Source organism: Streptomyces sp. NBC_00076 (assembly GCF_045041235.1).
Lineage (GTDB): Bacteria > Actinomycetota > Actinomycetes > Streptomycetales > Streptomycetaceae > Streptomyces.
Map to the genome: position 1 here is coordinate 286136 of NZ_CP108242.1, position 922746 is coordinate 1208881.

794 protein-coding genes, 1 tRNA gene, 61 pseudogenes and 2 riboswitches (2 of these 858 only partly in view) are annotated in these 922746 nt (G+C 69.7%); of the genes and pseudogenes, 420 read left to right on the top strand and 436 right to left on the bottom strand.

Annotation, left to right across the window (positions count from 1 at the left end):
* The 4 genes and pseudogenes from OHA64_RS01275 to OHA64_RS01290 all read left to right on the top strand — a co-directional run.
* Positions 1–15, top strand: a pseudogene (locus OHA64_RS01275) (transposase) (its annotated part extends 311 nt beyond the left edge of the window); the annotation flags it as partial.
* 4 nt (positions 16–19) lie between these two features.
* Positions 20–559 (top strand): aminotransferase class III-fold pyridoxal phosphate-dependent enzyme, encoded by a 540-nt coding sequence (locus tag OHA64_RS01280; protein ID WP_405606666.1) that lies wholly within the window; start codon positions 20–22, stop codon positions 557–559.
* Positions 560–588: 29 nt separating this feature from the next.
* Entirely contained in the window at positions 589–1404 is an 816-nt protein-coding gene (locus OHA64_RS01285) for a PhzF family phenazine biosynthesis protein (RefSeq protein ID WP_405606668.1), read from the top strand.
* The gene (locus tag OHA64_RS01290) at positions 1401–1739 is read left to right on the top strand and encodes a hypothetical protein (protein WP_405606670.1); all 339 of its coding nucleotides are present in this window, start codon (positions 1401–1403) and stop codon (positions 1737–1739) included. The genes OHA64_RS01285 and OHA64_RS01290 overlap by 4 nt, the downstream gene beginning before the upstream one ends.
* Positions 1740–1820: 81 nt before the next feature.
* On the opposite strand, the gene OHA64_RS01295 is transcribed toward OHA64_RS01290, so the two are convergent.
* Complete coding sequence (locus tag OHA64_RS01295) at positions 1821–2639, bottom strand: alpha/beta fold hydrolase (protein WP_405606672.1); 819 nt, start codon at positions 2637–2639, stop codon at positions 1821–1823.
* 224 nt (positions 2640–2863) lie between these two features.
* On the opposite strand from OHA64_RS01295, the gene OHA64_RS01300 reads away from it, so the two are divergent.
* A complete protein-coding gene (locus tag OHA64_RS01300; protein WP_405606674.1) occupies positions 2864–3070 on the top strand; it encodes a hypothetical protein in 207 nt (68 codons plus the stop codon).
* Between the two features lie 173 nt (positions 3071–3243).
* Here the strand turns inward: OHA64_RS01300 and OHA64_RS01305 are convergent, their stop codons facing one another.
* The gene (locus OHA64_RS01305; RefSeq protein WP_405606676.1) at positions 3244–4179 is read right to left on the bottom strand and encodes an MBL fold metallo-hydrolase; all 936 of its coding nucleotides are present in this window, start codon (positions 4177–4179) and stop codon (positions 3244–3246) included.
* A gap of 152 nt (positions 4180–4331) precedes the next feature.
* Here OHA64_RS01305 and OHA64_RS01310 point away from each other — a divergent pair, with 152 nt between their 5' ends.
* The 3 genes from OHA64_RS01310 (at position 4332) to OHA64_RS01320 (ending at position 6655) form a co-directional block, all read left to right on the top strand.
* Complete coding sequence (locus OHA64_RS01310; protein ID WP_405606678.1) at positions 4332–4538, top strand: hypothetical protein; 207 nt, start codon at positions 4332–4334, stop codon at positions 4536–4538.
* Positions 4525–5916 (top strand): amidase, encoded by a 1392-nt coding sequence (locus OHA64_RS01315; protein WP_405606680.1) that lies wholly within the window; start codon positions 4525–4527, stop codon positions 5914–5916. The genes OHA64_RS01310 and OHA64_RS01315 overlap by 14 nt, the downstream gene beginning before the upstream one ends.
* Before the next feature lie 178 nt (positions 5917–6094).
* On the top strand, positions 6095–6655 hold the full coding sequence (locus tag OHA64_RS01320) for a TetR/AcrR family transcriptional regulator (RefSeq protein WP_405606682.1): 561 nt from the start codon (positions 6095–6097) through the stop codon (positions 6653–6655).
* Positions 6656–6883: 228 nt separating this feature from the next.
* On the opposite strand, the pseudogene OHA64_RS01325 reads toward OHA64_RS01320, so the two are convergent.
* Positions 6884–7141, bottom strand: a pseudogene (locus OHA64_RS01325) (HNH endonuclease); the annotation flags it as partial.
* Positions 7142–7373: 232 nt separating this feature from the next.
* Here OHA64_RS01325 and OHA64_RS01330 point away from each other — a divergent pair.
* A pseudogene (locus OHA64_RS01330) lies at positions 7374–7613 on the top strand (hypothetical protein); the annotation flags it as partial.
* On the opposite strand, the pseudogene OHA64_RS01335 reads toward OHA64_RS01330, so the two are convergent.
* From OHA64_RS01335 to OHA64_RS01345, 3 genes and pseudogenes are all read right to left on the bottom strand, one after another.
* Positions 7598–7842, bottom strand: a pseudogene (locus OHA64_RS01335) (hypothetical protein); the annotation flags it as partial. The pseudogenes OHA64_RS01330 and OHA64_RS01335 overlap by 16 nt on opposite strands.
* A 361-nt stretch (positions 7843–8203) precedes the next feature.
* Positions 8204–8752, bottom strand: a complete 549-nt coding sequence (locus OHA64_RS01340) for a DUF1062 domain-containing protein (RefSeq protein WP_405606684.1) — start codon at positions 8750–8752, stop codon at positions 8204–8206.
* 211 nt (positions 8753–8963) lie between these two features.
* Positions 8964–9140 carry a hypothetical protein gene (locus OHA64_RS01345; RefSeq protein ID WP_405606686.1) on the bottom strand — a complete coding sequence of 59 codons (177 nt, stop codon included), beginning with the start codon at positions 9138–9140 and terminating at the stop codon, positions 8964–8966.
* A gap of 261 nt (positions 9141–9401) precedes the next feature.
* Here OHA64_RS01345 and OHA64_RS01350 point away from each other — a divergent pair, with 261 nt between their 5' ends.
* Both OHA64_RS01350 and OHA64_RS01355 read left to right on the top strand, forming a co-directional pair.
* The gene (locus tag OHA64_RS01350; RefSeq protein WP_405624436.1) at positions 9402–9752 is read left to right on the top strand and encodes a hypothetical protein; all 351 of its coding nucleotides are present in this window, start codon (positions 9402–9404) and stop codon (positions 9750–9752) included.
* A 688-nt stretch (positions 9753–10440) separates the two neighbouring features.
* Positions 10441–10647: a hypothetical protein gene (locus OHA64_RS01355; protein ID WP_405606688.1), complete on the top strand. Its 207-nt coding sequence runs from the start codon at positions 10441–10443 to the stop codon at positions 10645–10647.
* On the opposite strand, the gene OHA64_RS01360 is transcribed toward OHA64_RS01355, so the two are convergent.
* Positions 10644–11183: a transposase gene (locus tag OHA64_RS01360; protein WP_405606690.1), complete on the bottom strand. Its 540-nt coding sequence runs from the start codon at positions 11181–11183 to the stop codon at positions 10644–10646. The genes OHA64_RS01355 and OHA64_RS01360 overlap by 4 nt on opposite strands.
* Here OHA64_RS01360 and OHA64_RS01365 point away from each other — a divergent pair.
* Together OHA64_RS01365 and OHA64_RS01370 are read left to right on the top strand one after the other, a co-directional pair.
* The gene (locus OHA64_RS01365; RefSeq protein ID WP_405606692.1) at positions 11182–11991 is read left to right on the top strand and encodes a hypothetical protein; all 810 of its coding nucleotides are present in this window, start codon (positions 11182–11184) and stop codon (positions 11989–11991) included. The two genes, OHA64_RS01360 and OHA64_RS01365, sit on opposite strands and share 2 nt — an antisense overlap.
* 73 nt (positions 11992–12064) lie before the next feature.
* Positions 12065–12571, top strand: a complete 507-nt coding sequence (locus tag OHA64_RS01370; RefSeq protein ID WP_405606694.1) for a DinB family protein — start codon at positions 12065–12067, stop codon at positions 12569–12571.
* Between the two features lie 12 nt (positions 12572–12583).
* Here OHA64_RS01370 and OHA64_RS01375 read toward each other — a convergent pair.
* Positions 12584–12766, bottom strand: a pseudogene (locus OHA64_RS01375) (IS5/IS1182 family transposase); the annotation flags it as partial.
* A gap of 327 nt (positions 12767–13093) precedes the next feature.
* On the opposite strand from OHA64_RS01375, the pseudogene OHA64_RS01380 reads away from it, so the two are divergent.
* Positions 13094–13261: pseudogene (locus OHA64_RS01380) on the top strand (Tn3 family transposase); the annotation flags it as partial.
* A gap of 27 nt (positions 13262–13288) precedes the next feature.
* Here the strand turns inward: OHA64_RS01380 and OHA64_RS01385 are convergent.
* The 3 genes from OHA64_RS01385 to OHA64_RS01395 form a co-directional block, all read right to left on the bottom strand.
* The gene (locus tag OHA64_RS01385; RefSeq protein WP_405606696.1) at positions 13289–14065 is read right to left on the bottom strand and encodes an SDR family NAD(P)-dependent oxidoreductase; all 777 of its coding nucleotides are present in this window, start codon (positions 14063–14065) and stop codon (positions 13289–13291) included.
* A gap of 159 nt (positions 14066–14224) precedes the next feature.
* Positions 14225–14983: an SDR family NAD(P)-dependent oxidoreductase gene (locus OHA64_RS01390; RefSeq protein WP_405606698.1), complete on the bottom strand. Its 759-nt coding sequence runs from the start codon at positions 14981–14983 to the stop codon at positions 14225–14227.
* Positions 14984–15094: 111 nt separating this feature from the next.
* Positions 15095–15361 carry an Atu4866 domain-containing protein gene (locus tag OHA64_RS01395; protein WP_405606700.1) on the bottom strand — a complete coding sequence of 89 codons (267 nt, stop codon included), beginning with the start codon at positions 15359–15361 and terminating at the stop codon, positions 15095–15097.
* 139 nt (positions 15362–15500) lie between these two features.
* On the opposite strand from OHA64_RS01395, the gene OHA64_RS01400 reads away from it, so the two are divergent.
* Positions 15501–16337 (top strand): helix-turn-helix transcriptional regulator, encoded by an 837-nt coding sequence (locus tag OHA64_RS01400; protein WP_405606702.1) that lies wholly within the window; start codon positions 15501–15503, stop codon positions 16335–16337.
* Between the two features lie 107 nt (positions 16338–16444).
* Complete coding sequence (locus OHA64_RS01405) at positions 16445–16594, top strand: hypothetical protein (RefSeq protein WP_405606704.1); 150 nt, start codon at positions 16445–16447, stop codon at positions 16592–16594.
* 134 nt (positions 16595–16728) lie between these two features.
* On the opposite strand, the pseudogene OHA64_RS01410 reads toward OHA64_RS01405, so the two are convergent.
* A pseudogene (locus OHA64_RS01410) lies at positions 16729–16899 on the bottom strand (transposase); the annotation flags it as partial.
* 46 nt (positions 16900–16945) lie between these two features.
* Positions 16946–17260, bottom strand: a complete 315-nt coding sequence (locus OHA64_RS01415; protein ID WP_405606706.1) for a hypothetical protein — start codon at positions 17258–17260, stop codon at positions 16946–16948.
* A 947-nt stretch (positions 17261–18207) separates the two neighbouring features.
* Here OHA64_RS01415 and OHA64_RS01420 point away from each other — a divergent pair.
* Positions 18208–18418 (top strand): annotated as a pseudogene (locus OHA64_RS01420) (Tn3 family transposase); the annotation flags it as partial.
* Between the two features lie 68 nt (positions 18419–18486).
* Here OHA64_RS01420 and OHA64_RS01425 read toward each other — a convergent pair.
* The 7 genes from OHA64_RS01425 to OHA64_RS01455 all read right to left on the bottom strand — a co-directional run bounded on the left by OHA64_RS01425 (position 18487) and on the right by OHA64_RS01455 (position 21596).
* On the bottom strand, positions 18487–18669 hold the full coding sequence (locus tag OHA64_RS01425; protein ID WP_405606708.1) for a hypothetical protein: 183 nt from the start codon (positions 18667–18669) through the stop codon (positions 18487–18489).
* A gap of 39 nt (positions 18670–18708) precedes the next feature.
* On the bottom strand, positions 18709–19590 hold the full coding sequence (locus OHA64_RS01430) for an MFS transporter (RefSeq protein WP_405623804.1): 882 nt from the start codon (positions 19588–19590) through the stop codon (positions 18709–18711).
* A gap of 82 nt (positions 19591–19672) precedes the next feature.
* The gene (locus OHA64_RS01435) at positions 19673–19855 is read right to left on the bottom strand and encodes a hypothetical protein (protein ID WP_405606710.1); all 183 of its coding nucleotides are present in this window, start codon (positions 19853–19855) and stop codon (positions 19673–19675) included.
* A 34-nt stretch (positions 19856–19889) separates the two neighbouring features.
* Complete coding sequence (locus tag OHA64_RS01440) at positions 19890–20054, bottom strand: hypothetical protein (protein ID WP_405606712.1); 165 nt, start codon at positions 20052–20054, stop codon at positions 19890–19892.
* A gap of 7 nt (positions 20055–20061) precedes the next feature.
* Positions 20062–20457 (bottom strand): transposase family protein, encoded by a 396-nt coding sequence (locus tag OHA64_RS01445; RefSeq protein WP_405606714.1) that lies wholly within the window; start codon positions 20455–20457, stop codon positions 20062–20064.
* Between the two features lie 154 nt (positions 20458–20611).
* Entirely contained in the window at positions 20612–21145 is a 534-nt protein-coding gene (locus OHA64_RS01450; RefSeq protein ID WP_405606716.1) for a GrpB family protein, read from the bottom strand.
* 268 nt (positions 21146–21413) lie between these two features.
* The gene (locus OHA64_RS01455; protein ID WP_405606718.1) at positions 21414–21596 is read right to left on the bottom strand and encodes a hypothetical protein; all 183 of its coding nucleotides are present in this window, start codon (positions 21594–21596) and stop codon (positions 21414–21416) included.
* Between the two features lie 292 nt (positions 21597–21888).
* On the opposite strand from OHA64_RS01455, the gene OHA64_RS01460 reads away from it, so the two are divergent.
* Positions 21889–22452, top strand: a complete 564-nt coding sequence (locus OHA64_RS01460) for a dihydrofolate reductase family protein (RefSeq protein WP_405606720.1) — start codon at positions 21889–21891, stop codon at positions 22450–22452.
* Positions 22453–22618: 166 nt separating this feature from the next.
* Here the strand turns inward: OHA64_RS01460 and OHA64_RS01465 are convergent, their stop codons facing one another.
* From OHA64_RS01465 to OHA64_RS01495, 7 genes and pseudogenes are all read right to left on the bottom strand, one after another.
* Positions 22619–22780 carry a hypothetical protein gene (locus tag OHA64_RS01465; RefSeq protein ID WP_405606722.1) on the bottom strand — a complete coding sequence of 54 codons (162 nt, stop codon included), beginning with the start codon at positions 22778–22780 and terminating at the stop codon, positions 22619–22621.
* A 950-nt stretch (positions 22781–23730) separates the two neighbouring features.
* Positions 23731–24033 (bottom strand): annotated as a pseudogene (locus OHA64_RS01470) (GNAT family N-acetyltransferase); the annotation flags it as partial.
* Positions 24034–24190: 157 nt separating this feature from the next.
* Positions 24191–24691 (bottom strand): GNAT family N-acetyltransferase, encoded by a 501-nt coding sequence (locus OHA64_RS01475; protein ID WP_405606724.1) that lies wholly within the window; start codon positions 24689–24691, stop codon positions 24191–24193.
* 170 nt (positions 24692–24861) lie between these two features.
* Entirely contained in the window at positions 24862–25446 is a 585-nt protein-coding gene (locus OHA64_RS01480) for a YrhB domain-containing protein (RefSeq protein ID WP_405606726.1), read from the bottom strand.
* A 321-nt stretch (positions 25447–25767) separates the two neighbouring features.
* Positions 25768–25938: pseudogene (locus OHA64_RS01485) on the bottom strand (IS110 family transposase); the annotation flags it as partial.
* Between the two features lie 31 nt (positions 25939–25969).
* Positions 25970–26182, bottom strand: a pseudogene (locus OHA64_RS01490) (sugar phosphate nucleotidyltransferase); the annotation flags it as partial.
* Between the two features lie 145 nt (positions 26183–26327).
* Complete coding sequence (locus tag OHA64_RS01495; protein WP_405606728.1) at positions 26328–26711, bottom strand: VOC family protein; 384 nt, start codon at positions 26709–26711, stop codon at positions 26328–26330.
* A gap of 124 nt (positions 26712–26835) precedes the next feature.
* Here OHA64_RS01495 and OHA64_RS01500 point away from each other — a divergent pair, with 124 nt between their 5' ends.
* Positions 26836–27267 carry a GNAT family N-acetyltransferase gene (locus OHA64_RS01500; protein WP_405606730.1) on the top strand — a complete coding sequence of 144 codons (432 nt, stop codon included), beginning with the start codon at positions 26836–26838 and terminating at the stop codon, positions 27265–27267.
* A gap of 326 nt (positions 27268–27593) precedes the next feature.
* On the opposite strand, the gene OHA64_RS01505 is transcribed toward OHA64_RS01500, so the two are convergent.
* The 3 genes from OHA64_RS01505 to OHA64_RS01515 form a co-directional block, all read right to left on the bottom strand.
* Entirely contained in the window at positions 27594–28355 is a 762-nt protein-coding gene (locus tag OHA64_RS01505) for a class I SAM-dependent methyltransferase (protein WP_405606732.1), read from the bottom strand.
* A gap of 267 nt (positions 28356–28622) precedes the next feature.
* Entirely contained in the window at positions 28623–29186 is a 564-nt protein-coding gene (locus OHA64_RS01510) for an MBL fold metallo-hydrolase (RefSeq protein ID WP_405606734.1), read from the bottom strand.
* 61 nt (positions 29187–29247) lie between these two features.
* Positions 29248–29859, bottom strand: coding sequence for a TetR/AcrR family transcriptional regulator (locus tag OHA64_RS01515; RefSeq protein ID WP_405606736.1), 612 nt, complete (start codon positions 29857–29859; stop codon positions 29248–29250).
* A gap of 186 nt (positions 29860–30045) precedes the next feature.
* Between OHA64_RS01515 and OHA64_RS01520 the strand changes: the two genes are divergently transcribed.
* Positions 30046–31701: an amidohydrolase gene (locus OHA64_RS01520; protein WP_405606738.1), complete on the top strand. Its 1656-nt coding sequence runs from the start codon at positions 30046–30048 to the stop codon at positions 31699–31701.
* A gap of 83 nt (positions 31702–31784) precedes the next feature.
* Positions 31785–33269: an APC family permease gene (locus OHA64_RS01525; protein ID WP_405606740.1), complete on the top strand. Its 1485-nt coding sequence runs from the start codon at positions 31785–31787 to the stop codon at positions 33267–33269.
* Between the two features lie 261 nt (positions 33270–33530).
* On the opposite strand, the gene OHA64_RS01530 is transcribed toward OHA64_RS01525, so the two are convergent.
* Positions 33531–35126: an amidohydrolase family protein gene (locus tag OHA64_RS01530; RefSeq protein WP_405606742.1), complete on the bottom strand. Its 1596-nt coding sequence runs from the start codon at positions 35124–35126 to the stop codon at positions 33531–33533.
* A gap of 295 nt (positions 35127–35421) precedes the next feature.
* Between OHA64_RS01530 and OHA64_RS01535 the strand changes: the two genes are divergently transcribed.
* The 4 genes from OHA64_RS01535 (at position 35422) to OHA64_RS01550 (ending at position 39192) form a co-directional block, all read left to right on the top strand.
* Positions 35422–36459: an ABC transporter substrate-binding protein gene (locus OHA64_RS01535; RefSeq protein WP_405606744.1), complete on the top strand. Its 1038-nt coding sequence runs from the start codon at positions 35422–35424 to the stop codon at positions 36457–36459.
* 106 nt (positions 36460–36565) lie between these two features.
* Positions 36566–37570 carry a FecCD family ABC transporter permease gene (locus tag OHA64_RS01540; RefSeq protein WP_405606746.1) on the top strand — a complete coding sequence of 335 codons (1005 nt, stop codon included), beginning with the start codon at positions 36566–36568 and terminating at the stop codon, positions 37568–37570.
* A complete protein-coding gene (locus OHA64_RS01545) occupies positions 37567–38643 on the top strand; it encodes a FecCD family ABC transporter permease (protein ID WP_405606748.1) in 1077 nt (358 codons plus the stop codon). Before OHA64_RS01540 ends, OHA64_RS01545 begins: the two co-directional genes overlap by 4 nt.
* A gap of 78 nt (positions 38644–38721) precedes the next feature.
* The gene (locus OHA64_RS01550; RefSeq protein ID WP_405623805.1) at positions 38722–39192 is read left to right on the top strand and encodes a DIP1984 family protein; all 471 of its coding nucleotides are present in this window, start codon (positions 38722–38724) and stop codon (positions 39190–39192) included.
* A gap of 254 nt (positions 39193–39446) precedes the next feature.
* On the opposite strand, the gene OHA64_RS01555 is transcribed toward OHA64_RS01550, so the two are convergent.
* A complete protein-coding gene (locus tag OHA64_RS01555) occupies positions 39447–40298 on the bottom strand; it encodes an SDR family oxidoreductase (protein ID WP_405606750.1) in 852 nt (283 codons plus the stop codon).
* Between the two features lie 102 nt (positions 40299–40400).
* Between OHA64_RS01555 and OHA64_RS01560 the strand changes: the two genes are divergently transcribed.
* A complete protein-coding gene (locus tag OHA64_RS01560) occupies positions 40401–40976 on the top strand; it encodes a TetR/AcrR family transcriptional regulator (RefSeq protein WP_405606752.1) in 576 nt (191 codons plus the stop codon).
* A 136-nt stretch (positions 40977–41112) separates the two neighbouring features.
* Here OHA64_RS01560 and OHA64_RS01565 read toward each other — a convergent pair whose 3' ends face one another.
* Complete coding sequence (locus OHA64_RS01565) at positions 41113–41943, bottom strand: class I SAM-dependent methyltransferase (RefSeq protein ID WP_405606754.1); 831 nt, start codon at positions 41941–41943, stop codon at positions 41113–41115.
* 49 nt (positions 41944–41992) lie between these two features.
* Between OHA64_RS01565 and OHA64_RS01570 the strand changes: the two genes are divergently transcribed.
* The gene (locus OHA64_RS01570; protein ID WP_405606756.1) at positions 41993–42232 is read left to right on the top strand and encodes a hypothetical protein; all 240 of its coding nucleotides are present in this window, start codon (positions 41993–41995) and stop codon (positions 42230–42232) included.
* A 108-nt stretch (positions 42233–42340) separates the two neighbouring features.
* Here the strand turns inward: OHA64_RS01570 and OHA64_RS01575 are convergent, their stop codons facing one another.
* From OHA64_RS01575 to OHA64_RS01590, 4 genes are all read right to left on the bottom strand, one after another.
* Positions 42341–43969, bottom strand: coding sequence for an alpha/beta hydrolase (locus OHA64_RS01575; protein ID WP_405606758.1), 1629 nt, complete (start codon positions 43967–43969; stop codon positions 42341–42343).
* 207 nt (positions 43970–44176) lie between these two features.
* Complete coding sequence (locus tag OHA64_RS01580) at positions 44177–45037, bottom strand: endonuclease/exonuclease/phosphatase family protein (protein ID WP_405623806.1); 861 nt, start codon at positions 45035–45037, stop codon at positions 44177–44179.
* A gap of 214 nt (positions 45038–45251) precedes the next feature.
* Positions 45252–45479, bottom strand: a complete 228-nt coding sequence (locus OHA64_RS01585; RefSeq protein ID WP_405606760.1) for a hypothetical protein — start codon at positions 45477–45479, stop codon at positions 45252–45254.
* 394 nt (positions 45480–45873) lie between these two features.
* On the bottom strand, positions 45874–46269 hold the full coding sequence (locus OHA64_RS01590; RefSeq protein WP_405606762.1) for a helix-turn-helix domain-containing protein: 396 nt from the start codon (positions 46267–46269) through the stop codon (positions 45874–45876).
* A gap of 264 nt (positions 46270–46533) precedes the next feature.
* Here OHA64_RS01590 and OHA64_RS01595 point away from each other — a divergent pair, with 264 nt between their 5' ends.
* The 6 genes from OHA64_RS01595 to abc-f (OHA64_RS01620) all read left to right on the top strand — a co-directional run bounded on the left by OHA64_RS01595 (position 46534) and on the right by abc-f (OHA64_RS01620) (position 53635).
* Positions 46534–48285, top strand: coding sequence for a PE-PGRS family protein (locus OHA64_RS01595; protein ID WP_405606764.1), 1752 nt, complete (start codon positions 46534–46536; stop codon positions 48283–48285).
* A gap of 240 nt (positions 48286–48525) precedes the next feature.
* On the top strand, positions 48526–49437 hold the full coding sequence (locus OHA64_RS01600; protein WP_405606766.1) for a glycoside hydrolase family 5 protein: 912 nt from the start codon (positions 48526–48528) through the stop codon (positions 49435–49437).
* Between the two features lie 122 nt (positions 49438–49559).
* A complete protein-coding gene (locus OHA64_RS01605; RefSeq protein WP_405623808.1) occupies positions 49560–50357 on the top strand; it encodes an SDR family oxidoreductase in 798 nt (265 codons plus the stop codon).
* 82 nt (positions 50358–50439) lie between these two features.
* The gene (locus tag OHA64_RS01610) at positions 50440–51213 is read left to right on the top strand and encodes a methyltransferase domain-containing protein (RefSeq protein ID WP_405606768.1); all 774 of its coding nucleotides are present in this window, start codon (positions 50440–50442) and stop codon (positions 51211–51213) included.
* A 73-nt stretch (positions 51214–51286) separates the two neighbouring features.
* The gene (locus tag OHA64_RS01615) at positions 51287–51772 is read left to right on the top strand and encodes an NUDIX hydrolase (RefSeq protein WP_405606770.1); all 486 of its coding nucleotides are present in this window, start codon (positions 51287–51289) and stop codon (positions 51770–51772) included.
* Positions 51773–51982: 210 nt separating this feature from the next.
* On the top strand, positions 51983–53635 hold the full coding sequence (gene abc-f, locus OHA64_RS01620; protein WP_405623809.1) for a ribosomal protection-like ABC-F family protein: 1653 nt from the start codon (positions 51983–51985) through the stop codon (positions 53633–53635).
* A gap of 156 nt (positions 53636–53791) precedes the next feature.
* Here abc-f (OHA64_RS01620) and OHA64_RS01625 read toward each other — a convergent pair whose 3' ends face one another.
* Positions 53792–54163 carry a VOC family protein gene (locus OHA64_RS01625; RefSeq protein WP_405606772.1) on the bottom strand — a complete coding sequence of 124 codons (372 nt, stop codon included), beginning with the start codon at positions 54161–54163 and terminating at the stop codon, positions 53792–53794.
* 83 nt (positions 54164–54246) lie between these two features.
* Between OHA64_RS01625 and OHA64_RS01630 the strand changes: the two genes are divergently transcribed.
* The 3 genes from OHA64_RS01630 (at position 54247) to OHA64_RS01640 (ending at position 58512) form a co-directional block, all read left to right on the top strand.
* A complete protein-coding gene (locus OHA64_RS01630) occupies positions 54247–54708 on the top strand; it encodes a MarR family winged helix-turn-helix transcriptional regulator (RefSeq protein WP_405606774.1) in 462 nt (153 codons plus the stop codon).
* Between the two features lie 74 nt (positions 54709–54782).
* Entirely contained in the window at positions 54783–57455 is a 2673-nt protein-coding gene (locus OHA64_RS01635) for a Helicase associated domain protein (protein ID WP_405606776.1), read from the top strand.
* A gap of 223 nt (positions 57456–57678) precedes the next feature.
* The gene (locus OHA64_RS01640; RefSeq protein WP_405606778.1) at positions 57679–58512 is read left to right on the top strand and encodes a hypothetical protein; all 834 of its coding nucleotides are present in this window, start codon (positions 57679–57681) and stop codon (positions 58510–58512) included.
* Positions 58513–59870: 1358 nt separating this feature from the next.
* On the opposite strand, the gene OHA64_RS01645 is transcribed toward OHA64_RS01640, so the two are convergent.
* Positions 59871–60836 carry a helix-turn-helix transcriptional regulator gene (locus OHA64_RS01645; RefSeq protein WP_405606780.1) on the bottom strand — a complete coding sequence of 322 codons (966 nt, stop codon included), beginning with the start codon at positions 60834–60836 and terminating at the stop codon, positions 59871–59873.
* Between the two features lie 92 nt (positions 60837–60928).
* Between OHA64_RS01645 and OHA64_RS01650 the strand changes: the two genes are divergently transcribed.
* Entirely contained in the window at positions 60929–61297 is a 369-nt protein-coding gene (locus tag OHA64_RS01650; protein WP_405606782.1) for a VOC family protein, read from the top strand.
* A gap of 189 nt (positions 61298–61486) precedes the next feature.
* On the opposite strand, the pseudogene OHA64_RS01655 reads toward OHA64_RS01650, so the two are convergent.
* Positions 61487–61850 (bottom strand): annotated as a pseudogene (locus tag OHA64_RS01655) (isochorismatase family protein); the annotation flags it as partial.
* A 151-nt stretch (positions 61851–62001) separates the two neighbouring features.
* On the opposite strand from OHA64_RS01655, the pseudogene OHA64_RS01660 reads away from it, so the two are divergent.
* Positions 62002–63663: pseudogene (locus OHA64_RS01660) on the top strand (IS200/IS605 family accessory protein TnpB-related protein).
* A 5-nt stretch (positions 63664–63668) separates the two neighbouring features.
* On the opposite strand, the pseudogene OHA64_RS01665 reads toward OHA64_RS01660, so the two are convergent.
* From OHA64_RS01665 to OHA64_RS01695, 7 genes and pseudogenes are all read right to left on the bottom strand, one after another.
* Positions 63669–63923, bottom strand: a pseudogene (locus OHA64_RS01665) (isochorismatase family protein); the annotation flags it as partial.
* A gap of 218 nt (positions 63924–64141) precedes the next feature.
* Positions 64142–64291: a pyrroloquinoline quinone precursor peptide PqqA gene (gene pqqA, locus OHA64_RS01670; protein WP_405606784.1), complete on the bottom strand. Its 150-nt coding sequence runs from the start codon at positions 64289–64291 to the stop codon at positions 64142–64144.
* 80 nt (positions 64292–64371) lie between these two features.
* Positions 64372–65487, bottom strand: a complete 1116-nt coding sequence (locus tag OHA64_RS01675) for a PQQ-dependent sugar dehydrogenase (RefSeq protein WP_405606786.1) — start codon at positions 65485–65487, stop codon at positions 64372–64374.
* 512 nt (positions 65488–65999) lie between these two features.
* Entirely contained in the window at positions 66000–66452 is a 453-nt protein-coding gene (locus OHA64_RS01680) for a nuclear transport factor 2 family protein (protein ID WP_405606788.1), read from the bottom strand.
* A 318-nt stretch (positions 66453–66770) separates the two neighbouring features.
* On the bottom strand, positions 66771–67145 hold the full coding sequence (locus OHA64_RS01685; protein ID WP_405606790.1) for a fic family toxin-antitoxin system, toxin component: 375 nt from the start codon (positions 67143–67145) through the stop codon (positions 66771–66773).
* Entirely contained in the window at positions 67145–67366 is a 222-nt protein-coding gene (locus tag OHA64_RS01690) for a hypothetical protein (RefSeq protein WP_403214839.1), read from the bottom strand. The genes OHA64_RS01685 and OHA64_RS01690 overlap by 1 nt, the downstream gene beginning before the upstream one ends.
* 138 nt (positions 67367–67504) lie before the next feature.
* Positions 67505–67951 carry an anthrone oxygenase family protein gene (locus tag OHA64_RS01695; protein ID WP_405623810.1) on the bottom strand — a complete coding sequence of 149 codons (447 nt, stop codon included), beginning with the start codon at positions 67949–67951 and terminating at the stop codon, positions 67505–67507.
* A gap of 91 nt (positions 67952–68042) precedes the next feature.
* On the opposite strand from OHA64_RS01695, the gene OHA64_RS01700 reads away from it, so the two are divergent.
* The 3 genes from OHA64_RS01700 to OHA64_RS01710 all read left to right on the top strand — a co-directional run bounded on the left by OHA64_RS01700 (position 68043) and on the right by OHA64_RS01710 (position 70600).
* Positions 68043–68621 (top strand): TetR/AcrR family transcriptional regulator, encoded by a 579-nt coding sequence (locus OHA64_RS01700; RefSeq protein WP_405606792.1) that lies wholly within the window; start codon positions 68043–68045, stop codon positions 68619–68621.
* 505 nt (positions 68622–69126) lie between these two features.
* Positions 69127–70035: a carbon-nitrogen hydrolase family protein gene (locus OHA64_RS01705; RefSeq protein WP_405606794.1), complete on the top strand. Its 909-nt coding sequence runs from the start codon at positions 69127–69129 to the stop codon at positions 70033–70035.
* Positions 70036–70192: 157 nt separating this feature from the next.
* Positions 70193–70600 carry a Tn3 family transposase gene (locus tag OHA64_RS01710; protein WP_405623811.1) on the top strand — a complete coding sequence of 136 codons (408 nt, stop codon included), beginning with the start codon at positions 70193–70195 and terminating at the stop codon, positions 70598–70600.
* Positions 70601–70631: 31 nt separating this feature from the next.
* Here the strand turns inward: OHA64_RS01710 and OHA64_RS01715 are convergent, their stop codons facing one another.
* Positions 70632–71189 (bottom strand): TetR/AcrR family transcriptional regulator, encoded by a 558-nt coding sequence (locus OHA64_RS01715; protein WP_405606796.1) that lies wholly within the window; start codon positions 71187–71189, stop codon positions 70632–70634.
* Between OHA64_RS01715 and OHA64_RS01720 the strand changes: the two genes are divergently transcribed.
* The 4 genes and pseudogenes from OHA64_RS01720 to OHA64_RS01735 all read left to right on the top strand — a co-directional run bounded on the left by OHA64_RS01720 (position 71169) and on the right by OHA64_RS01735 (position 73804).
* Positions 71169–72554 carry an MFS transporter gene (locus tag OHA64_RS01720; RefSeq protein WP_405606798.1) on the top strand — a complete coding sequence of 462 codons (1386 nt, stop codon included), beginning with the start codon at positions 71169–71171 and terminating at the stop codon, positions 72552–72554. The two genes, OHA64_RS01715 and OHA64_RS01720, sit on opposite strands and share 21 nt — an antisense overlap.
* Positions 72555–72764: 210 nt before the next feature.
* On the top strand, positions 72765–73247 hold the full coding sequence (locus tag OHA64_RS01725) for a carboxymuconolactone decarboxylase family protein (protein WP_405606800.1): 483 nt from the start codon (positions 72765–72767) through the stop codon (positions 73245–73247).
* 87 nt (positions 73248–73334) lie between these two features.
* Positions 73335–73518, top strand: a pseudogene (locus OHA64_RS01730) (carboxymuconolactone decarboxylase family protein); the annotation flags it as partial.
* A gap of 157 nt (positions 73519–73675) precedes the next feature.
* Positions 73676–73804, top strand: a complete 129-nt coding sequence (locus OHA64_RS01735; protein ID WP_405606802.1) for a hypothetical protein — start codon at positions 73676–73678, stop codon at positions 73802–73804.
* A gap of 104 nt (positions 73805–73908) precedes the next feature.
* Here OHA64_RS01735 and OHA64_RS01740 read toward each other — a convergent pair whose 3' ends face one another.
* The 5 genes from OHA64_RS01740 to OHA64_RS01760 all read right to left on the bottom strand — a co-directional run bounded on the left by OHA64_RS01740 (position 73909) and on the right by OHA64_RS01760 (position 77694).
* Positions 73909–74262, bottom strand: a complete 354-nt coding sequence (locus tag OHA64_RS01740) for a YdhR family protein (protein WP_405606804.1) — start codon at positions 74260–74262, stop codon at positions 73909–73911.
* A gap of 123 nt (positions 74263–74385) precedes the next feature.
* Positions 74386–75126: a maleylpyruvate isomerase family mycothiol-dependent enzyme gene (locus OHA64_RS01745; protein ID WP_405606806.1), complete on the bottom strand. Its 741-nt coding sequence runs from the start codon at positions 75124–75126 to the stop codon at positions 74386–74388.
* Positions 75127–75137: 11 nt separating this feature from the next.
* Entirely contained in the window at positions 75138–75647 is a 510-nt protein-coding gene (locus OHA64_RS01750; protein ID WP_405606808.1) for a GNAT family N-acetyltransferase, read from the bottom strand.
* A gap of 67 nt (positions 75648–75714) precedes the next feature.
* Positions 75715–76482 carry a sulfite exporter TauE/SafE family protein gene (locus OHA64_RS01755; RefSeq protein ID WP_405606810.1) on the bottom strand — a complete coding sequence of 256 codons (768 nt, stop codon included), beginning with the start codon at positions 76480–76482 and terminating at the stop codon, positions 75715–75717.
* Between the two features lie 33 nt (positions 76483–76515).
* Positions 76516–77694 (bottom strand): aminotransferase class V-fold PLP-dependent enzyme, encoded by a 1179-nt coding sequence (locus OHA64_RS01760; protein WP_405606812.1) that lies wholly within the window; start codon positions 77692–77694, stop codon positions 76516–76518.
* A gap of 95 nt (positions 77695–77789) precedes the next feature.
* Here OHA64_RS01760 and OHA64_RS01765 point away from each other — a divergent pair, with 95 nt between their 5' ends.
* Complete coding sequence (locus tag OHA64_RS01765; RefSeq protein ID WP_405606814.1) at positions 77790–78725, top strand: LysR family transcriptional regulator; 936 nt, start codon at positions 77790–77792, stop codon at positions 78723–78725.
* A 61-nt stretch (positions 78726–78786) separates the two neighbouring features.
* Here OHA64_RS01765 and OHA64_RS01770 read toward each other — a convergent pair whose 3' ends face one another.
* The 4 genes and pseudogenes from OHA64_RS01770 to OHA64_RS01785 all read right to left on the bottom strand — a co-directional run bounded on the left by OHA64_RS01770 (position 78787) and on the right by OHA64_RS01785 (position 80832).
* Positions 78787–79446 carry a LysE family translocator gene (locus OHA64_RS01770; RefSeq protein WP_405606816.1) on the bottom strand — a complete coding sequence of 220 codons (660 nt, stop codon included), beginning with the start codon at positions 79444–79446 and terminating at the stop codon, positions 78787–78789.
* Between the two features lie 300 nt (positions 79447–79746).
* Complete coding sequence (locus OHA64_RS01775) at positions 79747–80142, bottom strand: RidA family protein (protein WP_405606818.1); 396 nt, start codon at positions 80140–80142, stop codon at positions 79747–79749.
* 70 nt (positions 80143–80212) lie between these two features.
* A pseudogene (locus OHA64_RS01780) lies at positions 80213–80392 on the bottom strand (transposase family protein); the annotation flags it as partial.
* A 32-nt stretch (positions 80393–80424) separates the two neighbouring features.
* A complete protein-coding gene (locus tag OHA64_RS01785) occupies positions 80425–80832 on the bottom strand; it encodes a winged helix-turn-helix transcriptional regulator (RefSeq protein ID WP_405606820.1) in 408 nt (135 codons plus the stop codon).
* A 99-nt stretch (positions 80833–80931) separates the two neighbouring features.
* On the opposite strand from OHA64_RS01785, the gene OHA64_RS01790 reads away from it, so the two are divergent.
* The gene (locus OHA64_RS01790) at positions 80932–81759 is read left to right on the top strand and encodes an NAD(P)H-binding protein (RefSeq protein WP_405606822.1); all 828 of its coding nucleotides are present in this window, start codon (positions 80932–80934) and stop codon (positions 81757–81759) included.
* Between the two features lie 117 nt (positions 81760–81876).
* On the opposite strand, the gene OHA64_RS01795 is transcribed toward OHA64_RS01790, so the two are convergent.
* The 3 genes from OHA64_RS01795 to OHA64_RS01805 all read right to left on the bottom strand — a co-directional run bounded on the left by OHA64_RS01795 (position 81877) and on the right by OHA64_RS01805 (position 83552).
* Entirely contained in the window at positions 81877–82470 is a 594-nt protein-coding gene (locus OHA64_RS01795; protein ID WP_405606824.1) for a DinB family protein, read from the bottom strand.
* Positions 82471–82631: 161 nt separating this feature from the next.
* Entirely contained in the window at positions 82632–82928 is a 297-nt protein-coding gene (locus tag OHA64_RS01800) for a hypothetical protein (RefSeq protein WP_405606826.1), read from the bottom strand.
* A 318-nt stretch (positions 82929–83246) separates the two neighbouring features.
* Complete coding sequence (locus OHA64_RS01805) at positions 83247–83552, bottom strand: hypothetical protein (protein ID WP_405606828.1); 306 nt, start codon at positions 83550–83552, stop codon at positions 83247–83249.
* Here OHA64_RS01805 and OHA64_RS01810 point away from each other — a divergent pair.
* Both OHA64_RS01810 and OHA64_RS01815 read left to right on the top strand, forming a co-directional pair.
* Positions 83541–84404 carry a hypothetical protein gene (locus OHA64_RS01810; protein ID WP_405606830.1) on the top strand — a complete coding sequence of 288 codons (864 nt, stop codon included), beginning with the start codon at positions 83541–83543 and terminating at the stop codon, positions 84402–84404. The genes OHA64_RS01805 and OHA64_RS01810 overlap by 12 nt on opposite strands.
* A gap of 8 nt (positions 84405–84412) precedes the next feature.
* A complete protein-coding gene (locus OHA64_RS01815) occupies positions 84413–85699 on the top strand; it encodes an MFS transporter (RefSeq protein ID WP_405606832.1) in 1287 nt (428 codons plus the stop codon).
* A gap of 442 nt (positions 85700–86141) precedes the next feature.
* On the opposite strand, the gene OHA64_RS01820 is transcribed toward OHA64_RS01815, so the two are convergent.
* On the bottom strand, positions 86142–86900 hold the full coding sequence (locus tag OHA64_RS01820; protein WP_405606834.1) for a helix-turn-helix domain-containing protein: 759 nt from the start codon (positions 86898–86900) through the stop codon (positions 86142–86144).
* Between the two features lie 220 nt (positions 86901–87120).
* Between OHA64_RS01820 and OHA64_RS01825 the strand changes: the two genes are divergently transcribed.
* Positions 87121–87819 (top strand): DUF4097 family beta strand repeat-containing protein, encoded by a 699-nt coding sequence (locus OHA64_RS01825; RefSeq protein ID WP_405606836.1) that lies wholly within the window; start codon positions 87121–87123, stop codon positions 87817–87819.
* 29 nt (positions 87820–87848) lie between these two features.
* On the opposite strand, the gene OHA64_RS01830 is transcribed toward OHA64_RS01825, so the two are convergent.
* The gene (locus OHA64_RS01830; RefSeq protein ID WP_405606838.1) at positions 87849–88415 is read right to left on the bottom strand and encodes a TetR/AcrR family transcriptional regulator; all 567 of its coding nucleotides are present in this window, start codon (positions 88413–88415) and stop codon (positions 87849–87851) included.
* 148 nt (positions 88416–88563) lie between these two features.
* Between OHA64_RS01830 and OHA64_RS01835 the strand changes: the two genes are divergently transcribed.
* Positions 88564–90033, top strand: a complete 1470-nt coding sequence (locus tag OHA64_RS01835; protein ID WP_405606840.1) for an MFS transporter — start codon at positions 88564–88566, stop codon at positions 90031–90033.
* Between the two features lie 194 nt (positions 90034–90227).
* Here OHA64_RS01835 and OHA64_RS01840 read toward each other — a convergent pair whose 3' ends face one another.
* Positions 90228–90887 carry an MFS transporter gene (locus tag OHA64_RS01840; protein WP_405606842.1) on the bottom strand — a complete coding sequence of 220 codons (660 nt, stop codon included), beginning with the start codon at positions 90885–90887 and terminating at the stop codon, positions 90228–90230.
* Complete coding sequence (locus tag OHA64_RS01845; protein ID WP_405606844.1) at positions 90778–91581, bottom strand: MFS transporter; 804 nt, start codon at positions 91579–91581, stop codon at positions 90778–90780. The genes OHA64_RS01840 and OHA64_RS01845 overlap by 110 nt, the downstream gene beginning before the upstream one ends.
* Before the next feature lie 217 nt (positions 91582–91798).
* Between OHA64_RS01845 and OHA64_RS01850 the strand changes: the two genes are divergently transcribed.
* The 3 genes and pseudogenes from OHA64_RS01850 to OHA64_RS01860 all read left to right on the top strand — a co-directional run bounded on the left by OHA64_RS01850 (position 91799) and on the right by OHA64_RS01860 (position 93979).
* Complete coding sequence (locus OHA64_RS01850) at positions 91799–92470, top strand: DUF4097 family beta strand repeat-containing protein (RefSeq protein ID WP_405606846.1); 672 nt, start codon at positions 91799–91801, stop codon at positions 92468–92470.
* A 47-nt stretch (positions 92471–92517) separates the two neighbouring features.
* Positions 92518–93024, top strand: coding sequence for a GtrA family protein (locus tag OHA64_RS01855; protein WP_405606848.1), 507 nt, complete (start codon positions 92518–92520; stop codon positions 93022–93024).
* 87 nt (positions 93025–93111) lie between these two features.
* Positions 93112–93979, top strand: a pseudogene (locus tag OHA64_RS01860) (IS5 family transposase).
* Between the two features lies 1 nt (position 93980).
* Here the strand turns inward: OHA64_RS01860 and OHA64_RS01865 are convergent.
* The 10 genes and pseudogenes from OHA64_RS01865 to OHA64_RS01910 all read right to left on the bottom strand — a co-directional run bounded on the left by OHA64_RS01865 (position 93981) and on the right by OHA64_RS01910 (position 106793).
* Positions 93981–94382 (bottom strand): DUF6193 family natural product biosynthesis protein, encoded by a 402-nt coding sequence (locus tag OHA64_RS01865; protein WP_405606850.1) that lies wholly within the window; start codon positions 94380–94382, stop codon positions 93981–93983.
* Between the two features lie 51 nt (positions 94383–94433).
* Positions 94434–95000 (bottom strand): annotated as a pseudogene (locus tag OHA64_RS01870) (IS5 family transposase); the annotation flags it as partial.
* A gap of 221 nt (positions 95001–95221) precedes the next feature.
* On the bottom strand, positions 95222–95800 hold the full coding sequence (locus OHA64_RS01875) for a cob(I)yrinic acid a,c-diamide adenosyltransferase (protein ID WP_405606851.1): 579 nt from the start codon (positions 95798–95800) through the stop codon (positions 95222–95224).
* Positions 95801–95822: 22 nt separating this feature from the next.
* Entirely contained in the window at positions 95823–96731 is a 909-nt protein-coding gene (locus OHA64_RS01880; RefSeq protein ID WP_405606853.1) for a phosphotransferase enzyme family protein, read from the bottom strand.
* Positions 96724–98016, bottom strand: a complete 1293-nt coding sequence (locus OHA64_RS01885; protein WP_405606855.1) for an MFS transporter — start codon at positions 98014–98016, stop codon at positions 96724–96726. Before OHA64_RS01885 ends, OHA64_RS01880 begins: the two co-directional genes overlap by 8 nt.
* On the bottom strand, positions 98013–100610 hold the full coding sequence (locus OHA64_RS01890) for a lantibiotic dehydratase (protein ID WP_405606856.1): 2598 nt from the start codon (positions 100608–100610) through the stop codon (positions 98013–98015). Before OHA64_RS01890 ends, OHA64_RS01885 begins: the two co-directional genes overlap by 4 nt.
* Positions 100607–101545, bottom strand: a complete 939-nt coding sequence (locus OHA64_RS01895; protein WP_405606858.1) for a PHP domain-containing protein — start codon at positions 101543–101545, stop codon at positions 100607–100609. The genes OHA64_RS01890 and OHA64_RS01895 overlap by 4 nt, the downstream gene beginning before the upstream one ends.
* A 46-nt stretch (positions 101546–101591) precedes the next feature.
* Complete coding sequence (locus OHA64_RS01900; protein ID WP_405606860.1) at positions 101592–102689, bottom strand: arginase family protein; 1098 nt, start codon at positions 102687–102689, stop codon at positions 101592–101594.
* A complete protein-coding gene (locus OHA64_RS01905; RefSeq protein WP_405606862.1) occupies positions 102686–103864 on the bottom strand; it encodes a B12-binding domain-containing radical SAM protein in 1179 nt (392 codons plus the stop codon). Before OHA64_RS01905 ends, OHA64_RS01900 begins: the two co-directional genes overlap by 4 nt.
* 319 nt (positions 103865–104183) lie before the next feature.
* Positions 104184–106793, bottom strand: coding sequence for a lantibiotic dehydratase (locus tag OHA64_RS01910; protein ID WP_405606863.1), 2610 nt, complete (start codon positions 106791–106793; stop codon positions 104184–104186).
* 121 nt (positions 106794–106914) lie between these two features.
* On the opposite strand from OHA64_RS01910, the pseudogene OHA64_RS01915 reads away from it, so the two are divergent.
* Positions 106915–108251 (top strand): annotated as a pseudogene (locus tag OHA64_RS01915) (DNA polymerase III subunit alpha); the annotation flags it as partial.
* Positions 108252–108256: 5 nt separating this feature from the next.
* The gene (locus tag OHA64_RS01920) at positions 108257–109276 is read left to right on the top strand and encodes a DNA polymerase thumb domain-containing protein (protein ID WP_405623812.1); all 1020 of its coding nucleotides are present in this window, start codon (positions 108257–108259) and stop codon (positions 109274–109276) included.
* On the opposite strand, the gene OHA64_RS01925 is transcribed toward OHA64_RS01920, so the two are convergent.
* The 3 genes from OHA64_RS01925 to OHA64_RS01935 form a co-directional block, all read right to left on the bottom strand.
* Positions 109239–109688, bottom strand: a complete 450-nt coding sequence (locus OHA64_RS01925; RefSeq protein ID WP_405606865.1) for a hypothetical protein — start codon at positions 109686–109688, stop codon at positions 109239–109241. The two genes, OHA64_RS01920 and OHA64_RS01925, sit on opposite strands and share 38 nt — an antisense overlap.
* A gap of 59 nt (positions 109689–109747) precedes the next feature.
* Positions 109748–109873 carry a hypothetical protein gene (locus OHA64_RS01930; RefSeq protein ID WP_256223277.1) on the bottom strand — a complete coding sequence of 42 codons (126 nt, stop codon included), beginning with the start codon at positions 109871–109873 and terminating at the stop codon, positions 109748–109750.
* Between the two features lie 457 nt (positions 109874–110330).
* Complete coding sequence (locus OHA64_RS01935) at positions 110331–111386, bottom strand: Rieske 2Fe-2S domain-containing protein (RefSeq protein WP_405606869.1); 1056 nt, start codon at positions 111384–111386, stop codon at positions 110331–110333.
* 540 nt (positions 111387–111926) lie between these two features.
* Here OHA64_RS01935 and OHA64_RS01940 point away from each other — a divergent pair.
* Positions 111927–113372 (top strand): NF041680 family putative transposase, encoded by a 1446-nt coding sequence (locus OHA64_RS01940; RefSeq protein ID WP_405606872.1) that lies wholly within the window; start codon positions 111927–111929, stop codon positions 113370–113372.
* Between the two features lie 609 nt (positions 113373–113981).
* On the opposite strand, the pseudogene OHA64_RS01945 reads toward OHA64_RS01940, so the two are convergent.
* Positions 113982–114783 (bottom strand): annotated as a pseudogene (locus OHA64_RS01945) (IS5 family transposase).
* A gap of 470 nt (positions 114784–115253) precedes the next feature.
* Here OHA64_RS01945 and OHA64_RS01950 point away from each other — a divergent pair.
* The 3 genes and pseudogenes from OHA64_RS01950 to OHA64_RS01960 form a co-directional block, all read left to right on the top strand.
* Positions 115254–116078 carry an MBL fold metallo-hydrolase gene (locus tag OHA64_RS01950; RefSeq protein ID WP_405606874.1) on the top strand — a complete coding sequence of 275 codons (825 nt, stop codon included), beginning with the start codon at positions 115254–115256 and terminating at the stop codon, positions 116076–116078.
* Between the two features lie 52 nt (positions 116079–116130).
* On the top strand, positions 116131–117405 hold the full coding sequence (locus tag OHA64_RS01955) for an IS701 family transposase (RefSeq protein ID WP_405606877.1): 1275 nt from the start codon (positions 116131–116133) through the stop codon (positions 117403–117405).
* Positions 117406–117525: 120 nt separating this feature from the next.
* Positions 117526–117594: pseudogene (locus tag OHA64_RS01960) on the top strand (ATPase); the annotation flags it as partial.
* A 388-nt stretch (positions 117595–117982) separates the two neighbouring features.
* Here the strand turns inward: OHA64_RS01960 and OHA64_RS01965 are convergent.
* Positions 117983–118693: an SDR family oxidoreductase gene (locus OHA64_RS01965; RefSeq protein WP_405606880.1), complete on the bottom strand. Its 711-nt coding sequence runs from the start codon at positions 118691–118693 to the stop codon at positions 117983–117985.
* 117 nt (positions 118694–118810) lie between these two features.
* Between OHA64_RS01965 and OHA64_RS01970 the strand changes: the two genes are divergently transcribed.
* On the top strand, positions 118811–119179 hold the full coding sequence (locus tag OHA64_RS01970; RefSeq protein ID WP_266637376.1) for a MerR family transcriptional regulator: 369 nt from the start codon (positions 118811–118813) through the stop codon (positions 119177–119179).
* Positions 119180–119249: 70 nt separating this feature from the next.
* Here the strand turns inward: OHA64_RS01970 and OHA64_RS01975 are convergent, their stop codons facing one another.
* Positions 119250–120101 carry an IS5 family transposase gene (locus OHA64_RS01975; RefSeq protein WP_405606883.1) on the bottom strand — a complete coding sequence of 284 codons (852 nt, stop codon included), beginning with the start codon at positions 120099–120101 and terminating at the stop codon, positions 119250–119252.
* A 159-nt stretch (positions 120102–120260) separates the two neighbouring features.
* Positions 120261–120839, bottom strand: a complete 579-nt coding sequence (locus OHA64_RS01980; protein WP_405623814.1) for a dienelactone hydrolase family protein — start codon at positions 120837–120839, stop codon at positions 120261–120263.
* Between the two features lie 1536 nt (positions 120840–122375).
* Between OHA64_RS01980 and OHA64_RS01985 the strand changes: the two genes are divergently transcribed.
* The 4 genes and pseudogenes from OHA64_RS01985 (at position 122376) to OHA64_RS02000 (ending at position 123810) form a co-directional block, all read left to right on the top strand.
* Positions 122376–122741: a hypothetical protein gene (locus OHA64_RS01985; RefSeq protein WP_405606886.1), complete on the top strand. Its 366-nt coding sequence runs from the start codon at positions 122376–122378 to the stop codon at positions 122739–122741.
* Complete coding sequence (locus OHA64_RS01990; protein ID WP_405606888.1) at positions 122738–123106, top strand: helix-turn-helix domain-containing protein; 369 nt, start codon at positions 122738–122740, stop codon at positions 123104–123106. The genes OHA64_RS01985 and OHA64_RS01990 overlap by 4 nt, the downstream gene beginning before the upstream one ends.
* Before the next feature lie 42 nt (positions 123107–123148).
* Positions 123149–123277 (top strand): annotated as a pseudogene (locus tag OHA64_RS01995) (transposase); the annotation flags it as partial.
* The gene (locus OHA64_RS02000; RefSeq protein WP_405623816.1) at positions 123274–123810 is read left to right on the top strand and encodes a transposase; all 537 of its coding nucleotides are present in this window, start codon (positions 123274–123276) and stop codon (positions 123808–123810) included. The pseudogene OHA64_RS01995 and the gene OHA64_RS02000, both read left to right, overlap by 4 nt.
* 5 nt (positions 123811–123815) lie before the next feature.
* Here OHA64_RS02000 and OHA64_RS02005 read toward each other — a convergent pair whose 3' ends face one another.
* The gene (locus tag OHA64_RS02005; protein WP_405606891.1) at positions 123816–124493 is read right to left on the bottom strand and encodes a hypothetical protein; all 678 of its coding nucleotides are present in this window, start codon (positions 124491–124493) and stop codon (positions 123816–123818) included.
* Positions 124494–124988: 495 nt separating this feature from the next.
* Between OHA64_RS02005 and OHA64_RS02010 the strand changes: the two are divergent.
* Positions 124989–125369 (top strand): annotated as a pseudogene (locus OHA64_RS02010) (transposase); the annotation flags it as partial.
* Here OHA64_RS02010 and OHA64_RS02015 read toward each other — a convergent pair.
* Positions 125354–125968, bottom strand: a pseudogene (locus OHA64_RS02015) (alpha/beta fold hydrolase); the annotation flags it as partial. The pseudogenes OHA64_RS02010 and OHA64_RS02015 sit on opposite strands and share 16 nt — an antisense overlap.
* A 59-nt stretch (positions 125969–126027) precedes the next feature.
* On the opposite strand from OHA64_RS02015, the gene OHA64_RS02020 reads away from it, so the two are divergent.
* Positions 126028–126927 (top strand): LysR family transcriptional regulator, encoded by a 900-nt coding sequence (locus OHA64_RS02020; RefSeq protein ID WP_405606894.1) that lies wholly within the window; start codon positions 126028–126030, stop codon positions 126925–126927.
* 9 nt (positions 126928–126936) lie between these two features.
* On the opposite strand, the gene OHA64_RS02025 is transcribed toward OHA64_RS02020, so the two are convergent.
* Positions 126937–127545, bottom strand: a complete 609-nt coding sequence (locus OHA64_RS02025) for an NAD(P)-dependent oxidoreductase (protein ID WP_405606897.1) — start codon at positions 127543–127545, stop codon at positions 126937–126939.
* Between the two features lie 382 nt (positions 127546–127927).
* Here OHA64_RS02025 and OHA64_RS02030 point away from each other — a divergent pair, with 382 nt between their 5' ends.
* Positions 127928–128098 carry a hypothetical protein gene (locus OHA64_RS02030; RefSeq protein ID WP_405606900.1) on the top strand — a complete coding sequence of 57 codons (171 nt, stop codon included), beginning with the start codon at positions 127928–127930 and terminating at the stop codon, positions 128096–128098.
* Positions 128099–128194: 96 nt separating this feature from the next.
* Positions 128195–128983 (top strand): annotated as a pseudogene (locus OHA64_RS02035) (transposase); the annotation flags it as partial.
* A gap of 112 nt (positions 128984–129095) precedes the next feature.
* On the opposite strand, the gene OHA64_RS02040 reads toward OHA64_RS02035, so the two are convergent.
* A complete protein-coding gene (locus OHA64_RS02040) occupies positions 129096–129443 on the bottom strand; it encodes a hypothetical protein (protein ID WP_405606903.1) in 348 nt (115 codons plus the stop codon).
* A 1031-nt stretch (positions 129444–130474) separates the two neighbouring features.
* On the opposite strand from OHA64_RS02040, the gene OHA64_RS02045 reads away from it, so the two are divergent.
* The 4 genes and pseudogenes from OHA64_RS02045 to OHA64_RS02060 form a co-directional block, all read left to right on the top strand.
* Complete coding sequence (locus tag OHA64_RS02045) at positions 130475–130660, top strand: hypothetical protein (RefSeq protein ID WP_405606906.1); 186 nt, start codon at positions 130475–130477, stop codon at positions 130658–130660.
* Positions 130661–130790: 130 nt separating this feature from the next.
* A complete protein-coding gene (locus OHA64_RS02050) occupies positions 130791–130973 on the top strand; it encodes a hypothetical protein (protein WP_405606909.1) in 183 nt (60 codons plus the stop codon).
* A 266-nt stretch (positions 130974–131239) separates the two neighbouring features.
* Positions 131240–131485 (top strand): hypothetical protein, encoded by a 246-nt coding sequence (locus OHA64_RS02055; RefSeq protein WP_405623817.1) that lies wholly within the window; start codon positions 131240–131242, stop codon positions 131483–131485.
* Between the two features lie 120 nt (positions 131486–131605).
* A pseudogene (locus OHA64_RS02060) lies at positions 131606–131796 on the top strand (IS5/IS1182 family transposase); the annotation flags it as partial.
* Positions 131797–132595: 799 nt separating this feature from the next.
* On the opposite strand, the gene OHA64_RS02065 reads toward OHA64_RS02060, so the two are convergent.
* On the bottom strand, positions 132596–133429 hold the full coding sequence (locus OHA64_RS02065) for an alpha/beta fold hydrolase (RefSeq protein WP_405606912.1): 834 nt from the start codon (positions 133427–133429) through the stop codon (positions 132596–132598).
* Positions 133430–133539: 110 nt separating this feature from the next.
* Here OHA64_RS02065 and OHA64_RS02070 point away from each other — a divergent pair, with 110 nt between their 5' ends.
* The gene (locus tag OHA64_RS02070; protein WP_405606915.1) at positions 133540–133995 is read left to right on the top strand and encodes a MarR family winged helix-turn-helix transcriptional regulator; all 456 of its coding nucleotides are present in this window, start codon (positions 133540–133542) and stop codon (positions 133993–133995) included.
* 136 nt (positions 133996–134131) lie between these two features.
* On the opposite strand, the pseudogene OHA64_RS02075 reads toward OHA64_RS02070, so the two are convergent.
* Positions 134132–134569, bottom strand: a pseudogene (locus OHA64_RS02075) (ATP-binding protein); the annotation flags it as partial.
* Positions 134570–134691: 122 nt separating this feature from the next.
* Positions 134692–135753 carry an aldo/keto reductase gene (locus OHA64_RS02080; protein WP_405606918.1) on the bottom strand — a complete coding sequence of 354 codons (1062 nt, stop codon included), beginning with the start codon at positions 135751–135753 and terminating at the stop codon, positions 134692–134694.
* A 117-nt stretch (positions 135754–135870) separates the two neighbouring features.
* On the opposite strand from OHA64_RS02080, the gene OHA64_RS02085 reads away from it, so the two are divergent.
* The 9 genes and pseudogenes from OHA64_RS02085 (at position 135871) to OHA64_RS02125 (ending at position 142433) form a co-directional block, all read left to right on the top strand.
* Positions 135871–136704, top strand: coding sequence for a helix-turn-helix transcriptional regulator (locus tag OHA64_RS02085; RefSeq protein ID WP_405606921.1), 834 nt, complete (start codon positions 135871–135873; stop codon positions 136702–136704).
* A 285-nt stretch (positions 136705–136989) separates the two neighbouring features.
* Complete coding sequence (locus OHA64_RS02090; RefSeq protein ID WP_405623818.1) at positions 136990–137334, top strand: fumarylacetoacetate hydrolase family protein; 345 nt, start codon at positions 136990–136992, stop codon at positions 137332–137334.
* On the top strand, positions 137331–137735 hold the full coding sequence (locus OHA64_RS02095; protein ID WP_405606924.1) for a hypothetical protein: 405 nt from the start codon (positions 137331–137333) through the stop codon (positions 137733–137735). Before OHA64_RS02090 ends, OHA64_RS02095 begins: the two co-directional genes overlap by 4 nt.
* The gene (locus OHA64_RS02100) at positions 137732–138673 is read left to right on the top strand and encodes an MBL fold metallo-hydrolase (protein ID WP_405606927.1); all 942 of its coding nucleotides are present in this window, start codon (positions 137732–137734) and stop codon (positions 138671–138673) included. The genes OHA64_RS02095 and OHA64_RS02100 overlap by 4 nt, the downstream gene beginning before the upstream one ends.
* Positions 138674–138696: 23 nt before the next feature.
* Positions 138697–138900 carry a 3-keto-5-aminohexanoate cleavage protein gene (locus tag OHA64_RS02105; RefSeq protein WP_405606930.1) on the top strand — a complete coding sequence of 68 codons (204 nt, stop codon included), beginning with the start codon at positions 138697–138699 and terminating at the stop codon, positions 138898–138900.
* Positions 138891–139516 (top strand): annotated as a pseudogene (locus OHA64_RS02110) (3-keto-5-aminohexanoate cleavage protein). Before OHA64_RS02105 ends, OHA64_RS02110 begins: the two are co-directional and overlap by 10 nt.
* A 596-nt stretch (positions 139517–140112) precedes the next feature.
* Complete coding sequence (locus OHA64_RS02115; protein WP_405606933.1) at positions 140113–140385, top strand: hypothetical protein; 273 nt, start codon at positions 140113–140115, stop codon at positions 140383–140385.
* A gap of 19 nt (positions 140386–140404) precedes the next feature.
* A complete protein-coding gene (locus OHA64_RS02120) occupies positions 140405–141586 on the top strand; it encodes an alpha/beta fold hydrolase (RefSeq protein WP_405606936.1) in 1182 nt (393 codons plus the stop codon).
* 40 nt (positions 141587–141626) lie between these two features.
* Entirely contained in the window at positions 141627–142433 is an 807-nt protein-coding gene (locus OHA64_RS02125; protein ID WP_405606939.1) for a strictosidine synthase, read from the top strand.
* 283 nt (positions 142434–142716) lie between these two features.
* On the opposite strand, the pseudogene OHA64_RS02130 reads toward OHA64_RS02125, so the two are convergent.
* Positions 142717–144261: pseudogene (locus tag OHA64_RS02130) on the bottom strand (glycoside hydrolase family 3 N-terminal domain-containing protein); the annotation flags it as partial.
* A 68-nt stretch (positions 144262–144329) separates the two neighbouring features.
* Positions 144330–145610 (bottom strand): MFS transporter, encoded by a 1281-nt coding sequence (locus OHA64_RS02135; protein WP_405606942.1) that lies wholly within the window; start codon positions 145608–145610, stop codon positions 144330–144332.
* A 173-nt stretch (positions 145611–145783) separates the two neighbouring features.
* Here OHA64_RS02135 and OHA64_RS02140 point away from each other — a divergent pair, with 173 nt between their 5' ends.
* The 8 genes and pseudogenes from OHA64_RS02140 to OHA64_RS02175 all read left to right on the top strand — a co-directional run bounded on the left by OHA64_RS02140 (position 145784) and on the right by OHA64_RS02175 (position 153195).
* Complete coding sequence (locus OHA64_RS02140; RefSeq protein WP_405606945.1) at positions 145784–146389, top strand: TetR/AcrR family transcriptional regulator; 606 nt, start codon at positions 145784–145786, stop codon at positions 146387–146389.
* 321 nt (positions 146390–146710) lie between these two features.
* Positions 146711–147304, top strand: a complete 594-nt coding sequence (locus tag OHA64_RS02145) for a TetR/AcrR family transcriptional regulator (RefSeq protein WP_405606948.1) — start codon at positions 146711–146713, stop codon at positions 147302–147304.
* 115 nt (positions 147305–147419) lie between these two features.
* Positions 147420–148154: an NADPH-dependent F420 reductase gene (locus tag OHA64_RS02150; protein WP_405606951.1), complete on the top strand. Its 735-nt coding sequence runs from the start codon at positions 147420–147422 to the stop codon at positions 148152–148154.
* Positions 148155–148423: 269 nt separating this feature from the next.
* A pseudogene (locus OHA64_RS02155) lies at positions 148424–149005 on the top strand (nitroreductase family protein); the annotation flags it as partial.
* Between the two features lie 478 nt (positions 149006–149483).
* A complete protein-coding gene (locus OHA64_RS02160; RefSeq protein WP_405624437.1) occupies positions 149484–149678 on the top strand; it encodes a hypothetical protein in 195 nt (64 codons plus the stop codon).
* A gap of 235 nt (positions 149679–149913) precedes the next feature.
* Positions 149914–150657: an NADPH-dependent F420 reductase gene (locus tag OHA64_RS02165; protein WP_405606954.1), complete on the top strand. Its 744-nt coding sequence runs from the start codon at positions 149914–149916 to the stop codon at positions 150655–150657.
* A gap of 428 nt (positions 150658–151085) precedes the next feature.
* A complete protein-coding gene (locus OHA64_RS02170) occupies positions 151086–151835 on the top strand; it encodes an SDR family oxidoreductase (RefSeq protein ID WP_405606957.1) in 750 nt (249 codons plus the stop codon).
* A 517-nt stretch (positions 151836–152352) separates the two neighbouring features.
* Entirely contained in the window at positions 152353–153195 is an 843-nt protein-coding gene (locus OHA64_RS02175) for a helix-turn-helix transcriptional regulator (RefSeq protein ID WP_405606960.1), read from the top strand.
* A gap of 83 nt (positions 153196–153278) precedes the next feature.
* Here the strand turns inward: OHA64_RS02175 and OHA64_RS02180 are convergent, their stop codons facing one another.
* Positions 153279–153533 carry a transposase gene (locus tag OHA64_RS02180; RefSeq protein ID WP_405623819.1) on the bottom strand — a complete coding sequence of 85 codons (255 nt, stop codon included), beginning with the start codon at positions 153531–153533 and terminating at the stop codon, positions 153279–153281.
* A gap of 57 nt (positions 153534–153590) precedes the next feature.
* Here OHA64_RS02180 and OHA64_RS02185 point away from each other — a divergent pair, with 57 nt between their 5' ends.
* Positions 153591–153887 (top strand): helix-turn-helix domain-containing protein, encoded by a 297-nt coding sequence (locus tag OHA64_RS02185; RefSeq protein ID WP_405606963.1) that lies wholly within the window; start codon positions 153591–153593, stop codon positions 153885–153887.
* 166 nt (positions 153888–154053) lie between these two features.
* Here OHA64_RS02185 and OHA64_RS02190 read toward each other — a convergent pair whose 3' ends face one another.
* Positions 154054–155247 carry an MFS transporter gene (locus OHA64_RS02190; protein WP_405606966.1) on the bottom strand — a complete coding sequence of 398 codons (1194 nt, stop codon included), beginning with the start codon at positions 155245–155247 and terminating at the stop codon, positions 154054–154056.
* Positions 155248–155351: 104 nt separating this feature from the next.
* Here OHA64_RS02190 and OHA64_RS02195 point away from each other — a divergent pair, with 104 nt between their 5' ends.
* The 3 genes from OHA64_RS02195 (at position 155352) to OHA64_RS02205 (ending at position 158047) form a co-directional block, all read left to right on the top strand.
* Positions 155352–155960 (top strand): TetR/AcrR family transcriptional regulator, encoded by a 609-nt coding sequence (locus OHA64_RS02195; RefSeq protein WP_405606969.1) that lies wholly within the window; start codon positions 155352–155354, stop codon positions 155958–155960.
* 502 nt (positions 155961–156462) lie between these two features.
* The gene (locus tag OHA64_RS02200) at positions 156463–157365 is read left to right on the top strand and encodes an aminoglycoside phosphotransferase family protein (RefSeq protein ID WP_405606972.1); all 903 of its coding nucleotides are present in this window, start codon (positions 156463–156465) and stop codon (positions 157363–157365) included.
* A 538-nt stretch (positions 157366–157903) separates the two neighbouring features.
* Complete coding sequence (locus OHA64_RS02205) at positions 157904–158047, top strand: hypothetical protein (RefSeq protein WP_405606975.1); 144 nt, start codon at positions 157904–157906, stop codon at positions 158045–158047.
* Between the two features lie 209 nt (positions 158048–158256).
* Here the strand turns inward: OHA64_RS02205 and OHA64_RS02210 are convergent.
* Positions 158257–158333 (bottom strand) — tRNA-Trp (locus OHA64_RS02210).
* Between the two features lie 57 nt (positions 158334–158390).
* Positions 158391–159059, bottom strand: a pseudogene (gene lexA / locus OHA64_RS02215) (transcriptional repressor LexA).
* A gap of 416 nt (positions 159060–159475) precedes the next feature.
* Here lexA and OHA64_RS02220 point away from each other — a divergent pair.
* Together OHA64_RS02220 and OHA64_RS02225 are read left to right on the top strand one after the other, a co-directional pair.
* A complete protein-coding gene (locus OHA64_RS02220; protein ID WP_405606978.1) occupies positions 159476–160606 on the top strand; it encodes an aldehyde dehydrogenase family protein in 1131 nt (376 codons plus the stop codon).
* Between the two features lie 161 nt (positions 160607–160767).
* The gene (locus OHA64_RS02225) at positions 160768–161895 is read left to right on the top strand and encodes a hypothetical protein (RefSeq protein WP_405606981.1); all 1128 of its coding nucleotides are present in this window, start codon (positions 160768–160770) and stop codon (positions 161893–161895) included.
* Between the two features lie 158 nt (positions 161896–162053).
* On the opposite strand, the gene OHA64_RS02230 is transcribed toward OHA64_RS02225, so the two are convergent.
* Both OHA64_RS02230 and OHA64_RS02235 read right to left on the bottom strand, forming a co-directional pair.
* The gene (locus tag OHA64_RS02230) at positions 162054–162731 is read right to left on the bottom strand and encodes a response regulator (RefSeq protein ID WP_405606984.1); all 678 of its coding nucleotides are present in this window, start codon (positions 162729–162731) and stop codon (positions 162054–162056) included.
* Positions 162732–163913 carry a sensor histidine kinase gene (locus OHA64_RS02235; RefSeq protein ID WP_405606987.1) on the bottom strand — a complete coding sequence of 394 codons (1182 nt, stop codon included), beginning with the start codon at positions 163911–163913 and terminating at the stop codon, positions 162732–162734.
* Positions 163914–164177: 264 nt separating this feature from the next.
* On the opposite strand from OHA64_RS02235, the gene OHA64_RS02240 reads away from it, so the two are divergent.
* The gene (locus OHA64_RS02240) at positions 164178–165671 is read left to right on the top strand and encodes an alpha/beta hydrolase (RefSeq protein ID WP_405606990.1); all 1494 of its coding nucleotides are present in this window, start codon (positions 164178–164180) and stop codon (positions 165669–165671) included.
* Between the two features lie 13 nt (positions 165672–165684).
* Complete coding sequence (locus OHA64_RS02245; RefSeq protein WP_405606993.1) at positions 165685–166338, top strand: hypothetical protein; 654 nt, start codon at positions 165685–165687, stop codon at positions 166336–166338.
* A 228-nt stretch (positions 166339–166566) separates the two neighbouring features.
* Here OHA64_RS02245 and OHA64_RS02250 read toward each other — a convergent pair whose 3' ends face one another.
* The 10 genes from OHA64_RS02250 to OHA64_RS02295 all read right to left on the bottom strand — a co-directional run bounded on the left by OHA64_RS02250 (position 166567) and on the right by OHA64_RS02295 (position 177494).
* Positions 166567–167259 carry an HAD family hydrolase gene (locus OHA64_RS02250; RefSeq protein ID WP_405606996.1) on the bottom strand — a complete coding sequence of 231 codons (693 nt, stop codon included), beginning with the start codon at positions 167257–167259 and terminating at the stop codon, positions 166567–166569.
* Between the two features lie 187 nt (positions 167260–167446).
* Positions 167447–168664, bottom strand: a complete 1218-nt coding sequence (locus OHA64_RS02255) for a hypothetical protein (protein ID WP_405606999.1) — start codon at positions 168662–168664, stop codon at positions 167447–167449.
* 158 nt (positions 168665–168822) lie between these two features.
* Positions 168823–169644 (bottom strand): IclR family transcriptional regulator, encoded by an 822-nt coding sequence (locus OHA64_RS02260; protein WP_405607002.1) that lies wholly within the window; start codon positions 169642–169644, stop codon positions 168823–168825.
* Positions 169641–170378, bottom strand: a complete 738-nt coding sequence (locus tag OHA64_RS02265) for an MBL fold metallo-hydrolase (protein ID WP_405607005.1) — start codon at positions 170376–170378, stop codon at positions 169641–169643. Before OHA64_RS02265 ends, OHA64_RS02260 begins: the two co-directional genes overlap by 4 nt.
* On the bottom strand, positions 170369–171778 hold the full coding sequence (locus OHA64_RS02270) for a M20 family metallopeptidase (RefSeq protein WP_405607008.1): 1410 nt from the start codon (positions 171776–171778) through the stop codon (positions 170369–170371). The genes OHA64_RS02265 and OHA64_RS02270 overlap by 10 nt, the downstream gene beginning before the upstream one ends.
* Positions 171775–172785 carry an ABC transporter permease gene (locus OHA64_RS02275; protein ID WP_405607011.1) on the bottom strand — a complete coding sequence of 337 codons (1011 nt, stop codon included), beginning with the start codon at positions 172783–172785 and terminating at the stop codon, positions 171775–171777. The genes OHA64_RS02270 and OHA64_RS02275 overlap by 4 nt, the downstream gene beginning before the upstream one ends.
* The gene (locus OHA64_RS02280; RefSeq protein ID WP_405607014.1) at positions 172782–173735 is read right to left on the bottom strand and encodes an ABC transporter permease; all 954 of its coding nucleotides are present in this window, start codon (positions 173733–173735) and stop codon (positions 172782–172784) included. Before OHA64_RS02280 ends, OHA64_RS02275 begins: the two co-directional genes overlap by 4 nt.
* A complete protein-coding gene (locus tag OHA64_RS02285; RefSeq protein WP_405607017.1) occupies positions 173728–175497 on the bottom strand; it encodes a sugar ABC transporter ATP-binding protein in 1770 nt (589 codons plus the stop codon). Before OHA64_RS02285 ends, OHA64_RS02280 begins: the two co-directional genes overlap by 8 nt.
* 13 nt (positions 175498–175510) lie before the next feature.
* Positions 175511–176578, bottom strand: coding sequence for an ABC transporter substrate-binding protein (locus tag OHA64_RS02290; RefSeq protein ID WP_405607020.1), 1068 nt, complete (start codon positions 176576–176578; stop codon positions 175511–175513).
* A 454-nt stretch (positions 176579–177032) separates the two neighbouring features.
* A complete protein-coding gene (locus OHA64_RS02295) occupies positions 177033–177494 on the bottom strand; it encodes a pyridoxamine 5'-phosphate oxidase family protein (RefSeq protein WP_405607023.1) in 462 nt (153 codons plus the stop codon).
* Between the two features lie 103 nt (positions 177495–177597).
* Here OHA64_RS02295 and OHA64_RS02300 point away from each other — a divergent pair, with 103 nt between their 5' ends.
* A complete protein-coding gene (locus OHA64_RS02300) occupies positions 177598–177792 on the top strand; it encodes a hypothetical protein (protein WP_405607026.1) in 195 nt (64 codons plus the stop codon).
* A 118-nt stretch (positions 177793–177910) separates the two neighbouring features.
* On the opposite strand, the gene OHA64_RS02305 is transcribed toward OHA64_RS02300, so the two are convergent.
* The 4 genes from OHA64_RS02305 to OHA64_RS02320 form a co-directional block, all read right to left on the bottom strand.
* Positions 177911–179164, bottom strand: coding sequence for an ATP-binding protein (locus OHA64_RS02305; protein ID WP_405607029.1), 1254 nt, complete (start codon positions 179162–179164; stop codon positions 177911–177913).
* A 1-nt stretch (position 179165) separates the two neighbouring features.
* Positions 179166–179942: a two-component system response regulator CseB gene (gene cseB, locus OHA64_RS02310; protein ID WP_405607032.1), complete on the bottom strand. Its 777-nt coding sequence runs from the start codon at positions 179940–179942 to the stop codon at positions 179166–179168.
* 118 nt (positions 179943–180060) lie between these two features.
* On the bottom strand, positions 180061–181683 hold the full coding sequence (locus OHA64_RS02315; RefSeq protein ID WP_405607035.1) for a trypsin-like serine protease: 1623 nt from the start codon (positions 181681–181683) through the stop codon (positions 180061–180063).
* 148 nt (positions 181684–181831) lie between these two features.
* On the bottom strand, positions 181832–182008 hold the full coding sequence (locus OHA64_RS02320) for a hypothetical protein (RefSeq protein WP_405607038.1): 177 nt from the start codon (positions 182006–182008) through the stop codon (positions 181832–181834).
* Positions 182009–182500: 492 nt separating this feature from the next.
* Here OHA64_RS02320 and OHA64_RS02325 point away from each other — a divergent pair, with 492 nt between their 5' ends.
* Both OHA64_RS02325 and OHA64_RS02330 read left to right on the top strand, forming a co-directional pair.
* Complete coding sequence (locus tag OHA64_RS02325) at positions 182501–183052, top strand: HIT family protein (protein WP_405607041.1); 552 nt, start codon at positions 182501–182503, stop codon at positions 183050–183052.
* A 173-nt stretch (positions 183053–183225) separates the two neighbouring features.
* Complete coding sequence (locus OHA64_RS02330) at positions 183226–183987, top strand: class I SAM-dependent methyltransferase (RefSeq protein ID WP_405607044.1); 762 nt, start codon at positions 183226–183228, stop codon at positions 183985–183987.
* A gap of 33 nt (positions 183988–184020) precedes the next feature.
* Here the strand turns inward: OHA64_RS02330 and OHA64_RS02335 are convergent.
* Positions 184021–184311, bottom strand: a pseudogene (locus OHA64_RS02335) (IS630 family transposase); the annotation flags it as partial.
* Between OHA64_RS02335 and OHA64_RS02340 the strand changes: the two are divergent.
* Together OHA64_RS02340 and OHA64_RS02345 are read left to right on the top strand one after the other, a co-directional pair.
* Positions 184305–184619, top strand: a complete 315-nt coding sequence (locus tag OHA64_RS02340; RefSeq protein WP_405607047.1) for an SDR family NAD(P)-dependent oxidoreductase — start codon at positions 184305–184307, stop codon at positions 184617–184619. The pseudogene OHA64_RS02335 and the gene OHA64_RS02340 sit on opposite strands and share 7 nt — an antisense overlap.
* Before the next feature lie 3 nt (positions 184620–184622).
* Complete coding sequence (locus OHA64_RS02345; protein WP_405607050.1) at positions 184623–184859, top strand: hypothetical protein; 237 nt, start codon at positions 184623–184625, stop codon at positions 184857–184859.
* Between the two features lie 535 nt (positions 184860–185394).
* Here the strand turns inward: OHA64_RS02345 and OHA64_RS02350 are convergent.
* On the bottom strand, positions 185395–186447 hold the full coding sequence (locus OHA64_RS02350; RefSeq protein ID WP_405623820.1) for a DMT family transporter: 1053 nt from the start codon (positions 186445–186447) through the stop codon (positions 185395–185397).
* Here OHA64_RS02350 and OHA64_RS02355 point away from each other — a divergent pair.
* The gene (locus OHA64_RS02355; RefSeq protein WP_405607053.1) at positions 186446–187012 is read left to right on the top strand and encodes a MarR family winged helix-turn-helix transcriptional regulator; all 567 of its coding nucleotides are present in this window, start codon (positions 186446–186448) and stop codon (positions 187010–187012) included. The two genes, OHA64_RS02350 and OHA64_RS02355, sit on opposite strands and share 2 nt — an antisense overlap.
* 109 nt (positions 187013–187121) lie before the next feature.
* Complete coding sequence (locus tag OHA64_RS02360) at positions 187122–187655, top strand: GNAT family N-acetyltransferase (RefSeq protein ID WP_405607056.1); 534 nt, start codon at positions 187122–187124, stop codon at positions 187653–187655.
* 746 nt (positions 187656–188401) lie between these two features.
* Here OHA64_RS02360 and OHA64_RS02365 read toward each other — a convergent pair.
* Complete coding sequence (locus OHA64_RS02365; RefSeq protein WP_405607059.1) at positions 188402–189313, bottom strand: LysR family transcriptional regulator; 912 nt, start codon at positions 189311–189313, stop codon at positions 188402–188404.
* A 292-nt stretch (positions 189314–189605) separates the two neighbouring features.
* Here OHA64_RS02365 and OHA64_RS02370 point away from each other — a divergent pair, with 292 nt between their 5' ends.
* From OHA64_RS02370 to OHA64_RS02380, 3 genes are all read left to right on the top strand, one after another.
* Positions 189606–190193 carry an NADPH-dependent F420 reductase gene (locus OHA64_RS02370; protein WP_405607062.1) on the top strand — a complete coding sequence of 196 codons (588 nt, stop codon included), beginning with the start codon at positions 189606–189608 and terminating at the stop codon, positions 190191–190193.
* Between the two features lie 92 nt (positions 190194–190285).
* Positions 190286–191221, top strand: coding sequence for an SDR family oxidoreductase (locus OHA64_RS02375; protein ID WP_405607065.1), 936 nt, complete (start codon positions 190286–190288; stop codon positions 191219–191221).
* Positions 191222–191302: 81 nt separating this feature from the next.
* The gene (locus OHA64_RS02380) at positions 191303–191962 is read left to right on the top strand and encodes an NADPH-dependent F420 reductase (protein WP_405623821.1); all 660 of its coding nucleotides are present in this window, start codon (positions 191303–191305) and stop codon (positions 191960–191962) included.
* Positions 191963–192259: 297 nt separating this feature from the next.
* Here the strand turns inward: OHA64_RS02380 and OHA64_RS02385 are convergent, their stop codons facing one another.
* Positions 192260–192571, bottom strand: coding sequence for a hypothetical protein (locus tag OHA64_RS02385; protein ID WP_405607068.1), 312 nt, complete (start codon positions 192569–192571; stop codon positions 192260–192262).
* A 20-nt stretch (positions 192572–192591) separates the two neighbouring features.
* Here OHA64_RS02385 and OHA64_RS02390 point away from each other — a divergent pair.
* A pseudogene (locus OHA64_RS02390) lies at positions 192592–192699 on the top strand (mycothiol conjugate amidase Mca); the annotation flags it as partial.
* Between the two features lie 91 nt (positions 192700–192790).
* Here the strand turns inward: OHA64_RS02390 and OHA64_RS02395 are convergent.
* Positions 192791–193348: a TetR/AcrR family transcriptional regulator gene (locus OHA64_RS02395; RefSeq protein ID WP_405607071.1), complete on the bottom strand. Its 558-nt coding sequence runs from the start codon at positions 193346–193348 to the stop codon at positions 192791–192793.
* A gap of 237 nt (positions 193349–193585) precedes the next feature.
* Here OHA64_RS02395 and abc-f (OHA64_RS02400) point away from each other — a divergent pair, with 237 nt between their 5' ends.
* Both abc-f (OHA64_RS02400) and OHA64_RS02405 read left to right on the top strand, forming a co-directional pair.
* The gene (abc-f, locus tag OHA64_RS02400; RefSeq protein ID WP_405607074.1) at positions 193586–195223 is read left to right on the top strand and encodes a ribosomal protection-like ABC-F family protein; all 1638 of its coding nucleotides are present in this window, start codon (positions 193586–193588) and stop codon (positions 195221–195223) included.
* 51 nt (positions 195224–195274) lie between these two features.
* Entirely contained in the window at positions 195275–196216 is a 942-nt protein-coding gene (locus OHA64_RS02405) for a virginiamycin B lyase (RefSeq protein ID WP_405607077.1), read from the top strand.
* Between the two features lie 397 nt (positions 196217–196613).
* Here the strand turns inward: OHA64_RS02405 and OHA64_RS02410 are convergent, their stop codons facing one another.
* The 3 genes and pseudogenes from OHA64_RS02410 to OHA64_RS02420 all read right to left on the bottom strand — a co-directional run bounded on the left by OHA64_RS02410 (position 196614) and on the right by OHA64_RS02420 (position 198811).
* Positions 196614–197348: a GrpB family protein gene (locus tag OHA64_RS02410; RefSeq protein ID WP_405607080.1), complete on the bottom strand. Its 735-nt coding sequence runs from the start codon at positions 197346–197348 to the stop codon at positions 196614–196616.
* A pseudogene (locus OHA64_RS02415) lies at positions 197311–197538 on the bottom strand (DUF6191 domain-containing protein); the annotation flags it as partial. The pseudogene OHA64_RS02415 and the gene OHA64_RS02410, both read right to left, overlap by 38 nt.
* A 580-nt stretch (positions 197539–198118) precedes the next feature.
* On the bottom strand, positions 198119–198811 hold the full coding sequence (locus tag OHA64_RS02420; protein WP_405607083.1) for a TetR/AcrR family transcriptional regulator: 693 nt from the start codon (positions 198809–198811) through the stop codon (positions 198119–198121).
* 53 nt (positions 198812–198864) lie between these two features.
* On the opposite strand from OHA64_RS02420, the gene OHA64_RS02425 reads away from it, so the two are divergent.
* Positions 198865–199983 carry an FAD-dependent oxidoreductase gene (locus OHA64_RS02425; protein ID WP_405607086.1) on the top strand — a complete coding sequence of 373 codons (1119 nt, stop codon included), beginning with the start codon at positions 198865–198867 and terminating at the stop codon, positions 199981–199983.
* 103 nt (positions 199984–200086) lie between these two features.
* Here OHA64_RS02425 and OHA64_RS02430 read toward each other — a convergent pair whose 3' ends face one another.
* From OHA64_RS02430 to OHA64_RS02440, 3 genes and pseudogenes are all read right to left on the bottom strand, one after another.
* Positions 200087–200932: an NAD(P)H-binding protein gene (locus tag OHA64_RS02430; RefSeq protein WP_405623822.1), complete on the bottom strand. Its 846-nt coding sequence runs from the start codon at positions 200930–200932 to the stop codon at positions 200087–200089.
* A 20-nt stretch (positions 200933–200952) separates the two neighbouring features.
* Positions 200953–201393, bottom strand: a pseudogene (locus tag OHA64_RS02435) (IS5 family transposase); the annotation flags it as partial.
* Positions 201377–202279: an alpha/beta hydrolase gene (locus tag OHA64_RS02440; RefSeq protein ID WP_405623823.1), complete on the bottom strand. Its 903-nt coding sequence runs from the start codon at positions 202277–202279 to the stop codon at positions 201377–201379. The gene OHA64_RS02440 and the pseudogene OHA64_RS02435, both read right to left, overlap by 17 nt.
* Before the next feature lie 232 nt (positions 202280–202511).
* On the opposite strand from OHA64_RS02440, the pseudogene OHA64_RS02445 reads away from it, so the two are divergent.
* The 3 genes and pseudogenes from OHA64_RS02445 to OHA64_RS02455 form a co-directional block, all read left to right on the top strand.
* Positions 202512–202772: pseudogene (locus OHA64_RS02445) on the top strand (DDE-type integrase/transposase/recombinase); the annotation flags it as partial.
* Between the two features lie 69 nt (positions 202773–202841).
* A complete protein-coding gene (locus tag OHA64_RS02450; protein WP_405623824.1) occupies positions 202842–204254 on the top strand; it encodes an IS30 family transposase in 1413 nt (470 codons plus the stop codon).
* Positions 204238–204690 carry an integrase core domain-containing protein gene (locus OHA64_RS02455; protein WP_405607089.1) on the top strand — a complete coding sequence of 151 codons (453 nt, stop codon included), beginning with the start codon at positions 204238–204240 and terminating at the stop codon, positions 204688–204690. The genes OHA64_RS02450 and OHA64_RS02455 overlap by 17 nt, the downstream gene beginning before the upstream one ends.
* A gap of 84 nt (positions 204691–204774) precedes the next feature.
* Here the strand turns inward: OHA64_RS02455 and OHA64_RS02460 are convergent, their stop codons facing one another.
* Positions 204775–205398: an NADPH-dependent F420 reductase gene (locus OHA64_RS02460; protein ID WP_405607092.1), complete on the bottom strand. Its 624-nt coding sequence runs from the start codon at positions 205396–205398 to the stop codon at positions 204775–204777.
* 246 nt (positions 205399–205644) lie between these two features.
* Positions 205645–206379: an SDR family NAD(P)-dependent oxidoreductase gene (locus tag OHA64_RS02465; RefSeq protein ID WP_405607095.1), complete on the bottom strand. Its 735-nt coding sequence runs from the start codon at positions 206377–206379 to the stop codon at positions 205645–205647.
* A 208-nt stretch (positions 206380–206587) separates the two neighbouring features.
* On the opposite strand from OHA64_RS02465, the pseudogene OHA64_RS02470 reads away from it, so the two are divergent.
* Together OHA64_RS02470 and OHA64_RS02475 are read left to right on the top strand one after the other, a co-directional pair.
* Positions 206588–206821 (top strand): annotated as a pseudogene (locus OHA64_RS02470) (LysR family transcriptional regulator); the annotation flags it as partial.
* Between the two features lie 184 nt (positions 206822–207005).
* The gene (locus OHA64_RS02475; protein ID WP_405607098.1) at positions 207006–207200 is read left to right on the top strand and encodes a hypothetical protein; all 195 of its coding nucleotides are present in this window, start codon (positions 207006–207008) and stop codon (positions 207198–207200) included.
* 228 nt (positions 207201–207428) lie between these two features.
* Here OHA64_RS02475 and OHA64_RS02480 read toward each other — a convergent pair whose 3' ends face one another.
* The 3 genes and pseudogenes from OHA64_RS02480 to OHA64_RS02490 form a co-directional block, all read right to left on the bottom strand.
* A complete protein-coding gene (locus tag OHA64_RS02480; protein ID WP_405607101.1) occupies positions 207429–208244 on the bottom strand; it encodes a phosphotransferase in 816 nt (271 codons plus the stop codon).
* A gap of 467 nt (positions 208245–208711) precedes the next feature.
* Entirely contained in the window at positions 208712–209110 is a 399-nt protein-coding gene (locus tag OHA64_RS02485; protein ID WP_405607104.1) for a serine hydrolase, read from the bottom strand.
* A gap of 221 nt (positions 209111–209331) precedes the next feature.
* A pseudogene (locus OHA64_RS02490) lies at positions 209332–209796 on the bottom strand (serine hydrolase domain-containing protein); the annotation flags it as partial.
* Here OHA64_RS02490 and OHA64_RS02495 point away from each other — a divergent pair.
* Positions 209728–209910 carry a hypothetical protein gene (locus tag OHA64_RS02495; RefSeq protein ID WP_405624438.1) on the top strand — a complete coding sequence of 61 codons (183 nt, stop codon included), beginning with the start codon at positions 209728–209730 and terminating at the stop codon, positions 209908–209910. The pseudogene OHA64_RS02490 and the gene OHA64_RS02495 overlap by 69 nt on opposite strands.
* Positions 209911–209999: 89 nt before the next feature.
* Here OHA64_RS02495 and OHA64_RS02500 read toward each other — a convergent pair whose 3' ends face one another.
* A complete protein-coding gene (locus OHA64_RS02500) occupies positions 210000–211019 on the bottom strand; it encodes a sugar ABC transporter substrate-binding protein (RefSeq protein ID WP_405607107.1) in 1020 nt (339 codons plus the stop codon).
* A gap of 194 nt (positions 211020–211213) precedes the next feature.
* On the opposite strand from OHA64_RS02500, the gene OHA64_RS02505 reads away from it, so the two are divergent.
* Complete coding sequence (locus tag OHA64_RS02505; RefSeq protein WP_405607110.1) at positions 211214–212212, top strand: LacI family DNA-binding transcriptional regulator; 999 nt, start codon at positions 211214–211216, stop codon at positions 212210–212212.
* Positions 212213–212283: 71 nt separating this feature from the next.
* On the opposite strand, the gene OHA64_RS02510 is transcribed toward OHA64_RS02505, so the two are convergent.
* The 4 genes from OHA64_RS02510 to OHA64_RS02525 form a co-directional block, all read right to left on the bottom strand.
* On the bottom strand, positions 212284–212526 hold the full coding sequence (locus OHA64_RS02510) for a hypothetical protein (RefSeq protein WP_405607113.1): 243 nt from the start codon (positions 212524–212526) through the stop codon (positions 212284–212286).
* A 14-nt stretch (positions 212527–212540) separates the two neighbouring features.
* Positions 212541–214175 carry an IS200/IS605 family accessory protein TnpB-related protein gene (locus OHA64_RS02515; RefSeq protein ID WP_405607116.1) on the bottom strand — a complete coding sequence of 545 codons (1635 nt, stop codon included), beginning with the start codon at positions 214173–214175 and terminating at the stop codon, positions 212541–212543.
* A 466-nt stretch (positions 214176–214641) separates the two neighbouring features.
* On the bottom strand, positions 214642–215004 hold the full coding sequence (locus OHA64_RS02520; protein WP_405607119.1) for an MmcQ/YjbR family DNA-binding protein: 363 nt from the start codon (positions 215002–215004) through the stop codon (positions 214642–214644).
* Between the two features lie 8 nt (positions 215005–215012).
* Positions 215013–215396: an MmcQ/YjbR family DNA-binding protein gene (locus tag OHA64_RS02525; RefSeq protein ID WP_405607122.1), complete on the bottom strand. Its 384-nt coding sequence runs from the start codon at positions 215394–215396 to the stop codon at positions 215013–215015.
* Positions 215397–215614: 218 nt separating this feature from the next.
* Between OHA64_RS02525 and OHA64_RS02530 the strand changes: the two genes are divergently transcribed.
* Entirely contained in the window at positions 215615–216049 is a 435-nt protein-coding gene (locus OHA64_RS02530; protein ID WP_405607125.1) for a helix-turn-helix domain-containing protein, read from the top strand.
* Between the two features lie 369 nt (positions 216050–216418).
* On the opposite strand, the gene OHA64_RS02535 is transcribed toward OHA64_RS02530, so the two are convergent.
* The 10 genes from OHA64_RS02535 to OHA64_RS02580 form a co-directional block, all read right to left on the bottom strand.
* Positions 216419–216886: a MarR family winged helix-turn-helix transcriptional regulator gene (locus OHA64_RS02535; protein ID WP_405607128.1), complete on the bottom strand. Its 468-nt coding sequence runs from the start codon at positions 216884–216886 to the stop codon at positions 216419–216421.
* A 75-nt stretch (positions 216887–216961) separates the two neighbouring features.
* Complete coding sequence (locus OHA64_RS02540; RefSeq protein WP_405607131.1) at positions 216962–217117, bottom strand: hypothetical protein; 156 nt, start codon at positions 217115–217117, stop codon at positions 216962–216964.
* A 78-nt stretch (positions 217118–217195) separates the two neighbouring features.
* Positions 217196–217324 carry a hypothetical protein gene (locus OHA64_RS02545; RefSeq protein ID WP_405607134.1) on the bottom strand — a complete coding sequence of 43 codons (129 nt, stop codon included), beginning with the start codon at positions 217322–217324 and terminating at the stop codon, positions 217196–217198.
* Between the two features lie 25 nt (positions 217325–217349).
* Positions 217350–218339, bottom strand: coding sequence for a pirin family protein (locus OHA64_RS02550; protein ID WP_405607137.1), 990 nt, complete (start codon positions 218337–218339; stop codon positions 217350–217352).
* Positions 218340–218552: 213 nt separating this feature from the next.
* Positions 218553–219506, bottom strand: coding sequence for an NmrA/HSCARG family protein (locus OHA64_RS02555; protein ID WP_405607140.1), 954 nt, complete (start codon positions 219504–219506; stop codon positions 218553–218555).
* A 444-nt stretch (positions 219507–219950) separates the two neighbouring features.
* Positions 219951–220271, bottom strand: a complete 321-nt coding sequence (gene trxA / locus OHA64_RS02560) for a thioredoxin (protein ID WP_405607143.1) — start codon at positions 220269–220271, stop codon at positions 219951–219953.
* A 2-nt stretch (positions 220272–220273) separates the two neighbouring features.
* A complete protein-coding gene (locus tag OHA64_RS02565) occupies positions 220274–220939 on the bottom strand; it encodes a carboxymuconolactone decarboxylase family protein (RefSeq protein ID WP_405607146.1) in 666 nt (221 codons plus the stop codon).
* 8 nt (positions 220940–220947) lie between these two features.
* Positions 220948–221460, bottom strand: coding sequence for a carboxymuconolactone decarboxylase family protein (locus OHA64_RS02570; RefSeq protein ID WP_405607149.1), 513 nt, complete (start codon positions 221458–221460; stop codon positions 220948–220950).
* Complete coding sequence (locus OHA64_RS02575; protein ID WP_405623825.1) at positions 221457–222137, bottom strand: SDR family NAD(P)-dependent oxidoreductase; 681 nt, start codon at positions 222135–222137, stop codon at positions 221457–221459. The genes OHA64_RS02570 and OHA64_RS02575 overlap by 4 nt, the downstream gene beginning before the upstream one ends.
* A gap of 558 nt (positions 222138–222695) precedes the next feature.
* The gene (locus OHA64_RS02580; protein WP_405607152.1) at positions 222696–223868 is read right to left on the bottom strand and encodes an epoxide hydrolase family protein; all 1173 of its coding nucleotides are present in this window, start codon (positions 223866–223868) and stop codon (positions 222696–222698) included.
* A 103-nt stretch (positions 223869–223971) separates the two neighbouring features.
* Between OHA64_RS02580 and OHA64_RS02585 the strand changes: the two genes are divergently transcribed.
* Positions 223972–224547, top strand: a complete 576-nt coding sequence (locus tag OHA64_RS02585; protein ID WP_405607155.1) for a CGNR zinc finger domain-containing protein — start codon at positions 223972–223974, stop codon at positions 224545–224547.
* A gap of 79 nt (positions 224548–224626) precedes the next feature.
* Here the strand turns inward: OHA64_RS02585 and OHA64_RS02590 are convergent, their stop codons facing one another.
* The 4 genes and pseudogenes from OHA64_RS02590 to OHA64_RS02605 all read right to left on the bottom strand — a co-directional run bounded on the left by OHA64_RS02590 (position 224627) and on the right by OHA64_RS02605 (position 227585).
* Positions 224627–225883, bottom strand: a complete 1257-nt coding sequence (locus tag OHA64_RS02590; RefSeq protein WP_405607158.1) for an MFS transporter — start codon at positions 225881–225883, stop codon at positions 224627–224629.
* 147 nt (positions 225884–226030) lie between these two features.
* Positions 226031–226534, bottom strand: a complete 504-nt coding sequence (locus OHA64_RS02595; RefSeq protein WP_405607161.1) for a cyclophilin-like fold protein — start codon at positions 226532–226534, stop codon at positions 226031–226033.
* Positions 226535–226548: 14 nt separating this feature from the next.
* Positions 226549–226941, bottom strand: a pseudogene (locus OHA64_RS02600) (dehydrogenase); the annotation flags it as partial.
* Positions 226942–227009: 68 nt separating this feature from the next.
* Positions 227010–227585, bottom strand: a complete 576-nt coding sequence (locus OHA64_RS02605) for an alpha/beta hydrolase (RefSeq protein WP_405607164.1) — start codon at positions 227583–227585, stop codon at positions 227010–227012.
* Positions 227586–227779: 194 nt separating this feature from the next.
* On the opposite strand from OHA64_RS02605, the gene OHA64_RS02610 reads away from it, so the two are divergent.
* From OHA64_RS02610 to OHA64_RS02670, 13 genes and pseudogenes are all read left to right on the top strand, one after another.
* Positions 227780–228661 (top strand): helix-turn-helix domain-containing protein, encoded by an 882-nt coding sequence (locus OHA64_RS02610; RefSeq protein WP_405607167.1) that lies wholly within the window; start codon positions 227780–227782, stop codon positions 228659–228661.
* 433 nt (positions 228662–229094) lie between these two features.
* On the top strand, positions 229095–229745 hold the full coding sequence (locus OHA64_RS02615; RefSeq protein ID WP_405607170.1) for a (2Fe-2S)-binding protein: 651 nt from the start codon (positions 229095–229097) through the stop codon (positions 229743–229745).
* 12 nt (positions 229746–229757) lie between these two features.
* The gene (locus tag OHA64_RS02620; protein ID WP_405607173.1) at positions 229758–230741 is read left to right on the top strand and encodes an FAD binding domain-containing protein; all 984 of its coding nucleotides are present in this window, start codon (positions 229758–229760) and stop codon (positions 230739–230741) included.
* Positions 230738–232933, top strand: a complete 2196-nt coding sequence (locus tag OHA64_RS02625) for a xanthine dehydrogenase family protein molybdopterin-binding subunit (protein WP_405607176.1) — start codon at positions 230738–230740, stop codon at positions 232931–232933. Before OHA64_RS02620 ends, OHA64_RS02625 begins: the two co-directional genes overlap by 4 nt.
* Positions 232934–233139: 206 nt before the next feature.
* Positions 233140–234270: an XdhC family protein gene (locus OHA64_RS02630; RefSeq protein WP_405607179.1), complete on the top strand. Its 1131-nt coding sequence runs from the start codon at positions 233140–233142 to the stop codon at positions 234268–234270.
* Between the two features lie 563 nt (positions 234271–234833).
* The gene (locus OHA64_RS02635) at positions 234834–235226 is read left to right on the top strand and encodes a hypothetical protein (protein ID WP_405607182.1); all 393 of its coding nucleotides are present in this window, start codon (positions 234834–234836) and stop codon (positions 235224–235226) included.
* Positions 235227–235231: 5 nt separating this feature from the next.
* Positions 235232–236206 carry a hypothetical protein gene (locus tag OHA64_RS02640; protein ID WP_405607185.1) on the top strand — a complete coding sequence of 325 codons (975 nt, stop codon included), beginning with the start codon at positions 235232–235234 and terminating at the stop codon, positions 236204–236206.
* Between the two features lie 70 nt (positions 236207–236276).
* Positions 236277–237890, top strand: coding sequence for a prenyltransferase/squalene oxidase repeat-containing protein (locus OHA64_RS02645; RefSeq protein ID WP_405607188.1), 1614 nt, complete (start codon positions 236277–236279; stop codon positions 237888–237890).
* Positions 237887–238147: a hypothetical protein gene (locus tag OHA64_RS02650; RefSeq protein WP_405607191.1), complete on the top strand. Its 261-nt coding sequence runs from the start codon at positions 237887–237889 to the stop codon at positions 238145–238147. Before OHA64_RS02645 ends, OHA64_RS02650 begins: the two co-directional genes overlap by 4 nt.
* A gap of 45 nt (positions 238148–238192) precedes the next feature.
* Entirely contained in the window at positions 238193–239812 is a 1620-nt protein-coding gene (locus tag OHA64_RS02655; RefSeq protein ID WP_405607194.1) for a wax ester/triacylglycerol synthase domain-containing protein, read from the top strand.
* Positions 239809–240846, top strand: coding sequence for a beta-ketoacyl-ACP synthase III (locus OHA64_RS02660; protein WP_405607197.1), 1038 nt, complete (start codon positions 239809–239811; stop codon positions 240844–240846). Before OHA64_RS02655 ends, OHA64_RS02660 begins: the two co-directional genes overlap by 4 nt.
* Before the next feature lie 86 nt (positions 240847–240932).
* Positions 240933–242099: pseudogene (locus OHA64_RS02665) on the top strand (Ku protein).
* A 58-nt stretch (positions 242100–242157) separates the two neighbouring features.
* Positions 242158–242802 carry an ATP-binding protein gene (locus tag OHA64_RS02670; protein WP_405607200.1) on the top strand — a complete coding sequence of 215 codons (645 nt, stop codon included), beginning with the start codon at positions 242158–242160 and terminating at the stop codon, positions 242800–242802.
* A gap of 126 nt (positions 242803–242928) precedes the next feature.
* Here OHA64_RS02670 and OHA64_RS02675 read toward each other — a convergent pair.
* Positions 242929–243978, bottom strand: a pseudogene (locus OHA64_RS02675) (transposase); the annotation flags it as partial.
* 439 nt (positions 243979–244417) lie between these two features.
* Between OHA64_RS02675 and OHA64_RS02680 the strand changes: the two are divergent.
* The 3 genes from OHA64_RS02680 (at position 244418) to OHA64_RS02690 (ending at position 248930) form a co-directional block, all read left to right on the top strand.
* Positions 244418–244972: a tetratricopeptide repeat protein gene (locus OHA64_RS02680; RefSeq protein WP_405607203.1), complete on the top strand. Its 555-nt coding sequence runs from the start codon at positions 244418–244420 to the stop codon at positions 244970–244972.
* A gap of 345 nt (positions 244973–245317) precedes the next feature.
* Complete coding sequence (locus OHA64_RS02685) at positions 245318–246112, top strand: SDR family oxidoreductase (RefSeq protein ID WP_405607206.1); 795 nt, start codon at positions 245318–245320, stop codon at positions 246110–246112.
* 1132 nt (positions 246113–247244) lie between these two features.
* The gene (locus OHA64_RS02690) at positions 247245–248930 is read left to right on the top strand and encodes a ribonuclease J (RefSeq protein WP_405607209.1); all 1686 of its coding nucleotides are present in this window, start codon (positions 247245–247247) and stop codon (positions 248928–248930) included.
* 226 nt (positions 248931–249156) lie between these two features.
* Here OHA64_RS02690 and OHA64_RS02695 read toward each other — a convergent pair.
* The 5 genes and pseudogenes from OHA64_RS02695 to OHA64_RS02715 form a co-directional block, all read right to left on the bottom strand.
* Positions 249157–249399 (bottom strand): annotated as a pseudogene (locus tag OHA64_RS02695) (amino acid ABC transporter substrate-binding protein); the annotation flags it as partial.
* Between the two features lie 10 nt (positions 249400–249409).
* Positions 249410–250972: a carboxylesterase/lipase family protein gene (locus OHA64_RS02700; protein WP_405607212.1), complete on the bottom strand. Its 1563-nt coding sequence runs from the start codon at positions 250970–250972 to the stop codon at positions 249410–249412.
* A gap of 15 nt (positions 250973–250987) precedes the next feature.
* A complete protein-coding gene (locus OHA64_RS02705) occupies positions 250988–251626 on the bottom strand; it encodes a GPP34 family phosphoprotein (RefSeq protein WP_405607215.1) in 639 nt (212 codons plus the stop codon).
* 114 nt (positions 251627–251740) lie between these two features.
* Positions 251741–252400: a response regulator gene (locus OHA64_RS02710; protein WP_405607218.1), complete on the bottom strand. Its 660-nt coding sequence runs from the start codon at positions 252398–252400 to the stop codon at positions 251741–251743.
* Complete coding sequence (locus OHA64_RS02715) at positions 252397–253557, bottom strand: sensor histidine kinase (RefSeq protein ID WP_405607221.1); 1161 nt, start codon at positions 253555–253557, stop codon at positions 252397–252399. The genes OHA64_RS02710 and OHA64_RS02715 overlap by 4 nt, the downstream gene beginning before the upstream one ends.
* Before the next feature lie 263 nt (positions 253558–253820).
* On the opposite strand from OHA64_RS02715, the gene OHA64_RS02720 reads away from it, so the two are divergent.
* Positions 253821–255803 (top strand): amino acid transporter, encoded by a 1983-nt coding sequence (locus tag OHA64_RS02720; protein ID WP_405607224.1) that lies wholly within the window; start codon positions 253821–253823, stop codon positions 255801–255803.
* A 167-nt stretch (positions 255804–255970) separates the two neighbouring features.
* Here OHA64_RS02720 and infA read toward each other — a convergent pair whose 3' ends face one another.
* Both infA and OHA64_RS02730 read right to left on the bottom strand, forming a co-directional pair.
* The gene (infA, locus tag OHA64_RS02725; protein WP_352391515.1) at positions 255971–256195 is read right to left on the bottom strand and encodes a translation initiation factor IF-1; all 225 of its coding nucleotides are present in this window, start codon (positions 256193–256195) and stop codon (positions 255971–255973) included.
* Complete coding sequence (locus OHA64_RS02730) at positions 256192–256983, bottom strand: GNAT family N-acetyltransferase (RefSeq protein ID WP_405607229.1); 792 nt, start codon at positions 256981–256983, stop codon at positions 256192–256194. The genes infA and OHA64_RS02730 overlap by 4 nt, the downstream gene beginning before the upstream one ends.
* A gap of 390 nt (positions 256984–257373) precedes the next feature.
* Between OHA64_RS02730 and OHA64_RS02735 the strand changes: the two genes are divergently transcribed.
* Positions 257374–257865: a DUF2975 domain-containing protein gene (locus OHA64_RS02735; protein WP_405607232.1), complete on the top strand. Its 492-nt coding sequence runs from the start codon at positions 257374–257376 to the stop codon at positions 257863–257865.
* The gene (locus OHA64_RS02740) at positions 257865–258134 is read left to right on the top strand and encodes a helix-turn-helix domain-containing protein (RefSeq protein WP_405607235.1); all 270 of its coding nucleotides are present in this window, start codon (positions 257865–257867) and stop codon (positions 258132–258134) included. Before OHA64_RS02735 ends, OHA64_RS02740 begins: the two co-directional genes overlap by 1 nt.
* A gap of 221 nt (positions 258135–258355) precedes the next feature.
* On the opposite strand, the gene OHA64_RS02745 is transcribed toward OHA64_RS02740, so the two are convergent.
* From OHA64_RS02745 to OHA64_RS02755, 3 genes and pseudogenes are all read right to left on the bottom strand, one after another.
* Positions 258356–258520, bottom strand: coding sequence for a carboxylesterase family protein (locus OHA64_RS02745; protein ID WP_405607238.1), 165 nt, complete (start codon positions 258518–258520; stop codon positions 258356–258358).
* A 68-nt stretch (positions 258521–258588) separates the two neighbouring features.
* Positions 258589–258789 (bottom strand): annotated as a pseudogene (locus OHA64_RS02750) (carboxylesterase family protein); the annotation flags it as partial.
* Positions 258790–259001: 212 nt separating this feature from the next.
* Entirely contained in the window at positions 259002–259517 is a 516-nt protein-coding gene (locus OHA64_RS02755; RefSeq protein ID WP_405607241.1) for a GNAT family N-acetyltransferase; N-acetyltransferase, read from the bottom strand.
* A gap of 574 nt (positions 259518–260091) precedes the next feature.
* On the opposite strand from OHA64_RS02755, the gene OHA64_RS02760 reads away from it, so the two are divergent.
* Positions 260092–260613 (top strand): GNAT family N-acetyltransferase, encoded by a 522-nt coding sequence (locus tag OHA64_RS02760; RefSeq protein ID WP_405607244.1) that lies wholly within the window; start codon positions 260092–260094, stop codon positions 260611–260613.
* A gap of 382 nt (positions 260614–260995) precedes the next feature.
* Positions 260996–262510 carry a carotenoid oxygenase family protein gene (locus tag OHA64_RS02765; RefSeq protein ID WP_405623826.1) on the top strand — a complete coding sequence of 505 codons (1515 nt, stop codon included), beginning with the start codon at positions 260996–260998 and terminating at the stop codon, positions 262508–262510.
* Positions 262511–262767: 257 nt separating this feature from the next.
* Here the strand turns inward: OHA64_RS02765 and OHA64_RS02770 are convergent, their stop codons facing one another.
* The 5 genes from OHA64_RS02770 to OHA64_RS02790 all read right to left on the bottom strand — a co-directional run bounded on the left by OHA64_RS02770 (position 262768) and on the right by OHA64_RS02790 (position 269497).
* Positions 262768–263460, bottom strand: coding sequence for a response regulator (locus OHA64_RS02770; RefSeq protein WP_405607247.1), 693 nt, complete (start codon positions 263458–263460; stop codon positions 262768–262770).
* Positions 263457–264785, bottom strand: coding sequence for a histidine kinase (locus tag OHA64_RS02775; RefSeq protein ID WP_405607250.1), 1329 nt, complete (start codon positions 264783–264785; stop codon positions 263457–263459). Before OHA64_RS02775 ends, OHA64_RS02770 begins: the two co-directional genes overlap by 4 nt.
* Positions 264786–264792: 7 nt before the next feature.
* Positions 264793–267042 carry an MMPL family transporter gene (locus OHA64_RS02780; protein ID WP_405607253.1) on the bottom strand — a complete coding sequence of 750 codons (2250 nt, stop codon included), beginning with the start codon at positions 267040–267042 and terminating at the stop codon, positions 264793–264795.
* A 603-nt stretch (positions 267043–267645) separates the two neighbouring features.
* Positions 267646–268809: a sensor histidine kinase gene (locus OHA64_RS02785; RefSeq protein WP_405607256.1), complete on the bottom strand. Its 1164-nt coding sequence runs from the start codon at positions 268807–268809 to the stop codon at positions 267646–267648.
* Positions 268802–269497: a response regulator transcription factor gene (locus tag OHA64_RS02790; RefSeq protein ID WP_405607258.1), complete on the bottom strand. Its 696-nt coding sequence runs from the start codon at positions 269495–269497 to the stop codon at positions 268802–268804. Before OHA64_RS02790 ends, OHA64_RS02785 begins: the two co-directional genes overlap by 8 nt.
* Positions 269498–269684: 187 nt before the next feature.
* Here OHA64_RS02790 and OHA64_RS02795 point away from each other — a divergent pair, with 187 nt between their 5' ends.
* On the top strand, positions 269685–270830 hold the full coding sequence (locus tag OHA64_RS02795; RefSeq protein ID WP_405607260.1) for an endonuclease/exonuclease/phosphatase family protein: 1146 nt from the start codon (positions 269685–269687) through the stop codon (positions 270828–270830).
* Positions 270831–270866: 36 nt separating this feature from the next.
* On the opposite strand, the gene OHA64_RS02800 is transcribed toward OHA64_RS02795, so the two are convergent.
* From OHA64_RS02800 to OHA64_RS02810, 3 genes are read right to left on the bottom strand one after another with little or no spacing between them, the layout of a single operon-like run.
* Positions 270867–271568: a 3-oxoacid CoA-transferase subunit B gene (locus OHA64_RS02800; RefSeq protein WP_405607262.1), complete on the bottom strand. Its 702-nt coding sequence runs from the start codon at positions 271566–271568 to the stop codon at positions 270867–270869.
* Positions 271565–272260 (bottom strand): 3-oxoacid CoA-transferase subunit A, encoded by a 696-nt coding sequence (locus OHA64_RS02805; protein ID WP_405607265.1) that lies wholly within the window; start codon positions 272258–272260, stop codon positions 271565–271567. Before OHA64_RS02805 ends, OHA64_RS02800 begins: the two co-directional genes overlap by 4 nt.
* Positions 272257–273462, bottom strand: coding sequence for a thiolase family protein (locus OHA64_RS02810; RefSeq protein ID WP_405607267.1), 1206 nt, complete (start codon positions 273460–273462; stop codon positions 272257–272259). Before OHA64_RS02810 ends, OHA64_RS02805 begins: the two co-directional genes overlap by 4 nt.
* A 71-nt stretch (positions 273463–273533) precedes the next feature.
* Here OHA64_RS02810 and OHA64_RS02815 point away from each other — a divergent pair, with 71 nt between their 5' ends.
* Together OHA64_RS02815 and OHA64_RS02820 are read left to right on the top strand one after the other, a co-directional pair.
* A complete protein-coding gene (locus OHA64_RS02815; protein WP_405607269.1) occupies positions 273534–274415 on the top strand; it encodes a LysR substrate-binding domain-containing protein in 882 nt (293 codons plus the stop codon).
* Between the two features lie 108 nt (positions 274416–274523).
* Positions 274524–274664: a hypothetical protein gene (locus OHA64_RS02820; RefSeq protein ID WP_405607271.1), complete on the top strand. Its 141-nt coding sequence runs from the start codon at positions 274524–274526 to the stop codon at positions 274662–274664.
* A gap of 123 nt (positions 274665–274787) precedes the next feature.
* Here OHA64_RS02820 and OHA64_RS02825 read toward each other — a convergent pair whose 3' ends face one another.
* The 4 genes from OHA64_RS02825 to OHA64_RS02840 form a co-directional block, all read right to left on the bottom strand.
* Positions 274788–275630 (bottom strand): carbohydrate ABC transporter permease, encoded by an 843-nt coding sequence (locus OHA64_RS02825; protein ID WP_405607274.1) that lies wholly within the window; start codon positions 275628–275630, stop codon positions 274788–274790.
* Between the two features lie 3 nt (positions 275631–275633).
* A complete protein-coding gene (locus OHA64_RS02830) occupies positions 275634–276641 on the bottom strand; it encodes a carbohydrate ABC transporter permease (protein ID WP_405607277.1) in 1008 nt (335 codons plus the stop codon).
* Between the two features lie 59 nt (positions 276642–276700).
* The gene (locus OHA64_RS02835; protein ID WP_405607280.1) at positions 276701–278041 is read right to left on the bottom strand and encodes an ABC transporter substrate-binding protein; all 1341 of its coding nucleotides are present in this window, start codon (positions 278039–278041) and stop codon (positions 276701–276703) included.
* Positions 278042–278119: 78 nt separating this feature from the next.
* Positions 278120–279142, bottom strand: coding sequence for a LacI family DNA-binding transcriptional regulator (locus tag OHA64_RS02840; RefSeq protein ID WP_405607283.1), 1023 nt, complete (start codon positions 279140–279142; stop codon positions 278120–278122).
* A gap of 180 nt (positions 279143–279322) precedes the next feature.
* Between OHA64_RS02840 and OHA64_RS02845 the strand changes: the two genes are divergently transcribed.
* The 5 genes from OHA64_RS02845 to OHA64_RS02865 all read left to right on the top strand — a co-directional run bounded on the left by OHA64_RS02845 (position 279323) and on the right by OHA64_RS02865 (position 283718).
* Entirely contained in the window at positions 279323–280672 is a 1350-nt protein-coding gene (locus OHA64_RS02845; RefSeq protein ID WP_405607286.1) for a mucin-1, read from the top strand.
* A 55-nt stretch (positions 280673–280727) separates the two neighbouring features.
* Positions 280728–281930, top strand: coding sequence for a glycoside hydrolase family 1 protein (locus OHA64_RS02850; RefSeq protein ID WP_405607289.1), 1203 nt, complete (start codon positions 280728–280730; stop codon positions 281928–281930).
* Between the two features lie 144 nt (positions 281931–282074).
* Entirely contained in the window at positions 282075–282305 is a 231-nt protein-coding gene (locus OHA64_RS02855; protein ID WP_405607292.1) for a hypothetical protein, read from the top strand.
* A gap of 12 nt (positions 282306–282317) precedes the next feature.
* Positions 282318–282848, top strand: a complete 531-nt coding sequence (locus OHA64_RS02860; protein ID WP_405607295.1) for an ABC transporter permease — start codon at positions 282318–282320, stop codon at positions 282846–282848.
* Positions 282849–283352: 504 nt separating this feature from the next.
* A complete protein-coding gene (locus OHA64_RS02865; protein ID WP_405623827.1) occupies positions 283353–283718 on the top strand; it encodes a CAP domain-containing protein in 366 nt (121 codons plus the stop codon).
* A gap of 296 nt (positions 283719–284014) precedes the next feature.
* Here OHA64_RS02865 and OHA64_RS02870 read toward each other — a convergent pair.
* Both OHA64_RS02870 and OHA64_RS02875 read right to left on the bottom strand, forming a co-directional pair.
* A pseudogene (locus OHA64_RS02870) lies at positions 284015–284332 on the bottom strand (terpene synthase family protein); the annotation flags it as partial.
* A 593-nt stretch (positions 284333–284925) separates the two neighbouring features.
* On the bottom strand, positions 284926–285888 hold the full coding sequence (locus OHA64_RS02875; RefSeq protein ID WP_405607298.1) for a phosphotransferase family protein: 963 nt from the start codon (positions 285886–285888) through the stop codon (positions 284926–284928).
* 649 nt (positions 285889–286537) lie between these two features.
* On the opposite strand from OHA64_RS02875, the pseudogene OHA64_RS02880 reads away from it, so the two are divergent.
* Positions 286538–286927 (top strand): annotated as a pseudogene (locus OHA64_RS02880) (phosphatase PAP2 family protein); the annotation flags it as partial.
* Positions 286928–286969: 42 nt separating this feature from the next.
* Here the strand turns inward: OHA64_RS02880 and OHA64_RS02885 are convergent.
* Both OHA64_RS02885 and OHA64_RS02890 read right to left on the bottom strand, forming a co-directional pair.
* Complete coding sequence (locus tag OHA64_RS02885) at positions 286970–287647, bottom strand: response regulator (RefSeq protein ID WP_405607301.1); 678 nt, start codon at positions 287645–287647, stop codon at positions 286970–286972.
* A 7-nt stretch (positions 287648–287654) separates the two neighbouring features.
* Positions 287655–289106, bottom strand: a complete 1452-nt coding sequence (locus OHA64_RS02890) for a sensor histidine kinase (protein ID WP_405623829.1) — start codon at positions 289104–289106, stop codon at positions 287655–287657.
* Between the two features lie 424 nt (positions 289107–289530).
* Between OHA64_RS02890 and OHA64_RS02895 the strand changes: the two genes are divergently transcribed.
* Positions 289531–290265 (top strand): dienelactone hydrolase family protein, encoded by a 735-nt coding sequence (locus OHA64_RS02895; protein ID WP_405607304.1) that lies wholly within the window; start codon positions 289531–289533, stop codon positions 290263–290265.
* Positions 290266–290541: 276 nt separating this feature from the next.
* On the opposite strand, the gene OHA64_RS02900 is transcribed toward OHA64_RS02895, so the two are convergent.
* Positions 290542–291393 carry a class I SAM-dependent methyltransferase gene (locus OHA64_RS02900; protein WP_405607307.1) on the bottom strand — a complete coding sequence of 284 codons (852 nt, stop codon included), beginning with the start codon at positions 291391–291393 and terminating at the stop codon, positions 290542–290544.
* A 122-nt stretch (positions 291394–291515) separates the two neighbouring features.
* Between OHA64_RS02900 and OHA64_RS02905 the strand changes: the two genes are divergently transcribed.
* Entirely contained in the window at positions 291516–292550 is a 1035-nt protein-coding gene (locus OHA64_RS02905) for a hypothetical protein (protein WP_405607309.1), read from the top strand.
* Between the two features lie 191 nt (positions 292551–292741).
* Here the strand turns inward: OHA64_RS02905 and OHA64_RS02910 are convergent, their stop codons facing one another.
* A complete protein-coding gene (locus OHA64_RS02910; RefSeq protein WP_405607312.1) occupies positions 292742–293692 on the bottom strand; it encodes a LysR family transcriptional regulator in 951 nt (316 codons plus the stop codon).
* Positions 293693–293775: 83 nt separating this feature from the next.
* Here OHA64_RS02910 and OHA64_RS02915 point away from each other — a divergent pair, with 83 nt between their 5' ends.
* Complete coding sequence (locus OHA64_RS02915; RefSeq protein ID WP_405607315.1) at positions 293776–294537, top strand: sulfite exporter TauE/SafE family protein; 762 nt, start codon at positions 293776–293778, stop codon at positions 294535–294537.
* A gap of 550 nt (positions 294538–295087) precedes the next feature.
* Positions 295088–297694 (top strand): rifamycin-inactivating phosphotransferase, encoded by a 2607-nt coding sequence (gene rph, locus OHA64_RS02920; protein ID WP_405607318.1) that lies wholly within the window; start codon positions 295088–295090, stop codon positions 297692–297694.
* A gap of 223 nt (positions 297695–297917) precedes the next feature.
* On the opposite strand, the gene OHA64_RS02925 is transcribed toward rph, so the two are convergent.
* Entirely contained in the window at positions 297918–299213 is a 1296-nt protein-coding gene (locus tag OHA64_RS02925; protein WP_405607321.1) for a phosphatase PAP2 family protein, read from the bottom strand.
* A 270-nt stretch (positions 299214–299483) separates the two neighbouring features.
* On the opposite strand from OHA64_RS02925, the gene OHA64_RS02930 reads away from it, so the two are divergent.
* From OHA64_RS02930 to efeB, 4 genes are all read left to right on the top strand, one after another.
* Complete coding sequence (locus OHA64_RS02930) at positions 299484–299978, top strand: NUDIX hydrolase (protein ID WP_405607324.1); 495 nt, start codon at positions 299484–299486, stop codon at positions 299976–299978.
* Positions 299979–300049: 71 nt separating this feature from the next.
* On the top strand, positions 300050–300265 hold the full coding sequence (locus tag OHA64_RS02935; RefSeq protein WP_405607327.1) for a hypothetical protein: 216 nt from the start codon (positions 300050–300052) through the stop codon (positions 300263–300265).
* A gap of 203 nt (positions 300266–300468) precedes the next feature.
* Positions 300469–302514: an iron uptake transporter permease EfeU gene (efeU, locus tag OHA64_RS02940; protein ID WP_405607330.1), complete on the top strand. Its 2046-nt coding sequence runs from the start codon at positions 300469–300471 to the stop codon at positions 302512–302514.
* A 56-nt stretch (positions 302515–302570) separates the two neighbouring features.
* A complete protein-coding gene (efeB, locus tag OHA64_RS02945) occupies positions 302571–303854 on the top strand; it encodes an iron uptake transporter deferrochelatase/peroxidase subunit (protein WP_405607333.1) in 1284 nt (427 codons plus the stop codon).
* A gap of 76 nt (positions 303855–303930) precedes the next feature.
* Here the strand turns inward: efeB and OHA64_RS02950 are convergent, their stop codons facing one another.
* Positions 303931–304551 carry an amidohydrolase family protein gene (locus OHA64_RS02950; RefSeq protein ID WP_405623830.1) on the bottom strand — a complete coding sequence of 207 codons (621 nt, stop codon included), beginning with the start codon at positions 304549–304551 and terminating at the stop codon, positions 303931–303933.
* A gap of 115 nt (positions 304552–304666) precedes the next feature.
* On the opposite strand from OHA64_RS02950, the gene OHA64_RS02955 reads away from it, so the two are divergent.
* Positions 304667–304975, top strand: a complete 309-nt coding sequence (locus tag OHA64_RS02955; RefSeq protein WP_405607336.1) for a hypothetical protein — start codon at positions 304667–304669, stop codon at positions 304973–304975.
* A 250-nt stretch (positions 304976–305225) separates the two neighbouring features.
* Positions 305226–305729, top strand: coding sequence for a dirigent protein (locus OHA64_RS02960; RefSeq protein WP_405623831.1), 504 nt, complete (start codon positions 305226–305228; stop codon positions 305727–305729).
* A 44-nt stretch (positions 305730–305773) separates the two neighbouring features.
* Here the strand turns inward: OHA64_RS02960 and OHA64_RS02965 are convergent.
* From OHA64_RS02965 to OHA64_RS02975, 3 genes and pseudogenes are all read right to left on the bottom strand, one after another.
* Positions 305774–306400, bottom strand: a pseudogene (locus OHA64_RS02965) (alpha/beta fold hydrolase); the annotation flags it as partial.
* A 7-nt stretch (positions 306401–306407) separates the two neighbouring features.
* Complete coding sequence (locus tag OHA64_RS02970) at positions 306408–306692, bottom strand: hypothetical protein (protein ID WP_405607339.1); 285 nt, start codon at positions 306690–306692, stop codon at positions 306408–306410.
* The gene (locus OHA64_RS02975; protein WP_405607342.1) at positions 306689–307507 is read right to left on the bottom strand and encodes a phytanoyl-CoA dioxygenase family protein; all 819 of its coding nucleotides are present in this window, start codon (positions 307505–307507) and stop codon (positions 306689–306691) included. The genes OHA64_RS02970 and OHA64_RS02975 overlap by 4 nt, the downstream gene beginning before the upstream one ends.
* Positions 307508–307577: 70 nt before the next feature.
* Between OHA64_RS02975 and OHA64_RS02980 the strand changes: the two genes are divergently transcribed.
* Entirely contained in the window at positions 307578–308363 is a 786-nt protein-coding gene (locus OHA64_RS02980) for a helix-turn-helix domain-containing protein (RefSeq protein ID WP_405607345.1), read from the top strand.
* A gap of 78 nt (positions 308364–308441) precedes the next feature.
* A complete protein-coding gene (ligA, locus tag OHA64_RS02985) occupies positions 308442–310529 on the top strand; it encodes an NAD-dependent DNA ligase LigA (protein ID WP_405607348.1) in 2088 nt (695 codons plus the stop codon).
* A gap of 309 nt (positions 310530–310838) precedes the next feature.
* Here ligA and OHA64_RS02990 read toward each other — a convergent pair whose 3' ends face one another.
* Positions 310839–312560, bottom strand: a complete 1722-nt coding sequence (locus OHA64_RS02990) for a CocE/NonD family hydrolase (protein WP_405623833.1) — start codon at positions 312558–312560, stop codon at positions 310839–310841.
* A 112-nt stretch (positions 312561–312672) separates the two neighbouring features.
* On the opposite strand from OHA64_RS02990, the gene OHA64_RS02995 reads away from it, so the two are divergent.
* Positions 312673–313371, top strand: coding sequence for a TetR/AcrR family transcriptional regulator (locus tag OHA64_RS02995; RefSeq protein WP_405623834.1), 699 nt, complete (start codon positions 312673–312675; stop codon positions 313369–313371).
* Between the two features lie 517 nt (positions 313372–313888).
* Here OHA64_RS02995 and OHA64_RS03000 read toward each other — a convergent pair.
* The 7 genes from OHA64_RS03000 to arsM all read right to left on the bottom strand — a co-directional run bounded on the left by OHA64_RS03000 (position 313889) and on the right by arsM (position 323688).
* On the bottom strand, positions 313889–316438 hold the full coding sequence (locus OHA64_RS03000) for a GH32 C-terminal domain-containing protein (RefSeq protein WP_405607351.1): 2550 nt from the start codon (positions 316436–316438) through the stop codon (positions 313889–313891).
* A complete protein-coding gene (locus OHA64_RS03005; protein WP_405607354.1) occupies positions 316393–317946 on the bottom strand; it encodes a glycoside hydrolase family 32 protein in 1554 nt (517 codons plus the stop codon). Before OHA64_RS03005 ends, OHA64_RS03000 begins: the two co-directional genes overlap by 46 nt.
* A 71-nt stretch (positions 317947–318017) precedes the next feature.
* Positions 318018–318929: a carbohydrate ABC transporter permease gene (locus OHA64_RS03010; RefSeq protein ID WP_405607357.1), complete on the bottom strand. Its 912-nt coding sequence runs from the start codon at positions 318927–318929 to the stop codon at positions 318018–318020.
* 1 nt (position 318930) lies between these two features.
* Positions 318931–319755, bottom strand: a complete 825-nt coding sequence (locus tag OHA64_RS03015; RefSeq protein ID WP_405607360.1) for a carbohydrate ABC transporter permease — start codon at positions 319753–319755, stop codon at positions 318931–318933.
* Positions 319756–319956: 201 nt separating this feature from the next.
* Positions 319957–321237 (bottom strand): extracellular solute-binding protein, encoded by a 1281-nt coding sequence (locus OHA64_RS03020; RefSeq protein ID WP_405607363.1) that lies wholly within the window; start codon positions 321235–321237, stop codon positions 319957–319959.
* Positions 321238–321369: 132 nt separating this feature from the next.
* A complete protein-coding gene (locus OHA64_RS03025; RefSeq protein WP_405607366.1) occupies positions 321370–322377 on the bottom strand; it encodes a LacI family DNA-binding transcriptional regulator in 1008 nt (335 codons plus the stop codon).
* A gap of 414 nt (positions 322378–322791) precedes the next feature.
* On the bottom strand, positions 322792–323688 hold the full coding sequence (gene arsM / locus OHA64_RS03030; RefSeq protein WP_405607369.1) for an arsenite methyltransferase: 897 nt from the start codon (positions 323686–323688) through the stop codon (positions 322792–322794).
* Positions 323689–323794: 106 nt separating this feature from the next.
* Here arsM and OHA64_RS03035 point away from each other — a divergent pair, with 106 nt between their 5' ends.
* From OHA64_RS03035 to OHA64_RS03045, 3 genes are read left to right on the top strand one after another with little or no spacing between them, the layout of a single operon-like run.
* Positions 323795–324187 (top strand): ArsR/SmtB family transcription factor, encoded by a 393-nt coding sequence (locus OHA64_RS03035; protein ID WP_405607372.1) that lies wholly within the window; start codon positions 323795–323797, stop codon positions 324185–324187.
* Positions 324184–325305 carry an ACR3 family arsenite efflux transporter gene (arsB, locus tag OHA64_RS03040; protein ID WP_405607375.1) on the top strand — a complete coding sequence of 374 codons (1122 nt, stop codon included), beginning with the start codon at positions 324184–324186 and terminating at the stop codon, positions 325303–325305. The genes OHA64_RS03035 and arsB overlap by 4 nt, the downstream gene beginning before the upstream one ends.
* Positions 325298–325699: an arsenate reductase ArsC gene (locus tag OHA64_RS03045; protein ID WP_405607378.1), complete on the top strand. Its 402-nt coding sequence runs from the start codon at positions 325298–325300 to the stop codon at positions 325697–325699. Before arsB ends, OHA64_RS03045 begins: the two co-directional genes overlap by 8 nt.
* A 342-nt stretch (positions 325700–326041) precedes the next feature.
* On the opposite strand, the gene OHA64_RS03050 is transcribed toward OHA64_RS03045, so the two are convergent.
* Both OHA64_RS03050 and OHA64_RS03055 read right to left on the bottom strand, forming a co-directional pair.
* Complete coding sequence (locus tag OHA64_RS03050; protein ID WP_405623835.1) at positions 326042–328456, bottom strand: alpha-L-fucosidase; 2415 nt, start codon at positions 328454–328456, stop codon at positions 326042–326044.
* A gap of 205 nt (positions 328457–328661) precedes the next feature.
* Positions 328662–329867, bottom strand: a complete 1206-nt coding sequence (locus OHA64_RS03055; protein ID WP_405607381.1) for a lactonase family protein — start codon at positions 329865–329867, stop codon at positions 328662–328664.
* 276 nt (positions 329868–330143) lie between these two features.
* On the opposite strand from OHA64_RS03055, the gene OHA64_RS03060 reads away from it, so the two are divergent.
* The 5 genes from OHA64_RS03060 (at position 330144) to OHA64_RS03080 (ending at position 335032) form a co-directional block, all read left to right on the top strand.
* Positions 330144–330647, top strand: a complete 504-nt coding sequence (locus OHA64_RS03060; RefSeq protein ID WP_405623836.1) for an NAD(P)-binding protein — start codon at positions 330144–330146, stop codon at positions 330645–330647.
* Positions 330614–331099, top strand: coding sequence for a hypothetical protein (locus OHA64_RS03065; protein ID WP_405607384.1), 486 nt, complete (start codon positions 330614–330616; stop codon positions 331097–331099). The genes OHA64_RS03060 and OHA64_RS03065 overlap by 34 nt, the downstream gene beginning before the upstream one ends.
* Positions 331100–331442: 343 nt before the next feature.
* On the top strand, positions 331443–331976 hold the full coding sequence (locus OHA64_RS03070; RefSeq protein WP_405607387.1) for a TerD family protein: 534 nt from the start codon (positions 331443–331445) through the stop codon (positions 331974–331976).
* Positions 331977–332357: 381 nt separating this feature from the next.
* Positions 332358–333539, top strand: coding sequence for a PP2C family protein-serine/threonine phosphatase (locus OHA64_RS03075; protein ID WP_405623837.1), 1182 nt, complete (start codon positions 332358–332360; stop codon positions 333537–333539).
* Positions 333540–333826: 287 nt separating this feature from the next.
* The gene (locus OHA64_RS03080; protein ID WP_405606453.1) at positions 333827–335032 is read left to right on the top strand and encodes an IS110 family transposase; all 1206 of its coding nucleotides are present in this window, start codon (positions 333827–333829) and stop codon (positions 335030–335032) included.
* A gap of 44 nt (positions 335033–335076) precedes the next feature.
* Here OHA64_RS03080 and OHA64_RS03085 read toward each other — a convergent pair whose 3' ends face one another.
* Positions 335077–335601, bottom strand: a complete 525-nt coding sequence (locus tag OHA64_RS03085; protein ID WP_405606455.1) for a hypothetical protein — start codon at positions 335599–335601, stop codon at positions 335077–335079.
* Between the two features lie 219 nt (positions 335602–335820).
* Between OHA64_RS03085 and OHA64_RS03090 the strand changes: the two genes are divergently transcribed.
* Positions 335821–336396, top strand: coding sequence for a dihydrofolate reductase family protein (locus tag OHA64_RS03090; RefSeq protein WP_405607390.1), 576 nt, complete (start codon positions 335821–335823; stop codon positions 336394–336396).
* A 107-nt stretch (positions 336397–336503) separates the two neighbouring features.
* On the opposite strand, the gene OHA64_RS03095 is transcribed toward OHA64_RS03090, so the two are convergent.
* From OHA64_RS03095 to OHA64_RS03115, 5 genes are all read right to left on the bottom strand, one after another.
* Complete coding sequence (locus OHA64_RS03095) at positions 336504–336959, bottom strand: MarR family winged helix-turn-helix transcriptional regulator (protein WP_405607393.1); 456 nt, start codon at positions 336957–336959, stop codon at positions 336504–336506.
* On the bottom strand, positions 336956–337336 hold the full coding sequence (locus OHA64_RS03100; protein WP_405607396.1) for a hypothetical protein: 381 nt from the start codon (positions 337334–337336) through the stop codon (positions 336956–336958). Before OHA64_RS03100 ends, OHA64_RS03095 begins: the two co-directional genes overlap by 4 nt.
* 225 nt (positions 337337–337561) lie before the next feature.
* Positions 337562–338422 (bottom strand): oxygenase MpaB family protein, encoded by an 861-nt coding sequence (locus OHA64_RS03105; protein ID WP_405607399.1) that lies wholly within the window; start codon positions 338420–338422, stop codon positions 337562–337564.
* Between the two features lie 219 nt (positions 338423–338641).
* Positions 338642–339688 (bottom strand): D-erythronate dehydrogenase, encoded by a 1047-nt coding sequence (gene denD / locus OHA64_RS03110; RefSeq protein ID WP_405607402.1) that lies wholly within the window; start codon positions 339686–339688, stop codon positions 338642–338644.
* Positions 339689–339940: 252 nt separating this feature from the next.
* A complete protein-coding gene (locus OHA64_RS03115) occupies positions 339941–340390 on the bottom strand; it encodes a DNA-binding protein (protein WP_405607405.1) in 450 nt (149 codons plus the stop codon).
* Positions 340391–340566: 176 nt separating this feature from the next.
* On the opposite strand from OHA64_RS03115, the pseudogene OHA64_RS03120 reads away from it, so the two are divergent.
* Positions 340567–340738 (top strand): annotated as a pseudogene (locus OHA64_RS03120) (IS630 family transposase); the annotation flags it as partial.
* Between the two features lie 143 nt (positions 340739–340881).
* On the opposite strand, the gene OHA64_RS03125 reads toward OHA64_RS03120, so the two are convergent.
* Entirely contained in the window at positions 340882–341445 is a 564-nt protein-coding gene (locus tag OHA64_RS03125; RefSeq protein ID WP_405607408.1) for a YceI family protein, read from the bottom strand.
* Positions 341446–341545: 100 nt separating this feature from the next.
* Between OHA64_RS03125 and OHA64_RS03130 the strand changes: the two genes are divergently transcribed.
* A complete protein-coding gene (locus OHA64_RS03130) occupies positions 341546–342403 on the top strand; it encodes a helix-turn-helix domain-containing protein (protein ID WP_405607411.1) in 858 nt (285 codons plus the stop codon).
* Between the two features lie 363 nt (positions 342404–342766).
* On the opposite strand, the gene OHA64_RS03135 is transcribed toward OHA64_RS03130, so the two are convergent.
* Both OHA64_RS03135 and OHA64_RS03140 read right to left on the bottom strand, forming a co-directional pair.
* Complete coding sequence (locus tag OHA64_RS03135) at positions 342767–344341, bottom strand: hypothetical protein (RefSeq protein WP_405607414.1); 1575 nt, start codon at positions 344339–344341, stop codon at positions 342767–342769.
* A 108-nt stretch (positions 344342–344449) separates the two neighbouring features.
* Entirely contained in the window at positions 344450–345289 is an 840-nt protein-coding gene (locus OHA64_RS03140; RefSeq protein WP_405607417.1) for an endonuclease/exonuclease/phosphatase family protein, read from the bottom strand.
* 335 nt (positions 345290–345624) lie between these two features.
* On the opposite strand from OHA64_RS03140, the pseudogene OHA64_RS03145 reads away from it, so the two are divergent.
* The 8 genes and pseudogenes from OHA64_RS03145 to OHA64_RS03180 all read left to right on the top strand — a co-directional run.
* Positions 345625–346569, top strand: a pseudogene (locus OHA64_RS03145) (MFS transporter); the annotation flags it as partial.
* A gap of 420 nt (positions 346570–346989) precedes the next feature.
* A complete protein-coding gene (locus OHA64_RS03150) occupies positions 346990–350502 on the top strand; it encodes a family 78 glycoside hydrolase catalytic domain (protein ID WP_405607420.1) in 3513 nt (1170 codons plus the stop codon).
* A gap of 624 nt (positions 350503–351126) precedes the next feature.
* Positions 351127–352056, top strand: coding sequence for an ABC transporter ATP-binding protein (locus OHA64_RS03155; protein WP_405607423.1), 930 nt, complete (start codon positions 351127–351129; stop codon positions 352054–352056).
* The gene (locus OHA64_RS03160; RefSeq protein ID WP_405623839.1) at positions 352056–352880 is read left to right on the top strand and encodes an ABC transporter permease; all 825 of its coding nucleotides are present in this window, start codon (positions 352056–352058) and stop codon (positions 352878–352880) included. The genes OHA64_RS03155 and OHA64_RS03160 overlap by 1 nt, the downstream gene beginning before the upstream one ends.
* A 26-nt stretch (positions 352881–352906) precedes the next feature.
* Positions 352907–354283: a sensor histidine kinase gene (locus OHA64_RS03165; RefSeq protein WP_405607426.1), complete on the top strand. Its 1377-nt coding sequence runs from the start codon at positions 352907–352909 to the stop codon at positions 354281–354283.
* Positions 354280–354948 carry a response regulator gene (locus tag OHA64_RS03170; RefSeq protein WP_405607429.1) on the top strand — a complete coding sequence of 223 codons (669 nt, stop codon included), beginning with the start codon at positions 354280–354282 and terminating at the stop codon, positions 354946–354948. Before OHA64_RS03165 ends, OHA64_RS03170 begins: the two co-directional genes overlap by 4 nt.
* A gap of 283 nt (positions 354949–355231) precedes the next feature.
* Positions 355232–356209 (top strand): aldo/keto reductase, encoded by a 978-nt coding sequence (locus OHA64_RS03175; RefSeq protein ID WP_405607432.1) that lies wholly within the window; start codon positions 355232–355234, stop codon positions 356207–356209.
* A gap of 73 nt (positions 356210–356282) precedes the next feature.
* A complete protein-coding gene (locus OHA64_RS03180) occupies positions 356283–357302 on the top strand; it encodes a zinc-binding dehydrogenase (RefSeq protein ID WP_405623840.1) in 1020 nt (339 codons plus the stop codon).
* Positions 357303–357523: 221 nt separating this feature from the next.
* Here OHA64_RS03180 and OHA64_RS03185 read toward each other — a convergent pair whose 3' ends face one another.
* Positions 357524–358627: a 4Fe-4S binding protein gene (locus OHA64_RS03185; protein ID WP_405607435.1), complete on the bottom strand. Its 1104-nt coding sequence runs from the start codon at positions 358625–358627 to the stop codon at positions 357524–357526.
* A gap of 830 nt (positions 358628–359457) precedes the next feature.
* Here OHA64_RS03185 and OHA64_RS03190 point away from each other — a divergent pair.
* The gene (locus OHA64_RS03190; protein WP_405607438.1) at positions 359458–360105 is read left to right on the top strand and encodes a class I SAM-dependent methyltransferase; all 648 of its coding nucleotides are present in this window, start codon (positions 359458–359460) and stop codon (positions 360103–360105) included.
* A gap of 556 nt (positions 360106–360661) precedes the next feature.
* Here the strand turns inward: OHA64_RS03190 and OHA64_RS03195 are convergent.
* From OHA64_RS03195 to OHA64_RS03210, 4 genes are all read right to left on the bottom strand, one after another.
* Entirely contained in the window at positions 360662–361267 is a 606-nt protein-coding gene (locus OHA64_RS03195; protein ID WP_405607441.1) for a dihydrofolate reductase family protein, read from the bottom strand.
* A 167-nt stretch (positions 361268–361434) separates the two neighbouring features.
* Positions 361435–361914, bottom strand: a complete 480-nt coding sequence (locus OHA64_RS03200) for a hypothetical protein (protein WP_405607444.1) — start codon at positions 361912–361914, stop codon at positions 361435–361437.
* 166 nt (positions 361915–362080) lie between these two features.
* Complete coding sequence (locus OHA64_RS03205; protein ID WP_405607447.1) at positions 362081–362509, bottom strand: DUF402 domain-containing protein; 429 nt, start codon at positions 362507–362509, stop codon at positions 362081–362083.
* A 639-nt stretch (positions 362510–363148) separates the two neighbouring features.
* Positions 363149–363502: a hypothetical protein gene (locus tag OHA64_RS03210; protein ID WP_405607450.1), complete on the bottom strand. Its 354-nt coding sequence runs from the start codon at positions 363500–363502 to the stop codon at positions 363149–363151.
* A 907-nt stretch (positions 363503–364409) separates the two neighbouring features.
* On the opposite strand from OHA64_RS03210, the gene OHA64_RS03215 reads away from it, so the two are divergent.
* Positions 364410–364931 (top strand): ATP-binding protein, encoded by a 522-nt coding sequence (locus OHA64_RS03215; RefSeq protein ID WP_405607453.1) that lies wholly within the window; start codon positions 364410–364412, stop codon positions 364929–364931.
* A gap of 44 nt (positions 364932–364975) precedes the next feature.
* Here OHA64_RS03215 and OHA64_RS03220 read toward each other — a convergent pair whose 3' ends face one another.
* The 3 genes and pseudogenes from OHA64_RS03220 to OHA64_RS03230 all read right to left on the bottom strand — a co-directional run.
* Positions 364976–366307 carry a discoidin domain-containing protein gene (locus OHA64_RS03220; RefSeq protein ID WP_405607456.1) on the bottom strand — a complete coding sequence of 444 codons (1332 nt, stop codon included), beginning with the start codon at positions 366305–366307 and terminating at the stop codon, positions 364976–364978.
* A gap of 229 nt (positions 366308–366536) precedes the next feature.
* Complete coding sequence (locus OHA64_RS03225; RefSeq protein WP_405607459.1) at positions 366537–367931, bottom strand: prolyl oligopeptidase family serine peptidase; 1395 nt, start codon at positions 367929–367931, stop codon at positions 366537–366539.
* 509 nt (positions 367932–368440) lie between these two features.
* Positions 368441–368566: pseudogene (locus tag OHA64_RS03230) on the bottom strand (IS5/IS1182 family transposase); the annotation flags it as partial.
* A gap of 136 nt (positions 368567–368702) precedes the next feature.
* Here OHA64_RS03230 and OHA64_RS03235 point away from each other — a divergent pair.
* Positions 368703–369434: a dienelactone hydrolase family protein gene (locus tag OHA64_RS03235; protein ID WP_405607462.1), complete on the top strand. Its 732-nt coding sequence runs from the start codon at positions 368703–368705 to the stop codon at positions 369432–369434.
* Positions 369435–369591: 157 nt separating this feature from the next.
* Here the strand turns inward: OHA64_RS03235 and OHA64_RS03240 are convergent, their stop codons facing one another.
* The 4 genes from OHA64_RS03240 to OHA64_RS03255 form a co-directional block, all read right to left on the bottom strand.
* Positions 369592–370713, bottom strand: coding sequence for an IS630 family transposase (locus OHA64_RS03240; RefSeq protein WP_405607465.1), 1122 nt, complete (start codon positions 370711–370713; stop codon positions 369592–369594).
* Positions 370714–370727: 14 nt separating this feature from the next.
* Positions 370728–372020, bottom strand: coding sequence for a glycosyltransferase (locus OHA64_RS03245; RefSeq protein WP_405607468.1), 1293 nt, complete (start codon positions 372018–372020; stop codon positions 370728–370730).
* A 442-nt stretch (positions 372021–372462) separates the two neighbouring features.
* Positions 372463–373722: a nucleotide sugar dehydrogenase gene (locus OHA64_RS03250; RefSeq protein ID WP_405607471.1), complete on the bottom strand. Its 1260-nt coding sequence runs from the start codon at positions 373720–373722 to the stop codon at positions 372463–372465.
* 939 nt (positions 373723–374661) lie between these two features.
* Positions 374662–376665, bottom strand: coding sequence for an FAD-dependent oxidoreductase (locus OHA64_RS03255; RefSeq protein ID WP_405607474.1), 2004 nt, complete (start codon positions 376663–376665; stop codon positions 374662–374664).
* 295 nt (positions 376666–376960) lie between these two features.
* On the opposite strand from OHA64_RS03255, the gene OHA64_RS03260 reads away from it, so the two are divergent.
* A complete protein-coding gene (locus OHA64_RS03260) occupies positions 376961–378853 on the top strand; it encodes a CASTOR/POLLUX-related putative ion channel (RefSeq protein WP_405607477.1) in 1893 nt (630 codons plus the stop codon).
* 18 nt (positions 378854–378871) lie between these two features.
* On the opposite strand, the gene OHA64_RS03265 is transcribed toward OHA64_RS03260, so the two are convergent.
* Entirely contained in the window at positions 378872–380170 is a 1299-nt protein-coding gene (locus OHA64_RS03265) for an MFS transporter (RefSeq protein WP_405607480.1), read from the bottom strand.
* Positions 380171–380235: 65 nt separating this feature from the next.
* On the opposite strand from OHA64_RS03265, the gene OHA64_RS03270 reads away from it, so the two are divergent.
* Complete coding sequence (locus OHA64_RS03270; protein ID WP_405623841.1) at positions 380236–381252, top strand: GlxA family transcriptional regulator; 1017 nt, start codon at positions 380236–380238, stop codon at positions 381250–381252.
* A gap of 243 nt (positions 381253–381495) precedes the next feature.
* Here the strand turns inward: OHA64_RS03270 and OHA64_RS03275 are convergent, their stop codons facing one another.
* Complete coding sequence (locus OHA64_RS03275; protein WP_405623842.1) at positions 381496–382029, bottom strand: AAA family ATPase; 534 nt, start codon at positions 382027–382029, stop codon at positions 381496–381498.
* Between the two features lie 122 nt (positions 382030–382151).
* Positions 382152–383915: an IlvD/Edd family dehydratase gene (locus tag OHA64_RS03280; protein ID WP_405607483.1), complete on the bottom strand. Its 1764-nt coding sequence runs from the start codon at positions 383913–383915 to the stop codon at positions 382152–382154.
* On the opposite strand from OHA64_RS03280, the gene OHA64_RS03285 reads away from it, so the two are divergent.
* From OHA64_RS03285 to OHA64_RS03295, 3 genes are read left to right on the top strand one after another with little or no spacing between them, the layout of a single operon-like run.
* Complete coding sequence (locus tag OHA64_RS03285; RefSeq protein WP_405607486.1) at positions 383914–384738, top strand: IclR family transcriptional regulator; 825 nt, start codon at positions 383914–383916, stop codon at positions 384736–384738. The genes OHA64_RS03280 and OHA64_RS03285 overlap by 2 nt on opposite strands.
* Positions 384739–384787: 49 nt before the next feature.
* A complete protein-coding gene (locus OHA64_RS03290) occupies positions 384788–385648 on the top strand; it encodes a fumarylacetoacetate hydrolase family protein (RefSeq protein WP_405607489.1) in 861 nt (286 codons plus the stop codon).
* Positions 385649–385659: 11 nt separating this feature from the next.
* Positions 385660–386694, top strand: coding sequence for a zinc-binding dehydrogenase (locus OHA64_RS03295; protein WP_405623843.1), 1035 nt, complete (start codon positions 385660–385662; stop codon positions 386692–386694).
* Positions 386695–386745: 51 nt separating this feature from the next.
* On the opposite strand, the gene OHA64_RS03300 is transcribed toward OHA64_RS03295, so the two are convergent.
* On the bottom strand, positions 386746–387600 hold the full coding sequence (locus OHA64_RS03300) for a ketose-bisphosphate aldolase (protein WP_405607492.1): 855 nt from the start codon (positions 387598–387600) through the stop codon (positions 386746–386748).
* 200 nt (positions 387601–387800) lie between these two features.
* On the opposite strand from OHA64_RS03300, the gene OHA64_RS03305 reads away from it, so the two are divergent.
* Entirely contained in the window at positions 387801–388589 is a 789-nt protein-coding gene (locus tag OHA64_RS03305; protein WP_405607495.1) for a DeoR/GlpR family DNA-binding transcription regulator, read from the top strand.
* A 62-nt stretch (positions 388590–388651) separates the two neighbouring features.
* Here OHA64_RS03305 and OHA64_RS03310 read toward each other — a convergent pair whose 3' ends face one another.
* From OHA64_RS03310 to OHA64_RS03320, 3 genes are read right to left on the bottom strand one after another with little or no spacing between them, the layout of a single operon-like run.
* On the bottom strand, positions 388652–389479 hold the full coding sequence (locus tag OHA64_RS03310; protein ID WP_266524078.1) for a carbohydrate ABC transporter permease: 828 nt from the start codon (positions 389477–389479) through the stop codon (positions 388652–388654).
* Positions 389480–389535: 56 nt separating this feature from the next.
* A complete protein-coding gene (locus OHA64_RS03315) occupies positions 389536–390501 on the bottom strand; it encodes a carbohydrate ABC transporter permease (RefSeq protein ID WP_405607498.1) in 966 nt (321 codons plus the stop codon).
* A 5-nt stretch (positions 390502–390506) separates the two neighbouring features.
* Positions 390507–391766: an extracellular solute-binding protein gene (locus OHA64_RS03320; protein WP_405607501.1), complete on the bottom strand. Its 1260-nt coding sequence runs from the start codon at positions 391764–391766 to the stop codon at positions 390507–390509.
* A 196-nt stretch (positions 391767–391962) separates the two neighbouring features.
* Here OHA64_RS03320 and OHA64_RS03325 point away from each other — a divergent pair, with 196 nt between their 5' ends.
* The 13 genes from OHA64_RS03325 (at position 391963) to OHA64_RS03385 (ending at position 418100) form a co-directional block, all read left to right on the top strand.
* Complete coding sequence (locus OHA64_RS03325; protein ID WP_405607504.1) at positions 391963–392862, top strand: SIS domain-containing protein; 900 nt, start codon at positions 391963–391965, stop codon at positions 392860–392862.
* Between the two features lie 413 nt (positions 392863–393275).
* Entirely contained in the window at positions 393276–396230 is a 2955-nt protein-coding gene (locus tag OHA64_RS03330) for a TIM-barrel domain-containing protein (RefSeq protein WP_405623844.1), read from the top strand.
* Between the two features lie 153 nt (positions 396231–396383).
* Positions 396384–398252: a glycoside hydrolase domain-containing protein gene (locus OHA64_RS03335; protein WP_405607507.1), complete on the top strand. Its 1869-nt coding sequence runs from the start codon at positions 396384–396386 to the stop codon at positions 398250–398252.
* Positions 398249–401905: a beta-galactosidase gene (locus OHA64_RS03340; protein ID WP_405607510.1), complete on the top strand. Its 3657-nt coding sequence runs from the start codon at positions 398249–398251 to the stop codon at positions 401903–401905. The genes OHA64_RS03335 and OHA64_RS03340 overlap by 4 nt, the downstream gene beginning before the upstream one ends.
* Positions 401902–405627 (top strand): beta-galactosidase, encoded by a 3726-nt coding sequence (locus OHA64_RS03345; RefSeq protein WP_405607513.1) that lies wholly within the window; start codon positions 401902–401904, stop codon positions 405625–405627. The genes OHA64_RS03340 and OHA64_RS03345 overlap by 4 nt, the downstream gene beginning before the upstream one ends.
* Complete coding sequence (locus OHA64_RS03350; protein WP_405607516.1) at positions 405627–407633, top strand: TIM-barrel domain-containing protein; 2007 nt, start codon at positions 405627–405629, stop codon at positions 407631–407633. Before OHA64_RS03345 ends, OHA64_RS03350 begins: the two co-directional genes overlap by 1 nt.
* Before the next feature lie 10 nt (positions 407634–407643).
* A complete protein-coding gene (locus OHA64_RS03355; protein ID WP_405607519.1) occupies positions 407644–408864 on the top strand; it encodes an SGNH/GDSL hydrolase family protein in 1221 nt (406 codons plus the stop codon).
* 9 nt (positions 408865–408873) lie between these two features.
* Positions 408874–411021 carry a GDSL-type esterase/lipase family protein gene (locus tag OHA64_RS03360; RefSeq protein WP_405607522.1) on the top strand — a complete coding sequence of 716 codons (2148 nt, stop codon included), beginning with the start codon at positions 408874–408876 and terminating at the stop codon, positions 411019–411021.
* A gap of 35 nt (positions 411022–411056) precedes the next feature.
* Positions 411057–412481: an alpha-L-fucosidase gene (locus tag OHA64_RS03365; protein ID WP_405607525.1), complete on the top strand. Its 1425-nt coding sequence runs from the start codon at positions 411057–411059 to the stop codon at positions 412479–412481.
* Between the two features lie 5 nt (positions 412482–412486).
* A complete protein-coding gene (locus tag OHA64_RS03370) occupies positions 412487–413431 on the top strand; it encodes a hypothetical protein (protein ID WP_405607528.1) in 945 nt (314 codons plus the stop codon).
* A complete protein-coding gene (locus OHA64_RS03375) occupies positions 413428–414333 on the top strand; it encodes a beta-glucosidase (RefSeq protein ID WP_405607531.1) in 906 nt (301 codons plus the stop codon). The genes OHA64_RS03370 and OHA64_RS03375 overlap by 4 nt, the downstream gene beginning before the upstream one ends.
* 19 nt (positions 414334–414352) lie before the next feature.
* Positions 414353–417451 carry an alpha-N-acetylglucosaminidase TIM-barrel domain-containing protein gene (locus tag OHA64_RS03380; protein ID WP_405607533.1) on the top strand — a complete coding sequence of 1033 codons (3099 nt, stop codon included), beginning with the start codon at positions 414353–414355 and terminating at the stop codon, positions 417449–417451.
* 241 nt (positions 417452–417692) lie between these two features.
* Positions 417693–418100 (top strand): NUDIX domain-containing protein, encoded by a 408-nt coding sequence (locus OHA64_RS03385; RefSeq protein ID WP_405607536.1) that lies wholly within the window; start codon positions 417693–417695, stop codon positions 418098–418100.
* A gap of 40 nt (positions 418101–418140) precedes the next feature.
* On the opposite strand, the gene add is transcribed toward OHA64_RS03385, so the two are convergent.
* The 3 genes from add to OHA64_RS03400 form a co-directional block, all read right to left on the bottom strand.
* On the bottom strand, positions 418141–419172 hold the full coding sequence (gene add, locus OHA64_RS03390; protein WP_405607539.1) for an adenosine deaminase: 1032 nt from the start codon (positions 419170–419172) through the stop codon (positions 418141–418143).
* A gap of 121 nt (positions 419173–419293) precedes the next feature.
* Complete coding sequence (locus OHA64_RS03395; RefSeq protein ID WP_405623846.1) at positions 419294–419614, bottom strand: hypothetical protein; 321 nt, start codon at positions 419612–419614, stop codon at positions 419294–419296.
* A 162-nt stretch (positions 419615–419776) separates the two neighbouring features.
* Positions 419777–420604, bottom strand: a complete 828-nt coding sequence (locus tag OHA64_RS03400) for an IclR family transcriptional regulator (protein ID WP_405607542.1) — start codon at positions 420602–420604, stop codon at positions 419777–419779.
* A 306-nt stretch (positions 420605–420910) separates the two neighbouring features.
* On the opposite strand from OHA64_RS03400, the gene OHA64_RS03405 reads away from it, so the two are divergent.
* From OHA64_RS03405 to OHA64_RS03425, 5 genes are all read left to right on the top strand, one after another.
* Positions 420911–421717 carry a transporter substrate-binding domain-containing protein gene (locus OHA64_RS03405; protein WP_405607545.1) on the top strand — a complete coding sequence of 269 codons (807 nt, stop codon included), beginning with the start codon at positions 420911–420913 and terminating at the stop codon, positions 421715–421717.
* Between the two features lie 51 nt (positions 421718–421768).
* On the top strand, positions 421769–422512 hold the full coding sequence (locus OHA64_RS03410; RefSeq protein WP_405607548.1) for an amino acid ABC transporter permease: 744 nt from the start codon (positions 421769–421771) through the stop codon (positions 422510–422512).
* Positions 422512–423162, top strand: coding sequence for an amino acid ABC transporter permease (locus OHA64_RS03415; RefSeq protein ID WP_405607551.1), 651 nt, complete (start codon positions 422512–422514; stop codon positions 423160–423162). Before OHA64_RS03410 ends, OHA64_RS03415 begins: the two co-directional genes overlap by 1 nt.
* Positions 423162–423932, top strand: a complete 771-nt coding sequence (locus OHA64_RS03420) for an amino acid ABC transporter ATP-binding protein (RefSeq protein ID WP_405623847.1) — start codon at positions 423162–423164, stop codon at positions 423930–423932. The genes OHA64_RS03415 and OHA64_RS03420 overlap by 1 nt, the downstream gene beginning before the upstream one ends.
* 112 nt (positions 423933–424044) lie before the next feature.
* On the top strand, positions 424045–424998 hold the full coding sequence (locus OHA64_RS03425) for a sugar kinase (protein ID WP_405623848.1): 954 nt from the start codon (positions 424045–424047) through the stop codon (positions 424996–424998).
* Positions 424999–425209: 211 nt separating this feature from the next.
* Here OHA64_RS03425 and OHA64_RS03430 read toward each other — a convergent pair whose 3' ends face one another.
* Positions 425210–425818, bottom strand: a complete 609-nt coding sequence (locus OHA64_RS03430) for a TetR/AcrR family transcriptional regulator (protein ID WP_405607554.1) — start codon at positions 425816–425818, stop codon at positions 425210–425212.
* A gap of 252 nt (positions 425819–426070) precedes the next feature.
* Here OHA64_RS03430 and OHA64_RS03435 point away from each other — a divergent pair, with 252 nt between their 5' ends.
* Positions 426071–427126 carry an aldo/keto reductase gene (locus OHA64_RS03435; protein WP_405607557.1) on the top strand — a complete coding sequence of 352 codons (1056 nt, stop codon included), beginning with the start codon at positions 426071–426073 and terminating at the stop codon, positions 427124–427126.
* Between the two features lie 382 nt (positions 427127–427508).
* Here the strand turns inward: OHA64_RS03435 and lpdA are convergent, their stop codons facing one another.
* Both lpdA and OHA64_RS03445 read right to left on the bottom strand, forming a co-directional pair.
* A complete protein-coding gene (lpdA, locus tag OHA64_RS03440; protein ID WP_405607560.1) occupies positions 427509–428921 on the bottom strand; it encodes a dihydrolipoyl dehydrogenase in 1413 nt (470 codons plus the stop codon).
* A 143-nt stretch (positions 428922–429064) separates the two neighbouring features.
* Positions 429065–430321 carry a saccharopine dehydrogenase NADP-binding domain-containing protein gene (locus tag OHA64_RS03445; RefSeq protein ID WP_405607563.1) on the bottom strand — a complete coding sequence of 419 codons (1257 nt, stop codon included), beginning with the start codon at positions 430319–430321 and terminating at the stop codon, positions 429065–429067.
* 32 nt (positions 430322–430353) lie between these two features.
* Between OHA64_RS03445 and OHA64_RS03450 the strand changes: the two genes are divergently transcribed.
* Complete coding sequence (locus OHA64_RS03450) at positions 430354–430986, top strand: TetR/AcrR family transcriptional regulator (protein WP_405607566.1); 633 nt, start codon at positions 430354–430356, stop codon at positions 430984–430986.
* A 194-nt stretch (positions 430987–431180) separates the two neighbouring features.
* On the opposite strand, the gene OHA64_RS03455 is transcribed toward OHA64_RS03450, so the two are convergent.
* The 3 genes from OHA64_RS03455 to OHA64_RS03465 all read right to left on the bottom strand — a co-directional run bounded on the left by OHA64_RS03455 (position 431181) and on the right by OHA64_RS03465 (position 433385).
* The gene (locus OHA64_RS03455; protein ID WP_405607569.1) at positions 431181–432242 is read right to left on the bottom strand and encodes an LLM class flavin-dependent oxidoreductase; all 1062 of its coding nucleotides are present in this window, start codon (positions 432240–432242) and stop codon (positions 431181–431183) included.
* Positions 432242–432775 (bottom strand): SRPBCC family protein, encoded by a 534-nt coding sequence (locus tag OHA64_RS03460; RefSeq protein WP_405607572.1) that lies wholly within the window; start codon positions 432773–432775, stop codon positions 432242–432244. The genes OHA64_RS03455 and OHA64_RS03460 overlap by 1 nt, the downstream gene beginning before the upstream one ends.
* 112 nt (positions 432776–432887) lie before the next feature.
* Positions 432888–433385 (bottom strand): winged helix-turn-helix transcriptional regulator, encoded by a 498-nt coding sequence (locus tag OHA64_RS03465; protein WP_405607575.1) that lies wholly within the window; start codon positions 433383–433385, stop codon positions 432888–432890.
* 106 nt (positions 433386–433491) lie between these two features.
* Here OHA64_RS03465 and OHA64_RS03470 point away from each other — a divergent pair, with 106 nt between their 5' ends.
* Positions 433492–434388 carry an SDR family oxidoreductase gene (locus OHA64_RS03470; RefSeq protein WP_405607578.1) on the top strand — a complete coding sequence of 299 codons (897 nt, stop codon included), beginning with the start codon at positions 433492–433494 and terminating at the stop codon, positions 434386–434388.
* Between the two features lie 79 nt (positions 434389–434467).
* Here OHA64_RS03470 and OHA64_RS03475 read toward each other — a convergent pair whose 3' ends face one another.
* A complete protein-coding gene (locus OHA64_RS03475; RefSeq protein ID WP_405607581.1) occupies positions 434468–435109 on the bottom strand; it encodes a TetR/AcrR family transcriptional regulator in 642 nt (213 codons plus the stop codon).
* Between the two features lie 334 nt (positions 435110–435443).
* Between OHA64_RS03475 and OHA64_RS03480 the strand changes: the two genes are divergently transcribed.
* From OHA64_RS03480 to OHA64_RS03490, 3 genes are read left to right on the top strand one after another with little or no spacing between them, the layout of a single operon-like run.
* Entirely contained in the window at positions 435444–436418 is a 975-nt protein-coding gene (locus tag OHA64_RS03480; protein WP_405607584.1) for an enoyl-CoA hydratase/isomerase family protein, read from the top strand.
* A gap of 7 nt (positions 436419–436425) precedes the next feature.
* A complete protein-coding gene (locus OHA64_RS03485; protein ID WP_405607587.1) occupies positions 436426–437349 on the top strand; it encodes an alpha/beta hydrolase in 924 nt (307 codons plus the stop codon).
* Positions 437350–437384: 35 nt separating this feature from the next.
* Positions 437385–438857: a class I adenylate-forming enzyme family protein gene (locus tag OHA64_RS03490; protein ID WP_405607590.1), complete on the top strand. Its 1473-nt coding sequence runs from the start codon at positions 437385–437387 to the stop codon at positions 438855–438857.
* Positions 438858–439049: 192 nt separating this feature from the next.
* On the opposite strand, the gene OHA64_RS03495 is transcribed toward OHA64_RS03490, so the two are convergent.
* Entirely contained in the window at positions 439050–439628 is a 579-nt protein-coding gene (locus OHA64_RS03495; protein WP_405607593.1) for a hypothetical protein, read from the bottom strand.
* A 438-nt stretch (positions 439629–440066) separates the two neighbouring features.
* Between OHA64_RS03495 and OHA64_RS03500 the strand changes: the two genes are divergently transcribed.
* Positions 440067–440270 (top strand): hypothetical protein, encoded by a 204-nt coding sequence (locus tag OHA64_RS03500; RefSeq protein ID WP_405607596.1) that lies wholly within the window; start codon positions 440067–440069, stop codon positions 440268–440270.
* Positions 440271–440575: 305 nt separating this feature from the next.
* Entirely contained in the window at positions 440576–442027 is a 1452-nt protein-coding gene (locus OHA64_RS03505) for a DHA2 family efflux MFS transporter permease subunit (RefSeq protein WP_405607599.1), read from the top strand.
* Between the two features lie 293 nt (positions 442028–442320).
* On the opposite strand, the gene OHA64_RS03510 is transcribed toward OHA64_RS03505, so the two are convergent.
* Together OHA64_RS03510 and OHA64_RS03515 are read right to left on the bottom strand one after the other, a co-directional pair.
* Positions 442321–442569 (bottom strand): alpha/beta fold hydrolase, encoded by a 249-nt coding sequence (locus OHA64_RS03510; RefSeq protein ID WP_405607602.1) that lies wholly within the window; start codon positions 442567–442569, stop codon positions 442321–442323.
* Positions 442570–442579: 10 nt separating this feature from the next.
* A complete protein-coding gene (locus tag OHA64_RS03515) occupies positions 442580–443191 on the bottom strand; it encodes an alpha/beta fold hydrolase (RefSeq protein WP_405607605.1) in 612 nt (203 codons plus the stop codon).
* Between the two features lie 65 nt (positions 443192–443256).
* Here OHA64_RS03515 and OHA64_RS03520 point away from each other — a divergent pair, with 65 nt between their 5' ends.
* Positions 443257–443862 carry a CGNR zinc finger domain-containing protein gene (locus OHA64_RS03520; RefSeq protein ID WP_405607608.1) on the top strand — a complete coding sequence of 202 codons (606 nt, stop codon included), beginning with the start codon at positions 443257–443259 and terminating at the stop codon, positions 443860–443862.
* A gap of 394 nt (positions 443863–444256) precedes the next feature.
* Here OHA64_RS03520 and OHA64_RS03525 read toward each other — a convergent pair whose 3' ends face one another.
* Positions 444257–445141 (bottom strand): alpha/beta fold hydrolase, encoded by an 885-nt coding sequence (locus OHA64_RS03525; RefSeq protein WP_405607611.1) that lies wholly within the window; start codon positions 445139–445141, stop codon positions 444257–444259.
* 437 nt (positions 445142–445578) lie between these two features.
* Between OHA64_RS03525 and OHA64_RS03530 the strand changes: the two genes are divergently transcribed.
* The 3 genes from OHA64_RS03530 (at position 445579) to OHA64_RS03540 (ending at position 449112) form a co-directional block, all read left to right on the top strand.
* The gene (locus OHA64_RS03530) at positions 445579–446205 is read left to right on the top strand and encodes a TetR/AcrR family transcriptional regulator (RefSeq protein ID WP_405607614.1); all 627 of its coding nucleotides are present in this window, start codon (positions 445579–445581) and stop codon (positions 446203–446205) included.
* A gap of 110 nt (positions 446206–446315) precedes the next feature.
* The gene (locus OHA64_RS03535; protein WP_405607617.1) at positions 446316–447785 is read left to right on the top strand and encodes an amidase; all 1470 of its coding nucleotides are present in this window, start codon (positions 446316–446318) and stop codon (positions 447783–447785) included.
* A gap of 79 nt (positions 447786–447864) precedes the next feature.
* On the top strand, positions 447865–449112 hold the full coding sequence (locus OHA64_RS03540; protein WP_405607620.1) for an NADH:flavin oxidoreductase/NADH oxidase family protein: 1248 nt from the start codon (positions 447865–447867) through the stop codon (positions 449110–449112).
* A gap of 283 nt (positions 449113–449395) precedes the next feature.
* Here the strand turns inward: OHA64_RS03540 and OHA64_RS03545 are convergent, their stop codons facing one another.
* Together OHA64_RS03545 and OHA64_RS03550 are read right to left on the bottom strand one after the other, a co-directional pair.
* A complete protein-coding gene (locus OHA64_RS03545; RefSeq protein WP_405607623.1) occupies positions 449396–449611 on the bottom strand; it encodes a hypothetical protein in 216 nt (71 codons plus the stop codon).
* Positions 449612–449635: 24 nt separating this feature from the next.
* A complete protein-coding gene (locus OHA64_RS03550; protein WP_405623849.1) occupies positions 449636–450592 on the bottom strand; it encodes an NADP-dependent oxidoreductase in 957 nt (318 codons plus the stop codon).
* 329 nt (positions 450593–450921) lie between these two features.
* Between OHA64_RS03550 and OHA64_RS03555 the strand changes: the two genes are divergently transcribed.
* Positions 450922–451881: a GlxA family transcriptional regulator gene (locus OHA64_RS03555; RefSeq protein ID WP_405607626.1), complete on the top strand. Its 960-nt coding sequence runs from the start codon at positions 450922–450924 to the stop codon at positions 451879–451881.
* Between the two features lie 795 nt (positions 451882–452676).
* On the opposite strand, the gene OHA64_RS03560 is transcribed toward OHA64_RS03555, so the two are convergent.
* From OHA64_RS03560 to OHA64_RS03580, 5 genes are all read right to left on the bottom strand, one after another.
* Positions 452677–453282: a TetR/AcrR family transcriptional regulator gene (locus OHA64_RS03560; RefSeq protein ID WP_405607629.1), complete on the bottom strand. Its 606-nt coding sequence runs from the start codon at positions 453280–453282 to the stop codon at positions 452677–452679.
* A gap of 314 nt (positions 453283–453596) precedes the next feature.
* On the bottom strand, positions 453597–453728 hold the full coding sequence (locus OHA64_RS03565) for an AMP-binding enzyme (protein WP_405607632.1): 132 nt from the start codon (positions 453726–453728) through the stop codon (positions 453597–453599).
* Positions 453729–453916: 188 nt separating this feature from the next.
* Positions 453917–454834 (bottom strand): alpha/beta hydrolase, encoded by a 918-nt coding sequence (locus OHA64_RS03570; RefSeq protein ID WP_405607635.1) that lies wholly within the window; start codon positions 454832–454834, stop codon positions 453917–453919.
* A gap of 54 nt (positions 454835–454888) precedes the next feature.
* A complete protein-coding gene (locus tag OHA64_RS03575) occupies positions 454889–455950 on the bottom strand; it encodes an alkene reductase (RefSeq protein ID WP_405607638.1) in 1062 nt (353 codons plus the stop codon).
* A 329-nt stretch (positions 455951–456279) separates the two neighbouring features.
* Positions 456280–457071 (bottom strand): SDR family NAD(P)-dependent oxidoreductase, encoded by a 792-nt coding sequence (locus OHA64_RS03580; protein ID WP_405607641.1) that lies wholly within the window; start codon positions 457069–457071, stop codon positions 456280–456282.
* Positions 457072–457373: 302 nt separating this feature from the next.
* Here OHA64_RS03580 and OHA64_RS03585 point away from each other — a divergent pair, with 302 nt between their 5' ends.
* The gene (locus tag OHA64_RS03585) at positions 457374–457934 is read left to right on the top strand and encodes a TetR/AcrR family transcriptional regulator (RefSeq protein WP_405607644.1); all 561 of its coding nucleotides are present in this window, start codon (positions 457374–457376) and stop codon (positions 457932–457934) included.
* Positions 457935–458052: 118 nt separating this feature from the next.
* Here OHA64_RS03585 and OHA64_RS03590 read toward each other — a convergent pair whose 3' ends face one another.
* A complete protein-coding gene (locus tag OHA64_RS03590) occupies positions 458053–458385 on the bottom strand; it encodes a hypothetical protein (protein ID WP_405607647.1) in 333 nt (110 codons plus the stop codon).
* Between the two features lie 560 nt (positions 458386–458945).
* On the opposite strand from OHA64_RS03590, the gene OHA64_RS03595 reads away from it, so the two are divergent.
* Positions 458946–459218, top strand: a complete 273-nt coding sequence (locus OHA64_RS03595; RefSeq protein WP_405607650.1) for an SH3 domain-containing protein — start codon at positions 458946–458948, stop codon at positions 459216–459218.
* Here the strand turns inward: OHA64_RS03595 and OHA64_RS03600 are convergent.
* Positions 459208–459789, bottom strand: coding sequence for a transposase family protein (locus OHA64_RS03600; protein ID WP_405607653.1), 582 nt, complete (start codon positions 459787–459789; stop codon positions 459208–459210). The two genes, OHA64_RS03595 and OHA64_RS03600, sit on opposite strands and share 11 nt — an antisense overlap.
* Before the next feature lie 136 nt (positions 459790–459925).
* Positions 459926–460102: a hypothetical protein gene (locus OHA64_RS03605; RefSeq protein WP_405607656.1), complete on the bottom strand. Its 177-nt coding sequence runs from the start codon at positions 460100–460102 to the stop codon at positions 459926–459928.
* Positions 460103–460398: 296 nt separating this feature from the next.
* Between OHA64_RS03605 and OHA64_RS03610 the strand changes: the two genes are divergently transcribed.
* Both OHA64_RS03610 and OHA64_RS03615 read left to right on the top strand, forming a co-directional pair.
* On the top strand, positions 460399–461592 hold the full coding sequence (locus OHA64_RS03610) for an IS110 family transposase (protein WP_405607659.1): 1194 nt from the start codon (positions 460399–460401) through the stop codon (positions 461590–461592).
* Positions 461593–462021: 429 nt separating this feature from the next.
* Positions 462022–463152, top strand: a complete 1131-nt coding sequence (locus OHA64_RS03615) for an AraC family transcriptional regulator (protein WP_405607662.1) — start codon at positions 462022–462024, stop codon at positions 463150–463152.
* A 79-nt stretch (positions 463153–463231) separates the two neighbouring features.
* Here the strand turns inward: OHA64_RS03615 and OHA64_RS03620 are convergent, their stop codons facing one another.
* Complete coding sequence (locus OHA64_RS03620; RefSeq protein ID WP_405607665.1) at positions 463232–463543, bottom strand: transposase family protein; 312 nt, start codon at positions 463541–463543, stop codon at positions 463232–463234.
* 29 nt (positions 463544–463572) lie between these two features.
* Here OHA64_RS03620 and OHA64_RS03625 point away from each other — a divergent pair.
* A pseudogene (locus OHA64_RS03625) lies at positions 463573–463987 on the top strand (transposase); the annotation flags it as partial.
* A gap of 131 nt (positions 463988–464118) precedes the next feature.
* Here the strand turns inward: OHA64_RS03625 and OHA64_RS03630 are convergent.
* Entirely contained in the window at positions 464119–464592 is a 474-nt protein-coding gene (locus OHA64_RS03630; protein ID WP_405623850.1) for a winged helix-turn-helix transcriptional regulator, read from the bottom strand.
* A gap of 196 nt (positions 464593–464788) precedes the next feature.
* On the opposite strand from OHA64_RS03630, the gene OHA64_RS03635 reads away from it, so the two are divergent.
* A complete protein-coding gene (locus tag OHA64_RS03635; protein WP_405607668.1) occupies positions 464789–465802 on the top strand; it encodes an NADP-dependent oxidoreductase in 1014 nt (337 codons plus the stop codon).
* 332 nt (positions 465803–466134) lie between these two features.
* On the opposite strand, the gene OHA64_RS03640 is transcribed toward OHA64_RS03635, so the two are convergent.
* Positions 466135–467124 (bottom strand): enoyl-CoA hydratase/isomerase family protein, encoded by a 990-nt coding sequence (locus OHA64_RS03640; protein WP_405607671.1) that lies wholly within the window; start codon positions 467122–467124, stop codon positions 466135–466137.
* A 70-nt stretch (positions 467125–467194) separates the two neighbouring features.
* Entirely contained in the window at positions 467195–468355 is a 1161-nt protein-coding gene (locus OHA64_RS03645) for an iron-containing alcohol dehydrogenase (protein WP_405607674.1), read from the bottom strand.
* 127 nt (positions 468356–468482) lie between these two features.
* On the opposite strand from OHA64_RS03645, the gene OHA64_RS03650 reads away from it, so the two are divergent.
* On the top strand, positions 468483–469445 hold the full coding sequence (locus tag OHA64_RS03650; protein ID WP_405607677.1) for a LysR family transcriptional regulator: 963 nt from the start codon (positions 468483–468485) through the stop codon (positions 469443–469445).
* Between the two features lie 51 nt (positions 469446–469496).
* Here the strand turns inward: OHA64_RS03650 and OHA64_RS03655 are convergent, their stop codons facing one another.
* On the bottom strand, positions 469497–469787 hold the full coding sequence (locus OHA64_RS03655) for a hypothetical protein (protein ID WP_405607680.1): 291 nt from the start codon (positions 469785–469787) through the stop codon (positions 469497–469499).
* 71 nt (positions 469788–469858) lie between these two features.
* Between OHA64_RS03655 and OHA64_RS03660 the strand changes: the two genes are divergently transcribed.
* Entirely contained in the window at positions 469859–471748 is a 1890-nt protein-coding gene (locus OHA64_RS03660; protein WP_405607683.1) for a propionyl-CoA synthetase, read from the top strand.
* Between the two features lie 259 nt (positions 471749–472007).
* On the opposite strand, the gene OHA64_RS03665 is transcribed toward OHA64_RS03660, so the two are convergent.
* Positions 472008–472508: a PaaI family thioesterase gene (locus OHA64_RS03665; protein ID WP_405607686.1), complete on the bottom strand. Its 501-nt coding sequence runs from the start codon at positions 472506–472508 to the stop codon at positions 472008–472010.
* Between the two features lie 93 nt (positions 472509–472601).
* On the opposite strand from OHA64_RS03665, the gene OHA64_RS03670 reads away from it, so the two are divergent.
* Both OHA64_RS03670 and OHA64_RS03675 read left to right on the top strand, forming a co-directional pair.
* Positions 472602–473069 (top strand): winged helix-turn-helix transcriptional regulator, encoded by a 468-nt coding sequence (locus tag OHA64_RS03670; RefSeq protein WP_405607689.1) that lies wholly within the window; start codon positions 472602–472604, stop codon positions 473067–473069.
* Positions 473070–473200: 131 nt separating this feature from the next.
* A complete protein-coding gene (locus tag OHA64_RS03675; RefSeq protein ID WP_405607692.1) occupies positions 473201–473776 on the top strand; it encodes a TetR/AcrR family transcriptional regulator in 576 nt (191 codons plus the stop codon).
* A 572-nt stretch (positions 473777–474348) separates the two neighbouring features.
* Here the strand turns inward: OHA64_RS03675 and OHA64_RS03680 are convergent.
* The gene (locus OHA64_RS03680; RefSeq protein WP_405607695.1) at positions 474349–474840 is read right to left on the bottom strand and encodes a hemerythrin domain-containing protein; all 492 of its coding nucleotides are present in this window, start codon (positions 474838–474840) and stop codon (positions 474349–474351) included.
* 305 nt (positions 474841–475145) lie between these two features.
* Here OHA64_RS03680 and OHA64_RS03685 point away from each other — a divergent pair, with 305 nt between their 5' ends.
* The gene (locus OHA64_RS03685) at positions 475146–476471 is read left to right on the top strand and encodes a DEAD/DEAH box helicase (protein WP_405623851.1); all 1326 of its coding nucleotides are present in this window, start codon (positions 475146–475148) and stop codon (positions 476469–476471) included.
* Positions 476472–476536: 65 nt separating this feature from the next.
* Here OHA64_RS03685 and OHA64_RS03690 read toward each other — a convergent pair whose 3' ends face one another.
* Positions 476537–477475, bottom strand: coding sequence for a DMT family transporter (locus OHA64_RS03690; RefSeq protein WP_405607698.1), 939 nt, complete (start codon positions 477473–477475; stop codon positions 476537–476539).
* A gap of 159 nt (positions 477476–477634) precedes the next feature.
* On the opposite strand from OHA64_RS03690, the gene OHA64_RS03695 reads away from it, so the two are divergent.
* The gene (locus tag OHA64_RS03695) at positions 477635–478087 is read left to right on the top strand and encodes an Lrp/AsnC family transcriptional regulator (RefSeq protein ID WP_405607701.1); all 453 of its coding nucleotides are present in this window, start codon (positions 477635–477637) and stop codon (positions 478085–478087) included.
* A 49-nt stretch (positions 478088–478136) separates the two neighbouring features.
* On the opposite strand, the gene car(A) is transcribed toward OHA64_RS03695, so the two are convergent.
* Complete coding sequence (car(A), locus tag OHA64_RS03700) at positions 478137–479789, bottom strand: ABC-F type ribosomal protection protein Car(A) (protein WP_405607704.1); 1653 nt, start codon at positions 479787–479789, stop codon at positions 478137–478139.
* A gap of 311 nt (positions 479790–480100) precedes the next feature.
* On the bottom strand, positions 480101–481549 hold the full coding sequence (gene hflX, locus OHA64_RS03705) for a GTPase HflX (RefSeq protein WP_405607707.1): 1449 nt from the start codon (positions 481547–481549) through the stop codon (positions 480101–480103).
* A gap of 912 nt (positions 481550–482461) precedes the next feature.
* Here hflX and OHA64_RS03710 point away from each other — a divergent pair.
* Positions 482462–484786, top strand: a complete 2325-nt coding sequence (locus OHA64_RS03710) for a glycosyl hydrolase family 95 catalytic domain-containing protein (RefSeq protein ID WP_405607710.1) — start codon at positions 482462–482464, stop codon at positions 484784–484786.
* A 175-nt stretch (positions 484787–484961) separates the two neighbouring features.
* On the opposite strand, the gene OHA64_RS03715 is transcribed toward OHA64_RS03710, so the two are convergent.
* Together OHA64_RS03715 and OHA64_RS03720 are read right to left on the bottom strand one after the other, a co-directional pair.
* Positions 484962–485705 carry a polysaccharide lyase gene (locus OHA64_RS03715; protein WP_405607713.1) on the bottom strand — a complete coding sequence of 248 codons (744 nt, stop codon included), beginning with the start codon at positions 485703–485705 and terminating at the stop codon, positions 484962–484964.
* Positions 485706–485712: 7 nt separating this feature from the next.
* Positions 485713–486393, bottom strand: coding sequence for a polysaccharide lyase family 7 protein (locus OHA64_RS03720; protein WP_405607716.1), 681 nt, complete (start codon positions 486391–486393; stop codon positions 485713–485715).
* A 552-nt stretch (positions 486394–486945) separates the two neighbouring features.
* Here OHA64_RS03720 and OHA64_RS03725 point away from each other — a divergent pair.
* The gene (locus OHA64_RS03725; RefSeq protein WP_405607719.1) at positions 486946–488640 is read left to right on the top strand and encodes a glycosyl hydrolase family 28-related protein; all 1695 of its coding nucleotides are present in this window, start codon (positions 486946–486948) and stop codon (positions 488638–488640) included.
* A gap of 177 nt (positions 488641–488817) precedes the next feature.
* Entirely contained in the window at positions 488818–490092 is a 1275-nt protein-coding gene (locus OHA64_RS03730) for an alginate lyase family protein (protein ID WP_405607722.1), read from the top strand.
* Between the two features lie 71 nt (positions 490093–490163).
* On the opposite strand, the gene OHA64_RS03735 is transcribed toward OHA64_RS03730, so the two are convergent.
* Genes OHA64_RS03735 through OHA64_RS03755 form a run of 5 tightly spaced genes read right to left on the bottom strand, consistent with a single transcriptional unit; the run spans position 490164 to position 497842 of the window.
* Positions 490164–492845: a discoidin domain-containing protein gene (locus OHA64_RS03735; RefSeq protein WP_405607725.1), complete on the bottom strand. Its 2682-nt coding sequence runs from the start codon at positions 492843–492845 to the stop codon at positions 490164–490166.
* The gene (locus OHA64_RS03740) at positions 492842–494710 is read right to left on the bottom strand and encodes a DUF2264 domain-containing protein (RefSeq protein ID WP_405607728.1); all 1869 of its coding nucleotides are present in this window, start codon (positions 494708–494710) and stop codon (positions 492842–492844) included. The genes OHA64_RS03735 and OHA64_RS03740 overlap by 4 nt, the downstream gene beginning before the upstream one ends.
* 17 nt (positions 494711–494727) lie before the next feature.
* The gene (locus OHA64_RS03745; protein ID WP_405607731.1) at positions 494728–495594 is read right to left on the bottom strand and encodes a carbohydrate ABC transporter permease; all 867 of its coding nucleotides are present in this window, start codon (positions 495592–495594) and stop codon (positions 494728–494730) included.
* 8 nt (positions 495595–495602) lie between these two features.
* The gene (locus OHA64_RS03750) at positions 495603–496547 is read right to left on the bottom strand and encodes a carbohydrate ABC transporter permease (RefSeq protein WP_405607734.1); all 945 of its coding nucleotides are present in this window, start codon (positions 496545–496547) and stop codon (positions 495603–495605) included.
* Positions 496544–497842, bottom strand: coding sequence for an ABC transporter substrate-binding protein (locus OHA64_RS03755; protein WP_405607737.1), 1299 nt, complete (start codon positions 497840–497842; stop codon positions 496544–496546). The genes OHA64_RS03750 and OHA64_RS03755 overlap by 4 nt, the downstream gene beginning before the upstream one ends.
* 97 nt (positions 497843–497939) lie before the next feature.
* On the opposite strand from OHA64_RS03755, the gene OHA64_RS03760 reads away from it, so the two are divergent.
* Positions 497940–499001, top strand: a complete 1062-nt coding sequence (locus tag OHA64_RS03760) for a LacI family DNA-binding transcriptional regulator (RefSeq protein ID WP_405607740.1) — start codon at positions 497940–497942, stop codon at positions 498999–499001.
* Positions 499002–499188: 187 nt separating this feature from the next.
* On the opposite strand, the gene OHA64_RS03765 is transcribed toward OHA64_RS03760, so the two are convergent.
* Positions 499189–499590 (bottom strand): RidA family protein, encoded by a 402-nt coding sequence (locus OHA64_RS03765; RefSeq protein ID WP_405607743.1) that lies wholly within the window; start codon positions 499588–499590, stop codon positions 499189–499191.
* Between the two features lie 97 nt (positions 499591–499687).
* Here OHA64_RS03765 and OHA64_RS03770 point away from each other — a divergent pair, with 97 nt between their 5' ends.
* Positions 499688–500662 (top strand): helix-turn-helix transcriptional regulator, encoded by a 975-nt coding sequence (locus OHA64_RS03770; protein WP_405607746.1) that lies wholly within the window; start codon positions 499688–499690, stop codon positions 500660–500662.
* Positions 500663–500723: 61 nt separating this feature from the next.
* On the opposite strand, the gene OHA64_RS03775 is transcribed toward OHA64_RS03770, so the two are convergent.
* A complete protein-coding gene (locus tag OHA64_RS03775) occupies positions 500724–501308 on the bottom strand; it encodes a helix-turn-helix domain-containing protein (RefSeq protein ID WP_405607749.1) in 585 nt (194 codons plus the stop codon).
* A gap of 112 nt (positions 501309–501420) precedes the next feature.
* Between OHA64_RS03775 and OHA64_RS03780 the strand changes: the two are divergent.
* The 3 genes and pseudogenes from OHA64_RS03780 to OHA64_RS03790 all read left to right on the top strand — a co-directional run.
* A pseudogene (locus OHA64_RS03780) lies at positions 501421–501631 on the top strand (EamA family transporter); the annotation flags it as partial.
* Between the two features lie 185 nt (positions 501632–501816).
* Positions 501817–502464 carry an FMN-binding negative transcriptional regulator gene (locus OHA64_RS03785; RefSeq protein ID WP_405607752.1) on the top strand — a complete coding sequence of 216 codons (648 nt, stop codon included), beginning with the start codon at positions 501817–501819 and terminating at the stop codon, positions 502462–502464.
* A gap of 80 nt (positions 502465–502544) precedes the next feature.
* Positions 502545–503252 carry a B3/4 domain-containing protein gene (locus tag OHA64_RS03790; protein WP_405607755.1) on the top strand — a complete coding sequence of 236 codons (708 nt, stop codon included), beginning with the start codon at positions 502545–502547 and terminating at the stop codon, positions 503250–503252.
* Positions 503253–503379: 127 nt separating this feature from the next.
* On the opposite strand, the gene OHA64_RS03795 is transcribed toward OHA64_RS03790, so the two are convergent.
* Positions 503380–503970, bottom strand: a complete 591-nt coding sequence (locus OHA64_RS03795) for a TetR family transcriptional regulator (protein WP_405607758.1) — start codon at positions 503968–503970, stop codon at positions 503380–503382.
* A gap of 63 nt (positions 503971–504033) precedes the next feature.
* Between OHA64_RS03795 and OHA64_RS03800 the strand changes: the two genes are divergently transcribed.
* The gene (locus tag OHA64_RS03800) at positions 504034–504156 is read left to right on the top strand and encodes a hypothetical protein (RefSeq protein ID WP_405607761.1); all 123 of its coding nucleotides are present in this window, start codon (positions 504034–504036) and stop codon (positions 504154–504156) included.
* Here the strand turns inward: OHA64_RS03800 and OHA64_RS03805 are convergent.
* The 5 genes and pseudogenes from OHA64_RS03805 to OHA64_RS03825 all read right to left on the bottom strand — a co-directional run.
* Positions 504146–504934 (bottom strand): IclR family transcriptional regulator, encoded by a 789-nt coding sequence (locus OHA64_RS03805; RefSeq protein WP_405607764.1) that lies wholly within the window; start codon positions 504932–504934, stop codon positions 504146–504148. The genes OHA64_RS03800 and OHA64_RS03805 overlap by 11 nt on opposite strands.
* Positions 504935–505093: 159 nt before the next feature.
* Positions 505094–506353 carry an MFS transporter gene (locus OHA64_RS03810; protein ID WP_405607767.1) on the bottom strand — a complete coding sequence of 420 codons (1260 nt, stop codon included), beginning with the start codon at positions 506351–506353 and terminating at the stop codon, positions 505094–505096.
* A gap of 162 nt (positions 506354–506515) precedes the next feature.
* The gene (locus OHA64_RS03815; protein WP_405607770.1) at positions 506516–509515 is read right to left on the bottom strand and encodes a family 78 glycoside hydrolase catalytic domain; all 3000 of its coding nucleotides are present in this window, start codon (positions 509513–509515) and stop codon (positions 506516–506518) included.
* 15 nt (positions 509516–509530) lie between these two features.
* The gene (locus OHA64_RS03820) at positions 509531–510166 is read right to left on the bottom strand and encodes a hypothetical protein (RefSeq protein WP_405607773.1); all 636 of its coding nucleotides are present in this window, start codon (positions 510164–510166) and stop codon (positions 509531–509533) included.
* Positions 510167–510593: 427 nt separating this feature from the next.
* Positions 510594–510926, bottom strand: a pseudogene (locus OHA64_RS03825) (aminoglycoside phosphotransferase family protein); the annotation flags it as partial.
* Between the two features lie 99 nt (positions 510927–511025).
* Here OHA64_RS03825 and OHA64_RS03830 point away from each other — a divergent pair.
* On the top strand, positions 511026–511613 hold the full coding sequence (locus tag OHA64_RS03830; RefSeq protein ID WP_405607776.1) for a flavodoxin family protein: 588 nt from the start codon (positions 511026–511028) through the stop codon (positions 511611–511613).
* Between the two features lie 124 nt (positions 511614–511737).
* On the opposite strand, the gene map is transcribed toward OHA64_RS03830, so the two are convergent.
* Entirely contained in the window at positions 511738–512520 is a 783-nt protein-coding gene (gene map, locus OHA64_RS03835; RefSeq protein WP_405607779.1) for a type I methionyl aminopeptidase, read from the bottom strand.
* Positions 512521–512599: 79 nt separating this feature from the next.
* Between map and OHA64_RS03840 the strand changes: the two genes are divergently transcribed.
* Positions 512600–512902 (top strand): helix-turn-helix transcriptional regulator, encoded by a 303-nt coding sequence (locus OHA64_RS03840; protein WP_405607782.1) that lies wholly within the window; start codon positions 512600–512602, stop codon positions 512900–512902.
* 407 nt (positions 512903–513309) lie between these two features.
* On the opposite strand, the gene OHA64_RS03845 is transcribed toward OHA64_RS03840, so the two are convergent.
* On the bottom strand, positions 513310–514191 hold the full coding sequence (locus OHA64_RS03845) for a helix-turn-helix domain-containing protein (RefSeq protein ID WP_405607785.1): 882 nt from the start codon (positions 514189–514191) through the stop codon (positions 513310–513312).
* 172 nt (positions 514192–514363) lie between these two features.
* Between OHA64_RS03845 and OHA64_RS03850 the strand changes: the two genes are divergently transcribed.
* From OHA64_RS03850 to OHA64_RS03865, 4 genes are all read left to right on the top strand, one after another.
* Positions 514364–515380, top strand: a complete 1017-nt coding sequence (locus OHA64_RS03850) for a zinc-dependent alcohol dehydrogenase family protein (protein ID WP_405607788.1) — start codon at positions 514364–514366, stop codon at positions 515378–515380.
* A 79-nt stretch (positions 515381–515459) separates the two neighbouring features.
* Positions 515460–516125: an SDR family NAD(P)-dependent oxidoreductase gene (locus tag OHA64_RS03855; RefSeq protein ID WP_405607791.1), complete on the top strand. Its 666-nt coding sequence runs from the start codon at positions 515460–515462 to the stop codon at positions 516123–516125.
* 132 nt (positions 516126–516257) lie between these two features.
* Entirely contained in the window at positions 516258–517025 is a 768-nt protein-coding gene (locus OHA64_RS03860) for an SDR family NAD(P)-dependent oxidoreductase (RefSeq protein WP_405607794.1), read from the top strand.
* A 135-nt stretch (positions 517026–517160) separates the two neighbouring features.
* The gene (locus tag OHA64_RS03865; RefSeq protein WP_405607797.1) at positions 517161–517874 is read left to right on the top strand and encodes an SDR family NAD(P)-dependent oxidoreductase; all 714 of its coding nucleotides are present in this window, start codon (positions 517161–517163) and stop codon (positions 517872–517874) included.
* A gap of 17 nt (positions 517875–517891) precedes the next feature.
* On the opposite strand, the gene OHA64_RS03870 is transcribed toward OHA64_RS03865, so the two are convergent.
* The 6 genes from OHA64_RS03870 to OHA64_RS03895 form a co-directional block, all read right to left on the bottom strand.
* A complete protein-coding gene (locus OHA64_RS03870) occupies positions 517892–518779 on the bottom strand; it encodes an SMP-30/gluconolactonase/LRE family protein (protein WP_405607800.1) in 888 nt (295 codons plus the stop codon).
* Positions 518780–518794: 15 nt separating this feature from the next.
* A complete protein-coding gene (locus tag OHA64_RS03875) occupies positions 518795–519715 on the bottom strand; it encodes a sugar kinase (RefSeq protein ID WP_405623852.1) in 921 nt (306 codons plus the stop codon).
* Between the two features lie 50 nt (positions 519716–519765).
* Positions 519766–520386, bottom strand: coding sequence for a bifunctional 4-hydroxy-2-oxoglutarate aldolase/2-dehydro-3-deoxy-phosphogluconate aldolase (locus OHA64_RS03880; RefSeq protein ID WP_405623853.1), 621 nt, complete (start codon positions 520384–520386; stop codon positions 519766–519768).
* A gap of 47 nt (positions 520387–520433) precedes the next feature.
* Positions 520434–521579, bottom strand: coding sequence for a galactonate dehydratase (gene dgoD, locus OHA64_RS03885; RefSeq protein ID WP_405607803.1), 1146 nt, complete (start codon positions 521577–521579; stop codon positions 520434–520436).
* Positions 521576–522322 carry a FadR/GntR family transcriptional regulator gene (locus tag OHA64_RS03890; protein ID WP_405607806.1) on the bottom strand — a complete coding sequence of 249 codons (747 nt, stop codon included), beginning with the start codon at positions 522320–522322 and terminating at the stop codon, positions 521576–521578. Before OHA64_RS03890 ends, dgoD begins: the two co-directional genes overlap by 4 nt.
* A gap of 67 nt (positions 522323–522389) precedes the next feature.
* Positions 522390–523133, bottom strand: a complete 744-nt coding sequence (locus OHA64_RS03895; protein WP_405607809.1) for an SDR family NAD(P)-dependent oxidoreductase — start codon at positions 523131–523133, stop codon at positions 522390–522392.
* A gap of 136 nt (positions 523134–523269) precedes the next feature.
* Between OHA64_RS03895 and OHA64_RS03900 the strand changes: the two genes are divergently transcribed.
* The 4 genes from OHA64_RS03900 to OHA64_RS03915 all read left to right on the top strand — a co-directional run bounded on the left by OHA64_RS03900 (position 523270) and on the right by OHA64_RS03915 (position 528673).
* Positions 523270–525309: a beta-galactosidase gene (locus tag OHA64_RS03900; protein ID WP_405607819.1), complete on the top strand. Its 2040-nt coding sequence runs from the start codon at positions 523270–523272 to the stop codon at positions 525307–525309.
* A 156-nt stretch (positions 525310–525465) separates the two neighbouring features.
* Positions 525466–526818, top strand: coding sequence for an ABC transporter substrate-binding protein (locus OHA64_RS03905; protein WP_405607822.1), 1353 nt, complete (start codon positions 525466–525468; stop codon positions 526816–526818).
* Complete coding sequence (locus OHA64_RS03910) at positions 526815–527744, top strand: carbohydrate ABC transporter permease (protein ID WP_405607825.1); 930 nt, start codon at positions 526815–526817, stop codon at positions 527742–527744. Before OHA64_RS03905 ends, OHA64_RS03910 begins: the two co-directional genes overlap by 4 nt.
* Positions 527745–527839: 95 nt before the next feature.
* Positions 527840–528673, top strand: coding sequence for a carbohydrate ABC transporter permease (locus OHA64_RS03915; protein WP_405623854.1), 834 nt, complete (start codon positions 527840–527842; stop codon positions 528671–528673).
* A 67-nt stretch (positions 528674–528740) separates the two neighbouring features.
* Here the strand turns inward: OHA64_RS03915 and OHA64_RS03920 are convergent, their stop codons facing one another.
* Entirely contained in the window at positions 528741–530786 is a 2046-nt protein-coding gene (locus tag OHA64_RS03920; protein ID WP_405607828.1) for a glycoside hydrolase family 2 protein, read from the bottom strand.
* A 157-nt stretch (positions 530787–530943) separates the two neighbouring features.
* On the opposite strand from OHA64_RS03920, the gene OHA64_RS03925 reads away from it, so the two are divergent.
* The gene (locus tag OHA64_RS03925; RefSeq protein WP_405607831.1) at positions 530944–532233 is read left to right on the top strand and encodes a cellulase-like family protein; all 1290 of its coding nucleotides are present in this window, start codon (positions 530944–530946) and stop codon (positions 532231–532233) included.
* Between the two features lie 195 nt (positions 532234–532428).
* Positions 532429–534822, top strand: a complete 2394-nt coding sequence (locus OHA64_RS03930; RefSeq protein WP_405607834.1) for an Orn/Lys/Arg decarboxylase N-terminal domain-containing protein — start codon at positions 532429–532431, stop codon at positions 534820–534822.
* Between the two features lie 67 nt (positions 534823–534889).
* Here OHA64_RS03930 and OHA64_RS03935 read toward each other — a convergent pair whose 3' ends face one another.
* From OHA64_RS03935 to OHA64_RS03950, 4 genes are all read right to left on the bottom strand, one after another.
* The gene (locus tag OHA64_RS03935) at positions 534890–535687 is read right to left on the bottom strand and encodes a restriction endonuclease (RefSeq protein ID WP_405607837.1); all 798 of its coding nucleotides are present in this window, start codon (positions 535685–535687) and stop codon (positions 534890–534892) included.
* A 65-nt stretch (positions 535688–535752) separates the two neighbouring features.
* The gene (locus OHA64_RS03940; protein ID WP_405607840.1) at positions 535753–536169 is read right to left on the bottom strand and encodes a DUF2809 domain-containing protein; all 417 of its coding nucleotides are present in this window, start codon (positions 536167–536169) and stop codon (positions 535753–535755) included.
* 14 nt (positions 536170–536183) lie between these two features.
* Positions 536184–537629 (bottom strand): GH1 family beta-glucosidase, encoded by a 1446-nt coding sequence (locus tag OHA64_RS03945; protein WP_405607843.1) that lies wholly within the window; start codon positions 537627–537629, stop codon positions 536184–536186.
* A 212-nt stretch (positions 537630–537841) separates the two neighbouring features.
* Positions 537842–538858: a LacI family DNA-binding transcriptional regulator gene (locus OHA64_RS03950; RefSeq protein ID WP_405607846.1), complete on the bottom strand. Its 1017-nt coding sequence runs from the start codon at positions 538856–538858 to the stop codon at positions 537842–537844.
* A 257-nt stretch (positions 538859–539115) separates the two neighbouring features.
* Between OHA64_RS03950 and OHA64_RS03955 the strand changes: the two genes are divergently transcribed.
* On the top strand, positions 539116–539814 hold the full coding sequence (locus OHA64_RS03955; RefSeq protein ID WP_405607849.1) for a TetR/AcrR family transcriptional regulator: 699 nt from the start codon (positions 539116–539118) through the stop codon (positions 539812–539814).
* Positions 539815–539863: 49 nt separating this feature from the next.
* On the opposite strand, the gene OHA64_RS03960 is transcribed toward OHA64_RS03955, so the two are convergent.
* Together OHA64_RS03960 and OHA64_RS03965 are read right to left on the bottom strand one after the other, a co-directional pair.
* On the bottom strand, positions 539864–540079 hold the full coding sequence (locus OHA64_RS03960) for a hypothetical protein (RefSeq protein WP_405607852.1): 216 nt from the start codon (positions 540077–540079) through the stop codon (positions 539864–539866).
* Positions 540080–540223: 144 nt separating this feature from the next.
* On the bottom strand, positions 540224–541138 hold the full coding sequence (locus tag OHA64_RS03965; RefSeq protein WP_405607855.1) for a LysR substrate-binding domain-containing protein: 915 nt from the start codon (positions 541136–541138) through the stop codon (positions 540224–540226).
* Positions 541139–541244: 106 nt separating this feature from the next.
* On the opposite strand from OHA64_RS03965, the gene OHA64_RS03970 reads away from it, so the two are divergent.
* A complete protein-coding gene (locus tag OHA64_RS03970; protein WP_405607858.1) occupies positions 541245–542090 on the top strand; it encodes an oxidoreductase in 846 nt (281 codons plus the stop codon).
* Between the two features lie 281 nt (positions 542091–542371).
* Entirely contained in the window at positions 542372–543040 is a 669-nt protein-coding gene (locus OHA64_RS03975; RefSeq protein WP_405607861.1) for a CBS domain-containing protein, read from the top strand.
* Positions 543041–543149: 109 nt separating this feature from the next.
* On the opposite strand, the gene OHA64_RS03980 is transcribed toward OHA64_RS03975, so the two are convergent.
* From OHA64_RS03980 to OHA64_RS04005, 6 genes are all read right to left on the bottom strand, one after another.
* Positions 543150–544361 (bottom strand): acyl-CoA dehydrogenase family protein, encoded by a 1212-nt coding sequence (locus OHA64_RS03980; RefSeq protein WP_405607864.1) that lies wholly within the window; start codon positions 544359–544361, stop codon positions 543150–543152.
* A gap of 1 nt (position 544362) precedes the next feature.
* Positions 544363–545316 (bottom strand): 3-hydroxyacyl-CoA dehydrogenase NAD-binding domain-containing protein, encoded by a 954-nt coding sequence (locus tag OHA64_RS03985; protein WP_405623855.1) that lies wholly within the window; start codon positions 545314–545316, stop codon positions 544363–544365.
* A 26-nt stretch (positions 545317–545342) separates the two neighbouring features.
* Positions 545343–546089, bottom strand: coding sequence for an acetoacetate decarboxylase (locus OHA64_RS03990; protein WP_405607867.1), 747 nt, complete (start codon positions 546087–546089; stop codon positions 545343–545345).
* 1 nt (position 546090) lies between these two features.
* On the bottom strand, positions 546091–546858 hold the full coding sequence (locus tag OHA64_RS03995) for a crotonase/enoyl-CoA hydratase family protein (RefSeq protein ID WP_405607870.1): 768 nt from the start codon (positions 546856–546858) through the stop codon (positions 546091–546093).
* A gap of 95 nt (positions 546859–546953) precedes the next feature.
* Positions 546954–548126, bottom strand: a complete 1173-nt coding sequence (locus OHA64_RS04000) for a CaiB/BaiF CoA transferase family protein (RefSeq protein WP_405607873.1) — start codon at positions 548124–548126, stop codon at positions 546954–546956.
* Between the two features lie 154 nt (positions 548127–548280).
* Positions 548281–549183, bottom strand: a complete 903-nt coding sequence (locus OHA64_RS04005; RefSeq protein WP_405623856.1) for a LysR family transcriptional regulator — start codon at positions 549181–549183, stop codon at positions 548281–548283.
* Between the two features lie 137 nt (positions 549184–549320).
* Here OHA64_RS04005 and OHA64_RS04010 point away from each other — a divergent pair, with 137 nt between their 5' ends.
* Together OHA64_RS04010 and OHA64_RS04015 are read left to right on the top strand one after the other, a co-directional pair.
* The gene (locus tag OHA64_RS04010; protein WP_405607876.1) at positions 549321–550178 is read left to right on the top strand and encodes an acyl-CoA thioester hydrolase/BAAT C-terminal domain-containing protein; all 858 of its coding nucleotides are present in this window, start codon (positions 549321–549323) and stop codon (positions 550176–550178) included.
* 163 nt (positions 550179–550341) lie between these two features.
* The gene (locus OHA64_RS04015) at positions 550342–551319 is read left to right on the top strand and encodes a bile acid:sodium symporter family protein (protein WP_405607879.1); all 978 of its coding nucleotides are present in this window, start codon (positions 550342–550344) and stop codon (positions 551317–551319) included.
* Positions 551320–551395: 76 nt separating this feature from the next.
* Here the strand turns inward: OHA64_RS04015 and OHA64_RS04020 are convergent, their stop codons facing one another.
* The 5 genes and pseudogenes from OHA64_RS04020 to OHA64_RS04040 form a co-directional block, all read right to left on the bottom strand.
* Positions 551396–551956 (bottom strand): snapalysin family zinc-dependent metalloprotease, encoded by a 561-nt coding sequence (locus OHA64_RS04020; RefSeq protein WP_405607882.1) that lies wholly within the window; start codon positions 551954–551956, stop codon positions 551396–551398.
* A 167-nt stretch (positions 551957–552123) separates the two neighbouring features.
* Positions 552124–555381, bottom strand: a complete 3258-nt coding sequence (tkt, locus tag OHA64_RS04025) for a transketolase (protein ID WP_405607885.1) — start codon at positions 555379–555381, stop codon at positions 552124–552126.
* Positions 555382–555528: 147 nt separating this feature from the next.
* Complete coding sequence (locus OHA64_RS04030; protein WP_405623858.1) at positions 555529–556647, bottom strand: substrate-binding domain-containing protein; 1119 nt, start codon at positions 556645–556647, stop codon at positions 555529–555531.
* Positions 556648–556784: 137 nt separating this feature from the next.
* A complete protein-coding gene (locus OHA64_RS04035) occupies positions 556785–558008 on the bottom strand; it encodes an ABC transporter permease (protein ID WP_405607888.1) in 1224 nt (407 codons plus the stop codon).
* Positions 558008–558352, bottom strand: a pseudogene (locus tag OHA64_RS04040) (sugar ABC transporter ATP-binding protein); the annotation flags it as partial. The pseudogene OHA64_RS04040 and the gene OHA64_RS04035, both read right to left, overlap by 1 nt.
* 194 nt (positions 558353–558546) lie before the next feature.
* Here OHA64_RS04040 and OHA64_RS04045 point away from each other — a divergent pair.
* Both OHA64_RS04045 and OHA64_RS04050 read left to right on the top strand, forming a co-directional pair.
* The gene (locus tag OHA64_RS04045) at positions 558547–558702 is read left to right on the top strand and encodes a hypothetical protein (RefSeq protein ID WP_405607891.1); all 156 of its coding nucleotides are present in this window, start codon (positions 558547–558549) and stop codon (positions 558700–558702) included.
* A gap of 249 nt (positions 558703–558951) precedes the next feature.
* Positions 558952–559863 (top strand): annotated as a pseudogene (locus OHA64_RS04050) (2-hydroxyacid dehydrogenase); the annotation flags it as partial.
* Positions 559864–560098: 235 nt separating this feature from the next.
* Here OHA64_RS04050 and OHA64_RS04055 read toward each other — a convergent pair.
* Positions 560099–560539, bottom strand: a complete 441-nt coding sequence (locus tag OHA64_RS04055; protein ID WP_405623859.1) for a MarR family winged helix-turn-helix transcriptional regulator — start codon at positions 560537–560539, stop codon at positions 560099–560101.
* A 158-nt stretch (positions 560540–560697) separates the two neighbouring features.
* Between OHA64_RS04055 and OHA64_RS04060 the strand changes: the two genes are divergently transcribed.
* The 5 genes from OHA64_RS04060 to OHA64_RS04080 all read left to right on the top strand — a co-directional run bounded on the left by OHA64_RS04060 (position 560698) and on the right by OHA64_RS04080 (position 565139).
* A complete protein-coding gene (locus OHA64_RS04060) occupies positions 560698–561795 on the top strand; it encodes a substrate-binding domain-containing protein (protein WP_405607894.1) in 1098 nt (365 codons plus the stop codon).
* Between the two features lie 110 nt (positions 561796–561905).
* Positions 561906–562187, top strand: coding sequence for an FmdB family zinc ribbon protein (locus OHA64_RS04065; RefSeq protein WP_405607897.1), 282 nt, complete (start codon positions 561906–561908; stop codon positions 562185–562187).
* Between the two features lie 35 nt (positions 562188–562222).
* On the top strand, positions 562223–563470 hold the full coding sequence (fmdA, locus tag OHA64_RS04070; RefSeq protein ID WP_405607900.1) for a formamidase: 1248 nt from the start codon (positions 562223–562225) through the stop codon (positions 563468–563470).
* Between the two features lie 44 nt (positions 563471–563514).
* Positions 563515–564549, top strand: a complete 1035-nt coding sequence (locus tag OHA64_RS04075) for an alpha/beta fold hydrolase (protein ID WP_405607903.1) — start codon at positions 563515–563517, stop codon at positions 564547–564549.
* Between the two features lie 2 nt (positions 564550–564551).
* Complete coding sequence (locus tag OHA64_RS04080; protein WP_405607906.1) at positions 564552–565139, top strand: DUF1097 domain-containing protein; 588 nt, start codon at positions 564552–564554, stop codon at positions 565137–565139.
* A gap of 42 nt (positions 565140–565181) precedes the next feature.
* Here the strand turns inward: OHA64_RS04080 and OHA64_RS04085 are convergent, their stop codons facing one another.
* Positions 565182–565853 (bottom strand): hypothetical protein, encoded by a 672-nt coding sequence (locus OHA64_RS04085; protein ID WP_405607909.1) that lies wholly within the window; start codon positions 565851–565853, stop codon positions 565182–565184.
* 218 nt (positions 565854–566071) lie between these two features.
* Here OHA64_RS04085 and OHA64_RS04090 point away from each other — a divergent pair, with 218 nt between their 5' ends.
* Entirely contained in the window at positions 566072–567607 is a 1536-nt protein-coding gene (locus OHA64_RS04090; RefSeq protein ID WP_405607912.1) for a hypothetical protein, read from the top strand.
* A 25-nt stretch (positions 567608–567632) separates the two neighbouring features.
* Here the strand turns inward: OHA64_RS04090 and OHA64_RS04095 are convergent.
* Positions 567633–567731: pseudogene (locus OHA64_RS04095) on the bottom strand (short-chain dehydrogenase); the annotation flags it as partial.
* On the opposite strand from OHA64_RS04095, the pseudogene OHA64_RS04100 reads away from it, so the two are divergent.
* A pseudogene (locus OHA64_RS04100) lies at positions 567727–568163 on the top strand (transcriptional regulator); the annotation flags it as partial. The pseudogenes OHA64_RS04095 and OHA64_RS04100 overlap by 5 nt on opposite strands.
* Positions 568164–568278: 115 nt before the next feature.
* Here the strand turns inward: OHA64_RS04100 and OHA64_RS04105 are convergent.
* The gene (locus OHA64_RS04105) at positions 568279–569208 is read right to left on the bottom strand and encodes a hypothetical protein (RefSeq protein WP_405607915.1); all 930 of its coding nucleotides are present in this window, start codon (positions 569206–569208) and stop codon (positions 568279–568281) included.
* Positions 569209–569383: 175 nt separating this feature from the next.
* On the bottom strand, positions 569384–570343 hold the full coding sequence (locus OHA64_RS04110; RefSeq protein WP_405607918.1) for a helix-turn-helix domain-containing protein: 960 nt from the start codon (positions 570341–570343) through the stop codon (positions 569384–569386).
* A 248-nt stretch (positions 570344–570591) separates the two neighbouring features.
* On the opposite strand from OHA64_RS04110, the gene OHA64_RS04115 reads away from it, so the two are divergent.
* Both OHA64_RS04115 and OHA64_RS04120 read left to right on the top strand, forming a co-directional pair.
* Positions 570592–571425: an SDR family oxidoreductase gene (locus OHA64_RS04115; protein ID WP_405607921.1), complete on the top strand. Its 834-nt coding sequence runs from the start codon at positions 570592–570594 to the stop codon at positions 571423–571425.
* Between the two features lie 231 nt (positions 571426–571656).
* On the top strand, positions 571657–572637 hold the full coding sequence (locus tag OHA64_RS04120) for an aldo/keto reductase (RefSeq protein WP_405607924.1): 981 nt from the start codon (positions 571657–571659) through the stop codon (positions 572635–572637).
* Between the two features lie 150 nt (positions 572638–572787).
* Here the strand turns inward: OHA64_RS04120 and OHA64_RS04125 are convergent, their stop codons facing one another.
* Entirely contained in the window at positions 572788–573279 is a 492-nt protein-coding gene (locus OHA64_RS04125) for a hypothetical protein (protein WP_405607927.1), read from the bottom strand.
* Positions 573280–573437: 158 nt separating this feature from the next.
* A complete protein-coding gene (locus OHA64_RS04130; protein ID WP_405607930.1) occupies positions 573438–574277 on the bottom strand; it encodes an alpha/beta fold hydrolase in 840 nt (279 codons plus the stop codon).
* A 70-nt stretch (positions 574278–574347) separates the two neighbouring features.
* Between OHA64_RS04130 and OHA64_RS04135 the strand changes: the two genes are divergently transcribed.
* Entirely contained in the window at positions 574348–575298 is a 951-nt protein-coding gene (locus OHA64_RS04135) for a GlxA family transcriptional regulator (RefSeq protein WP_405607933.1), read from the top strand.
* Between the two features lie 103 nt (positions 575299–575401).
* On the opposite strand, the gene OHA64_RS04140 is transcribed toward OHA64_RS04135, so the two are convergent.
* Positions 575402–576319 (bottom strand): helix-turn-helix transcriptional regulator, encoded by a 918-nt coding sequence (locus tag OHA64_RS04140; protein ID WP_405607936.1) that lies wholly within the window; start codon positions 576317–576319, stop codon positions 575402–575404.
* A gap of 447 nt (positions 576320–576766) precedes the next feature.
* On the opposite strand from OHA64_RS04140, the gene OHA64_RS04145 reads away from it, so the two are divergent.
* Together OHA64_RS04145 and OHA64_RS04150 are read left to right on the top strand one after the other, a co-directional pair.
* The gene (locus OHA64_RS04145) at positions 576767–578299 is read left to right on the top strand and encodes a glycoside hydrolase family 43 protein (protein ID WP_405607939.1); all 1533 of its coding nucleotides are present in this window, start codon (positions 576767–576769) and stop codon (positions 578297–578299) included.
* A 91-nt stretch (positions 578300–578390) separates the two neighbouring features.
* A complete protein-coding gene (locus OHA64_RS04150; protein ID WP_405607942.1) occupies positions 578391–578555 on the top strand; it encodes a hypothetical protein in 165 nt (54 codons plus the stop codon).
* Positions 578556–578653: 98 nt separating this feature from the next.
* Here OHA64_RS04150 and OHA64_RS04155 read toward each other — a convergent pair whose 3' ends face one another.
* The 4 genes from OHA64_RS04155 to OHA64_RS04170 are packed head-to-tail and all read right to left on the bottom strand — an operon-like array spanning position 578654 to position 584977.
* The gene (locus OHA64_RS04155) at positions 578654–581854 is read right to left on the bottom strand and encodes a family 78 glycoside hydrolase catalytic domain (RefSeq protein WP_405607945.1); all 3201 of its coding nucleotides are present in this window, start codon (positions 581852–581854) and stop codon (positions 578654–578656) included.
* A 39-nt stretch (positions 581855–581893) separates the two neighbouring features.
* Positions 581894–583156 carry an ABC transporter substrate-binding protein gene (locus OHA64_RS04160; RefSeq protein ID WP_405607948.1) on the bottom strand — a complete coding sequence of 421 codons (1263 nt, stop codon included), beginning with the start codon at positions 583154–583156 and terminating at the stop codon, positions 581894–581896.
* A 55-nt stretch (positions 583157–583211) separates the two neighbouring features.
* Positions 583212–584033: a carbohydrate ABC transporter permease gene (locus OHA64_RS04165; RefSeq protein ID WP_405607951.1), complete on the bottom strand. Its 822-nt coding sequence runs from the start codon at positions 584031–584033 to the stop codon at positions 583212–583214.
* Positions 584030–584977 (bottom strand): carbohydrate ABC transporter permease, encoded by a 948-nt coding sequence (locus tag OHA64_RS04170; protein ID WP_405607954.1) that lies wholly within the window; start codon positions 584975–584977, stop codon positions 584030–584032. Before OHA64_RS04170 ends, OHA64_RS04165 begins: the two co-directional genes overlap by 4 nt.
* 328 nt (positions 584978–585305) lie before the next feature.
* On the opposite strand from OHA64_RS04170, the gene OHA64_RS04175 reads away from it, so the two are divergent.
* The 5 genes from OHA64_RS04175 (at position 585306) to OHA64_RS04195 (ending at position 589052) form a co-directional block, all read left to right on the top strand.
* Positions 585306–586343: a LacI family DNA-binding transcriptional regulator gene (locus tag OHA64_RS04175; protein ID WP_405607957.1), complete on the top strand. Its 1038-nt coding sequence runs from the start codon at positions 585306–585308 to the stop codon at positions 586341–586343.
* A gap of 133 nt (positions 586344–586476) precedes the next feature.
* Entirely contained in the window at positions 586477–586971 is a 495-nt protein-coding gene (locus OHA64_RS04180; protein ID WP_405607960.1) for a MarR family winged helix-turn-helix transcriptional regulator, read from the top strand.
* 154 nt (positions 586972–587125) lie between these two features.
* Positions 587126–587752, top strand: a complete 627-nt coding sequence (locus OHA64_RS04185) for a DsbA family protein (protein WP_405607963.1) — start codon at positions 587126–587128, stop codon at positions 587750–587752.
* A gap of 65 nt (positions 587753–587817) precedes the next feature.
* Complete coding sequence (locus tag OHA64_RS04190) at positions 587818–588624, top strand: MBL fold metallo-hydrolase (RefSeq protein ID WP_405607966.1); 807 nt, start codon at positions 587818–587820, stop codon at positions 588622–588624.
* A gap of 5 nt (positions 588625–588629) precedes the next feature.
* Positions 588630–589052 carry a nuclear transport factor 2 family protein gene (locus OHA64_RS04195; protein ID WP_405607969.1) on the top strand — a complete coding sequence of 141 codons (423 nt, stop codon included), beginning with the start codon at positions 588630–588632 and terminating at the stop codon, positions 589050–589052.
* A gap of 118 nt (positions 589053–589170) precedes the next feature.
* Here OHA64_RS04195 and OHA64_RS04200 read toward each other — a convergent pair whose 3' ends face one another.
* Entirely contained in the window at positions 589171–590361 is a 1191-nt protein-coding gene (locus OHA64_RS04200; protein WP_405607972.1) for an MFS transporter, read from the bottom strand.
* Between the two features lie 192 nt (positions 590362–590553).
* On the opposite strand from OHA64_RS04200, the gene OHA64_RS04205 reads away from it, so the two are divergent.
* Positions 590554–591420 carry a GyrI-like domain-containing protein gene (locus OHA64_RS04205; protein ID WP_405607975.1) on the top strand — a complete coding sequence of 289 codons (867 nt, stop codon included), beginning with the start codon at positions 590554–590556 and terminating at the stop codon, positions 591418–591420.
* A gap of 50 nt (positions 591421–591470) precedes the next feature.
* Here OHA64_RS04205 and OHA64_RS04210 read toward each other — a convergent pair whose 3' ends face one another.
* The gene (locus tag OHA64_RS04210; RefSeq protein ID WP_405607978.1) at positions 591471–592532 is read right to left on the bottom strand and encodes a CU044_5270 family protein; all 1062 of its coding nucleotides are present in this window, start codon (positions 592530–592532) and stop codon (positions 591471–591473) included.
* Entirely contained in the window at positions 592529–593134 is a 606-nt protein-coding gene (locus OHA64_RS04215; RefSeq protein ID WP_405623860.1) for an RNA polymerase sigma factor, read from the bottom strand. The genes OHA64_RS04210 and OHA64_RS04215 overlap by 4 nt, the downstream gene beginning before the upstream one ends.
* Positions 593135–593528: 394 nt before the next feature.
* Here OHA64_RS04215 and OHA64_RS04220 point away from each other — a divergent pair, with 394 nt between their 5' ends.
* Complete coding sequence (locus OHA64_RS04220) at positions 593529–594341, top strand: hypothetical protein (protein ID WP_405607981.1); 813 nt, start codon at positions 593529–593531, stop codon at positions 594339–594341.
* A gap of 263 nt (positions 594342–594604) precedes the next feature.
* Positions 594605–595195, top strand: a complete 591-nt coding sequence (locus OHA64_RS04225; RefSeq protein WP_405607984.1) for a histidine phosphatase family protein — start codon at positions 594605–594607, stop codon at positions 595193–595195.
* Positions 595196–595224: 29 nt separating this feature from the next.
* On the opposite strand, the gene OHA64_RS04230 is transcribed toward OHA64_RS04225, so the two are convergent.
* The 6 genes and pseudogenes from OHA64_RS04230 to OHA64_RS04255 all read right to left on the bottom strand — a co-directional run.
* Positions 595225–595980, bottom strand: a complete 756-nt coding sequence (locus tag OHA64_RS04230) for a CbtA family protein (RefSeq protein WP_405607987.1) — start codon at positions 595978–595980, stop codon at positions 595225–595227.
* Between the two features lie 21 nt (positions 595981–596001).
* Positions 596002–596223 (bottom strand): CbtB-domain containing protein, encoded by a 222-nt coding sequence (locus tag OHA64_RS04235; RefSeq protein ID WP_389149273.1) that lies wholly within the window; start codon positions 596221–596223, stop codon positions 596002–596004.
* Positions 596224–596259: 36 nt separating this feature from the next.
* A riboswitch (cobalamin riboswitch) is annotated at positions 596260–596404 on the bottom strand.
* A gap of 131 nt (positions 596405–596535) precedes the next feature.
* The gene (locus tag OHA64_RS04240; protein ID WP_405607991.1) at positions 596536–598878 is read right to left on the bottom strand and encodes a glycosyl hydrolase family 95 catalytic domain-containing protein; all 2343 of its coding nucleotides are present in this window, start codon (positions 598876–598878) and stop codon (positions 596536–596538) included.
* 165 nt (positions 598879–599043) lie between these two features.
* A complete protein-coding gene (gene gap, locus OHA64_RS04245) occupies positions 599044–600042 on the bottom strand; it encodes a type I glyceraldehyde-3-phosphate dehydrogenase (protein ID WP_405607994.1) in 999 nt (332 codons plus the stop codon).
* Between the two features lie 102 nt (positions 600043–600144).
* Positions 600145–601101 carry a GlxA family transcriptional regulator gene (locus tag OHA64_RS04250; RefSeq protein WP_405607997.1) on the bottom strand — a complete coding sequence of 319 codons (957 nt, stop codon included), beginning with the start codon at positions 601099–601101 and terminating at the stop codon, positions 600145–600147.
* Positions 601102–601233: 132 nt separating this feature from the next.
* Positions 601234–601512: pseudogene (locus OHA64_RS04255) on the bottom strand (IS200/IS605 family accessory protein TnpB-related protein); the annotation flags it as partial.
* Between the two features lie 133 nt (positions 601513–601645).
* On the opposite strand from OHA64_RS04255, the gene OHA64_RS04260 reads away from it, so the two are divergent.
* Positions 601646–601996 (top strand): hypothetical protein, encoded by a 351-nt coding sequence (locus tag OHA64_RS04260; protein ID WP_405608000.1) that lies wholly within the window; start codon positions 601646–601648, stop codon positions 601994–601996.
* A gap of 145 nt (positions 601997–602141) precedes the next feature.
* On the opposite strand, the gene OHA64_RS04265 is transcribed toward OHA64_RS04260, so the two are convergent.
* The 4 genes from OHA64_RS04265 to OHA64_RS04280 form a co-directional block, all read right to left on the bottom strand.
* Entirely contained in the window at positions 602142–602438 is a 297-nt protein-coding gene (locus tag OHA64_RS04265) for a GlsB/YeaQ/YmgE family stress response membrane protein (RefSeq protein WP_405608003.1), read from the bottom strand.
* Positions 602439–602664: 226 nt separating this feature from the next.
* Positions 602665–603342, bottom strand: coding sequence for a TetR family transcriptional regulator (locus OHA64_RS04270; RefSeq protein ID WP_405608006.1), 678 nt, complete (start codon positions 603340–603342; stop codon positions 602665–602667).
* Between the two features lie 5 nt (positions 603343–603347).
* Positions 603348–604847 carry an MFS transporter gene (locus OHA64_RS04275; RefSeq protein WP_405608009.1) on the bottom strand — a complete coding sequence of 500 codons (1500 nt, stop codon included), beginning with the start codon at positions 604845–604847 and terminating at the stop codon, positions 603348–603350.
* A 161-nt stretch (positions 604848–605008) separates the two neighbouring features.
* A complete protein-coding gene (locus tag OHA64_RS04280; RefSeq protein WP_405608012.1) occupies positions 605009–607441 on the bottom strand; it encodes a SpoIIE family protein phosphatase in 2433 nt (810 codons plus the stop codon).
* Between the two features lie 171 nt (positions 607442–607612).
* Here OHA64_RS04280 and OHA64_RS04285 point away from each other — a divergent pair, with 171 nt between their 5' ends.
* From OHA64_RS04285 to OHA64_RS04315, 7 genes are all read left to right on the top strand, one after another.
* Complete coding sequence (locus OHA64_RS04285) at positions 607613–609076, top strand: aldehyde dehydrogenase family protein (protein ID WP_405623861.1); 1464 nt, start codon at positions 607613–607615, stop codon at positions 609074–609076.
* A 141-nt stretch (positions 609077–609217) separates the two neighbouring features.
* Positions 609218–610360 carry a LacI family DNA-binding transcriptional regulator gene (locus OHA64_RS04290; RefSeq protein ID WP_405608015.1) on the top strand — a complete coding sequence of 381 codons (1143 nt, stop codon included), beginning with the start codon at positions 609218–609220 and terminating at the stop codon, positions 610358–610360.
* A 380-nt stretch (positions 610361–610740) separates the two neighbouring features.
* Positions 610741–612132 carry an ABC transporter substrate-binding protein gene (locus tag OHA64_RS04295; protein WP_405608018.1) on the top strand — a complete coding sequence of 464 codons (1392 nt, stop codon included), beginning with the start codon at positions 610741–610743 and terminating at the stop codon, positions 612130–612132.
* Between the two features lies 1 nt (position 612133).
* Entirely contained in the window at positions 612134–613030 is an 897-nt protein-coding gene (locus OHA64_RS04300; RefSeq protein ID WP_405608021.1) for a carbohydrate ABC transporter permease, read from the top strand.
* Positions 613027–613959, top strand: coding sequence for a carbohydrate ABC transporter permease (locus OHA64_RS04305; protein WP_405608024.1), 933 nt, complete (start codon positions 613027–613029; stop codon positions 613957–613959). Before OHA64_RS04300 ends, OHA64_RS04305 begins: the two co-directional genes overlap by 4 nt.
* Positions 613960–614007: 48 nt before the next feature.
* A complete protein-coding gene (locus OHA64_RS04310) occupies positions 614008–616143 on the top strand; it encodes a beta-galactosidase (protein WP_405608027.1) in 2136 nt (711 codons plus the stop codon).
* Between the two features lie 56 nt (positions 616144–616199).
* Positions 616200–618005 (top strand): RICIN domain-containing protein, encoded by a 1806-nt coding sequence (locus OHA64_RS04315; protein ID WP_405608030.1) that lies wholly within the window; start codon positions 616200–616202, stop codon positions 618003–618005.
* 70 nt (positions 618006–618075) lie between these two features.
* Here the strand turns inward: OHA64_RS04315 and OHA64_RS04320 are convergent, their stop codons facing one another.
* The 6 genes from OHA64_RS04320 to OHA64_RS04345 all read right to left on the bottom strand — a co-directional run bounded on the left by OHA64_RS04320 (position 618076) and on the right by OHA64_RS04345 (position 625041).
* The gene (locus OHA64_RS04320) at positions 618076–619095 is read right to left on the bottom strand and encodes an N-acetylglucosamine kinase (protein WP_405608033.1); all 1020 of its coding nucleotides are present in this window, start codon (positions 619093–619095) and stop codon (positions 618076–618078) included.
* Positions 619088–620371, bottom strand: coding sequence for a 6-phospho-beta-glucosidase (locus tag OHA64_RS04325; RefSeq protein ID WP_405608036.1), 1284 nt, complete (start codon positions 620369–620371; stop codon positions 619088–619090). The genes OHA64_RS04320 and OHA64_RS04325 overlap by 8 nt, the downstream gene beginning before the upstream one ends.
* 30 nt (positions 620372–620401) lie before the next feature.
* Positions 620402–621265 (bottom strand): carbohydrate ABC transporter permease, encoded by an 864-nt coding sequence (locus OHA64_RS04330; RefSeq protein ID WP_405608039.1) that lies wholly within the window; start codon positions 621263–621265, stop codon positions 620402–620404.
* On the bottom strand, positions 621262–622260 hold the full coding sequence (locus OHA64_RS04335) for a carbohydrate ABC transporter permease (protein ID WP_405608042.1): 999 nt from the start codon (positions 622258–622260) through the stop codon (positions 621262–621264). The genes OHA64_RS04330 and OHA64_RS04335 overlap by 4 nt, the downstream gene beginning before the upstream one ends.
* A 2-nt stretch (positions 622261–622262) precedes the next feature.
* Positions 622263–623612, bottom strand: a complete 1350-nt coding sequence (locus OHA64_RS04340) for an ABC transporter substrate-binding protein (protein WP_405608045.1) — start codon at positions 623610–623612, stop codon at positions 622263–622265.
* A gap of 214 nt (positions 623613–623826) precedes the next feature.
* Positions 623827–625041 (bottom strand): ROK family transcriptional regulator, encoded by a 1215-nt coding sequence (locus tag OHA64_RS04345; RefSeq protein ID WP_405608048.1) that lies wholly within the window; start codon positions 625039–625041, stop codon positions 623827–623829.
* Between the two features lie 160 nt (positions 625042–625201).
* Between OHA64_RS04345 and OHA64_RS04350 the strand changes: the two are divergent.
* Positions 625202–625576: pseudogene (locus tag OHA64_RS04350) on the top strand (MFS transporter); the annotation flags it as partial.
* A 111-nt stretch (positions 625577–625687) separates the two neighbouring features.
* Here OHA64_RS04350 and OHA64_RS04355 read toward each other — a convergent pair.
* Entirely contained in the window at positions 625688–626230 is a 543-nt protein-coding gene (locus OHA64_RS04355) for a hypothetical protein (protein ID WP_405608051.1), read from the bottom strand.
* Between the two features lie 247 nt (positions 626231–626477).
* On the opposite strand from OHA64_RS04355, the gene OHA64_RS04360 reads away from it, so the two are divergent.
* The 6 genes from OHA64_RS04360 to bla all read left to right on the top strand — a co-directional run bounded on the left by OHA64_RS04360 (position 626478) and on the right by bla (position 634814).
* Positions 626478–628973, top strand: a complete 2496-nt coding sequence (locus OHA64_RS04360; protein WP_405608053.1) for an MMPL family transporter — start codon at positions 626478–626480, stop codon at positions 628971–628973.
* 140 nt (positions 628974–629113) lie between these two features.
* On the top strand, positions 629114–630439 hold the full coding sequence (locus tag OHA64_RS04365) for a sensor histidine kinase (RefSeq protein WP_405608056.1): 1326 nt from the start codon (positions 629114–629116) through the stop codon (positions 630437–630439).
* Positions 630440–630913: 474 nt separating this feature from the next.
* Positions 630914–631849, top strand: a complete 936-nt coding sequence (locus tag OHA64_RS04370) for an SGNH/GDSL hydrolase family protein (RefSeq protein WP_405608059.1) — start codon at positions 630914–630916, stop codon at positions 631847–631849.
* 761 nt (positions 631850–632610) lie between these two features.
* Positions 632611–633261, top strand: a complete 651-nt coding sequence (locus OHA64_RS04375) for a response regulator (RefSeq protein ID WP_405608062.1) — start codon at positions 632611–632613, stop codon at positions 633259–633261.
* A gap of 168 nt (positions 633262–633429) precedes the next feature.
* Positions 633430–633684: an EF-hand domain-containing protein gene (locus OHA64_RS04380; RefSeq protein ID WP_405623862.1), complete on the top strand. Its 255-nt coding sequence runs from the start codon at positions 633430–633432 to the stop codon at positions 633682–633684.
* A 206-nt stretch (positions 633685–633890) separates the two neighbouring features.
* Positions 633891–634814: a class A beta-lactamase gene (gene bla / locus OHA64_RS04385; protein ID WP_405623863.1), complete on the top strand. Its 924-nt coding sequence runs from the start codon at positions 633891–633893 to the stop codon at positions 634812–634814.
* 152 nt (positions 634815–634966) lie between these two features.
* Here bla and OHA64_RS04390 read toward each other — a convergent pair whose 3' ends face one another.
* Positions 634967–637663 carry a YfhO family protein gene (locus tag OHA64_RS04390; RefSeq protein WP_405608065.1) on the bottom strand — a complete coding sequence of 899 codons (2697 nt, stop codon included), beginning with the start codon at positions 637661–637663 and terminating at the stop codon, positions 634967–634969.
* A gap of 536 nt (positions 637664–638199) precedes the next feature.
* On the opposite strand from OHA64_RS04390, the gene OHA64_RS04395 reads away from it, so the two are divergent.
* Positions 638200–638400: a hypothetical protein gene (locus OHA64_RS04395; protein WP_405608068.1), complete on the top strand. Its 201-nt coding sequence runs from the start codon at positions 638200–638202 to the stop codon at positions 638398–638400.
* Positions 638397–638687 carry a transposase gene (locus OHA64_RS04400; protein ID WP_405608071.1) on the top strand — a complete coding sequence of 97 codons (291 nt, stop codon included), beginning with the start codon at positions 638397–638399 and terminating at the stop codon, positions 638685–638687. Before OHA64_RS04395 ends, OHA64_RS04400 begins: the two co-directional genes overlap by 4 nt.
* A 24-nt stretch (positions 638688–638711) precedes the next feature.
* Here the strand turns inward: OHA64_RS04400 and OHA64_RS04405 are convergent, their stop codons facing one another.
* The 6 genes from OHA64_RS04405 to OHA64_RS04430 form a co-directional block, all read right to left on the bottom strand.
* Positions 638712–640121, bottom strand: a complete 1410-nt coding sequence (locus OHA64_RS04405) for a tachylectin-related carbohydrate-binding protein (protein ID WP_405608074.1) — start codon at positions 640119–640121, stop codon at positions 638712–638714.
* 54 nt (positions 640122–640175) lie between these two features.
* Positions 640176–641522 (bottom strand): tachylectin-related carbohydrate-binding protein, encoded by a 1347-nt coding sequence (locus OHA64_RS04410; protein WP_405608077.1) that lies wholly within the window; start codon positions 641520–641522, stop codon positions 640176–640178.
* Positions 641523–642113: 591 nt separating this feature from the next.
* Entirely contained in the window at positions 642114–642362 is a 249-nt protein-coding gene (locus OHA64_RS04415; RefSeq protein ID WP_405608080.1) for a hypothetical protein, read from the bottom strand.
* 41 nt (positions 642363–642403) lie between these two features.
* Complete coding sequence (locus tag OHA64_RS04420; RefSeq protein WP_405608083.1) at positions 642404–644056, bottom strand: glycosylhydrolase-like jelly roll fold domain-containing protein; 1653 nt, start codon at positions 644054–644056, stop codon at positions 642404–642406.
* Entirely contained in the window at positions 643981–644505 is a 525-nt protein-coding gene (locus OHA64_RS04425) for a twin-arginine translocation signal domain-containing protein (RefSeq protein WP_405608086.1), read from the bottom strand. The genes OHA64_RS04420 and OHA64_RS04425 overlap by 76 nt, the downstream gene beginning before the upstream one ends.
* Positions 644506–644601: 96 nt before the next feature.
* Positions 644602–647187, bottom strand: a complete 2586-nt coding sequence (locus tag OHA64_RS04430; protein WP_405608089.1) for a beta-L-arabinofuranosidase domain-containing protein — start codon at positions 647185–647187, stop codon at positions 644602–644604.
* A gap of 278 nt (positions 647188–647465) precedes the next feature.
* Between OHA64_RS04430 and OHA64_RS04435 the strand changes: the two genes are divergently transcribed.
* A complete protein-coding gene (locus OHA64_RS04435) occupies positions 647466–650672 on the top strand; it encodes an alpha-L-rhamnosidase (protein ID WP_405608092.1) in 3207 nt (1068 codons plus the stop codon).
* A gap of 997 nt (positions 650673–651669) precedes the next feature.
* Here the strand turns inward: OHA64_RS04435 and OHA64_RS04440 are convergent.
* Entirely contained in the window at positions 651670–652530 is an 861-nt protein-coding gene (locus OHA64_RS04440; protein ID WP_405608095.1) for an alpha/beta fold hydrolase, read from the bottom strand.
* 231 nt (positions 652531–652761) lie between these two features.
* Here OHA64_RS04440 and OHA64_RS04445 point away from each other — a divergent pair.
* A pseudogene (locus OHA64_RS04445) lies at positions 652762–653550 on the top strand (M20/M25/M40 family metallo-hydrolase); the annotation flags it as partial.
* 18 nt (positions 653551–653568) lie between these two features.
* Here the strand turns inward: OHA64_RS04445 and OHA64_RS04450 are convergent.
* Positions 653569–655182, bottom strand: a complete 1614-nt coding sequence (locus OHA64_RS04450; RefSeq protein ID WP_405608098.1) for an MFS transporter — start codon at positions 655180–655182, stop codon at positions 653569–653571.
* A gap of 100 nt (positions 655183–655282) precedes the next feature.
* Between OHA64_RS04450 and OHA64_RS04455 the strand changes: the two genes are divergently transcribed.
* On the top strand, positions 655283–655723 hold the full coding sequence (locus OHA64_RS04455) for a VOC family protein (RefSeq protein ID WP_405608101.1): 441 nt from the start codon (positions 655283–655285) through the stop codon (positions 655721–655723).
* 181 nt (positions 655724–655904) lie between these two features.
* On the opposite strand, the gene OHA64_RS04460 is transcribed toward OHA64_RS04455, so the two are convergent.
* Entirely contained in the window at positions 655905–656924 is a 1020-nt protein-coding gene (locus OHA64_RS04460; RefSeq protein ID WP_405608104.1) for an aldo/keto reductase, read from the bottom strand.
* A gap of 156 nt (positions 656925–657080) precedes the next feature.
* Here OHA64_RS04460 and OHA64_RS04465 point away from each other — a divergent pair, with 156 nt between their 5' ends.
* Positions 657081–657671: a TetR/AcrR family transcriptional regulator gene (locus OHA64_RS04465; protein ID WP_405608107.1), complete on the top strand. Its 591-nt coding sequence runs from the start codon at positions 657081–657083 to the stop codon at positions 657669–657671.
* 89 nt (positions 657672–657760) lie between these two features.
* Here OHA64_RS04465 and OHA64_RS04470 read toward each other — a convergent pair whose 3' ends face one another.
* The 4 genes from OHA64_RS04470 to OHA64_RS04485 form a co-directional block, all read right to left on the bottom strand.
* A complete protein-coding gene (locus OHA64_RS04470) occupies positions 657761–658360 on the bottom strand; it encodes a DinB family protein (protein ID WP_405608110.1) in 600 nt (199 codons plus the stop codon).
* 80 nt (positions 658361–658440) lie between these two features.
* A complete protein-coding gene (locus OHA64_RS04475) occupies positions 658441–659769 on the bottom strand; it encodes an enolase C-terminal domain-like protein (RefSeq protein ID WP_405608113.1) in 1329 nt (442 codons plus the stop codon).
* Positions 659770–659810: 41 nt separating this feature from the next.
* Positions 659811–661148, bottom strand: a complete 1338-nt coding sequence (locus tag OHA64_RS04480; protein WP_405608116.1) for a gluconate:H+ symporter — start codon at positions 661146–661148, stop codon at positions 659811–659813.
* A gap of 127 nt (positions 661149–661275) precedes the next feature.
* Positions 661276–662235, bottom strand: a complete 960-nt coding sequence (locus OHA64_RS04485) for a 5-dehydro-4-deoxyglucarate dehydratase (RefSeq protein ID WP_405608119.1) — start codon at positions 662233–662235, stop codon at positions 661276–661278.
* Positions 662236–662341: 106 nt separating this feature from the next.
* Between OHA64_RS04485 and OHA64_RS04490 the strand changes: the two genes are divergently transcribed.
* Positions 662342–663127, top strand: coding sequence for an IclR family transcriptional regulator (locus OHA64_RS04490; RefSeq protein ID WP_405608122.1), 786 nt, complete (start codon positions 662342–662344; stop codon positions 663125–663127).
* A gap of 13 nt (positions 663128–663140) precedes the next feature.
* On the opposite strand, the gene OHA64_RS04495 is transcribed toward OHA64_RS04490, so the two are convergent.
* Complete coding sequence (locus OHA64_RS04495; RefSeq protein ID WP_405608125.1) at positions 663141–664118, bottom strand: ABC transporter substrate-binding protein; 978 nt, start codon at positions 664116–664118, stop codon at positions 663141–663143.
* A 438-nt stretch (positions 664119–664556) separates the two neighbouring features.
* On the opposite strand from OHA64_RS04495, the gene OHA64_RS04500 reads away from it, so the two are divergent.
* From OHA64_RS04500 to OHA64_RS04510, 3 genes are all read left to right on the top strand, one after another.
* Entirely contained in the window at positions 664557–665258 is a 702-nt protein-coding gene (locus OHA64_RS04500; protein ID WP_405608128.1) for a ThuA domain-containing protein, read from the top strand.
* Positions 665243–666358, top strand: a complete 1116-nt coding sequence (locus OHA64_RS04505; RefSeq protein WP_405608131.1) for a Gfo/Idh/MocA family protein — start codon at positions 665243–665245, stop codon at positions 666356–666358. The genes OHA64_RS04500 and OHA64_RS04505 overlap by 16 nt, the downstream gene beginning before the upstream one ends.
* Before the next feature lie 197 nt (positions 666359–666555).
* Entirely contained in the window at positions 666556–667248 is a 693-nt protein-coding gene (locus OHA64_RS04510) for a GAF and ANTAR domain-containing protein (RefSeq protein WP_405608134.1), read from the top strand.
* A gap of 34 nt (positions 667249–667282) precedes the next feature.
* Here OHA64_RS04510 and OHA64_RS04515 read toward each other — a convergent pair whose 3' ends face one another.
* Positions 667283–667636, bottom strand: a complete 354-nt coding sequence (locus OHA64_RS04515) for a hypothetical protein (RefSeq protein ID WP_405608137.1) — start codon at positions 667634–667636, stop codon at positions 667283–667285.
* A 172-nt stretch (positions 667637–667808) separates the two neighbouring features.
* On the opposite strand from OHA64_RS04515, the gene OHA64_RS04520 reads away from it, so the two are divergent.
* From OHA64_RS04520 to OHA64_RS04555, 8 genes are all read left to right on the top strand, one after another.
* Positions 667809–669470, top strand: a complete 1662-nt coding sequence (locus tag OHA64_RS04520; protein WP_405608140.1) for an FAD-dependent oxidoreductase — start codon at positions 667809–667811, stop codon at positions 669468–669470.
* 226 nt (positions 669471–669696) lie between these two features.
* A complete protein-coding gene (locus tag OHA64_RS04525; protein WP_405608143.1) occupies positions 669697–670854 on the top strand; it encodes a SchA/CurD-like domain-containing protein in 1158 nt (385 codons plus the stop codon).
* Between the two features lie 68 nt (positions 670855–670922).
* On the top strand, positions 670923–671384 hold the full coding sequence (locus tag OHA64_RS04530; protein WP_405608146.1) for a cupin domain-containing protein: 462 nt from the start codon (positions 670923–670925) through the stop codon (positions 671382–671384).
* Positions 671381–672649 (top strand): beta-ketoacyl-[acyl-carrier-protein] synthase family protein, encoded by a 1269-nt coding sequence (locus OHA64_RS04535; RefSeq protein ID WP_405608149.1) that lies wholly within the window; start codon positions 671381–671383, stop codon positions 672647–672649. Before OHA64_RS04530 ends, OHA64_RS04535 begins: the two co-directional genes overlap by 4 nt.
* Positions 672646–673899 carry a ketosynthase chain-length factor gene (locus OHA64_RS04540; RefSeq protein ID WP_405608152.1) on the top strand — a complete coding sequence of 418 codons (1254 nt, stop codon included), beginning with the start codon at positions 672646–672648 and terminating at the stop codon, positions 673897–673899. Before OHA64_RS04535 ends, OHA64_RS04540 begins: the two co-directional genes overlap by 4 nt.
* Before the next feature lie 32 nt (positions 673900–673931).
* Positions 673932–674192 (top strand): acyl carrier protein, encoded by a 261-nt coding sequence (locus tag OHA64_RS04545; RefSeq protein WP_405608155.1) that lies wholly within the window; start codon positions 673932–673934, stop codon positions 674190–674192.
* 1 nt (position 674193) lies between these two features.
* Positions 674194–674673 carry an SRPBCC family protein gene (locus tag OHA64_RS04550; RefSeq protein WP_405608158.1) on the top strand — a complete coding sequence of 160 codons (480 nt, stop codon included), beginning with the start codon at positions 674194–674196 and terminating at the stop codon, positions 674671–674673.
* An 18-nt stretch (positions 674674–674691) separates the two neighbouring features.
* Entirely contained in the window at positions 674692–675024 is a 333-nt protein-coding gene (locus OHA64_RS04555; RefSeq protein ID WP_405608161.1) for a TcmI family type II polyketide cyclase, read from the top strand.
* Between the two features lie 101 nt (positions 675025–675125).
* Here the strand turns inward: OHA64_RS04555 and OHA64_RS04560 are convergent, their stop codons facing one another.
* The 7 genes from OHA64_RS04560 to OHA64_RS04590 form a co-directional block, all read right to left on the bottom strand.
* Positions 675126–676151, bottom strand: a complete 1026-nt coding sequence (locus OHA64_RS04560; RefSeq protein WP_405608164.1) for a methyltransferase — start codon at positions 676149–676151, stop codon at positions 675126–675128.
* A gap of 49 nt (positions 676152–676200) precedes the next feature.
* Positions 676201–677259 carry a nitrous oxide reductase family maturation protein NosD gene (locus OHA64_RS04565; protein WP_405608167.1) on the bottom strand — a complete coding sequence of 353 codons (1059 nt, stop codon included), beginning with the start codon at positions 677257–677259 and terminating at the stop codon, positions 676201–676203.
* Positions 677260–677407: 148 nt separating this feature from the next.
* On the bottom strand, positions 677408–678862 hold the full coding sequence (gene argG / locus OHA64_RS04570; RefSeq protein ID WP_405608170.1) for an argininosuccinate synthase: 1455 nt from the start codon (positions 678860–678862) through the stop codon (positions 677408–677410).
* Positions 678863–679024: 162 nt separating this feature from the next.
* Entirely contained in the window at positions 679025–679606 is a 582-nt protein-coding gene (locus OHA64_RS04575; RefSeq protein WP_405608173.1) for a S41 family peptidase, read from the bottom strand.
* A gap of 30 nt (positions 679607–679636) precedes the next feature.
* On the bottom strand, positions 679637–681271 hold the full coding sequence (locus OHA64_RS04580) for an IS200/IS605 family accessory protein TnpB-related protein (RefSeq protein ID WP_405608176.1): 1635 nt from the start codon (positions 681269–681271) through the stop codon (positions 679637–679639).
* Between the two features lie 197 nt (positions 681272–681468).
* Positions 681469–681915 carry a hypothetical protein gene (locus tag OHA64_RS04585; protein WP_405608179.1) on the bottom strand — a complete coding sequence of 149 codons (447 nt, stop codon included), beginning with the start codon at positions 681913–681915 and terminating at the stop codon, positions 681469–681471.
* A 71-nt stretch (positions 681916–681986) separates the two neighbouring features.
* The gene (locus OHA64_RS04590; protein ID WP_405608182.1) at positions 681987–682367 is read right to left on the bottom strand and encodes a winged helix-turn-helix transcriptional regulator; all 381 of its coding nucleotides are present in this window, start codon (positions 682365–682367) and stop codon (positions 681987–681989) included.
* Between the two features lie 106 nt (positions 682368–682473).
* Here OHA64_RS04590 and OHA64_RS04595 point away from each other — a divergent pair, with 106 nt between their 5' ends.
* The 6 genes from OHA64_RS04595 (at position 682474) to OHA64_RS04620 (ending at position 696487) form a co-directional block, all read left to right on the top strand.
* Complete coding sequence (locus OHA64_RS04595; RefSeq protein ID WP_405608185.1) at positions 682474–682881, top strand: RidA family protein; 408 nt, start codon at positions 682474–682476, stop codon at positions 682879–682881.
* Positions 682882–683044: 163 nt separating this feature from the next.
* Positions 683045–684082, top strand: coding sequence for a LacI family DNA-binding transcriptional regulator (locus OHA64_RS04600; protein WP_405608188.1), 1038 nt, complete (start codon positions 683045–683047; stop codon positions 684080–684082).
* A gap of 344 nt (positions 684083–684426) precedes the next feature.
* Positions 684427–686901, top strand: a complete 2475-nt coding sequence (locus OHA64_RS04605) for a CBM35 domain-containing protein (RefSeq protein ID WP_405623864.1) — start codon at positions 684427–684429, stop codon at positions 686899–686901.
* Positions 686902–687082: 181 nt separating this feature from the next.
* On the top strand, positions 687083–690289 hold the full coding sequence (locus OHA64_RS04610) for a glycoside hydrolase (protein ID WP_405608191.1): 3207 nt from the start codon (positions 687083–687085) through the stop codon (positions 690287–690289).
* Between the two features lie 275 nt (positions 690290–690564).
* Positions 690565–695781: a family 43 glycosylhydrolase gene (locus OHA64_RS04615; RefSeq protein WP_405608194.1), complete on the top strand. Its 5217-nt coding sequence runs from the start codon at positions 690565–690567 to the stop codon at positions 695779–695781.
* A 67-nt stretch (positions 695782–695848) separates the two neighbouring features.
* On the top strand, positions 695849–696487 hold the full coding sequence (locus tag OHA64_RS04620) for a hypothetical protein (RefSeq protein WP_405608197.1): 639 nt from the start codon (positions 695849–695851) through the stop codon (positions 696485–696487).
* Between the two features lie 21 nt (positions 696488–696508).
* On the opposite strand, the gene OHA64_RS04625 is transcribed toward OHA64_RS04620, so the two are convergent.
* A complete protein-coding gene (locus OHA64_RS04625) occupies positions 696509–696955 on the bottom strand; it encodes an ATP-binding protein (RefSeq protein WP_405608200.1) in 447 nt (148 codons plus the stop codon).
* A gap of 313 nt (positions 696956–697268) precedes the next feature.
* Between OHA64_RS04625 and OHA64_RS04630 the strand changes: the two genes are divergently transcribed.
* The 3 genes from OHA64_RS04630 to OHA64_RS04640 all read left to right on the top strand — a co-directional run bounded on the left by OHA64_RS04630 (position 697269) and on the right by OHA64_RS04640 (position 699300).
* A complete protein-coding gene (locus OHA64_RS04630; protein WP_405608203.1) occupies positions 697269–698141 on the top strand; it encodes a helix-turn-helix domain-containing protein in 873 nt (290 codons plus the stop codon).
* Positions 698138–698389 (top strand): DUF397 domain-containing protein, encoded by a 252-nt coding sequence (locus OHA64_RS04635; RefSeq protein WP_405608206.1) that lies wholly within the window; start codon positions 698138–698140, stop codon positions 698387–698389. The genes OHA64_RS04630 and OHA64_RS04635 overlap by 4 nt, the downstream gene beginning before the upstream one ends.
* A gap of 86 nt (positions 698390–698475) precedes the next feature.
* Positions 698476–699300, top strand: a complete 825-nt coding sequence (locus tag OHA64_RS04640; RefSeq protein WP_405608209.1) for an SAM-dependent methyltransferase — start codon at positions 698476–698478, stop codon at positions 699298–699300.
* Positions 699301–699359: 59 nt separating this feature from the next.
* Here the strand turns inward: OHA64_RS04640 and OHA64_RS04645 are convergent, their stop codons facing one another.
* From OHA64_RS04645 to OHA64_RS04670, 6 genes are all read right to left on the bottom strand, one after another.
* Complete coding sequence (locus tag OHA64_RS04645) at positions 699360–701525, bottom strand: glycoside hydrolase family 127 protein (protein WP_405608212.1); 2166 nt, start codon at positions 701523–701525, stop codon at positions 699360–699362.
* Positions 701492–701881: a hypothetical protein gene (locus OHA64_RS04650; protein WP_405608215.1), complete on the bottom strand. Its 390-nt coding sequence runs from the start codon at positions 701879–701881 to the stop codon at positions 701492–701494. Before OHA64_RS04650 ends, OHA64_RS04645 begins: the two co-directional genes overlap by 34 nt.
* A 2-nt stretch (positions 701882–701883) precedes the next feature.
* On the bottom strand, positions 701884–703962 hold the full coding sequence (locus tag OHA64_RS04655; RefSeq protein ID WP_405608218.1) for a beta-L-arabinofuranosidase domain-containing protein: 2079 nt from the start codon (positions 703960–703962) through the stop codon (positions 701884–701886).
* Positions 703963–704035: 73 nt separating this feature from the next.
* Positions 704036–704857 carry a carbohydrate ABC transporter permease gene (locus OHA64_RS04660; protein ID WP_405623865.1) on the bottom strand — a complete coding sequence of 274 codons (822 nt, stop codon included), beginning with the start codon at positions 704855–704857 and terminating at the stop codon, positions 704036–704038.
* A 56-nt stretch (positions 704858–704913) separates the two neighbouring features.
* Entirely contained in the window at positions 704914–705876 is a 963-nt protein-coding gene (locus OHA64_RS04665) for a carbohydrate ABC transporter permease (protein WP_405608221.1), read from the bottom strand.
* A 206-nt stretch (positions 705877–706082) separates the two neighbouring features.
* Positions 706083–707393 carry an ABC transporter substrate-binding protein gene (locus OHA64_RS04670; protein ID WP_405608224.1) on the bottom strand — a complete coding sequence of 437 codons (1311 nt, stop codon included), beginning with the start codon at positions 707391–707393 and terminating at the stop codon, positions 706083–706085.
* A 316-nt stretch (positions 707394–707709) separates the two neighbouring features.
* Between OHA64_RS04670 and OHA64_RS04675 the strand changes: the two genes are divergently transcribed.
* The 3 genes from OHA64_RS04675 to OHA64_RS04685 all read left to right on the top strand — a co-directional run bounded on the left by OHA64_RS04675 (position 707710) and on the right by OHA64_RS04685 (position 713701).
* Positions 707710–708738 (top strand): LacI family DNA-binding transcriptional regulator, encoded by a 1029-nt coding sequence (locus tag OHA64_RS04675; protein ID WP_405608227.1) that lies wholly within the window; start codon positions 707710–707712, stop codon positions 708736–708738.
* A 160-nt stretch (positions 708739–708898) separates the two neighbouring features.
* Positions 708899–712189 (top strand): discoidin domain-containing protein, encoded by a 3291-nt coding sequence (locus tag OHA64_RS04680; protein ID WP_405608230.1) that lies wholly within the window; start codon positions 708899–708901, stop codon positions 712187–712189.
* Positions 712190–712204: 15 nt separating this feature from the next.
* Complete coding sequence (locus tag OHA64_RS04685) at positions 712205–713701, top strand: family 43 glycosylhydrolase (RefSeq protein ID WP_405608233.1); 1497 nt, start codon at positions 712205–712207, stop codon at positions 713699–713701.
* Between the two features lie 55 nt (positions 713702–713756).
* Here the strand turns inward: OHA64_RS04685 and OHA64_RS04690 are convergent, their stop codons facing one another.
* The 4 genes from OHA64_RS04690 to OHA64_RS04705 form a co-directional block, all read right to left on the bottom strand.
* Positions 713757–715112 carry an alpha/beta hydrolase gene (locus OHA64_RS04690; protein WP_405608236.1) on the bottom strand — a complete coding sequence of 452 codons (1356 nt, stop codon included), beginning with the start codon at positions 715110–715112 and terminating at the stop codon, positions 713757–713759.
* Positions 715109–715888, bottom strand: a complete 780-nt coding sequence (locus OHA64_RS04695; RefSeq protein ID WP_405608239.1) for a hypothetical protein — start codon at positions 715886–715888, stop codon at positions 715109–715111. The genes OHA64_RS04690 and OHA64_RS04695 overlap by 4 nt, the downstream gene beginning before the upstream one ends.
* Before the next feature lie 48 nt (positions 715889–715936).
* Positions 715937–717109, bottom strand: coding sequence for a PP2C family protein-serine/threonine phosphatase (locus OHA64_RS04700; RefSeq protein ID WP_405608242.1), 1173 nt, complete (start codon positions 717107–717109; stop codon positions 715937–715939).
* Between the two features lie 98 nt (positions 717110–717207).
* Complete coding sequence (locus OHA64_RS04705) at positions 717208–717966, bottom strand: IclR family transcriptional regulator (RefSeq protein WP_405608245.1); 759 nt, start codon at positions 717964–717966, stop codon at positions 717208–717210.
* Between the two features lie 254 nt (positions 717967–718220).
* On the opposite strand from OHA64_RS04705, the gene OHA64_RS04710 reads away from it, so the two are divergent.
* The 4 genes from OHA64_RS04710 to OHA64_RS04725 all read left to right on the top strand — a co-directional run bounded on the left by OHA64_RS04710 (position 718221) and on the right by OHA64_RS04725 (position 723200).
* The gene (locus tag OHA64_RS04710) at positions 718221–719342 is read left to right on the top strand and encodes an arabinogalactan endo-beta-1,4-galactanase (protein ID WP_405608248.1); all 1122 of its coding nucleotides are present in this window, start codon (positions 718221–718223) and stop codon (positions 719340–719342) included.
* A 267-nt stretch (positions 719343–719609) separates the two neighbouring features.
* Positions 719610–721016 (top strand): cytochrome P450, encoded by a 1407-nt coding sequence (locus OHA64_RS04715; RefSeq protein WP_405608251.1) that lies wholly within the window; start codon positions 719610–719612, stop codon positions 721014–721016.
* A gap of 184 nt (positions 721017–721200) precedes the next feature.
* A complete protein-coding gene (locus tag OHA64_RS04720) occupies positions 721201–721893 on the top strand; it encodes a hypothetical protein (protein ID WP_405608254.1) in 693 nt (230 codons plus the stop codon).
* Between the two features lie 137 nt (positions 721894–722030).
* Positions 722031–723200, top strand: a complete 1170-nt coding sequence (locus OHA64_RS04725) for an FAD-dependent oxidoreductase (RefSeq protein WP_405608257.1) — start codon at positions 722031–722033, stop codon at positions 723198–723200.
* Between the two features lie 21 nt (positions 723201–723221).
* Here OHA64_RS04725 and OHA64_RS04730 read toward each other — a convergent pair whose 3' ends face one another.
* The 5 genes from OHA64_RS04730 to pgm form a co-directional block, all read right to left on the bottom strand.
* Positions 723222–724553, bottom strand: a complete 1332-nt coding sequence (locus OHA64_RS04730; protein WP_405608260.1) for a hypothetical protein — start codon at positions 724551–724553, stop codon at positions 723222–723224.
* Positions 724550–725770, bottom strand: coding sequence for a glycosyltransferase (locus tag OHA64_RS04735; RefSeq protein WP_405623866.1), 1221 nt, complete (start codon positions 725768–725770; stop codon positions 724550–724552). Before OHA64_RS04735 ends, OHA64_RS04730 begins: the two co-directional genes overlap by 4 nt.
* A 250-nt stretch (positions 725771–726020) precedes the next feature.
* On the bottom strand, positions 726021–726560 hold the full coding sequence (locus OHA64_RS04740) for a hypothetical protein (RefSeq protein ID WP_405608263.1): 540 nt from the start codon (positions 726558–726560) through the stop codon (positions 726021–726023).
* A 10-nt stretch (positions 726561–726570) separates the two neighbouring features.
* Positions 726571–727077, bottom strand: a complete 507-nt coding sequence (locus OHA64_RS04745) for a SigE family RNA polymerase sigma factor (RefSeq protein ID WP_405608266.1) — start codon at positions 727075–727077, stop codon at positions 726571–726573.
* 282 nt (positions 727078–727359) lie between these two features.
* A complete protein-coding gene (gene pgm, locus OHA64_RS04750) occupies positions 727360–729000 on the bottom strand; it encodes a phosphoglucomutase (alpha-D-glucose-1,6-bisphosphate-dependent) (RefSeq protein WP_405608269.1) in 1641 nt (546 codons plus the stop codon).
* Between the two features lie 150 nt (positions 729001–729150).
* On the opposite strand from pgm, the gene OHA64_RS04755 reads away from it, so the two are divergent.
* A complete protein-coding gene (locus OHA64_RS04755; RefSeq protein WP_405608272.1) occupies positions 729151–730689 on the top strand; it encodes a CHAD domain-containing protein in 1539 nt (512 codons plus the stop codon).
* Between the two features lie 53 nt (positions 730690–730742).
* Here the strand turns inward: OHA64_RS04755 and OHA64_RS04760 are convergent, their stop codons facing one another.
* Both OHA64_RS04760 and OHA64_RS04765 read right to left on the bottom strand, forming a co-directional pair.
* Positions 730743–731828 carry an MASE1 domain-containing protein gene (locus OHA64_RS04760; RefSeq protein ID WP_405608275.1) on the bottom strand — a complete coding sequence of 362 codons (1086 nt, stop codon included), beginning with the start codon at positions 731826–731828 and terminating at the stop codon, positions 730743–730745.
* Positions 731828–732709 carry a PP2C family protein-serine/threonine phosphatase gene (locus tag OHA64_RS04765; RefSeq protein ID WP_405608278.1) on the bottom strand — a complete coding sequence of 294 codons (882 nt, stop codon included), beginning with the start codon at positions 732707–732709 and terminating at the stop codon, positions 731828–731830. Before OHA64_RS04765 ends, OHA64_RS04760 begins: the two co-directional genes overlap by 1 nt.
* Before the next feature lie 338 nt (positions 732710–733047).
* On the opposite strand from OHA64_RS04765, the gene OHA64_RS04770 reads away from it, so the two are divergent.
* The 3 genes from OHA64_RS04770 (at position 733048) to OHA64_RS04780 (ending at position 734948) form a co-directional block, all read left to right on the top strand.
* Entirely contained in the window at positions 733048–733527 is a 480-nt protein-coding gene (locus tag OHA64_RS04770) for a hypothetical protein (RefSeq protein WP_405608281.1), read from the top strand.
* 122 nt (positions 733528–733649) lie between these two features.
* Positions 733650–734351 (top strand): class F sortase, encoded by a 702-nt coding sequence (locus tag OHA64_RS04775; protein WP_405608284.1) that lies wholly within the window; start codon positions 733650–733652, stop codon positions 734349–734351.
* Positions 734352–734498: 147 nt separating this feature from the next.
* Complete coding sequence (locus tag OHA64_RS04780; RefSeq protein ID WP_405608287.1) at positions 734499–734948, top strand: hypothetical protein; 450 nt, start codon at positions 734499–734501, stop codon at positions 734946–734948.
* 112 nt (positions 734949–735060) lie between these two features.
* Here OHA64_RS04780 and OHA64_RS04785 read toward each other — a convergent pair whose 3' ends face one another.
* On the bottom strand, positions 735061–736428 hold the full coding sequence (locus OHA64_RS04785) for an alpha-lytic protease prodomain-containing protein (RefSeq protein ID WP_405608290.1): 1368 nt from the start codon (positions 736426–736428) through the stop codon (positions 735061–735063).
* A 332-nt stretch (positions 736429–736760) separates the two neighbouring features.
* Here OHA64_RS04785 and OHA64_RS04790 point away from each other — a divergent pair, with 332 nt between their 5' ends.
* From OHA64_RS04790 to OHA64_RS04815, 6 genes are all read left to right on the top strand, one after another.
* Positions 736761–737891, top strand: a complete 1131-nt coding sequence (locus tag OHA64_RS04790) for a substrate-binding domain-containing protein (RefSeq protein ID WP_405608293.1) — start codon at positions 736761–736763, stop codon at positions 737889–737891.
* Positions 737892–738011: 120 nt separating this feature from the next.
* On the top strand, positions 738012–739343 hold the full coding sequence (locus tag OHA64_RS04795; RefSeq protein ID WP_405608296.1) for an ABC transporter substrate-binding protein: 1332 nt from the start codon (positions 738012–738014) through the stop codon (positions 739341–739343).
* A 27-nt stretch (positions 739344–739370) separates the two neighbouring features.
* The gene (locus OHA64_RS04800; RefSeq protein WP_405608299.1) at positions 739371–740348 is read left to right on the top strand and encodes a carbohydrate ABC transporter permease; all 978 of its coding nucleotides are present in this window, start codon (positions 739371–739373) and stop codon (positions 740346–740348) included.
* The gene (locus OHA64_RS04805) at positions 740345–741208 is read left to right on the top strand and encodes a carbohydrate ABC transporter permease (RefSeq protein WP_405608302.1); all 864 of its coding nucleotides are present in this window, start codon (positions 740345–740347) and stop codon (positions 741206–741208) included. Before OHA64_RS04800 ends, OHA64_RS04805 begins: the two co-directional genes overlap by 4 nt.
* Before the next feature lie 41 nt (positions 741209–741249).
* Entirely contained in the window at positions 741250–742230 is a 981-nt protein-coding gene (locus tag OHA64_RS04810; protein ID WP_405623867.1) for a hydroxyacid dehydrogenase, read from the top strand.
* A complete protein-coding gene (locus OHA64_RS04815; RefSeq protein ID WP_405608305.1) occupies positions 742227–744116 on the top strand; it encodes a DUF2264 domain-containing protein in 1890 nt (629 codons plus the stop codon). Before OHA64_RS04810 ends, OHA64_RS04815 begins: the two co-directional genes overlap by 4 nt.
* A gap of 75 nt (positions 744117–744191) precedes the next feature.
* Here OHA64_RS04815 and OHA64_RS04820 read toward each other — a convergent pair whose 3' ends face one another.
* A complete protein-coding gene (locus OHA64_RS04820) occupies positions 744192–744524 on the bottom strand; it encodes an SCO0607 family lipoprotein (protein WP_405608308.1) in 333 nt (110 codons plus the stop codon).
* Positions 744525–744878: 354 nt separating this feature from the next.
* Between OHA64_RS04820 and OHA64_RS04825 the strand changes: the two genes are divergently transcribed.
* From OHA64_RS04825 to OHA64_RS04850, 6 genes are all read left to right on the top strand, one after another.
* The gene (locus OHA64_RS04825; protein WP_405608311.1) at positions 744879–746462 is read left to right on the top strand and encodes an acyl-CoA carboxylase subunit beta; all 1584 of its coding nucleotides are present in this window, start codon (positions 744879–744881) and stop codon (positions 746460–746462) included.
* A gap of 158 nt (positions 746463–746620) precedes the next feature.
* Positions 746621–748438, top strand: coding sequence for a fatty acyl-AMP ligase (locus OHA64_RS04830; protein WP_405608314.1), 1818 nt, complete (start codon positions 746621–746623; stop codon positions 748436–748438).
* Positions 748435–752604, top strand: coding sequence for an acyltransferase domain-containing protein (locus tag OHA64_RS04835; RefSeq protein WP_405608316.1), 4170 nt, complete (start codon positions 748435–748437; stop codon positions 752602–752604). The genes OHA64_RS04830 and OHA64_RS04835 overlap by 4 nt, the downstream gene beginning before the upstream one ends.
* A gap of 60 nt (positions 752605–752664) precedes the next feature.
* Positions 752665–753597, top strand: a complete 933-nt coding sequence (locus OHA64_RS04840) for an alpha/beta hydrolase (protein ID WP_405608319.1) — start codon at positions 752665–752667, stop codon at positions 753595–753597.
* A gap of 122 nt (positions 753598–753719) precedes the next feature.
* Positions 753720–754946, top strand: a complete 1227-nt coding sequence (locus tag OHA64_RS04845; RefSeq protein WP_405608322.1) for a PucR family transcriptional regulator — start codon at positions 753720–753722, stop codon at positions 754944–754946.
* A gap of 150 nt (positions 754947–755096) precedes the next feature.
* Positions 755097–755738: a cutinase family protein gene (locus OHA64_RS04850; protein WP_405608325.1), complete on the top strand. Its 642-nt coding sequence runs from the start codon at positions 755097–755099 to the stop codon at positions 755736–755738.
* Positions 755739–755848: 110 nt separating this feature from the next.
* Here OHA64_RS04850 and OHA64_RS04855 read toward each other — a convergent pair whose 3' ends face one another.
* The 4 genes from OHA64_RS04855 to OHA64_RS04870 all read right to left on the bottom strand — a co-directional run bounded on the left by OHA64_RS04855 (position 755849) and on the right by OHA64_RS04870 (position 760617).
* On the bottom strand, positions 755849–757570 hold the full coding sequence (locus OHA64_RS04855; RefSeq protein ID WP_405608328.1) for a hypothetical protein: 1722 nt from the start codon (positions 757568–757570) through the stop codon (positions 755849–755851).
* A 177-nt stretch (positions 757571–757747) separates the two neighbouring features.
* The gene (locus OHA64_RS04860; RefSeq protein ID WP_405608331.1) at positions 757748–757921 is read right to left on the bottom strand and encodes a CsbD family protein; all 174 of its coding nucleotides are present in this window, start codon (positions 757919–757921) and stop codon (positions 757748–757750) included.
* A 132-nt stretch (positions 757922–758053) separates the two neighbouring features.
* Entirely contained in the window at positions 758054–758935 is an 882-nt protein-coding gene (locus tag OHA64_RS04865; RefSeq protein WP_405608334.1) for a diacylglycerol/lipid kinase family protein, read from the bottom strand.
* A gap of 92 nt (positions 758936–759027) precedes the next feature.
* Positions 759028–760617: an FAD-binding oxidoreductase gene (locus OHA64_RS04870; protein ID WP_405623869.1), complete on the bottom strand. Its 1590-nt coding sequence runs from the start codon at positions 760615–760617 to the stop codon at positions 759028–759030.
* Positions 760618–760716: 99 nt separating this feature from the next.
* Here OHA64_RS04870 and OHA64_RS04875 point away from each other — a divergent pair, with 99 nt between their 5' ends.
* Positions 760717–761313, top strand: coding sequence for a TetR/AcrR family transcriptional regulator (locus tag OHA64_RS04875; RefSeq protein WP_405608337.1), 597 nt, complete (start codon positions 760717–760719; stop codon positions 761311–761313).
* Complete coding sequence (locus OHA64_RS04880) at positions 761310–762998, top strand: glycerol-3-phosphate dehydrogenase/oxidase (protein WP_405608340.1); 1689 nt, start codon at positions 761310–761312, stop codon at positions 762996–762998. The genes OHA64_RS04875 and OHA64_RS04880 overlap by 4 nt, the downstream gene beginning before the upstream one ends.
* Positions 762999–763048: 50 nt before the next feature.
* Here the strand turns inward: OHA64_RS04880 and OHA64_RS04885 are convergent, their stop codons facing one another.
* The 3 genes from OHA64_RS04885 to OHA64_RS04895 all read right to left on the bottom strand — a co-directional run bounded on the left by OHA64_RS04885 (position 763049) and on the right by OHA64_RS04895 (position 764969).
* Positions 763049–763687, bottom strand: a complete 639-nt coding sequence (locus tag OHA64_RS04885; protein ID WP_405608343.1) for a class I SAM-dependent methyltransferase — start codon at positions 763685–763687, stop codon at positions 763049–763051.
* Positions 763688–763852: 165 nt separating this feature from the next.
* Positions 763853–764140: a hypothetical protein gene (locus tag OHA64_RS04890; RefSeq protein WP_405608346.1), complete on the bottom strand. Its 288-nt coding sequence runs from the start codon at positions 764138–764140 to the stop codon at positions 763853–763855.
* The gene (locus tag OHA64_RS04895; protein WP_405608349.1) at positions 764133–764969 is read right to left on the bottom strand and encodes a lysozyme; all 837 of its coding nucleotides are present in this window, start codon (positions 764967–764969) and stop codon (positions 764133–764135) included. The genes OHA64_RS04890 and OHA64_RS04895 overlap by 8 nt, the downstream gene beginning before the upstream one ends.
* 532 nt (positions 764970–765501) lie before the next feature.
* On the opposite strand from OHA64_RS04895, the gene OHA64_RS04900 reads away from it, so the two are divergent.
* Positions 765502–766095 (top strand): hypothetical protein, encoded by a 594-nt coding sequence (locus tag OHA64_RS04900; protein ID WP_405608352.1) that lies wholly within the window; start codon positions 765502–765504, stop codon positions 766093–766095.
* Positions 766096–766140: 45 nt separating this feature from the next.
* Here OHA64_RS04900 and OHA64_RS04905 read toward each other — a convergent pair whose 3' ends face one another.
* Entirely contained in the window at positions 766141–766554 is a 414-nt protein-coding gene (locus OHA64_RS04905; RefSeq protein WP_405608355.1) for an SRPBCC family protein, read from the bottom strand.
* Between the two features lie 179 nt (positions 766555–766733).
* Between OHA64_RS04905 and OHA64_RS04910 the strand changes: the two genes are divergently transcribed.
* The 4 genes from OHA64_RS04910 (at position 766734) to OHA64_RS04925 (ending at position 769432) form a co-directional block, all read left to right on the top strand.
* Positions 766734–767267, top strand: a complete 534-nt coding sequence (locus tag OHA64_RS04910) for a DoxX family protein (protein WP_405608358.1) — start codon at positions 766734–766736, stop codon at positions 767265–767267.
* A gap of 433 nt (positions 767268–767700) precedes the next feature.
* Positions 767701–768405 carry a nucleotidyltransferase family protein gene (locus OHA64_RS04915; RefSeq protein ID WP_405608361.1) on the top strand — a complete coding sequence of 235 codons (705 nt, stop codon included), beginning with the start codon at positions 767701–767703 and terminating at the stop codon, positions 768403–768405.
* Between the two features lie 2 nt (positions 768406–768407).
* Positions 768408–768707 (top strand): BON domain-containing protein, encoded by a 300-nt coding sequence (locus OHA64_RS04920; protein ID WP_405608364.1) that lies wholly within the window; start codon positions 768408–768410, stop codon positions 768705–768707.
* A complete protein-coding gene (locus tag OHA64_RS04925; protein ID WP_405608367.1) occupies positions 768704–769432 on the top strand; it encodes a metallophosphoesterase in 729 nt (242 codons plus the stop codon). Before OHA64_RS04920 ends, OHA64_RS04925 begins: the two co-directional genes overlap by 4 nt.
* 37 nt (positions 769433–769469) lie before the next feature.
* Here the strand turns inward: OHA64_RS04925 and OHA64_RS04930 are convergent, their stop codons facing one another.
* Positions 769470–770483: a LacI family DNA-binding transcriptional regulator gene (locus OHA64_RS04930; protein WP_405608370.1), complete on the bottom strand. Its 1014-nt coding sequence runs from the start codon at positions 770481–770483 to the stop codon at positions 769470–769472.
* 374 nt (positions 770484–770857) lie between these two features.
* Between OHA64_RS04930 and OHA64_RS04935 the strand changes: the two genes are divergently transcribed.
* The 5 genes from OHA64_RS04935 to OHA64_RS04955 all read left to right on the top strand — a co-directional run bounded on the left by OHA64_RS04935 (position 770858) and on the right by OHA64_RS04955 (position 778491).
* Complete coding sequence (locus OHA64_RS04935) at positions 770858–771784, top strand: carbohydrate ABC transporter permease (RefSeq protein WP_405608373.1); 927 nt, start codon at positions 770858–770860, stop codon at positions 771782–771784.
* A gap of 4 nt (positions 771785–771788) precedes the next feature.
* On the top strand, positions 771789–772736 hold the full coding sequence (locus tag OHA64_RS04940; RefSeq protein ID WP_405608376.1) for a carbohydrate ABC transporter permease: 948 nt from the start codon (positions 771789–771791) through the stop codon (positions 772734–772736).
* 89 nt (positions 772737–772825) lie between these two features.
* Positions 772826–774160, top strand: coding sequence for an ABC transporter substrate-binding protein (locus tag OHA64_RS04945; RefSeq protein ID WP_405608379.1), 1335 nt, complete (start codon positions 772826–772828; stop codon positions 774158–774160).
* An 87-nt stretch (positions 774161–774247) separates the two neighbouring features.
* Positions 774248–776290 (top strand): beta-galactosidase, encoded by a 2043-nt coding sequence (locus tag OHA64_RS04950; protein ID WP_405608382.1) that lies wholly within the window; start codon positions 774248–774250, stop codon positions 776288–776290.
* Between the two features lie 152 nt (positions 776291–776442).
* Positions 776443–778491: an RICIN domain-containing protein gene (locus OHA64_RS04955; RefSeq protein WP_405608385.1), complete on the top strand. Its 2049-nt coding sequence runs from the start codon at positions 776443–776445 to the stop codon at positions 778489–778491.
* A 270-nt stretch (positions 778492–778761) separates the two neighbouring features.
* Here the strand turns inward: OHA64_RS04955 and OHA64_RS04960 are convergent, their stop codons facing one another.
* Positions 778762–779625, bottom strand: a complete 864-nt coding sequence (locus OHA64_RS04960; protein ID WP_405608388.1) for a DUF1932 domain-containing protein — start codon at positions 779623–779625, stop codon at positions 778762–778764.
* Positions 779626–779663: 38 nt separating this feature from the next.
* The gene (locus tag OHA64_RS04965; protein WP_405608391.1) at positions 779664–781175 is read right to left on the bottom strand and encodes an MFS transporter; all 1512 of its coding nucleotides are present in this window, start codon (positions 781173–781175) and stop codon (positions 779664–779666) included.
* A gap of 156 nt (positions 781176–781331) precedes the next feature.
* Here OHA64_RS04965 and OHA64_RS04970 point away from each other — a divergent pair, with 156 nt between their 5' ends.
* Positions 781332–781826: a lamin tail domain-containing protein gene (locus tag OHA64_RS04970; RefSeq protein ID WP_405608394.1), complete on the top strand. Its 495-nt coding sequence runs from the start codon at positions 781332–781334 to the stop codon at positions 781824–781826.
* Positions 781827–781844: 18 nt separating this feature from the next.
* On the opposite strand, the gene OHA64_RS04975 is transcribed toward OHA64_RS04970, so the two are convergent.
* A complete protein-coding gene (locus tag OHA64_RS04975; RefSeq protein WP_405608397.1) occupies positions 781845–782222 on the bottom strand; it encodes a luciferase family protein in 378 nt (125 codons plus the stop codon).
* 586 nt (positions 782223–782808) lie between these two features.
* Positions 782809–784317 carry a glycine betaine/L-proline transporter ProP gene (gene proP, locus OHA64_RS04980; protein ID WP_405608400.1) on the bottom strand — a complete coding sequence of 503 codons (1509 nt, stop codon included), beginning with the start codon at positions 784315–784317 and terminating at the stop codon, positions 782809–782811.
* Positions 784318–784593: 276 nt separating this feature from the next.
* On the opposite strand from proP, the gene OHA64_RS04985 reads away from it, so the two are divergent.
* The 5 genes from OHA64_RS04985 (at position 784594) to OHA64_RS05005 (ending at position 794211) form a co-directional block, all read left to right on the top strand.
* Positions 784594–787146 carry a SpoIIE family protein phosphatase gene (locus OHA64_RS04985; RefSeq protein ID WP_405608403.1) on the top strand — a complete coding sequence of 851 codons (2553 nt, stop codon included), beginning with the start codon at positions 784594–784596 and terminating at the stop codon, positions 787144–787146.
* A 103-nt stretch (positions 787147–787249) separates the two neighbouring features.
* Positions 787250–790063 (top strand): SpoIIE family protein phosphatase, encoded by a 2814-nt coding sequence (locus tag OHA64_RS04990; RefSeq protein ID WP_405608406.1) that lies wholly within the window; start codon positions 787250–787252, stop codon positions 790061–790063.
* Positions 790064–790167: 104 nt separating this feature from the next.
* Positions 790168–791532 carry an FAD-dependent oxidoreductase gene (locus tag OHA64_RS04995; protein WP_405608409.1) on the top strand — a complete coding sequence of 455 codons (1365 nt, stop codon included), beginning with the start codon at positions 790168–790170 and terminating at the stop codon, positions 791530–791532.
* A 589-nt stretch (positions 791533–792121) separates the two neighbouring features.
* Positions 792122–793003 carry a hypothetical protein gene (locus OHA64_RS05000; protein ID WP_405608412.1) on the top strand — a complete coding sequence of 294 codons (882 nt, stop codon included), beginning with the start codon at positions 792122–792124 and terminating at the stop codon, positions 793001–793003.
* 98 nt (positions 793004–793101) lie between these two features.
* Entirely contained in the window at positions 793102–794211 is a 1110-nt protein-coding gene (locus OHA64_RS05005; protein ID WP_405608415.1) for a hypothetical protein, read from the top strand.
* A gap of 161 nt (positions 794212–794372) precedes the next feature.
* Here the strand turns inward: OHA64_RS05005 and OHA64_RS05010 are convergent, their stop codons facing one another.
* Positions 794373–795044, bottom strand: coding sequence for a hypothetical protein (locus OHA64_RS05010; protein ID WP_405608418.1), 672 nt, complete (start codon positions 795042–795044; stop codon positions 794373–794375).
* A gap of 267 nt (positions 795045–795311) precedes the next feature.
* On the opposite strand from OHA64_RS05010, the gene OHA64_RS05015 reads away from it, so the two are divergent.
* The 3 genes from OHA64_RS05015 (at position 795312) to tgmB (ending at position 796932) form a co-directional block, all read left to right on the top strand.
* Positions 795312–795605: a YkvA family protein gene (locus OHA64_RS05015; protein WP_405608421.1), complete on the top strand. Its 294-nt coding sequence runs from the start codon at positions 795312–795314 to the stop codon at positions 795603–795605.
* A 132-nt stretch (positions 795606–795737) separates the two neighbouring features.
* Entirely contained in the window at positions 795738–795929 is a 192-nt protein-coding gene (gene tgmA / locus OHA64_RS05020; protein WP_405608424.1) for a putative ATP-grasp-modified RiPP, read from the top strand.
* A 16-nt stretch (positions 795930–795945) separates the two neighbouring features.
* Positions 795946–796932, top strand: coding sequence for an ATP-grasp ribosomal peptide maturase (tgmB, locus tag OHA64_RS05025; protein ID WP_405608427.1), 987 nt, complete (start codon positions 795946–795948; stop codon positions 796930–796932).
* Between the two features lie 191 nt (positions 796933–797123).
* On the opposite strand, the gene OHA64_RS05030 is transcribed toward tgmB, so the two are convergent.
* The 4 genes from OHA64_RS05030 to OHA64_RS05045 all read right to left on the bottom strand — a co-directional run bounded on the left by OHA64_RS05030 (position 797124) and on the right by OHA64_RS05045 (position 799308).
* Positions 797124–797354 carry a hypothetical protein gene (locus tag OHA64_RS05030; protein ID WP_405608430.1) on the bottom strand — a complete coding sequence of 77 codons (231 nt, stop codon included), beginning with the start codon at positions 797352–797354 and terminating at the stop codon, positions 797124–797126.
* A 415-nt stretch (positions 797355–797769) separates the two neighbouring features.
* Complete coding sequence (locus OHA64_RS05035; protein WP_405608433.1) at positions 797770–798045, bottom strand: DUF5133 domain-containing protein; 276 nt, start codon at positions 798043–798045, stop codon at positions 797770–797772.
* A gap of 209 nt (positions 798046–798254) precedes the next feature.
* Positions 798255–798800, bottom strand: a complete 546-nt coding sequence (locus tag OHA64_RS05040; protein ID WP_405608436.1) for a hypothetical protein — start codon at positions 798798–798800, stop codon at positions 798255–798257.
* 28 nt (positions 798801–798828) lie between these two features.
* On the bottom strand, positions 798829–799308 hold the full coding sequence (locus tag OHA64_RS05045; protein WP_405608439.1) for an ATP-binding protein: 480 nt from the start codon (positions 799306–799308) through the stop codon (positions 798829–798831).
* A 320-nt stretch (positions 799309–799628) separates the two neighbouring features.
* On the opposite strand from OHA64_RS05045, the gene OHA64_RS05050 reads away from it, so the two are divergent.
* Positions 799629–799859 carry a DUF397 domain-containing protein gene (locus tag OHA64_RS05050; RefSeq protein WP_405608442.1) on the top strand — a complete coding sequence of 77 codons (231 nt, stop codon included), beginning with the start codon at positions 799629–799631 and terminating at the stop codon, positions 799857–799859.
* A gap of 99 nt (positions 799860–799958) precedes the next feature.
* The gene (locus OHA64_RS05055) at positions 799959–800873 is read left to right on the top strand and encodes a helix-turn-helix domain-containing protein (RefSeq protein ID WP_405608445.1); all 915 of its coding nucleotides are present in this window, start codon (positions 799959–799961) and stop codon (positions 800871–800873) included.
* 120 nt (positions 800874–800993) lie between these two features.
* Here the strand turns inward: OHA64_RS05055 and OHA64_RS05060 are convergent, their stop codons facing one another.
* Complete coding sequence (locus tag OHA64_RS05060; protein WP_405608448.1) at positions 800994–801812, bottom strand: SAM-dependent methyltransferase; 819 nt, start codon at positions 801810–801812, stop codon at positions 800994–800996.
* A 123-nt stretch (positions 801813–801935) separates the two neighbouring features.
* Entirely contained in the window at positions 801936–802793 is an 858-nt protein-coding gene (locus OHA64_RS05065; protein ID WP_405608451.1) for an aldo/keto reductase, read from the bottom strand.
* 331 nt (positions 802794–803124) lie between these two features.
* Here OHA64_RS05065 and OHA64_RS05070 point away from each other — a divergent pair, with 331 nt between their 5' ends.
* Complete coding sequence (locus tag OHA64_RS05070; RefSeq protein WP_405608454.1) at positions 803125–804006, top strand: Gfo/Idh/MocA family protein; 882 nt, start codon at positions 803125–803127, stop codon at positions 804004–804006.
* A 205-nt stretch (positions 804007–804211) separates the two neighbouring features.
* Here OHA64_RS05070 and OHA64_RS05075 read toward each other — a convergent pair whose 3' ends face one another.
* Positions 804212–805108 carry a GNAT family N-acetyltransferase gene (locus OHA64_RS05075; RefSeq protein ID WP_405608457.1) on the bottom strand — a complete coding sequence of 299 codons (897 nt, stop codon included), beginning with the start codon at positions 805106–805108 and terminating at the stop codon, positions 804212–804214.
* A 409-nt stretch (positions 805109–805517) separates the two neighbouring features.
* Between OHA64_RS05075 and OHA64_RS05080 the strand changes: the two genes are divergently transcribed.
* Positions 805518–806627, top strand: coding sequence for a PP2C family protein-serine/threonine phosphatase (locus tag OHA64_RS05080; RefSeq protein WP_405608460.1), 1110 nt, complete (start codon positions 805518–805520; stop codon positions 806625–806627).
* A gap of 3 nt (positions 806628–806630) precedes the next feature.
* Here the strand turns inward: OHA64_RS05080 and OHA64_RS05085 are convergent, their stop codons facing one another.
* Positions 806631–808856 carry an MMPL family transporter gene (locus tag OHA64_RS05085; RefSeq protein ID WP_405608463.1) on the bottom strand — a complete coding sequence of 742 codons (2226 nt, stop codon included), beginning with the start codon at positions 808854–808856 and terminating at the stop codon, positions 806631–806633.
* Positions 808857–809075: 219 nt separating this feature from the next.
* On the opposite strand from OHA64_RS05085, the gene OHA64_RS05090 reads away from it, so the two are divergent.
* Entirely contained in the window at positions 809076–809282 is a 207-nt protein-coding gene (locus tag OHA64_RS05090; RefSeq protein WP_405608466.1) for a hypothetical protein, read from the top strand.
* A 120-nt stretch (positions 809283–809402) separates the two neighbouring features.
* On the top strand, positions 809403–810806 hold the full coding sequence (sthA, locus tag OHA64_RS05095; RefSeq protein ID WP_405608469.1) for a Si-specific NAD(P)(+) transhydrogenase: 1404 nt from the start codon (positions 809403–809405) through the stop codon (positions 810804–810806).
* A gap of 14 nt (positions 810807–810820) precedes the next feature.
* On the opposite strand, the gene OHA64_RS05100 is transcribed toward sthA, so the two are convergent.
* Positions 810821–811342, bottom strand: a complete 522-nt coding sequence (locus OHA64_RS05100; protein WP_405608472.1) for a DUF5709 domain-containing protein — start codon at positions 811340–811342, stop codon at positions 810821–810823.
* A 356-nt stretch (positions 811343–811698) separates the two neighbouring features.
* Between OHA64_RS05100 and OHA64_RS05105 the strand changes: the two genes are divergently transcribed.
* Complete coding sequence (locus OHA64_RS05105) at positions 811699–813171, top strand: APC family permease (protein ID WP_405608475.1); 1473 nt, start codon at positions 811699–811701, stop codon at positions 813169–813171.
* An 11-nt stretch (positions 813172–813182) separates the two neighbouring features.
* A complete protein-coding gene (locus OHA64_RS05110) occupies positions 813183–814142 on the top strand; it encodes a hypothetical protein (protein ID WP_405608478.1) in 960 nt (319 codons plus the stop codon).
* Positions 814143–814235: 93 nt separating this feature from the next.
* Here OHA64_RS05110 and OHA64_RS05115 read toward each other — a convergent pair whose 3' ends face one another.
* The 5 genes from OHA64_RS05115 to OHA64_RS05135 form a co-directional block, all read right to left on the bottom strand.
* Entirely contained in the window at positions 814236–814526 is a 291-nt protein-coding gene (locus OHA64_RS05115) for a DUF6355 family natural product biosynthesis protein (protein ID WP_405608481.1), read from the bottom strand.
* Positions 814527–814980: 454 nt separating this feature from the next.
* Entirely contained in the window at positions 814981–815835 is an 855-nt protein-coding gene (gene prcB, locus OHA64_RS05120) for a proteasome subunit beta (protein ID WP_405608484.1), read from the bottom strand.
* Positions 815836–815933: 98 nt separating this feature from the next.
* Positions 815934–817424 (bottom strand): hypothetical protein, encoded by a 1491-nt coding sequence (locus OHA64_RS05125; RefSeq protein WP_405608487.1) that lies wholly within the window; start codon positions 817422–817424, stop codon positions 815934–815936.
* Positions 817425–817633: 209 nt separating this feature from the next.
* Entirely contained in the window at positions 817634–819988 is a 2355-nt protein-coding gene (locus tag OHA64_RS05130) for a glycoside hydrolase family 65 protein (RefSeq protein WP_405608490.1), read from the bottom strand.
* Positions 819985–820722, bottom strand: coding sequence for an HAD family hydrolase (locus OHA64_RS05135; RefSeq protein WP_405608493.1), 738 nt, complete (start codon positions 820720–820722; stop codon positions 819985–819987). The genes OHA64_RS05130 and OHA64_RS05135 overlap by 4 nt, the downstream gene beginning before the upstream one ends.
* Positions 820723–820822: 100 nt before the next feature.
* Between OHA64_RS05135 and OHA64_RS05140 the strand changes: the two genes are divergently transcribed.
* Positions 820823–821539, top strand: a complete 717-nt coding sequence (locus OHA64_RS05140; RefSeq protein WP_405608496.1) for a nucleoside/nucleotide kinase family protein — start codon at positions 820823–820825, stop codon at positions 821537–821539.
* Between the two features lie 185 nt (positions 821540–821724).
* Here OHA64_RS05140 and OHA64_RS05145 read toward each other — a convergent pair whose 3' ends face one another.
* The 6 genes from OHA64_RS05145 to OHA64_RS05170 all read right to left on the bottom strand — a co-directional run bounded on the left by OHA64_RS05145 (position 821725) and on the right by OHA64_RS05170 (position 830016).
* A complete protein-coding gene (locus tag OHA64_RS05145) occupies positions 821725–823557 on the bottom strand; it encodes a hypothetical protein (protein ID WP_405623870.1) in 1833 nt (610 codons plus the stop codon).
* A 70-nt stretch (positions 823558–823627) separates the two neighbouring features.
* Complete coding sequence (locus tag OHA64_RS05150) at positions 823628–825346, bottom strand: hypothetical protein (protein WP_405608499.1); 1719 nt, start codon at positions 825344–825346, stop codon at positions 823628–823630.
* Positions 825347–825348: 2 nt separating this feature from the next.
* Positions 825349–826251 (bottom strand): carbohydrate ABC transporter permease, encoded by a 903-nt coding sequence (locus OHA64_RS05155; protein ID WP_405608502.1) that lies wholly within the window; start codon positions 826249–826251, stop codon positions 825349–825351.
* Positions 826248–827159: a carbohydrate ABC transporter permease gene (locus OHA64_RS05160; protein WP_405608505.1), complete on the bottom strand. Its 912-nt coding sequence runs from the start codon at positions 827157–827159 to the stop codon at positions 826248–826250. The genes OHA64_RS05155 and OHA64_RS05160 overlap by 4 nt, the downstream gene beginning before the upstream one ends.
* A gap of 124 nt (positions 827160–827283) precedes the next feature.
* Positions 827284–828606, bottom strand: coding sequence for an extracellular solute-binding protein (locus OHA64_RS05165; RefSeq protein ID WP_405608508.1), 1323 nt, complete (start codon positions 828604–828606; stop codon positions 827284–827286).
* Positions 828607–828882: 276 nt separating this feature from the next.
* Positions 828883–830016 carry an ROK family transcriptional regulator gene (locus OHA64_RS05170; RefSeq protein ID WP_405608511.1) on the bottom strand — a complete coding sequence of 378 codons (1134 nt, stop codon included), beginning with the start codon at positions 830014–830016 and terminating at the stop codon, positions 828883–828885.
* Positions 830017–830335: 319 nt separating this feature from the next.
* Between OHA64_RS05170 and OHA64_RS05175 the strand changes: the two genes are divergently transcribed.
* The 3 genes from OHA64_RS05175 (at position 830336) to OHA64_RS05185 (ending at position 835125) form a co-directional block, all read left to right on the top strand.
* Positions 830336–831244, top strand: coding sequence for an N-acetylglucosamine kinase (locus tag OHA64_RS05175; protein WP_405608514.1), 909 nt, complete (start codon positions 830336–830338; stop codon positions 831242–831244).
* 177 nt (positions 831245–831421) lie between these two features.
* Positions 831422–833350 (top strand): phosphatase PAP2 family protein, encoded by a 1929-nt coding sequence (locus OHA64_RS05180; RefSeq protein ID WP_405608517.1) that lies wholly within the window; start codon positions 831422–831424, stop codon positions 833348–833350.
* Between the two features lie 92 nt (positions 833351–833442).
* The gene (locus OHA64_RS05185; RefSeq protein ID WP_405608520.1) at positions 833443–835125 is read left to right on the top strand and encodes a phospholipid carrier-dependent glycosyltransferase; all 1683 of its coding nucleotides are present in this window, start codon (positions 833443–833445) and stop codon (positions 835123–835125) included.
* 7 nt (positions 835126–835132) lie between these two features.
* On the opposite strand, the gene OHA64_RS05190 is transcribed toward OHA64_RS05185, so the two are convergent.
* The gene (locus tag OHA64_RS05190) at positions 835133–835534 is read right to left on the bottom strand and encodes a DUF3662 domain-containing protein (protein WP_405608523.1); all 402 of its coding nucleotides are present in this window, start codon (positions 835532–835534) and stop codon (positions 835133–835135) included.
* 182 nt (positions 835535–835716) lie between these two features.
* On the opposite strand from OHA64_RS05190, the gene OHA64_RS05195 reads away from it, so the two are divergent.
* From OHA64_RS05195 to OHA64_RS05210, 4 genes are all read left to right on the top strand, one after another.
* The gene (locus OHA64_RS05195) at positions 835717–836640 is read left to right on the top strand and encodes a MurR/RpiR family transcriptional regulator (protein ID WP_405608526.1); all 924 of its coding nucleotides are present in this window, start codon (positions 835717–835719) and stop codon (positions 836638–836640) included.
* Positions 836641–836958: 318 nt separating this feature from the next.
* Positions 836959–837351, top strand: a complete 393-nt coding sequence (locus OHA64_RS05200; protein ID WP_405608529.1) for a hypothetical protein — start codon at positions 836959–836961, stop codon at positions 837349–837351.
* A 75-nt stretch (positions 837352–837426) separates the two neighbouring features.
* On the top strand, positions 837427–837993 hold the full coding sequence (locus OHA64_RS05205) for an antibiotic biosynthesis monooxygenase (protein WP_405608532.1): 567 nt from the start codon (positions 837427–837429) through the stop codon (positions 837991–837993).
* A gap of 224 nt (positions 837994–838217) precedes the next feature.
* Positions 838218–840611 (top strand): SpoIIE family protein phosphatase, encoded by a 2394-nt coding sequence (locus OHA64_RS05210; protein ID WP_405623871.1) that lies wholly within the window; start codon positions 838218–838220, stop codon positions 840609–840611.
* Between the two features lie 299 nt (positions 840612–840910).
* Here the strand turns inward: OHA64_RS05210 and OHA64_RS05215 are convergent, their stop codons facing one another.
* Both OHA64_RS05215 and OHA64_RS05220 read right to left on the bottom strand, forming a co-directional pair.
* Complete coding sequence (locus tag OHA64_RS05215; RefSeq protein ID WP_405608535.1) at positions 840911–841402, bottom strand: flavin reductase family protein; 492 nt, start codon at positions 841400–841402, stop codon at positions 840911–840913.
* A 181-nt stretch (positions 841403–841583) separates the two neighbouring features.
* Complete coding sequence (locus OHA64_RS05220) at positions 841584–842360, bottom strand: peptidoglycan-binding protein (protein ID WP_405608538.1); 777 nt, start codon at positions 842358–842360, stop codon at positions 841584–841586.
* Positions 842361–842534: 174 nt separating this feature from the next.
* Here OHA64_RS05220 and OHA64_RS05225 point away from each other — a divergent pair, with 174 nt between their 5' ends.
* The gene (locus tag OHA64_RS05225) at positions 842535–843269 is read left to right on the top strand and encodes a TetR family transcriptional regulator (RefSeq protein ID WP_405608541.1); all 735 of its coding nucleotides are present in this window, start codon (positions 842535–842537) and stop codon (positions 843267–843269) included.
* Between the two features lie 145 nt (positions 843270–843414).
* Positions 843415–843840, top strand: coding sequence for a Zn-ribbon domain-containing OB-fold protein (locus OHA64_RS05230; protein WP_405623872.1), 426 nt, complete (start codon positions 843415–843417; stop codon positions 843838–843840).
* Positions 843841–843907: 67 nt separating this feature from the next.
* Here the strand turns inward: OHA64_RS05230 and OHA64_RS05235 are convergent, their stop codons facing one another.
* Complete coding sequence (locus tag OHA64_RS05235) at positions 843908–845257, bottom strand: Gfo/Idh/MocA family protein (RefSeq protein WP_405608543.1); 1350 nt, start codon at positions 845255–845257, stop codon at positions 843908–843910.
* A 241-nt stretch (positions 845258–845498) separates the two neighbouring features.
* Here OHA64_RS05235 and OHA64_RS05240 point away from each other — a divergent pair, with 241 nt between their 5' ends.
* On the top strand, positions 845499–848291 hold the full coding sequence (locus tag OHA64_RS05240; RefSeq protein WP_405608546.1) for an alpha/beta hydrolase family protein: 2793 nt from the start codon (positions 845499–845501) through the stop codon (positions 848289–848291).
* A gap of 43 nt (positions 848292–848334) precedes the next feature.
* On the opposite strand, the gene OHA64_RS05245 is transcribed toward OHA64_RS05240, so the two are convergent.
* Positions 848335–848721, bottom strand: a complete 387-nt coding sequence (locus tag OHA64_RS05245) for a PPOX class F420-dependent oxidoreductase (protein ID WP_405608549.1) — start codon at positions 848719–848721, stop codon at positions 848335–848337.
* Positions 848722–848782: 61 nt separating this feature from the next.
* Positions 848783–849967: a MalY/PatB family protein gene (locus OHA64_RS05250; RefSeq protein WP_405608552.1), complete on the bottom strand. Its 1185-nt coding sequence runs from the start codon at positions 849965–849967 to the stop codon at positions 848783–848785.
* A gap of 66 nt (positions 849968–850033) precedes the next feature.
* Here OHA64_RS05250 and OHA64_RS05255 point away from each other — a divergent pair, with 66 nt between their 5' ends.
* The gene (locus OHA64_RS05255; RefSeq protein ID WP_405608555.1) at positions 850034–851023 is read left to right on the top strand and encodes a hypothetical protein; all 990 of its coding nucleotides are present in this window, start codon (positions 850034–850036) and stop codon (positions 851021–851023) included.
* A 94-nt stretch (positions 851024–851117) separates the two neighbouring features.
* Complete coding sequence (locus tag OHA64_RS05260) at positions 851118–852488, top strand: S1 family peptidase (RefSeq protein WP_405608558.1); 1371 nt, start codon at positions 851118–851120, stop codon at positions 852486–852488.
* 23 nt (positions 852489–852511) lie between these two features.
* Here OHA64_RS05260 and OHA64_RS05265 read toward each other — a convergent pair whose 3' ends face one another.
* The 4 genes from OHA64_RS05265 to OHA64_RS05280 all read right to left on the bottom strand — a co-directional run bounded on the left by OHA64_RS05265 (position 852512) and on the right by OHA64_RS05280 (position 854916).
* The gene (locus OHA64_RS05265; RefSeq protein WP_405608561.1) at positions 852512–852850 is read right to left on the bottom strand and encodes an EamA family transporter; all 339 of its coding nucleotides are present in this window, start codon (positions 852848–852850) and stop codon (positions 852512–852514) included.
* 15 nt (positions 852851–852865) lie between these two features.
* Positions 852866–853306 carry a hypothetical protein gene (locus OHA64_RS05270; protein ID WP_405608564.1) on the bottom strand — a complete coding sequence of 147 codons (441 nt, stop codon included), beginning with the start codon at positions 853304–853306 and terminating at the stop codon, positions 852866–852868.
* Between the two features lie 175 nt (positions 853307–853481).
* Positions 853482–853643: a hypothetical protein gene (locus OHA64_RS05275; protein ID WP_356772064.1), complete on the bottom strand. Its 162-nt coding sequence runs from the start codon at positions 853641–853643 to the stop codon at positions 853482–853484.
* A 112-nt stretch (positions 853644–853755) separates the two neighbouring features.
* Positions 853756–854916 carry an ROK family protein gene (locus OHA64_RS05280; RefSeq protein ID WP_405608567.1) on the bottom strand — a complete coding sequence of 387 codons (1161 nt, stop codon included), beginning with the start codon at positions 854914–854916 and terminating at the stop codon, positions 853756–853758.
* Positions 854917–855087: 171 nt separating this feature from the next.
* Here OHA64_RS05280 and OHA64_RS05285 point away from each other — a divergent pair, with 171 nt between their 5' ends.
* The 4 genes from OHA64_RS05285 to OHA64_RS05300 are packed head-to-tail and all read left to right on the top strand — an operon-like array spanning position 855088 to position 859587.
* Positions 855088–856053 (top strand): carbohydrate ABC transporter permease, encoded by a 966-nt coding sequence (locus tag OHA64_RS05285; RefSeq protein WP_405608570.1) that lies wholly within the window; start codon positions 855088–855090, stop codon positions 856051–856053.
* 19 nt (positions 856054–856072) lie between these two features.
* Entirely contained in the window at positions 856073–856996 is a 924-nt protein-coding gene (locus OHA64_RS05290) for a carbohydrate ABC transporter permease (protein WP_405608573.1), read from the top strand.
* A 10-nt stretch (positions 856997–857006) separates the two neighbouring features.
* Positions 857007–858350, top strand: coding sequence for an ABC transporter substrate-binding protein (locus tag OHA64_RS05295; RefSeq protein WP_405608576.1), 1344 nt, complete (start codon positions 857007–857009; stop codon positions 858348–858350).
* Positions 858351–858387: 37 nt separating this feature from the next.
* On the top strand, positions 858388–859587 hold the full coding sequence (locus tag OHA64_RS05300) for a Gfo/Idh/MocA family protein (RefSeq protein WP_405608579.1): 1200 nt from the start codon (positions 858388–858390) through the stop codon (positions 859585–859587).
* 48 nt (positions 859588–859635) lie between these two features.
* Here OHA64_RS05300 and OHA64_RS05305 read toward each other — a convergent pair whose 3' ends face one another.
* The 5 genes from OHA64_RS05305 to OHA64_RS05325 all read right to left on the bottom strand — a co-directional run bounded on the left by OHA64_RS05305 (position 859636) and on the right by OHA64_RS05325 (position 864164).
* A complete protein-coding gene (locus tag OHA64_RS05305; protein ID WP_405608582.1) occupies positions 859636–860331 on the bottom strand; it encodes a L,D-transpeptidase family protein in 696 nt (231 codons plus the stop codon).
* 173 nt (positions 860332–860504) lie between these two features.
* On the bottom strand, positions 860505–861305 hold the full coding sequence (locus tag OHA64_RS05310) for an SDR family NAD(P)-dependent oxidoreductase (protein WP_405608585.1): 801 nt from the start codon (positions 861303–861305) through the stop codon (positions 860505–860507).
* Positions 861306–861384: 79 nt separating this feature from the next.
* Positions 861385–862299, bottom strand: a complete 915-nt coding sequence (locus OHA64_RS05315) for an SDR family oxidoreductase (RefSeq protein WP_405608588.1) — start codon at positions 862297–862299, stop codon at positions 861385–861387.
* A gap of 147 nt (positions 862300–862446) precedes the next feature.
* A complete protein-coding gene (locus tag OHA64_RS05320; protein ID WP_405608591.1) occupies positions 862447–863076 on the bottom strand; it encodes an MBL fold metallo-hydrolase in 630 nt (209 codons plus the stop codon).
* Positions 863076–864164 carry an S-(hydroxymethyl)mycothiol dehydrogenase gene (locus OHA64_RS05325; RefSeq protein ID WP_405608594.1) on the bottom strand — a complete coding sequence of 363 codons (1089 nt, stop codon included), beginning with the start codon at positions 864162–864164 and terminating at the stop codon, positions 863076–863078. Before OHA64_RS05325 ends, OHA64_RS05320 begins: the two co-directional genes overlap by 1 nt.
* A gap of 328 nt (positions 864165–864492) precedes the next feature.
* Here OHA64_RS05325 and OHA64_RS05330 point away from each other — a divergent pair, with 328 nt between their 5' ends.
* The 4 genes from OHA64_RS05330 (at position 864493) to OHA64_RS05345 (ending at position 869167) form a co-directional block, all read left to right on the top strand.
* Positions 864493–866247: an ABC transporter ATP-binding protein gene (locus tag OHA64_RS05330; protein WP_405608597.1), complete on the top strand. Its 1755-nt coding sequence runs from the start codon at positions 864493–864495 to the stop codon at positions 866245–866247.
* 192 nt (positions 866248–866439) lie between these two features.
* Positions 866440–866805: a nuclear transport factor 2 family protein gene (locus OHA64_RS05335; RefSeq protein ID WP_405608600.1), complete on the top strand. Its 366-nt coding sequence runs from the start codon at positions 866440–866442 to the stop codon at positions 866803–866805.
* An 18-nt stretch (positions 866806–866823) separates the two neighbouring features.
* Positions 866824–866904: riboswitch (ZMP/ZTP riboswitch) on the top strand.
* A gap of 22 nt (positions 866905–866926) precedes the next feature.
* Positions 866927–867775, top strand: a complete 849-nt coding sequence (locus OHA64_RS05340) for a bifunctional 5,10-methylenetetrahydrofolate dehydrogenase/5,10-methenyltetrahydrofolate cyclohydrolase (protein WP_405608603.1) — start codon at positions 866927–866929, stop codon at positions 867773–867775.
* Between the two features lie 153 nt (positions 867776–867928).
* A complete protein-coding gene (locus tag OHA64_RS05345; RefSeq protein WP_405623873.1) occupies positions 867929–869167 on the top strand; it encodes a glycosyltransferase in 1239 nt (412 codons plus the stop codon).
* Between the two features lie 52 nt (positions 869168–869219).
* On the opposite strand, the gene OHA64_RS05350 is transcribed toward OHA64_RS05345, so the two are convergent.
* Both OHA64_RS05350 and OHA64_RS05355 read right to left on the bottom strand, forming a co-directional pair.
* On the bottom strand, positions 869220–869744 hold the full coding sequence (locus OHA64_RS05350; RefSeq protein WP_405608606.1) for an AAA family ATPase: 525 nt from the start codon (positions 869742–869744) through the stop codon (positions 869220–869222).
* A gap of 76 nt (positions 869745–869820) precedes the next feature.
* Positions 869821–870483, bottom strand: coding sequence for a TetR/AcrR family transcriptional regulator (locus OHA64_RS05355; protein ID WP_405608609.1), 663 nt, complete (start codon positions 870481–870483; stop codon positions 869821–869823).
* A gap of 191 nt (positions 870484–870674) precedes the next feature.
* Here OHA64_RS05355 and OHA64_RS05360 point away from each other — a divergent pair, with 191 nt between their 5' ends.
* The gene (locus tag OHA64_RS05360; RefSeq protein ID WP_405608612.1) at positions 870675–871931 is read left to right on the top strand and encodes a YncE family protein; all 1257 of its coding nucleotides are present in this window, start codon (positions 870675–870677) and stop codon (positions 871929–871931) included.
* On the opposite strand, the gene OHA64_RS05365 is transcribed toward OHA64_RS05360, so the two are convergent.
* The 3 genes from OHA64_RS05365 to OHA64_RS05375 all read right to left on the bottom strand — a co-directional run bounded on the left by OHA64_RS05365 (position 871924) and on the right by OHA64_RS05375 (position 876602).
* Entirely contained in the window at positions 871924–873789 is a 1866-nt protein-coding gene (locus tag OHA64_RS05365; RefSeq protein ID WP_405608615.1) for a cellulase family glycosylhydrolase, read from the bottom strand. The genes OHA64_RS05360 and OHA64_RS05365 overlap by 8 nt on opposite strands.
* Before the next feature lie 87 nt (positions 873790–873876).
* On the bottom strand, positions 873877–875847 hold the full coding sequence (locus tag OHA64_RS05370; protein ID WP_405608618.1) for a GTP-binding protein: 1971 nt from the start codon (positions 875845–875847) through the stop codon (positions 873877–873879).
* A gap of 254 nt (positions 875848–876101) precedes the next feature.
* Positions 876102–876602 carry a metallophosphoesterase family protein gene (locus OHA64_RS05375; protein ID WP_405608621.1) on the bottom strand — a complete coding sequence of 167 codons (501 nt, stop codon included), beginning with the start codon at positions 876600–876602 and terminating at the stop codon, positions 876102–876104.
* Between the two features lie 265 nt (positions 876603–876867).
* On the opposite strand from OHA64_RS05375, the gene OHA64_RS05380 reads away from it, so the two are divergent.
* Positions 876868–878811 (top strand): glycosyltransferase family 2 protein, encoded by a 1944-nt coding sequence (locus tag OHA64_RS05380; protein ID WP_405608624.1) that lies wholly within the window; start codon positions 876868–876870, stop codon positions 878809–878811.
* 198 nt (positions 878812–879009) lie between these two features.
* Here the strand turns inward: OHA64_RS05380 and OHA64_RS05385 are convergent, their stop codons facing one another.
* From OHA64_RS05385 to OHA64_RS05415, 7 genes are all read right to left on the bottom strand, one after another.
* Positions 879010–879813, bottom strand: a complete 804-nt coding sequence (locus tag OHA64_RS05385) for a class I SAM-dependent methyltransferase (RefSeq protein ID WP_405608626.1) — start codon at positions 879811–879813, stop codon at positions 879010–879012.
* Positions 879810–880685 (bottom strand): dTDP-4-dehydrorhamnose reductase, encoded by an 876-nt coding sequence (gene rfbD / locus OHA64_RS05390; RefSeq protein ID WP_405608628.1) that lies wholly within the window; start codon positions 880683–880685, stop codon positions 879810–879812. Before rfbD ends, OHA64_RS05385 begins: the two co-directional genes overlap by 4 nt.
* Positions 880682–881659, bottom strand: a complete 978-nt coding sequence (gene rfbB / locus OHA64_RS05395; protein WP_405608631.1) for a dTDP-glucose 4,6-dehydratase — start codon at positions 881657–881659, stop codon at positions 880682–880684. Before rfbB ends, rfbD begins: the two co-directional genes overlap by 4 nt.
* Complete coding sequence (locus OHA64_RS05400) at positions 881656–882723, bottom strand: glucose-1-phosphate thymidylyltransferase (RefSeq protein WP_405608634.1); 1068 nt, start codon at positions 882721–882723, stop codon at positions 881656–881658. Before OHA64_RS05400 ends, rfbB begins: the two co-directional genes overlap by 4 nt.
* Before the next feature lie 96 nt (positions 882724–882819).
* Positions 882820–882999, bottom strand: a complete 180-nt coding sequence (locus OHA64_RS05405; RefSeq protein WP_405608637.1) for a hypothetical protein — start codon at positions 882997–882999, stop codon at positions 882820–882822.
* Between the two features lie 193 nt (positions 883000–883192).
* On the bottom strand, positions 883193–883612 hold the full coding sequence (locus tag OHA64_RS05410) for a CBS domain-containing protein (RefSeq protein ID WP_405608640.1): 420 nt from the start codon (positions 883610–883612) through the stop codon (positions 883193–883195).
* Positions 883613–883683: 71 nt separating this feature from the next.
* Positions 883684–886149, bottom strand: coding sequence for a SpoIIE family protein phosphatase (locus OHA64_RS05415; protein WP_405608643.1), 2466 nt, complete (start codon positions 886147–886149; stop codon positions 883684–883686).
* Positions 886150–886337: 188 nt separating this feature from the next.
* Here OHA64_RS05415 and lanKC point away from each other — a divergent pair, with 188 nt between their 5' ends.
* From lanKC to OHA64_RS05435, 4 genes are all read left to right on the top strand, one after another.
* Entirely contained in the window at positions 886338–889064 is a 2727-nt protein-coding gene (lanKC, locus tag OHA64_RS05420; RefSeq protein WP_405608646.1) for a class III lanthionine synthetase LanKC, read from the top strand.
* Between the two features lie 41 nt (positions 889065–889105).
* Positions 889106–889222 (top strand): SapB/AmfS family lanthipeptide, encoded by a 117-nt coding sequence (locus tag OHA64_RS05425; protein ID WP_054233519.1) that lies wholly within the window; start codon positions 889106–889108, stop codon positions 889220–889222.
* Between the two features lie 114 nt (positions 889223–889336).
* Positions 889337–891334 (top strand): ABC transporter transmembrane domain-containing protein, encoded by a 1998-nt coding sequence (locus tag OHA64_RS05430; RefSeq protein ID WP_405608651.1) that lies wholly within the window; start codon positions 889337–889339, stop codon positions 891332–891334.
* Positions 891331–893367, top strand: a complete 2037-nt coding sequence (locus tag OHA64_RS05435) for an ATP-binding cassette domain-containing protein (protein WP_405608654.1) — start codon at positions 891331–891333, stop codon at positions 893365–893367. The genes OHA64_RS05430 and OHA64_RS05435 overlap by 4 nt, the downstream gene beginning before the upstream one ends.
* Here the strand turns inward: OHA64_RS05435 and OHA64_RS05440 are convergent.
* Positions 893290–893913, bottom strand: a pseudogene (locus OHA64_RS05440) (LuxR C-terminal-related transcriptional regulator); the annotation flags it as partial. The gene OHA64_RS05435 and the pseudogene OHA64_RS05440 sit on opposite strands and share 78 nt — an antisense overlap.
* Before the next feature lie 232 nt (positions 893914–894145).
* On the opposite strand from OHA64_RS05440, the gene OHA64_RS05445 reads away from it, so the two are divergent.
* A complete protein-coding gene (locus OHA64_RS05445; protein ID WP_405608657.1) occupies positions 894146–896299 on the top strand; it encodes a SpoIIE family protein phosphatase in 2154 nt (717 codons plus the stop codon).
* A gap of 261 nt (positions 896300–896560) precedes the next feature.
* On the opposite strand, the gene OHA64_RS05450 is transcribed toward OHA64_RS05445, so the two are convergent.
* Complete coding sequence (locus OHA64_RS05450; protein ID WP_405608660.1) at positions 896561–898000, bottom strand: S1 family peptidase; 1440 nt, start codon at positions 897998–898000, stop codon at positions 896561–896563.
* 1066 nt (positions 898001–899066) lie between these two features.
* On the opposite strand from OHA64_RS05450, the gene OHA64_RS05455 reads away from it, so the two are divergent.
* The 10 genes from OHA64_RS05455 (at position 899067) to OHA64_RS05500 (ending at position 910400) form a co-directional block, all read left to right on the top strand.
* Positions 899067–899282, top strand: a complete 216-nt coding sequence (locus OHA64_RS05455) for a type A2 lantipeptide (RefSeq protein WP_356772036.1) — start codon at positions 899067–899069, stop codon at positions 899280–899282.
* 121 nt (positions 899283–899403) lie between these two features.
* On the top strand, positions 899404–900210 hold the full coding sequence (locus OHA64_RS05460) for an HlyD family efflux transporter periplasmic adaptor subunit (protein WP_405608664.1): 807 nt from the start codon (positions 899404–899406) through the stop codon (positions 900208–900210).
* Positions 900207–902429: an NHLP family bacteriocin export ABC transporter peptidase/permease/ATPase subunit gene (locus OHA64_RS05465; RefSeq protein WP_405608667.1), complete on the top strand. Its 2223-nt coding sequence runs from the start codon at positions 900207–900209 to the stop codon at positions 902427–902429. The genes OHA64_RS05460 and OHA64_RS05465 overlap by 4 nt, the downstream gene beginning before the upstream one ends.
* Before the next feature lies 1 nt (position 902430).
* Positions 902431–905247, top strand: coding sequence for an NHLP bacteriocin export ABC transporter permease/ATPase subunit (locus OHA64_RS05470; RefSeq protein ID WP_405608670.1), 2817 nt, complete (start codon positions 902431–902433; stop codon positions 905245–905247).
* 231 nt (positions 905248–905478) lie between these two features.
* Positions 905479–906981, top strand: a complete 1503-nt coding sequence (locus OHA64_RS05475; RefSeq protein WP_405608673.1) for an MFS transporter — start codon at positions 905479–905481, stop codon at positions 906979–906981.
* 197 nt (positions 906982–907178) lie between these two features.
* Complete coding sequence (locus OHA64_RS05480) at positions 907179–908183, top strand: Ppx/GppA family phosphatase (protein ID WP_405608676.1); 1005 nt, start codon at positions 907179–907181, stop codon at positions 908181–908183.
* A 32-nt stretch (positions 908184–908215) separates the two neighbouring features.
* Positions 908216–908401: a hypothetical protein gene (locus OHA64_RS05485; RefSeq protein ID WP_405608679.1), complete on the top strand. Its 186-nt coding sequence runs from the start codon at positions 908216–908218 to the stop codon at positions 908399–908401.
* Positions 908402–908518: 117 nt separating this feature from the next.
* Positions 908519–909532, top strand: coding sequence for an iron-containing redox enzyme family protein (locus OHA64_RS05490; protein ID WP_405608682.1), 1014 nt, complete (start codon positions 908519–908521; stop codon positions 909530–909532).
* Positions 909533–910222, top strand: a complete 690-nt coding sequence (locus OHA64_RS05495) for a HemK2/MTQ2 family protein methyltransferase (RefSeq protein WP_405608685.1) — start codon at positions 909533–909535, stop codon at positions 910220–910222. It abuts the gene before it with no gap.
* Entirely contained in the window at positions 910203–910400 is a 198-nt protein-coding gene (locus tag OHA64_RS05500; protein WP_405608688.1) for a CDGSH iron-sulfur domain-containing protein, read from the top strand. Before OHA64_RS05495 ends, OHA64_RS05500 begins: the two co-directional genes overlap by 20 nt.
* A 219-nt stretch (positions 910401–910619) precedes the next feature.
* On the opposite strand, the gene OHA64_RS05505 is transcribed toward OHA64_RS05500, so the two are convergent.
* The gene (locus tag OHA64_RS05505) at positions 910620–911054 is read right to left on the bottom strand and encodes a protease inhibitor (protein WP_405608691.1); all 435 of its coding nucleotides are present in this window, start codon (positions 911052–911054) and stop codon (positions 910620–910622) included.
* Between the two features lie 326 nt (positions 911055–911380).
* Here OHA64_RS05505 and OHA64_RS05510 point away from each other — a divergent pair, with 326 nt between their 5' ends.
* The 3 genes and pseudogenes from OHA64_RS05510 to OHA64_RS05520 all read left to right on the top strand — a co-directional run bounded on the left by OHA64_RS05510 (position 911381) and on the right by OHA64_RS05520 (position 913778).
* On the top strand, positions 911381–911932 hold the full coding sequence (locus OHA64_RS05510; protein ID WP_405608694.1) for a hypothetical protein: 552 nt from the start codon (positions 911381–911383) through the stop codon (positions 911930–911932).
* Between the two features lie 114 nt (positions 911933–912046).
* A pseudogene (locus tag OHA64_RS05515) lies at positions 912047–912508 on the top strand (alpha/beta hydrolase); the annotation flags it as partial.
* Positions 912509–912608: 100 nt separating this feature from the next.
* Positions 912609–913778 carry a lactate 2-monooxygenase gene (locus OHA64_RS05520; RefSeq protein WP_405608697.1) on the top strand — a complete coding sequence of 390 codons (1170 nt, stop codon included), beginning with the start codon at positions 912609–912611 and terminating at the stop codon, positions 913776–913778.
* 100 nt (positions 913779–913878) lie between these two features.
* On the opposite strand, the gene OHA64_RS05525 is transcribed toward OHA64_RS05520, so the two are convergent.
* From OHA64_RS05525 to OHA64_RS05535, 3 genes are all read right to left on the bottom strand, one after another.
* Entirely contained in the window at positions 913879–915510 is a 1632-nt protein-coding gene (locus OHA64_RS05525; RefSeq protein ID WP_405608700.1) for an RICIN domain-containing protein, read from the bottom strand.
* A 506-nt stretch (positions 915511–916016) separates the two neighbouring features.
* Positions 916017–916394 (bottom strand): toxin Doc, encoded by a 378-nt coding sequence (locus OHA64_RS05530; protein ID WP_405608703.1) that lies wholly within the window; start codon positions 916392–916394, stop codon positions 916017–916019.
* A 3-nt stretch (positions 916395–916397) separates the two neighbouring features.
* A complete protein-coding gene (locus OHA64_RS05535) occupies positions 916398–916643 on the bottom strand; it encodes a hypothetical protein (RefSeq protein ID WP_405608706.1) in 246 nt (81 codons plus the stop codon).
* Positions 916644–916829: 186 nt separating this feature from the next.
* On the opposite strand from OHA64_RS05535, the gene OHA64_RS05540 reads away from it, so the two are divergent.
* Complete coding sequence (locus OHA64_RS05540; RefSeq protein WP_405608709.1) at positions 916830–917552, top strand: 2OG-Fe(II) oxygenase; 723 nt, start codon at positions 916830–916832, stop codon at positions 917550–917552.
* A 65-nt stretch (positions 917553–917617) separates the two neighbouring features.
* Here OHA64_RS05540 and OHA64_RS05545 read toward each other — a convergent pair whose 3' ends face one another.
* The gene (locus tag OHA64_RS05545; protein WP_405608712.1) at positions 917618–919861 is read right to left on the bottom strand and encodes a glycoside hydrolase family 9 protein; all 2244 of its coding nucleotides are present in this window, start codon (positions 919859–919861) and stop codon (positions 917618–917620) included.
* 137 nt (positions 919862–919998) lie between these two features.
* Positions 919999–922746 carry the 3' portion of a glycoside hydrolase family 2 TIM barrel-domain containing protein gene (locus tag OHA64_RS05550; RefSeq protein WP_405608715.1) on the bottom strand. The gene runs 345 nt beyond the window's last position, so only the last 2748 of its 3093 coding nucleotides appear in the window; its start codon lies beyond the right edge, outside the window; its stop codon occupies positions 919999–920001.

A 922746-nucleotide genomic window follows, 5' to 3' on the forward strand; every position in this document is an offset into this window, starting at 1 on the left:
CTGCGGCCCGACGCCAGCGATGTTCGGCTTCCAGCACGAGGACGTCGTGCCGGATCTCGTCGTGCTGGGCAAGGCGCTGGGCGGCGGACTGCCGGTCTCGCTGGTCGCCGGGCCTCGGGCGCTGCTCGAGGCCGTCCCGCCACTGCGCCAGACCAGCACATTCTCCGCGAATCCTGTTGACTGCGCCGCAGGCTCGGTGGTCATCGACAGGCTGCTGGGCGAGCAACTGCCGCAGCGTGCCGCCGTGCTGGGCGACGTTCTGGTGAGGGCTGTGGGCGGCCCCGATGTTCCGGAGGTGCGTTTGGAGACGATCGGGCGCGGTCTGATGACCGGGGTCCGGGTCGCAGCAGCTCCTGGCAATGACCGGGGGGCCTTCACCCGGTCCGTGGTCCGCCGGATGCGGGAGTTCGGTGTGCTCGCCTTGCGTGGCGGTGCTGACGGCTCGGTCGTCAAGTGGACCCCACCCCTGACAATCTCGGAAAACGAGCTGCTGCGCTCGGTCTCCGTTCTGGCCGAGGCCCTGACAGCGGAGGCGGACGCAGTACGGAGCAACGGATGATCCACGGGACGGACCGATCGGCCGGACCGATGAATGGTGAAACGTGGTGGGGCCGGGTCTTCGCACGCGGAACGACAGGCGGCAACCACACCGTGGTGGTCCCGCCAGGGCTGCCCGTCGCCAACCTGGCAGCCTCGGCCGAGGTACTGGGCGTGCCGGACACGGCGTTCATCACCTCGGTCGACTCCGGCAGTGTGGTGCTGCGCACCTTCTCGCCTGCCGAGGAGCTCGGGCAGTGTCTGCAGACCTCGTTGGCCGTGCTGACCGCCCTGGACGTGCCGGACCGCACGCCCTGGTGCGTAAGGCACGAGCGCGGCGAGCAGTTGGTGGTCCACCGCGAGGGCCCAATCAGCTGGGCCCGTCACGAGGACACCGGCCCGCCCGAACTGGAGGAAACCGACTGGCCACACTTCGTCCGCGCCGATCCGGCGTCCGCGGCAAGGCCGGTGATCATCCGACAGTCCCGCAGCCGGATCCAGCTGCGCTGCGCGGACGCCGACCAGCTCACGGCCATCCGGATCGACGCGGAAGACGTCCTGGAACTGTGTGCCAGGACGCGGACCAACGGCCTGGTGCTGTCTGCACCCGACAGCGCCGATGAGTGGCGTGTACGGGTCTTCACCACGTCCCTGTCGGGCGCGGAGGACAGCGCGACCGGAGGGGCGGTTTTGGGGGTCGGGGCTCTGGCGGCCCTGGATGGCATCCGCGGCGACATCCGCGTCTGCCAGGGGCCCAAGGACCCGACCCGGCAAGGCCATCTGCTCCTGCGCATCGTGGACGACGGCGCTGTGCTGCTGGGTGGCGAGGTCACGTCCCTGCTCTCCGGAAGGCTGATGCTTCCATGACCCCTGCCGCGCTGTTCACCACGAGGGTCCACCACTGCGTGGACGATCTTCCGCTGGATGCACTTGAACCGCTCTTCACCTATCTGCATCTGCCCACCGGCCCGGACAGCTCCCCCGTCCCGCCCGCCGCCGACCGGATCGAGGACGTCCGCGACCGGCTCCGCGACCCCGCGGCAGCCCGCCACATCCTCGTCCTGGACGGCCTCAATCTCCGCGTCCAGGACGTCGTCCTGAACACCCGGCGCCCGCGAACTCACCGCCAACCCGATTCGCCTGCCTCGGTGGGGCCGCGTCGCCGCAAACCCGGGCGTAGTGCCATGGCTGGTCTTCGATGAGGAGGGGAGAACGGTGGAGCCGGTACGCCGGTATCTGATCGATTTCGTCGCCCGGTACAACCGGCCCGGAAGTGTCCGCGGCTAACCTTCGACCTGCTGCGGTGGTGGCGGTGGCTGCGAGTGGTCGACGAGCAACTTGCCGCCGCAATACGCCAGCACAGTGGTGGCAACCAGATCAGGAACGCGCAGCGGCGGAAGATGATCGACACCGGACATCTGCACGAGCTGGCATCCGGGGATTCGTGCGGCCACCTGCTCGTTGCACTCGATCAGTGGCGGTCGGTCCAGGTCCCCCACCATCACCATGGCCGGCATGTCCAGCTCGTGGAGCCGGTCAAATACGGGTGGGTCCACTCGCTGGTACTCATCCTCGGTGAGCCAGGCCGGAGCTGCGGCCCGCAACTGGGCCACAGCGGACTCATCGGCGCCGGCTGCCGCCCATTCGCGCAGTCCGAACGCCACCAATCCCTCCACGTCACCCGCCCCGACCAGCGCCTCGTACTCCGCCTCGACCTCAGGTTCCTCGGGCCACGGGTAGCCGGTGACGCCTGGACAGAGCAGCACGAGGGCGGTCACCCTTTCCGGGGCGGTCAGCGCGAAGCTCATCGCCGTACCACCACCCATACTGCATCCAACCAGTGGCACCGAGCGCAGCCCGAAGTGATCAAGCACAGCCACCAGGTCATCGCGGAGCGAGTAGGGCACCGTCGGCTTTGGGGAACGCCCATAGCCCCGTACGTCGTAGCGGATCACCCGGTGATGTTCGGCCAGCTTCGGTAGAACCCGGTCCCAAATTCGTGAATCCCCGACGCCCGGGTGCAGGAGCATCACCGGTGGGTCATCCCCTCCGGTGTCATCCGCCCATACCTCGCCGCCACTGACTGGCACGTTGAGTTCCATGGCCGTGAGCCTGTCGCCAGAACAGGCTTACCGCCAAGTGGTTTCCGGGTGCAATGGTGCTCCCACCAGCAGCCTTCACCGCTTACTGCCTCCCAAATCGTTGGTCCGGAAACGTGCAAGCGGCCTCACCGAAATCTTTGCCCGCGCACTTCACGACCGGGGCCGCGAGGTCGAAGTCGAGCACCTCCACGTCCACTTGCCGCGCGTCCTCAAAAAGCCCGCCAATGGCACCGCCCACCCCGACCCCACGCAGGAGGCCACCCGATGAAGCGCCGTTTCTTTCGACGCTGCGGCCACGCGCCGGCGCCCGCAGCCCCGAGGACCAGGCCGCCGTCGACCAGTTCCGCGCACTGCTCGCCGCCCTGCGCGACCCGGACCCCTGGCCCCCGGCCCATGCCAGGACCTCGCCGTCCGGGTCGGCCCCTTCGTAGAGCGCGCTCCCCCGCGCCCGGGCGACGACCACGGACCCGACATCATCGCCGTCGCCCTGCAACACCCCCGCGGCTCGCACACGCCCTACGGCGAGCACCACCGGAAACTGGGCTGGCTGCGCTGCGAGACGGACAAGAACCTTGAGACGGCAGATGCGACGCTGGCCCTCCGTTCATCCACGGACCGTTGCGCCCCCGGGTGCGGTCGGCGCCAGCTGGTACGCATTGCCCTCGCGCCGCACGTGTCCGGCGGTCGGTGGCGGGAAGTGGCTGCCGAGCAGCAGGGTCGAGGTGCCGGCCAGCGAGTCGAGCATCCGGTGCCGGGTCCTGGCGGCGAGTTCGGGTGCGATGTCCACGCAGCTACAGAGCTCCGGATGCCCCATCTGGACCGGGTGGTGGATGCTGTCGCCGCTGATGAGCGCGCTCTCACCCTGGCTGCTCAGCTCCACCGTCACTTGGCCCGGAGTATGGCCGGGGCTGGGCAGCAGGCGGATGCCCGGCGCGATGTCCGTGCCCACGTCCGCCACGTCGACGAGCTCGAAGAGACCCGCGTCCCGGACGGGGTGCACCGAGTCCTGGAACATCTGTTGCCGCGCCTCCTCCATTTCGACACCGGCCCAGTAGTTCCATTCGGTATGCGAGGTGAGGTAGCGCGCGTTGGGGAAGGTGGGGACCCAACTGCCGCCTTCGAAGCGCGTGTTCCAGCCCACGTGGTCGGTGTGCAGGTGGGTCAGGATGACGATGTCCACGGTCTCCGGTGCGAAGCCTGCCGCCGTCAGCCGCGCATCGTAGTCGCTGTTCAGGTTGTGCCAGGCGGGATTGGTGCGCCGCTTTCCGTTTCCGATGCCGGTGTCGACCAGTATCCGCAGCCCGTCCACCTCGACCGCGAAGCTGTGGCTTGCCAGCCGGAGGACTCCCCCTTCGTCGGCGAAGTCGGGGCGCAGCCAAGGGGTCCGGGTGACGACATCCGCAGTCGCCCCGGGCAGCAGCCACGGGCCGGTCTCGGCGGGAAGGGCTGTTTCGTCGATGCGTCGCACAGTGTGATCGCCCACGGACCATGAGGGGGCCTGCGCGGCGGCGGGGGCACTGGGCTGTGAGGTCGAGGACATGCTGATCTTCCCTTACGTCCACTAAAGGCAACTGGTTTGCTTTAAGTAACCGTAGGCCCTACCGTCACTTAAGGCAAACGATTCGCTTTTAGATGCCGCGGGCCGTGGACAGTTCCCGGACCGATGCACCGCACAGAGCTGGAAGGACTCTCATGACCAGCGAACTCACTCCCCAGCAGGCAGCACAAGGCGCACTGCGCGCGGGACTCACCCTCGGGGACGACCGTCACGAAGGGGTGGCTGCGACCGCCAACCACATCCACTCCGTCATCACCACGCTGCGGGAACTCGACTTCGCCGACACGCCCCCCGCGGTCTCGTACCGGGCCGGACAGGAGAACGTCGATGCAACCCTTTGAACTGTCCCTCGCCGAGGCGGCCCACGCGGTACGCGCTCGGGAACTGTCCCCGGTCGAGCTCACCGAATCCGTACTGGCCCGCATCGGCGCGGTCGACGGACGGCTCCGTGCCTACGTCACGGTCGCGGCGGACGCCGCTCTGGCCGCGGCGGTTCGCGCCGAGCGGGAAATCTCCGAAACTGGACCGCGCAGCCCGCTGCACGGGATCCCCATGGGCCTCAAGGACCTGATCGACGCCACGGGCCTGCCCACCACGGCGAGCTCGGACGTCCGGGCCGGGCACATCGCGGACCACGACAGCGAGGTGGCCGCACGCCTGAAGGCTGCCGGGGCCGTTCTCCTGGGCAAGACGCACACCCATGAATTCGCCTACGGCCTGACCACCCCGCAGACCAGCAACGCCTGGGACCAGAGCCGCGTCGCCGGAGGGTCGAGCGGCGGCTCGGCGGTGGCGGTCGCCGCGGGCGAGGCGACGTTCGCCCTGGGCACCGACACGGGAGGTTCCATCCGGGTCCCCGCCGCACTCAACGGCGTGGTGGGCCTCAAGCCGACCTACGGTCTCGTCCCCCGTTCCGGTGTGACCTCGCTGTCCTGGTCCCTGGACCATGTCGGCCCCATCACCCGCAGCGTGTGGGACGCGGCTCTGGTGCTGGCCGCGACAGCCGGGTACGACCCCCGCGACCCGGCGAGTGTGTCCGGCCCCCCGGTGGACTTCACCGGCGGCGGAGATCTCAAGGGGCTCACGGTCGGCATTCCCCGCAATCACTACTTCGACAGGGTCTCGTCCGAAGTCGAGGGGGCCGTGCGCCGGGCGATCGAGCGGCTGGCGGAGCTCGGTGCGAAGCTCGTCGACGTAGAGATCCCGATGGCGCGCTATGTCCAGGCCACCCAGTGGGGGCTGATGGTTCCCGAGGCCACGGCCTACCACGAGCGGTCATTGCGGGCCGTCCCCGACCTGTACAGCCCGGACGTACGCATCCTGCTCGAGGCCGGCGAACTCACATCGGCCGGCGACTACCTGCGCGCTCAGCGGGCCCGCACCATGATGCGCGACGACTGGGCCCGCATGTTCGACGGGATCGACGTCCTCGCCGCCCCGACAGTGCCGATGACGGCCGCGAAGTCCGGCCAGGACACGGTCGAATGGGCCGATGGCACCGTGGAAGCGGTGTCCGACAGCTATGTCCGCCTCTCCGCCCCGGCCAACATCACCGGCTTTCCGGCCCTCACTCTGCCGGTCGGACACGATCACGCCGGACTGCCGATCGGTATGCAGCTGATGGCGCGCCCCTTCCGGGACGCGACGGTGCTGCGCGTTGGGCGGGTGTACGAGGAGGCGGCCACCGACGTGGGGCGCATCGCCCCGGTGGCGGCCTGATGACCGGCGGAAGTCCCGGGTGGCTCGTGCTCGCCCCGGGACACCCGAAAGACGTTCTCGGCCCGTCGGCTTCAGATGGTGCAGTGCCCAGCGCGGTGGCGGCGCCACCCCGGGCACCTGTCGCGGAGAACGGGACGGGGGCTGCTAGAAGCAACTTATTCGCATTAAGGTGGAACGCATGAGCCCCAAGCCCATGACGCGCCCCGGCGGTCGCAGCGCCCGTGTGCAGGAGTCCGTTCATGCCGCGGTCCGGGAACTTGTCGGCGAGAGGGGCCGCGAAGCGCTGACCGTTCCCCTGGTGGCGGCCCGGGCCGGCGTGACACCTTCCACGATCTACCGCCGCTGGGGCGACCTGCAGGAACTCCTGTCCGACGTCGCAGTCGAACGGCTGCGCCCGGAGGCTGACCCCGTCGATCTCGGCAGCCTGCGGGCCGATCTCGACGCATGGGCGGAGCAGTTCCTCGACGAGATGGCCTCTCCACCCGGGCGTGCGTACATCAGGGATGCGCTCCTCGGTGATCCGGACGGCACCAATGCCGGCCAGTGCTCCGCCTACGCCGCGGAGCAGATCGACGCCATCCTGAGCCGTGCGACGCGGCGCGGAGAGGCAGTGCCCGAGACGGAACGGGTGATCGACCGGGTCGTGGCGCCGATGATGTACCGCATTCTCTTCCGCCCCGGTCGACTGGATGCCGCGTACGCGCGCGAACTCGTGACGAACGCCCTCGACCGGCCCTGACAGCGAAACCCACACCGGAGCGAGCGTGCGGGGCCGACCGGGGACAGGGCGAGACCCGCTGCGTGCGCGGCCCCTCACCGGCCGCGCAGCATCTCCAGTCGACGCGCACGGGGACATAAGGGTCCCGGGGCGCCGCCACGCTCCCCAAGCCCACCGAGCTTCTGAGATGAACGCGTTTCTGTGACGCGAAGCGCCCCCGCGGCCCAAGGCGGCAGGGGCGCGGTGGAGCTATGAGGCCGGTTCGTACGTCACTGTCTGGCCGGGGCAGCCGATGGCCACATGCCGCAGGGCATCCAGCTCGGCTTCGTCGGAGGCCAGGCCCCAGCGGAGCTTTGTGCCCACCCACTCGGCCACATACCGGCAGTGCACGTCGGCGGCGGGCGGCAGCCACTCGGCCGGGTCCTGGCCAGCCTTGCTCCGGTTCGAGCGAGCGGTGACCGCGACCAGCGACTGCTCGGCGCCCTGGTCGTTGGCGTGCTGCTCGCGGCACAGACGCCCGCAGCCCCCCGTCAGCGCCTGCTGGGGATCAGCCCATCGGCCGCCGAGCGATGGGCGGCCGGGTCCGTTGGAACGGCCTACGCGGCCGAGGTGGCCCGCCGATCCTGAGAATTCACGTGACGAAAGTTGGCATCACGGCTGGGAGACCCTCGCCGCCCTCATCGCCACCACCAAGGCGACCACGCGGTGACCGGCCGCTCCCGTACGCGCCTCGCTCGGCATCGCCCAGCTCGCCCTCCACCAGATCGAGGACGACCTGAAAGCCGACGACGTCGACCGCCAGGAGCTCACCGCGATCCTGCGCGAGCTCCAGGAGGACATCGACGTGCCCGGCGCCCTCTTCCCCGCCCTCGCGCAGCTGGTGAGCACCGCCGCCCGCCGGGCGGAACAGATCGAACCCGACCGCGACGGCGACGCCTCCTGCCACCTGCACGAGGCCGCCGCCCTCATCACCGAGTCGCCGTGGACGGTGGTCAGCTGCAGGACGGTGTCGCCGGTCTTGCTGGTGGTGGCGGCGATGTCGCCGGAGGCGGACTCGACGGTGCGGGTGAGGGCTCCGCTGGTCGTGTCCTCGACGATCCAGCGGGGTTGTCGCAGTGGTTGAGCTTGGACGCCGTCTGGGTCCAGGTGCTGCCGCTGCCGGTTTCGACCTTCCAGGAGCGGAAGCGCAGGGCGGCGTCGAGCTGCCACACCCCAACGCCCAGGACAGCCGCCCCTGCACCGTCGCCGACATGCTCGGACGTCAGTCGAGCATGGGGTGGCGCCGAGAGCATGAGATGGGAAGCCCATGCCTGCCCCATTACTAAAACCGCCGAGCCGATGGATCACTGTGGGCGGGCGTTGATGGCGAGGGTGGCGAGGTGGATCACCTGGTGTCCGTAGCGGTGCGGGCTCGGTCGGTGAGGGCTTCGATCGCGAGGGGCTTGCCGTCGCCCGCGTCGAGGGCGAGTTGCCGGGTGGCCCGGTTGGCGGGGCCAGGGGCCTGTCCGGCGGATCATGCCAGACAGGCCCCTGGCCCCTGGCCCCTGGCCCCTGGCCCCTGGGGAAGGCTCAGCGCTTGAGCGTGAAGGTGAAGTCGCCGGAGAGCTTGCCGCTCAGCCGGACTGCCGAAACGAGTTTCCCCTCCGTGATCAGTCTCTCGACCTCGGCCCGCGAAAGACCGCAACCTTCAGCGATCAATCGCACCGGCCGGACAGGGATCCGCGCCGCAAAGCGGACCGAGACGTCGATCGCCTCGCGGTCCAGGTGATCCGATCCGCCGGTGCCGAGGCGCCAGGCGTTGTCCCAGTCGAGGGCGATGCGGTTACGGCGCTGCACGACCGGATCCTGGAGCAACTTGGCTGTCAGGCCAAGGTCGTTGGCATGCAGGCGGTCCAGCAGCTCAGGCCGTATGGAGCGCACATTCACCCGCTCCAGGACCGTGAGCTTTGCAGTCTCCCCGCAAGAGGTGCAGAGCACGAGGAGCCAGGCGTCAATGAGCTTGTGGTTTGCGTTGACACGAAACTTGCCGTTTGCCCGGAAGCGCTCAGACGCGCATGCGTGGCAACGGCGGACGACGAGAGGCAGGCAGGTGGGCATGACAACCCAGTTGTTGAGCACAGAAGTACACCGGTTTCGGTGAGAAGACCGCAGCAGAAAGGAGCGCGGCGCACATGTGCGACGCGCGACGAATCAGCACTCGGGAGGTCTCACAGGGTGTACAACGGCACGTCCTTGCCTAGACGCCTGGTTCGGCAGCACGGTAATGGCGCACAGCGGCGCTGCTCCACTGGTTTTTCGAGCACCTCACCGCCAGGTTCTGGCCGTCGGATCATGGGCGGAGCCAGAGTCGGATCGAGGCAATGGTGACGGTGCCGTGGAAGACGTAGGCGCGCTTGTCGTACCTCGTCGCGCCGGCCCGAAAGTTCTTGAGGGCGTTGATCGTCCGCTCAACTTCGTTCCTCCGTTTGTGGATCGTCTTGTCGAAGCCGACGCGGATGCGTTCCATGACCGGGATGAGCTGTGGGGCATCGCCCCACTACTGGCCCAGAGTGATCAGCAGGGCCAGGGGGCGGCGTCCACCCTCACCGGCCAGATGAATCTTGCAGGTCAGACCACCCCGGGAGCGTCCTAGGGCCTGTGTGATGTTCTGATCAATCTTTGCCGATCCGGATCCGTCTGGAAGGTGGGTCCGGTAGGAAGACGGTCGTGACGCGCAGGCAACTGACCGACGAGCAATGGAAGTTGATCGAGCCGTTCCTGCCGATAGGTGAGTACGGCCCCTACCCCGAGCGGCGGCGGCCACCAGCTCGCCGCCGCGCTCCGTCTGGCCGACGGCCAACGGGCCTTCGTCAAGGCGGCCCCCGACGACGACCCGCTGACCGCCGCCAATAGCCACGAGGCCGCTGTCCTCGGCTCGCTGCCGCCCGGCGCCCCGGCACCGGGCCTGCTGGGCCTCCACAGCGCCGCCGACTGGACCGCCGTCGTCATCGCCCATCTGGACGGCCCCGACCCCGATCTCTTCCCGCTTCGGGTGACGCCGAACAGACCTGGGCGCTGCTGGACAAGCTCACCTCCAGCCCCGCCCCGGCCCCCTGGGGGCACCGACGGAACTCGCTGATCAGCCCCTGCGCCCAAGAAGAGGAGATCGTTTCCCGCGCTGCACCCCCACGTTTCCCACACTCCTGATCAGCGGCACGCAAGACGCCCAGCCACATCAGCAAGCTCCGACTCCGTCCCTACGGCCCGCGCGGCACCCGACCAGGGCGGGCACATCCTTCGCGAGCACAGCATCCAAGGGACCGTGTCTTCCTCAAGGGCGGCGAGGAAGTGAAGCGGGAGCCATTCCGCACGCCCTGCACGCCGCGCAACGAGATCGCGTGCGAGTGACAACGGCCAGCCATCAGAGAGGTCAGGCCATCCGTTTCCGGATACCGAGCCTGTTCTCGTACATGACTCTCAGCGCTGGCCCGCGACACCTGCCAGCAGTGTTCGGGCCTCCGCCATCGCCAGCCGCGACAACGGCACACCCGCGGCCACCGCCTTCCTCGCCATCCTCGGCATCCTGGTCGAGGGCACGGAGTGAGGGGAGGCCACCGCCCCGACTCCCCGGGCCGGCGACCTCGAAGTGCATTCAGCGGGAGCCGCGAGAGCGGCGACGCCTTGGGCGCGCTCTCCGGAATCCGCACACAAGCCGACCGGTCGGGCCTGCCCGCAGATCAACGGGCCGCAGCGGACAGGGCTGCCGCTACCTGGAGAACAACGCCCCCTTCGTCCGCTACGACGAGGCCCTCGACGCCGGAAGGCCCATGGCCAGCGGCATCGTCGAAGGAGCAGCACGTCATCTGGTGGCCGACCGTCTCGATATCACCGGCAGTCGGTGGAGCGTCCCCGGCGCCGAAGCCGTCCTGACCCTCCGGGCTCTCATCACCAACGGCGACTTCCCGCAGTACCGGACGTTCCACACCCACGAAGAACACGAACGCCTCTACCCCCGGCCCGACCAGCACAACTAGGAACTCCTGGCCTGACCGGCGCCCGCCCACAGACATAAATAGGTGTCACGCCGATGGCAGCCTTCCCGACATCCAGCCGGGCGTGTTGATGGACGGCTACGACATCGGGCGGTGGCTCCAGCGGCAGTTCCAGCGGGGTACTTGGGCGCAGCTGTCGACCGAGCAGCAGGAGCGGCTGTCCAAGCTGGGCGTGAAGCCCGTCCAGGCGCCGCCTCCGGCGCCGGCGGCCACGCGTGCGACGAAGGGGGCACGAGCAAGGCACAGATCCCGGTCCGGATCTTGTAGACCATCCCGTTGATGACCCGGCGGTCCTCCACCCGTGGTCGACCTGTCGAGGCCCGCGGTATGAGCGGAGCGAGTAACTCCCACTCCTGATCGGTGAGTTCATGACGGCGTACCACTCCACCGTGATCCACCCTCAGCAATCTTTGAAGACGGACCCTAGTTCGCACGGCTGTGCGCAACTTCGTAAGATCTCCGCGCGAGGCGGTGCCGCAATGGCCGAGTGCTCGCCCAAGAACTTCGGAGAATCCCATGCGCCGTCCTCTCGTGCTCACCGCTGCCGCCGCACTGTTGTGCGCCGGCTGCTCCACGGCCGACGCCGGAAGCCGTGACAGGCCCGCGGCCGCGTCACCGTCTTCCACATCGTCGTCAGGCCCCCGGTCCGCCGTACAAGCGGCCGTCGCGGCTCTCCGCGAGGACAGCGCCGGGTTCCGCCAGAAGATCGAACTGGAGGGTGAGGGCCAGGTGTACGGCCTCACCGTCACCGGCGGCTTCGACTTCGCCGCGGACAGGGGTCACCTGGCGGTCGACCTCCCCGGCGGCGCCATCGACCACAGCGACCAGGTCTTCGCGGACGGCAAGATTTACGTCAGCGGCGTCCAGGGGATCGGCGAGGATGCCTGGGGGGTTGTGCCCCGGGACAAGGCGCAGGCGCACTACCTGCTGCGGGCCCCGCTCAACGACCCCGAGCACGTCCTGCAGCAGATCGCCGCCATGCGCAAGATCTCCCGGGAGCGCGAGGAGAACATCCAGGGGGTGCGTGCAGTGCGCTACCGCGGCATCCTCGACCACCGGACCGTCACCCTGCGCATGACCCCGGATACCCGCACGAAGACGGACCAAGCCCGCGATGCCCTGGGCAGCGACCTCCCGGTCTTCGCGGACGCGTGGGTCGACGGCCGGGGGCGCCTGGTGCAGATCCGCATGAGCGTCAACATGTCCGGTGCGCGGGTGACGCTGACCATGGCCCTGTCGGACATCGGTGAGCCGGTCCGCGTGACGGTTCCGCGGGCCGCGGACACGGTCCCCGCCACCGAGGTCAGCGGCATTCTGAACGGCTGAGCCGGACGGCAGCCGGACAGCCCGGCGTTAAATGCCTCGACATCGGTCGCGGTGATCGGGGACGCTTCGCGCGATGACCAGAATCGACGACACGCCGCCCGCGTGGGACGAGCGCACCCAGCTCACCACGTTTCTCGACTACGCACGTGACACCGCCCGCGCCAAGTGCGATGGCGTCTCTGCGGAGAACGCCCACAAGGCGCTCCTGCCGGGCTCACCGCTGATGACCATGAGCGGAGTGATCAACCACCTCCGTTGGGTCGAGTACTACTGGTTCCAGGTGGTCTTCCTCGGCGAGGAAGACCGGGGCCCCTGGACCGAGGAGGACCCCGACCGCGAGATGCGTATCGCCGTAGGCTTCCCGCTCACGCAGTTGCTCGACGAATACGCCGAACAGAGCGCCCACTACCGCGAACTGGTCGCCGGGAACGGCCTGGACAAGCAGGCCCAGCGAGCCGTCCGCGACGGTCTCCATGTCGACCTGCGCTGGATTCTCCTTCACCTCATCGAGGAGACGGCCCGCCACAACGGCCACCTGGACATCCTGCGCGAGATGCTCGACGGTACGACCGGCGACTAGACCCGGCGGAGATCACGGGCGCCAGAGTCGGATCGAGGCGACGGTGACGGTGCCGTGGAAGATGGAGCCGCGCTTGTCGAACCTCGTGGCCACGGCCCGGGAGTTCTTCAAGGCGTTGATCGTTCGCTCGACTTCCGTCCTTCGCTTGTAGATCGTCTTGTCGAAACCTGCGGGTCGGCCGCCTTCGCTGCCCCGCGTTGGGGGCCCGACAGCGGGTGTCAGGCGGACCGGCTGACATCGTCGAAGTCGGTGGAGGCCGACAGTTCGGCCCATGCCAGCATGTGCCTCGAAAGTGTCGCGTCCGGCCTGGACGAGCTGAAGCGCGTCGGTGCAGAGCAGCAGGCGCGTCGGCGGCTGATCGGCCGCCACGATTCGCAGCACCGCGGCCGCGGCATTGTCCGGGTCGCCCGGCTGGTGTCCGCTGCCGTGGATGCGCCGGGCGCGCAGCGGCTCGCACAGCTCGTCGTAGTCGGCGATCACACGGGGTGCGCGGATCATCGAGCGACCGGCCCAGTCGGTCCGTCGTCCGAGGTCGCGGCGATGGTCGAGGGCCTGCTGCGGCACTGCACGGACGCCGGGATCGAGTCCAACTACGTCGACACGCACGGCGCCAGCGTGGTCGGGTTCGCCTTCACCGAGCTGCTCAACTTCCGCCTGCTGCCGCGGCTGAAGAACATCGGCAGCATCCGTTTTAGATACACATTGCCTGGTGCGGCGCTATACCGCGGTGAAGCCGCCGTCAGCGGCGACCACGGCTCCTGTGATGAAGCTGGAGCGTGGTGAAGCCAGGAAGCACAGGACCTCGGCGATCTCTTCGGGCTGCGCGACTCGGCCCAGGGGCTGTGCCTCGGCGAAGGACGCCAGGTATGAGCGGCTGTCGGGGCGGATCGTGTCGAGGAAATCGGTCTCGATGACGCCTGCGGCAACGAGATTGGCGCGGATGCCCAGTGGCCCGCCCTCGACGGCGAACACCTTGGTCAGTTGGGCCAGAGCGCCCTTCGACGCACTGTAGGCGACGCCTTCGGGCAGGGCGACGGTGCCGGCATAGGACCCGGTACTGACGATGGCACCGCCGCCGCGGCTCTTCATGACCCGGAATGCTTCGCGGGCGCAGAAGAACGAGCCGCGGGCGTTGACCGCCATCACAGCGTCCCAGTCCTCGGCGGTGGTTTGGGTAATGGGCTTGTTCAAGGTGCGTCCGGCGTTGTTCACAAGGATGTCCAGTCCTCCGAAGGTACCCAAGGCCGATTGCACCGCGCGGGCGGCCGTCTCTTCTCGCGTGATGTCGCCGCGCACCGCGAGTACGCCGGGAAACTCGTCCGGCAGAGTCGTGATGTCAGGGCGTAGGTCGACGGCGACGACGCGGGCGCCGCGGGCGTGGAGAAGCGCCACGGTCTCCTTGCCCACGCCGCGCGCGGCCCCGGTGACGAGGGCGGTCTTCCCGGCGAACTCGGTGGATTCGGATGCTTCGGCGGACGCGGTTGCAGGTGTCATGGTGTGGTCCCTGGAGAAGGTGAGTGTGCGGGCAGGCGCCGGTGCGGGCTGCCTGAAGCTCGGCAGTGCGTGAACGGGTCAGGTGGGCCAAGCCGTTGAGGCGCTCACGGGTTGCGGCGTTCGAGGCAGTCCGTCGTGGTCGTCGCGCGGCTGGGCTGTTCAGTGCGCGGTGAGGCCGCCGTCGACCACCAGCTCCGAGCCGGTGACGAACGAGGAGTCGTCGCAGGCAAGGAAGAGGATCGCGGGTGCGACCTCGTCGGCGTGGCCGGCCCGGCGCATGGGGGTACGTTGGATGTCCGGCTGCTGGTCACCCTGGTCGTCCAGGAGGTCCTGGATCATCGGTGTGGCGATCACCCCGGGATGCACCGAGTTGACCCGTACTCCTTGCCGGGCGTACTCGACCGCGGCGGTCTTGCTCAGCAGGCGTACGGCCCCCTTGGACGCTTGGTAGGCCGCGGCCGCGCCGCTTCCCACCAGGCCGAGTACGGACGAGGTATTGATCACCGACGCGTCGCCGCTTGCGCGCAGGAGCGGCATCGCCGCCTTCATGCCGAGCCAGGTGCCCTTCTGGTTCACGTTGATGACGCGGTCCCACACCTCTTCCCGCGTGTCCTCGATACCAGGCCAGTCCAGGATGCCGGCGAGGTTCACGAGCACGTCCAGCGTGGCAAACCGGTCGCGCACTAGGGTGACCACGTCGTCCCACTCGCGCGCGGAAGAGACATCGAGGCGGGCGGCGACGACCTCCGCGCCCCGTGCCTCCAGCCGCTCGGCCAGACCTCGCAGCGGACCTTCGGCGACATCGGTGATCACCAGCCGGGCGCCTTCGCGGGCGAAGAGCTCGGCGGTCGCTGTGCCGAGGCCGCCGGTCGCGCCCGTGATCAGCGCGACCTTGCCGTCAAGTCGTTGTCCTGTCATGGATACGGTCCTTGCTTCTCGTTGATGCTGGCTGACTGCTGTGTGGGGACTCATGGATCCGCCGACGGCGGATTCGCCTTCCGGTGACCAGGCGCCGCGGCCCGGCCTCCTCTACGACGACTTCCGCTCCCGGTGGAGCACGAGGTGCTCGTGATGGAGCACTCCGTCCCGGATGTCGCCCGTGGCGGTGAACCCGATGTCGTCGACGTAGTCCAGGTGGCTGCCGGTCACCGTGTACCGGCCGGTGTACGCGCGGCGCCGCTCGCCGCGGGCCTCCACGTAGCGGCCGTCCGGCAGCAGCTCCTGACGGATGTGACCATCCGCGGTCACCCACATCCCGACCACGTCGACGCGGTCGCCCTCAACGGCCCCGGCCATGGCGGACTCCTCTCCTCAAACGGTGCGGTCCTCCCCGCTCCACCGAGTCTGGGCAGGTCAGCGGCCACCAACCAGGACGCTTGCTGCCTGGACGTGCCACACCCAGGCAGCGCACCGGGCCGCCGCCTAGCCTGAACACATGGACGACAACCACCTGGGAGACTTCCTGCGAGCACGCCGCGCCGGCCTGAAGCCGCAGGACGTCGGCATGACGAGCTACGGAGCCCGCAGAGTCGCCGGACTGCGCCGCGAAGAGGTCGCCGTCCTGGCCGGAGTGAACGCCGACTATTACACCCGCCTCGAACAGGGCCGCGAACACAACCCGTCAGCCCAGGTGGTCGACGCGCTCAGCCGCGCGCTGCACCTCGACGAGGATGCCCGCGCGCACCTGTACCGGCTGGCCGGGGCCACCCCAAGGGAACGGCCCTCCGCCCACCTCGCGGAGCGAGTCAGCCCGTCCCTACAACAGCTATTGGACGGCTACCCGAACACGCCGGCATTCGTCATGAGCCGAACCCTGGACCTCCTCGCCGTCAACGCATTGGCCGACGCCCTCTACTCGCCGTTCGCGCCGGCGGACAATCTGGCCCGCATGACCTTTCTCGACCCCGCAGGCCCCGACTTCTACACGGACTGGGACCGAGCAGCACAAGCCACCGTCGCCAACCTCCGCGAGGCCACCGGCTTCGACCCGGACAACCCACGACTGCGCGAACTCGTCAGCACTCTCACCGAGCACAGCGTGGACTTCACCCGCCTCTGGCAGTCCCACACGGTGCGAGGCAAAGCACGGGACGCCAAACACTTCCTCCACCCGGACGTCGGCCCGCTCACTCTCACCCATCAAGCATTCGACGTACGCGAGACGCCCGGCCAACAACTCGTCATCTACCACGCCGAACCAGGAAGCCCCAGCGCCCAGTCCCTCAATCTGCTCGGTTCCATCCACGCCACACGGCGCCAGCCTCACCGCTGACCAGCCGACGGAAACGTGGAGATCGGCGGCGACAGGTCGGCTTCGCCTCCGTGTGTTCAGAGGTGGTCACTCATGAAACACACGGAGGCCCGGCGGTCGCCTGGGTCGTGAGCGACGACTTCAAGCGCGTGGAATCGCACGACTGCCCGATGTCCACCTGCGCCGCCCCCGCGGGCTCCCCGTGCCGGACCGGCAAGGGCAAGGTGGCCATCCAGTACCACACCGCCCGCTTCCGCCTCGTACCCCAACTCGCGTAGGCGCTCAGCGTGCCGATCCCCGCCGTACGCAAGCCGAGTTCGGCGTGCCCGCCCCTACCCGCGCCGGTAAGGGGTGTCCCGTGAATGATCTTTGGGCCCCTCGGGCATGCTTGGCCTTCGTGTGGCCAGCTCGTTCATCCGGCGAGGGCGAGGTTGTGCATCCGGGCGATGCCCCGCATGGCATGGTGGACTCCGGCGCCGTCAAGGCGGCAGTCGCGGAGGATCTTCCAGGTCTTCATTCGGGCGAAGACGTGCTCGACACGGGCGCGGACCTGCTTGTGGGCCTTGTTCTCCCACGTCGGGATCATCGCCCAGGGCCAGCGTGCTCCCCGTCAGCAAGTCCTCCCCGCCTCAGCGGAACTCGTGGACCACCTGGATCTCGCTGACAATGTGGGCGTTGAAGTCGTCCAGCTCCTCGGCCGGAACCCTGAGTTCGAGGATCGTCTGCCCGCCCGCCTGCTGGATGGGATACCGGCTCAAGAACTCCGACTCGACCTCAAAACGAGTGACGAAGCCGGCGCCATCGTGCTTCACGTTCCAGTCCCGCACGATCCTGACCGCGTAGTCCTCGTCGAGGACCGGGTAGAGGATCGGCTGCTCAGGCAGCCGGGGCGGACAGGCATGCCAGTTCAGCTCCCGAACCAGATCCAGCCGTGCACTCAGCACTTACCAGTTTCCGCACCCTGGCCAGCCTCTTGACCAGCAGTTACGGGACAACCCTTAGCTTCCATCGCCGGTTGCAGTCGATTACCGCACTGCCGAGTGAGCGGAAATCTATGTTGGTCGGAGTAGACATCGGATGGTGGCGTGGTTATGGTTTCTCTCGTAGTCGAGATCGATGGGGCCCGGCAGACACGAACTGCCGGCCAGCAGTACCCGCAGTTGCAAGTGCGCAGGACGGTGCGGTGGTGGAGTTCCGAAGCCAGGGTTGTTGCAGGACGGTGACGGGACTGACGACCGGACCGGGTGGCCCGCAGTGATCAGGGGCCGCCGTGAGCGGTACCAGCAGTGCCCAGCAGTGAAGTCAGTGAGCAGCACCTCGGTGAAGGCGTCGGCTGCGGGCGCGCGTGCCGGGAGGTTCGGCAGTGGGGTTCCAAGCCAGAGCAGACGCAGGACGGGCGACGGGGCTGGCTGCCGAAGAGTGGCGCTGTCACAGGCCACGGAGCAGTTCGCATCACCAGCAGTACGCAGTAACCCGCGTGGCAAGTGAGTGATTTCAGAGGGAAGAACGGAGGAGCCAGGCGCCATCAGGATCGCCCGGGCGGACGTCTTGAGCCCGGGTACCGCAGGACATCGATAGTGAGGTGGTCTCCGGTCGAGCAACCGCGATCCCCGCACCCGCCGCCCACCCCCCTGGTGGCGTGCGGACACAGTAGGCCGGCGCAGTGCCAGGGCCGGCAGATGGTGTAGCAGTTCCTTCGGGGCCCTGGTGCCAGTACGGCACCAGGGCCCCTCAACGCGTTCGGCAGAGAGGTGCAAGTGACAGCAGACGACACGTGCGGCCGCCTCGAGGACGACGACAGCCTGGTCGAACAGCCCGGCGCAACCAACCAGCTCATGCGGGAGACCTTCAACTCCACGTCCGCCGAAGCCGGTTGACCAGACGCGGCAGAGCCCTGGCGCTCTTCAACACGAGGTACATGGACGCCGCCGTCACTCAGCTGCGCGAGGACGGGTTCGACGTCCGCGACGAGGACGTGGACCGCCTCTCCCCGTTCGTCCGCCCATCACATCAACATGCTCGGCCGGTATTCCTTCCAACTCCCCGATTTGCCCGGCGGCCTGCGTCCGCTGCGCGATCCGGACGCCGCCGACGCGGAATGACACTCGGTGAGGGGTCGTCAGCGGCGCAGGACGCTGACGACCCCTCACGGGCTCAAGGGGGAGGCGAATCAGGAAACCCAACCAGCGGCCGCCGCCGCGTCGGCGACCCCAGGGACGGTCGGCTTCGCGGGAGCAGGCGGCGTGCGGTAGGCGCGAACGGGGGCATTGGTCGCGGCCACGGCGGCGACCGCCAGGATGGCCGACAGTCCCCCGAAGACCAGGGAGAAGGGGGCAGAGGTGACCGACGCCAACAGGCCACCACGGACAGGCCACCACGGAAGTTGCCGAGTTCAGGGCCCGCGACACCGATGACGTGTTCTACCGAGGAGACCCGGCCCCCGGTACGCGTCCGGGGTCTCCAATTGGACCAGGGCGCTGCGGGTGACGACAGACACGGTGTCGGCGGCGCCCGCCACGGCCAGGCAACCGAGCGCCGGCCACAGCGGCCCCGTCAGGCCGAAACAGGCCAGTGCCAGGCCCCAGACCCCGGCTGCGGACAGCTGTACCAGGCCGCTGCGGCGCCAGCGCGTCACCGTGCCGGAGAGCAGACCGGCCGTGATTCCCCCGACCGCGACGGCCGAGAGGAACAGGCCGAGGGTCTGCGGGTTTCCCCCGAAGCGGATCTCGTTGACCAGCGGGAAGAGTGCGATCGGCATGGCGAGCAGCGTTGCGGACAGGTCGGTGGCCATCGAGCCCCACAGCGTCGGGCGGCGCAGGGTGATCCGCCAACCGCCACGCTCCGGCCGGCGCCTGTCGCCTGCCGCGTCGGCGCCTTCGGGCCGCATGGCAGGCAGACGGATCACCGCGAGCATCGAGACTGCCATGGCCACGGCCTGGGCGGCGTATGCGGCGGAAAAATCCCAGCGGGCGATGATCAGCCCGGCCATCGCGGGACCGGCCAGCATCGCTGCCTGGAAGGAGACGTTGGTCAGCGCGAGCCCGGCCGCGACCTGGTCGCCCGGCAACAGCCGGACCGGGAAGGTGCGCCGGGCAGGAGCTCCGAGAGCACTGCAACTCGTCCCCACGGCAACCAGGGCGAGCAGCAGCAACACGTTTCGGTTCTCCGTCAGGGCCTGGGCACACAGCCCTGCGGAGGCCCGTAGTTGGCCCGCGGTGGTGGCCCGCACCACCGCACGGCGGTCAACAGTATCGGCCAACGTTGCTGTGATAATCGGGGCTCGTGATCAATCGCCTACGACTCGGTACGCGATTGAGCTTGGGGCGGGCCGGCCTGGCGGTTCGGCCAGTGGATGATCAGCAGGCGGCCTTCCGGGCGCGCACGAGTTCGGTGCTCGTGCGCCGCCGAGTAGGCCTGCGGGCTGCGCGATCGGATACCAGTCCGGCGATGGCCGCGTGCGTCTCGGCGTAGGACTCGCGGCGGCCGAGGTAGCGCTGGAGCGGCCGCCACTTCTTCTCCTCGCCGATGGTGTGCTCCACGCAGATCCGTGCCGAGGACTGTTGTCGACGCGCCTCACGCCAGGCGTACCTCTCGCCCAATCACATCGTCCTTCGGCGTGCGCGGCGGTGCCTGGACTTGGTGAGGGAAGTCGTTGGCGAGGCCCCGGTAACCCCTGTCGACCTTCGGCTTGACCTGCGGATGGAGTTGCAGTTGCTCGGCGATGCCCTCGGTGCGCATCGTGGGATCATGCATCCGCCCGGGTCGGTCGGCCCCGGACCACAGCAGGCGCCCCGCGGCCGGCCCGGCCGGCCCTGGGACGGCGGACCTGGGTCTCTGTGCCGTCGATGCGCAGCGCGACGCCTTCTGCCTGGGCGTAGGCGAAGACATCGGCCAAAGTACGCAGGCGGATGCCGGGCCGGTCAGGGACGGCGAAGCCGCTGCAGGCCAGCAGCGGGCGGATCTCGCGGATGGCGCGGGTGCTGGTTGGGCGGGTCACGCCGTACAGCTCAGCCAGTGCCGCGTGCGGCAGCTGCAGACGCAGGTGGACCACGGTGACCAGGACCCTGTCGGTGAAGACCAGCCTGTGATCCGGCCCGGCTCTGGCGGCCCGCTTGCGCTCTCCGCCACGGCGCTCACGCAACTCGGACTCACATCGCCCCAGCCAAGGGTCGGCCAACTCCTCGATCAGAACGGCGAGATGTGCACGATCAAGGCAGCAGAAGACAGGATGAGACAAGGCCGCACGAGCTCGGTAATGCGTCACAACATCACCAACCCGTGCGGTCCATCTCGCGTCACGGTTCGCCAGCGGCCCGAGCGGCGTAGGATTTCGCGACCAGTTCCTCCACCACAGCGCTCTTCGCCGTCGAGTAGTCCCGCCTGCCTTCGATGTCGGCATGGAACCGCTCTGCCAAAGCCACCTTCAACGCGCTGTAGCGCAGGACTTCATCGGGCCGCTGACGCAGGTAGTCACGGAGCAAGACGTGATCAAGGTGGGGTCTGGAATGTGCGATCACGCCGTAGAGGTGATGTTCGGGAGCCGCAGGAGGGGCTTGGAAAGCCTCCCGCCCCGGAATCCCCAGATCGCCTTCGTGGCGGTAGCCCTGCGCGGTTAGCCGCAAGATCAGCTCGGGCATGGCTGCCTCCTCGGCGACCACAATGTCGAGGTCGATGATCGGCTTGGCGGCGCAGCCGGGCACGGCTGTACTTCCGACATGCTCGATGGATACAGCCAGGTCCGCGACATGAGGTGCAAGCCGGTGCCGCAGGTCCTCAAAGCGCCCGGGCCATCGGGGGTCGTAGTCGCGGACCACGATCATGCCAGTCATGCCGGCAGTCTCGCAGGACCGCCAGGGCCCACTCCCCCGCCGCCCGATCCGCACGGGCACGGCGCGAGGCCGCTGCGTGGGAGGTGTCCCTTCACGGCGTCCCTGGACACGAGCCACCTCGACGCGCAGGGCGTGGCCTACAGCGCCGACCGGACCCACTCCGGTGGCCATGGCCACCGAGGGGCCGGACCTCCGCGAGGCGTGAGCCCGTGCCGTGCCTCGTGGGTGCCCGCCCCGAGCCGGTGGTCCGGGCGCGCAAAGAGGCGGTTCAGCGCGTGCGGGGCGGGGTCATGCTGGCGTGGAGCAGGGCCGCGCGGTTGAGTTCGGCGCCCTGCTTGTGTTCCTCGTTGAACAGGGCGGTCAGACCCTTGGGGGCAGCGCTTCGACCGGCCTGTCTCAGATTGGTGGCCGACCGGCCGGCGAGTGGCCATCGGATGTGAGATTCGGCCACGGAATCTGAGATCCCACAACATGTGGAGGGTCTCGCCGCTCGTGACATGTCGATCTTGCGTGACCTGGGCGTTCTTGGCTGTCTCACGGCCTTGTCACCCATGATCAGTCTCAAAACCGTGGCATTTCCTCGCGAGGGCGAGGTCGGGATCAGGCGGCTTGCCCGTGTCGGCCGAGTACACCACGCTGAGCCCCGAGCACGAGGACTACCGGCGAGCCCAGATCGCGCACCGATGAGTTTCCCGCACCGCGCAGGTCCATACGCCGGACACCCACGGACGGAAGGCTAGGCCATGCGGAAACTGATCTACGGCATGAACCTGACCCTGGACGGCTACATCGCCGCGCCCGGCGACGACATCGGCTGGGGCGTGCCGAGCGACGAGCTGTTCCAGTTTTGGTCCGACCAGTTGCAGGCGACCGACCTGACGCTGTACGGGCGCAAGCTGTGGCAGACGATGAGCTCCTACTGGCCGACCGGCGACCAGCAGCCCAACGCCACCCCGGCGGACATCGAGTTCGCGCGCCGCTGGCGGGACATGTCGAAGGTGGTGTTCTCCTCGACGATCGACAAGGTCGACTGGAACACCCGCCTGGTCACCGGCGACGCGGTCGCCGAGATCACCCGGCTCAAGGCCGAGGACGGCGGCCCGATGGACATCGGCGGCGCGACCGTCGCCGGGGCGGCCATGCGGGCCGGGCTGATTGACGAGTACGTGCTGGCCACCGTGCCGGTCCTGGTGGGAGGCGGCACACCGTTCTTCACCGCGCTGGACAACTGGGTGAACCTCAACCCGGTGGAGACGCGGACGTTTCCCGGCGGCGTGGTCCTGACCAGGTACGAGACGAGGCGCTGAGCAGCAGCACCCACGCGCTAGTCTCACGGCGATGTCGTATACGACATCGGTACGACCCGGCTCGTGTCACATGCCGCCGCTGTGACTTGGGGCTTTCAACCCTGTCTCACCACATGTCGGGGATTAATCCGTCTCACGACGGTGGCGGATCCCAGAGCTGGGCTCGTCACTCGTCTTCGTCGTCGAAGTCGTGAGGCGGGATGGTCCATCGCATCACCATCTCGCCCGCCTCGTCGGCTTCGAGCGTGACCGGATAGACCTGGCCAGCGTCCCGCTCGCCGCGGTGCCTGATCGAGTGGTCGCCCTGGTCCCATTCGATGCCGAGCACCTGACAATCGCCAACGTCGATCGCGCCGACGTGGAGCGGATGGTGCCACCCGGCCCGCTGGAAGCGGTGGAAATCGGTGTGCTCGTCGACCGAGACAATGAGGCCCTTGCCAGTTGGAGGCGGTCGCGCCAGGCGGTGAGTTCGGCCGCACGTGCGGCCGCCTCAGCCACCGGGAGGTCCAGCCACCCGTGTGGCTCGTCGACGCCGTACCGCGCGATCCGCTCACCACCGAACTGCTCATGCGCGTCGTCCGCGTACAGGCCCCAGTAGAAGACATCGGCGAGCCCGTCGGCCGGCTCGTCGTCCATTCCCGTCCACACGTGCAGCCCTGCGGCGTCGCCGACAACCATGCCGCACCGGTCGACGAGCAGGTTTCCGAGCCGGACGGGTACCGACCGGTCCGTGGTATCGGGCCAGAGACGACCGAGGCTGATCTCCAAGGTCGCGATCGTCGGTTCCCCGTCGAACGGAGACGGCAAGGTGCTCGCCCGCACTCTCAAAGGCCGATCGGCCGCTGCCGGAACCGCAGCCGCCTCGCACAACCACTCACGAAGGTGACCCCCTCCGTTTGCCGCAGCCGTCCTTGCGGGCTCGGACAGGGGCTGCCCCAGTTCTCGCCACTGGTCGATTCCCCCGGCCATGCCAAGCACCAGCACACCAGACGGCGCATTGACAGTTCCCACGTCGACGAACGTCCAGACATGCGCCGATTGTGTCTTCCCTGTACAACAAGTGTCCGCGCAGGGTGTCGGATGCCTGCCGCTCGAGACGGACGCGGTGCCGGTCGGCCGCCGCTTCGGGCAGCAGACGGCGGTGGGTGCGAATCGAACATTCACCAGTTTCGACAGCACCTGCACCGACCCGCCGGGTACTCAACGGCGCCTGGGACAGGCCGCTGGGCGACGACTGCCTGGCCGGCGCCCGTTGCGCAAGCGCCGCTGGACGCTGGCTCAGAGGCCCTTTCGCATGAGAACGCACATCGTCTCGTGGCGACGGATCGACCCGTCGGGCCCTTCCTCGTCCCAGGCTTCCGGTTCGCGGCCGTGTGCGACGTAGCCCAGGCGCTCGTACAGGGCGCGCGCCCGGGGGTTGGCCTCCTCCACCGCGAGTTCGGCCCTGCGCAGCCCGCGGTGCCGGATCCGCTGTTCGGCAGCGCGGACGAGCAGCGTTCCCAAGCCGCAGGACTGCAGCGCCGACAGCACGGCGAGCTGCCACAAAGTTCCGGCTTCCTCGAAGACCTCGTAGTCGATACCGCTGGCTCTGAACGGCTTCTCTGGCCCCAGAAGAACGAGTCCTGTGGCCCCAGGGGACGTGATCGGGAAATGAGTGTTCGTCAGAAGTGGCCCCAGGGGGCGGTCCACGATGGCCGCGCAGAGGCGGGGGTCGGTGAAGGTCTTGGTCTAATGTGCCCTACGGCAGCGAGCGTGTGAGCCACACCAGTTCGCCACTGTCTTCGGTCGAGACGTGGTCGCGCTCGAACCCAAGCTTTTCGAGGACGCGAAACGACGGCGCGTTCCAGGGACGCACAGTCGACCAGAGCCGTTTCCGCCCAGTCGCGATCGCCGCGTCGAGTACCGCGGACGCCGCCTCGGTGGCATAGCCCTGTCCGTGTACGCGCCGGAACAGCTCATAGGCGATCTCCGGCTCGTCAACGGAAGTCCGACCGACGGTGAGCCCGCAATACCCGATGAAGTCGCCCGCATCGCGGCGGATGACGGGCAGCAGAGCGATCCCTGTCAGTGCCAACGCAGCGCGCTGATCCTCGATCATCCGCCGGTTGTCCTCGATCGACGGCATGCCGCCACCCCGTTCGGCGACGAGCGCGCGATGGGCGTCGATGTCGGGATCCGTCCACTGACGCAACGTCATCCGAGCGGTGTCGAGTCGGAGCGACATTGGCGAATACGGCATGACGACACCTTACCGACGCCATTCTGTGGTGCCGGACTGCGCGGGAGTCCTCATCACGACACCCGGATGCAGCGCATCCACCACCCCTACGACGGTGGCACCGACGTCTTCCTCGCTACGTCCGACGAGCGGGACCGGATGCGCGATCGCCATGCCGACTGGCTTTCCCGTCACCTGTCAGGCCTCTGACCGGCTCGAATCGCCGCCCCATTCAGAATGGTCTCCACCGCAAGCACCGGGTTGAGAGGCTCCACGAGTTTCTTGGTGGCGACGGCCACGAGGCGCGCGGGTGCATCACCCTCCTGCAACGCGCTCACGTACTCGATGGCCTCCGCAGGCGAGAGCACAGGCAGCCTCTGGCGCAGTGTCCGCACAGCGTGCATGCGTCCGCGAGCAGCGGCGACTTTGCGGAGCACCTCGTGTAAATCGTCCACCGCGGTGCGCACGGGCAGCCCACGTATACGGGCTCGGTAGTCGTCCTGCCATGCCCCGGTCACCGCGGAGACGACGCCGACCTGATGCAGTCCCCCGTCGACACGGTCGACCAGGTACGGCCCGTTGCCTGCGAGCATGAACTCCGGATTCCGAGTGCGCACGAACTCCTCGGACGTCCAGTAGACGATCCACACCAGTTCGTGCTCCTCGACGTCCACCACAGCCATGCGCAGTGCCTGCGCACCCCCAGCACGCCACCTTTGATAGTCGCGCTCCAGTTGTTCCTCGACGGCCCGAACTGCGACTTCTCGCTCGATCACGCCTGCAGCATCCCGTACGGGCCCAGGACCGGCCAGTGATTTCCCGCGGCCCGTAGGGCCAGCTTCCTGACCTCCTTCCCCAGGAATACGGCAACTGCGGAACAAGTGCTCTGCGCCAGTATCCAAGAGGCTCGGGTGCTGCCTGGAGTGCTTCGACGGCACACCCGTTGGCTCCCGCAACTGCATGACTTCCCCGGCCTCCGGCACGTACCGGCTGGCCGCGTAACGCGAACCCCGTCCCGGCCACACAGGCTGGGACGGGGCCCCGGGCGGCCGCCCGCTCCCTCACCCATCGAGATCAGGAGAATCTCAATGACGAAGTCAAGCCGTCTGCGTGACCGGTGGGACGGAGGTGAAGATCCTTTTGTCACGCAGCATCGCCCAGAGCACGTCGACCCGGCGTCGGGCGAGAGAGAGCAGGGCCTGGGTGTGCAGCAGGCCCTCGGACCGCTTCTTGAGGTAGTAATCCCGGGAGGGCCCGGGGCGCATCACCTCGGCGGCTCAGTGGGGCGCGCAATTCACTGTCGTCTCCGTAGTACCGCTGGATCTGCGTGCTGCCCTTGCGCACCACGATCGCGATCTCTTCGACCCCGGCAGCAGCACATTCACGGACGAGGTAGTCGATCGTGGGCCGACGGCCGATGGGCAACATCGCCTTCTCGATCACCTTCGTGATCGGGAACATACGCGTACCCAGTCCTGCAGCGGCGATGACGGCCTTGCGGACAGCGGTCACAGTAGGATTCCCTTACGTCGTGACTTCAGGGACGCCAGGAACGGCCAGGCCATCCGCCGGCACGAGCCGTGCATCATGCAATGCGTGGCGCCACCCGCTATGACCGGCCGGATCTGATTCCGCGGTACGGGCAAGTCAGCGGGCGTCAGGAACCCATCGCGGCTCGGTCGGACTCGCTGCGAAGAACGCAGAATTCGTTGCCTTCGGGGTCAGCAAGGACTGCCCAGCCAGAGCCATCGGGGTTCCGGTGATCGGTGACAAGGGTGGCACCGAGGCCGAGCAGCCGTTCCACTTCCTGCTCACGCGATGTCTCAGGGCGCAAACACAGATGGATCCGGTTCTTGATCTTCTTGGACTCGGGCACCTCGTTGAAGTGCAGCACCGGGCCCTCCGCCAGCAGCACCTGAGTTTCCCGGTCACCCGGTTTGTCCTCCGGATGCAGTGGACGGCCAGTCACTCTGCTCCAGAACCGGGCCAGCTCGTAGGCATCCGCACAGTCAATCGCCACGTTCTGCAATACCGAAACCATGCGCGTGAGCCTTCCTCACTTCCACTCTGGACGCCACCGAGTTGCGCTCAGCCTTCGCGCACACAGCTCAGGCGCATGGCAGCGCTTTCGATACACGCGCCAGCGGAGGAGGCAGGATGTGGCCGTGATCACGCAGATATCGCGAGACGACTTGCCGCTGCTTGAGAGAGCGGTCCGCCATTTTCGGGGAGTTGAGGATGCTGATGTGGTGCGGGCGTTCGGTGACACGCCCTCCGCACTGGCCTTCGTGGCGGCTGATGAGACAGAGATCCTTGGGTGGTGCTGGGGGCACCATCTCGCGCGCCCGGACTCGGCTCCGATGCTCTATGTCCACCAGCTTGAGGTGGCTGAGTCCCATCGCCGAGAGGGCATCGGTCGGGATCTCCTTCGCGCCTTCATGGAGGTCGGCGTGAAGGCTGGGGCCACGAAGATGTCTTTGACCACGGGGGCGGAGAACGTGGCGGCCCGGTCGCTCTACGAGTCCCTTGGAGGCGGGCTTGCTGCGCAAGGCCCCACAGTGAACTACTGGTTTCTCCTGGACCCGCATCAGCGATGAGTGCGGCATGAGGCGTCGTTGTGCGCGTCGAGGTTGATCGTCTTCATGAGTTGGGTCAGGGGTGGGGGCGGGCGCCATGGACGGCGACCCGGACATCGTCTGCACCGTCCACGGCGACGGCGTCGACGACGACCAGGACGACGACCCCGAGGGCCGCGCGGACCTGGAAGCACAGTTCGCGGACGCGGTCGCATGAGCCACGCGGCCGACGGCCCGCACCCGCACCCGCTCACCTGGCCGAGCTCCCGGCCCATCACGATCCACCTGGAGTTCTGACTCACCCTCATGCCGTCTCCGGAATACCTGCTGATCAGGCGGCGGAGCTGTCAGCCTGCCAGCCGAGCTTTCCAGATCTCCTCGCTGGGCCATCGCCGGGCCCAGTCGGCGGAAACTTCATCGTAGTCACGTGCAGGCTGGGGTGCCTGAATCTCCATCAGATCTTCAACGACGAAGCCGCAGGACCGCAGCAGACGGAGCATCTCACCGTGCGGCAGGACGAACTCCACGTGATTCCCCCAGTCCAGCCGCGTCAGGCCGAATTGGCCGCGGGACAAAGTGGTGGAGGCCGGCCCCGCGGACGGTACACACAGCGCGAACAGCGGTGAGTAGCGCGAGAACACCAGCCGGCCTCCGGGAACAAGAAGCCGGGCTGCCTCCGGGATCCACCGGTACGGGTCGCACCACAGCGAGGCGCCGTACTCGCTGATCGCCAGCCCGAACGTGTCGTCCTCGTAGGGCACCTTCTCGGCATTGCCCAGGACAAGGGGGAAGTCGATGCCGAACTCCGCCTGCATCGCGCGAGCAGTGGCGAGTTGCTTCTCCGAGACGTCGATCCCTACCGGGCGGGCCCCCGCTCTGGCCAGCCAAGCGGAAACGTAGGCAGTACCGCAGCCCAGCTCAATGGTGCGCATCCCGTCGATACCGTCGGGAAGCAAGGAAACCTGCGACTCAGGGGTGGCCCACAATCCCCAGGACGGTTCCACCTGCGCCCAGTGATCACGGGCGAGCGGCCCGTGCCACGCAGCCGCCTCGTCATCCCAAAAACGCCGGTTCTGTTCCACATGGTCCGCCGGGCCGTCATGAGTCATGCAGACATTCGATCGAAGACGCTGCTGTCCCGGCAACGAAATTTCCACAGCGCCAGCCCCCTCGAGACGCGCGGCAGGCACGACGGCCAGGTAGGCACCACCACCCGACCGCGAGCGCCAGCACACGTCAGTCTTCTTGAAGGGCTCCAAAGCCCGGATCAACGGAGGACGTTGTGCTGGGCGCCGGCGGTCGGCATCGAGGCCGACAGCTGACCGGCGAAGGTCAGCTGGACGAAAATAGCCGCTACCGAGTATGGGCGGTGCGGGCTAGATGGGGGTGGTGGGCGACGGGGCGAAGGGCGCGCCGTGACCGGGCACGATCAGGGCGGGGTTCAGGGCCAGAACCTTCTCGCGGGCGGCGCGCAGTTGGTCGCGGTCGGGGGCGAAGGGGTCGTCGGCCGGGCCCTCGGCGCTCCACCACAGGTGGGTGAGGACCACCAGCCCCTGGTCGGTCGTGGCGAGGGTGCTGATGTCCTCGGGGGTGTGGCCGGGGGTCGTCATGAGGGTGATGGAGGGGGAGATCGCGTAGCCGTCGGCGTCCCGGTCCTCCCAGATGTCGTCGCGGTAGACGGCCATGTGGTCGTGGAAGCGGGCTTTCGGGAAGAGGGCGGCGTTCAGGGTGTGGTCCGGGTGGTGATGGCTGAAGACCACGTCGGTCACCTCTCGGGGTTCGATGCCGAGTTCGGCGAGCGGGCCGAGGATGAGCCGGCGGTCGGCGACCATGCCGGGGTCGACGACGGCCACCGTGTCGTCCTCGGTGAGCAGGGTGACGGTGCCTGCGACGCGGTCGTGGGCGTAGCCGGTGGTCAGAACGTGAAACGCGGCGGGCATGATCGGCTCCTGGGGATCTGGTCGTCGTGGGGCACCGCTCGACCGGACTTTCGGGCTTCCCTCAGTGGTTGAGCAGGTCACGGAAGCCGGTGAGCAGGGCGCGCAGGCCGATATCGAAGGCGTGTGCGGCCCGGCTGTGGTCGGTGGGTGTGTGGTCGAGGGCGGTGCTGAGGTGCGGGGTGGTCTCGCGGGCGACGTCGGAAAGCATCACGGGGGGCGCCACGAGGTCGAGGGCGGAGCCGAGGACGAAGCTCTCCAGGGCGGTGATCACTGGCATGACCCGGGGCGCGGGGAAACCGCCTGCGATGAGGAGTTCGGCGACCTTCTCGTACATCGTGTGCATGAAGGGTTCGGCGAGCGGTGCGGTGGCGAGGAGCGGGACCGCGCCCGGGTGGGCGGCGAAGGCGGAGAGGTAGGTGCGTGCCCAGTCCTCCAGGCCGCGTTCCCAGGGTTGTGACCAGTCCTTGTCGCCGCCGGTCGTGAGCACGAGTTCCTCGCGCATGAGGGAGATGATGTCGTCCCGCCCGGACACGTGGTGGTAGAGCGCGGAGGGCGCCACGCCGAGAGCCCTGGCGAGGGCGGGGATGGTCAGGGTGCCCTTCTCGTCCGCCAGTCTCAGTGCTGCGGCACCGATGCGCCGACGGTCGAGCAGGGGGGTGCGTGGCCGTCCCACGGTCGCTCCTCGCTGTTGTGCGGCGGGTCCGAGCCCGTACGGAGTGCACAGCGCCCGTCGTGACCCATCCGTTACCGAATGTCTTTCGGTAAAACTCTTTCCGTTGCCGCGGGCGGCGCCTACATTACCCGAAACCGAACGCCTTTCAGTTAAGCGGTCGGGTGAGAGAAGGGCACCGTCACATCCATGCATGCCGACATCGTCTTCATCGGTGGGACCGTCCGTACGGGGGCCCCGGGCGCCCCCGTCCACGAGGCCCTCGCCGTCGTGGACGGCCGGATCAGCGCCCTGGGGACGGCTGCGCTGGCCGCCCGGGGTCCTCACACCACCGTCGTCGATCTGGCGGGCGGCGCGCTGCTCCCCGCCTTCGGCGACAGCCATGTGCATCCGGTGATGGGCGGGCTGGGACTGCACGGGGTTCCGGTCCGGGACCGCGACAGTGCCGAGGACATAGTGGAGGCCGTACGGCACTGGGCCGAAGAGCACCCCGACACCGAGTGGATCAGCGGCGACGGCTTCGACCCGTGGCTGGCACCCGACGGCCGGTTCGACGCCCGGTGGCTGGACGCCGCCGTCCCCGACCGCCCGGTCGTGCTGCGCACCATGGACCACCACACGGCATGGGTGAACAGCGAGGCCCTGCGCCGCGCCGGGTACACGGCGGACACACCCGATCCCGACGGCGGAGAGATCCTGCGCCGGGAGGGGTCCACACAGCCGCTGGGGACCCTCCGCGAGTTCGGCGCCCTGAGCCCCGTACTCGCCCTCATCCCCCCGGCGTCCCACGAGAAGCAGGTCGCCGCCCTGCGCGAAGCCGCCGCCCGGTTCGCCTGCGCCGGCGTGACCTGGGTGCAGGACGCCTGGGTCGAACCGCACCACACCGACGTCTGGATCACCGCAGCGACCACCGGGCCTGGACTACCCGTCCGCGCCGACCTCGCCTTCGTCCTGAAACCCGACGGCTGGCGCGAGCGGATCGCCCGGTTCGCGGCCGACCGGCACCGGGTGCAGAGCGCGGCGCCCGGGCTGCTCACCGCCCGTACCGTCAAATTCTTCGCCGACGGTGTCATCGAGGCCGGCACCGCCGCCCTGCTGGAGCCCTACACGGACTGCCCGCACTCGCACGGCATCGCCAACTGGTCGTCCCGGGAACTCACCGAGGCCGTCTCCGCGGTGGACGCGCTCGGATTCCGGCCGCACATCCACGCCATCGGCGACGGAGGGGTCCGCACCGCCCTCGACGTGATCGAGGCCGCGGCCCGGGCCAACGGCCCCCGTGACCGCCGCCCCGTCATCGCCCACGCCCAGCTGATCCACCCCGCCGACCTGCCACGCTTCGCCGAACTCGGGGTGATCGCCAGCCTCCAGCCGCTGTGGGCCCAGTCGGACCCCCTGATGACCGAGCTCACCCTGCCGAGGATCGGCCCCGAGCGCGGCGGGCGGCAGTACCAGATCGCCGCCCTGCTCGCCTCCGGCGCCCGGGTCTCCTTCGGCAGTGACTGGCCGGTCACCGCCCACGAGCCACTGCGGGGCATCGCCACCGCCGTGACCCGCCAGACGCCCGACGGGACTCCTGAGGGCGGCTGGCTTCCCGAGGAGCGGATCGACATCGAGACCGCTCTGACCGGCTACTCCGCCGGATGCGCCCATCAGGCGTTCGAAGAGGAGGAATGGGGCGTGCTGCGCCCCGGCATGCGCGCCGACCTGGTGCAACTCGCCGCCGACCCGGTCGGGACCGCACCCGCCGCGCTCGCGGGCCTGCACGTCCTGGGCACCTGGCTCGCCGGCCGGCCCACCCACCAAGCCGCCCCTTCCGAACACGTTCCCGCCGCAGGACGATAGCCGTCCGTCGTCGCCACGACCGGCTCCGCGTGTCCGGGACACCACGCTCGCTCCCTCATCACACCCATCACGCGGAGACCTCCATGACCGAGCCCCACGTCCCCACCGCAGCCCAACCCCCATCCCCGCAGCCCGCAGGGCCCGAGACAGGCCCCCGTCTCCAGCGCGGCACCCTCGGCGTCGCCGACATCGTCTTCTTCGTCGCCGCCGCGGCCGCCCCGCTCACCGTGATGGCCGGCGTCGCCCCTCTCGCCATCCTCTTCGGCGGCATCGGAGCCCCGGCCGCCTATGTCGGCGTCGGCGTGCTGCTGTGCCTGTTCGCGGTCGGCTTCACCGCGATGACGCCGTACATCCGCAACGCCGGAGCGTTCTACTCGTACATCGCCCGCGGCCTCGGCCGCCCGGCCGGGCTCGGCGCGGCCCTGCTCGCCCTGTTCTCCTACAATGCCCTGCAGATCGGCCTGTTCGGGGCCTTCGGCTTCTTCTCCGCCTCCACCGTGAACGACCTTCTCGGCATCGACCTGCCCTGGCCGGTGTACGCCTTCGCGGGGATCGCCGTCGTGTGGTTCCTCGGCTTCCGCTCGATCAACTTCGGCGCCAGAATCCTCGCCGTCCTCCTCGTCGCGGAGACGGCCGTCCTGGTGCTGCTCGCCGTCGCGATCCTCGTCAAGGGCGGCGCGAACGGGCTGACCCTGGACTCCTTCGCCCCCTCCAACGTCTTCATCTCGAAGATGAGCGGTCCGCTGGGCCTTGCCGTCGCGGCCTTCATCGGCTTCGAGGCCACCGCCATCTACCGCGAGGAGGCCCGGCACCCCGACCGCACCGTCCCCCGCGCCACCTACCTCGCCGTCGGCTTCCTCGGCCTCTTCTACACCTTCATCACCTGGGTCATCGTGCAGGCCTTCGGCAGCGATCAGGCGGTCGGGGCAGCCGCGCACAACCCGGCCGAGATGTTCTTCACCGCCATGACCCGCTACGTCGGCGGCTGGGCCACCGACCTCCAGCGCATCCTGATCGTCACCAGCCTGCTGGCCGCGCTGCTCTCCTTCCACAACGCCATCACCCGCTACGCCTACGCGCTGTCCGCGGAACGGGTCGCTCCGGCCGTGCTGGGCCGGGTCCACCCGCGCCACGGCTCGCCGTGGGTCGCCGGCATCGTCCAGAGCGCCCTGGCCGTCGTGGTCGTCGCTGTCTTCGTCGCCATCGGCGTCCACCCCTACAACCAGTTCTTCCTCTGGGTGAACACCCCCGGCGTGGTCGGCATCCTGGTCCTGCAGGCGCTGGCCGCCTTCGCCGTGGTGGCCTTCTTCCGCCGCAACCCCGCCACGCGGGGCGAGGGACGCCTGCGCACCCTGGTCGCACCAGCCGCCGCAGGCATCCTCCTCACCCTGACCACGGGGCTGGTCTGCGAGCGCCTCGACCTGTTCACCGGTGCCGGTCCGGCCGTCAACTGGACGCTCGCCGCGCTCACCCCGGCCCTGTTCCTGACAGGCGTGTTCGTCGCCCTCCGCACCCGCCGCACCAGGCCCGACGTCTACGCCAAGCTCGCCACCACCGACATCGACTGACCGACGCCGCCGGGCCCCGGTACACGCGGGCGACTCCCCGCCCGCGGCGGACCACGTCCGTCCCGCGTCGCGTCCGCCGTGCCGCTTTGCGCAGGAGGGAGGGTGCGCGTTCCGTACGAGGCATGCGCACGGCCAACTCGTCCCCGAGGCGCCGCAGTTGATTGTCCCAACCCGGCGGCCACCTCAAACACGTCCAAGCCGACAAGGTCAGGATGCTGCAACCGGGGTCTTGTGGACGGCGTGGCCGGGGACCTTGGATGGTCAAACCGACGACAGGTGTCCGCCGCAGCCGCAGCCCGTCACGGTCGCCCCCTCCTGGGGCGGCGGGGTCTGTGCGGCGGCCTCTTCCACCGCCGCGAGCAGTCGGCGGCGTTCCTCCGGCGGGATCCACCTGCCGTCGACGACCACGCCGTGGATGCGGCGGGTGTTGTGGATGTCGCGCAGCGGGTCGGCGTCGAGGACGAGCAGATCGGCAGCCTGTCCGCGGGCCACGGTGCCGACGGCGGGCAGGCCGAGGGTGCGGGCCGCGTCCCGCGTGGCCGCGCGCAGGGCCTCGGCCGGGGTGAGGCCGGCCGCCACGAGCAGTGCCAGCTCGTCGTGGAGGGCGAAGCCCGGGACGAGGTATCCGGTGCCGGTGTCGGTGCCCGCCGCCAGCCGCACACCCGCGCCGTGCAGCTCGCTCACCAGCCGGAGCCGGTGCGCGAAGATCCGGCGGATCTGCCGGTCCTGCTGGGGGGTGCGCCCACCGGTCAGGGCCGCCAGCTGCTCCGGCCAGCTCTCCGTCTGCCAGGCGGGCAGGTACTTCCACTCCTCGGCCCGGGACGGCACGTCGTCGGGCAGCTCCAGCGTGCGGTGCACGCCGAGCGTGGGGACGACGGCGGTCCCGTCAGCCGCCAGACTCCGGAAGAGGGCGTCCGCCCGGTCCCGGTCGTAGCCCTGCACCGCCCGCCATTCGAGGGGATGCACCTGCTGGAACCAGCTGTGGTAGCGGGACAGGCTGCTGGGATCGCGCGGGTCGATCCTTACGGCGGCCAGGCGGCGCCGTATCTCCTTCTCGTGCCGTGAGGTCGCCAGGAGCAGCGCGTGCAGGTGCTCGATGGTGCGGTGGCCGGTGGCGCTCGCCTCCGCGATCCGTACGGTGTCGGGGCAGTGCCCGAGGTGGGGGATGCCCTGGCGCCGGGCCTCGTCCGCGATGGCGAAGTAGGCATCGCGGGACAGGCGGGAGTACACCTTGACGAAGTCCGCGCCCTCGCGTTTCACCCGCCGTACGGCGCGCCGGGCCTCGGCCGCGTCGCGCACCTCGATGGTGGGGCCCACGTCGGCCGCCCACAGTGAGGGCGCGCCGTCGACGATGGGGCTGCCGACCACCCAGCGGGGGCCGAGCAGTGCACCGCTGCGGATCTTCTCGCGCCACTCGTGGTGGACCGGCTGGCCCCGCATCTCCCGGACCGTGGTGACGCCGGCGAGGGCGTACAGCGCCGGGATCACCGTCTCCGGGCCGTCGCTGTGGGTGTGCGCCTCGATCAGTCCCGGGATCAGGTACTTGCCGGTCAGGTCGACCGTGCGGGTGTCCGGGCGGAGCCGGGTGCGTGCGCTCGGGGCGAGTCCGGTGATGCGGCCGCCCTCGACGACGACCGTCATACCGGGGGCCGGGGGTGCTCCCGAGCCGTCGATCACGGTGACATTGGTGAGCGCCAACGGGCCTGTGTCGGCGCCGTTTTTGGCCCTCGTTCCGGCCGCGCGTGCCGTGCCGGCGGACGCCGTGCTCGTCAGTGCCGTACCCGTCACGGCGGCGGCCCCGGCCAGGAACCCTCGTCGGGCCATGCCGCGATGTGCCCCAACTGGTGCTTCGGACATGCTGTTTCCCCTCCTGCTGGTGAATCCTTCGGCGCTGTCCGCCGACCCCCACGACTCTGGCGGACACGGGGCGACAGGACAGTGCGGCCAGACGGTGCGTGTGGGGGTGTTGCTGGGACCACCGGGGGCCTCCCCGACGCTGGGGTTGCCCCGAACCGAACCGGCGCCAGCCGGAGTGATCACGTGTGTGGCGGTGACAGGAACCACACAGGACCCCTTGTCGACCACGACGAGTGCCCAGATAAGGTGAGCCTTGCCTAATGGCAACAGAGTGGTGTCACAAAGGAGTTCTGTCATGTTCCCTCGACGTCGCGGCCCGTCCGCCCTCGCTTTCGCCGTGGCCGCGGCGCTGATCCTCGGGGCGTGTGGCGGTTCCGCCGACGACGGCAAGGACGCGGGATCGGGGGGCGGTGACAAGAAGGCCGTGGCGCAGGGCGGCGAGGACTTCGGGTCCGCCGCGCAGAAGACCGCGGCGATGGGCACCGACGCGAAGCCGGGCGAGTGGCCGCGCACCGTCCGGCACGCGATGGGCAAGACCGTGATCGAGGCCCAGCCCAAGCGCGTGGTGGTCCTGGACGTCGGCGAGCTGGACAACGTGGTGTCGCTGGGCATCGAACCGGTCGGGATCGCCCCCACCGAGGGCTCCCCCGAGCTGCCGTCGTACCTGAAGAAGGACGCCGGCACACCGAAGAACATCGGCACCATCAACAACCTCAACCTCGAAGCGATCGCCGGTCTCCACCCGGACCTCATCCTCGGCAGCCAGCTGCGCGCCGCGGACAAGTACAACGAGTTGTCGAAGATCGCCCCGACCGTCTTCTCCATCCGGCCCGGCTTCACGTGGAAGGAGAACTACCTCCTCAACGCGTCGGCCCTCGACAAGACGGCAGAGGCCAAGTCGAAGCTCGCCGCGTACGACGTCAAGGTCAAGGCACTGGGCACCGAACTCGGCGCCGACAAGCCGACCGTCTCGATGGTGCGTTACCTGCCCGACGGCCTGATCCGCCTCTACGCGAACGCCTCGTTCATCGGCACCATCCTCAAGGACGCCGGCATCCCCCGCCCGAAGAACCAGGACATCGAGGACCTGGCCGCCGAGGTCAGCGCCGAGAACATCGACCAGGCCGACGCCGACTACATCTTCACCGGCGTCTACGGCGACGCGAAGGCCACGGACAAGTCCCGTGCGCAGGGCAACCCGCTGTGGAAGAACCTCAAGGCGGTCAAGTCCGGGCACGCCTATGACGTACCGGACGAGACCTGGTACCTCGGGCTCGGTGTCACCGCGGCCGAGCAGGTCGTCGCGGACCTGGACAAGTACCTGACCAAGTAGGCGACCGGGGCTCCGGCCCCGGCGCGGTCACCTGTCCATCCGTCCGCATGAACCGCTGAACCACCTGAACGACGTGAATCACATGCATCACATGAAGAGGTAGCGCATGTCCCATGCCACCTGGCGCCGGGTCGTCCGGCTGGCCGCGGGCGTGCTCCTGCTGCTTCTCGCCGTTCTGCTCAGTCTCGCGGTCGGCAGCCGCCAGATCGCCCCCACCGAGGTGTTCGACGCCCTGCTGCACGGCGGGACCGGCGACAACGCCCAAGTCGTGCGGGCCCTGCGGGTGCCCCGCACACTCATCGGTGCGATGGTCGGCCTCGCCCTGGCGGTCGCCGGCGTGGTCATGCAGGGCCTCACCCGCAATCCGATCGCCGAGCCCGGCGTCCTCGGCGTCAGCCAGGGCGCCTCGCTCGGCGTGGTCTGCGCGATCGCCTTCTTCGGGGTGCACACGCTCAACGGATACGTCTGGTTCGCCTTCGTCGGTGCGGGGCTCGCGGCGGTGGCCGCGTACGCGGTCGCCAGCGGAGGACGCGGCGGCGCCTCCCCGGTGAAACTGGCCCTGGCCGGTGCCGCGATGAACGCCTTCCTCGCCTCGGTGGTGTCCGGAATCGTCACCACCGATGCCCGGGTCCTGGACGAGTTCCGCTTCTGGGACGTCGGCTCGATCAGCGGACGGGACGGCTCCGTCGTCGCGCAGACGTGGCCGTTCCTGGTCGCGGGACTGCTGCTGGTCGCCATCACGGTCCCCGGCCTGGACGCGCTCGCCCTGGGCGACGACGTGGCCCGGGGACTCGGCCACCACGTCCTACGGGTGCGGATCCTGGGTGCTCTCGCCGCGACCGTGCTGACCGGTGCCGCGGTGGCCGCGGCCGGTCCCATCGCCTTCGTCGGGCTCGCCGTGCCGCACATCGCCCGGGCTCTGGTGGGCTCCGGCCATCGCTGGGTCCTGCCCATGGCCGCCGTACTGGGGCCCTCGGTGATCCTGGTCTCGGACGTACTCGGGCGGGTCCTCTTCCCGCCCTCGGAGGTCCCGGTGGCCGTGATGACGGCCCTGTTGGGCGTGCCGTTCCTGGTCGCGCTGGTACGGCGGAAGGCGACGGTGGCGGTATGACGCAACTCGACCGGACCTGCACGGCGACCGCCCGCCCCGCCGGCTACTCCGTCGTCCGCGTGCGCGACAACAGCTTCCTGCTGCACCGCAGGGCCGTCGTGATCGCCGCCGTCCTCACTGTCGCGCTGGCGGTGACCGTCGTCGCCTCGCTCTGCATCGGCGAATCCTTCGTCTCCCCCACCGAGGTCGTCCGCGTACTGTTCGGGAAGCCGAGCCCCGACGAGCTGGTCGTCGGCACGCTGCGCCTGCCCCGCCTGGTGACGGGTCTGCTGGTCGGCGCCGCCTTCGGGATCGCGGGGGCGCTGGTCCAGACGGTCGCCCGCAACTCCTTGGCGAGTCCGGACGTCATCGGTGTCACACACGGCGCCGGCGCGGCGACCGTGACCGCGATGACCTTCGGCGTCACGTCCCCCACCGCGCTGCCGTACGTCGCGATCGTCGGCGGGCTGTCCGCCGCCGTGCTCGTCTACGCCTTCGCCTGGCGCAAGGGCCTGCACGCCACGCGGTTCGTGCTCGTCGGGATCGGCGTCTCGATCGCGCTGGGCTCGCTGACCCGGCTGTTCCTGACCAAGGGCGACTATCTGGTGGCCCAGCAGGCCAAGGTGTGGCTCACCGGCTCCCTCAACGGACGCGGTTACGACCAGGCGGTGCCCCTCGCCCTGACCATGCTGGTCCTGCTCCCCCCGCTGCTGTGGGCCGCCCGGGCCCAGCGGGCGGTGTCCCTGGACGACGACACGGCCACCGCCTTGGGTGTCCCGCTGGGTCGCGTACGGCTGGGTCTGACCGCCCTCGGCGTGGTGCTGGCATCCGTTGCGACGGGGGCGGCCGGGCCCGTCGACTTCGTCGCGCTGCTGGCGCCACAGATCGCCCGTCGCCTCACCCGCACCGCGCAGATCCCTCTGCTCTGCTCGGCGTTGACGGGTGCCCTGATCGTGACCGCGGCGGATCTGCTGGCCCGGCGCATGTTCTCCCCCACCGAACTGCCGGTCGGCGTGCTGACCGCGGCGGTCGGCGCGCCGTACCTGATGTGGCTGATCGCCCGCACACGGAGCCGCGGCGGGGCCACCGCCTGAGCCCTTGCCGGGGCGCTCCGTATGAACTGGTCCGCGCCCGTATACTCGTTCGAGCTCATGGAGGGGGAGGTGGAGACAGTGAAGCTTGCTGAGGCACTGGCAGAACGTGCGGAGGCGACACGCCGTGTAGAACAGTTGCGAGCGCGCGTCGTCAGCAGTGCGCGGTACCAGGAGGGGGAGGCGCCCGCCGAGGATGCCGCCCAGTTGTTGGCTGAAGCCGGTGAGGTGCTGGGCGCTCTGGAAACGTTGATCCGGCGGATCAACCGGACCAATGCCACCGTGGAGATGGGTCCCGACGGCACGCTCACCGATGCCCTCGCACGCCGGGATGTCCTGCGGTTGCGTCACTCCGTGGTCACCGCCGCGGCGGACGCGGCGGCGGGTGGCGGCGAGCGGGGATACGGCCGGCAACTCCGCTCCGAGCTGCTGATGCTTTCCGCACTTCCGGTCGCTGAACTGCGAGGTCAGGCGGATGTTCTCGCGCGGGAGATCCGCGAGGTCGATGTGCGGATCCAGCGTACGAACTGGGAGGTGGATCTGCTGGACTGAGTAGTCCAGCAGGCGGGGGACGATGTGGAGCAGGTAGCTGCTTCGGAGGCGTGCACACACCGAGGGCCGGCGGTTTTCCAGCCCACTCCTGGCGCGTGAAGAGCAACGCGGGGGTTCAACTCCCCATCAACAGTGCAGCTCAGCACGGCGTACAGGTAAAGGTGCACATCGCACAGCACATCACCACGTGCAGATCCGAAGCGGTGAGGGCGGGTTCGGGGCTTTCCACATCGCAGCACCCCCGGTGGGGCGGATCAGTGGGTGAAGGCGACGGATTCAGCGAGGTCCTTCTGAGTTTCGAGCGCGGTGAGACGTTCGGTGAGTGCCGCGTGGATTGCGCTGTAGGTGTCGGAGCCGAGAGCCAGGCGCAGGGGCGGGCTCGGGTGGCGGGTGGTGTCGTAGATGGCGGCGGCGAGCTTGGCCGGGTCACCGGTGAAGACGTTCTCGTCTGCGGTTTCCAGGTAACGCCGGGTCTGGCCGACGGCGTTGTCGCGGTAGACGGTCGTTTCGGTGGTGTATTGCAGGGCCGAAGCGAAGCCGGTGCGGGTGGCGCCGGGCTCGACCAGAGTGAGGTGGATGTTGAAGTCGGAGACCTCGCGGCTGACGCTCTCGGTGAAGCCCTCCAGCCCCCACTTGCCCGCGTGATAGGAGCTGTGGGTGGGAATGCCGACCTGACCGCCCACGCTGGAGATCTGGATGATCCGACCTCCGCCCTGCTCACGCATCGGCTGCAGGAAGGCACGGGTGATCGTCATCGGCGCGAGCAGGAGAACCTCGATCTGGTCGCGAATCTGCTCGACGGTCATTTCCTCGGCGGCGCCCACAACCGCGTATCCGGCGTTGTTGACCACAATGTCCACCGGCCCGGACCGAAGAGTCCTGCCGACCACCTTGTCCACGTCGGCCGGCCGCGTGAGGTCGAGGATCTCGACAGTCAGCCGGTCGCCGTGCGTCTCACGCAGGTCTTTTAGAGCTGCGGGGCGGCGGACCGTCGCCGTGACGCGGTCGCCGTTCTGGAGGACGTGCTCGGTGAGATGGCGGCCCAGCCCACCGGAGGCTCCGGTGACGAACCAGTGACGTGAGGCCTTGTCGGAGGGGGCGGGCATGGGAGTCTCCTGGAGTAGTGTGATACCGGAATTCGTTCCGCTTAAGAGTTAAGCGGAACGAATTCCGGAAAGCAACTGGAGACCGACACCGAAGGAACCCGCATGCCCGCCACGCCCCGCCGCACCAGGAGTGACGCGCTGCAGAACCGGGAGCGCCTGCTGGAGGTCGCCGCGCAGGCCTTCGCCGAGCAGGGACTGGACACCGCGCCTGCCGCCATCGCCAAGCAGGCGGGCGTCGGTGTCGGCACGCTCTACCGGCACTTCCCGACTCGGGAAGTCCTCATCGACGCCGCGTACCGGCGCCAACTCACCCAGGTGTGCGAGAAGGTGAACGACCTCCTCACCCAGCACCCGGCCGCCGAGGCCACCCGGAGATGGATGGAACACTTCATCCACTACGCCACGGCAAAGAGCGGAATGTCCGAAGCCCTCAACGCGGTCATCGCCTCCGGCGTCGATCCATACTCCGACAGCCGTGCACTCCTTACCGACGCCGTCGCCACCCTTCTCGCCGCCGGCGCCCGAGACGGAACCCTGCGAACCGACGTCGCCCCCGACAACGTCCTACTCCTCATGGGTGGCATCGCCTATTCCGTGCAGCACGGCACCGAAGGGCAAGCCCGCCCGCTCGTCGGCCTCTTCATGGACGCGCTGACCAAGGACTCGACCGCGAGCTGAGCCGAAGCTCCCGGACCGGCGCGCCAACGCGAGTGCAGCCACGGTCAGTTCATCGAGGGATGCACGTCAGCGCAGTGTTCGCCGAGCCACGCCCCGACGTCCCGACGCCCCGGAGGCCGGTTCGTGCGGCGGGCGTTCATGGGGTGTCCGGCGTCGGCTTGCGGGCCAGATCGTAGGCGAAGCTCACTGTTTCGGTCAGGCTGCCGTCGATCATGTAGGGGCCGAGTTCGGCGCTGAGGTCGGCGTCGAACTCGGCGGCGCGGTCCGCGAGCACGGACGGAGGAAGGAATGACGTCGAGCGGACGTGGCCGGCGAGTTCGTCGGTCGTCCAGCGGTGCTCGACCGCGAACCGGCGCCGTTCGGCGGGTTCGAAGCCGGCGCGAGAGAGCACGTCATGGTCGGGGTCCTCGTGCCGTTGGCTCTCCGCGCCGGGCGGAACGCGGCTGGTGGCGTCGAGGGTCTCCTGCCACCTGCGCAGCAGCCTGTCGAATGCCTGCTGCCAGTCCAGGGAGCCGGCCCACGGGCTCGTCGACCAGCACAGAGCCAGGCAGCCGCCGGGCCGGAGCCAAGCGAGGGCGCGCCTGGCGACGACGTCGCGGCGCAGGCGGTGGAAGGCGTTGCCGATGACGATCAGTTCGAAGCTACCCGGGTCCGCGTCCAGCTCCTCGGCGTCGGCGGTGACGGCCCGGAGGCGGGCCGCGTCCGCGATGGCGGCCGCCTTGGCGCGGACCGCGTCCGTCATGTCGGGTTCGGCGTCCACGGCCCATACGTCCGCGAACCGGTAGCGCAGCGGGAAGGCGAGCTGACCGGTGCCGCAGGCCAGGTCCAGAAGGCGTCCACGCCCGGAGGGGGCCGTGCGGCGGGCCAAGTCGGCGAGCATCGCGTCAGGGTAGGGAAGACGGAAGCGGTCGTAGTAGCTCGCGGTGCCCCGGTACAGGTCGGGGTCGAACCTCACCTCGTTGGCCATGCGGCCACCCTCCCACGCTGAACTCACGGCTGACGTGCCGGTAAGAACCGTGTCACCAGCCGCAAACGGCGGTGAGCAGTCCTTCGACCTGGAGGGTGGGGGCAGTTCTGCCGTGCTGGTCGACTCGGCGAGCGCGAGACGGCCGGCCTTCGTTCGGGCACTGGTTGTGGATGGTGTGGCGGGAGACTCCGAGGAGCCGAACCGCCAGGAGGTGCTGCGGACCGTCCGGGCGCGGTTCGCAGTCGAGGTGGCGGTGTTCGCCGGGCGGGTGAGCAGGTCGCGGGCGTGACGTACCTGTTCGTCGGTCCTGGCCGGCGGGTGGCCGATCCGGGGTGCCTCGGGCGCCGGCGGCGTGGGGTGGTGTCGTTCCCGAACCGGTCTCGGCCAGCGTGTCGTCCTACTGCGCGGCGTAGGCCAACCAGCCCCCACCGGTGTCCACACCGCCGCGCGGCTCGGGCGCGGCGAAGGGAGGCGCGTCCTGGCGGCACACTGTTCCGGTCGGCGGGAGGTCGCCGTCGATGAGGTAGCGGCTTGCATGGGCGTTGACGCAGCTGCTGGGGTTGAGCAGTGCCGTGTGCCCGACTGCATCGTGGGTCAGCAGGCGGGCATTGGCCAGCTCCTTCGCCATGGCCTGCGCGGCCGACAGAGGAGTGGAGGGGTCGTAGGTGTTCCCGACCACCAGGATGGGGTTCGCCGTCGGCTTGTTCCATGGGCCGCGGTAGCGGTCCTCGGCGACCGCCGGCCAGGAGGCACAGCCCGCGGAGGCCCAGATCCAGTAGCGTCCGGTGTCCCCCGCACGGGCGGCCGCGGCCTCTGCCAGGGTGTGGTACACACCGGGGTCCCGCGGGTTGGGGCTGTCGCCGCAGAAGACCGCGGTGCTCTGTTCCTCGCCCAGGTACGGATTCGGGTTGGGGACCGGTGCCGGGGGCGGGAGGGGGGACGGCTCCGGGACGCGGCCCTGCCACAGGTCCTGCAGCCTGCCGGCGAGTTCCGTCCCCCCGAGCTGGACGTCGTAGAGGCTGTTCACCACGTCAGCCACCGTGCCGGCGTAGGTCCACGGGCCCACGGGCTCCTTTCGGAGCCGCTGCAGCAGCTGGTCGTACTTGTCCTGGGTCGCCTTCGGGGTGCCCGCGGAGAACGAGCAGCGGGCTGTCGTCGTGGATCCGCACAACGTGAGGAACCGGTTCACGGTCTCCGCGGCGCTGCGGCCGGAGCCCAGGCGCTGGAACGACGTGGTCCGGGGGGCCTCGTCGGAGGCGTCGTTCGTCCAGGCCCGCGGGTCCCAGTTGGCGTCGAAGACCATGGCGCGGACCCTGCCGGGGAAGAGGTTCGCGTAGGTGGCGCCCAGGTACGTTCCGTAGGAGATCCCGTAGTAGGTGAGCTGCTGGTCACCCACCGCCTTGCGAAGCTGGTCGAGGTCGCGCGCGTTCTCGGCGGTCGACACATGGCGCAGGAGCTCGGGATCACGCTGCTCACAGCGCCGGCCCAGTTCCTCGTACGCGGCGGTGAAGGCCGCCCGCTCCTTCGCTCCCACCGGGAAGCCTGCCGCTTTGCTCGCACCCCAGTCTGCGGCTTCCTCGGGACTCGCGAAGCAGTTCACCGCGGTGCTGCTGCCGATGCCGCGGGGGTCCCAGCTGACGATGTCGAACCGCTCCCGCACCTCGCGCGGGAAGGACTCGTAGTTCTGTGGCATCTGGACGGTTCCGGGGCCGCCGGGTCCGCCGGGGTTGAAGAACAAGGTGCCGATGCGCTGTCCGGGGCCGGTCGCCTTCCGTTTGACGACGGCGAGTTCGATGGTGCGGCCGCCTGGGTCGTCGTAGTCGAGCGGGACCTTCGCGGTCGCGCAGTCGAACGGACTGCCCTGGACGCAGGGTTTCCAGTCCAGCTGCGGGGCGGGCGCGGAAGGGGACGGCGCGCCACCGGCCGGAGCGTGAAACGGTCCGGTAAATGCCGTCGAGCAGATCACCACCGCGGCGAGGGCCGCGGCACGATGCCGACGGCCCGCTGTCGGTGCGGATATGTGCATGTCTTGTCCTTCCCGGTCAAGGGTCCGACGCCATCCATGCGCCGGACGTCGGCACGCATCCGGTCAACGACACCTCGGTCCGGCAAGGCGCGCGAGCGAACCGGGGCCGAATGGCGGAGCTACTGCCCACCTCGCCCTGAGCCGGTATTACGCCGCGAAGTACCTGGTCCGGGCTCGGACCTGCTGGCGCCGGTGTCGCACGCACTGTCACACCTTCACCGTGGCCGCCACCGGCAGGTGGTCGCTGCTGGTGGCGGGCAGTGTCCAGGATGCGCGTGGGGTCACGCCGCGTACGAGGATGTGGTCGATCCTCGCCACCGGGAACGAGGCGGGCCAGGTGAGGCCGAAGCCGGCGCCCGCCGCGGACTGGGTCGAGTACAGCTGGGAGGTGACAGGGGACAGAGCCCGGTCGTCGAGGGTGCCGTTGAGGTCGCCCACGAGCAGGGTGCGAGGGAGCGTTTCGGCGCGCAGGGCGGCGCCGAGGCGGCGTGCGGCGGCGTCGCGGTCGTCGGTGGTGAAGCCGGAGGAGGCGGTGAAGCGGACCGACAACAGGTGGGCGACGAAGACGGCGACCGGTCCCTTGGGCGTGCGGACGGTGGTGCGCAGGGCGCGCGCCCAGAGCGCGATGTCGACCGGGCGGGTATCGACGATCGGGTAGCTGCTCCACAGGCCGACGGTGCCCTGCACCGAGTGGTGCGGGTAGGTGCGGGCCAGCGTTCTGACGTACTGCTGTGTCGCCGTGCCGCCCAGTTCTTCGAGGGCCACCACGTCGGCGCCGGAGGCGGCCAGGGCGCGTGCCGTGCGCGCCGGGTGCCGGTTGTGCTCGTTGACGTTGTGTGTCACGACGGTCAGGTCTCCGCCGCCTGCCCGCTTGTCGACGAGCGTCCCACCGAAGAGTGAGCCCCAGATGACCGCGGGCAGCAGGACGGCCACGGCGGCGGTCGCGGATCGGCGGACCAGCGCGCACAGCAGCAGGAGCGGCACGGCCAGGCCCGTCCAGGGCAGGAAGGTCTCGGTGAGGCTGCCGAGGTTGCCGACGCGGTTGGGGATGTGAGCGTGGCCCAGCATCACCAGCGCGGCCGGCAGTGCCAGGGCGGCGACGATCCGGCCGCGGCGCCAGACGCCGGGGCCCACACCGGGGGCGGGTACGAGTTCGAGTTCGGGCTCGGGCTCGGGCTCGGGCTCGGGTACCGGTACGGGTACGAGTTCGGGCTCGGGTACGAGTACGGGAGAGCTCTCCGGTCGTACGGAGGGTGTGTCGGGTGGTGTTGCCATGGCCGCCTCACCGGGTCGCGGGCTCGGTCTGTGCCAGCCACTGCCGTACGCCCTCGATCAGCGCGCGGCTGTTGTCGAAGGCGGCCTGGAGGCCCTGCTGGGGGTTGGTGCCGGCCTGCTGGTGGAGGACGACGCCGAGGACCAGGCGGTCGCGTCCGCTGCCGTCGGGCGCGGTGGCCGCCCACATCAGGTCGCCGCCGGCGGGGGTGCTGGATCCGGTCCTGAGGCCGATCACGCCGGCCGCGCCCAGCAGCGAGCTGGTGTTTGAGATCCGGCCAGGTGCCCCGGGGGGCGGTGGTGCCGGGTGTGGTGGTGCCGGGGACGGTGGTGCCGGGCATCGCGACGATGGACCGGAACACAGGCGTGAGCCGCGCCGGCCAGGAACGCGGGAAAGGCGCATGGGGGCAGTACCTCCAAGGGGGTTGACGTGCGGCGCTCGTACGTCAGCCACCTTGGCGGGGGCGGATCTCCGACGGGGCGTGGCCGTGAATCCGGCACCGCTCAGCCAGTCATCGGTCGTGTATCAGTCCTGTCGCGCCGGCCGGACATGCTCCGGGTCGCCGGGTCGCTCATCACCAACCAGGTCCGGTCCTACGACCTGCCGGTCGGCAACTACCCGGCCCCTTGGTTCACTTGGAGTCCCCGTCCGCCTGCTCGCGCGGCGCCGGCCGGAACAGCGCGAAGGCGAGAGAGACGTCCCGCAGCGAGGGATCGGACAGCTCCCGGTACTCGTCCGCCAGAGCCTGCAACCGCGCCCCCAGCTGCGCGAACTGCTCCTCGGTGAGCCGCAGATGCGCCATCCTTGCGTACCGCTCGGCATCCACCGGCGACGCTTCCAGATCCGCCACCGTGACCCCCCGCACCTTCCGCGTCCGCACCACCTTCACCAGGCCGGCCCGCTCCAGCAGCCGCACGTGATAGCTGGAACTCCCCTTCGCGAGGCCAACCCGCTCGGCAATCTGCGTAATCGTCGCCGGCTCGAATGTGAACTGCCCATAGCCAGAGCGGGAGTTGGCGAGCGTCACCGGGCGGCCGTTGTCACGTGGCCCTACCGGGCGATGAGCGGGCTGGCGCAGGGCTGCGGTGGCCATCAAGCCCCGACCGGGAACGGCAGGCGGGCTCCAGTGGCATGGGGCGGCCCATGGTTGCCCGCAGGCGCACCGGCGCTGCCCTCGCGGCTCTTGAGCCGCAGCCGGGCAGGTTGAAGCCTGGTGGACAGAACGCACGGTGGGCGATACCGGCACACGGGTCAGGGGCCGGGCGGTGCGACCAGTCGGGAGGGGACACGGATGTACGGACAGCGGCACGGTGACACCGAGCAGAAGCGGCCGAGGACACCGGCGCGGACCGTGCCCGCCCCGCAGGTGGCAGCGCCGCCCGTCCGGGGGGTGGGCGGCCCGGGCCGGGTGAGCCCCGCCGAGGTGGCGGCGCTCCAGAGCGCGGCCGGCAACCAGGCGGCGACGGCGATCGTCCAGCGGGCACGGGAAAGCCAGATGGAAGCGGACGCCCTCGCGAGGGAGAACACGCCGCCGGCCGACGAGGCTGCCCTGCAGGCCTCCCAGGCCCCCGATGCGGTGATGGTCCGGCTCAGCGCGTCGATCGAGGCTCACACGCTCCAGAAGAAACGGAAGTTCAACTTCTGGGAGCCGCACAAGAAGTGGCCGGAGGGCTGGCTGCTGGAGAACACCCGGATGCAGTGGGTCCTGGAACGGCGGCTTGTCCTCGGGATGGCCTTCCAGCAGGACGAACTCCGGGACATCGAGATCCTTTCGACGAAGAGGCCGGGCTGGCTGAACAGTGTGGGCATCGGCACCCTGGCAGAGGGCAGGCTGATCGCCGAGGGCAAGGGCCGGATGGCCGGCGCGGGCAACAACGCGAGCGGCAAGAACAACGGCGGGAAGGACAAGGGCGGGAAGGACGCGCAGGCCGCGGAGCGCGAGCGCGCCGACTACTCGGCCTGGCTGAAGCTCAGCCCGGGACGGCGTGTCCTCGCCGCGACCCTCGCCTTCCAGACACAGGCGCCGGTCCGGGGAGCCTCCACGCCGAGTAATCCAGCCTACACCCTGGGCCGATTCATGCGCACCAACGAGCTGGGGCCCGACGATCCGGAACGGGCGACGCTGGAGAGCGAACGGGACGAGCAGATCCGGGAAACGGCCGTCGACACCCTGTTCCCGGACGGCCTGCGCGAGGAGCAGAAGCACGAGTCCGCCGGCGACCACGCGACGAAGGAGATGAAAGGGCGGGACGACTTCGCCCGGAACATCCTCACCAACGTCCTGCTCATCCTGCGGCACGGTCTCCAGGTCGCGGGGAAGGACGGCACGTACGTCGACTACAAGGACGGTGACGTCATCCGGGCGCTCGCCCACGGCGGACGCGTCAACATCCGCATCCCCGCGCTCCGCAAGGGGGAGAGCCCCCATCAGCTGCTCGACTTCCTCGGCGTCACCCAGGGAGGCACCCCGCACCAGCACGCAGTGAAGCGCGACTACGCCACGCACCGCTCCTCCATCGGCAAGAACAAGGATGGTGAGCCCGGCAGCTTCAAGGAAAAGGGCGGTGTCGGGGCGGCGGTGAAGAACAAGGTCTCGGAGTACACCCCAGGCATGACCAACCCGGAGCTGCTGGCGGCCAACCTCTCGGGCGGCGGCTTCGGAACCAAGGACTGGAACGGCGATGTCGTCCTGCCGAACGGCTCCTACGGCCACATGCTCCTGGTGTTCACCGCGCCGACCGGTGACAAGGACGGCGGCCTGCTGGTCGGCATCGAGACGGTGGCGCCCGGCGCCCGCAGCCCGGTCGGCTATCACCACGGCGTCAGGTCCACGGAGGCGACCGCCAACCCCGAGTCCGTGCTGCACGGCCACAAGCAGGACAAGATCGGTGCCACGAGGGCGGAACTGGGGAAGATGGGCGGGGAGGACTGGCACGACTTCCTCCAGACGATCAAGCAGGACTGGGTGGGCAAGCTGGAGGCGGCCAAGGACACCGCCCAGAAGCGGAAGCTGTACGAGGAACTGGTCGGCCCGCGGGAGTAGAACGTGGTGGGAGCGCGCACTGATTGCCGGGACCCCCGTTCTGGTGCCCCGCCCATGACCGGGTGGCCGCCCCGAGCCGAACAACCTGACCGCCGGACGCGGTTGGTGCTACCGGCGCGCCCGTCCCCCGTTGGTCCTCGTGACGCCGGCGAAGGTCGTGTGACGACCCGGCGGATACACTCGCCCCGTCCCTGTGAGGCTGTCCGGCTCGGAGGTCACATGCCGCGCTCGTCTTCGTCCATGAGGCTCGGCTCGGGGATCAACCTCGGCAACGCCCTGGACGCCGCCGACGGTGACGAGCACGCGCTTCGGCTGCCGCGGCGGTATTTCGACGAGATCAAGGCCGCCGGGTTCGACACGGTCCGGTTGCCGGTGGCATGGTCGTTGCACGCCGAACAGACCGCTCCGTACACCGTCGGACAGGACTTCTTCCAACGCGTCGACCGGGCGGTCGACCAGGCACTGGCTCGGGATCTGAACGTCGTGCTCAACGTGCACCACTATCACGAGCTCAACCACACGCCCGACGCGCAGACGGAGCGGTTTCTGGCCTTGTGGCGGCAGATCGCCCCGCGCTACGCCGATCGTCCAGAGCTTCTCCACTTCGAGTTGCTCAACGAGCCCCGCGCCGCCATGACCGCGCAGCGATGGAACGCCCTGCTGCCCCACGCCCTGGCCGCCGTACGGGAATCGAACCCAGAACGCACCGTGCTCATCGGGCCGGCGGAGATGAACGACATCCGCGCTCTTCCGAAGCTCGAGCTGCCCGATGACGACCACTTGGTGGCGACGGTCCACTACTACGCCCCGTTCGAGTTCACCCACCAGGGCGCGCACTGGGTCGAGAACTCCGCCCCGTGGCTCGGCACGACCTGGGGTGGCGAAGCCGACCGGAAGACCGTGAGCGAGGACCTTGCCGCGGCCGCGGCCTGGGCAGACGCTCGCGCCGTCCCTCTGTTCATCGGAGAGTTCGGCGCATACGAGCAGGCGGACATGGACTCCCGGGTCCGCTGGACCGCCTGGGTACGGGAGGAAGCCGAGCGCCTGGGGATGAGCTGGGCCTATTGGGAGTTCGGCACCGACTTCGGTGCGTACGCCCGCGAGACCGACACCTGGCGCGAGCCCCTGCGACAGGCCTTGATCCCCCAGTAGCGATCACGTCTCGAGACGGCTCCGGTGGTCGCGAGCAAGAGGAGCCGACAGCGCTCCAGCCATGCGGCATGAAAAGCGGTTGCTGCGCCGACGGCCGACCAGGAGGATCCCCTTCCGTGACGATGACCAACGACGGACCGCAAGCCGGCAGCGGCCGCTCTCCCGACTCCCGCCGGCCGATCGCCCTGGTCACCGGTGTGGGTCGAACCGTTGGCATAGGGGCGGGCATCGCCCGTCAGCTGGCGGCCTCAGGCTGGGACATCGCCTTCAGTCATTGGACCGCCTACGACGAGCGCATGCCGTGGGGCATCGAGACCGGGGCCGTAGGCGCGATCGAACGAGACCTCGCCGAGCAGGGCGCGGCCACCGCGGCCGTCGAGGCGGACCTGACCGACACCGACACTCCCGTACATATTTTCGACGAAGCTGAGCGCCGGCTGGGGGGCGTCACTGCTTTGGTGATGTGCCACTGCGAGTCGACCGACTCCGGCTTGCTCGACACCACCGTCGAGAGCTTCGACCGGCACTTCGCTGTCAACGCTCGCGCCACCTGGCTGCTGATCCGTGAATTCGGGCGGCGCTTCAGCGGTGCCCACGGATCTGGACGCATCATCGGCCTCACCAGCGACCACACCGTGGGCAACCTCCCCTACGGCGCGAGCAAGGGCGCTCTGGACCGCATCACCCTGGCCGCGGCCCACGAGTTCGCCCACCTCGGTATCACTGCCAACGTCATCAACCCTGGCCCGGTCGACACGGGCTGGATGTCGGAGGAGATACGGGTGAGCGGCGTCCGCCAGACGCCGTTGGGCCGGCTCGGCACGCCGCAGGACACCGCGAACCTCGTGGACTTCCTGTGCTCCTCTCAAGGCCAGTGGATCAACGGCCAACTCCTGCTGAGCAATGGAGGTTTCGCCTAGTGCTCGTAGGGGTCCACCGGCCCCGCCGGGTGTCTGGCGTGCTCTCATGAACGATCACGGTGCTGCTCATGCCTTCACGTCGGTGGACACACAGCCCCGGCCCTCCGAGTGGGTTCAGGTCCTGGACCGGTTGGGTGCGGAGCCGTTCTACGCCGCCTACAAGGAGCGATTGCAGGAGTTCCTGCGTGCCGAGGCCGGCGGACTGTTCCTCGAGGTCGGAGCGGGTACCGGGGACGCCGCTGTGGCCCTGCGCTCGCGCTGCGGGGCGGAGGTCGTCGCGGTCGACAGCTCCTTGACGATGATCGCGCAGGCGCGGAAGCGTGGACTGCCACGCGCCGCTGTCGCGGACGGGCACCGGCTGCCGTTCTCAGCGGGTCAGTTCGACGGCGCATGGGCCGACCGGGTCCTGCAGCACGTCGCCGACCCCGTGCGGGTGCTGGACGAGCTGCTGCGGGTGGTCCGCCCCGGCGGCCGGGTCGCGTTGGCAGACCCGGACTACGACACCCAGGTACTCGACATCGGCGACCAAGAGCTCGCCCGCCGGGTGCTGCGCTTCCGGGCCGACGTGGGCCTGCGCAACGGCTCGCTGGCCCACCGGCACGCCGGACTGCTCGCGGCCCGCGGCCTGAACGACATCACGGTGGAAGCCCGGACCCTGGTCGTGCGCGACCCGTCGGCGGCCGACAACGTCATGGGCCTGCGCACCTGGGCACACACCGCCGCGGCCCGGGGCTACCTCGACCCCATGGACGCGGACCGGTTCGTGGCCCAGTTCGACGATGCCGTAAGCGCGGGTCGCTTCACATACGCCGTCACCTTCTTCCTGACCGCCGGCACACAGCCCACGTCAGAATGACCATGGAGACATCGATGCACTCATCCTCCGGACAGCAGCAGCAGTACCAACAGCGCGAAAGCGTGCGCAGCAGGTGACGGGCGACCTGGTCCCGCGCCCCGGCGCCCGCGTCGTACTCATCGACGACACCGACCGGATTCTGCTGTTCTCCAGCCACAACCGGCACGACGGCACTGCCCGCTGGTACACCCCCGGCGGCGGCCTGCGACCCGGCGAGAGCCACCAACACGCGGCACTGCGGGAACTGTGGGAGGAAACCGGGCTGATCGGTGTGACCCTGGGCCCAGAGGTGTGGCGAGGACGCCCTTGGACCACGGTGCGCGACGGCGTCACATACGAGGTCCGGCAGCGCTACTACCTGGTCCGCAACCCCGCCTTCGAGATCAGCACCACCGGGTTCGAGGACTTCGAGAAGGCCGGCATCACCGGCCACCACTGGTGGACAGCAAAGGAACTGGCGGCAACCACCGATCTTCTGCGCCCCACCGGACTACCGCGACTGCTGGCCGCTCTCCTCGCCGACGGCCCTCCCCGTCGGCCAGTCACCGTCGACGGCTGACCGAAGACGCCCTGGACCGCGCGTGCGAGCTCCAGCAGGTCCTGGCGCACGCGCCGTGCCACGGATTTCGCGGCACGCATGAATTGAGGCGAGACGGTTCGTCTTGTTATGGTGAGGGCATGGCTTTCCTCTTCTTCGTCTGAGTCCGGGCACGGCCGATGCCGCCGTTCCTGCTGCCCGTAGACCCTTCGCATGCCCAGGGAAAGTCATATGCGCGACCGCGCCCGTACTGCCGTGCCCACCGTCGCCACCGCTGCTGTGGCGCAGCTGTCCGTCAGGGACGTCACCAAGTCCTACGGCACCCGGACCGTCCTCGACCAGGTCTGTTTCACCGTCCGTCCGGGCGAGAAGGCGGCCGTCATCGGCGAGAACGGCTCCGGCAAGTCGACCCTGCTGCGGCTGCTCGCCGCCACCGAGCTGCCGGACGCGGGGGAGATCACCGTCCGCTTCCCCGGCGGCACCGGCCACCTCGCCCAGACCCTCGACCTCGGCGCGGACCGCACCGTGCAGGACGCCGTCGACCTCGCGCTCGCTGAACTGCGCGACATGGAACGCCAGTTACGCGTGGCGGAGGAGTCCCTCGGCGAGGCGGCGGAAGCAGATCTCGCCGCGTACGGCGAACTGCTGACCGCATACGAGGAGCGCGGCGGATACGAGGCGGACGCCCGTGTGGATGCCGCGCTGCACGGGCTCGGACTCGCCCGGATCACCCGCGACCGCCTGCTCGGCTCGCTGTCCGGCGGCGAGCGGTCGCGGCTCGCGCTCGCCTGCGTCCTGGCAGCCGCCCCCGAACTGTTGCTCCTCGACGAACCGACGAACCACCTCGATGCGGCGGCCGTGCGCTGGCTGGAGGAGCATCTGCGCGCACACCGCGGCACCGTCGTCGCGGTCACCCACGACCGCGGCTTCCTGGAACGCATCGCCACCACGATCCTCGAGGTCGACCGGGATGCGCGCACGGTGCTCCGGTACGGCGACGGCTGGGCCGGCTACCTCGCCGCGAAGGCCGCCTCCCGGCGCGGCGCGGAGCAGCGTTACGCGGACTGGGTCGAGGAGGTGGCCCGCATGGAGGAGCTGCTCGAGACCGCAACGAGGCGGCTTGCCGCCACCGGCCGCGACCCGAAGCAGGGCTTCGGCAAGCACCGCCGGTCCAGCGAGGCGAAGCTCGGCGGGCAGGTGCGCTCCGTCCGGGAGCGCCTGGCCCAGCTGCGGCGCAACCCGGTGGCACAGCCGCCGGCACCGCTCCGCTTCACGACGGCGCTGTCGGCGTCGGACGGCCCCGCCCAGGGCCCCCTCGCCGAGTTCGACGGTGTACGGGTCGGCGAACGGCTGTGTCTGGACGGGGTCCTTGCGATCGGGCCTGGACAACGGCTGCTGGTCACGGGCGAGAACGGCGCGGGCAAGACGACGCTCCTGCGCGTCCTGGCGGGCGACCTGGAGCCGGACGCAGGCACGGCACGCCGCCCCGCCCGGATCGGCTACCTCGCACAGGAACTGCCCGCGCACTCCACGCGGCTCCCGCTGCTCGCCGCGTTCGCCGCCGGGCAGCCCGGGCTGCCGGACGAGTGCGCCGAACAGCTCCTGGCACTGGGCCTGTTCCGCGAGGAGGACCTGCACGTCCCGGTGGCCGACCTGTCCGCGGGCCAGCAGCGGCGTCTGCAGATCGCCCGCCTGGTGACCCGGCCGGCGGACCTCCTCGTCCTCGACGAGCCGACCAACCACATCGCGCTCGACCTGGTCGAGGACCTTCGGGCGGCGCTCGCGACGTACCCAGGAGCGGTGGTCATGGTCTCGCACGACCGCGACTTCCGCGCACGCTTCGAAGGGGAGCAGCTGGAGCTGCGCGGCGGCCGCAGGTGCTGACCCACTCGGGCCGGCAGGCGGAGTTGAGGGGTGGGGACACGGATGACCTCAGATCCAGTCCCGAGCTGGGTGCCGGGGACTTTCACACCCACATGGCCGCCCCCTCTGAGCCTGTCCAGGGACTTGTGAGAGGGCAGCGGGCGAGGGCGGTCGTGGTCAGCCTTCGTGCGCGGTGATGGCGTAACCCTCAGGGCCGATGAATGTGAACATCCTGCCGAACGGGCCGTCCTGGGGTGCTTTGACGATGGGGATCTGTGCGGTGTGGAGCTGGTCGTGCAGTTCCTGCGCGTTGCTGGTCCGGAACCACAGGGCGACTCCGAGGCCGGGCCGTTCGACGGCGTCCAGATCGACTCCCGGCAGAGGCTCGCGGACGGCGAACGGGACCGGTGCGGTGACGAACACGACGGCGCCGGGCGGTGAGGCAGGCGCCCGGCGCAGCCCGAGTCGCTCCTCGTAGAAGGCGGCGGCCGCTTCGACATCGCGTACCTGTAGGGCGATGAAGTCCGGCCCGCTGACGGTGGCGGTCATGAGTACCCCTCGATCCTTTTATGTGTCAGGACTTTGACATGGCGAAGTTAGACGGCGTCGTCCATGCATGTCAAACTCCTGACATGCATGATGGGACCCCCTCCAGCCCGGCCCCGCCGCCCGCCGACGTGACCGAACGCCTGGGCTACCGCCTCAAGCGCGCGGCCGCGGCCCTGCGCACCGCGATGGACAGAGCGCTGCGCCAGTACGGCCTGACCGTGCCGCAGTACGCCTGCCTCGAACTCCTCGACCAACAGCCCGGCCTGTCCAACGCCGAACTGGCCCGCGGCACCTTCGTCACACGGCAGTCCATGAACGTCGTCCTTCGCGGGCTGCAGGACGCCGGCCTCATCACCCGCCCGGCCACCACCGACCACGGCCGCGCTCTACCCGCGCACCTCACCCCGGAAGGCCACCACCGTCTCGCCGCCGCACGCTCCGCCGTCTACGCCATCGACGAGCGCATGACCAACTCCGTCCCCGAACAACGACTCCCCCAACTCCTCACCGATCTCGACCACATGACAGCAGCACTCGACGAGTAACGACGGCACCGCATCAAGGCGTTCGTAGCCGTTTGCAGAACCGCCGGAATCAACACGTCGGGGCAGGCAGGGAAATGTTGGCGATTCAGCTCAAGCAGCACCAGGTCGACCAAAAGGCGAGTTTCCGCAACTGGGTGGGATTCCCCGCGAGATCACCCGTGCCCCCGCGGGGTGCCCGGGGCACGATCGTGTCCGCCACCGGGTCCGGGAAGACGTTCACGGCTGCCGCGTGCGCGCTGGAGTGCTTCCCGCGCGGCCGGATCCTCGTGACCGTGCCGACCCTGGACCTGCTCGTGCAGACCGCCCAGGCGTGGCGCCTGCTCGGGCATCGCGCCCCGATGGTCGCGGTCTGCTCGCTGGAGAACGATCCGGTGCTCAACGAGTTGGGGGTGCGCACCACCACCAACCCGATCCAGCTGGCGCTGTGGGCGGGGTCGGGGCCCGTGGTCGTGTTCGCCACGTACGCCTCCCTGGTGGATCGCGAGGACTTCGACGACCCGATGGACACGATGGGCCGGCGGAAGGTCCGCGGGCCGCTGGAGGCCGCTCTGGCGGGCGGGGAACGCCTCTACGGGCAGCGGATGGGCGGCTTCTGCCTCGCCGTCATCGACGAAGCCCACGGCACCGCAGGTGATCTCGGCAGACCCTGGGCGGCGATCCACGACAACGCCCGCATCCCCGCCGACTTCCGGCTCTACCTGACCGCGACCCCCCGCATCCTCGCGGCGCCCCGCCCGCAGAAGGGCCCGGAAGGCCAGGCGCTGGAGATCGCCTCGATGGGCCAGGACTCCGAGACCTACGGGCCATGGCTTGCCGAGCTCGGACTGAGCGAAAGCATCGAACGGGGCATCCTCGCCGGCTTCGAGATCGACGTCCTGGAGATCCACGACCCCTCCCCCGCCCTCGGAGAGTCCGAGGAGGCCCAGCGGGGCCGGCGCCTGGCGCTCCTGCAGACCGCACTCCTGGAGCACGCGGCGAGGTGGAACCTACGCACCGTCATGACCTTCCACCAGAAGGTCGAGGAAGCCGCCGCGTTCGCGGAGCGGCTGCCGAAGACGGCCGCGGAGCTGTACGTGAACGACGCCTCCGACGCCGACCTGGCGCAGGCGGAGAAGCTGTTGAAGTCGTCGATCGACGCGCAGTTCTACGAGCTCGAGGCCGGCCGCCACGTGCCGCCGGACCGCGTGTGGTCGGCGTGGCTGTGCGGCGACCACCTCGTCAGTGAACGGCGGGAAGCTCTGCGGCAGTTCGCAGGCGGCGTCGATGCTGCCGGCCGCCGGGTCCACCGCGCGTTCCTCGCAAGCTGCCGCGTGCTCGGGGAAGGCGTGGACATCACCGGCGAGCGGGGTGTGGAGGCCGTGTGCTTCGCCGACACCCGCGGCTCGCAGGTGGAGATCGTGCAGAACATCGGCCGGGCCCTCCGGCTCAACCGCGACGGCTCCACGAAGGTCGCCCGCATCATCGTGCCGGTCTTCCTGGAGCCCGGCGAGGACCCGACCGACATGGTCGCCAGCGCCTCGTTCCGCCCCCTGGTTGCCGTCCTTCAGGGCCTGCGCTCGCACGATGAACGCCTCGTCGAGCAGCTCGCCTCCCGCGCCCTCACCCACGGACAGCGCACAGTGCACATCCGGCGCGACGAGGACGGGCGGATCGTCGCAGCTGGCGGCGAGGTGGGCGAGGGCCAGGAGCAGGACGACACCGACGGTGCGGTCGAGTCCGCGCTGCTCCGCTTCTCTTCCCCCAGGGACGCGGGGACCATCGCGGCCTTCCTCCGCACGCGGGTGTACCGGCCGGAATCCCTGGTCTGGCTGGAGGGCTACCAGGCCCTCATCCGCTGGCGGAAGGAGAAACACATCACCGGCCTCTGCGCCGTCCCCTACGACGTCGAGGTCGAAGTCGGGGCCACCAAGGCGTTTCCGCTTGGGCGATGGGTCCACCAGCAGCGGAAGGCGCTCCGGACCGGTGAGCTGGAGCCGCGTCGCAAGGAGCTGCTGGACGCCCGTGAAGCCGGGATGGTGTGGGAGCCGGGCGAAGAGGCGTGGGAGACCAAGCTCGCCGCGCTGCGCTCCTACCGGCGGGCCACCGGGCACCTCGCCCCGCGTCAGGACGCGGTCTGGGGCGAGGGCGACGCGATGGTGCCGGTCGGTCAGCACATGGCCAACCTCCGCCGGAAAGGCGGCCTCGGAAAGGACCTGGAGCGGGCAGCGGAGCGCGCGCGGCAACTGGCCGCGATCGACCCGGACTGGAACTGCCCCTGGCCACTGGACTGGCAACGCCACCACCGCGTCCTCGCCGACCTGGTCGACGCCGACGGCAGCCTCCCTGACATCGCACCCGGCGTACTGATGGACGGCGACGACATCGGACGGTGGCTGAAGCGGCAGAAACAGCCGGGCACCTGTACACAGCTGTCGAGCGAGCAGCAGGAGCGGCTGTCCCAGCTGGGCGTGAAGCCCGTCCAGGCGCCGTCTCCCGCCCCTGCGGCACAGCGTGCGACGAAGAAGAGCCCGAGCAAGGCGGAGCAAGCGTTCCAGCGCGGACTGACCGCCCTCGCCCAGTGGGTGGAACGGGAAGGCGGCCGACCGGTGCCGCGCGGCCACGCTGAGGAGATCACGGTCGAGGGCGAGACGGAGCCGACGGTCGTGAAGCTCGGTGTGTGGGTCTCCAACACCAAGTCGAGGCGCGACAAGCTCACCCAGGAGCAACTGGACGCACTGCGGAAGCTGGGCATGCGGTGGGCGCAATGATCGTGGGGTGGAGGCTGCGCGTGGATGGCAGAGCCAGGCCTGGTTCGATCGTCGTAGAACTTTTGCCGACGTCGTAGAACGCGACATGGGTCAAGGTGGCGGAGGCGGAGGCGTTGAGGTCCCGCGTCGACCGACACTTCACGGCCGCGACGGAGGCCGCCGCACTGCCCCACGACGAGCCCGGGGGCCGGCCGCCGCACGCTGTTCGCTAGCATCCCTGCGCATGACGAGGCGGGGGTGGCGACTGGGTGTCGTGGCGGTGCTGGCGGCGATCTGTGTCTCCGGTCCAGGACGCCCGGAGGTCATCAGTACGGCGTCGGACCTCGGCCCCCTCCCGGCCGACCGCTACGACTTCACGCCGCGGGACTACCAGCGATCGCAGCGGGCATCGGCGTTGCTGGTCCGGCAGTGCATGGCGGAGCATGGCCACCCGGACTTCCCGCTCGACCCCCGCTACCCCAGCGATCCCTTCGCCCTCACAGCGGTCAGCACCGACTACGGCGCCCTGGATCTCGCCGCCGCACGCCGCTGGGGCTACGGCTGGGACCCGGCAAAGTCCCGGTCTTTCCGGCCGAAGGGCCGCCGGATGACCAACGCCGAGTATGCGGACTTCCCCGCCTGCAACGCCGAGGCGAACCGGCGGCTGATGCGCGGTATCGACCTCAAGCGGGACTGGCTCTACGCAGGTGCGCGGGCGATCGAGGTCGGCAAGGCGGTCAAGCGCGACCCGCGCCTCCGTGCGGCATGGGCTGTGTGGTCCCGCTGTGTGGCAGAACAAGGATTCACGCGCTATCCCGACCCCGTCGCGGCGTACACGGACACCGCCTGGCGGCGCGGCAGTGACGGCAACACCCGGCATACGCGGCGGGAGCGGGCCACCGCCGCCGCGGACGTCACCTGCAAACGCCGCCACCGTACGGCCGAGCTCTGGCACGCCGCACGGGCGCGGCAGCAGGCCGTGGACATCACACGGAACCGCGACCGCTACGCCGCCGGGTTGCGGGCGCTGCGGACGTACCGATCCACCATCGCCGAGGTGCTGCGACGGCTCGGCTAGCGGGGCGCCGACGCCCTGGTCAGGCAGCTGGCCTCAGCCGGGGTCTTCCCCTCGCACCTCAGTGCGGGGGGAAGACCCCGATGGTGAGGAGCACCAGCCCGATGACTCCCATCGGGCCGTACTTCCACTGGACGAACTGCTCGAATCCGCTGCTACGGATCCGCGCGCGGCACACCTCTGAGCCTGGGGTCGTCCTGAAGCAATGCTTCCACCATGCCAGCCGAGTTGGCTACCAACTTCACTGCTGTTGTCCCCACTCGGGGGCTACTCATAAACAACTTCCAGGCAGCTCCCACTATATGGACCGGAGTTGTAGCGTTTGGCCGCGGCTCAGGAGAACGCTGCTGTCAACGTCGGTTGCAGCGTTTACCTCCGGTCTCTCCCCTTGCACGGCACGGCGGGCTGCGCGTTTCGGGAGGTGCGTAAGCCTTCCATTGGGACAGGAAATGCTACGGAGCTGTTTGGCGGTGCGGGGCCCGAGCAGGCCGGGGCAACTGTTGCGTGTGGTTCTGAGGTGAAGCCCAAGATCCCGGGCGCGCACCACCCGGAACTGCTCGAACCAATTTGGAGCGGCTTGACCATGTTGCTCAAGTTGGCGACCAACCCTCTATCACTTGTCCTCTCCTGGGAACGACTTATAACCACCTTCCAAGGAACTGCCTAAAGACAACGAGAAGTTGTAGTGTTTCGTCGTCTGTCACCTTCGGGACTGGTGTTGCTGTGTAGGCGTCAAGTCTCATGAGTAGCGATGGGTGGCGCAGTTGTCAGCCAACTCGCCAAGACCGGCGTCTACTTCGGGGTTGGAGGCGAGTTGGCCCCCTTGGTTTCCAGATGGCCCCTAAAGGGCAGAACTCGCGGCACAGGTAATACGGGTGGCTGCTACCACCAGCCTGTGTTTCACGGCGATAAGTGCACACCTCTGAGCCGAAGGGAAGCCAATGTCCGATACTTCTTCCGATGCCGAACCAAGCGTTCGCGGAAAGTCTCACTGGATACCCGTGATCGTCGCTCTCGGGCTCGCGGTAATCGCTCTCACCGCAGCCGTCGTCATGACGCTCCTTCTCCCGACGGAGCCGGCTGTCGTCACAACGGCATCAGCGATCGCGGCCTCCGGCCTTACGGCAGCCGCGAGTGTGGTTCTGCCACGGCGATGAGTTCGAAGACGGTGCCTTGATTGAGGCACGCTGAGCCGCGAACTCGCAGCTCAGGAATCAGGGCATCGTCTTGGAGACGAGTAGTCGGCCAGGATTCTGCGCCGGATCGGCATCCTGGCCGACAGCACAGCGCGGTGCCGGTGGCGGAACAATCCGTTCGTCGTCCCGGTGTTTCCTGGCCCGTCGACGACTACCTGGTGCGGGTCAGGACGTTGGTGACGGCGCATAGTGGTGGGCAAGATTGGTGACGAGGTCGCGAAGGTGAGCCCTGGCTTCGGTGGGGCCATGCACAGTGATGGCGCTCCCGAACGGCAGTAGTGCCCGCACGTCCTCCAGATACAGGAAGCGGATCGTCACCTTGCGGCCGGTGGCGGATTCTTCATGGTCGTCCCGGACGAGTCGTAGGCCAAAGATCCGTTGCGCTCGCTCGATCTGGGTCTGCTCGATGGTGGCGCTGACCTCTATCGCGTGGTTGTGTTCCCACTGATCAATGAGCGCTGCAGCGACGGTGGCCAGGGTCTGGTTCTCGCGGATCCGCCGTGGCTGGTCGACTTCTTTCCACGTCGTGATCCGTTCGAGTCGGTACATCCGTGGCACTCGGGCGCAATCGGCGACGAGGTACCAGATGCCGGCCTTGGCGAACAGTCCGTAGGGATCCACGACCAGGTCGCGTGGGCATGACTCGCGTGGGCTGTCGTACTCGATCCGTAGCCGGCGACCTCGCCGCACTGCGCCGATCAGCGAAGCAGGAGTCGTGCCGAAAGCTCGTGCCTGACGCCAGGGACGGCTGTCCACGTGCACTACGTCGGTGAGCGGCAGGAGCTCATGAACCCGACGTGGCTGTGTAGCGGCGATCTTGGAGAGCGCGCGCTGGCTTTCGACCGATGCGTTGAGCTCCGCACGTTGCTTCTCATCCAGCCCGGTGAGCGACAGATGATCACGCTCGCCCGGTGTGAGTCGCGTGAGGTCGAGTCCGGATCCGGGCAGCATGGTCACGCCTCCGAGGCGGCCCCGGTGTGCGGTCACCGGCAGACCGGCGTCGCGGAGCCAGTTCAGATCTCGGGTGATGGTTCGAAGGGACACCCCGAGCGCTGAGGCGAGTTCCTGTGTGGTCACGGCGTCCCTCGATTTGAGGAGCAGCATCAGGGTGAAGAAGCGGTCTGGGGTCACACACCAATTTTTTCAGGAATTGCGCCACGATGCGGCGCATATCCCGGTCAGGCTGGTGGATGCGTACCTACCACCTGTGAGAAGGAACAACCATGACCACATCCGTCGTGTCCATCGTCTACGTGAACGACGCTCCCGCCGCAGCTCGTTTCTACGGCGACCTCCTCGGCATGAGCCCCTCGTTCGAGACTCCGGGATACATCACCTTCGACCTCGGGCCAGGCGCTGACCTCGGTCTGTGGTCTGGCCAGTTCGAGGATCTGTCACCGGACGTCCCGCGCACCAGTGAGGTTTGCCTGGCCATCGACGGTGGACGACCCGACGAGCTCAACGCGATCTTCAAGCAGTGGCAGTCCCAGGGGGTCACCATCCTGCGCGAGCCTCATGATGCGGGGTTCGGGCTGACCTTCCTGGCAGCCGATCCTGACGGGAACCGTATCCGCGTCGCACCGAAGGGCTGAAGGGCCGCAATGCGGCAGGCGCGCACGACAGGTGTCGCGCCTGCCGTCGTCTGACTTCGACAGGACGACGAGTGCCCCACGCGAATGCGCCCCTGAGCGGCGACTCCCCCACGCCCGCCGGTGCCGATGCCGTGGTGGGCACGGCCCGGCACGGGGTCGTCACCGTGGTCCGCCCGCGCTGACCCCGGCCTACTGCGGCAGGGCTTCCTCACCGCCTACGGCGATGCCCGCCTGGTGGAAGTCGTCCACGGCCGCGGCTGTCGTGTCCGGGGCGACTCCGACCGAGTAGTCCAGGCGTACCCGTGCGCGGAAGCCGGCCTTCACGGCGTCCAGCGCGGTGGCGCGCACGCAGTGGTCCGTGGCGATGCCCACCACGTCGACGTCCTCGACCCCGCGGGCTCGCAGCCAGTCCGCGAGGGGTTCCCGCTTCGTCGGCTCCTTCGAAGCCGCTCTTGGAGGCACTGTGGGCACCTTTGTAGAAGACGGCGTCGACCCTTCCGCCGGTGACGGCGGGCGCGAAGTGGGGGTTGTGAACTGCTGCCGCAGAACAGTGCACGAGTGTGTTCTGGCGTGCATGAGTGAGTGTCTGGGGTGTGGTGGGGCGTAGGGAACAGAAGTTCCCTCATCGAATGGGTGACCTTTGCGGGCGGTGCTCGTTGACTGCGGTGACAGGGGGCCTTCGAGCCGCGGGCGGGGGTGGACGGGTGGGCGGGCTGAGGGAGTTGGTGGCGGCGTTCGTGGTGCCCGGTCCGGCCGGTGTGGCGGTGCGGGACCGGCTGCGGGTGAGTGAGTCGGACGCGGCTGTACTTGCCGGGGTGGGGATGTTCCTGGGTTCGCTGGCGGCCGGGGATCTCGCTGTACGGTCCCGGCAGGGGCCGGCGCATGATGCGGCCTCCTGGGCGGTGCGCAAGCGCGAGCTTACGGGGAGGTCCTCGGCACGCTGGGCGGGCAGTATCACCAAGGCCACGCATGATCAGTGGGCGCTGGCGCGGCGTGGACAGGCCGCCCACATGGCCTGGCTGCGGAGGCAGATCGACTCGGTCGAGGCGCGGCTGTCCCGGCCGCTCGGTGCCAAGGCCGACAAGAGGGACGGCCTGGTACGCGGTTACGGTTCGCGTGGTGAGTGGCATGCCAAGTCCCGCCGCCTGCAGACGTTGAAGGACCGGCTCGCGGTGGTGGAGGCGGACTGGGCGGCGGGCCGGGTGCATGTGGTGCGCGGCGGCAAACGCCTCGCGAACACCCGTCACCACTTGGAGGCGGCCGGGCTGGCCGAGCAGGAATGGAGGGAGCGCTGGCGGGCGGAGCGGATGTTCCTGGCCGCCGACGGAGAGTCCGGCAAACGCTTCGGCAACGAGACCATCCGTGTCACCGACACCGGGCAGGTCTCCCTCAAGCTCCCGGCCCCGCTGGCCCACCTGGCCAACGCACCCCACGGCCGGTATCTGCTGGACGCGACCGTACGGTTCCAGCATCGAGGGCAGGAGTGGCTGGACCGGATCGCCGCGAACCGGGCGGTGGCCTACCGCATCCACCACGACCCGGTACGCGGACGCTGGTATGTCACCGCGTCCTGGCAGCGCGCCGCCACCCCCGTCTTGCCATGGGAGGCGGCGCTGGCCCGGGGTGTGGTGGCGGTGGACATGAACGACGACCACCTCGCCTGCTGGCACCTCGACGTGCACGGCAACCCGGTCGGCGAACCCACGCTTCTCCTACGACCTCAACGGCACCGCCCAGCACCGGGACGCGCAGATCCGGCACGCCCTGACCCGGCTGCTGCACCATGCCCGGCGTTGCGGGGCGAGCGCGATCGCCATCGAGGACCTCGACTTCCGCGAGGGCACAAGCCGGGAGAAGCACGGCCGCAACAAACGCTTCCGCCGCCTCATCTCCCGCTTCCCCACCGCGAAACTCCGCGCCCGGCTGGTGTCGATGGCCGCCGAACAGGGCATCGCGATCGTCGCGGTCGACCCCGCCTACACCAGCCGCTGGGGCGCCCAGCACTGGCAGAAACCCCTCACCACACCCACCCGCAAGATTTCCCGGCACGATGCGGCGAGCATCGCGATCGGGCGACGCGCCCTCGGACACCCGATCAGGCTGGGGGCACCTCCCAGGCCCTTAAGGCACTGGGGGAGGACGACACCGCCCCACGACGACCAGAGTGATCGTCGTGGGCATCGGACCGTCCAGGCCCGACCGGACACCCGCAGGCGGAGGAAACCCGCCCCCGTATCCCCGGACCACGGACGCGATCCGTGTCACCGGACACGGAGCGAAAGCGGGCGACCAGGACATCCAACACCGGTCGGGATGCCCGCAGCGACCAGGTATGGGTCCAAGACTCACTCCTGCTCACTGATTAGGAACGGTGGAATTCGCTGCCTTCGTGTCCTGCCACGCAGTGGACGGGGAAGCTGTCCTTGAAGTCCGGTGTCTGGGAGAAGTGACCTCCCGGGTCGATGTGGTGGTCACGGGTGGCAACGACGTACTGGTAGTCACGGCCCGCGGTCTGCTCCACCAGGTCGGCGATCTTGGTCGCGATCCGCGCGCCACCCGTCACGGGGATACTGCCTCCCTCACAGAAGTCGTTCTGCACATCCACGACGATCAAGCCTCGGCTCATCATGACCACCCTTCAGTACGACGGAGAAACCCCCCGCGTTCTACCGGCCCTCGCACACCGCTGTCCCAGCTTTCCGCGAGGTCGACTTCGCCCCCACAGACTTCAACCTCGGCCACCGAGCGGCCCTTTGAACACAGCAGCCCCACCGGACTCCCGTCGGGGCTGCTGTTCGTCCGCGTCCTCAACTCACCGCGGCACCAACTCATGAGAGGGCACCGCTAGCGGGCGGACAGGGAGTAGGCGGTGACCTCCAGCGCGGTGTCGACGACGGTGTACTCGGGGGTCTGCCAGGCAGCCCGGTCGGTCGGCTCCGCGCCGGCCCCGGCCGGGTGCTGCGCCTGCGTCGACTGCTCGGTGGTGTTGTTCATGGTGCGTACCTTCCTTTCGAGGGAGGTGGGTTTTCGAGGGAGGTGGGTTCACCCCTTCACGGGACGGGTGTGAAGGGGAGTCATTTGACGGCGATCCGCAGGATGCGGTCCTTGTTGTCGCCTCGGTCGGTCGTGCCGAGCCAGAGTTCGTCGGCGCCGGGCACCTTAGCGAGCGCCCGCAGCCGGCCGTAGGCGCCGCTGTAGTACGACTTCGCCGTTCCGACGGCCTTGCCGGTGCTGTTGATCGGCAGGGCCCACAGCCGCTGACCGAGCAGCGTCGTAACATAGATGACGTCGTGCTTGATCGCGATCTGGGCGGGCACGCCGCCCTGGTCCGGGTTCCAGACCTTCTTGGGGTTGGTCATGCCGGCCTTGGAGCAGGATCCCTCGCAGGTGGGCCAGCCGTAGTTCCGGCCCGGCTCGACGAGGTTGAGCTCGTCCCAGGTGTTCTCGCCGATCTCGGTCTCCCACAGTCTGCCGCGGGTGTCCCAGGCGAGGCCCTGCGCATTGCGGTGGCCGAGGCTGTAGACGCGGTTGCCGAACGGGTTGCCGGGCGCCGCGGCACCGCTCTTCGTGATGCGCAGGATCTTTCCGTTGAGCGAGTTCTTGTCCTGCGCGAGATTGCGCTTGAGGGCGTCGCCGACGCTGACGTACAGATAGCCGTCGGGGCCGAACGCGATGTTGCCGCCGTTGTGGTCACCGCCCCGGGTGATTCCGCCGAGTACGACCTTGTAGTCGCTGAGCGAGCTGCCGTTGAAGTGCATTCTCGCGACCCGGATCGCGGAGGCGGCCGTGTGGACGAAGAAGACGTCCTGGTCCGTGGTGCCGTTCCAGGTCGGCGAGGGGGCGATGCCAAGCAGCCCGCCCTTGCCCCCGCTCGGGGACGGGGGGACCGTGTGGGGGACCGTGCCCACCATCTTCTTCGAGCCGTCGCTCGCCTGGAGCCATACGGCGGCGGTGAAGCGCTCGGTCACCAGGGCTCTTTTCCCTCCGGGCAGGAAGGTGATGGCCCAGGGTCTGGTCCATTTGCCGGAGAGGACGGTGACGCCCGACGGCGCCCCGACAGCCCGGGTGCCTCCTGCGGGGTCGGCCGCAGCCGCCGACGCGGGCGGCAGGAGGCAGGCGCCGAGGGAAACGGTGACGGCGGCGATCGCGGCCCTGCCGAGCCGGAGTCGATGCGGTGCCGGTTGCGCCAAGCGTGGCATTCAGATGCCTTTCCTGTCGTGGGGGCGACCGGCCGCGCAGGGAAAGGGAATTCGCCGCCGAGTCGAACAAAGGGGATCACGGGCCGAAATACGGCAGCTCCCTCAAGGAGTATTGGGGCCAGGTTTTCGCGCGGGCCACCTGAGATCGTCCATCCTGCTGACGCCGCCCGGCCGCCGGGGAACCTCGAGCGGCGCCGGCGCCCGGTGCGGCCGATTCGGCCGGAGCGGCGTCCGCGGGCACCACCGCACTCGCCGCGGCCGTCCTCGTCGCCTCCGCGGCCAGCGGCCGGGCGGGGAGGAGTTGGGCGTGGGCGGCGGACGCCGAAGACCGAGGCACTCACATCGGCAAGGCGAGCGACCCGTTCTTGAGCCTTTCAGGACGTCCCTGGATGAGGACTGGGACAGCTGATTCCGGCAGGATCCCTCGCGCATTCGCCGGCAGCGCGATGGCTTCACGACATCGCCGCCCGGTGGCCTGGAACGTGGCTCTCGCGGTGGGCTGGTCACGAATCCTCAGCCGGGCGGGGCGGCGAGCCGGCCGGCGGCGAGGTGTCTTCGTACCGGACCTCGTAGACGCGCTCAGCGAACTTCCATCCGTCGCGGGTGCGCAGGTAACGGTCATGGTAGATGGCGTAGTTCAGTCCTCCGCGGCCGTCGCGGGCACGCCCGACCTCTGACATGTACGCACGGCCGGACGCGGTGTCGCCGTCAAACCGGATCATGCCCGGGTGCGTGTTCTGCACGAGGAAGTCCACGACATCCGGCACCCGCCTGCCCCAGGCCCGGATCGCCTCCTGGCCTTGGAGCTCAACGGGGATGTTGGGCATCCGCAGCGCACCGTCCGGTGTGAACAGCAAAGCGAGACGGTCGTATTCGCGCATCATCACCGCGTCGGTGAACTCACCGCGCAGCGCCTCGATCTCGACGCGATCCGCGATGGTCTGAAAGTCACTCATCGGTTTCCTCCTTGTCGCCTTGAACTCGGTGCACGAACGACACCGGGCCGCCACGGGATGGAAGCCTCCCCGTCGGTGGTACAGACGGTCCCGCCGAGCGTGGACCCCGTGCCGGCGAGGCGCGACGGCCGAGCATCCCGGAATCTCCTGCTGGCTGGATGGTGTGTTCGTCTCAGCAGTAGGACGACACGACGCTCCGGAATGTGACACGGCTCCGCTCGCAGGGCACCGCAAGGAGGATCCGCCGGCACGAACCAGAAGGGCATCCGCCGGCTTCAATACGACGGGACATGGACGTCAGATACGCGTTCGGGCTGGTCAGCCCCAGGTCTTCAGCGCCTCGGCGACCTGGCGCACGTCGCGGCGTCCCTCGACGACGTCGGCAACCAACGCGATCGCCTCCTGGCTGCCGATCTTGACCTGGATGCCGCTGGCGTGGAGGTAGGCGTAGGCGACCTGTGCGGCGAACAGTTCGTTCGAGTGCTCGAGGGCGGGAATCCGGGCGAAGGCGTGCAGGAGAGCGGCTGCTCGGTGATGTGCGGCCGGGTAGACCAGGGTCCCCATGATCTCGTGCCGGTGTCGGACGACTGCGGCGGCCAGCGCGCCGTAGTCAGTGACGTCGGGGTCGCCGGGAACGAGGTTCTGCACGATATCGAGCAGCCACCGCTCGTCGATGAGCAGAACAGGCGGCATCAGGCGGCGTGGCTGCTGGGGCTGGTCCCGAAGCGGTCGGCGAAGGCCTGGCCGTGCTCCTCGACGAAGGCCTTCGCGCCTTCGAGGAACCGGGTGCGCGCGAGGTCAGCGGTCAGCCGCCGGCTTGCGTACTGATCTGGGTCTTCGTGGTCGTCCGCGGCGAGACGCTGCAGCTCCTCGTACGTCTCGTCGTCGACATTGATACGGATCTCCTTCGCCATGTCCTCACAGTAGCCCGGCCCGGCCCTTTGCGGGGAGGGACGGGAGGGAGCGGTGGGGCGGCCTCGTACCGGGCCGGACGCGCTGCCCGCCCAGGGAGTGGGGATCGTGCGCCACCGGCGCGGTGTCGGCCCGCGGGCTCAGGCGAGGGCGGCGACCAGCAGGGTGAAGGCGGCGATGATGACGGCGACGCGGACGTAGTGGAAGCGGTCCCAGCGGTTCATCTGCTCCTTCCAGTCCTCGGGCCGGTTCTCGGGGGTCCACGTCTTGTTCCGGTTGTTGATCGGGACGAGCAGCAGGAGCGACATGACCACACTGAGGATCAGCAGCGCGCCGGCGGTGACGGCGAGGCCGGCGCCGTCGTGGTGCCATCCGGCGATGGCCCAGACCGCGACGAGAACGAGCGAGCCGATGTACCAGACCGGCATCACGGCGCCGAGCATCCGGCCCCCGTGGGCGCGGCCGAGTTGGTCACTGTCACCGGGGAGCGCGTTGAGGATCGGGTTGATGACGAAGGCGACGGAGAACTCCACCCCCACCATCAGGCCGACGACCACGGTGGTGAACACCTCGAGTGCGTTGAGCATCATGACCCCTCCTGGAATCTAGCGTCGCTAGATGATGAGGCAACGCTAGTACTACTGCCGCTCGATTGTCTAGCGGTGCTAGGATCGAATCATGTCGGTACAGGAACGCAAGCAGCGCGAACGGGCGGAGCGCGAACGCCTCATCGTGGCGACAGCCCGCGAACTCGCCGAGCAGCAGGGCTGGGACGCGGTCACCACCCGCCGGCTCGCCGAGCGCATCGAATACAGCCAGCCCGTCCTCTACAGCCACTTCCGCGGCAAACGCGAGATCATCGGCGCCGTCGCCCTCGAATGCGCCACCGAGCTGGCCGCCGCGGTGCGGGCCGCGACCGCCGCCGCAGACGGCCCGCGCGAGCGGGTGTACGCCCTCGCCCGCGCCTACCTCGCCTTCGCCGAACGCAACCCGGCGGTCTACGACGCCCTGTTCCAGCTCGACGGCGGCCTGGCCTTCGCGCACGAGGACACCCCGGAACCTCTCAAGGACGCCTTCGCCGCCCTGCTGGAGAGCCTCGGCGAGGTCGCCGGGGACGGCGTCCACCCGGGACTGTTCACCGAGGTGTTCTGGGCGGCCCTGCACGGACTGGCCACCCTGACCCGGGCGGGACGGCTCCCCCCGGAGGACGCCGAGCGCAGGGTGGAGCTGCTGGTGGACCGGCTCGCCATGGTCTGACACCCCGCCCCAGCGGGTACGCAGCCGAGGTCCCCCGACCCCGCTGCCTGCTTCCGGCACTGCTTCCGCGAGGGCAACTTCTCCAAGCGCGCCGATGGGCTGCGCGGCGCGGTCCGTGACGGCTTCTCCGTCGAGTTCAGCAGGTTGAGCTGAGGGGTTTCTCTCCAGCAACCGGCCATTCGACGGTGCGCCGGGCGGGCTGAAGGATGTTGACGGAGCCTGCGAGCGACGGCATGATGACCGACTGCGTGGCCTACGCCGAACCTCCCGCCGACCGTCCCCAGCGCGGTCTCCCATCGGAGGCAAAGGGACCAGCGTCTCAGGTCGTTGTCGCAGCCCGATCGCCTCGGGCGAGGTTGCTGGGGAGCCGTCGCTCAAGGCGTGGAAGGCCGCGATGACAGCCCGTAGGAACTTCAAGCGCCAGGTGCGTGCCCGCGCCGCCAAAACCGGTGAGTCCTACACGTCCGCCCTGCGGCACTTCCGTCCGACTCCATCAGGAGACGTCATGTCGGAAGCAAGGAACCCCAAGAGCGTGCGGTTTGCCGTAGCGCAGACCCCCGTACGCGAAGACCCCCGAGACGTCGAAGCGCTGCGCGAAAGCGGGCGTGAGGTCCGTGCTCTGATGCGCGAGGCCAGTGCTCAGGGAGCGAAAATCGTGCACTTTCCGGAAGGCGCGATCTGCTTTCCCAGCAAACATGTCATGTCCGTCGACGGCCCGGACACGGTCGGCCCGGCGGACTGGGACCGGTGCCAATGGCCGGTGCTCCAATCGGAGTTGGCTGCGATCGCCGAGTTGGCCCGCGAGTTGCGGCTGTGGACGGTGATCCCATCGGTGCACCGCTTGACCGGCCCGAACCGCCCGCACAACAGCCTCTACGTCATCTCCGACCGCGGCGAGGTCGTCACGCGCTACGACGAGCGCCTGCTGTCGAAGACGAAGGTCTCATACATGTACTCGCCGGGCGTCTCACCGGTGACCTTCGAGGTCGACGGTGTGCGCTTCGGTTGCCTGCTCGGCATGGAGATCCATTTTCCGGAGTTGTTCGCGGAGTACGAGAAGCTGGACGTCGACTGCGTGCTGCTCTCCACCAGCGGCACGCCGGGCAACACCACCGCCCAAGCCCAAGTCCAAGGCCACGCCGCGTTCAACAGCTACTGGGTCAGCCTGTCGGGGCCGGCACAGGACAGCGTCACCGCACCGACCGGAATCGTCGCTCCCAACGGCGACTGGCTTGCGCGGTGCCCCGCGGACGGTTCGCCATCGGTAGCCGTCGTGAACCTCGACGACAGTTCCGAGGCCGCCGTCGGTGCAGTGACCTACGCGCGTCCCTGGCGTCGTGAGGCGCGCTCGGGCATCTACACCGAGCACCAGGTGATCGACCCGCGCAGCGAAGACCGGACAGCGGCCTTCTAGCTCAGAGACAGAATCCGAGGGGTTCGCGCGTACGGGATGGCTCCGGGCGCCGCGAACACCTCGGATTCCGTCCGTCCCGCACCTTGGTGAAACGGCTGACGGGCGGAAACCGCGCCGGGTGTACGTGCTTACACCTGGCCGCTGATACGGCCCCGGCCTGCGCCGGGAGATCCACGGTGGGCTCCAGGTCGTGAAGAACTGGCACGGTGCGAACACCGTGCTGCACTACGGCAAGGACGGCGCCCTGACCGGCCCGGACAAGGAGCACGCCGAGACCAGCATGCTCGCCCTGCACCCACTCCAGTCCGCGCTCGTGCACGTCAACACCTTGCTGTTCCAGCAGGTCTTGGCCGAACCGGCGTGGGCATCAAGGCTCTCGGACGAGGACCGGCGCGGCCTGACCGCGCTGTTCTGGTCCAACGTCAACCCGTACGGAACCTTCCGCCTGGACATGGACAAACGCCTCGACCTGGGGCCGGGCGTCGCCGTTCCCGGCCCTCGTGCTGCGGCGGACTCTGTCGGCATCAAGGTCCTTCAGTCAACAGAATCGAGGCCAGGTCGTTGACCAGGACGGGCGGAGCACCTCAACTGCGGTACTAGGGCGTCGGCCGGGGAGACGGCGGATCGATCAAGTCGCAGGCGATGCCGAGCGCCGTATCGATCAGCTCCGGGCGTCCGTTTTCCGCTCGATCGGCCTCGTCGCCGGCCAGGTGCAGTGCGGTGATGGCCAGGCGGACGCGCAGCGATGCGGCCGGGTCGCCGTCACCGGACAGCGCGCCGGGCCCGGCCAAAAGCTCGAAGAGCGTCATGACGTGCTGCTGTACCTCGGCCGCGAGCGGCTGGTTGCGCAGCGCCGGCTCGTTGTCCTGCGCGAAGCGGGCCGCGGCCGTGATGCCACCGGCTGTCAGCTCGGCGTAGCGGCGCAGGAGTTCGCGGCGGGTCTCGGGTCCCGCAGGCTGCTGCTTACCCCAGTCGGTGAGTTCGGCGACCGCGGCGGAGAAGTCGGCCAGTACGGCGGCGAGGATCTCCTCCTTCGACTTGTAGTGGTAGTAGAGGGCCGCCAGACGAAGAGCGCGAAGAGTACGTGGTGTGCCGATCCGGCCCGGCTGCATGAGCGCCGCTGGTGGGGGCTGATGGTCATCGCGATCGCCCAACTGATGATCGTGCTGGACACGACCATCGTGACCATCGCGCTGCCCACCGCCCAGCAGGATCTGGGCATGTCCGACGCGAGCCGGCAGTGGGTCGTCACGGCCTACACCCTGACCTTCGGCGGGCTGCTCCTGCTCGGCGGCCGCATCGCCGACCGGCTGGGCCGCAAACGCACCCTGATGGCCGGCATCCTCGGCTTCGCCGTCGCCTCCGGTCTCGGAGGGATGGCGAACTCCGGCTGGATGCTGGTCGCCGCCCGCGCCGGACAGGGCGTCTTCGCGGCACTGCTGGCCCCCTCGACCCTCGCGCTGCTGATGGCGGCGTTCCCCGGACCGGCCGAACGGGCCAGGGCCATCGGGATCTACAGCGGGGTGTTGACCGCAGGCGGCGGAATCGGCCTGGTCGGCGGCGGGCTGATTACCAGCTACCTCGACTGGCGCTGGTGCATGTACGTCAACATTCCCATCGCCCTGCTGGCCGCGCTCGGCGCCATCGCCGCGCTGCCCGATCCGCCCGGACGCACCGACGTACGGATCGATGTCCTGGGAGCGGTCACCGGCTGCGGCGGCATCGCCGCTCTGGTCTACGGGTTCTCCGAGGCCGGCGAGCGCGGATGGCACACACCCTGGGTCTTCCTCTGCCTGGCGCTGGCCGCCGCCCTGCTCCTGACGTTCGGGATCGCGCAGGCCCGGTCAAGTGCTCCTCTCCTTCCCCTGCGGATCCTGACCGACCGCAACCGAGGCGCGGCCCTCGCCACCGTCGCGCTGGCCACGCTCGGACTGTTCGGGGTCTTCCTCTTCCTTACCTACCAACTGCAGTCCGTGATGGGCTACTCCGCGGTCCGGACCGGCCTCGCCATGCTCCCGCTGGTCGCGATGAACGTGACGGCGGCGACCCAGCTGTCCGGCCGCCTGCTTCCCAAGCTGCCACCCCGGCTACTGATCGTGCCCGGACTGCTGTGCGCGGCCGGCTCGCTCGCCCTCCTCACCCAGCTCACCCCGCACAGCCCCTACACCGCCGTCATCCTGCCCGCCGAGCTATTCCTCGGACTCGGCATCGGCACACTGTTCGGCCCCGCCGTCGCGACGGCCACCAGCGGAGTCGCTCCCCACGACACCGGCATCGCCTCCGCGACCGTCAACACCGCCCAGCAGACGGGCGCCTCGATCGGCACCGCACTGCTCAACACCATCGCGGCCGGCGCCACCAGCACCTACCTGGCCGGCCATCACGGCGCAGACGTCCTCCGGGACGCCACCGTGCACGGCTACGCCACCGCCGCGACCTGGGCACTGGGCATCATGCTCGGCACCGCGGTCCTGGCAGCCCTGTTCATCACCGCAGACCCGCGCAAGACCGCGCCGTGACCCGCAGCAAGACCGCCCCGACCAGCCGCGCCCCACCGGGCACAGCGCCTGCGCCGCTGACGCACAGCCTGATCGCCCCCTCATAGCGCCGGACCGGCGCCCAACGAGACCGGCGACTCGAGCAATGCATCCGGACCACGTCATCCCGAAGGGGCGTCACAGGACGCGAGCCACCGGGGTCTGGATGCCACCAACACCAAGGAGCACACCATGACCGCCCGTTTGAACCTCTTCAGCAATCCGACCACGACCACTGCCAAGGCCGCCGGGTACTTCGGAAGGGCGAGCAAGACGATCCTGGAGGAATCCGCGCTGCCGGCCGCGACCCAGAAGCTGGTGGTGCTGCGCGCGAGCCAGATCAACGGCTGCGGCTACGCCACCGACGTGTGGAGCAAGAACGCCGCACACGCCGGGGAGAGCTCAACCCGCATCAACCTCGTCGCGGCCTGGCGCGAATCCACGGTCTTCACCGACGCCGAGCGCGCCGCCCTGGAACTGACCGAACAGGGCACCCGCATCGCCGATGCCGCCGGCGGCGTCACCGACGACGCATGGGCGAACGCCGCCCAGCACTACGACGAGGACCAGCTGTCCGACCTGGTGATGCTCATCGCCCTGATCAACGCCACCAACCGCATGGGCGTCATCGTCCGCCAGCGCGGCGGCGGCTACCAGCCAGGCCAACTCGGATAACTACAAGCAGCCTCCGGCACCCGAGCGTCAGACACCGTGCGAACAAGCCGCGCGACACCCCAGGGCATGAGTGAGGAACCACATCCAGGCTGCGGCTTCTGCGTCGGCTACCACACCAAGGACGCAGCGGCGGCCGGAGAGGACGCGACCCGTATCAACCTGGTAGCCGCCTGGCGTGAGTCGACGGGTGCACACCGAGGCCGAACGCGCCGCACTGGCGCTCACCGAGGTTCCTACCAGCCCGGCATGTTCGCCGACAGGGCCAACTGACCCGTATACCCATCGCGACCCGGCCAGGATCGCTCGATCCGAGCCGGACTCGCGTACGCCTGCGGCCACACATCACCCCACCACAGCCTGCGACACGCCCGCGCCTCGACCGCCCGGCATCCTTCGACGCACAGCTCGACTCCCTCGCCGAGGCGAGGGTGACGCGGGTCTTCTCGGAGAAGATCTCCACCCCGGGTGCGAAGAAGGGCCGGCACCCCTCCCCTGCCACCGTCATGCGGATGCTCCGCGAACACGACGAACAGACCGCCGCGGCGGTGAATACGTGATCGTCCCGCTACTTTGCGGCTGGTGTCCGAGCCAGGACACCGGGGCCAATACTGCGAAACAGGCGGAGTGTCAGGTCCTGCCTGCCACCCCTTCTCGTTGGCCCTCAGCCCGACTCCTGCTCAGCGGTCTCGGTGAAGGCCAGCCCTTGCAGAGAGAGCCGTTGCGTTGTGTATCGGCCTTCGGTCGTGGCCTCCACGTCGAAGCCGTGAGCGGCTATCGGTGGGTAGCCGATGAGTTCGAGCGCCCGGCTGGGCAGTGCCTGGCGGGATGCCTCTTCGGATTCCCACAGCAGCACGGCTCCCCACCGGTTGGTGGCGGGATCGGAGAGCCACATCTTGAAGCGGAGTCCAGGCACCTTGGAGAAGGCGGTGACAGATTCACCGCGCAGGTAGTCACGCATGGTCTCGATGGTCTGGCCGGAGGCGGACAGATCCCACCAGACAATGTCGGCGCGCAAGCCGGCTTTCCTCTCATGAACGGAGTGCCGCCTGACGGCAGCTACAGGGCGGAGAGACAGCGCGAGGCCGGCGAAGCCGACGGTGCCCGCCTCTCGACAAGATCAGCAAGATCGGCAAGTCACTCACGCCGTGCCTGGTGGAGACCTCAGGTGCGGTCTTGTTCTCTGCGGCGGGTGCGGCGGCCAGGGCCCGAGAGCGGGTAGTCCGTGCGCCGTTACCGGTGAGGCTGCGGGTATGCGTCCGGCCAGCCAGGCCGCCAGGTCGCGCACCCGCCCGGTGACCACCGTGACCGGCCGGTCGCCCCGGTCGCCGATGGACCACTGGCGGCGCACGTCTTCGGCGCACAGGCGCGTGCCTGCCGGTAGACGGCCAAGGAGGAATGCGATGGCGTGAGTGGCCAGACCCTCGGGCCAGTCGTCCGTCCGTACGCCGAGGTCCAGGTCGACCATGTGGATCCATGCCTCGCGCCAGCGTGCCCAGACCGTAGCGGCCAGGTCGGCGTTTCGGAACGTGACGGGACGCTTCCAGTCCTCGTCGTCGGTACGTGCCCAGGCTGCCTCCAGGCGGGTCGAGTGTGCGGCGAGTTCGGCCCGGTGCTCGGCGGCACTACGGCCGGCCGTGGCCTCGATGATCGCGTTGCGCTCGTCCACGCCTCCGTCGTAGGCCGCCACCAGGTCCCCGCACAGGGCATGTTCCGCGAGACGGGCGAACATCCTCGCGTTGTCGGTGAGATGCGCCAGTACGTGGCCGCGGGACCAGCCTGGAAGGGTGGATGCTGCGACGAGCTGCTGGTCGGTCACTCCCGCGACGAGCCGTTCCAGGGTGCCGTGGGCTTCGATCACGGCTGCGACAGGTGCTCGCATTGGCATCCCTTCTACGAGGCGGAAAGCTGGTTCACGACTGCGGGGGCCTCGGCGGCGAGGTGCGTGAGGGGCTCACCGCTGAGTCGGCATACCGTCCACTCGTCCAGGAGTTCAACCCCGAGCGACCTGTAGAACTCGATCGTCGGCTCGTTCCAGGCCAGGACCCACCATTCGAAGCGCTCGTAGCCCTTCCTCCGGCAGATCGCGGCAAGCGCGGCGAGCAGAGCCTTGCCGTGTCCCGCGCCCCGGGCGTGCGGGCGTACGTACAGGTCCTCCAGGTGCATGCCGCGTGTGCCGGTCCAGGTCGAAAAGCGGGGGAACCACAGGGCATAGCCCACGGTCTCACTCGTGTTCTCGTCCTGGGCGATCAGCACGGACGCCGCGGGATGTTCGCCGAACAGCGCATCGTGGAGCTGTTCCTCACTGGCTCGGGCCTGCTCGGCAGCCCGTTCGTATGCGGCGAGCTCGCGGATCATCGCGCGGATCTCCGCGACGTCGCTCGAAGTGGCAGCACGGATCATTTCGGCTGGTTTCCCCTAACAGATGATCAGGTCCGAGGGACAATGGGCGGGATACAGAGGGGCAAGCTCACGTCACGAAGAGAACGGCAGAGACCGTTACGCCGGTGGTCACCACCAGCCACCGAAGCATTTCCTCGCGCATCCGTCGGGCCAGCCTCGCGCCGAGGTATCCGCCGAGCAGAGTGGCCGGTGCCGCGACAGCCACCACGGGCCAGTGCACCGGGCCGAACATCGCGAAGACGAGCAACGTGACGGTTGAGTTCACCAGTGACAGGACCGCCTTGAGCGCGTTGAGGCTGCGCAGGGCGTCGGCTGTGGCCATGGCCAGTGTCGCGAGCATGATCACCCCCAACGCACCGGCGAAGTAGCCGCCGTAGATGCCTGCCACTGCCATCGCCAGACAGAGCATGACCATGTTCTGACGCGGGTGGTCCGATGGCGGCGGACCTGCACCCCGCGTGAGTTTCTTCATCTGTTTCTGTCCGGCCAGCAGCAAGCTGGCGAACAGCACCAGTGCCGGAACTACCTGGTCGAAGCTCGCGCTGGAGGTGTTCAGCAGCAGTGCCGTGCCCGCCGTCGAGCCGAGTGCGGTGATGACGGACAGCAGCACGAGCCGCCGGCGAGGCTGCCTCTTGAGGTCCTCGGCGAAGCCGTAGACCTGGCCGGCGAATCCGGGCCAATTGGCCACCGAGTTGGTCACATTGGCCGCCTGCGTGGGAAGGCCGATGCCGAGCAGCGCGGGAAACAGGAGCAGGGAGCCGCCGCCGGCGATGGAGTTGACGGTTCCGGACAGCAGCCCGGCGACGGCGACGCTGGTGAGAGCGGCTGTGTCCAACAGTGGTGACCTCGTTCTCGTGACAAGGCGGCCCTAGCGTCGCAGCGCGGCGATCGCCTCCACCGCCTGGTCGAGTTCAGCCTCGGTGTTGTAGTAGTGCGGCGAGAGCCGGACCAGGGGATGGACGCCGCGGTCCTCGGTGTCGAACTGCGTGTGCTCGGAGGAGGTCGTGCTGACGTTGATCCCGTGCCGGGCGAGGGCTGCGGCCACCTCGACAGTGGGTACGCCGTCGGCCTTCGCAGTGACGATGGCGCAGCGGTGCTCGCCCTGGTCGTGCACGGTGATGCCCGGCAGGCCGGCCAGCCGGGACCGCAGTTCGGCGCCGAGTGCCAGCGTCCGGTCGCCGATGGTGGCCAGGCCCAGGTCCAGGGCCTGGCGCACCGCCGAGCCCAGGCCGAGCACGGCGGCGTAGTTCTTCTCCCGGGTCTCGAACCGGCGGGCGCCGTCGTGCCAGCTGAAACCGCGTTCACCGTCCCAGGTGGCGGCCGCTATCCCGGTGACGAACGGGTCCAGTCGCTCCACCATCTGCGGCCGCACCCACAGGAAGCCGATCCCGCGCGGCCCGCGCAGGAACTTGCGGCCGGTGGCGGCCAGCATGTCGCAGCCGGTCTCCCGGACGTCGACCGGGAATTGGCCGACCGACTGGCTGGCGTCCAGCAGGAACGGAACCCCGGCGGCCCGGGTGATACGTCCGATCTCGACGGCCGGATTGATCAGCCCGCCGCTGGTGGGGACGTGACTGACGCCGACCACCTTGGTGCGGTCGTCGATGAGCCCGGCCAGCGCGGCGGTGTCCAGTTGCCCGTCGGCGTCGTTGGGGACGACGACGATCTCGGCGCCGGTGCGCCGAGCCGTCTGGAAGTAGGCCAGCACGTTGCTGCCGTACTCGGCGCGGCCGGTCAGGATGCGGTCGCCCGGCCGGAAGGAAAGCGAAAGGGAGTAGAACGCGGCCTGCCAGGCGTGCGTGGAGTTGTCGAACAGAGCGATGTCAGAGGGCCGGCCGCCGATCAACTCGGCGACGTCGGCGTAGGTGGCATCGATGCGGTCGCGTTGCCGCTCGGCAGCCTCGTAGCCGCCGATCTCCGCCTCCAGTTCCAGGTGGGCGGTCATCGTCCGCAGCGTGTGCCGAGAGAGCAGGCCGGCTCCCGCGTTGTTCAGGTGCACTCGGTGTGCGACCCCAGGAGTGTCCCGGCGCAATGCCTCGATATCCATGCGCCTCACGCTGCATGACCCGCGAGCATCAGTAAAGTGAATCTTTCTGAGCATGATCAGCCAGAAAAACTGATGATTCTGGGGATGACAGCACCGTGTACAACCTGCGCCGGCTGCAGATCCTGCGGGAGCTGAGGCATCGCGGCACGCTGGCGGCCGTCGCGACGGCCCTGTCCTACAGCCCCTCCGCCGTCTCCCAGCAGCTCTCCCTGCTGGAGAACGAGGTCGGCGCACCCCTGCTCCAGCCACACGGCCGCCGGGTGCGGCTGACCCCACAAGCCGAAATCCTGGTGGCCCACACCGAGGCGGTCCTGCGCCAACTGGACCAGGCCGCGGCCGATATCGCCGCGTCCCTGGCGGAGGTGACCGGCACACTGCGCGTGGCCGGGTTCCAAACGGCCGCACTGGCGCTCCTGCCCCGCGCGCTGGCCTGGCTACGCGAGACCCACCCGGGCGTGCGGGTGAGGTTCACCCAGGCTGAGCCGGACACCGCGTTGCCCGCCCTCCTTGCCCGGGACTGCGACCTCGTCATCGACGATGTCTTCCCCGGCCGACCACAGGCCCGCGCAACCGAGGTCGAACACCAGTTGCTGGCGCGTGACCCCATGCGGCTGGCCACGCCTGGCTCGGCGGAGCTGGCGGAGCTTGCCGGGCAGCCATGGGCGATGGAGCCAGTGGGCACGCCCGCCCGTGAGTGGACGACGGCAGTGTGTCAGGAGGCAGGATTCGAGCCGGACGTCGCCTTCGAGACCGCCGACATGCTGGTGCACGCCGAGCTGGTAGCGGCCGGGCACGCGGCGGCGTTCCTGCCGGACCTGTTGTGGCACGACCGCCGACCGCCGGTCGCGCTGCACCACCTGGCGGCCCATCACCACCGGGACATACTGGTCACCGTCCGCGCCGGAGCGGACGGCCACCCGCTCATCCGCGTCCTGCTGGCCGCGTTGTCCGCGGCGGCGGACAACGCCCAGACTGCCGCCCACCGCAACCTCACCGAACAACGCGCCCAGGCGCGCACTCCGCAAGGCTGACCGGTCCGCAGTATGGAGGCACCTGGCCGGTGGCTGTCGGCCTGGACCGCTCAGAAGGAGTTCAGCGCGTGGTCGTGGCCAGGCGCAGACCCAAGGCAACGAGCACGCCTCCGCTGACCGCGTCGACGCGACGCCGGATCCGCGGCCGGCGGAACCAGGCTCCGGTGCGGCCCACAACAGCGGCCAAGCTGAGGTAGAACGCCGTTTCGATGAGCACCTGCACCGCGGCCAGCAGCGCGGTGGTGGTGAACAGCGGACGACTTGCCGGAACGAACTGCGGATAGAACGCAATCATGAAGAAGGCGGCCTTGGGATTGGCAAGCATCACTACTGTTCCCTCACCGAAGGCCGTCCACCATCGCCCTCGACCCGCGGGCGGCGTGATCGACACTTCCGCCTCTGCCGGTGCGTCCCCCGGGCGGGTGCGGCCGCGCCACACCGTGCGCCATGCCTTGATGCCGAGGTAGACCAGGAACACCGCACCGACCACGCGAAGTACGACGAACGCCACCTCGGAGGCCGCCACAAGAGCGGCCAGACCTGCACCGGCGGCCAGCGCCCACACATACAGACCAGCTTCGAGTCCCAGGACGGTGGGTACCGCCGCCCGCCACCCGCGCAACGCCGCCTGCCGAAAGATCAATAACATTGCCGGCCCCGGCGACGCCGAGATGAGGAGCACGGCAACCACGAACGGGGGTAACAGCGCAAGAAGGTCCATGAACTGATCGTGACAGCGCCCGGTAGCCCGTACAACGGCTTACCCACCGAGGCAGGACCCGGGCCTGACCCCGAATCCTGGACACGGGCTATGCCGCTGTAGCCAAGGTTGTTGATGTCGAGCCGAGTGCCTTCCGTAGGCGATGGGACGGCGTTGTCCGAGCCTGGAATGGCGGCAGACGGTGTTGTAGCGGTGCGGCCGGCGAAACAGGTCGAGGCGGGCCTTCTTCCACGGCTTGGTCACCGCAGCAGCGATCCGCCCATGCCTCCGACCATGATCCGCCGCACAGTGCCTGATCGTTCACCCGGCGGTCGGTGCCAGGGCCAATGCGTCCACCTCGACCCGGAAGTCCGGGTGAACCAGCCCAGCGACCCTCACCAAGGAGCAGGCGGGTGGGTTTGCTGCGTCCTGGTACTCGTCTCGTACTTTGCGGAACGCGCCCAGATCGTTCAGATCGGTCAGGTAGACCGTCAGTTTGACTACGTGTTCCAGGCCGGAGCCCGCCGCCTCGAGAGCGGTGGTCAGGTTCGCGTAGACCTGCCGAACCTGGGCCTCAGCGTCCCCTTTACCGACCAGATCGCCGTCGCCGTCCACCGGAACCTGACCCGAGACGGCGACCATCGCTCCGGTGAACGCGACCGCGTGGCTGTACCCGTTGACAGGCGGTGAGCCCTTTGGACGTATGAAGTGCTCCATGGCGCGATCATGCCACGATCGGAAACCAGCTCCTGGAGAGTGCGATCGGCTGGCTGGCGGACCGCTCTCTCCGCACTCGCGGGCCTGCAGCGCGAGCTTGGGGGCCCCAGACGGTGATGATGCGGTCGGCGGCCGACTTCGACACCCCGAACAATGGGGCGAGCTGACGCATCGTCATGTTGGTCCGCAGCCCCGCTTCGACTCCAAAGGGGGCGTCCTCAATGACCAGGCAGCTCTCGGGCCGATACCGGGTTGTTCGGCGGCCGCGTGATCGAAGCTCTCTCAGTTTCGACGGCTGCGGGGCCGCTGCTCCTTGGCCTCGTAATCCTGCCGGGCCTGCTCCACCTTGCCCAGGTTGACCGACCAGTCGGCAAGTGCTGCGAACAACGGCGCCAGGCTGCGCCCCAGTTCGCTGATCTCGTACTCCACCCGCGGCGGAACCTCGGGGTGGTAGGTGCGCACGACGAGCCCGTCGCGTTCCAGCCGCCGTAACCGTTCGGTCAGCACCTTGGGTGTGATGGTGGTGATGCGGCGTTCCAGCTCCACGAACCGATGCCGCCCGTGTTCATGGAGCGCCCACAGAATCGGAGTGGTCCAGCGGCTGAAGACGATGTCGACCACCGGGGCGATCGGGCATGCCTGCTCGGGGGCGACGTCGGGACGAACCGCCGGAGTCGTGTTGTGGGTCACAGTGAGCCCTTCTTTCCAATACTTTCCTGTAGGTACCTACTATCCGCGTGCCGGTAGCTTCCGTTGGGCCCACAGAGAAACTCGTCAACGGGAGCGAACATGATTGTGGTTACTGGAGCTACGGGCAACGTCGGACGGCCGCTGGTGCGGGCGCTCGTCACGGCCGGTGAACAGGTGACGGCGGTGTCGCGAGGGATCTCTGCGGGGGACATGCCGGCGGGGGTACGGCACCATCAGGCCGACCTGGCCGAGCCGGAAAGCCTTGCGCCCGCGCTTGACGGCGCCCACGCACTGTTCCTGCTGACCTCGGGCGACTTCGTATCGGCCGGTGGCAGCGTCAGCGACGTCCTCGATGTCGCGCGGGCGGGCGGGGTCGGCCGGGTTGTCCTGCTGTCCTCCCAAGGTGTCGCCACGGGAAGCCACCCCTCGACACTGGAGGACGCCGTCACGGAGTCGAATCTGGAATGGACACTGCTGCGGCCGGGAGGTTTTGACTCCAACACCTTGCAGTGGGCCGAGATGGTCCGCGCGCAACGGATGGTCGGCGCGCCGTTCGGTGATGTCGCGCTGCCGACAATCGACCCGGCCGACATCGCCGAGGTCGCCGCCGTGACGTTGCGGGACGTCGGCCACGTCGGCAGGACGTATGAACTGACCGGACCGGCACCGGTCTCACCTCGGCAGCAGGCGATGGCGATCGGCGACGCGTTGGGTGAGCCGGTGCGATTCGTCGAGCAGAGCCGCGCGGAGGCCCGGGCACAGATGCTGCAGTTCATGCCCGAGCCGATCGCGGAAGCCACCCTTGACATCCTGGGCAGGCCGAAAGCCGCTGAGCAGCGGGTGAGCCCCGCCGTCGAGAAGGTCCTCGGCCGCCCGCCCCGCACCTTCGCCGAGTGGGCTGCGCGCAACGTGGCAGCCTTCGCATAGCGGTTCGCGCGGGTGAGCGTGTAGTCATGGGCGGCGGTTCGGGCGTTCGTCCCAGCGGTGGGTCGTCCCTGTCGTCCTGGACGCCCGACGGATCAGGCTACGCACGGTGATGGGGGGTCAGCTGTCTCGGTCGGCTTCCTGAGCTGCACGCTCGAGCAGGCTTCGATGGTTCTCCCACCACGCCGAGTCGCCCGGCGGCAGGCTGTCGTTGCCCTTGTTCATTCCGACGGCACCGTCTATGAGCTCCCGGAGGATATCGGCGTGCCCGGCGTGCCGGTGCGTATCAGCGATCACTCGCACCACGACATGATGCACCGTCACCTCGTTTCTGCCGTTGGGCCACCACGGCACCCTGCCGGTCGTGTCCAGCGCCAGCGCGTCGATCGTCGCGTCCGCGTGTGCCCACGCCCGGCGATAGCGCTCCACGATGTACTCGCGTGACTCGTCGGCGGTGGCCCACATGTCCGCGTTGGGCTCGGCACCGTCATCGAGCCAGGGCAGCGGCTCGCCGGACGGCCGTCCGAAGGTGTCGCCGAGGTAGCCCAGCTCAGCGCCGGCTGCGTGTTTCACCAGGCCCAGGAGGTTCGTGCCGGTCGGCGTCAGCGGGCGGCGGATGTCGTACTCCGAGAGCCCTTCGAGCTTCCACAGCAGGGCATCACGGGCGGACTGCAAGTAAAAGTGGAGGTCAGCCTTGGCATCCGATGCGGTCATGGGGGCCAGTCTCCCGCTCGCGCGATCTTTGTCCATCGCCTTTTCCACCGCTCGCCGCGAACCAGTTCATCTGACACGACGAGCGAATCGGACCAAATCGCTTGAGACGGGACGGGGACCAGATGGACAGAGACGGGACGTTCAACCCGCCTGACATGCCGTCACTGACACCATCCACTGACACCGAGCCGGCACATCGCAGGTGTGCTGTGCGGTTGGATCCGGTCGCACAGAGGTACGGCTCCGCAGTCGGCCGCCAGGTGCCAGGCGCGCCGCAGGACCGCCCGGGCCGCCAGGCCGTCACCCAGGGCGTGCAGGGTCTCTCCCAGATCGGCCAGGGCACGGGCCAGTTCGGGACGGTCACCGGCGGCGCGCAGCTCGTCCGCCGCCAGCGCCAGTGAGACGGGCCGCCGGGCCAGCTCCTCGGTGGCGGCCCGCAGACGCAATCGCGACGCCACGGTGGCGCGGACCGAGGGCGGTGGCCCCGGTGAGCTGCTCGGCGATCAGTTCCGCGGCGTCGTGGGGCCGACCCAGATGCAGCAGGGCCTCGGCGGCGTCGGTGCGCCAGGGCATCCGGGCGAAGGGACCGGTTCCTTGACGGTACGTCAGCTCTCCTGATCGCAGGAAGACGGCGAGAGCGGCTGCGGGGCGCCGTACGGCCAAGCGGTGGCGACCCCGGGCCCTGAGGTACCGCGGGAGATCCGCCGTGCGCGTGAACGGTCCCGGCGCGGCCCGGCGCAGTTGCCCCTCCGCCTCCTCGTGCCGGCCCAGCTCGGTCAGCACCTCCGCGAGGACCACCGCGGGCCACCGGCCCAGCAAGGCGCCGGAACAGCCGCGCGTACGGCAGCCTCGGCCTCCTGTTCCGCCGCGGCGAGTTCGACCAGGCAGAGCAGGGCCTCCGCGCGCAGCGCGCCGAACACGGCCTGTCTGCCACGGGCCCCGACCCGGGCGGCGCGGGGCCGCGACCGCGCGGCGCGGTCGGCCGCCGCGCGCGGGTCTCCGGCCATGAGCAGGGCGTGGGCGACTCGCAACCGGGTCGCGAACGTATCCGGCCGCGGCGGGGTGTGCGCGTGACGGTCCATGCCGCCAGTGAACCCCGCCACCTCGGCCCCGACCACGGCTCTCCAGCAGGGTTCGAGCAACGCTGCGCCCGGGCTGGACGACAGCACGGCGCACCCGCCAGGGTCGGCCACACGCTCGGCGCCCAGCTGACCGGCCTCCTCGACAGCGGACTGCTCGCAGAGGAGTACCCGCTGCGGCCGCGCCTGCGGGCCCTCGCCGACACGCTGCTGCACGACGTGGTGCGCACGGTGGCGCTGGCCCCGCCGGACGCCGAACGGTCGTCGGCCGCGATCGCCAAGGAGACCACCTCCCTCGACCTGGCCCTCGCCCACCGCTTCGCCAAGCACCACGACGACCCGGTGCTGCGGTTCCCCTCCCACGTCGGCGAACGCAGCGTCGCCGACGCGCCGACCGTCCTGGACACGCCGTGCGCCTGCGGCCGCGCGCTCGTCGCCTACCGGCGCCGCGGCCGGGTCCCCACGATCATCGACACGGTCCAGGTGGTGTGCGCGCGCTGCGGTGATGTCGCCAACTCCCTCGCCGATTCGGCCAAGTTGACCGTGAAGGCACCGTCCGAGGTCCTTGCCGGTGGCACCCTGCACGTGGTGGTGGAGGCGGAGCGGGCCGGGACGGTGAACCTGGGCATCGTGCTGCCCGTCTACCTCGACGCGCGGGTCGGCCCCGTGCTGCGCCGCGTCGAGGCCTCGCGCCCCGGCGAGCGGGTGCACGCGGAGTTCACCGTCGGCACAACCCCCGGGGCGACCCCTCAGGCGTACTGCTTCTGCCCGTACGCGGTGCAGGACCTCGGCATCTCGGTGTCCCGGGTGCACTTCACCCTGGGGCCCGCGGCCGGCACGGACGAGACGGAGTGAACGGCGACATGACGGACACGGCGGCGCACGGCGAGGCCGGCGCACGGACTTGGGCGCCTCTGCGCCACCGATCCTTCCGGCGGCTGGCGGCGGGACGCCTGCTGGTGTACTTCGCCAACGCGATGGCACCGGTCGCGCTGGCCTTCGCGGTGCTCGACTCGACGGGCTCCATGACCGACCTGGGGCTCGTCGTCGGGGCGCGCTCCCTGGCCAACGTGGCACTGCTGCTGGTCGGCGGGGTGGTCGCCGACCGGGTGCGGCGGACGCTGGTGCTGCAGGGCTCGGCGCTCGCGGCCTCCGCGGTGCAGGCGGCGATCGCGGTGAGCGTGCTGCTCGACGCGGCGTCGATCCCGCTGCTGGTGCTGCTCAGTGTCCTCAACGGCGCGCTGGCCGCGCTGTCACTGCCGGCCTCGGCGGCGCTCACCCCGCAGACCGTGCCCGCCGAGCTGATCCGCCCGGCCAACGCGGTGATGCGCATGGGCACCAACCTCGGCGCGATCGCGGGCGCGTCCCTCGCCGGCATCGTCGCCGCCGTGTTCGGGCCGGGCTGGGGACTCGCCGGCAACGCGGTGGCGTTCTGCGGGGCGGCGGTGTGCTTCCTCGGGGTGACCGTGGCCCCGGTGGTTCGCGCAGCGGCCGGCGAGCGGGTCCGGCCGCTGCGCGAACTGCGGGAGGGCTGGCGGGAGTTCACCGCCCGCAGGTGGGTGTGGATCGTGGTGCTGCAGTTCATGGTGGTCAACGCCGTGGTGGCGGGCGGCATTCAGGTGCTGGGGCCCGTCGTCGCCGACGACACGTTCGGGCGCGGGGTGTGGGGCGTGGTGCTGGCCGCGCAGATGGCGGGCGCGGTGGCCGGCGGAGTCGTCGCCGCCCGTTCCCGGGCCCGGCACGCGCTGCTGCTCGGGGTGGCGGTGGTGGCGGTGGAGGCGCTGCCCCTCGTGGTCCTCGCCGAGGCGCCCGGCGCCCTGCTGCTGGGCGTGGCGATGTTTCTGAACGGGGTCGCCCTGGAGCAGTTCGGAGTGGCCTGGGACGTCGCACTGCAGCAGAACATCCCGCCCGACCGGCTGGCCCGCGTCTACTCGTACGACGCACTGGGCTCGTTCGTCGCCCTGCCTCTGGGCGAGATGGCCGTCGGCCCACTCGCCGACCACCTCGGGGTACGCGCCACCCTGCTGGGCGGCGCCGCTCTGGTGGTGTGCGCGACGGCGGCGGCGCTGTGCAGCCGCGAGGTGCGCTCGCTGACGGTCTCTCAGCCCGACGCGTCACCGGCGCCGGTGGTCCAGCCCGCCGCACCGTGACGAGCCGGCCGGGTCGGGGCCCGGCCGGCTCAGGGTCGTGCGGTGGGCAGGTGGTGCGGGCGAACTGCGCGTCGATCTGTTCCAGGGTGGTCGAAGGGTCCGCCACGAGCGTCGCGAGTTCCTCTTCGGTGTGGTGCCGGGGCGCGACGGCGGGGCAGCGGCGGCAGGCGTCGATGCCCGCCTGGCCCCACCACTTGCAGTCGGCCCGCAGATGGCAGCGCGGCACGCCGCCCGACTGCGCCTCCGGACAGGCCGCCACGACGCGCTCGATCAGCGTGCAGTCGTCGCCGCGCCGGTTGACGCACTCGGCGACGCAGTGCGAGGCGAACCTGAGCATCCGCCGGGGTTCGACGTCCGCGGGCACCATGACCGCCCGGCACCGCCCGCCCTTCCGCGGCGATGCCGGTCACGACGGGAACGACCTGCCTCCCCCGGCCAGGACCTATCCGCGGTCCCCATCTGGCTCGGCAGCGCCGTCCGAGGTCGTCTCGGGTTTCGTGTGGAGGATCTCGCGGGCCTGCTCCGCGGCGCGGGCGGTGCTCTCACCGACGAAGTCGAGGAAGCGGGCGATGCTCTCGAGACGGGTGGCGGCCGGGGTGCCGGGGCCGAGGATGCCGACGCCCTGCCGTGAGGTCTCGACGACCTGGGCGAGGGACCGGGCACTGGCGATCGTCGCCTGGTACCAGACGTCGTCGTCGACGAGATAGCGCTCACGGCGGCGTTCGTCGCGCTCCCGGCGGACGAGGCCCTGGCCCTCGAGGAACGTGATCGCCTTGGAGATGGACGCGGGGCTGACCTGGAGGCGCTGGACGAGTTCGGACGAGGTGAGGCTGCCCGAGTCGGTGGTGTAGAGGCAGACCAGCACCCGGGCCATCATCTTGGGCACGCCCGATTGCATGAAGACGGTGGTGAGCGTCTCCTCGTACTCGCGCACGGCCTCGGCGTCGCGTCCGTAGGCCTGCTCGGGCGCCTGCGGCCCGCCCCGGGGCGCGGCCTGCCGACGACGGTGGGTACGGCGTTCGGTGGCGCGGTGGGCCAGGTCGGCGCGGTAGGCGGTGGGGCCGCCGTTGCGCATGACCTCGCGCGTGATCGTCGAGGTCGGACGGTCCAGGCGTCTGGCGATCTCCGCGTAGGCGAGGCCGTCGGCCAGTCCCAGCGCGATCTGCTGACGTTCCTGCTGGGTGAGTCTGCCTCCCGGCATCGCGGTCTCCTTCGTGCTCCGTGGTGGGCCAGTATAGCGTTCACATCTAATTCATTGCAACGAACCGAGCAGGCGACGTTGCATTAAATTCCTGATCATTGCAACGTTTTCTCGCAATTGACCTGCATATATAGCAATAGAGCGCAACGAATCAGTTGCCGAATAGTTAAATGCAACGTAGCGTTTCTGTCATAAGAAACAGCGAGTCAGGGAGCCCACGATGCAGAAGACCCAGAAGCCCCAGAGCACGACGCACACGTTCGACGCCCCCGCCCCCATCACGGCCGTCCTGGATGTCCCGGCGGGGCACATCCGGTTCATCGCCGCCGACCGGGCCGACGCCACGGTGGAGGTGCTGCCCGCGAACGCCTCGAAGAGCCGGGATGTGAAGACGGCCGAGCAGACCACGGTCGACCACCGCGACGGTGTCCTGCGGATCGAGACCCCGGCGAAGAACCAGATCCTCGGCCCTTCCGGATCCATCGAGGTCACCGTCCAGCTGCCCGCCGGGTCCCGCGTCGAAGCCAAGGCGGCCAGCGTCGAACTCCGCGGCGTCGGACGGCTCGGCGACGTGACCTTCGACAGCGCGCACGGCACGGTCAAGCTCGACGAGACCGCGAACGCCCGCCTGACCCTCCAAGCCGGCGACATCACCGTCGGCCGCCTGAACGGCACCGCCGAGATCAGCACCCAGAAGGGCGACCTGAACATCACCGAAGCCGCGCGCGGCACCGTCACCCTGCGCACCGAGCACGGCGACATCACGGTCGGCGCCGCCCGCGGAACCTCCGCCACCCTCGACGCCGGCACCTCCTACGGCCGCATCCACAACACCCTCAACAACACCGACGGCCCCGCCGCCGACCTGACCCTCCACGCGAGCACCTCCTACGGCGACATCACCGCCCGCAGCCTGTGAAGGGCTGAAGCCCGGGGACCGGGTTGAGGTCACAGCAAGCGGTCGACCAGCCCGTCGACGTAGTCCGGGGTGAGCGGGACCATGCCGAACAGGACGCGGATGTACATCGGGGCCAGGATGTGGTCCAGCACGTCGAACGCGTCGAGTGCGGGCTCGCCACGGTCGCGGGCGCGATCGAGCATGGACTGCAGTTGCCGGGTACGTTCGGCTCGCAGGTGGTCGCTCGCCTGCAGGCCCTGCTGACCGCTGCTCGACAGGGCGAAGGCCAGGTGCAGCACCGCCGGACCGTCGGGTCCGGTGATCTCGCGGGCCACTTGGGCAGCGTAAGTACGCAGGTCGCCGGCGAGGCTCCCGGTGTCGGGCATCGGCGACCGCGCATTGAGACGGGTGAGCGCCACCTCGCTGAGCAGGGTTTCCAGGCTGCCCCACCGACGGTAAACGCTGCTGTCAGCCACACCTGCGCGGGCTGCGACCTCGCCGACGGTGAAGTTGCCGTAGCCGCGCTCACTGATCAGTTCGGTGACGGCCTGGTGCACCTGCGCGCCGACGCGGGCGCTGCGCCCGCCGGGCCGCCGGGCTCGCTGTCGCTCGTTCATGCCCCCACCTTAACGCAGTCGACACTTGCGTTTATGGGGCGCCCTCCTTACAGTCATCTAACGCAGTCTCCGACTGCTTTAGAGCGCTCAGGCGTATCGCCGCCCGCGTCGACCGTGGCCGGGTGCAACTACCGATCGGGGGGTCCCCATGGCCGCATCGCTTGCGACCGCAGGCAGTCGATCAAACCGGGCCGTGCTACTCACGGTGACCTGCCTGGGCCAGTTCATGGTCCTGCTCGACAACACGATCGTCGGAGCGGCGCTGCCCGACATGCAGCACCGCCTGCACACTCAACTGACCGGTCTGCAATGGATCGTCGACGCGTACGTACTGCTGGTCGCCATGCTGCTGCTGTCCGGCGGCATCTTCGCCGACCGGTTCGGCCGCAAGCGGGTGTACCTGACCGGCGTGGCGGTGTTCACGGCCGCGTCCCTGGTGTGCGCCCTCGCGCCCTCGCTCGGCTGGCTGATCGCCGGCCGGGTGCTGCAGGGCATCGGGGCCGCGGCGCTGAGCCCTGCCTCGCTCGCCCTGCTCGCCGCCGCCCATCCCGTGCCGCAAGAACGCATGAAGGCGATCGGGCTGTGGGCCGGATTGAGCGGGATCGGTCTGGCCGCGGGCCCCGTGGCCGGCGGCGTGCTGACAGAAGCCTTCGGCTGGCCCGCCATCTTCCTGGTCAATCTGCCCATCGGCCTGGTCCTGCTGCTGGTCGGCCTGCGTCACCTCGGCGAGTCCCGCAATCCGAGCGCCCCCGCTATCGACATCCCGGGGACGGTGCTGTCCGTTCTGGGGGTGGGGGTGCTGACCTACGGGCTGATCGAGGGTGGTGCCCACGGCTGGACCTCCCCGGTCATCCTGGGCAGCTTCGCCGCCGCGGTGATCTTCCTCGCCGCCTTCATCGCCGTCGAAGCCCGTCGTACCGCCCCGATGCTGCCGCTGCGGCTGTTCGGGCAGCGCCTGTTCACCGTGTCCAACACGGCCATGGTCGTGGTGGGGTTCGCGCTCATGGGGTCGTCGTTCTTCTTCTCCCAGTTCTTCGTGTACGTCCAGGGCAGCTCGATCCTGCGCGCCGGGCTGCAGACCCTGCCGGTATCCCTCGCCATGGTGATCGTCAGCCCGTACGCGGGCCGGCTCGCCGCCCGGTACGGCTTCCGCATCGTCGTCACCACCGGCCTGGCCCTGGCCGGCCTGGGCCTCCTTGCGCTCGGCACGGTGCACGCGGACACCGGCTACGCGAACGTGTGGTGGCGGCTGGCACTCGCCGGCACCGGCTTCGCCCTGACCCTGTCCCCACTGACCGGCGCCGCCATCCAAGCCGTCAGCCCGCAGGAAGGCGGCCTCGCCTCCGGCATCAGCAGCACCACCCGGCAGATCGGCGCGGTGCTCGGCGTGGCGGTACTCGGAGCCGTCGTCCGCACCCGCCAATCCGGCGGCGCCTCCTTCGAGACCGGCCTCACCAGCGCCTTCCTCGCTGCCGGCACCGTCACTTTGGCCACCGCCGTGTTCACCGGCCTGTGGCTGGCGAGGTCCAAGCCCGCGCAAGGCTCCGCGGCGCAGCAGCGTTCCACCGATCCAGGTGCGGTCACCACCTCGAACGAAGCATCCGCGAACAGCCGTTGACGGCAACACCGGTCTTGGCCGGGAGTCGTCCCGCCCCGGGAGACGTCCCGCCGGAGGCCGTCGCGACCCTGGGGCAACGCGCCGTCGACGGGCCTTCGCCCGGCCGGGCTCCGGCCACTGCCTCAGCGGACGTGGGAGCGAGGACCGGGCGGACCTTCGCGCCGTCCTCTGCCAAGCCTTCCGCGCCACCGCTCTCAGCGGTTGCGCAGGCACAGCGCCGCCAGCAGTGCGCAGCCCGCGAAGGCCGCCCCCGTGGCGAACCCGCCCGTCATCCCGCCGGTGTGCGAGGAGACCATGACGAGCGTGGCCAGGCCGATCGAACCACCCACGGACTGTACGGAGTTGAGGACGCTGGAGGCCGTGCCCGCCTCGTCGCCGCGCAGCCCCGACGTGGCCAGGACGGTCGGCGGCAGCACACAGAACGCCATCCCCGCGCCGAGCAGCACCAGCGCCGGCAGCACCGTGCCCGGGTAGCCGTCGCCCGCCGCGAGCGTGGACAGCCACAGGTTCCCCGTCATCAGCAGCGCGGCACCCGTGGCCCACAACGGGCGGGTGCCGAGGCGCCGTTCGAGCCGTACGGCGACCGCCGCCGCCACGGCCATGGTGACCGGCAGGGGCAGCAGTGCGCAGGCGGTGGCCAGCGCCGACCAGCCGTGCCGCTGCTGGAAGTACTGGTTGAGGAAGAAGTACGTGCCGATCAGCGCGCCGGGCACCGCGAGCGTCCCCAGGTACGCGAGCAGCCGGTCACGGTCGGCGAACAGCCGCGGCGCCACGATCGGCTGCCGCGCACGCCGCTCGACGGCCGCGAACACCGCCAGCGTCAGGACCCCGCCCAGCACACAGCCGACGACCACCGGGTCGCTCCCGCCCCGCTCGGCGGCCTGCGCCAGCCCGTAGACGAGCAGGGCGGCACCCAGCGCGGACAGCAGCGCGCCGGGCAGGTTGAAACGGCCGCGGTGGCGGGGGGTCTCGTCGAGCACGAATGGGCGCGAGCAGCACGATCGCCAGGCCCAGCGGTACGTCGAGATACAGCACCCAGCGCCAGGAGCTGAGCGAGGTGAGCGTGCCCGCGAGGAGCAGTCCGCCGGCGGTGCAGACCGCGCCCACCATGGTGCACACGGCGATCGCCCGCTTGCGGGCGGCTCCTTCCGTGAACGTGCTGAGCAGCAGGGCCAGTCCGCTGGGTGCCGCGAGCGCCGCGCCGACGCCCTGCACGGCCCGTACGGCGATCAGGAACTCCGCCGACTGGGCGAGGCCGCGCAGGGCCGCGGCCGCCGTGAACAGAGCGACGCCCGCCATGAACACCCGGCGGCGGCCCAGGATGTCGCCGGCCCGTCCGCCGAGCAGCAGCAGGCCGCCGAAGGTGAGCAGATAGGCGTTGATCACCCACGCCGCGCCCATGGCGGACAGTCCGAGTGCCTCGCGCAGGCCGGGCAGCGCGATGTTCACGATCGGGTCGTCGAGCTGGATCATCGCGTTGCATCCGGCGATCACGCCGAGCGCGGCGGCACCCTGGGCCCCGAAGCGGGCCGCCGGCCGCTGGAGCATGCTGCAACGGCAGTCGGCGGGCGGCCCGCAGACAGCGTTCACTCGCATTCATTGCAACGCAATCAGGTGGACGTTGTTGCGTTACCTTTGAAGTCGTTGCAACGATTTCGCTCATCTGAACTGCAAGAACTGCCATTTCGTGCAACAACATAATTGCCGTACCTATGAATGCAACGTAGCGTTTCTACTGTCGGAAACAGCGAACAAGGAGCCCGAGATGCAGACGTTCAAGACCCCCGCCCCCCTCACCGTCGTCCTGGACGTCCCCGCCGCGAACATCCGGTTCGTGGCCGGCGACCGGGCCGACACCACCGTCGAAGTCCGGCCCTCCGCCCCCAACAAGAGCCGGGACGTGAAGGCGGCGGAGCAGACCGAGGTGGCCTACGCCGACGGCGTCCTGCGCATCGAGACCCGGCAGGAGACGAACCCGCTCATCGGCGCCTCCGGCTCCCTGGAGGTGACCGTCGAGCTGCCCGCCGGCTCCCGTGTCGAGGCGAAGGCGGCCAGCGGTGAACTCCGCGGCTCCGGACGACTCGGCGACGTCACCTTCGAGGGCGCGCAGGGCACGGTCCGGCTCGACGAGACCGCGAACGCCCGCCTGTCCCTCCAGGCCGGTGACATCACCGTCGGCCGTCTGGACGGCACCGCCGAGCTGACCACGCAGAAGGGCGACCTCACCGTCACCGAGGCCGTGCGCGGCACGCTCACCCTGCGCACCGAGCACGGCGCCATCACGGTCGGCGCCGCCCGCGGCACCTCCGCCACCCTCGACGCCGGCACCGGCTACGGCCGGGTCGACAACTCCCTGAGCAACACGGCCGGTTCCGCCGCGGAGCTGGCCGTCCACGCCACCACCTCCTACGGCGACATCACCGCCCGCAGCCTGTAACAGCACCCAGCACCCAGCCCTCGAGGCCCTTGAGGAAGGACGCCGCCATGAAGTCGCCGCTCGCACATAAGCCCGCTGTGGCGACTCTGGCCGGCCCCGGCCTCATCGCCTCCTTCCTCCGGTTCGCGGCCCTCGGCGGCGGCGTCGGAGTCCTCTCCAGCGTCGCGGTGTCGCTGCTGGCCGTGACGATGCCCTGGGCGGTCGCGAACGCGGTCGTCACCGCTGCCTCGACCCTGCTGTGCACCGAACTCCACGCCCGCTTCACCTTCGCCAGGGGCCGGGGCGCCGGATGGCGCGAGCACTGGCAGTCCGCGGGCTCGGCGACGGCCGCCTACCTGGCCACCAGCGTCGCCGTGTGGGTCCTGCACCTACTGCAGCCCTCCCCCGGCCTGGTGACCGAGCAGCTCGTCTACCTCGGCGCCTCAGGCCTCGCCGGCACCGGCCGCTTCCTCGTCCTGCGCTGCTACGTCTTCGCCGTCCACCGCGGCCGGGCGGTACGGCCTCTGGCGCGGCAGGGCACGGTTAGCGTGTCCGCCCTGGCGACGGCCGCCTAGGTGTGCTGTCCCGGGAGGTTGGTGACGGGCGACACGCCTTGGGCCTGTTACGGAAGTGGACCTTTAGCCCACTGCCGAACCCGGACGGTGAGTCGTTCTGGGGGTGGGTATCCGTCGGACCTGACGGACGAGCAGTGGACGCTGGTGGAGCCGTTGCTGCCGTCGGCGCGGGTGGGACCGAAGGGCGGGCGGCGGGAGAAGCATCCGCGGCGTCGGATCGTGGACGCGATCTTCTACGTGGTACGGACCGGGTGCGCCTGGCGGCAGCTACCGAAGGACTTCCCGCCCTGGCAGACGGTGTACTGGTACTTCACCTGGTGGCACGACGACGGCACCGTCGAGCGCGTCCACGACGCACTGCGGGACAGGGGTGCGCGAGACGGACGGCCGCAATGCCGAGCCGAGCGCCGGCCTGATCGACTCGCAGTCCATCCGCACCGCTGCCACCGTCCCCTCCGTAACCAGGGGCTTCGACGCCGGCAAGAAGGTCAAGGGTCGCAAGAGGTTCCTGGTCACCGACACCCTCGGCCTGCTCATTGCGGTCCACGTCGTCGCCGCGAGCGTCCAGGACCGCGACGGCGCCCGTCGACCGCTCTTGTGGGCCCGGCTCGACCACCCGCAGATCCAGAAGTACTGGGCGGATCAGGGCTTCGCCGGCCGCCTGGTCGATTGGACTGCCCAGATCCTCGGCCGCGAGCTGGTCATCGTCCGTAAAGGCCCTGGCCAGTGCGGCTTCCAGGTCCAACCCAAGCGGTGGGCGATCGAGCGTACCTTCTCTTGGCTCACCGCCCACCGCCGCCTCGCCCGGGACTACGAGACCATTCCGGCCCGGTCCGAGACCGTGATCCGCTGGGCGATGATCGGCATCATGGTCCGCAGACTCACCCGTGGCAGTCCGGCGGCGCGGCCTGGCCCGCACCCGCTCGTACGCACCGCAGCCTTACAAGCTACCTGACTCAGCTGAGCGGTTCGAGGACGTCGGGTGTGCCGTCCACGGCGGGACCGCAGCCTGCAGGAAGGTGTGAGGCTACGAGTTTAACGGCTTCTTCGGCGGAGTCGGCTTCGCCGACCTCTTCCTGTCCCGAGCCTCGCGGTTCATGCAGCCGCAACACGCGAAATCGTCCACCGAAGAGGGGGAAGATCGAGGGCAGGTCTTGCGACCAAGGGAAGCGGGTGCACCGGCTGAACTGCAGCGATCCATGGCTGACCAGCGGAAACAGAGCCCGGAGGGCAGGGTTTGCGTATGCCGCCTCTACAAGGGCCTTGTCGATGAGGTTCGCGTCCATCTCGCGCACGACCTGCCACTTGGCTGCCACAGGGTCGTCTGGTGCTGTCACTGGTATGTCCGTCTCTGCCATGCTCGGACATTACGTGACTGTCCCTAACAAAGCCGTTGGGCGTGGCGGTGTGTAGCCGCGGTCGGCCAGCAGCGCGTCCCGCCGTCGGCGCGGTCTGCCGGCCCTGCCCGCGACGGCCGGAATCTTGTCCAGCAGTGGCAGGAGCTGGGTGACACCGTTGCGATTTCCGCCGGTCAGTGACACCGCGAGCGGGATCCCCTGCCCGTCGACTATCAGGTGGTGCTTGGAACCGAGACGGGCGCGGTCGACCGGTGAGGGGCCGACGTGATCCCCCCTTTCAGGGCCCGGACATGCGAGCCGTCAACAGCACAGTGCGCAAGGTCCAGCAGGTCGGCGCGGCGCAGCTCGGCCGGCAAGGCTGCGTGCAGGCGCGGCCAGACGCCAGCCTCGGTCCACACCCGAAGCCGGCGCCAGGGGCGTCACCCCGGAACAGCCGACCGTTTCGGCCGGGACGTCGCGCCAGGCGACACCGGTCCGCAGTACGAACATGACCCCGGCGAGTGCCGCCCGGTCGGGAACGCGCAGTCGGCCGGGGTAGCGGCCGCGCCGCTCAGGAGCGGGCGGCAGGAGCGGAGCCACGCGCTCCCACAGGTCATCCGGAACAAGATCAACACGCACCCGGACACCCTGCCCACCAAGATCACCGAGCAAAAGACTTGCGAGTCAAGTCTTTCTGAAACGACTTGTAAGTGCGCGCGTCCTAATGCCGGCCCATGCAGCTCACCGAGTTCGGGCAGCGCATGGCCCAGGCGGTCGTTCCTCTGGCCGATCGACTCGGAGTCCACCCCAAAGAAACCGAACTCCTGTACCGCGTCCAGGGAAATTCCCAGCTTATGATGTTACCGATTGGCGCCCGGTTGCCATAGGACGTCGCCCTGTACACAATTGGCCGCGCGAGCCAGAATGAAGAGCAGATCCGAGAGTCTGTTCAGATAGTGGGCGGTGCTCTTGTTCATTGTGTCGCCATGCCGCTCGATCGCGATCCAGGTCGAGCGTTCGGCGCGGCGCACCACGGTCCGCGCCAAATGCAGGTATGAGGCTCCTGGTGATCCTCCGGGGAGGATGAAACTGCGCAGCTTCGTAAGCCCCTCATTGTGCCGATCGCACTGCTCCTCCAGGAACCGTATGTACCCGGGCTCAACTCGCAGCGCGGGTGCGTTGGGGGCAGCAGCCCCTCCGAGGGGAGTGCATAGATCTGCTCCCACATCGAATAAGTCGTTCTGAATCCGTAACAGGAGAGCAGAAGTCTCCGCGTCGAGTTCTCCGACAGCGATGGCGAGGCCGATAGCGGAGTTCGCTTCGTCCACATCTGCATAGGCGGCGATTCTGCTGTCGGTCTTGCTCGCCCTGCTCATATCGCCGAGCGCAGTCGTTCCATCATCCCCGGTCTTTGTGTAAATTCGGGTGAGGTTCACCATTTTTTTCTCTCCCTGATATAGGTCAGGCTACAAGGGCCGCGACCATGGCACCCAGCTCGCGAACGTGCTCTGCGGCTGGCGCCCCGCGCTGTGGATCAGGGGCCTCCGAGAGGAAAACGAGCGCTAGCATCACGGCGGCGTCCAGTCGGCAGACGAGCAGTTCCTTCCCATCTTCCGGTGGGGCCTGGCGAACGGTGTCGTAACCCGCTCGCAGAGCCGCCATGTCGAGTTCGTTCTCCGCATACAGTGCGTACTCCGCCAGTCGTCCGAATTCCACCGCACTGCTACCGGGCAACGCGTTCGACCAGTCCAGCAATGCGGTGATCTCGCCGTCCTCGCGGCGGGTGTTGTCGCTGCGGACGTCGAGATGCAGGAGACTGTTCCCGGAGACACCGGCGAGCAACCGGACGAGGTGGGCGTGACTCGGCGGCTTCGGCCAGTCCATGACGTGACAGCCCACTTCGGCCCACCGGCGCTGGATACGGGTGGCGACAGCCTCGGGGGTGGACATTCCCTCGGATGCGACGAGATCCAGGCGCGGTGGCGGCAGAAGATGAAGGCGGGCGAGGAGTTGCCCCAGAGCGAAACAGTCGAGGGGCGCCCCGTCATCGGAGACGTACCTGGACAGCAGCACGTCTGGGGACGATGAATCGTCCGAGAGGAAGAGTTCCACAGGTTCCGCCACCGGGAATCCGTGAGCGGCCAGATGCCGGGTGATCCGGTATTCCTGCACCAGTAGCGCACGTGTGTCCACGGCGGGGTCATTGGCGTTGGAATCGAAACGTCTGTGGGCCACCCGGAGGGCCACAGGGTCTCCGTCCCGGCTGCGCGCCCGGTAGACGGAGAACTCCAGCCCACTGCCCGCAAGCGTCGGGGCGTCGATTCCCCAGCGCTCGGCGAGCTCGGTCAGTGTGTCCAGTCGCTCACTCATCGTGTGTTTTCTCGTCTACCTTCTCTTCTGTGTTTTTGCCGGTGGCTTCGTCTGTATTCTCGATCGCCTGCCGGTCGTCACCTGTCCGGTCGCTCCTGAGTAGGGTGGGAGCGACGAGGACGGACAGCACGAGGAGTGCCGCCCCGCCCGCCGCGAAGGCCGTCCTGGGACCTGCCGCCTCGGTCAGTGCGCCGAAGAACAGTGCGCCGACGGGCATCGTGCCCCAGGCGAAGAGGCGGTACACGCCCGTCGCACGGCCCAGCAGCCGGTCGGGGATGAGTCGCTGCCGCATGGAGACTGCAACGACATTCCACACCATGAGACCCGCCCCGGACGCGGAGTAGGCGACAGCGACCACATAGGCACTGTCGGTGGCGGCCACGCCCAGCCCGGCCACACCGATCAGAGCCAGCCCGCCGAGCAGAGAGGGAACCCGGCCGACCAAGCGGCTCACCTGGCCCGCGACTGCGCTTCCGATCAGCCCTCCTGCGGCCCCGGCCGCGACGAGCACCCCGTACGCGGCGGAGGGCAGCCCCAGTACGTCACGGACCAGGATGACGAAGACGGCCACCTGGCCGAGGAAGACGGCATTGATGAGCCCGGCGGTGACGGTGAGGGCGCGGAGCAGCGGGTCGCGCACCACATGGTTGACCCCCTCCCGGATCTCGGCCAGCAGCCTCAGCTCGGCCCCGGAACGGTCGGGCAGTGGCCCGCGCACGCCCCGCAGCAGTGCGGCGGAGACGACGAAGGAGAACGCGTCCAGCAGCAGCGGAACGGTCCGGCCGACCGCGAAGAGCACGCCGCCCAGGAGGTGGCCCAGCAGGTCACGCCCCAGGTTCTGGACGGCGAACAGTCGACCGTTCGCGGCTTCGAGGCGGTCCTTGGGGACCACGCTGGGCAACAGAGCGAAGGAGGCGCAATCGAACAGCACCTCCCCCACGCCCAGCAGCAGCGCGATCACCAGCAGTGGCCAGAGCGTCAGCCAGCCGCAGGCAAGCAGGGCAGCCGCGGCGATCAGCGCACCGGCGCGCAGCAGATCCGCGAGGATCATCAGGCGGCGACGCTCGAAGCGGTCTGCGTACGCCCCCGCAGGGAGACCGAGCAGCAGCCACGGCACGGTCGTGGCGGCGGTGATCACGGATACCTCGAAGGCGTCGCGCAGCAGCGCCGCCGACAGCAGGGGCAGAGCGGCGAAGCGGATGCCGTCGCCGACCGCTGAAACGCCCGCCGCGGCGATGAAACGGTGGTACCCGGAGGCGGAACGGAAGGCCGGGCTTGTCGTCAACGCCGCCGCCCGGAGGAGAACACCGCGCACCGGAGTTCGGCGGTGAAGCGCCCGGTGCCTGTCTCCAGCCAGCGGTGGTCGCGGCCGGGCAGCATCTCGGAGATCTCCATCGTGCCGTCCGTCTTCCTGGCCAGCCGACACAGTTGGCGGACCAGCAACGGCGCGTCCCAGTCGACGTAGAGCGGCTTCGGTTCACCGGGAACCTTCACGAAGACCTGCTGCGGCAGACCGTGTTCGGCGCGCAGCCGACAAATGGCGAGGAATTGAGCGGCGTCGTCGGCCGTCACCCGGTCGCCCGACAGGGCCAGACCACGCAGGCGGGCTGTGGGGATCCGCCAGGTTTCCCTGTGGAGCACTACACGTCCGCAGCGGATGCGGGGAACGTGGTCCAGCGCTGAGGCCCGCAGTCCGACTCCGCCGAAATGCCGGGGAAAGGAGAACGGCGAGAGCGGGTCCTGGACGATGCTCGGCCCTCCAGCCGGAGGCGCCATGAGACGCAGCCTGCCCTCGACACCCCGCGCACGCAGTTCGAGTCGGCGGTCCCGGACCACCACGTACAGCTGCGACGGTTGCAGCACCCTGTCACGGGTCTGCGCGGACCGGCCGTAGACCTCCAGGTCGTAGCACGGGTAGCACAGTTGGGTCGACGTCTTGTCGGGGTGCCCTCGCGACAGGTTGACGAGGACTTCGTCATCGTCGAGGAGTGAGAGGTAACCGCGGTACACCTCGGGAAGGAGTTGCGGGGCCGTTTCCTGGACCAGCGGGCCGAAGCTGGTGTGGGTGATCACCTCGCGCACAGCATGGCAGTCACCGATCACGGCCGTGAAGTCACCCCGTCGCAGCGCCTCCTGGCTCGTCGCAGCGAAGAGGATGTCGGGATTGCAGACTGCGGCCGGAGAGTCCGGGTAGGCGCTGAGGACTTGCTCCACCCGTTCGCGTGGGACGACGACCTCCCGCCGCTCTGTGTCATCACCCAGCAGTGCGCCCGTCATCGCCTCGTCCAGGTTTGCCAGTTCGGCGTCCACGACGGCGCACTCCGCCGCCAGGCGGTCCCGGTCGGCGAAGAAGTCCGCGTACAGCCGATCCAGGTCCACCTCGGCACCGGTGCCGAATCGGTCTGTCACCCAGCGGGTGAGGATCGCCGTCTCCTGTCGCATACGGAGCCGGGGACCGGCAAGAACGGTGTCGTACACGATCGACAATTCGTCCGTCATGAATCGGGCGATGTCCGGCCCTACGGTGAGATCGCGAAGTTCGCCGTGGGCCTCTTCGAAGAGGATGCTGCGGTCCGCGTAGTGCAGGCCGCTGTTCCGGTTGGCCGGGCTCCTGGTCACCCTTTCGAAGCGGCGCTTGGCGTCAGAGAGCAGCGCCGGTCGCTCTGCCAGGGGCAGTGCGGAGAACCGGACCAGATCCTGTTCGAATCGTGTGATCACGTCCAGGATCTGACGCGCGGGCTCCACGTCGGCCGGCAGCATGTCGCGCAGTGCGGCCAGCGGCTGGGATCCACCGACCGGAACCTCGAACTCGGCGATCACCCACTCCCGTTCGGCCAGTCGCCGAAGCGCCTCGTCGAACAACGGCTGATGGCGCGGTCCGTGTCGGTCCAACCATTCCGTGCGCAGGTCCAGGACCGTCCGGTCGCCGTTGCAGCGCTGCCACAGCCACGCCTCCGACGGCGATACCTCGGCCCCTCCCAAGTGCTGGAAGTCCCAGTCGACATCGAGCCCGTCCCGGGTGGTGAACGCGTACAGGTCTATCCGTTCGTCGCGAAGGAACGCCAGCGGACGCCGACGCGGTCGTACATGGTCGCCGAGCCCCGGCGTCTGTCCCGCTGCCACGGCGAGCCGTTCGGCCGCCCAGTGGGCGAAGTAGGACCGGCGCTCCAACGATTGCCGCGACACCCAGGCGATGCCCGGGGTTTCACTCACAACGCGGCCCACGGCGATCGGTCCGAAGTGCGAGTGTGTCTCGTTCTTCGTCGTGATGCGCTGCAGGTACATCGCCAGCAGGTCGGTCATCTTGCGGGTGCGCGCTCCGGCTTCGCCGTGGAAGGAGTCCAGCCAGGAGCTGAATTCGGGGTAGGCAGCGTCGTTCGATAGCAGGAGTACCTGCCGCATCGACGGGTCGGTGAACGTATCGGCCACCGCGAGTCTTGCCGCGGCCAGCCGCTCCCGGTGGCAGACGGCGAACGCCGCCCACCGGTCCACGAGTCGGGTTGCGGCCTCCTGGTAGCTACGCAGCGTGGCGCTCGCGTCGTCGGGCAGGCCGGCGAGCGCCCTGCTGAGTTCGGCCTCGGGGGCCGGCCGCAGCTGGCCCGCCCGCGAGGACAGCTGCTGGCCGCCCGTGATCTGATGCCTGCGCAGAAGCTTCTTCACCTCGTCTGCCAGCCCGGCGAGCCGGTCCCTGCAGTCGAGGAGCGACATGGCCTCTTCGGCCGCGTCCGGGGCGAGGAGCGGATCCAGTAACTCCATCGGATAGCCGGCCTGGCGGAGCACTACGACCGGCACGAGGGTCCAGGCGCGGCCCGCCTCTGACGGCTGGCTCGCGGCGGCGGACTGGGAGTCGGGGTCTGATGGGGTGATCACCGCGGTCATAGTTCCGCCTTGGGCTTCAGTGGGGTGGGCCGTCGGTCGCACAAAGCGTCGAGGACAGCCATGGGTTCCGGCGGGAGCGCGGGCAGCCGCCCGGGATCAGCCACCCACGACTTGACCCGAACTCCGTGATAGTCCGAGCCGGCTGTTGCCACCAAGCCGAGGCCGGCACAGATCCGGGCCAGCCCTGCGCTCTCGGCCGGGGTGTGCCAGCTGGTCCACACTTCGAGCCCAGCCAGCCCGGCGGTGACCAACGGTTTCAGCAGTGCTCGGCACTGCGCCCTGTCCGAGACGTCCAGGACGCGAGCGGGGTGGGCGAGCACCGATACGCCACCCGCGTCGGCGATCCAGGAAAGAACGTCCACGATGTCGGGCATCCAGGGCTCGGGCACATGGAGCGGCCGGCCGGGGCGGCACCAGTCCGTTGCGAGCCGCTCGTATTCCGTGGGGCCGTACCCGGCGAACCGGGGGTCGTCACGCGCCGCCTGGGCCAACAATGCCAGGTAGTCGCCCGGGTACGCGATCCGGTCACCGCCTATTCGCTCTGCGATGTCCTCCCAGGTGAGTGGCACTCCGATGTGCCGCACCCGCTCAGCCCAAGCCTGCCACCATTCCAGGTCGGCGTCGTGCGTCCGCTGAAGCTGTCGCTGGAAGCGCCGGTCGGCGGGATCGATGAAATAGGCAAGGCAGTGCACTTCCTCGCCCCGCCATCGGGCCGTAACCTCGCAGCCGGGCACCACCGTCATCGACCGGCCGACCGTCCCGGTGAACTCCGCGATTCCCGCCATGGTGTTGTGGTCCGTGACCGAGGCGACCCGCAATCGGGCGGCGAGACAGCGCCGCGCCACTTCGGCGGGGCTTTCGTCGCCATCCGACCGTCGGGTGTGCAGATGCAGGTCGACCGGTCCGGCAAGGGTCGCCGCTACGCCGGGCATCATGGGTTCCAGGGCGAAGAGAACCGCCGGGTGAGGGCGGGTTCGCGCCTCACCTGTCCTCCCGGGTGCCACCGGTGCCGGCGTCCGACCAGGGGGCGAGTCCGCTCGCGGCGCTCTCGGTGCGGAAGAGGAAGTTGAACAGCAAGTGAGCGGCGATCTGTGCCGTGCTGCCGGACGGGTCATAGCGGGGAGCGACCTCCGCGATGTCCACGGCACCGACCGGAAGAGCCCTCAGTTCCTCGTAGATGTCCAGGAGAGCCCCTGTGTCGATGCCGCCCATGGTCACGTGGCCTGTTCCGGTGGACACGGCGCTGTCGAGCACGTCGATGTCCAGTGACACGTAGACGGTGTCACACCGCTCGCCCATTTGCTCGATCACAGGCCGCAGTGCTGTGGCCGCGCCCTCCTTGAGGATCTGGGCTCCGGGGACCACGTGGAAGCCTTGTTCGAGCAGGCCGCGGAACTGGTCGTACTTCGTCACATCGCCGACGCCGACGAAAGCGATGTCCTCGGCCCGCACCCCCGGCAACTCACTGATCCGGCGTGAGTTCGATCCGTGGTAGAGCGGTCCGTGCAGAGTGCTCCAGTTGCCGAAGTCGAAGTGGTGGTCGATGTTGATGAACCCCACCCGCTCCGCTCCGCCGTCGAGCCGTCCGGCGCGGAAGCCGGCGAAGGTCGGGAAAGTGGCCGAGTGGTCACCGTTGAGGAAGATCAGATGCGGCGCAGCCTGGCTGAGCCGTCGGCTCTCGGCCGCGACTGCCTGGAAGGTTCGCACCGTGTTGGTCGGATAGATGTGCAGGTCACCGGCGTCGGCCACCTTGGGTGCCCGGTAGCGGAAGGTGTGGCCGCTGCGTGTGTCCAACATCCGCCATTCACCCAAGCTGGTCAGGTAGCTGGAGAACACGAGACTCGCCTGACGGATGGCCCTGGGCCCTTCCGCGGCCCCAGGGCGGGAGCTGGCGGTGGCATCGAAGGGAATGCCGGACACCACCCAGCCGTCCGTGCCGACGTCCACCTGTGACATCGAGGTGACGGGGGCACCGAACAGCGTGGCGACGCCGGCCCACCCCGGCAGTGGGTCCGTTTCGAAGTCCTCAGGCTTCACGCTGTGTTGCAGTGCTTCGAAGTCCGGAAGCTCCTGGGTCATTTGTTCTCCCCACGGGCAGAGATCAGCGGGTTACGGACGATGCGGTGGGCGGCGGCGATCTTCTCCTGGAAGAGCTCCCAACTCCGTTCCGGAGTCAGGTGCTGGGGCCGGTAGACGACTGAGGCGTCTTCCCGCCAGTTCGCGAAGTCCCAGTCGAAAATGCGCTCACGCAGCCGTGGAAAGTCGGGAGTGAGCGGATAGGGGACAAAATTGTAGAGGTTGAACAACCAGAGGGCCGAGCTGTTCGCCTCCAGCCATTCGATCGTCTGGGTATGTGACTGCTCGCTCTCCTCGTCGAGTCCACCCATCATGTTCAGCACAACCTTCAGACCGGCGTCGCTTAGGGTGTGGATCTTCTTGGTGTAGTCGCTCAGGCCGCGTGACAGTTTTCCCAGACGCTTCAGCATCTGAGAGTCTGCCGACTCGAAACCGAGTTCCACTGCGACGACGCCCAGTTCGATCATGGCCTCGACGACCCAGTCCTTCACCTGCATGACATGCGTCTGCGCGATGAACCGGTAGCCGGGGCGGTCACGGAACACCTCCAGGAGGTTTTGGACCGCTTCTCTCGACTGGCCGAATGTTTTGTCCCCGATATAGATGAGCCGGGTGTCGGGGAACCGGGCAGTGATTTCGTCCACCTCGGCGGCCAGGGCGTTCCTGTCCACAAGAATGAGCTGCTTGCTCCAGGCGTCACCGCAGAACGCGCAGTCGTAGAGGCAGCCGTGGCTGGCGTTGAGCCTCAGCAGAGGCACCCTCCCGTTGAAGCCGTTCAGATGCCGGTAGTCCGGCGCCCAGGTGATGCGCGATGCGGACAAACCACGCTCCACAGGCTTCTCCATGGCACCACCGGACCCGGCCGCCAGACCAGCGATCCTGCGCACGAAGTCGGCGTCGAGCTGCCCCCGGTGCACGATGTGCACGGCGTCCTTCGGTGCCAGCGGGGCCATGTTGCCGCCGAGAACAACGCGCCGTCCAGCGGCTTCCAGCCGCTTCGCGATATCGAGGGCGAGCTGGAAGTTCTGCGCCAGTGGTGAGATGAGAACGAGGTCTCCGAGCGCTGTCGCGTGCAACAGCGGGTCGCAGCAGGCTTCCGCTTCGGCGGGAACCTTCGAAAGGTCGCTGAAGGTGGAGTCTATGCCCGCGGTGTTGAGCAGAGCGGTCAGGTGCGCCACCCATAAGGGTATCTCCCATAATCCGTCCGACGGGATGAAGTACTCGGGGAGGAAGTCCCGGAACGTCCGGTCGTAATCCTCGTAGTACTGGGAGAGCAGTGGGTCGGGGTCGTGTGTGGAGGGGAAGGGCAATTGAACGATGCAGCTCCTGAGCATGAGGGTCCCTCACGTCGATTGGGCGACTGATGTGACGATGAGTCGGGAAGGGATGGAAGAAGGGAGAGGGAAAACGAAACGCGCGGTGGTCCGCGGGCAGGCCGGCCTGCCCGCTGTGAAGTCGGCGAGCCCGAGCTGTAGGGTCAGCAGGCCCGTCAGGAGATCAGTCGGCGCGCCGTGAGAAGACAGCGCAACGCAGCTCGCTCGTGAACCGCTGTCCGTCGATCTCAAGCCACAGCTGGTCCCGAGAGGGCAACATCTCACTGAATTCGACGGGCAGATCGGCCTTTCTTACGAGGCGGAAAACCTGCCGCACGAGGAGTGGCGATTGCCAGTCGACGTAAACAGGCTTGGGCTCGCCCGGAATCTTCACGAAGCCCTGTTCGGGCAGGCCGTAAGCACGCCGGAGCATGCGCCCTGCCGCGAACTCGGCCGCGTCCCCGTTCCCCCGGTGCACGCCTGGACTCCAGCCCCGGAACGCCTGTGCGGGGATCCGCTGACGGGCCCGTTGGAGGACCACCCGACCACACCGGATCCGGGGCAGGCGGTCGTGGTCGGCGACACCCAGACCGATGCCGCCGAAGTGGCGGGGGAAGGCGAAGGGTGACAGCGGATCCTGACGGATGCTGGGGCCTCCGGCGAGCGGGGCCAGCAGCTTCAGCCGCTTCTCGGTTCCGTACGCGCGTAGCTGGGCCCGTCCGCCACGAACGGTGACGTACAGCTGCTGTGGCTGGAGCACCTGGTCCCGGCTCTTGGCTGAGAGGCCGTAGACCTCAAGGTCCGGGCAGGGATAGACCAGTTGTGCTCCCGTCTTGTCCGGATGAGCCCGGGCGAGGTCGAGCAGGAGTTCGTCGCTGTCGAGCAGGTCCTGATATCGGGAATACACCTCATCGAGCAGCTCCGGTGCCTCGGCTTGGATCAGTGGGGCGAAACTGGAGTGAGTCAGCAGCTCGCGCAGCCCGTGGCAATCGCCCACGACTGCCAGAAGGTCCCCGCGAGCCAGCGCGTCGGCGTTCGCGGATGCGATCATGACGTCCGGATTGCACAGCGCGGGCGGTGAGGACGGGAAACGAGTAAGGAACTCCTCCAGACGCTTCCGGTCGACGACCGCCTCGTCCGTGCCTTCCTCATAACCGTCGAGGAGCAACGCGATGATCTCGCGGTCCACGGCCGTGATCTCCCGGTCGATGTCCTCGCACTCGCGGGCGAGTTCCGGTCTGTCGGCGTAGAACCCGTTGTAGAAGTGCTCCAGCGGGACGTCCACCTCCGCGCCGAAGCGGCGTTCGACCCAGCGGCCGAGGATCTGCAGTTCCCGGCGGACCCGCAGCCGGGGGGTGAGCAAGGCAAGGTCGTAGACAATGGTGAGTTCGCGGCTGATCAGGTCGGCGATGTCCTGGCCGATACGCAGATCCCGGACAGGCCCGTGGGCCTCCTCGTACAGGATGCTCCGGTCGGCGTAGTGCCTGCCGCCGGCGCGGTTGGCCGCGGCTCCGGTGACATCCTGGAAGTGTTCCTTCATGCCGGTGAGCAGGGCCGCACGGTTTGCCATCGGTGCGGTGGCGAACTCCTGCAGCATCGCTTCGAATCGTGCCACCGTTTCCAGATCACGATCGCCGTCGGCTGTCCGCAGCACGTCTGGGGACAGCAGATGCTCGGTCAACACGCGTAGCGGATACGGGCAACCGATGGGGATCTCCCAGCGACCGACCAGCCAGTCCTTCTCGATCAATTCGTTCAGGACGTCATCGAACCCCCGTAGCGGCGCATCACCTTCGTCTTCCCGCAGGCGCCAGGCTCTACGTAGTCGGGCGACAGTGCGCTCACCATCGCACCGTTGCCACAACCACAGTTGGTCGTCATCGAGGGTGGCGGTCGCCACAGCCACGAAGCGCCAGCCGTCGGGCATCCCCGTCACAGACTCGAAGGCGTACAGCGCGAGGCGTGAACCCTCCGCGAACGCGAGCGGCCGACGCCGGGGCCGCACTTCCTCGAACGCTCCGGGGCGACGGCTGAATGTCTCGGCCAACTGTTCCCCCGCCCAATGGGTGAGGAAGGCGGTCCTGCGCAGTGGACCGGCAGCCCAGGAGATACCAGACGTGCCCGTCGACAACTGCGCCACGCCCAACGGACCGAAATGGGAATGCGTTTCGTTCTTTGTTGTGACCCGCTGAAGGTACATGGCGAGCAGATCGGTCATTCGCCGCACCCGCCCAGGCGATCCGCCGCTTCCCCTGTCGATCCAGTCCGCGAACTCGTGGAAACGCGCATCGTTGGACAGCAGCAAGACCTGCTTCAGCACTGGGTCCCTGAAGAGTTCCGTCACGTTGTGGCGGGCCCGCGCAAGCCCTTCGGTCATGTCACGTTCGAACTCGATCCACATCCGGTCCAGGCCGAGCGCCGCGTCCTGGTAACGCTCTACGACCTCCAGCGTTGAGGGCGCGAGGCCGGCCCGCAGCCGGGCCAGATCCTGATCCCCGAAGGCTCGGAGCATACCCACGCCCGAGGAGATGTCTCCCTTGCTGCCCACCCGCGCCTCACGCAAAGCGGCTTTGGTCCCCTGCGCGAGACTACGAACCTCGTCGGCACGGGCGAGCAGGATGTCGGCCTCTTCGGCCGCCGGGACATCGGCGAACCGGTCCAGCAGAGCGACCGGGAAACCTGCCTGCCGTAACAGTGCGACCGGTACGAAGGACCACTCACTGCCAGCGTTTGACGTGCCCCCGTGCTGATCCTGGATCCGTAACCGGCTGCCGCTCGCCCCGCTTGTGCCCACGCCCGAACTCCCCGCCCCGTTGGCGAAATTGTGATCAAGCCGAGATGCCACGGTAGTCACGGTCGTGTGGGGGTTTCAATGGTGTGCACAACGACGACATCGAGTTCACGCCAGTAACGCGCAGCAGATCATCGCGATCCTCGCGAAGATGACCGGCTGTGACCGGGCTGCCGGCGACGTCGCCCGCCGCGCCCTCGCTGACCCGGACCGGCTGGGGAAGGTAGAAGCCTGGTTGCGCCGCACGGCCGGCGAGCGCGGCTACAGCCAGACCGTGCCGGACGAGGTGTGGGAGATCGTCTCGTCCTTCGGCGCGTACGGATTCTGCCGGGCGCATGCTGTCGCTTTCGCGGTCCCCGCTCTGCAGTCCGCGGTCCCGAAAGCCCGGTTCCCGGCGTTCTGTACGCCGGACTCCTGGAGCACGACCCCGGCATGTGGCCGCGAAGAGTGCTGGTGGCCGACGCCCGCCGCCACGGCGTACCCATCCTGCCCGTGGACGTCGACCACTCCTGCGCGGCACACAGCGTCGAAAGGAGCGAGCAGGGCTTCGGCGTGCGGCTGGCCTTCGCCACCGTCAAAGACATCAGCGAAGCCGAGACCACCCGCCTCGTCGCCGGCCAGCCCTACACCAATCCGCAGGACCTGTGGCAGCGCGCCCGGCCCTCCCTGCCCCTGGCCCAGCGCCTGACCCGCATCGGCGCACTCAGCCCGCTCGCCGGCGACCTCACACGACGGGATCTGCTGCTGCAGGCCGCTGAACTGCACCGGCAGTTCAGCGCCCGCTCCGCCACCGACGGACAACTGCCGCTGGGCGGCCAGCTGGTGACCGCCGAGCCCAGCGGCCTGCCCGAGATGACCAGCCGGGACAAACTCAGTGCCGAACTGGAGACGCCCCAGATCGACGTCACCCACCACCTGATGGAGCACCACTTCCGGCTGCTCACCGAGCTCGGCGCTACGGATGCCACGCACCTGCGCGCCATGATCCCCGGGCAGAAGGTGCTGGTCGCCGGTGTGAGGGCCTCCACCCAGACGCCACCGATCCCGTCCGGCAAGCGGATCATCCTCGTCACCCTCGAAGACGGCTCCGGCCTCGTCGACATCGCCTTCTTCGAAGACAGCCACGACGCTTGCGCGCACACCGTGTTCCACTCCGGACTGCTGCTGGTGCGCGGCACCGTCACCGCGCGCGGCCCACGCCGCACCGTCGTCGGTGAAATGGTCTGGGACCTGGACGAGGTCGCCGCAGCCCGACGCGACCACGGCCCCCAAGCCGCCCTCGACCTGCTCGGCCGCACCACCCCCTCCCCCACCCCGGCCCAACCCGCAACGGCGCAGCGCACTCTTCCCGACGGCACCGCCGGTGCCCGACTCCACCCGTACGCCGATCTCCAGCCCGCCGGTACCCGCTCGGCGGACCTGCGACGGCTGCGCCACCGCAGCCAAGGAAGCGCAGGGTGATCACCATGGGGTCCCGCCGCGTTCTCCAGCTCCGCTTCGACCTCCCGGCCGACCACGACGCCGACCTTCACGAGCGGCTGCGTCTACTGCTGGTGAACATCACGCCCCGGGTGCAGCTGATCGACCCGGACATGGCCGTCCTCGACCTCACCGGCGCGCTCCCCTACTGGAAGCGCGACGCCCGTAGCCTGACCGAACTCGTCCAGCTGAGCACACTCGCCCACCTCGGCCTGCACAGTTCTGCGGGGTGTGCGGGCAACCGGATGCTCGCCTCCATGGCCTGCGCGCTCACCCCACCCGGCCGACGCACCGTCATCGACGACTGCCCCGAGGCGATCACAGCGTTCCTGCGGCCCCGGCCCGTACGGGGGTTGCCCGGCGTGGGCGCGGAGGCGGCCGCCACCCTCGGCGAGTACGGCCTGCACACCGTCGGCGACGTCGCCGACGTCCCGCAGCCCACACTGCAGCGTCTCCTCGGTGCCCGCGCCGGCCGCGCCCTCCACGAGCACGCCCAGGGCCGCGACACCATGGTTGTCGACCCCGCCCCGGTCCCGGCGAGCCTCAGCACGGAGCACCGCTTTCCCACAGACGAGCTGGATCCGGCCGCCCACCGGCGCACCCTGCTCGCCCTCGCCGACGACCTCGGTGCCCGCCTCCGCGCCACCGGACAGATCGCCACCGGCGTGACCTGCACGATCCGCTATGCCGATCTGAGTGCCACCCGCCGCAGCCGGACCCTGCCCGAAGCCACTCAGCACACCGTCCTCCTGGCACGGACCGCGTACGCGGTGTACGACTCCCCCGCTCTCCAGCGCGCCCGAGTCCGCAGCATCGCCTTGCGCGCGGACGCCCTTCGGCCCGTCGGCCGGGCCACCCGGCAGCTCACCCTCGACGCGGGCGATGACAAACCCCTCGCGATCGAAGCCGTCGCCGATCGCGCCCGCGCCCGCTACGGGCAGCAGGTGATCTACCCCGCCGCCCTCGCCATCAACTCCCCTCCCCCGTCTCCCCGGCAGGGGGATTGAGGCGGTCGTGCAGAGGACGCGCACGAACGTCTCGCGACACGAGCGCCAACTCGGCGATGAACTCGGTCGCGTGGACCCGCATGCCGGAGACGGTGTCGATGCAGAGGCCGCGACGTGCGGCGTACTCCTTCAGCCGGGCGACGCCCCAGTTCTCGTCCTCGTACAGCACACCCGAGAAGACCCAGTCACCGAGGCCGTCGAAGATCGAATCACTGCCGATCGCCTCGTAGTCACCGGGGCGCAGCCGCCCGTCGGACCGCTCGAGGAGGAACTCCGCCCAGCGCAGCGAGCCGTGGAACTCACGCACATCGTCGTCCGGGCGGGCCTGCCGCAACAGCTGGTGCAGCAGGCCCACTTGGAGAGAGGGCAGATCGATCGGGTGCCACGGCATGGTCACCAGCTGTACGCGCACACCACTCTCCCCCGACACCGTCCCCTCGATATCCCGCTCACGCTCACGTTCCCGCCCGGTCAGCGGGTCGGCGGGCGCTTCTCCATGACGGCGGGCTTGCGGTTCGTGCGCTCCTCTTCGCGGATCACTACCTTTTTGATCTCCACGACTCTCCCCTGGTCGACGACCTCGAACTCGCGTGCCACACAGAGCAGTTCACCTTATGGGGCATTCGGCGTCGCCCTGCTCATGGCCCTCAATGGTGAGGGGGCAACGCCGGTCAGGCCCACGGTTATGCGCGCCGTCATCGCCCGGATGCTTCCCTCCCCCGTGCTCCGCCTTCTCCTCGGCCCGCTGGCTGTGGAGGTTCCGCAAAGCGGTGGCGTCTTCCGCGGTGAAGCGGGTGCCGGTCAGCTCGATGGCCTTCTCGATGAACCCTTTGGGGCGGGGGGGCGGTTCCCGGTCAGATACACCGCTGCCGCGACTCGCGCCCGGCCTTCTCGGAGCCTCGTGGCCGCCGGGCAACCGGCTCCGCGCTCTGCCCTCTGCCCTCTGCCCTCTGCGTGACCAGCTCGCGGGAGTCAGGCGCGCACCAGTAGGTACTGGTGTCGCGCAAACCGGCTCACCGGATCGGCGCCGTCGGCATACCGCGGCAGGACTCCTTCAGTGATGGTCGTTCGGTTCCCGGCGGCACAGCTGTGCGTCCCGCGATGCCGGCGTGGCATCCCCGTCGCTCTCCGTCCGGTCGCTGGTCTCGGCCTCGGCGGGGGCGGCGACATCGCTGGACGGCGCGGCCGCAAGGCCGGAGGGATAGAACTGGGCGTACCAGCGGCGCAGTGCCCTGATGCCCTTCTCGTGCGGAAGCAGGACCGGACGCGGCTGGTGAATCTTGTGGTCCCAGATCCGGACCTCCTCCCGCACCTCGCCCAGGGCCTCCGCGCGGAAGACGAGCTTGAGCGCGGGCGTCAGGAAGGGGGCCCGCGCCGGTTTGCGGAGGTAGTACAGCATCCGCAGCTCGCTGGTGCGGTCGTCGACGGGGGTGGAGAGGGCGACGGCGGTGACCGAAAGAACGGGCCCGTGGGTGCGGACCACCATCACACCGGGTCCGTACATGAAGGCGTCGAAGGTGTTGTCGATGTCCCAGCCGAGGACGCGCCGGCTGATCCGGCCGCGGACCTCGGCGAACGGACCGTCCACCTTCCAGTCCTGGACGGGGGGTTCGCTCTGGCCGTGGATGAAGTGAAAGTGGGACTCGTCGACGATGTTCTCGCGCATCTCCTGGACATGGACGCGCGCCCGGCAGGTGTCGTCGATCGGCTCGGCGAAGTCCCTGGATCCCGCCTCCGGGATGTCCGGCACCTCCCACGAGGGCGCGGCCGGCCCTGTGTGGACGAAGATGAGCCCGCTGTGCTCACGGACAGGGAAGCCGCCGAGGGACACCTTGGGAGTCCGGACCGCGAACGGGGCCTTCACGCACCGACCGTCCGCACCAAAGCGCCATCCGTGGAACGGGCACTCCACAGTCCCGTTCACGACCTTTCCTCCGACCCCCAGATGCGCGCCGTAATGGGGACAGTGCGCGTCCCTCACGGCCGCTTGCCCATCGACCCCGCGGAAGGCGATCAGCGCCCGTCCGAAGTAGTGCAGGCTGACGACCCGGCCCGGCCGCAGTTCGGCGCTGCGGAGGACGGCGTACCACCCGTACGGAACGGTCGGCATCGGATACTCGTCGGCTCGCGGATCGCGAGGCAGACCCAACATATTGTCATGACCGCGACGGAAGGACATGTGTCGATGCTAACGGGCTCTCCGCTCCCGGACCGAGCGGGGCCGTCAGGGCCGCTTGGAGAGCGGTGAGTATCTGCATGCCGTCGATGATCCGCCGTACCGTCGCGTCCGTACTCTGCCGCCGGGCCGGTCCGGGGTGGCCGGCATCGGCCTGCGGTCCGACCCGCCGCTCGGCCGTACGTCCGTACTCTGTGCCGCGTGGAACCCGATACCCCGCTCTCCCCGGCCGTCCGGCGCGCCCTCACGGTCTCCCTCTGCGCGGGCCTGGCCCTGGTCTGGCTGTTCGACCTGGTGACCTACTACGACCCGCAGGGCCGCTGGTCCAGCTGGCTGCCCCTGGTCTCAGCTTGGCGTTTAACGTCGCAGGTCACTCGACCTGCTGATCTGCGGTTTTTTGCGGGACAGCGGAGGCGGCCGTTCTCCACGCTTCGAGATGTCGAGTCACGAAGCACAAGAGAACGGCCGCTGTCTATGAGTCTGTCTGTCGATGCGCCCGCGGGCGAGGCGTTGGACGTGTTGTCCCGCTTTCGGGTCGAGTTCTACGAATGCTTCTACGCCCGCGGGGATGCGCTCTTCGAGCTCACGGACGCGGTGCTGTGCGCGGACGGGCCGGTGAAGACCCTGGTTGAGCTGTCACTGGCGGTCGAGCACCGGCGCGGGCACGGCGCGATGTACGCGGCATTGGACCGGGGCTGGGCGGAGCCGGCGCGGTTGCGCCGCACGCTGGCCGGTCTGCCGCTGCCGAAGGCGGCCGACGGGCGGATCGTGCTGGCCGTGGACGTGAGCAACTGGCTCCGTCCCGATGCCCCGACCAGCGACGACCGGCTGTTCTGCCACGTCTACGGACGCGGCGATCGCAAGACGGACCAGTTCGTGCCCGGCTGGCCGTACTCCTTCGTTGCCGCGCTGGAATCCGGCCGCACCTCCTGGGTCGCCCTCCTGGACGCCGTGCGCCTGGGGCCCGCCGACGACGCGACGCTCGTCACCGCCGCCCAACTGCGCGATGTCGTCCAGCGGTTGACGCAGGCCGGGCACTGGCGGCCGGGCGACCCGGAGATCCTCATCGTGATGGACGCCGGCTACGACGTCACCTACCTCACCCACGCCCTGGCCGACCTGCCGGTGACGCTGCTCGGGCGCCTGCGATCGGACCGGGTCATGCTCCGCGACCCGGGCCCGACCCGCTGCGGCCCCAGGGGCGGGCGGCCCCGCCGGCACGGCGGCGTCCTCACCTTCGCCAAGCCCGACAGCTGGCACACTGCTGACGTCATCACCAGCACGGACACCACTCGCTACGGCACCGCCGAGGCGATGGCCTGGGACCGGATGCATCCCCGACTCGCCCACCGCGGGCCCTGGCTGGAGCACGCCAAGGAGGAACTGCCCGTCCTGCACGGCACGTTGATCCGGCTGAAGGTCGAGCGCCTGCCGGGCAACCGCGACCCGAAACCGGTCTGGCTGTGGTGCTCAGCCACCACCGCGACGCCGGCGGACGTGGACCGCTGGTGGCAGTCCTTCCTCCGCAGATTCGATCTTGAACACACCTTCCGGCTGATGAAGCAGACCCTCGGCTGGACGGCCCCGAAGGTCCGCCACGCGGACACCGCCGACCTGTGGACCTGGCTCGTCATTGCCGCCCACACCCAGCTCCGCCTCGCCCGCCCCCTCGCCGAAGACCTGCGCCGTCCCTGGGAGCTACCCGCCGAGCCCCGCCGCCTCACCCCCGCCCGGGTGCGGCGGGGGTTTCGCAACGTCCGCGCGACGGCGGCCCGCCCGTCGGCCGCACCGAAACCGTCCAAGCCGGGCCCGGGACGGCCTCCCGGCTCGAAAAACAAGCACCGGGCCACACGCCACGACGTCGGCAAGACCGTCAAACGCGCCGAGTCAATCAAGGAACACCAAGGCCGCCGAGGATAAACGCCAAGCTCAGAAGCCGTGTCTCAATCGAACGTGATGCCTTGATTCCTGCTGGTCAGGCATGGTTTCGCTCGGGTTGAGGGAGGCATCGCGACGTCTTGTGTCCGCTTCATGGTTGAGGGGTGCGCGGTGGCGTCGGTACTGGGAATGCTGGAGGAGCGAGAGACGGCTGCCCGCGTGCGGGTGGAGGGTTTGCGGGAGGAAGTCGCGCGGTTGGCTGAGGTGTTGGAGGCCGCGGAGATCGAGCTGGACCGGCGGGTGATCGCGCGGGAGGAACTGGTCGAGGCCCTGGCAGTTTCTGCGGCCAAGTCCACTGCCGTGACCGGGACGGAGGCGGAGGAGAAAGCGGCGCCGTCGCTCGCGCCGGTGCCGGGCTCGACGGTGCCGCCCTGGCGGGAAGGGCTGCCGGTGACGGTTCTGGCGCCCGACTATCAGCGGATTCTGGGCGTGCTGGAACAGCAGCGGTCCATGGGTCACGGGCCGCTTCGAGTTAAGGAGATCGCGGTGGAGCTGGGCCTTGGGGCGACGCCGGCGAAGGTCGAGGGGTGCGGTCGAAGGCCAGGCGCCTGGCGGAGCGCGGGTGGCTCCTCCTGGAGGCGTCGGGGGCATTCAGCGTCGGCCGGCGGGCCGGGGCCGTGCCAGACGCCGGCTCATCCGTGTGACCATCGACCACCGGATCATCGCCTCGCTGGTGGCGGGCAGGGTCTCGTAGTCCCGGGCCAGACGGCGGGAGTTCATCAGCCACGCGAACGTGCGCTCTGCCACCCAGCGCCTGGGCAGCACCACGAACCCGGTCATGTTGTCGGTGCGCTTGACGATCTCCAAGGTCAGGGCGAGTTTGTCCCGGCACCAGTCGACGAGGGAGCCGGTGTAGCCGCCGTCGGCCCAGACGAGGGTGATGTCGCGGTGCAGGCGGCACAGCCGCTTCAGCAGTCCTGCCGCGGCGTCCCGGTCGCCGATGTTCGCAGCGGTGACCGCGACGACCAGGAGCAGGCCGAGGGTGTCGGTCACGATGTGCCGCTTGCGGCCCGGCACCTTCTTTCCGCCGTCGTAGCCGCGTGAGGCGGCCGGCACCGTCGCGGCGGCCCGCACCGACTGCGCGTCGATGATCCCCGCAGTGGGTTCGGCCTCGCGGCCTTCGCGTTCACGGACCTTCCCGCGCAGCCGGTCGTGGAACTCGGCGATCAGCCCGTGCTCGCGCCAGCGGCGGAAGAAGGCGTAGACCCGGCTCCAGGCAGGGAAGTCCGCGGGCATCGCCCGCCAGGAGATCCCGCCCGCGACCAGGTAGCGGATCGCGTCCAGCAGCTGACGGTGGCAGTAGCCCTCGGGCCGTCCCCCGTCCCCCGTGCCCCTGACGCCAGGCCGGCACCGGCAGCAATGGCCGCACGGCCGCCCACTCCGCGTCCGTCATGTCCGACGGATACCGGCGCACCCGATCGGGATGATCGGCCGCATTGCCGTACGCATGCGCGAGGCAATCACACGATGGAGCAGCCGAGTTGAACTGGACCGGCTCGGACACGTACAACAAGGACACCATGGCCTCCCGGCACTGCTCGGTCAGATTCGCATCCCCGAGCTACCGAGAGGCCCTGTCTTCATGCGCGTACAACGGGAAGATCACCCGGGTGGGAAGCTTGTTCGAACCACACGCTCCAAGATCGGTTGAGATACGGCTTCTAAGCTCAACACAGAAGAAGCCTCCGGGGACGGTCTCGTCGTTGGGGGTCGTCATCGCACACCCCCGTCCGGTTGTGTTGATGCGCGTCAGACCCTCCGGCAGGGTGACGCTGCAAACCGGGCAGGGAGTTCGATCTTGAGCAGGACCAACGACCCAGTGCCGGTCAAGGCGCGGCCGCAGTCTTCAAACGGGAGGGGCCTTTGCTGAAGCAGGTCGCCGAGGGTGTACTGATCCACCAGAGTGGGTTGCTCGAGAACAACACCGTTGTCGTGCATGGCAGGGACGGCGTGCTACTCGTAGACGTCGGGATTACCGGCGCCGAAATGACCTGCCTGGCGAACGACCTTCGTGAGCTGGGCCAGCCCGTGGTGGCAGGCTTCTCGACGCATCCTGATTGGGATCACGTGCTCTGGCATGCCGAACTTGGCGAAGCGCCTCGCTACGGCACAGCCCGCTGCGCGGCCTTCATGCAGGACGTGTTGTCGAACGCGGACTGGAAGGCCGGCGTCGCCGAGGGGCTGCCACCGGAAATCGCCGAGGACACACCGCTGGCCTTGTACGGCCTCATCACTGGTCTGCCTGCTGAAACCGCGCAGCTTCCTTGGGATGGCCCCAAGGTGCGGATCATTGAGCATACGGCGCATGCCCCGGGCCATGCGGCGCTGTTGATCGAAGAACGCCGAGTTCTCATCGCCGGCGACATGCTCTCCGATGTCTTCGTTCCCATGTTCGACGACACCGACAACCCGATTGAGGACTACCTCGTCGGGCTGGGAGTGCTCGAGGGCGTAGCGGACGACGTCGATGTCCTCATCCCCGGACACGGATCCGTCGCCAGGGACGAGGAGATACGCGCAAGGATCAAACTGGATCGAGCGTACGTGGAGGACCTACGTGACGCCCGGGTTTCCAGCGACCCACGGGTCGTATCGCCCAAGCCTGGCTGGGAGTGGGCAAGCGACATTCACGAAGGGCAGGCCCGAAGCCTCGCCCGAGGAAGCGAGCGCGAGGGGACGCCTGACTAGTAGGACTCCGTTAGGTCTTTTCGTCGGTGGTGTTCAGCGGCATGGTGGGTGTGTGGACGCACATGAAGTGAACCGTGTTCGGGCGAAGTTGGCGTTGTTCGTTGCTGATGTGTTCGCGTCGGTGCCGCGCAAGGACCAGCGGGCGAAGAGCGACTGCTATCTGCGGGGGCTGATGCTGGACGGTCGCCGCAAGTCGATCCAGCCGATGGCGGAGCGGCTGCCGGACGGCAACGAGCAGAATCTGCAGCAGTTCGTGAACCAGTCGACGTGGGATCCGGTGCCGGTGCGGCGGCGGATCGCGGAGCGGATGGTGCCGCTGATCGGCCCGGATGCCTGGGCCGTGGACGATGTGTCGTTTCCCAAAGACGGGAAGATGTCGGTGGCGGTCGCGCCCCAGTACTGCGGAGCCTTGGGCAAGCAGGCCAACTGTCAGGTCGCGGTGAGCGTGCACGCGGTCTCCGACACCGCCTCCTGCCCGCTGCAGTGGCGCCTGTTCGTGCCCCAGGAGTGGGCGGACGATTGGGTCCGCCGACGCAAGACGGGGGTCCCTGAGGAGATCGGGCACCGGGAGAAGTGGCGCCTGGCCTTGGATGTCCTGGACGAGCTGGCCGGTTGGGGTCTCATCCCGCCGGTGGTGGTGGCCGACGCCGGCTACGGGCAGAACGCCGGCTTCCGCGACGGGCTGGACCGTCGGAGCATCGGCTACGTGGCGGCGATCCGCTCGGACGTGACCGTCCACCCGCACGATGCCGTGCCCAGTGCCCCGCCCTGGTCCGGCAACGGCCGCAAGCCCCAGCCCCGCTACCGCGACAAACCGTCCCCGGTGGCCGCGCTCGTTGCGGACCAGGGGCGGCAGGCTTTCACCGAGGTGACCTGGCGGGAAGGCTCCCGCGGACCGATGCGTTCGGATTTCCTGTCCCTGCGGGTGCGGCCGGCCGGGGTCAAGTCCCGACGCCTCGCCCAGGCCGTCGCCACAGACGAAAACTGCTGGGACGGTGTCCTGCCCGAGGTCACACTGCTGGTCGAATGGCCCGAAGGCGCCGAGGCGCCCACCGGCTACTGGCTGTCCAACCTGCCCGACACGCTCTCCCTCGCCGAACTGGTCCGGCTGGCGAAGATCCGCTGGCGCATCGAGCACGACTACCGGGAACTCAAGCACGGCCTCGGCCTGGACCACTTCGAGGGACGTTCCTGGGCGGGGTGGCATCACCACGTCACCCTGGTCACCGCCGCCCACGCGTTCCTCACCGAACAGCGCCTGGCCCCAAAAGCCGATACAGCGGGCTCACCCTCTACCAGATCCTCGACACCATCCAGGACCTGCTGAACCGCTGGACCGGCACCTGCACCACCTGCCACCGCCCCCTGTCCAGAACATCCACCACCAGCCCGAACCCAAGAGCCAGAGCAACCTAACGGAGTCCTACTAGTGCTGTGGCCGAATTGCCGCCTGACCTTCAACGGCACCATCATCGAGACCGGCACCGATTCGTACCGTCTCACCAGCACCCGAGCCGAGCCGAGGAGTCGGCCAAGGCCAGCTGATTACTCCAGGTTCCCGATAGACGGCCCGCCGCCCTCCGGGCGGCTGTCGCAGCCACGATCCAAGAACCGCATAGTCGCCATCTACAAGACCAAGGCGGGCATCAACCCGGTGGAGTAGGGCGTGTCCCGCCTATGATGGGCGGCGCGACTGAGGCACGATCCGTGTCCGTGACTTCGTCATCGACTTAGAGAGCCCGGCGGTAGGCGTCACTTGAGTCTTCTGGTGGTGGGTAGGTGTCCCAGCGGTAGCGCGGCGGACACGCGTGCGGAGCGTGACGAGTACGCATGGCCGTGCCCGGCTGATCCGTAGATCCTCGAACGTCGGCTGAAGCCCGGCCGGGCGGGCGGCTGCTGAAGGGTCAGGCGGCGGGAACCGCCTGCGGATAGAGCACGCTCGGGTCGGCGGACAGGGCCGCCTTGAGCTGGACGCAGTTGTTGTCGGCGAGGATCTCCATCTTCCCGGCCTCGATACCGTCGAGGGCGGCGCGCACGACATCGGCGGGGTCGTTCTTCTCCACGTCCCACCCGGCCATCATGTCGGTGTCGGTGCTGGCCAGGTGCAGGCCCGTCACCGCGGTTCCCTGGCCCGCGAGTTCGAGGCGGATGCCGTTGGTGAGGCTCCACACCGCCGCCTTCGCCGCGCTGTAGGCGTTGGCCCCGTCGTAGGCGAGCCAGGACATCGCCGACAGGACGTTGAGGATGGCCCCGCCGCCATTGGCGGCCAGGACGGGGGTGAACGCCCGGACCACGTTGAGGGTGCCGAAGTAGTTGGTGTCCATCTCCAGCCGGATCTTTTCGGGGTCCCCGGTGACGAGGTTCTGCTGGGTGAAGACGCCGGCATTGTTGATCAAGAGGGTGACGTCCGAGGCCGCGCCCGCCGCAGCGGCGACCGAAGCCGGATCGGTGATGTCGAGCCGCAGTACTTCCGCACCGGGGAGGTCGACGAGGCGGGGGGTGCGCGCGGTCGCGTAGACCTTGGTGGCGCCCCGGTGCAGGAGTTGTTGGGCGAAGTGCCTGCCGATGCCGCGGTTGGCGCCGGTGACGAGGGCGACGGAACCGGTGATCTTCATGGGGAGTCTCCTGGCAGTGGTGAGGTGATTCCTGTCCGGGCTGTTCGCGGGCTACGCTAAAACCTGACGTTGACGTCAGAGGCAAGAAATGTGATCCAGGTCATAGAGGGGGCGTTGATGCGCATCGGTGAGCTGGCCTCAAGGGTGGGCGTGAGCGTGCGGGCACTGCGCTACTACGAAGAGCAGGACCTGCTGGCCTCGGTGCGCAGCCCCAGCGGCCAGCGGCAGTACCCGGACAGCGCGGTCGACCGCGTCCAGCTGATTCAGCAGCTGTACTCCGCAGGGCTGTCGAGCAGGGCGATCGTGGAACTGCTGCCGTGTGTCGAGACCGGTGACGTGACCCCCGAGCTGCTCGACCGGCTGTCGGCCGAGCGGGGCCGCATCGATGCGCAGGTCAGCACCCTGGTGAAAACCCGGGACCGGCTCGACGCCATCATCACCACGGCTGCCACAGCCAGGAGCGCGGGCCGGCCCTGCCCTCGTTGAGCAGCGCGCCTTCCCCAGGCGTGCGGCAGTGCTTGTCCGCCCGACGCAGACGGACGCCCGTCAGCAGGCGTCACTCGAGTCTCTTGGTGGTGGACCGTCCGTCCCAGCGGTAGACCGGGGTCGCGCGGCGGACGAGCATGCGGAGCGTGACGATTGCGGCGGACAGGTAGAGGTAGAAGTCCACAACGCACTGGCGCTTCTCGGTGCAGCGGCGGAGCTTGCCGAAGCCGTTCATCCATGCGTGGCTCCGCTCCACGACCCACCTCTTTCCGGCCTGGATCGGTGCGGGCACGCCCTTGCGGGCGATCTCGCCGGTGAAGCCCAGTTCCTCGAGCGCGGCTCGGGTCTTGTCACTGTCGTAGCCCCGGTCCAAGTTGACGTTGACCTGCTCGGGAAACACACCGACCTGCTTCTTCGCGGCCTCCAGGGTGGGCACGAGCAGCGGGGAGTCATGACGGTTGGCCCCGGCCGAGACGAGTTCGACGAGACCGATCGGGACGCCGCGGGCCTCGGTGGCCACTGAGCGTTTCAGGCCCTGCTTGCCCCGGTCGACCGGGGAGCGTCCGGCTCTCTTGCCGCCGCAGGGAGCCTTGGTGATGCACCCGTCGACGGACAGCTCATGGAGTTGGAGGCCGATCATGCGGTCGTACGCCTGCAGGGCCAGCCCATGGACCTGCTCGGCCATGCCCAGCTGTGACCAGTACTTGACGCGGCGTCGGACGGTGCGGTCGGAGCACTGGCGGTCGGCGATCCGCTCGTATCCGGAGCCGTGCACCAGGGCGGCGATGACACGCTCGAAGACAATCCGGTCCGGGATGCGCGGGTTGTGGCAGCCGAGCGGTTGGGTATCGACATGCTCGGGCAGCAGCGCTGCGAACTGGTCCCACAGGGGTTCGAGCAGGCATGATGGCAGGACAGGCACCAGTCCTCCGGTGATCACCGAGCGTCAAGAACTCCATGATCACCCAGGCTCGTGCCTGTCTTGCCTCCGGGTCGTCACACTGCCATTCGCCACACCTACCGCCGGGCTCTCTTATGCGAACGGCCGCCTTGCCGCCGACAGGATCAGGTCGTTGATTCCCTACTTAATGCGGTCGAGGAAACCGAGCACCCGATGGTTGACCTGCATCGCGGCCTGTTCGTCGTAGGACGGCAGACTGCTGTCGGTGAACAGGTGCCTGTCGCCGGGGTAGAGGAACAGCTCCGCATCCGTCACCGTCCCGACGACCGCGCGGGCGGCGTCCGCATCACCCTCTCCGGCGAAGAACGGATCTGCGTCCATGCCGTGGATCTGAACTGGGACGTCTTGGGGCCAGGCCGCGCCGAACTCCGAGACTGGGACGCACGCCTCGATCAACAGTGCACCCTTCGCTCCGGGGCGAGTCTGGGCCAGCTTTTGCGCCGGCAGGACGCCGAGCGAGAAGCCAACATAGATGAGCTCCGCAGGCATCCCCTCGGCGGCGACGGCTCCGCGCGCGATGATCGTGTCGAACCCGACACTCTCGGCATAGGCGGCGCCCTCCTCGAGGCTGTCGAATACCTGCCCTTCGTACAGATCTGGAGCGCGGACGGTGTGTCCGGCCCGTCGCAACTGCTCGGCGAAACTGCGAACGCCGGCGGTCAACCCGTGTCCATGGTGGAAGACCAGCACCTCAGCCATGTTGCTCCCCTCGTACTGCGGTGCCCGGGTGGCGCCGCGGCACGAGTATGGACCGCAGCACTGACATCCACGGGCCTCGGCCGGACAAAACCAGGCCGGTGGTCCCTGTTCGGTGAGGCGGACTTCGAGGACGGCAACTCGCCGGTCTCGGAAGCACAGGTTCGAGCGGGCGGCCTTCAGCCGCTCGTCGAGAGTGCAGTTGTCGGTGGTGAGCTGGAGGACGCGTTGCTTGAGTGTGGTGTCCTCGGTGTCGATCCGTGGGAAGGCTTCCCCGGTCCATTCGGCCTGCGAGTCGCGGATCTGGCCCAAGAGTTCACGATGCAGGTCCGCTGGGTGAGAATCTCGGCATGGGCAGCTTCAACGAGGCAGAGCTGACAAGTGGCACCGTCGCCCGTCGACTCAGGCGCAAAGGACAGTCTTCCCTCGGTGACCGTGCTGCTATTTCCCGTGAACATCCCGGGCCCCAAGATCCGCAACTGCTGTCGAACCCGGCAGACAAACGCTGTCGCCTGAAGTGAACGAAACCACGACGACGCGCGACATCTGCCGCAACCTGAGGCGGTCAGTGCATTCCTTCTTCATCCGGAGACAGTCTGGGCCACCTTCGAGCGTGGCAGCATCCGGAGACAGTCGGGCCACATTCGAGCGTGGCAGCGGACATCACGGGCAACAGCTGAACTCGGATCCATCGGCTTGATTCCCGGTTGATCGTTTCGGGGTCGTGCAGGCCGTGTTGGGGCTGAGTTGCGGATTCGGGCATGGGGTGGCCGCTGGTCTGCCCAGCTCTTCCACTTTGTCCACAGGCCTCGGGCCCTTTCGGGCAGGTCGGCAGGGAGCGTAAGAGGGCTGGCGGTGCATGCACCGTGCTGAACAGCTGGGTGAAGTCCTCGCTCCAGGGCCAGCGTTCGGGCAGGTGCAGGGTGAGGCAGCGGGCGGAGCGGGCCAGGCGGGTCGGGCACGGTACCGGCGCTCAGGCGCTTGACGCGGCGCACGATCAGTCGGGCGGTGACCTGCTGTTTTTTCGGCTTGGAAGTGAAAGCGGTGTAGAGGATCTCGGCTATCTCGGCGTCGGAGATCCAGCACTGGCGCTCCTCGTCCCAGACCGCCGGTGCCGTCCTTCGAGGCGGGCAGCCGGACGTGCTCCCCGACCAGCGCGGGCAGACCGCACCGCTCGGCCAGCCGCACCACCGGCTTCAGCCCGCCGTACGCGATCAGGTTCGGATCATGGAACGCGGATGAGACCGCCGCCGCGGCATGGGACGATTGCATCTCGGAAGTGCCTTGCCGATCGTGCCTGATGTGGTCCTAGAGAAACCCCATCATCGCAGGTCGCAAGGCACTTCTTCGTTTCTGGAAGAATCATCCACCCGCATCAAGCCGGTGGATCCGGGCTGAACCGCCGGCATTGGCCGGGAAACGATCATCGGTGCAGGGCGGCACACGACCGGACTGGGGTCCCCGCGCGAGGCTGCCCAACGACTCCAACATGGCTGACCGGTTGCTGCGTGACTGCTCCATTCCTGACAGGCTCGAGGCATGCCAGACATCAGCCGCGTGGGAGCAGTCAATATCGAGCACGGCCACTTTCCCGTTGGTGAGATGTGGGAGCCAGGCTTCGAACGTAGACAAGGCAAGCCGGATTTCCAGACCGATGAACCGGTCATTGTTGTTCCTGGCCGGGTCATCGTGACATCGCGGGTCCATGAGCACGCTGCGCCAGTGATCGTCGCCGTCAGGGACCAAGAGGACGACGCGCCAGGATTAGGCTGGACTCTGCTGGCATCTGTCGACTACCAGCCGGTCTACAAGGGCCGGATGGCAGCGCTGGACACGCTTACTGAGCTTTTCGGGTTGTCGTCGGTAATGACGGCTCATGATCCTTTCGGTATGCCGTTGGTGTGAGGTGTCCAGAGGGCGGGGGCCTGACCGCTGAGCGTCGGGCATTTCGTGAGCGGATCCGGTTTCAGGCCGGTATGCGATTCGCGGCGGGTGAGAAGACCGCGGTGATCGCGAAGGACTTGCGGGTGAGCGTGCGGTCGGTGGAACGCTGGCGCCGAGCCTGGCGCGAGGGTGGGATGGAGGCCCTGCGCTCGACAGGTCCGGCGAACTCCCCGACTGTCACCGATGCCCAGTTCGCCGTACTCGAGGCAGAACTAGGCAAGGGCCCGACCGCGCACGGGTTCGACGACGAGCGGTGGACTGTGGCCCGGGTGCAGACCGTGATCCGCCGCCGCTTCCGGCTCAGTCTGTCGGTGGCGACGGTGTGACGGCTTCTCAAGCGGCACGGCTGGTCCTGGCAGGCGCCTGCCCGCCGGGCGCTCGAACGCGACGAGCACGCGGTGGAGTTGTGGAAGAAGGAGGTGTGGCCGCGGGTAAAAGGCTCGCGGCGGCGTGTGGAGCCTGGATCGTCTTCGAAGACGAGGCCGGGTTCTCCATGACGCCGCCGGTCGCCCGCACATGGGGCCGGCGCGGGCATACCCCTGTCTTTCGGGTCCGGGGCAGATCCCGCCGCAGGACCTCGGTCGCGGCGCTGTGCTGCTACAAACCCGGCGAAAGCAGCCGCCTCATCCACCGGCCCCGCGGCCATCTCCTGCTCAAGGGCGCTCGGAAAAGCTTCTCCTGGCAGGACTACCGGGATCTGCTGGTCCGGGCACATATCCAGCTTGACGGCCCCATCGTGGTGGTCTGGGACAATCTCAACACTCACCTGGCAGCCGGCCTGAAACGGTACGAGGCCGAGCACGACTGGCTCACCACCGCCCGGCTACCGTCGTACGCACCCGACCTCAATCCCGTTGAGGCCGTCTGGTCACTCGTGCGCAGAGCAATGGCCAACACCGCGTTCGATACACCCGACGACCTCGACCGCAAACTCCGCCGCGAGTTACGCAGGATCCAGCTCCGGCCCCACCTCATCGACGGATGCCTCACCGCGACCGGCCTGGTTCTCACATCACCGACCCCGCCCTGAAAACCTCAGTAACGGCCCTGCCGGGCCTGCGGCTGGATCCATCGAGGTACTTGGCCAACAGGCTGAACCGGGTGAGCCTTTCGTGCATCTGGACCCCGCGCACCTACCGAGCGCACGTGTGGTCCCAGGGCCTGAATACCTCCCGTGAGCGGTTCCACGCCGCCATACGGCGCGAGGAATGGGGTGACCACGACGGGTTCGAGACGTACTTGATCGCCCCCTTTGGGGTTCTCCGCCCCCGGCACATAGCGGACGGAGAAGTTGCCGTCCCCCAGGCCGACGCCCTCCTTGGTGGAGGCGAAGGGGAATTTGTCGCACTGGTAGCTGTGGTTGGGACGGCTCAGGCCCCGGCACGCAGCGTCCTTGGCGTTCCGGTTCTTCCGCGCCACCTCGGCCGCAGCCGCCTCGTAGTTGGCCCAGCTGCGGTGCAGGGGACACGAGTTCCCGTTCCAGATGTCACCGGGAATCGCCTTGCCGGCCTTGGACGGGTAGTTGGTCTTGGGCTTGTACAGCGCGTCGTAGCTGTGGTTGGCGATGCCTGCGGTGTCGCTCTGGGCTCGATCGTAGAAGAACGACGGGACTGTTCGAAGATCACTCCCGCGTCGTAGTACTTGCTTCCTTGATGAGGGCTGCGGCGCCGCGCATCCGCTGCTCCGCGGCAGCACCACCAGGTCGGTGCACACCCAGTGCGCACCGCACGGTGTCGGCGCGCCTGGTGCGCACCGTTAGGGAATACGCGCGCGGTGCACTCCTGGTGGATTCGTCGTATTCCCGGGGCGATACGGCGAATCGTCGGTGCGCGCCGGATGCGGCCATGGGTGCGCACCGGGACTCTGGACGGGGCCGGGCTGGGGCGGTTGGTGCGCTCGTTGGTCGTCGTCGCGCGCCGGGTGCGGTCCGCCGGTGTCCTCGCGATCGGCGTAGCGGTCCACGGTGGCGCGGGCCCGGCCGGCCGCCGCCGTGAAGGCATCTTGGAGGTGGCGCAGCCGCTCGGCAGTGAAATCGAGGGCTTCCTCGTCCGTGCGGGACTCCTGCAGAGCCCGCAGCGCCGCCTTGTCGAGCGCCGACCGGGGCTCGGAGTCGGCGTCGGCGTCGGTGTCGGTGTCCGGGAAGGGGATGAAGAGCTGCTCGGGCATCGCGGCCTGCTGGTGCGCCACGACGTCCCGGGCGGCACCGAACGGCCCGGCGCCTGGGTCGCGGAGATCACCGACATGCCCGACCTCAGCACCTGGCCCACGGGCATGCGGCTGATCGTTCGCAAGGAACGCCCGCACCCCGGCACTCAGTTACGCTTCACCGACCTCGACGACAACTTGCTCACCTGCTTCGCGACCAACACCAAAGGCGGCCAGCTCGCCGACCTCGAACTGCGTCACAACAGGCGGGCCCGCTGCGAGGACCGCGTCCGCGCCACCGGCCTGCGCAACCCGCCCCTGCACAACACAGCACAGAACCGGATCTGACTGGAGATCGCCTCCCTCGTACTCGGCCTCCTCGCCTGGATGCCGATGCTCGCCCTGACCGGCAAGACCCGCCAATGGGAACCCAAGAAACTCCGGCTGAACACGTCCTGATCGAGGGTGCGGAGACGCTCGATGTCGGCCACGAGCACAGGGTCCGGCTCGCCGTACAGCAAGGCGAAAACCGTACGAACGAAGTCCGCGAAGCCCTGTCCCCGCACAGCGATGGCTATCTCCGCAGGCAGCGGGCCGACCCGCAGCGACTGGTCGACGTTGACCACACCACGGGTCGGATAGCGAGCTGCGTAGGCAGTCGCAATCACCCCACTGAGGGAATGGCCGACGATGAACGGGGGCTGGTCCCCAGTCAGATCCTCGCCCAGCGACTGGATCAGATGGTGGATGTCCTCCACCGACTCGTCAATCCCGAACGGCGAGGTCCGAGGCGAGTCCCCGTGGCCGCGCAGGTCGACGCGCAGCACGCGGAAGTGCTGCTGCAGGCAGACAGGGTCCCAGAAGCTTCGGTTCTCGGTGATGCCGTGGACCGCCACGAGTAGCTGTCCCGTGCCCTTTAGGTCGTGGGCCAGCTGATTGTCGGGGGTCATGGTCACTCTCGGCGGCGATGCGGCTTCGACGGATCGGCACCGGGCGCCGGCGTGGCGGACGGCGGCGACGGCGGCAAGCGGTTCCGGGCTCATGGGATGCTCCTGAAGTGTGTTGATCGAAGTGGATCTGTATCTGGTTAGGATTTACTTTTATGCAATTGGACTTGAATCTGCTGACCGTGCTGGACGCCCTGCTCGAAGAGGGCAGCGTGATGGGCGCGGCCGAGCGGCTGCATCTGTCTTCGCCCGCGGTCAGCCGCACCCTCGGCCGGCTGCGCACCGTCACCGGGGACGACATCCTGGTGCGTACCGGTCATTCGATGGCTCCCACCCCGTACGCGTTGTCGGTGCGGGAGGATGTGCACCGGCTGGTCAGGCAAGCGCACGAAGTGCTCTCGCCGGTCCGTGAGGTGGATCTGGCCGAGCTGGAGCGCTCCTTCACGATCCAGTGTCATGACGCGGCGGCCGGGTCACTGGTGCCGGTTCTGGTCGGCAGGATCCAGCAGCGGGCTCCCGGGGTGCAGTTGCGGGTGCTGGCGGAGAGCCCCGTCGACACCGACGACCTGCGCCACGGCCGCGTCGATCTGGAACTCGGTGGCGGCAGGCCGAGTCTGCCCGAGTTCCGGTCCGAGCCGCTGGGCGAGGATCGGCTCGTGGTGGCGATGCGCGCTGACCACCCGTGCGCCGCGGGACTGGACCTGGCGTCCTATGCGGCGCAGCCGCATGTGGTGATCTCCCGGCGTGGCCGCCTGACCGCGCCGATCGACGACATGCTGGCCGCCGAGGGCCTGCGACGCCGGGTGGTCGCGGCGGTGGCGACGGTGTCCACCGCCTTGCAGATCGCCGCCCGTGGCGACGCGCTGGTCACCTGCACGGCGATCCTGGGCCGTCCGCTCATCGAGGCGTTCGGGCTCCTCGCGCGGCCGCTGCCGATCGAGTCCCCGGCGCCGACGATCAACTGCAACTGGCACCAGCGCTACGATTCCGACCCGGCCCACGCCTGGCTCCGTGAGCAGGTCCGGGCGTCGATCGAGGAGATCACCGCCTGCTGACCGCACCGTCTACCGCTCCAGCGGCAGGGCCACGGCACCGGGGAAACCTGGCGTCTCGGCTTCGTCGAGCATCGCCGCGGCGACGGTTTCCCGGCTGACCTTCGCACCGAGGTCGAAGGCGGGCCCGGCCTCCAGGCCGACCGTGCGCCGACGGGGGCTTTCCGGCCCGTCGGCGAGCATCCCGACGTGGAAGACGGTGCCCCCGGCCGCGAGAACCGTGTGGTCGGCTTCGACCTTGTCCGCGAGCCGGTCGCCCAGCACCGCGGCGAGCACACCCGCGCCCTCCCCCGCCACGTCGGCCGACGGGCCCGTGCCGTAGGCGCCGAGCCAGATGACGCGCCGCGGGCCGGCGGCGACGACGGCCCGGGCACCGGCCAGGAGAGTCCCGGCCCGGTCCGTGCCGAGCGCGGAAAGGACCACGGAATCCGCGTCCACGACGGCGGCAATACTGGCCGCGTCGTTCACGTCGCCCGCCACTTTGCGCAGGTTCGGGGAGTCGGGCAGGACGATCCGCTCGAGATCACGCGCGATGGCGGTCACGGTGTGACCACGTCGCAGCGCCTGTCGGGTGAGGGCCATTCCGGTCTGCCCGGAGGCCGCGAGGACGGTGAGGTTCATACCGAGAACGCTAGGAAGACCATCACTTAACATCAAGTGCAAGTAACTGACTTGATGAGTTACCCAAACGCAATCAGCCCGGAGGTGAGGAGCGGAATGTGCCGCGTGGGAACCTGTGTGGCGTTCGGGATGAACACCGAGACCTGTCACGGATATTCACCGTTGCCGAGGTGGACCTGTGGCAGCTTGGCCCGGCTGCTGCGTCGTAGCAGCCAGGCCAACACCGCATTCAACGACCCGACGCCCCGTAACGCGCCCATAGGAACGCGCAGCGCGGGCCCTTCGCCCTCATCGATTGCTGTGTCGTCGGACGGCGTAGCCGTACTGCTCGGGCCACCACCCCGTCGTCGGCGACCTCGACCTGCCGTTCGAGACCTTCCCGGTGGGCGGCGACCCCAGCCAGGTCCTCCTCACCTACACCGCCGAGCCCGACTCACCCTCGCAGGACGCCCTGAACCTGCTGGCCAGCTGGGCCGCGGTCAACCAGGACATCGACCGGTCCGCGCCGGCCGACGACTCCGAACCGGCCGACTCGGCCGAGACACCCGACTGACCGGCCTATGAGGCCCCTCCCCGGCGATGCCACCGCAAGAGACGGGATGGCGAGGGCGCCGATGTCGACCGCGTCGTAGCCGAGAGCGTCCAGCAGGCCGCCGCCTGCTACCGAGACCGCCACAGCGTCTCGCGCAAGAAGTCCGCCCCCGGTGACGCCCTGGTCCTGGCCAACATCCTGCGAACCGACAGGCACTCCCCCCGGCCCCTGCCCAAGGACACTGACCTGGCCCGCGCCATCGCCGTCCAGGCCCGTGCCCAGCAGGACGGCACCTGGAACCGGCAGCAGATCTCCAACCAACTCCGGTCCCTGCTGCGGGAGTACTACCCGTCCGCCCTGGACGCCTTCGCCACCTGCCAGAACGGCCAGTGCCGCCCCGAGGTCCGTGAACGGCTCAGGATCGCCCTCACCCCGGCCAAGGCAGCGCGGCTGAGCCGCACCCAGCTGCAGGCCGCGCTCAAGCGCGCCGGCCGCAAGCGGGGCATCGAAACAGAGGCCGCCGGATCCGCGAGGACTTCCGGGCCGAGTGGCCCACCAGCCGCCACTGGTCGAGGACGCGCTCGCCAAGCAGATACTCACCCTCCTGGTCAAGCTGGAGGCCGCGTGCACCACGGCCGATGACCTCGCCATGGCGGTGGAGGAGGCTTTCCCTCAGCACCCGGACGCTGACGTTCTCCTCAGCTTCCCCGGGCTCGGCGTCCAGCTCGGCGCCCGGGTGCTGGTCGAGATCGGGGACGATCGCCGGCGGTTCGCCGATGCCCGCGGTCTGACGGCGTACGCCGGTTCCTCGCCCATCACCCGGACCTCGGGGCTCGACCCTCGGGCAAGAAGTCGAGCATCACCCGGCGGCGGGTGAAGAACGACCGCCTCAACCATGCCGGTTGGCACGCGTCGCGCTTCGTGTCGGTACGGTGTGGGTGCCGACGCGCGGTGGAGCAGCTCGGTAGCTCGCTGCCACCGGCGCCAACCCAGCACACGGATGTTGGCAGTTGCTCGGCTACCAGCTGTGGGCCACGTCCACCACCAGCCGGTCGGGCAGCACCATCACCCGGAACGGCAGCCTGGCCCGGACACCGAGTCCGATGTGGGTCCCTCCGTCGTAGTACCCGCCGAACTTCGCGTCCCGGAAGGTCCCGTAGCTGCCGAAATCGAGTCCCGGCAGCGGATCCGCGAGCCCGACGTGGTACAGCGAGTCGTCGACCGGCGCGGTGAACTCGATCTCGATGACCGCCCCTCCGGCGACCGGGATACCGGTCTGGGACGGGGGATGGGCGAAACTGGGGACGTACTGAACCCAGTACAGGGCCGGGTCCGCCGTCGTCATGCCCGGGATATCGATAACCATCCGGTCGTAGCAGGCGTGCCGGCCGGTCCTGACATCCGTCAGGGAACCAGTCCTCGCCATCGATCCCGGCGCGGCCTTCGCCATACTCCCCCAGCCTGTCTCGCAAGCTGTGGTCTGCGGCGCGGCAGCGGCAGTCGATGCCGTGCCTGCTCCCGTCAGTACCAGTGCCAGCGCTGCCAGAGCCGTTGCCCAGCGTCTCATCGGCGAGCAACCCCCTTCCGTTTCCTGTGAATTAGGCATCTACGCCATGTGAGACAAAGAGGAATGCGAAATGGTTGGAGGCGATGACGGTCACGTTTCGGACATTAAGCCTTGCAAGGTGCGAGTGACACCAGTGCTTATCGAAGGCTTCAGAGGCTGGGCGGGCACCTTGATGTGTACCCCGGTAACCCCGTGTCGGTGACGGGGCCCCCGGCGCAGAACTCACCGACCTGATTACCGCCCTTACTCGGGTCCTCAGGAGAAATGGCGGCCACACTACCCCCTCTTCCGAGGGTGCTGTTGGTCCTGGACGGCACCGGCACCGCCGGGATCGAAACCGCATCAAGGCCCTGCACTCTGCCGCCTGTGACCTGGTCGGGTATCCAGTCCAGCGGCCAGCCCCACGGGTCGCCGCGGTGGCGGCCGTCCTGGAGGAAGGCGAGCGCCGTCTCGGGTCACCGTCAGCCCGTGTCCGACCCGCAGTCGCACGGCGGTCGGGTCGGACACCGTTTCGGGCGGCCGCTGCTCCCGCAGCTCCGGCCACTCACGGCGACGGTCGGCCCAGCTGCACTGGGCGCAGCAGTCGACCCCGACCAGAGCACGGACCACGATTACTCGACCGTGGACACGATGCGACAACACCGCCCCCGACCCAGCCGATATCCCCCCGACAAACACCCGCCCACTCCCGCGCGCAGTCGCACACTCGCAGGTCACCACGGCTGGCCGTGGTCGCAAGTCCTACATCCCGTCTGCGCCACCCACCCACGCCCCCGGCACTTGCGGCGTTCCCCGAGGATCTGTAGTTCGGCGCGGCTACAACTACGACCTTGACCCAGACAACCAAGGGGCTGACCTTTTCGCGCTTTCAGGGTGACTTGGAAAAGGGTTTCGAGGCGATACCGCCCAGACTCCAGGGCGAGGCCATTCCCAAGTACACCCTCACCACAGGGGGCGGCTATTTCTCCGTACCGCCACCCGGCGACTCCTGGCTCGAAGCACTGGCAATGGCCTGATCCCGAAGCCGCCCCTTCTAGCGTGTGCGCCAGAAATTCGAAGGTCGCGTCCGCTGAGGCAGCGTCCAGCAATTTTCCCAGGCGCTTACGGCGCGCCAAGGTGGTCTCGGGGCGGCATTCCACGAGCACCGTGAGTGCCTCGCGCGGCGAAGTCGAACACCCGGGCCGCCAGTCGCGGGTCGACGCCTCGGACGACAACCCGCGTGATCCCGGCATAGCAGTCGGCGACGACGACTCTGCCGCCGTCGATGTGCGGCACGATCGCGGTCTCGCACCGGTGCGCCAGGTCCGCAGCTTCGACGAAGAGCATTGAGTGGGGGCCGAGTTGGCCGCCCCTCTTCCAATCTGGACGAGGCGGGCGGATTGAGGACGACCGGCCCGCGCCGCGCCCCCGCTGCCCGGAGCGGACCGCCCCGCCATGGACTTCCGAAGCATTCCCCAAAAGGTTGCATATATGAATTACAGCTAATTAAGTGAGTGTGTCTGGAATAGCCGACTAAGGAAGACATCTGCTATATCTGTAACCAGTCGGGCACGATCCGTAAGGATGGTCGTGCCTGTAAGGAAATCGGAGACGTGATGCACAAGTTCAAGAAGGCTGCGGCCGTAGCGGCGATGGTCGGCGGCCTCGGTCTCGTCGGCGGCGGAGTTGCCAGCGCCAATGGCGGCCACGACTACGACGAAGCGTCCGGCTTCGCCGTCGACAACCTGCAGATCGTGAACTGTGAGCAGGACTTCGACGGCGGCGCCGCCTTCGCCGTCGTCGGCTCGGTCACCGGTGACACGAACCAGAACATCGGCAACTTCTGCCCGGTAATCGGCTGATTCCCAGGACTGGACAGGTGGGTCTCGCACCTCACGTGCGGGACCCGCTCCTTACCTGTGTGATGAGGCGGACGGACCGCTTGTAGCAGATGGCTGCGGCGAGGCAGGAAGGCCAGGCAGCTGCGGGGTGAGCGTGTCGGAGTGCGCATCGCCCACAAGGCGTCGAGTGCAGCGAACGACTTGGACGCCGACGTGTCCGACTCAATCCCCACTACGAACGCAATCTTCGCAACCACTTGGCCTTCCTCGGCCTCGCCGCAGCCATCTGCTGCTACAGGCGGTCCGTCCGCCACCCGGACAGGACACCCTGAAGAACTCTTCAACCCCCATCGATCCAGGCGATGCCAATCGGCCGACGGTGGAGCCAACCGGGCCGCGGGCGAGCGGCCGGCACATTCCGTCGCCTTCGACCTGCTGCGTGCCCGTCGACCACCGACCCGGCCACCGTGCGCGACTGGCTGACCTGGACAGCGGCCGGCAACTCCTGGCCCCGGCCCGCCGCACCGTCGGCGGCACCGTCCGGCGCGCAATACCGGCGAGCGCTCCCCGAGCCCCGGCAGCGTCCGCGCCGCCCATCCCCCCATTCCTCACCTCCAACCAGAGCATGGGCAAAGCGGACGGGAACGTCAGAGTCCCGACAACGCCCATACGGTCGGGGTGACCTGCGCAGATACGGCGGCGACGAGGCTCGCGCACAGAAGTCGCAGGGGAAGACGCAGGGGTTGGCGTAGGAGATGTGCCGCGCGGCAGACCGGAGCACGGTTCGAGCAGCAGCACCTTTGCCCCGTGGCAGCTTCGTACGGCTTCCCCCGAACCTGAGCGACGCTCAGGACGAACTCCGTCAGGTCCGCACTGATCTGCAGACGCTCTCAAGCTCCCGCACCCGCCCGACGGTCGGGAGCCGAGCACGTCCGCGACGCCCTCCTGCACGCCTTCACCGAACCCCCCGCCGAATCCGCTCGACTCCAACTGCCCCCGCTTCATGGATGATTCGTCAAGATCAGGCGTCGCGAGGCGGCTCCGGAAGGCGGCTTGATCTGGGACCACCAGGGTGGGGGCGGTCGTTCCCGTCTGGCCCTCCGCCAGGACGTCGGGACGGCCCGCTTCGTGTCATCGTGCGTCGTTGAGGATCTCCCGGATACGTGTCGCGTAGGCGCGGGGGTGGGTGGTGTTTCCGTTGTGGCCACCGGGCAGCTCCTGCAGTTCGCGGTCAAGCAGTTCGGCCAGGGCTGTTGCGCACTGGTAGTCGAAGACGGTCCGCGGGGTGGTACGCCCGACGGCGGGCACGATGCGTGTGCTGAGGCCCTTCAGGGCGGATGTGTCGAGGGTGTCGTGGACGACCGCGGTGAAGTCGTGCCGTATGAAGTAGTCGAAATTGGCGGCGCGTTGGGCGTTCATCGGGTGGGACGTCAGGTCGGGTTCGGCGTTTGTGGCGGCGGGGTCGATGCCGAGCGTTCTGACGATCTCCGGGAGGGCGGCGCCGAGGCCCTGGTGGAGGTAGAGGCCCTGAATGGCAGCGAGTTCGTGCTCGTGGCGGGTGCGTTCGATGTCGGGCAGCAGGCGAGGGGCGACGGGTTCGTGGGCGATGAGGGTGCCGATCTGTCCGGGGTGCCGCAGCGCGGCGTGCATGCCGATGACGGCCCCGAGACTGCAGCCGAGCATGAGGGCGGGGGCGTCCGTGAGATGCGCGAGGAGTCGGTGGACGTCGTCGGCGTGCTCGGCCAGAGTGGCGCCCTCGTCGGCGGCGCGGAGCCGGCTGCGGGACAGGCCGCGGCGATCGTAGGTGACGACGGTGTAGGTGTCGGTGAGGTGGGCGACGAGGTCGGTGGTGCGGTCGGCGTCGCCCTCACCGCTCTGCGAGATCAGCAGCAGTGGGCCGGCGCCGCGGACCTGGTAGTGCAGGACGGTGCCGGGAACGGTGAGTGCGCCGATGCGCTTGGACATGCGGTACCCCTTTGTATGCGACGGGCCTTCCGTCGCGGCCTCGACCACCATATTCCATCGAACTAGATACATCAATCTCGATGAATCTAGTTCGATGTATATTGGTCGCTGTGAACGGAGTCGAGCTGTTCCTGCTGGGACGCACCCTGATGAAGATCGGCGAGGAGGCCCTGCCGGACCCCCCGGGCGGCACCGGCCGCTATGCCGGGAGCACGCTGCTGGTGCTGATCGTGGCCAGCGACATCGCTGCCCATCCCGACACGGCCGTCGGGGAGATCGCCGCCCGCACCGGCCTGCCGCAGAGCCAGGTGTCCGCGGCAGTCGCCCGGCTGAAGGAGGCCGGATCAGTCCAGACGGCGCCCGATCCCGCCGACCGGCGGCGGGTGCTGGTACGCCAGGCCGCCGAGGCGTCCGAGCGAGTGACCCGGGTCCGCGCGACAGGCATCGAGGATGCGCTCGCCGCAGCAGTTGGATCCGACGACCCGCAGCGGCTGAGGGAAGTCTGCGAAGCGTTGGACGTACTCGCCCGCAACCTCATGCCGGCGGTCCGGGAGCCCCGCCCGTAACCGAGTGCGGCCGGGCGGCGTGCGGACGCTGCATGGCCACCCGAGCTGTTGGTCAGTTCCGGCGGTCGCTTCTGACCACCCTGAGGAGTGCAGAGATCGTTCGGCTGTCGGACCGGGGCCAGGTCATTTCGTCCCGTCAGGCTTTGTTCGCCCTGGTGCGGGCCAGGCGGTAGGACTCGGTGCCGGTCTCGACGAGAGTGGCGTTGAGCGGTCCACGACGGCCGCGCAGAGCCGGGGGTCGGTGATGGTCTTGATCCAGCCGGTGAACGCCTCGTTGGCGATCCAGTCGCAGGCGGCGAGGGAGTGGATGACAGCCGGGTCGACGTTCGGGTTGGCGCGGTAGTCGAAGTCGCGCAGGGACTTCTCCCGCGGGAAGTGGGCGGCTCGGATGCGGCGTTCGGCCCGGCGGCGGTCGCAGTCCTCGCACTCGGCCATCAGCAGCTCGGCGAGAAACCCGGCGTAGGAGAGCCCTTCGCGTTCGGCACGGACGATGGTGTCGGCGGCCTGCGCCCGCATGGTTCACAGTACTGAGGCGGCAGGCGGAGCGGCTCTCGTTCTCCCGAGCATCTTCAGTTGTGGGATCTCATCCCGTGGCCAAATCTCACGGACGATGGCCACTCGGCCACGGATCAGAGATGTGCCGATGTTCGCCCCGGAGGGCGGCAGTGGTGCTGCCCTCCGGGGATCGGACGGAAATCAGCGACGGGGTTCGATCATCAGGTCGCCGCGGGTCAACACGCGGCCCCTGTCGCTGGCGAGGAAGTCGTGCGGGAAACCCAGCCCGATCGCGCTGACCTCTTCGAGGCGGGCCAGTTGGGAGGCGGTGAAATCGACCTCCAGGGCGCCCAGGTTGTCCGTCAGCTGCGCCAGGGTGCGCGCGCCGATGATCGGTGCCGTCACGCCCGGGTTCTGCAGGAGCCAGGCCAGCCCGACCTGGCCGGGGGCGCGGCCCATCTCCGTGGCGACCTCCTTCACGACATCCGCGATGGCGAGGTTGCGTTCGGTGAGCGCGCCGTTGGCGATGTTGAAGCCCTTGCGGGTGCCGTCGTCGCCGACCTTCGTCGCGGTCAGGTCGTCGCGGCTGTACTTGCCGGTGAGCACCCCGCCGGCCAGTGGTGAAAACGGGACCATCCCCAGTCCCATCTCGCGGGCCATGGGGATCAGGTCACGTTCCCCGGTACGCTCGATCAGGTTGTATTCGGTCTGCAGCGCGATGAGCGGTGACCAGCCTCGCAGGTCGGCGATAGCCTGCATACGCGACACCTGCCAGGCCGGGGTATTGCAGATCCCCACGTACAAGACCTTGCCCTGCCGGACCAGATCGTCCATGCCACGCAGAATCTCCTCGACTGGCGTCGTGAAATCCCACAGGTGCAGGTAGAGCAGATCAATGTAGTCCGTGTTCATCTGTCGCAGACTGGCTTCCACCGACGCGAACAGGCTCTTGCGGTGAGGGCCCCCGGAATTCGGATCGCCGGGTCGGCGTAGCGTCGTGTATTTCGTTGCCAGCACCAGGTTTTCGCGGGAGTCGCGGGTGAATTCGCCCAGCAGGCGCTCGGAGCTGCCATTGGTGTAGGTGCTGGCGGTGTCGATGAAGTTGCCGCCGCGCTCGACGTAGAGGTCGAACAGCTTGCGCGCATCGTCCTGCTCGGCGCCCCAGCCCCACTCTGTACCGAAGGTCGCCGCGCCCAGCGCCAGCGGTGAGACCCGCAGCCCGGAGCGGCCCAGCAGCCGATAGGTGTCGAGGGTGAGCGGCATCGTGTCCTCCTGTGCTTGTTATCCGTTGCCGAAAACAAGCCTGTGACCGCCGCGAGCCGAGCATAAGGGAAGGAAATTCCTGGGAACGCCAGTCCTACCCTGGTTGTTGGATCGACCATGATGACTCGCAACGTGGACACAACACATGAGCTGGCCGCGTTCCTGCGGACCCGGCGCGAACGCCTGGACCCGCACGATTTCGCCCTGCCGTCACGTCAGCAGGCCCGGCGGACCCCGGGATTGCGTCGCGAAGAGGTCGCCGAACTGGCCGGGGTCAGCATCGACTACATCGTGCGGCTGGAACAGGGCCGCGGGCTGCGGCCCTCAGCGAACGTGGTGGAGGCGCTGGCCCGGGCGCTGCGCCTGGCCCCCGACGAACGCACCTACCTCTTCAACCTGGCCCAGCAGCGCCCCCGTAACGCCGACAAGCCCGCCACCACTGCAGCACCGCCGCTGGCCCGGCTGGTCGCCGACCTGTCGCCGTTGCCGGCCATGCTGATGAACCACCGCTACGACATCTTGGCCTGGAACAGCGAAATGGCGAGGCTGCTCCTGGATTTCGACACCCTGCCGCCGTCGCAGCGCAATGCGATGTGGCTGTGCCTGATGCATCCGGAGATACGTGAGTTCTATGTGGACCGCGAACGCGTCGTGCGGGAGGGGATCGCCCACCTGCGCGCTGCGTGGGCCGCGTATCCGGAGGATCAGGCGTTGACCGACCTCATCGCCGAACTCACCGCTCATAACGAGGAATTCGCGCGGTTGTGGGCCGAGCGAGACATCAAGGTCAACGGCCGCGGGCGCAAGGTGCTGCGGCATCCTGAGGCTGGTGTGATCGCAGTGCACTTCGAAGTGCTTGTGCCACTTCAAGATCCGGACCAGCGGTTGGTGATCTACCGCGCCGCGGACGATGACAGCCAGTCGGCATTGGACCAGTTGTGCGCACGGTGATGTCGAACCGTCCATTCGTACACTGCGGCAGCCTCGACGAGTACGACAGCAGGTTCGCGATGACCGCTGAACCCCCAGTCTCCGAGTGGGAAGGCCATCATCGGGAGCAGTTGGCCTTCCAGCAGTTCGAGGAGGCCTGGGAGACCGCTCGCCGACAGATCACCGCGCGGTCGTCATGACTCCAGAAGCGGGCCTGAGGAATGCCGTCCGTCCTGAGACACGAGCCCCCGGCCACCGGATGAGACAGCCTCCCCTGGCGCCCCCCTGCTGTGCCCCGAGGAGCGGCTGACTCCTTCGGCTGCCGACCGACTGCGGATCGGAATGGCCCCCACAGGCCCGTTCCTGGTGCCGGCCCGGTTCGTCTCCCCCGTGACACTACGGGTGGTGCTCCGGCTCAACGGCGACGTGCTGCAGGACGGCCCGACCGGCGACATGATCTTCGACGTCGCGCGGCTGATCGAATACGCCTCGGCCATCACCGAACTGTGCCCGGGCGGCCCGCTGATGACCGGCAACCCGGCCGGCAACGGCGCCCACTACAACCGCTGTCTCCAGCCCGACGACATCCTCGAAGGAGAGATCACCGGGCTGGGAATCCAGCGCAACCGCTGCGTGGCGGGCGCCGAGTGAGCGTCGTGACAGGGCAGCGGCCTGTCGAGATGCGCGGCATCAGCGAGTACATGCGCGGATCGGGCCGTCTCATCCGGCACGGCAACGACCCGCTGTGGGGCCCCGGACGCCACGAGGCGGGCGACAACACCTTCACGTATTTCCTCGACCCCAACTCCAACGTCATGGAGTACACCACCGAGTTGGAGAAGGCCGAGGACGAGGCGGCGTGGCAGCCGCGGGAGGTCTCCAGGGCCACGCCCGCGGGGGCGGATCAGTGGGGCACCGGTGGTCTGATCACGGACGCGATGATCCCCGCGATGTTCAACGAACCGGACAAGGGCCTGTGGACACCGTCCCCGGCCTGGAAACTGGGACCTGTCCGAGGAAAATCCGCAACAGGCAGGAGACCTCACCCATGACCAGCGCCCGCCACGATGTCAGGACGCCTGCTCCGCCCCGCGTGCAGGAAGTGAGCGACGGGATCTACGCCTACCACCAACCCGACGGCACTTGGTGGATCAACAACACCGGATTCCTCGTCGGCAGGCGAGGCGTGGCGAGCATCGACGCGTGCTCCACCGAGCGCCGCACCCGCGCCTACCTGGACGCCATCCGGGCCGTCACCCCGCAACCGGTGCGCACTCTCGTCAACACCCACCACCACGGCGACCACACCTTCGGCAACTACCTCTTCGACCGCGCCACCATCGTCAGCCACGAGTCCGTCCGTACCGGCATCCAGGCTTGGGGCGAACCGCGATCGGCCCCCTTCTGGACCGAGGTCGAATGGGGACAGGTACAGCTCGAGCCGCCGTTTCTCACCTACACCGAGGCCGTCACCCTGTGGGTGGACGACCTGCGCTGCGAGGTACGGCACGTCGGAACGGCGGCCCACACGACCAACGACTCCATCGTGTGGATCCCGGAACGCCGGGTGCTGTTCGCCGGTGACCTCCTCTTCAACGGAGGGACGCCATTCCTTGTCCAGGGATCCGTCGTCGGCGCGATCAGCGTGCTGGAGAACATCGTCACCCCGCTCGGCGCAAACATCATCGTGCCCGGCCACGGTCCGGTCGGCGGCCCCGAACTCATCGGGGACGTCCTCGGCTACCTGCGCTTCGTCCAGGCGACCGCCCGAGAAGGGCGGGCCTCGGGACTGTCCCCACTGGAGACCTCTTACGAAGCCGACCTCGGACCGTACGCCGAACTCGCCGATCGTGAGCGCATCGTCGGCAACCTCCACCGGGCTTACGCCGAACTCACCGGAGCCGCACCGGGCGCCCCGATCGATGTCGCCGCCGCCCTGGCCGACATGGTCACCTACAACGGCGGCCGTCCTCTGACCTGCCTCGCCTGATCCAGCCCGAGCAGGAGGACACCGTGAGCGTCATCGTCACGGTCGCCCCCGCCGGCCCGCTCGCCACGAAGGCCGACAACCCGGCGCTGCCCACCCAGCCCGAAGAGATCGCCGACGCCGTCGCCGAAGCCCAAGCGGCGGGGGCCGCCACCGCCCACATCCACCTCCGCGACGACCACGACCCCCCACCGCCGACCTGGTCATCGCCCGCCGCACGATGGACCTGATCGCGGAACGCTGCCCCGTCCTCATCCACCTCTCCACCGGCGTCGGACTGGAGGTTCCCTACGAGGAGCGCGCCAATCTGGTGAAGCTCCGGCCCAGCATGGCCACCCTCAACGCGTGCACGATGAGCTTCGGCGGCGGCGAGTTCCGCAACCCGCCCACGCCGGTACGCCGACTGGCGGCCCGGATGCAGGAACTCGACGTCAAGCCCGACCTGGAGATCTACGACACGGCCCACCTGGACGCCTGCCTGCGCCTGCGTGGCGAGGGCCTGTTGTCCGACACGCCGCAGTTCAGCATCGTCCTCGGTGTCCGCGGCGGCATCGCAGCCACCGCCGACAACCTCCTCACTGTTGTCCGCAGGCTCCCTCCGACGCCGTGTGGCAGGTCATCGCCATCGGATGTGCCAACCTCGAACTCGCCGCGATCGGACTCGCGTTGGGCGGCAACGCCAGAGCGGGGCTGGAAGACACCGTCCACATCAGCCGGGGCCGACTCGCCGACGGCCACACACCGCTCATGGAACGCGCCGTACGACTGACTGAGGCCCTCGGCCGAACGGTCGCCCGCCCGCAGGACGCGGAGAAGGCCCTGCGATTGGGGGCTGGTCCGCACTGAGTTGACGGCAATCCGGTCGGCTGTGAGGGAGCGCGGAAACGCGGCCCGGCACCATGTATCGCTGCACGCGCAGCGATGTCCGTTTCCCGGTGAGGTTGGTACAGGGCAGCTGGGCGCGGGGGTTCGGTCGGCTACCGCTGCCTGGTTGCCGGCAGCGTCGACGATGGCGTAAAGCTTGACGAGGTGTTCAGCGAGAGCACTGATGGCCTTCCGGGTGATCGTCAGGTGTTCGTCCCTGACTCGGCGCGCTCGCTGCCGCACGCGCTGCGCCCCGTTCTCCGCCCGTGACGTTCACGACCGACGGCGTGCGTCGTACTCGACCGGTAGGCCGCCCCACGATCCCACTCGCCTCGGAACTCGCTTGCGGCCTCTCCGCCGCTCCGATAATATTACGCTCATAATTCAAAGATGGTCGTCCTCCCCGCGATGACACTCGTGACCGTCGTATCCCGGGCTCGGCCGCACAGACGTATTCGCTGGGCGCACCGCCGTCCCTGAGGGCGGCCTGGCCGCTCAAGCCCGCATCGATCAAGTGGAGGAGGTGGGCTCGTGGCCGCTGGTGACGCTCACCCCATGGCACGCGCGGGAGGGTGCCCGTGTTCGAGCCACTGGCGGTCGCGGCGGCGGCTCCATGGATTCTCATCCCTGCCGACGTCGGCGGGGTCGGTTCGATCACGGTCCAGCTCGCCAAGCCACGCGATCGACTACCGCGCCCAGACTTCGAGCATCACCTGGCCCTCTACGACCTGGTGCCGGACAGCCTCGGCGGGGAGAAACTGGAGAAGTACCGATGGGTGCTCAATCCCGGCGATAAAGCCATCGGGGTCGCCGGCCCCTCAGCCCCGTGTTCACCCGCGAGGCCAGCCTGAAACCGCTGATGACCCGCTGATGCTCTTGGCCGTCGCAGGCCTCAGCAGCAAGATCGGCAAGCAGGCGAAGAAGCACGGCGAGATGTACGAGTTCCTGTTCATGCACGCCAACGGCGATCAGCTTCGCCAGATGACCGCCCTCGTCGACCAAGGGTGGTGCACCCGGTCGCGGGAAAAGGTGTCCGGTTTCGACCAGACCCCGCAGGCGATGCAGCCCCTGTCCCATGGTGGCGTCCGCGGCAGGGCAAGGCATCGTCGGCGGCTCCCTGATCTCGCCGCGACCGTGACGGGCGGCCCAGACCGCACCGACACAAACAAGCAAGGAGAAGCCATCATGAGCACCAACGTCACCCCGAACGAACCCGTCATCACCTCCTACGCGCATGCTCCGGCCCGCACCATCACCGCCGGCGGCGTCACCTACGCCTACCGCGAGCTGGGGCCCAAGGGCGGCATCCCCGTCGTCTTCTTCGTCCACCTCGCCGCGACCCTGGACAACTGGGACCCGCGCATCATCGACCCCATCGCCAAGGGCCGTCACGTCATCGCCTTCGACAACCGCGGTGTCGGAGCCTCGACCGGTCAGGTGCCGGACAGTGTCGAGGCGATGGCCGATGACGCCTACGCCTTCATCTCGGCGCTCGGGTTCGACAAAGTCGACATCTTCTCCTTCTCCCTCGGCGGCTTCATCGCCCAGGCCCTGGTGGTGAAGCACCCCGAGCTCGTCCGCAAACTCGTCCTCACCGGCACCGGGCCCAAGGGCGGCAAGGACATCGACAAGGTTGTCGCCACTACGTACTGGGACACCCTGCGCGCCACTTTGACCCGGTCGGACCCCAAGGAGTTCCTGTTCTTCAACCGCGACTCCGCCGGCAAGGCCGCCGCGCGCGCGTTCGTCAACCGGCTCGAGGAGCGCACCGTCGACCGCGACGCGAAGATCAAGGTCAAGGCGTTCCAGACTCAGCTGAAGGCGATCAAGAAGTGGGGGCGCTCCACCCCCGACGACCTGTCGAAGATCACCCATCCCACGCTGATCGCCAACGGCGACAACGACCGCATGGTCCCCTCGAACCTCTCCGAGGACCTGCACCGGCGCATCAAGGACAGCGAGCTGACCATCTACCCCGCCTCCGGTCACGGCGGCATCTTCCAGTACTACGAGGAGTTCGCCCCGGTCGCGGTCGAGTTCCTCGCCCGATGACCGATGACCCGTGTCTGGCCATGAAGAGAAGGGCAACACCATGAGCATGCCATCGGCCGCAGAGCAACTGGACGTGAAGAAGCACTTCACCTCCTCGATCCTTTTGTGGGTGCGCACCGGCCAGCCCCGCCAGACCGGCATGGACTACTGGAAGGGCCCGCACTCAGGGATCATCTCCGCCACCCCGGGCCTGGAGGAGTACCGCCAGATCCACCTCGCCGACCACAACCCGGGCCGGTGGCCGGCGACCGGCGGAGTGGAGACCTCGATCCCCGTCGACCGGAAGATCGACGGCGTCGCGGAAGTCACCTTCCGATCGGCGCTTGCGCCCTCGCAGGGGCGCAAGCAGACGAAGCTGGCCTACAAGGACGAGATCAACGTGTTCCGCCGCACCCTGCTCTACGCCGGCCCGCCGAACTCATCCCGCTGGTATGACGTCGCGGGCCCGGGAGAGAAGGTCGGTGCCCGCGTCCTGGTCTACCTGCGCCGCAGAGACGGAGCCGGTGCAGGTGAGTTCCGGAAATTCGTCAAGGAACAGCTCGCCCCCGCGCTAGCCGGCACCGGAGTACTGAAGGAGCTGCGCATTCAGACGTTCCTGCCCTGGGTCGAAAAGCTCTGGGACACCCCGAGCGTCGCCCATGACAACCCCCGCGATCAGCGCTTCCACGCCTCCCTCATTCTCGGGTTCACCGACACCGCAGCACGGGACGCCTTCTTCACCGGCAACGTGATCCAGGACCTGTCCGACCAGCTGGCACCGCTGGTCTCCGCGATCCACGCCTACGACGTCACCGCCGCCCTCACCTACGTCAAGAACGGCGGCATCCTTCCGCATTACCAGGAGTAAAGGAGGCGCTGGGCGCGGGAGCCCCAATCCGTGACATACGACTCGGTGACGGCCTCCGCGCCAACCGGACGCAGATCCTCCTCCGTCGTGCCAGCCTCCTGCCGGCGGAGGATCTTGCGGCGTAGGTGGGCGAGATTGCCGTGCTGGCGGAGCGCTCGTGACCGTCGTCCTAGCTCCCCGTGCAGCTGAATCCCAAGTAGGCATAGAGCTCCGCCTGTATGCCGGAGGTCGGCGCCGCGCGCTGCCGTGCCTGAGCCCTGACCTGTGGTTGCCACGGGGATTCGGAGACCTCGACGGGCCGGCCGGCCTCGAGTTCCACCTGGCCGCGCTCGACGGCCGCGCCGAAGAACGCCTCGAAGGGGTCGGACGGGGTGCCCGGGGCCTGCTCGCTCTCGTAGAGGACCTGTCCGTCGACGCTCAGCCTGAAGCCGCCCAGGCCGCGCGTGCCGAAGTGGTGGGCGCCGCTCTCGCGCGGGGTGAAGATTCCCTTGATCTCGACGCTGCGCAGAGTCTGGTACGTGACCCCTTCGGGAAGGTCGTCGCCCATCCAGTTGACCTGACCGTTCGGGAGGGAGGACCTTCCGATGACGTGCCCGTCGGCGTCCCGGCAGACGGCATGCAGTTCGAAGCCCTTGCCGGCGGCGGCGAGTTCCTCGTTGGGGTCCGCGCCGACCGTGTACGTCAGCACTCCGTCGGGCAGGGCCGCGGTGAGGCCGTCCAGCGGGGAGACGACATGGTCGGGGAAGACCTGCGCGGAGCCGCCGCCGAGGACGCGGGCGTCGCGGGCGGCGGCTCCGATCAGGGCCAGCCGATTGATCTTCGCGCGGTCCAGGGGAAGCGCCTGGTCCTGGTTGCGGACGAGGACGAAGGAGCGGGCGGCGATCTCGCGGGCCAGCGCGTCGCCGTCGACGGAGGCCGGCAGCCGCTCCGGGGTGACGGCGGGTTCGGCGCCTTCCAGGACACCGACGCGGGCCGCGAGCCGCAGCACGTTGCGTACGGCCTCGTCGACGACGGACTCGTCGACCTCACCCGCCCGCACGGCGGCGGCCAGTGCCTCGCCGTACACGGTCCCGGGACCCGGCATGGCGACGTCGAGGCCGCCCGTGATGGCGCCCCTGGTGGAGCGGGCGGCCATCCAGTCCGAGACGATGTAGCCGTCGAAGCCCCACTCGCCGCGCAGAACCTCGTTCTGGAGGCGGCTGTGCTCGGTCATCGTGGTGCCGTTGACCGAGTTGTACGCGGCCATGACGCCCCAGGGGCGGGCGTTGGCGACGATCGCCTCGAAGGGTGCCAGGTAGAGCTCGCGCAGGGCGCGCTCGGAGACGATGTTGTCGACGGTGAAGCGGTCGGTCTCGGCGTCGTTGGCGACGAAGTGCTTGACGGTGGTGCCGACTCCGCCGTCCTGGACGCCGACCACGTAGCCGGTGCCGATCGTGCCGGTCAGGTACGGGTCTTCGCTGTACGCCTCGAAGTGGCGGCCGCCGAGCGGTGAGCGGTGCAGGTTGACGGTGGGGGCGAGCAGGACGTGGACGCCCTTGCGGCGGGCCTCCTGGGCCAGGAGCCGGCCCGCGCGACGGGCGAGGGCCGGGTCCCAGGTGGCGGCGAGCGCAGTCGGGCTGGGCAGCGCGATCGACGTGTCGTCGGCGGTCCAGCGCACACCGCGTACGCCGATGGGGCCGTCCGACATCACGAGGGAACCGAGCCCGATCTCGAGCAGGGCCGGGAGGGACCACATGTTCTGTCCGGCCAGCAGCCGTGTCTTGGCTTCGAGGCCGAGCCTGCCGAGGGCCTTCTCGACGAGGTTCTCGCGCTCGGTATCGGTTGTCATGGTGGGGGGGGGAACTCCCTTGTGAAGACTGACGGCTGATGAATCATCGGGTCGAGCCGAAATTCATCTCACCGTGTGTTCTTGATGCGGGTCACGGACAGGGTTCCGATCAGGGTGACCGCCGCCGCGAAGCCGAAGAAGAGGGTGTAGTTGTCGCCTCCACCGGCCGCGAGCAGGAAGGGGGCGATGGCCGGGGCCAGGGTCTGCGGCAGGGCGTTGGCGATGTTCATCACGCCGAGGTCCTTGGCGGCGGTCTCTTCACTCGGCAGCACCTCGGTGACCAGGGCCATGTCGACGGCGTAGAACATGCCGCCGCCGAGCCCGATGATCACTTGGGAGAGCAGCACCATCGGGAAGCTGGGCGCGACGGCCAGGAGGGCCAGGCCGGCCATGATCACCAGGCTGCTGCCCATGACGAAGGGCTTGCGGACGCCGGCCTTGTCGGAGAGGAAGCCGCTGACGGCGGCCGAGGCGGCGTTGCAGAGATAGCCGACGACGATGAGCAGCGCGAGCTTCCCGGCGACCTCGGTCGTGGAGACGCCGAAGTCGGACATCAGGTAGTACGCGAGGTACGAGCTGGGCGCGACCATGCCGAACATGACCATGAACTTGGACAGCCAGGCCCATCCGAAGTCACGGTGCTCGACGGGGTTGGTCCAGAAGCTGCCCGCGAACTCCTTCAGTGAGAGCCGTCCCGGCTTGGTCGCCAGCCGCTTGTCGGGGAGCGTCAGCGCGAAGTAGCCGACGAAGAGGATGGCCAGTGCGGCCGGCGCGAGGAACTGCACCCGGGCGCTGGGGATCTGGGAGGCGAGCATCGCACTCACCACGATGGCCAGGGTCAGGGCGACGCCGAGGACGCCGGAGACCTTGCCGCGCTGGGCGTGCGGCACCTGGTCGGGGACGGTGGCCTGGAGGGTGGCCAGGGAGGCGTTGAACGAGATCTGGGCGAGGGCCCAGCCGAGCAGGATGACCGGAACGGATGGCACGAACGCGACCAGCGTCAGGCCGGTGGTGCCGCCGATGACACCGCCGATCAGCCAGGGGCGGCGGCGGCCGAACCGTGAGGTCGTACGGTCCGAGAGGCGGCCGACCAAGGGGTTGGCGATCAGGGCGCAGAAGGCGCCGACACCCAGCACCAGGCTGAGGCTGCTGGTCTTGTTGGCCGGGTCGACCTGGGCGATGCGCAGGGCCATGGTGACCAGTACGGGGGTCAGCAGAGCGCCGAACAGCCCGAACTGGGCGAGGCCGATCTTGCCGGTGAATCCGCGGGGAGCGGGGGCCTGCGCGGGGCTCTCCATGGGGCCGGCGGGGCTGGCGGTGGCGGAAGCGGGGACAACTACCTGGTCCACGGCCGTACCTCCTCATTGAGGCAGAAGGGGAAAAGCGGCTCCGACGGGGAGGAAGCAGATACTTCTCGCCATCGGCCGACAGCATGAATCAGCCAAACTGTTGATCGGTAGGCGTTGTTATTACTTCGTTACCAGAGGGCTCGCCGGATCTGGTCGCGGGTTAAGGTCGCAGAGTGACCAGTCACGATCGGGGCCGTGGCGTCGGCGGCCGAGCGACCCGTAGCGAGGACAGGCGTGCCGAGATCATTCAGGCCGCTCTCGAAGTCATCGCCGAGCGCGGATACCGGGGAGCGACCCAGGCCGCCGTGGCCGAACGCGTCGGGCTGACTCAGCAGGGCGTCCTGCACCACTTCCCCAGCAAGGAGGACCTGCTCGTCGCCGTGCTGGAGGCGCGCGACCAGTGGGACGTGGCCTCAGCCGCCCTGCACGACTGCGTCTGGCCGCTGGAGATGATGGCCCAACTCGTCGAGTACAACGCGACCCGCCCCGGCATCGTCCAGGTCTTCACGGTGCTGGCCGGCGACAGCGTCACCGAGGGCCACCCGGCGCGCCCATACTTCAAGGGCCGCTACCGCTCGGTCCGGGCGGGTGCGGCCGAGTCGCTGCGCGCCGCCTATGGCGACACCCTTCCGAGCGGCCTCACCCCCGAGCAGGCAGCCCCGCTGCTCGTCGCCATCATGGACGGCCTGCAACTGCAGTGGCTGCACGACCCGCAGGCCGTGGACATGACCGAGGCCTTCCGGACCTTCCTGGTCCTACTGGAAGGCAAGTCGGCCTGAACGAACGGCACTTGGTAAGGGCGGACGTGTTCGATCAGTCACCGGGGCCGGGGGAATGTCGACGGCGAGCACGGTAACCGACCGGCCGCGTGACGGACCGCTCCTGGCTTCGACGGAGACGTAAGCGCTTCGACGGCGGAGGCCGACCATCGCTGCACTGCGGGCTCCGCGGGCTTCGGGATCTCCTCCAGCGTCGTGAGCGCGACCGCCTCCATCTGATCGCCGGTTTGACCGGATGCCGCCTCCGCTTTACGCTCGAGTGCATACGGAGGCAGCATCCGCTTTGATGCGGTCGCAGGATCACGGCAGGCAGGAGGGCGTATGGGCGCCGGCGAACAGCTAGGACGCAAGCCCCGCGCGGACGTTCAGCGCAACCGCGCGGCCCTCCTGGAGACCGCGCAGCGTCACTTCCTGCAGCACGGGGTCGGCACCTCCCTGGAGGCGGTGGCCAAGGAGGCGGGCGTCGGGCCCGGCACCCTGTACCGGCACTTCCCCACCAGGGAAGCACTGCTGGCAGCCGTGCTGCAGACCCGCTCCGAGGAGCTGGTGGCCCGCCAGGTGGACATCGAGCAACTCGGCGACCCCGCCGAGGCGCTGGATCAGTGGCTGCGGGCGATGGAGGAGTACTTCAGCGCCTTCAGCGGGCTGCCGGACCCACTCATGGCCGCGGCCCGGGCGCAGGACCCGGACAACCCGCTCACGATCCCCTGCGACATCCTCATCTCGGCCACCGATCAGTACGTGCGAGCCGCGCAGCTCGCGGGGCACGTGCGCGCGTCGGTGCGGGGGAACGACCTGTTCCTCGCGGCCTGTTCCATCGCCTGGATCAAGGGCACCGGCACCGAGGAGGAGTCGCTCGACCGACTCCGCACGCTCATCGCGAGCGGCTACCGCCAGCGGGACACCCAGGCGTAAGCGCCAGGCACCCTATCCTCCCGCTCCCCGCTCCCCGCAACGCCACGGGGCGCCACCACGCAGCCATCACATCGCGCTGCCCTCAGGGGCGGCGCAACCTCTGAAGGGACAAATCATGGAAATTACTGTTATAGGTGCCGGTGCCATCGGCGGGAACCTCGCTACCAAGCTCAGCACGGCCGGTCACGACGTCCAGGTGGCCGACGCCCGCGGCCCCGAGGCCGTCCGGGCGGAGGTGCTGGAGTCCGGGGCCCGCGCGGCGGAGCTCGCCGACGCCGTCCAGGGTCGGGACGTCATCGTCCTGGCCATCCCCTTCGGGGTGGCAGGGAAGCTGGCCGGCCTGTTCGCCTCGGTCCCCGCCGACACGGTGGTCATCGACACCTCGAACTACTACCCGCACCTCTTCGGGCACATCGAAGCCGTGGACAACGGCGCAGTCGACAGCGTGTGGAACGCCGAGCAACTGGGACGCCCCGTGGTCAAGGCGTGGAACGCCGCCCTGGCAGAGACCCAGCGGACCCGGGGCGTCCCGGCCGGAACGCCCGGCCGCCTCGCCATCCCCGTCGCCGGCGACACCGAGGAGGCGCGGCGCGTGGCCATGCAGCTCGTGGACGACACCGGGTTCGACCCCTACGACGCCGGCACACTGGCCGACTCCTGGCGCCAGCAGCCGAACAGCCCCGCCTACTGCACCGAACTGACCCTCGACGAACTGCCGGCCGCCCTGGCCGCGGCCGACCGCGTCAAGGACGCCCGCATCCGCGACAGCCTCCCGGAACGCTTCGCCGCCCTCGGTGCCAGTCCCACCGTCGACGACGTCGTCGAGATGAACCGCGCCGCCCACCGCTGATTCACCCGACGCGGCTCTCGTGCACGCAACGGCACGAGGGCGGCACGCCACGAACACACACGACGAACACTAAGAGCGCACAGTCTCCCGCGCTGCGACCCGCAGTCTCGGCACGCCACTGCCTGCGAGCAACCGCATGCCTGCCGGTACCTCGTAAGGGTGCGTCCCGCCGCCCGGCCCTTACGTCGGCTGCCTCGTCGCATGGCCTGCCGTACCGCGCTGCGCCGGGCCGCCGCGGCGGTGGCTGCGCGCCGCGGAGAGGAACCGCCTTGCCCGGCACCGCATCACCCTTTACCGACATCGCACGCTCCCGACGCTCTCCCCGGCGGTTCCTGCCCACCGCCCTGTCCCCTTCGGACATCCGCGGTGTGCTGGAAGACGCACAGGCGGCCCCCTCGAACAGCAACACCCAGCCGTGGACGGTGCACGTCGTCTCGGGTGCGGCGCGGGACGCCCTGGGCAAGGAGCTGCTCCGGGCCGAGGAGGAGGGACGGACCTCGCCGGATTTCACTGATGGCCACGGCGAGGGCATCCACCTCGAGCGGGCGCAGGCCCTGGGCGCGAGCAACTACCGGATCCGGGGCGTGGAACGCTCGGACCGGGACGGCAGGAGGGAGGCGGTCCGCGAGAACCTGGAGTTCTACGGCGCTCCCCATGCCGCCTTCCTGTTCATGCCGGCGCTCGGCGACGGGGTGCGGACGGCCGGCGACATCGGCATGTACGCGCAGAACTTCCTGCTCTCGCTGGCAGCCCGTGGATTCGACGGAATTCCGCAGACCGCGCTCGGGTTCTACGCCGAGGTCGTCCGCGAGTTCCTCGACGTTCCCGAGGAGCTCAAGCTTCTGTTCGGCATCTCCTTCGGCGTGGCCGATCGGGCCGCACCCGTGAACGGCTTCCGTATGGGACGAGCTCCGCCTGAGCAGAGCGTGGTCCTGCACGGGACCCCCCCGGAGTCCTCGGCGAGCACCGATAGGACTCCGTCAGGTCCTGCTGTCTGTCGTGGTCAGCGGCATGGTGGGTGTGAACGCACATCAAGTGAACCGTGCTGGGGCGTAGTTGGCACTATTCGCGCCGACGTGTTCGCATTGCCGGTCGCCGTCGCCACCGTACTGCGGGCCACTGGGCAAGCAGGCGAACTGCCAGGTCGCGGTCAGCGTGCAGGCGATCTCCGACACTGCCCAACTCGTCGATCACGGCCGAGTACGTCGCGATCGACGAACATCGGCTGGTGGCCATGCCCAACCACCTGGACTTCACCGAGGCCGCGACCCTGTCCTGCGCCGTAGTCACCGCCTGGTCGGCACTAAAAGGCGTGGCCCCGGCGACACCATGCTGGTCCAGGGATCGGGCGGCGTCTCGCTGTTCGCCCTGCAGCTCGCCCCAGCCCGCGTGATCGCCACGCCCTCCAGCGAGGAGAAGGCGGAGCGACTGCGCGAACTCGGCGCCAGCGACATCATCCAGCAGGTCGGCCACGTTTCACTCTTCGGCCTATCGGCGGCAGCAGGAGCGACCTGGAGAACATGAACAGGGTCATCTCAGCGCACAAAGCTGCACCCGGTGATCGACCGCGTCTTCCCTTCGAGGAAGCCCTCGACGCCGCATCCCACCTGGCGAGCGGCGCTCACTTCGGCACGGTCGTCATCACCCACTCACACCACCGCGTCCACGGTCGGCCGCAGGCCCGGTCGCACCTCAGGGACCAAGCCCAGGAACTCCGGTCACCGAGACCGGGGTTATGTTCCAAACAAGGAGTTTCACCATGAAGATCGGCATTCTCGGCACCGGGAACATCGGCAAGACGTTGACCAGTCGGTTGAGCGCGGCCGGGCATGAGGTAAAGGCGGCCAATTCGCGCGGCCCGGAGACTATCGAGGCGGACGTGCTGGCCTCGGGCGGACGAGCGGTGACAGCGGCGGAAGCCGTGGTGGACGTCGACGCCGTGATCCTCTCCATTCCCTTCGCCCGCATTCCGCAGGTCGCACCACTGATCGCCAAGGTGCCGGCTGACACGGTCGTCATCGACACGTCGAACTACTACCCGCATCGGGACCACGGAATCGCGGCGATCGAGGCCGGCCAGGCCGAGAGCGTGTGGGCTGCCAAGCAACTGGGCCGGCCCATCGTCAAGGCGTGGAACTCGATCGGATCCGAGTCGTTCGCGCACAGGAACAAGCCGGCGGGAAGTGCGGACCGCATCTCGCTCCCCCTCGCGGCCGACAGTCCGCGAGAGCGTGACCTGGCAATGGCACTCGTTGAGGACACCGGGTTCGACGCCTTTGATGCGGGGCCGCTCGCGGAATCGTGGCGGCAGCAGCCCGGCACACCCGCCTACTGCACGGATCTCACCCGCCAGGAGCTGCCGGACGCGCTGGCGACGGCCGACGCGGCGCGATCACCGAAGCGGCGCGACCTCGGGCTCGCCGTGGTCCAGGAACGCTTCGGGGCCGGCGTGCAACCAGATGGGGAATACCTTGTCCGCCTGAACCGCGCAATTTCCATGTGAGGACGGGGGGGGCTGACGCGGTGACCCGTGAGAGGCCCTCGCATCTCACAGGTCGTGACGCTTCGCAACAGACACCTCACCAGTCCCAACAGTGATCGAACCGAGATCCAAGATCAACGCTTGGCGTTCAATCCTGGAGCACTACCGGTGAGACCCCGATCCCCTCACGTCCGGACGACCAGGAACGGCCTGGCGGTTGTGCGCCTGTGCGGGTCGGTCTGAGGGGCTTGGGCCCCCGGGCGGTTGGACCGTTCAGATCCCTGTGGACGCCGAAGCGACCAGATCCACTGGGCGGTTCGGGGACCACTCCACCAGGCAGAGACCGCCGATCCATGGATAAACCGTCCTCTCCCGCCCCTGCGCGGGCGCCCCTACGGTCGAGGCTGCGGGCGCTCACCGGCCCGCCGTACCGAAGGAGCAAGACCCCCATGAAGATGACCGGCAACACGATCCTGATCACCGGCGGCACCTCGGGCATCGGGCTTGGCCTGGCCCTGCGCCTGCACGAGGCCGGCAACAAGGTGATCGTCGCCGGTCGGCGCAAGGAACTCCTCGACGAGATCACGGCTGAGCACCCGGGCATCGACGGGCTCGTCCTCGATGTGTCGGACCCCGGCTCGATCGCCCGGGCCCGTGAGACCGTGGCGGCGAGCCACCCGGGGCTGAACGTCCTGGTCAACAACGCCGGCATCATGCTGCTGGAGAACCTCCTCGACCCGACCGGACTCCAGGTCGCCGAGGATCACGTCGCGACCAATCTGCTCGGCACGATTCGGATGACGTATGCCTTCCTGCCGCTGCTGGTGGGCAAGGACGACGCGGTCGTCATGAATGTCACCTCCGCGCTGGCGTTCGTACCGTTCCCGATCACGCCGACCTACAGCGCGACCAAGGCCGCGCTGCACTCCTTCTCCGAGAGTCTGCGCATCCAGCTCGCCGGTGCTGACGCCGGCGTCCAGGTGATCGAGGTGGTCCCGCCGGGCGTACGCACGACCCTGCTCGGTCAGCAGGACAGCGACCAGTCCATGCCGTTGGACGACTTCCTCACCGAGACCCTCGATCTGCTGCGCGAGAAGCCCGACGCGAAGGAGCTGGTCGTCGAGCGCGCCAGGTTCATCCGTGACGCGGTGGCCAATGGCTCCTACGACGACGTCCTCACCATGATCAGCAGCAGCTGACCAACCTGTAGTGACCGACGCGGAACAACAGCACGCGGGCAGGTCCTGATGGGCCACATCATGGACGAACGCGAACTGGATCGCCTCGGGGAGGTCCTCACCGAAGACGCGGAACGGCAAGGAAGCGTCTTCGGCTTCGCCCCGGCCGTCGGACGGGAGGCGACCGGCCCCGTCCTGAGTCCCGAGGGGCACGCGAGCGCCCGTCTGACACGGCGAACATCGTCGTGTCGGACGGGCCGGGCCGGGCGACGAGGCCCGGCGCCGGTCCGAAGCGTTGGGCGTCCTCGACGGGGGACCGTCGCCGCAGGCCGTCTTCCATACCGGCGGCCTACGGCGCACCGCCGAGGGTCGGCGTAATCCCCAGCGGGTCATGCAGGCCAGGTAACCATCGAGACGTCGCGCTGCGAGTGCCCTCGGCGTCGGTCGTACGGGCGGCTTCGCGCGGGCGGGAGAGGACTGCTCAGCCATGGATCGGCGGTCTCTGGATAGCCGGGCGGGATGCGGCGAGTATGGGGACATGAACAAGAAGGAACTGGCGGAATTCCTGCGCCACCGGCGTGAGACGCTACGGCCCCGCGACGTCGGGCTGGTCGAGGGCCCACGCAGGCGTACGCAGGGACTGCGCCGCGAGGAGGTCGCGCAGCTCGCCGGCATGTCCACCGACTACTACGCCCGCCTGGAACAGCAGCGTGCCCCGCAGCCCTCCGTCCAGATCACCACGGCCCTCGCCCGGGCACTTCGGCTGACCCTGGACGAACGCGACCATCTCTTCGTCCTCATCGGCCACAACGCCCCGGCCCGCTTCCACCGGCCCTCCGAACATGTCTGCCCGACGCTGATGCGGGTCCTGGACCGCCTGGACGACTCCCCGGCCATGGTGCAGACCGACCTGTTCGACACCCTCGCGATGAACCCGTTGGCCGTCGCGCTGCTCGGCGACCAGACCCGCCACACCGGTCTGGCCCGCAGCGGCTATTACCGCTGGTTCATGGACCCGGCCGAGCGTCTGATGGTTCCGGAGGAGACCCACGAACGCCACGGCCGCGCCCAGGCGGCACGCCTGCGGGCCGCGCTGACAGCCGGCAACGACACTCCCCGAGCCGCCCAGATCCTCGCCGAACTCCAGGAACACAGCCCCGAGTTCGTCCGCATGTGGGAACTGCAGGAGGTCGCACAGAGCTACGACGACTGCAAGACCATCCTCCATCCCGAACTCGGCCGCATCGACGTCGACGCCCAGCTCCTGTACACCGAGTACCGCGCCCAAACTCTGGTGGTGCTGACCACTCGCCCCGGCACGGAGAGCCACAGCAAACTCGAACTGCTCGCCGTCATAGGACACCAACAGCTCACCCCGTGACGTCCTGGCCCCGGGGGGCTCTTAGCTTGATCCTTGACCTCGCCGCTGAGAGGGCGTTACTGACTTCGGCGTACTAGGGTCGGTCAGCCGAGTGCGAGGCCCGTCCCGACGAGGAATCCGCCGAGGATGCTGTGCTGGTACTGCATCCTTGAGCCGCTGACGGAGCAGGGTCTCCAACTCGCTGAGGTGCGGGCGGCCAGGTCGGCAGGGCTCCGCTTGATGTGCGCCCACAGGCCCTCCACCGGGTTGAGTTCGGGCGCGTACCCGGGCAGCAGGATCACCGTCAGCCCGTCCCGCTCGGCCATGAGTGCCTTCATCGTCGTGGAGGTGTGGGTAATCGACGTCCCGTCTGGTGATCAGCAGAGTGTCTCCAGGACTTGATCTTGGAGGTGATCGTGGGACGTCGACCGAGTGTGTTCGTCCGTCCGGTCAGCATGGAGGAGGGCCGCCGCCTGCTGCGGATCAGCCGGACCGCGAAGGATCCGGTCCGGCTGCGGCGGGCGATCGTGGTGCTGATGTCCGCCCAGGACCAGACGGTCAAGGGCATCACCTCGCTGATGCAGGTCGGCGAGGACTACGTCCGCGATGTCATCCACGCCTTCAACGAGCGGGGTTCGACGCGCTGGACCCAAAATGGAGCGGGGGACGCCCCAGGACCACCAGTGAGCGGGTGCGCAAGCACATCTGCCTGATCGCCCGGACGTCCCCCGCCGACTGGGGCTGACCGGCTTTGCCACCTGGAGCTTGTCCAAGCTCGCCGACGACCTCGTCCAACGGCACGCACCAATCCGCCAGTGGACCGCATACCCGTCCAAGGCTGCATGACAAGCCACGAGGCGTGGTCCGGTCAGTTCTCGATCAACGCCCTGCGGGGAATGCTGCGCGCCGTCCGAATCCGACCATGACGAGCGCCATGACTGTGAGAGCGATCATCCCGGCTGGAAGAACCGGTGCGCCCACGCCATCGACGACCACAGCCCCCACAGCACCACCCGCAAAGATCGCCATGTTGAAGGATGTCGTCAGCATCGCGTTCGCCGCATCGGCGTTCTCGCCCGCGGCCTCCCCCATGGCCGTCTGCAACTGCGTCGCCGAGCCGCCGAACGCGAGGCCCCACAGGACGATCGCGAGCAGCACGAGCACAGTGGACTGCTGCGCGGCGGCAAGAAAGCCCCCGGCGACAACGAACAGGATCACACTCGCCAGGGTGAGCCTGCGAAGTGCGCGGTCGATGAACACGCCGGTGATCCAGATACCTCCGAGCGCAGCGATGCCGAAGACGAGAAGTGTGACGTCGGGCCGGAGGGCGAGACGCATCTGCTGCAGGTAGGAAGCGATGTAGGTGTAGAGCAGGTTGTGCGCGAGCATCCAGACGAATACGACGGCGAGGATGGTCGCCACGCCGGGAATGCCCAGCACTCGGCTGAGCGGAGCGCGTGTCTGCGCCGACTGCCCCGGGGCGTCGGGCACGAGGAACTTCGCGAAGACCATGACGATGACGCTGAGCAGTGACATCGCGGCGAAGGACCAGCGCCACCCGACCGTCGAGCCCAGCCAGGCGCCAAGTGGTGTTCCTACGCAGAGTGCGACCGGGGTTCCGGTCATGGCGATGGCAAGGGCACGCCCGGCGTGCTCAGGTGCGGCGATACGCCGGGCGTATCCGGCGAGCATGCCCCACAGCAGCCCGGAGAAGGCTCCCCCGACGAACCGGGCGACAAGAGCGACGGTGAACGAAGGCGATACCGCGGTGAGGGTGTTCGCGACAAGGAACCCGAGCAGGCCCGCAAGGAGGAGCGGCTTCCGCCGTGCCCCGCGCGTCAGCGTGATCGCGGGTATCGCCGCGAGGACCGTTCCGATCGCGTAGGCGCTCACGAGCTGGCCGGCGCCGCCTTCGGAGACGTCGAGTCCGGCAGCGAGCTGCGGGAGCAGCCCCGCCGGCAAGGTTTCGGTCATGATCACGATGAATCCGGTACACGCCATCACCACCAGTGCCGGAACGGGGAACGACTCGTGCGCTCGCTCGCGGACCGGCGCGGGGCACGTTGTGGTCATCGGTCGGACTCCTCCACTAGTTATGGATTGACTGATCCGATATTGATAGACGTGCTTACGGGTGTCAAACTGGATCAGTCAGTCCGCAATAGAGGAGGTTCGCCGTGTCCCCCGTCGGCCGTCCCCGCATCTTCGACATGGAAGCCGTCTTGGAGGCCGCGATGCTGCTGTTCTGGGAACAGGGCTACGAAGCCACTTCGCTGGCCCAGCTCCGCGAGGCCACAGGGCTGTCCTCCGCGAGCCTCTACGGCGCCTTCGGCTCGAAGGAGGGACTGTTCGAGAAGGCCGTTGAGCACTACATCGCCGGACCGGGCAGCGTGACCGATGTCGTGGCCGACGAGGCGGAAAGTCCCCGCGAGGCCATCGCCCGGCTCCTCCACGGGTCGATCAACATGCAGACCGACACATCCCACCCTCGCGGATGCCTCGTCGCCCTCTCGGGGACGGTCCGGGCACCGGGAGCAGGCGAGGCCGGAGCGCGAAAGGTCGTAGCGGCGCGCCGCGCAGCGGACCGAGCACGCATCAGGGCGTGCATCGTACGCGGCATCGCCTCAGGAGAGCTCGTCGAAGACACCGACGTGGACGGCCTCACGTCAATGATCCACGGCTTCTTGCTCGGTATTTCGACACAGGTGTGTGACGGCACATCAGCACGGCACCTGCACGCCGCGGCAGACGCCGTGCTCGCGAACTGGGACACACGGGGACGCTGACGCTCACGCGCATCACACATCGACATCGGTCCACGCACAGCCCCCGGAACCGCACGACTTCAGGTGACATGAATCGCGTGCACAACCGGCGGCGCACCTGGCCGCCCTGGCCCGCTGACTGCCGGGCAACCCGTCGATTGCCCGGCCAACGATGCGAGACGAGCCACTATCGGGCTTTGCACTGGCCGGCCGCGATCCCGAGCAGGCGCACCAGTTCCTCCTCGACTACGCCGCCGAGCACGGGAGTTGCTTGTTGTACACCCTCGATGGCTCCCTCGCCCTGACCGATCTGGGGGTTCTTCTGCTCTCACAGGAGGTCGGTGGCGTGCGGATGTCGCGGCCGGTCCTCGTGAGGGAGGACTGGTTGCGGTCGGCGTACTACCGCGATCGCCTGCCTTTGGAAGGCGTCCCGTCACCGATGAGTCGCCCTGGCCGTCGTAGATGTTGGGCTGGCGGGGATAACTGAGTTGCTCAATCACAGCGTTGCGTACTGTGACTTGGCATGAGCGACACCGACACCCACACCGAGATCACCGCAGACCTGGTGCGCGACCTGCTGCAGGAGCAACATCCAGACCTTGCCGGGCTGGCCATCCGCGAGGTCGCGGGCGGCTGGGGCAACCAAATGTGGCGCCTCGGAGACGAGTTGGCCGTGCGCATGCAGCGCATGGACCCCACCCCGGAGCTCCAGCTCAAGGAGCGGCGGTGGCTCCCCGTGCTGGCCCCGCGCCTGCCGCTCCCGGTGCCGACCCCGGTACGGTTCGGCGAACCGTCCGAGCGCTTCCCCAGGCACTGGACCGTCATGACGTGGGTTCCCGGCGAGCCGCTGGACCACGGCTCGATCAGCCGCGGCGCCCACGCAGCCGACACGCTGGCGGGCTTCCTCCGGGCGCTCCATGTGGAGGCGCCCGCCGAGGCGCCGAACTCTACGGACTTCGGTGCCCATCCCAGGAACTGCACGGACGGCTTCGAGAACTTCTTCCAGGCCGTTGTCCCCGACGACATCGCTGCCGACGTCCGGGCCGTCTGGGACGACGCCGTTGCGGCCGACGCGTGGGATGGCCCGCCGGTTTGGGTGCACGGCGACCTCCATCCCGCGAACGTCGTCGTCTCGGACGGAACGCTCTCGGGCATCGTCGACTTCGGTGCCATGTTCGCCGGCGATCCGGCGTGGGACCTCGCCGCCGCATGGGTGCTGCTACCCGCGGGCACGGCCTCACGGTTCTTCGACATGTACGCGCATGCAGACGAGGCGGCGATCCGGCGCGCCCGTGGGCTGGCCGCTATGAAGAGCCTCTTCCTGATGCTCATGGGGCAGAACGGAGACCGGGGCCTTCCCGGCGGCAAGCCGAACTGGGGACCTGTAGGCCGGGCGGCACTTGATCGTGTTCTGCAGGGTGTTTGATGCACGCTTCTTTGAACTTGTTCTCGATCTTGGTTCAGGGCCATGCGGCAGTCCATCCTCGTGGGTCCATCGATCCCGGCGCGTGGTGGGGATGCCAAGGTCCACGGCCGTATGCTGCCCGTGGCTCCGATCGAGCTGGCGGAGCTTCTCCTCGGCGCCAGCCAGGCTGACCTGGCGAAGTCGGAGGTGAGGGAGCCCCTGGGCGGGCGCGGCCTTCGACCTCGCCGATCCAGTCCTCCGTCTCAGCTTCGACGACATCGCGGGGTGAGGACGCAGACGTCCACGAGATGCCGAGGAAGACCCGGCCGAAGACGGCGAAGAAGACCTCGGCGGAGGCCGCAAAGAAGCAGCCGGCCAAGAAGTCCGCTGCCAAGAAATCGTCTGGGCGCCGATCGCGTAGCGCCTGAAAGATCTTACTCGCGGCGGCCCTGCGGCAAAAAGGACTGTGCCGCAGCCGACTCGGGGATGACCGCGGCACACTTCCTTCGCAGCCCGGAGCGCAGCAGGAAGAACACGCCGAGGCTGGACCTCGCAGTGCGTGCCGCTGCCCATCTGCGTGGTCACCGAACTGACCCTGTCGTTCCAATCTCCAGGCATCTCTGCAAGCCGCAAGTCCTTGTCGCCAGTGGAGGCGGTGCAGTCCCTGATGATGACCAGCGTGTCGCCGGTCCTGTTGCTCTGAGGCATACCCGCGAATCCATACCCACCCTCAGCAGTCGTCATCCGGGCACATGAGACCGACGCCCCCAGAGCGGACGGCGCTCCGGGTCACGGAGTCGTCCCGCCGGTGGCCGCGGACTGTGGTGGAGGCCTTGACGACCTGGGAGCCGTGAAGGCTGCCGCGCGCTTTCGCGCTTGAGATCCGCAGCAAATGCCTGAGGACGTGACGCGTGGCAGGGGCGGCAGGAGTCGAACCTGCGGCATCCGGCTTTGGAGGCCGGCGCTCTGGCCATCTGAGCTACACCCCTTTGGTGGGTGACAGCTTGACATGACCAACAGGTCCGTCTCCAAGGGATTTCCGTCTCTCAGAGAAGGCGCAGGACGCCGACGACCTTGCCGAGGATCTGCGCCTGGTCGCCGCGGATCGGCGCGTAGGACGAGTTGCGTGGCATCAGCCACACCTGCCCGTCCTGTCGGCGCAGGAATTTGACGGTGCCTCGTCCTCCAGGAGCGCGGCGACGATGTCCCCGTGATCGGCGCTGTCCTGCCGCCGTACGGTCACAATGTCGCCGTCACAGATCGCCGCGTCGACCATGCTGTCGCCCGAGACCGTCAGGGCGAACAGGTCTCCGTCACCCACGACCTGACGGGGCAGGGAGTAGACGTCCTCCACCATCTCCTCGGCGAGCAGGGGTGCGCCGGCGGCGATCCGTCCAACGAGCGGCACGTCGACCGCTGCCTCGCTCCGGTCTCCCAAGTCGGGAGCCCACGATGGCCGTACGCGGTAGGCGCGGGGACGATGCGGGTCGCGGTAGAGAACCCCTTTACGCTCCAGCACCATCAGCTGGTAGGCCACCGAGGAGCTACCGGCGAGCTTCACGGCCTGCCCGATCTCCCGCATCGAGGGCGGGTAGCCCTGCCGGTCGACCGTCTCGGTGATGTAGCGGACGACGGCCGTGGCGGCCCGTCAGCTCTCCTTCGGCGGCCCGGGGGCCCGGCGGACGGCCCCGGCGGGAGTGCGCGCTGTTCTCCATCGCGGCACCTCCGTACAAGATCCTCACGGAACGCGACCTTAACCCGCCATCCGACACAAATGGAACACCATTTCGACGGGGTGAATGAGTGTTGCGCTTCATTGGACGCCCGTCGGGGTCGCTGTGGCAGCCGGCAGTAGGCCACCTTGGGTACACGGGCTCCGCGCCCGTCTGTGTGACGACATCGACTCCCTGGACAACCAACTGCCACCGCACGTTGGGAAGGTCGCCGAAGTGCTGAGCAGCGCTACGCGTGCATGGCGCGTCGTGCCATCCAGCCCATCGCGCGGACGACCAGATGCCGGGGCAGGACCTTGCCGGCGAGGGCAAGCGGCGGCCGTTGGTGATGGCCCGGGGGCGGCGAGGCTGAGACGGCTCGCTCGGGCTGCCCACCTCCCCGCTAGGCGGCGGGCGAGGTGGAGAAGTCCGCGCTGACCGCCGAGTACTACGCCCAGCAGGGTCCGGGCATTCTCGCCGACCGGCGGGCGGGCATCGACGGGGTGGAAGTCTGGGTGGCCTATGAGCCCGTCGGCCTGGTCCTGGCAGTCATGCCGTGGAACTTCCCCGTCTGGCAGGTCATGCGTTTCGCCATCCCGTCCCTGGTGGCGGGCAACGGCATCCTGCTCAAGCACGCCTCCAACGTCACCGGAAGCGCCCTCGCCCTGCAGGACCTCTTCGTCGAAGCCGGTTTCCCCGAGCACCTGGTGACCACTCTCGTCATCGCCGACACGGACGTACCCGAGGTCGTCTCCCGGCTCATCGAGGACGACCGGATCGCCGCCGTCACCCTCACCGGCAGCAACCGGGCCGGCGCGGCCGTCGGCGCGGCGGCCGGGCGCGCGGCGAAGAAGTCCGTGCTGGAGCTGGGCGGTTCGGACGCCTTCGTCGTCCTCGCCGACGCCGACGTCGAACGGGCCGCGGCGGCCGCGGTCAAGGCCCGGTTCACCAACTCCGGTCAGAGCTACGTGTGCGCCAAGCGGCTCATCGTCCACGAAGCCGTCGCGGACGCCTTCACCACCGCGTTCGTGAGCGGCGTGGAAAGACTGCGCCTCGGCGACCCGCGCCGGCCTGACACGCAGGTGGGGCCGCTGGCCCGGGACGACCTGCGCGCGGCGATCCAGCGGCAGGTCGAGGAGTCGGTGGCGGCCGGGGCTCGCCTGCTGACCGGAGGCAAGCCGGTGCCGGGCGAGGGCTACTTCTACCAGCCGACCCTGCTGGCCGACACCGGTCCGGGCATGGCCGCCTTCGACGAGGAGACCTTCGGCCCGCTGGCCGCCCTGGCCGTCGCCCGAGATGACGGGGAGGCCGTTCGGCTCGCCAACGCCACCGCCTACGGGCTCGGCCTGAGCGTATGGACCGCCGACGCGGCCCGCGGCGTCGGCCTCGCCCGCCGGATCACCAGCGGCGCCGCCTTCGTCAACGCCGTCGTCGCCTCCGACCCGCGCCTGCCCTTCGGTGGCACCAAGCGCAGCGGGTACGGCCGTGAACTGGCCGCAGCCGGCATCCGCGAGTTCACCAACACCCGTACCTACTGGGTCGCCGCCTGATACTCCGACCACCCCGGCCGGTCCGCATTGCACGCCCTTGTGTCGTCGGGCAGCGCCGGCACGACGAAGCGGGGCTGTGATCCGCATGTACTTGCGGCCACGTAAGGTCCCCGTGGGCCACTGCGAGTCGTGGCAGCAGCAAGCGAACACGGGGGCAGGACATGGAATACCGGCGCGCGGTGATACCGGCGGTGGCGGGCGGGCTGATGGTGACGCTGCTCCTGTGGTGGGCGGGGGCGAGCGCCGACGCGCTGCGTCTGGCCGGCGCCACCGACGTTCTCGGCTACGAGGCCGTCGCCCGCCTCCAGAGCTGGCTGTTGCCCTGGGCGTACGAACCCTCCGGGGGGACCGCGGGCGGGTATCTGGACGGGACCGACGCTTCCCGTTATCTCGGCCTGCACCACACGGCGATCCAGATCCGCTTCGTCGCGGTGTTCGTCTTCTACGCGGCCGGGGCGCTCCTCCTGCTCCGGCGGCTTCCCGCAGAGCGAGGCCGGACGTGGGCCGCTCTGCTCGCGCTGTGGGCCTGGGGCCTGGTGGCGGCGACCCTGGCGGTGACGGTGTCCACTCCCTGGCTCATCGCGGCCCAGGGACACGGAAGTTACCGCTTCCTGCCGCAACTGGCGTCCCTCTCCTCCGCCGGACGGCAGATCGTGGTACCGGTGGCACTGGCCGCGGCGGCGTGGACGGTGCTGGTGGCGCGGCTGGCGCTCAAGGGCGCCGAGCCCCAGCCGCGCGAGGACGTTCCGGCGCGGTCCGCGCTCCTGGCCGCCACCGTCGGGACCGCGGTGGTCACGGTGTCCCTGGTCGTCCTGTCGTACCAGTCCAACGCCGCCACCCTCCAGACGGCCTTCACGGGCGGCGGGCTGCTCGCCGAACCGGGTGACCTGCTGCGCCAGTGGCTGCTCCTCGGCGCCTGGTCCGGGCCCGCCGGCACGCCGCTCGGCGACTGGCTCCTGTACCGCCTCGGGGACATCCTGCTCCTCGCCGTGGTCTGGTGCGCCCTGCGGTGGCTGCCCAGGCTGCTCACCCGGGTCTCCGTCCCGGCGATGGCGGCGGCCTGCGTCTGCGCGGTCGTCCTCGGGCTGCTGGCCAAACAGGCGCTGCGCATGGCGACGGACGCGACGCAGATGAGTTCGGGGCTGCTGTACGCGGGATCCGGCCTCGGTGAGGGGGTGCCAGCCGCGCTGCTCTGGGGCGTCCTCGCGGGCGTCGCAGCCACCGTGACCCTGCGGGCGGCCGACGGCCGCGCACCTCACCCATCATCCGACCTGCTCAACTCAGACTGAAAAACGCTCACGGAAGGTTCGCCCTTGCCGTCGTGGGCGGAGTCGATTCGTTGGACGCGTGCTCAGCCCGGTGAACGGGACTGTCCAGGACGGCTCCGGCAGCGGCTCCGCGGCGCACCCCCTCGGGGGCAGTGGGGCAACCCACTGCGCCAGGCTGGTCAGTCCTCTGCGTCGCGGACCAGGAGTGCGATCTGCACCCGGTTCTCGACCGCCAGCTTGGCGAACAGGTTGCCTGTGTGCGCTTTGACGGTCGCGATGCTGATGCGCAGCCGCTGGGCGATCTCCGGGTTGCCCAGTCCGTCCGCGATGGCCCGAGCGGTTTCGAGTTCTCGTTCGGTCAGTGCGGACAGCTGTTTCCGTGCGGCCTCGCGGGACGAGCTGCGAGCGTGAGCGGACTGCGGACCGGTGGCTGCGGCGATCACCCGTGCCGTGGCCGCTGGAGACAGCACGGAATTGCCGTCCGCGACGGTCCGCACCGCGTCGAGAATCTGCGACGGTTGGGTGTCTTTGAGGACGAACCCGAGGGCTCCGGCGCGCAGTGCGCCCAGCACCAGATCGTCGGAGTCGAATGTGGTCAGCATGAGCACCCGCGGCGGCGCCGGTCGGGTGAGGAGTTCCCGGGTTGTGCTGAGACCGTCACGGCCGGGCATGCGCACGTCCATAAGTACGACGTCCGGCCGCTGCTCGTCCACCACGGTGATCGCGGCGTCCCCGTCCGCCGCCTCCGCGACGACGGTCAGGTCCGGTTCGCCGTCGATGACGAGCCGCAGCGCCATTCGCACCAGTTGTTCGTCGTCGACGATGACGACGCGCACCGGCTCCCGCTCGCTGTCCACTCAGATTCTCTTTTCGTGGGTGGGGTTCGGCCAGGGTAGTTGTGCGGTGAGGAGGTATCCGTTGTCGGGTGTGGGGTGGTGGTCGAGTTCTCCGCCGGCGAGATCGATTCGTTCGGTGAGGCCGAGCAGGCCGAATCCCGATGCCGGTGGTTGTGCGTTCTTTGTGGTCCCCGGGGAGTTGCGGACGCTGACGCCGAGTTTGTCGCCCGCTCTTCCTTCGAGGGTGATGTGTACATGTGCGCCTGGGGCGTGTTTGGCGGCGTTGGTCAGTCCTTCCTGGACGATCCGGTAGCAGGTTCGTCCGACGGCGTCGGACGGTCTTCCCGTCACGGTGGTGGTGAGCGTGACGTCCAGTCCGGATGTGCGGGCGTCGGCCACCAGGTCGGGGATGCGGTCGAGGGAGGGTTGGGGTGGTTCCGGGCGGCCCGGGTCGGCCCTGAGCACGCCGAGGACATCCCGTAGTTCTTCCAGTGCTTGGTGGGAGCCGTCGGCTATGCCGCGGACCAGCACGCGGTTTTCCTCCGCTGCGAGGTCGCTGCGGTGGTCCAGCACTCCGGCCTGCATGGCGACCAGAGAAATCCGGTGCGCGAGCACGTCGTGCATCTCGCGGGCGATCCGGTTGCGTTCCAGGGCCCGTGCCTGCGCCGCTCGTGCGCTCTGTTCCCGTTCCGCGCTCTCCGCCCGCTCTCGCAAGGACCGCACCTCGACACGCCGCGCACCGACGGCCATGCCCACGGCCACCGCGATGCCCGCGGTCAGTGCCGGGAACGCGAGCTGGAACCACAACGAGCCGGGCGTGCTCTGGACCGGGTAGAGCCCGACGGCGAACTGTGACGCGGTCACGTAGGCCAGCCCGACGACCCCGATCTCCACCGGGCGGCGACGGGTGGAGAGCGAGGCCAGCGCCAGGAGCGCGGCGCCGGTGGCGAGTGCCGACGCGGGCGAGGCGATCGCGACCGTCATGGCGACGGTGAGCGGGAACCGCCGTCGCCACAGAAGCGCCGTCAGGCAGCCGAGCGCCACCAGCGGATCACCGATGTTGAACCAGGAGCCCGTTTCGGCCGCCTGCCACCGCAGCAGCACACCGATGGAGAGCCAGGTCGGTATGCCCGCTGCCGCGGCTGCCGCCAGCCGCCAGGTCTGCTGCCACCCTCCGAGCCGTGGCGCGACGTCTGTATTCACCTGGCCATTGTCGCTAACCCGTACGGCCGGTGAGTCAGACCGGGGGCTGATGTGTCCTTCGACCAGAGTCGAATCACCGTCTCGACTCCGGGCGAAGGCGATTCGAGCCGCCGGGCTGATGTGCCGGCGGCGACGCACGGACAGACTCGTCGAGGCGGTCGGGATGGTGATCACAGCCCTGTCCGCTCCAGCGGTGATCCGCGGCGGGGCCGTCCCCGAGCACGCCCGCTCCGGCGCCCCGTGCACCCCTCAGGAGGACACCAGATGCACCGAACCTTGTCCCTCGCCCTCGCCGCCACCGCGGTGGCGATGACCGCGATTCCGGGAGTGTCGGTGGCGGCGACGCCGACGCCGGACACCGTGCGGTGGGGGCCGTGCCGGGAGAAGGCCGCCTCCGAGAAGGCCACGGTCGCCTCGGAGAAGGCCGCCTTACCCCGACTGGAGTGCTCGACGCTCGAAGTCCCCCTGGACTACCGGGATCCGGACGGCCGGCAGATCGAGATCGCGATCTCCCGACTGGCGAGCAAGGAACCCTCGCAGCGCCACGGCGTACTGCTGACCAATCCGGGCGGCCCCGGCATCACGGGACTCGGCTACCCGGCCGTTCTCGCCGGCTCAGGGCTGCCGCAGGAGGTGCTGGACTCCTACGACCTGATCGGCTTCGACCCGCGTGGCGTCGGCCGCAGCACGCCGGTGACCTGCGATCTGACGCCGGAGCAGCAGGCACGCGGCAACGTCCCGCCGTACGCGCACACCGCGGCCGATGTCGCGCGCGAGGCGGGCAACGCGCGAACCATCGCCGAGCAGTGCGCCACCTCGCGGACCGCGTGGATGCTGCCGCACGCCACCACCGCGAACACGGCGCGGGACATGGACCGGATCCGGGCGGCGCTGGGCGAGCCGAAGCTCTCGTACCTCGGTGCCTCCTACGGCAGCTACCTCGGTGCGGTGTACACGACGATGTTCCCCAAGCGCAGTGACCGGATCGTGCTCGACAGCAACCTGGGCCCCGGCGGTTACGACGTCAAGGCCATGCGGTCGCTCGCCCGTGGAATGGAGGACCGGTTCCCGGACTTCGCGACGTTCGCGGCCGCGCACCCCGAGTACGGTCTGGGCACCACGCCGGAGCAGGTGAGGGCGAAGTTCTTCGATCTCGCGGAGCGGCTGGAGGCGAAACCGGTCCAGGGCTTCGACGCGACGTTGTTCCGCGGGATCACGTTCGACCGCCTCTACAGCGATGCGGACATGCCCCTGCTGGCCAAGACCTGGCAGGCACTCGACACGGACCAGCCGCCGCCGCCCGTCCCGCCGATTCCGAACATGGAGAACTTCATGTCCGCCCGCTTTGCAGTGATATGCGGCGATGCACGCTGGCCGGAGACGGTCCGGGAGTATCAGCGCAACGTCGCGGTCGACCGGCTGAAATACCCGATGCTGGGCGGGTCCACGGCCGGCATCGGACCGTGCGCGTTCTGGCCGGACGAGCGGGTCGAGCCGCCGGTGCGCATCGGTGACCGGGGCCCGTCGAACGTCCTCATGGCGCAGAACGAGCGCGACCCGGGGACGCCGCTGGCCGGCGCCCAGGAGCTGCGGCGGGCGTTCGGGAAGCGGGCCACGATGGTGACGGCCGACCAGGGCGGGCACGGTGTCTATCCGTTCGGCCCCAACACGTGCGCGAACGACGCGGTGACCGCATTCCTGACCACCGGGCAGCGCCCGTCGCAGGACCTCGCCTGCGCCGCCGAACCCAGCAAGTAACAGGAGTAGAGGCATGCTCAAGGAGTGGCGGCATCGCCGGGCTGTGCAACGGGTCAAGCCCGGGGACGGGCGAGAGTTGAAGCGTTTCCGCTGGTGGCAGATGCTTACCCGCGCGCTGTTCCATCTTCGGCTGACGACCGACGACGGCCGACAGACGGTCTACGCCGTCGACGTCAGGCATCAGAATCAGTCGGAGGGCTACGTCAAGGCCCACCTGTACCTCGATGGAAGGCATCACGCCGAGTCCAGAGTCCCTGCCGTCTTCCCCGTCCAGGGCGGCACCGTCGAGGTAAAGTCCAGCGCCTTCGGGCTCAAGCGCTGCCACTACGTCACCACCGAGGGGGCCGAGCACCAACTCATCCCGGACCCCGCCTCCGCCGAGGGGCGCCGCGCGCGCCTCGACCGCACGCACCCCGCACTGAGCCGCTGTACGGGTTTCCTTTCGTCGATCGTGCTCGTCATCGGCCTGGTTCTCCTGATCCTTCAGCTCGCCGAACAGGTCACCCGGGCGCCGGAGGGCGTCGCCCAGTACGTCGGGACGTTCACCTCGCCCATTGATCTGTCGGCATGGGGCAACGTCGTGGTCGGGCTCGTCACCGTGGCGGCCAGCACGGAGCGGGCGCTGCGACTGCGCTACAACTGGCTGCTCGACGGCGGGGCGGGCTGACCCCGCTTGTTCGGACCGGCCATTGTGAGAGTCATTCCGTCGCTCACGGTCGCGGGCGGGGAGACCGGACACATCATGTCGAACAGGAAGCGTCACCCTCCGGAACAGGCCGTCCGCAAGCTCGGGCAGGCTGACGGGATGCTCAAGACTCACCGAATGAAATGAGCTCATAGTGGATTGCGGTGGGATCTCGCCCGTCGGCTCGCCGTCGACGACCTGCTCGGCCCCTCACGGGCCGACAGAGCTCGAGGCTGGGCCTCGCCCACGCCAAGGCTCGCCCAGCAGAAAGCTGATCGCCGCAGCCGCGTCCGCGACGGTGTGATCTGCTTCCGGTTCGCCGGACGGCCAAGCATGTTGACCTGCGATCCATACGGTCCGCAGACCGGCAGCGCGCCCGCCTGCGATGTCATGCCCGGGGTTGTCGCCGACCATCCACCCGCCCCCGGTGAGATCGCTCCCGCACCGTTCGGCGGCCAGTTCGAAGATCCGGACGTCCGGCTTGCGGATGCCGACCTCGCCGGAGACACAGCAAGCGTCCACGTGCTCACCCAGCCTCGTGCGATCGATCTTCGCCAGTTGGTTGTCAGCCATCCCATTGCTGACGATCCCCACCCGCCAACCCGACGCCCGCATCCGTGAAAGTCCCTGAAGAACCTCCGGGTGGCACTGGACCAGTTCCGGCATGCGCGAGCGGTATCCGCCCCACAGATCGTCAGCAGACTCTGCCAGCTCGAAGCGTTGCCGAACCGCGCAGAAAAACTGATCACGGGGCCCGACTCCCCGTGCATCAGCAGCAATCAGCCATTGGGGCGCCTCCTCCCCGAGCTCCCGCTCTGCCGCGAACTCCCTGGCCCACGCGACGAACGCAAGCTGCCGATCAACAAGAGTGTTGTCCAGATCGAAGAGCACCAACCGCTGCATGGACAACGACCGTAACCCTCCGCACCGCCACAGCATCGCGCCACCCACCACGAAGCCCCCACCAAGAGCAACGAACCGGCCGTGAAAGGCTCATACATCCGCAGACCTCCGATGCGCCGAAGGTGCCTCCGCGCCCACGTTCGCGGCTCATCGAGCGCTGACTACCGCATAGGGATCCCGGAGGGAGTCACAGTCCTTTCAGCGCCGCGGGGATGCGGTCCAGCACGGGGAACGGGACCAGGCCGTAGTGGTAGAAGTCCACCGCGTCCGCCCCGCCGGGGCCGGTAGCCGCCGACGTCTTCTCGGCCAGGTTGTCGGCCGAGAAGGTGTCCGGGGCTCCCGGGCGCAGTACGGTCCGCAGGACGCAGTCGTCCGGCAGGACGGCACGGTAGGCGGCGGTGTCGGACGCGACCCGGGCGGGATCGCGGGCGTAGGCGAGCAGGGCGTAGCCGGGGACGACGGCGCCGACGGCCGCCGGGTCGACGCCGAACCGCCAGGCGTCGTCGGCCGCGAGGGCACCCGTGGGCAGGCCGTCGGCGTACCCCTTGGCGGCGCCGGTCAGGTCCAGGAAGACCAGACGCGAGCCCTCGCTCGCCACGGCGTCGGCCACCGTCGCGGCGAGCGAGGTGACGGTGTCGCGGCGGGTACGTGTGTACGCGGCCACCCGCTCCGGCAGCTCGTCGAGGCTCAACGGGCCGGGCAGATGCTCAGCCCCGTCGAGTACTCGTGCGGTCAGCCGTACGGCGTCGGCGCGGGCCCCGGCTGCGTCCGCGCCCTGCTCCTCCGCCCGCCGCGCACAGTGGGGGCAGAAGCACAGCCCCAGCAGGAACTCCTCCACCGGGCCGAGCGGGACGAAACTGCGCTCGTGGTGGTAGCCGTGGCCGAAGGCGCCGTAGTGGAGGGACTCGGCGACCACCGCGTCCACGCCCTGGCGTGCCACCGAGCGGGCCAGCGCCACGGCGTACGCCCGAACGTCCGGGTGGGCGGGGCACAGGTCGGCGGGAGCGGCCCGGTCGCCGAAGCAGTTCTCCTGGGTGACCTCGGGGTGGGTGAGGCCGAGGGTGGTGTTGTGCAGGAACACCGTCCAGCCGTGCAGGGCGCCACCCCGTTCCGCCGTGCGCAGGCGCACCTCGCGCAGGGTCTCCCTCTCGGCCCCGGCCTGCACCGGCGGAGTCAGGCGCCCGTCGGCGAACAGATCGGCCGGGGGCGGGAAATGGATGCCGTCCCGGCGCAGGGTGACCCGCGCGGGTCCGTGCGGGGTGACGTCACGGGCGCGGTGATAGGCGGCGGCGACGGTGAGGGTGTCGCAACCGTAGGCGCCGAGGACCCGGTCGAGGACCGGGCCCACGCCCTCCGCGCGCAGGTCTTCCACGAAGGCGTAGAGGCTGTGGACGCTGGTCTGCATGCTGCTCGCTGCTCCTGTGACGCTAGGGGTTGTTCCGCGGTGTCGAGGCGGTGGTCAAGGCCCTCGAAATCGGTGGTCGAAGCGGTGGTCAAGGCGGTCGAAGGCGGTGGCCCTGCTGACTGGAGGAGAAGGCATGGGGAGGCATGGGGGCCCCGCCCTCAGTCGGTGGCGCTCCGGCGCGGATTCCCGTCCCTCGTCCGGGAGGACCCGAGGGCGTGGGAGATGTCCAGGCCCGTGCGGACGACCACGGGGCCGACCTCACGGACCCGGGCGGGGGTCATCCGCGTGGTGAGGCTGGAGACGCTGAGCGCGCCGACCACGGCGTCGGTGTGGTCGAAGACGGGCGCGGCCACGCACCGCACCTCGGGTTCGTTCTCGCGGTCGTCGATCGCGTAGCCCGTCCGCCGGACCCGGTCGAGTTCGGCGCGCAGCCTTTCGGGGTTGGTGATCGTGTGCGCCGTGACCGGTGCCATCCCCGCGGCCACGACGACCCGGAACGCCTCCTCGTCCAGCCAGGCGAGGATGGCCTTGCCGGTGGCGGTGCGGTAGGCGGGAACGCGGCTGCCGATACGGGAGCCCATGCGGACGTTGGTCTCGTTCTCGACCTTGTCGATGTAGACGACGTCCGGAGGTTCGTACACCACCAGGTGGCAGGTCTCCCCCACCGCGTGCTGGAGCAGCCGCAGCGGTTCCGCGGCGGCGGTCCGCAGATCGAGAGAGGACAGGTAGGCCTGGCCGAGCCGCAGGGTGCCGTGACCGAGCCGGAACCAGCCTGTCTCCCGGTCGCGGATCAGCAGGTCGGCCTCGATCAGTGGAGTGGCGAGCCGCAGCACGGTGCTCTTGTTGACGTCGAGATCCTCCGCGATCCGGGTCAGTGACACGCCCCGCCCTGTCCCGGCGTGGTCGCGGACGTACTCCAGCACGGTCAGGGCCCGGCGCAGGGACGAGGACTGGTTGCGGCGGGCCGGTGGTGCGGTCATGTCGTACTCCTCGGCAGCAGGCCGCGGGCGACGGTGTCTCGGGCGGCGGCCAGATGCCGCCCGGCCCGGGCAAGTGATACCTCGTGGTGGCCGGGGAACAGCGCGTCGATGTCGAGCGCGGCGAGCAGGGTCAGACTGGCCGCGTACTCCGGCACCCGGCAGTCATGCAGATTCTGCAGGGAGACACGCCCTCCGGTGAAGACGCAGTCGCCTGAGAAGAGCGCCTGATAGGCCGGGGTGATGAGGTGGTAGCAGGTGTGGCCGTCGGCGTGGCCGGGTGTGGCGAGGGCCCGGACGACGACTCCGCCGCCCAGGTCGATCTCCGTGCCGTCGGCGACGGGCTCGACGCTGGGGCAGGGTGGGAAGGTGTAGTCGGCCGGGTAGACACCGGCGGCCCTCCCCCTGTCCACGCTGAGGCCCTGCTCGTCGCCGTCGGCGATCCAGCGCACGGCCGCCGGTCCGGCGAGTACCCGTAGCCCGGGCAACCGTTCGGCGAGAGCGGCGGCCCCGCCCGCGTGGTCGGCGTGGCCGTGCGTGAGCAGGAGGTGGTCAGGGCGGGCACCCGCGGCGGCGGACGTGCGCAGGATGGTGTGCGCGGAGCGGCCGGCGCCCGCGTCCACCAGCACGCTGCCCCGGCTTCCGCTGACCAGGTAGACGTGGCAGTCCAGCGGATCGGTGAGATCGAAGCCGGCCGCTCCGCTGGCGACGAGGGTGACGTGGTCGGTCAGTCGCACGGCGACTCCTCGGGTACGGCGGGAGCCGATCCCGGTACGGCTGTCCCACCGGGCGCGGGGCCCGGGGGCCCTTGATCCTCCGGCCCACGGGGAGTCCGTACGGCCATCCCACCGGGCCCGGGGTCCGCGGACCCGTGGCCCTCCGGCCCGCGGGAAGTCCGTACGGCCGTCGAGCCGGCCGCGGCCTCGCATGACCGCTCCCCCTCGCATGACCGCTCCCCCTCACGCCCCCGCCCACCTCCCGAGGCTCTCCCACCGAGGGCGTTCTCGGCGGACCGCCCCTCGATCCCCCGGACCGCCGCCACCACGATCGACGCGGCCAGTGTCACCTCCGCCAACTCCACGGACTCGGCCGCGGCGTGGGCGTCCCGCACCGAGCCGGGGCCGAACACCACCGACGGAATGCCGGAGCGGGCCAGCTTGCTGGCGTCCGTGCCGAAGGGCATGCCCTGGACGTCGGACGGGCGGCCGTGCGCGGCCAGGGCCCGGCACAGGGCGTCGACGACGGGTGTGCCGGGCGGGGTGTCCAGGGCCGGGTCGACGGTGAACGGAGGATCCAACTCGGCGCCCAGTCCGGCCAGTTCGGCCCGGTCCCGCTGCCAGACGGCCTCCGGGTCCTCCCCGGGAAGCGTGCGGCGGTCGACGTCCGCCTCGCAGCTGCCGGGGATGGTGTTGGGTCCGGTGCCGCCCCGGACGCGCGTGACCGAGCGGGTGGCAGGGCCCAGGAGGGGGTGGGGCGCGACGTCCGGGGGTACGGCGGCGAGGTGGGCGAGGACGGGGGCCATCAGGGAGACGGCGTTCACGGCCTCCTCCGGACGTGAGCTGTGTCCTGCCCGGCCGGTGGTGCGCACGGTGTAGCGCACGACGCCCTTGTGCGCGACGGCCGGGGCCAGCCCGGTGGGCTCGCCGACGATCGCGCCGACGACCCGGCGGTCCGCGAGGACGTCCAGCAGCCGCAGGACGCCCCGGTACGCGTGCTCCTCGTCGCAGACCCCGGCCAGGACGACCGTGTGCGGCGGCGGCTCCCCGCGCGCGAGTTCGGCGGCGGCCAGCATGAACGCGGCCAGCGGACCCTTGGCGTCGCAGGCCCCGCGCCCGAACAGGCGGCCGCCGCGTACCTCGCCGTCGAACGGGGAGACCGTCATGCCGTCCGTCTCCACCGTGTCGAGGTGCGACTCCAGCAGTACCGCCGCCGGATCCCGGCCCGGTACGACGGCCACGACACCGCACCGCCCCGGCAGCACCTCGTGCAACTCGGCCGCCACGCCGTGCCGTGCGAGCCAGTCGCGCACGTACCCGGCGACCGCCGTCTCGCCGCCGTCGCCCGGCCCGCCACGGGGGTTCACACTGGGGATCCGTACGAGGTCACGGAGCAGCGGCAGCGCCTCCAAGGACGTCATGTACGGCGCTCCCTCGCGTAGACCAGCAACAGGCCGATGATCAGCACGCCGAGGAAGACCTGGCGCACCCCCTCGGAGAGGTTCCAGGACGTCAGCAGCGCGGTCAGCAGGGTGAGCAGCAGGGCGCCGCCGACCGTGCCGAGGAGGTGGCCGCGGCCGCCGAGGATGGAGGTGCCGCCCAGCACGACGGAGGCGATGGACAGCAGTTGGTACGGGTTGCCCATGGTCAGCGAGCTGGTGCCGGTGAAGCCGAGGAGCACGAGACCCGCGACTCCGGCGAGCAGGGCGCAGGAGACGTACGCCGTGAACGCCGTCGCGGCCAACGGCACCCCCGAGGCCCGGGCCGCGCTCTCTCCGGCGCCGAGGGCGAAGGCGTACCGGCCGGTGCGCGCCAGGTGCAGCAGCCAGCCGGCGACTGCTGTGACCGTCAGCCACAGCACGAACGCCCAGGGAACGCCGAGCACCCGCCCGTTGGCGAGCGAGTCCAGCAATGGCACACGCGCCGAGCTGGGCGAACCGTCGGTGTAGACGAGCAGGGCGCCGGCGAGGACGGTGCCGGTGGCGAGGGTCATCACCATCGGCGGCACCCGCAGCCACACCACCCCAGCCGCGTTCACAGCGCCGACGAGGGCACTCAGCAGCAGCGCCACGACGACGGCCGTGGTGGCTCCGCCACTCGTACCGGAGGCGACCTTGGCGCACACGACCGCGGACAGGCCGACGACACCGGACACCGACAGGTCGATGCCGCTCATGATGACGACCAGAGTCTGGCCGACCGCGACGATGCCCAGGAAGGACGCGGTCTGCACCAGGTAACGGACGTTGGAGACGCTGTCGAAGCCGTCGGCGAAGAGGATCGCCGCCAGCCAGGTGACCCCGAGCACCCCGAAGGCCCACGCGGGCCGACTGCCGCGCAGCATCGCCACCACTTCGGCGCCGGTCGTACGGTGGGTGGCCAAACGGCCGCCGGTCATACCGTCGCTGGTCATACGGTCGCTGGTCATACGGTCGCCTCCCTCGTGACGTAGGTCTTCAGTGCGAGCGCGACCACGAGGATCACGCCCTGCACGATGAGCTGGTAGAAGGGCGAGATCCCGGTGAACAGCAGCAGGTTGGTGAGCAGGCCGATGAGCAGCGCGCCCAGGACGGTGCCGCGCATCCGGCCGACCCCGCCGAAGAAGCTGATGCCGCCGAGGACGCAGGCGGCGATGGAGTTGAGCGTGTACGGCGTGCCGATGGTGGGGTCCGCCGAGCCGGTCTGGATCGCGAGCCCGATCCCCGCGAGGCCGGTGAACACGCCCGCCAGCGCGTATCCGCCGATCTTCACTCCACGGGTGTGCAGGCCGCTGGCGTAGGCGCCGTGCTCGTTGCCGCCGACGGCGTAGAGGGCGAGTCCGTGCCGGGTGGTGCGCACCAGCTTCCAGCCCGCGAGTACGACGGTGATCGCCACCACGGGCAGGGCGACCCCGTACCAGCCGTTGTTGTAGGCCTCCACCAGTCCGGCCGGAACGTGCCCGCCGGGCTGCGGCAGGACGACCAGGGTGACGCCACTCCACAGGAAGGACGCGGCGAGCGTCACGACGATCGGGGGCAGTCCGGCGTACGCCACGAGGGCGCCGTTCACCGCTCCGGCCGCGCCGGCCACACCGAGGGCGAGGACGGCCGCGGTCACGACACCGCCCGCGCCCTGCGCCTCGTATGTCGCGAACACGGCCATGGCGAGCCCGAGGACGGCCCCCAGGGAGAGGTCGATCCCGCCGAGCAGCATCACGGTCGTCTGCCCGGCGGCGGCCAGGATCAGTGGCAGGAACTGTGCGGACAGGATGGTGACGGATGCGGGGGTGAAAAGGGTGGAGTCGTAGTGCTGGTAGGCGACGAGCAGCACCAGCAGGAGGGCAACCAGCCAGACGAGGTCGGTGTTGCTCCGCGTGAGTGAGGTGATCCGTTCACGCATGGGCCACGCTCGGTCCATCGGGGTTGACGGTCGCCCCGGCCGCACCCGCGGCACCGGCTGTGTCGGGTGAGCCGGCGGCACCGGCTACGTCGGCGGTGTCGAGTGAACCGGCGGCACCGGCCGTGTCGGCCACATCGGCCGTTTCGGCAACTCCGGCCGAGGTGCCCAGCACCGACGCCCTGACCAGGCGTTCCTCCGTGAGGTCCGGCCCGGTGAGGCGGTCGACGACCCTCCCCTCGTAGAGCACCGCGACCTCGTCGCACAGGCCGACCAGTTCCATGGTGTCTCCGGAGGTGATCAGTACCGCCAGTCCGTCGTCGGCCAGGCGGCGCAGCAGATGGTAGATCTCGCGTTTGGTGCCGATGTCGATGCCCCGGGTCGGTTCGGCGAGCAGGAGGACGAGGGGCCCGGTCGGCAGCCATTTGGCCAGGGCCACCTTCTGCTGGTTGCCGCCGGACAGTCGGCGGACCTCCTGCGCCGGGGATGCGGCCTTGACCCGCAGCCGGTCGATCAGCTCGCCGACCAGCCCGGCCTCGGCCGCGCGCGAGACGGTGGTGAGGCGGCGGGCCGGGGCGAGGACGCGCAGGCTGGGCAGGGCGAGGTTGTCACGGACGCTGCGCGCGGTGTGGACGCCCTCGGTCTTGCGGTCCTCCGGAACGTACGCGATGCGGTGCCGGATCGCCTCACGGGGCGAGGTGACCCGTACCGGTCGCTCATCGAAGGTGACCTGTCCGGTGTGCCGAGCCAGGCCGAACAGTGCCCGCAACACCTCGCGCTGCCCCTGCCCCTGAAGCCCGCCGAGGCCCAGGATGCGGCCCGGTACGAGGTCCAGGTCGACGTCGGAGCAGGCACGGGGGACGGTCAGGCCCCGTACCCGGACCCGTGGCTCGGGTGCGGGCGCCGACGCCTGGTCACCGTTCATCGCGTGCGCCGCGTCCACCACGTTCACCGCGTCAACGGCGTTCGCCGTGTTCGCCGCCTTGACCTTCACCCTCTCCTTCGTCTTCGCCTTCGACGGGAACAGATCCGACAGTTCGCGCCCGATCATCAGTCGTACGACGGCATCGTGGTCGGTGCGCTCGCGCTCCCGGGTCGCCGTCACGGCGCCGTCCTTCAGGACCGTCAACCGGTCGCTGATCGCGAAGAGTTCGGCCATGCGGTGGCTGACGAAGATCGCCGAGCCGCCCCGGTCACGCAGGTCGCGCACGACGCGGAAGACGGCGCCCACCTGGTCCTCGTCGAGCGCTGAGGTGGCCTCGTCGAGGATCAGCAGGCGCGGCTCGCCCGCCAGCGCCTTCGCCAGCTCGACCAGTTGCTGGCGGCCGAGCGGCAGCCGCCCGGCCGGGGTGCGCGGGTCGACGTCCAGGCCGACCCGCTCCAGGAGCGGCCGGGCCCGCGCGGTGAGGTCGCGGGCCCGGACCAGACCACGCCGACTGGGCCAGGCGCCGAGGAAGACGTTCTCCGCGACGCTCTGGTGCGGGTTGAGGCTCAGCTCCTGGTGGACGGAGCCGATCCCGGCTGCCCGGGCGTGGTGCGGAGACCACGTCCTGGGCACGGGCGCCCCGTCGTGGACGACTCGGCCGGAGTCGGGCGCGAGCAATCCGGTGACGAGGGAGAGCACGGTGGACTTGCCGGCCCCGTTCTCACCGACGAGCGCCAGCACCTCGCCGGGCTCGACCGTGAAGCTCACCTCCTTGAGCACCTGGTTCCCCGCGAACGACTTCGACACCTGTTCCACGCTCAGCAGCGGAGCCGTGGTCATCTGGTCCCCCGCCTCACTTGCCGATGAGCTTGTCGATCTCGGCCTGTGGCAGGTCCGTGATCGGGTACGAGTCGTCCGGCTGGTCGGTCTTGACGTAGGCGGAGAGGTTGTCGTCGGTGATCTCGGGCAGCGGGACGGTGACATCCTGCGGCACGGACACGCCCTCCCGTGCGGCGACCGCCGCCTCCAGGGCGATGACGCTCAGGTAGTTGGGCTGGGCGGTGGAGAAGGAGGAGAAACCGTTCTTCTTCTCAGCCTGCCACTGCTTCAAGAAGCCGTTGTAGTTCTCCCCGGTGATGGGGACGAGCTTCTTGTCCTGCTTGACCAGCGTCTGCAGCGCGGCGGCCGACAGGGCGCCGCCCTGCGAGAAGACACCGTCGATGTCAGGGTGCGCGGAGTAGGCGGAGGCGAAGGCCTGGGCGGCCGGGGCGAGGTTGTACTCGCTGTGCACATTGCTGACGATCTTGATGCCCGGGTACTTCTTGAAGACCGCCGCGGCCCCCGCCCAACGGTCCTCGCTGACCGCGACGCCCGCCGGCCCGTTCATCGCGATGATGCTGCCCTTGCCGTTGAGCTTCTTCGCCAGCCAGGTGGCCGTCATCGAGCCCCACTTCTTCTGGTCCGTGCCGACCCGGATCACCTTCGTCGTGGTGGGCAGGGAGTCGAACGCGACGACAGTGATGCCGGCCGCCTCGGCCTGTTCCAGCGCGGGGTTGAGGGCGGTGGAGGAGCCGGCGTCGACGAGGATCACGTCGTACTTCTGCTGGATCATGGCGCGGATCTGCGAGATCTGCTGCGAGGTGTCACCGTTGGCGTTGAAGGTCTTGAACGACGACACCTTGCCCGCCGACTTCAACTTGCTGACGTCGCTCTCCAGCATCTTCAGCGTCTGCTGCATCCACGACGGGGTCAGGTAGATGGTCGACCAGCCGACCTTGAGACTCTTGGCCGCGGCGGGAGACGCACTGGCGCCGCTGTCGGCGGTATCGCTACCGGACTGAACGTCGCAAGCCGTGACTGCGACCAGCGCGCACAGTGAAGCCGCCACTGCCACCGCACCTCGTACCGAACGTACGTTCATCAAAGCTCCTCGGTTCCCTCGAAAGAAACCCGGGCCATGCACTGCCCGGGGAGACGGCGAATCAGTGGGGGGAAAAGGGGGCTTTGGCCCTACCCGCGCCGGAACGACACCGTTCCAGGTGGTGGGGTGCTCCTTGCCCGATGAGGACCGGCCTGTTGAGAGGGGAACGTAAGAGCAGCGCAGGGTCGCGCACCACATCTGCACCACGGAATTTCGCATTGCACAACACGGCTGCTGGCAGGGCCGCCCGCGCGGCATGCGGTGCGCGCTTCGACCAGGTTCTTCAACGAGCCGACCGGCACCCGGCCGTCACCACCAACTCCCAGACAGAGGAGCCCTTTTACGGGCGATCCCTCGTGGCCGCGGGGTGAACCGCCCGGTCTCCCTTGCCGGCGAATGAGTATTCCAGCTGTAGATCGTGATCCGAGAGGGGCCCGTCGGCGAAGGGCGGCCGCTACTCCAGCCACATCCCGTCGCGCATGATGACTCTCCCGCGCAGTTCCGGCTCGCCGCGCCAAGCGCGCACAGTCCTCGGGACCACGCGTACATAAAGAAAGGGCTCCTCCTCCGCGCGTGGGTCCCATCCGAACTTGTCGGCGAACGCCTCCGCCGCGCCTCCGGGCACCTCCTGGTCCGGGAAGCACTCCGCCTCACCCTGGAGGAGCACCACGTCGAAGGTGTCCGGTAGCGCCAGGCGCACGCGCGGCTCTTCGCGGACGTTCCGCGCGGTCACGGAAGTGGCGCTGGTGCACATCCACACCGCTCGCCCATCCCACAAGAACCACAGCGGCACCTGGTGCGGCCCGTGATCAGGGTGAGCCGTCGACACCCACACATCCCGCTCCGTAGCGAGCCGCTCCAGAGCGTCGCGCATACGCTCCGCCGTCCGGCGACGGACGATTCCCCTGCTCTCCATGAGGACCGACCCTAGCCAGCAGGCGTGGAGAGCGCCTGAGGCGCAGGACCTACTCCCAGCGACCGATGAACCCCATGCCATTCTCGGCACCTCCGACCGACGCGTGGCCACCCGCCCGTCCGATCTGGCTGTCTCGCTCGCCGCGCAGGAGGCGAGCGTCCACCTGACGGCAAAGTGGACCGGGGAGACCACCCCGCACGGCATGCGGCATCTGCTGTGCCGCGCCTTGGGCCTGACCATGCGCCGGGTGATCTTTCGGCTCGGCGACTCGACCCAGCTTCCGGCCCGGCTTTGGTGACGGTGGGCTGGTGTGCGGCGACCTCGGTGAACTGCTCACGGCCTCTTGGGCCCGATGGCCTGACCTTCCCTCACGACGTCTACCGCAGCAGCCGTCATCACGGCGTTCCGTGAGGCGCTCAGTCGGTGGCCGGGAGGCGAAGCGTGACGACGGCCCCGCCGTCGGGCGCATTGGCGAAGGACAGCGACGCCCCGATGACCTGGGCCTGGCCGAGCGCGATGGTCAGCCCGAGGCCGTGGCCCCGGCCGCGTTCCGACGCCCCGGTGCGGAACCGGCTGGGCCCGTCGGCGAGCAGTTCGTGGGGGAAGCCCGGGCCGTGGTCCCGCACCGTCACACAAGTCCCCGCCACCTCGACCTCGACGGGCGCGCGACCATGCCGGTGGGCGTTGACGACCAGGTTGGCGACGATCCTGTCAAGCCGGCGCGGGTCGGTCTCGGCGGACAGGGCACCGGCCGTGGTGAGCTGCGTCTGCAGCCCGGTGCGGACCAGCGACTCACTGACCGCCTCGGCGAGCGGAACGGGCCCGAGGTCGGCCCGCTCGGCGCCCGCGTCGAGCCGGGAGATCTCCAGCAGGTTCTCCACCAGGGCCCGCAGCACCGCCACCCGGTCCCTGACCAGTTCCGTGGCCTCCCCCTCGGGAAGCAGCCCGCTCGCGGTGACCAGACCCATCAGCGGGGTACGCAATTCGTGGGCGACGTCGGCGGTGAAGCGCTGCTCGGCCAGCAGCCGCCCGAGCAGACTGTCGGCCATCGAATCGACGGTGGCGGAGATCTCGGCGATCTCGTCACTGCCGCCGCCGGCCGAGGTCCTGGCGGCCAGGTCACCGGACGCGATCCGGCGTGCGGTCCGCGCCACCCTCCGCAGCCTGCGGTTGGGCAGCTCCGCGGCGAGCGCCGACAGCGGTACGACGACGGCCAGCGCGACCAGGGAGTACTTCCACATGTGCCGGTCCAGGGCGCGCCGGGTGAGCAGGTCGGGCGTCATGTCGACCTCCACCGCCACGGGGCTGCCTCGGTACGTCCGTGCCGCCCACATCGAGGGGTGGTCCCCGGGGCCCTCACCGTCGTACCAGGTGGCATACCCGTCCCTCAGACCCTGCGGGCCCCGGAGTCGCCGCAGCAGCTCGACGGGCATGGCCTCGGGCGACAGCCGAAGCGAGTCGGGCGGGGTGGTGTCCCGCTCGTAATCCTGCAGGTCCCGGGACAGCTGCGTCACGGCCTTGGACCCGCCGTCGTTCAGCGACCGGGCCAGGGTGCTGCGGTGGACCAGCACCCCGACGGTCAGCGCGATGGCGCAGCAGGACATGGCGACAAGCGCAGCGATCTTCCAGCGCAGCGAACGCCAGTTCAGCAGGTCGCGCAGAACATCCACGTCAGCGCCGCAACTTGTAGCCGAAGCCGCGGACGGTCTGGATCCGCTCGGCTCCGATCTTCCTGCGCAGCCGCTGGACGCACAGGTCGACCACGCGGCTGTCGCCGTCCCAGCCGTAGTCCCACACGTTGCGCAGCAGCATGTGCCGGTCCAGAACGACGCCGGGGTTCGCGGCGAACTCCAGCAGGAGCCGCAGCTCGGTGGGGGCCAGCGCAACCGGTTCGCCCGCCAGGAACACGTCGAGACCGGCGGTGTCGATGGTCAGGTCGCCGAAAACCAGCGGGGCGCGTTCGCCCGGGCGACCGGAATCCTCCGGCGGCGCCGCACCGCCCATCGGTTCGGTCGGGGGGTGGTGTGGCATGGCCGGGGCGGCGGGGTTGAAGGTCGCCCGCCGCAGCAGCGCGCGGATCCGGGCCACCAGCACGGCGGTGTCGACGGGTTTGACCACGTAGTCGTCGGCACCCGCCTCCAGGCCGGAGACCACGTCCAGGGCGTCACCGCGCGCGGACATCATCAGGATCGGGTCCATGCTGGTCTCCCTGACTCGGCGGCACAGCCCGATGCCGTCGAGGGCGGGCAGCATCACGTCCAGCAGCAGTAGGTCGTGGCCACCTTCCCGGAACAGTTCGAGTCCGGTCAGGCCGTCACCGGCGGAGGTGACACGGTAGCCGTAGCGCTCCAGCGCCAAGGTGACCGATCTGCGGATCACTTCGTCGTCCTCCACGAGCAGGATCGCCACGGGCACCAGGGCGGGTCCCCCGGCCACTGGAACCGACATCTCTCCCCATCGGACGTAGGTGCTGGAGGTCCATCATGCGACGGGGTGTCCCGCCCTGCCGAATCCTGCCTCCACCGCGCCTACGCCAGGGCCGAGTTCGCCGGTGACGCTGATCGGGTCAGGGTTCGCGGGTCTGGCGACTGCTGTGCCGGTCCCGGTCACCGGGGAGGCTGTCGTGGCGGTCGGGACGGGGCGTGGCACCGGTGAGGGTGCAGCCCTGGCGGGACAGGTCCAGTTTCGATCCCTTGGCCAGGCAGTTCGTGATCACGTAAACCTGCTGGCCGTAGCTACGACCCTTCTTGGAGGTTACTTCCCCGTTCGGGCCCACTTCGCAGGGGTTGTTGTCGGTGCATTGCTCGCCGTCGTCGTTGTGGGTGTTGTGGATACCCACGACCGTGGTGCCGTCAGGGGCCAGCAGCGCCGAACCGGAGTCGCCGTGCGAGGGGGCGCAGTCGTCGCCGGTGGTGTAGCGGATCGAGTTGTTCAGCTGGTAGCCGCCCTCCCGCAGGTGTGGGACCACGGCCTCGGCGGTGCAGTGGTAGCGGGTACCGACGGACGCCACGGTCAGTGGGTCGCCTGCGCGCACGGGGGTGGAGGTGAGCTGAAAGACTTTCGCGCCTTCGGCCTTCAACTGCGCGTAGGTCTTGTCCAGGCGGTAGAGCGCGATGTCGGTGCCGGTCATCGTCGCGTACACCAGCTGTTTCGCACGGGCGGTGGTTCGGGGATAGCCCTGACGGTCGGCGACAGGCACCTCGCGGTCGGCAGGCTGGTCCACTGTCGCCGTTCCGGGCGCGGGCCACTGTTCTTGCACACAATGGCCGTTGGTCAGCAACAGCGCCGGGTCCTGGGGCCGGGCGGCGGCTGTGTGGACCACTGAGCCCGCACAGCCGCTCAGGTCCGCCGAGCCTTCCATGTCCGGGATCGGATCATCGAGGGGCACGTTGCTGCCCGTGATGATGCCGTTGATCCAGTCGGCGTGCCTGGTGACATCGGAGTACAGCGTCTTGCCGCTTTCGTCGGGGCCGCTGACCACACCGGCCACGGCCCACTGACCGCCCTCGCGGACCAGCGCAGGCCCACCGGAGTCCATGTTCGACGCGGCGACGCTGCCGTCGGGGCTACCGATGCACAACTCGCCGCCGGGCGCGGCTGACGGACATGTCGAGACCGGCTGCACCACGGTGTCGGCCTCCCGCAGCCGCGTGGGGAAACACGCCGCGTTGTCGAAGTCGTCGCAGGTCATGCCCCAGCCCATGATGCGGACGGGAGTGTTGTCCGGCGGTGTGGTCGAGGCGATCCGCACCGGCTTGGCCCGCACCGGAGTCCGCAGGTGCATCAACGCGAGGTCGCGGCCCCAGAACCCTCCCTCATCGCGACTGGTCGCCAGCCGGTAGTAGTGGTCGACCTCGGCGACCTCGCCGCCGGAGGTGGTGTCCAGCGACCCGACCCGGACCTTCCAGCCACGCGGGACACCTGTCTTCGCGTTGGTCGGGTTCCGGCCGGCGCAGTGGCTGGCGGTCAGGACCCATTGCGGCGCGAGAACCTCCACCCCACAGCCGTGCTTGTCCGGGCGCGGCGGGGCGGGGTAGGACGGCTGGAACGAGCCCATGAACGAGTAGGCCCGGGTGGACTCGGTGCCACCCACGACGGCCTGCGCCGATAAGGGTGTTACGAGGGCCGCGGTCAGCGCGATCCCCGTCGTCAGGGCGGCGGCTGTCCTTCGGCCTGTCGACATGTGCATGAGTGGCTCCCCTTGCGTCTGCCGCCGTCCATCGCTCCGGCGGGCTGGTGCGGGGGACAGCAGCCCGCTGTCCCGCCTGGCATTGAGCCTGGACGCAGCGGCCCTCCGGAGGGTTTCTCCCGTGTATCAGGCGCGGCGCGGCGGCCGCTCAGTCGTGTATCAGCGGGCGGGGCGCCAGCAACTTGAGGATCGGCGCTATGGCTTCCTCGACCGACTGGGCGGATCGGCGTCTGGCTTCGATCTGTGTCATGACGTCGGGGGTGTACTGCCCGGAGAAGCTGGTGCTGACGGTTCCCGGATTGAGCAGTACGTACCGCACCGTCATTTCCGGTCGACTGTCCGCGAAGCCGACGCCGAGCAGGTAGTTGAGCCGTCCTCCCTACGCGAGCGCCCGTTGGCCGTCGTACTCCCGTGCAAAGTGCAGGTCCCCCAACGGACCTCTCCTCCCCCACCGAGAGCACAGCACCAGGGCGTCGTTTTTCGCATGGGCCGACCGGATATTGTCGATCAACGCTCTGGTCTCGGCCACCAGACCCAGGTCGGCCTGCATGAAGTGCGCCCGCCCGGCCGCATCGTGGTGTCGCGCCGCATCGAGCCACGGCGCCTGACTGCGATGATCAGCCCTCTGAGAGCCTGCTCAGCAGCGGTGGCAGGGGATAACGGACGGCTGCCGCGATCTCGATCGCGGCCTCGAACCGGGGCCGGTTGGGGCAACGTGTTGGCTTCAGCGAATTCGCGGACTGCTGCGACGAGCTCATCATCGGTCCACGCTGAGTGGCCAGGTCTGTGGTCAGGCCGGAGGAGGCTGCCGCGGTGCATGAGCTCTGGGAAAGGCTATGTCCACCTGGGCGGTGGTCTGCCAGACTCGTCGTTCCGGCTGGACAGGGCCCGGCGTGAGGTGACTTCGGAGGTCTTGAGGGTGAGTGACTGCGCCTTTTGCAGGATCGGGCGGGATGGGATCGATGAGGAACTGGTCGCCTACCGCTCAAAGAACGTCTTCGTCGTCCCCGCGCTCAAGCAACGGCAGAACAACCCCGGTCACGCCCTTGTCCTGCCGGTGTCTCACGTGACCGGCTTACATGATGTCCCCGTCGATCTCCTGCATGAGATCTTCGAGGTCACAGCGAGAGTGACCTCCGCGGTGAAGGACGCCTACGGGGCTGTCGGAAGCACCGTCACGCAGAACAACCACATCCCGGGTCAGGTGCTTCACCACGTGCATGTTCATGTCGTCCCCCGGTTCGAGGACGACGGGTTTCGCATGCCTGACCCGGAATTGCACGAAGCCCCATGGGACGTGCGACGTGCGCGTGCCGTGGCCCTGCGGAAGGCATTGCCCGGCCGCCGAAGGCCGCCGGGCTCCTCTTGATCGGTGACGGTCAGGAGGAGTTGCTGCCTGCGCGGTCGCAGGGTCCGTCCGAGCGGAGTGATGTCGGGACGCGATTCGTGGTCGACGGCCAGGCCGCTTCGGGAGTGGCTGGTGCCGTGACCGGAAATGATCACCGGGGCGGGCAGTCAGCGGGGCAGGGGGATGATGTGGCGATGACCACCAGCTCACGCGCCCACTCGTTCAACGCGGCGGCTGACCAGTACGCGGCCGGCCGGCCTTCGTATCCTCCCGCTCTCTTCGACTGCATCGAACAGCTCACGAGCCGTTCCCTCGCCGGTGCCCGCGTCGCCGATATCGGCGCGGGCACGGGAATCGCCACCTATCTGCTGCGTGAGCGCGGGGCTGACGTGATCGGCGTTGAGCCGGGCGACGCCATGGCCGCCAAGTTCCACACCGTGCTGCCAGATGTGCCGATCATCAGAGGTGACGGCAACGCACTCCCCCTCGCGGACGCCTCCCACGACCTCATCACCTACGCACAGTCCTGGCAGTGGACCGACACCACCCGCTCGGTCCCGGAGGCACTGCGGGTCCTGCTGCCGGGCGGTGCGCTGGTGATCTGGTGGAACACCACCGCCTTCGACGTGCCCTGGATCCGAGAGCAACACCACCGGATCGCGCACCACTGCGGAGTGAAGCCGACTTCTCGGGTGCGTCCCGACGACAGCGACGCCATCCGGCTCGCGGGCCTGTCGGGGCTCCGGGTCGCGCGCCGTCAGGTGCGGTGGAGCCGTGTGGTCTCCCTCGACACGCACCTTGCCAATATCAGCAGCCGTTCGGCGTTCCTTGTGCTTGCCGACGACGACAAGCGTGCCTTTCTCTCCGGGGAGCGCAGGCGACTGCGCGAGTTCTTCCCCGACGAGGTGGTGGAAGAGACCTACGTGGTTGACCTGCTGGTGGCCACGCGTCCGTGACCTGGATGGTGTCCTGGGATCCGGAAAGGGCAGTCAGGCCGCTGCGGCGATGGGGCGGCCGCCGAACCGGATGCCTTTCTCGCTGCGGACGCGGGCGCGTTCACGCCGTGGGGCGGCCAGGACGTCGGGTGCTGGGCGTTCTGGTTGTGTCGGCGCAGACAGCGGTGCAACTCGCGTGTCTGGACGGGTTGGTTGGGGTGGTGGGAGTTGGCGAGGGTGAACTGCCGCAGCGGCCCGAAGTCCGCCTCGATCGGGTTCGCCCACGACGCGTTCGTCGGCGTGAAGCACAGCTCGACCTTGTTCTTGGCCCCATCGACGTGACCGACGACGCGTCCGTGGCCGCCGCGGACGTCGCCGACCGCGAGGGCAGGATCGACGTCCTGATCAACAACGCGGGGGTACAGGGGCCCTTCGGTGATCCCGGCGACCTCACCGCCGCCGCCCGCGCCGTCCTCGACGTCAACGTCATCGGCGTCGTCCGCACCACCACCGCGTTCTTGCCGCTGCTGCGCCGCTCGGACGACCCCGTGATCATCAACGTCAGCATGGGCTCCCTCGCCTTCACCCACGACCCCGGCCGGTCCGAGTCGCACGTCGTCGCGCCGCTGTACGCCTCCTCGAAGGCGGCGTAGACGATGTTGACCACGCAGTACGCCAAAGGGCTCAAGAGCATTCGCGTCAACGCCGCCGACCCCGGCTACACCGCGACCGACCTCAACGGTCACAGCGGCTCCCAGACCCTCACCGAGGGCACGGACGCGATCGTCGCCCTCGCCACCGAGGGAGCCCGACGCCGGCACCGAACGCTTCATCGACCGCCATGGCGAGATCGCCTGGTCCTGACACCGGCGGTGCCAGGTCACCGGCTCTGAAGAACAGAACGGGCAGAACATCGAAACCGGTCCCGGGCGGAAGAACAGGCCCGCTACTGGCGTCGGCGGACCTCCGGCAGAAATCCGCTCACTACTGAAGTGAGCGTGACGTCTGACGACGACTCGCCCTGCTCGTCCTCGTCCTGACGAATCCTGAAGTAAACCGCTGACAGTTGATCTACTCCGGAGGCCGCGACCTCCGACCAGCGTGAGAACCCCGGGAGACCGTCACGCCAGCCGTTTTGACCTGGAACTTCAAGTTGGGGCAACTCACTCCCGTACGGCGAGTGCGCACCGCACCCCGCACCGGTTCACACACCGTGAAGGACTCAAGAACGGTTGCGGGAGGGAGAGTTGTCCCTTCGGTGCACAGCATCGCGCACGCATAAGGGGACGATGTGGACGGTAGGGAACATGGAACGGGCCACGCGGCGAACCGCGATTCGTGGTCCTCATGGGACCCGTCCCAGGCCGCCCGCGAGTAGCTTGCACGGAGAACGCTCATGCCATCGGTACAGCAGGTACAGGTTTTGCGTTACCGCTCTTTCCCGTCGCACTCCGCCTTCGCCGGCACCGCACGCGCACATCTAGCCACGGGCAACAACGGCGGGCACGATCTCGGAGCAGGAACGCGCCTCGCCCCTACGTCCGACGACGCGCCCGGATCCGATGAGGCAATTCGGCTGTTTGTTCCTAGCTCGGATTCAAGGTGATCGGATGCCTGATCACCGAGATGTCGGCCGGCACGCGTGGGCCGGCCGAGGGTAACGCCCGCCAGGACCAAAGCCAGTCCGCACAGTTGCTGGATCGTCAGTACTTCCCCGGCGAGCACCGTGCCGAACAGTACGCCCGTGACGGGGTTGAGGAGCCCGATCAGCCCCACGGTGCCTGCGGGCAGGTGTCGCAGTCCGGTGAACCAGACGGTGAAGGCCAGCGCGGTGGCAACCAGGGCGACGTAGCCGAAGGCGAGGAGCGTGGGTGCGGAGAGCGCGGGCGGAGTGCCCTCTACAACTGCGGCAACCGGCAGCAGGAACAAACCCCCGGCGGTGAGCTGCCAGGCGGTCGTGGCGATCATGTCGGCGGCGCCGCTCCACCGCTTGGCCAAGATGTGACCGAAGGACGACACGAGCACGGCTGCCGCCGAGGCAAGGATTCCCGGCACGCTTGTCGCGACTGCACCCGTGAGCAGCATGAGACATACGCCGACGAGCCCGATCACGGCCCCGACCAGGTGTGCGGCGCGGGGCCGCTCGGCCACCAGAGGCCACGCAATGAACATCATCGTCAGCGGAGACACCGCCATGACAGTCGAGGCGACGCTCGTAGGCAGCAACTGGGAGGAGGCGTAGACAAGAACGAAGAACAAGCTCACGTTGACCAGGCCCAGTACGGCGGATCGCCACCACCACGCACCGCGAGGCCGCCGCCTGCGGAAGGCCAGCAGGGCGAGGCCGGCGGGCAGCGCCCGCAGGGCAGCCCCGTACAACGGGCGATCCACCGGAAGGAACTCACGGGTGACGAAGTAGTTGGCCCCCCAGGCCACCGGCGCCACCGCGGTCAGCGCCACCCAACGCGCATTAGCTTCCATGGAAGGCAATATAGCTTCTCAGGAAGCTAATATGGAAGTCATGGAAAACCGGCACCCGATGGACCGTGTAGCCCGCATCCAGGACGAGTGGCGCCGCGAACGACCCGACGTCGACATCACGCCACAAGGAGTGATCGGCCGACTGCACCGTCTGGCAGACCGCCTCGGCGAAGAACTCCGCCTCGCCTACGGCAGCTACGGCCTGAGCGAGGGGGAATTCGACGTCCTGTGCGCCCTGAGGCGCGCGGGCGAGCCGTATGAACGGGCACCTGGCGAACTCGCCGCGCACACCATGGTCACCACCGGCGCAATGACGAAAAGAATCGATCGCCTGGAGCGCGCCGGACTCGTCACCCGCCGCCGTTCCGACGACGATCAGCGGGGCCGGATCGTCGCTCTCACCAGCCCCGGACTGGAACTCATCGATCGAGCATTCACCCACCACATGCACAACGAGCGACGTCTCCTGGATCTCCTGACGCCCACGGAGGCCTCGGCACTCGAAACACTGTTGACGGCGTGGCTCTCTCACATGGAGCATCCGCGCCCTCCCGGCGGCGACTGACCACTGTCTCTCCCGACTGCACCCAGCACTTCGGAACATGCCCGAGCGCTTCAACCAGCCGCTTCCCGTGCATTAGCCGGCCCCGCGACTCAAGAAGGATCACGCCGAGATGACGGACCACCTGCCTCCCGAATCAGCGACCGTGGAACGACTCACGCACTACACGCCGGCCGAACAGAGGGAAATCCTCGGCGACAGCACCGACCCGTTCGGTGTGGCGGACACCGGCTTGACCTGGCTGCCCAAGGAGGACCACTTCGGCGTCAGGTTGGGCGGCCGACTTGTCGCACATACCGGTCTGCTGCGCCTGCCCATAGTGATCGGCCGTTTCAGCACCGAGGTCGTGGGCGTCGGCGGAGTAGCCGTTGCCTCGGATCTACGGGGGAACGGGTTCGCGCGGCTGGCCATGACGGCAGCACTGCAACATGCCCGAACCATGGGGCCGCAGCACGGACTTCTCTTCTGCCGACCTGCCCTCGTGCCTCTCTACCAACGACTCGGATGGCGAGTGCTGGACCAAGATGTCCAAGTCCGGCAACCTGCCGGACCCGTGACCATGCCACTACGGACCATGTGGACGCCCTTGCACCATGGAGTGCGCTGGCCGACCGGAAGAGTGCGTCTGCTCTCGCTTCCCATGTGACGGATACTCCGGGGGCGTCTTCAAGCAGCTGGAGAGCCGGTCCGCCCGCGACAGGCGCACGCCGTGACGTTCCCGGAACAGGTCCACGACTACGGGGAGCGCGTTGGCGTGCCGCGAAAGCCGCAACTGGCGCAACTGGCGCAACTGGCGCCAACCTTGATACTCCGAACGCCAACAACGACACCACCAGCGGGGCAACCTCCACCACACACCCCCGCTGTTCCCTGTCTCCCCCTGTTGCGTGGTGGGGCCTCCTTCTTCTCGCTGGCTCGGTGTGGAGGAGAGGAACGCAGGGGTACGGGAGTTGACGCGGATACAGCGCGCCCCGACCGGGTCCCGGCTGCTGCCGAACCTGTCCTGCTTGGACATGGCCTGGGTAGCGTGTGGACTTGACCTGCGGCGGAAGGCCGCAGGGCGGTTCCTCCAGACGTGTGTTGACGAGCGGGGACCACGGCGGGCCGAAGGACAGGAGGTCCAAAGGCCAGCGCAAGACCGTCAGCCCTGGCGGCAAGGCCGCGCGCGCCGCCGCCGGCCTGCGCGAAGTGGAGCGCTTACGGGAATCCATCCGGGCCGCCGAACAACGCCGGGTAGCACGCCAGGGCTCTCCCGACGCGGCGGCTCCCCCGGCAGACACAGAGCAGCACAAGGCCGTGGAAGACGAGAACCTGCTCGACGCGGACAGAGCAATGCTCCCATTGCTGTGGCCGCGTGGCCCCTGTTGGCGGTGTCGTTGTCAGCCGGGCTGCTCAACCGTTCTGTGAAACGGCATCGCTTGCAAGCTGCCACATTTCATAGTTCCCGCATTCTGCCGTGATCTCGGCCGTCGCCTGAGCCGCGGTGACGAAGTCATCGACCACTGGCGAAGTGCGCGATGCCGCAACGGCGAGGCACACCTGGTCGGGCGCCAGGTCCGGCATGGGTACGTAGCTGATGTCCGGATGTGAGTAGAACACGGTCGCCGAACGGGCCAGGAACGAGATGCCCCGGCCGGCCGCGACATGCTCGAGCGTCTCGTCCACTCCGCGCACCAGGTACCCGGCGTTGGGGTGCGGGCGCCTGGTGGGCTGGGTGCTCGGGTCGGCATGCCAGAGCAGCGGTTCGCCGGCCAGGTCGGCCTCGGTGACCTCCTCCTTGCCGGCCAGCCGGTGGCCGGCGGGCAGCACCGCCACCCGCGGCTCGGTGTACAGCGGGGTGACGCGCAGGCCGGCCTCGTCGATGGGCAGCCGCACATAGGCGACGTCGATGCGGCCGTCGAGCAGCATCGGGGCCTGGTCGTCCCCTTCGATCCGCTGCACGTCCACGACCACGTCCGGATGCCGGGCCTCGAACGCGCGCGCCGCCGGGATGACCGGGATGCCGGCCCGGAAACCGACCACCAGCCGCCGGCTGCCGCGGGCGGCCGCGGACACCCGGCGGCGGACCGCGTGCGCGGAGGCGAGCAGCGGACCGGCGTCGGCCAGCAGTTGCCGGCCCGCGTCGGTCAGCGCTACGCCGTGGCGATCCCTGGTGAACAGCGAGGCGCCGAGATCCTGCTCCAGCGCGCGGATCTGCCGGCTGAGCACCGGCTGCGCGATATGCAGCTCATCGGCGGCGCGGCCGAAGTGCAACTGGTCGGCCACGGCGGCGAAGTAACGCAGTTTACGCAGGTCCAGATCCATGGCGCCTCCCGTCCGGTGATGCCTTCAGGGTATCACCACGGCTAAAAGAGGTCTTGGACACCCACTCAGGCCAATGGCAACCTGAATAGGTACCTATTGGGGCCGAAGCGAATTCGGCACAAGAATTCGATATCGGAACTTGATAGCAGGACCCAGGCCCAGAATGAGCACATCTGGAATTGATCGCCGCCCATCGCGTCATTCGACGACGTCGACGACGTCGACGACGCAACCGTTAACAACGACGGGGTGGGCATGGCGTCCTATCCAGCTCCAGAAAGCAGGCACACCAATGAGCAGCATCAGCATTATCGGCCTGGGGAACATGGCGAGATCATCGGCCGCGACCCGGCCAAGGCCAAGGAATGGCCGCCGCGCTCGGCGGCGCCACTGTCGGGACGGCCGGCGCCGCCCCGGCCGGGACATCGTTATCCTCGCCGTGTCGTACGCCGACGCGGCGGCGGTGGTGAGCGAGTACGGGGACGCACTACACGGCAAGGTCATCATCGACATCACCAACCCCGTCGCCCCCGATCTCCAGGGCCTTGTCACCCCTGACGGCAGTTCCGGCGCGCAGGAGATCGCCAAGGCAGCCCCCGTCGGCGCGCATGTCGTCAAGGCGTTCAACACCCTGTTCTCCCATGTTCTGGCGGCCGGCCCAGCCGAGGGTCGCCCATTGGACGTGTTCATCGCCGGCGACGACGCGCAGGCAAAGGCGCGCGTGTCGGCGTTCATCGAGAGCCTGGGGCTGCGCCCGATGGACACCGGGGAGCTGCGAATGGCGCGGGCACTGGAGAACATCGGCCTGCTGGAACTGGGCCTCATTACCCACTCCGTCAAGCACACCGACTTCTCCCTAGGCATCACCCTTCTCAGCTGAGCGCCCCCGTACCACCACTTCTCGCGCCACATCACTCCAGTCGATCTACGGCACCAGAAGAGCCCCCCACCCATCCTCACAAGGACAGCAGCATGCGCGTTTTCGTCACTGGCGGGACCGGCCATTCCGGTTCGTACATCATCCCCGAGCTCATCGCCGCCGGGCACGAGGTCACCGGCCTGGCCCGGTCGGAGACCGCCGCGGCGGCGGTGTCCGCGCTCGGCGCGAAGGTGCGTCGCGGCGACCTCCAGGATCTCGACGGGCTCAAGGAGGCGGCCGCGGACTCCGACGGCGTCATCCACGTCGCGCACAGGCAGGACCTGCTTCCCTCCGGCGGGCTCGACGCCGTGGCCGCCGCGGAGCTCCCGATCATGCTCGCGTACGGCGAGGCACTCGCGGGAACCGGAAAGCCGCTGGTCGCGGCGGGGAGCATAGGCTCGCCAGGGAACCTGGGCCGACCGGCCACCGAGGAGGACCCGGCCCTTCCCGGCGGCGATGAGTACAAGGGCACCCTGCGGGTTCGCAACGTCGTGGAAACCGCCGTGGTCGGCCTCGCCGAGCGGGGAGTGCGGTCTTCGGTCGTGCGGATTGCCAACATCGCACACAGCACGACCGATCGCGCCGGCTTCCTCCCCACGCTGATCGCGCTCGCGAAGGAGAAGGGTTTCATCGGCTACCCCGGAGACGGCGCGAACCTGTGGAACGCCGTGCACGTCCGCGATGTCGCCTCCTTGTTCCGCTTGGCGCTGGAGAAGGGGTCGGCTGGCAAATACTGGCACGCGGTCGGCGACGGGGGCATCCCGTTCCGCGAGATCGCCGAGGCCATTGGCAGCCGTCTGGGCCTGCCCGCCGTAAGCGTTCCCACGGACGTACTGATGGTGCCGGGATACTTTGGGTTCCTCGCGAACATAGTCACGCAGAATTACCCGGCGTCCAACCTCATCACTCGCCGGACCCTCGGCTGGGAACCCGCTCAGCCCAGCCTGCTCGCCGATTTGGACAACGGCCATTACTTCTCCGCCAGTTGACGGCAGGGACCCGAATCGCAACGAGTCCGGCAAATGACAAGAGTTCGGCTCTTCTGGAAGGACGCTGAGAATATGTCGACTGTGGGATTCATCGGAAGCGGACACATCGGCAGTACCATCGCGCGGCTCGCCATCGAGGCCGGGCACCAGGTCATGCTCAGCAACTCGCGCGGTCCCGAAACGCTCGCGGACACGGCCGCAGAACTGGGGCCGCGGGCGTCCGCGGCGACGAGCGGGGAGGCCGCGGCAGCCGGTGACATCGTCGTGGTCACGGTGCCGGTCAAGGCGTTCCCCGAATTGCCCGCCGTGCCACTGGCCGGGAAGACGGTCATCGACACGTGCAACTTCGGCCCCGAGCGTGACGGGCACATCCCCGAGCTCGACAGCATGGCGCTCACCTCGAGCGAACTACTGCTGCGGTACATCCCGGACGCCATGCTCGTGAAAGCGTTCAACAACATCTTCTTCAAGCACCTGCTGTCACTCACCCGCCCGGCGGGGGCGGCCGACCGCTCGTACCTGCCGATCGCCGGGGATTCCGCGGCGGCGAAGGCGGCGGCGACCGAATTCATCGAATCCATCGGGTACAGCGTCGTGGACGCGGGACCGCTGGCCGATAGCTGGCGGCAGGCGACGGGCACGCCGGCGTGGGGGACCCCGTACGGGCCGTTCTCGAACGAGAAGGGCCAACCGGTCGGCGAGGACGCCATCCGCGCGGCACTGGCCACCGCAACACGGTAGCCGCAAGATGGCGCGGGCCGCGGTGTGGTCCGGCCGTGTCATGGCCCCGTCCGTCAGGCGTCGGGCGGGGCGATAACGCAGAACTCATTGCCGTCCGGATCCACCAGAATGTGCCATGCCCAGCCGTTGTCCCGTCTCAGTCGACCCGAGGCATCACGGCTGGCTTGACCAGCGGTGCCTCCGATTGATGGAGACGTCGGTGCCCGAGTCGTCTCCATCAATGGGGCAACAGCGGATGATCAGGCCGAGGGGAAACGGGATCGGCGCCGTCGGACAGCAGGGCAGCGGGTGGGCAACTCAGGCGGCGGATGCGCTTTCGGCGACTTGGAAGTGTGCCTGCCGAGCGCTCTGGTGGTTCTGCGCCCAGCGGACAGCGAGTGGTGCTGCCAGGCCCGCCAGCGCGAACATGGCCCCCACGACAAACCACCCGGGGCGGCCCCAGGTGATGCAGAGTGCGATGAGCAGGCCTGGCCCGAGGGCCTCGGCCAGTCCGGCGCCGAGGCCGAAGACGCCCAGGAATTGGCCCGTTGCGTGCCGTGGAGCGAGGGCGAAGGACACCTCAAATCCGGCAGCGGAGTGCCACAGCTCCCCGACCGTGTGGATAACCACTGCGGTGATGAGCACAGTTGCGGCAGCCCACGCCGGTGCAGCAGGAGGTGTGGCCCACCGAGGACTACACGCTCGCCCGGTCGCTGGTGACGACGCGGCTGCCGGAGAACGATCTGTTCGCCGGGATCACCGGGATCACCGAGTGGGCAGGGAGCGTCCGCCCGGACGCCCGGCCCGCCCTGTCCGTGGAGTCCCAGGAATCTCAGGAGTCCCAGGAGTTCATGGAGTCGGGGGCTGTGGGCTCGGCGTGAAGACGCCGTCCGCCGCGGCGGACGCGGCGGCGCGGGCCGCCCGGTCGGGCAGGAGCGGGTCGGGCGCGGCCCGCAGCAGGACCAGTTGGTGATAGAGCGGGCCGGTGGAGGCGACGAGCACCGCGCGCGCGGCGGTGTGCGGGGGGACGTCCCCGCGCGCCTCGGCCCGCTCCACGGTGACGTCGCAGCGCGCGTAGCGGTCCTCCCAGAACTGACGCAGGGCGTGGGCCGCCTGCTCGGAGCGGAACGAGGCGGCGATCAGGGCCGTGGTGACCGACGGACGCTCCGTGAGCGCCGTCTGGATCTCGTGGTTCAGGGCCGCCAGATCGCCGTACAGGGTGCCGGTGTCCGGGGGCTGCCAGGCGTCGTGCGTCCCGGCGTCGAGGACGTCGGCGAGCAGTCCGCCGACATCGCGCCAGCGCCGGTACACCGTGGTGCGGTGGACGCCCGCTCGGTCCGCGACGGCGTCGACGGTGAGCGCGTCGTAGCCGTGCTCGACGAGTTCGGCACGGACCGCGTCGAGCACCCGGGCACGGTTGCGAGCGGTGCGGCCCCCGGGCCGCTGGGCCGGGGGTGAAGCGCGGAGAGGGGGCTGTGCGACGGCATGCGGACCGGGATGGCCGATATCCGATGTTCCGCTTGCTCTCGACGGTGGAGACATGACAGCATCTTAGTGCAACTGACGTCGCATTAGTGGAGTCCTCGATGCTCTTCCGAAATGTTCGACCGACCCTCCGGCCCCTGTCGGCCGCCTCGTCCTCGAATGCTTCGGAGTCCTCCCGTGCCCACACAGATCACCGTCCGGTCCGTCACCAAGTCCTTCGACGGACGGACCGTCCTCGACTCCGTCACCTGCTCGATCGGCTCGGGTGAGCGCACCGGGATCGTCGGGGAGAACGGCTCAGGAAAGAGCACCCTGCTGCGCCTGCTCGCCGGGGACGAACGCCCCGACCAGGGCGAGGTCGTCGTCCAGGCCGACGGCGGCGTCGGCCGGCTCGCCCAGGACGAACAATTCCCGTCGCATGCGACCGTCCAGGACGTGATCGACCGGGCCCTGGGCGATCTGCGCGCCGTCGAGGAGCGCTTGCGCAGCCTGGAGGTCGCGATGGCCGAAGGCGACGAGGGCGCCCTGGCCGAGTACGGGGACCTGCTGACGGTCTTCGAACTGCGCGGCGGCTACGAGGCCGACGCCCGGGTGGAGCGCGCCCTGCACGGTCTGGGCCTCGGCCTGCTGGACCGCGGCCGCACCGTGGACGGCCTGTCCGGCGGGGAGCAGGGACGCCTGCGGCTCGCGGCAGTCCTCGCGGCCGGCCCCGAGGTGCTGCTGCTGGACGAGCCGACCAACCACCTTGACGCGGACGCTCTGCACTGGCTGGAGGAGCATCTGCGCACCCGGCGCGGCACCACGGTGGCGGTCTCCCACGACCGGATGTTCCTGGAACGGGTGGCGACGAGCCTGCTGGAGGTGGACGCCGACCGCCGCACCGTCGTGCGGTACGGCAACGGCTACGCCGGATACCTCGCCGAGAAGGCGGCGGCGCGTGAGCGCTGGGGCCAGGCGCACACCCGGTGGCAGGCCGATGTGGACGGGCTGCGGGAGGCCGCCGCGACGACCGCCCGGCGGGTGGCCCCGGGGCGGCCGATGAAGGACGGCAACAAGATGGCGTACGACCGGGCGGCGGGACGCGTGCAGCAGTCCCTGGCCGGCCGGGTGCGCCAGGCGGAGGAGCGGCTGCGCCGGCTCCTCGACGATCCGGTGCCGCCCCCGCCGGAGCCCTTGCGTTTCGCTCCCGCGCTGCGGTCGGCCCGGGTGCGGGGCCGTGTGCTCGACGCGGCCGGAATCGGCGTCACCGGCCGACTCGACCGCACGGATCTGACGCTGGCGGTCGGCGAACGGCTGCTGGTCACGGGGCCGAACGGGGCGGGCAAGAGCACCCTGCTGCGGGTCCTGGCCGGGGAGCTGACCCCGGACACCGGTTCGGTGACGCGCCGGGGCCGGGTCGGATATCTGCCGCAGGAGCCGCCGCCCGGCCGGCCCGGGGAGACGCTGCTCGCGGCGTTCGCGCGGGACCGCGCGGGCCACGCCGACGAGCACCGCGAACCTCTGCTGTCCCTGGGCCTGTTCGACGCCGCGCAACTCTCGGTGCCGGTACGGGATTTGTCCACCGGGCAGCGCCAGCGGCTCGCCCTGGCCCGGCTCGTGACGCGGCCGACGGACGTCCTGCTGCTCGACGAGCCGACCAACCACCTCTCCCCCGCGCTCGTCGAGGAACTCGAGGCGGCCCTGGGCGGTTTCGACGGCGCGCTGGTCGTCGTCAGTCACGACCGCCGGCTCCGGCAGCGCTGGGAGGGGGCGCATCTGCCCCTGTCGACGACCGCGCCCCAGGCCGTGAGTGTCTGAGCCGCCCCGAGTGCCCAGACGTTCGCCCGCACCGTTCCCGAGGAGCCGACCATGTCCAGGTCCGACGTCGTGTTCGAGCAGGTGTCCGTCGCGGACCCGGTCGCGTCCGGCCCCTACGCCGTCACCACCGGGCCGGACGAGGCGCTGTGGTGCACCCTGGTCCACGCCGGAAGCATCGCCCGTCTGACACCCGCCGGCAGGCTCGAGCGGCATGCGCTCGACTCCGCGTCGTGCGGGCCCTCGATCATCACGACGGGTCCGGACGGCGCCCTGTGGTTCACGCGCAGTCGGGACCACCGCATCGGACGCATGACGGTGGACGGGCGGTCGGCCTCGTTCGCCGTACCGGTCCCGGGCAGTGGCCCGTTCGGCATCGCCGCGGGTGACGACGGCGCGCTGTGGTTCACGCAGATGCACACGGACCGGATCGGCCGCATCACGGTCGACGGCGAGGTGAGCGAGTTCCCGTTGCCCGTCGAGGGCGCCTTCCCGTCATTCATCACAGCGGGCCCGGACCGGGCGCTGTGGTTCACCCTGAACCAGGCGGACGCCGTCGGGCGCATCGGGCTCGGCGGGGACGTCACGGTCCATCCGCTGCCCACCACGCACGCGGCGCCGGTGGGGATCACGCTCGGCGTGGACGGGGCGCTGTGGTTCGTGGAGATCGGCGCCGGGCAGATCGGCCGGATCGACACCGCGGGCCGGGTCCGGGAGTTCCCGCTCCCGGACCGCGCGTGCCGGCCCCACGCGATCGCTGCCGATCCCGCCAGAGGCGTCTGCTGGTTCACCGAGTGGGGCGCCGGCCGGATCGGCTCGATCACGCCCGACGGTCACATCGAGGAGTACGACCTTCCGGACCGCCACGGTGAACCGCACGGTCTGACGGTGGCCCCGGACGGCGCCCTCCACGTCGCCCTGGAGACGGGACACATCGCGCGGACGGTCCTCCAGGGGCCAGGGCCCCGGCCCTCTGGAGGACACGGCCGTTCATGAGCTCACCTCGTCACCGCGCACCTTTCGTTGGTCGCTCGTCCAGCATGAGGAGCCGGGGCCCGGTTCGGCGGACATCAGCGCGGCGAGGGCCGCACGGAACCGCTCGCCGCCCGACAGGGTCGCCACCCGCTGAGCCCGGCCGGCTCACCCCCGCGGAGGACACGGGACACGCTCCCGGGCACGCTGACCAGCCGTGGTCGGGACTGGACGCGGCATGGCCGGACCGTGGTCAGGGCCATGGCCTGGTTCCAGTGGTCGGGGCGACCACCGCGAAATACGGGTTATCCACAGGCCGGAACGCGATCGGCGGTTCCGCCGTACGCTGCTGCCCGAGTCGATCACACGGAGGTGTGCGGGATGCGGTACGGCGTGGTGGTGGAGGAGCTCGCGGTTGAGGTCATGGCGCAACTGCCGGACGACCGGGCCCGGATGGATCCGCACGCCCTGGTCCGATGTCCGCGACCCGGGATCCGTGGAGGAGATACGGGAGCTCGGGCGGCGCTGCTGGATCCAGTACACGCCGCACGCCGAAGCCGCTTGAAACGGGCTTCCAATCGCTGTCGAGTGCCCAACGCTCGGCCGCCGCCATCAGCACTTGTGTGGCAGGGGCCTTGATCTGCCCATAGTCGAGCAGGCCCGGCACGCTGAGGGCCAGGCGCTTTTTGAACGCCCCCCACGCTTGGCGGGCGGCTTCATCCGCGCGCAAGTAGTCACGGAACAGGAGGGCGAACCGGACATTGGGCCCTCCCGCCTCCCGCAGGTGGATGTTGCACCGTCGTGCTCCGACCGGCGGGGCGAACACCAGCTTCGGGCAGTGCTGCCCTCCCGAAACCTCCGCACGATTCCAGGGCTCCGGCCGGCAGCGGAAGCCGACCGCGGCCAGGAGTCCGGTCTGTCGATCCTCGTCGATGGCGTCGACCACCACTTGGACGTCCACACAGTCCTTGGCGGCAAGGCCTGGCACAGCGGTGGACCCGACGTGATCGACTGCGAGGGCATGGTATCCGAGCGCGCCGCGCAGTGTCCTGGCCAACTGCTCGAAGTCCACCGCCCATTGCGGCTGGTAGTCCAGCACTGCCACCGGAGCCGACTCATCAGGAAAAGGCATGCCGACAGCATGGGCGAGCCCCACGCAAAGCTCCTACTTGACCGAGTCGATGCATCCGGACGACCGCGGTCCCTCCCTCCAGATCCACCGTTGTCCTGTTCGGCGCTGCCCCGCCAACCTCGTTGTCCGGCAGGACCAGTGCCGATTGCCGCTCCTTCAACTCGTTCTGCTTGCCCGGCGAAAAACTCGCGTGGAGCTGCTCAAACCCGGTCGCCAGCGCGTCGAACACGACGCGGCCAGCCGGCCGGGTGGCTGCGGTGGCTCGGTCAGCTTCCCGCCAGAGAGGCTGGCGTGCTGGCGCTCGGCGGCCCGGAGGGGGTCTCGGCCGACGGGCCACTGGTGCTGCCGGCTGCCCGGGTCGGCGGCCCCGGCACTCCCGTACCGACGCCTGATCTGCGGCCCGGCCGGGCTGCGGAACCCAAGTGGGATGGTTCTCCAGAGACTTGGAGTTGTCTCATCCGAGTGACATCGCGGCATCCCCCAACGCACCTCCGACCGCCACCGGAAGACTGCACGTACCGGTGTGGTGACGCCTGCCCGTGCGGAAGGTCTGGGAGGTCGGCCAGGTCGCTGGATTGAGTCAGGCAGAGCTGTCAGCTCTGTTCGCCCGGCGTCTGGTGCCTCCGCGTACGCCGATCCAGTTGGACGACGCGATGCGCCCGGTCGAGCCGGTGCCGTCGCGGTCTCCCGGCGCCCCAATGGCAGCTCCAACGTTGTGACGTGGTGGCGGCACAAGCCCGCACGGCCCGTGGACACCGACCCCGACCTCGCGCCCATTCAGCAAGAGCGGAGCGTCACGCCGGCGGCCGGGTGAGTTTGTCGGCCACGGCATCGAGGACCCAGTCCAGGCCGGTCGCGAAGGATGCCTCGGCGTCCACGTCCGTGCCGTCGTACACGGCCTTGGCCAGCGCCGGGAAGCGGCCCGTGGCCAACATCCTCGTCACATGCGGGCCGGAGGCGCGCTGCCAGTCGCGCTTGGACAGGCCCGTTGCGCGCTCGGCCCGCAGGTTCGCGATCTCGCGCCTGATCGCGCCAGTGAAGTAGGCGCTGACAGTCTCCACGGCGCGCATGACGGTGTCGATGTCGGCGAGGCCGTCGAGGGCAGCGAGCGTGGCCTCGGTCACGGCGAGGCCGTTCGGGCCCAGGGACGGGCGGCCGCCGAGCAGGTCGGCCAGCCATTCGTGACGGAGAGCGGCCTGCCTGGTGCGGTGGGCGAGGACGCGCAGCCCCTCCCGCCAGTCACCGGGCTGCTCCTCGGGGAGAATCTCGGCCTGGACCTCGTCCACCATGAGGTCGAACAGCTCCTGCTTGGTGGAGATGTATCCGTACAGTCGCATCGGGCCCGCGTTCAGCCGGGCGGCGACCTTGCGCAACGACACCGCCTCCAGCCCGCCCTCGTCGGCCAGCGCGATGGCGGCGGCGACGATCCGCTCCCGGTCGAGCGGCACGGGGCGAGCCGGCTGCTCCGGCCGGTCCCACACAGTCATGGTCACACCGTTCTGTTGCGATGCAGTGCAATGGGGAAATACAGTGTATCAACATGAGACATCGTATCGCCGTGGTCGGCAGCGGCCCTGCCGGCCTTACCTTCGCCCGGGTCCTGCACCGCCATGGACACCCCGTCGCCGTCCTCGAACGCGATCCCGCCCCCGACGCCCGCCCCCCGGGCGGCACGCTGGACCTGCACGAAGGGCTGGGCCAACTCGCGCTGGACAAGGCGGGGCTGCTGGCGGAGTTCCAGGCGCTGTCCCGTTCCGAGGGGCAGGCCATGCGCATCCTGGACACGGACGGGACGGTCCTGCGTGACTGGCGGCCGCGTCCAGATGACCGGGCCAATCCCGAGATCGACCGCAGGCAACTCCGTGACCTGTTACTCGGCCCTCTCGACGTCCAGTGGGGGCGGGGCGTGACGCAGGTGGTGCCGGGGACCGGAGATGGCGTACTGGTCCAGTTCGCGGACGGGCGACAGGAAACGTTCGACCTCGTGGTCGGCGCGGACGGCGCCTGGTCCCGGGTCCGCCCGGCAGTCTCGTCGGTGACGCCGCACTACACCGGCGTCACCTCGATCGAGACCTCCCTCGACGACGTCGACACCCGCCATCCTGACCTCGCCCGGTTGATCGGCGACGGTTCCGTGGCCGTGTATGGCGTGAACCGAAGTCTCGTCGCGCAGCGCAACAGCGGCGGCCACATCAAGGTGTACACCAAATTCCGCGCGCCGCTGGACTGGCACACGAACCTGGACCTGGCCGACGACGAGGCCGTGCGATCGGGCCTGCTGGCTCTGTTCGACGGCTGGGCCGCTCCCGTCCTCGACCTCCTCCGCCACGGCACCGCTTTCGTCCACCGCCCCTTCTACGTCCTGCCCGTGTCCCACACCTGGACCCACGTCTTCGGGGTGACGCTACTGGGCGACGCCGCCCATCTGATGCCCCCGTTGGGAGCGGGCGCGAACCTCGCGATGCTGGAAGGCGCCGAACTCGCCGAGTCCGTCGCCACCGGCCCCGAAGACCTTGACGAGGCAGTCCGCACCTTCGAGGAACAAATGTGGGCACGGGCCGGCAAGTGGGCGAAGATCACGACGGCCGGTCTGGAACGCCTTGTGAGCCCGGATCCCGCCGAAGCCCTCGCCCTCTTCGACCAAGTCCAGCCATCCTGACCACCAAGCGCGAGACCATCGGTACCAACAACTCGCCACGGCATCATGGGACTACGGCCACCACACCTGGTCTCGAACCAGAATCGCTGATCGTTCTGAGACCTCAACTGCTGCACCGCATCTCCCTTTCGAGGAAAGCGCGGAAGGTTCGCGCGGGCCGACCGGTGAGACGCTGGACGGTGTTGGTTATGCGGTCTTCCGTCCCCTCGGCAATGGCACGGTCCATGCCGGCCAGCATGGAGGCGAACTGCACGGGGACAACTTCGGTGAGGCGATCGCGCATCTGCTCGTAGGACAGACGGCGGTGACCCACGGGCCGACCCGTGACCTCGGTCATGATGGTGGCGATGTCGTCGTAGCTGAGCGCCTCCGGTCCCGTGAGGACGAGATCGGTGTCGCGAGCGTGTTCGTCGGTCAGAGCGCGGACGGCGACGGCCGCGATGTCCTCTGCGTCTACAAAGCCGATCCGACCGCTCCCAGTGGCAGTCCATACGATGCCGTCCTCGCGGATGCTGAGAGCATGCGCGTGCGTGCCGGTGAAGTTCTGCATGAACCACGAGGGCCGCAGCACCGCCCATTGTTCGAACAGATCGGGCAGGGCCTGGTGCACCGTTCCCACTGCCGGACCGCCTTCGGAGATGGCCGAGGAGCTCAGCAGGACCGCACGTCGCATGCCGGCGGTGCGGGCCCGACGGAGGAACGGCAGCATGATCGTCGCCGGGTCGGGGTCACCCAGGGGCGGTATGAGGTAGACACGGTCAACTCCGTCGAGTGCGGCAGCGTGCGTGGCGGGGTCGTGCCAGTCGAAGAGGACCGGCTCAGCGCCGGGAACCGCGGTGGCGTGACGGCTTGCTGCTTTGACACGGTGACCGGCGGCCGTCAGCTGCGCGGCGGTGCGACTGCCGGTGGTGCCGGTCGCGCCGATGACCAGAGTCGCGCGCGCCCCGATCCCCGGCCGCGGCCGCGCCGCCCATCCCGCCGGCCAAGTCCTTCGTCGGGTCGGTGCTGGCGAGAAGATGATCGCCTCTTCGTTGTCCGCGGCGCTTTGCGCGGCGCCCCTGCCGCGTGTTGGTGGGCTCGGAGCGAGGTCGAGTCCACGCTGACCATGCTCCAGTCAATCCCGCCTTTCGGCGTCGGCCTCGCAATGGACGGCCTGCAGGACTCGGTCCCAGGTGCCGTAGGCCAGCCATCCAGCGGCGGTGGCGCTCATGGACCGTCTTCCAGCATCCGAAGCGCGCTGGAAGATCTCGCCAGGGGGCGCCGGTGCGGCACGGAACGGTATCCCGTTGGTCAAGGTGCGGTGGTCCCTCCAACGACCGCCCCGACGACCAGCGTTGGGCAAACGAGATGCAAGTCGCCCCACTCGTCATTGGTCAGATCGCCCCGCCCTTCCTCAGAACAATGATGCAAGGGCAAGGCGGTCACATGATGCGCCGGACAGGTCCTGGTCCGGGCGATCATCCGACCGCCACAACCAGCGCAAGGCATCAGGGAGCAGGACTCCACCGTGGTTGGGGCTGTGGCCGCCGTCGCCCAGGACGAGGCGGAAGTCGTATCCGGCTTCCGCGAGCGCGGCCGCGACACGCAAGTTGTTGGCGAGCCAGTTCGCTTCGGGCTCGTTCCAGCGCAGGTCACGATGGCCCGCTTGCAGGAAGACGCGCAGTGGCTTGCGGGGAACGCCGGGGATCAGTTCGGGGTACGGGTTACCGCCTGGCATCTGCGTGAAGCTGGACAGGTACCCGATGACGCGGCGGAACTTGTCCGGGCGCAGCCACGCTGCGGTAAAGGCGCAGTTGCCGCCGCTGCTGCCACCGCAGATGCCCCACCGGTCAGGGTCCTCGGCGATCGTGTACCGCTGCGTGACCTCGGGGATGATTTCGTCCAGGAGGAAACTGACGTACCGGTCGTCGAATGCGTCGTACTCGGTGTTGCGGTTCTTCGGGTCCTCGGCGTCGGGGAAGACGCCGGGGTCGACGAACACGCCGATGGTGACCGGGATGTCGCCGCGGTGGACGAGGTTGTCCAGGACGATCGCGCCGCGGACCTCTCCTTCGGGATCCAGATACCACCATCCGTCCTGGAACACCATCAGCGACGCCGGCTGTGCGGGGTCATACTGGGCGGGCACGTGAACCCAGAACTTGCGGAACGTGCCCGGGTAGATCGCACTCTCGTTCCAGCCGAACTCGATTGTCCTGCCGACAGGCACGCCAGGCTGGACAGCCGAGTCGGGGCCATGGGCGTAGCGAACGTCCGACTGGTCACCCGGAAGCGACTGGTAGGGCACCTCGATCATCACGCGGGCCAACCTAGGAGAGATCACGCATCCTCTCAAAGGGGTTTTGTAGCCATGTCTCACGGCTTGACTTCTCCATTGGGAAGCCACATCGAGCACCATGGTTTGCCAGTCCGCCGCTACTCATGCGGCCTGCGAATACCGGGCGTTCACAAAGGCTCAGCAGTGATCTGGCTGCCGATCACTGACTGGCAACCGCAGCGCTCGGCTGACGGCAGAGCGGGCGACTGACCTGCTCAGGCGCGACTTCACCGCATCCCGGCCGAACGAGAGGTGGGTCGCCGACTTCACCTACGTGGCCACCTGGTCGGGGATCGTCTACGTCGCGTTCGTCGTGGACGTCTTCTCCCGGACTGTCGTCGGCTGGTCCGCGGCCACCAGCAAGCGGGCCAAGCTCGTCCTCGACGCCGTCGATATGGCCTTGTGGCGACGTGCACGCACCGGAACTCCTGCTGGGCCGGGGCTCATTCATCATTCGGATGCGGGCAGTCAGGGCGAATTCAACTGGTCGTCGCAACACCTTGATCACGGAGGTTGTTGGATGGGACGACCGACGAAGCCGATGCCGCAGGCGCCGGCCGGGGCGCGACGGCAGTGGGCCGCGGATCGGGCGATGCGGGCGCCGATGCGCTCGCCCGGCCGCCCGGAGCCGTCGCGCGCTGTACAACGGGAGTTCTGGCGCCTGATTGCGTCCGGGGTCACAACGGTCCAGGCCGCCGAGAGGGTCGGCGTGTCGGCACCGGTCGGGATCCGATGGTTTCGACACGCTGGCGGGATGACCCCGCTGAGCCTGGACGAGCCCACTGGCCGGTACCTGTCGTTCGCCGAGCGTGAGGAGATCGCGCTGCTCAAGGCCCAGGACAAGGGCGTGCGCGAGATCGCTCTCACGATCGGCCGCGACCCCGGGACCGTGTCTCGTGAACTGCGCCGAAACGCTGCGACCAGGGGCGGGAAGCCGGTCTACCGCGCCGTGGTGGCGCAGTGGAAGACACAGCGGGCCGCAAAGCGTCCGAAGACGGCGAAGCTGGTGGGCAACGAGCGGCTGCGTGAGTATGTGCAAGACCGGCTCGCTGGGAACGTCCGTAGGCATGACGGCACGATCGTCCCGGGCCCCAGGACACCGCCGTGGAAGGGGTTGAACAAGCCCCATCGCCAAGACCGACGGTGGTCGACGGCATGGAGCCCAGAGCAGATCGCGCATCGGCTGAAGGTCGACTTCCCCGATGATGAGTCCATGCGCATCAGCCACGAGGCCATCTACCAGTCGCTGTTCATCGAGGGGCGTGGTGCGCTCAAGCGTGAACTGGTCACTTGTCTCCGAACGGGGCGAGCATTGCGGGAGCCGAGGGCCAGGTCACGGAACAAGCCCCAAGGGCATGTCACCGCCGATGTCGTCCTCAGCGAGCGCCCCGCCGAGGCCAACGACCGGGCCATGCGCGGGCATTGGGAAGGCGACCTGATCATCGGGACGGACAGGTCCGCGATCGGCACGCTTGTCGAGCGCAGCAGCCGTTCAACGCTCCTTGTCCACCTGCCACGCATGGAGGGCTGGGGCGAGAAGCCGTACGTGAAGAACGGGCCGTCGCTCGGCGGCTACGGGGCCATCGCGATGAACGCCGCACTCGCGGCGTCGATGACCAAGTTGCCCGACCAGTTGCGCAAAACCCTGACGTGGGATCGCGGGAAGGAGCTTTCGGGCCACGCGCAGTTCGCGCTGGAGACCGGGACGCGGGTGTTCTTCGCTGACCCGCACTCACCGTGGCAGCGCCCGACGAACGAGAACACTAACGGTCTGCTGCGGCAGTACTTCCCCAAAGGCACCGACCTGTCGCGCTGGTCCGCTGACGAACTCGAGGCCGTCGCTCACGCGCTCAACAACCGGCCACGAAAGATCCTCGGGTGGAAGACGCCCGCTGAAATCTTCGAGGAGCAACTACGCTCGCTTCAACAAGCCGGTGTTGCATCGACCAGTTGAACTCGCCCAGTACACGTCTTTCGCGTTCACGGCGCACCTCCTCGAGGCCCGTATCGACGCCTCGGTCGGCACCGTCGGTGATGCCCTGGACAACGCGCTCATGGAGTCCCAGATCGGCCTCCACATAACGGAGCTGATCAAGCCCCGCCGGCGCTGGCACGGCCCCGCCGACGTCGAACTCGGCACCGCGGAATGGGTCGACTGGTTCAACAACCACCGGCCCACAGCGCGATCGGAGACACGCCGCCCCACGAACACGAGACCAACCACTACGCTCAACTCCAGCCCCAACCGGCGGCTGGAGTCAACGTATAGAGCCTCCACCGATCCCGGAGCGGTTCAGGGGGCGCCGCTGACGGTGGGCCCGACAATGGGAATCACGAGACCGATCTTCATCGCGAGAGTCTCCTCGGGCATGATCGTTCGCCAACATTGATATCCGGCATCAGCGAGTCGGTGATCCATCAACCATTGTCAGGGCACACGGCGCCCTGTTCGCCGACTGCTCGGCCCCGGGGGCTCAGCCGGTAAATTCGTTGACGCCGAGGGCGAAGTCCCAGTGGCCAACCCCGCTACCGGCGAGGCCCACCGTGACCACGCCCATCCCTTCCAACCAGTGCGCCATTTTCAGGCCGCCGACGTCCAGCGGGCGCAGCCCGAGGCTCTCGATGAATGCCGCCACGCCCGCCTTGACCTGCGCATTGTCGCCAGCGATGAAGACGTTGGGCCGGCCCTTCTCCAGGACATTACGGAAAATGGTGTTGAACGCCTTCACCACGCTGGCGCCGGCCGGGGCCACCTTGGCGACTTCCTGCGCGATCGAGGTCTCCTCGCTGTGGGCCAGTCCGTCGAACGTGGCGTTGAAGGGGTTGCTGATGTCGACGATGACCTTGCCCGCGAGGGCGTCTCCGTACTCGGCGACGACCGGAACGACACCGTCGTACAACAGAGCCGTGATGACGATGTCCCCGGCAGGGACGGCGCCCCACTTGCCCGTAGTCACGCCGCCGCCCAGAGCCTTGGCCAGGTCATCGGCCTTGGACTGATCGCGTCCCATGACCTCGACGGTGTTGCCGCCCGCCACCGCGAGCGTGCCGATGGTGCGGGCCATGTTCCCCGTACCGATGAGGGTGATGCTGCTCATGAGGTGTGCTCTCTTCCTGTTCTCAAGGTGTCGCTCTGTCTCGTTCGTGCCGGGTCAGGAGCAGGGCGTCGGCCGCGACGTTTCTGGGCCAACTGCCGCACCTTTCCCGGCACCTCCGGCTCGTCAGCACGCGAATTCGGCGCCCACGCAACACTTCGGCGTGTTGCGGATGTCCGCGTTCGAGATCAGTTCGTTGTGGCGACTGGGTTGTAGTGGGGTGTGCCTGCGGCATTCCCGGTAGGTGGTTCAGATGGCGGTGGTTCCGCCATCGGTGACCAGTTCCAGGCCGTTGACGTAGCTGGAGTCGTCGGAGGCGAGGAACAGGGCGACGGTGGCGATTTCTTCGGGGCGGCCCATCTTTCCGCGGGGGATGAGGGACTCGAATGCGGCCTTGGTTGCCTCGTCGAACAGCTCTTCCTGTTTGGCGGTGGCGACCTGGCCGGGGGTCAGGACGTTGACCCGGATCTTGCGGTCGCGCAGTTCGTTGAGCCAGACGCGGGCCCAGGCCTGCTGGACGGCCTTGCTTCCCGCGTAGAGGCTCCAGCCGGGGAAGGCGCCGAGGGAGGCGTTGGATCCGGTCATGAGGATCGAGCCGTTGTCATTGATCAGCGGCAGTGCCTTCTGCACGGTGAACAGGGTGCCGCGCGCGTTGAGCCAGAAGGCGCGGTGGAACTGTTCCTCGGTGATCTCGCCGAGGACGGCGGATTCACCCATCCCGGCGCTGGCCCACAGCACGTCGATCGAGCCCTTTTCCCGCTTGACGGTGTCGTACAAGCGGTCCAGGTCGTCCAGTTCGGCCGCGTCACCCTGGACGGCGGTGACGTTGCGGCCGATCAGCTTGACGGCGTCGTCCAGTGCTTCCTGCCGCCGGGCCTGGATGAAGACGTGCGCTCCTTCCTCGACGAACAGTTTGGCTCCTGCCAGTGCCATGCCGGTGGATCCGCCGGTGATCACCGCTACCTTGCCATCGAGCTTTCCCACGATCACTCCATTGAATTGATGGGTATCCGAAACAGTGTGCTCATTCTGCGCCTGGGCCCTGCTATCAAGTTCCGATGTCGAATTCTTGTGCCGAATTCGCTTCGTCCCCAATAGGTACCTATTCAGGTTGCCATTGGCCTGAGCGGGTGTCCAAGACCTCTTTTAGCAGTGGAGATACCCTGAAGGCATCACCGGATCGGGAGGCGCCATGGATCTGGACCTGCGCAAACGGCGTCACTTCGCCGCCGTGGCCGACCAGTTGCACTTCCGCGCCGTCGATGAGCTGCATATCGCGCAGCCGGTGCTCAGCCAGCAGATCCGCGCGCTGGAGCAGGATCTCGACGCCTCGCTGTTCACCAGGGATCGCCACGGCGTAGCGCTGACCGACGCGGGCCGACAACTTCTGGCCGACGCCGGTTCGCTGCTCGCCTCAGCTCCAGCGAATTGCGAGCCGAACTCCCGCATGAACGACGTCACTTCGCGTGGGCGTGCCAGTTCGCGGTGAGTGAAGTGCACCCGCCATCCCGTGATCGACATGGCGGCGGACTCTATCCCGCAGACAGTTCAACAACACATAACCGAAGTGGGACGGGTTCCGTGCCCTGGTCTCCACCGCCGCGGGGCGGGTGACGCTGCGCTCGAAGCGCGGCACGGAGTTGGCGCCGGCCTTTCCGGAGATTCGGACTGGAGCCACGCACCTGCCGGACGCCACCGCCCTGGACGGCAAGCTGGTCGTGTGGGACGCCACAGGACGGCTCACCTTCGAGCGGCTGCAGAACCGGCTTCAGCGGCGCGGCGCCGGGGCGGGCCCAGGCGGCTGAGGAGTGGCCGGCTCACTTCGTCGCGTTCGATCTGCTGCGGCTGTCCGGGACGGGCACGACCAGCTGGCCGTCCCGGCGGCGCAGGGCCGCGCTGGAGTCCGTGTTCGCCGCACGTCAACTGTCGGTGCCATGGGCGCTGCTAGCATTTTGCCCGCCCCGGCCTCTCCCCCTTCGATGTCCCCCACCTGACGCGCCGCCTCTGAGATTGTTCTTCAACCTCTGGGCCGGTCAGTCCAGCAGGGTGGTCGTGAACATCTCTTGGTGGGCCACAAGCCACTCCTGTATGCGGTCCCACCGTTGCCAACCACCACGTTCGGATAACACCTGTGTGTAGACAGGGTCGCCATCGGCCACGCGGTCGGCGACGAAGGCCCGGCAGGATGCGGTGGCCCGTTCGATGACCCCGGGCAGTTCAGCGCGCTCCTGCGAGGAGAGGCCGTAGCTGTCGGCGAGGATGCGCAGTCGCGTCGAGGCATCCAGCCCGGCGGGGTAGAAGGCTGCCGCAGACGCGGGGTCGAGCATAGGGACCCAGTAGCGGGCGGCCATGGCGACGTCCCACAATGGCCGACCTGGCGCCGCCAGGTCGAAATCGATCAGGGCCGTGGCACGGCCGTCGCGGAAGACGACATTCTCCGGGCACACGTCGTTGTGGCACAGCATCCTGCCTCCCTCCGGGTCGGCCAGAGCCTGGGGCCACGCTGCGCGGGTGTCCACTGCGATGGCGACACTGGCCTCGTGCAGGTGCCGCAGCAGACTTCCCACGGAACTCAGCGCGGTCTCCGTCATCACCCAGCGGGGAAACGGCGGCAGGGCAACATCGCCGGGGATGTAGGTCAGCTGCTCGCGGCCGTCCGTGGTGAGCTGGACCGAGGTCGGAGCCGCGTCAAAGCCGTGCTCCTTGAGGGCGATGAGGTGGGTGTGGAGGGCGCGCGCGGTAGGCGGCGCGGGGCGTTCCACCAGGGAACCGCGACGGAAGACCGCGCCCGTGTTCATCATGCCGCCGACCAGTGCTTCGCCCTGTGTCGCCCCGCCCTCAGCTGTCATGTCGATCACGCTACCGGCAGGTCGGCGGTGGTTGGGCCGACTCCGAAATGCCCTTCGAACTTCGTGGCTCAGCTGGGCAAACATCACGGTCGAAGCGACGGGACCGAGAGCCCGGACCATCTGATCACGTGCGACATCAACGCGACCAAGCCCGTACAGCGGCACCACTATCACCGCCCTCGGATTTGGACGGCGCCCTGCTGAACGTCAGGTGCGTCTGAACCCCGGTCCTTCTGGTTCGGCGGACTACTGGGCGTACCTCACCACAACGATCGGCCTGCTCTTGGAGCAGATCGCCATGGCAACGGGTGAGGAAACACCCATCTGCGAGACCTTCCTCAGCGCTGGTCGGTGAGGCTTTGGCCGGCCGGGCCTCGAAGAGCACGAACCGGACGGTGTCGGCGTGCCGTTGGGCGGGCGGGTGATGTGCCCGGCGAATGTCTGGAGAGCCGAGCGGCTCGGCTCCATCAGAATCGACCCATTTTCTCTTGGTAGTTGCCGCCGGATGCGTTCAGGCAGTGCCCGGCTGCCGCGATGAGTGTGAGGGCCGCCGCACTCGCTCCGCCGACGGGCGGACTGACGTTGGTGGTGAAGGCCATGCCGACGGAGAACCGCGGATCGGCCAGCGCAAGGGAGCCGGCATGCCCGTCATGTCCGTACGAGGCTGGTCCTAGCAGGGGAAGCCGAGCAGTAGGCCTTTGGACTCCGGACCCGAAGTGGGATGGCTCGCCGAGGACCTCGTCGAGCCCGATCGAGCGGGTGCGGGCGAGGGCGGCGCTGCTCTCGGTGTCCAGCAGGCGCACACCGTCAACCGGTCCGACGGTCGCGGCATACAGCCGTGCCAGGTCTCGGGCACTGGCGACCACGTGGTCGCGGGCCAGGGCGCTGCGAGCACATCCGGCTGGTTGAAGACCGAGGGGTCATCGAGCAGTCCGAGGCCGACGGCGTCGAAGAGCAGCCCTGGGCGGGCCGACTGTAGCGGGGTGCGCATCGGGGAGCGTGTCCGCAGCGGCAGCACGTCGTGGTTGTCCGACGGCGGAACCCCGAGAGTGAGGTCGAGACCGAGCGGGCGCCGGACATGCGCGTGGATGTACTCGGCGACGCTGGTGCCCAGTGCCCGTTGGAAGACGCCTTCGAGCAGGGCTCCGTAGGTGATGGCGTGGTAGCCGTGCTTGGTCCCTGGCTCCCAGTAGGGTTCCTGCCGCTCCAGGGCGGCCTCGAGCCTTCCGGCCACGTGATCTTCCACGGTGAGCTCCTGGTCGACCAGGGGCAGCCCGGCCTGGTGGCTGAGCACGTGGCGGGTGGTGATGCGGCGGGTCGCTGTGCGCCGCATGGCAGGCCAGACATCGCAGATCGGGGCATCGAGGTCGAGCCGTCCATCAGCGTGAGCGTGCTGGGCGGCGATCGCCGAGACACCTTTGGAAACGGAGAACAACAGGTATCGGGCGCCGCGAGGGCCTCCGTATGACAGGTCTACGACAGGATGGCCGTCCAGGCAGATCGCGAGGGCTGCGACACCGCCTCCCTGTTCCGCGACGACTCGCGCGAACACATCGGCGAGGGCTTCGAACGGGGCCCGGGCCCAGCCTTCCACCCGCACGACATCGGCTTCGGTCCGGCCCTCCCCTCTCCCATGCGGCTGGTGCGTCGGTTCTGGAGTGACTGAGATGACCGAGTCGCCTGCGGCGGCGGAACCCGCGGGGCCGCGGGCCGGCGGTGCGGTCACCGTCGGCGCCGCCCGCCGGTCCGAGCTCATCAACGAGTGCCCCTAGCGGCGAACTCGGCTATCTGGTCGACGTTGGACTCGTCGACGAAGGCCGGGCCGGTCAGGATCGCCTGCTCACCGCCGCCCATGTAGTTGCCGTTGGTCTTGTACAGCCACAGCGAATCGATCGCCAGGTAGCCCTGGAGGTAGGGCTGCTGATCGACCGCGAACTGGATCGTGCCCTTGCTGATGGCACCGGTGAGGTCCTTGTTCAGGTCGAAGGTGGCGATCTTGGCCTTGCTGGCCGCCTCGGACACGGACTGCACGGCGGTCAGCGCGTACGAGGCGCCGAGGCTGACGATGTAGTCGATGGAGCGGTCCTGCTGCAGCTTGGCGGTGATCGTCGCCTTCACGGCAGGCATGTCGGTGCCGTTGACGTAGAGGTTCTCCGTCTTGCCCTGGAAGGTCTTCTTCGCCCCGTCGCAGCGTTGGGTGAGGCCGATGTTGCCCTGCTCGGTGATGACGCAGACGGCCTTCTTGGCGCCGACCTCGTTCAGCTTCTTGCCGAAGGCCTCGCCGGCCACGGTCTCGTCCTGACCGAAGAACTCCATCAGGCCGAGCTTCTTCCACTCGCTCACACCGGAGTTGAGGCCGACGACGGGGATACCCGCTGCCGCGGCCTTGTGCACGACGTCCTTCATGGCCTCGGGCTTGGCCAGGGTGACCGCGATGCCGTCGACCTTCTGGTCGACGGCGTTCTGGACCAGGTTGGCCTGGTTGCCCGCGCTCGGATCGTTGGAGTAGACGAGCCGGATGTTGTCCTTCGCGGCGGCCGCCTCGGCGCCCTTGCGGACGATGTCCCAGAAAGTGTCGCCCGGCCCTTGGTGGGTGACCATCGCGATGGTCAGACGGGGCGTGGTGGCCTTGCCCGCGGACACGCCGTCGGCGCTTTGCTCGGCCTGCTTCCCGCCTGAGCTGCTGGTGCAGCCGGCGAGGGTCAGTGCCGTGGCCGTGGCCACGGCCACGGCCACGAGGGAGGCAAATCTGCGCGCATGAGAGGATCGGTGCATTTGTTCTGAACCTTACTGTGCGACCGGAAAAGGAAGAGAAGAGAGGGAACCGCACGAGCCCAGAACCTGAGGCCCTGGAGATCGCGTGGTTCGAGAGGCGCCGCGGCGCCAAACGACGACCTTCACTTGGAGCGCTCCAATAGGCTAAACTTTGGAGCGCTCCAACAGGTACGTCAATAGGTGGAGGAGGTTGCGTGTCGGTAACTCTCGAGGATGTCGCGGCCCGAGCCGGCGTATCGCGATCCCTGGCCAGCCTGGTGATGCGAAACGACCCCCGCGTCTCCGCACGGCGCCGGGAGGCGGTACTGAAGGCGGCGGCCGAGCTGGGCTACCGCCCCAACGCCCATGCCGCCCAGCTCGCCAGCCGACGCACCATGACGGTGGGGGTCGTCCTGGTGGAACTGCGCAATCCCGTCTACACGGAGATCTTCACCGGCGTCCAGGAACAGGCCGAGCAGGCCGGCTACGGAGTGCTCCTCACAGGCGGAGAACTTCTGACCGCAGACACCGAGCGACGGGCTGTCGACGGTTTGCTGGAACATCGGGTGGACGGCATCGTCCTCGTCGGCCCCCGTCTGGCGTCGAAGGACCTGCGGGAGCTGGCCGACCGCGTGCCCCTGGTCGTCGTGGGCCGTCATGTACAGGGTGTCGACTCGGTCGCGGTGGACACCCGCGACGGCACCCGCCTCGCCGTCGAACATCTCGTCGGCCTCGGCCATGAGGACATCGCCCACATCGACGGCGGCAACGGTCCGGGGGCCGAGAGTCACCGCAGGGCTTACCTCGGCACCATGAAGCAGCACGGACTGTCCGCGCGCACCCGCGTCGTCCGCGGTGACTACACCGAGCACGGCGGTAGGCGAGCAGCGGAGACCCTGCTCTCCAGTGCCCACCCTCCCACCGCTGTTTTCGCAGCCAACGACCTGTCCGCCCTAGGTGTCCTCGCGGCTCTCAAGCGTCGAGGCATGAGCGCGCCGGAAGACCTGTCGCTGGTCGGCTTCGACAACACCGTTCTCGCCCAGTTCGGCTATATCGACTTGACCACCATCGACACCCCCCGCCAAGACATGGGAGCCACTGCGGTGACCATGCTGACCGCCCGGATCGAGGACACCGGCCGCCCAACCCGCCCCACGCAACACGCGCCACGGCTCATCGTGCGCTCCACCACAATGCCGCACACCGGGGTGTAGCCCGCGGTATGCAGAGCGGCCAGGGTCCGGTGGGCGAGGGCCGGTGCGAACGGGCTCCGGCGGCGGACGCGTCACCCCGAGGACATGAGACTTTGCCGCAGGGAGTCGTTGTCGTCGTGGTGAACGACCTCCTCGAAGCGCAGCCGCAGACCGTGTTTTTCCAGCAACTCCGCCACGTTCGCGCCGAGTTGTTCGCGATGCTCCTTCGTCCGCGCCTGGAGGTACGCCTCGCGGACTTCTTCGGGCTCGTCGGCGAGGACTTGGTCCAGGCGCTCGCGGATGTACCGCTTGAGGTTGATGTGCTCCCTGAACACCTCACTGACCGTTCCTAATGACTGAGCGGGAGTGTGTCCTGTTGCCAGGACTCGGGCTCAGCCGGGTGTCCCGAACGGTGGTGGGCACCCTGGTCGCCCGCTTTCGCTCCACGGTCCGGCGGCGCGCATCCGGTGCGCGGTCCGGGAATGTGGGGGCGGGTTTCCTCACGCCGCCGGGCCTCCGGTCGGGCCTGGACGGTCCGATGCCCCGCACCATCACTCTGGTGCTGCGGGGGCGGTGCCATCCGTCGCCGGATCGGGTGCCCAAGGGCGCGTCGCCCGACCGCGATGCTCGCCGCATCGTGACGGGACGGTTCACGTCGTGGGGTGGTCAGTGGTTTCTGCCAGTGCTGGGCACCCCACCGGCTCGTGTAGGCGGGGTCGACCGCAACGATCGCGATGTCCTGCTCGGCGGCCATCGACACCAGCCGGGCTTTCAGCTTCGAGGTGGGGAAGCGGGAGAGCAGGCGGCGGAAACGTTTGTTGCGGCCGTGCTTCTCCCGGCTTGTGCCCTCGCGGAAGTCGAGGTCCTCGATGGCGATCGCGGCGGCACCGGTGCGGCGCGTGTGGTGGAGCAGCTGGGTCAGGGTGTGCCGGATCTGCGCGTCCCGGTGATCCGTGTTGCCGGTGAGGTCGTAGAAGAAGCGGCGTGGTTCGCCGACCGGGTTGCCGTGCGCATCCAGGCGCCAGCAGGCGAGGTGGTCGTCGTTCATGTCCACTCCCACCACCCCGCGCGCCAGCGCCGCCTCAAGCGGCAGAACGGGGGCGGCGGCACGCTGCCATGAGGCGGTGACATACCAGCGTCCGCGTGCTGGGTCGTGGTGGATGCGGTAGGCGACCGCCCGGTTGGCGGTGATCCGGTCCCGCCACTCCTCACCCCGATGCCGGAACCGTACGGTCGCATCCAGCAGATACCGGCCGTGCGGGGCGTTGGCCAGATGGGCCAGCGGAGCGGGGAGCTTGATGGAGACCTGTCCGGTGTCGGTGATACGGATGGTCTCATTGCCGAAGCGTTTGCCGGACTCCCCGTCGGCGGACAGGAACATCCGCTCCGCCCGCCACCGCCGTCGCCACGCCGCTTCGTCCAGCCCGGCCGTCTCCAGGTGGTGGCGGGTGTGGGCGAGGCGTTTGCCGCCGCGCACCACCCGCACCCGGCCCGCTACCCAGTCCGCCTCCACTCTCGCGAGGCGGTCCTTCAGGGTGTGCAGGCGGCGGGACTTGGCATGCCACTCACTGCGCGTGGCATACCCGCGCACCAGCCCAGCCCGCTTGTCCGCCTTGGCGCCCAGCGGCCGGCCCAGCCGCGCCTCCACCGACGCGATCTGAGTACGCAGCCAGGCCATGTGGGCGACCTGCCCACGCCTCGCCAGCGCCCACTGGTCGTGGCTGGCCTTGGTGATACTGCCCGCCCAACGCGCCGACGACCTCCCCGTCAACTCCCGCTTACGCACCGCCCACGAGGCCGCATCATGCGACAAACCCTGCCGGGAACGTACTGCGAGATCCCCGGCCGCCAGCGAACCCAGGAACATCCCCACCTCGGCCAGCACCGCCGCGTCCGACTCGCTCACCCGCAGCCGGTCCCGCACCGCCACACCGGCCGGACCGGGCACCACGAACGACGCCGCCAACTCCCGCAGCCCACCCACCCGTACACCCCCAACCGGGATGCGAAGACCCCGTCACCGCAGTCAACGACCACCACCCACAAAGGTCACCCATTCGACCCAAGAACTCCCGTTCCCCACAGACGGGCGAAGCTCAGAACACCCCCTGGCAGCAAAGAACACCCCCAGCGCACCGCAGACGACCAGACCCACACATCCAGCCACGACACTCACTCACACCCACCCAAACTCACTCCTGCTTACTACACCGCCAGCAGCTCCGAACCCTCAGCTCTGACGGCGTGACGTGGTCGAGGAAGAGCGACGGCACCGCCTACTGACCTCCGGCACGTCGGTGTGATGGACCAACACCTGGAAGTCCGCGCTCGACAGCTTCGAATCCGACTGCAATCGGCGACCCAAGCGGTCCCCGAGCCTCTCGTGGATGCGGCCGTTGACTGTGCATGGGCGCTCCTTGTCCGTGGTCGGTTGGCCGGTTGGTCCGTAGTCATCCGGGACGGCGGTTGCGCGGAACCGTCTCCAGGACGAGGTGGCAGGAGTGGTCGACGAGTTCGACGACCAGGTCGGCGGTGACACCTCGGTCGGCTCCCACGGATATCCAGTGCCGCTTGTCGAGGTAGCGGCCCGGGGTGAGCGACGGGTACTGGCCCTGTAGCAGCCGCCCATACTCCGGTTCCGCCTTGAGGGTGACGATGAGTTCGTCCGGGTCGTCCGTGACGATCAGGAAGACCTTGCCCGCCACCTTGTACACGTCCAACTGCTCGGTGAACGGGCGCCCGTGGCTGACTCCCAGGAGCGCGAGTGCGGTGTGGCGGGCGGTGTCCTGGAGTTTCGTGCCGCTCAAGGTCATGCCGGAGGTCAGGCGCGGCGGCCGTAGGTGTGCGGGTCGACGGGCTGCTGGGACTTGGCGAGCCCCCTGACTACAAGACGGTAGGAGTCGGTCACGAGCTCCTTCACCAACGTCTCGTCGATCGCGTTTCCGCCTTCCACCGTGATCCAGTGCTTCTTGTTCATGTGGTAACCGGGGGTGATCTCCACGTGCTCGTGACGCAGGGCGGCCGCCTCGTCGGGAGCCGATTTGAGAATGACGAAGGGCTCACCCGTCACCTGCGTCATGAGCATGAACACCTTGCCGAGCACCTTGTACACCTCCCATTCGAGGCCGAAGGGGTGTTCCAGACCAGCCCCGGGAAGTTCCCCGGCGCAGTCGGCCGCGGTCTTCTGCCGCGTCTCTCCGTCCATGGTCATCAGCTCCTTCATCGATCGAATGCCCCGACCTGCGGTAGAGGACACAAGGTTCCTTTTCCGGCGTGATCAGTACGCAGTTATGAGGTCGGCGCCACGCGCGCGGCGAGGCCGCATCCCGAGGACGCCCCCTGGCTGGAGCAGACCGCGTTCCAACTCCTCGACGAGCACCGGGCGTTGGGACGCCGCCCGCTCGCGGCCCATCACGCCCTGCGGTGCAGCCTCCTCGAAGCCCTGCTGCTCCGCCTCGCCAGTTCACCGGACCTCACACAAGCCCCGGTGGCCGCCACAACCACCCCCTGGGCGGCATCTCCGGACGGCAGCCGGTCTACGAACGATTCCTGGACGCCCTGGAGCTGCACTACCGCGAGCTGCACCGCGTCGACGACTACGCCCGGCTGCTCGGCTGTTCCGTACGAACCCTCAACCGGGCCACCCTGGCCGCCGCAGGCACCGGAGCACGGCAGGTCATCGACCAGCGCCGCCTGCTCGAAGCTCGCCGTCTGCTCGACCACGCCCGGTGGTCCGCCCGCGCGGTCGCCGACCACCTCGGCTTCACCGACACGGCCAACTTCGGCCGCTTCTTCCGGCACCACACCGGCCTCACACCCGCGGCCTACGCGGCTCGTCAGGCCGCCCCGGATCCCTGAGCCTCACCCGCCGGTGGAGATCCCAAAGAATGGACAAAGCGAGCGTGATCATCACTTGGCAGGCTCCAGCATCGGAAGCGGTATCGCCCGCGCTTTGGTCGACGCGGGATACGAGGTCTTCACGAGTGGCATCCGTCCGGCCGGATCATCCGGGCCGGTGATGCACCGGCGCCCTCAGGCGTCCCGGCTCATGAGTTGCGCCTTGTCGGTGAGAGAGACGACCGCCTGCTCCCTGATCGGGAAGGCTCTCTGAGTCCATGCTGTGGACCCATGAGATGTTCGGACAGGAAAATATGCGCGCCTGCGCGTGTGCCCCCGGCCGGATCCAGCCGGCCACCTTTGCTGTCATGGAGCACTGCGATCGGCCGGTCAGGCGGTGTCCTCGTCCAGCTTCGCCACCACTCGGTCGGAGATGTCAGCCAGAGTCCGCAGCTCCGCCGGGGTGACATGGTCCAGGAACAGCTCACGTACCGCTTCCACATGCAGCGGAGCCGCCGCCTCGATCGCCGCCCGCCCAGCGTCCGTGATGACCACGAATGCTCCCCGCGCGTCCTCGGGGCACTCCTCGCGGGTCACCAGCCCTCGTCCTGCCATACGAGCGATGTGGTGGGACATACGGCTCTTCTCCCACTCGAGCGCCCGGGCAAGATCCTGGTAACGCTGCCGGCCGTCCGGCACATCCGTCAGATTGACCAGCACGCCGAAATCCGCGGCCGAGAGCTTCGACTCGCTCTGCAACATGCGCGACAGGCGACCCCCCAGCCGCTCATGCAACCGAACAAAACTCCGCCAGGTGTGCTGCTCCTCCGCCGTCAACCACCGAACCTCTTCATCCATACCAGCGAGTGTAAAGCAGTTGATGGGTCACCCATATACACGAGGTCAATCCATCGGCCATGACGTCCTCTGCGGTCAGGCGTACTGCGGCGTCCACTGCGTCACCGAGACCGCGGCGCGCAGCTCGGCCTCCGTGACCCCCGGTGCGACGCCGTCCTCCACCGCGGCCTTGGCCACGACCACGGCGATCTCGCGGACCGCGTCCCCCATGCCCGCCAGCGGTGGCAGCATCTGGGTCGCCCCGTCCGTCCACGCCCGCTCGTACCGCACACCCCACGGCCGCGCCCGCGGCCACCATCGTCCGGTCGGTCATCCGACGCGCTGCTCGCCGCGGTCACGGTACTCGGTCGCGCCGACGCGCCTGCCGTCGACCACGATCTCGTACCGATGGTGTGCGTCCACCCGCTCGACGACCGGGGCGGCCGAAGGCGGGCTCATGGGGGGGGTGCCTTTCTGAGAGAGGTCAGTGACGCGGCGGGTTGCGGCGCGGCTTGATGGTGGCGTTCGGCAGGGTGGGCGCGGGAAGCCGGCCCCCGGGAAATCCCTCGATCGCGCCGAAGCGGTCGGAGGAGGCCTCCCAGTCCTCGCGGGCCTTGACGATGTCCTCGTGGGTGCGGCCGATGAAGTTCCACCACATGACGATCTCCTCCTCGAACGGGGTGCCGCCGAGCAGAATCGTCCTCGCCGGACCGTCCGACTCATTCGTCAGCGTCAACGTGTCGGCACCCGGCGGGACATAGCCCAGCTCCGCCCGCTGCAGCAGAGTGCCGGACACACGGACGTCCCCGCTGTCCACGAGAACGCCGTGCTCGAAGTCGGCGTCCACGGAGAGGGAGACCGTCATGCGCGGTCGGAGGATGACCTCTGCACCGAGCAGCGGTGTGAACGTCCGCACCGGTGAGACCTCACCGACGAGCGAGCCGAGAAAGACCCTGACCTCGGCCCCCTTCACTCGCACGGGCCCAGGCGCATGGTGCTGGAAGTCCCGTCGCGCGTTCCGGTGCTCCTCCGGCAGCGCCACCCACAGCTGGACACCGTGGACGACGGTCGTGCGCGGGGTGGAGACCTCCGAGTGGGCGATGCCGTACCCGCCCGTCATGAGGTTGATCTCCCCAGGGCGCACCAAGGCGTGGGTGCCGAGTGTGTCGCGGTGCTCGACCTCTCCGCTGAACAGCCAGGTCACCGTCTGCAGGCCGCTGTGCGGGTGCGGGGCCAGCGCCATACCGCCCCTGTCGGTGATCTCGTCGGGACCGTAGTGGTCGGCGAAGCACCAGGCTCCGATCAGCGGCCGGTCCCGCAGCGGCAGCGTCCGCCGCACCGTCATCGAACGCGGTCCACCCAGGGGCACGTCCCGTGCGGGGAGCACGTCGACCCGTGACACGCTGGTCGGCCGCTCGTCGTCGCCCGGTGCTCCGCATCTCATCACTGCCGGCTCAGCTTCGACATTGCTCACCGTGAACACCTTCATGCTCTACTTGTTACATCAACTATCACGGCCACGGCCATCGAGTGGACCTGGTCCCTCGTTCCGTCGGTGACGGCCACGCAGGCGCCTGCGTCTGGAGGTGTCTCCCGCTCCACCCCGGCCGCAGGGCGGCGGACGGTGCCGGCAATGCGAGGCCACCCTGCCGTCGAGCTGCCTACTGGCGGGAGTGGTCGCGTCCAGTCAGCTCAGCTCGAACTTTGAGGCGTTCTCGGCCAGCCAGTCGTCGAAACTCTTCAACGCCGGGTTGATCTCGCGCAGCCGGTTCAGATCACGGGCGCCGGTGAACTCCTGATCGAAGTCGCCGTAGTACTGGAACATGTTGCCGAGCTCCTCGGCCCCCGGGAAGCCCAGAGCGCGGTAGACGTCGTAGGGCACGGACTGGAAGCGCACCGGCTCACCCAGCGCCGCCGCCAGCTTCTCCGCGTACTGCGCACCCGTCAGATGGTCGCCGGCCAGATGGACGGCGGCGCCGATGAATTCCTCTCCGCGCTTGAAGACGGCGAGCGCCGTCCGGCCGATGTCCGCCACGTCGACCCCGGCGAGGAGCTTGCCGTCCTCCAGCGCCAGGCTCAGCGTCAGCACACCGTCCTCGGCCCGCTGGGGGCTCATGCCCTGGAGGAGGAAGCCTTGGAAGAAGAAGGTGGTGTTCAGGAACGTCGTCGGCACTCCTGCCTGCGTGAACAGTTCGTTGGCTGCCCCCTTCACATCGAAGTGCGGCACGTTGTACTCGTCCTGCAGGACGGGCATGCGGTCATCGTCCAGCGGCAGCAGTTCGCGGGTGTCCTCCAGGGTGGACCAGACCACGTGGCGCAGGTCTGCGGCCTTGGCGGCCCGGACCAGAACGTTGATCTCCTCGATTTCCTTCGCCGCCGAGCCGTGCGCCCAGAAGTTGGTGACCAGGAAGGCACCGTACGCACCCTCGAACGCCTTGTGCACGCTCGGCTCGTCATAGAAGTCCGCCCTCACGACCTCGGCCCCGAGCGCTGCGAGCTCCCTGGCCGCGGGCGAGTCGGGATTCCGGGTGAGCGCACGGACCGTGAAGCCCGACTCCGGATCGGCCAGGATCGCTCGTGCGGCACCGCCGCCCTGCGCACCCGTTGCTCCGGCGACTGCGATGACCTTCTTGTTGCTCATGACAGTTGTCCTTGCTCTTGTCAGAAGAGGCTTCTAGTTGACGCATCAACAACGTAGCGCAAATCAGTTGACCTATCAACCATGAGGGCGTGATCGAGTCGCGAGCGCCACAGCGATGGTCGCCGGTGTGTGCACGAGGAGACGCCGACTCTTCTGACCTTCTCGGGCAGCGGTCAGGTCCAGCGACCTGAGCGCCAAGGAGCACCAGCTGAGCGGGCCTGAGCATAGAGGTGCTCGAGGATGCGGTTGGCGGCGCGCGGTTCCGAGCTCATGCGGGAATGCGGTTCCGGGCTCATGCGGGAATCTGGCACGGCGCGCACCGCTCGATGCACGCGCCTATCGGCCCGCACGCAGTCCGCATGTCCGGAGCGGTCTCCGATCCCCGCCGGGTGGGTCGGCCGGCGCCGACCGCCGGCGGCGGATGGCGCCGACCACGCGCGCTGATCAGATGCAGTGGGCCAGCTCGCGCAGCAGCCCCGACTTCGGCCTGGCGCCGGAGATCTGTTTGGCGAGCTTCCCGTCGACGAACACCGCGAAGGTCGGCACGGCCATCACGTCATAGCGGGCAGCGACGCCTGCCGCCTCGTCGATGTTGACCTTCACGACCCGCAGCCTGTCCGCGTAGGTTCGGGCGATCTCCTCGACCATCGGGGCCATCATCCGGCACGGTCCGCACCACTCGGCCCAGAAGTCGACGAGTACCGGCTTGTCACTGCCCAGTACCTGTTCGTCGAACGTGTCGTCGGAGATCGGCAGTGCGCCCATGCTCACTCTTGGCTCGAAGGGGTGAGCCGGGTCCCCACGGGCAACGGCTGGTCTGCCGGGCCGTCGACCACGACGCCCCGGCTGCGCAGTTCCTCGACCGCCTCTTTGAGCTCGGGTGATTCGCCGCAGACGTCCTCGGTGGGGAAGAACAGCCGGGAACTTGCTTCCTTGCCGGGGTCGAGGCCGAGGGTGATGGTCACCTTGCTCGCGGTGGTGTGCTGGGAGAGCAGCACGATGTCCACGAGCTCGTCCTCGGTGAAGTACTGTCGCGCCGAGGCCCACATCTCGTCGGAGATGAGTCCGGGGTTGGTCGAGATCGCCGACGTGATCCGCAGGGCCGCCTTCACGTGATCGGGCAGTGAGCTGGTCTCGAAACTGCTCAGTTCGGCAACCATGTCTTCCTCGAGGCCCGCCTGGACGGCGACCGCCTGACGCGCGTTCTGACAGTACTGGCAGTCCTGCACCTTCGCGTTGTAGAGCCGGATGAGTTCGTGGAGCACCGGGTCCAGCTGGAAGGAGGTGCTGGTCCGGACCGGGATGCCGGCGAGCCGGCTCAACTCGATCGGAATCGCGATGGCCGCGACCGGATTGTCGATCGCGCCGTCGTGCTCCATCTGCATGAAGTAGCCGTCGAGCAGTTCCACGGGGATTCGTGGTGTGGTTGCCATGTCACGTCCTAAGCGGTCGCGGGGCGGGCGGCGAAGGCGGGCATGGTCGACGGTGCGGAGGCCGTCGGCGCGATGCGGAACGCCGAGTTGGCGCGGGCGAACTGGTCCATGACGCCCAAGGCCTTTGTCAGGTAGATGAATTCCTCGGCGTTGAGGTGGGCCTGTACCCGGGCGACGTCCTGGTCGAAGATGGCGCTCGACTGGATCACGAACTGTTCGGTGAACTCGAGCGCCGCACGCTCGCGGTCACTGAACAGGGCGGACTCCGGATACCGCGCCACCGCACCGATCTTCTCCTCGGTGACACCGGCCTCCCGCGCCGGCTGATACCGCAGTGACAGGTCGAACCCGCTCTCCACCAGTTCGGCGATCCGGATCCGGCAGAGCTCGAGCAGAACCGGGTCGACGCGCCCGACCGAGGCGTTGTAGTCCTGCATGAAGATCTCGTAGTACGCGCGCCGCTTGCCCCAGACCTGGTCCAGTTCGGTCGGCCCTTCGACCGGCGCGGTGATCCTCGTCATACCGCCGCCTCCTCTCGGCTCTCGCCGAAGCCCATGGTGGTGCCGTACTCGGCCATGACGTCGGTCATGTACGGCATGTGACAGAGCATCCCGCCGTCGACGTCGAGGATCGCCCCGGTCACGAAGGCCGCGTCGTCGGAAGCCAGGTAGGCGACCGCCGCCGCGATGTCCTCGGACTCGCCCAGGCGGGGGGTCAGGGTGTTCCGCAGTTGGATGTCGACCATCGCGCCGTGGACGTTGCGCCGACCGCCCTCGGTCCGGATCAGACCTGGATTGATGCCGTTGCACCGGATCCCCTGCTTGCCGTAGATCGTCGCCACCGACTTCACGAAGGTCGTGATCGCGCCCTTCGACGCGGCGTAGGCGATCGCCCCCAGGTCGCCGAGCTTCGCCGATCCAGAGATCGTCATGACGATCGCGCCGCCGCCCGCCTCGAGCATGTGCGGGATCGCGTACTTGCAGCCGGCCAGGTAACCACGGACGTTGACGGCGAACGTCCGGTCCCAGACGTCGAATTCGATGTCGACCGGGTTGGTGTCCTGGGCAATGTGCTTCGGGTCCATGATGGCCGCGTTGTTGTGCAGCACGTCCAGCCGCCCGAAGTGCTGCACCGTCGTGCTCACGAGGCGTTCGACCGCGGCGACGTCACCGGCGTGGGCTACGACGTGCTCCGTCAGCGCGAGGGTTCACAATCCGGCTGACCTCTGTCATACCTGCCGACGGTCCTGATCCCCTACGCGGTGTACGTGACGAACGGGCGGTGATGAGCAGTTGGCGATGGTCGGGGGTGTCCTCATCGATTGGTTCACCAGAGGCGGAACCGTGCATGGTGATCGCGAGGTCTGTTGGTAGAGGCATGGGTGGTACCGGAGCCGGTGGGCGCAATAGACCAGGGAGATGAGAGTTGGGAGGAGATCCGTCGATCGGCATGGTGCTGTTCAACATCCTGGTCATAGGAGTGGAGGGCACCGTCAGAGGGGCAACCGTTCTGATCCCGGTGATCGGGCTCGTCGTCTGCCTGAGGACCTGGTGGCGACGGAGGAAGGAAGGCTCAGCGGGCGAATCACACCCCACGGTCCCACCGCAGGACTCAAGTGACGTCAAAACAAACTGACATCGCAATCCCAGCCAGTTGGTGACTCCGCAGTACGTCGAAACGACTCCCGCAGGAGGAAGCCGTCGGGCCATGCCTTGAGCGGATCAGGCGGTGATCGAGTTCCGGCACCCAACCGCGTTCACCGATTAGCGGCCAGCACTGCCGCGAGGCCCTCTTGCAGGTCCTTGACGAAATACTCGGGAACCTCCAGCGACGGGAAATGTCCCCCGACTTCGGGCGACCTCCATCGGACGATCTGTCGGTACCGCTCCTGTGCCCAGGGGCGCGGACACTTCTCGACGTCGCGGGGATACATAGTGAGTGCTGACGGGACGTCGACCCGAAGTTCGGGATCGAGCGAGTTGTGGCTTTCGTAGTAGATGCGGGCCGCTGATGCGCCGGTCCGCGTCAGCCAATACAGGGTGACGTCGTCGAGCACCCTGTCCATGGAAATCCTCTCGAACGGGCTGTCTTCGGTGTCTGACCACTCGGCGAACTTGTCAAGGATCCAGGCAAGAAGCCCAACTGGTGAGTCGACGAGCGAGTAGCCGATGGTCTGTGGGCGGGTCGCCTGCTGCTTCGCGTACGCCGCGCGGTGGCGCCAGAAATCGCGGGTCTCCTCGGTCCACTTGCGCTCGACCGCCGTCAGCCCGTCCGTTGTCAACCCGGGCGGCCCCTCCGCGAACGTCGTGTGGATGCCGAGAACGTGCGCCGGGAACCTGCCGCCGAGAACCGTGGTGATATTGCCTCCCCAGTCGCCGCCGTGGGCTGCGAACTTGCTGTAGCCGAGCCTTCCCATCAGTTCCACCCATGCGGCCGCGATCTTTTCGGTTCCCCACCCGGTGGTGGCCGGCTTGTCGCTGTAACCAAAGCCTGGTAGCGACGGGACCACGACGTGGAACGCCGGCGCGTCTGCGTCTTTCGGATCCGCCAGTTCGTCCACTACATCGATGAACCGAGCAATGCTGTCCGGCCAGCCGTGCGTCAGGATCAGAGGAGTGGCATCTGCGCGCGCGGATCGGCGGTGCAGGAAGTGGATTCCCAGATCATCAATGGTCGTGCGGAACTGGCCGATTCGGTTGAGGTGCTCTTCGAACGACCGCCAGTTGTACCCAGTGCGCCAGTAGTTCACGACGTCGACGAGGTCGGCGAGAGGAACGCCCTGTTCCCATCGGCGAGGGTCGGGCGCGGCGCGATGGACCGTCTCAGCCTCCGGCAGCCGCGCCGCGGCCAGTCGCGCGCGCAGATCGTCGAGGTCAGCGTCAGTTGCGTGGGCTTCAAATGCCTGCACGTCGCTGGTTGGACGGGGCATGAGACCTCCTGGCCATCGTGGAACCGGCTGCGACCTGTGGCGAACCGGCTAAGACGGTTCTACCAAGCCTCCATGCCGGCGTGCAACCAGCTAAGGTGGTTCCATGCGTACTGGGTTCCCTGACTTCCGTCTCGGCAGCGTGCTGGCGACCAGCTTCACGGGGACTCTGTCGGAGCGTCATGGCAACGCTGTGGAGCGCATTCCCACGCCGCACCGACTCATCGACTGGCTGGCAGTGAACGGCCTCGCCGTGGACTCCTGCACCGCTGCCCAGCTCGACCTCGCTCGGGAACTGAGGGAGTCGATTCACGCCGCCGCGACAGCGGCCGCGATCCAGGACGAACTCCCTGCCTCTGCTGTCCAAGTCATCAACGACTGCAGCGCCGAGGGTCGGGCCGCGGCGATCCTGACGCCCGAGGGTAAGCGGCGATGGCAGCTCAGCTCGGCTTCCTGCGTGGAAGATGCCCTCAGCGTGATCGCCGCCGACGCGATCAGCATCATCGCAGGCGAACGAGACGGAAAATTGGCCTTGTGCGCGTCACCAACCTGCCAAGCCGCCTTCTTCGACACCAGCCAAAGCCGCACTCGCAAATGGTGCGACATGAACACGTGTGGGAATCGTCAGAAGAAAGCGCGCTTCAATGCCAACCAGCGCAAAAACCCCAGAGCAGCGGAGTGATCGTTACCCCGGTACATCCAATTGGGCCCCACGCCTGCGACCACCCGTCTGTCGCGTTCGGTGCACCCCACCTACACCCTCACATGCGATGAGCCGGCAATGGCTTGCAGTCGTCTTGCGGGTGGGGCGAAGCGGTGCGCTGAGAGACCACCCGCGCGGTCCGGGGTGTTCGGCTGACGGCGAGGGCGAGAAGCGGTAGCAGGGTGAGGAGCGCGGAGACAGCGCCGACCAGAGGCGGTCCGGTGAGGCCGAGGGAGGAGTCGATGGCCCTGCCTGCGATGGCCGATCCGGCGGCGATGCCGGTGTTGTAGGCGGAAGTGGTCAGCGCTGAGGTGAGCGTGGGGGCGTTGCCCGCGAAGCGGACGGCGAGCGAGGTGACGACCGGGTTGACGGTGAATCCGGTCAGGGCCATGAGGAAGACCAGAAACGTGGCCGTGACGGGGCCGGCCGACAGCGGGATCAGCAGAAGCAGGCTCAGGGCGGTGGCCGCGGCGGCGGTGATGGTGGTGGCCATCGGGCGGCGATCGCCCAGCCGCCCGCCGATGGCGGTGCCACCCAGAGCACCTGTGCCGAAGACGATCAGGACCAACGGCACGGCGCCTGCCGGGATGCCGGCGCGGTCGGTCAGCAGCGGGGTGATGTAGGTGTACGTCGCCATGACGCCGCCCATGATCAGCATCGCCGCGGTGAGCGCCAGCCACAGCCGGCCCTGCCGCAGAGCACGGACCTCGGCCCGCACGGACACCTGCGCACCCTGCTCGATCGGAGGGATGAAACGGCCGATGAACACGGCGGCGAGCCCGGCCAGGGCGGCCAGCGCCCAGAAGGGCCCGCGCCAACCGACGTACTGTCCGGCGAAGGAGCCGATCGGCACGCCGATGACGTTGGCCAGGGTCAGGCCGCCCATCATGACGCCGACGGCGCGAGTCGATTTGCCAGGGCCCGCGGCGGCGGTGGCGACCACGAACCCGACGGCCCAGAACGCTCCGGTCGCCAAGGCGGTGACGAAGCGGGTGATGAGGACGATTGCGAAGGAGGTACTGGCGGCCGCGACGACGTGCCCGAGGCTGAAGACGGCCAACGCCAGGATCAGCGTCCGGCGCTGGGGCAGGCGCAGGGTCGCCATGGCCATGGTCGGACCACCGATGATCATGCCGATGGCGAACGCGGTGATCAGCAGGCCGGCCTGGGAGACGCCGACTCCGAGGTCGCCGGCCAATTCAGGCAGCAGGCCGGCGATGACGAACTCGGTGGTCCCCATCAGGAACGTGCCGGCGGCCAGCACCCAGACGACGAAGGGCAGCTTCCCGTGGTTGGTCCCGGATGCGGAAGGCATGCGTGTGGTCTCTCCTTGAGTGGTAAGCGGGGGATCAGGGTGGCGGCCGAGGGCCGCCGGAGCGGGTAGTGGCCTGCCGGTCACGTTTCCAAGCACCGGAGGGGGTGCGACAGGAGGGGCTTCGGGCCTTTTCGGTGGCCGGCCGGATCAGGAGGCGGCTTCGATGGTGACCTCGTCGGCGTCGGCGAGCTGCTCGGGGCCCTCGTCGGCCATATGACCGATGCGGATCACGCCGTCGTAGTAGGGGGCCTCGCCGTAGTAGATGGCCAAGGTGCCCCAGGGTTCGTAGTAAGCGATGTCGCCGACCTGAGGGTCGGCGCCCTCCGGGGCACCGGTCGTCGACAGCTCGCGCGGCAGGTCGGCGATCTTCTCGGCCTGGTTGAAGTCCCGCAGAGACAGGGTGAGGGGGAGCTGGGCGGCGAAGTCGCGGGCCGTCGCGCTGTCGTTCAGGGTGGCGGCGACGTGGTGGCCGTTGATGGTGAGCCGGATGTTGATGGCGGGCGTCGCGCCGGAGATCGTGGTGGACGCCGTGCCTGTCGGCGTCTCCCGCGGTGTGAAGCGGGACGGCGACGACGAGTCCTGGGTGCAGGCGGTCACGGCCAGCAGGAGGCCGGCAGCCGGTAGGGCACGGGCGAAGGCGGTCGGGATCACGGCATCGTCCAGGGTCAGTCGGGCAGGGGTTCGGCGTAGTGGCGGAAGGCGTCCCGCTGGTGGTGGAGGTCGTAGAGGCGTTGGGCCAGGGCGTCGGGGCTGCTGTGTTCGGCGTCGGGCCGGATGGCGCCCGGGATGATCAGCTCGGCGGCGTGGATGTTCTCCTGGGCGAGGGTGTCGTGGAGCATGCGGGCGTAGGCGCTCTCGGCGGCGAAGGCGATCGAGGTGCCGGCGACGTTCGGGTTGGGGCGTACGGCGCTGGATCCGTTGACGAACAGCAGGGTGCCGCGGCCGAGTTCGCGCATGCCGGGCAGGACGGCGTTCACCGCGGTGACGGGGCCCTTGACGGAGAAGGCCAGGGGCGCGTCGAGGTCGTCGGCGCCCGTGTCGAGGACCGCCTTCATGAAGAACTCGCCGAATTCGCGGCCGACGGGGTTGGTGTTCTCGTCGAAGCCGATGGGTGCGCCGCGCGGGGTCAGGGCGGGGCGTGGGCCTCGAAGTCCGCGTACCGCTGTTCGGCGATCGCCTCGAGCATGGCGCCTCGCTCCTCTGCGGTGAGGGAGTCCTGCCAGCCTTCCGAGGCGATGCGGGCGGTGTCGTACATGACGACCGTGGCGATCGCCTTGATGCGCCGGTCGACCTGGGCCGCGCTGAGCGCGAAGCCGCCGCTGCCGATCACGCCGATGCGGTGCCGGTTCACGCCGTCACGGGTGCCCAGGTAGTCGACGGCCGCGCTGAAGTCCTCGGTGAAGATGTCGGCGGAGGAGAGGTGGCGTGGCTCGCCGCCGCTGTGGCCGTTGTACGACGGATCGAAGGCGAGGGCCACGAAGCCGCGCTCGGCCAGGTTCTGGGCGTAGATGCCCGGGCCCTGCTCCTTCACGCCGCCGTACGGCGCGCCGAGGATGATCGCGGGGTGCTGCTGGGAGGCATCGACATCCTTCGCCTGGTAGAGGTCCGCGGAGATGGTGATCCCATACCGGTTCTTGTACGACACCGGAGTGCGGGTGACGTTCTTGTCCAGGTCGAAGATGGAGTTGTCTGTCGCAGGCATTTCTTTGTCTCTTTCCGTGGTGCACGCCCAGGGCTGCCGGTTACCGGGCCGAGGGTCAGGGCTTGAGGAAGCCTTGAACCCGGTCGCTGTCGAGCCTCACACCCGGCGGCACGCGCGAAAAGTGGAGAAATCCATCCAGGGACGGAACATCCTGGGAGGAAATTCTCCCCCCTTTCCCCGGTGCGTTTGGTGTCATGCTGGGAAGCATGACCGGCACTAATCCTCTCAATGAACTGGGAGAATTCCTCAAGAAGCGCCGCGCCGCGCTGAGCCCGCGCACCGTCGGACTGCCCGAGAGCGACAGGCCCCGCCGGGTTGCCGGACTGCGCCGCGAGGAGGTCGCCCAGCTCGCCAACATCAGCACCGACTACTACATGCGCCTCGAGCAGGGCCGTATGCAGGCATCCGCTCCGGTCCTGGACATCCTGGCCAGGGTGCTCCATCTGGACGACGACGAGCGAGGCTATCTGTTCCAGCTCGCGGGCAAGACCACCATCCGCACCCGGCGGCGCGGCCGGCAAAGGGTCCAGCCCCAGCTGCAGAGGGTCCTGGACGACCTCACCGCCACGCCGGCGATCGTGCAGGGCCGACGCGGGGACATCCTGGCTTGGAACCCGTTGGCCGCCGCTCTGGTCATCGACTTCTCCCGCATCCCGGAAAAGCACCGCAACTATCCCCGGATCCAGTTCACCGAGCCGGCCATGCGCACCTTGTACGCCGACTGGGACACCTCGGCGCAGATCTCCGTGGCGCAGCTGCGGATGGAGGCCGCGAAGTATCCCGAGGACCCCCGGCTGATCGAGTTGGTCGGTGAACTGTCCACGAGGGACCAGCAGTTCGCGAAGTGGTGGGGCGATCACCGGGTCGCGGCCCGCACCGTGGGGACGAAGACCCTCAACCATCCGGTCGTCGGTGAACTCGTCCTGGACTGGGACACCCTCACCGCGAACACCGACCCCGACCAGCACCTGACCGTCTGGACGGCCGCGCCCGGCTCCCCCACCCACGAGCGGCTGAACATCCTCGCCTCCTGGGCCACCGACCGGAACCTGCCCGCGTCCCGGCCGCTCGCCTGACGCCGACGGCTGAGGTCGGGCGCACCCACGGGCTGAAGCGCTCACTGCTGGTTCAACACGGCTGACGACAAGGACCACGGTGGCCGCGGTCCTTGTCTCGCCGTACCCGCGGGCGGCCCGCAGCGCGGTCGGGGCGAGGTGTCAACCCCGCCGCCCTCGGTGAACGCCATGAGGGGCGACCTGACTTGCCCACAAGTAAATCTCATGCAACTGCCACCCGGAAATGAAGAGTTCTCATTCGGCCCGTACTCGTGGTCAAGAAAGCCATGGGGGGACAAAACTCTCCCAGTCACAGCCGTTACTCGTAATGCAAGACTTCCCACATCGACGGCCGCAGCAAAGCCTGCGGTCGCCAGGTCTGCGGCGACGGCGATCCCCTGTCCTGCCGTGCCGCTCCGTATCGTCGATCCATCCGTTATGCGAAGGCATACATATGTCTATTGACCTCCCTGAATCTGCTGTTCCACCCCCCACCGGATCCGGAGAGTCCCCCTCGACGCCCACTCGGCGCACCTTCATCGCCACCAGTACCGCGGTCGGCGGCGCCGTCGTTGCCGGCGGCGCGATCGGCGGAACCTTCCTCGCCGGGCCGGACGAGGCGAACGCCGCTGACGCGTCGCCGTCCAGCCGTGTCTCACTGACGGTCAACGGCACCCGCCGGACCGTGACGGTCGACAACCGCACCTCGCTGCTGGACCTGTTGCGCGAGCACTTCGACCTCACCGGCTCCAAGAAGGGCTGCAACGCCGGTGCCTGCGGAGCGTGCACGGTGCTCGTCGACGGCCACCGGGTCAACTCCTGCCTGACACTCGCCGTCCGGCTGGAGGGCGCCGAGGTCACCACCATCGAGGGCCTGGCCGAGGGCGACGAACTGCACCCGCTGCAGCAGGCGTTCATCGACGAGGACGCATTCCAGTGCGGCTACTGCACCCCCGGCCAGATCGTCTCCGGTGTCGGCTGCATCCAAGAGGGTCACACCGGCTCTCCGGAGGAGATCCGGGAGTGGATGAGCGGCAACCTCTGCCGCTGCGGCTGCTACGTCAAGATCGTGCGCGCGGTCGAGCAGACCGCGGCCCGGAAGTGAGGATCGGCCGCTGTGCATCCCTTCTCCTACACCCGCGTCTCCGACACGCGCGAAGCCCTCAACGCCGGTCACAGAGGCGGGCGTTACATCGCCGGCGGCACCACGCTGGTCGACCTGATGCGCGAGACCGTCGAGCGCCCCGAGACGCTCGTCGACATCTCCGGTCTGCCGCTGCGTGAAGTCCTGGTCACCAAGCAGGGCGGCCTGCGCATCGGTGCCCTGGTGCGGATGGCCGAGGCCGCCGCCCATCCCGCGGTGCGCGCCGCCTACCCGGTAGTCTCCCAGGCCCTGGAGCTGAGTGCCTCGGCCCAACTGCGGAACATGGCCACCATCGGCGGCAACATCATGCAGCGCACCCGCTGCACCTACTTCCGTGACGTGACCGCCGACTGCAACAAACGCGAGCCCGGCTCCGGTTGCGCGGCGCTGCACGGTGTCAACCGCTCCCACGCGATCCTGGGCACCTCCGACGCCTGCGTGGCCACCCACCCGTCCGATGTCGCCGTGGCATTCGCGGCGCTGGAGGCGAGCGTGCACCTGCTGGGTCCGGACGGGCACGAGCGCAGCGTGGCGTTCGAGGACTTCCTGCTGCGGCCCGGTCGTACTCCGGAACGTGAACAGGCCATCCGGAAGGGCGAGTTGATCACGGCGGTGGAGATCCCCGCCCTTCCACAACCGCTGAAGTCGGGCTATCTGAAGGTGCGCGACCGGCAGTCCTACGAGTTCGCCCTGACCTCGGCGGCGGTGGCGCTGCACATTCGCGGCGGGGCGATCCGGGAGGCGAAGGTCGCCGCCGGTGGTGTGGGGACCGTCCCGTGGAAGCTGCCCGAGGTCGAGCGGGCCCTCATCGGCCGACGCCCCTCGGACGCCCTGTGGACGGCAGCCGCGGAGAAGGCGGCGGACGGGGCACGCCCGCTCACGCACAACCGCTTCAAGGTCGCGCTGCTGAGGCGGGCCGTCGAGCGCCAGCTGCGCATCGTAGGAGGTACGAAGTGAGCCCCCAGCCGCAGGCAGCCGTGGGTGCGCCGCTGTCGAGGGTGGACGGCCGGCTGAAGGTCACCGGCCAGGCGACGTACGCTGCCGAGCACGAGGTCGACGGGGTGGTGCACGCCGTCATCGTGGACGCGAGCATCGGTCGCGGCCGTGTCACGGGCGTCGACACGGATGCCGCGCTCGCCCACCCGCAGGTGCTGCGGGTGATCCATCACGGCAACGCACCGAGGCTGCCGTACCGCGACAATCCGGGGTCGAACAATCCGCCCGGCCGCAAGTTGCGTGTGTTCCAGGACGACCGGGTGCTCTTCCACGGTCAGCCGGTCGCCGTCGTGGTGGCCACCACCCTTGAGGCCGCCCAGCACGGCGCGAGCCTGGTCGAGGTCGAGTACGACACCGAAGACTCCTCGACCGACCTGCACGAGGCCGAGCCAGGCCCGCCGGACGACTACGCGCGCGGCGACGTGGAAGCGGGGCTGCGGGACGCGGCCGTACGGCTGGACCTGACGTACCAGCTGGCGCGCAATCATCACAACCCCATGGAGCCGCACGCCACCATCGCCCGGTGGGACGGCAACCGGCTGACCGTGTGGGACAAGACCCAGTGGGTGGCGGGCGGCACGCAGACGGAGCTCTCCACGGTGTTCGATGTGCCGCTTGACTCCGTGCGCGTCATCAACCCCTTCGTCGGGGGCGCTTTCGGCAGCGGGCTGCGTTGCTGGCCGCACACCGTGGTCGCCGCGCTGGCCGCGCGGGAGACGGGCCGTCCGGTCAAGCTGGTCCTGACCCGCAGGCAGATGTACTTCGGCACCGGCTTCCGGCCCTCGTACGAGTACCGGCTGAGCATCGGCAGTGACCGGAGCGGCCGCCTGGTCGCCGCGGACCACGGGATCGACGCGGAGACCTCGTCGTACGAGACGTTCACCGAGGCCGTCACGGCGCCCGGCCAGATGCTGTACAGCACGCCCGGCGTCCGCCAGGCGTATCGGACGGTGCCGCTGGATGTGAACAGCCCGATCTGGATGCGTGGTCCCGGTGCTGCCACGGGGGTCTACGCCGTGGAGTCGGCCATGGACGAGCTTGCCCATGAGCTCGGCATGGATCCGATCGAGCTGCGCCGGCGCAACGAGCCGGCCCAGGATCCGTCGAACAACTCGCCGTTCTCCACGCGTCGGTTGCTTGAGTGCTACACGGTCGGTGCCCGCGAGTTCGGCTGGCAGCGGCGCAACCAGAAACCACGATCACGGCGTGATGGCGACTGGCTGATCGGCATGGGCATGGCCGCGGGCGTCTACCACACCGGCGTTGCCCCGGCCCGGTCCCGGGCCCGGCTGAACGCCGACGGCACGGCGGTGATCGAGTCCGCCACCAGCGACATGGGCCCAGGTACCTACACCGCCCAGACCCAGGTCGCCGCCGACGCGCTGGGGCTCGCCATGCGCGCGGTCACCTACCGGCTCGGCGACTCCCTGTTTCCGCAGACCCCGCCGCACGGCGGCTCGATGACCATGGCGAGCGTCGGCTCCGCGACCCTCGATGTCTGCAACCAGCTGCGCCGACAGGCGATCCAACTGGCTGTCGAGGATGAGGAATCGCCGCTCTACGGGGTGCCGGCCGACGAGGTTGTGGTCCGGGGCGGCCGCCTGCACGTGCAGGGCAATCCGGCACGCGGCGAGACGTACCGGCGGCTGCTGACCCGCAACAACCGCGACCGACTCGAAGCGACTACCTCCTTCTCTCCCCCGCAGGCGGAGAGGCGATCCATCAGCGCCTACAGCGCGGTGTTCGCCGAGGTTGCGGTGGATTCGACGCTGGGCATGGTGCGGGTGCGGCGGATGCTCGCCGTGTACGACGCGGGCCGGATCATCAGCCCCAAGCTGGCGGACAGCCAGGCCCTCGGCGGCATGGTCGGCGGCATCGGCGCGGCCCTGCTGGAGCACACGGCCACCGATCACCGCGACGGCCGGATCGTCAACGCCAACCTCGCCGACTACCTGGTCCCGGTCAACGCCGACGTCCCCGATCTCCGGGCGATCTACCTCGACGGGGAGGACTACGACGCCGACCCCCTCGGTGTGAAGGGCCTCGCCGAACTCGTGATCGTCGGCGTGGCGCCCGCCATAGGCAACGCGGTCTTCAACGCCACCGGCCGCCGCGTCCGCGAAATCCCCATCACGGCAGAGTCGTTGCTCTGACCCCCGCGCTCCGGTCGGCGAGCGGCTCACCGACCGGAGCGCCCACCGAGCCGTCCGGCTGGGGTCCCCCCACGCCTCCAAGGCAACGGCCGAGGGGCACCCCGTTTCCGCTGCCGGACCTTCCAGGGCCGCCGCCGCGCGAGGCGACGCCCTCCGGCGGCGCGGCGGCGGCCCGCCCCCACCCCCTTTGCACGAAGGACCCGTTCATGCTGAACATCGCGGACTCACTGCACCGCTGGTGCCGCGACGCCCGTCCCTTCGCCGTGGCCACCGTCGTCGACGTCCGGGGCAGCGCGCCTTTGCCGGTCGGTACGTCGGTTGCGGTGGACGAGAACGGCAACGCGGTCGGCAGCATCTCCGGCGGCTGCGTCGAGGGCGGCGTCTACGAGCTGTGCCAACAGGTCCTCGGCGACCGGGGCGCTCCGCAGCGGGCCTGGTTCGGCTACTCCGACGACGACGCCTTCGCCGTGGGCCTCACCTGCGGCGGCGAACTCGACGTCCTCATCCAGCGCGTCGACCCCACGGCACAACCGCACCTCGCCGCCGCCCTCACCGACATCGTGGAAGGCCGACCCGCCGCTGTGGCCCAGGTCGTCGACGGTCCGGAAGAGCTGGTGGGCGGGATGCTGTACGTCGACGCGGCGGGAGGCATCCATCCCGGCACGCTGACCGGAGCGGTGCGACGGGAGGTCGGCGCACAGGCGTGGGCTCTGCTGCGGGCTGGACGCACGGCCAGGTCGGAGGTCGGTGGGGATGCCGAAACCTGCCCGGAACGGCTCTCCGTGCTGGTCCACGTCCACGCGTCCCGTCCCCGCATGCTGATCTTCGGCGCGGTCGACTTCGCCGCCGCACTCAGCCAGGCCGGCCGCTTCCTGGGCCACCGGGTGACTGTCTGCGACGCCCGCCCCGTCTTCGCCACACCCGCTCGTTTCCCGCACGCCGACGAGGTGGTGGTCGACTGGCCCCACCGCTACCTGGAACACACGACCGTGGACGCCCGTACCGCCGTCTGCGTCCTCACCCACGACGCCAAGTTCGACATCCCCCTGCTGCAGCTCGCACTCGGCCTACCGGTCGCCTACATCGGCGCGATGGGATCCCGACGCACCCACGACGAACGCCTGCGCCTCCTGAGAGAGGCGGGCGTGACCGAGGAGCAGTTGGCCCGGCTGCGCTCCCCTATCGGCCTCGACCTCGGCGCCCGTACGCCCGAGGAGACGGCGGTCTCCATCACCGCGGAGATCGTCTCCTCCAGCAACAGCGCAACTGGCCTGCCCCTGTCCGACCTGTCCGGCCCAATACACCGGGAAAGGGAGTTCGTGCTGGGGGCCGTATAGAAGCAGGCGCGTCGGGTGCAACGCGTTCGCCGGACCCGGCTTCAGTCGCTCCGGCGCAGGTCGGAGGTGCAACGCACCTCGCTGTTGCAACGGCGGTGAGGGCGGCCGGCGGCTACCGGCGCGGATGCAGCAGGATGGGGCAGTCTCTCGTCGTCGCTGCTCCGGGACAGGTCCTTCGAGGGCTACCAAGTGCCGCTCGATCCGCTTGTCTCGTCGCCGCTCAACAAGGGGGGCCGCTGTATCACGCCTTCAGGTGAACTTCGGCTGGGGAAAGGTTCATTCGTCCGACGTTGGGAGCGTTTTAGGCAACTCTGGCTGCCCCTGCAACGGAAGGCTTGCCCATGCGGCGTCGTGCTGTGGTCGCCACTGCTCTGGTTTCCCTGTCGGCTGGTGCCGTGTCCGCGGCTGTGGCCGCTGGACCTGTGATGCCTGTTGCCGGGACCATCACGTGGTGCTTGTCTTCTGCCGCGGCTCAACATCTGGCGGCTGACGGGGTTGTGGTGTCGGCTGGTGCTCCGGCGGTGCTGGACTCTTCAGGACCCGCCCCGTGTGTGCAGTGGCCGATGAAGGGCGAGATCAGTCTCGACCTGGCTGAGGGGTCCTGGACTGCGGGGGGCGGCATGACCTTCACCAGGGTCTCGGACGGGCACAGTCTGCGCTTCACCAAGGCGCACGGTGACTTGGCGCGACGATCGATGTCGATGGATGCGGCTGTTGGAGATGAAGCAGCGCAACCGGTCGATCTCTCCACGTATGAGCTCGACATGAAGAAGGTCACGGTCACCATGCCGTCCTTGAACTCGCCCGGTTCGGTGGCGGGCAAGCCGTTCGACACGATGCTGGCGCAGGACGGTGCGGCGGTGTTCTCCCGGGCGTTCGGTGCGTCGCCGGTTGCCGCGGGGGACAGCCTGGCCACGGTCGCGGGCCGTGTCGATGTGGTACCGGCGCTGGACTGAGTCGGATGTCACGGGTTTCTGACGTCGGCCTTGCCTGTCCTGGTCTGCTGGGCGAGGTCCGGGTTGAGAAGGCCGGCGCCGCGGTGCTCGCGTGGGCGCGGGATCTGGGACTGGTGGTCGATGGTTTTGAGGAGAAGCGTCTGGTTGCAATGCGGCTGGGGGAATTCGCCGGCCTGACCGTGCCAGAGGCGCGCGCCGGTGACCTGGACCTGACGGCCCAGTGGGCGGCGTTCATCTGCCTGGTCGACGACCGGTTCGACCGTAGCCACGTCGATGCCGGCGCGGAGGAGGTCGCGGCGTTGTTCAAACGGCTGCTGGACGTGATCACCGGTGGTGGTGCGGACGGATCAGGCAGCGTGTTCGAGCAGGCCCTGGACGACTTGTGGAGGCGTACGGCTCCGAGGATGTCCGCGCAGTGGCGGGAGCGGTTCGTTGCCGACTACCGCGATTTCGCCCTGGCCACGTGTGAAGAGGCCGTCGGCCGCACGGGCCGGGTCCGGCTGGGGCTCAGCGACTACGTCCTGCGGCGTCGCAGGACGATCACCGCGCTGCCCATGGCAGACATCCTGGAATGCACCGCGGGCGCGCCCTGGCCCGGACTGCCCGGCGGGGAAGACCTCATGGTGGAGTTGCGGCTGGTTGCGGCTGATGTGGCCGGCTGGACCAATGACCTGGCCTCGGCCGAGAACGACCTGCGGGAGGGCCGCGACAATCTGGTGACCATGCTGAGCCGTGAACGCGGCTGCTCTCTGTCCTCGGCACGCGAGCAGGTCATCGGTATGCGAGACGACCGAGTCAGGGATTTCCACGCCCTTGCCGCCTCGTTGACCGCGCTGTCCGCTCCCGGAATTGAGCGGGATGCAACGCGGCGTTACCTGGCGGCCCTCGGTTCCTTTGTGGCCGCGACGCTGCACTGGCTTGGCGTCACCGATCGCTTCGACGCCAGCTGGTCGCCTGGGCGCCCCGGTCCATGTGACTGATCTGGTTCGTTCGGCCCCTGCCGATGCGCGCTCCACCGTGTTTTTCGTGCCCTGAAGGACTGTCCTGCCGATGAGACTCCCTGCCGCCGAGCACCTCCCCCCGCCCTGGCCGTCGTCGCGTTTCCCAGCAGCGCTGTCCGCCGGACGCGGGCGTCTTTTGGCGTACTTGCTGAACCGGGTGGGAGCGGACGGTGCGGTGCGCGACTCCTGCCGAAGCCGGGTCCTTGAATCCGCGCTCGCCCTGGCACTGGTCGACCGGGGCGGATCCGGCCCACGCGACGCACGTGACCGCATGGTGGGCTACCTGGAACGCCACCGGGGCAGCGCGGACCTGATGGACGCGGCTGTGGCCGCCACCGCCCTGGGGCGGGGCACCGGGCACCCTGCGCGCCACCAGGTCCTCGAGGACATCGTCAGCCGTGTCCCGGACTTCACCGGACCTCGCAAACGCGCTCTGGTCCACGCCATCTTCACCATGCTTGGCGCTGCCACCGCCCATGACGAGTTCGCTCCCGATGCCTTCGATGTGCGCGGACTGCATCCCTGGGCCGCTGTGCAGGCCGTTGCCGTAAAAGCGATCCTGGGCCGGGCGGCAGGCAGAGCCCCGGTCGGCCGGGACGATGTCACCCTGCTGACCTCCACCCAGCGCCCCGGAACGGTGTGGGAGGGAAACCTCTTCATTCACCTGTCCGTTCTTCATGCCCTTGTGGATGTGCCCGGCTTGGAGCGCGTCGTCGACGCCGGCCTGCGTACCGCTCTCATGCACCAGCGTGAGGACGGCGGCCTGCCTTTCGTCACGGACACCGACACATGGTGCACAGCCACCGCGGGCCTCGCCCTGGGCAGCGCCGGCGCACCGCGCGAGGCATTGCACCGCATCGCCCGGCGCCTGGTGCACCTGCAGCACTCGAACGGCGGCTGGTCCTACACCGACCACGCTCGGCTCTCCGACACGGACTGCACCACCGTGGCCATCGAGTTCCTGCATCAGCTGGACGCGGACGCCTACCGTGACCCGGTTTGCCGTGCCCTGGACGCCCTGATCGCGGTCCGCGGCGCCGACGGCGGATTCCCCACCTACGGATCAGGCACTCCCTCCGAGGCGTGCATGACCGCCGCCGCGATCAACGCGCTCCGCACCCAAGGCCACCATCATCACCTCATCCGGGCTGCCCTGCGCTTTCTCGCCGACTGCCAGCTGCCTGACGGCTCCTTTCCCCCCGGCTGGAGCAGCAGTCGCCTGCACACCCTCTTCAGGGCGTACCTGGCCACCCGCCCCCACCACGGACAGTCCGCTCTGACCGTCCATGACATGAGCGGTCGGATCGCCGGCCTGGTGCAGAGCGCACAGAACGCGGACGGCGGCTTCGGACAGCGAAACGGCGCCCCGAGCGACGCCGTCAGCACTGCCTATGCCCTGATCATCCTGGCCGGACAGCCCGACCCTGCTCCCGCTGCGCGCGCCACCGGCTACCTGCTCGCCCAGCAGCGTCCCGACGGCAGCATCATGTCCGTTCCCGACATGCTCGGCCCGCGTCCTTTCCCGTATCACGTCCCGTTGTTGACCGACGCGTTCACTCTGCTCGCCCTGGGTCACCTCGCCCATCGCATCCGGCCATCACTCGTCGTCATGCCGGGCCACCGGCACAGCAGTGCGCAACCCGCCCGAAGGACCGCCCCATGAACCCACTCCGCCCCAAGCCGACTTCCCCTTCCCTGCCCGGCGTATGCCTGGTCACGGGAGGCGCAGCGGGCATCGGCTGGGCCCTGACCCGCGCCTTGGCCGCGGCCGGGTCCCACATGTACGTGGGCGACAACTCGCGGACCGGCCTCGAGCGAGCCGCCGCCTGGGACCACCTCGTCGAAATCTGGCCCGCTTACGTCTCCTTCGCCCAACGCTCGGGGCGCCGCTTGCGGATCTTCCGGCTCGCACCGGCCTGACCCCTGTCTCCCCACCGGACCACCACCGCGGAGAACACTGTGACCGTGCCCCTTCGTCCCACTCCCATGGACCTGACCATGCACGGCATGGCCCAGGCTCATCCCTCGATCTCCCAGACCATCGGAGTGATCCTCCATCTGGAAGGCACTCCTCCCGCCCTCGGCGAACTCCGCGCTCATGTCGCCTCCCACCTGGAGCACGAGCCGCGCCTGACCCACTACCTGCACGGCCCCGGGCTCAAAGCCCGCTGGCACCGCGATCCGGACCCCGACCTGAACCACCGCGTCCGCGAACAGCGCCTCCCGTCAGGCGACCAGCATCTCGAGACGGCTCTGACCGGCCTCGTCGCGCACCCCTTGCCCGACACGGGCCCCCTGTGGGACATCTGGCTGCTGACCGGGTACGACCCGGGGCGTTATGTCATCTGCCTGCGGGCGCACCACAGCACCCAGGACGGCATGGGCCTGATCGGTACCGTGACCACTCTGTTCGGCACCGCACCCGCGCCCGCCATGCAGCCGGCGCCCCGGGCAGGCGTGGGAACTTACCTGGGCACCGTGCGCGGCATGCTCTCCGCGAGCGCCACCAACAACGTCTGGAACGACACCGCGCTGCCCCTCACCGGCGACCGTGACATCAGCTGGGCGCATGTCCCCACACAGCGCTTGCGGACAGCTGCCGCCGCCCGCGGCGGCGACACGAACGACGGCTTCCTGGCCACCCTCAGCGGGGCCCTGCGCACGTGGACGTCACATTCCTGGTCCCGGGGCGCCGACCGGCCGCTGCCGGCCATCACGATGGTCAACCTGCGGCGAGCCGAAGAACACGATCGGCCCGGAAACTACTGCACTTTCGCGCCTGCGAACCTGCCCTGCCACGAGCCGACAGCTGAAGGCCGCCTCGACTACGTCGTCGCCGCCACCCGCACCGCGAAAGACCCGGCCCGTCACAAGGCCATGCGTTCCGTGATGGACCTCGTCCCCGCACGGGCCTTCCAGGCCCTGGCAACCCGGCTGACCACACCCGACCGGGCCACCATCACCACGTCCCACGTCGCCATCCACCGGCCCCTGCGCTACAGAGAGGACCTCGTTACCCGCCTCCAGCCCTTCAACTGGCTCCCACGGCACCAGCCGGCGTCGATCGTGGCCTGCAGCTACAACGGAACCACCAGCGTCTGCTTCGTCACCGACGCCGCTCTCCCCGGACTGCGCCCGCTGCCCCGTCTGTTCCACGACGCGATTGACGAACTCCCGCAGCCTCAGCCTGGCGACGACCCGCAGGTGGACAGCCGACCGGACCGACCTCACCGCACCGGCGCGACGCTTCCGGCACCCAGCGCTGACTGCGGCAGCACAGCCGTCATCGATTTCGCGCTCATCAAGGACATTCTGGTCCGACAGGGAGATCTCCCGGCCGAACCGATCACTCACACGGCCACGCAGTCACAAGCCAACGTCGACTCCCTGGCCGTGGCCGTGCTGTCCATGACTCTCGAGGACCGCCTGGGCGTCGTGATCACCGAACACGAACTGGCGAAGGCACCCACCATCGCCGACCTGGTGAATCTGGTGGCCCAACGGGCAGCAGATCAGACGGAACCCGGCAGCCCGTCCGCCGTCCGTGACGCGAACGAGCAAAGCACAGAGAAGACAGACCGTTGATCTTTGCACGGAGAAGCACAACCCCGTCGCCGGCGCATGCCGCGCGACTGATCGGCCTGGGGGCTTACCTGCCCCCGAAGAAGGTTCCCAACGCCGACTTCGCCGCACGCCTGGATACGACGGATGAATGGATCCGCACCCGTATCGGCATCGCCGAGCGACACATCGCCGATCCGGCGACAGCCACCAGTGACCTGGCCGTAGAGGCAGGACGGCGCGCGATGAAATCGGCGCAGGTCGAATATGTCGACGCCGTCATCCTGGCTACCGCCACTCCGGACCATCACGTGCCCGGCACCGCGCCCCTGGTGGCCGACCAACTCGGCCTGCCGCAGGTCTGCGCCTTCGATCTCGGCGCCGGCTGCTCGGGCTTCGTCTACGCGACAACCGTCGCAGCAGGGCTCATCCACGCGGGAACCGCCGGCACCGTACTGGTCATCGGAGCGGAGAAGATGTCGGCCGTCGTCGACCCCGCCGACCGCTCCACCGCGCCGATCTTCGGAGACGGGGCCGGCGCAGTCGTCCTCACAGCCGGACAAGCCGACGAGCCAGGAGCTCTCGGACCCACCGCCTGGGGCAGCGAGGGCAAGCACGCAGACGCCATCTGCATCCCCGCCGGGGGCTCCCGCCGCCCCTCACGCACAGTCGACGATCTGAAGAATCAGTACGTGCACATGAAGGGCAATGAAGTATTCCGTCATGCGGTGCGCCGCATCACTCACGTGACGCAAGAAGCTGCCGCCGCAGCCGGATGGCGCATCCAGGACGTTGACAGGCTGATCGTCCACCAAGCAAACGCACGCATCAGCGCAGCCGTGGCCGACGCCCTGGGAATCCCCCCGGAGCGCGTACCCGCCAACATCACCCACGTCGGCAACACCTCCGCGGCCTCCATCCCCCTGCTGCTGAGCCACGCTGCGATCGACGGGCGACTGAAAGCCAGGCAACGAGTCCTCGTGACCTCTTTCGGAGCAGGCTTCACCTGGGCAGCCACCACACTGCTGTGGCCCGTCGACCTTCAGGCTCTCGTCTGAGCTCCAACCGCGTTCGCAGGTGAAGGCCCGGCGCTGCCGACGCACGCTGTGCGTCCAGGGGTGTCAGCGTGGTCAGCAGGAGCTTCATGCGATGGGCAGATGGAGAGTGGTTGGTCCTGGCGCGCGCAATCTGGACCGGTGTGATCACCTTCGGGCTGGTCAGCGTGCCAGTTGGCCTGTTCACCGCGACCGATGACCACACCGTCCACTTCCACCAGCTACAGCGCGGGACCTCCGACCGGATCCGCAACCGGCGGGTCAACGAAGGCACCGGCGACGAAGTGGACAGCAACGACATCGTCAAGGGCTTCGAAGTGAGCCAGGGCGAGTACCTCGTCGTGGAGCCCGACGAACTGGAGCAGATCGCGCCGGGCCGCTCCCAGACCATCGACATCACCGACTTCGTCGACCTGGACCAGATCGAACCGGTCCACTTCGGCCGCACGTACTACATCGCCCCGCGGAGCAGGGAGTACACAAAGGTGTAGGAGCTGCTGCGCGCCGCCCTGGCCGAAGCGAACAAGGTGGGGATCTCCACGTTCGTGATACGGGGCAAGCAGCACCTGACCGCGCTGCGCGCGGAGGACGAGATCCTGGTGCTCCAGACCCTCCACTGGGCCGACGAGGTCCGCGACCCGCGCCAGGAGCTGCCCGAACTGCCCTCCGGCCGGGCGGGCAAGGGCAAGGAGCTGGACATGGCGCTCCAGCTGGTCGGCGCTCTCAGCGGGCCGTGGGAGCCGTCCCGCTATCACGACACGTACCAGGAGAAGGTGCGGGAGCTGATGCAGGCGAAGGCCGAGGGCCAGAATGTCACGCCTGCCGAGGAGGCACCGGCGGCCACCAACGTCATCGACCTGATGACGGTTCTTCAGGGCAGCATCGACCAGGCCCGCGGCGGAGGCAAGACAGGCGGCAGACGTGAGACAGAGGGTGAACCGACTCAGAAGAAGCCGGCTCCGGCTCGCAACGCGGCACGGAAGACTTCCGAGAAGGCGGCGAAGAAAACCGTCGCCCGGAAGGCGCCGCCGAAGACGGCCCGTGCATCGGCCGCATCCCGCAGCCGGCGCGGCACCGGCACGGGCACCGGCACCGGCACCGGCACCGGCACCGGCGAACTGCGGCAGCTGAGCAAGGCGGAGCTGTATGAGCGGGCCACCGAGCAGGACATCACCGGCCGCTCCAAGATGAGCCGGGAGGAACTCATCGACGCCCTCGCCCGCGCCGGGCGCCGCCGCAAGAAGAGCGCCGCCTGACCCGGCGTCGGTGCCGGGACGCCCGTCTGAGCGGAAGAGGATGCTGGATACTCGCGGTATGGATGGATCAAGGGCTGACTGGATCAACACCACCCACGATTGGGCCCGTGACGTGGATCTGGGCCATCTCGCACAGATTCGCCAGGCGCCGGAGGAATTTGCTCCCTGTGGCCCAGCGCACCTCGTCCTTGAAGTCGTTGCCTATGCCGCCGATGAGGCATCGAGTCGAGCGGGGGGCCGCTGTCTGATCACTCTGCACGGCGACGGCTCTGTGTCCGTGGCAGACAACGGCCGTGGCACCGACACTCGCGTTGATGATCGTGCTCGGATCGTGAAGAAGCCGGTGATGGCGTCGAAGGACCTACGGTTTTTCGACTCCCCGGATGCGGAGCGGCTTCCAGACGGGCATCCGCGTCGCGGCATGTCCGTCGTAGCGGCGCTCAGCGAGTGGCTGATTCACACCAACCGCCGTCGCAACGGGGCCTGGAGCCAGCGCTATGAGCGCGGTGTGCCAGTGACTGACCTGATTCCTCTCGAGGACGACGGAACCACCGGAACGCTCGTCCGCTTTCTACCGGTCGAGTCGCTCAGGCCGCCGGGGTCGTTGACCGTGGACGATCTGGCGCGGTGGACCGCGCAGTGGCCTGGCCTGGAGGTCCGCTTCGAGGACCAACGCAGCAAAGGGGATCAACTGAACCAGTGAGAGTCTCCCCCGACAGCAGCGAGGCCGGCGTGACGGAACAGCGACGCTCCTGGCGACTGGTTGTGCTTGACGACCAGCCGGCCACACGGTCAACCGCGGTCGCTCGTCGACGCGCGACCGCCGACAGAAGCGTCGTAGGTATGCCTGCCAGAGCCGGTCGGCGTCTGCCGCAGTGGCGTCGGTGCCGGACCACCACAGCCAGACCGGCTTGGGTGTTGCTCCGCTGGGCAGGTGGTCGATGTCCAGGCGGATCACCGTCCCTTCGACGATCGGGAGGGTGCCGTCTGCGGCTGCCCAGGACGAGCGGTGGGTCAGCTTGGGGTGCAGCCGGTCCCAGGAGCGGGCCCTGGCGGTGCCGTAGAGGCGGGTTTCGGTGACTGTTTCGGTGTCCGGTGTGCCCCAGGTGTCGGGCTGTCCGAAGACGAACTCGCCTCCGTGCCGGGGCGGTCGGCCCTGGGTGTGCGGCAGCCGGGGTGGGACAGCCCTGCGCAGGACGCGGTCGGATCGCATCCTGGCCAGCACCTGGACCGGCAGGTCTTTGAGGAGGAAGCCGAGGCGGGGCGCGTCGTATCCGGCGTCCGCGACGATAAGGATGTCCGGGTCCCCTGTCTGCCACTGCCCGGCCGTGATCAGTCGCTGAAGCAGATCGCGCAGCTGCCGGGCGGTGACGGTGGCGGTGTCGTCGCCGGGGGCCAGGCGGAGTGCGTCCAGGGGTGCGGTCCATCAGCTGCGGCCTGGCTCGAGCGCGCAGATGATCGAGTAGGGCCAGCCGGGGACCGGGATGTGCTGGTCCTTGCCCCGGCCGTAGGTGTGGCACAGGATCCGCTGCGGTGAGGTGTGGGCGTCGGGCCGCAGCCAGCAGGTGACGTCGATGGCCAGGACCAGCCGGCCATCGGCAGCCCGCGGCAGCGGCACTTCGGCCAGTGCCCGCCGCAGCCGGCCGGCATCGAGGCGTCCACGGGCCACCGCGGCGTAGAGCCCTCCATGGCCGCGGCGGTATTCACCCACCAGCGACAGCTCCGCCAGCGACCTCACCGGTCCGTCGCCGCACAGAACGGCGTCAGCCAGCTCGAACAACGCGTCCGAACGAGCGGTCAGGCAGAAGTAGAACTCGCCCCGGAAGCATGACAGTTGTGTCAATGCGTCAGACCGGGCGTCGTGATGCAGCAGACTCATCCTCACGGCCTTCGTTCTGAATGTGTGTGTTCCTTGGTCGGAGCACATGTTCAGACGAAGGCCGCTTCCGCGTACGGCAGTTACCGGACCGAGGGATCAAGTTCGACCTGCCATTCGACGCCGGACGTTAAAGATCAAGTTAGGGCCTGTTGCGAAAGCCACGGGCGGCCGGGCTCGACTGCCCAGGGAAGCTCTCTGGGAAAAGGTGACGGCCAGGACGGCTTGCTGGCAGTCCCAGTTGCCGGCGACCCGGGTGCTGAGCGCGGCCGCCACAAATTCCCGTCTCCCCGCCGGGGCACAGCGATAGCCTCGGCGCTGCCATCGTCCAACGGGGAGAGGTTGAAGTATGCAAGGGCAGGACTGGATCGAACGTGCGGGAGAGCTGTTCGAAGCGGCTATGTTCGGCGGGGACACGTCCGCGCTGGAGCGGTCCGATGACGTGCTGGACGCGGTCGAGGCGCCGCTTTCCATGGCGCGGGGCAAGGTGTTGCACGTCCGATTCCTGAACGACCGCGAGGAGAACATCCAGGAACTGGTGCTGTTCGAGCGCGCGGCCGAGTTGTACGGGCGTCTGGGGAACCCCTCGGGTGAGGCGGACGCATTGTTCTGGGTCGGCTGCTGGCATCAGGTGGTCAAGGGCGACGGCGCCGCCGGCAGGCCGTACTTCGAGCGGTCGTACGAGCTGGCGAAATCCGTCAACGACCGGATGACGATGTCCTATGCGATTCGCCATCTCGGCTTCGCAGACAAGGACGCAGGCCACTTCGACCAGGCCCGCGAGCGGCTGATCGAATCGGTGACGCTGCGCCGGGAGATCGGCTTCAGGGCCGGAGAGGCGGCCGGTCTGTTGGCACTGGCCTACCTCGCGGCCGAAACCGGCGACTCACCGGCGGCGTTCCGCCACCTCGACGAGGCCCAGTCGGTCGCTGAGAGCTGCGGTGCCAAGGCCGTGTCGGGGTGGATCGAGCAAGCACGCATGCTCATCCGCTCCTAGGTTCTGACAGGGAAGTGCTGGTCACAGTCACTCGTTGAGGACTGCGACCAGCACAGTCGCCTCGTAGCGGACGGCAAGCTTGTCGTACCTCGTGGCCACGGCCCGGTGGCGCTTGAGGCGATTGATCCCGCACTCGACCGCGTGCCGCTGCTTGTAGTCGTCCTTGTCGAACTTGGGCGGCCCCTCCGCCTCGCGATCCGCGCTTGAGGCGGTTGCGGACGCGGTCCGTCAGGACCCTGATCCGCTTGCTTGGAGGGCACTCCAAGGCCATAGCGTTGAGACAGCTGAACCGAACACCCGACGCGTCGACGCATTATCCCGCACGACCAACGAGAATGGCGGCAAGTGGTAGACAACCAATTCACAACGCATGCAGAACTTTTCGATCTGTCTGGAAAGCGCGCGCTCGTCACCGGTGGCACCAGAGGCATCGGGATGATGATCGCGCGTGGCCTTCTCCAGGCCGGCGCCCGCGTGGTCATCAGCTCACGCAACGCAGAAGCGTGCGCTCAGGCGCAGGAACAGCTGTCCAAATTCGGTGAGGTGCGGGCCATCCCCGCCGACCTGTCCCGCCACGACGAGTGTCGGCGACTGTCCGACCTCGTCACCGCCGACTCGGAGCGTCTCGACATCCTCGTCAACAACGCGGGCGCCATATGGGACGAGCCACTGGCGACGTTCCCAGACGCGGCCTGGGACACGGTCGTCGACCTCAACCTGAAGTCGCCGTTCTGGCTGGTCCAGGCGCTGCTGCCCGCACTTCGCAAGGCGGGCACCGCCGACGATCCCGCGCGGATCATCAACATCGGCAGCATCGCCGCCATCCACATCCCCCAGCGGCCCAACTACTCGTACTCCAGCAGCAAGGCCGCACTGCATCAACTCACCAGAGTGCTCGCCAAGGAACTAGGACCGCAGCACGTCACCGTGAACGCCGTGGCGCCGGGACCGTTCCCGTCGACGATGATGGCCTCAACCCTCGATGAGTTCGGCGAGGAAATCGCGGCGTCGGCCCCACTACGCCGGATCGGCCGCGACGACGACATGGCGGGTGTCGCCGCGTTCCTCGCCAGCCGGGCAGGCGCATACCTGACGGGCACCGTGATCCCCGTCGACGGCGGCATCGCCACAACCGCGTAGGCCGCCTAGTGTCTGTTGCGAAAGTCGATCTTGATCGTTGATGATCATGCCCTGTGGGACGTGGGGATCCGACGAACGGCCAGTGGGCCCGACTTGAGCCGCTGTTGCCGCGAGGCATCAAGTCGGGCCGTCCGCCGGTGTGGACGCGGCGGCAGCTGATGGACGGCATACGGTGGCGGACCCGGACGGAGACGCGGGATCAAGGCCACGATCCCGGTCCCGACGGACCGCGTCCGCATTCGCCTCAAGCGCGGATCGCGAGGTGGAGGGCGGCCCAAGTGCGACAAGGACGACTACCAGCGGCGGCACACGGTCGAGTGCGGGATCAACCGCCTCAAGCGCCACCGGGCTGTAGCCACGAGGTATGACCCGGCACCGAACCTACCGACCCGCCCACACCCGGACGCCCGGGCCTCCACCCAGCAAAGAGCCTGCCAACTGGCCTCGACCTCACGATCACGCCCGTCAGCCGCCCTGCCCCCTGTTTCAGCAAAGAGGCGGGGGCAGCAGCGAAGACCTCCCCAGGCACTGCGCCGCTGCCCCTGCCAACCGTCTCCGACTACCCAGAAGTTTCGGTACCAGGCCCCGTCACCGTCATTTCGCAACGGCATTCGTCAGTCCGGCCATCGGCGATCTGGTCCCGATACGCAGGACGGCGCGCGGTCCCGCCGCCATTCCTCCGGCGTGGCCGTCCGGTGAAGCGTCCTCGCGGGCTGCGACGCCGGTTCCCATCGTCACCCTCGCTGCCCCGACGTGGACGCGGGCACACCTGACCAGCTCGAACCGCATCGCCCGAGTGCAGGTTCTGGCCCCCGCTCAAGAGCGCATCCCTGATCAGCCAGTTGCCGCGCCGCTGCTTCCGGCCTGGTCCGGACCTGGCACAGACTGGCTGGGCCCGCCGCCGGTAGACCTGCTGCAGCAGCTGCGTACGAGCTGGTCGACGGCCGCGGCCGCTTGGCCGGACAGGTCTTTGGTGACGGTGATGACGGGATCCGGCAGGACGAGTTCGTCGTCGCTGCGGGCGCGGGCGCAGCCCCGCTCCACCCGCTGACCGCCGCAGCCGCGCCGCGTTGGACAGGCTGGTTGGGCAGCCGGTGGATCACCTCGGCAGACTCTCCGGTAACGTCGGAATATGAGCCACCCGCATCCCGAACTGAAAACCGCCCCTCCCCTGCCTGAAGGAGGGCTCAGGGTCGTCGCCCTGGGCGGTCTCGGTGAGATCGGCCGCAACATGACCGTCTTCGAGCATGCCGGCAAGCTGCTCATCGTCGACTGCGGCGTGCTGTTCCCCGAAGAGACCCAGCCCGGCGTGGACGTGATCCTGCCGGACTTCACCTCGATCCGTGATCGCCTGGACGACATCGTCGCCGTGGTGCTCACCCACGGCCACGAGGACCACATCGGTGCCGTGCCGTATCTGCTGCGAGAGCGCTCCGACATCCCCGTCGTGGGCTCGAAGCTGACACTGGCGTTCCTGGAGGCCAAGCTCAAAGAGCACGGAATCCGGCCCCGCACGGTCCGGGTCCGCGAGAGCGACCGGCGCGGCTTCGGACCCTTCGACTGCGAGTTCGTCGCGGTCAACCACTCCATCCCGGACAGTCTCGCCGTCGCGATCCGCACCCGGGCCGGAATGGTGCTGCACACGGGTGACTTCAAGATGGACCAGTTCCCGCTGGACGACCGCATCACCGACCTGCGCGCCTTCGCCCGCCTCGGTGAGGAAGGTGTCGACCTCTTCCTCACCGACTCCACCAACGCCGAGGTCCCTGGCTTCACCACCTCCGAGCGCGAACTGAACCCGGCGATCGAGCAGGTGATGCGTACCGCCCCGCGCCGGGTGATCGTGTCCAGTTTCGCCAGCCATGTGCACCGCATCCAGCAGGTCCTGGACGCCGCGCACCAGCACGGCCGCAAAGTCGCCTTCGTGGGCCGCTCCATGGTCCGCAACATGGGCATCGCCCGCGACCTCGGTTACCTGAAGGTTCCCAGCGGCCTGGTCGTGAGTACCAAGGAACTGGAGAAGCTCCCCGACCACAAGATCACCCTGGTGTGCACCGGATCCCAGGGCGAGCCGATGGCGGCTCTGTCCCGGATGGCCAACCGCGACCACGTGATCCGCATCGGCAAGGGCGACACCGTCCTGCTCGCCAGCTCCCTGATCCCCGGCAACGAGAACGCCATCTACCGGGTGATCAACGGGCTGACCCGGTGGGGCGCCCATGTCGTCCACAAGGGCAACGCCAAGGTGCACGTCTCCGGGCACGCCAGCGCCGGTGAACTCGTGTACTGCTACAACATCGTCAAACCCCGCAATGTCATGCCCGTGCACGGCGAATGGCGCCACCTGCGGGCCAACGCCGACCTGGCCATCCGTACCGGGGTCGATCCCGAGCGGGTGGTCATCGCCGAGGACGGCGTCGTCGTCGACCTCGTGGAAGGGCGTGCGTCGATCACCGGCAAGGTGCCCGCGGGCAATGTCTACGTGGACGGCATGGAGGTCGGCGGCGCAACCGAGGCGTCCCTGAAGGACCGCCTCACCCTCGCGGAGGAAGGCGTGGTCACCGTGGTGGCGATCGTCGATGCCGACACGGGCGCCCTCGCGGAGACTCCCGACTTCCTGGCCCGCGGGTTCGTCCACGACGACACCACCTTCGAACCGGTCATCCCTGTCATCGAGAAGACTCTGGCGACCGCGGCCCAGGAAGGCGTCGGCGACGCACGCCAGTTGGAACAGCTCATCGCCCGTGCCGTGGCGAACTGGGCCTTCCGTACCCACCGCCGCAGGCCCCTCATCATCCCCGTCATCATCGACGCCTGACCGGCAGCCGCCGTATCCCTCCCCTGCCCTGCCCCGCGGCAGAGGGGGGTCACCACCCCGCATGACCGGTCTCTCGGTCCGTGGCCGGAGCAGATGCAGTCGAAGGCACGGACACCCAACCAGAACGGACGGGTGTCCGTGCCGACGGACTGGGCATCAAGGGTTCCCCGCGCCAGGTACACAGCCATAAATTCGGACATCTGGGCAGTTGGACCTCTGTGCTTGGTCAGCTGGAGTGGAGGATCCGAAAGTGATGGGGTTCCACCGGATCTCGATCGACGACTTGGACCGGCGGCGAGGCCCATTGCCACACGCTGATGCCTGGCATGCGGGAGAACCGGATCTGCCCGCGGGTGCCTTCGACTGACACGCGCGGCCAGAATTCGGCAGTGCGCGCCAGGTTCGCGCCGTGAGGACGCAGCAGATCGGCGAGGACGGCGACCGTGTCGTAGCCCTCGAAGCCGACGAAGACGATGTGGTCACCCGATGGCGTTCCAGAACGCGCAGTGGTGGCGGCGCAGCACTGTACGGGTGGGGACGATGTGGTCCGGTGCCAGGGACAGGACCGTCTGGCGGGGCCAGTGCGGTGACGACGGGCCGTTCGGATCGGCGGTGCGGGCGAAGCGGGTCCAGTAGTCGATCATGGTGTCGGCCAGTCGGTGCTGTGCCGCGGTCAGGTCACGCGGGCGGCCGCCCAGGTCGAACAGGTAGGGCAGTTCGCTCGCGTGCGGTGCGCCGAGCGGGAACGGCGGTACGCCCGAGGTGAGCGGCGGAGCGTGCTCGTCCGCGAACTCGTAGCGCCAGACGGGCACATGGGAGGCGAGCAGGTCGTCGGTACGCGATGTCGGGCAGGCGAAGTTCGCGTCGCCGATGACCGCGCCGAACACCGGGCCCCCGTCGGTGCGGTGCACCGGATACTCGCGGACGATCGCCTGCGCCTCCCCCGGGGAGGGGAAGAAGGCGGCCACGACGTCGGGCCAGGTGTCGGGGGTGACGGGATGGCCGGCCTGGACGATCCCGGCGGCCCAGCCGTTGCCCTCGTCGCGGGTGTTGCCGATGAGCACGGGGATGTGGTGGAAGCGGTCGGCGGCGAGCGCCGCTGGGGGGTCCACTGGCAGCAACGGGGTGATGTGAGCTGGCTGTTGATCGATCTCCTGGGCCTCCAGCAGACGGGGGACGTCCACACGCCGCAGGCAGGCCATGACGTCCCGGGCCGAGCCGCAGCCGACCTTCGCCGCGAGGTCCGCGCCGGCGGCGCGCGCCGTGGACAGGGGGACGGAAGACGGGGCGAACGGCCGGTCGGGGCGGCCTGTGCACGGGCCGCTCTCGATGATCGCCCGGTCGAAGAGCCCCGCAGCGGTGGGTGAGGCGAGCTGGGCGCAGACGCTGTAACCGCCCGCCGACTCACCGGCCAGCGTCACCTTGTGGGCGTCGCCGCCGAAGGCGCCGATCTCGGCACGGACCCAGCGCAGCGCCGCCTGCTGGTCGGCCAGGCCGAAGGTGCCGGAGCCGGGCAGCCCGCTGTGCGCGAGGAAACCCAGGCTCCCCAGGCGGTAGTTGACGGTGACGACCACGACATCGCCGCGGGTGGCCATGCGGTGGGCGTCGTACGAACTGCCCGCTCCGGTGGTCAATCCGCCGCCGTGGAGCCATACGATCACCGGCAGGGGACGTGCCGGTCCGGCACCGTCGGGAGTCGTGACGTTCAGGTGAAGGCAGTCCTCGTCGGTGCTGCCGCCGGGCACCTCGCCGGCCGGCTGGGGACAGGCACTCGCGGGCCGGGTGGCGTCCCGTACCCCGGACCAGGGGGTGGCGGGGCGGGGTGGCGCCCAGCGCAGCCTGCCGAGTGGTGGCGCCGCGTAGGGGATGCCCTCAAAGGTGCGGTATCCGTCGTGGGCGGCGCCCCGTACCGGGCCGTCGTGGGTGCGTACCGTCGTGGCGGCGGGCCGGGCGGGCTGAGTCGGTGGCGCTGCGGACCATGACGTCGCGAGTAAGGCGGTCATGGCGCAGCCCAGGGCGGTCAGGACGCGGTGCATGCTCATCGTTTCCCCATTCGGTCAGCCGCCGCCCATGCCGCCCTGCGCGGCGATCATGGTCATCGGCAGGGCGCTCACAGCTTTCTCCAGGCCGGGCGCGAGGGCGGCGAGACACCCCGTGCAGGCGTCGATACGGGCCCGGAAGGTCCTTTCGTCCTGTCGTGACACGACGGAGCGGATGCCGCCCGCCGCCGCCAGCGCCAGCAGCGCGGTGTCGGCGGCGGGGATCTCCTGGACGGGGCCGTCCCCGTGCAGCACTACGGACACGCGGGCGCGGAGTGCGGCGGGCACGGCGGGCTCCGTCACAGTCAGCCGCCGTGTGCCGAAGCGGGTGCGGGACGCCTTCACGGTGACCAGTCCCGCCGTGACGAGCCGGTCCTCCACCTGGGTCAGGGTCCGCTTGCGGTGGCGGCGTACGAGGTGCTTCCAGCCGTGTCCGTCGGCAGCGTCGCGAAGAACGCCGTCCAGGACGGGGTCGCCGGTCGGCTGGGTGCCGGTCACGGTGACGGTGCCGCCGTCCTCGCGCAGCCGGCCGCGCAGCGCGAGGTCGATCAGGGCGGCGGCCCGGACCAGCAGCTGAGTCCGGGAACGGTCGTAAGGGCCTTCGGCCGCGTCGTCGTAGGCGAGCAGATACATGCGGCAGGCCAGGTCATCGATCACACCTCGACGCTAGGGCCGGCTACCCCGGCCACGGATCGGCCCTGGGCATGGACCGGCACTGGGAACGCAGGAGGACCGCCGCCCGACCTCCTCCTTGAGGAGGAGGCCGAGTTGTCAGGGGCGGCGCGGCCGGACGAGGCCGTGATCGTAGGCGGCGACGACGGCCTGGACGCGGTCGCGCAGGCCGAGTTTGCGCAGCACCGCGGTGACATGGTTCTTGACGGTGGCCTCGGACAGGCGCAGCCGCGCGGCGATCTCCGCGTTCGACAGCGCCTGCCCGATCAGGGTGAGCACCTCCCGCTCGCGGCCGGAGAGATCTTGCAGAGAGGGCGGCGGCGCCGGGTCGGGCGTGGTGCGCAGGAACCGGTCGAGGACACGGCTGAGCACGGTCGGCGCCAGCAGCGCGTCGCCACGCGCGGTGAGACGGATCGCGTCGACGAGTTCGCCGGGGCGCATGTCCTTCAGCAGGAAGCCGCTCGCCCCGGCCCGCAGCGCGGCGACCACGTGCGCGTCCACGTCCCAGGTGGTCAGCACGAGCACCCTGGCCGGACTGCCGCACGCCGCGATCTGCCGGGTCGCCTCGATACCGTCCACGACGGGCATCCGTACGTCCATCAGCACCACGTCGGGCGCCGTTTCCCGCGTCAGCCGCACCGCCTCCCGGCCGTCGGACGCCTCACCGACCACCTCGAGGTCGTCCCGAGCATCGATGATCATGCGGAAGCCGGTACGGACCAGGGCCTGGTCGTCGGCCACCACCACGCGCAGCGTCATGACACAAGCCCCACCGGCAGCCGCGCGGCCACCTCGAACCCGCCCCCGGGCAGTGGTCCGGCGCGCAGACTGCCGCCCACGAGCCGCGTGCGTTCCTTCATCCCCACAAGACCGCGTCCCTCCCCCACCGCGTCCGAACTACCCCGAGACGTAAGCCCGTTGTCCACCACCGTGACCTTCACGCACTCCCCTTCGGACGTCACGCGCACACTCACCTCGTCGGCGCCGACCGCGTGGCGCAGCGTGTTCGTGAGGGCCTCCTGAACGATCCGGTACGCCGCCAGATCCACTGCGGCCGGCAGCCCTTCGGTAGCGCCCTCGCGGTGCACGCGCACGGTCATCCCGGTCGCGCGCACGGTGTCGGCAAGCTCGTCCAGACGCACGAGCGAGGGCCGCGGCTCACGCTGCTCCCCGGCCCCCGCATCGGGTGTGAACGCCCGCAACAGCAGGCGCAGTTCGCCGAGCGCCGAGCGGGCGCCCGTCTCGATGGCCCGCAGCGATTGCCGGGCCTGTTCAGGCCTCTGGGTGAACACGTCGTCGGCGGCGCCCGCCTGAACGACCATCACCGACAAGGTGTGTGCCACGACGTCGTGCACCTCACGCGCGATCCTGGCGCGCTCCTCCGCCACAGCCCGGAGCATCTCCGCCCTCGTCCGTGCCTGCTGCGCCCTGCGCCACTGCCCCGCCGTCCACGCCAAGACCACCGCCAGCAGATAAACCGCCCCACCCCCGCCACCGCCCGCCCCGAACGCCAGCGGCGCCGGCAGACAGATCACCGCGAGCGCCCGCACCGACACCCGCCGCGGCTTGGTGGCCGACAGCACGCACAACGCAACCTGCGCCGCGAGAAGCGCCCCCGTCAAGGTCACCGCGGGCAGCAGCGCCCACACCGCGAGCCCCGTCACCGCGTTCGCGGCCAGCACGGCGACCGGGGCGCGCGCCTGCCACCTCAGGACGCAGGCCTGCGCGACGACCAGGGCCACCGCCACGGGCAGTCGTCGGCCGTGCTCCGTGCCGGCGACAAGCACCGAGGTGCCCAGAACGGCGAGCACCAGACCAGCCGACCCCCACCACAGAGCCCGGGCAGCCCGGGGCGACAGCTCACCCAGCGCTTCCCCGGCGAACCCGCCGTCCGGCTGCCCACTGCTGCGATCCACGCCTCGACCCTATCCAGCGGAGCTGGCCGTGCCGTTCAGGAAGCGCCCCCCGACGGCGCCTGGATACGCGAGTTCGACGACCGACTCGCAGCCGCCGCAGCCGCCAAACTCGGCGAGCTCGAGGGCTTGCGCTGTCGACGGTGTGTCCCCCGGCGGGATGGAGGCCCGGGCAAGGTCGCATACTCGGTGATCGTTGCGATGCCGCGATTGCGGTGACGTGCTGTGACCGGTGCGCTGGGTAGGCAGAAGGGCTGTTGGGGAAAATGACGGACGCAAGCGATCCGGCCGTGCCGGAAGTGGTTGACAGTCCCGCTGTTCGGGCGCATCCGAGCGGCGGCCTGGCGCGGTGGTTGCTACGCCACCGGGTGCAGCCGGTCGGCCCGGCGGCAGGCGAAGGGCATACCGAGCCACAGGCCTGGTGGAAGGTTATGTGCCTGACGGGGGTGGACTACTTCTCCAGCCTGGCCTACGTGCCGGCGATCGCGGCCCTCGCGGCGGGGGCGGTGTCACCGTTGGCGACGTTGCTGATCGTGGCGTTGACGCTGGTGGGGATGCTGCCGATGTATCGGCGGGTGGCCCGGGAGAGCCCGCACGGAGCCGGGTCCGTGGCGATGCTGGAGGATCTGCTGCCGTTTTGGTGGGGCAAGCTGTTCGTGCTGGTCCTGCTCGGCTTCGTGGCCACCTCGTGGATCATCACGATCACGCTGTCCGCGGCTGACGCCTCCGTCCACATGATGGAGAACCCCTATCTGCCTCATGCCCTGCACGGCCACGAGGTCGCCATCACGGTGGCGCTGTTGCTGGTGCTCGGAGGGGTGTTCCTCCTCGGGTTCAGCGAAGCGGTCAGCGTGGCCATCCCCCTCGTCGCGGTCTTCCTGCTTCTCAACGCGGTGGTTGTCGCCGTCGGACTGGTGGACGTGTTCACCACACCGGGCGCGTGGTCGGCGTGGACGGACGCACTCGCCGACGGCGGGGGTGGATTCGGCGATCTGGCGGGTCCGGCACTGACGGCGTTTCCGCTGCTGGTGCTGGGCCTGTCGGGTTTCGAAACCGGGGTGAGCATGATGCCGCTGGTGGCCGCCGACGGTGCCGATCCCGAGCAGCGGCTTCGCTCACGCATACGCAACACCCGCAGGCTGTTGACCACCGCCGCGCTCATCATGAGCGTCTACCTGCTGTCCGCGAGTTTCGTGACCACCGTCCTCATTCCGCACCGGGAGTTCGAGCCCGGCGGCGGGGCCAACGGCCGGGCCCTGGCCTGGCTGGCCCACGAGCAGTTCGGGGAGGCGTTCGGCACCGCCTACGACATCAGCACCATCTTGATCCTGTGGTTCGCGGGCGCGTCCGCGATGGCGGGGCTGGTCAACATCGTTCCCCGGTACCTGCCCGACTACGGCATGGCCCCGGAGTGGGGACGCGCGGTACGCCCGGTCGTGATCGTCTACACCGCTCTGTGCGTCTTCATCACCATCGCGTTCGACGCCGACGTCGACGCCCAGGCCGGCGCCTACGCCACCGGCATTCTGGCCATGATGGTCTCGGGCGCCTTCGCCGTCACCGTCTCGGTCGTACGCCGTCGCCGGAGAGCGGCCGCCACAGGCTTCGCGCTGCTCACCGCGGTGCTCTTTTACGCCCTGGTGGCCAACATCGTCGACAAGCCCGACGGGATCACCATCTCAGGTATGTTCATCGCCGGCATCATCACCGTGTCGCTGATCTCCCGGGTCTCACGCACCACCGAACTACGCGCCGACCGCATCGTCTTCGACCCGGCCACCCGCCAGTTCATCACCGACACCCTCGCCCACGACAACTCCATCAACATCATCGCCAACCGCCGCCAGGCCGGTGACGGCGCCGAATACTCCGCCAAGGAACGCGAGCAGCGCGGCACCAATCCGGTGCCCGGGCCGGCCGACGTGCTGTTCCTGGAAATAGACGTGGTCGACCCGTCCGACTTCAGCGAAACCCTGACCGTGCGCGGGGTCGAGGTCGACGGATACCGGATCCTGCGCGCCGAAGCCCCGGCCGCCCCGAACGCCATCGCCGCGATCCTTCTGGCCCTGCGCAACGCCACCGGCGTGCAGCCGCACTGCTACTTCGCATGGGCCGAAGGCAGCCCCCTGAGGCACATGTTCCGCTACTTCCTGCTCGGCCGCGGCGACACCGCTCCGGTCACCCGCGAGATCATCCGCAGCAACGAACCCGACCCCGACCGCCGTCCCGGAATCCACGTCGGCGGCTGACCCCGCCGCTCGCGCGACCTGGAGCTGGGGTTCGGCTCGGGCCAGACCTGCTGGCGGCGGCTGGAGCGGTGGCCGCCGCGGCCATGCGAGCCATCATCGGAGCCCCGGTCACGGAAACGCCGTGACCGGGGCCCGGGATCAGCTACCGCGGAAGGTTCCGACCGCCGCTAGTTCCGGTACCGGAACACGATCCGGCCGCGCGTCAGGTCGTACGGCGGGAGCTCGACCAGCACCCGGTCCTCCAGCATGATCTTGATGTAGTTCTTGCGGATCTTCCCGCTGATGTGCGCGAGCACGTGGTGGCCGTTCTCGAGCTCCACGGTGAACATGGCGCTGCGCAGGCACTCGACGACCTTGCCCTCGACTTCGATGACGTTCTTGTTCCTCGTCATCGCACCAGCTCCAGGTTGCTGCTCATCGGCCGGGCGCCGATGCCCTCGAACAGCGCCGAGGCTGCTTGATTGGACTCGTGGACTTCGGTCGAGGCCTCGGCGAACCCGGAGCGGTGCAGCGTCCCCAGCGCGTGGGCCAGCAGCGCCCGCGCGATGCCTCGGCGCTGCTCGCCGGCCCGGACCGCGACCAGCCCGATACGCGGCCGGATCACCGTCACCACCCGGATCAGACCCAGGTAGCGGTCCCGTGCCGCGGCCACCGCGTACTTCGACGGGTCGACGATGGTGTCGCCTTCGGGGCGGGGAATCACCTCCGCGGGCATCGACTGCCACCCGACGGTCGCCTCGACCTCGTCGCGGATCGCACGGTCCACCGCCCGCAGCAGACTCTCGTCCGCCCGACCGGCGGGCACGATCGTCACGCCCGACGGCGGCAGGACTGCTTCGAGCCCTGTGACCCGCGGGTCGGTCGGCACGACGTACTCCCACTCGCGGCGCCCAATCGTGAAACCGGCCCGCCGCCAGCCGGCCGTCAGTTCGACGTCGGCTTCGTCGACCACCGTGTACAGCGGCGCCGGCAGTTCCGCCAGCATCGCCTCGGCCAGCCGGTCGAAGGTGGCGTCGTACCAGGCGTCGATGCTGACGAACAAGCGTCCGTCGGGCCGATGCGCCGCATGGCCGCGGCCGACCACCAGGTCGTCATCCAGTGCATGCCATTGCCTGTCCGCGACACGCGTGATCACCATCGCGTTCTCGCTCAGGCCTGATGTGAAAGGCTTCGCGTTCATCGGAGTCTCCTTCCAGGAGTGCCTCGATCTCAGGCGCTCCTGGCGACACCGAACGTCAGCCGCCGGACCGTGACGGGTTGAGGGAGCACCCACGGGTAACTGTGTTCACGGGGCTCACCTCCATACGACGACTTCACGGTCCGCCACGAAAGTAGCAGCGGGGCAGCGCCTCGCTCAAACCCTTTCTTTGAGCTCGTACGCGATCATGATCCGGTCTTCTTGAGGCGGAGCCTGCCCGGCCCCTTGGTGTTCGGGGCAGCCTTGCGGGAGATCACCACCTGGGTGCGACGGCGTCGCAGCGGTGCGAACCGGCTCCCTCTCCGTCCCACCCCTTGCACAACCTATCGAGTTTCGATAGATTTCAATCGCAACTCGATGTAAGGATGAGCAATGGGAAAGCTGACAGTGCGTGCGCTGCGCGCCGTGCTCGTGGTGGTGCTCGCCGGCACCGTGTTCGTACAGGCGGGAATGGTGTGGGCGTTGGTCAGCGGGAGCGACCCGGAGGACGGGTCGCTCCCGCTGACCGCGCTGCGCGTGATCACGATCCTGGGCATGGTGTCGGTCCAGGTCGCCCTGGTCTGCGTATGGCGGCTGGTGACGATGGTGCGACGCGGAACCGTGTTCTCCCACGCCGCCTTCCGGTACGTGGACGGCGTGATCGGCGCGATCGTGGCGGCTGCCCTCGTGTGGTTCGCGGTCACGGCCGTCAATGCGCCGGGCCAGCGGGAGGACCCCGGCGTCACCGTCATCATGGGCGGGGTTGGCGTGGCCGTCCTGGGGGTCGCCCTCATCGTGCTCGTGCTCCGGATGCTGCTCGCCCAGGCCGTCACGCGCGACGGCGAAGCGGCGCAGATGCAGGCCGAGTTGGACGAGGTGATCTGATGCCGATCGCCGTCGACATCGACGTGATGCTGGCCAAGCGGAAGATGTCCGTGGGCGAACTCGCGGACCGCGTAGGGATCACCCCCGCCAACCTGGCGGTACTCAAGAACGGCCGCGCCAAGGCGGTGCGCTTCGCCACGCTCGCCGCTCTCTGCGAGGTACTTCAGTGCCAGCCGGGCGACCTGCTGCGCTGGGAGGCCGAGGACTTGCGGGCGGATGACGTGCCCCAGGGCGAGCGCGTGAAAACCCCTGGCACCACCGGCCCGTGACACGGCAGGTGGACCGCTGCCCGAGGGGTCTCGGGCCTGCTGGAGCGACTGGGCGAGGTGGCTCGATGGAGGAGAGGTCGGCCAGTGTCGGCCGCAGCCCGAGTTCTGCGGCGCACGCGACGGCGATGTCGTCGGCCAGTTCCGGGGAGAAGAAGGTGCTCGACGCGCTCTGCGCGATCGCCCGCCGGACCGGAACAGTCCGGCGGCCCGGGGCATGGCCATCAGCGCCGCGATCGACACGGCCCGGCGGACTCGCCGACGACCGTCACCCGGCCCGGATCGCCGCGGAACGAGGCGATGTTGTCCCGCACCCACTCCAGCGCGGCGAACTGGTCGAGCAGCCCCCGCTCGGCCGGCGCGCCCTCGATCTGCGCGAAACCCTGCATGCAAACGGGTAGTTCAGTGTCACGACGACCACGCCCTGCGCGGCCAGTGCGGCCCCGTCGTACTCGAGCCGACCCGCGTGCCCGGCCATATAGGCACCGCCGTAGATCCACACCATGACCGGCAGGGCCGCTGCTGATCCACTGCCGTGAGCGGGGGACCAGACGTTCACCGTCAGCCACTCGGTCTCCCCGACGCCCTCAGAGGGCGGAATGAGCCCGAATGCCGAGGACTGTGGCGGCGGAGGCCCGTAGGCAGCGGCCTCGCGCACGCCGTCCCACGGCAGCGCGGGCTGGGGCGCTGCTCCGGTCGGTACAGATCAAGGCACTGGCGGCGCTTGAGCAGGCCCGGATCCCCCTGTGGACGGGAGGCAGGGGCACATGATCGCCCGTCGATGGCAAGTGGTCACGAGGAAGATCCGGGCCAGGTGTCGGCAGTTCATGCAGGCTTGCATGTATCGCCTGGTTGTGAGGTTTCCGGATGTCACCTTCTACGCAGGTCAGTGCCGGGAGTGATGGCCCAGTGGTTGCTTCGCAGAACTCGGTCCGCGAACGTCACGTTGCGCTCGGCGATGAAGCGGAAACCGAGAGATCGGCAGATGCCGTTCGAGGACCCGTTGCTCGTCGCCGGGAACGCGTGCACGTCTCCCCAGCGGCCCTCGTCCCGAGCCTGCTCGAGCAGGGTGCGGGCCGCGAACTTGCCAAGGCCGCGTCCCTGGAATTGCGGCAGGACCATCCAACCGATCTCGGACATAGGCCCGTCGCCGGTGTCATGGGACCAGATGGTTACCGACCCGGCCACCACGTCGGGTGTGTCCGGATCAGGGACGATCATCTTGATCCAGGCGTCGTCGGCCGCTGCCTCCAGGGCGTCTCGGCGCACTTTGTCTTTCATGCCTTCAAGCGGCAGTGGTCCGCCTAGGTCGGCCATCGTGGCGGGATCACACCGCATCCGGACATAGGCGTCGACGTCGTCCGGTGTGACGTTGCGCAACTGCACTGAATCCTCCTTGCTGCACCCAGGATGGTCACATGATCCGGTGCGCTGGTGATCTGCGGTATCGATCCGCTTGTGTGGCTGAGCCGGCCCCTCCCGCAGCTTTCCGTGTCGTACAGGGCCCGGGCCGTTCAGTCGAGGACTTCAGTGACGGCGGACTGGATTGCCTTCTCGTCGACGAGGAACTCGCCTGCGGCGAAAGTGGGGCGGCGCAGTCCGGGTCGCTCCCTGCTCGCCTGTCCTCAGCTGCCGTGCGAGCCGGGGAACAGGTAGGGCCGGTCCCACCCGTCACTGGCGCGTACTGCGCGAGGCCGGCCTGGTGTATCAGCGTGATGCCGGGAACGGGTTGTACATACGCCTGCGCAAGGAGGACTTGGACCGCCGGTTCCCGGGCCTGGTCCAAGCCGTCATCGCGGCGAACTAGTGGGTCCGCTCGGATAGTTGGCCGTGGAAATGGTTCCCAGGACAGCTCGGCCCGCAGTGTGGGCGATGTGGGGCATGGCGACGAGAAGGGCGATGTCCGCGCAGGCGAAAGCGGTTTGCCGACTCGGATGTCGCGTGGGTAGCCTCGCCATCCGTGACCCCGACCCTGCGAACCGAGCGGCTACTTCTGGAGCCGTACATCCCCGAGGACGAAGAAGGCTTCGTCGCTCTGTTCCAGGACACCAGGGTGTCGCAGTGGATGGGTGACGGCCCTGCTTCCGAAGCAGCGGACCGAGCCCTGTTCGGGCGTATCTTCACGAAGGTCTATGCCCAGGGCCTATTCGATGTCTGGGCCGTTCGTCGCAACGGACTCCTGGTCGGGCACGCCGAGATCAAGCCGACCGACGTCGTCGGAGGCCACGAGATCATCTACGCTCTGGCGCCGACGGCATGGGGGTCCGGCCTGGGAACCGAGCTGGCAAGGGCCATCGTCACCTACGGCTTCGACACCCTGGGTTTGACCGAGGTGTATGCCACCGTAGCCGCGGCGAACGAGGCCTCACTGACTCTGCTGGGCAGAATCGGTTTCGAGCATGTTCGGGACATCACGGAGGATGACGGCAGCACCACCCGTGTGTTGGCCCGCCGGCTGGCTGCGAACGACTCGTGGCTGTGATGGTCGGTGCCGTCACACGCGAAGTAGCGCAAGCCGCGAACTCCGATTCGATCCAGTATGGCCAGGAGCCGTAGGCCGGGAGAAGACGAGCTCAACGCTCAACGCTTGAAAGCGTGGATGCCGTCGCGGACGCGGTCCTCGATGACCCGGCCAAGGATGCGTGACGAGCGACTGGCTGCCCGATTCCCCACCAGTCCCGGCCGTCGACGTGGTCACGCTCGCCGACGACATCGGCGCCCTCAAAAGCGGGGTGGTGCCAGCACCACCCCGCGATTGGGGGGCTGGGCCAACTGCTTTGCGGGCGACCGCGGAGGAGGGTTGCCCTCGTCACCAGGAGCCCGGCCGCACGAGCCGGACATTCACAACGGAACGGGGATGCATGATGGCCAGTCATACACGGCGGACCATCCTCAAGGGCGCCACGGTCGCGGCGGCGGGCAGCGTGGTCGGGGGCGGACTCGGGCCCGGCTTCCTCACGGCTGCGGCACAAGCGAGCCCTTCGGCCGGGAGGAACGCCACAAGCGGGGCGACCCCGTTCCTGTCAGGGGCCTTCGCACCGGTCACCGAGGAGTTGACCGCCTTCGACCTCAAAGTGACCGGCCGCATCCCGCATGACCTGGACGGCCGTTACCTGCGCACCGGCCCGAACGCACTGGGCCTTGAGGATGTCCGCGCCCACCACTGGATGCTCGGTGACGGAATGGTGCACGGCGTCCGCCTGCGCGGCGGACGCGCGGAGTGGTACCGCAACCGCTGGGTGCGGTCCTCGCAGGTGACGGCGAAGCTGGGAGAGACCTACCCGGGCCAGGCACCGCCGAACGACTTCGCTTGCAACACGCACGTGATCCCGTACAAGGGCCGCATCCTGGCGATGCAGGAAGGCGGGCCGCTGCCGTACGAGCTGGACGACGAGCTCAACACCGTCCGCCCGCACGACTTCCGCTCCACCCTCAAGGGCGCCTTCACCGCGCACACCAAGTACGACGCCGCGGCCGACGAGCTGCACGCGATCGCGTACTACCCCACGTGGGACCATGTGCGGCACATCATGGTCGACCGGACAGGCCGGGTGGTGCGGGCCACTCGGATCCCCGTCGCGGATGCGCCGATGATGCACGACTTCGCGCTCACCGAGAAGTACGTGGTGATCGCGGACGTACCGATCACCTTCGACGGTGCCGCCGCGGAGGCGGGCGCGGTGGTGCCGTACGTGTGGAACGACAAACACCCCATGCGCATCGGGCTGTTGCCGCGCTCCGGCGGCACAACGCGCTGGTTCGAGATCGACCCGGTCTACTACTCGCACACCCTCAACGCCTACGACCAGGGCGACACAGTCGTCGTGGAGTACACCGCGTTCCCCGCCCCGTTCTACGCCGCCGGGCGCGGCATGGGCGGACCCTCCGCGACCGGCGCCCCGACGCTCGACCGTTGGGTGATCGACCTGCGCGCGGGCCGGGTCCGCAGCAGCCGGCTGGACGACCGTCCGCAGGAGTTCCCCCGCATCAACGAATCTCTGGTCTCGCGCCGACACCGCTACGCCTACACCGCGAGCACGGCCGAGATGTGGCGCGCCTACGAAACCGTCGACGGGGTGCCGCCGGACGAGAAGTTCGCCAACTACCTGGTGAAGCACGACATGCTGCGGGGCAGCAGGCGGCTCCATCGCTTCCCCGAGGGCGCGGCGGTCAGCGAGCCGGTGTTCGTTCCGCGGCGCGGCGCGCGGGACGAGGACGACGGCTACGTCCTGTCGTACGTGAACGACCCCGACCGCGGCGCGACCGACCTGTTCATCCTCGCGGCCCAGGACTTCGGCGGTCACCCGCTGGCCCGTATTCACCTGCCCGGCCGCGTGCCACTGGGGTTCCACGGCAGCTGGATCGCGGACGCCCAGTGACCCGGTCACTCCCGGGTCTGGTCCACGTGGCGACGTCGATCGCCTGCTCCTGGGGTCGATGTCGCCCTGGCGGCCGTCGACGCCTTCGCTCGCGCCTTGGCAGCTGGCGCAGAGCGGCCGGCGGATGACCGGGGCGATGGTGTGCGGCCGTTGGTGCAGCGGGAAGTCCAGCCGGCGTGTGCTCGGCGAGCCACGCGGAGACGCCGGGCGTGTGCTCGGCCGGCCGCGCGGAGCCGGCGAAAGGCCCCGGTATCGGACTACGAGAGGCGGTCGGTGCCGCCGTCGGGGGCGGCGTGGGCCAGGCCCGTCCGGTAGGCGATGACGACGAGTTGCGCCCGGTCGCGGGCCTCCAGCTTCGTCATGGCGCGCTGCACGTGGGCGCGGACGGTGAAGGGGCTGAGGAACAGCCGCTCGGCGATCTCCTGGTTGGACAGTCCGGTCGCGACCAGAGCCACCATCTCGCGTTCGCGCGGAGTGAGGACGGCGAGCTGATCGGCGTGGTGCGACGGGGCGTCTTCCGGTGTGGCCAGGAAACGGGCGACTAAGGAGCGGGTCGCGGCAGGGGACAGAAGAGTGTCGCCGTCGGCGATCGTACGCACGGCGTCCAGCAGGTCCTCGGCCCCGATGCCCTTGCCGATGAAGCCGCCGGCCCCCGCGCGCAGCGCCTGAGCGACGTACTCGTCGGTCTCGTACGTGGTGAGGATCAGGATGCGACTACCACGCAGTTCCGGGTCCGCGCAGATCTCCGACGTGGCGGTGAGACCGTCCACCTCGGGCATCCGGATGTCCATGACCACGACGTCCGGCCGCAGCTCCCGGGTGAGTCTCACCGCCTCCCTGCCGTCGCCGGCCTCACCGACCACGGTGATGTCGTCAGCGCTGTCGAGAAGCAGCCGGAAGGCACCGCGCAGCAGGGCCTGATCGTCGGCGAGCAGCACCCTGAGCGTCACGGTGTGTCCCTGGCCTCTCCGTCGTCCTTTCGTCCTTCGCCTGGCGCTCCGTCGGCCATTCGACCCTCGATGGTTGTTGCTCCGTCAGTTCCCCGCGTCGTGTCCTTGGCGGGCGGGAGGGGCAGCTCGGTGGAGACGAGGAAGCCGCCCTCCGGGCTCCTGCCCGCGGAGAGTTGTCCGCCGACCGCGGTGGCACGTTCCCGCATGCCGATCAGACCGTACCCGGGCGGACGGTCCGGCACCGACGCATTCGGTTCCGTGGACGGGGTCGGCACCGTACGGGCGCCCCCTCCGTCATCGGCGACGGTGATGGTCACGCGATCGCGGTTCCAGGCGAGGCGCACCTGAGCGTTACCGGTGCCGGCGTGTTTGGTCACGTTGGTCAGAGCTTCCTGGACGATGCGGTAGGCGGTGAGGTCCACTCCCGGCGGCAGCGGCCTGGCCGGGCCCTCCTGGTGCACCGACACCTCCAGACCCGCGCGGCGGAAGGACTCGAGGAGCGTGGGAAGCCGGGACAGCCCGGGCGCCGGTTCGGCGGGCGCGGCCGCGTCCCCGGACTGTCGCAACAGACCGACGGTGGCCCGCAGTTCGTCGAGCGCGTCGCTGGTGGTCTCGACGAGCTCTTTGAGGCTCTTGCGGGTCTGCTCCGGGCGGCTGTCGAAGAGGTGGGCGGCGACCGTGGCCTGCGCGTTGGCCAGGGTGATCTGATGGGCCACGAGGTCGTGCAGTTCGCGGGCGATACGCACCCGTTCCTCGGCCACTCTCCGGCGCGCCTCGCTGTCCCGGCTCTGCTCGGCCCGCAGGGCCCGCTCCTCCACTGCCGCCAAGTAGGCCCGTCGGTTCCGCACCGAGTGACCGAGTACGCCGGCCACCAAGGGGAACGCCGCCACCGCTCCCACCCGGCTCGCGTCCTTCCAGGACAGGGCCCCGAACAAGGGGGTCGAGGCAACCAGCAGCGCCACGGAGATGAGCGCCACCGCGCTCACCGCGCGCCGTTCGGTGCGCGCGGTGAGCGAATAGGAGTAGGAGGTGATCACGGCGGGAGCCGCGATGAGCGGGCTCAACAGCAGTCCCAGGAACGGCGCCAGCACGCCGCTCGCGGTCGTGACCGCCATGGCGGCCAGGGGCGCCCGGTGCCGCAACGGCAGCACGGCACAGGACACCACGGCGATGACATAGGCGACGGCGGACGGCGGTGACAGTGTGCTGCCGTCGTCCTTCACCACGCCGCCGAGCAGACAGAGCGCGAACGCCGTCGCCGTGATCGCTGCCTCCCGCCACCACGTGCCGCGTGGTCGCGGGCCACCGCCATCCGGTTTCGTCATGGGCGGGTCAGTCCCGGCCGACGGGGAGCCGCTGCACCGCTGGGTCCGGCTCGGCCACGGAGGCCGGGACATGCCTGCTCAATGCCTCACCCTCGATATCCACATTCGGCAGCACGCGGTTCAGGATACGAGGCAGCCACCAGGCCCGGTGGCCGAGCAGTGCGAGGACCGCGGGTGCGATCGCCATCCGGACCACGAAGGCGTCGAAGGCGACGGCGGCGGCGAGGCCGACGCCCATCGTCTGGATGGTCGGACTGCTCATCCCGATGAATCCGGCGAACACGCTGATCATGATGATCGCCGCCGCGGCCACCACACGTCCGCTGTGCCGGAACCCGCTGACGATGGCCTCGCCGGGGGACGCGCCATGGACGTAGGCCTCCCGCATCCGGGTGAGGAGGAAGACCTCGTAATCCATGGCGAGGCCGAACACTATGCCGATGATGAGAATCGGCATCAGCGACATGACCGGTCCGGTCTGCTCGATGCCGAGCAGGTCCGCCGCCCATCCCCATTGAAAGACGGCGACGAGGACGCCGAAGGCGGAACCCACCGACAGCAGGAACCCGAGCGCGGCCTTGACCGGGACCAGGACCGAGCGGAAGACCACCATCAGCAGGAGCACCGCCAGTCCGATGACCACGGTCAGATAGGGGACGAGGGCGTCGGACATGGCTTCGGAGATGTCGATGTTCATCGCGGTGGTGCCGGTCACCAGGACGACGGCGCCCGTGTCGGCCTCGACACCGGAGACCGCTCCCCGGATCGCGTGCACCAGATCCTTGGTCTCGCCACTGTTCGGCGCGGTCTGCGGGACGGCGGTGAGGACGGCCGTGTCCTTGGTCCGGCTGAGAACCGGATCACCGACGGACGCGACCCCTTCCACTCCCCGTACGGTCTTGACGACCAGGTCCGTGGTGGTCCGGGTGTCCCCGTCCGCAGACACCGACGTGTCCACGACCACGGTCAACGGGCCGTTGAAGCCGGGGCCGAAGCCTTCTGACAGCAGGTCGTAGGCACGGCGCTGGGTGGTCTGAACCGACTTGGACTCGTCTCCGGGCAGCCCGAGTTCGAGGCTCAGCGCAGGTAGTGCAGCGGCCCCGAGACCGAGTCCGGCGACCAACAGCACGGCCACCGGCCGGCGCAGCACGAACCGCGCCCAGCGGATGCCGAGCCCCGGCCGGCCGGCCGCGGTGGGCACCCGGTGGGAGCGTTCGCTTCCCGGCCGAGTGGCCTTGCGGACGGCGCGGGACAGTATCCGTCGGCCGAAGAAGCCGAACAGCGCGGGCACCAGGGTCAGTGCGACGAGTACGGCAAGGGCCACGGCGCCCGCGCCGCCCATGCCCATCTTGGTGAGTTCGGGGATTCCGACGACCCCCAGCCCGACCAGGGCGATGAAGACGGTCGCGCCGGCGAAGACGACGGCGGATCCGGCCGTGCCCACCGCCCGGCCGGCGGCCTCCTCCGGCTCACTGCCTTGGGCGAGTTCGTCGCGGAAGCGGGAGGTGATGAAGAGTGCGTAGTCGATGCCGACCGCAAGGCCCAGCATCAGCGCCAGGATGGCGACGGTGGACGTGAGTCCCAGCGGAACGGCCAGCGCGGAGACGAGGCCGAAGGCGATGGCCACGCCCACGATGGCGGTCAGCAGCGACAATCCGGCCGCGACCAGCGACCCGAGGGCGAGGATCAGTACCACCGCCGCCACCGCCACGCCGATGATCTCCGTCGTACCGCCCAATTCCTCTTCCGCGTCCAGGGCCGAGCCGCCGATCTCCACGGTCAGTCCCGTGTCCCGGGCCTGGCTCGCTGCGTCCTCGAGGGCGCTCTTCGTCGGCTCGGTCAGGTCGACGGCGTCCGCGGTGTAGGTGATCGTGGAGTAGGCGATGGTGCCGTCCTCGCTGACGGCGTCGGTCTCATAGGGGTCGGTGGTCGACCCGACCTGATCGCTCCCGTGCAGCGAGCCGAGCGCGTCCTCGACGGCCGCCTTGTTCTCCTTGGCCGTCACCCGCTGTCCGTCCGGGGCCTGGAACACCAAGCGGGCCTCGGCACCCTGGGAGTTGCTCTGCGGGAAGCGCTCGTCCAACAGGTCGAACGCCTTCTGCGACTCGGTACCGGGCATGGAGAGGTCCTCTTCCTCCCCGGCCGGCGCCATGGCGGCGGCGGCGATGGCCAGCACCAAGGCACCCAGCCACAGACCACCGACGAGCCGACGCCGCCGGAAGGTCCACCGTCCGATCCGGTAGAGAAATGTAGCCACCTTCTGATCACTCCAGACACCGGTAGGTAAGGGGAATGCGTGAGATTCACGCGCCTCCCACACTTCCCTCCGGCGCCCCGCCGGACATCGTCCCCAGCAGCCGTCCTGCCCTGGTGCAGCCGGACCAGCCACTCACGTGTCCTGGTGCCTACGCACTACAGGCCGACTTGGGCAACGGCGGGGTTGACCGGCCGACTGCGGATCTCTCCCGAACAGCCGCTGGACGCCGGTGAGCAGAGGCCCGGCTGAGCGACCCGCGCAACATCAGCCCGATGACAGGGCCAAGCTCGAGCAGAACCGGCTGATCGAGGCCGCCTCGCCCTCCAGGCGGCCCGGCCGCAGCCCCTCGGGGTCGCGCCCGATTGACTCTCCCGCCGGGCAACTCGCTTGGGTCGCCGAGAAGTTCGAGGAGTGGACCGACGGCACCCACCACCGGAGGGCGGGATCGACCGTGACCTCATGCTCACGGACGTCATGCTGTACTGGCTGACCAAATCCGCCGCGACGTCCACCGGCGGCGCGGGTATTGATGCCCCGCATCTCGCCGCCGGTCGCCCGACCTCAACACCGCGCCGAATACGCATCCCGCAGGCTTGCGAAGGTCTACTCGTTCCACGTGACGCTGTCGTGGTCGCGTGACCGGTTCTGCTGCTTCGCCCCGTCGGCGTGCGGAGCTGTCGCGGGCAGTTCCACCGTGATGCGGATCCCGCCGGCGGAGCGCGGGGTGAGGGTGAGTGTTCCGTCGTGTGCGTGGGTGATGGTCTTGACGATTGCCAGACCGAGGCCGACACCTGCGTGGTCGGCCTGTATCCGCTCGGTGCCGCGTTGGAATGGCTCAGTGAGTGTCGAGGCCAGCTCTGGGGTGAGTTTCTCGCCGGTGTTCTCGACCGTGAGCGTCACAGCCTTGGAGCAGGCGCTGGTATTGACCCACACGGCGCCCTGTTCAGGCAGGTTGTGGACGATCGCGTTGTGCACGAGGTTCGTGGTCAGCTGCAGCAGGAGCGCTTGCGATCCGATCGTGGGGGTGATGTCGCCGGAGGCCTCGAGGGTGACGCCACGCTTTTCCGCGAGGGGGAGGAATGTCTCGATGGCCTCTTCTACGAGCAGGGAGAGGTCGACGGGTTCTCGGGTGAAGGACCTCTGGTTGGCGTGGCTGAGCAGGAGCAGTGCTTCCGTGAGGTTGATGGCTCTGGTGTTGACGGCGTGGAGGCGAGCGATGACTTCGCCGGCGTCGTGGTTCGGATCGCTGCGGGCCACGTCGAGAAGCGCCTTCGAGATCGCCAGCGGGGTGCGCAACTCGTGAGAGGCGTTGGCTGCGAATCTCTGCTGCTCGGCGACGTGTGCCTCGAGCCGTGCGAGCATCGCGTCGAAGGCGTCGGCGAGTTCGTGGAACTCGTCTTTGCGGCCCGGTAGCCGGATCCGGTGGGAGAGTGATCCGTTCGTGGCCATGCGGGTGGCGTTGGTGATCCGGGTCAGCGGGGCGAGCATCCGGCCGGCGAGGAGCCACCCGCCCACGAGGCCGAACACCAGCAGGAATGCCAGTACGGCGGCTGCCCTCGGAGCGAAAACGTCCAGGAGGGCGGACCGGACCGGAAAGACACCATTCGTGGGCTTGTCATCGGGATTGATGAGCATCGCACGGTCGGGGACATAGCGGAGGAGGAACGCCCACACCGCCGCAAGCAGCAGGGCGCCGGCCAGCATGAGGAACCCGGCGTAGCTGAGGGTGAGTTTGAGGCGAACGCTCAACCCAGGTGCCCTATCCACGCTCTCCTCCCTCGTGTCCGGCCTCCGGTTGCGTGCCGATGCGGTAGCCGACGCCGGGCACGGTGACGATGATCCAGGGTTCGCCGAGCCGTTTGCGCAGTGCCGAGACCGTGATGCGTACGGCGTTGGTGAACGGGTCGGCGTTCTCATCCCATGCGCGTTCCAGGAGTTCCTCGGCGCTGACGACACCGCCTTCGGCGGCGACGAGGGCTTCGAGTACTGCGAACTGCTTCCTGGTCAGCGCGACATAGCGGCTCTCCCGGTACACCTCTCTGCGGAACGGGTCCAGCCGCAGACCTGCGATCTCCCGCACGGGAGGCCTGTTGTGGGCACGCCTGCGGTCAAGTGCCCTGAGCCTCAGCACGAGTTCACGGAGTTCGAACGGCTTCGTGAGGTAGTCGTCGGCGCCGAGCTCGAACCCGGAGGCCTTGTCGTCGAGGCGGTCGGCGGCGGTGAGCATGAGGATCGGCATGCCGCTGCCGGAGGCGACGATGTGCGAGGCGATCTCGTCGCCGGACGGTCCGGGGATGTCGCGGTCGAGGACGGCAATGTCGTAGGCGTTGACACTCAGGACTTCCAGAGCGGTGTCACCGTCACCCGCGATGTCGGCCGCGATCGCTTCCAGGCGGAGGCCATCGCGGATGGCTTCTGCCAGATAGGGCTCGTCCTCGACGATGAGCACACGCATGCTCCGAGGCTACGGGCCGACGCATATCGTCGGCGTATCGAAAACCGGATACGTGCCGGCAACAACGCGCTGCCTTGACTGGCGGAATGACTCGAACCCCACCCTTGGACGAACTGCGCACCCATGCCATCGATCGTGCTTGTCCGCGCATGTATGCCGACCCCACCCAGGATCCGAGGATTCAGCTGTGACCGGCAATGAGCGAGGACAGACAACGGCGCAGGTGGTCACAGCAGAGACCGGACAGGGCGGCACCGGCCGCCGGGACTCCGGCTCCGGTGCCCGGCCCGCGGGCATCAGCCGAGATACCGGCGAAGGCACCTGGCGTACGCGCATCCGCCGGGCGATCCGCGCCGGCTCCCGGCCGGGGCCCTGGAAGCGCGGCCTGGTGCTCGCGGCGCTGGCGCTGCTGCTCGGGCTGCTCATGCTGCTGCACGCGGAGATCCCGAACCGGATCGGGGGTCTCGGCAGCCTGGTGGAGACCTTCCTTCCGTGGTTCGGACTGTTCATCCCGCTGCTGCTGGCCGGGGCTCTGTGGCGCCGCTCCGCCTCCGCGGTGACCGCACTGCTGCTGCCGGCCGTGGTGTGGATGAACCTCTTCGGCGGGCTGCTCGGCGACAAGTCCCACTCGGGCAGCGACCTCACCGTGGCCAGCCACAACGTCGGCGCCGACAACCCCGACCCGGTCGGCACCGCCCGCGACCTGGCCGCCTCCGGTGCGAACGTACTGGCACTTGAGGAACTGACCCAGCAGGCCAGGGGCACGTACGAGAAGGAGCTGGTGAAGGCGTACCCGTACCACACCGTCCAGGGCACGGTCGGACTGTGGAGCAAGCTGCCGCTGACGGACACCCGGCCGGTCGACACCAAGATGGACTACGGGCCGCTGGCGGACACCAAGCCGGTCGACACCAAGATGGCCTACAACCGTGCGCTGCGCACCACGGTGGCCACGCGGCACGGGCCGCTGGCGGTCTATGTGGCCCACCTGGGGTCCGTACGCGTGAATCCCAGGGCGGGCTTCTGGACGGACTCGCGGGACAGGAACGCGCAGGCGCTCGGTGAGGCCATCGCCGCCGAGCAGAACGAGCGGGTGGTGCTGCTCGGCGACCTGAACGGCACCACGGACGATCGGGCGCTCTCCGACATCACCTCGCAGCTGGACTCGGTCCAGGACGCGGCCGGGAACGGCTTCGGCTTCACCTGGCCGGCGAAGTTCCCGGTGGCGCGGATCGACCAGATCCTGGTCCGCGGCGTGAGGCCGGAGAGCTCGTGGTCGCTGCCGGCCACGGGCAGTGACCACCTGCCGGTGGCGGCCGGAATCAGGTGGTGAACACCGCAGGAAGGCGACGTGGGCGGGCAGGACGTGTCACACGCTCCTGGACAGCGTGATACCGAGTCGCTCCGCCAGTTCGTCGGCGCTGATGCCGTACGTCTCGCGGATCCGTACGCCGTCGGGGCCGACGTCGAAGACGCCGCAGTCCGTGTAGACGCGGCTGACGCAGCCGATGCCGGTGAGCGGGTAGGTGCACTGCGGTACGAGCTTGGGCTCACCGGAGCGGGTGAAGAGCGTCATCATCACGTAGACGTCCTTGGCGCCGATGGCCAGGTCCATGGCGCCGCCGACAGCGGGGATGTCATCAGGTTTGCCCGTCAGCCAGTTGGCGAGGTCGCCGTCGAAGGCGACCTGGTAGGCCCCGAGGACGCAGACATCGAGGTGCCCGCCGCGCATCATCGCGAAGGAGTCGGCGTGGTGGAAGTACGCCGCCCCCGGCAGCTCGGTCACCGGGACCTTGCCGGCGTTGGTCAGGTCGGGGTCTACCGCGTCACCCTCGGCCTTGGGGCCCATGTTGAGCATGCCGTTCTCGGTGTGCAGCACCACCCCGGAGTCGGCCGGCAGGTGGTCGGCGATCTTGGTGGGCTGGCCGATACCGAGGTTGACGAAGGCGTCGGCCGGGATGTCGCGTGCGATGACGGCCGCCAGCTCGTCCATCGAGAGCCGGTGGTCGGTGCTCCTCGGCACCCCGGCGTCCGCCTGGCCGCTCGGCGTGGTGGTCGACGTGGTGGTCATCGTGCCCCCTGAACGGTGTACTGACGGGCCTTCACCTGGACGACCCGGTCGACGTAGATGGACGGAGTGACGATGGCCTCGGGGTCCAGCTTCCCGGGCTCGACGACCTCGCCGACCTGGACGATGGTCGTCGTCGCGGCCGTGGCCATGACCGGTCCGAAGTTACGGGCCGTCTTTCGGTAGACGAGGTTGCCCATCGCATCCGCGACGTGCGCGCCGATCAACGCGTAGTCGCCCCTGATGGGGTACTCGAGCAGGTACTTCCGGCCGTCGATCTCACGCTCCTCCTTGCCCTCGGCCAGCGGGGTGCCGACCGCGGTCGGGCAGTAGAAGGCGCCGATGCCGGCACCGGCCGCGCGCATCCGCTCGGCGAGGTTGCCCTGCGGCACCACCTCGAGCTCGATCTTCCCCTCGCGGTAGAGGCCGTCGAAGACCCAGGAGTCGGCCTGGCGCGGAAAGGAGCAGAGCACCTTGCGCACCCGGCCGGCGGCCAGCAGCGCGGCCAGTCCGACGTCGCCGTTGCCGGCGTTGTTGGACACGATCGTGAGGTCCTTCGCGCCCTGCCGGATGAGCGCGTCGATCAGATCGAACGGCATTCCCGCCAGGCCGAAGCCGCCGACGAGAACGGTGGAGCCGTCCTCGATACCGGCGACCGCCGCATCCGCGCTCTCGACGATCTCCGCCCGGCTCACTGGGCCGCCCCCGTGGCGTCGCAGTTCTCGAGTACGACGGCCAGTCCCTGACCGACCCCGATGCAGATCGCGGCGACACCGTAGCGCTGCCCCGTCTCGCGCAGCACCTTGGCCAGCGTGGCGAGGATGCGTCCGCCCGAGGCGCCCAGCGGGTGCCCGATCGCGATGGCGCCGCCCTTCTGGTTGACGATGGCGGGGTCGACCTTCCACGCGTCGAGGCAGGCGAGCGACTGCACGGCGAACGCCTCGTTGAGCTCGACCGCGCCCACCTGGTCCCAGCCGATCCCGGCCCGGGCCAGCGCACGGTTCGCGGCCTCGACCGGGGCGTAGCCGAAGGCCTGCGGCTCCAGCGCCATCACGCCGCGTCCTGCGATGCGGGCGATCGGGTCGGTCCCGATCGTTTCCCCGGCACTCTCGCTGCCCAGCAGCACCGCGGAGGCGCCGTCGTTGAGCGGGCTTGCGTTGCCCGCGGTGATAGTGCCGCCCTGGTCCGGGGTACGGAAGACCGGCTTGAGTCCGGCCAGCACCTTGGGCGTGGATCCGGCTCGGATGCTCTCGTCACGGGTCAGGTCGACGCCCTCGACCGGTACCACCAGCCCGTCGTAGAAGCCCGACTCCCATGCCTCGTGGGCGAGTTGATGGGAGCGGGCGGCGAACTCGTCCTGCTGCTCGCGGGAGATCCCGAAGCGCTCCTGGAGCTGCTCGTTGGCCTCTCCGAGGCTGACCGTCCACTCCTTCGGCATGCGCGGGTTGACCAGCCGCCAGCCGAGCGTGGTGGAGACCGCGGTGACGTCGCCGGCCGGGAACGGTTTCGCCGACTTGGGCAGCACCCAGGGCGCACGGGTCATCGACTCCACGCCGCCGGTAAGCACCACCTCGGCATCGCCGGACTCGATGGTCCGGCTGGCCGTCATCGCGGCATCGAGGCTGGAGCCACAGAGCCGGTTGACCGTGGTACCGGGCACGCTCACCGGAAGCCTGGCGAGCAGCGCCGCCATGCGTCCGACGTTGCGGTTCTCCTCGCCGGCACCGTTGGCGTTGCCCCACACCACGTCGTCGATCGCGGCGGGGTCGAGGCCCGGCACCCTGGCGAGCGTCGAGGTGATCGCGGCAGCGGCGAGGTCGTCGGGGCGGACGCCGGCCAGCGCGCCGTTGAAACGGCCGAACGGCGTCCGCGTCGCGGCGTAGATGAATGCACTCATGGAAGTGACGCTAACCCCGGGCCGCGATATTCTGAAGTACGCATATCCGAGCCAATTGATACGGACGACATATGGATCTGCGTCACCTGCGGTACTTCGTGGCGGTGGCCGAGGAGCGCCACTTCGGTCGCGCCGCCGAACGGCTCCACATGGCCCAGCCGCCGCTCTCCACGCAGATCCGCCAACTCGAGGCCGAACTCGGCGTCGAACTGCTCCACCGCACCACACGCCGCGTCGACCTCACCGACGCCGGCCGGGCCTACCTCGAGCGGGCGCGCGCGATCCTCGCCGACGTCGACGAGGCCGCCCATCACGCACGGCTCGTCGCCGCCGGCTCGGTGGGCCACCTCGCGATCGGGTGCGTGGGATCGGCGACGTACAGCCTCCTGCCCGCGCTCTCGCGGCGGCTCACGGAGGAGCTTCCCGGCGTCGACTTCTCCTTCCGCGGCGAGATGCTCGCGCCCGACCAGGTGGAGGCGCTGCGCACCGGAGCGATCGACATCGCGCTGCTGCGCCCTGTGGCGGCCGATCTCTCCCTCACCGTGCACACCCTGCGCCGGGACCGGCTCGTCGTCGCCGTACCGGTCGGCCACCCCCTCGCCCGCCGGAAACGGCTGCGGGCAGCGGACCTGGCCGGTGCCGACCTGATCGTGCACTCCGCCGACCGCCGGTCGGTGATGTACGACGTCGTGCTGGGCCTCCTGCGCGGCGCCGGTGTCGAGCCGCACATCCGCCACGAGGTCGGCGAGACCTCGACGCTTGTCACGCTCGTGGCCGGCGGCCTCGGCGTGGCAGTCGTGCCCGAGCCCGTGACCGCGCTGGCGCTGGACGGCGTCGCCTACCTACCGCTGGCCGGGGCCGGCGCGCGCGTGGAGCTGGCCGTCGCCCACCGCGCCGAACGCTCCGAGCCGCACCTGGCGCGCACCGTGGGAATCATCCGGGCGATGTTCTGAGACACCCACCGACGCCGGACGAAGCAGCCCTCCCGGGACGGCGCAACAAGCCTGCCTGGTGACTCGGCGGCGTTCGCCAGGTCTGCCCCCCCACCTGGTTCAGGCGCTGTGTCAGCTACGTGGGCCGACGGCATGTTCGCCGACCTCGCCGCAAAGACCGGGCCGGAGCACTGGGCCGCGGACGGCGTCCACCCGACGCCGGCCGGTCACGCCGCACTCGCGGAGGCCTGGCTGCGCCTGGTCGCGTGACCGGGTCTCGCGACGGAGGACGCCGGCACAAGACCGGGATACGCAGGAGACCGCGCGCCCGGAGAAGCGGCGCCTCGCCCTGGACACCTCGACGAACTGGCCGGGCGGGGCGCCCCGGTGCGTTCAGCCCTTGACTGCGGAGCTGGCGACGCCCTGGACGAACCAGCGCTGGAAGAAGGCGAAGACCACCAGGACGGGCAGGACCAGGAGGACACCGAAGGCCAGGATCTGGCCCCAGTCGGGGGGTTGCTGGCCCTGGAAGACGCTCATCTCCAGCGGCAGCGGGCGGACCGACGGGTCGGAGACCATCAGCACCGGCCACAGGAACGAGCCCCACTGGATGAGGAAGGTCAGGATCGCCACGGAGGCGAAGGCCGGCTTCGACATCGGCACGACGATCGCGAAAAAGGTGCGCCAGGGGCCCGCGCCGTCGATGCGGGCGGCTTCCTCGATGCTCGGCGGGATCGAGCGGAAGAAGGTGTGGAACTGGTAGACCGAGAAGGCGTTGGCGATGAACGGGAGCGCCAGGATGTAGAGGGTGTTGCGCTGGTCGTTGAACATGTAGAAGAGCGGCACGGCCACCGACTCGAACGGGACCAGCATCATCAGCAGGATGAGCGTGAAGACGGCTTCCCGGCCACGCCACTTCAGCCGGGAAAGGCCGTACGCCGCCATCGAGTTGACGAACAGGCCGCCCGTGACGACGACGAACGCCAGCAGCAGCGAGACGCCCATGAAGCGCCAGAAGTAGCCGGTGCTGTCGGAGTTGAGGCTGCTGAGGACGGCGGAGTAGTTGTCGAAGGAGAGGTTGGTCGGGAGGAAACCGGAGAGGCCGTCCAGGACCTCGTCGGACGGCTTGAGGCTGCCCAGGAACAGGTAGAGCACGGGCAGCACGAAGATGAAGGCCAGCACGCTGAGTACGGCGTAGTCCAGGAAGCGGCGCAGGGGCGTAGGGGTGGTGCCCATGGGTCAGTCCTCGTTTTCGGGCCGGACGACGCGGCGCTGGATGAGCGTCAGGACGACGACGATCAGGAAGAAGACGACGGTGATCGCGGACGCCTGGCCGATGTTGTTCTGGTCGAAGGCGGTGGTGACGGCCTGGTACATCACGGTGCGGGTGGCGTCCTCGTCCAGGCCGCCGCCGCGGACCAGGACGTAGACCTGGTCGAAGACCCGGAAGGAGAGCACCGAGGTGAGCATCACGACGAAGACGAGGGTGCCGCGGATGCCGGGCAGGGTGACGTGGCGGAACTGCTGCCAGCGTGAGGCCCGGTCCAGCTCGGCCGCCTCGTAGAGTTCGCCCGGGATCTGCTGAAGGCCGGCGAGGAGGATGACCATCTGGAAGCCGACGCCCTGCCAGATGGACAGCACGATGATCGAGGCCATGGCGGTGGCGGAGTCGCCGAGCCAGTCGAAGGCGCCCCAGTTGCCGAAACTCACGGCGTGGAGTGCGGAGTTGAGCATGCCCTGGTCGCTGCGGGCGAGGATGAGGCGCCAGATCACGGCGACCAGCGCCATCGGGAAGACGACCGGCATGAAGAACAGGGACCGGAACAGGCCGATGGCCTTGAGCTTGCGGTTGAGCAGGATGGCCAGCCCGAGTGCCAGGGCCGTCTGCACGGGGACGACGACTACGGCGAAGGTCAGGTTGTTCAGCAGGGCCCGCAGGAACGGGCCGGACAGGTCGGGGTCGGTGAACAGCCGCCGGTACTGCTCCAGGCCGAAGAAGGACGGTGCCAGTGGGGAGCCGAGGCGGACGTTGTAGAAGGAGAGCACCACGGCGTACCCGAACGGCACACCGACGAAGGCGATGAGTCCGACGACGGCCGGGGCGGACATGAGCAGACCGTGCAGCCAGTCACGGTTGTTGCGGCCCGGCCGCACCGGTCGCGTCGATGGCGCGGGATTCACGGAGGTCTTGGATGGGGCCGGCTCCGGGCCGGCGGGCGCGGCGGGCGCGGGTTCCACGGATGTCACGGGAGGGTCCTGTTCCCGGCGGGGCGGGCACGGCAACCGCGCCCGCCCCGCCGACGGTCCTACGGGATCTTGTAGCCGGCGTTGTCGGAGTAGTCCTGGTCGATGGCGCGGGTGGCCTTTTCCAGGGCGCTCTTGGGGTCGGCGCCGCCGTAGATGGAGTTCAGGGCCTCGCCGAACTTCGCGGTGATGGTGGGGTATCCGGCGGTCACCGGGCGGGTGACGGCGACGCAGGACTTGGTGATGTCGCTGTCGCCGCAGGGCTTGGCGAGCTGGTCGGCGAAGAGTTGGAGCGGGCCGCCCTGCTTGTAGAGGCTGCTCTTGGCGAGCGCGGTCTTGGTGGCGGGCACCGCCCCGTTGGCGGTGGTCATGGCGGTGACGTTGGTGTCGTCCAGGAGGGTGTCCAGGAACGTGCCGGCTGCCTTGGCGTTCTTGGTGTCGGCGCCGATGCCCCAGGCCCAGGAGCCCTGGCCGGTCTTGGGGCCGTTGCCGAAGTCGGGCAGCGGCAGGACGACGAGGTCGTCGCCGAGAGCCTTGCTGTAGGCGGGGTACATCCAGTGGCCGACCCAGCTCAGGGCGACGCGCCCCTTGGCGAAGGCGTTGCCGTCGGTGTTGGGGTCGACGTAGGTCTTCCAGGACTGGAAGGTCTTCAGTGCCGAGACCACGGCCGGGGTGTCGAGGGCGCCTTCCGCCTTGCCGTCCTTGAGGAGGGAGCCTCCCGCGGACCAGACGATCGGGGCGAAGCCGTAGGTGCCCCACTCGTTGGCGTAGCCGGCGGTCTCCTGGAGGTCGAGGGGTTTGCCGTCGGAGTCCTTGGCCTTCAATGCCTTGAGCGCGGCGGTGAACTGAGCTGCCGTCCAGTCGTCGGACAGGCTGGTCGGGTATTTCACCCCGGCCGCGTCGAGCAGCTTCTTGTTGCCGTAGATCCCGAGCCCGGAGTCGTACATGCCCAGGCCGTAGTGCTTGCCGTCGATCTCGCCCTGCGCCTTGCTCGCGTCGGTGGCGTTGCCCAGGGTCTTGGCGGAGACGTACGTGTCGATCGGCGCGAGCTTCTTGTTGTAGACGAAGTTCGCCATGGTCGGACCGTCGAACTCCATCACGTCCGGCAACTCGGAGGCGTCGGTGGCCGTGATGGTCTTGGTGTAGTCGGTGTCGGGTATCAGCTTCAGGTCGACCTTGACCTTGTTCTGCGAGGAGTTGAAGGACTTCACCGCGTTCTGCAGCGCACTGGTCTCGTTCTTCTGACCTTGATGGGCCCAGACACTGATGGTGCCCTTGCCGCTGCCGGCCTCGGCGGAGGCATCACTACCGCCGCCCGAGCCGCAGGCGGCCAGCGCCACCAGGGGGACCAGGGCCAGGCCCGTACGGGCGGTGCGGCGGTACTTTCTGCTGGGTGAGCTCATGGCTGTGCCTCCGTGCTGTGGCGAGGGTTCAACGTGCTGACGTGCTGTCCGGGCGTGGGGGGGGGCTGGGTCCGGGTGTTACTGCGGTCCGCGCGGGCGCGGCGGGGCGGTGGTCTCGCGCAGGACGAGGCGGATGGGCATCTGCACCTGCTCGGCGGGTGGTTCGGCGTCGGGCTCGTCCAGCTGACGCAGCAGCAGCCGGGCGGCTTCGGCGCCCTGCTCGGCGACCGGCTGGGCGACCGTGGTCAGGCCGACCACGTCGGCCAGTTCGTGGTCGTCGAAGCCGATCACGGACACGTCGTCCGGCACCCTCAGGCGGTGGCGGCGCAGGGCGCGCAGGGCGCCCATCGCCATCTCGTCGGACTGCGCGAACACGGCGGTCGGCGGGCGGGAGGCGGCCAGCAGTTCGGTCATCGCCCGCTCGCCGCCCTCGACGGTGTAGTCACCGTCCGCCTCGAGGGCCGCGTCGTGCTCTATCCCGGCGTCGGCCAGGACGTCCAGGTAGGCGTTGCGGCGCTCGATGGGGGTGGTCCAGTGCTGGGGTCCGCTGGACCCGCTGATCATGCCGATGCGGCGGTGGCCGAGGTTCACCAGATGCCGTACCGCGCTCTCGGTGCCGGCCCGGTCGTCGATGCCGACGACCGTGAAGCCGGGCCGGGCGCCGCCGACCGTGGTGGCCAGCGGCACCCCCAGGGAGCGCAGTGCGGCCGACTCCTCCTCGTCGGGGATGAGCAGCGACAGCACCGCGTCCACTCTCTTGCGGACCGGCAGCCTGGTGAAGAAACGCTTGCGTGTCTCCGGCGAGCCCAGGTTGTACAGCAGGACGTCGTACCCGGCGGCACTGAACTCCCGCTCGGCGGCGTCCAGTACGGTGCCGAAGAACCAGCGGCCCACATACGGGACCACGACCCCGATGGTGAAGGTGCGGCCGCTGGCCAGGCTGGAGGCGGAACGCGAGGCGGTGTAGCCGAGTTGGGCGGCGATGGCCGCGATCTGCGCCCGCACCTCCTGCGACACCCCCGGCCGGCCGCGCAGCGCGCGGGAGACGGTGGACGGCGAGACTCCGGCGGCGCGGGCGACATCGGTGATGCTGGCCGTCACGGCGCATTCCTCCCGTTGGGTTCACGTCGGCGTGATCTGTGGGTGACGTGACCGTAAACCCGCCCACCTTGTTGCGCAAGCGTTTGCGTTCATATTTACTTAGGCCGGTCCTCAGGAGACCTTTTTGTTATCAGGCATCAGCGCATACGTTTGGGCGCTGCGGAGCGACAGGAACTGTGCATGCGATACGCCCCGCCCGGCCTGTGCGTGAACGACTTCGCGCTCCTGCAAGACGAGGACGGCACCTACGCGGTGCTGCATCTGCAGGGGCCCTGGACAGCGGAGTTCGACCATCTGCGGATGGAGACGTCCTACGGCCGGGCCACCTCCGCCGACCTGGTCCGCTGGGAACCGCAGGGCACGGCCTTCGGCAACGGGCTGCCCGGCCGGTTCGACCAGCAGGCGGTGTGGACCATGCACCCCATCCGGCACGGTGACGGAATGGCGATGTTCTACACGGGGGTGATCGGACTGACGCCGGCCGGCTGGCCGCTCCAGTCGGTCGGGCTGGCGTACTCGGACCGCACCGACGGCACCGGCTGGCGACGTCACGGGACCGTGCCGGTCGTCGAGGCGGACCCGCGGTGGTACCGCACCGGTGAACGCATGGGCTGGCGCGACCCGTTCGTCGTACGCGACGACGCGTCGGACGGCTGGGTCATGGCCGTCTGCGCCAGCGACGCCTCCCTCCCGGTGGAGGTCAGCGGCTGTGTCGCGCTGGCCACCTCCGACGACCTGGAGCACTGGACCGTCCACCCGCCACTCCTCTCCCCCGGCGACGTCGACGAGTTGGAGTGCCCGGTCCTGGAACGCCTCGACGACGGAAGCTGGCTACTGCTCGGCTCCATCGGCGCCACCCGTGGCTTCGAGGCTTGGACCGCCCCGAGCCTGCGCGGGCCCTGGACCCGCCGGGGCCCCCTCGGTCCGACCGGTTCCTACGCCCCGCGTGTCATTGCCGCGCCCGACGGGTCCCGCGTCGTGCTGCACACCACCCCCCGCCGGGTCGGCCTCACCGACACCGGCGACCGCTGCCGCGGCATGCTCGCCCAGCCGAAACTCCTGGTCACATCCGAGGATGCGGCGCCCCGCCTGGAGTGGTGGCCCGGTCTGGACGCCTGGCTCGGCGAGGAGACGGACCGCCCCGCCCTGCACGCGGTCGGCGACATCGGCATATCCGGACCCGTCGAGATCACCCTGCGCACCGACACCACGGACAGCGACGCCCCCGCCCTCGCGGTGGGCTGCGACGGCAAGAACCTGTGGGTCACCGGCCCCGGAGGCATCTTGCTCGGCGAAACCGTCCTGACGGACCCTGCCGTCTCGCTGCGCATCCTCACCATCGGCGAGTACGTCGAGGTCTACGCCGACGGCGTGTTCGCCCTCACCACCTTGTGCTACTCCGGTCATCCCGTACCGTGGACGGCCGTCGCCGAAGGACGCGAACGCACCATTCCCGTCCGCCCGATCCGGCTGCCCGACCCCCACCGCGACGACGCCTCGGCCCTCTGGCCCGGCCCTTCAACTCCCTGACGGGAGAGCAAAAGCCCGCTGACCGACACACCGCACGCCCCTGAAAGGTCCAGCCATGAACGTCACCGCCGACGGTCTCCGCTTCCCCGACGGCTTCCTGTGGGGCGCCTCCACCGCCGCCCACCAGATCGAGGGCAACAACGTCAACAGCGACTGGTGGCACATGGAACACAGCGGCGGCTCCATCGCCGAGCCCAGCGGCGACGCGGCCGACAGCTACCACCGGTGGCGCGAGGACATGGACCTGCTCGCCCAACTCGGCTTCACCGACTACCGCTTCAGCATCGAATGGGCCCGCATCGAACCGGCACCCGGCCATTTCTCCCGGGCCGAGATCGCCCACTACCGGCGCATGGTCGACGGCGCCATCGAACGCGGCCTGCGTCCGATGGTCACCCTGCACCACTTCACCGTCCCGCGCTGGTTCGCCGAACGCGGGGGCTGGACCGCGGACGGCGCCGCCGAACTGTTCGAGCGGTACGTGCGGGCGACCGCGCCGATCATCGCCACCGGCGTACGGCACGTGTGCACCATCAACGAACCCAACATGATCGCGGTCTTCGGCGCGATCCGCGAACTGGGCGCTGAAGCACCTCCCACGGCGGGACTCGTACTGCCCGACAAGGCCACCACCGACGCCCTGATCCAGGCCCACCGCCGCGCCACAGCCGCCGTCAAGGCGATCTCCGCCGACATCCAGGTCGGCTGGTCCATCGCCAACCAGGTCTACCAGGCCCAGCCCGGCGCCGAAGCAGCCACCGCCGCCTACAGCCACCCCCGCGAGGACGTCTTCATCGAAGCCGCCCGCGACGACGACTGGATCGGCGTCCAGTCCTACACCCGTACCAGGATCACCACCGACGGCCCCATTCCCGCGCCCGACGACGCCGAACGCACCCTCACCGGCTGGGAGTACTACCCCCAAGCCCTCGGATACGCCCTCCGCCACACCGCCGCGATCGTCGGCGACGTCCCCCTGATCGTCACCGAGAACGGCATCGCCACCGGCGACGACAGCCGCCGCATCAACTACACCACCGGAGCACTCCAGGAAGTCTCCGCGGCCCTGGAGGACGGCCTCCACGTACACGGCTACCTCCACTGGAGCGCACTCGACAACTACGAATGGGGCTCCTACAAACCCACCTTCGGCCTCATCTCCGTCGCCCCCGACACTTTCGAACGCACCCCCAAACCGTCCGCCACCTGGCTCGGCGGCCTCGCCCGGACCGGCGTACTACCCCGAGCCACCTCCTGATCGCGCGGGTCAGTCCTGAACCCTGCCGCGATGTGGCGGCGGCGTTCATGTACCTGGTGGAGACGGCGACGGCGGCAGAGGCACACGCTCGGCAACAGGCCGCCCCCCCCCCAGAGCCTCCCTCTTCGCCTGGGACGCCCGCCCGTGAGCCGCGTCCCAATGGCCGACCGGCTGCCGTTCTCCCCCACGGTCACCGGTGCGACCGTCATGCGTGTGCTGCACCAGATCTCCCGCGACCGGGGCAGCGCCGCGCTGCTTCTGGGCATCCCCTGCATGCTGATGGTGCTGCTCACCCTGATGTTCCACAGCTCAGATGCGACGTTCCAACACGTCGGCCCCCAGGTCTTCGGCATCTTCCCGGTCATCGTGATGTAACTGGTGGCGTCCATGTCCACCCTGCGCGAACGCACCACCGGCACGGCCGAACGGCTGCTGTCCATGCGGGTCCGCCGGCTCGACATCGTGCTCGGCTTCAGCATCGCGTTCGCGTCCCTCGCCCTCCCGCAGGCGGTACTTTCCACCCTCCTGCCTCCTGCCTCCTGTCCTCGGGCCACTCGGCCTGGACATCAAGTGGCCCGCCTACCTGCTGATGGTGATCGCCATGGTCGGCGCATTGCTGGCCTCGCCCTGGGGCTGCTGGTGAGCGCCTTCGCCCGCAACGAGTTTCAGGCGGTGCGGTTCCTGCCGACGCCGGTCCTGCCACAGTTCCTGGTGCGCGGACTGTTCGTGCCCCGGGACCAGATGCAGGGAGCCCTGTCGGGCGCGGCCAAGGTCATGCCGATGACGTACACCGTCCAGACCGCCGGAGAGGCCGCCACCCACTCCGGCGTCACCGCTCTGGGCGTCCGCGACGCCGTACTGACCCTGGTCTGCGTGATCGTGGTGCTCGTTGCCGGCGCCGCCACACTCAAGCGTTGACCCCTACGAAACGCGGACGACGGCTTCCTCCCTCGGTACCGCGGGAGGAAGCCGTCCGGGGCGGGCCGGGTCACGGCCTGGACGGTCCATGCCGACGCGGACGCGGCGGTGGCGGCAGTCCCCGCCATCACGGCGAGCGTGGTGAGCGAGACCGCGACGAAACGGCGAACTTGCAATGACATGAAAAGCCTCTTGGATAACGGGAAAAGCCATACGGAGCGGATATTTTCACCCTACTGACCTCCCGGTGCATTCCGGATCGGGAAATACCGCGCTCCCTCGAAGGGACAGAAAAGAGAAAGTGCGAAAAGCGTGAACACTCCTTTCCGGACAACCCTCTTGGCCGCATGTGCCGTCCTCGTGGCACTGCTGACCTGTGCGTCGGCGGACTGCGCGGAGCCACCGGTGCCCGCGCCGCCGGCCTACCGGCCCCCTCTCTGGCCGGTGCAGCATTCCGGGCCGTGGCCGGCCTCAGCCGACCGGAAGGCCGCTCCGGCGGCCGGCGTGGCCGCCGAACTCAACCGGCGCCGAACCAAAGCAGGATGCCACCGGGTGCAGCTGCGGGTGCCACTCACGCGGGCCGCCCAGGCGCACAGCGCCGACATGGCCCGCACCAGGCACCTCGGCCACACCGGAACCGACGGCAGCAGCCCGCAGGAGCGGATGCGAGCCGCCGGCTACCGGCCCCGTCGCTCGGGTGAGGTCGTCGCGGCCGATACGGACACCGCGAGCGCCACCGTGAAGATGTGGATGAAGAGCCCGCCTCACCGGCACATCATCCTCACCTGCCGCTACACCGACGCGGGCATCGGCAGGGCGGACGGCCCCGGCGGTCCCTGGTGGACGGTGGATCTGGCTGCGCGCCGGTGAGGCTCAGCCGAGGTCCGCATCCCACCACCAGGCGATCGAGGGCGCGCTCTCCACCGGGCCGGGCCGCAGGTCAGACGGCTCCTCCGCCCAGGCCAGCGGCATGTCTTCCGGCTCGTCCGGCCAGTGCCCGAGGCTGAGACAGCGCGGAACTCTGAGGCCTCACTCGTTGTTGCCGCGTGCGCCGTGACGCAGTCCTTGCAGATAGGTCGCCAGGTCCGCACCGGCCCTCGGGCGCACGCGGTCGTGCAGTTCCACGAAGCGCCGCAGGATGCGGTCGCGCAGCTTGTGGCCTCGACGACGGCTTCCTGCATGGAGAGGGAACGCCCGGCCGTCAGCACCGTGTAGACGTTCTGGTCGGCCTGGCCCCGGCTCAGTTCCTTGTGCAGAGAGTGCCGGTCGTTGTCGAGGGCGGCCACCATGATCGCCATCTCGGTCAGCGCCAGCACCGCCGGTCGGTGCGGCTCCGCGTCGGGCACCTCCGCTCCGGTGGCCAGTTCCAGGAGGGCGAACGTCGGATGGCCGCCCGATGACTGAAGCCGCATCGCCAAGAACTCGTCCAGTGAAGGCATACGGCCCGCTGCCCGGTTGCCGATCTGCCGGGCGACCCCGGACAGCCAGGGCTTTGAACTGTGCGGGACGGCCGCTCAGCGGTCCGCTGTCACAGCGTGCGTCGTCGAACGCGAAGCCCCAGTACACCCACAACGCCGCCGCCGGTAGCCGGTCGTCGTCGGCCACCGGAGCGAACCGGGCGAAGAAGTCGGCGCTGTGTGTACAGGGAACGGCCACGATCATGTGGGACGGCGTGCGGTGAGTCCACGCGGCATGCCCGTGAGCCCACGTCATCAACCGAAAGAATCGCGCAGCGCCCGCCGTTGACCGCGCACCCGTCTACTACTCCTCAGAAAACACTTCCCACGCGTCTGTGGCCGAGCATCAAGCGCCTCGTTGAAGCCAATATGCGATTCCCAACCTTCCAGCGCGCCACTGTCCTGCTGATGGTCCTTGCAGCCCTCCAGAGCGGCGCGTCTGCCATGGCCGACAGGAAAGGCGGCCAGTCCCAAGAGCGACCCGCAGCGACCCGCACATGCGGGACTGAAGGATGCCGACCCAGTCCGCACTCGGGATACCCGGTACCGGTGTGGGACCGGCTCCCCTGCCTGGCCGGCCCGGTGCTCGCCGCCGTACCCGCGCCCCGTACCGCGTTGACTCAGCCCAGCGCGTCCATCAGGGCCGTGACATAGGCATCCAGCCGCTCCTCCACGGCCCGCGTCGTCAGCTCCGCCCTCCCCGCCTCCCGCCACGGCCGCGCCACCCACTGCGCATCCCCCGCGAACGCCAGCCCGTCCAGCAGACGCCAGTACAGCCGCTCGCTCGCAGCCGCGGCCAGCACCCCGCCGGCCTCCTCATACGCCTCGGCGAACCGCAGACCCCACGCAGGACCGTGCAGCAGGGCGAGATTGGTGGAGCAGTGCGCCACATCGAGGTCCGCCGGGCCCCAGGAGGTCTGTACCCAGTCGACGACCCCCGTTATCCGGAGACCTGCCGGGCTTGGGGGCAGCACGTCGAACAGCACGTTGCCGGGGTGGAAGTCCCGGTGCAGGAACCGCCCCTCGTACGGCGGCGCAGGTCGGCGGATCACGGCGGTCGCCGCGGCCCATGCCGCCGCGTCGGCGCCGTTAGGAGGGACGACGGCGTCGGCGGTCGTCCACGCCTCATACTCCCGGGGCCGCTCGGCGGGTCGCAAAGCGTGGATCGCCACGAGTTGACGGGCCAGCAGAGGGAGGCGCGCCTCCAATCCCTCGTCATCGAGGACCGTCCGGCCCGCCAGATGTGTCATCAGGAGCGACGGATACTCGCAATGCGCGGCGGCCGGATCAACCGCGACCGGTCCGGGAGCCGGCACGCCGGTCCCCGTGAGCAGGGTGAGGACGTCGGCCTCGCGGTTCAGCAGGTCCTCGGCGTGCTCAACGAAGTACGGGTCGACGAAGGTCCGCAGCACCATGTCGCGGGTGTCCCCGTCTCGCGTGCCGACGGTCAGCCGTCGCATTTCGGCGGTGATGCCGCCGTGCAGCTCCTCGATATTGACGATCCGTTCGCCGGACTCCAGATACCGGCTCACCCAAGCCAGGGTCAACGGTCGGACGACCCCCGCCTCATCGTGGTTGATCACCGTGCCACCCCATCATCCGGACGGCGGCACGCGCAAAGGATTTCGTTGAGGGCAGCACGAGGGCTACTGAGTGCTGTCCTGCGATGGTCTCCTGGCGGCCGCCGCACTTGTCGGTCGGCGAGCGAGCCGGGTTCCGCCTGCGTTGCGCCCCGTAGCTCCCGTACCTGCGAGTGCCGAAGGAACTGCTCGACATGGTCGGCGAGGGTCTCCGGGGTGGAGGAGGACGGGGTGCGCCGTCAGCAGCTCGCACCGCGTCTCACCGGACTGCACAGCCGCGACCAGGACGGCCGTCCGGTGCCGTGGGTGAGGTTCATGGAGCCGTCAACCCTGACGATCGGCATAGGCCGCTGTTGCCGTTCGGCTCGGGTTTCTGGCTGTCCCCGCTTCTAGGTTCAGGCCCATGGAACAAGAACCACGAGAGAAGACCAGAGCTGGTCGGCTGTTTGGTGCGGTGGGCGTCCTGGGTGTGGGCGCGGGAGCGGTCGTCTGGCTTTCCCCGGGTGGACTGGGCGAAGCCGGTGCCGTCCAGGTCACCGGAGGAGCATCGGCGTCCGCGTACCGGTCGGTGACTGGGGCGGTGGCAGATGCGCCGTCGTGGCTGGTCCCACTCCTGGAACCAGCCACCGAGGGCACGCTGGTGATTCTCGCAATGTTGCTGGCCTGGACGTGGTGGACAGCCATCCGCCTCAAAGACCTCCGAGAGGCAGCCGGGTCCGTGTTGACCGGATTCGGCACTGTCGCGGCTTACGCGGTGAGCGAAGCAGTGAAGCTGGTGGTGGACGAGGAGCGGCCTTGCCGCGCGCTGCGCACGGGGGTCGACCTCGTCGCGGAGTGCCCCGGCGCGGGAGACTGGTCCTTCCCGAGCAACCACGCCACCTTGGCCGCCGGGCTGGCCGTCGGCCTGGCGGTGCTTCGGCCGCGCCTTGCCGCAGTCACTCTGCCGCTGGCCGGGGCCGCCGCGCTGCTGCGCGTGTTGGTGGGGGTCCACTACCCGCACGACGTGCTGGCCGGAGCTGTCCTCGGCGCCACTGTGGTGGTGGCCGTACTCCTCACGTTCCTGCCGCCGGCTCAGCGGGTGGCATCACGGCTGGGGCGGCGGAGGAACGATCCCGGCCTCGTGGGCGACAACCGCGGCAGCGGCCCGGTTGTCCACGCCCAGCCGGGCCAGAATGGAACTCACATGGGCCTTCACCGTCCCCTCCACCACATGCAACCGCCGGGCGATCTGCCCGTTGGACAGCCCACTGCCGAGGAAAGCCAGCACCTCCCGTTCCCGAGCGGTCAGGGAGTCGACTCGGGCGCGGGCGACGGAGCGCCGGCCGGCCAGGGCGCCCGCGCCCGTCGCGGAGAGGTGCGCGACGACTCGGGCCGCGACCTTCGGTGACAGGTAGGCGGCGCCGTCGGCCACCGCCCGGACGCCGACGATCAGTTCCTCGGGCTCGCCCGACTTGATCAGGAAGCCGGCCGCGCCACCGCCGAGTGCCCGCAGGATGTAGTCGTCCTCACCGAACGTCGTCAGCATGACGACGCCCGTGCTGGGCGCGGTGCTGCGGATCTCCGCCGCCGCGTCGATGCCGTTCATCCCCGGCATACGGATGTCGAGCACAGCGACCGCTGGGCGGTGACGCCGGACCAGTTCCACGGCCTCGTGGCCGTCACCGGCCTCGGCGACGATCTCGATGCCCGGATCCGAGGCAAGAACTGAACGTACTCCCGCACGGATCATGGGCTCGTCGTCGGCGATCAGCACCCGGATCATCGGACACTCACGGGGTGAGCGTGTCCTGGGACACCAGGATGCCGCCCCGGAAGCAGAGCCGGTAGGCGTCTCCGGACCGGTCGTCGAACCGGTCGGCCGTCATCGCGTAGTACTCGCACGTTATGCCGTCTCCTGTCGGCTCGGCAGTCAGCGGTCGGTAGTTCGTCTGCCGGTCCGGCAGGAAACGCTCCACCTCAGAACGATCTTGCCCCAGGCGAAGGCGGGCGAAGTCACCGGGTTCCAGGACCGATCGGGACGCCGACAGCATCTCCCACCCCATGAGTGCTGCGCTCAGCACCGCTCCCGCCACCAGGGGCACCATGACCGCGGCGACCAGGACCCTGCCGACGCGTCGTCGAGCACGACGATGTTCCTGCGGCAACTCGTCGTCGGCCCAAGAGACCGCGGGCGCGAGAAGCCGTGACGGCGTTGACGAGGGCGCGTGCGGGATCCGCGCGGCGACGGCATAGCCCCCGCCGCGCGGACCATGGTCGAACGAACCGCCGGCCAAGCGCACCCGTTCGTCGAGACCTATCAGGCCATACCCTCCGCTCCGGGGCCGGGGCGGAAGGCTGGCAGCGGACGACGGCGGGCCGTTCTCCACGACTACTTCTGATTCCGTTGCCGTATGCGTCACTTGGACGCTCGCCGTCGCGCCGGGCGCGTGCTTGGCAACGTTGGTCAGCGCTTCCTGCACGACCCGATGAACCGCCCGCTCGACCACCGGTGGCAGGTCGTCCGCCCTGCCGTCGGTGCTCAACTTCACCGCGAGCCCGGACGCGGACGCCTCTGCGATCAGGTCTGCGAGACAGGAGCCGTCAGGGTCCGTCGGCGCGTCACCGGCCTCCTCACGCAGCACACCGATCACCTCGCCGAGACGCTCCACTGCGGCGGCCGCCCTGGCCCTGATGTCACCTGCGGCCCTTCGATGGTGCTCTTCAAGGCCCGGGGCGAGCTTCAGGGCACCGGCCGACAGGGCGATCAGGCTGAGGTCATGGCCCAGTACGTCATGCATGTCCTGCGCGATACGCGCCCGTTCGCGCAGCCTTGCCTGCTCAGCGAACAGCTCCTGCTCGCGTTGCAGTTGCCCCGCACGTTCCCAACCCGCCCGGACAAGCTGTTGGTAGTGGCACCAGAATCGGCCCGCGAACCAGGGCAGCATCGTGGCGACCACCACCAGTGTCACAAACCGGCCGCCCAACGGCAGCCAGGCAGGCACGACGGACAATGCCACCACACCGGCCGCGAGAAGCCCGACCAGAGCGAGCACGGTCGGCGCCATTGGCCCAGGCCGCCGTCCGGCCAGGAACGCGGCGAGGGCAGTCGGGACAGCCCACCACGGGTTCACCGTGCTCAGACCGGCGGCCGTCACCGCGGCCGCTGTCAGAAGGCTCCCGCCTGGATCCAGCGTCTGCCGGGAGACCGTCGTCCCCGCCCGAGTCCCGCTGTTGGTCACCATGCTGTCCACGGAAGCGACGGTACGGACACCGGGAGCCGTCCGACACTGCCGAAAGTCCAATCCTTCCCGCAGGTCCGCAGGAGCGGCGTGCCGTCCTGGCTGGACCAGGGTTGCCCGCCCCCGACGCAGGCGTCGACATCCTGCTCGTGCAGGTCCATCCGCAGACGGGCCAGACCTGGACCCCGTCGCCCCGCCTACATCGGCATACCCGGTGGCATCGATCCTGTCCGGTCGGCTACGCTGCGCGGCGATGACTACCGGGACGGCCTTGCGCCACACACGGATTGGTGACCCGGCGCTCCTCTGAGCGCCGTACGGGCCGGTGTCGGCCCGCGGTTGGATCGAGGGTCTGGCGCCGTTGCGCGGGCTCCGCCTCCTGTCGTGTTGATCACAGCTCGACACGTCAACCACGACAGGAGATCTCATGCGCACCAAGATGCTGCACATTCCCACCGCGGATGGTCTGGCCGACGCTTTCGCCACCTTCCCGGACGATGGTGAGCGGCACCCAGGGGTGCTGATGTACGCGGACGGTTTCGGTATCCGGCCCGTACTGCGGGAGATGGCCCGCGAGCTGGCCGGGCACGGCTACTACGTGCTCGTCCCCAACCTCTTCTACCGGCACGGTCCGGCACCGGTGATCGACCTTCCAGAGCACATCGGAGAAGAGGTCCGGCCCGCGGTCTTCGCCCAGCTGATGCCCTTGATCGAGGCGCACACCACGGAACGTGTCCTGAGCGACGCGGACGCCTATCTCAGGTTCCTCGCCACCCAGCCCGAGGTCGGTGCCGGACCGGTCGCGGTGACCGGCTACTGCATAGGCGGCCTCCTGGCCATGCGCACCGCCGCGGCCCACCCCGGCCAGGTGGCCGCCGTCGCCGCATTCCACGCTCCCGTGGGCGCCGACGGGCCCGACAGCCTCTCCACACTCACGGCCCAGGTACACCTCGGCCACGCCGAAGGCGACATCACCCCTGAAGCCCTCGGCGAGTTGAACCAGGCCCTGGACGCCGCGGGTGTGGGCTACACCTCCGAGATCTACCCCGGCACCGTCCACGGCTTCACCATGTCCGACACCGACGCCTTCAACCCCGCCGCGCTGCAACGCCATTGGGACCGCCTGCTGCCCCTCCTCGACCGCACCCTGGGCAACAGTTGAGGCTCCGGCTCGGACACCAAACCTGAAGCACATGGCTCCCTGGTCGCAGCGATGTTTCGAAGCATCGTCAGGTTCAGGTATCTCGGGGCACGTCCCCTCCGCCAGCTCGCCGTGCTGCCCGAACGCCTCCGTCAACCCCATCGTTCAGATGATCGATTCCAAGGTGTTCAGTGGTCGTAGGCGGTCAGCCCGCGCATAACCAACTGGCCGCGCATGAACCTGGCTCCACTCATCGGGCCCCCTTGGAATCGATCATCCAGGGAAGCGGGAGGCGCTCTACCGGCGGACCGCCGAGATCAGTCCGCCGGGCTGCTCCTCGCGCTGCGGCGGGGTGCTGATCGGGCGGCCGTAGGCGGCAGCGCGCTCGCGCAGGGTGTGGCTGGCGGCCTCCCAGCCATGCCCGGCCAGCCAGCCCACCGGGTCGTCGGGCATCTCCGAGACCCACATGGACGCCGCCGATCCCGGCTGGGCTTCCGCGCCGAAGCGCTCGATCACGCCGCGCGAGCCCAACGTCAGTCCCATCCGACTGCCTGCCGCCGACTGCGCGCTGATCCGGGCCAGCAGCAACTCCACCGCGTCCTCGGGCAGATAGATCAGCAGTCCTTCGGCGATCCAGGCGGTCGGCACGGCCGGGTCGTGCCCTGCGGCGGCCAGCGCGCCTGGCCAGTCCTCACGCAGATCCACCGCGACGGTGATCCGCTCGCAGCGTGCGACGGCCCGCTCCTGGCGCAGCACCGAAGCCTTGAAGTCCAGTGGGGCGGCGGTGTCGACCTCGAACAGCCGGGTGCCTTCGGGCCAGTCCATCCGGAAGGCCCGGCTGTCCATGCCGGCGCCGAGCAGCACGACCTGTCGGACCCCGGACGCGGAGGCGTGCTGCAACAGGTCGTCGAGGAACTTCGTCCTGATGACGATGGAGAACGACACGGCCAGCCGGCGGCGTCGCGCGGCCTCGTCATCGGGCAGCGGCGGCGAGGAGGGCCACAGGCCGCCGGCGGTGGCGAAGGCCTGTGCCAGTGGGTCGCGGAACAGCGCGTTCTCCCGCTCGGTCTCCAGCGCCCGCACCCTGGCCACCCCCACCGCCGTGGCCCACACTCCCGACGGCTGCACCCGCTCCTGCTCATCAGTCACCGCGCCAGCCTAGATGAACGATTCCAAGGGGACCTGATGAGTGGAGCCAGGGTCATGCGCGGCCAGCCGGTCATACGCGCGCTGACCGTATCAATGTCAGTGCCTCCTTTTATCTTGACGCCATGGAGATCACCAAACGGACGCTCGCGGAGGCCTGGCAGCGGAGGGCCGCGCGACACGCCCTGCTCGACGAGGTCGAGCTGCCGCCCGTGGCGCTCTCCTCCCACGAACTGAAGCAGTGGGCCGAGCGTGCTGAGGAGGCGGAGGACGGCGGCCTGTGTCTGCTGCTGGACGAGAACGGCACGGTGCGCGGCCACCGCGGTCCCTACCGGGAGGTCTTCGCCACCCGCGACCTCGAGCAGGTGCTCTACCTGGTCGCCGAGGCCGCGATGCGGCGGTGCGGCGGCAGCCTCGAGGAGGTGGCCGACGCGCTGGACCGGATCGATCCGGCGTGGGGCAGGCGTTTCCGCGGTGGCGGCCTGGAAGACCCCGGGACGGTCGAGGCGTGTGGGCGTGACCCGCTGGAGGGGCTCGCCTGGATAGCCGGATCCTGGCGTGAGCAGGACCCGTACACGACCCTTGCCTTCTTCCGTGCGGCGCCCGGTCGAACCGTCGACGCCGAGCGGCTGGCCCTGCTGTACGGGGCCGATCCCGCACAGGTCGCAGCCGGTATGCGACTGAAGGACCTGCAGGCCGTGGACAGCGGCCGGGCCCACTGGGACCGCCAGTGGGAGAGCTGCTGTTTCGGGCAGGCGGGCGGGTGGACGTATCTGCTGTACCACGACACGCCGCCGGGGTCCTTCGCCGACAAGGAGGCGTACGCGGCGCTCGGGATTACGGAGAGCGTGTGGCTGACCGCCACCTCCGCGAAAGCCATCTACACCTTCGACTACATGCGGAACGGTCGCCGCGTCGACGACTGGGGGGTGCTGGAGCTGATCTGGTACGAGCGCGGCCGCGCCCCCTATCTGCGGGGCGGCGAACTGGATTTCCTCAACCGCGCCGTACGCCGTGCCGAGCTGGACCACCCCGAACTGACCAGCACGTTCGAGCTGTACTTCCACGCCTTGGAGGATTCCCTCGGCCTGCGCCTGCCGCGCGGGGACTTCGCGGAGGGGGAGGTGCGGGCCGCGTACTGGGCCGGGGAACAGCGGTGAGCGCGGCGAGAGAGCGCGGGAGAGCTCACGGAGCAGAGGCAGGTTACGGTGGCGCTTGAGGCGTGCGATCCGGAAGATCACCCGCCCTCTCAGTCAACATGACGACACCGCCGGCGGATTGCGACGGCTCTGAACACGCGGTACCGGTCGCGGCTACGGCGCGAACGCGCCCGGCCTGTGCCGCTGCTCGGTCAGCTGTCCGGGAAGGGTCGCCGACGGGCGGGGTCTTCGTGTGCCGTGCGGGAGGAAGGTTCGGACAGTGCCGCGTGGCGCAGGTGTTCGGCGAGCGCCTCGGTAGCCGTCGGCAATGCGCGGTCCTTGACGCCCCAGGCCAGCACATGGTGGCGACGAGCCCAGGAGTCCTGCAGTTCGCATACGTCGAGTGGCTGGTGGGGGTCGATGGCGCGACGCGGCACGACGGCGAGCCCGACGCCGGCGGCAGCGAGGGCGACGAGGACGTTGAGGTTTGCGACGGTCGTGCGGTTGCGCACCACTGGAGCGTGGGGCCCGAGGTGCTTCTCGATCCAGCGGCGCAGCGAGGAGTCGGCGTTGAGACCGACGAGAGGGTGCTCGGCGACCTCGGTGTAGGTCAGCGTGGTCCGGTCGGCGAGGACCCCTCCGGCCTGGCCGATCACGACGAGGGAGTCGTCGCCGAGGGGCTCCATCTGCAGGCCGCAGTCTTGGGCCTCGTCGTCGAGCACGACCCCCAGGTCCGCCTCGCCGTCGGCGAGCATCCGCACCGTCCGCGGGGTGCGGCTCTCGGTCACTGTCACGTCGACGTCCGGGTGTGCGCGGAGGAACGAGACCAGGGCCTGCGGCACGAGCCGATGCATCGCGGAGCCGCCGGCCAACAGGATCAGCGGAGTGGTCGGGGACCGTGTGTAGCCGGCGATGGCGCTTTCGAGCCGCGTGGTCTGGGCGAGCACGTCGCGTGCGTGGCGGGCCAGGGTCGTCCCCGCCGGCGTGGGCCGCACGCCGCGCCGACCGCGGACCAGCAGTGCGACGCCGGCGTTGTGCTCCAGTGAACGCACTCTCGCGCTGGCCGAAGGAAGGCTCAGATGCATCCGACGAGCGCCCGCCGTGATCGACCCCTCCGCCACGATGTGCAGAAAGAGCCGCAAGTCGTCCAAGTCATAGCGCACCGGCTCAGACTAAGGCCCAGCCTTAGGCTGAGTGCGCCGATTGCGCATTGTGCGACAGCTGGTCACAGGGTGATGCTCGGCTGGTGTCGGAGTTATTGCTTGTCCTGCTGGCCGGTGTCGCCGCCGGAGTGCTCAACGCCTTGGGTGGTGGGGGTACGTTCGTGGCACTGCCCGCTCTCGTCGCGTTCGGACTGTCACCGGTGACGGCGAACGCGTTGTCGCGGGTAGCTCTGGTGCCCGGGGCCGTAGCCAGCGCATGGGTCTACCGACGCGAACTCACCCCGGTCGGTTCGACGTCCACGAAGTCGCTGACAGTGATCAGCGTGATCGGCGGCGGAGTCGGTGCGGGCCTGCTGCTGGTACTGCCGGCATCGTCGTTCGACGTCGCGGCGCCGTGGCTCCTCGCCTTCGCCACGGTGATCCTGATGGTCGGACGCCGCCTCTCCCAGCTGTTGAGCACCTCGCTGGGCAGCTCGGTCGGCATGAGTGCCCGGGCCGTCCTGATCGGGCAGTTCTGCCTCGCTGTGTACGGCGGATACTTCGGCGGTGCCGTAGGCATCTTGATGCTGGCTCTGTGGAGTATCGGTCTCGGCCTCGACGCCGCGGTCAGCAACCCGATGCGGATCGCACAGCTCGCGGCCATCTACCTCAGTGCGACCGTGCTGTTCCTCATCGCCTCGGACGCACTGACCGCTCCGCTTCTCCTCAGCACCATGCTGGTCGGTGCCTTGGTCGGCGGCTACGCCGGCGCCCACCTCGCCCGACGTCTTCCCGACTGGCTGCTACGGGGCGTCATCCTCACCACCGCCGTGACCATGACCGTCCTGTATTTTTTGCGCGGCTGACCACGCGGGGAACGGTTTCCTGGCCTCCGCCTCGATCCGCAGTTCGGCGAAGATCTGCTTTCGATACACGCCCTGGAAGCCCTGGCCGGATCCGCCAACGCCTCGCAGCGGATGGCGAGTTCGGCATACGTCTTGTTGATTTTCACCAGGGCGGCGAAAAGGCAAAGGCAAGGAGATCCCTCTCCCTGCCTCTCCTAAGTTATAGCGCGCTGGGGGGCTTGCGGCAAGGCCCGGGTCGTGGCGCAGAATCGTCGGCCGAGGCCACTAGCTGCGGAAATGAGGGCCACGACGTGCGTGGGTTGTTGTCGACGTATGGGGACGCGGTGACGTCGAACCAGTTATGGAACCGGCAGTGCGATTGCGGGCGTTCGGTACGGAGGTGCGGGGGCTGCGCGCCGACCGCCTGGGCGCCGTGGGCGGCCGACTGGCCAGAGGGAAGGCGACCAGAAATGAGGACGTGCCCGACGGCGGGTTCGACAGAGCTGGAGATGCCGGTGATTCGATCGGTCAGCGCGGTGCGACGGAGCACGGCTGCCTCGGAGGTGTCGCAGTGATCGAGCCCTACGTGTTGGGTCTTCAAGAGATTGACGAGATGCAGGCCGGGGTCGTTGGTGGCAAGGGCGTGCACCTGGGCAGGCTGTCGCGGATCGAGGGCATCCGCGTACCGGGTGGCTTCTGCGTGACGACGGAGGCCTTCCGGCGGGTCATGGCCGAAGCGCCGCCGATCACCGACCGGCTGGATCAGCTGTCGCGCCTGAGCCTCGACGACCGGGAGGCGATCCGCACGCTCAGCGCGCAGATTCGCCGGGCCATCGAGGGGGTCGCCATCCCGGGCGATCTCGCGGCGGCGATCACCGGCTCGCTCGCCCAGGTCGGCGAGCGAGCCGCCTATGCCGTCCGATCCAGCGCGACGGCAGAGGACCTGCCGACGGCCTCTTTCGCCGGCCAGCACGACACGTACCTGAACGTCGTGGGGCCGACGGCGATCCTCCAGCACGTCAGCCGGTGCTGGGCCTCGCTGTTCACCGAGCGGGCGGTGACCTACCGCCAGCGCAATCGCATCGACCACCGGGCGGTCCACATGGCCGTGGTCGTGCAGCAGATGGTCTTCCCGCAGGCGGCCGGCATCCTGTTCACGGCCGACCCCGTCACGGGCAACCGGAAGGTCTCCACCGTGGACGCCGGCTTCGGCCTCGGCGAGGCCCTGGTCTCCGGCCTGGTCAACCCGGACGTGTTCAAGGTGCGAGACGGTGAAGTCGTCTCGAAGACGATCGCCGCCAAACAGCGTGCCGTGCACGCCCTTTCGGCCGGCGGTACGCAGGAAGTGGCGATCGACTCCCAGCGGCAGGAGCAGCCGTCGCTGACGGATGCGCAGGTCGTGCGGCTCGTGCAGCTCGGGCGGCGGATCGAAGCGCACTTCGGGCGCCCGCAGGACATCGAATGGTGCCTGGTCGATGACGACTTCCAGATCGTTCAGAGCCGGCCGATCACGACGCTGTTCCCCATCCCCGAGACCAGCGACCAGGAGAATCACGTCTACGTCTCCGTCGGTCACCAGCAGATGATGACCGACCCCATGAAGCCTCTAGGGCTGTCCATGTGGCAGCTGACGGCCATGGTTCCGATGCACGAGGCCGGCGGGAGGCTGTTCGTCGACGTCACCCGGCGATTGACCTCGCCCGCGAGCCGCGCCGGCCTCCTGGACGTCATGGGAAGAGGCGATCCGCTGGTCAGGGACGCGCTGGAGACCGTCCTGGACCGCGACGATTTCGTCCCGTCGCTCCCGGACGCGGGTCCCGGTGGGCCGCCGGCCGGCGGCGCGTCCGCCCCGATCGAGACGGATCCGGCCATCGTCACCGAGCTGATCGAGCGCAGCCAGGTGTCCATCGCCGCCCTGGAGCGCGACATCCGGACGAAGACCGGCCCGGCGCTGTTCGACTTCCTGCTGGAGGCCTTTGAGGAGCACAAGCGAGTCCTCAGTGATCCGCTGAGCATCCAGGCGATCATGGCGGGGATGGAGGCCACCTGGTGGCTCAACGACAAGCTGCAGGAGTGGCTGGGCGAGAAGAACGCGGCTGACACGCTCACGCTGTCCGCTCCCGACAACATCACCTCGGAGATGGGACTGGCGCTGCTCGATGTCGCGGACGTGATCCGCCCGTATCCGGAAGTGGTGGCGTTCCTGCAGGGTGTTGAGTACGTCCAGGACGAGGTCTTCCTGGACGAGCTGGCGAAGCTCGCGGGCGGGCCCGAAGCGCGCGACGCCATCGATGCCTACCTCGACCGGTACGGCATGCGCTGCGTCGGCGAGATCGACATCACGAGGCCACGGTGGCGCGAGCGCCCCACCACGCTCGCGCCCGTGATCCTCGACAACGTCAGGAACTTCGAACCGGGCGCCGCCGAGCGGCGCTTCGAGCTAGGGCGGCAGAAGGCGCAGAAGAAAGAGCAGGACGTGCTGTCACGCTTGCGGGCCCTGCCGGACGGGGACCGTAAAGCCGACGAGGCCAAGCGGATGATCGACCGGGTCAGAACCTTCATCGGGTACCGGGAGTATCCGAAGTACGCCATCGTCAGCCGCTACTTCGTCTACAAGCAGGCCCTGCTGGAGGAGGCCGAGCGCCTCGTGCAGGCCGACGTACTGGCTGGGAAGGAGGACATTTCCTACCTCACGTTCCAGGAACTCCACAATGTCGCGCGCTCGAACCAGGTGGATGACCAGCTCATCCAACAGCGCAAGGACACGTTCCAGTCGTACCACGCGCTCACCCCGCCCCGGGTTCTCACATCGGACGGTGAGGCCGTCAGCGGGTCGTACCGGCGCGACGACGTGCCGGCCGGCGCCCTGATCGGCCTAGCGGTTTCCGCCGGGACCATCGAGGGGAGGGCCCGCGTCATTCTTGACATGGCGGAGGCCGATCTCGATACGGGCGACATCCTGGTCACGACCTTCACTGACCCCAGCTGGTCGCCGCTGTTCGTCGGAATCGCGGGGCTGGTGACGGAGGTGGGCGGCTTGATGACCCATGGCGCAGTGATCGCTCGGGAGTACGGCCTGCCTGCCGTCGTGGGCGTGGAGCGGGCAACCCGGCTGATCCGGGACGGGCAGCGGATCCGCGTGCACGGAACCGACGGGTACGTCGAGATCCTGCCCTAGCCTTGCTGTTCCGGTACCGGGCATGTGGTTTCAGCACCGGCCGTTCGCAGGCACAGCTCGCGCCGGCCTCCACGTCGGTCATGCCCTGCGGAATCCCGTGCCGACGAACATGAGCGGCCGACGAACATGAGCGACGGCAGGTCCCTGCGGTGGGCGGGGACCTGCCGTACCTGATGTTGTGCAGCCGCCTCAGGCACTCGGCGGCGGCCTGATGGAACACGGCTCAAGCGAGTTCGGGTTGCGGTTCCGGTTGCCGCACGGCTACAGCCGTCGGTTCCCATAGCCTGGTGGTCCGTACGTAGCCGTAAACCACTGAGGCCATCGCCAGAATGAGAAGTGATCCGGACACCACCTGATGTCTGGCCATCTCCATCGGAAGATAGCGGTACGCCACCAATAGCGCAGCAAAGACCGTCGCCCCGTGGACGACCAGCTGGATCCCTGGCCGGTCCCAGCCACGGTCGAGCGAACGCAGCGCTCCCTCGATAGTGAGCACGAACACAATGCCGGCGACGAGATCCACACCGTAGTGGTAGCCGAATCCCAGCGTCGCGCCGAGCGTGGCGATCAGCCAGAACGTACCGGCGAACCGCAGGAGTCGTGGACCCTTACGGGAATGGATGAAGATCGTGGTGGCCCACGCTGTGTGCAGGCTGGGCATGCAGTTTCGGGGAGTGAACTGGTCGTATGACATCGGGTGCGGCGTGGTGATCGGCAGCGGTACGTCCGGCCACAGATTGGCCGCCGCCCAGTGCACGCCGCCGGTGCCGGAGGCGCCCGGGCCGTAGGCGAAGACCGGTCCGACCACCGGAAAGATCATGTAGATGCCCGGCCCGAGGAGGCCGATCACCAAGAACGTGCGCACCAGGTGATGGCTCGGGAAGCGGCGCTCGACCGCTACGTGACGCAGTTGGTACAGCGCGACGACGATCGCGGCCACCGCAAGTTGCGCGTAGACCACTTGGAGGAGATGGGGGCCGATCGGGTCGGTGGCCTGGAGAAGGCGGCCTGCCAGCCACGAAGGGTTGCCCAGCGCATGATCGGCGGTTGCCACGTACTGGTCGAGCACCGTCGGGCGGGTCTTCGACGTGATGAACAGCCAGGTGTCGCCGGTCTTGCGGCCGGCCACCAGCAACAGGCCCAGCCCGACGCCCTTCAGCAGCAGGACACGTTCCCGGCCGGTGCGGCGCGTAACAGCGATGACCCCATAGCCCAACATCACCCACAACGCGCCATTGCCGAAGAAATGACCCTCGGCCACCTTGACGCCCGCCGCCCACCTCACCAGCACGAAAACGACGTCTATGCCGATCGCGACACCAGCAGCAATGATCCGTTGCCGCCACGAGAGCACCACCGTCATCAACGCCATACCGCCGTACAGTGGCCCTGGTTTCGGGGCGAATATCACCTCTTTCAGCTGATTGGTGATCGGCCCCGGTTGACCGTAGCGGCGTGCGGCGACCTCCAAAGCGACAAGGAGTGCGAGAGCCGCCACACCTGCTGCGCCCCACAGCATCACTCGCCGCTGAGGCCACGCGGTCGACTCACTTCTACTGTTTATTCGTGAAAACACACTCAATGCCCTAGATTTCAATCTTTCGACCGATTTGCTTCATATAAGCTTGCTGGGTGAAAAGTGATGGGATTAATCATCGCTAGCTAGAAGATGCTATGGGCTCGTAACGCGATCATGATTGATATTTCTTGAGCCGTCTCCACCAGATGAGTCAGCAAGCCAGCGATGCGCCGATCGCATCACGCTTGCCCAGACGGTTAGCGTGTCCGGATGCCACCGGTGAACCTGCGTCACTCAGTACGCGCGATCATCCTCGACGAGGACGACCGCATCCTTCTCTGCCGGTTCGCGATTCCAGAGCCGGCGGGAACAGTGGTGTGGGCAGCTCCGGGCGGCGGAATCGAGCAGGGCGAGACGCCGCTTGCCGCACTGCGTCGCGAACTGCGGGAAGAGGTGGGCCTCGCGGTCAGGCGCGATCCGCCGCACGTGTGGCACCAGGAAGTGGTGGCGCCCGGACACGCAGCGGGCTACGACGGTGTGGTCAACGACTACTTCCTCGTGCGTACCGCCGGGTTCAACCCGCGCGGGACGCTGTCCGACGACGAGCTCGCCGCGGAGAACATCAGCGGGCTGGAGTGGTGGCACCCGCAGGAAGTCGCCCGTTATGACGGTCCAGACCTGTTTTCCCCCCGCGACCTTGCGACTCCTTTGACGGCATTGCTCACCTCTGGTGTTCCAGCCGCGCCCGTGCCGCTCGGCCTCTGAGTACACAGCCTGGCGTTTGAGCATCTTGACTCACCGTTGGCGGCGAGCGGGTCACCTGTCACGATCAGGCCGTGGTCAACCTTTCGAAGATCGTGAGACAGGCAGACGTCTTCCTCGACCTGATGGGCGTGGCGGTCGGCGCGATGCTGTTGATGGCGGGCATCGGGACCTACCGCGACGGTGGATCCTTGGGCTGGCCCATAGCCGGAGCAGTGCTGTTTCTGATCAACGTCTGGGTAGCCGGGCGTCGATTCGCCCGGCGCAGGAGGCCGACGCCGTCGCCATAGCGAGGTGGCCGGGGCGATGAGACGGAGCCGTTCCAGCACCTCGCCAACCTCGGGCGCCCGAGCGGATCAAGGGTTTTGCCCCGGCAATACCGCCGCATGACCGATTGACCACGAGCCTGCGGTCATGATGGTCCGCGTCATAGTTAGGTTTGCCTACGCTAAATGAACGCTGTTCGTGGCGGAGGCCGCCCGGGGAGGGCCGCATGTGGGATGACGCGTTTCCGAGCTTCCTGATCGGACTGCGGGAAGGACTCGAAGCCGGACTCATCGTCTCCGTCCTCGTCGCGACCCTCGTGAGGGCCGACGCCCGCTCCCGGCTGCCGCAGGTGTGGACCGGCGTGCTCGCGGCGATCGGGCTCGCGATGAGCTTCGGCGCGGTGCTGACCTTCACCGTCGCGTCCCTGTCGGCCACTGCCCAGGAAACGTTCGGCGGCACCCTCAGCGTGGTCGCGGTCGCCTTCGTCACCGCGATGGTGTTCTGGATGCGCCGCTCTGCCCACAACCTGTCCGGCGAGATCAAGGACAAGGTCACCGGGTCGCTCACCATGGGCGCGAGCGTGCTGATCCTCACCTCCTTCCTCGCCGTGGGCCGGGAGGGCCTGGAGACCGCCCTGTTCCTGTGGACCACCGCCCAGGCGGCCGGCGAGTCCGGCGGCCCCCTGACCGGTGCCGCCATCGGCCTGGTCCTGTCGGTCGGGCTGTGCTGGTGCCTGTACCGGCGGGTCCTGAAGATCAACCTGACGAAGTTCTTCACCGCCACCGGAGCCGTCCTCATCGTGATCGCGGCCGGCGTCCTCGGCTACGGTCTGCGCGACCTCCAGGAGGGCGGCGTCCTGTCCGGCAGGACGGCCTACGCCGTCGATCTGAGCGGCAGCGTCGACGCCGGCTCCTGGTACAGCACCCTGGTCCAGGGCGTGTTCAACCTGACGCCGACCATGACCTGGCTCCAGGTCGTCGGCTACGCCGGATACCTCGCCGTGGCCATGACCTTGTTCGTCCGCGGCGTACACATCACTACACCGAAGCCCGCCCCGGACAGGGAGGCGCCCCCGGCCAGGGAGGCACCCGCCCAGGACGCCCCGCCCGCACGGCGCCGCCCCGCCTGGGTGGTTCCCGTCGCCGTCGTCACCGTCCCCGCGCTCCTCGCGGGCCTCGCCGTCGCTGTCGGCCGCCCCAAACCTTCCGCCGCCCAGACCGTGGCGGTGTCGGAGAAGGAGTGCGGCAAGGGCTTCACCGCGCCGAAGCCCGGCCCGCAGACCTTCCAGATGCACAACACCGGCGATCAGACCTCCGAGGTGTACCTCGTCGACCCGGCCACGAACGCCGTCTACGGGGAGATCGAGGGCCTGGCCCCCGGCACCACCCGTGCCCTGGTCGCCACCGTCGCCGGCGGGACGTACGCGTGGCGGTGCGTGCCCACCAACGGCACCGCGGTCACATCCAAGGCAGTCCGCGTCACCGGCGGCGACGGTGCGAAGGCGGTCGTCCCGGTCTCCGAGCACGACCTCGCCGGCCCGCTCGCGCAGTACCGGACGTACGTCGACAAGGGTCTGGCCACGCTCGTGGCCCAGACCCGCACCCTCGCCGACGACATCAGGCACGACCACCTCGGCAAGGCCCGTACCGACTGGCTCACCGCCCACCGCACCTACGCCTCCCTCGGCGCCGCCTACGGCACGTTCGAGGACTACGACCAGAAGATCAACGGCCGGGCCGACGGCCTGACGGGTGGCGTGCACGACACGGACTTCACCGGCTTCCACCGCGTCGAATACGGCCTGTGGCACGGCGAGCCCGCCACCTCGCTCACCGGTCCGGCCCGGCAGTTGACGGCCGACGCCACGGGATTGCGGAAAGCCTTCCCGCGCCAGGACTTCGACCCGTCCGACCTGCCGCTGCGCGCCCACGAGATCCTCGAGAACACCCTGCAGTTCGAGTTGACCGGCGACACCGACGAGGGCAGCGGCACCAACCTCGCCACCGCCGACGCCAACCTCGCCGGCACCCGCGAACTGCTCACCGTCCTCAGGCCGCTGCTGACCACCCGCTCCCCGCACCTGCTGCCGACCCTCGACGCGGACATCGCCCGCCTGCAGAAGCTCCTCGACGCCGCCCGCCACGGCGGCTCCTGGACCCCCGTCGAACAACTCGACGCCCCCGCCGGCGCCCACGTCGACGGAGCCACCGGCCAGCTCCTGGAGGACCTCTCCCCCGTCCCGGACCTGCTGGAGATCCGGAAGTCCGCCTGATGACCACCGCACACCACCGAAGTGACGAGCCCGTACGCAGTGAAGGGAACGCTCCCATGCCGCCCGCCGAATCCCCCGCCCCGCAGGGCGGCTGCCCTGCCGGTGCCGGCCGTCGCTCCTTCGTGAAGACGGCCCTCGGCGCCGGAGCCGCCGGCGCGGTCCTGGCCGGCGGCGGCCTCGCGCTCGCCGGGAGCGGCGGCGGCACCGCTCAGGCCGCCACGCAGACGGAACAAGCCACCAAGGTGCCCTTCCACGGCACTCACCAGGCCGGCATCATCACTCCCACCCCGGCCGCCGCCACCTTCGTCTCCTTCACCGTCATCGCGGACAACCGTGCGCAGTTGGCCGAGACTCTGAAGACGATCACCAGCCGCGCCCGCTTCCTGACCTCCGGGGGCACCCCCGCCGACCTCGGCGTCGGCGCCCCGCCCTCCGACAACGGCATCCTCGGCCCGACCGTCCCCGCCGACGGTCTCACGGTCACCGTCGGCGTCGGAGCGTCCCTCTTCGACGACCGCTACGGCCTCACCAAGGCGAAGCCCCGCCGCCTCACCCCCATGCGGACCTTCCCGAACGACAACCTCAAGCCCGCCGAATGCCACGGCGACCTGTCCCTGCAGATCTGCGCCGACCGTCAGGACACCGTCCTGCACGCGCTGCGCGACATCGCCAAGCACACCCGCGGCGCCCTGCAGATCAAGTGGCGCATCGACGGCTTCCAGAACACGCCCCGCCCCACGGGGGCCCAGCGCAACCTGCTCGGCTTCAAGGACGGCATCGCCAATCCCGACGTCACCTCGGCCCGCGAGACCAACCGCCTCATCTGGGTGGGCGACAGCGACGGCGAGCCCGACTGGACCAGGGGTGGCAGCTACCAGGTGATCCGCGTCATCCGCATGCTCGTCGAGTTCTGGGACAGGGTCTCGCTCAGCGAGCAGGAGCTGATGTTCGGCCGCCGCAAGGACACCGGGGCACCGCTGGACGGCGCCACGGAGACCGATGTCCCCCGCTACGCCAAGGACCCGCACGGCACCGCGATCCCGCTGGACGCCCACATCCGGCTCGCCAACCCGCGCACCGTAGCCACCGACAACTCCCGCATCCTGCGCCGCGGTTACAACTACGACCGCGGGATCGACGGCGTCGGCAACCTCGACATGGGCCTGGTGTTCTGCTGCTACCAGCAGGACGTCAAGCGGCAGTTCGAGGCCACGCAGACCCGCCTGATCGACGAACCCCTCGTCGACTACATCTCGCCCACCGGCGGCGGCTACTTCTTCGCCCTGCCCGGAGTCCGCGACGGCAAGGACTGGTTCGGCCGCGGACTGTTCGCGACGTGAGCTACGCCCTGGGGCCCTCGCCGTACGGACGAGCGCCGCGTACGTGGCGGGCGGCAATCGTCGGCTCCCCGAGGCGCTATCCGGACGGCACCGGGCCGGGACGCCCTGCGGAGCCCAGCCGGTACGTTTCTGTCGCGGTACCGGAGAAGAGCCTTGCCCGCTCGTCGGCGCTGAAGTCGGCTGTCAGTTCGCTGAAGGCGCTGTAGAGCCGACTGAAGGTCGAATACAGGCTGTCCACCGGGAAGTTGCCGGCGAACATGCTGCGGTCGGGTCCGAACGCCTCGATCGCCCCCAGCACAACTGGCCGTATCGAATGGGCAGTCCAGTGGTGGTCCTGCGCCCCGATGCCGGAGATCTTGCAGGCGACGTTCGGGCACCGCGCGAGGTGGCGCATCTGCTCCCGCCAGGTGGCGAGGCTCGGTTCGGTCCGGCTGATCGGCATCCCGGCGTGGTCCAGAATGATCCGGACATCAGGGAAGGCGCGGGCGAGGACAGCCGCCTGCTCCATCTGGTGCGGATAGATCTGCAGGTCGAAGGAGAGACCGAGGGCGGCCAACCGGCCGAAGTTGGTCCGCAACGACGGATCTTCGGTCGGGGCTCGCTGTGTGCGTGTAGACGGGATCGGGGTGCCAGCTGAGGATCTGACGGATCCCCCGCACCCCCGGCTGCGCCGCCTGCCACTCCAGGTCTTGCGCAGCGGAGTCGCCGAGCAGGTCGACCCTGACCACCAGCGCGGAGGGAATCCCCGCGGCCCGCATCACGTCGGCAAGCCAGGTCGTTTCGCCCCGGGGGTCTGCCGCGCCGTTCTCGATGTGTACCGACCCGACCAGGTCGATCTCTCCGACGTCGGCCAGGTAGTGCTCCACGAGATAGTCCCGCCGTATCGGTCTGTCGTCGCCGTGATACGGAAATCCCTGCTCGACCGGCCGCTCCAGCCACGGGTAGGACTGCTGGGAAAAGTTGCACAGATGGTGGTGGGCGTCGACGACAGGGAGGTCTGGCAGCCGCTGTTCCGCATCCCGGTACGGCGCACCGCTCATGACGGTTCCCCGATCGCGGTGCTCTCGAGGGACGTGATGAGGCCCGCGCGCCATGGCCGCTTCAACCGGGTCACTGCGTAAGTCAGCTGCCGCGGCGGAACGGCAGCACGCGCGGCCCCGGCTCCTCGTCATCCGCACCCGCCTTCTCGCTCTGCTGGCTGCTGCCCTCGAACACGCCCTTCGCCTCCTACTGAACGCAGCCCCCGCGTCGATGTCCGCGGGGTAGACGCTCCGGTCGTGTCCCCTGAATGGATTGGTGGAGTCGCGGAGCCGTTCGATCCATATGAGCCTGACCTGGGAATCGGTTAGGTCACATGACAGGAGACGCACCGTGCGGCACTTCAAGCATGTCGGTCTGAGCGCGGCCACTGGACTGGCTGCGCTCCTTGTCTGCTCTCACCCAGCGTTGGCTTCAAGCAACCCCGCCCCCGAACGCACGACTGGCAGGGAGAGGGTCGTCCAGCTGATCGCGAAGCAGACTCAGGCGAGTTCCATCGACGTGGACGGGTCGTCCGGCCCCAGCCAGGGGGACGAACTCGTCATCAGCGGGGATCTCCTTTTCTTCAACAACACGATCGGCACGTTCGGCGAGGTGTGCACGATGACCCGAACGGCCCCACTTGATGAGTTCGACCTGCTGTGCGCGGGTTCCCTCTCGCTGACCCAGGGGCAGATCACCTTCCAAGGACGGTTCACCGTCACCAGCGCCGGCCCTGGCGACATCAACCTCGCGATCACCGGTGGGACAGGGGCCTACCGCACAGCTCACGGCTACATCAACGCCGAAAACGTCAGTGACACAGAGACGCAGCTCACCGTCCACCTCATCAGGTGAGTACCTGAGTCCACGGGGGGGGGAGCCAGACACCCTCAGGATTCTCAGGCGAGGCCCTGGAGGAAGTCCGAGAGTACGGTGTGCAGGGTTTCAGGCTGTTCCAGGTGCAGGTCGTGGCTGGTGCCTGGGATGCTCATGGCCATGGTGGCGGGTCGCTGCCGGAGCATGTCGTCGGCTTCCTGCGCATGGATGAAGCTTGATTGGGCGAGGACCACCAGGGTGGGGCACGCGACCTGCCCCCACTCGTGCCGGAAGGAATGCCGGGCGTTCTCCGCCAGTGAACGGACCATCACGTCGCGGTCGAAGCGAGGCCACCATCCGCCGTCGCGTTCCTCCAGTCCGGCCGCCCAGCCTGCGCCGACCGGTCCCCCGCCGAGGAACCCGGCTGCCGCTTCGCGTGAGGGGAACGGTGTCGGCCACGAGTCGAGCCAAGCACCTATGTCCCCGGGGCCGTTGGGGTTCGGACCGCCCGGGCCGGCCTCGATGAGCACGAGCGCGCGGATGAGGTCGGGATGTGCAGCGGCGGTGAGCATGGCCGTGTGCCCGCCCAGCGATTGGCCGACCAGGACAGGCCGCCGCAGGGTCGGTTGCTCGGCAACGGCGATGACGTCGGCGACGTAGGCGGCGTGGGAGACGTCCTGCGGGCGGCGCTCGCTGGCGCCGTGCCCGCGTCCTGGCTCACACCGTAACGAGTCTCTCGAAGAAGAACTCGTGCTTGAGGAACGACGTCTCGTGTTCCGCTCCCGGGTACGGCGGAACGAGCTGGGCGGCCTGGATGAGACGCCAGCCATCCTCCAGCGCGGCAACCCCCGTCTCGTACGGTGGCTCATCGCTGTCCCCGGTGGTGGGCCGGGTCGCTCCGGTGCCGTCGTAGCGGGCCCATCCGATGACCGGTGAGTCCAGAGCGGACGTGCCCAGGTACAGGACGAGAACCTGCTGCCGCACGGTGTTCGAAGTGGTCACGCGTTGCTCCTCTGCGCAGGTCGGTTGGCGATTCGGGTGGCCCAGTACGCGATGTCGAAGTCGGGGTCGGCGGACAGCGAGCGCCAGAGCCTGATCCGGTTGTGGATCTCCAGACGGCCGGTGGCCGGTTCGTACCAGGGGAAGGTGCGCCCCAACTCCTCACGCACAGCTGGGTCGTTCAGGTCCGTCGTGTCCCAGAGCCGCACCTGCGGCACGGTCGGGTTGAAACGGATCTTGTACATGTGGCGGACGGTGTCGCTGTCGTTGCGCCGCCCGCCGTGCCAGATGCCGTGGTGCAGCAGGACGACCGTACCGGCGGGGCAGGTCAGCCGGGTCTGGCCGCGCAGGTTCTGGTAGCGGCCGGTGTCGGACTCGTTGGTCCGGCGCAGATGACTGCCCGGGACGATGAGGGTGCCACCCATGTCCGCGGTGACCTCCTGCGGGTAGTACATGAGCTGCACGTCGAAGGCGTCTGTCCGCAGGTCGATGAGGGCGTCGGCGTGCAGCGGCTGCGCGCTGCCCTCGCGCGGTTCACGGGTGTGCACGAAGTGGTGGTCGACGGTCGGGTTCGCGCCCACCAGGCTCTCCAACGCGCCCGCGACGGCGGGGAGTTCGACGAGCCGTCTGGCGAAGGACCCCTCGGGGAACGCCTCGGGCACAGGAGTGCCGTACGGCACGGCGGGCAGCCCCGGGGCAAAGACGTCAAGCGCTTCCTCATTGAGTTCCCGGGGCACGATGCCGTCCAGGCGCAGGAATCCTTGGGCCACGAACCGAGCCACCTGGGCAGAACTCAGCAGTTGTCGTGTGGTTGGCATACGGCAACCGTAGAAAGAGATGGCCGGGAAGTCGTGGGCTGTAAACAGCAAGCACTGGTAATTTTCCACCATGCCGCATTCCGTGGAGCTCGCTCTCGACCTGCCTCCGCAGGTGGAGAACGCGGGCGTGGGCGTACACGGGTACGCCGGCCCTCACGACGTGTTCCGGCTGCCGCGACTGTGGCAGCTCCATCTGTACGGCTACTCCGGCACCCTGGAGTTCGGCGGCTTTCGGCATCCGATCCGCCCCGGGCACGTGAGCCTGGTGCCGCCCGGTACAGAAGCGCACTTCCACTACGACGCCACGCGATGCGAGCACCTGTATGCCCACTTCAGGCTGCCGGGCGAGGGCGAGCGGCACCGCGTCCCGGTGATGCAGGACGCAGGTGCGGACGCCGCGGTGCTCAGCGCGATGCTGCGCCAGACAGTCGCGGCCGGAACGCAGTCCCCGGCGCGGGCCGCCGCGGAACTCTGGACAGTGCTGTGGCGCACGACGGGCCTGGCCGGTGCCTCCGGGAACCGCCAGGGGTCCCGGCACCCCGCCCTGCGAACGGCCATGGCCCACATCGAGGAGCACTTGGCCGCCCCGCTGGGCGTCCCGGACATCGCCCGTGCAGCCGGGATCTCGCACACCCATCTGACACGGTTGTTCCGGGACGACACCGGGCTCACGGTCGTCGGCTACATCCGGCGCCGCCGCATGCAGCGCGCCCGGCACCTCCTGATCGCCTCGACGCTGGCCATCCCGGCGATCGCCGCGACCGTCGGTATCCCCGATCTCCAGGCGTTCAACAAGATCTGCCGCAGGGAACTGGGCGCCTCACCGCGAGCCATCAGGCACTCCGGGCGCCGATGAGGGCCTTGGGGACATCCTCGGTGAGGCCGGCGCCGCCTACGAGGGGCAATGTCAGTGGTGGCAGGCAAGATGACGGTCATGACAACACCAGCTGCAGTGATCGTGGATGCCGCCGCCTACGCGCAGGCGGTCGAGGACGCGGTGAAGGCGTCCGCCGCCTACTACGCGGGGGGCACGTCGGTGCTGGACGACGATGCCTACGACCGGTTGGTGCGCGGCATCGCGGCCTGGGAGGCCGACCATCCCGAGCAGGTGCTGCCCGATTCGCCGACGGGGAAGGTCGCCGGCGGCGCCGTTCAGGGCGATGTCCCGCACACGGTGGCGATGCTGAGCTTGGACAACGTTTTCTCGCCGGAGGAGTTCACCGCTTGGACCACCTCACTGGCCCGCCGCGTCGGCCACGAGGTCGAGCGGTTCAGCATCGAGCCGAAGCTGGACGGGCTGGCGATCGCCGCCCGCTACACGGAGGGCCGACTCAGACAACTGATCACGCGTGGGGACGGGACGGCCGGGGAGGACGTCTCGCACGCGGTCGGCACCATCGTGGGCCTGCCCCTCGAGCTGGCCGAGCCGGTCACCGTCGAAGTGCGCGGCGAAGTCCTCATGACCACCGCCCAGTTCGAGCACGGCAACGAGGTGCGTACCGCACACGGAGGGCAGCCGTTCGCCAACCCGCGGGGCGCCGCGGCGGGCACCCTGCGCGCCAAGGAGCGCGCCTACACCGTCCCGATGACGTTCTTCGGCTACGGTCTGCTGCCCCTGGCCGACACCGAGCCCACGCTCGCCGCGCGGCTGGGTGAGAGCGCGCACAGCGACCTCATGGTCCGGGCCGGCAAGCTGGGGGTGAACACCACCGCCACCACCGCGGTGCCCGGCACCACCGCCGACACCGCCGAGCAGGTGCTGGCCCGGGTGCAGGAGATCGCCACTGCACGGGCGGAGTTGCCGTTCGGGATCGACGGGATCGTCATCAAGGCCGATCTGGCCTCCGACCAGCAGTCGGCAGGATCCGGGACGCGCGCCCCACGCTGGGCGATCGCCTACAAGCTCCCGGCAGTCGAGAAGATCACCCGGCTGCTCGAGGTGGAGTGGAACGTGGGCCGCACCGGCATCATCGCCCCGCGCGCCGTCCTGGAACCGGTCGAGATCGACGGCGCCACCATCACCTACGCCACCCTCCACAACCCGGCCGACATCACCCGCCGCGACCTGCGTCTGGGCGACCACGTCATGGTCCACCGGGCCGGCGACGTCATTCCCCGTATCGAAGCACCCGTCGCCCACCTGCGGACCGGGGACGAACAGCCCATCGTCTTCCCCCAAGCCTGCCCGCGCTGCGGGGCCGACATCGACACCAGCGAGCAGCGCTGGCGCTGCGAGAACGGACGTAACTGCCATCTGGTCGCCGCCCTGTCCTACGCCGCCGGCCGCGACCAGCTCGACATCGAAGGCCTCGGCCACACCCGCGTCGTCCAACTCGTCGACGCGGGCCTGGTCGCGGACCTCGCCGACCTGTTCAGTCTCACCCGCGACCAACTCCTGAGCCTGGAGCGGATGGGCGCGACCAGCACCGACAACCTCCTCGCCGCCATCGCCGCGGCCAAGGACCAGCCCCTGTCGCGGGTGCTGTGTGCGCTGGGGGTGCGCGGTACCGGACGCTCCATGTCCCGTCGGATCGCGCGGTACTTCGCCACGATGGACAACATCCGCGCGGCCGATGCCGAAGCGATGCAGCAGGTGGAGGGCATCGGCACCGAGAAGGCCCCGTCCATCGTCGCCGAACTCGCCGAACTCGCCCCGCTCATCGAGAAACTCGCCGCCGCCGGGGTGAACCTGAGCGAGCCCGGCGCCACTCCACCCTCACCCGCGGCCGGTGACGCCGACAGCAGCGCGGGGAGTGCGGATGCGGCGGGCGGGCCGCTGGCCGGAATGACGGTGGTCGTGACCGGCGCGATGACCGGCGTGCTGGAGAAGCTCAGCCGCAACCAGATGAACGAACTCATCGAACGCGCCGGTGGACGCTCCTCCTCCAGCGTCTCCAGGAAGACCACTCTGGTCGTCGCCGGAGAGGGCGCCGGATCCAAGCGGGCCAAGGCCGAAGACCTCGGTATCCGGCTCGCAGGTCCCGACGAATTCGCCACCCTCGTCGCCGACTTCCTCGCGTGACTCCACTCCTTGGGACTCCTTGGGGCGGGGTGGGTGTCCCACCTCACAGCGGCACTCGGGCCGCGCAAGGGAACAACGCGAGGCGGTGGACCGTTCACCTGTATGTGGCTGGCGGAGGGGACAGTGTCCCCGGGCCTCACCTATAGCCCATGGGGACGATCGTCCGGCTGAAGCCCCATGGAGCCTTTCGCCGAGAGGCGACCGCCCTCCGCATGCCACCGCTCACGGCCCCGGCTGGTCTCCCCCGTCCAGCCGGGGCTTTCCCGTTCCCGCGGCGCACTTCCCACTACCGCCGCCGGGACCCGGCGCTTACCTCTGTGCGTCGGGCTGCTGATCACCGAAGGCCGGCTCGGCCTGGGCACCCCGGGGAAGCATCAGTGCCGAGCCCGTGTGGAGGGTGATGCGTACCGGTGTGAACGTCTCGGCGTCGACCGACGACTCACCGGTGCCGGGGTTACGGGCATAGCGCGGATGAGCACCTCCGCTGATCTGCCAGCGAATGCGATGACCAACGGCGAAGCGGTAGGCGGTGAAGCTCATCGGTACGGTGACCTCCGAAGGTGCCTGCCCGACAGTCGTCAGCTGAGCGAGCCCGTCACAGACGTTGGTGGAACGCCCTTGTGCGTCCACGTCGCACAGGCGGGTGAAGACGTCGGTGTATCCGGTGTCCGTGGAGATCCTCAGCCGCGCGAAGACCGGACCGAGGACGTCCACGGGCTCGGACAACGGCGGACCCGTGAACGTCACCACGTCCTCTCGGGCCTCCAGTGCGCTGTTGTCGCGGGGGCCGGCGGTCCGGGAGAGCAGAGGGCCGCCGAGCGACGGGGTGGGGGCCGCCGGGTCGTAGCGGAAGGAGGTGAGCGGTGTGATGTCCGTGGGGACCTGCTGGGTCACCTGCCCGTCCGGGGCGGCGAACCATGACGTGGCGGCCGGGGACAGCGGCCAGTCGTCGAGGTCCTGCCACACGTTTTCGCCGCCGATGTGGACGCGCACTCCGGTGGGGCGCAGGCCGGAGCGGTCGCCGCACAGGTGCGCGCGCAGCCAGGCGAGGGTCTCGGCGAACACCTCGGGCCAGCCCTGTTGAAGTGCGGAGGTGTGGGTCCAGGGGCCGACGAGCAGGGCGGTCTCGCAGCCGGCCTGACGCAGCCGACCGTACTGCTCGAAGGTCTGGTCGACCAGCGCGTCGTGCCACCCGGTGATCAGGCTGGTGGGCACGCTCAGCCGCTCCGCCGCCTCTCCCAGGGACGCGCCGGCCCAGTACGGATCGTTGGCATCCGGGTGGGTCATCACGCCGTCCAGCCAGGGCACTTCGCGCCCCAGGGCTGACATGTACGCCTTGCGCAGCGGCTTTGCGATGACGATTGCGCGCATGCGGCGTTGCAGGCGCAGCGTCGCTCTCACAAACGGTGCCATCCCCCGGTGCTGGTACGCCATGCCGAGGCCGACGAGGAGCGCGTTCTCCAGGCGGAGCGCACCGTCTGTGTGGAACAAGGCGTAGGGATCGTGCAGACCCACCTGCATCACCATCGCCTTCAGCTCCGGCGGGGGGTCCAGTGCGAGCGCCCACTGCACATACCCCAGGTAACTGGGGCCGACGGTGCCCAGTGTTCCGTTGAACCATGGCTGCTCCCTCAGCCAGGAGACCGTGGCCTGGCCGTCAGCGGCCTCGTTGCGCCACAGATCGAACTGACCGCCTGAGCCACCGGTGCCGCGGCAGCTCTGCAGGACCACGTGGAAACCCTGTTCGGCGAAGAGCATGCCGTACATGGGTGACCACGGCAGGCCCCTGCCGTACGGCGAGCGCACGACAAGGGTGGGAAAGTCGCCCTCCGCGCGAGGAAAGTAATGATCCGTGATCAACGGGCTGCCGTCGGCGGCCGGACACACCAGCCCCGGCTCCCACCCGACTTCATGCCGTTTGGCGGGGAGGTTGCGCCAGATCGCTCTCATCATCCGCGAGGACAACGGCGGCTTCCCGGAAGGCGGTGTCCAGACCGGGTTCAACGCGGCGTCGTGCGTAGACGATGTCATCATTCCCCTCCAGTATTCTCGTACGTTGTACGAGAATACTGGATGCTTGGATGACTTCCGCAAGGGCCGCAGCGAAGAGAAGGGGACTGCGAAGATCGTGACCCGGGATGGCATGTCCGGCAGAGGCGTCGACCCCCAACAGCTCTGGCTGAGCCCCACCGGGCCCCGCAGGGGGCGCAGGCCCGCCTTCAGTCGCGAGGCGATCACCGTGGCGGCCGTCGCCCTGGCGGACACCGAAGGGCTTGACGCGGTCACCATGCGGCGGGTCGCCTCACAGGTCGGAGCCGGTGTCATGTCGCTCTACAGCTACGCCCCCGACAAGGAGACGCTGCTGGAACTGATGGTCGACCATGTCAGCGGCGAACTGCCGACCACGGACGCGCCCACCGGCGACTGGCGCGCCGACGTGAAAGCCATCGCCCATCTCCAGCGCGCTCTCATGCTGCGGCATCCCTGGCTGCCCGGTGCCTTGTCCACCCGCCGCACACTCGGCCCCAACACCCTGGCTTTCCTGGAACGGTCACTTGCCGCCCTGCGGCCCACCGGCCTGGACGGCGCGGCGAAACTGGAGGTCTTCGCCCAGCTCACCGCGTTCGTAGCAGGGCACGTCTCCTACGAGATCGCGCAGGCCGCTGCCGCACAGTCACCCGACCGGGTCGCAGCCGAAGCCCGCTACCTCACCGCTGTCGCCTCGGACGGCCACCACCCGGAGCTGGCCGAAGCCCTCTCCGCACCCGGACGCCCCCTCACTCCCGAAGCCACGTTCACCCGCTTCCTCAACCGCCTGGTCGACGGCCTCGACGCCGACTGATCCAACTCCGCCGAACCCGGGTGGTCTCACCGCGACGACCGCGGCCCTTCGGCAGCGACCGGCGCGGGCCTCACCGCCTCCGCATTCTCACCGCCCAGCCGATGGCGAATCCGAGCCCCAGCAAGGGCAGGACCAGCGCCACGACAATCGCGGCCACCAGGATGAGGAACGTCGCTCCACCCGGAGTCCACCGGAAGCCGGCTACGTAACTTTGGACAGCGCACGTCGCCGTCGTGGCAACGGCCGCCAACGCGGCCGCGACCGCGGCTTCCCGCCGGGCGCCCAGCCGGCCGAGGCCGACGCCCAGGGGGAAACCCAGGACCGCGACCACGACGAAGATGACCAGCAGCGAGACGCCCGTGAGGTCACCGGTCGCGAGTGCCCTCGCCGCCCAGGGACTCGCCGCGGCAGCGGCGACCCCGACAGCGGAGGGCAGCCATTCGTCACGGTGAAGGAACCCGGTGGCCGTGCGAAACCGCGGCTGGGCCAGGTGACCTGCCGAGCACGCCCGGGGTGGTCACTTCCAGATGGATGCCAGTCGCCATGCCTTCAGGCGGGTGAGTTCGGCGGTGCCGTTGTCGGCGAAGGCGTCGACGCCGGTGCTGGCGGGGTCGGGGAAGATCTGGTCGGTGAGGACTACTTGTTCGCCGCGCGTGTTCTCGGCGTAGACCTCGACGGACGAGGCGTCGACGAGGACATGCAGGCGCAGGGGCCCGCCGTCGAGAGCGAGCGGGGCGTGTTCGGTGCTGGAGAAGGTGGGGTCGAAGTCGGTCGCGCCTGAGCCGGTGCGGTCCAGGTAGACCTCGCCGGTGCTGGTGTCGTAGCCGATCCGGGTGCGCTGTCCGGCGCCTGTGCGGACGTCGAGGCCGAAACGGTCGGCCGTGCCCGGGGTGAGGTCGGCCTCGAGCTCGAGGGTGCTGCCGTGGACGCCGAGCGGAGTGCTGCCGTTCGTGACGGTGGTCGCCGGGACGTCGGTTTCGGTGCCGCGCAGGGTTTTCAGTTCGCTGACCGGGTTCTGGACCAGCTGGGTCTTGCCGTTCACGGTCCGCAGTGCCAGCTGGCGGGGGAAGGTGTCCGCGCTGCGCCAGGGCGTGGTGGGGATGTTGCCGCCGTAGTTCCAGCTGTTCATCCAGGCGGTCATGACGCGCCGTCCGCCGGGGGCGTCGGTGAATGAGTTGGCGGCGTAGAAGTCCTGGCCGTAGTCGAGCCAGTGGGCGCGCTGAGTGGTGGACAGGGCGGGCTTGTCGGCGGCGGTGAACTGGTCGGCGAGGACGTGTGCCCAGCCGCCGGTGTTGGCGTCGACGATCTGGAGCTGGACCTGCTTGCCCTTGTAGGCGGTCGTGTTGAAGGAGGCCCAGTCCAGATTCTCGGAGTTGGCGCCCGTTGCGCTCTGCACGATCTTGCCGTCGACGAGGAGGTTGACGCCGGTCTCGTCGGAGTGGGGCTTCGCCTGGGTGTCGGAGAGGACAACCTGGTCGACGTTGACGTGACCCCAGCCGCCGGAGTTGGCGTCCACGACCTTGATCTGGGCCTGCTTGCCCTGCAGGTCGGACAGATCCCAGGAGGCCCAGTTCAGGGCCTCGGCGTTGGCGCCCGTCGCGGAGCGCACCACCTTGCCGTCGACGACGAGTTCGACGGCCGTAGGGGCGTCGGAGCTCGCGGCGTGGTAGCCGCCGCCGATGAGGAAGTCCAGGTATTTCTTGTCGATCGTGAAGGTCGGTGAGGTCAGGGTGCCGGTGGAGGCGTCGCCGTTCAGGTAGCTGTTGGCGAGTCCGCCTCCGAGATAGCCGGTGACCTGCTGCTGGTTGGGGAGGGTTCCCTGGGCCGGTCCGGTGCCGAAGGCGTCGCCGGTGGTGGTCCAGTCGCCGATGGGGCTGTTGTAGGTACTGCCCTCGAAGTCGGCGAGGGCTTCGCCGGTCGGTGTCGCCTCGTCGCCGAGGATGGAGCCGGGCTGGTACGGGTGGTTGCCGCCGCCGACCTTGAAGTTGATGTAGTTGCTGGTCGCGGTGAACGCGGGCGAGGTCAACGTGCCGGTGGAGGCGTCGCCGCCGTGGAAGCTGTTGGCGAAGGCCTTTCCGTCGGAGCCAGTGACCGAACTCTGGCCGTCCAACGCCCCGATGGCCGGAGCGGTACCGAAGGCGGCTCCGGTGGTGGTCCAGTCGCCGAAGGAGCCGGACTCGAAGTCCTGCAGCACGGTGCCGCTCGGCGGGGTGTAGGTGCCGCTGTCGTCGGCGGTGAACTTCTTGCCGTCGAAGTCGCCGACGAAGTACTGGGCGCCGGAACCGCCCGCGATGGCACCGGGGCTGAGGTTGACCGCCAGCACCCACTTGGTCTTCTTCGGGTCGCCGTCCACGGGCAGCGGGAACAGGTCCGGGCACTCCCACACCCCGCCGGTCGCGCCTGCCGGGCCGAAGTCGCTCAGGTGGGTCCAGTGCTTGAGGTTCGAGGAGCTGTAGAAGGAGACCTTGTGCTGGTCGGAGAGGGCGACGGCCATCAGCCAGGTATGGGTGGGGGCGTGCCAGAAGACCTTCGGGTCGCGGAAGTTGACGGAGCCGAGGTCGAGGACCGGGTTGCCGGAGTACTTGGTCCAGGTGGTGCCGCCGTCGGTGCTGTACGCCAGCGACTGCCTCTGGATGCCGGTGGACTTCACCAGGCTGGTGTAGACGGCGACCAGCGGCGGCTTCGCCTTGGTCCCGAAGCCGGTCGTGTTGTTCTTGTCCAGCACCACACTGCCGGAGAAGACCATCTCGTTGTCGTCCTGGGGGATGGCGACCGGAAGCTCCTTCCAGTGGACGAGGTCGGTGCTGACGGCGTGGCCCCAGGACATGTTGCCCCAGCTGTTGCCGGACGGGTTGTACTGGAAGAACAGGTGGTACTGGCCCTTGTACCAGATCAGACCGTTGGGGTCGTTCATCCAGTTCTGGGCCGGGGTGAAGTGGAACTGGGGGCGGTACTGCTCGCGGTAGAGGGTGTCGGCGGCGGCCGGCGTGGCAGCGAGCAGGCCCAGCCCGGACAGGACGGTCAGGGCCGTGAGAAGTCTGCGGCGGGGACGGGCGGTTCTGGGCATGGCGCTCCTTGTGCGGGGTTCGGGTGGTGCGCGTGGAGGGCGTCTTGGGTGGCGTCTTGGGTGGCGGTGCCGCGGACGGGCCCCGCGGGGGCGGTGAGAGTCCACGCCTGGACGGTGAAGTCGACGGATCGGGCCCGCAGCGACCAGGGGGCATCGGAGACCGGGTAGAGGCGCAGGGTCAGGGCTTCTCCGGTGCTGAGGAAGAGTTCGAGGACTGACCGGTCGACCACCATGCGCAGTTCGACCGGAGCCCCGGGGCGGGCCGCCGGGCAGGGGATGCGGTAGGTGCCGCCGACGGCCCGGGGATCGCGGGAGGCGCGGGAGCGGTCGACCACCACTTCGCCGGCGACGGTGTCGACCGTGACGTCCAGGTGTTCGCTCCCGTCAGCCGAGGTGACCAGCCGGAGACCGCCCGGCCGGCCCGGCGAAGGCATGAGCCGGGCGGTGAGGTCGAAGGTGGCGCCGACTTCGCCGAGTGCGGCCGGGTCCGCCTGGGCGCGGCCGGTGGCGTACAGGAGTTGCTCGCCACGCAGTCCGGCGACTTCCCGGGCGGGCTGCTGGTGGACGGTGCCGTCGGCCGCGAGGGAGATCTCGCGGGGCAGGGTGAGCAGTCCCGCCCAGCCCGCCTCGCGTACCCAGGTGGGTTCGCGGGCTTCCCACGACCAGGCCCACAGCAGCCATCGGCCGTCCGGGGCCCGCAGCAGTGCGGGGGCGTAGAAGTCCGGGCCGTGGTCGAGCCGGACAGGTGCCGAGGGATGGAAGGTGCCGTCGGGGGTCTCGCGGCCGGGGTAGGCGGCGGTGGCCAGGGGGCCGGCGTCGGTGTCCCAGGTGCTGACGATCAGGAGGCCCGGCCGGCCCGCGCCGTCGGGCGTCGGCCAGAAAGCGTACTGGGGGCACTCCCAGCCGGCGCCGGTGTCGGTGCCGCCGGGCAGCGGCCTCGGGGCGTCGGCGGCGAACGGGCCGAGGTGCTGCCAGTTGTCCAGGTCCGTCGACTCGTACAGCTGGGCGGCGCCACGGCCGTCGGCGAGGGCCGAGCCGACCAGCATCCGCCAGCGGCCGTCCTGCTGCCAGACGTAGGGGTCGCGGTACATGGTGGTGTCAGCGGGTGGGTGCGGGATGAGCGACTCCGGCCGTTTGGCCCAGGTGTGGCCGCCGTCGTGCGATTCGGCGGTGGTGACCGGCTGCCACCAGCGGCCGGTGCGGTTGGCGGAGTAGAAGGCCACCATCCGGCCGTCGACGGAGACGGCGTTGCCTGAGAAGCAGCCGGCGGCGTCGTCGCCGCCCGCGGTGGGGGCGAGGGCGATAGGGAGCTCTTCCCAGGTGACCAGGTCGGGACTGCGGAAGTGACCCCAGTGCATGTTCGCGTGCTGCGGGCCGTACGGGTTGTACTGGAAGAACACGTGGTAGTGGCCGTCGTGGAAGACCAGCCCGTTGGGGTCGTTGATCCAGTTGCGCGGCGGGCGCAGGTGTACGGCGGGCAGGTGGGGATCGACGGGCGGCGTGGACACACGGGGCCTTTCGAAGGGTGCGCAAGGCACGGGGGGGTGGCAGAGAACGTGGGGCGTGGGCCCGGCGGAGGTCAGCCCTTGACGCCGCTGGAGGCGATGCTGCTGACGAAGGCCCGCTGAAAAGCCACGAACAGCGCGAGCACCGGCACAGTGATCATCGACGAGTAGGCCATGATCTGGCCCCAGGAAGGGTTGAGCTGGAAGAAGTACTGGATGCCGACCATGACCGGGCGCAGGTTCTCGCTCTGGACGACCATCAGGGGCCAGAGGTAGGAGTTCCAGGCCGGCAGGAAGGTCAGGATGGCCACCGTGGCGATCGCCGGACCGGACAGCGGCATGACGATGCGCCGGTAGATGCCGAACCAGCTCGCCCCGTCGATCACGGCGGCTTCGTCGAGTTCCTTGGGGATGCTCTGGAAGTACTGATGGAACAGGAAGACGGAGAAGGCGTTGGCGACGAAAGGCAGGATCTGCACCTGATAGGTGTCCAGCCAGCCCTCGGTCAGGGTGAGTCGGAAGCCGTTCACCTGGAGCCAGGGCAGTTGGTTGACCCACCACACCAGCGGCAGGGCGAAGGTCTCGAACGGCACGATCAGCGTCGCGATCACGGCGGTGAGCACGATCTTCTTGCCGCGCCACCGCATCCGTGACAAGGCGAACGCCGCAAGGCTGTTGACGAAGATGCCCAGGACCACGGTGACGGCGGAGATCCCGATGGAGTTGAGCAGGAACCGGGCGGCGGGCACCCGGTCGAAGACTCCGCTGTAGTTGTCCAGGGACAGGTGGCCGACCGGCAGGAACGCCTTGACGCCGTCCAGGTCGCCGAAGATCTGCTGGTCGGGCTTGAGCGACGACACCAGCATGAACACGATCGGGAAGGCGAAGAACAGCGCGAGCGCGATGCGCGCCGCCTGCACGGCGAGCGAGCGCAGCAGCGACCCCTGGTGGCCCCGGGGTGCGGGGGTGGGGGATGCGGAGGTCATGTCAGTCCTTCTCCCGGGTGAGGAAGCGTTGTACGAGGGAGACGGCCAGCACCAGGACGAAGAAGGCGAGGGAGATCGCGGACGCGTATCCGGTCTGCTGCTGCGCGTATCCCGTCTGCACGGCCTGGTAGACGACCGTGGTGGTGGAGTCCAGGGGCCCGCCCTGCGTCATCACGCTGACCTGAGCGAACAGGCTGAACGCGGCGATCGTGATGGTGATGAGCACGAACGTGCGGGTGGTGCGCAGGCCGGGCCAGGTCACGTATCTGAAGCGCACCCAGCGGGTGGCGCCGTCGATGTCGGCTGCCTCGTACAGGTCCTGCGGGATGGTCTGGAGTCCGGCCAGCCAGATGATCATGTGGAATCCGACGCCCTGCCAGACGGACATGAGGATGATGGCGGGCATGGACGTGGACGGGTTGTTCAGCCAGTCCGGTCCGTGCACGAGGCCGAGGGTGAGGTGGGAGATGAGCTCGTTGACCAGCCCGGTCTTCTGGTACATGAACGTCCACAGGATGGACACCACCACCATGGAGGTGACGACCGGGATGAAGTAGACGGTGCGGAAGAAGTTGACGCCTTTGACCTTGGCGTTGACGAGGAGTGCTAGCACCAGCGCCAGGCCGCCCTGCAGCGGGACGACGACCGCGGCGAAGTAGAAGGTGTTGCGCAGCGACTTGTAGAACAGCGGGTCGCCCAGCAGTGTGCGGAAGTTCTGCAGTCCCGTGAACTGGGCCGGGACCGGGGAGACCAGGCGGGCATTGGTGAACGCCAGCGCGAAGGCCAGCACCACCGGGATGACGAAGAACAGCAGCAGGAGGAACACGGCAGGGCTCACCATGCCGAGGGCGGCGAGGCTTTCCCTGCGCCGTGCACGCCCCTGCGTCGCGCGTCGAGTAAGTGGGGCACTGGCGGCGGGTCGAGTGGACAGTGGGGTCAGTGTGGTGGCCATGGGACATCCAGGCGGGTACGTGGCCCGGCGGAGGCGGAGGGGAGGAACCGCATCCACCGGGACGGGCGGACTCGGTCAGCTGCCGGCGGAGTAGTTGCTGGTCGACAGGTTGTTGTCGATCTGACTCACGGCCTGGTCAAGGGCGCCCTTGACGTCGGCGCCGGCCAGGATGTCCATGGCCGTCTTGGAGAACACCGTGGAGATGTAGGGGTAGGCCGGGGTGACGGGCCGGACCACCGCGAACTTCTGCGCTTCCTTGAGGAAGACGTTGAACTGGCCGCCCGTCTCGTACCCCTTCGACTGCTGGGCTGCCGCGTCGGTGGCGGGGATGGTGCCGGTTGCCTTGGCGAAGTCCACGAAGTACTTCGTCTGCCGGGAGAAGTTCAGATACGCCTGGGCGCCTTCCTTGTTGGAGCAGGTCGAGCTCATGCCCCACTGCCAGGAGGCTCCGCCGATCTTCGGTCCGTTGCCGAAGTCGACCGGCGGGAGGATCGCCAGGTCGCTGCCGAACTTGTCGACATTGGCCTGGCCCGACCAGCTGCCGTCCCACTGGATGGCGGTCTTGCCGTTGCGGAAGTCGTCGCCCGGGCTCTTGCCGGACTTCTGCGGCGCGTAGCCCTTCGTGACCAGCGAGCGGAACCACTTGCCCCACTCGACGGCCTTGTCAGCGTTGAGCTCGCCCTTGGCGGTCTTGTAGGTGGAGCGGTCGATCAGGTCACCGCCGAAGCTCTGCAGCATCGGTGAGTAGGCGTACGGCCACCATTCGCCGGGGTCACCCGTGCCGAGGTCCAGCGCATTGGTGAACCTGCCGCCCGCCTTGATCTTGGCGAGCGCGTCCATGAACTCGGTCTTGGTCCAGGGCTTGTCGAGGGTGGGGACGCGGATGCCGTACTTCTTCAGGACCGACTTGCGGGAGTACAGGGTGAGGGCGACGTCGTAGAACCCTGACGCATAGGTCTTGTCCTGGTACGTGCCGACGGTGCTGGGCAGTTGGCTCTTCACCGGGACCTGGCCCTTGGACAGATCCAGCGGCGCGAGGTACCCGCCCCAGGCCCAGTTCGGGACGTTGGGGCCGTCGACGTCGAGGATGCAGGGCAGTTTCCTGGCCGAAGCCGCGGCCACCACCGAGTCGTTGTAGGAACCCTGCGGGAACGCCTGGATCTTGACCTTGTACGTGCTCTGACTGGCGTTGAAGTCCTTGACGATCTGCTTCACGACGCCGTACTCGGCGGCGTTGCCGGCGTTGTGCGTCCACAGGGTCAGGGTGTTGCCGTCGGCGCCTGAGGAGCCGGTGCTCCCAGCACCGCCGCAGCCGGCCACGAGCGTCGCCGCGGCCACGGCGGCTATGCTCGACACCGCGAGGCGCCTGGTTCTCGATTCCACTGGGTTCACTAGCGTCCTCCAATTTCACTGGGCACGGTCCTGGCAGACCGTGCCGGCGGCCGGTAGTGACGGCCGCCTGATCGGTGGTGCTTCGCCGTTCCGGGGTCAGAGTCGGGGCGGCGAAGTGACCGATGCCCGTGCCACCAGCGGGCAGGGCAGCATCTCCTGAGCGGCCGGACCAGTCCCCTGGTCCCGCACGCCCGTGAGCGCGAGCAGTTGTGCGACCGCCCGCGCCCCCATTTCGTAGTGCGGCAGGGCCACGGTGGTCAGCCCGGGGAACAAGCCGTCACAGATCAGTTCCTGGTCGTCGAATCCGATCACCGACAGGTCTTCCGGGATCGACAATCCCAGTTCGGCAGCGGCGCGGTAGACACCCATCGCCACCCGGTCGGCGAAGCAGAACAACGCGGTGGGTCGTGCATCCGCCCGCAGCAGTCGAAGTGCTGCCTGGTACCCGCCGGCGGCGTCGGTGGTCACCCTCACCACCAGCCGGGGGTCTTCGGGGATGCCCGCCTCGGCGAGGGCTCGCCGGTAGCCCTCCAGGCGCCCGTGGGTGGCCGGGATGTCGTCGACGTTGTTGATGAAGCCGATCCGGCGGTGGCCGTGGCGGATCAGCTCGCGCACCGCCGTCTCACCGCCCTGGACCTCGTCGGGCACGGCCGAGGGCACGCCGGGGTCGTTCGAGCGCGCGTCCAGCAGCACTGTGGGGACCGACCGCAGCAGCTGTGGCACTTCCACGACCCGGTGGTACATGGACGCGTACAGCACGCCGTCGACCTGGCGCTGCAGCAGCAGTTCGATCTCCCTGCGCTCCAGCTCCTGATCGCCGCCGGTGTTCAGCATGAGCAGCAACAGGTCATGCTTGGCCGCTTCCTCCTGGGCTCCCAGGATGATCCGGCCGGCGTGCGGGGTGGTGGCGATCTGGTCGCTGACGAAGCCGATCGTGTTCGACCGCTTCAGCCGCAGCCCTCGCGCCAGTCCGTTCGGCGCATACCCCAGCTCGCGGGCCGTTTCGAGCACCCTCTGCCGGGTTTCGGCATTGATGCGCTTGCCCTCGACCTCGTTGAGGATGTGGGAGACGGTCGTGGCCGAGACACCCGCGGCTGCCGCCACGTCTTTGATCCCGATCCGCCCGCCCATGTCATGCCCAATCGTTTTGGCAAGTGAGTGCGGGATGAGATTGCGCCCCGCGGGGCGTGCCTGTCAACGGCTCGTTACGAACTCGTGGCCGAGCAATGTCGACGCGACACGGAAACGGGGACCGTCGCCTGGTCTGCCGAGCTGCGGCTCAACTTCCAGAAATACAGAGCTAAGTGAGCAATCTGATACTTTCTGCGGCTTGAGCTTCGCCATCGCTTCTCCGATCCTTCGCGCATCTGGCGAAGTACGGCAGCACGAGTGCGGCCCAGAAGACGTGCGCGGGCATTACGGCTGCACCGCCTCCCCTCCAACCGGCGGCGGCCTGCGGCCCATGCGCGACCCGGACGCCGCCGGGCTCACGACGACCCGGGAGAATGCGCCCCCAGCTCAGGCTTCGCAGCCGCAGCCGGCCGCGGACTTCGCTTCGACGGCCGTCACCGAAGGGGCGGTGGCCTGCTCGCCGGGGGTGCAACAGGCGGTGACACCGCAGCACTCGACCGGGTCGGTGGCGCCGCCCTGCCGGCCCGGGTGCACGGTCTGAGGCTTGGTGGCCCGGACGATGGCGGAGTGCATCCCGTCCGCGACGGGGTGGGTCGGGGTGATCTCGATGTCGGTGAATCCGGCCGCTTCGAGCCCCACGCGGTATTCGGTGAAGGAGAGGGCGCCCGCGATGCAGCCTACGTAGTCGCCGCGTTCGGCCCGCTGGACGGGGGTGAGAGTGTCGTCGGCGACGACATCGGAGATCCCGATCCGGCCGCCGGGGACCAGGACCCGGTAGGTCTCGGCGAAGACCGACTGCTTGTCGGTGGACAGGTTGATGACGCAGTTGGAGATCACCACGTCGATCGTCTCGGCCGGGAGGGGGATCGCCTCGATGGTGCCCTTGAGGAACTCGACGTTGGCGGCACCGGCCTTCTTCTGGTTGGCCAGCGCCAGCGCCAGCATCTCCTCGGTCATGTCCAGGCCGTACGCCTTGCCGGTGGGGCCAACCCGGCGGGCGGAGAGCAGGACGTCGATGCCGCCGCCGGAGCCGAGGTCCAGGACGCGGTCGCCCTCGTTCAGGTCGGCGACCGCGGTGGGGTTGCCGCAGCCGAGGGAAGCGGCGACGGCCTCGGCGGGCAGGGCGTCGCGCTCGCCGTCGGCGTAGAGGGCGGAGCCGAAGGTGTCGTCGATCTCGATCGCGGCCGGCCCGCAGCAGGCGGATCCGCCCTCGGTGACCTGGATCGCGGCTGCGGCGTAACGCCGGCGGACGGTCTCGCGCAGATGCATGGACTGCTCGGTCATGGTCTTCACTCCTCGATGACTGGGCCTGGCGGGGCCCGGACCGGTTTGTATTCATGCTCTTCGATTCAACCTTGCGTCTTGAATCGAAAAACGTCAACGTAGAAGCATGTCGAAACAAGAGCTTGCGTTGCTCGGCCAGGACGACACCGACGACTGCTGCCCGACCCTCCTGACCGCCCCCTTGGACGAAGAGACGGCCACCGGCCTGGCCCGGGTCTTCAAGGCCCTGGGCGACCCGGTGCGGCTGCGACTGCTGTCGATGATCGCCTCGCGGGACGGCGGGGAGATCTGCGTGTGTGACCTGACCCCCGCGTTCGACCTGTCGCAGCCGACGATCTCCCACCACCTGAAGCTGCTGAAGCAGGCCGGATTGATCGACTCCGAACGGCGCGGCACGTGGGTGTACTACCGGCTGCTGCCCGCCACGACCGACCGACTGGCCGCCGTCCTCACCCGCCCCGGCACCCCCGCTGCCGAGCCCGCCGGGACAGCCTCGTGAGCGAGACGACCGTCACCGCGGCGGCGGCCGGGCCGGTGGCCCGGAGGCTGTCGTTCCTGGACCGCTTCCTCGCGGTGTGGATCCTCGCCGCGATGGCCGCCGGACTCGGCCTGGGCCGCCTCGTTCCCGGCCTCGGGGACGCGCTCGCTAAGGTCACCGTCACCGGGGTGTCGCTGCCGATCGCGCTCGGCCTGCTCGTGATGATGTATCCGGTCCTCGCGAAGGTCCGCTACGACCGCCTGGACACCGTCACCCGCGACCGCCGCCTGCTGATCCCGTCCCTGGTCCTGAACTGGATCGTCGGACCGGCGCTGATGTTCGCCCTTGCCTGGACGTTCCTGCCGGACCTGCCCGAGTACCGCACCGGTCTGATCATCGTCGGCCTCGCCCGCTGCATCGCGATGGTCATCATCTGGAACGACCTGGCCTGCGGCGACCGTGAGGCCGCTGCCGTCCTGGTCGCCCTGAACTCCGTGTTCCAGGTGATCGCGTTCGCCGCGCTGGGCTGGTTCTACCTGAATGTGCTGCCCGGTTGGCTCGGCCTGGAGCAGACCTCGCTCGACGTGTCGGTGTGGGAGATCGCCCGCTCCGTGCTGATCTTCCTCGGCATCCCGCTGCTGGCCGGGTTCCTCACCCGCCGACTGGGCGAGAAGGCCAAGGGCCGCATCTGGTACGAGACGATGCTGATCCCGCGCGTCGGCCCGTTCGCCTTGTACGGGCTGCTGTTCACGATCGTCGTGCTGTTCGCCCTCCAAGGTGACGCCATCACCTCCAAGCCGCTGGATGTCGCCCGCATCGCGCTGCCCCTGCTGGTGTACTTCGCGCTGATGTGGGCCGGCTCCATGGCGGCCGGTCGCGCGGTCGGCCTCGACTACCCGAGGGCGACGACGCTCGCGTTCACCGCGGCGGGCAACAACTTCGAGCTCGCCATCGCGGTCGCCATCGCCACCTTCGGCGCGACCTCCGGTCAGGCCCTCGCGGGAGTCGTCGGCCCCCTGATCGAGGTCCCCGTCCTCATCGGCCTGGTCCATGTCGCCCTGGCCGCCCGCCGCTTCTTCCCGCAGTCCCCTGCGACGGCCCGGCCGGCCGTCCCTCCGGAAGGTCCCGCCCGTGTCTGAGTCCAAGCCGTCCGTGCTGTTCGTGTGCGTCCACAACGCCGGGCGTTCGCAGATGGCCGCCGCCTTCCTCACCCACCTCTCCCAGGGCCGCGTCGAGGTCCGTTCCGCCGGGTCCGCACCGGCCGACGCCGTGAACTCGGCCGCCGTGCAGGCCATGGCGGAGGCGGGAATCGACCTGTCCGCCGAGAAGCCGAAGGTGTTGACGGTGGAAGCCGTGCAGGCGTCCGACGTGGTGGTCACCATGGGCTGCGGCGACACCTGCCCCGTCTTCCCGGGGAAGCGGTACCTCGACTGGAAGCTCGACGATCCGGCCGGACAGGGGGTCGAGGCGGTCCGGCCGATCCGGGACGAGATCGAGCAGCGGATCCGCGGCCTGCTGGCCGAACTCTTGTGAGTGCTGCTCCTCCTGCGCGCCCGATGCCCCGGGCCACTCGTCGAAGAAGTGGGCCGAGGGCAGGACATCGGGGTGGTCGCGACCTGACGCCGCCCGCCGACGGCGGCTGTGCGCGAGCCGCCATCGACGCGGTGCGGGAGATCTGCGGCGCCCTCGACATCGAGCAGCCGCCGCGCGACTTGGCTGTGAGCCGCGGCATGCCGCTTCGATCGCGGAGGGCGCCGTGGCCGACGCCGTCACCCGAAAAGCGCCTCGGCAACCGACGGTCGAAGAGGTGCGCGAGATCCTCGACGTGACCTTCTGATCACCTGTGCGGATGCCAATGAGGGGCCGGCTGGGCGATCAGCTGCGCCACTCCACCTTGAAGACCCACACGTGCTCCCCCGCCGTCCGAGCCGCCGCCGGTACCTCGATGACCAGTGCTCCGTCTTTCTGGGTCCAGGTAAGCGGCCGGTTGTAGCCGAGCATGGTGACCTTGTCCCCGCTGCGGATGGGCACCGGCGCCTCGACGGTCAGCCGGCTTCCCGGCTTGGCCAGGGAGTGGATGTAGAACGCCTTGCCCTGCCGCACCGTGAAACGGAGGTCCTCGCCGAGCTGCGCCATGCGTGACCAGTAGGTGGTGTCGAAGATGGCCTCACCGTTGACCTTCAACCAGTGGCCCGTCTCGCGCAGTCGGGTCTGCATGATCTGCGGGATCGTGCCGTCCGCTCGTGGGCCGATGTCGAGGAGGAAGTTGCCGTTCTTGGAGACGATGTCGACCAGGCTCTGCACCACCTGCTCCGTGGTCATGTAAGCGTCGTCCGGCGTGGCCTGGTTGTAGCCGTAGCTGAACGGGTCGAGGCCCCGGCTGGACTCCCACTTCGCCACAACGGTGTTCGCGTAGGTCGTGTACTCGGGCGTGGTGAAGTCGTGGAAGGGGATGCCGGACCGGTCGTTGATCGTCACGTCGGCCGGCACACGGCTCTTCTTCGCGTGGTTGAAGTACTCGGCCAGGACATTGCGGCTGTCGTTGGCCCCGCCGATGTCGCACCACAGCAGCTCCGGGCTGTAGTTGTGGATCAGCTCCAGCATCTGCGGGGCCTGATAGCCCTTCACGAAGTCCTTGCCGGAGGTGTATCCGGTGTACGGCACCGGTTCGAGGGTGTAGGGATTGCGCGGAGCGTGTCCCATCCAGGGCTGGTCGGGGTTGAAAAACTCCGGCATCGAGAAGTACAGCCCGCGGTGCAGCTCCGGCGTGTACTTCGTGGACGCGTCGAAGAGTTCGCGTACCAGATCCCGCCGGGGCCCCATCTTCACCGCGTTGCGGTCGGAGAGCTTGGTGTCCCACAGTGCGAAGCCCTCGTGATGCTTCGAGGTCAGTACGTGGTACTGCGCGCCCGCGTCCCGGAACAGCTCCACCCACGACCGCGGATCGAACCGCTCTGCCCGGAACATGGGGATGAAGTCGTCGTAGGCGAAGTCCTCGCCGTACTTCTGCGCATGGTAGGCGTACACGTCGTTGTTGGGGTCCTGCATGTGGTTCCAGTACCACTCGGCGTACTGCTTGCCGACGGGCGACCAGGCCGGGACGGAGTAGACGCCCCAGTGGATGAAGATGCCGAACTTGGCATCGCTGAACCAGTACGGCGCCTGGTGCCGACCCAGAGATGCGTCCGTCGGTTCGTAGTCCGCCGTCCCGAGGGTGAGCTTGCTCGGCGCGACGGCGGCCTGCCCGCCGATCCCGGAGGCGATGACACGGCCGTCCTGCTGGGTTCCGGGTGCGGTCTGTGCCCGATTGCGTATTCCGATGCGGAGTCGGCTCTGTTCGCCTGGATCGAGGCGCGGTACTGACGATGCCAGCACGGTGCGGGCGCCGGGTACGTCGACGCTCACAGTCACGCCGTCCACTGCCAGGACGGGATCCGTGCCGGCGTTGACCAGAGTCGCCTCGACGCTCTGGGCGCCGGCGGATCCGAGCAGCGACACGGTGGAGTGGGCGTTGCGCAGCGCCAAGGCCTTGCCTTGGGCGGCCGGTTGGACGGTGAGTGCGAAGACGTGGAGCGAGGTCTGGTTCGCCTCTGGTTGGTGGCTGACGGGCAGGGTGACCGCGACGGCCTCGCGCCGGGGGTCACACCACACCTCCGTCGAGCCGATGCCTACGCGGTGCTCGTCCTTGCTGCCGTCAGGGGCGTAGCGGTACGGCGTGGAGAGCGAGCCGCCCGTCGCGTACCAGTCGGGGCCGCCGAGTGGGGCCGTGGTCGTCGATCCGTCGGCGTAGTTCACCGTCGCCGTACCGGACGCGTCACCGTAGCTGCCGGCCGCCAGGAACAGCAGCGACAGATAGCGGCCCTTGGGGAGCTCGATGCGCTGCCCCATCGCGACCACGTTGTTCGCGCCTGAGCCGGACGACGGGAAGAGGTAGGGCACCCCGTCGACTTCGACGCGGCCGGCCGGGAGTTCTTCCCCGGGGAAGGTGTAGCCGGAGCCGTCGAAGTCTCCGCCGCGCGCGGCGGCGGTGTCGATTCCGTCATTGTCGGCATAGGCGTCGAGCGGGACAGGCACGGGGTCCGGGACGGCACCCCAGACGGCACCCGTGTCCACCCCCGCAGCCGACTCCCCCACGCTGTCCGTCCCTGCGACGGACGCGGCCAGGGACGGGGCGGCCGTGGGGAGCACGCCCGCAGCGGCGACCCCCGCAGCTGCTCCGAGTACTCGGCGTCTCACGAATGAACCGGATTCATGCACTGGGGGTCTCCATTCATCGGATGTCCAGATCATGGAAGCGGGACGCACGCTTGTCAATGAAGCCTTCAAGCATCACGGATTGGCAAATAGATAGGATCTATCGGCATCGACGGCCGGGGTACCGGAACGTCACGCCGACGGACGCCGCGTGATCAGGCCAGGCTCGGATGCTCCCCACCCGACGCACCGGGGCACACTGTGAACGCGCCCGGTGCGTCCGACCCGCCCAGCAGTTCCGTCACACCGCGGTGATGCCCTCCATGCCGGACTCGGCGAAGGCGGGCAGTCCTGTGACCGTCGTGATCTTGATGAGGGCGCCGTTGCGTCCGACCCGGAAGCCGTCGACGGTGCCGGAGGTCGCGTTCTGGACGTAGACGAACCTGTCGGCGGCGACGGCGAGGTCGATGACCCCCTGCGACTTCCCGGACGGCGCGGCGGCGATGCCCGCCTCGTTGGTCAGCGCGAGTCGGCCACGCGCGTCCATGCGGTAGCCGGTGACGGTCGAGTTACCGGTGTTGCCGCCGTAGAAGAAGTCACCCGCGCGCTCCAGCCAGCACAGAGTGTCCTGCCCATTGGCCAAGGGCTTCTGGACCGCCTTCAACGCCCCGTCGTGCCGCACCTTGTATGTACTGACCGTGGACTCGGCGGCCTCGGCGACCAGCATGCGGCCGGACTTGTCGAAGGCGATGGCGAAGGGCACCTTGCCCGCCGACTTGTTCACGACGGGTGCGCGCGCCGGGCGGCCGTCCCGTCCTATGGGGAAGACCTCGATGGTGTTGGCCGACTTGGTGGTGACGACCAGGTTCCGGCCGTCCGGCGTGAAGGCCACCTGTCCCGGTGAGCTACTGAAGAGCGGCACCGTCTCGTTCTCCAGCCCCAGGCTTCGGTACGAACCGCTCAGCGGCTTCAGCCCCGTCGAGGTGATCCTGAAGCCCTGGACACTTCCGGCGCCGCCCGCGTTCATGACGTAGGCGAGATCGCCCGAGACGGTGATGGCGGCGGGGAAGTCACCCCCGGTGGGCACCGTCTGGCGATCCGTCATTTTCTGACCCTGCACGGCGAAGGACGTCAGCGTGCCGCTGCCCGCGTTGACCGCCAGGAGCCGACCGGACCGGTCGTCGTAGACCAGCGACCCCTGCGAGGCCAGCGAGTCGGTGGGCGCGTCGACCTGGTCGCCGCCCTTGCCACCGGTGGCGTACTTGCCCGCGGCGGTCAGCTTGCCGTCGTCGCCACGCCGGAAGACGTGGATGGTGTTCCCGGCCAGTTCGTTGCCCTGGACGAAGACGGCGTGGTCGGCTTTCGAGGCGACGCTCGGGGTGGTCGAAACCTGGCCTGCGGAAGCCACGTTGACCGTGGCCACGACCGCCGCGACAGCCACCGTGCCACCGCCGAAAACGGTCATCCTCTTGCGCAGCTTCGACCTGCGCTTGTTGTGCCTGCTCATGTGCGACTCCTCTGGTCCGGGAACTGTGCGTGACCAGAGTGGCCGATGTGACGCCGAGGCAGAGGGCAAGAGGGGGCAGCGTCAGCGTCTCGTAAGAACCGGTCACCTCCGCCGAAGCGCCAGGGCGCTTGGGCCCCTGCCCGGAGCATATGGAGACTCCGGCCCGGTCAAGGGCCGAGATGAGGGAGACACCGCGTAAGTATCGGTGAGAGCTACCACCGCAGCACGGCCGGCCAGACGTGGGCCGCGATCGTCATCGGTTCCGGGATCGGCGGCCTGACAACAGCCGCCTTCCTTGCCCGGACCGGACGACGCGTACTCGTGCTGGAGAAGCACTCGACGGCGGGCGGCGCCACCCAGACCTTCCGGCGCGCCGGATACGAATGGGACGCCGGAAAACTGGAGTGGGCGCCCATGCCGGACGTCTACAACCGGGTCTTCATCGCGGACCGGGAGTACGAATACCGGTCCGGCGTGCGGCAGTTCAAGGACCGGATGAAGGAGTACTTCCCTCTCGAGTCCGGGGCCATCGACCGGTACGTCGACATGGTCCACACGGCGAACCGCACGGCTCGCCCCTACCTCGCCCCGCCATCGGCCCTTCACAGACGTACGTCACGCTCAACATCGGCATCCGCGAATCCGGTGACCGGCTCGACCTGGATCCGGCCAACATCTGGGCCCACGCCGGACCCGACATCGACGGCGAGACAGCCGCGTTCGAGGCGGACCCCGAGCACCACGCCATGCCGACGTACTTCCTCACCTTCCCGTCCCTGAAGGACCCGTCGTGGGAGAGCCGTTACCCGGGACGCACCACCATCGACATCGCGGGGCTGACCACCTGGTCGTTGTTCGAGCCGTACGCGGGGAGCACCTGGATGCGCCGGGGCGCCGACTACGAGCACCTCAAGGACAGGCTGACCGAGGAACTGCTGGGCCAGGTCCTCCGTTTCTGTCCCCAGCTGGAGGGCCGCATCGACCACACCGAGCTGGCGACTCCGCTCAGCTTCAACCACTTCCTCGGCAGGGAGAGGGGCGACTTCATGTCCCTGGCCCACACCCCGGAGCGGTTCGCCCTGCGTGACCTCGGCGCCCACACCCACGTTCCCGGTCTCCTCCTCACCGGCGAGGACGTGGCGTCGGCCGGCGTCAGCGGCGCCATCATGGGCGGCGTCGTCGCCGCTTCCGCCGCCCTGGAGCGCGACGCACTGGAGGACCTCGCGGCCTGAGCGGCGGCCCGCCGGCATCGCGAGATCACGAGCCTGGCCTCCCCCGGCATCGACGAACGGCGCTGGGTGCGGCCGGTCGGGCCCGACGTCAGTCTGTCCCCGCGGGCGACGGCGTTTGACTGCGGGCCCGGCCGGCCGGCCGCGATGGCATCGCAGAGGGGCGCGGTCATACGCACCCCGCAGCTCGCCATGTGGCCTCTACGCCTTCCACCGTCCGCGGCCTGAGGACGGGACCAGCCCGGTCGCGAGCTCGCCCGAGGCTTCAACAGGACGGCCAAGAGCCATACTTGCCCATGGGGGTGCCATCCAGTGGTGGCTTGAAATGAGAGAGGCAGCAATTTTCGTGAGCAGCGACAACCACGGAGTCAGGAAGGCCGAGGTCCGGCTCAAATGGGACCCGAGTCCCTGGGATCGGCCACCTCATCATCTCGACATCATCGCCGCAACCTACTCGGCGGACGACCCCTTCGGGCAGCCGGTGTACATCGTCCACTTCGACAGCCGCTCACCGGACGGCACCATCAACATGAGTCGGCACAGCCAGACCGGTCAGGGCTTCGGCTACGTCGAAGCGATGACCCTGGAACTCGATCGACTCGCTTCCTCCTTCGCACGGGTGGTGGTGGGTGTGGCGATCCATCAGAACAGCGGCTTCAAAACGTTCGGTGACATTTCTGACGCCGGAGTTCTTGTTGTCGAGGGGTACCGGGAGCTACTGAAGGACAACTTCGCACAGCTCTCCGGACACACCGCCGCGACGGTCGCGGAGTTCACCAGGAACGCCTCCGGAACGTGGGAGTTCCACGAGATGCTCCGAGGGTTCGACAGCGATCCCGTGATCTTCACCGCCGAGATGGGCAGCACCCGGTATCCCTGAGTAAGCAGCAACGCCGAAGGGTGAACCGTACGACCGTCACCCAGCTCGTCCCCTCGATCGACGCCATGGGGCCGTCACCGGGCGAGCGGGGCCGTCCCAGTGCGAGCCCCACACGCTGTCCGCCGGCCGTGGCTACGACCACGACGTCTACCGCCACCGCATACGCAGGCGCGCCATCACGCCGCAGATCACCCGGAGCAGCTTCCTGAAAGCAGCCCTGAAGCCGAGGGCAGGCTGTGTCCAGGTGCCGAGGGCGCCGACGGACGGTAGAACGTAATAGTGAGGGACGACAACAGCCCTGATGGAGATGCGCGGCCGCACGGTGTGGCGAGGCCGGGGATCGACTACCAGGCGCTGTTCGCGGTCACCCCCAGCCCCTATATGGTGCTGGGCCCGGATCTGGTGCTCGCCGACGTCAATGAGGCGGCCTGCCGGGTGACCGGCCGTACTCGGGAGGATCTGCTCGGGCGGTACCTCTTCGATGCCTTCCCGGACAATCCGGCGGATCCGGGCGCCGACGGGGTGCGGAATCTGCATGCCTCCCTGCATCGTGTCCTGCGCTCGAAGGAGCAGGACACGATGGCGCCGATGAAGTACGACATTCCCGTTGCCGACCGGCCCGGCCTGTTCGAGGAGCGGTGGTGGTCCGCGATCAACACCCCGGTGCTCGGGCCGGATGGGCAGGTGGAGTGGATCATCCACCGGGGGGAGGACGTGACCTCGTTCATCCTCTCCCGCCCACGCCCGCGAGAAGGCGGGGTGCTCAGTGACGTGGAGGCGATGGAGGTCGAACTGTTCGGGCGGGCGCGCGAGCTCAAGCGACTGAGCGAGGAACTGCGCCAGGCCCACGCCCGGGAACGCCAGGTCGCCGTCACCTTGCAGGAGGCCATGCTCCACTCGCCCCACCTGGCCCGGCACCGGGACACCGCGGTCCGCTACCTGCCCGCCGCCGGGTCACTGAACGTGTGCGGCGACTGGTACGAGGTGGTCGACCTGCCCGAGAACAGATTCGCCGTCGCGGTCGGTGACGTCGTGGGCCACGGGCTGGAGGCCGCCGCGGTCATGGGCATGCTCCGCAGCGCGCTGTCCGCCTCCGTCCGGGCCGTCGAACGGCCCGCGAGGGCCCTGGACGTCCTGGGCCTGTATGCGCGCTACGTGGAGGGTGCACTGGCCACCACCGTCGTCCAGGCCGTCGTCGACACCCACGCTCGCCGCATCACGTACAGCAGCGCCGGCCACCCGCCCCCCGTCCTGCTCCACCCAGACGGCACCTACGCACTTCTCGACCAGGCCACCGACCCTCCGCTGGGGGCCCGCCCCAACCCCGTCCCCCGCCCGCAGGCCGACCTGCCCTACACCCCTGGCGACACGTTCGTGCTCTACACCGACGGTCTCATCGAACGCCGCGGCGAGGACATCGATGTCGGCCTGCGACGCCTCACCGACGCGCTCGCCCCTCGTGCTCGTCACGCCCCCGAACATCTCGCCGACGACTTGCTCGCGCACCTCGGCGTCAGCAGCGGTGCCCGCGACGACATCGCCCTGATCGTCATCCGCCTATGACCCCGCACCCCGCCGGCTGAGTGCCACGGGCGGCGAACCCCGTCAACGGAAACGCTCCTTACCTTGTTGGCGGGTTGATTCCGCTCCTTCGTACGATCGGGAGACCCAGGGGCCTGGGTGTGGCTGAAAGCGCTCATGCCGTCCGTGTGGCTTTGACTGATAGGCCGCCCAGCGCCCCGCGACGACACGGCCACTCATTGGGATGCGCGAACAGAGATCGCTTCGTAAGGACACGTCGGCGTGGTCGTCTGCAGGGACCAGTCAACTGATCGACGAGGGAGGCTCGGGTGCCCGAGCTCTGGGCGGGGACGGATGCCGGCAAGGCCGCGCACCACTGCACGGTGATCGACACAGACGGGGCGAAGGTGCTCTCACGCCGAGTACCAAACAACGAGGCGGAACTGCTGGAGCTGATACGCGACGTCCTCGCTCTGGCTCAGGATGCCCCGGTGACCTGGGCCGTCGACCTGAACGCGGGCGGAGCCGCCCTGCTGATCGCATTGCTCACCGGTCACGGCCAAAGGCTCCTCTATATCCCTGGCCGCACGGTTCACCACGCCTCCCACAGCTATCGAGGGGACGGCAAGACCGACGCCAAGGACGCCTACGTCATCGCCGACCAGGCCCGGATGCGCAGGGACCTGCAACCTCTGCAGGACTGGGATGAGATCGCGGTGGACCTGAAGATTCTCACCGCTCGCCGCTACGATCTGGCAGCCGACCGCACGCGGGCCATCAACCGAATGCGGGCTCAGCTGCTGGAGTACTTCCCTGCTCTGGAGCGGGCGTTCGACTACGCCGCATCCAAAGGTGCTCTCGTGCTGCTGACCGGCTACCAGACACCGGCTGCCTTGCGACGGATCGGTCCGAGCCGACTGGCGAGTTGGTTGAAGAACCGCAAAGTGCGCGGCACGCAGGCCCTGGCCGACACTGCCGTCGCCGCGGCGCAGGCCCAGCACACTGCTGTCGCCGGGGAGACCACGGCCGCAGCTGTGGTCCACACCCTGGCCAAGGCCGTACTGGCGCTGGACGAGGAGATCTCCAGCATCGACCTGAAGATCGCTGCCCGCTTCCGTGAGCATCGCGACGCGGAAGTGATCGTCAGCATGCCCGGAATGGGCCCGTTGCTGGGGGCGGAGTTCATCGCCTGCACCGGAGGGGACATGGACGCCTTCGGGAGTGCGGGGCGCCTCGCCGGAGTCGCTGGTCTCGCCCCGGTCCCATGGGACTCAGGGCGCATCAGTGGCAACATGCGCCGGCCATATCGCTACCACCGCCGGCTCCTGCGCGTCTTCTATCTCTCCGCTCAAATCGCCGCTCGCTTCTGCCCCACCTCGAAGACCTTCTACGACCGAAAACGGTCCGAGGGCAAGAGCCACAAGCAGGCGATCCTCGCCCTCGCCCGTCGACGCCTCGACGTCCTGTGGGCCCTCATCCGCGACCAGCGAACCTTCGACGTCCTACCACCTCAGCGCGGTCTCGCGGTGGGCTGATCCCTGTCGCCTGGGACGGCGCGTGCTTGCTGCCGCGGTGTGTCTCAGTTCCTGATGAGAGGCTCGTAGGAGTGGCCCTCCGGCGTGAAGATGAGGACGAAGTCTTCTCCCATCCGAACAGCTACCTCCCGCAAGCGGGCCAAGACGTCTGCCTGGGCCGGCAGGTCGAGGCCCACGGCCGCCGCGGCACTGTCTCTCCGGGCCACGAGATCCGGCATGTCCTCCAGGTACTCGGCCGCGAGCTCGAGACTTTCCTCCTCCGTGAACGCTTGGCAGTCGCGCCACCAAGGGGCGACCAGCAGCAGCCGCAGGAGCTCGGGCAGGCCGATCGCAACCAGCGCCGCACCTCCTTCGGAGTCGGCATAGAGGATTGGACGTTCCTCGCCACCTTCACCGCAGAAGAAGTACGTGCCCCCAGCGCCGTCGCCGGCGAAACCCTCGAGCGCAGCCCCCGAGGCGAGGCGGACTTCCTCGACATGGTCGCCTCGGTCCAGGTCGAAGTCGCCCGGCCAGGCGAGAAAGCCGGCAGCCTCGTCCTGTTCACGGACGGCAGCGATCAACGAATCCATGAGCCGCACCCTACGGCTCACTGGTTGACAAGCATCATTGGGAATCAGTCACACCAGCGATTTTGACTGCGGTGAACAGAACCGCCCTGCATCTGCGATTGTCCCAGCGATGAGTTTCGGAAGCGTGCTGGGTCTATGGGTGCGACGGTCGCCGAAGCCCAACCAGAGAAGACGGCCAGTCGGTACCCACACGGATCAGCCGCACTCGAGGAGAACGACATGGCCGCCACCTACACTTTCGACGTCTTTTCCAGCCTCGACGGCTACGGCGCCGCCAGCGCCAACTGGAGCGGCTACTGGGGTAAGCAAGGCCCCGAGTTGCTCGACCACCGCCTTGCCTTGTACGGCACGGAGCAGCGGATGGTCTTCGGAGCCAACACGTATCGGGCATTCGCGCGGATGCTGGCCTCGAGCTCCGAGGAGTCCGATGTACGTGACCCATGGGTCACTCGGATGAGGAACCTGCCGACGACGGTGGTGTCGACGACGCTGGAAGGCCCCCTCGACTGGCCGAACGCGACCCTCGTGAGCGGTGACGCCGTCGACGTCGTCGCCCGGCTCAAGGAGGAGTCCGAGGTGCCGTTGCGCTCGCACGGCAGCCTGTCGTTGAACCGGGCACTGATGGCCGCCGGCCTGGTCGACCGCTTGCAGGTGACGCTCTTCCCTGTCATCACCGGTCAGACCGGGCTGGACTCGATCTTCCAGGGTGCGTCCGACTTCGACCTGGAGCTGATCGAGAACCGGACCCTCGACGGTCACATCCAAGAGCTCATCTACCGCCCCACCCTCCATTGACCTGTACGGACCATCGACCTGTACGGATGCGTCGGCGGCGCCAGAGGCGGCGCCGTCCCATCGCCGTGGCCCGTCCTTCCAGGCTCAGTGGCGCATATCGGCGTGGGTCATGTGTCCAGCGCGTAGGAGCGGTCGATCAGGTCCGTCATCGCCTGCTGGAAGTCGCGGCGCTGCTGCTCACTCCAGCCTTCTGCCAGCCGGTCGAAGACCTGCTCCTGCCAGTCATGAGCTTGTTCCAGCATGGTGTGGCCGAACGAGGTGACCGTCGCCTGGCGTCGGCGACCGTCTGTCTCCGATGCCTGCATGGTCAGGTATCCGAGCTCTGTCGCGCCCTTGACCAGGCGTGATGCTCCGCTCTGGTCGATGCCGATCTCGTGGGCGACGGCATTGACCGTTGCCACGGCCCCTCGCTGGGTCAGGGTGTGGACAGACTCGGTGACGAGCACGAGACGACCTTGCTCGGCAGCGCGGCCCGCCGCGGCCGTGTGGTCGCCGACCGATGATCTACGCGACCAGTGCCGGACGAACGCGAACAAGACCTGTCCCGGCCCTGTGCTGCTCATTCGGTGGCCGCCATCTCGTGACAGATGGAGGCAAGCTCCAGCGCCGACTTCACATCAGGCAGCCGGAGAGAGGCAGTCACCTTCTCGCCGACCACCCGGAACACCGTCGCTACGTGAGCCGGGGCCTTGCCCCCAGGCCAGGTCGCGTCCTGCTCCACGACCATGAGCCGCTCACTGACCGGATGCCACGACCGCGCAATGAGCTTGACGCCCGAACGATCCACCCAGTCCGCGAACTGCTCGGGCGTGATCGGGCCGGCGCCCTTCGGACCCAGAACGACGACCGGATCACCGACCGCCCTCGCCGACCGCTCCAGGTCGCCGTCGTTCACGCTCGCGTGCCACTCGTTGATGGCTGCTTCCAGTTCTGACTCCATGACTGAAGTGTATGCGAAGCGCATACATATCTGGAAGTGGGGACGGTCAACAACCTCCAGCCTCGCAACCGGCAGTGCCAGGCACCGCCGGTCAGGACCCGCTCGGCGCGGTCGACTCCGTGCACGGTGAAGAAGGCCGCGGTCCAGAGCGGAAGCCTGGGCAGGTGGCGGCTTCCCGCTTCGGGTGGGATGTCGCCGTAGGCCGGATACCTTCTGCCGTGCAGCTCAAGCCACGCTGGACTGGCGCGGTGGGGTCATGGCCCAGCGGATGGTCCGGGTCAGGACCTGTCCAGTCGGGCGTACGGCGAGGCCCTCGACGACCGGCACCCGGGGCAGCCACAGCATCGCACGGGCCCAGGGCGGGAGGAGCGCGACGGCGTTCGCAGCCAACCCGCCGTAGAACGGCCGTACCGCAAGGGGCAGGGGAGGCCGGAACAGCAGGAAGCGGGCGGCGGCCCGGGCCTCGGACGTGGCCCCGAGTTCGTGCCGGTAGGCGATCAGGCGCTCGGACAGCTCGCGGCGGTCGCGTGGTGGGTCGCTCGCCCCCAGCGCCTCGGCGACGCGCGCGGTGTCGGCGACGTAGGCGTCGTAGGCGTCGGCGTCCAGCGGGCGGGCCCCGAAGCGTTCATGGGCGCGCAGGAAACTGTCCGTCTCGGCGGCGTGCACCCAGCCGAGCAGGTGTGGATCGGCCGCGTGGTAGGGCACACCCTCGGCCGTCGTCCCGCGAATCCGCTCATGGATGCCGCGGACGTGGTCGACCGCCCGCTGAGCGTCCGCGGCGGTGCCGTAGGTCGTCACGGCCAGGAAGGTGCTGGTGCGTTGCAGTCGGCCCCACGGGTCGCCGCGGTAACCGGAGTGCGCGGCCACCGCCGCCATGGCGAGCGGATGCAGGGACTGCAACAGCAGTGCGCTCAGCCCACCGATGAACATCGAGGCGTCACCATGGACGGCGCGGATCGGGCGGTCCGGTCCAAACCAGCGTGGCCCGGGGGTGTCGTGGATGCGGCTACGCGTCGCCGGTCCGTCGGGGCCCGCGACACGGCGGAACAGGGCCTGGCCCAGTTGTTCACGGACTACGGTCAACACGGTCGGCCTCCCCTCTCCTGCTGCCCAGTGTCCGCGATACCGGCCCGAACCGGGGCACGGCTGCGGGGTTCACCGTCCGGCGGCACCGACACGACCCACGATAGATGCGCATTGCACACATCGACAGGCTCGGGTGAAGCGGCGAGGGACAGGCGAGCCCCGTCGCTGGCGCTGCGTACATCTCCCCGCGGTGCGACGCGCCGGGCGCGCCGTCGGACGCTATGGACCCTGGCGGGGCTGTCCCGCTGCGAGCGATGTGTCGGCCAGGACTGCGTCGGGGTGGTCGGCGACGTAGTCCCGTACCACCGATACGAAGCTGGGGTCGGGCTCCAGCCCGAGCGCTGCGGCGCGCGCGTTGTCGAAGACGGAGGGCCACGAACCCACGAGGGCCTCGACGGCAGGGTCGGGCGTGATCGTCACCAGGTCGGCGACGGCACCGCCGGCCACCTGCCGCAGCGTGGCCAGCATCTCGCCGACCGAGACGGTGAGTGCCGGAAGGTTGACTGGCAGTCCACCCTCGAGCCGGCCCCTGCCCACCCCACGCTCTGCTTCCGCGATGCGGAGGATTGCCTTGACGGTGCGTCGCGGCGAGGCCAGGGCCACCCGCAGGTCGGGACGTACGGGGCAGACGGCCGGAAGGCCCGCGAGGGGCTCGCGGATGATGCCGGACAGGAAGCCGGAGGCGGCCGCGTTCGGCAGGCCGGGCCGCACCGACACCGTCATCAGACGGGCGACGCGTCCGTCGACGAAACCGCGCCGGGTGTAGTCCGCGACCAGTTGCTCGCAGACGAGTTTCTGGATCCCGTAGCTGGATCGTGGCGTGGGCAGGGTCGACTCGCTGACGACAGGCGGGAGCGGGAGCGCCGGGTCGGCACCGTAGACCGCCACGCTGCTGGAGAACACCAGGCGCGGCGTCGGCCCGCCGGCCGCCGACTGCGCACGGGCGGCTTCGAGGAGCGCGCGGGTGGTGTCCAGGTTGGCGCTCATGCCGAGGTCGAAGTCGGCCTCGCACTCGGCCGATACGGCGGCCGCGAGATGGATCAGCACATCCACCGGCTCTGCGAACGCCTCATCGAGATGGTCGATCAGGTCGCCCCGGACGATCTCCACGAGCGGGTCGGACGCCGACTGCGACTCGGACGGCACGATCCGGTCGGCGAGCACCAGGCGCCCGATCGGTGCCCCTCCGCATGTCCGCGTCCTGAGCAGTGCGCTGGTGACCTGTCGTCCCAGGAAGCCGAAGCCACCCGTGATGACGATCCTCATGCGGAGCCTCCTCGGTAGTCGTGCAGCCGGCCGGCCGCACGGTTCACTCCGTCAACGATGCCCTTGAAGTGAGGGGTGAGGCCGGCAAATCCTCCAGCGTCACCTGCGGGAGATCCAACGCGGCCCTCGGTCCCCTCAGGCGACTGGGATGTCCTCGATAGGCCGCCGGACGCGCGGTGTGGCTGTACTGGGACCATTGATCTGGGTACAGACGCCCCCGCCAACTGGCGAGCGAATCCGGGAGAGTTCCTTCTACTCCGAGCCGTCCGCGTCGGCTGTGGCGCGGCTGGCCAGTCGTTCGTATCGCTGCCTGGCGGCTTGCGGAGTGCCAAGCCCGAGTCCGAAAGCGATCTCCTGCCAGGTCATGCCGCGGCCCCGTGCCATCTGGAGGAGTCCGGTTTCCAATTCGTCCATCTCCCCGCGAACCAGTGGGACGAGGCTCAATGCAGCGGTGATATCAGCGTGGTCCACCTCCGGTTCGCCGTCATCAGGCTGTGCTGCTCCGCTGAGCAGGAACGACACAAGTCGGACGGCCTCATGCGGCCCGATGACCGAAGGATGAACCTGTCGGTTGCGTTGCTTGTCAGTGGTCGCGTGTCGCTCGGCGATGCGAAACAGGGACGCGTACACGCGGTGTGCTCGCGCCTGCTCAGGCTTCGGAGGCGTGAAGGGGTCGGTGTGCTGATCAGGAGTCGAAGGCATGAGATGAGGATGAGATGCGCACGACTTGATGTCAACTAACCGTTGTAAACAATCTGTTCACTTCTTGCCGCTTCATGCGCCTGCCCCTTTGGCTGGATGACCTCCGACCCGACCGCTGGAGGCGCGGTGGCCGAGCCCCTCCGTGTGCGCAGAATGACCGACCAGGAAGGGCAGAAAAGGTGTCCCCTGACCCCGATCAGGAGACGAAGCTGGACTGGATCGAGCACGTCCCTGGACCGCTTCCCGGATCGGGATTTCACGTTCGACGAGTTCGGCCCGCTCGGGAACCGGCCAACCGCGGGCTCGGGTTGCACCGAACAACGGCGTCCCGACCGGCTGCCGGCCACCAGGCGTGCGGCGACGACACCGCCGACGTCGTCGTACGCCACGACCGTGTCATCGTCGGCGATGCCCAGCAGCGATGATCGTGCGGCGGCCCGCGGGGAGTTCCCCGCGGGCCGCCGCACGTACCTCAATCAGCCAACCTGGCCCTACGGCGCGATGAACGGCATGTCCAGGTGGATCTTGATGACGTCACCGAGCAGCCCGGGGGCGAAGTTCAGCCCGAAGTCGCCGCGCCGGATCTCGCCCGTCGCCTCGAACCCGGCGTGCTTCTTCTGGTCCAGCGGAGCATCCACCACCCCGCCGAACTCGACGGCGAGCGTGACCGGTCGGGTCACGTCCCCGATGCTCAGATCCCCCTCCATCGTCCAGTCGTCGCCCTCCCCGGAGATCCGCGTCGAGCGGAACGTCATCGTCGGCCGCTTCTCCACGTCGAGCAGCTCGGCCGAGCGGGTGTGCGCGTCCCGGTCAGCGTTCCCGGTGTCGATGGAGGCCAGAGCGATCTCCGCGGTCACCCGCACGTCGTCGAGGGCCTCACCGACGTACAGTCCGGCCGTGAACTCGGTGAACCGGCCGCGCACCTTGCTGATCCCGAGGTGGCGGACGGTGAAGTTGACCGCCGCATGGTGGGGGTCGAGTTCCCACTCGCCGGGGGTGAGGGGCAGCGCGGAGACGGAGGTGGCAGCGGTGTTCGAGGAGGTGTCATTACTCATGGCTCCATCCTGCGGGCCCGGCGACAGCGGAGGGAGGCCGGGCGAATGGTAGTAGTGGCAGGGCCACCCTCCGCACCGGGACACGTTGTACGTTCGAGTGGTGAACGACAACGAGTTGGGCACTTTTCTGCGCACCCGCCGCGAAGCCGTCACCCCGGCCGACGTGGGCCTACCCGCGGGCTTTCGCCGTCGCACGCCAGGGCTGCGCCGCGCCGAGCTCGCCACACTCGCCGGCATCAGCGTCGAGTACCTCACCCGGCTCGAGCAGGGGCGTGACCGCAACCCCTCACCCAAGGTCCTCGGCGCCCTCGGCGACATCCTCCAGCTGTCGACGGCGGACCTTCTGCTGTTGCACCGGTTGGCCAAGATACACAGCGGCGGCAAGGAGCTGTGCCAGTCGGTCACCGCACCGCCGGTGCGTACGGTGCGCGCCACCTTTCGGGCGCTCCTCGACCGTCTCGAGCCCGCCCCGGCCGTCCTGCTCAACTGGATGGGAGACATCGTGGCCTGCACACAGGGCTACGAGCGGTACGCCCGCCCGCTCGGCCTGCTGGACGGCGACGCGCCCAACATGGTGCGGTACGTGTTCACCGACCGCCGGGCCCGCACCGTGTTCCCCGGGTGGGACCGACTGGCCGACGAACAGGTCGCCCATCTGCGCAACGAGGCCACGCTGCACGACCCTCATGTCGCCGCCCTGGCCAACGAGTTGACGGCGGCGGTGGGGGCGCCGTTCACCGACCGGCTCGCCTCTGTTCCGACCCTGCCCTCCCGGTTCGGGCTCGAGCTGGTCGAGCACCCCGTGGCGGGCCGCCTGCGTCTGTCGTTCGAGACGCTCGCGCTTCCGGACGAGGGTCAGCGCCTGGTGGTGCACATGCCTGCCGACGAGGCCACGGCCTCCGCGCTCGACCGTCTCAATGGCCGCCGGCCGGGGGCACTACGAGCGGTGAGCGGCTGACCTTCGCGGAGGCGACACCGTAATCTCACTCCTGCCGCGTGGCCCGCGACCTGGTGAATCAGCATGACCTGCACCCCAGAACGGGTTCATCCGGCTGGGGCTCGAGTTCGGCGAACAGGGCGCTGACGCGCCGTGCTCGATGGAACGGCGCGCCGCAGGACGTCATGCAGACCGCAACCGCCGCGCGGCACCCGCCAGGTGCACTGCGGGCGGGTCAGTAGCGGCCGCCGCGGCGGTGGCTCCAGGACTGACTCGTCGCCGGCGAAGTGGCCGCGGTCGTTGCGCAGGGGTGCAGGGGCGCGGCCCCGCGGCCTCGCGGCGTCACCTCGTCATGGTCGTTGGTCCACAAGATCGTCCGGCGTCTCAGTGGGAAGAACCCCTGCGGCGGCGGACGACGAGGACCATGCCGCCCAGCAGAGCGACACTGCCTGCGGCAGTGGCGACGAGTGTCGTCCGGCCCGCGCCCGTGGCGGCCAGGGTGTGGCCGGACGGTACCGCCGCATTCGGTGTCGCCGAAGCGCCGAAGGCGAAGGTGACGCTGTCGTTGGAGACGTCCGGGTCGTGGAGGGGGATGCCGGCCGGGCCAGGACGCACGGTCGCCGTGCCCTTGGCACCGTCGTACCCCTTGTCTGTCTTCACCCACAGTTCGAAGAACTGGCTCTTACCGGCCGCGACACCGAACGGCACGGTGCACAGGTAGTGCCGATGCCCCGCCTCGAAAGGCGCCGTCCTGGTGCTGCTGATCCAGAGAAGGCAGGGGCCGTAAGGGCTGTCCTCCCCCTCCATGTAGGCGTTGCCGGTCGCGACCGTCCCCTCGGGGAGGACAACATCGACCACGGCGACGGCCTTGTTGTCGACTCCGTACACGGAGGCCGGACCGTGGTTCACGGCGTTGAGGTCCAGGGTCCATTGGCCCGCCTTGCGGCCCGGCTTCGTCGTGGCCTCGGCCGCGAGATCCGCGGAGTTGTCGGCCGCGATGGTGAACCGGCCCTCGGCGTCCTTCTCGAAGCCGCCTCCCGTTCCGGACGCGCGCACCAGGGTGAGCGCCGGCCCGGTGCCCTGGTGGCTGCCGCCGCCGGGCTCTACGCCAGGTTTCAGTAGCTCGACCGAGTAGTCGGTCACGGCGGTCAGGACGTGCTCGCCGACGGTGGCAGTCAGGGGGCTGCTCAGCTCAACGGTGGTCCCTGCGGGCACGGAGTCCGGGCCGATCGGGAAAACGCAGGTGACGGATGTCCGGCTGCCGGGTTCGCCGGGCTCATCGCCTTCGCCGTAGGCGCAGTTGGAGAACTTCCGGTCGAAGATCAGACCGCCCACCGATTCCCAGCGCAACATGACGCGCCGGTCGGTGGCCAGATCCCCGGTGTTGCGAAGCTGGAGCGGCACATCGATGCGGGACCCGATCCTGGCGTGCGTCACGTCCGGCACCTTGCCGACGATCAGGTTCGGGATGCCGACGACCACCTTCGCGTTCGCTGTGGTGCCGGTGGCGTGGTCGGCGCTGATGGTGTACGTGATCGTACCGCTGGCGCCGGGGGCGGCGCCCGCCTCCGCACGCAGGGTGAACCCGACCGAACGCCTCTGCGAGGAATCCGAGTTGACGCAGGTGATGACCTGCCCGTCGTCCTTGCACCTCGGGTCGTCGACGGCGACGCTCGCGATGCCGGCCAGGTCACGCGCATCGATGACGAGCGTGTCGTTCGTGGGTACGGGAACCTGCGCTCCGCCGTCCCAGAACATCCAGCTCACCTCGGCCGACTGCGCCGCCGACCCCACGTTGAGCTGTTTGTCCGCCTCGATCGTCGCGTATGCCTGCGTCGGCAAGGGGGACGGTGTCGCAGACGGATCGTCGGCCACGGCGGCCACGGCTGCTGCACCGGGCACCAGGGCGAGCGCCATGGCAGCCAGGACCGACCCGAGCACCCCGCACTTGGATTTCATACACATGTGATGCGCGAGATGCCCAGAAGGTTGCCCAACGGCATGCCCGGCGCCATGGGACCCTTCATTTTCGTGGCCACATCGGCCTGCACCGAGGGCAGTTGTCGCCTAAGTCACGTCCAGGTCGGTGTACACCAGATGGTGGTCCGAGTACGGGGTGGGTTGCACGCGCTGCCCGAGCGGGGCGATTCCTCGCAGGAAGACGTAGTCGAACTTGCTGTGCCAGTCAGTGGTCGTCTTGCAGGTGCCGATGGTCTCGGGATGACACTGGGGATCCGCATCCGCGGCCAGTGCCCATATCGGGGCGAGTTCGGGAGCACCAGGCACCGCGTTGAAGTCGCCGAGAACGATTGCGCGGTCGTGCCGGGCGACGGCCGCGGCTAGTACGCCGGTCTGGTCTGCTCGGACTGCTTCTTGACGTCGTTGCGCGAGGTGTGTGTTGAAGACCCGGACCGGCCGGCCACCCACCGTGGTGGTGACTGCCATGTACCCACGGTCTTCGGATCCGCCGTCGGGATATTCCACATGGACGCGGTCTGTCATCGGTGCCGCCGAGAGCACCGCCTGGCCGAAGGCTCCCGGACTCCACGGCGCTCCCCCGCAGCGGCCCCAATTCTGAAGAACCATCCCGTACTCGACGTGGTAAACCAGCCCGTAGAGGCTCTCCAGATAGTCCCGGATCCTCTCGACGTCACGCACGCATGCTTCTTGCAGGCCAATGACCTGGGGCGCATACGTGGCGATCTCCGCCGCCCGGTCAGCGTTGCCTTCCTCGCAGGGGTTGCAGATGTTCCACGTCATGACCCGGTTCGGTACGACTTCCTTGACGGCATCCACGGGCAGCGACCTGGCGAAGAGGGCACCGCTTGGTGCACTGGCGCCGACGAGCACCATGCAGGCCACGGTCATGGCACCCACGAACCACCGCGTGGCCTTTCCGAGCACCATCGCCTCCTCATGTCGCATACATCTGTCAACTGACGGCTCCGTGCACAAGGTTATGGGATGGGGCTGTCAGCAACACGGGCTTCTTCCCCTTCACCAAGCTCCATCGCCCCGCCCGCCTCCCCTTGACGACGGTTCCGCACGCGTCGCCACCCTCGTCCTACGCCCACTCCTCGACCCGCTCGACAACACCACGGCGAGGGCTGAGGATCCCCTGGACCAGCTCAGCCCCCAAGGGTCGGGTCTCCACTGCACCGACGGCCGACGGAACCGAAGGGCGTCACACACCCCCCCCCAAACGAAACGCTTGCGTTTCGATCCAGCACTCCCTAAGCTAGGTCAACCTCTTCATCGCGGCCTTCGTCGTCGTCGGCGGCCTGATGCTGCTCAAGCCCACAGCTCGCGACCGGAGCTCCAAGCTCGACATCCCCGGCACCGTACTGGTCACCACCGGCCTCTTCAGCATCGTCTACGGCTTCTCCAACGCCGAGTCCCACGACTGGAGTTCGCCGCTGTCCTGGGGCTTCCTCACCGCCGGTGCCGCACTGCTGACGGCCTTCACCCGGTGGCAGACCAAGGCCTCGCACCCGCTCCTGCCGCTGCGCGTACTCCTTGACCGCAACCGGGGCGCCTCCTTCGTCGCCATGCTGATCTCCAGTGCCGGAATGTTCGGCGTGTTCCTCTTCCTCACCTACTACATGCAGCTCAGCCTCGGCTTCTCCGCGGTCCGGACGGGCCTGGCCTTCCTCCCGATGGTCGGCGCCCTCATGGTGACCGCCACCACGTCCACCAGTTACCTGATCCCCCGCTTCGGCCCGAAGATCGTGGTCCCGCTCGGCATGCTCCTCGGAGCCGTCGGCTTGGTCTGGCTGACCACTCTCGGCATGGACAGCACGTACGCGGCCCACATCCTGCCGCCACTGCTGGTCACCGGCTTCGGCATCGGCCTGATCATGGCTCCGGGCATGAGTCTCGCCACCAGCGGAGTGGCCGCCGCGGACGCCGGAGTCGCCTCGGCCTCCGTCAACACCATGCAGCAGATCGGCGGTTCCATCGGCACGACCCTGCTCAACACCCTCGCCGCCGGCGCCGCCACCTCCTACCTGGTCGGCAAGGACCCCACCAGCAAGCTGAGCCAGGCCCAGGCCGCACTGGAGTCCTACTCCACCGCCTACTGGTGGTCGGCCGGCTTCTTCGCGGCCGGCGCACTGATCACCGCGCTGCTCTACCGGCGCGGCGTCCCCGCTGTCGACGCGGACGCCGCCCCCACAGTCCACATGTAAGCGGCATGTGGTGGCCCGCGCCCACCTGTGGGGACTGGGCGGGTACGGGCAACGGGCCCGGTGCTTCCGAGCACCGGGCCCGTGCACGTGGAGCCCCGCTACGCAAGGTCGCACTCGGAGAGCAGGATCCGGCTCGCTGGTCTTCCGGCCACGCGACGCGAGCAACCGGCGAGAGCACCACAACATCGCGTAAGCGGTGAACTACCACTCGGAGCAGGACGCCTCTCGGACGCCAACACAGTGATGGCAGAACTACCCAAGAGTCTTCGTTCCGCTTCTTGACGTGTCCCGCACCACATGGGAGTGTCCGGTAACCCGCGCGATTGAAACGATTCAAAACATGGAGATTCCGTGCTCCGTAAACGCTCGCTCTTGTTCGTGCTCCTCAGAGGCTCTGTTGTATCTGCCGTACTCGCAAGCATGGCGATCCTGCCGACGTCCCTGTCCCCCGCGTCGTCGATGTCGGACGCACCCTTCGCCGTGAAGGCCCTGACCACCAACGGCCGGGTGAACCCACTGGGCATAGGTGGTGAGGACCCGGCTTTCGGCTGGCAGTTGGCGTCGGGGCGGCGGGCGACATCGCAGAAGGCCTACGAGATCCAGGTCGGACACACGCCAGGGTCTGCCGACGTGTGGTCGTCCGGGAAGGTGAACTCCGACCGCCAGGTCGACATCCAATACCGCGGTCCCGACCTGAAATCGGCCACCCGTTACTTCTGGCGCGTTCGGGCCTGGGACGACAAGGGAGTCGCAAGTCCATGGAGTGCGGGCGCGTACTTCGAAACAGGTCTGCTGAATCCCGGCGACTGGGACGGTGCCGAGTGGATCGCTCGTCCTGCGGCTCCGAGTGAGCTGGACAAGTGGACCGACTACACCGCCACGGTCGAGTTCAAGATCGACAGCGCCGCATTCGGTATGTTCCTGCGTGCCTCCGACGCCGGCAACGGGTACATGTGGCAGTTCAACGTCACGGGCCCCACCCCGATGCTGAGACTGCACAAGCAGGTCCAGGGCACCTACAGTGTGCTTCAAGAGGTGGACCTCGCGTCCTTCGGCTTCACCAACGCGGATCTCCTCGCCGGCCGGCACACCGTCCGCTACGACACGGTGGGCACCACGATCAACACGACCCTCGACGGCAAGCTGGTCAACACCTTCACGGACTCCACGTTCACGAAGGGCTACGTCGGTTTCCGCACCCACGCGTGTTGCGGCGAACGGGGAACCGTCTACGACGCCGTCGTGACCGGGGCCGACGGCAGCACGCTGCTGGACACCGACTTCGCATCCCGTCGGAACCCGTTCACCGGCGGTGAGATCGTCGACTCCGCCCTGGTCGTCTCCGGCACCACGGACGCCCTCTACGAACCCGCGGCCCGGCCGCTGCCGTTGCTGCGCAGGGACTTCGCGACGAAGGCCGGCAAGGAGGTCGCCTCTGCGCGGGTCTACGCGTCGGCACTCGGCGTTTACCAGCTGGAGATCAACGGCAGGCCGGTCGGTGACCAGGTGCTTGCCCCGGGCTGGACGAATTACCACAAGCGCATCCAGTCCCAGACGTACGACGTGACGAAGCTGCTCAAGGCCGGCGACAACGCGATCGGCGCATCCCTGGCGGACGGCTGGTGGGCCGGCAAGGTAGGGCTCGGCTGGGCCCGTCAGTACGGGGACACCCCCGCTCTCGTGGCCAGGATGCGCATCACCTACACCGACGGGTCGGTCGACTGGGTCGCCACGGACGGTTCGTGGAAAGCGGCGGAGGGGCCCTACGTCAAGGCTGACCTGCAGGACGGCGAGACCTATGACGCCCGTCTGAAGCCCTCGGGCTGGAGTCGGCCGGGATTCGACGACGAGAAGTGGGAACCCGCCGCGAGCCTGGAGTCTCGTACCGCCCTCCTGGTCCCGCAGAGCGACGAGCCTGTGCGCCGGACCCAGGTGCTCGATGCCCGGAAGACGACCGAGCCCACCGCTGGGACCTACGTCTACGACCTCGGGCAGAACATGGTCGGCGTGTCGCGGCTGAAGCTGACCGGCTCCGCCGGGCAGACAGTCAAGATCCGCTACGCGGAGGTGCTCAACAAGAACGGCACCCTCTACACCGACAACTTCCGCAGTGCCAAGGTCACCGACCGCTACACCTTCGCCGAGACCGGAACGGTGACCTACGAGCCCACCTTCACCCAGCACGGGTTCCGCTACATCGAGATCACCGGGGTGAACGAGCCTCCTGCCCTCTCGGACGTCAAGGGCGTCGTGTGGGGTTCCGACCTCCCGTCCACCGGCACCCTGCGGACCTCGGACAGCGTGCTCAACCAACTGGTGAGCAACATCTCCTGGAGCCAGCGGGGCAACTTCCTCTCCATCCCCACCGACACCCCCGCCCGCGACGAACGCCTGGGATGGACCGGAGACATCAGCCTGTTCGCGCCGACCGCCAACTACCTCGTCGACACCCGCGCGTTCCTGTCGCACTGGATGGCTGACGTGCGCAACTCCCAGTACGCGGGCGGTGACCTCCCGGCGGTCGTACCGACCCCTCAGGGCCAGTTCGGCGACAGCGGTGTCGGGTGGTCCGACGTGATGATCACCGTGCCGTATTCCGTGTGGCGCTCCTACGACGACACCCGCATCCTGCGGGAGAACTACCCCGCCATGCAGAAGTTCTTCCAGTTCGTGCGCGACAGTGCCGGACCGGACCTTCTCGAGCCCGGCCGCACCACCTTCTTCACCAACGACTGGCTGAACCTGGACGACCCGACCGAGCAGGGCATCCTGGGCACGGCCTACTACGCCGAGAATGCCCGCATGATGGCGGAAATGGCCAAGGCCCTCGGCGACGACACGGCGGCGTCCGACTACAGCAAGCTCTCCACCGACATCCGCGACGCCTTCACCAAGGCCTACGTCGCAGCCGACGGCACCGTCAAGGGCAACTCGCAGACCGGATACGCGATGGCCCTCACCATGAACCTGGTCTCGGATCCGGCACTGGTCGAGAAGGTCGGCGAGAAGTTCGTGGCCAAACTGGCCCTCACCGACTACCACCTGCGGACCGGCTTCATCGGCACACCGCTGCTGCTGCCCGCTCTGAGCAAGATCGGCCGGGACGACCTGGCCTACAAGATGCTGCTGCACAAGGACTACCCGTCCTGGGGGTACGAGGTCGTCAACGGTGCCACCACCGTGTGGGAGCGCTGGAACTCGATCATGCCCGACGGCAGTTTCGGCCCGGTCGACATGAACTCCTTCAACCACTACGCCTACGGCGCCGTGGGCGACTGGATGTCCCAGAACATCGGCGGCCTCTCCGCGATCCAGCCCGGCTACAAGCGCTCCCGGATCGCTCCGGTGCCCGGCGGAAACCTGACGGAGGGTTCGGGCCGCCTCAAGACCGTGTACGGGCTCCTGTCGTCCAAGTGGAGCATCCACAACGGCGCCTTCGACCTGAAGGTGACGGTGCCGGTCAACACCGTCGCGGAGGTACACGTACCGGCGAAGACGCGTTGGGCGGTCACCGAGGGCGGCCGACCGGCCGACAAGGCCAAGGGCGTCCGGTTCCTCCGCGTGGAGGACGGGGCCACCGTGTTCGAGGTCGGCTCGGGGTCCTACAGCTTCGGCGTCGACACCGTCCTCGGCGGCCTCGGCGAGGCCAAGGAGGCAGCAGGAGAGCTGCGTGACCTGGTGTCGAACCTGGACGCTCCAGGAGCACCGACGGCCAGTGAGAAGGCCCGGCAGGTACAGACCTCCGTCAACGCCGCCTGGACCACCTACGTCACGGGTGCTGCGCAGAGCACCGACGAACACGTGAGCCGAGCCCGGGCACGCCTGGGCGAGATCGGTGTCTGGACCACTCAGCAGGTCCACAAGGGAACGCTGACGGCCTCCCAGGGAGCGACCGTGCAAGCGCTCATCGGCCGCATCGAAAAGGGCATGTGAAGGTGTCCGTCCCGCTCATGAACGCTGAACCATAAGCGCAGCCTGAACAGCGGCCGCTGCCGCTGACCTCGCTCTCCTGCCAGATCTGGTCCCGGCCGGCAGGAGAGCGAGGCCGCAGCTCCTCGATGCGGGCCGCCGTACGGCCGCACCGCGCGCCCGCGGCACAGAACCGAGTGCCGGGCGTCAGCCGGACGATGGCGGTGCGGCAGCGGCAGATCAGCTCGCGGCTGGGTCCGCGTACGCTCCGCCCGCCCTGCGCGAGGCGGCTGCCGACCTCCGCAGCCGCGCGTGCGGGATGTGCGCAGGCAGCCCACCCGGCAACGCCCCGTTCCTCGTTGCGGACAGGGACGACGGTCTCGACGGTGCTGCCGCTCGTGCCCGACAGGCCGGAAGGGCGGGCCGCGGGCTGGAGGCCGCGAGCGACACCCGGGTTGGGAATTCGCCGAAGTTCCGCTGGGCTCCCCTGAGCGTCGCCGCACAAGGGCGCCGGACTGGTACCGAGGTACCAGTCGCCCCCCGAAGAGTCTCCCGTGGTCCCAGCGTCGCGGCCCGATGCCCCCATAGCGTCGAACGCAGATGCCGCGGTGCAGCCGGGGCCGAGTTCAGGACGAGGAAGGCCCACCCATGATCGAGGCGCGTGAGCTGACGAAGCGGTACGGGGACAAGACGGTGGTCGACGCTTTGAGCTTCACCGTCAAACCCGGTGAGGTGACCGGCTTCCTGGGCCCCAACGGCGCGGGCAAGTCCACGACCATGCGCATGATCATTGGCCTGGACTCCCCCACCAGAGGCTCGGTCACCGTCAACGGCCTCCGCTACGCCCAGCACAGCGCGCCCTTGCACGAGATCGGCACCCTGCTGGAGGCCAAGTCCGTCCACCCCGGACGTACCGCGGTCAGTCACCTGATGGCGCTCGCGCACACCCACGGCATCTCGCGCCGCCGGGTGGACGAGGTCATCGAGCTGGCCGGGCTCGGCAGCGTGGCCGGCAAACGCGTGGGCGCCTTCTCGCTCGGCATGGGCCAGCGGCTCGGCATCGCCGCGGCCCTGCTCGGCGACCCGGCGGTCGTCATGCTCGACGAACCGGTCAACGGCCTCGACCCGGAGGGCGTGCTGTGGGTGCGCAATCTGCTGTCCGGGCTGGCCGACGAGGGCCGAGCCGTGATGCTGTCCTCGCACCTGATGAGCGAGACCGCGCTGATCGCCGACCATCTGGTGATCATCGGGCGGGGACGGCTGCTCGCGGACACCACGGTCGACGACTTCGTCCGGCAGGCCGGGGGCGGCGGCGTGAAGGTCGCCACCAGCGAGGCCGTGAGGCTGCGCTCGCTCCTGGCCGGCCCCGACGTCACCATCGTCTCGTCCGCGGCCGAGGAGTTGCTGGTCTCCGGGCGCGACGCCCGTGAGATCGGGGCGATCGCCGCTCAGCACGGGGTGCCGCTGCACGAACTCACCCCGCAGTCCGTCTCCTTGGAGGAGGCGTTCATGGAACTCACCAGTGACGCCGTGGAGTACCACAGCGCCCCCGTCGGCACCGTCCGAGAGGCTGCATGATGACCGTCACGACCCTTTCCACGGTGCCGGTCCACAAAGTGACCGGCCGCCGGGTGTTGCGCTCGGAGTGGGCCAAGTTCTGGTCGCTGCGCTCCAGTTGGATCACTCTGGGCGTCGCTCTGCTCCTGCTGATCGCCATCGGGGCGATCGCCTCCGCCACCTACAGCCCCGATGCCGTCGGGAACGACGGGCCGCCCGGCCCGGGCTCCGGCGGCGCGAGCGATGCGATCAGCGTGGCCCTGACCGGCTTGACGTTCGCGTCGCTGGCCATAGGGGTTCTCGGGGTGTTGATCTCGGCGGGCGAGTACAGCACCGGGATGATCCGCTCCACCCTGGCCGCGGTGCCGCGACGGCTGCCGGTCCTGTGGTCGAAGAGCGCCGTGTTCGGGGCCACCGCACTGGTCCTTTCCATGATCGGCGCGCTGGCGGCGTTCCAGCTGGGCAGCCTGGGCCTGGACGGCGAGAAGATCGCGCTGTCCCTGGGCGACGACGGGGTACTGCGCAGCCTGGCAGGCGCCGGTCTCTACCTCGGCCTGGTCGGTGTGTTCGGCGTGGCCCTGGGGGCACTGGTCCGCTCCACCGCGGGCGGCATCGCGATCCTTGTCGGCGTCCTGCTGATCCTGTCCGGCCTGACCAGCCTGCTGCCCAACTCGTGGGAGGACACGATCGCGCCCTATCTCCCCGGCAACGCGGGTTCGGCCATGTACGCACTGCACGAGTCCTCGGATGCCCTCGCGCCCGGGGCCGGGCTCGCGGTGTTCGCCGGCTGGGTGGCACTGACGCTCGCCGGAGCGGCGTACCGACTGGCCCGAACCGACGTCTGACCAGCGGACCGATGACAATGGGTGCCATGACCGCGCAACCGCCGGCAGCCGCCGCGGACAAGGCCCAGGGCACGACGCTCCCGCTGCCCCCTGGGCTCGACGCCGCCTGGGCGCATCCGCTTCTGGGCCGTCTGCTGCGCGGGCAGAGCCACCAGCAGCGGCTGGACCGGCGGCATCCGTGGCTGCTCGACACCGCGGTCGTGCTGGCCGTCGCCCTCGTCAGCCTGCCCGACGTGTTCTCCGGCGGGGGCAACGACGGTCCCTTCGGGGACACCGGCAACCGCGGCGATCTGCCGACCGCCGTCGTGCTCGGATTCGCCGTCGCGCTCATCTTGCCGCTGTGGTGGCGTCGGAGGGTTCCGGCCGTCACGTTCTTCATGATCGCGCCGGTGTCTCTCGCCCAGTGGTCACTGGGGATCTGGCAAGGGGCCGGCATCAGCCTGCTCGTCGCCCTGTACAGCCTTGCCCTGCGCGGTTCGCTGCGGGCGCTGGGCTGGGCCGCGGTACTGACCCTGGCCGAGCTGGTGACGGCCGTCTGTTTCCTGGTGCCCGTCGAGCATCCACTGCCCGGACTCTTCTTCCTGGTGGGGACGGCCACCGCGGCGGTCGCCGTCGGCCTTACGCTCCGTATCCGCCGAATGTATCTGGCCACGCTCGAGGACCGGGCCGCGCGACTGGAGATCGAGCGGGACCAGCGCGTCCAGCTCACCGCCGCCGCCGAGCGTTCCCGGGTCGCGCGCGAGATGCACGACATCGTCGGCCACAACCTCTCCGTCATGGTCGGTCTCGCCGACGGAGCCTCGACCCTCGCCGCCAGCAGGAACGAGCGATCCGCCGAAGCCCTGCGAATCATCGGCGACACCGGGCGCCAGGCCATGGGCGAACTGCGTCGCGTCCTGGGCGTTCTCCGTGCGGAGCAGCAGGACACCGTAGGGCTGCTCAGCCCGCAGCCGGGAATCCTCGATCTCGACGCACTGCTGGCCCGGGTCCGCGCGGCGGGACTGACGGTGACCTACCGGACGATGGGGGACCTCGACGGGCTGGGCAGCGGCGTACAGCTCACCGTGTACCGCATCATCCAGGAAGCGCTCACCAACACGATCAAGCACGCCGGTAGGGGTTCCGCCGCCGAGGTCTCCGTGACCGCCGACACCCGGGAAGTCCGCCTCCGGGTCGCCGACACAGGAGCACCGCCGGGGGCAGGGGTGCGTGCGGAGCCGAGCGGCGGGACCGGCGAACCCGGACACGGCCTCGTGGGCATCCGCCAGCGGGCCGCCATGTACGGCGGTGCCGTCACCATCGGCCCACGCGAAAGCGGTGCCGACACCGGCTGGATCGTGGACGTGGTCCTCGACGTGCCCGCCGCACCCACCCTGCCGGCATCAGGAGAACAACTGTCATGACCACCGTGCTGATCGCCGACGACCAGCCACTGCAACGCCTCGGCTTCCGCATGCTGCTGCAGGGCACCCCCGGCATGACTCCGGTCGGCGAGGCAGAGCACGGCGCCGAAGCCGTCCGCCTCGCCGCGGAACTGCGACCCGACGTCGTCCTGATGGACATCCGCATGCCCGGCATGGACGGCATAGAGGCGGCGCGCCGCATCGTCGCCGGCGGCGGCCGTACCCGCGTGCTCATCGTGACCACCTTCGACCTCGACGAGTACGCGTACGAAGGCCTGCGTGCCGGGGCCAGCGGATTCCTCCTCAAGGATGCCCGCCCCGAGGAAGTCATCGCCGGAATCCGGGCCGTCGCGAGTGGCGACGCGGTGGTCGCCCCCAGCCTGACCCGGCGCCTGCTCGACGCCCACGCCCACCAGGTGCTCTCCGCCGTCGAGGGCCCCCAGACCGACGACCCCAGGCTCCGGGCCCTCAGCGAACGCGAGTACGAAGTGCTGGTCGCCATCGGCAAAGGCTGGACCAACACCGAGATCGCCGAACGCCTCGTCCTGACCGAATCCACCGTGAAGAAGCACGTCGGCCGCGTACTCGCCAAGATCGGCGCCCGCGACCGGATCCAGGCCGTCATCCTCGCCTACGACGCCGGACTCGTACGCCCTCACGGTTAGCCGGCCGCGAACCGCCTGACCGGGCCGGGTTTCCTTGCCTCGCTCCAGGCGGGCGCGCATAGGCCGCGCCAGTTCGTCGCCGCTGGTGCGCTGGTCTGTGCCATGAGGCCAGTGTCGCGACGCTGCGACCAGGAGGGTTTCCGCGAGGGGGCCCTGTCATACCCCCCGCTATTTCCCCCTGGAAAAGCCCGGCCTCCCTGCAGTGCACGCGGGACGGCAGGGTGGACGGCGTCACCACGGACTCAGTCTGAACCAGCAAAGAGCCCAAAAAGGGGAAAGCGCAATGAAATACATCAAGCTACGTGACCTGGAGGTCTCCCGGATCGGCCTGGGTGCGATGGGGATGTCCCACGGGTACTCCGACTCCGGGACCGATGAGGCGGAGTCCGTCCGTACCCTGCACCGGGCCCTGGAGCTGGGCGTCACGCTGATCGACACCGCCGAGATCTACGGCCCCTACACCAACGAGGAACTGCTCGGCCGCGCTCTGAAGGGCCGCCGCGACCAGGTCGTGCTGGCGACGAAGTTCGGTCTGGTCTCACACGCCGGAGCAGGCCCGTGGAACCTCGACAGCAGCCCGGCCAACATCCGCAAGGCCGTTGAAGGTTCCCTGAAGCGGTTGGGTACCGACCACATCGACCTCTACTACCAACACCGGGTCGACCCGAACACGCCCATCGAGGATACGGCCGGTGTGGTGGGCGAGTTGGTCGCCGAGGGGAAGATCCGTGCGTTCGGCCTGTCCGAGGCGGGGCCGGACACCATCCGCCGCGCGCACGCCGTTCACCCGGTCACGGCTGTGCAGTCCGAGTACTCCCTGTGGACCCGCGGCCTGGAGGAGCGGGTGCTGCCGGTGCTGCGCGAGCTGAACATCGGCCTGGTGCCTTTCTCGCCGCTCGGGCACGGATTCCTCACCGGGGAGATCCGCTCCACCGACGACTTCAAGGAAGGCGACTTCCGCCACGGCAACCCGCGCTTCACCGGCGAGAACTTCCAGCGCAATCTGCGCCTCGCCGACGAGGTCCAGTCCGTCGCCACCGAAGCCGGGGCGACACCGGCACAGGTCGCCCTCGCCTGGCTGCTCGCGCAGGGCGACGACATCGCTCCCATCCCCGGCACCAAGCGCGTGCACCGGGTCGAGGAGAACACCGCCGCCGACGGCCTCTCGCTGACCACCGAACAGATGGACAAGCTCAGCAGCCTGCCTCCGGCCGCCGGTGAGACCCACACCGAAGCGGGGCTGCGGATGCTCGAACGCTGACCAGCTCCGCCCCCGCCCCCCATGTCTGAAACACCCTGTTCGGAAAGAGGAGAACCCTGTGCGTGCAGTGATGATGTACGGCGCCGGTGACGTCCGGATCGAGGACCGTCCCGACCCGAAGGTCCAGCAGACCACCGACGCCGTCGTCCGCACCGTCCTGTCGTGCGTGTGCGGCAGCGACCTGTGGCCCTACAAGTCCATGCCCGCCACCGACACCGGCCGTCCGATGGGACACGAGTTCCTCGGTGTGGTCGAGGAGACCGGCTCCGACGTGTCCGGCATCAAGCCCGGCGACCTGGTCGTCGCTCCGTTCACGTACTGCGACAACACCTGCGACTACTGCGCCCGCGGCCTGCAATTCTCGTGCCGGCAAGGTGGCCGGTACGGCTTCGACGGCGTGGACGGAGGCCAGGGAGAGGCCGTACGCGTGCCCCAGGCGGACGGCACCCTGGTCAAGCTGCCCGTCGGTGCCGACTCCGCGGTGCTGCCCTCGCTGCTGGCCCTCTCGGACGTGATGGGCACCGGCCACCACGGTGCCGTCACCGCTGGGGTCGCCAGTGGGGACTCCGTGCTGGTCATCGGGGACGGCGCGGTCGGCCTGTGCGCGGTGATCGCCGCCAAGCGGCTGGGCGCCGAACGAGTCGTCCTCATGGGCCGCCACAAGGCCCGTACTGACCTGGGCCGCGAGTTCGGCGCCACCGACGTCGTCGCCGAGCGCGGCGAGGAAGGCGTCTGCCGTGTCCGCGAACTGACCGGCGGCGACGGTGTCGAGAAGGTCATCGAGGCCGTCGGTACCCGTCAGACGCTGGACACCGCACTCGCAGCGGTCGTGGACGGCGGCACCATCAGCCGCCTGGGCGTCCCGCAGTACGAGGAAGGTCCCGTCGGCCCGTCCATGATCATGCGGAACATCACTCTCACCGGTGGCGCGAGCCCTGCTCGCGCCTACATCGAGGAGCTGATGCCGGACGTCGTGGACGGCACCATCGAACCGGGCCGCGTTTTCGACCAGAGCTTCTCCCTCGACCAGGTCCCGGACGCCTATCAGGCCATGGCCGACCGCCGCGCCCTCAAGCCGCTCATCACCTTCTGAGACCTCTCAGTGCCACAAGAAGAGTGACGTCCCGCGTGCGGAGCTGTTCCTCGCCACCGAGCTCTGAGTCCAGGGCCACGCACCCGCCGAGGCGAACACCCAGCGCGCCTTCGAGACCGCGCGCCATGTGCCACTCATGTGGGGCCTTTTCCTGCGGGGGTGCTGGGGTGCGGGCAGACGCCGGCCGGCCGGCTTGTCGAGCTACGCAAGGCGCGCGGGCGTCAGGAGGCTCCGGGGCGTTGCTCCGGGGGCTGCCAGCCGCCGGTGACTTCCTTGACCGGCTTGTGCGGGAAGCGGCGCTGGGCGTACTCCTGCGCATGTGAGCCCGGCAGGACGTACAGGGTTTCCTTCTTGTCTCGTAGCGGTCGCAGAACGGTGTCCATGAACCTCTTGCGGTCATCCAGGTACGGCCCCAGGACATCCTCGCCGGCAGGGCAGACGGCGAGGCAGTAGCCGGACTTGTAACCGGGGGGAGAGGCCAGGCTCTGCCACATGGAGGCGCTCTCGGAATCAGTGACCCGGGAGCGGTAGTCGGCGGCGTCCTCACTGTCAGCCACGGTCTGGGCCCAGTCGGTGAACCCGCTCATGAACTCACGGTAGTTGTGCGTGGTACAGGCCAGCGCGTCGAACGCCCCGTCCTTGCTGATGGCGCCGACCGGGCAGGCGGCGACGCACAACTTGCAGTCGATACAGGGGTTGTAGTCCAACGCCTGCCCGTACTCGCTCACTTCCGCGTCCACCAGGACGGTGGCCAGCAACACGAAGCTGCCGAACTTCGGGTGGATGACGTTGCGGTGCAGGCCCATCACGCCGAGCCCCGCGGCCACCGCGACTGTCTTGTGCGCCACCACCCAGATCCGCTCACTGGGGAAGCGGTCCATCTCCTGGGGGAAGCCGACCGACGGGTTGAGCGCGCGGTAGCCGGCGTCCTGCAGGGCCTGGGTGACGCTGCGGGCGGCGTGGTTGGCCTGCTCGTCGGTCTGGTGGAATTCCTGGTTGGCCACGCTGCGCGCCGGTGAGCGGCAGTTGTCGCGGTTCATCCGGAACGCCATCGCGATCAGGGCGCGGGTGCCGGGCAGTGCGGACCGTGCGTGTTCGCGCTCGCCGGCCAGGTCGGGGTGGTCCAGACTGACCGCGGCCACGTCGTCCGCGCCTGCCGCCAGACACAGCTCCCGCAGCCAGGCCGCGTCGATCACCGCCGACGGGCTCACTGTGTCACCGGCCCTGCGCCGGGCGAGCACCGCCCGCACCGACGGATGGGCAGCCAACTTCGCCGGAAGCCTGGGGTCCGCCGACTCCACCTCGGCACCGCGCGCGGTAGTCATCCAACACTCCTAGAAGTCTCGTTCCGGGACTCGCCTCCACGACGAGAAACCGATCAGTTTCACCACCGTAAACCGATCAGTTTTTTCGCGCAAGGTCAAGTGGGGACGAGCCGGGGCGAGTTTGACGCCTGCCGCGACCGGCCAGGCGCTTCAGCGTGGCGCGCATACCCTCCGCCATGGCCCGGGCCTCGCGCAGGCGTCGTGACGGCTGTCGTGACGTTCACCTGCCGGGCGCGGCGCGTCTCGGGCAGGCGGGAACGGTGAATCCGCCCTCGCGCACACTCCCCGGCAAGCAACCACGGGTGGCGTGGAAGCCGGATTCCGACCGCCCGCACCTGCCATACAGCCGGATGCCCGGACACCCGGACCCCGCACTGATTCCCATATGAAGCGAATATCCGACGATCGGAAATACCTGCGGGGGCATCGCGAAGTCCTGCGGCGCGCGGATCCACCGGACCTCGCTGACGACGCGGGGGATGCTCGCTGGCGAACCAGCCCACCCGGGGCCTCCCGCCCGGGCGCGAAGCCGCCCGTCCCCCTTTCGCCCCGCCCCCGTCTCCCCCGTTCCCCGTCCCGCCCCCCGCCGCCGCCGCCGCCGCGATCGACGACCCGGCGCTGCCGAAGGTACTGGCACAGCCGGCGGCGGCGCGAGCGGATGAGATGGACACCGACACGGTCATCAACCGGGAGCTGCGGATAGCCCGCAAGGCGATCGGACGTGGTGGCAGCGCCAAGGCTGGATCCAAGGCGGTCCGACGACCGGCAGCGAGCGGAGGCCGACGTGATTCTCTCGGCGCGTCCCAGGGCGACGGGCCACTGTCGCTCGCATGGTCGAACACGATGCCCTCGGTACCACCCGCGAGGCCTACGACGCCGTTGCCCCCACCTATGCGCAGCTGTTCCGTGACGCGCTGCGCGACAGGCCGCTGGACCGCGCGATTTTAAGTGTCTTCGCCGAAGTGGTGAGTGCGAGTGGGGATGGCCAGGTCGCTGACCTGGGGTGTGGTCCTGGCGATGTCACCGCTTATCTTGGCGAGTTGGGGCTGACTCCATTTGGCGTTGATGTCTCTCCTGCGATGATCAAGTTGGCTCGAGAGGCCTATCCGGACCTGCGGTTCGACGTGGGCTCGATGGCCGCGTTGGACATCGCTGACGGCGCGCTGGGCGGCATACTCTCACGTTGGTCCATCATCCACACTCCGCCGCAGGAACTCCCTGTCATCTTGGCGGAGTTCCACCGTGTGCTGGCTCCTGGCGGCCACCTTCTGGTCGGCTTTTGGGCCGGCGACGATCCGTCTCACCCGACGCAGGTCTTCGATCACGCAGTCACGCCTGCCTATCGCTGGTTGCCCGATCATCTCGCCGCGATGCTGCGCGAGTCCGGGTTGGCCGAGGTGGCCCGGATGGTTCGCGCGCCTCAGCCCACCGACCGACGGCAGTTCCGGGAGATTCAACTGCTAGCCCGCAAAGGCTAGTTGGTGCCGGTACGGAAGCAGCGGGTCGCCACAAGTCATTGTTGAGGGCAACGGACACGATGTCGCTGCTGAGGCCAAGAGGCTCATGACGCCGGCAACGGCGACGAAGGCTCCAGCCAGGATCTTGGCAACGTCGTCCAGGCGCTTTCCGATCCTGGCCCGGATCTCAGTGGCGTCAGGGCAGGGTCTTGTTCGCCGCCTCTCTTCGGGACCCCGCTCATCGCACTCCTCCTGACCGAAGGTCCTGGGCGGTCAGCCGGTCCTCCGGGCTGACGTCCGGTCCCAGTCGAAGACGCCAGGTTCGCGCGAGAAACTCGGCTACCCGGGGATAGGTCGAACAGAGGAACGATCAGGCACGCGCATTTCAACGGGCTGAGAGAACGGCCGACGGCCGCGTCAGCAGGTAGCACTTCCCTTCCTGCCAACGCGTCATCGGCCTCTTCGACGGCACCCGCGGCATTGCCACCCGTTACCAGGAGACCGCGACCATCTGCCTGGCCGGACTCCACGTCGCGGGCATCTTTCTCTGGTCCTCTCGGTGATCCGGACGAAACCCTCAGTAGCTGTCGTAGGTGGGCTTACCGTTCGGCCGGTAGATCCCGACGACGGTGCCGCCCTTCGTCGTCGAGACGCTGACCGGCTCCAGCGCAGTGGGGATCGCTCCTTCGGCGAAGAGCCGCTTGCCGGTGCCGATGATCACCGGATGGATGGTCAGCCGGTACTCGTCGACGAGGCCGTGCCGCATGAGGGTCTGGGCGAGGTCGCCGCTGCCGACGACGTTGATCTTGCCGCCGTCGGACGCCTTCAGCTCGCGTACGGCATCGACGATGTCGCCCTCCAGCAGCGTTGAGTTCTGCCAGTCGACGGACGTCAGGGTCCGAGACGCCACGTACTTGTGCATGCTGTTCATCCGATGGGTGAACGGGTTGTCGGGATCGGCGGTCGGCCAGTACGACGCGAAGATCTCGTACGTCTTGCGGCCGAGCAGCATGGCGTCGGAGTGCTCGTACCAGCCGGCGATGGCCGTGCCGACCTCGTCGTCGGCCACCGGCTTCTGCCAGCCGCCGTGCTCGAAGCCGCTCTCAGCGTCCTCGTCCGGACCGCCTGGCGCCTGCATGACGCCGTCCAGCGTCAGGAACGTGCAAACAATGATCTCGCGCATGGTGCGCTCCTTTCATCGACGGGTAGACCGCACATCCACCTAAAACTCATCGGCGGAACTGCACGGCGCAGCACGAGGGCCGCCGTCTGGACCACGACGACGTCGCGGAAGCCGGCGGCACGCCGGCATGGTCAGCCGATGGGAATCTGTCGCGTTCGTGCGCCCGCTCATCCTCGACGAGGAGGAGTTCGGCCGACCATGGCCGATTGTTTCCTCAGCCGAGCGCGGTCAAGAGACCACGTGGCCAGGCCCGCCACTACGGCCGCCCCGCTCCCGTATACCGGCAGCCACTGGGTCGTCGTGGCTGCCAGGCAGTCGGCGACGGCGGCGTGGCTTTGAGCGTCCCGCGCGTAGGCCAAGGCGGCACTGTCACGGCCAACCAGGTTCGCCAGCGCGGCCTGCGCGCGGATGGCCTCGTACTTGCCCAGCTCAGGACACCCGCCACGGGTGCCTGACATCGGAAACAACCACGACCAGCGCTGCATCGCGGGAGCCAGTGCGATCGCCACGCACAGTCCCACGACCAGCGAATACGTCGCCAGATTCCACATGTACGCAGACCGCAGGCCGGGCATCCACGTCGGCAGCCGGTCCATCAGGACGGGGATCGACCACGGCCTCTCTCCTTGTTCGCGGGCCATCAGCATCCGGGCGCCTCGCACCAGGCCACTGACGCCATGCCGGGCCAGCCCGGAAGACCCCTCCGGTTGGCGGGCGCTCCGGGCCGGGCACTGCCCCAGCTCGGCCTCGCCCCAGTTGCTTCAAGCCACACCCAGGGGCTGTCCGCGCTGGAGCAACCGTCCAGCCGGCGGTTCAGCCCTCCGTCGGTACAGTCCTCTCCGTGGACGGGACAGGGCGCGGCAGGCGCGGCACGGGCCAGGCCTGATCCCACCGCCAGCCGGCCCATGCGTCGGCGTCCGCGAAGGGGCCGGAGCGCTCCTCGATCATCGCCAGGACCTGGGCGCGGGCCGCGTCCACGGACTGGTGCTCGATGTCGGTGACGATGCCCAGCCGCCGCACGTGGGCGTACTCGTCTTCGTCCTTCCACGTGAGGGTGGTCAGGTCGGGGTCGACGACCAGGTCCACTGTCAGGTCGAAGGTGTCGAACCCGTTGACGGTTCGGACCATGGGGTGCTCGAAGTTCACGTACCAGTTCCGCAGTCCTGCGGTCGTGTAAAAGGCGTTGATGCTGAACCATCGGGCAGGTGGCTTCCACAGCAGCAACTCGGTGTCCTGCCACACCCCGGGCGTGAGCTCCCTCCCCCGTGGCCATCGCGTTGAACGCCTCGATGCGCGCCGAACGGTCACCGTCGGCGCGGGCCTTGGCGTACAGGGCAGGCCAACGGGTCTGCGCCCCGGGCGCGCAGGCGACCAACAGCGCCTCACTCGTGTCGGCGACGACCCGCAGCGCCTGCTCGCTGCACACCCGTCCGCACCGGTGCACGTCGCGCCGTACGACCGTCTGCCCCACCTGGAAACTGCGCACCGGCTTCTCCTCCGTCCCTGCCGGGACACCCGGCACGGACAGCAGTTCAGCGCCCGCCCGGGCGCTCGGGCAAGCCGCGCCGCCGCCGTACCGCATCCAGGGAGCACGCCAAGAGGCATCCGGGGGATGGTGCGATTCCGCCCTCCCACGCCCTGTCGCGACCTGTCATGCCGTCGGCTGGTACGGCTGGTGGGAGTGCTCTCTGCCGAGCAGCTCCGCTGCTTGGTGCTGTGTATGTTCGGCAGCCATCTGTGCCTCGGCCACGACGTCGCCTCGTTCACGCACCAAGTCCTCATAGATCGGTACGTGATCGCTTCCGCTGGGAGCAGGTGCCACAGCTCTGTTCCTTCCGATGTCGTGCTTATTTTGGCTTGAGCGAGTATTCAGTAATTCCGTCAGGCCCGGTTGAGCCGTGCAGCAATCCCGTGGCCAACCAGCAAATATATAACGGCAGGCAGACCATAATTGAGGACAACTCGTAGACCCTCTGTGTCCATGGTGAAAATGTCCTGTGCCCATCCGGACAGCCAGTTGGCCGTGCCGCGCACGAACTCAACAAATGCGTTGGACTGGTTGGCGTCGAGCAGGTAGAGCACGATCCACAGCCCCAGCAAAGCTGCCGCTATGTCAGCGATCGTGCAGATCACAAGGGCTGTCCGCCGTGTGGCCGCCTGGTTGCGCGCGGAGCGGTCGGGCCCCGAGGACTGGTCATACGTCTGGTATCCGGGAACCGGGTCAGTGCTGTTCACGATAAATCCGATCTGGCATGTGCTTTGTTGGCAGGTCGCCCCGGAACTGAGGTTCAGCCTCGGACACCGACCCGTTTCTGCCTACTTCTGCGTCTTACAAGGGACACCGTGTTACACCTCCGCCTACGAACACCTAAATATGGCGGACTATCCCGGCACTTACCGAAATATTCACTGGAAGGTATATTTCGTGGACGGCGTGGAAGACGTTGTCCCGCAGGGACCATGGCCGGCCGGCGCAGGGCAAGCCGACGGTGCCGTGCTGAATCCGGCGTCTGAAGCGGGGTCGTACCGGTGGAGTGGCGCGAGTACGCCGAGCGGATGGCCCTGATGGCGCGCGATCTGCCGGCCGGCCCAGGACAAGGACAAGGAACTGAACCGGCCTGATCGTCAGCTCTGTCGTCTTCTTGTCGCGATCACGCTTGCCGCCGCGGGCGGGAGAGCGGGCATTGAGGCTCCCACGGAACGGTCGGGCCTGGACCACAGGGCCGGGCAGGCGACCGGGGGGACACCTGCCCGTCCCGTGGGCAAGACCCGCTTACGGGGGGAAAGCGGGTCTTGCGATGAGGGCCGTGGTCACGGGCCCTACTGGTCATAGCGCAACGGGCACCGCAGGTGTCACACCCGCGGTGCTGCTTGCGTCGCCCATCCGGGAGCGCGACCGCGGCTCCGGGTTACGGGCTCCCAAAGGGGGTTCACCCAGGACGTTCAGCCCGGAGCAGTCGCACAAGCCGCCCGTCGGGCCTCGCCGGCGGATGCGCCCCACTCCGGATCGGGTCCTTGCACACCATCGCGACGCCGCGGGATGGTCGGCGCCGGAAGGCTGCTCACAGTGTGCGCGGGCGGCTCCCGGGTATACGCACGACCGAAAGCCGCTCAGAGCGGCGACCACAACGAAAGAACCCACATGGTCATCCCGCTTATGAAGCAGGCGGCAGATGAGCAGGGCGTTGACGAGCACACCACGCTGCGCTGCAGCGCGGTGTGGGCCGATGGCGCTGCCCGCGCCGTCGACGCGCGCCAGGCCCTGCGCGCCTTCCTCGCCCACGCCCCACATACCGGCCGCGACCCCGTCCCCGCTCCTGTGGCCCTGGACGCCGAGCTCACCGTCAGCGAACTGATCACCAACGCCATCCGGCACGCCCCCGGCCCCTGCGGGCTGAGCGTGCACCTGTCCAGTGATGAACTGACGATCACCGTGTGGGACAACTCCACCGAGAAACCGACGATGAGGCAGGGGAACCGGCACCGGGTCGGCGGCCACGGACTCCACATCGTGCACACGGTCAGCGACAGAGTCGTCGCTACACCGCACGCCCGAGGAAAAAAGATCACTGCCCATCTACGCCTGGCAGCTGACGAGACCGCTCCTGGGAGCAGGAGCGTTCTGCCCGCTTCCCTCTCCGGCGGAGCCCGGCAGAGTCCTTGAGGAGCGCTCCGTGGGCGGGCCGCGGAGCGCTCCGAGCGGGCCGGTCAGAACTGGCAGGTGTCCATCCAGCGCGTGACCTGGGAGGTGTTGTTCTTGTCGGCATCACGTGCGGGACCGCACAGGAACTGGCTGAAGCGGGTGTCGGCACGCAGCCAGAGGCTGAAGAACGACACGATCCACTTGCCCTGCTTGGCCTTGTCGCCGTAGCCCGTCATCGGACACAGGTGGTCGCCGGGAACCTCGATGTAGAGCTTCTCCGCCTGGGACATGGAGTTGTACCAGGGCACCGCGTAGTTGTCGCCGTTGGCGACGGGGTCGCTTTCACAGGTCAGGAAGAAGGTGGGCTCGGTGACTCCGGAGAAGTTCGGGTTCGTGTGGTATGGGGCTGTGGGTACGCCCGCCCGGAAGCGCGAGTCGTCCCGGAGGGCCGCCATGACGCCACCGCCGCCCATCGAGTGACCGGCCGCACCCAGCGTGCCGTTGACCTTCCCCGATATCGGGTTGCCCGTGGCGTTGCCGAGTGCGAGTAGCTGGGTGCCGGCGGCGGTGATCTGGCGGCCTCGCGATTCTGGATCGTCGGTGAGTGTGTTGGTTCCGACGTTGATGACGACGAAGCCCCAGGAGGCGAGGCGGGGTGCGAGCCACTGCAGATTCTGCTGTGTGCCCTGATAGCCCGGCATCAGGACGACGCTCGGGTACGAGCCACTGGCCGTCGGGTATGTGACGGTGCCGGAGCCGTACCCGCTCGGGCTGGGAACGGTGTAGGTGGCGGTGGTCAGCGGCCCGTTGGCGGCCTCGAGAGAAGCGGTCGTCGGGTCCGGGATCCCGTTGCCCGGAGGGGTGCCGCCACCGGAGCCGTACACCTGGAGCTCCCACAGCGAGTAGCCGTAGGCGGTGCCGCGCTGCGTGCCGTAGACGCGGACGTACCGGCCGGTGCCGTTGACGTCGAGGGTCTGCACGCCGCCGGTGCCTGTCGTGGTCGAGTAGACGGTGGTCCAGGCGGTGCCGTTGTCGGAGGTCTGGATCTGGAACGCGCGGCCGTACGCGGCCTCCCAACGGAGCACCACTTGGCTGATGCTGGCGGTGGTGCCCAGATCCACACTCAGCCACTGCGGATCACTGAACGTGCTTGACCAGCGCGTACGGGGGTTGCCGTCCACCGCCGCCGACGCGGGGGTGGATGTGTTCTCGGTGGACGAGGAGGTCGCGGGCTTGCCCTGGGACAGCAAGTCGGCGGCGGCCGCCGGCGGCGCGACGGCCGTCAGCAAGGTCAGCGCCAAGCCGATGGTGGTTGCCAGTGCGATGAGGGCCGTCAGGGCACGGGGCCGGGTCCGTAACGGCCCGGTCGTGTCGGTCGAGGGACTGGATGGACGCATTGATCTACCTCCGGATGCGGTGAGAGCGCGGTAACCGGATAGCGAGGTGCGCCCGCACTGTAAGCGCTGCTGGAGTCAGCTGGAAGATGGACTCTCACAGTGCGGAAGGAAATTGAAGCCGCCACTACCCTCCTGATCAGGGCGTACCGAAGCGGCCGAGGACGGAGTAATCCGGGTGACCGGAATCTCCGCCACGATGGTGGACCGGGTGGCCGCCACGTGCGGCCGACTACCGGGACTGTTCGAAGAGCCAGTCGATGACCACGTCGTTCTCGTATGTCTGGGCCCAGGCGAGGTGTGGGTTCACCGGTGTCGTGCCGGGCGTATAGCTCGTGAACAGTACGTGGCTGCGCGTGGCCCGGGCCTGCCGTAGGAGCGCCCGGGACCGGGCCTCGAACTGTGCCTTCGGCAGATCGTTCGCCCACTCCCCACGGCTGACCTGTGCACCGGCGGTATCCAGCGCGTTCATCAGAGTCCAGGTACCGGGATTGCCGAACCGGCCCTCCCGGTAGGGGACGACCGGGTCGTCGATGGAGTGGTCGGCCCAGATCGGAATGTGCGTGATGCTGTCCATGGTGGCCGCGTCACCCCAGCCGGCTGTGGGCAGGGCAGCCGCGAACACGTCGGGGCGCTTCGCCAGCAGACTGTAGATACCGCGCCCACCTGAGGACAGGCCGACGAGATAGAGCCGGTCCCGGTCCACGTCTCGGGAGTGCTCGCTCACGAACGTGTCGATGAGTTCGATCAGCGCGGCCTGGACCTTGGCGTCGGTCCAGTCCGTGCCGTCGGGTCCGTCCATGGGACGTGGCAGGGGGATCTGCGGAGAGAGGACGAACGCGGGGTTGCGGCGCTGTCGTTCCGGTTCGGCGAACGTGACCGCGATCCGGTTGGAGGTGAGCTGGGTCATGTTGTTGTCCGCGACTTCGCCACCGCCGTGCAGGGTGACGACGAGCGGGTACCGCGTGTGCGTCTGAGGGTGCCGTACGAACCCCTCAGGCCGGTACAGACGGAAGTCCAGTTCAAAACCTGCGGAGTCGGTGAAGGAACCGGCGACGAAGTCGTCGACCACGGGACTGATGACGTCGTCGTTCCGGCTCGCGAACGGACCAGCCGTGAGGACCGGTTCACCTCCTGGGGTCCGCACGTCCGCCAACTGTCTGACGGAGTATGCGCGGTCGAGCGGAAGGGGATCGGTGCCGGCGGCACGCGCGTTGGAGTCGTTCGGGTCGAGTTCGATGATCAGGCGGTCTCCGGGCCGTCCGGGGTGGGATCGGTCGTCCGCTTCGGCGGCGTTGTTGGAGTAGATCCGGGTCACGGTGCGAGCCGCTGTTTGCCCGCCCACGGTGGCCTTCACCTCGAAGGAGGAGAGCGGGACCGCCCCGCCGCGTAGGTCGATGCGCTGCGAGTACTGGATGGCGACGGCTGTCACCAGCCAGTTGTTCCTCGGCGTCACCCGCGTGACGAGGTCCGTTCGCAGGACCGGATTGACTCCGGAGGCCGCTTGTCGTCCTTCAGGCGCGGCTGTCGTGGTGTCGGCGGCCGCGGCGGTTGCCGTACTCACGGCCGGCGCCGTGACCGCACCTGCCGTGATGGTGAGCACCGTACGTCTGGTGATCCATCCCATGGGTCCTCGTCTCAGTCGGTGGGGGCATCCGGGCCAGGTGCCTCTGCGTGGATCGGGTCGACCGATTCCTCGGTGTGGATTCGGTCGCCCGGTTCCGGGATCCCGGAAGGGAGCGGCACGTTGGGGCAGCGCGCAGAGACGGTTGCGATTTCGGCAGCTGAGCACGTACGAGGCCACCGGCACCCAGGTGACACCGAAGCCCATCGCGGGCAGCACGGGGTTGCAGCAGTAGGTTCGACGATCGTGGCGAAGCCCGGCACTGCCGACATGGGGCGCTCGCTTTCTCGGGGCGGCCCTCGGCGACGGTGCGGCGGAAGGCCGAGGTGTTACGCGAGAGTTTCCGAGCACCACTGGATCGGTGTCCAGCATCGAACCGAGATCTGTCCATGCGATGTGCGCATCAATGCGAGAGGGTACTCATCGTGTTCGTCGACCACGGGAGCCACCGCCCCTGCGCCAACTGGCGGCCTACACGGCCTCGTCCGGACCCACCGATGCCCGGCTCCATCAGATTGGCGGCCGGCACACAGCCGCCGCCAACGGGTACCGATCACGCGGCGGTGTTCCCGCAGCCGTTGTGCGAGAAGGCGCAGGGCAGAGCTGGACACGTCGACGCCCGACGGGTAGACAAGCAAACGAAGCCTCCGCTGGAGATGGTTCTCCTTGGTCGCAAACCCATCTGCCAGGGCCTTCGTCACGTTGTCAGCCCAACTGCCAAGCCGTCTGTACAGGTTGGAAAGGCTCACTGACTCCCGAAAGGCCCGAAACGCTATGCGCTTTACCTCTGAGACGTCGTCGGACGGCGTCTTCGAACAGCTCTTTCTCCTCGGCGACATCCCTGGCGTGCTATGGGCTCCACGAGGTACCGACGGGACCCGCCCCCTGATTGTATTGGGGCACGGCGGCGGTCAGAACAAGAAGGCCCCTAGCATCGTGGACCGTGCGCGCCGTTTCGTGGCCGAGTGCGGTTTCGCCGTGGTGGCGGTCGATGCGCCTAGCCACGGTGACCGGCCGGAACATGAGGAGTTCACCCGGATTGCGACCGAGTACGAGGCTCGGCTTGCCGCCGGTGAGGAACTTGCCCCGCTGATCGCCAGCTTCCAGGCGCTCGTTGTCCGCCAGATTGTGCCGGAATGGCAGACAGTCCTCGACGCTGTCCAGAAGCTCAGTCATGTTGGCATTGGCCCAGTTGGCTACTGGGGTGTGTCGCTGGGCTGCGTGGTCGGCGTCCCGCTTATTGCCGCCGAGTCCCGGGTCCGGGCGGCGGTGCTGGGCCTGGCCGGTGCTGAGGTGTCAGCCGAGACCGCCGCGGGGATTACCGTCCCGGTGGAGTTCCTCGTGCAGTGGGACGATGAGCGAGTGCCGCGGACCCAGAGCCTGGCACTGTTCGACGCCTTCGCCTCAACCGAGAAGACGCTGCACGCCAACCCCGGCAAGCACGGTGAGGTCCCGGCATTCGAGATAGACAGCACGCTACGTTTCTTCGCCCGGCATCTTGGCTGATACCCCCGCCTGGACTCCGTGACGCGCCGATCGGGATCGTTCCCGATGGGAGCGGAGGTCCCGCCCGCCGCCCACCCATCAACCCGCCTTCCCTACTGGCTCGTTGGCACTCACGCGTTAGCCATGTCGTTCGCCTCGGCACGGTGGCGACCCTTCGCTAGTGTCCTGCGCCGGAGATCCGTTGGCAGAAGCGGGCGAGGGAATCGAGGATCTCTTCGGCGGTCTTGGTCCAGATGAAGGGCTTGGGGTCCTCGTTCCAGTCTTTGACCCATGCGCGGATGTCGGCCTCGAGGGTCTGCACGTTTTTGTGTGCGCCGCGGCGGATCTTCTGGTCTGCCAGGAAGCCGAACCACCGCTCGACCTGGTTGATCCAGGAGGAGCCGGTGGGGGTGAAGTGCATGTGGAAGCGTGGGTGCCTGGCCAGCCATGTCCTGATCGCGGGCGTCTTGTGGGTGCCGTAGTTGTCGCAGATCAGGTGGACCGCCAGGTGCGCGGGTACTTCCTTGTCGATCCGGATCAGGAACTTCTTGAACTCCGCTGCCCGGTGCCGGCGGTGCAGAGCACTGATGACCTCGCCGGTGGCGACGTCGAACGCGGCGAACAAGGTAGTCAGCCCGTTGCGGACGTAGTCGTGGGTGCGCCGCTCAGGCATTCCCGGCATTATCGGCAGCACCGGCTGGGACCGGTCCAGGGCCTGGATCTGCGACTTCTCGTCCACCGACAGCACCACCGCTCCCTCGGGCGGGTTGAAGTACAGGCCGACAACGTCGTAGACCTTCTCCACGAACAGCGGGTCCGTCGACAGCTTGAAGGTGTCTGCCAGATGCGGCTTGAGCTGGAACTTCCGCCAGATCCGGCCGACGGTCGATTTCGACAGGCCGCTGCGCTCCGCCATCGACTTTCGCGACCAGTGGGTGGCGCCCTTCGGAATCTCTTCCAGCGTGGTGACCACGACCGCTTCCACCTGATCGACGCTGATGGTGGGCGGCCGGCCCGGCCGCGGCTCGTCGACCAGGCCGTCGAGCCGCTCCGCCAGGAACCGGCGCCGCCACTTGCGGACGGTGTCAGCGGCAACCCGCAACTCGCGGGCGACCGCGACGATCGGCGGCGCCTCCACACCCGCGCACGCCAGCACGATCCGCGCTCGCAGGGCCAGCGCCTGGGCCGACGACGCCCGCCGCGTCCACCGCTCCAACACCGCCCGCTCGTCATCAGACAGCAGCAACGGTTCCAGTTTCGGGCCCCGACGAGGAACTGACGCACCAGCAGCAGAAGTCACACAACTACTAACGATCAACTACTGGCGCAGGACACTAGTGCCGTCTTGGCAGTCAGTCCGCGGGACTGCCACGCGTTGTCGCGGAGCTTGAACAGTGCCCAGTAGCGGGTTGGGCACAGGAGCACGATGTTCATGAAGACGGCCGTCGGGGTTCCGACGAGCCACGAGCGCCACCGCTGGCGCGTGGTCATGTCGGGCCGCATGAGGACGTACAGACCTGACTGCCCGAACCGGACCACGAGGTACACCCCTAGGTAGACCAGGGCTACGCCGGGGTTGTGGTACCGGCCGCCCAGGGTCATCAGCGTCATCACGAGAGTCCAGGCCAGCATCACGGGAGTGATGACGAGCTGGAGGAGGCCGAAGGTCGGCGATATGAGCTGCTTGGGGGAAAGCCGGGCGTAGACGAACGGCAGCATCCACCACCACGACCGGGCCCAGCGCAGGCGCTGACGGTAGGTCTTCTTCAGCGTGGTCGGCATGTCTGTGATCACTCCGGCCTCGTTGACGGCCACGACCTCCCCGCGCATGAGGGCCCGCAGCGCCAGCCAGCGATCGTCGCCCGTGCCACATTCCACCTCGTAGGCATCCAAGTGGTCGTAGAGCAGCTCGGCCCGGTAGAGAGCCAGAGCGCCCGAGGTGGTCTCCAGCGCTCCGAGCATGGAGCGCGAGGAGCGCATCATCACGCACGAGGTGCCGATGTCGATGTCGGCGGCCCGGGAGACCCAGGTCTCCTCGAAGTTGCGGATGTAGATCATGCCGGTGGTGGCCTGGATCTTCGGATTGCTCATGGCCCGCAGCTGCTGCTCCAGAGCATCCGGGAAGGGCTCACCGTCCGAGTCGATGGTGAGGACGAAATCGAAGCGCTTGCCCTGCGACTGGAGGTGTCGGAGGACCGTGACCTGCGCTCCGCGCTTGCCTTTGTTCTCCTGCCGGTGCCAGCGGACCCGAGGGTGCTCGAAGGGCTGAACGGGGTGCTGCGTGGAGCCGTCGTCGATCACATGGATCTCGTCGACCGGGTGCGTCTGAGCCAACAGTGACCACACCGTACGGTGCAGGTTTTCCGTGGGCTCCTCGAAGGCGGGAATGATGGCTACCGTCCGGCCCGGAGCCAGGGGCAGATGCGTGAAGGACCTACCCTTCAGGAACGACACCAGGCAGAGCACGATCACCAACATGCCGAGCCACCAGTAGGACGTCAGGATCGGGCTGTTCGACTGCAGGTGCACCACCACGGTGGCAGCGGCCAGAGCCGCCACCACCACGCCGGTCACCACGGTGAAGCGGATCCGTGATGAAGTGCTCAAGCGGTCACCCGCTGACCGCGGGTGGCCAGGCGGAAGACCGCCACGCCGCTGATCACGAAAAGCATGGCTCCCAGGACGATCCACCCCAGAGCGGTGCCGCCTGTAGCGGCCAGTGCCGCTCCGCCGGTTGCTGTACCGATCGCGGTACCTACTCCATTTTGTCCGTACATGTTTTCCTCTCTCTCGGGTCTCCAAAGACACCCGGCGTTGCCGCGGGCCGGTAAGGCACCGCGTATGTACAGCACGCAGGACGCCTCGTCGGCGAACCTCCGTCACGTTGCATGCGCCCGTGGACGTCAGCCGCCTCACGGGCTCCTCTTTCGGCCAGGGGCGTTACGCGCCGCCCCCTCCGATTTCCCGGCAAAGGCGGTAGCTGCCTGCCGGGAAGCCGTACGGCCTGCCGCCTCGCACACGGCGGCACGGTTGCCGCGTCGTCTGCGTTCTAGAGCCGCTCGACGTGCGGAGCCGCCGGCATGACGCCGCGGGTGTCGAGGACGTAGGCGGCCTCAACGGCGACCTGGGCGAGATCGAACTCGGCGTGCGGGGTGAGCAGGACGACCCCATCGAATCCAGCGACGCTCGCGTCCTTCTCCGCAGCGGCGAAGGGAATCTCTCGTGATCCGTCGTCAGCCAGATAAGGGTCCACAACAGTGACCTCCGCGCCCATGTCCCGCAGCCGTTCGACGACCTGCACCGCCGGTGACTGGCGGGCGTCCGCAGTGCCCGGCTTGTAGGCGGCGCCCAGGGCGAGGATGCGAGCGCCGTGGACGCTTCGGCGGAAGCGGCGGCTGAGCGCGTCCTGCAGACGGCGCACCACGTAGTCGGGCTGACTGTCGTTGATGTCCTGAGCCAGCTCGATGAGGCGGAAGGTCTGCCCGTGCTGCGTCTTGACGTGATGGCTGAGGTAGACAGGGTCGATGGGCAGGCAGTGCCCGCCGACGCCCGGTCCGGGCAGGAACTTGGTGAATCCGAAGGGCTTGGTCGCGGCCAGCTCCAGGGTGTGCCACACGTCCACACTCAGCGTGTGCGCCATCCGCGAAAGCTCGTTGACCAGCGCGATGTTGACGTGGCGGTAGGTGTTCTCGAACACCTTGGCCAGCTCGGCCTCCTCCAGCCCCGAGGCCGGCACGGTGGCGTCGGTGACCGTGTCGTAGAAGGCCTTCACCTGGCTCAGGCAGGCCTCGGTGAGCCCGGCGACGATCTTGGGCGTGTTCTCCAGCCGCCAGGCGACGTTGCCGGGATCGATGCGCTCGGGACTGAACCCGACGTGGAAGTCCCGTCCCGCTGTCAGCCCCGACCCCTGCTCCAGCAGCGGTATGAGCACGTCGCGAGTGGTGCCGGGGTGCGTGGTGGACTCCAGTACCACGGTCGCGCCGGGCTCCAGCCGCACGGCCAGTTCACGGGCGGCGTCGCGCACACAACTCAGGTCCGGCGTGCGGTCGGTGAGCGGTGTGGGCACGGTGATGACGGCGACGTCGAAGCCCTTGAGGTCCTCGGGGTCGTCCGTGGGCGTGTACGCCCCCGAGCCGAGCAGGTCCTGCAGGCGCGTGGATTCGATGTCCTCGATGTAGGAGGATCCCGCGGCCAGTTGCGCGCAGCGCTGCCTGTTGGGTTCGTATCCGGTCACGGTGTGACCGGCCTCGGCGGCCCGTAAAGCCAGGGGCAGGCCGACATACCCCTGCCCGAGAACACAGATGTGCATGGTGGTTTTCCTCACCTTCAGCCGGCCCGCTGGCATGGCGGTCCGGGGAACGGCGCCCCTGAATGCGGCCCCCTGGTCCTGAAGCAGGCGGCCGCGGCGTCGGATACTGCGTGGTGCCGTGCTGGGCTACACGGCGTTTGCTGCAACCCCCCGTTGGGTTGCGGTGACGCCCAGTTGAGTCATCGCCGGTGCTACGACCGGTCCAGGCCCCCTGCCTGAACGTGCGTCAGACACGCACTGCGATCTTCACAAATCCCCCTCATTTGTGGAACTCCAGGGTTCAACAAGTCGCCGAGAAGCGGAAGCCCCTTTACCCATTCGAAACATATGAATGGATGCGTCGCCCACGTCTACCGTCAGCGGCGACGCCAAACACTGAATGGAACAGGGGTTTTGTGGCGTCTCGGTTCCAGTCGGCCGACGCGGACGACCTCGTTCGCGGCCTGCCGGTCGGGGCAGTCCCTCGACCTGGATGGCTGTGCCGAGATGTGGAAAGTCTTCACAACTCCCCCTCACTGCACATGATAAAGGATTCAACAACGGATCAGGAAACGGAAGGCCTGTTGCCGATTCGCGACATGCGGAGTGGTTGCGTTCCGAAAGAATGCGCGCCCCTGACATGCGCCCCTTGTACCCCCCCCCCCCGGTCGGGCCACGTCCCGGACTCGTGAGGCGAGGCGGCCGGAAGGGAGGGGTGCTCTTCCACGGCTCGGGACCACGCCGTCTGGCACATCGGCGAGACGTCGGCGAGACGTCGGCCGGCAACCAGCGGGGAACTCCGGGGCCAGCATGAAGGCCCACTGCCCCAGTCGAAGGGCAGCGGGCCTCTGGATTACGAGTCGTGTCGGGATCCCGCTACCAGGTGAACGAATCCGGGTGCGGGTACGACAGGTTGGCCGTCAGCAAGTCAGCGAGTCGTCAGGTCTTCCGTCGAACCCGTCACGAGGTGTGGACCTCCAGGGCGGCGCGGACCGCCGACTCCAGGGCGCCCTCGATCCAGGCCGGCTTGAGGGAGGTGTGGTCACCCGCGAAGTGCATCGGGCCCTCGGGCACGGGAATGGAGGGCAGCAACTCGGTGTGCTGGCCGGGCAGCAGTACGGACGCCTCTCCGTAGGCGTAGGGGTCGCGCAGCCAACTCTGGGTGCGTCCGGCGCCGGTGTAGAAGACCTCGACGCGCTGGCCGTAGACCTGCTGCAGTCCGCACAGGGCGTGCGGGTAGCGGGCCTCGTCGTCCAGGGAGTCCCAGCGCAGTGCGTCGTCCGCCCAGCTGTAGGAGGCCAGCACCACTCCGCCCGAGCTGCCGGGCACCGGGTGGGAGGGGTGGTACATGAACCGGTTGGCGCTGTCCGACACCGAGCCGCCGCCCACGACGTGGGCGGCCTCGGGCTGGTCGCGGGAGACGGCACGGTTGGCGGCGTAGTGGGTGCGCTGGCCAGGGGTGATGTGGCCCGCCGGCACGGAGGGGTGGGCGCCGAGCAGGCTGCCGTCGGCGGGGGCGCGGCCGGTGCGATAGTCGTCGTACAGCTTCGGGTCGATCCGGCCCAGCTCGCGCTTCCAGTCGGCCTCCGTGAACTCCCACCAGCGGCGGCTGAACTCCAGCAGCACCTTCGTGGCGCAGTCATAGTGCAGTTCCGTGACCGCGCGGCGCTTGCGGTACGACATCAGGGGGCTGATCTGTACGTGCCGCAGACCCGAGAAGGGGACGGTGACCACGGCGGCGTCCGCCGTGAACTGCTCGCGCACCACCGGACCGTCGCGCCCTTCGGAGACCGTGTCCACCCACACCTGAGGGCCCTTGCGGCCGACGTGCCGGGTGTCGGAGGAGGGGCGGTCGGGATCGTGGTACTCGACGCGGGTGACCCGGCGGTCGAACCGGACCGTGTCGCGCACCTTCGCCAGTAGCGCGTCCGGCAGCACCGCCGTGCCGCCCTCCAGCTCCCAGAAAGCGGTGTCGGGGCTGATCAGGGAGGAGCCGATGAAGCTGTGGATGAACGACAGGGGCAGGCGTGACGTGAGGTTCTCCAGGGTGCCGATCAGGTCGACCGTGCGCTCGTCCAACCCCGCGTGCTCGGTCAGGAAGCGGAACATCGACCAGTCGCCGAACCGTTGGATGACCCTGGCCCAGCCCTGCACCCGTTCCGGCAGCGGCTTGTCGACCCTTTTACCGGCGGCGTCCACGGTGCTGAACTCGTCGCGCACCGGGTCCAGCACCGACCGGAGGATGGCGGAGGCAGGAGTGTCCCAGCGGGCGCGCGGCACGCCGAAGGACCGGTTGATGCGGCGGGGCGTACGGGCGTAGTCCTCGCGCCGCATCCGGATGCCGTTCACGTAGATCCAGGTGCGGTTGGCGGGCCGGCCGTCCCCGTCGACGTCGACGTAGTGGAAACGCCGCTTCTTCAGGTCCAGTTGGTCGATCAGCCCCATCACCAGCGGGTGACTGGAGGGCAGGCGCATGGCACCCGCCTCGGCGTACTGGCGGGGGTCCGCGAAGGGCTGTGCCGCCCGTTCGTGACCACCGCGGCGGAACGTCTTGATGCGTCCGCCCGCCCGGTTGCCGTTCGCCTCGAGAACGGTCACGTGGTGGCCCGCCCGCTTCAGCAGCAGCGCCGCCACCAGACCGGCCGGGCCGGCCCCGATGACGAGGACCTTCTTGGGGGTGGCCTTCCGCTGAGCGGGTAGTCCGTCCTGGAGTACGCGTTCGTAGCGTGGGACGAGGGGACGGTCGTGGTCGTCCACGACCAGCAGCGCCCTGGCCACAGCCAGGCATCTGTCGAAGTCCGCGCCCCGGGTGGGCGCCGGTGCGGCCGGGACGGCCTGGACGGGCGTCGCCGCGGCGGGCGCGGCGGCCAGAGCCGTGGCCGCCGCAGCCGTTCCCGCCGCCGTGGTGAAGCTGCGCCTGGACAGGCCTGAACCTGCCGTGACGGCCTCGTGATCTTCAGTCATGACGCACTTCTACCGGTCGGCCGCTCCGACCCGCCCGCCCGCGTCGCGGCGTTGCCCCGAACGAGCGATGCCCTCGTCAAACCACTGACGGTCCGCCGGACGTCGGGCGGAGCGGCCCCTTCGGCGATGTCCCCGAAGGGATGAACGACGGACAGAGATCCGCGTGTCACCACCGTCTCGTCGGCACACTTCCAGGGCGCCGCGTGGCCGTGCGCGGTGTAGGGGGAAGCGGGCGGGGGCGAAACGGAGCGGCATGGCTGCCGCCGCCGGAACCCCGGCGGAACAGGGGGCAGACATGGAACGAAGGGCTTCGCTCAAAGGCAGGGCGCGCTACTGGTTCGACACCACGTTGGCGCGCGGCACCTCCGCGCTCGTCGGCTGGCTGGCGCTGGGCTGCCTCGCCGTCGTCTTCCCGGCGAGTGCCGTGCTGGTGTGGACGGACCCCCATGCGCCGACGTCCCGCTCGGGGAGGCTGGCAGCGATCTGGCGTCTCACCGGTGAGACGCTGCGGCTCGGCGGGGCAACAGGCCCGCTCCTGCGCGTGCTGTTGTCGGTACTGCTCGCTCTGGTCGCCCTGGTGTACGTGTCCACCCTCGTCGGTCTGATCACCACCGGTCTCACTGAGCGGCTCACCGCGCTGCGGCGGGGCCGCTCCACCGTCATCGAGCAGGGGCACTCGGTGGTGCTTGGCTGGTCCGAGCAGGTGTTCACGGTGGTGGGCGAACTGGTGGCCGCCAACGCCAACCAGCGGTATGGCGCGGTGGCCGTACTGGCGGACCGGAACAAGACCATCATGGAGGAGGCCCTCAGCAGCAAGGTGGGGGCCACCGGCCGTACCCGGCTGATCTGCCGCAGCGGTCCCCCCACCGACCCCGCCCTGCTCGCCCTGGCCAACCCCGGCGCGGCCAGCGCTGTACTGGTACTTCCCCACGACGATCCGTCAGCAGACCCGGAAGTGGTCAAGACCCTGCTGGCGCTGCGGTCCGTACTCGGCGAGGAGGAAGGTCCGCCCGTCGTCGCCGTCGTCAGAGACGACCAGTACCTGCTGGCGGCCTCCCTCGCCGCGGGATCGCGGGGCATCGTCCTGGAGAGCGACGCGATCACCGCCCGGCTGATCGTCCAGTCCGCCCGCCGTCCCGGACTCTCCCTGGTGTACCGCGACCTCCTGGACTTCGCCGGAGACGAGTTCTACATCACCTGCGATCCGGCCCTGACCAGCCGCTCCTTCGGCGACACGCTGCTGGCGTACGCCACTTCCAGCGTGGTCGGCCTGCTGCGCGACGGCAAGCCCCTGCTGAACCCGCCACCGCGGACCCTGATCGGCCCCGACGACCGGCTGATCGTCATCACGCGCGACGACGACACCGCGCGCCTCAGCGACTGCTCCGAGCTGGTCGACCATTCGGTGATGACGCCCCGGCAGTCGGCGAACGCCCGGCCCGAACGGATCCTGATCCTCGGCTGGAACCGGCGGGCCTCGCTCATGGTCGACCAGTTGGGCCGGTCTGCCGTGCACGGCTCGGTCATCGCCGTGGCGGCGGACCGGGAGGAGGTGACGGCCGAGCAGTTACGGGAGGCCGGTGCGGACTTCGCGCCCCGGCTGACCATCACGTTCCGGCCCGGAGACGTCACCCGGCCCGAGACGCTCCGGTGCCTGGGGATCGACTCGTACGACAGCGTCGTCGTGCTCGGCCCGGACACCGTGCCGGGACAGCAGCCCCACGAGGCGGACAACCGGACCCTCGTCACGCTCCTCGTCCTGCACCAGCTGCAACAGGAGACCGGGCGGGAGCTGCCGGTGGTCACCGAGATGATCGACGACCGCAACCGGGCGCTCGCGCCCATCAGCCCCGGAGCCGACGTGATCATCAGCGGAAAGCTCATCGGCCTGCTGATGGCCCAGATCTCCCAGAACCGGCACCTGGCCGCCGTGTTCGAGGAACTGTTCTCCCTCACCGGCAGTCAGGTCCATCTGCGACCGGCGGCGTCGTACGTCCTGCCCGGCTGTGAGACTTCCTTCGCCACGGTCGTCGCAGCGGCGCGGCAACGGGGCGAATGCGCCATCGGGTACCGCCGCCACGACCGGGCCACGGCGGTTCCCGACCACGGAGTGCGGATCAACCCGGACAAGAGCGAGCGTCGGCGCTGGACCGAGCGCGACGAGGTGGTCGTGATCGCGCAGGACTGACGCAGGGTGGCTCGGCTCCTACGCCGGAACGTGCCGGGGGTGCCTCGGGGGGCGTACGAGAAGTGCCATCAGGGCGGCGACCAGACACACCGCGCTCAGCGTGGTCCACACCACGTCATAGGTGCCGAACAGGTCGCGTGCGGTGGCTCCGAGGAACGCCGAGGCGCCCGCGCCCAGTTGGTGTGCGGAGTTCGTCCAGCCGAAGACGATGGGGCCGTCCTCGCCGTAGACACGACCGCACAGGGCGATGACGGGCGGGACTGTGGCGACGTCGACCAGCCCGTAGACGACCACGAAGACGACCAGGGGGAAGGTGACGGTGGACGAGAGCACCATCGGCAGGACCAGCAGGGTGAGCGCGCGGACTGCGAAGTACGTCGTCAGCAGGCGGCGGGGATCGAAACGGTCCGTGAGCCAGCCCGAGAGGACCGCGCCCAGGGCTGAGAAGATCCCGATGAGGGAGAGCATCGACGCCGCAGCCGTGGCGTGCATGCCGTGGTCGTGTGCGGCGGGGGCCCAGTTGCTCCACATGACGCCGTTGGTGGAGGCGCCGCAGATGACGAACATGCCGGCCAGGAGCCAGAAGGGGCCGGTGCGTACGGCATCGAAGAGCACGGTCAGCGTGCGCCGTGCCGCCCCGGGGGCCGGTGCCGGTTTGGGCACGAACTCTGGTGCTCCGTAGGGCTTCACGCCCACGTCGGCCGGGTGGTCACGGAGCAGAAGGAGCACCAACGCGGTGACCGCCAGGGCCACGAACGCGAGTGTCACCACCGGCGGCCGCCAGCCGTAGTGATCGACAGCCCAGGCGAGGAGCGGCAGGAAGAGCAGCTGGCCCAAGTGGCTGGATGAGCTGAGTGCGCCGGTGACCAGCCCCCGGCGCTTGTCGAACCAGCTGCTGGTGATGCTCGCGGCGAAGGTCATGGTCAGGCAACCGCTGCCGAGACCGATCAGCACGCCCCAGTACGCGGCCAACTGCCAAGGCCGGGTCATGACACTGGTGAGCAGGGCGCCCACGGCAACGAGCACAAGCGCGCCCACGACCACCCGGCGAATGCCGATCCGGTCCATCAGGGCCGCCGCGAAGGGCGCCGTGAGACCGAAGAGCACCATGTTCACCGAGGCCGCGAGGGCGATGTGTCCACGGTCCCAGGCGTAGCTGTCGTGCAGTGGAGTCACCAGCAGACCGGGGACGGTGGTGAAGGCACCGGCCGTGACGATGGCCGCGCCCGCGGCGACGGCGATCGCCCACGCCCGGTGAAAACGTGGTCCTGGAGCACGCGGTGCGGTGTTCGGTGAGGTGTGTGTCAACTGGGCCATGGTGCAAGCCTGCTGGGAGAACCCTCCGCATCACGAGAGGCCAGACGGCCCACATGCGCAAGAATATGGCCATGCCTGTTTTCTGCCACCCCGGGCGGCATCGCATCGCCCTCTTCGCCCGCCAGGTCCTGCTCCCCATCGAGCTGGGCATCGTCCACCAGCTGTTCGGGCAGGCCAGATCGGGCGCGTCGGTGGACGGGGAGCCTCTGTACGAAGTCGCCACCTGCGCCTTGCGGGCCGGAGACATACGGACGGACGGCGACTTCACCGTGCGTGTCCCGCACGGCCAGGAAGCCCTGGCGGAGGCGGACACGGTGATCGTCCTGTCGTCCTACGAGGACTACGTCCAGGAGACACCGGACCTCACTGCTCCGCTGGCCGAAGCATTCGCCGGTATCCGGCCCGGCACCCGGATGGCGTCCATCTGCACCGGCGCGTTCGTGCTCGCGTCCGCCGGACTCCTCGACGGTCGTCCCGCAACCACCCACTGGCGCTACACCGACTTGTTCTCCAGACTGTTCCCGCAGGTCGAACTGGACCCGGATGTGCTCTATACCGATGCGGGGAACGTGCTGACCTCCGCGGGCTGCGCCTCCGGAATCGATCTGTGCCTGCACATGATCCGGAGCGACCACGGCACGGCCGTCGCCGGCGATGTCGCCCGCCGCGCGGTCGTGCCGCCGCACCGTGAGGGGGGCCAGGTCCAGTACATCCGCCACCCCGTACCTGCTCACGCGGCACCCGCTACCTCGGCCGCCCGGGAATGGGCGCTCCGGCATCTCCACGAGCCCATCACGCTCGGGCAGTTGGCGGCCAGGGACGCGATGAGCGTGCGGAACTTCAATCGACGTTTCCGCGATGAGGTCGGCACGACGCCGATGAGCTGGTTGGCCCGGCAACGCGTCGAACTCGCACGGGAGTTGTTGGAGGAAACGGACCTACCCGTCGACCAGGTCGCCGCACGCACCGGCCTGGGCACGGCGGCAAACCTACGGCAGCACTTCCACGCGACCCTGGGCACATCGCCGAGCGCCTACCGCATCACGTTCCGCGGGCCGGGCGGCTCGGCGAGCGACGTATGAATGTTGAGCGTCACTGGGTGAGTCCCGGGCTGGGCGTGAATGTGGGTGCCGACGTCACTCGCGACCCTCCCGACGGTGGCCCTACCCCGCGCGGCCGACTGCGACCGCCCGCCCTCTGTGCCGTCGTTCTCCCACCTGCCGTCGCCGTCGCACCGGCGGCGGCGCAGCGTGGCGTGGCGTCCACGGCCAACGCATGTGGTTGGCACAGCCGTTGGTGCAACCGATGTCGCGCCCAGGCTTCCGTCAGCGGTCCAGTGCGGGCAGGTGGGCCAGACCGGTGTCGAGCATGATGCGGTCGACGGTCTCGTGCAGGGCGCTGTCGGCGCCGATGACGGTCTCGATACCGTCCGGCAGCAGATCGCGTGACCGGTACCAGTCGCGCAGTTGCGTCTCGTTGACATCATCGGCGATCGGCTTGGTGGCGTGCCGGGCGAGGGTTTCGGTGAACGGCACGTCCAGGTAGTAGCCGTGGGTGGGGCCGCAGTGGTCGGCGCGCAGCTGGGCGAGCATGTCGCCGTAGCGGTCGGCGGACAGGATGCCTTCGACGACGACGTGATAGCCGGCGTCAAGGGCGTAGCGGGCCGTCAGGTCGATGAGGCCGATGTTCGCCGCTCCGGGCCGGTCCCGTTCGCGGAGCACGATGCGGCGGAGGTTGTCCTGGCCGACCAGGGCCAGACCGCGGCCGAACTTCTCGCGGAGTCCGACCGCGACGGACGACTTGCCCGAGGCGCTGTTGCCGCGCAACACGACCAGCCGGGTTTCTTCGGTGCCCACCATCACGACGGTCACGCTACCGACGGCCGGTGACACCGCCCCGCACGTTCCGAGGAAAAGCGGGCAGATACGTGCCGCCGACTCCAGACGCGCGAGCTGCGTGACGTCGACCGCGAGAAGGACTGTCAGTGCGACTCGCGGCTCACCTCGGAACCGCTGGAGCCGACCAGGAAGTCGAGATCGGCGCCGGTGTCGGCTTGGAGGACGTGGTCGACGTAGAGACGTTCCCAGCCGCGGCGAGGGGTGGCGAAACCGGTGACGGTGGCCTCGTCGGGGGTTCTGCGGGCGAATTCGTCGGCCGGTACATCGGCCTCTATACGGCGGGCCTCGACGTCGAGGGTGATGAAGTCCCCGGTGCGCACGAGGGCGAGGGGCCCGCCTGCCGCGGCTTCCGGGGCCACGTGCAGGACGACGGTGCCGTAGGCGGTGCCGCTCATCCGGCCGTCGCAGACCCGGACCATGTCACGGATGCCCTGCTCCAGCAGCTTCTTGGGCAGGGGCATGTTCGACACCTCGGGCATGCCCGGGTAGCCCTTGGGGCCGCAGCCCCGCAGGACGAGGACGGAGTCGGCGTCCACGTCGAGCTCGGGGTCGTCGATGCGGGCGTGGAAGTCCTCTATGGAGTCGAACACGACCGCCCGTCCGCGGTGGCGCAGCAGGTGCTGGGAGGCGGCGGCCGGCTTGATGAGGGCGCCGTCGGGAGCGAGGTTGCCTCGCAGGACGGCGATGCCCCCTTCGGCGACCAGCGGCTCGGCGCGGGTGCGGATGACCTCGCTGTCCCAGATCGGGGCGTCGTCGAGGCCGTCCACCAGCGGTTTTCCGGTGACGGTCAGCGCGTCCGGGTCCAGCAGGTCGCGTATCTCGCGCAGCACGGCGAGCAGTCCACCGGCGCGGTGGAAGTCCTCCATGAGGAAGCGGCCCGCCGGCTGGAGGTCCACCAGGACCGGAACCCGGGAGCCGATGCGGTCGAAGTCGTCGAGGGACAGGTCGATGCCGAGCCGGCCCGCGATCGCCAGGAGGTGGACGACCGCGTTGGTCGAGCCGCCGATGGCGGCCAGCGCCACGATCGCGTTGTGGAAGGACGCCTTGGTCAGGAACGTCGCGGGGCGCCGGTCCGCGCTCACCATGTCCACCGCCAGCCGGCCGGTGTGGTGCGCGGCCTCCAGCAGACGGCTGTCGGGGGCGGGCGTACCGGCCACCCCGGGGACGACGGTGCCGAGCGCCTCCGCCACCAGTGCCATGGTCGAGGCGGTGCCCATGGTGTTGCAGTGCCCGCGGCTGCGGATCATCGACGACTCCGACCTGGTGAACTGCTCCTGGGAGAGCGTGCCCGCCCGCACCTCCTCCGACAGCTGCCACACACCGGTGCCACAGCCCAACAGGCCGCCGCGGAAAGTGCCGTTGAGCATCGGGCCGCCGGGGACCACGACTGCGGGGAGGTCCACCGAGGCGGCGGCCATGAGCAGGGAGGGGATCGTCTTGTCGCAGCCGCCGAGCAGGACGACGCCGTCGATGGGGTTGGCCCGCAGCATCTCCTCGGTGGCCATGGCGGCCATGTTGCGCCACAGCATCGCGGTGGGTCGTACCTGTGTCTCGCCCAGCGACACGACCGGCAGGTCCAGCGGGATCCCGCCCGCCTCGTACACGCCGTTGCGAACCGAGGCCGCCACCTCGTTCAAGTGCGCGTTGCAGGGGGTCAGGTCCGAGGCCGTGTTGGCGATGGCTATCTGCGGTCGGCCGGTGAAGGCGTCCCCCGGCACACCCCTGCGCATCCAGGCTCGGTGAATGTAGGCGTTGCGGTCCTGACCCGCGTACCACTGGTCGCTACGGAGCCCCACCTGGAACCTCTTCCAGCAGTCGGTACGGCGGTCTAGAGTCTGGAACGTCATGAAGCATACGCAGACGGACCACGGACCGACAGCCCCCGACGCGGACGGCCCGGCAGGAGCCGACGGCGCCCGGCTCGTGGGCTCGGACCGGGTGCTCGCGGTCCTCAAGGAACTCGCGCGACATCCCGGCGGCGTCGGCCTGGAGGAACTGACCCGGGCGATCGCCAGCCCCAAGCCGACCGTGCACCGGGCGCTCGGCGCCCTGCGCCGGGCCGGGCTGGCCGACCAGGACGCCCGTGGCCGCTATGTGCTCGGAGACGAGTTCCTGCGCATGGCCTTCGCGCACCACGAGGCCCGCCCCGAGCACGTCCGCGTCCGCCCCGTACTCGACGCACTGGCGCACCGGTTCGGCGAGACGGCCCACTACGCGGTCCTCGACGACCGCGAGGTCGTCTACCGCGCCAAGGTCGACCCGCCCAGCGGCGCCGTCCGGCTCACCTCGACGATCGGCGGACGCAACCCCGCCCACACCACGGCAGTGGGGAAGCTGCTGCTCACACGGCAGTTGGACTCCTTGGACGAGGTCGAGAAGTGGGTCGGTGACTCCCCGCTCGAGCGCCGGACACCCCGAACGCGGTGCACTGCCGTCGACCTCCATCGGGAACTGACAGCCACCCGTGAACGCGACTACGGCGTGGACGACCAGGAGAACGAGAACGGGGTCAACTGCCTTGCCCTGCCCGTCTATCTGACCTCACCGACCACTCCCTCCGGAGCCGTGAGCATCAGCGCGCTCGCCTACCGCACCCCCCTGGCGTCCCTCATCGACGCGCTCGATGAGATCCGCGTCCTCCTCGGCCCTCTCGGTGAACCGCACAGCTGACGATCCGCCCAGACCCATGACCCGACGCCCCAACCCTGGAGAGAGACCCGTGTACCTCATGCGCATCGGCTCCCCCGGCGCCGAGAAGCCCGTCGCCCGCATCGACGACGACACCTACGTCGACCTCTCCGACGTCGTCACGGACTTCGACGAGGCGTTCTTCGGCTCCGGCGGCATCGACCGCGTCCGTCCTCTCGTGGCCGAGCGGGCCGAGGCCGGCCTGACGTCGCGCTTCGCCGGAGAGCGCGTCGGCGCCCCGATCGCGCGCCCGCACCAGATCCTGTGCATCGGGCTCAACTACCGTGACCACGCGGCCGAGAGTGGCATGCCCGTCCCCGACGAGCCGATCCTGTTCACCAAGTCGCCCAACACCGTGGTCGGCCCGCACGACGACGTGCGCATACCGCGCGGCTCCACCAAGACCGACTGGGAGGTCGAGCTCGGCATCGTCATCGGCCGCCGCACCAGCTACCTCGACTCGGTCGAGGAGGCCCGCGACGCCATCGCAGGCTATGTGGTCGTCAACGACGTCAGCGAGCGCGCCTTCCAGTTGGAGCGCGGCGGCCAGTGGGCCAAGGGCAAGTCCGCCGAGACCTTCAACCCCGCCGGTCCTTGGCTGGCCACCACCGACGAGATCGACGACGTTCTCGCCCTGGACATGTGGCTGGACGTCAACGGGGTCCGCCGGCAGACCGGCAGCACCAAGACGATGGTCTTCGATCCGTACGTCATCGTGCACTACCTGAGCCAGTTCCTGGTCCTGGAGCCGGGCGACCTCATCAACACCGGCACCCCGCCCGGTGTCGGCATGGGCCTCACCCCGCCCGTCTACCTCCAGCCCGGAGACGTGATGGAACTGGGCATCAGGCAGCTCGGCACGCAGCGTCAGCACGTCCTGGCTCCCCGGTGAGCGGTGGCCGCATACGCGCCTTCGTGCTGACCGCCCCCGGCGCGTACGAGGTCCAGGAGATCCCGGCACCGGTGGCCCGACGCGGCGAGGTCGTCGTGGACGTCGAACGGGTCGGCGTGTGCGGCACCGACATGGAGTTCTTCACCGGTGAGATGGCCTACCTCCACCAAGGCCACTCCTCCTACCCGATGCGGCCGGGCCACGAGTGGGCCGGCCGTGTCGCCGCCGTCGGCGAGGGTGTCGACCGCGGCTGGCTGGGCCTGCGCGTCATGGGCGACACCATGCTCGGCTGCGGTACCTGCCGCCGCTGCCTGCGCGGCCACCAGCATGTGTGCGAGAAGCGGAGCGAGGTCGGCATCCGCGGAGCGCAGCCCGGCGCCCTGGCCGAGCAACTGGCCGTGCCCGCCTCCTCGTTGCACGCCCTGCCCGATTCCGTCGACGCCGTACTCGGGGCGCTCGTGGAACCGGGCGGCAACGCCCTGCGCGCCGCGCGGGCCGCCGCCCCGCGGGCCGGGGACCGAGCGCTGGTCCTGGGCCCGGGGACCATCGGCGTGCTGGTCGCGATGTTCCTGCGCGCGGCCGGGGCCGAGGTGCACCTGATGGGCACCACCGAAGGCTCCCTCGCCTTCGCCCGCGGTCTGGGCTTCGATCACGTGTGGGCGCAGGACTCCGTCCCGGACCTGCCCTTCGACGCAGTGGTGGACGCCACGAACGCCGCCCAACTCCCCGCGACGGCACTGGAACTCGTCGAACCGGGCGGCCGCCTCGTCTGCATCGGGCTGGCCGGCGTACCCAGCCGCATCGACACCCGCACCCTCGTCCTCAAGGACGTGACCGCCGTAGGTGTGCTGTCCGCCTCCCCCGGCCTCGACGCCACCATCCGCGCGTACGCCGACGGATCGGTCGACCCCCGGCCGCTCGTCGCGGCCACCGTGGGCCTCGACGAGGTAGGCGCCGTCCTCGCCGGGGAACGCCCTGCGGACGCGGGGCCCGGTCCCAAGATCCACGTCGATCCCCGATCTAGTGCGGCGAGCACGGCTTCATGAGAACCGGGAGCGGTTCAGCACGCCGCCGGAACCGGCCGGGCCCTCCTCGGATCATCTCGTCCCGTACCCACCGCCCGACAGGGTCCGCAGCGCCGAGGTCACGGCATCGGCCATCGCCAGGCGCGCCGCGGTGAGGGCCGGCCGGGGGTCGACCGTCGCGGGTGCCGCGGCGAGTGTGTCGCGGACCGCGCCGGTGAAGGCGGCGTTCAGTGCCGTACCGATGTTGATCTTGACCATGCCGGCCGCCACCGCCTGCCTGAGCTCCGCGTCGGGCACGCCCGTCGAGCCGTGCAGGACCAGCGGTACGGGGACCGCCTTGGCGAGGCGGCCGATGAGATCGTGGTCCAGCCGGGCGGTGCGCGTGGTCATCGCGTGGGAGCTGCCGACCGCGACGGCCAGTGCGTCGACCCCGGTGGCGGACACGAAGTCGCGCGCCTGATCGGGGTCCGTACGTGCCGAGGGTGCGTGCACTCCGTCCTTGCCGCCGATCTCGCCGAGTTCCGCCTCCAGCCACAGCCCCTGGGCGTGTGCCCACTGCGCCGCGGACCGCGTGGCGGCCACGTTCTCGGTGTGCGGCAGGGCGGACGCGTCGAACATGACGGATCCGAAGCCGCAGTCCGCGGCGCGTCGCATCAGCGCTTCGTCGGTGACGTGGTCCAGGTGCAGGGCCACCGGGACGGTGGCGGCCTCTGCGAGCGCGGCGGTGGCGCGGGCGATCGGGGCGAGCCGGTTGCCGTGGAACCGCACGGCGTTCTCGCTGATCTGGCAGATGACCGGGCGGCCCGCGGCTTCCGCCCCCGTGACAACGGCCTCGGCGTGCTCCAGAGTGATCACGTTGAACGCGCCGACGGCCCGTCCGTCGCGGTAGGCGGAGCTCACCACGTCGGCGGTGGGAGTCAGTGGCACGGTCGTCCTCCGATCGCGGCGTACGACGGCCGCGACGACGCCAGGGACAGCGGCGGGGACAGCGGCGGGGACAGCGGCGAGGGCTCGCGGGATGTGCAGGGTTTTGCTCGTTTGGTGACCATAAAACACCCAATCAAACGCTGTGGTTTCATGGAGGTGCGCATATCGTCGCGCACACCACGAACGGGGAGTTGTGAAACATGGCGGCACCGCAGGCCCGGTGGAGCTCGCTGCTGGAGATGCTCACGCGCGACGGCCGGATCGAAGTCGAACCGGCTGCCGAGGAGTTGCGGGTCTCCGCCGCGACGATCCGGCGCGACCTCGACGAGCTGGCCCGTCAGCAGATGGTCACCCGCACGCACGGCGGAGCCGTGCTCAACGCGATCGCCTATGACCTGCCGCTGCGCTACAAGGCCGCGCGCAACGCTCCGGAGAAGGAGCGGATCGCGCACGCGGCCGCCGGGCTGGTGAAGGCCGGTGCCGTGGTGGGGTTGAACGGCGGCACCACGACCACCGAGGTGGCGCGGGCGCTGGCCACCCGCGCGGACCTGAGTTCCGGCGGCGCGGAGACGGCGGTCACCGTGGTGACCAACGCCCTGAACATCGCCAACGAGCTGGTCGTACGGCGCCACGTCAAGCTCGTGGTGACCGGCGGGGTGGCCCGGCCGGCGTCCTATGAGCTGATCGGGCCGCTGGCCACCGAACTGCTCGCGGAGATCGCGCTGGACCAGGTCTTCATCGGAGTGGACGCCATCGACGTGGCCCACGGGGCGACCGCCCACCACGAGGGCGAGGCCAGCATCAACCGGGCGCTGGCCCGCCGCGCGCAGCAGGTCGTGGCGGTCGCCGACTCCTCCAAACTGGACCGGCGGGCCTTCGCCCGCATCTGCCCGGTGGAGGACATCGACGTCCTGGTGACCGACAAGGCCGCCTCGGACGAACTGACCGAGTCGTTCGCGGCGGCCGGCGTGGAGGTCATCCGCGCCTGACACCGCGCGCCCCTCCCGTACCGGCCCCCGCGACAGCCCCGGCTCCGACGCGGATCCCGGCGTCATCCCCGCACGCCGCCCGCTGTCAGGCCGGCGACGAGGTAGCGCTCCACGAAGACGAACAGCACCACCACGGGCACGATCGCGACGATGGACGTGGCGAACAGGTACTGCCACTGCTCGTGGTACGAGGTGACGAAGCCGGGAATCGCCCTGGTCAACGTCATCCGGTTGCCGGACGAGGTGATCGTGAGCGCCACCACGTACTCGTTCCACGCGCCGATGAAGGTGTAGACGAGCGCGGTCACCACACCGGGCATCGCGAGCGGCAGGATGACACGGGTGAGGGCACCGAACCGTCCGGTGCCGTCGAGCCAGGCCGCCTCCTCGAGTTCCTTGGGGATGCTCGCGAAGTACGCGTTGAGGATCCACACGCAGAACGGCAGGTTGAATGCCGCGTTCACGAGGATGAGGCCCTCGGCGGTGTCGGTCAGGTTGAGGCTGACCATCTCCCGGTAGATGCCGACCAGCAGTGCGGTCGGCGCGAACATCTGGGTGACGAGCACGAGGATCAGGAAGGCGCCGCGCCCGCGGAAGCGGTGCCGTGCGGTGTAGTACGCGGCGGGCAGCCCGACGGCCAGAGCGAGCAGCGTCGACGCCCCGGCGACGTACAGCGAGAACAGCAGCGCGTCCCCGACGCGCGGGTCGGTGAGCGACCAGATCTGCGTGAAGTTCGACCACTGCCAGTGCGAGGGCAGATAGGACGGCGGGGACTCCATCAGTTCCGGCGTCGGTTTGAGCGCCGTCAGCAGCATTTCCGCGTAGGGCGCGAGAAACGCCAGCGCCACCAGCCAGCCGGCGGCGGTGAGCAGGACGGTGCGCAGCTTCATCGGTCGTGGCCGCCTCCTGCGCGGCGCGGCTTTGCGGGATATGACGGCGGTCCTGCTCACGCGGTGTCCTCCTGTCGGCGGACGACGCGCAGATAGACCAGCACCACAGCGAGGACCAGCCCGAAGTTGACGACGGCCATGGCGGCCGACTCCCCCACCGACTGGTTGTCGAAGGCGAGTTTGTACAGGTAGGTGGTGGTCGTGTCGGTGGTGAAGCCGGGGCCGCCGCGCGTCATGGCCCAGATGATGGGGAACGAGTTGAACACGTTGATGACGTTGATGATCGCGGCGACCACCAGGGAGGGCCGCAGCAGCGGCAGGGTGATGCCCAGGTAGGCGCGGACCGGGCCGGCGCCGTCCACCCGCGCCGCCTCGTACACCTCGCCGGGGATGCTCTGCAGTCCGGCCAGCAGGACGAACGAGGTGAACGGCAGCGAGACGAACACCGCCACGCCCATCATCGCGGCCAGGGCCTGCCCCGGATGGGCCAGCCAGTTGACGGGGGCGTCCAGCACGCCGAGGTCCATGAGCAGCCGGTTGATCACGCCGTAGAAGTTGTTGAGCATCCAGCGCCAGATGAGCGCCGTCATCAGCACCGACGAGGCCCATGGCACGATCATCGCCCACCGCACCAGCCGGCGCCCCGGGAAGCTGGCGTTCAGCAGTTGGGCCAGGCCGAGGGAGACCAGGATCGTGACGGTGACGACCCCGATGACCCACACGACGGTGCGCAGCAGCACTCCGGGCAGGTCGCCCTCGGCGAACAGGTCCGAGTAGTTGCGGAGGCCGGCGAACCCCTCGGACAGTCCGGTGGAGCTCACCTTCGTCAGGGACGTACGGATCATCTCGATGATCGGCCAGACGACCATGGTCAGGATGAGGAGGGTCGCGGGCCCGAGCCACAACAGGGGCTCGAGTGCGCGCCATGTCCTGCGACGGCGGCGCGGCGGGGACGGCGCCGGCGCCGCCGGGGCCGGGTGTTCGGCCCCGGTGGCGCTTGCGGTGACATCGTGTACGGCCACCGAAGTCAGTCGCCCTTCTGCGCGGTCTTCTGGATCTCACCCAGGACCTTCGCCGGGTCGCCGCCCGCCACCCCCGTGCCGATGCGCTGCTTCACCGCACCGTCGACCGCGGCCCACGCCGGGTCGTCGGTGGGGGCGAACTCGGCGCTGGAGAGGGCGTCGACGAACGGCTTGTAGTAGGCGGCGTTCTTGCTGTCGGAGCTGAGCACCGCACCAGCCGAGTCGGTGACCGACAGGAACCCCTCGGTGGAGACGAACTTGGCGGCGTTCTCCTTCTGGTAGAAGAAGTCGAGGAACTTCTTGACCGCCGGCTTGTTCGACCCGTCGCTCTTCTTGAAGGCGACGAGGTAGTCCTGCACGCCGAGCGTCTTGTGGGTGCTGCCGTCCTTGCTGGGCAGGGCCGCGACGCCGTAGTTCAGTTTGGCGTTGACCGGGTCGATGAAGCCCTTCCGCATGAAGACCGCCCCGTTCAGCATGCCGATCTTGCCCTGGGCGAACTGGTTGAAGACGTCCTTGCGGTTGGTGGCCTCCGGGTTGGGCTGGGTGACCTTTTCCTTCGTCAGTTTCCGCAGATAGCTGAGCGTGTCGACGTTGGCCTGCTGGTCGATCGCCCACTTGCCCGAGGGGTCGGTCCATCCGCCGCCGTTGTTCATCGCCCAGATCTGGAACTCGGCCTGTGCCTCCTCGGGACCCAGCGGCAGCCCGAGGCCGATGTAACCGGCCTGCTTGATCTTCTTGGCGTCGGCCTCGACCTCGGCCCAGGTGGACGGCGGCTGGGCTATGCCCGCCTTGGCGAAGATGTCCTTGTTGTAGAAGAACAGGCGCGCGCTGGAGATGAAGGGCAGGCCGTACTGGGCCCCCTTGTACTGCGCCTTCTGCCGGAACAGCGGAAGGAAGTCGGCCAGCACCTTGGGGGAGACGACGTCCTGCGCCTTGTGGACCAGGCCGTCGCGGGCGAAGTCGGAGAACTTGTTGTAGTTGAGGATGTCCGGTTCCTGCTTGGTCTGGACGTACGTCTTGACCTTGGAGTCCATCTGCTCCCAGTCGACGACTTCGAGATTCACCCGGTAGCCGGGGTTCGCCTTTTCGAAGTCCTTGATCAGCGCAGTCCAGTAGGCCTGGGTGTCGTCGTCGTACTTCGCCGCGACGAACCTGATCGTCTTGCCGTCGGATCCGCCGCTGTCCGAGGAGCTGCCCTTGCCACAACCGCTGAGGGCGAGTGCCAGGGCCAGTCCCCCGGCGAGGCCCGCGAGGTGCCGTTTCACGGAGTACCTCTCCGCACGCATGGCGTGCTTGGTTCAAGCGCGTGCTCGCCTGATTGCGTGCTCGCTTGCTTGTTTATGCTCGATTCTTAGTGCTATCAATCATCTAACGACATGATGCTCAATGAAACGCGCACGGTGTCAAGGGTCGACACATCACGTATCGGTCACACCGTGCGCCCGAGAGGGGAGTTCCCCGATGAGTCAGACCGACATCGAGATCGCCACCCAGCCCGACTGCTGGCGGCAGGCCGTGGCACTGGCCGGGAGGCCCGACGGTCCCGTCTCCGCCTCGCTGCCCAGGCCCGGCGAGCGGGTGGCCGTCGTCGGCTGCGGGACGTCCTGGTTCATCGCCCAGGCGTACGCGGCGCTGCGGGAGTCGGGCGGCCACGGCGAGACCGACGCCTTCCCCGCCTCCGAGATGCCGGACGGGCGGGACTACGACCGGGTGGTCGCGCTGACCCGGTCCGGCACCACGACCGAAGTGCTGGAGCTGCTCGGCAGACTGCGCGGGCACACACCCACGACCGCGGTGACCGCGGTGCCGCAGTCGCCTGTGACGGGGCCGGCGGACGCCGTCGTCGTGCTCGACTTCGCCGACGAGACCTCGGTCGTCCAGACCCGGTTCGCCAGCACCGAACTGGTGGTTCTGCGGGCCCACCTGGGCGAGGACCTCGGACATCTGCCCGAGCAGGGGGACTCGGCGCTGGACGAACCGCTGCCGGAGGGGGTGCTGGAGGCCGAGCAGTTCACCTTCCTGGGGCAGGGCTGGGCGTACGGGATCGCCCAGGAGGCGGCGCTGAAGATGCGCGAGGCGGCGGGCGCCTGGACCGAGGCCTACCCGGTGATGGAGTACCGGCACGGCCCGATCAGCGTCACCGCACCCGGCCGGGTGGCGTGGTGGTTCGGGGACCCGGCCGCGCTGCCGCTCGGTCTCGCCGACGAAATCGCGCGCACCGGCGGGCAGTTGGTGGCGCTCGGCCGGGATCCGCTGGCAGATCTCGTCGTGGTGCACCGGCTGGCCGCCGCCCTCGCCTCGGCACGCGGGCTGGACCCGGACAATCCGCGCCATCTGACCCGTTCCGTGATCCTGGCCTGACCGGGCGTCCCCCGGAAGGATCTCGGGGCACAGAATTTACCCGTCTGTTACGAACGGTTTCCGGGCCCGCCGAGGCCGGTCAGCGGGCCCCGGGACCGACCGCCACCAGGGACAACAGCCGCTCCACGACACCCCTCGGGGCACTCGGAACGCCGGGTTCCCCGCATGTTGACAGGTGGCGGTTCTCGCAAGAGCATGTGCGAAATCGCTTGGAATCTTGCATCTGCACGCAGTATCAAGCAGACCGCAGCCCTGGCGGGCACCGCGCTTTTTCGTGATCGTGCAGTCCGCACGCCACCGGCACCACGCACCGCCGCTCCTGAGCCATCGTCCTGTCCGACAGGAGGACACGAGTGCACGCCCGATTGAGCAGTCCCGGCGGCCTGTTGCTCGCTGCCGCACTGACCGCCGCCATGCTGATGGCGCCCCTCACCGGCTCCACCGCCGCGGCCACGGCCGACACCACCACCGCCACCGACGGGCCGAAGGTGGTCCGCACCGCGAACGCCGTCACGGTCTCCGTGCCGGCCTCGGTCAACACCCCCGGCTACACCCTCGACGTGGCCACCGACGAACTCGCCCTGACCACACGCCGCGCCGGGAAGACCGTGCTCGCCACCACATCCGGCGACACCGGCGCCCTGCGCTTCGCCGCGGCCGACGGCACCTGGCAGCACGCGACCGACGTCACCGACTGGACGTGGAAGAACGGCGTCCTGACCGTCACCGCCGACAGCACGCTCGACGGCGCCACGGTGGAGGCCCGGATCACCCCCGGCGCCGACCGCTACCAGCTCGACTGGGACGTCCACGGCGGAGCACCGACGCAGCTGGGCCTCAGCTACGACCTGGCATCGGCCGGTCACTGGTACGGCCACGGCGAGGCGGAGACCCCGCAGGGCGGTCCCGGCACCGACCAGCCCTGGCCGCTGGACGCCGGCGAGGTCGACCACAAGACCTTCGGCCCGGCGTCGTACCACATGATCGATCCGTTCTGGTACACCTCCAAGTCGACCGGTCTGCGCGTCGACACGGGGAACGTCATGGACGTGGCGCTCAACAAGGGCAAGGACGGCCTCGGCAGCTTCATCATCGAGTCGCCCGACACCTACAAGGCCACCGTGTTCGTCGAGTCGACCCCGCTGGAGGTCTACCGCGACTACATCGGCATCGTCGGCAAACCCACCAAGTCCGACGCCCCGTACGAGCAGTACGCCAAGCCGCTGTGGAATTCCTGGGCGCAGTTCTACACCAAGGTCGACCAGGAGAAACTGCTCGACTACGCCACCGACCTCCACGACAACGGCCTGGACGGGCACACCATCCAGCTCGACGACAAGTGGGAGTCGAACTACGGCAATCTGACCTGGGATCCCAAGACCTTCCCCGATCCCAAGGGCCTCTCCAAGAAGATCCACGACATGGGGTTCGACTTCGGCGTCTGGGTCACCCTGTGGATCAACCTGGACTCCGCCAACTACCAGTACGCGGTCGACCACGGCTATCTGCTCATGGACGCCAAGGACAAGACCAAGCCGTGCGACGTGACCTGGTGGAACGGCGAGGCGGGGATCATCGACCTGGCCAACCCCGAGGCCAAGGCCTGGTACGAGGGCAACCTCAAGTCCCTCATGGACACGTACGACATCGATGGGCTGAAGTTCGACACGCGCTTCTTCGACGAGAGGTGCGCGCCGCGCGAGGGCTCCCAGGTCACGGACTACCAGAAGCTCGGCACGCAGCTCGCCGACGAGTTCGACCTCCAGGGCGCCGGTATCCGGGTGCACTGGAACAAGACGGCCCACGAGGCCGGCTTCGTCACCCGCCAGGTCGACAAGGGCACCGGCTGGGACTCCCTGCGCGCCTCCGCCTCCCAGAACCTGGCGATCTCCACCATCGGCTACCCGTTCGTCGAGTCCGACATGATCGGCGGCTCCGGCGGCCAGCCCGCACCGACGAAGGACGTACTGGTGCGGTGGGCGCAATCCGCCTCGCTGATGCCACTGATGTACGCCTCGACCTCGCCGGTCGACACCAACGACACCACCACCGGGCAGAAAGTCGACTACGACCAGGAGACGGTCGACCTCTACCGGCAGGCGATCAAGACGCACGAGAAGCTCGCTCCCTACATCTGGGACCAGGTGCAGAGCACCCTGAAGACCGGCGATCCGATCATGCGGCCGCTGTTCTTCGACTTCCCGAAGGACGAGGCGAGTTACACGGTCGCCGACGAGTGGATGCTCGGCCCGGCCGTGCTGGCCGCGCCGAAGCTGAGCACCGGAGCCACCCGCTCCGTCCATCTGCCGCCGGGCACCTGGTACGACGTGAACCAGGGCAAGTTGCTCCGCGGTCCCCAGACCCTCAAGGGGTACGCGGCGCCGCTCGGCGTCACCCCGGCCTTCGTCAACATCAAGGCCGAGGGCGCGGACAAGGCCATCAAGGCGCTCAAGCGCGACGACGCTCCGGCCGCCGCCGTCCTGATCACTCCGGACGCCCCGGCCACCGACGCCGGCAAGCCGTTCCAGGTGACCACCGACGTGACCAACTGGAGCACCAGAACCCTCACGAGCGTCAAGGCGGCCCTCGGTCTGCCCGACGGCTGGAGTGCCAAGGCGACCGGCCCGACGACCGCGAGCTCCCTCAAGAACGGCGCGACACTCACCACCACGTGGACGGTGACCCCCGCCGCGGACGCCCGCTGGGGCAGCCACGACCTCACCGGCACCGCCACCTACAACGGCTCGACAAAGGTGTCGGACACCGTGCAGGCACAGGTGAAGGCCGCGCCGGGCAGTGTGCAAGCGCCGTACCTGACGACCGACACCACCTCCGAGGACCCTCAATACGCCCAGGCCGGTGACCAGTTCGCCATCTGGGCGGGCGGCCAGGACCTGTCCGGCTGGAAGGACGAGAAGGGCGTCATCTACCGCGACGACGCGGCCGGCGAGAAGTCGACCGTGCAGGCCCAGTTGGTCTCCCAGAACAGCGCCTCACCGGTCGGCAAGGCGGGCGTCGCCCTCGCCAACGACCTGACCGCACCCGAGAAGGGCGGATACGCGGTGCTGGTCATGACCCAGAGCTACGGCCTGGAGTTCATGACCGACAGCGACGGCGACGGGAAGCTCGACACCTGGGCGGGCGGCAATGCCACCTATCACCCGGCGTACCTCAAGCTGACCAGGGACGGGGCCACCTACACGGCGTACGCCAGCAAGGACGGCCAGACCTGGTCGCAGGTCGGCACCGCCCAGGTGCCGTCGGCCTCCGGCACCGAGGACGCGGGGATGGTCGCCAGCGCGGCCAACGTCAACTACCCCGGCCAGAACATCGAAGCCGTCTTCAGCGGATTCTCCGTCACCTCCTGACACACCGGATCACCAGCACCACCCCCCGGTTTCCCGGCAGGCCCCCTCCCCTTGAGGGCCTGCCGGGGACCATCCCGCTTCCCGACAGCTCCCGCCCCCGGGGTCCGCCGGGGACCACTCCCCGCACCTCCGTGAGAGAGGGAACCCAGCGCCATGGCACGTACGTCCTCACTCGTCGCCGGCTTCGTCGCAGGCGTCGTCGTGGCCGCGAGCACCACCGCGATCGCCGTCACCGATACGACGACCACCAGCACCGACCCCAACTCCAAGGCCACCACCACCTGGCTGACCGTCAAGGTCGCCGACGCCATGGGCACCAGGGACACCATCACCTGGGTTCCCACCGGCTCCTTCGCCGGCTCCGCGGAGGAGCGGGTTCCGCGCTACCCGATGACCCCCATCCAGGGCAAGGACACCAAGGAGCTGAAGCTCTCCGCCGTGCGCAACGAGCAGGTCTCGGCGCAGTTGGCGATCGCCTCCGGCAAGAACCTTGACGACGTCAATGCGGTGGTAGGCGACCTCACCGGGCCCGGCGGCGCGAAGCTGTCCGGTGCCGGCACCCAGGTCCGGTTCGTCAAGTACGTGCCCGTGCAGCGCTCCAAGACCGAGGTCGACTGGTCCGCCACCATCGACCAGGTGAGCTCCGGGAAGGAGGTGTCCGGCGACCGCAACCCCGATGTGGTCGGCGACCCGCTGGAGGAGGGGTCCTCGGTGGACGTTCCCGCGTACGCGGCGCAGCCGCTGTGGTTCACCTTCCACATCCCCAAGACGGCCAAGCCCGGCACCTACACCGGCACGGTGAAGGTCAACGCCGACGGCCACACCCAGAGCACCTACCCGCTGACCATCGAGGTCGCGGACGCGAGCGTGCCCGACCCGAAGGACTACAGCTTCTTCCTCGACGTATGGGCGCAGCCGGAGACGCTCGCCAAGAACTACGGCGTCAAGCTCTGGTCCGACGAGCACTGGAAGCTGATCGACAAGTACGACCGCAACCTGGCCTCGCGCGGCCAGAAGGTCATCAACACCACCATCGTCGACAACCCGTGGCACCACCAGTGGTCGCTCGGCAGCCGTGAGTCGCAGACGGCGACGCCGTACACCAGCATGGTGGGCTGGGCCTGGAACGGAAAGACGTTCTCCTTCGACTTCAGCCGCTGGGACAAGTACGTCGAGACCGCCAGACGCGCAGGTCTCGGGCCCGACATCGGCGCCTTCTCGATGCTGGCGTTCCAGGACCAGGAGCACCTCACCTACACCGACACCAGCACCGGCAAGACCGTCTACGAGAACGTCGATCTGGGCGGTGACCGCTGGCGTCGGGCGTGGGGAACGTTCCTTCCGGCCTTCGAGAAGCACCTGAAGGCGAAGGGCTGGCTGAACGACACCTATCTGTCCTTCGACGAGCGGCCCATCGACACCATGACGGTCGTCAAGAACTTTGTCCACGAGGTCGCGCCGGCCTTCGACGACCGTATCTCCGTGGCAGGTTCGATCAACACCGAAGGCGTCGCGTCCAACCTGTCCGTCGACTGGGGCGGCATCGACGCGATGACGAAGGAGAAGGTGGAGGAGCGGCGCAAGGCCGGCAAGATCACGACCTTCTACGTGTACGGCTCGCCGGCCCACCCGAACACGCTGTCCTACTCGCCCGCCGTCGAGTCGCGGATGCTGCCCTGGATCTCCGCCCAGCGGGATCTGGACGGCTTCCTGCGCTGGTCGTACAACAGCTGGACCAGTGATCCCTTCAAGCAGCCGGTGTACATCTTCACGCAGGGCGACGAGTACCTGGTCTACCCGGGCAAGGACGGCCCGATGTCCAGCATCCGCTGGGAGCAGCTGAAGGAGGGCATCGAGGACTACGAACTCATCGCCCAGCTGCGGAAGAAGGACGGCGGCACCGACAGTGACGCGCTGACCGACGCGCTCACCACCGCTACCCGGAACCTGGACGGCCGGACGAAGGACGTCAACGACATCGAGACCGCGCGGGCGGCAGTCGTGAAGGGGCTGACGTCATGAGGGGCAGGTGGAGATCTCTGCTGCTCGCCGGAGCGCTGACTGCCATGTCCCTGTCCGGCGCGGGTGTCGTGACATCGGCCCAGGCGGAGCAGCAGACCCCTGCGCGGCACACCGTCACCTACGACCAGCACTCCGTACTGGTCGACGGAAAGCCCCTGTACATCTGGGGCGCCGAGTTCCACTACTTCCGGCTGCCCAGCCCCGACGCGTGGCGCGACGTCCTGCAGAAGATCAAGGCGGGCGGATTCAACGCGGTCTCGCTGTACTTCGACTGGGGTTACCACTCCTCCAAGCCGGGCTCGTACGACTTCACCGGTACCCGCGACGTGGAGCGGCTGCTCGACGAGGCCGAGCGTGCGGGCCTGTATGTGATCGCCCGACCGGGCCCGTACATCAACGCGGAGGTCTCCGGCGGCGGCATGCCCGCCTGGCGGTCCACGCAGGCCGGCGTGAACCGTACCTCCGAGCCGGAGTACATGAAGGCGGCCCGGGAGTGGATGAGCCGGATCAACCCGATCATCGCGCGCCACCAACTCACCCGTGGCACCGGTTCGGTGATCCTGTACCAGATCGAGAACGAGTACCAGGGCGGTCGCCACGACGCCGACTACATGCAGACCCTCATCGACTGGGCGAAGGAGGACGGCATCGATGTGCCCACCTTCGTCAACGACGGCGGCGCCAACCAGAACTGGGTCAGCGGCAAGGGCGCACCGGACATCTACGGCTTCGACGCCTACCCGCAGGGCTTCGACTGCAAGGACCCCGACACCTGGAAGAACCTCCCCGACTATTCGTACGTCAACGAGTGGAAGCCCGAGTCCCCGCTGATCATCCCGGAGGCACAGGGCGGTGCCTTCGACCCCTGGGGCGGCACCGGATACCAGGACTGCGCGAAGCTCACCGGCACCGACTTCACCCGGGTGTTCAGCAAGATGAACATCGCCGCCGGAGTGAGCGGCCAGTCCTTCTACATGACGTACGGCGGCACCAACTGGGGCTGGCTCGCCGACCCCAACGCGGTCTACACGTCGTACGACTACGGCGCCCCGATCAACGAGTCCCGCCAACTGACGGACAAGTACCAGGAGTTCAAGCGTCTCGGGTACATGGTCAACTCCGTCACCTCGCTGGCGCGCACCGACAAGGCCGAGGCCCCCACCCCGACCGACGACGCGCTGCGCATCGACCGGCGCGTCAACCCCGACGACGGCACCCAGTTCTTCACGGTGCGGCACGCCGACACCCGCGTGAAGGACAAGGACGAGACCACCCTGTCCCTCTCGGGCAAGGACGGCGACTACCCGCGCGTCCCCCAGCAGGGAACGATCACCGTCGACGGCCGGGACGCCAAGCTCCTCGTCGCGGGCTATGACCTGGGCGAGAAGCAGCGGCTCGTCTACTCCACCTCGGAGATCATGACGCACGCCAAGATCGGCGACCGGGAGGTGGCGCTGCTGTACGGGCGTGCGGGCGAAACCGGCGAGACCGTGCTGCGGTACGCCGAGCGGCCCGAGGTGAAGGTCCTCGACGGCGATGTCACCACCACCTGGGACGCCGCACGCGGTGACCTGCGCCTGAACTACACCCACAAGGGTCTGGCCCGGGTGCTGGTGAACGGCATGGAACTGCTGATCGCCGACACCGCGGAGACCGCCCACTGGTGGCGGCAGGACACCGCCGCGGGCCCGGTCCTCGTACGCGGGCCGTCCCTGGTCCGTACGGCCGAACAGGCGGACGGCACCCTGAAGTTGACCGGTGACTCCACCAAGGCCGAGAAGATCGAGGTCATCGCGGACGCCAAGAAGGTGACCTGGAACGGCCGCGAGGTCGCCGTCACCCAGGCGCCGCTCCCGGTCGAGCTGCCCAAGCTGACGACGTGGAAGTACAAGGAGGAGGCGCCGGAGTCCGCTGCCGGCTTCGACGACTCCACCTGGACCACCGCCGACCACCTCACCGCCAACAACGCGGCGCTGGCCGGGTCGCTGCCGGTCCTCGCCATGGACGAGTACGGCTTCCACCACGGCAACGTCTGGTACCGCGGCCGGTTCAAGACCACCGGTGCCGCGACCGCGCTCGCACTCGACGCCAAGACCGGCAACACCGGCCAGTACGCGGTGTGGCTCAACGGCCGCTATCTCGGCAGCTCCGGCGACGGCGCGCACACCTTCGACATCCCGGCGGGCACGCTGAAGGCCGCCTCGGACGGCGGGGACAACGTCCTTTCCGTCCTCGTGGAGAACGCGGGCCACAACGAGGAATGGGGCCACGACTACTCCAAGGAGCCGCGCGGCCTGCTCAGTGCCGAGGTGATCGGCGGGGCCTCCACCCTCACCTGGAAGATCCAGGGCAACCGGGGCGGCGAGGACTCGGTGGACACCGCACGGGGCCCGTACAACAACGGCGGGCTGTACGGAGAGCGGGCCGGCTGGTCGCTGCCGGGCTTCCCCGACGGCAGCTGGAAGAGCACCACCCTCTCCGGGCAGGCCGCCAAGACCGAGCCCGGCGTGCGGTGGTACCGCACCTCCGTCCCGCTCGACCTGCCGCAGGGCCAGGACAACGCGCTCGCGCTGGACCTGGCTGAAGCCGCAGGCGGCAGCACCGGCTACCGCGCCGAGATCTTCGTCAACGGCTGGCTGATCGGCCGCTACCTGCCGGACACCGGACCCCAGACACGGTTCGTCATCCCCAAGGGCCTCCTGCGAGAGCAGGGCGACAACACCATCGCCCTGGCCGTGTGGTCCACCAAGGCCGGCGCGGGCCCGGGCTCGGCCAAGCTCGTCGACGTCGGCGCCTCGGCGGGCGGGATCAAGGTCGGTACGGTGGCCGCGCCCTCGTACGACGCCAAGACCTACGCGATGCCGACCGCGGGCGCCCGGGTCACCGTCGACGCCGAGCCGTTCCTGGCCACCGGCACCGCGACCAAGGTCCCCGTCACCCTCAGCGTGCCGAAGGACGCGCCGACGGCCTCGAACGTCGCGCTGGCGCTGAAGGTTCCGGACGGCTGGACCGCGACCACCGACGACACGACCCGTTTCGACCAGGTCCGGCCCGGCGGCACCGTGACCGCGGACTACACGGTCACCCCGCCGGGTGACCCGGTCCTGTACGCCGTGCTGTCCGCGACCGCCAAGCTCACCCAGCCAGGTCGTCCGGGGACCGTCACCGGTGTGCGCGCCGTACAGGTGCCACCGCCCGCGCTGTCCGCCGACGCCTATGTGAGCGACCTGACCCTGGTCAAGGCGGTCAACGGCTGGGGGCCGGTGGAGAAGGACTCCTCCAACGGGGAGGACGCGGCGGGTGACGGTCGTCCCCTGAGTATCGGCGGCACCACGTACGCCAAGGGCCTCGGCGTGCACGCGAACAGCCAGGTCCGGGTCTATCTCGGCGGCGGCTGCACCCGCTTCACCGCCACCGCCGGGGTGGACGACGAGGTCGGTGATGGCGGCAGCGTCACCTTCCAGGTGATCGCCGACGGCCGGTCCCTCACCACAACCCCTGTGGTGCGGGGCTCCGACGGCGGCACCGGCATCGACGTGGATGTGACCGGCGCCCGTTGGCTGGACCTGTTGGTCGACGGTGCCGGCGATGTCTCCTCGGACCATTCCGACTGGGCCGACGCCAAGCTGACCTGCGCGGGAGGCTCCTCGTGAACCTCGCCCGAGTCGGACGGCTGAGAGCCCTGCTGTCCGCGGCGCTGGCTTCCGTCCTGCTCGCGGTCCTCGCCGCCGCGGTGCCCGCCCACGCGACGGTCCCGGCCGACGCCGCGGCCGCCAAGCCCACGCCCCACACCGTCAGTTACGACAAGTACTCCGTCAAGGTCGACGGCAAGCGGCTCTTCGTCTGGTCCGGGGAGTTCCACTACTGGCGGCTCCCCAGCCCCGACCTGTGGCGCGACGTGCTCCAGAAGATCAAGGCGAGCGGCATGAACGCCGTCTCGATCTACTTCGACTGGGGCTACCACTCCCCCGCGAAGGGCCGTTACGACTTCACCGGGATCCGTGACGTCGACAAGCTCCTCGACATGGCCGAGGAGGCCGGGCTGTATGTCATCGCCCGGCCGGGCCCGTACATCAACGCCGAGACGGACGGCGGAGGGTTCCCCGGCTGGCTGATGACGCAGAAGGGGCAGGCCCGCTCCACCGACCCCGAGTACCTCGACGCCGCCCGCGAGTGGCTCAGGGAGATCGACAAGATCCTCGCCCGCCACCAGGTCACGAACGGCACCGGCCCGGTGCTGCTCTACCAGGTCGAGAACGAGTTGTACGACCCCGAAGGTCGCGACTACATCGTCGATCTCTCCAAGCAGGTACGGGCCGACGGCATCACCGTGCCCCTCGTCGGCAACGAGCCGATGCCGCAGTACGCGGGTGGCGAGGGCCTGGACTTCGTCGGCGAGCTGGACCAGTACAACTCCTTCTGCAAGGGCGAGTGGTGGCTGCCTGCCCTCAAGCGGCAGCAGGACAACGCACCGCTGTCCATCTTCGAGGCGGGCACCGGCTGGTTCCAGACCTGGGGCGACACCGGCTACGAGAAGTGCCCGGAGAAGATGGGCCCCGCCTACCAGAAGATCGTCAACAAGCACGAGGTCATGCAGGGCACGACGATCGAGAACCTGTACATGACCTACGGCGGCACCAACTGGGGCTGGCTCGCCGACCCGCGCCAGGTGTACACGTCGTACGACTACGGCGCACCGATCAGTGAGCCGCGCCAGACCGGCGCCGACTACGACGAGATGAAGCGGCAGGGCCTCTTCTACACCACCACCGCCCCACTCACGGCCACCGATCCGGCCGACGCCCCCGCCTCCTCCAACGACGCCGTGCACATCGAAGCCCGCGCCAACCCGGACACCAAAACCCAGTTCCTCTACCTCCGGCACAGCGACCCGATGGCCGACGCCGACGCCACCACCACCTTCGACTGGAAGACCCCGGACGGCACCTATCCGGTCACCGCCCGGCTCAACGGCAAGACCGGCAAGATCCTCGTCGCCGGCCATGACCTCGGCGGCGGCCAGCGGCTCGTCTACTCCACCAGCGAGCTGCTGACCAGCGCGAAGACCGGTGGCCGTACACAAGCCGTGCTGTACGGCGGTGAGGGCGACCCCGGGCAGACGATGCTCCGCTACTCCGCCAAGCCCAAGGTCACCGTGCTCGACGGCAAGGCGGACGTCAGCTGGGACGCCGAGCGCGGCGACCTGAAGCTGGACTACACCCACTCCGGACTCACCCGGGTCCTCGTCCAGGGCGGCGGCCGCCCCGACCTGCTGCTGCTCATCGGCACCGACGACCAGGCCGCCGGCTTCTGGCGGCAGGACACGGCAGCCGGTCCGGTCCTGGAACGCGGCACCGAACTGGTCCGCACGGCGACCGTCACCGGCCTGGGAACGACGCTCGCCCTCACCGGCGACGCGAAGAAGGCGGGCCCGCTGGAGGTCTTCGCCCCGTCCGGCGTACGGAACGTCACCTGGAACGGCGCACCCCTGAGCGTGAAACCGACCTCCTCCGGCAGCCTGTTGGGCACCGTGCCCGGCCCGAAGGACGTCAAGCTCCCCGAGCTGACCGGCTGGAAGACGTCCGCCGAGACCCCCGAGGCCGCCCCCGGCTTCGACGACTCGTCCTGGACGTACGCCGACAAGCTGACGACCGACAACCCGACCAAGCCCGGGACTCTGCCGGTGCTCTATCAGGACGAGTACGGCTACCACTACGGCTACGTCTGGTACCGGGGCCGCTTCAAGGCCACCGGCACCGAGAAGTCCCTGTCCCTGACCGCCTACGCCACCAACCCGGACACCGGCTCGGCGGCGGTGGGTGCGTACTCGGTGTGGATCAACGGGAAGTTCGCCGGGACGAGTCAGACCGGCCGCAAGACCTTTCCCATCGCCGACGGTCTGCTGCACAAGGGCAAGGAGAACGTGGTCTCCGTCCTGGTCGGCACCATGGGCCACAACGAGGACTTCACCTGGAACAGCGACGACCACAAGCAACCGCGCGGCCTGACCACGGCGTATCTGGCCGGGTCCGACGCGCAGATCACCTGGCGTATCCAGGGTGCGCGGGGCGGCGAGAAGCCCGTCGACCCGGTGCGCGGGCACATGAACAACGGCGGTCTGTACGGGGAGCGTTCGGGCTGGACCCTGCCCGGATTCCCTGACGGGTCGTGGGACGCGGCCACGCTGCCGACGAGTGACACCACTCCCGGTATCGCCTGGTACCGCACCACCTTCAACCCCAAGCTGCCCACGGGCCAGGACGTCTCCGTCGGCGTCACGATCACCGACAAGCCCGACCGCGACTACCGCGCCCTCATCTACGTCAACGGCTGGCTGATGGGGAACTACGTCAACGACACCGGCCCCCAGCACACCTTCCCCATCCCCAACGGCATCCTGCGCGGCGACGGCAAGAACACCATCGCCATCGCCTCGTGGAGCGAGGACGCCAAGAGCGGCGGCCTGGGCAAGGTCGGCCTGACCACGCTCGGCAATGTCACGTCCTCGCTGCGCGTCGCCGATGTGGCCGCCCCGGCCTACGACGCCGCCACCTACGCCGACCCGGCCACCCCGGCGCGGGTGACCGTCGACTCCCCCGACACCGTCGAGCCCGGCAAGAGCTACCAGGTCACGGCAACGGCCTCCGTACCGGAAAACGGCAAGACGCTCAACGGCCTCTCCCTGAACCCGAAGCTGCCCGACGGCTGGACCGCCACCCCGGCCGATCCGGTGAAACTCGGCACCCTCGAACCGGGTGGCTCGGCGAAAGCGCAGTGGACCGTCACCGTGCCCGCCGACCAGAAGACCGCCACCGTCGCCATTCTCCGCGTCACCGCCGACTTCACCCGGGCCGGCAGACCCGGTTCGGTGACGGGGGAACAGGTGGTGGCGGCGCAGCCACCGCCGCTCACGGCCGGCGAACACTACGTCAGCGATCTGCCGTTCGCCTCCAGCAGCAACGGCTGGGGCCCGGTCGAACGCGACCAGTCCGTCGGTGAGAACGCCGAGGGCGACGGCCTGCCGCTCACTCTCCACGACACCGTCTACGAGAAGGGCCTCGGCACCCACGCCGCCAGCAGCGTCCAGGTGTGGCTCGGCGGCACCTGCACCACCTTCCACGCCGCGCTCGGCCTCGACCAGGAGACCTACGGCCGGTCCGACGGCCCGGCCACCGTCACCTACACCGTCCTCGCCGACGGAACGCCCGTCTACGAGAGCGGCACCGTCGACCGGGACACCGCGACGAAGAACATCGACGTCGACGTGGCAGGCGCGCGGCGGCTCGAACTCGTCGTCTCGGACGCCGGGGACGGCAACGCCCTCGACCACGCCGACTGGGCCGACGCCAAGCTGACCTGCGGCGGCGGTGCCTGATGCCCAGTCTGAGACGAACCGTCCGCCGCGGCTCGGCGGCGCTGGTGCTGGCCGCCCCGCTGCTCGGCACGGCACCGGCCGCCGCCGACTCCGGGGGGCCGGTCACCGTCACGACACCCGCCTACGAACTGCGCGTCGCCACGGACCGGTTGACCGTCACCACCGTACGGGCGGGCCGGACCGTGCTGGCCACCGCGCCCGCGGCGTTCCGGTTCCGGATCGGCTCCGACTGGCACATCGTCGGGGAGGTCACCGGCAGCACCCGTGACGGCAACACCCTGCGCGTCACCGCCGCCACCGACCTGCCGGGCGTCACCGTCGATCTGCGGATCACCCTGCGTTCCGACCGGTACGACATGAACTGGTCCCTGTCGGGCGCACAGGCCGACGCGCTCAGCACGGCGTACGACCTGAGCAGCGCCGGGCACTGGTACGGACATGGCGAGAACAGCGACCAGACGGTCCAGCCGTGGCCGCTGGACTCCGGGCAGGTGGTGGACACCGGGTTCAGCCCGGCGTCCTACCAGGTGGTCTCCCCCTTCTGGTACACCTCCAGCGCCACCGGACTGTGGGCGGACACCAACGACCCGATGGACGTGCGGATCAACTCCGGCGGCAACGGGCTCGGCGAGTTCACCGTCACCGGAGACCGACCCGCCGCCTCCACGGTGTTCGTCGAGGACACCCCCGCGGAGGTGTACCGGGACCACGTCGCGCTGGTCGGCAAGCCCGAACGCTCCGACACCCCCTACGAGCAGTACGCCACCCCGCTCTGGAACTCCTGGGCGCAGCTCTACGGCGAGCAGACCCAGGAGAACGTCCTCGCCTGGGCCCGTGCGCTGGCCGGCGCCGGGCTCGGCGGGCACGCGGTTCAGATCGAGGAGAGCGTGATCGCCTCGGACTTCGGCGAACGCTTCCCCGATCTGCCCGCATTGTCCAGGCAACTCGGCCGCCTCGGCTTCGACCTCGGCATGTGGACGGGCCTGTACATGCCCGAGACCGCCGCCGTCTTCTCCGAAGCCGTGGACAACGGCTATCTGCTGAAGGACCCGGCCGACCCGTCCAAGCCGTGTCTGTTCACCTGGTGGAACGGCCGCCAGACCGGGCTGATCGACCTGGCGAACCCGGCCGCCCGGCAGTGGTACACCGACGATCTGAAGGCACAGACAACGGAGTTGGGGGTAGCCGGGTTCAAGTTCGACACCGCCTTCTTCGACGACCGGTGCGCCCCCTACCCGGGGGCCACCCGCGCCGACTACGTGAAGTACGGCACCGAGCTGGCCGACGAGTTCGACCAGCAGGGGGCGGGGTTGCGGGTCGCGTGGAACGCCGCGCAGGCCAAGGGCTTCGCCACCCGCACGGCCGACAAGCCGACCACCTTCGCGGGGCTGCGCGCCGCGGTCTCGGCCAACCTGGCGGTCTCCACGATCGGTTACCCGTTCGTGGAGACCGACATGATCGGCGGCTCGCTCAGTTACCCGCCGCCCACGAAGCAGGTCCTGGCCCGCTGGGCGCAGGCGGCGTCCCTGATGCCGCTGATGTACGCCTCGACCTCGCCCACCGGCGTACGGGACGCGACGACCGACGAGTGGGTCGGTTACGACCGCGGGACGGTCGACCTCTACCGGCAGGCGATCAAGACGCACGAGAAGCTCGCTCCCTACATCTGGGACCAGGTGCAGAGCACCCTGAAGACGGGCGATCCGATCATGCGGCCGCTGTTCTTCGACTTCCCGAAGGACGAGGCGAGTTACACGGTCGCCGACGAGTGGATGCTCGGCCCGGCCGTGCTGGCCGCACCGAAGCTCGACGAAGGCACCACCCGGGACGTCTTCCTGCCCACCGGAACGTGGCGTGACGTCACCAACGGCAAGGTCGTCCGCGGCCCCGTGATGCTCAAGGGGTACGCGGCGCCGCTCGGAGTGACGCCGGCGTTCGTGAACCTCAAGGCGCAGGGCGCCACCAAGGCGTACGCGGCGCTCGCGCGCACCGGCGCGGAACGGTAAGGGGCGTCAGATGCATGGGATACGCGGCAGGCTCGCGGCGTTGCTCCTGGCGGTCTCGGCCGTCGTGGCCGGGACGGTGGCACCCGCCGAGGCCGGTCAGCAAGGCGACGGGCGCGGCTGGACGGGGACCTGGGCGACATCGGCCAGCGAGCACTACGAGATCTCGGGGATGTCCGAGGTGACGGTACGGATGCCGGTGCACACCAGTGTCGGCGGCTCGTCCGTGCGCATCCGGCTGACCAACGCCTACGCCACCGACCCGGTGACGATCGGGCACGCGACCGTGGGCCTGCGCGACGGCGGTTCCGCCGTGGCCCGCCCGTACGACCTGCGGTTCGGCGGGAAGCGCGCGGTCACCATCCCGGCGGGCGGCCAGGCGGTGAGCGATCCGGTCGGACTCGCCGTGCCGGCCCTGACCGACCTGGTCGTCAGTCTCCATCTGCCCGGCCAGGTCACACACATCACCGATCACTGGTGGGCGCAGCAGACCGTGTACTGGACGGACTACGGTGCGGGCGACCACGCCGCCGACACCTCCGGCGACGCCTACACCTGGACCACCACGAGCTGGCCGTTCCTCAGCGGCGTCGACGTGACCGCGCCGAGGACCGGGTCGGTGGTGGCGCTCGGCGACTCGATCACCGACGGGTCCTACTCGACGGCCGACACCAACCAGCGCTGGCCCGATCTGCTGTCGGCCCGGCTGAACGCCTGCCTGCCCGGCGCCGGAGTGCTCAACGCGGGCATCACCAGCAACCGGATCACCGCCGGGACCGCGACCAATCCCTCGGCGCTCGACCGGCTCGAACGGGATGTTCTCTCCCAGCCGGGCGCCAGGACTCTGATCCTCTTCGAGGGGATCAACGATCTCGGCGGGGCGAGTGCCGAGCAGATCATCGCCGGCATGACGGAGATCGCCGACCGGGCGCACCAGCGCGGGATGCGGGTCGTCGGCGCCACCATCACCCCGTACAAGGACTTCACCTGGGGTGGCTGGACCGAGGAGACGGAGACGCGGCGACAGCAGGTCAACGCGTTCGTCCGGAACTCCGGCAAGGTCTTCGACGACTACGCCGACTTCGACCGGGCGGTCCGGGATCCGGCGGATCCGCAGCGGCTGGGCGCGGCGTACGACTCCGGTGACCATCTGCATCCCAATGACGCCGGCATGAAGGCATTCGCCGACTCCATCGACCTGACGTCGCTCGGCCTCGGCCGCGGCTGTTCCTGAGGAGGAACCGTGTCTAGACGGCTTGAACACCTGCGGGGGCACCGAAGATTCGCGGTCCTGGCCACGGCGTTGGCTGCCACGGTGGCAGCCCTGCTTCCAGTGGCGCCGGCCGCGGCCGAGACCACACCGCAGGGGTGGACGGGGACTTGGGCGACCGCCCAGCACGCCGCGTACGACCCGGGCACCTCGGAGGTGACGGTTCGGATACCGGTGCGGGTGAGCGCCGGCGGGTCTAGCGTGCGCATCCGCCTGACCAACGACTTCACCACCGAGCCGGTGACGATCGGACACGCGACCGTCGGACTTCGTGATGGCGGTTCGGCCGTCGCGAAGCCGCAGAAGCTGCGGTTCGGCGGGAAGAGCGGGGTGACGATCGCGGCCGGCGAGCAGGCGGCAAGCGATCAGGTCCAGCTCACCGTGCCGTCCCGCAGCGACCTGGTCGTCAGCCTGTACTTCCCCGGCCGGCTCACCCACATCAGCCAGCACTGGATGGGCCTCCAGACCGTCTACTGGACACCCGACGGAGGCGGGGACCACGCCGCGGACGCCGACGGGGACGCCTTCACCAAGACCGACTCCACCTTCCCGTTCCTGACCGGTGTCGACGTACAGGGCGGCAACGCGGCGGGCGCCGTGGTGGCGCTCGGCGACTCCATCACCGACGGCGCGGCCTCCACCTCGAACGCCAACCGGCGCTGGCCCGACTATCTGGCGGGCCGGCTGTCGGCCTGTTCGTCCACCGCCGGGGTGCTGAACGAGGGCATCAGCGGCAACCGGATCACGGCGGGCGTGGACGGCAACCCGTCGGCGCTGGACCGGCTGGAGCGCGATGTGCTGTCGCAGCCGGGCGCCCGGACGGTGGTCCTGTTCGAGGGCGTCAACGATCTCAGCTGGGGCGGCGCCTCCGGTGATCAGGTGATCGACGGCATGAAGGAGATCGTGCGCCGCGCCCACGAACGCGGGCTGCGTGTGATCGGCGCGACGGTCGTGCCGTATCGCGGCTGGGGCGACTGGTGGACCGAGGCCAAGGAGGCCGACCGGCAGAAGGTCAACACGTTCGTCCGCGACGGCGGCGTCTTCGACGGCTACGCCGACTTCGACAAGGCCGTACGGGACCCGGACGACCCCACCCGCTACGCCGCCGCGTTCGACTCCGGTGACCATCTGCACCCCAACGACGTCGGGATGAAGGCCTTCGCCGACGCCGTCGACCTCACCACGCTCGGGGCGGGCCGCGACTGCCCGTCGGCCCGCGTCCGGATCACCCCGTACCGGCCGACCCTGCAAGCCGGCGGCGACGGCACGGAGATCACGTCGACCGTCACCAACACGGGCACCAAAGCGGTCAACGAGGTCAGCACGCGTCTCGATCTCCCCGACGGCTGGTCCGCCGAACCTGCCGGCAGCACGCGGGTACGCTCCCTCGCCCCGGGCGACAGCGCCAAGGTCACCTGGACGGTGACGCCGGCGGCCGACGCGGTCTGGGGCACCCACGAGATCGGCGTACGCACCTCCTTCGTCCAGGACGGCCGGACACGGCACGACTCCGACAGCGTGGACGCCACGGTGACCCCCGCTCCGTCCGAGGTGCGGGCGCCGTATCTGACGACCGCCACCACGACCGAGAAGGCCCAATACGCCCAGAACGGCGACCAGTTCGCCATCTGGGCGGGCGGCCAGGACCTGTCCGGCTGGAAGGACGAGAAGGCGGCGGTCTACCTCGCCGACGCCGCGCCGCCGTCCGGCACCGTGACCGCCCGGGTCGTCGGTCAGACCGGCAGCGGCCCGTCCGCCAAGGCGGGGATCGCCGTGGCCAACGACCTCACCTCGCCTCAGGCGGGCGGCTACGCGGTGCTCACCATGTCCGCGCAGTACGGCCTGGAGTTCATGACCGACAGCGACGGTGACGGGAAGCTCGACACCTGGGCCGGGGGCGGCAGTTCGTACCACCCGGCCTGGCTGAAGATCGTCCGCGACGGCACCGCCTACACCGCGTACGCCAGTTCCGACGGCACCGCCTGGCAAGAGGTCGCCACCGCCACCGTTCCCTCCGCGAGCGGCACCGGCGACGCCGGTCTCGTCGCGAGCGCGGTCAACCTCAACTACCCCGGCCAGATCACGACCGCACTTTTCGACTCCTTCTCCACCCACGAGTAAGAGGCACATCGATGGCAGTGAACCGCAGACACTTCATGACCACCGCTGCCGCCCTCGGCGGCGCGGTGCTGCTCGCCCCGCCCGGCACCGCCCAGGCGCTCACCCAGGGTGCGACGCTCGACGCCTCGGGCATTCCCGACTACCAGGCCACCAAGGCGTCCCTCGACACCCACCCGGTGCCGCGCTGGTACAAGGACGCCAAGTTCGGCATCTTCGTCCACTGGGGCATCTACTCGGTGATCGGCGGCGCGACGCCGAGAAGCGCCTCCGAGTGGTACCTGTGGTACCAGAGCACCAAGGACACCGCCGAGTGGAAGTACCACCGCGACACCTACGGCGAGGACGTCACCTACGACGACCTCATCCCGCAGTTCAAGGCCGAGAAGTACGATCCCGACGCCTGGGTGAAGCTGTTCGAGCAGGCGGGCGCCGAGTACTTCGCGCTGACCAGCAAGCACCACGACGGATTCGCCCTCTTCCCGAGTCAGGTGACGGACCGTCACTCCGTGGCGTACGGCCCGAAGCGTGACCTGGTCGGCGAGTTGATGACCGCGGCCCGCAAACGAGGCACCGTGCGGCCAGGGCTGTACTACTCGCTCGGCGAGTTCTTCAACCCGGCGATCGGCCGGCCGATGCGCAACTTCTACACCGACCAGGAAATCCCGATGACCGGCTACAAGCCGGTCCAGGACTACGTCGGCGACTACGAGCTCAAGCAGTTGTACGAGATCATCGACCGCTACGACCCTGAGTTGCTCTGGGCGGACGGACAGTGGTTCCGCCCCACCGGCAACCCGCCGTGGCGCAGCGAAGAACCTATGGCCCACTACTACAACCAGGCAAAGAACCGGGAGCGCCCCAAGGGTGTCGTGATCAACGACCGGTTCGACACCCACTTCGACTTCGCTACGTACGAGCAGCGCACCAACCCCACGATGGACCCCCAGAAGTGGGAGTGCTGCATGACCATCGGCTACTCCTGGGGCTACAACAAGCACGAGCCGGACGAGGACTACAAGACCTCCGAGTTCCTGATCCAGCTGCTCGCCGACGTGGTCAGCAAGAACGGCAACCTGCTGCTCAACATCGGCCCCAAGCCGGACGGCACGATCCCCGAGATCATGCAGGAGCGGCTGAAGGACATCGGCGCCTGGCTGAACGTCAACGGCGCCGCGATCTACGGGTCGACGCCCTGGGTGCGGGCGGAGGAGGAGGGAAGCCCGCTCGGCATCCGCTACACCGTCTCCCCGGGCAAGTTCAACATCATCGTGCTGGGCAAGCCCAGCGGCACCCTCTCGGTGCCCGGCGACATCCCCATCAGCGCCACGTCCCGGGTCCGGCTGCTCGGCACGAGCGGCAGTCTGCGGTGGACCCGCCGTGACGGAAAGATCAACATCACCGTCCCGTCCTCCGTGCCCAGCGACATCGCCAATGTCTTCACCGTCGACTGGGCCCGGTGAGCGGCATGGGAATCAGCAACGGTACCCAGTTCGACACCCTGGGCCCCACCCTCACCGTCACCACGCAGCCGGCCGAGCCGGCCGGTGGTGACACGGTCACCGCCACCGCGGTCCTCACCAACGACTGTCCCTTCCCGCTCCGCAACGCCGTGCTCCACCTGATCAACCCCGGCGCCACCACGGCGGCGAAGACCATCCCGCTCGGTGACCTGCCGCGCGGCGCGAAGACAACCCGGCGCTGGGAGACGGCGATGCCGGCCGACGTGGCCGGGGACGTGTCGTTCACCGCGCACCTCGTCTTCGACGTCGACGACAACAGCAGCGACTGCGCGCGGTCCGTGAAGACGTTCACGGTGCCTTACGAGCCCAATGAGGTGCGGGACCCGTACCGGACGTTCGCCACCACCGACGACGCCAAGTTCGGCCAGTACGGCAGCCAGTTGGTGATCTGGGCTGGCGGCAGCGACTTCTCCGGCGGCACCGACGAGAAGGGGGGCATCCTCCTTCCCGGATCCGCCGCCGAGTCGAGCGCGGTGCAGGTCGAGACGGTCAGCCTCACCGGAAGCGACAACCCCACCGCCAAGTACGGGATCGCCGTCGCCAACGACCTCACCGCCCCGGAGAAGGGCGGCTACGCCGTGCTCACCATGTCGAAGTCGTACGGCGTGGAGTTCATGACCGACAGTGACGGCAACGGACACCTCGACACCTGGGCAGGCGGCGGCGTTTCCACCCATCCCGCCTTGCTGCGCCTGGTCCGCTCCGGCACCACCTACACCGCGTACACCAGTATCAACAACGGCCTCTCCTGGAACGAGATCGCGAGCGCGACCGTGCCCTCCGCGAGCGGCGCCCTGGACGCGGGCGTGGTGGCGAGCGCCGTGAACCTCAACTACCCCGGCACGACGGTCCAGGCCGTGTTCGACCACTTCACCGTGGTGGCGTCGTGATCGCCTATCGTCCCGAGGAGGACTTCCTCTCGCCGCCCGTATCGCTCACCGTCACTCCGTCCGCACTCGAGGCCGGCAAGGCCGTGACCCTGACGGCCACCCTCACCAACACCGCCACGATCACGCTGCGCGGCACCGTGCTCTACCTCGCCGTGGACGACTCCGCCGAACAGGACGGCCTGGGCGACCTCGCGCCCGGACGGTCGGTGACCCGCACCTGGCGGACCCGGCTCGCCGACGACGCGGAGGGCCGGGTCGTGTTCACCGCGCACGCCCTCTTCGACGTCCACCCCCACGGCTCCGACTGCACTCGCGCCACCACCCCCGTCCTGCTGCCGTACCGCTCGCTGCCCAAGGCGTTCGACAACGCGGGGATCTCCACCGAGGACGCCCTCACCGTCGCGAACATCGACGGGTCGAACTCCAGTCTGTCCGCCGAGGCGCTGGCGTCGGTGGGGCTGACTCCGGGTGCCACGGTCACCTACGACGGGCTGACCTTCACCTGGCCGGACACCCGGCCCGGGACCAAGGACAACGTCATCTCCTACGGCCAGACCGTGCTGCTGTCCGGCTCCGGTTCCCGGTTGTCCTTCCTCGGTACCAGCACGTGGGGCGACGGCAAGGGTGACGGCAAGGTCGTCTACGCCGACGGCACCGAGCAGGCGTTCTCGGTCGACGTCCCCGACTGGTACGGGGCGAACTCCTCCGCCGCGGTGGTGCTGCCCTACCGCCACATCAGCTCCGGCCGGGACGACAACCCCGTCAGCCTGTTCACGTTCGGCGTCGATCTCACAGCCGGCAAGGAGCTGCGCTCCGTGGTCCTGCCCAAGGTCAGCGACGGCATCCAGGCGGGCGCCCCGGCCCTGCACATCTTCGCCTTGACGATCACGCCGATCAACTGAGCTCTGCGGAAGGACGTTCATGCACGACAACCGAGACCACCTCGGCATCACAGGTGTCACCCGCAGACGGATCCTCACCGGCGCCGTCGTGCTGGGCGGCGCCGCGATGCTGCCCCTCCCGCAAGGCGCGTACGCGGCCGACGGCACCCTGTTCGACACCGCGCCCGCGGCGGCCGCTGTGAAGCGGCTGCTTCCCGACCACTACCAGCAGCTCACCCTGCGGGCCGTCAACGACAAGACCGACCGCTTCCGGGTCACCGGCCGCGCCGGACGGATCACGGTGGAGGGCACCAGCCCCGGTGTGCTGCTCGCAGGCCTCCACACCTACCTGCGGCGGACCGCGCACGCCTCCGTCTCCTGGACCGGCGAGCAGTTGAACCTGCCGCGCACCCTCCCCGCGCCCGCCGCGGAGATCACGGGAACGGCCAACGTGCCGCACCGCTTCGCCTTCAACGACACCAACGAGGGCTACACCGGCGCCTACCGCGACTGGGACGCCTGGCAGTACGAGCTGGACGTGCTGGCCGTGCACGGAGTCAACCGGGTCCTCGTCTACATGGGCGGCGACGCCGTCTACTACGACACGTTCCGTCAGTTCGGCTATACCGACGCCGAGATGCGCGCCTGGATCCCGGCCCCCGCCCGCCAGCCCTGGTGGCTGCTGCAGAACATGTCGGGCTTCGGCGGGCCCGTCTCCCGGCAGCTCATCGAGAAGCGTGCCGCGCTCGCCGAGAAGATCACCGACCGGATACGTGACCTGGGCATGACGCCGGTCCTGCCGGGCTACTACGGCAGCGTCCCGGACGACTTCCCCGCCAAGCACGGCGGGGACGCGGCGGTGGTGGCGCAGGGCACCTGGGGCGCCTTCAAACGCCCCGACTGGCTCGACCCGCGCACCACGGCCTTCGAGGACGTGGCCGCCACTTTCTACCGCGCCCAGAAGGAACGGTTCGGCGGAAGCACGATGTACAAGATGGACCTGCTGCACGAAGGCGGCAACGCCGGTGACGTGCCGGTGGGCGAGGCCGCCAAGGCCGTCGAGGTGGCCCTGCAGAAGGCCCACCCGGGGGCCGTCTGGGCGATCCTCGGCTGGCAGAACAACCCGGCCAAGGAGCTGCTCGACGGCGTCGACAAGAGCCGGATGCTGATCGTGGACGGCCTGTCGGACCGCTACACCACCGTCACGGACCGGGAGAGCGACTGGGGCGGCACCCCGTACGCCTTCGGCAGCATCTGGAACTTCGGCGGCCACACCCCGATCGGCGCCAACGCCCCGGACTGGGTGGACCAGTACCCCAAGTGGCGTGACAAGAAGGGCAGTGCGCTCGCCGGTATCGCGGCGATGCCCGAGGGGGCCGACAACAACGCGCCCGCCCTCGCCCTCCTCACCGACCTGGCCTGGACCCCCGGCACCGTGGACCTGGACGACTGGTTCGCCGCGTACGCCCTCTCCCGCTACGGCGGCCCCGACCGGCATGCGGCGGCGGCCTGGCAGACGATCCGCGACACCGCGTACAACATGTCCCGCGCGGACTCCTGGAGCGAGGCACCCGACGGACTGTTCGGCGCCCGTCCGAGCCTGACGGCGAACAAGGCCGCCGCGTGGGGGCCGGAGAAGGACCGCTACGACACCACGGCGTTCGACGCCGCACTCACCGAACTCCTCGCGGTACAAACCGAGTTGAGGGACAGCTCGGCCTACCGGTACGACGTCGTCGACGTGGCCCGGCAGGTCCTGTCCAACCGCAGCCGGGTCCTGCTGCCGCAGATCAAGGCCGCACACGATGCCGGGGACAAGGCCCTGTTCGGCAAGCTGACCAAGACCTGGCTGAGCTGGATGGACCTCCTCGAGGACCTGCTGGCGACCTCCGGCCCGCATCTGCTCGGGCGGTGGCTCGCCGACGCGCGCGCCTGGGGCGCCGACCGGGCCGAGAAGGACCGCCTCGAATACGACGTCCGCTCCCTCATCACCACCTGGGGCGGACGCGAAAGCAGCGAGGAGGGCCTGCACGACTACGCGAACCGGGAGTGGTCCGGACTGGTCGGCGGCCTGTACCGCACCCGCTGGCAGACGTACTTCAACGCGCTCACCACGGGAAAGGACCCGGCGACGATCGACTGGTTCGCCCTGGAGGACCGCTGGGCGCACGCACACGAGACGTACCCGACCGATCCCCACGGCTCCCCCTACGCCCTGGCCCGCAGCGTGCGCGACCTGCTCGCCGCCACTCCCTACCAGGCGGCCCTCACGGCGGGTGTCGACCGGGGAGCGGTGGCCGAGGGCACGCCCGCGACGGTGACGGTCACCTTCACCAACAGGAACGGGTTCACGGCGGCACGCGGCGTGACGCTTTCCGTCACCGCCCCGGAGGGCATGGCGGTGAAGCCGCTCGATCCGGTGAGCAAGGCATCGGTGGCATCCGGCGAAACGTTGGTCGCTCGCTTCGAGGTCTCTCTGGCGGGTGCGCCTTCGGAACTGGTCGGCCAGGTCGTCGCGGCGGCGGCGTACGCGGGAGGCGGAAAGGTCGTGGCGCCGGTACGGCTGATGGCCGCGGCCGGGGTCGGCGACCCCTACCGCACGGTCTCCTACAACGACGCGGTGTTCGGCCAGGCCGGCGACGAGATCGCCATCGAGGGCGCGGGGGCCGACCTGTGGGCCGGCACCAACGAGTTCGGGGCGGTGTACCGGGCGGGCGGGTACAAGGACGGAACGGTGGCCCAGGTCACGGTCACGTCCCAGGACGCGTCCGGGGGCTGGGCACGGGCGGGCCTCATCGTCCGCAACGACCTGGGCACCCAGGGGACCGCGGGCTATGTGAACCTGGCGATCACACCGTCCAACGGCTGCGCGCTGAGCTGGGACGCGGACGGTGACGGCCGTTTCGACTCGATCGAACAGTCGGGCTCGTTCACCGCGCCGGTGCGGCTGCGGCTGACCAGGTCCGGCGCCTCGTACACCGGTGAGGCCAGCACGGACGGCGTCACCTGGACGACGGTGGGCACGGCCACCCCGGGAGGCACGGCCGCCGCACAGGACGTCGGGGTCTTCATGACCGCGGCCAACGGCTGGACCGACGGACGGGGCATCGCCACGTTCGACGGATTCACGGTGACCTGATCTCCGTGACCGCGGCGGCGGCCGGCACACCCAGGCGGAAGCGTGGCACCGGGCTACGGCCCGGCAGCCGGAAGACACCGGCCCCGGCACGGTCGGCCCGCCGCCTGGGACTGCGGCGCCTGCACAGCCCCTTGGCGCGCACCGCGGGGTGGATCGCGCGCGCCACCAGGTCGGCGATCTGCCCACCCGGACCCGCCTCGGGCTCGGGCTCGGGCTCGGGGTGAGTGGGTAGGGTCCGGGCATGGCAGAGGTCGAAGGCGTTCCGGAGAAAGTGGCCTGGGTTCTGGTGCGTGACGGGCGGGTGCTGGTAACACGCAACCGCGGTGTGGATGTCTTCTACTTCCCTGGTGGGAAGAGGGAGCCCGGAGAATCCGACGCCGAGACCCTGGCGCGCGAGATCGACGAGGAACTCCAGTCCCGGGTCGATACGTCCACGATGATGCATGTCGGCACCTTCGAGACGCGGAGCGATTCCGACGGACGCACGGAGTTCCGGATGATCTGCTACACCGCAGAGCACACTGGTCCCCTGATCCCTTCACGCGAGATCGCAGAGTCGGACTGGTTCGGCTATGGCGATCGAGCGCGGGTCTCGTCAGTGGATCAGATGGTGTTCGACGCGCTTCATTCATCTGGCCAACTGCCCTGAGAGGGCCGCCTGTTGTTGAGTCTGCTGCCGGGGGCGGCAGTCACCATGCCCCGAGGATCGGGGGCGTCGTTGCTCGGTCAGGAATGTCCAGCCAGTCTCCGATGAGGGTGACCGCATCCTCCACCAGGGCGCGCGGAGCGCCCGAGGACTCGACCGACGTGCGGGCTATGGCGGCGAGTTGGGGATCGGTGAGGGCGAAGGCAGTGCGGGCCGTCTCGTACTCCTCCAGCAGGCCCGGGCCGAACAGGAGGGGGTCGTCGGCATTGAGGGTGCACCGGACGCCTGCTTGCAGCAGAAGCGGGAGGGGGTGGACGGACAGGGATTCCGCTACGCCGAGGGCGACGTTGGAGGTGGGGCAGACGTCGAGGACCACGTCCTCCGCGGCGAGGCGGGCGAGGAGATCCGGGTCCTCGACCGCCCGCACGCCGTGAGCGATGCGTCGCGCGCCGAGCACGTCGAGTGCGGCACGCACGCCGGCCGGACCGGCGAATTCCCCGGCGTGCGGAGCGGAAATCAGCCCGGCATCCCGGGCGATGGCGAATGTCTCGGCGAACGGCTCAGGGGGAAATCGGGCCTCGTCCCCGGCCAGGCCGAAGGAGACCACCCCATGTCCTGCCCGGCGGGCCGCGAGGCGGGCGGCCTCGACGCCCTCAGAAGGGTCCGCGTTACGCCGGGCGAACACCAGGACGCCGAAGCCGATCCCGAGCCGTGCAGCGGTACGGCGACCCTCGTCAATCACCACGTCCAGCAGGTCCAGCGCGGCGTCCGGATCGGTCTCGTAGGTCAGGGGGTTGACATGCGGCTCGATCCACACCGCTCCGTCTGCGGCGGCGTCTTCGACCACTTCGCGCACCAGCCGCAGAAGGTTCTCCCGCGGACCCTCGCGCACCAGCCGAGCAGCGGCACGGTACAAGGACGTGAAGTCCTCGAAGGACTTGAAGCCGCTTGATTCCGGGGGTTGTTCGCCACGTTCGCCCCGCTCGCCCGCTAGTTCCGCGAGCGTGGCGGGGCGCATGGCGCCTTCGAGATGGAGATGGAGATGGGCCTTCGGCAGACGGGCCAGGCTTCGCATGCCGCATGACTCTATGGCCACCCCGTGACGGCCGTGCACCTGGGCATCGATCGCCCCCGGACAAGGTCTCCTCGATAGCCTGCCGCGGGCCGTCGCTTCGGGTGCGATGCGACGCCGCTTCCTATGCGGTGCCGGGGCCGTCGAGGAAGCGAAGCAGCACCGCAGCCTCCGCGCGGAGCTGCGCGGCTCGGTCAGCGTGTGCGGGCGCGGTCAACTGCGCTGCGACCTCCAGTCGTTCGGCCGCCTCGGCGCGCACGACATCCACCACACTGCGCTCGCTCAGCTCGCGCCGCGCTGCTTCGGTGACGCCGACACCAACCGGCGACTGCTCAAGGGCCATGCCGCGGAGCTCAGCTTCGTCCACGGGCACCGCCTCGGCGTTGTCCAGCGCGGCAAGTGTCGCGCGCAGTGCGCTCACCGCGGCCTTGTCACGGGCGCGCATCGCTTCCGGCAGGGCTTGACGCATACGAAGACGTAAAGACATGCCGGTGACCTTATGAGCGGCGCCCCTCGACTCACAACGGCAATTACGTGTGGCGACAGGCTCACGGTCAACCGACCCGGGGACTGCGGCACCAGGCGGCGCATGTCAGGGAGCAAGCGGTCACCGAGGTGCCGGAGCGATTCCGCCCAAGCGGTCCGTGAGGGTTCGGGAGGTCTCGACGACCTGCCTTCCGATCTCTGCGACGCGGTCGTGCGTCACCCGGGAGGCCGGGCCGGAGATGCTGACCGCCGTGACGACGGCCCCGCTGTGATCGAAGGCCGGTGCGGCCACGCAGCGGATGTCGAGTTCGTTCTCCACGTCGTCGACGGCGTAGCCGCGCTCACGGATACGGGCGAGTTCGGCGTGCAGTTGCTCCGCTGAGGTGATGGTGGCCGGTGTGCGTGCGGGCATGCCGGCCAGTACCACCTTGTCGAGCACGTCGTCCGTGGCGTGAGCGAGGAACGCTTTGCCGGTGGCTGTGCAGTAGGCAGGCTGGCGCCCGCCGACCCGGGAGTGCATACGTACGGCCTGGGGGCTCTCGACCTTGTCGATATAGACGATCTCGGGGGGATCAAAGCTGACCAGGTGCACCGCTTCGCGGACGTCCTGGGCGAGTTGGTGCAGCAGCGGCGACGCCGTGCGCCGGATGTCGAGGCGCTCCAGGTAGAGCTGCCCGAGCAGGGCGTTCTGCGGCCCGAGCCGGTAGTGGCCGCTTTCCGGATCCTGATCCACCAGTCGTTCTTCCCGCAGTGGGCCGACGAGCCGCAGCACGGTGCTCTTGCTCATCTGGAGCCCGGTGGCGAGGTCGGTGAGTGAGGTGCCGTGCGGATGGCCGTCGTCCTCGGCCAGGTACTTCAGGATGCTCAGTGCACGTCGCAGGGACGATGAGGCGTTGCGACGCGCCCCGGGCACGTCGGGAGTCTCATTCGCGCTGTCGAGCGAAGCCACGCCGGTTCCTCCTGCAGGATGCGTTGCGAGGGCGGTCAGCCCCTGCCGGTCCCGTGCGGGGGACCCAACGGCACCCTACCGAACTGCATAGCAAAACGGTATGTCACATATTGAAATCGACCGTTGACGACCGCGGGGCACCGGGCTAGCTTCTCCCCAACGTTATGTGAAACGCGATTTTGCATAGCAGAACGTAGTTGACGATCGATGGCGATCACCCCCTTCTCCGGCCGCTCAGGCTCACCCTCAAAACCCTCCCGGAAGGGAATGCATGTGATGAGACTTCGTCACCGTACCCGCACTCTGATGACGATTTGTATCGGTGTGACCGCTGTCGCGTCCCTCGCCGCCTGCACCTCCAGCAGCGGCACCTCGGCTGCCAACCAGCAGTCGTCGACGCTCCAGGAAGTCATCAAGCGCGGCACCCTCAACGTCGCCAGCTGCCTGACGTTCCCGCCGTTCGGGTCGATGGACAAGAACAACAAGCCGCAGGGCTTTGACGTCGACGTCGCCACCGCCATGGCCACCGCCCTCGGCGTCAAGGTCAAGATCGTGGACACCACGTCCGCCAACCGCATTCCCAACCTGCAGACCAAGAAGGTCGACGCGGTGGTCTGCAACTTCACCACCACCGCCGAGCGCGCCAAGCAGGTCGCCTTCAGCGACCCCTACATCGTCGCGGGCGAGGTGATGCTGGTGAAGAAATCCAGCGGCATCTCCACTCTGAAGGACCTCAGCGGCAGGACAGTCGCCGTGACCAAGGGATCCACCAACGGCGACGCCGTCAAGGCCGGCAACCCCAAGGCCAAGATCCAGGAGTACGACACCTCCTCCGCCGCCGTGCTCGCCGTCAAGCAGGGCCAGGCCGACGCCATGGTCGAGGACTCCAACTTCCTCAACTTCCAGGCCAAGACGGACCCTTCACTCAAGGTCACCAAGGACTCCGTCGTGCCGCTGGAGTACAACGGCATCGGCGTTCCGCTGGGCGACGCCACCTGGCTGCAGTGGGTCAACACATGGCTGCGGGAGTTCAACACCTCGGGACAGGCGAACACCGTCTACAAGAAGTGGTTCGGCGTGGACCGTGTCTACCCGCTCAACCCGTCCTACTGAGTCCCGGCCGGGCGGCGGCCCTCCCCTGCCGCCGCCCCATGGAGGAGTCCCATGTTCGTTGACTGGACCTACGCCCTCCGGGACTGGGCCACCTATCTCGACGCGGCCTGGCTGTCCCTGAAACTGTCGCTCGAGGCCTTCGCGCTCGCCTTCGCCCTCGGCCTGCTCGGCGCGCTCGCCCGCAGATCCCGCTACGTGGTCCTGCGCGCGCCCGCGGCCGTCTACGTCGAGGTCATCCGCAACACCCCCGTACTGCTGCAGATGTTCGTCGCCTACTTCGCCCTTCCGTCAGCGGGTCTGCGACTGAGCCCGGTGCAGGCGGGAGTGCTCGCCCTCGGCGTGAACGTCGGCGCGTACCTCACCGAGATCTTCCGCGCCGGCATCCAGGCCGTCCCGCGCGGCCAGAGCGAAGCCGCCCGGGTGCTGGCCCTGAGCCCGCCGCGCACGTTCCTGCATGTGGTGCTCCCCCAGGCCCTGCGCAACGTCTACCCCGCCGTGGTGAACCAGCTGGTCCAGATCATCCTGGGCTCGTCGCTGCTGTCCGCCATCTCCGTCCCCGAGCTGACGGGCACGGCCATGGTCATCAACTCCCGCACCCTGCTGACCGTGCAGGTCTTCGGAATCGCCGCGGTGCTCTACCTGGTCCTCACCAACGCGGTGGTCCTCGTTGCCGGGCTCATCGGACGCGTCGCGTTCAAGCCGCCACTACGTCCCTCCGAACGGCCCCGCCCCCTGGGCGCCGTACGCCGTCTGCTGCCGGCCCGTTCCGCGCGTCCCGTCCAGAAGGAGGCCTGATGGACTGGTCGGTCATCTGGTCGAACCGTGAACTGTACGTCTCCGGCCTGTGGGCCACCGTACTGCTGTCGATCGCGGCGATCGCCACCGGAACACTGCTCGGGCTGGTCGTCGCGGCCCTGCGCACGAGCCGCATCCCGGTCCTGGCCCAGCTCGCCCGCGGCTATCTGGAGGTCTTCCGCGGCACACCCCTGCTGATCCAGATGCTGTTCCTCTACTTCGGCGCGGCATACCTGGGCCTCGTGGGGATCACCGTCTTCGGCGCCGCCCTGCTCGCCCTGACGCTCTACCAGGGCGCCTACATCGCGGAGATCTTCCGGGCCGGTATCGAGGCGGTGCCCCGTGGTCAGTGGGAGGCGGCGCGAGTGCTGGGCCTGCCCCGCATCCAGACGTTCCTGAGCGTCATCCTTCCCCAGACCCGCGCGATCGTCCTTCCCCCACTGGTCGGCCAGTACCTGTCCCTGATCAAGGACACCTCGATCGCCGTGGTGATCGGGTACGTCGAACTGGTCCGCCAGGGACAGGCCGTCATCGACCGGGTGGGCGATCCCGGCACGTCCTACCTCGCCGTCGCCGTCCTGTACTTCGTCATCTGTTACCCGCTGTCGCTGTTCGTGCGGCACATGGAGCGAAAGGCTGTCACCGCATGATGACCACCGACCCCGCCGCCCAGCAGAAGGCGGTGACCGCCTCCAGGATCTCCCTGTCCGGCGTGCACAAGCGCTTCGGTGAACTGGAGGTCCTCAAGGGAGTCGACATCGATGTGGAACCGGGTGAGGTCGTCGTCCTGATCGGTGCCAGCGGCTCCGGCAAGAGCACCCTGCTGCGGATCATGTGTGACCTGGAACGGGCGGACAGCGGAGAGGTGTGGGTGGGCGGGGTCCCACTGCACGACCGCAAGCGCGCACCGGAGATATTCGGGCACGTCGGGATGGTGTTTCAGCAGTTCAACCTCTTCCCGCACAAGACCGCGCTGGGCAACGTCACGCTCGCCCTGCTGAAGGTCAGGAAGCTCTCCCGCGCGGAGGCCGAGGAGCGCGGCCGGGCCGCCCTGAAGCGGGTCGGGCTCGCCGACAAGGCCGACGCCTACCCCGCACAGCTGTCCGGTGGTCAGCAGCAGCGTGTCGCCATCGCCCGCGCCCTGGCCATGGACCCCGCGATCATGTTCTTCGACGAGCCGACCTCCGCCCTCGACCCCGAACTCGTCGGTGAGGTCACCGGTGTCATGCGTTCCCTCGCCGAGGACGGCATGACCATGGTCGTCGTCACCCACGAGATGCGCTTCGCCAAGGACACCGCCGACCGCGTGGTGTTCATGGACGGCGGCGTCGTCCTCGAACAGGGCTCCCCCGAGCAGGTCTTCGGCAGTCCCGCCGAACAGCGCACGCAACAGTTCCTGCACCGCGTCCTGGACACCTGAGGGGCACTCCTTCCGTCCCGACACCGCTGTCCGAAAGCCCGCAGAAGGAACCCTCGTGCTCATCCGCCCCCCTTCTCCCCGTGCTCCAACCGGGTCCGCGCCCGGAGCCGACGTGGTGTGCGTCGGAGAAACCATGGCGGTACTCAGCCCCTGGGACTCCCGGCCTCTCGCGCACCAGAGCGCACTGGCGCTCGCCGTGGGCGGAGCGGAGTCCAACGTGGCCTGCGCCCTGGTCGCCCTGGGGCACAGCGCCGCCTGGCTGGGCCGAGTAGGCGACGATCCCCTCGGACAGCGTGTCCTGGATGACCTCAGCGCCCGCGGCGTCGACGTCTCCGCCGTCGAGACAGACCCGCTGCGGCCGACCGGTGTCTACTTCAAGGACCCCGGCCCGGACGGCACCGGAACGTACTACTACCGCCGGGACTCCGCGGCCGCCGCCATGGGCACCCACCTGGCGGACCTTGTGCTGCTGCACCGAGCCCGCGCGCTGCACCTCTCCGGCATCACCGCGGCACTCTCGGACACCTGCGCCGACCTGGTCACCCACATCGTCTCCCGGCGCGCCGTCCCCGGACCCGTCATCTCCTTCGACGTCAACTACCGCCCAGCGCTGTGGCGGCATCGTCCGGCCGACGCCGCCCCCGTACTGAGAGAGCTGGCCCGCGGCGCCGACCTCGTGTTCGTCGGACGCGACGAGGCCGAGAGGCTGTGGGGCACCCGCACGGCGCAAGACGTCCGCGACCTGCTCGGCCCCGGCCCGGTACTGGTCGTCAAGGATGCCGGGCGCGGAGCCATGGCGTATGGCGCCGACGGTGAGGAAACCTTCGTCCCCACCCCCGCCGCACGGGTCGTCGAACCCGTCGGAGCCGGTGACGCCTTCGCCGCCGGTTACCTCGCAGCGCTCCTGGAAGGCCGCACCCCGACGCACGGACTGCGCCTGGGCCACCTGGTGGCCGCCGCGACGCTCGGCACCCGGGAGGACGTCCCCACCGACCTGATCCGCGACACCCTCGACCGCCACCTCGCGCTCGACGACGCAGCCTGGTCCGCCCTGCGCCTGAACTGACGCCGCCTCCCCCGCCGAGCACCGACGAGCACCGACGAGCACGCTGATCTCACCCTTCGACACCCGACCGTCCCCGCAAGCAAGGCCTCGGCTTCGGCGTCGGCTTCGGCTTCGGCTTCGGCTTCGGCTTCGGCTTCGGCTTCGGCTTCGGCTTCGGCTTCGGCTTCGGCTTCGGCTTCGGCAAGGAGGTTCAAGGAGGTTGCCGACGTCGTCACGCAGATGCTGGGCCGACGTCGGCGAGGGCGGCGTCGACCAACGACTCTGCGATGGCTCGCGCGCACGCGGCGGTGTGGCTGCTGTTGAGGACGGTGCCGCGTGCGGCCGCGCCGTCGAAGAGCAGTGCCAGTTGCTCGCCGAGGGTTTCCGGGTCCGCGGCCCCGGCCTGCCGTGCGATGTCCGTGAGGCGGCGGGCGAACTCCCTCTTGTACGCCGCGGCCAACTGGTGGGCGGAGTGCCCGGGATCTGGCACCTCGACGCTGACGTTCAGTAACGGGCATCCCCGGAACGGAGCGGTGGATTCCGACGGCTTCCGGTCGAAGACGGCGAGGAGTTGCTCACGCGGGTTCATTGTCGGCCGGTCGAGCGACGGCGGGACCGGCAGGAGAGGGTCCACCAAGGACTGCAGGTACGCCCCGATGAGCTCGTCCTTGCTGGGGAAGTGCGTGTACAAGGTGCGTTTCGACACTTCGGCGACGGTCGACAGCTGGTCCATCCCGGTCGCGTTGATCCCCTGCGCCGTGAACAACTCGGTCGCCGCCTTGAGGATCCGCTCCCGGGCGCCGCGCCCACGACGCCGACGTACGGGCTGAGTTTCGGTCACAGCCTTAAGCATACCGATCGTTTTACATAAGGCGGTGGGACAGCTACGGTGGAACCCTAAGTAGACCGATCGTCTTACTTAACCATCCCGCCTCGCAGCACGCGTATGGGTGGTCCGTCGGAGCTGCATCCCACCAGCGCGCACCCGGCGCCCCCTGGTCACTCCGGCGGCCCATCGTCGGGACCGGTCCGGCGTCTCACCCGCCACCGCCCGGCGCGACCGTCGATGCGGATTCAGCACCAAGGAGACCTGATGCGTTACACGACCTTCGGACGACGAACCGGACTGCGCGTTTCCGAGTACGCGCTGGGCACGGGGAACTTCGGCACCGGCTGGGGCGCCGGTGCCGAGCCGGACGAGGCCCGCCGGATGTTCGACAGGTTCGCCGAGGCCGGCGGAACGTTTCTTGATACCGCGGACGCCTACCAGTTCGGTGAGTCGGAAGAGCTGGTGGGGAAGTTCGTTGCCGCTGACCGGGACCACTTCGTCCTGGCCACCAAGTACACCAACGGCGCCAGCCCGCAGCCCGGCATCTCCAGGACCGGCAACAGCCGCAAGAACATGGTCGCTTCGCTGGAGGCGAGCCTGAAGCGCCTCGGCACCGACTACGTCGACCTGTACTGGGTCCACTTCCCCGACGACCTCACGCCCATGGAGGAGATCCTGCGCGGACTTGACGACCTGGTCAGCTCCGGCAAGATCCTCCACGCCGCCCTGTCCAACTTCCCCGCCTGGCGCGTCTCCCGCGCCGCCACCCTCGCGGACCTGAAGAACTGGGCGCCGGTCACCGGCATCCAGGTCGAGTACAGCCTGGTCGAGCGGACCGCCGACCGCGAGCTGCTGCCGATGGCCGAGAGCCTGGGACTCGGCGCGGCCCTGTGGTCCCCGCTCGGCGGCGGACTGCTGACCGGCAAGTACCGCCGCAGCGACGAGGGACGCCTGACCGATCTCAAGGCGGTCATCCACACCGAGAGCACCGAGCAGAAGACCGCCGTCATCGACACCGTCCTGGCCATCGCCGAGGAGTCCGGCGCGACGCCCGCCCAGGTGGCTGTTGCCTGGCTCCGTGAGCGTGCCGCCCAGGCGTCCACCCCGTTCGTCCCGATCATCGGCCCGCGCAACCTCACCCAACTCGACGACTACCTCGGCGCGCTGGACGTCCAGCTCACCCCGAAGCAGTTCGCGCACCTGTCGGACGTCAGCGCCATCCCCCTCGGAGTACCCCACGAGGCGACCGCTCGCGCCCGGGACGCCGTCCAGGGCGGTAACGCCTCCCTCGTCGACCAACCCGCAGCGCCTGTCGCCTGAGCAGCGGATTCTGCCGCTGGGCGGCACCAATCCATCGACGCCACTTCCGTCCCGCGTCGTTCGCACGGTTCGGGGCGGTGCCCGTTGGTCTGACCACGGCCCGTCCGGTCTGGCCACGGCCCGTCCCGCCAGGTGTCACAGCCCCCATCGTGTCGCCCGATTTCCCACCGAGCAGGCTCCACAGCGCCGCGGGCGTGTCGCAGCAAGCCCTTTCGATCGCAGCAACCCTTTCGGTCGATGACACGGCGAAACGGCAAAAGGCGCTTCCCCGGCCGGCGCGGTACCTGAAGCCCCACCCGGCCCTCCGGCGAGGGCGAGCCGAGGGGGAGACCAGGTCGGCAACCGGGACCGACCGAACTGCCGTACGCCGTCGGCCGTCCCGCTACATGTTGATCATGTGGCCTGCGAGGCCGTGGACGGCTTCCTTGACGGCCTCGCCCAGGGTGGGATGGGCGTGGACGTTGCGGGCGACCTCGTGGACCGTGAGGTCCCACTGCTGGGCCAGGGTCAGCTCGGGGAGCAGTTCAGTGACGTCGGGACCGATCAGGTGGCCGCCGAGGAGTTCGCCGTACTTGGCGTCGCTGATCAGCTTCACGAAGCCGGTCGCATCGCCCAGGCCGTGCGCCTTGGCGTTCGCGGTGAACGGGAACTTCGCCACCTGGACGTCGAAGCCCTTCTCCCTCGCCTGCGCCTCGGTGTACCCGAAGCTGGCGATCTGGGGCTGGCAGAACGTGGACCTCGGGATCATCACGTAGTCCAGCTCCATGGTCTCCGCGTCCGCGATCGTCTCGGCGGCGACCACACCCATCGCCTCCGCGGCGTGTGCAAGCATCAGCTTCGCGGTGACGTCCCCGATGGCGTAGATGTGCGGGACCGAGGTGCGGCAACGGCCGTCGACGTCGATCGCGCCGCGCTCGGTGACGCGCACGCCGGTCTTCTCGAGGCCGTAACCGGTGACGTTCGGCGCGAAGCCGATCGCCTGCAGGACCTTGTCGGCCTCCAGAACCTGCTGGGCGCCGTCCTTGCCGGTGACCGTGACACGCACCTGCGGGCCGGACTCGTCGATCGACTCGACACGGGTCGATGTGAGCACGTCGATGCCCAACTTCCGGTACTGCTTGGCCAGTTCGGCGGAAACCTCCGCGTCCTCCAGCGGGGCGATCCGGTCCAGGAACTCGACGACGGTGACCTTCACGCCGTAGTTGTGCAGTACGTAGGCGAACTCGACGCCGATGGCCCCGGCGCCGGCGATCACGATCGACTGAGGCAGGTCCTCGGCGAGGATCTGCTCCTCGAACGTCACCACGCGCAACGTACGGCGGGTGCCTGGCAGCAGCTTGGGGCTCGCCCCGGCGGCGATGACACAGTGATCGAAGCCGATGGTGCGGGTATTGCCGTCGTAGTCGGCCACCTGGAGCGTGTGCGGGTCGAGGAAGGTGCCGCGGCCGCTGATTTCCGTGATCTTGTTCTTCTTCATCAGGTAGTGGACGCCCTTGACCCGGCCGTCCGCGACCTTCCGGCTGCGGCGGAAGGCCTCCCCGTAGTCGAAGGAGACCTCTCCGTCGACCTTGATGCCGAAGGTCTTCGCCTCGCGCGTGAAGATGTGCGCGAGCTCGGCGTTGCGCAGCAGTGCCTTGGTGGGGATACAGCCCACGTTCAGGCAGACGCCGCCCCAGTACTTCTCCTCCACCACCGCGACGCTCTTGCCCAGTTGGGCGGCCCGGATGGCGGCTACGTATCCGCCGGGGCCCGCGCCGAGTACGACGACGTCGAAGCGCTCACCCTGCTCGTCCATGGACTGCTTCCTTTCCACTGGGCGGTCGGCTCCGGCGAGGGGCCGACTCGCTCCCGATCGAACAACCTGTTCATCAACTCGACAGCGGTTCCCCGGACGTCCGCTTCAGCGCCGCGGCGCCGTGGTCTATGCCCGCTCAGCCATCATCGTCGGCGGGCCGTCGCCCCGTCGACTTCGTGCACTTCGGCCTGGGCGGCACCGAGCCTGAGAGTGTCGAGGCCGAAGGCGGCGACCGGGCCGTGCGCACCGGGCCTGAGGACGGCATCCGGCTGTGCCGCATGGGCGGCGCCCCACGCCAGTAGGGATCCCGTCATCTCGTACGGGTCGGGTCCGGTGAGGGCCGCCGTGGCCAGGGGCAGGCCATGGCCGTCGCGGGCGACTGCGATCACCAGGGAACGGCCATCGGGGTCCGGCTCGCGCTGCGATCCCGGGAGTCGCTCGGACCACCTCGCCAGAGCGGCCCGCACCTTCGCCGAGCGCAGCAGAGGTGCCTGGATCGTGGCGGCGATCTGCACCGGGCGCGTCCACCGTCCGAGCCACCCCAGCCCCACCTCGACGCTCTCCAACTGGGGGAAGACCTCAGGCAGCCCGAGGTGCTCCGTGCCCGGGACGGTCATGGCCGTACGTTTCACGCCGCCGTAGTGGAAGGTACGCACACGCTTGGCGGGGCGCTCCTCGACCACGCGGGCGGCAGCCCAGGGGCGCGGACTGCGGTAGGCGAACCCGTCCTCGGCCGCCGCGGAGACCAGTGTCTGACGTGTGCCTGCCGTGGTCAGGGTGTACGCGTCGCGCAGGGTGCTCCGGTAGAGCAGCTCGTCCCCGTGTCCGGAACGGGTGATGAAGTAGCCGGTCTCCACGTGGCGTGCCCGCTCACCGGCGCGTGTCAGGGCGAGCGCGCCGGCGAGGTTGCCCGGCACGTAGTCGTAGCCGAACGCGGGCACGAGGGTCGCTCCCCGGACGGCCGCGACGGAGTCCAGCTCAAGGAGGACGCGGCGGGCGAAGGTCCCCTCCCCTGTCGAGTCGAAGTAGTGTGCTCCCGCTCGCGCGGCAGCCGTGACCGTGGCCATACCGAGCCGCATGAACGGCCCTACCGTGGAGACGACGACATCGCTGGGCTCCAGGAGACGCGTGAGGTCGGCCGCCGAGGTGACGTCGACCTCGGTCACCGGCAGCTCCACCTGGAAGTGGTCGGCCAGGGTCGCCATTCGGGTCCGACTCCGCCCGACCAAGGTCGGCTTCTCACCTCGTGCGAGCAGTTCCCGGAGCACACGCTGCCCGGTGTACCCCGTCGCACCCAGCAATACGATCCTGCGCTTCTCCACGGCTCCGCCTGTCTTCCGGAGGGCATCTCGGCATCTCACGACGACACGACGCCCACCTACTGACCAAGAGTCATTCATTGACCCCAGGTCATTGAATATACGATGGTCGCATGCGAGGGCCAAACCGACGACAGATGTACGCGGAGCAGACCCGGGCGGACCTGGTGGCGGCCGCGCGAAAGCTGTTCGTGGACAACGGGTTCGCGGACACGTCGGTCGAGGCCGTCACCGGGGCGGCGCTGGTGAGCAAGGGCACCTTCTACCATCACTTTCCGGACAAGAAGGCGATGTTCGCCGAGCTCTACACGGAGCTGATTCAGCAGGTCGGCGTCCTGGCAGACGTGACGTCCGAGGCGATCCGTGCCATACCGGACCAACCGGCCATGGCGGTGGTGGCCAACCTCACGCACACCTTCCTGCGGCGAACCATCGACGACCCCTTGCACCGAGAGCTGATGGCCCAGGCACCCTCAGTCCTGGGAGAGCAGTACCGGCACATCAACGACAGCGTCGCCCAGCCGCCGATCGAGCGGCTGCTGACGGTTCTGGCCGAACGCGGTGACCTGCAGCCTGACGTTCCCGTCGCCACCGTCGCCCGTCTGCTGCTGGCCGGGCTGTGTGAGGGCAACCAGATCATCGCCGCGGCGGCGGACCGGGAGGATGCCCTGAACAGGACGTTCCGGGCGATCACCCTGCTGATGTCCGGCCTGGCGGCCGACGGCATCAGCCCCCGGTCGACCTGAACCAAGGACCTCCTTGACGACATCGGCGCATGGCGACCCGCCTCGGCCGCCATGGTCTGTAACTTCCGTGCCGCCTCGGTCACCATGGCCGGTCGCTACCGCGCCACTTCGGCCGCCATGGTCAGTCGCTACCGCGCCGCCTCGGCCACCAATGTCAGTCGCTACCGTGCCACTTCGGCCACCAATGTCAGTCGCTACCGTGCCGCCTCGGCCTCGACGTCGCGGACCAGCTCGATGGCCCGCCCCAGGGTGGCGAGTCGGGCGTCGAGGGTCTCGCCGGCGGGATAGAACCGGACGGTGTCGACACCGACGTCGCGCCACACGCGCAGCCGCTCGCGGACCATGTCCTCGGTTCCGATCAGCGTGGTCGCCAGCACCATCTCGTCGGTGACGAGGCCGGCCGCGCCGTCCCGGTCCCCGGTCTGCCAGCGGGTCCGGACCTCTGCCGCCACCTCGGCCCAACCCTGTCGGCTGTAGGCGTTGTTGTAGAAGTTCGTGGTCGCGGAGCCCATGCCGCCGAGGCTGAAGGCCAGTTCCTTCTTGCGTCCGGCCACCATCGCGCGCAGCGCGTCCTCGTCGTCGGCGAAAGCGACCTCGGCGCCCTGGCAGATGTCGAGGTCGGCGCGCTTGCGACCGGCGGCGGCCAGCCCCTGGTCCAGGTGATCGAAGTACGCCTCTTTGGCACCCTCCGGAACGAAGCTGGTGCCCAGCCAGCCGTCGGCGATCTCACCGGTCAGGTGCAGCATCTTCGGCGAGAGGGTGGCCAGGTAGACGGGGATGTCGTAATCGGCGCGCATGGACAGGCGCATGGGCTTGCCGTCCCCGCCCGGCAACGGAATCTGGAACTCACGCCCGGAGTGGGAGATTTTCTCTCCCGAGGCTGCCTGTCGCACGATCTCGACCGTCTCGCGCATGCGTGCCAGCGGCCGGTCGAAGGGCACGCCATGCAGCCCTTCGATCACCTGCGGCCCGGAGGGGCCCAGTCCGAGGAGGAAGCGCCCCTGGGAGATCTGCGACAGCGTGATCGCGGCGCGGGCGATCGCCATCGGTGTGCGAGTGCCGAGCTGGATGATTCCCGATCCGAGGAGCATGCGCTCGGTCTTAGCGGCGAGGTAGCCCAACGGCGAGGGCGCCTCCGAACCCCACGCCTCCGCCACCCAGCAGAGGTCCAGACCGAGCTTCTCCGCCTCGGTGACGTAGTCGACGATCTCCCGCCAGTCGCCCCCGGAGGCTTCGATCGTGGTGGACGTACGCATCAACGGCTCGCCTCTTCCGAGGTCTGGGCGTTCTCGGCCAGCTTCTTGATCGCTTCGAGGGTGGTGGTCATATTGGCCTCGAACTCCCGCATGCGCACGAAGACGATCTTCTGCTCCTTCTCCGGCATGCGGTCGATGGCGAAGGAGAGGCCGGAACGGGCCGGCCCCATCTGCATCCATTCCCGCAGCAATGTGCCGCCGTCCTGCGGCTCCAGGGTGAACCGCCAGATCGCCGTCGGGTGCTGCGGATCCTCGACCGCCCAGGCGAGCACCCTCGAGGGCTCGTACTCGACGATGTGGGACGTGGTGGCCCACTCCCCCAACGCCTCATGCTTGCTCCGGCCGACGAATCGGGCTCCTGGAGCGGGGCCGCTCCTGCCGTCCAGCCATTCCACCGACTGCAGCTCGGGGCTCATGCGCGGCATCAGCTCGATGTCGGACACCAGCGCCCACACCTGCGCCGGCGCCGCATCGATCCAGGTGTGGACCTCAGCCGTCGGCCCGTCCGCATAGCGTGCGCCTGTCCATTCCATGATCCCGCATCCTCCCTGGCCGCCAAGAACACTCAAATGTGCTTCTGAACAGTAAAGTTGCGTAGATAGACTCACGTGTCAAGGGCGCCATGGCCACCACAGGGCTACCGATTCACCCCTCGAACCGCTCCCGCACATCCGGCCGTTCGGCCAAGTGCCGTGGATAGCCGGGGCCCATCCGGGGGCGGGTGTTGTCCGCGGTCATGGGCGCGCCACACGAGGCACACACCACCTCGGCATGCGTGTCCTGCCCGCACGCCTCATGACGCATGGCCACCGGCGGACCCGCCTCACCGGCCAGCCAGCGGTCCCCCCACCGGTTCATCACCAGCAGCACGCCGTAGAAGTCGCGCCCCTTCTCGGTGAGCACGTAGTCGTACCGAACCGGCTCCGTCTGGTACGGCCGCTTCTCCAGCAGGCCCTCCTCCACCAACCGACGCAGCCGGTCCGTCAGCGTGTTGCGGGCGATCCCCAGCGACTCCTGGAACGCGTCGAACCGCCGGATCCCGTAGAACGCCTCTCGCAGCACCAACGGCGTCCACCAGTCCCCGAGCAGGTCCATGGTCCGCGCGATCGAGCAGGGCCACTGTGCAAAGGATGTCCGCCTCATGACAGCCAGCATAGGTTCGTCCAGTCGTGAGACCCAGCAGGTGAACCGAGCAGCGGCCGGTGTAGGGCGCCTTGCGCTCCATCTATAACGAAGTTATGTTGCCGTCATGAAACGTGACTTGCTGGGCAGAAGGCTGGTTGTCACCGGCGCGGCACGCGGCATCGGCGAGAAGGTGGCCCGACTGGCCACCGCCCGAGGTGCCCGTGTGACCGTGATCGGACTGGAACCCGATCGGTTGCGCGACCTCGCCGAGGACCTGGGTCCCACCGCTTCCTGGCGTGAGGCCGATGTGCGCGACGGCGCCGCCCTGCGGTCGGCGATCGATGGGGCGGCAGAGGTGATGGGCGGCATCAACCTCGTCGTCGCCAATGCCGGCGTGGTGGCGTACGGGACGGTTCGGCAGACGGACGAGGCATCGTTCGCGCGAGTGATGGACATCAACCTGAACGGCGTGTTCCGCACCCTCAAGTACGCGACGCCCCATCTGGAGCGCAGCCGGGGGCACGTGCTGGTCGTGGCGTCCGCGCTGTCGTTCATGCCTCTGGCCGCGATGGCCTCGTACGGGGCGAGCAAGGCGGCGGCCGAACTGCTCGCCCTGACCTACCGCCAGGAGGTGGCTCACCTCGGGGTCACGGTCGGCCTGGTGCACCCCTCCTGGATCGACACGGACCTGGTCCGGGGAGCCGAGGCGGACCTCCCCTCGTTCCAGGGGCTGCGCGGGCGGCTGCCCTATCCGGGCAACGTCACCACGAGCACCGACCGAGCCGCTGCCGCGATCGTCGACGGGCTCGTGCGCCGACGCAGCCGCGTGTACGTGCCGCGCGCGGTCGTCGTGGCCAACTGGGCGAAGGCAGCGCTGAATTCACCGCTGGCCTGGCCCTGGGCGAGGCGCTTCGCGGCCCGGGCGGTGCCGTCCCTCGAACGGGAGGTCGCGGCACTGGGGAGGCATGACCAACTGACGCCGGGTACTGATGTCCCTGCCGCAGAGACCACGTCGCCCTAGCCGCGAACGGGGTGGCCGCGAACCCGGTAGCCGCGCATGGGGTAGCCGCGCATGGGGCTACGCCCAATCACCAGACTTCTCACCGGTCTTCGACGATCGAGTCGTACAGGCGCGCGCCGGCCTCGTGCGAGGCCTCGGCGCGTTCCCGCTTGTCACCCAACCCGACAGAGAAGTTCACGCCCATCGGCAGGAGCACCTGCACCACCGCGTCGTCGAACTCGACGAAATGTTCAGCCAGTTCAAGGGTGATGTAACCGTGCACGAAACTCCACAACTGGGCGGCGATGACGTCGGGTTCCTGCCGCTCGACCCTGCCGGAGTGCACGAGCCGGTCGCACGCAGCGGTGACATGAGCGTGCGCTTCCCGAAAAGCCGGGGAATGCCCGCTCAGGCGAAGGTCCGCGTTCGAGAGAGGCCGGTACGTCGCCCGAGTGGACAGCCCGAACATCAGGTCGTAGAGGTGAGGGTTCTCGCGGGCCAGCCGACGGCAGGTCAAGGCCATGGCGAAGAGATCCGCGATCGGGTCATCCGTCACCGGTACCTGGGAGAACGCTCTGCCGAGTTCCTTGAACCCATGGTCGGCGACAGCGCTCATCAGCTCGGGGATGCCACCGAAGTGGCTGTAGACCACCATCGTCGACAGTCCGCTCGCGGAAGCCACCGTGCGCGCCTTCAAAGCCGATGGCCCCTGCTCGGCCAGCAGACCGATGGCCGCCCGCACAAGCCGTTCCGGTGCGTCGTCAAGCCTCGCCCGCCCTGCCATGTCTCGCACGCCTCCACTGTTGACACGCTCAAAATAACTTGGTTATGTAACTTGTCACGGCAATAGTACACATCGCACGTGCCGTGCCGTCTCGGATGCAGCGTCCGTCCTTGAACACCTCATCGCGCGCTGGTCCAGTCTCCTGCCGCCTGTGCGGACCCAGCCCGTCGGGGCGAAGCCGACCCCATCGCTGCGACACGCATCCGCGGCTGTCCCCCACGCGCTTTCCACCCCCACACACGTGCCACCCCCTCCCATGAACTCAGCAGAACTCAGCACGGAGGAAGAATTCATGCCGTACAAAGACAAGGGCCATCTGGAGATCGAAGATCACGGGGCCGTCCTGATCGTCCGGGTCGACGGCGGCCCGAACCAGGTGTTCGGCCTCGATATCGCCAACCAGCTGGACAAGCTGGTAGCCCGGGCAGACCGCGATCCAAACATCCGTGCCGTCGTCTTCACCGGGGTGCATCCGGAGCGGTTCGTCAGCCATGCCGCGGTCGGGTGGCTGCAGGAAGAGGGCGCCGCGAGCCCTACGGTCGGCCGCCTCGGTGCAGCCGCCGTCGTACGGGCGGCGAAGCACGTGGACCGGTCCCGTGTCCTCGGGGCCGTAATGCGCAGGACCCCGATGCGTGGAGCCCTCCAGCTGGAGCGTCTGCACACGACCTTCCTCCGGATGAACGCCAGCGGTGTCCTCTTCGTCGCCGCCCTCAACGGTTCGGCTCTCGGCCTCGGTGCCGAGTTCGCCTGGGCGTGCGATCTGCGGGTCATGGCCGACGGGGACTACTTCATCGGCCAGCCGGAAATCCTCCTCGGCATCATCCCGGGCGGAGGCGGCACCCAGCGGCTGACCCGTCTGATCGGCACCCACCGGTCCTTGGCCGCGATCCTCGAAGGCAAGCCGTTCACGCCCGCGGAGGCTCTCGCCAACGGGGCGGTCGACCAGGTCGTTCCGCAACACAAGGTGCTCGCGCAGGCGGTCGAACTCGCGGAACACTTCGGCCTGCGGTCGAAGGGTTCGGTCTCGGCCGCCAAGAGGTCGGTGTACTTCGGCGGCTCGATGTCGCTGGAGGACGGCCTGCACGTCGAACGCGCCGAGTTCTTCACCAGGGTCATGTCGAAGGAGGGGCAGGAGCTGATGCTCGACTACATGGAGACGACGGAGTCCACCGGCGAGCTCCCGCTCTACAGGCCGGACACCTACGCGCAGGCGCTCGCCTCGGGCAGTGTGCCTGGGCGCCGCTCGACGAAGACGACGCGGCGGTGAGTCGACGATGACCGCTGGGCCCTCCTTCACCCGTCACGACATCACGTTCCCGTCCGGGGGCAGCAGATGTGCCGGGTGGCTCTACCTCCCCACGGGCGTCACCTCCCCGCCCGTCGTCGTCCTCGGGCACGGCCTGGGCGCAACCCGCGAGATGCGCCTGGACGCCTTCGCCGAGCGTTTCGCGCAGGCCGGCATCGCCGCGGTGGCCTTCACCTACCGGCACTTCGGCGACAGTGGCGGCCACCCGCGCCAACTCCTGTCGATCAAGCGTCAACTCGCCGACTGGGACGCCGCGCTCGCCCACGTCAAGGCCCGCCCTGACGTCGACCGCTCCCGTGTCTCGGTCTGGGGCAGCTCCTTCGGCGGCGGCCACGCCATCACCGTCGCCTCACGCCATCCCGAACTACGAGCCGCCGTCGCTCAGTGCCCGTTCACCGACGGTCTCGCCTCCGCGCTCGCGCTGGGCCCGCTCGCCGCACTCAGGATGACCCCCGTGCTCGCCCGGGATATGGCGACGAGGATCCGCGGCAGGGCCCCCGCGATGGTTCCCATCGCCGCCGCCCCCGGCTCGCCGGCCCTCATGAACGCCCCGGACGCCCTGCCCGGGTACCAGGCGCTGCAGCCGCTCGGGACGACCTTCCGCAACGAGGTGGCGGCCCGGGTGATCCCGACCCTCGCCGCCTACCGGCCCGGGCGTGCGGCGAGGAAGGTCACCATGCCGATCCTCTTCTGCGTCAGCAACACCGACTCGGTCACGCCTCCCGCGCAGACCCTCCGATACGCGCGCACCGCGCCCCGGGGCGAGATCAAGAGGTACGACGCCGGCCACTTCGACTTCTACACCGGCGAGACCTTCGAGCAACTGGTACGCGACCAGATCGAGTTCCTCGTCCGCCGGCTGCACCCGGCGCCCGCCGCGTCGACTCCCTGACCGGATCGCATCACACCGAGACAGGTACGCCCGCCATGAACTTCGCTTCTCTGCCCGACCGCCGCGCCGAGCTCGACCCCCAGGGGGCCGCGGTCTCCGACGCGCACCAGTCCCTCACCAACACGCAGCTGCTGAACCGGGTCCGAACGGCAGCGCGTCAGCTCCAGGACCTCGGAACCGGTCCCGGTGACGTCGTCGCCCTCAAGCTGACGAACCGCGTCGAGTTCGTGATCCTGCTGTTCGCCGTCTGGCGGCTCGGCGCCACCGTCACACCGGTCAACCCGAGCATGACCGACCTCGAAGTGGTTCGACAGCTCCGGGACTCCGGTGCGGGCCTGTTGGTGGTCGAGGACGGTGTGGCCGTAGAGGCGCACGGTGTTGCCGTACTCGGCGTCGGCGAACTGCACGAAGGAACGGCAGAGCCGGATCAAGCACCGCTTCTGGACCCTGCCACGCTGGCCCTGCTCATCTACACCAGCGGTACGACCGGAGTGCCCAAGGGTGTGATGCTCGACCACGCCAACATCGACGCCATGGTGGAAATGGGACGCCAGGCGTTGGAGGTCGGGCCGGCCGACCGGTGCCTGCTGATCCTGCCGCTCTTCCACGTCAACGGCATCGTGGTCAGCGTCCTCATGCCGCTGCTCGTGGGCGCGAGAGTCGTCATCGCGGGCCGGTTCGATCCGCGCACCTTCTTCGACCTCGTCGAGCAGGAGCGCCCCAGCTTCTTCAGCGCGGTGCCGACGATCTACGGCATGCTCGCGGCGCTCCCGGACGACGTCCGGCCCGACACCTCGTCGCTGCGATTCGGGGTCTGTGGTGCCGCGCCCGCCTCCGCCGACTTGCTGACCCGGTTCGAGGCCCGGTACGGGTTTCCGCTCATCGAGGGGTACGGCCTGTCCGAGGGGACCTGCGGCTCCACCATCAACCCCGTCGCCGGCCCTCGGCGCGCCGGGACCGTGGGGCTTCCCTTCCCCGGACAGGAGATCCGGATCGTCGACACCGACGGCAGCGAGGTGACGTCGGGGACGGACGGTGAAGTCGTCGTGAGGGGTGCCAACGTCATGCGTGGCTATCTCGGCCGTCCGGACGAAACAGCCAAGGTCATCATCGGCGGCTGGTTGCACACGGGCGACGTCGGCCACCTCGACGCCGACGGTCATCTGACCCTGGTCGGGCGCTCGAAGGACATGATCATCCGGGGTGGGGAGAACGTCTACCCCAAGGAGATCGAGGACGTACTGGCGGGCGATCCGTCGGTGCTCGAAGCCGCGGTGATCGGCGTACCCGACGAAAAGTGGGGGGAGGTGGTGGTCGCCTACGTCCAGCCGCGGCCGGGGTCGACCGTCGACCCGTCGGCGCTGAAGGCCCTCTGCGCGCGCAGCCTCACCGGCTACAAGCGCCCGAGCGCGTGCTTCGTGGTGGAAGCCATCCCGAGGAACGCGGTCGGCAAGATCGACAAAGCCTCGTTGCGAGCCGGCCACGCCGCGCTCTCAGCTCGGGCCTGATCAAGTGGATGGCGCTGTCGGGCGTTGACTTGGGAGTTGTCGAGTGTGGGTGAACACAGGTGTCGCGCGTAACTCCCGCGGCAGCCGCCTACTTACGGTTCGACAAGAGACGCCGCCCACGCACGGGCGAGAGTCGATGTCCAGGCCCGCAATGAACCGCTCACCGCTGCAGGCCACTGCTCACTCGCCCGCTCACACTGCGGGAACGGGGAAGAGGGCGGACACCTGCGTGCCCGCTCGGCGGGTCGGCGCGAGGCCCGTGCCCCGCTTCGTCGGACGGGCCCGGCCGCCGGCGAAGACGAACAGCCTCAGCAACAGGAAACGCCCGACACCGGCGAGCCCGGCGGCGCCGAGGTAGACGGCTTGCTCGTAGAGCGTCGCGGCCGACGGCCGCACCAGGTGCAGGACGAACACCGCGGCGGAGGTCACCGCGTAGGCGGCCGTGGCCGACCCCGCCGACTGCCAGTGTTGGCGCCATCCGGCACGCCCTGTCCCGAAGGTGAAGCGTGCGTGGAGCTCCGTGCCGAGGAGAGTGGTGGCGACGGTGATCAGCGCGTTGGCCGCAGCCCAGGGCATCAGTCCGGCGAGCACCGCCACGGAGGCGCTGGAAGCCACCCCGACACTGCCGCCGAGAAGGACGAACCGGGCGAAGGAGGCGAGTGGACCGCCGGCACCCGGGGTGCGTCGTGCGGCGGCCGTATCGGTTTCCGTGCGCTCCGGGCGCCGCGCCTCGTCCACTGTCCCCGGGTTCGGCGCGACCAGCGACTTCATGGGATGCCCTTTCGGATGGGGAGGGTGAACCTCCTGAACCAGCGGGGCTCTCACAGTGCTGCCGCCCGACCGCTTCTCAACCTTTTGAATTATGACCATACGACTACACGTCCGCACCCCGGCGCAAGAGTCTGACCTGATTTGGATTATGACCGTACTCACATAGGCGCCCGGGGCCGGGGGCACCACCCACCCGGCTCGACAAGCGCTCCGCTGCCACAAAGAAACACCGGCCGACGCCATCCACTTCCACGGCCTCGCCCAGCGACACCTCCTGAACGGGCACCCTGCCGCAGGACGGGAACCAGGACCGCGCCGAACCGAAGACCACCTGCCGTGCATCCGCCGGGCCACGGACACGTGACCCGCGCCGCTCGGCACTCAAGTCGACACCCCCGCCGACCAGGGACCGAGCCTCTCAACTCGTGGAGCCTGTCAGTGACGCGTTCCGACATCCTGGCGTTCATGTTCAGCGAAGAGCTGGACCTCCAGCCGAACTTCGTCCGCGAGGTCGGCGGATGGCTCTCCGGGGGCAAGCTCCGCTACCGCGAAACGGTGAGGGAGGGTCTCGACGACACCCTGGAAGCCTTCTTCGCGATGATGCGGGGCGAGAACGTCGGAAAGATGATCGTCAAGCTCTGAGTCCACTGTCGACTGACCGCGAAAGGGGCCTGCCGTGCGTACGACAGGCCCCTTTCGCGTGGGTCGCGGGCACGGTCGGCACGTCAGAGCCAGGGGCCCACCCTCTCCTTTCAGAGTGCTTGCGCTCACCGACTTTCCCTGTTTAGGATTATGGTCATACTTCAATGGCTCGCTTCACCAGGAACTCTCCACCGAGCCCACTCACTGCCGACGCTCGGTGGCCCACACCCACGCCGTCGCCCGCCGGCATTCCCGTCCATTGATCCATCGCCAAGCACGTCTGCTCAGGGAACGTAGGGAACGCCATGAAACAGCAACGCAAGCAACGGGTTCGGGGCGGAAGCGCCTTCTGGGCCGTGGCCATCACCAGCGCGGCCGGATTCATCACCGCGCTCGACAACCTGATCGTCACCACCGCCCTCCCCTCCATCCGCGAGGACCTCGGCGGCGGCCTCGAGGACCTCGAATGGACGGTGAGCGCCTACACCCTCACCTTCGCGGTCCTGCTCATGTTCGGCGCCTCCCTCGGTGACCGATTCGGCCGCCGGAGACTGTTCGCCATCGGGCTCGGGATCTTCACCACGGCCTCGGCCGCCGCCGCGCTCGCACCGGGGATGGGTGAACTGATCGCCGCGCGTGCCGCGCAGGGCGTCGGGTCCGCGATCGTGACACCGCTGACGCTCACCCTGCTCTCGGCCGCCGTCCCCGCCGAACGGCGCGGCGCGGCCCTGGGTGTCTGGGGCGCGGCCAGCGGCATCGCCGTCGCCACCGGACCGCTCATCGGCGGCGCACTCACCGAAAACCTCTCCTGGCAGTGGATCTTCTGGGTCAACGTCCCCCTCGGCCTGGCGCTGATCCCGCTCGCCCTGTTGCGGCTCGACGAGAGCCACGGCCCGAACCCGACCCTCGACCTCGTCGGCACCGTTCTCGCCAGCGGCGGTCTGTTCGGCATCGTCTACGCCCTGGTGCGCGGCAACGCCGAAGGCTGGACCAGCACTACGGTGCTGGGCGGCTTCTTCGCGGGTACGACCCTGCTCGTCGGCTTCGTCTTCTACGAACTGCGCGCCAAGCATCCGATGCTGCCGATGCGCCTGTTCCGCCATCGTTCCTTCAGTGCCATCAACGCCGCCAGCCTGCTGATGTTGCTGGGCATGTTCGGGTCGATCTTCCTGCTCAGCCAGTACCTGCAGACCGTCGGCGGCTACTCGCCGATGCAAGCCGGCGTGCGAATGCTGCCCTGGACCGCCATGCCCATGATCGCCGGACCGCTGGCCGGGGCACTGTCCGACCGCATCGGCGGCGCACCCGTCGTCACGGCGGGCATGGCCCTGAACGCCGTCGGCCTCGGGCTCTGGGCCATCACCGTCGAGCCGCACGTCGCCTACACCCACATGCTGCCCGCACTGATCGTCTGCGGAGTCGGCCTGGGCATGTTCTTCGCCCCCAGCGCCAACCTCGTCATGAGCACGGTCCGCCCGGAAGAGCAGGGCATAGCATCCGGCGCCAACAACGCCATCCGCGAGGTCGGCGGCGCCATCGGCGTCGCAACGCTGGCGGCGGTCTTCTCCGCCCAGGGCGGCTACGGATCCGCGTCACTGTTCGTGGACGGGCTGATCCCGGCGCTCTGGGTCGGGGCCGGTGCGGTCGCCGTGGCGGCGGCTGTGGCGTTGCTCATGCCCCGGCAGCGCAAGGCCGACGGCCCAGCCGCCGGCCTTGCTGCGGGGAACGCTCCGGCCGGCGCCCCGATCGCGACCTGAAGCCCGGACCGAGGGGCGGCCCGATCCCAAGGCCGACGGCCCGGCTGCCGACCTTGCCCCCGGCGATACTCCGGTCCCCACCGGAAGCCCGAACCGAGGGGCGGCCCAGCCGGTTACGGCGGGGCCGCCCCTCGGCCTGTCCTGACGTCCAGGCTGGTTCGCCGTAACTCTTGCAGGCTGGTTCGCCGTGCGGGGGGGGGGGCATCACACCGTGGTCGAGGGCCCTCGGGCAGCGCGCCCCTCGTGCCGACGCTCGACCGGTTCAGGGGCACCGCATCGGTCACCGTGGGGGATCACCGGCTCGTCTCGCCGGCCAGAAAAGGCGTCAGATGCGCCAGCAGCGCCCCCGGTTGCTCCTCCGGAATGAAGTGGCCGCACTCCGGGATCTCGGCACCGGTCACGTCGTCCGCGTAGCCACGCCAGATGTCCAGTGTCGGCAGGCGGGCCGGCAGCCCCGCGGAACCCCAGAGCGCCAGCAGCGGCATGGCGAGGCGGCGGCCTTCAGCGGCGTCGATGTCGTCGAGCGCGGTGTCCTCCTCCATGGCTCGGTAGTCATCGAGGCTCGCACGCAGGGCGCCCGGCCGGGAGAACGCGCGGACGTAGCCGTCGACCGCGTCGGATGTGAGTGCGTGGCGGTTGTAGGTCCACCGCTCGAAGAAGTACTCGAGGTGGCCGGATGTCCTGCCCCACCAGGCGCTCGGCCAGATCGGGCTGCAGATGGAAGAGCCAGTGCCAGTACCCGGAGGCGAGCGAAGCGTCCAGGCGGCGGAACATCTCCCGGGTGGGAACGATGTCGAACACGGCCAACCGCTCCACCTGGTCCGGGCGGTCCAGCGCCCAGCGGTGCCCCACGCGAGCGCCACGGTCATGACCCACGACCATGGCCCGTTCGAAGCCGAGCGCCTCGACGAGGCCGGCCATGTCCGCGGCCATGCGCCGCTTGTCGTAACCAGCGGTGGGCTTGTCGCTCAGGCCATACCCGCGCAGGTCCGGCGCCACAACCGTGTAGTCGGTGGCGAGATCCACCAGCACCGGCCGCCAGCAGTCGGAGGTCTGCGGCCAGCCGTGGAGCAGGACCAGCAGAGGTCCGGACCCGGCTCGGACGTAGTGCGGGCGAACCCCGTCCACCTGCGTGACGCCTGTCGTCGCTGTCGGCTGTCCCATGGATGGCGCCTTCCTGACACGAGCTAACCGTCTTAGACGGTTAAGCTAACGTGCAGAATGGAGACGTGGCAACGGACGACATGTGGATCTGGGACGGCGGACGAGTCTGCCTGGACTTCGCGAACACCCTCCGAAGCCGGTGGAGAACCACTCCGGAGGAGACACTCCGGGGACCGGACGACCTGATGGGCTGGCTCCGGGAGGCCCTTCTGCTCACACCGGGGACCACCGAGCCCGCCACGGCAGCCGTCCTCACATCCGCCCGACGGCTGCGCGAGAGCGTCGACCGGGCCGTACTGGCGGTCAGCGACGGCAGGCTGCCCACATCCGGAGACGTGACGCTGCTCAACCGATCGGCAGCGGCGGCCCCCAGACCCGCTCTGCAGATCGTCATCACCCACGACCGCCTGGAGCCCGCCGACACCTCGACCCATGCCGCCGACTCCACACTCGCGCTGGCGCTCGTCGCCCAGGACGCCGTCGACTTGCTTCTGTCCTCCGAGATCCGGCGGGTACGCGTCTGCGGAGCGGACCGCTGCGCACTGCGCTTCCTGGACCGCTCCCCCGCCCACAACCGCCGCTGGTGCTCCATGTCCCGCTGCGGAAACCGCACCAAGGTCCGCCTCCATCAGGCGCGTACACGACAGAGCGGTCGGGCTACGGAGAGCTGACGGAGGAGTCCTCAGCCAACTCGGGCGGCCTCATGGGAAAGGCTGGGCAGGGACACTCTCGGTTCGCTTGGCTTGCACCGGGCGGCCGCATTCGCAGCGCATCCGGACGTCGACGTGCGCACCGCACTCGTAGGGTCGCGTCAGAACCGCCGCCCCCTCCGGAGCGGCGCGGTGACGATCACCCCACGGCAGCAGTCCCATCACGGCCGGCCGGCATCAGATCCATCCTCAGGGGTGATCACACACGTCGGCCGACTCCGCGAACCGGGCTCCCTCGCGGACTCGCGAAGTGCCCTCTCCGACCTCGACTCGTGACCGGTTGAGGGACGCCGACCCCTGGGCCGGAGAAGCCTCCCTCGTCCCCGGCGCACATGCCGCCCGTCCCTGACACCCCCTACCGCTCAAGGAAGTCGAGGGCCTCCGTCACGAACTGCTCGTGAAACTGGAAGATGCCTCCGTGGCCGGCGTCGGGGTAGACGACGATGTCGGCGTTCGGCAGTCGCCGGGCCAGTTCGAACGAGTTCGTCGTCGGCACCATCCTGTCACTCTCACCGTTGGCGACGAGCACGGGCTGATGGATGACGGAGAGGTCCTGGGGCTGCGCGAGTCCCCAGCGGTGGATGGCCTTGAGCTGGGCGAAGTACGACGTGAGGGAGATCGCCTTGTCCCGGTCGTGGGTGCGCTCCTTGAGACGGGCCAGGAACTGCTTTCCGGCTCGGCGCCCGCCCGCGGTACGGGTGAAGAAGAGGAACTGCTTCGGGTCCTGGAGGGTGAACAGGGCACGGACGGTGTCGAGATGGGACAGCCGGGTCACGTTCTTGATGCCTTCGCCGCCCGCCGGGCCGGTGCCCGAGAGGATCAGCTTGCGGACGAGCTGCGGTTCGTCCTGCGCGATCACCTGGGCGATCATGCCGCCCATGGAGAAGCCGTGGATGTCGACATGCTCGAGCCCGAGCGCCCGGATGAAGGTGACGGCATCCTTCGCCATCTCCTCGATGGTCTTCGGTGTCGAGCCGCTTGAAGCGCCGACGCCCCTGTTGTCGAAGGTGATGACGCGGTGCCTGGCGGCGATGCCGTCGACGACCCGGGGGTCCCAGTTGTCGAGGACCGCGGCAAGGTGGGTGATGAAGACCACCGGGACTCCGGTCTTCGGGCCCAGGTCGCGGTAGGCGAAGGTCACTCCCCCTGCGGTGAGGGTGCGGGTGGGTGCCTCCTTGTACGACGTCACCGCGTCGCCTCGTACTCCTTGTGCGTCGTTCACGGCCGTGCCCTTCTGCATGGGGGTTTCTGGACTGCGGCTGCAGTCAGTTCGGTCGCCGGGAGACGGTCCGCAGGAGACGGAACCCTGTGCGGTTGGGTCCTTCAGCATCACGCCGACGATTAGAGTATGACCATAATTTTATGTGCCCGCAAGGGGTGTGCCACACTCAGCGACGGCGAGGCCGCGACAGTGATTCGGTTCCGCCAGGCGCCCCCACGAGGCAAGCCCTCGATGTGCGGCAGCACGCGAGGCCACGTCGCCGGGCGTACCGACCACCGGCCGAACCACGGGCCGTACCCGTCTCGCGGCCCGCTCGCGCGGCGCATCGAAGACGTTTGACGGTGCGGACATGCGGCCACTGACACCTCGGCGCCATTGAATTACGTTCGACATAACATACAGTGAAGGAGCAGACGGAGGGCGAGCGACCCTGCTGGGCGACGAAGGAGCATGGGGTGCGATACGGGAAAGATCACAAACCGGTGACCAGGCAGCGCATCATCGAGACTGCCGGACGACGGCTCAAGCGGGACGGCATCGACGGCTCGAGCGTCGCGACGCTCATGAAGGACGCGGGGCTGACCAACGGCGCCTTCTACACCCACTTCACGTCCAAGGACGAGCTGGTCGCCACCGCGGTCGCCGACCAACTGCATACACAGAACGCGATCATCGTCGCGCACGCGTCACCCGGCCACGATGGACTCGAACAGATCGTGCGGTGGTACCTGTCTGCTCGGCACCGCAACAGCCCCGACGACGGCTGCCCGTCCGCCGCCCTGCTCGACGAAATCGGACGCTGCGCAGATCCCACCAAGCAGGCCTACACAGACGGCGTGCTGATCGTCATCGACGGCATCGCCGCCCGTCTGGCGCCCAGCGATCCGCGCTCGGCCCGCACCAGGGCGCTGAGCGCCTACGCCATGATGGCCGGGACACTCCAGCTCTCCCGAGCCCTCGCCGACCAGCAACTTGCCGATGACCTTCTCGAACAGGGCATCCGCAACGCCCTCAATCTGCTGGACGTGGAGAACGAGCCCACCAGCGGGACCTTGAACCGAGTTCACGAGGGAAGACGGTAGAAATTGGCGTATGGTCGTAATAATACAACCGTTCGCTATTGCGGGATCAGGTGGGCCGTCCCCTTTCGGCCTCTGGGCCCGCCGAACCGGCAACAGAAACGAGGATCTCCGTGCGTGACCTCCCGTTCCAGTCAGCCGCGGACCAGTTGAGTGCGCTGGCCTCGGGCGAGATGTCGAGTGAGGAACTGCTCGAGGTCTACCTGGGCCGCATCGACGCCCACAACGAGACGCTCAACGCGATCGTCACCCTTGACGTCGAGCGGGCGCGACGCGAGGCCAGGAACGTCGACGCGAGACGTGCGAGCGGGGCAGAACTCGGCCCGCTGCACGGTCTGCCGATCACGCTGAAGGACAGCTACGAGACCGCCGGCCTGCGGACCGTCTGTGGTCGGCCCCACCTCAAGGACTACGTGCCCGAACAGGACGCCGAGGCGGTGCGACGGCTGCGTGCCGCGGGTGCGGTGATCATCGGCAAGACCAACATGCCCGCGGGGAACCAGGACGTCCAGGCGGACAACCCGGTGTTCGGACCGACACTGAACCCGTGGAACACCGCACGCACGTCAGGAGGCTCCGCAGGGGGCGGCGCCGTGGCTACGGCCGCAGGGCTGACCGCTTTCGACTTCGGCTCGGAAATCGGCGGATCCACCCGGATCCCGGCACACTTCAACGGCCTCTACGGACACAAGGCGACCTGGCGGTCCATCCCGCTCATCGGCCACGTGCCGGGCGGACCCGGTGTCGGGCGGTGGGGGGAGATCGACCTCGCCTGTGCGGGCGCCCAGGTGCGCGAGGCGCGGGACCTTGTCCCCGTCCTCCACGCGACGGTAGGGCCGCCCGAGCGCGACGGCGGTTTCAGCTACACCCTCGCACCCCCCAGGGCGAGCGAGCTGGACGCCTTCCGGGTCGCGGTGTGGCCCGAGGACCCCTCGTGCCCCGTCGACCACGACGTCGCCACAGCGATGGACGACGCCCTGAAGGCCCTCAAGGCGGCCGGCGCGAAGGTCGAGGTGCGACCCTCCGGCCTCCCCGGCGACATGGCGACCAGTCATGACATTTTCCTGCGCCTGCTCTTCGGTGCGTTCACCTACGACCGATCCGGACTGACAGCGGCCTCCAACACGGCGCTCCTCGCGCGTCTTGCCCAGCATCCTCGCGGAGAGGCGCTGTACGCCTTGCGAGGAACCTTCCAGTCGCACTACAGCTGGCTCCAGGCGGACGTGGCACGCCATGAGCTGCGGCAGCGGTGGACCGAGTTCTTCCGGGACTTCGATGTCCTCCTCATGCCGGTCACGCCGACCACGGCACCGCCTCATCACAACAAGCCGATCGACAGATTCGGACGCCGGATCCAGGTCGACGAGCGTCCGCGCCCCTACTGGGACCAGGTCAAGTGGAGCGCCATCGCCAACGTGGCCGGCTCTCCGGCGACGACCATCCCCGTGCGAACGGGCAGAGATGGTCTGCCTGTCGGGCTCCAGGCGATGGGTCCGAGCGGCGGCGACCTCACCACCATCAAGTTCGCCGAGCTCCTCGGCCGAGAACTCGAGGGCTACCAGCCCCCTCCGGCCTTCATGTGACGATCCGCCGACCCGCACTGTCCCGAACCCGGCCCCCAGGCGACCCCGGCTGGCGCCGACCACACCGAAGAAGGCCCCGTTGAACACGCTGGACACCTCCCTCACCCTCCCGAACGGCCAGATACTGCCCAACCGCCTGATGAAGTCGGCGCTCAGCGAGGCGTTGGGAAACAAGGACAACGCACCCGACGAGCGCCTCAGCCGTCTGTACTCGACCTGGAGCCGAGGCGGCTATGGCCTCATGATCACCGGCAACGTCATGGTCGATCGCGCACAGCTCGGTGAACCGGGCAACATCGTCATCGAGGACGAGCGTGATCTCGACGCGCTCTCGCGCTGGGCCAAGTCAACCCAGGACTCGGGCGGGGCTATCTGGGCACAGCTCAACCACCCCGGGCGTCAGGCCAACCCTTTGGCACTCGGACACACGCCGGTGGCCCCCAGCCCGATCCCGACGAAACTGCCCGGAGCCACAACGCCGCGCGAACTGCGACCGGCAGAGATCGAGGAGATCATCGAGCGCTTCGCCACGGCCGCGGCCGTGTGCGAGACAGCCGACTTCAACGGCGTACAGGTGCAAGGGGCCCACGGGTATCTCATCTCGCAGTTCCTGTCACCGCTGTCGAACCGGCGCGACGACGACTGGGGCGGTGATCTCCAGCGGCGGATGCGTTTCGGCCTCGAGGTCGTCCGCCGTATCCGCGGCCGCGTCAGGCCCGGCTTCGCCGTTGGGATCAAACTCAACTCGGCGGACTTCCAGCAGGGCGGATTCACCGAGGAAGAGTCCCAGGCCGTGCTGGCCGCGCTGGCCCGCGAAGGCGTCGACCTCATCGAGGTCAGCGGCGGCAGTTACGAGTCCATGGCGATGAGCGGCTCGGCGGCCCCCAGCACCAGGGCACGCGAGGCGTACTTCCTGGAACACGCCCGCACTGTTCGCAAGCTCGTGGGCGAGATCCCACTCGCCGTCACAGGCGGATTCCGCACCCGTGATGCCATGCGGCGAGCCGTACAGGCCGGCGAATGCGACGTGGTCGGCATCGGCCGGCCGACGATCACCACGCCGGACGCGGCCCGACTCATCCTCGAAGGGCAGGCGCAGGAACTCACGGCCCACCAGGTGCGCTACGGCATGAGAGCCCTGCTGGGCACGATCGCCGACCTCAAGGTCCTGGACGGGGTACTGGACATCAGCTGGCACACCGACCAGATACATCGCCTCGGGAACGGCCTGCACCCCGACCTGAATCGCGGCAGCCTTGCCGCCACCATCGCAATGGTGCGGCGAAACGGGCGCACCTCGTTCCGCGCCAAGCGCGGCGGGTCGTAGGCGCCTACGGCTTCAACGGAGCGAGGCGGGTCACGAACGCCCGCGGCTTCAACGGGTGGGAGCCCTCGCTGAGCCTGCCTCGGGACAGGGGCGACCACGAACTCCGCTTCGAGCGCCTTCACTTGGCCGAGTGCGCGTTGCCACGCCTCGCGGCCTCCGCCCGCGGATTCGGCGAGCGCCGGGCGCGCTCCGTCGTTGAGGACGTCACCGGCGACGGCCGACTTCAACCTCGGCACCCAGAGCACGGTCGGGTCGTCTCCGAGGACCTGGTGGAGGGCGAAGATCAGTTGGGGCGCTGCCCAGGGTCGTAGCGCGTCCGCCACGACCCTGCCGCCGTCAGAACATCGTGTTGTCGTTGGCGGAGGTCTCCGAACTGCTGTCGCTTGGCGGCGCCGAAGGCATTCATGGCCTCGGGGCCGTCGGGGGCGAGCGGGTTGTGCTGGACGTAGTCCGGCCGTACGTGGCGGTCGATGACGGTCGTGTGGCTCCCGTCGAACACGGTCGGGAGGGTTTGGACGGCGAGCTACGCCGTCGCCGTCCCTTCCACGGTCAGCACGATCTTGCCGGTGGTGCGGCCGGTCTCGCCCAGGGCGTGGGCCTTGGCGGCCTCGGCGAGCGGGAAGGTGGCCTCGATGTGGGCGCGCAGGGCGCCGGTTTCTACGAGGGCGGCGATGGCCTGCATGCCGGCGCGGTCGGCCTCGACGAGGAGGGCCTCGTAGCGGATGCCCCGCTCGGCGATGTCCGCCAACTCGTCGGGGTCGACGGGTACGGGGAGGATCGAGACGAGGGTGCCGCCAGGGCGCAGCACGGCGACGGAGCGGGCGCGGGCGGCGGTGTCCAGCGAGACCGGGTCGAGGACCACGTCGATGTCCTTGACCGCCTCGGTGAAGTCGACCGTGTGGTAGTCGATGGCCTCGTCCACTCCCAGGGAGCGCAGGAAGTCGTGCTTGGCAGCGCTGGCGGTGCCGATGACGTACGCGCCACGGGACTTGGCGATCTGGACGGCGAGATGGCCGACGCCGCCGGCTGCCGCGTGGATGAAGACGCGCTGCCCTGGCTGGACATCGGCGGTGTCGACGAGTGCCTGGTAGGCGGTCAGGGCGGCCAGCGGGAGCGCGCCGGCCTGGACGTGGTCGATGCCGGCGGGCTTGTGGACGAAGGCGCGGGCCGGGCCGGTCACGTACTCGGCGTGGGAGCCGACCCCGTGGGGGTAGGGCAGCATGCCGAAGACCTCGTCGCCCGGCTTGAACAGGGTGACGCCGGTGCCGACGGCCTCGACGACTCCGGATACGTCCCAGCCCAGGATGAGGGGGAGGCCGTTGGCGGTCATGGGCTGGGCGCGGTTCCACCAGTCGGTGGGGTTGACGCCGGCCGCGCGGACGGCGATCAGGATCTCACTCAATCCCGGCTCGGGCCGGGGCAGTTCGACTTCCTTGAGCACCTCGGGGGAACCGTGGGTGTCCTGGCGGATGGCGCGCATGGTGGCGGTAGGGGGATTCGTCATGCGTCCAGCGTCGCTGCCTGCCACTCTCAAGCGCCATGGCATGAATGCCAACTTTCAACGGGATCACGCCAAGGCAAGAAAGGCGCCTCGACTGATGACGGCGGCGACAAGGACGGCCATGATCGCGTCGGAAAGGATGCGGCAGACGAGTGCGGCAGTGTCCACGACGGTGTTCTCCGATCTCGGTGAGGACTGGAAGCCCTGATGTGGGGCCCACCAGGTGACGCTGCGCGCGAAGCGTCCAGCGTGCTGCCGTGAGCGTCCGATACCATGGCATGAATTCAACTTTCCGACGGGATCACGCCATGGCACCCATGCACCGAGTCGTCGTCTTGGCCGTAGACGGGGTGTACCCCTTCGAACTGGGTATCCCCAGCCGGGTCTTCGAGGCGGCGGACGGCCGCTACGAGGTCCTCACCTGCAGTGTCGACGGCCGCCCGGTCCGCACCAACTCCGACTTCTCGATCACCGTCGAGCACGGCCCGGAGACGCTGCGCACCGCCGACACCGTCGTCATCCCGCCCTTCACCGCCACCGACGTCACGGCGGCAATTCCGCAAGCCGTGGTCCAGGCGCTCGCGTCCGTGGCTCCAGGCGCCCGCCTCGTATCGATCTGCACCGGCGCCTTCGTCCTCGCTGCCGCCGGGCTCCTTGAGGGTCGGCCGGCCACCACCCACTGGATGGTCGCGGACCTCTTCCGCGCACGCTTCCCCGAGGTCGCACTGGACCCGGACGTTCTGTTCATCGACGACGGAGATGTCCTGACCTCGGCCGGCGCCGCCTCCGGGCTCGACGTCTGCCTGCACATCATCCGCAAGGACCACGGCACTGAAGTCGCCAACCAGGTGGCCCGCATGTGCGTCGTCCCGCCGTGGCGCGAAGGAGGGCAGGCGCAGTACATCCAGCACCCGGTACCCGAAGCCACGGCCAGCGGAACGGCCACCGCCCGTCAGTGGGCGCTGGAGAACCTCCACGAGCCCATGACTCTGACGGACCTCGCCGAGCACTCCCACATGAGCCTGCGCACCTTCGCCCGCCGCTTCACCGAAGAGGTGGGCATGAGCCCGGGACGCTGGCTGATCCAGCAGCGCGTCGACCGAGCACGACACCTCCTGGAAACCACCGACCTGCCCGTGGACGAGATCGCCGGCCAAGTCGGCTTCGCCGGCGGCACATCGCTACGAGAACACCTGCATGCCGTCATCGGCGTCTCCCCACTCGCCTACCGGCGCACCTTCCGCGGCGCCCTGACCCCCACGCACTGAGCGCCCCCGCACCCACCGCCCCGCGAACGCGGTGATGAACCGGCACACCGCCACGGCCAGCCGAACGGCGCCTTGGCCAGCTACTGCGGCAGCCCGCCTTCACCGGTCGGCTGAAGCCCGTTACCCGGGGCCTGCCCGATGAGCTGGTCGATGAGCTCCTGCCCGACCGCCGCGGTCGCCAGCCACGATTCTGACTCTGCCCGAGTCATTCGCCGGACTGGCGTCAGGCAAGGCCAACGGAGGCTTTCTCCCGAGCCAATCGGCCGGAGGCGCGCTCGACGACAGCGGGGTGACCGGGGCCGGATCCAGGGCTGGGGCCGGGGCCGCTGGTCCACACGGCGAGCACCTGGCCCGCACGTTCATGGTCGGGTCGCATGATGATCACCTGCGGAGCGGACAGGCCGAGCTCACTGCAGGCGTCCTGAGCACCGGAGAGGGTCGCCGGAGCGCCCAGCGTACGAAAGGGCACGCTCTTTCGCCGGTCCGGCGACCGCAACGGCCTCCTGCTCGCTCTCCTGGACTAAGCCGAGGCAAAGTTCCAGGTGGCGTACTCCTCAGGTCCCCCTCCGCTGGGCCAGGAGCACCTGCGGGAGATCGACTGGCGGCGTTCGGCTGTGCCCTATTGCGGCCGACGGCCGCACCTGGCGCAGGACGAACACCGCGGCGAGGTCACCGCGTATGCGGCCGTGGCCGACCCCGCCGACTGCCAGTGCCTACCCGGTGGCGTCGGCTGGGTCCAGGTGGCGAGGGAACCTGCCGACGTCGGGCTGTTCCCCCGAGAGCCGCGGCCCCGTGCTAGGGATGTGGTACGTCAGAGCGCTGCCCGGCGTCCAGCAGGGCGAGGGCGTTGTCTATCCCCTGGTCGAGGAGCTCCTTGACGAGTTGGCTGTCGGTCAAAGCGCGGGCAAGCTGAAGTGTCCCGGCCATCAGGCCGAGGAGGCTGAGCGCCTTCACGCGCGCGGAGGACGGGTCCTCGGGCGCCATGCGGGCCGCAATGCCCTCGATGAGGACCAGCACGCCCTCGGTGTACGCCTGCCTGGTTGTGTCGGTGCAGCGCCCGAGTTCGTCGAGCAGAGCGGCGTTCGGGCAGCCGTCGCCAAGGCTGTCGCGATGCTGGGGCGACAGGTACCCCCGCACAATCTGCTCCAGTCCGGCACGGCCAGGCGCGGCCCGCGCGACGACGCTCTCGGCCTGCACCTTCAACTGGTCGGTGATGGCGGCGGCGACGAGGGCGTTCTTGGATTCGAAGTGGGCGTAGAAGGCCCCATTGGTCAGCCCCGCGTCCTTCATGAGCGTCGAGACCCCGGAGCCGTCGATACCGTCTCGCTTGAACCGGCGGCCCGCAGTCTCGATGATCCGCCGCCTCGTCTCCGGCTTGTGCTCTTTTCCGTACCGCGCCATAGCGCACGCCCCTTCGCCGGCCGGAAGGGCCGGTTGCCCTTTACCGAGTTCACCAGTCTATGGTAGGGCGAACGTAATCCAAAGAATCGAGGGCTGTGACGAGCCGACAGCACGCGGTTCACTCGCCGTGACGCCATGTACTCGAAGCTGGCCACGCACCTGTCGGCAGCCCCGGACGCCGCAGGCATACGGGGATCCCGAGCTGTCGGACCCTTGACCGCGGATCGCATGATCACCGAATACGGGTGCCTTGGCATGGCGCGTCGATACCGCCTCAGCGCTCGGTCGCCTCAGCCGCGAAGCGGCCGACGTGCTCAGACGAGTTCTCGTTTGAGGATCTTGCCGGTGGGGGTCAAGGACAGTGCGTCGACGAACTGGAAGACGCGCGGGTACTTGTACGCGGCGAGCCGTTCCTTCGCCCAGGCGGAGAGCTCCTCCTCGGTCACGCGCGGCGATACGCGCGCAGCTGAAGCCGTGGTTGTGGTCGGCCGTCCCGGCCCTCGTCTGCCGGACCGGGACGAGGGCACGGGCGTCGCCGACCTGCGGGCCACCGCAGGCCATGTTCGCGTCCGTTCCCCCCGTCCCGATCCGGCAGGCGCGCGGCTCTTGCGACTGCCGTGCCCGGACCGCTCGGTCAGATCTTGGTCTTCTCCCGGACCCAGGCGCCGATCTGTGCGATGGCGGCGTCGGTCTCCGGGATGCGGCCGGCGCCGTAGACGTACGAGTGCTGGCCTCCTGGGACCACGACGGTCGCCGTGTCGATTCCGGCGTCCTTGACGCGGGCGGCGAATTCCTCGTCCTCGCCGGCCAGGACCTCGTACGTGCCCCAGGAGACGAGGGTCGGGGGCAGACCGCTCAGGTCCGCCCGGTTCAGGTTGATCCTGGTGTCCGTGAACTCGATGCCCGTGCCGCCGATCCAGGACTCCCGGAAGAATGACAGCAGTTCCCTGCTGAGAATCTTGTCCGTCCCGGCGTTGGTCTCGATGGTCTCGTTGGCGATCTCGAGGTCGCACCAGGGGGAGATCGACACGATGGCGCCGGGCAGGGGCTGCTTCTTGTCGCGGAGGCGAAGCGCCAGGGCGACCGCGATGAACCCGCCGATCGAATGGCCGATCGTGATGATGTTCCCCGGCTCATACCCTTGAGAGAGCAGCCAGTTGAAGGCCGCCTCCGCGTCGTCCACCTGAGCCGGGTACTTGTGTTCCGGTGCCCGCCGGAAGTCGATCACCAGGACGGGGGCGCCTGCGGCCTTGGCGATATGCCCGGCGAGCTTTCGGTCGACGTGTGCTGACGCCAGAACGGAGCCCCCGGCGTGACTGTGCAGGAGGACGTGGTCGGTGTCGGCGTCGACGGGTTCGCACCAGATACCCAGCACGCCACCCGCGTCCACCTCACGGTAGGTGACGCCTTCCGGCTCCCGGGCCGCGAGATGGACCTGCTCCGCCTGGATGCGCGCCGCATCCACCTCGGACGGAGGATTCGCACCTGAGGCCAGGAATTCCGTGAATTGGACTGCTTCCGGGCTCAGTTCAACGACAACGTGCTCAGACATGTCGTACCTCCATGGGGCCATGTGGGGTTTGTCAGGCGGGATGGGCGGGGTTTTTCAGGCGGAGAGGAGCGGGTAGTCGGTGTAGCCCGCCTCGTCACCGCCGTAGAAGGTGGCGGTGTCGGGGGTGTTGAGCGGTGCGCCGGTGCGTACGCGCTCGACGAGGTCGGGGTTGGCGAGTGCCATCACGCCGACGGTGACGATGTCGGCCAGGCCGTCTTCGATGTCCTTCGCGCGGGTGGCTATGTCAGTGCCGGCCCGGTTGAGGACCAAGGTGTTCGGCCACAGCTTGCGGAGGGTGTGCAGGAGTTCGTCGTCGCCGCCATGGCCGATGTGCAGGTAGGCGAGGTCGAGCGGGGCGAGGGCGCGCACGAGTGCCGGGTACAGCTCGTGAGTGTCGCTCTCCGCGATGTCGTTGAACGGGTTGCCGGGAGAGATCCGCAGGCCGGTGCGGCCGGCGCCGATCTCCTCGGCCACGGCGGTGGCGATCTCGACGGCGAAGCGGATGCGGTTCTCGATGGAGCCGCCGTAGCGGTCGGTGCGCTGGTTGGTATTGGTGGCGAGGAACTGGTGCGGGAGGTAGCCGTTGGCGCTGTGGATCTCGACTCCGTCGGCGCCGGCCGCGATGGCGGCCGCGGCGGCGCGCCGGTAGTCCTCGACCGTCGCGGCGACCTCCTCGGTGGACAGTTCGCGCGGTACCGGCATCTCCTGAGGGCCGGACGCGGTGAACATGGCCCCGGCCGGCTGGACCGGGGAGGGGGCGACCGGCTGCCGGTGGTGGGGGGTGTTGTCGGGATGGGACATCCGTCCAACGTGCATGAGCTGGATGACGATGCGTCCGTCGACGCGGTGCACGGCGTCGGTGACCTTGCGCCAGCCGGCGATGTGCTCCTCGGAGTAGATACCGGGGGTGAGCAGGTAGCCCTGTCCGTCGGCGCTGGGCTGGGTGCCCTCGGTGATGATGAGGGCGTGCGAGGAGCGCTGGGCGTAGTACTCGGCGTTCAGCTCGGTGGCTATGCCTTCCGGCGTGGACCGGTTCCGCGTCATCGGGGCCATCGCCAGCCGGTGCGGCAGGGAGATCTCCCCGGCGACGATCGGGTTCCACAGGGCGTTCGACATGGATGGTTCCTCAAATAAAGGGTGCGAAAAAAGGGTGAGACAGCGGCGGGGTGCTGGGCTGCCCCAGCGGGTCGCGCGTATGCGGTGACCGGCCTGATGGGCTCGGTGACCTTCCACGTGGAAGGCAGGCTGTGAGGAGGGGCAGTCGACGGTGCGGGCGGGCTTGCCGCGCACATGGCCGCCGCCATTGCAGTGCGGGGCCCCGGCTGTTCATGCAGGGGGAGGCTCTGAGCGCCTTGGTCTTCCTCGGACGCCGGAGGACTCATCAGTCGTGTGCGGCAGCTGCCGGGCCGGGGCCATGAGGGGACGCCCGGGAGTCGGAGCGGTGGTCAGCCGCGGTAGCGATCGGCCGGGGCCCGCTGCGACAGGTTCGGGACGAGCGCCTGACGGGCCTTCTCGAACGACTCCCAGTCGCTGATCTGGGGCAGTGACGGGATGGTGACGGGCTCCCCGGCGTCGAGGCCGGCGAACGCCGCGTCGACGGCGTCGTCCACGCTCATGACCGACTCGTCGGGAAGTGCCGCGAGGTCGACGCCAGAGCCGTCCCAGAGCTCCGTGCGGACAGCGCCCGGCAGCACGGCCTGCACCGTGACGGGGCTCTCGGCGAGTTCCTGCTGCAGGGCCTGGGTGAACGTCAGCACGTAGCTCTTGGTGCCGCTGTAGACGGCGCTGAAGGGCATGATGTTGAGAGCCATGGCAGAGGAGATGTTCACGACGGTGCCGTGCCCGCGGGCCGTCAGCCCCGGCAGGACCGCGATGGTCAGCCTGGTCAGCGCTGTCACATTGAGGTTGATCAGCGCCTCGTAGGCCGCCGCGTCGGAGCCTGCCAGCGGCGTGAGCAGCGCACCGCCGGCGTTGTTGATCAGTACCTCGATGCTCTCGTCGGTCCGCAGACGCTCCTCGACCACGGCGATCTGCGCCGCGTCGGTGAGGTCGGCCGGGACGACGTCCACCGCGCGGCCCGTGCGGCTGCGGATGTCCGACGCCAGCGTTTCCAGCCGCGCAGCGTTCCGGGCCACCAGGATCAGGTCGTAGCCCCGGTCGGCAAGCCGCTGCGCGTAGGCGGCGCCCAGTCCGGCGGACGCGCCGGTGACGACGGCGATCTTGTTCTGCGTGGTCATGGGGTGGCTCTCATTTCTGCTGACGGATGAGTAGGGGCCGGAGCATCGGCCCCGCGTTAGATTACGATAGGTATCTAATGTCGTCCAGTCAACGTTCCCCCGAGGTCGTCAGCCACCGCCCGCCGCCGGAGACGACGCGACATGCACACCGGGGCCACAGGGTCGACGGTCGATCAGATCCGGAGGGCGACACCTCGGGCGCATGGTCACCGAGGACGGGTGCAGGGACTGCGCTTCAGCCTGCCGCCCGGCACTTCGCGTATGATAGATGCGCTTTACTATCTAACGTGGGTAGGTGACTGATGAGTCGCGTTTCGCAGGCACAAGCGATCGAGAACCGCAGGCGCGCGGTCGCCGCGGCCTCCCAGCTCTTCCGGGAGCGCGGCGTGAACGGCATCAGCGTCGCCGATCTGATGAAGTCCATCGGCCTGACGACCGGCGGCTTCTACAAGCAGTTCGCCTCCAAAGAGGCCCTGATCGCCGAGGCGGCTCAAACCGCTTTCGGGGACCTTGGCCTGCTCCTGGCGGAGTTCGATGCGGCTCACGGCGATCACGACACCGCGCGCGGCGCCCTCGTCGACTTCTACCTCTCGGCCGAGCACCGTGACCAGCCCGGCACCGGTTGTCCCACCGCGGGATTCGCGGGTGACATGGCTCGCAAGCCCACAGCTGGGGAGGTGCGCGAAACGTACGCGGCCGGAGTCGAGGAATTCGCCTCGTGGATGTCCACCGACACCGACGACGGCCTTCCCATGGTGGCCACGCTGGTCGGCGCGCTTCTGCTTGCCCGGGCCACGGCGGGCACGGAACTGTCGGAGAAGATCCTGGAGTCGACCCACAAGGCTCTTCGAATGTCCGCGTGATGTGATGGGTGTTCACGCTGCGCTTCGGGCGGCGTTGTAGCGCATGATCCTGGATGGGCGGTTGGCCTGCGAGCGACACATTTGGGCAGCATCAGGCCCTTCGGCGACCGAGCGCTAGCTAGGAGCGTGCGGTGAACCGCCCGTCCCCTCGCTTGTGCAGCCAGCCGCGGTCGGCGAGCTTGGTCATCTTCGCGCGCAGCGGTTCCAGCTTGCCGCGCACCGTCACCTGAAGGCCCAGTTCCTCGCCCACCGCCCTGACCTGGACGGGGCCGTCGGCCCGCACGATCGCCAGGATCTTGCGGTAGTCGCGGGCAGCGCGGCCTCGTCGGGATTCTCGCTGCGGTGCGGGATCAGCAGGACCGCCCACCCCGCCACCCGGGCGGGAGTCGGGGCGGGCGGTCGCGGCGGCCTCCGCCTCGGCCCGGTCCTGCTCGGCCAGCCGGTTCAGCACCCCGCTTGGCGATCACCAGTTCCTCCCCCTCGGCCTGGACCTCCTGCAGCTGCTTGGCCAACTCCTCGACCAGTGTGCCCAGTTCACTCGGGCGAGCCGTGATGCGCTCCAGCTCCCGGCATGCCCGCCTTTCCCGCGACATCCCCCTGTACCGACCCGGTGACGGCGGCACGGCCCTCGGCGCAGCAGAACCCGACAACAGCTCCGGGCGGCACGTCAGACGATCTTCACCTTGGACACCCGCCGACGACCAGCATGAGTACCCCGCCCGCCTTTCACGCCAGATCCGTGACCTGCTTCCACGGATGTCTCTGAAGAACGACTCCCGGAGTGGTCGAATTGCCAAGTGAGTGTGGACTGAGTGCTAATGCCCACCGCAAAGTTTCATGAGAGATTCTCTCTTCGTGCCGGGCATTCGTTGCAGGCTCGGCACGATGTACGGCGTGCCCACACGGGGGTACGCCAGTAGCGGCACAGGAGAATCACGTATGCGGCATGGTTTGCTTCGTAAAGGCATCGCTACGGCTGTTGCGACAGTCGCGCTGTTCGGTGGTGCGGTGATGTCCGCCCCAAGCGCCGGTGCGGTAACCAACTCGAAGTGCAATCTTGATGAGCCTGACCACGCTGGCTACAAGATCAAGACGAACAACGTGAACCTGCGCAAGGGGCCCGCGACGAGCTACGCCTCGCTCGGACAGCTGACCAAGGGCACCACTTTTACGTACTACTGCACCAAGACCTACCCCTCGCCGGTCTGGTGGTACGGCAAGGTGACGTCCGGGGCCCACAAGGGCGTTACGGGCTGGGTCCGCAGCGACTATGTCACCTACTGACGGCTCGGCTTGACAGGCTGAGTCCAAGCGCCCTGCCCTGCGTACTACCGCGGAGTAGGGCGCTTTGCCAATCCCCTCCGAACGTGGAGAGCCCACTTCCCGGCCTACTGAGCGGTGTGCACCGTGAAGTTGCTGGTCGCGGGACTGGTATGCCTGATGTCCGGGATGCTCGTGCTGGCCGTGGGCGGACGACTTCGGCGAAGATCGTCGGCCATCGGGAGACTTCGCGGTTCGTTAGGACCAGCAGAGCCCTCACCAGGGCGGTCGCCCACTTCGGGTCGGTGTGAACCTTGCCGAGGACGCGCCAGTTCTTCAGGTGGGCGAAACCGTGCTCGACCGGCGCCCGTACGGCGGCAAGGGCCTTGTTCGTCAGCTTCTGCCCTCGCGTCAGCGGCCGGTTTCGGGCGGCCTTGTAGCCGGTGATCACCGCCGGATCGACGTCGGATCCGCTGTCGTCGAGCCCGACGAATCCCAGGTCGGCGACGGCTCCGAGGCCGGCCGCCCGCAGCCTGGCGGTGAGCCGGTGGTGACGGCAGGCGGTGATCTCCGAGGTGCGTCCGGGCCGGGCCACCGAGACCAGAGCAGGCGGCCCTTGCCGTCGGTGAGCGCGACCACGAGCAGGCCATGGTGATTGTGGTTGCCGGAGTAGTTCTTCGGGTTCTACCTCCTGCAGCTGCTTGGCCAACTCCGCAGCGAACGTGTCCAGTTCACTCCGGCGAGCAGTGATCCGCTGCCCGCACGGGCAAGGGAGCGTGCAGGGCCGAGTTCGTGACGAGTTCGCTGACGACGAGTTCGGCCTCCAGGGCCAGCGGTGCTGGTACGGGCGCGCGGCCGGACGGCGGGGTGCAGGTGAGGAAGGCGCGCAGTACTTGGCGCGCGTCCACGGCGTGGGCCGTGCCGCTTTTCCCAGGCGACGCTGGTGCGCAGGTTGGCGTGTTCACCCGTGCCCTGCTCATCTGTCGCCTGCTTCAACCCTGGAGCGGCAACGCTGAAGAAGCCCAGGGGTGCCGGGTGTGGCTCAAAAAGCTCATGCCGAGGGTGTGGCTTTCAGTGATTGGCCGCCCGGCGCCCCGCGACGACACGGCCACTCATTGGAATGCGCGAACCTCATCGCTTCGTAAGGACACGTCGGCGTGGTCGTCTGCCGGGACCAGGAACACGGCCCCTCGAGGAGGCACAGGTGCCGCAACTGTGGGCAGGAACGGACGCAGGCAAGAGCGAACATCACTGCACGGTGATCGACGCCGAGGGCGAGCGAACGCTGTCACGGCGGGTGGCCAATGACGAGACGACCCTGCTCGAACTGATCGGTGAGATCCTCGACCTCAGCGAGGGCGAGCCGGTGACCTGGGCCATCGACCTGAACGCGGGCGGTGCCGCGCTACTGATCGCCCACGGACAGAAAGTCCTCTACATCCCGGGCCGGACCGTCCATCACGCCTCCGGCTCCTACCGGGGCGACGGCAAGACGGACGCCAAGGACGCCTACGTCATCGCCGACCAGGCCCGCATGCGCCGCGACCTGCACCCCCTGCAGGAACAGGACGAGATCGCCGTCGACCTGCGCATCCTCACCGCCCGCCGCTACGACCTCACCGCCGACCGCACCCGCGCGATCAACCGGTTGCGCGCCCAGATCCTGGAGTACTTCCCCGCCCTGGAACGCGCCTTCAACTACAGCACCTCCAAGGCCGCGCTCGTCCTGCTGACCGGCTACCAGACACCGGCGGCCCTGCGCCGGATCGGTCAGAGCCGCCTGGCCGGCTGGCTGTCGAATCGCAAGGTGCGAAACGCCCAGGCGGTGGCGGCCACCGCGCTCGAGGCGGCGCAGGCCCAGCACACGGTGATTCCCGGCGAGAGGACCGCAGCAGCCATGGTCCGCACCCTGGCCGCCGGGGTGACGGCCCTGGATGAGGAAATCGCCCGCACCGACGCGCTGATCGAGGAACGGTTCCGCGAGCACGAGCATGCTGTCGCGATCACCAGCATGCCGGGCATGGGCAGCCTGCTGGGCGCCGAGTTCATCGCCTGCACCGGCGGGAACCTGGACGCCATCGGCAGCTCCGGCCGCCTGGCCGGCATCGCCGGCCTGGCTCCTGTTCCCAAGGACTCCGGACGCATCAGCGGCAACATGCGCCGACCGCACCGCTACCACCGCCGTCTCCTGCGTGTCTTCTACCTGTCCGCCCAGGTTGCCGCCCGGTGCTGTCCGACCTCCCGGACCTTCTACGAGCGCAAGAGGGGCGAGGGTAAGTCACACAAGCAGGCCGTCCTCGCCTTCGCCCGGCGCCGCCTCGACGTCTTGTGGGCTCTCATACGCGACCAGCGAACCTTCACCGCCGACAAACCTCAACGCGGCCTCGCAGCGGCATAACGCGGTCACCATCCGCTACCGACGCCCTTGACAAACCTGATTGGGAATCACTGAGGCGGTGCACACTTGCACTCCGACTTCGGGCCCGGCCTGACCGGCCGGGTCTGACTGCGGCCGCCGGGCGGATGGCCGGTGCGGCCGAGGCGGGTCGGTCAGCCGGTGGGCGGTATCGTAGGGGCGGTTGGGTATCGTTCCGGAATTTCCGAGGGGGGAGCGGGGGTTCGTGTTCTCCGCCGTTGTTGACTTCGACGAGCAGGAGACCAGGCTCGTCGTCCCGGACTTCGACGCGAACGTGCGAGACGCCGGTGTCGGGGCCTCACCGGGCGCGGCGCATCCGCGAATCCAAGAGCACCACCAGCCCTCAACTTTCCCTGTTTCCCACCGCCTGGGCGGACTTCGTCCCGTACGCCGCTCAGGGCTGGCCCCGAAATGATCGGAACGGTCTTCCGGAGCGACGATGTGCCCAAGGAGCATCGGTTCGAGTACTGGCACGAATTGATGCACCAGGCGATCGCCCCCAGCCATATGAGCAGCCAGTTCGCCGACGATTTCTGGGCGCGGCAGAGGCTGCTGGAGCTGGGGCCGGTGCTGGCGTGGCCGACGTCGCACCTGCCGACAGGGTTCCGGCGTACCGAGAAGCTGGTGCGGCAGTCCGATCCCGACATGTACCACCTGTCGCTGGTGCTCGGCGGCGGGCTGGGGTTCGAGCATGTGGGGCGAGCCGAGGCATATGGCCCGAGCGACCTGTGGGTGAGCGACACGTCGCAGCCGTACGAAGTGCACTTGCCGGATGACCTGGGCCGTCAGGTGCTCACAGGGGTGGGGGTGGACTTCCCCAAGGCGCTGTTGCCGCTGCCGCCCGCCCGCGTCCAACGGCTGCTGGGACGGCGGCTGTCGGGGCGGGAGGGGGTGGGCGCCCTGCTGACGGGGTTCCTCACCGGGCTGGAGCAGCAGGCCGACGTCCTCCAGCCCTCCGACGCACCCCGCCTCGGCACCGTTTTGATCGACCTGCTGTCCGCCTGGTTCGCACAGGTGCTGGAAGCGGAGGATGCGCTGACGCCGGAGACCCGCCGACGGGCTCTGACGACGCGCATCCGGGCCTTCATCCGCCAGAACCTGCACAATCCGGGGCTGGCACCGCCTGTGATAGCGGCCGCGCATCACATCTCACTGAGCTACCTGCACCGGATCTTTCAGGAGGAGACCCCCGGCGAGACGGTCGCGGCGTGGATCCGCGCTCAGCGTCTTGAAGGCGCCCGCCGCGACCTGGCGGACCCCAACCTCAACTCCACACCTGTCCATACCATCGCCGCTCGCTGGGGGATGGTCCGCGCCTCTGACTTCACGCGCGCCTTCCGGAGCGCGTACGAGGTATCGCCCATGGAGTACCGCGTACGGGTACAGGCGGGGGCAGGGGTAGACGCAGCGACAACGCACCCGTGGACGCGTGACCCACATCAACGACACGATCGACAGCGTGGAGAACAAGAAGTTCCAGGCCATGCTGGAGAAAAAGGGCTGGACGATAAACTACGACATCCTGAAATGACGACGCCATGAAGGAGTGAGGGCAAGCAATCGATCTGGTACTCGACCCGCCGCGCGGAGTCGCGCCGATCCTGTTAGGGCGTGCAGATCTTTAACTTGTCTTCTTGACATTGGTCTGGGTGGGGTCGGGAGCGAGGAAGGTCGCGACGTCGGCTGGTGTGCGGAGGCGGGCGGTTGAGGTGGCGATGTGGTGGCCGTGTGCTTCCAGGAGCGGGCCCACTTCCTGTTTCGCACGGCTGATGGTCGGGGCGGTGACGCCGAAGAGCTGCCCGAGGAGGTCCATGGTCGCGAGTTTGCGCAGGTGGAGCACGGTGGCCAGGATCCGGTCGGCTGGGGTGAGCTTGGCTTTGGCACCGGTGCCAGGGGCGACCAGGCGCTCGTAACCGCGACGTGTGCGAAGCACTCGCTCACGTTGAACCTCCAGCGCTGGAGTCAGCGCGTCGATGGCCGGCCGGGGTCCGGGCCCGCCGTCTGGCCCAGGCCGCCGCCACCGCGAAGGAGGGCTCATGGGACGGTGTCCTGCCCGCGGTCACGCTGCTGGCCGAATGGCCCGCCGGAGCCGAAGCACCCACCGACTACTGGCTGTCCAGCCTGCCCGACGGTACCCCCGGTGGCCGACCTGGTCCGCCTGGCCAAGATCCGCTGGCGTATCGAGCACGACTACCGGGAACTCAAGCACGGCCTGGGCCTGGACCACTTCGAGCGACGTTCCTGGAACGGCTGGCACCACCACGTCACCCTGGTCACCGCAGCTCACGCCTTCCTCACCGAGCAGCGCCTGGCCCCAAAAGCCGATACAGCGGACTCACCCTCTTCCAGATCCTCGACGCCATCCAAGACCTGCTGAACTGCTGGACCGGCACCTGCACCACCTGCCACCGCCCCCCTACCCAGAACGTCCACCATCAGCCAGAACCCGAGAGCCAGAACGACCTAACGGAGTCCTACTAGTACGTCACTCCGCAGTCCGCGCTCAGCTCACTCCGCGGGCCTCATCCGAAATGCGGGGCCGGGGACGCTCTCGATGTCTTCCGCCTGGACGGCGTGGCCCCGTTCGCAGCGGATCTGGGCGTCGACGTGCGCGCCGCATCCGCGGTGTCGCGCCAGTACGGCCGGGCCCTCGGGGTCGGCGCGGTAGCGGTCGCCCCACTGCAGGAGCCCCATCACGGCCGGGACCAGATCCATACCCTTGGGCGTGATCACGTACTTCGGCCGACTCCGCGAGCCCGGTTCCTTGTAGGTCTCGGTGGCCAGGATCCCTTCCTCCACGAGCATCCGAAGCCGCGCCGCGAGAAGGTTGCGAGGACAGCCGAGGACACGTTCGAAGTCGCTGAACCGGGACGAGCCGTACCAGACCTCGCGCAGGATCAGGATCGTCCACTTCTCTCCCACGACCTCGAGCGTCCGGGCGATAGAGCAGTTCGACATGTCCCGGTCGAGACGGGGGTCCATGCCGGCGTCCTGAAGAAGTTCGGTCCTCGCGTCCATGGGGTGATTCTAACCGCACCTGAGTTTACTTTTCTATACTCAGTCGGTAGCGTCATGGTCAGCACATCAACCCGGCCGCACGCGAGAAACGGGCGCGCAGGGCGACCTGCGCGAAGTATCAGATCGACCACCGGAACACCCACGCAGAAAGGCGGCCGACATGAAGGCATTCGTCGTCGAGGAGTACGGCAAGGACGGCGCGCGCGCCGCAGATGTGCCTGAGCCCACCGTCGGAGACCGCGACGTCCTGGTCAGAGTGAGCGCCGCCAGTATCAACCCGCTGGACAAGATGGTCCGCAACGGGGAGTTCAAGCAGCTCCTGAAGTACAAGCGTCCGTTCGTGCTCGGCCACGACGTCGCCGGCGTCGTGACGCGGGTCGGATCCGCCGTCCACGGCCTCGAGGTCGGCGACGAGGTCTACGCCCGTCCGCGCGACCTGCGGGTAGGAGGCTTCGCGGAGTTCATCGCGATCGACGTGGACGATGTCGCGCCCAAGCCGGCCTCCCTAACCCTCCAGGAGGCGGCCGCGGTGCCGCTGGTGGCCCTGGCCGCCTGGCAGATCCTCGTCGACCGCGCTCACGTGAAGCCGGGCCAGAAGGTGCTCATCCACGCCGGTGCCGGCGGCCTCGGCTCGACGGTCATCCAGCTCGCCAAGCACCTCGGCGCCACGGTGGCGACGACCACGGACACCAAGACCGAGGAGTTGGTCAGGAGCCTCGGCGCCGATGTCGTCGTCGACTACACCAAGGAAGACTTCTCGAACGTGCTGTCCGGCTACGACCTGGTGCTGGACTCCCTGGGCGGAGCGAACCTCGAGAAGTCGCTGACCGTGCTGAAGCCCGGCGGCCTGGCCATCAGCGTCGTCGGCCCGCCCGACGCAGGCTTCGCCAAGCAGCTCGGCGCCCCCTCGTTCCTGGGCCTGGTCATGAACGTACTCAGCCGCAAGGTCCGCAAGCAGGCGAAGGCGCTGGGCGTGCGCTACGAGTTCTTCTTCATGCGGGCCAACGGCTCCCAGCTGCGCCGACTCGGCGCCCTCTACGACAGCGGAAAGCTCCGCCCGGTCATCGACAGCACCTTCCCGTTCGACCAGACGCTCGAGGCGATGGCGCACGTCGAACAGGGCCGTACCAAGGCCGGCAAGGTCGTTGTCTCGATGGTGCCCGACAACGGCTGAGACCGTGCCGGCCGCAGAGCCGAGACCGGTGCCGGCCACAGACCTCCATCCGGCACGGTCCGGATCCGGAGGTGCGACGACGGCGACTACGGTCGCGAAGAGCCGCCGCTGGAGACGTCCCGGTGCCATGCCGCACGCCATACGGCCCGCGACACGGCGCACCAGGCGGCTCTACGCCGACCCGAGCCGTGGTCGAGTCCCCGCACCCGGTGCGCGTCGGGATTGATCACGGCGGACGGACCGCCACGCCTGGTGAGTCCGCCCAGGCAGAGCGACGAGGCGTTCCCGGGTCGGGCGAGGCGCACCGACGGTAAGGACGACAGCGTCCGTCCTCAGAGCGATGCGCGCTGCCAGACGGGAGTGCGGTCCTTGTCGACCAGGGCCGCACGGACGCCCTCCAGGAAATCCGGCGTGCGGATGGTCGTGCGGGTGAGGGCGAGTTCGGTGGCGAGGCACTCGCGCAAGGTCTGCTGCCTGCCCCGGGCGAGCAGGGCGTGAGTGATCTCCAGGCTCTGCGGCGAGGCGGACTCCAGGGTGACCGAGGCGGCTGCCGCCCAGGGGGTGTCGAGCTCGCGCAGGCGCTTCTCGATCTCGCCGAGGGACGGCGCGCCGAACGCCCAGTCCACGTCCCCGCGTACCTCCGCCAGCCTGCTGCCCGCCACCGGGGAACGGCCGGCGAGGCGGTTCAGGATCACGTCCACCGGGTCGCCGGGGTTGTCGGCCAGTGCCTCCCCGACCGCCTCCAGCCCGTCCGCGGGGACGAAGTGCGTGGCCAGCCCCGTGTAGAGGGCGTCGGCCGCGTCGATCCGGTCCCCGGTCAGTCCCAGATACATGCCGATCGCCCCGGGCAGCCTCGGCAGAAAGTAGCTGGCCCCGACGTCCGGGAAGAAGCCGATCCCGGTCTCGGGCATCGCCAGCACCGCGCGCTCGGTGACGACGCGGAAGCTGCCGTGGACGGACAGACCCAGGCCTCCGCCCATGCACACGCCGTCGATGAGCGACACGACCGGCACGGGATACTCGGCGATCCGGGCGTTGAGCCGGTACTCGGAGGCGAAGAACCGCTCACTGGCCTCGGCGTCCCCGGCGAGGCTGTGCTCGCGGATCGTACGGATGTCTCCGCCGGCGCAGAACGCCTTCGTGCTGGTACTGGCGAGCACCACGGCGGACAGAGGTGTGTGCTCCCACCCGGCGAGCACACGGTCGAGGGCGACGACCATGTCCGTCGTCAGAGCGTTGAGCGCCTTGGGACGGTTCAGCAGGATCCGGCCGACGCCCCGGTGGACGTCGGCGAGAATCTCGACCGCAGCGGTGTCAGTCATGGATCAGCAGCACCTCGTGGTCCGCACGGACTCGGCTGTCGCGGCCATCATGTTCCTCACTCGCCCGGTGTCAGGCGTAGATCTTCGCGTAGAGATCCTGGATCTCGTCCACGGTGGGTACGACGGGGTTGTTGGCGGGGGATCCGGACGCGAGCGCCTGCTCGGCCATGAGGGGCAACAGGCGGAACCACTCGTCCTTGTCGATGCCGTGGGCTTGGGGGGTGGGCACCTCAAGATCCTTGCACAGGGCTCGGAGCGCCTCCACGAGCCTATCCGCGGCCAAGGCGTCGCTGTCACCGTCGGTGGCGGCTCCGAGGGCGCGGGCGCAGTCGGCGTACCGGCTCGCGGCGGCGGGCGCCGAGAACGCTGTCACCGCGGGGAAGAGCATCGCGTTCGACAGACCGTGGGCGACGTGGAAGTGAGCTCCGATCGGGCGGCTCATGCCGTGCACGAGCGCCACGCTGGAGTTGGAGAAGGCGATGCCGGCCTGGGTCGCGGCGAGCATCATCGCCTCGCGGGCCTCGAGGTCTCCCCCGTCGGCGTAGACGCGGCGGAGGTGGTGGCCGATGGTCCGGATCGCGTTCAGGGCGAGGCCGTCGGAGAACGGATTGGCCTTGCGGCTCACGTACGCCTCGACGGCGTGAGTGAGCGCGTCGACGCCGGTGTCGGCGGTCAGCCGGGCCGGCATCGACAGGGTCAGTTCGAAGTCGATGACAGCGGCGACCGGCAGGAACGCCGGCCCCGGACAGAGCATCTTCTCGTCCGTGGCGCTGTCGGTGATGATGGTGAACTGGGTCGCCTCCGAGCCGCTGCCCGCGGTCGTCGGGACCGCGATCACCGGAAGCGCCGGGCCTAGGCTGGTGTGCGGCGCCTTGTAGTCCCGCATCCGGCCGCCCTGGACGCCCAGCAGGCCGAGGGCCTTGGCGGTGTCCATCGGGCTGCCGCCACCGAACCCGATCACGGAGTCCGCTCCGTGTTCCCGCAGCACGGTCAGGCCCGCGTCGAGCGAGTCGGCCGTCGGATCCGGGACGGTGCCGGCGAACAGGCGCGGCTGCACTCCGGCATCCCTCAGCGTCGCCATCAGTCGTTCCGCCGCACCGGTCCCGGCGAGGAACGCGTCCGTCACCAGCAGCGGGCGGCGCAGCCCCAGCCCTGCGACGACGTCGCCCAGCTCGCCGACGGCACCGCCGCCGACGCGCAGGATCCGCGGGAGGGAAAGGCTGGCAACCATGGGAGCCCTTTCGGCAAGAACGGCGGGCAGGTCGCGCGCTTTGCCTTGACTGTGGAGCCCCGCGCGGAGTGCGATCAACCACCAATGATGCACACCCGCTGTGCAGAAATGCAGATACCGTCGGGCCGTGCACCCCCACTCCCCGGACGAGAGCCCCGCCCCGCAGCCTGTCGGCTCCCCTCGCTCCGTCGATCCGCGCAGACTCCGCGCGGACGATCTGCGCTACCTGCTCGTGCTGTCCCGTACCGGACGCCTGGTGACCGCCGCCGACGCACTCGGCGTGGACCACACCACCGTGTCACGCCGTATCGCCGCACTGGAGAAGAGCCTCGGCCTGCGCCTCATCGAGCGCGGCACGGAGGGATGGACACTGACGGACATCGGACGAGCCGTCTCGGAGAACGCGCGCGCGATCGAGGAGGCCATCGACCGCGTCGTCGACACCGTGGAAGGCCAGGACTCGCCGTCCCTGCACGGTACGGTGCGCGTCAGCGCGCCCGACGGCTTCGGCACCACCTTCGCCACGCCCGCCCTCGTACGGGTGCGCCGCCGGCACCCCCAGCTCCAGGTCGAACTCATCACCGCGACCCGGCAGCTCGCCCTGCGCCCGTCCGGTTTCGATCTCGCTCTCGTCATCGGCGTTCCCTCCAGCAGCCACCTGGTGACCGAACACCTCACCGACTACACGCTGGGGCTCTACGCCTGTGACGACTACCTCACGCGGCACGGCCGCCCGGAGACGCCGGCCGAGCTGCGCGCGCACCCGCTCATCTTCTACATCGAGTCGATGCTGCAGGTCGGCGACCTCGACATCGAACGCCACCTTCCCGGCATGACCCCGGCCTTCTCCTCGACGAACGTCTTCGCCCAGCTCGAAGCCACCCAGCAGGGGGCCGGCATCGGTGTCCTGCCTGCCTTCCTGACCCGGCGGACACAACTGCGCCGACTGCTCGCCGACGAGATCGACATCCGGCTCCCCATCACCCTGGCCGTTCGCCGCGAGGCCGTGACGCACCCCGCCGTACGTGCCATCTGGACCGCTCTACGGCATGAGGTCGCCGAACGGGCCGACGAACTGCTCCCGGAATGAGCACCAAGGCGTTTCCGGTGACGGTGACTTCCGCCTGGCGCCCGAGCATCCCTACCCCGCACAGCCGGCGCCCAGCTCGGCCGCCGACTCGCGGACTTCAAGGTCACCTCCGAGGTCCACCCGATGCCCGAGGGACAGCACTCGTTCGTCCTGGGTGCGGGGCGGGTACCCGAGGTGGACCAGGCGATCCAGCAGATGGGGCAGTGGCTCCGCGAGCACCTCGGCGCGTGCACAGAAGCCGCGCCCGACGGCGGGGCCTGTCAGCCAGGTCGCCGCACCACCGGGATGCCGGTGCCGGGTCCGCCGGCCTCCGGCATCCTGCTCGACCGTGCCGGGCCACATACGGTACGAGTGTCGGACAGCGTTCAGCACGCCGCAATGGCCCGCCCCTCGATGCCACAAAGGAGTGCGCGATGGGAACGTACGAGGATGTCTTCCGTTCCAGTACCGAGGATCCGGAAAGCTTCTGGTTGAAGGCGGCAGAGGCCATCGACTGGGATGTCACGCCGCAGCGCGCCCTGGACTCCTCGGGCGCGCCCTTCTACCACTGGTTTCCCGACGGGCGGCTCAACGTCTGCTTCAACGCGCTCGACCGGCACGTCGAAGCCGGCCGAGGCGAACAGCCCGCGCTCATCTACGACTCCCCCGTGACCGACACCCGGCGCACCTACACCTACGCTCAGCTGCGGGACGAGGTGGCGGCCTTCGCCGGAGCGCTCTCACAGCTCGGCGTGGGACACGGCGACCGCGTGGTGATCTACCTGCCGATGGTCCCCGAGGCCGCCGTGGCGATGCTGGCCTGCGCACGCGTCGGCGCGATCCACTCGGTCGTCTTCGGCGGGTTCGCCCCGCGCGAACTCGCCCTCCGCATCGACGACGCCGCTCCCAAGGTGGTCGTCTCCGCCTCCTGCGGCATCGAGGGCAAGCGTGTCATTCCGTACAAGCCCCTGCTCGACCGGGCCATCGAACTCGCCGCCCACAAGCCGGAAAAGAGCGTGATCCTGCAACGCCCGCAGGAACGGGCCGAGTTGGGTCCGGACGATCTCGACTGGGCCGAGCTGGTCGCCGCCGCGCCGTCGGCCGACTGCGTTCCCGTCGCCGCCACCGATCCGCTCTACATCCTGTACACGTCCGGAACGACCGGAAAGCCCAAGGGAGTTGTGCGTGACTGCGGTGGCTACGCGGTCGCCCTCCACTGGTCGATGAGGGCCGTCTACGACGTGGGTCCGGGCGAGACGATGTTCACCGGCTCCGATGTCGGCTGGGTCGTCGGGCACTCGTACATCGTCTACGCGCCCCTGCTGGCCGGTGCCACGACCGTGCTGTACGAGGGCAAGCCCGTCGGCACCCCGGACGCGGGCCAGTTCTGGCGTGTCGCCGCCGACTACCGGGCCAAGACCATGTTCACGGCGCCCACCGCCTTCCGCGCCATCCGCAAGGAGGACCCGAAGGGAGCGCTCGCCTCGGACTACGACCTCTCCCACCTGCGCTATCTCTTCCTCGCCGGCGAACGCCTCGACCCAGAGACCTATCACTGGGCCGGCGCGCTTCTGGACATCCCGGTGATCGACCACTGGTGGCAGACCGAGACCGGCTGGCCCATCGTCGCCAACCCCATGGGCATCGAGGCCGCCCCCCTCAAGCCCGGGTCCCCCACCCGCCCGCTGCCGGGCTGGGACGTCCGGGTCCTCGACGCCTCGGGCGAGCCGGCACCCCCGGGCGTCGACGGCGCGATCGTCGTGAAGCTCCCCCTGCCGCCCGGAGCACTCCCCACCCTCTGGAACGACGACGATCGCTACGTCGCCTCCTACCTCTCCGCCTACGACGGCTACTACCTCACCGGCGACAGCGGTCACATCGACGACGACGGCTACGTCTTCGTCATGGGCCGCACCGACGACGTCATCAACGTCGCCGGACACCGGCTGTCCACCGGCAGCATGGAAGAGGCCCTGTCCGCCCACCCTGATGTCGCCGAATGCGCCGTCATCGGCGTCGCCGACGAACTCAAGGGACAGATCCCGCGCGGCTTCGTCGTCCTGAAAGCCGGCAGCGACCGCGAACCGGGCGAGGCCGAGGCCGAACTCGTCCAGCTCGTACGCGAACGCATCGGCGCCGTCGCCTCCCTCAAGGACGTCACGGTCGTGGCCGCCCTGCCCAAGACCCGCTCGGGAAAGATCCTGCGCAAGACCATGCGCGGCATCGCCGACGGCCGCGACGAACCCATCCCCTCCACCGTGGACGACGCCGACGTCATCGAGGCCCTGCGCCCGGTCCTCCGCCGAGCCGGTCACACCCCGTGAAGGGCTGCCCCAGAGCCTGAGCCACAGGGTGAGCTCGTCCCCCATCAGGGCCGACGTCATCCCCGTCGGCACCATGGCCCTCGCCCACCCGGACCGCGGCGGGCGCGTACGCTCCGGCGCGCCCTGAACACCCTCGACGCCAACACCTTCTACGGCGGCGGCGCGGTCAGCTACACCGACTACCTCACTCACGCCGCCTGACGAAGAGCATCCTGACGCAAGTCCGACATCACCACTCAGGCTCCGGTCGCCGCTGGGGTCACCCTTGGGAGGGAGGTACCGGGAAGAGCATGCAGCTGCTGGTGGCGTGGGCGAGCAGGCGGTCCTTCGCGTCGACCAACTGGGCCTGGGCGAGGGCGGTTTGGCGGCCCTTGTTGACAACCGTGCCGATGGCACGCACCGTACCCGTGTCCACGGTGATCCGTCGCAGGAACTTCACCGTCAGGTCGAGCGAGGTGTACGCCACGCCCTGCGGGAGAGTGGACTGGACGGCGCAGCCCGCCGCCGAGTCGAGCAGGGTGGCGAAGATACCGCCGTGCACGCTGCCGATCGGGTTGTAGTGCTCCTCCCCCGGCGTCAGCGAGAAGACCGCCCTGCCCGGCTCCACCGCGTCCAGGGTGAAATCGATGGAGTAATTGATGGGCGGCCCCGGCAGTCGCCCCTCCTGCAGCTCGCGCAGGAAGTCGATGCCGGCCATGCGCCCGGCCGCCTCCGCCAGGATCGCGGGATCTTCCCATTGATACGTACGCGTTCGTCCCACGACCGAGTGCCTTCCCATCTGGCTTTTAGGAGTGAAGCTAGCTTCCGGCGCATCTGACTGTCAATGGCGAAGCCAGACCCTTACGATGGCGGGATGGAGTGGCTTGAGGCGAGCACGGAGAACTGCCCCGTCCAGCGCACGCTCGACGTGATCGGGGAGAAATGGACGCTGCTGATCCTGCGTGACGCCGTCAACGGCGTCCGCCGCTTCGACGACTTCCACCGCCACATCGGCCTGTCCGAAGCCGTCCTCAGCGACCGCCTCCGCAAACTGACCGCAGCCGGCATCCTCAAGACCACCCCCTACCGGGAACCCGGCACCCGCTCCCGCAACGAATACCGCCTGACCCGCAAGGGCTGGGACCTGTGGCCCGTCCTGATGGCACTCACCCAGTGGGGCGAAATGCACACCCTCGGCCCCGAAGGCCCCGTACTCGACATCCGCCACACCGACTGCGACGCCCCTGTCCGCGTCACCGTCGAATGCACCACGGAACACACCACCCTCACCCCCCGAGACGTCACCGCCCGACTGGCAACAGGCGCCCACCCCCGTTCGTGAACCACGCACCCAAGTCCGCATGATCACTGCTCGCGACCAAATCATCTACCGGTCGTAATATTACGTATGTCAGGTCATGGACTACTCTTGACCGCGAGGCAGCGGTCTTACGGAGCGAATGGAGGAAGCTCGTGGCGCGTTACGCCAAGGAGCACAAGCAGGTGACGCGGCAACGCATCATCGAGAAGGCCGGCCACCGGTTCAAGCAGGACGGCATCGACGGCTCGGGCATCTCCACGCTGATGTCGGACGCCGGGCTCACCAACGGAGCCTTCTACGCCCACTTCGCATCCAAGGACGACCTCGTCGCCCACGTCGTGGCCGACGAACTGCGCACACAGATCGCGAAGTACGACACCCTCCGACCCGGCCGCCAGGGACTGGAGGACCTCATTCGTGAATACCTGTCTCCGGCGCATCGAGACCATCCCGGCCTCGGATGCTGCTCCGCCGCCCTGCTCGACGAGATCGGTCGCTGCGAGGACGGGGCCAAGCAGGCCTACACCGACGGCACGCGGGACATCGTGGAAGAGATCGCCGCCCGTCTGACGCCTGAGGATCCGAAGTCAGCTCGCGGCACGGCTCTCGGGCTCTTCACCATGCTGGTGGGGACGCTGCAACTGTCCCGCGCCCTCTCCGACCGGAAGTACGCCGACGAAATCCTTGAGCAGGGAATCGAGAACGCGCTCACATTCATGAGTTCATGAGGTGAGAGGAGCACCTGCGGCCGCCCCACGAAGTCGCCGGGAGGCTCCTCCAACGAGGACCACAAACACGCCGGAGGCCAGCGCCCGATCCCGGCCCTGGTCATCGTTCAGTCGGCGACGCGGCCGGACCGACGGTCGACGATGAGAGCCTTGACGGTAGAGCGCTACGGCGACAAGGGCGGCGTGCGTGCCGGCGAAGTGCCGGATCCGGAGGTGGGTGCGGACGATGTGCTGGTCCGGAAGAAGAACCGCGCCTCATCCGCAAGGTCGTCCTCGCCGGTACGGGACCCGCCGGAGGGCCCGGCATCGACAAGGTCCCGGCGCTCGCCATCCAGGCCACTCTCAGGGGCGCACTGCCCCGCCAGGATCCCAAGCTCCCCCTGTTCTTCACCGAAACCGCGGTCGGCCGGGGGAGGCCGGACGGGCTTTCCTCGCACGGCTTAAGGAGCGCACTCACGACCGAGACAAGGACATCTCGCTGCCGTCGCTCCGTGCCCAACTGAAGGCCATGAGCCGCGCGCGGCGATGTGACAGCGGAGGCCCCCTGGCAAGTCGTTCGGTGGGGTGTGCGGTCAGGAGCTGACGATGCGGCGCACGTTGTCCACAGCGCCGCAGCCTGCCTTCAGCTGACGCTCCCGCTCTGCCAGGAACGCCCCGCCCAGCTCCTCCCGACGTTCCATGCCAACGTTCTCGCGTGCTCCGTTGAGGATGGTGCGCTCCTCCTCGTCGGCGTGGTGCGTGACGGCCTCCACTAGCTCTTCCAGCTTCGCGTCCCACTCCTCGGAGCCGACCTCGTCGACCTCCAGGAGTGCGAGGAGCGCCTTGTTGCCCTCTTCGTGCTCCTCCTCGCCGTGCTCGAGCTCTTCGTCCTCGATCTTCTTGTAGCGCTTGAGGGCGGGGTACACCTTCGCCTCTTCCGCCTGCGCGTGCGCGATCAACAGATCGGCGAACTCCCGCAGGGCGGCTGCCCGGTCAGCTTCGACGCTGCGCATCAGACGAAAGAGATCCTCCATCCTTCGGTGGTCCTGGAGGATGAGTTCTACGACGTCTCGTGTCTCGGCCATGGGAAACAGGCATCACTTTCGTACGAGGGAACCTTGCCGGACCCGACTACCCCGGTCCGCCGTGTTCAGTGATCCCGGTGTACGGGGCGGATGGACCGGGTCGGCATCCCGGTGCCCGCGGGTAAAATACGAGCACGCTTCGACACCGCCGGCGTCCGTACCAAGAGGTACGAGCCGGCACGTTCCGGGGCACCAGATCAGGAAGGTTCCCCATGAACACGAAGTCGTCGTCGGCTGGACTCCCCCGTGGCGGCAAGCCGCAGCGGGCGACTGCTCGGCAGAACGAACTCCCGACGCCGGCCGGGATGTCCTCGGGTCTGCCGCCTGCCGACTCTTTCGAAGCGCTCGGGCTGCCGTCGGAGCTGATGACGACGCTGATCGGCCTCGGAGTGACGGAGCCGTTCCCGATCCAGGCGGCAACCCTGCCCAACGCGCTGGCCGGCCGCGACGTCCTTGGCCGTGCGCGGACCGGCTCCGGCAAGACGCTGGCTTTCGGGCTGGCGCTGCTCATGCGGACGGCAGGTCTGCGAGCGGAGTCGAAACGACCGCTGGCGCTGGTGCTGGTGCCGACCCGGGAACTCGCACAGCAGGTGAGCGACGCGCTGGCCCCGTACGCGCAGACGCTGAACGTGCGACTGGCGACCGTCGTCGGAGGACTGTCGATCAACCGGCAGTCGGCGCTGCTGCGAACCGGAACCGAGGTGGTCATCGCGACGCCGGGGCGCCTGGCCGACCTGGTGTCGCGCCGGGACTGCCACCTCAATCAGGTACGGATCACGGTGCTGGACGAGGCGGACCAGATGTGTGACCTGGGTTTCCTGCCGCAGGTCTCCGACATTTTGGACCAGGTCCGCTCCGACGGGCAGCGCCTGTTGTTCTCGGCCACTCTCGACCGCGACGTCGACCATCTGGTGCGGACCTACCTTCACGACCCGGTTCTGGCATCCGTCGATCATGTGGCGGGCTCGGTCGCCACGATGGAACACCACGTGCTGAACATCCACGCCGCCGACAAGTACGCGACCGCGACCGAAATCGCCGCACGGGACGGCCGGGTGCTGATGTTCCTGGACACCAAGGCCGGCGTGGACCAGTTCACCCGTCACCTGCGGGCCAGCGGCGTACCGGCCGGGGCCCTGCACAGTGGCAAGTCGCAGCCGCAGCGCATGCACACACTCGGCCGGTTCAAGGACGGTGAGATCACCGTACTGGTGGCGACCAATGTCGCGGCGCGGGGCATTCACATCGACGCGCTCGACCTCGTCGTCAATGTCGACCCGCCGGCCGATGCCAAGGACTACCTGCACCGTGGGGGGCGCACCGCACGCGCCGGAGAGTCAGGAAACGTGGTCACGCTGGTCACCCCCAACCAACGGCGCGACGTGAACCGGATGATGTCCGACGCCGGGATCCGGCCGACGATCACACAGGTGCGATCCGGCGAGGAGAAGCTGACCGCCATCACCGGGGCGAAACGCCCGCCGACAGGCGGGAAGAGCAGCACCGGCAACATCCCCTTCCGCGGCCTCGGCTCACGTACGGGCCGCCCCGCGAAGGAGTCCCGCAAAGCCGCCGAGGCCCGCAAGGCCGCGGAGGCCCGGGCGGCGGCTCGGGTACGCAAGGGCCGCTGACGCGGGGCGGACAACGGTACGTCACCCCCGGCCTCCCAGCTGTGGCGCCCTCGGGACGGACTCCTTCAGGCGTGCTCGCCGACCGGGGTCCGCTCGGGAACTGCGGCTGCTTCTACGGCGGTTCGGCGCTCGGCCAACCCGAGTGCCACACCGGCGATGATGACCACGCCCCCCAGGACCTGCGCGAGCCGGACGGTCTCTCCGTTGATCACCACGGCACCGAGCACACCGAACACCGGTACCAGGTTGAGGATGTTGACCGCGACGCTCGAGGTCATCCGGCGCAGGCCGTAGTTGTAGAGAAGGAAGCCGCCGACGGAACACGCCACGGCCAGATAGGCGAGCAGCGCCGAGGCCGTGGCGTCCGGCACCCGCCAGTCCCCGATCTCCAGGAGCGAGGCGAGCAGGAAGCCGACGGCACCGGCCACGGTCTGGTGGTAGGTGAGGTTCACCGCGTCCTGCCCGCGGCCCGCGTACTTGCCCAGCACGTTGTACCCGGCCCACACCAGGCCGCCGAGCAGCAGCAGGACATCGCCGAACCAGCGTGTGCCGCCTCCGACTTCCGCCCCGTTCCGCACGACCAGGAAGGCTCCCCCGGCGGCGAGCAGCACGCCCCCGACCCGGAGCAACGGAATCCTGGTCCGGAAGACCACCAGCTCCAGGAGCATGGTCATCAGCGGATAGGAGGCCACGATCAGGGATGCGTCGGAGGCGGTCGACAGCTCGACGCCGATGTTCTCCAGCACGAAGTAGACCGTGATGCCGAGCAGGCCGCTCAGGTGGATCATCCGCCGTCGGCGGGCATCCGGCGGGGCGGCCGGCTTGCGGCGCATGAGCACCATGATCCCGAGCAGCACGGCAGCGATCGTGAAGCGGACGGCCCCGATGGTCAACGGCCCGACGTCCGCCAGCACCTCCTTGGTCACCGCGTACGAGCTGCTCCAGAACAGGGCGGCCGCCACGACGGAACAGATCGCCAACGCTTTTGTCTTCCGCTCGTCCACCCCTGATGCCCCTTTGTCGTCCGAACTCGCCGATCCCGTCCGGACCGCCCATTGAAGCGACGAATCATGAACGGAATTATCGCGGGGATGCTAACAATCAGGTGGAGAACATGACATCCTGACCGAATATAATTCGACTTCTAAGGTGCCTGACGGAACATGGACGAACTAGATTCGGCGTTGCTGCGGCTTCTGCAGCAAGACGGTCGGCGCACCAACCGGGACCTCGCGCAGGAGTTGGGGATCGCCCCCTCCACGTGCCTGGAGCGGGTGCGCTCGCTCCGTGAGCGCGGTGTGCTGCTCGGGTTCCACGCCGAGGTGGACCTCCCCTCGGTGGGCCGCGGGCTGCAGGCGATCATCGCCGTGCGCGTACGGCCGCCGACGCGTGCGGTCATCGAGCAGTTTCAGGCCTTCGTGGCGCGGATGCCCGAGGTGATCGGGGTCTTCGTGCTGACCGGCACCGACGACTTCCTCCTCCATGTGGCGGTTCGCGACGCCGACCATCTGCATTCGGTCGTCCTGGACAAGCTGACTGAGCGACAGGAACTCGCGGACGTACGTACCTCGGTGGTCTACAGGCACTCGCGGAAGACCGTCATCGAGCCGATGTGAGGCCCTCCAGGGTGGCGATCAGCCAGGGGGCGAGGCGGTGGACAGGAGCTCATCCATGTCCCGGAACAACGTGTCCGTCGCGCAGTGTCAGGTGGGTGCCGTCGAAGCGGGACCGCATACGGCGGTCGTGGGTGACGACGATCACTGTGCCCTGGTAGTCCGTCAACGCCTCTTCCAGTTCCTCGACGAGCTCGGGCGCCAGATGGTTGGTCGGCTCGTCCAGCAGGAGCAGGTCCACCGGCTCGGTCACCAGCCGGGCCAGTTCGATGCGGCGCCGTTGGCCGTATGACAGGTCCTCCACCCGTTGCCGTAGGTCGTCCGGGCTGAACAGGCCTAGCGACAGCAGCGCCTCGCTGTGCTCATCCAGGGTGCCGACCCGTCCGCTGCCGAACGCCTGAACCACCGTCAGACCCGGCGGCCAGGGAGCCTGTTCCTGCCGCAGATGCCCCACCCGCCCTGTCACCCGCACCGTTCCACCGTCCGGCGTCAGCTCTTTGGCCAGCACCCGCAACAGCGTCGTCTTGCCCGCCCCGTTGGGGCCGGTGATCAACAGCCGCTCCCCTGGCCCGAGGCTCAGGGAATCGATGCTGAGCCGGTCGCCGACTCGCACGTCGATGACTTCGGCCACCGTCTCCAGCGGCTGCGCGGCCCCGGTGGTGATCTCGGCGGTGAAGGTGAGCGGCTCGGGGGGAGCCGCGACAGGGTTCTCGGTCAGCCGCGCGACCCGTTCCTTGGCGTTGCGGATCCGCACCATCGCCCCGTGGCCGCGCCCTCGCGTGCGGAACCCCCCGGCACCGAAGACGGCCAACGGCAGCTTGCGCGGAATGGTGTCCAGCCGCGCCACGTTGGACGCGATCAACTCCCGGCTGCGGTCCAGTTCGGCCCGCCACCGCTCGTACTCCAGCAGCCGGCGCTGCCGCTGTGCCGCCTTCGCCTCCAGATAGCCCTGGTAACCGTTGCCGTAGCGCGCCACCTTTCCGGAGTCGACCTCCAGGATCGTGGTGGTGAGGCGGTCGAGGAACAACCGGTCGTGGGTGACCGCGACGACGGTGCCGCGGTGCTTGCGGAGGTGTTCCTCGAGCCATCCCACCGCCCGGTCGTCCAGGTCATTGGTCGGCTCGTCCAGCAGCAGCAGTTCGGGCTCCGACGCCAGTGTCCCGGCCAGTGCCAGGCGTGAGCGCTCACCGCCGGACAAGCTGCTCAGTTGCCGGCCGCGCTCCAGTCCCGGCAGCCCCAGACCGTGCAACGCGATCTCCACACGGGAGTCGGCCTCGTAGCCACCACGGACCTGGTACCGGTCGACCAGATCCGCGTAGTTCTGCAGGAGGGCGGAGAGTTGGGCGTCCTGCCCCGCCTGGCAGGGCCGTTCGGCCAGGGCGACTTCGGCCTCGCGCATCCCCTCCTCCAGTTCCCGAAGGTCGGCCAGGGCCAGATCGACGGCGTCCTGGACCGTGGCGTCAAGCGGCAGTTCCAGCGTCTGGGCGAGATGGCCGACGCCTCCGGGCGCGACCACCGTCAGTGCCCCGTTGTCGGGCTGCTCCCGCCCGGCGATGATCTTGAGCAGGGTCGACTTACCGGATCCGTTGTCCCCGATGACCCCGACCTTCTCGCCCGGTTTGATCGTGAAACCGACGCGGTCGAGTACGACTTGGTCCTGGTAGCGCTTGGTGATGTCCTGCAGAGCGAGTTGGGCTGTCGGCACGCGGCTGTCCTCCGGATCGGTTGAGTGATGTCTGCCGCGCACAGGGAAACGCCGACACGGCGGACAACTCCGCAGCGTCGCTTTCTTCGGGAATGCACGGCCTGGCGCGGTGACGGAGCCGAGCTTCGACGTCCCGCGCCTTACGGATCACTAACCGATCACAGAGAACCCATACCGCCACCGTAGGCGGTACGGAAGTCCACCGGCAACTGGTTTTTGACGGAGCCGCCCGGTCCGTCCGGCCTGGTCCGTCCGGTCGGGTCGGGTCAGGGCGGGAGAACCGGGCGGCGGACCGGCCCTCCCGCCCCGGATCACTGCTGCGGGTAAGCCCGCAGCGCGGAGGCGAGCTCCGGACTCACGCGCGCCTTGAGCCGGGTGCCCTGCTCGGTGTGTTCGGCGGAGAGCACCTCCCCCTCCTGGTGGGCCCGCGAGAGCAGGCCGCCCTCGGTGTAGGGGACCATGGCCTCGACCTCCACCTCGGGGTGCGGCAGCAGGGCGTCGATGAGGTCCCGCAGTTCCCCGATGCCCTGCCCGGAGCGCGCGGAGACGGCGATCGAGCCCGGTTCCGCCTCCAACAGGCGGGCCACGACGTCCGGGTCGGCGGCGTCCGCCTTGTTGACGACCACGACCTCCTTGATCCCGTCCGTGCCGATGTCACGCAAAACCTCCCGGACGGAGGCAAGTTGCGCCTCCGGCTCCGGATGCGATCCGTCCACCACGTGCAGCACCAGATGCGCGTCCGCGACCTCGTCGATGGTGGAGCGAAACGCCTCCACCAGGTGGTGTGGAAGGTGCCGTACGAAACCGACGGTGTCGGCGACGGTGAACGTGCGGCCGGTCGGGGTCTGCGCCCGGCGTACGGTCGTGTCCAGGGTCGCGAACAGCGCGTTCTCCACCAGCACTCCGGCCCCGGTGAGCCGGTTCAGCAGAGAGGACTTACCCGCGTTGGTGTAGCCCGCGAGGGCGACCGACAGCACCCGGTTGCGACGGCGCTCCTCGCGCTTGACCTCCCGTCCCGTCTCCAACTGGGCGATCTCTCGCCGGAGTTTGGCCATCCGCCCGTGAATCTGCCGACGGTCGGTCTCGATCTTCGTCTCGCCGGGTCCGCGGGTCGCCATGCCGCCCCCGCCACCGCCGCCCATCTGCCGGGACATCGACTGGCCCCAGCCGCGCAGCCTCGGCAGCATGTACTGCATCTGGGCCAGCGCCACCTGGGCCTTGCCCTCCCGGGACTTGGCGTGCTGCGCGAAGATGTCCAGGATCAGCGCCGTGCGGTCCACGACCTTGACACCCACCACGTCCTCCAGATGCACCAGTTGGCTGGGGCTGAGTTCCCCGTCGCAGACCACGGTGTCGGCGCCGGCCTCCCCCACGATCTCTCGCAGCTCGACGGCCTTGCCCGATCCGATGTAGGTCGCCGGATCGGGTTTGTGCCGCCGCTGGATGACCGCGTCGCACACCGAGGCGCCGGCCGTCTCGGCCAGCGCGGCCAGTTCGGCGAGCGAGTTCTCGGCATCGTCGGCGGTGCCCGACGTCCACACACCGACGAGTACGACTTGCTCCAGGCGGAGTTGGCGGTACTCGACCTCGGTGACGTCGGAGAGTTCGGTGGAGAGCCCCGTGACGCGGCGCAGCGCTGCCCGCTCCTCGCGGTCGTACTGCTCGCCGTCGAGGCCGTCGGTGTCCAGAGGCGCGAGGTGCTCGTCCATCAGTGCGTGGGCACGCTGCTGCTGGACGGGGGAGCCTTCGGGATGAGTCATGTGGATCCTTTCTCGGGAGGGGACCGTCGGCGGGGGCGCCGAAGGGTCCCGGGGCATCCGGGAGGAATGAGCACAGCCGGATGCACGGGCAGCCCGCCGAAGGGACGGGCACGGCACAACCAGGGACAAGGCCGAGGACAGAACCATGGCCGGACAGGGGGGATCTCGTCGGCAACGACGGGGGCGGGCATACGAACGCCACGGCCGACGAGCCGTGCCCAGCGGTGTCATCCCACCAGGGAGCTCAACGCAAGGCCGCTATGGGCATCGCGCCCAGTGCCGCGTCACCGTACCGATGTCGAATCTCACACGCTGTCGACCATAGACGACTCTCCGACCGATCGCACCCGACTATCACGGGCGTCGACGCGTCGGCGGCCCGGCCACGAAGCCTTCTGCGGACCTGCCGTCCGCCTCCTCACCCACCGCCACGTCCAACTCCTGTGCCAGAGTCTTCCGTTCGGCCCGCTCCGCGACGGACGCGACCGCCGTGATCGACACCATCCGCCCGGCCCAGGGGTGCCCGACGCCTCAGCGGCGCCCTCGGCTCACCGCCAGGCCGATCCCGATGAGGGCGAGCACAACGACGGTGATCACAAACCAAGTGGGCATCGTGTCAAGGCCCTTGTACGCGAGAGGCGCAGCGCCAGTCGGCAGCATCGGAGTCTCCTCGGTCGGATACCTGCGCGATTGCCCCCTGGTGAGATCGACATGCGACTGCGGCATCTCAAGCTCTTCTCCGGCAGACATCGGTCCACTCGTCGCCTTTGCCGATGAGCCTAGCCGGTCACCCCTCACTCACCTGCGCATACGGACCTCGCCGATTTCCAATACGTCGGAGGTCTTCCCCTATCACTCAAGAGGCCTGCACTATTCCCTGGAAGTTCACAACCAGAAATGGGAGGCACCTACGTGACCGCGACACCAGGGAACGGGATCTCTCGAAGAGGTGTGATCGGCACGGCAGCCGCGGTCGCCGCCGGAGGCTGGTCGATCGGCTCCGGCACCGCCTGGGCAGCGTCGCCGGCGCCCGGGGGGACCAAGGACCTGTACGAACGGATGGCCAGGGCTGCCGCCTTGCGGTGGCGGCGGATGCCCGGCGACTGGAAGGACGGCCCCTTCCTCGGCAACGGTCTGCTCGGGGTGCAGGTCTACCGAGGCGCGACGGCCAACTCCGTGAAAGTCATGGTCAGTCACAGCCAGGTACAGGACCAGCGACCGCAGTGGCGGGCTCCGTACGGATTCTCCCGGTTGCCCATAGGGCACTTCGACCTCACGCTGGCGGGCGAGGTGACCGGCGTCGACTGGACCTTGGACCTCTGGGACGCCGAGCTGAGCGGTACCGTCACCACCACCCGGGGCAGCGTCCGCTTCTCGATGTTGGTGCACAACGCCCGTACCGCGCTGCTGATCTCCACCCGGCCCAGCGCCGGCGAGGAGGCCGCGGCCTGGTCGTTCACCTGGATGCCCGCCATTTCGCCCCGCGAAAAGGACAAGCCCGCCGACTACACGGGCAACCCCGACCCCCGCACCGGATCCGCGGGCGCCACACACTACGTCGAGCAGCCGCTGATCGCGGGCGGCGGATGGACCACCGCCTGGCGTGAACGGCGCGTCGGCAGTGGCAGGTTGCTGGCCGCGCACCTCGTCTACCGCTTCCCCGAGGACCTGTCGCGCACGACGAAGCTGGCCGTCGCCGAAGTGGCCCGCACGCTGTCCACCGACCCCGACGAGCTGGCGCGCGACCACCGCGCCTGGTGGCACCGCTTCTACCGGCGCAGCCTGCTGTCGGTCCCGGACAAACGCATTCAGGACTTCTACTGGATCCAGCTCTACAAGGCCGCCTGCGCCACCCGGGCCGACGGGCCCTCGATGTCCGAGTGGGGGCCGTGGTACCCCGAGACCGGCGGCAGTTGGAGCGCCGTCTGGTGGAACCTCAACGTACAGATCGCCACCTGGCTGATCCAGGGATCCGACCACCCCGAACTCGACTCCGTCACCTCCACCTTCAAGAACTTCGAGACGTACCTGCCTCTCTCAGTCCCGCCGGAGTACCAGGACGGCACCACCTACGCCCTGGCTCACCCCTCGGACTGGATGCTGCGCCCCGGCGCCAAGACGGTCGGCATCCCCGGCACCTCCACCAAGACCGACAACAACGGCAACCTCATCTGGGCCATGCACAACGTCTGGCTCAGCTACCGCCACACGATGGACCTGTCGATCGTGCGTGACGTCCTCTACCCGATCCTCGTCAAGGCGGTGAACTTCTACGACCACTTCCTGTACGAGGGCAGCGACGGCAAGCTGCACCTGCCGCTCACCCGGTCGCCCGAATGGGCGGACGCCACCGACTGCACCTACGACCTCTCCCTGATCCGCTGGGGCTGCGCCACCCTCCTCGACTGCCTGCGCCTTCTGCGTACGGACCATCCGCGCGCCGGTCGCTGGCGCGAGATCCTCCAGCGCCTGGTGGACTACCCGCGTGACGCGACCGGTGTCACCATCGGCGCCGCGAAGCCGCTCACCGAGTCCCACCGGCACTTCTCGCACATGCTGTGGCTCTTCCCGCTGCACGAGCTGAACTGGGACCGGCCGTCCGACCGGGACATCATCCGCACGACCTTCGACCACTGGGTCAAGGACCGTAGCCTGTGGGCCGGTTACAGCTACGCCGCCGCGTCCTCGATGGCCTCCTTGATGGAACGGCCGGAGGAGGCCCTGGACTTCCTGACCTTCTTCACCGACGGCAACGTCATCAAGAACGCGTGGATGACCGCGAACACCATGTACGTGGAGGGCGGAAACCTGGCCGTCGAGAGCCCGTTGACGGCGGCGCAGTCGGTCCTCGACATGGCCGTGCAGAGCCACGGCGGCACCGTACGGGTCTTCCCCTCCGTATCACGGCGCTGGCCCGACCTCTCGGTCCAAGGCCTGCGCACCCAGGGCGCGTTCCTCGTCGACGCGGACCGATCGGGCGGGCGGACCCGATGGGTGCGCGTCCACAGTGGGGCCGGCGCCCCGCTCGTGCTGCACCACGGCATCGACGGCGCCGTCGACGTACGGGACGAGCGCGGGCGGCGACTGCGATACAAGGAGACAGGGCCCGACCGTATCCAGATCCAGCTCGGCCGGGACGAAACGGCCGTCGTCGTCTCCCGCGGCACTCACCCGGACCTGAGCCCCCGTGACGTGCCGGCCGTCGGCGACGCGAAACCGTGGGGGCTGCCGGACTGAGCCGACGTCACCTCCGAGCACCCCGGCAGCGTACGCGTGGCAGGGGTGGGCATCGGCCCGGTGGAGGAGTTCCATCGAGCCGATGCCCTGGAGCAGCTCGCCATCTGGTCGTCGAGGCCCACGAGCAGGTGGAGCTGCCCGCGGGCACCGCAGCTCCGCCGGCCCACTCGCGCGCTCAGGACCAGTTGGCCGGTTCGGCGAGCGCGTAGGACGAGGCGATCCGGTGGTTGTCGTGGTGGATCGTCAGCACGTCGGGGCCGCTGGGCGTGCCGTCCCGCCACGCCGTGCAGTAGATCCCGTTCGACCAGCGGATGGTCCGCGAGGTCGACGGAAGGGCCGCGATGCCGGTCATACTGACGGTCTTCCTGCCGTTGAGCCAGACTTCGAACGCGCCCGAGCCGGCGCCGGCCAGCTTGAGGCGGGCGACCACGCGCACCCACGTACCGCGCAGGGCCGTGATGGAGCCGACCGTGCCCTTGATGCCGCCGGAACCGCCGAAACGGATCTCGTCACCGATGACGAACATCAGGAGCCAGGGGCCCTCGGGGTCCTCCGGGGACCACTGCTGGAAGGTGACGTTCTGGTTGTGGAACTCCCAGTCGGGGGCGAGCCGGATGGCCTGCCCGTAGTACTTGTCCTCGCCGACACTCTGCGCGCCGCGCTGGATGACCTCCGAGTGGTAGCCGCCGGTCTCGCCGATGTAGGTCTGGGTGGCCTCCAGGGAGTGGGCACCCTTGTACACCGGGGAGTCGGCGGTCGCGATCACACCGTCCTTCTGCGTGTAGGCGTAGTCCCAGCCCTCGACGCTGCCGCGGTTCTGGAAGTACACCTCGTCGGCGGCGTACGCCCGCCCGGTGGCGCCGGTCGCGCCCGCCAGGACGGTGCCGCCGAGCATGGCGAGAGCTTGTCGTCTGCGCACGGTGCGGTCACCTCGTCCAGTAGCGGATGTTGCGGAAGCGGGCCTCGGCGCGGCCGGAACCGTGGTTGTACACGCCGTTCTTGAAGTAGCGGGTGGCGGGGCCCCGGTCGTCGACCGTCAGGACGAGGGAGTCGTCGAAGTAGACCTTGATGGTTCCAGTCCCGCTGCTCGCCTGGTGGGCGATCTTCACGTTGAACCATGTGTCGAACGCGTTCGTCTTGAGCACGGTGCCGTCGTAGCGCCGTACGGTGCCACCGCCCGTGTTGTAGGCGTTGAGCATGATGTCGGTGGCGGGGGTGCCGGAGGGGTGGACACCCCGCAGGATCTGGACGAAGGAGGCGCCGTCGGTTCCGGAGGGGAGGTAGACGTCGGCGTCCCACATGCGGTTGCCGGTCTTGTAGTCGTTCTTCCAGCGCATCTCGGTGCGCGGGTCTGTGGAGCTGTCCTCCTGGAACGGCTCGTCGGTGGCGTACACCCACATGCGATGGACGCCGCCGCTTTCGCTGTGCCGATCGCTGAGGTCGAGGTTCCAGGGCTTCTGCCAGCTGTACGTGAACGAGCTCTGGGTCCAGCCGTCGGTCGGGTCGGCGGCCGGCGCCGTGCCGGCGAACGCGGCCTTCGGCAGGGCGAGGGCGGCACCGCCGGCCAACAGGCCGGCCCCGGCCCGTAAGACGGATCTCCGGTTCATCGCGTGTCCTTTCCAGGTGAGGTAGTGGTGCTCGATCGTGCCGGCCGTCGCCTGGGGGACGCGGAGTCGTCGAAGTACCGGCAGGCTCTGGCCGGGGGTATGTCAGCGTCGCGCAGCGTCGAAGTCCACCACCGCGCCGAGGACGAACGCGAACGCAGGCAACCGCAATACATCGGAGGAGTCAAGGGCTTCGACCAAGGTTGTCGAGCGACTATGAAGACCACGGCGGGTCTACAAAGAGCTCTGCTTATTGACTCAATTCGTGACTCAGCGCCATGACCGTCCACGTCATTGACAGGTACACATAGCTTGCCTACGTTCGTAGATACACCCGATGTATCGAGGATCCGCCAGGCGCTCGCTTCGGAGCCCGCCAGCCGGCGCCGGTTCGGCACGCCTGGGCGGCGACGGCCGAGCGCGCACCCGATGCCCGCGTTCAAATTTGGCCATGCACGTCTCTTTCCCACCCCAGGGTAGCCATGGCATGCTCACGACCAACATAGCTATGAACGTTGTTCATCTACATGAACCCCTGTGGAGGAGCGAGCGGACATGAGCGAATCACCTGGGAGCGAAAACGGAGACGGGTACGCCGGCATCACGAGACGAGGCCTGCTGGGCAGCGCCGCGGTAGCGGCGGCCTACGCCATGGCGGGTGGCGCAACGGCCACTGCCGCGCCCGCCACACCGGGGCAAGTCCCGCACCTGTGGCGCGAGTTCACGCACACCCCCTACACCCACCCGCAGATCCCCTACATCGGCCGGGCGGGCTACCGAGGCGGGGCGGTGCTCTTCCCCCGCCGCCCCCGCCGGTTCGACGTACGGGCCTTCGGGGCCAGGCCCGACGGCACCACCGACTCGGCCCCCGCGATCAACCGTGCCATCGCCGCTGCCGGCAGGGCCGGTGGTGGCACGGTCTCCATCCCGTCCGGGACCTTCCGCATCGACGACATCGTTCGCGTCGGTCATTCGAACGTCGTCCTGCGCGGCGCCGGCAGCGGCCGCACGACGCTGTACGCGACGCGCAACCTCACCGAACTGATCGGCGTCTACGGCTCCCGCTACGGCGGCGACAAATCGTCCTGGTCCTGGGCGGGCGGCCTCATCTGGCTCGCACCAGAGGCCCGTTGGAACTCCCTCACCGCCGCGATCCGGGCGAAGGCATGGCCGTTCGAGGGATGGACCGGCAACCGGCGCGACGAATGGCGGCCGCTCACCGGTGTCGCCCCGGCCCGGCAGGGCTCCTGGACCGTGACGGTCACCGACCCCGCCGCACTGCGTCCCGGCGCTCTCGTCCTCCTCCGGCTCGCCGACGACCAGGGCCACACCCTGCTGGAGCACATGGCCGGCGGAGGGCCCGGCCCAGAGGCGTACTTCTGGGACGACAAGACGAAGCTGACCTCGTACGTCCCCTACGAGTGGCCGGTACGCATCACCGGCGTCCGTGGCCGGAAGGTCACGCTCGAACGCCCCCTCCCGCTCGACGTGCGGCCGGAGTGGAACCCTCAACTCACCACCCACGTACCGGAGCTGACGGGCTCGGGCGTCGAGGGGCTGACCCTGGAGGCCGTGGAGACACCCCAGCAGCAGCACCTTCTGGACAAGGGGTACAACGGCGTCGCCCTGCAGTGCGCCTACGACTGCTGGGTGGACGACGTGACGGTCCGTCATGTCGACAACGGCTTCGGACTGGTGGCCGCGTCCGCCTGCACCCTGCGCCGGACACGGGTCGCGGGCCGTGGCTCCCATCATCCCTACTTCTGCCGCGAGGGGTCCCACGACAACCTCATCGAGGACTTCGCCATCGACGAGCGCACCAGCCCCGCGGCACCCAACACCCAACTGCACGGCATCAACGTCGAGGGTCTGTCCTCGTACAACGTGTGGTCGCGCGGTGACATGCGGATGGGTACCTTCGACAGCCACCGCGGGATGCCCTTCGCCAACGTCCGCACCGACATCACCGTGAACAACAACGGACGTCACGGTGGTGACGCGAGCGCGGGTCCCCTGTTCGGCGCCCGCTTCACGCACTGGAACATCCGCGTCACCAACGGCCGAGCGGGCCTGATGAAGATCGACACTCTGGCCCCCTACTCCGCCACCGTCGGCGTCAACGAGGTCACCGAGTTCGACCAGATCGACGTCCCCGACTTCACGGGCGATCTGCACACGCGGCTGGAACTGTACGGCAGCCCTGGCGCGGTACGGCCGCGCAACCTGCACGAGGCCCAGCGCGAGCTGTAGGCCGCGACAGAAGGCGACGAACGAGGCATCCAGCCACCGGCCCCGCCGGTGTTGAGTGCGCCTCCTGCCGACCGTTCTCACCTCCCGCGCGTAGCCGCCGTCGGGACATCTGGCCGTGCTCGAAGAACCGTAGCCACGCGCCACTCCTGAATTCACATACATGATCGGAGCTGACCTATGAGCGCTCGCCCCCGCCTGGGTGTCCTCCTGGCGGCCTTGGCCGCGTTCACCGCCGCCGCCGTACCCGCCGCCTCGGCGAAAGTGGCGCACCCAGTGCCCAAGGCCCCGCACACCGCCGTCCTCGACGGCACCCGCCTGCAGCAGACGAAGATCCGTCTGGACCGAGGCGACCCACAACTCCGGCGAACCGCCAAGGCGTTGACGGCCCGTGCCGACAAGTGGCTGAACCAGGGCCCCTGGACGGTCGTCGACAAACCCAGGCCGGCACCCGGTGGCGACGTCCACGACTACCTCAGCCAGGCCCCGTACTGGTGGCCCTCCACGCCGCCGACCTCCGACAACCCGTGGGGCTGCCCGTATGTGCAGCGCGACGGAGAGCGCAACCCGGAGGTCGACACCGGAACCGATCGCCAGGACGTCGAGAAGGTCTTCGACTCCGCATACGACCTGTCCCTGGCCTGGTACTACACCGGCGAGAAGCGGTACGCCGTGAAGGCCGGCCAGATCCTGCGCACCTGGTTCCTCGATCCGGCCACGAAGATGAACCCGAACCTGAACCACGCGCAGTTCATCCCCTGCAAATACGACGGCCGGGCCATCGGCATCATCGACTTCTCACAGTCGTACACCAGCGTCCTGGACGCGCTCGCCATCCTGGACACCGGCGCCGCCGGCTGGACCAGGACGGACCGCACCGGCATGGCACAGTGGAACACCGACTTCCTCGACTGGCTCAAGAACAGCGACTTCGGCAAGCAGGAAGGCGCCGCCGCGAACAACCACGGCACCTTCTACGACATGCAGGTCGCCGCCCTCGCCTACGCGACCGGTGACAAGGACCTGGCCCGCCGTACCGTCCTGAGCGCGCGGAGCACACGCATCGCCCCGCAGATCGCCGCCGACGGCAGCCAGCCCCAAGAGCTGGCCCGGACCCGCAGTTGGCACTACTCGACCTTCGACCTGGTCGCCTACACCCGGCTGGCGGCCATCGGCGGGCACGTAGGCGTGAACCTGTGGAAGTACCGGGGCCCGGACGGGCAGAGCCTGTTCAAAGCGGTGGACTACCTGCTGCCTGCCGCGACCGGAGCCGCCGCCTGGCCGCATCCCGAGCTCGAGTTCTACCGGTATGCGGCCACTGACGTGGTCCACGCTGCCGCCGACGCGGGCGACAGGCAGGCACAGAGGGCGGTCCCCTCACTCCAGGAGCCGCCGGGCGGCGATCTGTGGGCCCTGCGCCCCGCGGCGGAACAACTGGACTCCATCGCGGGCTGACGCCGGACCGCGGAACAGAAGCGAGGGCCGGGCGGCTGGAGTGATCTCCGGCCGCCCGGCCCCTTCCCGTGTCAGGGCCTGATCGTCAGCCAGTCGAGCGCGGCGACCCGTGTCTTGCCCTTCGCCACGATGTAGAGGTCGTGCGCGCCGGTGACCTCACGCTTCAGGGTCACGGACTGCTCCTGCCAGCCCCCGGAACCCGCGACGGGCACCACGCCGGCCAGCGGTCCGTCCGGCGCGTCCAGGCGCAGCTGGAGCGAGCAACCCCGTGTGCCCCCTGTGCAGGCGGAGTCGAGGCGTGCGGTGAGGTGCTTTCCGCGGATGTTCGCCTTGCGGAAGGCCACCCAGTCGCCTGAGCCGAGGACCCCGGTGGCCGCCGTGCCCCGCTCCACCCCTCGTACGCTCGTGGCCTTTTCGGCCTGGAGCGTCGAGGCGGCGTCGGGCCCGTCGCCGTACAGCCGGATGTCGTTGACGACCCAGGGCGTGGGCCCGCTCGTGGTGAGCGTGATCCGTATGTAGCGGGCGGTGGTCTGCCGCGGGAACACCGCGTCCTGGGTGAAGGACCGGCCGGAGACCCGGGCGAGCGGCTCGCCGAACTGCGTGCCGTCGCGGCTGACGGAGGCGGAGAAGCCGTACGGCTGCTGGCCGCCGGTGTCGCGGCCCGCGTCGAGGGAGAGCCGGTTGAACGTCTTGCTCTCGCCCAGGTCGACGGTCAGGGACTGGCCGGCGGCCTGCGGTGCGGCGCCCGTCCAGCGGGTGTTGATGTCGCCGTCGACGGTGGCGGCGGCGTCGGTTCCGTCGCTCGCGGTGGCGCTCCAGTTGCCGTGCCGCACTCGCTGCTGGCAGCCCGGCAGGTCGCAGCCGGTCGACCAGATGGGAGCGCCGTACTCGTAGGCGCCCTGGTCGGGGGCCCTGCCCAGGGTGTCGGTGGTGATCCCGTCGACCACCTCGCCCGCGTCGATGGCGGGCGACCCGGGCGTCAGCCACAGCTCGCCGTTGACGGCGTCCGTGTAGCCGGGCTTGTCGCTGATCAGGTTGGAGCGGACCACCGGCAGCGGGTTCCCGGTCTGCGACGCGGTGACCGGCTTGGGTCCGATGATGTTGCTCAAGTACGAGCCGGACGCGTCCGTCGCGCCGCCGAGGGCGGACGAGGCGGTACCGATGCCCACGCCGTAGCTGGAGTTGTGGTCCTCGTTGGCGATGCTGGGGCCGGTGTGGCCGTTGAAGTAGACGCCCCGGGCGCCCGTGTTCCAGGCGACGTTGTGGTGCAGCCGGAAGTGGCCGGAGTAGTTGTCGACGTAGTAGCCGTTCTGGCCGCTGGAGTCGTGCGCGGTGTTGTGGTCGATGGAGCTTCCGGTGCCGTTCAGGTAGCAGCACACGTAGAAGGGTGAACCGTCGCGGGACGTGCGCATCGCCTCGGAGATGTCGTTGTAGGCGATGCGGTTGTCGCGGTACTCGGTGCCGTTGATCTGGTAGGCGGTGTCGATGGACGCCCGTCCGGTGCGCCGGATCGTGTTGTGGGTGACCGTGTGGCCGTTGCCGTTGATCTCGATACCGGGCGTGTAGCTGCCCATCCAGCCGACGTCGTGGATGTAGTTGTTGGTGACGGTGTTGCCGGCGCCGCGCACCAGGACGCCGTCACCGGCCGACTGCGCGATCTCGCTGTTCTTCAGGGTGTTGCCGGTGCCGAGGATCTGGACGCCGGAGTCGAGGATGCGGGAGGCGACGATGTGGCCCTCGGCCGGCTCGATCGCGAGATCGCTGTCCGGCGGCATGGGCAGGGTGGAGTACTCGGAGATGTACGTGGCGTGCAGTCGGTCGACCACAACGCCCGTACTGGACTTGCCCGTTCGCAGCGAAGTGCCCCACAGGTCCAGGCCCCGCACGGTGACGTACGAGCTCTCGCTCAGGTCGACGCCCCACAGCCGGTGCTTGGCGGTCACCGTGTGTCCGGCGATGCCGCCCTTCGGGGGGACCAGGTAGAGCCGGTGCGCGGTTTTGTCGTAGTACCACTCCCCCGGCTGGTCGAGGGCGGCCTTCGACCCGACGAGGTAGTAGTTGCGGTAGGGCTGGTTGCCCATGCACAGCGGCGTGCAGCGGTAGTTGCCGCCCTTGAAGTCCAGCTTGCCGGGCGCCGAGGCCGTGGCCGTGCCGGTCTGCTGGGCCCAGGGGTTGGAGCCCGCCCACAGATGCACGGTGGCGCCGGTCCAGTCGGCGTCGGGCAGGTCGGTGTCGTCGATGTGCTGGTCGGTGGAGGTGGTGTCGGCCTCGGCCCAGGTGATGTTCAGCGGATCGGCGCCGGAGTTGGGCCAACGGCCCTCCGCGGCACGGGTGTTGTCGAGGAACACCGCGTTGAAGTCGGGGTCGGGTGGCAGGTCGGTGTCGGCGGCGATCAGTCCGCCCCCCGCGTCCTTCCAGCCGGTCACCTTTTCGGTCCCGTCGACGGTCACCGGGCCGTCACCGTAGGCGGCGATCGTGATCGGGGCGCCCTCGGTGCCGGAGGGCGGGGTGACCTGCTCGCGGTAGGTGCCCTTGTGGATCAGGCAGGTGTCGCCGGGGCGGACGCGGTCGAGGCAGGCGCCGATGGTGCGCAGGGGGCTTGCCTGGGTGCCGTGTGCGTGATCGCTGCCCCGGGGGGCGACGTGGTAGGTGTGGCCGGACTGCGCCGCCTGCGCCTGGACCGGGAAGGTCAGCAGCGCGGTCACGGCGGCCAGTACGGACAGGTGTTTGAGTCTGATGTCCCGTCGTCTCATGTCCTGTCTCCAGTCGTCGGATGTGCGGTGGTGGGCGGGTGCGCGGTGGTTGAGGGGTGTGCGGTGGTCGAGAGGTATGCGGTGGTCGGGGGCGTTCGCCAGGCCGTCTCGGCTTCCTCGATTCCGCCTGGGGCGCCGAGCACGGCGCACCTCAACCAGTGCTCGCCGGGCAGGAGTTGATCCACGAGTACGGGCAGCGTGGTGCGTCGGGCGAGGACGTTCGTGCCGGGCAGGCAGTCGACGACCGCGCCCTCACGTCGGCCGTCGAGGTCTCGCAGTCCGGTGAGTCCCGCGGGAGCCGACACCCGTGCGTGTCCCGGCCCCGTCTCGCGGTCCGTGCCCGCGTCCCGGTCGACGGCGAACCCGCCCTCGGCGGTGCGCAGGGCGCGAGCGGTGCGGATGCGGTGGGCGCGCACATGCCAGGGCGCGGCGGCCGTCAGCCAGGTGGTGATCTCCACGTCGGGCCACGGGTGCCAGGTGCTGAGGACCGTGTCGGCGGTGACGTAGGACGCGGTCGGCTCCTCGCGCACCCGGTAGTGCGCCCCGTCGTCGTCGCTGAGCGCCAGCATCGAGTCGTACGCGCCCTGTTCGAGCCCCAGCGTGCCGTTCGGCAGGCTGAAGCCGAAGCGGGTCGAGTAGGCGAACTTGGCGTACTTCTCGGCGCCGTGGCGCACCCAGGGGTGGTGCTGGCGCCCGGCGAGCAGGGTGACGTCGCCGGAGTTCCGCATGAGTACCGCCCCGGCGTGCGGCTGGGCGCTGACGGCGGGCAGTGCGGGAGCCGGCTCCTCCTTGGCGGTCCAGAACGCGTGCTGGGCGGGCAACGCGAGCGGCAGACATGCCTTGAGTGACCAGTAGGGCGAGCCCGGCGCGTTGTACTGCTCGGCCAGCGCGGGCTGCGGATAGCCGTACCCGATGGACAGCAGCCCGTCGGGCCCGGTCACCGGCCGCCCGCGCCACCAGCGCAGATGCCGCAGCAGATACCCCTTGACCTCGCCCCACGGCAGGACGTCGACGCCCGCGAACGGCAGCGCGCCCCAGAAGGCGGCCTGCGCCCAGCGGTAGGTGAGGCTGCGGCCGTACGGGACGGCGGCGCCGTCGTCGGCGAACCAGTGCCGGAAGTCGCCGGCGAACCGGGCCGCCCGTTCCTTGAAGCGGTCGCCGCCCGTGAGCGTGTCGTACAGCAGCCCGTAGAAGTGCATGGCCCACGGGACGTAGTAGTCGCGGCGTTCGGTGGGTCCGTCCGCGTACCAGCCGTCGCCGAGCCAGAAGGTCTCCAGGCGGTCGAGGCGGGCGGTGATCAGCAAGCGGTCGTACGGCACCCCCACCCGGTCGAGACCGAGGCTGACCAGCACCGGGAAGAAGAGCCAGTTGTTGTCGGTGGTCTCCCGGTGCAGCGCACTGAGCAGCCAGCGTGCGAGCCGGTCGCGTTCGGGGCCGCTCAGTGGGTCCCACCACTGTTCGGGGGCCAGGGCGAGGGCGAAGCCGATGGCGGCCATCTCCACGATGCGCTGGTCGTGGTCGACCGGCTCGCCCCAGTACTCGGGGTGCGTGGGATCGCTGCCGTGGGCGAGTCCCTCGGCCCACAACTCGGTGTGTGGAACGGCCTGTCCACCCGCCGCGAGAGGCGCGAGTCCCCACAGCGGCCGGGCGAACGCCTCCAGTTCGGCGGCCGTGTCGTCGTGGATCGCGGTGTTGACGCCGAGCCGTACGCGGGCCCGGCCCGCACTGAAGCGGGACGCCACGGGCTCGGTCAATTCCCTTACCCAGGAGGCGAGTTCGGTACGTGAGTCGTCCATCAGACCTGCTCCGTCCGGCAGTCCCTCTCCGTCCATCAGCCCTGCTCCCTCCGTGAGCTGTCCGTCCATGAGCGGTCCTCCGTCCATCAGCCCTTCTCCGCCCCGGCCAGCAGCCCGGTGCGCAGGAAGCGCTGGGCGAGGACGAAACCGATCAGCAGCGGCGCGCAGGCCACGAGCCCGGCCAGGGCCGCCTCCGGCTGGTGGATGTCGAGGTCGGCGAAGCCGCTGGAGTTGTTGACCGCGCCGGTGGACTGCAGCAGGGACATCAGGCCGAGTTGGAGGGTGAAGGTGCGGTCGTCGGAGAGCATCACGAAGGGCAGGAAGAAGTCGGTCCAGCAGCGCACGAAGCCGAAGAAGGCGATCAGCGCGATGGCGGGGCGGGCCAGCGGCACCGCGACCGACCAGAACAGCCGAAGTTCGCTCGCCCCGTCGACGCGTCCGGCGTCCAGCAGGCTGTCGGGGAGGTTCGCCTGGAAGTGCAGGAAGGCCAGGTAGACCCCGAAGGGGTAGAAGGACAGCGGCAGGATCACCGACCAGACCGTGCCGGTGAGATCGAGTGCCGACATCTCCAGGTACAGCGGGAGCACCAGCGCCGCAGGGGGCAGGATCATCGTCACGATCGACAGGGTGAGCAGTGCCCGACGGCCGGCGAAGTCGTGTTTGGCGAGCGCATAGCCGGCGGGCACGCACAGCAGGAGGGCAAGGGCCACGCTGGCCGCCGCGTAGACGATCGAGTTGCCGATCCACAGGGTGATCTCGCCGTCGTTGTACGACGTCAGGTGCGACCAGGCGTCGCCCACGTTGCCCAGTGAACCGAAGCCGAGCGGTGAGCCGGTGGTCAGGTCGTCGGCCGTGCGGGTGGGGGCGAGCAGCAGCCAGAGCAGGGGCAGTCCGAAGAAGACGGCCGCGCCCAGCAGGAACAGGGCGCGGGCGCCGCGTGACAGAGCGGTCATCGCCTCACTCACCGGGAGTCGGAGGAGTCGGTGGCGTACATACGAGTACGGGTGATCACGATCCAGGCGGCCAGCACGCCGACCGCGAGCATGGCCAGCGACAGCGCGGCGGCCTTGCCGAAGTCGCCGTCCTGGGTGGCATAGGTGTAGGCGAGCTGGTTGACGGACCAGGTGGGGCTGATCTGGCCGGGGGCGCCGGTGGACAGCACGGTGGGATCGACGAACACCTGGCTGCCGGAGGCGAAACTGGAGATCAACACGAAGGCGACGTACGTGCGGACCATCGGCAGCTTGACGTGCCACATGGTCCGCCAGGCCGAGGCGCCGTCGACCTGTGCGGCTTCCAGGACGTCCTTCGGGAGCGCGTTGAGCGCCCCGTACAGGACCACGATCCAGCCGCCGGCGTGCACCGCGACGCCCATCACGGTGAGGACGGCGATGACGCTGCCACCGGACAGCGCGTCCGTGGCGCTCTTGACGTCCATCAGCTTGAGCAGGGGTGCGAACGGGCTGCTGTCCGGGCTGACCATGAACAGCCACAGCAGGGCCGCGGCGGAGCCGGTGACGGCGCCGGGCAGGTAGTAGACGAGTTGGAGCGCGCTCGTCGTGCGGCCGGGGCGGGCGTGCAGGGTGAAGGCGAGCGACAGGACGGTCAGCAGCAGGATCGGCAGCCACAGCAGCAGATACGTCGACACGTGGGCGGCGGCGTCGCCGAGCCGGTAGTCGTGGAACACGGCCGCCCAGTCACGCCCGCCGGAGAAGGAGCCGTTGTCGACGAACGAGGTCCACAGGGCGTATCCGGCGGGCGCGAGCCCGAAGAGCACGAGGAACACCGTGTAGGGACCCACGAGGATCCAGACGGCGGCGGTACCGGATGAACGGCGCCTGCCGCTGGACGTCACCGGCCGCGTGGCCGCGACCGCGGGCGGGCGGGGTGTCGTGAGCGTTTTCATCCGACCGTGTATCCGCTGGTCTTGGCCGCCGCCTCCAGCTTGTCCTGCCAACTGCCCAGAGAACTGCGGAGGTCGCCGCCGGAATCGACCGCCTTGACGACCGTGTCGTTGAAGCTGCTCTGCCAGTCGGCCTCGAAGCGGACCGCGCCGAAGCCGGGGCGCAGTGCGTTCGCCGCCGCGGTGAGGGCGGGCATCGGGTCGGATGCGTAGTACGGGTCCTTCGACTTGGCCTCGCCCCACTTCTTCGCGGCTGCCGTGAAGGCGGGGTAGGTGGGCTGCTTCGCCTGGAGGTTCACGTCGGTGGTCATCCAGCGCACCAGGTCCGCGGCCTGTTCGGTACGCCCGCCCGCGTGCGCGGAGACGAGGAAGGCGCCGCCGCCGACCTGTCCGGCGAACGGCTTGTTCTCGCCGGGCCAGGTGGGCATGGGGGCGGCGGCGATCCGGCCCTTGGGCACCTTGAAGGCGGGTCCGAACATGAAGTCGCCGAACCAGGCCGGGGCCGGCAGCATCAGGATCTTGTCGCCCTTGCCGAACTTGGCGAAGCCCGGGTCGATGGGTACGACGGTGGTGACGGCCTTCTTGCGGGCGAGCGGCTGGAGCAGATCGGCGACCCGGGTGCAGTCCGGCCCGCCGAGGTCGATGTGGACCTCGGTGAGGCTGAGCGTGTCGCGGGTGGGGCAGCCGCTGCTGCCGAAGTAGATGCCGGCGCCGTACTTGCCGTTGACGGCTCCGACGATGGTGCCGGGGTGCTCCTCGGCCGCCTTCAGACCGGTCTGCCGGTACTCGGCCCAGGTCTTGGGGACCTGGTATCCGTATCGCTTCATCAGTGTGGCGTCGTACCAGAGGACGGTGGGGGCGATGTCGTTGCGCAGGCAGTACGTCTTGCCGCCGAAGGTGCAGGTGTCGAGGGAGCCGGGGGTGAAGCCGTCCCGGACCGACTTCGGGACGAGGTCGTCGAGCGGGGCCGCGTAGCCGAACTTCTGACTCGCGAGCGTCGCCGCCTCGGCCGGGTTGGCCAGGAAGGCGACGTCGGGCCAGCCGCTCTTGGTGCGGTTGGCGAGCGAGATCTTGGTGGGCACGTAGCCCGCGTCGGGCGGGATGGTGACGATGCGCATCTTCACGTCGGGGTGGGCCTTCTCGTACTGCTGGGCCGCGGGCATCCGGGTGTTGTCCACCCAGACCAACAGCTCGCCCTTCGCGTCGCCCGAACCGCCGCCACCACCGGTTCCTCCGCAACCGCAGAGCACCAGAGCCGCGGCCGCGGCCAGGGAAGCCGCCGCACGCCATCTCTTCATGAGGACCACCTTTTCGCCGAGGAGCCTTACTCCAGGACCGTGGATTGCGATAGTTTTCGCAAAACTCGACCGCCCGGCAACGTAGGAGATTCATCCGATGACGTCAACGGTTCGGACAGGATCAGGTGAGGCGAGACGGCGCACCCTGGCCGAAATCGCCGATCAGGCAGGCGTATCAGTGTCCACCGTCTCCAAGGTGTTGCACAACAGGTCCGATGTCTCGGCGGAGACGCGGGCCAAGGTGCAGCGGCTGCTGGAACACCACGGCTACCTGGCGAAACATCGCCCCGCGGCCACGGCGGCGCCGCCCGGCGGACTGATCGACTTCGTCATCAACGAACTGGACAGCCCCTGGGCGGTCGAGCTGATCCGGGGCGCGGAGGACGTCCTGCACGACGCCGGCATGGGACTGGTCGTCTCCTCCACCCACGGCCGGACCAGACGCGCCCGTCAGTGGCTGGACTCGCTGGCCACCCGCTCCACCCGCGGAGCGATTCTCGTGGTGCCCGAACTGACGCCCCGGCAGCACGAGGAGCTGAGCCGGCTCGGCATTCCCTACGCGCTGGTGGCGCCGATCGACGAGCCCGCGCCGGGCACGCCGTGGGTGGGCGCGACCAACTGGCCCGGCGGACTGGCCGCGACCCGCCACCTCATCGAGCTGGGCCACCGGCGCATCGCGATCATCAGCGGCCCGGAGCGCCGGCTCACCTCTCGGGCGCGGGTCGACGGCTACCGCTCGGCACTCGCGGAGGCCGATCTGCCCTTCGACCCCGAGCTGGTGCGCTACGGCGACTTCACCCATGGCCTGGCCCACCAACACGCCCTGGAACTCCTGGCGTTGCCCGAGCGTCCGACGGCCATCTTCGCCGGCAGCGACCACCAGGCGCTGGGCACCTACCGGGCCGCCGCCGAACTGGGCCTGCGCATCCCGGCCGACGTCAGCGTGGTCGGCTTCGATGACCTGCCCTTCGCGGACTGGGTCACCCCGCGCCTGACGACGATCCGCACTCCCCTTGCCGACATGACCGCGCTCGCGGCCCGGATGGTGCTCCGGCTGCTGTCCGGGGAGCAACCGGAGACGACGCGGGTGGAGGTGGCGACGGAACTGGTGGTCAGGGAGAGCAGTGGAGCCCCTCCCGCCCGCGACGACAAGGCGTAGCCGCGGGCCAGAGGAGACAGCGTCCGGGTTCCTCAGAGGTGAGGGCTCACGCCGGACATCAGGCGGCCGACCGGGCTGAGCTCCTCGTGGCCGCCCTGCGAGCCCTGCGGCCGCAGGGCTCTGCCGAACCACTGCGGGCTACGGGACCGGAAACACCCGAAGCGTCGGCCTCGCCCTGGGACCTCAGTCAGGACCGGGCCGCGAGGGCCTCGACCTCGAACAGCACGTCAGGCGTAGCCAGACTCGCGACACCGATGAGGGTTTGCGTAGGCGGCTTGGTACCCCAACCCTCCTGCACGGCCCCGGCGATCGGACCGAGCTTGCTGACGTCATGGTTCACCACATACGTCCTGAGCTGGACGACGTGGCTGAGGTCGAGCCCATGGGCGGCAAGGGCGACGCCGATGTTGCGGAACGTCTGCTTCACCTGCTCGGTGAAGTCGGTCGAGACCACCGCCCCGTCTGGGCCCGATCCGTACTGACCTGCGACAAGCACTAATTCCGTACCTGCGGGGACGGTGGCGGTGTGGCTGTAGCCGAACGGGACCGGGTCGTGCAAACCGTCCGGATTGACAAGGGTGTGCGTCATGTGGAGCACCTCTCGTGTGCGGTGGGTGTTCGTCCCGCGGGCAAGCCTCCCAACGAATCACGACATCGCGTGTCACGTATTCCTGTAGCGTTTTCCCATGCGCGCCGACCGGTTGGTATCACTGGTGCTGCTGCTGCGGCAGCACGGTCGGCTGTCCGCGGCAGCGCTGGCCCGCGAGTTGGAGGTATCCACCCGCACCGTGCTGCGCGACATCGAGGCACTGTCCGCGGCCGGCGTCCCGGTCTACGCCGAACGCGGTCGGCACGGCGGTTTCGCGTTGCTGCCCGGTTTCCGGACCGAGCTCACCGGACTCAACCACGACGAGGCGCTTGCCCTGCTGGTCGCCGGATCGCGGCGCGGCGCGCAGGTATTCGGCCTCGGCCCGGCGCTGGCTTCGGCCATGCGCAAGGTGGTTGACGCGCTGCCCGAGAGCTATCGGGCCACCGCGGCCGGCGCGGTGCGGCGATTGCTCATCGACCCGGAGACCGACCTCCTCGCGCGCCGGCTGGTGGCCGAGGAGGTGCCCGACACGGTAGTGGCCGAGGTCCGGCGCGCGGTGTTCGCCGGACACAAGCTGCGCATCCACTACGCGGCCGTGGACCAGACCCCGAAGTGGCGCACGGTGGACCCGATCGGCCTGGTCACCGTGCACGACCAGGGCTACTTGCTGGCCACGAGGTCTGGCGCGGACCGCACCTACCGGCTGGCCCGGATCCTGGCCGCCGAGGAACTCGCCGAACCGGCACAGCGACCGGACCGGGTCGATCTTGACCGGGCCTGGCAGGAACGCAGCTCGCGGTTTCGGACCGGCGGCGACCAAGTCACCGTGCTGGTACGGGTGGACCCGGCGCGGCGGAAGGACCTGGTGGACACCGCGCTGGCCGTCGACGACGAGGAAACCGACGCAGACGGCCGGCTGCGGTTGGAGGCGACCTTCCAAGATCCGAGACACGCCGAATGGGCACTGTGGCACCTCGCCACGAACGCGGAGGCCCTGGCCCCGCAGTGGCTGCGCGACTCCCTGCACAACCGCGCCGCCGCGATCGCCACCCGCTACGGAGCGTCGCCCTGAGAGTTGTCGGCCGAGCTCGCCGGACTCCCCACTCATTGTGCTTCCGTCTGCACCACGCGGGTCAGGGTGCGGAAGCGGGACCGGGCGGCAGGTGGACCGTCATGATCAGAGTGCAGGTCGCGGTGCCGGAGCCGCGGTAGGTGTGAGGGGTGTCGCCGTCGAAGGTGGCGGTCTGTCCGGCTTCCACGGTGTGTTCGGTGCCGTCGACGATCAGGGCCATCCGGCCGGAGGTGACGCTGACGGTTTCCACGACCCCGGCCTGGTGGGGGTGGCTGGGGTATTCCTCGTCCGGTTCCAGGTGCCAGCGCCAGACCTCGACGGGGGCCGGGCCTGAGGTCGTCAGCATGAGCCGGGCCTCGCTGCCTCGGTCGCCGGTCCACAGTGGTGCCACGGTGTCGGCGGCCACGACGCGGACGCGGCCTTCGGGCGGTCCCTGCATCAGGGCGGAGACCGAGATGCCCAGGGTGTCGGCCAGCCGGACCAGGGTGGCCAGGTTGGGGTTGCCCTGGGCTTTCTCCAGTGCCACCAGGGCCCCCTTGCTGACCTGGGAGCGCCGGCTGAGTTCGTCCAGGGACAGGCCCGCCCGGGTGCGGGCCGCCCGGACGTTGTGCGCGACCGTCCGCAGGGCTGCGGCTGTCTCGACCATCTGATCTCCATCCTCGCCACCGACCACCACAATGCACCGCACGGTCGTTTGGTTGACATCGACCGGTCGTTGCGATGTACGGTGCAGTCGTTCCAATGATAAAGGATGCGCTGTGATCGCTCTGCTGCTGGCCCTGGGCAGCTCACTCGCCCATGGATGCGCCGACTTCCTCGGCGGCCTCGGCGCCCGTAAGGCTCACGTGCTGCGTACCGTGATGATCGCGGCCCCGGCTTCTCGCGTGGTCGAGCTGTTGTTGTGGCCGCTGCTCGGCGCCTCGTTCAGCACTGGCGCCCTTGGCTGGGGTGCGGCGTCCGGGGCGGCGCACCCCTCCGGTACGGCGCTGCTGCTCGCCCGCGGCGTGCTCGCCGAACGCATCCACCGAGACCAGCTCGTCGGCCTGGGCACCGCCGCCATCGCGGTCAGCCTCCTCGCCCTGACCTGAGCAGCCCGGTGTCCCCGCAGCCCAGTACGCCCAGTAGCCCCCACCCGATGACGCAAGGAGATCAGCATGTTGATCCAGCCCTGGGACGCCCGCCTCGACGAAGCCGAGTGGCAGACCTGGATCGCCGAGGGCCACGACTTCGGACAGCTCACGGTCAACGGCCTGCCCGGCCACCCACCCGTCGCCGTGCCCACCCACTTCACCAGCGACAAGACCCATCTCCTGATCCACCTCGCCCGGCCCAACCCGGTCTGGAAGGCGATCGAGCACGACGCGAACGTCCTCTTCACGGTCTTCGGTGACTACGCCTTCATCCCGGGCCCCTGGCGCGCGAAGGCCGGCACTCCACCCACCGACGGCGTCCCCACCAGCTACTACACAGCCGTCCAGTTCACCTGCCGCGCCCAGGTCGTCGACGACCCCGAGGCCAAGGCGGAACTGCTGCGCCGCCAGCTCGCCCACTTCCAGCCCGACGGCGATCACGCCCCTGTCGCCGTCGACCGGCCGCCCTACGGCCGGATGCTGCCCGGCATCCGCGGCCTGCGCCTGGAAGTCACCGACGTACAGGCCAAGTTCAAGTACGACGATCACAAGCCCGTGGAACACCGCACCGCGGTGGCCGACCACCTCGCCGCACGCGGCCAGGGCCTCGATGTGCCCACCTCACTCCAGCAGCGTCGCCGCCTGGACCGCATCGGTGACTGGAAGCCCTGACGCCCCACCCCATGACACCCCCAGCCCCAGCCCCACACGCCACCGCCCAGGTCCGGACACAGGAAACGGAAACCCCGCACATGCCCGCCTTCCGCCTCGCCACCGCCGTGGCAGACGCCTTCCCCGACACTCTCATCGCCCTGGTCACGGCCGACGGCCTGCGTGGCCGTGAGCCCTGGCCCCACACCACCGCAGCCCTGGAGGACCTGGAGCGGCAACTCGCCGACGCCACGTGGCACCCGGCCGACGAGACCGACCCCCGCATCGAGGCCTGGCACACCGCCTACCGCTCCTTCGGCACCAACCCCCGCCGCATCCGCCCCAGCGTCGACGCGCTCGGCCGACGCCTCGCCAAGAAGGGAAGCCTGCCCCGCATCAATCCGTCCGTCGACTCCTACAACGCCGTCTCCGTCCGGCACGGCCTGCCCGCCGGCGCCTTCGACCTCGACCACGTCACCGGCGACGTCGACATCCGATACGCGGACGGCGGCGAGGAGTTCACCCCGCTCGGCGAACCCGACACCGTCGAGAACCCCAAACCGGGCGAGATCATCTACGCGGACCCCACCGGCGTCCTGACCCGCCACTGGAACCACCGCGACGCCCACCGCACCCGCGTCACCGAGGACTCCGCACACGTCGCCTTCGTCCTCGAAACCCTCCGAGCCACCCACGACGACGACCTTCTCAAGGTCGCAGCGGAGGAACTGCAGGGCCTGCTCGCCCCGCACGCCTCACAGACCGCCGTGCACTACCTCAGCCCGGCCCATCTCCAGGCCCACACCTGAGACCTCCACTCGACTCGGAATGCACGGACGGCGGAGGGCCGGAGCCGCGGCTCGGGGGCCCAGTGGCCGACGGCCGGACGGCGTGCCGCACGGCACGAAGAAGCCTCGGACGCCGTCCTCAGCAGAGCTAATTACCGTCCTTCGGCTGCTCCTGGCCGCTTGAACCGGCCCCTGCGGGCAGGGCTCGTACGGCTCGGGCGACCTCCGCGCCGAGGTCGTCGAGGCTGTGGTCCGCGCCGAGGACCATGCGACGCAACTGGGGCATGGCGATGCTCCAGCTCGCCAGGGCCATGGTGAAGAACACCCGGGTACGCGCGTCGGCGCCCTGCCCGCCGGATTCGGCGGCGTCGATCTTGTCCTGGTAGTGGCGGGTGCGGGCCTCTTCCGCCGGGACGGGCCGGTCACCGATCTCCAGTGCCTCCCACATCACCAGGCGCAGGGCCTCGGGGTGGGCGCGGTGGTAGTCGAATAGGCGCTCGGCATAGCCGGGGAGGTCGCCGCTGGGCGGTACGGCCTCGGCCAGGTCGGCCAGCACGCTTTCCAGAACGACGGCGAAGAGCTTGTTCTTGTCGCCGAAGTAGTCATAGATCGCACGCTTGTTGGCCTTGGCCTGGGCGGCGATACGATCCACCCGCGCACCGGCGACCCCATGAGCGGCGAACTCCGTGGTGGCCGCCGCGAGGATGCGTTCTTTGGTCGCCGCCGAGTCGTATGCCATGCACCCCAGAGTAACGAACCGGTTCGTTTGGTGACCTCCTCAACGACCGACATGCCCGGATCCGTGGGACCCGAATCCCCACCCTCGTCGGGTTGCCCGCAGGACCGCGTGGCGCCCACGGACGACCGCGACGGCAGCGACGGCAGCGACGGCAGCGACGGCAGCGACGGCATTCTCAACCGGTGAGAGACGACCTTCCGGTGGCTTCCGCACCGACGTCCGGGGCGCCCAGCGCACGGGAGACACCACGTGCCGCCGTCCGCACCACCGGCACCACGGACGAGATCCCCGCCTCGTTGGGGACGATCACCGCCAGCGCGGCCACCACTTCGCCGCATGCGTCGCGCACCGGCGCCGCGATGCCGAGCGCGTCCGGATGCACGTACCCCGGGCAGTACGCGTAGCCCTGCCGGCGGACCTCGGCCAGCACGGCCCGCAGTCGCGCAGCGGTGGCGGGGGTGTTCGGGGTGTGGCGCCGCAGGGGCCCGTCCAGCACCCGCTCCCGCAGGGCGGCGGGGCCGTGGGCGAGCAGGACCAGGCCGCTGGAGGAGGCGTGCAGCGGCAGACGGCCCGCGACGCGGGTGTAGTTGATGACGGCGCCCGGTGCCGTCAGCCGCTCCAGGAACAGCACCTCGTCGCCGTCCAGCACGCCGAGTTGCACGTGGTGGCCGACGACGTCGTGGACGCCCTCCATGAACGGCATGGCCGCGTTGCGCAGCGAGAGGGAGGGCGAGGCCCGGGTGGCCAGCTCCCACAGACGCATGCCGATCCGTACCCGGCGGTCGGCGTCCCGGGCCAGGAACCCGTACGAGACCAGCTCGGCCACCAGCCGCGACGCGGTCGCCACGTGCAGCCCCGTACGCCGGGAGATCTCCGAGACGGTCAGAGCCGGCTCCTCCGGCGTGAACGCCTCGAAGATCCGCACGGCCCTCGCCAGAACCGACTCACCGTTCTGTGTCCTCACCTCGCCATCATCGAGTTCCTTCGTGGCACGTCAAGCCCGCGGTTCGTCCGGGCAGCGGGCCCCGTCCGCACGAGAAGGCCACGGAACGCCCCAGGTCCGAGCCACCTCGACGCATGAACACAGAGGGTTGGCGCGGGACGCCCGGAACGCGGGTGCCGTCTACGGCGTTGCCGTCGTCTTCCGGCTGGGCGGCGTGGCGGTGAGGGGCGCGGCGGGGCCATTGCGGCGGCCGGTCAGGTAGGCGCCGAGGGCGAGGATCGCGGCCATCGCGACGAGAGCGCATACGGCACCCCAGCCCAGCTGGGTGTAGGCGCGCGTGCCGAGCCAGGAGCCGGCGCCGGCGCCGACGAAGCCGCACGTCATGTACCCCGTGTTGAGGCGGCTGCGGGCCTCGGGGCGCAGGGCGAAGATGCGGGCCTGGTTGGCCACCTGGCCGCACTGGACGGCCACGTCGATCAGCAGCAACCCCGCGGCGAGGCCGACGATTCCGGCCGGACCGCCCGCGAGGCCCGTCAGGAGGAAGGCGACTGAGGCGAGGGCGAGCACAATGCACCACAGGTTGACGCGGTCGGCGCCGTACCGGTCGACCCAGCGGCCGGCCCCGGGCGCCAGGAACATGCTGGCCGCGCCGATCAGCGCGAGCAGACCGACCGCCTGGGTACCCATGCCGTAGCGAGGGCCCGTGAGCAGCAGGGCGACAGCGGTCCAGGCCGCGCTGAACGCCCCGAAGACAGTGACCTGGAAGTAGATCGAGCGCCGCAGCCGCGGCTCGTGGAGCAGTAGCCGAAGCGTGTCGGCGAGCAGGGTGGGATAGCGGTCGCGCACCGTCGGGACGCTGTGTGGCAGAGCGAAACCGAGGGCGAGGGCGAGTATTCCGGTGAGCACGGCCGCCACCAGGTACGGGGCACGCCAGCCGAGGTTCTCGCCCAGTACTCCGCCGAAGGTGCGGGCCAGCAGGATGCCACCGATCAACCCGGCCTGCAGAGTGCCGGTGACAGCGCCCCGGCGCTCTGGCTCGACCAGGCCCGCGGCCATGGGCAGCAGGATCTGCGGGACCACGGTGGCCACACCGACGACAGCACCGGCGACGAGGAGCGGACCGATGGCCGGGGCGAGACCGGCCGCGAGGAGGGCGAGCGCGGTCACGGCCAGCAGCACGGTGATCAGCGGCCGGCGGGACAGCCGGTCTCCGAGCGGCACCAGCAGGAAGATACCGACGGCGTAGCCGAGCTGTGTGACGGTGGTCAGAACGGCCGCGGTGCCCTGTCCGACACCGAAACCATGGGCGATCAACGGCGTGATCGCCTGCGGAAAGTACACGTTGGCCACGGCGACGCCGCACGCCAGTGCCATGACCAGGGGCAGCCTGCCGCTCAGACCCGCCGGGGCCGGTGGGGCCGACTCTGCGGTGCGGGGCACAGCGGAACTCCAATCAAACGAACTAGATGGTTCGCATTGAGGCTGCCATGACGTATTGCACCTGTCAAACGAACCAGTTCGTTCGAACTCAACCTCATGAGGGCCACCGCGCTGCCCTCGCGTTCCCCTTCTGGCCCCAGCGGGAGTGTCTGCGCGTCGAGGTCACCCGGCGTTGAAGCGGTACCTGCCTGCCCGGGCTCGGTAGACGGCGTAGGCGGCGCCGCCCGAATAGTCGTTCCGGACGAAGGCGGCACCCCGAGGTACGGTGACGGGCTTGTCCCGGGTGGGGACCCAGATCTCGGCCTCCGTGTTGTACGGAATCCGCACCACGAGGTCGATCCCGCCGTCCGCGCGGCGGTGCCATTCCGAGGACACCTTGCCGCGGACCGTGTCGATCGAGGCGCTGACGTGGTCGAGCGTCGCGGGCGACAGGTCGGTCTCCTCGACGCTCGTCGGGACCCGGCTGTTTACCGCGGCCGCGGGGATGTACGGGCGGATGCGCAGCGACTCGTAGGCGGTCGAGGTCGGCCTGATGCCGGCCAGGCTCTGGTAGAACCAGGTGGCCACGTTGGAACGGTAGTGGTGGTCGACCGAGAGCCGGTCGGTCCACTGCTCCCACAGCGAGGTGGCGCCCTTTGCGATCTGGTGGACGTAGCCGGGGGTGCCGGTCTGGGTGACGGCCTTGAGGGCGACGTCCGTGTAGCCGTACTCGCTGAGGATGTTGAACTCATAGCGCGAGCCGTACATGTCGTTCTGGATGTGCTGGTCCGCCGCCATGATCCGGTCGGCGAGCAGCTTCGCGAGCGCCTTCTTGTTCTCCGCGACCGTCTTCGCACCGGCCAGGTAGCGGGGGTCGTCGGCGCCTGGGTCCGAGCCCGGCACCAGGTCGAAGGCGATGGCCAGGGTGTTCTCGCTGGAGATGCTGCCCTGGGTGAAGTGCCCCTGTGCGGCGTCCCAGTAGTTGGCGATGAACGCCTTGCGGAGGGTCCGCGCCAACGTCGCGTAGTGGGCGGCGCGTTCGGTGCGGCCGAGCCTGCGGCCCACCTCGTCCATGTAGTCGCAGAAGTGGATGTAGAAGGCGAGGCTGATGACGGCGTTGCTGCCGGGACTCTCCGCGCCGGAGTACGCGCCGAGGGAGGCTTCGAAGGTGTAGTCGTTCTCGGCGGTGAACAGCGTCTCGTAGTACGTCAGGAGTGTGTTCTGGTGGTCGTAGAGCTCGGCGAACAGGCTGCTGTTGCCGTAGTACGTGTACAGCTCCCTCGGGATGACGAAGTACGCCGAGTCCCAGGCCGGCACCGCCTTCCACGCGGCGTTCCAGCCCGGGGTGTGGTCGTAGCCGTAACCGCCCTTGGCGATGGGGACGAACATGGGGAGCTGGCCGGTGGAGATCTGGGTGTCGGGGAAGTGGCGCAGGTAGTTGGTGAGGACCGCGTTGACGTCCCAGGTGAGGGACTCGGACTCGGAGCTGGCCATGGCGTCTCCGGTCCAGCCGTTCTTCTCCCGTGACGGAGTGTCGGTGGGCTTCTGCACCAGGTTGTTCCTCTCGGCCCACTCCAGGTTGCGCTGCAGGCGGTTGATCAGGTCGTTGTCCGTGGTGAAGGTGCCGGTACGGGCGAACCCGGAGCGGGCGACGCCGACGGTCAGCACGTCCGCGTCCCGGGTGAGGTCGGGGGCTCGTCCGAGGACCGTCTCCAGGTTCATCACCTCCAGGTAGCGGAAACCGAAGTGGCTGAACTGCTGCTCCCAGGTCTGCGTCGACCGCCCGCTGAGGGTGTAGTAGTGCGTCTGAAGGTTGGCGTCGTGCTGGAAGTTCTCCTCCTCGACCGAGAGCGGGGAGGCGGTCGTGCCGTCACCGGCGACGATCCGGTTTCCGCCACGGATGCGCAGGGTCAGACCTTCCCGGGCGGGGCCTGTACCGGTGAGCGCCAGGCGAACGAAGCCTGTCAGGATCTGGCCGTAGTCCAGGACCCAGGTTCCCGAACCGGGAGCGGTCTCGGTGATCGAGATCGGGCGCAGTGTCCGGTCGACCAGGACCGGCTCCGCCTCGTGGGCGCGCAGGACGGCGGGCTTGAAGCCGTCGGGGACCGTCGTGGCGGGAAGCGCGCCGTGGTATTTGGGTGAGGGCGAGGAGCAACTGCCGGGCGGGATCAGGACGGTGGCCGGTCGCCAGTCGCGGCCGGTGCGGTAGCCGGGTGCGCGCCAGTGTCCCAACTGGTCCGCTCGCCGGGCGTCGTACTTCTCGCCCGAGTAGACGGAGTCGAACATCGTGGGCCCGTCCGTGCTGAGCCAGTCCTGGTCGCTGACGAGTGTGGTGGCGGAGCCGTCGGTGCAGGTGACGACGAGCTTCGCGCGCAGGCGGGGCTGGCCGGCGTAGGGGGCGAGCTGCCAGTACCACTCCTGGGGGGTCGTCACGCCGTACCAGCCGCGACCGAGTTCGGCGGCGAGCACGTTCTGCCCTCCGGCCTCCAGCAGCGCGGTGACGTCGAAGGTGTCGTACAGGACCGTGCGGTCGTAGGTGCTCTGGTCGGTGAGCAGCCGGGGCACGTTGGTCCGGTGACGGTCCGCCTGCTTGCCGTCGACGGTGATCGGGTCACCGTTGACGGTGAACGAGACGTTGCCTGCGGCGCTCAGGTACAACCGGGCCTTGGCGATCCGGCGCCCGCGGGGCAGGGTGAACGCGCGGCGCAGCACCGGGGCCGGGTTGGCGATCGGCAGCACGCTGTTCTTGGACGGGATGAAGGGGTTCTTCGGCGGGAAGGTCAGGCCGGCGAGGGTGCCGATGCCGTTCTCGAACGGGTTGGCGCCCGTGGTCAGGTCGACGGAGAAGTCGGGGGCGCCGGTGCCGGTCACCTTGACGCTGCGCACGGTGGCGGAGGTGCCGCCGCCGAAGCCGAAGCTTCCGTGGCGGCGGATCTGGTCGCCCGCGAGGGTGCGGCTGTCGACCTCGACGCCGTTCACGGTGGTGGTGACGGTGAGCCCGTGGGCGGCGACTTTCACGGTGTGGTCGCGGGTGCCCCAGGTGTCCTTGGTCAGCCCTGTGGAGAGGGGGAGGGTGACCGCGCCGACGGGGACACTACGGGTGCCCGGGGTGGTGGGGTTGGTCTCGCTCTGCTGGTCGTAGTGGTCGACGCCCCAGTTCGGCTCGGAAGTGCCGTCGTCCACCCAGGTGTTGCCGGCTTAGTGGCTGGTCTTCATGACCAGCTGCATGTCGTCGCCGCTCTGCCGGACGGTCCAGTTGAGACCTTCGCCCCAGGTCTTGCCCACCGGTTCGGCGCGCAGCAGCAGGGACAGCCCGTCGGCGGCGGACCCACCGCGGAAGACGACGGTCGCGGTCAGGTCCTGCCAGTCGTGGTCCTGCGCCTCGCGTCCGCCGATCCACCGCGCGCCCGACCAGTCCCCCTCCCCCTTCAGCAGACCGGTCTCCCACATCGCCGACTCGCTCCAGGGGCCGGGTGCGCCCTCCTCGTCCCAGGTCCGTACCCGCCAGAAGTACGCCTGCTCCGACCGCAGCGCGCCGCCCCCGTAGGCGACCTCGGTGCTGTTGAATCCGGCCGCGCCCGCCACCTTGCCGCTGCGCCAGACGTCTGCCTTGCCGGGCCTGGTGCCGACCTGGATCTCGTACGCGGTCTGCCTGGCCACCGGAGGCACCCAGCTGAACGTCGGCGCGGTCTGCGTGCCCAGGGGCGCGACCCGGGAGTTGACCTGCGGGTCCGCGGGCGCGGAACCGTGCCTGCCTGGCGCTGCCGCACTCGCCGCCACGGCCTTCGGCGCGACGGCGAGCGGGAGCGAGGTCCCGGCTGCCGCGGCCGTCATGATGCCGAGCATGTGTCGGCGGCTCAACGCACTTCTGTTTTCCTCGGCCACGGCTCAGATTCCTTTCACAACCGTGTGGGAACGGGGGTGTCCCTCCCCCAGGAACATCTGGGTGCTCGTGGCTGCACACATGGCAGCAGAAGCCGACCAGAAGATTTGAAACGTTTCAATACCTTCCAAGTGGAAAGCTTACGAACAACCTGGGCGCGAACACAATGGTTCTGACTCGATGACGATGCCGCCGGGCCAGCGAGGGCGAACGCCACGTCCGGGACGTCCTGGCTTTGGCCCGGTGGCGAGAGTGGTCCTGTGGGCCCTCATCCGTGGTCGAGGGTGCCGCAGGCCGTGCCTGCGGCTGCCCCTCAGACAGGTCCCCGCTCATGAACCGATGAACGCGTCACCCACCATGAGGGCAGCCGGGTCCAACTCAGCCAGCGAGCAAGGCATGCGCCCACTGTTCTTCGCGTTGTTCGATGTATTCGGCGTCGCTTCGCCAGGCGTCGCCGTGGCCTTCCGCCCAGAGCCTCGCCCAAGGCTGGTTGCCCTGCGCCGATTGGTCGCGCAGGAAGTCGTGCATGGCCAGGGTGCGGCGGCCCAGCAGTGGCACCAGGTCACGTCGTTCGGCCTCCTCGAGCCCGTAAGCGTCGGCGAATGTCCTCAGGCGATCGTCGGCATCGGTGCGTTGCCAGTGGGGATGCGCGGACAGCGGGACAAAGCCGTGCATGGCATAGGCGACGTCCCACAGACGGGTACCGGGGCCCACGCGTGGAGCAGTGCTGCCGACCGCCGCAGCGGGCAGCTCGTCGTCCGCCGACACCACGACCGAGCACGCCGCCATCGCGGCAGGAGAGGAACACCCATGTCCGACATCTCGATCGTCATCGCGTCGCATTCCGGCTACGGCCACACCGCGCAGATCGCCACGGCCGTCGCGGACGGCGCACGTTCCATCGCCGGGACGCACGTCCACCGCGTGGACGTCGCCTCCCTCAGTGACGCCGACTGGGAACTGATGGACGCCGCGGACGCCATCATCTTCGGTACCCCCACCTACATGGGCACCGCGTCGGGGGCGTTCCACGCCTTCGCCGAGGCCAGCAGCAAGCGGTGGATGACCCGCGCCTGGAGCGACAAGCTCGCGGCGGGATTCACCAACTCCGGCTCCATGAGCGGCGACAAGCTGCACACCCTGCAGTACCTCTCACTCCTGGCGGCCCAGCACGGAATGCTCTGGGTGAGCCTGAACCTCCTGCCCGGCTGGAACACCACCACCTCCAGCCCTCAGGACGACAACCGCCTCGGCTTCTACCTCGGCGCCGGCGCGCAGAGCTTCAACGACACCGCCGCGGTCGACGACGCAGACCTGAACACGGCCCGCCACCTCGGCAGGCGCGTCGCCGAGCACACCCGGATCCACCGCGCCGGACTGGCCGCCGCAGCGCACTGACACAACGGTCCGCCAAAAATGACCTTCAGTTTCTTTCAGAGGAGCGAGTCATGCAGCACCGGATCACCGATGTCGTCGCTTCCTTCTTCCTCGTCGGGCTCGCGGGAAGAACAATGGGGCCACCTCAGAGCTGCGCCTGCTTCGGCAAGGTGAGGATTTCGGCTCCGTCCTCGGTGATGGCGATCGTGTGCTCACTGTGTGCTGTCCGGCAGCCTGTCGCACTTCGGAGCGTCCACCCGTCGGCGTCGGTGACGAGTTCAGCGGTGTCCGCCATGACCCACGGCTCCAGTGCCAGCAGCAACCCGGGGCGCAGTTTGTATCCGCGGCCAGGCCGTCCGGTGTTCGCAACGTGCGGGTCCTGGTGCATCGTTGATCCGATGCCATGACCTCCGAACTCGGTGTTGATCGGGTACCCCGCCGCACTGAGCACCGTGCCGATGGCATGGGAGATGTCGCCGATGCGAGCCCCGGGTTTGGCAGCGGCGATCCCCGCGGCCAGCGCGCGTTCGGTTGCACTGATCATCGCGACGCTCTCCGGGGTCTTCGCGTCGCCCACGATGAAGCTGATGGCAGCGTCCGCAGCGACACCGCCCTTGGAGACGGCGAGGTCGAGTGTCAGCAGATCGCCGTCGGCGAGCGTGTAGTCGTACGGCTGCCCGTGGAGCACGGCGTCGTTGACGGCCGTGCAGATGTAGTGGCCGAACGGGCCGCGCCCGAAGGACGGTTCGTAGTCGACGTAGCAGGACAGCGCTCCCGCATCGACGATCATGGCCTTGGCCCACCGGTCGATGTCCAGAAGGTTCGTGCCTATCGTGCTACGGCTCTTCAGCGTCTGCAGGATGTCTGCGACCAGGGCACCTGTGTCTTTTGCTCGGGCGAGCAGGGTGGGGTTCAGGATCTCGATCATGCGGCGCCCTTCTCATGCGGCCTTCTCATGCAACCAATAACTATACCGGCCATACTATACCGGTACTAGAATCGGAGTCATGGTCAGGTTGCCGCTCACTCCCGCAGAGGTCGAACGCGGACAGCGCCTCGGCGCACTCCTACGTCGGGCCAGGGGAGAGCGCTCGATGCTCGCTGTCGCGCTCGACGCACGTGTCTCACCGGAGACCCTCCGGAAGATCGAGTCGGGCCGCGTGGCCACCCCTTCCTTCCCGACCATCGCGGCGATCGCCCATGTCCTGGGCCTCTCCCTCGATTCGGTGTGGGCCGAGATCAGCCAGCCCGAGGGTGGCGTCAGACCGACCGGCTCCGGTCACAACGCAATTGAGCGGTTGACGGCGTAGGTCTCGATCCCGCAGCTGCGTCGGAGGCGTCGTCGTACGGCGCCTGAGCGGGAAAGCGCGGGCCCGGCTCTCAACCGACTCCCAGGGGGCAGCCCCAGGTGGTCAGAGATCAGCTGGGCCGGCTGCTCCTCATGTCGAGTGTCGAGGCGTCATCGACGGCGCACCTGGAACCACGCCGGGGGCTCATGCGCGCGGCGTGGTTCCAGGTGCGCCGTCGATCACCGTGGCCGTGCCGACAACAGGTCGGGCTTCGTACATGGTGATCACGTCACCGCACTTTAGATGCGTCCACTGCTCGGGGCACAAGGGTGCCGGCGCGGTCTCTCCCGGGCCGAGCTTCTGCACGAGCTCCACCCACAGCCGACGGCCGTTCACGCGCCTCCTGTACGGCGGCGTGGTCGGCGCCGTCAGGCGGGTGGTCGGGATGGGGACAGGTTCTGGCCGGCGGCCCAGGTGGCGAGGGTGCGCAGCCGCTCGTGAGTCGGGGAGCCGGCCTCGGCGGTCCAGACAGTCAGGTGCTGGTCGGAGTCGGTGTTGGCGGTGAGGGTGTCCCACTCCAGGACGAGTTCGCCGACCACCGGATGATTGAGGGTCTTCGTGCCCACGGTGCGGGCGGCGACGCGATGATCGCCCCACCAGCGGGCGAACTGCTGGTCCCGCATGGACAGTTCACCGACCAGCTCGATCAGACGGGGATCTTCCGGGTACTGCGCGGCCTCCATACGCAGCTGGGTGACGGCGATGTGGGCGGAGCTCTCCCAGTCGGCGTACAAGGTGCGCATGGCCGGATCGGTGAAGACGATCCGCGGGAAGTTGCGGTGCTTTTCCGGGATGCGGGAGAAGTCGGTGACCAGCGCGGCCGCCAGTGCGTTCCAGGCCAGAACGTCCCCGCGCCGACCCTGCACGACGGCGGGGGTCGCGGTGAGATCGTCCAGGACCCGCTGCAACTGCGGCTGCACCTTCTGTCCGCCGCGGCGCCGCGTGCGGGCGGTGGTCTTGCCCGCGAGCTGGAACAGGTAGCCGCGCTCGTCGTCGTCCAGATGCAGGACCCGCGCGAGCGTGTCGAGAACCGGTGCGGATGCCTGCATACGACCCTGCTCGAGCCGGGTGTAGTAGTCGGTGCTGATGCTGGCGAGCTGGGCGACCTCCTCACGGCGCAGCCCGGCGACCCGGCGGGGCCTGCCGGTGTCGGGAAGTCCGACCGTGCGCGGGCTCAGCTCCGAGCGGCGCTTCTTGAGGAATTCTCCCAGTTCATTGAGAGGGACGTTGCTGGTCATGCTTCCCAGCATGACACCGACAGCACCGGAGGAAGGGGGGAGAATTCCCTCCCAGGAAGTTCTCCTCCCAGGATGGATTCCTCCACTTTTCGCGTCCGCCGTCGCGTGTGAGCCTCGACCGTGAGCAGCCGTTCGCAACCCCGGCTGCGGTACATCGAAACCCTCGCACCGAAAAGAGCTTCCCATGCGCGGAGCAGTCATCCACGCCCCCGGCGACGTGCGCTTCGAGGACCTCGACGACCCGAAGATCATCCAGCCCACCGACGCGATCATCCGCACGGTCGCCACCTGCGTGTGCGGCTCGGACCTGTGGCCGTACCGCGGTCTGGAGCCCATCGGCGATCCGCACCCGATGGGGCACGAATACGTCGGCATCGTCGAGGAGGTCGGCAGGGAGGTCACCAACGTCAGCCCGGGCCAGTTCGTGGTCGGCTCCTTCGCCACCTCGGACAACACCTGTGCGAACTGCCTGAGCGGTTGGCAGTCCAACTGCCTGCACCGCGAGTTCATGAGCACCTGCCAGGCGGACTACGTGCGCATACCCAACGCCCACGGAACCCTGGTCGCCACCGACGAGCACCCCTCCGCCGAGTTCGTCCCGAGCCTGCTCGGCGTCTCCGACGTGATGGGCACCGGCTGGTACGCCGCCCTCGCCGCCGAGGTGAAGCCCGGCTCGACGGCCGTCGTGGTCGGTGACGGAGCGGTCGGCCTGTGCGGTGTGATCGCCGCCAGGGAACTCGGCGCCGAGCGCGTCATCGCCATGAGCCGGCACGAGTCCCGGCAGAAGCTCGCCCTGGAATTCGGCGCCACCGACATCGTCACCGAACGCGGTGAGGAAGGCATCGCCCGCGTCAAGGACCTCACCGGAGGCGTCGGCGCGGACTCGGTGCTGGAGTGCGTCGGCACCGCCCAGGCCATGCAGCAGGCGCTGCACTCCGCCCGGCCCGGCGGCAACGTCGGCTTCGTCGGCGTCCCGCACGACGTGGCGATCGACGGCCAGGAGCTGTTCTTCTCCCACGTCGGCCTGCGCGGCGGCCCCGCCCCCGTACGCCGCTACCTGCCCGACCTGATAGACCGTGTCCTGACCGGCCGCATCAACCCGGGCAAGGTCTTCGACCTCTCCCTGCCCCTGGACCAGGTCGCCGAGGGCTACCAGGCAATGGACGAACGCCGCGCCATCAAGACCCTCCTCAATCCCTGACCAACGGAACCCACTTGGCCGGTCCGGGCCGCGGACGCACGCGGCCTCGGGCGGCCCCTGTCTCGTACAAGGACTCCTCGTGACCACTTTCGCTCTTGTCGGCGCCGGACCCGGCCTCGGGCTCGCCAGCGCCCGCCGCTTCGGCGCCGCCGGGCACACCGTCGCCCTGATCTCCCGCAACACCGAGAAGCTGGACACACTGACTGCCGAACTCGCCCGCGACGGCATCCAGGCCCGCAGTTTCACCGCCGACGTCCTCGACACCGACTCCCTGACCACCGCCCTGCACGCGGCCGCGACGGCATGGGGACCCATCGAGATCCTCCAGTACAGCCCCGTGCCCCGCGCCGACTTCATGAAGGCGGTCCTCGACACGGGCGCCGACGACCTCGACGCGCCCCTGGCCTTCTCCGTCAAGGGCCCCGTCACCGCGGTGAACGCCGTCCTGCCCGGCATGCGCGAACTCGGCCGCGGCACCCTGCTGTTCGTCAACGGCGGCAGCGCCGTACGCCCCAACCCGAACGTCGCCGGCACCTCGATCGCCTTCGCCGCCGAGAGCGCCTACGCCCGCATGCTCCACGCCACCCTCGCCCAGGAGAACATCCACGCCGCCCAGCTGATCATCCCCGGCGCCATCCGGCCCGACGCCGAACACAGCAGCCCCGACGCCCTGGCCGAGACCCTGTACGGCATCCACCGCACCCGCGACGCCTTCCGCCACTACGCCGAACCCCTGCCCGACTGAGCCCCCTTGGGCGACGCCCATCCCCCGGCCGACGCCCATGCCCCGGCCGCTCCGACGGCCTCCCCGCCGCCTTGGCTTGCCCCCCCGTTCCCCTGCTCGCACGCACCCGCACCACCATGGGAAGAGAACGCGATGAACCCCACCTATGACTTCACCGGCCAGGTCGCCCTCGTCACCGGAGCAGGCTCCGGTATGGGCCTGGCGACCGCGCGCGCCTTCGCCGAGTCCGGGGCCGCCGTCGCCCTCACCGACATCGACGCGGCAGCCCTGAACGCGGCCGCGAAGGAGCTCACCGCAGCGGGCCACCGAGTCCTCGCCCTCACCTGCGACGTCAGTGACGAGGGCCAGGTCGCCGACGCGGTCGACCGCACCGTACAGACCTTCGGCCGCCTCGACATGGCCTACAACAACGCCGGTGTGCAGATCCCGCCGAGCGACGCCGCCGATGAACCCGCGGAGAGGTTCGACCGCGTCAACGCGATCAACCTCCGCGGTGTCTGGGCCAGCATGAAGCACGAGCTGCGGCACATGCGCGCCCAGGGCAGCGGCGCCATCGTCAACTGCTCCTCCCTCGGCGGCCTGGTCGGTCTCCCCGGCCGCGCTTCCTACCACGCCTCCAAGCACGGAGTCATCGGCCTGACCTCCAGCGCCGCCCTCGAATACGCGCCCCGCGGCATCCGCGTCAACGCCGTCTGCCCCGGCACCATCGACACTCCCATGGTCAGCGACATGATCGACAAGGGAGAACTCGACCGTGCCGAGGCCGAGGCGAACCAGCCCATCAACCGCCTCGGCACCGCCGAGGAGATCGCCCAGGCCGTCCTGTGGCTGTGCAGCCCAGGAGCCGGCTTCGTCGTCGGTGTCGCCCTCCCCGTGGACGGTGGCTACGTCGCCCGATAGCCACAGCAACCACCCGACCGGTCTGTGCTTTCCTGGCCGAGCAGCATGACGCGCGGCAGGTCAGCGGTCGGCACCACACCCTCACCGACGGGTTTGCCGCACCGCACCCACCACCCCACACAGGAGTTGACTCGCATGGCACTGATTCTGGTGACAGGGGCATCCAGCGGCCTCGGGCGCGACACCGTGAACGCGTTGGTGGACGAGGGCCACGACGTGGTCGTCCACGTCCGCAATACGGCCCGTCTCACCGACGCGGATGACACCGCCCGGTGGAAAGGCGTGGTCTTCGGGGATCTCGCCGATATGGACGAGATCAGGGACGTCGCCCGGCAGACCTCCGAGTTCGGCCGCTTCGACGCAGTCATCCACAACGCCGGTGTCATGCACTCCCCCGAAGCAGTCACCGTGAACACGGTCGCGCCCTACGTGCTGACCGCCCTGATGGACAAACCGTCCAGGCTGATCTACCTCAGCAGCTCCATGCACCGCACCGGCTCCACCGACCTGCGACGGCTGGCGGCCGGCACCGTTTCCTACGACGACAGCAAACTGTGGGTCACCACCCTCGCCCTTGCCCTCGCGTCCCGGTGGGTCGGAACCGTCAGCCATGCGGTCGACCCCGGCTGGGTCCCCACACGCATGGGTGGCGCCGGCGCACCGGATGACCTGGCCGCCGGGCACCACACACAGGTGTGGCTCGCCGGCCGCCACGACGCGGCCCTGGCAACCGGCGGCTACTGGTACCACCAGCAGCCGCAGACACCACACCCCGCAACGCAGGACGAAGAGTTCCAGGCCCGCCTCATCCGAGCTTTGGAAAGCCGCACAGGCATCCCGCTCGGATGACCGCTGGGGAACTGGTTTCAGCGTCGGCCGCGCCAGGAGCAGGCCGCCGTTCCCCTGGTCGGTACCGGGACGCTGAGCACCGCGCCGGAGGTCACGGTCGGGTTCGTCACCCCGTACCGGGCCGTGGTGACGAACAGGCGGTGGTCGCTGGGGTGCAGGCACACCGACGTGGGATGCGGGGCAGGGACGGTCACGGTGTCGAGCAGGTGGCCGTCGAGGTGGTACCGACGGATCGTGCCGGTGCCCCACATCGCGACCCACAGGCAGCCCTCCTCGTCGACGGTCATTCCGTCGGGGCTGCCTTCGCCGTCCTGTAGTCGGGCGAAGGTCTCCGGACCTCCGGAGAGGTCACCCGAGAGGGGGTCGACCCTGCAGCGGAGGATGGTGCCGACGGCCGTGTCGGCGAGGTACATGGTCGTGCCGTCGGCGGTGAACGCGGGGCCGTTGGCGATGGTCAGGCCGTCGAGGACGCGTACCACCGTGCCGTCGGGATCCGTTCGGTAGAGCGAGCCCGCGCCGAGGGTGCCGTCGTAGGCCATGCTGCCGGCCCAGAAGCGGCCGGCGGGGTCCGCGACGCCGTCGTTCATCCGGCTCGGGACAGGGGTGCGGTCCTCGGGGCGGTCCAGCCAGTCCAGCGCGCCGTCGGCGGAGAGCAGCGCGATGCCGGTGCCCGCGGCGGCGATCCACGCGTCCGGTCGGCCGCTCACCGGGGCTACGGCGCCCAACGGCACGTCCAAATGGGCCAGTTGGCGTGGTGAGGCGGGGCCGGTGTCGTCGCGCAATTCGAAGAGCCGGCCGCTGAGGATGTCGACGTACACGTACCGGCCGTCGACCCAGCGGCCGCCCTCGGCGAGTTCGTACCATCCGTCTACGACAACCGCCGCCGGTACGTCCGTGGATGTCATGATCGGTCTCCTGGGTCAGCGGATGGTCGTGCCGTCGGGCTGGTCGAACAGGCCGAGTTCGTCCTGCGTCGGAAGGCCCTCCCAGTCGCCCCGGGTGGCGACGGCGAAGGCCGCGGTGGTGACGGCCCGGTGCAGACGGGCCCGGACGTCCGACCCGTCGAGGAGCCCGGACAGGTATCCGGCCACAAAGGCGTCACCCGCTCCGACCAGATCGACCGCGTCGACCTGTCGCGCGGCGGAGTCGGTCGCCCCGTCGGCGGTGAAGGTGGTCGCGCCGCGTGCGCCACGTTTGACGACCACCTCGTCGACGCCTGCGGCCAGGATGTCGTGCACGGCCTCGGACTCGCCTGCGCCGGACCGTTCCAGCGCCAACGGCAACTCGTCCTCGGAGGCGATGAGCAGGTCGGTGTGGTCCAGCAGCGGCCGGAGGGCCGTGCGGGCGCGGTCGGTACTCCACAGCCGTGAGCGGTAGTTGACGTCGAGGCATACGGTGATGCCGGCCTCGCGAGCTGTCGTGGCGGCGGCGAGGGTGGCCTCGGCCGCCGCCGGACTGAGCGCCGGTGTGATGCCCGTCAGATGCAGGACGCGGGCTCCCGAAGCCAGCGCGGGCAGTACGTCGGCCGGTGAGACGGCCGAACCGGCGGAACCGGCGCGGTAGTAGCTGACGCGCGTGAGCGTGCCCAGGCGGGGTTCGGTCAGCAGCAGTCCCGTGGGCCGACCTGTGTCGTCGGTGCCCGCGTGGTCGGTGCCGACGCCCTCGGCGCGCAGCGTGCGCAGTACCAGAGCGCCGAGTTCGTCCGCCCCGACCCGGCCGGCCCACTGCACCCGGTGCCCGAGCCGGGCGAGGCCGATGGCGACGTTGGACTCGGCTCCCGCGACGGACAGGCCGAGAGTGCCGCCCAGCCGCAGCGCGCCCTGTGCCCGGAGCGCCGCCATCGTCTCGCCGAAGGTAACCACGTCTGTGGGGGCCTGGAGGTCCGGTGCCGTCACGGCGTCTCCCCCGCGGCCACCTTGCGGAACACGGCCGCCCGGGCGCGGAGTTGGTCCAGGTCGCCGCCGTCGGCCGCATCCCCGACGAGGGGTGAGCCGACGCCGACGGCGATGGCCCCTCGGTCCAGGTAGTCGCGGGCGGCCTGCGCGTCCACACCGCCGACGGGCACGAACGGCACCTCGGGGAACGGGTCACGCAGAGCCCGCAGATAGCCGGGGCCGCCGAGCGAGCCGGGAAAGAGTTTGATCGCATCGGCGCCCCGTGCGAGGGCGGTTTCGATCTCGCTCGGAGTCAGGGCACCCATCGCCACGGGTACGCCGTACGGCTCCAGCCCGTCGACCAGCGCCGGGGTGACGAGGTACGACGCCCCGGCCTCCACGGCGCGGGCGGCGTCCGCGGCCGAGCGCACGGTTCCGGCGCCGACCGGTGCGTCGGGTCCCAGTTCTGCGCGGGCCTGCCTGATCACGGTCAGGGCGTCGGGGGTGGTCAGCGACACCTCGATGGCGGCGATGCCCTCTTCGGCGAGGGTGAGCACGGTGCGCAGCGCCGCGGCGTGATCCTTGCCGCGCACGATGGCCAACAGGCGGTGGGCTTGGAGGGTTTCCACCAGGTTCATGAAGTCGAGCTCTTCCTTGGGGGTGGGGTGCGGGAGTCTGACGGTGGTCACCATTCGGTGAACGCCCCGTCGGCGCCCCGCCACAGGGGGTTGCGCCAGCGGTGGCCGGTCTCGGCGGCGTGGCGAACCGCCTTCTCGTCGATCTCGACGCCGAGACCCGGGCGGGTGGAGGCGACGGCGTATCCGTCCTGGAATCGGAAGGGTTCGGGGTCCATCACGTACTCCAGCAGGTCGCACTGCTCGTTGTAGTGGATGCCCATGCTCTGTTCCTGGATGAGGAAGTTCGGTACGGAGAAGGCGATCTGCAGGCTCGCGGCCAGGGCGATCGGGCCGAGGGGGCAGTGCGGGGCCATGGCGACGTCGTACGCCTCGGCCATGGCCGCGATACGGCGGACCTCGGAAATCCCTCCGGCGTGCGACAGGTCGGGCTGGGCGACGGCGATGCCGCTGGCCAGTACCTCGCGGAAGTCCCAGCGGGAGTAGAGGCGTTCGCCGGTCGCGAGCGGGATGCTGGTGGACTCCACCAGGCTGCGAAGGTTGCCCGAGTACTCGGGCGCCACGGGTTCCTCGACGAACAGGGGGTGCAGCGGCTCCAGTTGGGGCAGCAGGCGGCGCGACATGGCGGTGGAGGCGCGGCCGTGGAAGTCGACGGCGATGTCCCGCTCGTCACCCAGCACCTCGCGGACGGCCGCTACACGTGCGACGACCTCGGCGGTGCGTGCCGGGGTGTCGATCGGGGCGAGTTCGGCCGAGGCGTTCATCTTCACCGCGGTGAAGCCCGCCTTCACCTGTTCCTCGGCCAGCTCCGCCACGTCGCTCGGGCGGTCCCCGCCGATCCAGGCGTACATCCGCACACGGTCGCGTACCGGGCCGCCGAGGAGGCGGTGCACCGGGACGCCGTACGTCTTGCCGGCGATGTCCCACAGCGCCTGGTCGATGCCGGCGACGGCGCTGGAGAGGATCGGGCCGCCACGGTAGAAGCCGCCCTTGGTGAGTACCTGCCAGTGGTCCTCGATGCGCAGTGGGTCCCGGCCGATGAGGTAGTCGGCCAGTTCGTGGACCGCGGCCCGCACGGTCTCGGCGCGGCCCTCGATGACGGGCTCGCCCCAGCCGGTGACGCCCTCGTCGGTGGCGACGCGCAGGAACAGCCAGCGCGGAGCCACCAGGAACGTCTCAAGTCCGGTTATCTTCAAGGAACTTCCTTCGGCAGCGTGTCGGTCGCGACGTCGTCGTGGTCTTCCCGCGCCCGTACGGCCGCCAGGTCGTCGGACGCCTGTGCCAGGAGCGAGTCGACGGCCGCTACGGCGGCGTCCGGATCACCCGCTTCGACCGCGTCCAGCAGTTCCTGGTGTACGGGAATGGAGTCGGAGAAGTGCCGGGCGCCGTGCACGATCCGGTCGCGAACGCGCAGACCGGCCTCGATGACGACCTCCATCCGGCTGAGCAGTTCGTTGTGCGCGGCCTCCAACAGGGCACGGTGGAAGGCCAGGTCCGCCTCCACCATCGCGTCCGCGTCCGCCCCCGCCGCCGCCATCGCGTCGAGCGCCCGCCGCATCGCGTCCAGGTCGGCGGTGGTGCGGCGGGCCGCCGCGAACCGGGCTCCGGCGGGCTCGACGATCGCCCGGACCTCGGCGAGGTCCTCCAGGAAGCCGTCGGTCGGAGCGCTGCTCCCCTGCCAGCGCAGCAGGTCGCTGTCGAGGAGGTTCCAGTCGGCGCGAGGCCGGATGGTCGTACCGCGTTTCTGGCGTGACTCCAGAAGGCCCTTGGACGCCAGCACGCGCAGCGCCTCGCGCACGACGGTCTTGCTGACGCCGAGCTCGGTCTCGAACTTGACCGGGTCCACCACGGAGCCCGGTGGGTAGTCGCCGCGTATGATGCGCCGGCCCAGCTCCTCCACGGCCTGGCCGTGCAGCCCCTTGGGCGGATGGGTCACCACGTTCTCCGTTTCCGTTCAGGTCCTGTTCGCGGATGCCGCGCACAGCTTGCCGCACGGTGCGCGCCACTCACGAGGACTCCTTCATGACACTCCATCCTCCATCGACCACCAGGCTCGCTCCGGTCACATAGGACGCGTCCGCCGATGCGAGGAAGGCGACCGCCGCGGCCACCTCCTCCGGCCGGCCGAACCGCTTCGCCGCCGTGGCCGCCACGCTGCGCGTCCGGTCGGCCTCCGGGATCCCCTCCCAGGCGGCGGTGAGGATGGGTCCGGGCAGCACCGTGTTGACCCGGATGTCCGGCCCGTACTCGACGGCCAACTGCCGTCCCAGCGAGCACAGCGCACCCTTCGCGGCGGCGTAGGCGGCATGGCCCGGCAGGCCGATGACCGCGTGCACCGAGGAGGTGAGGACGACGGATCCCGAGGCTTCGCGCAGCATGGCCGCGAAGGTCTTCATGGCTCGCCAGGCCGGCTTGAGCAGCACGGCCATCTGGCCGTCCCACTCGGCCTCGCTCAGTTCGTGAGCGGGCTTGTTGAGCTGGGCGAAGGCGTTGCTGTGCAGGACGTCCAACCGCCCGTGACGCTCGTGGACGTGGCGGGCCAGGTTCTCCCAGTCCACTGCCGAGGTCACGTCGCAACGGACGTACTCCGCGCGTCCTCCGCTGTCCTCGATGCCTGCCGCGAGCGCCTTGCCCGCCGCGTCGTCCACGTCCGTGACCACGACCGCCGCGCCCTCGTCCGCGAGCCTTCGAGCCGTGGCCGCGCCGATTCCGTGCGCGGCGCCGGTGATCACCGCCACGCGTCCCGCCATCCTGCGGCACTCCGTCATCGTGTGTCTCTCCCCATTTGATGCCTGCGCCTGTGACGCCCTGCATCCACCATAGCTGTTTCAATTAATTATGAATATATCTTGACGGCGTGGCGATGGCGCTCCAAGACTGACCGGCATGCAACAGGCACCTTCCGTACCGATCGACAACCGGCGGCACCTGCGCCCGGCCGGGATCGCCTTCGGCGGCGATTACAACCCCGAGCAGTGGCCCGAGGAGGTGTGGTCCGAGGACGTCGCGCTGATGAAGGAGGCGGGCGTCTCCTTGGTGACGGCCGGCATCTTCTCCTGGGCGAAGGTGGAACCGAGGCCCGGGGAGTACGACTTCACCTGGTTCGACCGTGTCTTGGACAACCTCGCCGGGGCGGGTGTGGCCGTATGCCTGGCCACCATGACGGCGTCACCGCCGCCGTGGCTGTCCCGGCTGCACCCCGAGATCCTTCCCGAGACGTCCGACGGCCGCCGCATGTGGCCCGGCGGACGCCAGCACTACTGCCCTTCCAGCGCCGTGTACCGCGAGCACGCCGCGCGCCTGGTCGAGCGACTGGCCACCCGGTACGCCGACCACCCCGCGCTGGAGATGTGGCACATCGGCAACGAGTACGGCTGCCACACCCCGCAGTGCTGGTGCGACGAGTCGGCCGCCGACTTCCGGCGCTGGCTGTCCGAGCGGTACGGCGACATCGAGGCGCTCAACGACGCCTGGTCGACGGCGTTCTGGGCGCAGCACTACGACACCTTCGACGAGGTGCTGCCGCCGCGACTCGCGCCGACCTTCCCCAACCCCGCCCAGCAGCTGGACTTCGCCCGGTTCTCCGACGACGCGCTGCTCCAGTGCTGTCTGACCGAGAAGGCGGTACTGCGGCGGATCACCCCCGACGTTCCCGTCACGACCAACTTCATCGGCGTGCACAAGCCCGTCGACGCCTTCCGGTGGGCCGCCGAGGAGGACGCCGTCTCGGTCGACGTCTACCAGGACCCGCACGACGAGCACACGCACGTCTCGGCGGGGTTCATCTTCGACGTCACCCGCTCCGCCCGCGCCGGTCAGCCGTGGCTGCTGCTGGAGCAGGCGCCCAGCGCGGTGAACTGGCGTGAGCGCAACGGGCCCAAGCCGCCGGGCCGGATGCGACTGTGGAGCTGGCAGGCGGTCGCCCAGGGCGCGGACGCGGTGCTGTACTTCCAGTGGCGTCAGTCCCGGGGCGGCGCCGAGAAGTACCACTCGGCGATGGTCCCGCACGGCGGCACCGACACCCGTACCTTCCGTGAAGTGAGCGAACTGGGCCGCGAGTTGGCCTCCGTGCCGCAGATCGCCGGCACCCGCTCCACCGCCGATGTCGCCATCGTGCTGGACTGGAACAGCTGGTGGGCGCTGGAGCTGGACTCGCACCCGTCCACCGCGCTGAACCAGATGGACATCGCGCTCGCCCACTACCGGCCGCTGTTCGAAGCCGGGATCGCCTGCGATGTCGTACCCCCCGACCGCGACCTGTCCGGCTACCGCCTCGTCGTCGCACCCAACCTGTACCTGCTGAAGGAACGGGACGCCGAACGCATCACCGATTTCGTACGCGGAGGGGGCCACCTGCTGGTGTCGTTCTTCTCCGGCATCGTCGACGAGTGCGACCGGGTGCACCTGGGCGGATACCCCGCGCCGCTGCGCGAGGCGCTGGGCCTGCGGGTCGAGGAGTTCTGGCCGCTGGCGGAGCAGGAGACCGTCGACATCCGGTTCGCGGACGGCACGGTCAGCCGCGCCGACCTGTGGTCGGAGGCCGTCGTGCTCGAAGGGGCCCGGGCGGTGGCCGACTTCGGCTCCGGGCACCTCGCGGGGCGGCCGGCCGTCACCCGGCACTCCTTCGGCGAGGGAACCGCGTGGTACGTCGCGACGCGTCTCACACCGGAAGCCATGCGGGCCCTGACCGACGAGGTGTGCCGTACGGCGTCCGTCGGCCCGGTGCTTCCCGGGCTTCCCGAGCACGTCCAGGCGACCGTGCGCGAGGGCGACGGCGGACGGTTCGTCTTCCTGCTGAACCACAGTCAGGAGGAGGTCGAGATCAGGCTGCCCGAGCCGATGACCGACGCCCTGACCGGCGGGACGACCCCCTCCGACCGCGTCACGCTGCCCGGAGCCGGAGTAGCCGTACTGATCGCGCCGTAGACCGCGGATCGAGCCATAGACCCCCGATCGCGCCGCAGTACCCGATCGAGCCGTAGCCACCGATCGAGCCGCAGTACCGATCGAGCCGCAGTACCGATCGAGCCGCAGTACCGATCGAGCCGCAGCCAAAGCACATTAGGGACACAAGGGACACACATGAACAGCTCACCACCGTCGCGGAGGTCAGTACTCCGGTGGGGTGCCGGGGCGGCCGGGGCACTCGCCGCACTTCCGGCCCTCACCGCCTGCGGCCAGACCGTCGGAGCCGCCCGCACGACCCGGCAGGTATCCACAAAGCCCGGCCAGAAGGTGAATCTCACCTTCTGGACCTGGGTGCCGATGCAGAAGACCGTCGATCTGTGGAACCGGACTCACCCCGACATCCACGTCCAGCTGCAGACCATCCCGGCGAGCACCCAGGGCGGATACCAGAAGATGTACTCGGCCCTGTCGGCCGGCAACCCGCCGGACCTGGCGCAGGTCGAGTACCAGGAGCTCCCCGCCTTCATGCTGGTCAACGGCCTGACCGACCTGAGCCGTTACGGGGCCGACAAGCTGCGCGACAGCTACGTGCGGTGGCAGTGGAACCAGGGCGTCTTCGGCGGGCGGGTCCACACCATCCCCCAGGCATCCGGCCCGATGGGACTCTTCTGCCGCCAGGACCTCCTCGCGAAGTGGGGCATTGAAACACCCGCCACCTGGGCCGACTTCGAGCGCGCCGCCCGCGTGGTCAAGGCCCGCGGCGACGGTGCCAGGATCAGCGCGTTCAACCCCAACTCCCCCGCCTGGTTCGCCGCGATGTGCTGGCAGCGCGGGTCCCGTTGGGTGCGCACCCAGGGCGACACCTGGATCGTCGGCATGAACGACGACCCCTCCCGCGAGGTCGCGGAGTACTGGGAGCGGATGGTCCGCGACGACCTCGTCTTCGTCGAACCGGACATGTCCAGCGCCTGGTACCGGCAGGTGCAGACCGGGCGGGTCGTCAGCTGGATCGGACCGCAGTGGGGCGACGCCCTGCTGCGCGGCAACGCAGCCGGCACCAAGGGGAAATGGCGGGTCTCCCCGCTTCCCCAGTGGAAGGCGGGACAGAACGCCTCCGCCAACTGGGGCGGAGCGTCCACCGCCGTCCTTCAGGGCAGCCGCCACCCGCGTGAGGCACTGCGGTTCGCGCACTGGATCAACAGCGACCCCAAGGCCGTCGACCTCAACATCGCCGTCGGCTACGGCTGGCCCGCCGCCACCGGCGTCTTCCGCGGATCGGCCCTCGACAAGCCCGACCCGTTCTTCGGCGGACAGCGGTACAACGACGTCTTCACCGCCTCCGACCGGGCGATCGACACCTCCTGGAAGTGGTCACCCACCACGGACGCCGACTTCGCCCACCTCGGCGACGCCTTCGGCGCCGCCGTGGCCGGAGAGGGCAGCCTCTCGTCGGCGTTGGCCGACGCGCAGAAACGCACCGTGGACGACCTGCTGGCCAAGGGCCTGAAGGCGAGGAGCCAGTCATGAGCAGCACGAACCCTGCCGGGGGCGGTCCGCGGCGCACCGCCCGCCCGGACCGCGCCGCCTGGGGATTCCTCCTTCCCTTCGTGGCCCTCTTCCTGTTCGTCTTCGTCATCCCGCTCGGCTACGCGATCTACGAAAGCCTGCTGAAGCCGATCCGCTCCGGGTCGCTCGGCCTGGGCCCGGCCACCGTCGGCTTCGCCGGACTGGACAACTACACCCTCGCGCTACAGCAGTCGGACTTCCTGGACGGCTTCGGGCGGGTGCTGCTCTTCGGCATCGTGCAGGTCCCCGTGATGCTGCTGCTGGCCACCACGCTTGCGCTGGTTCTGGACACGCTCTCCCAGCGCTGGGCGGGCATCCTGCGGGCCGCCTACTTCCTGCCGTACGGCGTCCCCGGTGTCATCGCCTCGATCCTGTGGGGCTTCCTCTACGTACCGGGCGTCAGTCCCCTCGTCGACCTGCTCGGCAGGGCCGGTCTCGCGCCCGACTTCCTCGGCTACCACGGCGTGCTGTGGTCCATCGCCAACATCGTGATCTGGGAGTTCACCGGCTACAACATGCTGGTGATCGTCGCCCAGCTCAAGTCGATTCCTCAGGAGCTCTACGAGGCCGCCCGCATCGACGGCGCGAGCGCCTGGCAGACGGCGGTCAGGATCAAGCTGCCGCTGGCCCGGCCCGCCCTCGTGCTCACCGGCGTGTTCTCCATCATCGGCACCCTGCAACTGTTCGCCGAACCGCTCGTCATCAAGCCGCTGACCTCGACGGTCACCAGCTCGTACACACCGAACCTGGCCGCCTACAACGAGGCGTTCTCCAACAACAACATCTACCTCGCCGCGGCCGAGTCGGTGATCCTCGCGCTGGTCGCGAGTGTGCTGTCGTTCGGCTTCCTCAGCCTGGTGAACCGCAAGGAAAGGGGTGCACGGTGAGCGTGTCCACACCGCAGACGACGAAGTCGGTGGACCTCTCCACCGATGCCCCGCAGGCCGCCGGTCCCGGCCGTGGCGGACGGCCGCGCGGCCGGCTGAAGCCCTCGCGGATCCTGGTGATCGCCCTGCTCACGGTCGCGGCCCTCTATTTCCTGCTGCCCGTCTACTGGCTGGTGGTGGCCTCCACCAAGAGCAGTGCGGGGCTCTTCGGCAGTTTCGGGCTGTGGTTCTCCGACCCGCAGTGGCTGCACAACCTGTCGCAGGTCTTCTCCTACAACGACAGCGTCTTCTGGAACTGGACGTGGAACAGCTTCCTGTACGCGGGGGTCGGCGGCGCGCTGGCGACCCTGTTCGCGTGTGCGGCCGGGTACGCCCTCGCCGTGTACCGCTTCCGCGGGCGTGAGGCCGTCTTCAAGGTCGTGCTCGCCGGTGTGCTGCTGCCCAGCACCGCGCTGGCCCTCCCCCTGTACCTGCTGTTCAGCAAGGTGGGCCTGGCCAACACCTACTGGGCCGTACTGATCCCCAGCATGGTCAGTCCGTTCGGGGTGTTCCTGTGCCGCATCTACGCCGAGGCGGCGGTACCCATGGAGATGCTGGAGGCGGCACGGGTCGACGGCGCCGGCGAGTTGCGGATCTTCAACACGCTCGTCCTGCGCACGATGACGCCCGCGCTGGTGACCGTGTTCCTCTTCCAGTTCGTCGGCATCTGGAACAACTACTTCCTGCCGCTGGTCATGCTCTCCGACGACCGCAAGTATCCCCTGACCCTGGGCCTCACCACCTGGCAGTCGCAGGCGGAACGGTACCCCGAGCTCTACCAGCTGACGGTGGGCGGCGCGTTCCTGTCGATCCTCCCGCTGGCCGCCGCGATGCTCGTCCTCCAGCGCTACTGGCGTTCCGGTCTGACCCAGGGCAGCGTCAAGGGCTGACACACAGTGGCGCGTGCCCGGCGTTCCGCGCCGGGCACGCGCCACTGTCCTGCCTTCTACGACCCTTCTACGACCTGGGGTTGACCGCCTTGCGGAACGCGTCGTACACGAGCTTGGGCCGCTCCTCCGCGAACGTGAGCAGGCCCATGACGGAGATGCCGTTGTAGGACTGGTTGTAGCCGGCCCGCTGCTTGTAGTCCTTGAGAACCCAGTAGGTGAATCCGGCGACGAACTCACTGCGCTCGGCCGCCTGTGCCCAGTGGGCGGTGAAGCTTGCCGCCTGCCACTCCTCCATACCCTGCGTGGTGCTGGGGCCGTGATCGCCCGCCACGGACCAGGTGCCGTTCTCGGTGATCAGGATCGGCTTGTCGGGATACTTCGCGTGCACCGCGTCCAGCGTGGGGCCGAGGTCGGAGTCCTTGCCGTAGAAGTAGCCGAAGTACTCGTTGAACCCGATCACGTCGGCGAGGTCGAAGGCGGGGTCGTTGCTGGTGTTGGAAGCCCAGGTCACGGGGCGGGCGGTGAGGTCGACCGACTTCACGGCCGCTTTGAGGTCGGCGAGCCAGGCCCGGTAGACCGGGGCGCCGTCGGCGTCGATCTCCGACTCGTTCTGCAAGCCCCACAGGATCACCGACGGGTGGTTGTGCTGGTTCCAGGCCATCGTCAGGGCCTGCGCGCGGGCGAGGCCGTAGCGCTCGGTCTGGAGCTTTTCCTGGGCGGTGTTGAGCCACATGGTGTCGATGTCGTCCATCACCGTCACGCCGTGCGCGTCCGCCCAGTCATAGACGTACGGGTGGCGGTTGTAGACGCAGTTGCGGATGAGGTTGGCGCCCAGCGCGGTGATGTGGCCCAGTTCCCGGTCGTACTCAGCGGGCGTCATCGCCCTTCCGTGCGCGGCCGTCTCCTCGTGCCAGTTGAGCCCCTTGAGGAACAGAGGCTCGTTGTTCAACCGCAACTGCGCGTCGCCGACGGTCAGTTCACGCACGCCGTACCCGCTGGACAACGTGTCCACCCGCGGGCCCGACGACCTCCCGGCGGCGAGGGTGGCACGGGCGGTGAGCGTGCGTGGCAAGGCAGGGCTCCATCGTGGGGCGTCAGGTATGCCGACCGAGACGCGTACGACGCCCGCCGATCGTGCCGCGATCCGGGCCGCGACCACGGTGGGCCGGCCGCCGCTCCCCCGGCCGGGATCCAGCGTGAGCCGGCCGTCGAAGTCGGCTGTGCCGTGGTTCTCGACGACCGCACGTGCCTCGAGGCGCCCGTTCTCGGCGACGACGAGCAGTTTCGCGATGGTGACCTGCGGGACCGCCTCGATCCAGGCCGACCGGGTCAGGCCGGCGTAGGGCCAGTAGTCGACGGGCTTGTACGGCACCTCGTGGTCGTCGGTGACCGGCTGCGGAGTCGCGGCCGTGTAGTCCGTGTAGCTCGCCCGACGGAAGACCCGCACGGCGATCGTCTGTCGCGTTCCCGGCCTCAGCGCCCCCGCGACCGGCAGCGCGAAGGGAGAGTTGGCGCCCTCGTGCTTGCCGAGATACGTGCCGTCGAGCCAGACCTCGGCGCTGTAGCCGACGGCCAGGAAGGCGATGCGTACGTGCCGGGCACGCCAGGACCCGGGAACGTCGACGGTGGTGCGGTACCAGGCGTACCCGTCACTGAACGCGGTGCCCTTGCCGAAGGGGGTGGTCTCCGATCCGAATCCGGGGGTGTTCAGCAGGTCCCAGGCGGCCGGGACGTCGATGAGGTCCCATGCCCGGTCGTCGTGGTGCGCGGACTGCCGGCCCTCACCGAGCCCCTGGTCGGCGGGGTCGAAGCAAAAGCGCCACTTCCTGTCCAGGGACAGGTACTCGCGGGTGGGCTCATGGGTGCGCCAGCCGTCGAAGGCGGGGAGCACCGTGCCGTACTGGAACACGACATTGGTGCCTCCGAGATCACGTACGAGGGTGCCGGAGGGCTCGGTGGCCGGGTGGGTGTCGAGCACCGGGCCGTTCGCGGCGGCCACGCCCGTACCGTCTGCCGCTCGCGCCGCCTCCGGCCAGACGGGCAGGGCGACGAAGCCGGCCGCGCCGAGGGCCGTGACGACGGTGCGCCGGGACGGATGGATGGATTCGGTCATGGCAGGCGACTCCTCGATGCACGCGCGGGTTCGTTCGCCCACAGCCTGGACAACGCCGTCACCCTCGTCAAGGATTATTCATAAATAATGAATTGAGCTAGCGTGGGCCGCCGAGCCGCCGACGGCGTCCCACCGCACACGAACGACGGGTGACCTCATGACCGCACAGCAGCAAGCCACCACAAGCGAGACCACGGGCCGACTCGCCATCACTCTGTGGGACTTCAGCTGGTACACACAGGCAGGACCCGGCGAGCCGTTCGCCGACCTCGACCGTGCCTTCGCCGAGACGGTCGAGCGGGGCTTCAACACCGTGCGCGTCTGCGCCATGCCGTTCCTGCTGTTCTCCGGACGCGTCGACGCCCCGGATGCCCTCCAGGTCCGCGGCCTGGGCGAGGAGTTCGGACAGCGCACCCGCTGGTACAACGTGCGCGGCGGCTATCCGCTGGACGGACGCCGACGACTCGTCGAGCTGTTCGAGGCCGCCGCCCGCCATGACTGCAAGGTCATCGTGTCCTCGTGGGAGTACCAGCAGTCCCCCAGCTTCGCCGACACCGACGCCTGGCACCGCGCCCTGGCCGACGTTCCCGGCCCGGACCGCGCCGAGGCGGTGGCCGACGCGCTCGCCGAACTGCTCGACTTCCTCACCGAGCGCGGGCTGGCCGACCAGGTCGCCTACGTCGAAGTGCACAACGAGGTCGACAACTGCTCACTGGTACCCGGCGACGGCACCACCAGCCACTACGCCCGGCTGCGCGGCCCCCTCGAACGCGCCGTGAAGCTGTTGCAGGCTCGCCACCCGTCCGTCCCCGTGACCTACTCGCTGGGAGAGCCCTGGCCCGACGAGCTCGACGACCTGCCGGAGCAGGCGCAGATCGCGCACTTCCACTTCTACGTCTACGGCGTGCTCGGCGCGCTGTACGAGGCGGTGGGACTCGGGCACGGCACCGAAGCGGCGCCCGAGACGGTCACCTGGCCCACCCCCGAACTGGCCGCCATGCTGCGCCCCGACGCTCCCGCGTTCGCCGACTACCAGCCGGACGAACCCTGGCGTCTGGCCGCCACGGGAATACCGCGCGAGCTGTTCTACGCACACGACTGGGTGGACCCCGACCGCTGGGACCTGTGGCTGTACGAGAACTACGCGGCACACCGGCAGTCCATGCGGGACACGCTGGCCGAATGGGTCGACTCGGTCACCGAGTTCGCCCGTCGCCGCGGCATCCCCGCCGTACTCGGTGAGAGCGTCGTGGGGTACACGCCGCTGCTGACGCGTTTCGAGGAGGACGCCGTCGGCAAGGACATCGCGGAGTTCGTCGTCGACCGCTGCCTCGCCGCGGGTTTCCAGGGCGTCGTCCTGACCTCCAACGCTGCCCCGCACCACCCCATGTGGCACACCGACGGGGACTGGATGCGACGGGTCAACTCCCGTATCACCACCGGCTGAACGCGATCCGACGTCGCCCCTGACCCCGAACGGCAGGCCGGACCTCGGTGACAGGCGCCGACGCGAACTCCCGGAAGGGACACGCGTAGGCGCCGTTTCCGTCGTGCGGGTGGTTTACGGCCGCACTCCCCCGGAGTCCGGCCGGTGCTCTCGGAGACTGGGCCGGGCGGTACAGGGCCGCCGGGAAGGGGTCTCATGGCGGACAGCAGGATTCTGGTCGCGGTGCGGGAGCATCCTCGGGACGAGGGGGTCGGCTCGCAGCAGTGGGCGCGGATCGGTGAGGCGATCCAGGCGCGGGGGTTCGACGTCCGGTGGGCGGTCGGTGTGGCCGACGCCGAAGCGGTGTTACGGACGGAGGCGGGGCTGACCGCGGCGCTGGTCGCCTGGGACCTCCCGGGCCGAGGGGGCGTGGACGGTGAGCCGGGGGGTGCCACGGTGCTCCGCTCGATCGGCCGGCGGTTCCAGGATCTGCCGGTCTTCCTGGTCATGACGGACGACGGCGTACGCGATCTGCCGCTGTGGGTGTCGGAACTGATCGTGGGATACGTGTGGCCGCTGGAGGACACCCCCGGCTTCATCGCGGGCCGGATCACCACCGCCGCCGGTACCTACCGGGAATCGGTCCTGCCGCCCTTCTTCCGGGCGCTGCGCCGTTTCGACGACGCGCACGAGTACTCCTGGCACACCCCGGCCCACTCCGGCGGTGTCGCCCTGCTGAAGTCGCCCGCGGGCCGGGCCTTCCACGACTACTTCGGAGAACGGCTGTTGCGCAGCGACCTGTCGATCTCCGTCGGGGAACTCGGCTCGTTGTTCGAGCACACCGGCCCGATCGGCGAGGCGGAGCGCAACGCCGCCCGGGTCTTCGGCGCCGACCTCACCTACTTCGTGCTGTACGGGGACTCCACCTGCAACCGCGTGGTGGGCCACTTCAGCGTCACCCGCGACGAGATCGCGCTGGTGGACCGCAACTGCCACAAGTCGGTGCTGCACGGGCTGGTCATGTCCGGCGCGCGCCCGGTCTACCTGATCCCCACCCGCAACGGCTACGGCCTGGCCGGGCCCCTGCCTCCGGCGGAGCTCGCCGCGGAGTCGGTCACGGCCCGGATCGCCGCCAACCCGCTGACCGGACAGGCCCTCTCGCCGGACGCCCAGTACGCCGTGTTCACCAACTCGACCTACGACGGCCTGTGTTACGACGCCTCGGTGGCGGCGCGGGCGTTCGCGGCGAGCACTCCCCGGCTGCACTTCGACGAGGCGTGGTTCGCCTACGCCCGCTTCCATCCGCTCTACGCGGGCCGGTACGGCATGTCGGTGGACGAGGACACCTTCCCGGGCCCGGACCGGCCCACGGTCTTCGCGACCCAGTCGACCCACAAACTGCTGGCCGCCCTCTCGCAGAGCGCCATGGTCCACGTCAGGCCCGCTCCGAGGGCGCCGGTCGAACACGACCGGTTCAACGAGGCGCTGATGATGCACGGCACCACCTCCCCGCTCTATCCGATGATCGCTTCGCTGGACGTGGCGACCGCGATGATGGACGGGCCGCAGGGCCAATGGCTGCTGGACGAGTCCGTGACCGAGGCGGTCCGGTTCCGCCAGGAGATGGTGCGCATCGGGCGTCGTATCGAGGAGGCCGGCGACCGGCCGCCGTGGTTCTTCGGGGTGTGGCAACCCGAGACGGTCACCGACCCCGGCACCGGCACGCGACTGCCGTTCGACGAGGCACCCGCCGATCTGCTGCGCACGGAACCGTCCTGCTGGCACCTGGAACCGGGCGCGGCCTGGCACGGATTCCCGGGGCTCAGCGACGGCTACTGCATGCTCGATCCGATCAAGGTCACCCTGACCTGCCCCGGCATCGACGCGACCGGTGAGACGGCCGAGTGGGGCATCCCGGCACGGGTGCTCACCGCTTATCTGGCCACCCGGCACATCGTCGTGGAGAAGACCGACAGCTATACCACGCTCGTGCTGTTCTCCATGGGCATCACCAAGGGCAAGTGGGGTACCCTCCTCGACGCCCTGATGGACTTCAAGGCCCTCTACGACGAGGACGCCCCCCTCGACCGCGTGCTGCCGGCACTGGTGGCCGAGCATCCCAGGCGTTACACCGGCCGGACCCTGCGCGCACTGTGCCAGGACATGCACGACCACCTGCGCTCGGCCCGCCTCGTCGACCTGCTGGACACCGCCTTCCGGCAGTTGCCGGAACCCGTGGCCCCGCCGCACCTGTGCTACCAGCAGCTGATCCGCGGCGGCACGCAGCGCGTACGCCTGGCCGACGCGCCGGGCCAGGTGGCCGCCGCCATGGTCACCGTCACCCCGCCCGGCATTCCCGTCCTCATGCCCGGCGAGAGCGTCGGCGCCCCCGACGGCCCCCTGCTGCGCTACCTCACCGCGCTGGAGTCGTTCGACCGCCACTTCCCCGGATTCCGCAGCGAGACCCACGGCGTGACCCTCGACCCCGACACCGGCGACTACCTCATCGAGTGCCTGCGGCCGACGGCGAACGACGGAGCAGACGCGAGGTACCGTGCCGTGACACCGGCCCAACGCAGTCACACCATGGAGACCCGAGGGCGCCCCTGACGCCTCTCCTCGTCGCCACGAGCGTGAGGTCGCCGCCCTCAACAGCCGTCGGCGTCGTCGGCGGCTGTCAGCGCGCGACCTCTTCGGTCCACGGCTCCCAAGGCGCCGGACCGGTGCCGTCGCTCCACGCCCACAGGTCCTGCCCGTCCCAGCACAGGATCCCGCACTGCTCGGCGTATTCGACGGCCGGCGCGGTGAAGCCGCCGGTGGTGATGACGACGGCGATGTCGGCCTCGTGGACGGTGAAACAAGTGCCCCCGAAGCGCTGCAGTTCCTGGGAGCCGACCCGGTGGCTGCCGCTGTAGAGCTTGCACTGGATGACGACGCGCCGTCCGTCCGGAGCGACAGCCAGGATGTCCGCTCCGAGGTCGCCTGCCCCGCCGACGACTTCGACGTCCGAGCATCCGTCCCGCTCGCACAGAGCGGCTGTCGCCGCCTCGAACTCCTCCGGGCTCAGGGCGTCAGGGGAGGCGGCCTCGACGTCGCGTGGGAGGACGACCGTCTCCTCACCGCCGAAGCCGACGTCAGGGGGTTCCGCGGACGTACCCGCGGACGGCCGGGTGTCCAGCACGTCGACCGCCGTTCCTGCCCCCTTGTCGAGCGCGGCGACGGCCCGGCGCACCGCCCTGGAAACGGAGAACCGGTGCCGCCTGCGTCCAAGAGCCATGGCGATCGCCACACCCAAGACGCCCAGCACGAGGGCCCAGGCGGGGCGTCGCTCGACGGCACCGGCCGCCGCACGGGCCGAGAGGCCCACCACGATCACCACAAGGGCGAGAAGGCCGAAGAAGGCGGCTGTCCGACGGAGGTCGAACGGGCGGCGTCGGCGGTTCCCGGGTCGGTAACGGCGTATGGGCGTGGCCACGGCGGTGCGTCCCCCTCACGGTCGATACGAAGATCACTCCCGCCGTCTGCCCAAGATCAGTCACTTCATCGTTCCTCTCGCCGACTTGCCGTGCCCGACCTCGAGGAGCACCCAGCGGTGTGGACGAGCCAGCCCGCTGCCGCGCCGGCCACGTACCAGAACAGGTCGGGTGGATTGAAGGTGGACCCGAGCACGAGGCGGGCGACGGCGCTGCGCTGGGAGAACTCCGCCGGGACCTCGGTGAGTTGGGAGAACTCGACCACCCAACTGACGACCAGCGCGCTTGCGGCGGCCGCCAGAGGAGTCACACGTGGCACCGCCAGCACGACGAGTGCGTACAGCAGGACGGTGTAGAGCGCGTCTCCGCCGTACTTGGCCACGTCCCCTGCCGCCACCGCCCTGAGCCCCAGCCCCGCGCCGACGGTCACCACCGCGGCCCCGGCCGCGAGCAACCGGGTCCGTACCGGTGCGGCTCGGCACATCAAGGTCCTGTCCTTCAGCTGGTCGGAAGGGGCGGGATGCTGCCTGTGACTGCCAGGTCCCGGTACCAGATGGCGCTGTCCTTCGGGGTACGGCGCTGGGTCTCGTAGTCGACATGGACGATGCCGAAGCGCTTGGAGTACCCGTAGCCCCATTCGAAGTTGTCCATCAGTGACCACACGAAGTAGCCGCGCAGATCGACACCGGCGGCGAGTGCACGGTGGGCGGAGAGGAGGTGGCGACGGAGGTAGTCGATGCGCTGGGGGTCGTGTACGGCGTGGGTGCCGTCGGCGCGCACGGACAGGTGGTCCTCGAAGGCCGCTCCGTTCTCGGTGACGACCAGGGGCTGGTTCGGGAACCGGGTGTGCAGGTCCAGGAGGAGTTCCTCGAGTCCCTCGGGGTCGATGTTCCAGCCCATGGCGGTGTGCGGGCCCTCCTGTTGGACGAACTCGACCTGGGGCGAGCCGGGCCAGGGGGAGCCTCCCACGTCCTTGTGGCCGTCGTTGTTCTGACGCGGGCTCACGCCGTCCCAGAGGCGGACGGTGGTGGTGGCGTAGTAGTTGACGCCGAGCAGGTCCAGGGGTTGGTGGATGTGGGCGAGGTCGCCGTCCTGGACGAACGCCCAGTCGGTGACCGCGGCGGTGTCCTTGAGGAGGTCCTTTGGGTAGTGACCGCGCAGCAGGGGCTCGGTGAAGGAGCGGTTGGCCAGCGCGTCGATGCGGCGCACGGCTTCGTCGGCGCCGTCGCCCCTGCCTCGCAGAACATGGAAGTTGAGGCTGATGGCGTATTGCGGGGTGTTGGTGGTGACCGCCCGGAGCTGTTGAAGGGCCAGGCCGTGAGCGAGGTTGAGGTGGTGGACCGCGGTCAGTGCGGCAGCGCCGTCGGTACGGCCGGGGGCGTGGGCTCCGGATCCGTAGCCGAGGTAGGCGGAGCACCACGGTTCGTTGAGTGTGGTCCAGACCGGGACGCGGTCGCCGAGAGCGGCGCCGACGATGCCGGCGTAGTCGGCGAGGGCGAAGGCGGTGTCGCGGTTCGTCCAGCCGCCGGAGTCTTCCAGGGCTTGGGGCAGGTCCCAGTGGTAGAGCGTGGCGACGGGGGTGATGTCCCGGTCGAGGAGACCGTCGACCAGGCGACGGTAGAAGTCCAGTCCCTTGGGGTTGACCGGGCCACGGCCGGTGGGCTGGACGCGCGGCCAGGAGAGGGAGAACCGGTAGGCCCGCAGGCCGAGGGACGCCATGAGATCGAGGTCGTCCTCGAGCCGGTGATAGTGGTCGGCGGCGATGTCGCCGGTGTCCCCGTTCCATGTCCTACCCGGGGTGTGGGAGTAGGTGTCCCAGATGGAAGGGCCGCGTCCGTCCTCCGCGGCGGCGCCCTCGATCTGGTAGGCGGCGGTCGCGGAGCCGATGAGGAAGTCCGGGGGGAACGCGGGGTGTTGGGTGGGTTCGCTCCGGGAGGTCGGCATGCATGCACCTCGCTGATGTCGTGTCGACGGGTCGGGTCTCGTCCTGATGTTAACGTTAACAATCTGTCAGTCATCCGGAGCCATCGATCTGCCGGGTCGAGGAGGACTTCTGCCTGGTCACGGTTCGGAGCCATTCCCAGAGCCGGACGCATGCGTGGCGCCGAGGGGCTGGAGGGGCGTGACGAGACCGGCAGAGGGTGACGAGACGGGACCTATGAACCGGCGCGAGGAGGTGCGGTGCTGCGCCTCACGACGAGTTCCGGCGTGATCTTCTCGCGCGCCGCCTTCTCCCCTTGCAGCATCCGCACCAGCAGCTCGATGGCGCTCGTGCCGAGGTGGAAGAAATCCTGACGAACCGTGGTCAGGGCGGGCACCAGGTAGTCGGCCCCCTTCATGTCGTCGAATCCGACAAGTGACACGTCCTGCGGCACCTTCGCTCCTCGTTCCGCGAACGCCGCCAGCACTCCCATGGCCATCTGATCGTTCCCCGCGAAGACCGCGGTCGGCAGACCGTCCTCGCGCATGCAGAGTTCGTGGGCAAGACGAAACCCGCTCGCCGCGGTGAAATCCCCTTCCAGCAGGGCCCCCTCCGCTCCCGCGGCAGCGAGTTCGACCTGCCAGCCTTCGACGCGCGCTCGCGCATCGAAGGTGCGCGGAGGGCCCGACAGATGGGCGATGCGCCGGTGCCCGAGGTCGAGAAGGTGCCGAACCACCAGGCGGGCGCCAAGCTCCTGATCGACCTCGATGAAGCTCAGATCGGGGTTGGGCACGCTGCCGGACATCACCACGGCCACAGGCACCTCGAAAACGAGGCCGGCCAGCGCCTCCACCACGACACTACGGTCGGCGACGACCGCAATCGCCTCGACCGACTGATCGGTGAGCCGCTGCAGCGTCTCCACCAGGTCACCGGTGGTGCTCTCACCCTGCCGGCTCGCCAGGCTCACCCAGTAACCGGCTTGCTTGGCGGCCGTCTCCACTCCAAGAAGGATGCGGGGCAGTTCGAACAGCTCCGACCCGACGATCACCACACCGATCGTCGCTGAACGGCGGCTCTTGAGGGCCCTGGCCACACTGTTGCGGCGATAGCCCAGCTTCCGAATCGCGGCCTCGACCCGGGCCCGGGTCTCGGGCCGCACCGACGGATGATCGTTGATCACACGAGAGACGGTGATGTGCGAGACGCCGGCCTCCCGTGCCACATCCATCATTCCTGGTGGCCGGTTCATCTCACTCGTCCCCTGCCCTCGGCCCAGCGCACGGCGTTACGCGCACCGCCGATACTGACACAGGCTTCGGGCCGCATCCGCGCAACGGTCCGCCCACCGGGCGGACGAGGGACGGCGTCTGCCCCGGGCTCTGAACCAGCTGCTCAGGCCCGGTGCGGTTTGCCGGCATCCAGGACAGCTCCATCCATTTCGCTCGTGCCCAGAACAGACAGCAGGGATAAAATGGATAGGGCCTTCCGATTGTTAGACTGGTCGGCATGAAACCTGGCGCCCCGCCCACCGACAACACCACCGCCCAGCCACTGCGCAGTGACGCCGAGCGCAACCGTGGGCGGATCATCGCCGCCGCCCGCACGGTGTTCGGGCGGGACGGCCTGAATGCCTCCATGGCCTCCGTGGCCCGCGAGGCAGGGGTGGGGATCGCCACCATCTTCCGTCGCTTCCCCTCGAAGGAGGAACTGGTCGCCGCCGTCTTCTCGGACCGGATGGACGCCTATGCCGACGCGGTGGCCGCCGCCCTCGACGACCCCGACCCTTGGCACGGTTTCACCGGCTACATCGAGACCGCCTGCGCGATGCAGGCGGCCGACTACGGCTTCGCCGACGTACTGACCATGACCTTCCCGACGGCGAAGGCGCTGGAGAAGCGACGTGACGAGGCGTACGAGGCGATGGTGCGGCTCATCGACCGCGCCAAGGCCGCGGGCCGTCTGCGCGAGGACTTCCACCCCTCGGACCTTGTGCTGATCCACATGGCCAACGCCGGCGTCGTCAACGCCACCGGCGAGGCCGCACCCGACGCCTGGCGGCGTGTCGTCGCCTTGTTGATCCAGTCCTTCGAGGCCCCGGCCCGCGGTCCTCTGCCGGACTCGCCCGATCATGCCGCCCTCTACAAGGCCATGCTCCGCGCCGGCCCGGCGGACATCCCCGCAGCGGAGCCGGACGGGAGCGACTGACCTCAGGACCGGAGCCCTCGCGCCCGACCCGGCGGGCGGCTCCACCGCGTCACTGCTCCCACTTCTCCGGGCCGCCGCCCCGCCACTCGATCAACTCGGACTGCCGCACCCACACTTCGTCAACGTCCTCCAGGCCCGCGCCACGCAGGAACTCGATGACGTCCAGCAGCCCGTACGCCATCCCACGGAACTGATCGCCCACACGGACCCGCCGACCGCCGTCCACAGCGGGCCGGTAGATCACGATGGGCTGTGCGTCAGCCATGGGACCAGCGTGACGCGTGTGCCGGCTGCGCGCATGTGGGGGCGCTCGCAGGCTGGGCTGGGCCTCGCCGCCCATGGCCTCGCTCGACGCCGTGACCTGTGGTTTCTCGCGGCCGACGGAACCACCACGCTCCAGGCCGCCGAATCAACAGGTCGTGGCCCCGACCTCCCGAGCGGCGGCAAGGTAGGCGAGAACCAGTGGCCGTTTGTCGTCCTGGCCTGCGGCCACCGCCAGTTGGGACGGGGAGATGCCCCGGACCGGCACGGCGATCACCTCGTCCCGGACGACCAGTGGGGCGTTACCGGTGGCCAGCAGCGCCACCCCCTGGCCGCCGGCGACCGCCTCGTGGGTCTCCTCGGCGCTGCCCACCACCCCGCCGATCCGCGGCGGACGGCCGTCCCGGGCGTCGAGGGCGAGCCAGTAGTCCCGCAGCGGGCCGGCTTCCGGCGGGAGGGCCAGGAAAGGCTCCTCCAGCAGGTCTGTGAAGTCCACCTTTCCCTCGGGGTCGGACGCTGCCCGCGCCGCCAAGGGGTGTCCGTCCGGCAGCGCCACCAGCCGGGGCTCGCGCGCGACCACCGCGTACTGGTAACGGTCACCGTCCGGCAGCGGCAGCCAGACGAAGGCGACATCGCTGGATCCATCCGCCAACCCGGCACTGGGATCCGCCCAGTTGACCTGCCGCAGCACGGGCCGCGCGTCCGGATGCCGGGAGACGAGGCGAGTCCGCAGGGCGGGCAGCAGTCCGCGGCCCGGGCTGGTGGACATGCCGATCACCAGAGTGCACCGCTCGGCGGTCCTGGCCTCCTCCACCGCCGCCTCCGCGGCCTGCCAGGCTGCCAGCACCTCGCGGGCATGGGGTAACAAGACCTCCCCCACCGCGGTCAACCGCACTGTCCGCCGGTCCCGTTCGAACAGGACCACGCCGAGTTGCTTCTCCAGCATCCGAATCTGCTTGCTCAGCGCGGGTTGGGAGACGAACAGCCGCTCGGCGGCGCGGGTGAAGCTCAGTTCCTCGGCCACTGAGGTGAAGTAGCGCAGGTCGCGCCCGTGGATGTCCATAACTCATGGCTATCACAAGGAGTCTTGGACGCTCTCCCCGTTCCTGACGAAGGATGGGACCTGTCGACGGGGAGGCCCCGAACGACAGTTGACGAGGGAGACGTGAATGAGCGAGAACGCCAAGGTCTGGCTGGTCACCGGCGCGAGCAGCGGCTTCGGGCGGGCCATCGCGGAGGCCGCGGTCGCGGCTGGTGACACGGTGATCGGCACGGCCAGGCGGACCGAGTCGCTGGACGACCTGGTCGCCGCGTACCCGGACCGTGTGGAGGCGATCAGCCTGGACGTCACCGACGGCGCGCGGATCGATGCGGTGGCCGCCGACGTCCTGGCCCGTTACGGCAGAGTGGACGTGCTGGTGAACAACGCCGGCCGCACCCAGGTGGGGGCGTTCGAGGAGACCACCGACCAGGAACTGCGCGACCTGTTCGAGCTGCACGTGTTCGGTCCGGCGCGGCTGACACGGGCGCTGCTGCCGCAGATGAGGGAGCGTGGCAGCGGATCGGTGGTGAACATCAGCAGCCTCGGCGGGCAGCTGTCTTTCGCCGGGTTCTCCGCTTACAGCGCGACCAAGGCGGCGCTGGAACAGCTGTCGGAGGGCTTGGCCGACGAGGTGGCACCGTTCGGCATCAAGGTGCTGATCGTGGAACCCGGCGCGTTCCGCACCAACCTGTTCGGCAAGGGTGCGGCGTACTTCTCCGAGGAGAACCCGGTGTACGCGGAGAAGGTCGGCGCAACCCGGCAGTTGGTGCAGGGCGGCGACGGCGACCAGCCCGGTGACCCGGCCAAGGCCGCGGCGGCGATCCGGCTGGCCCTGGACGCCGAGAAGACCCCGCTGCGCCTCGCCCTCGGCGGCGACGCGGTCGACTCCCTGACCGGACATCTGAACTCCGTGCGGGCCGAGCTCGCCGAGTGGGAGAAGGTCTCCCGGGGGACGGACTTCGACACGCAGTGACAGTGGTACCCGGGGGCAGCCGGGCAGGGGCCCGGAACCGGACGGCCCCACGCTGCCCGTGCGGGCTGCGTTCCGACGTGCGTTCTGGGTCGACGCGCGGTGGAATGGGGGGACCATGCCGGTCGCGTCCGCGCCGTCACAGTTGCGCCTGTTTCAGCGCATGGCTCTGCCGGGAGCGGAAGTCGGGCGTAATCCGCGGTGTGCCGCTCGTTGACGATGGTGTGACGGCCGTGTGCGCTCGTCGCCCGGCCCGGAGCCGGTCCCCGAGAGGAAGCCCTGTGATGAACCACCAGACGGTGCGCGGCGTGATGAGCAACGCGGTCGTCCGTGTCCAGGCCGGTACCCCGTTCAAGGAGATCGCCCACCTGCTGCTGGAGTACGACATCACGGCGGTGCCCGTCGTGGACACCGAGGACCGCCCGGTGGGCGTGGTCTCGGAGGCAGACCTTCTGCACAAGATGTGGGGCGGGCAGGAGGGCGACGCCCCGGGATCGGGCGCAGGGGTACGGCCCGCCAAGGCATGGGCCACCGACGCGGCCGGGCTGATGACCTCTCCCGCCGTCTGTGCGCGCGAGGACTGGAGCGTCGTCGACGCCGCCCGTGTCATGGCTCAGCACGGGATCAAGCGGCTCCTCGTGGTCGATGAGGGTCAGCGGTTGATCGGTGTGGTGAGCAGGAGCGACCTTCTGCGGATCTTCGTGCGGACGGACCGGGCGATCCGTACGGAGGTCGTCGAGGAGGTACTCGTCAGGACTCTCGGCCTCGCCCCTTCCGCCCTGCACGTGGACGTGTCGCACGGGCAGGTGGTGCTCAGCGGGCGCCTGGCTCCGGGGGTTTCCGTTCCCGCCCTGGAGGAGCTGTGCAGGAACGTCGACGGTGTGGTGGCCGTGGAGTTCAGACCGGTCCAGGAGGCCGACGCCGACGGCCCGGTACACCAGATCCCCGGATGACGGGTGCGGTACCGCCGCGCCGTGGGGCAGGCAGGAGGGGCCGTCCCCCGCGTCGGATGCGAGGAACGGCCCCTCCGATTGCTCGCGGCCGAGCCGAGGCCCCTCCGGTTCACACGAAGGCACTCTGCCCCGTGATCGACTTGCCGACGATCAGGGTGTTCATCTCCCGGGTGCCCTCAAAGGAGTAGATCGCCTCGGCGTCGGCGAAGAACCGCGCGATGTCGTGGTCCAGCAGGATCCCGTTGCCGCCGAAGATCTCCCGGCTCCAGGCGACGACCTCCCGCATCCGCGAGGTGACAAACGCCTTGGCCAGCGAGGAGTGTTCGTCGCGGAAGATCCCGGCGTCCTGCAGCCGGGCGAGCTGCACCAGCATGCCCCACGAGGCGGTGATGTTGCCCAGGCTCTTCACCAGCAGGTCCTGCACCAGCTGGAACCGGGCGATCGGGCGGCCGAACTGCCGGCGCTCCTTGGCGTAGTCCAGCGCGAGTTCGTAGGCGCCGACCATCACGCCCAGCGCCTGCCAGGCCACCCCGCCGCGAGTGGCGCGCAGGATCTCCGCGACGTCGCGGAAGGAGTTGATGTTCTGCAGGCGGTTCGCCTCCGGCACCCGGACGTCGGTCAGGGTGATCTCGGCGTTCTCCACGATCCGGAAGGCGATCTTGCCCTCGATCTTCACGGGTTCGAAGCCGGGCGTGCCCTTCTCGACGACGAACCCCTTGACGTGGTCGTCGTCCGCGTCGCGTGCCCACACCACGACGTGGTCGGCGAAGGTCGCGTTGCCGATCCACTTCTTGGCGCCGTTGAGGACCCAGGTGTCGCCGTCTCGCACGGCCGTGGTGCGCATGCCGCCCGCGACGTCGGATCCGCCGAGCGGCTCGGTCATGGCGAAGGCGCCGATCTTGTCCATCGCGGCCATCTCCGGCAGCCAGCGGTCGCGCTGCTCCTGGCTGCCGCCGGAGTGGATGGAGTACATCGCGAGTCCGTTGTGCACACCGAAGAACGTGGACACGGAGGCGTCGGTGCGGGCCATCTCCATCGCCAGCATGCCGCTGAGCAGGTTACTGACGGCGGGCCGGTGCTCGCCGTAGCCCTCGTAGGGCAGTCCGGCCAGCCCGCTCTCGCGGAAGATGCCGATGAGCTCCTTCGGGAACTCGCCCTTGCCCCAGTTCTCGTTCACGAGCGGCTTGATCTCGTCGCGCAGGAGGGTGCGGGCCTTGAGGAGGATCTTGCGCTCCTCGTCCGGCAGCAGGGTCTCGTAGTTGTAGAAGTCCGCGACCAGCTGGTCGTCGAGCGGTTCCATGGTGGTGGTCGACTCGGTCATCTCAGTTCTCCTCCTTGTCGGTCCTGTCCGCGCTGTCGAGGGCGGACAGGACGGCGAGTTGCCTGCGGTCGCGCGTCTCGGTGAGTTCCGAGTACGTGGAGGAGCCGTAAGCCTTTTCCACGGCTTCGATGAGCCGTTCCTGTTCTTGTTCGTCCTGTGAGGGGGTGCCGAGGCCCGCCCACATCTGCTTCATCGACGTTCCGATGTGCTCGGCCAGGTGCCGGTAGCCCCCGGGGCCGCCGCCCAGGTGCGAGCCGAGGAACGGTCCGACCGTCGACCAGCGGATGCCGAGCGAGTTCGTCATCACCCGGTCGAGGTCGTCCGGAGTCACCACGCCCTGCTCGACGAGATACATCGCCTCACGGCTGAGCGCGTTCTGAAGGCGGTTGCCGACGAACCCGGGGATCTCCTTGCGCTCGACGACCGGGGTGCGGCCGACGAAGGTGTAGAAGTCCACCGCGGCCCGGACCGCGTCCTCGCTGGTGCGTTCGCCGGGGACGACCTCGACCAGCGGGAGCAGGTGCGGCGGGTTGAACGGGTGGCCGATCAGAATGCGCCCGGCGTCCTCGAGTTCCGCGGTGAACGCGGTCGACGGGATCGCCGACGACGAACTCAACAGCAGGGCGTGTGCCGGGGCTTCACGGACCAGGGTGGCGAACAGGTCCTTCTTGAACTCGACGCGCTCCGGACCGTTCTCCTGGACGACGTCCGCGTCCCGGACCGCCTCCGCCACGTCGGCCGCGATGTGGACCCGGTCGGCGAGACCCTCGACGTCCAAGCCCCGGGCCGCGAGGTGCGGGGCGAAGTCGGCCAGGGCCGCGGCGACGGCCTCGGCGAGGTCCGGCCGGGGATCGCTCACCCGGACGGTCAACCCGTGGCCCGCGAACAGGGCCGTCCAGGACAGCCCGATGGTGCCGGCGCCGATCACCGCAGCGGTGCGGAACTCGCGTGGCATCGGCTCCTGCGTGATCGACTCCCGTGTCATGAGGCCCTTCCTTCCAGGTAGTCGTGGACCGGTTTGACCTCGGCGAGCGTCAGGTCGGTGAGGATGTGGCTCGCGGAGACGACCTCCAGTACCGGCAGGTCGGCCAGCGGGGCGAGGACGTGCTGGAACAGCTGGAGCCTCGCGGGGCCGGTGTAGGCCCACTTGACCGCGATGTCGGTGATCTCGGTGCGGACGAGTTCCTGGACCCGCGGCGCACCGTCGTAGCCCGGGATCGTCTTGAGCATGAAGGTCGGCACGGTGATTTGCGCTTCGGCCTCGCGCCGGTCGAGCTCGTGGTGCTTGTAGCCCATGGTCGCGGTGGCGACCCGCAGCGTGCCGTGGTCGAGGGTGCCCACCAGGGCGCCGTGGTCGACGTAGAGGTTCGGCGCGCCGATCGTCTTCGGGTACGCGCTGACCTCGCGGCCGGACGCGGTCGCCGGGAAGTTGTCGAGGTACATGGCGTGCAGGTATTCGCCCCGCTCGCCGTCGAGGCTGACCGGGATCGCCTGGCCCGACTCGGTGTAGGGGCCGTATCCGCTGACGTCACCCATCTTCATGACCTCGAACCGGACCAACGGTTCGTCGATCCGCAGGGGTTCGGGGACGGCGGCCCGCAGCGCGTCGGCGTCGGTGCGGTAGACGATGTTGAGGTACTCGCGGTCGGTGAACCTCGGGACCACCGGCGCGAACGCCGGGCTGGTCAGCGGGGTGGTCACGTGCCGCCGGACTTCTTCGATCCTCATGTCACTTGCCCGTCCACCGCGGGGCGCGGCGCTCGGCGAAGGCGGTCATGCCCTCGCGGACGTCGGCCGAGGCCTTCAGGTCGCCCATGTCCTTGCGTTGTACGGCGAAAGCGTCGGCCTCGGGCACACCGTCGGCGGCGCGCACGATCCTCTTCACCGCGGCCAGCGCGAGCGGGGCGTTCAGCGCGAGCTGCTCGGCGAGTTGCAGCGCCACGGCGGTGGCGTCATCCGTGTCGGTGACCCGGTTGACCAGACCCAGCTCACCGGCCCGACGGCCGTCGACCGGTTCGCCGGTCAGCAGGAACTCCATCGCCAGGTGGTACGGGATCCGCTTGGGCAGCCGGATCACACCGCCGCCCGCGGCGATCAGGCCGCGCTTGACCTCGGGCAGCCCGAACTTCGCGTCCTCGGCGGCGACGATCAGGTCGCAGCCCAGGGCCAGTTCGAACCCGCCGCCCATGGCCCAGCCCTCGACGGCGGCGATCAGCGGCTTCGTGAGCTCGGCCTCGGTCAGACCGCCGAACCCGCGGCCCTCGGCCTCGGGCGACTCGCCGCGCAGGGCGGCCTTGAGGTCCATGCCGGCGCTGAAGGTGCCCTCCGCACCGGTCAGGACGCCCACGCGGAGTCCGGGGTCGGCTTCCAGTTCGTCCAGTGCGGCAGCCAGGCCGGCGGCGACCGCGGCGTTCACGGCGTTGCGCGCCTGCGGGCGGTCGATCGTGATCAGCAGGGTCGAGCCGATCCGTTCGGTGCGCACTTCGGTGGTGCTCATGACTTTCTCTTCTTTCGTCTTTCTGGCTGCGGCCTTGTGCCCTCTGCTGTTCGCTGACGTGGCACTCGCACGCGGACGTGGCGGCTCGGGCACGCTCAGCGGGTGGCGAGTTCGCCGAGGACGTCCGCGGTGTCCTGGCCCGGGACCGGAGCCAGGCGGCGGATCGAGCCGGGCGTGGCGGAGAACTTCACCGGGATGCCGACGGTGCGGATGGTGCCCTCGGTCGGGTGCTCGACTGTGTCGAGCAGATGACCGTCGCGGACGTACTCGTCCTCGTGCGCACGGTCCAGCTCCAGTACCGGTGCCATCGGGATGCTGTGCTTGGTGCACACCTCGGCCCACTCAGCGGTGGTCAGCTCCGGAGCGCACTCGCCGATCAGCTCGGCCAGGGCCTCGTGGTCGGCGCCGTCGATGGTCTCGCCGCCCACGCGCGGGTCCGCGGCCAGGTCGGGACGCCCGGCGGCGGCGAAGAAGTCGCGGAAGTTCTGCGGGTTGTAGGGGATCACGCAGGCGAGGCCGTCCTTGGTGCGCACCGCCCGGTGGCCCTTGGTCATCGACAGATGGAAGCCGGTGGAGCCCTGCGCGGGCTCGTACACGTGCCCCGACAGGTGCTCGACCAGGTTGAAGGCGATCAGCGTGTCCGTCATGGGGATCTCGATCTGCTGGCCCTGTCCGGTCCTGCTCCGGTGCACCAGCGCCGCCAGCACGCTGTAGGCGATGGTCAGCGAGGAGACCTTGTCACCGAGGATGGTCGGCAGGTAGACCGGCTCTCCCAGCGCGCGGTTGGCGATGTCGACCAGACCCGAGGAGGCCTGCACGGTCTCGTCGTAGGCGGCGTCGCCGACGCGGTCGGAGTCGCTGCGGAAGCCCTGGGCGTGCGCGTAGACCAGGCCCGGGTTGCGCTCGGCGACGTCTTCGTAGGTCATCCCCAGGCGGCTGAGCGCGTTCGGGCGCATGTTGGTGATCAACACGTCCGCGGTGTCGATCAGTTCGAGTGCCTGAGCGCGCTCCGGCGCGTTCTTGAGGTTGAGCGTGACGCTGCGCTTGTTGCGGTTGACGTTGAGGCTCAGCGGGGTCATACCGGGCGTGGTGCGGTACTGGCCCACGCGCACGGTGTCGGCCGGGGACTCGATCTTGATCACGTCGGCGCCCAGGTCCCCGAGGATCTGGGCCGCGTACGGCCCCATCACCACGGTGGAGAGGTCGATTACTCGTACACCGTCCAGAGGGCCGGTGGTGGTGTTGATGGTGGCGGCGGTGTCCGTCATTGTTCGTCCTTTCGCGCCCTGCTTCGTTGCTCTGACATCGAAGTTAGTGGCGAAGGAAGAAAAACGGAATGATCTTGTTGCGAACAACGGTATGACCACAGCGATAACACCATTTCGGCCGCGTGGCCGGACGCGATTCCCGCCTCGATCGCTGTCAGATATCGAGAGGTTCGCCGAAGATATCGCGAGCGGCAGCGACGAGTTCTTCGAGATCACCGCCGTGGGCGCGCTCACGGTTCCAGAGCAGGGCCGTGTCAAGGCGGGGACCGAAATCCGCGAAGGGAAGGATAGTCACATTCTCCACCCGATAACCCTGCATGGGACTTTTGGCGTCCAGCATGGAAATGGAGAATGCCAGTCCGCAGGAGATTATTTCGGTAGCCGCACCGAATCCCGTATTGGTGAGCTTGATGCGCTTTTTGACCCCGAGCTCGGACAACTGATGGTCGAGCTGGTCGAAATACGCGGGAGTGATGTCCGCGGGTGAGGCGACGTAGGGAAGGTCGGTCAGTTCGGCCAGCGCGATGGAGTCACGCCCGGCGAACTGGTCCGCCGGCACGACCGCGCCGAGCTGCTCCGACATCACCGTCAGCTGCTCCAGCGCCGGGTCGGCGACCGGGAGCCGGGCGAGCGTCAACGCGAGTCTGCCGTCGCGCACCGCGGTGACCAGATCGGCGGTGGCGCCGGGCCAGCGTTTGAGCTCGAACCGCTCGCGGACCCGCCCGGCAAGGGCGTTGACCCGTTCCCGCAGATCAGGGTGGACACCGGCGGGCATACCGAGGAACACGGTGCTGCGTTGCGGCCGCGTCGCTTCACGCAGCCGCCACGGGATGGAGTTGACCTGCTCCAGCACGTCGCGCGCGATCGGCAGCAGCGCGGTGCCGGCCGGGGTGAGCATGACGTGGTGGGTGCTGCGGTCGAACAACCGATGCCCGATCTCGTGCTCAAGGTCCTTGATCCGCTGGCTCAGCGGGGGCGTCGACATGTGCAGTCTGCGAGCGGCGGCGGTGAAGTTCAGTTCCTCGGCGACGGCGACGAAGTAGCGCAGGTGCAGCATTTCCACGCGGCCAACCCTATCCACCACGGGAGATCCCGGACGTCCGGGCCTCACACCGCACCGGCGACCGTTCAACGGGCAACGGGCAACGCCGGTAGGCTGCTTCGCCAGGTTCAGGCGTACCGACGGGGGACCACGTGGATGTCACCGAGCGCGAGCTGACCGATCCTTGGGAAGGCTTTCTGGCCGCTCCCGCGCGCGGCAGTGACCTCGGTGTGCTGGTCCTGTCGGGTTCCAGCGGACGGATCGAGCGGGAGAGAGCGCGCCTCCTTGCCCGGCAGGGCATGACGGCCGTTTCCATCCGCTGGTTCGGCGGTCCGGGGCAGTCTCCGGGAATCTGCGAGATCCCCCTGGAGACGTTCACGACCGCCGTCGACTTCCTCCGGTCGAACGGAGCGGAGCGCATCGCGGTCCTGGGCAGCTCCAAGGGCGCCGAGGCAGCTCTGCTCACGGCGGTGCACGAGCCGCGTGTGGACGTTGTCGTCGCGATGTCGCCCACGTCCCGCGTGTGGTGCAACGTCGGACCAGGCCGCGACGGGGAACACCGCCCCTGGCGATCGTCCTGGACCTGGCAGGGGAAGGCGGTGCCGTTCGTCCCGCTGGACGATTCCTGGGCTCCCGCCGAGGCGGACGGTGAGCCGGTCGCGATCCGCGGGTGGTACGAACTGAGCGAGCGGACGTTTGCTGATCTGCTCCCCCCGGCGGAGATCCCCGTGGACAAGGCCCGGGCCGATCTGCTGTTGGTCGCAGGCGGCGACGATGCGATGTGGCCGTCTCTTCGGTTCGCCGAGCAACTGGCGCGGCGCCGGCGCTCGGTCGGAGCGACGGTGCGTCTGATCACCCGTCACGACGCCGGCCACCGCCTACGTTTTCCCGGCGAGAGCCTGGCGCCTGCATCCCCGCGCTTCCGGTACGGAGGCACACCCGAGGCTGACGCGCGGTTGGGGACGGTTGCCTGGCCCCACGTCCTCGACGCACTCCGCAACGGGAACTGACCCCCTCGGTGCCGGGGCGAGAGGTCTGAACTCCCTTGGAAGTTGGCGGTTGACGGTAGGCCTGCGGATTGCGACCGCGACCGCGACCGCATGGATCCTGCACCGGTGATCACATCGCGAGACGCTTTTGCGTCATGCTCCTGACCAAGCGTTGTCTCGCACGGTGAGTACCGAACAACCCGAACAGTCCCGACAGTCCGAACCCCATGGCAGTGAAGTCGTCGCCGACCGCTCCGCCCGACGTGCCGTCACCGTCTTCCCCGTTCTCGTCCTCCTGGCCGGCGCCGTCGGCCTTCTACTGCCGGGGAGTTTCACCGGCTGGGGCGAGGCGGTGCCGTATCTGCTGGGCGTGGTGATGTTCTGCATGGGCGTCACCATGACCCCGCAGGACTTCCACGGTGTCGCCAGGCGGCCCTGGGCGGTGGTCCTCGGGCTGGTCGCCCACTACGTCATCATGCCGGGGCTCGGCTGGGCGGTCGCCCACCTGCTCCAGCTCCCGCCGCAGCTCGCCGCGGGCGTGATCCTCGTCGGCTGCGCCCCCAGCGGTACCGCTTCCAACGTGGTGACCTATCTGGCACGCGGTGACGTCGCGCTGTCCGTCTCCGTGGCCACCGTCTCCACGCTCGTGGCCCCGCTGGTCACTCCGCCCCTGACGCTGCTGCTGGCGGGCGAGTACCTGCCGGTCGACGCCGGTTCCATGGTCACCGACATCCTCAAGACGGTGCTGCTCCCGGTCTGCGCCGGCCTCGTCGTACGGCTCGTGGCGGGCCGCCACATGCAGCGGGCCCTGCCGGTGCTGCCCTGGCTGTCCGCACTGACCATCGGCGTGATCGTGACCGTTGTCGTGGCGGGCAGCGCCGACGCCATCAAATCGGCCGCCCTGCTGGTCTTCGTCGCCGTCGTGCTGCACAACGGCCTCGGTCTGGCCCTGGGTTACGGGGCGGGACGTATCGCCCGGTTGGGCGAGCCGGGGAGCCGTGCCATGGCCTTCGAAGTCGGAATGCAGAACTCCGGGCTCGCAGCTTCGCTGGCCACCGCTCACTTCAGTCCACTGGCCGCCTTGCCGGCCGCGGTCTTCTCCGTGTGGCACAACATCTCGGGTGCCCTGGCCGCCGCCTGGCTGTCCCGTCGGCCTCGCTGACCGCGCGTCGTCTCCGTCAGCTCCGTCGGCTGACCAGCGTGCGCGGGGACGGGGCGTCCCCGCGCACGTACCCGGCTCAGTCCACGATCTCCACGGTGCGGGCAACCGGCGCCGGGCGGGTGAGTGCGGCGCCGAAGTTCCCCTCGACCTCCGACTTCTCGGCCGTGTTCGGATAGGGGTTCGTGCAGGAGACGCCGGCGCTGGACCCCGACATCAGGCTGGTGCAGGGCCCGGGCTTGCGGTCCGGCAGGCCGAGGATGTGGCCCAGTTCGTGCGCCGAGATCCGGACCGTGTTGTAGCCCTCGTTCACGGCCTGCCGTCCGATGTAGACCGTTCCGTTGCCGAGCGAGGTTGTCAGCGCCCGGGGCCAGCCGTTGTCGGCCAGGATCCGGATGTTGGCGCGCTGCCCGGCGGTCGCCGGGCGCAGTTCGACGGCGTCCACGCTCTCGTTCCAGATCGCCGCGCCACGATCGACAGCGGCCCTGAACTCCGCCGAGGCGCCTGCGTCATAGGTGACGACGCGGGCCGCGAGCGGCTGATCACCGGAGTCCGGCGTCGCGTAGGCCTGGCCGCCGACCAGAGCGAGAGCGGTGGTGAGGGCAGCGGTGAAGCCATGAACCAACGTGCGCGAGTACATGGTCGACCTCCTGTGGGGGGGGTGAGGAAGGCATGTGCATGCCACACCATGTCAGCTCACTGCCCCCACCCCACAGACCGCAATCCGTCAAACTGCGCCACCACCAGCTCTCCCCCGCGGGTGGCCGATGCACATGGCCCGCAAACCGCCAGGTGCGGGCTCGATGATCACTCAGAGACGTGGCCCGGTCGCGCGTACCGCACGGCATTCAGAAGGCTCTCCCATGACTTCTGAAACTTGCGGATCCCTTCGGTCTCGAGCACGTGGGCGACGTTGCGCCAGGAGATTCCCAGTCCGGTGAGGACAGCGAGGTCGGCGCGGGCCTGCTCGTAGGTGCCGGTGATCGCGTTGCCCCGGATCTGACCGTGGTCCTCGGTGGCGAACAGGGTCGCCTCCGGCATGGTGTTGACCGTGTTCGGCGCGACCAGTTCCTCGACGTACATGGTCTTCTTGTACGCCGGGTCCTTGACACCGGTCGACGCCCACAGCGGACGCTGCTTGTTGGCGCCCGCGCTCTCCAGCGTGCTCCAGCGGTCCGAGGAGAAGACCTCCTCGTACGCCTGGTAGGCGAGACGGGCGTTGGCGACGCCGGCCTTGCCGCGGGCGGCCTTGGCGGCGTCGGTGCCGAGCGCGTCGATCCGCTTGTCGATCTCGGTGTCCACGCGGGACACGAAGAAGGACGCCACGGAGTGGATCTTCGAGAGGTCCAGGCCGCGCTCCTTGGCCTTCTCCAGGCCCGCGAGGAACGCGTCCATGACCTCGCGGTAGCGCTCCAGCGAGAAGATCAGCGTGACGTTGACGCTGATGCCGAGGCCCATGACCTCGGTGATCGCCGGGAGACCCGCCTCCGTGGCGGGGATCTTGATGAGGGTGTTGGGACGGTCCACCAGCCAGGCCAGCTGCTTGGCCTCGGCCACGGTTGCGGCCGTACCGTGCGCGAGACGCGGGTCGACCTCGATGGAGACCCAGCCGTCGTGGCCGTCGGTGGCGTCGAAGACCGGCCGCAGGATGTCGGCGGCGTCGCGGACGTCCGCCGTCGTGATCATGCGGACCGCCTCGGAAACCGTCACCCCACGCAGCGTCAGGTCACGGATCTGCTCCGCGTAGTCGTCGCCTGTGCCGACCGCCTGCTCGAAGATGGTGGGGTTGGTGGTCACGCCGACCACATGCTTGTGCTTGATCAGTTCGGCGAGGTCGCCGGAGGTGATCCGCCTGCGGGAGAGGTCGTCCAGCCAGATCGACACGCCTTCCTCGGAGAGGCGCTCGAGGGGGTCGCCGGTCATGGAAGCCGCTTCTCCTACCTGACGGCGTTTGCCGTCGCTGTCCAGAGCAGGGAGAGTGTCATGGACTGCGGCGATCGATTCCCGGGCCTGGGCCGCCACGTTCTCGGCGGTGAAGCCGAACTCCTGGAAGAGCACCTTGCCGTCCGCCGAAGCGCCGAAGTGCTCCAGGGAAACGATGCGGCCGGCGTCTCCCACGTACTTGTGCCAGGTGAGACCGATCCCGGCCTCGACCGCGACACGCGCCTTCACCGCAGGCGGCAGGACGCTGTCCCGGTACCCCTGGTCCTGCTCCTCGAACCACTCCACGCACGGCATGGACACGACCCGCGTCGGCACACCGTCGGCTTCGAGCCGCTCACGGGCCTCGACGGCGACGTGCACCTCGGAACCGGTCGCGACGAGGATCGCCTCCGGCGTCCCGGTGGAGGCCTCGAACAGGACGTAACCACCCTTGGCCGCGTCCTCGTTGTGCTGGTACGTCGGCACGCCCTGACGGGTCAGCGCGAGGCCGTGCGGAGCTCCCTTGCCGAAGACCTTGGTGTAGCGGCGCAGGATCTCGCGCCAGGCGATCGCGGTCTCGTTCGCGTCCGCCGGGCGGACCACGTTCAGGCCCGGGATGGCGCGCAGGGAGGCGAGGTGTTCGACGGGCTGGTGCGTGGGGCCGTCCTCGCCCAGGCCGATGGAGTCGTGCGTCCAGACGTAGGTGACGGGCAGGTGCATCAGCGCCGACAGGCGCACCGCGTTGCGCATGTAGTCGGAGAACACCAGGAAGGTGCCGCCGTAGATACGGGTGTTGCCGTGCAGGGCGATGCCGTTCATCTCCGCGGCCATGGAGTGCTCGCGGATGCCGAAGTGGATCGTGCGGCCGTACGGGTTCGCCTCGGGCAGCGGGTTGTCCCCGGGCAGGAAGGAGCTCGTCTTGTCGATCGTGGTGTTGTTGGAGCCGGCCAGGTCGGCCGAGCCGCCCCACAGCTCCGGGATCACCGCGCCGAGCGCCTGCAGCACCTTGCCGGACGCGGCACGGGTGGCGACACCCTTGCCCGTCTCGAAGACCGGAAGCTTGTCCTCCCAGCCCTTGGGCAGCTCACCCGCGGCGATCCGGTCGAACTCGGCCGCACGCTCGGCGTTGTTGTTGCGCCACTCCTGGAAGGACTTCTCCCACTGGGCCCTGGCCTGGCGGCCCCGCTCGCCCAGTGCGCGGGTGTGGGTCAGGACCTCGTCGGCGACCTCGAAGGTCTGCTCGGGGTCGAAGCCCAGGACGCGCTTGGTGGCCGCGACCTCGTCGTCGCCCAGCGCGGAGCCGTGCGCGGCCTCGGTGTTCTGGGCGTTGGGGGCGGGCCAGGCGATGATCGAGCGCATCGCGATGAAGGAGGGCCGGTCCGTGACCTGCCTGGCGGCCTCGATGGCGTCGTAGAGGGCGTGCGGGTCCAGGTCGCCGTCCGGCTTGGCGGCCACCCGCTGCACGTGCCAGCCGTACGCCTCGTAGCGCTTGGCAGTGTCCTCGGAGACAGCTGTCTCGGTGTCGCCCTCGATGGAGATGTGGTTGTCGTCCCACAACAGGACGAGGTTGCCGAGCTTTTGGTGACCGGCCAGCGAGGACGCCTCCGCGGAGATGCCCTCCTGCAGACAGCCGTCACCGGCGATCGCGAACACGAAGTGATCGAAGGGCGAGGTGCCCTCAGCAGCCTCCGGGTCGAACAGACCGCGCTCGTAACGGGCGGCCATCGCCATGCCCACCGCGTTGGCCACACCCTGCCCCAACGGGCCCGTCGTCGTCTCCACACCCGTGGTGTGGCCGTACTCCGGATGCCCCGGCGTCTTCGACCCCCACGTCCTGAACGACTTCAGGTCCTCCAGCTCCAGACCGAAACCGGCCAGGTACAGCTGCGTGTAGAGGGTCAGGGACGAATGGCCGGCAGACAGCACGAAGCGGTCCCGGCCCACCCAGTCGGCGTCCGCCGGGTCATGCCGCATCACCTTCTGGAAAAGGGTGTACGCGGCAGGCGCCAGGCTCATCGCCGTACCGGGATGGCCGTTGCCGACCTTCTGTACGGCATCGGCGGCCAGGACGCGGGCGGTGTCGACGGCCCGCTGATCCAACTCGGTCCACTCGAGATCTGCGGTGGTCGAGTGCGGATTCACTCGTGAGCTCCTGTGTCTGTGTGGGGACGGAGGAAGAAGAAGGAAAGAAACGAGAGGGGAGAGGGGAAGAGAAGGCGCCGTGACTGAGGGAAAGGTCCCTCCCGTCGGGACGGACCGGGAGGGACCTGCCAGAGCCGACGGTGTCGCCTACTTGCCCCAGAGCTCGCGGTACGCCTCGCGGTATCCCGCCGGGTCCCAGGAGGAGCCACCGCTGCTGTTGGCCGCCGTCGTGATGTGCACCGGCGCGATGTAGCCGCTGGCGGGCTTGCCGGCGAAGGAGCGGTTGAACTCGTCGACGATCTGCCAGCCCTGCTCGGACAGCGGCTCGGGCACCGTGGCCGCCTGGAACGCCCTGCTGTTGATGCGCTGGAAGGCCGACGGGTCGCCGTCGCCCGCGCCGATGCTGAACGGGGCACCGTTGCCCTGCTTGCCACCGGCCCGCAGCGCGGGTGCCGCGTCGGCGAAGTACAGGTCGTTGATGGCCACCGAGTACGTCCACTTGGAGCCGAAGCGGGACAGCAGCGCGGAGACCTCCTGCGGGGTGCGGCTGCTGGCGTCGGCGATCGGGATGTTGGAGGTGGACAGCACCTTGGTGTCGGAGCAGGTGGCGAGCTCCTTCTCGATCAGGTCCGACTTGCCCTTGGCGAACGGGATGGAGGCGTCGGTGAAGACCACCACGCCGGCCCGGCCGTTGGACTGGCTGATGATCCAGTCGGCGCTGATCTTCGCGACGTCCTCGACCTTGGTGGTGATGTTGCTGAAGAGCTTCGGGTCCTTGCTGGGGCCGGGTGTGCCGACGGCGTGCCAGCCGATGAGCGGAATACCGGCGGCGTCGGCCTGCGCGACCTGCTGGGCGGTGGACTTGGGGTCGAAGCCGGACAGGACGATGCCGTCGGGCTTCACGGCGACGGCCTGGCTGACCGCGGCCTGGATACCGGCCGGGGTGCCCTGGCCGTCGATGATCCTCACCTTCCAGCCGATGGTCTTGGCGGCCTCCCGGACACCGTCGGCGGCGCCCGCGACACCGGGGTTGGTCATGCTCTGGGCGACGTAGACGATCGTCTTGCCTGCGACCGCCTTGGGACCGGTCTTCGGCCCGCCCCAGGGGGCGTCGACGGCCTCGGCGCCCGCAACCGCCTTCTTCGCCGTCGCCAGGACGGCCGGGCAGCCGGCTTTCGAGGATCCGCCCACGGCGGTGGAGCCGGTGCTCGAGGAACCCCGGGTGCAACCTGCGACGGAAGCGGTGATCACGGCCAGGGCGGCCACGGCTCTGATGGTTGCCTTGCGGGTGGGGTGGTACGACACAGCGGTGCTCCTTGAGGACGTACGGCAAGCGGGCGGCGAGACGGGCAGACGGACAGACGGGGAGAAGAAAGGGAGGTGCGGTCCTGGGTGGGCCGCGGTCAGGGAGTGCGCGGCGCGACACCGTCGGACGAACCGGTGACGGACGAACCGGTGACGGCCGGCGTCGGCTGCTCCGTCGCCGGGTCAGTGCCGGGAGCGGACGGTGAACGCGGGGTGGCACTGGCCCCGGCCCGCAGTCGGCGGCGGGCTGAGTAGCCGGCCAGGCCGACCGCGAGGAGCAGCGTGCCGCCGTTGAACAGGGACGTGGCCCAGAACTCGGCGCCGAGTTGCTGGATGCCCGCCAGGCCGATGGCGAGGATGGCGACGGCGACGACGGTTCCGGCGGCGTTGGCGCGGCCCGGTTTGATGGCGGTGGAGCCGAGCAGCGCGCCGACGAAGGCGGGCAGCAGGTAGTCCATGCCGACGCTCGGGTTGCCGATCTGCTGCTGCGCGGCGAGCAGGACGCCCGCGAAGCCGACGACGAGTCCGGAACCGGCGAAGGCGTAGATGCCGTACCGGCGGGTGGGGATGCCGACGAGGTCGGCGGCGCGGGCGTTGGAGCCGATGACGTACAGGTAGCGGCCGAGCGGCAGGCGCTCCAGCAGCAGCCACAGCAGCACGGCGAGCGCGAGGACGTAGAAGGCGGGGACCGGCAGGCCGAGGAACTCGGAGTCGTACAGGTCGGTGAAGGCCGGGGGCAGTCCGTGCGGGCCGGGCACGATCCGGGCGCCGTCGGTGATCCAGCCGGTGCAGGCGTACAGGAGGCTGCCGGTGCCGAGGGTGGCGATGAAGGAGTCGATCTTGGCGAACTCCACCAGCAGACCGTTGAGTACGCCGATGATGCCGCCGCCGAGGATGACGGCGACGCAGGCGATCGGCCAGGACCAGCCGCTGTTCACGATGAGTTGCATGGCCAGGACGTGGGCGAAGCCGAGTCCGTAGCCGACGGAGAGGTCGAACTTGCCGGTGACGATGGGGATCATCGCGCCGAGGGCGAGGATCGCGGGAATCGACTGGTTGGACAGGATCGACGAGGCGTTGTCCATCGTCGGGAAGGTGTCCGGCAGGGCCAGCGCGAAGATCACGAACAGCAGGACGGTCAGGCCGAACAGGCCGTAGGTGCCGATGAGGTGGCCGCCGCGCACCCGGGCGGCGATGGCGCCGCGGTCCGCACCCTTGTCGGTGCCGCCGGGTGACTGCCTGCGCGGCCCGCGGGGTATCCCTTTGGGCCGCTCGGCGGGCCCGCCGGCCTGCCGGCGGGCGGATTCGGTCTCGGTGGCCATCAGTTGTCCGCCGTTCCGGTCAGCGCCGGCATGGCCGACGCGGCGTGGGTGAGTTCGGTGACGGTGAGGGCCTCACCGCTGAGTTCGGCGGTCACGTGGCCCCGTACGAAGACCAGGGCGCGGTGACACACGTCGGCGACTTCCTCGAAGTCGGTGGAGATGAGGAGGACCGCGAGTCCCTGGGCGAGGGCGTCGTCGAGCAGGCGGTAGATCTCTGCCTTGGCGCCGACGTCGACTCCCGCGGTCGGCTCCTCCAGGATCACGACGCGCCTGCTGAGGCGCAGCCAGCGGCCGATCATGACCTTCTGCTGGTTGCCTCCGGAGAGGGTCGCGATGGGTGCCTCGACGGCGATGAAGTCCTTGTGGCAGGACGGTTCGGGGGCCTCGACGTCACCCAGGTCGGACATGTAGTGGAGGGCGGGCTTGCCGTTGTCGGGGCCGGGCGCCGCCCGGGGACACCCCGGTCGCAGCGAACGCGCTGATCACGCGGGAGCTCCGGCTGGTCGGTTCCTTCCGCTTCGACACCGAGCTCGGCGAGGTGCTCCGGGCGCTGGCCGACGGCCGCCTTCCGGTCGATCCGGTGGTGACCTCCGTACTTCCCGTGACGCGCCCCGCCGAGGCGTTCCAACTGGCAGCCGACCCGGCGCGTTCCTGCAAGGTGCTCCTCGACTTCGCGGGTCCGACAACAACCTGAGCAGGCAAAGGGTCGGCCCACATGACGGCAATGACGCTCACCGCCCGACTCCGGCCGACCACCCGGCCGCGGACTTGCAGTCGCAGCCGTCCCGAGCCGCGTGCGGCTCGGGACGGTTCCAGGTCGCCCGCCGGTTCCAGGTCGCAGTCCAACAAGGCGACCTGACGCCCTGCCCGGCCGGGCCACCCCACGCCCGGCAGGACAGACTCCCCTACCCGCCACCGCCTCGTCCGATCAAGGGAGTTCAGCATGTCCGACGCCCCCGTGCCCCGTCCACGCGTCGCCCTCAGCCGCACCGGTCTGCCAGGGGCCGCCGTCCGGCGGCTCGCCTCGCGGTACGACGTCACCGCGTGGGAGGGGACGGCGCCGCCCACCTCGGCCGAGCTGTGCGCGCTGGTCCGGGGCTGCGAGGGACTGCTCGTCCTCGGCAGTGACCGGGTGGACGCCGCCCTGCTGGACGCCGCCGGCCCCGGCCTCCGTGTCGTGGCGCTGGCGTCGATGGGCTACGACGGCGTGGACGTCGACGCCGCCGCCGCGCGCGGTGTGGTCGTCACCCACACCCCCGACGTACTGGCCGACACCACCGCCGACGTGGCCATGGCCCTGATCCTGATGGCGCGGCGGCGCCTTGAAGCCAGCATGGACGCGTTGCGGCGCGGCGAGTGGGGTGCCTTCAGGATGGACGCCTTCCTCGGGCTCGACGTACAGGGCACGACACTCGGGCTCATCGGCTACGGGCAGATCGCCAAGGCCCTCGCGCGCCGGGCTGCCGGATTCGGCATGCGGGTCCAGCACCACCATCCCCGCCGCAGGGAGGACGGCGAGTTGTCCCGCTGGGTCACCTTCGCCGAACTGCTGCGCACGAGTGACGTGGTGTCCGTGCACACCCCGCTGACGCCCGAGACCGTCGGCATGATCGGCGGGCCCGAGGTCGCTCTGATGAAGCCGACGGCGACGCTCGTCAACACCGGACGGGGCGGAGTCGTCGACGAGGAGGCTCTGCTCACCGCGCTGCGCGACGGGACACTGCACTCGGCGGGGCTGGACGTGATGACGGACGAGCCGCGAACGGACCCCGCCGATCCGCTGTTCGCCGAGCCGCACCTGGTGGTCCTGCCGCACGTGGGCTCGGCGACGGAGGCAACACGCGCGGCGATGGTGGACCTGGCGGCACGCAACATCGAGGCCGTACTGGACGGGGAGAGAGCGCCGACTCCGGTGCCGGAGACCATGGGGCGGCCCGTCCGGTCGCCGCGAGGGACGCCGGCGGAGTGGACGTCGTGCTGCCCTGAAGGGGCATGGCCCCGCCGCCGGTTCTGTCGGCGCAGGCGCTTGTCCAGCCCTCCTCAACTACTCGGGTTCGTGAGGCCCCGGCGACGATCCGGGCGCGGGCCCGTCAGCCCAGCCGCCTCGAGGCCCGTTGCAGCAACGTCCGCAGCAGGGCCGTCTCCTCGGTGCCGAGGGCCGTCACGATGTACTCCTGCTCGCGTTCGACCGCCGCGGTCCAGCGTGTCAGCGCCTCGCTGCCCCGCTCCGACGCGAACACCAGGACGCGCCGCCGGTCCGCGTCGTCCACCCGGCGCAGGACGAGATTGAGGGACACCATCCGGTCGACGACCTTGGTCAGGGTCGGTGCGGTCAGCAGGGCGGACTCGGCGACCTCCGTCATCGGATGTCCGGCGCCGTCGCCGAGGAACGACAGCACACGCCACTCCTCGAGCGTCGCGCCCTCCGCCTTCAGTGCCTCACCGAGCCTTTGGACGACGGTCCGCTCCACGAGCGTGAGGGCTCGCGCCAGGTCGAGGTCGGCTGCGATCGTGGGGGTGGTCGTGGTCATCGCCCTGCCAAGATTCGTGGGTGTGTGTGGGCTGCAGCGGTCGTTCGTGGGGAGCTCGCGCGGCAGACAGGGTTCGCCTGAGGCGGTTCCCACGATACAGTCATTTCCTTATCGCTGCGAAATATTCTCGTAGCAACCAATGGCTAGTGTGAGCGCCTATGATCGAGAAGGCGTCTGTCCGGCTCGGCTCTCCGGCAGGCCGGACCGGGGACGCGCTGGATGTCGCCCTGGTGGTTCCGCTCCAGGGTCCGGCCGGGATCTTCGGCCCGTCCTGCGAGTGCTGTGCCCAGCTCGCGGCCGAGGAGGTCAACGCCGAGTCCGGCGTGCTGGGCAGGGAACTACGTCTCACGCTCGTCGACGGCGGGGCGCCGCCCGAGCAGGTGGCGAGCGAGGTCGACGCGCTGATCTCCGGCGGCGTCATCGACGCGGTGGCCGGCTGGCACATCTCCGCCGTCCGCGAGGTCGTCGCCCCGCGCATCGACGGCCGCGTGCCGTACGTCTACACGGCGCTCTACGAAGGCGGCGAGCGGTCCCCCGGCGTGTTCCTCACGGGCGAGACCCCGGGCCGCCAACTGCGGCCCGCGTTGCAGTGGTTCGCCTGCGAACTCGGCATCCGGCGCTGGACCATCGTCGGCGACGACTACGTCTGGCCCCGCTCCTCCGCCCGCGCCGCCCGCCGCTACCTGCGCGAACTCGGCGGCGAGGTCTGCGACGAGATGTACGTGCCGCTCGGCACCAAGGACTTCGGTCCGGTTCTGGCCCGGGTCGCGGCCAGCGACTGCGAGGCCGTCCTCATGCTGCTGATCGGTGACGACGCCGTCCTCTTCAACCGCGCGTTCACCGCGGCCGGGCTCGACCGCGACCACATCCGGTTCAGCTCGCTGATCGAGGAGAACGTCCTGCTGGCGACCGGACCGGAGAACACCCGGGGCCTGATGACCTCGGCCGGCTACTTCGAGGACCTGCCGACAGCTTCGGGTCTCGACTTCGCCGCCGCGTACGGACGCCGGTTCGGGCCCCGGGCGCCGGTGCTCAACAGCCTCGGCGAGTCCTGCTACGAGGGTGTCCGCATGCTCATCGAGCTGCTGCGGCGGGCCGGAACCGTGGATGTGCCCCGAATCCAGGCGGCCGCCGAGGGACTCGAGTACGAGTCTCCGCGCGGCACGGTCCGGATACAGGACCGCCATCTCGAACAGCGCGTGTTCCTCGCCGCGGCCGACGGGCTGCGGTGGGACGTGCTCCAGCAGCTGCCCTAGCAGGAACCGCGGCGCGGCCACCTTTTACACGCACGTAACACGCCCAACCCTTGCCCAATTGCTTCGGTCAGAAATACTTTTTTCTCGAAGCATTTGGAGGTTGGTTGTCCATGGCCACCTATCGCTACCGCTGCGCCCACTGCGGCCCCTTCGACGTGATCCGTCCGATCGGCCGTGCCCTGCCCGAAGAACCCTGCGAAACCTGCGCCGACCAGGCCCGCCGCGTCTTCACCGCTCCGATGCTCAGCCGCACGTCCGCTCCGCTGGCCCGCGCCCTGCGCGCCCAGGAAGCGAGCGCCCACGAACCACGCGTCGTCACCGAGGTGCCGCCGACCCACCGCCGTCCCGGCCCGCACGCCGATCCCCGGCACGCCCAGTTGCCGAAGCCCTGACCCCCGCTCGGCACACCTGTCCTTGGAGGCAACCCATGCCCGAAGTCGTCTTCAGCGTCGACCAGGCCATGTCCATGCGTGACCAGAAGGTCCCCGGCCACAACCGTTGGCATCCCGACATCCCGCCCGCCGTCACCGTGAAGCCGGGCACGGACTTCCGCATCGAGTGCCGCGACTGGACCGACAACCAGATCGGCAACAACGACTCGGCCAACGACGTCCGTGACGTCGACCTCACCCACGCCCACATGCTCAGCGGCCCGATCGCGGTGGAGGGCGCCGAGCCCGGTGACCTGCTCGTCGTCGACATCCTCGATCTGGGCCCCGTACCGCAGGCGCAGGGCGAGGGCTCCGGGGAGGGCTGGGGCTACACCGGCGTCTTCGCCAAGAACAACGGCGGCGGCTTCCTCACCGACCGCTTCCCCGACTCGTACAAGGCCGTCTGGGACTTCCACGGCCAGCAGGCCACCTCACGCCACCTCCCCGGCGTCCGCTACACCGGCATCACCCACCCCGGCCTGTTCGGCACCGCGCCCTCCGCCGAGCTGCTGGCCCGTTGGAACGCCCGCGAGCAGGCCCTCATCGACACCGACCCGCACCGGGTACCGGCGCTCGCCCTGCCCCCGCTCGCCGACAACGCGCTGGCCGGCACGGCGACCGGCGAGACCGCCTCCCTCATCGCCGCCGAAGGCGCCCGCACGGTCCCCGCCCGGGAGAACGGCGGCAACCACGACATCAAGAACTTCACGCGCGGCTCGCGGGTCTTCTACCCCGTCCTCGTCCCCGGCGCCCTGCTCTCCGGCGGCGACCTGCACTTCAGCCAGGGCGACGGCGAGATCACCTTCTGCGGGGCCATCGAGATGGGCGGCTTCATCGACCTGCACGTCGACCTGATCAAGGGCGGCATGGAGAAGTACGGGGTCACCACCAACCCGATCTTCATGCCGGGCAACGTCGCTCCGCAGTACACCGAGTTCATCTCGTTCGTCGGCATCTCCGTCGACCACGAGACCGACACCAACCACTACCTCGACGCGACGATGGCGTACAAGAACGCCTGCCTCAACGCCGTCGACTACCTCACGACCTTCGGCTACAGCGGAGAGCAGGCCTACCTCCTGCTCGGCTCGGCACCCATCGAGGGCCGGCTCAGCGGCGTCGTGGACATACCCAACGCGTGCAGCACCCTCTACCTCCCCACGGCGATCTTCGACTTCGACATCCGGCCGACAGCCGAGGGGCCGAGGAGAGCAGACCGCGGCCAGTGCGCCGTCACGTCCTGAAAGCCCTGCGAGGCCCGGTTCCGTACCTCCTGAAAGGCAGTCCCATGAGCGACCATCTCACCTTCGAGCTGGGTGACTTCACCACCCAGCACGGCGCCACCCTGCGTGGCGCCACGCTCGCTTACACCACCTACGGCGAACTCAACGCCGACAAGTCCAACGTGATCGTCTACCCCACCTGGTACTCCGGGCGGCACTGGGACAACGAGTGGCTCATCGGCCCCGGCATGGCCCTCGACCCGGCCGAGTACTTCATCATCGTCCCGAACATGCTCGGCAACGGCCTGTCCACCTCGCCGAGCAACACCCCGCCACCGTACGACCGCGCCCGCTTCCCGCACATCACGGTGTACGACCAGATCGAGGCCCAACACAAGCTGGTCACCGAGGAGTTCGGCATCGAGAAGATCGCGCTCGTGACGGGCTGGTCGATGGGCGCGGGGCAGACCTTCCAGTGGGCTGTCAGCTACCCGGAGATGGTCGAGCGGATCGCCCCCTTCTGCGGCTCCCCGCGCACCAGCCTCCACAACAAGGTCTTCCTGGAGGGCGTCAAGGCCGCGCTGACCGCCGACGCGGTCTACAACGGCGGCTGGTACGACGCGGACAAGTGGCCGACCACCGGACTGCGCGCGCTCGCCCGGGTGTACGCGGGATGGGGATTCTCGCAGGCGTTCTACTGGGAGAAGGAGTACGAGAAGCTCGGCTACACCTCCCTGGAGGACTTCCTCGTCGGCTTCTGGGAGGGCTTCTTCCTCGACGGCCGCGACCCCAACAACCTGCTCACCATGCTCTGGACCTGGCAGAACGGCGACGTCGGACTCACCCCCGGCTTCAACGGGGACACGGAGGCGGCGCTCGGCTCCATCAAGGCGACCACGCTCGACATGCCCGCCGAGAAGGACCTCTACTTCCCGCCGGAGGACGAGGCCTGGGCCGTCGGCCACATACCGGGCGCCGAACTCCGCGTGATCCCCGGTATCTGGGGTCACTTCGCCGGCGGCGGCAGCAGCCCCAAGGACACCGAGTTCATCGACACGGGTATCAAGGAACTGCTGGCCAAGCCGGGCGGGTTGGCGTAGCCATGAGCAGCGTACGTACCGTCCGTGCCGGACGCATCAGACTGCCGCACGAGGTCAGCGCGTCGATCGTCGCCTTCGCCACGGTCTTCCTGCTCCTCAGCCCGCTCCACATGCCGACCTGGGCGATCTTCATCACCTGGGCCGGAACGTTCATGCAGGGCGGTCCGAGCATCGCCAACGCCATCTCCATGATCACTGCCACGACGACAGGGGCGGGGTTCGCCGTGGTGGCCGTCCTGCTCAACCGGGAGACGGGCACCATGTTCGGCACCGGGGAGTTCGCCCAGACCGTGGCCCTGGGAGTGGTGATCTTCGTCGTCAACGGGACCCTGCTGGCGACCGGCCGGCTGAAGCCGTTCGCTCTCATCCCGGCGATGTTCTTCGGCTTCGCGTCGACCTTCGCCACCTACTTCGGCGGGTTCGGCTACGACGCGGGGAATCTGGGCGCCTCGTTCGTCAGCGCCGCCGCGATGTGCGCCCTGGGCCCGCTCGCGGCCACCCTCGGCCTCCGGCTGATGTTCGCCCCGCCGGCCGCCACACCCGAACCCGAACCCGCGAAGCAGTACGAGAACGCGGAGGTGACACCTTAGGACGGCTCACTGAGGGGGCGGGCCGACCACCGGCCCGCCCCCTCAGCGTCCCGGCCGCTTGAAGTGGGCGTAGGGCGGATACGGCTTGAAGCAGATCAGCACCTCGAGGGGATGTCCGCCGCCCGGCGCCTGGACCAGCGTCGGGAGCGACGACATCAACACCGAGTGGCCTTTGACGACGCGCTTCTGGCGCGGGCCCCAGCCCGCCGCCCGGGCGAAACCCATGGCGGTCTCGGCGAAGACGTCCCGGCTGCCGAACAGGAAGAACGTCCGCGCGTGGGTGGCGTGCCGCAGCTCGTCCCGGAAGTCGGCATGCTCCCAGCGCTCTCGCCAGGAGGCGGCGTCCCGGGCGGTGCGGGCCTCGTCGGTGCGGACGGTCAGCGGAGGGCCGTTCACCAACTTGCGCCGCAACTCGGGCCACTTGCTGGTACGAAGGCCGAGCGTGTGGTGGGCCAGGACGAGGTCGACCCGCTCACCGAAGCCCTCGTCGGGCGGGACGCCGTCGCGCAACGGTATGTGGACGATGGTGTGCCGGGAGTAGGCGGCGAAGGAGAACAGGCCCGCGAGCCGGTTCAGCCCGTCGTGGTCGCCGAGCAGCAGACCGATGGGCTCGGGGGCGGTCAGGGAAGTGTGGCGAAGTGACTGTCGGGGCTGGACGATCCGATGCTCGTGCGGCCCGGTCCGGGGCCTGAACTGGCGCAGCCTCAACCGCATATGACGTACCTCATGGCCTCAGGATCACGGGCGGCGCGCCTCCTCGGCAACCGAGATTCCGCCCAGCAGCGGTCAGTTGGGGTCCCTGCCATGACTGAATACTTCAGCGGGCGGTTTCCACCGAGTACCGCGCCCTGGGCGTGCCCGGGTGCCATTGACAACTCGGATGACGCGGAAATCCTGAGCCGATCGGTCACGGTCCAGGCAGGATGCCTTCCGTGAATCATCTCCTGTGCGGGCTCGCCGCCAATACGGCCCTTTCGTCCGCGCTGGTCAACCGGCTGATCGCGGTCGCGGACGCCGACATCTACGCAGACCTGGCCGGTCGGGCGGACCTCAGCCATGCGCAGGCGGTCGCGATGTTCTCGCGTGTGGAGGAGAGCGGTGTGCGGCTGGCTCACGAGGGCCTGCTGACCGCCGCCGACGTCGATCCAGCGGCACAGCCGTACGCCGCTCTCGCCTTGCTCGACGAGCAAGCCGGCAGGCCGGAGTGGGCGCGTCTCCTCGCGGCGGATCCGGTCGTGGAGCACCGGGAGAAGCTGGCTGCCTGCGCCGGTCTCCCGGCCGACGTGGTGGAGGCGCTCGTCGCGGACCCGGACGTACGCGTTGTCGAGGAGCTCGCGTTGTGGACCACATCCGACGTGGCCGCCAGGCTGGCGGCTCATCCACATGCCGAGGTCCGCCGCGCGGTGGCCGTCAACGAGGCGACGCCCCCGGAGGTACTGGCGGCGCTCGTCACCGGCGAGGGGCTGCCTCCGGCGCGGCGATGCCTGGTCTGCGATCGTGAAGCGACGCCGTTCGTCCACGATCCGCAATGCCCTCGGCCCGACTGCGAGCTGCGGACGGGCGCCTCCTGCGACGGGTCCCACGAGTCCACCGTGCACGACATACGGGAAGCGGCACTGCAGAACCCGGCGACACCCGTCGAAGCCGTCGTCGGCTTCCCCGACGATCCTTCGACGCTCGTGCGCTGGGCGCTCGCCGCCCGCACCGACCTGCCCCCGGAGGTGTACAGACGGCTGGCCACGGACCCCGTTCCCGGTGTCCGAGCGGACCTCGCCGAGAACCCCGCGATCGACGACGCCCTATTCCGCACACTGGCGGACGACCGCGGCCACGATGTGCGGCGCAGGCTCGCACACAACCCACAGGTGCCGCTCGACGTGCTCTCCCGCCTGGCCGGAGCCACCAGGATCGGTGCCACCCTGCTGCCGAGGATCGCCGCCGCATCGCCCGCCGAGGTGCAGCAGCTGGCCCGGTCGGCGAACCCGGCCATGCGCATGCTTCTGGCCCAACGACGCGATCTGCCGCCTGAGATCCGCGACGCGCTGGCCACCGACCCCGACGCGAGGGTGGTCAAGTCCATCGCTCCGCACCCGGGCCTCACCGATGCGCGGTTGCGCGCCATGGTCGACCGATACGGAGTCCAGGTCCTGGCCAGGGTGGCCACCAACCCGGACGCGAGTCCGGCGCTGCTGGAGGACCTGACCCGGCACGAACCATCGGCGCAGAAGGCATTCCGCGAGATCGCACGGCACCCAAACGCGACGGCCCAAGCTCTGCTCGCCTGCTTGACGGACAAACGGGCGAGGCCCATAGCCGCCGGCCATCCGGCACTGTCGCCGCCGGTCATCGTGGAACTGCTCACCGACGCCGACTGGCAGGTGGTGGAAGCAGCAGCCGCCAACCCCTCTCTGCCCTCGGCCGTGATGTCCGGCCTGGTGTCCCAGATGTGTGCCCCAGCAGCCGAGTGAAGAGGTCAGCGGGGTGTCGCCATTTTCACGCCTGCCGCGTCGGCAGCACGATCGCCTGGCGCAGGTTCACATGGCGAGCGCGGCTCGTCGTGTAGACGATCAGGTCGGCGATGTCGTCCGGGGAGCGCAACATGCCGCGCCAGGTGTTCCTCAACCCGCAGGCGCGCGAACTGTATCCGGACTGGCCCGCGGTGGCCGCGGAGAGACGGTCGCGTATCTGCGCCTGGACGCTGGGCACCACCCGCACGACAAGCAACTGGCCACGCTGGTGGGCGAACTGTCCCTGGGCAGCGAGGACTTCCGCCGCCTGTGGGCGGACCACCAGGTCAAGGAGAAGACGTACGGGGCGAAGCGCATGCTGCACCCCGTGGTGGGCAAACTCAGCATGCCGTACGAGACGTTGACCGTCACCGGGGAGCCGGATCAGATGCTGGTGGTCTACACACCGGAACCGGGTTCTCGGACGGAGGAACGCTTGAGGCTCCTGGCCAGCTGGGCAGCGACCCCACGATCAGTGGGCGCAACGTCCGGTGAGCGATCTCCGGACCGGTCTTGATCTTCTCCTTCGGTGAACGGTCCACGGCGTCGGCAGGAAGACCGCGCGCACGCGGGCGGGCGGTCGAGCTCCTTAGCAGGTCGGCGTTCCCGACGTACCGACGGACGACCGACGCCTATCCGACGGGGGTGGCCAGACGATCCACCTCCCGCGAAGCGTCCTGCGCCGCTTGCTCGGCCCGGGCCACGGCGTCAGCCTCCGCCCGGCACCGTTCCTCGGCTGCCTGCTGTTCTTGCTCCGCCTTCCGAAGCTCCTCGCGTGCCTGCCGCAGCTGCTCCTCGGCCGCGGACACCTGCTGGCGGGCCTGCTCGTGCCGGTCGCGTGCCTGCTCCATCGCCGCCTCAGCGTCCTCTTGGGCGGCGCGCTGCCTGCGAAGCCGCTGATCGGCCGCTTTGGCGGCCTTGCGGGCCTGGGCGAGCTGTTCTTGCCTCTGGCGGCGACGCTGGCCGAGTTCGTCCTTCGCCGGCGTCCGCGAAGACCGCGTCGCAGTCGGCGCTCGTGTCGACTGCGGCTGTGCGTCGGCTGGGGCGGCGGTGCTGGACGGAAAGTCCGCAGGCGGGGTGAGGGCGCTCTGCAGTCGGCCGGTGGCCCACCGATCCGCCGCGTCCTGATCGGCGAGCACGGCTTGCAGTGTGGATGCGACGTCCTGTTGCGCCGCGTCCGACAGCGGGTGACCAGCTTCGCGGGCCAGCGCGGCAGCCTGCCGGGACAGGGTTGAGACGATGCTCCGGCGCTGGTCGGACAGGTCTTTGATGCCGTCGGCATCCAGGGTTCGGTAGGCCTCGCGCAACGCCCGCCCGAGTTCCAGGAACCGCTGACTCGCCACCGGCTGCGAACGCAGCAGCACGTTCGCTGCCCAGGCCGCGAGCGTGGGGCGGCGAGCGGCATGGATCAGGCGGGCGTCCTCGATGCGCCCTTCCGCCTTGGCCTCGGCAGCCAGCTCCTCACGGCGGGAGACGAAGCCGGGAGGCGGCGTCGCGTAGAGCTCGTCCAGAAGCCCCTCTGTGTCATGCCCTCCGCTTTTGCGCACACCCTTACGCTGCATGACCAACAGATTCCAACGAGTGGGGCCATCGCGCACCTCGGGCGGCGCCCCCGGTACGGCAGGGCGGGGGCAGACCCAGGCGAGAACCGCTCGTACAGAAGACCGGTGGCAGCCCATGGACGCCGCCGCGCCCGGACCGTGCCCCATGACACGGATGGCAGTGGCGGCCTGTCGGTCAGTCGGGTGTCTCGGCCGAGTCGGCCGGTTCGGAGTCGTCGGCCGGCGCGGACCGGTCGATGTCCTGGTTGACCGCGGCCCAGCTGGCCAGCAGGTTCAGGGCGTCCTGCGAGGGTGAGTCGGGCTCGGCGGTGTAGGTGAGGAGGACCTGGCTGGGGTCGCCGCCCACCGGGAAGGTCTCGAACGGCAGGTCGAGGTCGCCGACTACCGGGTGGTGGAGGAGCTTCACGCCGGTGGTGTGCATGCGGACGTTGTGGGCGGCCCAGCGGTGACGGAACTCCTCGCTGCGGGTGGACAGTTCGCCGATCAGGTCGGTCAGCCGTCGGTCGTAGAGGTCGCGGCCGGCCTCGGCGCGCAGCATGGCGACCGCGTCACCTGAGACCTGGTTCCAGTCGCGGAAGAACTCGGTGGCGTGCGGGTCGAGGAAGATGAACCGTGCGTTGTTGGGCGGCCGCGCCGGGTCGGCGTAGACGGGGGAGAACAGGGCGCGTCCGAGGTGGTTGGCGGCCAGGATGTCTCCGCGTCCGTTGAGGATGAACGCGGGTGTGTCGGTCATGGAATCAAGGATGCGCTGCACGGCGGGCCGTACGCGCTGCTGGGCGGGCCGGCGGCGTGGTGGGCGGGTGGTGCCGGCGCCGCGCAGGAGGTCGTTGAGGTGGATGCGTTCGGCTTCGTCGAGCTGGAGTGCTTGTGCGATGCCGTCGATGACGCTTTGGGAGACGCCGGTGGCGTTGCCGCGTTCCAGCCGGGTGTAGTACTCGCTGGAGATACCCGCGAGCAGGGCCACCTCCTCGCGGCGCAGCCCGGTGACCCGTCGGCGGTCTCCGCCGTACGAGGGCAGTCCGGCCTGCTCGGGGGTGACCCTGGCCCGCCGTGTGCCCAGGAATTCCCGGATCTGAGTGCGGATATCGTCACGGATGTCATGGTTGGTGCCATGTGGGTCGTTTCTGCCTGCCATGCGTTTCACTCTACGAGCGCGTCCGCCGGCTTGGGGGTCCCTGCCAGTGACCCCCTCATCAGGGACTCCCACACTCCCGTGACAACCGGTTTTGTTGGTGGTGCACCGCCCACGGCGATGTGAACGGCCCGGACACGGCGGCGCTTGTGCCGCCGGTCTCCAGCCCTTTGCGGCGCCGTCGCCCCCCCCACACACACATCGCCACCGCGCACACCGGATGCCGGATCACGGCGTCCGAAAGGATCCCCATGAGCAAGGTCATTCTCGTCACCGGCGCCGGACGCGGTCTGGGCACGGACATCGCCCGCGAGGCCCTCGGCGCCGGCCACCAGGTCGTCGCCACGGGCCGACGGCCCGCAGAGGTCGAGAAAACCCTCGGCGGACCCCAGGACAACCTGCTGGTCGCCAAGCTCGACGTCACCAGCCTCGAGGACGCCGAGGCCGCCGCGCAGGCAGCCGTCGACCGCTTCGGCCGCATCGACGTCCTGATCAACAACGCCGGGAACCTCTTCACCGGCTACTTCGAGGAGATCTCGCCCGCGCAGATGCGCCGGCAGTTCGAGACGAACCTCTTCGGCCCGATGAACGTCACCCGCGCCGTCCTGCCGATCATGCGCAAGCAGCGCGCCGGCCACGTCATCACCGTCACCTCGACCGCCGGACTGGTCGGCATGGAGTTCACCTCCGCCTACGCCGCCTCCAAGTTCGCCGAGGAGGGCTGGATGGAGTCCCTGCACTACGACGTCGAGCCGTACAACATCCACACCACCGTCGTGGAGCCCGGCTACTTCCGCACCGAACTCCTCGTGGACGGCTCCACCATCTGGCCCGAGCTGTCCATCGACGACTACGCCCCGCGGATCGAGGGCATGAAGAGCATGAACGGCCGGCAGCCCGGCGACCCCGCCAAACTCGCCCGCGCCCTGCTCACCATCACCGGCCAGGACACGCCCCTGCAGCGTTTCGTCGCCGGCGCGGACGCCATCGAGGCCACCGAAGCCAAGGCGAAGGAACTCCTCGCCCAGGCCGAAGCCTCCCGCGAACTGGGCGACAACCTCGCCTACGACGACACCCACGCCTGAGCAACACGACCCGCACCCCGACCAAGACGAAGGACCGCTACCGGGTGCGTTTCCCGCAGCGTTGCACAGCCGACGCAGCCCGCGGACTTCCGCCGCCTGCAAGGCGCCCGCACCGGCCGCGTGCGGCCCCGCAGCACTCTCCGCCCACTGGTGGCGAATCGCGCAGGTCATGGCACGCACGGGCCATGACCACCGACCGGACCTGACGGCCGTCACGACAAGGAGTACCTGATGAAGCACGTATCACTGGGCGGGCTCGATGTCTCGCGCATCGGCCTGGGAGCCATGACCATGGCCGGCGTCTACACCACGGGCGGGGGACTCGACGACACCGAGTCCATCCGCACCATCCACCGGGCCCTGGACCTCGGGGTCACCCACATCGACACCGCCGAGATCTACGGCCCCTTCCACAGCGAGAACCTCGTCGGCAAGGCCGTCAAGGGCCGCCGCGACGACGTCGTCATCGCAACGAAGTTCGGCCTCGTCTCCCACGCCGGCCCCGGCCCCGGCGCCATCGACAGCAGCCCCGTCAACGTGAAGACCGCCGTCGAAGGCTCACTCAAGCGGCTCGGCACCGACCACATCGACCTGTACTACCAGCACCGCGTCGACCCCAACACGCCCATCGAGGAGACGGTCGGCGCGCTGGCCGACCTGGTCACCGAGGGCAAGGTGCGTCACATCGGACTCTCCGAAGCCGGCCCCGACACGATCCGCCGTGCCCACGCCGTGCATCCGGTGGCCGCGCTGCAGACCGAATACTCGCTGTGGAGCCGCGACGTCGAGGCCGAAATCCTCCCGCTGCTGCGCGAGTTGGGCATCGGGTTCGTGCCCTACTCCCCGCTCGGGCACGGCCTGCTGACCGGCCAGATCCGCACCGTCGACGACTTCACCGACGACGACTGGCGCAAGACCAACCCGCGCTTCACCGGCGACAACTTCCAGCGCAACCTGCGCATCGTCGACGAAGTCCAGGCCATCGGCGCCGAGATCGGAGCCACCCCCGCACAGACCGCACTGGCCTGGCTGCTGACCCGCGGCGACGACATCGCCCCCATCCCCGGAACCCGACGGGTCACCCGCGTCGAAGAGAACACCGCCGCCGACCGCGTCGAACTCAGCGCCGCGCAGCTCGACCGCCTCAACAACCTCACCCCGGCCGCCGGCGAACGCCACGACGAGGCGAACATGTCCAGCATCGACGGCTGACCGTGACAACGTCGGGCAGCCGGTGCGCCGCGAGGTCGGCGCACGCGAGCACCTCGCGCGGGCACGTCGGTGGGGCGACGCCGAGTTCGTATGGTGCGCGGTAGCCGCAGACCGCTTCCCGGAGCGTTCTGTGGAGTCGAAGCTGTCGAGTCACTCGATGTGCTTGTGCATTACGCCGAGGTAGAACCGATCGCGGTGCGGCACCTCGTGGTCGCCCCTTGGCAGGCTGAAAACCACGCAGACGTCAGCGGGCTCGGTGCGAATGCTCGACTGCCGACCGAAGGTGAGAACGCCGTTGATCTCATGTCCGCATCCCGCGGTGTCGAGGGCGGCGATCAGTTCCTCCCGGAGCACGGTCGCCGAGTACGACTCGGCCCCCGGGAGGACAAGGGACGGCAGCGTGACTGTCGAGCCTGGCGAGAGGCTTATACAGATCCCGCTGACCTGCCGCTGGGTGACGGAAAGCTCCAGCCCATCCCAGGAATACGGGTAGCCATCGAGGTCTGGGCCGAACATCCGGATGGCAGGATGCGGACGCCCGGGGCCTAGGAGGTCCTCGGCCCCGGCCAGGGGCATCCCGCAGTGGAGGGGCCCGATCTGGCCGGTCGAGGCGAACCCGACGAGCATGTCTACCAAGGTCACGCGGTGACTGTCGCATCTTCCGGGGCTGCTCCGCAGCTCGATATCAGGAGGGCGCGCATCCCCGTGCCTCCCTGTGGGCCTCGACAATCAGAAGCGGACCCGAGACCGATGCGAAGCCCTCGGCCTGGCCATCCTGCGCAGACCGCCCACGAAGACCTCTACGCCGTGAAGAAGTCGATGAGCGCGCGGGCGATCTGGCTGGGCGCGTTCTCTGTAGGGATGTGCCCCGCGTCCGGGATACGTAGGAGTGTGGTGTGGGGGATCTCCGAGGCGAACCGCTCGGCGTACTCCACCGTCTCGAAGGCGTCGTCCTCGCCCCAGATCAGCAACTTGGGCGTCGTGGACCGCTGTAGCGCGGGAAGGAGATCAAGGGTGTAACGGCTGTCGGCCGCACCCGCCATGGCCATCCAGGAGCGGCGAACCCGCGAAGCGGTCCACGGATCCAGATAGTCCGCGATCCTCCGCTCGGTGGCGGCACCGGCCAGCGCCGCCGTCACCGCCTGCCGGCGGGCGGCGAGAACGTCGTCGGCGGTGGTCCCCGCGTCGACCCCCGGACCCCGGAACCGGGCCACGTGGGGTGCCGGCCATGAGTCGTAGGTGACCGAGTTGACCAACGCGAGCCGGGACACCTCCAGCCGATCGTGGACGAGGAGATGCTGGGCGACGGCGCCACCGATGTCATGGCCCGCCACGGCGATCGGCCCGGAGATCTGCAACTCGGAGACGAATCGCGCCACCCAGTCCGCAAGGACCGGGACCGTGGCCGTTTCCAGGGTGAGTTCGCCTTCCGAGCGCCCCAGTCCGGGAAGATCGACCGCCAGGGGCCTGAGCCCCGCCTCAGCGAGTCGGCCCAGCACCGGGAGCCAGACCCGGCTCCAGTACGTTCCGTGCAGCAGCAACACGGCCGGGCCGTCCTGCTCCACGGTCAGGTAGCTGGCCTTTTCGCCGTCGACCTGGACCGCGGTCCTCAACACTCCCGTTTCGGTGGTTTCACTCATGGGACCACTGTGACGCGGGCCGGCCTCCCGGCCGAGAGTCCAGAAAGACACCCATGGGTACATTCCTGCCATGAACCTCCATCGGGTGGTGGCCCTGCTCCACCCGCCCCAGTCACCGTTCGAACTCGCCTGTGCCGCCGAGGTCTTCGGCCCAGTTCCGCAGGACGTGCCGGCCCGCTACAGCTTCCGGATCTGCGCCGAACACCCCGGCCTCCTGCAGACCACCGTCGGCTACCCGATGCTGGTCGACGCGGGGCTGGCGGCCCTGCGGGAGGCGGACACCGTGGTCGTCCCCGGCTGGCAGCCGCCCGGCACCCCCGTGCCGTCGAAGGTCACCGAGGCGCTGCGGGCCGCCCACCGGCGCGGGGCGAGGATCGTCGCCATCTGCACGGGGGCCTTCGTCCTCGCTCGGGCCGGACTGCTGGACGGCCGGCGCGCCACCACCCACTGGCGCAGCACCGCCCAACTCGCCGCCGCCTTCCCCGAAGTACAGGTAGACCGGGACGTGCTGTATGTGGACCACGGCGACGTGGCGACCAGCGCCGGAACCGGCGCGGGCATCGACCTGTGCCTGCACCTCGTACGTTCCGACCACGGTGCGGCCTACGCCGCCCAGATCGCCCGGAACATGGTCCTGCCGCCGCACCGGGAGGGCAGCCAACTCCAGTACGCCTCCCAGCCCGCACCGGCCAGGGCGGACGAGTCATTGGCGCCACTCCTGGAGTGGGCCGCCTCCCGGCTCGACACCCGACTGACCCTCGCTCGCCTCGCCGAACGCGCCGGGCTGTCCAGCCGGACCCTAGCCCGGCGGTTCACCGAACAGCTCGGCACCAGCCCGGGGCAGTGGCTGCTCGGCCGGCGCCTCGACGCGGCACGGGTACTGCTGGAGCAGACCGACCTGTCGGTCGAAGCCATCGCCACCCGGGTCGGACTCGCCTCGGCGGTCAACCTGCGCCGCCGTTTCCGGGCGCATCTCGGCACCACACCGGGCGCCTACCGACGAACCTTCAGCGAAACCTGACGGCGGAGCCGGGCGCCACATGACTGTGGGGTTGGTCTGCGCCGGGACCACTGGAGTGGGTGTGGGAATGTCACTTCCCAAGTGACATCCTCCTGGGCGTTCGTCAGGACTGTGTGCGCCGGTGCTGTTCGGTCCACGTGTCCGGATGCCCGGTCGGCTGCGGCACGGTCATGTCGAGCAGGAGCATGGCGTCGTGGTCGGGGGTGCCGGGTTCGGCGGTGTAGACGCTGAGGCGTTGGCCGGGGGTCTCTTCGAGATGCATGCTCTGGCTGCTGAGGGTGAGGATCCCGACCTGGGGATGGTGGAAGGTCTTCTGCGTTTTCTTGCGGCCGACAACGTCGTAGCGTTCCCACAGCTTGGCGAAGTCGGGGCTCTTGAGCAGGAGTTCACCCACCAGACTGGTGAGGTCGGGTGCGTCCGGGTCGGTGCCGGCGACGGCGCGGAGCCGGGCGACACAGCCGCGGACCTGGTACTCCCAGTCGGGGAAGACAGTGCGGGCGGTGGGGTGGAGGAACAGGTAGCGGGCGAGGTTGCGCTGGGTGGTGGGCCAGTCGGCGAGGCCCGCGTACAGGGCGAGGCCGCCGGGGTTCCAGGCGAGCAGGTCCATGCTGCGGCTGATGACGTAGGCCGGGTTGGGCCGCATCGTCTCCAGGATCAGCTTCAGGTGCGGGCGCACGGTGCGGCTCGGCGGCGGCGGGGGTTCGGGGGCGTACCGCGCGGCCCGGGCGGCGAGTTCGCGCAGGTGCTGGTGCTCGGCTTCGTCCAGGTGGAGGGCGCGGGCGAGCGCGTCCAGCACGGAGGGGCTGGGGCGGGTCTCCTTGCCGCGCTCCAGGCGGACGTAGTAGTCGATGCTGATGCCGGCGAGCGTGGCCAGCTCCTCGCGGCGCAGACCGGGGGTGCGGCGCAGGCCGGTGCCCACGGTGAGGCCGACCTGGTCGGGGCTGGTCTGGGTGCGGCGCGCGTGCAGGAACCGGCCCAGTTCCATGTCGGCGCTCCTCCTGCTGCTCTGCTCGGATGCCATCTCACCAGTGTCACACCGCGCTGACCTGGGCGGCGGGCGGGTGGTGGGCCCTGTCACACCCCTGAACATCGCTCCCCCCCGCTCGACCGGGTGGGCTCAGCACCACTGTCGAAGCGCTTCGATCAGATCGGCAACATAACGGCGAGCAAGGACGAATACAAGAGTCCGAGCGGGAGAGTTTTATGCTCTTAAGCCACTTTAAAAGCCTTCTCTTCAGGGCCCATTGACACATCGCCAATCATCGTGCGACCTTTCGAAGCGCTTCAACAGATTCCGGTCACCGAGGGGTTGCCCGCTGTGCGTACCGCATCCGTGCCTGCCGGCCTGCCCTCCGAGCCCCATGCCGACCCGCTCCCGTTCCGCGCCCCGGCCGCCCGCTCGCCGGTTGGCCCCGCGGGGACGATTCCTCGTGGCGCACTTCCCCCGACCCCACTCCTCAGGACGGACATGGCCTTCTTCGACAACCCCGTCATACCCGGCTTCAGCCCCGACCCGAGCATCTGCCGGGCCGGCGACGACTACTACCTGGCCACGTCCAGCTTCGAGTACGTACCCGGCGTGCCGATCTGGCACAGCCGCGACCTGGTGCACTGGCGGCTGATCACAAACGCCCTGGACCGACCCTCGCAGCTCGCGCTGCCCGACACGGCCCCCTCCTCCACAGGGGTGTACGCACCCACCCTGCGCCACCACGGCGGCCGGTTCTGGCTGATCACGACCGTGGTCGCCGGGGCGGGCAACGTCCTGGTGACCGCCGAGGACCCCGCTGGACCGTGGTCGGACCCGGTGCCCGTCGGCGTACCGGGCATCGACCCCGACCTTGCCTGGGAGGAGGACGGAACCTGTTGGTGCGTGTTCTCGTCGGACGGCATCCGCGGGGTCCGCATCGACCCGAAGTCCGGCGAACTGCTCGGCGAGCCGGTGCCGATGTGGTCGGGCAGCGGACTGCAGTATCCCGAAGGGCCGCACCTGTACCGGATCGGCGACTGGTGGTACCTGCTGCTGTCGGAGGGCGGCACCGAACGCGGCCATGCGCTGTCGGTGGCCCGGGCCCGTACGCTGCCGGGGCCGTTCGAACCGCACCCGGACAACCCCGTGCTGTCCCACCGCAGTACCGACCATCCGGTGCAGAACACCGGCCACGGCGATCTGGTGCAGGCGGGCGACGGCACCTGGTGGATGGTGCTGTTGGGCACGAGGCCGCGCGGCGACACCCCGATGTACCACGGCATGGGCCGGGAGACATTCCTGGCGCCGGTGCGGTGGGAGGACGAATGGCCGCTGCCCGGGCCTCTGAACCTGCGCGCGCAGGCCCCCGCGCTGCCACCGCACCCCTGGCCACAGGAGCCGGACCTGGACGACTTCGACTCCCCCGCGCTCGCCCCGAGTTGGGTGTCGCCGCGACGGCACGACCAGGAGGCCGTACGTCTCGACGAGCGACCGGGTCACCTGGTGCTGCACGCCCGCGCCGACAGCCTCGACACGCCCGGCGCGCTCCTCGTCGGACGACGACAGCGCCACGCCGACTGCACCGCACGCACCCTCGTCGAGGTCACCGAAGACGGCCGGGGCGGACTCGCCGTACGGCTGGACGAGGCGCACCACTACGCGGTGGAGGTGGGTGACGGCACCGTCCGGGCGGTGGCCAGGATCGGCCCACTGCGTCACACCGTCGCCGAACGGGCCGTACCCGCCGGTCCTTTGAGGCTCCGGATCGACGTCACGACCTCCGACGTGCTGCCACCCACGGTCACGTCCCGCGTCCCGGGGGCCGCTCCCCCGCCCGGCCTCCGCGTCGGCGGTCCCGACACCCTCCGTCTGGGCTACGAGACGGACGGCGGTGACTTCGAGATCCTCGCCGAACTCGACGGCCGCTACCTCACCACAGAGGTCGCCGGCGGATTCACCGGCCGGGTCTTCGGCATGTACGTCACGCGGGGCAGCGCGGCCTTCGACTGGTTCGAGCTGCGGCCCGCCTGACAGGCACGTTCCCACCACGGCCGTACTCACCTGACGGTGCGGCCGGGGTGCGGCTTGTGGACCGGATGGCGCACGGGCCCCTCCAGGACGGGTGACGTGCCGGGCAACCGCCTTCTTGGCGTACACCGGCGACGCCGTCAAACTGACCCCTGAGTTCTTCAACGCGCTCAAGGACGGCTCGCGGGTCACCCTCACCTTCCACTTCTGGAGCGGCGCCACGGTGACGTACCACGTCACCAAGTCCGGAACTCGGTGACCGGCACGGCCGCCTGACCACATCTCATGGCCCACTGGGCCGGCCGGGGTCCTGCTCTCGGATCCCGGCCGGCCTCAGTCGGCCTCGGCGGGCCTCGGTCAGCGAAGCGTGGCGGTGATGCGGTACCGGCCGGACGTCAGCCGGCAGGCGTACATGCCGTCGTTGTATTCGATGAAGCGCACGCCCTCCGCTCGTGCCAACGGGGTTCGTCCTTCGCGGACGGAGTCGGCCGAAACCGCCGGAAGTCGCAGTACCGCCTCGCTGTTCGCGGGCACCACCACGTCGTACACCAGGTCCCTCCCTCTGCCCTCCAGCTTCCACTCGCTCCTGATCTCGCCGTACGGGGACTCGTACGTGCCCGACACCCGCGTGATCCTGCCGGTCGGGTCGATGTGGGGTTGGAGCAGGAAGTGCTTGAAGCCGGGGCTGTCCGGGTCACGGGCGATGCCGGCCATGTAGGCGTACATCCACTCCATGATCGCGCCGTAGGCATAGTGGTTGAAGGAGTTCATGCTGACCGGGCCGAACCCGTCGTCCTTGGAGTAGGAGTTCCAGCGCTCCCAGACGGTGGTGGCACCGTTCTTCACGGAGAAGAGCCAGGACGGCAACGCGTCCTGGTGCAGCAGCTCGTAGGCCAGGTCCGCGCGGCCCTCGTCCGTGAGAACGGGGGCCAGGACGTTGACGCCGAGGAAGCCGACGGACAGCGTGTTCTCGGCGTACCTGACCCGGCTGCTCTTCGGATGCGCCGCCTTGTAGGCCGCGTCGTTGCCGATGTTGTCGGCGAGATGCCCGACGAGCGCACGGCGCTGCGCCTCCGTCTCGTAGAAGCCGAGCTTGAGGACCCACAGCAGCGCTGTCTGGCTGTTGTCCTCCGTCTTCTGGTCGGGGTCGGCGCCCGGTTCGATCGGAGAGGCCTCGCCCAGGCTGGACTTGACGGTGACCGTGCCGCCTTCCGTGCTGAGGTACTTGGTGATGAACGCCTGCCTGATGCGTCCGAAGAGCCGCTCGTACGCCTCTCCCTGAGCCGCCTTGCCGATCGCGCGGGCCAGCTGCGCCATCAGCTGTGCGACGTAGCCGAAGTAGACGTCGCTCATCATCTGGGCGCTGGTCTTCTGAGGCGCCAGCCAGTCACCGGTGAGGGAGCCCTGTCCGGCGTAGGTGTCGCCGGTCTGCTCCCGGATCCAATCCAGGTAGCGGGTCATCGCGGGCCAGTTCTCCTCGACGATGGTCGCGTCACCGGTCATCTGCCACACGGTCCACGGCACGATGACTCCGGCGTCCGCCCAACCGCTGCCGCCGCCCGGGAAGTTGAACCGTCCGGTGGGGGCGACCCCGGTGAACTGTGCCTTGTCCGCACCGTAGATGCCCTGGGAGTCGACCACGGTGTCCTGGAAGTGGCTGAGGAAGACACCCGCGTCCACGTTGTACAGGCCGGTCGTGGAGAAGACCTGCGTGTCACCGGTCCAGCCGAGGCGTTCGTCGCGCTGCGGGCAGTCGGTGGGCACCCAGAGGTAGTTGCCGCGCTGGCCCCACCGTATGTTGCTCGACAGCTGGTTGATGTCGGGATCGTCGGTGGTGACGGTGCCGATCTCGCGGATCGCGGACGTGGCGACCTTGCCGGTCAGGCCGGTGATCGTGACGGTGTCCGTGGCGGTGACGGAGACGTGGCGGAAGCCGTAGAAGGTCAGGGAGTCCTGGTGGGTCTCGCCGTTCCGGTCGCCCTTCAGGACGTACGTGCTGGTGGCCTTGGCGCTGCGGAGGTTGGCCCGGTAGAGGGAACCCTCGGGGCCGTCCGCGCCCGCGCTGTCGTCGTTGAGCATCTCGCCGAACCTGAACTCGACCTTGGCTCCGGCCGGGCCACGCAGGCTGTAACGGGCCACACCGACCATGTTCTGACCGAGGTCGAAGACGGCGGTCTCGCCCTTGCCGATCGTGACCGGGGCGGAGGCCGCCTGCGCGGGGTCCGACACCGTGCGGGCCGGGTCCACGACGATGCGCCCCCGGCCGCCCGAACTGCCGTCCTGTCCGGTCACCCCGGTGGCGACGGTGATCGACCGCGGTCGGCGGTCCCACTTCGGGATCAGGCGCGCGGTCTCACCCGGGTAGGCGACGAGTCGGGCGTCGGGGAACGTGTCGTCGAAGGCGACTCGTTCCACGTCCGACCACGCGGAGTCGTCGAATCCGTGGGCCGTCCAGCCCGGCAACTCCATCCGGGCGTCGTAGGTCTGGCCGTCGTAGATGTCGTCGGCACGGTAGGGGCCGGTGTCCGTGGCCTTCCAGCCGTGGTCCGGTCCACTGACGACCGTCTGCGACGTCCCGTCGGCGTACCGGATCAGCAGCTTGGCCTTGACGGCCAGCGCGTTGCCGTCCTTCGAGTAGTACGTACTGCCGTCGGAGATGCGGCCGTTGTACCAGCCGTTACCGAGGACGAACGCGAGGGTGACGTGCGACGTTCGCGTCACGAGGTCGGTGACGTCGTAGGTCATGTAGTTGACGCGCGCGTCGTAGTTCGTCGAGCCCGGGGGCAGCAGTTCGGTCGTGGTGCCGCCGTCCTGCGGCACGGTCACATGGCGTCCGTTGACGTGGGCCTCGTACACGCCCAGGGCGGAGACGTACAGCCGCGCCTCACGGACCGGCGGGCGGTTCCTTGCGGGGCCCGCGCCGCTGAGGGCTTCCTCCGTCCGCAGCATCGGCGCGCCGGCCGAGTTGGGGGTCTTGCCCTTCATCCCGATCCAGTGGGCACCGTCCCATCCGGCCACGCCGTCGGTGCTCATCAGGCCGGTCTCGAAGAAGGCGGGGGACGCGGTGCCGACCGGACGGCCTTCGGCATCCCACACGGTGACGGTCCAGTGGTAGCGGGTCGAGGCGTGCAGCGGCTTGCCTACGTAGCGGACGGCCACGGAATCGGAGGAGCGGACGCGGCCGCTCTTCCAGACGTCCGCGCGGGCGGCGGTCAGTTTGTCCGGTGAGCTCGCCACCAGGATCTGGTACGCACCTTGGCTCCGGCCGCGGACCGACGACCGCATGCGCCAGCCGAACCGCGGGCGGGCGGCGTCCACGCCCAGGGGATCCGTGCGGTGTTCCACGGTCAGACCGAACACGTCGGCCCGCTCCGTACCGCGGGAGGGTGCCGCGTACACGGTGCCTTGGCCGCCCAGGGCGCCCGCCGCTACGGGCACCGCGACCGCCGACGCGGCGAGCACGCTCCGTCGGCGGACTCCCCTGCCGTCTCGGCGGGAGCTGTCGCCGTTCGCGGCCTCACGGTCGGGGCCGTCCCCGTCGTGTTGTGCATGGCTCACACCTACATCCCTTCGGTATTCACACGTGTCCCACTGCGGTCAGGAGCCGGCCTCGTAGTCGGCGTCCATGTCGTCGAGGAGCTTTTCGGGCCTGGACTGTCCGCTGAAGATCTCCTGGAGGCCGCTGAGCATGGTCTGCTGGACCTTGGCGTTGGGCCAGAGCTGGTCCATGAACGGCACCGTGCGGTCAGCCTCGACGAACTGCGAGAGTGCGGTCAGCGAGGGGTCGACCGCGTAGCCCGTGTCGGGCAGGGAGGGCAGGCCGCCCTGCTTCTCGACGAACAGGTTCATGCCCTCGGGCGACATCACGAAGGTCACGAACTTCAGGGCGAGTCTTTCGTTCTTGGCCTTGGCGTTGACGCCGTAACCGGCGCCCGCCGCGGCCGGTATGAGGGTCTCGGACGGGTCGTCGGTGGCCGGAAGGGCCCGGAGCGTGAACGTGCCCTTCGGGTTCTTCTGCTTGAGGAGGGCGATCACCCAGTTGCCCTGGATGATGCCGAGCGTTCTGCCGGTGGCGGCGAGGCCTTGGCCGGCTTCGTAGGTGGTGCCCAGCGGGTTCTTCTGGAAGCAGCCGGTCCTCTCCATCGTCAGGTACTTGTCCAGGGCGGTGGTCCACGGCGACTGTGCGAAGGTGGCCCGGCCCGCCTGCATCCGCTGGTCGAAGTCCCGGTCGTCGCCGTAGACGGTCGTGGCGACCAGCGCGTACAGGACGAGTTGGGTCACCCAGTTGTCCTGGTTGCCCAGCGCGAAGGCGGGGGTTCCCTCGGCCTTCGCCGCCCGGCAGAAGGCCAGCAGCTTCGTCCAGGTGTCCGGCGGGGTGAGCCCGGCCTTCGTCATGGCCTGCTGGTTGTAGACCGCGCCGATGCCGTTCTGCCCGAAGATCGCGTTGTAGGTCTTCCCGTCGTACTGGGCGACGCTCTTGATCGCGTCGGGCATTCTGGCGGCCCAGGGCTGGTCCGAGAGGTCCCGCAGGTAACCCGGTTCGGCCAGGACGTGGGTGGCGCCCGGGTTGCCGTTGCCGGGCCAGACCGACATCACGTCGGGGGCGGTCCCGGAGGACAGCTGGGTGCGGATCTGCTGCTGGTACTGGTCGGCGCCGCTGGTGGTGTAGCGGACCTTGACGCCCGGGTTGGCCTTCTCGAACGCCTTGACGACGTCCTCGACCGAGCCCTGGTCGACCGAGGCGAGCGTCAGAGTCCGGGAACCGCCGTCCGAACCGGCCTTGGTGCCGCCGCTGCACGCGGCAAGTACGGCTCCGGCCGTCAACGCGGCGATCAGGACCGGCAGTGTGCGTGTCTTCATGAAGTCCCCCTCGGGGAAGAGCCACCGGGCATCGGCGACGGGTGGGCGTCGGGTGTCATCCACGCAGCCCTCCCGCGAAGCCGTTGATGATGCTGCGCTGCAACAGGAAGTAGACGAGCAGGACGGGCAGGATGCTGATCACCAGTGCGGCGAAGATGAGGTTCCAGTCGGTGACGTACTGGCCGACGAAGCCCGCGATCGCGACCGGCATGGTCTGCTGGGCGCTGCCACTGAGGTACAGCAGCGGGGTGAAGAAGTCGTTCCAGACCGCGACCGTGTTGAGCACGAGGGCCGTGACCGTGACCGGTTTGAGCATCGGCAGGACGACGTGACGGAAGCCCTGCAGCGGTGTGCAGCCGTCGATCAGGGCCGCGTCCTCGAAGTCGCGGGGCAGGGCGCGCAGAAAGCCGACGTAGAGGAAGACGGTGAACGGCACCTGCAGGCCTGAGTAGAAGAGGACCAGTGCCCACGGGGTGCCGAGTAGGCCGAGGTCGCGCATGGTCTGGTAGAGCGGCAGCGAGGCGAGCTGGAAGGGCAGGACGAGGCCCAGGAGGAAGAACAGATACGTGCGCCGGGACCAGCGGGACGCCACGCGGGCGAGCGGGTACGCCGCGAGCGACGAGACGGCCAGCACGATGAGGACGCTGCACGCCGTCACCAGCAGGCTGTTGCCCAACGCCCCGCCCAGCGCGCCCTGTTGCCACGCCTGCGAGAAGTTGTCCAGGGTGGGCGCGGTGGTCGGACTGATCGGCGACGACGTGTCCGACGCCGGTCGCACGGCCAGGTTGACGAGGACGTACACCGGGAAGCCGACGATCAGGGCGGTGGCGGTCATCGCCAGCTCCAGTGCGAACGTGCGGCGGCGGTAGCGGTTCACGACGCGGCCCTCTCGCTGCGGGCGAGCGCGGCGTACTGTCCGGTCGAGACGACCGCCACGATGATCGTGAGGACGACCGCGAGCGCGATGCTGTAGCCGAACTCACCGAGCGTGAAGGCGTCCTTGTAGATGAGCGTCGAGAGGGTGTCGGTGGCGTGTCCCGGCCCGCCGCCCGTCAGCGCGTACACCTGGTCGAAGAGTTTGATGCCGCCGATGATCGACAGCATCAGGTTGACGGTGAGGGCCGGAGCCAGCAGCGGGCGGGTGACCGACCAGAAACGCCGTACCGGGCCCGCTCCGTCCATGGCCGCCGCCTCATGCACCTCCTGGGGCACCGACTGGAGCCCGGCCAGGAAGATGACCATCGAGTAGCCGGCGAACTGCCAGACGACCACCCCCACCACCGCCCACAGGGCCACCCGTGGACTGCCGAGCCAGTCCTGCCGCAGGCCGTCCAGGCCTACCTCGCCCAGCAGGCTGTTGACCGCGCCGTCGGGTCCGAGCAGGTTGCGCCAGAGGTAGGCGGTGACGATCGGAGTGATCACCGCCGGTGCGAAGAAGAAGACCCTGAGCAGGTTCCGGGACCTGATGGCCGAGTTGACCCCGAGGGCCAGCAACAGGCCCAGCGCGTTCTGGATCACGGTGATCGACACGGCGATCAGCAGCGTGTGCCAGATCGCCCGCACCGCGTCGGGGTCGCGAAACACCTCGGCGAAGTTGTCCAGGCCCACGAAGGAGAAGCTGGGATGCAGGCCGTCCCAGTCCGTGAAGGCGTAGTAGACACCGCGAGCGCTCGGCACCAGCACGACGAAGGCGAACAGGACCAGTGCGGGAAGCGCGAACCACCAGGGCGGGGCCGTACGCGCCCGTCGGACTCGTGGCGGGGGCTTGGCGTCCGGCGGCCGGTCGTGATCCGGGAGTTGCTCGTTCGGAGCGAGAGTCACCGGCGGACCTCCTGTACTGAAACGTTTCAACGACGGTGCTGTGTCAGGGCTCCGATCAGCGTGAGCGTGGGGCGTCTGTCCGGCCTCCACGTCCGAGGAGGGGTGTGGTCCGATGGCGGGTCGGGTGGTTCGGGGGGCGATGGGTAACGTTACCCAAAGGGGGTGTGGCCAGACCCTAGGGAGCGACTCGCGTGACGTCAAGATGCCGCGCACGCTGCGCGGTTGTCACGACGGCGATCCCGCGCCACCCCTGATCGACCGCGCCTGGGGCCACGGAATCCGTCCGTACACTCGGCGACAGCGCTTTTGCCGAAGGGGAGGGATCAGGATGGAGCCGTCGGCACCGCCCCGCCGCGTCACCATCGTCGACGTGGCGCGACACGCCCAGGTGTCCACGACCGCCGTGTCCAAGGTGCTGCGCAACGCCTACGGCGCCAGCCCCGAGATGCGCGCGAAGGTGCGCCGCGCGATCGACGAACTCGGCTACCGGCCGCACGCGGGCGCCCGGGCCCTGCGCGGGCAGACGTACACCATCGGCGTGATGCTGCCCGACATCCGCAATCCCTTCTTCCCGGAGGTCCTCGACGGCGTCACACATTCGCTGGAGGACACCGAGTACCAGGTGCTCCTGGGACCGGGCTGCAACGGGGAGCAGGCGGAGGCCCGGGTCACGGAGTCGATGATCGACCGCGGCATGGACGGCATGATCCTGGTCGCGCCCGTGTCACCGCGCGCTCACCTCGAACGCATCGCCTCCACCGTGCCGACCGTCGTCGTCGGGCGGCACGGATCGTCTCCGGTGTACGACACGGTGGTGAACGACGACGTCGAAGGAGCCTCCCTGGTCGTCGGCCACCTTGCCGGTCTGGGGCATCGGCGGATCGCCCACATCGAGCACCTCGAAACCGATCCGACGCGCCTGGCGGAGATGCCCAACGCCCGGCGCGCCGACGGATACCGGCAGGCCATGCGGACCCAGGGACTGGCGCAGTGGACCGACGTGGTCTCCACCAGCTACACCCAGGAAGGCGGCTGCCGGGGCGCGAAGGAACTGCTTGCCCGCACCCGCCGGCCCACGGCCGTCTTCGCCGGCGCGGACATCGTCGCGATGGGCGTGCTGGAAGTCGTCGCGGAGGCCGGGCTCTCCGTTCCTGGTGACATCTCGGTGGCCGGTTACGACAACACCGCGTTCGCAGCGCTCGGACCCATCTCGCTGACCAGCGTCGACCAGGCGGGCCACGAGATGGGCAGCGATGCCGCCCGTCTGCTTCTCGACCGGATCGCCGACCGGCACAGACCGTCGGTCCAGGTCAGCCTGTCCCCCACGCTGGTGCCGCGCCGGACAACCGCTCGGCCACCGACGTAGGCCGACGACACCGGGCCCGGGGGGCGTTCTCGACCTCATCCCGTAGCGGCGAGGCGGCCGTTCCCGTCGCCGCCTCGGCGCCCGAGCCGAGATCGGTACGGTGGTACCCGGGACGACGAAGGGGCGGCGAGCTGTGGGCGAGCAGGCGGGGATCAAAACGGCGAAGGAGGCCGCGGACCACGGGCTGATCCTGGCGTTCGGACGGCTGCAGGGGGCGGCGAACCGGCTGGAGTACATCCTCGGTCGGGCGCTCGAGGAGGAGTGCGGGATCAGCCATCTGATGTTCGAGGTGCTGCTGATTCTCGGGCGGGCGGGCGCGCCCGGCCTTCCGATGCGGGCCATCGCCCAGGAACAGGTCCTGACCACGGGCGGCGCCACCCGGCTCGTGGACCGCATGGAGGGGGCGGGACTCGTGGCACGCGCGGAGTCCCCCGACGACCGGCGCGGAAAGCTGGTGCGGCTCACCGAGCTGGGCGAAAGCACGACAGTCCGCGCTTCCCGGGTCCACGTGGAGAACATCGAGCGGTACTTCGTACAGCCACTCCCCCCGAAGGACCGTGCACGGTTCGCGGAGGACCTTCGCATCCTCAGCCACACGGCTCGGGATGTGCTGCCTCGCCTGCCCTGACCTGGCGCTTCACCGAAGAGCCTTGATCCAACAGCGTCAGCCACAGGTTGCGTGACCCATGTCACACGTCTCGGGAAATATCTGACACGTCAGTTACTGTTTTGTCAGATGATCGCTCGCACCAGGTGGGCGTCACACCCTGTCGAGGTCGTCGATGAAACTCGTCTACGTTTTCGATGCCTACTGCGGCTGGTCGCACGGCTTCTCCGGCACCCTGCGCGAGCTCGTCTCCCGCCACCCCGGAGTGCCCGTGGACGTGGTCTCGGGCGGGCTCTTCACCGGGCAACGCCGGGTACCGATGAGCCGGTTCGGCCACATCGAGGAGGCCAACGGTGCGATCAGCCGGCTGACCGGCGCCAAGTTCGGCCCGGCGTACCGGCGGCTCGCCGCCGAAGGCTCGTTCGTGATGGACTCCGAGGCCGCCGCCCGCGGCGTCGCGGCCCTGCGACAGACCGCCCCCGACCGCGCTGTGGAACTCGCTCTGGCGCTGCAACAGGCCTTCTACGCCGACGGACACAGCCTGTCCGATCCCGAGACCTATCGGCAGGTGGCCGAGACGGCAGGCCTGGACGCCGAAGCCGTCCTCGCCTCCTTCACGTCGCCCGCGACTCAGGACGCGGCCGAGGCCGACTTCCGCCGCACCGCCGAACTGGGCGTCACCGCCTTCCCCACCCTCCTCGCCCTCGTCGGCTCGCGCACCGTTCCCCTGGCCCAAGGCCACGCCACCGCCGACGAGGTGGACCGCCGCCTTTCGCACCTCGGCGTCACCGCCACATCCTGATCCGTTGCCCCTACCTGCCCGTACCTGTCCCCGCTTGTCCCCCAGTAACCCGCACAGGAGCCCCCGTGAGCACCCTCACCTTCAAGGTCCTCGACCTCGACTTCCCCGCCGGCGTCAAGAACAAGACCGCCACCCTCGTCACCGGTGAGAGCGAGGCACTCCTCGTCGACGCCGCCTTCACCCGGGCGGACGGCCACCGGCTGGCCGCCGAGGTCCTCGACTCCGGCAAGAAGCTCACCACCGTCTATGTCAGCCACGGCGACCCCGACTTCTACTTCGGCGCCGAAGTCCTCGCCGACGCCTTCCCCGACGCCCGGTTCGTCGCCACCCCGATCGTCATCGAGCACATCCGGCACTCCTACGAGGGCAAGCTCAAGGCCTGGGAGGCGCTCGGCCCCAACCTGCCGACCCGTCTGGTCGACCTCACTCCCCTGACCGGCGACCTCACGCTGGAGGGCCACCGCTTCGACCTCAAGGGCGGCCCGGCCGACCTGCCCGACCGCCACTACCTGTGGCAGGCCGAGCACCGTGCCGTCCTCGGCGGCGTCCTGCTCTTCCAGCAGGAGCACGTCTGGGTCGCCGACACTCCCACCCCCGAGGACCGCTCCGCCTGGATCACACTTCTGGACGAGATGGCCGCGCTCGACCCGGAGTTGGTCGTCCCCGGCCACCGCCTGCCCGACAGCCCTGCCGACGCTTCCGCGATCACCGCCACCCGTGACTACCTCCTCGCCTTCGAGGAGGAACTCGGCAAGGCGGCCGACGGTGCCGCGCTGACCGAAGCCCTGGTGAAGCGCTACCCCGACAACGGCATGCTGATCGCCGCCCAGCTCGGGGCGAAGGTCGCCAAGGGCGAAATGAAGTGGGGCTGACCACCATGACCTCACCGAACGCCGACTTCGCGACCTCCACCGCCCCCGCCGACGTGGTGCGCCGCCAGTACCTCGCCTCGGCGGCCGCAGACCTGGCCGCCCTGCGCGCCACGCTCGCGCCCGACGTGGAGTGGACCGAGATGGCCGGCTTCCCGCTCGCCGGCACCTACCGCACGCCGGACGGCGTCACCGAGAACGTGATGGAGCGCCTCGGCAAGGAGTGGGACGACTGGACGGCCCACGACGACACCTACGTCGTCGACGGCGAGAACGTCGTGGTCCTGGCCCGCTACACCGCCACCAACAAGGCCACGGGCAAGGACATCGCCGTGCGCGTCGCCCACCACTTCGTCGTACGCGGCGGACTGATCGTCCGCTTCGAACAGTTCGTCGACACGGCACTCGTACGCGAGGCCATGACGAGGTGAGCACTCCCGCCGGGCTCGGCGACGCCGCCCGGCGGGGAGACAGCGCCGCCTGGACGACCGTAGGTGCCACCCGGAGCGCCCCTCCCGCACACACGCGGGACGGGCGCTCCGTACGCGCTCACGCCCTCGCTCCTACCGGCCGCCGGCGCAGGTACACGGCCGCGATCGAGACCAGGACGGCCATGCACGCGATGAACACCAGCCCGGCGTCCTCCAGGCCGATCGGCCCCGTCAGTACTCCCACACCGATCACCGGTACCGAGATGCCCGTGTAGGCCACCACGAACAGCGTCGAGATCACTGACGCGCGGCGGTCCGCGGGAGACACCTGGGCCACTGCGGACAGCGCCCCGCGAAACGCCAGCCCCTGCCCGCACCCGCCGACGACCGCGCTCAGGACCACCAGCGACAGCAGGTCCCACCGCAGCGCGCCGGCGAGCAGCGCCAGCCCGGCGAAGAGCCCCGCGCAGCCCAGCGGCAGCGATCGTTCCGTCCCGACCCGGCCGACCGCCAGTTGCCCCGCGGTCGAGGAGAAGAACGCGAGCGCGACGACGAGTCCGCTCAGGGCGTGGTTGTCCACGTCCAGGGACTGCTCGAGGAACGCCGGGCTGACCGAGGTGAACACCCCGAACAACGCGAACCCCACGAACGAGGCGATCGCCGCCGGCGCGAACACCGCCCGCACCTGTGGGGGCAGGGCCGGCCGCTGCGGCCGTACGGTGCTCAACGGCCGGGCCTCGTCCACGGTCTCCGGCAGCCACAGCAGGACGGCGACCGAGGCGGTCACCAAAGCGAGGTGTACGGCGAACGGCAGGTACAGCGGTGCGACGGCGTACTGGGCGAGCACTCCGGCGAGCAGCGGTCCACACCCCAGCCCGCCCATGTTGGCGGCGGTCGCCACGAAAGTGGCCCGGGACGTGCCGCCTTCGGGCGCCAACTCCATCACGTAGACCGTGGCGGCCCCGGTGAACAGACCGGCGGACACACCCGACAACAACCGCCCCGCGTACAGCCAGGCCAGCCCGGTGGCACAGAGGAAACAGACAGCGCTCGCCGCCGCGAATCCCAGGCCCACCAGCAGCACCGGCCGCCTGCCCACGGCATCCGAGACGTTGCCCGCCAGCAGCAGCACTCCGATGACCCCGAAGGCGTACACGGCGTACACCACGGTCACCGTCAGCTCGGAGAACCCGAACTTCTCCTGATAGAGGCCGTAGAGGGGTGTCGGCAGCGTGGTACCGACCATGCACACGGCGAACACGGCCCCACTCAGCACACACTGGCGCCACCCTCGGCGATCACCGACCATGCCGCCGACGGTAACCCCGCGCGCCACCCCGGCCGGCCCGGCAAGCCGCCGGTACGGGAAATTCGAAGGGGACCCGCCGAACAGCGGAACCGTTCCGGGGGCCGGCGCACCCGACCGGACCGGGCACAGGATGTCGGGTCCGGCAGGGTGGGTCCTTCCTAACGTGAGTGATCGAAAGGGAAGGAGACCGGGGTGCTGGAGCGGCTGAACCAGGCCATGGAGCACATCGAGCGCCACCTCGATCAGCGGATCAAGGTGGCAGACCTGGCGCGGATCGCGGTGACGTCGGAGTACCACTTCCGTCGGCTGTTCTCCGCGCTGGCGGGGATTCCGCTGTCGGAATACATCCGCCGCAGACGGCTGACGGTCGCGGGTGCCGAAGTACTGGCCGGGGAGCGGACGTTGCTGGAGGTCGCGGTGCGTTACGGCTACACCTCCGGGGAGGCGTTCGCGCGTGCGTTCCGCGCGATGCACGGCGTCGGACCCGGCGAGGCCAGGCGGGGCGGTGCGAGTCTGCAGTCCCAGCCACGGATGTCCTTCCGCCTCATCGTCGAAGGGAGCAGCAGCATGCGGTACAGGGTCGTGGAGAAGGAGGAATTCCGTGTGGTCGGCAGGAAGGCGCGGGTCCCCCTCGTGCACGAGGGGATGAACCCGGCCATCGCCGCCTTCATCCGCGGCATCGGCCAGGAGACGCTTCAGCGGATCCAGAGCCTGTCAGATCAGGCGCCCGAAGGGATCGTCGCGGTGAGCGACAACCTGGACGAGAGCCGGGCCGAGGGAACCGAACTCGACTACTACCATGGCGTGGTGACCCGGGCCGCCGTGCCTGAGGACATGGACTCGCTCACCGTCCCGGCCGGTACGTGGGCCGTCTTCAAGAACTCCGGGCCGTTTCCGCAGGCACTCCAGTACCTGTGGCGGGACGTGTTCACCCAGTGGTTCCCGTCCAACCCGTACCGGAGCCGTCCGGGGCCCGAGATCCTGCGGACCCGGCTGTCGCAGGACGCGGCGCAGGCGGACGCCGAGCTGTGGATTCCCGTGGAGCGGACTGGGGTCTGAGCGCCGGCGCGCGGCGGCCCTCGGCCGCCGCGCGCGGCGCCCGGTGACGGTCAGTCCTGTCGCTCGTCCTGTGCGCGCTGTGCGTCGCCCGGCTGCCGGCCGGCTGCGTCGACGACGGCGTGTTCCAGTTCGGCCTCGCTGGAGAGCAGCGCGCCCGCCTTCGCGTATGAGGCGTCCTTGGTCAGATAGGTGCGGGAGCCGAGGAAGGAGAAGTCCTTCTTGTCGAAGACCCACTCGGTGCGCAGGCCGTAGCGTGTGTCGTCGCGGGCGATGCCGAGGCCCTTGCGGCCGATCGCGTCGCGGGCCTGAGGGGCCGGGGTGACACCGGGGATCTTCGCCGCGGCCCGGTAGAGGGCGGCGGCGGTACGGGGCGGCATCACCCCGCCGACCAGGGATCCGATCTGCTCGAACACCGCCTGGTCGCGTTCCCGGCCCTCGGGATGCGGGGTCTTGGCGTACAGATAGGTCAGCAGCTTGTCGGGGTCGGCGGGCAGTGAGCTGAGCCAGTGGTAGGTGGGCCTGTTGATGCCGGCCGGTGTGCCGTTGGTGTCACCGAGTTCGGCGTTGATGGGGAGGGTCTCACCGTCCTCGCGCATCAGGCCGAGCTTCCGCAGGGGCCTCGGGTCCTGTGCGGCCCACACCTCACGTTCCACCAACGGGTCGAGGACAGCCTTCCCGCTGGTCAGGTCGGCTCCTTGGAGCTTCTCCCGGGTGTACACGAACTGGTCGTCGCGCACCGTGGGGTCGGTGCGCGTCTCCGTGGCGTCGGAGATCCGGTCCAGGAGCGCGGCGGCGGGCTGCATGTCGGTGGCCGCACGGTGCGACGCGGTGCCGGCGGGCCCCCGGTCACTGCCGGTCAGTGTGATTCCCGCGGTCACGGCGCAGGCCAGGGCCAGGGCGGTCGCCGGCGCCAGCACCGCGGGGCGCAGCAGCCGACGAGCGGGCCGGGTACGGGTGACCTGGTCGTGGTCCATGTGATGCATCAGAAGGTCCTTGTGCCGAAGGTGCTGCTCGCGCGGAAGGTCCCAGTCGGCAGGGGCCGGCAGCAGGCGGGCGATCTCGTCACGGTCGCCGTGGCGCTCAGGGGAAGCCCCCGTGGCCTTGTCGTTCATGTGAGCTCCTCCCGTACGGGCAGGGCCGCGATCGCGGCCGCACTTGTCATCTCTCCGCGGGCCGTGGGTGGTTCCCGCTCTTCTGCCGCGAGTCGGGCGAGCTTCTTGCGGGCACGCGACAGACGGGAACGCACGGTTCCCACGGCGATGCCCAGGGCTTCGGCCGTCTGCTGGTAGTCCAGGCCGGACCAGACACACAAGGCGAGAACCTCCCGCTCCTGGCGTCTGAGTCGGCCCAGGGAGGCCTGGACGGCGCGCAGGTACCGTGCGTCGTCGATGCGCCCGACTGTTCGGGGCGCGAAATCCTCTTCCACGCGTGGCTGCGGCTGACGTGCCAGGAACAGTTGCCGTCTGCGCACTCCCCGGCGGGCGTTGTCAGCCTTGTGTGTGGCGATGCCCAGCAGCCAGGGCAACAGGGAGCCGCCGTCCTCCAGCACACGTTCGCGGGTCCGCCACGCGGTCAGGAACGTGTCGGACATGATCTCTTCGGCCGTCGACCAGTCGCCGGTCAAGCGCAGCCCGTGGTTGTACACGGCTCGGGCGAACTCCTCGTACAGCTGGGCGAACGCCTCACGGTCCCCCTCGCGCACTCGGCGGCGCACATCGTTTTCTGAATCCCTCACGACCACTTCTCTCCGCGACACGGAAGGAGTTCCTGTGGCCTGAGTCACGCACTGATGTCACCGCTACGGTCTCCGTCGCCACCTGCCGAGGGATCCTCGCACACCGGCCGCCGGCACCGGAGACATGGCTTCCGGCACGGTCCGCCGGGCAGTTGGACGACTCGCGTGCACGGGTCCCACCATCACCCACAGAACACTGATGTCAGTGCGGGGATCTGCGCGAAGAGAACAACCCGCTCTTGTTGTCCGTACTATCGCTACGACAGGGCACTGCGCCTTGTATGTGACTGCCGCCCCGTAGCCATCGTCCGAGACACACTCGTGCGGCAGTCCCTTCGACTCCGGCCTCGAGCCGAGGAAAGGTTGTGCACTCATGTCGCAGAACACCTCAGTGACCGAACTGACATCGCAGTACACCACCCAGGTAGCCACCGACCTCGAACGCAACACCAAGGAGCAAGAACGCATCGGTGGGGAAATCGCCACGCTGCAGGAGCAGTTGGCGGCCCTCCAGCGTGACCACTCGGTGCTGACCAACATCCAGCAGGCGATCGGCACAGCACCGGCATCCGCGCAGCCCGCGGTCCCTTCGGACAGTGTCGCGGTACCCGCTCCCCGCAAGAAGACGGCCACCGGGTCCGGCACAGGCAAGCGAGCGGGAACGAAGAAGACCGCCCCTCAGCCCGGCCGGGCCGCAGCCGGCAAGACCGCAGCCAAGTCCACTGCCGGCAAGTCCACTGCCGAGAAGCCGGCTGCCGCCAAGGCGCCGGCGGGGAAGTCGGTTGCCGCCAAGGCGGTCGCCGGCAAGGCGACTGCCGGGAAGACGGCTGCCGGCAAGTCCGCTGCCGAGAAGCCCGCGGGGAAGCCCGAAGCCGCGAAGTCGGCCCAGCCGACGCTTGTCGACCTGGTCCGCCGCCACCTCACCGAGCAGAAGGAACCGCGTTCGGCAGCGGAGATCACGACTGCCCTCGACAAGTCCCACCCCGAGCGCGGCGTCAAGACCACCGTGGTGCGCACGACACTCGAAGGGCTGGTCGCCAAGAGCCAGGCGCAGCGCTCGAAGCAGGGAGCATCCGTCTTCTACACCGCTCCCGACGCGCCGAAGCAGACCGCACCGAAGCAGGCCGCACCCAAGCAGGCCGCACCGAAGCAGGCCGAGGAGCAGCCCGCAAAGGCCGACGCATAACCGAAGCGCCGCACAGTGTGGCACCTGACCGCGGCGTAGGCCTACGCGTCTCCGTCGCGCTCAACGACATCGCCGCCGCGCCCGCAGAGCTCGACCGCGCGGTCGGCGAGTTGGGGGCGCACGGCGAGCAGTGCACACCCGTCAAGGGCTGCACGCGTCGGGCCCGGTCGGTGGACGGCCGACCATCTCTGCCGACCGGCACACGCATGTGCCGTACCGGGTGGAGACCCGCACACCTTGACCGCGTCAGGAGGAGCCACCACGTGACCGCTCGCGTCACCTTCATCTCACCCGCGATGAGTTCGTCCCTGCGCCAGGCCCGCTTCGACGACGGGGGCTCGATCGACGCCGACGGGGCGGCGCGGGCCCGTGCCGCGGCGGCGTCCCTGCCGGCCGCCGTGCGTGTCGTGGTCTCTCCCACTGTGCGTTGTCAGGAGACGGCTGCCGCACTCGGTCTCGACGGCGCGCAGGCAGCGGAGTTGGCGGCACTGGAGGTGGGACGCTGGCGGGGCCTGACTCTGGCCGAGGTCGGCGCCGGTGAGCCGGAGGCGGTGACCCGCTGGCTCACCGACCCCGCGTCCGCGCCACACGGCGGGGAGTCCGTGGAGGACATGTGCGAGCGGGTGACACGCTGGCTCGCGGCCTCCCAGGACGCGGGCGGCCGTACGCTCGCCGTCGTCGAGCCGGAGGTCGTGCGGGCCGCGGTGGTCCACGTGCTGGGAGCGCCCTCAGCGGCCTTCTGGCGTCTCGACGTGCCACCGCTGACGGCCACCACCATCAGTGGACGCGTTGGCCGCTGGAACCTGCGGCTCGGGCACCCGTTGGACTCGGCCGAGGCAGTGGCGGACCACTGAGCGAAGCCGGCCCAACGGGCCCCGCGTCATTACGGAGCGGCTACGGTCGTCCCCGCGGACACCGTGGCCGGCTTCGGGTGCAACAGCCGCTGCGCCAGTTCACCGAAGACTAGGCCGAAACCTCCCCACAGCGTGATCTGCATGGCGAGGGCCGACAGACGGAACCGCCACAGCAAGGCGGCCGGGAAGTCGCTCGGCACCTCGTTGATGGCGGGCAGGAACGCGTACGCCAGCCCGATCACGACGGCGAAGCCGAGGACGGCGACGACGGTGGCGTACCAGGTGCCGAGCTTCGGCGCGAGCCGCTTGCCCGCGATCACCGCGGCGACCGCGAGGAGCACCCCGAGCACCATCATCAGGAAGTACAGCGTGGTGCGCTTGCCGATGGTGTCGTGGTCCCCCACCGCGGGCGGGTTGGCCGGGTACTTCAGGAACGGAACGACGTACACGGCGAGCAGCGCGGCCCCCGACAGCAATAGCGCCGTGGCCCGCGGGGTGAAGCGGCCCACGCGGCCGAGCGCGAAGCAGAAGGCGAGAGCGGCTATGCCGCCGAACGCCACCCCGTAGATGAGCACGCCGGTGGCGAGGCCCGCGGTGGACTGCAGGGAATGGGAGACGAGTTCGACCTCGTGCTCGTGGGCGGGGGCATGGGACTCCTCGAAACCGATGGCGCTGTCGACATTCGGTTCACCGAGGAAGTAGGCGACGATCAGGGCGAGCACGCCGGCGCCGAGGCCGGCGAGCATGCCCCGAACGAGCAGGTTTCTTACTGTCGCGGAGTTCATGGGGTGTGCGGCGTCCCTAGATCAGTGGCAGGGGAAGCCGAGGAGGTGGCGGGCGTCGTGAACCCACTCGTGGACGTCCCCGCCGGAGACGACTGAGGTCGCCCCCTGTTCGGCGCCGACGAAGTAGAGCAGGACCAGCATCAGGATGCCGAAGAAGACCGCCCAGGGGGCGATGGCCTTCAGCGGGAGCTTGGCGGGAACGACGGGCGTGGTGGTTGTCGGCTGGGCGACATGCTGAGCCATGGCAGGGCCTCCTCTGGGAGTTCGCGTCCCATCTCGGTGGTGCACATGACGACGGCCACGGGTCTGACTCGCGGTGCGCCCCCTCGGGGGACACCGTCCACAGTGGCGCGACCGTGCCGGGTTCTCACCGGCTTCCGTGTGCCGTCGTCGATATCAGAGCGACGGTACCGTGTGTCGGGTCCACCGCCAATACCGCCCCACCTGGCGTGATCGCGTTCTCCCCCGCCAGGTGACCCGGATCACCGTCCGCTCACCGGTCACACGCGAACGAGACAGGAGCACGCGGCGCTGCCACGTGCGGTCGCGCGCCGGTCATGCGGGCAGTCCCCAGCGCGGCGCCTCCTCGTTCGGCTCGACGGGGGTGATCCGCAGGTCGGGACGGTCGCCCTTGGCGGTGATCAGGGCGGACTCGCCCTTGCGCAGAGCGACTTGGATCGTCCCATCACCCAAGGACTCGTAGCGCAGCGGCCTCCCGCCCCCGTTCCGTACCTCGATCGGGCCGGGGACGCCATGCCGTACGACACAGGGGGCGCCCGCCTCGCTGACCAGCCGGACCCAGCGGGTCACCCCGTCCTTGCGTACGGCACTGAGCAGGAACGCCCCCTGGGTACGGAAGTTGTGCACCGCCAGATCCGCCCAGGCGGCGGGCAGCGCGGGGAAGACGCGGATGGTGTCGCCCCAGGACTGGCAGACCATGTCGTGGAGGGACTGGGCGGCCGAGAGGGGGGTCTCGATGACCGGGCCCGACTCCTTGTACATGGTGTTGGGCTGGATGAAGCGGGTCATCAGCTGTCCGAGGTAGCTGAGCGCGTCCTCGCCCTTTCCCAGCATGGCCGACATCGAGGCCGCGCCCGTGAACGTATAGCCCTGGAGGGCGCCTTCGAAGCCCACCCAGTGCGCCAGCGACTTCTCGATCAGGGCCTTTTCGTCGGGCGTACGGCCGGTGAGTTCGTACAGCGGGTACACCGCCAGGAGGTGTGAGTAGTGACGGTGCGACTTCGCGAAGGGGATGTCCGCGCCGATCATGAAGCCGTTGTCGTCGGTCGGATACGCGACCCGCCGGGTCAGGACGTCTCGCCAGCGCGGCGCCAACTCATCGTCGATACCGAGGAGTTCGGCGGAATCGAGGAGGGTGCGGCAGCCCCACGTCAGCAGCATCAGGTCGAAGTTGCAGTCCCGTGAGTTGCCCCCGTACTCGGGCGAGAAGGTGGCCGGCAGGTGCAGTTTGCCGTCGGCGCCCGGCTCCAGGAAGTGCAGGTAGTAGTTGATCGCCTTGCGGAGGAGAGGGAAGAGGACGTCGCGGAGGATCGACTCGTCCATCGTGTGGCGATAACTGAGCCAGACGTTGTGCAGGGCCCAGGTGAGGTTGCCGACCTCGGGAGTCGGCGGGTCCTGGCCGGGGATGCCGACGCCGTAGCCCAGTGCGGGGTCCGTCGCGCCACCGTTGACCAGCGAGGCGTCGGTGGTCCGCGGGATGCCCAGTGAGTCGGCGCGGTACGCGGGCGCCATCTCCGCCCTGAGGTTGTCCCGGAACTCACTCAACGCCCTCGTCACGGCGTCGAGTTCGAGGTGGTTGGAGCCGTGGATCAGCCAGTACTCCAATTGCACGTTCAGGTTCCACCAGGTCGCCGGCCATGGCGTGGGCTCCAGCCAGGGCCCGCTCGTGGCCATCGCGGGCGCGTCGCGCCGTGCCGCGGACGCCGTCTTGTACAGCTGGATCCAGTAGAAGCGCTGCATGCGGGCATCGGGCAGCGAGAGGAAACTCTTCCGGTAGTAGGCGTGCCACCAGGCGCGATGCGCCACCGCCAGTGCGTCGTACGAGAGTTTCGAGGCGTCCCGCACCGCGGCCAGCGCGCGCCCGAGCGCCGTCGGCTTCGGATACGAGTGCGCGACATGCACGTACAACGTCCGAGCACGCCCCCGCGTGCGCTCCCGCCACGCGGTGACGTGCTGCCCGCCGGCGAGCAGCGGCTGCACGGCGGCGGAGATGCCGTCGTACAGCCCCGTCTGGGCGGGCGGGTTGGCCTCGTACCCCTGAGGTATCGGCTTGAACGCGGCGCGCGGGCTGATCGCCTGCGCCGGGTGGAACTCCCACGTGAAGTCGCGCTCCCCCTCGCTCGGCGTCACCTCGATGGCCAGCACGGAGCGGGAGTTGTGCACCAGGGCGCGGATCGTGAGCGTGCCTCGGCCCGTGGTGAGCGTGCCGGTCAGTTCGGCGTCGTGCAGTCCGAGTCGCCAGTCGAGGCCGGTGATCGTGCCTACCGGCTCCAGTGTCAGGTAGCCGATCGGCAGTCGTGCGAGGCCGAAGAGCGACCCGAACTGCGGGCGGTGATCCTGGACTTCGGAGTGCTGCACGTTGAAACGGACGGCCTGGAAGGTGTCGGCTTCGGTGCCCGGTTCGGCGTAGATCCCCGAACCGAGGAAGCCATTGCCCAGATACGGGCCCTCGTACCAGGTCTTCGGCATCCGCTGCCAGACCAGGTCGGCGTCGTCGAGGACGGTGCGCCAGGGGTCGGAGCCCTGCGGGGCGGAGCTCGCCGCCGCGGCCGGGGCGGGCAGGCCTCCCGCGAGCAGTGTCCCGCCGAGCGCGGAGCCGGTGGCAAGTACCGTACGCCTGGACGGACGGCTGGAACGACGGCTGGACGGGCTGGGCATCGCGCCTCCTGGCTCGTACGACTCACAGAGATTCATCGGAGCTATCTCTGACCGAAAGGTAGAGATGGCGCGAGGAGTCGTCAACGCTTAGGAAGAGATCCGATGTGTTGGTTTGCGTGGGCGGATCCAAGGACCCGCCCGTTGCCCGTTCCAATTCCCGCTCGGTCAGGGGGTCGCGAGGAGCTCGAGCGTGTCGATCACACGGTTCGAGAAGCCCCACTCGTTGTCGTACCAGGCGACCACCTTCACGTGCCGGCCGTCGACCCGGGTGAGTTCCGAGTCGAAGATCGAGGAGGCCGGATTGCCCGTGATGTCGGAGGACACCAGCGGGAAGTCCGAGTACTCCAGGACCCCGGCGAGCGGCCCCTGAGCCGCGGAGCGGTACGCGGCCAGCACGTCCTCGCGCGTCACGTCGCGGGAGACGGTCGTGTTGAGTTCGACGATCGAGCCCACCGGAACAGGCACGCGGATCGAGTCACCCGAGAGCCTGCCCTCCAGGTTCGGCAGCACGAGGCCGATCGCCTTGGCGGCGCCCGTCGTGGTCGGCACGATGTTGACGGCGGCGGCTCGGGCACGACGTGCGTCGCGGTGCGGGCCGTCCTGGAGGTTCTGCTCCTGCGTGTACGCGTGCACCGTCGTCATGAAGCCGTGCTCGATGCCGGCGAGCTCGTCGAGCACCGCGGCCAGTGGTGCCAGCGCGTTGGTCGTGCACGAGGCGTTGGAGACGATCGTGTGCACGGCCGGGTCGTACGCGTCGGTGTTGACCCCGAACGCGAGAGTGACGTCGGCGCCGTCGGACGGCGCGCTGACGAGGACCTTCTTCGCGCCCGCATCGAGGTGCGCGCGGGCGGCCTTGGCCGAGGTGAAACGACCGGTCGCTTCGAGGACGATGTCGACGCCGAGTTCGGCCCACGGCAGCTGCGCCGGCTCACGCTCGGCCAGGACCGTGATGCGGCGGCCGTCGACCACCAGGGCGTCCCCGTCTGCGGTCACCGGACGACCGAGCCGGCCGGCCGTGCTGTCGTAGGCGAGCAGTCGCGCGAGTGTGGCCGGCTCCGTGAGGTCGTTGACGGCGACGACCTCAAGGGCGCTGTGGCGTTCGAGCAGGGCACGCAGCACATTGCGTCCGATGCGGCCGAATCCGTTGATGGCGATGCGAGTCATGAATGGTGTCCCTTCCGTTCGCCATCCAGCCTCGCTCGCGGCCGCGGCCACTGACAGCGGCGCGATCGCCACCGTTCAAAAGGATCGCGCCAGGTGGTGCGCCTACTCGCCCTGGGCGAAGGTGCGCCGGTACTCGCTCGGTGTGGTGGCGAGGATGCGCTGGAAGTGCGACCGCAGATTCGCACCGGTGCCCAGGCCGACGTCGGCGGCGATCTGCTCGATGCCGCGCTGCGAACGTTCGAGCAGTTCGCGGGCCATGTCGATACGGGCGCGCATAACCCACTGCATCGGCGTGTACCCGGTCTCTTCGACGAAGCGCCGCGAGAACGTGCGCGGCGAGACCGCGGCCCGCCGCGCCAGCACCTCCAGGGTGAGGGGCTCGCCGAGCCGCCGCAGCGCCCACTCGCGGGTGGCGGCGAAGCGCTCGCCGAGCGGCTCGGGCACACTGCGCGGCACGTACTGCGCCTGGCCACCGCTGCGGTAGGGGGCCGCGACCAGGCGTCTGGCCGCGTGGTTCGACGCGGCCACCCCGAGGTCGCCGCGCAGGATGTGCAGGCACAGGTCGATGCCGGAGGCGGCGCCTGCCGACGTCAGCACGCTTCCCTCGTCGACGAACAGGACGTTCTCGTCGACCTGTACGAGCGGATGCCGGGCCATCAGCGCCCGCGTGTAGTGCCAATGCGTCGTGGCGCGCTTGCCGTCCAGCAGACCCGTGGCCGCGAGCGCGAAGGCTCCCGTCGAAATGGCGGCGAGCCGCGCGCCCCGCTCGTGGGCGGCGATCAGCGCGCCGGCGACGGCCGGCGAGGGATCGTCGCGGTCCGGGAACCGGTACCCGGGGACGAAGACGATGTCGGCCCACGCGAGCGCCTCGAGACCGTGGGCGACGTGGTACGACAGGCCGTCGCCGCCAGTCACGAGACCCGGTTCCGCGCCGCACAGCCGCACCTCGTACGGCATGCTCGCGCGCGTGGTGAACACCTGCGCGGGAATGCCGACATCGAGCGGTTTGGCACCGTCGAGCACGAGAACGGCGACGCGACGCAGGCAGGAGGCTGACACGGTGACAGGGTACGCAGCTGCCTCTCCGCGTACGTCCTGAGCTCGCCTCCGTTCCGGCAGCCGGGGCTCATCGAAGACACGGGGAGGGCCCGCGCCTCCTGCCGGGAAGGTGAGGGTGCCGCTGAACCGTTCCTAAAGACTGAGCGGGAATGAGTTCTGTTGCCAGAGCTCGTGCTCAGCCGGGTGTCCCGAACGGTGTTGGGCACCCTGGTCGCCCGCTTTCGCTCCACGGCCTGGCGGCGCGCATCCGGTGCGCGGTCCGGGAATGTGGGGGCGGGTTCCCTCACGCCGCCGGGTCTCCGGTCGGGCCTGGGCGGTCCGATGCCCACGACGATCACTCTGGTCGTCGTGGGGCGGTGCCGTCCGTCGCCGGATCGGGTGTCCGAGGGCGCGTCGCCCGACCGCCGGGGCGCAGAAGGGGAAGACGGGGGATGGTTCGGAGGCGACGCAGTCCTCGGCCGCCCGTCAGTCCACAGCCGAGGAGGCCGTTGCCACCTGGGTCACCGCGGTCGTCCAGGGCAAGCCGAAGCAGGCGTGTCTGGTGATGGCTGAAGCGGCCACCTCCTCGTCGCCGGCTCAGGTCGGCAGCCCCTCGAAGTGCGACAGCAACACGCCCGACGTACGGAAAATGCAGAAAAACATCGGCCAGATCCGTACGTCGTTCACGCCCAAGCCGCCCACGAGCAACCCGAAGGTGGAGGTGGCCCAAATCCCGGTCACCGGAGGCAAAGCGGTCGTTCCAGCCGACAAGGTCGCCATCGACGGGCAGAGTCTCGACAAGGTCATCCTGTCCAACTCCACCGGAGTGAAGCCGGGCCAGTTGGACGTCAATGTGGAGTCCACCAAGATCGACGATGCCTGGTACGTGACGAACCTCGATTTCAACCTCGGCTGACCCACGAGTCGACGCTGGTCCTTTCCCTCCCACCTGTCCCTGCCAGTAGTCGCCGAAGACGCGAGCGCCCCCGCCTGAAGGCGGGGGCGCTCGCGCACCTCACTTCGTGTTGCTGTGCTCCGACCACGCCGACCACTCGGACCTGCTATGCGTGGACGTGTCCTCGCCGGTGTCCGCGGCCGTGCCCGCGGTTGGCGAACACCCGGTACAGCGCGAGGAGGATGACGGACCCGACGATGGCCGCGATCCAGGTGGACAGGTCGAAGAAGCCGTCGATCGAGTCGACGCCGAAGATCACCTTGCCGAGGAAGCCTCCGAGCAGGCCTCCGGCGATACCGATGAGCATGGTGATGATGATTCCGCCCGGGTCCTTGCCCGGCATGAGCGCCTTGGCAATAGCCCCGGCGAGCAGCCCGATAACTATCCACGCGATGATGCCCATAGCAGAGTTACCTCCCTGGCTTTCGGTTCGCCGGACGTGTTTCCGCGGAAGGCGTCGCCAAACAGACGAAGACGAAAACGCGGCCACAGCATGCCGTTACCGATCTTCAGGAAAGGCTGTCGTGAGGGGGCATCACCCCACTTCAGACACCCGCTCCGAGATCGTCCTGCGGTCCCTTCCTTTTCCTTCGCCGGACGTCACTCCGGGGTGGTCCCCGACACCTCGCTCACGGCGCCAAGCACGCCTGCACCGCGGGTGCGTACCGTTCGACGACGACGTCGACCGCCGTCGACCGCACCTCTTCGCCCCGCGCGATGCCGTACATCACGCCGAGGCCGAGCAGCATGCTCACGGCGAGTTCGGCCCGAAGTCCGGCGTCGGGGCCGTCGAGGCGCAGGGCGAGGCGGTCGCTCACCTGGGTGCGGAAATTGGTGCGGAGGGTGTCTCCCTGGTCGCCGTGGAGCGGGGCGAAGACGATCCGCAGCAGAGGGTCGGCTCCCTGTTCGGACTGGCTGACGAGCACATGGCGGACCATGTGCCGCCCGAGGTCTGCCAGTGGCGCGTCCAGCAGGGCGGCCGCGTCCTCCTCGAAGGACATCACCTGCGCGAAGAGAGCGTCCTTGTTGCCGAAGTACTTCATGATCAGGGGCGGGCTGACACCGGCCCGTTCGGCCACGGACTTGAGCGTGATGTCCGCGTGCGCGTGTCGTGCGAGGAGGTAGCGGGCCGCGCGTTGGATCGCCGCTCTGGTGGCCTGGGCGTCCCGACGGCTCGGACCCGTGTCCGTGGCCGCCGCGGTCGCTGAAATCGGGGTCGTGCTCGCGGAATTCGGCCCCGCGGTCGCGGAGTTCGGCGTCGTCGAGGCGGAATGTGGCCTGGTGCTGGAGGAGTTCGCTGACCTCATGGCTCTCATGCTCCCTCCAGCACCCGGTCCGCGGCCTGTCCGCCGCGCCGCCGGGACCATCGGCCGGCCTGGTCCGACTCACTGTCCTTCGGTATGGCGAGGGCCATCGCGCACCCGGCCAGTGCGACGGCGCCGGCCATGGCGAAGGCCAGCAGATAGCCGTGCAGAGTGGGCAGCGGCGCTCCCGCGACCGGGCTGGTGTGGTGGATCAGGACGGCGGCCACGGCGGCACTGCACACGGCCTGGCCGATGGTCCGCATCAGAACGTTGACGCCGCTGGCGGAACCCGTCTGCCCGGCGGGCACGGCGCCCAGGATCAGCGTCGGGAGGGCCGAATAGGCGAGGGCCGTACCGGCCGACACGATGGCTCCGCCCAGGATGATCACCCACAGGTGATGGCTGTCCAGGATCCGTATGCCGTACCCGAACGCGATGACGAGGGCGCCGAGCACCAGCGTCACGCGGGGGCCGCGGGCGGTCGAGATGCGGGCGGAGACCGGTGAGAGGAACAGCATGATCACGCCGCTGGGAAGCAGGCACAGTCCCGCGCCGACGATCGACAGGTCCAGCCCGTACCCGGTGCCCGCGGGCGCCTGCACGAGCTGGGCCGTGACCAACGAGTTGCCGTAGAAGGCGAATCCCACGAGGAACGCGGTCAGGTGCGGCAGCGCGACACGCGGCCGGGACGCCAGCCGGAGGTCCACCAGCGGCCGTTCGGCCCGCAGTTGCTGCCACCACCACAGGGCCAGGACGAACGCGAAGCCCGCGAACAGCGCGATCACCCGCGCGCTGGTCCAGCCCCACTCGCCGCCCTGTGAGACCGCCAGGAGCAGACAGATGAGCACCGTGGACAGGCCGAGCGCACCGAGCGTGTCGAACCGTCCCGGCTGCCGTACGGCCGACTCGTCCACCGCCCACCAGGCGAGCGCCAGCCCCGCTGCCCCCAGCGCGCCGGACACCCAGAACATGGTGTGCCAGTCGGCGTACTGGACGATGAGCGCCGCGAGCGGCAGGCCCAATGCCGCGCCGATGCCGACGGTGGAGCTCATCAGGGCCACGGCGGATGCGGTGCGCTCGGGCGGCAGGACGTCGCGGAGGATGCTGATGGACAGGGGCACCAGGGCCGCGGCGGCGCCCTGAAGTGCCCGCGCCGCGACGAGTACGCGGATGTCGGAGGTCAGCGCGCACAGCACCGAGCCGGCCGTCATCAGGGCGAGGGCGAGGAGCAGGACGCGCTTCTTGCCGTACATGTCCCCGGCGCGGCCCAGCACGGGGGTCAGCACCGCGCCCGCGAGGAGTGTCGCGGTGACGGTCCATGACACGGCGCCCGCGGAGGAGCCGGTCAGCCGCGGCAGGTCGGGAAGCAGCGGTACGACGGCGGTCTGCATGACCGCCATCAGGATGCCGCCGAACGCGAGGACCGGGACCGTCAGGCGGGCGCGCAACCCGTCCCGGGACGCGGACGCTACGGCCCCGGCGGGCTCGCCTGGCAGCGGATCCGGCATGGGCGTTCTCCCGAGCAGTGGACAAGGTGGCGTGAATAGCCATTCATCCTAGCTGATGAATGGCTATTCACCTCCCTTTTTCCATGTCAGGTGAATTACCATTCACCCGCTTTCACCGTCCGACCCCGCCACCCGACCCGGCCGCCCACCCCGACAGCCGGTCAGGCCGGAGAGGGCTCGGCGGGGAGCGCCTGTTCGGCCCAGATGATCTTTCCGTTGGTCGTCTGGCGGGTCCCCCAGCCCTGAGTGAGCTGGGCGACGAGCAGCAGCCCCCGGCCCCCTTCGTCGAAGGTACGGGCCCGGCGCAGGTGGGGGGCGGTGGTGCTGCCGTCGGAGACTTCGCAGATGAGGGTGCGGTCGTGGATCAGCCGGAGCTCGATGGGGGGCTCGGCATAGCGGATGGCGTTGGTGACCAGTTCGCTGACCACCAGCTCGGTGACGAACGCGGCCTCGTCCAGGCCCCACTCGGACAGCTGCCGGCTGGCGTTCTTGCGGGCCGGCCCGACCATGGCGGGGTCGGGCGGTACCTGCCAGGTGGCCACGTGGGAGGCGTCGAGGGCGCGGGTGCGGGCCACGAGGAGTGCCACGTCGTCCGAAGGGCCGTCCGTGAGCATGGTCCGCAGCAGGGCGTCGCAGGTCACCTCCAGGTTGTCGGTCGGTCGGCGCAGCACGTCGCGCAGGGCGTCGATCCCCTCGTCGATGTCGTGGCCGCGGACCCCCACGAGCCCGTCCGTGTAGAGGACGAGCAGGCTGCCCTCGTCCAGTTTCAGCTCGGTGGACTCGAACGGCAGGCCGCCGAGGCCGAGCGGGGGGCCCGCCGGAACGTCCAGGAAGTCGACCGTGCCGTCGGGCGTCACGAGGGCGGGCACGGGATGGCCTGCGCGGGCGACGGTGCAGTGTCTGGAGACCGGGTCGTAGACGGCGTAGAGACAGGTGGCTCCGACGTCACCGGCGGTCACGGCCGTGCTGTCGGCCGCGCCGGCGAGGCGGTTGATCAGGTCGTCGAGGTGGACGAGCAGTTCGTCGGGGGGAAGGTCGATGTCGGCGAGTGTGCGTACGGCGGTGCGCAGCCGCCCCATGGTGGCGGAGGCCTGGATGCCGTGGCCGACGACGTCGCCGACGACCAGGGCCACCCGGGCGCCGGAGAGCGGAATGACGTCGAACCAGTCGCCGCCGACTCCGGCCCGGGAGCTGGCGGGCAGGTAGCGGGAGGCGACGTCCAGGGCCGCCTGTTCGGGGAGTTGCTGCGGCAGCAGGCTGCTCTGCAGTGCGAGGGAGATGGAGCGTTCGCGGGTGTAGCGGCGGGCGTTGTCGATGCACACGGCGGCGCGGGCGGTGATCTCCTCGCCCAGCAGCAGATCATCCTGCTCGAAGAGCTTGGGCTGCCGGTGGCGGGAGAACGTGGCCACGCCCAGGGTGAGGCCACGGGCGCGCATCGGCACCGCGAGCACCGAATGGAAGCCGAACCTGCGCATGCGTTCGGCACGCTGCGGGGTCTGCCGTTCCACCTCCGCCAAGGCGGCGGGGGTCAAGTGTTCGATGATGGGCCGGCCTGAGGCCAGGCACTCGGCCGCGGTGCAGCCGGCCGGGTACGCGGCCACGATTCCCCGCCGTACGACGGCTTCGGGGCACCCCTCCAGGACCGACTGGTAGGCGACCCGGCGCAGCCTGACGGGCCCGTGCGGAGGTCCCTGGGGCGGGTCCTCACCGCCCTCGATCGCCGGCAGGAGATCGACGGTGACGAAGTCCGCGAACCGTGGGACGGCGACGTCGGCGAGTTCCTGAGCGGTGCGCGCCAGGTCAAGGGTGCTGCCGATGCGCACGCTGGCGTCGTTGAGCAGCACCAGCCGCTGCCGTGCCAGGTGCTGTTCCGTCACGTCGTGCGCCGACAGCAGGACACCCTCCAGCCGCCCGATGGTGTCCCACACGGGGGCGAGGGACACCGTCCACACGCTCTGGCGCTCATGGCCGGCGAGTTGCAGCGCGGCTCCGAGCTCCTGCGGCCGACCCGTCTCGAGCACGCGCCGCATCCCCGCTTCGGTCCGCTCGCTCTCCGGATCGACGACGATCTCCGTCACCCGCAGTCCGCGCATCGCCTCCTCGGACAGGCCCATGGCGCGCTCCATGTCCCCGTTCGCCCGGCGCAGCCGCAGTCCGGTGTCGTACAGGGCCATCGTGCAGGGGGAATGCGTGAAACCCCGCTGCACGAACGCGTCGTCCGCGGGTCCGCGGGCCGGGCGGGTCACCGCCGACACCAGCAGCCACCCGTCGCCGTCGTTCTGGCTGCGGTGAGCCAACAGCTCGACGGGGAGGCGGCGGCCGTCCCGGTGCAGCAACGTCACCGTCCCGCTCCACCTCGGCAGATCCGCCAGGGAACGGGGCACCTCCGTGGCACCGACGTCCGGGAGCAGCAGGGTCACGTTCCGGCCGACGACCTCGGAGGCCCGGTGGCCGAGGAGCCGCCGCGCCCCGTCGTTCCACGCGGTCACGACGCCGTGCCCGTCCACGCGGACGCGCGCCGTGGCCGCCTCGTCGACGGTCTCCCGCGCCCCGGCGTTCGGACCGTCGCCCTTGGCGGACGCAGATCCGGTCATGACGTCATCCCGCCTCGCTCCCGCCCTGGGACCTTCTGCCCGGGAAGGCCGGGACCCAAGGTGCGCCACTCTCATTTATTACGACACTAGACAATAAGAGTGACAGATCACCGCGAATCGGTCTTCATGGTGGGACGGCACCCGGACTTCCCGGAGGGCGGGATCATGACCATGACTGTCAACGGCGAGGAGGCGTGGCCCGCCCCGGCCGAGTGGACCGGGAAGATCTACAGCGGGGGCTGGTGCGACTCCGAAGGCGGCACCCGCCAGGTCATCGAACCGGCCACCGGCCACCCGCTGGCCGAAGTCGGCGTGGCCGCCCCTGCTGACGTCGCGCGAGCCGGCGCGAGGGCCGCCCGCGCCGCCGTGGGCTGGGCCGCGGCCGATCCCTCCGAACGGATCGAGGTGTTGCTGCGTGCCGCCTCGGCGCTGCGTGAGCACAGCGGGACGGTCCGTGACTGGATCGTCCGTGAATCGGCCGGCGTCCCGGCCAAGGGTGACTACGAGATCGCCGCCGCCCTCGGCCAGCTGACGCACGGCGTCGGACTCGCGTCGCTGCCCCTGGGTGAGGTGCTGACTCCGCAGCCCCCCGGCGCGACCAGTCTGGCCTGGCGAGTGCCGGTGGGGGTCGTGGGTGTCATCAACCCGTGGAACGCGCCGCTGCTGTTCGCGATGCGCGTGCTGGCTCCGGCCCTCGTGCTGGGCAACGCCGTACTGCTCAAGCCCGACCCGCTCACGCCGGTGTCCGGGGGCGTCCTCGTCGCGCGGCTCTTCGAGGAGGCCGGGCTGCCGGACGGGGTGCTGCACGTCCTGCCCGGAGACGCCGCGACCGGGCGGGCGGTGGCGGCCGATCCCCATGTCGACATGGTCTCGTTCACCGGCTCCACCGAGGCCGGACGTGCGGTGGCCCGCGTGGCGGGAGAAGGCCTGAAGCGGGTTTCCCTGGAACTCGGCGGCAAGAACTCGATCATCGTGCTCGAAGACGCGGACATCGGGGCCGCCGCCGCTGCCGGGGCGGCGAGCGCTTTCGGCTACCAGGGTCAGGCCTGCGTCGCCGCCGGCCGCCACCTCGTCCACACCGACCTGATCGAGGCGTACACCGAGGCGCTGGTCAGTCAGGCGCATGCCATGCCGATCGGCGACCCGCGCACGGAGCACGTCACGATCGGCCCCGTCATCAGCGAGCGGCAGGCCCTGCGCATCGAGCGCATCGTCGACGAGAGCGTGGCCGCCGGGGCACGGCTGCGTACCGGCGGCCGACGTGACGGGCTCTTCTACCCGCCCACCGTTCTGGACCGCGTCGAGCGCGGCATGCCGGCGTTCACCGAGGAGATCTTCGGCCCGGTCGCCCCGGTCGTCCCCTTCCGCAGCGAGGCGGAGGCCGTCGAGATCGCCAACGACACCGCATACGGCCTGACAGCCGCGGTGCACTCCGGCTCCGTACCGAAAGCAGCCGCCGTCGCCCAACGACTGCGCACCGGCATGGTCCATGTCAACGACGTCTGCGCCAAGGACGCCGCGAACGCGCCTTTCGGCGGCATGGGCATCTCCGGCAACGGCTCGCGGATCGGCGGCACCGCCAGTCTGGAGCAGTTCACCCAGTGGCGTTGGATGACGATTCCGAAGCCGGGCTGATCCACAACCTCGGACCTGAAGGTTACGGATGCGTCCCGGACTCTTGACGGCCGCCGCATGACTGCGTAGACATGACAGCGCAGTCAGACACACGGCGTCTGGCAGTATGGGGCTCGATCGTGCGGCCGACCAGGAGACGTCATGACGCGAGGGACAGGACGGGACGGGAGTCCCGGCGCGCCGCGCAGTGTGGACGTGGCCCGGGTGGCCGGTGTCTCGCAGAAGACGGTGTCGAGGGTCTTCAACGACGAGCCGTATGTCTCCGCCGACGTGCGCCGACGCGTCCTCGACGCCGCCGAGCAGCTCGGCTACCGCCGCAACAACGCCGCCCGGGCGCTGGCCTCCGGACGGACCCGCTCGATCGGTGTGGTGACGCTGGGCACGGCCCTGTACGGTCCCGCCTCACTGCTCATGGGCGTGGAGCGGGTCGTCCGGGACACGGGTTACGCGCTCCGGGTGGTCAACACGATGGAAGGCGACCCCTCGGGGCTCGCCGGCGCCGTCGACTCGCTCCTCGACCAGGGCGTGGACGGGATCGTCATCTCCGAGCCGATCGAGGAGGAAGCGGGCGCGGGAGACCTCTCCGCCCGCATCAACGTGCCGGTCCTGGTCCTCGGCGCGCCACCGCCCTTCACCGCCTCCACGGTGCTGGCCGCGGGAGGCGGCGCCGACGTGATGGCCCGGGCGGCCGTCGAGCATCTGCTGGACCTGGGACACCCGACCGTCCATCACCTCGCCGGTCCCCAGCGGTGGTACGCCGCCAAGGACCGTCTTGAGGGATGGCGGGCGGCCCTGGCAGCACACGGCAGGGCCGAACCGCCGGTCTTCGAGGGCGACTGGTCGGCCGCCTCCGGCTACTCGGCGGGCCAGGAGCTGGCCGCCGACCCCGACGTGACGGCGGTGTTCGCCGCGAACGACGACATGGCCATCGGCCTGATCCGTGCCCTGACGGAAGCCGGCCGGCGTGTGCCGGAGGACATCAGCGTCGTCGGCTTCGACGACATCCCGGTCGCCGCCTATGTGACTCCTCCGCTGACCACGGTGCGCCAGCCGTTCGACACCGTGGCGCAGGAGGGGCTCAAGCGCCTGGTGCACGCCATCGAGAACCCGCAGGCGGAGCCTCTGCCGGCGAGCGGCCCACCGGTCGATCTCGTCGTCCGTGCCTCGACCCAGCCCCCGGCGTCCGTAAGGCCTCCGGGACGGCGCCGACATACCGCCTCCCGGCCCCGGGTCGAGACGTCCAGTCCCCCGCCTCCGAAGGGAGGGTCGTCCACCCGGCGCTGAACAGCGCCGTAGGCCAGGCCGCAGAAACCGGACCGGGCATGTGATCCCAGGGGCGAGCCGCCGTACCGGCCCTTGTTCAGCCCTGCCCATCCCGACCGTGTCCCCGCCGCCGCGGACGCCCCCGCAGCTCGGACGACGCGCGCACTCCTCCTCACCCAGTGGCTCTCGAGCCGCATGGGCGCGGCGTTCTCCGGCCCGTCCCGCACACACCTGTGCGCCGTCAACCGGTAGCAGTCGGCGCGCTTTGTGAACCGTCAGCCCGACACCGTCGGCTTCGACGTCCAGGCCGTCACGCACACGCCCGCTTTCCCCTTCGTCATCCCCTTTTCGCACGCCCTCCCTCGGCGTGCGGTCCCCTTCGCCATCGGCGGGAGTTCACCATGCCCACATCCGGATCCTTCGCAAGCTCCTCCTCCATGAACCGCAGGCTCTTCCTCACCACGACGGGCGCCCTGTCCCTCGGGGCCGCCCTCACGGCCTGCGGTGGCGGTGACTCCGGTGGTTCCTCCACCGCCGCCAAGCCGGTCAGCCAGGCCGACATCGACAAGGCGATGAAGACGCCGACCGAGCTGACGTTCTGGACCTGGGTCCCGAACATCGCGAAGGAGGTCGCGCTCTTCGAGAAGAAGTACCCGGCCGTCAAGGTCAAGGTCGTCAACGCGGGCCAGGGCACCCCGCAGTACACCAAGTTGCGTACGGCTCTGAAGGCCGGCAGCGGCGCCCCGGACATGGTGCAGATCGAGTACCAGGCGATACCGACCTTCACCATCACCGACAGTCTGCTGGACCTGCGCCCCTACGGCGCCTCCGCGCTCAAGGGGCAGTTCGTCGACTGGACGTGGGGCCAGGTCAGCGGCAGCGACGGCGAGGTCTGGGCGATCCCGCAGGACACCGGCCCGATGGGCATGCTGTACCGGCAGGACATCTTCGACAAGCACGGCATCGAAGTCCCGGGAACCTGGGACGAGTTCGCCGCCGCGGCACGCAAGCTCCACAAGGCCGACCCCGACGTCTACTTGACCAACCTCGCGGCCAACCAGGTCGCCGCCTGGCACGGCCTGCTGTGGCAGGCGGGCGCCAAGCCGTACGTGACCTCCGGCAAGAGCGACATCGCCATCAGTGTCGACGACGCGGTCTCCCGGAAGCTCGGCGAGTACTGGGGCGGGCTCGCGAAGGAGGGGGTCATCGGCGTCGAGCCGGACTTCACCGACTCCTGGTACGCGGCGCTCAACAAGGGCAAGTACGCCACCTGGATCACCGCCGCCTGGGGGCCGGTCTTCCTCTCCGGTTCCGCCAAGGCCACCGCCGGCAAGTGGCGCGCGGCCCCGCTGCCCCAGTGGGACGCGGCCAAGCCCAGCTCCGGCAACTGGGGCGGCTCGACCACCGCCGTCATCCGCTCCACCAAGAACCCCGTCGCGGCGGCCGTGTTCGCGCAGTTCCTCAACAGCGACCCGGCCAGCGCGAAGATGTTCGCCACCGAACAGTTCTTCTTCCCGGCGACGAAGGCGCTCCTGACGGACCCCGCCTTCGTCGGAGAGAAGCCGGCGTTCTACGGCGGCCAGCAGGTCAACCAGGTCTTCGCCGACATCGGCACCACGGTCAACTCCTCTTTCCAGTGGCCTCCGTTCCTCGACCAGGCGGCGACCGACTGGACCGAGACGGTCGGCAAGTCCCTCGCCGACAAGACCGACACCGCCCGCGCGCTCGGCACCTGGCAGACGCGGCTGACCACGTACGCCAAGGCCCAGGGCTTCACCGTCAAGGGGCGCTGAGATGGCCGTCACCAGCGCTCCCTCCGCCAAGGGGAGGCGCCGGGCGGCGGGGCCGCTGTTCGTCGCACCGTTCATGGTGCTCTTCGTCCTGCTCTTCCTCGCCCCGCTCGGCTACGCCGCCTACCTCAGCCTGTTCCAGGAACGCCTCATCGGCGGCACCGCGTTCGTCGGACTGGACAACTACGTCAAGGCCGTCCAGGACCCGCTGCTCATTCACGGCGTCGGACGGGTCGCGCTGTTCTTCGTGATCCAGGTCCCGGTGATGCTGCTGCTGGCGCTGCTGTTCGCCCTCGCACTCGACAGCGGGCTGCTGCGGCTGGCCCGGGTGATCCGGCTGGGCATCTTCGTGCCGTACGCCGTGCCGAGCGTGGTGGCCGCCCTCATGTGGGGCTATCTGTACGGCCCGGACTTCGGCCCGTTCGCCCAGCTGAGCCGGAAGCTGGACCTGCCGGTCCCCGGCTTCCTCAGCGAGAGCTGGATGCTCGGCAGTCTGGCGAACATCGTGACCTGGGAGTTCGTCGGCTACAACATGATCATCCTGTACGCCGCCCTGCGCACCATCCCGCAGGAGCTGTACGAGGCGGCCGCGATGGACGGGGCCGGCGCCTGGCGGATCGCCTGGTCCGTCAAACTCCCGGCTCTCAAACCGGCGTTGCTGCTCACCCTGTTGTTCTCCGTCATCGGCAGTTTCCAGCTGTTCAACGAACCGAACCTGCTGATGAAGGTCGCCCCGGACGTCATCAGCAGCTCCTACACCGCCAACCTCTACGCCTACACGCTCGCCTTCACCGGCCAGCAGGTCAACTACGCGGCCACGGTGTCCTTCCTCCTCGGCCTCGTCATCGTGATCGCCTCCTACGCCATCCTGCTCACCGCGAACCGCAGGAGGACCCCGTGACGACCACGACCCCCACGGTCGCCGCCACCCCGGTGGCGACCCCGGTTCCCGTCGCCCCTCGGCGACGCCGCCGCTCCCGCGCCCGCCGCAGCACCTCGCTGACCATCGCGATGCTGGCCGCCCTGGCCTACTTCCTGCTCCCCCTGTTCTGGCTGCTGATCGCCTCGACCAAGAGCACCCAGGACCTGTTCAACAGCTTCGGCCTGTGGTTCTCACACGCCCCGCAACTGCTGGCGAACGTCAAGGAGACCTTCACCCAGGACGACGGGGTCTTCGTGCACTGGCTGCTCAACACGGTGATGTACGCCGTGGTGAGCTCCGTGGGTGCCGCCCTGCTCGCGGCGGCGGCCGGGTACGGCTTCGCCAAGTTCCGCTTCCGCGGCGACCGGCTCGGCTTCAACCTGGTTCTGGGCGCCGTCATGGTCCCGACCACCGCCCTGGCGATCCCGACCTACCTCCTCTTCGCCGAGGCGGGCCTGGTCAACACCCCGTGGGCGATCATCCTGCCTTCCCTGGTCAATCCGTTCGGCCTCTACCTCATGCGCGTCTACGCGCAGGACGCCATTCCCGACAGCATCCTGGAGGCGGCCCGCATCGACGGCGCCGGGGAAGCCCGGATCTTCTTCACGATCGCCCTGCGACTGCTCGCACCGGGCCTGGTGACCGTCCTGCTGTTCACGCTCGTGGCGACCTGGAACAACTACTTCCTGCCGCTGATCATGCTCAACGACCCGGACCTGTACCCGATCACGGTCGGGCTCTCCTCCTGGGCCGCGCAGGCCCAGAACGGCGGGGCCGGCTCCAGCAGCGACATGCTCGCTCTCGTCGTGACCGGATCCCTGATCTCGATCCTGCCCCTCGTCGTGGCCTTCCTGCTGCTCCAGCGGTACTGGCAGAGCGGCCTGGCCGCCGGCGGCGTCAAGCAGTAGGGCACGCAGTCCTCCTCGTACTCCCTGTTCTCCTTCGGAGGTTTCTTCATGGCGGCTCTGCCTGCCCGCGTCCTCTTCGGTGCCGCGTACTACCACGAGTACCGGCCGCCCTACGGCGACGGACGCCCCGACGAACGCCTCAAGACCGACCTCGATCTCATGGCCGACGCGCATGTCACCGTCATCAGGGTCGGCGAGTCCGTCTGGTCCACCTGGGAGCCCGAGAACGGCCGCTTCGACCTCGACTGGCTCCAGCCCGTCCTCGACGGCGCCCACGAACGCGGCATCTCCGTCGTCCTCGGCACCCCGACCTACGCCGTCCCGCCGTGGCTGGCCCGCCAGTACCCGGAGATCACCGGCGAGCGGCGCACCGGAGAGCGCATCGGCTGGGGCGCCCGTCAGGAGGTCGACTTCACCCACCCCGCGTTCCGGTTCCACGCCGAGCGGATCATCCGCAAGGTCGTCGCCCGGTACGCCGGGCACCCCGCGGTCATCGGCTTCCAGGTCGACAACGAACCCGGCCTGGAGCTCTTCCACAACCACGGCGTCTTCCAGCGCTTCGTGGACCACCTGCGCGCCAGGTACGGCGACGTCGAGACCCTCAACCGCGAGTGGGGCCTGGTCTACTGGTCGCACCGACTGTCGACATGGGCCGACCTGTGGACCCCGGACGGCAACGCGCAGCCGCAGTACGACGTCGCCTGGCGGGAGTTCCAGGCCCGCCAGGTCACCGAGTTCATCGGCTGGCAGGCCGACATCGTCCGCGAGTACTCCGACCCCGAGCACTTCGTCACCACCTGCATCTCCTACAAGCGCCCCGGGGTGGAGGACGACGAGCTGACCGACCGCCTCGACATCGCCACGGGCAACGCGTACTACGGCATGCAGGACGATCTGCTGCTGCCCGACCCCACGCCGGACGACCACGTGCAGGGCTGGCAGACCACCGGCGTGTGGGCGCTGTATCAGACCGCCGACTGGATGTTCTCCTCCCGCCAGGAGCCCTTCCTCGTCACCGAGACCAACGCCGGCTCCATCGGCATGCCGTGGGACAACCGTCCCGCCTACGACGGTCAGTGGCGGCAGGCGGCCTGGGCGCTGGTCGGTCGCGGGGCCCGCATGATCGAGTACTGGCACTGGCACACGCTGCACTTCGGCGCGGAGACCTACTGGGGCGGCATCCTGCCCCACACCGGCCGGCCCGGCCGCACCTACGCCGAACTCGCCCGGCTGGGCGCCGAGTTCGAGGCGGCCGGTCCGCTCGTCGCCGGGCTCGAACCGGACGCCGACATCACGATGGTGTACTCGACGCCGAGCAAGTGGCTCATGCAGAAGTACCCGCCGCTCGCGACACCCGACGGCGAGCCGGACCCGGAGGCCTACCACGGCATCTTCGACCCCCTCTACCGCGGCGCCTTCGACGCCGGCCGTCAGGTCCGCATCGTCCACGCCCGCCAACTGCACGACCCGCGAGCCGAACGGGAGGGCATGACGCCGCAGGAGGCCGTGGTCCGCCACCCCGTCCTCGTCGTCCCGGCGTTGTACCTCGCCGCCGACTCCACGCTCGACTGGCTGGCGGCCTATGCGGAGGCGGGCGGCCATCTGGTCCTCGGTCCGCGCACCGGCTACGCCGACCACGAGGCCCGGGCCCGCCACGAACCGGCCCCCGGGCGACTGGTGGAGGCCGCGGGTGTCCACTACGACGAGTTCAGCAACCTCGTACAGGAGGTCCCCGTCCGGTCGGCCTCCGGTGGGCCGCTCGACCTGCCGGAGCGCGCGACGGCGACCCGCTGGGCGGACGGCCTGACCGTCACCGACGCCGAGGTGCTCGCCGGCTACGACCACCCCCACTTCGGCCGCTGGCCCGCGGTCACCACCCGCCGCCACGGCTCCGGCCGCGTCACCACCGTCGGCACCGTCCCCGGCCGCGACCTCGCCCGGGCACTGGCCGCCTGGATGGCACCGGTCTCCCGCGGCACGTGGCGGGACCTCCCGGAACCCGTCACCGCGACGACCGGCACCTCACCCGACGGACGCCGCGTGCACATCGTCCACAACTGGAGCTGGGAGGCCACGAGCGTCTCCGCCCCGGTGGCCCTCTCCGACGCCCTGACCGGCACGTCCCTCCCCGCGGGCACGGCGCTGCACCTCGGCGCCTGGGACGTCCGCGTGTTCACCTCCTGATCGACCTGATCCGACCCCTTACCGGCATCACCGTGGCCATCCCCCGAGGAGGGGCTATGTACAGAAGAAGAGCACGCAGAGCGCTGGGAACCTTCGTCGCGGCGTCAGCGATGCTGGCGATCCCCATGGGCAGCGCGCACGCGTACAACCCGACCGGCGGGATCCTCTACCAGCTCGGAAACGAACCGTGCCTCAAAGGGCGGGGCAACTGCGCGGTCTACCCGAAGTCGGCGCAGCTGCCGAGCGGCCGTCTGGTCGCGTCCTTCGAGAAGTCCACGGTGGTGTCGGCGACGGGCAGCGCCGACCAGCAGACCCTGCCCGTCTACAAGAGCGACGACCGCGGAACGTCGTGGCAGCCGCTATCCGAGGTCAAGGCTCCGGCGTATCTGTCCAGCGACCCCCAGTACGCGAAGTACACGAGCAACTGGACCAACCCGTACCTCTACACGCTTCCGCAGGACGTCGGGAACCTGAAGCAGGGCACACTGCTGCTTGCGAGTGTCGTGTCGGGCGACGACTACTACTACAAGGAGCACAAGGCGGCCGACCCGAACTGGACGCCGTCCAACGACGGTGACCGCAAGGACCTGGCGATCGCCCTGTACTCCAGCACCGACGAAGGCGCGACGTGGAAGGTCGTCAACGTCGTCGCGACGGGCGGCTGGCAGGGCGGCAGCGCGGGCGCGACCGGGCAGAACATCGCCGCCGCGAACACGAACAAGCAGGTGGACCCCATCTGGGAGCCGTACCTGATGGTCTACAAGGGCCGACTCGTCTGCTACTACTCCGACGAGAACGACTACACCGGCTTCAACGCGACCACCGGCGTCCCCACGCTGGACCCCGCCAACGACACCGCCACGGACTCCCAGGGCCAGATCCTCGCCCACAAGACCTGGGACGGTCGCAGCGCGCAGTGGAGCGCCCCCGTCGTCGACGTCGCCGGACTGACGCAGGACATGGGAGGCGGCAAGACGGAGATCGGGGGCGGACGGCCGGGCATGGCGAACGTCGTACGGACGACGGACGGCAAGTGGCTCCTGACCTTCGAGTACTGGGGCGGCGGAGTCAACACCAAGTACCTGCTCGCCGATGACCCGTTGAAGATCTACACCGGCTCCGCCACCGGCACGGGCGTCACCACGTTGCCCCTCGACGCTGGTTCCCACGCCCTCGCGACGGGCGGCAGTCCGGTCCTCATCCGGCTTCCCGGCGGGCGCCTGGTGTACAACGCGGCCGGCAGCGGCAACGTCTGGGTCAACGAGAGCGGACGCGGCGACGGCACCTGGAAGGAGTACCAGACGTCCTCGCAGGCCGGTTACAGCCGCAACCTGCAGTACGTCGAGGGCACCGGCCGTATCGCGATCCTCAACAACCAGGGCACCTCGACGATCGCCCACGCCGAGGTCGACCTCGGCCACTCGGCCGGGGTCTACTACCAGTTGGTGAACCGCAAGACCGACCAGGTGATCGGCACCGGGAACAAGACCAACGACGCGAACATCGGCAACTCGGACGTACCCGACGTCCGTCTGGAGGAGCCCGGCTCGGCGGCGAATCCGGACACCCAGTACTGGCACGTGGTGACCGAGCCGAACGGCGGCACGAGCCTGCTGAACAAGTCGGGCGGCCGCGCCGCGGCCATCTGGACGGGGAACGCGACGGCCGGCCAGCGGATCGGACAGTGGGTCGACAACAGCGCCACCGGCAGCTGGAACCTGGTCAAGACCAGCGACGGGTTCTACAAGCTCCAGTCGGTCAAGAACACCAGCCTGTACGTGACCGGAGCGTCCGACGGAGCGCCGCTGACCTTGCAGAACGCGGCCACGGACGGCTCTCAGGACTGGGAGCTCGTGCAGTAGACGCCGGCCTTCAACGGTCGGCGACACCCCGTACGAGGGCTCTCGAAAGCGCGGCCCTCGTACGGGGTAGTCACTCAGGCGGACATGTCCCGTCGGTCAGGAGCGGCGGCGGCTTCCGTTCGGCCATGGCCTCGCGCAGGCGGTGTTGTACGGCGGCCGGGGCGCCCGCCGTCAGGAGTGCCTCCCGCAGCGCGCCCGCGATCGGGGGCACATCGAGTACCCCGGGCCGGGCCAGCGGCGCCTCGGTGGCCAGACGGGCTCTGATGTGGTCCCGCAGCAGTACCTGGTCGTTCTGCAGGGTGCCGCCGCCGAGTACCACCGGTGTCGGGGTGCGCAGCAGGCGGAGTCGGCGCAGCAGGGCGGTCACCATGACGACGATCTCGTCGCCGAGGCGTTCCACGATGCCCCGTGCCACCGCGTCGCCGTCGGCGGCGGTCACGAAGACCAGGGGTGCCAGGCCGTGCAGAGCGGTCACCGGTATGTCGCCGCTACTGACGGCCAGTGCGACGGACTCCACACTGTCCAGGCCGAAGTGCCCCGGCAGGGTTTTCCGCAGCCGGGTCGCCGGTCCCCGCCCGTCGCCCGCGCGGACGGCGGCCCCCAGGCCCGCCCGGGCCACGGCGAGCCCGCCGCCCCAGTCCCCGGTGAGGTCGCCGAGGGACAGGAAGCGGGCCGAGCGGCCCCCCGGATGGACGGCGGCCGCGTTGATGCCGGCGCCGGACACCACCGCCACTCCCCAGCCGTCCGGTGCGCCGGCCCGCAGGACGGCGAGTGTGTCGTTGCGCACCAGGGTCCGGTCGGCCACGCCCAGGCGGGTCAACTGCCGTAGCGCCAGGCGCTCCTGGGCCCGGCGGTCGACGTTGGCGAGGAAGTACGCGCCGACCGAGACCGGCGTCGTGTCGGGAAGGCCGGCCTCCGCCAGCGCGTGCCGGCCCAGGTCGGCGAGCCGTTCGGTGGTGATCTCCATTCCCTCGGTGTGCGGACGGGTGCCCGGGCCGCGCACCCAGGACAGCAGCCGTCCCTCGGTGTCCGCGAGGACGAGGTCGGTCTTGGAGTTTCCTCCGTCGACGCCCACCACGAGGTCAGGCATCGACGGCCTCGCTCGTGAAGAACCGGGGCAGATGAGGGCGGTTGGCGTCCAGCAGCGCGTCGAGAAGCGTGTCCGCACGCGCCCATTCGCGTACCAGCGGGTTGGCGATCAGGGCGCGCCGGGCCACCGTCCGGTCCCCCGTCAGGGCGGCCTCGACGGTGAGGGTCTCGTACGCGGTGACCGCCTGGACGAGCCCGAGCATCTCGGGCGGCAGGGGTGGCACGGGGAGCGGGTGCGGTCCGTCGGTGTCGACGTGGGCCGGCACTTCGACCACGGCCTCGTCCGGCAGGCCGGGCAGGACTCCGTCGTTGCGTACGTTCACGTAGTGGTGGGCACCGTCGCCGGTGAGCAGGCTGGTGACCAGGGCGGCCGCGGCTTCGCTGTAGTACGCCCCGCCGCGCTGCTCCAGCAGGTCGGGTTTGCGGTCCAGGCCGGGGTCCGCGTAGAGGGTCAGCAACTCCCTTTCGATGGCGAGGACTTGTGAGGCGCGGTGGGTTCCGGCCTGCTGGGCCCGGACCTCGTCGTCCGTGCAGTAGAAGTAGTGGAGGTAGTACGAGGGGATGGCACCGAGGTCGCGCAACGCCCCGGCGGGGACCCGGGTCTGCGCGGCGAGTTCGTCGAGGGCGTCGCCGCTCAGCAGTTCCGGCAGACGGTCCACTCCGTCCACGGTGACCGAGCGGATCCAGGACAGGTGGTTGAGTCCTGCGTGGCCGAGCCGTACACGGTCGGGTTCGGTGCCGAGGCGGGCCGCCAACTGCCGCTGGAACTTGATCGCCACATTGCACAGGCCGACGGCGCGATGCCCGGCGTCCAGCAGGGCGCGGGTGACGATGCCGACCGGGTTGGTGAAGTCGACGATCCAGGCGCCGGGCCTGGCGCGGCGGCGTACCTCGGCGGCGATGTCGAGCACCACCGGCACCGTGCGCAGGGCCTTCGCGAAGCCGCCGGGGCCGGTGGTCTCCTGCCCCAGCAGGCCGAAGCGGTTCGGCAGGGTCTCGTCGACCAGGCGGGCCGCCTGCCCGCCCACGCGGAGTTGGACGAGCACCGCGGCCGCTCCGTCGACCGCGTGGGCAAGGTCGTCGGTGGTGGTCAGGCGGCCGGGGAAGCCGTGCCGGGCGAGGATACGACGGGACAGTCCGCCGATCACGGCCAGCCGTTCGGCGTCGATGTCGTGCAGGACGAGTTCGTCGACGGGCAGTACACCGGCGCGCCGGGCGAAACCTTCGATCAGTTCGGGTGTGTAGGTACTGCCACCGCCGACAACGGTGATCTTCATCGTGCTCCTGGAGTGTGCGTGGGGGGAGGTTCAGCCCTTGACGCCGGTCAGCGCGATGCCCTCGACGAAGACCTTCTGCGCCAGGAAGAACAGCACCAGGACGGGCAGCAGGAACATCAGCGAGGCCGCCATCTGCAGCTCGTAGGCGTTCTGGTGCCCGTTCTTGGCGAGCTGGCTGAGGGCCACCGCGAGGGTCTGGCCGGTGTCGCTGTTGCCCGTGTAGAGCAGCGGGTTGTAGAAGTCGTTCCACGCGTACAGGAACGCGAAGAGCCCCACGGCGGCGATCGCCGGCTTGGCCATGGGGATCAGGACCCGCCACAGGATGCGCAGTTCTCCCGCGCCGTCGACCCGGGCCGCCTCGGTGAACTCGTCGGGGATGGTCAGGAAGAACTGGCGCAGCAGAAAGATGCTGAAGGCGTCGCCGAAGAAGGACGGGACGATGAGGGGTTTGAGGGTGCCCACCCAGCCGACGTGCGCGTACATGACGTACAGGGGAAGGCTGGTGACCTGTGCCGGGATCATCATCGCGGCGAGGACCACCAGGAAGACGCCCTCCCGGCCACGCCATCGCAGCCGGGCCAGCGCGTAGGCCACGGGTACCGAGGAGACGACGACGCCCACCGTGGACAGTCCGGCGTACAGCATCGTGTTGAGCAGGTCGCGGCCGAACGGCATGGCCGAGAAGACCTTGCGGAAGTTGCCGAACTCCCAGGGTGAGGGCCACAGCGAGCCGGTGCCGGCCTGGTGCTGGGTCATGAACGCGGTGAGGACGCCGATGGTCAGCGGCAGCAGGAAGCACAGCGCGATCGCGACGGCCGGCGCGTGCTCGGCCAACAGGTACAACAGGCGTCGTCCGGTACGAGGTTGACGCTTCGTCAGATCGAGGGTGCTCATCGGCCACCGCCCGCGTGGTGCACGAAGCGGCGCGAGGCGCGGATGAAGACCACGGTCGCCGCGAAGATGACCAGGAACAGCAGCCAGGCCATGGCCGAGGCGTAGCCGGTCTTGAAGTAGGAGAAGCCCTGCCGGTACAGCTCCGTGGAGTAGAACAGCAGGGAGTTGGCCGGGTAGCCGATCAGGTCGTTGCTGGACGACGTGGCGTTCGCGGAGCTGGAGGCGACGAACGCCTCGGTGAAGTACTGGAAGGTGTAGATCATTCCGGTGAGCAGCGCGAAGAAGATGACCGGGGAGATCGCCGGGAGGGTGATGCTGCGGAACTTCCGCAACGCGCCCGCACCGTCGAGTTCGGCGGCCTCGTACAGCTCGCGCGGTACGTCGAGCATGGCGGCGGAGAAGATGACCATCACGTTGCCGCTGGCCCACAGCGCCATCATGACGAGGCTCGGCTTGGACCAGGCGGGGTCGGAGAACCAGCCGGGGCCATCCACGCCCACGAGACCCAGCAGCCGGTTGAGCGGTCCGACCGGGTTGAGCAGCACGATGAACGACAGGGCGGCGGCCACGACCGGCACCATGGACGGCAGGAAGAACAGCGTGCGGTACACGGCCCTGCCGCGCTTGACGCGGATGATCACCCAGGCGGCGAGCATGGCCCAGGCGGTGCGCAGCGGCACCATGACGACGACCATCCACAGTGTGTTGCGTACGGCCACCCAGAAGGTGTCGGACTGGCTGAACAGGGCGCGGTAGTTGCGCAGTCCGACGAACCGGACCGGCCGGTAGGAGCCGGCCTGGAAGTCGGTGAGGGAGTAGTAGAGCGTGGCGGCCACCGGGTAGAGCACGAAGACGGTGAACCCGAGGACGAACGGGGACAGGAAGGCGAGGACGACCCACCAGCGGGCTGTGCTCGGACGGCGCCGCCCGCCCCGGGCAGGGCGCGGGTGCGCCGTGCCCGGGTCGTCGCCCACGGGGGCGAGAACGGTCGTCATCCCTACTGCCCGCTGTCGGAGTTGAGGCCGTCGATCTTCTTGCCGACCCCTGCCAGTCCGCCGGCGGCGTCCTTCACCTTGCCCTGCTCGTAGTCGAGGAGGAAGGCGCGCCAGGTGTCCATGTCCTCGATGCCGGCCGGGGTGAGCGTCTTGTAGGAGGAGTGCGGGTTCTGGAAGATGTCGACGAACGGCTTCCAGTGCGGGTCGTCCGCCTTGTCCCAGGCCTTGAGCGCGGCGAACGTGCTCGGGACGTTGTAGACCGTGTCCGCGAGGGTGTTCAGGAACGTGGTGTCGGTGGTGAGCTGCTGGAGCGCGAAGAACGCCTCCTGCTTCTGCTGGGAGCCCGCGGACAGATAGGCGACGGTGCCGAGCGTGGCGCCCGCGCCGTAGGTGCCCGAGGACCCGTCCAGGACCGGCATCGGTACGACGCCGTAGTCGAAGTCCTTCTTCTCCGTGGCGATCTCGCCGACGTGCCACTCACCGTCGTACTCCATCGCCGCGGCGCCGGTCAGCAGCGGGTTGCCCGCGTCGTCCGCGTGCGGCTGGTAACGGCCCACGAACTTCTGCACGTTCGCCTTGCCGTAGTAGTCGATGAGCTCCTGGTCCCAGGTGAGGATCTGCTGCCACTTGGGGTCGGAGGCGAAAGTTGTTTTGCCGTCCTTGCCGTAGAAGTCGGTGCCGCTGTGCGCTCCGACGAAGAGGTAGCGGTTGACGTCGTAGTCGGAGCGGGGGACGAAGCCGTAGGTCTTGATGGAGCCGTCCGCGTTCTTGACCGTCAACTTCTTCGCGTCGGCGGTCAGTTCGGCGAGGGTGGTAGGGGGCTTGGTGATGCCGGCCGCGGCGAACATCTTCTTGTTGTAGTAGAGCGCGAACGCATCGGTCAGCAGCGGCAGCGCGCACTGCTTGCTCTGGTAGCGGGTGTAGACGAGGGTCGCGGGCGGGAAGGTCTTGGCCGTGTCGATCTTGGCCGAGGACAGGTAGGGGCCAAGGTCGGCGACCGTGCCGTTGTAGCAGAACTTCGCCACGTTGTCGGGTGTGGAGCTGATGAAGACGTCGGGCGGGTTGCCCGCGGCGACCGCCTTGGCGTAGGCGGCGTCGTCCTTGTTGGGCACGAACTTCACGGTCAGCCACGGGTACTTGGTGTGCAGTCGGCTCAGTGTCGCCTTGAACGCCGCCACTTCGTTGGGAAGGTGGTTGAACGTCCAGACCGTGACGGTGGTGGCCTTGTGCGAGGCACCCGGCGAGATGGCGGAGTCGGGCTGTGAGGAGGCGGGCCCGGATGACGTACAGCCGGCCAGCAACAGCACGCCGGCAGCCGTGACTGCCGCGGCCCCGGTGATAGGTTTGAACACTGATCGTCCTTCCTCGGAGACGGGATTTCCTGGGTGACGGATCGGTCGTCGGTCGATCGGGCGCGACAACGCCCGGTGACCTTGAGCGGCGGCGCTGTCCGGCAAGACGGCGTCGCCGCGGTGTTGTAGGACACAGCAGTTTTTCGAGACACAGCAGTTTTTCGAGGCACAGCAGGTTTTCGCGGTACAGCGGTGTTACGGGGTACAGCGGTTCTCAGGACAGGGACGACGGTGGCGCTGTCTGTGGGACGGGAGTGGTGGTGGCGGCGGCGAAGGCGGCCTCCCGGGCCAGCTCCGCCGACATGGTCGTGGCTCCGGTGAGCACGGCGTCCGGACCGAGGCCCGACACGACGATGGGCGGCCGGAACGTACTGAAATCGGCCAGATGACGGGTGACCGGTTCGAGCAACAGGTCGCCGTTGGCGCCAATGGCGCCCCCCAGCACGATGAGTGCCGGGTCGATGAGGGGTACGACGCAGGCCACCACGTAGGCGACGCTGCGGGCGGTGTCGTCCACGATCTCCAGCGCGCCGGGGTCGCCGGCGCGGGCGAGTTCGAAGACGGTGCGCGGGCTGCCGTCACCGGGCAGCCCGAGCCGCTGGGCCCGGTCGCTGATGTAGCGCGCGCCCAGATGTTCCTGCACGAGGTCCCGGCGCTGCCCGACCGGCGCGACCATACGGTCACTGGGCAGGTAGCCCGCCTCACCGGCCACACCCGTGGCACCCCGCCGGACCCGGCCGTCCACGACCAGCCCGAGTCCGAGCCCGACACCCAGGCTGACCAGGACGAAGTCGTCGGTGTCGGTACCGAGTCCATGGGTCCGCTCGGCCAGCGCGGCGAGGTTCACGTCGTTCTCGAGGACCAGCGGCACCGGCATCGCACGGCCGAGCGCCTCACCGATCCCCCGCCCGGCGTCTGGAAGTCCGGCGGCGTACGACAGGTGGCGTCCGTCCGAGCCGACCGCGGCCGGCAGTCCCGCGACGACCTGGGTGATGTCCCGCAGCGGCCGGCCCACCTGCTCGGCCAGGTCCACGCACATGTCCAGGACCTGTCCGACGAGCGCGTCCCCACCGCGGTCACCGTGCTGCTCGGACTCGGCCCGTCCCCGTACCCGGCCGGTGACATCGGCGACCGCGGCGCGGATCCTGCGGTGCCCGACGTCCACGCCGATCGCGAAGGCGCAGTCGGCGTTCACCCGGTACTGCGCCGGCGCCGGACCCTTGCGGCCCGTCACCGGGCCCACCTCGGTGATCACCCCACGCTCCAGCAGCAGCCCGACCGCGGCAGCCACCGTGGGCCGTGACAGCGGGATCCGCCCGGCCAGATCGGTGGTCGTGACCGGGCCCTGGTCGTCGATCGCCTCCAGCACGGCACGGCCGTTGAGCGAACGCAGCAACCGCTGCGGGCCTGCTGGATAACGACGGGTCACGGTGCCCTCGTCTCGGCGTCGGAGTTCTGTAAGAAAGAAAGTTGCTTATTTATACGCGCGCACATGGCCGGAATCAACCCTTGGCCCCCACCGCAATTGGGTTGCGGCGGTAAGGACGAGCCCGGTGAGGTATCTCCATGGACGGCGTCGCTGGACCGCTTTCCCGCAGTCCGCGTTGGCCGTTGCCGTCGCTACGCAGGCGGTGGGCATGCTCGGCTTGTACGCGGCCGGCAGCGACCCGATGGCGGCGGTGGTGTTCCTGGTGCTGATGGGCGGCGCGCTCGGCCCGGTCTTCATGACCACCCAGAACGCGATGTTGCGGTGCGCGCCGAGTCGCACGGACATCGCACTCGCGGCGAACTCCGGTGCCTACAACCTCGGCATCGCGGCGGGCGCCGCGATCGGGGGACTGGTCCTGTCGCTGGCCGACGTACGGGGCGCCTTCCTCGTCGGCGGCCTGCTGACCGTCGGGGCCTGCACGGTGCTTCTCGGCGGGCGGCTGCTGCGTTGCCGGTCGGCGGCTGACGGCGGCTGACGGCGGCTGACGGCGGCTGACGGCGGCTGACGGCGGCTGACGGCGTGAGCAGACACGGAGTAGCGCATCCGCAGGGCGGGCGGCGGCGGCCGACTTCCTCAACCCACGTGGCTACTCCTGGAGTTCGAGCATGGGTTCGCCGCAGGATTGGCATTCGGCGAAGACGTCCAACTCGTTGAGTATCTCGGCGTATTCGGGGTGGCCCTTGAGGGCCGCCGTGGCGGCGAGCAGGTAGCGGGTCGTGATCTGGTCGTGTTCCGCCGTGGCCAGCGTTTCCGCCAGGAGAGTCATGGCCTCGGGGAGGGCTCGCCGGTACGCGTCCGCGAGGTCGTCGGGCAGGTCGACCGGGACCTCTCCGAGTGCGCCGGAGCACATGGCCACGAGGCCGATGACGTACAGGTAGTCGCTGCGCTCGGCCGGAGGAAGGCCGCGCGCGATCGTGACGAGGTGAGGCACGGCGGCGTAGGCAGCCGGCCAGGCGGTGCCCTCGGAGCACAGGTAGGGCCACAGGTCGTTGAAGCGCTCGCCGTTCGTGGGATGGGCCACCAGGAGTCGCAACTCGTCGGGGACGAAGGGGGCGTCCTGCGCGCCCTGTCCCAGTGACCAACCCCGATGGTCAAGGGCGGGCCAGCGCGGGTCGTCCAAGGGCATCATGGCCGGGAGTCTAGAGGTCTCCGGTACTCCGGTGGCGGCCGTGTCGTGGTCACCGTCTCTCTTGCGTCGGGGCATCGCCGGTCGGCGGGCTTCGAGGAGGACAGGACGTAGTACCGCGGTACTAACGGGCCCCGCCGGATTCGGTTCCGCGGTACGGGATGGTCCCCCGGTACCGCTCCTAGGTTGAGATCGCGGGTCAGTCAGGCCCAGCTCACCCAATGATCTCTTCTCCTGGTGGGAGTAATCCGTGGCCACCTTCCTCTATCGGCTCGGCCGGCTGACGTTCCGGCGACGACGCCTCGTCGTGATGTTGTGGATCGCCGTCCTCGCCGCCATCGGCATCGGCGCCATGAGTGCGCCCGGCACCTCCTCCGGGGCCCTGAGCGTTCCGGGCACGCAGTCGCAGAAGGCGATCGACCTGCTGCGGAAGGAGTTCCCGCAGGCATCCGCCGACGGCGCCACGGCGCGTGTGGTGTTCGAGGCGCCCGACGGGCAGAAACTCACCTCCGGCGCCAACAAGGCCGAGGTCGAGTCCCTGGTGGCGAAGCTGGAGAAGTCACCGCAGGTGTCGGGCGTCTCGGATCCGTTCACCAGCGGTCTGGTCAGCAGGTCCGGCACCATCGCCTACGCCCAGGTGTCCTACGAGGTCGCCCAGGCCGACGTCAGCGGCGCGGCCCACGCCGTGCAGACCGATGTCGTCCAGCAGGGCGAGAAGGCGGGCCTGAAGGTGAGCCTGGGCGGCAACGCCGTCGAGAGCAAGTCCGCGAGCAAGGCGGCCGAGCTGATCGGCGTCGGGGTCGCCGCCGTCGTCCTGGTGATCACCTTCGGCTCGATGATCGCAGCCGGACTGCCTCTGCTCACCGCGATCCTCGGGGTGGCCGCGGCCGTCCTGTCGGTCACGCTCGCCACGCACTTCTTCGACCTGGCCTCGTCCTCCACGACCCTGGCACTGATGCTGGGCCTGGCCGTCGCCATCGACTACGCCCTGTTCATCGTCTCCCGCTACCGCAACGAGATCCGCGACGGCCACGAACCCGAGGAAGCGTGCGGACGTGCCGTGGGCACCGCCGGGTCGGCGGTCGTCTTCGCCGGCCTGACCGTGATCGTCGCGCTGAGCGGCCTGAGCGTCATCGGTATCGGCATGCTCACCTCGATGGGCCTGGCCTCGGCCTTCGCCGTCGCCATCGCCGTGATCATCGCGCTGACCCTGCTGCCCGCCGTCCTCGGCTTCGCCGGCCTGCGGATCATGAAGGGCACGTTGCACACCCGCCGCATGAAGGCACTGGAGCGCGGCGAGGGCGAGTCGATGGGCGTGCGCTGGGCGAGGTTCGTCACCCGCAACCCGGTCAAGGTGCTCGCGGTGTCGGTGGTCGGCCTGGCCCTGCTGGCCATCCCCACGATGTCCCTGAAGATGGCCCTGAACGACGACTCCGGAAAGCCCCCCGGCACCACCCAGCGCATCGCCTACGACACCCTCAGCGAGGGCTTCGGGCCGGGCTTCAACGGACCGCTCACCGTGGTCGTCGACGCCCGGGACAGCGACAGTCCCAAGGCAGCCGCCCAGGACGCGTACACCATGCTGAGCAAGCTGGACGATGTCGCGGCCGTCCGTCCTCCCTCCTTCAACCAGGCCGGCGACGTGGCCCTGCTCGGCGCCGTCCCCAAGAGCGCCCCCACCAGTGAGGCCACCAAGGACCTCGTGGGCGAGATCCGTGACCACGGCACCGCTCTGCACCAGGAATCCGGTGCCGACCTGATGGTCACCGGCCTGACGGCCGTCAACATCGACGTCAGCACCAAGCTCTCCGACGCCCTCGTGCCCTACCTGGCCATCGTCGTCGGTCTGGCCCTGATCCTGCTCCTGCTGGTCTTCCGGTCGATCGTGATCCCGCTCAAGGCCGCCCTGGGCTTCCTGCTCAGCGTGGTCTCGACCCTCGGTGTCCTGGTCGCGGTCTTCCAGTGGGGCTGGCTGAAGGACCTCTTCGGCGTCGACCAGACCGGACCCATCGTCAGCCTGCTGCCCATCGTGCTGATCGGCGTGGTGTTCGGACTCGCCATGGACTACGAGGTCTTCCTCGTCTCCCGCATGCGGGAGGAGTACGTCCACGGTGCCGAACCCACACAGGCCATCGTGCGGGGTTTCCGGCACAGCGGCCGGGTGGTCACCGCGGCCGCGGTCATCATGGTCTCCGTCTTCTCCGGATTCCTCCTCGACGACGAGGTGCTGATCAAGTCGATCGGGCTGGGGCTCGCCGCCGCCGTGTTCCTGGACGCCTTCGTCGTCCGGATGACCATCGTCCCGGCGGTGATGGCCCTGCTCGGCCACCGCTCCTGGACTTTGCCGAAGTGGCTGGACCGCATCCTGCCCGACGTGGATGTCGAGGGCGAGAAACTGCGCCACGCGCTCGAAGCCGAACAGGCCGAACAGGCCGAACAGACGGACTCCGCGCCTGAACTCGTACCCGCCGGTGTCGCCGCCGGTATCCACACGGAGTCGGACGGCCACGGCGCTCCCCATCCCACGGGCGTCCCCGCTTCTGCTGTCACGGACGAGCCGGCACCTGCCCAGCAGGCCCCGGGGAATGCCTCGGGGAAGGCCCGAGGACTGTCCAGGTTCAAGCAGCGCCTGACACGGGGCGGAGACGCCGTCGTCCCCGCCGACACGACGGAGTCAAAGGCAACGGTACGCCGGAAGCTGCTGAAGAACCGGAAGCTGCTGAAGAACCCGATGCGCAGGAGTTGACGAGAGCGACCCGTAACACCGGCTTCCGCACCGGCTCCTGACGTGGCGGCCGACTCTCACCGGCCGTCTCCCCCCGCCCCGCCCGTCGGCCCGATCCCCCCGGGCCGGCGGGCGGCCTGACATCGCGAAGGGCCCATTCCGTGACCGCACCGAGTGCCCCCGCTCCCGCCCCACGCCCGGACGAGCGCCAGTTCCTTCAGGCCCTGACGAGCGATCCCGAGCAGCGGGTGATCGTCTCGGTCGTCTCCCGGCTCGCCTCGTGGCGGCGGGCCGACCAGGCCCACCCCTGGGTCCGGCGGTGGGGGGTCCCGGTCTTCTGCTTCGCGGGCGGCAGCGACGCGTACCTCAATCCCCACAACGTCGGCAATCCCCAGCTGCCGCTCGTCCTCGCCTTCTGTATCCCGCTGCTGTGGCGGGAACGACGCCCCATGCTGGTGTTCGCCCTCACCACGGCCGTTTCCGTCGCGTCTCTTCCTCTGGGTGTGCTGACCGGTGCCGAATTCGCCCGGGTGGTCGCTCTCTTCAATGTCGGCCGTCACTGCACCCCACGCCGGCTGGCCGTCGCCACCGGTGTCACCCTCGTGCAACTCGTCGCATGGGCCTACTTCTTCTGGCGCGGCCAGCAGCTGGAGTACGTCACGCGTCCGGAGCCCGTGACCTTGATGGTGATGGTCGCCGTAGTGGCGTTCGCGGCACTGGGCCTGCTGGTGCGGCTGGCCTACGCCTACATCGACGCCCTGAAGAAGCAACGCGACCAACAGGCCCGCCTCGCCACCGCGCAGGAACGCGCCTGTGTCTCCCGCGAGATGCACGACATCCTCGGCCACACCCTCGCCGTCATCGTCGGCCTCGCGGACGGCGCAGCCGGCCTCACCGAGACCGAACCCGAACGCGGCGCCCAGACCCTCCGCACCATCAGCGTCAGCGGCCGCGACGCCCTGGCCGAACTTCGCCGCCTGCTCGCCGTCATCGGCGACGACCGCCACGGCCGGGACCGCCACGGCCAGGACCGCTCACACGACGTCCCGCTCGCCCCGCAGCCCGGCCTCGCCGACCTCGACGCCCTGCTCGACCGAGTCCGCGCCGCCGGCCCGACCGTCGCCCTGCACGCACACGGCGACCTCACCGAACTGGCCCCGGGACTCCAGCTGTCCGCGTACCGCATCATCCAGGAGGCCCTGACCAACACCGTCAAGTACGCCGCCTCCGACAGCTCGGTCCACGTCTCCATCGCCGCCGACCCCGACAGCGTGCGCCTCACGGTCGAGGACACCGGCCCGCCCCGTACCCCGCGTGCACGCGTTGGCCGGACGGGCAGCGGGCGGGGCCTGATCGGCATGCGCGAGCGCGCCGCCCTCTACCGGGGCGAGGTCACCGCCGGCCCCCACCCTCACGGCGGCTGGACCGTCCACGCCGTCCTCATCACCAACCCGCCGGTCAACTCCCTTGAGAGGCAACCCGCTTGACCATTGCCCCCACCGTCGACGACCAAGCGCCGCAGCGGACTGGGCTTCGGCATGCTGCTGGAGGCTCCGCCCTGGCCTCCCCGTCGTCGGCGGGGCCACGGACCAGCGCGGCAGTCCGTACCGCCCCGGACTCCGCCGATGCCGTCCTGACGGATCGGTGTACGACCCATGCCGCAGGACTCGCCGACCGGCGTGACCGCACCTCCGCCCCGAGTCGACGCACCTTCCTACCCCGGTACCGCTCGGCCCCTCCGTATTCGGTCCCACGGTGCCGATGACAAGCGCGTTTCCCCGCCTAGTTTGACGGCAGGTTCGCACACGCCCTCATCCCCACCTGCTCCGGGCAAGCCTTCCACCTCCCCCAGCCGGCCCTGCCGGTCCCGCTCCGGGCACCGCCGCCCCTCGCACACAGCCGCCTGGCCTGCGGTTCCGCCCAGCAGTTGGTCATCCGTGACGACGACAGGAGAGAAACCCATGGGACCGTACGCACGCGCAGGTCTGGCCGGAATCATGAGCTGCGGCGTTCTGCTCACCGCCGTCCTCATCGGACGACCGGACGGCACCTACGACAACGCCAGGGACGAGCGCCCGCAGCCGGGACCCTACGTCGCTCTCGGCGACTCCTACACCTCCGGCCCGAAGATCCCCCGACAGACCGGGACACCGGTCGGCTGCGACCGCTCCGACCACAACTACCCCGCACTGGTGGCACGCCAACTCGGCGTCAGAGCCTCCCACTTCCATGACATCAGCTGCAGCGGCGCCACCATCACCAGGCTCACCTCGCCGCAGACGACGTCCAACGGCACCAACCCCGCCCAGCTTTCGGCCCTCTCGACACGGACGCGGCTGGTCACCCTCGGCATCGGCGGCAACGACATCGGCTTCGGCTCGACGGTCACGCGATGCGTCACGATGGGGTCGCTGTACCGCGCGACCAGCGGCGGACGCCTCTTCTCCGACACCGCGCCCTGCAAGAAGCAGTACGTCGACGGCGGCACCGACGAAGTGGCACAGAAGATCCAGGCGACCGGCCGACAGCTGTCCGCGGCGCTGGCCGAGATCGAACGGCGCGCTCCGAAGGCCCGCGTCTACGTCGTCGGCTATCCGGCGATCCTGCCCGCCGAAGGGAAAGGCTGCGGCAAGGAGCTGCCTCTCGCGCCCGGTGACGCGACCTACCTGTACGACAAGGAGAAGCAGCTCAACACCATGCTGCGCGAGCAGGCCGAGGCCGCCGGAGCAGCGTACGTCGACACCTACTCCCCGTCCGTCGGCCGCGACGCCTGCTCCGCTGAGCACACGCGCTGGATCGAGCCTCTGCGGCCCACCAGGCCGGCCGCCGCCGTCCATCCGAACGCGCACGGCGAGCAAGGCATGGCCGATGCCGTGCTCCGCGCGATCGGCGACTGATCGACACCGTCCCTTGCATCGCATCGACGACAGCCCGCCCCGCACACCATTCGCTCGCCGCTCCCTCCGCCCGGCCCCGCTCGCCACGACCCCGTGAGGCAGACCGTGGACCACTCATCGCAGCCGCAAGGAGGATGAAACCTAGTACCGCGGTACTAGCCGGTGTCGCCGCATTCCCGCCCGCAGTGCCGTAGCGCCCCTTGATACCGCTTCTAGGGTGAAGTCCGGGCCAGGTCGGGCCCGTCCATGCAATGACCCCTTCTCTGGCGGGAGCAACCCCGTGGCCACCGTCCTGCACCGACTCGAGCCGGTCGGCGTTTCACTCCGACCGTGGGTTGCCGCCTCGTGGATCACCGTCCCGACATCGGCGATCCTCAGCGGCTCGTCGCAGGCCCCCTGGCCGGCCGCCTTGAGACTCGCCGTGGCGTCACGGTCCGCCTCGCCTCCACCGTGTTCGCGGGCCGGAAGTCGCGCCGCGCAGTCGAAGCCCGGCAGGGCGCCCACCCCACGGCCGCCTTGTTACCGGGGTGGGCCCCCGGCTCCGGCGACGCGGGCGCCGGCCAGGCCAGGACGACCGCCGAACCAGAGCCGCTGTCGGCCGTACGATCACGGAAGGACGGTCGGCCCCGGTCGGCGTTCTCCCCCCAGTCGCCGCCCCTCCGCCCATTCACCGGGGGCCGGCGAGCGGCTCGCCTGCACCGCGAAGGGCACAGACCTTGACCTCCACGCCCCGCTGCCCTCGAAGAGAACGGCACCCGCACATGATCCGCGCCATGATCGTCGACGATGACGCCCTGGTCCGCCTCGGCCTGGCCGACCTCCTCGAAGGCGACCAGGGCATCGAGGTGGTGGCCCAGGCCGCCGACGGCCTCCAGGCGATCGAGCAGGCCACGGCACACCGCGTCGACGTCGCGCTCGTCGACGTACGCATGCCCCGCATGGACGGCATCACCGCCACGCCCCGGCTGCGGGCCCTCCCCCATCCCCCGAAGGTGATCACTCTGACCACCTTCGACCTCGACGAATACGTCTACGACGCCCTCGCCGCCGGAGCCGACGGGTTCCTCCTCAAGGACACCGACCCAGCCGAAATACTGCGCGCCGTGCACCTTGTGGCCGCGGGATCGGCCATGCTCCACCCCACCGCGGCCCGCCGCCTCATCGACCGTTACCACGCCACCAACCAGCCCCAAGTCGCCGCGGCCCAGGCCCGTTTGGAGCGGCTCACCCCACGCGAACGCGACGTACTCGCCCTGCTCGCCCAGGGCGACACCAACGCCGACATCGCCACATGTCTCGCCATGCGCGAGAGCACCGTCAAGGCGCACGTGAGTCGCATCCTGACCGCGCTGGAGGTCACCAACCGCGTGCAAGCCGCCCTCGTGGCCCGCGACGCAGGCCTCACCACCTGACCAGAACGGCACCGAGCATGGTGTCACTGCCAGGTATCGGCCTGGTGGGGTGCCGAGTTGTCAGTGGCAGGCCGGAGCTCCGGAACCCGGACGACGGCGGAGGCGTTCTCATCTGTTGTAGAGGGGCGGGCCGACAGGTTCGCCGAGGTGACGAACGGGGACGACACGATGAGCGACAAGGCCCGGAAACTGTTCGAGGCGCTCGATCTCGACGAGAACGGAACGCTCACCCGCGAAGAGGTGATCATCGCCCTGCGGACGAAGGGCCCGACGCTGGCGGCGTCCGGGGACCTGCCGTTCTGGGCCGTGGGAGACGCCGATGCCTCCTCCGCGCTGTTCGACGCCGCCGACCAGAACGGGGACGCCGTCCTGACCCTGGAGGAGTTCGCCGCGGTCGTGGACCGCCGTTTCGGCTGGCGCTGACGGCGGGGCGGCCGAACCGGGTGAAGACCAGTGCCGGGCGTCCCGTCCCATCGGTCCGCCACTGAGCTCCGACCGGCGGCGCGTTCCTCTGGTGCATCGCCGGAGCCGTACCGCGAGCGGGGGGGAAACCGACCTCAGCGTCATGGCGTCCTGAGTAGCGAAACACGATCATGACCGTACGAATGAATGGGATGATTCGGATGGATATGGCCGCCTCGGCTTCCACAGAGATTCACGCCCGTCGCAGGGCGTTACTGGCCCTCGGCGCCGGAGCGGCGCTGACGGTCGCCGTACCGACCGCGGCACACGCTTCGACGGCCGGCGGGGCAGAGCTGTCCCGGCAGTTGAGTGACCTGGAGCAGGAGTATTCCGCGCGTCTCGGAGTCTTCGCCCACGACATCGCCACCGGGCGGACAGTGGCGTACCGCGCCGAGGAACGCTTCCCGATCTGCTCGGTGTTCAAGACGCTCGCCGCCGCGGCGGTCCTGCGGGACCTCGACCAGAACGGTGAGTACCTGGCCAAGCGGATCCACTACACCAAGGATTACGTCACGGCCGCGGGGTACGCACCGATCACGAGTACGGACGACAGCGTCGCGCGCGGCATGACCGTCGAGGAGTTGTGCTCCGCCGCGGTCTCCCACAGCGACAATGGGGCGGCGAACCTCCTGATGATCGAACTGGGAGGGCCGACCGCGATCACCCGGTTCTGCCGCTCGCTCGGGGACCGGACGACGCGGCTCGACCGGTGGGAACCCGAGCTGAACACGGCGGAACCGTGGCGGAGGACCGACACCACCACCCCTCGCGCGGTCGGGCAGACCTACGCGCGGCTCGTCCTCGGGCGAGCCCTGGCGCACGAGGACCGGGAACGGCTGACCGGGTGGCTGATCTCCAACTCCACCAATATCGAGCGCTTCCGAGCGGGCCTGCCCGACGACTGGACGCTCGCGGACAAGACCGGGGGCGGACCGGCCTACGGAATCGCCAACGACGTGGGCGTCGTCTGGCCTCCCGGTCGGCCGCCCCTGGTCCTGTCCGTCCTGTCGACCAAACTCGCTCCCGAAGGACCTACGGACAACCCATTGGTAGCCAGGGCCGCCGCGCTGGTGGCGGCAGCACTCACCTGACCCGGCAACCTGCTTCGCGCGGCTCGGATCGGGGCGCGTCCCCCTCCCCGCTCCGTTGAGGTCCCTGCCCCTCCTCCGCGAACCGAGTCCCGTGCCCGGACCGTGCCGCACGCCGCCTGGCGCGGCCCGGCCCCGGGCACGGCCCGAGAGCGTCACCGGCGGCCAGGACCACGATCTGTGGCACGCCGTCGGCGGACGACCGTGTAGGCGCACAGCAGGAGCAGCGCCAGGAGCGACACGCAGCCGACGGCCGTGCCCAGCCGCAGACCGGGCGGGTGGAAGGTGCAGGTGACGCTGGTCGTGGAGGCGTCGAGGGGGACGGCGATCAGTCCGTAGTACTGCCCGGCCGGTGCGGCGGAGCCGTCGTCCGCGGCGCAGCGCCATCCGGCGATCCGGGGAGCCGCGACGAGGGCGGTGCCCGTGCTTCCGGCGGGGAGTGTGGCCCGTATCGTGCCGCCGGATACGGTCACTTCGCTGGCACCGGTGGTCTTGAGGCGTTCGACGGCGGAGTGCAGCCGGGTGGTGTCCAGGCAGCCGATCGCACCGTCCGGGACGACGCTCGTCCGGTTGGGGGACAGCTCGACGCGCAGGCGTCCCGAGGCCGGGGCCGTGCCGAGCCGCTGCATGGCGGCGATCTTGGTGACGGGGTCGGACCGGAACCGCCCGGTCAGGCCATCGGCAATGTCGCCCGTGAGTCGTGCGGTGCCCGCGAAGTGCGGCGCCCAGAGGTACACCTCGCTGCCTGCCGGGCACTGGGTCGTGATCGTCGGCTTCCGTACGGCGGTCTCGGGATCGAGGGCTCCGATGCGCACGCCCGGCGGCTCGCCGTCGCTGCGGTGCGGCGGCTTCCCGGTGCTGGTCCGTACCGTGAGGCGGGGCACGGTGTAGACCCGGGTGCCCAGCAGCAGTTCCTGGTTGCGGTACGGCGACGGCCCGAAGGCAAAGACGCCCGTGCCTGCGGAGGCGGCGGGCGGTCGCACCGTCACCAGGGGAGGTACGTCCCGCCGTGTCACGGTCACCCGGGTGCCGTCCTGCGGGAACCAGTTCTGGTGCGGGTCCGGCGGGGAGTGCACGCGGGCGCCGACGGAGAAGATGACGTCCGTGACGGCGTTGTCCAGGCTCTGCAGACTGCGGCCCCCCGAGGTCCAGCCGCCCCCGAGGGCGGTGAGGGTTCGGAAGAGCACGTCGGAGGTGTGGCTGCTGTAGTACTGGGCGCCCTGGCCGCCCACCAGCAGCGGATCGTTGCCGACGGTCTGCTCCCGGCCGGCGTCGGTACGGTAGCGGGGCCAGCCGTCCACCTCGTCTATCGCCTGCGCCTGCTGTTGTCGCCGGTCCCCCCAGGGCGCGTAGTCGTCCATGTGCCCGAGCCGCATGCGGGTGGCCACGGCGGAGGTGGCGGTGGCCTCGCCGAGTTGGGTGCCGACGAGCAGCGCCACGGCGAGTACGGCAGGCAGAGCGCGGCGCCCGTTGCCGACGGAACGTTCGCCGTCCGTGCGGCGGAGCAGGGCCAGCCCGCCCAGCGCGCCCGCCGCGGCGCCGAGCAGCACCGGCCAGGTGAAGGAACGCACCAGGTCGCTTCGGCTCGCGATGGCGGTGATGAGCGCGAACAGCGCGCCTGCCGCACACAGCGCGCGCCGGTCGGGCGGCCCGTACGAGAGTGAGTGCCAGGCCCCGATCACCAGCAGCGCGCACAGCACGAAGGTCTCGCGGTACGAACTGCCCTGCGGTGGGGTGAACGCGTGCCAGAGAAGTTGGGTCGGGCCCCACTGCATCGAGAGCGTCATCCCGGCCACCAGCAGGGTCCACCCGGTGCGCACCCGCCTGGGAGCCGCGCGGTGGAAGGGCAGGGCGAGGGCCAGCAGCAGAGCCGTGGTCCCCACGTAGACCGCCGGCGAACTGAAGCTGTACGTGGTCGGCAGCAGGCGGGCCAGGAGGTCCTCCGTCGCCACCGGCGTGAAGTTCTTGAATCTGCCCGGCGAGGCGTGCGTGGTGCCGAAGTAGACCACCGTCACCAGCGGGGCGGCGAGGCCGATGCCGAGTACGACGGTGAGGCCGGCTCGGCCCGCCGCGGCGAGTCTTCGGCGACGTGGGAGATCGGAGAGCGACAGCCGCAGAAGCAGCACGAGACCGGCCGCGAGGGTGGCCATGTAAGCCGTGTAGAAATTGGCGATCCACGCGGCGGCCACGACCACCACACCGAGGACCTGACGCCGTCCGTCGAGCAGCCATTCGCCGACCAGGCACAGCAGCGGCAGGGCGATGAGCCCGTCCAGCCACATCAGGTTGTACGCGGCACTCGCCACGGTCCACCCGCACAAAGCGTAGGACGCCCCCAGCAGTCCCGCCGCCCACCAGCGGCCCGGCCGCAGGCTCAGCAGGAGCCAGGCCATGACGGCGCCGGCGGACGCGACCTTCATCACGGTGATCACATACACCGCGAGGTCGATCCGGTCCCGCGGAAACACCGCCACGAGCAGGGCGAACGGGCTGGTGAGGTACGTACCGAGGTCGGGAAGGAAGCTGGAGCCGTACCCGGACTGCCAGTTGAGGAGGAGACCGCCGTCGGCCCTTCCGTGCAGCAGATCCCACAGGTGTTCGTGGAACGGCACGTACTGGTTGCCCAGATCGTTGACGCTCCGGGTGCGGGGGCCGAAGGGGTAGCTGCGGGCGATGACATCGGCGGCGCAGAAGGCGGTGACGGTGACGATCGCCGCGAGCAGCGCGGCGGCTTGCCCCGGTCCGGTCGGGCGCGGCAGGCGGACTCGGCCCGGACGGTCGCGCGCCGGGCCGGACGGCGGATCGGCCGGCCGGTCCGGCGCGGGGACGGGGGTCAGGGTTGTCGGTTTCACACCCCGCCCCCGCCCGGGCGTCGCAGTGCGTTCCGGTGGGAAATGCCACCTTGTAATGCGGCCGGATACAGGGTCGAACAGTGCATGCTTGACAGCCCCCAGAGCATTCGGGACGCGTGGCGTCCCGGCCGGGGATGTCACCCCCGCCTCGTCGATTCGCCGACTTAGACGGGCCTTGCGTCCGGTTGGTTGTGCCAACGCAGGAAAAGACGGATGCGAATTCGAATTCGGGCGCAGGGCTTTTGCATGGAGTCCGTTAATGGCGAGTGAACGGGAGTTGTCCGGCGCATTGTTCGAGAGTTACTGACTTCACGTAGCAGTTGTGGATGGGACGGCGGTCGTGAGGCTCTGGTTTCCCGCGGCCCGAGTGGATCCCGTTGCCGGCTGTCCCCGCGCTGTCTGGAGAAACTGGCCGCGTACCTCGATGAGGGCCCGGGCGGCCTGCGGGGGGCTACATCTGCTTCGAGGACGAAGCAGGGTTCCCCCGCAAGCCGCCACGGGGACGAACCCGGGGCCGGCGAGGGCGCACCCCGGTCGTGACCGTCAGCGGGCGCCGCTCAGGGCGCCTGCCGGTGGCCGGGCTGATCGCGATACGGCCGGGCTCGCGCACCCGGCCGTGTCACCGGCCGCGCACCCAACGAGCGGGCAGGAGCGCACGCCGCAGCATGGGCGAGCGGGACGTCATCGCGCTCATCGACGACGTCCACCAGCTCGTCAAGGCACCGATCGTGCCTTGATCTGGGACCGTCTGAACACCCACGTCTCCCACGCCATGCGCGAGCTGACCGCCGAGCGGGAGTGGTTGACGGTGTTCCTGCCGCCCGCCCACTCGCCCGATCTCAACCCCGTCGAGTGGGTATGGGCACACGTCAAGCGGAGCTTGGCCAACCTCGCCGTGGGCGCGCTCGAGCGGCTCGAACCCCTCGTCCGTAACCGGCTCGAGCGCCTTCAGTACCGGCCCGACACCCTCGACGGCTTCATAGCCGGCACCGGCCTGACCCTCAACGAACCCACGTCACCTTGACGAGCCGAAGTCAATAACGCCCACTCAGGCGATGATCCGGTCGAAGGTGTTCCAGCCGTGGCCGATCTGACGACTACTGCCATACGGCACGCCGTCGTCACGCACGAAGTTGTTGGCATACAGCCACATCGTCCCGTCCGGCTTCAACGCCACCAGATCCGTAAACCCATCCCCAGTCGCATCAGCCGCAACGATCCGATCAAAGGCGTTCCAGCCATGACCGATCTGACGACCACTCCCATACGGCACGCCGTCGTCACGCACGAAGTTGTTGGCATACAGCCACATCGTCCCGTCCGGCTTCAACGCCACCAGATCCGTAAACCCATCCCCAGTCGCATCAGCCGCAACGATCCGATCAAAGGCGTTCCAGCCATGACCGATCTGACGACCACTCCCATACGGCATACCGTCGTCACGCACGAAGTTGTTGGCATACAGCCACATCGTCCCGTCCGGCTTCAACGCCACCAGATCCGTAAACCCATCCCCAGTCGCATCAGCCGCAACGATCCGATCAAAGGCGTTCCAGCCATGACCGATCTGACGACCACTCCCATACGGCATACCGTCGTCACGCACGAAGTTGTTGGCATACAGCCACATCGTCCCGTCCGGCTTCAACGCCACCAGATCCGTGAACCCATCCCCAGTCGCATCCGCCGGGATGATGCGGTCGAAGGCGTTCCAGCCGTGGCCGATCTGACTACCACTGCCGTACGGCATACCGTCGTCACGCAGGAAGTTGTTGGAGTACAACCACATCGTGCCGTCGGACTTCGACGCCACCAGGTCGGAGAACGAGTCACCCGTCACACTGTGGCCAGGGGTGTCGGGCTCGGAGCTAGCCATCGACCATACGGCGTTTGCGATGGCGACGCCGTCCGGGGTGGCGTCGTAGTACCGCGACGGAAACTCGGAGACTTGGACTTGCTGGCATATCTGCCCGATCGGATCGTCGCGCCAGTCGAATTGGAGCATTTTGCCGAGGAACCGGTTGGTCGCGTAGACGGGGTTGAGGATCTGCTCGACCGTTCCCCATCCCTGGCTAGGCCGCTGCTGGAAGAGCCCGACGCTGTCGCGGTCGCCGTAGTTGAGGTTGCGGATGGTGGACTCGACGATTGTGGTGGTCACGGCGATCTGGGCAGCGCGGACCGGCATTTCGCGGCTCTTGACGGTTGCGATGATGACCCGGGCGCAGGAGACGCGGTAGGCGGTCATCTCGCCGCGCATGCTGCCGGTCAGTTGTCTGTTGAGCTGGCTGGCCATGGTGGCGTCGGCGGCGGTGATGCCGTTGGGGTCGCATGGGACGGTGTCGGCGGCCTGTGCCGGGGCGGAGAAGGTCAGCATGGCCGACGCCGTGAGCAGGAAGGTAGTGAGGAGTCCGGCCAGCGGCGGGACGCGGAAAGGTCGCACGGTTGCTCCAGCAGTCATGAGGAGTGGGGTGCCGGCCGCTGTGGGTGGGCGGCCGGCACCATGGGGGCGACGTCAGGCGATGATCCGGTCGAAGGTGTTCCAGCCGTGGCCGATCTGACGACTACTGCCATACGGCACGCCGTCGTCACGCACGAAGTTGTTGGCATACAGCCACATCGTCCCGTCCGGCTTCAACGCCACCAGATCCGTAAACCCATCCCCAGTCGCATCAGCCGCGACGATCCGATCAAAGGCGTTCCAGCCATGACCGATCTGACGACCACTCCCATACGGCATACCGTCGTCACGCACGAAGTTGTTGGCATACAGCCACATCGTGCCGTCCGGCTTCAACGCCACCAGATCCGTGAACCCATCCCCAGTCGCATCAGCCGCAACGATCCGATCAAAGGCGTTCCAGCCATGACCGATCTGACGACCACTCCCATACGGCATACCGTCGTCACGCACGAAGTTGTTGGCATACAGCCACATCGTCCCGTCCGGCTTCAACGCCACCAGATCCGTGAACCCATCCCCAGTCGCATCAGCCGCAACGATCCGATCAAAGGCGTTCCAGCCATGACCGATCTGACGACCACTCCCATACGGCACGCCGTCGTCACGCACGAAGTTGTTGGCATACAGCCACATCGTCCCGTCCGGCTTCAACGCCACCAGATCCGTGAACCCATCCCCAGTCGCATCCGCCGGGATCATGCGGTCGAAGGCGTTCCAGCCGTGGCCGATCTGACTACCACTGCCATACGGAGCGCCGTCGTCACGCAGGAAGTTGTTGGAGTACAACCACATCGTGCCGTCGGACTTCGACGCCACCAGGTCGGAGAACGAGTCACCCGTCACACTGTGGGTGGTCCTTCCGGGCTCCTCCCACTGCCACCAGCTTGTCTGCTGGCGGGCACCAGCCCAGCTGAGACTGAAGTGGATGTGGTCCATGTGCGGATTGCTGCCGTTGTACTCCCGCCACCCGTCTGCGGCTTGGCTCGACGACCAGATCCGGTCGTTCCAGATCAGGTACATGATCCCGAGCCGCCGGGCGTTGGCGTGCTTGTTGCCGTACCTGTCCGTCTTCAGCAGCCAGGTGAGGATGTCGTCGGCGACAGCGCGCTCACCTAGGTTGTTGTAGTTGAGCATGTAGTCCAGCGCACGGCCTTCCTTGTGCTCACTCGTGCCACCGGCATCGCAGGCGCGGGTGAAGTAGGAAGTGTGAGAGCCGTACGCCTCGTTGAGCAGGTCCCGGAGACCCCGAGTGCCCGGCTTGACGGTCGGATCACAGGTGTCCTGGGAGTCGTTGGCGGCATACGCGTCGATGGCCGACCCGAAGTCCGGGGTCGACGGCGCGGCCGACGCGGGCGTCGCAACTAGGATCGTCGCCGCGGCGACGACGAGGCCCACCATCCAGGCTGTCAGCGCGGTGGCCGGCCGCCACCGGCTCCATAAGTGCGGACCGGCGGACGGTATCGAGTCCGCCTGGGGTCTTGCCCTCGTTCTGAACACGGCACTCCTTCGGTCGAGTCTTCCGGGAGGGCGTGCCGGTCGGTTCGCTACGCCCTGGTTGGTGATGTGCATGGTGTCCCCGTTGAGTTCGTTGGCTTGGTTCTGTGCTGACGCGCTCGTCGCCACGGATCCGGCTGCTGACTGTGCGACTCGCCGTGCACCGGCCTTGCGGCATCCGACGGCACAGTCTGGGGTGCCTTCCGCGCGTGGAGTACCTGTAACTTTTCAGGGTGCTTGTTGCCGCGTGGAGATCGGGGTGCTGACCGTCCGCGGGCGCAAGCTGTCAGATGGACAAAGGACAATCCCGCGTTCGTCGGCGCCCGAATGAGGGTGGTGAACTCCGTGGCCATGCCCAGAGCGCACCAACCAGCTCCGCTCCTCAGGTTCAGAAGCAGGTTCCGCGTACGTCGTCTCCGGTACGGCGGATGTGACCTTGCCGGAGTCCCACAGGTCGGGCCGTCCCGAGCGCAGGCGCTCGAGTGAAGAGGCCGCCTAGACACGGTAGGCGCTCTGCAGGGCGCCCGGGGCACGGGCGGTGGTCTGCCAGCTGAGCACAGGGGTGGTGTCGTCGATGCCGAGCCCATCGTCCAGGTGTTGGGTCCGCAGGTGGGCTGGGGTGAGCGTGCCGGTGGTCGCGGCGGACGCGTGGACGCTGCCGGACGCGGTGACGAAGGCGGTCACCGCGGCGGGCAACAGCAGGGCGAGGCGCCTGCGTCCGACGCGGGGCCTTGATCTGGGCATGGGAGTCCTTCGGGAAGGGGTTCCTGGGTGCGGGCGGCCCTTCAGACGCGGTCCAGTACGGCGGTGACGCGACGCTTGAAGCGCAGGGTGACCGGGCCGAGCAGGCCGGAGGGCAGGGGCTTGTTGCGTTCGTTGGAGAGGGTGTTGGAGACGCGCCCGGCGAGGCGGTTGCGTCCGGGGACGAGCAGGCCGGTGATCTCCGTGACGAACGGCGCCCACAACAGCGGGGCGAGTGCCTCGCCGTTGACGGCCACGCCGGCCACGTCCCGTACGTCGCCGAGGTCGAGCAGTACGCGCCGGCCGTCGAGGACGGCGTGGTCCACGCCGATCTCCCTGGTGTAGGTGCCGGTGCCGGAGAACAGCGGGGCGTACGCGGTCCAGCTGCCGAGCGGGCCGCTGACCGGGGTGTCCCCGTCCCGGTCCAGGGTGAGGGTCCAGTCGCCGGTGACGGGGACCGGGGTGAGCGGGTCGTCGACGCGGACCGTGCCTCGGTACGTGCGCCCGGCGTCGGTGCCAGAGAGCCGGTGGGTGCCGGGAGAGCCGGTCTCGACGGTGGCGCGCAGGGTGCGGCCGTGCCGTTCGACGGAGAGGACGTCGAGCGTGGCATCCGTCAGGTGGGGCTGGACCGACGCGCCCTGACGCACGACGACGATCCGGGTCTCGTACGGCGCGAAGGCGAGCGGTACGTGCAGTCCGCGCCTGCTCGCCCGGTGGACGGGCGCCGGTGCGGTCCTGCCGGTCGCGGGGTCCCACAGCTCGGGGAAGCCTTGGGCGGGCAGGACCGCCGTGGTCGTAACGGCGGTGGCGCTCTCGTTGTTGAACAGGAACGCGGTGTCCTTGCCCCTGGTGACCCGCAGTGCCCGGATCGTCTCCAGGGCGGGTTCGAGGACGGCCGCCGCGGCCCCGGCGTCGTGGGCTGCGGCGCCCAGGGCGGCCACGTCGGCGACGCGCAGCGCCCGTCCCCGACCGAGAGGGCGGCTGCCGGGGACGGTGTCGCCGAACAGGTCGTGCAGCTTGCGGCTCAGGGAGCGGTCGTTGCCGTCGGCCTCGTCGGCGGGCAACGCGCCCACCGCGACGACGGTCCCGCCGGCCCGGACGAACGCGTCCAGGACGCGGACGGTCGCCGTGTCCAGGGTCGGGGTGAGAGGCAGGACGACGAGGTCGTAGCGGGCGGCTCCCACAGCGAGGCGTCCGGACCGCACCCGCGCGTGAGCCAGCAGCTCCGGGTCACCCGTCAGAGCGCCCTCGTGGAGGAGGTCGAAGTCGACCTGGGCGCGTTCCAGCGCGTAGGCGGCACCGGAGAGGGCACCGTCGACCTCGCCCTGCCGGTCGGTACCCGTCCACTGTTCGGCGGCCCGCTGGAGCTGGAGGATCGCCGTGCGGGCGGCGGACGTGCCTCGGCCGGCCTCCATGACCCGCCCGATCCACTCGGCGAGCGGACGCATGGACCACCACCACGGCGCCCTGGGACCGAAGGGCGGCGGGAAGTAGACGACGGCCTCGTCGGTCCACAGCGCGTGCAGGACCGTCAGGTTGACCCCGCGGGCCGCCTGCGCTCCGACGGTCGCGTGCACGAAACCGGGCGTGACCTGCCAGCCCATGTTGCCGAACATCTCCATCAGGGCCCGCTCCCGGCCCATCTGGTGGGCGACCGAGACCGGGTTGCGCGGCAGCATGGTCTGCTGTCCGGCCACGTACTCGGCGGTGATGATGTCACCGCCGGGGACCTGCGCCCACTGGTGGACCTTGTGCAGGTCGCCGGTGGTGGGGATCCGCTTCGCGGGCGCCGCCTCGTCGTAGAGCGGGTTGGTGAGAAGAGGATCACCTCGTACATGCCCTTGTCCCGCAGGTCGGCGAGTTGCCGGTCGACGAGTTCCGGGGTGACTGGGCCGTTCCAGTACCAGTAGACGGTGGGGCGGCTGTCCTTGGGCGGGTCGGTGAAGCGCCGTGTGGTGAAGGCGGCGGGGTCGGTGACCGGTGCGGAGTCCCGGGACGTGGCGGAGGCGGGCGGTACGGCGAGGCCCAGGCCGGGCAGGCCCACCGCCGCTGCGGTGCCGGCGCTCGCCGCGGCGACGAACCCGCGTCTGGACAGGGGGACTTGAGGGGCGGGGCCGGAGTTGGTGGGCTGAGTGGTGTCGGACATGCGTGAGCTCCTGCGGAGTACGGCGTGCGGGCGCGGCCGTGACGTGAAGGGAAGGGTGAGACGGAAAGGGGGGCGAGTGCGGGTGGTCCGAAGCGCTCAGCCGAGGGCCAGGCGAGCCACTTCGGACGCGGGCAGGGCCCTGTTGTGCACCCGGAGGTCGCGCACGGCTCCGTGCAGGTAGGGGTGGGTGCTGTTCTGGGAACGTCCGAGGAAGCTGCGGGTGGTCACGCCGAGCAGCAGGGGGCTCGCGACCATGGCGGGGTTGCGGCCCGTCTCGGCGCCGTCGAAGTAGAGCACGCCGGTGCCGCCGCCGAGAGTGAGGGCGACGTGTGTCCAACGGCCCACGGCCAGCGGTCCGTTCGCGTCGATGAAGTCCTCGCGTTCCATTCCCGCGATCTTCAGGGCGGCACGGGCGCGTCCCGCTCCGGTGGTGGCGGCCAGGAACAGGTAGGTGTCCTTGTGGTAGCCGAAGTCGAAGACGCGTGCCGAAGCGGCGAGGGTGTCGACCCAGACCCGTACGCTGATCGTCAGCTCGTCCAGGCGGCTCAACAGACCTGCGGGCAGGGCGACATGCCCGCCGCGTCCGTCCAGTGACACGGCGGGGCCCGTGCCGTCGTCCGCCCACGTGGCGCCCGCGGCCAGGGCCGCGGCGGTGAACGTGCCGGTGGAGTCGGCGGCGGTGGTGCCGGTTCGCTCGTCCAACGGGTAGCGCGCGACATCCCGTTCGCGGCTGCGGCGCGGAGTCACCGCCCAGTAGACGTTGTAGCGCTGGTGGTGCACCTCGTGAAAGGGGCGCAGTGCCACGGCGCGGCCGTCGGCGAGTGCGGTGAACCGCGTGGAGGTGCCGGGGACGGGCCGCAGCGAATCCGGGCGGATCGTCGGCAGCGTGGCGAGGTCGGTGTCGCCGTACTGCCCCGTCAGTACCAGGGGGCCGTATGACAGCGATGTCACCTGGGGGTTGTCGGGGGCCGGGGTCCATACGGGCCTGCGTGGGAGGAACAGTTCGACCGTGGCGCCGGTGCGCCAGGTCCGTTCGACCGTGGCGTACGTGCCGGGACGGAGCGGGGTAGTGACGGGGTGGCCGTCGACCTTCAGTACGGCGGTGCGTCCGGTGTCCGCCACCCAGGCCGGGATCCTGATCCGCAGCGCGAAGCGACCTCGGCCCGCGGTGACGGTGAGCCTCGTGTGCCCCTCCGTCGGGTACCGCGTCTGCTGACGGACCGTCACTCCCAGCCGTGACCAACGCACTTCGGAGGGAATGAACAGGTTCACATAGAGAGCCGGTGGGTCCGAGGCGCGGGAGCGGAAGTAGACCGAGTCTGCGAACTTGGTGTGGGTCTCCAGCCCGGTGCCGTGGTCGCAGGAGAAGTTGTCGTAGTCACCGCTGTAGCTGCCCGGGGCCGAGCCGAGACCGCCCTTGGGTTCCCGCCGCGAGCCCGCCCACAGGCCGGTGTAGTAGGTGACGAAGCCATGCGCGGAGTCGGGATCCTGCTCCGCCAGCATCTGGTTGTAGAGCGTCCACTCGTAGTGGTCCATGAACTCCGCCCGGTGGGGGCGGTGCAGGAAGAGGTGGCGCCCCAGCTTCAGCATGTTGTAGCTGTTGCAGTTCTCGCAGGTGACCTCGGAGAGCCTGCCGGCGATTTCGTCGGGCGGCCCGAAGAGTTCCTGGTTGGAATTGCCGCCGATGGCGTACGAGTGGTGGCGTACGACGGTGGTCCAGAAGGCGTCCGCGATGTCCAGGTAGCGCCGGTCCCCCGTCGCCTCGAAGGACGGGACCGCCCCGACGACCTTGGCGATCTCGGTGTTGGCGTGCCGTCCGGCGAGCTCGTCGCGGCCGGCGGCGAGCGGCGCGTACAGCTCCTCGTGGTCGAAGCGGCGGGCGGTGCGCAGATGCGCCGGATCGCCCGTCGTCTGGTGGAGCCGCGTCAGTACGTCGTTCATGCCGCCGAACTCCACCCTGAGCAGGCTCTGCATGCGCTCGTACGACAAGGGCGCGGTGCGGGCATCGGCCCATGCGGCCATCCCCCGCAGAACGTCCAGGGCTTCGCGGTTGCCGCTCAGCCGGTACTGGTCCAGCAGTCCGGCCATGATCTTGTGCAGCGTGTAGTACGGAGCCCAGGGCTTGCCGCCCGCCTCCAACTGGTCGAAGACCGACTCGGGGAACGCGGAGAGGTAACCGGGGGTGAAGCCGGCCGCCGGGGCGGCCCGCTGACACTCGGCGAGCGCCGAGACCAGGGCCCGGCCCTTGTCGTCGTACGCCCGGTCACCGGTGCCGGCGTGCGCCTGGGCCAGGGCGCTGAGGAGATGACCGGTGGTGTGGCCGCGTAACTGGACGTCGGGCGCCTCCCATCCGCCGCAGGGTTGCGCCGAGGACGGCAGGCCGACGGTCAGACGGAAGGTGTGCAGAAGCCGGTCGGCGTCCACGAAGAGCAGATAGGCGCAGGTGCGGCGCATGTTGGCGAGGAAGGGACTGTCCAGGAGTCGGACCTCGGACAGGTCGAAGGCGGCCAGGGAGGGTCTGGTTCCCGGTCTGGCGGCGGCGGGACGAGCGTCGGCGAGTGGGGTGGCGTGGGCAGCCGCGGCGGGTCCGACCCCGGTGACGGCCGCCGCGGTCGTGACGGCCGTGCCGGTGAAGAGGACCTGGCGGCGGGACGGACCGGTGGTTTCGCGGGGTGCTGGCAACGTGCCGGACTCCCTTCGGGGGCGGAGCAGCACGAAACGGCCAGCCCCACTTCGGCGCCGACGGGCGAAGTGCTGCGCCGCACGGGATTGAATCGTTTTACGGTGCAGCCGCAGACGTTAAGCTCGGCCATGACAGGCGTCAAGGCTTTTCACATGGCTTGATCGAAGCACTTGGGGGACCCGTCAAGAAAGTCCTGCACGCTCATTGACCGTCATCCCGTGCGCCTCTACGTTTCACCGCCATGAATCGATTCATCATTTCTGTGTGAGGGGTCGTAGTGATCAGTAGGAGGAACATCCTGACGGCTGCGGCGGCCGCGGCCGGCACGGCAGCCGCCACGGCCGCCGACACCGGATCAGCGACGGCCGCACCAGCCCGGGCCGGTACGCGAGGCGGCGCCCTGCGCGTCACCGCTCCGACCGTCGAGTACGTTCGGCACCCCCTGGGTCTCGACGTACAGCACCCGCGCCTGAGCTGGCCGATGGCCTCGGACGAGCAGGGTGCGCGACAGAGCGCCTACCAGGTCCGCGTCGCCTCCAGCGCGGCGGCGCTGTCGCATCCTGATGTCTGGGACAGCGGAAAGGTCAGCTCCGACGAGTCCGTCCTCGTTCCGTACGCGGGACCCCAACTGAAGCCGCGGACACGGTACTTCTGGTCCGTACGCGTATGGGACGCCACGAACCACGCCTCCGGCTGGAGCCCGGCGGCGTGGTGGGAGACCGGCCTCATGGACGCCGCGCAGTGGTCCGCCGACTGGGTCTCCGCTCCCCCGGCTCTCACCGACGCGCCCTCGCTGGAGGGCAGTGCGTGGATCTGGTTCCCCGAGGGCGAACCGGCCATCAGCGCACCGGCGGTGACCCGTTGGTTCCGGCGCACCGTCGATCTCCCGGACGGGATCACGGCCGCGACCCTGGCCATCACCGCCGACAACGTCTACGCCGTCTCCGTGAACGGCACCGAGGTGGCCCGCACCGACCTGGCGACCGACCACGACGGCTGGCGCAGGCCGGCCGTCGTCGACGTCCTCGCTCAGGTGCGTTCCGGGAAGAACGTCCTCGCGGTCTCGGCCACCAACGCGACCGTGGGGCCGGCCGGCCTGGTCGCCGTTCTCACCCTTCGCACCGCATCCGGCGAACAGAAGATCGTCACCGACGCCTCCTGGACGTCGACGGACGAGGAACCCGCCGCGGGCTGGCGCGAGGCCGACTTCGACGACACCGGCTGGCCGGCGGCCAAGGTGGCAGCCGCGTGGGGCGCCGGCCCCTGGGGGAGGGTCGTCCCGGTGTTGTACGCCGCCAACCAGCTGCGACACGAGTTCAGGCTCTCGCGCAAGAAGGTGTCCCGCGCCCGCCTGTACGCCACCGCTCTCGGCCTGTACGAAGCCCACCTCAACGGCCACCGTGTGGGCCGCGATCAGCTCACTCCCGGCTGGACCGACTACCGCGAACGTGTCCAGTACCAGACGTACGACGTCACCACGCTGGTGCGGCCCGGAGCCAACGCCATCGGCGCGTACCTGGCGCCCGGCTGGTACGCGGGCGACGTCGGCATGTTCGGACCGCACCAGTACGGTGAACGCCCCGCGCTGCTGGCGCAGTTGGAGGTGGAGTACACCGACGGGACGAGTGAGCGCGTCACCTCGGGCACCGACTGGCGGGCCGCCTCCGGACCGATCGTCTCCGCCGACCTGCTGGGCGGCGAGACGTACGACGCACGCGAGGAGACCCCCGGCTGGACCTCACCCGGCTTCGACGACCGGACCTGGCTCGACGTCCGCGCCGCGGGCGAGGCGGCTCCCGAGAGAATCGTCGCCCAGGTGGACGGGCCGGTCCGGGTGGCCGAGGAACTCCCGGTCAAGGAGGTGACCGAACCCAGGCCGGGCGTCTTCGTCTTCGATCTGGGTCAGAACATGGTCGGCTCGGTACGGCTGCGTGTCTCGGGCGCCGCGGGAACGACCGTACGTCTGAGGCACGCCGAGGTCCTCAACCCGGACGGCACCCTCTACACCGCGAACCTGCGCACCGCCGCGGCCACCGACACCTACACCCTCAAGGGCGGCGGCGAGGAGACGTACCAGCCACGCTTCACCTTCCACGGCTTTCGCCACGTCGAAGTGACCGGCTTCCCCGGCACCCCCTCGGCGAAGGCCGTGACCGGTCGCGTCATGCATACGTCCGCCCCCTTCACCCTCGAGTTCGAGACCGACGTCCCGATGCTCAACACGCTGCACAGAAACATCACTTGGGGGCAGCGCGGCAACTTCCTCTCCATCCCGACGGACACCCCCGCGCGCGACGAGCGCCTGGGGTGGACGGGCGACATCAACGTCTTCGCGCCCACGGCCGCGTACACGATGGAGTCGGCCCGCTTCCTCACCAAGTGGCTCGTGGACCTGCGCGACGCGCAGACCACGGAGGGCGCCTTCACGGACGTGGCACCGACGGTCGGGACGCTCGGCGACGGTGTCGCCGGATGGGGCGACGCGGGTGTCACGGTCCCCTGGGCCCTGTACCAGGCGTACGGGGACCGGCAGGTCCTGGAGGACTCCTGGCCGTCCATCCAGAGCTGGCTGAAATACCTGGAGGAGAACAGCGCCGACCTGCTGCGGCCGGCCACCGGATACGGCGACTGGCTGAACGTCTCCGACGAGACCCCGAAGGACGTCGTCGCCACCGCCTACTTCGCGCACAGCGCCGATCTCGCGGCCCGGATCGCCCAGGCGCTCGACGAGGACCCCGCCCCCTACCTCGGCCTCTTCGAGCGCGTCCGCGAGGCGTTCCAGAACGCCTACGTCACAGCCGCCGGCCGGGTGAAGGGTGACACGCAGACGGCCTATGTCCTCGCCCTGTCGATGAACCTGCTGCCGGATGCGCTGCGGAAGGCGGCGGCCGACCGTCTTGTCGCGCTGATCGAGGCCAAGGACTGGCACCTGTCGACGGGATTCCTCGGTACGCCCCGGCTGCTGCCCGTCCTCACCGACACCGGCCACAACGACGTCGCCTACCGGCTGCTCCAGCAACGTTCCTTCCCCAGCTGGGGCTATCAGATCGACAAGGGCGCCACCACGATGTGGGAACGCTGGGACTCCATCCAGCCCGACGGTGCCTTCCAGACCCCGGACATGAACTCCTTCAACCACTACGCCTACGGCTCGGTGGGCGAGTGGATGTACACGAACATCGCCGGCATCGCGGCGGGCCGGCCCGGCTACCGGGAGATCGTCATCCGCCCCCGCCCGGGCGGCGACGTCACCTCCGCCCGCGCCACGTTCGCCTCGGTCCACGGCCCGGTCTCCACACAGTGGCGGCGGAAGTCCGGCGGCTTCGTCCTCACCTGCGCCGTGCCGCCGAACACGACCGCCGAAGTGTGGATTCCCGCGGACGCGCCGGACGCGGTCACCCACACCCACGCGACGTTCCTGCGCGAGGAGGACGGCTGCGTGGTCTACCAGGTCGGTTCCGGCAACCACCGCTTCGCCACGTAACGCGCCCGCAGGCCGGCCCGCGGCACGTCGGCGGGCCGGCCGTGGGAAGCGGCCTGTCCACACGAGATGCCCATGTGCTCGACGGCCCGGCGGTACGGGTGAGTGCCGCGCGCCTGTCCAGCGGACAGAATGCAATGCCCGACGGCTTGATCGCATCACTCGCCCGCTATCGGCGTCTCCTCACGGACAACCCACAGACCCCCCTCCCTCCTCCTAGGTGGCGCGAGAGGCGCCCGGGACCGACGGAACGTCTGCGCACGGTGTTTTGAGGAGAGGATCATTGATCCGTGCCCGGCGAATATGTGTGACCGCCGTGGCGGTGCTGGCGGCCCTGGCGGGCTCGCCCGGACTGGCACAGGCCGAACAGCCGCACGAATCGGGGCCGTTGAGCGCGACGGACGACAACCCCCTTCCGCCGGGGTGGCGGATCGGCGGGAAGGGCGGGGCGCGCGAGGCTGAACATCCCGCCCGGCAGCAGCAGCGTGGACTTCGTCGTGCCGACCGTGCGGGACCAGGTGGCCGAGCCGACCGAGTCGATGCGCCTCGCGCTGACCGACAGAAAGGCCGAGCCGCTGCCCGACAGGCCGGTGCTGACGGGGACGTGCTCGACAAGCCGTAAGCACGATGTACGAGGGATCGTGAGCACCCTCTTGTGCGGGGTCCGGTCTGTCCGGGCCCCGCGCTTCACAAGGTCACGCGGATCCCGACCGTCCCGTCCAGCCGCCGGCGCAGCTGGGGGCGGTGGTCGCCGCGTCGATCGGTTCACCCGCACGTCCAACGGCGGGCCCCCCCCCGCGCCGTCTTCGCCGCCCTCCGGGCGGGCGGAAACACCAGGATGCTGAGCCGTTCGAAGGGCTGCGGAGGAACGTCGGTCGGACGTCCTCGGTCATGACGGCCGCCCGCCGAACTGCCAGTTGGCTCAGCTGGGCACAATGGATAATCGGATGCCCCGTGCCGACAGCGGAGGATGAGGCCGGCCGGCGAACCCGTCGAAGTCCTATACACCCATGGCGCCTTGCACGAAGCGCCGAAGGTGCGTACGCACGACGTCGGGCCGCTCCAACCAGGGCTCGTGTCCTGCGCCCTCGATCCGGGTCAGCGGAAGAGCGAGCCGGAGCGCGAGTGATTCAAGCGCCGACACAGGACGGGGATCGTCGGCCCCACCGAGGAGCTCCGCCCGCGGGGGCAGGCGCGCGCGTAGATCGGCAAGGTGCTCATCGAGCGGATCCGCGCGTCCTTCCCTGCCAAGTTCGCCGTTCATGGACCAGTTGACGGGGCGACGCCGCCGGGCGCCCTGGGCCGCCCAGTGCGACCCGCGTTCGGGATCGGCGTGGTCGGTGGACCAGGCCAGCGTGAGCAGCTCGACTTCCTGATCCTCGGTGCGGTGCGGCAGCTCCTCCAATGCGCGGAGCCGCTCCTGCTGCACCGCGGACATGCGGCGGCCTCGCTCCACGCGGTATTCGGTACGCCAATCGCCTACGAACGGCCCGCACATCAGCAGCATCGCGGCAATCCGGTCAGGGTGCCTCAGACAGAACCGGCTCGCCAAATCGGTGCCGTAGGAATGCCCGATCAGCACGGCCTTGGACACCTCCCATGCGTCGAGCAGTTCGGCCAGATCGTCGACATGCCGGGCGAGGGAGTGGGGGCCCCGCCAAGGGGATCGACCCGTGCCGCGCTGGTCGTACCGGTAGACAGGCGCGAGGTCCGCGATCATGGGGGCGACCTCGCCCAGATAGTCCGGCAGACCCGGACCGCCATGGAGCAGGATCACGGCCGGCTTCCGAGTCGTGTCCCCCAGCGCCATCCAGCGCAACTGCGCCTCGTCGGTCGTCGACACGAGGCCCTGCGTCTCCATGAAAGTCACCGCGAAGAACCTACCCGTGTCACTGAGGCTCCGCCAAGGGCTGAAGGACATGCCAAGTACGTGTTTCTGAGCCCTTGTTCGGTCCATCGGAACGCTGCTCATCCTGGACCTGACCCTGTCCGAACGTTCAGGGACCGAGACCGGAGGAGCATCAACTCGACGCGGTGATGTTCTCCCACGGTGGGGGTGTCCCCACCGCCAAGAGGTGGCTCGCCGGATGGGCCTGCCGAGGAGGCGCTGTCCGGGGCCCGCGCTCTGATCGACTCAGGTGTGCTGGAGCGTGAGCACGTCGAGGAGATCCATGCGCTGCACTGCGGACCGTTCCCCGTCGGCCAGTTCGCCGTGACTCCTGGCTACGGGATGCCTGGCCAGGACAAGGCGGACGTGACCCTCTCCGGGCCGGACGCACTCGATGCAGCGCGGCGCCTGGCCGTCGATGTCGGCGCGCTCGCAACCGTGGCTCTGCCACAGACCCCGGCGGACCTGGAGCGGATCATCGCTGAATCCCAGACGCCCGACGGGCCGCTGGCCCGGTTCGTAGCCTTGCGGGCAACAGCGCAGGAGGCGAAGGTGAGTGTGTCCTATCGCTGCTGGCCGCAGGAGCGGTACGTGGAGGTGCGGGAAAACATTCGTCGACTGGCCAAGCCCTATGCGGGGGCCGGGGTGCGCTTCCCCGCTGAGCCGTTCCCGGCCTTGGTCTGCCCAGAACGCGACGGCCGCCTGCTCGCCCACCACCTGCGCCGCACCGTCGGCCAGGACACGGTCACCGAGCTCTGTGCCGCCTTCCCGCCCTTCAGCGGCGAGGACTTCGCCCTCTTCCTGGAGCGGCTCCCCGGTACGTACACCTTCCTCGGTGTCCAAGCCCCTGGCAGCCCCATCACCACGAGTTATCCGCATTACCCCGACTTCTCCCCTGATGAGCGCGCCATCGGCGTCGGTGTGCGGGCGATGGCGGGCTGGATCGCCGAGCGCACCCACGGGGACGCAGGGTCTGCGAGGCGGACCCAGTAGCTCGGCCGGTGTACGCCGTCAACGGTCCGCCGGCACCCTCTGGGGAGTCCGCGCCTCGTCCGTGACCCGCGTCCCGGGGTGCATCAGCGCGCACACGAACCCGATGCCGAGTGCGATGGCCATGCCGTAGAACACCCACTGGTTGGCCTCGGCGAAGTCCATCCGGATGGCGTTCATCGAGTCACGCATCACCGTGGCGACGGGCCCCTCCCCGGTCGGCGTCTTGGCGTCAGGGTTGCCGGTCACCGCCTCGGAGATGTCACGGGCGGCTGCTCTCGCCGGGCCTTGGGGCACTCCCCTGGCCTGGAGTGTCTCGACGACCTTGTTGGTGGTGACATGCGTCAGGACCGTGCCGAACACCGCGAGGCCCACGGCAGCCGCGTAGTTGCGCACGGTCTGGGTGATGCCCGTGACCTCGCCGTACGAGGCGTTGAGGGACCGGTTCACGGCGTCCGTCGAGGCGGGCGCGAGCAGGAGGCCGATACCGGCGCCGGCGAGGGCTGCGTAGAGCCACTGGTCGTGCATCGAAAGGTCCGTCAGCTTGCCGGCCCACAACGCGAACCCGACCGCGCCGAGCGCCGTACCCAGTTTCATCGCGGGACGCGCGCCACGCTTGTCGAGGATTCGCCCGCCCCACTGGGAGGCGATACCGAAGCCGATGAAGAAGTACAGGAGATACAGCGCGGCCTGGTTCGGGGAGGCGCTGAGGGAGACCTGGGCGTAGACGGAGGCGAAGAAGAACACCGGGACGAAGGCGAGCATCGCGAAGAACAGGACGGCCGAATCGACGCTGAACGCCCTGTCTCGGAAGACCTGGAGCCTGATGAGCGGTTCCTCGACGCGCAGTTCGTACGCGCAGAACGCCACCAGCACCGCGAGTCCGCCGATGATGCAGGCCCAGGTGGCGAAGCTGCTCCAGCCCCAGGCGGAGGCCTGTTGCAGGCCCAGCACGCTCAGCCCCATGCCGGCGGCGACGAGGACGGCGCCGGGCACGTCGAGCCGTTCACGGCGGACCTGGTGGGGGATGTGGGCGAGCGCGGTCAGGACCAGGGCGATGACCGCGACGGGCACGTTGACCCAGAAGATCGAGCGCCAGGTCCAGTCGGTGAGCCAGCCGCCGAGGAGCGGACCGATCGCGGTGAGGGCGCCGGACAGGCCGAAGAACAGGGCGAGGGCCCGGCCGCGTCTGTCCACCGGGAAGACGGCGACGACGACGGCGAGCGCGGCGGGGAACATCAGGGCGGCGCCCAGTCCCTGGGTGGCGCGGAAGACGATCAGCCAGCTCTGGGCGAAGCTGTCGTCGGGGACGCAGCCGCACAGCACCGAGGAGACGACGAAGAGCAGGGTGCCGATCACCATCATCCGGCGGTGCCCGAGGATGTCGGCGAGCCGGCCGCCGAGCGCGAAGAACGCGGCCAGGGCGAGCAGATAGGCGTTGATCACCCACTGCATCCCCGACGCGGAGAGGCCGAGCTCGTCCACGATGCTGGGAGCGGCGATGGCGACGATCGTCTGGTCGATGAACGTCATCGACACGGCGAACAGCGTCGCCGCGAGAGCCAAGGTCTCGTTGGGCGGCGCAGGACCGGGAACGACCGCCTCAGAACCAGAACGTCCCTTTATGTCTGCCATACGCGGATTCTCCCCCCGCCTCGGATGGTGCGCACGCGACAGCAGGCCGTCGTTGCCCGTCCGGCCTGCCTCCTGTCTCGACTCGCGGCACAGTGGACGCATGAACGCAGACGACAGGAACCTGCTGGCTCGGGGACGCGTGGCGACCAGGCTGCCCGCCCAGAACCTGGACCGGGCACGGCGTTTCTACTACGAGCAGCTCGGCCTGGAGCCCGTCGACGAACGACCCGGTGGCCTGCTGTACCGGTGCGGAGGGACGGATTTCGCCCTGTTCGAGTCGACGGGGTCCTCGACCGGCGCCTTCACCCAGATGGGGTGGGAGGTCGATGACATCGAGACGATCGTCGCGGAACTCAAGCGGCGCGGTGTGGTGTTCGAAGAGGTCGACCTTCCCGGATTCCGGACGGAGGACGGGATCGCCGAGATCGACGGAAACTACCCGAGCAAGGGCGCACGGGGTGAGCGCGCCGCCTGGTTCCGCGACAGCGAGGGAAACCTGCTGGGCATCGGCGAACCGGTGGCGGCGGCCGCGCCTGCGTGATGACCGTGATGACCAGGCCGGGCAGCGGGACGCCGGAAACACCGTCCCCCCCCCTCGGCGGGACGCCGGAAGCACACCTTCTCGCCGGGCAGGCAGGTATGTGATTCCGGCGAACTCGGGAGCTGCCCGACTCCCGACTCAGGAGTAGCCGGAGACGATGCCGGGGCCCACCGCCGGACGATCAGCGGCGCCGCAGTGCCGGGTCGAGCAGCGCGGGCGGGGTGTCGTGCTTCTCGTGCGCGGCGAGGTCGGTGCCGGGGGCGACGATCGCGTCGATCGCGTCGAGTACGTCGGCGGAGAGCACGGTGTCCGCGGCGGCGAGTTGCGAGTCCAGGTGGTCCAGCGTGCGGGGGCCGATGAGCGCGCAGGTCACGGCGGGGTGCGCGGTCACGAATCCGAGCGCGAGCTGGATCATCGTGAGGCCGGCCTCGTCGGCGACCTTGGCCAGCCGCTCGACCGCGTCGAGCCTGGCCCGGTTGGCGGGGATGGCGGTGTCGAAAAGTTGCGGCATGAACGTGGAGCGGCTGGTGGTGATGTCCCGGCCCTCGCGGATCGCGCCGGAGAGCCAGCCCGAGGCCAGCGGGCTCCACACCAGCACACCGAGCCCGTACTCCTCGGTCACGGGCAGCACATCGGTCTCGATCCCGCGCTGCAGGATCGAATAGCTGGGCTGTTCGGTGACGTAACGGCTCAGGCGGTTGTCGCGGGCGGCCCACTGCGCCTGCACGAGGCGGTACGCCGGGAAGGTCGAGGAGCCGAAGTAGCGGATCTTCCCCGCGCGCTGCAGGTCGGTCAGAGCCGACAGGGTCTCCTCGTCGCTGGTGCGCGGGTCCCATCGGTGGATCTGGTAGAGGTCGACGTGATCGACACCGAGGCGGCGCAGGCTGTTGTCCAGCTCGGTGACCAGCCAGCGGCGTGAACCGCCCTGGTGGTTACGCTCGTCGCCCATCGGCATGCTCGCCTTCGTGGCCAGCACGATGTCGTCACGGCGGCCGGCGATGGCTTTGCCGACCATCTCCTCCGACTCGCCGTTGCTGTACATGTCGGCGGTGTCGATGAGGTTGATGCCGCCCTCGAGAGCGGCATCGACGATGGCGGTGGCCTCGTCCTGGGTGGTGCGCCCGATCGCGCCGAAATTCATCGCGCCGAGCGCGAGCGAGCTGACCTGCACACCGGTGCGGCCCAAGGTGCGGTACTGCATGACTGTGTTCCTCCACTGCGAATGAAACGTGGTGACAACGCATGGCTTGGTTGCGGGGCCCCTGCTCTGACATCATGAGCAAGCGGAACCTCGTTCCGGTAACGATACGGAACACAGTTCCGCTTTGGCAAGCTCGACAGTGGAGGGAACGGCACGGTGAACGGCAGCGACGAGAACGCGGGGCGAGCAGCCCAGTCCAAGCGGGCGGACGCCCGGCGCAACAAGGAGACTCTGCTCGACGCGGCCGCCGCGGTCTTCGTCACCTCAGGCGTGGAAGCGCCGGTACGGGACATCGCGGCCGAGGCAGGTGTCGGGCTGGGCACGATCTACCGCCACTTCCCGACGCGCGCGGATCTCATCATCGCCGTCTACCGGCACCAGGTCGACGCCTGCGCCGAGGCCGGGCCGGCCCTGCTGGCGACCAGCGCGACCCCTCACGCCGCACTGGGGCAGTGGATCAACCGCTTCGTCGACTTCCTGGTCACCAAGCACGGACTCGCCGCCGTGCTGCAGTCCGACAACGCCGGCTTCGACACGCTGCACGCCTACTTCCTCGACCGCCTCGTGCCCGTGTGCGCCCAGCTGCTCGACGCCGCGGCCGCTTCCGGCGAGATCCGCTCCGACCTGGAGGCCTACGAACTCATGCGCGGCGTCGGCAACCTCTGCATCGGCGCCGACAACGATCCACGCTACGACGCACGTCGACTGGTCGAGCTCCTCATCGCGGGACTGCGCCGACCGCACTGACCCATCGGCCAGTCTGCCGCGCAGGGGCAGGTCTCTCAGCACGCATTCCCCGGAGTGGGCCCGGAGTCCCTCGACCGGACCGCGCGTGATCAGCCGTTGCCGACCTCCCGCGCCGCGTCCTCCAGGCGGCTGCGGTGGGCCTGCCACGACGCATGGTCACCCGCCGGGATGTTGTCCTTGCCCTTCACCCAGCCGACGGCCCCGTCGATGAGCTCTCGCACGATGTCCGCGTGGCCTGCGTGGCGGTTGGTGTCGGCGAGCACGCGTACCAGGAGATGGTGGAGTGTCGTCGCTCGTCGCTCCTCCGGCCACCACGGAACATGACCGACCGCGTCGAGCGGCAGCGTCGCGAACGTGCTGTCCGAGTGCTCCCACGCCTGGTGGTACAGCCCGACGATGTCCTCGCGTGACTCGTCGGCCGTGGCCCACATGTCCGCGTTGGGTTCGGCGTCCTCCGTGTACCACCAGGGCGGTGGCTCCTCGGTGAAGAACGGCCGTCCGAACGTGTCGCCGAAGTACCCCAGCTCCACGCCCGCGGCATGTTTGACCAGCCCCAGGAGGTTGGTACCGGTGGGCGTCAGAGGGCGGCGGATGTCGTATTCCGAGAGCCCTTCGAGCTTCCACACCAGGGCTTCCCGGGCATCTCGCAGGTAGCGGAGAAGGTCCGCCTTCGCATTGGATTCGATCATGCCGGGCAGTCTCGCATCCGGCACTGACATCCGGGTGAGGCCGTGCACGACCTCACCCGCACCCGCCCACGGGCTCCTGGCTATCGCACGAGACAGGGGCGTTTGCTGCTGAACTCCCAACCAGGGACGAGGTATTGCATCCCCGCGGCATCGTCACGCGCCCCCAGTGCCTTCTCCTGGTAGAGGGCATGGGCCGCAAGGAGCCGGTCCATGTCGAGCTGGATGCCCAGGCCGGGGGCTTCCGGTACCGCGATCTCGCCGCCGACGATGCGCGGCGGGGCGGTGGTTAGCCGTTCCAGGCCTTCCTGCCAGATCCAGTGCGTGTCCAGGGCGTTGTACTCGCCCGGGGCCGCGGCTCCGCAGTGAGTGACCATCGCCAGGGAGATGTCGAAGTGGTTGTTGGAGTGACAACCCCAGGTGAGGCCCATCGCGTTGCACAACTGCGCCACGCGTACGGAACCCTGCATGGTCCAGAAATGGGGGTCCGCCAGCGGAATGGAGACCGACTGCAGAGCCAGGGCGTGCGTCATCTGCCGCCAGTCAGTGGCGATCATGTTGGTCGCCGTGGGCAGGCCGGTGGCGCGTCGGAACTCGGCCAGGATCTCCCGTCCCGAGTAGCCGTCCTCAGCTCCGCAGGGGTCCTCCGCGTACGCGAGCGTCCCGGTCAGGGGCCGGCAGAGCTCGATCGCCTCGCGCAGCGACCACGCCCCGTTCGGGTCGAGGGTGATCCGTGCCTCGGGGAAACGGTCCTTGAGGGCCCGTACGGCCTTGACCTCCTCGGCGCCCTCCAGGACACCGCCCTTGAGCTTGAAGTCGCGGAAGCCGTAGAGCTGATGGGCCGCCTCCGCCTGTCGGACGATGGCCTGCGCCGACAGGGCTTCCTCGTGCCGCACGCGGTACCAGTCGACGTCCGAGTCGGGTTCGCGGACGTACTCCAGATCGGTGCGGTCGGGGTCGCCGACATAGAAGAGGTAGCCCAACACCCGTACGGACGAGCGCTGTTGTCCGTCGCCCAGTAGCGCGGCGACCGGCACGTCGAGGTGCTGTCCGAGGAGGTCGAGCAGCGCCGACTCGACGGCCGTGACCGCGTGGACGGTGGTGCGCAGGTCGAAGGTCTGAGCCCCGCGTCCGCCGGAGTCACGGTCGGCGAAGTGGTCCCCGATCTCGCGCAGGACCCGCTTGTAGTCGCCCACCTTCGCACCGACGACAAGGGACTCGGCGTCGCGCAGTGTCCGCGTGATCTTCTCCCCGCCCGGCACCTCCCCCAGCCCCGTGCGCCCCTCGGAGTCGGTGAGCACGACGACGTTGCGGGTGAAGTAGGGACCGTGGGCGCCGGAGAGGTTCAGCTCCATGCTGTCCCGGCCGGCGACGGGATAGACGGAGAACGTGGTGACGGTCGGCTGACTCATGCTCAAAGAAGTCCTTGCGTACGAGGGTGGAGGGGCCGTGGTCAGAGGCTGAGGACGTCGAGGACCCACTCGGCCGTCAGGACGCCGCCGAGCCCGAGGATGGCGAGCACGGTCGTGTAGCTGGTGCGGACCTTGATCGCTTCGATGACGGAGAGGTTGAAGTACTCCTTGAACAGCCAGAACCCGGGGTCGTTGACGTGTGAGCAGGCGATCGAACCGCAGGCGACGGCCAGCACCATCGTCTCGGGGTGGACGCCGCTGCCCGCGATGAGCGGCAGCACCACACCGGAGGCGGTGACGACGGCGACGGTCGCCGAGCCGAGCGCCACGCGCAGGATCACGGCGATGAGCCAGGCGAGGATGATCGGCGAGATGGACCAGCTGTCGGTGGCGTCCTTGATGTAGTCGGAGATCCCGCCTTCGACGAGGACGTTCTTGAAGGCGCCGCCGGCGCCGATCACCAGGAGGATCATCGCCATCGCCTGGGCCGCCGAGGTGCAGGAGGCGCTGACGTCGCTCAGGCTCCGGCCGATCCGGGGGCCGAACGCCCAGATCGCCAGGCACAGGGCCAGCAGCAGCGCGATCGGCGCCGAGCCGATGAAGGCGACGGCATGCAGGAACGGACTGTCACCGGAGGTGGTCATGTCGGTCACCGCGGCGGCCACGATCAGCACCACGGGGAAGAGCGCCACGAACAGCGACCAGCCCAGGCCGGGCATCTCCTCGTCGGTGAACTCCCGCTCGCTGACGAGACCCTTGGGGATGGAGGGGTCCATCGCCCTGATGAACGGCAGGCGAGGCCAGGCCAGAGCGATGAGCGCGCCGGCCGGGACGGCTATGAACAGGCCGTAGAACAGGGTCAGTCCGACCGAGGCGTGGAAGGTCGCGGCGACGGCGGTGGGGCCGGGGTGCGGCGGCAGGAAACTGTGCATGGTGGACAGCGCGATGGACATCGGCAGCCCCACCCACAGCAGCTTGGCTCCGGTGACCCTGACCAGGGTGAACGCTATGGGCACGATGATGATGAAGGCGACCTCGTAGAACATGGTCACACCGATGAGCATGGACGTGACCACCATCGCGACCTGCACCCAGCGCGGGCCGAAGGCGTCGAGGAGTTTGCCGGCGATCCGCTGTGCGGCGCCGGAGTCCCCCATGACACGCCCGACCATGGCGCCCAGCCCGATGGTGAGCATGGTGTCGCCGATCTGGTCCCCGATGCCCTCGGAGAGGACGTCCGGGATGTCCGCCACCGGAATGCCACGGACCAGCGCGACGCCGACCGCCACGAGCAGCAGGGCCGCGAACCCGTTGAGTCTCAGCCTGGTCATGAGGAGCAGCAGAATCAGAACGCTGATCCCGACTACGAGGAGAGGCATGTCAGTTCCCCTTTGAACTGCGATGGGGTGGCGCACCGGCCCGGTCGTGCGGGCCGTGCGGTCATCGGGCGGGTACAGCGGTCATCCGGGAGGCACGAGGGACGCCTGCGCGTCCGTCGGCCGGGGCTCAGGCAGGTCGTCGTACGGCACCGACCAGGCTCAGGCCGTGGTCCAGCACCTTCTCCAGGTCGGCGAGGTCGTCCGGGCCGGGGTCGGTGAGCGGGGCGCGCACCGGGCCGACCGGGAGACCGCGCAGCCGGGCGGCGGCTTTGACCAGTGAGACGGCGTATCCGGGCACTCGGTCGCGGAGTTCGACCAGCGGGATGTAGAACTCGCGCAGGAGCCTGGTCACGCCCGCGTCGTCCCCGTCCCGCAGGGCGGCGAAGAAGGTGTTCGCGATCTCCGGCGCGAAGGCGTGGACGGCTGACGAGTAGGCGGGGACGCCGACGGTGGCGTAGGCGCGGGCCTGGATCTCCGCGGTGGCGGCGCCGTTGAAGAACAGGAAGTCCTCGGGGGCGGCGAGTGTGAGGCGCTGGAGCCGGTCGAGGTCGCTGTGGCCGTCCTTCAGGCCGACGACGCCGGGTATCTCCGCGATCCGGCGCAGCCCGTCGGCGGTGAAGGCGACCTGACCGCGCTGGTACGCGATGAGCGGCAGCCGGGTTCCGGCGGCGATCCGGCGCACCTGCTCCACCAGGCCGTCCTGCGGGGCGGTGACCAGGTAGTGGGGCAGCAGCAGCGCCGCGTCCGCGCCGGCGTCCTGCGCGATACGGGCGAACCGCAGCGCCTGCGCCCAGCCGTACCCGATGCCCGCGACCACCGGCAACCGTCCGTCGGCGACCTCGACCGTGGTTTCGACGACGGCGCGGTACTCGTCCTCGTCCAGCGAGAAGAACTCTCCGGTCCCGCAGGCGGGGAACACCGCGCCGGGCGCGGTGGCCAACCGGTCGGTCAGGTACGACCGGTACGACTCCAGGTCGAGGCCGCCGTCGTCACGGAAGCTCGTGAGCGGGAAGGACAGCACCCCACGCGCCATTCCGTCACGGAGCCGTCGGACGGCCTCGTCGACCCCCGCGCTGATCCCTGTCATGAAACCTGTCTCTCTATGCAGACGACGTCTACGTATGCAGATGGAGGTTAGGTTGGTGAACGGGACGGGTCAATGGGTGTGCGGGCCCGGATTTACGATGGGCGCCATGGAGAGCAGAGGCGTTCGCGGCGTGAAGTCCGCGGCCCGGACCGTCGCACTGCTGGAACTGCTCGCCGCGCGGGGCGAACAGCCCTCACGCCTGGACGAGCTCGCCGAGGACCTCGATGTGCCGCGCAGCAGCATGTACCAGTTGCTCCAGACCCTCGTCGACTGCGGCTGGGTCCGCTCCGACGCCACCGGTTCCCTCTACGGCATCGGCATCCGCGCGCTCCTCACGGGCACCAGCTACCTCGACGGCGACCGGCGCATCCGCGCGGTCCGCCCCTACCTCGACGAGGCCTCGGACGCGCTGGGCGAGACGATCCACCTGGCGCGGCTCGACGGCTGCGACGTCGTCTACCTCGCCACCCGCGAGTCCCACGAGTACCTGCGCACCATCAGCCGCGTCGGGCGCCGGGTCCCGGCCCATGCCGGCGCCCTCGGCAAGGCACTGCTCGCGGAACGTTCCGACGACGAACTCCCTTTTCCGAACGGGCCGTTGACCCCCCTCACGGAGAACACGCACACCAGTCGTGCCGCGCTGCTCGCCGACCTGGCGAAGGTGCGCGAGCGGGGTTACTCCATCGACCGCGAGGAGACCGTGCCCGGCATCGCGGGTTTCGGATTCGCTCTGCGGTACGACGCGCCGGCCACCGACGCCATCAGCTGCTCGGTCCCGGTGGCCCGGCTCACCCAGGCGCACGAGGTCCGCATCGTGGCCGTCATGCGGGACGTACGAGCGGAGATCGAGAGCGATCTGCCGCCCGTCACCGGTGCGCCCGACTGGCGCTGACTCCACGGCGGGATCACGAGAACAAGGCGTCCAGATCGGGCTTCTTCCCGCCGAACAGGCCGTCCTTCTCACCGAGGGAGGCCAGCTTCTCCAGCGAGGTCATGTCGACATCCGCCGGCCAACTGGGCAGCGTGAGCCGCTTCAGGACGTCGCCGCTGATCTTGGTGTAGGTGGTGAGGACCTGGCGTGCCTCGTCGGGGTGGCCGGAGGCGTAACGCAGGGACTCGGCCATCGCCTCGGTGAACTTCCGCACCAGATCGGGGTTCTGCTGGGCGAGCCCCGTCGAGGTGAAGTACGTGGCCACGGTGAGCCTCGGGTCCGTCTCGGCGAACGGCGAGGCCACGACGCGGGCGCCCTGAGCCTTGGCGATCGTCTGCGCGGGCTCCCCCATCCAGGCGGCGTCCACGCGTCCGCCGTCCACGGCTGCCGGCATCTGGTCGAACGCGATCTCGACGAACTTCACCTTCGCCGGGTCGCCGCCGGCTCTGCGCACCGACTCGCGCACCGTGGTGTCCCCGATGTTCTGCAGGGTGTTCACCGCCACCGTGCGTCCGGCCAGGTCCTTGGCGGTCTTGATCGGACTGTCCTTCTTGACCACCACACCGGTGACATCGGCGCCGACCTTGCCGTTGGAGGCTGCCCCGTTGGCCACCGACCTGACCGGAACTCCCTTGGCCTGAGCGACCATCAACGACGTGGTGTTGCTGAACCCGAACTGGAACTGCCCGCTCACCACTCCGGGAATGATCGCCGCGCCGCCCTGGGCACTCACCATCTCCAGCTTGATGCCGCGGCTGTCGAAGAACCCCTTCTGCTGCCCCAGGTAGAGCGGGGCCACGTCGACGATCGGGATGACGCCGACTTTGACCGTCGTGGTCCTGTCGCCGTTCGAAGGGGACGAACCACTCGCCCCCGAGTCCGACGACCCGCACCCGCCCAAGCCGATGACGGTGACGAGCACTGCTCCGAGGCCGAGAACGCGCCTTTGCATGGGCTCCTCCTGGCGGAAAGCACGGGTGCGTAGCGGCAGCACGGATAAGGTTGTGCATTTTGCTGACGGCCGCAATCTACACACCTGCTGTCAGAGTGTCAGCACCCCGGACAGTCGCGTTTGCGACCGGGCCTGAGAGCCCGAGGCCGGACATGACGTCGGTACGGGGAGCCGCCGGGAGCGAAACATTTTCGGGCCGTCACGCTCCGGCCACCGTGGCGGGCAGCCGCTGAGCTGGGGGAACCGGTCCCCGGTCCGGACTCCCCCGGGTCTTCGCCGTCCGCCCGACGCCTTGTGGCGGTCCGCCGTCCTTGACGGTCCCTGACCTGCTCCTTAGGGTCATTTTGGATCTCGGTTCCCTGTGCGACCACCGTGCATCCCGACAGCACCTGGCAGACGTGGAAACACGTAGGGACAACGCGCCCCGACGGAGAACGTTTGACTGAGCAACGCCGACAAGCCCTGGTCGTCCGCGGCGGCTGGGAAGGCCATCAACCGGTCGAGGCGACCGAGTTGTTCATCCCCCATCTGAAGAGCCACGGTTACGACGTACGCGTCGAGGAGTCACCCGCCGTCTACGCGGACGCCTCCTTCATGGCCGGCGTCGACCTGATCGTGCAGTGCGTGACCATGTCGACCATCGAACAGGCGGAACTGCGCGGTCTGTGCGCCGCGGTCGAGGCGGGTACCGGCCTCGCGGGATGGCACGGCGGTATCGCCGACTCCTACCGCAACAGTTCCGACTATCTGCACCTGATCGGCGGCCAGTTCGCCTGCCATCCGGGCGTACGGCCGTCGGAACGCACCGGCGAGCAGTCCGACAACTACGTCTCCCACACCGTCACCATGCTGCCCGCGGCCGCCGACCATCCCATCACCCGCGGCATCAACGACTTCGACCTCGTCACCGAGCAGTACTGGGTCCTCTGCGACGACTACATCGACGTCCTGGCCACCACCACGCAACGGGTGCGGGAGTGGGACCCCTGGAACCGGCCCGTGGTGTCCCCGGCCATCTGGACCAGACAGTGGGGCAAGGGCAGGGTGTTCGTCGCCACTCCCGGGCACCACCTGCCGGTCCTGGAGGACCTCAACGTACGGACCGTCATCGAAAGAGGACTGCTGTGGGCGAGCCGCTGAACATCGGTGTGATCGGCTGTGGGGTCATCAGCGGCCAGTACCTCGCGAGCTTCGACCGGCTGGCGGCCGTCAACCTGGTGGCCGTCGCGGATCTCGCCCCCGACCGTGCCGCCGCGGCCACCGACGGCCGGACCGGAGTCAGAGCCGCCACGGTCGCGGAGCTGCTGTCCGCCCCCGACGTCGAGCTGGTGGTCAACCTGACCGTCCCGGACGCACACGACGAGATCGCCCTTCAGGCGATCGCGGCCGGGAAGAGTGTCTACGGCGAGAAACCGCTCGCGTCCACCACCCAGCGGGCGCGTACCGTTCTGGACGCGGCGGAGAAGGCGCACGTCGTCGTGGGCTGCGCCCCGGACACCGTCCTGGGAACCGGCGTCCAGACCGCCCGCGCGGCGATCGACCGGGGTCTGATCGGCGCTCCCGTCGCGGCCACGGCCACCATGGTCGTCCCCGGCCACGAACTGTGGCACCCGAACCCCGACTTCTACTACCAGCCCGGCGGCGGCCCGCTCCTGGACATGGGTCCCTACTACGTCTCCGCCCTGGTCACCTTGCTCGGCCCGGTCGTGTCCGTGATCGGGACCGCCAGCCGCACCCGGTCCACCAGGATCATCGGGTCCGGCCCGCGCAGCGGGGAGGCGATACCGGTCAGCACCGGCACCCATGTCACCGGCGTCCTCACGCATGCGTCCGGTGTGCTGTCGACCCTGGTCATGAGCTTCGACGCCGTCGCCACGAGGTCGGCGAACATCGAGGTCCACGGCGAGACCGGCAGTCTCGCGCTCCCCGACCCGAACCGCTTCGACGGCGAGGTGCAGTGGCGCCGTCTGCACGGCGAGGGATGGGAGACCCTTCCCGTGTCCGCCGGGTACCGCGACGCGGGCAGGGGGTACGGGGTCGCCGACCTGGCGTTGACACCGCCAGGGGCGGAACCGCGGGCCGGAGGCGTCCTCGGGTACCACGTGCTGGACATCATGGAATCCGTCCTCGACTCCGCCGCCAGTGACCGGAGAGTGCCTGTCACGAGCACGGCGGAGCGGCCCCGGCCCGTACATCTCCAGTCACTCGGCCCCGACGCATCCGGGACGCGTTCCGGCTGACATGTGCGCCCCGGCGTCCGTGCAGGTGGGCGGGGTGCTCCGGCCGCCGCAGCGCCCTCCCCCGGTCCCGGGCCGTCGCCCCACCCTCGCCCAGGTCCGGGCGCCGACCCGTTCGCGCGCCACGGCGAGTACGGTCAAGGTGTACGGGTCCGGAGGGCGGACTGACGCGAGTGACGACCTGGGCCGGACGGTGACAGATGGAGTGGCGAGAGTTCGCCGAGCGGATGGCGGAGCTCGCGCGCGAGCTGCTGACCAAGGAATCGGTGTCGGAGACCTTGGACGAGATCGCCGCGTCCGCCGTGAAGCTCATCACTGGCTGTGACGCCGCCGGGATCCTCGCGGTGCGCAAGGGGCACGCCGTGACGCTCTCCGCCTGCGGGGAGTGGGTCCGGGAGAGCGACCGGCTGCAGGGAGAACTGGGTGAGGGACCGTGCTTCGACCTGGCTCGCGGCGCCGCCGATGAACGGGCGTACCGGATCGAGGACATGACCGACCCCCAACCGAGCTGGCCACGGTTCGCTGAGGCGGCCCGCGACCTCGGGATCGGCAGCATGACCGGCGTACTGCTGTACACCGACAAGGAGGACTTCGGCGCGCTGAACCTGTACTCGCGGCGTCCCGGCGCCTTCACCCACGAGTTCGAGACGGCCGGCTGGCTGCTGGCCTCGCACGCCGCCGTGGCCCTGTCCAGCGCCCGCACCATCGACCAGCTCGAACACGCGATGCAGACCCGGCACGGCATCGGCGAAGCCATGGGCATCCTCATGGAACGCCACCGGCTGAGTGAGGACGACGCCTTCAACGTGCTGCGCTCCATCTCCCAGGAGCACAACATCAAGCTGCGCGACGTCGCCCAACGTGTCCGGGACGACCGTACCGAACAACTCTGACCGGTCAGCCGAGCGGCGACGGCAGGGGCGGCGGCTACTCCGTGGAGCCGGCCGCGGGGCGGGGCGGCCGGGGTGGCCCCGTTGTCTGCGGTGACCCTGGTGACCTGATCCGCCGTCTCCGTCCGGGCCGCTGAGCGAGCCACCCCATCCCGACGCCGACGAGGGACGTCACCGTGGTGACCTCCGTCAGCTCCATCGCTTCCCCCGGTGCTACATGCACCACCGCGGTTACCGCGTGGTAGAGGACGGTGACGCCGAACAGCGCGTACCCGGCACCCCACAGGCGGGGCCTTGCCACCGTTCCGGCCATCCAGGAAGGCATCCACAACGAGGTCGCCGCCATGGTGCCCACGGCGAGGCAGAAGAAGGCGGTGACGAAAAGCAGCACCGGCCGGCCCCGCCGGCGCCCTGCCGACGGCGCCCGGGCAAGCCCTGACACGGCCGAACGGTCCCGGGTAAGCGGGTGAAGCCTGAGCCGCCTGTCACCGCGCGGGGCATACATGAGGGCCCCGGCCATATCCGGCCGAGTCGGCGGACATGACGCGCGCTGGAGGCGAGTGATGAACGTAAGAGCCGGTGAGAACGGCGGCACGATCCACAAGGTCCCGGTCCTGATCGTCGGCGGCTCACTGGTGGGACTGTCGACCTCGCTGTTCCTGGGCCGCTTGGGGGTGCGGCACACCTTGGTGGAGCGCCACGCCGGCACCTCCATCCACCCCCGGGGGCGGGGCAACAACGTACGCACGATGGAGCTGTACCGGGCGGCGGGCATCGAGTCGGCGATCCACGAGGCCGCGGCCACGCTGGCCGACAACCACGGCATCCTGCAGACGCCCACCCTGGTCGGTGACGCGGGCGAGTGGCTGTTCCGCGAGATCGATCCGGGCGGCGGAATGGCTCGGTTCAGCCCGAGTTCCTGGTGCCTGTGCAGCCAGAACGACCTGGAGCCGGTCCTTCTCGACCACGCCAAGAGGCTCGGCGGCGACCTGCGGTTCTCCGCCGAGATGATGTCGTTCGACAACGATCCCACCGGCGTCACCGCGATCGTCAAGAGCCGGGAGACCGGTGAGCACACCACCATCCACGCCGACTACCTGGTCGCCGCCGACGGCCCTCGAAGCCCCGTTCGGGAACAGCTCGGCATCGACCAGAGCGGCCCGGGCGACCTGTTCCACAACGTCAGCATCACCTTCCGCTCCCGCCGCCTGGCCGACGTGGTGGGCGATCGCCGTTTCATCGTCTGCTACCTGACCAGCCCGGACGCGGACGGCGCCCTGCTGCCGGTGGACAACCGCGAGAACTGGGTCTTCCACGCCCCCTGGCACCCCGAACACGGCGAAAGCATCGAGGAGTTCACCGACCAGCGCTGCGCCGACCACATCCGCCGGGCGGTCGGGGACGCGGACCTCGACGTGGAGATCACCGGCAAGGCTCGTTGGCACGCCGCCCAACGCGTCGCGCGGTCCTACCGGTCGGGCCGCGTCCTGCTGGCCGGTGACTCGGCCCACGAGATGTCCCCCACCGGGGCCTTCGGCTCCAACACCGGCATCCAGGACGCGCACAACCTCGCCTGGAAGCTGGCCGCGGTGCTCGACGGCTGGGCAGGGGAGGGACTGCTGGACACCTACGACGCCGAACGCCGTCCGGTGGCGGAGGCGACCACCGCCCGCGCGGCGGCCCGGTCGGCCGAGCACAGCCACCCCGGCTTCGCCCCGCCGCCCGCGGCCGGCGGTGGCGGCGGGCCACAGCGCGGCATCCTCAACGTGGCTCTCGGCTACCGCTACCCGAACGGCGCCGTGGCGGGCACCGATCCCACGGCCGCGGTGGTCCCGGAGAAACTCGCGCTGGCGGGCGAACCCGGCAGCAGGGCGCCCCACCTGTGGGTACGGCACCAGGGCGAGCGGATCTCGAGCCTCGACCTCTACGAGCGGTCCCTGGTCCTGCTCAGCGACGCCGGTGAGCCGAGCGGGTGGCACGAGTCCGCCATCCGTGTCGCGGAGCAGATGTCCATCCCGCTCACCTCGTACCGGGTGGGGGCCGGGGCCGGCGCCGAGCTGACACCCGAGGACGGCGCGGACTGGCTGGAACGGCACGGCATCTCCCCCGGAGGCGCCGTGCTCGTCCGGCCCGACGGCTTCGTGGCCTGGCGATCGCCGGAACCCGTCCCGGATGCCGAGGCGACACTTCGTCATGTCCTGACCACGGTCCTGGCACTGACCTGACCGACCTGACCCGGTGAAACGTGCAGGCCGACAGCCAAGGGTGGCGGCCTGCACGTTCCGCCGGAAGGCGCCGAGGACAGGGGCCGTTCGGACCCCGGGCCGGTCACCCACGTAGTCCATACGAATCGCGCGCCGGTGGGGACCGGCACAGGATCGAATCACGCTCGCTGCGGATCAACGCGACCGAGGTTCGCAGATTCCCTCCCGCGAAGGAGATGTGCCCAGGATGACCACCACGCCTGTCCCCGCTTCATCACCGCTGACGCTTCAGGGGGCGCAGCGTGTCTCCCAGTCCGTGTTCGACGGCTCCAGGCTCCGGGTCGTCCTGCTGGTGGACGTCCACGACGGTGCCCAGCGGCAGTTCCTGGAGGCGTACGAGCAACTCTGCAACCAGGTCGCGTCCGTGCCGGGGCATGTCAGCGACCAGCTGTGCCAGTCGATCGAGAACCCCTCCCAGTGGCTCATCACCAGCGAGTGGGAGAGCGCGCCCCCCTTCCTCACCTGGGTGAACAGCGAAGAGCACGTGCGGATGGTGGAGCCGCTGCACAGCTGTGTCCGGGACACCAGGTCGCTTCGCTTCCATGTCGTCCGCGAGACCGGCGGACCGGCCGCGGACGCCCGGGCCGGCGAACGCAGTCTCCAGGCGGCACCGCGGATCGGTGACGGCGTGATCCGCCACGCGCTCACGTTCACCATCAAGCCGGGCAAGGAGGCGACCGTCGCCAAGATCCTCGCCGACTACGCCTCCCCCCAGCCGAAGGTCGACGACAACACCCGGCTGTGCCGCACTTCCCTGTTCATGCACGGCAACCGGGTGGTGCGGGCCATCGAGGTGCGGGGCGACCTGCTCGCCGCGCTGCGCCACGTCGCCCGGCAGCCCGAGGTGCGAGCCGTCGAGGAGGCCATCAACCCGTATCTGGAGCAGGACCGGGACCTCAACGATCCGGAGTCCGCGCGGGTCTTCTTCACCCGGGCCGCGCTGCCCGCAGTCCACCATGTGACGGCGGAGCAGGAGGACCCGGCTGCGGAACGGCACGCGTTGCTCTATCCCGCCCGGCCCGACTGCGGCATGCGACTGGCCGAACTGCTCGCGCAGCGGGACGAGGCTGCCGCGAGCGATCCGCGCAGCCCGGTCCTGCGCAGCACGATCTTCCAGCGCGACGACGTCGTGGTACGGCTGATCGACGTGCGCGGCGGACTCGACGCCGGCGACCCCGAGCTGCTCCTGGGCCTCCCGGACCCCGCTCTGGTCGCCGAGCTGACCACGTTCCTGGACGGCAGCACCGGTGCGGCCGCCTCCGCGCCGAACGACGGTGACTTGAGGCGCTTCCTCAAGCTCGCCCGCATGGACCTCGTCACCGACCGCCGTTCACCCGACGCCTGATCCGCCCCCCGCACGCATCGCGGCGGCCACGGCCCCCTGTCGACACAGCACACGATCGGAGCAACGTCGTGACCAAACCCCGTCCCAGAATCGTGGATCTCCGCGAGGTGGAGCCCAACACCCGGCGTGGCGGCGATCTGCGCGCCATGCTCACCCCCAACACGGTCGGCTCCACCAGCGGGTTCATGGGCGTGGCCATCGTGCAGCCCGGCGACCGCATCGCCGAGCACTACCACCCCTACTCCGAGGAGTTCATCTACGTCGTCTGCGGCCAACTGGAGGTCGACCTGGACGGCGAGCCCCAGCCGCTGCAGCCCGAGCAGGGGCTCATGATCCCCGCCCACATGCGCCATCGCTTCCGCAACGTCGGCAACGTGGAGGCCCGTCTCGTCTTCCACCTCGGTCCGCTGGCACCGAGCCCGCCGCTCGGCCACGTCGACACCGAGGAGACCGACGCCGTCCCGGTCCGGGTGGAGGAAGTTCCCGCGGGCGCCGACCGGGCGGCCGAACGACGTCAGGTCCGGTCATGACCAGGCGGGTCGCCGTCACCGGCATAGGCATCGTCGCACCGGGCGGCGTCGGCGTACCGGCGTTCTGGGATCTGCTGTCCCAGGGGCGCACCGCGACGCGCGGCATCACCTTCTTCGACCCGAGCGGTCTGCGTTCACGGATCGCCGCCGAGTGCGACTTCGACCCGGCGGCCCTCGGTCTGAAGGCGGAACAGATCGCCCGGTGCGACCGGTACATCCAGTTCGCCCTGGTCGCCGGGGAGGAGGCGGTGCGGGACTCGGGCCTCGACCTCGACCGGGAGGACCCGTGGCGCGTCGGGGTGTCCCTGGGCACCGCGGTCGGCGGCACCACACGACTGGAGTCCGACTACGTCCTGGTCAGCAGCGGTGGCGAGCGCTGGGACGTGGACCACCGAGAGGCCCGACCGCATCTGCACCGCGCGTTCTCGCCCAGCACACTCGCCTCGACGGTGGCGGAGCGGTTCGAGGCGCGCGGGCCGGTGCAGACCGTCTCCACGGGCTGCACCTCGGGGCTCGACGCGGTCGGATACGCCTTCCACACGATCGAGGAGGGCAGAGCCGACGTGTGCATAGCCGGCGCCTCGGACTCGCCCATCTCACCGATCACCATGGCCTGCTTCGACGCGATCAAGGCCACCTCCCCCAACAACGACGACCCCGCCCATGCCTCGCGCCCGTTCGACGCCGACCGCAACGGCTTCGTCATGGGTGAGGGCGGCGCCGTACTGGTCCTGGAGGAGCTCGAACACGCCCGGGCCCGCGGCGCGCACGTGTACTGCGAGCTCAGGGGCTACGCGACCTTCGGCAACGCCTACCACATGACCGGTCTGACCAGCGAGGGCCTCGAGATGGCCCGGGCCATCGAGGACGCCCTCGACCACGCGCGGCTCGACGGCACGGCGATCGACTACGTCAACGCGCACGGATCGGGCACCCAGCAGAACGACCGTCACGAGACCGCCGCGGTCAAGCGGGCCCTGGGACAGCACGCCTACGACACGCCCATGAGCTCCATCAAGTCCATGGTGGGGCACTCCCTCGGCGCGATCGGTGCGATCGAGGTCGTCGCCTGTGTGCTGGCCCTGGCCCACCAGGTGGTACCGCCCACCGCGAACTACGAGACACCGGACCCCGAGTGCGACCTGGACTACGTCCCGCGCGTCGCTCGCGAACGGAGACTGAACGGCGTGCTCTCCGTGGGCAGCGGGTTCGGCGGCTTCCAGTCCGCGGTGGTCCTGACCCGGCCGAGGGAGAGGACACCATGAGCGAACCGCATCCACGGCGCGCCGCCGTCACCGGAATCGGTGTGGTCGCGCCCAACGGCACCAGCACCGAGTCCTTCTGGAAGTCCACCCAGGAAGGCATCAGCGTCCTCGACCGGATCACTCGCGAGGGCTGCGCGCACCTGCCGCTGCGGGTGGCGGGCGAGGTCCGGGACTTCGAGCCGTCGGCGGTGGTCGAGGAACGCTATCTCGTCCAGACCGACCGGTTCACACACTTCGGGATGGCCGCGGCCGACCTCGCGCTGGAAGACGCCCGCATCGGCTCGGCCGACACCGGCGAAGCACCGTTCTCCGTGGGCGTGATCACAGCGGCTGGTTCCGGCGGCGGGGAGTTCGGGCAGCGGGAACTGCAGCAACTGTGGGGCAAGGGACCGCGCTTCGTCGGTCCGTACCAGTCCATCGCCTGGTTCTACGCCGCCAGCACCGGCCAGATCTCCATCCGCCGCGGCTTCAAGGGCCCCTGCGGTGTGATCGCCTCCGACGAGGCCGGCGGTCTGGACGCCGTCGCGCACGCGGCGCGGGCCGTGCGGCGTGGCACCGACGTGATCATTGCGGGCGCGACGGAGGCGCCGCTCGCCCCCTACTCGGTGGTCTGCCAACTGGGCTACGAGGAGCTGAGCACCGCCGACGACCCGACGCGCGCCTACCGCCCGTTCACCGACCAAGCGTGCGGCTTCGTACCCGCCGAGGGCGGCGCCATGCTGGTCGTGGAGGCGGAGGCCTCGGCGCGGGAGCGGGGCGCGCGGGTGCGGGCCACCGTCGCCGGCCACGCGGCGACGTTCACCGGCGCCTCCCGTTGGGAGCAGTCCCGCGAAGGGCTCGCCCAGGCCATCCGCGGTGCCCTGGACGAGGCCGGCTGCGCCCCCGAGGAGATCGACGTGGTCTTCGCGGACGCACTCGGCGTACCGGAGGCGGACCGTGCCGAGGCGCTGGCGATCGCCGACGCTCTCGGCGCGCACGGCGGGCGGGTGCCGGTCACCGCGCCGAAGACCGGCATCGGCCGCGGCTACTGCGCGGCGCCCGTGCTGGACGTCGCGGCGGCCGTGCTCGCCATGGAGCACGGCCTGATCCCCCCTACCCCCAACGTCTTCGACATCTGCCATGACCTCGACCTCGTGACCGGCCGAGCCCGTGTCGCCGAAGTGCGCACGGCGCTGGTCCTGAGCCGGGGCCTCATGGGGTCGAACTCGGCGTTGGTGCTGCGGCACGGCGCGGCCGCCGTCTCGCGATGAGGCGACCCGAAGCGACAAAGGAGAAGAACCGCATGAGTGAACACATCACCGTGGAAGAGCTGTCCGAGCTCATGAAGAAGTGCGCCGGGGTCACCGTCGCTCCGCAGGAGCTCCAGCAGCAGTACGAGGCCGGCTTCGACACCCTCGGCGTCGACTCGCTGGGCCTGCTCGGCATCGTGGGCGAGCTGGAGAACCGGTACGGCACGCCGATGCCGCCGGACGCGGAGCGCTGCAAGACGCCGAAGCAGTTCCTCGACCAGGTCAACGGTGCCCTGATGACGGCGGGAGCGTGACATGGCCGGACACACGCAGAACGAGATCACCATCGCCGCGCCCCTGGACCTGGTCTGGAACATGACCAACGACCTCGCGAACTGGCCCCAGTTGTTCAGCGAGTACGCCTCCGTCGAGATCCTGTCCCGGGAGGGCAACCGGACCACCTTCCGGCTGACCATGCACCCGGACGAGAACGGAACCGTGTGGAGCTGGGTCTCGGAGCGGGAGCCGGACCGAGAGAAGCTCAGTGTCCGGGCCCGCCGGGTCGAGACGGGACCGTTCGACCACATGGACATCCACTGGCGGTACGAGGAGGTCCCCGGCGGCACCCGGATGGTGTGGACACAGGACTTCGCGATGAAGCCGGAGGCGCCGGTCGACGACGACTGGATGACCGACAACATCAACCGGAACTCCAAGGTCCAGATGGCCCTGATCCGGGACAAGATCGAGAAGGCGGCCGCCGGGCACGAGCCCGCGTCGGTCCTGGCGGACTGAGTGGAGAGGGCGGATCCGATGCACCAGGCTCTGATCGTCGCTCGGATGGCTCCGGGCTCGGCTCCCGACATCGCCAAGGTGTTCGAGGAGTCGGACCGAGGAGAGCTGCCGCACCTCGTCGGCGTCGTCCGGCGCAGCCTCTTCCAGTTCGGCGATGTGTACATGCACCTGGTCGAGTCCGAGCGCGAGCCCGGTCCGGCCATCGCCAAGGTCACCGGACATCCCGCGTTCCGGGACGTCAGTGAGCGCCTGTCGGCGTACGTCAGCGCGTACGACCCCGATACCTGGCGGTCCCCGCAGGACGCCATGGCGCAGCGTTTCTACCTCTGGGAGCGCGATCCGGCCGGCTGACCGACCGACCACGAACGGCCGCCGGGCCCGCGACGCTGCGGGCCCGGCGGCCGTCTGTCTGCTCTGTCTGCTCTATCTGCTCCGTCCGGGGGATGGGTGGGTCAGCCCGGGACGTGGCAGTCGAACGCGTGCAGGTAGGGGTTGACCGGCCGGATGTCGTCGATGACCAGGCCCGCCTGGGTCAGTCGGCCGACCATGCTCTGGGTGGTGTGCTTCGCCCCTCCGACGTTGAGGAGCAGCAGCAGGTCCATGGCGGTGCTGAACCGCATGGAGGGCGTGTCGTCGACGAGGTTCTCGATGACCACGATGCGCGCGCCGGGGCCTCCCGCCTCGATGACGTTGCGCAGCGTCCGGGCGGTGCTGTCGTCGTCCCACTCCAGGATGTTCTTGATGATGTAGACGTCGGCCTTGACCGGGACGGCCACGCGGACGTCGCCGGGCACGATGCGGGCGCGGTGTGCGAGGTCGCCCTCGCGCAGCCGCGGCACGGCGTTCTCGATGACGCGCGGCAAATCGAGCAGACTGCCGTGCATCGAGGGGTACTTGTCCAGCAGGCTCGTCACCACGTGCCCCTGGCCCCCGCCGATGTCCGCGACCGACGTGCTCCCCGACAGGTCGAGCAGAGCCGCGACATCCCGCGCCGACTGCTCGCTGGAGGTCGTCATGGCACGGTTGAAGACCGCGGCCGACTCGGGGGCGTCCTCGTTGAGATAGGTGAAGAACTCCTTGCCGTACAGGCCCTCGACCACGTTGTGGTCGGTGCGCACCGCCTCGTCCAGCTTCGGCCACGCGTCCCAAGTCCACGGCTCGGTGCACCACAGGGTGATGTTGCGAAGGCTGTGCGGATCGTCCTCGCGCAGCAGCCGGGACATGTCGGAGTGTGCGAACATCCCGTCCGGCCGTTCGGTGAAGACGCCGTAGCAGGACAGGGCCCGCAACAGCCGTCGCAGCGGCCCGGGTTCGGTCTTCACCGCGGCCGCCAGGTCCGCCACGGTCATGGGGCTGTCACCGAGTGCGTCGGCGATCCCCAGCCGGGCGGACGCGCGCAGGGCGGCCGCGCATGCCGCCCCGAACGCGAGTTCTCGCAGCCGCATGGACGGCGGTGGGGCAGTCTCAGCGGTCGTCATGTGCCGCCTTCCTTCCTTCTTGGGTCCACGAGTGGTGACGGTCGGCCGGTCAGCACAGACCCGCGGGCCGGGACGCCAGACAGGTGTTGCCCTCGAAGACGTTGTCCTTGCCGGTGTCCGCGTTGACGATGTCCGCCGGGGAGTTGCCCTCCAGCTTGTTGTCGCTGATCCGGTTCCGCTCGCTGGTGGCGCCGACGAAGCTCTTGAACAGCACGATGCCGCCGGAGAGCGGGGAGGTGCCGACGTTCTCCGTGATCACGTTCCGTGTCACCAGGCTGTCCTCGGCGCCGGTCAGGACGATGCCGGAGCCCTGCAGGGCGTCCAGCCGTGCGGTCTTCGGACAGGACTTGTTGTTGCGCGCGATCCGGTTGTCGCTCACGGTCACGAAGCCGGCCCTCGGCTGGTTCTCGTCCCCGACGACGAACACCGCCGCGCAGTTGCCGGTGAGGCGGTTGTGCGCGACGGTGAGGTTCCGCAGGCGTCGGACGGTCACGCCGATCCGGTTGCCCTCCAGCCGGTTGCGTTCGACCACCGTTCCCCCGGTGTCCGTCGCGCCCTGCTCCTCCTTGATCGTGTTGGCGAGGAACAGACCCGCGTCGCCGTTGTCCTTGGCGGTGTTCTCCCGGAACACACCGCGGACCGACTCCTCCTGGGCGATGCCCCACACCCCGTTCTTCACCGCCGTCACGTTCCGCACGGTCAGCCCGTCCGTCGCCATGGCGAACACCCCGGTCCCGGTGAAGCCGGACACGGTCAGGGAGGCGACGGTGACGCCCTCGACCTTGCTGTCCTTCGCGCCGATCACGCAGATGCCGTTGCCGTTCCCGGCGCAGGTGTGGGCGGTCTTGTCCGTGCCCGGTTCGATCACCGTGCTCGGGCCCGAGCCGCGCAGGGTCAGCCCGGGCGTGGTCACCTTGACACTCTCGCGGTAGGTGCCGGGCTTCACGAGGACGGTGTCGCCGGATCGGGCGGTGTCCACCGCTTTCTGGATGGACTCCCCCGGGTTGACCACGTGGGTCGAATGAGCGGGGACCGGCGGAGCGGCCCCGAGCCCCGCACCGACGACCGCTACAGCGCATGCCAAGTACGAAATGCGTCTTTTATTCATATTCGGGACAGTAAGCCCGAGGGTCCACGGACGGCCGGGATGGGCCATCCGGCGGCGTGTCATGTGTGGGGTCCGCGGTGTCACCGAGGAAACGGGAAAGGCCGGCTGGGCGCCAACGGCGCCAAGCCGGCCTTTCCCGTGGGAACGGTCAGTCCGTGCCGAACTCCATCGCGGCCCGGTCCAGCACCGCGTCGTCCTCGGAGACCTCACCGCGGGAGGCGATGGCCTCGGCGCCGCCCTGCGGCAGCTCCGGCATGGTGCCGATGAGCCCGGTCGCGGCGGCCTGGGCGGCGCCGATGGTGGGGCTGCCGGTGCCGATCAGGCCGAGCCCGGCGTACTGCTCCAGCTTGGCGCGCGAGTCGGCGATGTCGAGGTTGCGCATGGTGAGCTGGCCGATGCGGTCCACCGGGCCGAACGCCGAGTCCTCGGTGCGCTCCATGGACAGCTTGTCCGGGTGGTAGCTGAACGCCGGGCCCGTGGTGTCGAGGATCGAGTAGTCCTCACCACGCCGCAGCCGCAGCGTCACCTCGCCGGTGACGGCCGCGCCGACCCAGCGCTGCAGCGACTCGCGCACCATCAGTGCCTGCGGGTCCAGCCAGCGGCCCTCGTACATCAACCGGCCGAGGCGCCGACCCTCGTTGTAGTACTGGGCCAGGGTGTCCTCGTTGTGGATCGCGTTGACCAGACGCTCGTACGCCGCGTGCAGCAGAGCCATGCCGGGCGCCTCGTAGATGCCGCGGCTCTTGGCCTCGATGATCCGGTTCTCGATCTGGTCCGACATGCCCATGCCGTGGCGGCCGCCGATGGCGTTGGCCTCCATCACCAGATCGACGGGGGAGGCGAAGTCCTTGCCGTTGATCGTCACCGGGCGGCCCTGGTCGAAGCCGATCGTCACGTCCTCGGTGGCGATCTCGACCTCGGGGTCCCAGAACCGCACGCCCATGATCGGCTCCACGGTCTCCACGCCCGTGTCGAGGTGCTCCAGGGTCTTGGCCTCGTGGGTGGCGCCCCAGATGTTGGCGTCGGTGGAGTACGCCTTCTCCGTGCTGTCGCGGTAGGGCAGGTCGTGGGCGACGAGCCACTCCGACATTTCCTTGCGGCCGCCGAGCTCGGTCACGAAGTCCGAGTCCAGCCAGGGCTTGTAGATCCGCAGACGGGGGTTGGCGAGCAGGCCGTACCGGTAGAACCGCTCGATGTCATTGCCCTTGAAGGTCGAGCCGTCGCCCCAGATCTGGACGCTGTCCTCGAGCATCGCCCGGACCAGGAGGGTGCCGGTGACGGCACGGCCGAGCGGCGTGGTGTTGAAGTAGGCACGGCCGCCCGAGCGGATATGGAAGGCCCCGCAGGTGAGCGCGGCCAGCCCCTCCTCGACCAGCGCCGCGCGGCAGTCGACCAGGCGCGCGATCTCGGCACCGTAGGTCTTCGCGCGGCCGGGCACCGAGGCGATGTCGGGCTCGTCGTACTGGCCGATGTCGGCGGTGTAGGTGCACGGGACGGCGCCCTTGTCGCGCATCCAAGCGACCGCGACGGAGGTGTCGAGGCCGCCGGAGAAGGCGATGCCGACGCGCTCGCCGGCGGGAAGGGAGGTGAGGACCTTGGACATAGGAAGAGTATGCATGATCTCGCATGATCATGCAAAGGTCCGAGTTCATCCTCCTTCTCTCAGCGATGAAGCCGAGAAGGCAGGCCTCGCAGTGGGCCGGCGACCGAGGCGCGGGCCCCCGACAAGGGGATCACCCACAACGGTCGTCAGAGGCGGCCGTACTCACCGGCAGGCCGACTGCTTCGCCAACCAGCTCCCGGCTGCCTCCAGGGCGCGGTCTCGGCCCGCTCTCCCAGGACGCCGAGCACTGACGATCTCCTCGTCCGGAGGGATCGGCGCCTCGTACGTACGCCCGGAACGATCCGCGTCCTTGACCTCGGTGAGGTTCAGGATCGCCCCGTCGGACAGTCGGTGCGCCTCGTTTCCGGTGGGAACACCGGCGGTGCGCTCACCGAAGAACCGGGTGTCCGGCCGGCCGCGGAAGGCCACCACGACCGCCTCACCCGCGCTGGCCGTCATCCCGCCGGTCAGCACCGCGACCGGCGCATCGGCGTTGCCGACCGGCTCGCCGCCGCCCCAGCCGGCTGAGCTGCCCGCGTAGCGCGGGCCGCCGTCCTCGATCGTCCACACCGACTTCTTGCCGTCGGCGTCCACGAACATACCCACCTCGCCGTCCCCGAGGATCGGCCCCACTACGGCCAGCATGGGCCACATGTTCCCGCCTCCGTTACGCCGGAGGTCCACCACCCAGCCGCACGCGCGCGGCCGGTCCGCCTCCGCCACGGCCTTTCGCCCCAGCCGCACATAGCGCTCGTAGGACTGCTCCGACCGTTCCTAAAGACTGAGCGGGAGTGAGTCCTGTTGCCAGGACCCCTGCTCAGCCGGGTGCTCCGAACGGTGTTGGGCACCCTGGTCGCCCGCTTTCGCTCCACGGTCCGGCGGCGCGCATCCGGTGCGCGGTCCGGGGATGTGGGGGCGGGTTTCCTCACGCCGTCGGGCTTCCGGTCGGGCCTGGGCGGTCCGATGCCCACGACGATCACTCTGGTCGTCGTGGGGCGGTGCCGTCCGTCGCCGGATCGGGTGTCCGAGGGCGCGTCGCCCGACCGCGATGCTCGCCGCATCGTGCCGGGACGGTCTACGTCGTGGGGTGGTCAGTGGCTGCTGCCAGTGCTGGGCACCCCACCGGGAGGTGTAGGCGGGGTCGACCGCAACGATCGCGATGTCCTGTTCGGCGGCCATCGACACCAGCCGGGCTTTCAGTTTCGCGGTGGGGAAGCGGGCGAGCAGGCGGCGGAAACGCTTGTTGCGGCCGTGCTTCTCCCGGCTTGTGCCCTCGCGGAAGTCGAGGTCTTCGATGGCGATCGCGGCGACCCCGGTGCGGCGGGTGTGGTGCAGGAGCCGGGTCAGTGCGTGCCGGATCTGTGCGTCCCGGTGCTCGCTGCTGCCGGTGAGGTCGTAGAAGTAGCGGCGTGGTTCGCCGACCGGGTTGCCGTGCACATCCAGACGCCAGCAGGCGAGGTGGTCGTCGTTCATGTCCACCCCCACCACACCCCGCGCCAGCGCCGCCTCAATCGGCAGCACCGGTACGGCGGCACGCTGCCACGAGGCGGTCACATACCAGCGTCCGCGCACCGTGTCGTGGTGAATGCGGTAAGCGACCGCCCGGTTCGCGGTGACCCGGTCCCGCCACTCCTCACCCCGGTGCTTGAACGCCACGGTCGCATCCAGCAGATACCGGCCGTGCGACGCGTTGGCAAGATGGGCCAGCGGGGCTGGCAACTTGACCGAGAGCTGTCCGGTGTCGGTGATACGGATCGTCTCGTTGCCGAAGCGCTTGCCGGACTCTCCGTCGGCGGCCAAAGACATCCGCTCCGCCCGCCACCGCTCCCGCCACGCTGCTTCGTCCAGCCCGGCCGCCTCCAGATGGTGGCGGGCGTGGGCGAGGCGCTTGCCGCCGCGCACCACCCGCACCCGACCCGCCACCCAGTCCGCCTCCACCACCGCCAACCGGTCCTTCAGGGTCTGCAGGCGCCGGGACTTGGCATGCCACACACCACGCGAGGCATACCCACGCACCAGCCCCGCCCGCTTGTCCGCCTTGGCGCCCAGCGGCCGGCCAAGCCGCGCCTCCACCGACGCAATCTGTCCGCGCAGCCAAGAAAGATGGGTGGCCTGCCCGCGCCTCGCCAGCGCCCACTGGTCATGCGTGGCCTTGGTGATACTGCCCGCCCAACGCGCCGACGACCTCCCCGTCAGCTCCCGCTTACGCACCGCCCACGAGGCCGCATCATGCGTCACACCCTGCCGTGAGCGCTCCGCGAGATCCCCGGCCGCCAGCGAACCCAGGAACATCCCCACCTCGGCAAGCACCGCCGCGTCCGCCCCGCTCACCCGCAGCCGGTCCCGCACCGCCACCCCGGCCGGACCGGGCACCACGAACGACGCCGCCAACTCCCGCAGCCCACCCACCCGTACACCCCCGACCCCGATACGAAGACCCCATCACCGCAGTCAACGACCACCACCCACAAAGGTCACCCATTCGACCCAAGAACTCACGTTCCCCACAGGCGGGCGAACTCAGAACACCCCTTGGCAGCAGAGAACACCCCCAGCGCACCGCGGACGACCGGACCCACACATCCAGCCTCGGCACTCACTCACACTCACCCAAACTCACTCCTGCTTACTACTCCGCCAGCAGCTCCGAACCCCTGTACCCCCGGAAGGACCACATACCCGACGCGACCGCTCATGGACCAGCCCCGGAGACCGGCGAAGGTCTCGACCGGGGCTTCGAGTTCGTCCTCGACCTGCTCCGGCTCGAAGAACGAACTGTGCCCGTCCCCCAGGGAGTTGAGGGCCGAGCGGATCGCCACGTAGGTGTCCGCCGGTTTCTGCGCGCTGCGCGTCTGCGCGAACGCCCTCTCACGCGTCTTCGGCCAGTCGGTCTCGTGACGGAGGAGGGAGTTCTTCTCCATCAAGGTCAGCGCCCCGGACAAGTAGGACCGGGCCTCGGGCGCCATGTCCGGCCCCGACGGTCTGTCGTCCTGTCTCGTGCACCCCGTCCCCGCGACGAGAACACCGGCGAGCGCCGCCCAAGCCATACCCACCGAACATCCCCGCCCCATACCGCCCCCTGAACCCGTGACCCGACTGCCCCTGACCAGCACCCACCCACCCGTCAGCCGTCGAAGCGCCGCCGCGAGGCGTCGATGTGACCGAGGTACCGGTGGGTCCAGTCGCACATTCCGTTGACCGTCTCCCTAAGGGCCCGGCCCGGCTCGGTGAGGGTGTACTCGACCCGTGGCGGGACCGTGGGGTGCACTTTCCGCTCCAGCAGCCCGTAGCGCTCCATCATGCGCAGGTTCTGGGTGAGCATCTTGTGGCTGACGCCGTCGATCTCGTTCCGCAACTCGCTGAAGCGCAGGGTGCGATCACCCAGAGCTTCGATGATCAGAAGCGCCCACTTGTTGGCGACGTCGGAGAAGATCTCCCGCGCCAGAGAATCCGCGCGCCGCAGGTCCGCTTCGTCGGCCGAGCCCCTGAACTGCTTGGTCACCATAGGGTTCCCCAGTCACCGAAAAGTGCGTTCTTCCATGTCAGCGCCCACTCTCCTATGGTTCCCGAGTCACCACAAGAGACCGAACAGGACAGAGGAGAGCAGGCACATGGCAATCACCCTTGTGAACCCCGACGGACTGCCGAAGATCGACGTCTACCGGCAGGTGTCGATCGCGACCGGGTCGAAGCTGGTCTTCATCGCCGGACAGGTCGCGTGGGACGCCGAAGGAGTCACCGTCGGCGAAGGCGACCTCGCCACCCAGGTCGAGCGGAGCTATCTCAACGTCGGCACCGCACTGGCCGAGGCCGGCGCCTCCTTCGACGACGTGGCGAAGCTGACCGTCTACGTCGTCGACTGGACCCCCGACAAGATGCCCCTGCTCCTGGAGGGAGTCGCGCGGGCCTCCGCGAAGCTGGGCACCACTCCGATCGCACCGGCCACGCTCATCGGAGTGGCGACCCTGGACGTACCCGAGCATCTGGTCGAGGTCGAAGCCACCGCGGTCCTCGACTGAGGCGCCGCGTTCGCCGTACCGACGAAGGCGTCACCCTCTCGGGGTACCGGCCACCGGGTCCGCCCGAGTGTCGACTACGGTTCACCCGACGGTTCGCTCCAGTCGCGTGCCCCCTTCGTTACGGTCCCTTGACGGCCCCTTTGTGATCGGTCACAATTCCGACATGAATGTGACCGGTCACACAAGCCGTCCGGCGAGCATCAGGGATGTCGCGTCCGCCGCCGGGGTCTCGTACCAGACCGTGTCCCGGGTGATCAACGGCCATCCCAGCGTCAAGCCGTCCACCCGGGAGCGGGTGCTCGCGGCCATCGACGAGCTGGGCTTCCGCCGCAACGCCACCGCACTGGCCCTGGCCAGCGGGCGCAGCAGGGCGGTGAACGTGCTGACCGCCAACACCACCCACTACGGCAACGCCTCGATCCTGCAGGGCATCGAGGAGGCCGCGCGTGCCGCCTCCTACGCGGTCGGGATCCAAGTCCTCGAATCGGCGGACGAGGCGGCTGTCACCGCCGAGGTGCGGCGGGCGGCTGACACGGGCGGCGGTCTGATCGTGGTCGCCTACGATCCGGCGGGTGTACGGGCCCTGGGTGCCGTCCCCGCCGGAGTGCCGGTCGTCGGCGTGGTCGAGACCCCCGCGAGTCCGCCCGGCGGCGACCGCCCCTGGGTGTGGGCCGACGACCGCGAGGCCGCCCACGAGGCGACCCGTCATCTGCTCTCCCTGGGCCACGAGACCGTGCACTACGTCGCCATCCCGTCCAGCACCCGGCGCACCAGTGCCCGCACCACCGGCTGGCGCCAGGCACTGGGGGAGGCCGGAGCACCGGAACCCCGTCCCGTGCAGGGCAGTTGGGGTCCGGCCGGAGGCCACGCGGCGGGCCTGAGGCTGGCGAAGGACCCGGCCGTCACCGCGATCCTGTGCGGCAACGACGACCTCGCGCTCGGGGTGCTGCGGGCCCTGCACGAGTCCGGCCGGTCCGTCCCGGGCGAGGTCAGCGTGGCCGGGTTCGACGACGCCCCGCACTCCGCCTATCTGACCCCGTCGCTGACGACCGTACGCCTGGACTTCACCGGCCTCGGACGGGCCGCGTTCGCCCTGCTGCACGGGGTGTTGGAGGCGTCCGCGCAGATCGCCCCGCACCCCGTCTGCGTACCGGAGCTGGTGGTCCGGGAGAGCTCGGGGCCGCCACCGGCCGATCGCTGAACAGCCCGTACGCGCACCGCTGTTCCGCGTCCCGTTTTCTGGCTCTGCGGCAGGAAGAGCCCTCAGCGGGTCACCCGGTCATCCGGGCGATCCAGGACCGCGCGGACAGGGGTCGGCATCTCGTCCTCGCGTGCGCCGCGTACGCCGTGGTGACGAGCCTGCAAACGGTCGACGTGTTCCGCGTCGGCCTGCGAAAGATCGTGCCCGAATCACCAGTGGAGCCGTCAAGTGACCGGAGGTCCAACAGCGTGATCACCCCCACCCGCACGACCACCAGCACGAGAGCGCGAGCCAGGTCCCGTACGAGAACCGCCCTCCTCACCGCCGTCCTGGGAGCAGCAGCCATGGCGGGCACTCTTCCCGCCGCCGGATCCGCGGCGGCCGTCGCCGAACCGCAGCGCCTCACCGTCGACCTCAAGGCCTCCGAGGGCCCGGTGATGCGGGGGGCCAACGGGGCGTTGTACGGCCTCAGCGACGACGGGGTGCCCAGCGACGCGGCCCTCGCCCCGCTGAAGATCACCAGCATCTCGCAGAAGCCGGAGGGCGGCGCCCAGCACCCCAACGGTGACGCGCTCTCCGTCTCCAGGTCGTTCTTCCGCAACGGCGGCGGCGAGATCAACGTCATGATGCAGGACATCTATGCCAAGTGGCCCTATGAGGACCTCGGCATCGACGACTACCTCCCCAAGGTCGACAAGATCGTCAAGGAGGTGGCGGCCGACCCGAACAGCGACCGCTTCGTCTACATACCGTTCAACGAGCCGGACCAGATCTGGTACCAGCTCGGCGTCTCCGACCAGGCGCGGTACGAGGTCAACCGCGACCGGTTCTTCAAGGACTGGAAGGCGGTCTACCAGCGCATCCGGGCGATCGATCCCGACGCGAGGATCGCCGGCCCGAACGAAGCCGGTTACCACACACGCCTGTTGACCGACTTCCTCGCCTTCGCGAAGCGCGAGAACGTGCTGCCCCAGGTGATGACCTGGCACGAGCTGGGCTCCGGTTCGCTGCGGGACTTCCAGGGCCACTACGACAACTACCGTTCGATCGAGCGGGATCTGGGCATCGCACCCCTCAAGATCAACATCGATGAGTACGCCAACCGCCGCGATCTTTCGGTGCCGGGGCAGCTCGTCCAGTGGGTCTCGATGTTCGAGCGGAACAAGGTGTACGCCAACCAGGCCTACTGGGATGCCGCCGGGAACATGGACGGCAATGTCGTCCGGTCGAACATCCCCAACGGCGGCTGGTGGTTCTTCCGCTGGTACGCGGGACTGACCGGCGACACCGTCAAGGTGACCCCGCCGCAGGCCGACACCATCGACACCCTCCAGGGTCTCGCCTCCCTCGACACCTCGCGCCGCCAGGCCCAGGTGCTGCTCGGCGGCTCCGCCGGGGACTCCGACGTGGTGGTCCGGGGCGTCTCCCGGTCCGTCTTCGGCCGCGCGGTCACCGCGACGGTCGCCGAGGCCGCGTGGTCCGGCTACGAGGGGCAGCACGCGACGCCGCGCGTCCTGGCGCGGACGAAGGTCGAGGTGGCGGCCGACGGTTCGGTGACCGTCCCGCTGCGCGGCCTGCACAAGATGTCCGCGTACCGGATCGTCCTCACCCCCGGCGGCTCCGGGGCCCCGTCCGCCGCCCCCGTCCCGTGGTCCGCCTCGTACGAGGCGGAGGACGCGGCCATCACCGGCGGGCAGGTCTACACCCAGGGCACGGTCAGCAACGCCAACGGCTACGCGGCGTCCGGGACGAAGGACGTCGGCTCGCTGAACCAGGCCTCCAGCAAGGTCGACTTCTCCGTGACCGTGCCCAGGACCGGGACGTACGACCTGGCGATCCTCTACGGCAACCAGTCCGGCGCCCCCGCCACCCAGAAGCTGTCGGTCGACGGCGCCTCCCCCGTCACGGTCACGTACCCGTCCACGGAGAACTGGACCTACCGTGCGAAGAAGGACCTGCCGGTCCGCCTCACGGCCGGCACCCATGTGCTGTCGCTGGCCAAGGGCGACGCCGAAGTCACCCTCGACCGCGTCGACCTGACCGCGCGTACCGGCGCTCCGTCCGCCTCGTACGAGGCCACCCTGGCGGACATCGACGGGAAGCCGAAGTACGACTACTCCTCGTCGGCCGGGGTGGGCACGGGCGCCCTGGTCCTGCGCGACGGGGACCAGGCGGTCTTCGACGTGTACGCCCCGCGTGACGGCTACTACACCGTGGTGCCGCGGGCCTCGGCGGCGGTGCGGCTCACCCTGCACGGCGAGCGGGTCACAGCCGCCCCCGGCCGGCCCCTGCGGCTGTATCTGGTCGCGGGCAACAACCGAGTCGCGGCGACCGCCGGGCACGCCTCCGTGCGTTCCCTCGACGTCTCGGGCGACGGCTCTGCCGCCGGCACGCTCTCCTACGAGGGCGCCTCGGCCACCCTGGCGGGCGGCGCGAAGCTCGTCGACTCCCCGTACGCCTCCGCCGGGTCGCACATCGGGCAGCTCGGCAACAGTGCCGACAGCACCGCCGAGTTCACGGTGCGCGCCCCCGAGTCCGGCCGCTATCTGCTGGTCGTCCACTACGCGCACAACGACCGGCGCGACAACGGCCACGCGTACAACACGGACATCATGTCCCGAACGGCGGACGTCACGGTGGGAACCGCCGCGCCCAGAAAGGTCACGTTCAAGAACACCTGGAGCGTGAACGACTACTGGACGCTGGGCATCCCCGTCGACCTGCGCAAGGGCGCCAACAGTGTGACGTTCGGCAACGCGAGCGGGTGGGCGCCGAACATCGACCGGATCGAGCTGGGCCGGGTCGCCGGTCGGCCGTAGCCCGTCACTGACCTTCCTCCACCCGGCGGTCGGCGGGCTCGCGCCCGCCGGCCGCCGGGCCACGTACGGGCAGAGGCCGGCCGTGCGACGAAGGACGCGCGATGTCTTGACGTGTTCATTACCGTCGTCAAACATGCCCTGAACCCGATTGCTTCTGGTCGGTTCTGTGAATCCCCGTGTCATGGAAGGGAGTTACGTGTTCAACCGACATCGCATCGCCCAGGCGTTGGCGCCCACCATCCCCCTGGTGCTCGGCGCGGGCCTCGTCACCGCCCCCGCCGCCGCGGCCGCGGACACGCCGACGCCAACGCCGAGCGCGGTCACGGTGCGGATCGACCCGTCCTACCGGCAGCAGGAGTTCGAGGGGTGGGGGACGAGTCTCGTCTGGTTCGCCAACGCCACCGGCGGCTACCCGGAGCCCATCCGAAGACAGCTGGTCGACATGCTGTTCGGCGAGGACGGGCTCCGACTCAACATCGCCCGCTACAACATCGGCGGCGGCAACGCCCCCGACGTGCGCAAGGACTACATGAAGGCCGGCGCGACCATGGAGGGCTTCTGGAAGGCCCCCGAGGGGACCACCCGGCAGGACACGGACTGGTGGGATCCGAACAATCCGGACCACTGGAACTGGAACGCCGACGCGGGCCAGCGCTGGTGGGTCGACCAGATCAAGAAGAAGGTCACCCGCTGGGAGGCGTTCAGCAACTCGCCGCCCTGGTTCCAGACGGTGAGCGGTTACGTCTCCGGTGGCCTCGACGCCGGCACGGACCAGATCCGCACGGACCGCGTCGACGACTTCGCCACCTACCTGGTGCGCGCGAGCGAGCACCTGGAGCAGGCCCACCACATCGAGTTCGACACGATCGACCCGCTCAACGAGCCCAACACCACATACTGGGGAACCCAGTTGGGAGCGGACGGGCAGCCCACGGGAGGACGTCAGGAAGGCGCGCACGCCGGACCCGAGCTCCAGCAGAAGGTGGTCCTCGCTCTCGACGACGCGCTCGCCCAGGCGAAGACCGGCGCCAAGGTCTCCGCGATGGACGAGACCAACCCGGGCATCTTCACCCAGAACTGGAACGCCTACGGCCCGTCGGCGCGAGCCGCCGTCGACCAGCTGAACGTGCACACGTACGGCACGGGGATGCGCACCAGCGCCCGCGACATCGCCAAGGGCGCTGACAAGAAGCTGTGGATGAGCGAGGTCGAGGGCACCTGGGGCACAGGCACCGACTTCACCGGGATGGACCCCGGACTCGGGATCGCCACCCGGATGGTGGACGACATGCGTGAACTGGAGCCTTCCGCCTGGGTGTTCTGGCAGCCCGTCGAGGACGCCATTCCGCAGGCGGCGGCCGGCAAGAACTGGGGCAGCATCCACGTCCCGTTCAACTGCACGGCCGAGGACACCCTGGAGAGCTGTCCGATCCGGGCCAACTCGAAGTTCCACACCATCCGCAACTTCACCCACTACATCCGCCCCGGCGATCACTTCGTGAAGGTCGACGACCCGTCCAGCGTCGCGGCGGTGCGCAAGTCCGGCCGCGCGGCGACCGTCGTGCACGTGAACGGCGGTACGTCCGCGCGCTCCGTGACCCTCGACCTGTCGCGCTTCGGCAAGGTCGCGCCGGGGGCCACCGTCACACCCGTGGTGACGAGCGAAGGCGGCGCCCTCGTACGCGGCACACCGGTCCACGTCACCGACCGCTCGGCCACACTCGACGTCCCCGCGAAGTCGGTCACCACCTTCCAGGTCGACGGCGTCAGCGGCGTGGCCAAGGACGCCGCGCTCGTCCGGTCCGGCCATGTCTACCGACTACAGGGGACGCAGAGCGGGAAGTCGTTGGCCCCGTCGGACGACGGCAGTGGTGTCGTCATCCGCTCGACCGACGCCGACAGCGCCGAACAGCTGTGGTCCGTCCGGCAGTTGACGCCGGGCACCGACAACCGCGAGCGCTACGCCCTGACCAGCGCCACCAACGGCCGGCGCCTCACGGTGCGCGACAACCAGGCCGTCCTGGAGGACCCGGGCGGCACCCGGGCCGGCGAGGCGGCGCAGTGGATCATGTCGACGACCGGTGACGGCAGTTGGACCTTCGTGAACGTCGCCACCGGCCGTCTCCTCGATGTCGCCGGGCAGTCCTCGGCGGACGGCGCCAAGGTGTCCACGTACACCCCGACCTCGGCGGCGAACCAGCGCTGGAGCGTCACCGACGAGACCGTGCTGCACACCGAACCGGCCGACGCGTTCACCGTGCCCGGCCTGGCTCCGAAGCTCCCGGGGACGGTGACACCGGTGTACCGGGACGGCGCCCGCGGCTCACTGCCCGTGGTGTGGAGCCTTCCGCCCGACCGGAAGTGGCGCGATCCCGGGACCGTACGCGTCACGGGCCGGGCCACCGATCCGCTCGGGCGGACGATCCGCGCGACGGCGGTGGTCACCGTGGACACGATCGGCTCGACCCTCCCCGGCCGCGCCAAGACGTACACGGGCAAGAGTCCGGAGTTGCCGGCCACGGTCGTCGGAGTCGGCCGGCACGGCGGCCGGACCGGGCTTCCGGTGACCTGGGATCCCGCGCCGGCCGGGGCGTTCGACACACAAGGCGTCGTGACGCTGCGTGGCGTGGCGCGGGTGGTCGGCGGCGGCACCGTCGACGCGAGGGTACGGGTGCAGGTCACGCCACCGGCTCAGACCAACATCGCGCCCGACGACGATGTCTCCGTCGCGGCCACGTTCACCGAGAGCGGCTACTCCGCGGAGGGGCTGCGCAACGGGAACCTGTCCGAGAAGGCCTGGTCCAACTGGAAGGCGGGCACCAAGAACCCGTCCGACACGGTCACCTTCACGCTGCCGAAGGACCGCGACCTGACCCGCCTTGTCGCGCACTTCCACCGGGACGGGAACACCGCGTCCTTCCCCGCGAGCCTGAAAGTGCAGGTGCGCGGCGCCGAAGGCGGGGCGTGGGTCGACGCGAGCGGCGACATCGAGGTGGGGACCGAGGGATCGCCGGTGGTCGACGTCCCGGTGACGGCAGGACCGTCGAAGGGGGTGCGCGTGGTCATGACCGCCCGCCAGGGCGGCTACATCACCATGAGCGAGATCGAGGTGTACGCCAAAACGCCCGGAGTCTCCTCGGACGCCGCCGCCGCGTCCATCGAGGTGGCGGGCGTCCCGGTCGCGTCGTTCGATCCCGGCACGCACGACTACCGGGTCGTCACCGCCGATCCGGGCCGGGCGGTGGTCACGGCGATCGCGCGCGACCCCTACGCGACCGTGTCGGTCGAGACGACCCGCGGGCCCCGTCGGACCCTGGCCGTCGTCTCCGTGACCAGTGAGGACGGGTCGAGGACAGGGACGTACCGGATCGAAATCGCACGAAGCTGAGGTCCCGCGCGGGGCGGGGAGCGGTTGGCGCGCTCCCCGTCCCAACCCGTCGCCGAAGGGCGGCCGTTGAGAGGACGGAAACCCGACGTGTTCGACTGATCGAACTTCGTTCGAAACTCTTGACGTCGCGCCGCACCCCGATTGACACTCTCGCAACACGACGTCACACAGCCGAAACGACCAGGCGCCCCACGGCCGAGGCTCCCGTTGCCGGCCCGCTTCCCCTTGCGTTCTCCCGTCCTCCGTCAACCATGCCTCAGCAGGGAATCCCCCACATGACGTACACCGCAGGTCCGCGCAGCCGCGCGAGACGCTGGGCGGGCCGGATCGCCGGCCTGACCACCGCGTCGCTGTTCCTGGGCCTCACCGCGCCCGCCACCCCCGCACAGGCTGCCGTACCGGCGCGGGCTGCGCAGGCCGCGGACATCACCGACGGGCTGGCCCTCTGGTACAAGCTCGACGCGGACTCCGGTGGCACCGTCACCGACGCCTCCGGCAACGGCCGCGACGGCACGGTGAGCGGCACCGCCGACTGGTCCGGCACCGGCGAGGGGCTCGCCTTCAACGGGTCGGACACCTACGTCAAGGTTCCGAACGACGTCATGAAGGGCATGGACGCGATCACCGTCTCGACGGACGTGCTGATCGACTCCGGCCAGAAGACGCCGTACTTCCTCTACGGCTTCGGCAACTCCAGCGGCAGCAACGGGAACGGTTACCTGTTCACCACGGGCAACGGCCTGCGCACCTCCGTGGCGACCGGCAACTGGTCGACGGAACAGACCACCAAGCCGGCCGACGGTCACAACCTGACCCGCGCGGTGTGGAAGCACATCACGTACACGCAGACCGGCAGTACGGGTGTCCTGTACGAGGACGGGGTCGAGGTCGGCCGCAACACGTCGGTCACCATCACTCCCGGCGCCATCGGTTCCGGTACCACCACGGCCAACTACCTCGGCAAGTCCGTGTACTCCGGCGACAATCTCTTCAAGGGCCGGATCCGCGACTTCCGGGTGTACGACCGGGCGCTCGCCGACTCCGAGGTCGCCCAACTCGCCCTCCCCGTCGCCACCCAGGGCGTCGCAGACGACAAGGCCGCGCTGACCCTCGGTGACACCGGTGCCGTGACGGCCGACCTGGACCTGCCGAGGACCGGCACGGCCGGCGGCTCCGCCATCAGCTGGGCGAGCGACAACTCGGACGTCGTCTCCGCCGCAGGCGCCGTCACCCGCCCCGCCGCCGGCGAACCGGACGGCCACGCCACGCTCACGGCGACCCTCAAGAAGGGCACCGTGACCGACACCAGGACCTTCGACGTCACGGTCCTGCCCGCCTTCGACGACGAGACGGCCACGCGACAGGCCACCGAGACACTCGCCGTCCACAACCTCGACGACGTCCGCGGCAACCTGTCCCTCCCGGCGACCGGCTCCTACGGCACCGACGTCACCTGGTCCTCCGCGAAGCCGGACGTCGTCTCCGCCGACGGCGTGGTCCACCGCCCCGCGCACGGCGAGGGCGCCACCACGGTCGAGCTGACCGCCACCGTCACCAAGGGCGCGGCGAGGGCGACCCGCGCCTTCGCCGCCAAGGTCCCGGAACTCCCCGTCAAGGCAGCCCTCAAGGGCTATATGTTCAGCTACTTCACCGGCGAGGGCACCTCGGACGGCGAGCAGCTCTACTCGGCGCTCAGCAAGGGCAACGACCCACTGAAGTGGCGGGAGTTGAACGACGGCAAGCCGGTCCTGACCTCCACCCTCGGCGAGAAGGGCCTGCGCGACCCGTTCATCATCCGCTCCCCCGAGGGCGACAAGTTCTACCAGATAGCCACCGACCTCAGGATCTACGGCAACGGCGACTGGGACGCGTCCCAGCGCACCGGCAGCAAGTCCATCATGGTCTGGGAGTCCGCCGACCTCGTCCACTGGACGAACCAGCGGCTGGTGAAGATCTCGCCCGACAGCGCGGGCAACACCTGGGCGCCGGAGGCGTTCTACGACGCGAAGCTCGGCGAGTACGTGGTCTTCTGGGCGTCGAAGCTGTACGACAACGAGGCGCACTCCGGCGACACGTACAACCGCATGATGTACGCGACCACCCGCGACTTCTACACCTTCAGCGAGCCCAAGGTCTGGATCGACCGTGGTTACTCGGTCATCGACTCGACCATGATCCAGCACGACGGGACGTACTTCCGGCTGTCGAAGGACGAGCGGAACAACTCCTCCTCCACCCCGAACAGCAAGTTCATCTTCGAGGAGAAGAGCGACTCGATCCTCAACCCGTCCTGGGACGCGGTCGCCGAGGGCATCGGCAAGGGCGCGATGAACGCCGCCGAGGGCCCGCTGGTGTTCAAGTCCAACACCGAGGAGAAGTGGTACGCCTTCCTCGACGAGTTCGGCGGCCGCGGCTATCTCCCGTTCGAGACGACGGACCTCGCCTCCGGCTCCTGGACCCCGTCCACGAACTACGACCTGCCCGCCAAGCCACGCCACGGCACCGTCCTCCCGGTCACCCAGGCCGAGTACGACCGGCTGCTGCGCGCCTACCAGCCCGACCAGCTCGTGCGGAGCGTCGAGGACGTATCGGTGAAGACCCGCGTCGGCGACGCTCCCGTCCTGCCGGCCACCGTGATCGCCGAGTACACCGACGGCGTCAAGCGCCCCGTCGCCATCACCTGGGAGGACGTGCCCGAGTCGAAGTACGCGCAGGCCGGCACCTTCACGGTGACCGGCAGCCTGCCCGACGGCGCCGCCCTCCCCGTGCGCGCCGAGGTCACCGTCTCCGCGGAGGGCCCGGACACCCCCGCCGGCCTCGTCCTGCGCTACGGCTTCGACGAGACCGGCGGCAACATCGCCCGTGACTCCAGCGGCCACGGCTACCACGGCACCTACGTCCGTACGCCCGACTTCGGCACCGGCGTCGACGGCGGCTCGTTCAAGATGTCCGGCGACTCCGCCACGTCCCCGTACGTGAAGATCCCGAACGGCGTGCTGAAGAACGCCGACAGCGTGACCGTGTCGACGTACGCCAAATGGAAGGGCGGCGACAACTTCCAGTGGCTGTTCGGGCTCGGTCCCGACAGCGACAAGTACCTCTTCGCCACCCCCTCCAACGGCGGCTCCAGCCTGTACTCGGCCATCACGAAGGCGAGTTGGTCGGCGGAGTCGAAACTGACGGGCGGCTCACAACTCACGCCCGGCGCGTGGCGGCACGTCACGGTCACCCTCGACGGCTCCACCGGCACGATGGTCCTCTACGTCGACGGAATCGAGGCGGCCCGGGCGACCGGCGTCACCACCAAGCCGTCCGAGCTGTACGACGCCACCAGGGACTACAGCGGCTACATCGGCAGGTCTCTGTACTCGGCCGACCCGTACTTCGGCGGCGAGGTCGACGACTTCCGCGTCTACGACCGGGCCCTGTCGGCCGCGGACGTCATGGAGCTCAGCGGCAACACCGCCGGCATCGCCAGGGCGACCCACCCGGCGCTGAAGGTCGACGCGATCGTCGACAACGCGGACAGCAGGATCACGCTGCCGCTGAAGGAGGGCACCGATCTCACCGCGCTCGCACCGGAGTTCAGCCTCGCGAAGGGCGCGGCGATCAGCCCCGCCTCCGGCAGCGTCCACGACTTCACGAAGCCGGTGACGTACCAGGTGACCGGCTCCGACGGGAAGAAGCGCACCTGGACGGTGGCCGCGCTCATCATGAAGAGCCCGGCCCTGCCGGGGCTCAACGCCGACCCGAACATCGTCCGCTTCGGCGACACCTTCTACATCTATCCAACCACCGACGGCTTCGAGGGCTGGAGCGGCACCCAGTTCAAGGCGTACTCCTCCACCGACCTGGTCCACTGGAAGGACCACGGCGTCATCCTCGACCTCGGGCCGGACGTCTCCTGGGCGGACAGCAGGGCCTGGGCACCGACGATCGCCGAGAAGGACGGGAAGTACTACTTCTACTTCTGCGCCGACGCGAACATCGGCGTCGCGGTCTCCGACTCGCCGACGGGCCCGTTCAAGGACGCCCTGGGCAGGCCGCTGCTCAAGGCGGGCCAGTACAGCGGCCAGATGATCGACCCGGCCGTGTTCACCGACGACGACGGGCAGTCGTACCTCTACTGGGGCAACGGCCACGCCTACGTGGCTCCGCTCAATGACGACATGACCTCCATCGACACCTCGAAGGTCGAGGACATCACTCCCAGCGGCTACAACGAGGGCACCTTCGTCATCAAGCGCAAGGGCACCTACTACTTCATGTGGTCGGAGAACGACACCCGGGACGAGAACTACCGTGTCGCCTACGCCACCGGCCCCTCCCCCACCGGCCCCTGGACCAAGCGCGGCGTGATCCTGGAGAAGGACCTCTCCCTCGGCATCAAGGGCCCCGGCCACCACTCGGTCGTGCACGTGCCGAACACCGACGACTGGTACATCGCCTACCATCGCTTCGCCATCCCCGGCGGTGACGGCACCCACCGCGAAACGACCGTCGACAAGATGGAGTTCGACGCCGACGGCCTGATCAAGAAGGTGGTCCCCACCCTCACCGGCATCGACCCGGTCACCGTCGTCCACGCCGGCCCGGACGCCGCCGGCACCGAGGGCGACGCGATCCGGCTGAACGGCACGCTCTCCGGGGCGGGCAGCCCGAAGTGGTCGGTCGAGAAGGGCGCACCCTGCGCGTTCGCCGACCCGGGGGCGGCCAGGACCACGATCACCTGTGCCGACGACGGCACCTACGCGGTCACCCTGACCGGCGGCCGCGGCAGCGACACGGCGACCGTCGAGGTCGCCAACGCGGCGCCGGTCGTCACCTCGGCGACGGGTCCGCGGTCCGCGGTGCCGGTCGGCGGTCGGGCGGTCGCCACGGCGTCGTTCACCGATCCGGGCGCGGACGACACCCACACCTGCGAGGTCGACTGGAAGGACGGCACCAGGCCGCAGACCGGCACGGTCACCGCGACCGGCTGCCGGGCCGAGCACAGCTACGTCAAGGCGGGCATCCGTCGCCCGGTGATCACCGTCACCGACGACGACGGGGCCTCGGACAGCAGGACCCTGCCCGAGTTGATCGCGTACGACCGCTCCGCCGGTCCCGCGCTGGGTGTCGGTGTCCTCACCTCCCCGGCCGGCGCCTACCCCGCGAAGCCGGCCCTGGCCGGCCAGGCCGCCTTCTCCTTCGGCGCGGCGTACACGAGAGGAGCCGTCGCCCCGCTCGGAAAGGCGACCTTCGACTTCGGTCCGGCCCGGCTGAAGTTCCGCTCCACCGGCTCCGACTGGCTCGTGGTCACCGGCTCCCAGGCCGTGTACCAGGGCTCCGGGACGGTCGACGGCGCCGGTGGCTACGGCTTCCGTGTCACCGCCACCGACGGCCCGGACAGCTTCCGTATCAAGATCTGGCGGAAGGCCACCGGTGAGGTCGCCTACGACAACGTCACCGCCCTCAGGACCGTGGGTGTCATCACCATCGGCACCCGCTGAACCGCACGAACCGGTCAGGCCGTCACCCCACACCCGACGGCCCATCCCCCACAGGAGGACCTCCCCCATGAGTCCACGACAGACCGCGGTTCCCACCGTCCGAACGGCAACTCCTTGGCGCGGCAGGGCGGTGACCGCCGTACTGGCGGCCGCCCTGCTGGCCGGGCCCGGCGTCGCGCAGGCCGCCCCAGAGGCGGGGCCTGCCTCCCAGGAACAGGTGGCGGCGGCCAGTATCACCTGGACCCTCGAACGGGCGGCCAACCCCACTCAGGACCAGTCGACGGCGTACACCCTCATCACGTCGGCGATGAACGCGGCGGTGGCGAGGTACAACAACCTCAGCGACCTCGGCAAGAGCATCACCGTCCGGTACGACCCGGGCGTGCCCACCGCCGACGGCAGCATCAACGGCACCATTCGGTTCGGCAACCGCGGCTACATGAACGAGCGGACCGCCCTGCACGAGATCGCCCACACCATCGGCGTGGGCACCAGTGCGGGATGGTCCTCCGTCGGCGGCAGCGGAACCTGGCGCGGCAGCCAGGCCACCGCACTCGTCAAGCAGTTCGACGGTTCGGGCGCCACGCTGTCGACCGGTGGGGGGCACTTCTGGCCCTACGGCCTGAACTACGACAACGAGTTCTCGAACACGGCGGCCGATCGCCACGTCCAGATCGTCGCAGCCATGGTGCGCGACGGCCTGTGATCCCGGGGATCGACGTCACGTTCAGTCAGGAATGAGCAAGGTCGCCCACACCGCGTTGCCGCCGGTGAGCCGGGATCGGTCGATCCCCCAGGTGTGGGCGATCTCCTCGACGATGAAGAGACCGCGGCCTCTCTCGTCCTCCGAGCCCGGGGTGCAGCGGGGAAGCCTGTCGACTGCGTAGGCGTGGTCGTGGACCTCCACCCGCAGACAGTCGTCCGTGATGAGTCCGACCCCGCACAGGATCCGCATGCTGGGCGTGTGGCACACCGCGTTGGCGGCCAGCTCCGAGGCGACCAGCACCGCGTCCGCGGACATCTCGTCGGGCAGCCGCCAGGCGGCCATGTGCGCCCTCACCGAACGGCGGGCGACTCCGACACTGGAGCGGTGCGCGGGCAGTTCGACCCAGTGCGTACGCTCCGGGCTCGCGACGTCCAGGAGCTGGGGGGAGGAAGTCGTGTGGGGGGACACGCTTGTCGCCTTCCGTCAGGGGGCCGCGGTGGGGAGACGGGGCCAAGGAGAGGACCTGCCGGGGGAGGGTGTTCCCGGCAAAACGGCCCGGATAAGGCCGAATTGTCGGCAAATGCCAACTCCATGCGGTGACACGATCGTTGACAGCGATGCGCTCCCAGTCGACCGGATCGCCACACAAGTAACTATGCTCTCAGGCAAGTTCACACTGCAACCGTCCCCCTGATAATTTCAGCGAGACGGTATCCGTCTGGTCGTGTCATCAAGTCACTCTCAGATCACGGGCAGTGACAAGGCATCAGGAGGTGGCGCAGTGAGCGACCCTCGTTCCGGCGCGGGCACCAGCGCACCGACGGTCCTGCGCATGATCCTCGGCCGTCGGCTCCAGGAGAGACGGCTCGGCGCCGGGGTGTCGCTGGACGACGCGGCCAAGGCCCTGCGCGTGACGTCGTTGACCATCCGCCGCCTGGAGAAGGCGGACGTCGGCCTCAAGCCTCTCTACGTGGAGAAGCTGCTGCAGACCTACGGGGCCGAACAGCAGGAGATCGACGAGTTCGTCGACCTGGCCGAGCGGGCCAACGAGCCCGGCTGGTGGCACGCCTACCGCGACGTGGTGCCGAGCTGGTTCACCGCCTACGTGAGCCTGGAGAGCGGGGCCAGGACCCTGCGTACCTACGAGCCGCAGTACGTGACGGGGCTGCTGCAGACGCATGCGTACGCGCGCGCCGTGCTGCAAGGAGGGTTCCCCAACGAAAGCGAGGAGGACCTTCAGCGGCGCGTCGATCTGCGGCTGCGCCGCCAGAGCCTGCTGGAGAAGTCCGACGCGCCCACACTGTGGGTGGTGATGGAGGAGGCCGTCCTGCACCGGGTCGCGGGCGACGCCGAGATCATGCGGGCGCAGATCGACCGGCTCCTGGAGGTCTCGGAGCTGGACCATGTCAGCGTCGACGTCGTGCCGTTCACCGCGGGCGCCCATGTCGGGGCGTGCGCGCCCTTCACCTACTTCCGGTTCGAGGAACCCGAACTGCCCGACGTGGTCTACAGCGAGATCCTGTCCGCCTCCGTGTACCTGGACCAGCGTTCCGACGTCTCGGCCCATCTCGAGGCGCACAACCGGATGTCCCTGCTGACCTCCTCCGCGGACAGCAAGGCCCTGCTGAACCGCATGCGCAAGGAGTATTCATGACCATCGCCGACGGCCGTGTCTACAACGGGATGCCCGCCTCCGACCTCGGCGAGCACGGGTGGGAGTGCCCCTGGAGCGGTCCCAACGGAGGCCAGTGCGTGGAGACCAAGCAACTCCCCGACGGCCGGGTGGCGCTACGGCAGTCGACCGACCCGGGCGGACCCGCACTGATCTACACCCCGGAGGAGATAGCCGCCTTCGTCCGGGGGATCAAGCGGGGCCTCGCCGACCACCTGACGGCCCGCTGAACCGAACCGCGAGCGGGAACGAACCACCGTCGGCCCCGGCCGCGACCCGCCCCGCATCCCCCACGCACACCATCGAAGGGAACAGGATGAGCAACACCCAACCGGCACGGGGCATAGACACCAGCAGGCCGCACTCGGCCCGCATGTACGACTACTACCTCGGCGGCAAGGACCACTTCGACATCGACAAGCAGGCGGCCGAGACGGTCGCCGCGGTCTACCCCGGCATCTTCGTGTGTGCCCGCGAGAACAGGGCCTTCATGCACCGCGCCACCCGGGTCCTCGCCCAGGAGCACGGCATCCGTCAGTGGCTCGACATCGGCACCGGCATCCCCACCGAGCCGAACCTCCACCAGGTGGCGCAGAGCGTGGTCCCCGAGGCGCGTGTCGTGTACGCCGACAACGACCCCCTCGTCCTGAAGTACGCCGAACGCCTGATGCGCAGCACCCCCCAGGGCCGCACCACGTACATCGAGGCGGACGCCAACAACCCGGACGCGCTCCTCAACGCGCCCCAGCTGGCCGAGGTCCTGGACCTGAGCCAACCCGTGGCCCTGTCGCTGAACGCCCTCATGCACTTCGTCACCGACGCCCAGGACCCGCACGGAATCCTCAGCCGGCTGCTCGACGCCCTCCCGTCGGGCAGCGCGCTGGCCCTCAGCCACTGCACGCCCGACTTCGACCCGCCCACCTGGCAGAAGGTCACCGACATCTACACCTCCGCCGGGACGCCGGTGCAGTTCCGCTCGCGGAACGACGTCGCGCGCTTCTTCGACGGGCTCACCCTCCTCGACCCCGGGGTCACCGTCGGCCACCGCTGGCGTCCCGACGCGTCGGGCGACGAGCAGCCCGCGCAGACCCCGACGGATGCCGAGGTCAGCTTGTGGACCGCGGTGGGCATCAAGCCCTGAGCGCTCCGTGGGGCCGGGCACGGGTCGCAACGACCGTGCCCTCCCCCAGCGCACGGCCCTCAGGGCCGCAGGTCCGCGCGGGTCGCCGCCGCGACCACGCGGTCCCGTTCGGTCGGTGTGAACCGCCCCTCGGCCAGCCATGTCCCGGCGAGGGCGCGTACCGCCGCGACGAAACGGCCGGAGGACGCGAAGGGAGCCTGCGCCCAGAGCACGTCGAGGAAGGTGAGACCGTCGCCGCGGGCCCGGTTCGGCACTCCCGAGTCGGTCGTGCCGAACACGACGACGGGCTCCGAGCGCCTGAAGTAGGCGTGGTAGCGGGTGTCGTCCGCGATGTGGAACGGTGCGAGGGTCAGGCCGTGTGTGGTGAAGTGCAGGGGCCGGCCCTCGGGTTCGATCGCGTCGGCGAGATCGCCCCGGAGTGTGAAGTCCCGGTAGAAGGAGAACGAGCGGAACGCCGTCTCCCCGCTCCGGGCGACCAGCAACACCGGGCCGTAGAACAGCGACTGGACGGCGGGATCGTCCAGCGCCCTCTCGACGCGCAGACGGTAGGGAGCGGAGATCCTCACCCGGTCACCGCGCCGCCAGTCCCTGCCCAGGGTGACGTAACTGCCGGGCACCGCCTCGACTCGCTGCCGGACCCCGTTGACGGTGACGGTGAAGCCTCCCGTGGCCCAGGACGGAACCCGCAGCTTCAGGTCGAGCCGTCCGCCGCCCTCACGGAACGTCAGCGTGCGCACGCCCTCCGCCGGATACGCGCTCGACTGCTCGATGACGAAGCCGCGTTCCGGCCATCGCAGGGTCGAGGCGAGGGAGAGGTTGACGTACAGGGCGTCGCCGTCGGCGGAGCGGAAGTAGACGGAGTCCTGGTACTTCGTGTGGTTCTCCATGCCGGTGCCGCCGCAGCAGGTGCCGGTGTTGTCGTACTCGCGCACGACCCCCGGGCCCATGCCGACGAAGTAGGTCACCTCCGGGCTGCTCGTGCTGGGGGCGTCCCGCCGGGAGGCGAGGATGTGGTTGGTCAGGCCCCGCTCGTAGTAGTCCATGTACGCGGGGTCGGGCTCGTGGAAGAACAGCTGCCGGCTGAGCTTGAGCATGTTGTACGTGGCACAGGTCTCGGCGTTGTTGGCGTCCAGCGTGGCCGCGATGGCGCCCCGGGCCCGGAACATCTCGCCCTGGCCCGTGCCGCCCAGGCTGTACATGCGGGGATCCACGACCATGCCCCAGAAGTTGCGGGCCGCGTCGGCGTACTCCTCCTCCCCGGTGTGGTCGAACAGCCGTAGGTAGCCGGTGAATTGGGGGATGTGCTGGTTGGCGTGCCGCCCGTTGAGGATGTCGGTGTCCTCGGCGCAGGCGTCCAGCAGCGCGGTGTTGTCGAAGCAGCGGGCGGCGGCGAGGTGGTCCTGCTTGCCGGTGAGGGCGTACAGGTCGGCCAGTACCTCGTTCATGCCGCCGTACTCGCCGGCGATGTAGATCGACCACATGCGCTCCAGCTGTGCCTTCGGCAGCCGGCCGAGTCGGCTGTGCACCCAGTCGCCCATCGTCGAGGCGATGGCCAGGGCCTGCGCGTTCCCGGCCAGGGTGTGCGCGTCGAGGAGACCCCGCATGATCTTGTGGCACGTGTAGTAGGGCGCCCAGATGGTGGGGTACGTCGTGTAGCTCTCCAGCAGGATGAACTGGGTCTCCGGGTACGCCGCCAGGAAGCCGGGGTGGCTCGGTTTCGGCGAGCCGCGCTCCGCCAGAGCCTGCTGGCACTCACCGAGCGCGCCGACCAGGTAATCGAGCTTCGTCTTGAGCGCGGCCTCCCCGGTGTCGGCGTACGCCTGGGCGATCAGGGTGAGGAAGTGCCCGCCGAAGTGGCCGCGCAGGTTGCCGTCGGAGGTCTCCCAGCCGCCGGGCGGCCGGGCGCCACGGGTGTCGAGCCCCGCGTTGGCCCGGAAGACCGCGAGGATGCGGTCCGCGGGGTACGACCTGGCGTAGTCGAGCATCAGGTCGCGCTTGCGGCGGAAGACACCGTCGCCGAGGGTGACCTGCCCCAGGGCGAAGGGGCGTACGGCCCAGGTGGGTGGCGCGGGTGGCTCGGCCGCGGTGGCCCGCGCGAGTGCCTCGACGGAGGCCGGGGCGGCGGGGGCGGCCTGCGCCGGCGTGGCCGTGTACACCAGCGGGGTGGCGGCAGCGGTTCCTGCGGCGAGCTTCAACACGCGTCGGCGGGAGGGGGGTTGGGACATGCTCGGGCTCCGATCGGGGGTCGTCGGCGGGCATGGGCGGTGGAGCGGCGCCGGTTCGGTCGTGAGGCGGCGGTCAGGAGTGGGTCATGTGGGGGGGAGTCATGAAGGCAGTCAGGAGTCGGCCACGAGGGCGGCGGTGCCTTCCGGTCGGCCTCGTACTGGGCGCGCAGCGTGCCGTGCGTGGTGAAGCCGGCCGGCAGCTCCGGCACGGGTTCTGCGGATCCGGAGTAGACCGGGTAGCCGATGGCCGAGTTGTCCGCTGCGGCGGGTGCGGTGGCGGCGAGCGGGGCCAGCAGCCCGAGGACCAGGGCTCCGGCCAGGGCTCCGCGGCGGTGCCGTCTTCGTTGTCGGTGCACGGTTACCTCCCGGTGCCCTTCGGGTGCGTTCGGGTGGCCTTCGTCTGTTGTTCGGTGGCCGTCGGCTGTGGTGTGGCCTTCGGCTGTGGTGTGGCCTTCGGCTGTGGTGTGGCTGTCGGCTGTGGTCCGGTGGGCTTCGGTCGTGGCTCTGTGGTCGGCAGCCAGACACGCATCGTCGTGGGCCCGCGGTTGGCCCAGGAGTGGTAGGGGCCCAGGCCGATGGCGCCGGGCTCGACGGCGGGAGCAGGGGCTCGGTCGAGCGGCCGGTACGGCCATGCGGCGTCCTGCGGTTCACCGGGTACGGCCAGTTCACCGGGTACGACGACGGTGGCACCCGCGCCGTCCGGCCCGTCCTCAGGCTCGGCGGAGGGGTCCACCCGGACGGCGTCGACCTCGTGCCCGTCCGGCAGGTCGACGGACTCGGCGCAGTACACCAGCGGACCGCGCTGCACGGCCACCGTTCCGCGTACCGCGTCGACCCTCGGGTCGGCGTGGATCCACCGCGGCCGTACGGGGAGTTCGAGGCGTACCTCGTCGCCGGGCCGGAAGACCCGGGTGGTCCCGGCGGTGCCGGGGGCGACCGCGCGGCGCCGCCCGTCCGGGTCGACCAGCCACGCGGTGTCGCCCGCCGTCCAGTCGGGCACGCGCAACGACAGGGTCCACGGGCGGTCCGTGGACCGGCCGATCCGCACGGTCACCGTGCCGCCGGACGGGTAGTCGGTTCGGATCCGGAGGGCGACGCCGTGCCCGCCCGCCAGGGAGGTGGCGATCTCCGCGTCGGCGTACTGGTGCACCTGCACGCCGTGGTCGTCGGCCGTCGCCAGATACGCGGGCAGCTGGGCCAGGGTCCGGGCCACATTGGTCGGGCAGCAGGACACCGCGAACCAGGGCGCGCGCAGACTCGACTCGGCACGCCGGCTCGGGACCTGCGCGGCGGGCACGGCGCCGCGCAGGCGCCGGTGCAGGGTGTTGGCGTAGAAGAAGGCCCGGCCGTCCGCCGACCGCGAGGTCGCGACCACGTTGAACAGGGTCCGCTCGGCGAGGTCGGCGAAGCGCGGGTCGCCGGTGGCCAGCAGCAGCCGCCAGCTGAGCATGACGGAGGCGACACCGGCGCAGGTCTCCGAGTAGGCGCGGTCGGGCGGCAGCACGAAGTCGTCGCCGAAGGCCTCGTCCCGGTGGTGGGAGCCCATGCCGCCGGTGAGATAGGTCCGCCGGGCGACCGTGGCCTCCCACTGCCGTACGACCGCGGCGAGCAGGGCGTCGTCGCCGGTCTCCACGGCCACGTCCACGGCACCGGCCGCGAGGTAGAGGGCGCGGACGGCGTGCCCGCGCAGCACCGTGGCCTCGCGCAGCGGCATGTCGTCCTGGTAGTAGGCGCGGCCGAACTCGATGTCGGCGAGCGTGCGGTGGCCGCGGCGGTCGAGGAACAGCGCTGCCTGGTCGAGGTAGCGCTGCTCCCCTGTCGTGCGGGCCAGTTCGACCAGGGCCGTCTCGATCTCCGGGTGCCCGCAGACGCCTCCGATGCCGCCCCGTCCGAAGGTGGTGCAGACATGGTCGGCGGCCCGCCGGGCGATCTTCGCCAGCTCGCCCTCGCCCCGGGCCCGCGTCTGGGCCACGCCCGCCTGGATCAGATGCCCTTGGCAGTACAGTTCGTGGCCCCATTCGAGGTCGCTGTACCGGGCCTGCTGGCCGGGGCGGCCGTAGGCGGTGTTCAGGTAGCCGTCCGCCTCCTGGGCGGGTGCGATGACCTCGGTGAGTGTGGCGATGTCGGAGTCGAGGGCGGTGCCGGTGCCGGACTGCCAGGCCATCGCTTCGAGGAGTTTGTAGAGCTCGGAGTCGGCGAACTCCCGTCCGCGCCGGTCCCGGTGGATCCGGCCCTCGGCGGCGGCCCGGAAGTTGCCGGTCCAGCCGACGCGTTCCATCCAGTCGCGGCAGTGGCCGATCGTCGCGGTCGCGTTGGTGTGCCGGCGCTCGGCCCAGAAGCCCCCGGTGATCCTGACCTCGTCGAGGCCGAGTGGTCGCAGCCGGCCGCGGGTCGGGGCCACCGGCAGTACGGAGGACCGCGTCGTGTTCTCCCTCACCAGTTCATGCCTTCGGTTGTCCCTTCGGTCGGCGGTGTGGGGCCGTTCGGCGTGTGCGTCGGCCGGTTGTCTCTCATCCCTTGAGCGCGCCGGACATGAAGCCCCGTATGTAGTGCCGTTGCAGCAGCAGGAAGAGCAGCAGGCAGGGCACGGCCAGGACCACCACGCCCGCCTCGGTGGCGCCGTAGTCGACGGCGCCCATGCTCTGTTGCCGCAGATTGGCGACGGCCAGCGGCAGGGGTGCCTTCTCGCTGTCGGAGATGAGGATCAGCGGGGCGATGAAGTCGTTCCATGCCGCGAGGAAGGCGAACAGCCCGACGGTGATCAGTCCCGGCCGCACCGCAGGCAGGAGGATCCGGCGCAGCGCCCCGGCCGTGCCGCAGCCGTCGACGAGCGCCGACTCCTCCAGTTCGCGCGGGACCGCCTCGAAGGAGATCCGCATCATGAAGGTGGCGAACGGCAGTTGGAACATGGCCAGCACCAGGCTCAGCCCGATCAGCGAGTTCTGCAGATGGAGCCTGCCGAGCAGCACGTAGAGCGGGATGAGGAGCGTGGCGTACGGAACCATGAGGATGGCCAGCGTGAGCAGGAACAGCAGGTTCTTGCCCGGGAAGTCGAAGCGGGCGAAGGCATAGCCGCCCAGCAGCGACACCCCGAGGGTGAGGGCTACGGTCAGCGTCGAGACGACGGTGCTGTTGAGGAGGTACCGCCACAGTCCGGCGTCGTAGTCGAGCAGCGTCCGGTAGTTGCCGAGGCCGTAGCCGGATTCCTGCGCGGTGCCGGGCTGTCCACTGACCGAGGACCAGGCGTTCCACAGCAGCGGGAACAGGAAGATGACGGCCAGACCTCCGGCGACGACGTAGTGGGGCGTCCGGCCGAGGGCGCGGGTGAGCACCGTGGTGTCCCTTCTCGTGGCGTGGGTGTCATGACGGGTCCTCGTGGCGTGGGGTGTCATGACTCGTCGGCGCGACGCAGGCCGCGGAATTGAAGGGCGTTGAGCACGAGCAGCACGGCCAGCACGAGGATCGACAGCGCCGCGGCGGTGCCGAGGTTCAGCCGTTGGAAGGCCTCTCGGTAGATCAACTGGACGATGGTGACGGTGCTGTTGTCGGGTCCGCCCTTGGTGAGGATGAAGAACTGGTCGAAGGCGAGCAGGGATCCGGTCACGCACAGCAGCAGGCTCAGGGCGATGGACGGGCGCAGCAAAGGCAAGGTGATGGAGCGGAAGATCTGGCCGCGGCTCGCACCGTCCATCCGGGCCGCCTCGTACACCTCGTGCGGGATGCGCTGCATGCCCACCAGCAGGATCAGCATGTAGAAGCCGGCGAACTTCCAGACGACGAGGAAGACCGTCGACAGCAGAGCGGCCGTCGGAGTGCCGAGGAAGGACACCGGGTCGTCGACGAGGCCGAGCTTTTCCAGGGCACTGCTGAGCGGCCCGGTGGTGGGGCTGTACAGGCCCCAGAACAGCAGCGAGGCGGAGGCGAGTCCGAGGGCGCCGGGCAGGAAGTAGACCGTGCGGAAGAAGCCCGCGCCGGGGCGGGATTCCTGCACGAGCAGGGCGAGCAGGAGCGCCAGGCCGAGCAGGACGACCGTGACGATCGCCGTGTAGAGAAGCGTGAAGCGGACGGCGGGCCAGAACAGGGTGCTGTCGGTGACGTCGGTGTAGTTCTCGGGGGCGTTGACGCCCCGGTCGCCGGCCAGCAGCGGCCACTCGCTGAGCGACATCTTCCCGACGAGCAACAGGGGGAGCAGGAAGAAGACGGTGACGAACACGGCTGTGGGGGCCGCGTAGGCGAGCCCCTTGGCCTTGCGGGACCGCCACCGGGGCGGCGCCGCGTGGGGCGGACGGACCCGGCGTTCCAGTCGGCTCCGGTGCTCGGTCGCCGCGGGGTCGGCCACCTTCACCTGCATGGCTCTCCTTTGCCGTGTGACGTGTGACGTGTGCCGTGGGACGTGCGAGGGCAGCGCCGGGTACGGGGTGGGGTGCTGCGCGACAGGGAGGGTGCTGTGCGATCGAGGTGAGGCCCGTCGCCCGGAGCGGGCAGGGGCGAGGGGTGCGTGCCAGTCGGACGGAGCGGGCAGGAGCGACGGATACGCGCCGGTCGGCCGGATGCCGCTCAGTCCGCCAGTGACGCGGAGACCGCCTCGTTGTCCTTGTCGACGGAGTTCCCGTCGCCGAAGACGGCGTCGCGCATCAGGGCCAGCCAGGGGCCGTTGGGGTCGTTGAAGGTCTGGCCGAACTTCATCGCGTACGGGGTGCGGCCGTCCGCCACCAGTTGGTTGATGGTCACCAGCCGCGGATCCGCCTTGGAGTACTTGTTGGACGCGAGGTCGGTGCGGGCCACCACGTCCTTGTGCGCGGCGACCACGTCGACCTGCGCCTTGTCGCCCAGGGACCAGGCGAGGAAGTTCCAGGCCTGGTCGGTGGACTTGCTGGTGGCGGAGATGCCGATGGCGTCGCCGCCGACGAAGGTGGACTTGCCGCCGTCGGGCCCGGGGATGGGCGCGACCCCGAGGTCGAGGTCCTTGGGCATCAGCCCAAGGGTGGTCGACGGCATGGGCATGACGCCGACCTTTCCCTTCGGGAAGACGCCGGTCCAGGTGACGCCGGTCTCGTCCCGCGCGCCGGGGGCGACGATGTCGTCCTTCACCCACCCGCGATAGGTGTCGTAGACCTTCTTCGCGGTGGCGGAGGCGAGCTGCGCCTCGGTTCCCTCCTCGTTCAGGACGTCCTCGCCCGCGGCCCAGATGGAGGGCCACCAGGTGAACACGCCGCAGCCGCCGCAGTTCCCGCCGAAGAAGGTGCCGTCGACGCCGCCCAGCGCGTCCACCGCACGCGCCTGGCTGTCCCACTCGGCCAGCGTGGTGGGCGGCTTCTCGGGATCGAGTTTCGCCCGCCGGTAGAGCTCCTTGTTGTAGAAGAGCACCGACAGGTCGAGGGTGTGCGGGACGACGTACTTCTTGCCCTCGTACGTGCCGGCCTTGATGTGCGACTGCGCCAGATCCTTGGCGAAGGGCAGGGCGTCGACGCGGTCGGTGAGGTCGGCGAAGAGCCCGCTGGAGGTGTAGTTCGGAACGAACACCACGTCGGAGGCGAACAGGTCGGGCAGGTCCTTGGATCCGGCGGCGGCACCGACCTTGGCCTGGTAGTCGTCGGTCGGTACGACGGTCAGGTCGACCTTGTTCTTGTGGCTCGCGTTGTACGCCTTGACAAGTGCCTCGCTCTGCGGGCGGGTCGCCGCTCGTGTCCACATCGTGAGCGTGGCGCCGTCGTCGACCCCCTTCGCGTCGGCCGGCCCACCGCCTCCCCCACCCGAACCGTCCTCCCCCGACCCGCAGGCCGTGACCAGACTCGCGGCGGCGAGCAGCGCGACGGCCCCGGTGACGAAGCGGCGCAGCTGCCCACGTGGCCCGACCGTGCTCCCCATGGTCGATCCCCCTTGTGTTGCGGCGGGCCGTGCAGGGGCCTGCCGGTCGGGACGATGGATGTGGTGGCACTGAACAGAGCGACTGAAATGGGCGACGGAACTGGGTGACGGAACTGGGTGGCGGAAAAGACCGAAAAGGCTTTCTGTGACGCTAGAACCCTCCCCCGTACCCGTCAATCCCCTTGCAGAGAACGGCTTTAGACGGATCACCGAAACCTGTTCGGACACCCTGACCGAAAGTCTTTCGCGTACTGTTTCACCCATGGCGTGCCGCCCTCGACGGCGTCGGCAGGCCGTGCGAGACAGGAGAACGCCCATGTCACAGGCCACCGGCCCGGCCCGTCCACAGCCCGCCACGCTCGTCGAGGTCGCCCGGCTGGCGGGCGTGTCCGTCGCCACGGCGTCCAAGGCCCTCAACGGCCGCAGCCAGGTGCGCGCGGAGACCAGAGCGCGGGTGATCGAGGCGGCCGAGCGGCTGTCGTTCCGGCCCAACCAGGTGGCCCGCGGCCTGCTGGCCGGGCGCACGGGCACCGTCGGTCTGCTCACCAGCGACCTGGAGGGCCGGTTCAGCATTCCCATACTGATGGGCGCCGAGGACGCCTTCGGGGCGGGCGAGGTCGCGGTGTTCCTCTGCGACGCCCGCGGTGACGCGATCCGCGAACAGCACCATGTGCGCGCGCTGCTCGGGCGCCGGGTCGACGGCCTCATCGTGGTGGGCAGCCGGACCGATCCCCGGCGCTCGCTGGGCCGGGAGCTGCCCGTGCCCGTCGTCTACGCCTACGCCCCGTCACAGGACCCGGAGGACCTGTCCATCGTCCCGGACAACGTGGGCGCGGGCCGGATCGCGGTGGACCACCTGCTCGCCTGCGGCCGGACCCGGATCGCCCACATCACCGGTGATCCCGGATACCTGGCCGCGCAGGACCGGGCCGCGGGCGCCCGGGCCGCGCTCGCCGAGGCCGGCCTCGCCCTGGTCGGCGAACCGCGGTTCGGGGCGTGGTCGGAGGGCTGGGGGCGGGCGGCCACCGCGATGCTGCTCGACCGGCATCCGGACGTGGACGCCGTGCTGTGCGGCAGCGACCAGATCGCCCGCGGTGTCATGGACGTGCTGCGCGAGCGCGGACACCGGGTGCCGGAGGACGTCGCGGTCATGGGATTCGACAACTGGCAGGTCCTGACCTCCTCCTCCCGGCCGCCCCTGACCAGCGTCGACATGAACCTCGAACAGGTCGGGCGGGCGGCCGCGCACGCCCTGTTCAGCGCGATCGGCGGGGCCCGGCGACCGGGGACGGATACCCTCCCCTGCCGTGTGGTGATCCGCGGGTCCACGGCGGCCCTGTCCTGAACAGTCGCCTGGACAACGTCGCTCCCTCACACCCCTCTTGACACTCCGTCAGCTCGCTCCTACGTTGCGAAAACCTTTTAGGTCCGTTTCCGTGCTCTGCGGACCATGAACGTCGGCGTCATCGTGAGCAAGCGCTTGTCAACAGGACAGGGAGCATCCGATGAGAAGATCGCACGTCCTACTGTCACGGCGCCGACGCACGAGGTGTCTCCTCGTCGCCCTGGTGCTCAGCGTCTGTTCCGTCGTCACCGCGACCCCGGCCACCGCCGCCCAGACCATCGGGTTCCCCACCTTCACCGGCCCGGCGATCCCGGCCCCGCCCGTCGGCTACACGTCCGGCGACATGATGCGGACCATCTACGACGCGGAGAGTTCGGGAACCGACTTCTGGATGGACCGTCTCCTGGCCCGTCAGGGCAACGACCCGGCCGGCCCCTGGCTGATGAGCCGAGGGCGCGCGGTCTTCATGAAGGAGCACGACCCCTCCCGGCTCGGCTTCGGCGGCAAGGTCGCCTACTGGGAGAGCATCAACGACAACAACGCCTACACCGTCGCGATCACCCCGGGCACCTTCACCGAGCAGGTCTCCCAGCGACGGCAGACGCCCAGCCACTGGAAGAGCGTGCACACCAGCGGCTCGGTCACCGTCGACCAGACCAAGTTCATCACCGACAACAACGTCGCGGTGACCAACCTGTCGATCAAGAACAACGGCAGCAGCTCGACCACCCTGCAACTGCGGGCGACCTCGCCGTACGCCACTACGGGCACCGGTGGTGAGCTGACCGGGCAGGTGAACGCCTACAACAACCTCACCACCATCCGTCCACGGCTGACCGGCGACGGTTTCGCCGTCTCGAGCGGCGGACTGAACCGCTCCGTGACGATCCCCGCCGGAGCGACGGTGACCGCCAAGGTGGTGATGGGCTTCGTCACCGACGAGATCCCCGAGTCGCTCACTGAGTACAACGCCTACGCGGGCTACACCAACGCCACCGCGTTCGCCACCCACGTCAGGGCCTACAACCTGTGGTGGGCGCAGAACGTGCCCTACATCGACGTACCCGAGCCCGCGATCAAGAAGAGCATCTACTACCGCTGGTGGCTGATGCGCTTCAACAACCTCGACGCCGACATCCCCGGGCAGACCTTCCAGTTCCCGACCTCGACCGAGGGCGTCCTCGGCTACAACAACGCGATCGCGCTCACTCAGCCCATGCACATCGACGACCTCAAGTACCTGCGCAACCCGGCCTACGCCTACGGCGACTGGCTCAGCGCCGGCCAGACCTCCAAGGGCGGCCGCTTCCTCGACAACCCCGGTGACCCTGAGAACTGGTCCAACAGCTACACCCAGTACATCGCCGAGGCGGCCTGGAAGAGCTATCAGATCCACGGCGGCCAGCCCGCGATCGCCGGAAACCTGGCCCGCTATGCCGAGGGCGACGTCAAGGGCCAACTCGCCCACTACGACCACGACAACAACAAGCTCATCGAGTACGACTGGGGCGCCCTGACCGGAAACGATGCCGACGCCGTCTCCTTCCACTGGAAGCCCGGCAACATGGACCGCGCCGAGTCCGCCTACCAGTACAGCGGCGCGCTCGCCGCCGCGCAGGCCTACGAGGCGACCGGCAACACGGCCAAGGCCACCGAGATGCGCACGCTCGCGAACCAGATCAAGGACGCCATCGTCAACGTGCTGTGGAACCCGAACAGGCAGCTGTTCGAGCACCGGCTGAAGTCGACCAACGAGTGGGTGCCCTGGAAGGAGATCAACAACTACTACCCGTTCTCGGTCGGGGCCGTCCCAGACACCGCCACCTACAAGCAGGCCCTGCGCCTGTTCGACGACCCCGCCCAGTACCCCGTCTTCCCCTTCTACACCGCCAACCAGGTCGACAAGAAGGCGGCTGCCGACGCCGGCAACCCGGGCTCCAACAACTTCTCCACCATCAACTCCACGGTGCAGTTCCGGCTGTACTCCTCGGTGCTGCGCAACTATCCCAACTCCTGGATGAAGGCGACCGACTACAAGAAGCTGCTCTACTGGAACGCGTGGGCGCAGTACGTCGGCGGCAACACCCAGTGGCCCGACGCCAACGAGTTCTGGGCCGACTGGAACGGCACCGGCATCGACTACCGGTCCTGGATCCACCACAACATCCTCGGCAGCAGCAACTGGACCGTCATCGAGGACGTCGCCGGCCTGCGGCCCCGCAACGACGCCAAGGTCGAGCTCTCCCCCATCGACATCGGCTGGGACCACTTCACCGTCAACAACCTCCGCTACCGCAACGCCGATCTGACCGTCGTCTGGGACGACCCGGCCGACGGCGTGGTGCGCTACCCGGGCGTTCCCGAGGGGTACTCGATCTACGTCAACGGAAGCCGGGCCGCCACGGTCGACTCGCTGGTCCCCTTCACCTGGGACCCGGCCACCGGAGACGTCAGCACCAGCGGCACGGTCACCCACCACACGGCCGTCGCGGGGCTGAAGGCCCCCAACCAGGTGGTGCAGAACAGCCCCCGGATGGTCGACACGCTCGCCAAGGCGGGCGTCGACCTGACCGCCGACCTGACCAACCTCGCCTCCGGAGCGACCGCGTCCGCCTCCTACACCGGTTCCGGCAGCGGCGTTTCCGGCGCGGTCGACGGTTACCCCACCAACGAGCCGTTCTGGGGCGCCGGATCCTCCCCCAACAGCCAGGACTGGTACGAGCTGAACTTCGGCACCGCCCGCACGCTCGACGAGGTGCGCCTGTACTTCAAGGACAGCCGCCCCGCCAGTACGACCTACCGGGCGCCGTCCGCGTACACCATCCAGTACCACGACGGCAGTTCGTGGGTGAACGCGCCGAGCCAGACCAAGAGCCCGGCGGCGCCGCGCGCCAACTACAACCTCGTCCGGTTCCCGGCGATCAGCGCCCAGCGCGTCCGGGTGCTGGCCACCAACGCCTCCGGCGCCAAGACGGGGCTCACCGAGGTCAAGGTGTTCAACCGGGGCGGCGTCCAGCCACCGGCCAACCAGGCGACCTCGGCGACGGCGTCGGCGTCGTACACCTCCTCCTGGGAGAGCGTCACCGCGGTCAACGACGGCATCGACCCGCCCTCGTCCAACGACACCGTGAACCCGCGCTGGGGCACCTGGCCCGAGACCGGCGAGCAGTGGGCCGAGCTGACCTGGCCGTCGGCCAGGAACCTCAACAAGGCCGAGGTGTACTTCTTCGACGACGACCAGGGCATCGACATGCCCTCCGCCTGGAAGCTGCAGTACTGGAACGGCAGCGCCTACGTCGACGTGCCCGGCGCCGGCGGCTACCCGCTGGCCAAGAACCAGTACAACACCGTCACCTTCACCGCCACGAACACCACCCGACTACGGGTGCTGCTCACCGGCAACGGCTCCAGCTCCGTCGGTCTCCTCGAAGCGAAGGTCTACGGGCCCTGAAGGGATGTGCAGCCAGTGAACCGGTCCAGATGTCTGGCGGTGCTCACCGCCGTTCTGACCATGGTGGTCGCCTTCCTGGTGGCGCCGCCGTCAGCGTCCGCCGCTGTCACGTTCACGACCACGGGAGTGAACCAGAACGGCGGCAACTGCCTCGACCTGCCTGGCAGTTCATCGACCAACGGGACCCAGCTGCGCGCCTTCACGTGCGGCTCCGGCGCGAGTCAGAACCTGGGCTTCTTCCCGGTCGCGGGGACCACCGACACGTACACGGTCACCACGCAGTCCGGCCAGTGCGTCGATGTCTCCGGCGCGTCCACGGCGGACAACGCCACGATCATCCAGTGGCCCTGCCACAGCGGAACGAACCAGCGGTGGCGGCTCGTCCCGGTGTCGGTCGCCGGCGCCGACAAGACCTTCAACCTGGTCTCCGTGAGCTCGGGCAAGTGCGTCACGCCGAGCGGCGGCTCGTCGGGCTCGAACACCGGCCTGGTGCAACTGCCGTGCGCCGCCGCGAACGGCAGGGTGTGGCGGCTGCCCGGCTTCACCGGGGGCGGCACGAGCCCGGGGACGTTCACCAACCCGATCGCCCAGCGCGGGCCCGATCCCTGGCTCACGTACTACGACGGGTACTACTACCTCGCCACCACGACCTGGAACTCGACGGTCACCATGCGCAAGTCCGGCACCCTCGCCGGGCTGGCCACGGCCGACGAACAGGTGATCTTCAACCTGAGCCGGCCCAACGGGGCGGGCACGATGTGGGCCCCGGAGTTCCACCTGCTCGACGGCCCCAACGGGAAGCGCTGGTACTTCTACTACACGGCCGGGCGGGAACCGTACGACCTGGGCACCCAGCGGATCCATGTGCTGGAGAGCGCCGGCCTGGACCCGATGGGGCCCTACACCTTCAAGGCCGACCTGCTCGACCCGACCCAGGACAACACCTGGGAGCTGGACCCGGGCATCCTCCAGCTGGGCGGCAAGCTCTATCTGCTGGGCACCTTCTACAACGGCTCGCAGCCGATGTTCATCAGGCCGCTGTCCAACCCATGGACGGCGAGTGGCACCCGCCGCGTGCTGTCGGCTCCCACCTACAACTGGGAGACCGTGGGCGGCGCGGTCAACGAGGGTGCCGAGGTCCTGCAGCGGGGCGGCAAGACCTTCATCGTCTACTCCGCCAGCCACTGTTCCACGCCCGACTACAAGCTGGGGATGTTGACGTACAACGGCGGCGACCCGCTCAGCTCCTCCTCCTGGGTCAAGTCCCCGAACCCCGTCTTCCAGCGGTCCAACGCCAACGGTGTGTACGGGCCCGGCCACAACGGCTTCTTCAAGTCGCCCGACGGGACAGAGGACTGGATGGTCTACCACGCCAACAACTCGGCGAGCGGCGGCTGTGACATGAACCGTTCCACCAGGGCGCAGAAGTTCACCTGGAACGCCGACGGCACTCCGAACTTCGGTACGCCGGTGGCTCTGGGCGTCCCGCTGACGGCCCCGTCCGGGGAGTAGCCGGCCCGCCTCATCAGCGGGGCATCCCTGTGGTGCCCCGCTGATGCGCGGTGTCCTACCTCAGTCCGGCGAGGAACGGTGCGAGGGTGCGGGTCAGGGTGTTGTGCGACGGAGCGGCGAACAGCGGGTCCAGGTGGTTCATGCCGTTGTCCGTCTCGTACCTCCCGTACGGGACACGGGAGTTGGCGGCGACCTCCCGCGCCGCCGACACGATCGTTCCCTTGGCGTAGCTCGTCTGGAAGGCGTAGAGCGGGGTGGCCAGGTCGGTGGTGTGGAGCAGGCGCAGACCGAGTGAGCGGGCCAGGTCGGTGTCGGCGTAGGCATCGACGACGTCGAGGTCCACCGACAGCCGGGCCGGCCAGTACCACTCCCAGACGGCCGGCTCGGGGCCGCCCGCGTACGCCGTCGCGACCCGGCTGATCGGTGTGATGCCGGTGTCGGTCCAGCCGCGTACGTCACCGCTGTCGGCGAGGTGCCCCGAGTGCACGCTGATGTCGTTCGGCCAGCCGAACCCGGCGTCCACCAGGGTGCCCAGCAGTGCGGCGTTGGTGACGGGGACCGGCGGGCGCAGGGCGTCCGGCATCCGGGGTTGCAGGACCGAGCGGCCCCGCGGATCGCGGTGTGCGTACCAGCCGCCGAGTTGGTACCAGATCTGGGTACTCTCCGCGCGGGAGCCCAGCCCGACGGCGCTGAGGGTCATGTCGAAGACGGCTCCGCCGTCGATGGCCGCCAGCCGTTCCCGTACCTCCCCCGGTGAGTTGTGGACGGGCTGCCCCGTCCCGTCGAACGCTCCGCGCACCCCGCCGTCGACGAGCACGAGGGCCGCGAGATCCCGGTGTCCGGGGCGGCCGTCGAAATCCCAGGCGGCGTAGGCCATCGCGGTGGTGGCACCCCAGGAGTGGCCGCCGAGCACCACCCGGCGCCGACCGCCGAGTGCGGCGGCCCGGACGACCGTGCGCAGGTCCTGAAGGGTCCGGGCCAGGCCCCAGCCTGCGGCGAAGGCGGAGGTGGCGGGGTCCTGGGAGCGGTAGTGGCCGTCCAGGTAGTACGCGGCCGGGTCGGCGGTGGTGAAGCCGGTGCGGTCGGCCAGGTTCTCCTCGCGTCGGTCGTACGCCCACACCTGCACTCCGGGCACGGCCCGGACGAGGTCACGGGCGAGCAGCCGGAAGTCGTTCGCGGCCCCGAACATGCCGGGGACCAGCACCAGGACCGTGTGCGCCGTGTCGGGGCCGACCTTGAGCACATGCACCTGGTCCGTCCCGGCCGGACCGCCCCCGGCGCCCACGGTCAGCGGGAGGTACGGCTCCCGGACCCGCCCGGCCGCGGTGGCCGGGCCGGCCACCCCGGACGTCAGGGCCAGGCCACCGGCCATCCCGCCCAGCACCGATCTGCGCGACAGCGCTCTCGTCATGAGGCACACCCGCCCACACGCCGGGTGCTCAGCGCCACGTCGTCCATGCGGACGTCGTACGAGGAGGGAGTGGGATCGGCCTGGTAGAGCTGCCATCCCAGCTTGAGCTCGTCGAAGCGCGGGAAGACGAAGTCGTCCGCCGTGCCGCCGTGGTTCTTCGTGGAGACCGTCAGGTCGGACTGCTCCTCGCCGTCCAGGTAGACGGTGACTCGGTTGTCGGTCGCGTCGAGATGGAACTCGACGCAGCTCCAGGTCCCGGCGGTCGCGGGAGCGGAGGTCTTCCAGGCGGTCCAGTCCCCGGTGGGGCCCAGGTCCGACCCGACGCCCCTGAAGTTCGCCTGCTCGGTGGGTACGTACTGGCCGCCCAACGGGCGCACCAGTGTGGGGGCGTCGGAGCCGGAGGCCTCCGCGATGGTCCAGTGCGCCCAGTCGGGGGCGGTGGGGAACTGGTCCACACGCACCCGGAGGCGGGCCCAGAAGCTGTTGCCGGCGGGGGCGAGGTCGGACAGGACGAGGAAGGCGCGTCCGTTGCCTTCCGTGCGCAGCCGCAGTTCACGGCCGTGGCCGGTGGTGGCGGGTGCGACGGTCAGCGAACCGTCGGAGGTGTCGGTGGTCCAGCCGCGACCCTCGGTGACCGGGCCGAGGGGAAGGTGGTCGAAGTTCTCCCGTACGAGTGTTCCGTGCGGGACGGGGGTGGCAGAGGCGGTGGGGGGTATGGCGAGCAGCACGGCTGCCGTGGCCGCCAGCATCGCGGCGGCCCTCCTCATGCGAGTCATGGGGCAAGTCTGCAACACGCGCCCCCTGGGCACCACGGCCAACAGGCGTCATACAGACGTCGGTTGGGGTGCCGCCGCTTCGGGAACGGCCGGCTTGCGGATCAGCAGCAGTGCCGCGTCGTCGTGCAGTCGACCGCCCACATGGGCCAGCAGTTCGTCATGGAGTGCGCCGAGGGTGCGCTCCGGCTCGTCGGACACGTGGCGCGCCAGCCCTTCGAGGAGCGGGTAGAACGCACGGCCCCGGTCGCGGGCCTCGGTGACCCCGTCGGTGTACAGCAGCAGTTGGTCCCCGTCGGCGAACGGCAGCACCTGAAGGGCGGGGCCCTGGCCCGTGAGGGCGCGCAGTCCCAGGGGCGGGGCCGGACGCGGGGGCTCCACGGCCACGACGTGTCCGGACTCGCGCACCAGCAGTGGAGGCGCGTGGCCGCAGTTCACCACCTCCAGCTGCCCTGCCCTCGGGTATCCGGCGACCACGGCGGTGACGAAGTCGTCGCCGCCGAGGTTGCGCGCCAGGCTCCGTTCGATCCTGTCGACGACGGCGAGGAGGTCGGGCTCCTCATGGGCGGCCTCCCGGAAGACACCGAGAACCAGCGCGGCGGTCCCCACGGCCGGCAGCCCCTTGCCGCGCACATCGCCCACGATCAGCCGGACCCCGTACGGGGTGGGTATCAGGGCGTAGAGATCCCCGCCGATGCGGGCCTCGGCCGCCGCGGCGCTGTAGCGGACGGCCGCCTGGAACGGGCCGACGGACGCCGGTACGGGCTTGAGCAGCGCGTGCTGGGCGGTCTCCGCGACCGAGCGGACGGCGGCGAGCACCTGTTCCCGGCGCCCACGCAGCGCACTGGCCAGGGCGCTCGCCAGAGTAACGGCGACCAGGGCGGACAAGACGGCCGCCAGTTCACGTACCGGAACGCTGTCCCAGCGTCCCAGCGTCGCGCCGAGCACCGCGGCGAGGGCGCCGACGCAGAGGACACCCCGGGGCCCGTTGGTGGTCGCGGCCAGCGCGGGCCCGGCCGCGAGCAGCGGCAGCCAGATCATCCCCGCTCCGCCAAGCTGGTCGACGAGCACGACGACGGAAACGATCAGCACGGGCAGTACGGGTGTCCCGGCGGCCAGCTGAGCGGCCGCCCGCCTGCGGGGCTGGGCCCCGGGTCGGGCCGCCCGGTCTCTGAACGGCCGTGTCGGCCGGTGGGCGCCACCGTGGTCTCGGGCCTGGCTCATGTGTTGTCCGCTGTCCTCACCTGTGACGGGGCACGTTCCTGAAATGTCTACTTCCTCCAGGAAACGGATATAGCCCAATTGTCACAAGAAGCGGGTTTTCAGATAGTGAGCGAGAGGCTCCTGGTCACACGCGTCGCGGTCGGGAGCAGACGCTCCTGGACCTCCCGCAACCGGGAGAGGCGGCCGGCCGGCAGCGAGACGCCGAGCGAGCCGAGAACGTCCCCGCTGTACACGGGCACGGCGACGCAGACCGTACCGAGGGCGTACTCCTCCAGGTCCGTGACGGCCGGGGCCACCGGCGAGGAGTCGAGTCGGCGCAGCAGCTCCGGCAGGCTGGTGATGGTCTGCGGGGTGAGGTCGGCGAGGTGGTGCCGGGAGAGGTAGTCCTTGCGGGCCTCCTCGTCGAGCTCTCGCAGCACCGCCTTGCCCAGCGCGGTGGCGTGTCCCGCGTCCTCGAACCCCACCCAGAGGTCGACGCGGGGTGTGCGGGGACCGTCGACGATCTCCGCGACCCGGATCTCGCCGTCCTCGTAGAAGGTGAGATAGGCGGCGGCCGCGATCTCGTCCCGCAGCGCGGCGAGCGTGGGACGCACCCGGCTGAGCAGCGCCTGGCCCCGGCTCGTGGTGTGCAGGGTCTGCACCTTGTCCCCGAGGACGAACCCGCCGTCGGCGAGCTTGCGCACATAGCCGTCGTGGACCAGCGTCCGCAGCAGGTGATAGGCGGTGGCCAGGGGCAGGCCGGTCTCCCGCGCCAGCTGTTTGGCCGGCGCGCCGTTCTCGTGCGCGCTCACGGCCTCCAGCAGCCGGAAGGCCCGCTGGACGGACGTGATCAGCGTTGGGCCGTCGTACACACCCATGGACTCAGCGTGCGCCAGCCGCACCGCGCAAGCAAGGCGCTCCCTTCGGGAAGCCAGGAAGCATGGGGAAGATCTGTGCACGTACACAATGTGATCGAGCGAGTGCACCACATCTCAACTGCACCAAATACCGATGGCACGCATATTTACAGGGGTGGCGGCCTCTCCTACTGTGAACGATCACAGATTTGCCACCATGCGCATGTCAGGGCCTGCGGCCTCGACGTCGCCACGTCTCGATCAAAGGAGTCGGGATGACCGTGAACGGCTCAGGCCGCACGACGAAGGCCGCGCTGCTCATAGCGGCCCTCGCCCTGCCCGCGACCCTGCTCACCACGCCCACGAGCGCCTCCGCCGCGAACTCGCTCAGCATGCTCGGCGCCGACGTCTCGACCGCGCAACGAGCCCTGGACCTCGGCGCCAAGTACTACGACGCGAGCGGCACCGCCAAGGACCCGCTCGACATCCTCAAGGGCCTAGGCGTGAACTACGTCCGCCTTCGGGTGTGGAACAACCCCGCCAGTGGCTACAACAACAAGGCCAAGGTGCTGGCGTACGCGAAGCAGGTCAAGGCCAAGGGGCTCAAACTGCTGGTCGACTTCCACTACTCGGACACCTGGGCGGACCCGGGCAAGCAGTACAAGCCGGCGGCCTGGGCGAGCCACGGCATCAACCAGCTCCAGACGGACGTCTACAACTACACGTACGACGTCTGCAACAGCCTCAAGTCCCAGGGCACCACCCCGGACAGCGTGCAGATCGGCAACGAGATCAACGTCGGCATGCTGTGGAACGACGGCAAGGTGGTCAACAACGACTTCACCAACCTCAGCCTGCTGCTGAAGTCGGGGTACAACGCGACCAAGGCGTGCAACAGCGGCACCAAGGTGATCATTCACACCGCCAACTCGGACAGCGACGCGCACGCGCGCTGGTTCTACGACGGCATCAAGGCGAAGGGCGTCAGCTGGGACATCACCGGGCTGTCCTACTACTGCCCGTGGCACGGCACGCTGGCCAACATGGGCAGTGTCGTGTCCGACATGAAGTCCAGGTACGGCAAGGACGTGGTGATCGCCGAGACGGCCTACCCGTTCACCGCGGCGAACGCGGACGGCACCGCCAACTCGATCACCTCCGGCTGCTCGGGCTACCCGCTCAGCTGGCAGGGCCAGGCCGACAACTTCACCGCCGTGCAGAACACGGCTCGCAACGCCGGCGCGATCGGCGTCTTCTACTGGGAGCCGACCTGGTACGCGGTCACCGGTAACGGATGGGATCCGGCCGACATCTCCAACAGCGGCAACGGCTGGGACAACATGGCCATCTTCAACTGGACCGGCCAGGTGAACCCGAACATCAAGTGGGCTCCGTAGCAACGAAGTTCGGCGATGAGCGGCACCGCCTTCGGGTGGTGCCGCTCCGGCCGTGGTCCGGCCACCGGTCAACGAACACCGCCTGTCGCGGCGTTCACGCCCTCGCTGGGACCTCGACACCACGTCGTACCGCGCGTGTGACAGCACCACTGTCACAAGATCCGCCCCCGCTGTGGGCGCGCCGTGGTCGATCATCTTTACTCTGTCAGATCGTCATGTTCACAGCGTTCCGTGACAGGAGCAGCGCTTGACAGAGGGAAGGAAGCCATGGGGTCCCAACTGAGCAAGGGGTCGGCAGCCCGTCACGAGCCGCTGGAGTCGATGAGCCTGGAGCCGCTCATGACCCGGGACTACGAAAGCCGCCCGGAGCTCGTCTACGAGCGGCTGCGCCGGACGCACGGCCCGGTCGCACCGGTGGACCTGCTGGGGGTGCCCGTCTGGTTGGTGCTGGGCTACAAGGAGGCGCTGGAGGTTCTGCAGAACGACAGTGCCTGGCCGAAGGGCCTGGAGAACTGGCGGGCGCGGGAGGAGGGCCGGCTGCCCGAGGACTGGCCCCTTGCCCCGTCGCTCGACGTCAACCACATCCTCATCCAGGGCGGTGCGGACTACCCGAGCCTGCGCGGCGCCTGGGACGCCGCGCTCAGGCCGTTCCAGGACCCCCGGCAGCCCCAGGCCCGGCAACTCAGGGCGAAGATCGCCCGCGACGCGGACGAGCTCATCACCTTGCTCTCCCAGGGAGGCCGCAGCGGCTGGGCGGATCTCTCCGCCCAGTTCTCACGGCCCTTGCCTCTCATGGTCGCCAGTCATCTGCTCGGCTTCCCCGGCTCGCAGCACGACGACGCGCTGATGGACATGTGGCGGGTGCTGGACGCCGGGCCGGATGCCGGGCCCGCGCTGGAGCGGCTGCTGGCCGCTTTGGCCGAGCTGGGGGCCCACAAGATGAAGGAGCCGGGCGACGACTTCCCCTCCTATCTGCTCGCCGCCCACCCCGGCCTCGGGGTCGAGGAGTTGTCCCGCGAACTGATGATGCTGCTCGGCATGACCTCGGACCACGTCGGCATCCTGATCTCCAACGCGGTCGTCGAGGTGATCGGCGGGAACAGCCCGGCGCGCGCCAGTCTTTCGGCGGGAATGATCAGGGAGACCATGAACCGGGTGGTGATGCAGAAGCCCCCGCTGGTCAACTTCGTGCCGCGGTTCCCGCTGACCGACACACAGCTGGGCGACTACACCATCGCCGCGGGCGATCCGGTGTGGGTGTCCGTCGGCGCCGCACACGCCGACCCGGCGTTCTCGGACAACGTGTGCCCCGCCCAGACGATCAGCACCCGGGCCCATCTGGCCTGGGGCGCCGGGCCCCGCCAGTGCCCGGCCAGGGAACTGGCGACCACCACGGCGTCGATCGGCGTGAGCCGACTGCTCGAGCGGCTGTCCGGGCTGGAGTTGTCCCTGCCGGTCGACCAACTGCCCTGGCGGTCCTCCCCCTTCATGCGCGGCCTGCGCTCACTCCCGGTCCGCTACACGCTCGCCGACACGCCCGTCCCTCCGGCCGCGGAGGCTGCCGGACTGGCCGCCGTTCCTCCCCGGCCCGGTCATCCGCCGACCGTCGACGGCGCCGAACGGCCGCGTTCGTCGCTGTGGCGCTATCTGGCGGGGCTGGTCCGAGGACGGTGACGCCGTCGCGGAACCGGCGTCGAGTGGACGTTCCGCGCGGACGGCCAGGGCTGTGCGTCCGGGCCGGCCGGGAGCGTCGCGGACCTCGGCGTCTGACGCTACGGGCCCTGCGGGTCCGCTCCTGTCAGCCGGCCCGGCCCGCCGCGTCCACCACCGTCGGCACCCCCACCCATGAGGAGACCATGTGAGCGAGCCGTCCGGCCTCCGCCCCGAGCACCGCGCGGACTTCGAGGCGGTGCTGCACCTGGCACTGAACACCCCCGACATCCGCAGCGCGCTGCGCGCCGATCCGGCCGGCCTGGCCGCTCGTCGCCTGCGGGTCCGCGCGCTCGCGGACGCCGAGGAGATAGCCGCCCCGGCACAGGCCGAGTACCGCACGTATCTCGCTTGCCTCGACCTGGACCCGCCGGCGACGGAGGCCGAGACGGCCGGGGCAGATCGGCACGCTGCGGAATCCGATCCCCATCGACGCGCCGAAGGCAGCGGTCCACGTCGGGGTGCCGAAGCCGGGCCACTGCCGGCGCCGGCCGTTCTCACGCCCCTCATGGCCGCCACGTCGGCCGTGACCCTGCTCGTGCTCGGCCACCTGCTTCAACTGGCCGACGTACATGGGACTTTGCCGGGTTCCCTCACCACCGCCGGCTGGATTCTCGCTCTCGTGGCGGCCCTGAGCACGCTCGTCACGCTCGCGGCACTGATGGGCACGGCCGTGCGCGGACGTACCGGTTCCGCGCACGGGGCCCGGCGGGAGCGGACGTGGCTGGACTGGCGGCAGGCGCTGCTGGAGCACGGCATGCTGCCCCATCTCCGGCGGTGCCTCGATGAGGATCCGTCGCTGCGCGCCTCGCGCCCCGGACTGCCGCGGACCCGCGACTGAGGCCCGTCGTATGCCGTCCGGCGTTCGACCGTCCAGCCGTCGCACGCCTGTTCCGCCGGAACCGTCACCGCCGCCCGGACGTTCCCCGCATGGAGATGCGGCCACGGGGGCCGGACCGCGAACGAACGGGGTGTGATGTGGCGCGCGTACTCGTCATCGGCGGCGGAATCGCGGGTGCGGCGACGGCTGTGGCCCTGCGCAAGGCCGGTATCGACGTCGTCGTGTACGAGGCGCACCCCGACTCGGCCGAGGACATCGGCGCTTTCCTCACCCTCGCGAGCAACGGCATGCGAGCCCTGGCACAGCTCGACGCCTCCGACGCCGTCACCGCGGTCGGCTTTCCGCTGACCTCGATGCGCGTTCTCGACGGCGCGGGCGCGGAGGTGGCGCACGTTCCGCTCGGCGAGGCCGCCGACCCCCTGCTGCGCTACCGGTGCCTGCGGCGCGGCGAACTCAACACGGCCCTGCAGACTGAAGCCGGCCGCCGCGGCGTCGACATCCGCCACGGCGCCAGGCTCACCTCCGTCGAGGACGGCCCGGACGGCGTCACCGCCCACTTCGCCGACGGCAGCACCGCGACCGGCGACGTTCTGGTCGGCGCCGACGGTCTCCACTCCACAGTGCGCCGGTCGATCGCGCCCGCCACCCGGCCGTGTCACGCGGGCCAACGCGTCTTCTACGGCTACACCGGTGCGGTTCCGCTGCCCGGCCCGGACGCCTGCATCACCATGGTGCGAGGCGGCCCGGGCGGCTTCGGCTGCGCGGTGTCACCCGAAGGGGAGAGCTACTGGTTCGCGCGCGTCCCCGGCGATCCCCTGCCCCTGGACGAGATCACCCGGGGCACCGCCGCCGGTTGGCGCGACCTGCTCGTGCCGTTGCTGCGCCAGGACGCCCCCGTCGCCGCGGACGTCGTGGCGGCCACCCCCGACGACATCATGGTCACCAACGCCACGGAGCTGCCCCCGGGCGCCCCCTGGCGCACCGCCCGCACGCTGCTGATCGGCGACGCGGCCCACGCGGCCTCCCCCGCGACCGGGCAGGGCGCGTCCATGGCGCTGGAGGACGCCGTCGTCCTCGCGAAGTCCCTGCGCGACGCCCCCGACGCCGAGACCGCCCTCTCCTGCTACGAGTCACTGCGCCGCCCGCGCACCGAGCACAACACCACCGTCAGCGGAAACATCTCCCGCGGCACGCACACCCGCCCCGTCGGTGGAGCGCCCCCGTCCCGGCCCGGGTACGACGACCTGGCCCGGCTCCTGGATTGGGACTCCGACATCATGACCGTGCGGCCGGTGTACGAGGGGTAGCCGGCGGGGCGGCAACGCGGTCTACGGGACCCCCTGTTCGAAGAGCACGTAGCCCGCGTACGAGCCCGACGCGACCGCCGTGACGCTGAGCAGGGTCAGCAGCGTGGGCAGACCGAGGCCGCGCAGCTTGACGGCCAGGGGGATGAAGAGGGGGAAGAGCGGAAGCAGATACCGGGAGACGTTGCCGAATATCTGCTGGCTGCCCAGGACCAGGGCGATGGTGAGGAGCGTGTAGACGACCAGGACGGCCGGTGGGCGCAGGCGGATCAACAGCGGGATCAGCAGCACCGCCAAGAGGACGACGGCCGCGCCGATGGTGTCCTCCAAGGGGTACGCGAAGAGGTAGTCGAAGCGGCCCACGGCGATGGACGTGAGTACCTCGCGGGTGTGTTCGCCGTAGTCGAAGGTGTGGGCCCAGGCGCCGGTCTGGAGCTTGAAGTAGCCGCTCAGGTCGCCCATCCGGTTACCGACCCAGAGCAGGTAGCCGAAGAGTCCGAGCGGCGCGATCAGTATCGCGGTCCATGGGCGGGCGATGTCTTCGTGACGACGATGGAGCGCCACCAGCGCGGCGACGGTGAGCGCGGCGATGAGCGCGACGGCGGTGGGACGGTTGAGGCCGGCGGCGAAGGTGAGGATGCCGGCGGTGAGCCAGCGGTCGCTCATGACGGCGTGACAGGCCCAGACGGCGAGGGCGACGTAGAGGGACTCCGAGTAGGCCGACCACTCCATGCCCGAGCCGGGCCAGACGGCCCACAGTCCGGCCGCGGCCAGCCCGGCGCGCCTGCCGCCGAACCGGGCGGTGACGGCGTAGATGCCGAGGACGGCGACGAACGAGGCGACGACCGAGACGAGCATGCCGGAGCCGTACAGACCGAGCCCCGTGCCTTCGGAGACGATCCGCATCGTCGCCGGGTAGAGCGGGAAGAACGCGGCCGAGTTGCCCTCGAGGGTGATCAGTCCCTTGGCACCGGGGACCGGGACGAGGGCGGGGTCGTACCCGTGGGCGGCGATCTGCTGGTACCACCAGCCGTCCCAGCTCGCCAGCACGTCCCAGGCATGGGCGCCGCCGCCGAAACGCGGGTGCTTCTTCCGGTACTCCCCCGAGGAGTTGAGCAGGTACATGAAGACGGAGAAGCCGATGAGCTTCAGTACGCCGTACAGGGCCAGGACCGGACCGTGGTGTCTGGCCCAACGGCTCAGTCGCGAACGCCAGTTGTGCGGCCAGTGCCTCCAGTGCCTCCAGTCGGGGCTCGGGTCGTCGCTCGGGTGGTGGGCGGTCCCCGGCTCGGCGACCAAGGCCTCGGAGGGGTCGGTCCCGGGGTGGATCGCCGGTGTCGTCATCGTGTGGTTCATGCGGCCGTGGATCCCGTCCCGCGGCCACGGGCGGGGAACACCCAGGCCCGGAAGAGGAGGAAGCGCAGGAGGGTCGCGGCCAGATTGGCGGCGACGAGCACCCCGATCTCCGTGGGGCGCGGGGGTCTGGACACCAGGTGGTGCAGGACGGCCAGCGATCCGCTGGTGAGCGTCAGACCGACCGCGAAGACCATGAGGCCCTTGGCCTGGTGGCGCAGCGCGCCGCCCCGGCCGCGCAGCCCGAAGGTGAGCCGACGGTTCGCGGCCGTGTTGGCGACCGCGCAGATCAGCAGGGCCAGCGCGTTGGCTGCCTGTGGTCCGGTCGGCGGGCGCAACAGCGCGTACAGCAGCACGTATCCGACGGTGCTCACGGCGCCCACCGCTCCGAAACGCAGCAGTTGGCCGGCCAGACCGCTGGGCGCGTGGTCGGCGCCGCCGCGCCGCAGCCCGGCCGTCGGAAGTGTGCCGCGGGCCAGGGAGCGGCCGATCCTGGCGATGCCGCGCAGGTCGGCCAGCGCCGTGGAGAGGATGTCGACCCGGCTGTCGGGATCGTCCACCCAGTCGACCGGCACTTCGTGGATGCGTAACCCGGACCGCTCGGCTATCACCAGCAGTTCGGTGTCGAAGAACCACCCCGAGTCCTGCACGAGGGGCAGCAGCCGCTCGGCGACATCACGTCGTACCGCCTTGAATCCGCACTGCGCGTCGGAGAAGCCCACGGCGAGGGTGGAGCGCAACAGGACGTTGTAGCAACGGGAGATGACCTCGCGCTTGGGCCCCCGCACGACTCGGGCACCGCGGGCCAGCCGGGTGCCGATCGCGATGTCGGAGTGGCCGGAGATCAACGGGGCGACCAGCGGCAGCAGCGCCGTCAGATCGGTCGACAGGTCCACGTCCACGTAGGCGAGCACCGGCGCCCGCGACTGCGACCAGGCCGCGTGCAGCGCCCCGCCGCGTCCCTTCTCGGTCAGCCGCAGCCACTGCGCCTCCGGTAACTCGGCTGCCAGCCGGGCGGCGATCCGCGGGGTGTCGTCGGTGCTGGCGTTGTCCGCGACAGTGATCCGGAACGGGTACGGGAAGGTCTCGCGCAGATGCGTGTGGAGCCGCCGCACGCTCGGCTCCAGTTCCGCCTCCTCGTTGAACACCGGGACCACCACGTCCAGAACGGGCTCCCGGTGGTGCGCCGACACCGCTGTGCGGAGCGGCAGTTGGTCCAGCGGGCAGTCGGTCGAGGAGTCCCCGGGGCGTTCCGGACGATCCATGGAGTGGCCCTTCAGCGCGGCCGTCCCGATATGTTTCACGATGTGTCCGTGTCTGTAGTTCTGTCGCAGGGCATGCCGAGGTCACTCGCGGCGATGGTGCGACCGACGGGCAGTGGTCAGGAGTTACGAGGTGCCGGTCACGGCTTGTCGTCGTGCTGTCGTCGTCGGTCGGGGAAAGCGTTCGGGAACAGCGCTCAGGGCACCTCTATCCGGTGTCGGCCGAGCCCTCGGTCGACGACGCGTCGACGTTCGAAGGCATGGTCGCCGGTGCGGACGGAGTGTGTGTCACCCCCGAGTCCGTGGTCGGCGGCAGGCTGGTGGCCGAGGGGACACCTGGGAGCGAAGGCGAAGTGTCCGAACGCGAGGTCGCGGTCGGCGTCCCGGACGGGTCGCCGGTCCCGTCGATGGTCGCGCCGGCGGTTTCGGTGGGGGCCCCGGCGGTCGAGGACCCGGGCGAGGACGTGTCCGGTACCTCCGTCGGAGTCGTGGTCGGTGCGGCCGGGCTCATCGCGGGCCGGGGAAGGGGAGCCTGCGGCCTGTTCTCGACGGGGTCGTGGGGCAGCAGCCAGAAGCCGATGCCGAGTCCGGCGACGACCAGCGCGGAACCCACGGCCCGCTGTGCCACGCGGGCCCGGTGCCGGGACCGTACGCCGGACCGGAGGCGTTGTCGGTGCCGCGGCTCGAAGGGGGCGGGTTCCTGGGTGTCGCGCATCATCCGCGACAACTCCCGCTCGAAGTGATCCATGGCCTCCCCTTCACCCCACCGGCTCGATGACATCGGCCAGGATCCGACGCAGCCGAGCCACGCCACGTGACGCATGGGATCGGGCCGTGCCCACGGGGCACCCCAACACCTCTGCGACCTGTTTCTCCGACAGGTCCTGGTAGTAACGCAGCACCACCGCGGCCCGTTGCCGCGGCGGCAACTGGGCCAGCGCGGCTTCCAGCCGGGAGCGCTCCGCCACGGCGGCGGAGACGTCCCCCGTCTCCGCCAGGTCGGGCAGCTGCTCCACCGGGCGCTCGCCCCACCAGCGCCGCCGCGCCGAGCGCGCAGCCGCTCGTGCCAGCACCTTGCGCAGGTACGCCTCCGGCGCCTCCTCGGCGATCTTGGGCCAGACGAACCAGAGCTTGACCAGTGCCTCCTGGAGCAGGTCCTCGGCGCGGTGCCGATCGCCTCCCACGAGGAGACGGGCGAGGTGCAGCAACGCCGACCAGCGGGCCGCCACGAACCCGTCGAACCCCTCGGCTCGACTCTGCTCCATCCGCACCGTCCCCGTTCCGGTCAACCCTCTACACCTAGGGAAAGACGGTGGCCCCCGCGGCACGATGCACTGCGACCCTATGATCCGGATCACACTGCACCGCGGCTGGGATCAAGGACCGGGATCAGGGGCCGGGCTCAGCGGATCAGGAGCCGGGCTCAAGGGCCGCCGGGCTCAGCGACGGGGATCAGGGCGGCGGGACAGGCGGGCGAGCACGGCCGTCGCCTACGGTCCGGTGGTGCCCGGCCGCCCGAAACCCGGGCGGCCGGGCAAGCTCTCGTCTCAGCCGCCCAGTGTCGTACCGACCACCGCCTTGGCCTCCTCCTGCACCTGGGCGAGGTGGTCGGGGCCGAGGAACGACTCGGCGTAGATCTTGTACACGTCCTCGGTGCCCGAAGGGCGGGCCGCGAACCAGGCGTTGGCCGTGGTGACCTTGATGCCGCCGATGGGCGCCCGGTTGCCGGGGGCCTCGGTGAGTACGGCGGTCACCGCCTCGCCGGCCAGGGTGTCCGCGCTGACCTGGGCGGGCGAGAGCTTGCCGAGCAGGGCCTTCTCCTCGCGGGTGGCGGGTGCGTCGATGCGGGCGTACGCGGGCTCACCGAAGCGGGCGGTCAGCGCGGTGTAGTGCTCCGACGGCGTCTTCCCGGTGACCGCCGTGATCTCGGCGGCCAGCAGCGCGAGGATGATGCCGTCCTTGTCGGTGGTCCACACCGAGCCGTCCCGGCGCAGGAAGGACGCGCCGGCCGACTCCTCGCCGCCGAACCCGAGACTTCCGTCGACGAGGCCGTCCACGAACCACTTGAATCCGACCGGCACCTCGACCAGCGGGCGCCCCAGGTCGGCGGCGACCCGGTCGATCATCCCGGACGACACCAGCGTCTTGCCGATGCCCGCTTCGACGGGCCACCCCTTGCGGTGGGAGTAGAGGTAGGAGATGGCCGCGGCCAGGTAGTGGTTGGGGTTCATCAGCCCCGCGTCCGGCGTGACGATGCCGTGCCGGTCGGCGTCGGCGTCGTTGCCGGTGGCGATCTGGAAGCGGTCGCGCTGCTCGATGAGGGAGGCCATGGCGTACGGCGACGAGCAGTCCATGCGGATCTTGCCGTCCCAGTCCAGCGTCATGAACCGCCAGGTCGGGTCGGCGAGCGGGTTGACCACGGTGAGGTCGAGCCCGTGCTGCTCGGCGATCCGGCCCCAGTAGGCGACCGAGGCCCCGCCCAGCGGGTCGGCGCCGATACGGACACCCGCCGCGCGGATCGCGTCCAGGTCCAGGACGCCGGGCAGGTCGGCGACGTATGCGCCCAGGAAGTCGTAACGCCCCGTGCCCTCGGCACTGAGCGCCCGTGTGTAGGGGATGCGCCGGACGTCCTTGAGTCCGGCCGCGATGATCTCGTTGGCCCGGTCCTGGATCCAGCTCGTCGCCCCGGAGGCGGCCGGGCCGCCGTTCGGCGGGTTGTACTTGAACCCTCCGTCGGCGGGCGGGTTGTGGGACGGGGTGACGACGACCCCGTCCGCGAGGCCCGTGGTCCGTCCGCGGTTGTGGGTGAGGATGGCGTGCGAGACCGCCGGGGTGGGCGTGTAGCCGTCCGCGCTGTCGATGAGCACGGTGACCTCGTTGGCCGCGAAGACCTCGAGGGCGGTGACCTTCGCCGGCTCGGACAGGGCGTGGGTGTCGGCGCCCAGGAACAGGGGGCCGTCGGTGCCCTGGCCGGCGCGGTACTCGCAGATGGCCTGACTGGTCGCGGCGATGTGTGCCTCGTTGAACGAGGTCACCAGGGACGAGCCTCGGTGCCCGGACGTCCCGAACGCGACGCGTTGCCCCGGTTCAGCCGGGTCGGGGTGCAACGCGTAGTACGCGGTGACCAGTTGGGCGACGTCGACGAGGTCCTCCGGACCGGCCTGCTTGCCCGCTCGCTCGTGCTGCATGCCCGCTCCCACAGATCGTTCGGCCTACGGTGAAGCCCCCATCCTTCCTCGTCACGGCGGTCTTTAGCGAGTGCGCCGCAGGTTCCCCGCGGGAGCGGGCGAAAGTGGTTCCGCGGGTTTGATTCCTGCTGAGACGTGTACGCGAAGTACATGGCCCAGTCGATACGAGAGACGGAACGAAAGTACGAGGCTCCGGCCGCCGACGACACCTCCTGGCTGCCCGACCTCACCGACGTGGACGGCATCGCGTCCGTGGCGGACCGGGGCACCGACGACTTCGACGCCGTGTACTACGACACCGTGGATCTGCGGCTGGTCGGCGCCTCGGCCACCCTGCGCCGCAGGACGGGCGGCTCCGACGCCGGCTGGCACCTCAAGCTGCCGCTGCCCGGCGACAGCCGCGAGGAAGTGCGCGCCCCGTTGTCCGAGACGGTCCCGGGCGACCTGCGTGACCTGGTGGTCTCCCGTACCCGGGGTGCGGAAGTGAGGCCGGTGGTCCGCCTGCGCACCGAACGTCACAGGCGGGAGCTCGCCGATGCCGGCGGCGCCGTGCTGGGCGAGCTGAGCGTCGACGCGGTCGAGGCGGAGTCGCTGCTCGGCGGGGCCACGCGGGCCTCGTGGACGGAGCTGGAGGTCGAGCTCGCCGAGGGCGCCGACCCGGAGCTGCTGGGGGCCGTGGACAAGATGCTGCGCGAGAGGGGCGTCGAGCGGCTGCCCGGTCCGTCCAAGCTCGCCCGCGCGCTGGAGGAGACAGGGGTGGGCGCGCCCCGGCTGCCGGACGTACGGGCCGAGGACGTGGTGGCGGGCTCGGCCGGGGATCTCGTCCTCGGGTATGTGGAGAAGCAGGTGCGGGCCCTGGTCGAACTCGATCCCGCGGTCCGCCGGAACCTGCCGGACTCGGTGCACAGGATGCGGGTCGCCTGTCGTCGGCTGCGGAGTGTGCTGCGCTCGTACCGTTCGGTCCTGGACCGCGGGGCCACCGATCCCGTGCGCAGGGAACTGAAATGGCTGGCCGGTGCACTGGGCGCGGAACGCGACCACGAGGTCCTTCAGGAACGGCTCGACGCCGGGGTCGGTGCCCTGCCGCGGGAACTGGTCCTGGGACCCGTCACGGCCCGGCTCCAGGCGTGGCACGTCACCAAGAGTTCCGAGGCCCGGACGCGTACGCAGGACGCCTTGGCGTCGCCCCGCTATCTGGCCCTGCTGGACTCGCTGGCCGGCCTGGTCGCACGGCCTCCGCTGCGCCGCAAGGCCGCCCGGAAGCCGAAGGACGTCATGGCCAAGGCGGTCCTCAAGGAGTACGACCGGTTCGCCGGCCGAGTCGGGGTGGCCCTGGAGACGTCGCCCGGCGCGGACCGGGACGTGGCCCTGCACCAGGCTCGCAAGGCGGCCAAGAAGACCCGGTACGCCACGGAGCCGGCCCGCGCCTCACTCGGTAAGCCCGCCAAGCGCCTCGGCAAGCGGGTCAAGGCGGTCCAGAAGGTGCTCGGCGACCACCAGGACAGCGTGGTGGCCCGGTCCGAACTGCGCCGGATGGCGGTCGCGGCGGGAACGTCCGGTGAGGCGAGCTTCACCTGGGGCCTTCTCTACGGACGGGAGCAGACGACGGCCGGCGAGCGACAGCGGGAACTCCCGGAGGTCTGGGCCCGCGCCTCGAAGCCCGCGCTGCGCAAGGCACTCGGGCGCTGACGTCCGACCGCGGACTCCGGCTGTTCGGCCGTTCATTCAGCCACGCCGGTGCGTCATTCCCGGCCGGGTCGGCCGCCGTCCGTGTCTCCGGGCGGCAGGCCGGGCTGGTCGTCGGCGTCCGTGTGTCCGCGCGGCATGCCGGGCAGGTCGTCGGCGTCCGTGTCTCCGGGCGTCTGGGCGCGTGGTGTGTCGCCGGCGGTGAGGTGCTCCAGGACCTCCGCCAGCTCCTGGCAGGCTCGTTCCACGGAGCGTCTGGTGTTGCGTTGCTCGGTGATGACGGCCGACAGGAGCAGGGCGATCGTGGCCATGGTGCCGTTGAACGCCTGCAGTTTGATCATCACCTCGACGCGGGTCAGCCCGGCGAAGGGTCCCACTCCGTCCGTCGCGGCGACGGTGGCCATGACGCATGTGAAGAGTGCGCAGAGCATGCTGCCGGCCAGCCGGAAGCGCAGAGCCACCCAGATCAGCAACGGATAGACGAGGAACAGCAGGCTGGCCTCGTTGCGCGTGGCCAGCGGTACGACGACGCAGGCGATGACGGTCAGCCCCACGGCCTCCTTCCACCGGGCCATGGGCAGCGGTCGACGCGCCCCGTACAGCAGCAGCAGGAGCGGGGTGACGATCAGGACGCCCATCGCGTCGCCCACCCACCACGCGAGCCACACCGGCCAGAAGCTGCCGGTGTCGAGCCGGTCGGTGACCACGAGGATGCCGACGCCCACCGTGGAGCTGATCAGCATGCTGGTCAGGGCCCCCAGGAACACCAGGGCGAGGCCGTCCCGCAGTCGGCTGAGATCGGTGCGGAAGCCCACCCGGCGCAGCAGGAGGTACGCGCAGACGGGGGCGACGGTGTTGCCCGCCAGGTTGCCGAGTGCGTCGGGCCGGAACGCGGTGATGTGCACGATGACGAGCAGGACACCCAGCGCGATGCCGGGCCAGGCACGCAGCCCGAGGATCAGCAGACAGGCCACCGCCACACCGGTGGGCGGCCAGATGGGTGTGAACACCGCGCCCTCGACGACCAGGTCGCGCTGAAGTCCGAGCAGCCCTGCCGCGTAGTAGCCGCCGGCGACTGCCAGCGTCTGGAGGGCGAAGACGCCGGTGCGGCGCAGATCCTCGGTGCCCACCACACCAGCCATCAGACACCGGTACGGCCGTCCCGGCGAGACGGGGGCCGCGCGCTGCCGCCCTCTGGCTGAACCTCGGGCCCGTCGTAGCCGAGGACCAGCACCGCGGCGTCGTCCTCGTGGCCCACGCGGTCGGCGCCCTTGATCACGGCGGCGGCGAGCGCGTCCACCGCCATGCCCGCCACGGCGGCGGCGCCCGCCAGCCGGACCACCTGGTCCAGCCCCTGGTCGACCTCCATCAGGGGCCCTTCCACCACGCCGTCCGTGAGCAGGACGAACACTCCGCCCGTGGTGAGCTGGTGCCGGGTCACCGGGTACGTCGTCCCCGCCTGGACGCCGAGCGGCGGTCCCCCGTCCCCGTCGACGATGCCGGACCTTCCGTCCGCGGTGGCCCAGACACAGGGGATGTGTCCGGCCCGGGCGCTCTCCAGCACCCCGGTGGACGGGTCGAGACGTATGAAGGTGCAGGTCGCGAAAAGCTCGGTGCCGAGGGACAGGAGCAGGTCATTCGTCCGGGCGAGGAGCTCGCCGGGCTCGCTCGTGACGGAGGCGAGCGCCCGCAGCCCCACCCTCACCTGGCCCATGAACGCGGCGGCCTCGATGTTGTGCCCCTGGACGTCGCCGATCGACAGCCCGATGCGGCCGTCGGGCATCGTGAAGGCGTCGTACCAGTCCCCGCCCACATTGAGGCCGTGGTAGGCCGGTGCGTAGCGGACGGCGAGGTGGTAGCGCGGCGCCGCAGGCATGTCCGCGGGCAGCATGCCGCGCTGCAGGGCGATCGCCAGCTCGACCCGGGAACGCTGCACCTCCGCGCGTTCGCGCGCCTGCGCGGTCAGCGAGCCGAGCCTGGTCAGCAGCTCGTCGCCGTCGTCCGTGGGGCGCTTGCGGGACATTGATCGCTCCGTGAGGATGTCGACCCATTCGGGGCAATATCCCCAAATGGTGCTTTATCGGATGATAGCGATGCCAGAGGGCGGCCCGGTAGCCAAGCTCTCGCCACCGCCCTCCTCGGGCAGACGAGATCGCCCCCTCCTCCGCCGCCACCCCCGCCACCGCCACCGCCGTCGTCGCCGCGTGGCCGGACGGGGGGCCTCCCGCACCCTCCGTTCGCCCGGGTGAGCGCCTTGAGTGGTGGGATCTACGGGTGTGACTGACGGTGGATCATGTCGAGGCCGGGTCAGTCCAGCTGACGCGACGCCAGCTGCCCAGGCCGAGACGGAAGGAATTCCGGATGCGTTCCACACGGATGCTCCTGGCCACAGCGGCCGCCTCCGCCGTTCTCGCGATCACCGCACCCGGCGCCTATGCGGGCGACCACGACCCGGGCCACGAGTCCTCGTCGTACAGCAAGGAGAAGGAACACGGCAAAGACAGTGGCCACAAGTCGCCGCACGGCGGGATGCACACCGGTGGCGGTGCGCTGACCGCGGTGAACGAGGACGAGTGGGGCACCGCCAAGGACCCCAAGTACGACCCGGAGACGTACAAGGACAAGGACAAGGACAAGGACAGCGAGTACAAGAAGGAATCGTCCGGCGGGTACCAGAAGGACTCGTCCGGTGAGCACCAGGGCAAGCCGCACGGCGGGGTGCACACCGGTGGGGGCGCGCTCGCCTCGCCGGGCATGACCGCCGCCGGTATGGCCGTACTGGGCGTCGCCGCCACCGGTCTGTACGCGGCGCGGCGCAGGTCGGCCGGAACCGCGGCCTGAGTCGTGCCTGACGCGATAGCAGCCGGGCCGCCGCTCCCAGCTCCGGTCGGCGGCCCGGCTCGCGTTCCGCGTCCCCCTCCCGCCTGTGCTGCCGTGCCCGAGTGAGAGTGAGGTGCTGTCCGATGGCAGCCGGTCCTTCTTCCCCCACCGACAGCGAACCGGTACCACTCGATCAGGGGTCCCGATTCGGCCTGACGATGATCTGCGCCGTGGCCGCCCTGTTCCTGGCGCTGAACCTGTTCGGCGAACAAGCCCCGTCGTCGGTGACCGCCCGCCCACCGCAGGGGGCGCAGGCCGCCGCGCCCGCAGGGATGTCGGCCGCTCCCGTCGGCCCGTCGACCCCGTCCACCGCGTCGCAGGCGGGCAGGCAACTGCCTCGGTCGAAGCCGCTGCGCCTGATCATCCCGAAGATCTCGGTCGACGCCCCCTTCACCGATCTCACAATCGCCCGGACCGGACAGCTCGAAGCCCCGCCCGCCGACGACACCAACCTGGTGGGCTGGCACGCCCAGGGGACCTCCCCCGGAGAAGCCGGCACGGCCATCATCGCCGGGCACGTCGACACGGCCACCTCCCCGGCCGTCTTCGCCGGCCTCGGTGAACTGGAGAAGGGCGACACGTTCCGTGTCCTGCGGGCCGACCGGCGCACGGCGACCTTCGTGGTCGACAGCGCGGAGACGTTCGCCAAGGACGACTTTCCCGACCAGCGTGTGTACGCCGACACCCCGCAGGCCCAGGTCCGGCTCATCACGTGCGCGGGTGACTACGACCGTTCGGTCCGGGACTACACGGACAACCTGGTGGTCTTCGCCCACCTCGTCTGACCGGGCCGGACGCCCCCACCCTGACAAGTGTCAGGCACCGGTCACCGGCCGGGTCTTCTAGGGTCGCCGGACAGGCGGTGGTCGGCCGGCGCGCAGTCGGTCGTACGCCGCTCGATCAGTACTCCGCCGACACCGGAAAGAGGGCTCATGAGCCGCCGATCACTCTCGACTCTGCTGGCCGCGGGGGGCGCCGCCGCGGTGATGGCGCTCACTCAGGTCTCCGCCCAGGCCGCTTCGTTCCAGGGGGGCAACTACGGGGCGTACGGAATGGAGGGCCAGTACCCCACCATCTCCAGTTGCGCGGGCACGTTCCAGCAGGTCGGTGCCACGCGCTACTCCGAGGGCATGGCCCTGAAGTACTTCTACTCCTCCAAGTGCGGGTCCTTCGCGCGGATCGAGAACTCCCGCGCCAACTGTGCCGCCGTTCTGGAGCGGTCGAACTCCGGCACCGGGCGGGTCGACGGCTGGGTCTCGGAGACCGTCGACTCCGGCATCAACTACGCGTACACGAAGATCGGCAACAACCTCAACGGACGTGTCTCGCGGGCCCTGCTCTCGTGCGACGGCCACGACGCGGTCTTCACGAACTGGTACTGACGACTCAGCAGTCGGCACCGACATGCACTGAGCGGTGAACCGTCCCCACGGACGGCTCACCGCTCAGTTGCTTCATCCAGCCCGTCCTACGGCCTGCCGACCGCGGCAGCCGTCAGACCCGCTGCCACAGCGCCGGCGTGGCGGCCGGCTGCAGCACTCCCTGCGCCTGGTGAGACAGCAGACACACATAGGAGACACCGTCGTACGTCACCTGTGCTCCGGTGTCGTAGACCCGGCCGCTGGCCCACGAACCGGTCGGGTCGGCGGGGGCTCCGGGGGTCTCGGCCTGCGCCGCGTTCGTCTTCAGGACGACTCCGTAGGTGCTCAACACCGGGTTGATCGGCTGGTAGAAGGTGGTGCCGCCGGTCGTGCAGTCGCCGGAACCGCCCGACAGGACGCCCTGTGCCTGCGCGCCGGAGATGTAGGGGCCACCCGAGTCGCCCGGCTCGCCGCAGACCGTCGTACGCGTGACTCCGTCGACGGTGCCCTCCGAGTAGCTGACGCTGGTGTCGTGCTGCTGGATCGTGCCGCAGTGCCACCCGCTGGTCGATCCGGAGCGGCAGACCGAGGCGCCGACCAGAGCCTGCGCCGAGCCGGCGACCTGGACGTTCTCGCCGCCCGCGCCCTTGACGTAGGGCGTCGCGGTCCAGTCCTTGTTGGCGGCGATCCACGACATGTCGTGGCCGGGGAAGACGGAGTCCTGGAAGACGCCCTGTGCCACCTGGTTGAAGCCGGTGGTCGTGTCCCCCTCCTCGCCGCAGTGCCCCGCGCTGACGAAGCCCTGCTGCTGCGCCTTGGTGACGGCGAAGCCGACGGAGCAGCGGGCGGTGTCCTCGATGTAGTAGGCGTCGCCGCCCCGGATGTCGTGCAGGGCCCGCGGGCGGTCCGCCGACACCTTCACGTCCACCAGCGTGCCGTCGATTCCGGCGGTGGTGACGAGGGCCTCCCCGGCGGCCTGGCTGGTGGCCTGGACCGTCACGCGGTTGGTGCGCACGTCGACGTAGCGCACCGGTGCCTTGAGGGCGGTGGCGGCGGTGACCGCGCCGTCCAGCTTCGACTTGGCGGCCCTGAGGTCCTCCAGACCGTTCTTGACGACCGCGGCCTTCGCTCCCTGGGCCTTGATGGCGGAGGCGTCGGCGGCGTCGGTGGTCGCGACGGTGAGGTCGGCGGAGGTCGCGCCCTGCACCCAGGCGCCCGCGAAGCGCTTACCCAGGGCGATCTGCAGCCGTCCGGCCCGTGCACCCGCCTCGGCCTCGTTCTCCAGGCGCGTCCTGGCCTGAGCCTCCGTCAGTTGCAGATCGTGCCGCAGCGCGGTCAGCATCGCAGGCGCCGGTGCGTCGGCGCCGAGCGTCCGCGCCGCCGAGGGCGCGTCCACCGGTACGGGGGCCACCGCGGCCGACGCCTCGGGCAGTCCCGACAGCACCAGCGTGCCGAGCGCGGTCACGGCGGCGCAGGCCGCCGCGATGTGTCTGGGGGGCATACACGTCTCCTAGGTCTCAGCGCGAAAACGCATCGAACCAGAGCCTTTGCCGCAAGTCGGGCGGATGATGTCCCGCATCCGCCGGTTCCGCGTATCGGACGACAGGAGGGGCCCGCCCGGCGCAACGGGGCGCTCCGCACCCGGGCTCGAGCCCCGGGTCGCCGGCCTCGGTCACGGGCGGTCGCGGTCACCCGCCCGGCGCAGCGCGGAGGCCGCGGAAACGTCACTGGTCCGTGGCCGAACGTGTGGAGTACTTGTGGCCCCGCTTCTCAGGACGATCGTTATGATGGCGCGCATCGCTCAAACGAACATCCATACGCTCGGGAGGCCTCGTGCGGGAGCCGGTCGATCTCAGGCATCAGCGGATCGTGGCCGCGGTGGAGGGGCGGGGTACCGCCCGGGTCAGCGATCTCGCCGCCGAGCTGCGGGTGTCGGTGGTGACGATACGCCGGGACGTGGAGGAGCTGGCCCGTGCGGGCAGGCTGCACCGCGGACACGGCGTGGTCCACTCGACCCTGCCCGCACAGCACCTTCCCCCCGACCGCGGGGACAGCGGCGGCGGCAGCGCCACCGCGGACCCGGACGGCGACACGGTGGCCGTGGTCGTACCGGAGCGGCACTCGTACCTGTACGAGACCCTGCACGGCGCGCGTACGGTGCTCGCGGAGGCGGGCCTGCGCATCGCGCTGCACATCGCCCCCCAGACCGCCGGAGCGGAGCGCCCGTTGGCGGAGCGGGCGCTCGCGGCCGGCGCGCGGGGTCTGCTGCTGGCGCCCCGGTGGCGCACCCCCGCCGTCGAGGAGGCCGACTACGGATGGCTCGCCGCGCTGGAGGTGCCGGCGGTGCTGATGGAGCGGCGGCCACGGGCGGGCAGCGCCCTGCACGCCCTGGACTCGGTGTGTTCGGACCACTGGTACGGCGCGCATCTCGCGGTGGAGCACCTGGTGGCGCTCGGTCACCGGCGGATCGTGTTCGCGACCCGGGACGACAGTCCCACCGCGCGGAGCCTGCGGGCCGCGTTCACCGAGATCGCCGAGGAGCATCCCCTGGTCGAGGAGTGGGCGTGGGCGCTGAGTTCGCCGGGGGTCGGCAAGGACGGGCCGTACACGGCGCACGAGACGGCGGACGTTCCCACCCTGCTGCGCGAGCTCGGTGCGACGGCGGCGGTGCTGCACAGCGACGTGGACGCGTTGATGGCCGTCCAGCAGTTGTCGGAGAACGGCGTGCGCGTGCCGGAGGACTGCTCGGTGGTGGCGTACGACGACGTGCTCGCCGGGCTCGGCACCATCCCACTCACCGCTGTCGCCCCGCCCAAGGCCGAAGTCGGACGGGCGGCCGCGGAGTTGTTGTCACAACGCCTGAAGAGCGGGTACGGCACCGGGGCGCCGGTGCGCCGCGTCCACTTGCTGCCGTCGCTCACGGTGCGGGGTTCGACGAGGCAGCCGATAGCCCCGCAGGAATGAGCGTTTGACCGCTTCCATTTTCATCTGATCGTTCTATTGACCGTTTGCGGTCGGCGCGATGAGGATTCCCGTGTCCCGAACCGCCGTGTCCCACCGACACGCAGAGCCGCGGGAGGCACCATGCTCGGTCGGCCCAGTCGCCGATCCGTGCTCGCCGCGACGGCCGCCGTACCACTGTCAGGAGCCGTGAGCGCCTGCAGCGGGACGTCGGACTCCTCGTTGCGCAGCACCGGCAAGACCACGCGCGTCACGTTCTGGTCCGCCCTGCGCGGCAGCCAGGAGGTGGTCGACGCCTTCAACAAGACCCACGACAGCGTCCAGGTCGACTTCCAGCAGATTCCCTCCGGAACCCAGGGCGGCTACGCGAAGCTCAGCAACGCGGCCCGGGCCGGCAACGCCCCGGACGTCGCCACCATCGAGTACCCGCAGATCCCCGGGTTCGCCATAGACGGCGTCGCCCGCGACATCACCGACCTGGTCGGCGACAGCCTGCGCCGCAAGCTGCTGCCGCAGGCGCTCGGGCTGACCACCTTCCAGGGACGGGTGTTCAGCGTCCCGCTGGACGTCGAGCCCATGGTGCTGCACTACCGCGCCGACCTGTTCGACCGCTTCGGTCTCCAGGTGCCGCGTACCTGGGAGGAGTTCGCCGAGCTGGCCCGCACGGTGCGCCGCAAGGCGTCCGAGAGGCGGCTGGTGCTCTTCCCCACGGACGGGGGGACCCAGTTCGCCTGCTATTCCTGGCAGGCGGGCGCGCGGTGGTTCGACACCGGCAAGGGTGCCTGGAACATCTCCCTCGCCGACGCGCCCACCCGGCGCGTGGCCGCGTACTGGCAGCAACTCATCGACCGCGACGACGTGTTCATGAACGCCGTCGAGAGCAGACAGTACGACGCTCAGATCGCCGATGGGCTTGCGCTCACCCGGCTCAGCGGCGCCTGGGACGCCGGCTCGCAGATGAACAGGCAACCGGAACAGAAGGGGCTGTGGCGCATCGCACCCCTGCCGCAGTGGGACACCGGGCGCCCCCACGTCGGCACGCACGGCGGCTCCACGTTCGCCATCACCAAGGACTGCCGGGTGCCCGAGGCCGCGATGGAGTTCATCGAGTGGCAGGTGTCCCACCCGGACTCGCTGCGCGCCCGCCTCTCCAGCGGCACCAGCAGCCAGTACCCGGCCGCCACCGAGCTGGTCGCCGTCGGCCGCAAGGCGTTCGACCGCTCCTACTACGGCGGCCAGGACATCTACACGCTCTTCCAGCAGGAAGCCGACAAGATCCGGAACGGCTGGAAGTGGGGGCCTCGGATGACCGCCACGCTGAAGGTGATGCAGGACAACTTCGCCCGCGCGAGCGGCGGCCAGGGCTCCCTCATCGACTCCGTGCGCGCGGCCCAGGACGGCACCATGCCCGACCTCAAGGCCCTGGGCCTGTCCACCACCCAGCACAGCACCTGAGCCGCCCGAAAGGCAGGTGAACCCCCCATGACCGCGACCACCCAGCACCCGTTGCCCGTCACCGCACCACCGAGCGCCGCACCGGCCGCCGACCGGCGCGCCCGCAAGGCTGCCCGCCGTCGCCAACTCACCGCCTGCGGCGTGCTGATGACGCCCTTCTTCGCCCTGCTGGTCACCGTCTTCCTGGTCCCCGTCGGTACCGCCGTCTACCTGAGCTTCTACAGCGACGACCAGCCCGGCCTCGGCTTCGGCCCCGAACGCACCGTCTTCGTGGGCCTGCGCAGCTACGCGGCGGTCCTGACCGACCCGACGTTCCTCGGCGGCCTCGGCACCGTCGCCCTGTACTGCCTGATCTACATCCCGCTCATGGTCGTCGGCGCGCTCGCCCTGGCCCTGCTGCTGGACTCCGGTGTCGTGAAGCTGCGCGCCTGGGCGCAGTTGGGGCTGTTCCTGCCGCACGCGGTGCCCGGGATCATCGCGGCCCTGATCTGGCTGTACCTGTACACGCCCGGCATCAGCCCGATCATCGACCTGTTCGCCCATGCCGACATCACTATCGACTTCCTCGGCGTGCACACCGTGATCCCGTCCATCGTGAACATCGCCCTGTGGAGCAACCTCGGCTACAACATGGTGGTCTTCTACGCCGCCCTGCAGGCCGTGCCCCGCGAGGTGATCGAGGCCTCCGTGGTCGACGGCGCCGGGCCGGTGCGCACCGCGTTGCAGGTCAAGACTCCGCTGGTGCGCGCCTCCATCGTGATGGTCGCGATGTTCACCCTGATCTGGGCGCTGCAACTGTTCACCGAACCGGTGCTGCTCAGCCAGTCCTCCCCGATGATCAACTCCCGGTTCTCGCCGAGCATGTACATCTACGACGCCGCGTTCACCCGCAACAACTACAGCCTGGCGGCGGCCGCCTCGGTCGTGCTGCTGCTGTGCACGATCGCCCTGTCCTACGGCGTCACCCGCTGGACCAGCCGAGCCGACGCCCAGGAGGTCCGATGAGCGCCACCGACAGCACCCTGCTGCGCCCCCGACTGCTGGGCCGTACGACAGTCAACGCCGTCGTCGTCCTCTCCGTCCTCTACACCCTGCTGCCCGTGCTGTGGCTGGTGCTCGCCGCGACGAAGGACCGGGACGCCCTGTTCGGCAGCGATCTGCTGTCGCTGAAGGACTTCTCCTTCGGGCAGAACCTGCACGACCTGTTCGCCATGGACGGCGGCCAGTACGGGCGCTGGTACCTCAACAGCCTGCTGTACGCCGTACTGGGCGCCGGAGTCGGCGCGCTGGTGAGCGTGGCGTGCGGCTACGCCTTCGACAAGTACCGCTTCCGCCACAAGGAGAAGCTGTTCGGCCTGGTCCTCGCGGCGGTGATGGTCCCGCAGACCGTGCTGGCGCTGCCGCTGTACCTGATGGCCTCGAAGACCGGGCTGGTCAACACCTTCTGGGCGGTGTTCATCCCGGTCCTGTTCAACCCGTTCGGTGTCTACCTCGGCCGGATCTTCAGCCAGGGATACGTACCCGACGAGGTGCTGGAGGCGGCGCGCATGGACGGCGCGGGCGAGCTGGTCGCGTACTTCAGAGTGGCGCTGCGGATGCTCGGGCCCGGACTGGTGACCGTCTTCCTGTTCCAGCTGACCGCGATCTGGAACAACTTCTTCCTGCCCATGGTGATGCTGTCCGACCAGGACCTGTATCCCGTCAGCCTCGGCCTGTACCAGTGGAACAGTTCGGCGTCCGTGTCGCCCGAGTACTATCCGGTGGTGATCATGGGTTCGCTGCTCGCCGTGCTGCCGCTGATCCTCGCGTTCATCCTGCTCCAGCGCTTCTGGCGCGGCGGGCTGACCGCCGGAGCCGTCAAGTGAGCGCCCCGGGACCGGGGTTCCGCCCGCGGGCCGCCCTGGCGATGTCCAAGGACGCCGCCCGTGCCGTCTGGGACCCCGCGTCGCTCGACGGCCTCGCCCGGATCTGTGATCTCGTCCCGCTTCCGGTCCTCGACGACCTGAGTACGGCGCGCGCACATGAGGTGCTCGCCGACGTGGATCTGCTGGTCACCGGCTGGGGCTGTCCTGCGCTGGACGCGTCGGTGCTGCGGGCCGCGCCCCGGTTGAGGGCCGTGGCGCACACCGCGGGCAGCGTACGCGGCCATGTCACCGACGCGTGCTGGGAGCGCGGCATCGAGGTGTCCTCCGCCGCGGCGGCCAACGCCGTGCCGGTGGCCGAGTACACCCTCGCGATGATCCTGCTCACCGGAAAGCACGTCCTGGAGCGGGCCCGCGACTACGGCGCCTCGAAGCGGCGCGCGAACTGGCTGCGCACATCCCACGAAGTCGGCAACTACCGCCGCACGGTGGGCATTCTGTCGGCCTCGCTGGTGGGCCGCCGGGTCATCGAGCTGCTGCGCCCGCTCGACATCGAGGTCCTGCTGTACGACCCGTACGTCTCCGACGCGGACGCCGTGGAACTCGGAGTCCGGCGCGTGGAGTTGGCGGAGCTGTTCACCCACTGCGACACCGTCAGCGTGCACACGCCGTTGCTGCCCGCGACCCGCGGACTGGTGAGCCGTACGCTGATCGACTCCATGCAGGACGACGCGGTGCTGATCAACACCTCGCGCGGTGCCGTCGTCGACCAGGAGGCGCTCACGGACGCCCTCCTGGGCGGTCGGGTCCGAGCCGTCCTGGACGTCACCGATCCCGAAGCGCTTCCGCCCGACCACCCGTTGTGGGCCTGCGAGAACGCGCTCATCACCCCGCACCTGGCCGGCTCCGAGGGCAACGAGTGGCGCCGGCTGGCCGACCACACCCTCGCCGAGATCGAACGGTGGGCCTCCGGCTCCGGGTTCCGGCATCCGGTACAACGCGAAAGGCTGGCCTTCCTGGCATGAGCATCCCGTTCGAACTGCCCGCGGAGGACCGCGAGTCGAGCCCCTACACCGGCTACACCCGGGCCCACTGGGAAGCGGTGGCCGACGGGCTGCTGACCGCGGCGTGGCGTTGGAGCACACCCGGCGGCGCGCTGTTGGACCTGCCGGGCCGGCCCTCACGTTCGGGGGTGCGCTCCGACGGGCTGGAGGGCTACGCCCGGACGTTCCTCGCCGCCGCCTTCCGGGTGGCGGGCGCCGGGGGCGACGATCCGCACGGCTGGCTGGACCGCTACGCGCGCGGCCTCGCCGCCGGCACCCGTGACCCCGGCCGCGACGACGCCGAGTCCTGGCCGCTGATCCTCGATCACCATGTGCAGGGCCAGCCCATGGTCGAGTCGGCGTCGGTGGCGCTCGGGCTGCGGCTGACGGCCCCGTGGCTGTGGAAGCACCTCGACGGCGACGTGCAGGACCGGGCCGAGGAGTGGCTGCGCGGCTCACTGCGGCACACTCCGGCGCCGAACAACTGGTACCTGTTCCCCTTCACGGTGGCCGGTTTCCTGGAGTCGGTCGGCCGGGGGGACGCCGAGACGGCAGCCGTGCGGGAACGCGCGCTGGAGCTGATGGAGACCTGGTACCGGGGCGAGGGCTGGTACGCCGACGGCGACGGGCGCGCCTTCGACCACTACAACGGCTGGGCGCTGCACCTGTATCCGGTGCTCGACGCGTACCTGCGCGGCGACACGGACCTGTCCGCGCGCTACGGCCCCCGGCTGCGCGACCATCTGGAAGGGTTCGCGCTGATGTTCGGCGCGGACGGGGCGCCGCTGCACTTCGGCCGTTCCCTGACCTACCGGTTCGCCGCATCGGCGGCCGTCGGTCTGGGCGCCCTGACCGGGGACACCCCGCTCTCCCCCGGCACCTCCCGGCGGCTGGCGAGCGGCAGTCTGCGGTACTTCCTCGAGCGCGGCGCGCTGACCGACGACGGTCTGCTGAGCCTGGGCTGGTTCGGCCCGCACGAGGCGACGCTGCAGTCGTACTCGGGTCCCGCCTCCCCCTACTGGGCGTCGAAGGCGTTCGTGTCGCTGCTGGCGCCCGCGGACCATCCGCTGTGGACGGCCCGCGAGGAGGCCGCGCCCGTCGAGGAGGCCGACCGGGTGCTCGCCCTGCCGGCACCGGGTCTGCTCGTTCAGGTGACGCGCGGCGACGGGATCGTACGACTGCACAACCACGGCAGCGACCATGTGCGCCCGCACGAGGGGGAGGACGCCCGAGCCGACGATCCGCACTACGGACGCCAGGCCTACTCGACCCGTACCGGGCCGACCGCGACCGGGAACATCGCGGACAACCATCTGTCGCTGGAGGTGGCCGGCCGGCGCAGCGTGCGGCGGCGGATCCATCCGCTCGGCGCGGGGCAGGGCGACGGGTGGGGCTGGGCGGCGTCGTGGCACCTGCCCGTGTTCGCCGGCGGGCCGCCCACGGTGCCGGGGCTGCGGGTGGAGAGCGTGACGGTGGCGCACGGGCCGTACGAACTGCGGGTGCACCGGGTGGTCGGGGCTCCGGCCGGAACCCTCGTGACGCAGACCGGGTGGGCCACCGGCCCCGAGGAGGAGCTGGTGTCGACGCTGCACGGCCCGCACGGATGGACCGGGCCCGCCGAGCCGGCCCGGGCCCCGCAGGGCACCGCCTACACGCCCTGGGCCCGGGTGCCGCGACTGGTGGGCCGGGCCGGGGGCACCACGGTGCACGTCTGTGTCGCGCTGCTGACCGGCGGGGCGGCACCGGATGACCCGGCGGAGGCCGTCACGTCCGTGACGGTCGACGGTGCCGAGGTCGAGGTGGGATGGGGCGGGGCGCTGACGCGGATCTCGTTCGAGCCGCTGACGGTGTCGCACGACCCGGTGTGACGGACGGTGCGGTTGACGGCCGGGCACGGCGGGGCGGTTCGGCGCGGCCCCGTGCGGCCTGGCCGCCCCACTCGTTCACTCAGCGGGCGCCTTGATGATGTCGCCCTTCTCGTCGATGGTGTGGGTGCTCCAGTACACGTCCCACTTGTCGCCGACGTGCTCGGGTACCTTGCCCTCCGGGTAGCGGACGTATCCCTCGGGCGGGTCCTCGCCGTTGGACACGCACGCGCCGCCGGTACTGCCCACCGTCATGACCGGGTACTCGCCGCCGCCGCACTGGGCGTCCTCCGCGGAGCAGCCGACCAGCAACGCGGCGGTCACGCAGGCCAGCGCGAGGCCCCACACGGACCGCGTCCGGCGCCCGCTGATCGCGAGCGAGGTCGGGTGAACTCGGTTGTCGGTACGCACAGTCGGCTCCCTCTGGGTGGCTTGTGGGACCAGCCTGCGGGAGGTGGGAGGACCGCTCATGAGTACCTGTACTCAGATGCGCGAGGTCGTCCTACCCGAGTCGGCGTCGGCCGGGGCGGGGTCCTCGCGGACCACGAGACTTCACGGTGATGAAGAACGGCAGCACGGCGACTCCGGCACCTCAAAGGTTTCCAACAGCACGGGCATAGCCCGTCCGGCGCGTGTGCGGTGTCTGTACGTCGCTTGTCACGCCCGGACGAAGCCTCGCCCTTCGGCACTCACCTCAGGCAAAGGCCGCCCCGTTCCCCCCGGTCCGCGTCCGAGGCGCTGCCATATTCGAAGGCCACTTCGGAGGTGGCTGTGACGACTGAGGCGACAACGTCCGAGGCAAGGCAGACCGCGCGGTCCGTGCCCGACGGCACCGCCGACCGCATCGCCGACCTGGAAAGGCGTCGGGCGCGGGCGGTGTCCCCGGGCGGGGCCAGAAGGCGAGGGGAGTTCGACGCCCGGGAGCGGATCGACCGACTGGTGGATGCCGGTTCCTTCACCGAGACGGGGCTGTTCGTCCGGGCCCGGTCCGCCGGGGACGGGTCCCGCCGGCCCCACGGCGACGGGGTGGTCACCGGGACCGGCACCGTCGACGGCCGTCCGGTCTGTGTGTTCGCGCAGGACTCCGGCGTCTTCGGCGGCAGCATGGGCGAGGCGTTCGGCGAGAAGACCATCGCCCTGATGGACCTCGCCCTCAAGACCGGTTGCCCGGTCGTCGGACTCAACGACGGCGGCGGCGCCCGGATCCAGGAGGGCGTCGCCTCGCTCGCCCGCTACGCCGAACTGGTCCACCGCAACGTGCGGGCGTCCGGGGTGATCCCGCAGATCTCGGTCGTGCTCGGCCCGTGCGCGGGCGGGGCCGCCTACTCGCCCGCGATCACCGACTTCACGGTGATGGTGGACGGCGCCTCGCACATGTTCGTCACCGGACCCGACGTCATCGAGACGGTCACCGGCGAACGCGCCACCGCCGAGGAACTGGGCGGCGCGCACACCAGCAACTCCGTCAACGGCAACGCCCACTTCCTCGCCGCCGACGAGGAGGACGCCCTCGACACCGTGCGCGACCTGCTGTCGTACCTGCCCCCCAACAACCTGGAGCGGCCCCCGGAGTACGCCCCGGCCCCGCCGAGCGCCGACGGTGTGCCACTCGACGAGGTCGTCCCCGACCGGCTCGGGCAGGCGTACGACATGCGCGACGTGCTGCGGGCGGTCGTCGACGACGGTGAACTCCTCGATGTCCAGGAGCTGTTCGCGCCGAACATCATCTGCGCCCTGGCCCGGGTGGAGGGGCGTTCGGTCGGGGTCGTGGCCAACCAGCCGCTGCACGCGGCCGGTGTCCTCGACATCGACGCCTCCGAGAAGGCCGCGCGGTTCGTGCGGTTCTGCGACGCCTTCGCGATCCCGCTGCTGACCTTCGCGGACGTCCCCGGCTATCTCTCGGGCGTCCGGCAGGAGCGGGGCGGCATCATCCGGCGCGGCGCCAAGCTGCTGTACGCGTACGCCGAGGCGACCGTTCCCAAGGTCACCGTGGTGGTGCGCAAGGCGTACGGCGGCGGGTACGCCGTGATGGGCTCCAAGCACCTGGGCGCCGACGTCAACCTCGCCTGGCCCACCGCCCGGATCGCCGTGATGGGAGCCGAGGGCGCGGTGGGCCTCCTGCACCGGCGCGAACTCGCCGCCGCCGACGATCCCGAGGCGCTGCGCGCGCGGCTCGTGGCCTCGTACGAGAGCACTCACGGCACGCCCTATCTCGCCGCCGAACGCGGCTACGTCGACGCCGTCATCGCGCCGCGCGAGACCCGCGACCAGGTCTGCCGGGCCCTGCGCACCCTGCATGGCAAACGCGCACCGATGCCACAGCGCCGGCACGGCAACATCCCGCTCTGACCGCCCCCCATTCCTTCGCATGGGCCCAACTGGTCAGCCGGCCCGACCCGTTCACCCCACTCCGCCCCAACACCCGTGTGCCACCGCTCGATCCGCCCCGCCCGACCGACCCGCGCCACCCGCGAGCCGCCCCCGCGACGTGAGGAGCCACGCCACCCATGGACAGCCGCCGCCCCCCGCTCGCGCCCCCGTGCCGGACCCTGCCGGAGTTCGTGCGGCACTGGGCCGAGACCACCCCCGAACGCCGGGCGTTCACCTTCGTCGACCATCCCGCCCCGCACTCGCGCGGCGTCCACCGCACCCTGACCTGGAGGCGCCTCGACGTGCGTGTACGGGCGTTGGCCGCCCGGCTCGCCGCCGAGGCCGAACCCGGGGCGCGGGTCGCGCTGCTGTGCCCTCAGGGCACGGAGTACGTCACCGGGTTCCTGGCGACGCTGGCGGCCGGCCTGGTTGCCGTACCGCTGTACCCGCCGAGCCTGCCGGGGCACGCCGACCGGCTGTCGGGGGTGCTGGCCGACGCGACGCCGACGGTCGTGGTGACCACCAGCCGCGCCCGGGCGGAGGTCCGGGAGTTCTGCGACCGTGCCGCGGTACGGGTCGTCGCCGTGGACGACGTGCCCGACTCCGCCGCCGGGGACTGGCGTCCGGTCGCGGTGGACGAGGACGCGACCGCCTATCTGCAGTACACCTCGGGTTCGACCCGGGCGCCGGCGGGCGTGGAGATCACCCACGGGAACGTCGTCGCCAACGCCTGGCAGGCACTGGCCGCCTACGGTGCCGACATCCATCCAGTGACCTGCGTGGGCTGGCTGCCGCTGTACCACGACATGGGGCTCGTGCTGAGCGTCGCCGCTCCGGTCGCCCGCGGGGTGCCGTCGGTGCTCATGGACCCGGCCGCCTTCCTGCATCAGCCGGCGCGCTGGCTGCGCCTGCTCGCCGCGCATCCGCGCGCGATCAGTGCCGCGCCCAACTTCGCCTACGACTACTGCGCCTCGGCCGTCACCGCCGAGCAGAAGACCGATCTGCGGCTGGACGGGGTGGCCGCGCTGATCAACGGGAGCGAGCCGGTGCGCCCCGGCACCGTCGACCGCTTCCACGCCGCCTTCGCCGCGCAGGGACTCGCCGCGGACACCCACTGCCCGTCGTACGGGCTGGCCGAGGCGACCGTGTTCGTCAGCGCCGCCCGGCCCGGTGAGCCGTTGCGCCGGTTCGCGCTCGACCGGGACGCCCTCGCCTCCGGCAAGGCCCTGCACGCCCGCCCGGACGACCCGAGAGCCGTCCTGCTCGCGGGCTGCGGCACCCCGGCCGGCCAACGGCTGGGCGTCACCGACCCGGCGACCGGCGCGGTCCTGTCCGAGGGGGAGATCGGGGAGATCCGGGTACAGGGCCCCAACGTCGGTCGCGGCTACTGGAACCGGGCCACCGAGAGCCGCCGCGTCTTCGGCATCGAGCCCGCGGGACCTGCTGGGTCCGCAGAGTCCGCAGAGTCCGCAGAGCGGACCGAGCCCGTCGGCCTCACGGCCGGAGCGGGGCGGTGGCTGCGCACGGGGGATCTGGGGACGGTGCTGGACGGCCACCTGGTCGTCACCGGGCGGCTGAAGGACCTCATCGTCGTCGACGGGCGCAATCACTACCCGCAGGACATCGAGGCCACCGTCCAGGACACGCATCCGGCCGTGCGCCGCGACCGCCTCGCCGCCTTCTCCGTCCCGGGACGGACCGCCGAGCGGGTCGTGGTGGTGGCCGAGCACACCCGGTCCACCACCGTGTCCGAGATCGACGTACCGGCTCTGGTGCGGGCGGTGCGCGGGGCCGTCTCCACCCGGCACGGGCTGCGGCTCGCCGACGTCGTGCTCGTGCCGCCGGGAACCGTGCCCCGGACGTCCAGCGGGAAGGTGTCCCGGGCGTTGACCCGGGCGCGCTATCTGGCCGGCACCTACACCGAGGCCGCCGGAGCGTCCGAGGTCGCGCGATGAAGGCCGTCGGCGAGGCCGCGCTGCGCCGCCTGATCGCCGAGCGGGTGGCCGGCTGGAACGACATGCCGGTCGGGTCCGTCCCGATGGACCGGCCGCTCGCGGACCTCGGCATGTCCTCCCGGGACGCGGTCGCCCTGGCCGGGGAGCTCGGTTACGTCCTGGGCCGCGAACTGCCGTCGACGCTGCTGTGGGAGACCCCGACCGGCGACGCCCTGGTGTCGCGTCTGTGCGGCGAGGCGGAGGAAGTCACTCCGGTCGCCGTCGACGACCGGTCGGCGCCCGGCAGGCCCGGCGGGCCCGGAGAAAACTACGAGCCCGTCGCGGTCGTCGGGGTCGGCTGCCGTCTGCCCGGCGCGGTGCACGGGCCCGCCGACTACTGGCGACTGCTGGACGAGGGCACCGACGCGATCCGCCGGGTGCCCGAGGACCGGTGGCGCGACTTCACCCCGTTCCCGCCCGCCGACGTGCCTCCGTACGGCGGCTATCTCGACGACATCGCCGGGTTCGACGCGGACTTCTTCCACATCACCCCGCGTGAGGCCGCCGTGATGGACCCTCAGCAGCGGATCCTCCTGGAGGTGGTCCACGAGGCGCTCGCCCACGCGGCCGTCCCGGCCGCCTCCCTCGCCGGCACCCTCACGGGTGTCTTCGTCGGGATCTCCGCCCCGGAGTACGGGCAGCTCACCGGCGCCGACCCGGCCGCCGTCGATCCGTGGGCGCCGGCCGGCGCGGCCCTCAGCGTGGCGGCGGGGCGGCTGTCCTACGTCCTGGACACGCGGGGCCCGAGCATGGCCGTGGACACCGCCTGTTCCTCCTCCCTGGTCGCCGTGCACCACGCCTGCGTCAGCCTGCGCACGGGCGAGAGCGACACGGCGATCGCCGCCGGCGTCAACCTGCTGCTCTCCCCCACCGTCACCATGGCGTTCCAGCGGGCGGGGGCGTTGGCGCCGGACGGCCGGTGCAAGCCGTTCTCGGCCGCGGCCGACGGCATCGGCCGCGGCGAGGGCTGTGCGGCCGTCCTGCTGAAGCGGCTGTCGGACGCCGAGCGGGACGGCGACCGCGTCCTGGCGGTCATCCGCGCCACCGCCGTCAACTCCGACGGCCGTTCCGGCGGCCTGATGGCGCCCAACCCGGCCGCCCAGCGGGCCGTGTTGAGCACCGCGTACGCGCGGGCCGGCCTCGCCGCGTCGTCCGTCGACTACGTCGAGGCGCACGGCACCGGCACGCCGCTCGGCGACCCGATCGAGGCCGGCGCGCTCGACTCCGTGCTCGGCCGGGACCGCGACCCGGACCAGCCGCTGCTGGTCGGCTCCGTGAAGGGCAACCTCGGCCATCTGGAGTCGGCGGCGGGCGTCGCGGGCCTGGTGAAGACGGTGCTCGCCCTCCATCACGACCGCCTCCCGCCCTCCCTGCACTGCGCGGACGGCAGCGCCCTGGGCGACGCACGGCTGCGGGTGGTGACGGAGGCCGAGCCGTGGCCCCGCTACGGCGGCACGGCCACCGCCGGCGTCTCCGGCTTCGGGTTCGGCGGCACCAACGCCCATGCCGTACTGGAGGAATGGCGACCCGGCGCCCTGGTGCCGGACGCGGGCGGGGAACCCGTAGCCCACCTGTTCCCGCTGTCCGACGTGGACGCCGAACGGGTCCGCGACACCGCGGCCCGGCTCTCCGACTGGCTGCACACGCCGAACGGCGGCACCGCCCGCCTCGCCGACCTGGCCCGCACGCTCGCCGGACGCACCGGCCGCGGACGGGCACGCGCCGCCGTGACGGCCCGCGACCGGGCCGAACTCGCCGACGCCCTGGGCGCGTTGGCCCGTCAGCGGCCGCACGCTCGGGTCGTCACGGACGAGCGCGACCTCGTCGGGCGCGGACCGGTCTGGGTGTTCTCCGGGTACGGCAGCCAGTGGGCCGGCATGGGTCGGCGGCTGCTGGCGGAGGAGCCCGCGTTCGCCGCCGCCGTGGAGAAACTGGATCCGCAGCTCGCCGCGGAGTGCGGGCTGTCGCTGTACGACCACCTGGCGACCGGCGGTGACCCCGACCGGCTGGAGGTGGCCCAGCCCGTCCTGTTCGGGCTTCAGGTGGCGCTCGCCGAGTTGTGGCGGTCCCGGGGCGTGGAGCCCGTGGCCGTGATCGGCCACTCCCTGGGCGAGGTGGCGGCCGCGGTGTGCGCGGGCGCCCTGGACGTGCCGGACGCGGCCCGGATCGTCGCCGTACGAGCCCGGTTGCTCAGCGGGTTGAGCGGGGGCGCGATGGCCGTGGTCGACGTACCGGACGACGAACTGGACGGCCTGCGACGGGACTTCCCGGGCGTGCATGTCGCCGTGCACTCCTCGCCCCGGCAGAAGGTCGTGACCGGGCAGGAGCCGGACGTGGCCGCGTTCGTGCGGCGGCTTGAGGAGCGGGGTCGGGCCGCCCGGGTCATGCGGGTGGTCGGCGCGGGGCACTCACCGCAGGTCGACGCGCTGCTGCCGGAGCTGACCGAGGCCCTGGCCGGGCTGCGGGGACGGCCGCCGCGTGTTCCCGTCTACTCCACCGTCCTGGACGACCCGCGCGGCGAGTCCCGCTTCGACGCCGCCCACTGGGCCGCCAACCTGCGACGGCCCGTACGCCTGGACCGGGCGGTGGCGGCGGCCGCCGAGGACGGTCACACCGCGTTCGTCGAGATCTCCCCCCACCCGGTCCTCGGGCAGGCGGTCGTGGACACCGTCGCGGACGCGTTCGTCGTCGGCACCCTGCGCCGGGGCGCCGACGACTCGGCCGCGTTCACCGCACAGCTCGGCACCCTGTACACCGCGGGGCTGCGGCTGCCCGTGCCGTCCGGCCGGGTGGTCGACGTGCCCGCTCCGCGCTGGCGGCATGTGCGGCACTGGTGGACGGACGGCGTCCGTGACCGTCGTACCGAGCCGACCGGCGGGGCGACTGCGGCGACTGCGGCGCGGGGCGCGACGGAGGCCGGCTCCGGTCCCGGCTTTGGCTCCGGTTCCGGTTCCGGTTCCGGTTCCGGTTCCGGTTCCGGCTCACGCTCCGGCTCCGGCTCTGATTCCGTCGTGGATCGTCTGCGCCATCACGTCGCCGCCGTCACGGGCCACCCGTCGGCGCGCATCACACCCGGTACGGCGTGGGCTGATCTCGGCCTGGACTCGCTCATGGCGGTCCGGATCCGTGCTGCCCTGCAGTGCGAGTACGGCGTCGAACTGTCGCTGCGCGACCTGCTCACCTCCGCGACCGTCGCGGAGGCGGCCGACCGGATCCGGCGCGTCCTCTCGTCCCCGGTGCCATCCCCGGCGCTGTCCGGGGCGACTTCTTCGACTTTCTCGGCGACCCCTTCGGCAACCTCTTCGGTGGAAGACGGCTCCCCGCTGCGGGTACTGCGCGGCACCGGTTCTCGGCCTCCCTTCTTCCTCTTCCACGCGGCCGGCGGATCGACCGACGTCTACCGGCGGCTCGCCGAACGGCTCGGGGACGACCAGCCGGTGTACGGGCTGGAGCGGCGGGAGGAGACGGGCACGGTGGCGGACAAGGCACGCCGGTGTGCCGACGCCATCGCCGCCGCCCGTCCCGACGGCCCCTGTCTGCTGGGCGGTTGGTCCTTCGGCGGCTTCGTCGCCCAGGAGACCGCACGGCAACTGAAGGCCGCCGGGCGCACCGTGGACCTGGTGGTACTCATCGACTCCGTACGGCCCCTCCCCCGGCCCGGCCACACCCCCGCCGACCGGATCCGCGCCCACCTCACCGGGTTCGCCCGGCACGTCGGCGACACCTACGGCGTCCCGCTGGAGCTGCCGTACGACGATCTCGTGGCCCTGGACGACGACGGCGAGCGCATCGACGCCGTGCTGCGTGCCGTGCGCGAGGTCGCCGACGTGCCGCCCGCCGCGCTGGAGCACCAGCGATCCTCCTATCTGGACCTGCGGATCGGCGAGGCCCACCGGCCGGGCCGGTACGACGGACGGGTGCTGCTGTACCGGGCCCTCGAAGCGGCACCGCACACCGTGCGCGACCCGGCGTACGAGCGCGAGGACGAGGCGCTGGGCTGGGACGAGGTGTGCCCGCGTCTGAAGGTGGTCCCGGTGCCCGGACACCATCTGTCGCTGCTCGATCCGCCGCACGTCGACGAGATCGCCGTACACCTGCGGCGGGTGTTCGCCGAGCAGACCCACTGAACCGGACCCCGAGCGGCCCGGCCGCGACGGGAACCCCGAGCCGGAAACCTAGGAGCCGCCATGTCCCCCCACTCCACCCCCGTCTCCCGACGCACCGTCACCAGAGCGGCAGCCGCCGCCGGGCTGGCCGTCCTGTTCGGAGCCGGGCACGCCCGGGCCGAGACCCGGGTCGGGCCGCGCACCCTCGACGTGTCCGTGCCCTCCGCGGCCCTGGGCCGCACAGCGCCCGTGCGGCTGATCCTGCCGTCGTCCTTCGCCACCCAGCCGAACCGTACGTATCCGGTCCTGTACCTGCTGCACGGCGCCCACGACGACTACACCTCCTGGACCCGGGAGACCGACATCGAGGCGTTCACCCAGGGCCGCGAGCTGATCGTGGCGATGCCGGACGCCGGACCCACCGGGATCCCGACCGCCTGGCGCAACGGGCCCGACTACGAGACGTTCCAGCTGGAGGAGGTGCCCGCACTGCTGCGCCGCGACTACCGGGCCTCGGGGATGCGGGCGGTGGCCGGGGTCTCGACCGGCGGGTACGGGGCGATGGCGCACGCGGCCCGGCACCCCGGCATGTTCGGCGCCGCGGCCTCCTACAGCGGCATCCTCGACACCACCGCGCCCGGCGTGCCGCCCATCATGGACGCCATCGTGGCCCGCGAGAACCTGACGCCCGCCTCGCTCTGGGGCCATCCGATCCTGAACCTCCTCACCTGGCGGGACTTCAATCCGCGCGCCCGCGCCCAGGGCCTGCGCGGCACCGCCCTGTACGTCTCCAACGGCAGCGGCGTCGGGGGCGGCGGCGGTGATCCGCTGCCCGGGGTGCTGGAGAGCGCGCTGTGGCCGTCCGCGCACCTGTTCACCAACGCGCTGGCCGTTCTCGGCATCTCGGTGACGACGCACCTCTACTCCGGAGGCGGGCACGACTGGGCGTACTGGAAGCCGGAGTTCGCCGCGTCGTGGCCGATGCTCGCCCGTGCGCTGGGGCTGCCCGAGTGATGTCGGAGCCATGGGGGCACGGAACGGAGCGCAGGGGCCGTCCGTCCAACACAGGACGCCCCACTCACCCCACGGGGAACACCCCACGGGTGAGCCGCTTCCGGGTGAAAGGAGTGTCCGCGATGGCTGTTCCCGCCCCGCACGGCGACCTGGCCGGCCCCGGACCCGCACCGGTACCGCCCGAACTGGCCAAAGTGCTGCGCGACCAACTGGAGTTGGTCGCCGACGAGGTGGAGGAGGAGGTCAGACGGCAGGTTCCCGAGTACGCGCGGCCCGCCGACGGGACCTATCGGGAGAACCTCAGAGCCGGGGTGGTGCTGGCGCTGACCCTGTTCGTCGACCACATCGCCGATCCGCGCGGACGCGGCGACGCGATCGCCGCGACGTACTACGAACTCGGGCGCGGCGAAGCCCTGGAGGGCCGCAGCCTGGACGCGCTGCAGTCCGCGCTGCGGGTCGGCGGGCTGCACGCCTGGCGGCTTATGGGGCGTACGGCGGAGGAACTCGGACTGGACTCGGCGGTCGTGGCCGCGCTCGGCGAACTCGCCTTCCAGACCGTGCACGAGGTCGCCGAGGCGGCGGCCGCCGGCTACGCGGAGGCCCGGCTGCGCAGCACGGACGAACTGGAACGGCGTCGAAAACGCCTGCTCGACCTGTTGCTGGGGGACGGGCCGGTGGCCCTGGAGGCGGTGCACGATCTGGCACACGGCGCGCGCTGGTCGGTGCCGCGGCAGGTCGCCGTCGTCGCGCTCGCGGCCGGGCCGGAGCGGCGCGAGGAGGACCGGCCGCTCGCCGCGGCGGGCGCGCTGGTGGACATGGCGTCCCGGCCGCCGCGCATGCTGGTGCCCGATCCCGACGGCTCCGGCCGGTTCGGCCGGGCGTTCGCCCTCGCCCTGCGGGGCCGGCCGGCCGCGATCGGGCCGACGGTTCCGCTCACAGAGGCACCGCGGTCGCTGCGCTGGGCCAGCCGTGCCCTGGGGCTGATGGGTCGTGGGATCCTGCCCCGGCAGGGGGTGGTGCGGTGCGAGGACCACCTCTCGACGCTGCTGCTGTACGGCGACGAACCGCTGCTGGCGCAGGTGCAGGCGCGTGTCCTCACCCCCCTCGACTCCGTGTCGGCGGGGCAGCGTCCCCGGCTCGCCGAGACGCTGCTGGCCTGGCTGCTCAGCGGCAGCAACGTCCCCGACGTCGCCGCACGGCTGCATGTCCACCCGCAGACGGTCCGCTACCGGCTGCGGCAGCTGGAGAAGCTCTTCGGCGAGGCGCTGCACGAGCCCGAGACCCGGCTGGACCTGGTGCTGGCGCTGCGCGCCGAGGCGTTGCGGGAGCAGGGGGCGGAGGGTCGATGAAATTGCCCTCGGGAATGATGCTCATGCGGGCACAAAAAGACGCGGTAATTCCATAATCCGCTGCATAACAGTCCGTCAGGAAAGCGAATACGTTCGGGACCGTTCCTTTTCGCAGGCGCATCACGCGCCCCGCACGCAGAGGATTCCCCCATGCGCATCCGCTTGTGCCTCGCCGCTCTCTCCCTGGCCGGCGGGGCCGGACTGGCCACCCTCTCCGCCCCCACAGCAACGGCCGCCGCCTGCACCGACATCGATGTCGTAGCGGCCCGCGGCACCTTCGAACCGGGCACGCTCGGCTTCATCGTCGGCGACCCGGTGTATTCCGCACTCCAGAAGAAAATCACCGGAAAGACCCTGTCCAGCTACAAGGTGAACTACCCCGCGGACCTTTCGCTGACCTCGGCGGCGCAGGGCAACACGGACCTCGTGAACCATGTCAGGAGTCAGGCCGCCGCATGCCCGAACCAGCGTTTCATTCTGGTGGGCTATTCGCAGGGCGCGAACGTCGTCGACAACTCGATCGGTATCAGCAGCGCCGGCGCGGTGGTCGGAAGCCCGATCGTGGCCACCATCCCCGCCGCCCTGGAGCCGAAGGTCTCCTCCGTTCTGCTGTTCGGCAATCCCATCCGGGCGATAGGCAAGAGCGTCACCGGCACCTACCAGAGCCGCACCATCGACTTCTGTGCCAAGGGCGACCCCGTCTGTGAGAACGGAGGGGGTGACGTGGGGGCGCACCTCGGCTACACCGCCAACGCGGACGCGGCGGCGGCCTTCGCCGCCGGCAAGGTCTGAGCCGGACCGGCTCCGAGCCGAAGCGGCCCTGAGCCGGACCAGGTGTGACCGCACAGCACAGTGGGCCCGGGAGGTGATCGCCTCCCGGGCCCATCCGCGTGTGCCGCCTCCTATCGGGGTGAGCGCGCGAACCGCGCGAGGTTGGTGGAGGTGGGCTCGGGCCGTCCGTTGTTCTGTACGGGCGCCGCGGTCAGCACGTCGAGGTGCTGGTAGCCGTCGGCGACCACCGGGTGCAGGTCGGCCGGGACCCGGCCCGCCAGCAGCCCGTCGCCCGCGAGCACGGTGAGCGTCGGATTGGCGGTGAGCCCCTCGGGATGCGCGACCAGCCCCTTCACCTGCGGTGAGGTCGACAGCTGGAGGTCGGTGACGAGCTTGGTCGGGAAGTACTGCTCGGTGAAGTCCAGCGGCTGTTCCGCGAGACTGCGGGCCAGCTCCTTGATGTCGGTGACCTCCTTGCCCGCGCTGGTGAAGGGGGTGCCGTCCGCCGACCGGTGTCCGGGGTCGTCGGGGTCGCCGACCCGGTCGTAGTTCCGCCAGGTGTACAGCGGTCCGTGCGGGGTGTCGGGGATGGCCTTGTACTCGGTGCCGAACAGACCCGGTTGGGCGTCGCCGCCGTTGGCGACAGGGAAGTTCTTGTCCGTGACCGGTCCGCCGTCGAAGAGTCCGACGCTGCTCTGCAGGAACGCCAGGGGGACGGAGTTGTCGTCCATCAGCGCTCCCAGGACGGCCGCGTTGGTGAGGCGGAAGTCCTTCACAGCGGGTGTGCCGCTGAGGAAGGTGGCGGTGTCCTTGGAGAACAGAAAGCGGTTGGTGGCCTCGATGTTGACGTTGACGGGCAGATAGCTGGGCAGGTCGGCCTCACCGTCGGGGGCGTCGACCACGCCGAGCCCCGCGATCGCGAGCAGGGTCATGGTCTCGGGGTTGAGCAGCACCGGCGCGGACAGGGTGCGGGAGAGCAGCCCGCTGTCCAGGCCGGCCTGGACCACGCCGTAGCCGAGGCCGATGTCGGGCAGGTTGGTGTCGTCGGGGAGGCTGCCGCTGAGGTCGCCGAGAGAGGTGGAGACGGTGGTGTCGAGGGCGAAGTAGCCGGCGCACTGGTTGTGTCCGGCGTCGGCGGTGGTGGCGGGGTTGCCGTCGAAGTCGGCGGTCGCGAAGTACCCGGTGATCACTCCGCCCAGCGAGTGGCCGCCGCACAGCACCTTGTCCTTGCGCAGTCGCTGGTCGGGGAGTTCGGCGGCCAGCAGGTCGTACTCGTCGCGGACGGTCTGCCCGATGCCGAGCTTCGCCATCCAGCCGAGGCGGTTGTTGCCGACGTAACCGTCGAAGGTACGGCCGGCGACCTGTTTGCCGCGGTAGTAGTAGTCGACGGAGGTGTGCTGGTCGCCGGAGGCGATGCCGGTGTGGTCCTCCAGGCAGTTGGAGCGCCGGTCCAGGGCCCAGAACTCGATGTGGCTGCCCTGCTCGGCTGCGCGGGCCACGGTGTTGCGGGCGACGCTGTCGAACGCCCCGGCGCCCTCCAGGATGCCCGGCTGGGCGAGAAGGACCCGGTCGGCGTCGGACGAGGAGGCCGGTCCGGCGGAGGAGCGGTAGCGCAGGTACGACAGCCAGTCGCACGCCGCCGGACGCGCCCCGAAGGACGCCGGCAGCGGCACCTTGACCCGGACCACCGACTCGACCACTCCGTCGGCCGGAGCCGACGTCGTCACCGGCGTCTCGGTCCGCGCGCCCTGTGCCTGGGCCCCGGGGGCGACGGCTGTCAGCGTCCCCGCGGTCAGCAGTACCGCCAGCGCGGCACTTCGCCACGTTCTCATTCTGCTGCGACTCGTGTTCATAGCGGGACGGTAGGGCCGGGGCCGTGGTCCGCTCAGGTGGTGCTCACAGGAATTCAGCTCATCCGCGCGCTCTTTGTCACCGGATTACACAGAAGGGGCGGGGCCCCGTCCGATGAACGGAGGTCCCGCCGGGGATTTCTTGATGTTCGGTGTTCGGCAGATCGGTGCTCGCGGAGTTCAGTGCTTGAAGGTGTCCTTCGTCTTCTCCTTGGCCTGACGTGCGTCGCCCTTCGACTGCCCGGCCCGGCCTTCGGCCTCCATGCGCTCATTGCCCACCGCGCGGCCGATCGTTTCCTTGGCCTTTCCCTTGGCCTGTTCCATCTTCGCCTTGGCCTTCTGGTTACCGGCCACGTTCCTCACTCCAAGCCACGCTCGACTTCGGTGTCCGTACTTCGGGTAGCCACGTCGGCAATTCCCAAACCGTGCGGAGAATTGCGCTCTGATTTCCGATGTGCCGCGTTTTCCGGCCAGGGGAGGCCGGGGTCAGGACAGCACCTGGAGCGCTCCGGGCAGCACCCTGGCCGTCACCGGCAGATCGGCCTCGACCTCGCCGTCGGCGCCGTAGGGCACCGTGCGGTCGGCCTCGACACGGACCTCCCTGCCACGCAGGACGCGCACCTCGGGGCGGTGGACGTGGGCGCCGGACCTGAGCTCGTTCATCAGGGCGAAGAACAGCCGGCGCGGTGCCTCGCGGATCATCACGACGTCCAGCAGGCCGTCGTCGAGGCGGGCGTCGGGGGCGATGAGACGGCCCGACCCGTAGTAGCCGGAGTTGGCGGCCACCACCGTGTAGCCGGTGTGCGGATGTTCCTCGCCGTCGACCGTGACCCGGAAACGCGCCGGTCGCCAGGTGGCGACCGCTCTCAGCCCGCCCACGTAGTAGGAGGCGGTGCCGCGCAGGACTCTCGCGCGGTTGGCGTGCCGGTTGGCCAGCGCGTCCACTCCCGCGTACACGCTGCCGAGCACCACCGTGCGGTCGTGGACGGCCGAGCTGACCTCGATGGTGTCGACCGGCCGTGGCGCGTGGTGCAGCAGGATCCGGGCCAGGTCGGCCGGGTCGGCGGGCAGTCCCAGCGCCCTCGCGAAGTCGTTGCCACGGCCGGCCGGGACGAGCCCGAACAGCGCGCCGGTACCGCTGAGGGCTCCGCCGACGCGGCCGGTGATGCCGTCGCCGCCGACGGCGAGGACCACCCGCCCCCGCTCGCCCGCCTCCCGGGCGATGTCCTGGGCGTGGGCGAGGCTGCGGCTGTACTCGGTGTCCAGTTCGGCCCCCGCCTCCCGCAGCAGCCGTGCCACCGCGAGCAGGGCCGCGGCGCCGCTGGATCCACCCGCGGTGGGGTTGACGACGGCGGTGAACTGTCGCATCGGGGTGCCTCCGGGGCTGACGGGAAGACGGGAAGACGGGAGAACAGGATTACGGGACGGCCGGACGGCTGGATCGTCGGGGGGGGCAGGGGTCAGTCCGCGGGCAGCAGGACTCCGGGGTTGAGCAGCCCGGCCGGGTCGAGGCGCCGCTTGACCGCGCGCAGGGCTTCGATGCCGAGCGCGCCGGCCTCCCGGACGTACCAGTCCCGGTGGTCGGTGCCCACGCCGTGGTGGTGGGTGATCGTGCCGCCCGCGGCGAGGATCGCGTCGCCCGCCGCGTGCTTGGCCCGGGTCCAGTGCGCCACGGGATCGTCGCCCTGGGCCGAGACCACGGTGAAGTAGAGCGAGGCGCCGTTCTCGTACACGTGGGAGATGTGGCACATGACCAGGGGCGGGGTACCGGCGTCTGCGAGGGTGCCGGTGAGCGCCTCGCGGACGGCGGCGTACAGAGCGGGCAGGCGTGACCAGAAGGCCGCCGTCTCCAGTGTCTCCGCGAAGGCCCCGGCGTCGAGGAGGGCGTCGCGCAGATAGGGGGCCGAGTAGCGGCCCTGGACCCAGTGCCGTCCGGGCTCCTCGCCCAGGGAGGTTCCGCCGTGGCCGCTCAGCACGGCCGCGGCCCGCTCCCGCTGGTGCGCGGTGTCCTCCTCCGTGCCCTCGAAGCCGACGACGGCCGTGCAGCCGTCGTTCCGCGGCGCCGGTGAGGAGCCGATGGCCTCGGGCCGGGCGAGGCCGATCAGCGTCTCCGTCTCGTCGGACAGCCGCAGGACCGTCGGGCGCGGCCCGTCCTGGGCGAGTCGGCGCAGTGCTGCGGCGCCCTCCTCGAAGGAGGCGAACCGCCAGCCCTCGTAGCGACGGATCCGCGGGACGGGGCGGATCCGGACGGTCACGGACGTGATGACGCCGAACGCCCCCTCGGACCCGAGGATCAGCTGACGCAGGTCGGGGCCGGCGGCCGAGCGGGGGGCGCGGCCCGTCTCCAGGGTGCCTTCGGGGGTGGCGAGGGTGAGTCCGAGCACCATCTCGTCGAAACGGCCGTAGCCCGCGGACGCCTGTCCGCTGGAGCGGGTTGCGGCGTAGCCGCCGATGGTGGCCCATTCGTAGGACTGGGGGAAGTGGCCGAGGGTGAAGCCGTGGTCGGCCAGGAGCGCCTCGGCCCGCGGGGCCCGCAGGCCCGGTTGCAGGGTCGCGGTGCGGGAGACCGGGTCGACGGCGAGCAGCCGGTCCATGCGGCGCAGGTCCAGGGCGACGAAGGCGCCCCGCGGGCCGGGGGCGAGACCGCCGACCACGGAGGTGCCGCCGCCGAACGGGACCAGCGCCAGGCCGTGTTCGGTGCAGGTCCGCAGCACGGCGAGGACCTCGTCGTGCCCCGCCGGGAGAACGACGGCCGCCGGAAGGTCCGCGACGTCGCCGTCCCGCATCCGCAGCAGATCGGGGGTGGACTTGCCGCGGGTGTGCCGGATCCGGGTCTCCGCGTCGGTACGCACGTGCTCCGCGCCGCCGACGGCGGTGACCAGGGCCTGGTGGGCGGCGGAGTCCAAGGGCGACGGCGGGACGGGGATGTCCCCCAGCGGCACCGGTTCCGTGTCGCGCGGCTCGGCCCCGAGCAGGTCGCGCAACAGCCCGATCACCGGTTCCGGCAGGGGTTGGGCCTTGGCCGGGTCGCCCCAGCCACTCCACAGCATGTCCACGGCTGTCGTCCTCACCGGTCGATTCGAGATGTGCCGTTCGAGATGTGCCGTCCGGGGGGTCGGGGCACCCTCGGGGCCGTTACACTGTTACACATGACGCCTATTCGTCACAACAGCTCGGACGACACGGTCCTCGACGCGGTGCGCGACTGCGTGCTGGCCGTCGGCGTCCGCCGCACCACGCTGACCGACGTGGCCCGCCGCGCCGGGGTCTCCCGTATGACGCTGTACCGGCGCTGGCCCGACGTACGCACGCTGGTCGGCGACCTGATGACCCGGGAGTGGGTCGGCGTGGCCACCCGGGCGATGCCCGAACGCGGTCCCGGCACGCAGACCAGGGCCCTGATCGTCGACGGACTGGTGGCCGGGGTGGACGCCTTCCGCGCCCATCCGCTGTTCCGCAAGATCGTCGACGTCGATCCCGAACTGCTCCTCCCCTATGTGCTGGACCGGCGCGGGGCGAGCCAGACGGCCCTGCTGGAGCTGTTGGCCGAGGCGCTGCGGGAGGGACACGCCGACGGCTCGGTGCGCCCTGACCATGTCGAACGGCAGGCGCGGTCCCTGCTGCTGGTCGTGCAGTCCTTCACCCTGTCCCTGCGGACCATGACCGACGAGGACGACACCGAGCTGACCGGCGCGGCCTTCCTCGGGGAGCTGCGGACCATCCTGGAGAGGACCCTCACACCATGAGCCCGACCCGCAGCCCGGCATCCGGGCCGGTGGCCCCGTCGTCAGGATCGTCGTCGCTCTCCGCCGCCCGGCGTTCGCGGGAACTGACCGCGACCGTGGACGGGCCCGTGGTGGACGTCCTGGTCGTCGGTCTCGGCGCGACCGGTGCCGGAGCCGCTCTGGACGCCGCCGCCCGCGGCCTGGGCGTCGTCGCCGTGGACGCGCACGACCTGGCGTTCGGCACCTCCCGCTGGAGCTCCAAGCTCATCCACGGCGGGCTGCGGTACCTCGCCTCCGCGCAGGTGGACGTGGCGCACGAGAGCGCCGTCGAACGCGGGGTGCTGATGGAGCGCACCGCGCCCCACCTGGTCGGCGCCCAGCCGTTCGTGCTCCCGCTGACCGCGCTGGTCTCGCGCGGCCAGGCCGCCCTGGCATGGGCCGGTCTGCGCGCCGGGGACACCCTGCGGCTGACGGCCCGCACGGCCCGGGCCACCCTGCCCGCGCCGCGCCGGCTGTCCGCGGTGGAGACCCGCCACCTGGCTCCGGTGCTGCGCGCCGACGGCCTGCGCGGCGGCCTGCTGTCCTGGGACGGCCGGCTCACCGACGACGCCCGCCTGGTGACCGCGCTCGCCCGCACCGCCGCCGCCCACGGCGCCCGCATCCTGACCCGGGTCCGGGCCCTGGAGCTCACCGGCTCCGGCGCCCGGATACGGGACGAACTCACAGGCCAGGAGGGGCACATCCGGGCGCGGGCAGTGATCAACGCCTCCGGTGTATGGGCGGGGGACCTGGTCGACGGCGTCCGGATACGACCGTCCCGCGGCACCCATCTGGTCCTGCGCTCGGAGCATCTCGGCCCCTTGCCGGCGGGGCTGCACATCCCGGTCCCCGGGGAGAGCAACCGCTTCGTCCTGGTCCTGCCCCAGGGCGACGGCCGGGTCTACGTCGGGCTCACCGACGAACCCGTCCAGGGCGAGCTCCCGGATGTGCCCGAAGCCCCGGAGTCCGACATCGGGTTCCTCCTCGACGTCCTCGGCTCGGTCCTGGACGTGCCCGTCCACCGCGAGGACGTCGCAGGGGCGTTCGCCGGTCTGCGCCCGCTGCTGGACACGTCGACGGCTGCCGGTACGGCGGCCGGTACCGCCGACATCTCCCGCCGGCACGCGGTACTGACCGCACCGGACGGCGTGGTCACCGTGGTCGGCGGCAAGCTCACCACCTATCGGCGGATGGCCGAGGACGCCGTCGACGCCGCCGTCACCGCCCGCCGCCTCACGGCCGGCCCGTCCTCCACCCCCTCGCTGCCACTCGTCGGCGCCGCCTCACCGCACGTCCTCGGCGGCGTGCGGGCGCCACGGCGCCTGGTCCGGCGCTACGGCACGGAGGCCGCGGCCGTCCACGCGCTCGGGGCGAGTGACACCCGCCTGCGCGAGCCCGTGGTGCCGGGACACCCCGTCACCCGCGCCGAACTGCTGTGGGCGGTACGCCACGAGGGGGCGCTCGACGCCGCCGACCTGCTCGACCGGCGTACCCGCATCGGCCTGGTACCGGACGACCGTGCGGCCGCGCTTGAGGTGGTGCGGGAGGTGGTGCCGGAGGTCCTGGGCGAGGAACTCGGTGCGGAATCGCGTGAGTTGGGGGCGGGCACGGGAGTGGGAACGGAACCAGGTGAGGTCTGGGGCGGGGCTCCGGTCGAGCGGGGGTGAGCGAGGGCGCGGGGTGAGCGAGGGCGCGGGGTGAGCGGAGGCGCGGGTCGTCAGTGTCCGGTGCGCCGGATCCGCCACAGGTTGTCGTAGCGGAAGCCTTCGATCCCCTCGGGGGAGACGCTCGGCTTGCGCACCGCTTCCACGGTCTCGACGGACCACTCCCCCTCCGGCAGCGCGAGCGCCGCGAGCACGCCCGTAGGCGTGGGGAACTCCACGTCGAAGGGAGGCTCGTCCTGCCACGACGGCCAGCCCGCGTGCATCACGATCAGGAGCGTGCCACCGGGCGCCACCGCTGCGGCGGCCCGCCGCAGGACTCCGTCCTGGTCCATGTGCACCGGGGACTGCAGGAACTGCGCGCTGACCAGGTCGAAGGACCCCTCCGGAAACGTCACGCCCAACTCGTGCCGCTCCCACCGGACCTGGTCGCCGACTCCGGCCTCGGCGGCGTGCCCGGCCGCGCGTTCCAGGGCCGTAGGGGAGATGTCGGCCCCCGTGACCCGCCAGCCGCTCGAGGCCAGCCACACCGCGTCCGCTCCCTCGCCGCATCCCAGGTCGAGCGCGGTGCCGGGCGCGAGGCCGGCCACCTCCCGCACGAGCAGCGGATTGGGCCGACCGCTCCAGACACGGTCGTTGCCCTGATAGCGGGCCTCCCAGAACTCGGCGGCCTCCGTCGGGTGGATGTGGGTCATGGCGCCTCCTGCGCGAAACAGTGCGGTCGTTGTCGCAAGGAAGCCTCCGTCGGCAACAGCACTACGGGCAAAGGAAGTTGCCGTTTCGGCAAGGAGGCGGGGCGGCAGTCGCCGGCCGGCCCACATGCTGTCCGGCGACTGTCGCCCCGCCTCCGCGCCGCCCGGCTACTCGGAGTCCCGGCTGCGCACCGCGGTCTGCACGTCCTCCTGCACCTCCTGCCGCGCCCGGCCCCGTGTCCTGGCGTACTCGGCCAGGGTGGACTGGGCTTCACGGTCGAGGTCGCGCCAGGCGCGCCAGGCGGTCTCGTAGGTGACGGTCTGTTGCCTGGTCCACTTGTGCTCGGTGGGCGGACCGAGGGAGTGCCGCAGCTCTTCGACCCGGTTGTGTGCCTGGTCTGCCGCACGCTGTTTCTCCACCACCTCGTCGAAGGTGGGTGCCGCGTCATCAGCCATGGGCGAGCGCCCGGAGCTTCGCGGCCGTGCCGTTGAACTTGTCGTGGTCGCCGACCGTCGGCCCGGTGGAGGTGTACTGCCACATCGTGTACTTGGTCCAGCCGGCCGGCAGGGTGCCCGCGGTCGAGGCGTAGCGGGCGATCCACAGCGGGTTGGCGGCGAACCCGCCGTAGTTGCCGGTGCATTCGGCCCACCAGGTGGTGGCCGTGTAGATCACGGCGGCCCGGCCCGTTCGCGCCTTGTACCGGTTCAGGAAGTTGCGGATCCAGGTGACCATCGCGCTCGGGGTCTTGCCGTAGCAGGCGTCGCCGTACGGGTTCCACTCGATGTCGAGTGCGCCGGGCAGGGTCTTGTCGTCCTGGGACCAGTTGCCGCCGTGGTCGACGAAGTAGTCGGCCTGGGTGGCGCCGCCGGTGGTGTCCGGGGTCGCGAAGTGGTACGCCCCGTGGATCATGCCTTGGTTGTACGAGCCGCCGTACTGCTGGCTGAAGTAGGGGTTCCGGTAGTACGTCCCCTCGGATGCCTTGGCGTAGGCCCAGCGCACTCCGCTGGTCCACAGAGTCGGCCAGGACACGTTGCCCTGGTAGCTGGCCACGTCCACACCCTCTGTCTGGGTGGCGCGGGTTCCGGTGGGTGGACCGCCGTGTCGCCCGTCGTGGGCCACGACCCCCATGCCCATGAAGGCGGAACCGCGGACGGGCGAGGGATCCGGAGCGGCGGAGACCGCGGACGGGGCGAGCGGGACGCAGGCGGCGGCGAGCAGAGTGGCGGCCACGAGCAGACGGGAGCGGCTCAGGGCCGCGGTGATGGATATTCGCACGCTCTCCATCTGACCCGCAGATGGGCTCGGGTGCCTCGGCCGACTGATCCGTGGGAGTGAACGCCCTCGAACGGCCGCACCCGTCAGTGGGCCATGTCGCCGACTCTCAGGGCGGCCTTCGGGGACGTCACCCGCCTTTGGTCACCCGGCGTTTCGCCTGGTGCGCAGGAGCAGGAGGAGGCCGCAGATCAGGAGAACCGCTCCAGCCGCGGCCGGCCACAGCTGCGTCCCGGTCTCGGCGAGGTCGCTGCCGGTCGCCCGCGGTGCGGGCCGGTCGCCTGCGGTGCGGGCCGGTCGCCTGCGGTGCGGTCGGGGAACCGGCAAGCGGCTGTGCGACGGCGCCGGCCGCGCCTTCGTCGCCACCCGAGCCCTGCTCGCCGCCGGAGCCCTGATCATCTGGCCCTCCACGCGGCCTACTTGGTCCGAAATCGCCGGTTCGGCCAGACGCGGATCCGTCGTCTGCGGCACATGAACCGAGCACGCGCCGACGAGCGGCCACCCGCCCAGTATTCTCTCCCGATCGGCGAGGACGGGAGGGGCCGTGGGTTGGTTCGGGAGCGGGGACGAGAGTGGCGGGGAACGCCTGTGGCGTGCCTATCTCGAAGCGGATCACCTCCGTTTCGTCGCCGAGGAGAGACTGCGCGAAGTGGAACAGGACCGTGCGGCGGCCAGACAGCGGCTCCTCGGATCCGACGTCGTTCCCGTGCTCCGGGAGTCACTGCGCACCGGCCGGGGTTCCCTGGCGGTCCTGGACCTGCTGCGTGACGTGGGCACGGATCGTCCCGACGTCGTCCAGAGCCTGCTCCCCGAGTTGTACGAGTGCTGCCTGAGCGTCAACAAGCCCGGCATCTGGGGGCGTGAGGTCGTCAGCGCGCTGGCCGGGTCGGTCGCCGTGCACGACGAAATCGCCCCGTTGGTGGAGAGGACGCTGGTCGACGAGGTGACCGACGTCCTCGCGATGCGTGCCCTGGCGATGCTCCTGGACAACCTCGGGGACGCAGCGCTCATGGCACGGTGGCGGCGCGCCGCCCTCGCCTCCCCGGACGTCGACGTGCGGGAGATCGTGGAGGAGTACACCGCCGGGGAGGACACTCAGCCGCCGGTTCCTCCCGAGTGGGGCGTGCCCGGGACGTGAGCGGGCGGTATGGCGCGCTCGGTCGGCCGGGCCGGCGGCCACCGCTCAGCCGGCGGCGTTGTCGACGCGCAGCCGTACCTGTTCCTCCAGGCGCCGCAGGCTCGAGTCGAGGGCGTCGTGGACGGTCTGTCGGCCCGGGTCGCGGCGGTCGTCGAAGAACGACAGGTGCACGGTGACCTCGCTGGCCCCGCTGTCGAGGCCGGCGACCTGCAGCCAGCCGGAGTAGCCGCCCTGGTCGCGGGTGCCCCATTCGACCCGGAGTTGCTCGGGCCTGGCCCTCAGCAGGGCGCGGGTGTCCTCGTCGTGGCGGTCCTCGTGCACCGTGACGGCAGGCGGCTCGTCGGCGTGCACGTGCAAGGTCCCCGGCAGCCAGGCCTCCAGCTGGTCCACGTGGGCGGCCTGGTCGAAGACGTGCTCCGGCTGGGCCGGCATCGTGCGGGAACGTTCGTACTCGGTCATGGGCGCACCGTCCCTCGGTTCGGGTACTCGACAGGACGCGTTCCCGGCCTGCCGGAACCGAACCGGAGCGTGCGCCTGGGGCTGTCGACGGCGGGTGGGACGTCGCATGAGCGCGCCCCGGGTGGGGAACCCGGTCCCCACATTCCCTGTCCCTGATTCCGAACCTCCGAGGAGGGCTCATGAGTCTCCTACGCCGGGCCGGCCGCCCCCTGCTCGCCTCCATGTTCGTCGCCGGCGGCCTGAACTCCGTTCGTGACCCCAAGGAGGTGGCCCCGGTCGCCGACCCCGTCGTGCGCCCGGTCACCGAACGCGTCTCCGCCCTGCCCGACCGCACGGACCGGGTCGTACGGCTCAACGGTGCCGTTCAGGTGGTGGCGGGCGTCCTGCTCGGCATGGGACGTGTCCCGCGGCCGGCGGCCCTGGCCATCGCCGCCACCCTCGTGCCCACGACGCTTGCGGCCCACCGTTTCTGGGAGACGGAGGACCCGGACGAGCGCGCCCAGCAGCGCATCCACTTCCTGAAGAACCTCTCGATGCTCGGCGGCCTGCTCATCGCGGCCGACGACACGGCCGGCCGTCCCTCCCTGTGGTGGCGCGGCCGTCACTCCGCGCACGACCTGCGCCGTGAGGCCCACCTGGTGCGCCGCTCGGTCCGCGCCACGACACGGCCTGCCGCCGCGGCCGCCCGTGTACGCGCCAAACTGCCCGCCTGATCCACCGCGACCGCCACCGCCGCCGGTCGCGGGAGCGGGACAACGGGTGCGGGGCGCGGCCGGACAGGCCGCGCCCCGCCCGCGTGCTGCGGGAACCACCGTCCGAGCACCCGGTCGGGGTCCGGAACCCCGGCCTGGGACGCGGGCGTCAGAGCGGGGGCCCGTGGACCGTGAGCCAGCGGTGGACGGCGTCCATGTCCGCCGGAGTGATCCGCGCTGCACGCTCCCCGGACAAGGCCGGCTGCCGCTCGTCGGCGTTGTTCATGGGGCCGGGTGCCCTGAACCACTGTCCGGAAGGCGGGCCCAGGAACCCAGCGCAAGGTACTCGTGTCGAAGGCGGCGCGCCGGGTACCCGGCGCTCGCCGTCACGGTCCTTCGCCTGCGGCCCCCCGGAGCGGGGTCGGGCGACGGGACGACCAGAAAGGGGGCAGCGATGGCGCCGCACGCCGACGACAACGCTCTCGACCAGCGCGCCGGCGTCGCCGAGCTGCGGCTGGCGACGGGAGATCCCGAACTCGTCCCCCAGAACAAGGTGCTCACGGGCGATCTGCCCCTGGACCGCAATCAGGCGATCCTGCAGGCCGCCAAGCAGGTCGGCACGATCCTGAAGCGGAAGGGCCATCCGTTCGCGCTCGCGGGCAGTGTCGCCGTGTACGCCCACGGCGGCGCCCAGAACCTCCAGCACGACGTCGACTTCGCCATCCGGCCCGAGGACGCCCAGGCCGTGGCCGAGAGCCTGCGCGAGGCCGGAGTCCAGGTGTTCACCCCGCCGGAGGACTGGCTGCTGAAGGCCGACTGCCTGGGCCAGCAGGTCGACCTGATCTTCGAGTTGGCGCACCAGCCGGTCACCACGGAGCTGCTGGAGCGGACGCAGGAGCTGTCGGTGGACTCGGTCTTCATGCCGGTGCTGTCTCCGACCGACCTGGTGCACAGCCTGCTGGCCGCGTTCTCCGAGCACCACTGCGACTTCGGGGCGGTCCTTCCGATCGCCCGCGCCCTGCGCGAGAAGGTCGACTGGGACGCGGTGCGCGAGGCGTGCGGGGACGCTCCGATGCCCGACGCGTTCTTCTACTTCCTGGAACGGCTGGAGGTCATCGAACCCGGGCCGAAGAAGTCGAAGAAGTCGAAGAAGGAGTGACGATGAGCGAGCCCGCCGCACCCGGCCCCGGTGACGCGCGCCAGAGCGCCGAGAACGCCGAGAACGTCGCATACCGGGTCGCTCACCTGCGCGACCGCCTCGCCGCCGAGGAACTCGGCGAGCTGGGCGTACGGGCGGAGGTGCGGGCCGGGTCGGTCGTGGTCACCGGCACGGTGCCCTCCGCCGAGTGTCGAGAGACGCTGCTGCGGACCGTCCACGAGGAGCTGGCAGGGCTCGACGTGCTGACGGACGTCCTGGTGGCGGAGACGGCCTCCCCCGACCACGCGGAGGAACTGTCGTGATCCGCGTCGCCGCCGTGGGGGACATCCACATGGGGCCCGACACCCAGGGTCTGCTGCGGCCCGCCTTCGAGACCCTGCCCGACTGCGCCGACCTGCTGCTGCTGGCCGGGGACCTCACCCGCCACGGCACACCGGAGGAGGCCCGGGTGGTGGCCCAGGAGGTACGGGGGCTGCCGGTGCCGGTCGTCGCCGTCCTCGGCAACCACGACCACCACGACGAGCAGCCCGAGAAGGTCACCGGCATCCTCCAGGAGGCGGGCGTGAGGGTGCTGGAGGGTGAGGGCACGGTCGTGGAGTGCGGCGGAACGCGGGTCGGGATCGCCGGGACCAAGGGCTTCGGGGGCGGATTCGTCGGACGCAGCGCCGGGGAGTTCGGTGAGCCGCTGATGAAGGAGTTCGTCCGCACCACCCGGCGCAGCGCCGACAGTCTGCGCGCCGCCCTGGAGGACCTCGGGAAGCAGGAGTGCGAGGTGCGGGTGGCGCTCACCCACTTCTCCCCCGTGGCCGACACACTCGCCGGGGAGCCCCCGGAGATCTTTCCGTTCCTCGGCAGCTACCTGCTGGCCGAGGCGATCGACACGGCCGGCGCCGACCTCGCCGTCCACGGCCACGCACATGCGGGCACCGAGCACGGGATGACGGCGGGCGGCGTACGGGTGCGCAACGTGGCACAGCCGGTCATCCAGCGGGCGTTCAACGTGTACCAGCTGCACACGACCGCCTGACGGCGGCCCGGACCTACAACCCGACCTCCCCGCGACGTCAGCGCGACGTCAGCGCGCCCCTCTGGCGCCCCGGCGGCGGTCCCGTGCTCGCCCGCTCCACCAGCCGGGTCGGTACCAGCGTCGTGCCCCGCTCCGGCCCGTCCTGGCGCATCTTGCGCAGCACCGCCTCCACACAGAGCCGACCCACCTCGGCGAAGTCCTGGTGGAGAGTGGTCAGCGGCGGCAGGAAGGAACTCGCCTCGGCGATGTCGTCGAAGCCGATCACGCTGACGTCCTCGGGCACCCGCCGCCCGCGTTCGTGGAGGGCGCGCAGCAGTCCCAGGGCCATCTGGTCGTTGGCCACGAAGACGGCGGTGCACTCCTCGCGCGCGGCGAGTTCGAGACCGACGTGGTAGCCGGACCCCGCCGACCAGTCACCCCGCACCAGTGGCGGCGCGCTGCGGCCGGCCTCGGCGAGGGCCGCCCGCCAGGCGTCGGCGCGACGCTGGGCGGCGAACGAGCCCTCGGGACCGCCCAGATGCCATACGGTCCGGTGTCCGAGGGCAAGCAGATGGTGTACGGCCGCTCGGCTGCCGCCGGCCTGATCGGTGTCCACCACCGTGTAGCGGTCACCGGCGTCGGAGTCCACGACGACGACCTGGACGTGCGGCGGCAGCGTGACGGTCGCCGCGTCCAGCAGATGGACCTCCATGATCACGATCACCGCGTCGACGGCGAGCTCCTCCAGCCGGCTGAAGGCGCCCCGTACCTCGTCCTGGGTGGGGACGGCGACCGGGAGCAGCGTGACCGCGTACCCCTCGTGCGCCGCGGAGTTGGCGATCGCCTCCAGGGTGCGCACGTTGCCGGTGGTGGACAGCGAGAAGGTGATGACGCCGATGGTGCGGAACTCGCCGCGTTTGAGGGCGCGGGCCGCGGAGTTGGGCCGGTAGCCGAGCTCCTTCATCGCGGCGAGAACCTGCCGGCGGGTCTCCTCGTTCACTCCCGCGTAGCCGTTGGACACGCGGGACACGGTCTGCGACGAGACCCCCGCCAGTTGGGCCACGTCCGCCATGGAAGCACTGGCCCGTCCACCGCCCCGGGTCCGGCCGGGGGCACGTCTGGGACCGTCGCCGGTCACGCCCACGGGCCCGCCCGCCGCTTCCACGGTCGGCCCGGGCCCCTGCGTCGGGGTTCTGTCAGCCGTGTCCATTCGCCGTCCGCCACCTCTCCACCGCTGCTCAGGTCACGTTTCAACCAGGGAGCCTTGACCCCCGTCAACGGGGCAGTGTAGACATGCCGCCATCGGATGTTTACGTAAACATAACAGCACACCACTCTCTCGGCGTGGCAGATGTTTGCGCAAACATCTGCCCAGTGGGTATGGCACCGGCGCCGGTTGTCCGGACACGCCCACCGGTTCCAGGACGTGGACGAGCGAGGAACGACATGACGACGCTGCAACCGCCGGCGGCCGCCGAGCCGCGGCCGGCACCACCTCCGGCGCGACGGGACCGCCGCTCCTGGACGGGGTGGGGTTTCATCGGTCCCTTCGTGGCCGTGTTCGCCCTGGTGTTCCTGGCTCCGATCGTGTACTCGATCTATCTGAGCCTGTACCGCAACCAGTTGATCGGCGGCAACACCTTCGTCGGCCTGGACAACTACAAGCAGGCCGTGCAGGACGACCAGTTCTGGGAGTCGCTCGGGCGGGTCTCGCTCTTCCTGTGCGTGCAGGTGCCGATCATGCTCGGCATCGCCCTGCTGGTGGCCCTGGCGCTGGACAGCGGACGGCTCTACGGCAAGAGCTTCTTCCGCATCACGATCTTCCTGCCGTACGCGGTGCCCGCCGTCGTCGCCACCCTGATGTGGGGCTTCATGTACGGCACGGAGTACGGACTGGTGGGCGACATCAACCAGGCCTTCGGCGTCACCCTGCCCGACCCGCTCTCGCCCGACCTGGTACTGGCATCGATCGGCAACATCGTCACCTGGGAGTTCGTCGGCTACAACATGCTGATCTTCTACTCGGCGCTGCGTGTCATCCCGCACTCGCTGTACGAGGCGGCGGAGATCGACGGTGCCGGACAGTTCCGGGTCATCACCGCGATCAAGCTGCCCGCGATCCGCGGCGCCCTCGTGATCGCGACGATCTTCTCGATCATCGGCAGCTTCCAGCTCTTCAACGAGCCGAACATCCTCCGGAAGCTGGCCCGCAACGCCATCACGACGGACTTCACCCCGAACTTCTACACGTACTCGCTGTCCTTCAACGGCCAGCAGCACAACTACTCCGCCACGGTGGCCATCATCATGGGGCTGATCACGATGGTGATCGCCTATGCCGTGCAGCTGCGCGGCATGCGCAAGGGAGCGTGACCCGATGAGCACCCCTGTCACCACCGCCTCTCCCTCCGCGCCCGCCGAGACCGGCGGCCCCGGCAAGAGCGCGCCGCGACTGCGCGGCCCGCGTCGGCACTCCGTCGGCAAGCCCAAGCGCAGCGTGCTGCTGACGGTCATGACCTCCCTGCTGGTCATCTACACCGTGGTGCCGCTGATCTGGCTGGCCATCAACGCCACCAAGACCCAGACGGGACTGTCCGATTCGTCCGGGCTGTGGTTCGCCCACGACTTCGCCCTGTGGGACAACATCCGGGACACGTTCACGTACGACGACGGCGTGTTCACGCGCTGGCTCCTGAACACCCTGTTGTACGTCGTGCTGGGCGCCGGCGGGGCCACCCTGCTCGCGGTCCTGGGCGGTTACGCGCTGGCGAAGTTCGACTTCCCCGGCAAGCGCGGCATCTTCGCGATGGTCATCGGCGCGGTGGCCGTCCCCGGTACGGCCCTCGCGGTGCCCACCTTCCTGATGTTCAGCAAGATGGGCCTCACCGACACCCCGTGGGCGGTGATCATCCCCTCGCTGGTCTCGCCGTTCGGCCTGTACCTGATGTGGGTGTTCGCCACCGAGGCCATTCCCACCGAACTCCTGGAGGCGGCCCGCATCGACGGGGCCGGCGAGGCGCGCACCTTCTTCACCGTCTCCCTGCCGCTGCTCGCCCCCGGCATCGTGACCGTGCTGCTGTTCACCACGGTCGCGACCTGGAACAACTACTTCCTGCCGCTGATCATGCTCAAGGACTCGGACTGGTATCCGCTGACCCTGGGACTCAGCGTCTGGAACTCCCAGGCGGAGACGATCGGCGGCGAAGTGATCTACAACCTGGTGATCACCGGTTCGCTGCTCACCATCGTGCCGCTGATCGCCGCGTTCCTGCTGCTGCAGAAGTACTGGCAGTCGGGTCTCGCGGCCGGAAGCGTCAAGGAGTGATCTCCGCGGCCCTCCGGCCGCCCCTCAGCCCCACGTTGACCCCCACCACCCTCCACCTGTCCCACCCACGAAGAAGTGGAAGCATCTCGATGCGCAGAACGACCGGCCGCCTGCTGCGCGGCCTCGCCCTCCTCTCCACCCTCGCCCTGGGGGCCACCGCGTGCGGCGGCTCCGACGACGACTCAGGCCAGAAGGCGGTCTCCGCCGGGGACATCCAGGCGGCCCTGAAGAAGGGCGGCACGGTCAATGTCTGGGCCTGGGAGCCCACCCTGAAGTCGGTGGCGGCCGACTTCGAGAAGAAGTACCCCAAGGTCAAGATCAACCTGGTGAGCGAGCGGTCCGGCGACAAGCACTACACCGCCCTGTCGAACGCCATATCGGCCGAGAAGGGCGTGCCCGACGTCGCCCAGGTCGAGTACTTCGCGCTGGGCCAGTACGCCCTCACCAAGGGCCTCACCGACCTGGCCCCCTTCGGCGCCGACAAGCTCGCGTCCAAGTACAGCCCCGGTCCGTGGAACGCCGTGAGCGAGGACAAGGCCGTCTACGGCCTGCCGATGGACGCCGGCCCGATGGCGCTCTTCTACAACAAGAAGATCTTCGACAAGTACAAGGTCGCGGTGCCGACCACCTGGGACGAGTACGTCGAGGCAGCCCGCAAGCTGCACAAGGCCGACCCCAAGGTCTTCATCGCCGCCGATGCCGGCGACGCGGGCCTCACCACCAGCCTGCTGTGGCAGGCCGGCTCTCGCCCCTACAAGGTCGACGGCACCAACGTGAAGATCAACTTCGCTGACGCGAATGCCAAGAAGTACACGGACACCTGGCAGAAGCTGATCGACGAGAAGCTTCTCGCGCCCATCAACGGCTGGACCGACGACTGGTACAAGGGTCTGGGCGACGGCACCCTCGCCACCCTGCCCAGCGGCGCCTGGATGCCCGCCAACTTCGTCACCGGCGTGCCGCAGGCCAAGGGTGACTGGCGCGCGGCCCCGATGCCGGCCTGGACCAAGGGTGACAAGGCGAGCACTGAGAACGGCGGCAGCTCCCTGACCCTGCCCGCGCTGGGCAAGAACAAGGAACTCGCCTACGCCTTCGTCAAGTACGCCAACGCCGAGGACGGCGTGCAGACCCGCGTCAAGCAGGGCGCCTTCCCGGCGACCACCGCGGATCTTCAGTCCAGCGAGTTCCAGAACACCAAGTTCGACTACTTCGGCGGCCAGCAGGCCAACAAGATCTTCGCCCAGTCCGCCGCCAACGTCGCCGACGACTGGTCGTACCTGCCCTTCCAGCAGTACGCCAACTCGATCTTCAACGACACCGTCGGCAAGGCCTACATCTCCGGCACCAAGCTGGCCGACGGTCTGAAGGCCTGGCAGGACGCCTCGGTCAAGTACGGCAAGGAGCAGGGCTTCACCGTCAAGTAGTCGAGAAGCAGTCAGGAAAGCAGTAAGCGCCGGGCGGCGCGGTGGATCACCGCGCCGCCCCCGTGCACCACATCCGGAAGGACCGCCATGATCTCCACCCTCCTGTCCCGCCTGCGCGGGGTGGACGGTGACTTCGTCCCCCGTCTCGGCTACGGCGCCGACTACAACCCGGAGCAGTGGCCCCGGGACGTGTGGGAGGAGGACGTCCGGCTGATGCGTGAGGCCGGAGTCAACGTCGTGTCCGTGGGGATCTTCTCGTGGGCCCGGATCCAGCCCGGTCCGGACCAGTGGGACTTCGGTTGGCTCGACGAGGTCATGGACCTGCTGCACGCGGGCGGCATCGGGGTCGACCTGGCCACCGCCACCGCCTCCCCGCCGCCCTGGCTCAGCACCGCTCACCCGGAGATCCTGCCGGTCACGGCGAACGGCGAGACGGTCTGGCCGGGCGCCCGCCAGCACTGGCGGCCCACCTCTCCGGTCTTCCGCGAGCACGCCCTGCGCCTGGTCCGGGAGATGGCGAACCGGTACCAGGACCACCCCGCCCTGGTCGCCTGGCACGTCTCCAACGAGCTGGGCTGCCACAACATCTACGACTACTCCGACGACGCGGCCCGCGCCTTCCGCGGCTGGCTGCGCGCCCGCTACGGCACGCTCGACGCGCTCAACCACGCCTGGGGGACGGCGTTCTGGTCGCAGCGCTACAGCGACTGGGAGCAGATCCTGCCGCCGAGGCTCGCCGCCTCGCACCCCAACCCGACCCAGCAGCTGGACTTCAAGCGGTTCTCCTCGGACGCGCTGAAGGACTACCTGCGTGCGGAACGGGACCTCCTGCGCGAGATCACGCCGGACGTGCCCGTCACCACGAACTTCATGGTGATGAGCGGAACCAAGGGCATGAACTACCCGGACTGGGCCGAGGAGATCGACTTCGTCTCCAACGACCACTACGTCCACCCCGGGCCCCAGGACCGCGACGAGCTGTCCTTCTCGGCCAACCTCACCAGCGGTATCGCCGGCGGGCGGCCCTGGTTCCTGATGGAGCACTCCACCAGCGCCGTCAACTGGCAGCCCGTCAACGTGGCCAAGCGGCCCGGCGACCTGGCCCGGGACTCGCTGCTCCATGTCGCGCACGGCGCCGACGCGGTGTGCTTCTTCCAGTGGCGGCAGTCGGCGGCCGGCGCCGAGAAGTACCACTCGGCTATGGTCCCGCACGCCGGTGCGGACAGCGACCTGTTCCGGGCGGTGGCCGCTCTCGGCGCCACGCTCGCCACTCTCGCCCCGGTCGCCGGTTCGGAGCGGGAGCCCGCCCGGGTCGGGATCGTCTACGACTGGGAGTCGTGGTGGGCGAGCGAGCAGGACTCCCACCCCACCTCCCTGCTCGACTACCGGCAGGAGGCGCTCGACTGGTACTCGGCGCTGCTGGCCCTCGGCATCCGCGCCGACCTGATCACCACCCGCGCCGACCTGTCGCGCCACCAGGTGCTGATCGCCCCGGTGCTGCACCTGGTGCCCTCCGACCTCGCCAAGGAGCTCACCCGGTACGCCGAGCAGGGCGGCCACCTGATCACCACGTACTTCTCCGCGGTCGTCGACGAGAACGACCACGTCTGGCTCGGCGGCTACCCGGGAGCCCTGCGCGACCTGCTCGGCCTGCGCATCGAGGAGTTCGGGCCGCTGCTCGACGGGGAGACCGTCGAGCTGGACGACGCGAGCACCGGCAGCCTGTGGACCGACCGGATCACGGTCACCGGCCCTCAGACCGAGGTCCTGGCCCGCTACCGCACCGGCCAGCAGGCCGGCGGCCCCGCCGTCACCCGGCGTGCGACGGGCGGCGGTTCGGCCGCCTACGTGTCCACCCGGCTCGGTGTGAGGGGTCTGACCGCCCTGCTGCCGCGCCTGCTCGGGCCGGCCGGCGTGGTGAGCGAACTGCCCGAGGAGGTGCGCGGCCTGGTCGAACTGACCGTGCGCCGCGGCACCGACAGCCGGTTCCTGTTCCTGGTCAACCGCACCGACAGCGCCGTGCCGGTGGCCGGTCTGCCCGGCGAGGTCCTCGTCGGCGACGCCGACTCCGACGGCACGCTCACGCTCGGCCCCAGGGACGTCGCCGTACTGCGGCAGCCCGCCGGCTGAGACCCCGCAACCGCAACGCACCCGCAGCACCACACCGCACCCGCCCGCATCCATGACTCCTCGAACGGCACAACACCCGTTCGAGGGCAGTCCTCTCCCGCTCCCTGGCGGGAGGGGTCATCACAGCGACCACACTCCAGTTGGGAGCACAGATGGCACGCCGTACCCGCAGCAGACGGTTCCTCGGAGCCGCCGCCCTGACGGCCCTGGCCACCGGGGCCGCCCTGCTCAGCGTCCCCGCGCAGGCACAGACCGAGGCCACCGCCTCCGTCACCGTGCAGCCGGACCCGTCGTACAAGGCGGAGAAGTTCGAGGGCTGGGGCACCAGCCTGGTCTGGTTCGCCAACGCCACCGGCGACTACCCACCGGCGATACGCGAGAAGCTCGCGAAGCTTCTCTTCGGCGACGACGGCCTGGCGCTGAACATCGCCCGGTACAACATCGGCGGCGGCAACGCCCCCGACGTCAAGGACTATCTGCGCGCCGGCGGCGCCGTCGAGGGCTGGTGGAAGGCGCCCGCGGGCACCACCCGCGAGGACACCGACTGGTGGAGCGCCGACGATCCGGCCGACTGGAACAACCACGCGGACGCCACCCAGCGCTGGTGGGTGGACCGCATCAGGAAGGACATCACGCACTGGGAGACGTTCAGCAACTCGCCGCCCTGGTTCATGACCGAGAGCGGTTACGTCTCCGGCAATTTCGACGCCGGCAAGGACCAGTTGAAGGCCGACTCGGTCGACGACTTCGCCGCCTACCTGGCGGGCGCGACCAAGCGGCTGGAGAAGGCGGAGGGCATCAAGGTCGACACGGTCGACCCGTTCAACGAGCCCAACACCAACTACTGGGGCACCAAGCTGGGCGCGGACGGCGAGCCGGTGGGCGGCCGCCAGGAGGGCGCCCACATCGGACCCGAGCTCCAGCAGAAGGTCCTCGCCGCGCTGGCGCCCGCGTTGAAGAAGGCGAAGGTCAAGTCGGACATCTCGGCGATGGACGAGACCAACCCGTCGATCTTCGCGCAGAACTGGAACACCTACTCGCAGGCGTCGCGCGACCTCGTCGACCAGATGAACGTCCACACCTACGGCACCGGGCAGCGCACCACCGTGCGGGACCTGGCCAAGGCGGCCGACAAACCGCTGTGGATGAGCGAGGTCGAGGGCGACTGGGGCGACGGCCAGAGCTTCACCGACATGCGGCCGGGCCTCGGACTCGCCCAGCAGATGGTCAACGACCTGCGTGAACTGGAGCCCACGGCCTGGGTGTTCTGGCAGCCGGTCGAGGACTACGACAACATGAAGCCGGGCGGCGAGTCCGCCAAGGGCGGCAACTGGGGCAGCATCCAGCTCCCGTTCAGCTGCACCTCGAAGGACACCCTGAAGTCCTGCCCGATCTACACGAACACGAAGTTCGACACCGCTCGTAACTTCACGCACTTCATCAAGCCCGGCGACAAGCTGATCAAGGTGGACGACACCTCCAGCGCCGCCGCCGTGACCAAGGACGGCAAGGGCGCCTCGCTCGTCCACGTCAACTCCACCACCGCGCCCCGCACGGTCACCATCGACCTGTCGAAGTTCCGCACGATCAAGGGCAACGCGACCGTCACGCCGACGGTGACCAGCGCCGACGGCAAGCTCCAGCGGCAGGCCCCGGTCAAGGTCGTCGACGGCAGGGCCACCTACACCGTCCCCGCGCAGTCCGTGACCTCCTTCGCCGTCAAGGGCGTCTCGGGCGTCGCGAAGGACGCGGGCCTGTTCACCAAGGGCCACTCGTACACCCTGACCGGTGTGCAGAGCGGCAAGGCGGTGACGGTCGCGGCGAACGGGACGAGCCTGGTCATCGGTTCGGCGAACGGCACGGTCGCGCAGGAGTGGCAGCTGGACGCCCGCCACGGCAAGACCGGCAGCCGGCAGCGGTATGTCCTCGCCAACCCTGCCGAGGACAAGGTGCTCGCCGTCCGCGACGGCGTGCCCGTCGTCGAGCCGGACACCGACGAGCGGGACCCGGCCACCGAGTGGATCATGTCGACCACCGGTGACAACACCTGGACCCTGGTCAACGCGGGCACCGGACGTGTGCTGGAGGTCGGCGGCCAGGCCACGAACGAGGGCGCCGCCGTCACGACCTGGCAGCCCAACTCCGGCGCCAACCAGCGCTGGACGGTCACGGACGTGACCGACGAGGCGGCGGACCACTAGGACCGCCCCGACACCTGAGCAACCGGAGCTCTGCCGTACCGCCCCCGCCGCGGTACGGCAGAGCTCTTGCCGTTGGAAGGGGGCGGCACCGTCCGGCCGACTTCCTGCTCGCCTGCGGTGACGGCGGCAGCCGTCTCACCTCGCTGCGCTGGTCGCGCGCTCACCTACCCGGAGGGCGTGCCGCAGCGGCCGATGCCTGTGGTGACGTATCCGCTGTGGAGCCGACCGGGCCACCGAGCCGCCCATGGGCTGCCGCCGGGCGGCCGGCCGTCACGTCTCGTCGTCCGGCCGCGGGGGCATGAGGTCGGCGATGAGCCGGTCGCCCGTCACGGTCCGGTCGTCCTTGTGGTCCTGCCATCGGTCGAAGGTGCGCGCCGCCGCGTCCGCGAAGGAACCCGGCAGGCCGCTGCCGCGCCAGGCCTCGGCGATCTCCCGCATCTCCGGCTCCCACCGCCAGGCCCTGGCCCCCGCGCTCGCCAGTTGCTCCGGCCGGGCCAGCGGAGTGTCGGGCAGCAGGTGCGCGGCGAGGTCGCGGAGGTCGTCGAGGACCCCGTGGTCGGCGGCGAGGGCACTGGCCTCGGCGGCGAGCGCGTAAGAGATCTTGTTGTAGGCGGCGAAGGCCAGCTTGAGCGCCGACGCGCGGCCGACCGGCCCGGCCAGGACGACCGGGGTCAGGGCGGTGCCGTCGAACAAGGCACGCACCGTCTCCACCGCCGGGTCGTCGCCGGACAGATACAGCCGGGTGATGCCGGCCTCACGGGGAGGCGGCCCGGTGATGCCGCCGTCGGCCACGGTCGCCCCGCTCTCCCGCACCACCCGGGTGATCTGTTCCATCCGGCGGGGGCTGACCGCGTTGGCGTCGGCGTACACGCCGTCGAAGCCGGTCGCCGCGACCTGCCGGGCGACGTCCAGGGCGGCGGCCGGCGGGCACACACTGAGGATCACCGCGCACTCGGAGGCCAGCTCCGCCATGTCTCGGACCGCCGTCAGTCCCAGGGCGTCGGCCCGCTCCCGGGTGGCGGCCGACCGTCCCTCCGCCGACCACCGGACCCTCGCTCCGGCCGCCACGGCCTGCGCGGCCACCTGCGCCCCCATGGAGCCGGGATGCACGATTCCCACGTCCGCATGAACCATGCCGGGGACCCTATCGCCGCTCCCGTGCGGGCCGGAGGTCAGCCCTGGCTCGCGTGCACGGGGCTGTGGGACACCTCCGGCGGGCACGCTTCCCGGCGCGCCCTGCGGTCCCGCAGCCAGTCGTGCACGGCCAGCGCGAGTGCGCCCAGCACCGGCGCGATGCCGCAGCCCACGGCGACAGCGACCGCCGACCGGTAGTCGTGGGCGTCGGCGCTGAGCACCAGATAGAACAGGCCCGGCAGGGCGGCCGTACCGACGGCCCCGCCGAGCCTCTGTCCGGTCTGCAGCGCTCCTCCCGCCGCGCCCGCCATCCGTACCGGGACATCGCGCAGGGTCATGGTGACGTTGGGCGAGATGACGCAGCCGCTGCCCAGTCCGCCGACGAACAGGGCGGGGGCCGCGAGCCACACCGCGAGGTCGGCGGGGGCCAGGCGCAGGCTCAGGACGGCCCCGCCCAGTCCGACGGCGACGGCGGCGAGTCCGCACACGGTCAGCAGTCGGCCCAGCCGCTCCACCAGCCGGCCGGCCACGAGGGCGGCGAGCGCCGACCCGAGGGCGAACGGGGTCACGGCCAGCCCGGAGCGCAGCGGCGAGAACCCCTCGCCGTTCTGGAAGTAGAGGGCGAACACCAGCCACACGCCGCTGAAGCCGACGAAGTAGAGGGCCGCGATGGCGGCGCCGGCCGCATAGCCGCGGGTGGCGGTGACGAGCTCCGGATCGAGCAGAGGCTGCCCGCCCCGCGCGGCGACGCGCCGTTCCCAGCGGGCGAAGGCCGCCAGGAGCGCCGCGCCGACGAGGAAGAGCCACCACAGCCGTCGGACGCCGCCGGCCTCGGCCAGCACGAGCGGCAGCATCAGCGCCAGGACTCCGCAGCCGAGCAGGGCGACGCCCGGCAGGTCGAGCCGTTCGCGGCGCCCGGGAGCGACCTTCGGCAGCAGTCGCAGTCCCAGTACGAGTGCGAGCGCGCCGACGGGGACGTTGACGTAGAAGATCCAGCGCCATCCCTGGGGGCCGTCCGCGAGCATGAGGATCAGTCCGCCCACCACCGGGCCGACGGCGCTGGAGACGCCGACGGTGGCGCCGAACAGGCCGAAGGCGCGGCCGCGTTCGGCGCCCCGGAACATCTGCTGGATGAGCGCGGAGTTCTGCGGGGCGAGGCAGCCCGCGGCGAGCCCCTGGGCGAGCCGGGCCGCGACCAGCAGGTCGATGGTGGGGGCCGCGCCCGCCGCCGCGCTGCACACCACGAACGCCGTCAGCGCCAGCAGGAAGACACGACGCCTGCCGATCGCGTCGCCGACGCGTCCGGCGGTCACCAGGACGAGGGCGAACGCGAGGGCGTAGCCCGAGACGACCCACTGGATGGCGGGTGCCGAGGCGTGCAGGGCCCGCTGCATGGACGGCAGGGCGACCGCGACGATCGTCACGTCCAGCAAGCTCATGAAGCCGGCCACCAGGGTCACCCACAGGGCCTTCCACCTCCTGGGGTCGGCTCCTTGGGTCGCGTCCGCCGGGTTGTCGCCCTGGCCGCCCGCCTTCGTCTCCGTGCCCACCCGGGTTCCTCTCCGCCGCCGGACTTCCTCTCCGTCACGGGTATCCCGCACCACGCGGATCAGCTCACTTCACATTTTCCACACGATCACTCCATACGTTGTTCATCAAAGAGGTAGGCTCCTGCCGCTCTACTCGCACCACTGGGGGGATGTCCCATGCGTATGCACCATGTTCTGGCGGCCACCGCCGCCGCCGGGCTGATAGCCGCCGTGGCGGCCGCGCCGGCCCAGGCCACCGAGTACTCCTCGGCTCTCAAGCTCAAGGGCGTTCAGTACGACGCTCCCGGCTCGGACTCCAACAACTGCACCACCGGCAACACCAAGAACGAGTACCTGACGATCAAGAACTACTCGTCCTCGACGACCGTGAACCTCAAGGGCTATGTCGTCAAGGACGCCGTCGGCAACCACTTCACCTTCACGAAGAGCCACTCGCTGCAACCGGGCGACTATGTGAAGCTGCGCGGCGGCAGAGGCACCGACTCCGACGCGAACAACGTCGTCTACCGCCAGAACTGCAACTTCATCTGGAACAACGACAAGGACACGATCTACTTCTACAAGCCCTCCGGAAGCCGTGCCGACGTGCACGGGTACACCAAAAGCGGCTCCGACCCCGACCGCAACGGCTATGTGAACTTCCACGGCTGACGGGCCGTCACCAGCCGTTCACCGCGCGATCGTGACACGACGGTGCTCGTTGCAGCGTGCGGACGGGACCGGGTCGGCGGCCGCGCTCCCCTGGTGGGCCTTGAGGGCGACGCTCACCAGCGTCAGCAGCAGATCGATGTCCGACTCGCACTCCAGGCGGACGGTCACCCAAGCGGAGCCCGGCACCAGCCGCAGGGCGGTCGAGCCCAACAGATCGCCCCTCAGGCGCCAGATGGCCGGCCCCGACAGATGCACGTCGGCCAGCCGGTCCGAATGGAAGTGCGCGATCTCGCCGCCGTCGCAGCGCAGCGCACGACCTGTGCCGCAACTGGGCCGGGCCTCCACGAGGTCCGGCCAGTCGGCCAGTCGGGTCATGGCCCGCGAGCCAGTCGTCATACCTTCATCATGAAGAGCTCATCGGGTGGCCATCAAGGTTTGAGGGCACCGTAACCAGCCCGTAGCCTCAGCCCCTCGCAAGGCGGGGCCACCCGTCGGCTGCCCGCCGGTTCAGCGCGAGCGTCCGCCGCTCGTCGACTCCAGGCACTCCTGGAAGCGCGCCATGCACGGCAGGCAGTGGCGATCGGTCGCGGTCCTTTCGGATGGTCGGGCGCCGGACCCCCTGGGCAGGTCGACGCCACACAGACTGCTGCCCCGGTGCCGCTCCAGCACGTGCCACACCAGCGCCCCCGTTCCGGCCTCCGGGCCTACGCACATCTCGTACATGGGACACCTCCTTCGACGGCTGCCCCTCCAGGAGACCCCGCCACGCGCCACCTCTCCCGGCGAGAGGGCCATCCGGGTCAATCAGGTACTCCGGAGCGCGGCCCGGCCTTGCGGGGAGAGCCGTTCCATGCTGCTCCGAGGTGTCGTCGGGCAGCCGGTGGACGAGGTGGGCGCCGGGGTCCCGGCGCCCACCGGCCGCTGACTCACCGCAGGGAGGGTTGCCCGTCACCCATACGCGTCCGGATGACCTGGACCGGCTTCAGAACCGCGGTGCGGGTGCCCGGCTCTCCACCAGGTCGGCCGCCTCCTCCGGTGTCGCGACCGCGGGCGGGGAGCCCGCCAGCGGCTTGCGGGCCGTCTCCTTCATGAAGGCGACGGAGACGGTGCCGACCAGGGCGGCGGCCATGGCGTAGAACGCGGGCATCAGTTCGCTGCCGGTGGCGGAGATCAGCGCGGTGATCACGAGGGGGGTGGTGCCGCCGAACAGGGAGGCGGAGAGGTTGTAGCCGACGGACAGGGCCCCGTAGCGCACCTGCGTCGGGAAGAGGGCGGGCAGCGCCGCGGACATCGTGCCGAGCAGGCACACCAGCGACAGGCCGAGCATCAGCATGCCGCACGACACGGCCACCAGGCTGCCCTGTCCGACCAGCAGGAACGCCGGGACGGACAGGACGAGGAAGCCGAGCATCCCGGCCATCAGCAGGGGCTTGCGGCCCAGCCGGTCGGAGAGCGAGCCGACCTGGTTCACGAGCAGCATCAGCACCACCATCGTGGCGATGAGGATGAGCAGGCCGTGCGCCTCCGAGTAGCCCATCTCGTCCGACAGGTACGTCGGCATGTACGACAGGAGCATGTAGTCGGTGATGTTGTAGGCGCCGACCAGGCAGATGCACAGAATCAGCGTCGGCCACTGCTCCCGGAAGACGGCAGCGAGGTCGCCCTTGGCCGTCGTCTCCACGGTGGAGGCGGCCTCGGAGGCCCGGTGGACGGACTCGTCCTCCAGCTTCTGGAAGGCCGGCGTCTCGTCCAGCCGAAGCCGCAGATACAGGCCGACCAGGCCGATCGGCCCGGCCACCAGGAACGGCACACGCCAGCCCCAGGACTCCATCCCGGCATCGCCGAGCATCGCGGTCAGCGCCGTGACCAGGCCCGCCGCGCCGACGTATCCGGCGAGCGTGCCGAGTTCCAGGAAGCTGCCGAAGAAGCCGCGGCGCCGGTCCGGCGCGTACTCGGCGATGAAGGTGGAGGCTCCGCCGTACTCGCCGCCGGTGGAGAAGCCCTGGACCAGGCGGAAGAGGATCAGCAGGGCCGGGGCCCAGAAGCCGATCGTCGCGTACGACGGGATCAGGCCGATGGCGAAGGTGCCGACCGCCATCAGGATCATGGTCATGGCCAGGACCTTCTTACGGCCCACTCGGTCCCCCATCGGCCCGAAGACCATGCCGCCGAGCGGGCGGACCAGGAAGGAGACCGCGAAGGTCGCGAACGAGGACAGCAACTGGACGGTGTCATTGCCGGACGGGAAGAAGACATGGCCGAGGGTGACGGCGAGATAGCTGTATATGCCGAAGTCGAACCACTCCATGGCGTTGCCCAGCGAGGCCGCCTTCACCGCGCGTTTCACGGCCGCCTCGTCCGTCACCGTGATGTCCGTGCGCCGCAACGGCGGGTTCCTGCGCCGTCGTACGGCCCTGAACAGGGTGCGGTGACGTTTGACCGCCGCCGGATCGGCAGCGATCTGCTGGGTGTCGGGTTCGTCGGCCGCCATCGTGAGTTCCTTTCCGCCGGCCAGGGATGCCACAAGATCGGCTGCTCACTCACGCCCGGCGCAAACGGAGCGCGGAGCGAGATGTGTCACGCCGCCTGCCCGGAGAACACGGCTCTGCCCGGAGAACACGCAGAACACTGCGGGGCCGCGGGACACGGGCGGTGATGTCGAGGCGCCGGGCGCCGACCTCGTCCGAGCGGATGCGCTTCCGGGGGCTGGTGGCGCATTCTGGCTGTGTCGTCGCCGGGGTGACGGCGCACGGACGAGGTAGGGCCGATGACTGGGAGCGCCGAGGACGCACATCCGACGCCGGGACGGCTGGCAACGCTGCTGATCGACGCCTCCCTGGAGGCGATCAGCGCGGCCGGCGGCCACGCGGGCGGAATCTACCTGCGGTCCGGCACGCCCGGACTGCTGCGGCTGGCCGTGCTCGGCGGGCTGCCCGGCCCCCTGTTCCGGCCCTGGTGGCGGTTGCACGCGGACAGCCCGTTCCCGGTCGCGGACGCCTACCGGCTGGGCGTCCAGGTGGTCCTGCCGAACGCCACGGAGACGATGCGCCGCTACCCCCAGTTCGCGGCCGGCCTGCCGTTCCCCTTCGGCTCCCTGTTCGTGCGGGTAGGAACGGAGGCGGCGCCGTTCGGTGTCCTCGGCGTCCTGCGTCCCTCCGTCGCGGACGCCGCCGAACTGCTGACCGCGCGGGACAGCATGGTCCGGCTGGCCCATGATCTCCAGACCGCCCTGCGCGGTCTGGAGGACCGGGGAGAGTCCGTCGTCTGGGACGGCGATCCGCTGTGCGTGCGCCCGTCCGCCACGCGACTGCCCGTGGAGCGCCTCGGCCGCTTCGTGTGGGAGCCGGCGACGGCGACCGTGACCGTGGACGAGGGCCTGCACCTCCTGCTGGGCGTGCCCCCGGACGAATTCCCCGGCACCGCCGAGGAGTTCGCGCGGGCGGTGGCCCCCTCGGACGCTCATCTGGTGCTGGCCGCGCTGCGGGGCACGGCGGCCGCCCGGCCGCCGACCCTGCCGCTGTACCTGCGGGGCGCGGACGGTGCGCTGCGGCTGATGGACCTGTGGAGCGCGGACGGCGCCGCCGACCTGTCGGGCACGTGGGCCGGCACCGGGATCGTGAAGGGCATCGTCCTCGATCCGGGCCCCGCCGCGGTGGCCGACGCGGCGGCCGACCTCCTGCCGGACGGCGTGTTCTGCCTGGATCGGGCGGGTCTGGTCGTGTACGCGAATCCGCGCGCCGCCCAGTTGTTGCGTCGGTCCCGTATCGAGCTGCTCGGCCGGGCGCTGTGGGAGACCGTGCCGTGGTTCGACCATCCTGAGGTGGAGGACCATCTGCGCGGGGCCCTGCTGGCGCCTGACTCGGTGCAGTTCCACGTCCGGCGGCCACCGGAGCCCGCCCCGGACACGGCCGCCCGGTCGTCCGAGGGCGACTGGCTGTCCCTCACCGTGCATCCCGGCGAGGACCGGCTGACCTGCACACTCCGTCCGGCGAGCCGGGTTGCGGACCAGGTCCCCGCCGATGCCTCCCGCGACGCCGACATCACTGCCGGCGGAACCGGCTCCGGGGACGCCCCTTCCGCCGACACCACCGCCTCCCCGGCACCCGCGTACCGGCCCATCGTTCTCGCCATCGCGCTCAACGAGGCGGTCACCGCGCGTCAGGTGTCCGCCGTCGTCATGCGTGAGCTGCTGCCCGCGTTCGGCGGCCGGCGGCTCGCCATCTACCTGTTGCAGGACCGGCATCTGCACCTGGCCTGGGAGTCGGGCTTCCCCAAAGGGTTTCTCACCGCGTTCGAGGGAGTGGGCCTGGACGCCCGGCTGCCCGGTGTGGAGACGCTGACCACGGGCCGCCCGCTGTTCTTCGACTCGATGGAGCAGCTGACCGCGACCTATCCCGGCATCCCGCTGGACGCGACGGAGGGCGCCCGCGCCTTCCTCCCCCTGATCGCCTCCGGTCGCCCGGTCGGCTCCTGCATCCTCGGCTTCGACCGCCCGCGCGGCTTCAGCACCGAGGAACGTACGGTGCTCACCGCGCTGGCCGGGCTGATCGCCCACGCCATGGAGAAGGCCCAGCGCTACGAGACGGAGGCCGCGCTCGCCCGAGGGCTCCAGCAGGCCCTGCTCCCCCGGCGGCTGTCGGCGCATCCTCAGGTGGAGACCGCCGGCCGCTATCTGCCCGGCACCCAGGGCTTGGAGGTGGGCGGTGACTGGTACGACGTCATCGAGGCGGGGGACGGTCTGGCGCTGGTCATCGGCGACGTACAGGGACACGGAGTGCAGGCGGCGGCGACCATGGGTCAACTGCGCAGCGCGGTGCGGGCGTTCGCGCTCGGCGACCGGCCGCCGGACGAGGTGATGAGCGGCACCAACCACCTCCTCATCGACCTCGATCCGGGGCTGTTCGCCAGCTGCTGCTACGTCCGCCTGGACCCCGCCACCGGTGTGGCCCGGGCGGCCCGCGCGGGGCATCCGCAGCCGTTGCTGCGCCGGCCGGACGGCCGCACCGAAGTCCTGGACCTGCCGGGCGGAGTCGTGCTCGGGGTGGACCCGCGGGCCGGCTACCCGGTGGCGGAACTGCGGATGGAGCCCGACGCCGTGCTGGCGCTGTACACGGACGGGATGGTGGAACGGCCCGGCAGCGACATCGACGACGGCATCAGCGCCCTGCGGTCGGCCCTGGCCAAGGCGGGCATGCCCGCCGGGCGGCCGGGCGGCCGGTCGCTGGCGGGCCTGGCGGACCGGCTCACCGCGACGGCCCGGCACGCCGTCGACCGCCCCGACGACATCGCCCTCCTGCTCGCCCGCCGCATCACGCGGTGACGGCGACGGAACGTCGTCCGGCCCTGCTGGCAACGGGAACTCGGCCTGTCACGCCGTGTGACGCCCCTCGCCTCACGGCGCGCGGCAGTGTAGACATGGGCACATGGTCCGACTCTTGGGTCGATCCGGGGCCCGGTCGACCCGCCGCCCCAGCGGTCCGCGCTCCCCCCACGCGCCAGACCGCGCCGAGGAGGTGCACAAGCACCGGGCGCGGCCGGCGCCGGGCGGCCCGCCCGCCGGGCCGCGCGGCGCCGACGGAACACGGCGGGGAACGGCCTCGGGACTGCGGGCGGCGCTGAGCGGCCGCAGCGTCGCCGGACAGGTCTTCGTCCTGCAGGTGGTGATCGTGCTGCTGCTGGTGGTGGCCGCGGTCCTCGCGCTGGTGCTGCAGGCCCGCCGCGACAGCACCAGCGAGGCGCGCAACCGCTCGGTCGCCGTCGCCCAGGCGTTCGCGAACGCGCCGGGCACCGTCGACGCGCTGCGGAGTTCCGACCCGACGGCGATCCTGCAACCGCGTGCTGAGGCGGCCCGCCGGGCCACGGACGTGGACTTCATCGTCGTCATGAACACCGACGGTGTCCGCTACACGCATCCCAAGCCGGACCGCATCGGCAAGAAGTTCGTCGGCACCCTCGCACCCGCGCTGGCCGGACGGACCGTCACCGAGACGATCGACGGCACCATCGGACCGCTCGTACAGGCCGTGGTGCCCGTCAGGGCGGACGACGGCACGATCGTCGGCCTGGTGTCGGCGGGTATCACGACGGCCAACGTGGGCGGGGCCGCCAACCGGCAGATGCCGCTGGTACTGGCCGCCGCCGCGGCGGGCCTCGCGCTGGCGACCGCGGGCACCGCGCTGGTGAGCCGACGGCTGCTGCGGCAGACGCACGGCCTGGGCCCGCACGAGATGACCCGTATGTACGAGCACCACGACGCGGTGCTGCACGCGGTCCGCGAAGGCGTGCTGATCGTCGGCGTAGAGGGCACACTGCTGCTCGCCAACGACGAGGCACACCGGCTGCTGGACCTGCCCGCCGACGCCGAGGGCCGACATGTGCAAGACCTCGGTCTGCCGCCCGACACGGCCGGCCTGCTGGCCTCCGGAGGGGTCGCCACCGACGAGGTGCACCTGGTCAAGGACCGGCTGCTGGCGATCAACCAACGGACCACGGACAGCCAGGGCGGGCCGCCCGGCACCGTCGCCACCCTGCGCGACTCCACGGAGCTGCGCGCGCTCTCCGGCCGCGCCGAGGCGGCACGGGAGCGCCTCAACATGCTGTACGACGCCGGGGCGGCGATCGGAACCAGCCTGGACGTGACCCGTACCGCCGAGGAACTCGCGGAACTGGCCGTACCGCGGTTCGCGGACTACGCCACCGTGGACCTGTTCGACACGGTGCTGAGCGGCGGTCAGCCGGACACCGGGCGCCGGCTGCACCGTACGGCGATGAGCGGGATCCGCAAGGACGTGCCGCTGTATCCGGTGGGCGAGCAGATCCGGCTCGTCGAGTCCTCCCCGCAGGCGCGCAGCCTCGGCAGCGGGCAGGCCGCGGTCGAGCCGCGGCTCAGCGAGGCCCCGGGCTGGCGGGCACAGGACCACGAACGCTCCGCCCAGGTGGTGGAGTACGGCATCCACTCGCTGATCACCGTGCCGCTGCGGGCGGGCAGCCTGGTGCTGGGGGTGGCGAGCTTCTGGCGGTCCGAGAAGCCCCAGCCGTTCGACACGGAGGAACTGGCGCTCGCCGAGGAGTTGGCGGCCCGGGCCGCCGTCTCCATCGACAACGCGCGCCGCTACACACGCGAGCACAGCATGGCGGTGACGTTGCAGCGCAGTCTGCTGCCACGCACCCTGCCCGAGCAGAACGCCCTGGAGATCGCCTACCGCTATCTGCCGGCGCAGGCGGGCGTGGGCGGCGACTGGTTCGACGTACTGCCGTTGTCCGGCGCCCGGGTGGCGCTGGTGGTGGGTGACGTCGTCGGGCACGGGCTGCACGCGGCGGCCACGATGGGGCGGCTGCGCACGGCGGTGCACAACTTCTCCGCGCTGGACCTGCCCCCCGAGGAACTGCTCTCCCTCCTCGACGAGTTGGTCTCCCGCATCGACCAGGATGAACTGGAGGAGGGTGACACCAGCGCCCCGGTGACCGGCGCGACCTGCCTGTACGCCGTCTACGACCCGGTGTCCCGGCTGTGCACGGTCGCCCGTGCCGGCCATCCGCCGCCCGCCGTGATCCACCCCGACGGCAGCGTGGAGTTCCCGGACGTGCCGGCCGGTCCGCCGCTCGGGCTCGGCGGCCTGCCGTTCGAGACGGTCGATCTGGAACTGGCCGAGGGCAGCCGGCTCGTGCTCTACACGGACGGGCTGGTCGAGGACCGGGAGCACGACATCGACGAGGGGCTCGACATGCTGCGGGACGCGCTGGAGCGGGCCGGCCAATCTCCCGAGGACACCTGCCGGGGCGTCCTCGACTCCCGGCTGCCGGCCAAGCCCAGCGACGACATCGCTCTGCTCGTGGCGCGCACCCGGGCCCTGGCCGCCGACCGGATCGCCGAGTGGCGGGTGCCGGCCGACCCGGCGGCCGTCTCGGAGGTACGGGCCTCGGTGGGCCGCCAGCTCACCCGATGGGACCTGGACGAGCTGACGTTCTCCACGGAGCTGATCCTGAGCGAGCTCGTCACCAACGCGATCCGCTACGGCGTCGACCCCATCCACGTGCGGGTGCTGTACGACCGCACCCTGATCTGCGAGGTCTTCGACAGCAGCAACACCTCGCCCCACCTGCGGTACGCGGCCATGACGGACGAGGGCGGACGCGGCCTGTTCCTGGTCGCGCAGCTCACCGAGCGCTGGGGCACCCGCTACACGCCCGAGGGCAAGGTCATCTGGGCCGAGCAGAACCTGCCCCCCCACCCATAAAGCAGCCTTATGAGCTCATAGACTGGACCCCCGTACCAACTAAGGCTTGCCTTAATTTAGGCTTCCCCTCGAGTCGATCTGTCGTCACTCGAAGGGAACTGATCATGCCCCGCCCCCTGCGGGTAGCCATCGTCGGAGCCGGCCCCGCCGGGATCTACGCCGCCGACGCACTGCTCAAGTCCGACGTGGCCGCCGAACCCGGGGTGTCCATCGACCTCTTCGAGCGGATGCCGGCCCCGTTCGGGCTGATCCGTTACGGCGTCGCTCCGGACCACCCGCGCATCAAGGGCATCATCACCGCCCTCCACCAGGTGCTCGACAAGCCGCAGATCCGTCTCTTCGGCAACGTCGACTACCCGACCGACATCAGCCTGGACGACCTGCGCGCGTTCTACGACGCCGTGATCTTCTCCACGGGCGCGACGGCCGACCGCGAGCTGTCGATACCGGGCATCGAGCTCGACGGCTCGTACGGCGCCGCCGACTTCGTCTCCTGGTACGACGGTCATCCGGACGTGCCCCGCACCTGGCCGCTCAAGGCGGAGAAGGTCGCCGTCCTCGGTGTCGGCAACGTCGCGCTCGACGTGGCGCGCATCCTCGCCAAGACCGCGGAGGAGCTGCTGCCGACGGAGATCCCGCCGAACGTCCACGAGGGTCTCAAGGCCAACAAGGCCCTGGAGGTCCACGTGTTCGGCCGCCGCGGCCCGGCGCAGGCGAAGTTCAGCCCGCTGGAGCTGAGGGAGCTGGACCACTCCCCCAACATCGAGGTGATCGTCGACCCCGAGGACATCGACTACGACGAGGGCTCGATCGAGACCCGGCGCGGCAACAAGCAGGCCGACATGGTCGCCAAGACCCTGGAGAAATGGGCCATCCGCGACGTCGGCGACCGCCCGCACAAGCTGTTCCTGCACTTCTTCGAGTCGCCGTCGGAGATCCTCGGCGAGAACGGCGAGGTCGTCGGCCTGCGCACCGAGCGCACCGCCCTCGACGGCACCGGCAACGTCAAGGGCACCGGCGAGTTCAAGGACTGGGACGTCACCGCCGTCTACCGCGCGGTCGGCTACCTCTCCGACAAACTGCCCAAGCTTCCCTGGGACCTCGACTCGGGCACGGTCCCGGACCAGGGCGGCAGGGTCGTCCAGGAGAGCGGCGAGCACCTCCAGTCGACGTACGTCACCGGCTGGATCCGGCGCGGGCCGGTGGGGCTGATCGGGCACACCAAGGGCGACGCCAACGAGACGGTGGCCAACCTGCTGGACGACTTCGCGGGCGGCCGTCTGCACACTCCGGCGTCTCCCGCGCCGGAGGCCGTGGAGGCGTTCCTCACCGAGCGCGAGGTCCGCTTCACCACCTGGGAGGGCTGGTACCGGCTGGACGCCGCCGAGAAGGCGCTGGGCGAGCCGCAGGGCCGTGAGCGCGTGAAGCTCGTCGAGCGTGAGGACATGCTCCGGGAGAGCGGCGCGTAGGACGCGTGAGCCGTCACGGGTGACACCGACGGGGCCGGGGGATCTGATCCTCCGGCCCCGTCGGTCGTGCGGCCCCCTCGTTCGTGACAGTGCCGGACGCCCGCCGGGATGCTCGGCTCACCTGGCTTCGGCGTCGACGCCACCGGTCAGCCCGCCGCCACGCGTCAACGTGCGCAGGTCGCCGCCGTACCGGTGATCGGGCTCGGGCGAACAGGGCCCGCCCCGATGCGGATGGTGGACGGGCCCTGTTCGGTGAGCCATTGTGCGGCGCCCGTCCGGTGCGGGGCAGGAGTGAACGCCCACCGTCCGGAGCGGCTGCCCCGCACCCCGCACGTGCGGCGCGCGCCCCGGGTGCGGCTGGGTGGGCGAGGGTTCGACAGGGGCCTGCGACAGCGCCGGGCCGACGTGGGCCGGCCCCGGCGGCGATCGCCGACCTGATGCCCTGGGCCCGTCACCACACCGCCGCGGGCGGGACGCCCCGGCGGCGCGGCACGGCCGCACGTGGCCGAAACACGCCGCATGGCGCCCGGCCAGAGGGGCAACCGGGACACGTCAAAGCGTTACCTCCCGACTTGAGAGGGTGTGTGCGGTGTCCAGGACGCGTTTAGGAAGTGCCGTCGCCGTGGTGATGCTCGTCGCGGGGACGGCCGGTTGCGGCGGGACGGACGACAAGGCCGACACGGCGGGCAGTCCGTCGAGCAGGCCGGAGAAGACGGACGACACGCACGTCGTTCGTGCGGCCTACGACCGGACCAGGTCGGCGGACACGGCGAAGCTGACCGTCTCCACCAAGGCCGTGGCCGGCGGGCAGAGCGTCACCGCCCAGGGCACCGGCGCGGTGGACCTCGCCGAGGGCGACAGCCGGATGACCCTCACCTCGCAGGGCAGCCGGATCGAGCAACGGGTCGTCGACGGGATCATCTACCAGAAGCCGCCCGCCGGGCAGCGTGGGACGCTGCCCGAGGGCAAGGCCTGGATGAAGATCGACCCGGCGCGGCTGCCACGCTCCGGATCCGGCGACTCACGGCTGAGCGACCCGGTGGAGCCGTTCGGATACGTCGAGAAGCTCGGCTCCGGCAAGGTGACCAAGGTCGGTACGGAGACGGTGAACGGCACCCGGACCACCCACTATCGAGTGAACATCGACGTGTCGACACTGGCGCGGGGGGACCGCGGTCAGGCGCAGGAGCTGCGCAGGCAGCTGGGTACGTCGTCGATCCCGGTGGACCTGTGGCTCGACGAGGAGGGACGGCTGCGCCAGGAGACCGTACGCCTCTCCCTGCGGCCGCTGCGGGACAGCTCGCCGACGGACCGTGAGGACACCCGGGTGAGCAGCACGACGACCCTGCGGTTCGACGACTTCGGCACCCGGGTCGGCGTGGAGGCGCCGCCCTCGGCACAGACCGCCGACGTGACCGCCGAGCTCGCCGACGCGGCGAAGTCCGGTCAGAAGTCGCCACAGGCCGGCTGAGCGTCCGCCGGTCTTCCTCGGGGACCCCGGGTGATCGTCGACGCGGGCCGACGGCGATACTGAAAGGCGCACGTGCCCCTCCGCCACCAGATGGACTCATGCCGATCTCCTCCGCCGCCCGTCCCACCCATCCTCCGACGGTGTGGCTGGCCCGAGGCCGCCACACAGGACCCGACCCGCTGGACGTCGTCCGCCGCAATCTGCAACGACTCAAGGACGCGGGCACCATCGACGACTTCCTGGAGCCGTCCGAGGCCGAGGAGGCCCCGAAGCCGGTCTTCGAAGCGCGCTGGCGCGTTCCCGAAGGGGCGACCGTGCGGGCCGCACTGACGGTCCTGCCCATGGCCGACACCGAAGCGGACACCGGATCGGAGTGGGTGCTGGCGGCGGAGGCGGAACATCCGTGGGACCAGCGGTGGCCCTCCCCCGCCACCGTGTTCTGGCCCGACGCACCGGACGCCGACTGGGACCACGACATTCCCACCGGGCTGCGTCTGCGGGACGCCAACCGCCTCCCCGAGGACGACAAGGCCATGCGCCGGCTGTTCCGGGACGCGGTGCGCGGCAGCTGGAACACCCACGTCGTCGTGCACGAGGCGATGACCCCGGACGAACGCGGTCGGCGGGCCCTGGCCCCGCTGCTTCCCGACGGCCTGCGGCACCGGGTGGTCGAGCACCGCGCCGCCCCGCAGCAGCTGCGGGCCGTCAACTGGGCCCTGAAGGAGGCCGGCGTGCAGGTGCCGCGGGGCGGCGCGGTGGTCCTTCCCGCAGCGCCGGGCAAAACCGACCACGACAAGGACGAGTTCGCCGTACGCAGTGTGTTCCTCGACGGTTCGGAGCCCTCGGACCTGGTCGACGCGCTGATCCGGTTCGCGGCGTCGTCGAGGCCGTTGCCGGACGGGGGCGAGGACGCGGTGACCGCGCTGCGGGAGCAGTGGCATCTGCTGACCGTGGAGGAGGAGCTCGTCCGCCAGCGGGAGCTCGTCGCCATGTACGCCGACGCGCTGGACGCCATGACGAAGTCCCGGGACCTGTACCGGGAGGCCGCCGAACGGGCCCACGAGGCGCTGACCGCGTACCGCGAGACCGCGGCCGCCCTCCCCGAGCAACCGCAACCGCCCGCCACGCCGGCCGGGTCCCCGCTCCAGCAGCTGAGCCGCACCCTGGAACGCCTCAAGGGCGCCACGAGGACGCGGGACACGCCCTAGCCGTCGTGACCGGCCCGTCTTGACCAGCTGTCTCGACCGCAGGGTTGTTGACGGGGGTGGGCGGCCGACCTGCGGGCGCGGTGTCGCATCGGCGGGCACGGGCAGGCGGGGCGTCGGCGCGCTCGCGGACCGGGGCGGCAGGACGGCGAACGGGCAGCGGGTCAGTCCGTGGAGCGAGTGGCTTCGGCCATCGGCCGGTCCGTCGTACCGCGCGGCATCTGCCATGCCAGGCGGGCGACCAGGGAGGTCAGCGCCGCCAGGGACGCGACGACCCCGGCCGTACCGGCGATCCAGGCCGGCGCGAGGGCGAGGTCCAGCGCCCGTGACAGCCCGGCCGAGTGCACCGGTCCGCCTTCGAGCAGCTGACCGGCCGCCACGGTCGCCGGGACCATGACGGCAACCGCGAGCGTCGGCACGGTCGTCCGTACGGCCAGCACCAGCGCCAGGAACACGCACAGGACCGACACCGCGAGGGCCAGGCCGTAGACACGTACGGACGCACCGTCCCGGTACAGCGGGAAACTGAGCACCCCGCACCCCGCGAGGGCCAGGACGGCGAACCGGGCCTGGGGGAACGGCGGTGTCGCCGCCCGGCTCGGGTCGGTGGCTGGGTCTGCCCGGCGTACGGGTATCGCTCCGAGTCCGAGCGTGACAGGGGCCGCCAGGACCAGTGGCCGGGTCACGTCCTCCACCGACCGGTCCGCCACAGCGGCGCTCACCGGCTCACCGTCCGGAACGCCGTATGCGGAGGCGACGCGTCCGATGCCTCGGGTCGATTCGGGGAGGGGTATGGCGGCGGGGTTCGACTCGGGTGATGCGGGGCCGGTGGTCATGCTGAGCTCCAGGGGAAGGGTGCGCCCGCGGTCGACGCCCCGACGTGCGACACGCGGTGTTACGTCGACCATTACTAGGCTTCCCCGCGGCTGCGTGCCACTCGGGTGAGCCAGTGGTATGAGCGGGGCGTCGGCGGGCGGGTGCGCCCCTCTCGCGCCCCCGTCGATCCAGCGGCAACCAGTTGGCGGGCAATACCGGCGCCCGGAGCGGGAATCCGAGAAGTGGCGGCCGCACGACGCGGCCCGCCCGGACGAGGAGGACCGCCCGTGGACACGACCACCGGAGTGTTCGTCGCCGTCGCGATCCTCGCGGCCCTGGTGCTGGCCGTCGCGATCGCCCTGCTGGTTCGGCTGGTGCGGGCCCGGCGCAGCCTGCGGCGCGCGGGACTTCCGACGGGCCCGCGCTGGGTCTTCTGGGGCGCCTTGCTGTACTTCGTGCTGCCGACCGACCTGCTGCCCGACCCCGTGTACCTGGACGACATCGGCGTACTGCTGCTGGCGCTGCGCACCCTTCGCGCCTCCCCCGAGATGAGCGAGCCCGGGGCGCCGAAGCGACTCTGATTACGCAGAGTAAGGAAACCAATCACCCGTTCGATTCGTATAAGTCTCTGGGAGCCCTGGAAAGTCGGCGGCCATGGGGGGCCGCGGAGGCGACCGCCGTTCGATCGAGCAGCATTGGCAAGGGGAGAGACGATGCAACCGTTCGCGCTCAACTACGCACGCCCATCGATGGAGTTGGACGCCACCACTCCGTACGTCTACGACACCGGGCTGCAGTTGAACGTCCTCTTCGACGGGCGGATCGCCGCCCGCGATCACGCCCTGATCAGGGAATTGGGGACCACCACGTCCACCGCGGGCTCCAAGACGCACTTCGACGACTGAACACGAGCCGCGACACATGACCGTGTTGATTCTGACGAGCGAAGAGGACGTGACCGCCGACATGGTGGTCTTACACCTCAACGCCACGGGGGTTCCGGTGGTCCGGCTCGACCCCGCCGACCTGACCGGCGAGGTCGCCCTGTCCGGTGAGTACGTGCACGGCGCGTTCCGCGGCCATGTCTCGGCCGCGGGCCGCCTGGTGAGCATCGGGGGGCTGCGCTCCGTCTGGGTACGCAGGCCCGGGGTCCCGGCCGCCCGGGCCGCCACGCCCTCCTCCTGGCTGACCGAGGAGGCCTCCCAGGCGCTGTACGGCATGCTCCGGGGCAGCGACGCCCGCTGGATGAACCATCCCGACGCGGCCCGCCGGGCCCGGCACAAGCCCTGGCAGCTGCGCCTCGCGCAGCGTTCGGGGCTGCCTGTGCCGGCCACGCTCATCACGACGTTCCCGCAGGCGGCCCGGGAGTTCGCGGAGCGCTACCCGGACCTGGTGGTCAAGCCGGTCTCCGGCGCCCATCCGCAGGATCCGCCCCGAGCGGTGCCGACCAGCAGGGTCGCCCCGGACACCGACTTCTCCGCCGTCGCCTACGGCCCCACGCTGCTGCAACGGCGGATCACCAAACGGGCCGACATCCGTCTGACGGTGGTGGGCGACCGGATGCTGGCCGCCCGGAAGGCCGTCGCCGACGACGCGGATCCTGACGAGGTCGACGTCCGGTTCGCGGTGAACACCGCGTCCTGGCGCCCGACCGACGTTGCGCCGCGCGTCGCCGACACCGTCCGGGCGTATCTCCGGGACGCGGAACTGGCCTACGGCGCCTTCGACTTCGCCGAGGACGCGGACGGCACCTGGTGGTTCCTGGAGTGCAACCAGTCGGGACAGTTCGGCTTCGTCGAGGTGGACACCGGCCAGCCGATCGCGATGAGCGTTGCGGAGTGGCTGGCGCGTCCTCCCGAGCCGGAGCGGCCGGACCGGGTCAACGGAACGAATGGGGCGCGGCGTTGAGTTCCGGCCCGGGGCATGCGCTGTGGCCCCGGCCGGGCGCCGGTTCCTGGAACCGCCGGTGGGGGCCGGATTCCTGGGGCCCGGTCAGGGGCGGGGTGTGGTGAACCGCGTCCGGGGCGGGGGTCCGTGAGCCGGATCCGCGTCCGAGGCGGGGGTCTGGTGGCCCGGTCAGGTCCGGGCGGCCGGTCCGGTCAGTAGGGGCGTGGGCCGGGCAGGGCCGCCCGCTGCCAGCCCGCGCCCGGGGACGCCGGACGGTCGGTGGGCTGGCCGGGATGAGAGCCGGGTCCGGGGCCGAAGGACTGCAGCGGCCGCATGACGTACTCCAGTTCCCTGGTCACGCGCTCGGCCTCCCTGCGTGCCTGAGCCGGGACGTCGCCGCGCTCCGCGACGAGTCGGTCGTAGATGGGGGAATCCTGGAACACCCGTCAACGCGCCTTTCGAGTCAGTGCCCATCAGCACGGGCACGAGTGCCGAGTGTAGGCGCCCCCACCCACAGGTAGGCGAATTCCGAAGGAGGACTTGACGCAGGCGCGAACGGCGGTGCGCTCTCAGGCTCCGGTCGGGGAGCCCGGCCGGACGATCACCAGTGCGGTGACGGTCGCCCGCCACGGGTTGAACAGGCCTGTGAGCATGGTGAGTTGGTCCGTGTCGCATCGAACGGGTCGTGCGGCGGGCGGGGGTCGGCTCCCCCGCCTCGTTCCGCGAGCGGTTCCGCCGGGTGGTCGGCGCCACAGCGCGGGCAGACCGCTCCGCGTTCCACGCGAGGACGGCCCCCCGTCCCGCAGGCGCTGCCCCAGGACCTGCCCAGGGGCCCCGCGACTGCGGGACGGCGCGGTGTCACACGGCCAGTCGCAGCGCGTCGTCTTCCCCGTCCACGTCCGTCGCGTCCGGTGTCGTACGTCCGGCGGCGAGGAGCAGGGCGTCCGCCTTGGCGACCGCCTCGTGGATGTCGGTGGCCGCCATCATCACGCAGAGCGTGTAGGTGACGTCCTCCAGTTCACGTGCGGTCGCCTCCCTTTCCCTCTCCGCCTGAGCCCTCTGCGCCTGGGCGATCCGCAGCGATGCGTACCGAGTCAGCAGCTTTCTGACGACCTTCGGGTCCGGAACGAGCACGTAGCGCCCCTCTCTCGAGTTTTGCGCACCGTATGCCCGAACCGTGGCGGACCATTCACCTCCGGTGCCCTACGGCGCACAATTGGCGCAATTCCATTACTACCTGCCCGGCGTACGCACCTACTGCCGTCGTGCGCCGTTCGTGCGCCGTTCGTGCGCCGTCGGACGAGCTGTCCGCCGGGCAGCGCCGTGTACGCCCGCCCCGGGCCTCACTCGCCGAGCGTGCGGGCGAGTTCCGTGGTCGCGCGGGCGATCTCGGTGTCCTCCTCGGCCATCAGCCCCCGCAGGGCACCGCGCCGGTCGCGGACCGCCTGCCGCGCCTTGCGCTCCCACACGACGTGGTTCTCACGGTGGTTGAGCAGCTTCGGGTAGACGGCGGCCGTACTCTCCCACTGTCGGGCGGCGGCGATGTTCCTGAGCAGTTGGATGATCTCCGCGCGGCAGGTCACCCGCGGCAGTTGGGCGAGTTCCCACAGGAAGGGGACCGTGGCGGCCGTCGCCTGCTCCACGACGAAGCCGTACTGGCAGATGCGGCGACGCAGATCGGCGAGGGCGGCCCGGGCCGTCTCGGGGTCGCCGCAGGCCACGCTGGTGAGCAGCAGCGGGATGGCGGCGGCGCAACCGGTGGAGTCCTGGATCTCGCGCCACGGCACCCGGTCCAGAGCCGTCAGAGGCGTGGTCCTGGCCACCCCGGTGGGCGGCTCGTGGGGGTCTGTGCGCTCGGTGCTCTGCTCGTGCTTCGGAGCGGTGCGCATGGCGTGGGGCCTTTCCGCGGCGGTCATGTCAGATGGGAGGGCAGGTCGAGAGCCTGGCCCAGACGGTCTTGCCGGCCGGGGGCGTCAGGGTCCAGCCCCATTCCTCGGCCAGGGCGTCGACGATGCACAGGCCTCGGCCGTGGTCCAGCAGGGCGGAGTTGTCGGTGGCCGTGAACTCGGGCGGGTTCTCGCCGAGGTCGGAGACGGTGAGCAGCACATGGGCGGGGTGGAGCACGATCCCCAGCCACACCTCCGCCTTGCTCACGGGGGCCCTGGGTACCGCGTGCGCCACGGCGTTGGCCGCGAGCTCGGTGACCACGAGGGCGGCGTCGTCGCCGTGGTGCTCGAGCCGCCAGCGGCTCAGGGTGTCCAGGGTGAAGGCCCGGGCCAGGGCGAATCCCTCCCCGCTGCATCTGATGCGCAGTGCGGCGGCGTCCGGACCGTCGCTCGGGGCCGACGGGCTCGGGGCCGACGGGCTCTCTGCCGGTGAGCTCGGGGACGGCCGCATGCCGACCTCCGCCGGACGCCGCTGTGCCGGGAGGCCGACGAGGGGCGCTCCCCCTGTGCCGGGCACAGCCTGGCCCGGCGGCCGGAGCACGTGATGCGCAGGTGATGACACGGCATCTCCCTGATGCGACGTCAAGAGAGGGCGCCATCCGAGGGGTTGACGCCGTAGCTATTATCCACGCAGACGGCGTCCGCGTGCAATTGCACGAGAAATTGCACGAAAGACAGGTGGGACTGGAGAGGCCCGGGGAACCCGGCCCGTGCCACCGGGGCGGCCGGGCGCAACGCCCGGCGAGGAACGTGAACAGCAAGGAGACTGCGGTGCCACCAGTACGGAACGGAGTGCGGGCGAGTTCGCTGGACGCCCGCTGGATCAAGAGCCGGCACAGCAACGCCGAGGGCAACTGCGTGGAAGTGGCCACGCTGGTCGACGGGGACGTCGCGATGCGCAACTCCCGTGATCCCGACGGCCCGGCGTTGATCTACACGCCGGCCGAGGTGGCGGCGTTCGTGGCCGGAGCGAAGGAGGGCGAGTTCGACCATCTGCTGTAAGGCGGCGGTCAACTCCCTTACGGCTTCGAACACATGCGGTGCGACACTACGCGGTGCGATAGTGTGAGTCGTCTCTGTGCCGGTTTATTGGGAGCCAGGATGTCCCCCGAGTCACATCGCATCTCCCGCCTACAGCCCTACCTGGACCGGCCCGAGCCGGCTCCGACCCTGTTGAAGATGCTGGTGGGCGTGCAGTTGGCGGGGTTCCGCGAAGACGCGGGGCTCACGCAGGAACAGGCCGCGCGAGCCCTGAAGTTCAGTCCGGCGAAGCTGTCACGCATCGAGTCGGGCAAGGGCCGACGGCCCCCGGCCGAGACCGATGTCCGCGCCCTGCTGGAGCTGTTCGGCACCGACGACTACGAGGCGTCGGTGCTCCTCAAACTGCTCCAGCGCGCGGGCGATCCGGGGTGGTGGCAGCGCTACGACAAACGGTTGATGCCCGAGTGGTTCGACCGTCTGGTCGGCCTCCAGGAGGCGGCGGCCGCGATCCGCACCTTCGAGATCCAGTACGTGCCCGGGCTGCTGCAGACACCGGACTACACCCGCGCCGTGGTGGAGCGGGGGCTGCCCTCGGCGGCCGCGAGCGAGGTGCGGCGCCGGGTCGAACTGCGCACCCGCCGGGCGCAGTTGCTGGAGCGTGCGGACGCGCCGCAGTTGTGGGCGATCCTCGACGAGTCGGTGCTGCTGCGGGTCCTGGGCAGTCGTGAGGTGATGCGTGACCAGCTCGACCATCTGATCACGATGGCCCAGCGCCCCCATGTGACGGTGCAGATCGTGCCGCTGGATGTGACGAACGCGTCCGCGCCGGCCATCCCGATCACCTATCTCCGTTTCGGCGGTCTCGATCTGCCCGACGTGGTGTACCTGGAGCACATCAAGAGCGCCAACTTCCTGGAGGACCGCGACGAGACCGAGGAGTACCGGCTCGCCCTGGACCGGCTGGCCGACGACGCGCTCGAACCCCGTGACTCCTTGCGGTTGTTGCGGGAGACGAGGGAGCAGCGCTACGGCTGAGCGGGGTGCCACCGGCTTCCGTTCCGCTCACATGGAACGCCCCGCCACGGGACCGGGAGGGTCACGTGACGGGGCGTCGTGGCGTCAGGGCACCGCCGGGGAGGGAGAGGCAGCGTCGGGTCACAGGATGCGGGCGACGCCGCCGAACTCGATCCACTCGTGGGAGAGCTGGCGGGGGGCCACCTCGGAGTCGGGCCGCCAGGTGGAGACCTCCACCAGGCCCGGGTCGAGGATCTCCGTGCCCTCGAACCATCCGGCGACGTCCTTCTCCTGGCGCACCCGGCCCCAGTGGCCCTGGGTGGCCTGGTCCATGAAGTCGGTGACGAACTTGCGGACCTCGGGGTCCTCGCTGACCAGCTGGCACATCACCACGAAGCTGCCGGGCACCAGCCGTTCGATGACCCGGCGGACCACCGCGAGGGGTCCGTCGGTGTCGCTGTCGGGGATGCAGTGCATCACCGAATTGAAGAGCACGGCGACAGGCTGGTCGAAGTCGATCAGACGGCGGGTGTCGGGGTGCGAGAAGATCGCGTCGGTCTCCCGCATGTCCGCGTGGATGACGGCGGTGCGCTCGTCCTGTTCCAGCAGGGCCCGTCCGTGGACCAGCACCATGGGGTCGTTGTCGACGTAGACGACGTGCGTGTCCGGATCGATGCGCTGGGCGACCTGGTGGACGTTGTCCTGGGTGGGCAGGCCTGAGCCGTGGTCGAGGAACTGCCGGATGCCGTGGTCGGCTGCCAGCACCTTCACGACACGTTGCAGGAAGCGCCTGTTGTTCACGGCCAGTCGGCGGGTGCTGGGGACGACCTTGTCGAGCTCCTCGCACGCCGCCCGATCGGCCGCGTAGTTGTCCTTGCCCCCCAGGTAGTGGTCGTACATCCGCGCGGCCGTGGGTACGGCGGCGTCGATCGACGTGGACAGCTGCTTACCGGTCTGCATCTTTCCCCCAGCTTCGTGCCGCGCCAACTGGCCTGGCAGGACAGGGAGTCCATCCTATGGACCGGATGTTTGCCGGTGCCAGTCCACGCCGAGGCCGGCCACGAACGAGGGGTGGGTGAGGGGTCAGCCGGCGTCGAGTTCCGCGAGTTCCTCCGTGGTGAGGACCAGGTCGGTGGCCGCGGCCGAGTCACGGATGGTCTCGGGCCGGCTCGCGCCCGGGATCGGCACGACCACCGGCGACTTGGCGAGCATCCAGGCCAGGCAGACCCGCTGCGGGCTGACTCCGTGGGCCCCCGCGATCCGGGCGAACGGGGCGTGTGCGGAGCCGAGTTCACCGGCGCGGGAGATACCGCCGAGCGGGCTCCAGGGCAGGAAGGCGATGCCGAGTTCGTCGCACAGGCGCAGTTCCGGCTCGCTGGAGCGGAAGGCCGGGGAGAACTGGTTCTGCACGGAGACCAGCCGGCCGCCGAGGATCTCGTTCGCCTGGCGGATCTGGTCCGGGTCGGCGTTGGAGATGCCGGCCATGCGGATCTTGCCCTCGTCGAGCAGGTCACGGATCGCGCCGACGGACTCCGCGTAGGACACCCTCGGGTCAGGACGGTGGAACTGGTAGAGCCCGATCGCCTCCACGCCCAGCCTCCGCAGCGAGGCCTCGCAGGCGGCCTTGAGGTGCTCGGGGCGGCCGTCGAGGGTCCAGCTCCCGCCGCCGGGGCGCTGATGGCCGCCCTTCGTCGCGACCAGGACCTCCCGGCCGCGGTCGTGGGAGGCGAGGGCCTTGGCGATCAGGGTCTCGTTGTGGCCGACCTCGTCGGCATCCCGGTGGTAGGCGTCCGCGGTGTCGACGAGGGTGACGCCGGTGTCGAGTGCGGCGTGGATCGTGGCGAGGGAGCGGGCCTCGTCCGGTCGGCCTTCGATGGACATGGGCATGGCGCCCAGGCCGATCGCGCTCACCTCGACATCACCGATACGGCGGGTGTGCATGACCTCGTGACCTCTTTCGGCTGTACGGCAGAACCGACGGCGTCCGACGCCAGGACGGGCGCCCACGACGACGGACGCACTCCAGCCTCGCTGGCCCGCACCCCGAAGGTCCAATAGAAGAACGAGAACGGATTCAGCACCCGGGCCACTGAATCCCGGTGGCCGCCCGGACCGCGGTGGGTCCCCCGGTGGCCCGCCCGTGTCAGGATCCCGTCGTCAGGAATCGAAAGGGCTTGCGCACCAGCACCACCGGTGTGAAACGCTCACCCCCGACCGGTCCCCCCACCCGCGCCGGTCATCACGAGGTAGTACGGCGTGGAGAGGCAGCGGTATGCGCATCGGACTGCTCGGCACCGGCCCCTGGGCCTCGATGGCCCACGCCCCTGCCCTGAGCGAACACCCGGGGCTGGACTTCGTCGGGGTGTGGGGCCGCCGCCTGGACGCGGCCAAGGAACTGGCCGACCTGCACGGCACACGGGCGTACGACGACGTGGACGCGCTGTTCGCCGACGTGGACGCCGTGGCCGTCGCCCTGCCGCCGGACGTGCAGGCGGCGCTTGCGGCGCGGGCCGCGCGGGCGGGCTGCCATCTGCTGCTGGACAAGCCGCTCGCCATGACGGTCGAGCAGGGGCGGGCGGTGGTCGACGCCGTCCAGGACGCGGGCGTCGCCTCGGTCGTCTTCTTCACCTCCCGTTTCCTGGCCGAGACCGAGACGTGGATCACCGAACAGGCGGGTGTGGAGGGCTGGTTCACCGCGCGGGCGCAGTGGCTGGGGTCGGTGTTCACGAGCGACAGCCCGTTCGCCGACTCGCCGTGGCGGCGCCAGAAGGGCGCCCTGTGGGACGTCGGACCGCATGCCCTGTCCGTGCTGCTTCCGGTGCTCGGCGACGTCCGGCGGGTGGCGGCGGCCGCGCACGGTCCCGGGGACACCGTCCATCTGGTCCTGAACCATGCCGGTGGCGCGTCGAGCACCCTGACGCTGAGCCTCACGGCACCGCCCGCGGCGGCGGGTGACGCGGTGGAGCTGCGGGGCGAGGCGGGGGTGAGTGCCCTTCCGGAGAGCTCCGAGGGGTTGGGGTCGGCCGTCGCCCGGGCCGCGGACGCCCTGCTCGACGCCGCCCGCACCGGCCGCCCGCACGCGTGCGACGCCAGGTTCGGTCTGCGGGTCACCGAGATCCTGGCGGCGGCCGAGGCGCTGCTCGACGACGCCTGACCCTGGCGGTGCCCGCACCGGCCCGACGGTCTCCCCGACCGTCGCCTTCCCGCTGCGCCCCCGCCAGGCCCGCCCGTCGAAGCCCACCGCCGTCTTCGTCGCCCCGCCGCCGTTCACACCGTCGATCAGCATGCCACCCGGCGCTGACAGACGGACCGGACCGCCTGCCAGTGCAGGAACGGCTGTCAGTGCCGGAGCGGCCTTATCAGCCGGTGTGCCCGAGGTGGAAGTTCAGGCGTTCCCGTACGACGGGATAGCCGGCCTTGGCGAAGTTCCCGGCCATCGGGAAGTTCCCCTGGTCGGTGGCGGCGGCGACGAACTCGGCGCCTCGCTCGACCAGGAAGTGGGTGCACTCCGCGAGGAGGTCGTAGGCGTAGCCGCGTCCCCGCTGGTCGGGCAGGACTCCGATGAAGCCGACGCAGGGCCCCGCGGGGTTGTGCGCCGGGATGTGGATGCCGACCGGCTCGCCCCGCGGGGTGTAGGCGATCTGCCACCACTCCCTGGGCGACGGGCACCAGTGGAAGAAGTCGAGTTCCTCCTGGGCGGCCCGGTCGAGGCCGCCCTCCTCGATGGCCTTGAGGGCATGCGCGTCCAGAGTGACGGAGTGGATGCGGCGCAGGGCGTCGCGGAACACCTCGTCGTCCGGTTCGGACCGGAACTCGAGGCGTCCGGGCCGCTCGGGCAGCCCGCACTCCGTGGTCCACCGGTACAGGAAGCGTTCCACCAAGAGCGCGTATCCGGCGTTCCGTACGGCGGTGAAGCGGGCCTCGGCCGCGGCGCGCAGGGCCGGGTCCTCGCGCCAGCCGGGGGGCAGGTTCATTTCGAGTTCGACCTGCCAGGGGGCGGTGCGCAGGAGTTCGGTGCCCGCCTCCTCCTCGCCCTCGGCCACGTCGAACCAGTTGACGCAGAGGGGTTCGGTGTCGTCGGGGCCACCCCACCAGGCGGCGCGCGCCACGACCTCGCCGTCGCGCAGGGCCACCCGCTTCCAGTCGGGGCGGTGGCGGGTGAGCCGGTGTCCTTCGCGGGCGTTCAGCGGGTCCGGCATGGTGTCGAAGAGTGGGGCGTCGCGCTCGTCGAGCGCGCGGATGACCAGATCGGTCACGGGTTCCTCCGGGATGCGTACGGCGTGGAGCGCTCCCGGTCAGACGAAGCACGCCGGGGCAACGGTAAGGGAGCGCTGGGTGGTTGTGGCCTTCACGGCACTCGCCTCCTTCCGTCGTCTCGGGGCGTGACGGCTCACCGTACACGGCTCGAGCGGCACGTGAGGCCGAATAAAACGCGCGCTGTGCTGCGCACCGGGAGGACGGCCGTACGCGGCATCGGGGCCCGAATCCGTCGTACGAGCATACGAGCGCTCTCGCGTCCCTTTACGCGCCCGCACGTCGATGTCCCTCGGTGGCCGCGTGCATCGCTCGGCGTAGTGGGGTGCCCGCGTTCGCGGCTTCCAGCCTCTCGCCCCTGGGACGCGCCCCGGCATGCGGTGCCGCGGCGGTCGTAGCAGCGTAGAGGGTGTGAGCGGAGTGCGCGGCGGGCGGTCACGCCCCGAGCGGGACCGGCGGGACTGGCTGCGGGGCGGCGCGCCACCGCCGGGCTGGGTACGGGTGCTGCCGGCCGCCCTGCTCGGCGCCGTGTGCGCGGCGACCCTGATCAGCCCCGACCCCCTCGACATCGGCTTCCTGCTGGGTGCGATCCCACCGCTGGCCGTCCTGTCCTACGGGCCCATTGCGACCGCGGTGCTCGGCGGGCTCGTGCTGGCCGTGCTGAACATTCCGGTGTTCCATCTGAACGATCCCGGCAGCACCGATGTGCTGACCGTCGGCTTCGTCGCCGCGCTGAGTGTGTTCGTGTCGTTCGTCCGCAGTCATCGGGACGCCCAGCTGGTCACCGAACGGGCCGTCGCGGAGGCGGCGCAGCTTGCCGTCGTGCCGCCGCTCCCGCCGCGGGTGGGGTCGGTGCGGTGTGCGGGCCTGTACCGGGCCGCGCAGCGCGGGACGCTGGTCGGGGGCGACTTCTTCGACGTACGGGAGGGGCCGTTCGGGGTACGGGCCGTGATGGGCGACGTACAGGGGCACGGGCTGTCGGCCGTGGCGACGGTCGCCTCGCTGCTGGGGGCGTTCCGGGAGGCGGTGGTGGACCAGCCGGACGCGGAGTCGATGGCGGCCCGGCTGGACCGCCGGCTGGTGCTGGACTCCGCCGGCACGCCGACCTCGGAGTTGTTCGCGACGGCGGTGCTGCTGGAGTTCGCCGCGGACGCGCGGACGGTACGGATCGTGGCGTGCGGCCAGCCCGGGCCCCTGCTGCTGCGGCACGGCCGGCTGATCGAGATCGAGATCGCCCCGCAACCGCCGCTCGGTCTCGGGCTGCCCGACGGCGGGCCGCCCGTCGGTCTCACCGTGCCGCTGGAACCGGGAGACCTGCTCTTCCTCGCCTCCGACGGGGTCACCGAGGCCAGGGACGCCTCCGGCGCGTTCTACCCCCTCACCGACCGGCTCTCGGGCTTCGCCTCCGAGGACCCGGACGCGCTGGCCCGACAGGTGTGGACGGATCTCCTCCGGGACGGCAGGACCCTCCAGGACGACGTCACGATGCTCGTCCTCATGCCCGGGACACCGGACCCCTGACGGTCACACCCGCTGGTTGTCCCCCTCGGCGTCGATGTGCGGGAGGATCCGGTCCAGCAGGCGGGGTGTCCACCAGGCGTGCCGCCCCAGCAGGGTCATCACCGCCGGGACCATCAGCAGGCGTACGACGGTGGCGTCGATCAGCACGCTGACGGCCAGGCCGAGCCCGAGCATCTTCACGACGATGTTGTCGCTGATGATGAACGCCGAGAACACGCTCACCATGATCAGGGCCGCGCAGGTGATCACCCGCGCGGTGATCTCCAGGGCGTGGGCGACGGAGTCCTTGGCGTCGCCGGTGCGCAGCCAGGCCTCGTGGACGCGGGAGAGCAGGAAGATCTCGTAGTCCATGCTGAGCCCGAAGATGATCGCGAACATCATCATCGGCACATAGCTCTCGATGGGCACCTTGCCGTGCACGCCAAGTGCGGGCCCGCCCCAGCCCCACTGGAAGACGGCGACGACGACGCCGTACGAGGCGGTGATCGACAGGACGTTGAGGACGGCGGCCTTGACCGCGACGAGGAGCCCGCGGAACACGGCGAGGATGATCAGGAAGGCGAGGGCGACGACCACGGCGATGATCAGGGGAAGCCGGCTGGCGACGATGTCACGGAAGTCGACCTGGGCGGCCGTGGTGCCGGTGACGTAGCCCTTGGCGTCGTAGCCGGAGACCGCGTCGGGGAGGGTGGTGTCGACGAGACGGTTCGTCAGGTCGGTGGTGGTGGCGCTCTGCGGGGACTCCTCGGAGTAGACGGTGGCGAGCAGCACGTCGCCGTCGCTGGTGGGGGTCAGCTGGGTGACCGTGGCCGTGTCGGGCACCGCGTTCAGGGTCTTCTGCGCCTGGGCGGAGAGGTCGGAGCGTTTGTCGGACGGGACGGACGTCTGGTCGATGACGACGGTGAGGGGGCCGTTGGAGCCGGGCCCGAAGGCGTCCGTCATCAGGTCGTAGGCCCGCCGGTCGGTGAAGGAGGTCGGGTCGGCGCCGTCGCCGATGTGACCGAGCTGGATGGAGAAGACCGGGATGGCGAGGATCGCGATGACGGCCACACCGGCGCCGAGGTACTCCCAGGGCCTGCGCTCGACGCGCTTGGCGTAGCGGTGCCAGGTGCCGTGCGAGGCGGCGCCCGGTTCGGCGTCGGTCTCGGCGACCGGCTTGCGGACGTGGTAGCGGTCGATGTGCCTGCCGATGAGTCCGAGGAGGGCCGGCACGAGGGTGAGGGCGCCGACGACGGCGGAGACGACGGTGATGGCGGCGGCGAGTCCGAGTTTGCCGATGAAGGACACCCCGGACGCGTACAGACCGAAGAGCGCGATGATCACGGTGGTGCCGGACACGAGCACGGCCCGGCCGCTGGTGGCGGTGGCGTGTCCGGCGGCCTCGGCGGGGTCGGCGCCGTCGATCAGGTTCTGCCGGTGCCGGGTGGTCAGGAAGAGGGCGTAGTCGATGCCGACGCCCAGGCCGATCATGGTGGCGAGGGTCGGCGAGACGGTCGCGAAGGTGAAGGCGGCGGCCAGCAGACCCAGGATGGCGAGCCCGCCGACGACGCTGATCAGGGCGGTGATCAGGGGCAGGCCGGCCGCGATGACGCTGCCGAAGCCGACGAGCAGGACGACGACGGCGACCGCGAAGCCGATCAGCTCGCTGATCCGGTCGTCCGCGGCGGGGCGGGCGAGTTCGCCGAGCGAACCGCCGTACTCGACGTCGGCGCCCGCCGCCCGCAGCGGCTGGACGGCGTTGTCCACGCCGGTCAGGTAGTCGTCGCCGAGGGTGGAGGGCTGCACGTCGAAGCGGACGGTGACGTACGCGGTCTTGCCGTCGCTCGACACCGGGCCGACCTTCGACGACGTCACGGAGAGCGGGTTCTGGGCCGAGAGCACATGGGGGAGTTTCTGGAGGTCGCCGACGGTCGTCGACAGCTGCGAACTCAGCGCGCTCACGGACTGCTGGTCGTCGTGCAGGACGATCTGGCTGCTGTAGCCCCCGGCCTGCGGGTCGTGCTCCTTCAGTACGTCCAGGCCGTCCGTGGACTGCACGCCCGGCAGTTGGAAGTTGTCCTCGTAGGTCCCGCCGACCGCTCTGCTGACCACCTGGAGGGCGACGACGGCCACCAGCCAGGCGATGATGACGACGACGAAGTGCCGCGCGCACCACTCCCCGAGCCGCCGCAGAAAACCCGGAGCGGCGCTGCCCCCTGCCCCCTCTTCGGCTGTCTCGGTTGCTGGCATGCCCTGCCTTTTCTGCGCCGGGTCTCGGACACCCTCATTAGACGCCGGAGTGATCGTCCGGGCATCCCGAGCACCCGGGGGCCGGTCGTGTGCCGCCGGTCCCTCGGCTTCCCTCGGCTTTCTCGGGATGCAGGGTGCGCCCGGGCGTTGAATGGTGATATCGGGCCCGGTGAGGGAAACCGGGGTCGAGGAACGATCCGGATCCGAGGAGCAGACATCATGACGACGTCACAGCCCGACACGTCAGGGCAGTCCGAGGACCGCACCACCCCGGACGCCCTGCTGCACGCCCGTACCGGCACGGACGTGTCCCCCGAGGACGTGGTGCTCGCGTCCGGCAAGGACCTCACCCCGCACAACCTCGAATGGGCCAGGCGCAAGCTGGCGGAGGAGGGCCCGGCCGCGCTCGACAAGCTGCTGCCGTAGCCGGCCGCGACGCGGTGGCATGCGCCGCCGCGTCCGCGTCGGGCCCCGTCCGGGACTCGCGGTCGTCGGGTGTACGTTCGCCCCTTTCGAAGGGGCACCGGGACTGACAGACTCCGGAGGGTGACCGACTTCGACATGCTCGTCATCGGATCCGGACCCGGTGGTCAGAAGGCCGCCATCGCCGCGGCCAAACTGGGCCGCCGGGTCGCCGTCGTCGACCGCCCCGACATGGTCGGCGGGGTCTCCATCCACACCGGCACCATCCCCTCCAAGACCCTGCGCGAGGCGGTGCTGTACCTCACCGGTCTCACCCAGCGCGATCTGTACGGACAGAGCTACCGGTTGAAGGAGGACATCACCGTCGCCGACCTGACCGCCCGCACCCAGCACGTGGTCAGCCGTGAGGTCGACGTCATCCGCAGCCAGCTGTCCCGCAACCACGTCACCCTCTGCTCCGGCACCGCCCGCTTCGTCGACGACCACACCGTCGCCCTGCGCGAGGTCACCGGTCACGAACGCCTGATCAGCGCCGACCACGTCGTCATCGCCACCGGAACCCGGCCCGCCCGGCCGGACACGGTCGAGTTCGACGGACGCACCATCATGGACTCGGACAACGTGCTCGCCCTGGAACGGGTGCCGCGCTCCATGGTGATCGTCGGTGCCGGGGTCATCGGCATGGAGTACGCGTCGATGTTCGCCGCGCTGGGCAGCAAGATCACCGTGGTGGAACGGCGGGCGGGCATGCTCGACATGTGCGACGTCGAAGTGATCGAGTCGCTCAAGTACCAGCTACGGGACCTGGCGGTGACGTTCCGATTCGGGGAGACGGTGGCCGCCGTCGAGCGCCATCCCCGGGGCACGCTCACCGTTCTGGAGAGCGGCAAGAAGATCCCCGCCGACGCCGTGATGTACTCGGCGGGCCGCCAGGGCCTCACCGACGACCTCGACCTCGACAAGGCGGGCCTGTCGGCGGACGCCCGCGGGCGGATCACGGTGGACGAGCACTACCGCACCGAGGTGGAACACATCTACGCCGTGGGCGACGTCATCGGTTTCCCGGCACTGGCGGCGACCTCGATGGAGCAGGGCCGGGCGGCGGCGTACCACGCCTGCGGGGAGCCGGTCCCGCGGATGCACAACCTCCAGCCGATCGGTATCTACACGATTCCCGAGATCAGCTTCGTCGGCCGGACCGAGGACCAGCTCACCGAGGACCGGGTGCCGTTCGAGGTCGGTATCTCCCGTTACCGGGAACTGGCCCGCGGGCAGATCATGGGCGACTCGCACGGCATGCTGAAGCTGCTGGTCTCGCCCGAGGACCGGACCCTGCTCGGGGTGCACTGCTTCGGCACCGGCGCCACCGAACTCATCCACATCGGACAGTCGGTGATGGGCTGCGGGGGCACCGTCGACTACCTGGTCGACGCGGTGTTCAACTACCCGACGCTCGCGGAGTCCTACAAGGTCGCCGCCCTGGACGCCACCAACAAGCTCCGCCTGATCGACCGTATCGGGGACTGAGCGCCCCGCCCCGCTCAGTTGCCCTCGTCGAACTCGCCGAACCCGTCTGCCTCGTCGAACCCGGCTCCCTGCTCGTCCTCGTCGTCCTCGACGACATGGACGGCGGCCTCCTCCGCCCCGGCGGCGCCCGCGTCGATGCCCACGTCGGAGGCGACGGCCTCCTTGGTGGTGTCGGGGTGGGCGCCCTCGTCCGGGGCGACGAGCCGGCCCGCGCGGCCGGTGCCCGCCTCGGGGTCGACCGGTTCTCCCTCGCCGTCGGGGAGGTCACCGAGCCCGTCCCCCACGGGCTCGGCGGCGTCGGGCACCTCCTGGGCCAACCGCTGGTCGAGGCTCTCCCCGTCGTGCTGTTCGACGGCCGTGGTGCCGTGCTTGGTGACGCCGAGCGGTTTCTCCGGCGGGGAGTAGCCCTCGTCGAGGGTCTCGTCGTACGTGCGCTCGTCGAGCGCGTCCTGGAGGTCGAGCGGGCCCGCGTCCTCCTGCTCCTCGTTGGTTCCGGTGGGCTGGTACGCGTCGTCCGCCATCGGCTGGGTGCCCATGGGCTGCCTCCCTCGTTCGTTGCTTCGCCCGGCTTCGCTCCGGCGCCCTGGACGCGTTTCCAGGTACGCGGAGCCCAACCTCGAACGTGGGACGGAAGTGGTCCGTGGGCGGGTTCGGGAGATTACTCACCAGTCAATATTGAAAGCTAAATAAGTCCCGCTATCATCACTCGAACACACGGTGTGACCGGCGCCGACACGGGGAGAGAGCCGCCGTCCGCCACCCGCTTTTCGCCGCCCCTGACCCGAGGCCATCCCTCTCCGGTTCTGGACGGGTCCCGTCCCACCCCTTACGTCCCTTACGCAGAAAGGGCCTCCTGGCCCTCGCGTCGTGCACGACGGAAAGCAGCGCAACCATGAGCAATGTGAGGGGCAGAGGGCTGCAGGCCAATGCCCTCGGGACGTTCGACACCGTCGTCATGGCGGTGGCGGGCAGTGCGCCGGCGTACTCGCTGGCCGCGACCACCGCGGTGCTGGTCGGCGCGGTGGGCCTGGCCAGCCCGGCCGCCCTGCTGTACTGCGCGATACCGATGCTGGGCATCGCGCTGGCGTTCAGCTATCTCGGCCGGATCGATGTGAACGCGGGCGCCAGCTACTCGTGGGTGGGACGCACCCTCCACCCCTTTCTGGGCTTCATCAGCGGCTGGGCGCTGGTGATCTCGGCGACCATCTTCATGGTGGCCGGCTCACTGCCCGCCGGTTCCATGACCCTGGCGCTGTTCGACGACGGTCTCGCCGACGACACCGGGCTGTCCACGGCGATCGGGGGGCTGTGGTTCCTGGTCATGGTGCTCGTGGTGCTCGGCGGTGCCCGGCTGACCGTCCGCGCCCAGCTCGTCATGTCCGGTGTCGAACTGGCCGTCCTGGCGCTCTTCGTCGTCCTCGCCTTCTTCCACTCCCAGCACGCCCTCGCCTTCGACTGGTCGTGGCTCGGGTTCAGCCACTTCGACGGCGTGGGAGGCTTCGCGTCCGGCGCGCTCATCGCCGCCTTCTACTACTGGGGCTGGGACGTCACCAGCAACCTGAGCGAGGAGACCCGCAACAGCCGTCGTACGACAGGACTCGCGGGCCTGATCGGCGTCGGCATCGTCTTCCTGCTGTTCGAGGTGTTCACCATCGCGGTGAACGTGATCCTCTCCTCCCAGCAGATCGAGGGGAACGACGCCAACGTGCTGGCGGTGCTCGGCGACGAGATCTGGCCGGGCTGGGGCGGCAAACTGCTCATCGTGGCGGTGATGCTGTCCACCATCGCGACGCTGGAGACCACCCTCATCCAGGTCACGCGTTCGCTGTTCGCGATGGGCCGCGACCGTACGATGCCGTCGGCGCTGGGCCGGGTCCATCCGCGGTGGAACACCCCGTGGGTCGCGATCGTGGTCGTCGGCACGGTGGCGCTGGGGATGCTCGTCGCCTCCAACGCCCTGGGCACGGTCGGTGACATCCTCTCCGACGCCATCTCGGCGATCGGACTGCAGATCGCCGTGTACTACGGGCTGGCCGGGCTCGCGGTGGTCGTCGCCTACCGCAGGATGCTGCTGAAGTCGGTGTCCAACTTCGTCTTCGGCGGTCTGTGGCCGCTGCTGGGCGCCCTGTTCATGTTCTGGGTCTTCGTCGAGTCGCTGGGTGAGCTGAGCGCGGCCGCGATCACGATCGGCATCGGCGGCCTCGCGGTCGGTCTGATCCCGATGTTCTGGTACTGGCGGCAGGGCAGCGAGTACTACCGGCCGGCCAAGCTGGACGCCTCCCGTGCCGTCGACATCGACTACGTCCCCGACGAGGGCGCCGTCCCGCGCTCCCCGTTCCACGAGGGTCTGCCCACCGACTTCTGAGAGAGACCCCGATGGCGCGAGACCGCTTCACTCCCGACTTCGACCCCGACTGCGGAGACACGGCCCTCAGGTCGGCGCGCCACGACATCGTCATCGGCCGCTGGCAGGGGCTGCGTGAGCTGCTGTACGCCACCGGCCCGAACTGGGCGTCCCGGGGCCACCGGGTGCGGCTGCTCGCCCAGGCCTGCGCGAGCAGTTCGTCGGTGGAGTCGTGGGTGGCCGCCGAGCCTCGTCGCGGGGACGCGCTGGTGCTGCGCGCGGCCACCGAGACGGCCCGGGCGTTCAGCCTGGCGATCGCCGCCGGCCGGGGCGTACCGATCGACCAGCACCGCGTCGACGGCGCTGTGCTGGCCTGTCTGCAGGCCGCGGAGGCCTATCCGGAGGACCCCACGCCGTGGGTCTCCCTGATCTCGGTGGCCCGGCTGTACCCCGCGGGGGTGCGGGTGCAGGAACTGGAACGCTGGTGGGACGCGCTGTACGAGCGCGACCCGTACAGCGTGGAGGGCCACCTGCAGATCCTGCACTACTACTCCTCGCGCTGGCACGGCACGCACGGCCTCATGTACGACTTCGCCCGCGACGCGGCGGGATGTGCGCCGCCCGGCTCCGCGCTGCCGGTGCTGGTGCAGTACGCCCGGGTCGAGGAGTACCGGTTCGCCCAGGACGTCGCGCACGACGAACGGGCGTCCGTGAGCCTCGGGCAGCACTGGAGGAACGACGGAGCTGTCAGCGACGTATGGCGCACCTGGCAGCACTGGATCAGTGGCCGGGCGGAGAGCGAGGTGGCGCCCGCCGAGTTGCGTGACGTCAACTACCTGGCCCACGCGGCCTGTCACGCCGGTGTCCACGATGTGGCCGCCTCGTTGCTGCGGATGATGGACCGACGCGCCACCCGGTCCCCGTGGTCGTACACCGGAGATCCGGAGAAGCAACTGGGCAAGTGGCGCAAGGAGTTCAGGCTGCGGGCCTGAGCCCGGTCCCGGCTCGGCCTCGGGCACGTCGTCGTGGTGCCCGGGCGCTCCGTACCGTGCGGGCCGGACGGTACGGAGCGCGGTGCGGACCGGTCAGCAGGTGCGGCCGACGTAGTAGGCGCCGTCGATCTTGCTCGCGCCGCCCAGCCAGGACGTGCCGGGCGCGACGCACCGCTCGTAGTCGGGCGCCCAGGCGACCTCCACCTTGATGACGACCCGTGAGCCGTCGGAGGTGCAGTGGTTGTAGTAGGCGTCGGAGCCGGTCTCGTAGAAACCGCACGGGGCGGCGGCCGCCGGGCCCGCGGCGGTGGTCACCGCGCCCATCGTGGCGAGCACGAGGGCGGCCGAACCGAGGGCGCTGGTCACCATACGACGAACAGGCAAGGGGATCTCCTTGGGCAAGGGAGGCAGCAGGGCCGGGGGCTCTGTCTGCCGATCGGTGGATTGCCGCCCCAGGATCGCCCTTCCGCGGCCCGCGGTTTGATCATTCGCGGTGCCCTTCACCTGGCGAATCGTTCTGTCGCTACGCCAATGGTGTGATCGTTTCCCGTTTCCCCCCGCCGGGGCAGCTCGGCCACCACGAGGTCGCCGTCCCGCCCGCCCTGACCCACTCCTGCCGCGTCCTGGAGCCACGGACGCGGTGCCGGGCCGGGCCCCTCCCGGGGGCGGTCGCGGGGAGGAGGCGGAGCGGAGTCAGGGGCGACCGCCATCGGGAGGAGGAACCATCTTTCGGACGTACGGCCGCGTCCAGCAGCCTTGTGGCATCCTCCGGCGGCGACAAGTCACGTGCGGTAAAAGCCCGTGGCAGAACTTCCCCACGAGTGCGGAAAGCCGCCTGTCACGGCCTCGCGTTCGGTCCGTCGGGCCGGTTGCCGCGCTGCTCGACGATGTCACGGCTCAGCGCCTCCGTCTCCGGTTCGGGCAGCCGCTCGAAGCCGTCCTCGGTGATGACGGACACGATGGGGAAGATCCGGCGGCTCACGTCCGGGCCGCCGGTGGCGGAGTCGTCGTCGGCCGCGTCGTACAGGGCCTGGAGCGCTGCCAGCGCGGCCTCGCGCCGGTCCATGCCCGGGTGGAACAGCTTCTTCAACGCACCCCGGGCATACGGCGATCCGGAGCCCTCGGCGTGGAAGTCGGTCTTCTCGTACAGCCCGCCGGCGACGTCGAAGCTGAAGATGCGGCCCTTGCGGTGCTCGGGTGCCGCGGCGTCGTAACCGATGAGCAGCGGTACGACGGCGAGGCCCTGCATGGCCTGGCCGAGGTTCTGCCGGATCATGCCGGCCAGGCGGCGCGCCTTGCCGTCGAGGGTCATGGCGACGCCCTCGATCTTCTCGAAGTGCGTCAGCTCGACCTGGTAGAGCTTCACCAGGTCCAGCGCGAGGCCGACGGTGCCGGCGAAGGCGACGGCCGTGTAGTCGTCGGCGGGGTGCACCTTCTCCAGGTCACGCTGGGCGATCAGGTTTCCCATCGTCGCCCGTCGGTCCCCGGCGATCAGCACCCCGTCGCGGTAGGTGAGGGCGAGGATGGTGGTGCCGTGCGGCACCTGGTCGGGTGCGGCGGCCACACCGTCCGGAAGGACGCGCCGGGTGCTCAGGAGTTCGGGGCGGTGTGCTGCCAGGAAATCGGTGAAGGACGACATCCCCGGGGTGAAGAACTCCTCCCCCAAGCGCCCGCCGTTCTCGTTCCACGTCATGGCCGTCCCCCTCGTCCGCGTACCGACAACGTGAGTCCTACCAAGTGCGCGCGGACGGGAAACGCCGGTCCGACGCACAGCGCCCCGCGCTGCTCGCGTCACCTGGGTCCGGCGGGGGGCGGTGCCACGCGAAGGTCCGTGCCGGCGGAGCGGTGGGTGTCCCAGTCGCGGGCGTACGAGGGCGGGGTGCCGCCGGGCTTGACGAGGGTGGCGGTCGGGATCCGGCGGGCGGTGCCCAGGATGTCCGCCACGGTGCTGTTGGCGTTGGGACCGTTGGTCGCCGCCGAGGAGCAGCCGGTGTAGAAGGCGACGGGGAGGGCCTCGTGTCCGGTGAGCAGACAGGGCGGACTGATCCCCAGGCGGTGAAGTTCGTCGGCGGTACGGGCCCAGTCGCGGCGGTCGGCACCCGTGCGGTCCACGGTGCGCTCCAGGACGACGTACTGCACCGCCAGATGTCCTGCCAGCCCCAGCGCGACCACGGCGGCGGCCACCGGGCGCCACCTGCCGTTCGGCCTGGTGACCAGGTGGAGGAGCGCGTCGGCGACCGGGATCGCCAGCAGGGCGTAGACGGGCAGCAGGAAGCGCGGGGCGGCGTAACCGATCATGAACAGGTACGGAAAGGCGGCCGTCACGGCGCAGGCCAGCGGCACCAGCGTGGATCCGGCGCGCCGGGCCCGCACGGCGAGGACGAGTCCGAGGACGGCGAGCAGCGGGAGGACGAACCACCAGGCCGTCACCGCCGGGTGGGGCATCGGGCCGGCGCAGGGGCGGCACAGGCCCCGTCCGCCCAGGCTGCGTAACTGGTCGTCGACGGCGAACTGCAGGCCGAGGCCGCCCTGTATGTCGGAGGCGTCGGACAGCCGTCGGCCCAGGCCCCCGTAGCTGACGTACGCCTCGATCACCCACTCCGCCGCGCCCGCGACGAGCCCGCCGACGAGGGCGAGAGCGGGGCGCCACAGGCGGGCCGCCGCCACCAGGGCGAGCAGCGGCAGCGTGACCCACACGGCGTCGGTGGGCCGCATCCACGCCATGAGTACGGCGCCCGCCGCGACGCCCCACAGAGCGCGCCGGTCGAGACGGTCCGCGCGGGCGCGCAGGAAGCAGCCGACGGTGATCAGGGCGCCGAGGGCGACCCACTGGTTGGGCATGGCCTGCGGGCCGTAGTAGAGCGTCACCCACAGGGAGGCGAAGAGCGCTCCGGCCAGGGCCATGACCCGGGTCGGGAAGAGTCCGCGCCAGACCCGCAGCGCCAGGTAGAGGCCGAGGCCGGACAGCAGCGCGAGGTAGACGCGCAGCAGTTCGGTGGAGGTCGACCAGGACGCGATCGGCGCCACCAGCAGGGAGATGCCCCGGGCGCGCGGTGCGCTGAAGAAGGCCGCCGGGGCCTGGGTGCCGACCTGGCTGACATACACCGTCTCGTCCCAGCCGAGGCCCAGGCCGGGGCGGACGAGGAGCAGTTGGGCGAGCGTGAAGGCGGCGGCGACGACCGCGAGCGGCCGGCTGTCACTCCTGCGCCAGAACGCGCCGGGCACGGTCGCCGGTTCGCCCCGTCTCACACCGACGAGCATGGCGTTCGTGCCGTGCGTCATCGTCCACCCCTCACCCCTACGTCTCGTAGGATCTCCAGGACCCGCGGCCCGTCGAGACGAAGGCGGGATCGGATAAACAGAAAAAACACGGCTAAATTAACCCGTCGTGCATGAATATGCAGGGCCGCATTAGGCCAGGTGCACGACACCCGTCCGAAAGCCGTCGCCCTGAGCCGGGTACGGACCGGAACGGCCCGCACCCGGGCTCATCACCGGGCGTTGGGGCTGCGGTGCGGGGGCTGCGCGGGGGCCGGCCGGGGCTTCTGGGGCGGGATCTCGCGGACCACGGGGCCGTCGCCGTTCACGGTCAGGGCGCCGCCGTGGTGGCGGATGGTCAGGGGCTCGCCGGACACCAGGGTGTACGTGGCCTTCTCCGGACCGATCTCCACGCGCAGCCGCCTGCCCCGGACCTGGAGGGTGAAGGCGAGGCGGCTGAACCGGTCCGGCAGGCGCGGGGCGAACCTGAGTGACGTGCCGTCCCGGCGCAGGCCGCCGAAACCGGCGACCAGGGCGGTCCAGGTGCCGGCGAGGGACGCGACGTGCAGTCCGTCCCGGGTGTTCTGCTCCAGGTCGGCGAGGTCCATCAGCGCAGCCTCGGCGGTGTAGTCGTAGGCGAGACCGAGATGCCCGGCCTGGGCGGCGACGACGGCCTGGCAGCAGGCCGAGAGCGAGGAGTCCCGTACGGTCAGCGGCTCGTAGTAGGCGAAGTTGCGGGCGATCTGCTCCTCGTCGCAGTACTTCTCGAAGAAGCCGCTGCACATGTACATGGCCAGCACCAGGTCGGCCTGTTTGACGACCTGCTTGCGGTAGAGGTCGAAGTAGGGGAAGTGCAGCATCAGCGGGTACTGGTCGGCGCTCATGCCGGCGAAGTCCCAGCGCTGGTAGCGGGTGAAGCCGGCGTGCTGTTCGTGGACGCCGAGTTCGTCGTTGTAGGGGACGTGCACGGCCTCGGCGGCGTCCCGCCAGGCGGCGCTCTCCTCGTCGTCGACGCCGAAAAGAGCGGCCTGTTCGGGATGGCGTCCGCAGACGTCGGCAGCCGCCAGCAGGTTCGCCCGGGCCATCAGGTTGGTGTACAGGTTGTCGTCGGCGACCGCGCTGTACTCGTCGGGGCCGGTGACGCCGTCGATGTGGAAGACGCCGTGGTGGTCGTGGTGGCCGAGCGAGCGCCACAACCGCGCGGTCTCCACCAGGAGTTCGACACCCGTGTCGCGTTCGAAGCGGGTGTCGCCGGTGGCCGCCGTGTAGCGCACGACCGCGTCCGCGATGGCCGCGTTGATGTGGAAGGCGGCCGTGCCGGCGGGCCAGTACGCGGAGCCCTCCGAGCCCTCGATGGTCCGCCAGGGGAAGGCGGCGCCGTCGAGGCCGAGTTGGGCCGCGCGTTCCCGGGCGGTGGGCAGGGTGTGCTGCCGCCAGCGCAGCGCCTCGGCGACGGAGTCGGGGGCGGTGTAGGTGAGCAGGGGCAGAACCAGGGTCTCGGTGTCCCAGAAGGCGTGGCCGTCGTAGCCGGATCCGGTCAACCCCTTGGCGGGGATGGCCCGTTGCTCGGCGCGGGCGCCGGCCTGGAGCACGTGGAAGAGGGCGAAGCGGACGGCCTGCTGGATCTCCTCGTCGCCGTCGACCTCGACGTCGGCGCGGGCCCAGAAGTCGTCGAGGTACGCCCGCTGTTCGTCCAGCAGGCCCTGCCAGCCGCCGTGCGCCGCCGCTGCCAGCGCCGCCTCGACCTGGTCGCTCATGGCGGGCCGGGAACGCACCCCGGACCAGCCGTGGGCGACGAGCTTCTCGACCCGCAGCCGCTCTCCGGGGTCCAGGACGGAGGTGACGGTCAGCCGGGACACGTCGACGTTGCTCTCGCTGCCGGTCGTGGTCTCCTCGGGGCCGTCGATGACATGGTCGGCGGCCACGGCCACCCGGAAGCCGCTGCGGCGGGTCCGGTGCACAAGGCGCAACCGGGCACCCGAGGCGAAGTCCTCCTCCGGCTCCAGCGGTGACTTCAGCCCGCGGGCGGCACGCGGATCGCCGTTCGACTCGGGCAGGCTCTCGTTGGCGACGAGCTCCGACTGGATGACCACCCGGGTGCGACTGTCGACGGGTTCCACCTCGTAGGCGATGGCGGCGATCGCCCGCTGGGTGAGGGAGACGAGCCGCGTCGAGCGCACCCGGACCCGGGAGCCGGCCGGCGAGATCCACTCACAGGTCCGCTCCAGCACTCCCCTTCGCAGGTCCAGGGAGCGCTCGTGGTGGACGAGGCGGCCGTAGCGCAGGTCGAACGGCTCGTCGTCGACCAGCAGCCGCAGCACCTTGCCGTTGGTGACGTTGATGACGGTCTGGCCGGACTCCGGGTAGCCGTAGCCGGCCTCGGCGTAGGGCAGCGGGTGCAGTTCGTGCACACCGTTGAGGTAGGAGCCGGGCAGGCCGTGCGGTTCGCCCTCGTCGAGGTTTCCCCGCCAGCCGACGTGGCCGTTGGACAGCGCGAACACGGACTCGCTCTGGGCGAGCACCTCGAGGTTGAGGTCGGTCTCGCGGACCGCCCAGGGTTCGACGGTGTAGGACCGGTGGCTGATCACGCCTTGCCTCCCAGTTCGGCGAGGTCCTTCACGACCACGTCGGCTCCGTGCGTGTACAGGGCGTCGGTCTGTCCGACCCGGTCGACACCGACTACGTATCCGAAGTGGCCCGAGCGGCCCGCGTCCATACCGGCCAGGGCGTCCTCGAAGACGGCGGAGTGCGCGGCGTCCACGCCCAGGTCCCGTGCCGCGGCCAGGAAGGTGTCGGGACGCGGTTTGCCCGGAAGCCCGCGCTCGGCGGCGACCACTCCGTCGACGCGTACGTCGAAGAGGTCCTCGGCGTCGATCGCACGCAGGACGTCACGGCAGTTGGCGCTGGAGGAGACGATGGCGGTGCGCAGGCCCCGGGCGCGCGCCGCCGCTATGTAGCGCAGGGTGCCGTCGTAGGCCTCGACGCCGTCGGTGCGGATCTTCTCCAGGACGCGTTCGTTCTTGCGGTTGCCGAGTCCGTGGACCGTCGGGGCGCTCGGTGGGTCGTCCGGCCGTCCCTCGGGCAGGTCGATGTCCCGGGAGGCGAGGAAGGATCGGACGCCGTCGGCGCGCGGTCGGCCGTCGACGTACTCGTCGTAGTCGGTGTCGTCGAACGGCCGGAAGTGTTCGCCGTCGCGTTCGCGCAGGAACGCGTCGAACATCTCCTTCCAGGCGGCCGCGTGCACGACGGCCGTCCTGGTGACCACGCCGTCGAGGTCGAAGAGGCAGGCAAGGATGCCTTCGGGAAGTCCGAGCTCCGTCATACAGGCCCGGTTCCCCGCAGGGCCCGGTCCAGTGGGTGGCGCACGCCACAGGGGGCGCTTTCACGACAGGTTGCCCTGGTCCTTTGGCACACTCGGCAGTGTGCCGCTGACCTTCGAAGACCTGCTCACCCGGGCCCGCGCCCTCATCCGGCCCGGCCGCCGTGCCCTGCTCGGCATCGCCGGCAGCCCCGGCGCGGGCAAGTCGACGCTGGCCGAGCAACTGGTGCGTACGCTCAACGGGCCCCGGGACCCGTGGGTGGCGCACGTCCCCATGGACGGCTTCCACCTCGCCGACATCGAGCTGGACCGGCTCGGCCGCCGGGACCGCAAGGGCGCGCCCGACACCTTCGACGCGGCCGGGTACGCGGCGCTGTTGCGGCGACTGCGCGAGGAGGAGGGTGACGACGGGGACGTGGTGTACGCGCCCGGCTTCGAGCGGATCCTGGAGCAGCCGATCGCGGGGGCGATTCCGGTGCCGTCGACGGCCCGGCTGGTCGTGACCGAGGGGAACTACCTGCTCCTCGACACCGGCGCGTGGGCCCGGGTCCGGCCGCAACTGGACGAGGTGTGGTTCTGCGAGTGGGACGAGGAGGAGCGCGTCCGGCGACTGGTGGACCGGCACGAGGAGTTCGGCAAGAGCCACGAGGAGGCGGTGGCCTGGGTGCTGCGCTCGGACCAGCGCAACGCGCGGCTGGTCGCGGCGACCCGTGAGCGGGCGGACCTGGTGGTGCGGGGCGTCGTGGGGTGGCCGGACGGGGCCGGACCTCACCGTGCCGGCGGCGGACCGGGGGCGGTTGGAGCGGACGCGGGCGAGTGAGCGGGAGGGCCCGCTGCATGAGGGTGGCTGTCCTCTGCTCGTACAGCCGCACCTCTTCGACGCGTTCAACGCGTTCAACGCCTTGGTGCGTCAGTGGGACGAGGTGGCCGACGAGACCGCGCGGCGCGGCTGGGGACCGCTGGGGCTGCCCGTCGGACCCGGGCAGCCTCCGACGCGGACGGACCTCAGGTGCCGGCCCCTCGCAGTGACAGCTCCGGCTCCCCGTGGACGTCATCGGCCCCGATGACCGCCGTGAAGGCGTCCGTCCGTACGGTCAGCCCGTCCTCGCCCCGCTCCACGGACACCGTGAACGGCTCCTCGGTGCCGTACCGCACCGCGAAGACATGCAGGTCCTCCGGTGCGTCCGTGACCGGGCCGGCCTCCAGGGCCGTCGAACTGACCAGGTGCCGCCAGCCCGCGTCCGGGTTGCCGTAGCCGCGCGGGTCCTCGGCGAGGGCGAACGCGGCCTGCTCCTGGGTGAGTTCGGCGCGGGCGTCGAAGTGGTCCACGCCCTCGGTGTCCGGGTGGGTCAGACGCAGCGTGCCCGCCGAGGACACGGCCGCGTGCGCGGTACGCCGGACCCGGTCGCCGTCGTCCTCGGCGTACGGCAGGCCGGCCAGCAGGTACGGCGTCCCGTCGAGGCGTTCGACGGCGACCGTCGTCCACAGGGTCGCGCCGTCGGTGACGTACAGGGAACGCAGTCGACGCAGGACGTGGTCGCGGCCGACGACCGGCTTGGTGACCAGCTTGGCCGTCAGTCCGTCGCGGCGGACGTCACGGACGCGGACCTGGCCCATCGGTCGGCACAGCAGGAAGCCGTCGGTGACGGGGCCGAAACCGTGCTGGCGGTTGACGGCGGCGGCCAGGCAGTAGGTGCCGCCCGCCTCGACCACCGCCGGGGTCATCCGGTTGTCGAAGGCCACCGAGACCGTGCCCGCGCGCAGTTGGTGCCGTACGAGCGCCCGGGACGGTTCACTGTGCCAGCGGGTCGCGTCCTGGATCTGCCAGACCAGCATCCACGCGAAGTGGCCGTCGACCCCGCCGTCCGCCTTGACCGCGTGCCGGGCCCAGCGGCTGTCGCCCCGGTAGCGGCCGAGGTCGGAGCCGATACGGCGGCTGAAGTAGCGCAGGCCCAGGACCGATTCGAAGGCGGAGTGCTGTTCGCTGTAGCGGGGGCCGCCGTTGTCGAAGCCGCCGTTCGTGAGGCGGGCGTCGAGATAGCGGGCGAGCGCGTCTCCGTCCTCGGCGAACATCTCCTCGCCGCTGACCAGATGGGCCTGGGCGAGGAAGGAGAGCGAGATCGGGCCGTAGTTGTTGTCGTAGGCGCCGCCGTGCTCGGGGGGCAGGAGGGCGCCGCGGTCGCGTACCCGGTGGGCGCGGATCTCGTCGGTGTACAGCTGGAGCGCCCGCGTGCGGACCGACTCGGCTTCCTCGGGCGGCAGATGGCGGGCCAGCATCAGGCCGCCCACGATGCAGCCGATCGCCTGGTTGCCCGCCTCCTGCGGGTTGAAGAAGGTGATCTGCGTCAGCCAGCGCCAGTAACCGCGCGCCGACTCCAGCAGCTGGGCGCGCTGTTCGTCGTCGACCAGGCCGTCCGACGCGTCGAGCACGTCGACCGCCTGGAGCAGCGCCCACACCGTGCTCGGCCAGTCACCGATGGGGTGCGCCCCGGCTGCGAGGGTGTAACGGGCATACGGCAAACGGGAGTTGCGGACCCTCAGGTTCGGGTAGCCGGGATTGTCGTCGACGTACACCCGCTCGCGCAGATGGAAGGCGAGGCTGCGGCGCACCGCCTCCGGCAGGCGGGGGTCCTTGGTGCGCTGCCAGGCGAGCGCCAGCAGGGAGGTGATGCCGAGGGAGGTGTCACCGATGTCGTCTACGCAGTCGGGGTGTTCGAGGTTGCCCTCCGCCGTGAGCCGGGCCAGTGCCTGCTCGACGACGTCGGCGAGGACGGCGTCGTACGCCTCCGGGGTGTCCGGGAGGTCGTGCAGCGGGCCGCGCTGGTGCGGGAGGTGCACGGGATGGGGCGTGAGGTGCACGGGGTTCAACCCTTCATGCCTGGGGTGGCCTGGGCGTGGTTCGTCGGGGTCACACGACAGGTGCGGGCCGGCGGGCGCGCAGTGCGACGGTCAGTGTGTGCGGGCCGAGTCCACCGATGTACACACGGTTCCCGGTCGTCGCGTCGGTGCCGCCCGCCACGGTGTAGTCCTGACCCGGGTCGTACCGCAGTACGTCGTTCCGGTCCGGCCCGGCGAACGGTCCGCCCGCCTCGACGCCGGCCTCGACCCGGATCTCGTCGTCACCGACCCGGTAGGTCATCGGCCCGGTCGTCAGGCACCAGCGTCCGTCGCCGATCGGTACGGCGCCCTCTGGCACGCCGCCCGGCCGGAAGGTCAGTTCGAGGGCCCAGGGGACCGGTGGTCCGCTGATGTCGATGCGCAGGTCGGCACCGTCTTCCCTCAGGTCCACTTCGACGCGGGTCGTCTGGGAGACCTCGTCCCGAGGCCGGTCCGGGAAGGCCATCGAGGCCGAGAAACGTCCGTCGTCCACCAGTCGGTAGACACCGTCGTCCCGCCTCTCGTCCTTCGGGATCGGCTGGTAGTAGGCGGCCGTGAGGGTTTCGGTGAGCCGGTACCGGTTGTCGGCGAGCTGCTGCATGCCTGCGGCGCGGAACGGGCCCAGGTCGAAGAACCCCCGCGTCAGACGGACCGCGTCGAGGACGGCCCCTCCGGCGAACAGGCGCAGGAAGGTGGGGTTGCAGGCGAGGCCCGAGCGGATGCGCCGGTGCTCGGGGACGTCGGAGCCGCCGTACACCACCGTGTGCGCGGTGGCCGAGGCGCGTGCGGCGAGGCGTGCGGTGGTGAGGTACCGGTCCCGCGGAAGGGTCTCCGCGGTCGGGGCCGGCAGGGCGCGGCACAGGTCCGGGGTGAGGAGGGTCTCGGCGAGCAGGTCGGGGTCGTCGATACCGCCGGCGGCCGCCAGCCGCGCCACCCGGGCGAAGTCGCCCCGGCCGGTGCGGATCGCGAGCAGCCGGTAGTGCGGCAGGTAGGGCGCCAGCGGGAACGGGCCGTTCTGGTCCTGCCGTCGCGAGTGGACGGTCTCCACCGTGCCGTCCGGCCTGATCAGGTCCAGGGTCGTGGCGAGATTGCGTTCGACGGCGTACAGCAGGTCGGCGCGGCCGAGCACTTCGGCCAGCAGCAGCAGCGACGGGTTGGACACGTGGGCCGCGTAGTTGGCGCTCCGTTCCGAGTACAGGCCCTCCGCGTCGATGTCGACGCCCTCGGCGAGCCACTCCTCGATGCGGTCGAGCAGCCGGTCGTCGGGGAACGAACGGTGCAGCCGGGCCAGCGCCGCGCACAGCTCCCAGCGGTGGTTCGGGGTGTGCACGCCACCGGTCAGGACACTGCCGGAGGCGGCGCCGGCGATCTCGGCGAGCGCGGCCGTGACCTCGCTCAGTTCCGGCCCCGCGTCGGCCGCGAGGAGGTGCGCGTCGCACACGTCGTTGACGGTGAACGCGGAGTCTGGCGGTGACTGCACGTTGTCACCGCCGGCGAAGAGTCCGGTGGGTGTCTGTACCGCCCGCAGGGCGCGGAGATGGGTCATCGCGGCGGCGATGGCCTGCCTGCTGCCGTGCAGTGCCGAGTCCGGTGAGCGGTATGCCGCGACCAGGGTCTTCACCCGGCGCGCCAGACCACGGTGCGGCACACCGGCGGGTTCCTCCTCGGGGCCGGCCGCCAGTGGGGCGGCCGACCGGTCGGCGGCGCGGGCCGCCGCGCGGAGGAACTCGTGGTCGAGCGGGGTGGGCAAGGTCAGTCCTTGAGTCCGGCGTTGATGTCGGCGCCCATGACGTAGCGCTGGAAGACCAGGAAGATGGCGATCAGAGGGATCATGGAGATGACCGACGCGCCGAGCAGTACCGACCAGTTGATGTTCTGCGCGCCGACGATGCTCTGGATGCCGATCTGCACGGTGAACTTGTTGGGGTCGTTGAGCATCAGCAGCGGCCAGATGTAGTCGTTCCACCGCCACTGGAAGGACAGGATGGCGAGGGTCAGCATGATGGGCCGGGAGAGCGGCACCATGATCCGCAGGAAGATCGACAGTTCGCGGGCTCCGTCGATGCGCGCTGCTTCCACGAGTTCGTCGGGAACCGTCAGGAAGAACTGGCGGAACATGAAGCATCCGGTCGCGGTGAGCACGGCCGGGAGGATGATGCCGGCGAACGAGTTGTAGAGGCCGAGGTTGCGGACCACCAGGAACTCAGGGGCGAGCATGACCTCGGACGGCAGCATCGTGGTGGCCAGGATGCAGATGAAGAAGACCTTGAGCCATTTGTTGTCGTACTTGGCCAGCGCGTACCCGGTGCAGCAGCTGACACCCACCGTGAGGATCGTCGTGATCACGCACACGATGGCCGTGTTGATGAAGTACTGGGAGAAGTTGGCACTGTCCCACGCTGCCTTGAAACCCGACAGCGTGGGGTTGTGCGGAACCAGCGTCAGCGGATAGGAGAACAGATCCCCGGCCGGTTTGAGGGAGCTGAGGATGAACCACAGCACCGGCAACCCGTAGAGGCAGGCCAGGATCCACAGCAGTGTCGTCGCGGGCACCGCCCGCCGGAGCCCACCGCTGCCCGCGTTGCGGGGCCGCTTCTTGGAAACGGCCCGTCCGGCATCGGCGTCGACCGGGCGTGGCATGTCTGTGGTTGTCATCGGTTCTCCACCCGCCGGTTGACGATCAGCTGGATGATCGCGACGGCCATCAGGATGAGCATGAGCACGAATGACGCGGCGCTCGCGTAGCCGATCTGGCCCCGTTTGAAGCCGGTCTCATAGATGTACTGGACCATCAGGTTGTTCGACGTTCCGGGGCCGCCGTTGTTGAGGGCGACGAACAGCGGGTATTCCTTCATCGCGTTGATCGTGTTGAGCAGGATGACGATGAACGAGGTGGGCGCGATGCTCGGCAGCGTGATGCTGACGAACTGGCGCCATGGACCGGCGCCGTCGAGCGAGGCAGCCTCGTAGTACGACACCGGTACGTTCTTGATCGCCGCGATGAACAGCAGCATCGAGAAGCCCGTCCAGGCCCAGGATGCCGCCACCACCACCACGATCAACGACAGGTCCGCGTTCGACTGCCACGGAACGGCACTCCCACCGAGCTTCTCGATGAGGTAGTTGACCAGCCCGAAGTTCTCACCGAACAGCCACCGCCACAGGACACCCACGACGATGGGCGACAGCAGCCACGGGATGAAGAAGAGGACGCGGGCGACCGACGCGCCCTTGGCGTGCTTGCTCACCAGCAGGTTGGCGGCGAGCAGCGAGAGCGCGAAGTTCAGCGGAACGAAGAGCACGGCGTACAGCAGCGTCCGGGTCAGCGCGTCGTAGAAGGTGGAGTCCCCGAACAGGTTGTGGTAGTTGTCCAGTCCGATGAACTGGAACGCCCCCACACCCGTGTAGTTCGTGAAGGAGTAGACGAGCCCGATCACCGCCGGCCAGACGAAGAACAGCGCGAAGAGCACGACATTGGCCGCGATGAGGACGAGCGGCGCGACGACGTACTTGTTGCGTCTCCTGGGCGGGCTCACGGACACGTCCGAGGCGCGTTTTGTCATCTTCCTGACTCCGTGCTGGTGGAATGGATTGCTGCGGGCTCAGTCCATGAGCCCGGCATCACGTGGGCCCCCGAGGCCGGGCGGCGGTGTCTTGGTCCCGCCGCCCGGGCCTGCCGGCCTACGCTCAGCCGCCGACCTGCTGGTTGTAGCCGTCCACGATGTTCTGCAGGGCCTTGTCGGCCGACTGCTGGCCGTTGATCGCCTTGCCGAGCTCCGTCTTGGTCGGGTCCTCGGTGATGCTCTTGCCCTTCAGCACCCAGTTCGTCTGCGCGGTGTTGAAGTACCCGGAGATCGGGGCGTAGAGCGGGATCGACTCGTTGTACAGCTTGAACGCCGCCTGCGCCGCCTCGGAGGTGAAGGGGTACTTCGGGTTCAGACCGCTCTCGACCGGCAGGAACCCGGACGCCTCGCACAGCGCCTGGTAGTGGGCCGGCTCGTACAGCCAGGACAGGAACTTCGTCCCCGCGGTGGCCGCGTCGCCGTTGTTGTTGAAGCCCACCGTCAGGCCGCCGCTATTGACGTCGCTGGCCTGCACCGGCTGGGCGGGAGTCGGGACGCTCGCCCAGTCGAACTTCTTGATGCTCTCCGCGAAGGCGGGCACCTGCCACACGCCGGACCAGTAGGCGACCACGTCACCGCTCTGGAACATGGCGGCCGGGTCGGCGCCGCTGGTCCACACCGACTTCGGCATGGTCTTGTCGTCGTTCAGTCCGACGAAGTACTTCACGGCCTTCTTGGTCGCCGCGTCCGCCGAGAACTTGCCGGAGGAGTCCGCGTGGACGTACTTCCCGCCCATCTCGTACACCATGGCGCGCAGCCGGGACGGCGACTGGTCGAAGGTCAGGGAGTACTTGGCGCCGGTCTTCTCGCGGACCTTGTTCGCCGCGGCGATGAAGTCGGTCCAGGTCCAGGTCTTCTGGGGCGAGGCCGGGAAGGAGACGCCGGCCTTCTTGAACAGCGACTTGTTGATGAACATGCCGGACGCGGTGACGTCCGAGGGGATGGCCAGCACCTTCCCGGACGAGTCCTTGGCGAGGAAGTTGGCGTTGATCTTGTTGCTCTTGTTGTTGGCGATGGACTTGAGGTCGATCAGCTTGTTCGACCAGATCGGGTCCAGCGCCGGCACGGTCGCCACGTCGGGCAGAGAGTTCGCCTGCGCGGCGTTGTGCAGCTTCGTCGTGTAGCCGTCGTAGGGGATGTTGACGAGCTTGACGGAGACGCCGGTTTCCTTCTTGTACTGCGCCACCATCTTCTTCCAGCCCGCGTCCTGCCCCGGAACCGTGGAGATCCAGAACGTCAGCGACTTGGAGTTCCCGCCCGAGTCGGATCCCGAGCCGCAGGCGGAGAGCAGCAGGGCACCTGCCGAGGCCACGGCAGCGAGGGGAACCAGGCGGCGTATGCCGCCGCGGCCGAGTCGGCGGGAGCGCCGCACACCCACAGTGGTCATCTTCGATCCCTTTTTCGTCGTAGCGGAAGAAGCACGGCGCCAGCCGAAGCGGCACGGGTGCATTGTGCAGGGAATTCCGCTTTCCGGGGGCACGGCCTCGCCCGGCCGCGTCGCCTTGACGGGTGGGGTCCCCGGCCATGTCGGCCGGCGCCGCACAAGCACGCCCTCGTGCGGCTGCCGTACTTCAAAGTACGGGCGGGAGGCTCACCCGGAGTCGGCGTCCCGGCCGACTTAGAAAGCGCTTGTCCGGACATTGGCAGATCGAGTCGGAAGCCGTCAATCCTTCTTCCCTCCGGCATCGGTCACGGTTTGGACTCCTCGGGAGACCGCGAGCCGGGCAGCGCCCACGACGGTGCCGAGATCGCCGACCGTGCTGCTGACGACTTCGGTGGGCCAGCTCAGCCGGGCGAGCTCGGCGCGCACACCGGGCAGGAGCTGCGGATCCGCGCCGGTGCTGCCGCCCAGAACGATCAGTCCCGGGTCCAGTACGGCGGTCACGGCGGCGGCGAGACGGCCGACGTCGGCGGCATGGCGGCCTATCACGGCGCGGGCCGCCGCCCGGCCCTTCCCTGCCAGGGCGAAGAGCTGCTCGGCGGTGCGCGGACACGGCCCGTCCTCGTCCGGCCAGGCCTCGGCCGCCCGCCGCAGGAGCGAGCGGGCGCCGATGTACTCCTCCAGCGCCTCCTGCGCCGGCTCACGGCCGACGTCCCACGGGTACGGCAGTCGGGCCAGCTCGCCGGCCGCGCCGTTGGCTCCGCGCAGCACCCGGCCGCCGACCACGATGCCGAGGCCGATACCGACGCCGATCCGCAGGTAGCCGAAGGTGTCACGACCGCGGGCGGCGCCTTCGTGCAGCTCCGCGAGCGCCGCGCAGTTGACGTTGTTCTCGAGGTGGATGGGTACGCCCGGCGGCAGCGCGACGGCCATGGCGTCGAACACGGGGCCGGCCTTGGCGGTCGCGGGACGCACGCCGGTCCCCCGTTTCTGCGGCACGGTGACATCACCGACCGCGACGACGATGGTGCGCAGCGGAGCGCCGTCCGGCAGCCCGTCGAGGGCCTGGCGCACCACGTCGGCGGCGCCCTCCCGGGAGCCGGTCGCCTGGGCGAGCAGGGTGCCGTCCAGGGCGCAGCCGCGTACCCGCGTGAAGGCGGGGCCGAGGTCGACGGCGAGTACGGCCCCGGCGGCGGGGCCGAGACGGTAGACGGCGGCGGAACGGCCCGTGCCGCTGGAGGCGGTGCCGGAGTGGGCGGCGAGCCGGGCGTTCTCCAGTTCCGCGACGGCGGAGGACACCGTCGGCTTGGACAGACCCGCCAGGGTCGCGAGCTGCGGCCGGGTCGCGGTGCCCGCCCCGGCCAGCACGGCGAACACCGCGCTCGCGCTCTCGGTCAGGCGAGAGGCTCTCGCCACGTCGTGTTCCACAGTTCTCCCGCACGGGTCATGGGCCGCACTCCCGGAGCGATCGCTTCCCGGGATGCGGCGATGGGATGCCCTGGCGCCCGCGGTTCCCGCCCGGCCGCGGCCCGGTGGGAACGCTGCGGTGGTCGCGTGCGAGACGCCTCTTGACACGCACTGTACTTCGTTAGTTAACTTCCTAACGAACGTCACGGTACTCGCCTGCCGTGCCCGACAGAAGCCCGTCCCGGGGCTTCCCTAGTTCATCAACTCCCCATGTTCCAGGCACGGTTCGCCCGCCGTCGCAGCCAAGCGCAACGACGAAAGAGGATCCGTGCAGGACGCCCTTCCCCCATGTCCTCTCGTGGTCGGTATCGACGTGGGCGGCACCAAGACGCATCTCCGCGCCTTCGCGGGGGACGACCTGGTCGCCGACCATGTCCGCCCGAGCAGCGGCTGGCGGCCGCACGACCCCGTGGCCGCGGCCGCCTGGGTCGCGGCACTGGTCGCCGGGGCACTGCCGGCGGGCGCGCGCCCGTCGGCCGTCGCCGTGGGCGGCCACGCCTGTGAGACACCCCGGCAGTGCCACCAGATACGCACCGCGCTGCATCTGCACTTCGACGCGCCCGCACTCGTCATGGGCGACGCCGAACTCCTCGTACCGGCCGCCGGCCTCGTGCGGGGTGTCGGCCTGGTCGCCGGCACCGGTTCCGTCGCGGTCGGCCGCCTCGCCGACAACAGCCTCGTCCAGGTCGGCGGCTGGGGCGCGGTGCTCGGGGACGAGGGCGGCTCGGCGGGCCTCGTCCGCGAGGCCGTACGGTCCGTCTGGGCGGCCCACGACCGCGGCGAGAGCGCCGACGAACTCGCCAAGGGCCTGGTCGCCGCGTTCGGTGTCGACGAGGTACCGGCCCTCGGCGCGGCCCTGGAGCGGGCCACCGACGTCTCCGCCGAGTGGGGCCGGCTCGCCCCCGTGGTGTTCACCGCCGCCGAGGCGGGATCCCTCCTCGCCCGTACGGTGATCACCGAGGGCGGCCGCTCCCTGGCCGCGCTCGTCCGACGGCTCGCCGACCGCGGAGTGCCGGTCGAGGACGTCGTGGTCGCCGGCAGCACCGTGCTCGCCCAACCCGCCCTGTACGAGGCCTTCGTGACGTCCCTGGCCACGAGCGTGCCCGGGGCCCGCCCGAGGCCTCTGGACGCAGCGCCGGTCGAGGGAGCGGTGGCGATGGCCCGTTCACTCCTCTGACATGCGGCGGACGCCGGATCCGCCCTGATCCGACACAACTCGCCCGTAGATCTTCGCTCGTGGGACTCGGGAAAGCGCGTTCGACGCCAACGTCACGTGCCGCACCATGAGTCACGATCTATCGCTCCACCTCCTTCCCGCGGCCGTACGGCCGAAGAACTCGAGAGAGGCAGACGTATGCCGTCATCAGCCGGGCACCGCTCCCCCTCGCCGGTCCGTGAACGCGCCGTGAACCGGAGGGGGTTCCTCAAGACCTCCCTTGGTGCCTCGGCCGGTGTGCTGGCCGCGCCCACCCTCGTGACATGGCTGGCTGCCGCGGACGCGAAGGCCGCCGCCGGCGCCGCCGCGTTCGTGGACGACTACAGGACCAACGTCATGGCGAACCTGACGCCCGAGACCAATGCCGTGGTCCGCGTCCTCGGCGGCATGGCCGCCGTGTGGAAGACCGGCGGCGCCTGGAACACCGGCACCCCGCTGATGCCCGAAGTGCTGCGCGCCAACATGCGCTACTGCGCCCACCTCACCTCGACGCGCACCGAGGCGCAGGCGAAGGAGGCCTTCCTCTACGACCGTCAGCACCAGAGTTACGCGATGATCGCCGGCCTGGGTCCGCTGGCCGACCTGTACCGGACGGGTGCCCAGGCCGTCACGTCGATCACCGGCGCGCCCGACGGCACACCGCCCACCAAGATCGACGACGCGATACCGGCCGACGCCCCGGCCGGCTCCGCTCTCGGCGCGGGCTCGCACGACTCGGCGCTCGGCAAGGTGGCCGAACTGGTCGACACGGTGCGCGGCCCGTTCGCCTCCGGCAACCCCGGCAAGTACGCCTTCCAGTACCCGCGCCCGTGGCGCATGAACGAGGACAGCCAGGTCGTCGACACCGGGAGGACCGACGCGCTCGGCTACCCCGTCTACGACTCCAAGGTGCTCGTGGCCACGCAACTGCTGCGGCAGCGCAGCACCTCGCCGGTGGACGACGGCGGCTACCCCAGCGGCCACACCAACGCCTTCCACCTCGCGGCACTGGCCTACGCGTACGCGGTGCCGGAGCGCTTCCAGGAACTGGTGACGCGCGCCTTCGAGCTGAGCCACACCCGGATCATGTCGGGCATGCACTCGACGGTCGACGTCCTCGGCGGCCGGATCATGGCCACCGCCCTGGCCGCCGCCACTCTGGCCGATCCAGCGAACGCGGAGATCAAGGCCGCGGCACGCGCCCAGGCCCTGGCGTACTTCCAGAAGGAGACCGGCACGACGGCGGACACGCTGTACGCGTACGCCCACTCGGACAGCTCCGACCCGTACGCCGACCGGGACGACAACGCCCGTGCCGTCAAGCCCCGGTTGACGTACGTGCTCACCCGACGCGGCCACGACGAGCCGCTGACCGTGCCGAAGGGCGCGGAGGTGCTGCTGGAGACGCGACTGCCGTACCTGAGCGCGGCTCAGCGGCGTGACGTCCTGCGCACCACCGCGGTGCCCTCCGGGTACGTCCTGCTGGACGGCTTCGAGCAGTGGGGCCGGCTGAACCTGTTCGCCGCGGCCGACGGTTACGGCGCCTTCGACTCCGACGTGAGCGTCACGCTCGACGCGGCGGCCGGCGGCTTCCAGGCCGCGGACAGCTGGCGCAACGACATCGACGGGCCGGGCGGCCTGACCAAGCGCGGCACCGGCACGCTGACCCTGACGGGGCACAACCGGTACACGGGCGGCACCGTGCTGGCCGACGGTGTCCTCGTCGCCGGGTCGGCGCACGCGCTGGGCCACGGTGATGTGCGGGTCCAGGGCGGCACGCTCGAGCTCGGCACGTCGCTCCAGGTCCACGGCACCTACACGCAGGACTCCGGCACGCTGCGGGTGACGCTGCGCTCGGGCCAGGAGCCGGTCCTGGAGGTGACGCGCCGGGCGGTGCTGGGCCGGGGCAGCACGCTGTCCCTGCGGCTGGACGCCGACCGGCCGCCGGCCGCCGGCCGCACGGTCCGCGTGCTCGGCGCCCCGGTGCTGCGCGGCCAGTTCGACCGCGTCGAGCTGAACTCCGACCGTCTGCGGGCCGTACCCGTCTACACGGCGGAAGGTCTGTCGGTACGACTCCTGAAGCGGTAACGCCCCGGGTGGCGGGAGCTGGTGCAGAGTAGGCGCATGAGACGCCGCTCGGTCGCTCCCGCCACCGCCCGCCCGGTGTCACCGCGGGGCGGATGATGGCGCGCGTGACGCACACGGTCCTGGACCCGAAGACAGCTGTCGACGCGTCCGGCGGACGGACGCCGGAACGGCCCGGCAGGCGGTGGCTGGTGCCGTTACTGGTGGTGCTGCTCCTGGGCCAGATGGCCGCCTCGATGGTGACGACGGCCGTGCGGCAGACCCCGACCATCGACGAACCGGTGTACGTCGGCACGGCCGCCGAGTACCTGCACGAACACCGCGTGCGCCACAACCCGGAGCATCCGCCGCTCGGCAAACTGGTCATCGCCACCGGCGTGGCGCTCGCGGACCCGCACGTCGAACCGTCCGTCACCGAGGGCCAGAGCCTCCTCGGACAGCGCCTGTTGTACGAGTCCGGCAACGACCCGTGGCGGCTGATGCTGTGGGCCCGCCTCCCGGTCATCGCGCTGACCCTGCTTTTCGGTCTCGTCGTCCTCGCCTTCGCCCGCGAACTCGCGGGCCCGGTGGCCGGGTTGGTCGCGCTCGCCCTTTACACCTTCTCCCCCGACGTCGTCGCGCACGGCTCGCTGGCCACGCTGGACGTGCCGGCGGCCGGCTTCCTGCTGACCTCGGTGTGGCTGCTGTGGCGGGCGCGTCGGCGTCCTGGGCTGTTCCTGCCGCTCGCCGGGGTGGCGCTCGGCGCGGCCCTGGCCACGAAGATGAGCACGCTGGTGGCGATCCCGGTGCTGCTGGTCCTGGCCGGGGTGTCGGTCTGGTCCTATCCGGCCGCCCGGCTGTCGGGCCGGCGCCGGGCGCTGCTCCGGGCGGCCGTGGGGGCCGCCGTGGTGGCCCTGGTGGCGGTCGCCGTGGTCTGGGCCGCGTACCTGGCCGTCGATCCGCGGCTGCGCTGGTCGCCCGTGCAGTACGTGCCCGTGGTGCACGGGCGGCGCGGGCTGCTGGTCGAGCTGATGCCGTTCCCGGAGGCGTACCGGGACGGGATGCGCATCCAGTTCGGTCTGGAGAACCACCCGTGGGAGGGCTTCCTCTTCGGCAAGGTGTACACCGGGTCCCTCTGGTATTACCTGCCGGCCGCACTGCTGGTGAAGACCCCGCTCGGCATGCTGGCCCTGTGGGCCGCCGGCGCGGTCGTGGTGTGCGTGGTCCCCCGGCTGCGGCCCACGGCGCCGTACCTGCTCGCGCCCTCCGCCGTGCTGCTGGCCGCGGCCATGGAGGGGGCCCGCGACCTCGGCACCCGCTACGCCGTCTTCCTGCCGATGTTCCTGGCGGTGGCCGCGAGCTGTGTCGTCGCCGTGCGGTGGCGGTGGGGCCCGGCCGTGACGGGGGCGCTGGTGCTGTTCGTCGCGGTGAGCTCGCTGCGGACGTACCCCTACTATCTGCCGTACTCCAACGAGGCGTTCGGTGGCCCGGCGAAGACCCGGCTGCACCTGCACGACTCCAACGTCGACTGGGGTCAGGACCTCGGCCGGCTCGCCGACCGGCTGCGCGAACGCTACCGGGGCGAGCGGATCTGGCTCGTGTACAAGGGCAGTGGTGTGCCGTCGTACTACGGCATCGACGCGGCCGATCCACGTGAGGGGCCCGTGCGGGCGGTGCGCGGACTGCTGGTCGTCTCCGACTCCGCGGTCGCCAAGGCGACCGGAAGGCTGGCCGAGCTGATCGACAGCAGTCGCCGGATCGACGAGGTCGGTCACTCGATCACGATCTACCGGCGGTGATCCGCCTCTAGTGCGTCACGTACTGGAATCCCTCGGCGCTCACATGGGTCATCACCCTGCTGGCCACGTGGTAGCGGCCGTTGGGCACGGCCGAGGACCTCGTGATGTGCACGGTGAGCGGGCCGGCCCATTCGTAGCCCTTGCCCTCCGCGTGCCGCATCAGGGCGTCGGTGAGCTCCTGGCCGACGCTGCTGCCCCGGCGGGTGAGTTCGTCGTGCACGCCGTCGGCGAGTTCGACGTCGTAGGCGTTGGGGACCACCACCCGGGACTCGCTGCAGACGACCACGTTGCGGTCGCACTCGGCCCGCAACGCGTCGAGGAGTTCGACGGGGTCCTTGTCGGCGACCCTCGCCCACAGCGCCTCCCACCGGCTTTCCAGGGCCTGTTCCAGCGCGCTGATCGCGCTCATTCGCTCCTCCTTGACGTCGACGGTGCCGCACCTCGCTGTCGACCGGTGCCGCCAGGCGGGTGCCCGGCCCGCGCGCGCGTATCCGTCCTTTTCGTCGGCGGCCGGATGACGCCGCACAAGCCCTGGTCACCGGGGTGGGTGGGCTATGTTGAACGTCCGTGGGAGACAAAGGAGGCGCACCGGTGCCATCGCCGCAGCAGGCACGCGCACAGTCATCCTCGATCACCTCGGGCAAGACCGCACCGGAGGCGGAGGCCTCCCCCACGTCCCAGCTCAGGACGCTCTTCGACCGGCCCCGGCTGTCCCCGGGACAGCGACGCATCGCGCAGTACCTGATCGAGCACATCACCGAGGCGGCCTTCCTGTCGATCACCGATCTCGCGGAGCGCGTCGGCGTCAGCCAGCCCTCGGTGACGCGGTTCGCCGCCGCGGTCGGCTTCAGCGGATATCCCGCCCTGCGGGAGAAACTGCAGGCGATCGCGCTCCGCGCCCTCGCCGGCGGCCCCGCGACGGCGGAGGACAACGGGAGCAACGAACTCCAGGCGGCCGTCGACGCCGAGATCGAGAACCTGGAGAACCTGCGACGGGACTTCGTCGACCCCGACCAGGTGATCGGTGTGGGCCGCGAGTTGTCCCGCTCGACCCCGCTGACCGTGCTGGGCCTGCGCATCTCGGCGTCCCTGGCCGAGTACTTCGCGTACGCGGCGCGCCGCGTCCACCCCGACGTGCGGCTGGTGACGCGGGGTGGCAGCGTCGCCTACGACTCCCTGCTCCAGTCGCGGGAGGCCGGCGGCACCTGGGTCCTGGCGTTCTCCATGCCCCGGCACGCCCAGGAGACCCTGACCGCCGTACGCGTCGCGCGCAGCGCCGGGTTGAAGATCGCGCTGATCACCGACCTGGCTCTCGGGCCGGTCGCCGACGAGGCGGACGCCGTGTTCGCCCTCGGTACCGGCTCCCGTCTGGTCTTCGACTCCTATGCCGCCCCGGGTGTGATGGCCGCGGCACTGCTCCAGGCGATGACGGACGCCGACCCGGAGCGCACGCAGGCCCGGCTGGAGGAGTACGAGCAGATCTCCGACCAGCACCAGTTCTTCCTGCGGGACTGACCGCACCTCCGCCCACATCGGCACAACTCGGAGCATCGAGGAATCTTCGCCACATATCGCGCATGAATGTTTTCATGCGCCTTGCAAAGCAGACGGCATATATAAATACTGCTCATCGGATCGCACCCCCGGGCCGCACCGGGAGACGTTCCACACCGACGGACACCCGAAGCCGCCGTCTCCTACCCGCGTCGGCGCCCAGGGTGTCCGGGCCGGGCGTCGCCTGAGCGAACGCCCGTTCGCGGCCCCGGCCATCCCCTGGGCCGGGGCCGCCCACCCCCGTCGGACCACCCGCACGACGCCGCACACCGGGAAGCGATGACCATGCCCCTGACGAGCACGCGGACGACCGCCCGCATCGGCCCGGACTGGCCGTGCCAGGTCAAGGCCCCCGGCAGTTACGACTGGGAGCGCTCGGCGGCCAAGTGGCTGCGCGAGCTGGTGCCGGCGCGCTACGCCAGCTACCCGGCGCTGATCCGGCACCCGGTGCTGCTCGCCCGGCACGCACAGATCCAGGTCCAGCACGAGATCCGCGTCGCCCGCACCGCCCTGCAGACGGCCCGGGCCGACCTGCCCGCGCTGGGTCTGCCGGAGTCGGTCATCGAGCACACGATCAAGCTGTACGCGGCGGAGGTCCTGCAACTTCAGCACATCGCCCGCAGCGTCCGCGCGGTCACCCGGGCACTGGTCGACCACACGCACGGCCGCTGACGGCCGAGGGTCCAGGACGCCCCGCTTCCGCCCGTGACGGCATGACGAGCCGCTCAGGTGGCACCCGTGGTGAACATGAGCACCACCGAAGTACGGCGCAGCGAGCCGATCACCACGGTCCTCACCTGGCAGGTGCGCCCGGGCCACCAGCACGAGTTCGAGGAGTGGACGCACGGGATCGCCGACTGCGCCAGACGGTTCCCGGGCAACGAGGGCGTCTCGTGGCTGCGTCCCGAGGACGGGCACCGCTATCACGCGGTGCTGCGCTGGTCCGACCCGCGTCGGCTCGCCGCCTGGCTGGAGTCGGAGGAGCGCACCACGTGGCACGAGCGGATCGAGGGCATCGCCCAGGAGATCGGCAGCGAGCGCCAGTCGACGACCGGAATGGAGGCCTGGTTCAGTCTGCCCGGCACGACCGTGCAGGCCCCGCCCCGGTGGAAGATGGTGCTCACCACCTTCCTCGGCGCCTATCCGTTCACCCTGCTGATCCAGTGGCTGGTGACTCCCGCCACCACCAACTGGCCGCTGCCGCTGCGCGCCGCCGTGTTCCCCCTGGTGCTGCTGCCCGTGCTGACCTACCTGGTGATGCCGTCGCTCAGCCGTCTGCTGCGGCTGTGGCTGTTCCCGCCGCCTGACCGTTGACGCCGTGGGCGGACAGGTCGGGGCCCTCGCCGACGCCCGGAAAGGACAAGGTCGGCGGGGCCCCGTCTCCTGGGGCGGAGGCCCCGGCCGGCCCGGCGGCGAGGGTCTCACCGGTACGTGCGATCCCCCGGTGCAAGCCGGCAATCGAAGCAAGACTGATGTGCAATGCTCGTCGTGTGACGAGCGAGCCCGCCAGCCCCGCCGAACCCGGCACCGAGCCCGAAATGGTTGCGCTGGCCCAGGTGGTTGCCCGGCAGCGTGCCGAGATGGACCGGCTGCGGGACCAGGCCGTCACGTCCGCCGTCCTGGAGCGGGCCAAGGGCGCGTTGATGGCGCTGAACAGGTACAACCCGGACGAGGCCGTCGAGGAACTGAGGCGGCGGGCCAAGGCCGCCGACCGCACGCTGGCCGAGGAGTGCTGGACAACCCTGGGCGGCCTGGTGCCTTCGTCGCGTGGCGCTGTGCACGAGCCCCGTCCCGCCCTCTCCGTGACCGACGACTCGGCGCACGGGACCGGCGTACCGGCAGCCCAGCGCACGACCGATGCCGACACCTGGGCCGACGGCAGGAACGACGACGATGGCGCGAACGACGACTTCGCCGCCCTCGGTCGTCTCGGTGAGGCGCTGGTCCGCGTGAGCACCCCGCAGGAACTCGCCCGGTGCCTGCTGGAACACCTCGCGCCGGAGGCCGACGCCGACGGGATCATGCTCTACCAGCGACTGGCCACCGGAGGCCTCGAACTCATCGGGCACGCCGGCATCGACGACACCCTCGCCGCCCAGTGGTGCCACGTGCCGCCACTGACCGGGGTGGCCGCGCTCGACGCGCTGCGGGCACGGGAGCCGCAGTGGCTGGAGGACTTCGAGGCGGACCGGGAACGGTATCTGCTCATCGGGGATCCACCCGAGCGCTGGCGCTCCCGGGCCTGGCTGCCGCTGCCGACCGGGGACGTGGCCGACGTCTGCATCGGCGTGCTGCGCACACGCGAGGGCTCGTTCACACCGTCGGTCCGAAGGCTCCTGCGGGCGGTGCCACGGCTGTGCGCCGGACGACTGCGCGCGTTCGGTTCCCGGCACGTTCCGGCCGCCGACGTGACCGGATCCGCACAGGCGGTGTTCGGTTCGTTGCCGGGCGCCGCGGTCCTGATGACCCCGCTGCGGGCAGTGTCCTCGGAGGTCGAGGACTACCGCATCGACGCGGCGACGGCGGAGGCGGTCGACATAGTCGGTCGCACCGGGGACGATCTGGTCGGCCGCAGGATCCTGGAGTGCTTCCCGAGCATGGCGGGCGAGGAGCTGTGGCGGGGCTGTCTGCGCACCCTCGCCGCCGGGGAGCCGTTCGAGAGCAAACCGTTCGCCCACCAGGAGAGCGTGTCCGGGGTCCCGGAACTCTCCGTGTACGCGGTACGGGCGGCCCGGCTGGGCGACGGACTGGTGGTCACCTGGATCCGGCGCGAGTCCTCGCACCGGCAGGAGCAGCGGCTGGCGGACGTGCAGCGGCTGGGCAATCTGGGCTGGGCGAACTGGAACCTGGTCACGCACGAGGCCGGCTGGTCGTCCCAGGTCCTCGCGATCTTCGACCGGGCCCCCGATCAGGGGCCGATCCCTCTCGCCGAGCTGCCGGCCCACACACTGCCCCAGGACGCGCCGCTGCTGGCCCGCGCCATCCGCGAACTCGTAGACGCGGGACGGGCGTTCGACGTGCCGTTCCGGATCCGGACGGGCGACGGGATCCGCCATCTGCGGGCCGTCGCCGAGGCGCTGACGGACGTCGACGGCACGCCCGTCGAAGTGCACGGCTTCGTCCAGGACCTCACCGCGCAGCGCAGCGTGGAGCTCGCCCTCGTGGAGAGCGAGCAGCAGAACCTCACCCAGCACGGCGTGCTGCGCGCCGAGCGCACACTGGCCGCCCGGCTCCAGCACGCGCTGCTGCCGCTGCCCACCAGCCCCGTGCGGCCGGCCGGGCTGCGGGTCGAGGTCGCCTATATGCCCGCCCAGACGGGGCTGCACGTCGGCGGCGACTGGTTCAGCGCCATCGAACTGCCTGACGGCGACGCCCTGTTCGTGGTCGGTGATGTCGCCGGCCACGGCATCGACGCCGTCGCCACGATGGCCCAGCTCCGCTTCACCGCCAAGGGCATGGTCATCACCGGTTCGTCACTGACCGGCGCATTGGCCCGGCTCAACACCCTGCTGCTGCACTCCCGGGACTCCCACGGCACCGCGACCATGATCCTGGCCCGCTACAACCCTGGTGAGCGCCGTCTGGTGTGGGCACAGGCGGGCCATCCGCCGCCGCTGCTGCTGCGCGACGGGGACGTGCGCTACCTGGGGCGCCCGCGCGGCATGCTGCTCGGCGCGAGCTCCTCGCCGGTCTACGCGGAGACGGAGTGCCTTCTGGAACCGGGCGACCGGCTCATCCTGTACACGGACGGTCTGGTGGAGCGGCCCGGGGAGAGCATCGACCTCGGCCTGGCGCGGCTCGCGGAGGCTGCCGTCACCCACCACACCGACGAGCCGGGCTCCCTGGGCCCCCTGCTCGCCGCCCTGCTCCGGGACGACCCGCGGGACGACGTCTGTGTCGTCGACATCCGGGTGCCGACCGAGCCGGAGTGACGGGGGGCACCGCTCCGGCCGCGCCCGCCGCCGTTCGTCATCTTCGCGGCCGTCAAATCGCCTTCGCGGCCCGTCAGTCGTCTCCGCGGTGCCGCCAGTACCAGAACACCCCCACGACGAGGGCCAGCAGGAATACGGCGGGCAGCACCAGGCCCGGGATACGGGAGCCGCTCATCGGCGTGGCCTTCGTTCAGGACGTACGGGACCCCGGGGAGGGGTGTGCCCATGCTGACGTCCGCCGATCCGTCGTCGCGGTCACTTTCCCCAGGCGTTGCCCGGTGTTCGAGTACGCGGCGGAATCAGTCGGCCGGGTGACCGGGCGGGATCCCGTACGCCTCGTCGAGCCGCAGCAGCGGGCCGTCGTCCGTGCCCTCCCGCTCGCCGGCCGTCACCGGGTCGAGGACGAAGCCGACGTGATCGCCCGCGTCGGCGCGCAGCAGGACCGCGCCGACGTACCAGGCCGCCGCGTCCTGAAGCACGGTCGTTCCTTCCGGCCCCTCCTGCCAGCGGACGTGCTCGAACTTGTCCGTACGGTCGCCGGTGCGGGAGCCGAACAGCTCGGCCAGTTCCCGTTGTTCACGGGTCAGCAGGTGCACGCAGAGGTGACGGGCCGAGCGCGCCACCCGGTAGGTGTGATTCATCCGGGACAGCCACACCACGAAGCGCGCCGGGTGGATGGAGCACTGGGAGGAGAAGCCGACCAGGCAGCCGGCCCGCTCTGAGTCCGCCGTCGCGGTCACCACACACATGCCCGGGTTCAGCCGGTCGATGAACGCGTCCATGCCCGCCATACCCGCTCCACGTCCGTTTGTCCCGTCACGCGCGGCCGGTGTCCCGGCCTCAGCCCATCACGGCACGGGTACCCCCACCATCCGGGACGACATGCAGGGCAGCAGCGGTCCTCCTGTCATCCGCCCTCTCATCCCCCGCTCTCCCCCGCTCTCCCCCGCCTTCGGCCTCTCCTCCGTCGTCTCATCCGCCGTTCGTACGGGACTCCAGGTCGCGTCGGGTGTCGTCGCCGTAGACGCCGGTCTCGTCGCCGCGGATGCCGTACCAGAGCTGGAAGCGGGCCACCGCCTCGGTCAGGGTGGCGTCGTAGCGGCCGCTGGTGGAGCCGTCGGCGTAGACGTCGGGGATGCGCAGCAGGCGCTGCTGGAGGTCGGTGACCTCGGGGCCGTCGGCTCCTTCGCGGAGGGTTCCGGCGCCGTCGGGGTCGGTCACGCCGGCCGAGGCGGGCGGCGCGGGCGCGGCGACTGTGGGGGCGGCGGACGTGGAGGCGGGTGGCGAGGGGGGCGGAGCGGCGGTCGCGTCGCCGCGACCGGGCAGCAGGAACGCGCAGCCGAATCCGACCACCGCGGCGGCGGCGACGGCACCGACGACGGCCGTGCGGCGCAGGTGCCGAGGCCGGTCGCGGGGAGCCTCGCGCGGGGCCGCCCGGCGTCGGACGGGGGCGACGGGTGGGAGTTCCTGTGTCGCCTCCTCTGCGTGCGGCGACGCCTCGAACAGGGCCACCGCCTCGTACGCGCGATTCTGCTCCGGTTCGTAGGCGCCGCTCGGCTCACGCTCGTGGGTGATGCCGTTCGGCTCCCGCTGGTGGGCCCCGTTCGGCTCACGATCGTAGATGCCGTTCTGCTCCCGGTACTCCCTGATCAGCTCGGCGAGGGCGTCCGTGCGGCGTGGGCGCAGCACACGGATCGGTTCCAGGGGCTGCCTGTTCTGAGGCGAACCCTGGTCGGGCGGTGTCGGCACGCTGCTCTCCTTCCGTCCCCTGCGCAGGGACCTGCGGCATCCCCCGGCAAGGGATACGTGGCCGTCGGGCGAGGAGTTCAGCCTCCGTCGCCCCGGCCTGGCACAGAGCACTCAGTTCCCTCAAGTCGCTGCACTGAGTGCCACATGGGTCGACCAGGTGCTACGTTCCCGTCCATGAGCTCCAGCAGCGCGGCGCCCCGACGCGGCGACAAGGCGGAGGCGGCGGCCGCGAAGCCGCCCATGCGGGACGCACTCGTCGGGGCGGCCTTCCGACTGTTCCTGGAGCGGGGGTACGAGCAGACCACCGTCGACGACATCGTGGCGCTCGCCGGGGTCGGCCGCCGGTCCTTCTTCCGCTACTTCCCGTCCAAAGAGGACGTGGTCTTCCCCGACCACGAGCGCTGCCTGGCCGACATGACGGCCTTCCTGGGCTCCGGCGACGACACGGAGGAGCCCGTGGGGCGGGTCTGCGACGCGGCCCGGCTGGTGCTGCGGATGTACGCCGAGAACCCGACCTTCTCCGTCCAGCGCTACCGCCTCACCAAGAAGGTGCCGGGCCTGCGCGCGTACGAGCTGTCCGTGGTGTGGCGCTACGAGCGGGCCCTGGCCGAGTACCTGCGGGCGCGGTTCGCGGGCCGGCCTGACGGAACCCTGCGGGCCGACGTGATCGCCGCCGCCGTGGTCGCGGCCCACAACAACGCGCTGCGGTCCTGGCTGCGTGCGGACGGGCAGAGCGACGCGAGCGCCACGGTGGACCACGCCCTCGGGTACGTGCGGTCGGCTTTCGGCGCGACTGAGACGCCGCTCGTCGCCGAGCAGCCCGAGGACGTGGTGGTCGTCGTCTCCCGGCGGGGGGCTCCGCTGTGGCGGGTGGTCCAGGAGATCGAGACCGTGCTGGGGCACGACTGACCAATCTCAGGGTACGGAGTGCCTTTACGAGTGACACTCAGTGCCATACGCTGAGCTCGTGCACGGTGGCACGAGGAGCCGGGCACGTGCGTGCACGGTGATCCGCGCACGCGGGATTCCGGCCGAGCGCAGGGAGTTGACCAGCGTGTACCACCCTTCAGGAAGCGTTGCTCGTCAGACAGCCGGTTCCTCGGCGGGCCTCCTGGATCCCAGGACCGCCCCCCGGAGCTCCGACAGTGAGGCCATCCTCTTCCAACGCTGCACCTGGTGCGCCACCGCCATGTACCACCGGCTGCTGTGTCCGGTCTGCCAGGGCAGCGATCTGCGGACGGAACGCAGCGAGGGCACGGGGACGGTCCGCCACGCCACGGTGGTGCACCGCAACACCCCCGCCGCACGCAACGTGTCGCTGATCGAGATGGCCGAGGGCTTCGTCGTCCGCGGCCGGGTCATGGGCCCGCTCATCGGCATCCACAGCGGTGACCGGGTGCGACTGTCCACCGCGAAGGACCCGGTGCGGGGCGAGCCGGTCTTCCAGATGCTCGACGAGCCCTACCGCGCCTGGATCTGACGGGCCGCTCAGCCGCCTTCCCGGCCCGGGAACGTCCCTCGCGCAGACCCCGCACGGAGCACTCGCCTCACTCCCGCCACACCCCCGGCACCAGGTCACGCACCCGCACCGGCAGCCCCGACTCGAAGCACTGGTTGGCCGCGAGCCCGACGGCCAGCGCCAGCGCACCGTCCCGTTCGGTGGCCGTCGGGTGGGTCCTGGCCCCGGCGTCCGCCGGCTGCCCCGGGCCCACCGGCCCGAAGAGGGCGTCCAGCATGCGGGGGTCGCCGCCCCCATGGGCCTCGTGCGCGGTGACGAGCGGGACGTCGACCGGTGGCCGCCACAGCGGACGAAGGGTGAGACGGGCCCCGCCCGCGTTTTCGGCGGCCGTGTCGCCGTGCACGGCACCGCTGCCCGAGGTGATCCGGCTCAGGGGCGGCTGCCAGCGGCTCTCCTCCACCTCCAGCTCCAGCCGACCCGCACTGCCGTTGAACATCACCCGGTAGCCCTCCCACGGGGAGTAGGCGGTGAGGTGGTACGTCATCGTCGCGCCCCGGGCGTAGCGGACGAGGACTGCCATGTCGTCCTCGATGGTCACGGGGCCGTCGAAGACGTTGCGGTCACGGACGTATCCGTCGTCGGGTTCGGCGTCGAGGTAGAGGGCGCGCAGGGTGTCGTCCGCCGTGAGGTCCAGCGCGAAGGGGTCGTCGGCGGCCGGCGCGGCGCCATGGGCGCGGTCGTAGTCACGGCGCAGTCCGTGCCGTCGGCCCGCCTCGGGGCCGTAGAAGCCGAGTCGCCCGTAGCCGAAGACCTCCTGCGGCTCGTCGGCGAGCCACCAGTTGACCAGGTCGAAGTGGTGGCCCGACTTGTGCACCATGAGGCCGCCGCTGCGGTCCTTGTCCCGGTGCCAGCGGCGGAAGTAGTCGGCTCCGTGCCGTACGTCGAGGAGCCACTCGAAGTGCACGGACAGGACCTCGCCGATCGCGCCCTCGGCGAGCAGCGCGCGGACCTTCTCGTGGACGGGGTTGAAGCGGTAGTTGAAGGCGACGGTCAGGGAGTTTTCGGTGTCCCGGACCGTGTCGAGGATGCGGGCACAGCGGGCGGCGTCGACGGTCATCGGTTTCTCGGTGACCACCCGGCAGCCGGCGTTCAGGGCCGGGACGATGAAGCGGTCGTGCTCGGCATCGACGGTGGTGACGACGACCTCGTCGATGTCCTCGGCGGCCAGCATGTCGCTGAAGCGGTCGGGCTCCCACGGCGTGGCGGCGGGTTCGCCCGCCGCGGCCAACAGCCCGTTGTGGAAGGCCATCCGGGTGGGACTGGGATCGCACAGGGCGGCGACGCTGTGGCCGGGGCGTTCGGCGAGGGCCCGGGTGAACATCTGGGCGCGGTGGCCGGTGCCGACGACGGCGGCGCGGTGAGGAGTGCTTCGGCTCATGGAAAGCGCTTCCCCCGGGGTGCGTCCGAGTAGTCCTCGACGCCCGGGGTGAGTCGGTCGCGTCGTCGGCCACCAACAACTTCGGCTCCACAGACAACCCACAGCCACCCCTTGCCGTCCTCTGTGACACGAGGGGCCTCCGTGGCGAACGAAGCGCCCACGACTGTGAGTTGTGCGTTTCGAGGCGCATTGCGAGGCGCGAGTTTTCGTGTTGCGAGTGGTGAGTTGTGAGGAGGGGACATTGATCCGTGCCCGGCGAATATGTGTGACCGCCGTGGCGGTACTGGCGGCCCTGGCGGGGTCACCCGGACTGGCACAGGCTCAGCAGCCGCCCGGAGCAGGGTTGTCGAGTGCCGCGACCATGGACAGCGGGCTGCCGCCTGGTTGGCGGATCAGCGGGGAGGGCACCGCGCGTGAGCTGGTCTGGCGTGCGTCGAGGCCCGTGCCCATGGGAGACGCGCGCGTCGAGTTCCGTGCCGGTGACCGGCTGCTCGGGCTGCCGACGGCGGGGAAGGACGGGCGGACCTTCCGCCTGACTCTCGACGAGGCCGGGCCGTCCGAACTGGCAGACCTTCACGTCCTGTCCGGCGGACGCCGGTTGGACGCGTCCGAAGACCCGAAGGGCAAGCTCCGCGAGCGGGACTCCGAGGCCGCCGCACAGCCGCCGGCTCCGCTCCCGGCGGGCGCCGTCGACCCCGGGAAGCCGGGCTCGTACCGCACGGTCAGCGGGGAGTACAAGCTCGACGCCGTGCGGCTGCCCGGCCTTCCCGCACCGGTCGAGATGCGCGCCGAGGTGGTCACTCCCAAGGGGGCCACCGGCAGCCGCCCGCTCGCGCTCTTCCTGCACGGCCGCCACCCCACCTGCTACAAGCCGGGGGGCACCGAGGACGACGTGAACATCGACTGGCCCTGCTCGGCCGGTACGAAGGAGATCCCCAGCCACAAGGGCTATCTGCGCGACCAGAAGCTGCTGGCCTCCCAGGGCTACGTCACCGTGTCGATCTCGGCCAACGGCATCAACGGCCAGGACGGGAACCTCGAGGACGCCGGCGCCCAGGCCCGCTCCTCGCTGGTGCGGCAGCACTTGGGCCGCTGGGCCGACTGGACCGCCCACCCGGCCACGGCACCGGCCGTAGTACGCGCCGCGCCGAAGGCCGACCTGTCCCGCGTACTGCTCGTCGGGCACTCGCGCGGTGGCGAGGGCGTGAACCGGGCCGCCATGGACAGCCTCTACCCGCCGCCCGCCGACCAGGACGGCTACCGCGGGCGGGTGCGCTGGCACGTGCGCGGAACCGTGCTGATCGGGCCGACGATCTTCGGCCAGAACCCGGTCGCGGACGTGCCGTCGATGACGATCCTGCCCGGCTGCGACGGCGACGTCTCCGACCTCCAGGGCGAGGTGTACGTCGACGGAACCCGCGGGGTGAGCCGGGGCGACGCCCTGCACAGCGCCGTGTACATGATCGGCGCCAACCACAACTACTTCAACAGCGAGTGGACCCCTGGCCGGTCCGTGGCACCCTCCTGGGACGACTTCTGGGACGACGAGGACCAGCCCCGGGACCCGGTGTGCTCGGCGGGCGCCCGAACCCGGCTGACCGCCGACCAGCAGCACAAGGCCGGTGCCACCTACATCGCCGCCGCGGCCCGGCTGTTCGTCGCCGGCGACGACAAGGTGCGCCCGCTGCTCGACGGCTCGGGCCGCCGCGCCCCCTCGGCCGATCCCGCCCGCGTCCTGACCCACGCCGTCGGAGCCCGGCGCGGCGCAGGGTTCCTGCCCGACGGCCAGGTCACGGTGACCGGCGGCCGGCTCTGCTCGGCGGTGGACCCCGATCCGGCGGTCGCCTGCCTGGGGCCCGAGAGTGCCGCAGTATCCCCGCACTTCGCGAGGTGGGACCCGGACCGTGAGACCGCACGCCGTGCAGTGGCGCTTCAATGGTCGTCGCCGGGATCGGTGACGCGGGTGCGTCCCGCCGCGCCGCTGTCGCTCACCGGCGCCAAGGACCTGGCGTTGCGGGTGATCGTGCCGCCGAACACCACCGGGACACAGCTCGACGTGTCCCTCGCCGACTCCTCCGGCCGTCGGGCCGCCCTCGGGCGGGTCCGGGTCGACGGGCTCCCGGGCAGCGACCGTACGGCCTCCTACTGGGCCCGCGAGGTGCGCGTCCCCCTCACGGCCGCCACCCGGGCCGGTCTCGACCTCAAGCACGTCAAGTCCCTTGACCTGACGCCCCGTTCAGGGTCGGGGCGGGCCTGGCTGATGGACGCGTGGGGCTGGCGGCCGGGCACGCCCGCGGTCCGGGAGGCCGCGCTGCCGCGCGTCGACATCGGCCGCACGACGGTGCGGGAGGGCGACTCCGGCGTTCGTACCTACCGCGTTCCGGTGCGCGTGGCCGGGCAGGGCAGCGGTCAGGTGCGCGTGTACGTCATCAACGCGGACACCGGCGCGGCCGAGGGCCGGCTGGTGACCGTGCGGCCCGGCGGCCGGGACATCGACGTACCGGTGCGGGTGGAGGGCAACACCCGCTACGCGTACGAGCAGCAGTACGACATCGCGGTGAAGGCGGTCCGCAACACGGTCGTCGGCTCACCCCACGGCGGGGTCACCGTTCAGAACGACGACCCGATGCCGACGGTGAGCGTGACGCCGCTCGCGGACCGGGTGACCGAGGGGCAGCCGCTGAGGTGGCGACTGTCACTGTCCGAGGCCGCGGACGTGGAGATATGGCCCTTCTTCGTGGCGGCCCCGGTCACCGAGGGCTCGGAGCTGTCCACCAAGGACGTCGACCCGCAGTGGCTGGCGGACACCTTCGGTATCGACCCGGACCCGGAACGCCCGCTGTCCCAGGCGGACGGCCTCTATCTGCAGGCTGCCGTGCCGGCCGGTGAGACCAGCACCGAGGTGACCATGCCCACCGTGAAGGACACGGTGGGCGAACCGGCCGAGTCCGTGCGCTTCCCGCTCGGCGACGAGGCGGGGCAGCCGCCGGCGGGTGGGCCGGAGCTGACCGGCACGGTGCTGGACGCGCCGTAGTCCGACGACCGCGTGGGGCGGGCCGTACGGCCCGCCCCACGTGTCACGACCGCGGAGTCACCCGGATGCCGACCGTCCCCTCCAGGCCTCGGCGCAGCTTGCTGCCGAACAGGCTGAGGCGGCCGAGGATCCCGTACTTGCGGGCGAGGAGCTTGCGGTAGCGGACGGTGGTCGCCGCGTCGGCGATCTCGGCGGTGGCCGTCATCTGGTCGCCGGTCGGCTTCCCTCGCACGTCGCAGGGGCCGACGAGAACGTCGCCCCGCGCTCGGATCCGCTTCACCTTCCAGGAGTCGGCCGCCGTCCACACACCGAGTGTGTCGCCGTCGCGCACCACCCACACCGGGGTGGCGACCGGGGTGCCGTTCCTCCGGTAGCTGGTGATCAGCAGGTACTTGCCCGCCCCCAGGCGTTCGAGCGCCGTGTCGTCCATGGCCGCAGTGTAGGCAGCCGCCGACCGTCGAGGGAGGGCGGGGACACCGCGGCGGCGCCGGTCACGTTCGGTCGAGCGCCGCCGCCATCCGGCGTACCGCCTCCTCGATGATCTCCGGCGACGTCGCCAGGTTCAGACGTACGTGCCCCGCGCCGCCGGTGCCGAACGGAAGCCCGGAACTGAGGGCCACCCGACCGCGGCGCAGGAAGGTCTCCGCCGGATCGTCGCCGAGACCGAGGGCACGGCAGTCGAGCCAGGCGAGAAACGTGGCCTCACCGGGACGACAGGTGATCTCCGGGAGCCGGGCGGTGAGCAGGTCGGCGAGCAGGCGCCGGTTGTCGTCGAGGCCGGCGAGCAGGGCGTCCAGCCAGGGAGTGCCGTCGCTCAGGGCGGCGGTGTGGGCGAGGACACCGACATGGCTCGGGCCGTGCCCGACCTCTTCGGGCATACGGGCGAGGTCGGCGGCGGCCGCGGGTCCGGCGACGGCGAGCGCGGCCTTCAGTCCCGCGAGGTTCCACCCCTTGGACGCCGACATCAGTGACAGCCCGTTCTCCCCGCCCGGCACGCTGAGGTACGGCACGAAGCCGACGTCGGCGGCGAGGACCGGCGCGTGGATCTCGTCGGCGACGACCCGTACGCCGTACCGGTCGGCCAGGGCGGCGACGGCGGTGAGCTCGTCCGCGGTGTGCACGGTGCCCGTCGGGTTGTGCGGGCTGCACAGCAGGTAGGCGGCCGACCGTCCGCCGGCCACCGCCCACTGGAAGGTGTCCTCCAGGGTGTCGAGGTCGATGCGGCCGTCCGCGCCCAGTGGGGCCTCGGTCACCCGCCGGTCCATGTGCTCGACGAACTGGAAGAACGGCGGATACACGGGCGGGTTCACGACCACCGGATCGCCGGGCCCGGTGACCAGTCGGATCATCTCCACGACGCCGAGCATCACGTCGGGCACGATCGCCGTGCGCTCCACCGCGAGCCCGTCCCAGCCCCACCGCCGGTCGGCGAACGCGGCGAGCGCCTCGGCGTACGCGGTCCCGGCGGGGTAGCCGGTGTCACCGAGCGCGAGCGCGTCGGTGACCGCGCGGACCACGGGTTCGGCGAGCGGTACGTCCATCTCGGCCACCCACAGCGGCAGAACGTCCTCGGAGTAGGTGCGCCACTTCATGCTGGTACGTCGTCGGAGTCGGTCGAGGGTGAGGACGCGCAGCGGATTCGGTTCACCGGACGTCTCGTGCGGGATCCTGGTCATGGGCACAAGATAGGGGGCTTCGGTGTGACCTGGAGTGATGAGAGCGGGGCACGGGGAGCGGCGTCGATGCCGGCGAGTGATCTCCTGGAGGTCGCCTGCGACGAGTCGGGCTCCGACGGGGAGAACCTCACCGGCGGGAACACCGACGTGTTCGCGCACGCGAGTGTGCGGCTGACCGTGGAGCAGGCCGCGGCGGCCGTGCAGGAGATCCGGAACCGGATCCGCTCCCCGGCGGAGGAGTACAAGGCGAATCATCTGCTGCGGGAGAAGCACCGGGCGGTGCTGGAGTGGCTGCTCGCGCCGGCCGGGCCGATCCACGGGCACGCGCATGTGCACCTCACGGAGAAGAGGTTCTTCGTCGTGGACCGTGCGGTGGACCTGCTGCTCGGCCCCGGAACGGCACAGGCCGAGGCCGTCACGCTGTTCCGCGTCGGCCGGGGTGTGTTCGGCGACGAGCGGTGGCGGGAGTTCCTCGCGGCGGCCAACCAGTTGCTGCGGGTCAGGAACGACGGGGAGCCGCGGGCGCCCGTCCAGGTCTTCTTCCGTGAGGTGGACGCCCTGCGGCGCGCGCACGCCGGTACCGGCATCTCGGACGTCCTCGACCGGCTCGCGGCGGCCCGGCCGCGCGCCGACGCCTACCGGGCGGGCCTGGGGGACGGCCCCATCCTGGTCCCGGTCCTCAATCCCCTGCTGCCCGCCATCGTCGCCACGGCCGCCCACTGGAGCGCGGACGGGAGGCCCGTCCAACTGGTCCACGACCGGCAGAACATGCTGACGCCGGAACGTATCGCCTGGATCGCGGCGATGACCCGCCGGGCGGGGGTGGACCTCGCCGGGCTCCGGCTGGTGGAGGCACGCCGGGATCCGCGGGTGCAGGTCGCCGACTTCCTCGCCGGCATCGCCCGCAAGATCGCCTCGGACGAGCTGAACGGGCGCGGCGATCCCCCGCTCACCGCCCTGCTGCGGCCCTACGTCGGTACCACGTCCGTGTGGGGCGACGAGCGCAGTTGGGTGACTCTGGCCCCGGCGGACGAGGACAGATCACCCGTGCCGTGAACACCCCCGGCCCCGCTTGCGTATGGAAGGAGGGTGCGCAACGACAGGAGCGCCCCGTGGAGTTGACCGCGAGTTCGGGGTTCGGGAGCCATGCATGAGGCACGCACGACGACGGGTCGTCCGGCGAGTGACACGGCTGGCGGCCGTCGGCGGACTCCTCCTGGGAGGGACCATGGTCACGCGGGCCATGGCCAGTGAGACTCCCGCCACCACCGTCCCGCGGACCTACGCGCAAGAGGCGGCCGGGTCCATGGGCGCGGGTCTCGTCTCACGGCTCGGTCCGTCCCGTACGGCGGGCACCTGGATCGGCGACGACGGCCGGCCGGTGGTCGCGGTCACCGACCAGGACGCGGCGGCCGAGGTCCGACGGGCGGGCGCCACGGCGAAGGTCGTGTCGCGCAGCATGAACGAGCTCAAGTCCGCGACCACGACGCTGCGTTCGGCACCAAGGGTGGCGGGCACGGCCTGGGCGATGGACTACAAGACCAACAAGATCGTGGTCCGGGGGGACAGCACGGTGTCGGCCGACGACTGGTCGCGGATGACACGGATGGCGGGCGGCATCGGCACCTTCGTCCGTATGGAGCGCACCGAGGGCACCTTCACGCCCCGGCTCAACGGCGCGCAGGCGATCCTGTCGACCGGCGGACGCTGTTCGGCGGGCTTCAACGTGACCAACGGGAAGAGCGACTTCATCCTCACCGCCGGGCACTGCGGCCCCGCCGGCTCCATCTGGTTCCAGGACTCCAAGGCCACCGAGCGGGTGGGCAAGACGGTCACGCAGAGCTTCCCCGGCAACGACTTCTCCTTGGTGCAGTACGCCGACGGGAAGGCGGGCGACGGCGCCGCGGTGGTGGCCGTAGGGGACGGCAAGGGGGTGCAGATCACGGGCGCCGCCGATCCGGAGGTCGGCCAGCGGGTGTTCCGCAGCGGCAGCACGAGCGGGCTGCGGGACGGTGAGGTGACGGCGCTGAACGCGACGGTGAACTATCCCGAGGGCACCGTCACCGGCCTGATCGAGACGAACGTGTGCGCCGAACCCGGGGACAGCGGCGGCCCGATGTTCTCCGAGGGGGTCGCGCTCGGGCTGACCTCGGGCGGCAGCGGCGACTGCACGAGCGGCGGCACGACGTTCTTCGAGCCGGTGACGAAGGCGCTGGCGGATCTCGACGTCAAGTTGCTCGTGGCGACACCGGCCGCCGGCGCGAACGGCTCGGGCGGTCCGGCGCCGACCGCCTCGGGCGCGCGGGGCGCGGCCGGTTCGACCTCGCCCGGCTCGTCGGCTCCGGTTGCGGGAGGCGCGACCGGCGAGCCGCTGCTGGCCCGGCTCACGGACCCCAGGAACGCGGGGCCCGGGCTGCTGGTCATCGCGGGCAGTCTGGTCGCCCTGGCGGCCACCCGGTACATCCGCTCCGAGCAGGACCGCAAGGCGTATCGGCAGTACTACTCGGCCACATGGAACTGACCTCCGCCACGGCGGGAGGGGCCTCATCCGATGGTCAGCAGGACCGTGGCCGCGGCGGCTCCCAGCAGGCCGGTCGTCTGCCGGAGGGTGACCTTCTCGTGCAGCAGGGCGAGTCCGAGGACGACCGGGAGGGCCGGATACAGGGAGGCCAGGACCACGGCGACGGCCAGCAGTTGCCGCTGGGCGGCGAGCAGATACAGGACGAGTCCGAGGGCCGCCCCGGCCCCGACCAGAAGCGCCTGGACCAGCGACGCCCTTGGCATCCTCAACCGCTCGACGTGGCGGGCGGCTCCCGGCAGCAGGACGAGGACGGCGGCGAGCCGGCCCGCCGCCACCGGCCACAGTCCGCTGGTCGCGTCCACCTGGGCCAGGGCGATCTACTGCACGGCGACGCCTACGCCGGCCAGCAGGCCGTCCGTCGCTCCGCCGCCGGCGCTCCCGGCGGCCCGGGGGCCCGCGCCGCCGGAGACCAGCCAGAGCGCGGGCACCGTGACGGCGATGCCCACCCAGGCCAGGGTCTCGGGCCGGTCCCCGAGCAGCAGCCCGCACAGCACGGACAGCGCGACGCCGGTGACCGCGCTCACCGGCACCACGACGCCCATCGCCCCGTGACTCAGGCCGCGGTTGAGGAAGTGCATGGCGGTGGCGCTGCCGACGCCGGAGAGCGCGCCCCACAGGAGGTCCGCCGAGTCGACGGAGTCGGCGGGCAGCAGGAGCGCGGCCCCGCAGGCGAGTGCGAGCCCGCCCAGCTGGCCGAGGACGGTGAAGGGCGGCGGAGTGGATACGGCGGGACAGCAGACCGCCGGCGGTGGGGGCACCTCCCGGCTCGAGCGAAGCCGAGAGCTGGGGGACGACGATGCCGTAGGTGATGGCCGAGGCCAAGGCGAGGAGAGGGCCCATTCGGTCTGGGGTGTCCCGGGTACGGGGCCCATACCCGGCGGTCACCTCAGGCGTCGGCCTCAGCCGGCGTCAGGGGCGGGGTTCAGGCCGCCTTCACCGGCTGGGGGCCGCGGCGGCCCACTCGAGGACGAGGCGCCGGTACTCCTCACGCTGCTCGCCGTTCAGCGTTCCGCCCGACCGGAGCCACAGCGCCCGGATCTCCTCGTTGACCTCGTCAGCCGAACGTTCGGTAGCGGGTTCAACACTGGTGGACATGATGTGAAGCATACGGTTCCGGAGGTGAAGGCAGTGTGAGTAATCACGAGCCAATCGGGCATTCCAGACAGTGTTGCTGATCACGTCCATCCGCCCACCCCCACACCGGACTTCAGGCCGCCGTCGAACCCAGGACCAGTACCTGGATTGCCAGCACCGCCGCGCCCCGGGCCCAGTCGTGAAAGTCGGACACCTTGGTCTCCAGGTCGAGCGGGGCGGCCAGCGGATGCCGGTGGGCCCGGACCGTGTCCTCCACCACCTTGCCGGCCACGTCCATCAGGCCGACGCCCTCTCCGGCGAGCAGGATCTTCTGCGGCAGGACGAAGTTGGCGATCTGGGCGACCAGGACACCGAGGGCGCGTGCCGCCTCCTCGATGACCCGGACGGGCATGGCCTCTCCGGCCGCGGCGAGGGCGAGGATCTCCTCGTAGGTGTGGTCGCCGCCGGTGGCGGCCCGCACCTGGTAGCGGATGTTGGGAATGGTGAGCAGGGAGACGGCACTGCCGCGTTCGCCCTCCGGCGTGAGCGGGCCGTTGGGGTTGACGATCCAGTGGCGGCCGAAGCCGCGGTCCTCCTCGGCGTAGGGCACGCGGGTGCCGTTCAGGACGAGGCCGTAGCCGATGCCGGCGCCGATGGTGAGGACCACGAAGCGGTCGAGGTCGCGACCGGCGCCGAACCAGGTCTCGGCCTCGACGAGGGCGGCGACGTCGTTCTCGACGACCACCGGGAGGCCGGTGCGCTCCTCGACGAGGGCGGCCAGCGGGACCTCGCTCCAGTTCAGGAACGGCGACTCCCCCACCACGGCGCGGTCCTGGACCAGGCCGCCGACGCCGATGCCGATCCCGGCGACCCGGGGGTGCTCGCGGGCGAGTTCGCCGGTCATCTCGGCGAGCAGATCGACGACCCGGGCGGGGTCGTGGCTGGCGAGCGGACGGTCGTGGCGGGCGACGATGTCGCTCCTGAGGCTGGTGACCACGCCGTAGACCATGTCCTCGGTGATCTTGAAGCCGATGAAGGAGCGGGACTCGGCGACGACGGCGAGGGGTTGCGAGGGGCGCCCCTGGCGCGCCTCGGCCGGGGACCCCGCCTCGGGGGCCTCGATCAGGAGGCCCGACTCGATCAGCGGTTTGGTCAGCCGGGTGAGACTTCCCGGCGAGAGGTCGAGCCGTCGCGCGAGTTCGGTGCGCGACAGCGGGCCGTGGACGAGCACCTCGATCGCCACCGAGCGCTCCCCGGCGCTCAGCGGTAGCCAGCTGTCGGTACCTGCGGTCATGAAGGTCAGTCTCCCCCCAGGCCAATTTATTTCGCAACGAAAACAACATGACCACTCTATGCCCGTGCGGACGTCTGGAAAAGATGTTCGCCTCAACCCTTGACGCATGGATTCTTCCGCCACAAAAGTAAGTGGCCGAGGACGAGCCGCCGCAGACGAGGGAGTCTCCCGATGACCATCGCCTCAAGCAGCCCTCCATCGCGTCTGCCCCGGGGCGACGCCGAGAGGGCACCGACCAAACCGAGGGCCGCCCGGGCGGGGGCGGGTGACAGCGGGGGCGACGGACGCCTGGCCGCCGTGTTCATAGCCCCCGCGTTCCTGGGGTTCGTGGTCTTCCTGCTCTGGCCGACCCTGCGAGGCATCTATCTCAGCTTCACCCGCTTCAACCTGCTCACGCCGGCGGAGTGGGTGGGTCTCGACAACTACGTGCGGATGGTGCACGACCCGATCTTCTGGGACTCGATGACGGTCACCGTCGAGTACGTGGTCATCAACATCGGGATCCAGACGGTCTCGGCGCTCGCCATCGCGGTACTGCTGCAGCGGCTGACCCAGTCGGCCCTGCTGCGGGGCATCGTGCTCACCCCGTACCTGATGTCGAACGTCGTCGCGGGCCTCGTGTGGCTGTGGATCCTCGACACCCAGCTCGGCATCGGCAACGAGATCGTCACGGCCCTCGGCTTCGACCGCATCCCGTTCCTGGCCGACGAGACCTGGGCGATCCCCACCATCGCGCTGATCAACGTCTGGCGGCACGTCGGGTACACCACGCTGCTCCTGTTCGCGGGGCTCCAGGCGATCCCGAACGACATGTACGAGGCGGCCAGGGTCGACGGCGCGAGCGAGTGGCGGATGTTCTGGCGGATCACCATGCCGCTGCTGCGGCCGGTGCTCGCGGTCGTGCTGATCATGACCGTGATCGGTTCGTTCCAGGTGTTCGACACCGTCGCCGTGACCACAGCGGGCGGTCCGGCGAACGCGACCAACGTGCTCCAGTACTACATCTACGGCTCCGCCTTCGGGCGCTTCCAGTTCGGCTACGCCTCGGCCATGTCCGTCGCCCTGCTGGTCGTGCTGAGCGCGATCACCATCCTGCAGTACCGGCTCACCCGGGCCGGCCGGTCCGACCTCGGCTGACGGGAAGGGAGAAACCGACATGGCTACCGTGACGACAACGACGCCGGCGACGCTGCGACCGGTGCAGCGCAAGTTCCCCTTGGGGCGGGCCGCCGCCTGGACCGTGATGGGTCTGATCATCCTCATCACCCTGCTGCCGTTCTACTGGATCCTGCGCACCGCGCTCTCCACCAACGCGGGCCTGAACGCCCACCCGACCAACCCCCTGCCGGTGGACCTCACGACGAGCGGCTTCGAGCGGGCCCTGGGGATGCAGTCGGCCGAGGAGGCCGTCAAACAGGGCGGTGCGGGTGGCGGGCTCGACTTCTGGCGCTACCTGCTCAACTCGGTGCTGGTCTCGACCCTGATCACCGGCTGTCAGATCTTCTTCTCCGCGATGGCCGCGTACGCCTTCTCGCGGCTGCGCTGGCGGGGCCGGGACAAGGTGTTCGGGCTGTTCCTGGCCGGGATGATGGTGCCGGCCATCTTCACGCTGCTGCCGAACTTCGTGCTCATCAAGCAGCTGCACCTGATCGACACGCTCCTCGGTATCGCGCTGCCCACGATGTTCATGACCCCGTTCGCGGTGTTCTTCCTGCGGCAGTTCTTCATGAACATCCCCCAGGAGGTCGAGGAGGCCGCGCTGCTCGACGGCGCCGGGAAGATCAAGATCTTCTTCCGGGTGGTGCTGCCCATGGCGTCCACGCCGGTCATCACGCTGGGCGTGCTGACGTACATCACCTCCTGGAACGACTACTTCTGGCCGCTGATGGTCTCCTACAGCGACAGCTCGCGCGTGCTGACCGTGGCGCTGGCGGTCTTCCGGGCGCAGACCCCGGCGACCGGCGTCGACTGGTCCGGGCTCATGGCGGCGACGCTGATCGCCGCGCTGCCGATGCTGGTGCTGTTCGCCTGCTTCGCACGCCGCATCGTCAGCTCCATCGGCTTCACCGGGATCAAGTAAGGGGACTGTGATGCGAATTCGTACGCTCGTCGCGGCGACCGGAGCGCTGGCGCTGTCCCTGGTCAGCGGATGCGCGCAAGGAGGCGCCGCCGGATCCTCCGCGAACACGGTCACGTACTGGCTGTGGGACGCCAACCAGCTGCCCGCCTACCAGGCCTGCGCCAAGGGGTTCGAGAAGGAGAACCCCGGACTGAACGTCAAGATCACCCAGTTGGGCTGGAGCGACTACTGGACCAAGCTCACCGCCGGGTTCATCGCGGGCACCCAGCCGGACGTGTTCACCGACCACATCCAGAACTTCGGCCAGTTCGCCGATCTGAAGGTTCTCGAACCCCTCGACGACCTCGGGATCAAGAACTCCGACTACCAGCCGGGCCTCGCCGCCAACTGGGTCGGCAAGGACGGCCACCGCTACGGCGCCCCCAAGGACTGGGACACGGTCGCGCTGTTCTACAACGGGAAGATGGCCGAGGCCGCCGGGCTCACCGCCGAACAGCTGGGCGACCTGTCCTGGAACCCGACGGACGGTGGCACCTTCGAGAAGGCCATCGCCCACCTCACGATCGACAAGAAGGGCAAGCGGGGCGACGAGCCGGGCTTCGACAAGAACAACGTCAAGGTGTACGGCATGGCCACGGGCGGCGGCGGCTTCGGCGACGGCCAGACCCAGTGGAGCCCCTTCACCGGCTCCGCCGGGTGGAACTACCTGGACAAGGCGCGCTGGGGCACGAAGTACCAGTACGACAGCAAGACCTTCCAGTCGGTCGTCAAGTGGTACTTCGGCCTGGCGAAGAAGGGCTACATGCCACCGCTGTCGGACTACAACATCCAGTCCAACCAGCAGAACACGCAGATCGCGGCGGGGAAGGCGGCCACCGCGTTCGACGGGGCCTGGATGATCTCCACCTACACGGGCTTCAAGGGCCGGGACATCAAGACCGCGCGGACGCCGGTCGGACCGACCGGCAAGCGCGCCACCATGATGAACGGCCTCGCCGATTCCGTCACCAAGGCATCCAAGAACAAGGCCGGCGCCAAGAAGTGGGTAGCGTATCTGGCCTCGGACAAGTGCCAGACCGTCGTCGGCAAGTACGGCGTCGTCTTCCCCGCCACCGCGGCCGGGACCGAGGCCGCCGTCGCCGCGTACCGGAAGAAGGGCATCGACGTCTCGTCGTTCACCGAACCCGTGGCCGACAAGCAGCACGCCCGGACCTTCTCGTACCCGATCGCCAGCTACTCGGCGGACATGACGGCGCTCATGCAGCCCGCGATGGAGGACATCTACGGCAACGGCAAGCCCGTGAGCAGCCTCGACCAGACGAATGACCAGATCAACCTGATCCTCGACCAGTGAACCGATCAGTGACACCACCTTTGAAGGGCACGCCAACATGACGTTCTCCCTCGGCATAGTCGGCGCCGGGCAGTTCTCGGGCCAGTTCGCCAAACTGTTCCTGGCCCACCCCGGCGTCAGCGACGTCTACGTCACCGACCTGCTCCCCGAGCGGGCCGAGCAGCTCGCCGCCGCCGAAGGCCTGCGGGGCACCTTCCCGTCGTACCAGGCCATGCTGGAGTCGGAGGCCGTCGACGCGGTCGCGATCTTCACCCAGCGCTGGACCCACGGCCCGCTGGTCGTGCAGGGCCTGAACGCCGGCAAGCACGTGTACTCCGCCGTACCGATGGCGATCACGGCCGACGAGATCGCGACGATCATCGACACGGTCAAGGCGACCGGGCTGACCTACATGATGGGTGAGACCAGCCAGTACAACCCGGCGACCGTGCACGCCCGCAACCAGATCGCCGAGGGCTCCTTCGGGCGGCTCTTCTACGCCGAGGGCGACTACGTCCACGACATGGACCTGGGGTTCTACGAGGCGTACCAGTACAGCGGCGGCGAGAACTGGAAGGCGACGGCCAGCTACCCCCCGCTGCTGTATCCGACGCACGCGATCGGCGGGGTGCTGGGCGCCTGGCAGACGCACGCGGTGAGCGTGTCCGCGATCGGGGTGGTCGACGACCGCGGGGACGGGGTGTTCGACAAGGAGGTCAGCCAGTTCGGCAACGACTTCTCCAACGCGACCGCGTTGTTCGAGGTGGCCGGCGGCGGATCGTTCCGTACGAACGAGTTCCGGCGGGTGGGCTACCCCTCACACATCAGGGAGTCCCGTTTCCGGTTCTTCGGGACGGAGGCGAGCATGGAGCAGCTCGCCACGTTCGCGCTGTGGCAGGACAAGAAGGGGGTGAAGGACATCAGCGAGCTCCTTGAGCCCAAGCCCACCATGTCCCCGGACGATCCCTCCCTCCAGCACATCGCGCCGGAGCTGCGGGCCGCCTTCACCTCGGGGTCGGCACCGGTGCACGACCGGTCGCGGCTGCCCCGGGAGTTCGACAACCTGCACAACGGTCACGAGGGCAGCCACCACTTCCTGGTCGACGACTTCGTGACCGCCGTCAACACGCGCTCGCTGCCGTCGGTGAACGCGTGGGTGGCCGCGCGCTACACCCTGCCGGGCATCCTCGCGCACGAGTCGGCGCGGCAGGGCGGGGCCAGGCTGGAGATCCCGGACTTCGGGGACGCGCCCCTGTAGCGGGGCGCGGGCGGGCCGGGTACCCGGATCAGGTGCCCGGCTTGCGGCTCAGGTGCCCGGCTTGCGGCCGTACACGAAGACGTCGTCGCCGTTCTTCAGGAGCGACCAGTACTTCTTGGCGGTGGTCTTGGTCATGTTGACGCAGCCGTGCGAGCCCGGCGGGTTCCACATGCTGAGGCCGACCGAGTGGAAGGCCTGGCCACCGTCGAAGAACTGGCTGTAGGGCATCGGCACGTTGTAGATGCTGGAGACGTGGTCGATGTCCCGCCAGTAGATCTTCTTCAGACCGGTGCGGGTCTCGTAGCCGTCGCGGCCTGTGCGCACCGGTACGGGGCCGTAGACGAGCGTCTTGCCGTCCTGGATCCAGCTCAGCTGGAGGGTCAGGTTCACGCAGGCGATGCGGCCCTTGTTGACCGGGCACTTGCCGTCCTTGTTGGGCTTGTTGCCGACGGCCTTCTGCTTGTTCATCAGGTCCATCACGCCCCAGGTGACGGAACCCGCGTACCCGGCGTTCGGTGTGATGCCGTGCTTGGTCTGGAAGGCCTGGATGGCCTTGCAGTCGGCGGCGGACTGCTTGCCGTCGACCGGTCGGCCGAGGAACTTCTCCACCTTCTTCTGGTACGGCCCGGTCTGCGTGGTGCAGCTCGCGGCCTGCGCGGGCGCGGTGCCCAGCGCCAGCGTGAGCGGTGCCACCAGTCCGGTGATCCCGAGTACGACGGCACCCCGTCTGCGGATGTCCCCCATGGCCTTCCCCCTTCATACGAACCCTGCGACCTCTTCGACCTCTGCCAGCAAGACCCTCGCACAGAGGCTTCGGTTGTAGGGCGACTCGCACTGCGACGAAACGGTGACATTCGGCGCCCCCCGCGCCGTGCGGGCGCGGAAGCCTCGGTGACATCCTCGGATGTCACCGAGGCTCAGGAGCTGGTCCCCGATCGGCTGACCGCCGTGCGGAAGCCCGTGTTGACCGCGGTGAGACCTCCGTCGACGGTGAGCGTGGTGCCGGTGATCCAGGACGCGTCGGGCGAGGCCAGGAAGGCGACCGCCGCCGCGATGTCCTCCGGTTCGCCGACCCGGCCGAGCGGGTACAGCCCGCGCACCGCTTCCAGGTCGTCCTCCCGGCCCTCCCAGGGCGTCGTCCGCACGGTGCCCGGGGCCACCAGGTTGACCCGGATCCCGCGCGGCGCGGCATGCCCGGCGAGGGTGCGGGTCAGCGAGCCGAGGCCCGCCTTGGCGGCGCTGTAGGCGTGGTTGCCGTAGTCCTGGAGGCCGTTGACGGAGCCGATGTTGACGACGGCGCCCCGCCCCGAAGCCGCCAGGTGCGGGAGGGCGGCGCGGGCGCAGCGGTAGGCGCCGGTGAGAGTGACGTCCAGGTCGCGTGCCCACACCTCGTCGGACTCCTCCTCGAAGAGCGGGGCGTCGGGGGCGCAGCTGTAGGCGTTGTTGACCAGGACGTCCAGCCGGCCGAAGGCCTCGACCGCGTGCGCCACCGCCGCCTCGACGGACGCCCGGTCCGCCACGTCGCAGCCCGCCGCGTCGGCCTTGAGCCCGAGGTCGCGCAGGACCGCGGCGGTCTTCCGCGCCGCGGGTGCGTCGACGTCGGTGACCAGGACCCGCGCCCCTTCCTCGGCGAACCGCCGCACGGTCGCCGCGCCGATACCGCGGGCGGCGCCCGTGACCAGAACTCCGTATCCCTCGAAACGCGTGGTGTCCGTCATGCGGTCGACCGTAGTGCCGGAACGATCACCCGGGCAGTACCGTGCGTCCATGTCCGCGTTCCTGTGCGCGGATGAGCTCTCACCGGTAACCGGTGGTGTCCGCGGGCCTGTCCGGGTCCTGCACCTCGACCATGTACCGATAGGCGTCCGGACGGCTGCCGTCGAGGTCGGTGAAGCCGTACTCCTGGGCGAGGCCGCCGGCGGAGAGGGACGACCCGTTCCAGCGCGCCACGTCGGGGTCGGCGGCGAGGGCGGCGACCGCGCGGCCCACGTAGCGCGGTGTCTCGGAGATGGCGAAGTGGGGGAATTGGTCCAGGGCGTCGCGCCAGTTGTCCTCGCGCACCCCGAAGTTCTCGAGCATCATCTCCGAGCGCAGCCAGCCCGGCGTCAGCGCCACGGCGGTGGCGCCGCGCGGGCCGAGCTCGTGGCCGAGGGCGAAGGCCATGCGCAGCACGGACGCCTTGGCCAGGTCGTAGAAGAAGCTGACGCGGTAGGTGTCGCGGTTGTACTCGGCTGTGCCGTCGGTCATCTCGACCACCAGACCGCCGGGGTTGCGCAGCAGCAGGGGCAGGGCGTGGTGGCTGGTGATCGCGTGCGTCTCCACCGCGAGTCGCAGGAGCCTGAGGCCGTTGTCGAGGTCGTGCTCCCAGACGGGGGTGTCCCAGGCGAAGAGCTTCTCTCCGCCCCAGATGTCGTTGACGAGGATGTCGAGGCGGTCCTGCTCGTCGCCGATGCGGTCGACGAGAGCGCGGACCTGCGCGGGGTCGAGGTGGTCGGTCGGTACGGCGATGCCGTGGCCGCCCGCCGCGGTGACGAGGTCCGCGGTGTCCTCGACGGTCTCGGGGCGGTCGTACTCGGAGCGGCGGGCGCGGGTGGTGCGGCCGGTGACGTAGACGGTCGCGCCGGCCGCTCCGAGTTCGACGGCGATCCCGCGCCCGGCGCCCCGGGTCGCTCCGGCGACCAGCGCGACCTTGTCCTTCAGTGGCTGTGACATGTCCTGCCTCCCAGATGCCCGGTTGTTGTGTCGAGCATCGGGGGTAAGCCGGACATCCTCTGTCGCCTTTTCGGGGCGTGTCACACGGCTTCCGTGTCAGGTCACCCGGCCGCGCGGGCGCCTGCCCGTCAGGGGTTCAGGGGTCCGTCAGTGGCCGCGGGCGATCCACTCGTCGAGGTGGGGAGCCTCCGCGCCGATGGTGGTGGAGTCGCCGTGTCCGGTGAGGACCCTGGTGTCGGGCGGGAGGGTGAGGAGGCGCTCCCGGATCGAGGTGATGATCGTGGGGAAGTGGGAGTAGGAGCGGCCGGTGGCGCCGGGGCCGCCCTGGAAGAGGGTGTCACCGGTGAAGACGGTGGCCAGGCCCGGGTCGTACAGGCAGACCGCGCCCGGCGCGTGCCCGGGGGTGTGCAGCACCCGCAGGTCGGCTCCGGCCGCCTCGATGACCTGGCCGTCGCTGAGCCAGGCGTCGGGGTCGCGGTCGGGGTGGGTCTGCTTCCACAGCGGCAGGTCGTCGGGGTGCAGCCAGATGGTGGCGCCGGTGCGGTCGGCGAGGGCCGGGGCGGCGGTGATGTGGTCGTTGTGGCCGTGGGTGCACACGATCGCGGTGAGCCTTCGCCCGCCCACGGCCTCGCTGATGGCGTCGGCGTCGTGGGCGGCGTCGATGACGACTGCCTCGTGGTCGTCGCCGACGATCCACACGTTGTTCTCCACCTCCCAGGTGCCGCCGTCGAGGGTGAAGTGGCCTGAGGTGACGAGGCGTTCGACGCGGGCGGCCATCACAGCATCACCACCGAACGCAGCACGTCTCCGTGGTGCATCCGCTCGAACGCCTTCTCCACCTCGTCGAGCTGGATGGTCTCGGTGACGAACGCGCCCAGGTCCAGGCGGCCCTGCAGATGCAGGTCGATCAGCATCGGGAAGTCACGCGAGGGCAGGCAGTCGCCGTACCAGGACGACTTCAGCGCACCTCCCCGGCCGAACACGTCCAGCAGCGGCAGCTCGAGTTTCATCTCCGGGGTGGGCACGCCCACCAGGACGACGGTGCCGGCCAGGTCGCGGGCGTAGAAGGCCTGCCGGTAGGTCTCCGGGCGGCCGACCGCCTCGATGACCACGTCCGCGCCGAAGCCGCCGGTCAGCTCCTGGATCGCCGCCACCGGGTCGGTGTCGCGGGAGTTGACCGTGTGGGTGGCGCCCATCGTGCGGGCGGTCTCCAGCTTGCGGTCGTCGATGTCGACCGCGACGATGCGCGCCGCGCCCGCGAGACGCGCGCCGGCGATCGCCGCGTCACCCACCCCGCCACAGCCGATCACCGCGACCGAGTCGCCGCGCCCGACCTGCCCGGTGTTGATCGCGGCACCGATCCCGGCCATCACCCCGCATCCCAGCAGCCCCGCCACCTGCGGCGCCACCGACGCGTCGACCTTGGTGCACTGCCCGGCCGCCACCAGCGTCTTGTCCGCGAACGCGCCGATCCCCAACGCGGGCGACAGCTCCTGTCCGGTGGCGGCCAGCGTCATTTTCTGCGTGGCGTTGTGGGTGTCGAAGCAGTACCACGGCCGCCCCCGTGTACAGGCGCGGCACTTCCCGCACACCGCCCGCCAGTTCAGGATCACGAAGTCCCCGGGCGCCACCTCCTCGACCCCCTCCCCCACCGACTCCACCACGCCGGCGGCCTCGTGCCCGAGCAGGAACGGGAAGTCGTCGCTGATGCCGCCCTGCTTGTAGTGCAGGTCCGTGTGGCACACCCCGCAGGCCTGCACCTTCACCACCGCCTCGCCCGGCCCCGGATCCGGTACGACGATCGTCTCCACCCGCACCGGCTCGTCCCTGCCCGGTGCGATCACGCCGCGTACTTCCTGCGCCATGAGGTCGGCCCCTTTCGTCGGCTCGTGTCCATTCCCTGCTGCGACCCTACGGCCAACTGATCAGTAACGGGGTCGGTTCACCGGGCGCCGGCCGGGCGCGCCGCCCAGGTCACCGTAGGCAATTCCGCACCGCCGCCCCGGCGAGCCGCTCCTCGCCGCCGCCGTCCGTTCCGGCGAGGGCCGACAGTCGGTGGGGACGTGGGCCGGGGCCGTGTGTTCGCCTTCGGCAGCGGCGCACCGACGTGAGCCGCGAGGTTGCGTCGGGTCCCGCATGTCCCGTGCCGACGTAGCCTGAACTCTCCGCCCGTCGCAGGCCCGAGGGAGCTCCGTGAGCAACGCAGAGACCGAGACCGGCCCGCCCGCGTGGCGGCTCATTCTCGGATACGTACGGCCGCACCGGTGGGCGCTGCTGGCGGGTGCGGCGCTGTCGCTCGTCACGGGTGGCACGGGGCTGCTGCTGCCGCTGGTGGCACGGGAGTTGATCGACGACCTGTCGCACGACCGGGCCATCACCGGCGCGTTGGTCGTCATGTCGGGGCTGGTGGTCGCCAACGCGGCGCTGGGGGCGATGGGTTCGTACGTGCTGCGGCGCACCGCCGAGTCGGTGGTGCTCGGTGCGCGGCGCGCCCTGTCCTCGTACTTGCTGCGGCTGCGCATATCGGCCGTGGACCGCACCGAGCCGGGTGACCTCATGGCCCGGATCACCGCGGACACCACCCTGCTGCGGGAGGTCACCACCGACTCGCTCGTGGGCCTGGGCACCGGCGGGCTCACGCTCGTCGCGACGGTGGTCATGATGGGCCTGGTGGACCCGGTGCTGCTCGGGGTCACGATGGCGGTGATCCTGGGCGCGGGCACGATCCTCGGCGTGATCGTGCCGCACATCAACCGGGCGAGCCGGCAGGCGCAGGACGCGGTCGGCCTGATGGGGGCCTCGCTGGAACGGATCCTCGGCGCGCTGCGCACGGTGAAGGCCTCCGGTGCCGAGCACCGTGAGGAGCAGACGCTGCACGGGGCCGCCGAGGAGTCGTGGCGGCAGAGCGTACGGGCCGCCAAGTGGTCGGCCGCGGCCGGCAACACGGCGGGGCTGGCCATGCAGATCGCCTTCATCACGGTCCTCGCGGCCGGCGGGGCACGGGTGGCGACCGGTGCGATCGACGTGGGCACTCTGGTGGCGTTCCTGCTTTTTGTGTTCTACCTCATGTCGCCCATCCAGCAGGTCGTCGGCGCGATCACCCAGTACCAGACGGGTGCCGCGGCGCTGGCCCGGATCCAGGAGGCGTTGCGGCTGCCCGCCGAACCGGCCGTGCGGCCCGCGCCGTTGCCCGCGCCCGGTGCGCGGCCCGCCGCCGTCGCCTTCACCGACGTCCGCTTCCGGTACGCCGACGACCTGCCGTACGTCCACCACGGGGTGACCTTCGACGTGCCGGCGCAGGGCATGACGGCGTTCGTCGGCCCGTCCGGCGCGGGCAAGACCACCGTGTTCTCGCTCATCGAGCGGTTCTACGACCCCGAGTCCGGCGCGATCACCCTCGACGGCCGTGAGCTCGCGGACTGGGAGCTGTCCGAACTCCGTTCCGCGATCGGCTATGTGGAACAGGACGCCCCGGTGCTGTCGGGCTCGCTGCGGGACAACCTGCTGCTGGGCAATCCGGAGGCGGGCGACGACATGGTCACGAGGGTGGTGAGGACGACCCGGCTGGACGGACTGGTGGGCAGGCTGCCCAATGGTCTGGACACCCTGGTGGGGCACCGCGGCACCAAGCTGTCGGGCGGCGAGCGTCAGCGGGTCGCCATCGCCCGCGCCCTGTTGCGCCGCCCTCGGCTGCTGCTCCTCGACGAGGCGACCTCGCAGCTGGACGCGGTGAACGAGGCGGCGCTGCGGGACACGGTGGCCGACGTGGCCCGGACGACCACGGTCCTGGTCGTGGCGCACCGGCTGTCCACGGTGACGATGGCGGACCGGATCGTGGTGATGGACGCGGGCCGGGTCCGCGCGGTGGGCACCCACCGTGAACTGGTGGGCGCCGACCCGCTGTACGCGGAGCTCGCGGCGACACAGTTCCTGGCGACCGCGGGCTGACGCCGGTGCCGCGGACGGCGAGAGGCACGGTGCCGGCGGGCCGGTCCCGGGCACAGTCACCGCGCGGCGCTCACCCGTCAGGCGCTGCGCGCGGACTGCGCTTGCCGAGCCCGCCGGAGCGGAGGAGTCTCTAAGGGAGAGGTCCGAGCGGCCCGCTCCTCGTCGAGCCGCGGCCCTCGAAGGAGGTTCATCATGGCCACTTCCACAGGCTCCGGATTCGACACCGAGACATTGCGCCAGGCCGTCGAAGGCCCGAGCGAGGAGATTCTGGTGTCGCTCTACGCCGACGACGCCGAGATTCGGATCGTGGACCGCAACACCCAGCCCAGCCATCCGATGGTCCTGCACGGCCGTGCCGAGATCGCCGACATGTTCCACGAGCTCTGCAGCCGCGAGATGACGCACAAGATGGAACACTGCGTGGCCCAGGGCGACCATGTCGCCTTCAGCGAGTCCTGCCGGTACCCGGACGGGGTGCGCGTCCTCGCCGAGTCGATGCTGTCGCTGCGGGACGGGAAGATCGTCGAGCAGACCATGGTCCAGGCCTGGGACGAGTAGCCGGCGGAGGTTACGCTGATCGCGGGCCGTGACTGGCGCTGAGGTGGAGCACCACCGGGGAGCGACCCGCGAACACTGCCGTGCGCCTGGGCGATTTCACGCATCAGCTCAGGAGTGGATCATGTCTCAGGCCCGGCTCATGGACGGCACGGCGCTCGCCCGGCGGACCGTGGAGGAGACCGCCGAACGGGCGGCCGACCTCACACGGCGCACGGGACAGCCGCCCTGTCTGGCGACCGTGCTGGTCGGCGAGGACCCCGCCTCCGTCACCTACGTACGGATGAAGCAGAACCGCTGCCGCACGGCCGGTGTCGAGTCGCGGCACGTGGCGCTGCCCGCTGCCACCAGCACCGAGGAACTCGTCGGCACGCTGCGAGCCCTTTCGGACGATCCCGGTGTGCACGGCATCCTGCTGCAGCATCCGATGGGCGGGCACATCGACGAGCGGGCCGCGTTCGAGGCGATCGCCCCGGAGAAGGACGTCGACGGTGTCACCTTCGCCTCCTTCGCCACGATGAGCTTCGGCCTGCCCGGGTTCGTGTCCTGCACGCCCGGCGGGATCATGCGGCTGCTCGACGAGTACGACGTCGACCCGTCCGGCCGTCGGGCCGTGGTCGTCGGCCGCAGCGCGATCCTGGGCAAGCCGGTCGGCATGCTGCTGCTCGCCCGCGACGCCACGGTGACCTACTGCCACTCCCGCACCCGGGACCTGTCCGCAGTGGTCAGCGAGGCGGACATCGTGGTCGCCGCGGTGGGCCACCCCCGGCTGGTGCACGGCCGGGACCTCAAGCCCGGCGCCGTCGTGATCGACGCCGGCTACAACCCCGGGAACGTCGGTGACGTCGACTTCGACTCGGCCGTGGAGCGGGCCTCGTTGATCACGCCGGTGCCGGGCGGCGTCGGTCCGATGACGATCGCCACGCTGTTGGAGCAGACCGTGGCCGCCGCCGCCTGTCAGCTCGGGGCGTGAGCGGCGGGTGATCGGCTGAATCAAGGCGCTGTACTGAAGGTCGCCTCCGGTCCGAGGACGGCACCGTTCGGCGTGAAGTCGTCGGTGGTGTCGGGTCGTTGGCCCCGAGGAGGGCGCGGCGGCGCCATACTGTCGGTCGTGCGCGTAGCGATCATGACGGCGGGATCCCGGGGCGATGTGGCTCCGTTCACCGGGCTGGGGCACGGACTCGCCCTCGCCGGACACGAGGTCACTCTGGTCACCCACGCCCGCTTCGAGCCGTTGGCGGCACGGGCGGGGCTTCGCTTCCACCCGCTGCCGGTGGACCCGAGGGCGGAACTGGAGTCCTCGCGCGGGCGGGGACTGCACCGCAGTGCGACCGGGGTGGGGAAGCTGGTGCGGGTGGTCGCGATGGCGCGGGCACTGGCCGGACGGATGACGGACGACCTGGTGGCGGCGGCCCGGGCGAGCGACGCGCTGCTCCTCGCCGGCCCTCTCGGTCCGGTGGGCCACGCCGTGGCCGAGGGCCTGTCCCTGCCGAGCCTGGGCGTCCATCTCCAACCCCTCGCCCCCACCCGGGAGTTCGCGCCGCCGCTGCTGGGCGTCGGCTCCTGGGGCGCGGTCGGCAACCGGGCCGCCGGGATGGGCGTGTGCCTGGCCGTCGAGCAGGTCTTCGCCGCCGCCGTCCCGGAGGTGCGCTCTCGCCTGGGCCTGCCCCGCATCCGCCCGGCCGCGGCCCTGCGGACCCGGGAGCGGCAGCGCTGGCCGGTGTTCCACGGCTTCAGCCCCCTGGTGGTCCCCCGGCCGCGCGACTGGCGGGCGGGCCTGGACGTGGCGGGCTACTGGTGGCCGTACGACGAGGACGCCCAACTCCCGTCCCGGCTGCGGGACTTCCTCGACGCCGGCCCCGCTCCGGTCTTCGTGGGGCTGGGCAGCGCGACCGTACCCGACCCGGAGCGGCTCAGCGCCGCCGTGGTGCGTGCCCTGCGCACGGCCGGGCTGCGCGGGGTCGTCCAGCGGGGCTGGGCCGGGCTCTCCGCGACCGGCGACGACATGCTGACCGTCGACGAGGTCCCGCACTCCGCGCTGTTTCCCCGGACGGCCGCGGTGGTCCACCACGCGGGCGCGGGCACGACCGCGGCCGGCCTCCGGGCGGGGGTTCCCGCAGTGCCGGTGCCGATCCAGTTCGACGAGGGATTCTGGGCCGCACGCCTGGTCGCCCTGGGCGTGGCACCCCGCGCCGTGCCGCTGCGCCGCCTGACCTCCGAGGCACTGGCCTCCGCCCTCGCCCGGGCCACCCGGGACTCCGCGTACCGGGAACGGGCCGAGACACTGGGCACACGCATCCGCGCCGAAAACGGCATCGAACCCGTACTCGACGCCGTAAACCGGCTCGCGGACCGAGGAAACTGAGCCGGACACCCACGCCGAGAACGGCCCCGATCACGCCGAGGACGGCCACCGGTCACCCCGAGGACGGCCACCGATCGGCGGCCCACTCCGACCAGCCCGGCCACCCGGGAGGCGGACCGCCCACCTCGCCCCCGGCGAGTTCCGTGGCGTCGGGCTCCTCGAACTGCGTTCGCCACCGCACCAGGTCGGCCTCGGTGATCGGGAAGGTCTGATCCGGGCTGGTCGACCAGCGGTGGGCGATCCTGGCCAGCTGGGTCTCATGGTCCACCGGCAGGTACACCAGGCGGCAGGATCCGCCCACGGACCCGGTCAGCCAGCGGATCGCGGACCGCTCGTCCCGGGACCAGCATCCGAAGTCCAGGACCACGTCGGTGCCCAGTCTCAGCACGTCCAGACCGATTTGGAGCAGCCGCCCCTCCAGCACATCGCGCTTCCCGTCCGCCCGCGACTCGCCGAACAGGGGGATCATCCACTCGTCGGGCGTCAGCCGTAGCGCGCGATGCTCCTCGGCGAGCCGGCGAGCTTTCGTGGTCTTTCCGGCCCCGGGCAGGCCGACCGTCAGGAACAACGTCGTCACCCTCGGATCGTGCCAGGGAAACCCGGCGGAGGGCACATGGCGGGAGGACCCAGCAGACACGCGACCCGAAACGCGATCACGTGCCAGGCGGTTTCCAGCCCGGTGGGCGCAGGATTGCGAGCAGTTGCCGGACCAGTTCCTCGACGACCTCGTCGAGGGTCGCGTCGACCCACCCGGCGTTCCAGTCGTGGAGCAGTCCGTTGACGCTGCCGATGAACGCCGTCGCCGCGAGCCGGTAGTCGCGGGGCGCCGCCTCCCCGCGGGCCACGGCCGCCTTGGCCTCGGCGCACACCAGGTCGACCCAGGTGGCGCGGCGGGCCAGGCGCTGCTCCTCCAGGCTCGGGCTGACGCCGATGATCTCGACGAAGGTGATGCGGATGCGACGCGGGTCCCCGGTGACGTTCGCGGCGTAGGCGCGAAACATCGCGGCCGCACGCTCGGGCAGCGGCAGGCCCTCCGCAGCGGCCACGGCGAGCAGGACCGCTTGCTCGGCCCAGTCGTTGACCTCCAGGTGGAGTGCGGTCAGGACGTCCTCCAGGGTGCGGAACTCCTCGTAGAACTGGCGGGTGGACAGGCCCGCGGCCTCGCTGAGCGCGGCGACGGTGGTGGCGCGATAGCCGGGAGTGTCGCCGAAGAGCTGGAGCGCGGCGTCCAGGAAGCGGCGGCGCCGCTCGGCCTGCCGTTCCACTGCCGACTTGCCGCCGTAACGGCCGGTCGGCGCCCTGAGCCTGCCTGCCACCGAACCTCCTTGTCCCGCCCGGCCATCGGACGTTTCGTTCGAACTCCCATTTTGTCGTGTACGCAGTCTTGTGGAGAAGGGCCCTCCTTCCTTACTTTGCAGTAAGTTGACTCTGAATCCACTCGTGTTCAGATTCGCCATGCCTTTTGGCATGTACCACTCATGAGCCCCCCTCAGAGGAAAGAGCAGTCATGCCTGCTTTCAGGTCCAGGCACCTTTGCTCCGTTGCAGCCGCCCTCGTGCTCACCGTCACCGCCCCCGCCGCCGCCGCGACGGCCGCCCCTGACACCTCGGCCGCCGCCCTGCGCGAGGTGATGTTCGTGGGCAACAACTGGGACGGCACCGCCGATGTCATCAAATCCAGCGGTGACTTCGCCAAGATCGGCCGGATCAACGTCGTCCCGGACAAGGCGGAACGGATCGCGGCGATCAACGCCGATCCGATCAAGTGGATCTACTACATGGCCATCCGCAACGGCGTCGGCGAAGGGCACGACCAGCTCGTCGACGACATGTACTCCACGCCGGACGGCAGGTCGATGGTCGTCTCCCGCCCCAGCTTCGCCGACGTCGTCTCCATCGACCTGGCCACCGGGAAGATCAACTGGCGCTTCCCCGTGTCGGGTTACCGCTCCGACCACATGGCCGTCTCCCCCGACGGCACGCGCGTGGCGGTCTCGGCCTCCATCTCGAACACCGTGCACGTACTGGACATCGACACGGGCAAGCAGCTGGGCTCGTTCGCGACGGGGGACAAGCCGCACGAGAACATCTTCACGCAGGACGGCAAGTACATCTGGAACATGGCCATCGGCGACGTCAACACCTCGCTCGACGAGCCGTGGCAGGACTGGACGAAGGGCAACCGCAAGATCACGGTCGTCGACGCGACCACCTTCAAGGAGGTGAAGGTGATCGACATGCGGGAGCGGCTCGACGCCATCGGCCTGAAGGACTACTCGGACGCGGTCCGCCCGGCCACCTTCAGCCCGGACGAGTCGAAGCTCTACTTCCAGGTGTCGTTCTTCAACGGCTTCCTGGAGTACGACGTCGCCTCGGACCGGATCACCCGCGTCAAGACCCTCCCCAAGAACCCCGCGACGAGCACGGACCGCACGACCTGGGTCAACGACTCGCGCCACCACGGCATTTCGATGAGCCCCGACGGCAGCAAGATCTGCGTGGCGGGGACGATGGACGACTACGCGACCGTCGTGAACCGGTCGACCCTCCAGGAGGGCCCGCTCGTCACCGCCTCCAAGCCCTACTGGGCCACGGTGAGCGGTGACGGCAAGAGCTGCATCATCTCGGAGAGTGGCACCGACCAGGTCACGGCGATCGACTTCGCGACAGGCAAGAAGATCCTCTCGGTCCCGGTCGGCGACCACCCCCAGCGTGTCCGCCTGGCTCACGTCCCGACGGACTGGACAGGGCCGTCCGCTAACTGATCTTCGAATCCGCCCAGGCCGACAGCTCCGCCCGCGCCGCGCTCAACAGGCTCGCGGGCGGAGCTGTCGCTCCATTCGTGACCAGCGCGTAGTGCACGGTGCCCGAGTCGGGCGCGGTCAGCAGGAGGCGCCGGGCGGCGGTGCCGCCCGGTTCGCCGGCTGCGGCGATCGGGGTCGTCTTCGTGTACGAAGGCAGACCCGAGACCGTGCCCAGGTCGGAGACCACCGTCGTGGACGCCGTCGGGAACGACGCCGGGAGGTGGAGCTCCGAGGGGGCCGCGGAACCGTTGGAGCGCCAGGCGAGCAGGCCGTACTGGCCCGTGCCGACCAGCCGCGAGACGTTCGGCAGGGAGCTGGGGACCGGGTTCCAGGTCAGGGTCGTCGAGCCGTCCCGAGAGCGGTCCTCGTAGGTGAAGGCGACGGTCCTCCCCGCCGTGGCGCTCGGGTAGAGGCGGTCCAGGAGACGGGCGTCCTGGCGCAGCACGGCCGTTCCCGAGTCGTCGAGTCGTACGGCCGACAGATCCTCGTCGTTCCAGGCGTCGCCGGAGGTGAGCACCTTGTCGGCGTTGCCGTTCATCAGCTCGTGGTGGCGGCCGTTGTAGATGTCCCACTGCCACTGCGTACCGGAGAGCACCGAGCCGGAGGCCTTCGGGTCGGTCCACCAACTCGCCCCGGACACCCGGGAGTCGAGCGCCTGGTACATCCCCTTGAGGACCGTGGGGGCCTTGTCGGAGACGCTGCCCGCCAGGGGGTGCCCGAACTCACTGACGATGCCGGCCGTGCCGGTGGCCGCGGCGCGGTCGCGGACCGTGCCGAAGTCGGTCGAGTACTGACCGTCCTTCGCCTTGCCCGGCATGAAGATCCCTGAGATGGCCTTCTGGTCGTAGAAGTGGGTGTTGAAGACGTAGTCCGGGCCGAGGGCGCCTGCGTCCAGCAGGCCGCCCTCCTGCTTCTGGAAGCTGATGTTGGCGTTCCAGAACAGGTTCGGCTCCACGAAGGCCGGCTTTTCCTGCCAGCCCGCCGTGTCCATCCGGGCGCGGAACTTCTCGTAGAACGGCCACAGCACGTCGCGTTCCCAGGCGCGGCTGGACTGACCGGAGTCGTACACACCGGCATGCGGCTCGTTGTAGGGATCGAAGCCGACGACACCCGCGAACTCGGCCGCGCTGACGTGCTGTTTGACGTACGTCATCGTCTTCTGGGCGGTGGTGAGGAACGCGTCCTGGAGCCCGTACGCGTTGTGCCAGAAGTCGTACGTCGCCTTCTTCACGGCCTCGTTCTGGGTGATGTTCTGGCCCCAGAACAGGCAGATCCCGCAGCTCTCGTCCGGGTAGTTCCCGGCGTCCACGGCCCACTTGGGGGCTCCGTCGCCCGTGTACCAGCTGTCGGGATCGAACAGGTAGCGGGAGTAGAGGTCCTGGTGGAAGTCGGGGTAGACGCGGATGCCCGCGTCGAGGAACGCGCGCATCTGCTCGGTGGCGGCCGCCAGGTAGGCGTTGTCGACCTGGCCCCGCACGGGTTCGGCGTACGCCCAGGAGAGCAGGAAGCGGACCGAGTTGCCGCCTCCGAGCGCTCTCAGCGCGATCGCGGACTTCTTAGCGTCGGCGGCCGAGGCGAAGGGCAGGCCCTTGTTCTCCGCCAGTTTGGTCTCACCGGAGACGTTGTAGCCCCGCAGGACGACCTCGCGGCCGAGGCCGTCGGTGAAGCGGCCGTTCTGCGCGGTGACGGGGGTGTCGTCGAACCAGAGGGAGTCCGGGAGGGCTTCGGCGGTTGCGGGTCTCACGCCTGCCGCCGTCAGGAATCCGGAGAGGACCACCAGAACAACGAGCAGACGCGCGCGTATATTCGGCATGTCCATTACAGTCCGGCCATTTCATGAAACAGTCAACAGCTTCTGACTGATGAGTAAGTTTCACTTTCGCCGGCCGTCGCATCGGCCGGAGTGTCATCCTCCGGTCCGTCGCGTCACCTTCAGCAGATACTCCTTCCTGTTCAGCGGGTTGTGGTCGGTGCGCGTCCGGCTCGGTACCGCGCTTCGCGCGACCGGTGCATAGTGGTCGAAAGAACTCTCCAGTTCCCCCTCGCCCCGGGTGAGTCCCGGAAGCCGCTGTTCCAGTTCATGTACCCGGTCAGCCGGTACCACACCCTCCAGTACGGCCAAGTCGCCGTGTGTCCCGGTGGTCCGCGGTACGGCACGCAGGGCGGCCAGCACGGGCAGCAGGGCCCCGAGGGTGTCCGCGGGGGCCTCGACGCGGAAGCGGTGCATCGGCTCGTGGACCGTGCTGCCGGCCCGGCGCAGGGCCTCCATCAGCACCAGCGGGGTCAGTCCCCGGAAGTCGGCGCCGGTGCTGGACATGCTCTTGTCGAAGCCCTGATGGGCGTGGCTCTGCCGGGGCGAGTAGCCGCAGTCGGTCAGGGTGACCGTGCAGTCGGTGACCTGCCAGCCGTACAGACCCTGACCGAGGGTGTCGCGCACGGTGTCCTCGATGGCCTTGAAGAAGGCGTACGGCATGGAACCGAGTTCGACCGCCAGCCGGAAGTCCACGCCCGCTCCGGCCGGGGCGGGCTCGACGCGCAGGCCGACGGTGGCGAGGAAGGGGTTTTCGTCCTTCCCGTTGAACTCGACCGCCGCGCCCGCACCGGTCGGGTGCTCGACGCACAGGGGTGTGGTCTCCCGGAAGGTGACGTCGAGTCCGAACTCCTCGGCGAGGGTGGCCTGGACGACCTCCTTCTGCACCTCGCCGTACAGGGACACGGACGTCTCCTGCCGGATCTCGTCGTGCCGCAGGCCGATCAGCGGGTCCTGTTCGGCGAGGCGGGTGAGCGCGAGGTGCAGGGCGCCCCGGTCGGTACCCGGCCCGGGGACCACGACCGTTTCGAGGGTGGGCGGGGCGAAGAAGTGGCCGTGGGCCCCGCGGGGTTCGCCGAGGGCGTCGCCGATCCGGACGTCGGCGAGACCCCACACCTTGGCGATCCGGCCCGCGTGGACGGTGTCCCGGCGGACGTCGGTGCCCTGGTCGAAGACGCTGATCGCGGTGATCCGGCCCTCCTCGCGGGCGTCCGCGTAGGGAACGCGGTCGCGGGCGCGCAGGGTTCCGGAGAACATCCGCGCGTACGCGATCTTCTCCCCCGCCGGACCCCGTTCGACCTTGAACACCGTGCCGGACACCGGGCCGTCGGGATCGCCGCCGGCGACGGGCAGCAACTCCCTGATCCCGGTGATCAGTTCGGGCACGCCCGCGCCGGTGACGGCGGAGCCGAAGAACGCGGGGTGCACCAGGGCGTCCCGGGTCCGGGCGGCGAGGGCGGCGCGGAGCCGGGCGTCGGAGAGCGATCCCTCGACGTAGGCGGCCAGCAGGTCGTCGTCCTGGGCGGTGAGGACATCGAGTGCGACCGGGCCGAGACCCGGGGCGAAGCGAGCGTCCCGGGCGCCGAGTCCGGCGACCGTTCCCATCGGGACGACCGCCGCCGTGAGCCGTTCGGACACGGCACGCAGCACGCCCTCGCAGCGGGCGCCCCGGCGGTCGATCTTGTTGACGAAGACCAGGGTGGGGATGCGCAGGCGTCGCAGGGTGCGCATGAGCACACGGGTCTGCGCCTGGACGCCCTCCACCGCGGAGACGACCAGCACGGCCCCGTCGAGGACACCGAGCACCCGCTCCACCTCGGCGATGAAGTCCGGGTGACCCGGGGTGTCGATCAGGTTGACCGTGACGTCGTCGAGCGCGAAGGAGACGACGGCGGACTTGATGGTGATCCCGCGCCGACGCTCCAGCGCGAGGGTGTCGGTCTGCGTGTTCCCGCTGTCGACGCTGCCGATCTCGTCGATCACACCGACCGAGTGCAGCAGGCGCTCGGTCAGGCTGGTCTTACCCGCGTCGACGTGGGCGAGGATTCCGAGGTTGAGCACGTGCACGAAGCGTCATGTCCTTTGAAGAGGGGGTCATTCCTTCCGGGGTGGACATGAGCGGTGCTCGCATTGCTGCTCCTGGATCGTGCGGCGACAAGGTCAGGTGAAGTGCAGCAGTTTTCGGGGCCCCTCGGCAACGGATTAACGCCCCGACCAACGGCTTCCCGGCCCACGCTCCTTCACCCAGGGCGGTACCTGAGCAGCACTGGAGCGATAGTGGCGTGACGTGCGTCACTCATCGTGGTGAAACGGAGTGCCCGCTATCGCGGTGGCAACGGGTGCAGGGTCACGTCCGTGAGCGTGCCGTCGGTCACCGACGCGGTCATGTACGTGTGGTGGGGCTGGCGGCGGCGGTCGGTCGGGGAGCCCGGATTGAGCAGCCGAAGGCCGGAGTGGGCGGTGGTGTCCCACGGGATGTGGCTGTGCCCGAAGACCAGGACGTCCGTGTCCGGGAAGCGGGCGGCGCAGCGTGCCTCGCGGCCCTGGGCGGGACCTGTCTCATGGACGACCGCGAAGCGCAGGCCGCCCAGATCGGCGTACGCGATCTCGGGCAGCCGAGCGCGGAGCTGCGGACCGTCGTTGTTGCCGTACACGGCGACGAGTCGGCGGCTGCGGCTCTCCAGCAGGTCGAGGGTGGCCGTGTCGACCCAGTCCCCGGCGTGGAACACCACGTCGGCACGCGGGAGTTCGGCGAGCAGCGGCGCGGGGAGTTCCCTCGCGCGCTTGGGGAGGTGGGTGTCGGACATCAGCAGGAGACGCACGGGGGCAGCCTAGGGCGAGTGGAGGGTCGGCGGACGCCGAGACGCACCGCGGCGGCGCGGAACGGATCTTCCCACTTCTGGGCGAGTCCGGTACAACGGCTCCGCTCCTGGAATTGCCGGCCAAATTACTGGGCTGACCGGGCCACTTGGGCGCACAGTCCGGGGGCCGGAGGTGGACGGCGTGCCCGGTGGCGTTAGCATCGGCCCACCGCGTAGCAGCCCATATCGCCACGCGGCCAGCGACCCAAGGGGGGCCCGGAGGCCGATGCCGGTCAAAGTCAGCGTCATTGTTCCCGTCTACAACCCGGGGATCTACATCGAGGACTGCATCGCCTCACTGCTGAGGCAGTCGCTGCCACCCGACGAGTACGAAATGGTCTTCGTCGACGACGGCTCCACCGACGACACGCCCGCCCGGCTCGACGCGCTCGCCGCCGAGAACCCGCGGGTCAAGGTGATCCACCAGGAGAACTCCGGCTGGTCTGGCAAGCCCCGCAACGTCGGCATCGCCGCCTCCGAGGGCGCGTACGTCATGTTCGTCGACAACGACGACTACCTCGGCGACGAGGCCCTGGAGCGGATGTACGACTACGGCGTGGCGAACGGTGCCGACGTCGTCATCGGCAAGATGGCCGGCAAGGGCCGTCCCGTGCCGGTGGAGCTCTTCCGCCGCAACCATCCGCACGCCAGTGTGGAGAACGCCCCGCTGATCGACAGCCTCACCCCGCACAAGATGTTCCGGCGGGCGTTCCTCGACGACATCGGGCTGCGCTACCCGGAAGGCCGACGGCGGCTGGAGGACCACGTCTTCGTCACCGAGGCGTTCCTGCGCGCGGACAACGTCTCGGTGCTCAGCGACTACGTCTGCTACTACCACGTCAAGCGCGACGACGCCTCCAACGCGGGCTTCCAGCGCTTCGACCCGGTCGGCTACTTCAAGAACCTGCGCGAGGCCCTCGACGTCGTCGAGCGCTACACCCGGCCGGGCGCCCTGCGGGACCGGCTCCACCGGCGCTGGCTGCGCAACGAGATGGTCGAGCGGATGCGCGCCCGACGTCTGCTGAACGCGCCCGTGGACTACCGCAAGGAACTCTTCGACGAGATCCGCGGTGTCGTCGTGGAGCGTTTCGGGCCCGGCGTCGCGGCCGGACTGCCACTGACCCAGCGGATCATCGCCGAACTGATCGCCGCCGACCGGTTCGACGACGTCGTGGCGTTCGCCGAGTGGGAGGCATCGGTCGCCGTGCGCGCCGAGCCCGGACCCGTCCGGTGGGAGGACGGCGCACTGAAGATCGACCTGACCGCCGAGTACCGGCTCGGCGGCCGGCCGATGACGTTCCCGGCCGACCGGACCGGCGCCGCGCCCACCGGTCCTCCGCGGGACGTGACCGACGCCGTCGGACGGGTGAGCGCCGACAGCGTCGAGCAGTTCGGGAAGGCCACGGCGGACCTGCTGGTGCGCGAACGCGCCAGTTCCGCGCAGTACTTCCAGCCGGTCGAGTTCACCCGGGAGATCGTCCCGGTGGAGGACGGCGAGGGGGTCCGGCTGGTGTTGCGGGCCACCGCCACCGTCGATCCCGCCAGTGCGGCCGGCGGCATCGCGCCGGGCAACGGCCTGTGGGACGTGTTCGTACGCGTCAAACTGGGCGGCTGGACGAAGGAGTGCCGGCTGGGGCCGATGCCCCACAACGGCCGGGCGGCCGCCTCCGCCGGCGTGGTGGCCGACCGGGTCCTGCTGCCGTACTGGACCGACCGAGGCCATCTCGCCCTGGACGTGGACCGCGCGAGCAAGCGTCTGGGCCTGTTCGGGCTCGGCTCCGGGGACATCGCCGTCACCGGCGACCGACTGCGGGCGTCCCTGCCGCTGTACGTGCCCGGCGACACCGAGGTGTTGCTCCGGCTCACCGGCCCGACCTCCCCGGACATCCCCGGCACACTGACCCCGGACGGCTCCGGCGCGCGGCTGGAGGCCGTACTGCCCGCTGGTGAACTCACGGGCGCGGCCCGGCAGGTCATGCTCTGTCCGGTGCCGAAGGCGGACGAGCGGCGCTACCTCCCGCTGCCGGTCGCCGTGCGCACCGGGGTGGGCGGGATGCAGGTGGTACGTCCGTCCGGGCCGAGCGTCGTACTGCGGCTCGCGCGGCGGGTACGGCAGGTCCTGGTCCGGGGCCGCGCCACGGCGGCCCGGGTCAAGGCAAGGAGGGGATGAGCGAGGCGCCTCCCACGGGTGGCCCAGCGGCAAGGAGTTCCGCGGGGCCACCGGGGAGGACCTGAGCCTCGCGCCGGCCCACTGCTCGGCCTCGCCACGGCGTCGCTCGCCCTGGACAAGTAAGACGGAGGGGGTCCGGTCCGCTTCTGCGGTACCGGACCCCCTCCGACTGATACGAGGGCCTGCGCGGCCCGGGGTTCAGCGGCTGACGGCGATCTGGCTCAGCGCCTTGCGCAGCGGCTCCCAGCCACGGGAGCGCGGGATGCCGAGGTTGCGCGCCCGCACCAGCGGGCGCCAGAAGGGCGCCTGGACCAGCGTCTCGGGCGTCACCGCCTGCACCCGCTCCAGGATCGCCTCGGGCACCTTCTGCGGGTCGGGCACCTCGAACTCGGCGATGATCTCGTCGTACTTCTCGTCCAGCACGGTGTTGTTCGGGTCGGCGCCGAAGACGACGAGCTGGCCGGTGGGCTGCGTGTCGACCAGGACGGTGACCAGGTCGGGACGGTAGCGGTTGAGGATCTCCACGACCTTGTAGACGTCACCGGTCCACGCGCCGGTGTGGCGGTCGCGGGCGGCCTCGTCGATGTTGCGCGGCAGCATGTCGTCGAGGACGATCACGCTTCCCCAGTCGGAGTGCTTCTCCACGTTCATGAAGTCACGCAGCGCGTACTCGAACAGGTGCATGCCGTCGATGAACGACAGGTCGAGGGTGGTGCCCCGCCAGTAGCCGATCGGGCTGCGGCCGCGGCGCAGGTTGCGCACCGGGTGCCGGCCGCCCTTGAGGTGCGCGAGGGGGTTCTCGCGGGCGAAGAAGTCGTCACTGGTGGCCTTCACCAGGTGGACGTCGCAGCGGATCTCGCTGACCACCTTGAAGGCCGGGTCGATGGCGATGCTGGGGACGCGGGACAACGTCAGGCTGCGGCCGTCGTTGACGCCGATCTCCAGGTAGTTGCGGTTGGCGCTGACCTTGTGCAGCTCCCGGAGGAACTCATGGCGTTTCACGCGGGCGACTCCTTGCGGATCCGGGGAAGGGCTTCGGGCAGGGCGGAACGCCAGTCACGCAGCGGCGGCAGGCCAAGCTGCTGCCAGCGGCCGTGCGCGAGGGCGCTGTAGGCGGGTCGGGGTGCGGGCCGGACAAAGGCCGCACTGCCGACGGGACGCACCCGGTCCGGGTCCGCCCCGAGAAGACGGAACACTTCGCGGGCCAGGTCGTACCAGGTGGTCTCGCCGGAGTTGGTGGCGTGCAGGATACCGCTCGTGTCCCGGCCGATCCGGGGCCCGAGGTCGGCGACACGCTCGGCGACATCCGCGCTCCAGGTCGGCTGCCCACGCTGGTCGTCGACGACGTCCACGGTGTCACGACGGGATTCGAGTTCGGTCATCGTACGGACGAAGCTGCGGCCGTGCACGCCGTACAGCCACGCGGTGCGCAGGACGACGCCCGCGCCGGGGAGCTCCCGCAGCACGGCGCGCTCTCCGGCGAGCTTGGTGCGGCCGTACGCGGTGCGGGGTGCGGGCTGGTGGTCCTCCGGGTACGGGGTGGTGCGGGCCTCGCCGGAGAAGACGTAGTCGGTGGAGACGTGGACGAGCCGTGCGCCCTGTCCGGCGGCGGCACGGGCCAGCAGGCGCGGTCCGTCGCCGTTGATCGCGAGGGCGCGTTCCTCGTCGGTCTCGGCGTCGTCGACGGCGGTGTAGGCCGCGCAGTTGACCACGATGTCGGGCCGGTGCTCGGCGAAGGCACCCTCGACGGCCTCGGGCCGGGTGATGTCGAGGGCGGCCCGGTCGAGGCCGATCACCTCTTCGTCACGGCCGCGGAGCTCCTCGACGACATCACGGCCGAGCATGCCACCGGCGCCGGTGACCAGCCACTTCATGACAGGCCCTGCGCGCGCCGCTTCAGGGGCTCCCACCAGGCACGGTTGTCCCGGTACCAGGCGACGGTGTCGGCGAGGCCGGCCGCGAAGTCGTGCCGGGGCCGGTAGCCCAGCTCGTCGCGGATCTTCGTCCAGTCGACGGAGTACCGCAGATCGTGGCCCTTGCGGTCGGTGACGCGGTCCACGCGGTCCCAGTCGGCGCCGCAGGCCTCGAGGAGCAGGCCGGTCAGCTCCTTGTTGCTGAGCTCGGTGCCGCCGCCGATGTTGTACACCTCGCCCGCGCGGCCCCGGGTACGCACCAGTTCGACGCCCTGGCAGTGGTCCTCGACGTGCAGCCAGTCGCGGACGTTGAGGCCCTCCCCGTACAGCGGGACGTTCTTCCCGTCGAGGAGGTTGGTGACGAACAGCGGGATGACCTTCTCGGGGAACTGGTGCGGCCCGTAGTTGTTGGAGCACCGGGTGACGCGCACGTCCAGCCCGTGGGTGTGGTGGTAGGCCAGGGCCAGCAGGTCGGAGGAGGCCTTGGAGGCGGAGTACGGGGAGCTGGGCCGCAGCGGGTGCTCCTCGGGCCAGGAGCCCTGCTCGATGGAGCCGTAGACCTCGTCGGTGGAGATGTGCACGAAGGTCCGCACGCCCTGGCGCAGGGCCGCGTCCAGGAGGGTCTGGGTGCCCACCACGTTGGTGAGGACGAAGTCGTCCGCGCCGCTGATCGAGCGGTCCACGTGCGACTCGGCGGCGAAGTGCACGACCTGGTCGGCGTCCGCCGTCAGCTTGTCGACGAGTTCGGCGTCACGGATGTCGCCCTGCACGAACTCCAGCCGGGGATGGTCGAGTTCGAGGTTGTCGAGGGTGCCGGCGTAGGTGAGCTTGTCCAGCACCGTGATGCGGGGGGCGTCGGGTTCGTCGGACGCGAGGAGCGTACGGACGTAGGTGGAGCCGATGAACCCGGCGGCGCCGGTGACGAGAAGGTTCATGAATGGATCTGCACCTTGCTGTGATCTCCGAGGACGAGACGGTGGGCACTGGGCACGCTGGGCGCCGGGGTCACCTCGACGTGACGGCCGATCAGTGAGGCCTCGATCCTGCCCACGCCGCGGATCGAGGAGTCCCGCAGCACGATCGAGAACTCCAGCTCGCTGTCGGTGATCCGGCAGTTCTCCGCGACGGAGGTGAAGGGACCGACGTAGGAGTCACTGACCACTGTGCCGGAGCCGATGATGACCGGCCCGACGACACGCGAGTTCGAGATGCGTGCCCCCTCCTCCAGCACCACGCGTCCGATGGTCTCGGAGTGCTCGTCGACCTCGCCGTCGATGCGTCGGTCCAGGGTCTCCAGGACCCGCCGGTTCACCTCCAGCATGTCAGCGACGTTACCCGTGTCCTTCCAGTAGCCGTTGATGACCGTGGAGCGGACATCGGAACGGTTGTCGATGAGGTGCTGGATGGCGTGGGTGATCTCCAACTCGCCCCGCCAGGACGGCTTGATCGCGCGCACCGCCTCGTGGATCAGCGGCGTGAACAGGTAAACGCCGACCAGGGCGAGGTCGCTGCGGGGGTGTTCCGGTTTCTCCTCCAGGCCGATGACCTGCCCGTCCGGGTCGAGTTCGGCGACGCCGAAGGACCGCGGGTCGGGTACCTGGGTGAGCAGGATCTGGGCGTCGGGCCGGTTGTCGCGGAACTCGTCGACGAGGTCGCTGATGCCGCCGACGATGAAGTTGTCGCCGAGGTACATCACGAAGTCGTCGTCGCCGAGGAAGTCCTGGGCGATCAGTACGGCGTGGGCGAGTCCCAGCGGCCGTTCCTGGGGGATGTAGGTGATCTCCAGGCCGAACTTCGAGCCGTCCCCGACGGCCTCCTGGATCTCCGCGGCGGTGTCTCCGACGATCATGCCCACCTCGGTGATGCCGGCCGCCGCGATGGACTCCAGGCCGTAGAAGAGGACGGCCTTGTTCGCCACTGGGACCAACTGCTTGGCGGAGGTGTGCGTGATCGGTCGCAACCGGGTACCGGCGCCCCCGGACAGCACGAGTGCCTTCATCTGCTTCACCTTAGTCCGTTGCCCGACGTGGGGGGAACGGACCATGGCTAACGGGCAGCTCGTCGGTTAAGAGGACGACGGGAGGAGCGGGAGGGTTCAGTCCTCGCCCCGGAAAATGTTCTCCTCGGAGCCGGTTCGCGCCGGGCGGGGCGCGCTCGTCTCCTCGACCGCCGGGAGGCAGGTACGCAGGGCGCGGACGCCGCGCAGACGGCGGGCCCTCGACCAGCCCGTCTCGGGCCTGCGGACTACTGGTTGCTCACTGATCTGCGCGGTCACGGCGCTTCATCTTCCTTCTGTGTCCCGTCCTGCCTCCGGCCCACCGCGGACCGGGGCGGCTTGTCCTTCCGTGCCGTGCGTCCGGGTCCCCGCCTACGCTCCGGGCAAACCCGCCGCCCCGGCCGGCGCCGCTTCGGCCGGGGCGGCGAGTGTCGGACAGTCGAGCGAGTCCCCGATGCACCCGATCGGGTGCTCAGGTGTTGGGCCGGGCGGCGCTGATGTCGCCCAGGGCGGACTCCGGGTCGCGTTCCATGGCCAGGTCGGCGAGGGCCACCATCCCGACGGGGTGGCCGCTCTCGACGACCGGAACACGGCGTACCGCGTGCTCGCGCATGACCTCGATCGCGTGGTCCAGGTCGTCCTGGGGGCTCACGGTGACCAGGTCGTCGCTGCAGGCGCCGGCGACGGTGGTCTGCTCGGGGTCGCCGCCCTCGGCGAGTGCGCGCACCACCAGGTCACGGTCGGTGACCAGGCCGCGCAGGGTGTCGCCGTCCGAGACCAGGACGGCTCCGATGTCCCGGTCGCGCATGATCCGGGCGACGGCGGTCACGGAGGTCTGCGGTTCCACGGTGACCGGGGCGCTGGTCATGATGTCGCTGACGTGCTGGGTCATGACGTGCCTCTCTGCTCGGGACGGGCGATCCGGGTACCCGTCCGGGCCGGACCTCTTCACCCAGGACGTCTTCACCCGCTCAGTTCGATCTCGCTCCAGACCTGTTTGCCGCCGCTGACGGGCACGGCCCCCCAGGCGGCCGACATGGCCTCGACGAGGAGGATGCCGCGGCCGCCGGTGGCGTCCCAGCTGACGCTGGTCGGCTTGACGGGGGTGCGCGGGGAGGAGTCTGCGACGGCGACGCGCAGCAGGTGGTTGATGCGGGTGAGGTCGAGGCGGACCCGGCCGTCGGTGTGCACCAGGGCGTTGGTGACGAGTTCGGAGACGACGAGGAGGGCCGTGTCCAGGGCGTCGTCCGGAACGCCCCAGGCACGCAGGGTGCGGCGGGTGAATCGGCGGGTGTGTCCGACGGCCTGGGGGACGCGCCACACCGTCCAGCTCTCGCGCTGCGGGAGGGAGGCCATGCCGTCGTAGCGCACGAGGAGCAGGGCGACGTCGTCGCTGCGGCGCGCGTTGCCGAGGAGGGCATCGGCGACGAGCCCGAGGTCAACGGGGTCACAGGCGGCCAGGTCGCGGGCGAGGCGGTCCATGCCCTCGTCGATGTCGGTCTCCACGGACTCGACCAGGCCGTCCGTGGTCAGAGCGAGGACCGTCCCGGGCTGCAGCCTGAGGGGGCTCATCGGGAAGTCGGCCTGCGTCAGCACACCGAGCGGCGGTCCCCCTTCCGCTTCGGCGATCTCCGTCGAGCCGTCCGGGTGACGCAGCACCGGCGGCAGGTGCCCGGCGCGCACACACCAGGCGGAGCCCTCCTCCAGGTCGACGTCGACATAGGCGCAGGTGGCGAAGAGGTCGGTCTCCAGGTCCGCGAGGAGCCGGTTGGCGCGCGAGACCACCACGTCGGGCGGATGACCCTCGACGGCGTAGGCGCGCAGCGCGGTACGCATCTGGCCCATGAGAGTGGCGGCGGCCGCACTGTGGCCCTGGACGTCGCCGATGACAAGGGCGACATGATTGTCGGGCAGCGGGATGACGTCGTACCAGTCGCCACCGAGCTCCAGACCGGCCGTGCTCGGCAGATAGCGGGTGACGGCGACCGCGCCGGGCAGCTCGGGCAGCCGGCGGGGCAGCAGCTGGCGCTGGAGCATGCCGACGAGTTCGTGCTCGGCGTCGAAGGCGTGGGCACGCATCAGTGCCTGCCCGGCGAGGCCGGCGGAGGCGGTGAGCAGGGCACGTTCGTCGGGGCCGAATTCGTGCGGGGCGTCCCAGCCGATCAGACAGGCGCCGGCCATGCGGCCCACGGCGGGCAGCGGCAGTACGGCCAGTCCGCCGGGGCCGACCTCGGCGAGGGCGGGCTCAAGCACGGTGCCGGCGGGCCAGATCTGGGCGCGGCCCTCGCGCAGGGCGGCGGCGAGGGTGGGCATCGTCCGCACCGGGGCGTCGGGCCACTCGCTGCGCCACTCCCGGCGCCACAGCTCCGGCCAGGCCTCCTGTTCGGGCGGGTCGAGGACGGTGACGACGAGCCGGTCGTTCTCCAGCTCGGCGAGCGCGATCCGGTCGGCCCGCAGCGGGCCCCGCAGCGCGGAGACGACCGCCTGGCCGACGTCGCGGACGGTGCCGGCGATGGCGAGGGCCGCGGCCAGGCGCTGCACCCGGGCCACGTCGGTGACCTCGGAGCGCAGCTTGGAGGCGTCAGTGACGGTGCCCACCAGCCGTGCGAGCCGACCCTCGCCGCCCGGCAGGAGACGTCCACGCAGCCGCAGCCATTTGGGCGGGCCGGAGGGCTGGAGCACCCGGAACTCCAGCTCACGGTCGCCGATGGACATGTGGTCGGCCTCGACCACGGACATCAGCGAGGGCAGGTCCTCCGGCACGGTCAGCCCGAGCAGCGTCTCGACCTTGCCGTCGAAGCCCTCGGCGTCCTCGGCACCGAGTCCGAACAGCTCAAGGACCTCCTCCCCCACCTCCACCCGGCCGCTGTCCATGGCGAGGCTGAAGGCGCCCGGGGGCAGCTCGGCGCCCTCGGCGGGGCGGGCGACGGTGGGGTGGGAGACGGCGTCCGCGAACAGTTCGAGGCAGGTTCGTTCGTCGGGTGCGAAGCCGGCCGACGCCTCGCTCACGGCGAGCAGACAGGCCCCGCCGCCGTCGCCCCGCGCGGGCAGCGCCGCCAGGAAGAACTCCTGGGACCCTGCTCGCCGGGACTCCGGGCAGTCGGCGAGTTCGTCGGGGCCGAACCACACCGGCCGCCCGGCGCGCAGGGCCTCGGCAGCCGGGGACCTGCCGGAGCGCGGATAGCTGTCGCGCAGCCCGTACAACCTCCTCGACACGCCCACCGACTCCACCACGCGCAGCGCGTCGTCGCCCTCTCCCGGGGCGTACACGGCGGCGAAGGTCGCCCCGGCGAAGACCAGCGCCAGTTCGAGGACATGGCGCAGCCGTTCCGGTGAGTCGGGATCGGCCGTGAGCGTTTTCAGGGCGATTTCGGCATGCGGCGTCCGCCTTCTGCCTTCCGCAGCGCCCTCACTGACCACATTCGCCATTACAGCGCGTATGCGGCACCCGCGCAGCCCCTGTGGGCGTTCCGTGGACTCCGCGGCGAACCGGCGCTCGAAACCGTCCGAACATGACTTGACGCATGCGTTCCGCACGGCGAGCTCGTGACAGGCGTGACTGTCCGTGGCCAGCCGCTCACTGGAAAGCTCGGTGCCGTCGCCACGGAGGGGGACGCATGGACAAGCGGTACGAGGTGTACGCGCTCGCCGACAGACACTTCTACGAGACGCCGGACCGGCTGTCCGTGGGAGGGCAGGAGGCGGCGCCCGGGTACGAGACGGCACGGCGCCCGGTGCCCGAGGGGTGGGACGCGGCGCGGATCGGTGACTGGCTGACGCTGACGCCGCTGGACGCGGACGGTTCGCCGGTGCCCGGCCCGGCGCAGGGCTGGAAGATCCACGCCTCGGCCACCCGGGCGAACGCCGAGGAGATCGCCGCGATCGTGTGGGACTACTGCGTGCCCCGGCGCATCCCGTTCAAGTTCGTGCCGGGCCCGCACCTGCTGCACCTGCGGAACACCAAGTACGCGGGCCGCGACACCAGCGGCAAGTTCGTCACCGTGTACCCGGCCGACGAGGAGCAGCTGCACCTCGTACTGCGTGAGCTGGGCGATCTGCTGAAGGGCTACGAGGGGCCGTACATCCTCACCGATCTGCGCTGGTACGACGGTCCGCTGTACGTCCGCCACGGCGCGTTCGCCCGCACCTTCGTCGTCGACGAGCGCGGTTCGCTGGTGCCGGCGGTGCGCAACGGCGAGGGCCGCCTGGTGCCGGACCGGCGGGCGCCGTCGTTCCAGGTGCCGGAGTGGGTGACCCTGCCGGCGTTCCTGGAACCGCATCTGGCGGCGCGGAACACCACGACGGTGGGCGAGCTGCCGTACCGGATCGAAAAGGCACTGCACTTCTCCAACGGCGGCGGGGTCTACGCGGGCACCGACACCCGGGACGGACGCAAGGTCGTCCTGAAGGAGGGGCGGCCGCACGCGGGGCTGGCCTCCGACGGGGCCGACGCGATAGCCCGCCTGGAGCGGGAGAAGTACGCCCTGGAGCAGGTGTCGGGGACCGGTGTGGTGCCGGAGGTGCGGGACTGGTTCACCCTCGGCGACCACCGCTTCCTGGTCATGGACTTCCTGGAGGGTCGCCCGCTCAACTCGTTCTTCGCCGAGCGGCACCCGCTGCTGACCCCGGATCCCGATCCGGCGGCGGTGGCCTCGTACGCGGCGTGGGCGGTGCGGATCCACGGGGCGGTGGAACGGGCGGTGCGGACGGTCCACGAACGCGGGATCGTCTTCAACGACCTGCATGTCTTCAACATCATGGTGGCGCCCGACGAGGAGTCGGTGTCCCTGCTCGACTTCGAGGCCGCGGCCCCGGTCTCCGAACAGGGCCGCCAGGTGGTCGCGCACCCGGGCTTCTTCGCACCGCCGGACCGCACGGGTGTCGATGTCGACCGGTACGCGCTGGCCTGCCTGCGGCTGGCCCTGTTCCTGCCCGTCACCACGCTGTTCGTGGTCGACCGCGGCAAGGCGGCCCATCTGGCGCAGGTGATTGCCCGTCAGTTTCCGGGCGTGCCGCAGGAGTTCCTCGACGAGGCGGTCGCGGAGATCACGCGGGACGTGGGTGTGCGCCCTTCGTCACCGCCGGCCTCGCTCACGGAGCCCGCCGCCACTTCGGTCAAGCCCGCCTCCTCCGTGGACGCCGCCTCCTTCGTGGATCCCGGGGACTGGCCCTACGGCCGTGACTCGATGGTCAAGGCGCTCCTCGCCTCGGCCACCCCGGAACGCGACGACCGGCTCTTCCCCGGTGACATCGCCCAGTTCTCCGACGGCGGCGGCCTCGGCCTCGCGCACGGCGCGGCAGGTGTGCTGTACACGCTGGACGCGGTCGGCGCCGAGCGGTACGAGGAGGGCGAGCGCTGGCTCCTCGCCCGCACCGCGCCGCCGCCCGCGGGCACACCGCTCGGTCTGTACGACGGTCTCGCGGGCGTCGCCCACGTCCTGGACCGGCTCGGCCACCGGCAGCGGGCCCTCGACCTAATCGACGGGATCCTGAAGGAACGGTGGCAGAACCTCTCCTCCGATCTGCACGGCGGACTCGCCGGCCTCGGCCTGGTCCTCGGTGAACTGGCCCGCACGACCGGTGAACCGGAACTGCGGGAGCGTGCCGTGGAGGCCGCCGACATCCTCGTGGGAAGACTCGCGGAGCCGCTGCCGGAAACCTCCCGGCGACGACGGGCGGGACTGCTGCGGGGTGCGAGCGGGCCCGCGCTGTTCCTGCTGCGGCAGTACGAACTCACCGGAGAGCGAAGGCTGTTGGCGGCGGCCGGGGTGGCGCTGGGCCGGGACCTGGAGTGCTGCGCGACCCGCGAGGGCGGCGCGCTGGAGGTCGACGAGGGCTGGCGGACCCTGCCCTACCTCGGTGACGGCAGCGTGGGCATCGGGATGGTGCTGGACGACTGGCTCGCCCAAGTCTCCGACAGCGGCGGCGCGTTCACGGACCTCGCCGGACCCACCGGACTCGCCGATCTCGTCGACGAGTTCGAGCGGGCCCGCGCCGGCGTGCTGACGGCGGCCACCTCACGCTTCTACGCGCAGCCCGGCCTCTTCCAGGGCCGCGCCGGGATGATCCTGCACCTCGCGAGGACCGGCACACCCGGCGCCGGCACCGAACGGCTCCGCGAACAGATCGCCGGGCTCGGTTGGTTCGCCATGTCCTACCAGGGCCAACTGGCCTTTCCCGGGCACCAGATGATGCGGCTGTCGATGGACCTGGGCACCGGAACGGCAGGGTGCCTGCTCGCGCTCGGCGCGGCCCTCGACGCCCGGGAATCCGCTCACCTGCCGTTCCTGCCGCCGCTCCGGCGGCCCCCACAGCACGGTTCCGCAGACCTGTCGGAGTCGTGATTCAACCCCGTCCCCACGGACGACACACAAGGAGAAACAACATGGCCCTTCTCGACCTGCAGACGATGGAGTCCGACGAGCACACCGGCGGCGGCGGCAACAGCACGGTCAGCCTGCTGTCCTGCATCAGCGCGGCCAGCGTTCTGCTCTGTCTCTGACGACACCGCATGTGAGGGCTCCGGGCGGTCCGCTCCCGCGAGGGAGGGGCCGCCCGGCGTCCCCCTGTCTGGTGTTTTCCGCCATCGGATATCGGATGCGAGGCCGCCAGCCGCATGACGACTCGGAACGCCGACTCCTCGGCGCCTCCCGGAGCACTCGGCCCGGCCGGCCGGCACAGTGGCGGCCGCCTGCTGGTGCTGTGCCTGGTGAGCACGGCCGCGACCGGGGCCGGACTGGCCCTGCCGACCGCCCTGGGCCGGGCCCTCGACCTGCTGCTCGCGCGGGACCCCGCGACCCGCTGGGTGCTGTACTGCGCCGGCCTCGTCCTGCTGCTCGCCCTTCTCGACGCGTGCCAGACCGTGCTGAGCGGCACCGTGGACGCCCGGACCACCGCCTGGCTGCGGCGCCGGCTCACCGGCCACGTCCTCGACGTCGGCCCGCGGGCGGCCGCCCGCTTCGGGTCCGGCGACCTCGTCGCCCGCCTCGTCGGCAACGCCGCACAGGCCGGAACGGCACCGGCCGCCCGCGCCGCGCTGCTCGCCGCGCTCACCGGACCTCTCGGCGCGATGGTGGCGCTGGCCCTGATCGACCCGTGGCTCGCGGCCGTGTTCCTCGCCGGAGCACCGGTGCTCGCCCTGCTGCTGCGCACCCTGGCCCGGGACACCACGGAGTGTGTGGCCCGCTACCAGGAGGTGCAGGGGCGCATCGCGTCCGCGCTCGCGGAGGCCCTCGGCGGCCACCGAACGATCCGGGCGGCCGGTACGGCCGACCGGGAGACGGCACGGATCCTGCGGCCACTGCCCGAACTGTCCCGCTCCGGACACCGTATGTGGCAGGTGCAGGGGCGGGCCGCAGGGCAGGCCGTCGCCGTGGCCCCACTGCTCCAGCTCGCGGTCGTCGCCGTGGCCGGTGTGCTGCTCGTCCGGGACCGGCTGACGGTCGGCGAGGTCCTCGCGGCCTCCCGGTACGCGGTCCTCGCCACCGGCGTCGGCGTGCTGGTCGGACAGCTCGCGGGCCTGGCCCGGGCACGGGCCGCGACCGGACGCCTCGTCGAGGTCCTGACCGAACCCGCACCCGCCTACGGATCGCGGCGTCCACCAGCCGGCCCGGGCCGGCTGGAGCTGCGCGGTGTGGTCGCCCGGCGCGGTGGGCGGGCCGTGCTCGACGGCGTCGACCTGGTCGTACCCGGCGGAACGACCCTCGCGGTGGTCGGGCGGTCGGGCGCGGGCAAGTCGCTGCTCGCCGCGGTCGCCGGGCGGCTCACCGACCCGGATGCCGGGGAGGTACTGCTGGACGGGGTGCCGCTGCGTGAACTGGCCCACGCCGAGCTGCGCCGCGCGATAGGCCACGCCTTCGCACGCCCCGCGCTGCTCGGCACCACCGTCGAGGACGCGATCGGCCTCGGCCTGGCGTCCCCCTCCCCCGCACGCGTCCGGGACGCGGCCCGCACCGCCCGCGCGGACGACTTCGTCCGCCGCCTGCCCGACGGCTACGCCACCGCCGTCGCCGACGCGCCCCGCTCCGGCGGAGAGTCCCAACGCCTGGGTCTGGCAAGGGCGTTCGCCCACGGCGGCCGCCTGCTCATCCTCGACGACGCCCTCTCCAGCCTCGACACGGTGACCGAGGCCCACATCACCCGGGCCCTGCTGGGTGACGGCCCCGGCACCACCCGGCTCCTGATCGCCCACCGCGCGGCGACGGCGGCGCGCGCGGGCGCGGTGGCCTGGCTGGACGGGGGCCGCGTACGGGCGGTGGGACCGCACGAGGAGCTGTGGCGGGATGGGGAGTACCGGGCGGTGTTCGGGGAGGACCAACCACTTGGGGAGGGTGACGGGCTTGGGGAGGATGACGGGCCTGGAGAGGGTAAAGGGCTGGGCGAAGGTGAAGGGCCCGGCGGGGGTGACGGGCCCGGCGGGGGTGGAGAGTTCGGCGAGGCGGACCGGCCCGGGACGCCCTCGGAGGCCGGCGAACTCCGGGGACTCGGCATGCCCGGAGAACCCTCCAAGGCCGGCGAACGCCAGGAACCCGGCAAGCCCGGCAACCTCTCCGAGGCCGGCCAACCCCGGGAACCGGGCACGCCCGGCGCACCAGGGAAACCGGTGTCGTCGTGACTGAGGGGCTGTTCCGGCCCGGGCTTCGCTTCCTGCGGGACAGGTGGCGGGTTCTCGTGCGGCTCGGGGGCTGGTCCGTGCTGGAGACCGCGCAGACCTTTCTCACCGGGTACGCGCCCGCCCGTGCTCTGGACGAGGGGTTCCTGGCCGGACGGACGGAGGTCGGGCTCGGCTGGCTCGCGGTGGCCGGGCTCGGGGTGGTCGTCGGCGCGTACGGCACCGCCCGTGTGTACGCGGCGGTTGCCGCGCTGGTGGAACCACTCCGGGACCGGCTCGTCACACGGGTGGTGGCGCGCGGGGTGCGGGAGGCGGACGGCGGGGCGCTGTCCGGGCTCACCCAGCAGGTGGAGATCGCCCGGGACACCTTCGCCGGGCTGGTGATGGTGTCGCGTTCCTTCCTGTTCACCACGGTCGGCGCGCTCGTCGGCCTGTTCTCGCTCGACCCGCTGCTCCTGCTGGTCGTCGGCCCTCCGCTGCTCGCCGGAGTGGCCCTGTTCGCGGTGACGCTCCGCCCGCTGGCCCGCCGACAGGAGGCGTTCCTCGTCGCGGACGAGGCGCTGGCCGAAAGTCTCGGGGCCGTCTGCCCGGGGCTGCGGGACATCACCGCGACCGGCGCGGAGAAGCAGCTCGCCGCCGCGACGGGCGACCGGATCGACGCCGAACTGCGGGCCGCGCGTTCACTCGCCCGCTGGAGCGTCCTGCGCGTGGCCTCCCTCGCGGTCGGCGGCCAGCTGCCCATCGTGCTCCTGCTCGTCACCACGCCCTGGCTCCTCGCCCACGGTGCCACCACGGGCGCCCTGGTCGGCGCCCTCGCCTACGTCACCCAGTCCCTGCTCCCCGCCCTGCGCAACCTGGTGCACGGCCTGGGCACCAGCGGCTCCCGGCTGGTCGTGGTACTGCGCCGACTGGTCCGCGACGCCGGCGACCCACCGGACGCGAGCGGCCACGGACGGCGGGCTCCCGACGGGCCCGCCGGGCGGCACGGCTCGCCGGCCCCACACCCCGCCGACCCACGCGATCCGGCCGGGGATCCCGTCACGGATCCCCCGGGGTCCTCCGGACCACCAGGCCCCCCGAGCCCGCGGACCAGTCCCACGCAAGCCCGCGCCGCAGCAGCCACCCCCGCCACCCCCGCGTCCCCGACGCCACCCCACCCCGCCCTGTCCCTCACCTCCGTCACCTTCGCCTACGGCCCGCACAGCGCACCCGTCGTCGACGACCTCGACCTCACGCTCCCGCCCGGCGCCCACCTGGCCGTCGTGGGCCCGAGCGGTATCGGGAAGTCCACGCTCACCGCGCTGGTCGCCGGGGTGCTCACCCCCCGCCGCGGCACGATCCGTATCCACGGGAAACCGGTCCCCGGACCGGACGCCGCCGCGCTGCGTGTGCTCATCCCGCAGGAGGCCTACGTCGTCACCGGCACCCTCGCCGAGAACCTCGGGCTGTTCCGGCCGGACCCCGTCCCCGAGCCGGAGCTGCTCGCCGCGGCCGAGGCGGTCGGACTGACCCCGCTGCTCGAGGCGCTCGGCGGGCTCTCGGGTCCCGTGGATCCGGCGGCGCTGTCCGCGGGCGAGCGGCAACTCGTCGCCCTGACCCGGGCCTATCTGTCATACGCCCCGCTCACCCTGCTCGACGAGGCCACCTGTCATCTGGACCCGGTGGCGGAGGAACGAGCCGAGCGGGCCTTCGCGGCCCGCCCCGGCGGCACCCTGGTGGTCGTCGCCCACCGCATCAGCTCGGCGCGGCGGGCCGACCGGGTGCTCGTCATGGACGGGCGGCACACGGCGTACGGCACCCATGACGAGCTGGTACGCCGCTCGACGCAGTACCGGGAACTGGTCGGCAGCTGGACACCCGTGCCCCCGGGGCGGTCACAACCAGCCCTCTCCCTGCGAGATCCGGATCGCGTCGATGCGGTTGCGGGCCCCGGTCTTGCGGGTGATGGCCGCCATGTAGTTGCGCACGGTCCCGTGGGACAGGTGCAGATTCCCGGCGATCTCCGCGACGGAGGCTCCCTCCGCCGCGAGGGTTAACACGCTGAGTTCTCTTCGGGTCAGCGGCATCTGCGCGGCCTTGAGGAAACCGAAGCCGAGCGAGTCGTCGACGAAACGTTTCCCCTCGGCGACTCGCCGGATTCCGCGGACCAAATTCTCCGGCGAACCCTCCTTGTCGACGTAGCCGAGGGCCCCCTCCTCGGCCGCCCGCTTCAACAGTCCGGGCCGGTTCGCGGAGGCCAGCACGAGCAGCCCCGGCGAGACCGGGTCCGGGCCCCGCACGGACAGGTCACCGAGCGGCGGGATGCCGTAGGTGTCCGAGCACTCCAGGTCGGCCGCGCAGACATCCGGCCGGACGGACCGCACCCTGCCGTGCGCGCCCCGCCACGGCGTGTCGAACACCCGCAACTGCGGGTCCCGGCACAGCCACTCCGCAAGTACCGATCTCACCAGACACTCGTCGTGCACCAGAAGCACCCGGATCACTGCCACCCCTTCAGCTCGCCGTACGCCGGTTCCAAGATGTGGAACGCGTGCCCCATTGTTCGCGCCCCTGACCCTTCGCGGGCACGGAGAACCGGCCATCAGGGGGCGCGGGGGCGCACGCACGGCGCCCGCATATCGCCGCGCGCATCGAATGTGGGGGCATGTGCCGGACGCAACTGGGTATACACGGCGTCCCACCGTCCCCCCGGGGTATCCGGATGCCCTTCATCCGCGCCGTTGCCGGACGGCCCTCACGTCGCTCGTCGTGCGCGACGGGCAGCCAAGGGGGAGATTTGATCCCACAGAACCCATCGCGCGCTCGTGCGAGGAGGTGGTCGGCGTGTCCGAGGGGCAGACGTCCGGCCAGGCGCCGGTGACGGCCCGGACGCGGGTCGGCCGCCCGCTGCTGTCGCTGGCGCTGGCCTCGATGATGGACGAGGTGCACGCGCACTCCGGCGCGGTCTACCTGCTGGCGCCCGACGGGGCGGTGCTGGAGATGGCGGTGATGGCGGGGCTGCCGCGCGCGTTCGCGGCGCCCTGGGAACGGGTGGGGCTGAGCGCGCCGATCCCGGTGGCCGAAGCGGTGCGCGAGCGGCGGCTGGTGTGGGTCGGCGGGGAACAGGAGATGGCGGTCCGCTTTCCTCGGATCGCGGTGGTGCTGCCGTACCCCTTCGCGCTGGCCGCGGTTCCGGTCGCCACCGCGTCGACGGTGTACGGGGCGGTGTTCGTGACCTGGCCCGGGGCACATCCACCGAAGCTGTCCGACCGGGAGCGGGACCATCTGACGGCCTCCTGCGGGCGGCTCGCGGTGCGGCTGGAGCGCGCCGTCGAGGAGAGCGTCCCGCTGCACACCGAACCGGACCTGCTCGACGCGCCCGCGCTGGGCGGGGCGGCCGGGACGCTCGGCTCCGTGGAGGCGGCGCGGATGGTGGCGCGGCTGCCGTACGGGCTGTGCTCGCTCGATCTGCACGGGCGGATCACCTTCGCCAACACGGCCGCCGCCGAACTGATCGGCGTCCCGGCCGGTGATCTGCTCGGTTCCCAGTTGTGGGCCTCGGTGCCCTGGCTCAACGACCCGGTGTACGAGGACCGTTACCGGGCCGCGCTGCTCAGCCAGCACAGCACGTCGTTCGTGGCGCTGCGGCCGCCCGGCGAGTGGCTCTCGTTCCGGATGTATCCGAGCACGAACGGGCTGAGCGTGCGGATCAGCCGGGCACGGGCCGTGGCGGAGATGAGGCGGTCCGGACCGCGGCCCGGCGACGCCTCGCCCCGGCTGGTCACCATCTCCCAGGTGCTGAGCCTGGCGGGCGCGCTCACCGAGGCGGTGGGCGTGCAGGACGTGGTGCAGTTGGTCGCCGACGAGATCGCGCCCGCCGTGGGCAGCAACGCCCTGGTGGTCCTCGGTTCCCGGGCGGGCCGGCTGCACGTGCTGGGGCATCGCGGGTACGCGGACCCGCAGGTCGTGGAGCGGTTCGACGGGCTGCCGCTGACGGCACGGACCCCGGGCACGCACGTCCTGATCAACGGGGTGCCGGGCTTCTTCGAGTCCCGGGAGCAGTTGGAGCACCTGTATCCGGAGCGGCACGAGACCTCCGACGGGTTCGCCGCCTGGGCGTATCTGCCGCTGATCGCCTCCGGCCGTCCGGTGGGCACCTGTGTGCTGGCCTATCCCGAGCCGCATCCCTTCCCGGCGGACGAGCGGGCGGTGCTGACCAGTCTGGGAGGACTGATCGCCCAGGCGCTTGAGCGGGCGATGCTCTACGACGCCAAGCAGCAACTGGCCCACGGTCTGCAGGAGGCGCTGCTGCCGCATTCGCTGCCGTCGTTGCCGGGCATCGAGGCGGCGGCGCGCTATCTGCCGGCCACGCAGGGCATGGAGATCGGCGGTGACTTCTACGACCTGGTGCCGACGCGGGGGCTCGCGGCGGCGGTGATCGGGGACGTACAGGGTCACAACGTGACCGCGGCGGGGCTGATGGGACAGATACGTACGGCCGTACGCGCCTACACCGCGGTCGGGCAGCCGCCGGAGGAGGTCATGCGCAGCACCAACAGGCTGCTGATCGACCTCGGCTCCGATCTGTTCGCCAGCTGTCTGTATCTGCGGCTCGACCCGGGGCGCGGGCGGGCCGTGATGGCCCGGGCGGGACATCCGCCGCCGCTGCTGCGCCGGCCGGACGGGCGGGTACGGGTGCTCGACCTGGCGGGCGGACCACTGCTGGGCATCGACGGCGCGGCCACCTATCCGACCACGGAGGTGAGCCTGGCTCCCGGCTCTGTCCTCGTCCTCTACACCGACGGGCTGATCGAGTCGCCCGGCGTCGACATCGAGGACGCGCTCGCGGAGCTCGGGCAACGACTGGCCGAGGCCGGGGACCGACCACTGGACGAACTGGCCGACGATCTCGTCCGGCACGGAGCGGCCACCGGGGAGCGAGTCGACGACGTGGCACTGCTGCTGCTCAGGGCTCACAAGACCGACTGACCCGATCTGACCGGGGTGGGCGGCTCGCACGGCGACGCCCCTCGTCCGGCACCCGAGCGGGTGCGGACGAGGGGCGTCGTGAAACGGACCGGTCCGGCCCTCCCGCCGGAGGGCCGGACCGGTCCACCACCGGCCGGAACCCGCGGTTGGGGCCGGGGGTCCGCGCTGTCGAGAGCGGCTCAGTGGGGGCGAACCGCTCTCGACTCGGCCGGCGGAGCCGAGGCGGCCGGACTCCGGTCCGGACCGCCGTCGGCGGTGGAATCAGTGGGACTCGGTCAGACCCGAGCCGCCCTCGACACCGGTGTCCTCGCCCGTGCCGGTCTGGTCACCGGCACCGGCCTCTTCCCCGGCTCCGGCTTCCTCGCCGCCCGCTTCCTGGCCGGCTCCGGCTTCCTCGCCGCCGACCTCCTGGCCGGCACCGGCCTCCTCACCGGCACCGGCACCGGCTTCCTCGCCGCCTGCCGCGTCACCAGCACCGGCCTCCTCGCCGCCGGCCGCGTCACCGGCACCCGCGTCACCGGCACCGGCGTCACCGGCACCCGCGCCACCGGCTTCGTCACCCGCACCGCCGGCCGCGTCGCCCGCACCGAGCGTCGCGCCGACCGCCTCCAGCGCGGTGGTGACCGGCTGGAAGAAGGTCTCTCCGCCGGCCGTGCAGTCGCCGCTGCCGCCGGAGGTCAGGCCGATGGCCAGACCGTCCTGGGTGAACAGCGAGCCGCCGCTGTCGCCGGGCTCGGCGCAGACGTCGGTCTGGATGAGCCCGGTGACGGTGCCCTCCGGGTAGTTCACGGTGGCGTCGAGTCCGAGGACCTGGCCGTCGTTGAGCCCGGTGGTGCTGCCCATCCGGGACACTTCCTGGCCGACCGCGGCTTCCGCGGCCTCCGAGATCTGGACGGTCTGTCCGCCACCGACGTTGACCTCGCTCGCGGCCACGGTCGCCGGGTCGTCGTACTTGACGAGGGCGAAGTCCCCGTCACCGGGGAAGGTCGCCTGGTCGACGGTGGCGATCGGCTGGCCGTCCTCGGCGTCCGACCACTGCTCGGCCGCGACGCCGCAGTGACCGGCGGTCAGGAACGCGGGGCTGCCGTCGCCCGCGGTGACGTTGAAACCGAGCGAGCAGCGCGCGCCGCCGCCGAAGATGGCGTCACCGCCGGAGACGAACGTCTTGAAGGTGCCGGCCGACTTCTTGATGGTGGCCATGCTGGAACCGAGACCGTCAACGGTCGACTCCAGTCTGTCCCACTTGGCACCGGTCACGGTGCTGTCGGCGGTCACCAGGATCTTGTTCGTCTTCGGGTCGACGGCCCAGGAGGTGCCCGGGATGGTCGCCTTGGTCTTCAGGGTCTGCGCGCCGGCCTCGAGCTCGGTGAGGCTGTTGGCGACCTCGCGGACCTTCGCGCCGGCCTTCTTCGCCTGGACGACCACGTTGTTGTTGTCGCCCGAGATGACGTTGACGACGAGCTGTTGGCTGTCGGACTCGTAGTAGGAACCGGCGAAGGATTCACCGAGCAGACCTGCGAGCTGCGAGGCGAGGTCCGAGGCATCCGCCGCCTTCAGAGTCTTCGGCGCGGCGGCGGCGTCGTTCGAAGCACCGTCCTGGGAGGCGTTGGCGTTGGGGAGCAGAATTGCGGCTGCTCCGAGCGCCACTACGCCGCCCGCCGCTATCGCGGCCTTGCGCTTCGGAATTCGCTTGTGACTCAAACTTCTCGACCTCCTGAGGGACCGGAGTCTCTTGCCTGGTGCGGCAGTTGATGGGGCGCCTGGATGGCTGGAAGTACGCACGGGGTGCACGGGGCGTTCAATTCCGTTTTCGCGCGCCCGGCGCACGACACCGAATCGGCCATGGCCGCCGCCCGCCGGTCCGGCGCGGGAAAGAGTCCCCCATATGCCGATGACCACCGCCGAAGCCGACAAGGCCCTCGCCGCCGAATTCGTCCGTCGGGTTCTCGAACCGGGCCCGTCCGTACGGGCGTTGGCCGGCTACCGCAGCGACGGCGCGTCTTCCCTGGTCGCAGAGGGTGTACCGGGAGGACTGCGGGGCGTCCGGGCGAGCTCGGTCGGTCGCCGCCGGAACGGCGACGTTGATCGCCGTGGGGGCAGCCCGGGGCGCCTTCGGACCGATGCCGGCGGTGCGGCGATCGGCATTCCGTCGGTGTGCGGTGGCCGGTGCGGATGTCTTGATCGAAGCGGTGGCCACAAAGCCGCGCCATCGCACGGCCTTTCCTGCATGGCACCTGTCAGGCACCTGCATCGCGTCGTCATCGCGTCGTCATCGCGACACCGGCGAGCACGTTCTGCGCATTCCCGGACTGACACGGTCGGCAACAGATCATCGACGCTCCGTCGCGATCGTCGCGCTGAATCCTCCCTTCGGAGAATCTGCACATCGACCACCCAAGGCAGTCACCCCGCGCGGAAGTTCTGCACATACCCGCGGTGCGCGCCGCCCCTTGGGCGCGGAGTGTCGGATTCGCCCCGGAGGCCGCAAGCGCTCGTATGAATCGAAGCCGCACACAGTGTGAAGAAGTCGCCACCAACGCGTGCGCACACCTGCACCGAACGGTGCGTCTGGGTCACAAGTGCGCTGGTGAGGCGGGTGGTTGATTGGAAGCGCGGACCCGCCGCGTGCTTTGATCCATCGCACCGCAGGGACCGCCAAGGGTTCTTCGGCAACGGGTGCCCGGCACCTGCGGTCGCGGCGGTTCCTCTGTCCCCCAGAGGGGGCCGCTCCCCCCTTGCGAATATCCATATGAAGGGAAGTTCCCCCATGAACTCCACCCCCCAGGTTGCGACCGTCGAGATCTCCGACGCCGAGCTGGACAACGTCTCCGGCGGCCTGGCCGTCAACGCCCTCGGCACCGTCACCGGCCTGGTGGACGGCGTTGCCCCGGTTTCCGGCCTGGTCAACACCGCTGTCGGCACGGTTGAGGGCGCCACCGGCCTGAACACCGCCCCGGTCACCGACCTGGTCGCCGGCGTCTGATCGCACCTTTTGTGATCCTTCAGTCCCGGAGCCGCTCTGCGGTTCCGGGACTCTCGGGTGCTCCGACCCAGCCGGCTCGCGCGAGCCGGTCCTCTCTCTTTCGCAGGTGAGGGAAAGTTCCGTGCAGTTCCGCCAACAGGCCCTCGCCAAGCTCCAGTCGCCCGAAGAGCTGGACCTTCCGGTGCGCTTCGCCCGCCCCCAGGGCTGGCTCGTGCTGGCCGTGACGGTGGTCGTGATGGCGGCCGCCTGTGTGTGGGCGGTCACCGGCTCGGTGGCCTCGACGGTGAGCGCGCCCGCGATCCTCACGCATGGGCAGGGCAGTTACATCCTGCAGAGCCCGGTGGCCGGCCAGGTGACCGAGGTCGTCGCCGAGCAGGGCCAACGGCTGCCCGCCGACGCACCCGTACTGAAGGTCCGTACGGCCGACGGCGTGACCGTGGTCCGTACGGTCGCCGCGGGCCGGATCACCGGACTCGCCGCGACCATCGGGCAGATCATCCAGACCGGCGCGAACGTCGCCGCCGTGGAGAAGATCGCCCGCACCTCCGACCCCCTCTACGCCACGGTGTACGTGCCCGCCGAGAACGCGGCCTCCATCCCGGCGGACGCCGCCGTGGACCTGACCGTCCAGTCGGTGCCGACGCAGGAGTACGGCGTGCTGCACGGCCGGGTGAAGACGGTGGACCGTTCCGCCCAGTCGGCCCAGCAGATCTCCGCGTTCCTCGGCGACAGCCAGCTCGGCGAGCAGTTCACCGAGGACGGCAGGCCGGTGGCCGTGCTGGTGAAGCTGGACAAGTCGTCCGGTACGAAGAGCGGTTACGAGTGGTCGTCCACGGACGGGCCGCCGTTCGCCCTCACCTCCATGACCTCGGCCACGGGTTCGATCCGGCTGGCCGATCAGCATCCCGTCGATTGGCTGCTGCCGTGACCACCGCACAGGACACCCGCAGCAGGCGCCGCGCCGCCCCGCCGAAACGCCCCGTCCCCAAGGGGAAGTCGAAGACCGTCCGTACACCCACCGTGCTCCAGATGGAGGCGGTCGAATGCGGCGCCGCCTCCCTCGCGATGGTGCTGGGCCACTACGGAAAGCACGTCCCGCTGGAGGAGCTGCGCATCGCGTGCGGTGTGTCCCGGGACGGTTCACGAGCCAGCAACCTGTTGAAGGCGGCCCGCAGTTACGGCCTGACGGCCAAGGGCATGCAGATGGACACGGCCGCCCTCGCCGGGGTGCGGACGCCGGCCGTGCTGTTCTGGGAGTTCAACCACTACGTCGTCTACGACGGCATGGGCCGCCGCTTCGGCCGCCGGGGCGTGTACATCAACGACCCCGGCAAGGGCCGCCGCTTCGTGCCCATGGAGGACTTCGACGGCAGCTTCACCGGTGTCGTGCTGGTGATGGAGCCCGGCGAGGAGTTCAGCCGGGGCGGACGCAAGCCCGGTGTTCTGGGCGCGATGCCGGCCCGGCTGCGCGGCACCGCGGGGACCATGCCGGCGGCGGTGCTGGCGAGCCTGCTGCTGGTGCTGGTCGGCGCTGCCGTCCCCGCGCTCAGCCGCACCTACATCGACATGTTCCTGATCGGGGGTCAGACCTCCCTGCTCGGCGTGCTGTTCGCGTCGATGGGGGCGTCCGTGCTGCTCACCCTCGTGCTGACCTGGTTGCAGCAGGCGAACCTGCTGCACGGCCGCATCATCTCCTCCACCCTGTCCAGCGCCCGCTTCCTGCGCCATCTGCTGCGGCTGCCGGTGACCTTCTTCTCCCAGCGCAGCCCCGCCGACCTGGTGCAGCGCCTGCAGTCGAACGACCAGGTGGCCGAGACCCTGGCCCGCGACCTCGCTGCGGCGGGCGTGGACGCGGTGGTCGTCGTCCTGTACGCGGTGCTCCTCTACACCTACGACCCGCAGCTGACGTATGTCGGTATCGGCGTGGCCCTGCTGAACGTGGTGGCCATGCGGGTCGTCATCAAGCTGCGCGCCACCCGTACGGCGAAACTGCGCGCCGACAGCGCCCGGCTCACCAACACCGCCTACACCGGGCTTCAGTTGATCGAGACCATGAAGGCGACCGGCGGTGAGGACGGCTACTTCCGCAAGTGGGCGGGGCAGCACGCCACCACGCTGGAGGAGCAGCAGCGGCTCGGGGTGCCGAGCGCCTGGCTGGGCGTGGTCGCGCCGACGCTGGCGTCGCTGAACAGTGCGCTGATCCTGTGGATCGGCGGGATGCGGGCGGTGGAGGGCGGCATCTCGGTCGGTCTGCTGGTCGCCTTCCAGGCGCTGGTCACCCGCTTCACCGCCCCGATCACCCGTCTCAACGGAGTCGCGGGCCGCATCCAGGACTTCGCCGCCGACGTGGCCCGGCTGAAGGACGTGGAGAACTTCCAGGCCGACCCGCTCTACGACCGTCGAGGCGGTGGCGAGTCGACGCGTCGGCTGCAGGGCCATGTCGAGCTGGAGAACATCACCTTCGGCTACAGCCCGCTGGACAAGCCCCTGCTGTCCGGCTTCGACCTGACCGTGGGCCCGGGCCGGCAGGTCGCTCTGGTCGGCGGCTCGGGCAGCGGCAAGTCGACGGTGTCCCGGCTGATCTCGGGCCTGTACACCCCTTGGGAGGGCGTGATCCGTATCGACGGACAGCGTCTGGACGACATCCCGCGCGGGGCGCTCGCGGCCTCCGTCTCCTTCGTCGACCAGGACGTGTTCCTCTTCGAGGGCTCGGTCCGCGACAACGTGGCCCTGTGGGACCCGTCGATCCCGGACGACGCGGTGGAGGACGCGCTGCGGGACGCGGCCCTGTACGACGTCGTCGTGCGGCGACCGGGCGGCATCCACAGCAAGGTGGAGCAGGACGGGCGGAACTTCTCCGGCGGTCAGCGGCAACGCCTGGAGATCGCACGGGCGTTGGTGCGCCGGCCCAGCATCCTGGTGCTCGACGAGGTCACCAGCGCGCTGGACGCGGAGACCGAGCTGGTCGTGATGGACAACCTGCGCAAACGTGGCTGTGCCTGTGTGGTGATCGCACACCGGCTCAGCACGGTGCGCGACAGCGACGAGATCGTCGTACTGCAGCACGGCACGATCGTGGAGCGTGGGCGGCACGAGGAGCTGGTGGCGCGCGGTGGCGCGTACGCCGAGCTGGTCAGGGAGCGGTGAGATGACGACCGCACACGAGCCGGACCTCGTTCTGGGCGCGCTCGGGTCCATGGGCGCGCCCCTCGACTGCACCGGCCTCAACCGCCTCGATCTGGAGGGGCCGCAGGTGCTGTGGCTGGTCGCGGCCGGCGCCGTCGACCTGTTCGCGGTGGACGCCGACCAGCAGGGCCACTGGCACCACCTGGGCCGCCTGGAGGCGGGCTCACTGCTGCTCGGTCCGGTGCCCGGGCCCCAGCACACCCTCGTGGCACGGCCGCTCAGGGACTGTGTGGTGCGCCGGATCGGTCTGCGTGAGCTGCACCAGCCGGCGAACACCGAGACCTGGTCCTACGACGAGTACGGCAACCCCCAGTACGTACCTCCGACGACGAGCCCGCTGGAGTACGCCCTGGCGCTGGGCGTCGGCCGCAGCCTGTCGATCCTCTTCCAGGCGCCGATGGCCACCGAACGGGCCGCCGCGCTCACCGACGACGACGTGTTCTGGATGCAGGTCCCGCCGGGCAGCGTGCAGTACGGCTCGCTGTACGGAGCGGAGGCGGCCGCCGACCTGCTGATGGACCCGGCGGTGTGGCAGAGCATGGTCGACCAGCAGTACCGGCTGCTGACCACGCTGGACCGCTGGATCGAGCAGCTGGAGCACACCCACGAGACCCGCACCGCGGCCGGGATCAAGGCCGGTGAGGCGGTCCGCGCCCAGGCCGACCGGACGCTGCTGGCGTCGATCGGCAAGCGGTCCTCGCAGCGCACGACGGCCGCCGACGCGGACGCCAGTCACGCCGCCTGCAAGCTGGTCGCCCAGGCGGCCGGGATCACGCTCGCCGAACCCGCGCAGTCCGGCACCGAGAGCGACCGCCTCGACCCGGTGGAACGGATCGCGATCGCCTCCCGCGTGCGCACCAGGGCGGTACGCCTTGACGGGCGCTGGTGGCACGACGACGTCGGCCCGCTGGTGGGCCACCGGGCCCTGTCCGGTGCGCCGGTCGCGCTGCTGTGGCGGCGCGGCGGGTATGTGGCCGTCCATCCGGCGACCGGCCGGGAGACGCCGATCGAGAAGGCGAACGCGGAGGAGTTCGAGCCGCGTGCGGTGATGTTCTACCGTCCCCTGCCCGACCGGCCGCTCACGCCGCTCGGGCTGCTCCGCTTCAGCATGCGCGGCTCGGGCGGCGATCTGCGGAACCTCCTGATCAGCGGCCTGGTGACGGTCGCGATCGGCGCGCTGGTGCCCATCGCGACCGGCAAGGTGCTCGGCGAGTACGTGCCGAAGGCGCAGACCGAGCTGATCGTGCAGGCCTGCCTCGCGGTGATGGTCAGCAGCGTGGTGGCGGCGGCCTTCATGCTGCTGGAGAACCTGACGATCCTCCGTCTGGAGGGCCGTATCGAGTCCACGCTGCAACCGGCGGTGTGGGACCGGCTGCTCCGGCTGCCGACGAAGTTCTTCACCCAGCGTTCCACGGGCGAACTGGCGAGCGCCGCCATGGGCATCAGCGCGATGCGCAGGATGATGGCGGGCATCGGCCCGGTGCTCGCCCAGTCGGTGACCGTGGGCGCGATGAACCTGGGGCTGCTGTTCTGGTACAGCGCCTCGATGGCGCTGGCGGCGATCGGCATGCTCGTCGTCATCGCCGCGCTGTTCCTGGGGCTCGGGCTGTGGCAGGTGCGCTGGCAGCGGCGGCTGGTGGTGCTCGGCAACAAGCTGAACAACCAGGCCTTCCAGACGCTGCGCGGCCTGCCGAAGCTCAGGGTCGCGGCGGCCGAGAACTACGCCTACGCGGCCTGGGCCTCGGAGTTCGCGCGCAGCCGGGAACTCCAGCAGAAGGTGGGGCGCATCAAGAACCTCACCACGGTGATGGGCGCGGTGTACCTGCCGCTGTGCACCCTGCTGATGTTCATGCTGCTGGCAGGCCCGGCGCGCGGGGTGATGTCCGCGTCCGCGTTCCTCACCTTCAACACGTCGGTGACGATGCTGCTGACGGCCGTGACCCAGCTGACCGGCTCCTTCGTCTCGGCGGTGGCCGCGCTGCCGCTGTTCGAGGAGATCAAGCCCGTCCTGGAGGCCACGCCCGAGGTGCGCAAGGCAAGCACCCGGCCCGGCCCGCTCTTGGGTGGCATCGAGGCCCGCCGGCTGTCCTTCCGCTACTCGGACGACGGTCCGCTGGTGCTGGACGACGTCTCGTTCGACATCCGGCCCGGTGAGTTCGTGGCGGTCGTCGGCCCGAGCGGCTGCGGCAAGTCGACCCTGCTCAGGTTGCTGATCGGCTTCGACCCGCCGGTCTCGGGCAGTGTGCTGTACGACGGTCAGGACCTGGCCGCGCTCGACCAGTCCGCCGTACGCCGGCAGTGCGGGGTGGTGCTCCAGCACGCGCAACCGTTCACCGGGTCGATCCTGGACGTCATCTGCGGCACCGAGCCGTACACGCCGGAGGAGGCGCTGGCGGCGGCCGAGATGGCGGGGCTCGCCGAGGACATCAAGCGGATGCCGATGGGCCTGCACACGATCGTCTCGGGCAGCGGCGCGATCTCCGGCGGCCAGCGGCAACGCCTCATGATCGCCCAGGCGTTGATCCGCCGCCCGCGCATCCTCTTCTTCGACGAGGCGACCAGCGCACTGGACAACGAGACGCAGCGCACGGTCATCGAGAGCACCAAGGCCCTCAACGCCACCCGCGTCGTCATCGCGCACCGCCTGTCGACCGTCATGGACGCCGACCGCGTGATCGTGATGGAGGACGGCAAGGTCGCCCAGCAGGGCCCGCCCGCCCAGCTCCTCGCGGACACCGGCGGCCGGCTGCACGAGCTGGTGCGACGCCAGATGGCGTGACGGGTCGGGCGTCGGGACCGGGGTCCGGGCGCCGGGAGCCGGGACCGGGGCGGCGGACTTCTCACCGCGGGCCCTGGTGCGCAGGCATGGCTGAAACTTCCCCACCCAGCGAAACGTTGCCGTTTCGCTGGATGTACTCTAACCTCAAGGCGTACGAAACCGTTTCGTTTACGTGCCCTTTGCCTTTGAACTACCTCCCCCTGAACTACGTCCCCGGAGTGGGTTTCACCGATGTCACAGAAGACCCTGCCCGAGAGTGGCCGGGAGGGCGCCGTGACGGCGCCGGACGCCGCCTCGTCGAAGAAGTGGTGGATCCTCGCGGTCGTCGCCCTGGCCCAGCTGATGGTGGTCCTGGACGCCACCATCGTGAACATCGCGCTGCCGTCCGCGCAGGCCGACCTCGGGTTCTCCGACGGGAACCGGCAGTGGATCGTCACCGCCTACGCGCTGGCGTTCGCCTCCCTGCTGCTGCTCGGCGGACGCATAGCCGACCTCTTCGGCCGCAAGTCGGCCTTCCTCATCGGGATCGTCGGCTTCGCGGCGGTCTCCGCGCTCGGCGGCGCGGCGGCCAACTTCGAGATGCTGGTCACGGCTCGCGCCCTGCAGGGTGCCTTCGGCGCGCTACTCGCACCCGCCGCGCTGTCCCTGCTGAACACGACGTTCACCGACGCCCGCGAACGCGCCAAGGCGTTCAGCGTGTACGGCGCCATCGCCGGCGCGGGCGGCGCGGTGGGTCTGCTGCTCGGCGGCATCCTGACCGACGCCCTCGACTGGCGCTGGACGCTGTATGTCAACGTCGTCATCGCCGTCGTCGCCTTCGCGGGCGGCTGGGTGCTGCTGGCCAACAAGCGCGACGCCTCGAACTCCAAGCTGGACGTGCCGGGCACCATTCTGGTCGCCGCCGGTCTGTTCTCCCTGGTCTACGGCTTCTCCAACGCGGAGACGCACGACTGGGGCTCCCCCGCGACCTGGGGCTTCCTGATCGCCGGAGGTGCGCTGCTGGCCGCGTTCACCTGGTGGCAGACCCGCGCCGCGCACCCGCTGCTGCCGCTGCGCATTCTGCTGGACCGCAACCGCGCGGCCTCCTTCTTCGCCGTGCTGATCTCCGGCGCGGGCATGTTCGGCGTGTTCCTCTTCCTCACCTACTACCTCCAGCTGAACCTGGGCTTCAGCCCGACCAAGACCGGCGTGGCGTTCCTGCCGATGGTCGCCGCGCTGATGGTGGCCGCACAGCTCGGCACCACGATGCTGGTGCCGCGGATGGGGCCGAAGGCGGTCATCCCGCTGGGCTTCGCGATCGCCGGCGTCGGCATGGCCTGGCTGACCGGGATCGGCGTCGGCTCGTCTTACACGAGCTCGGTGCTGCCGCAGCTCATCGTGACCGGCATCGGTCTCGGCCTGGTGATGCCGCCGGCCATGCAGATGGCCACCGGCGGAGTGGAGGCCCAGGACGCGGGCGTCGCCTCCGCCACGGTCAACGCCATGCAGCAGGTGGGCGGTTCGATCGGAACGGCGCTGCTGAACACGCTGGCCGCGAGCGCCGCCACCGACTACCTGACCGGGAAGAACGCGACCGACAAGCTGGTCCGGGCGCAGGCGACGATCGAGAGCTACACCACCGCCTTCTGGTGGTCGGCGGGCTTCTTCGCCGCGGGTGCGCTCATCGCGCTCCTGCTCTACCGGCGCGGGGTGCAGCAACAGGACGCGGACGCCGCGCCCGTCGTCCACATGTGACCCTGACCGCCCGAGCCGTCAGGTCCGAGGGGCCGCCGTCCGCAGGGAGACGGCGGCCCCTGCGCACGCTCCCGTCCGGCCCGGTCGTCCGCACCCCGTGCCTCCCAACCGGACGGCGGGGCCGGGCCGTTGGCCGGGACCTGGCCCGCAGGGCGGTCCTCGCGTTGGACCACCGGCCAAGTGGGTACCCACCGGCCATGCGAATCAGCGTGGTGGACGTGGGATCGAACACGGTCAGACTTGCGGTCGCGGACGCGGAGGACGGGGTTCCGCTGCCGGTCCACACCGCCAAGTGGCGCCTGCGGCTGTCCGATCAGGTGAAGCCCGGGTGCCCGGTGCCGGACGAGGCCGTAGATCGGCTGGTGGATGCCGTGGCCGAGGCGAGCCGGACCGCGACCAGGTGGGGTGCGGCGGGTCCGCTCGCCTTCGCGACCGCGGTGGTGCGCAACGCCCCGAACCGCCAGGAGGTGCTGCGGACCGTCCGGGCGCGGACCGGGGTCGAACTGTGCACCCTGCCGGGTGAGGTGGAGGCGGAGCTCACCTTCCTCGGCGCACGCCGCTGGATGGGCTGGCGGTCCGGGCCGCTCGCCCTGATGGACATCGGCGGCGGCTCGCTCGAAGTGGCCTTCGGCCGCGGCCGGGTGCCGGACTTCGTGGCCTCGCTGCCGCTCGGCGCGGGCCGGCTCACCCATGAGTTCTTCGACGGCCAGGACCCTCCGCTCCCGGAGCAGGTCCGGGCGTTGCGCCGCAAGGTCCGCCACCAGCTGCGGGACGCGGCGGCGCGGATCCGCTGGGAGGGACCGCACACGGCGGTGGCCACCTCGCGCACCTTCCAGCAACTGGGCCGCCTGTGCGGGGCACCGCCGGGGCGGCACGGCCCGTTCGTGGAACGGCGGTTACAACGTGAGGACCTGCGGGACGCGGCCGTCCGTCTCGCCGTCCTGCCCGCCGCCGACCGCGCTCTGCTGCCCGGCATCTCCGCGCCGCGCGCCGCGCAGAGTCTGGCCGGCGCGGTGGTCGGGCACACCGCGATGAAGCTGACCGGGATCAGGTCGCTCACGCTCTGCCCGTGGGCGATCCGTGAGGGGGTGCTGCTGCGGCACATCGAGGACGGCCCGTCCTGGTGGGCGGAGATCATCCGCCTCAACGAAGCGATTCCACCGGACCCGGTACCACTGCGCATCGCGACCGCCACGAGCTGAACCCGACAAGAGGGAAGAGGAGGGAGCCGACCATGGCCGACACCGGGAAGAACGACCGGAACGAGCCGCCCGAGACCGCTCTCGAAGAGGTTTTGCGCGAGATCGAGGACGCCGAGACCCGCACCCGGGACTCCGACGAGCGGCGCCGGCACCGGGGCGAGGCCGGCGAGGCCATCACCACGAACACCCGAGCCCAGGAGGAGTCCAAGGGCGACTGACCTGCTCGAACGGCGCACTCACGGGTCGTTCCGGAGGGCGCGCCGGCCGGGAACGGGCCGTGGGCGCGGCGGGCCACTCGGACGGGTGGCCCGCCGCCCGCGGGGTACCCGGCGCGCATGCCGCACGAGACCCAGGAGCCACTTCTGCCGACGGCGCGAGGGCCGGTCTCCGCAGCCGTCACGGAGTACCTGCGGGGCACCGGACCGCTGCCGCGCCCCGAGGACATCGCGGACGCGCCGGTCTACGGCGATGACCTCCAGCTCGCCCTCTACCTCTGCTACGAGCTGCACTACCGCGGCTTCGCGGGCGTCGCCCCGGAGTGCGAGTGGGACCCGGAGGTGCTGCGCACCCGGGCCGCGCTGGAACACCGTTTCCTGACCGCGCTGCGTGCGGACACCCCCGTCCACGACAGCGTCGAGGACACGCTCGCGGGGATCCTGGTCGAGCCCGTCGACGGCACGGGCGTCTCCCACCATCTGCGCGACCGGGGCGAACTGTGGCAGGTGCGCGAGTACGCAGCCCAGCGCTCCCTCTACCACCTCAAGGAGGCGGACCCGCACGCCTGGGTGCTGCCGAGGCTGTGGGGCCGGGCCAAGGCGGGGATGGCGGCGGTGGAGTTCGACGAGTTCGGCGGGGGCCGCCCGGATCGCGTGCACGCCCGCCTGTACGCCGACCTGATGACGGACCTGGGCCTGGACCCTACGTACGGCCGCTACCTGGACGCGGCCTCGGCCGAGCTGCTGGCCACGGTGAACCTGATGTCCCTGTTCGGGCTGCACCGCTCGCTCCGGGGCGCCCTGGTGGGCCACTTCGCGGCGGTCGAGATCACCTCCTCCCCCGGTTCCCGCCGACTGGCCGAGGCGATGCGGCGCACCGGTGCCGGAGCCGCCGCCGAGTTCTTCTACGACGAGCACGTGGAGGCCGACGCGGTCCACGAGCAGGTCGTACGCCATGAGGTCATCGGCGGTCTGCTGGAGGAGGAGCCGCATCTCGGGCCCGATGTCGCCTTCGGCATCGATGCCACCGGACATGTCGAGGACCGTTTCGCCGGGCGTCTGCTCGCCGACTGGAACGCGGGCCGGTCCTCGTTGCGCACACCCCTGGCTTCCACAATGTCAGGTATCTCCTGAATGTCCTGGGGTACTCGGGGGGACGTGAATCCACTGGTGCTTCCACTGGCCCTCCCAGGTGTGTACATCCCTCAGGAGGACACCGCCCTGCTGACCGGGGCCCTGTCCGAGGAGCAGATCGCGCCGGGCGCGGACGTGCTCGACGTGGGCACCGGGAGCGGGGCGCTGGCCATCGAGGCCGCCCGCCGCGGGGCCCGGGTGACCGCGGTGGACGTGTCCAGGCGCGCGGTGTACACCGCTCGCCTCAACGCCCGGGTTGCGGGGGTGCCGGTCCGTGTCCGGCGCGGGAACCTCTTCGCCCCGGTACGGGACCGGTCCTTCGACCTCATCCTCACCAACCCGCCGTACGTGCCCGCGCCCACGGGCCTGCGGCCGCCCCGCGGCCGGGCCAGGGCCTGGGACGCGGGGCACGACGGGCGGGTCGTCCTGGACCGGATCTGCCGGGAGGCACCCACGCTGCTCAGGCCCGGCGGGGTCCTGCTGATGGTGCATTCAGGGCTCAGCGACCCCGGCAGGACGCTCGATCACCTGCGCACCACCGGGCTGAAGGCCTCCGTGATCCGACGCAGCCGGATCACGTTCGGTCCGGTGCTGCGGGGGCGGGAGAACTGGCTGCGGGGGCGCGGGCTGCTGTCCCCCGCCGACAAGCAGGAAGAGCTGGTGGTCGTCCGTGCCGAACTCCCCGTCTGACCCGCCCCGCAGGATCTCCATGCGGCGCCGGGGGCCGCTGTTGGTGGACGGCCCCGTGGAAGTGGAACTGGAGGACGGCACCACGGTGTCCTCGGACCGGTTCCGAGTGGCCCTGTGCACCTGCCGCCGCAGCCGCCGCTACCCCTGGTGCGACACCAGCCACCGCGACCGGGCCTGAACACGACCAGACCTGACGCGACCGGGCCTGAACACAACGGGACCAATCGCCACTTGATCTGATTGCGACCAGGCCTGAATCCGGAAACGGGGGTCGGCGGACGGCCCCACTCCGTCCACCGACCCCGGTTGCGGGACCACGGGTCTTCGTGCCGAGGGCCGACACTCCCCAACTGGCAAGCCCTCGGGAGGATCACGAGGACCGCGTGATCCCGGTCTGTCAGAACGTGAAGACGCTGCTGCCGTGGGCGCTCTTCACGCACTCGTTGGCGAAGGTCCGCTCGTAGGAGACCCGCTGGCCCCGCCAGACGCCGTCGACCGTGACGACCACGGGGTCGTACTGCTTGGTGCACTGGACGCCGCTTCTCGCCGTCAGGGCGTCGAAGTCCCCGCCGACGGAGCGGAGTTCGGCGCACGCCGACGCCGCGGCCGGGTGGGTCCCGGAGGACGTCGGAGCGCAGGTCAAGGTGACCGCGCGTTCCGGAGTGGCGAGGGTCGCGCTGTCGCCGTGGCCCACGGTGAGCACCAGGGCCGTCGGGGCGTAGAGCGAGGTCGGGGCGGTGGGCGGGGCGGCGAGCGCGGTCCCGGTGAGGGGGCCGCAGACGGCGGTGGCCGTCAGGCCGATGGTTGCTGCCCAGCGCGCGGTGTTCCGCATTGTGTGCATCCTTCCGCTCGATTCGAGGGTGTACCGCCGACCGACTCGATCGGTGCCGACGGCGGCGAGCGCGAGTCTGCCGAGTCCGCCGCCGAAACTCACATCGGACCCACAGGTTTCAGTAACCTTGCGTATTGAATCAGTGGCGTGAAGTGACAGAAATCGAACGCCCCGACCCCGGAACTGAGCGGTTCTTGATCGCCTGATCGGAGTCGATGGCCTGATTTCCCCCGCTCGGCAATAGGCCTGAAACATTCCGCTTCAGCCCTCAGCGCATCCCTCCGCGAACCCTTGCGTTCATGGTCGGTCGGAGTAATGGTGATTACATGATTACGACAGAGCAACTAGAAAAACTGCGCGGCTGGTTCGCCGGCCGCCTCCCCGACGACCTGTTCGAGGAACTGGTCGAGGTCACGGCGGACCGCGAGGAGATCACCGTGATCGGCCGGATCCCCGGGCCCCGGCTGGCGGACGACGCCTCGGACGCCGAGCGGGAGGCCGCCGTACAGGGCCGGATCCAGGAGTTCCGCGAGCGGACCCGGGACGCCCGGATCGCGGTGGCACGGGACGCCGAGCACCGGTTCGGCCGGAAGGTCTCGTGGGGCGTGGTGTGCGGCACCGAACGCGCCCTGTTCACCCACGTCGCGGCACCCGTGATGACCCGGCTGCGCCAGCCGGAGCGCCAGGTCCTGGACACCCTCATCGCGGGCGGTGTCGCCCGCAGCCGCAGTGACGCGCTCGCCTGGTGCGTACGCCTCGTCCAGAGCCACACCGACGACTGGCTGGCCGAGCTGCGGGAGTCCCTCGAACACGTCCAGCGGGTCCGCGCGCAGGGACCGGACGCGGCACCGGAGGACACGTCGGCAGACGAGACGTGAGGGAGGGTTCGTTCGCCACCTCGGTTGATCGCCTCGGCACTCGATGGTCGGCCCCGGCCGCCAGGTTGGCGGCATGAGTCAATTCGTTCTGGTGGCGGGGGCGTGGCTCGGTGCGTGCCCGTGGGACAGGCGGTGGAGCGGATCGGCGACCGACTGGCCCACGTGGTGTTCGTGGACTCCAACATCCCGACCGACGGGGAGTCGTTCCTCTCGGGCTTCGGCGGCGACCACATCCGGCAGTCGCTCGCCGAGCACGACGGCGTCTGGCCGCCGCCGGCCCCGGCCGCCTTCACGGGCCAGGACCTCACCGACGAGCAGATCGACCGCGTAGTGAGCGACGGCACCCCTCATCCGGGCGCCACGCTCAAGAACCGGCCTTGCTGAAGCGCCCGCTCGGCGAGTTCCCGGCGACGTACATCAAGGTGCGTGCTCGACGGTCGCGAGCCGCTGCCCGCCGTCGCGCAGCTCCTCAAGAGCGAGCACTGGAACCTGGTCGAGATGGACACCGGCAACTGGCCGATGTTCTCCCGGCCCCGCGAACTCGCCCGGATCCCGCACGAGGCGGCCGGAGCCTGATCCCACGTCGCGGGTCCGGCCCCGGTGGGCGGACCTGCACTTACTCGCCAGTATCGTCGGGGCACAACGCGTTCTCAGCGACGAGAGGCGGGACGTACCCATGGCCAAGCACTGGGCGGACTTCCAGTACGAGATCTATCTCAACGGGATGTCGGGCGCCGTCCCGCGCCTGCCCACCGATCTGACCCGGCTCGAGGAGCTGACCGAGCAGCGGCTCGGCCCAGGGCCCGTCGGCTATGCCGCGGGGAGCGCCGGCGACGGCAGTACCGCGCGGGCCAACCGGGCGGCGCTGGAGCGCCGCCGGATCGTGCCCCGCATGCTGCGGGACGTGCACGAGCGCGATCTGTCGGTCGAGGTCCTCGGCCGCGCCCTGCCCGCGCCGCTGGCCCTGGCGCCGGTCGGAGTGCTGTCGATCATGCACCCGGAGGCCGAGCAGGCCGCCGCCCGGGCCGCCGCCACGCAGGGCGTGCCGTACATCCTGTCGTCGGCGTCGAGCACGCCGATGGAGCAGGTCGCGGAGGCGATGGGGGACGCCGAACGCTGGTTCCAGCTGTACTGGCCGAAGGATCCCGAGGTGGCCCGCAGTTTCCTCGACCGCGCGAAGGCGGCCGGGTTCACCGTGCTGGTGGTCACGCTCGACACCCCGTTGCTGTCCTGGCGTCCGCGCGACCTCGACCAGGCGTATCTGCCGTTCCTGCACGGCGTCGGCACCGCCAACTACTTCTCGGACCCCGCGTTCCGGGCGGGCCTGGCCAAGCCGGTGCACGAGGATGTGAACGCGGCCGTCCTGCACTTCGTCGGCATGTTCTCGGACCCGGCCAAGACCTGGCCGGACCTCGCGTTCCTCAGGGAGCACTGGGACGGGCCGATCGTCCTCAAGGGGATCCTGCACCCGGACGACGCCCGGCTCGCCGCCGACGCCGGGATGGACGGCGTGGTGGTGTCCAACCACGGGGGCCGTCAGGTCGCGGGGGCGGTCGCCGCGGCCGACGCGCTGCCGCGGGTCGCGGAAGCGGTCGGCGACCGGCTGACCGTCCTGTTCGACAGCGGCATCCGCACCGGCGACGACGTCTTCAAGGCGCTGGCGCTCGGCGCGCGGGCGGTGCTCGTCGGACGGCCGTACGTCTACGGGCTCGGCCTCGACGGGCAGGCGGGCGTGGAACACGTGATCCGCTGCCTGCTCGCCGAGTTGGACCTCACCCTCGCCCTGTCGGGCCACGCCGGCCCGGCCACCGTGGGCCCCGCCGACCTCGTGGCGGAGCCGCGATGAGCGCCCCGAGGGCGGTCAGGGCCTCGGCGACCGCCGGTCGACCAGCAGGGCGACAGCCCCATTCCCGCCCAATCCCGCCCGTATTGCGCCCAGATCCCGCCTAGATCCCCTCCGACACCTCGGCGGGCCGTGCCGCCGGTTTCTCCGTCCCGGTGATGGACAGTGAACCCGGGGTGGCCGTCGACTTCGGGTCGGTCAGCCAGCGCTGCTCGGTGGAGTCGTCGCGGACCTTGACGACGATGTCGGCGCCCACGTCGTCGTTGGTGAAGGTGACGGCGAGCCGCTCGTCCCAGCGGGGCAGCAACTCCCCCCGCACGGTGAGGTCGTAGCGCACGTCGTCGGCGCGCTTCGCCTTCTCGTCGACGCAGCCGCCGAGCACCACCACTCCGGCGTCCACGTGCGAGTCGAGGCACAGGTCGGGGTCGGCCACGCTGCGGAGCAGCCCGTCGTTCTCGTACGACCACTGCTGGGTCCGCGCGGTGGAGCATGCCGCCAGCTCGGTCCCGGCCCCCTTCTTCGGCTTGCCCGTGATGTCGAGGCACAGGTCGTCCTCGGCGTTGCGCAGCCTGGTCCGCCCCGGGGCGGCGGGGAGTCGGGCGGTGCCGGAGGAGGCAGTCGGCGGGGACGGGGAGCCGGTGTCCGGCCCGCCGAGGCCGCCGTTCGCGCTGGTGGAGGCGGCCGGGTCGACCCCGTCGTCCGTCGACCAGAGGCTGGCCACCAGCACCGTCGCCAGCAGTCCGGCGGAGGCGAGGCCCACACCCGTGAGCAGTGTCCGCGAGGACCGCAGGCCGCCCGGGATCCGGCGGTGGAGTGCGGGTGCGCCTGGGGTGCCGGGCAGGAGGCGACGGCGTCCGCCACCGTGCCGGGCGGCGCCGCCGTGGGTCCCCTCCTCGGCGCGGCTGCGGCCCGGGCGGGTGTCGAGATAGCGGCGGGCACCCCAGCCGATCACCGCCTCGGCGAGCAGGACCCCCAACCCGCCCTCGAAATGGCTCAGTTGTTCGGCGGCGTTACGGCAGTAGCGGCACTCCCCCAGATGGTGCTGGACATCCGGCAGCAGTCCTCCGCCCCGGCGTATCGGAACGTCGAGGAGGCGGTTGTAGAAGCGGCAATCCTTGGTCGGCGCGAGTTCGCGATGGGCATGTACACATCCTTCGCGGAATTTTTCACGCGCTTGTTCGAGCGCCGCCGACGCGGTGTCGGCATCCATGCCCAACAGAGCGGCGGGGACGGTTATGGGTTCCGCCTCCACCTCCACGTGCCACAGCACACAGCGGGAAAGTGCGGGAAGAGCATGAAATGACCGCTCGGCGAGCTTGCGGTTTTCCGGCGTCATGGACTTCGCGGTACGCATCTCGCGAGCACCCGCGGGTTTCCCGATGTCCGGCAGAACACCCGATATCCGGTCCTCGGACGCCCACTGCCGGACCGTGTCCCGCACGGCCAGCAGCAGCCGGGGCCGTAACGCCATGGCTGTTTCGCCGTCGGCCAGCCGGTCCAGAACCTGGTGGAAGGCGGTGGCGGTGGCCATGGAGGCGCTGTCCGCCGAAGCGGCGAGGCAGATCACCGCGTACTCGTGGGCCGACCGCCAGTGCCGGGCCATCAGCAGCGCCACCGCGGGGCTGCTCTCGCGGTCCTGGCGGCCTCTGAGGGTCGCGCCGAGACTGTCGTCGGATTCTTCGGGGGGACCGCCGAGCGGGGGGTAGGGGGGACGAGGGGGGTGGGGGGTGAACACGGAGCGGATTCCTTCCCACGCACATACGGAACACAGAAGTTCTGGTCGCCGAAAAGGAGCCCGGGGAGCGGCACCTTTCGGGCGCGGGCGCGGGGAGCGTGAATTCACCAACGTCCATCCGCCCCGTTCCCACGGGAACGAATGCCGGCCGGCCCTTACCCCCACGCCGGTGGTTCACCCTTGCACAACTCACTCATGGCCAACAAGGCGCTCGGGGCAACCTGCACACCATTGCAAGAAAGTCAGATTCGTTGGGCGACCCTGTGCCAACTTGTCGGTCCCGTACTGGATTTCGGCATTGCGTGCGCCCCGTGTGAATCACGCGCCCACGCCGGAGCGCCACGCACGCTCCCGGCGCGGGGACCCGCGTAGTGCACTGGAAGCGGCCTTTCCTCGGAGGCCCCGCGCAGGACGGCGGCTCTTCTGCGCGACGACGGCCGCCGACCCCGATCCTCCGCCCTCGGTCGGCGGCCCCGAGGGCAGGGCGGCAGGTCTCGCTGGGGACGTCAGATCTGCCAGGAGCGCAGCCGGTCGGCGGCGCCGTACACATCCGTCTTGCCGGAGATCAGATCGCGGGCCAGGTCGACGAGAGCGCCGTAGGGCGGGTCGATGCCGACGTCGCTGACGAACATGTAGGCCACGGCCGTCGCGCAGGCGAAACGGGCGTTGGCCGACGGCAGGGGCTTGAGCAGGGCGAGGGTGTGCAGCAGCGCCGCGGCCCGCCAGGCCGGGTCGGAGTTCACGCCGAGGCGCGGCGGGTCGACGCGGTGGCGGGCGACGGCGGCCACCAGCGCGGAGAAGTCGTTGACGGTGGGCTGGTCGGGCAGAACCTCTTCGTGGCGCTGGAGCAACCAGGGCACGTCGATGTGGACGACAGGAGCCATCGGTCAGGCGACCCGCCCCTCGCTCCGGGTGTGTGGTTCGTCCTCGGGGAAGGCGGCCGCGAACTCGTCGGCGTGCGAGGCGAAGAACCGGCGGAACGCCTCGGCACCCTCCTGCAGGGCACGGTGCCGGGCGATGTCGGCCGCTGCCGCCTCGCGCACGAGTGCCTTCATCGACGTACCGCGCTCCTTGGCGATCTGCCGCAGGTCCTCCAGCTCGCGGTCGCTGAATTCCACGTTCAGAGCAGGCATGGATCCACGGTACCGCGCGGGTACTCACCCGTAAATACCAGCAGGTCAAGACGGGGTGTGTGCGGTACCGGAGAGGCGGGAACGCCATGTCCGATTCCCGCCGGACGGGGGCCCGCGCGCGCCGCAGACTCGGGAGGGAGAACACCGACGCACCATCACCCGCACAGGACGAGGAGGGGCGGGCTCATGAGCCTCACCACCGACGGGGCCGTACGGCGGGCCGACGCGACCGACTGGCCCGCGCTCGCCGAGGACCTGGACACACACGGCTGCGCCACCACGGCACAGCTGCTGACGCCCGCCGAGTGCCGCGACCTGGCGGCGCTGTACGAGAAGCCGGAGCTGTTCCGGACCACGGTCGACATGGCGCGGCATCGCTTCGGCTCCGGGCAGTACCGCTATTTCACGCACGACCTGCCCGACCCGGTCGCCGCGCTGCGCGAGAGCCTGTATCCGCGGCTGCTGCCGATCGCCCGGGACTGGGCGGCCCGGCTCGGCCGCCCGGCGCCGTGGCCCGACTCGCTCGGCGAGTGGCTGGAGCGCTGCCACGCGGCCGGGCAGAACAGGTCGGCGCAGATCCTGCTGCGGTACGGCGAGGGCGACTGGAACGCGCTGCACCGTGACGTGTTCGGGGAGATGCTGTTCCCGCTCCAGGTGGTCGTCGGTCTCGACGCGTACGGCACCGACTACACGGGCGGTGAGTTCCTGATGGTGGAGCAGCGTCCCCGCGCGCAGTCCCGCGGCACCGCCACCGCGCTGCGCCAGGGCCACGGGCTGGTGTTCACCACCCGGGACCACCCGGTGCGCACCCGGCGCGGCTGGTCGGCCGGAGCGATGCGGCACGGCGTGAGCGTCGTGCGCTCCGGCAGCCGGCACGCCCTCGGGATCGTCTTCCACGACGCGTCCTGAGCGGGGTGGGGCTCGCCCCGGCCGCCCGTGAGCGGCCGGGGCGCGGGTTCGGTGCGGGTGGGGTGTCAGGCCTGATCCGCGACGAACGACGCCATCCGGGTCAGGGCGGAGTTCCAGTTGATGGTGTGCTCGTTGGTCGACCAGGACTGGATGTCGTCGATGTAGCAGAACTGGCCGACGCAACCCTGGAGTTTGCTCTGTGCGTAGGGGTCCTGGATGGACGAGTTCGGGCCGCCCGCAAGGGTCCCGACGGGCGGGGCCGGCATGCTGGGGTCGAGCTGATGCGCGTACCAACGGCTGTGCTGGTTGTGGGAGTTGACCTCGCCGTAGCCGGTCACGTACGACATGTTCAGCGCGTTGCGGCCGAGGAGGTAGTCCATGCTCTGGACCGCCCCGTCACGGTACTTCGACGCGCCGCCGATGTCGTAGGCGGTGGCGATGACGACCGCGTTGTGCAGGATCTGGTGGTTGGATCCCCAGTCGTAGAGGTTGTCGGCGGGGGCGTACGGCATGCCGTACGGCTGTGACCTCAGGGTGGTGAGGTAGCGATCGGCGCCCTTGATCACCGACTGGCGCACCTTGTCCCGGCCGGGCAGCCTGCTCGGCACGGTCGCGAGGTCGAGGCGGGCCGCCGAGGCCGTACGGGCCCAGTCGTAGCCGAGGGGCCCGAAGATGTCCGCCGTGTGGACCGGCGAGGCGAGCACACGGTCGGCGAACACCTTCTCCCCCGTGGTCAGATACAGCTCGGCGGCCGCCCAGTAGAACTCGTCGGTGGCGTCGGAGTCCGCGTAGGCGCCCCCGCCGATGCCGTCGTCCGGGTCGGCGTACATCTCGGGGTGTGCGAGCGCGGCCGACCAGGCCTTGCGGGCGGCGGTGAGGGCCTGGGCAGCGAACTCCCGGTCGTAGGGCCGGTACAGGCGGGCCGCCTGTGCGGCCGTCGCGGCCAGGTTCAGGGTCGCCTGGGTGCTCGGCGGGTGCAGTTCACGCTTCTGCGGGTCGTCGCTGGGCAGCAGCGGCAGGCCGGTCCACTGTTCGTCGTGCATTTTGTGGTGGGCCATGCCGGCCAGCGGCTGTCCGTCCGGTACCTGCATCTTCATCAGGAAGTCCAGTTCCCAGCGGACCTCGTCGAGGATGTCCGGGACCTTGTTGCCGCTCTCCGGGATGGCGAGCGAGCCGTCGCCCAGCTCGGCGGGCTGTCCGGTGCGGGCCGTCAGGGAGCGCTCGTAGGTGCTCAGCAGCTCCCAGACGGAGATGCCGCCGTTGACGACGTACTTGCCGTGGTCACCGGCGTCGTACCAGCCGCCGGTGACGTCGAGCGTGTAATCGCACCCGCCCGGTTGGCACGGCACGTTCGAGTCGCCCTGGTTGGGCGCGACGCCGACGTGGCCCGCGGGGCGGGCGTAACCGGGGCGCAGGTCGTCGCGGATCGCGATGCCGCTTCGCTGCGTGTAGTAGTACTTCGCGGCGTCCAGGCGCAGCTTCTCGTAGGCGCCGGTGCCTATGTCGAAGGGACGGCCGGTCTCACCGTCGGCCACCAGGGTGAAGCCGGTGCCCCGCTTCTTGTAGGAGCCGAAGTCGATCGAGTGGACGTTCTGCCCGGAGGAGGCGTCCGTGCCGCGCGGGACGGTCCAGCCGTGGGCCACCACCGCGCCCGCGGAGTTCTTCAGCTGCCAGGGAAGCTTCGTGGTCGCGTCGGTGACCAGCGTCGCGTTCTTGGGCCCCGAGGGCAGATAGGCGACCTGGTTGACCCGCACCCGGGGCCCGGTGTCGGGCTCGTACACCTCGGGCGGCACCCCGCCAAGGAGTGACACGTCGTCCATGCAGAAACGGAACGGGTCCGCGCTGCCGCCGAGCTGGAGGCCGACCTGGCCCTGGGTGGTGTCGACGGGTGCGGTGAACGTGTAGGAGTACTTGTTCCCCGACACGCTCAGCTGCGGGCTCACCTCGAAGTAGGTGTCGTACGGCGCCACCGACAGGCCGACGATCGCGCGCACGACGTGTCCGTCGGGCGCACCCTTCGCGGTGAAGGAGAACCGGTACGACTCCCCCTTCACCAGGGTGATGTCGTTCTGGCCGACCGCGGCGTCCCAGCGGTTGGCGGTGCCGCCCGGCACGTCCGCGCAGAGCTGCCCCTCGGACAGACCCGCGGTGACGTTGCTGGTGGTCCACCAGGGCGCGGTGGTGGTGTCGAAGGTGCCGTTCTTGACCTGTTCGACCTCGTCGGCGGCGGCACCGGGGGCGGGGAGGCCCACCAGTGCCGCGCCCAGCAGGGCCGTCAGGGACAGCAGGGAGGTTCTGCGTCGTTTCACGTCTGGGCTCCTCGGGGGGAGGTGCGGGTGACGCTCACGTGGGAGCGCTCCCAGATGCGGACGCAGCCATGCTTGTTGGAAGCATGACACTCCGTCAACGGTCCGGACGGGACTGGCCCGTCCCGACCGCGCCCGTTTCAGCCCGCCGGAACCTCCAGCCTGCTGACGCGCACCGCGCCCCGGGCCTCGCCGGGGTGCGCGCTGTTCAGCCTAAGCCGCAGCCGGGATCCGCGCACGGCGTCGAAGGTGATCACCGTCGGGGCGTCCGAGGCGGTGGCCCAGTCGACGACCGCGCCCTTCACCGGTACGTACGCGCCCCCGTCCCACACCTCGGCCTCGACAGCGGCGGGCAGGCTGTGGGTCTCGCTCAGCGTGAAGGAGACCTCCGCCCGGTCGAAGGTCCGCGTGCGCCCGAAGTCCACCGAGACCCAGTCCTCGGCCCGCGCCCCGGCGAACGCGGGCAGTAGAGCCGTGGCCGCCTTGCTGAAGGCGTTGGACCAGCCGGTGGCCGGATCGCCGTCGAGCATCGCGGCGGGCAGCGTGTCCGGGCGGCCTGAGTAACTGGCGTCCGCGTAGGGATAGTCGACCGGTGCCGGGTGGTCGGGCTCGAACCTGGCCGCCGGGGTGGTGGCGGACGACCGGGCGGGGGTGGTGCGCACGGTCACGGAGCCCGACCGCAGACCTTCCACCCGGGCGGTCACCTTCAGGGACCCCGGCCGCGCGGAGGACCGTACGATCGCCAGCGCCTTGCCGTGGAAGGCGGTCCGGGTACTGGTCTGGTACCGCTCGGCGCTCTCCTCCCGGCCGTTGTCGAGTCCGGCGAGCGAGCCGCCCGTCACCTCGAAGGAGATCAGGTGCTCGGCGTCCGGCACGACCACCCCGCGGGCGTCGACGATGTCCGCGGTGACGAAGACCAGCGCACGGCCGTCGGCGGCCAGGGACCGGCGGTCGGCGGTGAGGCGTACGGCGTGCGGTCCGCCCGCCGTACGCAGCACGTCGGTGGCGACCACCTTGCCGTGTCTGCGGGCGACCGCCTTCAACTCGCCCGGCCGGTACGGCACTTTCCAGCCGAGGTGGAGTTTGCCCGCGCTGCCGTTCGGGCTGGTGTAGCTGCCCGGGTAGGGGCCGTCGGTGAAGGTCTTGTCGTCGCCGGTCGCGTCGGTGGTCTCCAGGTAGGCGCGGCCGTCGACGGTCTTCTTGCGGTCGAAGGTCCGGGTGCCGAGTGAGGTGCCGTTGAGGAACAGTTCGACGGTGTCGACGTTGGCGTACGCCCACACCTCGACGGTGGCGCCCTCCTCGTGGTTCCAGGTCATCGGCAGCAGGTGGACCATGGGCTCGGCGACCCACTGGCTGCGGAACAGGTGGTACATGTCCTTCGGGAAGCCGGCCGTGTCGACCGCGCCGAAGAAGGACCCCTTCACCGGGAAGACGTCGTACGGCGTCGGTTCCCCGATGTAGTCGATGCCGGACCACAGGAACTGCCCCGCGAACCACTTCCGGTCCCGGTCCTTCTTGTGGCCGTACTCGCCGCTCATGGTCCAGGAGGCGAGGTTGTTGTCGTACGAGGAGGTCTCCCGCTTGCCCGGCGTGTGGTTCTCGCCCGTGTTGAGGTGCTCGGGCTCCTGGTAGGCGCCGCGTGTCGAGGTCTCGGAGGACGACTCCGACTCGAAGAGGAACAGGTGCGGGTAGCGGGCGTGCAGGGCGTCCACCGACTTGGCGGTGTTGTAGTTGAGGCCGAGGCCGTCGAGCTTGGCGAGGATCAGGTCGCCCGGGGTGCCGGGGGCGGGCACGCTGCGGTGCCGGTGGGAGCCGATCACGACGGGGCGGGTGTCGTCGAGTGCCTTGATGCCGGCGATGAGGCGGTCCGCGATGGTGAGTCCGGCGGTGGAGGTGAACTCGGAGATCTCGTTGCCGATCGACCACATGAGGACAGCGGGCGAGTTGCGGGCCGCCAGCACCATCTCCGCGATGTCCCGGTCGGACCACTCGTCGAAGAAGCGGCCGTAGTCGTAGCGCGTCTTGGGGCTGCGCCAGCAGTCGAACGCCTCCACCAGCATCACGATGCCCAGCTCCTCGCAGACCTCGATCATCTCCGGGGAGGGCGGGTTGTGCGAGGTGCGGAAGGCGTTGACGCCCATCGACCGCATGATGGTCATCTGCCGCCGGATCGCGTCCTTGCTGACCGCGGCGCCGAGCGCGCCCAGGTCGTGGTGCAGGTCGACGCCCTTGAGTTTGTGGTACGTGCCGTTGAGGTGGAAGCCCTCGTCCGGGTCGAAGCTGAAGGTCCGGAAGCCGAAGGGGGTGCGGTAGGTGTCGACGGCCTTGCCGCCGACGCGCAGTTCGGTCTCCAGGGTGTAGCGGTGGGGCGCTTCGAGGTCCCACAACCGCGGTCGGCCAACGGTGAGTTCATGGGTCTCGGTGGCCTGCTCGGCGACGTCGACCGTGGTCGCCGCGCGGGCCACGGTGCGCCCGCGAGGGTCCTTGATCCGGGACCGGATCTCGACCGGGCCCGCGGTGCCGGACTCGTTCAGCACGGAGATCCGCGCCTCGACCGTGGCGCGTTCCGCGGTGATCTCGGGTGTGGTGACACGGGTGCCCCAGCGGGCCACGTGCACCGGTTCGGTGACGACCAGGCGGGCCTCGCGGTAGATGCCGCTGCCCGAGTACCAGCGGCTGCTGGGGAGCCGGTTCTGCACCCTGACCGCGATCACGTTCTCCGTGCTGCCGTCGGTGTGCAGCAGGTCGGTGAGGTCGAAGGCGAAACCGGTGTAGCCGTAGGGGTGCCGTCCGACCTCGGTGCCGTTGCAGTGGACGTACGAGTCCATGTAGACGCCGTCGAACTCCACCGAGATCCGCTTGCCGGCCAGAGCGGGCGGCAGGGTGAA

What these genes read in the sequence shown, in the direction of transcription:
- OHA64_RS01280 (WP_405606666.1), top strand. Translation starts at nt 20, where the DNA reads ATGTTCGGCTTCCAGCACGAGGACGTCGTGCCGGATCTCGTCGTGCTG.
- OHA64_RS01285 (WP_405606668.1), top strand. Translation starts at nt 589, where the DNA reads ATGAATGGTGAAACGTGGTGGGGCCGGGTCTTCGCACGCGGAACGACA.
- OHA64_RS01290 (WP_405606670.1), top strand. Translation starts at nt 1,401, where the DNA reads ATGACCCCTGCCGCGCTGTTCACCACGAGGGTCCACCACTGCGTGGAC.
- OHA64_RS01295 (WP_405606672.1), bottom strand. Translation starts at nt 2,639, where the DNA reads ATGGAACTCAACGTGCCAGTCAGTGGCGGCGAGGTATGGGCGGATGAC.
- OHA64_RS01300 (WP_405606674.1), top strand. Translation starts at nt 2,864, where the DNA reads ATGGCACCGCCCACCCCGACCCCACGCAGGAGGCCACCCGATGAAGCG.
- OHA64_RS01305 (WP_405606676.1), bottom strand. Translation starts at nt 4,179, where the DNA reads ATGTCCTCGACCTCACAGCCCAGTGCCCCCGCCGCCGCGCAGGCCCCC.
- OHA64_RS01310 (WP_405606678.1), top strand. Translation starts at nt 4,332, where the DNA reads ATGACCAGCGAACTCACTCCCCAGCAGGCAGCACAAGGCGCACTGCGC.
- OHA64_RS01315 (WP_405606680.1), top strand. Translation starts at nt 4,525, where the DNA reads ATGCAACCCTTTGAACTGTCCCTCGCCGAGGCGGCCCACGCGGTACGC.
- OHA64_RS01320 (WP_405606682.1), top strand. Translation starts at nt 6,095, where the DNA reads ATGAGCCCCAAGCCCATGACGCGCCCCGGCGGTCGCAGCGCCCGTGTG.
- OHA64_RS01345 (WP_405606686.1), bottom strand. Translation starts at nt 9,140, where the DNA reads ATGGAACGCATCCGCGTCGGCTTCGACAAGACGATCCACAAACGGAGG.
- OHA64_RS01355 (WP_405606688.1), top strand. Translation starts at nt 10,441, where the DNA reads ATGGCCAGCGGCATCGTCGAAGGAGCAGCACGTCATCTGGTGGCCGAC.
- OHA64_RS01365 (WP_405606692.1), top strand. Translation starts at nt 11,182, where the DNA reads ATGCGCCGTCCTCTCGTGCTCACCGCTGCCGCCGCACTGTTGTGCGCC.
- OHA64_RS01360 (WP_405606690.1), bottom strand. Translation starts at nt 11,183, where the DNA reads ATGGGATTCTCCGAAGTTCTTGGGCGAGCACTCGGCCATTGCGGCACC.
- OHA64_RS01370 (WP_405606694.1), top strand. Translation starts at nt 12,065, where the DNA reads ATGACCAGAATCGACGACACGCCGCCCGCGTGGGACGAGCGCACCCAG.
- OHA64_RS01385 (WP_405606696.1), bottom strand. Translation starts at nt 14,065, where the DNA reads ATGACACCTGCAACCGCGTCCGCCGAAGCATCCGAATCCACCGAGTTC.
- OHA64_RS01390 (WP_405606698.1), bottom strand. Translation starts at nt 14,983, where the DNA reads ATGACAGGACAACGACTTGACGGCAAGGTCGCGCTGATCACGGGCGCG.
- OHA64_RS01395 (WP_405606700.1), bottom strand. Translation starts at nt 15,361, where the DNA reads ATGGCCGGGGCCGTTGAGGGCGACCGCGTCGACGTGGTCGGGATGTGG.
- OHA64_RS01400 (WP_405606702.1), top strand. Translation starts at nt 15,501, where the DNA reads ATGGACGACAACCACCTGGGAGACTTCCTGCGAGCACGCCGCGCCGGC.
- OHA64_RS01440 (WP_405606712.1), bottom strand. Translation starts at nt 20,054, where the DNA reads ATGCGCACCGAGGGCATCGCCGAGCAACTGCAACTCCATCCGCAGGTC.
- OHA64_RS01450 (WP_405606716.1), bottom strand. Translation starts at nt 21,145, where the DNA reads ATGACTGGCATGATCGTGGTCCGCGACTACGACCCCCGATGGCCCGGG.
- OHA64_RS01460 (WP_405606720.1), top strand. Translation starts at nt 21,889, where the DNA reads ATGCGGAAACTGATCTACGGCATGAACCTGACCCTGGACGGCTACATC.
- OHA64_RS01475 (WP_405606724.1), bottom strand. Translation starts at nt 24,691, where the DNA reads ATGCCGTATTCGCCAATGTCGCTCCGACTCGACACCGCTCGGATGACG.
- OHA64_RS01495 (WP_405606728.1), bottom strand. Translation starts at nt 26,711, where the DNA reads ATGGTTTCGGTATTGCAGAACGTGGCGATTGACTGTGCGGATGCCTAC.
- OHA64_RS01505 (WP_405606732.1), bottom strand. Translation starts at nt 28,355, where the DNA reads ATGACTCATGACGGCCCGGCGGACCATGTGGAACAGAACCGGCGTTTT.
- OHA64_RS01510 (WP_405606734.1), bottom strand. Translation starts at nt 29,186, where the DNA reads ATGCCCGCCGCGTTTCACGTTCTGACCACCGGCTACGCCCACGACCGC.
- OHA64_RS01520 (WP_405606738.1), top strand. Translation starts at nt 30,046, where the DNA reads ATGCATGCCGACATCGTCTTCATCGGTGGGACCGTCCGTACGGGGGCC.
- OHA64_RS01525 (WP_405606740.1), top strand. Translation starts at nt 31,785, where the DNA reads ATGACCGAGCCCCACGTCCCCACCGCAGCCCAACCCCCATCCCCGCAG.
- OHA64_RS01530 (WP_405606742.1), bottom strand. Translation starts at nt 35,126, where the DNA reads ATGTCCGAAGCACCAGTTGGGGCACATCGCGGCATGGCCCGACGAGGG.
- OHA64_RS01535 (WP_405606744.1), top strand. Translation starts at nt 35,422, where the DNA reads ATGTTCCCTCGACGTCGCGGCCCGTCCGCCCTCGCTTTCGCCGTGGCC.
- OHA64_RS01540 (WP_405606746.1), top strand. Translation starts at nt 36,566, where the DNA reads ATGTCCCATGCCACCTGGCGCCGGGTCGTCCGGCTGGCCGCGGGCGTG.
- OHA64_RS01545 (WP_405606748.1), top strand. Translation starts at nt 37,567, where the DNA reads ATGACGCAACTCGACCGGACCTGCACGGCGACCGCCCGCCCCGCCGGC.
- OHA64_RS01555 (WP_405606750.1), bottom strand. Translation starts at nt 40,298, where the DNA reads ATGCCCGCCCCCTCCGACAAGGCCTCACGTCACTGGTTCGTCACCGGA.
- OHA64_RS01560 (WP_405606752.1), top strand. Translation starts at nt 40,401, where the DNA reads ATGCCCGCCACGCCCCGCCGCACCAGGAGTGACGCGCTGCAGAACCGG.
- OHA64_RS01565 (WP_405606754.1), bottom strand. Translation starts at nt 41,943, where the DNA reads ATGGCCAACGAGGTGAGGTTCGACCCCGACCTGTACCGGGGCACCGCG.
- OHA64_RS01575 (WP_405606758.1), bottom strand. Translation starts at nt 43,969, where the DNA reads ATGCACATATCCGCACCGACAGCGGGCCGTCGGCATCGTGCCGCGGCC.
- OHA64_RS01580 (WP_405623806.1), bottom strand. Translation starts at nt 45,037, where the DNA reads ATGCTGGGCCACGCTCACATCCCCAACCGCGTCGGCAACCTCGGCAGC.
- OHA64_RS01595 (WP_405606764.1), top strand. Translation starts at nt 46,534, where the DNA reads ATGTACGGACAGCGGCACGGTGACACCGAGCAGAAGCGGCCGAGGACA.
- OHA64_RS01600 (WP_405606766.1), top strand. Translation starts at nt 48,526, where the DNA reads ATGAGGCTCGGCTCGGGGATCAACCTCGGCAACGCCCTGGACGCCGCC.
- OHA64_RS01605 (WP_405623808.1), top strand. Translation starts at nt 49,560, where the DNA reads ATGACCAACGACGGACCGCAAGCCGGCAGCGGCCGCTCTCCCGACTCC.
- abc-f (WP_405623809.1), top strand. Translation starts at nt 51,983, where the DNA reads ATGCGCGACCGCGCCCGTACTGCCGTGCCCACCGTCGCCACCGCTGCT.
- OHA64_RS01625 (WP_405606772.1), bottom strand. Translation starts at nt 54,163, where the DNA reads ATGACCGCCACCGTCAGCGGGCCGGACTTCATCGCCCTACAGGTACGC.
- OHA64_RS01630 (WP_405606774.1), top strand. Translation starts at nt 54,247, where the DNA reads ATGCATGATGGGACCCCCTCCAGCCCGGCCCCGCCGCCCGCCGACGTG.
- OHA64_RS01635 (WP_405606776.1), top strand. Translation starts at nt 54,783, where the DNA reads ATGTTGGCGATTCAGCTCAAGCAGCACCAGGTCGACCAAAAGGCGAGT.
- OHA64_RS01640 (WP_405606778.1), top strand. Translation starts at nt 57,679, where the DNA reads ATGACGAGGCGGGGGTGGCGACTGGGTGTCGTGGCGGTGCTGGCGGCG.
- OHA64_RS01650 (WP_405606782.1), top strand. Translation starts at nt 60,929, where the DNA reads ATGACCACATCCGTCGTGTCCATCGTCTACGTGAACGACGCTCCCGCC.
- pqqA (WP_405606784.1), bottom strand. Translation starts at nt 64,291, where the DNA reads ATGAACAACACCACCGAGCAGTCGACGCAGGCGCAGCACCCGGCCGGG.
- OHA64_RS01680 (WP_405606788.1), bottom strand. Translation starts at nt 66,452, where the DNA reads ATGAGTGACTTTCAGACCATCGCGGATCGCGTCGAGATCGAGGCGCTG.
- OHA64_RS01685 (WP_405606790.1), bottom strand. Translation starts at nt 67,145, where the DNA reads ATGCCGCCTGTTCTGCTCATCGACGAGCGGTGGCTGCTCGATATCGTG.
- OHA64_RS01690 (WP_403214839.1), bottom strand. Translation starts at nt 67,366, where the DNA reads ATGGCGAAGGAGATCCGTATCAATGTCGACGACGAGACGTACGAGGAG.
- OHA64_RS01695 (WP_405623810.1), bottom strand. Translation starts at nt 67,951, where the DNA reads ATGCTCAACGCACTCGAGGTGTTCACCACCGTGGTCGTCGGCCTGATG.
- OHA64_RS01700 (WP_405606792.1), top strand. Translation starts at nt 68,043, where the DNA reads ATGTCGGTACAGGAACGCAAGCAGCGCGAACGGGCGGAGCGCGAACGC.
- OHA64_RS01705 (WP_405606794.1), top strand. Translation starts at nt 69,127, where the DNA reads ATGTCGGAAGCAAGGAACCCCAAGAGCGTGCGGTTTGCCGTAGCGCAG.
- OHA64_RS01720 (WP_405606798.1), top strand. Translation starts at nt 71,169, where the DNA reads ATGGTCATCGCGATCGCCCAACTGATGATCGTGCTGGACACGACCATC.
- OHA64_RS01725 (WP_405606800.1), top strand. Translation starts at nt 72,765, where the DNA reads ATGACCGCCCGTTTGAACCTCTTCAGCAATCCGACCACGACCACTGCC.
- OHA64_RS01745 (WP_405606806.1), bottom strand. Translation starts at nt 75,126, where the DNA reads ATGCGAGCACCTGTCGCAGCCGTGATCGAAGCCCACGGCACCCTGGAA.
- OHA64_RS01750 (WP_405606808.1), bottom strand. Translation starts at nt 75,647, where the DNA reads ATGATCCGTGCTGCCACTTCGAGCGACGTCGCGGAGATCCGCGCGATG.
- OHA64_RS01760 (WP_405606812.1), bottom strand. Translation starts at nt 77,694, where the DNA reads ATGGATATCGAGGCATTGCGCCGGGACACTCCTGGGGTCGCACACCGA.
- OHA64_RS01770 (WP_405606816.1), bottom strand. Translation starts at nt 79,446, where the DNA reads ATGGACCTTCTTGCGCTGTTACCCCCGTTCGTGGTTGCCGTGCTCCTC.
- OHA64_RS01775 (WP_405606818.1), bottom strand. Translation starts at nt 80,142, where the DNA reads ATGGAGCACTTCATACGTCCAAAGGGCTCACCGCCTGTCAACGGGTAC.
- OHA64_RS01790 (WP_405606822.1), top strand. Translation starts at nt 80,932, where the DNA reads ATGATTGTGGTTACTGGAGCTACGGGCAACGTCGGACGGCCGCTGGTG.
- OHA64_RS01795 (WP_405606824.1), bottom strand. Translation starts at nt 82,470, where the DNA reads ATGACCGCATCGGATGCCAAGGCTGACCTCCACTTTTACTTGCAGTCC.
- OHA64_RS01805 (WP_405606828.1), bottom strand. Translation starts at nt 83,552, where the DNA reads ATGGACCGTCACGCGCACACCCCGCCGCGGCCGGATACGTTCGCGACC.
- OHA64_RS01815 (WP_405606832.1), top strand. Translation starts at nt 84,413, where the DNA reads ATGACGGACACGGCGGCGCACGGCGAGGCCGGCGCACGGACTTGGGCG.
- OHA64_RS01820 (WP_405606834.1), bottom strand. Translation starts at nt 86,900, where the DNA reads ATGCCGGGAGGCAGACTCACCCAGCAGGAACGTCAGCAGATCGCGCTG.
- OHA64_RS01825 (WP_405606836.1), top strand. Translation starts at nt 87,121, where the DNA reads ATGCAGAAGACCCAGAAGCCCCAGAGCACGACGCACACGTTCGACGCC.
- OHA64_RS01830 (WP_405606838.1), bottom strand. Translation starts at nt 88,415, where the DNA reads ATGAACGAGCGACAGCGAGCCCGGCGGCCCGGCGGGCGCAGCGCCCGC.
- OHA64_RS01835 (WP_405606840.1), top strand. Translation starts at nt 88,564, where the DNA reads ATGGCCGCATCGCTTGCGACCGCAGGCAGTCGATCAAACCGGGCCGTG.
- OHA64_RS01845 (WP_405606844.1), bottom strand. Translation starts at nt 91,581, where the DNA reads ATGCTCCAGCGGCCGGCGGCCCGCTTCGGGGCCCAGGGTGCCGCCGCG.
- OHA64_RS01850 (WP_405606846.1), top strand. Translation starts at nt 91,799, where the DNA reads ATGCAGACGTTCAAGACCCCCGCCCCCCTCACCGTCGTCCTGGACGTC.
- OHA64_RS01855 (WP_405606848.1), top strand. Translation starts at nt 92,518, where the DNA reads ATGAAGTCGCCGCTCGCACATAAGCCCGCTGTGGCGACTCTGGCCGGC.
- OHA64_RS01865 (WP_405606850.1), bottom strand. Translation starts at nt 94,382, where the DNA reads ATGGCAGAGACGGACATACCAGTGACAGCACCAGACGACCCTGTGGCA.
- OHA64_RS01875 (WP_405606851.1), bottom strand. Translation starts at nt 95,800, where the DNA reads ATGGTGAACCTCACCCGAATTTACACAAAGACCGGGGATGATGGAACG.
- OHA64_RS01880 (WP_405606853.1), bottom strand. Translation starts at nt 96,731, where the DNA reads ATGAGTGAGCGACTGGACACACTGACCGAGCTCGCCGAGCGCTGGGGA.
- OHA64_RS01890 (WP_405606856.1), bottom strand. Translation starts at nt 100,610, where the DNA reads ATGACCGCGGTGATCACCCCATCAGACCCCGACTCCCAGTCCGCCGCC.
- OHA64_RS01895 (WP_405606858.1), bottom strand. Translation starts at nt 101,545, where the DNA reads ATGATGCCCGGCGTAGCGGCGACCCTTGCCGGACCGGTCGACCTGCAT.
- OHA64_RS01900 (WP_405606860.1), bottom strand. Translation starts at nt 102,689, where the DNA reads ATGACCCAGGAGCTTCCGGACTTCGAAGCACTGCAACACAGCGTGAAG.
- OHA64_RS01920 (WP_405623812.1), top strand. Translation starts at nt 108,257, where the DNA reads ATGGGGTCCCGCCGCGTTCTCCAGCTCCGCTTCGACCTCCCGGCCGAC.
- OHA64_RS01935 (WP_405606869.1), bottom strand. Translation starts at nt 111,386, where the DNA reads ATGCCGACCGTTCCGTACGGGTGGTACGCCGTCCTCCGCAGCGCCGAA.
- OHA64_RS01940 (WP_405606872.1), top strand. Translation starts at nt 111,927, where the DNA reads ATGAGTCTGTCTGTCGATGCGCCCGCGGGCGAGGCGTTGGACGTGTTG.
- OHA64_RS01965 (WP_405606880.1), bottom strand. Translation starts at nt 118,693, where the DNA reads ATGAAGATCACCGGTTCCGTCGCCCTCGTCACCGGCGCCAACCGCGGC.
- OHA64_RS01970 (WP_266637376.1), top strand. Translation starts at nt 118,811, where the DNA reads ATGCGCATCGGTGAGCTGGCCTCAAGGGTGGGCGTGAGCGTGCGGGCA.
- OHA64_RS01980 (WP_405623814.1), bottom strand. Translation starts at nt 120,839, where the DNA reads ATGGCTGAGGTGCTGGTCTTCCACCATGGACACGGGTTGACCGCCGGC.
- OHA64_RS01985 (WP_405606886.1), top strand. Translation starts at nt 122,376, where the DNA reads ATGCCAGACATCAGCCGCGTGGGAGCAGTCAATATCGAGCACGGCCAC.
- OHA64_RS02000 (WP_405623816.1), top strand. Translation starts at nt 123,274, where the DNA reads ATGACGCCGCCGGTCGCCCGCACATGGGGCCGGCGCGGGCATACCCCT.
- OHA64_RS02020 (WP_405606894.1), top strand. Translation starts at nt 126,028, where the DNA reads ATGCAATTGGACTTGAATCTGCTGACCGTGCTGGACGCCCTGCTCGAA.
- OHA64_RS02025 (WP_405606897.1), bottom strand. Translation starts at nt 127,545, where the DNA reads ATGAACCTCACCGTCCTCGCGGCCTCCGGGCAGACCGGAATGGCCCTC.
- OHA64_RS02040 (WP_405606903.1), bottom strand. Translation starts at nt 129,443, where the DNA reads ATGGTTATCGATATCCCGGGCATGACGACGGCGGACCCGGCCCTGTAC.
- OHA64_RS02055 (WP_405623817.1), top strand. Translation starts at nt 131,240, where the DNA reads ATGCACAAGTTCAAGAAGGCTGCGGCCGTAGCGGCGATGGTCGGCGGC.
- OHA64_RS02065 (WP_405606912.1), bottom strand. Translation starts at nt 133,429, where the DNA reads ATGTCCAAGCGCATCGGCGCACTCACCGTTCCCGGCACCGTCCTGCAC.
- OHA64_RS02080 (WP_405606918.1), bottom strand. Translation starts at nt 135,753, where the DNA reads ATGCCGCTCACCCTCGACACCTATCGGCTGCTGGGCCGCTCCGGGCTG.
- OHA64_RS02085 (WP_405606921.1), top strand. Translation starts at nt 135,871, where the DNA reads ATGATGACTCGCAACGTGGACACAACACATGAGCTGGCCGCGTTCCTG.
- OHA64_RS02100 (WP_405606927.1), top strand. Translation starts at nt 137,732, where the DNA reads ATGACCAGCGCCCGCCACGATGTCAGGACGCCTGCTCCGCCCCGCGTG.
- OHA64_RS02120 (WP_405606936.1), top strand. Translation starts at nt 140,405, where the DNA reads ATGCTCTTGGCCGTCGCAGGCCTCAGCAGCAAGATCGGCAAGCAGGCG.
- OHA64_RS02125 (WP_405606939.1), top strand. Translation starts at nt 141,627, where the DNA reads ATGAGCATGCCATCGGCCGCAGAGCAACTGGACGTGAAGAAGCACTTC.
- OHA64_RS02145 (WP_405606948.1), top strand. Translation starts at nt 146,711, where the DNA reads ATGGGCGCCGGCGAACAGCTAGGACGCAAGCCCCGCGCGGACGTTCAG.
- OHA64_RS02150 (WP_405606951.1), top strand. Translation starts at nt 147,420, where the DNA reads ATGGAAATTACTGTTATAGGTGCCGGTGCCATCGGCGGGAACCTCGCT.
- OHA64_RS02160 (WP_405624437.1), top strand. Translation starts at nt 149,484, where the DNA reads ATGCTGGTCCAGGGATCGGGCGGCGTCTCGCTGTTCGCCCTGCAGCTC.
- OHA64_RS02165 (WP_405606954.1), top strand. Translation starts at nt 149,914, where the DNA reads ATGAAGATCGGCATTCTCGGCACCGGGAACATCGGCAAGACGTTGACC.
- OHA64_RS02170 (WP_405606957.1), top strand. Translation starts at nt 151,086, where the DNA reads ATGAAGATGACCGGCAACACGATCCTGATCACCGGCGGCACCTCGGGC.
- OHA64_RS02175 (WP_405606960.1), top strand. Translation starts at nt 152,353, where the DNA reads ATGAACAAGAAGGAACTGGCGGAATTCCTGCGCCACCGGCGTGAGACG.
- OHA64_RS02190 (WP_405606966.1), bottom strand. Translation starts at nt 155,247, where the DNA reads ATGACCACAACGTGCCCCGCGCCGGTCCGCGAGCGAGCGCACGAGTCG.
- OHA64_RS02200 (WP_405606972.1), top strand. Translation starts at nt 156,463, where the DNA reads ATGAGCGACACCGACACCCACACCGAGATCACCGCAGACCTGGTGCGC.
- OHA64_RS02225 (WP_405606981.1), top strand. Translation starts at nt 160,768, where the DNA reads ATGGAATACCGGCGCGCGGTGATACCGGCGGTGGCGGGCGGGCTGATG.
- OHA64_RS02240 (WP_405606990.1), top strand. Translation starts at nt 164,178, where the DNA reads ATGCACCGAACCTTGTCCCTCGCCCTCGCCGCCACCGCGGTGGCGATG.
- OHA64_RS02245 (WP_405606993.1), top strand. Translation starts at nt 165,685, where the DNA reads ATGCTCAAGGAGTGGCGGCATCGCCGGGCTGTGCAACGGGTCAAGCCC.
- OHA64_RS02250 (WP_405606996.1), bottom strand. Translation starts at nt 167,259, where the DNA reads ATGCAGCGGTTGGTGCTCTTCGATCTGGACAACACTCTTGTTGATCGG.
- OHA64_RS02255 (WP_405606999.1), bottom strand. Translation starts at nt 168,664, where the DNA reads ATGCAGACCAGCGTCCACAGCCTCTACGCCTTCGTGGAAGACCTGCGC.
- OHA64_RS02260 (WP_405607002.1), bottom strand. Translation starts at nt 169,644, where the DNA reads ATGACCGCACCACCGGCCCGCCGCAACCAGTCCTCGTCCCTGCGCCGG.
- OHA64_RS02270 (WP_405607008.1), bottom strand. Translation starts at nt 171,778, where the DNA reads ATGACGTCCTTGGAGGCGCTGCCGCTGCTCCGTGACCTCGTACGGATC.
- OHA64_RS02275 (WP_405607011.1), bottom strand. Translation starts at nt 172,785, where the DNA reads ATGACCAGCGACCGTATGACCAGCGACGGTATGACCGGCGGCCGTTTG.
- OHA64_RS02280 (WP_405607014.1), bottom strand. Translation starts at nt 173,735, where the DNA reads ATGCGTGAACGGATCACCTCACTCACGCGGAGCAACACCGACCTCGTC.
- OHA64_RS02285 (WP_405607017.1), bottom strand. Translation starts at nt 175,497, where the DNA reads ATGACCACGGCTCCGCTGCTGAGCGTGGAACAGGTGTCGAAGTCGTTC.
- OHA64_RS02290 (WP_405607020.1), bottom strand. Translation starts at nt 176,578, where the DNA reads ATGAACGTACGTTCGGTACGAGGTGCGGTGGCAGTGGCGGCTTCACTG.
- OHA64_RS02295 (WP_405607023.1), bottom strand. Translation starts at nt 177,494, where the DNA reads ATGGAGAGCAGGGGAATCGTCCGTCGCCGGACGGCGGAGCGTATGCGC.
- cseB (WP_405607032.1), bottom strand. Translation starts at nt 179,942, where the DNA reads ATGTCGGTTCCAGTGGCCGGGGGACCCGCCCTGGTGCCCGTGGCGATC.
- OHA64_RS02315 (WP_405607035.1), bottom strand. Translation starts at nt 181,683, where the DNA reads ATGCACATGTCGACAGGCCGAAGGACAGCCGCCGCCCTGACGACGGGG.
- OHA64_RS02320 (WP_405607038.1), bottom strand. Translation starts at nt 182,008, where the DNA reads ATGACGGTGCGGTACGTACTGCTCAATCCGGGAACCGTCAGCACCAGC.
- OHA64_RS02325 (WP_405607041.1), top strand. Translation starts at nt 182,501, where the DNA reads ATGAGCTCTGGGAAAGGCTATGTCCACCTGGGCGGTGGTCTGCCAGAC.
- OHA64_RS02330 (WP_405607044.1), top strand. Translation starts at nt 183,226, where the DNA reads ATGACCACCAGCTCACGCGCCCACTCGTTCAACGCGGCGGCTGACCAG.
- OHA64_RS02345 (WP_405607050.1), top strand. Translation starts at nt 184,623, where the DNA reads ATGTTGACCACGCAGTACGCCAAAGGGCTCAAGAGCATTCGCGTCAAC.
- OHA64_RS02355 (WP_405607053.1), top strand. Translation starts at nt 186,446, where the DNA reads ATGGAAGGCAATATAGCTTCTCAGGAAGCTAATATGGAAGTCATGGAA.
- OHA64_RS02350 (WP_405623820.1), bottom strand. Translation starts at nt 186,447, where the DNA reads ATGGAAGCTAATGCGCGTTGGGTGGCGCTGACCGCGGTGGCGCCGGTG.
- OHA64_RS02360 (WP_405607056.1), top strand. Translation starts at nt 187,122, where the DNA reads ATGACGGACCACCTGCCTCCCGAATCAGCGACCGTGGAACGACTCACG.
- OHA64_RS02365 (WP_405607059.1), bottom strand. Translation starts at nt 189,313, where the DNA reads ATGGATCTGGACCTGCGTAAACTGCGTTACTTCGCCGCCGTGGCCGAC.
- OHA64_RS02370 (WP_405607062.1), top strand. Translation starts at nt 189,606, where the DNA reads ATGAGCAGCATCAGCATTATCGGCCTGGGGAACATGGCGAGATCATCG.
- OHA64_RS02375 (WP_405607065.1), top strand. Translation starts at nt 190,286, where the DNA reads ATGCGCGTTTTCGTCACTGGCGGGACCGGCCATTCCGGTTCGTACATC.
- abc-f (WP_405607074.1), top strand. Translation starts at nt 193,586, where the DNA reads ATGCTTCGGAGTCCTCCCGTGCCCACACAGATCACCGTCCGGTCCGTC.
- OHA64_RS02405 (WP_405607077.1), top strand. Translation starts at nt 195,275, where the DNA reads ATGTCCAGGTCCGACGTCGTGTTCGAGCAGGTGTCCGTCGCGGACCCG.
- OHA64_RS02420 (WP_405607083.1), bottom strand. Translation starts at nt 198,811, where the DNA reads ATGACTGTGTGGGACCGGCCGGAGCAGCCGGCTCGCCCCGTGCCGCTC.
- OHA64_RS02425 (WP_405607086.1), top strand. Translation starts at nt 198,865, where the DNA reads ATGAGACATCGTATCGCCGTGGTCGGCAGCGGCCCTGCCGGCCTTACC.
- OHA64_RS02440 (WP_405623823.1), bottom strand. Translation starts at nt 202,279, where the DNA reads ATGATCGAGGTGCCCTACCAGTCGCTTCCGGGTGACCAGTCGGACGTT.
- OHA64_RS02450 (WP_405623824.1), top strand. Translation starts at nt 202,842, where the DNA reads ATGCCGCAGGCGCCGGCCGGGGCGCGACGGCAGTGGGCCGCGGATCGG.
- OHA64_RS02460 (WP_405607092.1), bottom strand. Translation starts at nt 205,398, where the DNA reads ATGAGCAGCATCACCCTCATCGGTACGGGGAACATGGCCCGCACCATC.
- OHA64_RS02480 (WP_405607101.1), bottom strand. Translation starts at nt 208,244, where the DNA reads ATGACAGCTGAGGGCGGGGCGACACAGGGCGAAGCACTGGTCGGCGGC.
- OHA64_RS02495 (WP_405624438.1), top strand. Translation starts at nt 209,728, where the DNA reads ATGGCCGTCCAGGCAGATCGCGAGGGCTGCGACACCGCCTCCCTGTTC.
- OHA64_RS02500 (WP_405607107.1), bottom strand. Translation starts at nt 211,019, where the DNA reads ATGCACCGATCCTCTCATGCGCGCAGATTTGCCTCCCTCGTGGCCGTG.
- OHA64_RS02520 (WP_405607119.1), bottom strand. Translation starts at nt 215,004, where the DNA reads ATGACCTTGAGCGGCACGAAACTCCAGGACACCGCCCGCCACACCGCA.
- OHA64_RS02525 (WP_405607122.1), bottom strand. Translation starts at nt 215,396, where the DNA reads ATGGACGGAGAGACGCGGCAGAAGACCGCGGCCGACTGCGCCGGGGAA.
- OHA64_RS02535 (WP_405607128.1), bottom strand. Translation starts at nt 216,886, where the DNA reads ATGGATGAAGAGGTTCGGTGGTTGACGGCGGAGGAGCAGCACACCTGG.
- OHA64_RS02540 (WP_405607131.1), bottom strand. Translation starts at nt 217,117, where the DNA reads ATGCTGCCACCGCTGGCGGGCATGGGGGACGCGGTCCGCGAGATCGCC.
- OHA64_RS02545 (WP_405607134.1), bottom strand. Translation starts at nt 217,324, where the DNA reads ATGAGCCCGCCTTCGGCCGCCCCGGTCGTCGAGCGGGTGGACGCACAC.
- OHA64_RS02555 (WP_405607140.1), bottom strand. Translation starts at nt 219,506, where the DNA reads ATGAGCAACAAGAAGGTCATCGCAGTCGCCGGAGCAACGGGTGCGCAG.
- trxA (WP_405607143.1), bottom strand. Translation starts at nt 220,271, where the DNA reads ATGGGCGCACTGCCGATCTCCGACGACACGTTCGACGAACAGGTACTG.
- OHA64_RS02565 (WP_405607146.1), bottom strand. Translation starts at nt 220,939, where the DNA reads ATGGCAACCACACCACGAATCCCCGTGGAACTGCTCGACGGCTACTTC.
- OHA64_RS02570 (WP_405607149.1), bottom strand. Translation starts at nt 221,460, where the DNA reads ATGACGAGGATCACCGCGCCGGTCGAAGGGCCGACCGAACTGGACCAG.
- OHA64_RS02580 (WP_405607152.1), bottom strand. Translation starts at nt 223,868, where the DNA reads ATGCCCCGTCCAACCAGCGACGTGCAGGCATTTGAAGCCCACGCAACT.
- OHA64_RS02585 (WP_405607155.1), top strand. Translation starts at nt 223,972, where the DNA reads ATGCGTACTGGGTTCCCTGACTTCCGTCTCGGCAGCGTGCTGGCGACC.
- OHA64_RS02590 (WP_405607158.1), bottom strand. Translation starts at nt 225,883, where the DNA reads ATGCCTTCCGCATCCGGGACCAACCACGGGAAGCTGCCCTTCGTCGTC.
- OHA64_RS02605 (WP_405607164.1), bottom strand. Translation starts at nt 227,585, where the DNA reads ATGCCTGCGACAGACAACTCCATCTTCGACCTGGACAAGAACGTCACC.
- OHA64_RS02610 (WP_405607167.1), top strand. Translation starts at nt 227,780, where the DNA reads ATGCTGGGAAGCATGACCGGCACTAATCCTCTCAATGAACTGGGAGAA.
- OHA64_RS02615 (WP_405607170.1), top strand. Translation starts at nt 229,095, where the DNA reads ATGTCTATTGACCTCCCTGAATCTGCTGTTCCACCCCCCACCGGATCC.
- OHA64_RS02630 (WP_405607179.1), top strand. Translation starts at nt 233,140, where the DNA reads ATGCTGAACATCGCGGACTCACTGCACCGCTGGTGCCGCGACGCCCGT.
- OHA64_RS02635 (WP_405607182.1), top strand. Translation starts at nt 234,834, where the DNA reads ATGAAGGGCGAGATCAGTCTCGACCTGGCTGAGGGGTCCTGGACTGCG.
- OHA64_RS02640 (WP_405607185.1), top strand. Translation starts at nt 235,232, where the DNA reads ATGTCACGGGTTTCTGACGTCGGCCTTGCCTGTCCTGGTCTGCTGGGC.
- OHA64_RS02645 (WP_405607188.1), top strand. Translation starts at nt 236,277, where the DNA reads ATGAGACTCCCTGCCGCCGAGCACCTCCCCCCGCCCTGGCCGTCGTCG.
- OHA64_RS02650 (WP_405607191.1), top strand. Translation starts at nt 237,887, where the DNA reads ATGAACCCACTCCGCCCCAAGCCGACTTCCCCTTCCCTGCCCGGCGTA.
- OHA64_RS02670 (WP_405607200.1), top strand. Translation starts at nt 242,158, where the DNA reads ATGGATGGATCAAGGGCTGACTGGATCAACACCACCCACGATTGGGCC.
- OHA64_RS02690 (WP_405607209.1), top strand. Translation starts at nt 247,245, where the DNA reads ATGAGCCACCCGCATCCCGAACTGAAAACCGCCCCTCCCCTGCCTGAA.
- OHA64_RS02700 (WP_405607212.1), bottom strand. Translation starts at nt 250,972, where the DNA reads ATGAGCATGCACCGCGTCCTGACCGCCCTGGGCTGCGCCATGACCGCC.
- OHA64_RS02710 (WP_405607218.1), bottom strand. Translation starts at nt 252,400, where the DNA reads ATGACGCTGCGCGTGGTGGTGGCCGACGACCAGGCCCTGGTCCGTACC.
- OHA64_RS02720 (WP_405607224.1), top strand. Translation starts at nt 253,821, where the DNA reads ATGACGGACGCAAGCGATCCGGCCGTGCCGGAAGTGGTTGACAGTCCC.
- infA (WP_352391515.1), bottom strand. Translation starts at nt 256,195, where the DNA reads ATGACGAGGAACAAGAACGTCATCGAAGTCGAGGGCAAGGTCGTCGAG.
- OHA64_RS02730 (WP_405607229.1), bottom strand. Translation starts at nt 256,983, where the DNA reads ATGAACGCGAAGCCTTTCACATCAGGCCTGAGCGAGAACGCGATGGTG.
- OHA64_RS02735 (WP_405607232.1), top strand. Translation starts at nt 257,374, where the DNA reads ATGGGAAAGCTGACAGTGCGTGCGCTGCGCGCCGTGCTCGTGGTGGTG.
- OHA64_RS02740 (WP_405607235.1), top strand. Translation starts at nt 257,865, where the DNA reads ATGCCGATCGCCGTCGACATCGACGTGATGCTGGCCAAGCGGAAGATG.
- OHA64_RS02745 (WP_405607238.1), bottom strand. Translation starts at nt 258,520, where the DNA reads ATGCAGGGTTTCGCGCAGATCGAGGGCGCGCCGGCCGAGCGGGGGCTG.
- OHA64_RS02765 (WP_405623826.1), top strand. Translation starts at nt 260,996, where the DNA reads ATGGCCAGTCATACACGGCGGACCATCCTCAAGGGCGCCACGGTCGCG.
- OHA64_RS02775 (WP_405607250.1), bottom strand. Translation starts at nt 264,785, where the DNA reads ATGACGAAACCGGATGGCGGTGGCCCGCGACCACGCGGCACGTGGTGG.
- OHA64_RS02790 (WP_405607258.1), bottom strand. Translation starts at nt 269,497, where the DNA reads ATGCGTGTGCTCATCGTCGAGGACGAGCCCTATCTGGCAGAAGCCATC.
- OHA64_RS02800 (WP_405607262.1), bottom strand. Translation starts at nt 271,568, where the DNA reads ATGACCACCACGTCGACCACCACGCCGAGCGGCCAGGCGGACGCCGGG.
- OHA64_RS02810 (WP_405607267.1), bottom strand. Translation starts at nt 273,462, where the DNA reads ATGAGTGCATTCATCTACGCCGCGACGCGGACGCCGTTCGGCCGTTTC.
- OHA64_RS02815 (WP_405607269.1), top strand. Translation starts at nt 273,534, where the DNA reads ATGGATCTGCGTCACCTGCGGTACTTCGTGGCGGTGGCCGAGGAGCGC.
- OHA64_RS02825 (WP_405607274.1), bottom strand. Translation starts at nt 275,630, where the DNA reads ATGGGCACCACCCCTACGCCCCTGCGCCGCTTCCTGGACTACGCCGTA.
- OHA64_RS02835 (WP_405607280.1), bottom strand. Translation starts at nt 278,041, where the DNA reads ATGAGCTCACCCAGCAGAAAGTACCGCCGCACCGCCCGTACGGGCCTG.
- OHA64_RS02845 (WP_405607286.1), top strand. Translation starts at nt 279,323, where the DNA reads ATGCGATACGCCCCGCCCGGCCTGTGCGTGAACGACTTCGCGCTCCTG.
- OHA64_RS02850 (WP_405607289.1), top strand. Translation starts at nt 280,728, where the DNA reads ATGAACGTCACCGCCGACGGTCTCCGCTTCCCCGACGGCTTCCTGTGG.
- OHA64_RS02860 (WP_405607295.1), top strand. Translation starts at nt 282,318, where the DNA reads ATGTCCACCCTGCGCGAACGCACCACCGGCACGGCCGAACGGCTGCTG.
- OHA64_RS02885 (WP_405607301.1), bottom strand. Translation starts at nt 287,647, where the DNA reads ATGATCCGGGTGCTGATCGCCGACGACGAGCCCATGATCCGTGCGGGA.
- OHA64_RS02890 (WP_405623829.1), bottom strand. Translation starts at nt 289,106, where the DNA reads ATGGTGACCAACAGCGGGACTCGGGCGGGGACGACGGTCTCCCGGCAG.
- OHA64_RS02895 (WP_405607304.1), top strand. Translation starts at nt 289,531, where the DNA reads ATGCGCACCAAGATGCTGCACATTCCCACCGCGGATGGTCTGGCCGAC.
- OHA64_RS02905 (WP_405607309.1), top strand. Translation starts at nt 291,516, where the DNA reads ATGGAGATCACCAAACGGACGCTCGCGGAGGCCTGGCAGCGGAGGGCC.
- OHA64_RS02925 (WP_405607321.1), bottom strand. Translation starts at nt 299,213, where the DNA reads ATGCTGTGGGGCGCAGCAGGTGTGGCGGCTCTCGCACTCCTTGTCGCT.
- OHA64_RS02930 (WP_405607324.1), top strand. Translation starts at nt 299,484, where the DNA reads ATGCCACCGGTGAACCTGCGTCACTCAGTACGCGCGATCATCCTCGAC.
- efeU (WP_405607330.1), top strand. Translation starts at nt 300,469, where the DNA reads ATGTGGGATGACGCGTTTCCGAGCTTCCTGATCGGACTGCGGGAAGGA.
- efeB (WP_405607333.1), top strand. Translation starts at nt 302,571, where the DNA reads ATGCCGCCCGCCGAATCCCCCGCCCCGCAGGGCGGCTGCCCTGCCGGT.
- OHA64_RS02975 (WP_405607342.1), bottom strand. Translation starts at nt 307,507, where the DNA reads ATGCCAACCACACGACAACTGCTGAGTTCTGCCCAGGTGGCTCGGTTC.
- OHA64_RS02980 (WP_405607345.1), top strand. Translation starts at nt 307,578, where the DNA reads ATGCCGCATTCCGTGGAGCTCGCTCTCGACCTGCCTCCGCAGGTGGAG.
- ligA (WP_405607348.1), top strand. Translation starts at nt 308,442, where the DNA reads ATGACAACACCAGCTGCAGTGATCGTGGATGCCGCCGCCTACGCGCAG.
- OHA64_RS02990 (WP_405623833.1), bottom strand. Translation starts at nt 312,560, where the DNA reads ATGACATCGTCTACGCACGACGCCGCGTTGAACCCGGTCTGGACACCG.
- OHA64_RS02995 (WP_405623834.1), top strand. Translation starts at nt 312,673, where the DNA reads ATGTCCGGCAGAGGCGTCGACCCCCAACAGCTCTGGCTGAGCCCCACC.
- OHA64_RS03000 (WP_405607351.1), bottom strand. Translation starts at nt 316,438, where the DNA reads ATGCCCAGAACCGCCCGTCCCCGCCGCAGACTTCTCACGGCCCTGACC.
- OHA64_RS03010 (WP_405607357.1), bottom strand. Translation starts at nt 318,929, where the DNA reads ATGACCTCCGCATCCCCCACCCCCGCACCCCGGGGCCACCAGGGGTCG.
- arsM (WP_405607369.1), bottom strand. Translation starts at nt 323,688, where the DNA reads ATGACCGAGCAGTCCATGCATCTGCGCGAGACCGTCCGCCGGCGTTAC.
- OHA64_RS03035 (WP_405607372.1), top strand. Translation starts at nt 323,795, where the DNA reads ATGTCGAAACAAGAGCTTGCGTTGCTCGGCCAGGACGACACCGACGAC.
- OHA64_RS03050 (WP_405623835.1), bottom strand. Translation starts at nt 328,456, where the DNA reads ATGATCTGGACATCCGATGAATGGAGACCCCCAGTGCATGAATCCGGT.
- OHA64_RS03055 (WP_405607381.1), bottom strand. Translation starts at nt 329,867, where the DNA reads ATGAGCAGGCACAACAAGCGCAGGTCGAAGCTGCGCAAGAGGATGACC.
- OHA64_RS03065 (WP_405607384.1), top strand. Translation starts at nt 330,614, where the DNA reads ATGCCGACGTACTTCCTCACCTTCCCGTCCCTGAAGGACCCGTCGTGG.
- OHA64_RS03075 (WP_405623837.1), top strand. Translation starts at nt 332,358, where the DNA reads ATGGTGCTGGGCCCGGATCTGGTGCTCGCCGACGTCAATGAGGCGGCC.
- OHA64_RS03085 (WP_405606455.1), bottom strand. Translation starts at nt 335,601, where the DNA reads ATGGATTCGTTGATCGCTGCCGTCCGTGAACAGGACGAGGCTGCCGGC.
- OHA64_RS03090 (WP_405607390.1), top strand. Translation starts at nt 335,821, where the DNA reads ATGGCCGCCACCTACACTTTCGACGTCTTTTCCAGCCTCGACGGCTAC.
- OHA64_RS03095 (WP_405607393.1), bottom strand. Translation starts at nt 336,959, where the DNA reads ATGAGCAGCACAGGGCCGGGACAGGTCTTGTTCGCGTTCGTCCGGCAC.
- OHA64_RS03100 (WP_405607396.1), bottom strand. Translation starts at nt 337,336, where the DNA reads ATGGAGTCAGAACTGGAAGCAGCCATCAACGAGTGGCACGCGAGCGTG.
- denD (WP_405607402.1), bottom strand. Translation starts at nt 339,688, where the DNA reads ATGAGGATCGTCATCACGGGTGGCTTCGGCTTCCTGGGACGACAGGTC.
- OHA64_RS03115 (WP_405607405.1), bottom strand. Translation starts at nt 340,390, where the DNA reads ATGCCTTCGACTCCTGATCAGCACACCGACCCCTTCACGCCTCCGAAG.
- OHA64_RS03125 (WP_405607408.1), bottom strand. Translation starts at nt 341,445, where the DNA reads ATGAGTAATGACACCTCCTCGAACACCGCTGCCACCTCCGTCTCCGCG.
- OHA64_RS03135 (WP_405607414.1), bottom strand. Translation starts at nt 344,341, where the DNA reads ATGAAATCCAAGTGCGGGGTGCTCGGGTCGGTCCTGGCTGCCATGGCG.
- OHA64_RS03140 (WP_405607417.1), bottom strand. Translation starts at nt 345,289, where the DNA reads ATGGTGCTCGGAAAGGCCACGCGGTGGTTCGTGGGTGCCATGACCGTG.
- OHA64_RS03150 (WP_405607420.1), top strand. Translation starts at nt 346,990, where the DNA reads ATGGCGATCCTGCCGACGTCCCTGTCCCCCGCGTCGTCGATGTCGGAC.
- OHA64_RS03155 (WP_405607423.1), top strand. Translation starts at nt 351,127, where the DNA reads ATGATCGAGGCGCGTGAGCTGACGAAGCGGTACGGGGACAAGACGGTG.
- OHA64_RS03160 (WP_405623839.1), top strand. Translation starts at nt 352,056, where the DNA reads ATGACCGTCACGACCCTTTCCACGGTGCCGGTCCACAAAGTGACCGGC.
- OHA64_RS03165 (WP_405607426.1), top strand. Translation starts at nt 352,907, where the DNA reads ATGACCGCGCAACCGCCGGCAGCCGCCGCGGACAAGGCCCAGGGCACG.
- OHA64_RS03170 (WP_405607429.1), top strand. Translation starts at nt 354,280, where the DNA reads ATGACCACCGTGCTGATCGCCGACGACCAGCCACTGCAACGCCTCGGC.
- OHA64_RS03175 (WP_405607432.1), top strand. Translation starts at nt 355,232, where the DNA reads ATGAAATACATCAAGCTACGTGACCTGGAGGTCTCCCGGATCGGCCTG.
- OHA64_RS03180 (WP_405623840.1), top strand. Translation starts at nt 356,283, where the DNA reads ATGTACGGCGCCGGTGACGTCCGGATCGAGGACCGTCCCGACCCGAAG.
- OHA64_RS03185 (WP_405607435.1), bottom strand. Translation starts at nt 358,627, where the DNA reads ATGACTACCGCGCGCGGTGCCGAGGTGGAGTCGGCGGACCCCAGGCTT.
- OHA64_RS03190 (WP_405607438.1), top strand. Translation starts at nt 359,458, where the DNA reads ATGGTCGAACACGATGCCCTCGGTACCACCCGCGAGGCCTACGACGCC.
- OHA64_RS03195 (WP_405607441.1), bottom strand. Translation starts at nt 361,267, where the DNA reads ATGCGCGAGATCATTGTTTGCACGTTCCTGACGCTGGACGGCGTCATG.
- OHA64_RS03200 (WP_405607444.1), bottom strand. Translation starts at nt 361,914, where the DNA reads ATGCTGATGGCCCGCGAACAAGGAGAGAGGCCGTGGTCGATCCCCGTC.
- OHA64_RS03215 (WP_405607453.1), top strand. Translation starts at nt 364,410, where the DNA reads ATGGTCATCCCGCTTATGAAGCAGGCGGCAGATGAGCAGGGCGTTGAC.
- OHA64_RS03220 (WP_405607456.1), bottom strand. Translation starts at nt 366,307, where the DNA reads ATGCGTCCATCCAGTCCCTCGACCGACACGACCGGGCCGTTACGGACC.
- OHA64_RS03225 (WP_405607459.1), bottom strand. Translation starts at nt 367,931, where the DNA reads ATGGGATGGATCACCAGACGTACGGTGCTCACCATCACGGCAGGTGCG.
- OHA64_RS03235 (WP_405607462.1), top strand. Translation starts at nt 368,703, where the DNA reads ATGCGCTTTACCTCTGAGACGTCGTCGGACGGCGTCTTCGAACAGCTC.
- OHA64_RS03250 (WP_405607471.1), bottom strand. Translation starts at nt 373,722, where the DNA reads ATGCACATCTGTGTTCTCGGGCAGGGGTATGTCGGCCTGCCCCTGGCT.
- OHA64_RS03255 (WP_405607474.1), bottom strand. Translation starts at nt 376,665, where the DNA reads ATGACTGAAGATCACGAGGCCGTCACGGCAGGTTCAGGCCTGTCCAGG.
- OHA64_RS03260 (WP_405607477.1), top strand. Translation starts at nt 376,961, where the DNA reads ATGGAACGAAGGGCTTCGCTCAAAGGCAGGGCGCGCTACTGGTTCGAC.
- OHA64_RS03265 (WP_405607480.1), bottom strand. Translation starts at nt 380,170, where the DNA reads ATGGCCCAGTTGACACACACCTCACCGAACACCGCACCGCGTGCTCCA.
- OHA64_RS03270 (WP_405623841.1), top strand. Translation starts at nt 380,236, where the DNA reads ATGGCCATGCCTGTTTTCTGCCACCCCGGGCGGCATCGCATCGCCCTC.
- OHA64_RS03275 (WP_405623842.1), bottom strand. Translation starts at nt 382,029, where the DNA reads ATGGTGGGCACCGAAGAAACCCGGCTGGTCGTGTTGCGCGGCAACAGC.
- OHA64_RS03285 (WP_405607486.1), top strand. Translation starts at nt 383,914, where the DNA reads ATGAAGCATACGCAGACGGACCACGGACCGACAGCCCCCGACGCGGAC.
- OHA64_RS03280 (WP_405607483.1), bottom strand. Translation starts at nt 383,915, where the DNA reads ATGACGTTCCAGACTCTAGACCGCCGTACCGACTGCTGGAAGAGGTTC.
- OHA64_RS03305 (WP_405607495.1), top strand. Translation starts at nt 387,801, where the DNA reads ATGGCGGCACCGCAGGCCCGGTGGAGCTCGCTGCTGGAGATGCTCACG.
- OHA64_RS03310 (WP_266524078.1), bottom strand. Translation starts at nt 389,479, where the DNA reads ATGAAGCTGCGCACCGTCCTGCTCACCGCCGCCGGCTGGCTGGTGGCG.
- OHA64_RS03325 (WP_405607504.1), top strand. Translation starts at nt 391,963, where the DNA reads ATGAGTCAGACCGACATCGAGATCGCCACCCAGCCCGACTGCTGGCGG.
- OHA64_RS03330 (WP_405623844.1), top strand. Translation starts at nt 393,276, where the DNA reads ATGCTGATGGCGCCCCTCACCGGCTCCACCGCCGCGGCCACGGCCGAC.
- OHA64_RS03335 (WP_405607507.1), top strand. Translation starts at nt 396,384, where the DNA reads ATGGCACGTACGTCCTCACTCGTCGCCGGCTTCGTCGCAGGCGTCGTC.
- OHA64_RS03340 (WP_405607510.1), top strand. Translation starts at nt 398,249, where the DNA reads ATGAGGGGCAGGTGGAGATCTCTGCTGCTCGCCGGAGCGCTGACTGCC.
- OHA64_RS03350 (WP_405607516.1), top strand. Translation starts at nt 405,627, where the DNA reads ATGCCCAGTCTGAGACGAACCGTCCGCCGCGGCTCGGCGGCGCTGGTG.
- OHA64_RS03355 (WP_405607519.1), top strand. Translation starts at nt 407,644, where the DNA reads ATGCATGGGATACGCGGCAGGCTCGCGGCGTTGCTCCTGGCGGTCTCG.
- OHA64_RS03365 (WP_405607525.1), top strand. Translation starts at nt 411,057, where the DNA reads ATGACCACCGCTGCCGCCCTCGGCGGCGCGGTGCTGCTCGCCCCGCCC.
- OHA64_RS03370 (WP_405607528.1), top strand. Translation starts at nt 412,487, where the DNA reads ATGGGAATCAGCAACGGTACCCAGTTCGACACCCTGGGCCCCACCCTC.
- OHA64_RS03380 (WP_405607533.1), top strand. Translation starts at nt 414,353, where the DNA reads ATGCACGACAACCGAGACCACCTCGGCATCACAGGTGTCACCCGCAGA.
- OHA64_RS03385 (WP_405607536.1), top strand. Translation starts at nt 417,693, where the DNA reads ATGGCAGAGGTCGAAGGCGTTCCGGAGAAAGTGGCCTGGGTTCTGGTG.
- add (WP_405607539.1), bottom strand. Translation starts at nt 419,172, where the DNA reads ATGCGAAGCCTGGCCCGTCTGCCGAAGGCCCATCTCCATCTCCATCTC.
- OHA64_RS03395 (WP_405623846.1), bottom strand. Translation starts at nt 419,614, where the DNA reads ATGCGCGCCCGTGACAAGGCCGCGGTGAGCGCACTGCGCGCGACACTT.
- OHA64_RS03405 (WP_405607545.1), top strand. Translation starts at nt 420,911, where the DNA reads ATGACGATTTGTATCGGTGTGACCGCTGTCGCGTCCCTCGCCGCCTGC.
- OHA64_RS03410 (WP_405607548.1), top strand. Translation starts at nt 421,769, where the DNA reads ATGTTCGTTGACTGGACCTACGCCCTCCGGGACTGGGCCACCTATCTC.
- OHA64_RS03415 (WP_405607551.1), top strand. Translation starts at nt 422,512, where the DNA reads ATGGACTGGTCGGTCATCTGGTCGAACCGTGAACTGTACGTCTCCGGC.
- OHA64_RS03420 (WP_405623847.1), top strand. Translation starts at nt 423,162, where the DNA reads ATGACCACCGACCCCGCCGCCCAGCAGAAGGCGGTGACCGCCTCCAGG.
- OHA64_RS03435 (WP_405607557.1), top strand. Translation starts at nt 426,071, where the DNA reads ATGCGTTACACGACCTTCGGACGACGAACCGGACTGCGCGTTTCCGAG.
- lpdA (WP_405607560.1), bottom strand. Translation starts at nt 428,921, where the DNA reads ATGGACGAGCAGGGTGAGCGCTTCGACGTCGTCGTACTCGGCGCGGGC.
- OHA64_RS03445 (WP_405607563.1), bottom strand. Translation starts at nt 430,321, where the DNA reads ATGAATGACTCTTGGTCAGTAGGTGGGCGTCGTGTCGTCGTGAGATGC.
- OHA64_RS03450 (WP_405607566.1), top strand. Translation starts at nt 430,354, where the DNA reads ATGCGAGGGCCAAACCGACGACAGATGTACGCGGAGCAGACCCGGGCG.
- OHA64_RS03455 (WP_405607569.1), bottom strand. Translation starts at nt 432,242, where the DNA reads ATGCGTACGTCCACCACGATCGAAGCCTCCGGGGGCGACTGGCGGGAG.
- OHA64_RS03460 (WP_405607572.1), bottom strand. Translation starts at nt 432,775, where the DNA reads ATGGAATGGACAGGCGCACGCTATGCGGACGGGCCGACGGCTGAGGTC.
- OHA64_RS03465 (WP_405607575.1), bottom strand. Translation starts at nt 433,385, where the DNA reads ATGAGGCGGACATCCTTTGCACAGTGGCCCTGCTCGATCGCGCGGACC.
- OHA64_RS03470 (WP_405607578.1), top strand. Translation starts at nt 433,492, where the DNA reads ATGAAACGTGACTTGCTGGGCAGAAGGCTGGTTGTCACCGGCGCGGCA.
- OHA64_RS03480 (WP_405607584.1), top strand. Translation starts at nt 435,444, where the DNA reads ATGCCGTACAAAGACAAGGGCCATCTGGAGATCGAAGATCACGGGGCC.
- OHA64_RS03485 (WP_405607587.1), top strand. Translation starts at nt 436,426, where the DNA reads ATGACCGCTGGGCCCTCCTTCACCCGTCACGACATCACGTTCCCGTCC.
- OHA64_RS03490 (WP_405607590.1), top strand. Translation starts at nt 437,385, where the DNA reads ATGAACTTCGCTTCTCTGCCCGACCGCCGCGCCGAGCTCGACCCCCAG.
- OHA64_RS03495 (WP_405607593.1), bottom strand. Translation starts at nt 439,628, where the DNA reads ATGAAGTCGCTGGTCGCGCCGAACCCGGGGACAGTGGACGAGGCGCGG.
- OHA64_RS03505 (WP_405607599.1), top strand. Translation starts at nt 440,576, where the DNA reads ATGAAACAGCAACGCAAGCAACGGGTTCGGGGCGGAAGCGCCTTCTGG.
- OHA64_RS03510 (WP_405607602.1), bottom strand. Translation starts at nt 442,569, where the DNA reads ATGGAGGAGGACACCGCGCTCGACGACATCGACGCCGCTGAAGGCCGC.
- OHA64_RS03515 (WP_405607605.1), bottom strand. Translation starts at nt 443,191, where the DNA reads ATGGGACAGCCGACAGCGACGACAGGCGTCACGCAGGTGGACGGGGTT.
- OHA64_RS03525 (WP_405607611.1), bottom strand. Translation starts at nt 445,141, where the DNA reads ATGCAGAAGGGCACGGCCGTGAACGACGCACAAGGAGTACGAGGCGAC.
- OHA64_RS03550 (WP_405623849.1), bottom strand. Translation starts at nt 450,592, where the DNA reads ATGCGCGCCATCCGCCAGGACACCCACGGTTCCCCCGAGGTGCTCAAG.
- OHA64_RS03555 (WP_405607626.1), top strand. Translation starts at nt 450,922, where the DNA reads ATGGCACCCATGCACCGAGTCGTCGTCTTGGCCGTAGACGGGGTGTAC.
- OHA64_RS03560 (WP_405607629.1), bottom strand. Translation starts at nt 453,282, where the DNA reads ATGGCGCGGTACGGAAAAGAGCACAAGCCGGAGACGAGGCGGCGGATC.
- OHA64_RS03570 (WP_405607635.1), bottom strand. Translation starts at nt 454,834, where the DNA reads ATGTCTGAGCACGTTGTCGTTGAACTGAGCCCGGAAGCAGTCCAATTC.
- OHA64_RS03575 (WP_405607638.1), bottom strand. Translation starts at nt 455,950, where the DNA reads ATGTCGAACGCCCTGTGGAACCCGATCGTCGCCGGGGAGATCTCCCTG.
- OHA64_RS03580 (WP_405607641.1), bottom strand. Translation starts at nt 457,071, where the DNA reads ATGACCACGCAGAACAAGATCGCCGTCGTCACCGGCGCGTCCGCCGGA.
- OHA64_RS03585 (WP_405607644.1), top strand. Translation starts at nt 457,374, where the DNA reads ATGAGTCGCGTTTCGCAGGCACAAGCGATCGAGAACCGCAGGCGCGCG.
- OHA64_RS03595 (WP_405607650.1), top strand. Translation starts at nt 458,946, where the DNA reads ATGTCCGCCCCAAGCGCCGGTGCGGTAACCAACTCGAAGTGCAATCTT.
- OHA64_RS03615 (WP_405607662.1), top strand. Translation starts at nt 462,022, where the DNA reads ATGATCGGAACGGTCTTCCGGAGCGACGATGTGCCCAAGGAGCATCGG.
- OHA64_RS03630 (WP_405623850.1), bottom strand. Translation starts at nt 464,592, where the DNA reads ATGGACCCCCGTCTCGACCGGGACATGTCGAACTGCTCTATCGCCCGG.
- OHA64_RS03635 (WP_405607668.1), top strand. Translation starts at nt 464,789, where the DNA reads ATGAAGGCATTCGTCGTCGAGGAGTACGGCAAGGACGGCGCGCGCGCC.
- OHA64_RS03640 (WP_405607671.1), bottom strand. Translation starts at nt 467,124, where the DNA reads ATGACTGACACCGCTGCGGTCGAGATTCTCGCCGACGTCCACCGGGGC.
- OHA64_RS03645 (WP_405607674.1), bottom strand. Translation starts at nt 468,355, where the DNA reads ATGGTTGCCAGCCTTTCCCTCCCGCGGATCCTGCGCGTCGGCGGCGGT.
- OHA64_RS03655 (WP_405607680.1), bottom strand. Translation starts at nt 469,787, where the DNA reads ATGTGGCCCGGCACGGTCGAGCAGGATGCCGGAGGCCGGCGGACCCGG.
- OHA64_RS03660 (WP_405607683.1), top strand. Translation starts at nt 469,859, where the DNA reads ATGGGAACGTACGAGGATGTCTTCCGTTCCAGTACCGAGGATCCGGAA.
- OHA64_RS03670 (WP_405607689.1), top strand. Translation starts at nt 472,602, where the DNA reads ATGGAGTGGCTTGAGGCGAGCACGGAGAACTGCCCCGTCCAGCGCACG.
- OHA64_RS03680 (WP_405607695.1), bottom strand. Translation starts at nt 474,840, where the DNA reads ATGGCCGAGACACGAGACGTCGTAGAACTCATCCTCCAGGACCACCGA.
- OHA64_RS03685 (WP_405623851.1), top strand. Translation starts at nt 475,146, where the DNA reads ATGTCCTCGGGTCTGCCGCCTGCCGACTCTTTCGAAGCGCTCGGGCTG.
- OHA64_RS03695 (WP_405607701.1), top strand. Translation starts at nt 477,635, where the DNA reads ATGGACGAACTAGATTCGGCGTTGCTGCGGCTTCTGCAGCAAGACGGT.
- hflX (WP_405607707.1), bottom strand. Translation starts at nt 481,549, where the DNA reads ATGACTCATCCCGAAGGCTCCCCCGTCCAGCAGCAGCGTGCCCACGCA.
- OHA64_RS03720 (WP_405607716.1), bottom strand. Translation starts at nt 486,393, where the DNA reads ATGAACCGGAGATCCGTCTTACGGGCCGGGGCCGGCCTGTTGGCCGGC.
- OHA64_RS03725 (WP_405607719.1), top strand. Translation starts at nt 486,946, where the DNA reads ATGAGCGAATCACCTGGGAGCGAAAACGGAGACGGGTACGCCGGCATC.
- OHA64_RS03730 (WP_405607722.1), top strand. Translation starts at nt 488,818, where the DNA reads ATGAGCGCTCGCCCCCGCCTGGGTGTCCTCCTGGCGGCCTTGGCCGCG.
- OHA64_RS03735 (WP_405607725.1), bottom strand. Translation starts at nt 492,845, where the DNA reads ATGAGACGACGGGACATCAGACTCAAACACCTGTCCGTACTGGCCGCC.
- OHA64_RS03740 (WP_405607728.1), bottom strand. Translation starts at nt 494,710, where the DNA reads ATGGACGGACAGCTCACGGAGGGAGCAGGGCTGATGGACGGAGAGGGA.
- OHA64_RS03745 (WP_405607731.1), bottom strand. Translation starts at nt 495,594, where the DNA reads ATGACCGCTCTGTCACGCGGCGCCCGCGCCCTGTTCCTGCTGGGCGCG.
- OHA64_RS03750 (WP_405607734.1), bottom strand. Translation starts at nt 496,547, where the DNA reads ATGAAAACGCTCACGACACCCCGCCCGCCCGCGGTCGCGGCCACGCGG.
- OHA64_RS03755 (WP_405607737.1), bottom strand. Translation starts at nt 497,842, where the DNA reads ATGAAGAGATGGCGTGCGGCGGCTTCCCTGGCCGCGGCCGCGGCTCTG.
- OHA64_RS03760 (WP_405607740.1), top strand. Translation starts at nt 497,940, where the DNA reads ATGACGTCAACGGTTCGGACAGGATCAGGTGAGGCGAGACGGCGCACC.
- OHA64_RS03765 (WP_405607743.1), bottom strand. Translation starts at nt 499,590, where the DNA reads ATGACGCACACCCTTGTCAATCCGGACGGTTTGCACGACCCGGTCCCG.
- OHA64_RS03770 (WP_405607746.1), top strand. Translation starts at nt 499,688, where the DNA reads ATGCGCGCCGACCGGTTGGTATCACTGGTGCTGCTGCTGCGGCAGCAC.
- OHA64_RS03775 (WP_405607749.1), bottom strand. Translation starts at nt 501,308, where the DNA reads ATGGTCGAGACAGCCGCAGCCCTGCGGACGGTCGCGCACAACGTCCGG.
- OHA64_RS03785 (WP_405607752.1), top strand. Translation starts at nt 501,817, where the DNA reads ATGTTGATCCAGCCCTGGGACGCCCGCCTCGACGAAGCCGAGTGGCAG.
- OHA64_RS03790 (WP_405607755.1), top strand. Translation starts at nt 502,545, where the DNA reads ATGCCCGCCTTCCGCCTCGCCACCGCCGTGGCAGACGCCTTCCCCGAC.
- OHA64_RS03795 (WP_405607758.1), bottom strand. Translation starts at nt 503,970, where the DNA reads ATGGCATACGACTCGGCGGCGACCAAAGAACGCATCCTCGCGGCGGCC.
- OHA64_RS03820 (WP_405607773.1), bottom strand. Translation starts at nt 510,166, where the DNA reads ATGACGGCCGCGGCAGCCGGGACCTCGCTCCCGCTCGCCGTCGCGCCG.
- OHA64_RS03830 (WP_405607776.1), top strand. Translation starts at nt 511,026, where the DNA reads ATGTCCGACATCTCGATCGTCATCGCGTCGCATTCCGGCTACGGCCAC.
- map (WP_405607779.1), bottom strand. Translation starts at nt 512,520, where the DNA reads ATGATCGAGATCCTGAACCCCACCCTGCTCGCCCGAGCAAAAGACACA.
- OHA64_RS03840 (WP_405607782.1), top strand. Translation starts at nt 512,600, where the DNA reads ATGGTCAGGTTGCCGCTCACTCCCGCAGAGGTCGAACGCGGACAGCGC.
- OHA64_RS03845 (WP_405607785.1), bottom strand. Translation starts at nt 514,191, where the DNA reads ATGCTGGGAAGCATGACCAGCAACGTCCCTCTCAATGAACTGGGAGAA.
- OHA64_RS03850 (WP_405607788.1), top strand. Translation starts at nt 514,364, where the DNA reads ATGCGCGGAGCAGTCATCCACGCCCCCGGCGACGTGCGCTTCGAGGAC.
- OHA64_RS03860 (WP_405607794.1), top strand. Translation starts at nt 516,258, where the DNA reads ATGAACCCCACCTATGACTTCACCGGCCAGGTCGCCCTCGTCACCGGA.
- OHA64_RS03865 (WP_405607797.1), top strand. Translation starts at nt 517,161, where the DNA reads ATGGCACTGATTCTGGTGACAGGGGCATCCAGCGGCCTCGGGCGCGAC.
- OHA64_RS03870 (WP_405607800.1), bottom strand. Translation starts at nt 518,779, where the DNA reads ATGACATCCACGGACGTACCGGCGGCGGTTGTCGTAGACGGATGGTAC.
- OHA64_RS03875 (WP_405623852.1), bottom strand. Translation starts at nt 519,715, where the DNA reads ATGGCGGCGCTCCGGGCACAGGGCGCGCTGCGGCTGGGCGGCACTCTC.
- OHA64_RS03880 (WP_405623853.1), bottom strand. Translation starts at nt 520,386, where the DNA reads ATGAACCTGGTGGAAACCCTCCAAGCCCACCGCCTGTTGGCCATCGTG.
- OHA64_RS03895 (WP_405607809.1), bottom strand. Translation starts at nt 523,133, where the DNA reads ATGGCGGGACGCGTGGCGGTGATCACCGGCGCCGCGCACGGAATCGGC.
- OHA64_RS03900 (WP_405607819.1), top strand. Translation starts at nt 523,270, where the DNA reads ATGCAACAGGCACCTTCCGTACCGATCGACAACCGGCGGCACCTGCGC.
- OHA64_RS03905 (WP_405607822.1), top strand. Translation starts at nt 525,466, where the DNA reads ATGAACAGCTCACCACCGTCGCGGAGGTCAGTACTCCGGTGGGGTGCC.
- OHA64_RS03910 (WP_405607825.1), top strand. Translation starts at nt 526,815, where the DNA reads ATGAGCAGCACGAACCCTGCCGGGGGCGGTCCGCGGCGCACCGCCCGC.
- OHA64_RS03920 (WP_405607828.1), bottom strand. Translation starts at nt 530,786, where the DNA reads ATGACCGAATCCATCCATCCGTCCCGGCGCACCGTCGTCACGGCCCTC.
- OHA64_RS03925 (WP_405607831.1), top strand. Translation starts at nt 530,944, where the DNA reads ATGACCGCACAGCAGCAAGCCACCACAAGCGAGACCACGGGCCGACTC.
- OHA64_RS03930 (WP_405607834.1), top strand. Translation starts at nt 532,429, where the DNA reads ATGGCGGACAGCAGGATTCTGGTCGCGGTGCGGGAGCATCCTCGGGAC.
- OHA64_RS03940 (WP_405607840.1), bottom strand. Translation starts at nt 536,169, where the DNA reads ATGTGCCGAGCCGCACCGGTACGGACCCGGTTGCTCGCGGCCGGGGCC.
- OHA64_RS03945 (WP_405607843.1), bottom strand. Translation starts at nt 537,629, where the DNA reads ATGCCGACCTCCCGGAGCGAACCCACCCAACACCCCGCGTTCCCCCCG.
- OHA64_RS03950 (WP_405607846.1), bottom strand. Translation starts at nt 538,858, where the DNA reads ATGAACCGGCCACCAGGAATGATGGATGTGGCACGGGAGGCCGGCGTC.
- OHA64_RS03955 (WP_405607849.1), top strand. Translation starts at nt 539,116, where the DNA reads ATGAAACCTGGCGCCCCGCCCACCGACAACACCACCGCCCAGCCACTG.
- OHA64_RS03960 (WP_405607852.1), bottom strand. Translation starts at nt 540,079, where the DNA reads ATGGCTGACGCACAGCCCATCGTGATCTACCGGCCCGCTGTGGACGGC.
- OHA64_RS03965 (WP_405607855.1), bottom strand. Translation starts at nt 541,138, where the DNA reads ATGGACATCCACGGGCGCGACCTGCGCTACTTCACCTCAGTGGCCGAG.
- OHA64_RS03970 (WP_405607858.1), top strand. Translation starts at nt 541,245, where the DNA reads ATGAGCGAGAACGCCAAGGTCTGGCTGGTCACCGGCGCGAGCAGCGGC.
- OHA64_RS03975 (WP_405607861.1), top strand. Translation starts at nt 542,372, where the DNA reads ATGAACCACCAGACGGTGCGCGGCGTGATGAGCAACGCGGTCGTCCGT.
- OHA64_RS03980 (WP_405607864.1), bottom strand. Translation starts at nt 544,361, where the DNA reads ATGACCGAGTCGACCACCACCATGGAACCGCTCGACGACCAGCTGGTC.
- OHA64_RS03985 (WP_405623855.1), bottom strand. Translation starts at nt 545,316, where the DNA reads ATGCCACGCGAGTTCCGCACCGCTGCGGTGATCGGCGCCGGCACCATC.
- OHA64_RS03990 (WP_405607867.1), bottom strand. Translation starts at nt 546,089, where the DNA reads ATGAGGATCGAAGAAGTCCGGCGGCACGTGACCACCCCGCTGACCAGC.
- OHA64_RS03995 (WP_405607870.1), bottom strand. Translation starts at nt 546,858, where the DNA reads ATGAGCACCACCGAAGTGCGCACCGAACGGATCGGCTCGACCCTGCTG.
- OHA64_RS04000 (WP_405607873.1), bottom strand. Translation starts at nt 548,126, where the DNA reads ATGACGGACACCGCCGCCACCATCAACACCACCACCGGCCCTCTGGAC.
- OHA64_RS04005 (WP_405623856.1), bottom strand. Translation starts at nt 549,183, where the DNA reads ATGCTGCACCTGCGCTACTTCGTCGCCGTCGCCGAGGAACTGAACTTC.
- OHA64_RS04020 (WP_405607882.1), bottom strand. Translation starts at nt 551,956, where the DNA reads ATGTACTCGCGCACGTTGGTTCATGGCTTCACCGCTGCCCTCACCACC.
- OHA64_RS04035 (WP_405607888.1), bottom strand. Translation starts at nt 558,008, where the DNA reads ATGGCCACCGAGACCGAATCCGCCCGCCGGCAGGCCGGCGGGCCCGCC.
- OHA64_RS04055 (WP_405623859.1), bottom strand. Translation starts at nt 560,539, where the DNA reads ATGACCACGACCACCCCCACGATCGCAGCCGACCTCGACCTGGCGCGA.
- OHA64_RS04060 (WP_405607894.1), top strand. Translation starts at nt 560,698, where the DNA reads ATGATCGAGAAGGCGTCTGTCCGGCTCGGCTCTCCGGCAGGCCGGACC.
- OHA64_RS04065 (WP_405607897.1), top strand. Translation starts at nt 561,906, where the DNA reads ATGGCCACCTATCGCTACCGCTGCGCCCACTGCGGCCCCTTCGACGTG.
- fmdA (WP_405607900.1), top strand. Translation starts at nt 562,223, where the DNA reads ATGCCCGAAGTCGTCTTCAGCGTCGACCAGGCCATGTCCATGCGTGAC.
- OHA64_RS04075 (WP_405607903.1), top strand. Translation starts at nt 563,515, where the DNA reads ATGAGCGACCATCTCACCTTCGAGCTGGGTGACTTCACCACCCAGCAC.
- OHA64_RS04080 (WP_405607906.1), top strand. Translation starts at nt 564,552, where the DNA reads ATGAGCAGCGTACGTACCGTCCGTGCCGGACGCATCAGACTGCCGCAC.
- OHA64_RS04085 (WP_405607909.1), bottom strand. Translation starts at nt 565,853, where the DNA reads ATGCGGTTGAGGCTGCGCCAGTTCAGGCCCCGGACCGGGCCGCACGAG.
- OHA64_RS04105 (WP_405607915.1), bottom strand. Translation starts at nt 569,208, where the DNA reads ATGCAGCGTAAGGGTGTGCGCAAAAGCGGAGGGCATGACACAGAGGGG.
- OHA64_RS04110 (WP_405607918.1), bottom strand. Translation starts at nt 570,343, where the DNA reads ATGGCAGGCAGAAACGACCCACATGGCACCAACCATGACATCCGTGAC.
- OHA64_RS04115 (WP_405607921.1), top strand. Translation starts at nt 570,592, where the DNA reads ATGAGCAAGGTCATTCTCGTCACCGGCGCCGGACGCGGTCTGGGCACG.
- OHA64_RS04120 (WP_405607924.1), top strand. Translation starts at nt 571,657, where the DNA reads ATGAAGCACGTATCACTGGGCGGGCTCGATGTCTCGCGCATCGGCCTG.
- OHA64_RS04130 (WP_405607930.1), bottom strand. Translation starts at nt 574,277, where the DNA reads ATGAGTGAAACCACCGAAACGGGAGTGTTGAGGACCGCGGTCCAGGTC.
- OHA64_RS04135 (WP_405607933.1), top strand. Translation starts at nt 574,348, where the DNA reads ATGAACCTCCATCGGGTGGTGGCCCTGCTCCACCCGCCCCAGTCACCG.
- OHA64_RS04140 (WP_405607936.1), bottom strand. Translation starts at nt 576,319, where the DNA reads ATGGCATCCGAGCAGAGCAGCAGGAGGAGCGCCGACATGGAACTGGGC.
- OHA64_RS04145 (WP_405607939.1), top strand. Translation starts at nt 576,767, where the DNA reads ATGGCCTTCTTCGACAACCCCGTCATACCCGGCTTCAGCCCCGACCCG.
- OHA64_RS04160 (WP_405607948.1), bottom strand. Translation starts at nt 583,156, where the DNA reads ATGAAGACACGCACACTGCCGGTCCTGATCGCCGCGTTGACGGCCGGA.
- OHA64_RS04175 (WP_405607957.1), top strand. Translation starts at nt 585,306, where the DNA reads ATGGAGCCGTCGGCACCGCCCCGCCGCGTCACCATCGTCGACGTGGCG.
- OHA64_RS04185 (WP_405607963.1), top strand. Translation starts at nt 587,126, where the DNA reads ATGAAACTCGTCTACGTTTTCGATGCCTACTGCGGCTGGTCGCACGGC.
- OHA64_RS04195 (WP_405607969.1), top strand. Translation starts at nt 588,630, where the DNA reads ATGACCTCACCGAACGCCGACTTCGCGACCTCCACCGCCCCCGCCGAC.
- OHA64_RS04200 (WP_405607972.1), bottom strand. Translation starts at nt 590,361, where the DNA reads ATGGTCGGTGATCGCCGAGGGTGGCGCCAGTGTGTGCTGAGTGGGGCC.
- OHA64_RS04210 (WP_405607978.1), bottom strand. Translation starts at nt 592,532, where the DNA reads ATGAACGACAAGGCCACGGGGGCTTCCCCTGAGCGCCACGGCGACCGT.
- OHA64_RS04220 (WP_405607981.1), top strand. Translation starts at nt 593,529, where the DNA reads ATGTCGCAGAACACCTCAGTGACCGAACTGACATCGCAGTACACCACC.
- OHA64_RS04230 (WP_405607987.1), bottom strand. Translation starts at nt 595,980, where the DNA reads ATGAACTCCGCGACAGTAAGAAACCTGCTCGTTCGGGGCATGCTCGCC.
- OHA64_RS04235 (WP_389149273.1), bottom strand. Translation starts at nt 596,223, where the DNA reads ATGGCTCAGCATGTCGCCCAGCCGACAACCACCACGCCCGTCGTTCCC.
- OHA64_RS04240 (WP_405607991.1), bottom strand. Translation starts at nt 598,878, where the DNA reads ATGCCCAGCCCGTCCAGCCGTCGTTCCAGCCGTCCGTCCAGGCGTACG.
- gap (WP_405607994.1), bottom strand. Translation starts at nt 600,042, where the DNA reads ATGACTCGCATCGCCATCAACGGATTCGGCCGCATCGGACGCAATGTG.
- OHA64_RS04260 (WP_405608000.1), top strand. Translation starts at nt 601,646, where the DNA reads ATGGCTGAAGCGGCCACCTCCTCGTCGCCGGCTCAGGTCGGCAGCCCC.
- OHA64_RS04265 (WP_405608003.1), bottom strand. Translation starts at nt 602,438, where the DNA reads ATGGGCATCATCGCGTGGATAGTTATCGGGCTGCTCGCCGGGGCTATT.
- OHA64_RS04270 (WP_405608006.1), bottom strand. Translation starts at nt 603,342, where the DNA reads ATGAGGTCAGCGAACTCCTCCAGCACCAGGCCACATTCCGCCTCGACG.
- OHA64_RS04275 (WP_405608009.1), bottom strand. Translation starts at nt 604,847, where the DNA reads ATGCCGGATCCGCTGCCAGGCGAGCCCGCCGGGGCCGTAGCGTCCGCG.
- OHA64_RS04280 (WP_405608012.1), bottom strand. Translation starts at nt 607,441, where the DNA reads ATGACCGGATCTGCGTCCGCCAAGGGCGACGGTCCGAACGCCGGGGCG.
- OHA64_RS04285 (WP_405623861.1), top strand. Translation starts at nt 607,613, where the DNA reads ATGACTGTCAACGGCGAGGAGGCGTGGCCCGCCCCGGCCGAGTGGACC.
- OHA64_RS04290 (WP_405608015.1), top strand. Translation starts at nt 609,218, where the DNA reads ATGACGCGAGGGACAGGACGGGACGGGAGTCCCGGCGCGCCGCGCAGT.
- OHA64_RS04295 (WP_405608018.1), top strand. Translation starts at nt 610,741, where the DNA reads ATGCCCACATCCGGATCCTTCGCAAGCTCCTCCTCCATGAACCGCAGG.
- OHA64_RS04300 (WP_405608021.1), top strand. Translation starts at nt 612,134, where the DNA reads ATGGCCGTCACCAGCGCTCCCTCCGCCAAGGGGAGGCGCCGGGCGGCG.
- OHA64_RS04310 (WP_405608027.1), top strand. Translation starts at nt 614,008, where the DNA reads ATGGCGGCTCTGCCTGCCCGCGTCCTCTTCGGTGCCGCGTACTACCAC.
- OHA64_RS04315 (WP_405608030.1), top strand. Translation starts at nt 616,200, where the DNA reads ATGTACAGAAGAAGAGCACGCAGAGCGCTGGGAACCTTCGTCGCGGCG.
- OHA64_RS04320 (WP_405608033.1), bottom strand. Translation starts at nt 619,095, where the DNA reads ATGCCTGACCTCGTGGTGGGCGTCGACGGAGGAAACTCCAAGACCGAC.
- OHA64_RS04325 (WP_405608036.1), bottom strand. Translation starts at nt 620,371, where the DNA reads ATGAAGATCACCGTTGTCGGCGGTGGCAGTACCTACACACCCGAACTG.
- OHA64_RS04330 (WP_405608039.1), bottom strand. Translation starts at nt 621,265, where the DNA reads ATGAGCACCCTCGATCTGACGAAGCGTCAACCTCGTACCGGACGACGC.
- OHA64_RS04335 (WP_405608042.1), bottom strand. Translation starts at nt 622,260, where the DNA reads ATGACGACCGTTCTCGCCCCCGTGGGCGACGACCCGGGCACGGCGCAC.
- OHA64_RS04355 (WP_405608051.1), bottom strand. Translation starts at nt 626,230, where the DNA reads ATGATGCCCTTGGACGACCCGCGCTGGCCCGCCCTTGACCATCGGGGT.
- OHA64_RS04370 (WP_405608059.1), top strand. Translation starts at nt 630,914, where the DNA reads ATGGGACCGTACGCACGCGCAGGTCTGGCCGGAATCATGAGCTGCGGC.
- OHA64_RS04375 (WP_405608062.1), top strand. Translation starts at nt 632,611, where the DNA reads ATGATCCGCGCCATGATCGTCGACGATGACGCCCTGGTCCGCCTCGGC.
- OHA64_RS04380 (WP_405623862.1), top strand. Translation starts at nt 633,430, where the DNA reads ATGAGCGACAAGGCCCGGAAACTGTTCGAGGCGCTCGATCTCGACGAG.
- bla (WP_405623863.1), top strand. Translation starts at nt 633,891, where the DNA reads ATGGCCGCCTCGGCTTCCACAGAGATTCACGCCCGTCGCAGGGCGTTA.
- OHA64_RS04405 (WP_405608074.1), bottom strand. Translation starts at nt 640,121, where the DNA reads ATGACTGCTGGAGCAACCGTGCGACCTTTCCGCGTCCCGCCGCTGGCC.
- OHA64_RS04410 (WP_405608077.1), bottom strand. Translation starts at nt 641,522, where the DNA reads ATGGTGGGCCTCGTCGTCGCCGCGGCGACGATCCTAGTTGCGACGCCC.
- OHA64_RS04415 (WP_405608080.1), bottom strand. Translation starts at nt 642,362, where the DNA reads ATGCCCAGATCAAGGCCCCGCGTCGGACGCAGGCGCCTCGCCCTGCTG.
- OHA64_RS04425 (WP_405608086.1), bottom strand. Translation starts at nt 644,505, where the DNA reads ATGTCCGACACCACTCAGCCCACCAACTCCGGCCCCGCCCCTCAAGTC.
- OHA64_RS04440 (WP_405608095.1), bottom strand. Translation starts at nt 652,530, where the DNA reads ATGGAGACGCAGGGCCTCGTGTCGACGACCGACGAGGCGCAGTTGCGC.
- OHA64_RS04450 (WP_405608098.1), bottom strand. Translation starts at nt 655,182, where the DNA reads ATGGCAGACATAAAGGGACGTTCTGGTTCTGAGGCGGTCGTTCCCGGT.
- OHA64_RS04455 (WP_405608101.1), top strand. Translation starts at nt 655,283, where the DNA reads ATGAACGCAGACGACAGGAACCTGCTGGCTCGGGGACGCGTGGCGACC.
- OHA64_RS04460 (WP_405608104.1), bottom strand. Translation starts at nt 656,924, where the DNA reads ATGCAGTACCGCACCTTGGGCCGCACCGGTGTGCAGGTCAGCTCGCTC.
- OHA64_RS04470 (WP_405608110.1), bottom strand. Translation starts at nt 658,360, where the DNA reads ATGATCGAATCCAATGCGAAGGCGGACCTTCTCCGCTACCTGCGAGAT.
- OHA64_RS04475 (WP_405608113.1), bottom strand. Translation starts at nt 659,769, where the DNA reads ATGAGTCAGCCGACCGTCACCACGTTCTCCGTCTATCCCGTCGCCGGC.
- OHA64_RS04480 (WP_405608116.1), bottom strand. Translation starts at nt 661,148, where the DNA reads ATGCCTCTCCTCGTAGTCGGGATCAGCGTTCTGATTCTGCTGCTCCTC.
- OHA64_RS04485 (WP_405608119.1), bottom strand. Translation starts at nt 662,235, where the DNA reads ATGACAGGGATCAGCGCGGGGGTCGACGAGGCCGTCCGACGGCTCCGT.
- OHA64_RS04490 (WP_405608122.1), top strand. Translation starts at nt 662,342, where the DNA reads ATGGAGAGCAGAGGCGTTCGCGGCGTGAAGTCCGCGGCCCGGACCGTC.
- OHA64_RS04495 (WP_405608125.1), bottom strand. Translation starts at nt 664,118, where the DNA reads ATGCAAAGGCGCGTTCTCGGCCTCGGAGCAGTGCTCGTCACCGTCATC.
- OHA64_RS04510 (WP_405608134.1), top strand. Translation starts at nt 666,556, where the DNA reads ATGGAGTGGCGAGAGTTCGCCGAGCGGATGGCGGAGCTCGCGCGCGAG.
- OHA64_RS04520 (WP_405608140.1), top strand. Translation starts at nt 667,809, where the DNA reads ATGAACGTAAGAGCCGGTGAGAACGGCGGCACGATCCACAAGGTCCCG.
- OHA64_RS04525 (WP_405608143.1), top strand. Translation starts at nt 669,697, where the DNA reads ATGACCACCACGCCTGTCCCCGCTTCATCACCGCTGACGCTTCAGGGG.
- OHA64_RS04535 (WP_405608149.1), top strand. Translation starts at nt 671,381, where the DNA reads ATGACCAGGCGGGTCGCCGTCACCGGCATAGGCATCGTCGCACCGGGC.
- OHA64_RS04540 (WP_405608152.1), top strand. Translation starts at nt 672,646, where the DNA reads ATGAGCGAACCGCATCCACGGCGCGCCGCCGTCACCGGAATCGGTGTG.
- OHA64_RS04545 (WP_405608155.1), top strand. Translation starts at nt 673,932, where the DNA reads ATGAGTGAACACATCACCGTGGAAGAGCTGTCCGAGCTCATGAAGAAG.
- OHA64_RS04550 (WP_405608158.1), top strand. Translation starts at nt 674,194, where the DNA reads ATGGCCGGACACACGCAGAACGAGATCACCATCGCCGCGCCCCTGGAC.
- OHA64_RS04555 (WP_405608161.1), top strand. Translation starts at nt 674,692, where the DNA reads ATGCACCAGGCTCTGATCGTCGCTCGGATGGCTCCGGGCTCGGCTCCC.
- OHA64_RS04560 (WP_405608164.1), bottom strand. Translation starts at nt 676,151, where the DNA reads ATGACGACCGCTGAGACTGCCCCACCGCCGTCCATGCGGCTGCGAGAA.
- OHA64_RS04565 (WP_405608167.1), bottom strand. Translation starts at nt 677,259, where the DNA reads ATGAATAAAAGACGCATTTCGTACTTGGCATGCGCTGTAGCGGTCGTC.
- argG (WP_405608170.1), bottom strand. Translation starts at nt 678,862, where the DNA reads ATGTCCAAGGTCCTCACCTCCCTTCCCGCCGGCGAGCGCGTCGGCATC.
- OHA64_RS04590 (WP_405608182.1), bottom strand. Translation starts at nt 682,367, where the DNA reads ATGGTGACCAAGCAGTTCAGGGGCTCGGCCGACGAAGCGGACCTGCGG.
- OHA64_RS04595 (WP_405608185.1), top strand. Translation starts at nt 682,474, where the DNA reads ATGGCAATCACCCTTGTGAACCCCGACGGACTGCCGAAGATCGACGTC.
- OHA64_RS04600 (WP_405608188.1), top strand. Translation starts at nt 683,045, where the DNA reads ATGAATGTGACCGGTCACACAAGCCGTCCGGCGAGCATCAGGGATGTC.
- OHA64_RS04605 (WP_405623864.1), top strand. Translation starts at nt 684,427, where the DNA reads ATGGCGGGCACTCTTCCCGCCGCCGGATCCGCGGCGGCCGTCGCCGAA.
- OHA64_RS04610 (WP_405608191.1), top strand. Translation starts at nt 687,083, where the DNA reads ATGGAAGGGAGTTACGTGTTCAACCGACATCGCATCGCCCAGGCGTTG.
- OHA64_RS04615 (WP_405608194.1), top strand. Translation starts at nt 690,565, where the DNA reads ATGACGTACACCGCAGGTCCGCGCAGCCGCGCGAGACGCTGGGCGGGC.
- OHA64_RS04620 (WP_405608197.1), top strand. Translation starts at nt 695,849, where the DNA reads ATGAGTCCACGACAGACCGCGGTTCCCACCGTCCGAACGGCAACTCCT.
- OHA64_RS04635 (WP_405608206.1), top strand. Translation starts at nt 698,138, where the DNA reads ATGACCATCGCCGACGGCCGTGTCTACAACGGGATGCCCGCCTCCGAC.
- OHA64_RS04640 (WP_405608209.1), top strand. Translation starts at nt 698,476, where the DNA reads ATGAGCAACACCCAACCGGCACGGGGCATAGACACCAGCAGGCCGCAC.
- OHA64_RS04645 (WP_405608212.1), bottom strand. Translation starts at nt 701,525, where the DNA reads ATGTCCCAACCCCCCTCCCGCCGACGCGTGTTGAAGCTCGCCGCAGGA.
- OHA64_RS04665 (WP_405608221.1), bottom strand. Translation starts at nt 705,876, where the DNA reads ATGCAGGTGAAGGTGGCCGACCCCGCGGCGACCGAGCACCGGAGCCGA.
- OHA64_RS04670 (WP_405608224.1), bottom strand. Translation starts at nt 707,393, where the DNA reads ATGGGGAGCACGGTCGGGCCACGTGGGCAGCTGCGCCGCTTCGTCACC.
- OHA64_RS04675 (WP_405608227.1), top strand. Translation starts at nt 707,710, where the DNA reads ATGTCACAGGCCACCGGCCCGGCCCGTCCACAGCCCGCCACGCTCGTC.
- OHA64_RS04680 (WP_405608230.1), top strand. Translation starts at nt 708,899, where the DNA reads ATGAGAAGATCGCACGTCCTACTGTCACGGCGCCGACGCACGAGGTGT.
- OHA64_RS04690 (WP_405608236.1), bottom strand. Translation starts at nt 715,112, where the DNA reads ATGACGAGAGCGCTGTCGCGCAGATCGGTGCTGGGCGGGATGGCCGGT.
- OHA64_RS04695 (WP_405608239.1), bottom strand. Translation starts at nt 715,888, where the DNA reads ATGACTCGCATGAGGAGGGCCGCCGCGATGCTGGCGGCCACGGCAGCC.
- OHA64_RS04700 (WP_405608242.1), bottom strand. Translation starts at nt 717,109, where the DNA reads ATGAGCCAGGCCCGAGACCACGGTGGCGCCCACCGGCCGACACGGCCG.
- OHA64_RS04705 (WP_405608245.1), bottom strand. Translation starts at nt 717,966, where the DNA reads ATGGGTGTGTACGACGGCCCAACGCTGATCACGTCCGTCCAGCGGGCC.
- OHA64_RS04710 (WP_405608248.1), top strand. Translation starts at nt 718,221, where the DNA reads ATGACCGTGAACGGCTCAGGCCGCACGACGAAGGCCGCGCTGCTCATA.
- OHA64_RS04715 (WP_405608251.1), top strand. Translation starts at nt 719,610, where the DNA reads ATGGGGTCCCAACTGAGCAAGGGGTCGGCAGCCCGTCACGAGCCGCTG.
- OHA64_RS04730 (WP_405608260.1), bottom strand. Translation starts at nt 724,553, where the DNA reads ATGAACCACACGATGACGACACCGGCGATCCACCCCGGGACCGACCCC.
- OHA64_RS04740 (WP_405608263.1), bottom strand. Translation starts at nt 726,560, where the DNA reads ATGGATCACTTCGAGCGGGAGTTGTCGCGGATGATGCGCGACACCCAG.
- OHA64_RS04745 (WP_405608266.1), bottom strand. Translation starts at nt 727,077, where the DNA reads ATGGAGCAGAGTCGAGCCGAGGGGTTCGACGGGTTCGTGGCGGCCCGC.
- pgm (WP_405608269.1), bottom strand. Translation starts at nt 729,000, where the DNA reads ATGCAGCACGAGCGAGCGGGCAAGCAGGCCGGTCCGGAGGACCTCGTC.
- OHA64_RS04755 (WP_405608272.1), top strand. Translation starts at nt 729,151, where the DNA reads ATGGCCCAGTCGATACGAGAGACGGAACGAAAGTACGAGGCTCCGGCC.
- OHA64_RS04760 (WP_405608275.1), bottom strand. Translation starts at nt 731,828, where the DNA reads ATGGCTGGTGTGGTGGGCACCGAGGATCTGCGCCGCACCGGCGTCTTC.
- OHA64_RS04765 (WP_405608278.1), bottom strand. Translation starts at nt 732,709, where the DNA reads ATGTCCCGCAAGCGCCCCACGGACGACGGCGACGAGCTGCTGACCAGG.
- OHA64_RS04770 (WP_405608281.1), top strand. Translation starts at nt 733,048, where the DNA reads ATGCGTTCCACACGGATGCTCCTGGCCACAGCGGCCGCCTCCGCCGTT.
- OHA64_RS04775 (WP_405608284.1), top strand. Translation starts at nt 733,650, where the DNA reads ATGGCAGCCGGTCCTTCTTCCCCCACCGACAGCGAACCGGTACCACTC.
- OHA64_RS04780 (WP_405608287.1), top strand. Translation starts at nt 734,499, where the DNA reads ATGAGCCGCCGATCACTCTCGACTCTGCTGGCCGCGGGGGGCGCCGCC.
- OHA64_RS04785 (WP_405608290.1), bottom strand. Translation starts at nt 736,428, where the DNA reads ATGCCCCCCAGACACATCGCGGCGGCCTGCGCCGCCGTGACCGCGCTC.
- OHA64_RS04795 (WP_405608296.1), top strand. Translation starts at nt 738,012, where the DNA reads ATGCTCGGTCGGCCCAGTCGCCGATCCGTGCTCGCCGCGACGGCCGCC.
- OHA64_RS04800 (WP_405608299.1), top strand. Translation starts at nt 739,371, where the DNA reads ATGACCGCGACCACCCAGCACCCGTTGCCCGTCACCGCACCACCGAGC.
- OHA64_RS04805 (WP_405608302.1), top strand. Translation starts at nt 740,345, where the DNA reads ATGAGCGCCACCGACAGCACCCTGCTGCGCCCCCGACTGCTGGGCCGT.
- OHA64_RS04810 (WP_405623867.1), top strand. Translation starts at nt 741,250, where the DNA reads ATGTCCAAGGACGCCGCCCGTGCCGTCTGGGACCCCGCGTCGCTCGAC.
- OHA64_RS04815 (WP_405608305.1), top strand. Translation starts at nt 742,227, where the DNA reads ATGAGCATCCCGTTCGAACTGCCCGCGGAGGACCGCGAGTCGAGCCCC.
- OHA64_RS04830 (WP_405608314.1), top strand. Translation starts at nt 746,621, where the DNA reads ATGGACAGCCGCCGCCCCCCGCTCGCGCCCCCGTGCCGGACCCTGCCG.
- OHA64_RS04835 (WP_405608316.1), top strand. Translation starts at nt 748,435, where the DNA reads ATGAAGGCCGTCGGCGAGGCCGCGCTGCGCCGCCTGATCGCCGAGCGG.
- OHA64_RS04840 (WP_405608319.1), top strand. Translation starts at nt 752,665, where the DNA reads ATGTCCCCCCACTCCACCCCCGTCTCCCGACGCACCGTCACCAGAGCG.
- OHA64_RS04845 (WP_405608322.1), top strand. Translation starts at nt 753,720, where the DNA reads ATGGCTGTTCCCGCCCCGCACGGCGACCTGGCCGGCCCCGGACCCGCA.
- OHA64_RS04850 (WP_405608325.1), top strand. Translation starts at nt 755,097, where the DNA reads ATGCGCATCCGCTTGTGCCTCGCCGCTCTCTCCCTGGCCGGCGGGGCC.
- OHA64_RS04855 (WP_405608328.1), bottom strand. Translation starts at nt 757,570, where the DNA reads ATGAACACGAGTCGCAGCAGAATGAGAACGTGGCGAAGTGCCGCGCTG.
- OHA64_RS04865 (WP_405608334.1), bottom strand. Translation starts at nt 758,935, where the DNA reads ATGCGACAGTTCACCGCCGTCGTCAACCCCACCGCGGGTGGATCCAGC.
- OHA64_RS04870 (WP_405623869.1), bottom strand. Translation starts at nt 760,617, where the DNA reads ATGCTGTGGAGTGGCTGGGGCGACCCGGCCAAGGCCCAACCCCTGCCG.
- OHA64_RS04875 (WP_405608337.1), top strand. Translation starts at nt 760,717, where the DNA reads ATGACGCCTATTCGTCACAACAGCTCGGACGACACGGTCCTCGACGCG.
- OHA64_RS04880 (WP_405608340.1), top strand. Translation starts at nt 761,310, where the DNA reads ATGAGCCCGACCCGCAGCCCGGCATCCGGGCCGGTGGCCCCGTCGTCA.
- OHA64_RS04885 (WP_405608343.1), bottom strand. Translation starts at nt 763,687, where the DNA reads ATGACCCACATCCACCCGACGGAGGCCGCCGAGTTCTGGGAGGCCCGC.
- OHA64_RS04890 (WP_405608346.1), bottom strand. Translation starts at nt 764,140, where the DNA reads ATGGCTGATGACGCGGCACCCACCTTCGACGAGGTGGTGGAGAAACAG.
- OHA64_RS04895 (WP_405608349.1), bottom strand. Translation starts at nt 764,969, where the DNA reads ATGGAGAGCGTGCGAATATCCATCACCGCGGCCCTGAGCCGCTCCCGT.
- OHA64_RS04905 (WP_405608355.1), bottom strand. Translation starts at nt 766,554, where the DNA reads ATGACCGAGTACGAACGTTCCCGCACGATGCCGGCCCAGCCGGAGCAC.
- OHA64_RS04910 (WP_405608358.1), top strand. Translation starts at nt 766,734, where the DNA reads ATGAGTCTCCTACGCCGGGCCGGCCGCCCCCTGCTCGCCTCCATGTTC.
- OHA64_RS04915 (WP_405608361.1), top strand. Translation starts at nt 767,701, where the DNA reads ATGGCGCCGCACGCCGACGACAACGCTCTCGACCAGCGCGCCGGCGTC.
- OHA64_RS04920 (WP_405608364.1), top strand. Translation starts at nt 768,408, where the DNA reads ATGAGCGAGCCCGCCGCACCCGGCCCCGGTGACGCGCGCCAGAGCGCC.
- OHA64_RS04930 (WP_405608370.1), bottom strand. Translation starts at nt 770,483, where the DNA reads ATGGCGGACGTGGCCCAACTGGCGGGGGTCTCGTCGCAGACCGTGTCC.
- OHA64_RS04935 (WP_405608373.1), top strand. Translation starts at nt 770,858, where the DNA reads ATGACGACGCTGCAACCGCCGGCGGCCGCCGAGCCGCGGCCGGCACCA.
- OHA64_RS04940 (WP_405608376.1), top strand. Translation starts at nt 771,789, where the DNA reads ATGAGCACCCCTGTCACCACCGCCTCTCCCTCCGCGCCCGCCGAGACC.
- OHA64_RS04945 (WP_405608379.1), top strand. Translation starts at nt 772,826, where the DNA reads ATGCGCAGAACGACCGGCCGCCTGCTGCGCGGCCTCGCCCTCCTCTCC.
- OHA64_RS04950 (WP_405608382.1), top strand. Translation starts at nt 774,248, where the DNA reads ATGATCTCCACCCTCCTGTCCCGCCTGCGCGGGGTGGACGGTGACTTC.
- OHA64_RS04955 (WP_405608385.1), top strand. Translation starts at nt 776,443, where the DNA reads ATGGCACGCCGTACCCGCAGCAGACGGTTCCTCGGAGCCGCCGCCCTG.
- OHA64_RS04960 (WP_405608388.1), bottom strand. Translation starts at nt 779,625, where the DNA reads ATGGTTCATGCGGACGTGGGAATCGTGCATCCCGGCTCCATGGGGGCG.
- OHA64_RS04970 (WP_405608394.1), top strand. Translation starts at nt 781,332, where the DNA reads ATGCGTATGCACCATGTTCTGGCGGCCACCGCCGCCGCCGGGCTGATA.
- OHA64_RS04975 (WP_405608397.1), bottom strand. Translation starts at nt 782,222, where the DNA reads ATGACGACTGGCTCGCGGGCCATGACCCGACTGGCCGACTGGCCGGAC.
- proP (WP_405608400.1), bottom strand. Translation starts at nt 784,317, where the DNA reads ATGGCGGCCGACGAACCCGACACCCAGCAGATCGCTGCCGATCCGGCG.
- OHA64_RS04985 (WP_405608403.1), top strand. Translation starts at nt 784,594, where the DNA reads ATGACTGGGAGCGCCGAGGACGCACATCCGACGCCGGGACGGCTGGCA.
- OHA64_RS04990 (WP_405608406.1), top strand. Translation starts at nt 787,250, where the DNA reads ATGGTCCGACTCTTGGGTCGATCCGGGGCCCGGTCGACCCGCCGCCCC.
- OHA64_RS04995 (WP_405608409.1), top strand. Translation starts at nt 790,168, where the DNA reads ATGCCCCGCCCCCTGCGGGTAGCCATCGTCGGAGCCGGCCCCGCCGGG.
- OHA64_RS05005 (WP_405608415.1), top strand. Translation starts at nt 793,102, where the DNA reads ATGCCGATCTCCTCCGCCGCCCGTCCCACCCATCCTCCGACGGTGTGG.
- OHA64_RS05010 (WP_405608418.1), bottom strand. Translation starts at nt 795,044, where the DNA reads ATGACCACCGGCCCCGCATCACCCGAGTCGAACCCCGCCGCCATACCC.
- tgmA (WP_405608424.1), top strand. Translation starts at nt 795,738, where the DNA reads ATGCAACCGTTCGCGCTCAACTACGCACGCCCATCGATGGAGTTGGAC.
- tgmB (WP_405608427.1), top strand. Translation starts at nt 795,946, where the DNA reads ATGACCGTGTTGATTCTGACGAGCGAAGAGGACGTGACCGCCGACATG.
- OHA64_RS05040 (WP_405608436.1), bottom strand. Translation starts at nt 798,800, where the DNA reads ATGCGCACCGCTCCGAAGCACGAGCAGAGCACCGAGCGCACAGACCCC.
- OHA64_RS05045 (WP_405608439.1), bottom strand. Translation starts at nt 799,308, where the DNA reads ATGCGGCCGTCCCCGAGCTCACCGGCAGAGAGCCCGTCGGCCCCGAGC.
- OHA64_RS05055 (WP_405608445.1), top strand. Translation starts at nt 799,959, where the DNA reads ATGTCCCCCGAGTCACATCGCATCTCCCGCCTACAGCCCTACCTGGAC.
- OHA64_RS05060 (WP_405608448.1), bottom strand. Translation starts at nt 801,812, where the DNA reads ATGCAGACCGGTAAGCAGCTGTCCACGTCGATCGACGCCGCCGTACCC.
- OHA64_RS05065 (WP_405608451.1), bottom strand. Translation starts at nt 802,793, where the DNA reads ATGCACACCCGCCGTATCGGTGATGTCGAGGTGAGCGCGATCGGCCTG.
- OHA64_RS05070 (WP_405608454.1), top strand. Translation starts at nt 803,125, where the DNA reads ATGCGCATCGGACTGCTCGGCACCGGCCCCTGGGCCTCGATGGCCCAC.
- OHA64_RS05085 (WP_405608463.1), bottom strand. Translation starts at nt 808,856, where the DNA reads ATGCCAGCAACCGAGACAGCCGAAGAGGGGGCAGGGGGCAGCGCCGCT.
- OHA64_RS05090 (WP_405608466.1), top strand. Translation starts at nt 809,076, where the DNA reads ATGACGACGTCACAGCCCGACACGTCAGGGCAGTCCGAGGACCGCACC.
- OHA64_RS05100 (WP_405608472.1), bottom strand. Translation starts at nt 811,342, where the DNA reads ATGGGCACCCAGCCGATGGCGGACGACGCGTACCAGCCCACCGGAACC.
- OHA64_RS05105 (WP_405608475.1), top strand. Translation starts at nt 811,699, where the DNA reads ATGAGCAATGTGAGGGGCAGAGGGCTGCAGGCCAATGCCCTCGGGACG.
- OHA64_RS05110 (WP_405608478.1), top strand. Translation starts at nt 813,183, where the DNA reads ATGGCGCGAGACCGCTTCACTCCCGACTTCGACCCCGACTGCGGAGAC.
- prcB (WP_405608484.1), bottom strand. Translation starts at nt 815,835, where the DNA reads ATGACGTGGAACGAGAACGGCGGGCGCTTGGGGGAGGAGTTCTTCACC.
- OHA64_RS05125 (WP_405608487.1), bottom strand. Translation starts at nt 817,424, where the DNA reads ATGACGCACGGCACGAACGCCATGCTCGTCGGTGTGAGACGGGGCGAA.
- OHA64_RS05135 (WP_405608493.1), bottom strand. Translation starts at nt 820,722, where the DNA reads ATGACGGAGCTCGGACTTCCCGAAGGCATCCTTGCCTGCCTCTTCGAC.
- OHA64_RS05155 (WP_405608502.1), bottom strand. Translation starts at nt 826,251, where the DNA reads ATGACAACCACAGACATGCCACGCCCGGTCGACGCCGATGCCGGACGG.
- OHA64_RS05160 (WP_405608505.1), bottom strand. Translation starts at nt 827,159, where the DNA reads ATGACAAAACGCGCCTCGGACGTGTCCGTGAGCCCGCCCAGGAGACGC.
- OHA64_RS05165 (WP_405608508.1), bottom strand. Translation starts at nt 828,606, where the DNA reads ATGACCACTGTGGGTGTGCGGCGCTCCCGCCGACTCGGCCGCGGCGGC.
- OHA64_RS05180 (WP_405608517.1), top strand. Translation starts at nt 831,422, where the DNA reads ATGCCGTCATCAGCCGGGCACCGCTCCCCCTCGCCGGTCCGTGAACGC.
- OHA64_RS05185 (WP_405608520.1), top strand. Translation starts at nt 833,443, where the DNA reads ATGATGGCGCGCGTGACGCACACGGTCCTGGACCCGAAGACAGCTGTC.
- OHA64_RS05190 (WP_405608523.1), bottom strand. Translation starts at nt 835,534, where the DNA reads ATGAGCGCGATCAGCGCGCTGGAACAGGCCCTGGAAAGCCGGTGGGAG.
- OHA64_RS05200 (WP_405608529.1), top strand. Translation starts at nt 836,959, where the DNA reads ATGACCATGCCCCTGACGAGCACGCGGACGACCGCCCGCATCGGCCCG.
- OHA64_RS05205 (WP_405608532.1), top strand. Translation starts at nt 837,427, where the DNA reads ATGAGCACCACCGAAGTACGGCGCAGCGAGCCGATCACCACGGTCCTC.
- OHA64_RS05210 (WP_405623871.1), top strand. Translation starts at nt 838,218, where the DNA reads ATGGTTGCGCTGGCCCAGGTGGTTGCCCGGCAGCGTGCCGAGATGGAC.
- OHA64_RS05215 (WP_405608535.1), bottom strand. Translation starts at nt 841,402, where the DNA reads ATGGCGGGCATGGACGCGTTCATCGACCGGCTGAACCCGGGCATGTGT.
- OHA64_RS05225 (WP_405608541.1), top strand. Translation starts at nt 842,535, where the DNA reads ATGAGCTCCAGCAGCGCGGCGCCCCGACGCGGCGACAAGGCGGAGGCG.
- OHA64_RS05235 (WP_405608543.1), bottom strand. Translation starts at nt 845,257, where the DNA reads ATGAGCCGAAGCACTCCTCACCGCGCCGCCGTCGTCGGCACCGGCCAC.
- OHA64_RS05245 (WP_405608549.1), bottom strand. Translation starts at nt 848,721, where the DNA reads ATGGACGACACGGCGCTCGAACGCCTGGGGGCGGGCAAGTACCTGCTG.
- OHA64_RS05250 (WP_405608552.1), bottom strand. Translation starts at nt 849,967, where the DNA reads ATGACCAGGATCCCGCACGAGACGTCCGGTGAACCGAATCCGCTGCGC.
- OHA64_RS05255 (WP_405608555.1), top strand. Translation starts at nt 850,034, where the DNA reads ATGCCGGCGAGTGATCTCCTGGAGGTCGCCTGCGACGAGTCGGGCTCC.
- OHA64_RS05260 (WP_405608558.1), top strand. Translation starts at nt 851,118, where the DNA reads ATGAGGCACGCACGACGACGGGTCGTCCGGCGAGTGACACGGCTGGCG.
- OHA64_RS05275 (WP_356772064.1), bottom strand. Translation starts at nt 853,643, where the DNA reads ATGTCCACCAGTGTTGAACCCGCTACCGAACGTTCGGCTGACGAGGTC.
- OHA64_RS05280 (WP_405608567.1), bottom strand. Translation starts at nt 854,916, where the DNA reads ATGACCGCAGGTACCGACAGCTGGCTACCGCTGAGCGCCGGGGAGCGC.
- OHA64_RS05285 (WP_405608570.1), top strand. Translation starts at nt 855,088, where the DNA reads ATGACCATCGCCTCAAGCAGCCCTCCATCGCGTCTGCCCCGGGGCGAC.
- OHA64_RS05290 (WP_405608573.1), top strand. Translation starts at nt 856,073, where the DNA reads ATGGCTACCGTGACGACAACGACGCCGGCGACGCTGCGACCGGTGCAG.
- OHA64_RS05295 (WP_405608576.1), top strand. Translation starts at nt 857,007, where the DNA reads ATGCGAATTCGTACGCTCGTCGCGGCGACCGGAGCGCTGGCGCTGTCC.
- OHA64_RS05300 (WP_405608579.1), top strand. Translation starts at nt 858,388, where the DNA reads ATGACGTTCTCCCTCGGCATAGTCGGCGCCGGGCAGTTCTCGGGCCAG.
- OHA64_RS05305 (WP_405608582.1), bottom strand. Translation starts at nt 860,331, where the DNA reads ATGGGGGACATCCGCAGACGGGGTGCCGTCGTACTCGGGATCACCGGA.
- OHA64_RS05310 (WP_405608585.1), bottom strand. Translation starts at nt 861,305, where the DNA reads ATGACGGACACCACGCGTTTCGAGGGATACGGAGTTCTGGTCACGGGC.
- OHA64_RS05315 (WP_405608588.1), bottom strand. Translation starts at nt 862,299, where the DNA reads ATGTCACAGCCACTGAAGGACAAGGTCGCGCTGGTCGCCGGAGCGACC.
- OHA64_RS05320 (WP_405608591.1), bottom strand. Translation starts at nt 863,076, where the DNA reads ATGGCCGCCCGCGTCGAACGCCTCGTCACCTCAGGCCACTTCACCCTC.
- OHA64_RS05325 (WP_405608594.1), bottom strand. Translation starts at nt 864,164, where the DNA reads ATGGCGCAGGAAGTACGCGGCGTGATCGCACCGGGCAGGGACGAGCCG.
- OHA64_RS05335 (WP_405608600.1), top strand. Translation starts at nt 866,440, where the DNA reads ATGGCCACTTCCACAGGCTCCGGATTCGACACCGAGACATTGCGCCAG.
- OHA64_RS05340 (WP_405608603.1), top strand. Translation starts at nt 866,927, where the DNA reads ATGTCTCAGGCCCGGCTCATGGACGGCACGGCGCTCGCCCGGCGGACC.
- OHA64_RS05345 (WP_405623873.1), top strand. Translation starts at nt 867,929, where the DNA reads ATGACGGCGGGATCCCGGGGCGATGTGGCTCCGTTCACCGGGCTGGGG.
- OHA64_RS05360 (WP_405608612.1), top strand. Translation starts at nt 870,675, where the DNA reads ATGCCTGCTTTCAGGTCCAGGCACCTTTGCTCCGTTGCAGCCGCCCTC.
- OHA64_RS05365 (WP_405608615.1), bottom strand. Translation starts at nt 873,789, where the DNA reads ATGGACATGCCGAATATACGCGCGCGTCTGCTCGTTGTTCTGGTGGTC.
- OHA64_RS05380 (WP_405608624.1), top strand. Translation starts at nt 876,868, where the DNA reads ATGCCGGTCAAAGTCAGCGTCATTGTTCCCGTCTACAACCCGGGGATC.
- rfbD (WP_405608628.1), bottom strand. Translation starts at nt 880,685, where the DNA reads ATGAAGTGGCTGGTCACCGGCGCCGGTGGCATGCTCGGCCGTGATGTC.
- rfbB (WP_405608631.1), bottom strand. Translation starts at nt 881,659, where the DNA reads ATGAACCTTCTCGTCACCGGCGCCGCCGGGTTCATCGGCTCCACCTAC.
- OHA64_RS05400 (WP_405608634.1), bottom strand. Translation starts at nt 882,723, where the DNA reads ATGAAGGCACTCGTGCTGTCCGGGGGCGCCGGTACCCGGTTGCGACCG.
- OHA64_RS05410 (WP_405608640.1), bottom strand. Translation starts at nt 883,612, where the DNA reads ATGACCCAGCACGTCAGCGACATCATGACCAGCGCCCCGGTCACCGTG.
- OHA64_RS05415 (WP_405608643.1), bottom strand. Translation starts at nt 886,149, where the DNA reads ATGGCGAATGTGGTCAGTGAGGGCGCTGCGGAAGGCAGAAGGCGGACG.
- lanKC (WP_405608646.1), top strand. Translation starts at nt 886,338, where the DNA reads ATGGACAAGCGGTACGAGGTGTACGCGCTCGCCGACAGACACTTCTAC.
- OHA64_RS05425 (WP_054233519.1), top strand. Translation starts at nt 889,106, where the DNA reads ATGGCCCTTCTCGACCTGCAGACGATGGAGTCCGACGAGCACACCGGC.
- OHA64_RS05430 (WP_405608651.1), top strand. Translation starts at nt 889,337, where the DNA reads ATGACGACTCGGAACGCCGACTCCTCGGCGCCTCCCGGAGCACTCGGC.
- OHA64_RS05455 (WP_356772036.1), top strand. Translation starts at nt 899,067, where the DNA reads ATGAACTCCACCCCCCAGGTTGCGACCGTCGAGATCTCCGACGCCGAG.
- OHA64_RS05470 (WP_405608670.1), top strand. Translation starts at nt 902,431, where the DNA reads ATGACGACCGCACACGAGCCGGACCTCGTTCTGGGCGCGCTCGGGTCC.
- OHA64_RS05475 (WP_405608673.1), top strand. Translation starts at nt 905,479, where the DNA reads ATGTCACAGAAGACCCTGCCCGAGAGTGGCCGGGAGGGCGCCGTGACG.
- OHA64_RS05480 (WP_405608676.1), top strand. Translation starts at nt 907,179, where the DNA reads ATGCGAATCAGCGTGGTGGACGTGGGATCGAACACGGTCAGACTTGCG.
- OHA64_RS05485 (WP_405608679.1), top strand. Translation starts at nt 908,216, where the DNA reads ATGGCCGACACCGGGAAGAACGACCGGAACGAGCCGCCCGAGACCGCT.
- OHA64_RS05490 (WP_405608682.1), top strand. Translation starts at nt 908,519, where the DNA reads ATGCCGCACGAGACCCAGGAGCCACTTCTGCCGACGGCGCGAGGGCCG.
- OHA64_RS05495 (WP_405608685.1), top strand. Translation starts at nt 909,533, where the DNA reads ATGTCCTGGGGTACTCGGGGGGACGTGAATCCACTGGTGCTTCCACTG.
- OHA64_RS05505 (WP_405608691.1), bottom strand. Translation starts at nt 911,054, where the DNA reads ATGCGGAACACCGCGCGCTGGGCAGCAACCATCGGCCTGACGGCCACC.
- OHA64_RS05510 (WP_405608694.1), top strand. Translation starts at nt 911,381, where the DNA reads ATGATTACGACAGAGCAACTAGAAAAACTGCGCGGCTGGTTCGCCGGC.
- OHA64_RS05520 (WP_405608697.1), top strand. Translation starts at nt 912,609, where the DNA reads ATGGCCAAGCACTGGGCGGACTTCCAGTACGAGATCTATCTCAACGGG.
- OHA64_RS05530 (WP_405608703.1), bottom strand. Translation starts at nt 916,394, where the DNA reads ATGGCTCCTGTCGTCCACATCGACGTGCCCTGGTTGCTCCAGCGCCAC.
- OHA64_RS05535 (WP_405608706.1), bottom strand. Translation starts at nt 916,643, where the DNA reads ATGCCTGCTCTGAACGTGGAATTCAGCGACCGCGAGCTGGAGGACCTG.
- OHA64_RS05540 (WP_405608709.1), top strand. Translation starts at nt 916,830, where the DNA reads ATGAGCCTCACCACCGACGGGGCCGTACGGCGGGCCGACGCGACCGAC.